Raw genomic sequence first — 922,746 nt, 5'->3', positions numbered from 1 at the left:
TCGTAAACAAACTAGACCGTATGGGTGCAGACTTCTTCCGCGTTGTTGACCAAGTTAAGAACGTACTAGGTGCAAACCCACTAGTTATGACTCTACCTATCGGTCGTGAAGACGATTTCGTTGGTGTTGTAGACGTACTAAACCGTAAAGCTTACGTTTGGGATGACACAGGTCTACCAGAAAACTACGAAATTCAAGACGTTCCAGCTGACATGGTTGACGACGTAGAACAGTACCGTGAAGAGCTAGTTGAAACTGCTGTAGAGCAAGACGACGACCTAATGGAAGCTTACATGGAAGGCGAAGAGCCGACTATCGATCAACTAAAAGCTTGTATCCGTAAAGGTACTCGTGATCTAGCGTTCTTCCCAACGTTCTGTGGTTCTGCATTCAAAAACAAAGGCATGCAACTTATCCTTGACGCTGTTGTAGATTACCTACCAGCTCCAACTGAAGTTGATCCTCAACCTCTAACAGATCCAGAAACTGGTGAGCCGACAGGTGAAGTTGCTACAGTTGACGCTGACGCGCCACTAAAAGCACTTGCGTTCAAGATCATGGACGACCGTTTCGGTGCTCTAACATTTATCCGTATCTACTCTGGTCGCATGAAGAAGGGTGACACAATCCTTAACTCTGCAACTGGTAAGACTGAGCGTATCGGTCGTATGTGTGAGATGCAAGCTGACGAACGTAACGAACTTACAGAAGCTCAAGCTGGTGACATCATCGCTGTAGTAGGTATGAAGAACGTTCAAACTGGTCACACTTTATGTGATCCTAAGCACGAATGTACTCTAGAAGCTATGATCTTCCCAGAACCAGTAATCTCTATTGCTGTTTCTCCAAAAGACAAAGGTTCTACTGAGAAAATGGGTATCGCGATCGGTAAAATGGTTGCAGAAGATCCATCATTCCAAGTTGAGACTGATGAAGATTCAGGTGAAACTATCCTGAAAGGTATGGGTGAACTTCACCTAGACATCAAGGTAGACATCCTTAAGCGTACTTACGGCGTTGAGCTAGAAGTAGGTGCTCCACAGGTAGCTTACCGTGAAACTATCACTCAAGCAGTTGAAGATAGCTACACGCACAAGAAGCAGTCTGGTGGTTCTGGTCAGTTCGGTAAGATCGACTACCGTATCAAACCAGGTGAGCCAAACTCTGGCTTCACGTTCAAGTCAACAGTTGTTGGTGGTAACGTACCTAAAGAATTCTGGCCTGCAGTTGAGAAAGGCTTTGCGTCAATGATGGATACTGGTGTTCTAGCTGGCTTCCCAACTCTAGACGTTGAAGTTGAACTATTCGACGGTGGTTTCCACGCAGTTGACTCATCAGCAATCGCTTACGAAATCGCAGCTAAAGGTGCATTCCGTCAGTCTATGCCTAAAGCTGGCGCGCAACTTCTTGAGCCAATCATGAACGTTGACGTGTTCACTCCAGAAGACAACGTTGGTGACGTAATCGGTGACCTTAACCGTCGTCGTGGTATGATCAAAGACCAACAAGCTGGTACTACTGGCGTTCGTATTAAAGCAGACGTTCCTCTATCAGAAATGTTTGGTTACATCGGTCACCTACGTACTATCACTTCTGGTCGTGGTCAGTTCTCTATGGAGTTCGCACGCTACGCAGCTTGTCCAGCAAACGTTGCTGAGCAAGTAATCGCAGAAGTTAAAGAGCGCGAAGCTAAGAAGTAATTCTTAATTTAACTCTTTAAGATCTCAAAGCCCCGCCTTGTGCGGGGCTTTTTAATATCTGTCGGTAAACCGATCTATAGGGCTTTCCAACATCTATTACTGACTTTACTTTTCTTTTAATTGAATCGTTTTAAAATCACGAACGGTACTGCGTTCAAATTCAGCAATCTCTTCTTTTATCCACTGACTAAATAGCTGCGTTTTTTGACGCTTTAAATACCCCGTTGGCGCACAAAGGTAATAGGCATATTTGGGTTGAATTCCCACGTCGCCAATTCGAACCAGTTTACCTTCTTGAATATAACGATACGCCAAACTGTGTTTAACCAAAGCGACGCCTTGTAGAGAAAGTGCACCTTCCAGAACTAAATGCGAACCACTGTATTTTAGGGTCGGCTTCGCTGCTTTATGGCCCAGCGTTTCAAGCCACAAATTCCAATCCAGATCGGGCCATAAATCTTCAATTAACTCCGCTTTCTCCAAGTCTTCTATATGGTAGATATTGTGTTCTTTCTGATAAACCGGATGGCAAGCAGGGTAGAAGACCTCATCCATTAGCCACTGTGACTCAAGGTGCGGATAATTGCCATGCCCATAGCGAACGCAAAGGTCAATTTGACTGTCTTGGAATGACACCAGCTCGTTCGTTGGTTCCATTAACAAGGAGATATCTGGATGACGTTGCCGAAACGCTGTGATTCTTGGTACTAACCAGTGGTGGGCAAAAGAGGGCAATGTTGAGATGGAGAGGTGATTTGGGTTGGGATCTTGGTTAATCAAACGCACACCTTGTTGGAGGTGATCGAACCCTCGCTCAGCTTGGGTAAATAGCAAACTCCCCTCTGGAGTGAGGAGAATCTTTCGATGTTGGCGCACAAACAAATCGGTACCAAGAAACTCTTCTAGTTGACGTATCTGCTGGCTAATCGCGGCTGGGGTAATAAACAAGTGCCTTGCTGCCGCTTTAAAGCTGCCCTCCTTTGCAGCGATGTAGAAGTAGTACAGCCCTTGTAGCGGAGGCATACGCTCTTTCACATTAGTTTTCCTTAACTCAATGTCAGATTCTATCGTTTGAGAATAACAGGGTAGTCACTGATTATTAAGAGGTCAATGTGAATCAAAAGGAGGAGATATGAACAATACCGTGCAAACTTGTGGGCGATTAGCCTCGAAGCCACAACAACGTTTGGTTCAGTTTATCTTTTCTAAACTCTCTATTTGGAGAAAGAACCACCGAACACGGCGTCATCTCGCAGAGCTGCCAGAACATCTTTTGGATGACATTGGTTATAGTGAAAGAGAAGTGCGAAAGGAAATTAATAAACCGTTTTGGCGTGAGTGATTGGGTTGAGAAATAAAAACGCTCCCTAACTGGGAGCGTTTGACAAGACAGTGTAGGGTGATGAATTGATTACAGGTCTTCTTCCCACACAACCATTTCACCTTTTGGCCAGTTGTGACCAATTTCATGATATTTCTGCTCTAGGACATGACGCTTGATCTTCAAGGTCGGAGTCAGAATACCATTTTCGATGCTCCACGGGTCTTGAATCATCAATACCCCTTTGATTTGCTCGTGTGATTCCAGCTCTTCGTTCATACGAGCGATCACTTTGCGAGTCGTTCGTGCGTAACGTTCTTTGTCGAAGTCCGGGAAGTCGTGTGGCACAACCAACAAGATAGGTCCTGGTAAGCCTAGGCCAATCAAACACATCATTTCGACACGGCTGTATTCGAACAGTTTCTTCTCAATAGGAACTGGCGCAACGAATTTACCTTTTGAAGTTTTAAAGGTGTCCTTCTTACGACCTTGGATAGTCAGGTAACCGTCCGCATCGATTGAGCCAATATCCCCCGTGTGCAACCACCCTTCGGAGTCAAACGACTCTTGCGTAGCAATGTCGTTCTTGTAGTAGCCAGAGAACAAGCCTTTACCGCGAACCATGATTTCATCATCGTCAGCAATTTTAAGTTCAATACCTGGACCGGCATTACCCACTGAGCCAATCTTATCGGCACGGAAAGGGTAGTTTAGTGTGCTGTAGGCGAAAGACTCCGTCATGCCCCAAGCTTCCGTGATATTCAAGCCTATGCTGCGGTACCACTCCAACAAAGCTGGTGACACGGGCGCAGAACCACAACCAAGAACACGTGCTTGATCTAAACCAAGGCCATCTGCCAGTTTCTTTTTGATAAGTGAGTTAACAAACGGGATCTTTAACAGAATGTTGAGCTTTTTCGGCGGAAGTTTGTCTTGAATGCGTTGCTGGAACAAGGTCCATAAACGAGGTACCGAAATAAACAGTGTCGGTCGATGCATTTTCACATCTTCGATAAAGGTATCGAGAGACTCTGGGAAAGCGGTGGTAACACCACCCATGATGGAGGAGCCGAAGATGTATACACGCTCGGTAATATGAGCAAGTGGCAAATAAGAGAACAAACGGTCGTTTTCTTGAATGCCAATATGATTAATCAACTGTTGAACAGACCAACTAAACGCGCCGTAAGTGAGCATTGCACCTTTCGGCAGCCCTGAGGTACCGGAAGTATAAACCAACGACATTAGCTTATCGTCAGTGTGTTGAGGGCGCTCTTCACTTGGCATTACATTGGCGATCAGTTCCTTGTACTGATATTGGCAATTAGGTGCAGTGTCATAAGGTAGCGCAATACTAATTAAATCTGGAATTGCATTAATGACTTGCTGCGTTGCGGCTGGATCGTCTAACTTACCGCCGATCAAAGCTTTACTTTCACTGTGGGTAATACAGTACTCGATAGTATCCGCACCAGCTGTCGGGAAAATTGGCACACTAACATAGTCACCAAGCATCATCGCAAGATCGCAGATAAACCATTCGGCACAGTTTTTGGAGACTAATGCCACTTTGTCCCCAGGCTTTACTCCGAGGCTTCGTAGTGCAGACACAAGTTTTAGCGCTTGTTCAGCAACTTCGGCATAAGTGAACTCAACAAACTGTCTGTTGATGATTTGCTTTAGATAGACTTCGTTTGGGCGTTCCTTTGCCCATTTGAGAATCATTTCATTTGGTGGCGGGAGAGCGCAGCCAGTAGCGACTTTAGGGTTAGGCTGATTCATGTTAAGTGACTCCATGTCTTTTACTTGTACTTATAGTTGTTAAAACATTGTTAACTTTAGCATGTTCAATCCACATCAGTGAGTATCATTGCTCATTTCTGTGCGTTTAATAACGTTGTGGGGAGTGTTAAAATTTTTGACGATATGCGGCAGGAGAGTAGCCCGTTTTTTTCTTGAAGATCCGAGAAAAGTAAGACACGTCTCGGTATCCACATTGGTAGGCAACATAAGCAATTTTGGCTGAGCTATCTTCCACGAGCAGTTTCTTTGCAAGGCTGATTCGTTTGGTTGTCACAAAATCTCTAAAACTAATTCCGACTTTTCGATGAAATAACTTAGAAAAATACGTTACAGAATAATGGCATAGTGCAGCGACATCTTGCTCTTTTATTTCTCGATGAACGTTTTTAGTCACATACTGAATCACACGATCTAAATTTGAATTATTATGTAAGAGATTGATTTCTAATTTTAAATCGATATTTCTATTGTATGTTGAACCTTGAAAGTATTTTAACCTGACGGATTCTATCCAGTCTGGAAAATTACCTGAGGATAAATGATAAATTTCGGAACAAATATTATCTTGAGGAAGTACGAGTTCTTCATTTTTATCAAATAGAACAATGATTTTTTTATCAAGATTAGAGCAAAGAGTACTGATCGATTTGAGAAAATTATGATCCGGTTGAGTTAAATAAACAAAATAGTGCTCAATGCCCTTTTCACTCATGACGGCGATATCTTTGCCGCAGTCTATAACTTCAAACCTTAATTCTAGATCACCACGAAAGGGTTTAGGGAGTGAATGGAATGGCTCACCAAGCCAATAAATAGTGATGGTTTCTCTCACGTTCTTTCCTCTCATTATTGAGACGGTCACAATGTTTTTGAAAGCCTGAGTGATCCAATTACACGTTAGTTTTTAGATTTCTTTTATTGAGTATTAGCCATCATGTCAGCATTAAGTTTAGAACTATTAAGCAGTTGTGCAAGTGTGATATGTGTATCGATTTAATATTCATATATTCAACGTATAGCTATGAGTTAATAGAAATATTAATTGGCAAAAAAGTCCTAATCGTTAGCAAAAAAGTCCTAACCGTCAATTTTTCGTTTGTCCTACTGTTAATCCATGGCGTAGGTTGCCTTGCAACAGCGCCATTTACACGGGAATTATGAGGGGACTACAAATGGAATCTGTACGCAAATTATTCAATGACTTTATTGAAGATGAAGAAGGTCTAACACTACTGGAATACATTCTTGGTGCTGCATTGATTGTAGCTGCACTGCTTAATATTGGTTTCTGGAGTACGCTAGCGGGTAAATTCCAAAGCGTTGCTAGTGATATCAACACCGTCGGTGATTAAATACCAATGTTAATTGAATTTGCAGCCTGGAGTATATTGTTTGCAATAGGTGTCTCTGATGCTCAGAGACACCGTATTCCTAACAAATATGTTCTTGTTTTTCTTTTAGTTGTTGCTGCGTCACTTACAAGCTCCCCTGGCACAGATTGGTACGATCACGTCAAAGGGGGCATCGTTACATTCTTCATCTGTTTTGGCTTGTTCATGTTAAAAGTTATGGCTGGTGGGGACGTCAAATTGTTGGCAGTTATAGGTGTATGGTTGGGGTTAAGTCGTATTGGGGACGCGATGATATGGATTCTTCTTGCAGGAGGCGTTGTTGGGCTGTTTTATGCTGCGCTGAATATTGCAAGTAATGATAAGTCATTGTCGCATCAAGTCAGAGGCTACTGTCTAAGAAAAGCTACGCCTGGTTTTAGGCACGAGTCTCATTTAGTTATCCCATTCGCTCCTGTCATTGTTATTGGCTTAGCTTATTACTCTTACATTTATTAGTAGGCAAGAAAATCTAGCTCTTCTGATAAGTAATTAAGTCGCTTGTGATAGGGAGGTCGCATGGGCTCTGTTTGCTTGGAAAAACTTGTGCCACAAATTACACCACCAAAAGTGCCGGCATCAGAAGAAGCTTTAGGGGTGCCACCAGCTGTTCTAGAGAACCTAGTTCTGAAGCATCTATCTGCTTACCCAAAATGCGATTTGGTCGAGTTGACTAGCCGCTTGTGTGTTGTCTCTCATGTAGTTGAAAACGCGCTGGCTCAACTAAGACGCCGCAGTTGGGTTGAAGTGTATCAGCCGGTCTCGGATCAAACTCACCACTCCTATTCTAATGTTCGTTATGGGCTTACTGAGTTGGGGATGGCTGAAGCAGAACTGGCGTTCCGTAAGGATGCTTATATTGGGCCTGTTCCTGTTTCACTTGAAGAATATTGGACTGTCGTAGAAGCGCAAGATATTCGTAAATATCCAATTGAGCGAAAAGATGTCGAGCGGGCACTTCAAGATGTATACGGCGCTGAGCGTTTGATACCAATTTTGGGGCCTGCTATCAACTCTGGCAGGGCATTGCTGCTTTATGGGCATGCAGGTACAGGTAAGAGTTACGTTGCAGCTCGTGTATTGAATGCGATGAACACTTCGGTATTTATTCCTTACGCGGTCTACGCTGACGGTAATATCATCAAAGTCTATTCGGAGCACCATCACCGTAGGCTAGATGATAATCATGCGCGATTGAGCGTAAAGCTAGAACGACATTACGACAAGAGATGGGTGCTGTGTGAACGACCGAATATCCAAGTGGGCGGTGAGCTCACTATGGAGATGCTGGAAGTGAACCACAGTGAACACAATCGTATTTGGATTGCACCGTTACAAATGATGGCAAATAACGGCATTTTGGTTATTGATGATTTAGGTCGCCAACCTATGCCCGTGGACGCCATTCTAAACCGTTGGATTGTGCCAATGGAGTACTTCTTCGATCATCTCGCGTTGCCCAATGGCCAGCAAATTACCGTGCCGTTTATGTTGACGCTAGCATTTTCATCCAACTTACCCCCAAGCTCAATTGCGGATCCTGCCTTCTTAAGAAGACTGGGGTATAAGGTGGAATTTCGTCCATTGGAGCATTCCGATTACGTCGCATTGCTAAATGAAACAGCCAAGCTTAAGCAGTTGTCGTTAGAAGATGGAATTATCGACACATTAATGGGGCTGCATAGTGAGAGTGGTAAGGCTTTTTACCCTTGCTTACCTAAGGATTTACTAGGTATTAGTCGAGATATTTTATTGTTTGAGGGGGGCGGCAGTGAAGTTCACGCAGACATTCTGCGAAGAGCGTGGGAACTCTACTTTACTGTTGATGAATAGGGAGATAGGGAATTATGAGTCGGATACAGGTCGTGATGCTGTTACTACTCTCAATCGTGTTTGGGTTGGGAGCTGTGATGATAGCGAAACAATGGTTAGATGGGCAAAGTCAGCCAACGGTTGAACTTGAAGAAGTAGAGCGTCATCCGGTGTTAATTGCAGCAATGGAGTTAGAGCCAGGTACGGTTGTTGAAGAACGCCATTTGACCACGAAACTAATGGAAGTGGATTGGATTACAGAGAGCACGCTGAAGGTACCAGAACAAGCGGTTGGAAGAATCGTTGCGACTACCATTTACGATGGAGAAATGGTTCAGCCGGAGCGCTTAGCTTTACCTGGTGAGGGGGCAACTCTTGCAGCACTAATCCCTGAAAGTAAACGCGCGGTAACAATACGGGTAAATGACGTTATCGGTGTCGCAGGTTTCTTGTTGCCGGGCAATAAGGTGGACATTCTTAATACCATCGGCGGAGGAAAAGGGAAAAGAGCTAACACCACCACTGTTCTTAAAAATATCAAGGTATTGGCAGTAGACCAAACCGCAAAAACCAAAGATAACAAGCCAGTTATTGTTCGAGCTGTGACGCTAGAAGTAACACCAAAAGAAGCAGAAAAGTTACTAACAGAAAATAGTAAAGGGAAGATCCAATTAGCGCTAAGGAACCCTCACGAGGTCGATAAGCCAATTGCGAAGAAACGTTACACACCCCGACCAAGCGTGACGGTAATTAAGGGAACTCAGGCATCGAATGTCCGAGTCAGTAATTAGGTGACTTATGAACAGAACAATTCTTATTTTTTGTCAGTTACTTCTTGTCAGCTTATCTGTTAACGCGGTCGCAGCGCAGTCTGGGAAAATCGTTACCGTACCGCATCATCAGTCAACTCAGCTAATGATCTCAGGAAAAGCGAAGAAAGTAACGTTGGGGGATCCTGCAGTATTAGATCTTTTGGTTTTGAGATCCAATGAGCTGTTTTTGATTGGTAAAAAGCTTGGTACGACAAATGTAGCAGTCTGGGACAGTAGAGGCCGAATCATCGAATCGTTTAACGTAGAAGTTACTCACGATTTAAATAGCCTTAAAGCGAAACTTTATCAATTCTTACCTAACGAAAGCATTGAAGTTCACAGTGCCCAAGAAAAAATCGTGTTGCGTGGTTTAGTTAGTAATCAGCAAAACATGGATACCGCAATTAAAGTGGCTGAAACCTTTGCTGTCGGTGATGCAGTCGATAAGGAGAAAGACAGTAATGATGACGATAAAGTGCATGAAAGCCCAGTTATTAACCTGTTATCTATCGGTGGCGCGCAGCAAGTCACGTTAGAAGTGACGGTTGCGGAGGTTCAACGCAGTCTTGTACGTCGCTTTGACTCAAATTTCCATTTCTTTCAAAAGAGTGGCGATTTTACTTGGGGAGCGACAACGGTAGGGGGCGATATTCAAAGTATTGATGGCCTCATACAGCCTATCCTCAATGCCCCTGGTGTGAATGAGTTCGGCTTTCTTGGATCATTTATCGATAGTAACACGCTCTTTACGTTTGCATTGGATGTCGCTAAGCAAAATGGGGTCGCAAAGGTGCTCGCGGAGCCAAGCTTGACAGCGCTGAGTGGTACTCAAGCAGAGTTTATTGCAGGTGGTGAGTTTCCTATTCCAGTGCCGAATGATGACGGCATCACTATTGATTACAAAGAGTACGGTGTAGCGTTAGATTTTGTGCCATACATTCTTAGCGATAAGAAAATTAATTTGAAGATGAACGTCAATGTCAGTGAGATTGCAAACTCTGGGGTGCTTACTTTTAATCCAGGTGAAGTTAATGCTGCATTCTTTATTCCTCCAATCACTAAGCGCAGTGCTGGTACGACTCTCGAACTTGCCGATGGACAAACTATCGGGATTGCAGGTTTGTTAAGTGAGAATGCACGTAATGTCGATAGCGGTATACCTGGTGCGAGTGATATTCCAGTACTTGGTCGACTGTTTAAAAGTGAAGAATTCACGTCTGGTGAAACGGAACTGGTGATTTTAGTCACTCCAAGGTTGGCTAAACCAATCGATAGAAGAAGAGTGACCTTGCCGACAGATGGTTTTGTAAGCCCAAATGACGTCGAGTTCTATTTATTGGGTAAAGGGGCAGAGCTTGATTTTGATAGATACAAATTGAATAACGATGATCAGCTTGATCTTAATGTTATTGATTACAACGTTTCGGAAGGTGGTTCCGAAGGTAAATTTGGCCACAGTTTATAGGAGGGACTCAGGATGAAAAAACTATTTTTATTGTTCATTTTCGTAGCATCTCTGGGGCTTTTAGGCTGTGCGAATGAACCGGAGCTTGGAATCTCAGTAAGCCAATTACGAACAGAACAAACACTCAACCCTAACGCGTGGCAAGAGAACTTAGGCTACTTACCAGAGGGTAGTGGCGAGCGTTCGCAAGTGAGTCTTGAGGTTTACAACAATAATGGGATAGCCAAAGACGAAGACTAAGCAGAATATACTGCTTAAAGGAGTAGGCTATGCTAGCAAAAGGCAATGCCTCATCCAGAACGAAACAAAGTGGTATCGTTCTGGTGTTAGTGAGCATGTTGATGCTGTTCATCTTAGCGATGGCAGCATTTGCAATCGATATTAACCATCAAATATTAAATAAGGCTCGATTACAAAATGCGGTAGATTCAGCTGCTTTAGCTGGGGCGGTAGTGGCAGATGATACCTTGGACGTAACTCAAGCCGAGACGGCTGCGATAGCGATGCTAAATAGCTTTGCTGCAGCGTCTGGTAATAGTGAAATGACGTTTACTAGTAGCAACTCAGCGGTTACTTTCTCCGCTGATAGGCAAAGCTGGGTCAATGCGGCTTCTTTTACACTGCCAGCTGACGAAGACATCTACGTTCGTGTGGCAGTAACAGAGATGCCATTAACTCAGTATTTGAGCTACATCTTTAGTGGTAACAAGAATGTCTCAGCCAGCGCCGTCGCGGGCCGCAGTGCTGCTATTGCCTATACCTGTAACATTACACCGATAGCGGTTTGTGGAGATCCTGATGCGGGTGCTGATGCTGTATGGGGTTATAACCCCGATGGCTATAACCCAAATACAGACACTGATCCGTCGCTGATTCATGAGCTTAAAGTTGGCGACCAAGATAATACCGATATGGGCCCCGGTAACTTTCAGTTACTAGATTTCAGCCAAGGCACTGTTGAAGATGGCGATGGTGGTGATACCGGCAATGGCAATGGCAACGGTGGTGGTAATGGCAATGGGGGTGGCGGTGATGGAGGTGGTGCAGCACTCGTTCGACAAGCTTTAGCTGGAGCTTACAATGGTTGCGCGGCTGTTGGTGCCACGGTGACTACCAAACCAGGTAATAGCATAGGGCCAGTAGCACAAGGTCTAAACACTCGTCTTAATGACTTTTCTGGGCCGATGAAAGACGATGGAACGGTATTACCAGATAAGTATGTTCGCGAGCCCAATAACCTAATGGTTGAAGGGGGCACCTACAATGGTGACCTATATTATACCGACTATGTTTCTGAGCTTTCAGGGTGTGAAGGTGGTGGTTCTTGCTCTGGTAACGACTATATTAGTTCTGGACAACATGGACGTAGGATTTTACGTATTCCTATTGTGGATTGTACCGCTGACTCTACTGGTAAAACAGACTTTGATGTCTTGGGTTTTGGCTGTTTCTTTTTGCTACAGCGAGTTGAGAACTCGGGCCAAGCATCTGTTTTCGGTCAATTCCTTTATGATTGCTTGATCAATAACGGTTCAACGGGAAACGATCCGACCGATAAAGGACCGTATCGCATTCAGCTTTATGACGATCCATTGAGTGGAGAGTCCTGATGAACAAATACTTCAAAAATAACGTATCGACTCAACAAGGTCTCGCAGCGATAGAGTTTATTATTACCTTACCTGTTTTGCTGATACTAGCTGTGCTAGTGATGGATGTTGGCCGAGCGTTTATCCAATATACCCAAGTGAATAAAGCGCTGCAAAACGGGGCCCGTTATGCTGTGGTGGATACCTACGGTACGCTAGACTTTGATGCCATAGCTGAGGAGTCTAGTATCAAAAATGTCGTGGTTTATGGCAACCCGACGGCGACAGGTTCTCCTATCATCGACTTGATAGGTGTCAATGATATCGTGGTGACGCAACCAACGGCTGCGAATAAAGAAGTGACCCTTTCTGCCACTTACAATTACACGCCTTTATTTTCGAGTTTACCGTTTTCCAATGAATCTCTTCAGTTTTCAATTGGAGCATCAACTAAGATGAGGACGGGGCCATGAGTACGTTATTGTCAAAACAGAAAGGGGTTACTCAAGTCGAGTTTTCGATTATCGCTGTCAGTGTGTTGATCGTGATTTTCGTTATTTTGGAATTCGCTGCTTATTTTTATTCGACACAAATGGTGAACGAAGTAACCAGGAGAGCTGCGCGCTTAGCGACAGTTTGTTATGTCGCCGATAGGGATGATATTCCGTCAATGCCTGCCGTAACGAATATTTACCCTTCAGGCTTTAGTGCAAATAATTTGGAAATTACCTATTTAGACCAAAGTGGTAATACTGTAGATGTGTCGGGATTTTTGAGTACGCCAATGGCAGATTCAGCAACTCTCGATGCAACATTAACTCAAATCAAATACGTTAAAGCTAGAGCAATTAATTATAGTTTTCAGTTTGTCGTATTGTCGTTTTTGATTAATGCTATAGGAACGACACCAAATTTTGAAACCATCCTTCCCGCTGAAAGTCTTGGTATTTTAAGGCCAGAGGGAAGCGATGTTATTACGAACTGCTAAGGGAGTAGCAATGTGTTGAAACCAATTAAAATTGCAAGCGATCGTAGTAAAACCTTGAAAACCAATCTAATTGTTTGGGTCGTTTATTCATCGTCAGAATTTAAAACACATGTGGTCGCTGAGTTATCTGAGTGTTTAAACGTCAATATTGAGTGGATTGAGTTAAAACTCTTTGTTCAAGAAAACGTAAAAAGTAAGCAAACTCCAGATTTAGTTTATGTCGAAACAGGGGATGGATGGGCGCAAAAAATTGCTCATGTTTATTCTAACGACAGTAACTTACAGCAGTCCAATACATCACTTATCGTATTTGGCGAAGAGCATGATACAGCTTCACTAAAAATGGCGTTAAAGCTTGGTGCATCAGACTATTTTTCTAAAAAGTTTGATTTTGAGGAGATATACCCAGTTTTAAAAACAACCGCTGAAGAAAAAATTTTCAGTAAAAAAATGGGTGATTTGACGCTATTTATTAATACAAAAGGGGGCTCTGGTGCAACAACATTAGCTCTGAACTCTGCAATTGAATTAGCAAGCTACGTTCAGAGTAAAGTCTTACTTGTTGATTTGGACATGCAATTTAGTGATGCTGCAGATTATTTAAACTGCAAACCTAAATACAGCATTAATGATGTAGTCGAGCAGCTATCTGATCTTGATGAACTATCATTGGAAACACTTATATTTAAGCACTCTTCAGGTCTTAATTATCTCTGTTTTAATCAAGAGAATATCAAAGATAACTACAAATGTGCCGCTGGGATAAGTAAGTTATTACCGTTGTTGAGACAGTTCTACTCTCACATCATTGTTGATATGTCACATGGTATTGACCATACATTTCAACAGATTATCTCTCCGGCAACTCACGTATTTTTGGTTGTTCAACAAAATGTCACCTCCATAAAACATGCTTCCAATTACGCAAGAATTTTGGAGTTAGATTATAGTGTTGGCGCCCACAATATAGAGATTATAGTGAATCGTTTTGATAAAAAAGCTGAAATATCAGTTAGAGATATCGAAGATACGATTAAAGGACGCTCAATTCATATCGTACCTAATAATTTTTCATTAGCGTTAGAGTGTGCCAATTTAGGTAACCCAATTGTTCAGTCGAAGAAAAATAGTGCGATTAAAGCTTCTTTAGCAGAGATATCGCACTTATTAGAGAACCCGAAAGAGGATGGAAAAAGCTGGTTTAAGAAATTGTTTTCATAAGCCAAGGAGGGGGCTATGTTTTTTAAACGAAAAAGTGTTGGGGCAAGTTTTTCTGAACTAGCGCAAGAAGAGGAAATAAGGCTTGAGGAAGAGGTTGTAGAGCAAGAGGAGCAGGAAACAGAGAGAGATCAATCTCTTTCGCCACTAGAAGCAAAACTGAAAGCTATCGAAGAGCAGAAAAAGCAACTTGAGCAAGACCTCTCTGTTAAGCATTACTACCATAAACAGTTACTTGATACGTTGGATGTCGGTTTACTCTCTCACTTGGAAGAAGACAGAGCCAAAACAGAGCTGAAAGAAGCGGTAATTCAACTGATCTCGGAAGACAAGACTCATGCGCTGAGTTCTGAGGCACGTAGCCGTGTCATCAAACAAATAGAAGACGAGGTGTTTGGTCTCGGGCCTTTAGAGCCACTGTTAGATGACCCATCAATATCAGATATTTTGGTGAATGGTCATAATGATGTGTATGTCGAGCGGTTTGGTAAGTTGGAGAAAACACCACACACTTTTCTCGACGAACGTCACCTAAGAAATATTATAGATAGAATTGTTAGTCAGGTGGGGCGACGTATTGATGAGTCTTCACCTATGGTTGATGCTCGCCTGAAAGATGGCTCTCGTTTTAATGCAATCATCCCGCCGCTTGCTATTGATGGTCCTTCAGTATCGATTCGTCGATTCGCAGTCGATCGCTTAACTATGGAGAATCTGCTCCAGCTAAACTCTGTATCCGAAGGAATGGCTCGTTTTCTTGAAGCTGCGGTGGTGGGTGAGCTCAATATTCTTATTTCTGGTGGTACGGGTTCTGGTAAAACCACCACCTTGAATATTCTTTCAGGTTTTATTCCTAAAGATCAAAGAATTGTCACAATTGAAGACTCGGCAGAGCTCCAACTGCAACAACCTCATATCGTTCGTTTAGAGACTCGCCCGGCAAACATTGAAGGAAAAGGGGAAATCAACCAGCGCGAGTTAGTGAAAAACTCATTGCGTATGCGTCCGGATCGAATCGTTATAGGTGAGGTACGTGGTGCAGAAGCGGTTGATATGTTATCAGCGATGAATACTGGCCACGATGGTTCACTCGCGACTATTCACGCCAACACCCCGCGAGACGCACTAGGACGAGTTGAAAATATGTTCTCAATGGCGGGGTGGAATGTTTCGACGAAAAACTTGCGTGCCCAAATTGCTTCAGCGATTCATGTTGTGGTGCAAATGGAACGCCAAGAGGACGGTAAACGCCGTATGGTCAGCGTTGAAGAAATCAATGGCATGGAAGGCGATGTGATTACTATGTCGCAGATCTTTAAGTTTCAAAGGCTTGGGGTGGACAAGGAAGGTAACGTACTCGGTGATTATGTAGCAACAGGTATTGTGCCTAGTTGCCATGACCAACTGATAAAACGTGGTCTAGATGTACCATTTGAACTGTTCACCGAGGAAAAGCTATAGGAGTTGAGTATGGAAAACCAAGGTCCTATTTTTCTCTTCTTACTGTTTTTGTCGGTTGTATTTATTAGCCAAGCATTGATTCTTCCTTCGGCTGGTAAAAAAGTAAAGCAGAAGCAACTGCTCAAAAGAATTAAAGAAAGTCGGAAAAATGTTGATGCAGAGAGCATTAACTTGCTGAGAGCAAATGCGCTCAAAGATCTCAGTCCGTTAGAACAGCAATTGGTTCAAATTGGTATCTTTGACAACCTTAAAAGAAAGCTTGAGCTAGCGGGCATTAATGTTGGATTCAGTAAGTTTCTATTTGCATCACTGCTTGGGGGAGTGGCAGTTGCGTTGTTGTTCCTGTTTTTTGGTCAAGCTTGGTACCTTTGCATTGCCGTTATGCTGCTTATTTGGGTTTGTGAATATTTATATGTTCAAAAACGAATCGACCAGCGCTTGATGAAGTTTGAAGAGCAACTACCTGAAGCTCTGGATATTATTAAGCGTGTATTGCAAGCGGGACAACCGATTAACCAAGCTTTTGGGGAAGTTGGCCGTGAAATGCCAGCACCTCTGGGGCCAGAGTTTCTTCAAACCTTCAATCTCCTCAATTACGGTTATGATTTGCGTTTAGCCATTATGCAGCTAACTGAAAGAACGCCTACGATTTCTATGCTGGCTTTTGCCAGCGCGGTGATGATGCAGAAAGAGACGGGCGGTAACTTAATTGAGAATATTGAAAAGCTCTCTCGCATTCTTCGAGCTCGCTTTAAGTTAACCAGAAAGATCAAAACCATTTCAGCAGAATCACGAATGTCCGCATGGATTTTGGTTTTGGCTCCGTTTGCAATGTACATCATTATTGCCATTTCAAAACCTGATTATATCGAGCCCCTTCACAGCACCCCGACTGGTGTGAAATTGATTGGGATGGGGATGGTTGCGCTATTTATTGGCACCCTTTGGATCCGAAAAATCGTCAGCATGAAGGTGTAGCTATGAATGAACAACAATTAAGAGATTGGCTGGCCCAAATTAATATCGATCAAGAGATACTCATCATGGCATTCATCATGATCGCGACGATTTTGGTTGTTCTGACGATTGGCTCTTTGCTTATGGGAGTGAACTCTCCAATTAAAAGAAAATTGGCTGAGCTATCTGGAGAGCCACAAGGGCGCTCACAAGCAAACGCAAGAATGATGGATACCTTGGAATCTTTAGCGCCTCTTACCTCACCAAGCAGTGAAAAAGAGCGAGAAACGACCAAAGACAAACTGATGCATGCCGGATTTCATCAACGTAATGCGTTATCGCTGTTTTATGCTATCAAGTCCGTTACCACTATCATCGGCCTTTTGGTCGCCATGTTTATTTACATTGTTTTCCCTAATATCGGGCGCCTCTATACCTATATGATTCTGGCTGTCGCGATAGGGCTTTTTGCTCCAGATATCGCATTAAGACAGATGGTGAAGAAACGGCAAGAAAATATCCGTGCCGGTATTGCTGATATGTTGGATTTATTGGTGGTGTGTACCGAATCAGGATTAGGTTTTAACGCTGCATTAAGGCGAGTAGCCAATGAATTAGCCATCTCTCACCCTGAATTGGCCGATGAGCTTGATACTGTTTGTGTGAAGATCCAAGCAGGTAAACCAATGCCAGAAGCTCTAAGAGAGCTCGTGGTAAGAACTGGTGTTGAGGAAATCATGGGGCTTGTAAGCATGCTCAGCCATGCATCACGTATTGGCGGCAGCATAGTCGACTCTTTACGCGAATATACAGACGATTATCGGGATAAGCGTCAGCAAGCTTTAGAGGAGATGGCCGCAAAGATACCAGTAAAAATGATGTTTCCAATGGTGCTGTGTATTTGGCCTTGTTTTTTTATTGTCGCAGTCGGACCGGCATTAATAATTCTTGCCGAAGCCTTTTTATAAAGAGGGATAGGGGATATGGATATTCGAAAAACTGTTTTAATTGGGACTGTCATACTACTAACAGCGTGCTCCTCTCAACAAAATGACTCTGATTTTGATGAAAGCTTGTATTCAGGAAAGCCCGTAGAGTCTTTAACAAGTGATGCACCTCCGGCAACCGAGGAGGAAGCCATTCAACGCGGTGATGCAGCACTGAACAATAACAATATCGACCTTGCACTCTATGAGTACATCCGATCACTTGCCTTCCCCAATGCACAACACAAAGACAAGACGCTTTATACCGTAGGTAAAATCCATCTAGTCAGAGAAAATTATGAGTTGGCTGATCGCTCGTTTAGGGCATCATTGGCCGAAAACCCTGATCATATTGGCTCTTTGGCCGAATTAGGAAAACTAAATACCAAGCAAGGAAAGAAGGAGATAGGACAAAGTTATTACTTGCGCGCCATTAATGCCGACCAAATCCGTTTAGGTGGAGACCCTAATTTGACCAAAGATGCGGTCTCTAAAGAGTCCGTTGCAGGCTTACGTTTTGATGAATCTTCGCCAAGTGAGTCTTATGTAGGGCTTGGCGTATTAGCTGATGTAAGAGGAAATCACGAAACAGCCCAAGCGCTGCTTCGAAAAGCGGTTGAAATCGATAACCGAAACGTCAACGCGCTCGTTAGTCTTGGTTACTCGTACTATATGACTGAAGATTATTTCAGAGCGACACATTTCACCAGTGCTGCATTGAGTGTTAGTCCATCAAATGAGCGCGCAATCAATAATTTAGGACTAATATCACTTGCGAAAGGCCAGCCACGTCAAGCATTGAGCATATTCAATAAACACATGAGTGAGTCCGAAGCGCTGAATAATGTGGGCTATTTCTTGATTCTGCAAGGCAAGCCAGATGAAGCTATCCCTTATCTTCAACAAGCAATAAATAAGAACCCTTCCTATTATGAAATGGCCAATAAAAACTTAGAGCGTGCTTTAGCTATGGTTCGTGAAGGTACGGATACATCTACGGTTGTTTTTTGACAATAACCAATGAAATTATTAAAGGAGTGTAGCTATGCGTACTTTAGTCAGTTCTTTGAATGAAGTTGCTGAAGAGCTTATTAAAGATAAGCTCCTTTATTATTTTGTTTTGTTAACTTGCATAGTGACTTATGTGCTTTATAGCATCTATCAAGACCAAGTTGTTTATCAATATCAGTTCAGTGATTACTTGGGTCGATTGTCTATCTGTTTGAAAGCATTATTCTTTTCTTGGAGTTTCTTTTTCTACTTCAAAATGCTGATAAAGAAAGAAGAGCGATTATTCTATTCTTATTATATTACCTTGAAAGGGATGCTATCTCCGGCGAGCAAAGTTGTTGTCTTTATATCAAGGGTGATGTTGCTCAATATCTGTTTAGCAAACTATACCTATCTTAAGCAGATCATCCCTGATATTCATGCTTTCAGATTCGATGAGCTGTTCTATCAGTGGGATCTTTTTCTTCACGGAGGCGTATCGCCTTGGGTATTAACCCATGAGCTATTTTCTAGTCCATACTGGACGATGTTTTTTAACTTCGCCTACAACCTTTGGTTTTTGTTGATTTGGGGTAGCTTCTTGTACTTCATGTGGTATTGCAAGAATGAGTACAATCGACAATCCTACCTGCTTTCATTCTTTATGACTTGGTTTTTTATTGGGGGTATTTTAGCAGTAGCAATGAGCTCAGCCGGGCCATGCTTTATGCACTTACTGTATCCGGATAAGACCATGTACTTACCTTTAATGGAGCGACTGTCGAATCAAGTTGATACTTTTTGGTTATTGCAAATATACGGCGGTGAAACGTCACAGCTTCAAGAGTATTTATGGCAATCATATTCCTCTCGGAGCACTGACATAGGGGCGGGAATATCGGCTATGCCTAGTATGCATGTCGCTTCTTCCGTTTTGCTGGCTCTGGGGGCGTATCAAATCAACAAAAAGGTGGGAATCTTACTTTGGTGTTTTGCGATCATCATTATGATCGCCTCCGTACACCTTGCTTGGCATTACGCGGTAGACGGTTATGTTGCTTTAGTTGTCACTGTGGTGATTTGGAAAGTGGCGCAATTTGTGGTTGGGAAAGTCGGTGTAAAAAGTAAAACCCAAGAAGTGGCAATGGATACGGTGTAGAAGAGGACTGTTTTTTGAGCCTCAATTAGCGCACCAAGCTATTCGGATGGTGCGCTTTTTAGTTTGAGTTTTAAGTCATACCAGTCACGCAGCCTGCTGCGACAAAGAATACGATCATCCAAAGTACAGATAGATTGAGCTTTTTATGTAGGTAGAAACCGGCAATGACTAATGCGATATCAATCGGAGCAATCACAGCACTAGTGAATACTGGTTGGTAAAGTGCCGCTAAGAGTAAACCAACTACTGAGGCATTCACGCCATTAATTGCGCCAGATACCGCAGGTTTGCCAGCTAGAGCTTGCCAGTTTTTCAGCACGCCAAGTAACAGCAAAAAGCCCGGAAGAAAGACACCCAGTGTTGCAACTAGCGCCCCTAGAGTTGGTGTATCCGATAGCTCATAGCCAATGTAAGTTGCGAAGGTAAACATCGGTCCAGGTACAGCTTGTGCTGCTGCGTAGCCCGTTAGGAACGCATCTTGGCTGAGCTGATCGCCAACAATATTTTGCAGCAATGGAAGAACCACGTGACCACCACCAAACACTAAACTGCCGGCTTGGAAGAAGTCGCTAAATAACCCCAGCATCGGTAGAGCGTGAGCCACCAAAGGCAAGCCAACAAGAAGTACGGCAAACAGAGCGAGTGGAGCGATAGTTGGTTTGAACGGCTCTGCTGGTGTGGTCGATTCTTTCTTTAGGTATTGAGTACCAATCAAACCTGCCACTACTAAGACCAACATTTGTGTCATGATGCTAGGTGCAACTAATAGCGCTATTGCGGTTGCTACACACAATCCCGCTGTTAGTTTGCTTTGGCAGAAATTTTTGTACATTCCCCATGTCGCATCAGCGACCACCACAACAGCCAGTAACTTCAAGCCGTGTACGATGTTTTGGAACAGTGCCGTATCCGTGATTTGGCTGCTCACCATTGCAAGTGCCAACATGATGATCACTGAAGGCAGCGTGAATCCAAGAAACGCCATACAAGCGCCGCCCAGACCTCCGCGTTTGTAACCCAAGGCAAAGCCAACTTGGCTTGACCCCGGTCCCGGTAAAAATTGGCTCAATGCCACGATTTGTGCGTATTCGCTATCATCAATCCACTTGAGTTTTTCTACGAATGTTTGGCGGAAGTAACCGATGTGTGCTGCAGGACCACCGAAACTGATCCAACCAAGCCAAAAAAAGGTTTTAAAAATGGTAAACATATTGAGCCTGTCAAATCTCCAATAACACTCCAGTTACTGTATGAAATGTACTAAGATGACTCAAATTAATAGTTTTAATTTCATCTATGAATGAAATAGGATTGGGTGGTTTGTGAAAGATGATATTCAGTGGCGTAACATCGATTTGAATCTGTTGGTGACCTTCTCTTATCTGTATCGCTATCGCAGTGTGAGTTTGGCTGCCGAGAAGAGTTTTGTCAGCCAGTCCGCCATGAGCCATAGCTTGTCGCGTTTACGTGTGCTGTTTGATGACCCTCTGTTTGAGCGTAAAGGACATAAAATGGATCCGACTGAGCACGCGCATCATATCGCGCCAACAGTGCATCATTTATTGGATTCCATTGCCAAAGACTTGCTGACTAAGTCCGAGTTTCAGCCAGAAAACTACACTGGCGTGTGTCGCATTGGTCTTACCGATTACGCTGAGTTCATCTTCGCACCTCTGCTTTATGATGAAATTCGCAAGCGCGCGCCAGAAGCGCAAATCAGCTTTATCAATGTTAACCGTAGCAACTATGTCGCCATTACTGAACACGACAAGCTCGATGTCATTCTTGGTAGCATGCCCGTACTCGATGACAACTTTGATAGCCAATATCTCTACACTGAAAAGCATGTGTGCCTATGCGATAAGCAGGTTTTAAACGGTGATACTGAATTATCGATTGAAGCATTTGCCAATATTGAACAAGCCTTGGTGAGCCCGGATGGCAGTTTAAGTACCCAGGTAGACAAAAAACTCGCGGAACATGGTTTAAGCCGCAAGGTAACAGTGGCTTCTCGTAACTTCTTGACGATCCGTAATCTGCTTAAACAACGTAATTTGATTGCCATTGTGCCGGAAAAAATGGCATCAGCAGAAGGGTTTTCAGATGGCTTAGTGTCAGTGCAGCCGCCGATTGCGGTTGCCGATTTTGATATTGCTATGCTGTGGCACACCAGTCGTAACAATGAAGACAAAGGGACGTGGCTACGTCAGCTGGTGGCAGATATCGTTACTTCAACGCACTCTCGCTGAACCTAGCATCTCGAGGTTACTTGGGTATAAAAAAGGGCACCGATGGGTGCCCTTGGTCTGACGAATGTGGTCAGGTGCTATCAAGCGTTATATGTAAGGCTTACATTGCTTGAGTTGCTGGCGCTGCTTCTTTGGCGCGCTCTTCCTGGTCGAGTGATTTTTCGTATTGGCTGTACTTCCACCAAGCAAAACCAAGGAAAATCACAATGCCACCAACGTTGTAGAAAATAATCGTCATGATGTCTGCGCCAGTTGGGAAGGTTGACGCTAGGAAGCCCACAGTAAAGATAACGATAAGCACAGAAACCGCAGTGATACCTGTCATACGAGAGCCCATTTTGAAATCACGCTCTAGATGGTCCAGTTTTAGGCGTAGGTTTAGGTAAGCCAACATGATAAACAGTGGGGGCAACATTGAAGCCGCAGCCGTCATGTTGATGACCGTGTTCATCAGATCTTGCGCTGTGTTCGAGCCCAAAGTCGGGATGATCATAAGTGGAATAACGATAAGGAATTGGTACCAAGCAGCACGAGCAGGCACGCCGTTTTCATTTAGCTCTACGGTTTTCTTACCAAAGATACCTTCTGGAATTTCAGAGAAGAAGATTTTCACTGGTGTCGCAGTCCACATTAGCAGAGAGCCGAACATCGCGGTAAACGACACTAAGCCTACAAATCGGTTCATCAATATTTCAGGCAAGCCGAAGTGCGCCGCTAAACCTTCAAATACTTGTACAGAACCACCCGTGTATTTAAGTGTTTCGCTAGGTACGAATACGTTAATCAGCACTGAAGCGACACAGTAAAGTACGCCGATGAAGATACCTGCAACGATGATCACTTTAACAAAAGACTTTGAGCCGCCTTTCACGTCGTTTACGTAAACCGCCACCGATTCAGCACCGCCTGCAGCCATAAAGATCCAAGTGGTAATGCCTAGGAATGCCCAGCTAAAGTCTGGCACCATGGCTTCTACTGTGATTGGGTCAGCAGGTTGAACTCCACCGACTAATGCAGCGCCAGCAAGCAGGATGTACGACATAGTCAGTAGCAGCATCAAAGAAGAAGTGACTGAGGTAATTGGACCCAACATCTTCGCGCCGTTAGTTGATACATAAGTTGCGAACGCAAACAGAATCATACTCAGTGCTGTTGTGGTGAGTGGGGTCAGAATGTATTCATAGCCAAGGAACGCGTATGACGCATAAGCAATAACGCGTGGTAGCAATGACGTGAAGAAAAATAGGTTAACAAACCAGTAGGTGTAGGCAGAGATAAACGCCCAACGTCCGCCAAGTGAGCTTTTTACCCATGCATACACACCGGCTTCCGAGTCTTTGTTTAACGATACAAACTCTGCGATGATCAAACAGAAAGGAATAAAGTAAAAAATGGTTGCCAAGAAGAACATTGGCGCTGAAGCAAGACCGATCTCAATGTTGTTATTAATTACGTTGTTGAAGCTAAAGACCGCGGCAAAGGTAAGGGACAACAACCCGAATTTGCCTATCGTATTACGTTTGGATTCAGACATTTTCTATCTCCGATGAATCACGTTGGAATTGTAGGGAGGAAGGGCTTGCATTGCTGTGAGCGCAGCCCTTCTCTTGTTCTTTGCTTTTGTTATTTATTTAAGAAGTAGCCATCTTCGATAGTGACTTTCAGCACGACCTTTCTAACGCGGTTATCACCATGGAAGCGGTAGGCTTTGGTGTTATCGAAAATCGCTACCTGACCCTCACAAAGCTCACGAGTATCCCCTTGGCCGGAAAGGAACTCGCGGTCAGTTTCATCTTGGTAAGCTTGCTCAGGTTGTAGGTTTCTCTTGTCAGCGAACTCCACCGTTTCGCGACCTTCAAGGTAGTAATGCACGTCGAAGTAGCGGCGGTTGCCTTCAAACATTTCAGTTTGTTTTGTGCCGTCTTGAATCATGTAAACCAAGGAGTCTCCGATGGAATACATCACGCTATCTTTAAGGTTTACGGTGTTCTCAATTGCTTCGACACAGCGCTGCCATTTACGCCCATTGCGGTACACGACTTTGAATTGGTCTAAGTTGTCTAACACGATCATGGATTACGCCTCGTTTGCTGTTTGAGTATTAGGTTGAGTGAAGAACGCATTGTCGAAATCATGGTGTGCCATGGCTTGTGCACTGCAATCGCCCGCTTGAAGTGGCATCAGTGTTAGGCCATAGCGGAACTCATCCATGTACACGCGGTATGAATCAAGCACTTCGCTGCCCCATGAGTTTGAGCCCAGTCCCATCACTTGATGGTCAAGGTTGAGTGTTATGTAGCCGCTCTTTTCTAGCTCAATGGTGTGTTGCGCTTCGTGCAGGTTTTGGTTGGTGTAGAACCAAGCGCTGAAGTTGATTTCTTGCTGTGGTTTCACCAACAACCCCGTGCCGTGACGATTCGTTAGTGATGCCCAACGAACGTGTTGGCGGTTGCCGTTGTTTTGTGGGAACGGGTAGTTCTCAAACATGTCGGCTACTGTGCTGTGGTAGACATCAATCAAGTTCGCTTGGCGGCTGTCCTGGTAGTTTTCTTCAGGACCACGACCGTAGTAACTCACTTGGTCAAAGTTGCTATTGATGCCCAAATCCAAGCCAATTACAGGGATAACGTGCGGGTAATCGCCATAGCGCTCGCCGCTTAGTTCCACATTCAAATGACCTTGTGCGTTGATTTGGTAGCGGTAGGTACAGCGCATGCCAAAATCGAACACCGGCGGTGCAATGATGCTGGTGGTCGTGATCGAAACCGAATCATCGGTTGCTTCGACTTGCAGCGTGCGGAAGTGCTCTTGCATGATTTGTAAGTGCGCTGGGTGCCACAAACCTTCGTACTCTTGTTTGTGGTTATCAATCATTGGCTTGAAGAAGTTCAGTCTAGGCTCAGATTGAATCAGCTCTTCACCATTGACGAGCCAAGAGGTCAGCTTGCCGTTGACTTTAGAGAAAATCAGCGTGAAGTTGTGGCCTTCAATCACGTGTTCCAAGCGGCTTTCTGTCGTTACTAACGCTTGCGCATTGTGGTTAACAAACTCGGCTTCACTTGCTGTGTTTTCTTTTAGCTGGAACTGGTAGCTCGCGATGTCGTGGTTTGCTTCGCTGTACAGAGTTCGACTGTCTTTACGCACGGTGAAGTTAATAAAGGCTTCACGCTCGTCCAGTTCAGGCAAATCAATTGTGATTTCACGTGCGCTGTTCGCAGCAAGTTCTTCGACCTTAAACTGCACGCTGCGCAGCGTTTCACCTTCCGCTCGGATATCCGCCGTGATGGTGTAATCATCAAGGTTGGTAAACCACAATTTGTTTTCTATGGTAAAGCGGTCTTTTGTGCCCTCCACCGCGTGAATTTTCACTGGTGCGATAACTTGTTTGTATTCTTTTAAGCCTGGTCCCGGCGTTTGATCTGGGTAAATCAAACCATCCATACAGAAGTTGTAGTTATTCGGGTAATCGCCGTAATCACCGCCGTATTTGTAAAATTCTTGGCCGTTTTCATCACGCGCTAATACGCCATGGTCACACCATTCCCAAACGTAGTGACCTTGAATGTGGTCATGCTTGTAGAACACGTTTTGGTATTCCGTCAGACCGCCAGGTCCGTTACCCATCGCGTGTGCGTATTCGCAGATGATGCGAGGTTTGTCGTGCGGGTGTTCACCAAAATGGTTCATGAGCTGAGCACGTGAGTACATGGTTGAAATGACGTCAACCACTTCTGCATCGCGGTCCTCTTCGTAGTGCACTAAGCGAGTGTCATCAATCGCCTTAGTTGCGCTGTACATCGCGCGGATATTGCAGCCGTAACCAGACTCATTACCCAGTGACCACATGATGATCGAAGGATGGTTCTTTTGAGCATGAACATGACGCTCTGCGCGATCGACAAACACACTTTCCCATGCTGGGTCATTGGTGATGCGGCTGAGATCGCCAACGTTAGCGAAGCCGTGGGTTTCTACGTCGGTTTCTGCCATTACGAACAAGCCGTAAATGTCACACAGCTCGTAGAAGCGTGGGTCGTTAGGGTAGTGCGCGGTGCGAACTGAGTTGATGTTGTGTTGTTTCATCAAGATCAGGTCTTTCTCGATGCGATCCATGCCAACAGCGCGACCTTTTAGGTGGTCATTATCATGACGGTTTACACCGTGCAGCATCACGTATTGGTTGTTGATGTAGAACAGACCATCACGCACTTTAATGTCTCGGAAGCCAACACGTTGCGGAATCACTTCGACAACATTGCCTTGTGCGTCTTTTAGTGTAATGAACAGTTGGTAAAGGTATGGATTTTCCGCTGTCCAATGGGTTGGGTTCACTACATCAATGGCAAAGTTTGGTTGGCTGTTGTCTTGGATAGTCAGTGCATCACATTGGCCACTGGCAATCACAGTACCTTTGTCTTGTAGCGAGTATTCCAGCGTGTAACCAGAAGCAGTCGTAGTAGACAGGTTTTCTAGCTCAACTTGACAGCTTAGGGTGGCACTGTGGTAATCGTCGGCGAAATCAGTACGAACAGTTAGATCTTGGACGTGAACGTGCTCTTTTCCGACAAGGTACACATCGCGGAAGATACCCGCCGTCCACCACATGTCTTGGTCTTCAATGTAAGTCGAATCTGCCCACTGCATCACACGTACAGACAGTAAATTTTCACCTTGTTGTACATAAGAAGAGATGTCGAACTCTGCGGTCAATCGACTGCCTTTGCTAAAGCCAACGTAATGACCGTTTACGTAAACTTCGAAGTAGGTTTCAACGCCATCAAATTTGATGATGGTTTGTTTGTCGTTCCAGTTTTCACCCAGAGTGAACGTGCGTTGGTAAGCACCTGTCGGGTTATCTGTCGGAACAAAAGGCACATCGATAGGGAATGGGAAGCCTTCATCTGTGTATTGAAGGTCGCCATGACCTTCCATTTGCCACATGTTTGGAACGGTAATTTGTCCCCATTCTTCCATTTTTTGCGAGTAAAACTCTTCTGGCACCAAGAGAGGATTGGTGAAGTAGTTGAATGTCCATTGACCACTTAGCAGTTTGAAGCGGCTGCTCAGTTCTCGTTGGAATGTTTGTGCGTTTTTAATTGAATCGTAAGAGAAGAAGTAAGCACGTGGTGCCATACGATTCTCATGCAGGTGAAGGAAGTTTTCCCAATTGTTCACGTTTGTTCTCCCCTCGGCTTAGTTTGGTAGCAGGCAAAGGAGGAGTCCAATGCTTGAAGCTATCCAAAAGAAATGCAGCCGATGTCATTTGAAAAAGAGTGATGAATTATCTGGGAAAAGATATTAGTAAAAGTTTTACTAAAATAAATTAGTGAAAACGTTTAACTTTAACTTGGTCACGTTTTATTGAACGATCATTGAACAAGATGTGATCAGGATAAAGGAATGGCATCCCAAGCCGATTTCTTAGGTAAAGTGGATAAAAAATAGCTAGATTTAAAGAGGGGATAATAAAAAAGCACTGAATATTCAGTGCTTTATAAATTTGATAATGTGAAGGGAATTACTGAGTGGTGCCGCGGAGTTTTAATTTGCTCGGCACATGCACTTGTAGAGGCAGTGCGCGACCGTCGCGGTATTTTTCTACTAATAAATTTACCCCTTGAATACCCATCATCTCAGAATGAATGCGCACAGTTGAGAGTGGTGGGAAGGTAAATCGGGCGGTTGGAATGTCATTGACGCTGATTAGGGCAATGTCTTGTGGAATGTTCAAACCGAATTCATGAATCGCGCGTAAAACACCAATTGCAATTGAATCTGAAGCGATAAAGAGCGCTTTAGGAAAATCGCCTTTTGCCAACATGGCTTTGGCTAAGTCGTAGCCCGAGAGGCTAGAAAAATCGCCGCGATAAATATCGTCTTCTGACACCACGCCTTTCAAGCTGCCGTATTCTACAAATGCATTTTCACGAATGTCTGCAGTGTTTGGTTCATCTTGACCACCAATAAAACCAATCCGTTCGTAGCCTTGTTCGACAAAGAAGTCGACCACTTGTTTACTGATTCGAGCCAGATCGATATCAACACAGTCATATGTGCTATCGCTGTCAGAGAAGTCGATGTAGCAAATGCTGTCAGCAAGACGTTTAGGCAATTTACGAATCACAGCGCTGTCAGTTTTACCGACTAGAAGGATACCGGTGATCTTTTGCGTTTCTACATCGATGATGCTGTCGTAGCAATTGGTTAGCGTAATGCCCAATTTGTCACACTGGGTTTCAATCCCGTGACGAATCGACAAGTAATAAGGGTCATTCACCTCGGCTTCTTGCTTGTAGTTATACAAGGCTAAAAAGTGGTGTTTTTGTCTCGCTTCTTTGGTGGCTTTTTTGGAACTGCTGGTGCGGTATTCCAGCTTTTCTGCGATTTCTAAGATGCGGTGTTTGGTTTCTTCTTTTACGCTCAAAGTCGGATCATCATTTAACACCCGCGATACGGTCGCGAGTGAGACGCCAGCTTCGGTAGCGATATCTTTTAATGTTGCCATGTATACTTCCCGTAGGCAAAGCTCACTGTCCCAGTGAGAAAAAGCAATAATCCTCCCATTGTAAACAGCTACTTATAGATGCACAAATTTTTAGTAAAACTGTGCGAGGAGTGAGATGAAGATATCACCGCGAGAAGAGGAGTTTTAAGCAAACAAAAGCCCGAGCGGCTAGGACAATCCGGTCGGACTTTATTGTTTATTATTGCCACTTAACATAAGCGGCAAGGCGATAAGGTTAAACCTAAGACTTTTTACCTTTGGTTTTATCTGGGTCGACCAGTAGATGATCAAATACATGGCGAATGAACGGAGCACCTACTTTTGAACCACCATTACCGTGCTCAATGACGACAGTCGCCACGTATTTCGGATGGTCGTACGGTGCAAACGCAGTGAACAACGCATGGTCAAGCAGGTGGTTAGCGAGCTTTTTCGAGTTGTAGACTTCGTCTTTGCGCAGGCCAAACACCTGTGCGGTACCCGATTTACCACCACTGCTGTATTCCGCTCCTTTGAATGCGCGGCGACCTGAGCCATGAGCCCCATTGTTTACTAAGCGCATCGCGTTAATTGGAATATCCCAATACTCATCAGGGACACCTTCGATAGGAGGTAAGTTTTTTGGCGTGACCTTGACTTGTTTTTCAAAGCTTTCACCGTGCTCAATCACGGCTTTGAGTAGATGCGGGGCTTTCATTTCTCCATGGTTAATGAGAAAGGAAGTCGCTTTTGCAATTTGCATTGGTGTTGCTGTCCAATAACCTTGCCCAATGCCGATAGGCACTGTATCACCTTGATACCAAGGTGTGCGGTGGCGTGCTATTTTCCACTCTCGAGTTGGCATGTTGGCGCTACTTTCCTCGTAAATATCGATACCCGTAGGCAAACCAAAACCAAATTGGTTCATCCATGCAGAAATTCGGTCAATACCAAGGTCAAAAGCGGTTTGATAGAAGAACGAATCAACCGATTCCTCAATGGCTTTGGTGACGTCAACATCCCCGTGGCCCCAGCGCTTCCAATCTCGCCATGCTTTTGAGTTAGGTTTCGAGCCAGGAATGCGCCAAGTGCCATGATCGTTACGTACGGTACTTGGTGTGATTACGTGCTCTTCGAGCCCAGCCACTGCCATAAATGGTTTTACGGTTGAAGCGGGTGGGTAAACGCCCAATGTAGTGCGGTTAACCAAAGGGTGAGCTGGATCGTTCAACAGAGCGCTGTAGGCTTTGCTGGAAATACCGTTCACAAATGGATTCGGATCGTAGCTTGGGCTTGATGCCATAGCGAGTACGCTGTTGTCACTTGGGTCGAGTACGACTGCGCTGCCTTGACGATGGTCTAGCTCTTTATAGACATACTCTTGCAACTCAATATCTAGGTTCAACACTATGTCTTTGCCTGGAATAGGCGGCACATATTGGATGGTACGGATCACTCGGCCTCGGCTATTTACTTCGACTTCTTCGTAGCCTTTGGTGCCGTGTAGAGTGTCTTCGTAGTAACGTTCTACGCCTAGCTTTCCGATGTTTTGTGTTGCTTGGTAGTTCTGTAATTTGCCTTCTTCATCAAGGCGGCGTAAGTCTCGATCATTGATATGAGAAACGTAGCCCAATACATGCGTTAACTCTGCACCATAAGGGTAGAAGCGCTTGAGATCGGCGGAGACAAAGACGCCATCAAACTCATGCTGATGAACAGAAAAGCGCGCGACTTGTTCGTCATTCAGCTCATTCATGATGGTGACAGAACGAAAGCGGCGAGTGTGCTTGTAGCGTTTTTTAAAAGCGTCGACTTGTTCTGGGGTGATGTCGACGTAATGACGCAACTTTTCAATTAGCGCATCCGGATCGCCTGCTTGCTCTGGGATCATGTCAAGGTTGTAAACCGGGCGGTTCTCCGCCAGCAATACGCCATTTCGGTCGTAGATCAAGCCGCGTGTTGGCGCGATAGGCAGAATTTTGATTCGGTTGTCGTTAGAACGAGTTTGATAATCTTTAAAGTGATTAACCTGCAAGTTGTATAGGTTGGCGACCAGCCCTCCTAATAAAATGACCATGCCAATAAAGGCGACGATGGCACGGTTCTTAAACAACCTCACTTCCTGGGTATGATCTCGAAATTCGTTTCGCTTACGTAACATGAATAGCTCTTTTGATGCGGTTTCAGTTTTCTGTTTGCCCCAAGAGAGGGAAAAGACTGTGGAATAAGTCCTGTTACAAATGGTTACATTTGAGGCAGAGCTACTGTAGCGGGCTTTATCTCTCGTTTTGTAAGAGCAATGTCAGGTATCGATTGCGGAAAATCATCTTTCTGGTTTGCGTGAATCACCATGTTTTTCTTACATTGTGTAAACGTTTATACATGTAAGTATCATAAATCTTTCCCATTTTTCTGCTCTAACTCAACTTTCTTTATTTTTATTGACTTTAAATCGTGATGTAATTTTGTGGAAACGTTTACACTATTTTGAGTTTGATCACGGATCTGGATCGGTTTTGATTGGTAGACTTTTAGCCAGTTAAGAGATGAGCGAATTTGCTTGGTAAGCAGGCTCAACCAATTTCCAAGCATCGAGCAGCAAAAGTGGAGAAGCAAAAGTGAAAGTTCTTGTCACAGGCGGTATGGGGTACATCGGCAGTCACACATGTGTCCAGATGATTGAAGTAGGTATGGAGCCAATCATTGTCGACAACTTGTGTAATGCCAAAGTGGAAGTGTTAAGCCGCATTGAAGCGCTAACCGGTAAGCAACCGGCTTTCTACCAAGGCGACATTCGCGATGAAGCCTTTTTGGACTCAGTATTTGCCAAGCATGACATTCAAGCTGTGATTCACTTTGCTGGCCTGAAAGCGGTGGGAGAATCTGTCGCGAAACCATTGGAATACTACGACAACAATGTTAATGGCTCATTGGTGTTGGCGCGCAGCATGCGTAAAGCGGGCGTGAAGAGCATTGTATTTAGCTCATCGGCAACGGTTTACGGCGATCCTGACATTGTGCCGATTACGGAAGACTCTCCAACGGGGGCGACCACTAACCCATATGGTCGCAGCAAGTACATGGTGGAAGAGTGCTTGAGCGATTTGTTCAATGCAGAAAACGATTGGAGCGTGACTTTGCTGCGCTACTTCAACCCAGTTGGTGCGCATCCATCGGGCACTATGGGTGAAGACCCTCAGGGTATCCCGAACAACTTGATGCCGTTTATCGCGCAGGTGGCAGTAGGCCGCCGCGAAAAACTGTCGGTATTTGGCAATGACTACCCAACGCCAGATGGCACAGGCGTGCGTGATTACATCCACGTGATGGATTTGGCAGACGGCCATATCGCAGCGCTGAAATCGGTAGGTGAAAAAGCAGGTTTGCACATTTACAACCTAGGTACGGGAAAAGGCTCTAGCGTGCTTGAGATGGTAGAAGCGTTCGCTGCGGCTTGCGGTAACCCAGTGCCTTACGAACTTTGTCCTCGTCGCCCAGGTGACATTGCAGAATGCTGGGCAAGTACAGATAAAGCGGAGCGAGACCTTGGCTGGAAAGCGACCCGCAGTGTTGCGGAAATGACGGCAGATACGTGGAAGTGGCAGTCAAATAACCCGCAAGGCTATTCCCCTGCGTAATTGAAGCTGCAGCGTTGTTGCCTGCACTTTCCAATTCCAATCACATAGAAAACCTATGCTCATGGATATTGGAAAGCTTGCCGCCTAGCTGCACTCCAATTTCATTGGGGAATGCAGATGAAAGAAATTTTAAAAGTTGAGTAAGTAAGATGTCGAATGTTGAATTTAACCCAGTGGATCACCCACACCGTCGTTACAACCCACTAACGGGTCAGTGGATTTTGGTATCACCGCATCGTGCAAAACGCCCTTGGAGTGGTGCTGATGAGAAACCTGCTATTGATGAGCTACCTAGCTACGATGAGAAGTGTTTCCTTTGTCCAACTAACGAGCGTATTTCTGGTGATGTAAACCCAGATTACCAAGGCACGTATGTGTTCCAAAATGACTTCGCAGCATTGATGGTGGACTCTCCAGATGCGCCTGAGTCAGACAACCCACTGTTCAAAACGCAAGGTGTACGCGGGTTGAGCCGAGTGATCTGTTTCTCGCCTGATCACAGCAAAACGTTGCCTGAGCTACCGATCGACAAAATCCGTGGCGTGATTGACACGTGGAATGATCAAATCGAAGAGTTGGGTAAAGACTACGTTTGGGTTCAAGCATTCGAGAACAAGGGCGAGACCATGGGTTGTTCTCAGCCTCACCCGCACGGTCAAATCTGGGCAAACAGCTTCTTGCCAAACGAAATCGAACGTAAAGAACACAACTTAAAAGCTTACTACCAAGAGCATGGCAGCAACTTGCTGGTGGATTACGTGCAAGCTGAACTTAAAGACGGTTCACGTACCGTGGTTGAGACTGAACACTGGGTTGCTGTTGTTCCTTACTGGGCGGCGTGGCCATTCGAAACCATGCTACTTCCTAAAACGCATATTCGTCGAATGAGTGAGCTAACCGATGAGCAACGTGATGACCTTGCGGTTGCAATCAAAAAGCTAACCAGCCGTTACGACAACCTATTCCAATGCTCTTTCCCTTACTCAATGGGTTGGCATTACGCGCCGTTCTTTGAAGAAGGCACCGATATCGACCATTGGCAACTGCATGCGTTGTTCTATCCACCACTGCTACGTAGTGCAACGGTTCGTAAGTTCATGGTTGGTTATGAAATGCTGGCAGAAAGCCAACGAGACCTAACCGCAGAACAAGCGGCGCAGCGTCTGCGTGATGTAAGCGATGTGCATTACAAAGAGCAATAAAACCAATTAATGAATAACCGGAGTTATCGTTGGTTTTACCTAAAACTCGGTCAAATTCCCTTTTATTCGGGAGGGGAGAGCTAACCCCCTCTAACTCCCCCTTATTAAGGGGGAGGATTAGACCGAGTGAATACGAAACTGGAAATCAGGACTTAACACCGGTTACACCAATACCAAATTTATAATTTAAGAGAACGTCCCTATGTCTGATCTAATCCAAAATGTGAAAACCTCTTTTGAACAAGTGCTGGGTTACGTGCCAAGCCACATTATTCAAGCGCCTGGTCGTGTAAACCTGATTGGTGAGCACACTGATTACAACGACGGTTTCGTACTGCCATGTGCGATCAACTACCAAACCGTTGTGGCGGCAGCGAAGCGTGAAGACAACTTAGTGCGCGTGGTTTCTGTGGATTACGGCAACGCCGTTGATGAGTTCGATATCACGCAAGAAATCACATTCCAACAAGACAAAATGTGGGCAAACTACATTCGCGGTGTGGTGAAGTGCCTTCTTGCTCGTGGCTACCAATTCTCTGGTGCGGATATTTCTGTTAGCGGTAACGTGCCCCAAGGTGCGGGTTTAAGCTCGTCGGCAGCGTTGGAAGTGGTGATTGGCCAAACGTTCAAAGTGCTGTTCAATCTAGAAATCAGCCAAGCGGAAATTGCGCTGAACGGCCAGCAAGCAGAGAACGAATTTGTTGGCTGTAACTGCGGCATCATGGACCAAATGATTTCGGCAGAAGGCCGTGAAAATCACGCCATGCTGTTGGACTGTCGTAGCCTAGAAACCGAAGCGGTATCGATGCCTGAAGACATGGCCGTGGTGATCATCAACTCGAACAAAAAACGTGGCTTGGTAGACAGCGAATACAACACGCGCCGTGAGCAGTGTGAAGAAGCGGCGCGCATCTTCGGTGTGAAAGCACTGCGTGATGTGACCATTGAACAGTTCAACGAGAAAGTGTCTGAACTTGACGAGCTAGTAGCAAAACGTGCTCGTCACGTAATCACAGAAAACGACCGCACGGTAGAAGCAGCACAAGCACTTAGCGCACACGACATGAAGCGCATGGGTGAACTGATGGCTGAGTCTCATGCTTCTATGCGTGATGATTTCGAAATCACAGTCAAAGAAATCGATACGTTAGTTGAGATGGTGAAAGAAGTGATTGGCGAGCAAGGCGGCGTGCGCATGACAGGCGGCGGCTTTGGTGGTTGTATCGTTGCGATTGTACCGCCAGCGTTGGTTGACGAAGTGAAAGCAACGGTAGAAGCGAAGTACCAAGCAGCAACGGGTCTAAAAGAATCCATCTACGTGTGCCAAGCGAAAAACGGCGCTGGTTTAGTCGAAGTACTTTAAGTGCAAAATTGCTTTAAGTTCAAAGTGCTTTAAGACGCAACAGGAGCGAGAGATGACTGAGCCATTAACTATCACGATGACACAGCAGGCCGCCTTTGATGGCGCGACTGCCAACGTGGTCGAACTGAAAAATAACACAGGCATGAGCGTTACCTTTATGGATATTGGCGCGACATGGCTGAGTTGTCGTTTACCTTTGGCGAATGGGGAGTTGCGTGAAGTGCTTCTCGGAGTGGGGACGATGGGGAGTTTCATGCAGCAACAGTGTTACATGGGTGTCACTGTTGGTCGCTACGCAAACCGCATCGCCAATGGTCTTTTTGAAGTGAATGGCGAAGTATTTCAAGTGTCTACTAACCAAGCGGGCAACTGTCTGCATGGTGGTGAAGAAGGTTTTGATAAACGTCGTTGGAAGATTGAGTCTCACTCCAATCAGCAAGTGACGTTCTCTTTGTTGTCTGAAGATGGCGATCAAGGTTTTCCAGGTAATCTAGAAGTGCAAGTGACGTATACGTTGACTGATGATAACCAAGTGAGCATTGCGTACTTCGCTAAGACAGATAAAGCAACACCGATAAACTTGACCAACCATGCCTACTTTAATTTGTTGGGGGCAGAAGCGGACTTAGATTGTCGTTCGCATCGCTTAACCATCGTTGCAAGCCAATACTTACCAACCTCTGAGGTCGGTATTCCGCTTGGTGAATTGCAAGATGTGAAAGGCACTGGATTTGACTTTAGAAGTGAAAAACCAGTTTCAGAACACTTCTTACAAGATGAACAACAGGTTGCCGCCAAAGGGTATGACCATAGCTACCTATTCGATGCTCATCGTGATGTTTCAAAACCAGTTGCGCTGGTGGTTTCTCCTGATGAAAAAGTGCACCTGTCAGTAGTGACAAACAAGCCTGCTATACAATTGTACACGGGCAACTGGTTAGCTGGCGCACCAAATCGCCGTGGCGGTGAATATAATGATTACGCGGGTCTGGCGTTAGAAACGCAGTTTTTACCAGATTCGCCAAACCATGCTGAGTGGGCGCAGCCAAGCTGTATTCTTGAGCCTGAACAAGAGTACCGCTTCTGCACCACTTATCAGTTTGCTTTCTAGGTAAACTGAGCATTTTCGAGCTTTTGGGTTACCGTAGGCTTTTTGCTCACAGTAGGTCAAAAGCTTATCAAAAGTTGGCAAAATAACGCTCTCTACAAACACCCCAAAAAGAAAAAGCTCTGTCACTTCGGTGGCAGAGCTTTTACTTTGTAACCTTTCTTGGCACTGAATAGCGCGATATTTTAAAGACGATCCACCGAGTTACGGCGCACTAAAGTTGGGCTAAAGATGATGGTGTCATCTTCTACTTGTTCATCACGCGATAACGCTAACGCCAAACGCGCGGCACGCTCTGCCATCATTTCGATTGGGTAACGAATCGTGGTCAAACTTGGATTGACGAAGCGAGCAATTAAGCCATCGTCGAAGCCAACCATGGACACTTTATCTGGTACGTCGATACCATTTTGGTCTAACGCCGCCAGCGCACCTGCTGCCATGTAATCGTTGTACGCCACCACGCCAGTGATTGCGAGTGATTTGGTCAGCAGATTGGTCATGGCTGTTTCGCCGCCGTCACTGTTTGGTTCACCATATTCGATATAGCTTTTTGATAGCTCTATATCGTGATCTTTCAGTGCCGCTTGGTAACCTTGTAAACGCTCGTCGGTATCTTCGATGTCATGGGATGAGGCGATACACGCGATCTTGCTGTGACCATGACGAATCAAATATTCCGTCGCTAAGTACGCGCCCTTGCAGTTATCAAGAGAGATACAACGCTCGGCCAATTCTGGGATATGGCGGTTGATCAACACCATGCCTTTGACTTCTTTGGCGTAACCAACCAGTTCTTCGTCTGATAAGCCTTTAGAGTGAATCACAATGGCTTCACAACGGCTGTTGATCAGAAGTTCTAGCGCTTGGCGTTCGTCTTCTGGGTTGTGGTAGCCATTACCAATCAGAATGTGTTTACCATTTTCTCTTGCCACGTTATCAACTGATTTGACCATGGTGCCGAAGAAGGGGTCAGAGACATCGCTTACCAGCACGCCCATCGTATTGGTACTTTGGCTGACGAGTGCTCGCGCTGCTGCGTTTGGACGGTAGCCCAGTTTGCTCATTGCTTGCGTCACTGCGTCGATAGAAGATTGGCTTGCTTTCGGTGATTTATTGATCACGCGAGAGACGGTCGCGACCGATACGCCGGCTTCTTTCGCGACATCCTTGATTGTTGCCATGAGGAACCTTTCGTTGGCTAAAAACGTTAACCGGAGTATTAAACACCCATTGTGTAATAAGTGCAATTTTAACAGTTGGTTACTTTCTAAAGTGCGATCTTTACCTCTTGTAATTATTAATCTTACTGATAGTGTAAACGTTATCTTTTTAGTAAAGTTTTACTGGAGTTTTAATAAATGGAAACGATCGCTTACTCAGACTTTGCAAAGTTAGAAATTCGCACCGGAAAAATCATCGAGGTGGCGCGCCACGAGAATGCAGACAAGCTGTACATTGTGCAGATCGATGTCGGTGAGAAAACCCTGCAAACGGTAACGAGCCTTGTACCGTACTACACAGAAGAAGAGTTAATGGGTAAACAAGTGGTAGTGCTGTGTAATCTAGCAAAAGCTAAGATGCGTGGTGAAACCTCTGAGTGTATGTTGCTGTGCGCTGAAACTGACGATGAGTCGGAAAGCGTATTACTGACACCGGAACGCGTAATGCCTGCCGGGGTAAGAATTGTTTAGCATTAACAAACAAATAGCTAATATTATAAATATTTATGCATGACGTCTCATTTTATAGCTATTAAGCTTAAATGATATGCAACATAAGTTATATTTCCTTGGCTGATATTATTTAAAATCATGATGTTTAAGGAAATTATAATGAAATTCGCAGCGTCTTCTTTGTCATTGGCCGTGGGATTAGTTGTTTTGTCATGCTCTGTTCAAGCCAACACAAACATAGGTAGATATGTTGGAGTTGAGGTGCACAATACTGATCTTGATATCCCTAAATCAACAGTTAGTGGCCTATCCTCCAGCACGGGATTTGGCGTAAGTTTTGGTGTTGAACGAGCTTTAACTCAGCAGCTGAGTTTTGCCTTAGAGGCCGAATACATGAATTTCGGTTCGTTTGATGGTATCGCCACTATTTCGGATGGGTTTACGACGAAAGAAGTTAAGACCGAAATCGATGCCTATGGGATTAACGTAAATGTTAAGCCGAAATACTACCTTCCAGGAACAGGTTTTTATGCTGGCGCGATTGCCGGAATTGGAGTGTTAGGGGTTGACCTTACTCTTGACGGGGTTGCTGATGATGGAAGCAATGTCGGCTTTAACTATGGTGTAGAAGCAGGATACGAGTTCATGTCTGGATTGATGATTTCAGGTGGTTATCGAGCCTCTTCTGTATCGATTGAAATTGAAGGTGATGGTGGTGATATTGATTTCGATTTCGACAGCTTCTATGTAGGTCTAGATTACAGGTTCTAACTTGGTATCAGCTAAAAAACTGTAACAAAAGGGAGCGGCTAGGCTCCCTTTTTAATTAGGTTATCGATCACTTCATAATGATGGACCTGCACTCCAGCAAGGTTGCCATATTTAGGCTGGTGGCGATCATTTTCTTTTGCATGCTGCCAACCAATAGTATGGTCGACAAAGTGTTCAGCAAAGGCGTGAGATACTTCCAAGCAACCAGCTAAAACAGTATCGACATAGCTTTGCATGATTGGGCTGAGTGAACAGGGCGGTAGAGGATCATTTTTGACGTAGACCCAAATGCTGTGCTCTCGGTTAAACGAGACTTCAGCTTCGATTTGCTCAGGGCGAATTTGAATACGGTGATAACCACGCTCGCGACGGTCAAACTCAGCCAGTGCTTGGTCATCAACTTCAAGTAATACGCCGTTTACTTGGCCTTCACCTTCATTCACAACTAGGGGGGACAGGATATAGCTGTCATCGACTTTCCCCCAATAACGCACTAGTCCATGAGCAACTACCGGGATGGCTTCTCCAGTTTGCCCCGTTAACTTACGTGAGGCTGAATTAATTAAGCTGCCATAGCCAAATATATACATCTCGATTGCTTCCCTTACTTCGACGAAATCATTTCTACCTGTTATACCTAAACAGTACTCTCCAAGCAACGCAGGGAGCATAGCTTTTACCTAGAAAGGATAGTTTAAAATTATAACATATATTTTTTATGCATGTTTGTGGTAAGATCGCTGGTGTTGAATTTTTGGACAGTACCTAAAAGTACTTGAGGGCATCACAATGCTGAATATCACCGATAAAAAAGTGGAAGAAAAAATCCCCGCATGGCTGCGACTCGGGTTTAGACCCTTTTTCCTGTTTGGCTCTATCTACGCCATTATCGCGATTGCGATATGGGTATGGATGTTTCAGACCGGACAGCCAAGCGCACTGAGTGTTCCTGCGTTGTGGTGGCATGTACATGAAATGTTGTTTGGTTTCTCGATGGCCATCGTGGTGGGTTTTGTGCTGACTGCTGTGCAAAACTGGACTGGCATCAATGGCACCAAGCATTACACGTTATTGGCTTTGTTTGCCTTATGGTTGGCACCAAGAATATTACTATGGACACCAGCACCACTTTGGTTAACCAGCAGTATTGAAGCACTATTTTTGTTGTTTGTAGCATATGAAGTAGGCATTCGTGTATACCGTGCTAAAGGTTGGCGAAACCTATTTTTTGTCCCGCTATTCTTACTCGCAATCTTTGCTAATTTTGCCAGTTATGCCACGGTGAAGGGCATGCCTCCATTCACTTCATCGGCGGTATGGCAGGCGATGCTTTGGTGGTTTACGTTATTACTATCGGTGATGGGGGGGAGAGTGATTCCTTTCTTCACTGCTCGTCGTTTTAACTTCGAAAAAGCTCAGCCACTCATGTGGTTAGATTGGCTAGCAAACCTACCTTTGGTCATGTTGTTTGTGTTGAGCTTCTTCCCGGTAACTTTTGCTGAACTTGGTAAGCCACTGATGCTGTTTGCCGGAGTCGCGCAATTGGTTCGATTCCTACGTTGGAAGCCTTGGTTAACCCTAAGTGAGCCACTTGTGTGGTCTTTACATACGGCATATTTGTGTCTGCCTTTAAGTCTTATCTTGCGGGGTGGTTGGGACAACGCATTTGCCAGTCACAATTTGATTCACTTGTTTGCGATTGGTGCACTGGGTGGATTGATCTTAGCGATGATTGCTCGCGTCACTATGGGGCACACAGGGCGCATGATTTACAAAGGTCCGAATATGAGTATCGCGTTTATTGCGATTATTGGAGCCGCGTTAACGAGAAGTTTGGGCGTTATTTTTGACCCTTCAAATATGCTCATTTGGATCGATGTGAGTGCCGCATTGTGGATCCTTGCCTTTGGTATGTTTGTATGGCGTTTTGGCATTATGTTGCTTACTCCACGAGCGGATGGGCACCCTGGCTAGTTTCAGGAAGTCTTGACTCTTCTCCATGAAAAAGGGCTTGGATTATTGCCAAGCCCTAGGGGCTGTTTATCTTTCGCTGCAAAAGCCAACTCGAAAGGTCAACAACCCCTAGTATTTATATGTTCCCTTCACTAAAGTCTTTTTGGAAATACAGAACTTTTTGTAAGTAACGTCTTGCTTCCCCTTTTGGGTGTTGAGTCGTTAGAGCCTGATAAACTTGAGTTGGATTTAGACTATTGAGTTCGTTCATCGCGCGCTTTCGGTCACTATCAAACGTCGAAAGAACGCCACCAGTGCCACCGTTGTACGCGGAAATCATACTGAAGTGCTTGGAAGTTGGGTGCTTTACATCTCGCAAGTAGCGGTTTTTCAATATATAGAAATATGCCGCACCGGTATCGATATTGTTTGCTGGATCGAATAAATACTCTTTGGTCGGAATTCCGGGTTTGTTTTTCACCAAGTTAAATACGTCAGCACCAGCGGTTTTAGGAATAACTTGCATCAAACCGTAAGCTCCGGCATGAGAAACTGCGTAAGGATTAAAGCTACTTTCCGTCTTGATCACGGCGAAAATTAGATCTTCAGATAACCCATATCGTTTCGCTGCATCTTGAACCAGGCCTGCGTATTGGTACTCACGCTGCTCTAAGTGGTCCTTTACCATGGTAATTTCAACATAGTAAGCACTACCACGCTTGATGGTTTTTTTTTGCAACCTGTTGTCGATCAAATAATCCGCGTAGCGATTTGCTCGCCATTCCCATTCAATTGGTTTGCCATCATGATCCAAAACCTGCCCAAGTAAGAAAGGCTTCCCACGCAGCACTGCCTCTTTATCACTAAAGAGCTCAGCATGTGCAGGGTCTGCAGGCATCAGTAACGTTTGTACAATGGCTTTCTGTAACTTTTCGGTTGGTTGATATTGAGAAATCGTTGAAACATAAATCTTACCCGCCTCAAAATCGATGTGAGCGCGAGTGCTATAACCATCAAGGTATTTCACATAGCGATGCTTACCGGCCTCAACAAATTCATCTTCCCCCCAACGATCTTGAGCGAGCTTTTTGATATGTGCTAATAGCTTAGCGATATCACTGTCATTTGAGGTTGGCGGAGAAATAGGCGGTTCATAAGCGCTGCAATCACACGGTTGTGTTGGTTGCTGTTGGTGAGACCCTTCTGGGCCAAGTGAGCAGCCTGCTAATAACAGCGATAGCAGCAAAATAGTTTGTTTCATCAGAGTCCATAGTTGGCTGGGGTTGTAGATTACTCGCGATCTACATAAAGGAATGAAATGATAGAAAAATGTACTAACACCATGAAATTAAAAAAATTTGTGGTATCGATAAATGGAAAAGAGGTCGGGAGAAGTAATGGCCTCTTTCGAGGCCAAAACTATTGGATCAATGTACTACAGCATCAGGAAGGTGACTGATCGCTTGAGGTGGGGTTTCTGGTTTCGGTAGTTTAAGGCCAGCTAACATTGTTAGGGCTTTGCTACTGATTCCACCTGAGTATGTTTTGATTCCTTCAGGACTGGTACTTGATGTTTCACCAACATTCCAGAGAGTAAAGAAATCGCTCAAGTCGTGGTTAGCAACGTAAGAGCTACAAAGCATCATCAAGTCACCACCGCTAAGGCCAGTGGCTTGTGCACTACAGTAGTTCATACCTTCATCACCTTGTGAATCGCCACGGGATTTGCGGTGCATAAACTTAAACATGTTCCATCCTTGGTCATGATTGTAGATGCTTGGCTTTTCAGTTCCTGATGAATACCAATTGTCGATGATGAAGTTATCTTGAGCCCAGATTTTTAGCTGTCCGAACATAACCAAACGTAAACCCGCATCGCCATGGCTCCATGCATGACCGCTGTTTTGCTCCAACCAGTATGGGGCTTTTTGTATGTCAGCTTCGATACGAACCATTTTGCCATTGACTTGCTCTTGCATGTATAGGGCAAGCAAATTGTTAGTTACTTCAGTGCTACCAGCAGCTATAAATGGCGCTGAGGCTAAGTTGTGACCTACCTCATGCCACAGTAACCAACTAGCCAGAGGTTGTAATGGTATGTTCTCATTTTGGGCGTTAAAGCCACTGTTCATAACTGGATAACCTGAATGTGCAGCACCAATCGAGATCTGTACGTCATTGACGAATCGGTGGCGGAATTCAGCGAGATCTTCGTAGGTAAAACGTCGATGCTTGCCCTCAGTTGTTACTTCATCTCGACCATAGAAATCACTTGCAGCTTCAGCAAACTGATTCATTTCTTCACTGAACTTTACAAGATCCGCGTTGGTCAAGTTCTTAACGGCCGTTGTATAAATGAAGCTCCCCGTGTCCACTTCTGCGATTGGGGCGGTACTCTCTTCAATCGAGTGCACCCATTTCCCTTCTTTCCACCATGCCGCTTTTTGTACGCCATCGAAAGTGAATGTCGCTATTGCATTATCTGCAGAAGCAGAGCTTATTGGTTTAACCGTGATAAGCCCCCCGTAAGGAACGGTGAACTTGGTTAATACCCCATCGTGGGCAAAGTTCATTTGCATTCTAGGTGGACGATTTAGACGAGTCTCATGTTGAGGCTTACCTGTTAAATCATCGGCCATCATTACGGTGATGTTAGCTTGTACGCCGCCTGTCACAGTGACTTTTTGTAACTGTGGTGCCCAAAGTCCAGTTGATTGATTGTTTCCTGCTGAGAAGGTTACAGGGGAGCCCGCGGTTGCAATCTGAATTGAAACATTGGTTGCCTCTCCTGTACTTTGACCAGGGTACGCTGATGTATCCACTTTAATGTCGTAGTCCCAGAATGAGCGCCCGAGCATAATGCGAGTCAAAGGCTTTTCAGTATAGTTCAATGGGTAGCTAGGGTTCATTTGCCCTAATAGTTCACCTTCACCGTGAACCATCTTGTGCTCAATCAGTTGAGCCTTTAATGAGTCAGGACAAGCCCCACCGTTGCCATGTTTATTGTTTGTGTAGCAATTCAGGTAGTTGACTAGAGTTTCAAAACCGAGCTCATCTTGAACGTCCTGATCGTAAGCATAATCATTGTTGTTCCATAACCATACTGATAGGTTGTCATAGGTTTGGTTTAGCTCTGTGGTAGATAAACGAATACCTTTGTCGCCTTTAGTACGGTAGTAAAGTTCATGATCCATCAACGCTTGGATATTGGTGCCTAAGTTCGCAGCTTTCACCATGCTATCCACTACATCTGGGCTTATTTGGTAACGATCGAAGTCTTTTCGCCAATAGTTTCCACGTACAATGACACCATCACCTTTGCGAATTTCGATACAGTCGATTTCGTATTCGTAATCATGACTACAGATTGATGTACCTGGAAACGCATTTTGCAGTTCAGCAATCGCTGCTGCTGTTTCTTGCTCATTTTGTACAAAAATACGAGCATGCTTTGTTGCCATGATTGGTTGCCCAGATTCGTCTAGCATTGGTTTTCCATTGCTATCAAGTTTCTCTACTTGATATTGAGGAATTTCAAGGCTTGGCATATCGATTGGCGGAGCCCAAGTTATCGAGCCGTCATCATTGACTTGGTAAGGGCGTTTGCCATTGACATCAGGGAATCGCTCTAGTACGACCATGTCATAGCGGCTACGTACATGAAGGTTCGGATACATGCTTTGGCAGTAGTATGATGAACCACAGAAAGCTTGGTTAGTTGGCGTCACATTACTGCCACCAATAGACATACCAGCTGCATCGGCTAGACGTCCTAAAGGTTCAGGGTTTAGCTTTTCGTCGATGGCATCCATAAATATCACGCTGCCACCATCATTGATAAAGTGGATGAGGGCGGTGATATCTTCCTGAGTTAGGTTTGCTTGATCTAAATCCGCGATGTAGCGATGAGTCATGCCATCACCGAGAACTTTCGGTTGATAACCTTGAAGAATAAGCAATGGTGTTTCTGTGATAGAAAGCGCCTCAAAGCCACCTTTACTGATTTTATCGACTGCGTAAAACCCGTATTCTGGGCTAATAAAGAAGTCATATTGAGTGCCATGAGACACATTACTTCTTGCTGCCGCAGCTAGGTCGATATTGGTGGCAACACGAATGCCACCATTGTTTAACTCAGGTGCGAGCCATTGGAACAGATTACTGAAGAAGCGTTTCATGCTGCCATGATCGTTTCTTGGGTCATCGGATAAATCAACAGTGGTTGTACAAGAGTAAGCGGTACTGTCAATACGCAGTGCGTCGTTCGCCCAGTAGTTGTTTGGACAAGACAGGATACTTGGGTACAAGCTGTTGCCCATAAACACCACTTTGCCTAAGCCGATCTCTCCAGCTGTAACAAATGGAAAGCCGAAGGTGGCGTTGTCTTTTGAAACTTTAGGGATGGCTGGCATTTCAATGTCAGGCCAGTTTGCGATGTATGGCTTACCTTCTCGTGTCCAGGCTTGGGCTTCATCAAAAGCAATTTGTCGGTTAATGTCGGTGCGTGGCATGACAATTGGGAACGCACGGTTTGACATATTCAACATACGCATTCCGCGCGTGTAACCTGTTGCACCATAGAAACTGCTATTATCGTTGAAGACATGAAAAGTCGTGACGCCGTCAAAGATTGCTTTAAGTGAGTTGGTCACGTATTTATCATCATTCAGAGAAAAGACGACTGGCGATCGATTTGCGACAACTGATGTCTTTTTCAAAGATTGATCAATGAGCGCAGTAAGTCCCTGTTCAAATTGCTTTTCAAATTCATTAGGCAAGCTGAAAGAGGTACCTTCTAACTTTCCACCATTCGGTAGGGTAAGTTTGATCAGCTCATTGATGACGTTCGGGTATTGTGAGAATACGTCCCGTACTTGAGCATCAATCGTGATCTGTTCGCCACTTGCTTCGCCATAACGCTGCAATAAAGCTTGGATGTTCGCTTTTACTACAGGGTTTTCTGTCACATCGGCAAGTTGATAACTTACCTTGTTACCGATAACGGAGCCAAACTCAAAGGTATCAATGCCAAATGTGAGTGAATCCCCCCACAAATACTCAAATTCACCATTCGCATCTGTTACCCCCGTTGAGTGTGCGGAGAAATAGCTGATTCCCGCAATCGGCAGTCCATGAGCGTCAGTTAATGTACTGCGAGTTAATACTTGAGCCTCTACACTTGGCTGATATGTCAAACTGGCTTCTGCATTAGATGACACAAAGTCACTGTTCAAATCGTTATCACCACCAGATACCGCAGGAACCAAATTAGGATCTCGGTGTGAGCTCGGTGCTTTACCTACGTCGTCAGTAGACTCTTCACTTTTAGCGGCTAAAAACGCGCCTACGGTTTCGTCTGAATCGAGTGCAGCTGAGTTATAGATCCCGGCAATGTCGATGCTGTCCATCTTGTTAAGGCAGACCTGTTGTGACTCTGGACAAGAGGAGATCGACTCCAATACTTTCGCCGCATTATCACCTTTACCGATGACGTTGGTGAGCTCAAAGGCAATGGGAACTAATGCATCTGAGTTGAGGCTTTGGCTCTTGTGATCGGGAGCGATGAAGCTTCCGAGTTCTATTGAACTGGAATCGAGTGATTCTAAGTAACAAGTAAAGCTGTCACCTTCTGTCGTATTAAAGTGACCCTCTAAGAGTGATTGCCCGTTGCAACTCACATCGCCTTTTAATGGCTTGTTTGATGCTGTCAGACTAGCTTTGTAGAAGGTGACTTCCATACCTTCATCGGGGTTCACACACTCAGGTGCGGTGCTGTCTTCATCGCAGGATGCTGTCGGAAGATGAACCTGAGCAATAACGGTTGTCTTTGTGCTTAACTTCCCATCGCTGATCGTAACATCAAATTGATAATTGCCTTCATGCACCGGTGTTGGTGCGAAAGTAAGAACGCCTGATTGAGTGATCGAGACAAATTCTGGCGAGTTATCAAGTGAGAAGCTCAAACGGTCCCCATCTCGGTCAGATGCGATGACTTGGTATTCAAGCGTTTGATCGGTGAAAGCGGTGATCGGTGCTATTGATTGAACTATAGGAGCATTGTTGTCATTCCCTGGTTCATCTTGCTCACTAACGTGAATGGTTAGATTACGAGATGTGGTAAGTGAGCCGTCACTTACTAGTACCTGGCTATGATGACTTCCAGTATTTGAGTTGTTTAGTGGCTCTATATATAGCAGACCATTTTCTGAGATGGAGACAAAATCAGGCGCATCTTTTAAAGAGTAAGCCAGTGCATCACCATCTTTATCCGTCGCAAGAACTTGGTAAGTTGACTGTTGCAGAATTTGAGCTGTTAGCTCAGGGATAGGGTCAACCACCGGAGCATGATTTATCAAGTCTGGATCTACCGGTGTCATGCCTAAATGCACGGTTACTTGAGTATCAGCGGTTACGTCGAATGTGCCGTCACTGACTATCACTGCAAGCTCGTAAGTGCCAATATCAGCCGCAGTTGGCACGAAGTTCATAAGCCCTTGGCTATCAATCGATGCCCAAGAAGGTGCTTGGTTTAAAGAGAAGCTTAGTTGATCACCATTGTAGTCTTTAGCACTGACTTGATAGTTCGATGCGATATCTGCCTTAACATCGATTTGCGCATCAACGTTGAGCTCAGGAGCGAAGTTAGGTTGGAAACCGCTGTCATTATTACACTCTGGATCAGTCGTATCTTCAGGGCAAGATGCTGTTGGTTGAGCAAACACATTGAGCTGAATTTGGGTGGTTACCTTAGCTTTACCGTCTGAGACGCTGATAGAAAATTGATACTGGTCTTGGTCTGGTTCTTTTGGAGCAATAGTGACTAAGCCAAGTTTATCGACAGACACAAAATCGGGCGCATCGTTCAGTTGATAGCTCAGAGAATCACCGTCTCTATCGGAGGCAACAAGTTGGTAAGTTACCTTATGATCGACCAGCGCAGTAAGCACAGGAACTGACTCTACACTAGGTGGGTGATTCGACGAAGGCGGCTCTACTGAAGGAGGCTGACTACTCCCTGAGTCGCTAAAGCAACCAGTAAGCACCATAGATATGATGGTTGAAAGTATAAGTTTTTTAGGCATTTTTTATTTTAGTTATGAAGGAAAATGCGCATTCTATTCGAATTAGTTTAAATTAAAATATGCTAGACGGTATGTGTGGCTAAATTACAATTGTTCATACGATAAAAAACTTTTTACCAATCATATTTGTTTTTCAATCAATAACTTGAATCTAGTTGCTCACAATAGAAAAAGCCTGCGAGGTGCAGGCTTTGTATTAGGAGAGTCCAATTTAACTTACTTGTGAGAGGCTAACGACTTTTTGTTGCAGCTTCTCTTTTAGATATTCTGCCAGTACGATTTTCTCCTCTTCGTTCATGTATAAACCAAGTTTTGTACGACGCCATAAGATGTCTTCATCGGTTAGCGCCATTTCGTGATTCATCAAGTAATCAATTTCGCGTTGATATACGCCGCTTGCTTGCTCTGAGAAGCAGTGGCCAAGATCTTCTACGTTGTTAGTGCCTTCCATCAAATCCCAAGTTTGTGTACCAAACTGAGTCACATAGCGCAGCAACATCGCTTCTGATGCCCACGAGTATTTCGCATGAATCATCTTCGCCAGTTGCTCGCGGCTGCAACTGAAGTTACCGCCAGGAAGGGTTTGGTTTGCCGTCCAGTCTTTACCCATTTCAGGTAGGAACGGGGCAAGTTTCTTCATTGCCGCTTCACCAAGCTTACGGTATGTCGTGAGCTTGCCGCCGAACACTGAAAGCAAAGGTGCGTGGTCGTATTCAGCATCCAACTCTAGTGTGTAGTCACGTGTGATCGCTTGCGGTGAGTCAGACTCATCATCACACAGTGGGCGTACACCACTGTAAGTCCATACCACATCTTCGCGACTTAGCTGGTGGACAAAGTGTTGGTTAACGATATCGATCAAGTAATCGACTTCATCTTCGGAGATCGCGACTTCACGCGGATCGCCTTTGTATTCCACATCTGTGGTACCAATGATCGAGAACTTATCTAAGTAAGGGATCATAAATACGATGCGGTTATCTTTGTTTTGTAGGATGTAGGCTTGCGGCTCGTTGTGGATACGAGGAACAACGATGTGCGAGCCTTTGATCAAACGAATGTTGCGAGGGGAGGTTTGCTCTAATCCTTCATCAAAGAACTGTTTCACCCATGGACCAGCAGCGTTAACCAGAGCTTTCGCTTTACGTTCGAAACGTTGGTCTGTGGTGACGTCATGAATAGTGACATGCCAAATGCCGCCTTCACGGTGTGCTTTTTCTACGCGGCAGTAGTTGCGAACTTCTGCGTTATTCTCTTTTGCAGCCAGAACGTTAAGTAAGACTAAGCGCGCATCGTCTACCCAACAATCTGAGTATTCGAAACCAGTTTTCATTTCAGGTTTTAAAAGACCTGATTTTGCAAGGTTGACGGTTTTGCTGCCTGGCAGTGTGGTGCGTCTACCCAAATTATCGTAAAGGAACAAACCACAGCGGATCATCCAAGCTGGGCGTAAAAATGGACGATGAGGTAAACGGAAGCGCATTGGCAGAGCCACGTGTGGTGCTTTACGTAAGATCACTTCACGCTCAGCGAGCGCTTCCGAAACCAAACGAAATTCATAGTGTTCAAGGTAACGTAATCCGCCATGGATCAGTTTTGAACTTGCAGAAGAGGTTGCCGATGCGAAGTCGTTAGCTTCGTACAAACCGACGCTTAAACCACGGCCAGCAGCATCTGCAGCAATACCAGCCCCGTTAATGCCGCCACCGATCACGATCATGTCTAGAGTAGGGGATGAATTCGTCGTGGAAGCATTTTGTTGGATACTCATAAATTTGACCTCTTAGTGAGCGAACGAGCATTTTAGAACATGAGTTTATCCTAGCTTAGGTTTCGTTTGTGGTCATTGTTTATTTTCGTTTATGAGCGTTTTGTGTGATTTGGGCACAAAAAAACCTCTGCCTAATTAAGACAGAGGTCATTTATGCGCGTAAATAGTGAGTGTAAACGCTATTCGGTTATGGTTCTTTCCACTTGTGTATCAACCACTTCGAGCGGAACTGCTGCTTCTTTTAGAATCGCGAGAATCTCCTCTGGTGGTTGTTTGTTAGTAAATACCATGTTCAATTGCGCGATATTGCCCAGTTTCACCATCGCATTACGACCAAACTTCGAATGGTCAACCGCAAGGAAAACGCTGCGGCTGTTATCGATAATCGCCTGTTTAACGCGAACTTCGTGGTAATCAAAGTCCAGTAGTGAGCCATCAAAATCGATACCACTGATGCCTAAAATACCGAAGTCGAGGCGGAATTGTTTGACGAAATCGAGTGTCGCTTCACCAACAATGCCGCCATCTCGGTTGCGAACTTCACCGCCCGCTAAAATCACTTTGATTTCCGGGTTCGGTAAAAGAATGGTGGCAACATTAATGTTATTGGTCACCACGCGAAGCTGTTTGTGGTTTTTATTGAGCGCTCGAGCGACAGCTTCTGGGGTCGTGCCAATATCAATAAACAAAGTTGCGCCATCTGGAATGTGTTTTACGAGTTCTTCCGCAATGACATCTTTTTCATTGAAGTTAAGCGCTTTACGCGTGTTGTATGAGGTGTTCTCTGAACTGAGAGGAATGGTTGCACCACCGTGGTAGCGACGAATTTTGTTTTCATCTGCGAGGTCATTTAGGTCGCGGCGAATAGTTTGAGGACTAACATTAAATTTTTCTACCAGCTCATCCGTGCTGACATAGCCTTGTTTTTTCACCAACTCAACAATCTGTTGGTGTCTTGGTATTTGCTTCACTTAGCACTCCCTTGTGCACTGGTAATCGCCAATGCTTCAAAATCGAAAATAGAAACTTGCTCTATTGTGCTCGAATTAGCGCATTGTGAGAAGCTGTGGGAGTGTGGAATCCGCGATCGAACGCAAAAAAAGAGCGCCAATTAGGCGCTCTTTACGATTAATCAGGGGGAAAACTAATCGTTTATCAGAAATTAATCGTCTTCGTCGTGAAGCTCAGACCAGGTTTGAGCACACTTAACTGCGCGCTTCCAACCTTTGTAACGACGATTACGTTTCTCTTCATCATCATGTGGTTCGAATGTGCGATCGAGCACAGCTTTGTCTTGCAGTTCATCAATGCTATCCCAGAAACCAACCGCTAGGCCGGCTAGGTAGGCAGCACCCAAAGCGGTCACTTCGGTTACTTGAGGGCGGTGAACTTCGGTATTTAGAACATCAGATTGGAACTGCATTAAGAAGTTGTTCGCCACTGCGCCGCCATCTACACGAAGGTTCGCTAGTTTGATGCCCGAGTCTGCTTGCATTGCATCTAGCACATCACGAGTTTGGTAAGCGATGCCTTCCAAAGTTGCGCGGATAATGTGGTTAGAGTTTACGCCACGAGTTAGACCGACAATTGTACCGCGAGCGTAAGCATCCCAATATGGTGCGCCCAGACCAGTAAACGCAGGAACAACATAAACACCATTTGAAGTATCTACTTTGGTCGCAAAGTATTCTGAATCTTCAGCTCCAGCTAGAATCTTCATTTCATCACGTAGCCATTGAATTGAAGCGCCTCCCATGAACACTGCACCCTCAAGAGCGTAAGCTGGCTCGCCTTTTGGACCGCATGCTAGCGTAGTCAACAGACCATTTTTCGATGTGACCTTCTCTTGACCAGTGTTCATCAACAAGAAACAACCTGTACCGTAGGTGTTCTTCGCTTGTCCGGCTTCTACACACATCTGACCGTAAAGCGCGGCTTGTTGGTCACCTGCAATACCCGCGATTGGGATACGAGTACCGCCTTTACCACCAATGTTGGTTTGACCGTAGATTTCTGATGAGCGTTTGACTTCAGGCATCATCGACGCTGGGATACCCATCTCATCCAGCATTTTCTGATCCCAGCATAGGTCATTGATGTTGAAGAGCATGGTACGAGATGCGTTAGTGTAGTCCGTTACGTGAACGCGGCCTTGAGTCATCTTCCAAACCAACCAAGTGTCAACAGTACCGAACAGCAGTTTGCCTGCTTCAGCATCTTCGCGTGCGCCTTCAACATTATCTAGAATCCACTTCACTTTTGTGCCAGAGAAGTAAGGGTCTAGAACCAGACCGGTATTGTCGCGAACGTAATCTTCTAGTCCGCGCGCTTTTAATTCTTCACAAATATCGGCAGTACGGCGACATTGCCACACGATCGCGTTGTAAACCGGCTTGCCTGTTTCTTTGTTCCATACAATTGTGGTTTCACGTTGGTTGGTAATACCGATACCAACAAGTTGGTCGCTACGGATACCGGTTTTTGCAAGTGCTTCAACCAAAGTAGAGCTTTGAGTTGCCCAGATCTCCATTGGGTCATGTTCAACCCAACCAGCCTCTGGATAAATCTGAGTAAATTCTCGCTGAGCGACGCTTACTATATTCGCGTCATGATCCAGAATGACAGCACGAGAGCTTGTCGTGCCTTGGTCTAGGGCAACAATGTATTTTTGCTCAGTCATGGTAAGAATCCTTTTGTTTCGTTATTTATATTTTAGTAAATGTTCGAATGAGTTGGTTTTAAGCTTGAGCTTGTTCTGCTTCTTCTTCGGTCTCGCACTGGTTAGGGATAGTACAGCCATGACCTTGTTGTGGCAGATATGCAGCAATCGCTTTCGGGTACAACCAACCACCGAAGCAAGCACCTGCGATAGGAGCAAGAATTGGAACAATAAAGTATGGGATCTCACGAGCACCAGTCAGTGCGTAATCCCAGCCTGCAAAGTAAGCAAACAGTTTAGGGCCGAAGTCACGAGCAGGGTTCATCGCAAAGCCAGTCAGTGGGCCTAAAGAACCACCGATAACTGCAATGAGGATACCGATAAGTAATGGGTTCATCGCGCCGCGAGGTGCGCCGTTGTTCTCGTCACCAAGAGCAAGAATGGCAAACATTAGCACTGCAGTAATCACGAATTCCACAGCAAAAGCGCCAAAGAAAGAGAGAGAAGCATGTGGGTAAGTCGAGAAAATGCCCGCCGTCGCTAATGCGTCCTGGCTGCTACGAACGAAGTTGTGCGCGATTTCGTAATCCGTAAACAGGTTACTGTACAAGCTGTAAACCAAAGCGGCAGAGCAAAATGCACCGAGCATTTGCGCAATGATATAAGGCACAACTTTCGCCTTATCAAATCCATGGAACATCGCCAGTGCGATAGTTACGGCAGGGTTGATGTGTGCACCGGATACGCCCGCAGTACAGTAAATAGCGATGGCGACGCCAAAGCCCCATACAATACTGATTTCCCATTGACCAAATTGAGCCCCGGTCAAAACGAGTGCTGCGACACAGCCTACGCCAAAAAAGATAAGTAATCCTGTACCGATAAACTCGGCCAAACATTCTCCGAGCAGTGAGGGGTGTTTGTTCGTTGTCATGTTAAGAGTCCTTTAATATTTATGCTTATCTAGCACGGTTCTATTGTGCATATATAAACGTTTGCGAAAACAAACGAGCGTCAAAAGTGAGCGTTTGAGCATAAATTTGTTAATCAAACTCTTCGTTTTTGTTAATTGACGCATCTTTTGCTCAAAAAGGAAACTCGATAAAACGAATTATGGTCTTCAATTTTGCTTTGATGGACTAAAACTACCGATGTGAAAATCAATGCACAAACTGGTAAGAGGAGTTTTGTGAACCTGCTTCGCGAGTGGTGGGAAAATACTCAGATTATTGGTCGAAAACTAACCCTAAAGAGCTAGCTAACACTAATGGTGATAAGGGATTGCTGATATTCATTCGCTCGTTGCCCAGAGCTGCGTCATCACTAAGAGCGAAGACGTTTATCCGTGGTTGATAAACCGTCTTTTACTCGGAGATTCGCTTTGAATGCACTTTGGGAGTGGTTGGTTGATACCGGTCCTAATTGTTAACGCCATGACATTGTTGCAACACGCCATATTGAGGCTTTCTAACTTAAATCACGTGTTTAATCTCTTCCTCCTTTACCTATTATCCATTTATGTGGTCATTTGAGCACTTGGTTTGCTTAAGTTCGCGGTGATTTTGTTCGTTTGCGCACTTCATGCTCTATATAAACAGTAACGGAATATGGGGGAAATGGAAGCGCTGTCCAATTAAATGCTTCTAGTTTACTGTATTTACTGAAATTTAATCCCTATGCAACATTTGTCACAGAAATAAAAATCGTATTTCATAAAATGCATAAACTTTCGAACGAAACTCCTTCTTGCTCGTTCGCGATTTTGTACTCCCTACCATCGCTCACTATATTAATGAGGTTCCTATGTTTGGAATATTCAAACCCAAGGCGCACATCGATCGCTTATCGTCCGATAAGATCGACGGCACTTATTCCCGCTTACGTTGGCAACTCTTTATCGGCATCTTTGTCGGTTATGCTGGCTACTATCTGGTTCGTAAAAACTTTAGCTTGGCGATGCCTTACTTGATTGATCAAGGGTTCAGTCGTGGTGATCTTGGTGTTGCTTTAGCTGCAGTATCTATTGCTTACGGTTTATCAAAATTCTTAATGGGCAGTGTCTCTGACCGCTCAAACCCTCGTTACTTCTTAAGTGGCGGTCTATTAATGTCTGCGCTTGTGATGTTCTGCTTCGGCTTCATGCCTTGGGCCACGGGCAGCATTACCGCGATGTTTATTCTATTGTTCCTAAACGGTTGGTTCCAAGGTATGGGATGGCCTGCCTGTGGTCGAACCATGGTTCACTGGTGGTCGCGCAAAGAGCGTGGCGAGATAGTATCGGTTTGGAACGTGGCGCATAACGTAGGCGGTGGTTTAATTGGTCCACTATTTATTCTTGGCCTTTGGGCATTTAACGACGATTGGCGCACCGCTTTCTATGTTCCTGCATTTTTTGCCACGCTCGTTGCTGTCTTTATTTGGTTCACCGTAAGAGATACACCACAGTCTTGTGGTCTTCCGCCAATTGAAGAGTACAAAGACGATTACCCTGACGATTACGACAAGTCACACGAAAAAGAAATGACGGCGAAGGAAATTTTCTTCAAGTATGTCTTTTCTAATAAGTTGTTGTGGTCAATCGCGATTGCGAACGCATTTGTTTACCTGATCCGCTACGGTGTGTTGGACTGGGCACCGGTATACCTAAAAGAAGCGAAAGATTTCTCGGTCGATAAATCTTCTTGGGCTTACTTCCTATATGAGTGGGCGGGTATCCCAGGTACGCTATTGTGTGGTTGGATTTCAGACAAACTGTTTAAAGGTCGTCGTGCTCCTGCCGGTATTCTATTTATGGCGTTAGTAACCGTAGCTGTGCTGGTTTACTGGTTCAACCCAGCAGGTAACCCAGCAGTCGATATGATGGCCTTGGTTGCAATCGGCTTCTTGATTTACGGTCCGGTAATGTTGATTGGTTTGTATGCACTAGAGCTTGCTCCTAAAAAAGCGGCGGGTACGGCTGCAGGTCTAACTGGCTTATTTGGTTACTTGGGCGGTGCGGTAGCGGCAAACGCAATTCTTGGCTACACGGTAGACCACTTCGGCTGGGATGGCGGTTTTATCATCCTCGTGGGTTCATGTATCACGTCTATCGTTTGTTTGACTTACGCATTTCTTGGCGAGCGCGCTCACCATGAACAAAAAGCGCGTGAGAAAGAAGCATTGGCGTCATAAAACCTTAAAGGGGCAGTGGAATACTGCCCCTTCAAATAAGTTAAGGAAATAACAATGAAAACAACGTCAGTTTGCATGACGGTTCTCGCTCTGAGCATCTCCGCTGGAGCAATTGCACAACCGCTTGTTATCGCGCACCGTGGCGCATCCGGCTATCTACCAGAACATACGTTAGAAGCAAAAGCGTTAGCATACGCAATGAAACCAGATTACATCGAGCAAGATGTGGTGATGACCAAAGATGATCAACTTGTCGTATTACATGATCACTATCTCGATCGCGTGACCGATGTGGCAGAGCGTTTCCCAAATCGTGCTCGTAAAGATGGTCGTTACTACGCGATTGATTTCACGTTGGCAGAAATCAAATCATTGCGAGTCACTGAAGGCTTTAACATTGATGATAAAGGTAACAAGGTTGCTGGCTATCCGACACGATTCCCAATGTGGAAATCAGACTTCACCGTACCTACTTTTGCTGAAGAGATTGAGCTGATCCAAGGCTTAAACAAAACGCTGGGTTATGACATCGGTATTTACCCGGAAATCAAAGCGCCGTGGTTCCATCGCCATGAAGGTAAAGACATCTCAAAAGCGGTGCTTAAAGTTTTAAAACAGTACGGCTACGACTCGCAAGACGACAAAGTATACCTTCAGTGTTTCGATGCCAATGAACTCCAGCGCATCAACAGTGAACTCATGCCTGCGATGGACATGGATTTAAAGCTCGTTCAGCTCATGGCTTACACCGATTGGAATGAGACTATGGAGTACAAAGGCGACAAGGCAACACCATACAGTTATGACTGGATGTTTGAAACCAATGGTATGAAGAAGGTCGCGGAATACGCGGAAGGGATCGGTCCTTGGAAGCCAATGTTGGTGGATGATAAATCAACCAAGGATAACATCATCATCAAACCTTTGATGAAAGCGGCAAAAGAGGCGGGTTTGCAAGTGCATCCTTATACTTTCCGCGCGGACCCAGGGCGTATTCCTGCTTACACCGACAGCTTCGATGGCATGATGGACATCTTCTACAATCAGGTGAAAGTGGATGGTTTGTTTACTGACTTCCCAGATAAAGCAGTGAACTTTCTGAACAAGTAAAATTCTAAAAAGCTGAGTATTTGAAGTTCTCAGTATTACGTCACACGCCATGTCGTAACAATGTGCCATCTATCAGGCAATAAAAAATCCCCCAACAGTTTCCTGCTGGGGGATTTTTCGTAGGGCTAATTCACGAATGAATTAGTTGTTTTTATGCAGTTCACTGTTCAGTTCAACCGCGCTCTTGTTTGCAAGACACTCGATTTGACCTGTTACAGAGTTACGACGGAACAGTAGGTCAGAAACACCAGCAAGATCACGTGCTTTCACTACTTCTACTTCTTGGCCAGCAGAATCTAGCATGCGTACTTTAGAACCAGCAGTTACGTATAGACCTGATTCGATAGTACAACGGTCACCCATTGGGAAACCAAGACCTGCGTTCGCGCCTAGTAGCGAGTTTTCACCGATAGAAACCACAACTTTACCGCCGCCAGATAGCGTGCCCATGATAGATGCGCCGCCGCCGATATCAGAGCCGTTACCAACCACTACGCCAGCAGAGATACGACCTTCAACCATGCTCACGCCAGTTGTACCCGCGTTGAAGTTGATGAAGCCTTCGTGCATTACCGTTGTGCCTTCGCCAACGTGTGCGCCAAGACGTACGCGAGAAGTGTCAGCGATACGAACACCAGTTGGTACCACGTAGTCCACCATTTTAGGGAACTTGTCTACGCAATCTACGCTTAGTGCACGACCCGCTAGGCGAGCTTCGATTTGACGCTCTGCTAGTTCAGGTAGATCGATTGGACCTTCGTTAGTCCATGCGATGTTGTGTAGTAGACCGAAGATGCCGTCTAGTACCGTGCCGTGTGGTTGAACTAGGCGGTTAGAGATAAGTTGAAGCTTTAGGAAACCTTCAGCAACGCTTTGTGGCTGCTCGTCAGTTGCAAGGATAACCAGTACAAGTGGTTGTGCTGATTCTGCTGCTTTTGCTGCGAATGATGCGTTTGCAGCATCGCCGTTTGCTTCAAATGCTGCTGCCAGTTCTGCGCTTTGTGCTGCAGAGATCTCGATAGCTTGGTTGCCTTGCTCGTAACCTGCTACTGCTGCTAGTGCGTTAACAAGCGCTTCGCTTGGGTCAAGAACTGGGTTTGGGAAAAACGCTTCGATGATTTTGCCGTCGCGGTTTTTAGTTGCCGTACCAAAGGCTAGAGAGAAGAAAGCCATAGTTGATCTCCATGTGTTGAGTCTTGTGTCTCGTCTGTTCACTGACAAGAAATAATTAAGTTGTCAGTCATCATAAAGAGAGTGTTCGGGAGTTTAAAGAGGGGAAATGGAGAAAGTCTGTAGATGGATACCTTTTGTCTTTTTAGAGATATGTTTGTCTGATGAGAAATGTGTCGCAAAAGCCTTATCAGACCGATTTTGGGCAGAGACACAGTGAAGTTGGAGAAGGGCGCATCGCAAAAAATAAGGGGAGGACCGAAGTCACTCCCCCTACACTGGGTTTGTTGGATTTACTGGCTTTGGATAGTAAAGCGATAAATCGATTTAGAGGCTTAGCTCACCGACCTCTACTGCAAGTGCAACCGTTGCCCCTACCATTGGATTGTTGCCCATACCGATGAAGCCCATCATCGCTACGTGTGCGGGTACTGAAGAGCTACCCGCGAATTGTGCATCGGCGTGCATGCGACCCATAGTGTCGGTCATGCCGTAAGATGCAGGACCCGCCGCCACGTTATCTGGGTGTAGAGTACGACCAGTACCACCACCTGATGCCACAGAGAAGTAAGGCATGCCTTCACGGTTACGTTCCGCTTTGTAGATACCTGCTACAGGGTGTTGGAAGCGAGTCGGGTTGGTTGAGTTACCTGTGATGCTCACATCCACTTGTTCTTTATGCATGATAGCTACGCCTTCACGCACATCGTCTGCACCGTAGCAAAGGATCTCACCACGTGGACCTTGCGAGAATCGACGACGTTCTACTTCCACTAACTCACCAGTTTGGTAGTTGTATTGAGTGCGTACGTAAGTGAAACCATTGATGCGTGAGATGAGGTAAGCGGCGTCTTTACCCAAACCGTTCAGGATCACTTTCAACGGATTTTTGCGTGATTTGTTGACGTTCAATGCGATTTTGATTGCGCCTTCTGCCGCTGCGAATGACTCATGACCGGCAAGGAAAGCGAAACAGCCACTTTCTTCATTCAATAGACGAGCCGCCAATGCACCATGACCGATACCCACTCGGCGTTGCTCTGCTACGCTGCCCGGTTTTGTGCAGGCTTGAAGGCCTTCACCGATGATGTTTGCAGCTTCTTCTGCTGTTTTTGCACCGCGGAAAATCGCCAAAGCAGTGCCCAGTGTGTAGGCATCAGCAGCGCTTTCAAACGCGATAGGTTGAGTGTCCATCACTAGTGCTTTAGGGTCGATACCACGATCCATACAGTATTGGTAAGCCGCTTCCAGAGAAGAAAGTTGCATTTCGTCTAATGTGCGACGTACAGATTCAGTAATTGGAGTGTTCATAATCTCTTTCCTCTTGGTGGCAATTATTGTTGGCGTGGGTTGATGGTCGTTACGGCTTCGTCAAAACGACCGTAAGTCCCCGTTGCTTTGTCTGCGGCTTCTGCTGCAGATACGCCTTCGTTGATGGCTTTCATCATCTTGCCTAGGTTGAGGTATTGGTAACCAATCACTTCTTTGTTTTCGTCTAACGCGAGTTTTGTTACGTAGCCTTCTGCTAACTCCATGTAACGCACGCCTTTTGCTTTAGTTGAGTAACTAGTACCCACTTGGCTACGTTGAGTTTGACCAAGGTCTTCCAGTGCCGCACCAATTTCCAAGCCGCCTTCAGAGAAAGCAGATTGAGTACGACCGTAAACAAATTGAAGGAATATTTCGCGCATCGCGACGTTGATAGCATCACATACCAAGTCGGTATTCAGTGCTTCAAGAATAGTTTTACCAGTTAGGATTTCTGCGGCCATCGCGGCTGATTGAGTCATGCCTGAACAGCCGATCGTTTCGATCAAAGCTTCTTCGATGATGCCGTTTTTGACGTTAAGGGTCAGTTTTGCTGCGCCTTGTTGAGGAGCACAAGCACCAACACCGTGGCTAAGACCAGAAATCGCGATAACGTCTTTTGGATTGATCATTGCGCCTTCAACAGGGATCGGTGCAGATGCATGAAGATCGCCGCGTTGAATCGGGCACATTGATTGGATTTCGTGTGAGTATTGCATAATGTTTTCCCAGTGTACGATATCCAGCATATTGGTCAGACTCAACGGCGTTGACTGCTCTTATTCGCTCCATCAAATAGAAAAACTATGTTCAGGAGGCTCATGCGTTTGTCGCCTTGTTGAGTTAACAACTATTTTGGATATCTTTTTAATTTTGAGAAAACAGGAGCGGGGTTGGAGAAGAGTTGAATTGCTCACTACAGAACTCTTGCTTTAACAACATTGGTAAAGCATTTCCAACAGGGCTGACCTGTTCTCGTTTCTGTAGGAGTCATTAGCTTTAAAAGCGGTTCGAATCTTTCGATTCCGGTGGCACCCCATCACCGTGTGCAATTAGATTAGATCTAAGTCACACTAATCTGCAACATGAAATTTAGAGTAATTTGGGATATTAAATCGGTTCTTTATATTGCTAGAGATATATGGCGATAAATGAATGGCATAAAAAAACGCCGCATAATGCGACGTTTTCTCGAAACAAATTAGAGGCTTATGCAGCGTCTTCTTGCTCGCTATCTTCTTCAACAGCTTCAAGCTTCTTTGCTTTTTTTGGTGCAGGTTTACGTTTTGCACCCAGAGCGTAAAGCACTTCTTCTTTGTTCTGCGCAAGGAACATTGCAAGATCTTCTTGCTTGCCTTCGTCTTCTAGAAGTTCACTTTTACCTAGCAGTGAGAATAACTCGTCCGCCATATCCAGCATTTTGTCGTATGCGTCAGCTTCCGCTTTAGAGGTAAAAGTCATTTTCTCTTCTCCATTGCGTTCTACCACGTACTTGACGATTACAGCCATGGTGTTGGTCCTCTAACTTGATTAATTTATACTGGCTTTTTATACAGTTTTTGACCAGTTAAGTCTAGCGACAAGCCTAAGAATGAGAGCCGTGTACAACTAAGTGACCAGCATTTGAACTATCTGCCTTGAACTACCTATCTTGAACTAGTCATCTTTAAGGTGTGGGTTCTCTGGGCGTTCCCAATCTTGGCAGAACTCAATAAACGTGCGCAATAGCGGGTTTTGATACTTCTCTTTGTGGAGTAGCAGCCAGAAGCGACGCTTCATATCCAGTGGCATGTTGAGCATTTTCACACGACCATCGCGAATTGCAGGTTCAGCAGATAGGCGTGATAAACAACCTAGGCCAAGTCCGGCAGATACCGAATTGATCAGCGATTCGGTGGTGTTGAGTTGAAAAGCCTCATGCCAGTGTTCTAGGCGCGGAGCGATGGCGCGCATAAAGAACTCTCGAGAGCCAGAACCCGCCTCACGCAGAATCCATTCTGTGTCTTCGAGTTCGTTTAGGCTGATTGGCCCTTCATCGAAGTTAGGGTAATCCGGTGGACAAATCACACACATTTCATCTTCACTGAATTGCGTTGACTCCAGCTCTGGGTGTATGGTCTTGCCCTCAATGAGTGCGATATCGAGCTCGTAGGCGATCAACATGTCGCAAATCTGCGCTGAGTTAGAGATGAACAAACTCTGTGACTGATGATTGGTATCCTGACGGAAATCACTTAGCAGATAAGGCGCGACTTGGTTGCCAATGGTGTCACTGGCGCCGATACGTAAAAGCCCCGATAGGGTTTGATCGCCATCGAACACACTCTCAATATCCCGAGCTCGGTTGAGGAGTTCATCCGCGAGGGGTAGAAGTTTTTGTCCTTCTTGGTTGAGAATCAAACGGTTGTTCACTCGATCAAATAGGTGATGACCAATTTGTTTCTCTAGCTCAGACAGCGCCATACTCACGGCCGCTTTAGAAAGAAACAGACTTTCTGAAGCTGCTGTCAGCGTTTTGTGCTGAGTGATTGTAGTAAAAACTTTCAGTTGTTTGAGAGAGATATGACTAGGCATGATATTCCGTTAAGTAAATCTGAACGTTAGTTCTAAATAATTAGATATATTGGAACGAAGTGCAAGAGTAATATACACCCCATAGAAAGTTAGCCTAGATTTGAGGTCGTAATGATTCAAAGAACAAAAGCAAAAGTAATGGGAGCACCAACCCCAATGGCGGGTCTGGCTCTTGGTATTGCGAGCTTAGGTTGGAGTTGGGAAAACTTCGCCGAATTAAATGGCTATGGACAGTGGATTAGCGCAGGTATTGCAAGCGTGTTGTTAGCAATCTTGGCAGTTAAATTTCTTTTTCACAATCACTTGTTAAGACAAGATCTTGCGCACCCTGTGGTGGGTAGTGTCGTTCCGACTTTCGCAATGGGAACCATGGTGGTTTCAAACTCATTAGGGCACCTTTTCCCTGTTGCAGGTGACGTGCTTTGGTTAGTAGCGGTAGCTCTACATATCGTGTTCCTTGCGAGCTTTTTATACCACCGTGCGAAAGACTTCGAGCTACACCACATGGTGCCAAGCTGGTTCGTACCGCCTGTGGGTATCATCGTTGCCGATGTGTCTTTCTCTGGTAATCCAGTGCTTGCACCAATTGCGCATGGTGCTTTGGTATTCGGTATGGTTGCGTATGCCGTGATGTTACCAATCATGATCTACCGTTTCATGTTCACCCATGAAATTCCAGATGCAGCAAAACCAACCATGGCAATCTTGGCTGCTCCAGCAAGCCTATCGCTGGCAGGTTATCTAACCGTAACCGCAACGCCTTCACCAGTGATTATTGCTCTATTGTTTGGTATCGCAGTATTGATGACAGCCATCATCTACTTAGCCTTCTTTAAACTGCTAAGACTGCCATTTAGTCCAGGCTATGCAGCGTTTACCTTCCCAATGGTGATTGGTGCGACAGCTCTATTCAAAACTGCAAATTGGATGGAAGCAAATGGTCTAGCTGCACACTATGTACAACAAGTTCGTGGTCTAGCTGGCATTGAGTTGATAGTGGCGACAATCGTAGTGACTTATGTAGCATTGCAATACATTAATAATTTGCTGATTCAACCACGCTTAATGACAGCACATCATGCATAAATAAAATATGCATAAGCAAAAAAAGCCTTTTGGTCTCTCTCGCCAAGAGGCTTTTTCTTATCCTTAGTTATAGAAACGAGACATCTCATTCAACGAGTTCTGGATTACGCTAACGGGCACCTGATGCTTCCTATCAACGTTGAGGCGTTTATCAAGCTGTTGGGATTGTCCGCCAGGGTTCACGACTAACATGGTCTCTTTCCCCACCAAAGCGTAGTTGTAGTAGCTACCTGCGATGTACCAATCACGAGATATATGGCTATCAAATAGATCGTGTCCAACGCTGTATGAATCAGTAGCACCTTTCACATTAAATAGGCTGTTCATCAAAGTTGGAACGATATCAAAGTGTGTGGTTCGGTATTGAATTTGCTCTGGTTGATGGTTTGGCAGAAACACATATAAAGGCACATGAACTTGTGTATTACTGTAGTTACCCGTATGACCCCAGTAATTCTTTTTATGGTCGTTAAACTCTTCTCCATGGTCTGAAGTGATCACGACAATGGTGTTCTCCAGATCTATATTCTTTAGCACGTTCGCAATCAGACTGTCGATGAAGTACAACGAGTTTTTATAGCGGTTGTGGTAAAGCGATGCATCGAAATCATTATTCAGAAGAATATGGTCGACGCGCTCCCAGTAAGGTTTGAACTTAGCGAATTCTGGTTCAGGAAAGCTTGTGCCATGGGCTGAATCATAGAACAAGAAGCCAAAGTACGGCTTATCACTTTCCTGTTGCTGGAACTGGATAAACTCTTCCGTGATTTGCTGATCACGCGCGACTTGTGTTTCACCCGTTTGCTTTAGGGTGAGGTCTTTCACCTTTTTAAAAACGGTACGTGACAAAGGTGGGCTAGTTAATGGCGCTGAACCAAAGATGCCCATTCGATAGCCTTGATTTTGCAGAGCATCGAGGAATATAGGGGAGCGCTGGCTGGCATAAAAGCTATCCCAATAAGTCGCTGGTAAGCTGTAAAATAGGCTAAAAATACCTGCTTGAGTCGAGTTACCACCGCTCATATGTTGAGTGAAATTGACCGTTTTCTCGGCGAACTTGCTGACATTAGGCATGATTTCTGGCGTTGCATCGCTGTAGCGCCATGCATCAACTAGAATGAATAGGACGTTCGGCTGTGTGTCTCTGCGCTCGACCTCAATGGGTGTCAGCGGGTAGTTAAGCGAACCACTTTCAACGTTCTTCAGTTCAACGCGGTTATGTGATGCCGTGTTTTCGTCTACTAAGTTGTGGCTGTAGATGAATTTGCGTGCCGTCAATGGATAGTAAAGAGGCCAGTTATTCGAAAACTGGCTGACTTCGTTATCGTAGAGCGCATTTTTGTATGCGTGGATTGCCTGAGTGCTAAGTAACAAGCCAAACCACACACTTATTAGCACAAACTTAGCGCGACTATGTGCCATCTTATTGCTCAGCCAAACGGTAAATGCGAGGCCGATTGCCAGTAATGCAATATCGCTAATGAAGATCAGCCAACTCATCCAAGAGATTTCAAATACGTCACGACCACCTTCAAAGAACATGCGGATCAGTAGGCCGTTGATGTGCAGTTTATATTGCTGGAAAACGAGGATATCGACTTTCAACATGATCAAGAGTGCGATTGCCACCGCAATCACAACGGCTTTGAACATGCGTGTCGGCAAAAAGGACAGCAATAAACAACTCAACATCAGTGGCAGAGTAATCAAACCCAGCCAGCCTAGCTGTGTGGCGATTAAGTAGTATTCTTGTAGAAATGTGAGCGGTTCTGCTTGGCTATTCGACAACAAAAACGGGTAACAAGCGATCGATAGATATAGAGCAAAGCAAGCAAAAAATGCCATCAACCAAGCGCTATTAGATGAAAGTTTGCGCAACATACTTTGATATTCCAGTATTTTTCGCCCATTTAATTGAATGTGAAGTGGATAGCTGCTGGAAAGAGAAGCGATTTCGCCTTCCTTTGTGAGCTTCATACCGATGTTCAACATGATGGGGATTGTTATAGAAATTTGTGATGATTATAAAACAGTGTTTTTTATCATGAAATACTTGTGACTAATGTCACACTTTGTATTTGCATGTAAGGTGTCGCTTACAAATGTCAGTTGCTGGTTATTTGCGCAGAGTTTGAGTGTTCTCTAACCTTTTGTTATTTAAGCTATCGAGATCGCTCTAGGAATAAATGCGGCTGTGCTAAGCTTGCTAGCAGTTTCCATTGGCATTCGGTGCACTTACTTTGTTTACTGTCTATCACTCCAATCAGGTCGATGTTCTCAAATCACTTCTTGTTGAACTAATTCGCATCAACCCATTAGAAAACCCATTCGAGAAAGAGCAAATTCTGGTGCAAAGCCCAGGTATGTCTCAGTGGTTGAAAATGGAATTGGCGAAAGAGTTTGGTGTTGCGGCAAACCTAGAGTTTCCGCTGCCAGCGACCTTTATCTGGGAAATGTTTACCCAAGTATTGGCTGATGTGCCAAAGCGCAGTGCCTTCAACAAAGAAGCCATGACGTGGAAGCTGATGCATTTGCTTCCGGGTTTGTTGAACGAAGCGTCATTCGAACCTTTGGCTCGTTATCTTCAAGACGACAGTGACAACTCCAAACTGTATCAACTGGCAGAGAAAATTGCCGATATCTTCGACGGCTATTTGGTGTATCGCCCAGAATGGATTGCAAGCTGGGAAGCGGGGCAAACGGTGCCTGAACTTGAAGATGAACACCCATGGCAGCCGATTTTATGGCAGGCACTGTACGATTACACCGTCATTTTGGAGCAATCGCCTTACCATCGTGCCAATTTGTATGAGCACTTCATTGATACGCTAGAAAACTTCAACGGTAACTTTGACCATCTGCCGAAGCGTCTGTTTGTATTTGGCATCTCCTCACTACCGCCACGTTACATGGATGCGCTCAAAGCCATTGGTGAACACATTGATGTGCACTTGATGTTTACCAACCCTTGTCGTTATTACTGGGGTGAGGTACGCGACCGTAAATTCCTAGCTCGCTTGGCAGCAAAACATCGTCAGCACGTGGTCTGGCAAGAAGACCATTCTGAAGTACAAGGTGAGAGTGAGCAGTTAAAAGGTTCACTAGAAGAAAACGTGGTGGATGAGCTGCATACCGATGTGGTGGGTAACAGCTTGTTGGCGTCGATGGGTAAACTTGGACGCGATAACATGTATCTGTTGTCGCAGCTCGAATCCCATGAGATTGAAGCTTTTGTTGATGTCGAGCGCGACAGTCTGCTCCATCAACTTCAAGCCGACATTCTTAATTTAGAAGAGCACCAAGACGACGAGCAAATCGACAGCAGCCAGCACAAACAAGTGGTGAGTTTGGGTGATAAATCCCTGAGCTTGCACTCTTGCCACAGCCCAATGCGAGAAGTGGAAGTGTTACACGATCAGCTTTTGGCAATGTTCGATGCTGATCCGACACTGAAACCGCGCGATATTATTGTCATGGTGGCAGACATCAATGCCTACAGCCCTGCGATTCAGGCGGTGTTCGGCAATGCGCCGGGTGAGCGATTTATTCCTTACTCGATTTCAGACCGAACGGCCGATCAAGAAAGCCCAATTTTGGCGGCTTTCATGCAACTTGTTAATTTACCGAATACACGTTGCTTGGCTTCTGAATTACTTGAGCTGTTAGAAACGCCGGCGATTTTGAAGCGATTCGATCTCAGCGAAGATGATTTCCTTCAAGCCAAACAATGGGTGGAAGAATCCGGCATTCGCTGGGGGCTAGATAGCCATACGGGCAGCGAATTTGAACTGCCAGAAACACGCCAAAACACATGGCAATTTGGTATTCAGCGTATGTTATTAGGTTACGCGATGCCAGAATCTGCCGGTTTGTTTGAAGCGCAAGAAGGTAGCCTCTCGCCATACAATGAAGTGCAAGGCATGGGCGCAGAACTTGCCGGTAAGTTAGCTCACTTTATTCAAAAAATTAGCCAATATCGCCGCAAACTTTCCCATGTTCAGTCGATTGATGCATGGCGTGAAACCTTGGTGGCGATGTTGGATGACTTCTTCTCCGTTGAGCTAGAAGGGGAAATGGCGCTTAAGTCCATTCGAGATACCTTGAGCCAACTGAAAGAACAGCTAACCGATGCGGCATTTGATGATGCCTTGTCGCCTTCTATTGTTAGCCAGTATCTACAAAACAAGCTGTCAGGAACACGGGTCAGCCAGCGCTTCCTTGCCGGACAAGTGAACTTCTGTACTCTGATGCCGATGCGCTCGATCCCATTTAGAACCGTGTGTCTGCTTGGTATGAACGATGGTGTTTACCCGCGCTCAATGCCACCAGAAGGTTTTGACTTAATGACAGGGCGCACTAAACCGGGGGACCGTTCACGCCGAGACGATGACCGTTATCTATTCTTAGAAGCCGTGCTGTCTGCGCAGCAAAGTTTGTACATCAGCTACGTTGGGCGTTCTATTCAAGATAACACCGAACGAGTGCCGTCTGTTCTGGTGTCTGAATTGATGGAATATTGCCATCAGAACTACTGCCTAGATGGCGATCAAGAACAGCCTGTCGATGACTCCGGAGATAAACTACTTAATGAGTTAGTGAATGTGCATGCCATGGTGCCATTTAGCCCAAGCGCATTCCAAGGTTCTCACTCAAGCTATGCTAAGGAGTGGATTCCGGCTGCGTTGACCCAAAGCAATCAATCGCAAGGTCATGCTCGTGGCGAGTTTAACCGCGCATTGGATGATTACTTACTTGGCGCAACCTTCCCAATCGAATTGGACTTGGTGGAATTACAACGTTTCTGGCGTTTGCCAGTTCAGTATTTCTTTAACCGCCGTTTGAAAGTGATGTTCGAGCCGCCATTGCCTGTGATGGAAGACGATGAGCCCTTTGTATTAGGCGGTTTAGAAAGCTATCAAATGCGTGATGAGCTACTAGAAACCTTACTCGAAACCGCTATTACTCAACCGTCCGCAAAAGCAGACGTACTCAAGCACTTTATGAGTGAGCAACGCGCACAGGGCAAATTACCAGTTGGCGCATTTGGTGATATCGAGTTTGAAACCAACCGTGTGCAAGCGGAAGAGCTGGTGGATAAGTTGGCGTTTTTGTCCGGTGCGCCGCAAGACGATTTAGAAATCGACCTTACCTTCGATGTGCTTGGTGAAGGAAAAAACATCCGTCTAACTGGTTGGTTGACTCAATGCTATCAGTCCGGTTTGATTCGCTACCGCAGCGGTAAAATTCGTGCGCAGGATTACCTTGCTGCATGGATTGATCATCTTGCTATGTCTGCCTCTGGTCACGCTAGAAAGACTCACGTTATCGGCTATGACCGCAAGGAAGGCGCGGTGCATTTGGTTTACCCAGCAATGGCAGACGCTGCGCAAGCGAAACAGCTACTTTCTGAATTAGTACGTCTGTTTTTTGAAGGCATGACCAAGCCATTACCATATTTCCCGAAAACAGCACTGGCGTGTGTCGAGGCGGGCTTTAGTCGTGGCCACTGGGCTGATGACGAAGAGAAGTCGCTGAAGAAAATGGCGGACGCATTCAATGATGGTTACATGAGCCCAGGCGAAGGAAACAATGCGTATATTTCGCGTATTTGGTCTGCTTGGAATGATGAGCTTGCAGCAGAAGTTCGCACACTGACTGCATTGGTTCTTCAAGGCGCAAGATTGACGGCGATGGATGCTGAAAGTATACCCAAGTAACCTCAAGATGCTTGGTTCAGCGAGATTGACTTGGCTTGTAGGCGAGGCGATGATTTGAAGATCTAGTGGCTCTAAATTAAAAATCGTCAACGAAGTATACGAGCCAAGACAACTCGCCCTTCGGGAGCGTGTCACTGAAGCAATTTCATCGTCAAACAACTTGGAAAGAGCAATCTATTACACAGCGTTGTTTTCCTTGCTTATTTTCGATAAACAGGGAATCAGTGACAACGCTCTGAATCCTGTATCTTGAAGTCACTTGGGTATAAGAATAAGTTGGATTATTTAGACAAAGAAGAGAGTAGGGTGGCCGCCAGAAAATCATTATTTTTTGTAGGGCGTTCGCTGTACGGCCACAAGGTCAGAGGGACCATGATTCGTTTGAGTGTAGCTGCCTGAAAGGCTTGGCTTATTTCGTGAGGCGCATACTAACGGTACTCCGTAATGATAACCGTGAGTGAGATCCCACAAAGGTCTAAATATTCCAACCTATTAGACATATTAATAGAATTTTTAACGATAGATCACAGTTCGATCAGTCGATAATCCGGAGAGATTCAGCGTTATGGCGCAAATGTCAGTTCCAACTCCACTGCAAACCATGACTTTTCCACTGCATGGTGCAAGGCTAATTGAAGCATCGGCGGGTACGGGTAAAACCTTTACCATCGCGGGTTTGTATCTGCGACTCCTACTAGGGCATGGCACTGCCGATACGAAGCACCGCGTGCAGTTGACCGTGGATCAAATTCTGGTGGTGACCTTTACCGAAGCTGCAACGGCGGAGCTGCGTGATCGTATTCGTGCGCGTATTCACGACGCGAGGATCGCATTCGCTCGCGGACAAAGCTCAGATCCTGTGATTCAACCTTTGTTGGAAGAAATTGAGGATCATAAGCAAGCCGCTGAGATCCTATTGCAAGCGGAACGCCAAATGGATGAAGCAGCGGTGTACACCATTCACGGTTTCTGCCAACGCATGCTGACGCAAAACGCATTCGAATCCGGTAGCCGTTTCAATAATGAATTTGTAACGGACGAAAGCCATCTTAAAGCGCAAGTGGTTGCCGATTACTGGCGTCGTAACTTCTACCCGCTGCCATTTGCTTTGGCGGGAGAAGTACGCCAACTATGGGGTTCGCCATCGGATCTATTGTATGACATTAGCAACTACCTCACGGGTGCACCGCTAAGTCTCTCTGTCCCTGCAATGCAAGGTAGCCTTGCCGATTTGCATGAGCAAAACTTAAAGCAAATTGATGCTTTGAAAGGCCAGTGGCGTGATAGCCAAGAGGATTTCCTCGCACTGATTGCTGATTCCGACGTCAACAAGCGCAGCTACACCAAAAAGTCTTTACCGACGTGGCTAGAAGCGGTCAACGCTTGGGCTGCGACAGAAACCACGGGCTATGACTATCCAGATAAGTTGGAGAAGTTCGCGCAGAATGTGTTATTTGAGAAAACGCCGAAAGGCACTGCGCCACAGCACCCAGTGTTTGAGGCGATTGAAGCTTTTCTTGCCAACCCAATAAGCTTAAGAGCGCCATTATTAGCGCATGCGATTGAGCATTGTCGCGTGATGCTGGCAAAAGCAAAAAATCAGAAGCAATGGTTGTCATTTGATGACTTGCTGACTCAGCTTTCTGCCTCAATTGATACCGATGAAACCGCCCTACTGACAGAGCGCATTCGAACGCTTTATCCGGTTGCGATGATCGATGAATTCCAAGATACCGACCCACTGCAATACAGTATTTTCAGTCGCATTTATTTGAATAATCCTGAGTGCGGTTTGTTTATGATCGGTGACCCGAAACAGGCGATTTACGGCTTTCGTGGGGCGGATATCTTCACTTACATCAAGGCTCGTAACCAAGTTAGTGCTCACTACACGCTTGGAACCAACTGGCGCTCAAGTGCCGATATGGTACTGGCAGTGAACCAGATTTTTGCTCTGCCAGATAGCCCGTTTATTTACGACTCGGACATTCCATTCCACTCCGTGGATTACAGCCCAAGTGCCGACAAACGCGTTTGGACTATAGGTGGTCAAAAGCAACCTGCGCTGACTTATTGGCTGCAAGAAGCGGAAGATAAACCATTGCCAAAAGGTGAATACCTCACCGCCATGGCAGAGGCGGCAGCGAGCCAAATTCAAACCATTTTGACCGCAGCGCAACAAGGCCAAGCGTGTCTGGTTAATGGCGAAAAGCAAAAGCCAGTTAAAGCGGGCGACATTGCAGTATTGGTGCGAATGGGTAGCGAAGGTCGCATGGTCAAACAGGCGTTAGCAGACCAAGGCATTGCTAGTGTGTATTTGTCCAACCGCGATAGTGTGTTTACCAGTTCCGTCGCACAAGACTTACAGCGTTTGCTGCAAGCGGTATTAACGCCAGAAAACGACAGAGCGCTGCGCGCCAGCCTAGCATCAGAATTGTTCGCTTTGGATGCGGCAAGTTTAGACGCCCTCAATAACGACGAAACCGTGTGGGAAAATGCGGTTAACGAGTTCAAAGAATACCGCAAACTTTGGGTGCAGCGTGGCGTGCTACCTATGCTGCGTGCAGTGATCAGCAAGCGTCATATTGCTGAGCGTCTGCTAGAAGAAGGGGCGAGCTCACAAAGCGAAAACGGTGAGCGAGTGCTTACCGATCTGATGCACATTGGTGAGCTATTGCAGCAAGCGAGCAACGAATTAGACAGCGACCACGGTTTGCTGCGTTGGTTAGCACAATCTATCAGCGATGCAGAGCACGGGTTGGGTGGCAGCGATGACCAAATTCAGCGTCTGGAATCAGAGCGTAACTTGGTGCAAATCGTCACTATTCACAAATCCAAAGGTCTGGAATATGACTTGGTCTTCCTGCCATTTGTGTTTGGTTACCGAGAAGCGAGTGAAGCCAAATACTACGACGCTGAGAACGATCGCACCGTACTTGATATCACGGGCAATGATGCGTCGTTAAAACAGGCAGATAAAGAACGCCTTGCTGAAGATTTACGCCTCATCTATGTAGCGCTAACGCGTGCCGTGTATGCCTGCTTTATTGGTGCTTCACCACTGCGCAATGGTCGCTCAACCAAAGAGCCAACCGGTGTGCATCACAGTGCGATTGGTTATTTGGTGCAAAATGGTCAAGAAGGCGGCATCAACGACCTGTTTGTAGGATTGAAGAAGCAACAAGAGAATCTCGATAACGTGGTGATTTGTGAGCCTCCAAAGCAGCACGATGAGATGTATGTTGCGGAGCAAACCGAGTTAGAAGCGTTGACTGCCAAAGAGCTGCAAAATCCGATTGATAGAAACTGGCGCATCACCAGTTACTCGGGCTTGGTTAAGCAAGGCTCTCATCATGCTGAACATGACGCGACGATTGAAATCACCGGCTTTGATATCGATTCTTCAGAAGAGCAAGATGAAGCGGAATTGGTTGAGCCAGAACGCTCTATCTTCAACTTCCCACGTGGCGCACGCCCGGGTACCTTCCTGCACAGCTTATTTGAGGAAATTGAGTTTACTCAACCTGCGACGACGGAAGAGAACACTCAAATCATCCTCGGTTTAATGGAAAGTGAGCAGCTTGATGAAGAGTGGTTGCCAATCCTGCAACAGTTGATTGATACCGTGCTGGCAACGCCTTTGGATAGCAAAGCACTGCTGCTCAATCAGAAAGGTCCGGCGCAACGTTTGGTTGAGATGGAATTCTTACTGCCGATTGAAGTGCTGTCTGCACCAGCATTGAACCGTGTGATTCAACGTCATGATCCGCTCTCTGCCAAAGCGGGCGATCTGGGTTTCCAAACCGTGCAAGGCATGTTGAAAGGCTTTATTGACTTGGTGTTTGAGCACCAAGGCAAATACTACGTCCTCGACTGGAAATCGAACCACTTAGGCGATGATGTGTTCCATTATCATGGTGATGCGTTGAAGTCGGCGATGGCGGATCATCGCTATGATCTGCAATACCAAATCTACGCTTTGGCGCTGCATCGTTTCTTACGCAGTAGATTGCTAAATTATGATTATGAACAGCACTTTGGCGGCGTTTATTACCTGTTCTTGCGTGGTATGGATGGACAAAGTGATCATGGTATTTTTTCCGCCAAGCCAACCTTTGAATTTTTACAAGAGATGGATCATTTGATTGATGGTCAAGCACCTGACACGCGATCCAGTGAATCGGGTCAGATGGAGTTAATTTGATGAAAACCAATGATCTTCTTTCTGAGCAAAGCAGCCCTCTGGCAACAAAAGATCTAGCGGCAACACGAGATCTATTGGCAACTTTAGAATCGTTGGCAAAAAAAGGAGCGATTCGCCAATTGGATTTCCAGTTCGCGCGCTTTATCTATTCGCAAGTTGAGCAACAAGCGAACAGCCAAGAACTGGCTTTTATTGCTGGCGTGCTCAGCAGTGAACTGGGGAAAGGACACATCTGTTTGCCTTTGTTTGATGGCCAAGGGCAACCAGCAGACCTTGCCAGTAAGCTTGGTCTGTTTGGGGAGTCTGCGTTAGCGCTTAATACTCAGCTGCAAGGCGTTAACTGGGTTGAGCTTTTGCAAGCGTCAGCCTTGGTTGGTGCTCAAGGTGAAGCCTTGCCAATGATGTTTGATGGTGAGCGTCTCTACTTGCATCGTTACTGGCACTATGAAGTGACGTTGGCGGACAAACTCAATCAACTCAGTGCGGCTGTAAACCTACAGCCTCAAGAGTTCACACGTTTGTCTGAGTTGCTGCATCATTTATTCGCTCGTCAGTACCACTTTCTGTTCAATGCACTTGCCAAAGCGGCAGAGGCAGGAACCAGCAATCAAGTGTTACGCCAGCAGCTAGTCTGTGACCATTTGGATGTGGCTACCGTAGACAGTCTCGATTGGGCAGCCATTGATGCGGCAGTCTGCCAAGTTAAACAAGTTCACGATCTACAAGTGCTGGACAAGCTTGTGCCATTATCGGCTTGTGTTAACTGGCAGAAGGTCGCAGCTGCAGTGGCACTGACGCGTCGTTTTGCGGTGATTTCAGGTGGTCCGGGTACGGGTAAAACCACTACGGTAACCAAACTGCTTGCCGCATTGATTGAGCAAGCAGGACAAGAGAAAAACCTCACCATCAAGCTGGTGGCGCCAACAGGTAAAGCGGCAGCGCGATTGACGGAGTCTATTGGTAAAGCGATTCAAGAGTTGCCAGTGGAGCCTGAGCTTAAAGCGAAAATTCCAACCGAATCGAGCACTTTGCATCGCCTGTTGGGCGCGATCCCGAACAGTGCAGAGTTTCGTCACAACAAGCAAAATCCGCTGCACCTCGATATTTTAGTAGTGGATGAAGCCTCTATGGTCGATCTGCCGATGATGTACAAAGTCGTCGATGCGCTACCAAAGCATGCGCGTTTGATTCTACTGGGAGATAAAGACCAGTTGGCGTCGGTAGAAGCAGGTGCGGTGCTCGGTGATATCTGTTCGTTCCACGCATTTGGCTTTGGCAAAGAGCAGGCGTCTGCGGTCGCGAAGTTAACGGGTTTTGACACCTTGGCTTACAGCACCAACAGTAATGCTTCGATTGCCGATAGCTTATGTATGCTGCAAAAGAGTTACCGATTCGATGCCCGTTCTGGTATCGGTCAGCTAGCGAAAGCGGTCAACGTTGGCTCAGCCGCAAAAGTAGACGACGTTTGGAATCGTGATTTTGCTGATATCGAGCATTTTGCACTGAGCAGTCAAAACTACAATCAGATGATGCAGACCTTGGTTACTGAATATGGTCGTTACCTGAAACGCATCGGACAGCAAGAGATTGACCAAAAGACAGGAGAACCAGAAACGCTGACCCGCAAAGCCAAAGCCGTGTTGGATACCTTTAATCAATGCCGACTATTGTGTGCCATCCGTGAAGGTGACTTTGGTGTGACCGGTTTAAACCAACGCATTGAAAAAGCACTCGCGGCACGTAAGCTGATTCAAACCCAAGATGAACTTTGGTATCACGGTAGGCCAGTGATGGTCACGCGTAATGATCATGGCTTGGGGTTGTATAACGGTGATATCGGCATTTGTATGCGAGACGACAGCGAAGGAGAGCCGCGTCTTAAAGTGTTCTTTGAACTACCGGATGGCAGCGTGAAGTCGGTGCTGCCAAGCCGAGTCCCTGAGCATGAAACCGCATATGCGATGACCATTCATAAATCACAGGGCAGTGAGTTTGAATACACGCTGATGATTTTGCCGCCAGACTTCAGTCCAATCCTCACTCGTGAGCTGATCTACACAGGTATTACTCGCGCGAAGAAACGCCTTGCGATGTACGCTGAGATGAATGTCCTCAAGCGCGGTATTAAAGTGAAAACCACTCGAGCAAGTGGGTTGGTTGAGCGACTTAGAAATTGAGTTTAGTCATTCAAAAGTGAGAAGTTTTCATAAACTGAATATGTTTTTATGTGGCGGGTCGTAATCCCGCCATTTTTATGTCCAAGTAATTCGACCTGGTTTGAACCCCATGCTTTTTCTTCGATATTGTTTGAGCTTTGATGTCGAATGAGGTGTGCTCGTGGATTTTTCCTGGCTTGTACGTATCGCATTTATCGCTTTTTTTGTTTCAGGTGCTGCGTTGTTTATTTGGTTTGTGGTGCTAGGTGCCTTTCTCGTTTTCTTGACCCCTAAAAATGTAAAGCAGTACGCTTTCAATGAGCGACACTTTTCTGAAGTTGAGCGAGCGATCAGTTCAGGTTTTCATTTTGGAGCGCTTATTTATGGCACGGGACTGCTTGCGGCTATCGCGTTTCCTCGACTTAGTCGGAAAAGAGGGCTGAGCGATATTCGCAGCGTAAGTCCTCCGTGGCTGATTATGACAAGCCTAGTGTATTGGACAATATTGCTGATGATTATCTTCGTAACTTGTTCCACCTTAATAATGATGTTTATTCACTAGACGTACGTACAAAAAGACCGAGCATGATGCTCGGTCTTCTTCTATCAACTGGCTTTACTAAAAGCGTTGGTAAATGACACGCTCTTAATGTTGTACTGTTTTTGGTAGCTTAAGATGAACTCTCTGATGGCATCATTAACAGGGAACACACAATGCACATCTAGGCCTTCTAGAAAATGATTATCAGCCATATCCCAAAAGCTTTGCAGCGAATTACAAATAATAGTTCTCATATAACAGTGCTCTTCTCGGCTTTAATAAAAGTCAGATAAACAGCTGTCCTTGATATACGGATACTCAGCAGAAACGTAATTAATGCTGAGTATTTTAGGGTGGAGAGAGTTCTCTCACCTAGATCCTTAGCGGTTAAACTTTGACCGCATTGGCGCAAAGTATAGCCAACCAGATGAATAAATCAACGATAAATATTCATTCAATTTTAATGTAATGGTTTGCACATTAATTGAACGGTTTGTGTTAGTTGATCATGTGGTTCAAAGATCCAACGCTAGGATTTTTGACTTACGCTGAAAGTTATACAGATCCTGTTTTACTACAGGTAGGTAATCAACATTCACCTCGTAAAAGCCTTGCTCTCTGAACCAGTGCAAGCTGTGGGTAGTCAGTACAAAAATCTGGTCAATGCAGTCTGATTTTGAGCGATGCTTCATATAGTTGAGCAGTAGTAGTCCTCGGTTTCCATCTCGATAGTCAGGGTGAATTGCAACACAGGCCATCTCTGCTTTGCGTTCTTCGATATATGGATACAAAGCCGCACAGCCTATTATCAAACCGTCTTTTTCTATGATGGTGAACTTACTAATTTCTTGCTCAAGTTGCTCACGTGAGCGTCGCACTAAGACTCCTTGCTCTTCTAGTGGACGGATCAAATCTAGGATACCGCCAATGTCATCGATATCGGCTTCGCGCACCTGTTCGGCACTGGCCATCACGACTTGGGTACCGATGCCATCGAAAGAGAAAAGCTCTTGAATTAACGCGCCATCCACTTTGTAGCTGATCAGGTGACTTCGCGGCACTCCTGCACGACATGCGGCAATGGAGCCTTTAAGAAAACGTAATGTACCGGAGTTATAGTCGGTGTCCGGCGAGGTGTTCTCGGTCAGATTTTTAATGACATGTTCTGCTTCGATAGGGAACAGCTCCGCGACGGCGTTGCCATTGTCATCAATCACACCTTGCTCTGAACAGAAGCCAATAAGTTTATCTGCGCCTAGTTTTATCGCTAGTTGAGTGGCAACTTCTTCAGAGAGCAGATTAAAACACTCGCCTGTCACAGAGCTGGCAATAGGGCCAAGCAGTACAATTGAGCCTTGATCGAGTGTGCGATGGATAGCATTGGTATCGATTCGACGGATACGACCACTGTGGCAATAATCAATACCGTCATCCACTCCGAGGGGCTGAGCAATCACAAAGTTACCGCTCACGACGTTAAGTTGTGTTCCTGCCATCGGCGTATTATTGAGGCTCATCGACAAACGTGCGGTAATAGCCAGTTGTAGTTGCCCTGCTGCCTGCATAACTACCGAAAGTGCAGCTTCGTCTGTGATTCGAACATTTTTGTGGTACGGCGTTGTAAGGTCTTGTTTTTCTAGTAGCTGATTAATTTGTGGCCTAGCACCATAAACAAGTACTATCTTAATTCCTAGACTGTGCATAAGCGCAATATCATTGATAATATTGCCAAAGTTTTTATCCGCAACCGCCTCTCCACCTAACATTAAGACCATGGTTTTACCACGGTGGGCGTTCACATAGGGTGTGGATTGACGGAATCCTTTAACTAGAGCAGTACTACGAATTTTCACTACAGCCATTCCTTGTGTTTATTTATGCTCTAATATTGTCTTTTTATTCAATTGTTGGCAAGGTGTTTTTTTGGAACAAAGAGCAAACATCAATTTGCTCACTCTTTATTCTTTTTACTATAAAAGAGTAGAATGTGTGTGTGGTTTCAAAGTAAGAAAGTGTGATGTCTTCTTTAGCGAAAAAAAACGCTGCTATTAACGAACAGCCAACTCAGAAAAAAACCAATACCCGTAAGTGGATTGAACGTGCACTGATGTTTATTGCCTTAGTCGGAACGCTTGCTGTTATTGGTGTTTATGGAGACTTGATTGGTCGTTTTGTATATAAGCCGGTACCAAAGTCTCTTATCTATGGTAAGTGGATTGAGCAAGAGGTTGCGCCTTACGCTCGTGAAGAGTTCATTGTCAGTGAAAGGGGCATCATCGTTCAGGGCTCTACCATAGCCACTGATTTTGAGTTTGACGGTAAAACCTTTTCGTATAAGGTGGGCTCTAAGGTAAGAGAGTTTGAATTCGTGGGACAAAATCATACTGAAATGAAGTTGGACTCAAATGCGCATTATTTGCCAGTCTTCCGTTTAGAAGGCAAAAGCGACTTGTCTCTACGCTAGAACTCCGAACCACTTGTTCATCGCATGGAAGCGATGGTTTAACATCTGTCGAAGTAATTTTCTCTGGTTTACTGGATCTGCAATATCAAACATTGCTTGGACATTTCCTTTATTTTCCTCTGCTATAAATATATTTGGTTGATGAACTGTACGAGGCGCTCGTGCATTCGCTCATTGTTGATACACTTTGTCGCAGCTTTTCAATTGCTTCGTAGGTATTTGTTTGTCATCCTTTCGCTATATTTAACTGTGGAAATCCTCCGTGCATAAAAAACTCCTACCTCTAATGACGTTAAGCCTTCTCTTTGGCTGTGCTCAACCAACAGATCGTGCTCAACAATATCTGGATGGTGAATTTACCAACATACTCAATGAAGTGAATGTGGTTGAATCTAACAAGCCGCAAGACTTTACTGAGTTCAACAAGCAAGCAGAGCAAGTTGTAACCAAGTCGCCTTCAATGGCAAAAATGTACCAACCACTTTACGAGAAGTTGAGTGAGTGGGCGTTGCAAAGTGGTGATACCACAGCGTTAAGTGCTTTCGGCATTCAGGCCGCTCAACTTGGGGGCGGTGACAAAAAGGGTAATGTGTTATTCACGGGTTATTTCTCACCAGTGATGGAATTGCGTCACGAGCCAAATGCTAAGTTTAAGTACCCAGTTTATGGCAAGCCGACTTGCAGCTCGGACTGTCCGACTCGTGCAGAGATTTATAACGGTGCATTAGAGGGGCAAGGCCTTGAGCTTGGCTACGCACCAAATATGATTGATCCGTTTATGATGGAAGTGCAGGGCAGCGGCTTTGTTCATTTTAAAGATGACGATACGCTGGAATACTTCGCTTACGCAGGCAAGAACAACAAAGCGTACGTAAGCATTGGTCGTATTTTGATTGATCGTGGTGAAGTGCCACGTGAAAAGATGTCATTAAAGGCAATCAAAGAGTGGGTGATGGCAAATGATGAGGCGGCAGTTCGTGAATTGCTAGAGCAAAACCCTTCTTATGTCTTCTTTGCGCCGCAAGCGGATGCGCCAGTTACGGGATCAGCAGGTATTCCTCTATTACCAATGGCATCGGTTGCAGGTGATCGCTCAATTCTACCTATGGGTACACCAATCCTAGCTGAAGTACCATTGCTTAATAAAGACGGTACATGGAGCGGGGCACATCAGCTTCGTCTTCTTATTGTGCTAGACACTGGCGGTGCGGTGAAGCAAAACCATCTTGACCTTTACCACGGTATGGGACCACGTGCTGGCACAGAAGCGGGTCACTACAAGCACTTTGGTCGTGTGTGGAAACTCGGTCTGGAAAATACCCCAACGCAAGCACCTTGGGCTTTGCCGCCAGAGAAGTTACAATAAGCGCCTAGCGAGAGGAATCGCCTCTCATCATCTAGACATTTCATCAAAGAGTGCGTATAAATCGCACTCTTTGTTTTTCTATCGATCATCTGGAACTTCAATATGCGTGAACTCGATACTCCGGCATCTGACAGCTACAACCAACGTTTTGGTGGCACTCGTCGTCTCTACGGTAACAGCGAAGTAGAAATTCTTCGTGCCGCACACGTGTGCGTGATTGGTATTGGTGGCGTAGGTTCTTGGGCGGTAGAAGCGCTGGCACGTACTGGTATTGGTGAGCTGACACTTATTGATATGGATGACGTGTGTGTGACTAACATTAACCGCCAAATCCATGCGATGACAGGCACGGTTGGTCAAAGTAAAATTGAAGTGATGGCAGAGCGCGTTAAGCTGATTAACCCTGAATGTAAGGTCAATCTGATTGACGATTTCATCACGCCAGATAACCAGCACGAGTACTTGAGCAAAGAGTTCGATTACGTGTTGGATGCGATCGATAGCGTAAAAGCAAAAGCCTCTCTACTGGCTTACTGTCGTAGCAACAAGATCAAAGTGATCACGACAGGCGGTGCTGGTGGTCAAATCGATCCAACCCAAATCATGGTGGCGGATCTGACCAAGACTATCCAGGATCCATTGGCGAAGAAGATCAAAGATACGTTGCGTCGCCATCATAACTTCCCGAAAAACCCAGCGCGTAAGTTTGGTATCGATTGTGTGTTCTCTACCGAGCAATTGAAGTACCCACAAGCAGATGGTTCAGTATGTGGCGTGAAATCGACAGCAGAAGGTCCAAAACGAATGGACTGTGCGAGTGGTTTTGGCGCAGCGACGGTTGTAACAGCAACTTTCGGTTTTGTTGCGGTATCTCGCATCGTTGAAAAGCTGATTCAAAAGCATAAGAAGTAAATTCAAAGAAGAGAGCGCATCATGACTGATTTCCCTGTTTCGCCGTTTGGCACTGACATCACCAGTGAAGACATCGCCGCAACCATGCAGCAATTTAAAGGTTGGGAAGACCGTTACCGTCAGGTGATTCAATGGGGTAAAAAGCTGCCTCAAATGCCTGAAGAGCTTAAATCAGAACAAGTTACGGTATCTGGTTGTGAAAGCCTAGTGTGGTTGGTGAGCAAAGAGCAAGAAGGCGTATGGCACTTCTGCGCTGATTCTGACGCGCGTATCGTTCGTGGCCTGATTGCCTTGGTGATGGCAGCTTACGACGGCAAAACAGCAGAGCAAATTCAAGCGTTTGATATTGATGCTTACTTTGAAAAGCTGGGTTTAATTGCTCATCTAAGCCCATCGCGTGGCAACGGTTTGAAAGCGATTGTTGAGCAGATCAAAACACAGGCTCAGTAATTGCGATTAGTGAACACCGCATAAAGAACAAAACAAAGAAAAGGGTTGAAGCCAAATGGTTTCAACCCTTTTTCTATATATCTAGATTGGTATCTTGATTGTTAAAGCATATCGACTGCTTTCTCAACGGCTGCAATCAGCTTCTCAACATCTTCTAACGTATTGTAGATACCAAAAGAAACACGCACAGTACCTTTGACGTTGAGCGCATCCATCAGAGGGTGAGCACAGTGATGCCCTGCACGAACTGCGATACCTTGTTGATCAAGCAGTGTAGCAATGTCTTGGTGGTGAACGCCGTCCATCACAAAAGTAAGCACTGAAGCGTTCGGCTGATAACCGAGGATTTGAATGTCGTCCAGCTGAGTCAGTGCTTGGTAAGCTTTTTCCTGCAGAGAATGCAGATGTGCCTCTACTTCGGTTTGGTTGAAGCCTTGGTACCAATCGATAGCTTTTGCTAGCGCAATCGCGCCAGCGACGTTCGGTGTGCCCGCTTCAAACTTACCCGGCAAGGCTGAGAAGGTGGTTTTCTCAAACGAGACTCTTTCGACCATTTTGCCGCCGCCGTGCCATGGTGGCATCGCTTCTAAAAGTTCAAGCTTGCCATAAAGAACCCCAATCCCTGCAGGTGCATACAGTTTGTGGCCAGAGAAGACATAGAAATCAACATCGAGCTCTGCCAAGTTCAAAGGTTCATGAACAATACCTTGTGCACCATCAACAACAACAACCGCGCCTACCGCATGCGCCTTAGCGATGATTTTCTCGATGGGTTGACGAGAGCCCGTCACATTGGTGATTTGTGCACATGCTACGATTTTACAGCGCTCCGACAACAGTGCTTCAAATGCACTGATATCGAATTGGCAATCGGAGGTCATCGGAACTTTAACGATTTTCGCGCCCGTTTGCTCTGCGACAATTTGCCAAGGCACGATGTTGGCGTGATGTTCCATTTCACTGATCAGGATTTCATCACCCGCTTGGAGCGAGCTTCGAGCATAAGTTTGCGCGATGAGATTTAGCGCTTCGGTTGCGCCGCGAGTCCAAATGATTTCTTTTGAGCTGCTTGCCCCAATGAACTTCGCAACGGTTTCACGAGCCGCTTCAAATTGACTGGTCGCGTTGGCTGTTAAGCTGTGACTGCCACGGTGCACGTTCGCATTTTGTGCACTGTAGTAACGGCTAATCACATCGATCACGCATTGTGGCTTTTGTGTTGTAGCTGCGCTATCAAGGTAAACCAAAGGTGACTGGTTGACGTCTTGATTCAGAGCTGGGAACTGTTCGCGTACAGCGTTTACGTCAAACATTATTCGTCACCGAGCTCGTGATAATGCAGTGTTGGGATAGTGACTAACGGCTCTGCAACCATCCATCCATGCTCTTTACCGGAAAGTTTGATAATGATTTCCATAGCGAACTCAAGTGCGGTTCCTGGTCCCTGACTTGTCAGTAGATTGTGATTCACGTCCATGGTGACACGTTTTGCTCGCCATTTGTCTTCCGGAATATGAGATTGGAAGCTTGGGTGACATGTCATCAGAGCTTCAGGGTAAAGGTTGTGGTGTTGTAAAACCAAAGCAGGAGCAGCACAAATTGCCGCAACCAGTTTACCTTCGTACATATGCTGTTTCAGGATCTCAATCATGATGGTGCTATCACGGAAGGTTTCTGCACCACCTACGCCACCAGATAGAACAATCGCATCAAACTCGTCATCGGCAACATCAACCAGCTTGCAATCCGCGGTAAGTGTCACACCACGAGAAGCCTTCATAGTCAGTGCACCATCGAAGTCTGCGCTTGCAACCGTTACGTCATAGCCTGCTCGAACCATTAAGTCGATAACGGTTACCGCTTCCATTTCTTCGGTGCCCGGAGCGATAGGTACTAAGATCTTTTTGTTCATTGTTCTGTCCAGCTTTGTTCAATCTGTTTGATGCGTTGATAGAGTTTGGCGTTCTCTGGCGTGCTAATGTGATGCTTTTCGGCGGCTTGCAGTAGATAACCAGTAATAAAGTCTATCTCGGTACGGCGTTGGTGAAAAACATCTTGCCTCATAGAAGAGTAGTTGGCTGCTGTAGCGTTAACCACTTGCATAATAGTGGCATGAAGAGAGTCAAAATCTACCTCGATCTCTTCTTTATTCATGACTTCCACTAACTCATGAGTGATGTTCGCCAATTTGGTGTCAAACTCAGGAGCGGCAAGCTCACCATTCTTGCATTGATGGATGGCAGTCAGGGGGTTGATTGCGCAATTGATCGCAAGTTTTGTCCACAATGCAGCGTTGATGTTTGGGTTCCAATTAACTTCGGGCAAAGCGTGGTTCATCACATCTGCAAGAAAGCTACACTGAGCACCTTTAGCATTAAAACCACCCAGTTGAGTATTCCCCTGACCAGTGTGAAGAACCTGCTCTTTACTTGGTTTATAAGCACCGTGTGTTGTTGTGGCAACTATCAATGGGTTATCAGGCAGTTTTGCTTCAAGTAGCGGTGCAGTGCCCATACCGTTGTGCAGCAACATCACAATGGTGTCTTTGCTGATGTAGGGAAGAAGAGGCTCAATGGCTTCCTCTACTTGCCATGCTTTTACCGTCACAACAATCAGATCTGCGGCTTGTACAGAAGGAAGGTGCTGATTAGTGAAGTTAATTGCAGGAGCGTCATCAAGTTGAAGCTGTTGCTTACTATCAGAGGTTCTTCCCCATAAGGAAACATTGTGCCCAGCAAATTGAAATTTGGTCGCCCATAGTGAGCCAATAGCTCCCGGACCAAGGATAAGAATATTCACCAAACGCTCTCATTAAAAAGGTTTGCTGCAAGGATAATGAGGGAAAAAAGGAAAGCAAATAAAAATGGCGCCAAGAGGCGCCATTTTTGGGGAACTTATCGGTTCTATTAGAACTTGTAAGTTACAGCTAGGTAGTGACCGAAGCCAGTAGATTTGAAGCCGTCAGTATCTTTGATACCGTAAACGTCTTTGTAACCTTTCAGGCCGTAACCAACTGCGAAGCGGTCAGAGTGCCAGTAGATACCGTTAAACATTGCACCACCGTTGCTAGCAGTAGAGTACTCATCTTTCATACCGAATTGGTAATCGATGTAACCTTGGTAAGAAATGAATGAACCGTTCTCGAAGAAGTAGAATGGTTTGAACCAGTTAGTCGAGATTTGGAAACCGTTCCAATCTTTGTTGTTACCTTGGTAAGTACCGTATAGGTTTAGGCCGATTTTGCCCAACCATGGAACCATCACGTCAGAACCTAGACCAACTTTTTGGTTGTTTACTGAGAATGGGTTTGTTTTGTAATCAGTACCGTCCCACTCAAATAGAGTTGCTACGTAAAGCTCTTGAACTGGACCGAAAGATAGGTCTTTACCAGTTAGGCCGTCTAGAGACATACGTGGAGCGAACTTCATGAAGATTTTAGGTGCGCCAGCTTTGTCGCTACCTTTGTCTGTTGCTAGGTTGAATACGTCAACGTAACCGTAAAGATCGAAGATACCAGAGCGGCCGCCGAATTCCATTTCTAGGTAGTCGTGAGATGACTCGCCTGGAAGTTCGTCAAATGCACCCATAAGGTTGAATTGCATCCACTTGTAATCGTTTTTGTGGATGTCGCCGTCAGAGTAATCTGCAGCCATTACTGGAGCTGAAGTAGCCGCTAGAAGGCCAAGAGCTAGAAGTGATTTACGCATAAGGGGACTCTCTATGTTTGTAATGATTCAGAACACGCAATCTTTGCTGCGCTTTCCAATTGGCAGGGATAATAGCGATAAAAATCGCAAATGAAAGTGATAAAGGATGCAAAAATGAAGGTTTTTGGTGATGTTTGTCACGAAACTAATTTTAATAACGGAACTTTTATGTTGTTGCATGTTTTTGCATAAATAGTGTGATTTAGATCGTTTGCGCGGGCGATTTTATGACATTTTAAGCCAGTCGTTTAACCAACATAAATCGTTAGTGATCTGACTGATACGTCCCTCGTATGAGTTATTGAATCAAAGAGGACGATTTAATGAATGAAGTGATGTTGTTCCCATTAACCTCGGTTGTACTACCCGAAGGGAAAATGAATCTGCGTATTTTTGAACCGCGTTACAAACGTATGGTGAAAGAATGCAGCATACAGAACATTGGGTTTGGGGTTTGCTTGGTCGGTAACGATAGTGACCAGAGAGCAGCGGGAAACGTTTCGTCCATCGGTACTTTGGTGACCATCGTTGATTTCGAAACACTCAGTGATGGGCTTCTTGGCATTACGGTCGTTGGAGAGAGACGCTTCCGAGTGAAGCGTGTGCGCTCTGATTTTGATGGTCTTCGTCATGCTGACGTTGAATGGATGGAAAATTGGCAACAGCCCCACTCCTATCCAGACTTTCTTCATTTGAGTACGCAACTCGCTCACGTTTACGAACAATTCCCCCAACTTGGTAACCTGTATCAACACCGCTTTTATGATGATCCTTCTTGGGTTACCCAGCGCTGGTTGGAGCTTTTGCCACTCGACCGTTCATTGTTTGAAAAGTTAGTAGGTGCGGATGATTGCATTGATGCTCTGACGTTTCTCACACATGCCATTGAAGCCCCAAATGAAAGAGAGACTAGGATATGAAAGGACTTACGAAAGCCGCAGTGACTTTGGCTACTGCTATTGGCTTGGCTGCTTGTGGCTCAGACAGTGACACAATTGAGTATTCAAACCTACAAGCTGTTCATGCTTCTGCAGATGCCCCTTTAGCAAATGTATGGATAAACGGTAACGCAGCACTTACTGATGTTGATTACGGTGTTGGCTCTGGCTATGTCAAGTTAATGGCGGGAGAAAATACGGTTCGTGTAGATGTACAACTACCAGGCGGTGAAGTGTTGAATGTTGTTCCAGAGACGATGTTGGACCTAAACAGCGAAACCAAATATACAGCATTTGTCGTGGGTGATGCCGCGGAAGGTACTGTTGAGCCTCTAGTGGTCACTCGTAGCGCAGTTTCTATGGCGGATGAAAATAACTTGGACGTTCAAATAGTGCATGCGGCGGCGGAGATACCGCCAGTGAATGTTTATGTAACGGCTCCTGGCGCAGACTTGTCTATGTCAACGCCCGTTGCAATGCTAGGTTATAAAGACTCAACTGATGTTCTGAATATTCCAGCTGACAATTACCAAGTGCGTTTGGCTGTGGGCGATTCGGTTGCCTTTGATTCAGGCTCAATCCCATTGCCGGCAAATGCAAATTTGACCATTGCAGCTATCAAAACGGGAGATTCAGACAGCACTTCTCCAGTGAAGTTGTTGGTATTGGATGGTTCTGGTTCTTCTATAATTGAGGATACGGGGAGTAAAGCGGAAGTACGAGTTGGCCATTTAGTTGAAGACGCAGGTACTGTCGATGTCAACGTGAATGGAGCGCCATTTGCAATGCTCTCTAATCCTGAGTTCGCGCCTGAACGAACTACTCCGGGCGTAGGTAGTTACCTAGGACTTGATTCTGGTGATTACGACATCGATGTCATCGATCAGGCTTCTGGAACGACCATCATTGATGCAGATGGTGTCCCTTTGATGGGCGGTATGGATTACAGTATCTATGCCGTAGGAATGGCATCTACTATGGTTGAACCTCTCGTTGTTGAAGATATGCGTAGATCTGTAGTAACCAGTGCAACGTTAAATGTTACTCATGCTGCCGCAAATCCAGTCGCTGAAATGGTAGATATCTATCTCACCGCGAGCACAGGCATAGAAGGAAGTGATCCAGCAATAGCGAACTTTGCGTATAAAGACAGTGTTCAAGGTGTGTACATCGCTGAAGGTTCTTATTACGTTACAGTTACTGTTGCTGGTGAGCCGTCTATAGTGGCCATTGATTCAGCGCCACTTACTGTAACAAACGGTGTTGTGTATCAAGTGATCGCCATCGACGATGGTAATAATAATGGTTTTAACCTCATTGTTGATGACATCACAGATTAGGGAAAAGGAAGGGAGGAGGAAACTCCTCCCCTTAAAAGGCTGATTATGATGAGTGATAGCCCGCAGAAGCTTGGGCGAAGCGAGTGGAACGACTATATGGATAAAGTAAAAGCGAGAGATAAAGCCGCTTTTGCTTTCGTTTTCCGTTTCTATGCTCCGAAGCTTAAGCAGTTCGCCTACAAACATGTTGGAAACGAGCAGGTTGCAATGGAAATGGTTCAAGAGACTATGGCGACCGTTTGGCAGAAAGCACATTTGTACGACGGAGCAAAAAGTGCTCTTTCCACTTGGATCTACACAATATTGCGTAACCTTTGCTTTGACTTGCTGAGAAAGCAGAAAGGGAAGGAGTTACATATTCATTCTGATGACATTTGGCCTTCAGAATATTACCCGCCTGATTTGGTCGACCATTACTCACCAGAGCAAGATATGCTAAAAGAGCAAGTTGTGAAGTTCTTGGAGATTTTACCCAAGAATCAGCGAGATGTGCTAAGAGCGGTGTATTTGGAAGAGTTACCACATCAGCAAGTTGCAGAAATGTTTGAGATCCCCCTAGGCACGGTGAAATCTCGGCTGAGGCTTGCAGTTGAGAAATTGAGGCATTCAATGCATACGGAGCAATTATGAACAAACATCCAGATAAAAACCTGTTAGAGGCATATGCTTCGGGAAGTATTGACGCAGTTTCTGGCTTAGTTGTCGCTACGCATTTAGAGACTTGCTCCGACTGCCGTGCATATGTAAACCAAGTAGAGGCTGCTCAGGCCGTGCTTGTGAGTGATATTCCTACAGAGTATGGAGAAGAGTTTGACACCATGCTTGATGAAATATTGTGTGCAGAAGCGGTGTCTGACGATATCATTGTGCTAGAACAGGCTAAAGTTCAAGTCGCAGGGAAAGACTTCACATTACCAAAAACACTGAGTCGGTTTTCTGACTTAGTCAGTGATTGGAAAAGTTACGGCGGCAAAGTTTATAGCGCTCAGTTAGATCTTGGAGAAGATGCTCGCGTCAATCTTATGTACATCGGTGAAGATGTACGGATTCCTCAGCACACTCACAAAGGCTTGGAATCGACCTTAGTGTTACATGGTGGTTTTAGTGACGAGGACGGCCATTACGAGGCTGGTGATCTGCTGGTCAAGGACGCCACTGTTAAGCATAGTCCGTTCACGAAGCCTGGAGAAGACTGTTTATGTTTAACAGTCCTGACGGAGCCGATGATTTTTACACAAGGTGTAGCTCGAATTTTCAATATGTTTGGAAAGGGCATGTACCCTTAGATATTGCTTCAACAGACCCCAATCAAAAAGCCACCGATGTTCGGTGGCTTTTTTCATTATTTCTTCTTAATCTCTTTGTCTTGCTTTTTCGAGCAACTCAGTGAAGTAGTGCCGCAGTGAATAAAGCATGATTAAACTCGGAATTACCATCAAAGCGGTGAGAACAAAGAAGGTTGTCCAATCATTCAAGTAGTCAACGAGTTCGCCACTAAAAGAAGCGAGAGTGGTTCGGCCAAAGTTACCAAGTGAAGCTAATAGAGCGTATTGAGTTGCTGAAAAAGCTTGCCCAGTAAGCACCGTCAAGAACGATACAAAAGCAACGGTAGAGAATGCCGTTGTAAAGTTGTCCACAAAGATCGTTGCTAAGAATAAATGCTCGCTCGGGCCAACTTTCGCAATCCAAGCAAACATGAGGTTACTTGCTGACATCGCAATGCCGCCAATCATCAAGCCTCTTACAATGCCGAACTTCACGTTGAACATACTACCTACAAACGTGAATACCATAGTTGCGCCCCATCCAATGAGCTTAGAGTAGTAGCCAATTTGCTCATTGCTAAAGCCTACCTCTTTATAGAAGGCAATCGACATACGACCTAAGAACGCTTCACCAATTTTGAATAGAAAGACGAACAGTAGCAACGTGATAGCGACCCGAACTCCATTACGGTTAAAGAAGTCCAAAAATGGCTCAACGACGGTTACAGTGAACCAAGCAACTAACTTAGAGCCTACAACTTCTTTATGGCGTTGTTCTGCTTCTCGTTGAAGCTGTTCTCGCTGAGTATTTGGCTCACCAACCAGTAGAGTAAAAATCATGAGCAGAACAACAATCATTGCCATGCCGTAGTAGACGCCGTTCCATCCCACAGTATCTGCATTAATAAATGCAAGGTAACCAGGTAGCGAATAACCGGTCCACCAACCGATTACTGCCATTGCTGAAGCTTGAGGCAATTTTGAGTCTTCTGTTTTCGGGAAGGTATCAATACGAAAAGCGTCAATAGCGATGTCTTGGGTTGCCGATGCTGTTGCTATACATAGAGCAAGCATAGAGGTGAAAATCAAATTCTCTGCTGGGTTCACATCAGCAATAAATAAGGTCGCAACTAGCACGATACTTTGGCAAAGAAAAATCCAACTTCGGCGCTGCCCTAGTAAACGATGCAAAACAGGTAATTTGACACGATCAACTAATGGCGCCCATAAAAAGTTGATTGCGTAAACTGCAAAAACGCTACCGAAATAACCGATTGCCGATAACGTTAAGCCAGCATCTTTGAGCCAGCCTGACATGTTTGAACCAATAAGCACCCATGGAAAGCCACTTGAGCAGCCAAGCATGAAAACCCAAAGTAGGCGTTTATCGAGGTAACTTTTTACCGTTTCCAACCAAGTGATGGAAGGTAATGAAGACATAAATCAATCCGTTAAAATAGAGCCGCTAAAAGAGAAAGCCCTTCGAATATTCAAAGGGCTTATGATTTTGGCTATTTGAGTAGTGTTGCTTTGGTGATGACGATTTGTGTCTCTGGGACATCGCGCATCCGACCAATGGATTTGGTTGGTTGTTTCGCCATGCTTTCAATGACATCGAAGCCTTCAGTAACAACGCCAAACACGGCATAACCTGGTGGGCGAGAGCCGTAGTTCAAGAAATCGTTGTCTACTAGGTTAACGAAGAATTGTCGAGTAGCTGAATCGGGAGCATTGGTACGAGCCATTGCGATGGTTGCACGGTCGTTATTTAAACCGTTGTTACCCTCGTTTTTGATTGGAGCGTACGTTTGAACCATTTGCATATCTTGGTTAAAGCCACCACCTTGTGCCATAAAGCCAGGGATTACGCGGTGGAAAATCGTACCTTCGTAACTGCCATCTTCTACGTATTTCAGGAAGTTTGCGACGGATATTGGTGCTTTTTCTTCGTTTAGCTCCACCGTAAAGTTTCCTAACGTGGTTTCAAACGCGACTTTTGGGCCCGCAAAAACGCTGCAGCTCAATAGCGCAAGAGAAAGAATCGCTTTACGTAGCATTAGAATCGCTCCTGCATGTACTGACGAAGTTCAGAATCATTCGCAGCTTCTTTTAAGGTTAAACTAATAACATCATTAAGCGTTTCTTCAATGTCTGAATCAGAGGCACTTAATGTACCCGAGCGCTTAGCGGTACCCGTGTAAGTCTTAACCAATTTACCTTCAGGTGTTTCTGCAGTGATCTCGATAACGACCTTCGCATCCATCTCATTTTCCATGACTGAATGTTTCACATTGATAAGCGCTTCTTGGATCTCTAGTTCGATAGAGTTATTGCTATTGAGGTCGGTGCGGAAACCTTGAGAAGCAAATTGCTGAGCAAATGCGTCTTCAAGAGTGATTCTAAGGTTTTGTTTTGCGTGTAGAGGTAAAATATTTGAACGGCCGTTATCAACCAATGCCACATATTGTGCAGCGCGGACGTCTTTACTGGTTAAGCTGTAGGTTTTTCCCTGTACAATTGAATTCGTGCTCAAAGTTGTTTGAGGCATAAGGTTCAATTGTGGCTGCTGTGGAGCTGAACAGGCAGCAAGCAGGGCAACTGAAGCTGCTAATACCAGTTTTTTCATCTTATTATTCCTTTTTAAAGTCATAGCTTTATTGCATAACGCTTAATTTAGCAGGATCTTTTGTCGCCTGTAAAATTACGAATTTGCTGTTAGAAGCGACAAGTTTCACATTTTTATCGCCAAACAAGCGTTTCAGCTTAGCGTCGTAACCAAGATGGCGATTACCTATGACTTGTAATTTACCACCTTGGTTCAAAATTTGTTTCGCATCACAGAACATTTGCCAAGCAATATGGTCGGTAATAGCTTGTTGTTGATGAAATGGTGGGTTGCACATGATTAAGTCTGCACTATTGTGCTCAAAGCCATCTAAACAGTTATTGACGATGCATTGGGCGGGATGCTCGGCACCTAGGTTATCAATAAGGTTCTGTTTGGCAGACTCGATAGCCATAAAGCTCTCGTCAACGAGCGTTAACTGAGCGCCTGGGTTGAGTTGTCCTGCTTTTACTGACAACACACCATTACCGCATCCAAGGTCGATGATACTTTTGATTTTAGGATCTTGCGGAATATGCTGAAGCATAAAGCGGGCACCCAGATCTAAGCTTTCGCCTGAATAAACATTTGGCAGATTTTTTAGTTGTATGTTCTCACCTTCGACACCCCAAACCGTAAAAGGGTCAACTGTGATAACGGGTTGTGCATTGGCAGCAGAAAAAACTAAGCGATGCTTCTTCCAAGCTAAAGACGTTTTTGTTTCGCCTAAGTGCTTTTCGAATAACTTGAGCGTTGATGTATGAATATCTTTCGCTTTATTTACTGCGATAATAGGGCACGATACGGGCAGTGTTTTACGTAGTTGGCTCAACAACCAAACTAGATGACGATTGCTTTTGGGTAACTGAAGCAAAACGATATCGGTTTGGTTGGAAATTTCACTGATGGTTGAGTCAAAAGTCACGCTATTGCAGTGATTATTCTCTAAGTTCAGTTGAGCTCCTCTTTGAGAGACAAATGAGTCGCTTATCGATGTGACGTTATGCTTTTCTGAAAACCAGCATGCCAATGCTCCAAAACTATCATTGATGATAAGTATGTTCTGATTGGTCGGCAGATCCAGTTCTTCCACGTGGTTAATTAGGTACTCATCTCCCGCATCCCAAGCTTGAAGTGTTTCATTAGCGCGCTTTGGGAAGCGATGAAGTGTAAGACTTCTATCGTGAAGGTTCAGTTCGGTTTTCATAAGTGAGTTAAGGGTAGTTGTAACATACAGCTGGTATTGTCGCAGATGATAGCGGGACAAGATACTAAAAAGCTGTCAATTCTCTGTTTCTCGTGTTTTAGCGCTGCACGTGATACAGGCAAAGAAGTGTGAAGGCTCTTTGAAATTTAAACCAGTTGTACGTTGTTTGAATGAGTTGCGTATATACTTGCATAATTCGTATTTGCGAGGACGTAATATGATCCAAGAAATCATAGAAAAGAAGCTACATAGTGAGCTGCAGCCTAGTTACCTAAAAGTGATTAACGAAAGCTACATGCATAATGTTCCACCAGGCTCAGAAAGCCACTTTAAAGTGATTGTCGTATGTAATGCTTTTGACGGTCAGCGTTTAATTGGTCGTCACCGACAAGTTAACCAAATCTTGGCTGATGAACTTGATAATCACATTCATGCTTTGGCGATTCATACTTACACTGAAGCTGAGTGGCATGAGCAACAAAATGGTGCGCCAGATAGCCCAATGTGCATGGGCGGAGGGCGCTAAAGTATTGATAAAAGAAGATGACGAGAGTCATCTTTTTTTATTTTACATTTTTACGGGGACACAATGTGGTACAAAAGCTGGTTAAAAAATGTGTTAACAGTGTTTCAACAAATAAATAGAAATTTCTGTTTGTTTCAAACCATGAATATATCACTAAATAGGTATTCGTAGAGGACGATGCAATTGTGCGATGGTTCAAACTTATGACTATTCTTTAGCCTTTTAGATCTGATTCGGTCGAAATAAAACCACTATTGCTATCATTGGTCATGGCATCAAGTTCCCAAAAAATGCTAGACTACTGCACCTGATAAATCTCGCTCAAAAAATGTGATGAGATTTTTAATAGGATGTTGCGATTTTGGTGTTTTAAACAGCATCAAAACCGGACACTGATGTCGTGTCTAAAAGTTACGCAATCAAAAGAATCTTTTTCCCGATAAAAGTAGTGCAAGTGCGTATGATTACAATAAAGAAGGGCTTGGATCTTCCTATCGCAGGAGCTCCATCCCAGGTGATTAATGATGGTAAGACCATCAAAAAAGTCGCCTTGCTTGGCGAAGAGTACGTTGGCATGCGTCCTACCATGCATGTCCGCGTTGGCGATGAAGTGAAAAAAGCGCAAGTTCTTTTTGAAGACAAGAAGAACCCTGGCGTTAAGTTCACTGCTCCAGCAGCCGGTAAAGTGATCGAAGTTAACCGTGGCGCTAAGCGTGTACTTCAATCTGTAGTGATTGAAGTGGCAGGCGAAGAGCAGGTTACATTTGATAAGTTCGAAGCAGCTCAACTAGCAGGTCTAGATCGCGAAGTGATCAAGACTCAATTGGTTGAATCTGGCCTTTGGACCGCTTTACGTACTCGTCCGTTTAGCAAGGTTCCAGCAATCGAGTCTGCTACTAAGGCTATTTTCGTAACTGCAATGGATACTAATCCACTAGCAGCACAGCCTGAGTTGATCATCAATGAACAACAAGAAGCATTCGTTGCAGGTCTAGACATTCTTTCAGCCCTGACAGAAGGCAAGGTTTACGTATGTAAATCTGGCACTAGCTTGCCACGCTCTTCTCAGTCTAACGTAGAAGAACACGTCTTCGATGGCCCTCACCCAGCAGGTCTTGCTGGCACCCACATGCATTTCCTATACCCAGTAAATGCACAAAACGTGGCTTGGAGCATCAACTACCAAGACGTTATCGCGTTCGGTAAGTTATTCCTAACTGGTGAGCTATACACAGATCGTGTTGTATCTCTTGCTGGTCCTGTAGTGAATAACCCACGTCTTCTTCGTACTGTTGTAGGTGCTTCTCTTGAAGACCTAACTGACAGCGAATTGATGCCAGGCGAAGTTCGTGTGATTTCAGGCTCGGTACTTTCTGGTACACAAGCGTCTGGTCCACATGCTTACCTTGGCCGTTACCATCAGCAGGTTTCTGTCCTGCGTGAAGGTCGTGAGAAAGAACTGTTTGGCTGGGCTGTTCCTGGTAAAAACAAATTCTCAATCACAAAATCTTTCCTTGGTCACATCTTTAAAGGTCAGTTGTTCAATATGACAACGACAACTAACGGTAGTGATCGTGCAATGGTTCCAATCGGCAACTACGAACGTGTAATGCCACTTGATATGGAACCTACTTTGCTACTTCGTGATCTATGTGCCGGTGATACTGACAGTGCTCAAGCACTGGGTGCACTTGAACTGGATGAAGAAGATTTGGCATTGTGCACCTTTGTATGTCCTGGTAAATACGAGTACGGTCTGCTACTTCGTGAATGCCTAGATACCATTGTGAAGGAAGGGTAATCCATGCTTAAGAAATTCATAGAGGATATCGAGCATCATTTTGAACCAGGCGGTAAACACGAAAAATGGTTTGCACTGTACGAAGCAGCAGCAACACTTTTCTACACGCCAGGTCTAGTAACAAAACGTAGCTCGCACGTTCGTGATAGCGTTGACTTAAAACGTATCATGATCATGGTTTGGTTCGCGGTATTCCCAGCAATGTTCTGGGGTATGTACAACGCGGGTGGCCAAGCTATCGCAGCACTTAACCACATGTACGCTGGTGATCAACTAGCGACAGTTATCGCAGGTAACTGGCACTACTGGCTAACAGAAATGTTTGGCGGCACCATCGGTGCTGAAGCTGGTGTTGGCAGTAAGATGCTACTAGGTGCGACTTACTTCCTACCGATCTACGCAACAGTATTTATTGTTGGTGGCTTCTGGGAAGTACTTTTCTGTATGGTGCGTAAGCACGAAGTTAACGAAGGCTTCTTTGTAACTTCTATCCTATTCGCACTTATCGTTCCACCAACGCTACCTCTATGGCAAGCGGCACTAGGTATCACATTTGGTGTTGTTGTTGCTAAAGAGATCTTCGGTGGTACAGGTCGTAACTTCTTGAACCCTGCTCTTGCGGGTCGTGCTTTCCTATTCTTTGCTTACCCAGCACAAATCTCGGGTGACGTAGTATGGACAGCAGCTGACGGCTTCTCTGGTGCAACTGCTCTTAGCCAATGGGCTCACGGCGGTAGCGGCGCGTTGATCAACAACATCACTGGCGCTCCTATCACTTGGATGGATGCTTTCATCGGTAACATCCCTGGTTCAATTGGTGAAGTATCGACTCTAGCTCTAATGATCGGTGCAGCGATGATCGTATACATGCGAATCGCTTCGTGGCGCATCATTGCGGGTGTAATGATCGGTATGATTGCAGTGTCAACACTATTCAACGTGATTGGCTCTGACACCAACCCAATGTTCAACATGCCTTGGCACTGGCACCTAGTTCTAGGTGGTTTTGCATTCGGTATGTTCTTCATGGCAACAGACCCTGTATCAGCTTCATTTACCAATGGCGGTAAGTGGTGGTACGGCATCCTAATCGGTGCAATGTGTGTGATGATTCGTGTAGTTAACCCAGCTTACCCTGAAGGTATGATGCTGGCGATTCTATTCGCGAACCTATTCGCACCTCTGTTCGACCATGTGGTTATTGAGAAGAACATCAAGCGGAGACTAGCACGCTATGGCAAGTAATAACGACAGCATTAAAAAGACGCTGGGTGTTGTTATCGGGTTGAGCCTTGTTTGTTCAATCATCGTATCAACAGCAGCCGTAGGCCTGCGTGACAAGCAAAAAGCTAACGCTGTCCTAGATAAGCAATCTAAGATTGTAGAAGTTGCTGGCATTGAAGCAGACGGTAAAAAAGTACCTGAGCTATTTGCACAATACATTGAACCTCGTCTAGTTGATTTCAAAACGGGTGACTTTGTAGAGAAAGCTGAAGACGGCTCTACAGCAGCAAACTACGACCAACGTAAAGCAGCTAAAGATCCTGCTGAGTCTATCAAGCTAACGGCTGATGAAGACAAAGCTAAGATCCTACGTCGTGCTAACACAGGTATCGTTTACCTAGTGAAAAGTGGTGATGACATTTCTAAAGTTATCATCCCAGTTCACGGTAACGGTCTATGGTCTATGATGTACGCATTCGTTGCGGTTGAAACTGACGGTAACACTGTGTCTGGTATTACTTACTACGAGCAAGGTGAAACTCCTGGACTTGGTGGTGAAGTAGAAAACCCAGCATGGCGTGCTCAATTCGTTGGTAAGAAACTATTCGACGAGAACCACAAACCAGCAATCAAGATTGTTAAAGGTGGTGCTCCAGAAGGTTCTGAACACGGCGTTGATGGCCTATCTGGTGCGACACTAACTGGTAACGGTGTTCAAGGTACATTTGACTTCTGGTTAGGTGACATGGGCTTTGGTCCTTTCCTAGCAAAAGTTCGTGACGGAGGTCTGAACTAATGTCTAGCGCACAAAACATTAAAAAGAGCATTATGGCGCCGGTGTTGGACAACAACCCGATCGCGCTGCAGGTTCTTGGTGTATGTTCTGCTCTTGCAGTAACAACTAAACTAGAAACAGCATTTGTAATGACACTAGCGGTAACTTTCGTAACTGCATTGTCTAACTTCTCTGTTTCTCTGATCCGTAACCACATTCCTAACAGTGTGCGTATCATCGTTCAGATGGCAATCATCGCATCGCTAGTAATCGTGGTAGACCAAGTGCTTAAAGCTTACCTATACGATATCTCTAAACAGCTATCTGTATTCGTAGGTCTTATCATCACGAACTGTATCGTAATGGGTCGTGCTGAAGCATTCGCAATGAAATCTGCGCCAATCCCATCGCTAATTGATGGTATCGGTAACGGTCTAGGTTACGGCTTCGTTCTTATCACTGTAGGTTTCTTCCGTGAACTATTCGGTTCAGGCAAGCTATTCGGCATGGAAGTTCTACCTCTAGTGAGCAACGGTGGTTGGTACCAGCCAAACGGTCTGATGCTACTAGCACCATCTGCATTCTTCCTAATCGGCTTCCTAATCTGGGTAATCCGTATTCTGAAACCAGAACAAGTAGAAGCGAAGGAGTAAGGGCGTCATGGAACATTACATCAGTCTGCTAGTTAAATCGATTTTCATCGAAAACATGGCACTGTCTTTCTTCCTAGGTATGTGTACTTTCCTTGCCGTATCTAAGAAAGTTAAGACTTCTTTCGGTCTAGGTGTTGCAGTTGTGGTAGTACTGACTATCGCGGTTCCTGTGAACAACCTAGTTTACAACCTAGTTCTGAAAGAGAACGCGTTAGTTGAGGGCGTAGACCTTAGCTTCCTAAACTTCATCACCTTCATCGGCGTAATCGCAGCCCTTGTACAGATCCTAGAGATGGTTCTTGACCGTTTCTTCCCACCTTTGTACAACGCGCTAGGCATCTTCCTACCGCTGATCACAGTAAACTGTGCGATCTTCGGTGGTGTATCTTTCATGGTACAACGTGACTACAACTTTGCTGAATCTGTTGTTTACGGTTTCGGCTCTGGTGTGGGCTGGATGCTAGCGATCGTCGCTCTTGCAGGTATCCGTGAGAAGATGAAGTACTCAGATGTACCTCCTGGTCTACGTGGTCTAGGTATCACGTTCATCACTGTAGGTCTAATGGCGTTAGGCTTTATGTCTTTCTCTGGTGTTCAACTGTAAGCCGGGTAAACCGCAACAATTAAGGAATAGTCAATGGACATTATTCTTGGTGTAGTGATGTTTACTCTGATCGTACTTGCGCTAGTACTAGTGATTCTTTTCGCTAAGTCTAAGCTTGTACCAACAGGTGACATTACAATTTCTGTGAACGATGACCCATCACTGGCGATCGTTACACAACCAGGTGGTAAGCTACTATCTGCGCTAGCGGGCGCTGGCGTATTCGTATCTTCTGCTTGTGGTGGCGGTGGCTCTTGTGGTCAGTGTCGCGTAAAAGTTAAATCAGGTGGTGGTGACATCCTACCTACCGAGCTTGACCATATTACTAAAGGTGAAGCGCGTGAAGGTGAGCGTCTAGCGTGTCAGGTTGCAATGAAAACTGACATGGACATCGAGCTTCCTGAAGAGATCTTCGGCGTTAAGAAGTGGGAATGTACAGTTATCTCTAACGATAACAAAGCGACATTCATCAAAGAGCTTAAGCTACAAATTCCAGATGGCGAATCAGTACCTTTCCGTGCTGGTGGTTACATCCAGATTGAAGCACCAGCTCACCACGTTAAGTACGCTGACTTCGATGTACCTGAAGAGTACCGTGAAGATTGGGACAAATTTAACTTGTTCCGTTATGAGTCTAAGGTAAACGAAGAAACGATCCGTGCTTACTCAATGGCTAACTACCCAGAAGAAGAAGGTATTATTATGCTGAACGTGCGTATCGCTACGCCGCCGCCTAATAATCCTGATGTACCACCTGGTATCATGTCATCGTTCATCTGGTCTCTAAAAGAAGGCGACAAGTGTACGATTTCAGGTCCGTTCGGTGAGTTCTTCGCGAAAGACACTGATGCTGAAATGGTATTCGTTGGTGGTGGTGCAGGTATGGCTCCAATGCGTTCTCATATCTTCGACCAGCTAAAACGTCTGCACTCTAAGCGTAAGATGTCATTCTGGTACGGTGCGCGTTCTAAGCGCGAAATGTTCTACGTAGAAGACTTCGATGGCCTAGCGGCTGACAACGATAACTTCGTATGGCACTGTGCACTGTCTGACCCTATGCCAGAAGATAACTGGGATGGTTACACTGGCTTCATTCACAACGTTCTTTACGAGAACTACCTACGTGATCATGAAGCGCCAGAAGACTGTGAATACTACATGTGTGGTCCACCTATGATGAATGCGGCTGTAATCGGCATGCTGAAAGATCTAGGTGTAGAGGATGAAAACATCCTTCTAGATGACTTCGGTGGTTAATACCCCCCAAGTGATTGAATCTATGGCTAGCTCTCTAAGAGCTAGCCATTATTTTTTGTAGAAATAAAAACCATATTCAACAGTTGCTATAGGAAATCGGTTTGTCTTGAGAGAACCCATTTTCCATATCAATTTAACGACAATAGGAGTAAACAAGTGAAAAAGTGGCTTGTTGCATTCGCTTCTCTATTGGTTCTAGCTGGTTGTGAACAGCCGGCAGATCAAGTTCATTTAAGTGGCCCAACAATGGGTACCGCATACAACATTAAATACATCGAGCAAGACGGCCTGCCATCGCCTGAAGTTTTGCAAACAGAAATCGATCGCTTGCTTGAAGAAGTGAACGATCAGATGTCGACTTACCGTGAAGACTCAGAGCTTAGCCGTTTCAACCAGCATCAAACCAGTGAGCCATTTGAAGTATCACCGCAAACGGCGACGGTAGTGAAAGAAGCGATTCGCTTGAACGGTCTTACTCTAGGCGCACTAGACGTAACCGTTGGTCCACTAGTGAACCTATGGGGCTTTGGTCCAGAAGCGCGTCCAGATGTGGTTCCGACAGATGAAGAGCTATCAACTCGTAAAGCAAACACAGGTATTCACCACCTTTCGGTTGAAGGCAATAAAATGTCGAAAGACATTCCAAACTTGTACGTTGACCTATCGACAATCGCAAAAGGTTGGGGTGTTGATGTGGTTGCGGATTACCTACAATCACAAGGCATTCACAACTACATGGTAGAAGTTGGTGGTGAAATGCGTTTGAAAGGTATTAACCGTGAAGGTGTGCCATGGCGTATTGCCATTGAAAAGCCAACTGTTGATGAGCGCTCAATTCAAGAAATTATTGAGCCTGGCGACATGGCAATTGCAACAAGTGGTGACTATCGTAATTACTTTGAGAGCAATGGTGTGCGATACTCTCACATCATCAATCCGCAAACAGGCAAACCAATCCATCATAAAGTGGTGTCTGTAACGGTACTGGATAAATCGTCGATGACGGCTGATGGTCTTGCAACTGGCCTTATGGTTCTAGGTGAAGACAAAGGCATGGAAATCGCGAACGAGAACAACATTCCTGTTTTCATGATCGTGAAAACGGATGATGGTTTTAAAGAGCTGGCTTCGGAAGCATACAAGCCGTTCATGAAGAAATAACAACAGAAGTGAGCATGTCCTTATGAGTACATTTCTAATTACTTTTGCTGTTTTTGTTGCGGTGATTGCAGCGATGGCAGTGGGTTACATCTTCCAAAAGAAGGTGGTAAAAGGCAGTTGTGGTGGTCTTGGTGCGGTTGGTATTGAGAAGGTATGTAACTGCCCAGAGCCATGTGATGCGCGTAAGAAGCGTGAAGCTCGTGAAGCTGCCCGCGCAGAAAAGCTGGCTGCATGGGAAAAAGATCGCATTGCTTAATCAGCGATAGCAAGAATGATAAAACCCAGCTAATGGCTGGGTTTTGTTTTTTTAGGCTTTATATCAAGAGGAGAGGCTTACTGATAAATAGTTTGGTTTCGCCCATTCCCTTTTGCTTGATATAAACGGTCGTCTGCCACTTTAATCTGTTGGTCAAGATCACCTTCAACACTCGCCACACCAACACTAATGGTCACTTGAATGTTCTTATCTTGATAAGGAATAGGGGTCTTCTCCACTCGTTGACGCATTTGCTCCAAGCGGGTCACAAAATCTTCATAACTACCGCACGCTTGAATACAAAACTCTTCGCCGCCGAAACGCGCAATCACATCATCTGGGAAATAGATTTTTAATATATTCGCGACCATAACGAGTGCCGCATCGCCACCATCGTGCCCGTAGTTATCATTCACTTTTTTAAAGAAGTCGATATCTAACATGGCAATATTACGTTTTTCGCAACCATCACAAGCTTGGCCAAACAGGAAGCGGCGATTCCACAATCCAGTCAAAGCATCTTGGTTTGCCATTCTAAACAGTTCTGTTGTTGCTTCCTTCATATCCAGTATTTGATGAACACGGCAGAAAAACTCTTCCTGATTAAATGGCTTATATAAGAAATCATTAGCGCCGGCTTTGAGGAAGCGAGCGGTCATTGTGTGGTCATCACTTCCAGAGATACCAAGAATAGCGAGTTGGTTTTTATCAAAATTCTGCCGTAATTCACGGATCATTGTAATACCATCTTTTATTGGCATGTCATGATCGGTGAGTATAAATGTGATGTCGGGGTTTTGTTCTATTAACTCAATCGCTTGTTGGCCATTCTCAGCCTGAAGTGTTTGGATATATTGGTGCTCTAACAACTGCACAACGTGGTGGCGAACAGTCATTGAGTCGTCTACAACCAAACACTTATGCTGCTGGTTATTTGTTAAGCGCTTAATGAGAGGAAGTAGGTAAGAGACAGAAGCCATACTGTCTTTCAGTATGTAATCCAATACACCTTTCGCTAGCATCTGCTCACGAATATCTTCTTGGAACATGGCTGTTAGCACGATAACTTTTTGGTTATGAGATAACAGCAGATCAATAATTTCGCCATCTTGAGCATCTGGCAAACAGTAATCTAATACGGCGCACAACAGCTCTGGTTGCGAAGCTAAGGTTGATTTCGCTTCATCATAACTTTCAGCAGCAAGTACTTCGTAGCCCGCTTTCGTTAATATTTGCTGCAGGTAATTTCTATAAGCACGGCTGTCTTCGACAACCAAAATTCTCTTACTCAAAAAGTTTCCCTACTTTTGTATATAAATTACTTTTAATGTTATAGAGCTCAATAATAATAGAAAGTGGGGTGAATACCATGAAAAAATTCTTGGCTCTGGCTCCAGATAACACTATTTTAAATGCGCCTATTTATCGCTATACTGTTTTTTTAAACAGTGTTATTTGTGTGTAGATCGTGCAAGAACGAGTAAGAAAAATCATTCACGTTGATATGGATTGCTTTTACGCCGCTGTAGAAATGCGTGACAACCCAAGTTACCGAGGGACGGCTCTTGCTGTCGGCGGTCATGAGAAACAACGTGGGGTGATCAGTACGTGTAATTATGAAGCGCGCAAATTTGGTGTTCGTAGTGCGATGCCAACAGCGCGTGCGCTCCAGTTATGCCCGAACTTACTCGTGGTACCCGGTAGAATGCACGTCTATAAACAAGTTTCCCAACAGATACGGGCCATTTTTGAGCGATATACCCCGCTAATAGAACCGCTGTCTCTCGATGAAGCTTATTTGGATGTGACTGACTCTAAGATGTGCCGAGGCTCTGCGACCTTAATCGCTGAGTCAATTCGCAACGACATATACTCTGAGTTGGGATTAACGGCATCTGCCGGTATTGCGCCGATTAAGTTTCTCGCCAAAGTCGCCTCCGACATGAACAAGCCTAATGGTCAGTTTGTGATTCCGCCAGAGAAGGTTCAAGAAGTGGTGGATAAACTACCGCTAGAAAAGATTCCCGGTGTTGGCAAAGTCAGTTTGGAGAAACTACACCAAGCAGGCTTCTACCTATGTGAAGACATCAAAAACAGTGATTACCGTGAGCTGTTACGCCAATTTGGGCGCCAAGGTGCGTCATTGTGGAAGCGTAGCCATGGCATTGATGATCGCGAAGTGGTGGTCGAGCGCGAACGTAAATCGGTTGGGGTAGAGCGCACTTTCAGCGAAAACATTGCTACTTATGATGAGTGTTGGAAGGTGATTGAAGACAAGTTGTACCCTGAACTGGAGAGACGTTTAGAGAAAGCCAGTCCAGATAAATCGATCATCAAGCAGGGGATCAAGCTCAAGTTTGCTGATTTTCAACTCACAACGATCGAGCACATTCATCCTCAACTTGAACTCGAAGATTTCAAAGTGCTGCTAAGAGACATTCTCAAGCGTCAAAACGGCCGAGAAATAAGGCTGTTAGGCTTGAGTGTGATGCTCAAGCCTGAACAACAAGCGCGCCAATTGAGTTTCTTCTAAGCTCGCGCTAACTCAACCTGTTTTAGTACCAGTGCAAAAGAGACATTCGCCATTGAACCATAGCCTCGCAGTTTGCTGGCTTTAAGCTGAGCAATGATTGGCGTGCTGATCCCACACAGGAAGCGCGCCACAGCGGCATTGCTAATCACCGTTGGTGAAAGTTGGACAAATTCATCAACCCAAGCGGATAGGTGAGTCAACTCAGGTTGTACTTGTTGTGGCTGAGGGAACGATGCGACTTGTCCACGACACACAGAACAGTGGCCACATTGCGTTGGTGCATTGTGATCAGCAAAATAATGCGCTAACTGATAGCTCAAGCAGTCCGATGATTGGAACAGATTCAACATAGTATGAATTCGTTCAATGTCTTTCTGTTCTTTGGATTGGAACAGCTCAGCCAAATGCTGAGAAATCGCTTCTTGATTTTGTTTAGCAGGGAGAACCGAATACACATCCGTGAGCTGTTTGCTTTCTAATTCAATCCAACCGTTTTGGTGGAAGTAATCAAGCGCCGCAACTACACGACTACGCTCAGATTGATAGTTCATCCACAAGGCTTCTAAATCCACTTGGCACCACACTTTCGCTTTGGTTGAACAAGCAAAAATAGCTTCAACAAACTGACGTCGTTCACCTTGGAACTGATTGAGGATGAAAGACTGGTCTTGTAAGAACTTGAAGCGATATTCCGCGAAATAGCTGTATTTGGCTTCTATCACTTTTGCCAACTCTAGGTAAACCAATAAGGTCTTTAGTGGCAGTTGGCGAATATTGCTGTCGCGAGATAAGCGTAGCGCCATCACTTCCCACTGAGGCGTGTTCTCTCGAATTTGTTCTAATACATAATTGATTGAGCTTGGCTCTGGTGTGTCACCGTAAACAAAGTTCTCTAATACTGTTAAGCCAGAGGTATTCCCCAAAAGAATACACTCCGAACGCTGCCCATCTCGTCCAGCACGCCCGATTTCTTGTGCGTAGTTTTCGATAGATTTCGGTAAATCGAAGTGAATAACACGGCGAATATCAGATTTATCTACCCCCATACCAAACGCGATTGTGGCGACAATGCAGTCGATTTGTGAGTCCATAAACTGCTGTTGGATTTTCTCGCGTATGTCGCTTTTCATACCTGCGTGGTAAGCGTGAGCATTGATGCCTAAACGAATCAGTGAGCTAGCAACTTGCTCTGCGGTTTGCTGTTGAGTTACGTACACGATACTCGGCAGTTTAGGGGCCGCAGCAATGATGTCATTCAGCTGTGTTTGCTTATTTTCTTCCTCGCAAGGCACCACAGAAATCTCGAGATTAGAGCGATAGAAACCAGTAACCGTAATATTCTCGTCAGCGATATTAAACTTACTTTGCATGTCTTCAATAACAGCAGGCGTTGCTGTTGCGGTTAGCAACAGGGTTTGCGGAATATTCAGTTCACGTTGGTATTGCGGCAGTTTAAGGTAGTCAGGACGGAAGTTATGACCCCATTCTGAGATACAGTGCGCTTCGTCGACCACCATTAGAGAAAGCGGAATTTGACGAATGAACTCGCGAAAACGTTCGTTCTTGAGTCGCTCCACCGAGATCATCAAAATCTTGATATGTCCATTCTTCACACCAGCCATCACCTGCTGTGCTTCTTCACGGCTTTGGCTACTGTCGATAGATGCCGCAGCAATGCCTCTGCTTTGTAAGAAGCTTAGTTGGTCTTTCATTAATGCAAGAAGCGGTGAAATCACCAACGTCAGGTGTGGTAACTGAGTAGCAGGAAGTTGGTAGCAAAGCGATTTCCCTGAGCCAGTTGGGAAGATGGCAGCGGCTGAGTGTCCGTTCATTACTGCTTCAATCACTGGTTGTTGGCCGGATCTTAATGAGTCAAACCCGAACACGGATTGAAGCGTTTGCTGAAGCGAGTCACTTTGCATAATAGGGAAACCTTGGTTTGATGATAAACTGGGCTACATTAACACACCCTGAGTGCCAAACGCGCGCCCTAAAAGTATGAACAAAGTCGATTTAGTCCAAATAATCATTCAACAACTCGAAGATAAACTGCAAGTTGCTCATGCCTCGACGCAAAGAGCTATTGACGCTGCGACCGATGAAGAGACCGTACCTGAGCATAAGTACGACACATTAGCGCTTGAGGCGTCATATCTGGCACACGGGCAAGCAATGCGTGTACAAGAAAGTGAAGAAGAGCTTCGCCAGTACCGCACTCTTGTGCTGCGTGATTTTTCCGATGCTCGTATCGCGGTTGGTGCTTATGTGGAATTAGTGGACGAGAACGATGTTGAAAAAGCGTTCTTTATTGGCCCTTGCTCCGGTGGATTGACCGTTGAATGGCAAGGCAAAGAAGTGTTTGTTCTCACGCCGAAATCCCCCCTTGGTTGTGCCTTGGTCGGCAAAGAAGAAGGGGAAGAGATTGATGTGAAAATTGGCGATAAAACAACTTGTTATGAAGTCGTGACGGTTTGCTGACATCGTATCCATAGTTGCTTGTTATAGTTAAAAAGAATAACCATGAAAAAAGAGAAAGTAATGAAGAAACTGCTCACACTCTCATTGTTGACCATCAGCGCCAGTGGCTATGCAGCCCAGTGTCGCGTCGATATTAACAACGAAGTTCGTATGGATGGTCAGAACTTAGAAATCGTGCATACCAATGGTGAAAAAGCGGTCGTCGACGGAGACAATAACCTGTTCATCAAAGGCGAGCTGATTGAGCTTGATGATGATCAGAAAGCGGCAATCGAGAACTACCGCGAGAAGATGAACGCTTACATTCCGCAAGCAAAACAGCTGGCAAGTGATGGCTTAGCATTGGCAAACGACATTATAGATGACATCGCGGTCAGCCTTGATGCGCCTGATTCGTTTGATAACGTGAAAGTCGCAGTAAAAGACTTCTTTGCAGATGTGGAAGCGCGTTATTACAAAGATGGTGATTTTATTCTGCCTGCTGATAGCTTTGATTCGATGACTGAATCATGGTCACAAGACTTCGAAAAAGCACAAGAAATCTTTAACAAAGAATTCCTAACCAGCGCATTTGATGCATTGTCTGCCAAGATGAAAGAAGACGGTGGTTTGAACCTAACTGCGCTGTCTGAAAGCATGGCCGAACTGCAAGCTAAGGTACAAGAGCGCCTAGCAGAACACTCGAAAGACGTAGAAAAACAAGCGGAAGATTTGTGTGAATCTCTGGATGATATGGCGGGTGAAGAACAAGACCTACTGAAGAAGATCCCAGAGCTGAAAGATTACCAAGTCTTCACAATATAAGAAGTTTGGGAAGTGGTGGAATAGCGCGCTAATCTGTACCCACTAAGACTTATAAAAAGGGTCGTTGAGTCATCAACGGCCCTTTTTGTTTTTTAGTCGCTCATTGTTGTACGTAGAAATTTACAAACTGAATATCTACTAATTGTTCTAACTGTCGAGTAATTAACCTAATCGCTCTTGTTGAGAAGATGATATTGCTATAGTGTACTAGTCAGCTAGTTCATTGATATTTGTGTGAGTGGTATGACGCAACAAACTTCTTCTCAGCCTCGTGAGCATTTTGGCTCACGCCTTGGTTTCATCTTAGCGGCAGCTGGTGCCGCGGTGGGTCTAGGTAACATTTGGGGCTTTCCTACCCAAGCAGCAAGCAACGGCGGCGGCGCCTTCTTGTTGGTGTACTTGGTGATGATTCTTATCGTTGCATTCCCAATGCTGGTGGTTGAAATGGCGATCGGTCGTCATGGTCAAGCAAACCCAGTAGACAGCATGCGTTCTCTAACAGACAACCCTGTGGGCAAGAAGCTTGGCGGCCTAGTTGGTTGGATTGGTCTGAGTGTGCCAAGTGCGGTTTTGGCGTTTTACTCGATTGTAGGCGGCTGGTTGATCTGCTTTATGTTGGGTGCTGTGACCGACATCATGGGCATGGAAGCGGCGACACAATGGTTGAAAGGCTTCAGCGTTGAACGCAACTTGTTTGGTACGATTACATTTTATGTATTAACCATTTTGATCGTACAAGGCGGCGTGAAGCAGGGCATTGAGAAGTGGTCTACACGTCTAATGCCAGCACTGTTTGTTCTGTTCGGTTTGCTGTTCATCTACATCATGACGCAAAACGGTGCGATGGAAGGTTTGAAGCACTATCTGGTACCTGATTTCGAGAAAGTATGGGATCGCAAACTTATCCTTGCCGCAATGGGCCAAGGCTTCTTCTCTCTGACCATCGGTGGCTGTTCGATGCTTATCTATGGCTCTTATCTAAGTAAGAAAGAGAACTTGCCGAAGATGGCGATGAACGTGACTATGGTCGATACCGCCGTTGCCTTTATTGCTGGTCTAGTGGTGATGCCTGCAATGTTCGTTGCGATGCAAAAAGGCGTTCAAATCTATGCAGAAGATGGTTCCCTATTAAGTTCAGATACACTGGTATTTACAGTTCTACCGCTGATGTTTGATAGCTTAGGTTTGCTTGGCCAACTGTTCTCAATTGTTTTCTTCTTACTACTGACGATTGCAGCATTGACGTCTTCTATCTCGATGCTTGAATGTCCGGTTGCGCTGGTGGGTGAGCGATTCAACACGAAACGCAGCACGACAAGCTGGGTATTGGGTGGCCTGATTGCGCTGTTCAGTGTGGTTATCGTATTTAACTTCGGCGCACTGTTTGGCATGGTTGCGACTATCGCAACGCAATATCTACAACCTATGGCGGCGCTATTGTTCTGTCTATTTGGTGGTTGGGTATGGAATCGTCACTCAAAAATCAAAGAGCTTGAGCAAGGTTGCCCGGAGTTTACTCAAGGTTGGTTCGGTAAGTTGTGGCCAGCATACGTGAAGTTTGTTTGTCCGATTCTGGTAGCGACCGTTATTTGGGCCTCGTTCGGCTAATCGGCGTACTCAAAGCATAAAAGAAAAGGGCTTGATGAATGCATCAAGCCCTTTTTTCTATTCGTTGTTTACGTTGTCCGTCGCGATGAACGGTTAACGGAACTGACCTGCGTCAGGCAGAAAGTCAAAACCCGCCGTTGCCAGCTTTGCTTCAAGTGCTGCGCGGTCGATATCAAAGAATGCAACCAGCTTATCCAGATCACCACCGAAGTCGTCACGTAGCTTCATGTTGACGATGCTCATCAGCATGATTGGATCCATGGATTCGAAGTTCGCTAAATTCATTACTTATCCTCGAAATCAGAGATCAGTAGGTTTGCCGCAGCAAACGCCGCTTTTTCACGCACGTCTTTTGGTAGAGACTCGTCTGCCGCAACGTCATTCAGTGCTCTTACGGCACACGAGATTGCTTGAGGCACGTATGCTTGATCGCCACTACCGATTTGAGCGTAAAGCTCACGAACTAATTCACAACAGCCGTATACTTGCATGGCTAAATCCTTAATAAATGATAACTGCTCTCAAATATACACATAGCCGTTTTGAAACTCAAAGCAGAGAATTGTTTTGGCTCAAGTTAACAAGCAACTTGAGCAAACATTCATCACTGCAACTGTGCTTCCAATTGATGCGTCACTTCTGGAGCAAGGTTGAGCTGCTTTGCAAGCTCCTGCAAATACGCTTTTTCCATAAAGTTTTGCTCATCGGCCACAATCAGTGATGCCAGATATATTTCTGAAGCCTGTTGTGGAGAGGTCGCTAAGCGTGCGATTTCTGCCGGATCGAGAGGCTTATGTAGCTCTTGATGAACCAACTGTCTTACATGATCATCTGCGCCCATTTCTGTCAGTGCTTGCTCGATGCGAGCCATTTCTTCTTCATCGACATGGCCATCGGCTTTGGCTGCACCAATCATGGCTTTGAGGATCAGTTTTGCATGTTTGTTGTCATCAGGATCGAAGCTTTCGTTGATACCTTGTGTATCCTGTTTTGCTTGCCAATCGTTATAGACTTTGTAAGCCAAAGCACCTAATGCTGCTGCGCCACCGACTTTGAGTGCGCCTGTACCGACTTTCTTGGCCATCTTTTTGCTCTTCTTAGAGCCCATTAGCACGCCGATAAGGCCGCCACCAATCGCACCTGCGCCAAGCGTTTTTAGCTGGCTAGAACTTGATGATGATTTGATATTGCTCGTTTGTTTACTGAGCGCATCGCTACCTTGTTTAAGTAGGTCTGATTTGAGTGCTTGGTTAAGAAGACTTTTTAGATCCATGAGTAACCTCCTTACTAGATTGAATCCAGTGTAAGGTGATAAATCTGAACCAAAGATTAACAACGCAAATATTAGAGAGGGTCTACACACTTAGAAAATCAGATGTAAAAAAGGGCTGACCGAAGCCAACCCTTTTCATCGCTATATATTCAGCACAGTGTGCTTAGTGCAGCTTATTGTAGTTGAGCTTTAACGTGCTCAACGATGTTTGCCATTGCAACGGCTGTCTTCTCACCAGAGCGGCGGTTCTTGTACTCGAAGTTGCCTTCTTTCATTGAACGATCACCGATCACGATAGTGTGAGGAATACCGATAAGTTCCATATCAGAGAACATTACGCCTGGGCGCTCTTTACGGTCATCGAATAGTACTTCGATACCCATAGCCGTCAGTTCAGCGTACAGCTTCTCAGCTGCTTCTTTTACTTCTTCAGACTTGTGCATGTTCATAGGAACGATAGCCACTTGGAAAGGCGCTAAAGCGTCTGGCCAAATGATGCCGTATTTGTCGTGGTTTTGCTCGATTGCAGAAGCAACAACACGTGAAACACCGATACCGTAACAACCCATTTCTAGGATTACGTTCTTACCGTCAGGACCAAGAACACCACAGTTCATCGCTTCTGAGTAAACGTTACCTAGTTGGAAGATGTGACCAACTTCGATACCACGTTTAAGCATTAGCGTACCTTGACCACATGGGCTTGGATCGCCTTCTACTACGTTACGTAGATCTTCAACTTGGCCTAGTTCAACGTCACGACCCCAGTTGATACCGAAGTAGTGTTTACCGTCGATGTTTGCGCCCGCACCGAAGTCGCTCATTACAGCAACAGAGCGGTCAACGATGAATGGAAGTTCAAGACCAACAGGGCCTAGAGAACCAGCGCCAGCGCCGATAAGTGCACGCATTTCCTCTTCTGTTGCCATCTCTAGTGGAGAAGCAACTTGAGGTAGGTTTTCTGCTTTCACTTCGTTTAGCTCGTGGTCACCACGAACGATAAGAGCGATGATGTCAGCATCTACTTCATCAGACGCTTTAACGAATAGAGTTTTTACTGTCTTCTCGATTGCTAGACCGTGTTGCTCTACAAGCTCCGCGATTGTTTTCGCGTTTGGCGTATCAACCAGCGTCATCTCTTGAGTTGGTTCAGCGCGTTCACCTGCAGGTGCTGCCGCCTCTGCTTTTTCGATGTTCGCTGCGTAATCAGACTCAGTAGAGAATGCGATTAGGTCTTCGCCGCTTTCAGCAAGTACGTGGAACTCTTGAGAACCACTACCACCGATAGCGCCAGAGTCAGCAAGTACTGGACGGTACTCAAGGCCCATGCGATCAAATGCTTTACAGTAAGCATCGTGCATCGCTTGGTAAGATTTCTCTAGACCTTCTTTGTCGATGTCGAAGCTGTATGCATCCATCATGCAGAATTCACGTGCACGCATTACGCCGAAACGTGGGCGGCGCTCATCACGGAATTTAGTCTGGATTTGGTACAGGTTTAGCGGAAGCTGTTTGTAAGAGCTCACTTCGTTACGCACAAGGCTAGTGATCACTTCTTCAGCTGTAGGGCTAAGAACAAACGGACGAGTATGACGGTCAGTAAAGCGAAGTAGCTCAGGACCCATCTTCTCAGAACGACCTGTCTCTTCCCATAGTTCAAACGGCTGAACAACGGGCATCAAAGTTTCGACTGCACCTGCATTGTCGATTTCTTGACGAACGATGTTTTCGACTTTACGCAGCACACGTAGACCAGTAGGCAGCCAGGTGTAAAGACCTGAAGCCAGCTTACGGATCATACCCGCGCGTAGCATGAGCTGGTGGCTCACTACTTCTGCGTCGTTTGGAGTCTCCTTCAGAGTAGAAAGAAGATAATTACTGGTACGCATTAAATTTATCCGTTTATTAAAGTTAGATACTCAAGCCAGAATGGACAGGAGTATGAAGGTCCCACAAGGGGAAAATTGTTAGCCGCTTATAATATCAGCCAAATGCCTTTGTCAAAAGCTTTCAATCGCAGTAACTGTTATTAAGTTATCGCTAACCGTGAACTTAACGTTCAGATCGAACAAATTTACCGCATATTCCTTATTGTCAGGCTTGTTTTTCTTGTAAGCCGGACGAGGATCTTGCGCCAGAACCTGCTCGATCACCGTTTTGACATACTCAGTATCGTCACGCTTTTCGAGTGCTGCCAGTGCCGCTGAAGAGAAGTCGACCTGTGATTTTTCAGGTTCGTCTTCCGCGTAGCCACCTTGTGCCTCTGCAATAGAATCTGAGTAGGGGATGTATGGCTTGATATCGACAATTGGCGTGCCATCGACCAAGTCTACGTTACCAAGATCCAAATAGATCTGATCGCCTTCCTTGGTGATACCTTTAACTTCTACCGCTGACATGCCAATGCCGTTAGGTCGAAAGGTCGAACGTGAAGCAAACACACCAATACGCTCATTGCCGCCCAAACGAGGTGGGCGCACAGTTGGTTTCCATCCGGCTTCTAAATTCTGATCAAACAAAAACAACAACCAAACATGAGAAAACTGCTCCAATCCGCGCACGGCTTCTGGACTATTTGCTGCGCCTTGAAGTTTGACGCGTGAGCGCGCGGCTGGCACCAAACGAGGTTGGCGAGGGACTGCAAATTTCTCTTTGTATGGGCTTTGAATAACGCCAATAGGCTCAATGGAGTACATGGATACGTTGTCTTAAGCATGGGAGATGGAAGCTAAAGTACCACAAAATTCCGCTTGCTTTTTTGTTGATAATGATTCTTAATTGTATTGTTATAACATAACAATTAATCGAAAGGACAATTAATATGAAACCGGGTATCCATCCAGAATACCGTCCCGTGGTATTTCACGACACAAGCGTAGACGAATACTTTGTTGTGGGGTCGACACTACACACTGATCGCACTATCGAATGGAAAGATGGCAAAACTTATCCATATTTCACTCTCGATGTATCATCCGCTTCTCATCCGTTTTACACCGGTAAGCAACGTGTGGTTCAAGCGGAAGGTCGTATTGCGAACTTTAATCGTCGCTTTGGTCAATTTAATAAAGATAAGGACTAAGAGATGAAAGTTGTTAAATCATTAAAGAGTGCAAAAAACCGCCATCCTGATTGCCAAATCGTAAAAAGAAGAGGACGTTTATACGTCATTTGCAAGTCGAACCCGCGCTTCAAGGCGGTTCAAAAATAACCATAAATATCGTAATAATTTATGGGATGTAGTTACTTATAATTCTGATTTATGATCTATATGTGGGTGATATAACTATATTTTTATCGATAATAGGTCATAAATCCGTCTTTAAGTTACATTCTGTAACGTTTTGAACTTTCACTTAACCCTTGTGTCGAGTACCCTGCGCAAGCTTTATGACATTTTTGTCACAAATGCGCAGGAATAAATACAAGGAGGGAACAGATGAGTTCATCTGCTTCAATGAAACAAAACTCGCCAAAGAAGCCACTATTCACGCGCTTCTTAGATACAGTTGAATATTTGGGGAACCTTTTACCCCACCCAATCACACTTTTCGCCATTTTCTGTCTTGCAATCCTAGTGATGTCCGGTATCGCGGGCTACTTTGAAGTCGCAGTCATGGATCCTCGCCCAGAAGGCGCACCGGGTCGTGCAGCGGACGGTATGATTCAAGTAATCAGTCTGCTCAATGCTGACGGCTTAGAACTGATTGTTACTAACCTAGTGAAAAACTTTGTTGGCTTCGCACCGTTAGGTACGGTTTTGGTTGCGATGCTTGGTGTTGCCATTGCAGAACATTCTGGACTACTTTCTGCTGCAATGCGTGGCCTAGTAATGGGCGCTTCTCAGCGCATGGTTACCGTTACTGTTGTTTTCGCAGGTATCATTTCAAACACGGCTTCTGAGCTTGGCTACGTGGTATTGATCCCACTAGCTGCAATGCTGTTCCACTCATTAGGTCGTCACCCACTTGCTGGTCTAGCAGCCGCATTTGCTGGTGTATCTGGTGGTTACTCAGCAAACCTACTGATTGGTACGGTTGACCCACTGCTTTCAGGTATCACTGAAACAGCAGCACAGATGATTGACCCAACTTACACGGTAGGCCCAGAAGTAAACTGGTACTTCATGTTTGTTTCTACCTTCTTTATCGCGATTACCGGTGCATTTGTAACGGAGAAAATCGTTGAGCCGAAACTTGGTAAATACAACGATGAAGAAGCGGCAGAAGACCTATCTCAAGATAAAATGGGTGGTTTGACTGACGTAGAGAAGAAAGGTCTTAAGCTGGCGGGTATCGCAGTACTGGTCGTTTCTGCACTACTGGCATGGACTATTGTTCCGGCTGATGGTGTTCTGCGTTCTGATGCAGGTACGGTTGCGGGCTCTCCATTCCTAAAGAGTATTGTTGCGTTTATCTTTGTTTTCTTTGCAGTACCAGGCTTTGTTTATGGTCGCGTTGTAGGCACTATGAAGAATGATCGCGATGTGATTGATGCAATGTCGAAGTCAATGTCTTCAATGGGTATGTACATTGTTTTGGTATTCTTCGCCGCTCAATTTGTTGCTTTCTTCAAGTGGACAAACTTCGGTCAGGTATTTGCGGTTGCGGGCGCAAGCTTCCTGCAGGAAATTGGTCTAACTGGTCCAATGTTGTTCTTCGCCTTCATCCTAATGTGTGGCTTCATCAACTTGATGATTGGTTCGGCATCAGCACAGTGGGCAGTAACAGCGCCAATCTTCGTACCTATGTTGATGCTGGTGGGCTACGCACCTGAAACTATTCAAGCGGCTTACCGTATTGGTGACTCAACAACGAACATCATTACACCGATGATGAGCTACTTTGGTCTTATCCTCGCGGTAGCCACACGCTACATGAAGAACTTAGGTATCGGTACGCTGATTGCGACCATGCTACCTTACTCAATTGTCTTCATTGTTGGCTGGAGCGTTCTATTCTACCTATGGGTATTCGTATTCGGTCTACCAGTAGGTCCAGGTGCGGCAACGTACTACACGCCTTAACTAGAAGCTTCACTCAGCTCAATCAAAGCCTGCGTTTCTCGCAGGCTTTTGTCTACTTATAGCCCTGCAAAACGATACGTCAGCCCGACTTCAAACGACCATCCGACATCACGCTGAATTAAAGGGCTGTCGCTATCGTGATGCACAAACTCAGCTTTAGAAATGCCAATCCAAGATGGTGTGAACTCATACAAACCAATAACTCCGGCTTGATAAACAAAAGTAGAATCGGCCTTAAATTCTTTTAGTCCTGATGCTGCCGCTTCTTGTGCTGAAACACTGTACAGATGGTTAGAGAGTTTTTTATCTCGGTAATCGACTTCTAGAAAGGGAGTGAGGGTAAACGGTGGTAGCCAAGTTTCTAGCGTCCGACCGAGATGCAGTTGAACTTCGTAACCGTTATGTTCTGAGGTAACGTCATGCAGATAAGTCAGTCTTGCACCAACGGTGCCTAAAGTAATACCAAGTTCACCATTGCCATCGCGGTCGTTGATGCCATTTGGCAAATCGGCAAAGGTATCGGAGACTTCTGCAAAACGCCAATTGGCCGATACGCCTACGTAGGGTAAGGCTTGCCAGTTGGCTAAGCTGCCATCGATAAAACCTATCGGCCCTGAATAAAACAGATTCGGTGTTGCGCCAAATTGAGGGGTGTCTTTGATGGAAAACACGCTTTCGCCATAGGTGGCGCTGCCGCCAACAATGCCAAAAGACTCATTGTTAGCCAATGAAAGAGGGCTCGATAAAAGCAAAGTGAGAGAAAAGGCAATCCGTGACTTCATAAATAAAACTCCGTTTTTGTTATAACAATAAAGAACGGAGTTTTGTGATTCCTATTTCATCAACGAATGATTTTCATGCAAAGGGGAGGCGTAATCAACGCTTGGCAAGGATTCTATCGAGATGATTTGCGAACTCGCGACGTTCAGTTTGAGACAAAGCTGCAGGGCCGCCAGTCTGAATGCCACTTGAGCGCATGGTGTCCATAAAGTCACGAATGTTCAAACGCGCTTTGATGGTGTCTTTCGTATATAACTCGCCTCGTGAGCTTAATGCTTGAGCTCCTTTGCTGATCACTTCGTCTGCCAATGGAATATCAGAGGTAATCACTAAGTCATTGGCTTCCACGCGACGTACGATTTCGTTATCGGCAATATCAAAGCCAGCTGGTACTTGCAGAGAGTGAATATTGGCACGCTTGGGTACAGGGACTACATGGTTCGCTACAAATGTGCATTCTACACCGGTTCGCTCAGCGGCGCGTACAATCGTTTCTCTGATTACTTTCGGACAAGCATCCGCATCTACCCACAACTTCATGATGTCTTCTCACTCAGCTTTGCTTCCAGTTCTTCAACGCGAGTCACCAGTTGAGCAACCGTGTTTTCGAGCGCGGTGATGCGATCTTCTTCTTTCGGAGCTTGTACCGCTACTTCCACTTTAGGGATACGGTTTGCGCTCTTCCAACTTTTGATGGTTGCGATTAATGCAGGCATTGGCACGGGCGTTTTCATTCGTGCTTTTACCAGTGCCACAGTGGGCTCTTTGCCTTGCTGCTGTAGCTGCTCCATCACGGCTTCCAGATCTTTAGTGACGTCTTGAGTTAACATAATTTGTCCCTACTAAAATGACTTCTATCATCATACTTTGCGCGGTTGATTTTAGCGAATAGCAATTTCGGCAGTGCCTTGTGCGAGATCTCTCACACGGGTTGTAAGAGAAAACGATTTCGTCATCAGCCAAACAGAATGTTTTGTCCGTAAGTGTATGAAAAATATCATTTTAACATGCTGTTAACTAAGTTTTTCAACAAAAGATTTTCTTGGGTAGATTGTGATTTAAAGGGAAAAGCGTAAATTAAACCTTGTCGGCAGGAAGCAGACATGGAACAGGAAAGCACCAAGGATTTGGTCATCGTCAGGACGACGATTTGATTATTCAGGATGAGTGATCAAGCAAGGAGCGTAGGACATTGTAAGGACACAATCATCAATAGGATGTTGATGACTAAGGAAAGACAATGGACCCCTCATAGGATTGAGGTAAGGACAGCATCAGGACGATGCAAAGGACACCGCTCAAGGAACAAGTGATGCGCGCTAACGAGGAATGTTAGCTATCAGGATGATAAGGACACCGCTAGGACGGCGACGTAAGGACTAAGCTGACGGAATCAGCCACTATTATGGATGATGCATGGAGCACTAATTAGTAGCCGGACTGCTGCGAGTAAGACTATGACCCCGATACGCTAGTGTCGGGGTCTTTCTTATTTTGGCACTTACATAACTTAAAATAATTAAAAGTGTCAATATCACATTATTTATAAATTCCTTACAACACTGAATAAAAAACAATCCAGATCAATATCCTTTCCAATCAGTTGGTTTAACTTTCGGCTTCTCTAAATGGCGTTATGTACCGCATAACAAATCGATAGCTCACGAGTTATTGTTATGTGGATAAATTAAGTTTGCTGTAATCAAGGAACAGATGTGACCATAGTAACCAGAAGAATGCTTCTTCTACCCTACAATGAGTCGTTGCAACTAGAGTTCGTGATGTTGAATTGTTGCGCTAGAAATCGCGCAGAGATGAACGGCCCTCATACGGTGTCTTCTGCTAAGCAGTTGTTTGAGAAGATTCTGGATGATGAGAATGTCTACAGCATGGCGGTGCTTGAGAGTGCCAGTCGTGATTACATGGGACACGTATTCATTTCGAATCTGGATCATGAACCAGAGCTGGGATTTATCTTTGATAAAGCTTATTGGGGTAAAGGATTAGCGACAGAAGCGCTAAAGGCGTTTTTCCCGAAAGCGTGCCGTGAGCTTGGGCTACACAAAGTCAAAGCGAATGTGAACAGCCATCACAAAGCATCCACGGCAGTATTGGAAAAACTTGGATTTACAAAGACTATAGAAAGTAAAGACCTTTACGGCCCTTACTTTGAAATGGAATTTACAAGCGATGTGGCGGTAGGTGAAAGTTCAGCGGCCTAAACCCGATCATCGTCAACTCTCCTTGGTAGCAATCATCACCAAGGGATGAAAACTCAAATTGATACACTGTATGCCAACGCCAGATTCCGTCTGGCGTTTTCAGTTTATGTGCACCAAAAGCGATGCTCACCAATTGCAGATCCAACTGCTCACATTTACGCGTAATGGCCGCTTTTGCCAACTCCGATTGACGTCGTTGCTGCCAAAACAAAAAGCAGAAGAAGCACAGTCCTAAAATGGCTAATAGGTCACCGATCATCCCTAATCCTTTATTATCCCTTTGTTGCTTGCTGCAGCTTTACCAATGCAGTCGCTAGCTCTTCTGATGGGCTAGAGTGCAGCAGAGGCAAAAGAACCAACCTTAGTTCTGGTAGCATCACTAGGTCAGCAAACAATTGATTAAATAGAGCCTGGTTCCCAGTTTGTGCAAGTCGCAGCAAAAATTGCTCAGCGATGTCAGCATCACCTAGTAAGTGCCACGTGCGGCCAGCAATACCGATCAACACTTCTTGGTGACTCAATCGCGGGCTTTGCAAAATCGCTTTTAAGATTGGCTGTGACACCTCGATTGGTGCGCCAGCTAGGGCACGAATCAAAGCGGAAAGCAAGAACAGATCGGGCTCGTTACTTTCGATTTCTTGTAGCGCTTTCTCAGCAATGCGCTCTGCCAAACGCTCTTGCAGGTCAACATGTTCTAATGCGCCAAGTAGAGCGTAAAGCGGTTCATTAGGTAAATGATTTAGGGCTTTACGTAAGGTGACGGCATTTTGCTCTTTACCTAGGCGTGCAGCCATATCGGTGATGCCTTGCAGACCAACCGTTTGCCAGTTTTCCCACCCTAAACCACCGCTAAAGTAGTGCTGGGTGTGCTCGTAATACTGGCTGGTGGGTAAGTCCAAGTTAGCGCGAACTTGGCTGTGGAAGACAGCCATCTTTTCTTCCGCAGGTTTGAAAGTGTATGGGTTGTTGGAAAGCTTTTGTTGCTGCTCTTCCGACATCTCCTCGCTTAAACGAGTGCCCATGGCTTCTACGACGTATTTAATGAAGTTACCAATATCCGCTTGCTTGAGCAGGCCACGTTCATCCAACTCGAACTTCAAGAACCAAATCCAAGGCTGCTTTTGCTCATTCCAGTATGCAATAGCCAAGTGTGCTTTGCGTTGCATTGGGAATGGGTAAGGGCATTGACCTTTTTCCACATCAGCAAAGACTTGTGGCTCGATGGTCTTGATACGACGACCAAGGTCGAAGATTTGATACTCACATTGACTGTTGTTTAACAGCTGAGTGAGGGTTTGAATGTTTTCCATTAAATACGACATCCTAATGTTCTTTTCACAAGAAATGGTATCATTCTCGGCTAATTCAAGGTTCGAGACGGAATTAATGGCAACAAACATCCAATTGGTCGACTTACTTCAACAACTTGAAGCGCAATTGCAGCATCATGAGCTATGGCAACAAACCATGCCCTCGGCTGAAGCGCTACAGAGCACGGAACCTTTTGCGATTGATACGCTGCATCCCCATGAGTGGCTACAGTGGATTTTTATTGCACGTATGCGTGCGTTAGTGGAAAGTAATCAACCTTTGCCACGTGGCTTTTCTATTGAGCCGTATTTTGCAGAAGTGTGGAAGCAAGAGTCGCATTATGGCGAATTGCTTGAGACTATTCGAACCATCGACGAACTATGTAAGTAACCTCAATGTCAGAACAAGAAACATTACCATCCGCTGATCCTGTTGTATTAGAGATCGTCTATCAGGACGAGTACTTTGTCGCGGTGAACAAACCTGCGGGTATGCTGGTCCATCGCAGTTGGTTGGATAAGTATGAGACCCAATTTGTGATGCAAACGCTTCGCGACCAAATTGGTCAGCATGTTTTCCCATTGCATCGTTTGGATCGTCCTACTTCTGGTGTGCTTGTGTTTGCTTTATCCAGTGAAGTGGCGTCTCAAGTGATGCCAATGTTTGCTGAACATAAGATGGAGAAAACCTATCACGCTATCGTTCGCGGCTGGATCGAAGAAGAAGGTGTGCTTGACTACGCCTTAAAAGTTGAGCTGGATAAAATCGCCGATAAGTTCGCTTCACAAGAGAAAGAAGCCCAAGAGGCCGTAACGGGGTACAAACCGTTAGCAAAAGTAGAAGTGCCATATTCCACAGGTAAGTTTCCGACTACGCGTTACTGTTTGATGGAGATGAAGCCGAAGACAGGCCGTAAGCACCAGCTGCGTCGTCATATGGCTCACTTACGCCATCCTATTGTTGGTGATACGACACATGGTGACGGTAAGCACAACAAGTTGTATCGCACTGAATTTGATTCTCATCGTTTATTGCTGCATGCATCAGAGCTACGTTTTGTACATCCATTTACGGATGAGGAAATCGTGATGAAAGCCAAAATCGATGAGACTTGGCAGCAGCTATTCGCTCGATTTGAGTGGGATGAATCACTGGTAAAATAAGTGATTCGATTGATAGGCTTTCAGTTCTATTGAAGTAAATGTTAAAGGGGTTGGTACACATACCAACCCCTTTTTTAATCATTGAGGAATGAAGTGGGTTACTTGAGCTTTTCCAGATCCGCTTCGATTTCAGCGATCTTGCTAGAAACTACTTTTTCCAGATGACGAAGATCAGAGAGAATTTTTTCCTTCACATCCACTTCAGTCGTTTTCGCTGGTTTGGTGATCTTATTCAGTTCATCGATAACCAGTGTTAGATTGCGGTTGATCTCGGTGACTTCTTTGTATTTGTGACTGCCGCTATCTACCAGTACGTTTTTGACTTGGCGAGGGTATTTGAACTTTACACTCTTAGCGAAAAATTCGCCTTTCTGCTTATGGAAGTAGATCTTTAGGACGTCTTTATGTGCTTCTTGGCGCAGGGAATAACGTTCAATCTGTTTTGGATCGTGGATGCCCAAACCAGTGAGGTGTGGATACATAGGCTACCTCTGAGTATTGAATTGGAGTCAATACAACTGTAGCAGCCAATTTATGAGCTAGATAGCTGATATTTAGTCAAATTGCCTAACTTGTGGGCAAGATCGCTATCGTCCTTACCCACATTAGTTGTTGATGAAGAGTACGTTTTGACTTAGACCGAGACAGGGCCAGACAGTTTCTCTATCAGTTTCTCACGCAGTTCTGTTTGCTGCTCTTCACTTAGCCTGCCGCCTGCTTCACTGGTTAGGATAAACAAGTCTTCTGCACGCTCACCTATGGTGGTGATTTTTGCTGCATGGAGGTTAATGCCCAAGTCTGCGAAGGTACGTCCAACTTTTGCCAACAGTCCCGGCGTATCGAGAGCGACAAACTCCATCAAAGTGCGTTTCTTACTCTTGGTCGGTAAGAAGTCGACTTTGGTTTTTACATTAAAGTGCTGCAGTTTATTTGGTGTTCGACGCGTTTTGATCTTTGTCGGGCGGCCGTCTTCTAGTACGTGAGTAATGTGTTTGGTGACTGCGCTGTGACGACCTTCTTCAATCGCTTTACCGTGTTGATCTAGCACCATAAAGGTATCAAGCACATAGCCATCTTTGCTTGTCATGATCTGCGCGTCGTGTACGTTGAAGTTGCGACGGTCGAGTTCAGCAACCACGGTAGCAAACAACGCAGGTTGGTCTGGGCTATAGACGAACACTTCGGTACCACCACGCGTGGCTTTTTTGCTGATCAGAACCAGTGGTTTGCTCGTGTCTTCCATGCGCAGTAGGTTCTCGCAGTGCCACGCGATTTGCTTATGGGTGTGACGCAAAAAGTAATCGGCTTTAAAGCGCTGCCACAGCACTTCAATTTCCCGAGCAGAGAAGCCTTCTTTACGCAGCAGAGCCGACGCCATTTGTTGGTTGTGACGAATACGTTCGCGCACGTCAACAGGGTTCTCCAAGCCACGACGAAGCGCACGTTGGGTGGAATAGAATAATTCAGCAAGCAGGGTGCGCTTCCAACTGTTCCAAAGCTCTGGGTTGGTCGCACAGATATCAGCAACGGTTAGACAGACAAGATACTCAAGGTATTCTTCATCACGAACTTGCTTGGCGAACTCGGTAATCACGTCTGGATCGTAAATATCACGACGTTGTGCCGTCACAGACATCAACAGGTGATGTCTTACCAACCAACTCACCAACTTCGCTTCTGGTTTAGATAAACCGTGCTCGATACAGAAATCGTATGCCTCACCTTCTCCGATCACCGAATGGTCACCGCCGCGACCTTTACCTATGTCGTGGAAAATCGCCGCCAGAATCAGTAGTTCTTTTTTCTGGATTCGAGGATAAACTTCGCAGCAAATTGGATGTTTGCTGTGGTTCTCGGCATAGCTGAAAGTGTTGATGTGTTTGAGTAGTCTTATGCTGTGTTCATCTACGGTGTACACATGGAAGAGGTCAAACTGCATCTGTCCTACAATTTGGCTCCATTGCGGAAGGTAGGCCGCCAAAACGCCCAGCTTATGCATAAGGCTGAACGCCTTGTGTAGTGCATTCGGGTGGCGACACAGTGCCATAAATTTCTCGCGTGCTTCTGGCATGGTGTGCAAGAACTTGTTCAAGCGGCGACGAGCGGTGCGTAACTGGCGCAGAGTTGGAGGGCTTACCCCTTCAATGCTCGAATCGTTAGCGATGTGCAAGAACATATCTAAGATGGTTTCAGGCCGCGCTTGGAAGAGCGCTGGTTTACGTGCCTCGATGAGTGCGCCGCGGCGTTGGAAATCTTCATCTATGATTTCTGCGTCTTCAGAAGCGCCGCCATTAATGATGGCTTGATCGAACAGCTTGAGTAGCATCTTATTCAACTCTGCCACACGACGAAGGGTACGGTAGAACTCCTTCATCATCATCTCGACGCCGCGGTTACCCTCTCCAACGTAGCCAAGGTGTTCAGCGACTTGTGCTTGGTGAGCAAAGGTTAGGCGGTTGTCGTAACGACGCAGCTCAATATGCAACGCAAAGCGAACACGCCATAGGAAATCCTGACACTCAACCAATTCGCGGTATTCCGCATCGGTCAGAAAACCGTAACGACTCATTTCCAGCAACGAGGTTGCACCAAAGTGACGTCGTGCCACCCAGCTTAAAGTGTGAATATCACGTAAGCCACCCGGCGTGGATTTGATGTCAGGTTCAAGGTTGTAGGTGGTGTCATGATAGCGTGCGTGGCGTTCACGCTGCTCTTGAATCTTAGCGCGGTAGAAGGTTTCGCTCGGCCAGAAAGAGTCGGATAGCACCACTTTCTTCAACGCTTGGAAAGTATCTTCACTGCCACACAACAAACGCGCTTCTTGTAGGTTTGTCGCAACGGTTAAATCTGCTCGGCCGATTTCTGCACATTCATCCACAGTACGCACAGCGTGGCCCACTTCGAGGCGTAAATCCCACAATAGGGTAATGAACTCACTGATTTTGGCTTCTAGCGCGTTTGGCAGTTTGTTATTCGACAGAATCAAAATGTCGATATCAGACAGCGGATGTAACTCACCACGCCCGTAACCACCTACGGCAACTAATGAAATATTATGGATGTCTTTGAATCCAAAGTGTTGCCATAAACGATTGAGGAGTAAATCCATGTACTCAGCACGTGACAAAACGAGGTTCGTCACTGGGTGATGTTGAAGAAATTCTTCTTTTTGGTATGAACTGAATTTTTCGAGTTCTTGCTTAAGTTCGCCGATGTTGATCTGTTCATCGGTAAACGTAAGAGGAGACTGAAGGGTCATATTTGCTATCCGTGCAAGCTAAAACTATTAGCAATCTAACAAATTTGCTGCAGATAAAAAATATCCCCGCATGGGCGGGGATATGGAAAGTGATATGCGATTATACGTTTTTCATCATTCGTGGAATGGTATCGTCGCTGCGAAGTGTTAGTACTTCACAACCTTCTTTGGTTACCACAATAGTGTGTTCCCACTGTGCAGAGTTTTTGCCGTCGCCAGTGTAAACCGTCCAATCGTCTTGAGCGTCAACAGTACAACCAAACTTACCTGCGTTGATCATTGGTTCGATAGTAAAGCACATACCTTCTTTTAGTACACGACGGTCTTTGTTCTTGTAGTGAACCACTTGTGGCTCTTCGTGGAACTCATCACCGATACCGTGACCACAGAAGTCTTTAACAATAGAGAACTTGTTACGTGGGTTGTTCTTATTGTTTTCTTTGATGTACTTCTCGATAGCGGTACCGATGTCACCCACTGTTGCACCTGGTTTTACTTGACGCATGCCGATGTACAGTGACTCTTGAGCCACCATACACAGACGTTTATTTGCAGGTGAAACATCACCCACTAGGAACATCTTAGACGTATCACCGTGGTAGCCTTGTGGACGAACACTTAGATCTGCGTTTTCATCGTTAGGAACGATAACCGTAATATCAACGTTGATGATGTCGCCATCTTTAAGTACAGCTGGCTTCATTTGGCCGTTTGCACCTTTCTCGTCTTCAGTTGCTGGGATACCGTGACAAACGATGTGGTTGATTGACGTACAGATCGATTTAGGGAATCCATGGTAATCAAGCGGTGCAGAGTAAGCGCCTCTTTCTAGAGCGTAATCGTGACAGATTTTGTTTAACTCTTCTGTCGTCACACCGGCTTTGATGTGCGGTTCGATCATTTCTAGAGTGTCTGCGGCTAGCTTGCCCGCAATACGCATGCGTTCGATTTCTTCAGCAGTTTTAATCTTGATTGACATTGGCTTTCTCTACTTATTCGTAAGCACGCTAACGTGCGAATGCGCGCATTCTATCAGACATCTAGCGGTTAACCCAAGCCAGTTAAGAATATGAGTCATTCTTACTTGTAGTCTAGTCATGGAATTTAAGAGGGAGTAGGGGTAAGTGTGATAGGTAAATTAGAATTGTAAGAAACAATTTTTACTAGCCATCTTAGGCTAAAATATGGTATAAAGCGCGCCGGAATCGAGGACTGTTCTCTTTGCTTTTCTTTAGAATAGCAGCGAAGCAGGCTTCTTCCGATTAAACTTTTATCTTTAAATCACACACATTCCGTCACATGTTCCGGGGTGCTGAGCAGAAGCTTGGTCGGAATTATGGGGGATGTGGAGGCCTAACCCCATAGAGGATTTTAAAATGGCAACTGTATCAATGCGCGATATGCTGAAAGCTGGTGTTCACTTCGGTCACCAAACTCGTTACTGGAACCCAAAAATGAAGCCATTCATCTTTGGTGCTCGTAACCGCGTTCACATCATCAACCTAGAAAAAACTGTACCAATGTTCAACGAAGCTCTAGCTGAACTAGCTAAAGTTGGCGAGAAGAAAGGTAAAGTTCTATTCGTAGGTACTAAGCGCGCTGCATCTGAAGCTGTTAAAGAAGCTGCAATCGCAAGCAACCAATACTACGTTAACAACCGTTGGTTGGGCGGCATGCTAACGAACTACAAAACAGTTCGTCAGTCAATCAAGCGTCTAAAAGATTTCGAAGCACAAGCACAAGACGGTACTTTCGAAAAACTAACTAAGAAAGAAGCTCTAATGCGTACTCGTGAAATGGAGAAGCTAGAGAAATCTCTTGGTGGTATCAAAGATATGGGCGGCCTACCAGACGCTCTATTCGTAATCGACGCTGATCACGAGCACATTGCAATTAAAGAAGCTAACAACCTAGGTATTCCAGTATACGCTGTGGTAGATACTAACTCTAACCCAGACGGCGTTGACTACATCATCCCAGGTAACGACGACGCGATCCGCGCAGTTCAACTATACCTAAACGCTGCAGCATCTGCAGTATCTGAAGGTCGCAACAAAGACGTTGCAGCAGTTGCTGAAAAAGACGGTTTCGTAGAAGCTGAATAATAACGGCTCTGTGTCACACTTAGTCTATGTGAAACCTTGTTGTAGCATAGACTGAGTTATAGTTAGCAATGGGGGCCGACAATGTAGGCCCCTGTTTTTTACCTTATTTCGAATCAAACGAGGAATAGAGAATGGCAACTGTAACTGCTGCTCTAGTTAAAGAACTTCGCGAGCGCACTGGCGCTGGCATGATGGAATGTAAAAAAGCGCTTGTAGAAGCAAACGCTGACATCGAACTAGCAATTGAAAACATGCGTAAGTCAGGCGCAGCGAAAGCAGCTAAAAAAGCTGGTAACGTTGCTGCTGAAGGCGCAATCATCATCAAAGAAGAAAACGGCGTTGCTGTTCTTCTAGAAGTTAACTGCCAAACTGACTTCGTTGCTAAAGATGGTAACTTCACTGCATTCGCAGAAAAAGTAGCACTTGACGCTCTAGCTTCTAAAGCTTCTGTTGAAGAGCTAGTTGCTAAGTTCGAAGAAGAGCGTGTAGCTCTAGTTGCTAAAATCGGCGAAAACATCAACATCCGTCGCGTTGCTTACGTTGAAGGTACTGCAATCGCTTCTTACCGTCACGGCGAGAAAATCGGTGTTGTTGTTGCTGGTGAAGGCGACGCAGAAACTCTTAAGCACGTTGCAATGCACGTTGCTGCTTCTAAGCCTGAGTTCGTTAACCCAGAAGACGTACCAGCTGACGTAGTTGCTAAAGAGAAAGAAGTTCAAGTTGAAATCGCTATGAACGAAGGCAAGCCACAAGAGATCGCTGAGAAGATGGTTATCGGCCGCATGAAGAAATTCACTGGCGAAATCTCTCTAACTGGTCAAGCTTTCATCATGGAACCTAAGAAATCTGTTGGCGAAATGCTAAAAGAGAAAGGTGCTTCTGTTGCTACATTCGTTCGCCTAGAAGTAGGTGAAGGTATCGAGAAAGCAGCTGAAATGAGCTTCGCTGAAGAAGTAGCACTAGCTCAAAAAGGTTAATCCTTAGCGACTTGTGTAAATATTAGACCGTAGCCTAGGCTGCGGTCTTTTTACGAAAAGAGCGGGCAAAATTAGCCGTGATGAATAGCTATAAGTGACCTTGTGTCTATTCATGACTGTTAATCGACAACTCTCTTTGGAAGGTAAACTCCATGACTACGAACCCTAAACCAGCATATCAACGTATTCTATTAAAACTAAGTGGTGAAGCTCTTCAAGGTGAAGAAGGTTTTGGTATTGATCCAGCGGTTCTTGACCGTATGGCTCAAGAAGTTAAAGAGCTGGTTGAACTGGGTGTTCAAGTTGGTGTGGTAATCGGCGGTGGTAACTTGTTCCGTGGTGCAGGTCTTGCAGAAGCGGGTATGAACCGCGTAGTAGGCGACCACATGGGTATGCTTGCAACAGTAATGAACGGTCTAGCAATGCGTGATGCACTTCACCGTGCTTATGTAAACGCTCGCGTAATGTCTGCAATTCCGCTAAAAGGTGTGTGTGACGATTACAACTGGGCAGACGCTATCCGCGAACTTCGCCAAGGCCGTGTCGTGATCTTCTCTGCAGGTACAGGTAACCCATTCTTTACGACGGATTCAGCAGCTTGTCTACGTGGTATCGAAATCGAAGCTGACGTAGTTCTAAAAGCGACAAAAGTTGATGGTGTATTTACTGCTGACCCAGTAGCAAACCCAGACGCAGAGCTGTATGATAAGCTATCTTACGCTGAAATTCTGGATAAAGAATTGAAAGTAATGGACTTGGCTGCGTTCACACTTGCTCGTGACCACAAAATGCCAATCCGCGTATTCAACATGAACAAGCCAGGCGCACTACGTCGCGTGGTTATGGGCGAAGCTGAAGGTACTCTGATCTGCGCTGACGCGTAAATCTCAACACCATCCAACTAGAATATTGGATGGTGTTTCACTTTGCTCAAGCCCTTTAGGCTTTCTTCAGGAAAGATGACATTTTTAAGGTGAAACCGTGATTAACGAAATCAATAAAGACGCGCAAGAGCGCATGGACAAAAGCGTTGAAGCGCTAAAGAACAACCTTTCTAAAGTTCGTACTGGCCGCGCGCACCCAAGCCTACTATCGGGTATTTCTGTAGAATACTACGGTGCTGCTACGCCTCTTAACCAAGTAGCTAACGTTGTTGCTGAAGACGCTCGTACTCTAGCAATCACAGTTTTCGACAAAGAGCTAACTCAGAAAGTTGAAAAAGCGATCATGATGTCTGACCTTGGTCTAAACCCAATGTCTGCTGGTACAATCATTCGCGTTCCACTTCCACCGCTAACGGAAGAGCGTCGTAAAGACCTAGTTAAGATCGTTCGTGGTGAAGCAGAAGGCGCACGTGTTGCAGTACGTAACATCCGTCGTGATGCAAACAGCGACCTAAAAGGTCTTCTAAAAGATAAAGAAATCTCTGAAGACGAAGATCGCAAAGCACAAGACGAGATTCAAAAACTGACTGACGTAGCAGTTAAGAAGATCGATGATGTTCTTGCCGCGAAAGAAAAAGAGTTGATGGAAGTTTAATACTCCCAACTACATCACTGTTGGAAAACGCTGTGCTCACAGTGCAGCGTTTTTTTGTGTTAGTCTGTCCAACTGATGGAACTCAATTAACTCCCTATGCAAAATTCCCAAGCCTTCTCTGATTCCCTCCCAAAGCATATTGCCATCATTATGGACGGTAATGGCCGTTGGGCTAAGTCCCAAGGAAAACCTCGCGTATTTGGTCATAAAAAAGGCGTTAGTGCCGTTCGAAAAACTATAGCAGCAGCTTTAAAGCTTGGCATTCAAGCCGTTACTTTGTTTGCTTTTAGCAGTGAAAACTGGCGACGACCAGAAGAAGAGGTTGGCCTTTTGATGGAGTTGTTCATTTCGGTACTATCAAGCGAAGTGAAAAAACTGCATAAAAACAACTTACGTTTGCGTGTTATTGGTGATACCAGCCGTTTTAGTGAGCGCTTGCAAAGTAAAATTATTGAGGCTGAAGCTTTGACAGCTAACAACACTGGCATGGTAATTAACATTGCTGCTAATTATGGCGGTAAGTGGGATATTACCGAGGCGGCGAGAGTACTGGCTTCGAAAGTTCTCAATGGGGAAATTAGTGTAGATGCGATAACCGAGCAAATGTTTACTCAACACTTGACGATGGCAGACCTACCAGAAGTTGACTTGCTTATTCGCACGAGTGGAGAGTGTCGTATCAGCAACTTCATGTTGTGGCAACTAGCATACGCGGAAATGTATTTCACGCAAGAGTATTGGCCAGAGTTTGACGAAGACAGTTTGGTTGAGGCGGTAACTTGGTTTATTAACCGTGAACGTCGATTTGGCTGTACTGGCGAGCAAATAAAGGCATTAATGGCTGCTCAATAAGGACTAGTTAGTTTGAAACAGAGAATAATAACAGCACTAATTTTAGCTCCCCTAGTTATTTTAGGTATTTTTAAATTACCCCTAATTGGCTTCATGATCGCTTTGACTGCGGTAACGCTGTTAGGCTTTTGGGAGTGGACACAGTTTACAGAAAGCAATTCACGTATTGCTGCGCTTGTTCCGGCAGCCGTTGTAACCGGACTAAGTTTTCTATTCATTTCGCCAGATGTAACAAGCTTAAATCAACTTGCAGCACCACACTACGCCTTATTAGCGCTTGGTTTTGCATGGTGGATTATCGCAAGTGGCATGGCAATCACTTATCCTAAAACCACCAACTTATGGCAAGGCAGTAAAGCCCTTCGTCATGTGTTTGGTTTTCTAACTCTGATCCCTTTTCTTTGGAGTGTGATCATTCTTAGAGCTTCTGATATTTCAGTAGATCCATACCACGGCGCAAAACTTGTGCTGTACGTTTGCTTCTTGGTATGGGCTGCAGACAGCGGCGCTTACTTCGCTGGTAAAAGCATGGGTAAACGCAAAATGGCACCTCATGTGAGCCCAAACAAAACAATCGAAGGTTTGATTGGCGGTATCATCGCAGCATTGATTGTTGGATGGTTATTTGCAGGTTGGTTTGATATCCAATTTACTAGCCCACTTCATATGGTGATCATTACGCTGATTACGGTTGTGATCTCTGTGCTTGGTGACCTAGTCGAAAGTATGTTCAAACGTGTTTCAGGTATCAAAGACAGCAGTAATATCATTCCAGGGCACGGCGGCATTCTTGACCGTATCGACAGCCTAACTGCTGCCTTCCCAGTATTTGCTCTTCTTTACTACGTATTCTAATTTATCGGGAGCGGCTTCGTCGCTCCTGAGTTTTTCTAACGGTCTTACATCATGCAAAAGTTAACGATTCTTGGTGCAACAGGCTCAATCGGTGCAAGCACACTTAAAGTGGTTGAACAGAACCCTGAGCTGTTTTCTATCGTCGCATTAGCGGCAAGCACTAACGTTGAAAAGATGGTCGTGCTTTGCCGTAAATGGCAACCAAAATACGCTGTGATGGCGGATAAAGCGGCGGCATTGGCTCTGCAATCAGAGCTGGCTTCTATCTCACCAAATACTGAGGTGTTAGGTGGTGTCGATGCGCTTTGTCATGTGTCTGCCTTAGAAGAAGTGGACAGCGTAATGGCTGCTATCGTTGGTGCGGCAGGTCTGTTACCAACCATGGCAGCGGTAAAATCGGGTAAACGTGTACTGCTAGCCAATAAAGAAGCGCTAGTAATGTCTGGTCAGCTGTTTATCGATGCGGTTGCCGAGCATGGTGCTCAGCTTCTCCCTGTTGATAGTGAACACAACGCGATCTTCCAGTGCCTCCCACAACAAGTTCAAACTAACCTAGGTCGTTGTAACTTAGAAGAGCATGGTATTTCTTCTATTCTTCTCACTGGTTCTGGTGGCCCATTTCGTTACACCGATATCGTAGAGCTAGAGAAAGTGACTCCAGCGCAAGCCATTGCTCACCCGAACTGGTCAATGGGACCAAAAATCTCGGTTGATTCTGCGACCATGATGAACAAGGGTCTTGAGTACATTGAAGCAAAATGGCTATTCAATGCGGCTCGCGAACAGTTGAAAGTGATCATTCACCCTCAGTCGGTGATTCACTCTATGGTGCAATATCGTGATGGTTCAGTATTGGCGCAGATGGGGGAGCCAGATATGGCAACCCCGATTGCATTGACGATGTCTTACCCATCAAGAGTGGATGCCGGAGTGAAACCGCTCGACTTTACTCAAGTGGGTGAGTTGACATTCCTTCAACCTGACTTTGCTCGCTACCCATGTCTTAAGTTAGCGATTGATGCATGCTATGAAGGTCAGCATGCTACAACAGCATTAAATGCTGCGAATGAAGTTGCTGTGGATGCGTTCTTGAATAATGGCCTTGGTTTTACTGATATCGCTCGCATCAATGAGTCAGTTTTGAACAAAATCACCGCAAGCCATACAACTGAGAATGTGAATAACTTGGAAAGCTTGATAGAGCTAGATAGAATGTCACGAACTATCGCCTTAGAATTTTTACGCGAGCGTAGCTAATGACTGGTATCTTGTGGAATTTGGTTTCTTTTATCGTTGCATTGGGCATCTTGGTTGCCGTGCACGAGTTTGGTCACTTTTGGGTTGCGCGTCGTTGCGGTGTAAAAGTTGAAAAGTTTTCTATCGGTTTTGGTAAGTCTATCTGGGGTAAGGTAGGCAAAGACGGAACAGAGTATAGCATCTCTATGATTCCTCTGGGTGGCTACGTCAAGATGGTGGACAGCCGTATTGATGATATCCCAGAACATGAAAAACACCTGGCGTTCGATCAAAAGCCTTTGTGGAAACGCACATCTATCGTTGCCGCCGGCCCTATCTTTAACTTTCTATTTGCTATTGTAGCCTATTGGTTAGTTTTCCTTATTGGTGTACCAGCAGTAAAGCCTGTAATCGGTGAAGTAACACCCAATTCAATCGTTGCTCAAGCAGGAATTGAATCTGGAATGGAACTAAAATCCATCTCAGGTATCAAAACTCCGGACTGGGAATCAGTCAACATGGGGTTAATTTCCCATATTGGTGATGATTCTGTGACGATGACGTTGTCTTCAGCAAACGAAGTTGGTTCAGAGGTCACGAGAACACTTGATATTCGTGATTGGAACTTTGACCCAGAAACGCAATCTACGATGCAATCACTTGGCTTTAAACCATATACGCCAGAGATTTTCACGGAGTTAGCACAAGTAAGCGAAGGTGGGGCGGCTGAAAAAGCAGGTCTGCAAGCCGACGATAAAATCATCTCGATTAATGGTAATAAGATTTCTAAATGGGAAGAAGTGGTCGAAGCCATTCGTTCTCACCCAGGAACACCAATGGAACTGACAGTGTTACGTCAAGGTGAAGAGCAATCATTCACTTTGACTCCGGGTAGTCGTGAGCTAGCTAACAAACAATTAGTTGGCTTTGCGGGTATCGCACCTAAAGTCGCAGAATGGCCAGAAAGTTATCGCTTCGAATTACAGTTTGGTGTATTCGAGTCTATTGGCAAAGCGATTGACAAAACAGGTCAAGTTATTGGACTTACAATCAGTATGCTTAAGAAACTGATTGTAGGTGATGTTGGTCTGAATAATTTAAGTGGACCAATCTCGATAGCCAAAGGGGCAGGGGCGACAGCAGACTACGGTCTGGTTTACTTTTTAGGTTTTCTAGCACTGATCAGTGTTAACCTAGGTATTATTAACCTCGTTCCTTTACCAATGTTGGATGGTGGTCACCTGCTCTTTTTTGCAATTGAAGCGGTCATCCGACGCCCAGTTCCTGAGAAAGTGCAGGAAATGGGATATAAAATTGGTGGTGCGATTATCTTCTCGTTAATGGCACTGGCACTATTTAATGATTTTACTCGTCTGTGATTCTTCAGAGACATCTAGCAGTAGCAAGGAATAATTAGAACAAATATGGCGATTAAGCGAATTCTATTTGCGAGTTTACTGGCAACCAGTGTCTCGGCAAATGGGGCAGAAAACTTTGTAGTTCAAGACATCCAGATTGAAGGATTACAACGTGTGGCACTTGGTGCTGCGTTGTTGAAAATGCCTGTTCGAGTAGGAGACACGGTCGATTCACAAGATGTTGCGGACATCATTCGTGCTCTTTACGCTTCGGGTAACTTTGAGGATGTAAAAGTACTTAAGGATCAAGATGTACTTGTAGTCCAGGTTAAAGAAAGACCGACTATTGCTAGCATTGCGTTTTCTGGTAACAAAGCGATCAAAGATGAGCAGTTACAGGAAAACCTGAATGCATCAGGTATCCGTGAAGGTGAAGCTCTAGACCGAACCACTTTACGTAATATCGAAAAAGGCTTAGAAGATTTTTACTATAGCGTTGGTAAGTACAACGCTACGGTAAAAGCGGTTGTTACTCCATTGCCTCGTAATCGTTCTGATTTGAAATTCGTCTTCACCGAAGGTGTATCGGCGAAGATTCAGCAAATCAACTTTATTGGTAACGAAGTCTTTACTGATGATGAACTACGCTCTCGTTTTAACTTAAACGTTGATGTGCCGTGGTGGAACTTCCTCGCTGATGAAAAGTATCAAAAGCAAGTGCTTGCTGGTGATATTGAAGCTCTGAAATCCTATTACCTAGACCGTGGTTATTTGAAGTTTGATGTAGACTCGACGCAAGTCGCAATTTCCCCAGATAAGAAGGGGGTGTATATCACTCTTGGCCTAGAGGAAGGAGAGGTTTACACCGTTAAAGATGTAAAATTCCGCGGCGATTTGATTGGTGAAGACGCTCGATTCGAGAAAATGGTGCCGTTCGAAGCCAACGAGACCTACAACGGCTCTAAAGTGACCTCACTAGAGGAAGGCATCAAACGTGTGCTCGGTGAGTCTGGCTATGCTTATCCGCAGGTAAGTACAATTCCTGAGTTCGACGACGAGAACAAAGAAGTGTCATTGGTTGTAAATGTTGAGCCAGGTAGCCGCATTTACGTTCGTGATATTCGTTTTACGGGCAACAACTCCACTAAGGATGAAGTTTTGCGTCGCGAGATGCGTCAGATGGAAGGCAGCTGGCTAAACTCGAAATCGATTGAAACGGGTAAAACGCGTCTTAACCGTCTTGGTTACTTCGAAAACGTAGAAGTTCAAACGGTACGTGTTCCTGGCAGCGATGACCAAGTAGATCTTGTTTACTCGGTTAAAGAAGCCAACTCTGGTAGTGTGAACTTTGGTGTCGGCTACGGTACAGAATCAGGTGTAAGCTTCCAAGTTGGTCTACAGCAAGATAACTTTATTGGTAGTGGTAACCGCGTTGGTATCAATGCGATGATGAATGACTACCAAAAAAATATCAGCTTAGATTATCGAGACCCTTATTGGAATCTCGATGGTGTGAGTCTTGGCGGTAAAATTTTCTATGATGAGTTTGAAGCATCTGAAGCAGGTATCGTTGACTACACCAATGAAAGTTACGGCGCTAACCTGACTTGGGGTTTCCCATTTGATGAACTAAACCGCTTCGAATTTGGTGTCGGTTACACGCACAACAAGATCGGTAACCTTTCTCCTTACCTACAGGTTGAACAGTTCCTACAAGCTCAATCAGAAAATATTGATGCGAACGGTGCATTGAATACCAATGACTTCGATATCAATATTTCTTGGACACGAAACAATTTGAACCGTGGCTACTTCCCTACAGCGGGGAATCACCAACGTGCATTCTATAAGATGACGGTACCAGGTTCTGATGTTCAGTACTTTAAGATGCAATATGACGTGCGTCAGTATGTACCATTGACTAAAAAGCATGAGTTCACACTCTTGTTCCGCGGCCGTCTAGGTTACGGTAACGGTTATGGTCAGACGAATGGTAACGACAACTTGTTCCCATTCTACGAGAACTATTACGCGGGTGGTTTCACAACTCTACGTGGCTTCGGCTCTAACTCGGTTGGTCCAAAAGCTGTTTACCGTGATTACTCTGGTTCTAACAACGGTGTAGATACTGCGACTGATGACTCAGTAGGTGGTAACGCAGTAGCATTAGCAAGTTTGGAGCTTATTGTTCCGACCCCATTTGCATCTGATGAAGTTCGTAACCAGATTCGTACCAGTATCTTCTTCGATATGGCAAGTGTTTGGGATACAGAGTTCGATTATCGAGACTCTGGTGCCGAGTTTGGTGACCGTTACTATTACGATTACTCTGATCCTACTAACTACCGTTCATCATATGGTGCGGCGTTACAATGGATGTCTCCAATGGGACCACTGGTATTTTCACTAGCGAAACCAATTAAAAAATTCGATGGCGATGACGAAGAAGTCTTCACATTCACTATCGGCAGAACCTTCTAAATTTGAGGAAAATATTTTGAATAAAATGATCAAAGCGGCTGGTTTAGGCCTTCTTGTACTGAGCTCATCAATGTTTGCAAACGCTGCAGAAGCAGCGCAAAAGATTGCCTACATCAATACAGCGCAAGTGTTTCAGGCTCTTCCTCAGCGTGAAGTGGTTCTACAAAAAATGCAGAAAGACTTCAAAAGCAAAGCTGACGAGCTTAAGTCAATTCAAGCGCAAGCTAAGACAAAGATTGAGAAGCTGCAGCGTGACGGTGAACTTTTAGGTCAAGAAGAAATTGAGAAGCTACGTATTGATATTGCTAAGCTAGACAGTGAATACAAAGTAAAAGCTCAAGCACTAGAGAAAGCTGGCGCGCGCCGTGAAGCTGAAGAGAAAGCAAAGCTATTCAAATCTATCCAAGATGCAGTAGAAAAAGTTGCTAAGGCGAAAGGTTACGATCTTGTTATTGACACTACTTCACTGCAGTACGGTAAGCCAGAATACAACATCTCTGAAGACGTAATTAAAGCTCTAAAATAAGAAGTTATGAAGACATTAACATTAGCCGAGTTGGCGACAATTACCGGGGGGGAGCTATTTGGTGACGAGTCTCTCGTTGTAAACCGTGTAGCTCCCATGGACAAAGCACAAGAAGGTGATGTTACCTTCTTGTCTAACCCTAAATACGCAAAGCACCTCTCTGAGTGTAAAGCGACAGTTGTAATGGTGAAAGCCGATCATAAGGACCAATGCATTGGAAACTCTCTTGTGGTTGCCGATCCTTACATCGCTTTTGCTCGTGTAGTTCAAGCTATGGATACAACGCCAAAGCCAGCAGATGAGATTGCGCCAAGTGCTGTCATCGCAGCAGACGTGAAGATGGGTACTAACGTAACAATCGGTGCAAAAGCAGTGATTGAAACGGGTGTAGAGTTAGGCGACAACGTAAGTATTGGCGCAGGTTGCTTTATCGGTAAAAACGCAAAGCTAGGTAACAACACCAAGCTTTGGGCTAATGTTACTATCTATCATGAAGTGTCGCTGGGCGATGACTGCCTAGTGCAATCTGGCACCGTCATCGGCTCAGACGGCTTCGGTTACGCGAATGACAAAGGTGAGTGGATTAAAATTCCTCAACTTGGCTCTGTACGTATCGGCAATCGTGTTGAGATCGGTGCATGTACCACTATCGACCGTGGTGCTCTTGAAGATACGATCATCGAAGACAATGTAATTCTTGATAACCAACTTCAAATCGCTCACAACGTGCAGATCGGATATGGTACGGTGATGCCCGGTGGTACTATTGTGGCAGGCAGTACAAAAATTGGTAAATACTGCCAAATCGGCGGCGCGTCGGTTATCAATGGCCACATCGAGATTACGGATGGGGTTGCTATTACTGGTATGGGCATGGTTATGCGCAGTATCGAAGAGAAAGGCCTATACTCGTCAGGCATTCCATTGCAAACCAACCGAGAGTGGCGTAAGACGGCAACTCGAGTTCACCGTATTGATGAGATGAACAAACGATTGAAAGCCGTTGAAAAGCAACTTAAACCGAAAGAAGAATCTTAGTTCCACTTTCTGAACAAAGACTCGCGAAATGCGGGTCTTTTTCTTCTATAATGACGCGCTATAAGTAGATTTATCACCAAGTGGGTTTACCGTCCCCAGAGTAAGGGGTGTTGCCATCTTGGTTGTTGAGAATTGATATAGGAAGACGACTTTGACTACTGAAAAGAAAACGATGAACATCTCTGAAATTCAAGAGCTACTACCTCATCGCTACCCATTCTTATTGATCGACCGAGTGATTGACTTCCAAGAAGAGAAGTACCTTCACGCGATTAAAAATGTGTCGGTTAATGAACCTCAGTTCACAGGTCACTTTCCACAGCTGCCAGTATTCCCAGGCGTACTAATCTTAGAGGCGATGGCTCAGGCAACTGGCTTACTTGCATTTAAATCATTTGGTGCACCAACGGAAAACGAACTGTACTACTTCGCAAGTGTTGACGGCGCTAAGTTCCGTAAACCTGTAGTGCCAGGCGACCAAATGATTATTGAAGTAGAATTTCTAAAAGAGCGCCGTGGTATTGCTGCATTTAGTGGTGTAGCAAAAGTTGACGGCGAAGTGGTATGTTCAGCAGAGCTGAAGTGTGCTCGTCGAGAGTTTTAATATGATTCATGAAACCGCTAAAATCCACCCAGCTGCGGTGGTAGAAGAAGGCGCGAAAATTGGCGCTAACGTGATCGTTGGTCCTTTCACTTACATCACCTCTACGGTGGAGATTGGTGAAGGCACAGAAGTGATGTCTCACGTAGTGATCAAAGGCCACACCAAAATTGGTAAAGATAACCGCATTTTCCCACATGCTGTGATTGGTGAAGAAAACCAAGACAAGAAGTACGGCGGCGAAGATACAACAGTGGTTATCGGTGACCGTAACGTGATTCGTGAAGCGGTTCAGGTTCACCGTGGTACGGTTCAAGATAAAGCAACGACAGTGATCGGTGACGATAACCTGCTTTGTGTTAACGCGCACATCGCACACGATGTTGTCGTAGGTAACCACACTCACATTGGTAACAATGCGATTCTTGGTGGCCACGTAACCGTAGAAGACCATGCTGGTGTAATGGCGCTTTCTGCTATTCACCCATTCTGTACCGTGGGCGCGTACGCTTACATTGGTGGCTGTTCTGCGGTTGTTCAAGATGTACCAGCTTACGTATTGGCTCAAGGTAACCACGCAACACCATTTGGTTTGAACTTGGTTGGCTTGAAGCGTAATGGTTTCGAAAAACCAGAAATTCGTGCGCTGCAAAAAGCGTACAAAGAAATCTACCGTTCAGGTAAGACTCTGGAAGAAGTGAAACCAATCCTAGCTGAAATGGCACAAGAGTGGCCTGCAGTGAAACGTTTCTCAGATATTTTGGAAACAACGGAACGTGGCATTATTCGTTAATTAACGAATGAGCGGTTAAATTGAAAAGATCGCGCCCAAGTTGGGCTGCGGTCTTTTTGTGTTTTATGGATAACGGTTTGTACGCTGCGGTTTGTAAGGCTACATAGTGTAAATCGTTACCCATAGCGCACAGGAAAATAGCGAAGTAGATATGGAAAGACCATTACGTATCGGCATCATTGCCGGAGAACTGTCTGGCGACACGCTAGGTGAAGGCTTTATCAAGGCGGTAAAACAGCAATACCCAGATGCAGAGTTTGTTGGGATTGGTGGCCCTAAAATGATCGCTCAAGGCTGCGAGTCTCTGTTCGACATGGAAGAGCTGGCTGTAATGGGCTTGGTTGAAGTGCTAGGCCGCTTGCCAAGACTGCTGAAAGTCAAAGCTGAGCTAGTGAAGTATTTCACTGATAACCCGCCAGATGTCTTTGTTGGTATCGATGCGCCAGATTTCAACTTACGTGTTGAGCTAGACCTGAAAAATGCTGGCATCAAAACTGTGCATTACGTAAGCCCGTCGGTTTGGGCATGGCGTCAAAAGCGCATCTTCAAAATTGAAGCAGCGACTAACCTAGTATTGGCATTCCTACCGTTTGAAAAAGCGTTTTACGATAAGTTCAACGTGCCTTGTGAATTCATTGGTCATACATTGGCTGATTCCATTCCGCTGCAATCAGACAAAGCACCTGCACGTGAGCTACTCGGTTTAGAGCAAGATAAGCAATGGCTAGCGGTACTTCCGGGTAGTCGTGGCAGCGAGTTGAAAATGCTCTCTCAGCCATTTATCGAAACGTGTAAGAAGTTACACCAGAAATTCCCAGATCTTGGTTTTGCCGTTGCGCTAGTAAACCAGAAACGTCGCGAACAATTCGAGCAAGCGTGGAAAGAGCATGCACCAGAGTTGGAGTTCAAACTGGTGGATGACACAGCGCGTAACGTGATTACCGCTTCAGATGCCGTGATGTTGGCGTCTGGTACCGTGGCGTTAGAGTGTATGTTGCTCAAACGCCCAATGGTGGTCGGTTACCGTGTAAACGCGGTGACGGCTTTCCTTGCTAAGCGTCTGCTGAAAACGAAATATGTTTCGCTGCCAAACATTCTGGCTGATACCGAGCTGGTTAAAGAATATCTGCAAGATGATTGCACGCCAGACAATTTATTCGACGAAGTATCTCGCTTACTAGAGAGCGACAACCGAGAAATGTTGGATAAGTTTACTGAAATGCACCATTGGATTCGCAAAGATGCGGATCAACAAGCCGCAAGCGCGGTTCTAAAACTGATTGAAAAATAGAGATTTACCATGGCTGTAAAACCAAAAATGACCAAAGCAAAAGTTGAACTACCACCGTTTGAATACCCGCAAGGCTATCAGTTGGTTGCGGGTGTTGATGAGGTAGGGCGTGGTCCTTTGGTAGGCGATGTCGTTACCGCCGCGGTTATTTTAGACCCAAATAACCCAATTGAAGGCTTAAACGATTCGAAAAAGCTGAGTGAGAAGAAACGCCTTGCACTGCTGCCAGAAATCAAAGAGAAAGCTTTGGCATGGGCTGTAGGCCGCTGTTCTCCTGAGGAAATTGACGAGCTTAACATCCTACAAGCGACCATGGTTGCCATGCAACGTGCGATTGCGGGTTTGAAAGTGCAGCCAGATCTTGCACTTATCGATGGTAATCGTTGCCCTGAACTACCAATGGACTCCCAAGCAGTGGTGAAAGGCGATTTGCGCGTGGCGGAAATCAGTGCGGCTTCGATTATCGCGAAAGTGGTTCGCGACCAAGAAATGGAAGAGTTGGATAAACAGCACCCACAGTTTGGCTTTGCTAAGCACAAAGGTTACCCAACCAAAGCGCACTTCGAAGCGATTGAGCAACACGGTGTGATCAGTGAGCACCGTAAGAGCTTCAAACCCGTGAAGAAAGCGCTCGGCATCGAAGAATAGAGCAAAGTATTAGAATGGGCGTATCGGTGTTATAAACCACGCCCGCTTTAGGTTAGAATCCCAAATAAGATTTAGTTTTACGGTACCTGTTAATGTCAGATCCCAAGTTCATTCACCTTCGAATCCACAGTGATTTTTCGATGGTGGATGGTATCAACAAAGTTCCACCGCTCGTTAAGAAAGTCGCCGAACTCGGTATGCCAGCTATGGCATTGACCGACTTCACCAACCTGTGCGGTTTGGTGAAGTACTACGGCACTGCGCACGGCAGTGGTGTGAAGCCAATCATCGGTGCAGACTTCAAAATGCAATCGGATGAGTTTGGAGAGGAGCTGACGCAATTAACGTTACTCGCAGCAAACAACGAAGGTTATAAAAACCTCACGTTGCTGATCTCAAAAGCTTACCTTCGTGGTCACGTACAGCACCAACCGGTGCTCGACAAAGCTTGGTTGGCTGAACTATCAGAAGGTTTGATCGTTCTATCAGGCGCGAAAAACGGTGAAATCGGTAAAGCATTGCTAAAAGGCAACCGTAAAGTTGTCGACAGTTGTGTCGAGTTCTACAACCAATACTTCCCAGATCGCTTCTATCTAGAACTGGTTCGTACTGGTCGTTCAGACGAAGAAACGTACTTGCATTTTGCCGTTGAGTTAGCAGAAGAAACTCAACTACCGGTTGTAGCGACCAACGAAGTCGTTTTCATCAGTGAAGACCTATTTGACGCGCACGAAATCCGTGTGGCGATCCACGATGGTTACACCCTAGAAGATCCGCGTCGTCCAAAGAACTACAGCCCAGAACAATACCTGCGTACTGAAGAGGAAATGTGCGAGCTGTTTGCCGACATTCCGGAAGCGTTAGAAAACAGTGTTGAAATTGCCAAGCGTTGTAACGTGACAGTACGTTTGGGTGAATACTTCCTACCTGCCTTCCCAACTGAAGGTATGGAAGAGACCGACTTCTTGGTCATGAAGTCTCGCGAAGGTCTGGAAGAGCGTCTAGAGTTCCTGTTCCCAGATGAGGAAGAGCGCAAGCAACGTCGTCCTGAATACGATGATCGTCTGCAAATCGAACTCGACGTAATCAACCAAATGGGGTTCCCAGGTTACTTCTTGATCGTAATGGAGTTCATCCAATGGTCGAAAGACAACGCGATTCCGGTAGGTCCGGGTCGTGGTTCAGGTGCCGGTTCTTTGGTGGCATACGCATTGAAGATCACCGACCTTGATCCGCTGGAATACGACCTTCTATTCGAACGTTTCTTGAACCCAGAACGTGTCTCGATGCCCGATTTCGACGTCGACTTCTGTATGGATAAGCGTGACCAAGTAATTGATCACGTAGCGGAAATGTATGGCCGTGATGCGGTATCTCAGATCATCACCTTCGGTACCATGGCGGCGAAAGCGGTAATCCGCGACGTAGGCCGTGTACTGGGCCACCCGTTTGGCTTCGTTGATCGTATTTCAAAACTGGTTCCGCCTGACCCGGGTATGACGCTGGAAAAAGCGTTCAAAGCTGAGCCTGCACTGCCAGAGTTGTATGACGCAGACGAGGAAGTGAAAGAGCTTATCGACATGTGCCGCCTCCTTGAAGGTTGTACGCGAAACGCCGGTAAGCACGCGGGTGGTGTTGTAATCTCACCAACCACCATTACAGACTTCGCGCCGATTTATGCTGACTCGGAAGGCCACTTCCCGGTTACTCAGTTCGATAAGAACGACGTGGAAACTGCCGGTCTGGTTAAGTTTGACTTCTTGGGCCTACGTACCCTAACCATCATTGACTGGGCGTTGGGTCTGATTAACCCGCGTCTAGAGCGTGAAGGCAAAGAACCTGTTCGCATCGAATCGATTCCGTTGGACGATGCTCCGTCATTCCGCTTGCTGCAAAACTCGGAAACCACTGCGGTATTCCAGCTTGAATCGCGCGGTATGAAAGAGCTGATCAAACGTCTTCAACCGGACTGTTTCGAAGACATCATCGCATTGGTGGCACTTTTCCGTCCGGGTCCGCTGCAGTCGGGCATGGTAGATAACTTTATCGACCGTAAGCACGGCCGTGAGGCGATCTCATACCCAGATGAAAAGTGGCAACACGAATCGCTTAAAGAAATTCTCGACCCAACTTACGGCATCATCCTGTATCAAGAACAGGTAATGCAGATCGCACAGGTGCTGTCTGGCTACACCCTTGGTGGTGCGGACATGCTTCGTCGTGCGATGGGTAAGAAAAAACCGGAAGAGATGGCGAAACAGCGTGCGACCTTCGAAGAGGGGGCAATTGCCAACGGCGTCGATGGCGAGTTGGCGATGAAGATCTTCGATTTGGTAGAGAAGTTCGCGGGTTACGGCTTTAACAAATCTCACTCGGCAGCCTATGCATTGGTTTCGTACCAAACGCTATGGCTGAAGATGCACTATCCAGCAGAATTCATGGCAGCGGTAATGACCGCCGATATGGATAACACTGAGAAAGTGGTTGGCCTAGTAGACGAATGTTTCCGCATGAAGCTCACCGTGCTTCCGCCAGACATCAATGCCGGTTTGTACCGCTTTAACGTGGATGAGAATGGCGCGATTGTTTACGGCATCGGAGCGATTAAAGGCGTGGGTGAAGGTCCGATCGATGCGATTTTAGAAGCGCGCAACAAAGGTGGTCACTTCATCGACCTATTTGACTTCTGTGCCCGTATCGACCTGAAAAAGGTCAACAAGCGTGTTATCGAAAAACTGATTTACGCGGGCGCACTCGATAGGCTCGGTCCACACCGTGCGGCACTAATGGCATCGCTCAATGATGCGGTGAAAGCGGCAAGCCAACACCACCAAGCGGAAGCTTTTGGTCAAACTGACATGTTTGGTGTATTGACTGATGCGCCAGAAGAGGTGGAGCACAAATATACTCAAGTGCCAGCGTGGCCAGAGAAAGTATGGTTAGAGGGTGAACGTGAGACGCTCGGTTTATATTTGACCGGCCACCCAGTTAACGCATACATAAAGGAACTAAATAAGTACGTTAGTTGTCGACTAAAAGACGCAACCCCAACTCGTCGCGATCAATCCGTGACAGTAGCGGGTCTGGTTATTGCAGCTCGCGTTATGACAACTAAACGCGGTACGCGTATCGGTATCATGACTCTGGACGACCGAAGTGGTCGAATGGAGGTGATGTTGTTCTCGGATGCGCTTGATAGGTATGCAGAACTTCTCGAAAAAGATAAAATTCTGGTTGTTTCTGGACAGGTCAGCTTTGATGACTTCAACGGTGGCCTTAAAATGTCGGCGCGTGAAGTTATGGATCTGGGTACCGCACGTGAGAAATACGCACGTGGTTTGTCGGTATCTATTGATGCTAGCCAGATCAACGATAAATTCTTTGAGCAATTTACTCGTATTTTAGAACCGCACAAAGCCGGAACCGTACCTGTCAATGTATACTACCAGCGTGCCGACGCCAGAGCGCGGTTAACATTGGGCACCGAATGGCGAGTAACGCCAACAGATACATTACTAGACGATTTAAAACAGTTACTTGGTAAAGGCCAAGTAGAACTCGAATTTAACTAAAAATTCAGCGCAATATGTAAGACGCTGAGTAAAAAAGGATTCATAGATGAGCCTAAACTTTCTTGAATTTGAAAAGCCAATTGCAGAACTAGAAGCGAAAATCGAAGCGCTACGTGACGTATCTCGTCACGGTGGTGATTCTGCGGTTGACCTTGATAAAGAAATCGAACAGCTTGAGAAAAAGAGCCTAGAACTTAAGAAGAAAACCTTCAGCAATCTAGGTGCATGGGAAACAGCTCAACTGGCTCGTCACCCTTTACGTCCATACACGCTAGATTACATCAAGCACGCATTTGATGAATTTGATGAGCTAGCGGGTGACCGTGCGTTCGCAGACGACAAAGCAATTGTTGGCGGTATTGCACGCCTTGAAGGTCGTCCAGTGATGATCATCGGTCACCAAAAAGGTCGTGAAACTAAAGAGAAAGTGAAGCGTAACTTCGGTATGCCTAAACCAGAAGGTTACCGTAAAGCACTGCGTTTGATGGAAATGGCTGAGCGTTTCAACATGCCAATCATCACTTTTATCGACACAGCAGGTGCGTACCCAGGTGTTGGCGCGGAAGAGCGTGGCCAATCTGAAGCGATCGCAACCAACCTTAAAGTGATGTCTGGTCTTAAAGTGCCAGTGATTTGTAACGTTGTTGGTGAAGGCGGTTCTGGTGGTGCACTAGCAATTGGTGTTGGCGACTACGTGAACATGCTTCAGTACTCTACGTACTCAGTAATCTCACCAGAAGGTTGTGCCTCAATCCTATGGCGTGATTCAGACAAAGCACCTCAAGCGGCAGACGCAATGGGTCTAACAGCACCACGTCTAAAAGAACTTGAGCTTATCGATGAAATCATCGAAGAGCCACTAGGTGGCGCACACCGCGATCACGTTCAAATGGCTGCAAACATGAAAGCAAATCTACTTCGTCAGCTAGAAGATCTTGAGCAACTAGACCAGGAAACGCTACTTGAGCGCCGTTACCAGCGTCTAATGAACTACGGTTACTGCTAATTACAGCTGTTGCTAGGCGCTAGCTGATCTCTCGCAAGATAACAGATAAAATAGAAAGGGTTGGGCAAACGTCCAGCCCTTTTTTGTTTCTACTGGATGGCTTATGGAATCGCTTTATTCGCAATTTACTCAAGTTCTCGACCGCTACTACCAATCAGGCTCCAAGATTGTCTTGGCGTTTAGTGGTGGAGTGGATTCGCGTCTGTTGCTGGAACTGCTTAGTCGTTATCAGCAAGTGAATTCTACAGGTAATAACCCAATCAAATGCCACGCCGTATACGTGCATCACGGTTTGAGCTCGAACGCAGACGACTGGGCAGACAAATGTTTAATGTGGGCTGAGCAGGTGGGAATCACGTGTTCTGTTGAGCAAGTGAGCTTAGACATTAACAGTGGCGATAGTATTGAGTTGTTGGCTCGTGAAGCGCGCTATCAAGTGTTGTCTAAGCATATCCAAGCGGGTGACTTATTGCTGACAGGGCAACATGCTGATGACCAAGTGGAAACCTTCTTACTAGCGCTTAAACGCGGTAGTGGCCCGAAAGGTTTATCTTCGATGGCAGAGAGTATGCCTTTCGCTGGTGGTATGTTGGTTCGCCCACTATTGGCAATTAAGCGTGAGCAAATCGAAGCTGCAGCGAAGGAAGAAGGCCTAGATTGGGTGGAAGACGAGAGTAATCAAGATACGCGTTACGATCGCAATTTCCTTCGACACCGTATTGTTCCAGACCTCTCTGAACGTTGGCCGAGTATTCATCAAGCAGTGCAGCGGAGTGCTAGCTTGTGCGCTCAGCAAGAAGCCTTGTTGGATGAGCTGCTTGGCGCGGTGTTTGAACGTGCTCTGCAAAGCGATCTGAGCTTGAGCATTGATGAGCTAGCCACCCACAGTGACCTTGCACGGGCACGATTAATCCGGATGTGGTTAGCGAAGTTGAATGCAAACATGCCAACTCAAGTGCAACTCAATTTAATTTGGAATGAAGTCGGATTGGCACAGCAAGATGCCAATCCTAAGCTGCAACTTAAGCAGGGTGAAGTTCGCCGCTTTCAAAATCGCCTTTATTGGGTAACTGAAACGGCCGATGTCACGACGTGGCAGAGTGACATTCAAACCGATACGGCGTTGGTGTTGCCTGAGCGACTCGGAGAGCTCACTTTGAATACCAGTTCAGAACAAGCCACCATTGCCTTACCGCCCCATCCAGAGCTTCTGAGGGTGACGTTTAATCCCGAAGGATTATCTGCGCACCCAACCACACGCAATCACAGCCGCAAGCTCAAGAAGCTGTTTCAAGAGTACAATGTACCGAGTTGGTTACGTCGTCAAATACCAATTTTGATGTATCAAAACCAAGTAGTAGCCGTTGCTGGTTTATTTGTTGATCGAGCTTTTAGCGGTCAAGATTGTGAGCTGATATGGCGCAAGTCGTTGTAATTCATGTCACAATGCCAATGAATACTTAAAAAATACCCCGATAGAAGTTGCCTCTGCTTTGTGCAGATGTTCCGCAATCTGAAGGCAAGCGTATATTGGTGGTTAATAACAAATGATTAGGTGAAGCAATGAAGAAAATGATGGTAGGGGCAGTGGTTGCCTTGGGTATGTTAAGTGGACAAGTATTGGCTGCAGGTGACGTGGCAGCAGGACAAGCTAAAGCGGCAGTGTGTGCGGCATGTCATGGTGCAGATGGTATCGCTGTGATTCCAGGTTACCCAAATCTGAAAGGCCAAAATGAGCAGTACATCGCCACGTCCATAAAGGCTTACAAGCAAGGCCAGCGTACAGGCGGTTTAGCTCCAGTTATGCAAGCACAAGCCAACTTGCTGTCTGATGAAGATATCGCAAATTTAGCAGCGTTTTACGCAAGTTTGAAATAGTACAATAAAGAAGAATGAGAAAAAGCCAGAGCAATGCTCTGGCTTTTTACCTATGGAACAATATGATATCAGAGGCATTACCGTGTTTATTGCAAAATAAACACGGTTGGTATCAGCATTTTCAGTCGTGTGGTAACAACAAGGATTGAATGTTGTGAGGCGCTAACCGATAATATACGCAAACGATTGAAGCTTAAGGGATGAACATGAAAAAGATTGAAGCGATTATCAAGCCATTCAAATTGGATGATGTTCGAGAAGCATTGGCTGAAGTAGGCATTACAGGGATGACCGTCTCTGAAGTGAAAGGCTTTGGTCGCCAGAAAGGTCACACAGAATTGTACCGCGGTGCGGAGTACATGGTGGATTTCCTTCCTAAAGTGAAGTTAGAAATCGTTGTGACGGAAGATGTTGCAGACAAGTGTGTAGAAACCATCATCGAAACCGCACAAACTGGTAAGATCGGTGACGGTAAGATCTTCGTAACTGATATCGAGCGTGTCGTACGTATTCGTACTGGTGAAGAAGACGAAGACGCAATCTAAGTTCATAGTGCGATATCTTTTCGAAATATGATTAAACTAAAAGGGAGCCTTGGGCTCCTTTTTTGTTGTCAGCTCAGGTGTTGTCATGCTTAAACGTTTTATTGCTGTTCTTATCTTTCTTGGTTTATCAGTATTACTCGCTTTTCAGTGGGTGTTCACCGTTTCGGAACAGCCGCAGCTTATCTCTCAATCGGGAGAAAACGTAACTCAAACGGTAAAATGTGTCGACTTTGATACTCCTCAAGCGATTGATAATGAGGGAGTATTAAACATTTTGGTTTGGAATATCTATAAGCAGAATAAGCCAAGTTGGGAAGTTGCTCTAAATCATCTATCGCAGCAGAGTCAATTACTGTTATTGCAAGAAGCCAGTCTAACGAGCGAACTGAAGCGTTGGCTGATTGATGGTCAGTGGATCAGTAACCAAGTGTCAGCGTTTAAAGCCCTTGGCAGCGATGCAGGTGTCATTAGTATTGCTCATAAAGCGCCAATTCGAGCTTGTGCTTATACATCTAAAGAGCCATGGCTACGTTTGCCTAAATCTGCACTTTATAGTGAATACCAGCTAAGTAATGGTCAGCAACTGGCGGTTATCAATATTCATGCTATCAACTTTACAGTGGGCACGGATGAATATTTGTCTCAGTTGGCAACGCTAGAAAAGGCGTTGAAAGCGCACCAAGGTCCAATCATTTTTGCGGGGGATTTTAATAGCTGGAGTGCAGAGAGGCTTTCGGCAATGAAAGTCGCATTGGCAGATATCGACCTCAAAGAAGTTCGGTTTTCACCCGATCAGCGTACCCAGTTTATTACAGGCTTACCGCTTGACCATGTGTTTTATCGAGGTCTAAAGCTAAAATACTCAAAAGCGCCGCTGAGCGACGCTTCTGATCATAATCCATTGTTGGTGTCGTTTGCACTTCTCAATTGAAAAGCGAGTTACACCACGACAATGTACAGTGCCCAAATTACGTAAAACGCGACCCATGGTAGACTTGCAATCACAAGAGCCTGACCGCGTTCAAACTCTGTCCAAGTGAGGACGGCACCGTAACCAAGTACAATGTACCAAGGCAGAAGTAACGGCAGTGAGCTAGCAAAGTGAGACCATTCGCTGGTCAACGGCAACTTCAACAAACCGTTTAGGCTGTTAAGGTCGGCTGCGTACGTCATTACTTGACCATGCTTAAGGAGCAGGCTCGCATAGCTTGCAATGTCCCCTAGTACTGCTGGGAAAAGTATTGCACTTGATGCGGCAAACCACTTCCAGTAACCGTATTGCTGCTTACTCGCTTTGGTTGCAAGGAAAAACCATAGAGCTAACAACAATAATGTTGCAAAGCGATTGAATACGTCATTGATGATGGCACTAGCCATAAGCGTGTTTGGTTCAAGCAGCTCGACTTGTGTAGGGTCAATTTGCTGGAACTGAATAGAAAGTTGTTCACTTAGCCAAGTAAAGTCAACATTCGAAAAGTAGGCTCCCCAGAATAAAAATGGGCTAATCATCAGAACAATAAAAGGTTGCCAACCCCAACCGCCACGCTGGTAGAGAGCTAAGAAACAAGCTGTTGGTGCTCGAAAGATATCCAACAACATTACGAGAGGGTTACTGGAGGAATTCATACGCTTACCTTCGTTACATCAACGTACAACTTGAGCTTCTGTCCTGGCTTCAAGTACTTCTGTTTTTGTAGAGAGTTCCATTTCACAATGTCATTACTCTTTACTTTAAATTTGCTGGCAATGCCGCTAATGGTATCGCCGGAACGCACTTGGTAGAATACGGTACGAATCACAGCGCCTTGATCACCACTTTTCCATATCACCAGTTTCTGTCCAACACGTAAGGTATCTCTTGGCCCCATACCATTCCATTTTGCCAGAGATTGGTGCGATACCTTATTTGCTCGTGCGATAGACCATAAGCTTTCTCCTGATTGCACTACATGAGTCAGTTTATACTTACCACGAGCTTTGGCTTGTGTTTTAGACAAGCGATTTTGGGCTGAAAGAACGTAACTATTTTCGTCCTTAGTTGATGTTGGGATCATCAAGTGTTGACCAACACGAATGTTATTATTGCTCATTCCATTCGCGCGACGAATCACCTTGGTTGTTGTGCTGTACTTTTGAGCGAGTACGCTAAGGGAGTCACCTGACTTCACTTTATAGCGGACCACTTTCATCCCTTTTCCACGGTTCTTATCGACATCTTCTAAAAATGCCGTTTTCTTCTCGATAGGGATAAGAAGTTGGTGCGGACCTTCAGGTGCAGTAGACCATTGGTTGTAGGCAGGGTTGTAGCTTTGCAACTCTTTTACGCTGATATCTGCGTACTTGGCTGCGATGGCTAAATCGAGCTGCTCTTTTGGGTCAACAAGAGCCAAGACCGGTTTATTGGCGATAGGTGGAATCTCGATGCCGTACTTGTCTTGGTTCGCAATAATATCTGCAAGCGCAAGTAGTTTTGGTACGTAACTACTGGTTTCTTTCGGTAAATCTAGAGAGAAAAAGTCCGTTGGCTTGCCCAGTTTCTTATTTTTTCGAATAGCGCTGTTTACACGTCCACCGCCACTGTTGTAAGCAGCAATCGCGTGATTCCAGTTGCCGTCGAAGCGCTGGTTTAGTTTAACAAGGTAGTCCAACGCAGCATCGGTAGATGCGTCCACGTCACGACGGCCGTCATACCAAAAGTTTTGCTCTAGGCCCATCATTTTTCCTGTGCCAGGAACAAACTGCCAAAGGCCAGCAGCACTGCCGTGTGAATAGGCAAATGCATCAAATGAGCTTTCGACTACTGGTAGAAGCGCAAGCTCCAGCGGTAAATTACGAGCCTCGATTTTTTCTGTAATGAGATACAAAAACGGTTCTGCTCGTTGAGATACAGTACGTAGATGCCCTGGGTGTTTAAGGTACCAAGTTCGGTAGTAGTCGATTTTTTTACTTTGAGGAATGTCCATCTCAAGTTGCATGCCGATACGACGCCATACATCTTGTTGCTCTTGGGGAGTGATAACTTTAGGTGCAGCTTTTTCCTTAGGTTCAACCTTTTGTTGACTATTGGCAACCTGCTGGGAGTCTGTTGCTTGTGTTTTGTTGGTTTCAGGTGTCGATGTGGTAGTCGAGTCTGACTGAGTTAGTTGACAGCCAGATAGTAATACCGCCAACACCCAACTGTACTTCAAACGCATGGATTCAGCCTATTTAGGGCCTGTTTATCTTCTCCTGCCTGTCGCGCAGCTTTTGTACGTGGCAGTCACAAGATAATAGACAATTTATTACTTACAAATGGATGAGAAGGTCTCACCTATGCATTGGAGCGAATTGCATTGATATGCGCTCCCTCCAAAACAATAGAAGCGCACAAGGCGCTTCTCAAACAGCAGATGATAATACTTGCGTTTTTGGAGGTTACAAGCAGAAAAAGGTTAAAACTCGTTCTTCCACTCACGTAAAGCTGTAAAAACCGAGACTGGATCGCTATTTTCGATGCGATTGGCGACTGATTTTACCACTTCAGGATTGTTTGTACGCAAGAATGGGTTGATCCATTTTTCTCTACGTAGTGTGGTTGGAAGCGTCGGTATATTAAGTGCGCGTAGGCGGTTTACATCATCTCGGTATTGGCGCAACTGCTCGTTGTCTGGCTCGACGGCGAGTGCAAATGCCACGTTACTTGCAGTGTACTCATGAGCACAAAAAACTTCCGTCTCTTCAGGAAGAGCAGCGATTTTACTCAAAGACTCAAACATTTGTGCTGGAGAACCTTCAAATATACGCCCACAACCTGCAGAAAATAGCACGTCACCACAGAACAATTTGCTGTCACCTACATAACCAATGTGGCCCAAAGTGTGGCCAGGTAAGCCAAGCACCATGAAAATTTCACCAAACAGGTCGAGTTTGTCGCCTTCTTCCATGGCATTGGTTAAGGTTGGAATCGGTTCTGCTTTCGGGCCCACAACAGAAACGTCAGGAAAAGCACGAACTAAATCTGGAACGCCACCAATGTGATCGTTGTGGTGGTGTGTAATTAAGATCGCTTCTAAAGTTAATTCATTAGCCTGCAAATATTCTAATACTGGCTTAGCATCGCCCGGATCGACCACAGCACAACGCTTGTCGCTATTTTGTATCAGCCAGATGTAATTATCATTAAATGCGGGTATGCTTTTGATCTCTAACACGATTCGTTCTCCGTCACCCTTTTAATAGTCAGGTGGTTAATGAAACCAGCACTCAGCAACAAAACTATACAGTACCCGTCGACTTGGTCAGAGATGAACAATGGGCCGTGGGTACTTGAGTCAATCCAAACCCGACTTGATGAATGGTGTCCGAAGTTGTTCGGTTACCACATGCTGAAATTGGGTGGCTTGAGCTGTGAGCTAACCAGCTGTAGTTGTAACATTCAACACCAAGTCAACGTAGATATCCAGAACCCGTTGCATAATGTCATCGCAGATGGTTACGAATTGCCCTTTTTAGAAAAAAGCTTTGATGTTGTCGTGCTTGCTCATCAGCTTGACTATGCAAGTGATCCCCATCGACTGCTACGCGAAGTTGATCGCGTCATGATGGATGATGGTTATCTTATTATTACGGGTTTTAATCCGATCAGTCTCACTGGCTTAGCAAGTTTACTGCCTTGGCGAAGAAATAATTTGCCGTGGAGTGGGCGCATGTTCACTACAAACCGCATCAAAGACTGGCTGGGCGTACTGAACTATCAAGTGATTCATTGTGATCGTTACGCACTGTTTCCAATGACGCGTTACAAAACCATGTGGACTTGGCTAGAGAACAGTTTAGGTGATTGGGCATCACCAGCGGGAAGTTTGTATTACATCGTCGCTCGTAAACGAACGTACCCTCTCAAACCTATCAAGCCACATTGGCGCTTGAAGAGAAAGCTAACACCACTAGGTGTGATGAACAGAGAGGGCAGTGCAGTGAAAAAGGTATCCAGTAGCAAAAACTAAGACGCTTGGTAACCCGTATCTTCTTCAGTTGGGTTCTCAGCGGCTGTACGTGCTAACTCATCACAGATTTCATTCTCTCGATGACCTGCGTGGCCCTTCACCCAATGCCAATCAACTTGATGGCGAGCAGTTTCTTTGTCCAGAGCTTGCCATAAGTCAGCATTCTTCACTGGTTTTTTATCTGCCGTTTTCCAACCACGTTTTTTCCAGTTGTGAATCCATTGCGTAATACCTTGACGCACGTACTGGCTGTCCGTTGTTAACGTCACTTGGCATGGCTCTTTTAACGTTTGCAGTGCTACCACTGCAGCCAACATTTCCATGCGGTTATTGGTTGTCAGAGTGTAGCCTTTCGCTAGGGTCTTTTCCGTTTGTTTGTAACGCAGAACAATGCCGTAACCACCTGGTCCCGGATTGCCTAAACAAGATCCGTCAGTGAAAATCTCAACGTGTTTGGTCATATTTTTGGTACTATTAGCCGAAACATTTAATAAAGCATAGTCTGACACACATAACCTTATGAATACCAGCAGCAATTCTGAACATAATCGTATTGTCGTACTCGATACTGAAACCACGGGTATGAACCTCGAGGGCGGCCCGCACTACATGGGTCACCGTATTATCGAGATCGGTGCCGTAGAAATCATCAACCGTAAGCTGACTGGTCGTCACTTCCACGTTTACTTAAAACCGGATCGTGAAATTCAGCCTGACGCGATTGAGGTTCACGGTATTACGGATGAGTTCCTCGTCGACAAGCCTGACTATGCGAATGTCCACCAAGAGTTTTTAGATTTCATCAAAGGTGCCGAGCTGGTTGCCCACAACGCGCCCTTCGATACCGGCTTTATGGATTACGAGTTTGAAATGCTCGATCCAACCATCGGTAAAACGGATGATTTCTGTAAGGTGACCGATACCCTTGCCATGGCGAAGAAAATCTTCCCGGGCAAGCGAAATAACCTTGACGTATTGTGTGAACGTTACGGCATTGATAACTCACACCGTACGCTCCACGGGGCATTGCTCGATGCGGAGATTCTAGCCGACGTTTACCTACTTATGACCGGTGGACAAACAAGTCTAGAATTCAATGCCAACAAGAGCGATGGTGACACAGAAGGCATTCGTCGTGTTGAAGGAAGAAAAGCGCTAAAGGTTTTGCGTGCAACTGCCGATGAAGTAGAAGCGCACCAGAAGAGACTAGAACTGGTGAACGATAGTATTTGGCAGTAATAGGGAGAGACTATGTTGAGGGCTTTGTCCGTCGCTATTTTAGCGTTCTGGAGTTGTTTCGCTTTTGCAAATGAGTCCGTCATGTCTTTGTTAGATAACCGTTTTCGTGTCGATCCAAGCATCGAGCAGATTACCTTTTTGGTTTATCGTGAACAAAGTTCTCAACCAGTTGTGTTAGTTCGCCCTGATGGTAAAAAATACTATTCATGGGGTGAGTATGACAATGTTCGTTGGTATCAAGAACCCTCTCTAGACATCATTTCTATTGATAAACCGATGTCCGGTCCTTGGCAGGCCGTCGGTAAAGTCACACCTAAAAACAACATCCGCTTAATCTCACACCTAAAGCTCACTACAGACACTTTTCCAAATCGTTTATATCAAAGTGAGGCGCTTAAGTTTACGGCTCGCCTGACTTCCGATGATAAGTTATTGGCTTTGCGTGATTTCTTAGACCGCGTCAATTTGCGCGTGACACTGACCAAATATGTGGAAAATGAAGATGAGTTGATTAAAGAGGCTCGCCCTGTACCTATTGTCATCGGTGAGTTTGCCGATGATGGACATAACCTTGATGAAAAAGCCGCAGATGGTGTGTTTACCGTGCAGTTACCCATTGATGTTGCTCCCGGAAAATATCGAGCGCGCATTACCTCTGGCAACGGTGTATTTTTGCGTGCACAAGAACAAATCGTTCTTGTCTATCCAACACCCGTTTCCAAGACTTTTATTCAATCCCGTGATGCGAACAAAGCCCATCAACTCGTCGTGCGAGGGGAGCAAGGCATGGTTCTGCCGGGGTCACTCGCGGTAAGTGTTGAGCAAATTGCACCTGATGGCTTTACTACTTTTAGTCAGGGTGTGGTTAGTGCGGATGGCTTAACCACGACCCTAACGATGGATAACGACCCTGAGATAGGAAAGTACTCATGGAAAGGTGGGATCTTCGCGACGGATTTTGCTACAGAGAGAGCGTTAGTATTTCCTATTAACGAGCAGTCGTTTAGCGTGGTAGAAGAAGTTGATATAGAAGCCGCACGTTTGGCGAAAGAGGCCGAGCTAGAGCAACAACGTAAGATTAAGCTCGAAAAGCAATTGATTGCCCAGCGGGAAGCCGATCGCAAGCGCAGCATGATAATTATTGCCGTAGGCAACGTGATTGCCACAATTTTGGGGCTAATTGTTTGGTTTGTGTTGCGTAAACTGAAAGCGAAACGAGATGCAATGCCAGAAATGCAGCTGGAAGTACCTAAGAAGTAGGGTGAAAGAAATATTAGAAAACGGAGCTGATTAGCTCCGTTTTTTGGTTCAATACTTTGTTCAATCTAGCGAGACTAAGAGTCTGCTATCAGTGCGCTAGGGCGTTTGTTTCTTCATCCTATACAGAATGCTTGGCAAGCAGGCTTTGGTCAGTGTTCTCAATCGCTTAGCTGTTTCTTTCAGTATCTATGCTTCACTCAAGCCATCAGCTATATGAATGACTTCTCATTTGTTTACCTGAGGGCAGCAATCGGGCTGCCATATTCTTATTAAAGGCATAAAAATGAGCAAATTAAGTTCAGCTGAACGTAAAGCACGCGACAATGAACGTTTCTCTCAACGCGTGAGTGAACGTCGTGAAAAAGGTGAAGATGTTGTCGCGTATGCATTGGCGAATAAAAAAGCAGTTAAGTTCTTAACTAAGTCAGAAAAGAAAGCATTGAACGAACGTAAAGCGACGCTTCAAGAAGAACTACGCAGAATTGAGCAGTCGTTTATTGTTGAAGAAGATAACGAAGAATAAATGCTTCTTTGCTAACACCGTGTTTAGCTGAGATTTAATAAAAAACGGGAGCCTCGGCTCCCGTTTTGCTTTCTTATTTATCGTTTAAGCCATCATTCGCTCAAGCGACGTTTTCCATCTGAGGGTACAGTGGCTTTGCCGCCAATAGCTCCGGTTCAAAGTCATCCACGTTAATAGTATCTAGACGATGCTGCTCAGCCTCTCTTAACAGCTCCGCTTCTTCTTGCGTGATCACGCCTTGCTCTAGACCTTCTTGAGCAATCATATCTAAATTCATAAATGGACGGCGTTTACCTTGTGCTTTACATACTTTGTCGAACACAGGCTCAGCTTGAAGAATCACAGACAGTGCCAACTCAATCTTACCGGCAGCATTGTGTTCCGTTGGTTCTAGGTATTGACCACGACCAATGCGTGAACGTGTTGCACTTGGTGTTTGTAGAATACGAGCGACTTTGCTGTCTAGCTTATCGCTTGGCGCTTTGCGTACACGACCGAATGGCATGATTAATACGCGCAGTGCACGACCAATCACTTTGTTCGGGAAGTTCGCTAGGAACTCATCAATCGCGGCTTCAGTCTGCTTCAAGCTGTCTTGCAAGCCCCAATGCACTAATGGTAAATCTTCTACAGGGCGGCCATCCTGTTCGAAGCGTTTCAGTGTTGCAGAACTTAGGTATAGCTGACTTAGAATGTCACCGAGGCGCGCTGACAGGCGCTCTTTACGTTTCAACGAACCCCCCAATACCGCCATTGAGATATCCGATAGCAGAGCAAGGTTCGCGCTGTAACGGTTCAATTGTTGGTAGTAGCGCTTGGTTGAGTCTTTAGTTGGTGATGTTGAACCCAGACCATCACTTAGACCAAACCAGATGCTGCGAACTAGGTTACTCATGGTGAAGCTCACGTGACCCGCTAGTGCTTTGTCGAACTTCTCAACTGCATCGCCAGCGTCAGAATATGCTGCGTTCATCTCTTCAAGAACGTAAGGGTGACAACGAATCGCGCCCTGACCGAAGATGATCATTGAACGAGTTAGGATGTTGGCACCTTCTACCGTTACCGCGATTGGTGCACCTTGGTAACCACGCGCTAGGAAGTTAGAAGGCCCCATACAGATACCTTTACCGCCTACGATATCCATCGCGTCGATGATGCTTTGTTGACCTCGGTGCGTACAGTGGTACTTCACGATAGCCGAGATAACCGAAGGTTTTTCACCTAGGTCGATACCTGCCACGGTCAGGTTGCTTGCTGCATCCATCACGTAGGCGTTACCACCTAGACGTGCTAATGGCTCTTCAACGCCTTCCATGTGACCGATAGGCTGTTTGAACTGACGACGAATGCGTGAGTAAGCGCCTGTTGCCATAGCCGCTGTCTTGATGCCACCCGTTGAGTTTGAAGGTAGCGTGATACCACGGCCAACTGACAGACACTCAACCAGCATACGCCAGCCTTGGCCTGCCATTTTTTCACCACCGATGATGAAGTCCATCGGTACGAAGATGTCTTTACCGCGAGTTGGACCATTTTGGAATGGTACGTTAAGCGGGAAGTGACGGTTACCAATCTCAACGCCTTTAAGGTCAGTTGGGATTAGAGCACAAGTGATACCAAGATCTTCTTGATCACCAAGCAGGCCCCCTGGGTCGCGCAGTTTGAATGCAAGACCAAGTACCGTTGCGACAGGTGCTAGAGTGATGTAACGCTTGTTCCAAGTGAGGCGCATGCCAAGGACTTCTTCACCTTGCCATTCGCCTTTACATACCACGCCGTAATCTGGGATAGACCCCGCATCGGAACCTGCTTCTGGGCTAGTCAGTGCGAAACATGGGATTTCTTTACCTTCTGCTAGGCGAGGTAGGTAGTAATCTTTTTGCTCTTCAGTACCGTAGTGTTGCAGTAGCTCACCTGGGCCTAATGAGTTAGGTACACCAACGGTTGACGACAGCACGCCAGAAACGCCTGTCAGTTTTTGCAGCACCAAAGATTGCGCGTACGCTGAGAATTCTAGGCCACCGTATTTCTTCTTGATGATCATGGCGAAGAATTTGTTGTCTTTCAGGTATTGCCACACTTCTGGTGGTAGGTCGGCCAATTCGTGAGTGACTTGGTAATCACTTACCATGGCACACACTTCATTTACTGGACCATCTAGGAATGCTTGCTCTTCTTTGCTCAGCTTAGGTGCTTTGATGGCGTGTAGTTTTTGCCATTCAGGCTTACCTTTGAATAGCTCGGCTTCCCACCATACTGTACCTGCATCCAATGCTTCTTTCTCGGTTTGAGACATAGCAGGTAGGACTTTCTTAAACATGACGAGCGCTTTACGGCTGATCAGTGATTGGCGAATTCCTGATACGGCGAATACCGCAACAGCAAGTACATAAAGAGCCCAGCCAATTACACCAGCTGAGTCTGCGATCGTCAGTGCTAGCATGGCAGCAGTTAGTAGGCTGACGGATTTCACGAGAGACATTCTGTGGTAGAGCGTAACGCCTAACACAACTGTCATCGCTAAGATTGAGAGCAAGATGTCCATATGTTTTTTCCTTTTCAGACTTTATTTATGTTGTACGTCTGTATTTTGGTAAGAGGTCTAACCAGTTCTATAAGTGTAATCAAAATATTAAATAAATGTAAAACACAAGATTGAGTAAAAAGTGATCTATGTAGAGTTAAAATTCTAAAGTTGGGAGGTGAGTGATGATTTCGTAAGCAAGTTAACAAGTTTATTATCGTGATGAATCCAAATCTGTTGGTTCGCTATCGACACTAATTCTCGTTTGTGGGTAAACTCAGAGTAATGAACTGTCCGGTGTGAATTTCACATCAGAACAATTTGCCAAGCGAGAGGCTCAACCTTATGGCTGTGGCCGAGATAATAAAGAGAACATCATATGTACCAAGATCTGATTAGAAGTGAATTAAACGAAGCTGCTGAAGTTCTGAATAAGTTTTTAAGCGATGACCACAACATCGCGCAAATTGAAGCGGCAGCGAAAATGATTGCTGACTCATTCAAGCAAGATGGTAAAGTGTTGTCGTGTGGTAATGGTGGTTCTCACTGTGACTCTATGCACTTTGCAGAAGAGCTAACAGGTCGTTACCGTGAAAACCGCCCAGGTTACGCTGGTATCGCTATTTCAGATCCAAGCCACCTTTCTTGTGTAAGTAACGACTTTGGCTATGATTTCGTATTCTCTCGTTACGTAGAAGCCGTTGGTAGCAAGGGTGACGTTCTGTTTGGTTTGTCGACTTCTGGCAACTCAGGCAACATCTTGAAAGCAATTGAAGCGGCGCAAGCGAAAGGCATGAAGACGATTGCGCTAACGGGTAAAGATGGCGGTAAGATGGCTGGTCTTGCTGATATCGAGATCCGTGTACCACACTTTGGCTACGCAGACCGCATTCAAGAAGTGCACATTAAGATCATTCACATCATCATTCAGTTGATTGAAAAAGAGATGGAATAAGATTTACAACTAAACCGAATGCTGGCTTAGTTGTGTTTTAAGGTAAGGAGTTCGTTAAACCATGTGTGAATTGCTCGGCATGAGCGCAAATGTTCCAACAGATATTTGTTTCAGTTTTACAGGGTTGATGCAGCGCGGTGGTCGAACGGGCCCGCATCGTGATGGTTGGGGAATTACTTTCTATGAAGGAAAGGGGTTTCGTAACTTCAAAGATCCAAACCCAAGTTGTGACTCTAAGATTGCTGAATTAGTGCAAAACTACCCGATTAAAAGTCGTGCGGTGATTAGTCATATTCGTCAAGCCAACCGCGGTGGTGTGAATCTCGAGAATACCCATCCGTTTACGCGAGAGCTTTGGGGACGTTACTGGACGTTTGCACACAATGGTCAACTGACTGATTATCAGGATTTGCACACAGGACGTCATCGTCCGGTTGGGCAAACGGACAGTGAAATGGCATTTTGCTGGCTGCTAAAACAGATGGAAGATAAGTACCCTGAACCTCCTCAAGATATGGAAGCGGTCTTTATCTACGTAGCTGAATGTTGCGATAAGCTGAAAGAGAAGGGCGTATTTAACATGCTACTTAGCGACGGTGAGTTTGTGATGACTTACTGTACCAACCATTTGTACTGGATCACGCGTCGTGCACCATTTGGCAAGGCAGCGCTGTTGGATGAAGATGTTGAGATTAACTTCCAAGAAGAGACGACGCCAAACGATGTGGTTTCTGTGATTGCGACTCAGCCGTTAACGGGTAATGAGACATGGCATCGCATGAAGCCGGGCGAGTACGGTTTGTTCCATGTTGGTGAATTGGTGCTGAATAACGCTGAAGCGTTAGCGGATGTGCCGTTTGCCGCGCCGAAGCCGGGTAACCAAGCACCGACAGAACCGTTGGAGTGATGGTTTTCTCGCAGTAGAGCATTCGAATAAAACAAAAGGCAGCCTGTGATGGCTGCCTTTTTTGTCTTTGTCGTTTGGAATTGAGAATTACTCGTCGGCGTAGCCGTGTTCACCAAGCTCAAAACCATCAAGATACGCTTTACCATCTCTCATCGTTAGCCTTTCATCTGCTAGCCATTTAGTGACCATTGGGTAGATCTTGTGTTCTTGAGTCTGAACGCGTGCAGCGAGTGCATCGGCATCGTCGTCTTCAAATACTGGTACTTTGGCTTGCAGTACCACAGGGCCGCCGTCTAACTCTTCTGTGACAAAGTGTACGCTAGTGCCGTGCTCTTTATCGCCCGCATCAATCGCGCGCTGGTGGGTGTGTAACCCTGGGTATTTAGGCAGAAGAGAAGGGTGGATGTTGATCATCTTACCCAGATAGTGGGAAACAAACGCGCCACTGAGAATACGCATGTAACCGGCAAGAACAATCACGTCCGGTTGGTATTCATCGATTTGCTTCATCAGTTCAGCATCAAAGTCTTCACGTGATTCGAATGCTTTTGGATCGACAAAATGACCCTTCACATCAAACTGTTTTGCACGCTCCAAACCGTAGGCATCAGCTTTGTTAGAAAAAACCGCTGCCACTTGTGCGTTTGGCATGTTGGCTTCACAGGCTTCAAGTATCGCTTGTAGGTTACTGCCGCTACCCGAAATGAGGACCACTATGTTTTTCATGATATTGAGACTGCCTTGATACTGTAGGTTTGACGTGCGTAATCACTAAATTACCTACTATTAGAATGGTTTTCGATGTTCCAGATAGCAGAATGAGGACATAGCGTCCTCATTCATATCTTTATGTAGCGCAACTCACAAGTTATTGGATTTCAACTTGCTCTTCATTGGCTTCTGCTTGAGCAATTTCACCAATCACCCATGCGTTTTCGCCTTCTTCTTTAAGAAGTGCAACCGCCGCGTCTGCTTGGTCTTTAGGTAGTGCTACGATTAGACCAACACCACAGTTGAACGTACGGTACATTTCGTGCGTTTCAACGTTGCCTTTTTCTTGTAGCCATTTGAAGATGATTGGCCATTCCCAGCTGTTACCGTCGATCACGGCTTTAGTGCCTTCTGGCAGTACACGTGGGATGTTTTCCCAGAAACCACCACCTGTAATGTGAGAAATAGCGTGAATATCGTGTTTCTCAATCATCTTAAGTGCTGATTTGATGTAAATCTTAGTCGGTTCTAGTAGGTGCTCACCGATAGTGCGACCTGCTAGCTCTTCGTTCTTATCTGCGCCAGAAACTTCTAGGATCTTACGGATAAGAGAGTAACCGTTTGAGTGTGGACCGCTTGAGCCAACCGCGATTAATGCATCGCCTGCTGCTACTTTGGTGCCGTCAATCACGTCCTCTTTTTCTACTACGCCAACACAGAAGCCAGCAACGTCGTAGTCTTCGCCTTCGTACATGCCTGGCATTTCAGCGGTTTCACCACCGATAAGTGCACAGCCTGCTTGAACACAGCCATCAGCGATACCAGAAACTACGTCTGCCGCTGTGTCTACATCCAGTTTGCCTGTCGCGTAGTAATCTAGGAAGAATAATGGCTCTGCACCTTGAACGATTAGATCGTTTACACACATTGCCACTAGATCAACGCCGATAGTGTCGTGCTTGTTCATATCCAGCGCTAGGCGAAGTTTTGTACCTACACCGTCCGTACCAGAAACCAGTACAGGTTGTTTGTATTTCGTCGGTAATTCACACAATGCGCCAAAACCGCCGATACCACCCATCACTTCAGGGCGACGAGTACGCTTAACCGCACCTTTAATACGATCTACAAGCGCGTTGCCTGCATCAATATCTACACCAGCGTCTTTATAGCTAAGAGAAGAGTTGTTACCACTCACAGGGAAGTCCTCGGTTTTTAAGTTGGATATGAAAACGGCGCTATTCTACCAGTGGTTAAATACAGATGGCAAACGTTTGCGTCGGTTTTTTTCTTTAGTGATCTATCCTGATATCCCTGCAAAAATCATGTATAATCTGAAGGTTTGTTTAAATATTGCCAAAAAAGCCGGAGATGGAAATGAAAGTTGTTGAAGTTAAACACCCTCTAGTAAAACACAAAATTGGTCTAATGCGAGAAGGTGACATCAGCACAAAGCGTTTTCGTGAGTTAGCGACAGAAGTCGGTAGCCTACTTACTTACGAAGCGACTGCAGACTTTGAAACAGAGAAAGTAACCATTGAAGGTTGGAATGGTCCTGTAGAAGTTGATCAAATCAAGGGTAAAAAAGTAACTGTAGTGCCAATCCTGCGTGCAGGTCTAGGTATGATGGATGGCGTTCTTGAGCACATGCCAAGCGCACGTATCAGTGTTGTAGGTATCTACCGTGATGAAGAAACACTTGAGCCAGTACCATACTTTAACAAGCTTGCTTCTAACATCGATGAGCGTATCGCTCTAGTTGTTGACCCAATGCTTGCAACAGGTGGTTCTATGATCGCAACAATCGATCTTCTAAAAGAGAAAGGTTGTCAGGCAATCAAAGTTCTTGTTCTTGTAGCGGCTCCTGAAGGTATCGAAGCACTAGAGAAAGCGCACCCAGACGTAGAGCTATACACAGCAGCAATCGATGAGAAGCTAAACGACAAAGGCTACATCGTTCCTGGTCTTGGTGATGCTGGTGACAAGATCTTCGGTACTAAATAATCTGAGCTTAATGCTTAATTATTACTGAATTGAAAAAATAAAGGCTTGGTGCAAACCAAGCCTTTTTTGTATCTACTTATTTCGAAACTAGTGACGAGATGTGAGAAGCGAGAGTAAGTCGTGCGACTTATATCGATAGAGCCACACAGAGGACTACTTCGCGCTTTCTTCTTCCATCTGTGCGTTATCTACCACGTGATTTTCACCAAGGTCGTGTGGCAGCACTAGATTAAGAATGATTGCCACGATACCACACAGGCTCACACCTTGTAGGCTGAACTCGCCAATACCGAAAGCCATGCCACCGATACCAAATACTAACGTTACCGCAACGATCACTAGGTTACGAGATTTGTGCAGATCAACGTTGTTCTTGATAAGCGTGTTTAGACCTACTGTCGCGATAGAACCAAAAAGTAGAATCATGATACCGCCCATGACCGGAACAGGGATCGTTTGTAGAATGGCTCCGAGCTTACCAACTAAGGCAAGTACGATTGCCGTGATTGCCGCCCATGTCATGATTACTGGGTTAAAGGCTTTAGTCAGCATCACTGCGCCCGTAACTTCGCTGTAAGTGGTGTTTGGTGGTGCGCCAACCATAGATGCGGCAATCGTTGCCACCCCGTCACCCGCGATCGTGCGGTGCAGGCCTGGCTTTTTGAGGTAGTTTTTACCGGTTACGTTTGAAATAGCCAGCATATCACCTACGTGCTCAACCGCTGGAGCGATAGCCACTGGGATCATGAATAAGATAGCGTTGATGTTGAACTCTGGTGCTGTGAAGTTTGGCATTGCTAGCCACGCTGCTTGAGCGACAGGAGTGAAATCCACTACGCCATAGAAGAGTGATACGGTGTAACCCGCTAAGATACCGCCAACGATAGGAACCAGCTTTAGGAAACCTTTCGCAAATACACTCAGTGCTATCGTTGTTAGCAGCGATACTGCTGAGATAATCACGGCGGCATCACCATTGATCAGCTGAATTGCACCATCACCTGTTTTGCCTACTGCCATGTTTACTGCCGTTGGTGCTAGACCTAGGCCGATCACCATGATTACAGGGCCAACAACCACTGGCGGAAGAATTTTATGAATAAAGCCAACACCGCGGACTTTGATCATTGCACCAAGGCCGACGTAAACCAAACCTGCTGCCATTAAGCCACCCATCGTTGCACCGATACCCCAAGTTTGGATACCAAACATGATAGGTGCAATAAACGCGAAAGAAGAGGCAAGGAAGATTGGGACAGAACGTTTAGTAATTAGTTGGAAAAGAAGAGTACCGACACCAGCACCAAACAGAGCGACGTTTGGATCTAGGCCAGTAAGAAGTGGTACCAGTACGAGAGCACCAAAAGCGACAAAGAGCATCTGAGCGCCTTGTAACGCATTTTTCATAATAATTCCCTATTCAAAGATACGCAGACAAATCCGGCGAATCTTATCATCTAGCAATCGATTGCAATGTTGTCTAGATCAAACTTTTGTATGGATTTATAAGGTCAGCGAATAGTTTATATCGGTTTTACGTAATAAGTTGGTCAGAATATCGACAACATACTCAGTACCCTTCTTGCTCAAGAAATGATAGTTGCTTATCATGCGGGTTCTTGTTTAGAGGATTATGAAAACTATGCGCTATTTAGCTCTCCTACTGATAGGTTGGTTGTCCCTGCCTGTGCATGCTCTTACTCAGGTAGATGTCTACCGTGCAGAAGTTGCTATAGACAGTAATCAGAAAGATGGTGAGTCTCTTGCTCGTCAACAAGGAATGAAAGATGTCATCGTCAGAGCGACGGGCAGTCAATCTTCTATTAACAATCCAGTTATCCAAAAAGCGGTAGGCTCGAGCGCTCGCTATATCTCTCAGCTAAGTTATGGCCAACTTGATGGGCAAACAAGCCTTAAGATGTTGTTTAATAGTAGCCAAGTTCGCTCACTACTTACTCAAGCCCAACTTCCTTTATGGTCCCCAAACCGAGCAAATATCTTAGTGTGGATGGTGGAAGAGCAGGGCTACGATCGTACGATTACGTGGGAACATTCAGACTCAGTGAACGCGGTAGCTCTTCGTAAAGCAGCGGAGGTTCGTGGTCTACCTATTACTATGCCTGTGGGTGATTTTGATGACGTGACTGGTGTGAACGTCTCAGATCTTTGGGGTGACTTTGTCGGACCAATCAGCCAAGCAAGTCAACGCTATCCTGTAGATGCGGTACTGGTTATGCGTGTTCAAGGCGATAAGATTCGTTGGACGCTGTACGATCAATCGCCAGCTCAGCTATCTGAATCAAAACAATCGCCACGTAGTGGATCTGCATCTGGTGCAAATGGGATTCCTGCGATGGTCGGTGGAATTGCTGATTACTATGCGAAGAAGAGTGCGGTTGTGGTTTCAAGCAAGTCCTCTAAAGCAATTGATGTGAAGGTGTTGAATGTAGAGTCAGCGATGGACTTCTTCGATCTAGAGAATGCCTTAACCAAACTGAATTCGGTAGCAGGTACGGAAATCAAGCGTGTGCAAGGAAACCAAGTAACGTTAACGATTCACCTGTTAGCCTCTCAACAAGCGTTTGAGCAAGAAGCGTCTTCAATTCGCCCGTTAGTGATAACAGAAGAACCAATGGTTAATATGGAAGAAGCTACACCAGTACAACTACCTGAAGAACCTGCTCAACCAGCACAATTGCCAGTGGAGACGCAAGAGGGTCAAGCTGCAGATGTGGTGGAGCTAGATACTGCTAATGAGGTAACTCAACCAGAGCAACCAGTCATCGTTCAGCCAGCACCAGTGCAGTATGATTTGATTTATAAATGGAACGCGCCTGTTCGTACGCAAGCAGAGCCCGAAGAGCAAGAGTCAGAAATTGCACCAGTACTAGAAACTGATGTGGTGGAAGACTTAAGCTAAGCTCTACGTTCACCCAAAGCTGAATACAAAAAGAGTCGCTCAGTGCGACTCTTTTTTATTGTTTATTCTTCATTGCTGAGGATGTAACGAGAGAGCTTGAGCTTCAAAGCGAGCTACTTATGGAATTTAGCTTTCTCTTCCTTCTCAACTTGAGATAGGCGTTTTAGTTTCAAGCCTAATTCTTTGCCACGTGCTCGTGCAAATAAGATGTTACCAGCGAAACCTAACGAAGTGAGCATTAACTCTACGGCAGCTAGCCATCGTTCGCCATCGTCCACATATAAAATAGTGAGTGCATGGAGAAAGTAGAGCATTAATACAAAGTTAGCCCACGCGTGCGTATAAGGCTTACCTGCAAGAATACCCGGAAGCGGCAGGAGCAGAGGAATACACCACGCAACTGCCAGTGTTGTGCTGCTCAGATGAGGGTGAGGGGAAAGTGCTAATTGCCAAATCGCGACCCAACCTAACAACGCCAAATTGCCGAATAGCGCCATGTAGCGATAGGTTTGGGTTCGTGTGCTGAGAGGTGGTTGGTCAATAATGTCAGACATCGATTTACTTATCCTTGAGCTTACTGACTTCCTTTGAGCTTTTGTGCTGCGGTCGCCAGTCGTTTTCCTAATTGTTGTGCGAGACGAATCTCTTCTGCTGTAAGACTTGGTTCGTGTCCTACACTGCTTGCCCCGTAAGGCGTTCCACCGGATTGCGTGGTGTGCAGTTCAGGCTCTGAGTAAGGGATACCTAACACCATCATGCCATGATGCAAAAGAGGGGTCATCATGCTTTGTAGAGTCGTCTCTTGACCACCGTGCATTGAAGATGATGAGGTAAACACACAGGCTGGCTTATCGATAAGGTCCCCATTCACCCACAAAGGTGTCGTTTGATCCCAAAAGTGCTTAAGCGGCGCTGCCATATTACCAAACCAGACTGGGCTACCAAACGCGAGGCCATCGCAATGCTTCAGTTCATCTAGAGTAACAATTGGATCAGAAGGGGTATGTGAGTGAGGTGACAATTCTTCAACTGTACGCAAAATCGCTTCGCAATGAGGAGTCGATTCGACCCCTCTTGCTATCTGTCTTGCCAGCTGTTTTGTTGAGCCATGACGGCTGAAATACAAAATGAGGATCTGGCAATCCATTTATAGAATTTCCAACACTTGCTCTGGTGGACGACCGATCTTCGCTTTACCGTTGGCAACCACTACAGGGCGCTCAAACAGTTTAGGATTTTGCGCCATCGCTTCGAAAAGCTGCTCATCTGAGACTGATGCCTCACCTAACGCAAGCTCTTTGTAAATGTCTTCTTTTGTGCGCATCATCTCGCGTACAGAAGAGAAACCAAGTTGAACGTAAAGTGCTTTCAGTTGTTCAACATTAAGCGGTGTATCAAGGTATTTGACCACTTCCGGTGTCACACCATTTTGCTCTAGCAGTTCTAGAGTTTGACGGCTCTTTGAGCAACGAGGGTTGTGATAAATCACGACTGACATGGTTTTCTCCATTTCGTTATTGTAATGCCATGAATCGATCTCTTTGGATCATCAGTTGGTCGATACGTGCGTCGTATCGAGCTTGTTTCAAACTTCCCAGTTCGGCAATTTTACTTGCTTCACTATAATATTGAATTGCTTTGTTCCAATTCGCGCGCAATGCAAGAATTTCTGCACGCGAAGCTAAATCTTCATCGCTGTTCCCTAAGGCAATGTTACCTTTGGAGAGCAGGTGCCAACCATTGGTATCTTCTGGGTTATCATGTGTATAGCGCTGCAGTATTTTAATTGCTTCTTTGTCTTTACCTGCTTCAAGCAAAGCGTTTGCATAGTTGATGGTGAGAACTTTATTGTGCGGCGATCGTTTTAGCGCTTTTGATAACATATCAATCGCTTTTTCTGGGTGCTTCTGAGCAATATATAAATCGGTCATCGCATCAAGATAAAAAGGGTTAGATGGGTCTTGCTTGAGTAATTTGTTAAGCAATACTTCGGCTTTGTCTAAGCGCTTATTATCTAGGTGGACAAGCGCTTTTCCATATTCAAATGTAGGAATCAAATCTGCCGTTGCTTTCTTCTGTGTACGTTCAAACCATCCCATAGCAGCTTCGCCGTCTATACCCGCGTGGCGAGCCACAATGCGTGCTCTAGTAAGATGATAATCGAGCGATGGCATAACTCGCATTGGAGGGTAGGCTTGTGCTCGAGCCCTAGAGTCGGTGATTCGGTCTTCAGGTAATGGGTGAGTTAGTAACATCGGTGGTGGTTTACTTGCATAGCGATACTCATCTGCAAGTCGACCAAAAAAACGTGGCATTGCTTGGACGTCAAACCCAGCTTTCGCCAGCGTTGAGATTCCGAAACGATCTGCTTCTTTCTCGTTAGAGCGCGTGTAGTTTATCTGGCTCTGCATATTCCCTGCGGTAGCTGCGGTAATCGCTGCCATACCTGCTTCTGGCGCTGCAATCGCAATGAGCAGTGCACCTGCCAAAGCAGCTAGCGTTGCTGGAGAGCGTCGAGCTTGTTCTTCCATGCTTCGTGCAAGGTGACGTTGTGTTACGTGCGCAATCTCGTGAGCAACCACCGATGCGAGCTCACTCTCCGTTCGAGCGTGTAAAAATAGCCCTGAGTGCAGGGCAACGTAACCACCAAAGAAGGCAAAAGCGTTGATATTGCGATCACGGATCATGAAAAAGTGGAACGGTGTTTTTACATCATTCGCATTAGCGACCAGTCGGTGTCCTAGCGTATCAATATACTCGTTGATCACAGGATCACTAACGATCGGACTGCTGGCTCTGAGCATACGCATGTAAGCGTCACCATAAATCAACTCTTGATCTATCGTCAGAGTGCCACCGGCTGCGGTACCAATATCAGGGAGGTCGAGACTATTGGCGTAAATAGGCGTTGGTGTACTTAATGCAGCAGCAAGGCATAAACAAACTAGCGAGCGAGTGCGTTTTAACATACGGTTTAAAGATTCTCCAAAATACCGAAACATGGGTTGGGAGCTGAGTTCCTCTCTGCAACGCCACCATGTTTTATGGTCATCCGTGTCGGATGAATATGCTAGCAATAAGACCGAAGATAAACGAATTGGTTTCGTAAATTGTCACACACATAACTTTTAATTGTTAATTAGAAGTCATTGTCGTTTAGGCTTAAATCACTAGCACCAGCTCAAAAAGCCGTTACAATACAACCCTATCATAAGTGCAGAGCAATACAATGGAATCCATGTTACTTGATTTGCGTGAGCAACGCTGCCCTATGGCGCTGTTACTTGCTAAACGTCACGCTGCTGAAGTATTTCAGGGAGAATCTTCCCAGTATCAACAGCTTGTGATTCAAGTTGTGGATAATAGCTCTAAACGAGACATAGTGACGTATTTACGCAATCAAGGGTATGAAGTGCAGTGTCACGCATTACCAGAGTACTTCACTTTGACCGTATTTAATAAGGAATCATCATAAGATGCTTGAGATGATAAGTCGTTGGTATAAGCGACGTTTTTCAGACCCACATGCCGTGAGCCTAGTCGCGATTTTATTGTTCGGCTTTATCACTATTTATTTTTTCGGGCACTTAATTGCACCATTACTGGTAGCGATCGTTCTTGCATATCTCCTTGAATGGCCTGTCACACAAATGTGCCGTTTTGGTATTCCGCGAACCTTTTCAGTTATCACGGTGATACTTGTCTTTATCGGTTTGATGCTCATTGCGGTTTTCGGATTGGTACCGACTATTTGGACTCAGGTTGGTAACCTAATCAATGATATTCCGAACATGTATACAGGGTTGCAGAAGTTCATCTCCACATTACCGGAGCGTTACCCAGAGCTAGCAAACTTGCAAATTGTTGAGACGGTTGTAACCAACGCTAAAAACCAAGCAATCGGCTTAGGTGAAAGTGTTGTGAAGGGCTCACTTGCGTCACTTGTGAGCATTGCAACCTTAGCGGTTTACTTGATCCTTGTACCTCTATTAGTTTTCTTCTTGTTAAAAGACAAAGAAGAGATGATGAGTATGGCCAGTGGCATCCTGCCAAAGAATCGCAAGTTGGCGAATAAAGTCTGGCACGAGATGAATGAACAGATCTCGAATTACATTCGCGGTAAAGTGCTAGAAATTCTTATCGTCGGTGGAGTGAGTTACGTCACGTTTGCAGTTTTAGACCTGCGTTATTCTGCATTGTTAGCGGTAGCGGTTGGGCTATCGGTTCTGATCCCATACATCGGTGCGGCAGCGGTCACTGTGCCCGTTGCGATTGTTGGTTTGTTCCAGTGGGGATTATCTCCACAGTTTTACTGGTTGCTGGTGGCGTACGGTATTATTCAGGCGCTTGATGGCAACGTTTTAGTACCGGTACTATTCTCCGAAGCGGTGAACCTTCACCCAGTAGCAATTATTGTTGCGGTATTGGTGTTTGGTGGTTTATGGGGTTTCTGGGGCGTATTCTTTGCAATTCCTTTGGCGACACTTGTCAAAGCCGTGTGGAACGCACTGCCAAGTACAGAAGAAAGCGAACCAATACAAGAATAGAAATCGAATCCAATAAAAAGCCCAGCGACTGCTGGGCTTTTTGATGTTTGATTGAAAGCTAGGCTTACGCGTTTTCTTTCAAGTAGTTCACAACCACTTCGTGATGGTCTTTGGTTTTGAACTTGTTGAAAACGTGTTCGATCACACCTTCCTCGTTGATTAGGAAGCTAATGCGGTGAAGACCATCGTAGACTTTACCCATGAACTTTTTCTCGCCCCACACACCGAACTGGTCAGCAGTTGCATGGTCTTCGTCAGACAGTAGTGTGAAGTTTAGTTCGTCGCGTTCGATGAATTTACCAAGTCGTTTCACTGGGTCGATACTTACGCCCAATACTACAACGTTGTGTGCGTCTAGCTCTGCTTTTACATCACGCAGACCTTTTGCCTGAGTGGTACAGCCCGGAGTCATCGCTTTCGGGTAGAAGTAAAACAGAACTTTCTTACCTTTAAAATCATCGAGAGTAACAGTGTTACCGTCTTGGTCGAGCAAAGAGAAGGCTGGCGCTGGCGTGCCTGCTGTCAGCGTATTCATTGTTATGTCCTTTACTTATTTATAGATTGTTTTTTATGAAATTCAGAGAACCTTGTACGTTGAGCGTGTTACAAAGTTCATCGAAATCTTCTTGAAGCTGCATAAGGTTACAGTCGGCTTGGACAGACGCTGTAATTGCAATATGGAATTGGTCAGCATCTAGTTGAACTTTAGACTTACTAATAGTTTGAGCGCTTAGTGAGTTAAGACCAATGTTCTGATCGGCAAAAAACTGGGTGAACTTTTCCGTCAAACCCATTCGGTCTTCTGATTCGATGAAGACCTCAAGATCATATGAGTTGTCTAATAACTCATGTGCGGATGTTCGCTTCATGATAGTGATAAGGTCATGCTCTTGCCCGAGTAGAGGTAATTGCGTTTCGACTCGAGTGATATTGTTGGTGTTGCCTGTCAACAGCATGATCAATGTAAATTCATTACCAAAGATAGCGATTCGGCTATCAGCGATGTTACAGCCAGCTTGTGTGACCAGTTTGACTACTTGATTACAAATGCCTGGGCGATCCGTTCCAACTGCTGTAAGTACCAGATGTTGCGTCATATATGAGCTTCTTGTCCTTTCTTCAATAGAGTGATGTTAGCACAGATAAGCATTAGAAATGTCGAGTTGGTTCCTTTTTTAGGCGCGACTGTTTGCTTTGTAAGCGAAATATTATCGTCTACTTTCTGGACGAGATAATTTCACTTAACTCTGACGTGACGAAGAAAACTGCGAGTATATTCCGCGGGCTAAATAGGTGCCGATCCCATAGGGGATAAAGGCTGCAACGATTATCGTTGAAGCTCGAGAATTGAGCGAACCCCCAGAGTTGAGCAAAAGAATCTTGCTAAACCTCTAACAACTGATAATTATTCATTCATTTGTACTTTGTAAGCGTCTATACACACTTGTGTTTGTTAATCGCATTACAGTACCATGCAGAAAGAGTTAAATGAGGGAGATAGACATGTTTTCAGGAAGTATCGTAGCGTTGATCACGCCATTTAAGCCAGATGGTGAAGTAGATTTCGATGGTCTGCAAAAGCTGGTTGAGTATCACGTTGAGGCGGGTACTGACGGTATTGTTGCGGTAGGCACAACGGGAGAGTCTTCGACTCTAACGATTGAAGAGCATGTGAAGGTCGTAAATAAAACGGTAGAGTTTGCCGACGGTCGCATCCCAGTGATTGCTGGCACAGGTGCAAATGCAACTCATGAGGCAGTCACATTCAGTAAGTTACTTGCAGATTCAGGTATTACAGGCTTCTTAAGTGTTACGCCTTATTACAATAAGCCAACTCAAGAAGGTTTGTTCCAACATTACAAAGCGATCTCTGAAGCAAGTGATGTACCTCTTATTTTATACAATGTACCTGGGCGTACAGCGGTAGATTTGTTGCCTGAGACAGTGGCACGCTTGTCAAAGCTTGATAATATCGTCGCATTGAAAGACGCGACGGGTGATTTGAACCGAATTGCACTTCACCGTGAACTTTGTGGCGAAGATTTTATCTTACTAAGTGGTGATGATGCGACTGGCTTAGAGTTTGTGAAGCTGGGCGGTCATGGTGTTATCTCTGTAACGAATAATATCGCTGCGAAAGACATGGCAGATATGTTCCACTTAGCACGAGACGGTAAGTTTGAAGAGGCTGAAGTAATCAACCAGCGTTTGATGACTTTGCACAAGAACTTATTTATCGAATCAAGCCCTATCCCGGTAAAATGGGCAGCCACTAAGCTAGGCTTGATCGGTGACGGCAGTTTGCGTCTTCCTTTGACACCACTTTCTGAAAAGTCGCAGCCGATTTTGGAACAGGCGCTAACAGACGCCGGTATTTACTAGGATTGAAGTATAACTGAGGGCGAGAGCTCTCAGTTTTTAGGAGTATAGATGAAGCTTTCTAGCCAGTTAGTGATGAGTTCACTGGCTGTTTTTGTATTGACTGCCTGTTCAGGTGGTGCCAACCAGCGTCGTCAAGCAAAAGATGACTTCGAATATTTGAATACTGAGTCGTTATCAGAATGGAATATGCCTGCCGATGCTCAGCCTCAGTTTTATCCAAACTATGACATTCCTCAGGGCAATTTTGAGGGTGGCATTGGTAAGGCTGTTGATATTCGTCCCCCACAAGAAGTGCTAGAGCTGATCCCTGGTGCGCGCTTGGAACGTAGCAATGGTGAGGTTACCCTATGGCTACTTCGCAAAGACGAGCTCGATCTTGTTTGGCAAACCGTCCAAAATATGATTTCGACAAATCAGATTCCAGTAGAGAAACAGAGCGAAAACCTAATTGAAACGGGTTGGGTGACTTGGAATTCAGCGGATGAAGATATGGAAATCGGCAGTCGCTACGATATTTCTCGTTTTGAAGCTAACAACCGCTTTGGATTTAAAGTTAACTTGGTTGATTGGCGAGAAGGCGAGCAGGTTAAGGAAGTCTCACGCACTAATCGTGAACGTTACAATGTGTTGATGACCAACTTGGTTACAGCTCGTTACGATCAACAAGTTCGTGAAGACGCACAGAAAAAAGCACAGGAATTAGTAAAACAAATTCCAATTACGATGGGAACCGATCGTAGTGGTCTGCCTGTTATTATCGCTCGTGCACAGTACAACGTATTATGGCAACGGTTGCCTGAGTTACTTCCAAAAATTGGCTTCACGATTGAAAGTCGTAGTCAATCACAAGGTACGGTTGAAGCAAGATATGCATCACCTGATGACGCATTTTGGAATGATATTGGTGTGAAACCAATCGATTTAGACGCAGGTAAATATACTTTCCTATTTGGTGACCTAGGAAACCGAACGTCGATTAATGTTACCAATTCGTCGGGCAAGCCTGTCGAAGCAGAGTTTTTGAAGTCTTTAGCTCCAGTTTTAGCTGCAGTCGCGAAGCAATAACTCGGACAAAGAAAAGGGACCTGAAGGTCCCTTTTTTATTTCTGTCCACAACGTGCGAATTCAACGAGATTCATCGTTTTCTTTCTTTTGGTCTCCGTAACGTTGTTTATCAAGTTCGTTCAACTTGTCTAAATCGTTCTTACGGCCCTTATCCATCTGACCAAACTTCATTTTTGCGGTGTACTTTAACGCAGCTATATTACCAACCACTATGCTGACCACTATGATGATAATGACCCAAGGGTTGGTTAGTATTTCTATCATAGAGCCTCCGGCAGAGTGATATTGTGAATGAATTTGGTAGTGACCTTATCCAAATTATTCAATATGACGTCAATCCCTGCAATGCTGTCGATCTGATTTTGCTCAATTAACTGCTTTCTCAGTACTTCAGGTGTCAGATGAGCCAAGCATTGTTGCCCAACCGATTTATGGCTGATGTGCCAAGGTTCAATAGCCACACCACCCAAATCTTGTTGGTAAGGGAAGAAGAAGCCAAAGCTATCTAGGTTGGCTTCTAACCATTGATAGAAAGCTAGCTGATGACCTTCGAAGTATTCCCATGGTTCTAGCTGTAATTGCGTTTCTGGCGGCAACAAGTTACGCGCATAGACATCAAAATCACACCCCCAATGATGGCGACTGCCACCGGGTAGGGCAGACCAACGTAGAATCGCCATTAGCTTTTCTTCATCACTGAGCATCGCTTTTTCTAAAAGCTGAGAGTGGGAATCTAAGATCTTTAAGTCACCAGAAAACTTACCGTTCCAAATGGCTTTTTGACGGTGAAAGTCGCGAAAGCCACTGGCAATTTCCATCTTAAAGCCAGCCTCGGTTGCGGCTTCAATCATCTTCAACAAATCATCGACGACTTCTGGGTGAAGCATAAACGCCTTTTGCCCCACCAACGTGGATTGAAGATGCGAATCGGTGATTCCGGTAAGTTGCTCTGGTGTCATGGTGCTCTCGTTAAATACTACGTGTTCGATGAAAATCTATTTTGCTAGCAGGTGCTTCAGAGTGTTTTCGTACATGTCGGTCAATTTCTCTAGGTCATCGACTTTCACGCACTCGTTCACTTTATGGATCGTTGCGTTGACAGGGCCAAGCTCAACCACTTGACCGCCCATACGCGCGATAAAGCGACCATCAGACGTACCGCCAGTTGTGAGAAGTGCGGGCTTAGTGCTGTTCACGTCGTCAACTGCAGCAACCACTGCGTCTAGCAATGCGCCAGTATCCGTTAAGAACGGGTCGCCATTGAATGTCCATTTTAGATCGTAATCTAAGTCATGCTTATCCAGCGTTTCAGTCACACGTTGAACAATCACTTCGTTGCTCAATTCAGTACTGAAACGAAGGTTAAATTGAACGTTAAACTCGCCTGGAATCACATTAGACGCGCCAGTACCTGCTGAAACGTTCGGGATCTGGAAGCTTGTCGGCGGGAAGTAATCATTCCCTTGGTCCCACTCTGTGGTAGCTAACTCGTGGATTGCCAATAGAGATTGATGAACTGGGTTGTTAGCAAGGTGAGGGTAGGCAACGTGGCCTTGTGTTCCGTGTACGGTTAGGTCACCAGTGATGGAGCCACGACGACCATTCTTGACTACGTCACCAACCACTTCAGTACTTGAAGGTTCACCAACGATGCACATATCGATGTTCTCGCCGCGTTCCATTAAGGTTTCGACTACGCGAACGGTGCCGTTGATGAATGGGCCTTCTTCGTCAGAGGTGATTAAAAAGCCGATCGAGCCTTTGTGGTCTGGGTTATCTGCAATAAACCGTTCAACTGCCACCACCATACAAGCGAGTGAGCCTTTCATGTCAGCGGCGCCACGACCGTGAAGGTAACCATCTACAATCGTTGGTTCAAATGGGTGCGTATCCCATTGCTCTAACTTGCCCGCAGGCACAACATCAGTGTGACCAGCGAAAGCAAACAGCGGTGCTTGTGTGCCTCGGCGAGCCCAGAAGTTTGTTGTGTCTTCAAACACCATCACTTCGATTTCAAAACCAAGCGCTTTTAATCGCTCGATCATCACTTCCTGACAGCCTGCATCTTCAGGCGTTACGGATTGGCGGCTGATCAGGTCTTTAGCGAGTGCCAGTACTGGACTGTCTGTCATCCTTGATTATTCCTTTAATTAAGAGTTAAAAATGGTCGCGTATTGGTCTGCTTTGAAACCAATATGAAGTTGGTCTTCAACTTTCAAGATGGGACGTTTAATCATCGCTGGGTTTTCAACTAACAGCGCGATTGCGTTTTCTTCGTTAAGAGAATCTTTTTGTTCTTGAGTCAATTGACGGAAAGTTGTACCACGTTTGTTCAGTACTTGCTCCCAACCTAGTGCATTACAAAATTCAGTAACCATTGCTGCATCGACACCTTGTTTACGGTAGTCATGAAAATCAAATGTAATGCTTTCCGCTTCAAGCCATTTCTTCGCTTTTTTAATAGTGTCGCAGTTTGGGATGCCGAACATGGTGATCGTCATAATGTGTCCTTTTGAGTCTTACTTTCTTCTTTCCGAGCCAATTACTTGAATGTGGCTTATTTATTCATTGAGTTGTTAACGCATCCTACCAAGAAGCAACGAAACTGACAAAATGATGAGATGAATAATTTACTTCTTGAAAAAAATAAGGGAGAAATTGCTGGGAAAGGGCGAGTTATTGATCAACCTCAACAAATTACTGTGCAAAAAAGAAATAATGAATCAGCACAATTTTAGGAGGTGTCAATGGAATTGAGTCCTGTTTTTGCAAGGCGGCTGTATTTAGCCTTACTGGTCGAAAGTCTAGAAAGGCCAAATGTGCCTAGGTTAATCGAAAAAACGGGGTGGCCTCGTCGTACTATTCAAGATGTACTTAAGGCTTTACCGGGGATCGGCATTGAACTGATTTTTGTTCAAGATGGCCGACGTCACAATGACGGTTATTACCAGCTTTCTGACTGGGGGCCTTTTGATAGTCAATGGGTTCTTGAGCGAGAGAAAGATATCGCTACTAGTCTTGGATTTCGTGCATAAGCCAGCAACAGCTGGCTTTTTTTGTATCTGAACAATCTTATCTATTTTGGCACTGATATGCAGTCCCTAAGACGCTAAATGAAGTGGTAAAGTCTTGCGGTGATATCATATAAACCGTATCGGCATTGAGTTTCGCCGCATTGTTTTTAAGATCGATCATCGCGCCTTGCATCATGGCGTCATTGGTAAAGAACAGGTAACTGTACCAGTGACCTTCACTGCCGGTGAGCTCACCTAAATACTCGCATTGCTCAGGGTTAAATTGGTTGTCGATGCGAATTTCCACGTCAAAGCTTGTTTCACTTGGCAAGGTTGAGGGTGCAGAGCAGCCTGTTAATGCCAATGCGATGCACCCTATCATCACATAATGTCGCATATTATTTCCCCATCACGATGTAAGCGGCAAAACCAATCCAGCTCAGTATCAGTAATGCCCAAGGTAATACGGCAGGTTTGCTCGTTGGCGCTTCAATACTTGCTGATTCTTGTTCAACTACGTCATCGAGTTGACGCTGTTTTTCTCTCTGTTGCTTTTTCTTTGCTTTATCGGCTTGTCGATTGCGTTCTTTCTGTTGTTTCTTGTACTGAGCAATGCCTTTTTCAATCCCTTGAGCGATCAGTTTAGTCTGCTCTTTGGTCTGGCCAGGCTTTTGGGTTGATTTAGCTATTTTCATCGCTTCAGTTTGGGTTTCTTGAGAAGGAACGGGTGCTGTTGTGTTTTTCTTTTTCATGCTTTTTTATCGACGTCACTGTAAACCTTAACCTAGTTTACCTGCGTAAGATGACGAAATGAACTTTAGTTCTCATCTTTGCCGGGTTGCAACTCTTAAGCGATCAGTTAAAGTGGCGTTTTTATGAAACTAAGAAGACGATATTGTGCGTTACTCATTTGATCAGTACGACGCTCATGGATTTTTGAAAGCGCCAATTATGTTATGGCTAGGTTGGATGTTCCTAGCACGCTCTTGGGTGGTGTTTGCCATGGCAGGAGTAAGTAGAGACAGTGGTAGCAAGATATTAGCGATTGTTTACCCTGACTCTAATACGTTATATCTCGGCCTATCGATGGGTATTCCAAGCTTGTTACTGATGTGGCTGATGGGCTTGCGCCATCCGGATAGAGGCTGGGTGAATCAAATTACTCAACATGGTCGTGCTATGACTTTGATCTTGTGCGGTATTCAATTGGCTCAGACCATGTATCATGTCTACCTCGAACATGGTGTATTCAACTGGGCAAACGCGCTCACAATTACCCTGTTAACTTGGTTTATGATCTATCTTCTAAATGGAAGATGGGTGAAAGACTGCTTCAACGTGCCACAGATTGAGCACAAAGAAGAACAGCCATCAAAAAATTAAGAACAAAAATTTCCCGCACGGGGCTATAAAGAGGATATCTCAATGTCACAAGCTCAAACGGCGATTGTGCCTGAAGCAGGACCATTTGCACTTTACACTCAGTTAAAAGTGAACCAAAACCGTGAAAACGTACTGGCGAAACTGAAAGCGCTACCTGAGCTAGTAAATGAGCTAAATGCGAGCCAACCAGGTGCAGACCTAACGATTTCTATCGCATTCACTAAGTCTTTTTGGCAGCACCTAAACATGCAAATGCCAGAAGAGTTGATCGACTTCCCTGAGCTGGGTGAAGGCGACGTGATTGCGCCTGCATCTGATGTTGATGTACTGATTCACTGCCACTCAACTCGTCACGATTTGCACTTCTATGTACTGCGTAAATTCCTAGTGGATACAGCAGAAGATGTAACAGTCGTCGACGAAACTTACGGTTACCGTTACCTAGATGCTCGTGACATGACGGATTTCGTTGATGGCACAGAGAACCCGAAAGGCGACGCACGTGCTGACGTTGCATTGATCAAAGACGGTGCTTTCGCTGGTGGTAGCTACGTGATGGTTCAACGCTTTGAGCACAACCTTCCTGCATGGAACCGTTTGAACGTATCTGCACAAGAGAAAGTAATTGGCCGTACTAAGCCAGATTCTATCGAGCTAGAAGATGTTCCAGCCGCTTCTCACGTAGGTCGTGTGGACATCAAAGAAGAAGGCAAAGGCCTTAAGATCGTTCGTCACAGCTTGCCATACGGCACAGTAACGGGCGCACACGGTCTGCTGTTTATCTCTTACTGCAACACTATCCACAACATCAAAGTGATGCTTGAGAGCATGTACGGCGTGACTGATGGTAAGACTGACCAACTGCTCCGCTTCACTAAAGCGGTGACAGGTGCGTACTTCTTCGCTCCTTCACAAGAAATGCTAGCGGAATTGGCAGTGAAGTAACGCTTCGCCAACTCCTACATATCGAAAAAGGCAGAGTGATCTGCCTTTTTATTTCTTCTCATTCTTGCCTGATAAGACTAACTGACCGTCAGCGGCCTTTTGCCATCAATGGCGCCTTTCTCTAGTTCGTAAAGTGGGCTGCTACTGTGGCTGCTCCAGCGATGATCTTCGCGTGATTTCTTACGATATTGCGTTGGTGTCACACCAATATAATTCTGAAAAGTCTCATAGAAACGGCTACTCGAGTTAAAACCTACCGTTAAGGCTATGTCCAATATTGTCCGGTCGGTATCACTCAGCAGTGCTCTGGCGTGGTTAATCCGCATCGCTGTTATGTATTGCTTGATGGTCATCTGCATGGTTCGTTGGAATACGTTCATCGCATAATTGGTATGCAGCCCAATGTGCTCTGCAATGTCTTTTATCGTAATCGGCTGATTATGATGGGTGGCAATGTATTCCAGCATTTGACTGACGTAAAACTGTGAGTGTTTGGAGACGCCTTTTTTGGTCGACTTCTCTTGTCGATTGATGACCAGTTGCTCCCAGCCATCAAGGCACATTCGCTTTAACATGAGTCCAATCTCATCTATCGCTAATTGCTGACGGCTTTCTGAAGGGTGACTAATTTCTTCTGCCCAACGCGCTAACTCAAATTCACTGACTAATGAACTGGCGTTTGATTGCAACACACAACCATGAGTGATCTGATTGACGAAGTCTCGATTGAGCGTCCAAGACATAAAGTGGTGAATCGGAATATTGATGATCCCCATATTATGACTCTTGCCCGGGGCGGTGAGCCTATGAGGCACTGACGCCCAAAACAATCCTATCGAGCCTGCTTTCACCACTATTGGACTGCCGTTAATGATGTACTCGACATCATCCCCGAAAGGAATGTTTACCTCTACTTGTCCGTGCCAGTGATAACCCGGCATAGAGTGGGGCGGCCTGAGCTCGATATCGATTTTTTCATAGGATGAGTACAGCGAAAGTGGGCTTACAGAAACCGTTTCGGAAGAATACTTATCTTGAATCACGACTTTCAATGTATCTAACTCTGCCTTGGACTCTACCTTCGCCATCGCCCACCTCTTAGAAAACTGTATAAGTTCTTTGTACTAAATCTGTTGAAACAAAACTCAGAACAGCTTCAAAAACACCGATTACTCTGTTTTATAAGATTTTGGTTATGTGACTTAAATCGCCGTAATAACTAGCCTTAGCGTATCTTCCCACCTTCTTTATCCGTGATTTACACAAAAATATCCCATTTCCTAAGATTTTTTATTGGTTGACTTTAAATATTAGGAAACGGGAGAGTGATTGGTTTATCTGAGACGAATTCGGCCTTGCGACAGGTGTAACTTAAATGCATCGAAACAAAAGTATGAAAGCAAAAAGGATTCAACTATGAAAAGCCCTAAAATCACATTCATCGGTGCGGGTTCTACGATTTTTGTGAAGAACATTCTTGGTGATGTATTCCACAAACCGGCCTTTAAAGGGGCGCAAATTGCCTTGATGGATATTGATGAAATCCGCTTGGAGGAATCACACCTAGTAGTAAGCAAGTTGATGGAATCATCCGGTGCGACGGGGACGATCACTTGTCACTTAAACCAAAAAGAAGCATTGCAAGGTGCAGACTTTGTCGTCATAGCTTTCCAAATCGGTGGGTATGAGCCATGTACTGTGACGGACTTTGAGGTTTGTAAGCGTCACGGTTTGGAACAAACCATCGCTGACACGTTAGGCCCTGGCGGCATTATGCGTTCATTGCGCACGATTCCTCACCTTTGGAGCGTGTGTGAAGACATGACGGAAGTGTGTCCAAATGCCACTATGCTCAACTACGTTAACCCAATGGCGATGAACACTTGGGCAATGTACGAGAAATACCCGCATATCAAACAAGTGGGTTTGTGCCATTCAGTGCAAGGCACGGCGGAAGAGCTTGCTCGCGACCTTGATATCGAATATTCAGACCTTCGTTACACCTGTGCGGGCATTAACCACATGGCTTACTACTTGACGCTCGAAAAGAAAAATGAGCAAGGAGAGTATGTTGATATCTACCCTGATCTGCTGGAGGCATTTGAAGCTGGCAAAGCGCCGAAGCCGGGTCTGCACCACAATGGCCGTTGTACTAACTTAGTCCGCTACGAGATGTTTAAGAAGCTGGGTTACTTTGTGACTGAATCTTCAGAACATTTTTCTGAATACACACCATATTTCATCAAACCAAATCGCCCAGATTTGATTGAACGTTATAAAGTGCCATTGGATGAATATCCTAAACGCTGTGTAGAACAAATTGCTGACTGGAAAAAAGACCTCGAAGACTTCAAAAACGCGGATCAAATCACCGTCAAAGAGTCACATGAATACGCGAGTACCATCATGAACTCGATTTGGACAGGCACGCCGAGTGTTATCTACGGCAACGTGAAGAACGAAGCGCTAATTGACAACTTGCCACAAGGTTGTTGTGTGGAAGTGGCTTGTTTGGTGGACGCAAATGGCATTCAACCTATCAAAGCAGGACGCTTACCAAATCACTTAGCGGCATTAATGCAGACCAACATTAACGTTCAAACCCTGCTGACAGAAGCCATCTTGACGGAAAACCGCGATCGCATTTATCACGCAGCCATGCTTGACCCTCACACCGCTGCAGTACTCGGGTTAGAAGAGATTTATGCACTAGTCGATGACTTGATTGAGACACATGAAGGCTGGTTGCCAGCGTGGGTGCATCAGTAAATCCAGAATCACAAAATCAATATCAATAAAAACGACAATAACGTGAATATACTGCGCCTTCTCGATGAGGAGGCGTAAGGAGCAACAAATGAGTATCTCTATGAATACCAAGCTAAGCTACGGCTTTGGCGCATTTGGTAAAGACTTCGCTATCACCATCGTTTACATGTATCTGATGTTCTACTACACCGATGTTGTTGGTATCTCGGCTGCCGCAGTGGGAACCATCTTTTTGGTGGCGCGTATTTGGGATGCGGTCAACGACCCGATTATGGGCTGGATCGTGAATAACACACGCTCTCGCTGGGGCAAATTTAAGCCTTGGATTTTGATCGGTACCATTACCAACTCGGTCGTGTTGTTGATGTTGTTTAGTGCGCATCACATCGAGGGACCATGGCTGCTTGCTTATGCTGCAGTGACTTACATTTTGTGGGGCATGACCTATACCTTAATGGATATCCCTTTCTGGTCACTGGTTCCAACACTGACACTAGACAAGCGCGAGCGTGAAGAGCTGGTTCCGTACCCTCGATTCTTCGCCAGTCTTGCATGGATTGTGACGGCAGCTATCGCAATGCCATTCGTGAACTATGTTGGCGGCGACGACAAAGGCTTTGGGTTCCAAGTGTTCGCACTGCTACTTATTGGTTGTTTCCTTGTCTCAACTTACATCACACTACGTAACGTTAAAGAGCGCTACTCGACGGACAAACTGGATACTTCAAAACCTGAAGAAAAAGTCTCACTGAAGAAACTCCTCTCTCTTATCTACAAAAATGACCAGTTAACGAGCGTGCTTTGTATGGCACTGTCATACAACTTGGCCACGAACATCATCACAGCCTTTGCGGTGTATTACTTCACCTATGTGGTCGGTAATGAGGAGCTTTTCCCTTACTACATGGCGTATGCTGGTATTGCTAATCTAATTACTCTGGTTCTTTTCCCTAAACTGGCTCAAATGTTCTCTCGCCGAGTGCTATGGGCATGCGCGTCTAGCTTCCCAATCTTAGGCAGTGCGGTACTTATCTATGTTGGCATGTACGATAAACAAAGCATCTTGCTGATCTCTACTGCGGGTGTGTTATTGCAAATCGGTACGGCATTGTTCTGGGTGCTGAACGTCATTATGGTGGCGGATACGGTGGACTACGGTGAATATAAGCTAGGTTCACGCTGTGAGAGTATCGCGTACTCAGTTCAAACGCTGGTGGTGAAAGCAGGTTCAGCTTTTGCGGCCTTCTTCATCGGTATCGCGTTAACTGCTGTGGACTATGTTCCAAACATGGAGCAGAGCCCAGACACAGTATTTGGTATGCAATGCATCATGGTCGGCTTGCCTGCGTTCTTCTTCGCTATCGCTTTGGTTGTGTATTTCCGCTTCTACAAACTCAACGGTGCTTATCATCAGGAGATTCAAGATCATCTGACGGAGAAGTACGACCATATTACTGCGCAAGAGACGCCAAAAGATCTTACGCGCAAACCTGCTAAGCCGGCAGAAGCACTCTAATCCTACACAGTCAGCGTAAGCTTATTGTTTACGCTGACCTGTCCACACTACGAACCGCCGTTTTACTTCTCCATCTCTTTTCCAAAAAACACTAAACCTTTCTGCAATTTGGTCGATAAGTATCCAAAGCCTTAATTTCAGGACCTTTATTCGTGGCGATCACCGTTAATACCAATGTGGCAGCACTTGTCGCACAGCGTCATTTGACCAGTGCAACCGACATGCTGAACCAATCCATGGAGCGTTTGTCTTCAGGGAAGCGTATTAACAGCGCAAAGGATGACGCTGCAGGTCTACAAATCTCCAACCGTCTCCAATCGCAAATGCGTGGTTTGGATGTTGCGGTACGCAATGCGAACGATGGCATTTCTATTATGCAAACCGCAGAAGGGGCAATGAATGAAGTGACCAATATCATGCAGCGCATGCGTGATTTGTCGCTACAGTCTGCTAACGGTTCAAACAGCAAAGCGGAACGTACTGCGCTGCAAGAAGAGGTCTCTGCTTTAAATGATGAGTTAAGTCGTATTGCGGAAACCACCTCATTTGGTGGGCGTAAACTATTGAATGGCACATTTGGCACATCGTCTTTTCAAATCGGTGCAACTGCTGGTGAAGCGGTACAAATTGGCCTACGGACTATGCAGCCGGAATCTTTTACTAGCTTTTCTATGAGATCATCTCAAAGGGTCGGCTCCGATTGGACGGTTCAAAGCGGAAACAACGATATTGTTATCCACTATCGTGATAACAATTTTGAAGAGCAGGAGATCCGTATTGAAGCTAAAGCAGGTGATGATATAGAAGAACTCGCTACTTACATTAATGGGCAAACCGATAAAGTAAAAGCGTCTGTTAATGAAGAGGGGCAACTGCAGTTACTAATGTCCTATAAAGATGCCATAGGATACCCTGGACCAACCTTCAGTGGTGGTTTGGGCGATGAGTTAGAACTTGACAAGTATGTCACCGTAAAACGAACGGTAGATAAAATTGATATCAGTACGGTGGGTGGTGCTCAAATGGCGGTTGGTATTCTAGATGACGCCATGAAAACAGTGGACAGCAGTCGTGCTGAGCTAGGCGCGTATCAAAACCGCTTTAATCATGCGATCAATAACCTGGATAACATCCATGAAAACCTAGCGGCTTCGAACAGCCGTATCCAAGATACTGACTACGCCAAAGAAACCACGCAAATGGTGAAGCAGCAGATCTTACAACAAGTCAGCACTTCGATTTTGGCACAAGCAAAGCAAGCACCAAACCTTGCTTTGACGCTGCTTGGTTAATGGTTCGTAATGCGCGAATTTAACGCAAAACTAGCTTGTATCGACAGTAATAAAAGAAGCTTTAGTGGAATTTTAAAGTTTTTTTGCTTTTTTATTTACTTCATCACTATTTCCCTCCCAAACGAACTTTTTTTCAAAAAAACGTATTTTTTTCCTCAAGAAATCAGAAGCAGCGCCGTTAATAAAAGTAACTTTGAGAGAACTACTTGGTTTTCCGAGACGTCGGAAACCGCTACATCGGAAAATCAATTGGAGAAATCACCATGGCAGTGAATGTAAATACAAACGTATCGGCGATGACCGCTCAGCGTTACCTAAACAACGCAAACTCAGCTCAACAAACTTCAATGGAGCGTTTGTCTTCAGGCTTTAAAATCAACAGCGCAAAAGATGACGCTGCGGGTCTACAAATCTCGAACCGCTTGAACGTTCAAAGCCGTGGTTTAGACGTTGCGGTACGTAACGCGAATGATGGTATTTCAATTGCACAGACTGCTGAAGGTGCAATGAATGAGACAACCAACATCCTACAACGTATGCGTGACCTATCTCTACAATCTGCTAACGGCTCTAACTCAAAAGCAGAGCGTGTTGCGATTCAGGAAGAAGTAACGGCACTAAACGATGAGCTTAACCGTATCGCTGAAACGACATCGTTCGGTGGTAACAAGCTGCTAAACGGCACACATGGTTCGAAATCTTTCCAAATTGGTGCAGATAATGGCGAAGCAGTAATGCTTGAGCTAAAAGACATGCGCTCAGACAACAAAATGATGGGTGGCAGCAGCTACGTCGCTGAGAACGGTAAAGGTAAAGACTGGTCGGTTGCTGGAGACAAAGCAGACCTGACTATCTCGCTAAAAGACAGCTTTGGTGAAGAGCAAGAGTTCACTATCAACGCAAAAGCTGGCGATGATATTGAAGAAGTAGCAACTTACATCAACGGTCAAACTGACCTAGTGAAAGCATCTGTAGGTGAAGACGGTAAGCTACAAGTATTTGCGGGTAACAACAAAGTTGACGGCGAAGTGTCATTCTCTGGTGGTCTAGCTGGTGAGCTAAGTTTAGGTGAAGCTAAAGCGGTAACAGTAGATACGATCGACGTAACATCGGTTGCAGGTGCACAAGAGTCTGTAGCTATTGTTGATGCGGCACTGAAATACGTAGACAGCCACCGTGCAGAGTTGGGTGCTTTCCAAAACCGTTTCAACCATGCAATCAGCAACTTGGATAACATTAACGAGAACGTGAACGCATCGAAGAGCCGTATCAAAGATACAGACTTCGCGAAAGAAACGACTCAAATGACCAAGTCACAAATTCTATCGCAAGCGTCAAGCTCAATCCTTGCGCAAGCGAAACAAGCGCCTAACTCAGCGCTAAGTCTACTAGGTTAATTCATTAACTTAAGACAAGACCCTCATTGGCTCGTGGTGAGAGATGAGCGAGTAAACCCAGCTTCGGCTGGGTTTTTTTCGTTTTGATGCCCAAGTGACTAAGCAGTAACCAAAAATAGTGTGAAGGTGGGATGTAAATCACAGTTAAGAATGTCGAACAAAAAAATCGCAAAAAAAAATAATTTTCTCCTAAAGGATATCCAAAGGTCGCCGTTAAAGGGACTGAGAGAAATGAGATGTACCTAAGTGAGGTGAGAGACACGAGGGTGCATTAGCAAAAGCCTTAAGGAGATCAATTATGGCGATTAACGTTAATACTAACGTCTCTGCAATGACCGCACAGCGTTACCTAAACCACGCAGCTGAAGGTCAACAAAAATCAATGGAGCGTTTGTCTTCGGGCTACAAAATCAATAGCGCGAAAGATGATGCTGCAGGTCTGCAGATTTCAAACCGTTTAAATGCACAGAGCCGCGGCCTAGATATGGCGGTCAAAAATGCAAACGACGGTATTTCTATTGCACAAGTAGCTGAAGGTGCAATGAATGAGTCTACCAACATCCTACAACGTATGCGTGACCTGTCACTGCAATCTGCGAATGGTTCAAACTCTAAAGCTGAACGTGTAGCGATCCAAGAAGAAGTAACAGCGTTAAACGATGAACTAAACCGTATTGCTGAGACAACTTCGTTCGGTGGTAACAAACTTCTAAACGGTACTTACGGTACTCAATCTTTCCAAATCGGTGCAGACTCTGGTGAAGCCGTTAAGCTTTCTATGGGAAGTCTACGCTCAGATACAACAGAAATGGGTGGTAAGAGCTACGCAGCTGAAGAAGGCAAAGATGCGTCTTGGAAAGTAGGCGATAACACTGAGCTAAGCATGAAGTACACAACTAAGCTTGGTGAAGAGAAAGAAGTTACTATTCAAGCGAAGAAAGGCGATGATATCGAGCAACTTGCGACTTACATCAATGGTCAAAATGAAGATGTAAAAGCTTCTGTTGGCGAAGACGGTAAACTGCAAGTATTTGCTGCGACTCAGAAAGTAACTGGTGATGTTGAGTTCTCTGGCGGCCTAGCTGGTGAGATCGGCTTTGGCGACGCGAAAGACGTATCTGTGAAAGATATTGACGTGACTTCAGTCGCAGGCGCTCAGGAAGCGGTTGCTGTGATTGATGGCGCACTTAAATCTGTAGACAGCCAACGTGCGTCTCTAGGTGCATTCCAAAACCGATTCGACCACGCGATCAGCAACTTAGATAACATTAATGAAAACGTTAATGCATCTAAGAGCCGCATTAAAGATACAGACTACGCTAAAGAAACAACTTCGATGACGAAGTCACAAATTCTTCAGCAAGCGAGTACTTCTATTTTAGCTCAAGCGAAGCAGTCTCCTTCTGCAGCGCTAAGTCTACTGGGCTAATTGGGTCGACTAAGCCTAAGTTTTAGGTCACCATAGCGATAGAACTCTATCGCTAGCTATTAAGGTGGAAGGGAGAGTGTGATGGAAATATCCTCTTACGCATCGAACATCCAGCCTTACGGCTCACCTAGTGGCATAAAAGTTGCAAAAGAAAATGGCGGAGACGAAGCTAGAATTTCAAGTCCAATAGGAGCTAGCGCTGTAAGTTCAGTGCAAGAACCTGAGCATGACTTCTCTGTTCAAGCGGCATTAGAGATTGCTGAACAGCAAAAAGAGCTGAACAGAGAAGAGCGACAAAAGATTGTGGATCAAATGAATGAGTTTGTTACATCCATCAATAAAGGCGTCGCATTTCGTGTGGATGAAGAATCAGGTAGAGATGTAGTGACGATTTATGAAGCCACCACTGGTGATGTAATTCGCCAGATACCTGATGAAGAAATGCTAGAGATATTACGTCGTCTAGCCGCGCATTCTGCTAACACAGGTTTGTTAGTAGAAAAGGTGTAAGTCGTTTTTGAGGTGATTTGATGAGTTTAGGCCCTTTGGGTATGTCTGGTGGCATGGATATTAATTCCATGGTCAGCAAAATTGTGGATGCGGAGCGTGTGCCAAAACAGCAGCGCATCGACAATGAGCGAATGAAGATAGACACCAGCATTAGTGCCTATGGGCGACTCAGAGAATCATTGGATACGATGAAAAATCTCATGGCGAATTTTCGTCAAGAGAAAGCATTTGCCGTTCGTAAAGTTGATACAACGGACGATGCTGTCGTGTCAGCAACTGCAACCACTGATGCTATAGCTGGTAAGTATGCTATCGATGTGTTGCAGCTTGCACAGAGCCATAAATTGGCGTCGGATGTTGTTCCTGAAGACGCAAAGTTTGGTCCTGGTAAGCTGCAGATTTCATTAGGTGACAAAGACTTCGAAGTTAATGTCAGTGCTGGTACTAAACTAGCCGATGTTGTTCGTGGAATAAATGGGGCCAAGGGTAACCCTGGTGTCCGTGCCTCCATCATTAACGATGTAGAAGGGCCACGTCTGATCCTTGCCTCGAACCAATCAGGCAAGGACCATCAACTTCATATCAATGTTGATTCTGAAGTGGGAAACCCACTTAAGAAATTTGAATACAAAACGTTAGAAGAGCGAGTAAAAGCGCTCGAAGACGCTCGCAATGCAGCGGAAGAGATCATTGGTCCGCTAACCTCTCCAGAAAATGACAAACTCGCTGATCCAAATGCTCCTCAAGAGCTTGATGAGCAAGGTAATCCTATTCCTCCTGAAGAAGCCTCATCTCCGCAGGAAAACGCCCATGACACTGATAAGAATGAACCTATTTCATCATTTGGTGCAGAAGCGGCAAAAGCTGGTCAAGCAGCGATAGATCAAGCGCAGAAGAAAGCAGGCATGATGCCTGAAGATAGCATCGGTGGATGGTCAGAAGCGGCATCTGGTACTTTGCTGGACTCTTATCGTACGCCTGAGCTTGAACTCGATGAAAAAGCGATAGGAAAAGCTCCTGATATCCCTGGCTGGACAAACACCGCATCAGGTACATTGACGGACTCTTATGTTACTGCGAAAGAAGCGCAGCAACAGCTAGAGCAAGAAAAAGCTGAGATTGAACAAAAAATCGCTGACGAGAAGCAGGCGCTGGACGAAAAAGTAGCTCGTGGTGAGCTCACTCAAGATCAAGCTACTCAGATGCACAGGGCAAAGCTTGATCCCAAAGAGCGTGAAAAGCTGGAAAAGATTGACGCCGCTGAAGCTAAATTAGAAAAAGCACAAAAATCGTTTGAGACTTACATGGGCATGGCTCAGGTTCAAGCGGGTCAAGACTCTCTAGTCGTACTTGATGGCGTTGCTCAACTTTCTAGCCACAATAACGTCATAGAAGACGCAGTTGAAGGTGTAAGCTTGAGCTTGAAAGGTACGACACCTAAGGACAAGCCTGCCGCAGAAATTGGCGTTGAATATGACAGGCAGAGTGTTCGCCAGGATATAGAGACGTTTGTATCGGCATACAACAACTTCTATCAAACTTCCAAAGCTTTGTCTGGTGTTGATCCGATGACTGGACAAAAAGGCCCCTTAGCTGGTGATAGTACCGTTAGGAGTGCTGACTCTAGATTGAAGTCAGTGTTTTCGAGTCGTATTGAAAAAGCCCCAGAAAACCTTAAGTCACTGACTGAGTTTGGGGTCACCACCACTCGACAAGGTACTCTAGAGATAAATTATGAGATGCTTGATAAGCAGCTCAACAATAACTTTAACGAACTGGAAAAGTTTTTTGGCGGCAATACAGGCTTTGCTAAGCGGATAGAAGATGCCATTCATGGTATTACCGGTATCACAGGTTCTATCAGAACCAGGGAAAAAAGCCTTACAGAACAAAACTATCGTTTAAATGACGATCAGGCGGCATTAGATCGCCGCATAGAGGGGCTTGAAAAGCGTACTCATGACAAATTTACAGCCATGCAAGACGCCACAGGTAAAATGCAGGGGCAACTCGGTGCATTAATGAGCGCGTTGGGTTAATAAATGGAATCTGAACTAGCAAGCCTGCGTGACCTCGATCAACTAATTTCTCAAGAATTAGAAAAAGTTGAACTAAATACTGAAGAAATTTTGCGTTTGGTCGATATTAGGGAACAGATGTTGCAAAACCTGCTACCTATTGTCGAAGTCAATACTGATTTGAAGCAGGATGCGGAGTGGCAAGCAGTGGTCACTCGAACTAAAGAAATTGTTGAGCTGATGCAGTGTGAAACGAGCCAACTAGGGAAGCAGCTTCATAAGCTTCGCTACGGGCAACGTTCGCTTCAGCAGTACAAAAAATTTATATAAAAGAGGAATACTATGCGCGGTTCATTACAGGCATATAAAAAGGTTTCAGTTGACAGCCAACTAAGTGCTGCGTCTCCGCACAAAGTAATTCAAATGTTGATGGCTGGTGCAATTGAACGTTTGATTCAAGGCAAAGCAGCGATGCAAGCAGGCAACATTCCTGCAAAAGGTGAGCGTCTTGGTAAAGCGCTAGACATTATTATTGCACTGCGTAGTTGCTTATCTATGGATGACGGTGGTGACATTGCTTCAAACTTAGATTCTTTGTATGAGTTCATGATTACTCAGATTTCAGCGGCGAACCATCAAAATGATCCTCAGCCTATTGATGATGTGATCGATATTATTCGAGAGATCAAATCAGCATGGGACCAGATTCCACAAGAGTTCCACAACCTAACTGCGGCTGAAGTTGGTATTTAATATCGAAAACAATACTTTATGACAGACATAATGTATTGCTACTGATTGCACAATAGTTGGTGCATTAAAGTTTCAATCGAGCTCACACCTCTTTATTGCTTGGTTGCCTTATTTTTTTATTCAAATAAAATAGAAGTCATTAGTGGCCCTAATGGCTTTTTTTGTTGCTGATTTTCTTATTTTGTCTATCGTTATTTGAGACGGTCTCTTATTCGTTTACTCAAATTCGCTTATCAAGGTTTGGCCGCAACACACCAAAAACAAAGGCAATTATTCTTACTTATGCAAGGTTTGGCAAAGCTGCTTGTAATCGATGACGACGCCCCGAGTCGCTTGAATATAAGCAATATATTGGAATTTGTTGGAGAGAGTTGCGATGCTGTCAGCTCTAAACAACTGGACGAAGTGGATTGGTCTGGTGTTTGGTCTGGTTGTATTGTCGGCAATATATCCAATGCTCAAACGATGACGCAAGTTATTGCTTATTTGAGCCAAGCACACCATATTCCTTTGCTTGTCATGGGACCGTTACCTCTTTCTGTTGATGAGCTTCCGAACTATGTTGGAGAGTTAGAGCTGCCTCTTAACTTTCCTCAACTGAGCGAAGCACTGCGACATTGCAAAGACTTTTTGGGACGAAAAGGTGTCAACGTCGTTGCGTCTGCGCGAAAGAATACGCTTTTTAGAAGCCTTGTAGGCCAAAGTCGTGGTATCCAAGAAGTTCGTCATCTGATTGAGCAAGTATCGGGTACGGAAGCAAACGTATTGATCCTTGGTGAATCTGGTACAGGTAAAGAAGTTGTTGCTCGCAATATTCACTACCATTCAGCACATCGAAATGGCCCATTCGTACCGATTAACTGCGGCGCTATCCCACCTGAGCTATTAGAAAGTGAACTCTTTGGTCATGAGAAAGGGGCATTCACGGGGGCTTTAACATCTCGAAAAGGCCGCTTTGAGCTCGCAGAAGGTGGCACGATTTTCCTTGATGAGATCGGCGATATGCCAATGCCGATGCAAGTCAAATTGCTACGTGTTCTCCAAGAGAGATGCTTTGAACGCGTTGGCGGTAACACGACGATTAAAGTTAATGTTCGTGTTGTTGCAGCAACCCACCGCAATTTAGAGCGCATGATTGAAGAGGGGTCGTTCCGCGAAGACCTATACTACCGCCTAAACGTTTTCCCAATTGAAATGCCCGCTTTAAAATCTCGTAAGCAAGACATCCCTTTGCTTCTACAAGAGCTGATGGCGCGTTTAGAAGCTGAAGGTGGATTGCCAATATGTTTTACACCACGAGCAATTAATTCACTGATGGAGCATCATTGGCCTGGCAACGTGAGAGAATTGGCAAACCTGGTTGAGCGAATGATTATCCTTTACCCGAATAGTTTGGTGGACGTTAATCACTTGCCAACCAAATATCGCTACAGTGATATTCCAGAGTTCCAGCCGGAAGGAAATCCATTTACTTCTGTAGAAGAGCAAGAGAGAGATGTGTTCCAAGACATCTTCTCTGAAGACTTCAATTTTGATGAACAGAGTGATTTGGACCACAACCTTAATGCTCCGCAAGCTCTACCACCAGAAGGTGTGAACCTGAAAGAGCTTCTAGCTGATTTGGAAGTCAATATGATTAGCCAAGCATTAGAAGCGCAAGGTGGGGTAGTTGCCCGTGCTGCTGATATGTTGGGCATGCGCCGTACAACACTGGTTGAGAAGATGCGTAAATACAATTTACAGCGCTAGCCCTAGTTAAAATCGACAATAAAACCACACTTTTATGAGTGTCAACTTCTTGTCGAAGGGTTAACTTCATGATAAATATAAAGAATGGCTTGGCACGTTAATTGCGTACCAAGCTATTTTAGTATTTAAATGGCGATATCTCGACAGGCAGCAAATGGACAATAAAGCAAACCAGTCCCACTTAGACTCGGTAGAAAACCAAGTTGAGCAGTACAAGCAAGTTCTGGACGTAATGCCTGCCGGTGTCATCTTGCTCGATACACAAGGTGTCGTCAGAGAGGCGAACCCAGAAGCGCATCGTATTCTTGAAGTACCACTCGTCAACGAAAAGTGGTTTAACATCATTCAGGCGGCTTTTGACCCTCGTGAAGACGATGGGCATGAGATCTCTCTAAGAAACGGTCGTAAGGTGAGACTTGCGATTTCGGCCTCGACAACGGGGCAATTGATATTGATCACTGACCTAACAGAAACGCGCTTACTTCAATCACGTGTGAGTGATTTACAGCGTTTATCGTCTTTAGGTCGAATGGTGGCGTCTCTAGCGCATCAGGTTAGAACGCCGCTTTCAAGTGCGATGCTTTATGCCTCTAACCTTGCTGCTCCAAATCTACCACCTGCGACAAAAGAGCGTTTTCAAAGCAAATTAATGGATCGACTGCACGATTTGGAAAAGCAGGTCAATGATATGCTGCTTTTTGCCAAAGGTGGTGATAATAAGGTTATTAAGCCTTTCACGATTGCACAGTTAGTGGCCGAATTTCAGCCCATGGTTGAAACCGCTCTCAAGAATAATCAAATCGATTATTTCCAAGAGGTCGAGCAAGAAGATACGGTATTGCTTGGTAATGCCAACGCTATCGCATCAGCTCTTAGTAACTTAGTAATGAACGCGATCCAGATTGGCGGTAAAGAATCACAAATTGATGTTTTCTTCCGACCAGTGAATGGAGAGCTGCGAATCTCGGTTCAGGACAACGGTCCTGGCGTTCCTGACGAACTACAAACCAAGATTATGGAACCGTTTTTTACAACACGTTCCCAAGGTACTGGTCTAGGGCTCGCCGTTGTGCAAATGGTCTGTCGTGCCCATGATGGCAGACTTGAACTTCTTTCAGAGCAGGGTGATGGAGCCTGCTTTACTATTTGCATTCCACTCGAGCGAGTGCAAGCAGAGTCTGAATAATGCTGACACTGCGAACAAGAATTACTGGAGAATCGTAATGGCGCAAAGCAAAGTGCTTATCGTTGAAGACGATGAAGGTCTTCGTGAAGCATTAGTAGACACACTTGCTCTAGCTGGCTATGAGTGGTTAGAAGCAGATTGTGCAGAAGACGCATTGGTTAAATTGAAATCCAATGCAGTTGATATTGTTGTCTCTGATGTCCAAATGGCAGGGATGGGTGGGCTCGCTTTACTGCGTAACATTAAGCAAAATTGGCCTAACTTACCTGTTTTGTTGATGACAGCGTATGCCAATATTGAAGATGCGGTATCAGCGATGAAAGATGGCGCCATTGATTACATGGCGAAACCTTTTGCGCCTGAAGTGCTGCTCAACATGGTGAGTCGTTACGCACCTATCAAATCAGACGAGAATGGCGATGCCGTTGTTGCTGATGAAAAGAGCCTTCAATTACTCGCTCTTGCAGATAAAGTTGCTCGTACTGATGCAAACGTGATGATCCTTGGACCAAGCGGTTCGGGTAAAGAGGTGATGTCGCGCTACATCCACAATGCGTCAAACCGTAAAGACGGTCCGTTTGTTGCCATCAACTGCGCTGCAATCCCGGATAATATGCTTGAAGCAACGTTGTTTGGTTACGAGAAAGGTGCCTTCACTGGCGCGGTACAAGCGTGCCCGGGTAAGTTCGAGCAAGCACAAGGTGGCACTATCTTATTGGATGAAATCAGTGAGATGGACTTAAACCTACAAGCAAAACTGCTGCGCGTATTACAAGAGCGTGAAGTGGAGCGCTTAGGTAGCCGCAAGAGCATTAAGCTAGATGTGCGTGTACTTGCAACCAGTAACCGCGACCTTAAACAGTATGTATCAGAAGGCAACTTCCGAGAGGACTTGTATTACCGCCTCAATGTGTTCCCAATTTCATGGCCTGCATTATGCGATAGAAAAGGGGATATCGAACCGTTAGCTAAACATCTTGCTGAAAGGCATTGTGGGAAAATGGGAATGCCAGTACCAAGTTTCTCTTACGCTTCAATCGAAAAACTATTGTGTTACCCGTGGCCAGGGAATGTGCGTGAGTTAGATAACGTTGTTCAGCGTGCCCTAATTTTAAGTGACAATGGCGATATCGAAGCTGAGCATATTCTTCTGGAGGGCGTTGACTGGCAGGATGCGAGTAGCCTGCAAAGCGTAGTTCAAAGTGGCAATGTAGTTGTACCAGATGTTAAACCTATCGCGGAAGTGGAACCACTGCGTGGCACGACAAGTAGCGAAGGTTTAGGCGGTGAACTGCGAGACCAAGAGTACGCGATTATTCTTGAAACCCTTATCGAATGTAATGGTCGCCGCAAAGAAATGGCAGAAAAGTTGGGCATCAGCCCACGTACTTTGCGTTATAAACTTGCCAAAATGCGTGACGCGGGTATAGAAATTCCGGGTTAATGCATGGGTAAATAGCCATGAGACAAAAGAGTAGCTACACTATTGAGCCTATTGTCTTATGGCACGCTACTTGCTGCGTCAATAAATAGATTTATATTAGTCGTCAAACTTTTGGCTTAGAGGTGACAATGAAAATTGATGGTCTTCAATCACAAATGCGTGCCATGATGGTAGAGGCGAGCAATACTACTCCCGTTGCAACTGGTGCAAAAGTGGGCGCAGATTTTGGTGATCTTTTAACTAAAGCCATCAATAACGTTAACTCATTGCAAAAAGCGTCTGGAGATCTACAAACTCGCTTTGATCGCGGTGACGCTGACGTATCCCTTTCTGACGTTATGATTGCACGAAACAAATCTAGCGTCGCATTCGATGCAACTGTCCAAATTCGAAATAAACTCATTGAGTCTTATAAAGACCTCATGAACATGCCAGTTTAATTTTAGGTAACAAGTGTGGCAGAACAGTCTACAGATTTAACCGTCTCTGATGGCGGAACCGATGGCGCTCTTGTCTCTAGTTCGGATATCGATGTTGAAGGTCAAAATCCAGATCTAGAAGAGCGCAGTGCATCAAAGTTTGATATGGCAGTAGGTGATCTCGATCTACTGCGACAAGTCGTACTTGTACTTTCTATCTCTATCTGTGTTGCGTTAATTGTGATGTTGTTTTTCTGGGTCAAAGAACCAGAAATGCGACCACTTGGCGCGTATGAAACTGAAGAACTTATCCCAGTTTTAGACTACTTAGATCAGCAAAAAATCAATTATAAACTTGATGGTAATACGATTTCCGTCGAAGCGAGCGACTACAACTCAATTAAGTTGGGAATGGTTCGTGCAGGTGTCAATCAAGCGACTGAGGCTGGCGACGATATCCTTTTGCAAGATATGGGTTTTGGTGTGTCTCAGCGTTTGGAGCAAGAGCGTTTAAAACTCAGCCGTGAAAGGCAGCTCGCTCAAGCAATTGAAGAAATGAAGCAAGTTCGCAAGGCTCGTGTCTTACTTGCATTACCAAAGCACAGTGTTTTTGTCCGTCACAACCAAGAAGCTTCGGCATCGGTATTTTTAACTTTATCGACTGGGGCAAACCTGAAGCAGCAGGAAGTCGACTCTATTGTCGATATGGTGGCAAGCGCCGTACCTGGGATGAAAACATCTCGAATTACGGTGACGGATCAGCATGGACGTTTGCTTAACTCTGGCTCACAAGACCCAGTTTCCGCCGCTCGCCGTAAAGAGCAAGAGCTTGAACGCAGCCAAGAGCAATCTTTGCGAGAAAAAATTGATTCTGTTCTTTTGCCTATTTTGGGGTACGGAAACTATACCGCGCAGGTTGATATTCAAATGGACTTCAGTGCCATCGAACAAACACGTAAACAGTTTGATCCGAATACGCCAGCGACACGCAGTGAATATGCACTTGAAGATTATAACAATGGCAGCATGGTTGCAGGGGTGCCGGGGGCTCTAAGTAATCAGCCTCCTGCAGATGCATCTATCCCGCAAGATGTTGCGCAAATGAAAGACGGTTCGGTGCTAGGCCAGGGCTCAGTACGCAAAGAGTCAACTCGTAACTTCGAATTGGATACGACCATTCGACATGAACGTATGCAAACAGGAGTGATTAACCGCCAAACCGTTTCCGTAGCTATCAAAGAACATCGCAATGTTAACCCTGACACTGGTGAGGTGACGTATACACCGCTCAGTGAATCTGAAATTAACGCCATCCGTCAAGTTTTGATTGGTGCCGTCGGATTTAGTGAAGCGCGTGGAGACTTATTGAATGTTCTGAGCGTTAAGTTTGCAGAACCTGAAATGGAACAGTTGGCCGATACGCCAATTTGGGAGCACCCTAACTTTAATGACTGGGTTCGCTGGTTCGCAAGTGCACTTGTCATTATCGTGGTCGTTCTTGTTCTTGTTCGCCCTGCTATGAAGAAACTTCTCAACCCTGCGGCGGATGATGAAGACGAAATGTATGGACCTGATGGTCTACCAATTGGTGCAGATGGTGAGACCAGCCTGATTGGCAGTGATATCGAGAGTAGTGAACTGTTTGAATTTGGTTCAAGCATCGATCTACCAAACCTTCATAAAGATGAAGATGTGTTGAAAGCGGTTCGTGCGTTAGTCGCAAACGAACCAGAGCTTGCCGCTCAAGTAGTTAAGAACTGGATGTTGGATAATGGCTAACGATATTGTTCCTCAAGAAGAAAATGCGGGTGTACCTGCAGAAATTGACCCATCAACCATTTCTGGTGAAGAGAAAGCGGCAATTTTGCTGTTGAGTCTCAATGAACAAGATGCAGCAGGGATAATTCGCCACCTTGAACCAAAGCAGGTTCAGCGTGTTGGTAGTTCGATGGCGAGAGCGAAGGATCTTAGCCAGGATAAAGTTTCTGCGGTACATCGTGCATTTCTGGAAGACATTCAGAAGTACACTAACATCGGTATGGGCAGTGAAGACTTTATGCGTAATGCGCTTGTGGCTGCACTAGGTGAGGACAAAGCGAATAACCTAGTAGACCAAATTCTACTTGGTACTGGTTCTAAAGGTCTTGATTCATTGAAATGGATGGATCCTCGTCAGGTTGCCAGCATCATTGTTAACGAGCACCCGCAGATTCAAACTATCGTATTGTCATACCTAGAAGCGGATCAATCGGCAGAAATCCTATCTCAGTTCCCTGAACGCGTGCGTCTCGACCTAATGATGCGAATCGCCAACCTAGAAGAAGTTCAACCTTCTGCATTGGCTGAGCTAAATGAAATCATGGAGAAGCAGTTTGCTGGTCAGGCTGGTGCACAAGCAGCGAAGATTGGCGGTTTGAAGGCAGCAGCAGAGATCATGAACTACCTCGACAACAACGTCGAAGGTTTGCTCATGGAGCAGATTCGAGATCAAGACGAAGACATGGCGACGCAGATTCAAGATCTTATGTTTGTATTCGAAAACCTTGTCGAAGTGGACGACCAAGGTATTCAAAAATTGCTGCGTGATGTGCCTCAAGATGTTCTGCAGAAAGCACTTAAAGGTGCCGATGACTCTCTACGTGAGAAGATCTTCAAGAACATGTCTAAGCGTGCCGCTGAGATGATGCGCGATGATATTGAAGCAATGCCACCAGTACGTGTTGCAGATGTGGAAGCGGCGCAGAAAGAAATTCTGGCAATTGCAAGACGAATGGCTGATAGCGGAGAAATCATGCTATCAGGCGGCGCGGACGAATTCCTATAATCACTACAGCCCTGCACCATTCTCCGCAGGGCTAATTATCTTCAAAGCTAAGTACACAGTAGGTGCCCCATGGTCGGTGATAGAAAACGTGGCTTTATTCGCCCTGACGAAGAGGATTCGATGGTTGAACCTCAGCGCTGGGGGTTACCAGACTATGCCGATGCCAGTTCTAAGCAGGCGAAAGAGACCGCCTTTAATTATGACCCAGGGTGGGTGCCTAATTTTGATGAGCCTGAAGAAGAGCAAGTTCTTGAATTAACAGAAGAGCAAATCGAGTTAATTAAGCAAGGAGCGTATCAAGAAGGCTTGCATCAAGGCCAAGAGGCTGGTTTTAAGCAAGGCTACGAAAAAGGTAAAGATGAAGGCCTACAAGCAGGCCATGCAGAGGGCTTAGAACTCGGTAAAGTCGAAGGCGTGACTGCAGGTCAAGAGTACATTCAGCAACAAGTTGAGACCTTTATTAACCTTGCTAACCAATTTGCTCAACCGCTTGAGTTGATGAATGCTCAGGTCGAAAAGCAATTGGTAGACATGGTGTTGTGCCTTGTAAAAGAAGTGGTTCATGTAGAAGTTCAAACGAATCCTCAAGTCATCCTTGATACGGTGAAGCAGTCTGTCGAAGCATTACCAATCAGTGGACACCCGATCACTTTGCATCTTAACCCCGACGATGTATCCATCATTCGCTCTTCTTATGGCGAGAGTGAGTTGGAGTTCCGTAATTGGACGCTTGTAGCAGAGCCTGCGTTAAATCGTGGTGATGTACAGATTGCCGCGGGAGAGTCGAGTATTAACTACCGAATGGAAGAGCGCATCAAGCAAGTGATTCAGAGTTTTTGTGGAGCCAATCGCCATCAAGGAGGCGAGTAAGCCATGCTTGCGTTAGCTGAACGCCTCAAAAGCTACAAAATCGAAGGGCTTACCACGAGGCCTGTTGCCTCAGGGAAGCTCGTCAGAGTTGTGGGTTTAACACTAGAAGCAACAGGCTGTCGTGCTCCAATTGGTAGTTTGTGCTTGGTTGAAACTATTTCCGGACATATGGAAGCAGAAGTCGTAGGTTTCTCTGGTGATAATCTATTTTTGATGCCGAGTGAGCAAATCACAGGCATTCTTCCTGGCGCTAGAGTGACGCCACTGACCAGCGAAGCAGGCCTGCCGGTAGGCATGGAGCTTTTGGGGCGCGTTATTGATGGCGTTGGTAACCCGCTTGATGGATTGGGTCCTCTGTACACAGAGCAGCGTGCATCTTTCAATGCCGAACCCATCAACCCTCTGTCACGTAAACCGATCTCTGAACCACTCGATGTTGGCTTAAAAGCGATTAACGGTTTGTTGACGGTTGGTAAAGGTCAGCGTATCGGTCTGTTTGCAGGTTCTGGTGTTGGTAAATCGGTAACTCTAGGCATGATGACTCGCGGAACAACTGCTCAAGTTGTGGTGGTTGGCCTGATTGGTGAGCGTGGCCGAGAAGTAAAAGAGTTTATTGAGGAGATTCTTGGCGAAGATGGACGACGTCGTTCTGTTGTTGTCGCCGCTCCTGCTGACGCATCACCTCTTATGCGTTTGAAAGGTTGTCAAACGGCGCTAACAATTGCCGAATATTTTCGAGACCAAGGCTTAGATGTCTTGCTTCTAATGGACTCACTAACCCGTTTTGCTCAAGCTCAGCGTGAAATAGCTTTGTCGGTCGGTGAACCGCCAGCAACTAAAGGCTATCCACCGAGTGTTTTTGCTAAGCTTCCTGCGCTCGTGGAACGTGCTGGTAATGGCAGTCCAGAGCAAGGGTCAATTACGGCATTTTTTACAGTATTAACAGAAGGTGATGACCTTCAAGACCCAATTGCTGACGCATCACGAGCGATTCTTGATGGTCACATTGTACTTTCTCGTGAAATGGCGGATGCCGGTCATTACCCTGCGATTGATGTAGAGAAGTCAGTCAGTCGTGTTATGCCGCAAATTACGACTGAGGAGCACGTCCTGATGTCAAAAGCGGTACGTCAGGTATTGTCGATTTGTCGCAAGAACCAAGACTTGGTGTCAATCGGAGCCTACAAGCCGGGCACCGATCCAGCTATTGATGGTGCATTTACCATCAAACCAAAACTGGATGAATACCTACAACAGCGGATGAAAGAGTCGGTTCCTTACGACATGTGTGTGAATATGTTGAAAAGCCTCTTGGGTGGGTAATAACCTATGAATAATGCGATGGAATTCTTGCTTGAGCAGGCAAAAGAGCGTGAAGACCAAGCAGTGCTTGCACTCAACAAAGCGCGCACTGAGCTAGAAGATTACTACCGCCAAGTAGAACAAATCGAAAAGTATCGTCTTGATTACTGCCAGCAGCTCGTAGACCGTGGCATGGCAGGGCTTACTGCAAGTCAATACGGGCATTTGAATCGATTCCTCACGCAATTAGATGAAACGTTATCTAAGCAGAAGCAAGCAGAAACCCACTTCAAGGAACAAGTAACGAACTGCCAAGATTACTGGTTAAACATGCGCAAAGAGCGCATGTCTTACGAGTGGATGATTGAAAAGCGCGAGAAAGAAAAACAAGCGGCGGAAGCTAAGCGAGAGCAGAAGCAAATGGATGAGTTTTCTACCTTGCTCTACAGCCGAAAGCCACAACATTTCTGAGTTTTATCACTCGACGGTTTCAAGCAAGGTGCGTATATAGCACCTTGCTCAATTCCTTCAAACCCTCAAGTGAATCAAGTTCCATTATTACCATTCTTTGAGTCGGTACCCAAGGGCGCAAATCTAACCGCTAAACAACGTCATCATAATTGTGTGCACCAACATGAACACAGCTACCTAACATTTGTCTCTCTTCGAGCACGAGTAAAAATTTCGTTCTTCTTTCAACCAGGTTAACCACAGTTCAGTTTGGTCTCTTTTGATCTGCTGTTGGCGTGATTTTTGCAAATTAGCTATCAATATCGGGTCTTGTGACCTAAGTTTGCCGCCAAAGTGCAATCCGACAGCGATATGCTCAACGCTGCCGATGATGAGAGTGTTTATATGAATGTGAATTTATCGAATGTTTCTGCAACCAATAAGGTGTCGGTCACCGATTCTTCTAGTAAGGTTGTTGAAGATAACCCTGAAAGCAAAGGTTTTTTTGAAACCTTAGCTGGGGTGTTTAGTGATTCACAAAAAGCAGAGAAGGCGGTGGCAAAATCTGATGCACCTGACGCTTCGGTAGAGACCAAAGATGAAGTGGTTAACGATGCTTCAGCAGACTCAGAAGCTGAAAGCCAAGCAAAAGTCTCTGCGGAAGGTGGTGAAGCTGATAAAGTCGCTTCCACAGAGTCGACCGATGAACTGCTTGAGCAGAGTGAATCCAAAGCAGCAGGTGCACAAAGTGGCGACCACGAAAGTAAATCAATTAAAGCTGAATTAGATACTGCAAGTCGTTCCACCTCTCCAGACTCTAGCGAAATGACAAAGGGAGCGGAGGCGACGTTGACTGGTTCTGAATCAGCTTCACTGGCTGCGAAGCCAACTCAAGACTCTCAAACGAACATTGCCCAAACCAAATCTTCCGAGCAACCACAGACCGAGCAAGTGAAGAGCGCGATGGGAGAAGGTCAGCAGCTACTTGGGCGTATTGAGCAAGCAAACCAAACGCTTCAATCAAACGAGCTTTCTGGTGGCAAAGCATTGCCACCAGAAAGCGTTATGGTATCGGCGGGCGCTAGTAATGTGCAAAGTGCTCGCCTAACTTCGGAGCAACAAAAAGCTTTAGCGACAGATACGTCTATCAAAGGGATGGAGACGACTTCTTCGGTTGACCCTGAAAAAGTGATGCTAGACGCTGATGGCAAGCCGCTAGTTGTCGCTTCGAATGCGTCAAACGTACAACATGTGCCAAACATTTCTCAGCCACAACAAGGTGGTGACATCCCATCAGCAGCGCAGATTGATTGGAACTCACCAAGCACACAGGCGGTCCATGCAGAAGCGATGGTGAATGCGACGACCCAAGCAGCGGTCAATGGTCAAGTCGTAGCACAAGGCGCTCAAGCGCTAGTCGGTACAGAAGCTCTTAATCAGGCAATACCACTAGAAAGCGAGGCAGTTGAAGTACAACGCGTAGCTCTTGCTGAGCTGGACATTATTGATACCAAGTTAGCGCAGGGTGAGCCTCTGTCTGCAAAAGAAATCGAGATAATTGAAGGGCTAAAATCTGGCGAGTTGGTCGCGGATATCCCAGAGCAAGAGTTAGCCCAATTTGTCGCTTTACCTAGTGATGTGAAAGTGGCGATGGCCGAGCATCAAGCAACGCTCACTCAAAGTCGCGTAGCGGCTTCAGCGGTGAGTGCTCAACAAGCGCACCAACTTGCTACGCAAGACCTAAAACATGCAGTAACGCAAGCCAATGTGCAAACAACGGTGACACCAAATGCAGATAAAGCTGCGGCAATGCCAGATGCCTTGGTTGCAGCCAATATGACCCCTGCAGCGCACGCAGGTGCGAATCTAGACTTAAGTAAAAAGGCAATGAGCGCAAGTCTAGCGGCTGGCACACTGAAAGGCACTTCACACCAGCAGGACAAACCAGAAGCTCAGCATGGTTTAGCGGGACAAATTCAAGCTGCAGCAGGTCAGCAAGGCGTAACGGCCCAGCAACAGGCGCGAGTTGATGCGGCTCAGCAACCTCAACTACCACTGCAGCTAACCAAAGAGCTAGCCAATGAACAAGTTGCAGAAAAAGTGCAGATGATGATGTCGAAGAATCTTAAGAACCTCGATATCCGCTTAGATCCGCCAGAGCTAGGGCGTATGCAGATCCGCATGACAATGAACAACGATTTAGCCAATGTTCATTTTACGGTTAGTAATCCCCAAGCTCGAGATTTGATTGAACAGACGCTACCTCGTTTAAGAGAAATGCTTGCTCAACAAGGTATGCAGCTTGCTGACTCTTCTGTTCAGCAGCAGAGTAGTGGTCAACAACAAGGGTATACTGCATCAGAACAGTCTGGAAAAGGTGGCTCAGAGCGAGGTTTTTCTGGTCAATCAGATGAAAACTTTGATGCTGATGTGAATCTTGATTTGAATGTGACTTCAAAGCGTGATGGAATTAGTTTTTACGCATAAAATATCAGAGTTTTAGCGTCAAATAACATAAGAGAAGAATATGGCAGAAGAACAACCACAAGGTGCTGACGCGCCTAAAGGCAAAAGTAAATTGTTAATTATCATCATTGCAGTCGTCGTATTGCTTGGTGGTGGCGGTGCTGCTGCATTCTTTTTAATGGGCTCTGGTGAACCTGAACAAGCCGCGGTTGAACAAGACGCGCAAGCTGTCGCGGCAGCAAACCCAATCGCTTACGTTAATATTGCGCAGCCGTTTGTGTTCAATGTAACAGGTGATAGCCGGGATCGACTTGTTCAAATCAAAGCACAACTGATGGTTCGTGGTAGTGAAAATGAAAACTTAGCTCGCTATCACTCACCACTTATAGAAAGCTCTCTTCTATCAACGTTTGCTTCTGCTACGGTTGAGCAGCTGCGCTCTCCGGATGGTCGAATTGAGTTAAGAAACCGAGCGACTGACGATATCAAAGCTGCGCTGAATGCTGCGGTTGGTAAACCAGTTATCGAAAAAGTCCTATTTACAGACTTTGTTATTCAATAGGTAAAACGTGACAGATCTATTAAGCCAAGATGAGATTGATGCGCTATTACATGGTGTAGACGATGTTGATGACGTCGATGAACCCATGGACGAAGACACGGGGAGTGCCGTTAACTTCGACTTCTCATCTCAAGACAGAATTGTACGTGGTCGCATGCCGACGCTCGAACTTATCAACGAGCGCTTTGCACGACACATGCGGATCAGTCTGTTTAACATGTTGCGTAAAACGGCAGAAGTGTCGATCAATGGCGTACAGATGATGAAGTTTGGTGAATACCAAAATACCCTGTACGTTCCAACCAGTCTGAACATGGTGCGTTTTCGTCCGTTAAAAGGTACGGCACTGATCACTATGGAAGCGCGTCTGGTGTTTATTCTGGTAGAGAACTTCTTTGGTGGCGATGGTCGCTTCCACGCCAAAATCGAAGGTCGTGAATTTACTCCAACCGAACGACGCATTATTCAATTACTCCTAAAAATTGTTTTTGAAGACTACAAAGAAGCATGGTCTCCGGTCATGGGGGTGGAGTTCGAATATCTCGATTCAGAAGTAAACCCTAGTATGGCCAACATCGTGAGCCCGACAGAAGTGATTGTTGTCAGCTCATTCCATATCGAGGTTGATGGCGGTGGCGGCGATTTTCACGTTGTAATGCCTTATTCGATGGTTGAACCTATCCGCGAATTGCTGGATGCGGGTGTTCAATCTGACAAGATGGAAACAGACGTACGTTGGAGTTCTGCTCTGCGTGAAGAGATCATGGATTGCCCGGTAAACTTTCGTGTGAATTTGCTGGAGAAAGACATCTCTCTACGTGACTTGATGGAACTTCAACCGGGTGATGTGATCCCGATTGAGATGCCAGAACACGCGACGATGTTCATTGAAGATTTACCCACCTATCGAGTCAAAATGGGGCGCTCAGAAGACAAGCTGGCAGTGCAAGTTTCTGAGGAAATCGAGCGTCCACATGTAGTAAAAACGGATTTGGCGTTTTTGGGTAAGGACATTATGTCTGAGCTTGAAAGCGATGATGACGATTAAATTAATACGCCAGTATTTCAATGCCTTTGCTGAATTGATCGCGAAGGTGGAAGAACAAAGAAGATTTAAGACAGGACACAATAATGGAACCAAGTGACGATCAAAAACTTGCTGACGAATGGGCAGCAGCTCTTGGCGAAGATCCATCAGCACCATCAATTGATGTTGATGAAGTGCTTGCAGCGCCATTAGAAGAGTTGAAAGATACCTCTGCGCCTATTTCTGAAGATGAGCGACGTAAGCTTGATACCATCATGGATATTCCCGTGACTATCTCGATGGAAGTCGGTCGTTCTCAGATTAGCATTCGAAATCTATTGCAGTTAAACCAAGGCTCTGTCGTGGAACTGGACCGCTTAGCGGGAGAGTCCCTTGACGTGTTAGTGAACGGTACACTCATTGCTCATGGTGAAGTTGTTGTCGTCAACGACAAATTTGGTATTCGTCTGACGGACGTAATTAGCCAAACTGAACGTATCAAAAAGCTACGCTAGTATGAGAAGTTCAATCAATACACGGTTGATGCAAATGACAGGAGCACTGAGCCTTGCGCTGAGTGCTCCTTATGCATTTGCAGCGGCGCCAAATAGTTTGGATATGGCGACGACATTGGGCTCATTGGTTCTTGTCATTGGTGTCATCATCTTTTTGGCATGGCTGCTAAAGCGTATGCAGGTTCCAGTAATGGGTCAGCAAAAAGGTTTAAGAATTGTCAGCCAGTTACCTGTCGGAACGAAAGAGCGTATCGCAGTCGTGCAAGTCGGAGAAGAGCAATTTTTGGTAGGTATTACCAGTCAATCGATTCAAACCCTGGCTAAACTAGAACAGCCGCTAAAAGAGGATGAGTTGGCGACCAATGCATTTGCTAGTCAATTTAGCCAACTGATTAAAAAGAATGATAAAGGATAATCCAATTAGGCTGGTCATCGGCCTTGTTGTCTTGATGCTAAGTCTATTAACGTCGTCAGCCGCGTTCGCTCAAGCCGAAGAAGGCGCATTGCCCGCCAACTTAGCCCCAGGAGGCAGTGTTACCGTGCAAGCGATGGAGAGTGATAAAGGTGCAAGCCACTCGTTATCGGTTTCCAACACGGGCGGCATTCCGGCATTTACCATGACGACCAATCCAGATGGTAGCGAAGATTATTCCGTTACGCTGCAAATTCTGGCTCTGATGACCATGCTTGGCTTCTTGCCGGCGATGGTCATTTTAATGACTTCTTTTACCCGTATCGTGGTCGTCATGTCCATTCTGCGCCAGGCTATGGGTTTGCAGCAAACGCCATCAAACCAGGTCATTATTGGTATTGCGTTGTTCCTTACTTTTTTCGTGATGTCCCCAGTACTCAATGAAGTGAATGAAACAGCCATTCAGCCATATTTAAACGAGCAAGTCACAGCGCGAGAAGCTTTTGATGCAGCACAACAGCCTATGAAGGCATTTATGCTCAAGCAGACTCGCGTTAAAGACCTTGAAACGTTCGTTAATATGTCTGGGGCGGAAGTGACAAACCCTGAAGATGTCTCTATGGCGGTGTTGATCCCTGCTTTTATCACTTCTGAACTAAAAACAGCTTTCCAGATTGGTTTTATGCTGTTTCTTCCGTTTCTTATTATTGACTTAGTGGTCGCGTCAGTACTGATGGCGATGGGTATGATGATGCTCTCGCCTATGATTGTATCCCTGCCATTCAAGCTAATGTTGTTCGTGTTAGTTGATGGCTGGAACTTAATACTATCAACCCTAGCGGGCAGCTTTGCTTTGTAGCTGGGCAAATTTGAAGAGGAATAATTATGACTCCTGAAATGTTTGTCGAGCTTTTCCGAGATGCTTTGTGGATGGTGCTGCTCATGGTCTGCGCCATCATTATTCCTAGCTTATTAATTGGTTTAGTCGTGGCAATCTTTCAAGCGGCAACGTCTATCAACGAACAGACATTGAGCTTTTTGCCACGTTTGATTGTGACCTTGTTGGCCCTAATGCTATTTGGTCACTGGATGACGCAAATGCTGATGGAGTACTTTTTTGGTTTGATTGAGCGCTTGCCTCAAGTGCTTTATTAACAAGGTATTGTGATGGAATACCCAACTGACATTGTACTGGATTGGATTGCCAATTACTTTTGGCCATATGTCCGTATATCTTCAATGTTAATGGTAATGACTGTGACTGGTGCTCGCTTTGTTTCGCCACGTATTCGTCTTTACCTCGGGTTAGCGATTACGTTTGCCGTGATGCCAGCTATTCCGGCAGTTCCTCAAGATATTGAATTGCTCTCATTTCGTGGTTTTATGACCATCGCTGAGCAAATCATTATTGGCGTTGCAATGGGAATGGTTACTCAGTTTTTGATTCAAACTTTTGTTCTGCTGGGCCAGATATTAGGTATGCAGTCGAGCTTAGGCTTTGCATCGATGGTCGATCCGGCTAATGGTCAAAATACCCCATTGCTTGGTCAACTCTTCATGTTTTTGGCAACCTTATTCTTCTTAGCAACAGATGGGCACCTGAAAATGCTACAGCTGGTGGTGTTTAGCTTTAAAACTCTACCAATTGGTTCAGGCAGCCTGAATGCGGTCGATTATAGAGAGATGGCAAGTTGGTTGGGGATTATGTTTAAAACGGCATTGAGCATGTCTTTATCTGGCATTATTGCGCTACTTACTATTAACTTATCTTTCGGTGTAATGACTCGTGCCGCACCACAGCTAAACATCTTTTCGCTCGGTTTTGCCTTTGCTTTGATGGTTGGTTTGTTGTTGTGTTGGTATATTTTGGCTGGCTTATATAGCCACTACTTACTGTATTGGACAGTGGGTGAGGAGCAAATTTGTAACCTCATTCGCTTGAGTTGTTAGGAGGCTGGTTTGGCAGAGTCAGACGGTCAAGAACGCACCGAAGAAGCCACCCCCCGACGGTTACAACAAGCCAAAGAAAAGGGGCAGGTGGCTCGTTCTAAAGAGCTTGCATCGGCCTCGGTGCTTATCGTCGGTGCTGTATCTTTAATGTGGTTCGGAGAATCTTTGGCTCGTGCTCTGTTTTCTATCATGAGCCGCTTGTTCGCTCTTAAGCGCGATGAAATCTTTGATGTCGCCAAATTGTTTGATATCGCGGGCGGTGCTCTTACTTCCTTACTGCTACCTCTGCTACTGATCCTACTGACGCTCTTTATTGCTGCGGTGATTGGCGCGGCTGGCGTGGGGGGAATCAGCTTTTCTGCAGAAGCGGCGATGCCTAAGTTGTCAAAAATGAACCCACTAAGTGGCCTGAAGCGAATGGTGGGGCTACAAAGCTGGGTTGAGTTGGTCAAATCAATCCTAAAGGTTGGCTTGGTGACAGGGGTGGCAATTTACTTGATCCAAGCATCACAGGCTGATTTGATTCAGCTTAGTATGGATGTTTATCCGCAAAACATTTTCCATGCACTCGATATCTTGCTGAACTTCGTCTTGCTGATCAGTTGCTCGCTATTGATAGTTGTCGCGATTGATATTCCATTTCAAATCTGGCAGCACGCTGACCAACTCAAAATGACCAAGCAAGAAGTCAAAGACGAATACAAGGATACAGAGGGTAAACCAGAGGTTAAAGGCCGTATCCGAATGCTACAACGTGAAGCCGCTCAACGAAGAATGATGGCTGATGTTCCGCAAGCGGATGTTATTGTCACCAACCCAGAACACTTTTCTGTTGCACTTCGTTATCAGCAAAAAACAGACCGTGCGCCTGTCGTTGTTGCCAAAGGAACGGATCATATTGCGATGAAAATTCGTGAGATTGCGAGAGAGCATGACATTGCGATTGTGCCAGCTCCTCCTTTAGCGCGTGCACTGTACTACACCACTGAGTTAGAACAGCAGATTCCTGATGCACTATTTACCGCTGTCGCACAAGTACTCGCTTTCGTATTCCAGTTAAAGCAGTACCGCAAGCGTGGTGGACAAAGACCAAAACTCAAGGACTATGAGTTACCTATTCCCCCAGAATATCGACATTAATGCTTAGGGAAATTAGCTAAAGATCAAAGGATTGAGAATTACTTTGATCTTTAGTCATTATTTTGGCGTTTATGCTGGTACACAGATTGCTTAAATCGTGTTTATCAACAACAATACCTAGCACTTACGAATGAGTGCTATCGCTCCCTCGTCCCGTCGAGACGAGCAGACATCAAAGCTGAGACACCACCTAAATATGAAGTTAAGCCTGCCTTTTGCAGATAAGCTGCCCAAAATACCACAGCGTTCAATGCCGGCTATCGGCGCGCCAGTAATGGTACTTGCCACCCTTGCAATGGTGGTCTTACCTATTCCTGCGTTCTTGCTGGATATGTTTTTTACCTTCAACATCGCGCTTGCGATGGTGGTGTTATTGGTTACGGTTTACACACGACGTCCGCTTGACTTTGCTGCGTTCCCAACAGTACTTCTTATTGCAACGTTGCTTCGTTTAGCACTGAACGTTGCTTCAACTCGTGTCGTTCTTCTTTATGGTCATGAAGGTGGTAACGCAGCCGGTAACGTTATTGAAGCTTTTGGTAATGTTGTAATTGGTGGTAACTACGCTGTTGGTTTGGTGGTGTTCTTAATCTTGATGATCATCAACTTTATGGTAGTTACCAAAGGTGCAGGTCGTATTTCTGAAGTTAGTGCTCGCTTTACCCTAGATGCTTTACCTGGTAAGCAGATGGCCATCGATGCCGACCTGAACGCGGGACTCATCGATCAAGAGCAAGCGAGAACAAGACGATTCGAAGTTACCAAAGAAGCCGACTTCTATGGTTCGATGGATGGTGCGTCAAAGTTTGTTAAAGGTGATGCTATTGCTGGTATCTTGATTCTATTCATCAACATTATTGGTGGTTTATCCATCGGTATGGCGCAGTATGGTTTAGGCTTCTCTGAAGCTATGCAAATCTATACCCTGCTGACGATTGGTGATGGCCTTGTTGCGCAGATACCATCACTTTTACTATCAATCGCTGCTGCGATGATGGTAACCCGTCAAAATACTGATGAAGATATGGGCGAGCAGCTGATTTTTCAGATGTTTGATAACCCGAAAGCACTGATGATCACGGCGGCAATTTTAGGTGTTATGGGTATTGTTCCGGGCATGCCTCATTTCTCATTCCTCTCCCTTGCGGCCATTGCTGGTGGCGCTGCTTATTGGCTAGATAAAAAGCAGAAGCAAAAAGCGAAAGAGCCTAAGCCGCCCGCAGAGCTGGAAGGTGGGAGCGAACCTATCTCTCAACGGGAACTCTCTTGGGATGATGTGCAGCCAGTGGACATTATTGGTCTAGAAGTAGGATATCGTTTGATTCCGCTGGTGGATAGAGACCAAGGTGGGGAGTTGCTCGAACGGGTTAAAGGTGTGCGTAAAAAGCTATCTCAGGATTTTGGCTTTCTGATTCCGGCTGTACACATACGCGATAATTTAGAACTAACGCCAAATAGCTATCGTATTACGCTAATGGGTGTTGCCGTTGGTGAAGCTGAAATCAAGCCAGACCAAGAGCTTGCAATAAATCCTGGTCAAGTTTACGGCATGATCGAGGGTGAACCAACAATTGACCCTGCATTTGGTCTCGAAGCTGTGTGGATCCGCGAAGAACAGAGAGAACACGCTCAAGCCTTAGGTTACACCGTAGTGGACTCTTCAACGGTTCTCGCAACCCATTTAAGCCAATTGCTAACCAATAATGCTTCACAGCTCATTGGGCATGAAGAGGTGCAGAACCTACTTGAAATGCTTGGACGAAGTGCGCCTAAGCTAGTAGAGAACTTTGTTCCTGACCAACTGCAACTTGGTGTAGTTGTGAAAGTGCTGCAAAACTTGCTTAATGAAGCGGTACCAATTAGAGACATTAGAACCATCATCCAAACCCTGGCTGAGTACTCAAGTAAGAGTCAAGAACCTGACATTCTAACAGCAGCGGTTCGTATCTCTCTTAAACGACTAATTGTCCAGGAAATCAATGGCATAGAGCCTGAATTGCCAGTGATTACACTGATTCCTGAGCTGGAACAAATCTTGCATCAAACAATGCAGGCTTCAGGAGGAGAATCCGCAGGTATTGAGCCAGGATTGGCAGAGCGTCTGCAATCTTCCTTGAGCCAAGCGACACAAGAACAAGAGCTGAAGGGAGAACCTGCAGTTCTACTGACTTCTGGAGTATTGCGTTCAACATTGGCTAAGTTTGTCAAAAACACAATACCAAGCTTAAGGGTGCTCTCATACCAAGAAATCCCGGATGAAAAACAGATCAGAATTGTGCAAGCCGTGGGTAATTAAATAACCCATTATAATGGATTCGTAGTTTGAAAATTAAACGATTTTTTGCCAAAGATATGCGCTCAGCGTTGCTTCAAGTGAAAGAACAACTTGGAGTGGATGCGGTGATCATGTCGAACAAGAAAGTAGCGGGTGGCGTAGAGATCGTAGCTGCGATAGATGGCGAGTCCAACGCAGCTGCTGGAGAGAGCAGTGCAAAAGCGCCACCTAGTCGCTCTACTACACCAAATCGTTATAGTGAACATCAACAAATGTCTTCTTCTGCCGCGAGTCGTTTTGAAGATCGTCTATTAGATGAGGACAAAATTAGCTTGAACAACAGCACCGAGAAATCGGGTTCGATGACAAAACGCTTTGCGAATATGCTCAAACAGTATAGCCATGGTGCGTCGGAATCTGATGACCATGTGGCTGAAAATGAGGATTCGTTATCAGCGCTGTTGCAAAGACAAACTAAGCACAGAGAGAACTATAACCAGCCAGCTCCTTACCAGCCTGATTCGCCTCTGGCCAAGCTTATTGCTCAAGATGATCGATTCAGTCCTCCTAGTCCAAAGCTGGATCCGACACGTTATGATCGCCGTCGACCTTCTGACGAAAAAGATAATTCGCCAAGTGAGCTCGAGAACATGCGAGAAGAAATGACATCGATACGTCGTTTGTTGGAGCATCAAGTCTCGGGACTTATGTGGCAGGAAGTTGAGCGCCGTGAACCTCTACGAGCAATGCTGATTAAACGGTTAGAACGTATGGGTGTATCTCCGGAGCTCGCGGACCAGATGGCTTGCTATATTCCAGAAGACACGAAACCTTCAAGAGCGTGGAAGGCTCTACTAGCACTGGTCGCTGACCAGATTTCGACACCACGCCAAGATATATTGAAACGTGGTGGTGTTGTCGCACTACTAGGCCCTACTGGTGTTGGTAAAACGACGACAGTGGCAAAGCTAGCTGCTCGTGCTGCGATGGAGTATGGCGCGGACAACGTTGCTTTAGTGACAACAGACACTTATAGAATTGGTGCACATGAGCAGTTGTCAATATATGGCAGAATTATGGGTTGTCCTGTAAGAGTTGCTAAAGATTCTGATGAATTGGCCGATGTTATATATCAACTACGAAACAGACGTCTGATTTTGGTTGATACTGCAGGTATGGGGCAACGTGATGTTCGTCTATCAGAGCAACTGGATACATTGATGCAAGAGAGTGGAGAGGTCATCCACAGTTACCTTGTATTGCCAGCGACAGCTCAACGACGCGTATTACAAGAAACACTAGACCACTTTAAACGTATTCCATTGTCTGGCTGCATTTTAACTAAGTTGGATGAATCCCTAAGCTTAGGCGAGTTCATTAGCGTAGTTATTCAAAATGCAATGCCAGTCGCGTATATCGCAAACGGACAGCGTGTACCTGAAGACATTGTGATTGCACAACCAAAATACATGATTGCGAAAGCAAACGAACTGTTAGAGAAGTCGACAGAGAACGAACCTCACTTTTGGAATAGTGACAACGAAGGACTCTAGGGCGGCGGACTACTATGACTGAGAATATGATACACGATCAAGCAAGCGGCCTCCGTCGCTTAACACAGCCATCACTCACTAAAGTTATTGCGGTAACGGGTGGTAAAGGTGGTGTGGGTAAATCTAACGTAACACTTGGTTTGGCAATTTGTATGGCACGCCAAGGTAAAAAGGTGATGGTACTCGATGCTGACTTAGGCCTTGCCAATGTCGACGTTATGCTCGGTATTCGCTCAAAACGTAATCTAGGACACGTACTTGCAGGCGAATGTGAGTTAAAAGATGCAATTGTTGAAGGTCCTTATGGTATAAAGATAATACCTGCAACTTCAGGCACACAAAGCATGACGGAATTGTCACCTGCTCAACATGCGGGTTTGATTCGTGCTTTTGGTAGCCTTGAAGATGAAATGGATGTGTTACTGATTGATACAGCCGCGGGTATTTCTGATATGGTTATCAGTTTTTCACGAGCAGCTCAAGATGTGGTTGTAGTCGTTTGTGATGAACCAACTTCAATCACTGATGCTTATGCACTGATCAAGCTTTTAAGCAAAGAACATCAAGTTCAACGCTTTAAAGTTGTTGCAAATATGGTCAGGAGTTATCGTGAAGGCAGAGAATTATTCGCAAAGTTGACGCTAGTCACAGAGCGATTCTTGAATGTGAGCCTTGAACTCGTAGCATGTATTCCATTAGATGATAAAGTACGACAAGCAGTTAAGAAGCAAAAAATCGTAGTGGATGCTTTTCCTCGCTCACCAGCTGCTTTAGCAATCAGCTCATTAGCGAACAAGGCACTGACTTGGCCGATTCCAAAAACGCCAAGTGGCCACTTAGAATTTTTTGTAGAAAGATTGCTGCATCGTAATGAATTCTCAGAGGACCCTTTTGGTGAATAAAGCGCTTACTTATGATCAGCGTGGCAACGTCAATAGCCAGCAGGCTTTCATTGAACGTTATTCTGTGCTGGTCAAACGTATTGCTCACCACCTGTTAGGCCGTTTACCGCCGAGTGTTCAGGTTGAGGATTTAATCCAAGCCGGAATGATCGGTCTTATCGAAGCTCAGCAGAATTATGATGGTTCTAAAGGTGCGAGCTTTGAAACATACGCAGGTATTCGAATCCGTGGTGCGATGTTAGATGACATTCGCAAAGGGGATTGGGTACCACGTTCTGTTCATAAAAATAATCGAGAGATTAATCAAGCGATAGCAGAGCTAGAGGCTCAGCTGAATCGAGATCCTAGTGATGCTGAAGTTGCGGCTCATATGGGGCTTACAATAGAGCAATACCATAACGCGTTGACGGATATTAATTGCTCCAAGCTCATAGGTATCGAAGATCTGGGCGTCTCTGATGATGTCATAACGCCAGCCGAAGATTCGGATGACAATAATCCATTCAAAGGTGTGGCTAATGAATCGTTTAGAAAAGCACTGGTTGAATCAATAAAACAGCTACCTGAGCGTGAAGCTTTGGTACTTTCGCTTTATTATGACGAAGAACTTAATTTGAAAGAAATTGGTGATGTATTAGGTGTGAGTGAGTCTCGCGTTAGCCAAATACTAAGCCAAGCGATGCAACGTTTACGCACTAAGTTGAGTGCGTGGACACAAAATGACTAAAAACACTGATTTTTGATTCAGTGGAGGCAATTTTGAATAAAAACATGAAGATCCTTATTGTTGATGACTTCTCAACAATGCGCCGTATTGTCAAAAACCTACTTCGTGACTTGGGTTTCAATAACACCCAAGAGGCAGATGATGGTTTAACTGCATTACCAATGCTGAAAAAAGGTGACTTCGATTTCGTTGTAACTGACTGGAACATGCCAGGAATGCAGGGTATTGACCTTCTAAAACACATTCGTGCAGATGCTGAATTGAAGCATCTTCCTGTGCTTATGATCACAGCTGAAGCAAAGCGTGAACAGATCATTGAAGCTGCTCAAGCTGGCGTTAACGGTTACATCGTTAAGCCATTTACAGCAGCAACACTAAAAGAAAAACTCGATAAAATTTTCGAACGTTTATAAGTCCTTACTTTTACTCGTTAGCTGAGTCGTCAAATACTTTAAATCTAAAAATAGATGGCTCACTTAACATAATGTAGTAATTAGAAAGAGCAAAACGTAAAAGGGTCTATTCAGGATGATCTCACTAGAGCAGGCGAAGTCTCTCGTCCAGTTATTAGAAAATGGAGAGCAAGAACAAGCAGATGCGCTGGTTGCTTCCATATATGAAGGGAAAGGAAATCCGATGCTTCAAGAAATCGGAACTCTTACACGTGACCTTCATGACTCATTGAAGCAGTTCAATATCGATCAACGTATGACGGAAATCGCTAAAGATGAAATCCCAGATGCAAGGGATCGTCTCCAGTACGTGATCGAGAAAACTGAACTGGCTGCAAACAAGACGATGGATGCAGTGGAATGTTGCCTACCGATGGCGGACAACTTAAATAACTGCTTACAGCAAGTTCGTCCTCAATGGAACGAACTCATGCATGGTCGAATTGAATTAAGTGAGTTTAAAGCCCTCTGCCACCGTATCGATGAACTCCTCGTTCAAGTTGAAGGTGACAGTACAGAATTACGTGGTCAACTAACCGAAATTCTAATGGCGCAAGACTTCCAAGACTTAACCGGTCAAATCATTCGCAGAGTAATTACACTCGTGAATGAGGTGGAAGGGCGTTTAGTGGAAATATTGACGGTCTTTTCGAATAACAAACCAGAAGAAGAAACAGCTAACAAACCTGTTGAAGCTTCTGACACAAAGCAAAAATGCTCAAGTGAAGCGGAAGGCCCAATTCTTCACCCAGAATTGAGGGAAGATGCAGTTTCATCGCAGGACGAAGTCGATGACTTATTGTCCAGTCTTGGATTTTAAAGGTAACGTATGAGCTACGATTTAGACGAAGATATTCTTCAGGACTTTCTAATTGAGGCCGGAGAAATTCTGGAGTTGCTGTCTGAGCAACTTGTAGAGTTAGAAAATAACCCTGAAGATAAAGATCTACTGAACGCTATTTTCCGTGGGTTCCACACAGTAAAGGGTGGAGCGGGATTCCTGTCGCTAGCCGAACTGGTTGATACCTGTCACGGCGCAGAAAACGTATTTGATGTGTTGCGAAATGGCCAACGTTCCGTAACTCCGAGTTTGATGGATACCATGCTAAAAGCACTGGATACTGTTAATACTCAATTCCAAGCAGTTCAAGATCGTGATGCTCTAGAAGCCGCGGATCCGGCGTTACTTGAAGAGCTACATCGTCTATGTCGACCTGAGTCTGAGGATGAGGTCGCCGTTGCTCCTGTTGCTGAACCAGAACCTGTTATTGAACCTGAGCCAGTCGTTATTCCAGAACCAGTGTCAGCGCCAGTTGAAAGCGTTAGTGCAAGCTCTGTTGATGAGATTACGCAGGACGAGTTCGAAAAGCTTCTGGACGAGTTGCATGGTAAAGGTAGTGCTCCAGGCGCACACGCTGCACAGCCTGCAGCAGCACCAGTTGCAAGCGCACCAGTGGATAGTGGTGATATCACAGACGATGAGTTCGAGCGTCTACTGGATGAACTACATGGTGCTGGTAAAAGCCCATCTGCATCAAGCTTTGCAACTGAACCTGAAACACCTAAAGCTCCGGAACCAGCTACTCCAGCGCCAACAGCTCCGTCTGCAGACAGTGATTTGATGACCGATGAAGAGTTTGAAAAGCTGTTGGATGAGCTACATGGTTCAGGCAAAGGCCCTTCTATCGAAGAGCTTGATTTTGCGACTAAGCCAGCTTCCGCAAACTCAACTAGCGAACCAGCTGCACCTACTCAACCTTCTGTTGCACCTGCACCAGTTTCAGCTCCGGTTCCAGCACCTAAGCCGGAAGCAAAACCCGTTGCCGTAAAAGAAGAGCCAAAAGCAGCGGCTCCTGCAGTTAAGAAGCCTCAAGCTGAAGCGACCGTTCGTGTAGATACATCAACCCTTGATACCATCATGAACATGGTTGGTGAGTTAGTCTTGGTTCGTAACCGACTATTAAGTCTTGGTTTAAACAGCAATGACGAAGAAATGTCGAAAGCTGTTGCGAACTTAGATGTCGTTACTGCAGACCTTCAAGGCGCGGTGATGAAGACACGTATGCAGCCGATCAAGAAAGTATTTGGCCGCTTCCCTCGCGTTGTACGTGATTTGGCGCGTAACTTACAAAAAGACATCGTGCTGGAAATGCGCGGTGAAGAAACCGATCTAGACAAAAACCTTGTAGAGGCGCTTGCGGATCCACTAATCCACTTAGTACGAAACTCAGTTGACCATGGTATCGAAATGCCTGATGACCGAGCGAGGGCGGGTAAGTCTCGTACTGGTAAAGTGATCTTGTCAGCATCTCAAGAAGGTGATCATATCGAACTGGCTATCGTCGATGATGGCGGCGGTATGGATCCGAATAAGCTTCGTGGTATTGCGGTGAAACGCGGCATGATGGACGAAGATGCTGCAGCACGCCTGTCGGACAAAGAGTGTTTCAACCTCATCTTTGCTCCAGGCTTCTCTAGTAAAGAGAAGATCTCAGACATCTCAGGTCGTGGTGTTGGCATGGATGTGGTTAAGACTGCGATCAATACCTTGAATGGTTCAATCGATATCGATTCTGAGCTAGGTAAGGGTACGAAGATCACCATCAAAGTACCGCTAACGCTAGCAATTCTTCCAACCCTAATGGTTGGCGTCGGTGGGCATCCATTTGCACTACCGTTAGCATCGGTTAATGAAATTTTCCACCTTGACCTAAGTCGTACTAACGTTGTTGATGGTCAGTTGACGATTATCGTACGTGATAAATCGCTTCCTCTGTTCTACTTACAGAATTGGTTGGCGCAACGTGGCACAAAAGTCGCAGAGCGTTCTGGCCATGGACATGTTGTTATCGTTCAGCTAGGCAGTCAACGAGTTGGCTTCGTAGTGGATACTTTAATAGGTCAAGAAGAAGTGGTTATCAAGCCACTAGACAACTTACTACAAGGCACGCCAGGCATGGCGGGTGCGACGATTACCAGCGATGGTCACATTGCATTGATTCTAGACGTGCCAGACCTACTCAAACAATACGCGGCTGCGTCTCGTATTTAAGTTGAGTAGAAAGATATAAAGGATAAAAATGGCGATTAAAGTATTAGTTGTTGATGATTCTAGTTTCTTTCGACGTCGCGTAAGCGAGATCATCAATTCAGAATCGCGCCTTGAAGTTATTGACGTTGCGGTAAACGGCCGAGAGGCCGTTGAAAAAGCGAAAACGCTAAAGCCCGACGTCATTACAATGGATATAGAAATGCCGGTGATGGATGGCATCACCGCAGTTCGCGAAATCATGGCGGCAGCACCAACGCCAATATTGATGTTTTCATCTTTGACGCATGACGGTGCAAAAGCGACCCTTGATGCGTTGGACGCAGGTGCTCTTGATTTCCTTCCAAAGAAATTTGAAGACATTGCACGCAACCGTGATGAAGCAGTGACATTGCTACAGCAGCGCGTTATTCAGATTGCAGCCAAGCGCGCGTTTATGCGTCGCCCAATTGCAAAACCTGTAGCGACGCCAAGCAGCACCGCTTCTCGCCCAACAGCTTTACGTACTAACGGAACGGCGACGCCAGCGACTGCACGACCGGTAGCGGCAAAGTTCAGAGCTTCAGGTAAGAAATATCAACTAACGGCAATTGGCACCTCTACAGGTGGTCCGGTGGCACTGCAGAAAATTCTCACCAAACTGCCGGTTAATTATCCACACCCAATTGTTCTGATTCAGCATATGCCAGCGACGTTCACAGCAGCTTTCGCAAGTCGTTTGAATTCTCTGTGTAAGATTCAGGTGAAAGAAGCGGCTGATGGCGACGTGCTGCAAGCTGGTGTAGCGTACCTCGCACCAGGTGGTAAGCAGATGATGGTGGATGGTAGAGCGGGAGCCGCCCGCCTTCGTATTATCGATGGCGGCGATCGAATGAACTACAAACCATGTGTTGACGTTACTTTTGGTTCTGCTGCGAAAATTTATGGCGATAAAGTACTTTCAATGGTGCTAACCGGTATGGGTGCAGATGGTCGAGAAGGTGCACGCATGCTTAAGTCTGCTGGCTCGACAATTTGGGCGCAGGATGAAGAAAGCTGCGTCGTATATGGCATGCCTCAAGCCGTCGCTAAAGCAGGAATTTCAACAGAAGACCTACCTTTAGAACGTATTGCAGAGCGCATGTTGGTCGAAGTTGGTTTAGCGTAGGAAAAATCATGATCGTTTGGAGTGTAGCTAACCAAAAAGGTGGTGTAGGAAAAACGACATCGACTGTGACGTTAGCTGGTTTGTTAAGCCAAAAAGGGCATCGTGTACTGATGGTTGATACCGACCCTCATGCATCGTTGACGACCTACCTTGGCTTTGACCCAGATGCGGTGAGTTCAAGCTTGTTCGACCTTTTCCAGCTAAGAACATTTAACAGTAGTACAGTTCGTCCATTGATTCTTGAGACTCAGGTTGAAGGCATCGATATTATCCCTGCTCATATGTCATTAGCGACGCTTGATCGAGTGATGGGGAATCGCAGCGGCATGGGGCTGATCTTAAAAAGAGCCCTACAAGCAGTCGAACAAGATTACGATTATGTGCTGATTGATTGCCCGCCAATACTTGGTGTAATGATGGTAAATGCACTTGCTGCAAGCGATCGAATTTTGATTCCAGTCCAAACTGAATTTTTGGCGATGAAAGGTTTGGAACGGATGATTCGCACTTTAACCATCATGCAAAAGTCTCGCAAAGATGAGTTTAAAGTAACGATCGTACCTACGATGTATGACAAACGTACCAAAGCATCTTTGCAGACATTGACACGGTTGAAGAAAGATTACCCAGACAAGGTATGGACTTCAGCAGTGCCAATTGATACCAAATTCAGAGATGCAAGTTTGAAGCGCTTACCAGCGTCGCACTTTGCATCAGGAAGCCGAGGGGTCTTTGCTTATAAACAGTTGCTGATCTATCTAGAGAGGTTAGCAATTGATGAGTGAACATGAGCCAGTACTTTCGAGTGAGCAAGCGCTAGATGACTATTTTAGTGCTTTACTTGATGAAGAGTTTGAATCGCAAGAAAGTCCTCTTGACTTACTAGAACAGGAATTAAGCTCTGAAGAGCCAGAGCCAGAGCCAGAGCCAGAGCCAGAGCCAGAGCCAGAGCCAGAGCCAGAGCCAGAGCCAGAGCCAGAGCCAGAGCCAGAGCCAGAGCCAGAGCCAGAGCCAGAGCCAGAGCCAGAGCCAGAGCCAGAGCCAGAGCTGAAGCTTGAATATTCACAACCAGAATCTTATCAATACCATGAGGTATATTCTCCAGAGCTAGAAGCACCAAATCTTGAGGATGTGCAACGACTTCTTAGTCAGCTTGAGTCGACGAATGTGGTCGCAGAGCTGGATATTGACGATATTCTGGAACAGAACACGATTGATATTGCATCTGAGACTAAGCACCAAGAGGTTGAAGTTGAGGTTGCAGAACAAGTCGTGGTTGAAGAAGAAATTCAAGAATGGACCATCGAAGAGCCTTCTGTATCAGACAGTGTTCTTGAAACGGTCGCCATTGAGCCTGTAGAAGAGATTGTTGAACCGATTGTTGATACAGACTTAGAGGTGGAAGTCGAGCTCGATACTCAAGCTGGCCCTGAGCCATCAAGAGAGTGGGAGAGTACGCAGCGAAGTGAAGATTTTCAGGTTCTGTACTTTGATGTCAATGGTGTCACTTTTGCGGTTCCTCTGGATGAGCTCGGTGGAATACACAGAATTGCTGAATTGAACCATTTGATTGGTCGCCCGGATTGGTATTTGGGCCTTCAAACTAGCAGAGAGAATCAATACGACGTTGTCGATACCGCTAAATGGGTGATGCCCGATAAGCTTTCGAGCGACGAATACAAAGATAGCTACGAATATGTAGTGATGCTTGGTGAAAGTATGTGGGGGCTGGCAAGTAATCAATTACTTGGCACCGAAACACTAAATGTGGACAAAGTGCGCTGGCGTGAACAAGCAGGCAAGAGACCTTGGCTTGCTGGCATGGTTAAAGAAAAAATGTGTGCTTTAATTCATGTCCATGCACTAATTGGCATGCTAAACGCTGGTTTAGATGTAAAATCACTAAAATAGAATTGTGGTCGGGAACGACATAAACGAGGATTTACTATGTCTCAAGCTTTTGAAGTAGAAGTGAAGAAAGATACATCGAATGACGAAGTTCTTCAGTGGGTGACGTTCCAACTAGAAGAAGAAACTTACGGCATCAATGTAATGCAAGTTCGTGAAGTGCTTCGCTACACTGAAATTGCACCAGTTCCAGGTGCGCCAGATTACGTTCTAGGTATTATCAACCTACGTGGTAATGTGGTTACCGTTATTGATACGCGTTCGCGCTTTGGCCTAATGGAAGGCGAAGTAACAGATAACACTCGTATCATCGTGATTGAATCAGAACGTCAAGTTATTGGTATTCTTGTAGATAGCGTAGCAGAAGTTGTTTACCTACGTTCGTCAGAGATCGACACTACGCCTTCAGTAGGTACTGATGAAAGTGCTAAGTTCATCCAAGGTGTGAGCAACCGTGATGGTAAGTTGCTAATCCTAGTTGATTTGAACAAGCTACTAAGCGAAGACGAATGGGATGAGATGGCTCACCTATAATGATTGAAGACTCCTTCCTTTCAGCCCCGCTTATTATTGGTGGGGTTGTCTTTATTGTCTTAGTCTTGCTGTTATCGGTTGCACGGATACGCTCTGGATTGCAAAAGCAATTGGATCAGCAGCGTGCTCAGTATCGCCATGCAGAGAAAGAGACTCAAAAACTCAATAAACAGCTATTGGAAGTTCGTTCGGTTGTCATTGGATTAGGGCAAAAAGTTTCCGAGCAGCAAGATATCATCCAGCATTTAAGCGAGCGCATACATGAACTTGAGCATGCGGATACAGACGGACGTTTGTATAGCCGAGCAACAAAAATGGTTCAATTGGGTGCTGATATCAATGAGCTGATCGAAGAGTGCGAACTACCAAAAGCAGAGGCGGAATTGATGCTCTCTTTACAGAAGAAGCTTGCAGGTAAGGAAAAAATTCCACCTTTAAGTGGGCACCCTTCTGATGAGCATCGACACCCCTCGCGAGGAAGACGTCGATAAACAAAACTTAGGAGCTTCGGCTCCTTTTTTATTTTTAAAATAAAAGCTTATAACCAGTTATAGTTAATTTTATTAAAATGTGACAGTAAGTTAACAAAAACTCACGAACTTACATACATCATCGCTTTCTTATCCTGTTTTGTCACAACTAAGCTGTGTTAATATAGCGGCTCGTTCATTTTTTAGTTGAAGCCCTATGTTAGAAGTCTCTAACCTAACTGCGATCCGTGATGAAAGGGTCCTGTTTGAAAACCTGCAATTCGAAATTAGACCTGGTGAATTGGTCCAAATTGAAGGACGTAACGGCACCGGAAAAACGACATTGCTACGTATTGTCACTGGGTTAGGTGATAGAGACGAAGGTATCATTAAATGGAAGGGAGAAGAGGTTGAGAAATCTCGTGATGTTTTCCATCAAGATTTACTTTTCTTAGGGCATCAAACAGGTGTTAAACGTGAACTGACCGCGTTTGAAAACCTGCGCTTTTACCAATCTATCCATAATAATCGTTCCTCTAACGAAGATATCTTTGCTGCGCTCACTCAAGTGGGGCTCGCGGGCAGAGAAGACGTGCCTGTAGCACAGCTTTCTGCTGGACAGCAGCGTCGTGTTGCGTTGGCACGGCTGTGGTTAAGTAATCAAATCTTATGGATTCTGGACGAGCCTCTTACTGCAATCGATAAGCAAGGCGTTAAAGTGCTCGAGTCTCTATTCGCAAGTCATGCAGACAACGGCGGGATCGTGATCTTAACCACGCACCAAGACATGTTTGCAGACAGCCCGAAACTTAGAAAAATAAAACTGGGTGATTGATATGATTTCGGCCATGACTACCATTATCCGCCGCGAGCTTTTGATTGCATTTCGCCGTCAAGCGGACATCTTGAACCCGTTGTGGTTCTTCATCATTGTGATAACACTTTTCCCTCTCAGCATTGGTCCTGAGCCTAATTTGTTAGCACGTATTGCAGCTGGCATTGTTTGGGTTGCTGCACTGCTGTCTGCCTTATTATCATTAGAGCGTTTATTCCGTGATGATTATCAAGATGGCGCGCTTGAGCAAATGATGCTGATGCCAATTCCATTGCAACTTGTTGTGATTTCAAAGGTCATAGCTCACTGGTTACTGACGGGATTGCCTTTGATTTTAATCAGCCCTTTATTGGCGGTACTGCTTTCTCTTGATTTTAATACTTGGCTATCGATTGTTCTGACATTAATTATCGGTACTCCGACGCTGAGTTTTATTGGTGCTATTGGCGTAGCACTGACGGTTGGGTTGCAAAAAGGCGGCGTTCTTTTGAGTTTGCTCATTCTTCCGCTCTACATCCCGATTCTGATTTTCGCAACGTCCGCAATTGATGCTGCGGCATTAGGTATGTCGTATAACGGACAACTGGCAATTTTAGGCGCAATGCTGATGGGAGCGATGACCCTTACGCCATTCGCCATCAGCGCAGCATTGCGAGTTAGTGTCAACTAACTCAATAAAAGCAATTTAAGCGACGTTTGATCAAAGAATTATTATTAAAGCACTGCTACGGTCTCGGCCGTCACGACAGTGTCCCTGAAGTAAGAGTGAGAACTTAACATGTGGAAATGGCTACATCCTTACGCCAAGCCAGAAGCAGCCTATCACCTTAGTGGTAAACTGCTCCCTTGGTTTGCAGCATTGGCCCTCGTATGCTTATCGGTTGGTACCGTTTGGGGCCTTGCCTTTGCGCCTTCGGACTACCAACAAGGTGATAGTTTCCGAATCATCTACATCCACGTACCTTCGGCTATTTGGTCGATGGGTGTGTACATGTCTATGGCTATCGCCGCATTTATCGGTTTAGTGTGGCAGGTTCGCCTTTCAGATATGGCTGCACTTGCAATGGCTCCTATTGGTGCGGTATTTACCTTTATTGCCCTACTTACAGGGGCCGTTTGGGGTAAACCAATGTGGGGTACTTGGTGGGTATGGGATGCACGCCTAACTTCAGAGCTTATTCTTCTATTCCTTTACCTAGGTGTTATAGCGTTGTACCACGCGTTTGACGATCAGAAAACAGCAGCGAAAGCAGCCGGCATTTTGGCTATCGTGGGTGTTGTTAACCTACCAATCATTCACTTCTCAGTCGAATGGTGGAACACGTTACACCAAGGCGCGACTATTACTAAATTTGAAAAACCATCCATCTCATCCAACATGCTTTGGCCATTATTGCTAAACATCTTTGGTTTTGCGTTCTTCTTTGGCGCCGTCACGATGGTGCGCTTCCGTAACGAAATTATCAGCAAAGAGAGTCACCGCCCTTGGGTGCGTAAGCTCGCGACTGAAAAAACTCAGTGAGGTAATTGATTATGCATTTTGAATCTCTGAGCGAACTATTTGCCATGGGTGGTTACGCAGCTTATGTATGGAGCGCGTTTGGTATTACATTCTTATCTATGCTTATTCTTCTGATTTCAAGTATCCGCCGTGGGGATGCACTGTTGAAAGAGGTGAAAGCGAAAATTGATCGTCAATCGCGTATCGACGCGGCGAAGAATATGGAGAACACGTTATGAACCCGAGACGTAAAAAGAGGCTAGGCATCGTTTTAGCGATCTTTATCGGTATTAGTGCCACCATCGGTTTGATGCTTTATGCGCTCAACCAAAATATGGATCTATTCTATACGCCGACGGAATTGGTGAACGGTAAACCTGATGGTACAAAGCCAGAAGTTGGTCAGCGCCTTCGAATTGGCGGTATGGTCGTTGAAGGTTCGGTACGCCGAGACCCTGAATCGCTAAAAGTACGTTTTGACCTCCATGACGTTGGCCCTAAAGTAACCATCGTTTATGAAGGTATTCTTCCGGATTTGTTCCGAGAAGGGCAAGGTATTGTTGCTCAAGGCGTACTTGAAGATGCGACTACCGTGAAAGCTTTCGAGGTTCTAGCGAAACACGATGAAGAGTACATGCCACCTGAAATTGCAGAAGCAATGAAGAAAACACATGAACCTTTGCAGTACACCACTGAACAAAAACAAGGAAGCGACCAATGATTGCAGAAATCGGTCACTTTGCCCTCATACTCTCGCTTGCGATGGCGGTGCTCCTAAGTGTGTTGCCATTATGGGGCGCATCAAATAACAACACTATGCTGATGAACACAGCACGACCGCTTTCATGGTCGATGTTTATCATGTTGTTTTTCTCATTTGCGATTTTGTGTTGGGGTTTTTATACCAACGACTTCACGCTGCAATACGTAGCAAGTAACTCAAACAGCCAATTACCTTGGTACTACCGTTTGACGGCAGTTTGGGGGGCGCACGAAGGTTCATTATTGCTTTGGGTGCTTATCCAAGCCGCATGGACAGTTGCTGTGGCGACTTTCAGCCGTGGCATGCCACAAGAATCTGTGGCACGTGTACTTGCTGTAATGGGTATGATCTCAGTAGGCTTCTTACTGTTTATCATTCTTACTTCAAACCCATTCCTACGTACACTGCCATTCTTCCCGGTAGATGGTCGTGATTTGAACCCACTTCTTCAAGACCCGGGTTTGATCGTTCACCCACCAATGCTTTACATGGGTTACGTAGGTTTCTCGGTTGCATTCTCGTTTGCGATTGCGTCTTTAATGACAGGTCGTCTTGATACGGCTTGGGCTCGTTGGTCTCGTCCTTGGACAACGGCAGCTTGGGTATTCCTAACACTAGGTATTGCACTAGGTTCTTGGTGGGCTTACTACGAACTGGGCTGGGGCGGCTGGTGGTTCTGGGATCCAGTAGAAAACGCATCATTCATGCCTTGGCTGGCGGGTACAGCATTAATGCACTCTCTAGCGGTAACGGAAAAACGCGGTACATTTAAAGCGTGGACAGTACTTCTAGCGATCTCAGCATTCTCATTAAGTTTGCTTGGTACCTTCTTGGTTCGTTCCGGTATTCTGGTGTCGGTACACGCGTTCGCGTCTGATCCATCTCGCGGCATGTTTATCCTAGGTTTCCTAGTCTTTGTAATCGGTGGCTCACTCCTGCTATTCGCTGTGAAAGGGGCAGCGGTTCGCGTACGTGGTAATTTTGATTTGGTGTCGCGTGAGAACGCGCTACTTGCTAACAACGTTCTTCTGATTGCTGCGCTAGTCGTAGTATTGGTTGGTACCTTGTTGCCATTGGTTCACAAACAAATTGGTCTTGGTTCAGTATCTATCGGTGCACCATTCTTCGACATGCTGTTCGCATGGTTGATGATGCCGTTTGCCTTCCTATTAGGCATTGGTCCTATGATTCGTTGGAAGCGCGACAATCTATCTAAGCTTATTAAGCCAATGATTGTTTCTGGTGTGCTTGCTTTCGCATTGGCTGCCGTGTGCGTGTTCCTGTTCGCTGACTTCTTCTCAGTGATGGCTTACGTCGGTTGGGTGATGGCAATCTGGATCATCGCAATGCATGGCTTTGAGTTGTACGAGCGTGCTACGCACCGTCATAGCTTCGGCGAAGGTGTTCGTAAACTTCAACGTAGCCACTGGGCAATGATGCTGGGTCACATTGGTCTTGCGGTTACCGTGATTGGTATTGCAATGGTGCAAAACTACAGCATCGAACGTGATGTACGCTTGGCACCTGGTGAGCACTTTAAGATTTACGGTTACGATTTCTACTTCTCAGGCCTACGTGACAAAGATGGTCCAAACTACGATGGTTACATCGCGGACTTCGAAATCACCAATGATGGTAAGTATGTGAACACACTACACGCTGAGAAACGTTTCTACCGCACGGCGAAGTCAATGATGACAGAAGCGGCAATCGACCGTGGTATCACTCGCGATCTATACATCGCAATGGGTGAGCGCCTAGACGACAACCGTTCTTGGGCAGTACGTATTTACTACAAACCATTCGTTCGTTGGATCTGGGCTGGTTCATTGATCATGTCTTTGGGTGGTGCACTGGCTATCTCTGATAGACGTTACCGCTTCCGAAAAACGGCTAAGAAAGACGAAAAGTCAAAGCTAGCGGAGAAGGAGGCATAAAATGAATAAGAAAGTCTTATTTATCCCGTTGGTCGCTTTCATGGTGTTGGCGGGTATCTTTGCAACTCAGTTAGTTCGCAACCAAGAAGGTGACGATCCAACTAAGCTCGAATCTGTATTAGTGGGTAAACCTGTTCCTGAGTTTCACTTAGAAGATCTCGCGGAACCAGGCAAGCAATACGATCAGTCTATTTTCAAAGGCGAACCTTTGCTGCTGAACGTTTGGGCGACGTGGTGTCCGACTTGTTATGCTGAGCACAAATACCTAAACGAATTGGCTGGTAAAGGCGTTAAGATCATCGGTATGAACTACAAAGATGATCGTAACAAAGCCATCGGTTGGTTGAATGACCTTGGTAACCCATACCTGATCAGCTTGTTTGATGGTAGTGGTATGCTAGGTCTAGACCTAGGTGTATACGGCGCTCCTGAAACGTTCATTATCGATGCAAATGGTGTGATTCGTTACCGCCATGTCGGTGATGTAAACCCACGTAACTGGGCGGAGACATTAGAACCGCTTTACACCAAGTTGGTAGAGGAGGCGAAGCAATGAGAAAGTTAATTCTAGCCGCTTTCGCTGCCTTGACGTTTTCTCTTGCTGCCCATGCAGCGATTGAAGTGTATGAGTTTGATAACCTAGAGCAGGAACAACAGTTCAAAGAACTTGGTCATACTCTGCGTTGTCCAAAATGTCAGAACAACACAATCTCTGATTCGAATGCGGAATTGGCTCAAGACCTACGCCACAAAGTGTACGAAATGACCAAAGAAGGTAAGTCGAAAGATGAGATTGTGGATTACATGATTGCTCGTTATGGTAATTTCGTGACTTACAATCCTCCATTTACTTTTGCGACTGCAATTCTGTGGCTAGGGCCGCTAGCAGTGGTACTAGGTGGCTTTGGTTTGATCGTGCTACGTAGCCGAAAATCAAAAGCGAAAGCCGTACAAGCTAATGATGAGCAATGGAACGCGGATAAAGAAGCGCGCCTTAAATCACTGCTTGATGACGAGAACAACGGAGACAAGAAGTAATGACACTATTTTGGATTTCTACCGTTGTTCTAACGCTGATAGCGTGTGCGTTAGTTGCACTACCATTGCTTAAGCAAAAAGCCAACAACGATGAAGTGTTACGTGATGAACTCAACAAGGCGTTCTATAAAGACCGCCTTTCTGAACTTGCTGAAGAAACAGATGAAGGTCTGGTTGAGAGTCAAGATGATCTGATTTCAGATCTAAAACAATCTCTTCTGGATGACATTCCAGGAGAAAAAACGCAGAAAGAAACCAAGGTTTCCCCGATTGCCGTCCTGATTCCATCTGTGATTCTGACTGTAGCTCTGAGTTATGGTTTATACTACAAGTTTGGTGCTTCTCAAGATGTGGTGCAGTGGCAAGAGGTGACATCTAACCTTCCTGAACTTTCTAAAAAGTTGATGTCTGCTTCATCTGAGCCATTAAGTGATGATGAAATGGCTGATTTATCTTTGGCGCTTCGTACTCGTCTACACTACCAGCCAGAAGACTCAACAGGTTGGTTGCTATTAGGTCGTATCGCGCTGGCTAATCGCGATGTAACAACTTCAATTGATGCAATGGAAAAAGCGTACAAGCTAGAGCCAAATGATCCTGATGTCCAACTTGGTTACGCACAAGCTCTAATGCTTTCTCAAGACGACATGGATCAGGCGACAGCGCGTTCGCTACTAGGTAAGTTGATGCAGCAAGATTACGTCGATCTACGTGTATTCTCGCTACTTGCATTTGATGCATTCGAACGTCAAGATTTCCCTGCGGCAATTAAGTACTGGGGTATCATGCAACAAATGATTGGTCCAGAAGACAGCCGTTATGAAATGCTGGGACGCAGCATTGAAAGTGCGCGTAAGCAAATGGGCGAAGCGGTGTCACCAGATAAGAGTGTGGCCGTTACCATCAATGTTGCACCTGACGTACAGCTGGATCCAAATGCGGTATTGATTGTATCGGTTCATCGTGCAGATGGCTCTCCAATGCCAGTTGCTGCGGCTCGTTACCCATTGGGTACATTCCCTCGCACCGTTGTATTGGACGATGGCAATGCAATGATGGACGGTCAAAAGCTTTCTTCACTGGATAAATTGATCGTACGTGTTCGCGTTGACTCTGACGGTAATGTAGCAACACGTGACCAAGATTGGCACGGTGAGAGCGCTGTTGTTGATTTCGGTCAGCCAGTTGAAGTGATAATTGATAAGCAGTATCAATAAGCATAATCGTCTTTGATATTTGACACTTAGTGATTGCCATCTCAGTTTTGTGGTATGACTAGCAACTATCGAGTAGAATTATAAAGGCCAGCAATTGCTGGCCTTTATTGTTTATATACCAAAGCAACTTTTTATACACATTTCTTCTTGTATGATTCACTTAAGGTTATTTTGGTATAGCAATAGTTCGTATGGAACAAATAATGTATAACAAGGGTAAATCTTTCTTCTTGCTGCTCTTTACCACTGGCCTAGTTGGTTGTTCTTCTGCTCCAGAAGAGAATGCAAGAGAGAAAATTGACACGAATAGCTCAGTATCAAATGTCTATGACCCACTCGAAGGGTTTAACCGTTCGATGTGGGAGATTAACTATGACTACCTAGATCCTTACTTGGTCCGCCCAATATCAATTGCGTATGTCGATTACACGCCGGTACCTATTCGTTCTGGTATCGCGAATGTGTTGGCTAACTTAGATGAGCCATCAAGTGTAGTAAACAACCTTATTATGGGTAACAGTACAAAAGCGGTGGAACATTTTAATCGTTTTTGGATTAACTCGACATTTGGTATTTTCGGATTATTTGATATTGCGACAGCTGCTGGGATCACTAAGCATGATAACAAAGAGTTTAGCAGTGCGTTAGGGCACTATGGGCTCGGCAATGGCCCATATTTTATGGTTCCTGGATATGGTCCTTATACTCTACGCGAAGTTACAGATACCGTCGATGGTCTATATGTGCCACTTTCTTACTTGAACTTCTGGGCAGGTTTAGGCAAGTGGGCACTTGAGGGCATGGAAAAACGTGCACTATTGGTTCCGCAAGAAGCACAACTGGAAACGTCACCTGATCCATACGTGTTAACACGAGATGTCTACCTACAGCGTCTAGATTTCAAAGCAGAAATCCACAACACTGATGAAGTGGACGAAGACGAAGAGGCATACTTGGATGAGTATTTGGAAGAAGACTTCTAAACGCTTCAGTAAGTCGCAAAGCAAAAAGGCTTGGTTTTCACCAAGCCTTTCTTTTTATCGGTAACTTTCGTTTATCGATAAATAGCGTTCAAATTAGAACTTGTAGTTCGCTTGAACACCAATTAGCCAAACGTTACCAGTTACTTCACCTTCAAATGTTCCACCGAAAGCTGCAGCAGCATTGTCAGAAGCATCACGAGGCTCACTGATAGGTGCGTCTTTTGCGAAAATGTATGTGAAGCCAGCATCTAATGTCAGGTTCTTAGACCACTCATAACCAGCACCAACACTTAGCCATAGACGGTCAGTCTCTGGAATTGTCGTCGTACGGTACTTGTCATCAACAGCTGACATGTCGTACGCAACACCTGAACGCAGTGTCCATTTTTGATCTAGTTTGTAAGTTGTACCTACAGCAAAGCGGTAGTTATCTTCCCATTTTTCAGTTTTTACTAGTTGATCGGCATTACCACCAAACTCAGGAATATTTGCAACTAGTTCTTTAAAGCTGCTCCAACCTGTCCAGTTAATGCTTGCGTGTACTGCTAGTTGGTCATTTAATTGGTGGAAACTTGCTAGTTCTGCAGTTGCAGGAAGCGCTAACTCCATAGAACCGTTGTAACGCGGTTTAGCGACAGGAGCCACAAGGTCGAACCCTAAACCTTCTGCATGCCCTTCAAGGTTTAGCTCAACTTCAGATTTGTAAGCAAAGCCAATGCGGTTATCTTCGTTGATTTGCCATGCAGCACCAACTTGCCAACCCCAAGCTTTGTCATCACCTTCCATGTATTTAAGTGTTTTGCCGGCATATGGACCCATATGAGGAGGCATTACCGCACCAATACTGCCGTCAGCGATAACGTAACGAACACCACCACCAATGCTAAATGCTTCGCTTAGCTTGTATGCCGCGTTTAGGTTCGCTTCCATTGACGTTACGCTCGCTTCGTTACCGAAGTTCGCTGCAGCAAAGTCTTTACCTAAGTTAGTTTCCATGCCGTAGTTCGTACCGAACGCAAGACCAATAGCAAACTTTTCATTGTATTGGTGAGACAGGTAGAAGTTCGGAATGATGGCATCATGAGCAAAGTCTTTTGAAGATGCAGAGTGATAGATTGGCTGGCCAGTAATTGGGCTCTTAGCAGTTGTCGTGCCATTAACATCAATGTTTGGGTTTACATAGATAGCGCCAACAGACACTTGGGTACCTTCTAGGTAAGTTAGCATTGCTGGGTTACGCCATTGTGAACTTGCGTTATCAGCCATTGCTGCTTCGCCAGCGTATGCACGGCCCAGGCCTGTTGCTGAGTACTCTGCAAGTTGGAAGCCTGCTGCGTTTGCAACACCTGATGTGCTCAATAGGCCAAATGCCACTGCTGCTGAAAGGAGAGTCTTGTTGGTTTTCATTGTAATGTTCGCTGAGTTATTTATAACGTGGGGCGAAAGTTTACGACTAGAGTTATTACTTTAAAAACGAAAATCCAATAAAACAGTGTTTTTGGGCTAAATTTCTAAAAAATTGCCATTTTGTAGCATCTTTATCTGACTGTAACTGCTGTGTGAATAAAACTCAGCGAACAACTGTGAGTTATAATGGTGTCTTAGGGGTACAGTTGTGCGCTTAAATACGGGGAGTTATCTGGAATAGATAAGAAAAAAGGCTGGAATTCCAGCCTTTTACATAGAGAGTGATTATATTAGTTCGTCGCTTACTGCTTAGAAGCTGCGGCTGTATTGTAAGCCGAATAGAATCGCGTCCGCATGGGTTGTCGCTGATAGCGATGAGATGTTTGCAGGTCCTGTTAATGGGTTTCCTGGAACATGCATTGGATTCGGTGTTGACTCGTTTACATCTACATCTTTACCCATTAGGTAAGTAAAGCCAAAGTCTACGTTTGACTTATTATCGATGTGGTATGTGAAGCCTGCTGAGAACCATTGACGGTCTGAATCAGGAACCGATACAGAAGTTAGGGAATCTTGTGCGCTTGTGTCGTACATGTAACCTGTACGAAGCGTCCAATCGCTGTTTAGGTAGTAAGTACCACCAATTGCGTAGTGCCAACCATCTTGCCATTGGTATTGCTTATCGTAGCTTGAACCAAGTGGTGAGCCCTGAAGGTTGCGGAATTCGATCTGATCAAAGGCGCTCCAGCCGATGTACTGAACAGAGTAGTGCACGGCAAACTTAGTGTCGGTAATTTTATGGTAGCCAGAGAACTCTGCCATATCTGGTAGAGGAAGTGTGATTTTCTGACCTTTGTCGTCTTTTGCTTCCATCTCTGGGCTGTAGCGGTAAGACAAACCAAAACGGTTGTCTTCGTCTAACTCGTAAACCGTACCTACGTTAAAGCCTACTGCCCAACCATCAGCTTTATCAACATCCACTAGAGTACCTAGCAGGCCATGTTCGCGCTTCATTGTACCTTGGCCATAGATAAGGTCTAGACCAGCACCAAAGCTCCATTGATCATTTAGACGGTAAGAGCCTGCAACGCCGAGGTTTGCACTTTTAACGTCAGTCAGGCCGCCGTACTCTTTTGCTACAAAGCTGTCATCAAACTCAGTCTTGGTACCAAAGTTAGAGTAAGCATTTACACCCCAAGCAAATTTGTCATTTACAGGAACGATTAGGTGGATATTGGGTGCAATAGAAGTGTCACCTGCATCGTCGTAGTTTGAAGATGTACCTAGTGGGGCAGTTAAACCGCGGTAAGTTGCATCTTTTACTTCAATCATTGAAGTAATGCTTTCAAAACCTACCGACAGTTCCATTGTGTCAAATAGAGCCATTGCTGCAGGGTTACGAGCCATTACAGATGCGTTATCTGCAATTACCGCATCACCTGCGAATGCACGACCGATACCTGTCGCTGATTGTGCGTTTAGCTGGAAACCAGCTGCCATTGCTTGGCCTGATGCCATTGCAACCGTTACTGCTAGGAGAGTCTTTTTAAACAGACGCGTGTTCTGAGTCATTTTTTATTCCTTATTAGTTTCGTCTCTTTGGACGATAAGTTGAGCTTTTGCTCAGTGGCGCAGATAGTAGTATTAAGAGTGGATCATACAAATCCGACCATTGGATAAATTTGAATAAAAATTGCAGAAATGATGTCTAAATGTCGGGAAATTGCACCTAAAGTGCATAATTTAGAGTTTTGACTCTAAACTCAATAGGTGGGGTGAATGTTTTGCTTTGAATTTATAAACAAAAAGCCACCAAATTTCGAAATTTAGCGGCTTTTTACTGTTTAGTATTGTGGTTTCGATGATGTTCTTACATTGGTTCCATCATAGGAGCGAGTTTCGCTGCGATGGCTTCAACGTCTTCACCGCTGTTACCAACAAGAATCATACTTGCTTTACCTACGGGTTTCACAACGCCACTCATACCATCTTTATCAAAGTCGACTTTCTGATCACTCTTCACGTCAGTAACAAACATGGTTACTTTGCCTTCTTTTCCTTGGAAGACCATATGAAGGGCATTGTTCGACTCACCAAAGCCACAATGATTCAGGTAGTAGACGTGGTAAGGAAAGTCGCCATTGATTTGATAATGGAAAGGCATCATCTTGGCGTTTACTTGCCTATTAGAAACATTCTCGTCTAATTGGTTAACGAACTCTTTCTCAGCCACGACGTGTTTCATGGCGGTATCAGCTAGGCTCGCTTGCGCTGGAGAAACAATGACATTACCCCAGTTGATTTGACCTACAAGTAGACCAGCAGTAAACGCAACCGATGCCGCCAGTGCCATCGCTTTGCGAGCAAAATTCGGTCTTACCACTTTGTCGTCATCTAGCGCGTTTGACGTTTGGCTAAACAGAATTTTGTCGGCAAGGTCTTCAGGCACATCCACATTCATGGCTTGCTTGATTTTAAGGTCGAGATCCAAAACGTCATCAACAAACTTGCTGTTAGCATCGTTCTCAGCTAAAGCTTGCAGAATCTCTTCATCCTTCTGTTTTGGATCCGACAAAATACGACGACGAAATTCTAAATCATCCATTTTTTTGTCCTCTCTGAGTATCTTGAGAATCCAACATCTCTTTTAATTGATTTCGGGCACGGAATAGGCGCGTCATTACTGTGTTCTTGTTTAAATCAAGAATGTCACCGATTTCTTCTCCACTGAAACCGCCTACAACTTGAAGAAATAAAGGTTCACGGTATTCGACGTCGAGCTTCATGATCTGAGCTTGCAGCCATTCCTGTTGATGATGTGGGTCATCGCTGACTTTAGCATCATTGCCGTAGTCATCGATATCAACCAAATCAAATTGTTTACGCTCGAAGCGGCGTGCGTTTTCTCGTCTTAATATGGTAATAAGCCAAGATTTTGCAGCCTTTTCATCTTGAAGACTATCCAGCGACTTCCATGCACGCAGACAGGTCTCTTGAACCAAATCTTCTGCAACCGCCTTATCCTTGCACAACCAGTAAGCGTAGCGATACAAGTCTCTGTGATAGCCCCGAACAAGAGCTTCGTATTTTCTTTGTCTGTCCATATCAGAGTTGACCGGACTGTTGGAATTTTTCTTTCCAAACATTTTAAATATTGCCACAGGAGCCTCCGTCTTGCTCTGTGAGGTCTTAAATACCAAAGTGACTACATATCAATGTAGCTTAGCAGCATAAATTACTAATCTTATAGTCAGTTGCTTACCGAGAGCGATGACGATTTGTCTTTATTGTTTTTTATGATGTCGCTTATCAGCTCGATACCGTTCAAATACTCTTTTTGATCTTTGAGTGAACAGGAATATATAAAAACACCATAAAAATTGATCTATTTCAAAATCTCATACACTGAAGGGGCTATAGTACATCTTGTCATCTAGTTAGTCATTGCGACTAACATGTTGAGCAAGATGACACTTCCTTTTGAAGGCTGACTTTACTTTCTCCTAATCAGGAAACTGATTAATTTTACAATTGGCGTATGTTAATTGTTTTATAGATATTCCGACCACACAGTTTTGTGTGGTTTTTTTTTGCCAATTTTTCCACTTCCCCTCTCTTCCTACTAGAGCTTATATAGTTCGTTTATCTTAAACGCAGAAGAATCAATGGACTAGCGCAATAGATCTACTCGCTTCACGTTTATTTAAACGCACGTTTGATAAATTTAACAAACTGATTACAATGCATCAGGTCAGACCTCTTGTATTTAAGGAGAAACAATGGGCAAGCAGGAAGTGAAAACACGCCACGGTGAACGTGTTGCTATTGTCGCAGGGCTACGAACCCCCTTTGCTCGTCAAAGCACTGAGTTCAGCCAGGTGCCAGCGGTCGATTTAGGCAAAATGGTAGTGAGCGAAATGCTTGCTCGTACAGACATCGATCCGAAACTCATCGAACAAGTGGTATTTGGGCAAGTAGTTCAAATGCCAGAAGCGCCAAACATTGCACGTGAAATCGTGCTTGGTACCGGTATGCATATCCATACCGATGCGTACAGTGTGACTCGTGCGTGTGCAACCAGCTTCCAAGCTGCAGTCAACGTGGCTGAAAGCATTATGGCGGGCAGCATTGATGTTGGTATCGCGGGTGGTGCGGATTCTTCATCTGTTCTGCCAATTGGTGTTTCGAAGAAACTTGCCGCTAACTTGCTTGCGTTAAGCAAAACCAAAACGCTGGGTCAAAAGCTCAACATTCTTAAGAAACTCAGCTTCAAAGATTTAATGCCAGTGCCGCCGGCAGTGGCTGAATATTCGACGGGGCTTTCTATGGGCCAGACTGCCGAGCAAATGGCGAAATCGCACGGCATTACTCGTGCAGAGCAAGATGCTTTGGCGCACCGTTCTCATTCTTTAGCTTCGCAAGCTTGGAAAGACGGAAAGATCCAAGATGAAGTGATGACCGCTTTCCCTGAACCTTACAAAAAGTGGATCTCTGAAGATAACAACATTCGTCATGACTCAACATTAGAAGGCTACGCAAAACTGCGTCCGGCCTTTGATCGCCAATACGGCAGCGTAACAGCAGCGAACAGTACGCCATTAACCGATGGTGGTGCAGCTGTGATGCTAATGCGTGAAGGCAAAGCGAAAGAACTTGGCATGGAAATTCTTGGCTACATTCGCGGTTATGCGTTTTCGGCTATTGGCGTAGAAATGGACATGCTGATGGGGCCAACATACGCAACAGCAAAAGTGTTGGAGAATACGGGTCTAGAGTTGTCAGACCTGACGTTAATCGACATGCATGAAGCGTTTGCTGCTCAAGCGCTTGCGAACGTGAAGATGTTTGCTTCTGATAAATTTGCCCAAGAAAACCTAGGTCGTTCGAAAGCGATAGGTGAAATCGACATGGATAAGTTCAACGTTCTTGGGGGGTCAATTGCCTACGGTCACCCATTTGCAGCAACTGGCGCTCGTATGATGACCCAAACACTGCGTGAGCTTAAACGTCGTGGCGGTGGTCTTGCGTTGAATACAGCATGTGCCGCAGGCGGTCTTGGTGCAGCAATGATTTTGGAGGTTGAGTAATGAGCGAGCAAAAAGCATTTAGTCTAAAGATTGATGAGCAGAACATTGCTTGGCTAGCCATCGATGTGCCAAACGAAAAAATGAACACTCTGCAAGCTGCGTTTGCAGATGAGATGAAAGAGATCTTCGCTCTACTCAAAGACTCCAGTGGCGTAAAAGGGATGATCATTCATTCCCTAAAACCAGATAATTTTGTCGCGGGCGCCGATGTTCGTATGCTTGAAGCGTGCACCACGGCAAGTGAAGCCGAGGCATTGGCTAAGCAAGGTCAAGAGTTGTTCGAACAGCTTTCCGATCTGCCTTATCCGGTTGTTGCTGCGATTCATGGTCCGTGTCTTGGTGGTGGTTTAGAGCTTGCTCTCGCGTGTGACTACCGTGTATGTACCGATTCAGATAAAACGCGTCTAGGCCTGCCAGAAGTGCAGCTTGGCCTGCTGCCAGGTTCTGGCGGTACTCAACGTCTTCCGCGTTTGATTGGTTTGCTGCCTTCGTTAGATTTAATCCTTACAGGTAAACAACTGCGTGCTAAGAAAGCGAAAAAACTGGGCGTTGTTGATGCGTGTGTGCCACATACGATCCTTCTTGATGTAGCAAAACAGCTTATCGAAAAAGGAAAGAGCAAAGGTAAGAAGAAGCAATCGACCAAAGAGAAGTTGATGTCGGGCAGCGGTTTAGGTCGTAAGTTTGTGTTTGAGCAAGCCGCGAAGAAAACCAATGAAAAAACCCGTGGTAACTACCCAGCAACGGTTGCGATTCTAGAAGTGATCCAGCATGGCCTTGAAAAGGGCTTTGTGCAAGGTCAAGAGCTTGAAGCGAAGCGTTTTGGCGAACTGGTGATGAGCTCAGAATCTAAAGCATTGCGCTCTATCTTCTTTGCCACCACTGAAATGAAGAAAGAAAACGGCGCGGAAGCAGACCCAGCTACAGTCAATAAAGTTGGCGTGTTGGGTGGCGGTTTAATGGGGGCGGGCATCAGCCACGTTTCTGTTGCGAAGGCGAAAGTGCCAGTACGAATTAAAGACGTCAGCAATGATGGTGTGCTTAACGCATTGAACTACAACTACAAGTTGTTCGAAAAACAGCGTAAGCGCCGCATTATCTCGAAAGCAGGTCTGCAATCGAAGATGCTGCAATTGTCTGGTGGTATTGATTTTACAAGCTTCAACCATATTGATGTGGTTATCGAAGCGGTGTTTGAAGATCTCGATCTGAAGCAAAAGATGGTTGCGGATATCGAAGCGAACGCTAAACCGGAAACCATTTTTGCGACCAATACGTCTTCTCTGCCAATCCACAAAATTGCGGAAAAAGCAGAGCGCCCAGAAAACATCGTCGGTCTGCACTACTTCAGTCCTGTAGAGAAAATGCCGCTGGTGGAAGTGATTCCTCATGAAACTACTTCAGAAGAGACCATTTCTACGGTTGTTGCACTTGCGAAGAAGCAGGGCAAGACACCAATCGTTGTTAAAGACAAAGCTGGCTTCTATGTAAACCGTATTCTGGCACCTTACATGAACGAAGCTGCGCACATCTTGCTGGCAAATGAGCCGATTGAACAACTTGATGGTGCTCTGCTTGACTTCGGTTTCCCAGTTGGTCCGATTACTTTGTTGGATGAAGTCGGCGTTGATATCGGTGCGAAAATCATGCCGATCTTGGTTAATGAGTTGGGCGAGCGATTCAAAGGTCCAGACGTGTTCGATACACTACTGAACGACGGTCGTAAAGGCCGTAAGAGTGGTAAAGGCTTCTACACCTACAAAGGTAAGAAGAAAGAAGTCGATAAGTCTGTGTACAAGCTGCTGAACCTGACGCCAGAATCAAAACTGAGCGACAGTGACATTGCATTACGCTGTGTATTGCCAATGCTAAACGAAGCCGTTCGCTGTTTAGACGACGGTATTATTCGTTCTCCACGAGATGGCGATATCGGCGCGATCTTTGGTATTGGTTTCCCGCCATTCCTAGGTGGTCCATTCCGCTACATGGATCAATTCGGTTTGAAAGAGCTGGTTGAGAAAATGAACGAGTTTGCATCGAAATACGGCGATCGTTACGCGCCATGTGATGGTTTGTTGACTCGAGCTGGCGAAGGTCGTAATTTCTACGACTAATTGCCATAGCAAAAAATAGAAAGGCTTGCGTGATGCAAGCCTTTTTGATTTCTGAAAGAGGATCCGTTTACAGACAATTAGTCGTCATTCTTGCCTTTGTTTTTTCCCTTTCCTTTATCATTTCCATGACCTTTACCAGGGTTATCATCACCATGGATACTGGCGTTACCTTTCCCTTTTCCTTTGTTGTGTTTGCCAGAGCAGTCGTCTGACTTAATTGATACGTTATCACCATCAAGGCGCAAACAGTCCTCACTTAACTCGAAGCCGTCACCTTTAATTGAGATATCTGCGTAAGCAGCGGGTGCAAGTGGCATTAGTACAGCAGCAAGTAAAAGTAGCTTTTTCATGTAATCCTCGTGTCTGCGTATTTATTGAACAAGGTAATTACAGCATAAACGAAAGTCTCATTTTTACCATTTTACGCCAGTCCTGTGGTCGAGCTTTACCCTAAACCACAGTCTTTTGGACGCAGTTGAAATTCCTCTGTTGAACCTATTTCTAACCCTAAATCAATACGCGGAGCATCAATATGCGATGTTCCTTGAGAGTGCATTACTAAACGATTGGCAGTACGAGGTTTAAGTTCATTTACGACAAAACGAATCATATCTGTACGGGTAAGGCTTTTTAGTTCCTGTAGTACTTTTTCTCGTTGGTTGAACTCAGTATCTTTGTTTCCGATGGCAACCCAAAGGCGCTGCGCTCTGCCACGTAACGTCGTGTCTGGCGCTGCTATCTGGTTCCACAGCCCCCGTTTACTACTGTGCCACTGGTACTCATTGAGCTCTAATAGCACCATGTAAAAAGCATTTAAGAACTCATCAATCGAGGTAACCAGTTCGGCGGGAGCTGCGTTAGGTGATTGCACGTAAAGCACTATACCTGGATGACGATTGAGCGGCATATTGCCAGTGCCGACCATGTAACCAAGCTGCTGTTTAGTCCGGATTTCATGGAAGAAGGTTGCGGACATCAAATGATTCGCAAGTGAGTACAGGGCAATATTGCGAGGCTCTATATCTTCACACTGATGGTAGATAACAACCGCAGAATCTTGCTGGTTGCAATGCACTTCACGTTGGAAGCTGCCGTTTTCACCCAGCATGACCAATGGACGGAGCGCCTCCTCGTAGCGCTGCTCTTTTACGCGCAGAGCATCTTTCAAGGTAGTTGCCATATTGTGAGCTTGCTGGCGCTGCCAGTCACCATACACAAACATCTCAACGTGAAGCTCAGCAAGAATCGACTCCACAAACACAGACAGCTCATCCACCTCAATTTCTTCCAGTGCTTCAACCAATGTTGCGAATGGTGGATTGTTTGGTTGAAGTAATCCTGTCAACGCATTGAAAAGCTGCGAAATAGGACGATCTTGGGAAGAATTTCGCCAATTACGTAGCAGTTGCTGTTTGATGGTTTCAAATCGAGCAGGACTAAATTCACGCGCCGCAAAACGATGCAGAATCATCTCTAGCAGTTGAGGCAGTTTTTGGCTAAAGCCCGACAGCGTGAGAGTAACTCCGCCTTGGTGAGCGTACATGTTGTAGCCCATGCCTGCAATTTCCGCTTGGTAGGTTTCTTGCGCCAGAGAATCGAGGAACATCTCAACACATAGCCGGGTTTTCACGATGTTTTTCGGAGATGCTACCGCGTGAGAACTATCAATAGCGACATACACGACGCCTTTTGGCACGCGGAATTCGTCATCTTGCAGATGCCAGAGTCGGAAGCCTTCGAGATCTTCAACCAATTCTGGTAGCGACCCTCCATTTTCGAATGGCCTCGGGTCTAGGTCATAACAAATGTATGGGTTCTTTTCTGGTAGCACGAAGTGCCAGCTAGGATCGATTTGTTTATAGAAACGACGTTGGTCTTCGCTGAATGGGGTGACCGAGTAAGGCGTGAAGTACCACTCTGCGGTTTGGTTGTATTCCAAACCTTTTGCAATCAACGTGACGCGAACATTTTCAACCGAAAGATATTGCAACAATGAACGTTGAAGCTTTTCATCGTAGCCTGCCATTTTGTAGTCACCATAAACCGTGTCTTCCGGTTGATAGTGCTGCATGTTGATCACTAGATGGCTGACCAAATCCATTGGACGAGATGGCTCTTGGAAGCGGAAAGCCGATTCCAACACCGCTTGTTTTTCCAAGTAGCGCCACTCATCCATGCCATTTTGTTTGATCATGGAAAGGTACTGGAATACAGCTTGAACGATGTCATCGACATGATCTAAGCCACTTGGCGTCAGTGTGCAGCTCACCGTAAAGTCTCGATAGTTGCTGCCACTCGCGCCACCCCCTGCAGAGAGGGAAGTGATCCAGCCTTTCTCTTTCAATTGGATCATCAGACTGCCTTCGCCTTCATAGCCTAACAGGTGGGCAAAGTAGGAGAGGGGCTTCACGCTATAGTGCTCATCCATTCCTGGCATTGGGAAAGTCAGGATCAGTTTGCGGAATTCTTTGATAGGTTCGACTTGGACCAAAATGCTTGTGCTGTCTTCAGTGCCGATAGGCACATCGATCGACTTACCGCGCAGCTGGTGGTTTGGAATATCAGCAAACATGGTTTCCACCCACGCTTGCTGTTCATCCAGAGATTGCGGACCAAACAAAGTCAGCGTCATCAAATCTGCGGAATACTGTGAATGGTGAAACTCAACAATCTCATCGCGAATGGATTTGCCATCGCGATCGCCTAGTGTACCTGCGTTGCCGACGGAGAATTTAGCGAATGGATGTTCAGGGTTAATGACTTCTTTGTTTACTTGATACAGACGGCGAGAGTCATCATTGAGTTTGAGCTTGTATTCGGAGTCGACTGCTTGGCGCTCTTTGTCTAGCGCTTCTTCGTTAAACAGTGGCGCGGTAAAAAATTGACTAAAGCGGTCGAGTGCCGTTTCAAATGCAGTTGGTGTCACATCGAAGAAGAAACAAGTGTGCTCAGTACCCGTCCAAGCATTGTTGGTGCCACCATGTTGACTAATATAACTTTGAAACTCGCCAACTTTAGGGTATTTTTCCGTACCCAAAAAAAGCATGTGTTCTAGGTAGTGTGCCAGACCTTGACGATCCATTGGGTCATCAAAGTGTCCAACGTTAACTGCTAGGGCTGCTGCCGACTGTTGAGCCGTGTCAGAATGAATCAGCAACACGCGCAGGGCATTACTCAATGTAATGTAGCGGTATTGATTTGAATCGTTTGGACTTAGGTGCACGATGCGTCTCCAGATTTCGCATTACAGTAATTATGATCCCCGAGCGGGGAGGCGCAAAGTTTGCGCTTCGACAAATACTGCTTGCCGCATTTTTGTTATTCGTAAGAGTACTGCATAAGCCCATCAGCAAATTGCTATGGGGTTCGAGCTATTTGAAGGAATGCACTGAGTTCATAACTTCATCGTAGAATGTGATGAACTGAGTATATTCTTTTTAATAGATTGTTAAGAAAGTCGCTATCTTTAGCAAGCGAATTGGTATAATGAACGGATAATTATATCAGTATTTTTGTTTCGACATTATTAAAGTTAGCCCGCTATCCGTATAAAGATAGCAGTCAACCTTTTGGTAGCGTTAGCTATCCCTAGGAAATAACATGAAAATATTTATCTTGCGTCACGGTGAGGCGGAACATTTTGCGAACTCCGACGCAGAAAGACAACTGACCCCAAGAGGCAGAACTGAATCGGAAGCAGTTGCTCGTGCATGTAAAGAACAAGGTTTTGCCCAATTCGATAAAGTATTGGTGAGTCCGTACATTCGTGCTGAGCAGACTTGGCAAGAAATCAGCGCACACTTTTCGGCAAAGAGCATTGAAACGTGTGAAGAGATTACGCCTTATGGGCAATCAGACCAAGTATTTGATTTTGCAAATGCATTGATCGAAGTAGAAAAGCTTGAATCACTGCTGTTTGTGTCACACTTACCACTGGTGGGGTACTTAACGTCAGAGTTTGTAAAAGACATGACGCCGCCAATGTTCCCAACATCAGGTTTAGCGTGTATTGAATATGATCCGCAAACACAACGCGGTGAAGTACTGTGGCATATCACGCCATAGAACGTTAGAACTCGGGATTCCAGCTCGAGACAAACAAAAAGGCAGGGTCAACCTGCCTTTGTCGTTCTTGCTAGCTAGTGGCTTATTTTTCTGGAATAGAAAGTAGCACCAGTAGGGCACCATCGCCGCCAAATTCTAGAGGCGCTTGGTGGAATGCCATTACGTCTGGATGTTGAGCCAGCCAAAGCGGCGCTTTCTGCTTCAAGATATGCTTACCAATGCCGTGTTGCACACACGCACAGTGGATTTCGTTTTTCACGCAGTAAGCGATCATCGCGCCGAGCTCACGCTTGGCTTCTTGCTGTGTCATGCCGTGCATGTCTAAGAAGACATCCGGCACATACACACCACGACGAAGTCGTTTCACTTCATAAGTGGACACATCGTCGCGCGCATAACGAGTTGGTCCCTCTTCGTTAAGAAGTGGAACGAACTCATCAGAAAAGTAAAACTCAGAATCACTCGCTTCACGGTTTGAGCGTTTGATTTCTTTTTGCTTAGTATTTTTTTTTGGTTGCTGGATTATGGTATCCTGTCGCAACTTTTTTACGCCCTGTACTGCATCCTGAAATAAGGCGAAATCGTCATCGTGTTCGGTGTCTTTTTTGCTCATTAGGTTAACAATTTCATTTTTACAATTTATGGCAGTATTGTAGCGCTTTTCGGAGGCAATTTTGGATAAGATTTTTGTAGAAGAGGCGGTATCGGAGCTGCATACCCTTCAAGATATGATTCGTTGGACAGTAAGCCGCTTTAACGCCGCTGACCTGTTTTACGGTCATGGCACTGATAATGCGTGGGATGAAGCGGTTCAGCTTATCCTGCCAACATTATACTTGCCGATTGACGTGCCTCCGCATGTATTGAACTCTCGCCTAACGACAAGCGAGCGTTTGCGTATTGTTGAGCGCGTAGTAAAACGCATCAACGAACGTACACCAACTGCATACCTAACCAACAAAGCATGGTTCTGCGGTCTTGAGTTCTTCGTTGACGAGCGTGTACTTGTGCCACGTTCTCCAATCGGTGAATTGATTCAAGCGGAATTCCAGCCTTGGTTGGTGGAAGAGCCTACGCGCATCATGGACCTATGTACGGGTTCTGGCTGTATCGCGATTGCTTGTGCGCACGCTTTCCCTGAAGCAGAAGTTGACGCGATTGACATCTCTACAGACGCTCTACAAGTGGCTGAGCAAAACGTACAAGATCACGGCATGGAGCAGCAAGTGTTCCCAATCCGTTCTGACTTGTTCCGCGACCTTCCAAAAGAGAAGTACAACCTGATCGTGTCTAACCCACCTTACGTGGACGAAGAAGACATGAACAGCCTACCAGACGAGTTCACGCACGAGCCTGAACTGGGTCTTGCTGCAGGTACTGACGGTCTAAAACTGGTTCGTCGTATTCTTGCTAACGCACCAGACTACCTAACAGACGATGGTATTCTTGTGTGTGAAGTCGGTAACTCAATGGTTCACATGATGGAACAGTACCCACAAATTCCATTCACTTGGATTGAGTTTGAGAACGGCGGTCACGGCGTATTCATGCTAACGCGTGACCAGCTGGTTGAATGTGCAGAAGAGTTCAAACTGTACAAAGACTAAGTCAGTCGAAACAAACGAGTTGATCAAATAATGAAAACACCGAGCCCAGTGCTCGGTGTTTTTTTATCCGCTTCGCACTGAGTTAGGAAAATACAACCAGTTTTGTTTTTTCCACTAAATCGGGCTTTACATCAAAACGTAATAACGCCACTATGAATTCACGAAGAATTGGAAAGCAGTTGCGCTCATGGAGAGCGTGGCGACATGAACTTGAGGAAGTAATGGCAGGAAACAGTATCGGACAACATTTCCGAGTAACGACATTCGGAGAAAGTCACGGTATCGCACTAGGATGTATCGTAGACGGATGCCCTCCAGGTTTGGAAATCACTGAGGCAGATCTGCAAACGGATCTTGATCGTCGCCGTCCTGGCACATCACGTTACACTACCCAACGTCGTGAACCGGACGAAGTAAAAATTCTTTCTGGCGTATTTGAAGGTCAAACAACAGGTACTTCAATTGGTTTGATGATCGAGAACACAGATCAACGCTCTAAAGACTACTCAGACATCAAAGACAAGTTCCGTCCAGGACACGCTGATTACACTTACCACCAAAAATACGGTGTGCGCGATTATCGAGGTGGCGGCCGTTCGTCTGCTCGTGAAACGGCAATGCGTGTGGCGGCTGGTGCAATCGCTAAGAAATATCTGAAAGACGAGTTCGGTGTTGAAATCCGCGCTTACTTGTCGCAAATGGGTGACGTTTCAATCGATAAAGTGGATTGGAATGAAATCGAAAATAATGCGTTCTTCTGCCCAGATGCAGACAAAGTAGAAGCGTTTGACCAACTTATCCGTGACCTGAAAAAAGAAGGCGACTCCATTGGCGCAAAAATTCAGGTTGTGGCAACGAACGTACCTGTTGGCCTTGGTGAACCTGTATTTGATCGTCTAGATGCAGACATTGCGCATGCGCTAATGAGCATCAATGCGGTGAAAGGCGTGGAAATCGGCGACGGTTTTGATGTGGTAAACCAAAAAGGCAGCGAGCATCGTGATACGCTTTCTCCAGAAGGCTTCGGCAGCAACCACGCGGGTGGCATTCTTGGCGGTATCTCTACCGGCCAAGAGATTGTGGCAAACATCGCGCTTAAGCCAACCTCAAGCATTACGGTTCCAGGCGAGACTATCACTAAAGAAGGTGAACCAACTCAGTTGATCACTAAAGGTCGTCATGACCCATGTGTGGGTATCCGCGCTGTGCCTATTGCAGAAGCGATGCTGGCTATTGTCGTGATGGATCACTTGCTACGTCATCGTGGTCAAAACCATGGTGTACAAACCGAGACTCCAAAGATTTAAAAAAATAGCGCCGATGGGCGCTATTTTTTTATTTTGAGTCGCGGAGGAAGAACTCTTGCGAGCTCATCCCAAACCGCTCTACTCGCTTTGGAATGAGTGGCTTTCCCGAGACAAAGTAGTTGAATGGGAGCGGTAAAGTCCACAGTATAGCTGTCGAGTATGGTTGTCAGTTCGCCGCTCTCTAATTCTGATGCGATGACATTAGGATCAAGTCTCGCAATACCTACTCCTTGTTTGAGCAACTCTACCAAGGCCCTTGCATCATCACTTTGTATTGCGCCCTCTACTGATACGGATTCAATGTTTTTATTTTCATCGACAAATTGCCAATGGTTCTGTGTAGAAGTCTGATTGGCAAAAACTAAACACTGATGGAAAACCAATTGGTTCGGGTGGGTGGGATAGCCATACACTTTTAAATAGTCATCACTTGCGACGAAGCACCAACGCTTTTCTCCAATCTTTCTCGCCAGCATTGGTGAGTCTGGTAACTCACCTATCCGGATTGCAATATCAATTTTGCTCTCAATTAAGTCGACACAGTTGTCATCAAAACTCAGTTGAAATTGGATCTGTGGAAAGCAAGCTACCAGATATTTCATTTGTGGTAGCAAATAGTGTTGCCCAAGAAGTGTCGAGCAACTGATTTTCACCTTGCCACTCGGTATCGTTTGTTGGTCGAGTAGAAAGGTTTCCATCTTGTCTAATAGAGAAGGAAGTTCTTGAGTAGTATTGAGTAACGCTTCTCCCGCCTCAGTTAAAGTTAGCTTTCGAGTGGTTCTTTGGAGCAGGCGTTGCTCTACAATCTCTTCTAACTGGCGAATTTTCTTGCTTACAGAAGAGCGCGGTAAATTGAGTTCATTTGCTGCAGACTGAAAACTTCCTCGCTCTACGACAACGCGAAAGGTTGCCAAGTGTGGGAGTAATTTATGGATATCAAAGAGGCTATTGGTGCTCATATAGAAACAAAATGATGATGGTTTGGTAGCTAATAATTATTGATACTTTCAATTAACCTGACTTTGGATTCAATTCAAAGGAAGGAAAACATGAAGTCAAACGCAATATTGGTCACGGGAGCAACGTCTGGGATAGGGTTGGAATTAGCTCGAAAGTTAGCAAGTGAAGGCTATCACGTTGTTATAACAGGTCGAAATAAAGTGAAATTAGATGATGTTGCAACAAGATTAGGCGCTAATATCACTACGTTACTGTGTGACAATGAAAACCACCATGATGTACAAGCTATTGGTAAAGAGATTCAAGCGCTGAATATTAAGTTGGATGGCGTGGTTTTTAATGCCGGTGTTTACTTCCCTAACGAATTAGGAACTACATCGCTTGAAGAATTTGAGCTTACTTTAAATACCAATTTTAAAGCGCCGTTTTTTATGTTGCAGTCGTTACTTCCGGTGATGAATAACCCGGCCAGTGTCGTGATGGTCTCCAGTTTGGTTGTTGAAAAGGCCTTTGTGAATTCTTCACTTTATACGTCGAGTAAAATGGCGCTAGAAGGTCTAGTGGGAGTATTGAATCTAGAACTTGCTGAACGAGGGATTCGTATTAACAGCGTACGGCCAGGAGTAACAGCTACCGATATTCAAGAGAAAGCAGGAATGTCTCAAGAAGCATTTAATGGGTTGAAATTGGCGATGAAAGAGACACCAGCAGGTAGAATTTTAACGCCAAAGGACATCGTTCCTGCGATAGAGTTTCTACTATCTGAATCATCCATTGGGCTGCGAGGTGCTGCTTTCGATATTGATGGAGGTTTGAGCTTATAAACACAAAAGGCAGCTCAATGAGCTGCCTTTTTAATGGGGTTTCAATTGGTTTCGAATTCAATTAGTGAATTGAACCTTCTGTTTCCAAGTGGAATGAAGGTAAGCGCCATTTGAAGCGTACTGCAGCCATACGCAGCATGTAACCAGTAATCAGAGTGACAATCGTCGCGGTTACATCTGGTACGTTGAACTCAAGCAGAGCTAGGTATAAACCAGATGCAATAAGTGCCACTGAGGCGTAAAGCTCTTCATGCAGCACAAGCGGCGTTTGGCGACAAATCAAATCACGTAGCAGGCCACCAAATACGCCAGTTACCAATGCAGATACCATACAGATTCCAGGGTGCAAGCCCATGCCAATCGCCACTTTGGTACCGATGATGCTAAATACGATCAAGCCCAGCGCATCCAAACGGATGAACAGACCTTTGAGCTTAATTACCCATTTTGCTAAGCCAGTCGTTAGTACACCCGCAACGCACGTGATTGCTAGAAATTCTGGGTTCTTTACCCAACCCAGTGGGTAGTGACCTAGTAGAATGTCGCGTACTGTACCGCCACCAATTGCCGTTGCACTGGCTACCAACATAACGCCAAACCAATCCATTTTTCTTCGACCAGCGCTCAATGCACCAGTCATGGCTTCAGCCGTGATACCAATGATGTACAACACACTTAGCAGCATAAGGGGACACTCAAATAAAAGGGCTCTGTCATGATCCTTGAGATTAAGGAAAACAGCAGCAAAACTTACCAACAAGATTTAAGCCTTGGGAGGGGCTCAAACCCAAAAAGAATCTCGCTTTAAGTGGCGTTGAAGTCGCCAGCATTAAGCTTAAAAATAAGGCGTGAGTGTAGTGGGAAATGTGATCTGTGACGAATGAGAAATTGTATGGAGAAAGCCGCTTTCAGATAAACTCAGCTAATAACCAAACTTGTTGTGTGGCTTTACCTGCGTAACAAAAACAGCGACAATGCGCACCGCATATCAATTTGAAGTACAGAATCGATCATGAACCACGAATATCAAGACCTTATCACCATTTTCAATAATACATTTCTCGAGTCTTTTAATACTAAGCTAGAACTCGGTGGTGATGAGCCGATTTACTTACCAGCAGATCAAGAGCATCCCCATCATCGGATTATTTTTGCTCGTGGTTTCTATGCGTCAGCGCTACACGAAATTGCCCATTGGTGCGTAGCAGGACCCGAGCGTCGTTTGTTGGAAGATTTTGGTTACTGGTATGAACCTGACGGCCGCACAGCCGAGGTTCAAGCTGAGTTTGAAAAAGTGGAAATTCGCCCTCAAGCGTATGAGTGGATTCTAGCGAAAAGTGCTGACTTCCCTTTTAACGTCAGTTGTGACAATCTACACGGCGATTTTGAACCAGATCGTCTTGGTTTCATGCACAAAGTGCACAATGAAGTAATGGGTATTCTAGAAAACGGTCTTCCGCCTCGCGTGAAAATGCTATCGGATGCGTTGTGTGCTTTTTACCAAACCAAGCCGCTGGAAACGTCTGACTTTATCGTTAAATAACCTCAGAGAAGCTCCATGATTATTGAATTTGAAGAAAAACTACTAGAACTGATTGATGCTCGCATTGAAACGGCATCGGATGATGAATTGTTTGCTGGTGGTTATTTGCGTGGTCACATTTCTCTGTCTGCTGCAGCGTGTGAAGAAGAAGGCATTAACGATGTGACTGAGCTGAAATCTCGCATCGAAAATAGCCTCGAAGCAGCGCGCTCAGAACTGACGCCTGCGGATCGCGTGATAGTGAGCGATCTGTGGCAAGAGCTTCAAGCGCAAGCTTAAGGCTCGGTTAGTTGCTCTAAGCTTCTAGTCAAAACAAAAAAGAGTTGAAATAAACTCCTTCGAAATTTTCGAATCTCTCCTTAAAATTTTTGTGGTTGTAGCACCTAGGTTCACCTTTTACTCTAGTGAGTACAAAACGTGAACAAAGGATTACAACCATGAAAATTATCGCATTCGGTGCTTCTACTAGCTCCACCTCTATCAATAAAACCCTTGCGACTTACGCTGCCAACCTTGTTGAAGGTGCAGATGTGCAAGTGTTAGACCTCAATAGCTACGATGTTCCTCTGTTCAGTGAAGACAAAGAGAAAGAAATTGGTCAAGCGGAAGGTGCAAAGGCTTTCCTTGCAGACATCGCTACGGCTGACGCGTTGGTGGTTTCTTTTGCTGAGCACAATGGTTCTTATCCTGCGGCGTACAAAAATCTATTCGATTGGGCGACACGTATCGAGCGCAACGTGTTCCAAAATAAACCAGCGGTGTACTTAGCGACTTCACCAGGTCCTGGTGGTGCACAAACGGTACTTGCTGCGGCAACAGGCTCTGCACCTTACTTCGGTGCGGAAGTGAAAGCATCGAAATCTGTTCCAAGCTTCTACGATAACTTTGATTTGGAAACGGGTCAGTTCCGTAATGGGGAAGTTGCCGAGCAAGTGAAAGCGGCCGTGGCAGCATTGAACTAAAAACTGGTAACCCCCTCTAACTCCCCCTTAGAAAGGGGGAGGACGAATGCGGAGCTAAGAACTTGTTCTTCACTTGTTCAAAATGAGGCGAGAAGTGGTTGTTTGTTCTCAGAGCTACCCCTCTAACTCCCCCTTGGAAAGAGGGAGGACGAATGTGGGGCTAAGAACTTGTTCCTCCCCTTTTTAAGGGGAGGCTAGGAGGGGGTCTTTATGCACTCGAAACGCGTTACAACTCAGTAATCGCCTTACCTTTACGCAGTCTTCTAACCCACATACGGCTTGGGTGCAGCTCAGTCAGTACATCAACAGGCAGTGGTAACGGGTCACCACAGATTTGTGATGCCAACACTTCTGCCATTAGGGGCGCTGAGCTCAAACCGCGAGAACCTAACCCTAGGAAACAGAATAGGTTAGGGAACTGGTGAATCGCTTCAACGTCTTGTTCTTGTTGATTTTGTAGATCCGCATATTGCGTTTTGATGGTTTCAAAGTCGCCTACGTTACCTACAAACGGCAGGTGATCACGGCTAACGCAGCGAATGCCTTGGCGTGATAAATTACCAGAGGTGTCCACTTCTTTCGTCCAAGCTTGGTTTGGCAAACACTTCACCAACTTCTCGGCGTTGTCTTTTTGTGCTTCCTCGTCAAACTCGTAATCGAGGTGGCTACGGTCGTAGCTTGCACCGATACATAGGTGCTGATTATTTGGGTTAACAGGTGTCATGTAACCGTCGTAACACAGTACCGTTTTTAGCTTGGACAAGGTTTCTGTCGCTGGTGCGTGGCTAACTTGACCTTTTACCTGACCCATTGGTAGATCAGCGGTTTGGCTTAGTGTTTGGAACTCACTGCCATTAGCAACCACTACAGTGGAGTGCTCAAAGCTTTGACCGTTCGCTTTCAATGTCCAAAGCTGACGCGCGTCATCCCAATCTAGTGATTTTACTTGATGCTCGAACTTCGCTTCAAAAAGTTCTGTTTTATCCAGTTGATCTATCAAGCGTCGGGTTAGTTCAGCAGGACATAACCAACCGCCAAGAGGGTAGTGGACCGATGCCATATCGATCGGCAAGCCAATTTTTTCAGCCGTCTCTTCAGCAGATAGTTTGTGAATCAACTCTGGCGTGAAATTACCAGCAAGCATTTTCTCTAATTTATCTGCGGATTTGTCATCCCACATTAACTGAGTGATGCCACACCAATCGTGATCAAATTGGATATCTTGCGCTGCTTGGTCAACAAACTGACGGGCAAACAAAAAGCCCGGAGCGAATACACGAGAAACGCCTTTGTGTGGCCCATTTAATAATGGGTACACTGCGCCTTGGCGGTTGCCTGATGCACCTTCAGCAGGTTGAGCATCTTTGCAGTAGAGTGTGACATTTTGACCGCGGCGAACCAGCGTTTTTGCCAGAGCCGCACTTGCAATACCGCCACCTATTATCGCAATGGAATCGTGATTACTTGACGCAGTGCGGTTGAACCAAGGTAAGTGGTTTGAATGCCTTTCACGTTGTTCCATCGAACCGGCGATCATTTCACGTTTGGTGCCAAAGCCTTTGACTTTCTTCATTGCAAAGCCCGCTTCGTTTAAGCCGCGACGCACAAAGCCCGCTGCCGTAAAGGTTGCGACCGTGCAATCCTGTTTCGCCAATTTTGCCATGCCGTTGAATAGGTTTTGGTTCCACATTTCTGGGTTTTTGCTTGGTGCAAAACCATCTAAGAACCAAGCATCAATCAAGCCTTGCTCAGCATAAGGAACAAGCGGCATGCAGTCTTTGATATCGCCAAACCAAAGATCGAGTGTGATAGCGCCGTCTTCTAAAACAATGCGATGACACTCAGGCACTGCGGCAGGATAGTGCTGTTGCAGTTTTTCGGCAAACTCTGCCAATTCTGGCCATGATTGATGCGCTTTTTCTAAGTCCGACTTGCTCAGTGGGTACTTCTCAAAGCTGACAAAATGCAATTCTTTTAGCGCTGCCTCTGGATATTCGCGACGAAATTCGGTAAACCATTGCCACACAGCTAAGAAGTTCAACCCTGTGCCAAATCCGGTTTCACCAATAACAAAACGTCTTTGGTCAAATTCCTGCCATCTTTCTGGTAGATGATTTTGTTTGAGGAACACGTAGCGCGTCTCTTCAAGACCGTTTACGTTGGAGAAATAGACATCATCAAATTGGTCAGAAACTGGTGTCCCAGCTTCGTTCCAACCAAGTTCTGCATTTTTAATCGAAGTCATAATGGTGCAAATATGTGATTTGGCGCGGTTAGAATTCGTCGATTGTACGAATTTATGGGAAAGCTGACCACTTTTGTTGACTATCTTAGTTATTATCTAGCTGATTTTTGAATTATAGGAATGTCATAATGAAACGAGTCGTAATCACCGGTATGGGTATTGTTTCAAGTATCGGTAACAACGTCGAAGAAGTTCTAGCGTCTCTTAAAGCGGGCAAATCTGGCATCACTGCGTCTGAGCAGTTTAAAGAAAACGGTCTGCGCTCGCAGGTTTGGGGTGATCTGAAAATCAACCCAGCAGAGCACATTGATCGTAAGCAGATGCGCTTTATGGGTGATGCGGCTGCTTATGCATACCTATCCATGCAGCAAGCAATTGAAGACGCTGGTCTATCTGAAGAACAAGTTTCAAACGATCGTACAGGTATCGTTGCTGGTTCTGGTGGTGCTTCTGCATTCAACCAAACAGTTGCGACAGACACAATGCGTGCGAAAGGCGTAAAACGCGTAGGTCCTTACATGGTGCCGCGTACTATGTCTTCAACAGTATCTGCGTGTCTTGCAACACCATTTAAGATTCGTGGTGTGAACTACTCAATGAGCTCAGCTTGTGCAACATCTGCACACTGTATCGGTCACGCGATGGAGCTTATCCAACTTGGCAAGCAAGACATCGTATTCGCTGGTGGTGGTGAAGAGCTAGATTGGTCTCAAACTATGATGTTTGACGCAATGGGCGCACTATCTACTAAGTACAACGAGACTCCAGATAAAGCATCTCGTACTTACGATGCAGACCGTGATGGTTTCGTTATCTCTGGCGGCGGCGGCATGCTGGTTATCGAAGAACTTGAGCACGCTCTAGCTCGTGGCGCGAAAATTTACGGTGAAATCGTAGGTTACGGTGCGACTTCTGATGGCTACGACATGGTAGCACCATCAGGTGAAGGTGCGGTTCGCTGTATGAAGATGGCAATGCAAGATGTTGATGCTATCGACTACATCAATACGCACGGTACATCGACTCCAGTTGGTGACGTGAAAGAGCTAGGTGCTATCCAAGAGCTATTCGGTGACAACAGCCCTGCTATCTCTGCAACGAAAGCGATGACAGGTCACGCACTAGGTGCAGCTGGCGTTCACGAAGCAATTTACTCAACGCTAATGCTAGACAATGGCTTCATTGCTCCAAGTGTGAACATCTCTAACTTGGATGAAGCAGCACAAGGTCTAGACATCGTAACGGAAGCTCGTGACGCTGAGCTAACGACAGTTATGTCAAACAGCTTTGGTTTTGGTGGTACAAACGCGACATTGGTAATCAAAAAGTACCAAGCATAAGCGACCCAAAGCTAACTGAATTTGTTGGGCTGTGATTCTCTTCGTGGAGTGAACCGACCAACAAACCAGTTTCCAGAGCTTGATCAGGTCAACTGATCGAACAGACGCAGACTTTATCCCAAGGAGAGCGGGATAGGATCCTTTTGTTCTGGAACTTTGCCCGGCTAATTTAGCCGGGCTTTTTCTTTTCTGAAACCTGCTTTTGAAAGTCACTTGGGTATAGTTGTTGAGATTTTTCAAGAAAAGGGCACAATCGCTTTAGCTTCGCATCTTGCGAATAAACGAACTCATACAAATGGATGTTAAACGCTGGCGCTATGAAAATTATTGTTGATGAAAATATGCCGTACGCTGAAGAGCTATTCAGCCAACTCGGAGAAGTGATTCTAAAACCCGGTCGTACACTGACAGCCGATGATTTAGTGGATGTAGATGCGCTAATGATTCGCTCGGTCACCAAAGTAAACGCAGAGCTGATCAGCAAAGCAAACAAGCTGAAGTTCGTTGGTACAGCAACAGCAGGCATGGATCATGTAGACCAAGCACTATTGCAAGAGAAAGGTATTTTCTTCACCGCAGCACCAGGTTGTAACAAAGTTGGTGTTGCTGAGTACGTGTTCAGTGTCATGATGGTGTTAGCACAGCCGCAAGGATTCTCGGTTTTCGATAAAACCGTTGGCATCATTGGCGCGGGGCAAGTCGGTAGCTATCTTGAAAAATGTTTGAAGGGCATGGGCATTAATGTGCTTATTAATGACCCGTTCAAACAAGAAGAGGGTGATTCTCGCAGCTTCACTCCGCTAGCCGAGTTGATCGAACGTTCTGACATCATTACGCTGCACACGCCAATCACCAAAGATGGCCCATACCCAACGCATCATCTGATTGATGAGAAGGTGCTAAATGGTCTTCGTAGCGATCAAATTCTTATCAATGCGGCACGCGGTCCAGTCGTGGACAACCAAGCGCTTAAGCAACGTTTACTGAAAAACGACGGCTTTACAGCGGCACTCGACGTGTTTGAATTTGAACCAGAGGTTGATATGGAGCTTCTGCCTCTGCTAGCATTCGCAACCCCTCACGTTGCAGGCTATGGTCTGGAAGGGAAAGCTCGCGGTACGACGATGATTTTCAACAGTTACTGTGAGTTCTTAAATAACGAATTACGTGCGCATGCCAGCGATTTACTGCCAACCGCGCCTGTTCCTACTATGGTATTGGACAGAGCATGGGATGAAGCGACGCTGCACAACATCACGCAGTTAATCTATGATGTGCGTAAAGATGACGCTCTTTTCCGCCGCGAAATCAGTAAGCCAGGCTCTTTTGACCTGATGCGTAAGAACTACTGGGATCGCCGCGAGTACAGCGCTGTCACGCTAATGGGTAATGAAACATGTAATCTTGCACCATTAGCAGAACTAGGTTTTCAGGTTGAGGTAAGTCAATGAGCCAGCAATACAATGTTGCCGTATTAGGTGCGACCGGTGCGGTCGGTGAAACAATTTTGGAAGTGCTTCAAGAGCGCAAATTCCCAGTAGGCGAAATCTTCCTACTAGCGAGTGAGCGCAGTGAAGGTAAGACTTACCGCTTCAATGGTAAAACGGTACGTGTTCAAAACGTAGAAGAGTTTGATTGGTCTCAAGCGCACATCGCGTTGTTCTCTGCTGGCGGTGAACTATCTGCTAAATGGGCACCAATTGCAGCTGACGAAGGTGTTATCGTAATCGACAATACGTCACACTTCCGCTACGAATACGACATTCCTCTTGTTGTTCCAGAAGTAAACCCAGAAGCGATTGCAGAGTTCCGTAACCGCAACATCATCGCAAACCCGAATTGTTCAACCATTCAAATGCTGGTGGCGCTGAAGCCAATTCACGATGCAGTTGGTATCGAGCGTATTAACGTGTCAACGTACCAATCGGTTTCTGGTGCAGGTAAGTCAGGTATTGATGAGCTTGCCGGTCAAACAGCGAAACTGCTAAACGGTCTACCAGCTGACAAGAAGCAATTTTCTCAGCAAATCGCGTTTAACTGTATTCCGCAAATCGACCAGATGATGGAAAACGGCTACACCAAAGAAGAAATGAAAATGGTGTGGGAGACGCAAAAAATCTTCAACGATTCATCGATCACAGTAAACCCAACGTGTGTTCGTGTACCAGTGTTCTACGGTCATGCAGAAGCACTTCACGTTGAAACTCGTTCTCCAATTGATGCGCAAGAAGTTATCAACCTTCTTGAGCAAACGGATGGTATTGAAGTATTCCACGGTGAAGACTTCCCAACACAGGTTCGCGATGCGGGCGGTAAAGACCATGTTATGGTTGGTCGAATCCGTAACGATATCAGCCACCACAGCGGCGTAAACTTATGGGTCGTTGCGGATAACGTTCGTAAAGGCGCAGCAACTAACGCGGTTCAAATCGCAGAAGTTCTAATCCGCGACTACTATTAATTGGTACTTGGTCACTTTGATTAAGGATCTTAAAGCCTCGCTCAGTGCGAGGCTTTTTTGTTCTATCTGAAAAAAATTGTGTGAGATTAGTACGAATATTTCGCGAGCCCCACATTTTTTATCCTCAAACCTATAGTTTTGCTCGCTATATCCGATATATTTAACCGATCACCATTTAAATTATTTTTAGCACACAGACTGAGCTTTTTATGCATCAAAACTATAAGCGTCTATTAGCTGCACTAATGCTGATGGGCGCGACTCAGACATCGTCAGTGGTACAGGCTGAAGCAATTCGACTTGTCGGCCCCTCTGGTGAAGTGCAAGCTGCTCCGAGTTATGCAGAGCAGATAGAAAGAGCGCTTCCAGCGACTCCAGAAAATTTACAGCCTTCACGTTTTTACGGCCCTACCGGTCAAAATGAAACGTTATGGTCTATCGCGACTAAGTTAAGGCCATCAAACTCAGTTTCTGTTCAGCAAACGCTACTTGCCATTTATCGTATCAACCCTCAAGCGTTTGAGAATCAGAATATCCATCTCTTGGAATCTGGTAGCCGTTTAAGAGTGCCATCTCTTGAGCAAACTCGGATTGCTACAACCGCTCAAGCGGCGGCTGTAATGAAGGCGCATCAGGCAAAACTCAATCAAGCGACACAGCCAAAACCTGTTGAACCTAAGCCTGAACCTGTACGCCCAGTCCAAGCAAAGCCTGAGCCTCAAACTACTACGCCGAAGATAAATGTGGTTCAACCTGAGGAAGTTCAGATTACAGAGAAACCGCTTCCTAAAGTGGAAACTTCTCCTCAGGGAGAGCAACAGGTATCGGCATTAAAAGAAAAGCTACAAGTGTCTCAAGGCGAGTTGGAATCACTCGAAGAAAAGAATCACCATTTGAGGTTGATGCTTTCTGAAGTTCAAACCGAAGTAGATTCTTTAAAAACTGAATTAAATGACGAAGAGCGCATTCGCTCAGAAGTTGAAAAATTATTAGCTGAAGAACGTCAACGCGTTGCTGAGCAACAAAGAATGCAGCCGAGCACATTGGATAAAATTTTGTCCAATGGCTGGTTAGTTGGTCTCGCTGCATTGATTCCAGGTGTATTGATTGCCTTATTGATCGTGATGCTGTTGGGACGTCGTTCAGCTGCGAAAGAAGAAGCCGCGGAAACAGAAACGCCTACACCTGAAATGGCAGCTGCACCGCTCGCTATTGGTGACTCCATTGATGAGCTTGATGAAGAGTTGAGTCTAGATGATGATCTCTTTGGTGATGATAGTGACCATGACGAGCTGTTCTCTGATGACAGCGGTCAAGAGGATGACGACGTCTTTGCAAGTTTGGACGATGACGATCTTGACTTCAATCTTGAAGGGGAAGATGGAGAAGATCCATTCGCTGGTATTGGTGACGATGGCGACCTTGATGTTGGTTTAGATGACTTTGATTCGTCGGCTAATGGAATCAGCGTTAATGGTGAAGAGAAAGCGTTAGGTCTTGAAGAGATGGAACGCGCACTAGATGAAGTATCACCAGAACTAGATTTAGATGATACCGCTTCAGGTGATGACTCTGCTTTCGATCTCTCTGATGAGCCGGCAGATACTGGTTTGTCTATGTCAGAAGATGAGTTCTCAGAACTACTATCTGCTGATGAACCAACAGAAGAACTTGAATCGGGTGCATTAGATCAATCAATGCTCGATGACTTGTTCTCTGGACTTGCAGAAGAAGATGATGCTCCGATTGAAGACAGTTCTCCAAGTGAAGTAAACGAAAATGCGTTTGGCGCTGGAATGGCATCTGATGATGACATCGATCAGCTATTAGCACAGTATGAGCAACCTGCCGAAGAGGTTGAAGAGGCTAAATCAACAGCGAACGATGAGTTTGATTTGAGTGAAGACAGCGATGCATCTGCTTTACTCGATGAGTTGCTCGGAGAAGATGATGGCGGTTCACTGTCAGAGTTAGACCCACTTGAAGAGCTTGAAGAACTTGCAGGCTACGATGAAGAGCACATTGACGAAAGTAGCACAGACCTACTCGATGAACTGATTGATTTAGATGAGGATGATAGTGAAGACTTCGATCCTCTAAATGAATTAGAGCAACTGTCAGGCTTTGATAATGATTCAGAGGCATTGGAGTTAGATGAAAATAGCACAGAGTTGCTCGATGAATTATTAGATTCGGATGCTGATGAATTTCTTGAAGAGGACTCCGAGTCCGATAAAGATGCATTTGATGAACTTATCGGTCAAGACGATACAGAGAGCGATGAAGATGAACTATTGTCATCACTTGGCTTTGAGGAACTTCTAGCAGAGCAGTCGCCAGCGGTTGAAGAGAGCTCCTCTTCTTTAGACACTGACTTTGACATTGATGCGCTAGTTTCTGAGCAGCAAGTAGAAGGCTCTCAAGCTGAAGATGAGCAGTCAGTACAAGCTGAGGAAGAGCGCAGTTTTGACCGGAATCAGTTCGTTGGTGATTTGGAAGAGATTTCACCTAAAGGCGATGCTTTACTTAACGAGCTGTCTGAAGCAGAAGCTCAAGATGAGCCTTTGGAAGATGCAGAGGTTGCCTTTGAAGCTGAATCAGCTCTTGAGTCAGAGCCATCAGATCTACCAGAGCCAGTGGTAGAGGAGGTTATTGAGCCTGAGTTTGAAGAGCCAAAAGTAACGCCAACACCAAATACTTCTCCGAACGAGTTTGGCGTTCCTCAAGAGGAAGACTGGTTACTTGATGAAGAGTCATCACAACCAGAGCAGCCAGTTGCTGAAGCGGAAGAGTTCAACTTCGATGAGCTAGAGTTGCCAGAGTTTGGTGAAGAAGATGCGATGGCATCTATGGCTGAAGAGCCAGCAGAGCCGGAAGCCGCAGCTCAACCAGAGCAGCCAGTTGTCGAAGATGAAGAGTTCAACTTCGATGAGCTAGAGCTACCAGAGTTTGGTGAAGAAGATGCGATGGCATCAATGGCTGAAGAGCCAGCGGAGCCGGAAGTCGCAGCTCAACCAGAGCAGCCAGTTGCTGAAGCGGAAGAGTTCGACTTCGATGAGCTAGAATTACCAGAGTTTGGTGAAGAAGATGCGATGGCATCAATGGCTGAAGAGCCAGCGGAGCCGGAAGTCGCAGCTCAACCAGAGCAGCCAGTTGTTGAAGATGAAGAGTTCAACTTCGATGAGCTAGAGCTACCAGAGTTTGGTGAAGAAGATGCGATGGCATCCATGGCTGAAGAGCCAGCGGAGCCGGAAGTCGCAGCTCAACCAGAGCAGCCAGTCGTTGAAGATGAAGAGTTCAACTTCGATGAGCTAGAGCTACCAGAGTTTGGTGAAGAAGATGCGATGGCATCGGTGGCTGAAGAGCCAGCAGAGCCGGAAGTGGCAGCTCAACCAGAGCAGCCAGTTGTTGAAGATGAAGAGTTCAACTTCGATGAGCTAGAGCTACCAGAGTTTGGTGAAGAAGATGCGATGGCATCAATGGCTGAAGAGCCAGCAGAGCCGGAAGTCGCAGCTCAACCAAAGCAACCAGTTGTTGAAGATGAAGAGTTCAACTTCGATGAGCTAGAATTACCAGAGTTTAGTGAAGAAGATGCGATGGCATCAATGGCTGAAGAGCCAGCAGAGCCGGAAGTCGCAGCTCAACCAGAGCAACCAGTTGTTGAAGATGAAGAGTTCAACTTCGATGAGCTAGAGTTACCAGAGTTTGGTGAAGAAGACGCGATGGCATCAATGGCTGAAGAGCCAGCAGATCCGGAAGTCGCAGCTCAACCAGAGCAACCAGTTGCTGAAGCGGAAGAGTTCAACTTCGATGATCTAGAGTTGCCAGAGTTTGGTGAAGAAGATGCGAAGGCATCCATGGCTGAAGAGTCAGCAGATCCGGAAGTCGCAGCTCAACCAGAGCAACCAGTTGTTGAAGATGAAGAGTTCAACTTCGACGAGCTAGAGTTGCCAGAGTTTGGTGAAGAAGACGCGATGGCATCAATGGCTGAAGAGCCAGCAGAGCCGGAAGTCGCAGCTCAACCAGAGCAGCCAGTTGCTGAAGCGGAAGAGTTCGACTTCGATGAGCTAGAGCTACCAGAGTTTGGTGAAGAAGATGCGATGGCATCAATGGCTGAAGAGCCAGCAGAGCCGGAAGTGGCAGCTCAACCAGAGCAACCAGTTGTTGAAGATGAAGAGTTCAACTTCGATGAGCTAGAGTTGCCAGAGTTTGGTGAAGAAGACGCAATGGCATCAATGGCTGAAGAGCCAGTAGAGCAGGACGTTGAAGAGCAATCTGAACAGGATGCATTGTTTGACATGTTTGCTCAGCCAAGCGAAACGGTAGCTCCAGAGTTTTCGGCGCCATCTGAACCGGAAGTGTCTGATTTTGATGAAGCTGCAATGGCGAATCTACTTTCTGAAGACAGTATGGATTCAGAAACCTTCGATACTGATTTGGACAGTGACACCATAGCAAGCGCAGGCATGGATATTGAGGCTATGCTTGACGTTGGTGATGATTGGGATGGTTTCAAGCTTTCTCCTGAAACTGAGTACCCTTCTCGTGGGGAGGAAGTTCCAGAAGATGAGCGTGAGGTTTGGAGTTCATCAGAGGCACTTGAGCAGCCAAGAATCACCGAAGAAAACTGGGGTGAGCAAGAAGACCTTACCGACTTTGACCCAAAGAAAAATCAGTTCATGACGATTGACGAATTGATGGCTCAAGTGGATAAAGATGGTGGTGAATTTGAAGAACAAGATCTCAAACTTGATGTTGGTTTGAACGAGTTTCCTGATGTGATTGGTGATAATGGTGATGTCGACGTAGATAGTAACGCAGAGGCGGCAGGTAAGCTTGACCTTGCAAAAATCTACCTAGAGATGAATGACCCACAAGGTGCGGTCAAACTGCTAGAGGAAGCCATTGTTTACGGTGAAGATGATATTCGCCGCGAAGCGAAAGGACTCATCGACGCCATCAACGGTCGATAAACAAAAAATGGGTAGCAAACGCTGCCCATTTTTGTATCTGGAAGGACTTACGTATATACTTCCCGCCCCATTTTAGAGTTCGAAGGTTAAAATGAGAATCGCATTAGGTATCGAATATAACGGTACAAATTACTTTGGTTGGCAACGCCAAAGAGAAGTGAAAAGTGTCCAAGAAGAGCTAGAAAAAGCACTCTCTGTTGTCGCGAACCACCCTGTAGAAGTGCAGTGTGCTGGTCGTACAGATGCTGGTGTGCACGGCACAGGTCAAGTTGTTCACTTCGACACCAACGTAAGTCGAAAAATGGTTGCTTGGACAATGGGTGCAAATGCGAACATGCCAAGCGATATTGCTGTCCGTTGGGCGGTAGAAGTACCTGACGACTTCCATGCTCGATTCTCAGCAACTGCACGTCGTTACCGCTACATCATCTTCAATCATGCATTGCGTCCAGGTATCTTAAATTCGGGTGTGAGTCATTACCACGGTGATTTGGACGAGAAAAAAATGCACGAAGCTGGGCAGTACTTACTCGGTGAAAATGACTTCAGCTCATTTCGTGCTGCGCATTGTCAATCATTGAGCCCTTGCCGCAACATGATGCATCTCAATGTAACCCGTCATGGTGATTATGTTGTTATCGACATTAAAGCCAATGCTTTTGTTCACCATATGGTTCGCAATATTACTGGCAGCTTGATTAAAGTAGGCCGCGGTGAAGAAAAACCAGAGTGGATTAAGTCACTTTTAGAAGCGAAAGACCGCAAGTTAGCAGGAGCGACAGCAAAGGCGGAAGGTTTGTATCTGGTAGATGTGGACTATCCAGAAGAGTTTGGATTACCAAGAGTGCCGATCGGCCCCTTATTTTTGCCAGATAATTTGAACTAAATTCACGAACTTAATTCAAAATATCGGTACTTTAGAAGAGATCGCCGCGATAACCATTGTTGCGTCACCTGTATCAAAAATAGGTACAACCAGTTTTTTATCTACAGTCGCGGCAAGATATGTTTTAATCCGTCCGTAATATTCCGAATTTATATCTTTCGCAATGAAGCGGAAGAGTTGAGAGAAAAGGTCTTCCATGAGTTGGCTTGAAAAGATTTTAGAGAAAAGCAACCTTGTAAGTTCACGCAAAGCTTCTATCCCTGAAGGTGTGTGGACTAAATGTACATCTTGTGAGCAGGTGCTATACCATGCTGAACTTGAACGTAACCTAGAAGTTTGTCCTAAGTGTAACCACCACATGCGCATGAAAGCGCGTCGTCGTTTGGAGACTTTCCTAGACGAAGGTGAGCGCGTCGAGCTAGGTACAGAGTTTGAGCCGCAAGATAAACTGAAGTTTAAAGATTCCAAGCGCTACAAAGAGCGCATCTCTGCTGCTCAAAAGAACAGTGGTGAGAAAGATGCATTGGTTGTGATGCAGGGTGAACTGCTAGGCATGCCGCTTGTGGCGTGTGCGTTTGAATTCTCTTTCATGGGTGGTTCAATGGGTTCAGTTGTTGGTGCTCGCTTTGTAAAAGCGGTAGATGCTGCAATTGAAAACAACTGTGCACTTGTTTGTTTCTCTGCAAGTGGTGGTGCGCGTATGCAGGAGGCGCTTATGTCTCTAATGCAAATGGCGAAAACCAGTGCTGCACTTGAACGCCTTTCTGAGAAAGGTCTGCCATTCATCTCTGTACTTACAGATCCAACAATGGGTGGCGTATCAGCAAGTTTGGCGATGCTAGGTGACATCAATATTGGTGAACCTAAAGCGCTGATTGGCTTTGCTGGTCGTCGTGTTATCGAGCAGACTGTACGTGAAGATCTTCCTGAAGGCTTCCAGCGTAGTGAGTTCCTTCTGGAGCACGGTGCGATTGATATGATCGTTGACCGTCGTGAAATGCGTCAGCGTGTGGGTGGTCTAGTGGCTAAGCTAACTAACCACAAATCTCCTATGGTGGTTTCGGTTAACGAATCTCCAAATGAAGAGCCATATTCTGTACCAGAAGCGGACGAAAAAGGGTAAAGTATCAACTAACATAAAAACCAAAGAAATTAATGGTTAAAGTTAGATGACCCAAAACTCTATTCCTCAAGCCACATCCCCTCTAGCGGTGTGGCTTGATTATTTAACAAAACTCCACACTTCAGCAATCGACCTTGGCTTAGACCGCGTTCAAGCGGTAGCACAAAAAGCCAACCTCACTAAACCAGCTCCTACTGTGATTACTGTTGCCGGCACCAATGGCAAGGGTTCAACCTGTGCGCTGATGGAAGCCATTCTATTGGACGCTGGCTACTCAGTCGGTGTGTACAGCTCACCACACCTTATTCGCTACAACGAGCGTGTTCGTATCAATGGCCTTGATGCCGATGACAGCAAACACTGTGAAGCGTTCGACTACATCGAAAAACAGCGCGGCGATATCAGCCTAAGCTTGTTTGAATTCGGTACGTTAGCTGCTCTTCGTATTTTTCAAGTAGAGAAGGTGGATGTGGTTCTGCTAGAAGTTGGCCTTGGCGGTCGCTTGGACGCGACCAACGTGGTTGACCATGACGTGTCAGTTATCACTAGTTTGGCCATTGACCATGTTGACTGGCTGGGTGATGACATTAATGTGATCGGTTTTGAAAAAGCTGGCATTTACCGCGCGGGTAAACCTGCGATTTGTGGTCAACCAACGCCACCTGCATCGGTTGCTGCACACGCTGATGATATCGGCGCGGAATTCTATCAGGTTGGTATTCAATTCGATTACCACCTGACTGACAATGGTTGGAAGTGGTGTAGTGGCGCGTTCGGTCTTGATGATCTTCCGCTTCCTTCTCTGCCTTTACCAAATGCAGCTACTGCTTTAATGGCTCTCGGTGCTTCAGAATTGCAAATCACTGACATTAACATCGTTAATGGCTTGAATAATGCACGCCTAGCTGGCCGAATGCAGGTTCTGCAAAACAGTCCTGAAATCGTACTTGATGTTGCACATAACCCTCATTCAGCAGAATACTTAGTTGAGAAGGTAAAGCGCCAATACGCAGATAAAAACATCCACGTAGTGGTGGCGATGCTGCACGATAAAGATATCAAGGCAACAATCGAAGCGTTAAGCTCAATTGCTACACAATGGTATCCGTCATCGCTGACTGGCCCACGAGCGGCTACAGCGGAGGAACTATGTCAACACTTACCTCAAGGTCAAGTTCAGTTCCAAACGCCAGTAGAAGCGTTTGAGGACGCGAAAATACACGCGACTCAAGACGATGTCATTTTGGTGGTTGGTTCCTTCCATACCGTTGGTGAAGTGTTGGAGCATTGGCAATCAAATAATGAGTAATCAAAGGTAATTTGATGGCAAGTAAATTCCAGAGTCGTTTAGTCGGCACCATCATTCTAGTCGCTGTAGGGGTTATCGTCCTTCCAGACGTACTAGATGGGAAGAAACTCCACTACAAAGAAGAGTTTGCCAGTATTCCTATTAAGCCTGAACTTGATAGCGATGTGGAAAACTTCGAAATTTTAAAACCTGTCGAAGATGATATTTCACTGCCTGACTCTCCAGTGACGGCGACAGTGAATGATTCAGAAGTCGTTGAAGCGGCGGTAGTTGAGTCGAATCAAACGACTGGGACGCAGTCAGAAGAAACGAAACAGCCTGAACAGGTGGAAGTCGCAGTTCGACCGATTGAAGAAAAAAATCAATATGAAGATTCAGCCTGGATCATTCAGTTGATGGCTCTGAAAAATCATGAGAATGCAGTTGCACTAGTAGAGGATTTACAGAAGCGTGGCTACCAAGCTCATGTGAAAAAAGAGAAAACCTTTACTCGTGTGATTGTTGGCCCTGATGTATCAAAAAGTAAACTTGAACGACAGGTCAAGGAATTACAAAAAATTACAGGCTCAAAAGGTCAATTGCTTAAATTTAAGCCATTAAATCCATAAGAAAACGTTTGCGTCAGCGTTTTTTCTGTTAAAATGCGCGCCAACTTAAGATGAAGAAAACATGAATTGGTTAGATTTTGTCATTTTAGGTGTGATCGGATTTTCAGCTCTGATCAGTTTAGTTCGCGGTTTTGCTAAAGAAGCTTTGTCTTTGGTGATTTGGTTTGGAGCATTTTTTATCTCCAGCAACTACTACGCCAAATTGGCGGTGTACTTCACCAACATCGAAGATGAAATGTTTCGGAACGGAGCCGCAATTGCGGCGTTATTCGTCGCAACCTTAGTGGTTGGTGCAGTGGTGAATTACGTCATTGGTCAACTGGTACAAAAAACAGGACTGTCCGGCACCGATCGAATTCTTGGTGTGGTGTTTGGTGGTTTACGTGGAGTGCTGATTGTTTCTGCGGTGCTGTTTTTTATGGATGCGTTTACTGCATTCCCAAGCTCGGATTGGTGGAAAGAGTCACAGTTGGTCCCAGAGTTCAGCCGTATCATCGCCCCGTTCTTCGAGCACTTACAAGCAACATCAAGTTTTTTGTCTGGCACTATCTAGTAGTGCCAGCTACTGTCGCAAATCGAGGATTAGGACATGTGTGGTATTGTTGGAATCGTGGGCACAACGCCTGTAAACCAGTCTATTTATGACGCGTTAACGGTGTTACAGCATCGTGGCCAAGATGCCGCTGGTATTTGTACCATAGAAAGCAATCGTTTTCGTCTGCGTAAGGCGAACGGTTTAGTGAAGGATGTGTTTGAAGCCAAACACATGCAGCGCTTGCAAGGTGAGGTGGGTATTGGACATGTACGCTACCCAACTGCAGGCAGCTCAAGTGCCTCAGAAGCTCAACCTTTCTACGTAAACTCTCCTTTCGGTATTACACTTGCCCACAACGGGAACCTGACTAACGCGCACGAAGTTCGTCAGAAACTGTTTGAAAAAGACCGCCGCCACATTAACACCACTTCAGATTCTGAGGTCTTACTGAACGTATTGGCTCATGAAATCGACACTGTGAAGGGGAACGTTACTTCAGAAGATGTGTTCCGCGCCGTAACAAATGTACATCGTACAATCCGTGGTGCTTATGCCGTCGCTGCAATGATCATTGGGCACGGTATGATTGCATTTCGTGACCCACATGGAATCCGTCCACTTTGTCTTGGTAAGCGCGAAGAGAATGGCAAAACAGAATACATGGTGGCATCAGAATCAGTAGCGTTAGATGCGGTTGGCTTTGATTTTGTACGTGACGTTGCACCAGGTGAAGCAATTTACGCTACGTTCGATGGTGAGTTGTTTACTAAGCAATGTGCTGACAATCCCAAGCTTAATCCATGCATCTTTGAGTTTGTTTACTTTGCTCGCCCAGATTCATTTATCGATAAAATTTCTGTTTACAGCGCACGCGTTGAGATGGGTAAGAAGCTCGGTGAACGTATCAGCGAAGACTACGCAGATCTCGATATCGATGTTGTTATCCCAATTCCAGAAACTTCTTGTGACATTGCTTTGCAAATTGCTCAAGCGATCGACAAACCATACCGCCAAGGTTTTGTGAAAAACCGTTATGTCGGCCGTACCTTTATCATGCCGGGTCAGCAGCAGCGTAAGAAATCTGTGCGCCGTAAGTTGAATGCGATTCGCTCTGAGTTTAAAGGCAAAAACGTACTACTTGTTGACGATTCTATCGTGCGTGGCACAACGTCTGAGCAGATCATTGAAATGGCGCGTGACTCGGGTGCGAATAAAGTATTTATGGTTTCTGCAGCACCTGAAGTTCGTTTCCCGAACGTATATGGTATTGACATGCCAAGTGCAACAGAATTGATTGCTCACGGTCGCGACAACGAGACCATTTGTAAGCAAATTGGTGCAGACGCGCTTATTTATCAGCGCCTTGATGATTTAGTTGAGGCGGTTGGCCTAGGTAACCAAGACATTGCTCAGTTCGATACCTCAGTATTTAACGGCGAATACGTTACTGGTGATATAGATCAGCAATATCTCGATTTCTTAGATGGTATGCGTAATGATGATGCGAAGACGGAACGCGAAATTCAACAAGATTTAGCGAACCTTGAACTGCATAATGAAGGCGCATAATTAGGGTCTGTTGACCTTTTGAGCTGATTTTTGCAGCAGTTTGTGGATTCTTTATGCAAGGCAGAGGCTTTGAAATGTAGTTGCCCTACCTGATAAGCCGATAACGCAGTAGAAAGGAGCCACAAACGCTGCCCGAAGGGTTCGGCTAAAAGCGTTTTACTCTTTGTTGAGAGGATTTTACTTAGAATAACTAGGCTACAAACCTCTCGCCGCGATTAAAACGCTTTTATCTCGAACAAAATTTAACCGCAAAAGGTCAACAGACCCTAGCGACTTCTTAAGAAATAAAAAAACCAGAGCGAAGGCTCTGGTTTTTTTTATGGCTCTTGACTTAGTGAATGTTGTAAGCAATCACGAAATCAATGAATAAGCGCACTTTTTCAGGAAGGTGGTCTTTGTGGTTGTAAAGCATGTAGATATCACGCGGGTTTGCGCTCCAATCTGGCAGAACGCGAACTAAATCACCACTCTCAATAAATTCTTTGATCATCACGTCAGGCATTAGGGTAATACCAAGGCTGTCTGAACAAGCGCTACGAACAACATTTAGCGCGTTAGCTTGGAAGCGACCTCGCTCGATGTTAACGACAGATTCACCCTTGCTGTTAATCAACGTCCACTTAAGAAGAGGGTGCCCTTTAAGTAGCGAGTGATTGCTAAGTTCTTCTGCATGAGTTGGGGCCGGGTTTGCAGATAAGTAGTCGGGACTAGCGACTAAAATATCTTTAACTTCGCCGATCTTACGTGCAATTAGACTTGAATCACGTTGAGGGCCTACACGGAAAATAACATCCCATTCGGTCGGATCAAGTTGATCTGCATTGCTTTCAGTTGTCAGTTCAATATTGATATCTGGGTACTGGCGCATAAAACCATTGAACATCGGCATCATCATGCGCTTAGTCAGATTATATGGCGCGGATATCTTTATCTTGCCAGACGCACCGCGGCATTCGTCGGTGATCTCTTCAGCTGCAGAAGTAAGGCGTTGAAGAAGGGGAGAGCACTCATGATAAAAACGTTCTCCGGCTTCTGTTAGAGACAGTTTTCGCGCATGGCGATTTAACAGTCGCAAGTTAACCGAATCTTCTAGCGCCTGAATACGTCGGGTGATGGTTGCCACCGGAATCATGGTCTTACGCGAAGTTGCGGTATAGCTCCCATTTTCGACAACTAATCGAAACAGGTTCAAATCATCTAATTTCATATTTCCAGACACTTTAAATTACCGTTTTTGGCTAATTTATAATTAACTTTGTGATCAAAGTTTGCTTTAAGTCAACATGTTGCATCATTTCAACACACGAGACATAGCTGAGTAAATACTGATAAAACATGCAATATTTGTATAAAACTCATTTTAAGGCTACGGTTTATAACAAGGTGAAAGGGCCTGATGTCTTGCTGCGCAACGTTTCGTGAGACGTAAATATAACAAAAATAATGACTTATTAATTTGTTTTTTGACTGAGCTTTGTGAGGTGTAAAGGTATGTATAAGACTCACAGTCAAACAGCAATAGCCTCGGCGCAAGAAGCGGTTAATCAGAAACTGATCATGTTAGTGGACGACGATCCGATTTTTCGCAAAGTGACTAGTGCTTATTTGGAAAGTCAGGGATTTAAGGTAGTAGAAGCTGAAAACGGGCTAGAAGCACTGCAACAACTTCGAAATAATGATCCCGACATTATATTGTGTGATTTATCAATGCCAGTGCTCGATGGTATTGAGTTCGTCGAAGAGGTTAGTCTAGAGTATCCATCACTACCCCTTATTGTAGTTTCTGCTACCAATGAGATGTCAGATGTTGCGAAAGCCTTAAGGTTTGGAATAAAAGATTTCTTACCCAAACCCATTAGTAATTATGAACATCTCTATCAAGCAGTTGAAAACACCCTAGAGGATTCTGATTGTCATTTTTCAGAGCAACGCGATTTTTCAAGCCAGTGGTTCCGTGTTGATGATGGCGGCGAGATGCCAGATGAACAGGAATTGCATTGGCACTTAGAGTATCTGCAAAACAACCCAAGCGCCGCTCGGGATCTGCTGCATGCTTTGCTGCCAGAGAAAGATACCACCCAAGGTGATTGGAAGTGTTCATATAGGTTGCTGCAATCCACAGACGTTATGCCTTTGGTATTTGATTATCGATGGTTGATGAATGGTCAGTTTGCATTTTACTTGGTGGATTCTGCTTCTCAGTCAGATAAAGGGGTAGCGACAACACTCCTTATTCGAGCTTTATTTGATGATTACCTAAGGAACCTGAAGAGCTTTAGTGCTGACCTTAAAGACCTTGTCGAGATTATTGAAAAGGGCATTCAGTGTTCAGAGTGTGCAGCGCCAGTCAATGCGGTATTTGGTGTGGCGGATCTGGCTTCTTCTTCAATATCTATACTACCAGCAGGCTTAGACAGCCAATGGATCAATGGCAATATGAACTACCATGTACCAGCTGGATTGAGTTTAGGAGAGGGAAGTGTGAAGAACTTCGTTACCAAAGATCTAACCATTAACACCAATGGTCAGCTTTCAATAGGTTGTATCGGATCTTCAAGCTTTAGCCTCAGTATCATTCAGATGAGTCGGCTTATTTAGTTGTGGGAGTATATTTATACTGAAACGGCGCATTGCGCCGTTTTTTGTTGGTTCGTATCCGGCTTCTTATTCTATAAACCCTTACTTTTTGTTGGTGTTTAGCATTTGCTGTTTAAGGTATAGTCATCGCTTAAAACAATAATGACCCATTTGTGCAACGTTAATTTAACGCGGTGCGTTTGGGAGAAGTAAAGTCAACTAGTGAGAAGAAGCCCATGGCAGACAAAGAATTTAAAGAGCCTTATAATGTTTTTTACTTTTTAGGTTTTATTGCAGTCCTTTTGATCCCAACTCTACCTGCAACGTTAACCTGGCTTCGCGTAATGAACGGTTACGCAGGCTTTTAATTAAAAGATAGTTTATTGGAGTCCACCATTCGTATTAAGCGTTACTTTTTCAATATTGCAGGTGGACTCTGCATGATACTTGGCATTGCAGGTATCGTTCTTCCTTTGCTCCCGACCACACCTTTTATCCTTTTAGCGAGTGCCTGCTTTTTACGTGGTAGCCCGACATTTCATCGTTGGCTACACGAGCATAAAACTTTTGGGCCGATGTTAGAGAACTGGCACAAACATAGAGCGGTAACTCGAAAAGTTAAGCAACGTGGTGCGTTGTTTATCGTATTGAGTTTTACCGTATCAATTCTGGTTGCGCCCTTCATCTGGGTAAAAATTGCGCTTTTAGTGATGCTAATCGTTTTACTCAGTTGGTTTATGCGTCTACCTGTGACTGAGCTTGTTGCTGACAGAGAAGAAAATCACTAAGATTGTAGGGAATAGTGTGCCCGCTCTTCGAGTGGGCGTTTGTATTTTCAGCGCCTGTGATTTTTTAAAAAAGCACATGGTGGTGAAAACCTATTGTTGATTGCCCTCATAATATTGTGATTAGAACAGAGGGTGATGAGCCAATCTAAGTAAACCGGTATTATGACTACAGAAACAATTTCACTGATCAAATCTAGCATCAAAAGCATCCAAGACTACCCAAAACCAGGTATCCTTTTCCGCGACGTAACTAGCCTTCTTGAGGACGCAACAGCGTACCAAGCAACGATTAACCTATTGGTTGAGCGTTACAAAGACATGGGCTTTACTAAAGTTGTGGGTACAGAAGCTCGTGGTTTCCTATTCGGCGCACCTTTAGCGCTAGAGTTAGGCGTGGGTTTTGTTCCTGTGCGTAAGCCTGGCAAGCTTCCTCGCCCGACGGTTGCTCAATCATATGAGCTTGAATATGGTGTCGATACGCTAGAAATTCATACTGATGCAATCGTAGAAGGCGATAAAGTATTGGTTGTTGACGATCTGCTAGCAACTGGCGGCACAATTGAAGCAACAACGAAGCTTATCCGCCAACTAGGCGGTGAGTTAGAGCATGCTGCATTCGTTATCAACCTGCCAGAAATCGGTGGTGATAAGCGTCTAGAAGGTCTAGGCCTGAACGTATACAGCATTTGCGAGTTTGAAGGACACTAATACATTCAATGAGTTATTTAGCTTTAGCGCGAAAATGGCGTCCTAACAAGTTTGACCAAGTCGTAGGCCAGAACCATGTTCTGACGGCTTTAGAGAACGCGTTAGCGCAAAATCGCTTACACCATGCGTACTTATTTAGCGGCACTCGAGGCGTTGGTAAAACGTCGATTGGCCGACTGTTTGCTAAGGGCCTGAACTGTGAGACAGGTATTACTGCTAACCCTTGTGGTGAGTGTGATACTTGTCGTGAGATTGATGAAGGTCGTTTTGTTGACCTATTAGAGATTGACGCAGCTTCTCGTACTAAAGTTGAAGACACTCGTGAACTGTTAGATAACGTTCAATACAAACCCGCTCGCGGACGTTTTAAAGTGTACCTCATCGATGAGGTACACATGCTTTCGCGTCACTCTTTCAATGCACTGTTAAAAACGTTGGAAGAGCCGCCTGAGTATGTGAAGTTCTTGTTGGCGACCACGGATCCACAAAAACTGCCTGTGACGATTCTGTCACGCTGTTTACAGTTCCACCTTAAGCCAATCAGTGTTGATGACATTCATCAGCAACTTGACCATATTCTGGAAAAAGAACAAGTCTCTGCAGAAGCAAGAGCACTTGGCATGATCTCGCACGCTGCAGATGGCAGTATGCGTGATGCATTGAGCTTAACTGACCAAGCGATTGCTCTAGGTAACGGTACAATTCAAACCGATATCGTGAGTCACATGCTTGGGACAATTGATACTGACCAAGCGATTCACTTACTTGAGTCGATCAGCAGTAAGCAACCTCAACAGGCGATGGATAAAATCCAGCAACTTGCATCGAATGGTGTGGAGTGGGATGGATTGTTACAACAACTGGCATCGCAGCTTCATCGTGTCGCGATGTACCAAGCTCTGCCATCGACCTTGGATCAGACGCAACCTGATGCCGAAAAAATCGAATTATTGAGTAAAGCTCTCACACCACAAGATGTTCAGCTTTACTACCAAATTGCTTTAAAAGGTCGTGAAGATCTGACGTTGTCACCAAATGGTCGCGTCGGCATGGAAATGATCGTATTGCGCATGATGGCATTCCGTCCGTCAGCAAATAATAGCGCGAACGTGATTTCTACTTCATCACAGCCTCAAGTCGCGCCGACATCAAGCGTGAGCCCGTCATTGCAAGCGGCTCCGCAGTCATCTGCACAACGACCAGCGCAGCAACAAGCTCCAGTGGCTCAGGCGCCTGCACAGCACGTGCAAAGCCGACCAACGCCGTCAGCGCAACATCAAGCGCCAGCTCAGTCGATGAGTCAGCCGGCGACACAATCCCCGGCTCCCATGAATGAAGCGCCGCAGTACCAACCTGAGTATCAGGGTGGCTACGATATGGCACCACAATACGATATGGCTCCGCCGATGAGTGAGAACCCTGCGCCAACGCAGCAAACTCCTCAACAAGCTCAGCCACAAGAAAGTGCTCCGGCACCTGCTCGTGGTAATTTGAGCGGCCTACGTCACCAATTACGTTCACAGCGTCAGGGGCAGCAACAAGCATCAACGCAAAGTGGTGGCCCAAAAAAGTCTAACGCGACATCTGCACAAAAAGAATCGGTTATTGACCGTTTAGCGCAATTGCATGGCAATTCCGCGCAGGTGTCGCCTAAATCTGCTCCTCAAGCTGAAAAACAAGCACCAGAGGATGAAGCGTACCGTTGGCGTCCAACCAAACCGGTTGAAAAGAAAGCCAATACGCAGTTGACACCTACGCAGCTCAAGCAAGCGCTAGAGCATGAAAAGACGCCAGAGATGGCGCAGAAGCTGGTTGATGAATCGCTAGAGAAAAGCGAATGGGCGAACTTAATTAGCCAAATGAATACCCCAAAATTAGTGGAACAATTGGCATTAAACTCGCATTTCAACAAAGAAGGCTCGACAGTTTCGCTACAATTAAGAGGCAGTCAGGCACACTTGAATACCGACAGAGCGCAAAGTGAGCTTCTGAGTGCACTGAACAATGTGTTGGGAGAAGAGTGTCACCTGAGCATCGGAGTCGGCGAAAACGGTGAGACGCCGCTTGAGTTGAGAGACAGGCTCTACCAAGAAAAATTACAACAAGCTCTGAACAGCTTAGAGAACGATCCACATGTTCAGTTCATCGAACGTCGATTTGCAGCAGAGCTTGATAAAGATAGTGTTCGTCCTATCTAAAAATTGAACGGAATGGGGTTGAAAACGTAATGTGATAACCCCATTAACAGATGCAACACCTAATTAAACCAGAGAGATAAACATGTTTGGTAAAGGCGGTATGGGCAACCTAATGAAGCAAGCCCAGCAAATGCAAGATCGCATGCAAAAGCTTCAAGAAGAAATCGCGAATATGGAAGTAACTGGCGAGTCTGGTGCTGGTCTAGTTAAAGTTACAATCACTGGCAGCCACAGTGTGCGTCGTGTAGACATTGACGAAAGTCTGATGGAAGACGACAAAGAGATGCTAGAAGATCTTATTGCTGCAGCATTCAACGATGCAGCACGTCGCGTTGAAGAGACTCAAAAAGAGAAAATGGCTTCTGTAACTGGCGGTATGCAACTACCACCAGGTATGAAGATGCCATTCTAATCTGCTGAATCTTAATTAAGCGGATTTTTAATGCGTACCAGTCATATGCTGGAACAATTGATGGAGGCCTTACGTTGTCTACCTGGGGTTGGCCCCAAGTCGGCGCAACGTATGGCCTTTCATTTGTTACAGCGTGATAGAAAAGGCGGTTTGCAACTGGCAGACGCGCTGAGTCAGTCCATGACAGAAATTGGTCATTGCACTGAGTGCCGTACTTTTACTGAAGAAGAAGTCTGCCATATCTGTACTAACCCAAAACGCCAAGAAAACGGTCAGATTTGTGTAGTAGAAAGTCCAGCAGACATTGCAGCAGTAGAAGCCACTGGTCAATACTCAGGTCGGTACTTTGTGCTGATGGGGCACTTATCACCACTGGATGGTATTGGCCCAAGTGATATTGGCCTTGATGTGTTGGATTACCGTCTCCGTCGAGGTGATGTTTCTGAAGTGATTCTTGCCACCAACCCAACGGTGGAAGGGGAAGCAACAGCACATTACATCGCAGAGCTGTGTAAAGAACATCAAGTTGATGCAAGCCGCATTGCCCACGGTGTACCAGTCGGTGGCGAGCTTGAGCTCGTGGACGGGACAACCTTGTCACACTCCCTTCTGGGGCGACACAAGATTTAATAAAAAAGCCGCTGAATTCAGCGGCTTTTTTGATCTTGCGGTTTGCGAACTACTTAATCGTTTGATTCTTTACCTAGAAGATTCTTGTAGATAAGTGCACCTAGAATACCGCCCAGGATTGGTGCTACCCAGAAGAGCCATAGCTGAGACACAGCCCAGTCACCAACAAACACCGAAACACCAGTACTGCGTGCTGGGTTAACCGAAGTGTTAGTCACAGGAATACTGATTAGGTGGATAAGAGTCAAACACAGACCGATCGCGATAGGTGCAAAGCCTTGCGGTGCGCGTTTGTCTGTCGCGCCCATGATTACGATAAGGAACATCATCGTCATCACCACTTCAGTCACAAGTGCCGCCATCATTGAGTATTGACCTGGAGAATGTTCACCGTAGCCGTTTGAAGCGAAGCCCGAACCAACAGCATCAAACCCCGCTTGACCGGTCGCGATAACATAAAGCACGCCACCTGCAATCACACCACCGACAACTTGAGCAATGATATAAGGTACAACGTCTTTAGTCTCGAAACGGCCGCCAGCCCATAAACCGACAGTCACAGCTGGGTTTAGGTGACAGCCAGAGATATGGCCGATAGCAAATGCCATGGTAAGAACGGTCAAACCGAAAGCAAAAGAAACACCTAATAGGCCAATGCCCACGTCTGGAAAGCCAGCAGCCAGTACAGCACTGCCACAACCACCAAGTACTAACCAAAAAGTACCAAACACCTCTGCCATGTATTTATTCATATTGTTTCCTATGCGGGTTGAGATTACCCGCTGAACATAGTTGAGAATTGTCAGAAAAGTGTGAGCTAGCACTCGGAAATTAAGCAGATTGCGAGATTTGGGTAAACTCGTCTCAGGTATGAAACAGAATTGTCGCGAACGGAGAGGGGAGAAAATAAAGACGAAAACCTCGGCTACCACATAGATAAATGATAACCGAGGCGAGAGGATGGATTAACTAAAAGCGATAAACGGTGAGATACACAGCAAAATGCCTGTAGCAATGATTAGGTATAAAGAAGCACCTTTGTATTTGTGCAGAGAAGGCACTTGATACACTAGGTAAGCTGGGATCAAACAACCAATCAGACCAAAGATAGGGCTACATACTGAAGTAAAGCTCAGCACAGGTAAATTCAGAACGATAGCACCCCATGCCATCAATATCGCGAATAAGATAATGCCTTTTGTCACAAGCTCTTTGTTGATTTGTTCTTCTGGCATGACCTTCTTAAGAGCGAGCATGGCTAGGCCTTGGCAAGAATCACGGAAACCAAGGTATACGCCGAAGAATGCAGTCATCACTGAGAAGATATTGAGCATTAGGCTTAGAAGTTTCAGAGTTGTGCCGTCCATCCCTTGAGCTACCATCGCCAAGGCTGAGATGTTTTCTTCTGCTGCTTTTACTGCCTGTTCATGAGACATTGCTAAGGTAAATGAAATTGCGTAGAAGAACACAGTGACAAACAAAATACCGAAGGCAAGCTTCATCGCGCGCATTGCTTTGAAGCGTGCAACTTCAATCGACTTCTCTTTAGAACGGTAAGAGATCACCATTGGGCTTAAGCTTTGAATGAACAAGATAGAAGTGAGCGTGAACGGCAATAGCTCTATGGCATCTTTCAAGCCAGCACCTGCTGTTGGTACGCTACCCACGTTTGCTAAATCCCACTTCTCAATCATCATGAAGCCAAGCAATGCAACAGTACACAATTTGATTAATACCAATCCTGTACTGACTTTGAATAGGATCTTCTCACCACGAGAAGCGATGGCTACCAAAGCACAAACCAAAGCTAGACCATACAGCGGATTTTCTGACAATAGCCCTTTGGTTACGCCAAAACTATGTAGGAAGGAAGCTGAATCATTGTTGATCGCAGTGGAATAGACAAATACCCAGATCACCAACATGATGAAGTAGAGCATGCCTAATAATGCTCCCCATTTATTACCTAGGTAACCGGAGATGACACCTGCGTAATCTTGGCATTTTGGTGAAGTGGATAAGGTATTGATGAAGAGGCGTTGGAATAGATACATTGCAGGGTAGCCAATTACTGCAGAGGCTAGGAACACCCATAGGCCAAGCACGCCAACCTTAACGGGGAGGAACACAATACCTGCACCGATAGCCATACCGATACTCATGATAACCCAACCCCAGTCGGTGCTATCAAACTTAGTTGCGGCTCTCCATTCTTCTGCCGTCATGCCAGCTTTAACGTGAGGCGGTTCATTTGTTATTGGAAGAGTTTGTGTAGGTACAGTAACGCTCATTGTCGTTTTCTCTTTGTTAGTATGAATTTTTCTCAAATCTATTTGAGAAAAAGATTAACAACAATTTTTTTGTGGAAAATTCAGATAAATTTGAGATCTCGGCAAAATTACTCAATAAAATCTGAATTTAGATCGATTTGTGTGATCTGTAGTGGTTGTTTTGCTCACATATAGTTGAAAGAATAGCTTTGAAACGAAAGCGAAAGCTGAGTTTTACGACTAAAACTAAAAACTATGTGAGGATTAACATGAAAGAATTGATCGCTTCAGAGCACGCTCCAGCCGCTATCGGCCCTTATTCACACGGTACCGCTTATGGTGACTTGATTTTTACTTCTGGTCAGCTTCCTGTTGATAGCGCGACAGGCAAAGTGGTTGAGGGCGGCATTACTGCTCAGAGCCATCAATCTTTGACGAACTTGAAACACGTCTTAGAAGCGGGTGGCGGTAGTATTGATACTGTTTTAAAAACAACTTGCTACCTAGCAAACATCAGTGATTTTGCTGAATTCAATAAAGTGTATGCAGAGTTTTTCAATAAAGATTGCCCTGCACGCAGCTGCTTTGCGGTGAAAGATCTTCCGCTAGGTGTGTTGATTGAAGTTGAAGCGATTGCTTGCAAGAAGTAATACGGAGAAAAAAGCATGAATCAGCAATGGAACCAATATATCCAAATCATTAAGCAAGTCGTAAAACCTGCGCTCGGATGTACAGAACCCATTGCTGCTGCATATGCGGCAGCAGTTGCAAAGCGTGAGCTTGGAAGCCAGACCCCAGACAGGATTGAAGTTCGTGTCTCTGACAATTTATTTAAAAACTCGATGGGAGTTTATGTTCCCGGAACCGGGAAAATTGGTCTTAAGATCGCTGCGTCAGTTGGTGCGTTGGCAGGAGATCCTAATGCAGAACTTGAGGTTCTTGCCAAAATTAATCAAGACGACGTAACTGCCGCCCAGCAACTGATCGACCAAGAGCGTGTCAGTGTTTCACGTATCGACACACAAGAATTTATCTTTTGCAGCGTAACTATGACAGCTGGGGATGAAGTCGTTTCAGTGACGATCAGTGGCGGACATACCAACATTATTCAGATTACTCGTAACGGTGAAGTGACGTTTGATGCACCTCAGCAACAGCGTGTTGCAACAGGATCGATTTGCGAAGGCGTCGATATCTCGATTAAACAAATCTACGAATTTGCACTTCAAGCGCCTTTTGAAGACATCAAATTTATTCTAAGAGCGGCGGAGTTAAATAGTTCTTTGGCGCAAGAAGGGATCGATCGCGGTTACGGTTTGGAGATAGGAAGAACGCTGAAAGGCAATATCGATCAAGGTTTGCTTGGCAATGATTTGATGAGCCGAATTCAGATGATGACGTCTGCGGCATCCGACGCTCGAATGGGTGGTGCGACACTGCCTGCTATGAGCAACTTTGGTAGTGGAAACCAAGGTATCGCAGCAACGGTTCCTGTCGTTATTGCTGCAGAAGCGTTCCAAAGCAGTGAAGAGCAGCTAGCACGAGCATTGATAATGAGTCATCTTGGCGCGATTTATATCAAATCCTACTACCCACCATTGTCTGCTTTCTGTGGCAACACAGTAACCAGCGCGGCGGCATCCATGGCGTTAGTGTATTTGGCGGGCGGCTCGTTTGAACAGTCATGTTATGCGATTCAGAACGTAATTAGCGACAGTTCGGGCATGGTATGTGATGGGGCGAAATCATCCTGCGCGATGAAAGTCTGCACTTCCTCTACCACCGCGGTACGCTCATATTTGATGGCGATGGGTAACCACAGCGTGAAGAATCAAGGTATAGTAGGCGATGAAGTCGAACAAACTATAAGAAACGTAGGCTCTATGGTTAGACTTGGTATGCCGTATACTGACAAATCTATTATCGATATCATGTCGGCCTAGCCTCAAAGTTTTTGCTAAGGGAAGTAAATTGCAGCTTAAGAAACTCACCAAAAGTGATTTAGATATTTTGAATTCGATGAAGAACGTCGTCGATGGCATTGCTCGTATGTACGGTGAACATACTGAAGTCGTTCTTCACAGTCTTGATGCAGAAGCACCAGAAATCATCAAAATTGCCAATGGCCATGTTACTGAACGTGGAGAAGGCGCTCCAATTACCAACTTAGCAAGAATGAAGCTACTTGAGGGCAAGGACGTGTCAGACTCGTATCTGACTAAAACCGCGAGCGGAAAGACCTTGCACTCGATTACCACCATCGTTCGTAACCCAAAAAACAAGCCTATTGGTCTACTTTGTATCAACGTGGATATGGATGTGCCGATGCAGGACTTTTTGCGCTCAATCTTGCCGCAGCCGCAGAACCCTTGTTGCACAGGAGCGAGCTCGCCAGAAACGTTTGCACGCAACATCGACGAAACCATTATTAGTACGATCGAAACCGTTCAGTCAGAAGTATGGACGAATGAGGCAATCACACCTTCCAAACGCAACCGAGAGTTGGTAACACGCTTACAAGGTTTGGGGATTTTTAAATACAAAGATGCGGTATTGATGGTGGCAAATCATCTCGGTATTTCACGCGATACGATTTACCTTTACCTAAGGGAATTGGGTAACGATTAAGTGAGCTGTTCTAACTCGGTAATGTTGCTCAAAGCTTCCTGATTAGTTTTGCCACATACGATCGGACACGGTTTGAAATCATGGCAAACTTTTGGACGTTCTGGTTTTCCGAACAGCTTGCACAGGTTATCGTCATTCAGTTGAATGCAACGTTCACCTGCTGGTTTGCCGTTTGGCATGCCCGGAATAGGGGAAGAGATACTCGGTGCAATACAGCACGCCCCACAACCTAATCGACAATCCATCTAAAAGCCCTCGTAAAAATGAAGGGGGCATTATGGACATTTCTCGCCAGATTGGAAGAGGTGCGCGTCAATTCCTATCCACAAGGTCATTTGGCTAAATGCGAACAAATCTTACTCAACGCTCCTATCTCTCCAGTAAGGCCGTAAAACTTGAATTTTGCCGTTCAGAGGGGTATAAAACGCACCCTATTCATTCCCATTCAAAACATAAGTAGTAAGCGTATGAGCACTCCATTTTGGCAAAGTAAATCGTTAGAGCACATGACAGAAGAAGAATGGGAATCTCTCTGTGATGGTTGTGGTAAGTGCTGCTTGCACAAGCTAATGGATGAAGATACTGACGAAATCTACTATACCAACGTTGCGTGTAGTTGGTTGAATAGTAAAACCTGTTCTTGTAAAGACTACCCGAACCGTTTCACATCAGGTGAAGAGTGTACCAAGCTCACGCGTGAAGATATTGATGATTTCACATGGTTACCTCATACCTGTGCTTACCGTCTGCTAGCAGAGAAGCAATCGTTGCCAGAATGGCACCCTTTGATTACGGGTTCTAAGTCAGCTATGCATGCGGCTGGTGAGAGTGTACGCAACAAAGTCGTTTACGAGATTGATGTGGTGGACTGGGAAGACCATATCCAAAACTTACCTGATAGACTAAAACCTCACGGCTAATTTTATAAATAGTGTTGTGTATTTACTGCATGGTTAGCGTGTATCAAGAGGCTCTTTTTGAACTCTAATAATTGCATACACAGGTACTCGATACGTTTGCGAGTAAAGCTTGCAATATCCTATTTTGAGCTCCTGTGACTATTCATCGATAGACTCGCCATCATTCATTCAGTTCATCAGATTTTAAAGAATAGTAAATTGATATTTATCGGCCTTAATGCGAAACCTTTTCCTTACTGTGAAGGTGTGTTTCATTGATTCTTATCGCCTAAAAAGGGGACGAGAACTTAATGCAATGAAACCACGTTACTTTTTACTCTTGCTGATGATTGCAGCGAGGTCATCAAGATGCTCTTGTGCTTCTTCGATAAAGTCTAACGCTTGTCCTAGCAGCATGCTGCCTTCTTCCGGCGTGATATCGTGGCAGCCATTGATGTTTAGCCACTTTTCTCCATCGAATAACGCCACCTGATTCCAATGGTTAGCGACAAGCAATTTGCCATGCGCGCTATAAAGGTATTTACCCGCTATTGGTGCAAATTGGCCCTCAAAGTCAAAAACCTGGGGGACTAAATCTTCTCCGATAAGGTAAGTGCTGTGCTCTGTTCCAGCGAAAACGCGCCCTTGGTAGCTGACAACACTGAAAAAATCGCTCGCATAATCGTCTGGGTGATATACCTTCCACTCTTCGCCACGACCTCTGGCGACTTTTCCGTATTCACCCACAATGTAGACGTAACCATCTTCTGCACAACAGACGGCGTTACAACGGAATTTTTGACGACTGCCAATGTCGATGGGGGACCAGTTTTCACCATCAAAATGCCAAACGTCTCGATCACCGCCGACGGCATATAGGTCTTGTTGGCTAAAACCGTCAATATCCCTGAATCCGGTGCCATTACCTCGCTGATGGTTATACGTATCTCGCAACTCTTGCTCTAGCTGCCAATGATCTGGGCCTAGTCGCTTATACACACAGCGACATGTCGATACACCGTAGACAGTCCCTCCGATGTTCTTCAGAGCTGAAACTCCGGTTTTGTTGCTTGTTAAGCTGGATTCAAAATGTTTGTTGTCACCAACTCCGCAGTAGTAAACATCACCAACTCGATCTACCACTAAGTACTCATTGAACTCTGTGTGTACGATTTTGGGACTGGCCCATCCTGTTGCAAACTCACGCCCACCCCATTTTTGCTCGGGGAAATGAGCAAGGTTACACACCGCAAACCTGACTTTCACCCCGCCATCTTTGTTCTCAGTATCACTTTGAAGAAGGATACAAAGATAACTTGGGCTCATAAGACAAGCCCCAACAGCGTTAAAATCGCGAAACATCTCTTTTTTCGTAATTGACAATGTATGATCCTCTTAAAATTCTTCGCCTATAGCAGTTTCACAGCACTTACCAGTTTCGTTTTTTGTTGTAGGCAACATATCCTTGCACTGTGCTTGAGCTGCTCGGGTGCAGCTATCAGAGTCTGCAATATCTGATTTTGAGTTGCTGCAAATGTTCATCGGTAGACTTGATTGTTGTTAATTCGGTTCACCGGACTTTGCAGCACAGTAAATTGCTATTTACACCATTCTCATTGGCTCTTGAGGTTCCAAGCGCTTTATGTAAAGAGCAGCGTATCGACGGTGTAATTGATTTCCCACTCGGAATATTCTTTCTAAATTTTCCAGGCTTGGAATGCACCCAGAAAAACACCGAGTGTGACACATCATTTTGGGGCTTGAATCAAGCATTTGACGTATATCAATCAGGAGTGACTCTTCTGGCTCGCCATGACAAAAGCAAACATAAAGTTTAGCGATTGAGCATGCTTCTGATTCTATTTTCACCTCGTTAAGATCATATGCTGTTTTATTACTCTGATGGGCAATAGATAGAATTGGTTCAGAAATGATCGCCATAGTGGTTCTACTGATTGATATTTATACGTCCACAATAGGAAATCCATTTCCTCATTGTGTGGTTGTGTAGCGTTACCCCCTCGCACTCTGCTTGATTGATTCTTATCACTTAAGAGCCAAAGGGGGATGAAAACTTAGTGCAATGAAACCACGTTACTTTTTACTCTTGCTGATGATTGCAGCGAGGTCATCAAGGTGATCTTGTGCTTCTTCGAGAAAGTCTAACGCTTGTCCTAGCAGCATGCTGCCTTCTTCCGGCGTGATATCGTGGCAGCCATTGATGTTTAGCCACTTTTCTCCATCGAATAACGCCACCTGATTCCAATGGTTAGCGACAAGCAATTTGCCATGTGCGCTATAAAGGTATTTACCTGCTATTGGTGCAAATTGCCCCTCAAAGTCATAAACCTGTGGGACTAAATCTTCTCCGATAAGGTAAGTGCTGTGCTCTGTTCCAGCGAAAACGCGCCCTTGGTAGCTGACAACACTGAAAAAATCGCTCGCATAATCGTCCGGGTGATATACCTTCCATTCTTCGCCACGACCTCTGGCGACTTTTCCGTATTCACCCACAATGTAGACGTAACCATCTTCTGCACAACAGACGGCGTTACAACGGAATTTTTGACGACTGCCAATGTCGATGGGGGACCAGTTTTCACCATCAAAATGCCAAACGTCTCGATCACCGCCGACGGCATATAGGTCTTGTTGACTAAAACCGTCAATATCTTCAAACCCAAAGCCAAGGACATCGCTGCCATGGGCGAAGTAGCTGTCTCGTAAAGTTTGGTCTAGTTGCCAATGATCTGGGCCCAAGCGCTTATATACAGAACGGCACACAGAGACACCGTAGACAGCCCCTCCGATGTTCTTCAGAGCTGAAACTCCGGTTTTGTTGCTTGTTAAGCTGGATTCAAAATGTTTGTTTTCACCAACTCCGCAGTAGTAAACATCACCAACTCGATCTACCACTAAGTACTCATTGAACTCTGTGTGTACGATTTTGGGACTGGCCCATCCTGTTGCAAACTCACGCCCACCCCATTTTTGCTCGGGGAAATGAGCAAGGTTACACACCGCAAACCTGACTTTCACTCCGCCATCTTTGTTCTCAGTATCACTTTGAAGAAGGATACAAAGATAACTTGGGCTCATAAGACAAGCCCCAACAGCGTTAAAATCACGAAACATCTCTTTTTTCGTAATTGACAATGTATGATCCTCTTAAAATTCTTCGCCTATAGCAGTTTCACAGCACTTACCAGTTTCGTTTTTTGTTGTAGGCAACATATCCTTGCACTGTGCTTGAGCTGCTCGGGTGCAGCTATCAGAGTCTGCAATATCTGATTTTGAGTTGCTGCAAATGTTCATCGGTAGACTTGATTGTTGTTAATTTGGTTCACCGGACTTTGCAGCACAGTAAATTGCTATTTACACCATTCTCATTGGCTCTTGAGGTTCCAAGCGCTTTATGTAAAGAGCAGCGTATCGACGGTGTAATTGATTTCCCATTCGGAATATTCTTTCTAAATTTTCCATGCTTGGAATGCACCCAGAAAAATACCGAGTGTGACACATCATTTTGGGGCTTTGAGCTACCCACCATTGCTGGATTTTATGAATATCAGGGAAGGGCAGCTCTAGCTCATAAGCCTGAGTTAAAGCATCACGCTTACTTCTTTCTTGCCATGTTTCTTCACTGAGAAATACATATTCTTGTTGTTTTTCTTTATCTTGAAATTGCACTGTATCTAGACTTAAATCTTGAGCCTCTATATCAACCCCAGTAATCATCGAGAGTGCTTCTGCTGCTAGTGGAGCCCATTCTGGGGAATCCATAAAATTGATGAGTGTTGGGATGTAATTTGGCAAGCCCGCAATACCAATTGCATATATTTTTAGTCTGTTTGAATAAGAGCTATGTAAAATTTTGCTGAGTAATTTTTCTACGCTCTCAATCGGCATTAATGAGAATAATAACGGAAGTATGTCTCTTAGCATTTGGGGGCTTGAATCAAGCATTTGACGTATATCAATCAAGAGTGACTCTTCTGGCTCGCCATGACAAAAGCGAACATAAAGTTTAGCGATTGAGCATGCTTCTGATTCTATTTTCACCACGTTAAGATCATATGCTGTTTTATTACTCTGATGTGCAATACTTTCGAGTGCGGTAAGAACTTCTGGTTCGGCAGAACCACTGATTTTGTCCTGTAAATAACCATCCGCTAAACGTATTTTTTTAAATTGTGCATATTTTAGCGTTGCACGTCTAAGCCAAGGGTTTTGACTAAAGCCTAATTTAACGAGTATGTCTTTTAATTGTTCAGGATTAAACCAGACTAAAGCAGAAGCGAGTTCGTCACTCTTCTCCAGAGTATCAACATAGTCTACCGCTTTTTGCCAAAGGTCAGTTTGTCGGTGCTTTATACCCAACCAAGTGAGAGCGAATAGACTTCCAACATCGTCGATGTCAATATTCTCGATAGGATGGTGACCACTCTCTTGTGCTAGTGAAAGTAGCCTTAGGTAACTTTTTAGCCGGTAACGTAACGTTTCTATATCCTGCGGGTCAAAGAGTGGGGATTGAGTTGCTTGATGGTACAAATGCCATGCAAACGGCGCATCGTCATAAAGTTGCGATAGAATTGGTTCAGAAATGATCGCCATAGTGGTTCTACTGATTGATATTTATACGTCCACAATAGGAAATCCATTTCCTCATTGTGTGGTTGTGTAGCGTTACCCCCTCGCACTCTGCTTGATTGATTCTTATCACTTAAGAGCCAAAGGGGGATGAAAACTTAGTGCAATGAAACCACGTTACTTTTTACTCTTGCTGATGATTGCAGCGAGGTCATCAAGGTGATCTTGTGCTTCTTCGAGAAAGTCTAACGCTTGTCCTAGCAGCATGCTGCCTTCTTCCGGCGTGATATCGTGGCAGCCATTGATGTTTAGCCACTTTTCTCCATCGAATAACGCCACCTGATTCCAATGGTTAGCGACAAGCAATTTGCCATGTGCGCTATAAAGGTATTTACCTGCTATTGGTGCAAATTGCCCCTCAAAGTCATAAACCTGTGGGACTAAATCTTCTCCGATAAGGTAAGTGCTGTGCTCTGTTCCAGCGAAAACGCGCCCTTGGTAGCTGACAACACTGAAAAAATCGCTCGCATAATCGTCCGGGTGATATACCTTCCATTCTTCGCCACGACCTCTGGCGACTTTTCCGTATTCGCCCACAATGTAGACGTAACCATCTTCTGCACAACAGACGGCGTTACAACGGAATTTTTGACGACTGCCAATGTCAATGGGGGACCAGTTTTCACCATCAAAATGCCAAACTTCTCGATCACCGCCGACGGCATATAGGTCTTGTTGGCTAAAACCGTCAATGCCCCTGAATGAGACACGCCCCCCCCTGTGATGGTTATACGTATCGCGTAACTCTTGCTCTAACTGCCAATGATCCGGCCCCAGTCGTTTATATACAGAGCGGCACGCAGAAACACCGTAGACAGTCCCTCCGATGTTCTTCAGAGCTGAAACTCCGGTTTTGTTGCTTGTTAAGCGCTCTTCGTATTGCTTGTTCGCCCCTAAACCAAAGTAATACACCTCTCCTATGCCATCGACAACAACAAACTCGTCAGTTTTTGTATGCGCGACTTTAGGGCTTACCCATCCTGGTGTAAAGCTCTTCATACCCCAACGTTTACCCACTTCATTACCTAGGTTGTATACTACAAACCTAACTTCCACCGCTCGATCGTCATCAAATAGGTCCTCCTCCATTAAGACACAGATATAATCGTGGCTCATTACACAGGAGCCAATAATGTGGTAACCACCAAACACTTCTTTTTTTGTTAATTCCATAATTCTTCTCTATTTAAAACCACTGCCAGTGTCGTCATTGTCCTTGCCTCGACCCATCTCGCTTTTTCTTGTCGGTAACATATTCTTACACTGTGCTTGATTATAGTAATGTGCGAGTTGGGCTCGGGTGCACTTTTCATCGCAATCTGCCCCAACGGTTGCCTTATGTGATTCGACTGCCATCTCTATCGCTTGATCAATGGATATCGGAGTGCTCTCACCTAGAGTTAAGCGATGATCATCGACAATGTCATCAAGTTCTGAGTGAACTCGCCCGTGGCTACCATGTATATTTAGTACGCCCTCAACACACACGACTGGGGCATCGCCTTTTTTGTAGTTGGCACACGCATTTTTCGCCCAAGAATCCGGTATCAAATGGTGTCCGGTTTGGCCTGGACAGCAGCCTCTTTTATCTCCAAAGAGTTTTCCATGGATATCAGACTTTGCGATAGTGGCTTCTTTCTTTCCTTGTTTAGTTAACTTAGTAAACGGAACCAGCATACACTTTCTCGCTTTAACACAAGGGTTCTTTTCGGCTGCGGCTGCCATTATTGATGCACGCTCTTCTACTTTTTTTTGCAGAGCTTGATATTCTGGTGAGTCTTTGTCTAACTGCAACACATCTTTAAACTCATCTAAGCCTTTTGAAAATTCTTTGAGGTCATCAAGTTTTTGCGTGACATCTTGAAGAACATCCCGAGCATCCCAGATTGCTGTTGTTGTATCAAAGATTGTAATGATGCTGTCTACTACGTTGTAGACTGTCACTCCAACTTCACACGCAGCTGCGCCTACTGGCCCGAGCACGCCGCACCCTAATGCCGCAACGTGCTTTTTAGCCGCTCTTTCTGCATAATCAGCCGCTGCTCCGGCAATAATATCCACCCCTTGATGCTTAAGTTGATCTTCGACCTCTTGCCTTAATTCATGGACGCCGTTCTTGAGTTCTTTGGCTTGATTACTTAGTGCCTTAACATGCGGTTTGATTGCAAGTTGCTTGCAATGTTTGTCTTTCCATGTTTTGTTTCGCACTTTGTACTTTTGTACCTGCCGATTGTTTTTACGTTTTTTTTTCCGCTCTGCGTTGATTTTGTTACGCTTTTCCATTTTTTCACGGAACTGTTTATTTTCTTCTTTACTAACTTTGCACTTTTTATCTACTTTTTTTATTGTTTCTTTACAGTCAGCTTGTTTATCACTCTGAGATAAATATGCCCATGGCGCAGTGTTCCCTGGTGAGGAACCATGGTTATGAGTCGTCAAATCGGTGTGACGCGTCACGTTAAGGCCTTCGACCATGACGTTCATTGACCAGCTCGTAAAATAGGTTTTTCCTTTGATGGTTCCTGTTATCAGTCCCTGTCCAAACGAACGTGTCGCTGCTTCATTACCTGTACTAGTCTTAAGGTATGATTTATCTTTCAAAACAATCGGTTTGCCACCAATGAACACGGTCTTGGAACCATTTGCCAGATCCTTTGCGTAGGCGGTGTTTGCATATGGTATGACCACAGGGCCAGCAGGAGGAGAAGGTGGGCTCCAGCAAGGGTCTGGGAATGCCGCGATGGATTTCCCATCGGACACTTTGCACGCAACTTCTAGCCCGTTAGCAAATACGGAGTTAGCCATCATTTATCCTCTTTATCGTCGTCTCAATCAAGTTGCTTCTGAGCCGATGTGGCGGTGCCTCAAAGAAAATGCAGCACGGTCATGTTCATCATTACTCAAGTGACATAACACCTTTTCTCCAAATTTTTCGTCATGCATGAAGGAGTCTATTGCCATTGCCATTATGATTGGCCCGACAACAGCGCCAGTTTCTCCAACATGAGAAGCAGGCAACAGTAAAGGTTGATGTTCTACTTTAGTTTTTAGATTCCGCGTTTGAGCTAAGCTGGCCTCTCGGAAAAAGTATTGTTCGCCTGAAATATCTGCAATACGTGCAGGGTAATCATTTAAAGTGCACCCAGCTGCCGTGCAAGCCTCTCTGATCGCGGTGGTTAAGCCTTCTCCTTTTGAGACTCTTGCGTCCAGAATAGGGATAGGCTCGGAAGCAATAGCGGCTCCGTCGATAATATAAGGGGAGTCATGCTTTTCTGCTTTACCTACAACAATGATTGCGGCGGCCTCTGCTGGTATAAAACCGTCTACGTTGTCATTTCCGTTTCCTCGCGTCAGGATGCGACATTTGCCCAAAATAGGATCTTTGTTCCAATAGTCTGCCAACAGCGTATTAATAGTTTGAGGGAATAAAAGACTATCCACAGCCATGAGCATAACTCTGTCATGATTTGTGGTTTGTAGAATTTCTTGCGCTCGCTCCAATTGATTAACAAAGCTGGTTCGACCTTGATCGAAGCACTCTAAGTAGTCACGATGGAACTTTCCTTGAAATTCAGGAATTTTCGCAATTTCGTCGAATATTTTCTTCTTTGTACTAGCGGTATCCAGTAGCGTGGCACGCTTGGGATCAGGAAGAGCGCATAAGACTGGCATTGCATCATACTGCTTGGTTAAGTCTTGTCGTGCGAGATTAAGTAAGTGTGCCAATCTCTTGTAACCACGAATACTCTCGTTAAACGGTACCTCTGCTATGGGGTAGCGACTGCCTTCAGGATATACAAACGCGTCATAGCCAGCTTTCATTGCAGCACAGCTTTCTTGCCAACCGGTGGCCAATGGCGTGACTAGGCCAAAATCTAGTATTGCGAGCGGAGATTCCGCATTTATAGCAAATGTTGTCATCTTAACAATTTTCCTTTGTCTAGCATGTAGGTTTTTCCTAACATTTTGGCGCGGCGCCATGCTTTGGTAGGAGTACCAACTAAAATTGTGTCTACTTCTTCAGCCGTACGACACAGTTTCCAATTTGCGCGCCATACAATGCTGAAACGCTCTAACTCAGGCTCAATGATCAAAGTATCAGCAACAGGCTGGAGAATATGTTCTTTGTTTTGAGCGTCTATCACTGCCATGTAAATAACTGGTTGTGGAATCTCAAAAGAAATTATCCCAGTGGGATGGACCCCTTCGAGGATGACCTTCTCACCACCTTTTAAATAATCAGTTTGTTGATCTGAGGGCGCACATTGATAAAAACGTTCATCAAAATCATCGGGTAAGAACGGGCGAACGTTATCAATCCAGTTTTGGTCATAAGTTCCACCGTATTGCAAGCGTGGTAACCAGTTACGCGCAATTGGGCCAAATGATTGTGGTTTATAGAGGTGGGAACTGCTGCGAATTGGTTCGCCTATCTCCTCAGTTTGCGGGCCTGCCTTACCTTTTCGATCCTTATCTGAGTGTAGAGGTAAGTAGCCAAGGCCTATAGGATTCGCCATACATACTTTTATTTTTCCATCGCTTAAGCGACTTGAATCTGTGCCTCCAAATGCGATGTCATAATTAATAGGTTGAGTATTGAACAATTGCGGCGTGTTCAGCTTTGTACCTAAACCTATTGAAATCCATGCTCTGGCACCTGTCACAGAAAACTGTTTATCTATTTGATTCAGTTTTAATCTAACTCTGACTCTTTCTTCTCCACATTCCATGATGGAGTGAGCGTGAGCGTGCATAATGACATCGCAATACGGCTTAAATGAGGCAAAATCGTTTTCGTATATTGGAGAACTAACGCCTGGATCTCCGGTAAATGTATCTGTCTCTTGGATTGCTAGGCTTTCTTCTCGTTTTAGGAGTTTGGCATTTTGATCCCCTTTAGGAAATGACCAAGAACCCTTAGCAACGATAACTAACCCGTTGCTACCATCAGGTGAAAGCGAGCTTGCATAAGATGCGTCAAGCTTTGATGAGTTGTGTAATTCCATTATAACTTCACTCAATTTAGCTTCACTGAACCACCTTTGATGCGGTTCGCACCATAAGATTGGCTATTAATGGATTGTCCACGGATATTTACTTTACCGTGTGCATCGAGCGTAATTCTACCGTTACCACACTCCAAGGTAAGTTCTTCACTCGCTTTGATAGTCACGCTTTTAGCGGTTTCGTTAGGAGTATGTATTAGCCCTGTAACAACGGGTTGATTTAGGTCATGGTCAATAAAGGAAACCAAGCAATCACGACCTATATCGTAGTCATAAAGAGGTGTACTTGTATAAGCTTCTAGCAGAAAATCTAGAGATGCAAAATCTAACCACAAACGGTTATCTTCATCTATGTCAGCTATCCTACCTAATTGTGGGCATGTTGGATCTAATAGCTTTCTGGTAGCCTCAGTATTGTTGGTTACTTGCTCCAACAAATCTTGCTGGGTTGCCGAAAGGGAATATTCGCGGTGTTCTTTTGTCATTTTAGTTCTCGAGTACTTTTTTGCCCTTAATCACTACATTCTGTTTTGCTTTGGTTTTGACTTCACCACTGCCAGAAAATGTAATGTCTGCACCTTTTAGAATGATAGTCCCGTCTGATTTCATCGTGAGGCTAGCTTTTCCTGTTTTGAGGGTTATTTCTTCACCTGCGTCATAATTAATCGACTTACCGACCATTGTCGATTTGATGCCGCCAATCTCGCTCATATCAGCCAAACCGACGGTCTTGTTCATGGCGCCCCCAACACTCACTTGATAACCAGCACCGATACTCAGCGCTTTCGCGGCTCCGACTGTTTCCGCTTTGGCAATCGCCGTTGTTTCTGCAGTGTTCCCTTTAACCGTTACCACCTCGTTACCACCGACAGTTTCCGTTCTGTTGTTGCCAATGGTGATAGTCTCGTCATTGCCGACGGTTTCGGTTCTATTCTGGCCTATGTTTATGTTTTCATCGTTTCCGACATCTTCACTGCGGTCATGCCCTACTTTGGTGGTCTCATCATTGTTCACCACATTGTTTTGGTCTTTCTGTGCGTGAATGAAAATTTCTTCTTGACCGGCTTGGTCTTCGAAGCGAATTTCGTTAAAACCGTCCCCTTGATGAGTCTCCGTCCTAATGACAGTCCTTGTTTTGTTGGCTGGCAACGGGTATGGCGGAGTATTCGTCGCATGATAAGTGCGGCCTGTGATGATCGGCTGATCTGGATCGCCATGTAAAAACGAGACAATAACTTCATGACCAATACGTGGTACAGCCATGAAACCATATTGAGCCCCAGCCCAGCCCTGAGATACGCGTACCCAGCATGAACTATGCTCGTTTTGTTCGCTTTCTCTATCCCATGGGAAATGCACTTTTACCCGACCATGTTCGTCACAATAGATCTCTTCACCTGCGGGGCCGACTACTTTCGCTATCATTGGGCCATCAACTTGCGGTTTCGGTTGAGGCTTCGCTCGCCAAGTCTTGTTTGCGGGGATAACGGTAAATTGATTCGAATACGTGGTTGCTCCGTGGCCACCATCTTCTTCTAGCGCTTGAGGTTGGGTACCTTGATGCGTCACCGCAACCACAATCCAATCGCGGTTTGCGCTCGCTTCTAGGTTTTCACTTAAATCAAATTTAACCCCAGCTTGGAGTGCATGGTGGTTACTTTTACCATGCCCTAGGTTTGATTCTCGGCGTAAGTATTCGAGACGAAGTTGGCTAAAGGCGATACCAGAGCCATCATCTTTGTATCGCCCCGGAAAGTCGTAATGTTCATAGCTGCTTTGTTGGAAGCTAAGGTCTGCACCTTGCTGCTCTTGCAAAAAGCCATAGCTTGGCTTTTTGAAGCTGTAATCTTTGAAAGTGAGGTGACTTGGCTCGCTTTGATGTTCAATTTTAAATTGGGAAACAAAGGGTTCACCCGATTGTCCACCTGCCAAGCCATTGTGTAATACAGGCGCGCCATACTTGCTGATCAAAGCGCTGTCGTCAAAGAACACAACCGTATGTTTGCCATCGGCTTGTTCAATGTAATAGGTAATCCCCTCTTCTGCTGCTAGGCGATGTACAAACTCTAAGTCCGTTTCACGATATTGAACGCAGAATTCACGTTGAGAAAGGGATCTTTTTAGTGCAAAACTAAAATCCGCTACGCCCATCTCTCCCAGTATTTGGCTAATGATGTCTTGAACCGTCTTTAACTGGAAAATTCGACTGTTTTGACGTAACGATAGACGCTCAAGGGCCGGCACTAAAACTAGAGAATAAACGGTATGATGATGACCAATGTCACCTTGAGAAAACTGACGAATAATGCCATTCACAAATTGAACGGGTTCGCCATTGCGTTTCATGGTCAGTTGGGCGGTTTTATCCACGACCTGTTGAGCGGTTATACCGGATTGTCGGCTTGCCAATTCAATGTTATAGCGAAAACCATAACAAGCCTGAGATACGCCAAAGCTCGAATCCGATAGCGATTCTTTACCTTGATAACCAGTAACCACAAAAGTCTCTTCTGGTAATCCTTCAACGGTTAGGGTGAATGTTAACTTTGCCATCAACTGTGCCTTCTTAATATGAGAAACAAAGACCAGTGTGGGTGTTGCCACCCACACCGGTCTGACTGAACATCAAATCAATATTGATGAACAGACGAGGATTACGCCTCGATTGGTTTACGCCAGTCGTCAGAGCCAGACGTACCCGCGTTTACGTGATCCCACGTAATTTTGCGGTAAGAAAGCGATACTGTTACGTTTTGAGTGAAGTCGTATTTCGCAGGATCTTGACAGTGAGGCATTTCACAGTGGATATCGACGATAGACGCGTTCTCTAGCTTGGTTGTGAAGAAGTTTTCTTGCTTACCTTCAATAGAGGTGCGGTACCATTTTAGTTCTACGGTTGTCATTTTCTCGCCTGATGCCAATGCGTTGTATAGCAGCGGTACCGCTTTGTTTAGACATACTGTGAACTTAAATGGTTTGTGAACACGTTGACCTGAAGGTTGGCCAGATTGCGGGTCAGTTGGAACAGTAACGTTGTGGTCGAACTGTTGTACTAGCATCTCATCTTCATGACCTTCAACGAATGAGTCACCGATTGAATCTGCTGTACATGCACCAGCAGTGATTAGACCCTGAGTTTGACCTTCAATTGAGATATAACATGGAGTTGGCATTATTTATTTCCTTAATTAACTCAAAAATGTTTTACATATGAATGCTCCCTAAATATCCAAAATGCATACCATTCATTCATCCTTTTATTACAATACCTTGCATTGATAAATATCTTAAATGAGCAATAACCTGCCTGTTTGAGCGATTTTTTGCTCGAGTTCAAGTAAGAACTCGCTTGAACCGAAATGTTATGTATTTCAGTTCAACCTAATATGAATTACTTGGTAGCAGAGCTCTAGAGGTCAATGATTATGCCTCATAATTGACGCATTGCTTTTTTGAAACGAATGGTCGAGAGGTTTTGGGGAGAATGCTTTGAATCCATCGAAGCAACCAAACCCGGACGTAAACAAGCCTTTCATGGTGAGAGGCTTGTTTCTTTGGAGATGAGATGAAAGTACCTAGCTTTTTATAAAACGGTTATAAATAAACAGCAGGACGAAAGCCCCCAGTGTCGCTGTGATGATACTGCCGATATTGATCCCATTTGCGCCACCAAGTCCGACAAAGCTTCCTAAAAAACCGCCCACGAATGCACCAGCGATACCGAGTAGCATGGTTGCAATCCATCCACCACCATCCTTACCGGGCATTAGCCATTTTGCTAACGCGCCTGCAATCAAGCCAAGAATAATCCACGATAGAACACCCATAATTCTCCCTTACATAAGTTGAAGTTACACGGATACGACTAAATCATAGTTCATTCTATTTAAGTGGGATGGGGAATATTTTGAAGCCGTGCTATGAACTTTGACATATGAGTAACGAAATGCTGTTCGACATTTAAAGCCGTGTTGTAAACTTAAGAACTATAATTTCAGGTGTTTGAGTCTCTTTGAGTCAAAATTGGACTCTAAGAACGGAATCACGTTTTCGAATGAGGTAATAATGGCGTTTCTATCTCCCCTTAAGGTGCGTTTCGCTTCCTTGTTATTTATATTGACAATAGTCATGGCTTCTCTGAGCACTTTTATTGCGCAGGCAACAGAGAGTGAAGCAGAAGTCCCAAAGGTTTCTGCTGCGGAGCAAGCGATTGATCGCATCAACACAGACATTATCGATTTGTCTGAAACCCTGAAACAAGCGAGTGGTGATGAGCGCGATGCACTACAACTGCAGCTTTTCCAGAAAAACGAAGAATTAAGAAGCCGATTAGCAACTGCCATCGACCATGAATCGATTCCTCATAGCAAACTGCTTGAGTTAGTGAGAATGCAAGAGAAGTACTCTGTAGGTGCGACTGCTTATTTAGATGAGAAAATCAAAACACTTTTGGTGGAAATCAATAAGGCTAAGGATGAAGACAAACTCTCTTTGATCAATAGCTATCGAGAGTTGCAGCAATATCTTGATGCAAGCTATGACTCGAGCTGGCAAAACCTGACTTGGTTGAAAAAGCTCAATATCCAAGATCAAGATGCAGAATTGGAGCTTAAAGAAGGAGTCGATAAGCGAATGCGCATACTTTCGGCTTCGATTGAATACTTGAATCAACAAAGTGGTGTCATTGCCTCTCAGTTGTCTTCAAGCCCTGAATCAGAGAAGGCATCGCTACAACTAAGCCAATTAATACTTAAGCAGAGACTTGGTATTGCAACGGACAGCTTGCGAAAACTGATTTCCATTGGTGATAAAGTTGGTTTAGAAACCTCTGAATATAAGCGTCAGATTTTCGAAGTGACGGGGAGCATTACCCACGATCTACTCAACACCAAAGTGGTGCTCTCCATCGTGAGCCACTGGTCAAACTCAGCGGTAGATTGGCTAGCTGATAATGCGCCTCAACATATCTTCCAGCTGTTCGTATTTGCGTTAATTCTCATTATTGCCCGTGCCTTAGCCAAGCTAACTCGCAAAGTGGTGAGTAAAACCGTTGCTTCGAAAAACTTAAAACTCTCTCACCTAATGCAAGACTTCTTTATCTCAATGTCAGGTAAAGCCGTTTGGGTGATTGGTATCATGGTCGGCTTATCTCAAATAGGTCTCAACCTAGCGCCAATTTTGACGGGTTTTGGTATCGCGGGTGTGATTATCGGTTTTGCGCTGCAAGATACGCTGTCGAACTTTGCGGCGGGTATGATGTTACTTATTTACCGTCCGTTTGATGTTGGCGATTTTGTTTATGCTGGTGGGGTAGATGGAAAGGTAAGCCATATGAGCTTAGTGAACACCACAATTCGTACCTTCGACAACCAAATCATTATCGTACCAAATAGCAAAATTTGGGGAGATGTGATTAAAAACGTCACCCATGAGCGCATTCGTCGTGTTGATATGATTTTTGGTATCGGCTATGCCGATGATCTGCTCAAAGCAGAAGAAGTGCTAAATGATATTGTTACGTCGCACCCTTCGGTACTTCGTTCACCTGAACCTAATATCAAGGTACACACCTTAAATACATCCTCAGTTGATTTCATTGTTCGTCCTTGGGTGAAAACCGATGATTACTGGGATGTATATTGGGATGTAACCAAGGAAGTGAAACTGCGCTTCGATCGTGAAGGCATTTCGATTCCATTCCCGCAACAAGACGTACACTTACACATGGTGGAAAAGAAAGAGTCGTAGACACCTCCTCTTTAACAGATAACAACAAAGGCGCTCAATGAGCGCCTTTTTATTGGTGTTTTTCTTGGTATTGCTGTCGAGATTTAGACCTGGTCGAAGAAAGTCACTTTAGGTTCGCTAACCAGTAAGTCTTCAATCTCCTTCAATAGGGCTTGAAAGTGCGCCGTGTTGCAATGTGAGTCAAACGCGGCTTGGTCTGCAAACTGCTCTTGAAACAAGAACTGACTTGGGTCGTTTTTATCTTGGAACAGTTGGTAACGCAGGCAACCCGGCTCATTACGAGTAGGTTCTAGCATGCCTTTTAGCGCTTGCTTGAGTTGCGAAATAGAGTCTGTTTTAGCATGAAATGCAGCCGTTAAATGAATCATTGTCGTGTTCACTTCTTTGCCGTTATGAAAGATTTCGTTTTTATAGGTAACGACCTTGACGTTGCAAGAACTCAATCTTGTAGCCGTCTGGATCGGTAATAAAGAAGAATGTCGCTAGGTGCTTTTGTTGGTGATCAAACGCTTTAATGTCGCTCGCCTCTATGTCTAAGTTCTTTAGGCGTTGATGGGCGGCCTCGATATCTTCGACACTGACAGCGAGGTGGCCGTAACCAGTACCATGAGTATACGGCTCGCTCTGATCATGGTTGTGGGTAAGTTCGAGTTCGAAGCCCGTTTCTGGGTTGGCCAAATAGGTAAGAGAAAACCCGTCGAAGATATATTGGTCTTTGATTTCTAGCTCAAGTGCATTGCTGTAAAACTTAAGAGAACGCTCGAGATCGCTTACGCGGATCATGGTATGAATCATTTTTGTCATGAGTACTCCTTATTAGTGCGCCCAGACTAGTCATTTTTCGGGAACAATAGGTAGTACTCAAGTACGACAATCAAATAGGGACTTAGTTAAGTTCGCTGAGCGCGCTTTCAATCGTTGCTTGAGGTTGGCGTGCGTAAGTAAGGCAAGCACAACGTAGCAGGGAAGCGAAATTGTTGACCTCACCATTGTGCTTTAACGCTTCTTGGTAAACAGTACTGATGAACTTAGGCACCGTCATCTCTTGCGCGGAAGCAATCTCTTCAAGAATCAACCAAAAGCTCGATTCTAGTTTTACGCTGGTGGCATGGCCATCAATGCGGATAGAGCGGGTGATAAACTGATAATTTTCTTGGGGTTGTTTAGCAAATATTTCGCACATGTGATGTTGTTCGTTTTACAAATGAACCGAAGATATTGGAGCTTGAGAAGCGAAGCGTCAACCGTTTTGAATACAAAAAACGCCCTCAAAGGAGGGCGTGGAAGTGCACCAATGTAGTCAGTGCGGAGCATGGATTATTTGATTTGCTGGATAAGGTATTCACCAAGTTGTGAGTGATGCATTATCTTCGATACTGGCAGAATGGTACCCGCTGGTCCCCAAGCGAACACATTGACTGGTGTATGCGTGTGTGTGCCTGTTCCCCAAACGGTATTTTGTTTAGTGGCTTGTTCACGAGCTAGCAAGTTACCCCTGTCGTTGTATGGGAAAAATGCATCAAAGTCGTTAATGGCTGGGACAGTTTCTTCTTTCAAGTACTTATGGCTAGCTAAGCGGTACGGGTTAGGTTGACTTGCTAGTACGCGTTCTGCTTGCTCTGGAGTAATAGAGAAATCGCTGCTGGCGTTCACAATGTCAGCCAGCTTTTCAGGGGTTTGCTGCGCTTTATCAAGTTTTTGGAACTCGCTGATCATGCCGTAGTAGCTTTGCTTTTGATTGTAGAGGCCATCGAGAATATCAAACTGACCAAAGTTGAAGTTTGGTGCGTAATCACGCTTCGCGAAGGCTTCGCCACTACGCTTTTCAGGCTTAGGAAGATTGGCTGAAGAGTAGCTAAAACCAAAAGAACCGGTTTCATGGTCAGCGGTGACGATCACTAGCGTATCCTCACGGTTTTTTGCCCATTCATAAACGGAATTTACAGCTTCATCGAACTTGATCAACTCATGCAGCATGGTGCCAGCATCGTTGCTGTGACCTGCCCAGTCAATTTGTCCGCCTTCTACCATCAAGAAGAAGCCGTCTTTGTCTTTTGAAAGTACATCTAACGCCTTCTCGGTCATCTCTTTGAGAGAAGGTTGGCTTCGTTTTGGATCATTTTTACTCTGGCTGTAGGCAATGCCATCATTCATTCCTGAGTAAGCAAATAGGCCGAGTACTTTGTCGCCTTTGGCTTTCTCAAGCATGTTGCGGTTGAATGCTAAGCTGTAACCCTGCTGCTGCGCTTCGGTGAGTAAGTTACGTTCATCTTTGCGCTTCGATTTTAGGTAAACATCACCTTGAGTGAGCTTCTCAAGTTGCTTGTAGGTATCGCCTTTGTCGTTGGTTGATTTTGGAATCCAGTGACGAAGGCCACCAGAAAGCATCACATCAACGCCAGTTTCTAGCATGTCGACCGCAATGTTGTTCTCAAGTGAGCGATGAGGCTGGTGCGAGGCAAAAGCCGCGGGAGTGGCGTGCGTCATTCGGGTATCCGATACTAAGCCCGTTGCCTTACCTTTTGATTTTGCTTTTTCCAAAATAGTTTCGACATGGTTGCCTTGGCTATCGATACCAATCACTTCAGAAGCGGTGGGGATACCCGTCGCAAGCATGGTCGCAGAACAGGCTGAATCTACAACAATGGCGTCTTCAGGGTTTGTCAAAGAGGAGCCGATAACACCTTCTTGGGCGAGTTTATAGAGCGCGGTGGTTTCACCTTGGTAAATTGAGTTTGGTGCGTGGTTCGCGTAGGTTTCTAGCAGACCAACTTGTTGAGGGCCCATGCCGTCACCAATCATCAAGATAACGTTTTTGATTTCTGCCGATAGGGCATTGAAAGAGAGCGTCGAAGCCGCCATTGCGGTTACGATTGGGGTCACTAAGTGCTTCATTGTATATTCCTTATTTATAAAAGCGCTGGCATTACAACAAGGATTGATGAAGGAAATACTACAGTAATAAAAGATTCATATGAAAGTCATTGCGATGTTCTAGGGTGACAATAAAAAAAGCTCACCGAAGTGAGCTTTGAATTACGTTTAGGAGTTGAAAGTCATGAGCTAAAGTTACACCGCGTAAGCAGTACTTTGGGCCACAATGAGCAAACTCGATTGAGGAAGGCATGGAAGCCTTTTCTGAACCAAGTTTGGCCAGTTTTGCTCTTACCATGTTGTCTGAATAGAGTGGCAACTCCTCTTGCCCTTCTAAAGACAAATGATGAACAGCAAACAGAACTCGCCTTACGCAGCAGCATAATCGAGATAATTCAGTGAAATTTGGGATTCGTCGGGCGCGAACTTATCGACCGTACTTAATAGGAAAATGGAAAAATTGAGTTGAAGAAGGGCAAGATTGAAAAGCCTTTTTCATAGTCCATCGTCCAATAATGAATCGTTGACCATTATGGACTTGGACAAAAAACGCGTTCAAATGAGGTTACTTGTCGTAACGAAAGAAACTCTTGTTTAATCTTTTGATTTTTGGGTGGATTTTAAGCATTATCCAAAAAAGCTAAACAAGCGCTAAGATGATTCCACCAACGGTGAGTGCTGCTGAAAGGTATTGACCCGCAGAGTAAGAGTCATCCTCTTCTTCTTTAATCTTATCCGGATGATCCATGCCTAACGCACCATGGGCGAATGACTCAACTTTGTCTCCCACGGTTTTGTTTTCAGCTTTGACTTCGTGGCCATTTTGGTCGATGTCTTGCAGCGCGGCTAACAAGGCTTTGCCTTCATCAGACAAGGTCACCTTATTTTTCTCTATTTGCAATGGTTTAGGCGCATCATCACTACCAGCAACTTTGTTAGCTTGTATCTTAGCTGGCTGACTGGAATATGCATTGACCGAGTTGCTTCCTACTGGATTCATCTGTTACCCCTTCGAACAACAGCACTCCTTCTATGAGTGCAGGTAAAAAGCAGTTATTTCTATATCGGCGGCAATGGATAATTCTTGAATCAATCAAACAAAAAATAGGTCTGCTTTTGCCGCCTCTGGTTTATACCCAGAAATTAAAGCAAAAAGCAGACCTATTTTTCTTTATCGATTGTAAGGTATTTCGGATTACTTACATTGAAGGTCGTTGTTTCGTTTCGTGAGGTGTTTGTACGCCGCCATACGATTCGCGTCTTGTACGTAGCGTACTGGTGGATCAAGGACCTCAAGTTGGTAATCAGAACCATCAGACGTAATGTCCGCAGTAGGCGTAATAACTGCGACGTTTAAATTTGGGTTGCGATTCAAGATAGATGTTGCTGTGCCTAAACCACCTTCGGTGTGGAATTTACCCGCAACATGAACCACTTGAGCCCCTGGGTGTTTTTCTAAGTATTTTACGATGGACTCCGCCATGGTCTCGTCCCATGTAACCTGAGCTGCGTATTGCTTCTCGGTCTGTTCTGGCTTGCCATGGTGCATGGATGCCATGAACTTTTCTTTGTATGGGCTGTTTGCGGTGTTGACTTCATTTGCAACAAAACTGCGCTCGTCAGAATCGAGCTTATCTAGGTAGTCGATACCTTGGCGTCCAATACAACGCACAATGTCTTTTGGCGCATTTGATGCGATCACAGGAATCTCCGCTTGCTTAGCAAGCTCCACCAATGGGCGGTAGTCACTTTCGTAATTTGGCCAAGCATTACTTTGCTTCATGAAGTACTGCTCGCCGATTTCGCCGTTTAGGTACGAATCCAAGATTACTTGCTTGTCGCGTGTGACCTGTTCCATTGAAAGAGCAAGGGGGCGGTTAGCAGAAGATAACTGCTTTAGCATGTCGGTCTGAAATCGGTGGACACCTGCATGTGTATGCCATTCACCAATTAAAATTACGTCAGCTTGCTGTAGTTCAGGGGGCAGTTGATTGACGGAGATAACTTCACCGGATGGATCATGAAGTTGGTAGTCATAGAAACTGGATACGTTATTTTCAGTAACGTTAGGAGTTGTTGGTGTGTTAGATACACAGCCAGTGAGCAAGCCTGCAAAAATCAGACTCAATGTAGTAAAGCGCATTAAAAAGCCTCCAAAAATGTCCGAGTGATATTAATGGAGGCTGGCAGATGAATCAATGCTAATGAGAATAATTTACATTACAATCTATTGTTCTTTGCTTGATTGAGCTGCTTTCTTTCGATAAACGCGCAGCATAAAGTCAGCCTCACATTGGAAAAGTGTAGATGACTTTAATTCTTCGCGAAGTTCATCGCTGGCTTTCCATGCAAATGGGGTCATTTGTAGTAGGTCAAATGCTACGCCGTCTTTTAAGTCCATGGTGTAGTTGAGCTTTTGCTGATGCTCTAATTCAAACCCGTCAATGCTCTCAGGCTCTTCATTATGTAGGCGCACTTCTTGATAGATACGTTCACGGAATTGATACAGGTGACGACCCGCAGGAGTGACAGTAATGACGACGCCATTATCCTTGATGACGCGCTGCAGTTCTTCTGCCTTACATGGCGCGTAGATACGTAAAACTGCATCGAGAGATTGCTCGGAAAATGGTAGACGGTGGCTAGATGCCACGCTGAAATCACAGTTCGGGTAGCGCTTAGATGCGTAACGAATCGCTACTTTAGAGATGTCCAAACCGTATACATTGGCCGCTTCATTTTGAGCGTGCAGAGATTGCTGAACTTGGTCAGTGTAGTAGCCTTCACCACAGCCAATATCCAAAAGCTGGTGGTCAGTGCCCTCAGCGTATTTTGCACATAGGCGAGCCACTTCTTGTCGCATTGGATCGTAATGGTTACCTTCTAAAAAACGACGACGAGCCTGCATCATCTCTTTGTTATCACCTGGATCTTTTGAGCGTTTATGGTGAGCAGGCATCAGATTCACGTAGCCTTCTTTGGCTAGATCGAATTGATGATTGTTATCACATTTAAACGTCTTTGCTGTGAGCGTAAGAGCTTGATGACATAGAGGGCATTGATAGTTCATGACGATCTCTGGACAAATAGTAGGGCGGCAGATTCTATCAAAAAGGGATGCGGCAAGCGAAAGAAAAAGAGCCGAATATATCGGCTCTTTTGAACGGTTTTGCTAACGAGTGCTTAGTGGAAGAAATCCACTTGTTGCTTCAAGTTCTGAGCTTGCTGCTGTAGTTCAGTAGCGCTTTGTGACGTTTTAGCGCTGGTGTCACGGCTTTCGCGGTTGAGTTCACTGATAGAGTGAGCGTTAGCAGCGATTTCTTGTGAAACTTGAGCTTGCTCTTCTGACGTTGCGGCAATGGCATCGGCTTGAGAGGCGATGGATTGAACTTGTCCTGCTATAGCTTCAAGTGCCGTACCAGCTTCTTGCGCCTTATCGAGTACTTTATTCGCATTTTGCTGGCTTTCGTTCATCATGGAGACCGCATTACTGGTTGAGCCTTTTAGCTTTTCAATGATCTCGACAACGTCTTTAACGGAAGTCTGTGTTCGGTGGGCTAGGGTACGAACTTCATCAGCAACTACGGCAAAACCACGACCTTGTTCGCCAGCCCGCGCGGCTTCAATTGCGGCATTGAGTGCGAGGAGGTTGGTTTGCTCTGCAATCTCATCAATCATCTTAGTGACGGTTTGAATGCTTTCACTGTCATTGTTTACTTGTTCGATGGCTGCTGCCGATTGATCAAGTTGGTCATTCAATTGTGCGACATCGATGCAGACACCTTCGACAACTTCCAAGCCAGATTGGCTGTCGGTGTTCGCAGAGCGAACGTTTACGGCAATCTGTTCCACTTGCTGTGCAACAGATTGAGCTGAGGATGCCATTTCTTCAATGGCCGTAACAACTTGTTCTACTTGCTCTTGCTGTAAGTCTGATTGCATAAGATTGCGGTTGGCATCATCAACAACGCTGGTCGAGTTGCTTTCAACTTGGTCGCTGGTCGAACGAATCTGACCAACTAACTCGTTCAGTTGTCCCGCCATATTAGCAACGCCGTTGTTCAAGTTAATGATTTCGTTTTTCGATGCTTTACCTGACGCAGGAATATCAATACTCACTTCACCTTTTGCCAAACGGTTCATGTAGCCATTCAAAACGGTGAGTGGATTTAGCGTTCGGTTGAGTACAAGCGTAAGCACCACAAAAGTGGCCGCTGCCACAATGAGAGAAATTGTCGCAATCAGTTGAAGTAAAGCTTGGCTGCCTTTGGTGACTTCATTGATGAAAGTGCCACCTAAGAGTTTCCAGTTCCAACCTGGTACTTGAGTGTAAACTAGGTACTTTTCACCCACGGTGCCTTGATATTCAAATGGGTATCGAATTAAGCCACTGTCCTGTTCGAAAAGTTGGTAGAAAGGCTTATTGCCGTTGTAGTCAGACACTTCTTGAATCGGTGGATCGCTCTCTTCGTGTTTTGGGTGAAGAAGGTAATGACCTTGGTTGTCTTTTTCGTTATCCAGAATGATGGTGTAACCAGTGTCGCCCCATTTTACGCTTTGTAGCGAGCTGAATAGATCTTGGGTCGCGCGCTCAACAGGTAAGCCAATGAAAGAGATACCGTTGACCTTACCATTCGCGTCTTTTAAAGGTGCGTAGTAGGTGATGTAGCGCTCACCATAAAGTTTGATTTGCGCATAGTAAGGCTGGCCGTTTTTAAGCTTTTGGTAACCGGGGTGGTTAAGCCCTAATGTAGTGCCAAGCGCTCTCTTACCTTGAGGATCTTTTAGTGAAGTAGCGACGCGAATGAAGTCGTTGCCCATTGGAGCAAACAGGGTCGCAACAGCACCAGTGTCACGAGTGAAGCTATCAACTAACTTAGTGTCACCAATCAAGCTTTCGCTGTATTGGGTGATGTTTGGTACTTGGTGACCTTGAAAGTCGACGTTGTAACTCTCGACATAGACGCCCGCTAAATAACCATTACGGAATGTTGATTCTAAAACTTCTGCCGTGTGCAGATAAGCATTGAACTGGCCTGCAATGGTTTTTGCCATCGATTCCACTTTAGATTGATGTTCTTTCAGCGTGTTTTCTAAAAGTACGTTTGAAGCGTTTTGATAAACAAGCGCAGCAATGCTTGAAAATGCAATAAGCAGACACAGTGTGATGACCAGTTTGAGCTGGAAACCAACACTTTGATTCCGATATTTGTCTAGCATGTAGTGTCTTTCCTGATTATTGATAGATGTTATAAATGTTGTATCGGCATGCTAGCGATTTATATGACGAGTTTTTTTGATATTTATTAAGTTAATTGTCAAAAAATAAGAGCAACCAATAGCTTAGATAGGAAATGACCGCTTGATTGCTCAGTTTATTTCAGAAAGAACGGATGAATCGCCACTCTGGATAGCGATCTTTTTGTATTCATTCAATTCGTCGGTTAGCATGGTGAGAAAAAGAAAACTCATACCTTCGGTTTCGGTCACGTTAATCCATGTTTTTTCTAGGTATTGTTGCTTCTTTCCTAGCGTTTAGTAGAAGCCGATATGACGAAAAAAATCATTCTAGACACAGACCCAGGTATTGATGATGCAATGGCAATTCTTTTTGCTGAAGCCCATCCTGATATCGACCTTATGGCCATTACAACCGTTTATGGTAATGCGACGATAGACAACGCGACGCAAAACGCCCTTTACCTAAAACAGAAGTTTGGTATGAAAGCACTGGTTGCGAAAGGTGCGGAGAAGCCTTTAGTAAAAGCGCCGGTTGGAGCAACAGTTGTCGTACACGGGGAAGCTGGCTTTGGTGATGTGAAAGCACCGAGCGCGCTGGATGAGAGTGCTATTGATAAGCCTGCCTATCAGTTCATCATCGACAGTGTTAGAGCAGTGCCGGGAGAAATCACCTTGGTGGCCGTGGGCCCTTTAACTAACCTTGCGCTCGCTTTGGAAGCAGACCCAGAAATCGTTAACTTGGTTAAGGAAGTGGTTGTTATGGGCGGCGCTTTTGGTGAGAACGATCATCGAGGCAATGTTACGCCATACGCTGAAGCGAACATCCATGATGACCCTCATGCCGCAGACAAAGTATTCACTGCTTCCTGGCCTGTTGTGATAATTGGTTTAGATGTGACAGAAGAGAGTTTCTTTACGGGGCAATATCTTGATCAACTAAGAGAGGATGCAGGAGAGGTAGGGCAGTTTATCTGGGATGTCAGCCGCTACTACCTCAAGTTTTACTCTGAGAAGGTAGGAATGGATGGCTGTCATGTCCATGACCCTTCCGCGATTGCTTATGTGATTGAACCTGAACTGTTTACTTTGCGCAGTGGTGCCGTCCGAGTAGTGACTGATGGACCTGCCGAAGGGATGACGATTCAGAAAACCGACCAACGCAAATACATGCACGATGAGTGGAGCGCTTTCTCTGCGCAAAACGTTGGCGTCGGTGTGAAAAGCGATACACTGCTTTCGCTTTATCGAGAGTCTATTATTCATTATTCCGAACGATAATGGAGAGAGGTTATCTGTAATAGTCGATAACTTGCACGGATAGCCTCTCGTTGCCTGACTCTACGGGAAGAGTAAAAGCATTCGACGCTGGGTATTGATTTTGATTGTCGTAGGTAAGCCCCTCAATCTTCTTGAACGGTTTGCCTTCTCCGTAGAACATCTCAATGCTTACTGCCGTTTTCTCGTCCGCGGAGACTTGGAAGCGGCAAATTCCGGTTGGGCAATAGACTTGAAATTGTGTCGGTGACAACTGCTTGTATTCGAAGACGTTTTTCTCTGCGTGTAACAAGACCTCAGAGCTAGCACAGCCAAACAATAAGCTTGTAAGAAGTGATATTGAATAAATGTGGTATTTCATGGTTGCTCCATCGTCTCAATTCGCTTTGATTGGTCTTAGTATGGAATTGTAAAAAAGGCCGGGTGAACCGGCCTTTAAAATTGGATTACTGCGCAGAAATCACAGTGATAAGCTCATGTGTCTCGCCAGGTTGAAGCGTTTTGCCTTGCTCGATACTTGGAGCGTGAACCGTCGACTCAACACACATCATGGTTTGGTAACCGTTGTCAGCCATATCACCCATGCCTTGCGCGCCCTCTGCCCAAGGGTTCCACAATACTGCCGAGTTATGACCTTGGTTCTCTACGCTCAATGTGCGGCCTAATACTGGATCTTTCACCAAAATTTGCGCTTCTGGTTGAGTGTAAACACGGTCAATAGTATCGGTTAGCTGAAGAACTTCGCCACCTTTGCAGATTTCACCTGCTTTTAGGCTATCGATGTATTCAGGACCCATACCTGTTGTTTGTGCTTGGTTGATGTCACCGACATTTAGGTAAGTGTGCAGCGCGCCAGAGAATGTCCACTCTTCATCATCGATGTTCATGACTTTCAATGTCACTTTTAGCTCGTCGCTGATTTCAACAACTAGGCGAGCATCGAACATGTGTGGCCAGATATCGTGAATTTCTTCAGTTGGGAACAGAGCCAGTTCAACGATCACGCCATTGTCGTTCTCACGGTGTTCAACTAATTCCCATTCTGCAGTGCGTGCAAATCCATGTGCTGGCGCAGCAACGCGGCCAAACCAAGGCCAACAAACTGGAATGCCACCACGCAGTGCCGCTTTACCATCAAAGATTGCTTTTTCGCTCATCCAGATCAGATCTTCTTGGCCTGCTGGTGTAAACGATACGACATGACCGCCGTGTAGTGCGATGCCTGCAGTAGCCTTCTCATGAATAACGCGGACGACTTTAACCTGATCGATTTCTACGATTGTCACGTTGTCAGATAGAACCGTTAGGGCAGGGAGAGTATTTAAATCCATGTGCTGTTTCCTATAGCTGGGGGAGAGACTTCGCGACACACTTCATACATCAAATGTAAAACAGAGTCTGTCTTCTCTCAAATTCCAGATACAAAAAAGGCGACTCTAGAGCCGCCTTTTCTTTAACGAAGTTATTCGCTAATTGCTAACTGTCTAATTACTTAGAGATGTGAGCGATTAGGTCTAGAACTTTGTTTGAGTAACCGATTTCGTTGTCGTACCAAGATACAACTTTAACGAAGTTTTCAGTTAGAGCGATACCAGCTTTAGCATCGAATACTGAAGTTTGAACTTCGCCGATGAAGTCTTGAGAAACAACTTGGTCTTCAGTGTAGCCTAGAACGCCTTTTAGTTCGCCTTCAGAAGCTTCTTTCATTGCTGCACAGATAGCTTCGTAAGATGCGCCTTTCTCTAGGTTAACTGTTAGGTCAACTACAGAAACGTTAGCTGTTGGTACGCGGAAAGCCATACCAGTTAGTTTGCCGTTTAGTTCTGGAAGAACAACGCCTACAGCTTTAGCAGCACCAGTTGAAGATGGGATGATGTTCTGAGAAGCACCACGACCACCGCGCCAGTCTTTAGCAGAAGGACCGTCAACAGTTTTTTGAGTTGCTGTAGTAGCGTGAACTGTAGTCATAAGACCAGATACGATACCGAACTTGTCGTTAAGAACTTTAGCGATAGGCGCTAGACAGTTAGTAGTACAAGAAGCGTTAGAAACGATGTCTTGACCAGCGTAAGTGTCTTGGTTAACACCCATAACGATCATTGGAGTCGCGTCTTTAGAAGGACCAGTTAGAACAACTTTCTTAGCACCAGCAGTGATGTGCTTACGTGCAGTCTCGTCAGTTAGGAAAAGACCAGTTGCTTCAGCTACTACGTCAACGTCGATAGCATCCCATTTTAGATCTTCAGGGTTGCGCTCAGCAGTTACACGTACAGTTTTACCGTTAACGATTAGGTTACCGCCTTCAACTTCAACAGTACCGTTGAAACGGCCGTGAGTTGAGTCGTACTTAAGCATGTATGCCATGTAATCTACGTCGATAAGGTCGTTAATACCTACAACTTCGATGTCGTTGCGCTCTTGCGCTGCACGGAATACGAAACGACCGATACGGCCAAAACCGTTAATACCTACTTTGATAGTCATTATAGTTGCTCCACAACTTAATTTCTGATTAAAGATAACTGGTAGTAAAATTACAGAATCCAGTAAACATCTGCAACAGATAATCGGACTTAACTTGTTTAAAGTCAAAAAAAAGCGACGCTTTTTTTAACAATTCTTCGCAAATGCTCGTTTTTTAAACTTTTATCTAGTTATTCTACATTCCAGTTGGCGTAATATAACTTTTGAGATAAGTACTCGTATCAAATTAATTACACATGGTGTCCTGGTGAGAAAGTATGTGCTACAACTGTTACGAGAAGCAAGTTTTTTGCTCAAAAAGTCATTGCCAAAAATAAGAAAGAAGGAAATGAATGCTGTGAAGAAAGATGGAATAAAAGTAACGAAGTCCGATGAGTACTGGCGTGAGCAGTTATCTGTTGAGGAATATCATGTCTGTCGTGAGCAAGGTACTGAACCTCCATTTAGCGGCAAGCTGCTCCATAACAAAGATACCGGAGTGTATGCATGTACCTGCTGTAATGCGCCTCTTTTTGTGTCCGACAACAAGTATGATTCTGGCTGTGGTTGGCCGAGCTTTGATGCACCAATAAATAATGATGCGATTCGTTATTTGAAGGACTTAAGTCACGGAATGGTTCGAACTGAGATACGTTGTGCGGCATGTGATAGCCACCTAGGTCACGTTTTTGAGGATGGTCCGGTGTCTACCGGTGAACGCTACTGCGTCAACTCGGTGTCGTTAATTTTCAACAAATCAGAACAATAGTCGCACTATATAATGTAAGAATGTTTCATCCTTTCATTTTTCATTCATAACAAGTGAGTGGCTGCTTACCCAAATGCAAGAACACCCTAAGAAGGGTGTTCTGTTAAATTAATTATTACCTTATTCAGCTTGGTGAAGCAGTTATTCAAGGTTAGTAGGAATGAGGCTTGGGTGATAATGGCCTTTATCAATCGCTTTAGCGACCTTACCTGCTATATCGTCAAGCTCGTCATATTTACTTGCATCGGAAAAGTGAAACATGACTTTTAGGTTTTTTTCAGAGGCGACTTGCACATCAAATCGCTTCGCTACCATCGTCCAAATGTAAGCACGCTCTTTTCTGTTCAAACCTTGATGGATACTTGCCATAGACTTGAGGATCTCAGGGTTCACTTTTCCGTCTTGAGTCAGAGACAATGCCTTATCGAGGATAGTGATAGTCTTTTCTTGATCGCGAGTCGTGTAAAAAGTGGCTAAAGCGAACTGCAATTCAGCAGTATCTAATGCGGCTGTTCCTTCCATTTGCAAGAATTTTCGCCTCGCGCTGTTGTCACCAGTTTGAGACCAAAGAAAGTATAGCGTTGATGGATCTGATGTGGATTGTAAATCATTAACAATGCGCTCTAGCTCATCGATGCTATTAACTAAAGCATTGAAGCGTTGCCTTTTAAGTGCACTTTGGTCGATAGGGGTGATCTGAGAAGCGAGTTCTAGGCATTTGCGGTACTCAGCAACCAGTTTATATTCTTGAACTTTATTTGCTTCTGTTGGGGCTTTCATTACTTCAAAGCGGTGCCATACCAAATTGGTACGCGGAATACGGCACTGCCCATCACTCATGTTGAGCTGTTCGCAACGAAGTTCAGGATTCTTTTCACACAGCTCTTCGGTTGTTAAGTTTCCTTCAAAGCAGCCAGTGAGTAATAGAGAAAAGGTGGTTGCAACTAGCCAATTTGTACGTTTCATCATTTTGCTTGTGATCCGTTACACCAATTTATTTGTGTTGTCTTGACTCTGTTTAGTATCCGGTTATTTTCTGTGATGAAAATGTAATAAAAAGGTACATGATGAACGCAGAACAATTACTAAACGCGATAACCCCAGAAGTCTATGATCGCTTGGTTTATGCGGTCGAAACGGGTAGATGGCCTGAGGGTACACCACTTTCTCAAGAGCAGCGAGACTCATGTATGCAAGCTGTGATGTTGTTTCAATCTAAGCACAATACGGAAGCACAGCACATGACGGTTGCTGCAGGTGGGGAAATAAGTTTTAAGTCGAAACAAGAACTTAAGAAGCAGTTTTGTCAAGAAGAGGCAGATATAGTTAGAGTGAACCCAAACTTAGACTAAAATTTACGCCCAAAAAGCCCAACGCATAAGTTGGGCTTAGCATTTGAAATGAGTTTACAGGCTCATTTCTCCTCTTAATACTTCCTGCATCTTGTCTTTGATTTGTTCGTAAGACAGATCTTGGCTTAACAAGTAGTGCAGTTTTGCTAGCGCAGCTTCTGGCGTCATATCAAAGCCGCTGATAACACCTGACTCCGCAAGAGCACAGCCTGTTGCATAGCCACCCATGTTGACTTTACCCGCCAGACATTGAGTGAGGTTCACGACGATGACTCCGCGCTCAGATGCTTCTTTCAGATGGCCAAGTAATTCTGGATTTTGTGGTGCATTGCCCACCCCAAACGTCAGCAAGATCATCGCGTTTACAGGCTGAAGTAGCGTGTTGCGAATTACTTCGTGCGAAATACCTGGGTACATAGTGATCACGCCAATAGGCTGTGGTGTGATGTTATGTACTTTGAATTCACCTTCTGGCTTTGCCCCCACAGTAATGTTGTTGCTGATTTGGATATTGATACCCGCTTCCAGCAATGGAGGTAGATTAGGTGAAGTAAAGGCATTAAAGCCATCTGCGTGAGACTTGGTACTACGGTTGCCGCGCATCAACTGGTTATTGAAGAATAATGTGACTTCGTTGATTGGGTAATTTGCCGCAATGTGTAGCGCGTTTAGCAGGTTCGCTTGACCATCCGAACGTAACTCCGCCAACGGGATTTGTGAGCCTGTCACGATAACGGGTTTGCCCAAGTTTTCTAACATGAAAGACAGAGCAGATGCCGTATACGCCATAGTATCGGTACCGTGAAGGATCACGAAACCATCGTACTTTTCATAGTTGTCACGGATGTCATCGGCGATCTGCTGCCAGTCTGCCGGAGTCATATCAGAAGAGTCGATCAGAGGCTCGTACTCATGGATCGTATAATCTGGCATCTCTGGACGGTGAAACTCTGGCATGCTAGCAAGTTGTTTTTCCATAAAACCTGCTACTGGTACGTAACCATGGTCATCGGATTTCTGCATACCGATGGTACCGCCAGTGTAAGCGATGTAGATGTGTTTTCTAGTCATCGTTATATTTAACTTTCATGTAGGGGAACAGTGGCGGGGATTATAGCGGAATGAAACCTAATAAAAAGGGGCATCTCGCACAGAGCTGCCCCTTTTAGACTATGATTCAGAGTGCTATTGCACTTGGCAAGTTAAACAGAATGCGTATTGGCCTTTAGGATCGTTGAAGCTTTGTAGCATACTTGCGTCTTGTTCGAACTGTTGAGCAATAGGTTGAAGGCTCTTCGGTAAAAAGCTTGTAGCGTCGATACCTAGAGACACTTTCACTTGGTTCATGAACTCTTGGATAAACTGCTCGGTAGGTGATAGAGGTTCTTCCACCCAGTAGATGCCGTAGTCAGTGATGTCAGCAAGCTGCGCTGCCAACTTAACGGCATCATCGAAATCACCCATTTGGTCCACAAGACCGAATGACATCGCATCTTGCCCAGTCCACACTCTACCTTGCGCCACCTTATCTACTTCTTCTAGTGACATATCACGATTAGTACCAACTAAAGAAATGAAACGCTTATAGCCATGCTCGATACCAAGCTGGAATGCGTCAGATGCGCCTTTAGAAAGACCAGTGGTAAAACCTTCACCAGAGAATGGGGATGTACCAACACCATCAGTGCTGATGCCAATTTTGTTGAAGCCTTTCTCGAATGTCGTAATGACACTGAAGATACCAATTGAACCTGTTAGCGTTGTTGGTTGAGCTACAATTTTATCGGCGCTCATAGAGATCCAGTAACCGCCTGAAGCCGCGAGGCTAGACATGGACACAACCACAGGTTTGCCAACTTCTTTCAGCGCTTCGATTTCGTTGCGAATAACTTCTGAAGCAAATGCGCTCCCCCCTGGGCTATCTACACGAAGTACCACAGCTTTTACTTTGTCATCGTTACGCGCTTGGCGAAGCAAGCTTGCAACGGTGTCACCACCAATAGTGCCACGAGGTTGCTGACCATCCATAATTGTGCCGCTAGCGACAACGACAGCAACATCACTTTCTGGCATTGACAGGTCAGGACGCATAGTTACAAGATAATCGTAGTAGCTCACTGCGTTATAGCTGTCTTTACCGTCACTGCCAAATTGTTCGGCGAACAACTTACGAATATCTTGACGGGTGGCGAGTTCATCAACCAAGCCTAACTTTTTCGCCAATTGGGCAATATCACCATCCACGGATTTCATTTGAGCTAGCAACTCGTCCATCGTCGGATTCAGAACTTTCACGTCGATATTGCGGTTAGTGGCAACATCGTCCACAAAAGCGCTCCAAAGCTGCGTGATCCAACGTGTTGCTGATTCTTTTGCTGCATCTGACATATCATCGCGAATGAATGGCTCGATGGCAGACTTATAGGTACCTACGCGGAACACGTGTGTTGAAACGTCTAGCTTCTCAAGCAATGTTTTGTAGTACATCGAGTAAGAACTGTAACCCTTAATCAGTACACCGCCATCAGGAGCGAGATAAACTTTGTCTGCGTAACTTGCTAGGTAGTATTGGCTTTGGTTGTAAAAGTCACCAACGGCATAAATAGGTTTACCTGACGCTTTGAATTCATTGAGTGCTTTTGCGATGTAACGAAGCTTCGTCAAGTTTGTTTCTGGCATATCGCGGAGTGCGAGTACTAAGCCGGAAATCTTCGGGTCGTCTTTCGCGTAACGAATGGTATCGACGATGTCGAATAACACGTTCTCTTTCGGGATTTCGTTACCAAGAACTGAGCCAGCTATCGAATCCATCGGGTTTACATAGCGACGTTGTTCTACGATAGGGCCAGACAGGTTCATCACCAGCGCGGATTCTTTTTCAACGGTAGGTTGACCTTCGCCCGTGTAGGTAAAGGCAAAGTAGAAAACGGCAATCATCACTAGGAAGATCAAGTTTGCCAGTGCAAGTCTGACAAAGGTGATGGCTTTCCATATCCCCTTAAATATCAGACCAATAAATTTGAAGAGTTTTTTCATCTTGTCTCCATAACGAGATAGTCATTCCCTAATCTTACAAAGTATGGGTTCTTATCTCTAAGATCTCAAAAGATAACAATTTTTTTAGCTTATCACGGCAATTCAACAATTGGCATATTTTAACGTGAGATTGACGCGTGTTGCAAAAATGTAAACGGCTGTTTGATTTTTTGATTTTTGCGGCGTACTGTGGTCAGACCACAACAATAAAAATGGATGTTTAGTGATGTCTGCCATGTACCCGAACTTGTTAAAGCCACTGGACTTAGGTTTTACACAACTACGAAACCGTGTCCTGATGGGATCAATGCACACAGGCCTAGAAGAGCATAAAGAAGGTCTACAAAAGCTTGCCGCGTTTTATGAAGAACGTGCAAAAGGCGGTGTAGGTCTGATCGTGACGGGCGGTTTCTCTCCCAATCTACGTGGTCGATTACATCCTTTGAGTGCAGAGTTCAGTAAACCTAAGCACGCTAAAGCACACAAGGTAGTGACAGAAGCCGTACATAAACATGGCGGTAAGATCGCTCTACAAATCCTTCATGCTGGGCGCTATGCAATGCACCCATTCGCACAAAGTGCGTCAGGCATGAAAGCGCCAATCGCGAAGTTTGCCCCAAGTGAAATGAGTGCTCGCCAAATTAAAAATACCATCGAAGCATTTGCTAATAGTGCAGAGCTGGCTCAGCTAGCTGGCTATGATGGTGTTGAACTGATGGGCTCTGAAGGTTATTTGATTAACCAATTCTTATGTAAACGTACCAACATGCGATATGACGAATGGGGTGGCAGTTATAAAAAACGTATGCGTTTCCCGGTTGAAATCGTTAAAGCGGTACGCAAAGCGGTCGGTGAAAAATTCATTATTATCTTCCGTCTTTCAATGCTTGATTTGGTCGAGCAAGGAAGCACGTTTGAGGATGTAATTGAATTAGCAAAAGCGTTAGAAGAAGCAGGCGTAACCATTATCAATACGGGTATCGGTTGGCACGAAGCACGTATTCCGACCATTGCAACTCAGGTTCCTCGTGGGGCATTCACGTGGGTGACAGAGAAAGTCAAACCTCATGTGTCAGTGCCTATTATCACCTGTAATCGTATCAATACCCCAGACGATGCCGAACGTATTCTCTCATCTGGGCAAGCAGATATGGTCTCAATGGCGCGCCCTTTCTTAGCTGACCCGTATTTTGTTGCCAAAGCGGAGCAAGAGAAATCTCAGTTAATCAATACGTGTATTGGCTGTAACCAAGCCTGCTTGGATAATGTTTTCAAAGGTAAGCGCGCAAGCTGTTTGGTTAACCCGCTGGCGTGTTACGAAACGGAAATCGTTGTTGAAGACGCTTTCAAGAAGAAAAACATTGCTGTAGTCGGTGCTGGACCTGCGGGTTTGGCTTGTGCGACGACACTGGCTGAGCGTGGGCATAAAGTTGATTTGTTTGAGAAGAACGATCGCATTGGCGGTCAGTTCCGCTTGGCCATGCAGATTCCGGGTAAAGAAGAGTTCCGTGAGACTATTCGTTACTTTGCAAACCGCATTGAAGAAACGGGTGTGAATCTGCATCTAGAGACAGAAGCCAATTACGATTTACTTACTGAGTATGATGAAGTCGTTATGGCATCAGGTGTTGAGCCACGTAAAGTCAAAATCGATGGTATTGATAACCCAGAGAAAGTCGTCGACTACCAAACGTTGATTCGAGATAAAACCCCAGTTGGTGAGAAAGTTGCGATCGTCGGTGCTGGTGGTATTGGTGTGGATGTTGCCACCATGATTACAGAGCCTGTCGGCCAAACACTTGATGATTGGCTGCACGAGTGGGGCATCGATAAAGAGATGTCTCAACCGGGCGGTTTGTATCCTTATCCAGATGCGGTGAGCGATAAAGAAGTGTGGGTGCTTCAACGTCGTAAGGGGCGTGTAGGTAAAGGCCCAGGTAAAACGACCGGTTGGATTCACAAACGTACATTAGAGAAGCGCGGCGTTCATCTGTACGGTGGCGTTTCGTACGACAAAATTGATGATGCGGGTTTACATATCCATGTGAATGGCAAAGAGCAGTTGTTAGAAGCCGACAAAGTGGTGATTTGTGCTGGTCAAGAGTCAGTTCGCCCATTCGAAGATAAATGGCATGAATTGGGAGAGAAGCTGCATATCATCGGTGGTGCCGATCATGCTGGTGAACTGGATGCGGTTCGGGCCATTCGTCAAGGCGTTAAATTAGCAGTGAAACTCTAACTCCTCGACACATATCTTAATTTTTTCATTCGTTCTTAACTTTTATAGCTGCGCCAAGTGCGCAGCTTTTTTTGTTTCTAAGTCCCTATAAAACAGAGTGTTATTTGGGAAAGTGGATTATGCTAAAGTGAGTTGCGTAAAAAATGATAACTCAATCAAATAAGGATTTGCTCATGGAAGCTCTCGAACTTTTGCTCAACCGTCGTTCTATTGCCAAGTTGTCTGAGCCCGCACCAGAAGGTAAAGCGCTTGAAAACATCATTCGAGCAGGTCTACGAGCCCCTGATCATGCAGCGTTAACACCTTGGCGTTTTGTTATTGCTCAGGGTGATGGCCTGAAAAGGCTGTCTGATATTCTGGTTAAAGCAGCAGAGGCGGAAGAGAGTGATGAGGCGGTTGTTGAGAAAGTGAGAAATGCCCCTTTCCGTGCTCCTATGGTAGTTACTATTATTGCTAAAGTGACAGAGCATGAAAAAGTGCCTGCAATTGAACAGTACCTTTCTGCCGGTTGTGCTGCACAAGCTATGCAGATGGCTGCGGTGGCTCAGGGTTTCCAAGGTTTCTGGCGTTCAGGTAAGTGGATGTTCCATCCAGAAGTACACCAAGCTTTTGGCCTTGAAGGCGAAGACCAAATCGTCGGCTTCTTATACTTGGGAACACCAGGTTGTACCCCAATGAAGGTACCTCAAAGAAACCTCTCTGATTATGTCGAGTTTCTTTAATCAAAGGATGAATCTTACTGTTTATCTGTACAGTTCTTCTTGATTTATTAGGGCGACATTGGATAATGTGGCCTTAATTGTTTTTACTTCCAAGTCCTTATGTCTCGTCTGTTTATTGCTGAAAAACCAAGCTTAGGTCGCGCGATCGCGGCGGCTTTGCCAAATCCCCAAAAGAAAGACCAAGGCTTCATCCGTTGTGGTAATGGAGATGTGGTCACATGGTGTATTGGCCACTTGTTAGAGCAAGTCGAGCCCGATGCTTATGACGAACGTTATAAGAAATGGAATATGGCAGATTTGCCTATCGTTCCACAGCAATGGCAACTGAGACCGCGAAAAAGCGCGAGTAAACAGCTTACGGTGATCCGTAAACTCCTCAAAGACGCGACAGAGGTTATCCACGCAGGAGACCCAGACCGAGAAGGTCAATTGTTGGTGGACGAGGTTCTGGATTACTGCAAGCTTTCCAAAACTAAGAAAGAAGCTACACAGCGACTTCTTATCTCTGACTTGAACTTACCCGCGGTGCAGCGTGCGTTAAGCTCAATGCGTAGCAATCGTGATTTTATTCCTCTTTCTGTGTCGGCTCTGGCCCGTTCTCGTGCTGATTGGCTTTACGGAATGAATATGTCTCGCGCATATACCTTACTGGGACAAAAAGCGGGTTATCAAGGTGTTTTATCTGTGGGGCGTGTGCAAACACCAGTGCTTGGTTTGGTGGTACGCCGAGATGAAGAAATCGAAAACTTTGTACCCAAAGATTACTTCACGTTGCATGCTCTGATCCCTTATCAAGATCAAAATGGCTCGTTTGATATTCGTGCGCGCTGGAAGCCAAGTGAAGCCTGTAAACCTTGGCAAGATGAGGAAGGGCGTGTTCTCAGCAGAAAGCTGGTCGAGAACGTGGCGAACCGCATTACCAATCAACCTGCGAAAGTGACCGAGTCGAAGCAAAAGCAAACCAAGCAATTTGCACCACTACCATATTCTTTATCCGCATTGCAGATTGATGCCGCTAAGCGTTACGGCATGAGTGCGCAGCAGGTACTGGATACTTGTCAGGCGTTGTATGAGAAGCACAAGCTGATCACGTACCCACGTTCTGATTGCCGTTACTTACCGATGGAGCATTATTCGCAAGCGGGATCAGTGACTTCTGCTATTGCTAACAATGCCAAAGAGTTACAAAGCGCGGTGCAAGGTGCTGACTTATCGATTAAGTCTAAAGCGTGGAACGACAAAAAGGTGGATGCTCACCATGCGATTATTCCAACGCCAAAACAAGCAAATGTGAACGCGCTATCTGGCAATGAGATGAAGGTATATCAACTTATTGCACGACAATACTTGATGCAGTTTTATCCGGCAGCGGTTTATGCTGAGGCGAAGCTGGTGTTTGATATTGCTGGTGGTATGTTTATCGCCAAAGGTCGTCAGCTTGTATCGCCGGGCTGGAAAGCGTTAATGGGGAAAACGGATAAAGAAGATGATGGCATTGATGCGGTTCCGCCGTTAGCAGAAGGGACCGTACTGACTTGTCGTGAAGGTGAAATTAAAGATCGTAAGACTGAACAACCAAAGCACTTTACCGAAGCTACATTACTTCAAGCCATGACGGGCATTGCTCGTTATGTAGCAGACAAAGAACTGAAGAAGATATTGCGCGACACCGATGGCTTAGGAACGGAAGCGACTCGAGCCGGTATTCTGGATACGCTGTTTAAGCGCCAGTTGCTGACTCGTCAGGGTAAATCGATTTTGAGTTCGCCAGCGGGGCGTGGCTTGATTCATGCGCTACCAATGGATGCGACTTATCCTGATATGACAGCGCATTGGGAGCACCAATTACAAGGAATGGCAGAACGAAATCAAGCGTATCAGCCTTTCATGCAAGCGTTAGAGCAGCGTATTGATGGATTAATGGGCGAAGTGAAATCGGGTCCGATTCCGGAATCTTTACGTCATCTTCCTAAAGTCGAGCGACCAGCATTCAAGCGTAAGAAGCGCAATTACAACAAATCTGGTGCATCCAAAACGACGACCACCAAACGTAAATCCTCTAAATAACTCATGTTTACTTAAAATTAAGCGGCACCAGCCAGTGCCGCTTTCTTATATTGATGGCATGGCTAGTCGAACAAGTTGTCGTTCTTGTCGATTGCGCCTCTGACGTCATCTTGAGTTAACACTCGCTTACCTAAATCCTGTTTTACTTGTCGTCCTAAGTCGATCAGCGTATCGCGATTCGCTTGAGTTTGACGTTTACCTGCACTTCTTAAGCAGTAATTGAGCTCATGATCTTCACTGAAATTCACCAGATCTTTATCTGCTGCCATGGTTACTCTCCTTAGTGGGGTTAATACCTCACTAAGTCTGGATAGGAAACGGTGAAATTCAAGTTGAGTGACGAGATTGGAGAAATGAAAAATGGGCGACGAATCCAGGAACCTGTTCGTCGCCCAACATTAACTTATTGATAAATGCCTATTACCAAGGCAATTGTGTTCCGTCGTAGTTAATAAACTGGCCAGAATTTGCTTGCGTGCTTTGCTCAATAACTTTTGCTAACCCTGCTGCAGAGGTTTTAGTGTCGATAAGCGCATTTGGTCCGCCCATTGCAGTGCGTACCCAGCCTGGATGAAGCGCAAGCACAGTGAACCCCTCATCGGTTAAATCGTTACTTAAGCTCTTAACAACGGAGTTGAGTGCCGCTTTGGAAGAGCGGTAGATGTAGCCACCACCAGAGGTGTTTTCAGTCATGCTTCCAACTTTAGAAGAGATACACGCAACCTTCTTCGAGCTACCTTTTTGTAGCTGCGGGTAAAAAGTTTCCACTAGTTTTAATGGTGCGATGGTATTTATCTCGAAGACCTTTCGCCATTCCTCGATATTAGTGTTACCAAAGCCATAGCCTTTAGGACCGTAGTAACCTGCGTTGTTAATCAGCACGTCGATAGCCGGTAGTTTGCTAGCTAACTCTGCGACTTGCTGGTAATTAGTGACGTCCAATTGATGCAAAGTTAATGTGCGGTAGTTTGATGCTAATGCTTGTAGCTCTGAGCTCTCTGCTAGGTTACGGCTAGTCGCGTGTACTTGAGCACCTTGTTGTAAATACAGTTCAGCTAAACTCAAGCCAATACCGCGATTCGCACCAGTGATAAAGACTGTTTGACTCATGGAAATACCTATCTATCTGATTCAATGAGGTTACTAGGAGATAGAATCATTGTGTTAGCTTAAGGCGATAAAATCAACTAACCACCACGCACCTAGCATCATCGACATGAATAGAGATATCGCGCAGAAAGAGCCAAAGAAAGTACCAAGGATCGTATATAAGGTTTTATTCATAACAGAAGGAAATTAATTGATATTGAAAATCATTATCAATTAATTTCCTTTTTAATCAACTCTTGGAGTTGGTACTATTTCACAACGATTTATGAAAAGAATGTCTCATGTTACCCCTTATCTATCACCCTATTTACTCACAACTTGAGCTGCCAGAAGGCCATCGCTATCCGATAATGAAATATCACTATCTCTATCAAGCGGTAGTGGAGAAGATAGCGACCAAAGGGTGGGGAGAACAAATTGAATTCTTCCAACCAAACCCTTTGAGTGTGGATGATATCAAACGCGTTCATAGTGGAGAGTACGTTGATTTGTTGGTGACTGGCAGCATGCCAGCAGTCAAAATGCGTCGAATCGGGTTCCCTTGGAGTGAGGCCCTCATCGCTCGTACACTCACGTCAACAGCAGGTACGGTGTTGACAGCAGAGATGGCGCTAGAGCATGGCGTCGCCATTCATCTAAGCGGCGGTTATCATCACGCACACAAAGACTTTGGTAGTGGCTTCTGCCTTTTCAATGATCTTGCTATCGCAGCGAAGCACATGCTGGATCATGACCATATTGACAAGGTGATGATTATTGACAGCGACGTACACCATGGTGATGGAACGGCCACTCTGTGCGAGGACGAACCAGACATCATCACGTTGTCTTTCCATTGTGATAAGAACTTCCCGGCGAGAAAGCCAGATTCCGATCTTGATGTCCCTTTGAGTCGTGATACCAGTGATGAAACGTTCTTAATGACGTTTAAAGAAGTGGTTGAAATGGCGATTAACTTACATCATCCAGACATGGTGATTTACGATGCTGGTGTGGATATTCATACCGACGATGAACTGGGTTATTTTGACGTGTCGACAGAAGGTATATTTGAGCGAGACCGTTTCTTAATGCAGTTAATGAAAGACAAAGGTATTCCTGTCGCGGCCGTCGTTGGTGGCGGGTACCGAAGTGACCACGCTGACTTGGTGCCTATCCATATGCAGCTTATCGAAGCTGTGGCTCAAGTGTATGCGTTTGAACAATTTTAAGGTCTCGCTGATAAAAAAAGTTAAAGGGATTCGCATGTCAGCGCGCTTACATTGGTAACTCAATGTAATTATTAACTTTTTTAACAGGAGTGCGTGACTTTTCTGGAACGCTATTCAAGGTTATTTGTTGATTTAGAAGGCACAATAGTCTCTATTTAATTCAATTGGTTTCTTATCCGTGCATAGTGTTGAAGTTAATCATAAATTGGCCATAGGAATTGATCTCGGGACAACTAATAGCGCGATATCTGTATGGCAAGATGATAAAGCGGTGTTTATCCCGAACAGTTTAGGGAAATTCTTAACACCTTCAGTTGTAGCGATTAATGAGAAAGACGAACTATTGGTTGGCGAAGCTGCCAAATCGCGTTTAGTTACAAATCCACTTTGTTCAGTCGCTTCTTTTAAGCGGTTTTTGGGCACGAATAAGACGTTTAAGCTGGCTAAAAAGGAATACAACGCAGTAGAGTTGTGTTCACTGATTCTCGCTTCGCTAAAACAAGATGCTGAAACATACTTGTCTCTGCCTATATCTGATGTGGTTATCTCCGTTCCTGCTTATTTTAATGACTCTCAAAGAAAAGAGGTCAAAGCAGCAGCTCGCTTGGCTGGTCTAAATGCTGTTCGGCTTATCAATGAACCCACCGCTGCATGTTTATCTTATAGCCTGCACAAGCAAGCAAATAGTCGTTTCCTTGTGTTTGACTTAGGCGGGGGAACATTCGATGTAACGGTCGTGGAACACTTTGACAGCTTTATCGAGGTTAGAGCCTCAACAGGAGATAATTTTTTAGGCGGGGATGATTTTACAGATGATGTGATTCATGCAGTCTTAGCCAGATTACAACTTGCCCCAGAGGAGCTTCCACTCTCATTTCTATCCTCTCTTAGAGCTCATTGTGAGACGGCAAAGCATCGTTATGAAGATGGTTTGATCGTTGAAGTCCCAGAGCCTTATGGCCAAAAAATCCAGTTTACCAAACAGGACATGGAGGAAGTTTGGAAAAGTTCTCTCGACCGAATATTACGACCACTTGGGCAAGCTCTATCAGATGCTCGATTGGAATCAAATCAGATTGATGAGCTCATTTTTGTAGGTGGTGCCACACGACTAAGACTCATCCAGTCAACCGCGAATCGATTGTTAGGCCGTTTCGGCCACAGTGAGATCGATCCTGATCTAGTCGTTGCTCAAGGAGCAGCAATTCAAGCGGCTTGTCGTTTAAGAAACGAACATGTTAGTGAAATCATATTGACTGACGTATGTCCCTATAGTCTTGGCATTCTTTGTCGCCGAGGCGATCGAGAAGGCGTTTTTTCACCAATCATAGAAAGGAATACGATAATTCCAGTTTCTAGGGTTCAGACATTCTCGACCTGCAATGATGACCAAACCGATATATGCGTGGCGATCTATCAAGGAGAGCGCCTTTGGGCTAAGGACAATATATTTATTGATGAGTTTGTAGTAGATATCCCCAAGGGAAAAGCGGGACAAGAGCTAATTGACATAAGGTTTAGCTATGACATCAATGGCTTGTTAGAGGTTGATGTTACTCCTCAATCAACTGGTGAAACCGTCAGTAAAGTTATCGATAAAACGCCAGAAGGTATAAGCCAGGAACAGTTGGAGATGAGCCATGCAAAACTAAGTCGCTTGAAGTTCCACCCTAGAGAGGCAATTCCTAACATTACATTACTCGAAAAACTGCATCAGCTCTATGCCGAAAACATAGCGGAATTTCGAACGGTTATAGAAGAGTACATCTTTGCGTTTGAGATGGCATTGGCGTCACAAGATGAGCTCGAGATCAGAGAAAAACGGACATTAATTTATCAACAACTGGGTAGGCTAGGGCTTAAATAATAAGAACACTATGAAATCTCAAAAACTAGATAAAATAAAAGATCAACCTTGTTATAACTGGTTGCTTGCTGTTACTGCGCCGATGTTGCTTTGGAGTTGGGGTACCGATTGGAGCCAGATTTGGATGGCTACTGAATTCAGAGATGGCAGTTTTGAGGAAAACAGAAAGCCCATCACTGAATCGTGGGGGATCCAAAACCATGATGATCTCGTCGAAACTATCAATCGATTACTGAGCTTGGATATGCATGGTTATGGAGGCAGAGGTTTCTTTGACCAAATAGCTTTGACCGGGAAGCACAAGCAACAGGAAATAATAGACAACTTGGAAAGCGACCAGTTAAGAGACGAGTTTAGATTTCATCAAATGGCCTATGATCTCGTCGGTAATTGTCGCTTTTTTGGATTCGATTTGATGAGGGCAACTTATCTTTCTCGTCACGGCTTTGTGTCAGGTTGGCTCTCAGAAGACGAGATGTTGTTTTTTTTATCCTATGCTGCCCGCAAAATTCAATACTTGTTTCCCGATTGGGCCACCTATCATCGTAGTTACATACTGGGTAGAGTGTTTTGGAGATACAGCGTCAACGATGAAGGCCCCGAAATATTATTCACTGATGGAAGTTTTACATGCTATAGCCAATTTTATTCTTGTTTAAATCTCCCGAATGCACCCGTCTGGGATAGTTTACCTTTTGATCTGCAGCTTCCTATTTTTGATGCTCCGGAATCTTTATTTTTAAAAGCCCAAGAAGAACAAAAAGAGGAAGCTTAATGGACATTTGGAAAATACTTGGTATCACGAAAACTGAAGATGAAACCGAGATAAAGCGTGCATATCGTGAACAATTGAAGCACAACCACCCAGAGGTGAATCCTGAAGGGTTTAAACAATTAAAACAAGCTTATGATTTGGCGTTAAAAAGCCGTAATGCAGAGACGATTACTCAAGCTTTTCCAACGCGAGAAAAGAGTGACACACCATTAAGTGTGTACAAAGCAACTTTTGATGAGCGAATTTCAGATCCTAAGGTACGTTTTGATATCGTCGGTTGGAAAAAGTGGTCGGAGAAAATTGCCTTATTGGATCTGTCATCTCAGATTAAGATCTCTGATCATGCATTAGACAAAATCATGAAACGACGCTGGTTTCCTGGCGAATTGATTCATTGCTTTTGGCAAATGTTCAACTGGCAACGTTTGATGAAGGGCTCGGAATATGATCAGGAGGTCGCTGACTTCTTAGTTTACTGGGGAGGTGTACAAACTCAAATACCACTTGAAGCACTAAGTGAGTATTGTGCAACTCAACAACGAGCGATAATGATGCGAATTGGGCCATTGTCTTTTTCAACAACCTATCAGAATATCGACGATTTTATGCAGTGGTGGCACACGCCGATGCCATCTTCAGAAGTTTTCCATCCTTCGCAATATCTACTATTTCTGAAAGGATGCCAGCTACAAGGTTGGTGGCCAAAAACAGTCGTCCCGGAAGTTGTTGAACAGCTAAATAAATTGCACTTCACTGCTCTTAACTGTGATGAATGGCTGCTTGTTGCTAATGCTTGTAAAGAGTTCGCAATGGAAGACTTGTTTGTGCAATCGTTGAATAATGTGCTGCAAGTGAATCAGAGCAGTTTTGGTTTGGTTGCTGAAGTATTGTCTGATTGGTTTAAAGGACAGCAGCAAGATGTGTCTATGGCTATGGCTGTTGTTGCAGCAGAGATATTACAGAAGCCAAAGGTGCGTTGGTTATTTCCGACACCATGGGACAAAGAAAAAAGCAAAGATCACGCTCGTTATGAATTTTTCGTCGATACTCTATCAAACGACAAACCTTTCGCAAAAACGATGAGGCCACTTAAGCACGGGGAAATAAACGATCTGAGCGATGAGGTTTATCTCACGCTGTGGTGCGGGTGTTATGGTTCTGCTAACGATTTTCAGCAAACGTCAGCCAGAGTTTCTAAGCAACAAAGGGGAGGTGACTTTGGCCTTATGTTCCAAGTGCTTGGAATGTGGTTGCAACACAAGAGCTCTGAGTTGGACTATCCTGAATGGCTGAAAAGTTCTCTTTCTCTATACGGCAATCATGATTGGTTTGACATTCCAGACTTGACCGAAGAACAAGTCTTGGAGCTGAGCTCTGAACAGTGGCAAAACTTATATTTCCGCCATCCACTTTTACCTGATCAATGGTTTAAGTTGCTAGTGAGAAAAGAAATCCTAACAAGGAAACTATTTGTTCGCCAATCACGAGTAAACTGGTTGTCTAGCATTGGCTTTTATCGGGTAGTCTGTCCAGATTACCAATTATTAAGTCCGCTAGGTGGGTTACGCTTTGCAAACGACATAGAGTGGTTGCTGCATTATTATCACCTATCTCCAACCTTACAGAATTATTCTGTTCCTTTACCTTCGACGTCGCTAGATACAGTCGGTGAATGCGCAATCACTGCCGCAAAAGCATTTTTGTTTGACCCGGCAAATGAGCACCTAGACGAGTTTGTAGATATCGAAAAGTACAGTGATCAGTTTATTCTTAAAAAGTTAATCGAACGGCGGATTGAGCACATATCTCAAAATGTTGATTATCAAGAGCTTGCAAAGCAGTCTCTGTCTAGTGGTATGCATTTAGCCGCATTTTCTAGATACTTGATACGAGAAGGGCAATTAGAAGGTGCAGCTGCATGCCTTGCAATCCTAGAGGCTAGATTAGAGGATTGGGCATATCTGGATTTATACGTCGATGTATTAAAATTATGCCTTGAGCAAGAGTTAGACGAGAGAAAAATCGAATATATTGAGTTTAGGTATGATGATGAAACTTACCTCTATGCTGTGTGTTGTGCCTGTTTTGAAGAACCAACAGGGGCAAATAGGTTCATGGCTAAAACCATACCACGCGATAGCTACGAGGTTGGGATTAACTATGTGATTACTTTGATTAAGACTAAACTCGATAAACATAACTTCGATAAATCTTACATTGAGCAACTAGTATCAAAAGACCAAATATCAGCCGAACAAAGTACGATCGCTGAAATTGCGTTGTACCATTTGAACTCTACGATGCAAACTAAATTGGAAGAAGACATTGAACAGAAGGGTAAAAAAGCCAAATCACACAATGCAGGCATATATAATAAACTCGCATTTCTAAATATCGCCCTCTATGTTGTTTGTCGAGATCATCTGATTGGGCTCTCAGAAATTTTCTCCACTCAGAACACGGTTAATATATCTACTAGTATCTCATTGTATGCCTTCTCGTTACTCTTGTTTTTCGCTACTTATGCAAGAACGACTTCTAAGATTAATCGAGATGTGGTGAGGCTGATATATCCGATTTTCTATGTTTGTACGTTATTGTTTGGAAGTTTTTGGGTTGGAATAATACAAGGCTTAGTATTGCTGATTTTCACCTATGGTATTACTAAGTTTAACTTGAACGGAAAGTGGGAGTCCTCGACTTTCCATCGTCGAGAAGTACCTTTATTCGAGCAGATTTATGAACGCAAGCCAGAACCAGAATTATTCAGGTTAGATGCTGATAACGAAATGAGTGCTTAAGAAAGTTGGATGTAGCCTAACTTTGGCTCATCCTAAAACATGTTGACTGTTTATACTGAGCCAACTGCTTACGCAGTTGGCTTTTTTCATGCGTCTGGTTTGGGGGCTCATCAGGAGACTAAGCAGTGGCCTTAATTGTTATAGGCACTTATTTATACCTTTATCTGCCGCTGAATCGACTTGCTTGTAAGTGATGTCGCTTTTTCAAAAGTGTCGACGACCAGTAATTTAAAGCCTAGAGTGTAATCACGCAGGGTGCGCTAACGTAGCGAGCTTTTTTTGAGTGTGTCGGAGTGCTGGGCTTGCATTCAAGGAGGGATTTGAAGAAATCCTTCTTTAAGCCTTTAGATACGAAAAAGCCCACTAATTGCTTAGTGGGCTTTCTCTAAATGTGGCTGAGGGCCGGGGTTGCGTTCAACTAGGGATTTACAAATCCCGTAATTTTCCAAGCACTAAAACGAAGAAAGCCCGTTGATTTCTCAACGAGCTTTCTAAATGTGGCGGAGAGATAGGGATTTGAACCCTAGATACGCTATTAACGTATGCCGGTTTTCAAGACCGGTGCTTTCAACCACTCAGCCATCTCTCCGTTGTTGAAGCGCATAATATAAGGCTTTGAAAATCTTGTAAACCCCAAAATTGTTCGTTTGGTTATTTCGTGATCACAATTGTGTTGTTTGGTGTTTATTTAAACAAAAACGGCTTTCAAAATGAAAGCCGTTTAAGGTGAGTTAGTTGCTCTTTGTATAGAAACGCTGTAGCTCGGTCAGACCTTGCATTAATACCGGCAGTTTAGGGCTAGTATCACGTAGGCGCTGATAGTCTTGATTATAGAGCTTGTAGTTTCCAAACTTGTCGATAACGGTAGTCTGGTTCTCTGTAATAAGTGCAAGCTCTTTAGTATCTCCCGCCAAAATCCAACGGCGACGGCTTTCATCGAATAGATTGCGGCCGCTACTGTATTCACTTGGGTTTGATGATACGCCTAGCATGTCTTGAAGCAGGGTAACGGACAGGTCAAGGTGGCTAGTACTATGACTAAACTCTGCAGGCAACATTCCAGGCCAGTGAACAACCATTGGCACTTGAAGTTGATAGCGGCTGTAATTACTGTTTGCACCCCAGCTGTTTGTCTTAGTTTCGTTGAACTCACTACCATGGTTAGAGGTAATAACAACGATGGTGTTTTCTAACAACTGCTGCTCTTCTAGTGTGGTCAGAATGTTTTTCACCGTAGTATCTGCCGACTGCACTGCTTGCTCATAAGCTTGCTTAAATCGCTCACTTGCGCTCAGTTCATTATTGATAGAAGCTGGCTCGGATTCAAAGTTATCTACGGTGGTCACTTCAATGTAGCTAAACCATGGCGTATTAGCTTGCTCTGTTAGCCAAGTATTCCATGCAATCAGCGACTGAGCTTCAGTATGTGCTTGGGCACCATCTAAAGTAGGAGCTAGCTCTAAACCTCGGAAGATAACCTCTGGATATAGATCGTCTTCAAATCCATTCCCGCTGAACAAGCCGAATGAGTAGCCTTGCTCTTGCAATACATTCAGCATAACGGGTGATGAACCCTGTGCTTTAATGCTGCTTGCATAGCTTGTTGGTAAACCATAAAACAAACCAAAGGCGCCAAAAGCATCATTGCTCGAGCTGTAATGGTTGGTAAAGTTTTGATTATCTATTGCAAACTGATAGGTACTTGGCATTTCAGAGGCATTCAGGGCATCTGCACGCAAATTATTGACACTGATCATCAGTACATTGAGCTTATTGCCGCGGCGATTAAACTCTAACTTTTCCAATGGGTAACTAACGAGATCAATGTTGTCACGGTTTTCTTCTAAGCGTTTCAGGTACTCTTCACGATCAAGTAGACCATGTTTTTCCATAAAGCTTTTTGCTGTCATTGGGTACGACAGAGGGAAGTTCGATCGTTGACTTGTAATTGGACTATAGAAATAGGCGTCAGCCCATATATAAACAAGATGGCTAGCCATAAAGCTTAAGAAGAACACTGCAGCGAGTGGTCGGCCAACATGTTTATGAGATAGTTTACGTTGTTTACGCCACACCCACTCGGATAAGCCGAGTTGGAGTAAGAAAATAAGCGGCATTACAACAAAAAGGTGCTGTAAGTCTGCGCTAATGGCGCTTTTATCTTCACTAAACAACAATTCCCAAACGACGGGATTTAAGTGAAGGTTAATGGATTGATAGGCTTGCGTATCAATCAATAAAACGGTTTGACCGACGGTCGCGAATACCACTGCCACCAAACGAAAGAGTTTTCGTGATGGCAGGATAAACGTAAGCGGAAAAAGAACCAGTAAGTAGAGAGCAAATACTAGGAAGCCAAAGTGACCCACCCAGGATACCGCCAGATAAAATTGCCCTAACAAAGTTTCGGGCCAAGGTGACTGGACGATATAGCGTGTACCTATCAACATCGAAGCTATGATGTTGAAGAATGCGAACCAGTGACCCCAACCAACCAGTCGAGATACGCGTTCGCCGTATGAGTTTCCGCTGTCTACCATGTACTTGTTCTATTGTCCGTTATTAGTGTGATTTTGGGGCTTCAAGAGAAGACATTAGTGCCTGAGCAAATTTTTCAGCAATAATCTTACGTTGTGAAGCAGCAACTCGTTGATTTAAGACATTGGTTGCGATATTTCCGGCAATCATTAGCGTTAACTCTGGCGTTGCGGCATGTTTTTCAAGAACAGCACCCACTTCAGCAAGAATTTTCTCTACTTGGTCGTCAGTATATTTAGATGTAATCGGCATAAAGACTCTAATAATGATAGTAAAAGCGGCTTATGATACCCTACAATGCCTAGCAACTTAAACCTTGTCGCAAGATAAAATCACTATGAGCCTTCATCTTTCAAACGTAATATTGCATCAGTTGAGCAAAAATGATCAGGACGAACTGGTTGTTACCTACCGTTCAGACTCTCTCGAAAATGACGCATCCACTGAAAATCTAGTCGCAGAACTGCATCGAGTATTCCATTCTAAAGCAGGAAAAGGCTTTGGCTGCTTCCAGTCAGACAGCGAATTTCAGTTTTGGCTTCAAGAAATGCGCAAAGGAGAACGAAATTTTTATGACTTCTCACAAATTAGTGCAAATCGTTTGAAAGATGAGTTGATTAAATACCCTTTTGCAGACGAAGGTATTTTAGTATTTGCTGAGTACCAAAGCTTAGCTACCGACTATCTGTTTATTGGTATCTTGCCACTGAATCAAAGCTTAAAAGTAACGGAAGGTTTAGATATCAGTGCTACTGACTATCTAGATATCACTAAGATGGACATCGCTGCACGCATCGACCTATCAAGTTACGATACTGACCGTGATTCAAACCGCTACCTTTCTTACATCAAAGGTCGCGTAGGTCGTAAAGTAGCGGACTTTTTCTTGGATTTCCTACAGGCAGATGTGGGTCTAGATACTAAGCAGCAAAACCAAGTCTTGATGCAAGCGGTCGAAGACTTTTGTGCTGACTCAAAGCTTGAGAAGCAAGAAGCGAACGAGTACAAAAAGCAGGTTTACAATTACTGTAACGAACAAATCAAATCCGGCGACGAAGTTCAAATTTCTGAACTGTCTGGTGAATTGCCACCAAGTCAAGATGGCACTAGCTTTATGGATTTCACTAAAGAGCAAGGCTACGAGTTGGAAGAGTCATTCCCTGGTGATCGTTCAACCGTACGTAAGTTGACTAAGTACGTTGGTGCTGGTGGTGGCTTGAATATCAGTTTCGATAGTTTGCTACTTGGTGAGCGTATTTTTTACGATCCAGAAACCGATACCTTGACGATTAAAGGCACGCCTCCAAATCTAAAAGACCAGTTGAGTCGAAATTAATCATTTTCAAAAGAGAGCTAGAGTGGCTCTCTTTTTTTATGTGAGGTAAGCCCAGTAAACCTGTAATTGATGTTATATTCTTGTTATTAATGGAGTTCACCTGAGGGCTAGGGATTGATTCAAGCTAGAAGTGTTTTAAGACGATTTTCTTGGTTGTTGTTTGTCATCTGGAGTATTGCTGCGGTGGCATTGTGGACCAGTTACCGTTCTACAGAGCAGTCTGTGAAAGCCGTTGATGAGCTGGGCACGAAAATCGATGAAGTACGAAATTCATTTCGTTTTGAATTACCTTATCGAGTACAGCATGCTGACGATATCTCGCTAACTCTACAGCTGATCTACGCAGTTAGGTTACAACTTGAAAGCCAATCTAAGAGTGCGTTATGGGCTCCGGATGTCACTCAGTTGCTTTATACGACAGATCGATTTTTAGAAAGTGCGAACAAGTTTGTTACTAGTGATCTTGAGTTGTTATCTCTTGCTGAAGCATTACAAGAAACAAGGGTTGCAGCTGGTGGTAGTGACGCGTTGCAGGCGATGGTTGCTCGCCTTGGGGCACATATATTGGATGCTCTCTTTATAAATCGCGCTAACAATCAAACTTCTTATCAAGAGTTGGATCAATTGTTTATTGAGTCGATGAGTTTACCGCAGGCACAAAGAGACGATTTTCAGCGCTTATTGGCTCAGGCTTCTGGCGTATTGTCTCGCCATGCTCAGGGCAAGTACCTAGTAACCCACCTTTCTAGCCCCGACTTTACTTCTCAGCTACGAAAATTCGAAGATGAAGTACACCTCCGATTAGAGCATCTTATACTCATGATGACTCTATTGAGTGGCAGTTTGTTACTTGTTTTCAGTTATATAGCTTATGAAACCAAACAGCCTCATGCTAATAAAGATCCTCACTTATCTGAACCCCAGCGATTAGGGGGGACTTCTTGTTCTGAACAGGGCATTCAGGAGCCGAATGAAGACGTTAACGATGTGAGTCAGTGTTCAAATCACAAAGCGTCGGACTTTCATGCACCTGCTGCAGTGTATGAACCTAGAGAAACGGCTGAGAGTAAGTTCATTGATATCGATAAAATGTTGGATGCCCTCTCGGGAGATGAAGAATCAGTCAGGATGCTGTTGGATGTGTTTATCCAAGATCATGCTGGTGATTCGGATAAGTTACGCCAATTACTCAGTGAAGATCTCGAACACGCTCAGCGAGTTGCGCATAGTCTAAAAGGTGTTTCTGGTAGTTTAGGAGCGATGCCACTGCACCATATTTCAGCGGAAATCGAAGACTTGCTCAAACAAGGAAGCCAAGTACCAGAAAGTGTGCTGCTTAAGCTGACAACCATACTTGAAAGTACAATACTTTTCGCAAAAGACAGTCTTGAAACTGAAACCCTTCAAGAATCGCTAACGGATTGATATTCCTCTGACTTAAAATAGGTTGCTATGAGGTAAAAGCGTTACCTCAAGCTACTTCGTTAATAAACGGAGTGCTTATCCTGTTCTTATTCTATCGAATATAGGTATTTATCATGTGTTTTCGTCGGTTAGCTGTCACTCTGGCTATATGTCTATCATCAATCCTTTCTGGCTGCTCTTTATTAGAAGTAAAGATCGAGAGCCAGACAGTTCCGTTGACAAAGCAAGAGTTAAATATGCGCATTATGACGCGTGAATACGCTCAGCAATTCTTCGCTCAGGTCGAGCAAGCTGCCGATGTGCTGCATGAACGCTATGAGTCTACGGATAAAGTGAATCAATCTTACATTCTACTTTGGAAAATTAATGCGGAAGAGGGGCTTCAAGCTGCGGCTTATCAAGTGTCACCAATGGCTGCGTTGATTGATACCTGGGTGTTTAGTCACCAAATGAACCAATTCTACAGTGCAGGCGCGGGTAAAGGTTTGTTTGCAACGGATGAAGCAACACAAGTATCTGCTCACTTAGCGAAAGAAGTTGATAAGCTGGCGCAATCTTTGTTGAAGAAGGACGTGTACGTCAAGACTAAGGTGTTCGTAGCTGATTTTGTTGAGAAGTACCCATTTACTGATTTAAGCATGATTCGCACACCTGCTTACCGCGCATGGCTAGCTGCAAACCAAATCAGTGAAGAAGAAGCGGTAACGACTCTCGGTACAATGCCTGAAGCCATTGGTGATGTTTCTGATCGTCTAAGTTTGGTTTCTGAACAAACACCAAAGATCATGACGTGGAAAGCACAGCTATTAGCACTAAACAGTTCGGCAAGTATTGAGCAAGTCAACGCTGCACTGAACAGCCTTAAAGTGACTTCAGAGTCGCTGAAAGACTTTATCGATAATAACCCAGAATATATGCGCAATTTAGCTGAGCAAATGGCCTTGAAGTTGCAGCCCCTAGTGGAAGATATCGATCAAAAAACAGAAGAGCGTTTGTTTCAGTTGAGTGAAGAGCGTCAGGCTTTAGAGTTGATGGTGGCGAGAGAGCGCCAAGAGATAGCTCAAATCATCACAAACGAACGTGAGAAGTTCGCTCAAGATCTCGACCATGTTTCACAAGAGGTTGTGAACCTTGCCATGGATAAACTGATTGAACTCGTGAAGAGCACCATCATCTACTTCATTTTGTTCATTCTAGTGATCTTCTTTGCTCCCCTAGTTTTGGGTTATGCGTTGGGTAAACGTTCAGCGGTAAGAACCAGCACTAAATCTGCTTGATTGGTCAGAGCTTAAATGACAAACGTAAAAAAGGACCGAATCGTCGGTCCTTTTTTCTATCTATCGAAAACTAAGAAGACTTAAGCCGTTTGCTGTTTTAGTTCGCCTTCCGCTTCTTCTGTTGCTGGCGCAGTTGGTTCACATTTATCAACAAACCAGCCCATGTAAGAGGTAAAGATTGTCACGATGATACATACGAAGCTTAACCACATGAATGGCGCGTAAGAAAGCGTTGCGACACCAAGGATACTCGCCATGTAGATACCGTTATCACTCCATGGAACCATACCTGATGTTAGCGTGCCGCCGAACTCAGCGTTACGAGATAGATTCTTACGCTTGTAGCCAAGACGGTCATAGTTCTTTGCACAAATTTTAGGAGTAAGGATCAGCGATACGTACATTGCTGAGCCAAATACGTTGCCCATAAACGCGGTGCCGATAGTACTTGTTGCTAGTGAGCCTGCGCTTTGTACACGTTTTTCAAACAGTTTAGCAATCGTTTCTAGTACACCCACTTTATCTAGTAAGCCACCGAAGCCAAGGCCAAATACGATAACCGCGACAGAACCAAGCATCGAAGACATACCACCACGGTTCAAGATGGAATCAATGAAATCCACGCCTGAAGAAATCGCAAATGGTGCCCAAGCTGTGTTGAACGCTGTTAAGAAGTCCACATCTTGGATCATTACTGCCCAAATAATACCTAGCAGAGAGCCGAAACTGATCACTGGGAAAGAAGGCATACGCATCGCTAGCAGTGCTAACACGATGATCACCGGAACAAAAGAATAAGGCGTAATGAAGAATTGCTGTTCCATTGCCTGGATAACAGAGTCTACTTGGCTCATGTCAACTTTGCCTGCAAAGTGGAAGCCAAATGCAGTGAACATGATGCCAGTGATGATGTAGCTGATCAGCGCGATAGGTAACATGCCCTTGATATGCTCAACCACTTCTACGTTCGACATTGAAGACGCAAGAATTACCGAGTCTGAAAGTGGCGACATTTTGTCACCAAAGTAACAGCCTGATAGAACTGCACCAGCCGTAATTGGAGCCGGAACACCAAGACCTTGACCTATGCCCATCATCGCGATGCCTGCTGTACCAGCCGCACCCCAAGAGGTGCCTGTTGCCAGCGCAGTTAGCGAGCAGATGATCATGGTTGCTAGCAAGAAGATAGAAGGATGAATTGCCTTTAAACCGTAGTAGATGATGGTAGGTACAATACCGCCACTGATCCAAGTACCGACTAAGGCACCTACAGCAAGAAGAATAAGCACTGCACCTAAGCCATTAGAAATACCATTTAGTGCTGCTTTTTCAAGATCTTTGTATTGGTGACCTAATCTTAGGCCCAATAGCATGATAATGAACCAACCAATATACAGTGCCAGCTGAATTGGAAGGTCTAGTTTGGCAGTAAATGAAAATGCCAAAAGTAGAAACAAACCTAGCGAGATAAATACCTGTATCAGACTAGGAAGACGTGTTGTAACTTGCTTCATATGTGCCTCTGTCGTTCATGGAGCAATAGAGGAAGGCCGCTCCCTGTTTTAATCGCGCATAACATACATTAACAAAAATTATATTTCGAACATTTGGTGCTTTATCTTGACTTTCGTCCGTAAAAACGTTTGCTTGTAAAATTAATAACTGAAAAAGATTAAATTTAATGGTTTGAAATGTTTTGTGGTGTAAAAATCGTGTGCTTCAATTGTTATTTTCTCACTGAGTGGTAAGACCAAAGGATAAAGGGAGAGTGATGTTTCAGGGGCGATAGATAACGGGATGAATATGAAAATGCGATAAAATACCCCAAGTAGGTATCTTTCTCAGTAAAGGTTAAAAAAGTTGCGTTTATTTGCAAATTAGGGCTTGAGATTTTGTGTCGAAAATTGAACTATGGAGCAAGTTTTAAAAATATACATGGAGAGTTAATGCGATGAGAGTAGGTTTAGTTGGTTGGCGCGGCATGGTCGGTTCGGTTCTGATGCAGCGTATGGTCGAAGAGAAAGACTTCGATTTGATTGAACCAGTTTTCTACAGCACGTCTCAAATAGGTATCCCAGCTCCAAACCTAGGTAAAGAAGCTGGTCTACTTCAAGATGCGTTCGATATTGACAGCTTAAAACAGCTTGATGCGGTAATTACGTGTCAAGGTGGTGGTTACACAGAGAAAGTTTATCCAGCACTACGCCAGGCTGGTTGGAAAGGCTACTGGATTGATGCAGCTTCTACACTACGTATGGCGGAAGACTCTATCATCACTCTAGACCCAGTAAACCTAGCGCAAATTCAACAAGGCATTCACGGTGGCACCAACACGTTTGTTGGTGGTAACTGTACAGTAAGCTTGATGCTAATGGGCCTTGGTGGTCTGTTCGAGAAAGGTTTAGTTGAGTGGACAAGTGCAATGACGTACCAAGCAGCGTCTGGCGCAGGTGCACAAAACATGCGTGAGTTGATCTCTCAGATGGGCGTAATCAACGACTCTGTAAGCTCTGAATTGGCAAACCCAGCAAGTTCTATTCTGGATATCGATAAAAAAGTTGCCGACACAATGCGTAGCTCTTCATTCCCAACCGATAAGTTTGGTGTGCCTCTAGCGGGTTCTTTGATTCCTTGGATCGACGTTAAACGCGACAACGGTCAGAGTAAAGAAGAGTGGAAAGCGGGCGTAGAAGCAAACAAAATCCTTGGTTTCCAAGATGCGCGTGTTCCTATCGACGGTACTTGTGTACGTATCGGTGCGATGCGTTGTCACTCTCAAGCATTGACCATTAAGCTCAAGCAAAACGTGCCAATGGATGAAATCGAAGAAATCATCGCAACGCACAATGATTGGGTTAAAGTGGTGCCAAATGATCGTGACATCACCGCTCAAGAGCTAACACCAGCGAAGGTGACTGGTACGTTGTCTATCCCAGTTGGCCGTCTGCGTAAGATGGCAATGGGTGATGACTTCCTAAACGCTTTCACTGTAGGTGACCAACTATTGTGGGGTGCAGCGGAACCACTTCGTCGTACTCTGCGCATTATCCTGGCAGAGAAAGCGTAACCTGTCTTATAAATGAGATGTTAAACCGAAAGCGCCCAATGGGCGCTTTTTTGATATTCACGTGACAAAAAATTGACTTTTGACCTTTAGCTTTGCTGCGTCTTACAAATCGGAGCGCTGTTATGAAGCAAACATCTAAAGGTTTCACCCTTATTGAACTCGTTGTTGTCATTGTTATTTTAGGCATTCTTGCAGTCGTTGCTGCACCGCGCTTTTTAAACTTACAGCATGACGCTCGGGTCTCTTCAATTCAGGGCATGGCAGCCTCTGTGCACAACGCTGCGGAACTTGCTTTCGGTAAATCGGCTATTGAAGGACAAGAAAAGCTTCCGGCGTACCATGTTGATGGTGCAGGTAGCGTCCAATTTGGTTACCCAATTGTAGAAAATGGTGGTCTAGAACAGTTTATGACGGCTGACATGAACTACAAAAACGGTGATGGTGAATGGGTCTGGGATGCATTCAATACTGGTAAAACTCCAGCCGATCCAAACTATCGAGTGATCACACAATCAAAGTGGGTGAAAGCTTATGACCGAGACTCAATTAAAGCGAGTAACTGCTATGTAAAATACACCACCGCAATGGAAGAGGGTGATGATTACAAGGTAGAAGTCTTCACTGATGGTTGCTAAACCAAGAGCGGGCTTCGTCCTGCGGGAATGCTTTGTTTCGTGAGAGCCAAAAGCGATGGAAAAGCCGATGTTAGTTCATCGGCTTTTTTGATCGTAGATCTGGTGTGCAGGAACGTACAACGCCTTGATCAGAGAAACAAGTAGATAGAGAGCCCCAACTCGATCTTCCGTCGATCTTGAGGGTGACGGGCATTGTTGTCTAAATTCAAATACATCATTCCCGATTCTATTCTTCCTCGTCCGCGCTCACTACACGATTATCAGGATCCGCCAACTCGCTACCACAATGCTTACAGTGCATTGCGTCAGAGTCATGACCAGAGCGATTGCAGTTTGGACACTTAACCAGTTGCTTATGCGCATTCATTTCGTTGCTCAGTTCCGCCGTAATAATGCCAGTCGGGACAGCAAGTATTGAATAGCCCAACAACATAGTGAGGGATGCAATGGCTTTACCCAAGTGAGTTTGCGGCACCATGTCGCCATAGCCAACCGTCGTAATAGTTACGATCGCCCAGTAGATGCTTTTCGGAATACTCGTAAAGCCGTTGTGCGGACCTTCAATAACAAAGATCAACGCGCCAAAAATAGTGACAAGAATGCCGACCGTGCTAAAGAAGATAAGGATCTTACGACGCGCCATTAATAGAGAGCGCAGCAAGATGTTGGAATCTTGCAGGTAGCGAACGAGTTTGAGGATACGGAAGATCCGCATAACACGCAGTAATCGCACCACGCCCATAAACGAGGCGCCCGGGAAGAATATCGCCAAGTAGGTGGGCAGAATGGCTAACAAGTCAACGACGCCATAAAAGCTGGTGGCATACGATTTAGGTTTTGGAGAGCAGTAAAGCCTTAACAAATACTCGATAGTGAACAGGGCTGTGAAGGTGTATTCGATATAACGCAGCTCTCGAGACCATTCGGTCATCACAGATGGCAGTGATTCAAGAATAAGAACCACAAGCGAAGTAATGATGGCAATAATAAGTGCGATATCGAAGGCACGTCCGGCACGAGTGTGAGTACCGAAGATAATGACGTATAAATGATGCTTAAAAGACTTGCGAGGCATGATGTTGCACTGTCAGCGTTAGAATGAAACGGATTGCAACATCATACCAGAAGTTAGGAAACTTAGGCTAAACCTGGAAATAGGTTTCTCAAGCCGTTGGCAATAAACTCGATACCTAGTGCACCAAGGATCAGACCCATGATACGAGTGATAACGTTAATACCTGTTTGACCTAAAAATCGTACGATCAAAGGTGCGGAACGGAACAGCAACCAAGAGCACAGACAGAACAGTACAATGGTAATACTAATGCCTACTGTATCGAAGGCACTTGGGTAGCGTGCGCCATAAACGATAGTCGAACTGATCGCACCTGGGCCAGCCATTAATGGCATAGCCAGTGGTACTACGCCAATCTGTTCGCGGCTGACGTATTCCGATTTCTCTTGTTTGTTTTGCTTATCTTCACCCAACTTACCGCTCATCATCGAAAACGCGATACTCAGAAGAAGCAAACCACCCGCCACTCGAAATGAATCCAGTGAAATGCTGAACATATCTAATAGCAGCTGACCAGCAAACAGCGAGATGATCAGAATAACCGCAACAGCAACATTCGCTGTCGTCGCCGTTTTGCTCTTCTCTTCTGGTGTCATATGCCCAGTCAAAGAGACAAACACAGGCATGATGCCGACTGGGTTAACAGCGGCAACCAAACCTAAGAAAAACTGTAGGAAAATCGCTAACTCTAAAGTTTGCATAAGTTGTTCTCATCAATATTCACAATAGTGAAAAGGAGGGAGGGTATTTTTAGCGCGTAATGTAAGGCAAAAGAGGGGAGACACAAAATGAAAAAAACTAACGTATTGCCCAGTCTATTTGTGAGAAAAACTAATTATTGAAGAAAATGTATCCAAAGTGGAAATGTTTTGTTACCGAGAAAGTTGACACGAATGTAGGCTGAATTATACAAACGTTAACATTCGCACATTTTTGATAAAAAAAAACGTTGTTTGTAGAGAGATATAACGAGTTGGATATACTCTCAGTAGCACAAAAATTTAGGCTTACATGTAATTTTGTTGGCTAAAAATGAAACTTTTTTACAGATTATTGTAGTTTCTTTTGTTTTTTGGTTTGTTTGCTTCTTTTTTGTTCAATAAAAAGTTGGGTTTTATTTACTTGTTTATCAATGATTTATGCTGTTTTGTTGTGGTAAACCACTACTTTTGGGGTATTTCGAGAGTGAGATCTGATCCAAGTCAATTTTTTTCACACTCTGAAATATTATACTCAGCCCTGAAAGCAATTTACTAAGACGGTTGTTGGTTAAGTAGCTGATAAACAGTGGAAACAGCAAGCAGTGGCCTTAATAAAAAGTTTTTAATATTTGTTAATTTTAGGAGAATCCCTATGCCTGTAACTAATATGGCTGAACTAGATGCAATGATTGCTCGCGTTAAGAAAGCGCAAGAAGAGTTCGCTACTTACTCTCAAGAGCAAGTAGATGCAATCTTCCGCGCTGCGTCTCTTGCAGCTAACCAAGCTCGTATCCCGCTAGCTCAACAAGCGGTTGAAGAATCTGGTATGGGTATTGTTGAAGATAAAGTAATCAAGAACCACTTCGCTTCTGAGTTTATCTACAATAAATACAAAGACGAACAAACGTGTGGCATCCTTGAAGAGGATGACAACCTAGGTACAATGACTATCGCAGAACCTGTAGGTATCATCTGTGGTATCGTACCAACAACTAACCCAACTTCTACTGCAATCTTCAAATCTCTAATCTCTTTGAAGACTCGTAACGGTATCATCTTCTCGCCACACCCACGTGCGAAAAACTCTACTAACGACGCAGCTAAACTAGTTCTAGATGCAGCAGTAGCAGCAGGTGCTCCAAAAGACATCATCGGTTGGATCGACCAACCATCTGTAGAGCTTTCTAACGCTCTTATGAAGCACGACGACATCGCTCTTATCCTTGCAACTGGTGGCCCAGGCATGGTTAAAGCAGCTTACTCTTCTGGTAAGCCAGCAATCGGTGTAGGTGCAGGTAACGTTCCTGTAGTTATCGATGAAACAGCTGACATCAAGCGTGCTGTAGCTTCTATCCTTATGTCTAAGACTTTCGATAACGGCGTAGTATGTGCTTCTGAGCAGGCTGCAATCGTTGTTGATGAAGTATACGACGAAGTAAAAGAGCGTTTCGCTTCTCACAAAGCTTACGTACTAAGCAAAGGTGAAGCAGATAAAGTTCGCAAAGTTCTTCTAATCGACGGCGCACTAAACGCGAAAATCGTTGGTCAACCTGCTCCAGCAATCGCTGAAATGGCAGGCGTGAAAGTTCCAGCTGACACTAAAGTTCTAGTTGGTGAAGGTCTAGGCAAAGTTTCTTACGATGACGCATTTGCTCACGAGAAACTATCTCCAACTCTAGGTCTATTCCGCGCTGATAACTTCGAAGACGCTGTTGCTCAAGCAGTAACAATGGTTGAAATCGGCGGTATCGGTCACACATCTGGTCTATACACAAACCAAGACGTTAACGCAGACCGTATCCGTTACTTCGGCGACAAGATGAAGACTGCACGTATCCTTGTAAACATCCCAACTACTCACGGTGGTATCGGTGACCTTTACAACTTCAACGTAGCACCTTCTCTAACTCTAGGTTGTGGTTCATGGGGTGGTAACTCTATCTCTGAGAACGTAGGTCCTAAGCACCTAATCAACAAGAAAACTGTAGCGAAGCGAGCTGAAAACATGTTGTGGCACAAACTACCTAAGTCTATCTACTTCCGTCGTGGTAGCCTTCCAATCGCTCTTAGCGACCTAGAAGGTAAGAAACGCGCATTCCTAGTAACTGACCGTTTCCTATTCAACAACGGTTACGCAGATGACGTAGTACAACTACTTAAAGCTCAAGGCATGGAAGTTCAAACGTTCTTCGACGTTGAAGCTGACCCAACGCTATCTGTAGTTAAGAAAGGTGCTGAAGCAATGCAAAGCTTCCAACCTGACGTAATCCTAGCGCTAGGTGGTGGTTCACCAATGGATGCTGCGAAGATCATGTGGGTAATGTACGAGCACCCAGAAACAGCATTTGAAGAACTAGCAATGCGCTTTATGGACATCCGTAAACGTATCTACAAGTTCCCTAAAATGGGTCAAAAAGCTGAGCTTGTATGTATCACTACAACTTCAGGTACTGGTTCAGAAGTTACTCCATTCGCGGTTGTTACTGACGACAAGACTGGTGCTAAGTACCCACTAGCTGACTACGAACTAACGCCAAACATGGCAATCGTTGATGCTAACCTAGTAATGAACATGCCTAAGTCTCTAACAGCATTCGGTGGTTACGATGCAGTAACTCACGCTCTAGAAGCTTACGTATCTGTTCTTGCGAACGAATACTCAGATGGTCAAGCTCTACAAGCTCTTAAGATGCTAAAAGAGTACCTACCATCAAGCTACGCGAACGGTGCAAACGACCCAATCGCTCGTGAAAAAGTACACAACGCAGCAACTATCGCTGGTGTAGCATTCGCGAACGCATTCCTAGGTGTTTGTCACTCAATGGCGCACAAGATTGGTGCTGAGTTCCACCTACCACACGGTCTGGCGAACGCACTACTAATCTCTAACGTTGTACGTTACAACGCGAACGACAACCCAACTAAGCAAACTGCGTTCTCTCAATACGACCGCCCACAAGCACGTCGTCGTTACGCTGAAGTAGCTGACCACCTAGGCCTAAGCCAAGCTGGTGACCGTACTGCTCAGAAGATTGAACGTCTACTAGCATGGTTGGATGAGCTGAAAGGCGACCTAGACATCCCAATGTCTATCCAAGCTGCAGGTGTTTCTGAAGCTGACTTCGTAGCGAAACTAGACGAGCTAGCGGTTGAAGCGTTCGATGACCAATGTACTGGTGCGAACCCACGTTACCCACTAATCTCTGAGCTAAAAGAAGTTCTAATGGCTGCTTACTACGGTAAAGCTTTCGTTGAAGGTGAAACTTTCGAAGGTACTACAGTAATCAAGAAAAAAGCAGACCAAGAAGCAGCGAAAGCAGCTCCTAAAGCTAAAAAATAATAAGCGGAAACGTAATTAAGATTCGCTTATGAGAAAAGGTTTTCGCTAGCACGAAACCTTAATCGGGAAAAGGTTAAAGCCCCAGTCGTATGACTGGGGCTTTTTTTATCTTTTGATGTCGCCCTGAAATGTATTTACCCATTGAGGACGAATTACGGATACTTCACATAAAAAGCGACGTTAAACTTCAGTACTCACCACTCGGCCACTGAAGTACTCATTGGAAACGATATACGCAGTATTCCGCACCAGTTCATCTTGAATTTCAGCCCAATGTCGTTCGTCTAGATCTTCTTTCATATGGTTAAGCGATGGGATGACACCGCCTACACGTATATTGAATGGGGTCAGCTCTTTCGCCCAACTCAGCGTAAACCCAGACACTAGCGCGGCCATACTCTCAACACCAGTCAGGTCTTGGTGATCATCATGAGATATCACATTGACTATCACGCCTTTTTTGTTTCTATTGCGAAACCGTTCTGCCCCAACTTGTCCATAGGTATAAAGAAAGCGAGCTGCACTAGAAAGGTGATCAATGTATGTGTTCATCGGTTCTGGGTCCATTAAGCTCGGCATTGGTGAGCTTGTCCAGCAATTGACGATCACATCAGGGGAAGCGTTAAGCTGGGATTCAATTTGGTCAAACAGAAGGTTGATGGAAGTCGGAGTATCGCCACAGACGTTAATGGCATAAACCTTATCGGTGAATGTCTTAATTTGAGCGTAGCTTGCACTTAGGTTTTGTGGATTGCTGTCACACAGAACTAGAGTCGCGCCCAGATGTGCAAAATGATTGGAACACGTTCGTCCCAGCACGGAGCCGGCTGCAGTAACGAGTATGATTGAATCTTTGATATCCATAACACCTTCACTATTTAGGCAATGATAACCAGTAGTTTGTGCTTTTAGCATGGATCAAAAATGTTATAGGCAGTGTGAAAAGCCTCAAACTAACGGCTTAACCCTGTGGTAAATGTTGGGTTCTTTGCAAGGTGTCACATTTCTGGCGTGCGTCAAATGAAACCGGACGTTTGGAAAGCTGTTACTTACGCTTGAGCGTGGATTTGGTACTGGCGTTGAGCGGTTACGAGTTGGTTGTATAAGCCTGCTTCAGGAATCAGCTTTTTGTTACGCTCACCAAGGCTGCGGCGCTCATGGCCGGAAAGGTTGTGGTAAACCTCTTCCGGTAGATTGAATGTGTCTTCAGGGAGGTAAGTAAGTGCGTCAGGCTTTAGATAGTGGCTCAGTTTCGCCGAAGGCAATCCAGCATCATGAAACTGTTTCGCTTGCTCTGCGGCTAGCTCGTAGCTGCTGCTATCAGAACGCAGTGCCTGAGGTTGAGATAGACCGAATTGTTGGCGAAGAATGTCGTCGCTAGTGATAACTTCTTGGACTTCTTCAACTGGAACCACATCGCGGACATCATTTGAAAACATCGATAGAATCAGCGAAAAATCGGCACGACGACCTTCATGCACGGCATGGTTGATACCATTACCGAACTGAAGTTCGTTGATGATTGCTGCTTTGTCTAAAGTATGGATTTGCATGATGTTCCTCGTTTGATGCACTTTTAACGGCAACCGCGGAAAGAACTTTAGGAAAAAGAGGGGATTAATTGAAGAAATAGGTTGTTGAAGCATAAAAAAGCCCGCAATGATGCGAGCTTTTAAATATGACTAAATTGAACTTAGGGGAAGTAAATTACTTCGCTAGGTTCTCAGCTACGAAGTCCCAGTTTACAAGTGCCCAGAAGCCGTTCATGTAATCAGGACGTACGTTGCGGTAATCGATGTAGTAAGCGTGTTCCCACAGGTCAACAGTTAGAAGTGGAGTAGTACCTTCTTCTGTTAGAGGCGTTGCTGCGTTAGAAGTGTTAACGATCTCTAGAGAACCGTCAGCTTTCTTAACTAGCCAAGTCCATGAAGAACCGAAGTTGTTGATCGCTGCATCAGTGAACTTCGCTTTGAATTCTTCGAAAGAACCGAATGCTGCGTTGATTGCATCAGCAACTGCACCAGTTGGTTCGCCGCCCGCGTTTGGCGCTAGACAGTGCCAGTAGAACGTGTGGTTCCAAATCTGTGCTGCGTTGTTGAATACGCCACCAGTAGAAGTCTTGATGATTTCTTCTAGTGTTTTGCCTTCGAACTCAGTACCAGGGATAAGACCGTTTAGCTTAACAACGTAAGTGTTGTGGTGCTTACCGTGGTGGAAATCTAGAGTCTCTGCAGAGATGTGTGGTTCTAGTGCGTCTTTCGCGTAAGGAAGAGCTGGTAGTTCAAATGCCATTGCTCGATTCTCCATAGATATGAAAGGGTTACCTTTCGATTGCTTCCAGTGTTTTTATTTATATGTAGTCGTTACGACTGACTTGAAAAGTATTTTAGCAAGTTTTTACTTTATTAAAAGCCCGATATGAAAATATTTTGACAGAAAGAAGGGCTAGCGCGATAACTTCCAAGGCTATTACTAAGTGTAAAGAGAGCGAGTTATTGGTCCGATTGTTGCGTCAAACAACTTGGGTAGCGCTCGTTATTGCACCGCGTTGTTTTCCTTGCTTACTTTCGGTAGACAGGGAGTCAATGACAATGTGCTGAATCCTGACTCTTGAAGTTACTTGGGTATACACATCAAAACAAATCGCCTCCACGTGTGCAGCAAAAAGCCGATTCGGCTTTTAAACCTTATGGAAGTGGTCGTTTTCTCAAGGTGTCCATTTTCTTAAGTTAGAATAAGTGACTACGCTCGGATTCCTGTATCTTGAAGTTACTTTAGTACAAAAGCTTACTAATTATATGGTTTTTATTCTGTGTTTATTGAGTAGAATGTGGCAATAATTAAAGTTCACATCCATGAATGAGGAAGCGATGGAAACTATCGATAAAATCAAACAGCAGATTTCTGAAAACTCAATCCTGCTGTACATGAAAGGATCACCGAAACTACCTAGTTGTGGTTTCTCTTCTCAAGCAGCACAAGCGCTAATGGCTTGTGGCGAGAAGTTCGCTTACGTAGACATTCTACAAAACCCAGACATCCGTGCTGAGCTACCAAAGTACGCTCAATGGCCAACATTCCCACAGCTTTGGATTGAAGGTGAGTTGATCGGTGGTTGTGACATCATTTTGGAAATGTTCCAAAAAGGTGAACTTCAGCCTCTAATCAAAGAAGCGGCAGCTCGTGTTGAAGGTGACGCGGAGTAATTCGTAAATACTCACATTTGGCGATAGAATACAAAGGAGCCGCATTGGCTCCTTTTTCTTTTTTAGGTTAGTGGAATGAACTTGAAGCTTTACTACGTACATGATCCAATGTGCAGCTGGTGTTGGGGCTACAAACCAACCATCGAAAAATTGAAACAACAACTGCCTGGCGTGATTCAATTCGAGTATGTGGTGGGTGGGCTTGCGCCAGATACTAATCTGCCGATGCCACCAGAAATGCAGCAGAAAATTGAACAAATTTGGAAGCAAATCGAAGCACAGCTTGGTACTAAGTTTAACTACGATTTCTGGACACTATGTACACCAGTACGCAGCACTTACCAATCTTGCCGAGCAGTCATTGCAGCCGGTTTCCAAGATTCTTATGAGCAAATGTTAGAAGCAATTCAGCACGCTTATTACCTTCGTGCGATGCCACCTCATGAAGAAGCGACACTTCTGCAATTAGCGAAAGAAATCGGTCTAAATGTGCAGCAGTTTAAGAACGATATGGATGGTTCTCTGCTAGAAGGAGTCTTCCAAGATCAATTGAGCTTAGCAAAGAGTCTTGGTGTTAATTCTTACCCGAGTTTGGTACTGAAAATTAACGACGCTTACTTCCCGATTGAAGTGGACTATGTGTCTACAGAAAACACGTTGAAGCTCATTCGCGAGCGCATTATCGACAACATGCCAGCGCAATAATCCGAAACCGGTTTTCAAAGCCAAAACAACAAAAAGCCGCTCAATAAGCGGCTTTTTCGTAACGAATTGTATCCATTCAATGAAGCAATTACAGCACCATTGCAGCAATCCAACCGAAGATAATCAGTGGAATGTTGTAGTGGATAAATGTTGGTACCACTGTTTCCCAAATGTGTTCGTGCTGACCGTCTGCGTTTAGGCCAGATGTTGGACCTAACGTTGAGTCAGAAGCAGGAGAGCCAGCATCACCTAGAGCAGCTGCTGTACCAACAAGTGCGATGGTTGCCATTGGAGAGAAGCCGAATGCCAAAGCCAGTGGTACGTAGATCGTCGCAAGGATTGGAATCGTTGAGAACGATGAACCGATGCCCATAGTTACTAACAGACCAACGATCAGCATCAGTAGTGCTGCCAGCGGCTTGTTGTCACCGATGCTTGTTGATAGCGATTGTACTAGCGTTTCTACACCACCAGTTTGCTTCATTACTGCCGCAAAACCTGCTGCCGCAATCATGATGAAGCCAATCATTGCCATCATGTGTACGCCTTTAGTGAACACATCGTGCGTTTCTTTCCACGCGATAACGCCGCCGAAAGTGAATACCATGAAGCCAGCCAATGCACCAATGATCATTGAACCAGTGTAAAGTTGCATGCTTAGTGCTGCGATAATGCCTAGACCAGCGACCATGATGTGTTGTTTATTAATCGTCTCGCCCGTCTCATGAACAACCGTTAGCTCTGTTTCTTTGTATTCACGAGGTTTACGGTAGCTAACAAAAATCGCGGTAAGAAGACCAAAAATCATACCTGCGCCAGGCAGTAGCATTGCGGTAGGTACTTGGCTTGCCACCACATCGGTTAGACCGTTGTCGTGCAGGTTCTTCAGTAGAATGTTGTTTAGGAAGATACCACCGAAGCCAATAGGTAGAACCATATATGGCGTGATCAAACCAAAAGTCAAAACACAAGCGACTAAACGACGATCCAGCTTAAGCTTTGCGAATACGCCTAATAGAGGTGGAATCAAAATTGGAATGAAGGCGATATGTACCGGAATCACGTTTTGAGAGGACATGGTAACAAGTATAAGAGCAACCAATACTGCGTACTTTAGACCAGTAGTCGACGCAGAGCTCTCTTTACCATTTAAGCGCTTAATAACGCTTTTTGCCAGAAGGTCAGTGATGCCAGAACGAGAAATCGCTACAGCGAAAGTACCTAGCATTGCGTAGCTCAGTGCGATAGTCGCACCGCCACCTAGGCCACTTTCAAATGCAGCAACCGTATCCCCAAGGCTCATGCCTGCAACAAGGCCACCAACGATGGCACTAAACGTGAGGGCTACCACCACGTTTACGCGCATCAATGCTAACGCGAGCATGACGCACACAGATATAACGACAGGATTCATACTTTTCCTAATATGTTGTGTTTATTTATTATTCTTCATCAACAAGCGGCCAACCGCCGAGGGCCTTCCATTTGTTGACGATGCCACAGAATAACTCTGCAGTTTTTTGTGTATCGTAAAGGGCTGAGTGAGCCTCACGATTGTCAAAATCCATCCCTGCTGTTTTGCATGCTTTGGCAAGAACAGTTTGACCATAAGCAAGTCCACTTAATGTTGCGGTGTCAAAAGTGGCAAATGGATGGAAAGGGACTCTTTTTAGTTTGCAGCGCTCGTTAGCTGCATTAACAAAACCTAAGTCGAAAGCCGCATTATGTGCAACCATGATCGCTCTTGAGCAATCTGCTGCTTTTTGCTCTTTACGGATTAACTTGTAAATCTCTTTTAGTGCTTCTTGTTCAGAAACAGCGCCACGCAGAGGGCTAAAAGGGTCACGAATGCCGTTAAATTCAAGCGCTTCTTTTTCCAAATTCGCGCCTTCAAAAGGTTCGATATGAAAATGAATGGTTGAGGCAGGATGCAGATCGCCATTTTCATCCATGCTTAGGGTGACGGCGCAAATTTCTAAAAGTGCATCAGTTTGAGCATTGAAACCTGCGGTCTCAACATCAACTACCACTGGGAAATAACCTCGAAAACGCTTTTTCAGGGTTAGAGCTTCATTTTCTATTGTCATGTCGGCTTATTTTTGTGTGACGAAGGCTGCATTATTGCAGATTCTACCGATGAGAAAAACCGCAATTTCTCATAATTATCTAATTCAACAATGCCTATATAAAACAAGACTTATACTCTGAATTAGCAGGTATGTAACTCTCTAATCTGGCGAAGTAATTTTTCATTTTATATAGAAGGTAAGTGGAAGGCGGCCTCTGTTTGGTCTTAAGCTACTATAGTTGGCGAGAATTTTGCATTATTTCGATAGTTTTCAATAGAACCAGATCAACGGCAATTGCCTGCCGTTTAAGAGATTATATCTAAATGAAGAAATGGCTAATAACAAGTGGTGCAGTACTCTCTATGCTAAGTGCAAGCGATGCATTGGCAATGGGGAAGCGTTATTTAGCCACACCGCAGCAGTCTCAGTGGGAAATGGTGGTCAATACTCCGTTGGAATGTCAGCTTGTTCATCCTATTCCAAACTTTGGTGATGCTGTGTTTTCATCTCATGCGAGTAAAAAAATCAACTTAGATTTTGAATTGAAGATGCGCCGCCCAATGGGTGAGACGCGTAATGTTAGCCTGATATCAATGCCGCCTCCTTGGCGACCGGGAGAGAACGCAGACCGCATTACTAACCTCAAGTTTTTCAAACAGTTTGATGGTTATGTTGGAGGGCAAATGGCTTGGGGTATTCTGTCTGAGCTAGAGAAAGGCCGTTATCCTACGTTTAGCTATCAAGACTGGCAAAGCCGTGATCAGCGTATAGAAGTGGCTCTGTCATCGGTATTGTTTCAAAGTAAGTACAATGCGTTTAGTGATTGCGTTGCTAATTTGCTGAAATATAGTTTTGAAGATATAGCGTTCACTATTTTGCATTATGAACGCCAGGGCGACCAGCTCACAAAAGCATCAAAAAAACGGCTCTCTCAAATTGCTGATTACGTGCGTCACAATCAAGACATTGATTTAGTGCTTGTGGCCACTTATACAGATACCACCAACGGTAAAAGTGAAAGCCAAAACTTATCTGAGCGAAGAGCTGAGTCATTGAGAGATTATTTTGAATCACTCGGTTTACCGGAAGATAGAATCCAAGTGCAAGGTTACGGTAAGCGTCGTCCAATTGCGGACAATGGATCTCCAATTGGTAAAGATAAGAACCGTCGCGTGGTGATTTCTCTAGGACGAACCCAGGTCTAACTGAACTGCTAACCAATAAAAACGCCAGAGTTTGACTCTGGCGTTTTTGTATCCACTTGACGTTGTTAGTAGTTTTATTCGTTGCCGCTTAGCTTGTGTAATAGGTTTTAGTTTAGGCGAAACTTTGCAATGATCTCACAATTAGTCGCGGTATCAATTTTCTCGACTTGTTTTGCGATTGCAGGATTTGGGTGGCGCTTCATGAAATCGACAAGAGCTTTGGTACAGCAGCCAATCGAGTCAATAAAGCTTGCGCAATCTGTATTAGGACACTGAGGGATCAGTGTCAGTACTTTTTCAGACGCTAGTTGAAGGTACTTGAGCTCATATTCTGTGTCGCCTGCCCAGCGCCAAAATTGGGCAAGGTTGTGGCATGAAATCACCGAAATTAGTAATCGCTCGTCGGCTTCTATTTCCACGCATTCGCTAATATCTTCACTCAGGCTAAGGGCTTGCTGGTAATGAAGAATGCTGCGAACAGGGTCATCTAGTTGAAGTGCGGTATCGGCTAGAAGTGTGTGTTTTTCCCATTCACTGATCATTATCGTTATCCCACATGTCGATGTTGATGGTGAATCTAAACGATAACTATTATCAAGTAAAGTAATTTGTTGATAAAAGAAAGGCAGGTCTCAGACCTGCCTGCAAATAATAGCTTGTTTCAGTAGAGGCGTCTTAGTTAACCTTCTAGACCAGCTGATGCTTGCTTGTTTTGGATCAGTTCAACCATGTAGCCGTCTGGATCTTTAACGAAAGCGATGTGAGTCGTTCCGCCTTTTACTGGGCCAGGTTCACGAGTCACGTTACCGCCTGCCGCTTTAATCGCGTCGCACGTTGAGTAGATATCATCTACACCAATCGCGATGTGGCCAAATGCAGACCCTAAGTCGTACTCGGTTGTGCCCCAGTTGTAAGTTAATTCGATGACGGCACCTTGAGACTCATCACCGTAACCAAGGAACGCCAGCGTGTATTCGTACTCTTTGTTTTCATTAGTACGAAGCAACTGCATGCCCATGACTTCAGTGTAGAACTTGATAGATTTGTCTAGATCACCCACGCGCAGCATGGTGTGAAGAATTCGACCGTTTGACATTATTTGCTCCTAGCGATTGTTTCAGACGGATTTATTCGTCTGGGTACACTTTTTCTTTGAATTCACACAGATCTTCGATGATACAACTGCCACAGCGCGGCTTTCTCGCCACACAGGTATAGCGACCATGAAGGATCAGCCAGTGGTGTACATCAAGCTTAAACTCTTTTGGCACCACTTTAAGAAGTTTTTCTTCTACGTCGTCGACGGTTTTACCCATCGCAAACTTTGTACGGTTAGAAACACGATAGATGTGCGTGTCCACTGCAATAGTTGGCCAACCGAAGGCGGTATTCAGTACCACGTTAGCGGTTTTACGACCTACACCCGGCAAAGCTTCCAGTGCAGCACGATCTTCTGGTACTTCGCCGTTATGCTTCTCTAGCAAGATCTTACAAGTCTTGATGGTGTTTTCGGCTTTTGAATTAAATAGACCGATGGTTTTGATGTATTCCTTTAAACCATCGACACCCAAATCAAGAATGCCTTGTGGCGTGTTTGCAACAGGGTAAAGCTTGTCTGTTGCTTTGTTTACACTTACGTCTGTCGCCTGCGCAGAAAGCAGTACGGCGATAAGCAACTCAAACGGTGTGCTCCAGTTAAGCTCCGTCTGAGGATTGGGATTGTTTTCTCGGAGTCGTTCGAGAATTTCAATTCTTTTGACTTTGTTCATTGCTGACTTCCAAACCCGTCTTTGCGGTTTATGAAAAAGGCCCTACGAGTGGTAGAGCCTTGATTTTAGAATTCTTATATTATGCGTTAGTTACGCGAGCGCGCTCAATGGCTGGTTTTTCTTCTTTTGGCTGACGTGCCTGAATTGAGCTGTCGATAACGTTTTTCAACGCAATCAAAAGTCCTACGCCAATGAAAGCCCCCGGCGGCAACAATGCCAATAGGAAGCTGCTATCGAAGTGGAAAACCTGAATACGCAGTGCCGCTGCCCAGTCACCCAATAGTAGGTCTGCGCCATCAAATAGAGTACCGTTACCGATCAGTTCACGCATAGCACCAAGTACAACCAATACCGTTGTCATACCCAGTCCCATCCAGAAACCGTCTAGTGCTGCTGGCAATGGATCATTCTTCGATGCGTAAGCTTCTGCACGGCCGATGATAATACAGTTAGTTACGATCAGTGGGATGAAGATGCCCAGAGATAGATACAGTCCGTAGGCGTAAGCGTTCATCAAGAGCTGAACACAAGTTACCAAGGCGGCGATGATCATAACGAAGACCGGAATACGGATTTCTTTTGGTACGTAGTTACGAATCAGTGAAACCGTCACGTTCGAGCCGACAAGCACCAACAAAGTCGCAATACCCAAACCCAGGGCGTTGGTAATGGTCGAAGAAACCGCAAGTAGAGGACACAAACCCAGGAGTTGCACTAGGGCAGGGTTGTTGCTCCACATGCCGTTTTTCATTAGCAGTTTATTTTCACTCATGGTTGCCTCCTGCGCAGTCTAGGGGCTGATTTAGAATCTCATCACGAGACTTATTTACGTAGTTTACTGTGTTTCTCACCGCTTTCACTACCGCTCGAGGGGTAATGGTTGCGCCAGTAAATTGATCGAAATCGCCGCCATCTTTACGAACTCGCCAAGAATTCCAGTTACTTTCTGTCACTTGCTTACCAGTGAAGCTCAAGATCCAATCCGTAACGCGTAAATCAATTTTATCACCCAATCCCGGCGTTTCTTGATGGCTTAGGATACGGGTACCAAGGATCTTGCCTTGATTATCGATGCCGGTGATGATTTTGATTTCACCGTTGTAGCCATCTGGTGCGATGGACTCAATTGCCATTGCCGTTGGTTGACCATCTTTGGTAGCAATGTAAGTTGGCATCGAGCGAACTGTACCTAGATCGGGCGCAGATACCATAGTACATGCCGCAACAAGGTTGTTGTCATGCATTTCTTCCGGAATCACTTGGTTAAGAACCGACAGCAATTGCTTTTGTTCCTGAAGCTTAATTTGATCTTTTGTTAGGTACTGAGTCAGTGCCACAAGACCGGTTGTTGCACAGGCGAAGATCGCCAATGTCAGACCATTTTTTCTAATAGCGGTTAACATGTTTACCTCAGTGACCGTAAGTTCTTGGTTTGGTGTAGTAGTCGATCAACGGTACACACATATTGGCAAGCAGAACGGCGAACGCAATGCCATCTGGGAAGCCACCCCAACTACGAATAATGAATACCAACGCGCCGATCAGAGCACCGAAAATCAAGCGACCTTTCACCGTCGTTGATGCCGAAACAGGATCGGTTGCGATAAAGAATGCGCCTAACATCGTTGCACCTGATAGTAGGTGGAAGATTGGTGACGCAGTTTCTCCTGGCATGATCAAGCTAAACACGGTACTAAACAGTGCCAAGCTACCTAGGAAACCAACAGGAATGTACCATTGGATGATGCGCTTTTTGATCATCACTAGGCCACCAACCAAGTAAGCTAGGTTTACCCATTGCCAACCGATACCCGCAAGTCCACCAAACATTGGTTGTGATAGCACCTCATTTGGCGTTGCACCAGTATGAATACCAGTTTTGAATGCATCTAATGGGGTTGCCATTGTTACGCCATCCACGCCGGCACGAACTTGTTGCAGTGACAAACCATCAAAGTCATAGCCAGTAAAGATCAGAGACAACGCGTCTGCAAAAGTCACGTGCTCAGACATCAATGAAACAGGCGCGCTCCAACTTGTCATTTGGACAGGGAAGGAGATAAGCAATACAACGTAAGCGACCATCGCTGGGTTAAATAGGTTTTGACCAATACCGCCGTATAGGTGCTTCGCGATCACGATGGCAAAAATCAAACCGATAACCATGATCCACCAAGGGGACCATGGTGGGATTGCTACGGCTAATAGCCATGCTGTCACGATGGCACTGTTATCACGCAGCGCACGCATAGGAGAGCGCTTAAGCACAAGCATGACTAATGCTTCAAGTGACACTGCGACCGCAATAGCGAACACAAGTTGAATGATGGTTCCCCAACCAAAGAAGTAGGTTTGAGCCACTAAGCCAGGAATAGCGCACAGAGCTACCCATTTCATCAAATCAGGCGTGCTGCGACGGCTGTGAGCGTGTGGTGAACTGGCAATAAAAAACGACATTACTCGTTCTCCTCAGTATTGTTCTTATTCGCTTCTTGCTGAGCTTTGCGTGCTTTAGCACGAGCAATAGCAGCGGCAACAGCAGCTTTCTTCGGATCCACTTCCGGCTCTTCAGAAGGCGTTTCTTCAACAGATTCTATTTGTGCTTCTTGCTGAGCCTTACGTGCTTTGGCGCGCGCAATGGCTGCGGCAACAGCAGCTTTCTTTGGATCCACTTCCGGCTCTTCAGAAGGCGTTTCTTCAACAGATTCTGTTTGTGCTTCTTGCTGTGCTTTACGTGCTTTGGCACGAGCAATGGCAGCGGCAACAGCAGCTTTCTTCGGATCCACTTCTGGTTCTTCAGAAGGAGCTTCCGCTTCAACAGATTCTGTTTGTGTCTCTTGCTGCGCTTTACGTGCTTTAGCACGAGCAATGGCTGCGGCAACCGCGGCTTTCTTCGGATCCACTTCTGGTTCTTCAGAAGGAGCTTCCGCTTCAACAGATTCTGTTTGTGCTTCTTGCTGAGCTTTGCGTGCTTTAGCACGAGCAATGGCAGCGGCAACAGCAGCTTTCTTTGGATCCACTTCTGGTTCTTCAGCAGGAGCTTCCGCTTCAACAGATTCTGTTTGTGCTTCTTGCTGAGCTTTACGTGCCTTAGCGCGAGCAATAGCAGCGGCAACTGCAGCTTTCTTTGGATCTTCAGCTTGCTCTTCTGGTGTTTCCGCTTCTGCAGATTCCGTAGAGTCTTCTTGCTTAGCTTTGCGCGCCTTAGCGCGAGCAATGGCAGCGGCAACAGCAGCTTTCTTTGGATCTTCAGATTGTTCTGATGGTGTTTCCGCTTCTGCAGATTCAGTAGAACCTTCTTGCTGAGCTTTGCGCGCTTTTGCACGAGCAATGGCTGCGGCAACAGCGGCTTTCTTCGGATCTTCCGCTTGTTTTGTAGAAGCTTCTACTTCTACAGATTCGGTTGAATCTTCTTGTTGTGCTTTTTTCGCTTTAGCTCTGGCGATAGCTGCCGCGACGGCCGCTTTCTTGTCACCGGCTTCAGCAGGTGTTGATGCGTCTTCTTGTTGAGCTTTCTTCGCCTTAGCACGGGCAATGGCTGCTGCAACTGCTGACTTCTTATCGTCAGCATTATCTGTAGATGCGTCACCTTGTTCTTTTTGTGCTTTGCGTTCGCGAGCAAGACGTTTGCGTTCTTCGCGTAGCTTCGCCATTTCTGAGTTATCAGGCTCAGCTGCACCAGATTGAGCCGCCGCAGCTTGTTTGGCTTTTGCTTTGGCAATCGCGGCTGCAACCGCTGGTTTCACTGCTGGCTCGGCTTTTGCTTCAGTATTCTCTTTTTGTGCTTTCACGCGAGCGATGGCTGCGGCAATCGCATCGTCACCGCCAGATGCTTTCATGTCTTTACGACGATCATCTGCGGCTTTCTTAAAGCGATTTTCACGTTCTGCTTTTTCGCGTTCCATACGCGCTTTCTTCTCTTCAAAGCGCAGCTTAGCTCGTTCAGCTGCTGCCGCTTCTTGAGCGCGTGTACGGATTTCAGCTTTCGCTTGACGATAGTATTGAACCAGTGGAATTTCACTCGGGCACACAAACGCGCACGCGCCACATTCAATACAATCTTTAAGGTTCAGTTCTTCAAGCTTTTCGTATTCTTGGCTTTTTGCATACCACTGAAGCTGCTGTGGCAATAGCGAGGCAGGGCACGCTTCCGCACATTGGCTACAACGGATACATTCCATTTCGTATTGGTCAGAAGCGATCTCACGACGCTTCGGTGCCAAAATACAGTTTGCCGTTTTAGTGATAGGAACCTGAGCGTGGGGGAGGGTAAAGCCCATCATTGGACCACCCATGATCAGGCGCTGAAGTTTCTTATCTGCTTTGTAGCCAAACTCGTCTAACAGTGCTTGTACTGGCGTACCAAGTAGCGTCCAAACGTTACGTGGTTGCTTGAAGGTCTTACCCGTCAGAGTCACGATGCGATTGACTACAGGTTCGCCATCGATCACTGCACGTTTAATTGAGTAGAGAGAACCAACGTTTTGAACCAGGATGCCAATATCGGCAGGGATAGCGCCGCTAGGAACTTCTTTGTTGGTCAAAATCTTGATGAGCTGCTTCTCACCACCAGAAGGGTATTTGGTTGGGATAACGCGGATCACGATGTCTTTGTTCATCGCCGCTTGTTCCAGCGCTTTGATTGCTGCTGGCTTGTTATCTTCAATACCAATGATGGTCAGTTTTGGCTTAAGAATATGCTCGACGATCTCGATCCCTTGGATCAGTTCGTCTGCATGTTCCTGCATGAGTTTGTCATCAGCGGTGATGTAAGGTTCACATTCAGCCGCGTTAACGATAAGAATTTCGGTACGTGCAATACCCGATTGGATCTTCTTAGCTGTTGGGAAGCCTGCGCCACCCATGCCCGAGATACCAGCAAGGCGAATCACGTCGATCAACGCATCTGCAGATTCTTGGGTGTAATCGGCAACTGGCGTTTTCTCACACCAAGTATCGTTACCATCAGGCGTAATCACTGCGCACAGTTCGCTTAAACCTGATGGGTGCGCAACAGTGCGTGGCTCAATAGCTGTTACTTGCCCAGAAGTTGGAGCATGAACAGGAACGGTGAAACCACTGTCTGACGCCGTTAGCTGTTGACCTTTCAACACGGTGTCACCAACAGCAATCAACAGATTACCTGCTTTACCGATGTGTTGTTTTAAAGGTAGGACGATTTCCGACGGAATGGCGGCATGAACCAATTCAGTTTTGTTGGATTGCTTTTTGTTTTCTGCCGGATGCACGCCGCCTGGGAAATCCCATAGCGAACCAGTACGAATTTGTTCAATCAAAGACAACATACGAAACCTTATTTAATTGAATCAGTCACGTTCGCTGCATTGGCAGCATCCGTAATGTTAACCACTGGAATGGCGTTAAGTTTCCATTTCCAGCTCTCTGTGGTGGTTTCCACAGGAATCATTTCAATACAGTCAGTTGGACAAGGCGCAACGCACAAGTCACAACCCGTACATTCGTCTTTGATCACGGTATGAAGGGCTTTAGTACCACCAACAATCGCATCGACAGGACACGCTTGGATACACTTGGTACAACCGATACACATGTCTTCATGGATGAAAGCAACGGTTTTGACTTTGCTATCGAGATCGTGTGCCGACTCTTCCGCTTCAACGCCCATCAGATCTGCCAGTTTCTCGATCGTCGCTTGACCACCTGGAGGACATTTATTGATTTTGTCGCCGTTAGCGATCGCTTCAGCGTATGGACGACAACCAGGGTAGCCACACTGACCACACTGAGTTTGCGGGAGAATAGAGTCGATTTGATCGACAATTGGATCCGCTTCGACTTTGAAGCGAATCGATGCAAAACCGAGTATCGCTCCGAAAACAGCAGCGAGGGCAGCAAGAGCGATGATCGCAATTAAAATCGTACTCATCGTTTACTTCACCAAACCTGTAAAGCCCATAAAGGCAAGAGACATAAGGCCTGCGGTGATCATCGCAATCGATGCGCCTTTAAATGGCACAGGTACATCAGCTGCAGCAATACGTTCACGCATTGACGCAAATAGGATCAGTACCAAAGAGAAGCCAACCGCTGCGCCAAAACCGTAAATGATCGATTCGATAAAGTTGTGGTTCTCGTTGATGTTAAGTAGAGCAACACCCAGAACCGCACAGTTCGTTGTGATCAGTGGTAGGAAGATACCCAATAGACGATAAAGTGTCGGGCTGGTTTTGTGCACGACCATTTCGGTGAACTGTACAACAACAGCGATCACCAAAATAAAGCTCATGGTTCGTAGATATTCGATGCCCAGTGGACGCAAAACATAGCTTTCCACCAAGTATGCACACACAGACGCGAGCGTTAGTACAAAAGTTGTAGCTAAGCCCATGCCAATTGCTGTTTCCAGTTTTTTAGACACGCCCATAAAAGGACACAAGCCTAAAAACTTCACCAGTACAAAGTTGTTCACCAGCACAGTGCCGACCAACAACAAAATATATTCGGTCATAGTTATTACGTTCTTAAAATCCGATCCCAATATTATCGTGTTTTGTGACACCAATAACAACCAGAGAACGGTGTGGTTTTATGCACCCGATGGAAAATTATACGTGTATGTGATGTGAGCGGATGAATTAATAAGAAATTGAAAAGTTTGGTGAATGGTTGTTAACAAAGTAAAACGCAATTAGTGCTGCTGATTTAACGTGGCTTTGCTGGTAGTCAACTAACATCAGGGGAAGAACAAAAGCGTGTTTCTGGGAAGAGCTTTTGTTGCAAGAGAGGTGGTAGTTTGTATAGGTGGATCGCTAGATACGAAAAAGCCGCGTCTTAGACGCGGCTTCTCTGAATTTGGCTCCTCCTGCTGGACTTGAACCAGCGACCTGCGGATTAACAGTCCGTCGCTCTACCAACTGAGCTAAGGAGGAATTGCTTTGTTTGAAAGCGGGGCGAATCTTACCGAGCACCTATGTTTCTGTCAACACCAAAAAATAGATTTTTCGCAAAAAAGAATAGTTTTTTTTCTTTACTTTTTTGTACACCTTGCCAGTTAAGGGCTGGAGTTACTTATCCACCAAAATTGTGGATAACTATGTTGATGAGATCTGAGTAAAGATCTTTTATATGCAACAGTGCTGGTTTGTTTTGAATTTTTAATCAGAAATATGCACTGAATAATCATATAAAACAGTGATTTATTTAAATCGACGCAAAATTGCTTAAAGTGGATAAGATTTGGTCTTTTGGGGATAAAGGATAATATTGGGTGTTTCTGGGGAAAAGTTGTGGAAACTAAATTGTGATGATTTGGGGACGTTCATCAACTAGGGCGAAAGACTATAACAGAGTCGCCTGAGTAAGGCTAGATCAAAGTAAAGAAAGCGCAAAAATTAATTACAATGAGCTATAAATCTAAAATAGACGTAGATTTCATCTAACAAGGTGTATATATATACAGCCAAAGTGCAGTAAATTTGAGGAAGGGTATGAGTAAAGTTTATGAACTGGTCTCTGAATATCAGCCATCTGGTGATCAGCCAACCGCGATTAAGCAGTTGTTAGAAGGGTTAGATGCTGGTCTTGCCCATCAGACACTGTTGGGTGTAACGGGGTCGGGTAAAACATTCACACTGGCAAATGTGATCGCAGAAGCACAGCGACCAGCGATTCTTCTTGCCCCTAACAAAACCTTAGCTGCTCAATTGTACGGCGAAATGAAGTCTTTCTTTCCCAATAACGCGGTGGAATACTTTGTGTCGTACTACGACTACTACCAGCCAGAAGCGTACGTTCCGACCACGGATACGTTTATCGAGAAAGACGCTTCAGTTAACGCGCATATTGAACAAATGCGTTTGTCCGCTACAAAAGCACTACTAGAACGTAAAGATGCCATTATTGTCGCGTCGGTATCGGCTATCTATGGTTTGGGTGATCCAGAATCGTATCTACAAATGATGTTGCACTTACGTCGCGGTGATGTGATTGATCAGCGCGATATGCTACGCCGCCTTGCAGAGCTGCAATACTCACGCAATGACGTTGCATTTGAACGTGGCCAGTTCCGTGTTCGAGGTGAAGTGATTGACATCTTCCCGGCCGAATCAGACCAAGATGCTGTACGTGTAGAGATGTTTGATGATGAAGTCGATTGCATTAGCGTATTCGACCCATTGACTGGAGTGGTCAAACAGCGCGACTTGCCGCGTTATACTATTTATCCAAAGACGCACTATGTTACGCCACGTGAGCGTATTCTTGATGCGATTGAAAGCATCAAAGATGAGCTTGAAGTGCGTAAGAAGCAGCTTCTGGATAACAATAAGCTTCTAGAAGAACAACGCATCAGCCAACGCACTCAATTCGATATTGAGATGATGAACGAGCTGGGCTTCTGTTCAGGTATCGAAAACTACTCTCGTTACTTGAGTGGCCGTGCTGAGGGTGAGCCGCCACCGACACTATTTGATTATTTGCCTCACGATGGTTTGCTGATCATCGATGAGTCCCACGTGACGGTTCCGCAAATTGGCGCGATGTATAAAGGTGACCGTTCCCGTAAAGAAACACTGGTTGAGTTTGGTTTCCGCCTGCCTTCAGCGTTGGATAACCGTCCGATGAAGTTTGAAGAATTCGAAGCGATTTCGCCGCAGACGATATTTGTCTCGGCAACACCTGGTAATTATGAGCTGGAAAAATCAGCCGACGAGATAGCTGATCAGGTTGTGCGTCCAACAGGTCTACTCGACCCTGAGTTAGAAGTTCGCCCAGTTGCCACTCAAGTCGATGATCTGTTGTCTGAGATTCGAATCCGTTCTGCGAAAGAGGAGCGTGTTCTGGTAACGACACTAACTAAGCGCATGGCGGAAGACTTAACCGAGTACCTGCATGAGCATGATGTTAGAGTTCGCTACCTTCACTCTGATATCGATACGGTAGAGCGTGTCGAGATTATCCGTGATCTTCGCTTAGGTGAGTTTGATGTGCTGGTGGGCATCAACTTATTACGAGAAGGCCTGGACATGCCAGAAGTCTCATTAGTAGCGATTCTTGATGCGGATAAAGAGGGCTTCTTGCGATCTGAACGCTCCCTGATTCAGACGATTGGACGAGCGGCACGTAACCTCGAAGGTAAAGCAATTCTGTATGCGGATTCGATCACCAAGTCGATGAAAAAGGCGATGGACGAAACCGACCGCCGTCGTGAAAAACAGCGAGCTTACAATGAGAAGATGGGTATTGAGCCACAAGCTCTGAAACGTAATATCAAAGATATTATGGAGCTAGGGGATATCACTAAGTCGAAGCGTCAGCGTAACAATAAGCAAGTACCGTTATCGAAAGTGGCTGAGCCTTCGCAAACCTACGAGGTAATGTCACCACAGCAACTAGATAAAGAGATCAGTCGTTTGGAAGCGGCAATGTACCAGCATGCGCAGGATCTTGAATTTGAACTGGCGGCACAAAAGCGTGATGAGATTGAGAAGTTACGCGCGCAGTTCATTGCAAATAGTTAGCCTGATTAGCGGTAATTTGATTACCGACAAAATGCCCAAGTGCTTATGTTTCAATACTTAGGATTGAATATTTAGTGCACTTGGGTGATTCGGCATTCTTGAATCGAAGACAAAAAAAAGCCAATAGGCAGTCGGGTCTATTGGCTCATTGCGTGAATATAGAATTCACAAACAACGTCAGTTGGCTAGGTGACCCGAGGGGTCACATCATGTAACGCATACATCGTGCCATTCTTCATCTCATTGATCTGTATACTTTCCTAATTTAGCATTTCATTTTATTACGATTGTTTATTTGCAAAATGCAAAGCGTAATGCGATTATTATTTAAAACACAACGATAAATTGGCTAGGTTATGCAATCTAATGAAGGTCAAAAGTCTCGCTATCTATTGATGGTCGAAGACACCGCATCCGTCGCAGCGTTATATCGCTCCTATCTAACACCTCTTGGTATTGATATTAATATCGTTGGCACTGGGCGTGATGCTATTGACAGCTTAAAGCACCGAATCCCAGATTTAATTCTGCTGGATCTGCGTCTACCCGATATGACAGGTATGGATGTTCTCCATGCGGTTAAAGAGAGTAACCCAGACGTCCCGATCATTTTTATGACGGCACACGGCTCTATTGATACGGCCGTAGAGGCAATGCGTCATGGTTCCCAAGATTTTTTAATTAAGCCCTGCGAAGCCGACCGATTGCGTGTCACGGTGAATAATGCGATCCGCAAAGCAACCAAATTAAAGAATGAAGCTGACAACCCTGGCAATCAAAATTATCAAGGCTTTATTGGCAGTAGCCAAACCATGCAGCAGGTTTACCGCACTATTGATTCTGCTGCGAGCAGTAAGGCGAGCATTTTCATTACTGGTGAAAGTGGCACGGGTAAAGAAGTGTGTGCGGAGGCGATTCACGCAGCAAGTAAGCGTGGAGATAAGCCGTTTATCGCCATCAACTGTGCAGCAATTCCGAAAGACCTTATTGAAAGTGAACTGTTTGGTCACGTAAAAGGTGCTTTCACCGGTGCGGCTAATGATCGACAAGGTGCGGCAGAACTGGCTGATGGCGGCACGCTGTTCCTTGATGAGCTGTGTGAAATGGACTTGGATCTTCAAACTAAGTTATTGCGTTTTATTCAAACGGGTACGTTCCAAAAGGTCGGTTCTTCTAAAATGAAGAGCGTAGACGTGCGCTTTGTGTGTGCGACCAACCGCGACCCTTGGAAAGAAGTGCAAGAAGGCCGTTTCCGTGAAGACTTGTACTACCGTTTGTACGTGATTCCTTTACACCTTCCACCGTTGCGTGAGCGCGGCGAAGACGTGATTGAAATTGCTTATTCATTGCTTGGCTACATGTCGCATGAAGAAGGAAAGAGCTTTGTACGTTTCTCTCCAGAGGTAATAGAGCGATTCAATGATTATGAATGGCCTGGAAACGTTCGCCAATTGCAAAACGTGTTGCGTAACATTGTTGTCTTGAACAGCGGTAAAGAGATTTCTTTAGACATGTTACCGCCACCATTGAACGCGCCAATGATTAAGACACCAATGCCAAGAGCCGTTGAAATCGAGAGTTTTTCTGCTTCTGATATTATACCGTTGTGGATGACAGAGAAGTCCGCCATTGAACAGGCTATAGAGGCTTGCGATGGCAATATACCGAGAGCTGCTGGGTATTTGGATGTAAGCCCTTCAACGATTTATCGTAAGCTCCAAACTTGGAATCAAACCGAAGAGCAGAAAAAGGCATGAACAAGGAAGTGTTAAATCAACAAAAAATTGATGAGTTGTCTGATGAAATAGGTAGTGAAAATGTTCCTATTCTTTTGGATATTTTCCTCGGTGAGATGAACTCATATGTCGACAATCTAAACGCCAATGCCAGTGATGGCCAACTTGTGTATTTGAAAGAAATCAGCCATGCATTGAAGAGCAGTGCGGCGAGTTTTGGTGCCGACCGCTTATGTGACTTAGCGATTCAAATTGATCATAAAGTGAAGCGAGGAGAGTCATTAAGCCATGATGGTGATGTGTCTATGATGCTTGACACGCTGAAGGTTACACAAAAGGCTTATTTGAGCTGGGGTCAATGATAGACGTATACAGAAAAGAGGCATAGCGCCTCTTTTCTAATGTCTCTTATAGCGTTAATTGGTCAACAATCGCTTGTTTTAACTTATCACGATCATGTCGCCAATCTCGATTGGTAGAAGCAAGTGATTGTGTGACAACATTCCAGTGTGCATTTACCTCATCATCCGCATCTTCCGCCAAAACTACGTCAATCTTTCTTCCTTGGCAGGCGCGCTCACACCATTCTAATTTCTGTCTCAGAGACATTAAGCCAGCGGGACCAAATTCAGGGCTCAAGTTGGCAACGAATATAAGTTTAGCACTATGGTTATTTGCAATGGCTTTCCCAAGTTCCGGAAGTAGCAAAGGTGGCATTATGCTGGTTAGAAAACTGCCTGGGCCTAGGATGATTGCATCAGCCTGTTCTAGAGCTGTGATTGCTTCTTTTGTCGCAGGGACTTCTGGAGAAAGATCGAGACGACGTAGTTCTTTGTTCATCTCGTCTACATTGGTTTCACCAGTTACTATTTGGCCGTCAACCGCAAGCGCTGTCAGGTCAGATGGGTGCTCTGACATCGGTAAGATATTGACGTCTACTTTCAGCATGTTGCGGATTAAGTTGATAGCATCAAGAGGCCTTACTGATAGGTGATCTAAAGCCGTCAACATTAGATTACCTAGGTTATGTCCATCAAGTTCGCCAGCGCCTCGAAAACGATATTCAAACATCATTGAGCTAATGGAAGGCTCCGTGATGAGCTGGTTGATGCAATTACGTGTATCTCCCCAAGCAATACCGCCTTGGCAATGACGAATTCGCCCAGTTGAGCCACCATTATCTGTTGTTGCTACAATTCCGGTTGCATTTTCGCCGAAGTCTTTCAAAGCCGATAGCATTCGACCTAGACCATGGCCACCGCCAACCGCGGCAACCTTTTTGTCGTTATAGATTTTCATCGTGTTCTTCTAATATTTTTTGTCATAACCGACTACAATTTATCTTATTGAGTAATAGCCGTGTACTCACTAGGAAGTAAATTGTGTTTCTACAGAGATTTTTATCGATTAAGGCTAGATTCCATTACGAATATTAAGTATTTTACACGGCAAAGCTACCAAGTGCTTATATTATAGTGCTGGTTGCCATAACTCCGAGCTTACTATGCTAAGTCCAAGGATAAGCATTTTGAGCCAGTGACATTCTGTCACAAGGGCATAATTGGAAATGATTATGCCTCCCGTGTTTGGAAAGGTGTTCCGTGGCGCAACAATTCGAAGACAAATTTCATCGTAAGTTCTATTACTTGCGTCTGTCTGTGACCGACGTATGTAATTTCAAATGTACCTATTGCCTTCCTGACGGCTATAAGCCATCGGGCAATAAAAACTCGTCTTTTTTATCTCTCCCTGAGATCAAACGTGTCGTCAAAGCGTTTGCTGATTGTGGTACCTCAAAGGTACGTATCACAGGTGGTGAGCCGAGTTTACGCAAAGACTTTACTGACATTATTCACTCAGTCGCAACCACGCCGGGTATCAAAAAAGTCGCGACAACGACTAACGGCTACCGCATGGCGAAGCAAGTGGCGGACTGGCATGACGCTGGCCTCACGCACATTAACGTGAGTGTGGATAGCCTTGACCCGCGTATGTTCCATCAAATCACAGGTGAAAATAAATTCACTGAAGTGATGAATGGTATCGAACGTGCATTTGAAGTGGGTTATGAGCAAGTCAAAGTGAATGTGGTACTGATGAAAGACCTCAACCACAACGAGCTACCTGCTTTCCTTAACTGGATTAAAGATCGTCCCATCCAACTGCGTTTTATAGAATTAATGCAGACGGGAGAAATGGATGATCTGTTTGCCAAGCATCATGTCTCTGGTGTGGCAATCCGAAATCAATTAATCGCCAACGGTTGGTTACTTAAAGTACGTTCTCATAATGATGGTCCTGCACAGGTATTTGTTCATCCAGATTATAAGGGTGAAATTGGCCTAATCATGCCGTATGAGAAAGACTTCTGTGAGAGCTGTAACCGACTTCGTGTATCGGCTATGGGTAAACTGCATCTATGTCTGTTCGGTGAGCATGGCGTGGAATTACGTGACCTATTAGAACGTGACGAGCAAGAGGAAGAATTGATTGAACGTATTCAAGCGCAGCTGCAAACGAAATCCGTTAGTCACTTCTTGCACGATGGCAATACAGGTATGACGCCACATCTTGCGTCTATCGGCGGCTAATTCCAATCAGATTTTACATCGGGAGCTGACGTGGCTTCTGATGATTTTTCCAGAATCGATACCCTGCGTATCAAAAGCAAATTAGAGAATAGGTGAACAAATGGGTCACGCTGAAAGCAAATTTCAACCTGCAAACATTGCCGTTCTAACGGTATCTGACACTCGTACTGAAGAAAACGACACTTCTGGTGGCTACCTAGTTGAGCACGCGAAAGAAGCGGGTCACAACGTTGTCGATAAACAAATCGTTATCGATGACATGTACAAGATTCGTGCGACCGTTTCTCAGTGGATTGCTGACGAAAATGTACAAGCAATCATGATCACAGGCGGTACAGGTTTCACTTCACGTGACAGCACGCCAGAAGCACTTAAGCCGCTATTTGATAAAGAAGTAGAAGGCTTCGGTGAACTATTCCGCTTGGTTTCTTACGAAGAGATTGGTACTTCAACGATTCAATCTCGCGCGATTGCAGGCTTTGCTAACCATACCGTTATCTTCGCGATGCCGGGTTCTACTGGTGCGTGCCGTACTGGTTGGACGAAGATCATCAAGCAACAACTAGATGCAAGCCACCGTCCTTGTAACTTCATGCCACACCTATCTGTATAACCTTTCCTATAAGCGAAGGAAAAACAATGACCCAATTTACACATATCAACGCGTCTGGCGAAGCTAACATGGTGGACGTATCAGCAAAAGCAGAAACCGTTCGTGAAGCACGTGCTGAAGCGTTCGTGCACATGGCTCCAGAAACACTACAACTTATTGTTTCAGGCCAACACCACAAAGGTGATGTGTTTGCGACTGCTCGTATTGCTGGTATTCAAGCTGCTAAGAAAACATGGGATTTGATTCCTCTTTGTCACCCTCTGTTGCTTTCTAAGGTTGAAGTTCAACTGGAAGCTATCGAAGCAGAAAACAAAGTACGTATCGAATCCGTATGTAAGCTAGCGGGTAAAACAGGCGTGGAAATGGAAGCGCTGACGGCGGCTTCAGTGGCAGCTTTAACGATTTACGATATGTGTAAAGCGGTGCAGAAAGACATGGTTATTGAACAAGTTCGTCTACTAGAGAAGACGGGCGGTAAATCAGGACACTTCAAGGCGGAATAATGATTAAAGTACTTTTCTTTGCTCAAACGCGAGAGCTAGTTGGTATGGATGGTCTAGAACTTGAAGGCCAGTTTGATAATGTAGAAGCCATTCGAGTTCACCTTGTTGAATCGGGCGCTGACAAAGAAGGCAAGTGGGATTTAGCGCTAGAACCAGGCAAGTTACTGGCTGCGGTAAACCAGTCTATCGTACCTTTAGACACTGTAGTGAAAGCGGGCGATGAAGTTGCCTTCTTCCCACCAGTAACAGGGGGCTAATATGGATCCTCGCGTTTCTGTACAAGCTGAAGACTTTTCGGTCGATCAAGAGTACCAACGTCTATCAGAAGGCACGGCCTCTGGTGCGGTAGTTACCTTTATCGGTAAAGTTCGTGATATGAACCTTGGTGATAACGTGGTTGGTCTTCACCTAGAGCATTATCCGGGTATGACGGAGAAAAGCCTGATCGACATCTGCGATGAAGCGGAATCACGTTGGCCTTTGTTAGGTGTGCGCGTTATTCACCGTATTGGTGATCTCGATACCGGTGACCAAATTGTTTTTGTTGGTGTGTCCAGTGCACACCGTGGTGCGGCATTTGATGCTTGCGAGTTCATTATGGACTTTCTAAAGACCAAAGCACCATTCTGGAAAAAAGAACGCACCACCAGTGAAAACCGCTGGATTGAATCGCGAGATACCGATCATCACGCAGCGCAGCGCTGGGAGAAATAACTCCTTTTCTATCGCGAGTAGCTACCTATGGCCAAGTTGTTTAGATGACTTGGCCTTTTCCATTTCCAGACCTTCCTCTCTTCAAATTAGCTCCCACTAAACGAGGGCTAAATAACTTCTCTAAATACCGTACATTTCACTTGTTTACCGAACGGTGATCCTGTTCACAATAAAAAATCTTGAACAAGATATAAACAATAATTTGTTAGACTTGTACCATGGTAAATGTTAATTAATATGTGCATATCTAGCATAAGATGCTATCAAATCGTTTAAATTTAGATTTATCGAAAGTTTCGCCTGTTAAATGATATCTCATATCCCCATTTTGCTAGCGAATACTTATTAACTAGTATTTATTGCTGAATATGAATGGTATTTACAGAATTATTAGTTTTTTTGCTACATTTTTATGGCAAATTACTTCAATGATTGCTAATGTGTGCCGCAGTCTTTGTAAGGTTTTAGAGTTTTGTGCTCAGAAAGTGCGCTAAAAAGTTCTAAAATGCTGACCGTTCCAGTCCCTTGCAGAGAAGTCATGGATGCTAATGAAAAACTCGGAGTTTTACGCATGTATAAGAACAAAATCACTCAAGCCCTTCTTCTAGGTGCTGGTCTGGCAGTGGCTGCCGCTTCTACTACCGCTTTTGCTGCAGATGTTCCAGCAGGTACTAAACTAGCTGATAAACAAGAACTTGTTCGTGGTAACGGTACTGAAGTTGCGACAATTGACCCGCATAAATCTCAAGGTGTTCCTGAATCACACGTGATTCGTGATCTTCTTGAAGGCTTGGTGAATCAGAATGCAGATGGCGACACTATCCCTGGTGTTGCTGAAAGCTGGGAAACCCCAGACAACAAAACCTTCACTTTCCACCTACGTAAAGACGCAAAATGGTCTAATGGCGAGCCTGTAACAGCACAAGACTTCGTGTTCAGCTGGCAGCGTGCTGTCGATCCTGCAACTGCTTCTCCTTATTCTTGGTACATGGAATACACCAAGATGAAGAATGCGAAAGATATCGTTGCGGGTAAAAAAGACAAAAGCGAGCTAGGTGTTAAGGCGACTGATGATCACACCCTAGTCGTTGAACTAGATACTGCGGTTCCTTACTTTGTAATGATGACTGGCCACACAACAATGAAACCAGTTCACAAAGGAACAGTTGAGAAGTTCGGTGATCAATGGACGAAACCAGAAAACTTCGTAGGTAACGGCGCTTATGTAGTAAACAACTGGGTTGTGAACGAGCGTCTAGAGCTGACTCGTAACGAACAGTACTGGGATAACGACAAAACTGTTATCAACAAGGTTACTTTCCTACCTATCGAAAACGCAGTAGCGGAAATGAACCGTTTCCTATCTGGCGAGATCGATTTCACATCAACGCTACCGACTGAGCACTTTAAGCGTCTGCAAAAAGAGCATCCTGAGTCAGTATCGGTTGAGGGTAGCCTGTGTACTTACTACTACTCATTCAACACGAAGAAAGAACCATTTAACGACGTTCGTGTTCGTAAAGCGATTTCTTACGCGATTGACCGTGATATCGTTGCAAAAGCAATCCTTGCTCAAGGCCAAAAACCAGCATACTTCCTAACGCCTGAAATTACAGCGCACTTCGACCCTGAGCTACCAGTTTACGGTAAGATGACGCAAAAAGAGCGTAACGCAGAAGCTGCACGCCTTCTTGAAGAAGCGGGTTACGGTAAAGGCAACCCACTTAAGTTCTCTCTTCTTTACAACACGAACGAGAACCACAAGAAGCTAGCTGTTGCTCTAGGTTCAATGTGGAAGAAAACGCTTGGTCTAGACGTTACACTAGAAAACCAAGAGTGGAAAACATACCTATCTACTAAAGATCAAGGTGATTTCGAAGTTGCACGCGCTGGTTGGTGTGGCGACTACAACGAAGCATCTTCATTCCTAACCCTTATGGTTAGCTCGAACACTACTGGTGGTCAGCACTGGGGTAGTAAAGAGTACGACGCACTGATCGACAAAGCACTTAAGTCGACTTCAGAAGAGGAGCGTACTCAAATTTACCTAGATGCTGAAAAGCTGATGGCGAAAGAAATGCCAATCGCACCAATTTACCAGTACGTGCGTTCACGTCTACTAAACCCGCACGTTGGTGGTTTCCCTGCTAACAACGCGGAAGAGAAGATCTACTCAAAAGATCTTTACATCAAAGCTAACTAATCGTTTAGCTTCAAAACTATAAGAATAAGGCACACGCGCATCCGCCAGGCTGCGTGTGTTGCCTATCATCAATTTTTTAACTGTCACAGACGGAAAGAGTGAGTTTATGCTTAAATTCATCGCAAAAAGGATATTTGAGGCGATCCCAACAATGTTGGTTTTGATCACCGTATCTTTCTTTCTCATGCGTTTCGCACCGGGTAACCCATTCTCGAGCGAGCGTCCATTACCGCCAGAAGTTATGGCGAACATTGAAGCCAAATACGGCCTAGATAAGCCAGTATTTGAGCAATACACCACGTATTTGACTAACGTAATCCAAGGTGACTTTGGCCCTTCATTCAAATACTTAGATTACACAGTAAACGAGCTAATCTCGGTAGCACTGCCAGTATCGGCGAAGGTAGGCTTCATTGCCTTTATCTTCACGGTGATTCTGGGGGTAACGATCGGCACCATAGCCGCGCTTAAACAAAACTCGTGGCTTGATTACACCATTATGTCGACGGCGATGCTTGGGGTCGTAATGCCATCCTTCGTACTAGCGCCTGCTCTGATTTACTTGTTCTCGCTCCACTGGAATTTATTCCCTGCGGGTGGTTGGCATGATGGCTCATGGCAATACTTAGTGCTGCCAGTTATTGCTATGTCACTGCTTTATGTTGCCACGTTTGCTCGTATCACTCGTGGTTCTATGATTGAGACATTGAACAGTAACTTTATTCGTACTGCTCGTGCGAAAGGTCTAAGTTACCGTTACATCATCCTGAAACACGCATTAAAACCAGCGTTACTTCCAGTTGTGTCCTACATGGGACCAGCGTTTGTCGGCATTATTACCGGCTCGGTGGTTGTTGAGACCATCTTTGGTCTGCCTGGTATCGGTAAGCTGTTCGTAAACGCAGCCTTCAACCGTGACTACTCGCTAGTAATGGGTGTAACCATTCTGATTGGTTTCCTATTCATCTTGTTCAACGCTATCGTTGATATTCTGCTAGCAATGATTGACCCGAAAATTCGCTACTAACAGGGAAGTATGGTTATGTTAACGAAAAAAGAGAATCTTGAAGCGGTCGAGAAATTTGCAGAGAACCTGGAAGTTGAAGGCCGTAGTTTGTGGCAAGACGCCCGTATCCGCTTTATGCGTAACAAAGCGGCAATGGTGAGCTTGTTCATTCTTACATTGATGACCCTTGCGGTAATCTTCCTGCCAATGTTGGCACCTTACACATTTGATGATACAGACTGGTACGCAATGCACGTCGGTCCAAGTGCTGAGCACTGGTTCGGTACTGACAGCTTAGGTCGTGACCTTTACGTACGTACGCTAATTGGTGGCCGTATCTCTCTAATGGTGGGTGTTCTAGGTGCATTGGTTGCGGTTGTGATTGGTACGCTTTACGGTGCGGCTTCTGGCTTCATCGGTGGTAAAGTTGACCGTATCATGATGCGTATTCTTGAAATCCTATACGCGGTTCCGTTCATGTTCCTAGTTATCGTACTGGTAACATTCTTCGGTCGTAACATCGTTCTTATCTTCGTCGCTATCGGTGCTATCGCATGGCTAGATATGGCTCGTATCGTACGTGGTCAAACACTAAGTCTGCGTAGTAAAGAGTTTATTGAAGCGGCACACGTTTGTGGTGTGAGCAAGTGGAAGATCATCACTCGCCATATCGTACCAAACGTATTGGGTATCGTAGCGGTTTACTCAACACTACTTATCCCAAGCATGATTCTTACTGAATCATTCCTTTCATTCCTTGGTCTTGGTGTACAAGAACCAATGACAAGTTGGGGCGCACTTCTACAAGAAGGTTCACAAACAATGGAAGTGGCAATCTGGCAGCTGGCGTTCCCAGCAGCATTCATGGTTGTGACTCTATTCTGCTTCAACTACGTTGGTGACGGTCTGCGCGATGCGCTGGATCCAAAAGACAGATAATTAAAAATAGAAAGAATAAAGGAAGCAATGATGAGTTTATTAGATGTCAAAGATCTGCGCGTCGAATTTACCACGCAAGATGGTATCGTAACCGCAGTAAACGATTTGAACTTCTCTCTGAATCAAGGTGAAACCCTTGGTATCGTAGGTGAGTCTGGTTCAGGTAAGTCACAAACTGTATTCGCAATCATGGGTCTACTGGCTAAGAACGGTATTATCTCTGGTAGTGCGAAATTCGAAGGTAATGAGATTCTTAACCTTCCAGAAAAAGAGCTGAACAAGGTTCGTGCGGAACAGATCGCGATGATCTTCCAAGACCCAATGACCTCTCTTAATCCATACATGAAAGTTAGTGATCAGCTGATGGAAGTACTGATGCTGCACAAAGGTATGGGCAAAGCAGAAGCGTTCGAAGAGTCTGTTCGTATGCTTGAAGCGGTAAAAATCCCAGAAGCTCGTAAGCGTATCACCATGTACCCACACGAGTTCTCAGGCGGTATGCGTCAGCGTGTAATGATCGCAATGGCACTACTGTGCCGTCCAAAACTGCTTATTGCGGATGAGCCAACTACGGCATTGGACGTTACGGTTCAAGCGCAGATCATGGACCTGCTTAACGAACTGAAATCTGAGTTCAACACTGCAATCATCATGATCACGCACGACCTTGGTGTCGTAGCGGGTTCTTGTGACAAAGTACTTGTGATGTACGCAGGTCGTACCATGGAGTACGGCACGGTGAACGAAATCTTCTACAACCCAAGCCACCCTTACGCGGAAGGTCTATTGAAGGCGATTCCTCGTTTGGATACAGAAGGCGAGATCCTGCCAACGATTCCAGGTAACCCGCCAAACTTGCTTCGTCTACCACCTGGCTGTCCTTATCAAGATCGCTGCCACCGTGTGATGGATCGTTGTAAGCGTGAAGCACCAATTCTGACGCCGTTTGGTGATGGCCGTCAGCGTGCATGTTTTTCTGAATGGGAGGCTTGGAGCAAATGAGTACAGATAAAAAGCTAATTCTGGATGTATCTGATCTGAAAGTTCACTTCAGCATTGCATCAAAATCTGCATGGCCTTGGTCAAAACCTTCAAGCCTAAAAGCAGTAGACGGCGTAAACGTTCGTCTATATGAAGGTGAGACGCTTGGTGTGGTAGGTGAGTCTGGTTGTGGTAAATCGACGTTTGCTCGCGCGATCATTGGTTTGGTTGAAGCAACAGACGGTGAAGTCGTTTGGTTAGGCCAAGACCTGACGAAGATGAAAGAAGTACAACGCCGTGAAACGCGCAAAGAAATCCAAATGATTTTCCAAGATCCTTTGGCTTCTTTGAACCCGCGTATGACAGTGGGTGACATCATCGCTGAGCCGCTTGAGACATTCTACCCAGAACTGACTAAGCAAGAAGTGAAAGACCGCGTTAAAGAGATGATGGCGAAGGTAGGTCTACTGCCAAACGTGATCAACCGTTACCCGCACGAGTTCTCTGGTGGCCAGTGTCAGCGTATTGGTATCGCGCGTGCACTTATCCTAAAGCCTAAGATGATTATCTGTGACGAACCGGTATCAGCGCTGGATGTATCGATTCAGGCTCAGGTGGTTAACCTACTGAAAGAGCTACAAAAAGAGCTAGGTCTTTCATTAGTATTTATCGCGCACGATTTGTCAGTAGTGAAACACATCTCTGACCGCGTACTGGTTATGTACCTAGGTAACGCTGTTGAGTTGGGTGAAGCGGAAGCATTGTTTGCCGATCCAAAACACCCATACACACGTGCATTGATGTCGGCAGTTCCGATCCCAGATCCTGAATTAGAGCGCAACAAAACCATTCAGATGCTGGAGGGTGATCTACCATCGCCAATCAGTCCACCATCAGGTTGCGTGTTCCGTACCCGTTGCCCACAAGCAACAGAAGAGTGTGCGAAGACTAAGCCACATATCGAAGGTTCTGACGTTCACGCAGTATCTTGTCTACACGTAGCAGTGTAATTAAATTCGGCCTGTGACGGGCTTAAGCGCGGCGCCTTTTATAGGGTCGCGCTTTTTTTATGCCTGCAGTTTTTCTTTATGTCCCATTAGCTGACACTACTCTAAATTTGGATCATTCGAAATTCTTGAACAAGTTGTACTAAGTGGCCGGATTCTAAGCTGAGCGAGAATCGCTAATATAGTAGAAAACACAGAACGAGGAGATCAGTCATGGGTAAGTTAGTTGAAGGCGTTTGGCACGACGTATGGTACGAAACTAAATCAAGCGGTGGTAAGTTCGTTCGTGAAGATGCGGGTTTTCGCAACTGGATAAAGAATAAACCTGATGCAACGTTCCAGCCGGAGTCAGGTCGCTACCATTTATATGTTTCACTCGCTTGTCCGTGGGCACATCGCACACTGATCTTCCGTAAACTTAAAGGTCTGGAAAAACACATAGACGTTACTGTGGTATGCCCAGATATGTTAAGTGAAGGTTGGCAGATGGGACTCCCAGAGCCACTATTCGGTCATATCCGCATGCACCAGATCTACACCCAAGCTAAGTCCGATTATACTGGGCGCGTTACCGTTCCAGTTCTGTGGGATAAAAAGACCAACACCATCGTATCGAATGAATCGTCTGAAATCATCCGCATGTTTAACTCTGAGTTCAATGAGTTAACGGGTAATCACGATGACTATTATCCAGAACAGCTTCAAAGCGTCATTGATGCGTGGAATGACTACATTTATCCGAACGTGAACAATGGCGTATACCGTTGTGGTTTTGCGACAACGCAAGAAGCTTATGAAGAAGCGTTTGATTCACTGTTTGCCGCACTGGATAAAATCGATGCTCATCTTGCAACGCATCGTTATCTAGCGGGTAATAAAATCACCGAAGCGGATTGGCGCTTGTTTACGACCCTTGTTCGCTTTGATGCAGTGTACGTAGGTCATTTCAAATGTAATAAACAACGCATTGCTGACTATGCAAATATTCAAGGTTATTTGAAAGAGCTATACCAAGTAGAAGGCGTGGCAGAAACCACAGACTTCTACCACATTAAGCGTCACTACTATTTCAGTCATACCGGTATCAACCCAACACAAGTGGTACCCAAAGGCCCTGAATTAGATTTGGATTCGCCTCATGGCCGAGAATCTATCTAAGTTTAAAACTTCTAAGAAAAGTGCCATTTGATGTGGCGCTTTTCTTTTTTCTCAATATCTTCTCACCATCACAGCTTCTTCCTACCGATCACATAAACTGATGATATAACGGCCGATCTTGGACTGAGGTGGGGTATGGATATCAATGAGTTTGTCAGTGGTGAGCAGCTAATTTGGAATCTGTTTATTGCACTATTACTGGGTGCGATTGTGGGCACACAACGTGGTTGGGTGATGCGCAATAGTGTCGAAGGTAGCCGCGTGGCAGGTATTCGAACCTTTTCCTTAGTTGGATTACTTGGTGGTTTGGTTGGGATTCTTGCCAATATCTATACCCCTTTACTGATTGGGTTTGCTCTAATCGCACTGGTTATCCTTGCTTGTATCGCATTTGTCATTCAACAACGAAAGAGTGAGGACATTAGCATCACAGGTGTGGTTAGCTTAGTGATTACTTTTGTTCTTGGCTGTTTGACCGTTTCTGGCGAACCTGTTTTGGCAGCAGCAGCAGCGGTCATTACTGCGGTTGTACTCGATAATAAGAAAGAGCTTCACCATGCCCTGCAAAGGCTACAAGAGTATGAGCTTGATGCAGCTTTACGTCTGCTACTCATTTCCATTGTTTTATTACCACTTCTTCCCAACCAAGCTTACGGTCCTTGGAAGGCTTTGAACCCTTATGAGATCTGGTGGATGGTGGTGTTGATCGCCAGTATTTCATTTGTCGGGTATTTCGCGATTAAGATCGGCGGAGCGAAGCGGGGCATATTGTTTACGTCTGTCTTCGCTGGCTTAAGTTCTTCTACCGCACTGACATTGCAGTTTTCTCATCTTTCACGTGAGCAGGAAGGTATCAGCCCTCTGCTCGCAAGCGGAGTCTTGTTGAGTTGCGGCACTATGTTTCCTCGCTTGTTGATTGTCCTATCTGTTCTCAATCCTCAATTAGTTAGTTTGTTATGGCCGATTGTTTTGGTCATGATGGTTGCGCTTTATTTACCTGCTTGGTGGATATGGCGTCGAAGTGAAGTCGAGAAGATAGAGCAGTCAAACAAACAGACTAACCCGTTGGCGCTTCAATCGGCATTGTTCTTTGGCGTAGTGTTGGCGGCCATTATGCTGTTGTCCCATGCGCTGTCAGACTGGTTTGGTAATGCCGGGGTATTGATCTTATCTGCGCTTTCAGGCATCACCGATGTCGATGCTATCTCGTTGGCTCTTGGACGACAAAGTACCCAAACCTTGAGTGTGACGACTGCCGCACTTGGTATTTTGATTGCTGCGTCTGTAAATACCATCGTTAAGATGGGGATGGTCGTTGCGATAGGGGATAAAGCGCTGTCGGCAAAAGTGGCACCGGTAATGATTGGCTGTGTGCTTTCTGGGGCTGCTTTGTTTTTGGTGATTTATTGATTAATCAAACCAAAAGGCAAAAAAAAACCTCGCCGAGGCGAGGTTTTGTTATCTTGCAAGAAGCGCGGTTATTAGTTAACTGCTTTCTCTTTTGCTTGGTCAGCTTGATCTGCCTGAATCGCAGTTAGAGCAACTGTGTATACGATATCGTCTACTAGTGCACCGCGAGATAGATCGTTTACAGGCTTACGCATACCTTGCAGCATTGGACCGATAGATACTAGGTCTGCTGAACGTTGTACCGCTTTGTAAGTCGTGTTACCAGTGTTTAGGTCTGGGAATACGAATACAGTCGCTTTACCTGCTACTGGAGAGTTAGGCGCTTTAGAAGCAGCTACGTTTTCCATGATCGCTGCGTCGTACTGTAGAGGGCCGTCGATCACTAGATCTGGACGTTTCTCTTGAGCAATCTTAGTTGCTTCACGTACTTTATCTACGTCTGCACCCTTACCTGATTCACCAGTAGAGTAAGAGATCATAGCAACGCGTGGGTCGATACCGAATGCTGCTGCAGAATCAGCAGATTGGATAGCGATTTCAGCTAGCTGTTCCGCTGTTGGATCTGGGTTGATCGCACAGTCACCGTAAACCAATACTTGGTCAGGCAGTAGCATGAAGAATACAGAAGATACGATAGACGCATCAGGTGCAGTCTTGATGATTTGGAACGGAGGAACGATAGTGTTCGCTGTAGTGTGAACCGCACCAGAAACTAGACCGTCAACTTCGTCGTTCTCAAGCATCATAGTGCCTAGGAATACTGAGTCTTGTAGTTTCTCGCGAGCAACAACTTCAGTCATGCCTTTCGCGCCACGTAGCTCAACTAGACGAGCCACGTAGTTTTCACGAACTTCATCAGAGTTGATGATAGTTACGCCAGCACCTAGTGTTACGCCTTGCTGCTCTGCAACGCGACGGATTTCGTCTGGGTTACCTAGAAGCACACACTCCGCGATGCCGCGCTCAGCACAGATAGCCGCAGCTTTAACTGTACGTGGCTCGTCACCTTCAGGAAGAACGATACGCTTGCCAGCTTTACGAGCGAACTCAGTTAGCTGGTAACGGAATGCTGGTGGGCTTAGACGACGAGACTTTTGAGTACCTTCAGTCATAGACTCGATCCAGTTACCGTCGATGTGACCAGCAACGTGCTCGTTGATGAACTCGATACGCTCTTTATCGTCTGCAGGAACTTCGATAGAGAAGCTCTGTAGGTTAAGAGAAGTTTGCCAAGTGTTGCCTTGTGCTTTGAAAATCGGTAGACCAGTTTCGAATGCTGGCTTACATAGACCCACGATTTCTTCTGGGATGTCGTAACCGCCAGTTAGAAGCACTGCACCGATATCAACGCCGTTCATTGCTGCAAGTGCAGCTGCAACGATAACGTCTGGACGGTCTGCAGAAGTAACAAGTAGAGAGCCTGGTTTGAAGTGCTCAATCATGTTTGGCAGAGAACGTGCACAGAAAGTGATGCTCTTAATACGACGAGTTGCGATGTCACCTTCGTTGATAATGTCAGCGTTTAGGTGCTGAGCCATATCGATTGCACGAGTAGCGATAAGATCGATGCTCCATGGCACGCAACCTAGTACACGAATTGGAGAAGTGTTGAAGATTTCCATCACTTTCATTTCGTTTTGCTTCGCGCTGTCTGCATCGTCAAAGATTTCAGATAGGTCAGGGCGAGTACGGCCAGCTTCATCAACAGGTGCGTTTAGCTTGTTGATGATTACACCAGAGATGTTCTTGTTCTTAGTACCACCGAAGTTAGAACATGCTACTTCAATGCGCTCTTTAAGTTGAGCTGGGTTATCTGTACCAGGAGTTGCAACAAGAACGATTTCCGCGCCTAGTGTTGCTGCGATTTCCGCGTTCACTTGGTTAGCGAATGGGTGCTTACGAGTTGGTACTAGACCTTCGATAAGCGTTACATCTGCATCTTTGTTGATTTGGTTGTAACGCTCAACAACAGTTTCTAGTAGCTCGTCCATGTTGTCGTTACCGATTAGGCTTTCAGCAACAGACATCGCTACAGGTTGACCAATCTTCATATCGCTGTTGTAGCCAACGATAGTTGAAGTTAGATCTGGTTGATCACCGCCAGAACGTGGCTGTGAAATTGGTTTGTAGAAAGAAACTTTAACGCCTTTGCGCTCCATTGCGCGAAGAACACCCATGCTTACGCTAGTTAGACCAACACCAGCACTTGCAGGGATAAGCATAATAGTACGAGACATTCGTAGAGTACCTTTAGCTATTGGGGGGATAAAAGCTCAACTCTTATTCCATGAAAATTCAGAGAATAGGAGTTAAGCCCCTAATAAATTCTTTGGAAGAAAAACTGGCTAGCCAATCGGCTAGCCAGTTTAATCATTAAAGACCTGCTAGACGTGCAGTGTCTTCAGCGATAACTAGCTCTTCGTTAGTAGAGATAACCATTGCTGGGATACGGCTGTTTGCAGTAGTGATAGTACCTTCACCACCGAAACGTGCTTTAAGGTTTGCTTCGCTGTCTACTTCGATGCCGAAGATAGCTAGACGGTTAAGAACCATTTCACGGATAGGGCCAGAGTTCTCGCCGATACCGCCAGTGAAAGTGATTGCGTCTAGACGGCCTTCCATTGAAGCCGTGTAACCCGCTACGTATTTAGCTAGACGGTGACAGAACACGTCCATTGCGCGAGTTGCTTCTTCTTTCTCACCGTAGTTGTCTTCAACGAAACGACAGTCAGAAGTCACTTCAGTTAGACCAGCAAGACCAGACTCTTTAGTTAGCATGTTGTTGATTTGTTCAACAGAGTAACCTAGAGCGTCGTGTAGGTGGAAGATGATCGCTGGATCGATGTCACCACAACGAGTACCCATTACTAGACCTTCAAGAGGAGTTAGACCCATAGAAGTATCTACAGATTTACCGTTCTTGATTGCACAAACAGAAGCACCGTTACCTAGGTGACAGTTGATGATGTTTACTTCTTCAACTGGCTTGTCTAGTAGGTTAGCAACTTCACGAGTGATGAACAGGTGTGAAGTACCGTGCATGCCGTAACGACGGATGCCGTGCTCTTTGTATAGGTTGTATGGAAGAGCGTATAGGAAAGACTCTTCAGGCATAGTTTGGTGGAACGCAGTGTCAAATACAGCAACGTTTTTAAGCTCTGGGAAGTTTACTTTAGCAGCTTCGATACCGATAAGGTGTGCTGGGTTGTGAAGAGGTGCGAAAGTCGCAGCGTCTTGAATACCCTTTAGAACTTCATCAGTGATCAGTGCAGATTGAGTGAACTGCTCACCACCGTGTACGATACGGTGACCGATAGCGCCTAGGTTAGCTTTAAGCTCTGGCTTAGAAGCAAGAATAGTTTCTACCATGAATGATAGTGCTTCTACGTGAGCTGCGCCTGCACCAAGTTGAGCTTCGTGCTTGCCGTCAAGCTTCCATTTCATACGAGCTTCTGGAAGACCAAGACACTCTGCAAGACCTGTTAGGTGCTCTGCACCTGTTTCTGCATCAACAACAGCAAATTTAAGAGAAGAACTACCACAGTTTAAAACTAAAACTAGCTTAGACATGTATGACTACCTGTTTATTCGTCTGACAAAAAAATCAGTTAAGGATGAAAATCAATCACAAGAATAGACGATACCAGCAAGGCTGCGCACTAATCTTGGTCAAAAATTGTTCTAATTCCATATAAAAGAATAGTGATGAACCCATCCATCACTATGATGCGATCCGTGCAGATAGGAATCTCGGAGTTGCTTAAATTGTAAATAACGGCAACAATGAGATTGAGGGTCTGCAAAGGATAGCGATAATAGGCAATGATAACAAAAAAATTTTGAAAGAATATTAACTTTCATCAATTTTTTGCGCCTTCAGTTGAAATGTTCAACTATTTTTTAGTGAGAGAGCGGTATGAGCAAACAAGTCGGATTGATCCATAGCCTGAAAGACGGCCAACGCTACATGGAGATCTGGCCGGTTCGTAAAGAGCTGAACGCCATTTTTCCCGAACAACGCATTATCAAAGCAACACGCTTTGGCATTAAAGTGATGCCAGCAGTCGCGGCGATCAGTGTGCTCACTCAAATGGCTTTTAATAATTACAACGCGCTACCGCAAGCCATCGTGGTTGCATTATTCGCGATCAGTATGCCACTGCAAGGCATGTGGTGGTTGGGCAGTCGTTCAAATACTAAGCTGCCGCCTACGCTGGCTTCTTGGTACCGTGAATTACACCAGAAGATCACTGAGTCAGGTTTCGCACTTGAACCAGTAAAAGCGCGTCCAAGATACAAAGAATTGGCGGTGATCTTAAACCGAGCATTCCGCCAACTAGATAAGACAGCACTCGAGCGCTGGTTCTAAACATCGAAACTAATCACTATCACTGAAATGGAGTGTGCAATTGCCACTCCATTTTTTATGCCCGCAATTCTTATTTCACTCCTTTCTTATTTGCAATAACCGCCTTACGTACCGATTGCGAGATCACAAATGTTACTTTGTTGTTAAATCTTGCTTTTCTTTAGCGAGACTTAGCGTTAATAATGAAAAACAGATGCACAAAAAGTGCACAGCTTTAAACACAACATCCCATCTTCCTCGTTATTTCTGTTGGGCATTCATTTTCGAAGAGGCTTTCAGTTCAAGGACGAAGAGACATCAAGGAGTCATGATGAAAACGAAACATTTATTAGCTACTGCCATTCTTACCGCGACCACTGTTTTTTCCTCTGCCAACGTGCTTGCTAACACTGCCACTGTTGCGGTTTCACAAATCGTAGAACACCCTGCACTCGATGCGACTCGTCAGGGCTTGATAGATGGCCTGAAAGCAAAAGGCTATGAGCAAGGGAAGAATTTGGAGTTTGACTACAAAACTGCACAAGGTAACCCAGCTATAGCGGTACAGATTGCACGTCAATATGTGGGTGAAAGCCCAGATGTGCTTGTGGGCATAGCAACACCATCAGCACAGGCTTTGGTTTCTGCTACTCGTTCTATTCCAGTTGTGTTTACTGCAGTAACGGATCCTGTAGGCGCTAAGTTAGTTAAATCCATGCATCAGCCGGGTAAAAACGTCACAGGCCTTTCTGATTTGTCTCCTGTGGCGCAGCACGTTGCACTGATTCAAGAAATTTTGCCGAAAGCTAAATCCATTGGCGTGGTCTACAACCCTGGTGAGGCGAATGCAGTGACACTGGTACAGCTGTTAAAAGAGAGCGCGGAAGCAAATGGCCTTGAAGTGGTAGAAGCGACGGCACTGAAGAGTGCAGATGTACAATCTGCAACTCAAGCTATTGCAGCTAAGTCAGATGTGATTTATGCACCGACAGATAACACAGTAGCTAGCGCGATTGAAGGTATGATCGTCGCAGCGAATCAGGCAAAGAAACCCGTCTTTGGTGGGGCGACTTCTTATGTAGAAAAAGGAGCGATTGCCAGTTTAGGTTTTGATTACTATCAGGTTGGTGTTCAAACTGCTGACTATGTTGCTGCGATTTTGGAAGGGCAAGAGCCGGGCAAGTTAGATGTCAAAGTAGCAACAGGCTCTGATCTGGTTGTGAATGAAGGTGCGGCAACTAAGCTGGGTATTCAACTACCGAGCTCTGTTGTGAAACGTGCGACTAGCATTCAGTAATAGTCGTGTTCAGGTCGGTTTAACGTCGACCTGACTTGTGCAGAAAGGAGCAGTTATGTCTGCATTTGCTTTTTTTGGTGCCCTCGAGATAGGCCTTATCTACGGTTTAGTTGCCTTGGGCGTCTACCTTACGTTTCGAGTACTAGATTTCCCTGATTTAAGTGTTGATGGTAGCTTTCCTATGGGCGCCGCCGTTGCCGCAACCGCTATTGTGGCGGGTATCAATCCTTGGATTGCGACAGGAATGGCAGTCATTGCTGGTGGCATGACAGGGTGGGTGACCGCCTTTCTAGCGGTTCGTTGTGGCATTCTTCATCTACTCGCTTCCATTCTTACCATGATTGCGGCGTTCTCTATCAACATTCGCATCATGGGCAAGCCGAACATGGCGCTGCTTGGAGAAGACACTATTCTTACCCCTTTTGAATCGATCGGCGATGCTATGTATATCCGACCTTTGATTGTCGGTGTGCTGGTATTACTTTCCGCGCTATTTGTCGTGCGTCTTCTTAACAGCGATTTCGGTTTAGGGTTAAGAGCGACAGGGGTAAACGCCCGAATGGTGGCAGCGCAGGGGGCGAGTACTGGCTTTTACACTTACTTTGGCTTAGCGCTGTCTAACGGATTTGTTGGTTTTGCTGGGGCGTTATTTGCTCAGACCAACAGCTTTGCCGATGTCACCTCTGGTGTGGGTACCATCGTAGTTGGTCTTGCGGCGGTTATCCTTGGACAAACCCTCATTCCAGGGCGGAAAATCTGGGTTGCAGTTTGTGCGGTGATTATTGGTTCGGTGCTTTATCGCCTAGCAGTAGCATTTGCCCTGAGTTCGGGAATGTTTGGCCTACAAGCATCGGATCTAAATTTGGTTACAGCCGTACTCGTCGCGGTAGCTTTGATAGCGCCGAAATTGAAACAGAGAATGAAAGCCAAACAACGAGTGTCGAATGCAAAACAAGCGGCATCGAAAAATGGATCAGGAGAGGCACTATGATTGAACTCAATGATATTCAAGTGACCTTCAATCCCGGCACTATTTTGGAAAACAGAGCGTTAAAAGGGGTGTCTTTAGAAGTACCTGAGCATGAGTTCCTCACCGTGATTGGATCCAACGGCGCGGGTAAATCAACGCTACTTGGTGCGGTGACGGGCGAAACGCCAATGATTGGTGGGCAAGTGATCATAGGGGGGCAAGATGTAACGCGTAAGACGGTTGCACAACGCGCCACTCAATGTGCTCGCGTATTCCAAGACCCACTAGCTGGTACTTGTGGGGATTTGTCCATTGAAGAAAACATGGCGCTTGCTTACATGCGGGGTCAGCGTCGCGGGTGGGGGATGGCGCTCTCAGCGAAACGTCGCAAGCTGTTTCAAGAGCGCATCAGCATTCTGGATTTAGGGCTTGAAGATCGCCTTGGTGACAGCATTGGGCTACTTTCTGGCGGTCAGCGTCAAGCAGTCAGTCTGGTTATGGCAACACTATCAGACAGTAAACTACTCCTGCTTGATGAACACACCGCCGCGTTAGACCCTCGTATGGCAGCTTTTGTTATTGATCTGACTAAGCGCATTGTCACCGAGTTTAATCTTACGGTAATGATGGTAACACACTCGATGAAGGATGCTCTGGCCTGTGGTGACAGGACAGTAATGTTGCACCAAGGAGAAATTGTTCTTGATGTAGCGGGTGAGCAGCGAGCGAATATGCAAGTACCAGACTTATTGGAAATGTTTTCTAAAGTGCGTGGAGAGGAGTTGGCAGATGACAGCTTGTTGTTGAACTAGCTTAGAGTGTTTGTCGACTACGCCTACCAAATGTGATCCTCCTTGAGAAAATGACCCGTACGGTATTTTTAAAAGGAGGATTTTTAGATGGGTGCTCTTTATTAAAATAGTGGAATATTCCAATACTAAGAGCGCTTACCATGACCCTTCCATTTATCTTCCATGGCCAAACTGAAGATGGCCTTGTTTTTGATGGTGAACGGCTTACCGTCATTTTGAAAACCGAAAGCATCGAGTTTGATAGCGTGTATGTACGCTGTGAACCAGACAATGAAGAATACCTCATAGAGATGAAGCCTTGTGGTAATGCAGGTGAGCTTCAGTTGTGGCAAGCACAATTTGCAGCGAACCGAGACCGTGACGTCACCCATTATGTGTTCAAGCTGCTCAAAGGCAACCACCAGCTTTGGCTTGATGGCAGAGGCGTGCATAAGCGTATGCCGCCGAAAGAGTTCCACTTTAAATTGAACACGCAGTCTCAGCCTCCTCGCTGGGTGCAAGAACAGGTCTTCTACCAGATATTTCCGGATCGCTTTAAGGCTAGCCAAGATGAGCAATCGATTCGAAATGCTTACGCTCAATACGACCCGGAAATTTTAGTAAAACCTTGGGGGGAGGCGGTTGGGTCTCACCAAAATACGGGCGCAAGAGAGTTTTTCGGTGGTGATTTAAAAGGTGTTGAGCAGAAGCTTGATTACTTGGATGAGTTGGGTGTGACAGCGTTGTACTTCAACCCAATTTTTACTGCACCAAGTAATCATAAATATGACACGACGGATTATTTCACGATCGATCCAATGTTTGGAAGCAATGAACTGTTTGCAGATTTGTGTGAACGAATTCATGGCAAGCAAATGAAGGTAGTTTTGGATGCGGTATTTAATCACACCTCAGTGGAGCACCCTTGGTTCGATATAAAACAAGAAGGTATTGGGGCGTATGGAAATCCAAATTCAGATTTTCGTGACTATTACTTCTTCGAGGGAGAAACCAATAATTACATTGGCTGGAAAGGTATTGCTAGCCTACCCGTTCTGAACTTTGAAAATGAGCAGGTGCGCGATTACATCTATCAAAGTGAAGAGGCCGTAATCAAATATTGGCTCAAACCACCATATTCTGTCGATGGTTGGCGTTTTGATGTCATTCATATGTTGGGTGAAGGCGATGGTGCGAAAAACAACGCGCACTATGTGGAAGCTTTCCGTCAAGCAACCAAATCAACCAACCCTAATGCGTATGTGTTAGGTGAACACTTCTTTGAGGCGACGCAATGGCTGCAAGGCGGCCAAGAGGATGGAGCGATGAACTACTATGGTTTTGCCCATCCAGTGCGAGCATTTGTAGCTAAAAAAGATATTGCTTATGACCCGATCATGATTGGTGGACTGGATTTTAAAGAATGGTTAGATGAAGCAAGAGCAAAAATTCCTTGGCACAACCAACTATCCCAACTGAATCAGTTGGACAGCCACGATACTGCGCGCTTTCTTTCTCTGATTAAAGGGGACAACAAACGGATGGAATTAGCATTAATCATGCTGATGACGTACGTAGGAGTACCATGTGTTTATTATGGCAGTGAAGTTGGCCTAGAAGGCGGTTTGGATCCGGATAACAGACGCTGTTTCCCTTGGGAAGAGGTTGCAAAGTCCAAATGGTTGCCAATCTATAAGCGTTGGATTGCCATACGTAGGAACTACCCATGTTTACAATCAGGTAGTCTTCAGTGGTTATATGCGTCTGATGATGTATTGGTCTTTGCAAGACAGCTGGGGAGTGAAGCTGTAATTGTTGCATTGAATTTTAGTGAAGATGTGCAATTGATTGATATTCCGTTGTGGAAACTTGGCTTAAATGCTAAATACTTGCTTCAGCTTTGCGAAACTGGCGATAAAGTTGATTATAGGCGTCATTTTTCTGTCAAGATCACACCTTTAACGTCTAGTTTATGGCAAGTGAAGTGACACTTAGCACCTAATTTATTAAAATTTATGAATACTTAAATTAAAAACTATAAACAGCCCCTGAATGGCTTAAGCTGTTCAGGGTAAATAATAATCAGTCGTGGTATTCAATGGGTAATCAAAGGCGATTCAGCCTCAAGTTTGTCATCTTCTTCCCTCTGTTTTTGCTCTGTGTTGTCATGCTAGTGACAGCCAAAAACTACTATGATGCGATGAATCGCTACATCGACTTGGAATACGCTAAAATCGACCGAGCGGTCAATCGTGCAGTTAAAGTTCTGACAGCCCTAGATTATAGCTTCGTCAATTATTCAAATCCTGCCCATCCATTATTTAAAGAACACAATCATATGCTAGAAAATGACTTGTGTTATGTATGGCCTATCGATGTCTTGCTTCTAGAGAATACCCATTCAGGTGGACTGCCGGCTGTTGAGCTGGACTACATGATTGTTGGTCAAAAAGAACTGTGTGAACCGGGAAGTGATCTATTCAAGGTGGCTGAAAAAAAAGCGGGTTTTGCTCCTTCCCTTTCATTCCTTCATGATATTGAATCGCACATTCTTGGTATCCACTATATCGATCAGAGAGGCTACGTTATTTCCTCTCCAGAAACGTACGCAAAGTACTTTACTCGAGAGCTTTGGAGTACGTTGAAAGCAAGACCGTTTTGGCAGAAAACAGCTCAGGATACCGTGAAAGTGACTATGTCTGGCCCCGCACCTATGTTGGACCGACATGACGGTCAGGTTATTAGCCTAACCGTGCCAATTTATGAGAAAGGCGAACATCAAGGTGTGTTGTCGATTGATTTTGATGTCGACGCCTTACTCAAAACGACGGACAACTTAGCGGGCAAGTTGCATGTCATTTCTAATGTAATGAGCATGCCTGACAACGTTTTGAGAGTAGAGGCTTTAGAGCACGAACGTTTAAGCTCAAATCATAAAATCTTCTATGAATACAATATTTTGGATGAGTTTAAGAACTTACTTGTATTTGAGAAGTACAGTGTCGCCGTTGCGTTCTTTATTTATGTACTGAGTACCGTCGCCCTATTTTTAGTCAATGCTCGTACAGAAAGTCGTTATTTTGAAGAGCTTGCAGCGAAAGATCCAATGACAGGTTTATTGAACCGTCGCGGAATGGAAGCGGTCTGGCGCAATAAAATCACGAAAAAGAATATTGCCTTAGCCGTATTTGATATCGATAACTTTAAATCTATTAATGATACTTATGGCCACGATGTTGGCGATGATGCGATTAAGGCTGTCGCGAGAGCCATTAAAGAAAATATTCGCCACACTGATGTCGCTTCTCGGTTCGGTGGTGAAGAGTTTGTTCTAGCAATCTACGATGAAGATATTGAATGTATGAAGCTCATTCTTCAACGAGTTGCGGATTCAATTGCAGCAAGTTCAAAGAAAGTAATAAAGGAAGGATTTACGGTTTCTGGTGGGGTTGTTGTGAAAGGCTCGACTCAGTTAGCGAGCTTTGATGAGCTTTTCAAAGTTGCTGATGAAAAACTGTACGAAGCGAAAACAACAGGAAAGAACAAAATCTGTTACTAGCGCAACAAATCTTAGTATTGAAAAGGGCGATCTAATCGCCCTTTTTAACACACAGAGAGGTCAAGTTTTTAAGCTACATTGAGGCGTGCTTGTAGCTCATCACGGTAGCGTTGGATATGTTCAACGATTGGTGCTGCTTTATTAAACGTACGGATCTCTCGGAATAGTTCGTTCGCTTCAGGGTAAGATTGGCGCAAGTACGCAAACCATTGTTTTACGCGGTTTGGATAATACAAACCTTTATCGCCTTTCATTTCAAACTGTGAGTAGTAAATCAGCAAATCTACTACTTCATTCCAAGCCATCGGCTGGTGGTTGTATTTCACCATATTGCCAAGGTTCGGAATATTAAATGCACCACGGCATACCATTAAAGAGTCAACACCTGTCGTTGCAATACAGCGTTGTCCGTCTTCGTAGTTCCAAATCTCGCCATTGGCAATTAACGGGATATCAAAACGTTCACGAATTTTAGTTATGTATTCCCATTTGATCTCAGATGCCTTGTAACCACCCTCTTTCGTACGTGCGTGGACAGTCAGTTCATTCGCGCCAGCTGATTGAATCGCATCAACGATCTCAAAGCAGTCCTCTGGATTTTCCCAGCCTAGGCGAATTTTCGCGGTAACAGGGATATCAGCAGGCACCGCGTCGCGACATGCTTTTACAACGTTGTGAATTAGGTCAGGGTGCTGGAGTAGGGCTGCACCACCCTTACTTCTGTTGACCAATCTAGCGGGACAACCAAAGTTCAAATCAATACCGCGAGCGCCAAGTTCAGCTGCTTTGAACGCGTTCTCTGCCATCCAGTTTGGCTCTTGGCCAAGAAGTTGCACGTGAACGGGTACGCCAGATGCGGTTTGCGAGTCTTGCAGAAGCTCAGGGCACAGACGATGGAATACGTGATCAGGTAACAGTTGGTCGATGACTCGGACAAACTCTGTCACACAAAGATCATAGTCGTTTATCTCGGTTAGGATTTGGCGCATCAAATGGTCCAAAACGCCTTCCATCGGGCCTAATACAACTCGCATAGCTTGCCTAATACAGTTTGGTGGTAAAAAGGAGGGCGATTGTAGCGATGTGCGTGAAGTTTGTCATTAAAAGACTCATCAGCATCGAGTGACATCAACTAGCATCTTATAAGCTCTAGGGTATAATGCCGCCAAATTCATGGGAAACCAGATGTCATGCAATACACATTAATTGAGAAAGGTGAAGTTCAAATCGACGAATCTTCACTGTTTATGGAAGGTGCGGTACTGGCTGCTAACCTGACCACGAAACCCTTAGCACCTGAAACATGGCTAGAGCCTCTTCTAGGTGAGGGTTTTAAAGCGATTCAGCCAGTCGTTGAAGAGCAGATTCACAAGCAGCACAACTACATATTGCGTAACGAGTACTCTATTCTTGCACTTACGGAAAGCAAACCAGAGCAGTTAGCTGATTTTGCTGAAGGCTTTATGTCCGTTTGGCCGATGATTGAAGAGCAGTGGCATGATGTGGTACTGAACGATGGCCTTGAACGCATGCTACAGGCATTGTTAACAACGATGATGTTGGCAATTGATGAAGAGCAAACGCAACAGCAGATGCGTGATGCGGGGATTGAAACCCCTCCTGCGCTAACGGATTTCATCGAGCAGTTTGATCTTATGATCAACGAAGTCGCACTTGGTGCTGATGAGTTGATGGTAGGAAAAAAATCAAAGAGCTTAAACCCATTCAAAGGGGTGGGTCGTAACGATCTTTGCCCATGTGAAAGCGGTAAGAAATTTAAGCAATGCTGCGGTAAATAACAGATATACAGATAGAAAGAAAAGCCGACTTGTAGTCGGCTTTTTTGTGTAATGTCGTTAGAAATCAGAGTTTAAGGCTCATCAATTATTGAATTGGGTTTTTGCGCTTACCACCAAAGAATTGAGCGATCACGATAAAGGCAAAAGCAATTAGGTTACCCGCGAAAATCACTACAAGCCACTGAGGCATAGAAAGGCCAAGGAACTGCCACACGATCTTCGCACAGTCACCATATGCTTCAAACATCCACGGAACCCACTGATTTAAAGGTGCCCAGCTAGGGAAGGTAACAAACAGATCACAAGTTGCAAATGGTGATGGGTTGAACTGGTAGTCGACATGCTGCATCGCCAGCATCAAACCTTTATAAGCACTTGCTCCCCATGCCGCCAATGCCACCCAACGTACAAGAGGGTTATTGGGTGCAATAAGACCAATCATTGCAGCTGCGCCGATTCCCATCATGGCGACACGCTCATAAATGCACATAACGCAAGGTGCAAGCATCATCACGTGTTGGAAGAATAAAGCACAGGCTTCGAAAAAAACGATTGCGATAAGAAGAAGAAGCCAAGATAAGCGTCCCTTCGAGAAGTCATTCAGTGATGCAAAAATAGTCACAAGTAATATCCTATTGATGAAATTAAAAAGCTCTGAATACTCAGAGCTTTTTAACGTGGATAAGTTTCTTAATCAACCAAATTTTAATGGCCGCTAGATACTGCCGGAGCGATATCACCACTGTGCGGAACGATCCAGCCCGCGTCGTAGAAAGAAGCTGTTGCTGGTTCTAGGAAGAACATAATTCCCATCAAACCAACCAAAGCCAATACAACGGTGTATGGCAGTGCCATTACTACCATGCGACCGTAAGATAGACGAATCAACGGTGCCAGTGCTGAAGTTAGCAAGAATAGGAAAGCAGCTTGACCGTTTGGAGTCGCAACTGAAGGTAGGTTAGTACCAGTGTTAATTGCCACTGCTAGTAGATCAAATTGTTCACGTGTAATTAGGCCTTCCATGAGAGCCGTTTTCACTTCATTGATGTATACCGTACCAACGAATACGTTATCCGAAACCATAGATAATAGTCCGTTTGCTACGTAGAACAAGGCAAGCTGAGCACCTTTGTCCTCGACAGCAAGTACTGCGTCAATAACAGGCTTGAACAGCTCTTGGTCAATGATAACGGCAACGACAGCAAAGAATACCGCTAACAGCGCTGTAAATGGCAGTGCCTCTTCAAACGCTTTACCCATTGAGTGCTCTTCGATTACTCCGGTAAACGATGTTGCAAGGATGATAACTGACAGACCGATTAGGCCAACAGCGGCTAGGTGGAGTGCGAGAGCGGCGATCAACCAAACTGCAATAAGGCCTTGAACCCAAAGCTTAGCCACGTCTTGGTTTGTTCGCGTCTTACGTTCTTCACGATCGAAATCAACGAGGATTTGACGGACGTTATCAGGAAGTTTTACTCCGTAGCCAAATACTTTTAGCTTTTCAACAACCGCACAAGTGATCAAACCACAGATAAATACAGGTAGTGTCACAGGTGACATGCGAATTAGAAACTCGCCAAATAACCAACCTGCTTGATCGGCAATAATCAGGTTTTGTGGTTCACCAACCATAGTAGTTACACCACCTAGCGCGGTACCAACACCAGCATGCATTAGTAACGAACGTAGAAATGCACGATAGTTTTCTAGGTCATCACGGGTTAGTTCTGTGATGGTGTCATCTTGAGTATGGTCGTGGTCTCCAATTGGGTTACCAGAAGCAACTTTGTGGTAAATCGAGTAGAAACCAACCGCAACGCTGATAACAACGGCAATTACTGTCAAAGCATCTAAGAAAGCTGAAAGAAATGCAGCTGCAAAACAAAATGCGAGTGAAAGTAAAGTTTTTGAACGAATACCAAGCAATATCTTCGTAAAGATGAATAGCAAAAGGTGCTTCATGAAGTAGATACCCGCTACCATAAATACAAGTAGTAGGAGCACCTCAATATTGGCTACAAGCTCATGCTTCACCTGTGCAGGGCTTGTCATTCCAATCGCAACCGCTTCTATTGCTAGAAGACCGCCCGGTTGCAGTGGGTAGCATTTTAGAGCCATTGCTAGAGTGAAAATAAATTCAGCAACTAACAACCAACCAGCTACGAATGGATCAATTAGAAAGAATACAATTGGGTTAACAATTAGGAAGGCTATAATGGCAACTTTGTACCAATCAGGCGCCTTACCAAGAAAGTTCTTGATAAAGGCGTTTCCGAGCGATATCGGCATGATAATTCTCTTTATAACAAAATTATGAATAGACACTACAATAGTGCTTCAGCTTCTGTTTATTAGGCTTATTAGTTAGCCTTTTTAAACAATAACTTAGAAAAACAACAATCCTTTGTTCTCTTGTAGTCTTGCCAAGTTACTTCCCCTGAAACTCAAGCACCGCTCACTTTCGACCGCAACTCTACACTCAGTCAATCAATAGTCAACAACAAAACTTAATGCTACCGACTAAAACGGCTTTTTAATTGTAATAACGCGATCAAAACGGCGTTACTATATCATGAAAAGCTTATAAAAATTCACCTTGGATTTTAATTTACGTTCAATGACGAGAAAAGATAAATTAATAAAGAACATTAACCATTAGGCACAATTTTATTTTGCATATTTTGATCTAAAAAATGTGATCAATAATGCTTTATTACAGCTTGCTTTGTGCCCTATAGCGGGAATTTAAAATATGAATTTCGCGTCTTTGGCTTCATAAATTACCAATAGCAATCTGATGAAACAAATAGAGTATTAACTCTATATTTAAACTTCGTTTCATTTATTGATCGTAAATTTTCTCAAATCGTTAACTAGTGGTATGATGAGTCTTATCGACCCAGTGAAATCAATAATTGGATAAAAAGTAGAATGGTCATAAAGGCGAAAAGCCCTGCGGGATTCGCAGAAAAATACATTATCGAGAGCATTTGGAACGGCCGTTTTCCTCCTGGCTCCATTTTACCCGCTGAGCGTGAGCTTTCTGAATTAATCGGTGTAACGAGAACGACATTGCGTGAAGTGTTGCAACGTTTAGCTCGTGATGGCTGGTTAACTATCCAACACGGTAAGCCAACGAAAGTTAACCAGTTTATGGAGACGTCTGGTCTGCATATCTTGGATACGCTAATGACACTTGATGTGGATAACGCAACGAACATCGTTGAAGACCTGCTCGCTGCGCGTACTAACATAAGTCCAATCTTCATGCGTTATGCATTCAAAGCAAACAAAGAAGCGTCTGAGCGTACTATCCAGAATGTGATTGAGTCGTGTGAAGCGCTTGTCAGTGCCTCTTCATGGGATGAATTTATCGCAGCTTCTCCATATGCAGACAAGATCCTGCAAAGCGTAAAAGAAGACAATGAGAAAGACGAAGCGAAACGCCAAGAAATCTTGATCGCGAAGACGTTCAACTTCTACGATTACATGTTGTTCCAGCGTTTAGCGTTCCATTCTGGCAACCAGATCTACGGTCTTATCTTTAATGGCCTGAGAAAGCTTTATGATCGAGTGGGTAGCTACTACTTCTCAAACCCAGCGTCACGTGATTTAGCGCTACGTTTTTACCGTCAGCTTCTAGAAACGTGTGAGACGGGTCAGCGTGATCAACTACCAATTGTGATTCGTCACTATGGTATGGAGAGTGCGCAAATTTGGAACGAGATGAAGCAAGAGTTGCCAACCAACTTCACAGAAGACGACAGCTAATCAATTCTTGAATTCAACGATTTCAAAATAAAACCGCAGGTATATACCTGCGGTTTTTTATTGGTATTGAGAGTGTCTCAAGCGAGCAATCCGATGATCAAGCTAGGGACAATCTGGGTAAAGGTAAGTAGAGGGTTTCTATGATGTCTGAAAGCATTTGGTCGTAGGTGTTAAACACGGATAGGGATAAGTCTGAGGTGATGTCATAGAGTTCTTCTTCGCTTAAGGCGACTACTTCACCTTCAATGTAATCGTTCAGTGACTGAATCGATTTGGTCGATGTTGGCGAGGCAAGGCTCAAAGGGCTAATGACTGCCAACTGGTTAAGCCTTCTAATCATCACTGATGCATAGTTTCTCATTCGTTCAGGGCCGCCTCTATCTTCCATGTCCTGAATACTGATACGCAGTTGTGTCAACGTCTCTAGGCTATCAATTACAGTTTGCCAATTCATGTGGTACTCGTCATACAACTCGTCTCTTTGGGCAATTGCGAGCCATGCAATAGTGACCTCATCCATCAAAAACAAACTATGGCGAATCAATTTACCATGCTCAATCTGATTGCGTGCTACGGTGTTGTCTTGCCATTGCTCTATCAACTTGTCGACTTTGATTTGCAGCACGCGATACATGGGTTTGTTCTCAAAGCGAGAGGTTTCCACTAGCTGGTGTAATTTATAGCCTAGTTCTTGATGAATTTGCTCTATCTCTTTTTCGTGATTTTGTTGGTATTGAATAGAGTAGTGGGTTACTGCTCGATGGCGACGCAATAGATGGACGACATCGCGTAATAACGTGAGTAATTGATACTTGCGAGCGTGTTGTTTCTCCCGCTTTGCAGCTAAATGATAGATCCCAGCCAGAATGGCAATCGAGATCAAAGTAGAAATCAAAACAAACATAACCAACTCCTTGTTAGTGCTGTTGACCTAGCAACTAAGTAAGAGCAGCTTTGATGCCAATAATTAAAACATTTTAAAACAGTAGCTTATGCAAATCGTTAATAATGAAATGTCCGAATTTGGTGCGCGATTTCACCAAAAGTGTGAATTCAGTCGAAAAAAATCCCCGCCGAGTTGGGCGAGGATTTCTAAGTCACGTAGTAAAGTAACGAATTACATTACACGCATACCTGGTTGAGCACCTTCGTGCGGCTCAAGGATCCATAGGTCGCTGCCACCAGGGCCCGCTGCTAGGATCATGCCTTCAGACATACCAAACTTCATCTTACGAGGCTTTAGGTTAGCAACCATTACGGTTAGCTTGCCTTCTAGCTCTTCAGGTTTGTACGCTGACTTAATGCCAGAGAACACCTGACGAGTTTCGCCGCCGATGTCTAGTTGGAATTTAAGCAGTTTGTTTGCTTTTGGCACTTCTTCACACGAGATGATGCGCGCGATACGCATATCAACGGCTGCGAAAGCGTCAAATTCAATTTCTTCTGCGATTGGATCCTTGTCTAGCTCAGTTTGGCTCGCTTTGCTCTTTTCAGCTTCTGCTTTCTCTTTTGCTGCAACTTCTGCTGCTGCATCTTCTTTAGATGCTTCAATCATCGCTTCAACCTTCTTAGGATCGATGCGGTTGAATAGTGCTTTGAACTTAGTGATCTCGTGATCAGTTAGCGGCGCAGCGATACCTTCCCAAGTTAGTTCTTCGTTTAGGAACGCTTCAGTACGTGCAGCAAGCTCTGGCATTACTGGTTTCAGGTAAGTCATCAGAACGCGGAATAGGTTGATACCAACAGAACAAATGTCTTGTAGCTCTTGGTCTTTACCTTCTTCTTTAGCAACAACCCACGGTGCTTTTTCATCAACGTATTGGTTTGCTTTATCAGCCAGTGCTGTGATTTCACGGATTGCACGACCGAACTCACGCGTTTCGTATAGTTCTGCGATACGGTCAGCGGCCACTGTGAACTCGTTATATAGCTCAGTTTCTGCGAAGTTAGCAGATAGTTTGCCTTCAAAGCGCTTAGAGATGAAGCCAGCGTTACGAGATGCTAGGTTAACAATCTTGTTTACTACGTCAGCGTTAACGCGCTGAGTGAAGTCTTCAAGGTTAAGGTCTAGGTCATCGATACGGCTGTTTAGCTTAGCTGCGTAGTAGTAACGTAGACACTCTGGATCTAGGTGATCTAGGTATGTTGCTGCTTTGATGAACGTGCCTTTCGACTTAGACATTTTCGCGCCGTTTACTGTAACGTAGCCGTGTACGAATACGTTGTTTGGCTTACGGAAACCACTGCCTTCTAGCATCGCTGGCCAGAATAGAGAGTGGAAGTAAACGATGTCTTTACCGATGAAGTGGTAAAGCTCAGTTGTGCTGTCTTTCTTCCAGTACTCATCGAAGTCCAGACCTTCAGTTTTATTACATAGGTTCTTGAAAGAAGCCATGTAACCTACAGGTGCGTCTAGCCATACATAGAAGAATTTGTTCTTCTCACCTGGGATTTCAAAACCGAAGTAAGGTGCATCACGTGAGATATCCCACTGCTGCAGGCCAGACTCGAACCACTCTTGCATTTTATTTGCCGTTTCGGCTTGTAGTGAACCAGAGCGTGTCCATTCTTTTAGCATGCTTTCGAACTGAGGTAGGTCGAAGAAGAAATGCTCAGAGTCTTTCATTACTGGAGTAGCGCCAGATACTGCTGATTTTGGATCAATCAGCTCAGTTGGGCTGTACGTCTCACCACAGTTATCACAGTTGTCACCGTATTGGTCTTCTGACTTACACTTAGGACAAGTACCTTTTACGAAACGGTCCGGTAGGAACATTTCTTTCTCAGGATCAAACAGCTGAGAGATAGTACGGCTAGAGATAAAACCGTTTTTCTTAAGCTCTAGGTAGATGTGAGAAGCTAGCTCACGGTTCTCTTCTGAGTGTGTGCTGTGGTAGTTATCAAAGCTAATATCAAAGCCAGCGAAGTCTTTTTGATGCTCTTCGCTTACTGCAGCGATCATCTCTTCTGGCGTAATACCCATCTGTTGTGCTTTTAGCATGATTGGCGTGCCGTGAGCATCGTCAGCACAGATGAAGTTTACAGTGTTGCCGCGTAGGCGTTGGTAGCGAACCCAGATGTCAGCTTGAATATGTTCAAGCATATGACCTAGGTGAATCGAACCATTAGCGTACGGAAGGGCACAAGTTACCAGCAGTTTTCTTGGATCGTTTGCCATACTTAATAATCGCTTTTTGATAGGTATAAAAAAATAGAGAGTAATACTACCCCATGAGCTTCCTAACGCCAAGGCATCAAACCATGGATTGCCTTAGTTTTTTTGGGGTTCTGAATCTTGTCTCTGGGTGCTACGATTAGAGTGTTATACCCAAGTGACTTCAAGATGCGAAAAGGCCTAAGCACTTTGAGGTCATTTAGGTATAAAGGAGGCGTCATGCACCAGTTCACTTCAAAACAAGACTTTTGTCATTGGCTTAACCAGTTCCAACATCCGCAGTTGGTGGAAAACTGGGCAGATATTCATGGGATAGTCGCGATTCCAGCGCAAGGCGGCATCCAAATTACTTTGCCATTCGCGAGCAACGAGCTTCAACATGCGCTGAGCGATTGGATCAAAGAACAGCAAGCAGCAGGTGATGTCCCTGCGTTTGAGTTCCGGATTGAGCTCGGTGTCAAAGCGCTTGAGACGCAAGTTACCAATGCTGTTAAAGGCGTGAAAAACATCATTGCAGTCAGTTCTGCGAAAGGAGGAGTAGGGAAGTCGACGACAGCAGTCAACCTTGCTCTAGCAATTGCGCAATCAGGTGCCAAAGTGGGTTTGTTAGATGCCGACATTTATGGCCCGTCGGTACCGATGATGCTGGGTCAAGAAGACGCAAAGCCTGAAGTACGTGACGCGAAATGGATGGAGCCAATTTTAGCCCATGGCATCTATACTCATTCTATCGGTTACTTAGTAGATAAAGCTGAAGCGGCAATATGGCGGGGGCCGATTGCTTCTAAGGCATTGTCACAATTGCTAACAGAGACTGATTGGCCAGAACTCGATTATTTGGTGATTGATATGCCACCGGGTACAGGGGATATTCAGCTGACGTTGTCACAACAAATTCCAGTAACAGGTACTGTACTTGTTACTACGCCGCAAGACTTAGCTTTGGCTGATGCTCGTAAAGGTGCTGCGATGTTCCATAAAGTGAATGTACCAGTGGTGGGCGTCGTGGAGAACATGAGCTATCACATTTGTAGCCAGTGCGGAGCGGTTGAGCACATATTTGGCACGGGTGGTGCTGAAAAAATGTCGCAAGAGTTTGGTTTGGCGTTACTTGGGCAGATCCCACTTCATATATCAATGCGAGAAGATATTGATGCGGGTATCCCAACTGTGGCAAGACGTGCTGATAGCGAGCATGCCGGTTACTACAAACAGCTTGCGGATCGTGTGTGTTGTACAATGTATTGGCAAGGCAAAGCAAAACCAGATGCAATCAGTTTTACTATGGTGAACTGAGTTTAATATCAAGGCCGGTTGAATATCGTGCATTTAAACGTTTGCTTGGCGGTTAATCCTCTGAGTAGATAGAAACTTATAACTAAACCCTAATTCCAACTAGTAACGAAGGGGTGAACTCCCTATAATCAGGCAGTTTATCTTTTTATGTGACTAGAAAATCATCATCGGGTGCAAACTAATGTCTGATAATAATCAATGCGTCATCGTAGGTATTGCTGGCGCTTCTGCTTCTGGAAAAAGTCTGATCGCGAGCACAATCTACAATGAGCTTCGCGAGAAAGTGGGCGATCATCAAATCGGTGTCATCACGGAAGATTGCTACTACAACGACCAAAGCCAACTAAGCATGGAAGAGCGTGTAAAGACTAACTACGACCACCCGAGCGCGTTGGACCACGACCTACTCTGTGAACACCTAGAGAAGTTGGTGCGTGGCGAAGCTGTAGAAGTACCAGAATACAGCTACACAGAGCACACTCGTACAAGCAACACCACTCCAATGACCCCTAAAAAGGTAATCATTTTGGAAGGTATCTTGCTGCTAACAGACCCACGCCTTCGTAATTTAATGCACGCGACAGTGTTTATGGATACTCCACTTGATATCTGTCTACTGCGTCGCGTTAAGCGTGATGTTGAAGAACGTGGCCGTACTATGGAGTCGGTTCTTAAGCAATACCAACAGACAGTTCGTCCGATGTTCATGCAATTTATCGAACCTTCTAAGCAATACGCGGACATCATCGTACCTCGTGGTGGTAAAAACCGTATCGCAATCGACGTTCTTAAAGCGCACATTGCAAAACTTCTGAAAGCTTAAGCCCTTAGACGGCTATATCGCTTTATTTTTGGATAAAGAAGTGGCACCTTAAGTGCCACTTCTTTTTTTTGTTTTTAAATTAGCCAGTTGCAATACAAAATCGGACATTTTTCACGCTTTCGTGGAACTGTCAGCGATAAAAAAAGTCTGCGCTTATAATTGTAAAAACACCCGAGCAAGGAAAAAGCGAATGAAGAAACTGCTCTTAGTCATTGCCATCCCGATTGTGGCGATTTTGGCTGTTATTTTAGGGTTAGTGATTTTTGTTAATCCAAACCAATTTAAACCACTGATTGTGGAACAAGCTCAAAAGCAAACCGGCTTGGAACTGGTCATTGAAGGGGACATTAGTTGGCAGTTTTTCCCATCAATTGGTTTCGAACTGGGTCGCACTGAATTAAGAAACCCACAAGGCTTTAGCCAACCAAATCTATTTAAAGTTGAGACGGTCGGTGTAGATGTTTCCGTTACTCCTCTGTTCAGCAAACAGCTGGAAATTGGGAATGTCACTCTTGATGGCGCTGAGTTCTATCTTGAAACGCTGAAAGATGGTACCAAGAACATTGATGCGCTAACCAAAGCACAAACTCAGCAAGCAGAAAAAACCACTGAAGCGACTCCAGAGCAAGCGGTAGATTCACAGAGCACGGCTTCTGATTGGACGATCAATCTGGCTGGTGTCACCATCTCTAATGGCTATGTTGAAATCCAAGACAAGCAAGCGGGTAGCTACACTAAGCTGTCTGATATTTCTTTAAACCTTTCTCAGTTTGCCTTTGATAACTGGACAACGGCAGACTTCGGCGTGAAAGGTGAAATGAATGACCAGACGTTTACAGCGCAAGGTAAAGCGGATTTCAAACTGGCGAAAGGTTTAACTAGCTACGCTCTGAAAAACATCAACTTTGATGCAACTTACCGCGATCCTGCAAACAAAATTGAATCTGCAACCATTGGTTTAGACACGTTTGAGTTCGATAAAGTAAACAACCTAAGCTACGTATTAAAAGGCGAAGCAGGTGGCATGAAGCTTGATATGCAAGGTGGCGGTGAGCTAAACGTCGATAAAGCTATCAGCAAAGTGCAATTGAACAAGTTGACGTTGAACTCAACGTTTGAAGGAGATGCGCTTCCACAATCACCAATGAAAGTCGATATGGCTTCAGACCTTTCATTCGATTTGGCTAAGGGCCACTTGAGCTTTGTTCTAGAGAAACTTACTGCAAACGCCATTGCACTTGATGGTAAAGCGGATGTGACTCTAGGCGATATTCCGAAAGTTCGCTTTGCTGTACACAGTCCTAACATCGACTTAGATGAGTTCCTTGGCTTAAATCAACAAGCACCGGTTAGTGACAAGCCAGCGTCCGGTGGCGAAAGTGCGCCAGCAGGGCCGGAAGTTGAACCAGACTTATCTGCATTAAAGACTCTGGATGTGAAAGGCGATATTACGATTGATAAGTTCAAAGCGGCTAACGCGAAGATGGAAGCGGTTAAAGCAAGCTTCTCTATCAATCGTGGTGTCTTTGACCTAACTTCATTCAGCTCTAAGTTGTACCAAGGTACGATTACTGCAACCGCTAAGCTAGACGCACGTAAATCACCTGCAACTTACTCAGCGAAGAAGTCAATTAAAGGTGTCCATATTCAACCATTGCTGATCGATGTAGCCAACAACGACATGTTGGAAGGTACTGGTAACATTGATGTAAACGTAAGTGGTAAGAGCTTAACGCCAACTGGCATCAAGAAGAACCTGACCGGCACGGTCGTGATCAATTTTGCCGATGGCGCTGTGAATGGCATTAACGTTGCTCAATTGATCCGAGAAAACTACGCGCGATTCAAAGGTCAAAGTCTAGAAGGTACAGATGAAGTTAAGAAAACCGACTTCAGTGCTATGACAGCGACGTTGAAGTTGAACAAAGGTGTAGTCTCTACCGATAATATGAAAGCGCAGTCTCCACTTCTTCGCGTTCGTGGTAAAGGTAAAGCGAACTACCTGAATGAAACGGTTGACTTCACTATCAGCACCTCGATTGTGGGCACGCTAGAAGGTCAGGGCGGTAAGAACATTGATGAACTGAAGGACATTACTATTCCTATCAATGTTTCTGGTAAGTGGGCAGATCCTAAGTTTAAGCTGGTCTTTGATGATGTGTTGAAGCAAAAAGCACAGAAAGAAATTGACCGTGGCGTAGAGAAGCTAACGGACAAGATCAAAGATGAGAAGACCAAAGAAGCAGTAGATGGCTTGCTGAAGAACCTGTTCAACTAACAGACCCTAGTAAAAGAAAAGGGTTGGCATTGAGCCAACCCTTTTTAGTTTATAGTCTTTTCGGAAGCAACGACGGATGCTTACCAATCTACGCCTTTCAGAGCTTTAACACCGGATTCAAAAGCGTGCTTTACGTTCTTCACTTCGGATACAGTGTCGGCCATTTCGACTAAAGTGCGGTGTGCTCCGCGACCAGTAATGACGACGGATTGCATTTTCGGACGGTTGTTCAGCGCTTCGACCACTTCATCTAGGTCGATATAGCCATAGCTCACCATGTACGTCAGTTCGTCAAACAGAATTACATCAATCGATTCGTCGGTGAGCATACGCTTACACTCTTGCCAAACCAGTTGCGCTGCTTCAGTATCGGCGGTTTTGTTTTGGGTCTCCCATGTAAAACCCGTCGCCATGACTTGGAACTCAACACCGAGCTTTTCAAGTAGGTTACGCTCTCCGTTGTCCCATGTCCCCTTGATAAACTGAGCAACAGAACACTTCAAACCGTGGCCCACCGCTCGCGCAATAGTACCGAAGCCTGAAGTCGATTTACCTTTGCCATTACCTGTAATGATCAGCAATAAACCTTTTTCTTCTTGGGCGGCAGCGATCTTGGCGTCTACCTGTTGTTTTACTTTTTGTTGGCGAGCCTTATGGCGAGCTTCTTTGTTTTCTTCGATAGACATGCGGCTTCCTCAATTCCTTTTTGTACCTTGTACGGGGTGACTTGGGTTCATTGAATTATCTCGCTATGATAGACCAACATACCGTGAAGAAAAACCATCGATAATTCAGGGAATAAAATGAAGAAACTACTCGTTGTTTGTATGGGAAATATCTGCCGCTCGCCAACCGGGGAGGCCGTGCTAAGAGCAAAGGCGCAAGAGCTAGGTGTAGTTGTAGAAGTGGACTCTGCTGGGACAATTGGCTACCACGCCGGTAACCAGCCTGATGCGCGTTCGATGCAAGCTGGTAAGCAACGAGGTTATTCGTTTAAAGGGATGCGTTCTCGAAAGGTAACATTAGAGGACTTTGAGGAGTTTGATATGGTGCTAGCCGCGGATAAAGCGAACTTGGCTGATCTTCTCGATCTTTGTCCTAGAGAGCATCGCCATAAAGTATCACTGTTTTTGAGTCACTCAAGTTCTGATTACAATGAAATCCCAGACCCATATTATGGCGGTGATGCTGGCTTTGAATTGGTACTTGATTTGATTGAAGAGGCGTCAGAAGCGATTTTGAAGAAGCTCTAAGCATTTACAACGTGCCAGATACTAAAAGGGATGAGTATTACTCATCCCTTTTTGCATTATTCATACAGCTAAAAACTGCAATTTATGTTGGCTTAGCCAGCCAGAATGTCAGTTGCAACTTTATAGCTTGGGTCTTCTTTTACGTTGATTTCTACCAAGCTACCAGCTTTATCTAGAAGCTTGCGGCAGTCTGGGCTCAAGTGGCGTAGGTGAAGTGTTTTACCTAGTGCAGCGTAGCGCTCTGCCAAAGTTTCAATCGCTTCGATTGCGGAGTGATCTGTTACGCGAGAGTCTGCGAAGTCAACGATAATATCTTTTGGATCGCCGTGCGCGTTAAACAGTTCTAGGAAGTTTGCCGCTGAGCCGAAGAAGATAGGGCCGTGAATCTTGTACTCTTTTGAGCCTTCATCATTTAGTCGAGTATCGGCATAGATATGCTTCGCATGTTGCCATGCAAACATGAGAGCAGATGCTACAACGCCCACTGCAACTGCAACTGCTAGGTCAGTTAGAACCGTCACAACTGTTACTAGAACAATAACGAAGAAATCTTGTTTAGGTACACGACGTGCCAGTTTGAATGTCGCCCATTCAAATGTGCCGATAACCACCATGAACATTACACCAACGAGCGCGGCTAGAGGGATCATCTCAATCAGCGAAGAAGCAAATAGGATGAACATCAGTAGAGCGATTGCAGCAACGATACCTGATAGACGGCCACGACCACCTGAGTTCACGTTGATCATTGACTGGCCGATCATCGCACAACCACCCATTGCACCAAACACTGAACAAGTCATGTTCGCCATACCTTGACCAATACATTCACGGTTAGATTGACCACGTGTGTTGGTCATTTCATCTAGCACCGTTAGCGTCAGTAGAGACTCAATCAGGCCGATAGCCGCAAGAATGATTGCGTAAGGTAAGATGATTTGCAGTGTTTCAAGAGTGAAAGGTACTGCTGGAATAGAGAAGGTCGGAAGAGAACCCGCCAAAGTCGCTGCTTCGTCACCAGACATAGTACGTAGGAAGTCAACAACTGTACGCGTTTCTAGATCCAAGCCAACCACAAGAGCCGTCACCGTCACGATTGCTACTAGAGAAGACGGTACCGCAGTTGTGAGCTTTGGTAGGAAGTGAATGATCGCCATTGTTAGCGCAACGAGCCCCAGCATTAGCAGCATTTGGTCTTGTGGTAGCCAAGTCAGCATGCCGTTGATGTCTGGTGCCTTAAACTGGCCTAATTGTGCTAAGAAGATAACAATAGCAAGACCGTTTACGAAACCAATCATTACCGGGTGAGGTACGATTCGGATGAATTTACCTAGCTTGAATAGACCAGCTGCGATCTGAAGAATACCCGCCAGCATAATAGCAGCAAATAGGTATTGAACGCCGTGAGTCGCGACCAGCGATACCATAACAACGGCCATTGCGCCTGTTGCACCAGAAATCATACCTGGGCGACCACCAAAGATAGAGGTGATAAGGCCAACAATAAAGGCTGCGTACAGGCCAACCATAGGGTCAACACCGGCAACGAATGCAAATGCAACGGCTTCAGGGACCAGTGCTAATGCAACAGTTAGGCCTGATAGCACGTCGTTTTTTACGGAGTGCTTAGAAAATTGAGGGAATTCGAACATGTTTTGTATTGAGTTCTCTTGGCGATGAATTTCTCTCGACACATATTCGTATTTGCACAAGCACTGGAGGTCGAAGATGTTACTTCGTATCAGCGCAAACCGTAGTAAAAAAGAGCAGCATCAGAATGGTGTCGAAAACTTGAGTCGGCGAATGCTACCGAAAAGTGTGATTAAGTTCAAGAATGAAGGAGATATTGACGCACAAATGTGATCCGTCATTGATATTAATATGGCTAATTAGAGTTAACACTTACTTCAACAAAAAAGGCTGCCAATTGGCAGCCTTTTGCTTCTTATTTCGCTTAATGCGATGACAAGCTAAAACTTAGTTAAAGTTAGGCTTTGTCATTCCTGAAGATGCACGGTTAGTCGCTACTTGGCTACCTGCACCTTTTGGTGCATAGCGCTCAGCTTTAAACGGTGCTGCTGAAACAGTAATCTCGCGAAGCTCTTGAGGACCTGGTGCTTTAGTCATCGGAGCGCTAGCGCGAGGCTTAGCAGCTACTTTGATAACTTCAGCTTTAGGAGCTGGTGCAGCGATTGGTGCATCTACTGCAACTTGCTCTACAGTGTCTTCTACCACTTCAACTACTGGCTCTTGAGCTGCTTCTGTAGTGGTTTCAGCTTGCTCTAACACTGCTGGTTCAGCCACTGGTGCTGCTGCAATAGGTGTTTCTACAACCGGTGCTTCTACAACTGGAGCTTCTACTTTCGTTTCTACAGGTTGTTGAACTTTTGGTTCAACCACTGGCGTTTCAACGACTGCAGGTTGTTCACGGCGAATGATCACTTTACCCATCGCCATTTCAGGGCAAGCAAAACCACCTTGGATTGCAGGTACTGCTGTCGCTACTACCGCTGCTTCTTCCTTCACTCGCTCTTCCTTCTTAGGCGCTGGTTTTGGAATGTAGCGTGGCATCACTTTGCCCATTGCCATCTCAGGAGATGCTACACCACCTTTACGTAGGCGGAATGGGTTAGGGCGACGATCGCGACCACGACGACGACGTTGACCGCTTGCACGTAGGTGACGCGGAGAACGACGGTTACGGCGTTGTTTTGATTCTGCTTTGTTATCCTTATCCTGTTGAGTCTCAGCCACTGCCTCTACTGGCTTCTCTACAGGAGTTTCAATCGCTTTTACTGGAGCCTCAGCTACCTGTTCTGAAGCTTGCTGATCTTTAACGCGTACAGATTTGTTAAGTTTGCGACGTTGACGGCGCTCTTTAACTTTTTCTGCTTTCGCATTTGACTTCGCTTTGCTCTCTTCAGGTTTCGCTTCAGAGCCAGTACGAGCTTCAGCCGCAAGCTGTAGACCTTTTTCCGCTACCTTAGCGTTTGCTTTCTGCTCTTGAGCTTTATCAGCTTGCTGAGCTTTTGGTTTGCGTTTTTGGTTACGGTTTTGCTGTTTATTAGGCTGCTGTGTTTCGTTTTGCTCTGTTGCCTGCTCATCACGTGGCTTGCGACGACGTTTGTTATCGCGGTTATCTCTGTTGTCACGTGGGTTACGGCGACGGTCGTTACGATCACGTCGGTTGTTACGTTTGTTGTCGCGTGCAGGCTTAGTTTCTTCTTGCTTAGGTTCTTCTTTTTCTTCGTTAGAACCAAATAGGAAGCTGCTTAATGCTTTGAACAAACGACTAAACAAACCAGGTTTTTCTTCTTGCTCTACGTCTTTCTTCTTAGGCGCGGCAGCCGCAGCAGCAGGTTTCGCTGCTGGCGTTGGAGCTGATTGAGTTGAAGAAGCAAAGCCTTTTAGTACAGGTTCTTCGATCTTCTTAGGCTTTAATTCAGTCTCTGGTACTTCTTTGCCTTCTGCTTCTTTCATTGCTTCCAGTTTCTTTGGAAGTAGGTAAGAAAGCAGGTCGAACTCTTCGCCTTCACGAACACGAATCACTTCAAAGTGCGGTGTTTCCATATCAGAGTTAGGAACAACCGTGATCTTCACTTCTTGTGTACGCTCAATGTGGTTCACAGAGCGACGTTTTTCGTTTAGAAGGTATGATGCGATTGGAACAGGGACAACTGCCAGCACTTGAGCTGTATTGTCTTTTAACGCCTCTTCTTCGATTAGACGAAGTACAGAAAGCGCTAGAGACTCGTTGTCACGAACAACACCAGTACCTGTACAGCGAGGACAGATGTGGTGGCTTGCTTCTGCTAGAGATGGGCTCAAACGTTGACGAGACATCTCCAATAGACCGAAGCGAGAAATGCGACCAATTTGAACGCGAGCGCGATCTAGACGAACGGCTTCACGTAGACGGTTTTCAACTTCACGCTGGTGGCGTACAGGTGTCATATCGATAAAGTCGATAACTACCAGACCACCAAGGTCACGCAGTCGCAACTGACGAGCAATTTCATCAGCAGCTTCAAGGTTAGTGTTAAGTGCTGTTTCTTCGATATCACCACCCTTTGTTGCACGAGCAGAGTTAATATCGATAGAAGTCAGTGCTTCTGTTGGGTCGATAACGATAGAACCACCAGACGGTAAGCGCACTTCACGTTGGAAAGCTGATTCAATTTGGCTTTCGATTTGGTAGTGGCTGAACAGTGGAACTTCGCCATCATATTTCTTCACACGGTTGATGAAATCTGGACGCACTAACTGAATATGCTCTTTCGCACGTTCGTAGATAGTGTTGCTATCGATCAGGATTTCACCGATATCACGACGTAGGTAGTCACGGATTGCACGAACAATAACGTTACTTTCTTGGTGGATTAAGAATGGAGCAGGGTTAGAATCTGCAGCACCTTTGATCGCTCCCCAATGATTTAGGAGTACGTTTAAATCCCACTCTAATTCTTCAGCACTCTTACCAACGCCAGCTGTGCGAACAATTAAACCCATACCTTGCGGCAGTTCAAGAGTACTCAATGCAGCTTTTAGTTGCGTACGCTCATCACCTTCGATTCGGCGAGAAATACCGCCAGCTCGAGGGTTGTTAGGCATCAGAACTAGATAACTACCAGCTAAAGAGATGAAAGTAGTCAGGGCTGCACCTTTACTACCACGCTCTTCTTTTTCCACTTGTACGATTACTTCTTGGCCTTCGGTCAGCACTTCTTTAATGCTTGGTCGGCCTTGGTAAGTGTAACCTTCAGGGAAATATTCGCGGGCAATTTCTTTAAGAGGAAGGAAACCATGACGCTCAGCACCGTAATCAACAAATGCGGCTTCTAAGCTTGGTTCAATACGTGTGATACGTCCTTTGTAGATATTCGCTTTTTTGGACTCATGACCTGGACTCTCGATATCAAGATCGAAAAGTCGCTGGCCATCAACCAGAGCGACACGCAACTCTTCTTTTTGAGTTGCGTTAATTAACATTCTTTTCATTGAAAATTTCTCGTTGTCTTTTCTTTTGTCTTTCTAGTCAACTTGTCACTGTTTTTTCGCTCTTTCACGGTGCCTGATCCCATGGCTATATTTTGCAGCCTCCCGGCTGGAAGGGGATGCTCTTGGGCACTTCAGTCATCACAAGTCTAGTTTAGGTTTCGTTGGAAACGCAGGCTTGTGACCCGCTATATGGTGCGGTAGATACTCAACGTGAATATGCGAGGAGTAGAGTAACAAGTGTGTTGAATTCAGCATGTCTTACGCCAATGCAGCACCTGAGCTTCAACAATCTACTCACATTGCTTGAGGATAAATGATTGGTAATGAACAAAATGTAACCAAACCTTCCTTAGCAGCTGTGAACTATAGCAGTGCAGGTGGATATCAGCAATCTGCTTTCACGCAAACGTTGGAAAATTTGGCGCTAAATTCAAGTTTTGTAATTTATAACTGGCTGTTTCATAAGCAGTTGAGTCTAGAAAATTGAAAAAGAGGCAAAGCAGATTGAGAAGTTGGCCAAGAGTTTTGATAATTGAAACAAAAGGTTGGCGTGTTTTAGTACTATTTATGGCGACAAGTATTTCTTTTGTGGCAAGAATAATGTGAAGTCGTACAGATTTGGGTTTACAATACCGCGCATGAGCGAAATAAGAACACAAGTCCAGTTCGTCGATATCGACGAAGATATGGCGGGTCAACGCATTGATAATTTCTTGCGTAACCAATTAAAAGACATCCCAAAGAGCATGATTTATCGAATTGTGCGCAAGGGCGAAGTACGCGTAAATAAAAAGCGCATTAAAGCCGAGTACAAACTCAAAGCAGGAGATCTTGTTCGTATTCCTCCAGTTACGGTAGAAAAGAAAGAAGGCGACGTTGCACCAAGTACCAAGCTAAACAAAGTGGCAGAGTTAGAAGATAAGATCATTTTTGAAGATGATCATATGCTGATTCTTAATAAGCCTTCTGGAACCGCAGTTCATGGTGGTAGTGGTTTGAAGTTTGGCGCGATTGAAGCACTTCGTGCTTTGCGCCCACAAGCTCGCTTCCTTGAGTTAGTTCACCGTATCGACCGTGACACTTCCGGCATTTTGTTAGTTGCTAAGAAGCGTTCGGCATTGCGTCATCTGCAAGCACAGTTCCGTGAAAAGACAGTGAAGAAGTTTTACTTCGCGCTTGTCATGGGTGAGTGGAAAAACAGCTGTAAAGTCGTTAATGCGCCGCTACTTAAAAACGAAGTGAACAGTATTGTACGAGTCAACCCAAACGGCAAACCGTCTGAGACGCGTTTTAAAGTATTGGAAAAATTCGAACAAGCAACGTTAATTCAAGCAAGTCCAATTACGGGACGTACTCACCAGATTCGTGTGCACACTCAATACACAGGGCATCCGATTGCATGGGATGACCGTTATGGCGATCGTCGTTTTGATGCGTACACAGGTCAGGTTGGTTTGAACCGTTTGTTCCTACACGCAGCGAACATCAAGTTCCAGCATCCATCGAATGATGAGTGGATGGAGATCAACGCGCCGATGGAAGCGAAATTAGAGAAAGTCTTAGCGGGTTTGCGTAAAAAGTAGAGGCAAGAGTATCTACACCCTTCGGGGTCGCAAAAAGCTATGTAAAAGCCGATGTTAATACATCGGCTTTTTTGATCGTAGAAAGCTTTTTAGAGAGTGGCGGCAGCTTTGTCTGTTGAGTTATGAGAACTTTGTGCTCAGCAGTACCGTTGAAAGAGATCCCCAACTCGCTCGTTCCTCACTCTTGAGGATGACGTGCAGTGAATTCTGAATTTAAGTGGGTTATGACTTACTTTTTGATGGATGAGGTTATACGGCGTCATTCCCGAAAGCGACGAAGGAGCGATGTCGGGAATCTCTGGGTGCGATGCAAAGTTACTAGCTTGATGTTACTGCTTAAACCGTCCATATCAGCCCTTTGGAGTCTTCTGTATTCCCTACAAAACCTCTAACCCTTGTTTTTGCAGCATGTCGATCAAATCAATAAGTGGCAGGCCCACTAACGTATTCGGATCTTTGCCGACTAACTTCTTAAACAGACAAATCCCCATACCCTCGCTTTTAAAACTGCCAGCGCAGTAAAACGGTTCTTCTCTGTCAACGTAACGCTCGATTTGCTCGCGAGCCAAATCTCTAAAATGGACTTCAAAGGTATCGAAGCCGACTTCAGTATGATTCGTAGCGGTGTTATGTACTGCAAGCCCGGTATAAAAAGTGATGGTTTTACCGCTTTGAGCTAATAGCTGTCTGATTGCGTTTTCTCGGCTTAGCGGCTTACCCACAATTTCACCGTCGATAACACAAACTTGGTCACTGCCAACGACCAAACTGTCCTGAGTTGTGTGGCAAGACGTCGCTTTTCCAATCGCGAGCCTTTGAACGAGATCTAAAGGGGTTTCATTGGGTAAAGGCGTCTCGTCACAGTCTGGTGATAAGCAAGTAAAAGGTACTGCTAGTTTTTCCAGCAGTTGTTTACGAAAAGGAGAGGTTGAGGCTAAAACCAGTTGGTAATTTTTCATTTTGAATTACAATTCGCACAAGCATTTTCACTAGGATAATCGATCAAAATCGATTCTGGCTAATGCTCTGTATGATAAGCGTAAAAAAGTACAACTTTTTTTCCTTTTTCTTTGACTAATTTTGATTTGGAAGATAATATTCGCGCCCTATGCAAAAGGTAAAAATACCGCGAACGGTTGATCCGGCGAAGTCCGCACAGAAACGATTAGATTACGATGGCATCATCCAAGCTAGTCTTTTCAAGCGCTTAGCGGAAACAACTGAAGGCGTAAAACGCGACGCAGAAGTCTCATTGTCATTTGATATTGATGAACAGCGACTTGTTGTTATCTCTGGTAAAGCTAACATCGAAGTCGATTTAGAGTGTCAGCGTTGTAATGAGGTATTCACACATTTGTGTGAAGTTGAATTCCTTTACACTCCTTACTACGGTGAGAAGACGGAAGAGGAAGCACCAGAAATTTATGATTTGGTAGATCTAAATGAGTACGGTGAATTAGACCTTATACAACTAGTTGAAGACGAGTTCATCTTAACATTACCTCAAATCGCAATGCACGATGAAGCGGATTGTAGCGTTGATTCAAATAACATGGTTTTTGGTGAGATTCCTGAAGAAATTGAGGAAGAAAAACCGAATCCATTCGACGTTTTGAAAAATCTGAAAAAGTAACTGGTGTGGTAGCCGCTTCTTCTTTAGGTTTTTAACCCAATAGTATAGGAGTAGGGTCAATGGCCGTACAGAAAAACCGTAAAACTCGTTCTAAGCGCGGTATGCGTCGTTCACACGATGCGCTAACTACAGCTGCACTATCTGTAGACGCGACTTCTGGTGAAACTCACCTACGCCACAACGTAACTGCTGAAGGTTACTACCGTGGTCAAAAGGTTATCAACAAGTAAGGTTGAACCTTTGCAAAGTATTACCGTTGCACTTGATGCAATGGGCGGGGATTTCGGTCCACGCGTAACAGTGCCTGCCGCCGTGCAGGCACTGTCTCATTTCCCAGAGCTAAAAGTGATTCTTATAGGTGATCAATCTCTGATCACGTCTCAATTATCTCAACTAGGTGCCTCTACCAGTTCTCGTTTGAGCATTCTTCATAGCGAGAAAGTAATATCAAACTCAGAAAAGCCATCTTTAGCATTACGCAATAGCCAAAACAGCTCTATGCGTATGGCCATCGATCTTGTTTCTGAAAGCGAAGCAGACGCATGTGTGAGTGGTGGTAACACCGGTGCGCTTATGGCGCTCTCACGTTTCATTCTTAAACTGCTTCCTGGTATTGAGCGTCCTGCTTTAGTTTCCGCATTACCAACTATCAGCGGCAAGCGTACCTGGATGTTAGATCTTGGTGCGAATGTGTCGTGCGATGCCGACAGTTTGTTCCAGTTTGCAGTGATGGGCAGTGCATTAGCTGAGGAGCACCTCGGTCATCCACCTCGTGTGGCTGTACTAAATATTGGCGCTGAAGAAATCAAAGGAAACGATTTGGTCAAGCGCTGTGCAGAAATGCTTTCTCAAACCGACGCAATTAATTTTGTGGGTTATATTGAAGGTAATCAAATTTTGCATGACGTAGCCGATGTCATTGTTTGTGATGGCTTTGTCGGTAACGTATGCTTAAAAGCCAGCGAGGGAACAGCACAACTCTTTATCGAAAAACTTAAAACCAGCATGATGGCATCAACGATAAAGGGATGGATTGCTAGAAAGTTGTTTTCTCGGCTATTTAATGAACTAAAAACACTGAACCCCGACCAGTATAACGGCGCAAGTTTGCTAGGATTGCGCGGCATTGTCATAAAAAGCCATGGAAGTGCGGATGTATCTGCGATTGTCAATGCACTTGGCGAGGCAGTACACGAGGTCAAACGACAAGTACCAAGCCGTATTAGCGATCGTTTGGAAGCGGTTTTACTCGAGAGGCATTATTAGTCTTCATGCATAGCAAAATATTAGGTACTGGCAGCTACCTGCCATCTCAGGTGCGTACTAACGCAGACCTAGAGAAAATGGTAGATACAAGTGATGAGTGGATCGTAGCTCGCACGGGTATTAAAGAGCGTCGAATTGCAGCAGAAAATGAAACTGTTGCAGACATGGCATTCTACGCAGCTGAAAACGCTATCGATATGGCCGGCATTGATAAAAATGATATCGACCTAATTATCGTTGCTACTACTAGCAGTAGCCATACTTTCCCTTCATCTGCGTGTCAGGTGCAGGGAAAGCTTGGCATTAAAGGTTGTCCAGCATTTGACTTGGCCGCTGCTTGTTCAGGCTTTGTATACGCCTTATCTGTTGCTGATCAACACATCAAATCAGGTATGTGTAAAAACGTACTCGTGATTGGTGCAGACGCATTATCGAAAACGTGTGATCCAACGGATCGTTCAACCATCATCTTATTTGGTGATGCGGCAGGAGCGGTAGTGGTTGGCGCGAGCGAAGAGCCGGGTATCATCTCTACACACGTATACTCAGACGGTCAATTTGGTGATCTGTTGAGTCTGCCTGTGCCAGAACGTGGCAAAGATGCGGACAAATGGCTGCACATGGCGGGTAACGAAGTATTCAAAGTGGCAGTAACTCAGCTATCTAAGCTAGTGAAAGACACGCTTGAAGCGAACGACATGCACAAGTCTGAACTAGACTGGCTAGTGCCGCACCAAGCGAACTACCGCATTATTTCAGCCACAGCGAAAAAGCTTTCGATGTCACTAGACCAAGTCGTGATTACACTTGATAAGCACGGCAACACATCAGCTGCAACTGTGCCAACAGCACTGGATGAAGCGGTACGTGATGGTCGAATTAAACGCGGTCAAACTTTACTTCTTGAAGCGTTTGGTGGCGGATTCACTTGGGGCTCGGCTCTGGTGAAATTCTAAGTTTCATAAGAATTCAAAATTTAAGATGCGCTACCGTGCATCTTATTTCTTTTTACTTTGCTTAAAGGAAAACAACATGAGCAAGTTTGCTATCGTATTTCCAGGCCAGGGTTCACAAGCTGTAGGTATGCTTGCTGATCTAGGCGAACAATATGACGTAGTAAAACAAACATTTGCAGAAGCATCTGACGCACTAGGTTACGACCTATGGGCGCTTGTTCAAAATGGACCTGCAGAAGATCTAAACCAAACTTTCCGTACACAGCCTGCATTGCTAGCTTCATCTGTTGCTATCTGGCGCGTATGGCAAGAGCTTGGTCTTGAGCAACCTGCAAACCTAGCGGGTCACAGCCTAGGTGAGTACTCAGCACTAGTATGTGCTGGCGTGATTGACTTTAAAGAAGCAATCAAACTGGTTGAGCTACGTGGTCAACTTATGCAAGAAGCCGTACCAGCAGGTACTGGTGCAATGTACGCGATCATCGGTCTAGATGACGAAGCGATTGCAAAAGCTTGTGAAGAAGCTGCGCAAGGTGACGTAGTTTCACCAGTAAACTTCAACTCGCCTGGTCAAGTTGTTATCGCAGGTAGCAAAGACGCAGTAGAGCGCGCGGGCGTACTATGTAAAGAAGCGGGTGCAAAACGTGCGCTTCCTCTTCCTGTTTCAGTGCCTTCACACTGTGCACTAATGAAACCAGCAGCAGAGAAACTAGCGGTTGCGCTAGAGTCTATTGAATTCAACGCACCACAACTTCCAGTTATCAACAACGTTGATGTGGCAGCAGAAACGGATCCTGCAAAAATCAAAGACGCACTTGTTCGTCAGCTACACAGCCCAGTTCGTTGGACTGAGAGCGTGCAGCTAATGAGCGAGCAAGGCGTAGAAAATCTTCTTGAGCTTGGTCCTGGCAAAGTACTGACAGGTCTGACTAAACGTATCGTGAAAACACTAAGCGCAGCAGCTGTTAACGACGTAGCGTCGCTAGAAGCTGCTAAGTAATTCGTTCACGATAAGAAAAGGAAAACACAACATGATGAATCTAGAAGGTAAGATCGCTCTAGTGACAGGCGCAAGCCGTGGCATTGGTCGTGCGATTGCTGAGCTTCTTGTTGAACGCGGTGCAACAGTAATTGGTACTGCGACTTCTGAAGGTGGCGCAGCAGCGATCAGCGAATACCTGGGTGAAAACGGTAAAGGCCTAGCACTTAACGTGACTGACGTTGAGTCTATCGAAGCGACACTAAAAACCATTAATGATGAGTTCGGTGTAATCGATATTCTTGTTAACAACGCTGGTATCACTCGCGATAACCTACTAATGCGTATGAAGGATGACGAGTGGAACGACATCATCAATACGAACCTAACGCCAATTTACCGCATGTCTAAGGCGGTTCTACGTGGCATGATGAAAAAACGCGCTGGTCGCATCATCAACGTAGGTTCTGTTGTTGGTACTATGGGTAACGCTGGTCAAACGAACTACGCAGCAGCGAAAGCAGGCGTAATTGGTTTCACTAAATCAATGGCTCGTGAAGTCGCTTCTCGTGGTGTAACGGTTAATACAGTCGCTCCTGGTTTCATCGAAACTGACATGACTAAGGCGCTAAATGATGACCAACGTGCAGCAACGTTATCGAACGTGCCTGCAGGTCGTCTAGGTGACCCACGTGAAATTGCATCAGCAGTAGTATTCCTAGCTTCACCTGAGGCAGCTTACATTACTGGTGAAACTTTGCATGTAAATGGCGGCATGTACATGGTTTAATGCACAGTTCGTGCAAAATAAGCTATTTTACTTTATGAAAAATAGCCTATAGTTGCTGTTAACTGTCATTAAGTTGTGATGGTCGTGCACAAGATTTGTGCATGATTTAAGTCAAAAATGTATTGAAATTCGGTTAAATTCGCTAATTTTGTGGTTTGACCAGCAAGGACCCCCTTGCAACTTTCCATAGTTCGAATAAACTACGGAATCATCGCATTAGGCGAAATCTGTAAAGGAAAAGAAAAATGAGCAACATCGAAGAACGCGTAAAGAAAATCATTGTTGAACAGCTAGGTGTAGACGAAGCAGAAGTTAAGAATGAAGCTTCTTTCGTTGACGATCTAGGTGCTGATTCTCTAGACACAGTAGAGCTAGTTATGGCTCTAGAAGAGGAATTCGACACTGAGATTCCTGACGAAGAAGCTGAGAAAATCACTACTGTTCAAGCTGCAATCGACTACGTAAACAGCGCTCAGTAATTATCTCTCCCAGGCGGTCTCCTAGACCGCCTGTGTTCTTTCTAACTTCTTCTATCCTCTCATAGAAACATTCAATTCCCGGAGAATTATATCGTGTCCAAGCGTCGTGTAGTTGTCACAGGCATGGGTATGTTGTCACCGGTAGGCAACACAGTAGAATCATCTTGGAAAGCCCTGCTAGAAGGTCAAAGCGGAATCGTTAACATCGATCATTTCGATGCAACGAACTTCTCAACTCGTTTTGCAGGTCTTGTTAAAGATTTTGATTGCACAGAGTACATGTCTAAAAAAGATGCTCGTAAAATGGATCTATTTATCCAGTACGGCATCGCAGCAGGTATCCAAGCGTTGGATGACTCTGGCTTAGAAATTACCGAAGAAAACGCAGCTCGAGTTGGTGTCGCAATCGGCTCTGGTATTGGCGGTCTAGACCTAATCGAAAAAGGTCACTCAGCACTTGTTGAGAAAGGCCCGCGTAAAGTTAGCCCATTTTTTGTTCCTTCGACCATCGTAAACATGGTTGCAGGTAACCTATCTATCATGCGTGGTCTTCGTGGTCCAAATATCGCGATCTCTACTGCATGTACTACAGGCCTTCACAACATCGGCCACGCAGCTCGTATGATTGCATACGGTGATGCAGAAGCGATGGTAGCAGGTGGTGCCGAGAAAGCATCAACACCGCTAGGCATGGCTGGTTTCGGCGCGGCTAAAGCATTATCGACTCGTAATGATGAGCCTCAAAAAGCGTCTCGTCCATGGGATAAAGGCCGTGACGGCTTCGTTCTTGGTGACGGCGCGGGTATGATGGTTCTTGAAGAGTACGAACACGCAAAAGCTCGTGGCGCTAAGATTTACGCAGAGCTTGTTGGCTTTGGTATGTCTGGTGACGCTTACCACATGACTTCTCCAAGTGAAGATGGTTCAGGTGGCGCACTAGCAATGGAAGCCGCGATGCGTGATGCAAACATCATCGGTACGCAAGTTGGTTACGTTAACGCTCACGGAACATCAACACCTGCTGGTGACGTAGCTGAAATCAAGGGTGTAAAACGTGCTCTTGGTGAAGAAGGCTCAAAACAAGTATTAGTATCTTCGACTAAATCGATGACTGGCCACCTACTAGGTGCTGCAGGTTCTGTTGAAGCTATCATTACGGTTCTTTCTCTGGTTGACCAAATCGTTCCACCAACGATTAACCTAGATGATCCTGAAGAAGGCCTAGATATTGACCTTGTACCGCATACTGCGCGCAAAGTTGATATGGAATACGCAATCTGTAACTCGTTTGGCTTTGGTGGCACAAACGGTTCACTTGTATTCAAAAAATTCGCTGAGTAAGAATCTCTAACACTGTTTTAGAGTAGCGATACTTGTATTCTAACGGCTCGATGCTTAGCATTGAGCCGTTTTGTTTTATTTGTCGATCAGAAATCAAAGGGTATCTGAATGTTCTGGGTAAATGGACTTCCACAAACGCATGTTTCGCTCGGTGATCGCTCATTTCAGTATGGTGATGGCTGTTTCACTACTATTAAGACTAAGTACGGTCAACTGGAGCACTGGCAAGCGCATATTGAACGTATGGAGGCGTGTCTAAAAACATTGCAAATACCTTTCCCAGATTGGAATACGGTTTTTGATTGGGCGATGCTCGCGGTCTTAAATGACGAGGCGGCAGGAATCAAGATTCATATTAGTCGTGGTTGTGGTGGTCGAGGGTACAGCCCAAGCGGTATAGATGGTCCGGTTGTGACTATTTCGAACTTTGCATTTCCTTTTCATTATGCTCAGTGGCAAGAAAATGGTGTGCAGTTAGGTATTTGTGAAACCCGCCTTGGCATCCAACCATTACTTGCAGGTCACAAGCACAACAACCGAATAGAGCAGGTTCTCGCAAAGGCGGAAATTGATGGTTCTGAATTTGCCGATGCTGTGACGTTAAATGTGCAAAATCATGTCATTGAAACTACAATGGCAAACCTTTTTTGGGTTAATGATAAAAGGGTATACACACCGGATTTGAGTTTGTCCGGTGTGGCCGGCGTAATGCGCCGTAAGGTATTGGAGTTTCTCCAAGCTGAAGGTTACCCGGTGAAGGTAGCCCAATTCACACTGACAGATTTGCTTGATGCAGAAGAGGTGTGGATGTGTAACTCACTATTGGGTGTAGCGCCGGTTTGCGGTATTTCAACACCAGAGAACAAGATTGAACTTCCAATTGGAAAACTGACTCGACGACTTCAAGGGAATCTAAATACGTGATTAAAAAACTGTTTGCTTTTGTTGTACTGATTGCCGTTATTGGTGCAGCAGGTGCTTTTTACGTTGTTTCACAGACTAAGCAATACGTTAACTCGCCAATCCTTATAGAACAGCCACAGCTGTTCAGCGTTGAAAATGGCACCAGCTTTCACCGAGTCATGCGTGATTTAGTGAAAGATAATATTATTGAAGCTTCTGATTACACCCGCTTAATGCCTCACCTTTACCCAGAGCTTCTTCAAGTGCGAGCAGGCACTTACCAACTAGAGCCAAAGCTTTCGCTTTATCAAACGTTAGAACAGCTCAATACGGGCAAAGAACATCAGTTTGCAATAACATTTGTGGAAGGTAGTCGCTTTTCTGAATGGGTTGAACAACTAAGTACAGCACCTTATGTAAAACATGACTTAACCGGATTATCTGAAAAAGAGATGGCTGAAAAGCTAGGTATTGAGCGCGAAAAGCTTGAGGGCTTATTCCTTGCCGAGACCTACCATTACACAGCAGGCACGAGTGAAAGTCAGATCTTAGAGCGTGCTCATACTAAGTTGAACAATATTCTTGATGCTCATTGGGAAGGGCGCCAAGAGAAACTGCCGATTAAAGACAAATACGAAGCTCTGATCCTTGCTTCAATTATTGAAAAAGAAACGGCAATCGACTCGGAGCGTGAACGAGTGGCGTCTGTATTTGTCAACCGTCTCAATAAACGCATGCGCCTGCAAACTGACCCGACCGTTATTTACGGAATGGGTGATGCGTACGATGGTAATATTCGTAAAAAAGATTTACGTACTCCAACGCCATACAACACATACACAATCAACGGTTTGCCACCAACACCAATCGCTATGGCAGGCGAAGCGTCGATTGAAGCTGCTTTAAACCCAGAAAACAGCAAATATTTATATTTTGTAGCAAGCGGAAAGGGCGGACATGTATTTTCGAAATCCCTTGCTGAGCACAACCGTGCTGTACGTGCCTATTTAAGAGAACTAAGAAAGAATAAATGATGAAAGCAAACTTTATTGTCGTTGAGGGCCTAGAAGGCGCGGGTAAAAGTACTGCGATTAAAACCGTTTTAGACACGCTGAAAGCGGCGGGTATTGAAAACATCGTCAATACTCGTGAGCCGGGTGGTACACCACTGGCTGAGAAAATGCGCGCGTTGGTTAAAGAAGAGCACGAAGGCGAAGACCTAAAAGATATGACCGAGCTGCTTTTGCTTTACGCCGCGCGTGTTCAGTTAGTTGAGAACGTGATTAAACCAGCACTAGCAAACGACCAATGGGTGGTGGGTGACCGTCATGATTTGTCTTCTCAAGCTTACCAAGGTGGTGGTCGTCAAATCGATGCGTTGCTGATGAAGAACCTGCGCGATACGACTCTAGGAGAGTTTAAGCCTGCTTTCACTTTGTACATGGACATTGATCCGCGCGTTGGCCTTGAGCGTGCACGCGGTCGTGGTGAACTCGACCGCATCGAAAAGATGGATATCAGCTTCTTTGAGCGTACTCGTGAGCGTTACTTGGAACTCGCGAATGCAGATGACTCTATCGCAGTTATCAATGCAGAGCAGTCGATTGAAGAAGTAGCACAAGACATCAAAGCCGCTTTGAACGAATGGCTAGCATCATTGTAAGCAGGATGTGGATTGAGGTGATTCATGCTAAATGACTTTCCATGGTTACAACCCGTTTGGGATAACCTCAAAACAAGTTTGGATTCAGAACGAGTTCCAGGTGCACTGTTATTACAAAGTGAGAAAGGCTTAGCCGTTGAAAAGTTGGTTGAGCTCTTTAGTCATTCACTTTTATGTCAAAACTACACCAGTGAAGCGTGTGGGTTCTGCCATAGCTGCCAGTTGATTCAGTCAAACAGCCACCCTGACTTACACTGGGTCAAACCAGAGAAGGAAGGGAAGTCAATTACGGTTGACCAGATTCGAGGGTGTAACCGTCTTGCTCATGAGTCTTCCCAGCTAAATGGCTACCGTGTGTTTATTATTGAGCCTGCGGATGCGATGAACGAGTCTGCATCAAATGCGTTGTTGAAAACACTCGAAGAACCGGGACAGAAGTGTTTGTTCTTGCTGGTGACGCATAATCAAGAGCGATTGCTTCCAACCATTCAGAGCCGTTGCCAGCAGTGGGTAGTTACGCCGCCTACAACAGAACAAGCAATGAGTTGGATTAGCGAGCAGGGCACCTCGAAAGTGCCGCCGTACGCACTCAAGCTAAACATGGGGTCCCCCATAAACACACTAGAAGCGGTAAAAAACGGTGAGCTTGATGAGTACCAGGTGTTTGAGCGCTGCTTTATAGATACTTTGTCTTCTCCCGTTTCTGATGTGTTTCAATGTGCGTCCTTAATGGCTAAGAACCCGGACAAAACATTGGATTGGGCTTGGCACTTGTTAGCGGATGCACAAAAAGCGCAATTTGGTGTGGTCGAAGTGGACCAACTTCCGGGGGCTGATAAGTTTCCTCCGAGCAACTACAACGGCTTATACTTAGCAGCACAAAAATTGCTCGAATTAAAGGCTCAAATGCAAACCTTCCCAGGCTTAAACCTTGAGCTACTTTCTATGAATTGGTTAATTGAGTCACGAGAGGCATTATGTTCGTAGATTCGCACTGTCATTTAGACAAATTGAATTACGATGATCTTCACATCAACGTTGAAGACGTTATTAATAAAGCAAAGCAAGCGAATGTCACAGAGCTTCTATCGGTTGGCGTAACGCTGGACTCGTTTCCTAAGATGCTGGAGTTGATCACACCTTATGAGAATGTTTATGCTTCTTGTGGTGTTCATCCACTCGACGTGGAAAGTGCGTTTTCATTAGAAACGCTACACCAACATGCGTCGCACGAAAAGGTGGTGGCGATTGGTGAAACGGGCTTGGATTATCACTACAAGCCAGAGACAGCTGCACTGCAAAAAGAACGTTTTGAGCAGCAAGTTGACTTAGCTGTCGAATTGAACAAGCCACTTATCATCCACACTCGTAATGCACGAGAAGATACATTAGAAATTCTTCGTAATGGTGGTGCCGAAAAATGTGGTGGCGTGATCCACTGTTTTACTGAAGATCTAGCATTTGCAGAAGCGGCGCTTGATTTAGGCTTCTACATCTCAATTTCAGGTATTGTGACCTTCCGCCAAGCAACAGAACTAAAAGAAGTTGTGAAAGCTTTACCACTAGAGAAGTTGCTCATTGAGACGGACTCGCCTTATTTGGCTCCTGTTCCTCACCGCGGAAAAGAAAACCAACCAGCTTATGTAGTGGAAGTTGCGGCCTATATAGCGCAGCTAAAAGGGTGTGCTTTATCCGAGGTCGGGCAAAAAACCACCGAAAACTTCCGAAATCTTTTTTTGCGTTAGAAATCATTAAATAGTTTAAAAAAGGGGCGCAAGCCCCTTTTTTGTTGATTAAAGCAACAAAACCACTAATTAATTTAATGTTTACTAAAAATGTTGATTTACTGAAGGCCTAAACCTACAAATGTAATTTTGTTACTAAAAATAACATCGTGGTTTATTTTATTTACGCACTAAAATTAATTTTATAGATATAAAATTAATTAAAAAACAAGGCTTTAGGTGTGGTGCAAACCTTTTCATTAGCTCGTTTTTCATGTGATCTAAGACTTGTTTTGAAACTAAATTTCGTAACTGTGTGGAAAGTTTGAGGGTCATCAATATATATTTAGAGCCGGAAAATATAATGCAACGTGTGGTTACATTTTCATTGGGTGCTAACATTTAGGCTACGGGGGTGTGCCGTTAGTGCCCAAATAATACTTATAATTTATCAGGAGCATAAACATGTTTAAGAACCTTTTTGCAAACCTGCAAAAAGTTGGTAAAGCTCTGATGCTACCAGTATCAGTGTTACCAGTCGCAGGTATCCTACTAGGTGTTGGTGCTGCCCACCTAAGCTTCATTCCAGAGATCGTTTCGAACCTAATGGAACAAGCTGGTGGCTCAGTATTCGGCCAAATGGCACTTCTATTTGCTGTTGGTGTAGCACTTGGCTTCACAAACAACGACGGTGTAGCAGGTCTTGCTGCAATCGTTGGTTACGGCATCATGACAGCTACACTAGGTGTTATGGCTGGCATCATGGGTGTTGAGAAAATCGATACAGGTGTACTAGGTGGTATCCTTGTCGGTGGTGTTGCTGCTTGGGCATTCAACCGTTTCTTCAAAATCCAACTTCCAGAGTACCTTGGCTTCTTCGCTGGTAAGCGTGCTGTGCCAATCATCACTGGTTTCGCTGCGATTATCCTAGGTGTTGTACTATCTATCGTGTGGCCACCAATCGGCGGTGCAATCTCTGCATTCTCTGACTGGGCTGCGCACCAAAACCCACAACTAGCGTTCGGTATCTACGGCGTTGTTGAGCGTTCTCTAATCCCATTCGGTCTACACCACGTTTGGAACGTACCATTCTTCTTCGAAGCAGGTACTTGTGTGAACGCTGCTGGTGAAACTCAAAACGGCGTACTAACTTGTTACCTAGTTGCTGATGAAGCATCTCGTGCTGCTGGTAATGGCTTCGGTCAGCTAGCGGGTGGTTACATGTTCAAGATGTTCGGTCTACCAGCTGCAGCAATCGCTATTGCTCACTGTGCTAAACCAGAAAACCGCGCGAAAGTAATGGGTATCATGGCGTCAGCTGCACTGACTTCATTCCTAACTGGTATTACAGAGCCAATCGAATTCTCATTCCTATTCGTTGCTCCACTACTATACGGTATCCACGCTCTACTAGCTGGTTCTGCATACGTTGTTGCTAACACTCTAGGCTTCGTACACGGTACTTCATTCTCTCACGGTCTGATCGATTTCCTAGTTCTATCTGGTAACGCTCAGAAGATGGGTCTAATGATTGCTGTAGGTCTAGTTTACGCTGCAATCTACTACGCAGTATTCCGCACTGTAATTACAGCACTTGATCTGAAAACTCCTGGTCGTGAAGATGAATCTGAAGATGCAGTAGCAGCTACTGGTTCTGACATGGCAGGTGAGCTTGTCGCAGCATTCGGCGGCAAAGCTAACATTACAGGTCTAGACGCATGTATCACTCGTCTACGTGTTGCAGTTGCTGACACAGCAGCAGTTGACCAAGACAAGCTAAAACAACTAGGCGCTGCTGGTGTTGTAGTTGTAGCAGGTGGTGTTCAGGCTATCTTCGGTACTAAGTCTGACAACCTGAAAACTGAAATGGATGAGTGGATTCGTAACCACGGCTAATCTCAGTCATCCATAAGAAAAAGGGGGCTTCGGCCTCCTTTTTGCTTTCTGTATCTTTTCCTTCATGTCTCACGGCAATTATTCTTCTCTAATCTCTAATCTCTAATCTCTAATCTCTAATCTCTAATCTCTAATCTCTAATCTCTAATCTCACTAGCACTTACTTTTGGTGTTTTAGCCGTGATCTCACGCTCAACCTTACGTTTGTTGCTTTTTTCGTACGTCATTCTTACTCATTACTGACACAACAAAATGACATCATGTTTGAATTATGCACGCTGTTTTTTAAGTGGGGGGAAGATTGTGAAAAAGCGAATTTTATTGGCGGCAACAATGCTGCCGAGTGCCGTAATGGCGGCGGACGGAGCAAAGAATTTTTCTGTTGGTATGGCGGTCGATCAAGAGCTCAGCGTTGTCGTTGAAATTGAAGACAAGTACCGCGGTATTATTGGTAATGATGGTATGGCATTTGATTACATCGCTAAGCGTGGCACATTCGACCAAAGCATGCCATTGACGTGGTATGTCGGTGTTGGTGGTTGGTATGAGTGGGATGATGAGTTCGGCGTTCGTGTCCCACTAGGTTTAAATTGGGATCTATCAAAAGGCTGGGATCTGTATGCGCAAATCCATCCTGAAGTGGACTTTTACAAAGGGCCTGATCTGCAAATCGGTGGGGCGCTTGGTATCAAGTACAATTTCTAATAGATACAAAAATGCCGGCACTGAGCCGGCATTTTGTTTTGTGAGCCTTAATTTCGCTGGCAGTTAGCTTTACTGCTGTTTATTCATTGCTCGTTTGATGCATACCGCAGCGCCACCCCAAGTGATGCCAAGTCCGATAACCATCATGATGATTGCACTTGTAGTCATTATGCTTTCTCCTTGCTCGCTACGTTAATCAATACGCCAAACACAAACAGTGCGGCAATCATTACCCAACCCAGCGTTAGGTCGTAGCCACCGTAACCTTCTGTTAGAAGTGCGTACAGCTTGGTTGCCAATATAACTGCTAACATGATTGGTGTGACAAAGCGTAAACAGATTTCGAACCATTGACCAACAGAGAAGTCAGAGCGCTCGTTTACGTAGTTACGAACTTCAGGCACTTGTTTCAACAACCAAGCCATTAGAACGATTTCTACTAGGCCGCCAACCATAATTCCAACGTTGTTTGCGAAGTGGTCGACAAGGTCCAGCAGAAGCAATCCGCCGTTCGTCGCGAATGCCATCGAGACAACAAATCCAATACCAATCACTACGTTTGCAGCTTTCTTACGGCTCCATTTTAATTTGTCGATAACGGCTGAGGTTACCGCTTCCATGATTGAGATGTGCGAGCTTAAGCCTGCAACAACCAAAGCAAAGAAGAACAGAGGACCAAGGATGTATGGCGCTGGTAGTAGGTTAATTGCCGCAGGTAACGTCACAAATGCCAAGCCCACACCCGCAGAAACTACCTCAGTAAGCGGTTTGCCTTGTTCTTGAGCCATATAACCCAATACCGAGAAAATCATGATACCGGCAAGGATAGAGAAGCCACAGTTTATCAATACCGTCATGAAGGCGTTGTTGGTGATGTCTGATTTCTCTGGCAGATAGCTCGAGTAAGCCAGCATGATGGCAAAGCCGATACTTAGTGTGAAGAAGATCTGACCGTAAGCCGCTGCCCACACTTTTACGTCCCAGATTTTGCTGAAGTCTGGTTCGAACATGTAGTTCACACCGTCTAGCGCACCAGGAAGGAAAATCATGCGACCGATCAAGAAGATCACCATAATGAACAATATAGGCATCATGATCTTAGATGCGCGTTCAATACCTGATTTAACACCGCTCACAATCGCAGTATAGGTAATTGCCCAAGCAATCAGCATAGATACGGCGATCTTCCATTGAATGCTGCCTAAATCAGTTGGAGAGTTATCACCAAGTTTTAGGTATTCACTAAAGAAGAAGGCGTTGGTATCGGAACCCCAACTTTGAGTGAACGACATCCCAAAGTAAGAAATTGCCCAACCAATAACCGCAACATAGTAAACGGCGATGACGGCAGCAACGCCAACTTGGAACCAACCAAGCCATTCAAATTTCGCGTGGATTTTTGCCAATGTTTTTGGTGCAGAACCGCGGTATTTTTGACCCATACTGAACTCAAGGATCATGAATGGAATACCTGCGGTGATCATGGCGAAAAGATAAGGAATAAAGAAGGCACCGCCGCCATTCTCATAGGCCATGTAAGGGAAACGCCAGATGTTACCCAAGCCGATAGCTGAACCGACAGCTGCTAAGATGAATCCCGTACGGGATCCCCATTGTTCTCGCTTCATATTTGACTCCTGTACAACTCCCTAAGGAATGAAGCTCTTCTCGGCAATGAGCAAAACCAGTAGAACAAAGGACAACTGTTATCCGTCAGCTTTCTGTCCGATATTCGGTGTTGGTATAAAATTCTGGTGTTTTGCTTTGCGTTGCCTAACAAGAAACAGAATTAAATGCTTTAAATTTTGATATGTGTTTGCAAAAGCTGAAATATTCTTCTGCTTTCTGTCTTCAGACTAACTTTTTACATTATTTATCGCAATAGATTCTAAATGTTAATGACAATATTTTATCTGGTTTAAATATTGTTAATTAGTCGTTTTGTAGGCCATTAGATCGAGGGGGAGAGTGTCTTGTGAAATAAAATTGTGTTTGCTGGGTGTGATTTTGGTCAAATAATCTGTTTTTTAATATTAGGGCGTATCGCTATGTTCCCTACGCCCAATAGATGATTTTCCGTTAAAAGCCTTAACTAGAAGCGAAAGGTAAAACCAATATTTGATTGGAATTGGTTCATCCAGTCGGTTTCAAACTTTATTACACAGTTGGAACCGTCATCTGGCAGTACACACGCTCCGGACGTATCGTTATCAACAACAGTCCCAAGCCAACGGACTTGTGCTGTTAAGGCGAATTCCGGTGATATCGCGTATTCCATGCCTAAAAAAGCTGTGGCCGAAAACCCATATTTCGTATCAGCCCAATCTACATCGGTATAAGCGGCGCCTAAACCAATACCTAGCTGTGAAGACCAACCTTGGCTGATAGGGTACAAGATGCTGCTCTGAAAATGGAGATAGTGAAAATCAGAATTATTATTGACTCGTTCTAATTCTGTAGACTGGTAAGAGTAGAATAGACCCAATCGTCCATTCTCAAATGGCGTTTCAACAGCAAGTGCATAGTTTGGTGATGGTTCAATGTCAAATTTAGCGCCGTCCTCATCTTCAACATTTCCGCCGCCGGTAAAACCTATATAGGGAGTAATTATAACTTCTGCATGGCAGGTGATACTGCCCAGCAATAATGCACTCCCAATTAGCCACTTGATATTGTTCTTCATCTTGCTATCTCCCTATATTAACTAGATTAATTGTGATGCCTTAGCCAAAATTGTGCGACTAAATTAGCCATTTCTTGAACATAATTCACACTGGCGTTATTAATTTGTTACAACAACAGGAGGTGTCTATGGAACACGATCTCAAATCTGCCCTACTCATTGTCGTAACAGTCTTTGCTGTCTTACTTACATTCGGCATCATAGCGATTACGACAGCTTAACCTAAGAGGTTGAGCCTATGATACGCAACAGCGGTATTATCACAGACAGCCACATAGAGCTTGAATTCTCAGTTTATGAGCACTATTGGCAAGGGAAAACAGCTTTGGTCGCTCAAGGTGGCGGCCAGAGAGGGATTTTTACCGCTGGTGTGTTGGATGCATTTCTACTCTCCAACTTCGATCCTTTCGATGAATTTTATGGTACTTCCGCGGGTGCCCTCAACTTGTGTGCGTTTTTATGTCGTCAGCATGGGATGGGAAAAGCGTTTATTACCGATCTTACGACTTCAACAGAATTCTTTAACTTATTCGGATATATCCGTAAGAAGCAGTACTTAGGGCTCGAATGGGCGTTAGAACGTATCCAAGAATACCCATATAAACTCGATCTCGATTTGGGACACCGCTCTCTTGGTCACCGAAGGGCATTTGCTGCGGTCACCGATACGCATTCTTTATCTGACCGTTATTTACCTATGCTAGGAAAACGCTGGTTCGAAACTATGATCGCGACTTGTGCGATTCCCAAGCTATATCAAGGAATCGTTAACATTGATGGCTCACAGTATGTGGACGGTGGGGTTTCTGCTTCCATTCCGGTGCAAGAAGCTTGGCGTCAAAATGCTCGCAATATCATTGTGATAAGGACTGAGCCATTCTCTCCGGCTCAAGCTAAAGAGAGTGAAACTGGTCAACATGTTGAGTGGTATCGAGAGTCATTCAATTCAGTTCAAGATACTTGGCAGCAGCGAGTTGAGCAATGGAAAGAAGATTGGAGCAGCTTTTTACAGCAGAAAGTGGCGGCTGCTCATCAAACTAAAATGCCGGGACATAAGTTATTAAACGGTGGGCGTTGGTTGTTTGGTGCAGATAACCTATATCGCCTGAGTCATTTGATTGGTGAGCACTTTGACTCTGGCCTCGCAGACATGCTGATGATTCATTATCAGACATACGAGTTGACCCAAGAGTTTTTAGCGAACCCACCCGATGACACGTTTATTTTGCAAGTGGCTCCAAAAGAGGAATTGAGGGCGTCTTCACTGTTGAGTGAGCCCGAGGATTTGGAGCACGACTATCAACTGGGACTTCAAGCCGGGTTCAACTTAATCAGCCTCTATGATGAACTCAAATCGGATGGTTTGGAAAGGGCTTAAAATAGGCTCAATACTCGCTGAGAATATTGAGCCTAGCGATAGGTTAGCCCTAAGCCGATAAGATTCGCATACAGTTCGTTGAACCTACCACGTCCATTACATCGCCTTGGGTAATAATCACTAAATCACCCTCGTGTAATAGGCCTTGCTCTTTGAGAGTCTCAATCGCAGCATGTGCTGTTGTAAGCCCAACATCACCTTTGGAATCAAAGTATACTGGCGTTACCCCTCTGTATAACGCTGCGCGGTTGAGGGTCGATTCATTTCGCGAAAGAGCAAATATCGGCAGACCAGAGCTTAATCGAGACATCATCAATGCTGTTCGGCCAGATTCGGTTAATGCGATCATCGCTTTGATGCCTTCCATATGGTTGGCAGCATACATCGTCGACATTGAAATGGTTTCTTCAGCCGTTTCAAAAGTTCGGTCTAAGCGGTAACTAGAGTGATTTGCTTCTGACATCTTCTCAGCACCCATGCACACCTCGGCCATGGATTTAACCGTCTCTACCGGGTAGAGGCCTGCTGCTGTCTCTCCCGATAGCATAACGGCATCTGTTCCATCTAATACTGCGTTGGCTACGTCCATAACTTCAGCACGTGTTGGCATTGGGTTTGCCATCATCGATTCCATCATTTGGGTTGCTGTAATGACAAGTCGGTTTAGGCTACGAGCACGGCGAATAAGTTTCTTTTGTACGCCAATTAGTTCTGGGTCTCCGATCTCTACACCGAGGTCACCACGTGCAACCATTACTACATCAGAAGCCTTGATAATGTCATCAATAGAGTCGTTGCTTGCGACAGTTTCGGCGCGCTCGACCTTAGCGACCAATTTTGCTTCCAATCCAGCGTCTCGTGCGAGTCGACGGGCATAGTGCATATCCTCCCCATTACGAGGGAAAGATATTGCTAAGTAATCGACTTTGATCTCCGCAGCCGTCAATATATCGGCTTTGTCTTTATCCGTAAGGGCATCGGCAGATAAGCCACCACCTTTTTTATTAATGCCCTTATTGTTCGAAAGAGGGCCACCTACGGTCACTCGAGTATGGACTTTATTACCTTCAACTTTCGTTACCTGTAGTTGTACACGGCCATCGTCCAATAATAGAATGTCATTAGTGGTGACATCTTGTGGAAGCTCTTTGTAATCAAGTCCAACAGCTTCTTGGTTACCTTCGCCCCTTGGGAGATCGCTGTCTAAGGTAAATTTGTCACCCACGGCAAGAGTTATTTTCCCCTCTTTAAACGTGGATACGCGAATTTTGGGGCCTTGAAGATCTCCTAAAATAGCAACCTGTCGCCCGAGTCTTGCCGCTATCGCTCTTACTTTTTCAGCTCTGACTTTGTGGTCTTCTCTGGTACCGTGAGAAAAGTTCATACGGACGACGTTTGCGCCAGCTTTGATGATATCCTCAAGGACATTGTCTTTATCTGTTGAAGGGCCAAGCGTTGTAACAATTTTGGTTCTTCTTAATATGGAAGTCATAGATTCTCCGAAGAATGCAGGTGTAGGACTAGATAACTCGAATTCTATTCTCGCTAAGTATATGCACAGTATGCGCGGATTGTTGGCATTTAGGTCAAAGTGCTGAAAAAACATCAACACACAGGTGTTGTGACCTAATTTGATGAATAAAATAAGTCATTTTTCAAACAATTTAACAGGAGTCGATTTCTAGTTATTTGATTGAATACACAAACAAACATGTTTATACGTGATGCTTGTCACGGGGATTTATCAATTCACTTCACAATTACTTCGCAAAGTAAAAAAATTATCCCGTTATAGAATTTCGGAGTGCAAGATGTACATGGCTCAACCGGGCCATATTGATCATATCAAACAGGTCAATGCTGGTCGTGTATACAAACTAATTGACCTAAAGGGTCCAATATCTCGAATCGATTTATCCAAGCAAAGTGAGCTTGCGCCTGCGAGTATCACTAAGATCACTCGAGAATTGATTGAAGCCCACCTGATCCATGAAACAACGGTACAGGAAGCAACCAGTCGCGGTCGTCCTGCGGTGGGGTTACAGGTCAATAATGAAGGTTGGCAATTCTTGTCGATGCGTTTAGGTCGAGGCTACTTGACGATTGCACTGCACGAGCTTGGCGGTGACGTTCTTATCGATACCAAAATCGATATCCACGAACGTGACCAAGATGATGTGCTGGAACGTTTACTCTACGAAATTGATGAATTCTTCCAAACCTACGCCGACCAACTTGATCGTGTTACCAGTATTGCGATTACTCTGCCCGGTCTAGTGAACTCAGAGCAGGGTATCGTGTTGCAAATGCCGCATTACAATGTTGAGAACCTAGCGTTAGGTCCTGAAATATACAAAGCAACAGGCTTACCGGTTTTTATTGCCAACGATACGCGTGCATGGGCACTAGCAGAGAAACTGTTTGGTCATTCACAAGACAACGACAACTCGGTTCTTATCTCTATTCACCACGGCTTAGGCGCAGGTATTATCTTGGATGGTCGAGTGCTACAAGGTCGACACGGTAACATCGGTGAACTCGGTCATATCCAAATCGATCCGAATGGCAAACGTTGCCATTGCGGCAATATTGGTTGTCTTGAAACCGTTGCCAGCTCACAAGCGATTCGAGAAGAGGTTGTGACTCGTATTGCTCAAGGTGAAGCTTCAGTTCTTGCTGAACAAGAAGAAATGAGCATTGAAAGTATCTGTGAGGCGGCTGCAAATGGCGACCCTCTGGCTGTTGATGTTATCGAGAAGCTTGGCCGTTACTTAGGCTCTGCCATTGCGATTGTTATTAACCTATTTAACCCAGAAAAGATCTTAATTGGTGGGGTGATCAACCAAGCGAAAGAGGTGCTTTATCCTGCTGTTCGTCGTTGTATTGAAGAACAAAGTTTGCCGGTTTACCACCAAGACCTTGAACTGGTGGAGTCTCGTTTCTATAAACAAGCGACCATGCCGGGAGCGGCTTTGATTAAGCAAGCACTGTACGACGGTCAGTTGTTGATGAAGGTGATTGAAGGTTAATTTTTCTGACATCAAAATAGGGCATTTACAGAGGGTGAACAGGAAGGTTCGCCCTTTTTTGATCATATGAGCAGAGAAAACTCGAATCTGAGCGCTGCTTCATTGCTATATCAATAGCATTAATGTAATTTTCGTAAGTATTGTAGAACACTCATAAAAAAGTATTACTTTGTTGTTCCAACACAGTTTTCTATAAAGAGTGAAAGGTAGTCGTTCAAAGTTAGGTAGTGGTATGTCCGGAGTGTTAAATACGGTTGATCAGCGTACAAATCTAGTAGGTGAAAACCGACTAGAGCTTTTGCTGTTCACGCTAAATAGTCGCCAGTTATTTGCGATTAACGTTTTTAAAGTGAAAGAGGTGATCAAACTGCCTCCGCTTACTAAGCTGCCAGGTTCTCACTATAACATTCGTGGTGTGGCATCTTTGCGTGGCGAAGCTGTGCCTGTGATTGATTTACGTTGCTCGATCGGTTTCCCTCCATTGCGTGGTGAAGTTGAAGAAGAGAACTTGATCATCACCGAGTACAACCGTTCTATTCAAGGTTTCCTTGTAGGACCGGTTCGCAACATCATCAATACTGCATGGACTGAGATTCAGCCGCCACCATCTACATCAGGACGCTCTAACTACCTAACTGCTATCACCCAAGTGAAAGATGGGGATTCATCTCAAATCGTTGAAATTATTGATGTAGAAAAAGTACTGGCTGAAATCGTTCATTATGACGTGACCATCTCTGACGGCATACTAGATCGAGAACTGGCTCAAGCGATGATTGGACAAAATGTCCTCATTGTTGATGATTCATCAACCGCGCGTAATCAGGTAAGAGACACCTTATCTCAGCTTGGTTTGAACATCATCGAATGTCGCGACGGTTTAGAAGCATTAACGGTTCTTAAACGTTGGTGTGATGAAGGCAAAGACATCGAAAAAGAATTGCTGATGATGATTACGGATGCGGAAATGCCAGAGATGGACGGGTATAGGCTGACTCATGAAGTGCGTTCTGATTCTAGAATGTCCAAGTTGTTTATCACCTTGAACACATCTTTAAGTGGTAGCTTCAACGAAGCCATGGTGCAAAAAGTGGGGTGTGATCGCTTTATTTCTAAGTTCCAGCCTGATCTTTTGGTTGAAGTTGCACAAGACAGAATGCGTCAAGTTTTATATACGTAGAATTAATCAGTGAGCCCTAAATTAATCCATAAGGATAGGTGATTAATTGAACGGTGATTGCTAAACTGTTTTACATATTTCTGAGAATGAAATATGTAAAGTATATCGCGTCACTTTTCACCTATGAGTCTATTTAGACTTATCAATATAGGGTACTTCCGTTTAATGATATGGTTAACATCGAAAGTCATCATGACTTTATCCTTGTTACTGTATAGGAAATACAAGACTAAGCGTACGGAAACGATGACTGAAGATTAATTCAGCAGAATCAAAAAGGGAGGCTTGACCTCCCTTTACTTTTTTCGGTGCAATGCCTTTTCCTACCTCTAAAACATGATTGCTTAATGGAAGTCGCGTGATTTACTTTTCAGCTCAGCAAGATTGTGCGTGCAATCGATGAGCCTACCTGCGATCACGTGCGTGACTTCGCCTTCACGCTCTAAAATTCCTTTGACCATCAACACCTTTGAAGTGAGATAAGCTTGCTTTTGGGCGCGTGCTGTTGCTCGCCATACCACCACATTGATGTTGCCTGTATCGTCTTCCAAAGTGAAAAAGGTCACGCCAGCAGCGGTGCCGGGAGATTGTCTGCCTGTGACAACACCGACAACCGTCACTAAAGATTTATGCTCTTTTTCGACTAACTGCTTCATCCGAGTAAAACGCGGTAACTTACCAGCTTCTTCCAGCAACGTAATCGGATGGCGACTTAGTGATAGTCCGGTACTGGCATAATCTTCAACTAAGTTCTCGTATTCAGAAGGCTGAGCCTGGTAACTTACCATTGGCTCTTCCATGTGATGGAATAAAGGTAAGTCTGATAGTGAATCCATCGCTGCCCAGCGAGCGTTATAGCGATTACCTGAAAGGATTTGAAACGCATTAGCAGAAGCGAGTAACTCAATGTCGCGGCGGTTTCTTAAGATTTGCTTCACCTCTTGGATAGCGCGATAGCCGGAGTTTGGTCGTCGTTCAACTAGCCGAAAGGCGCTTTCCTGATTAAAGCTCTTTACTAAGCGAAAACCCAGTTGCACACCAAGGCGACCATTCGGACGTTTGACCAAATGGTGCTGATAGGAGGAATGATTGATGCAAACAGGCAGCACTTCAACACCGTGTCGGCGCGCATCTTGAATCAATTGTGAAGGGCTATAAAAGCCCATCGGTTGGCTGTTGAGTAGGGCAGTATAGAACTCAGCAGGGTAGTAATATTTCAACCATGCAGAGCAGTAAGCTAGCACAGCAAAAGAGGCCGAGTGACTTTCCGGGAAGCCATACTCACCAAAGCCGCAGATTTGGTCGAAGATGCGCTCAGCAAATTCCAAGTCATAGCCTCGCTCACGCATTCCGTCGATCAGCTTAGGTTTGAACTTGGCAAGATCGCCGTTCTTCTTCCATGCCGCCATTGCACGGCGTAATTGATCGGCTTCACCACCACTAAATCCTGCCGCTACCATCGCCAGTTTGATTACTTGTTCTTGGAAAATCGGCACGCCCATAGTGCGCTCTAGTACGCTTTTCACTTCTTCTGATGGATAGCTGATTGGCTCTTCACCATTTCGTCGTTTTAAAAACGGATGCACCATATCACCTTGAATTGGACCCGGGCGAACAATGGCAATTTGCACCACCAAGTCATAGTAACGCGCGGGTTTTAAACGCGGCAGCATGCTCATTTGCGCGCGAGACTCAATTTGGAACACACCAACGGTATCGGCTTTTTGGATCATACGATACACGTACGGATCGTCTTGCAATCGCGTGATCTCGGCAATCGACAGTGATCGCTGATGGTGTTTCTCGACCAATTGAAAGCATTTACGGATCGCGTTTAACATGCCGAGCGCGAGGACGTCGACTTTCAGTAGTTTTAAACTTTCTAAATCATCTTTATCCCATTGAATAATGGTGCGATCTTCCATCGAAGCATTCTCAACAGGCACCAGTTCGTACAAAGGACCAGAAGAAATCACAAAGCCGCCTACGTGTTGGGATAAATGGCGCGGAAAGCCAATGATCTCGTTCACCAACTGGATAAACTGCTGACCTTTTAACGACTCTGGCTGCAATCCTAATTCGATGATTTGCGCTTGCCAACCTTGGCTGCGATCACGTCGATTAACGTTTTTGATGAAGAAATCCAATTGAGTCTCTTCAATCCCCAACGCTTTGCCTACTTCACGCACGGCACTTTTAAAGCGATAGCTGATAACGGTGGCTGCCAGAGCGGCACGCTCGCGCCCGTACTTTTTGTAAATATATTGAATGACTTCTTCACGGCGCTCGTGTTCAAAGTCGACATCAATGTCTGGCGGTTCTTTTCTTTCTCGGCTAATAAAGCGTTCGAACAGGACCGAGATTTGCCTAGGATCGACGGCAGTGATTTCTAAGCAGTAGCATACCACCGAGTTCGCTGCGGAACCTCGCCCTTGATAGAGAATGCCTTGTTGTTTAGCAAACATCACAATGTCGTGAATGGTGAGAAAGTAATAGTGATATTGCAGCTCTTCAATGAGTGTTAATTCATTCTCAATGGTTTGATGAATGTCTGAGGGTACGCCCTCAGGAAAACGTCGCTTTTTACCACGCTCGACCAACATACGTAGATAAGTAGTAGGAGTGTAACCGTCCGGAATCAGTTCTGTTGGGTATTCGTATTTCAGCTCTGAAAGCTTAAATGCGCACAAGCTCGCAATATGAGTGCTTTCTGCTAGCCATTCGGATTTGTAAATTCGAGACAGTTTGTTCAATGGACGCAGTGCTCGCTCGGCATTAGATAAACGACCAAAGCCAAGCTTGTCGACGCTACAACTATCTTTTACGGCGGTTAAGACATGTTGCAATGGTAAGCGCTCAACCGCATGCATTAAGACGCCACCACAAGCGGTAATTGGTAATTCGAACTCGCTTGCCAGTAACTCACAGTGTGTGGTGTAGGCATTATCGTCGCTGTCTAAATGACGTTGAATCGCGACCCATAATCGATGGGCGTGGTGTTGTTGGAGCCAGCGCCCCCAATAATGGTCGCTTTCTTGATGAGTAGGGAGCCACAGTACTAAACAGTGACGAATCGACATCAAGTCCCATTCAGACAATTGATAACTGCCTTTCTCGCTACGTCGTCTTGCATTAGTGATGATCCGGCACAGCTCTGCATAAGCTTTACGACAAGGACAAAGCAGCACCACTTGGCACTCATCATTGAGCCAAAACATGCTGCCGACAATTTGCTTGATGTCGAGTTTATGCTGCTCGATGGTCGTATGGGCTTTCACAATGCCCGCGACGGAGCACTCATCGGTGATTGCAATGGCTTGATAGCGATAAAACGCCGCCTGCAACACTAATTCTTCTGCATGAGAAGCGCCAGTGAGAAAGGAGAAGTTGGACTGACAAAACAGTTCTGCGTAACTCATAACGATCTAATAAAAATAACTGTCGATTTAACAAAAATAGCCATGGAGAAACCAATGTTTGTGCTGATCGCGAAATACCCATAACCAGCGACCTTGCTTGGTGTGCGCAATGTAATAATCACGCATGATCTCATCACCATCCCACCATCCAGAGACAATACGCTCAGGTCCATGTACTAGAGATATTTGCTCTTGTAGCGCGATAGGTGCGGGCAATTGCATCGCGGGGCGCAGTAGAGCAGGAACGGTGTTAATTGAGACATCTGGCTCATCGGCTGGGCGATATTGGCTAGCTTTCTCTGGTCTTGGATCGCAGGCAATATTGGGTTTGAGTATTGCGCTTTTGCCCAATTTAGCTTGCAGTAAAGAGAGCAGTTCTAATGCGTTCATTTGCCCTTTTTGCCCAGCAAAAAAATCGCGTGCAGAACTTAAAGGCTCACCTTGGCGTTCTACTTTTAACGTCAGACCGATAACAGGACCGTTTAACGTGACGGATTCCAAACTCAAACTCGCGAGCTGTTGCCAACGCTGGCACAAGTAATCACCTTGTGCGGATGTGAGCGGAAGGTGCTGTGCTTGCTTGTCTCGCTGGTGGAGGGTTAAACAGAGTTCAAACGCGACTTTATCACGCAGCTTGAGAAAGGTTTCGAGCTGACGAAGCAACTTAGCTAGTGGCTTTTCAATCCATTGGACGTTTTCAATCTCAAACAGCAGTTCTAAATAAACTTGGAAGGATTCGGTAGGGTGATAAAAGTCGACAGGGTGTTTAAACTGTCCAGTCAGTCGGCCAACGTAGTTCACCAAATCAATATCGAATCGGCGTGCAATGTCTTGTAGTGGCAGTTCAAGTAAGCCTTGCAGTGTGGTGACGCCTACACGTTGTAACTTCTCTACAGTAGCGCTTGATAAATCTGTCAGTGTTAACGGTAGTGGCGATAAGGCTTGTTGTATGGCAGATTTGTCTTCGTTGATGACGTTCGTCCCTGCTAATGCCATCAATTTGGCAGAAAAAGGCGAAAAGCCACATCCGAATTGAAAACTCAGTTTCAGCTCCGATAAGTGAGCTCTGACTTTATTCCAATAGTTTTGGAGCCCTTCATACAGATTAAGCATTGGAGTTGCGCGCAGTAAAATACCTTGGTTTGGCATCAATACGACGTCAGATGTGATCAAATACAGCCATTGCGCAATTTCTTGTAACTTGCTCAATTCGGTTTGCGGATGATAAGGATGCACTTGCAAATCTCGGCACAAAGAAGCCGCACTACCCAAGCCCATATTTGGTTTAATGCCTTGTTGCTCGGCAATCTCGTTGTATTGAATGATCCGACAACGTTGGCTTTCTACAATCACCACGGGTTGCTCTTGGTTATCGCCAAAGAGTGCGTCTAGCTGCAGGCGAGGGAAGTGCAAATAAATCCACAAAGCCATACCACTAACCTTGATTCGCCAATGGGAAATTGACCACAGTTGATGGAATGTGAGTCGTGGTTGGCATCACCAATTGTGGGTAGTGGTGTTGGAAATTGATGTCGACACTACCTTTGCTCCAACCGCCTTTTCGTTTGAGAACTTCCACGCTAACGCCTTGTCCATGACCTTGCAATTTCAGACTCAACGAAACAGGTAAAGACAAGCGGTTTGTCATATTAGGTTTGAGCATAAACAGAGGGCAAGATCCTTGCTCGCTCGCCACTTGCAGACGTTTTACTTGGTGGATCTCTAGCTCATCTTGCCACAGCAAAACGTTGGTACAAACACCGCTCTTGAGGCACTGCTCCGCTGCCCATAATGCATCGCGCTGATGTTCAGGCGTGACCACCCACACCTGGTTGATGTCTAGCCCAATGCCGTGTAGGAACAATGAATTCATCAATGCTGGTGGCTGAATGAATGCCGTGACTCCTCTCGAAAGGGATGCTTTTAAGTAAGGCGCAAGCAAACGCAGCTCGCCAATGCTGCCTATGGATTCCATTTCCACCACACCGTGAGGAGGAAAGCCGCCACCAAGCAGAGCATCTAGCTCCGGAAAACCAGAACTATTAAGGAACTGATGATCGTCAGCTTTGGTTAGATTTGCTTGCCAAACAAGATGCTGGCTTTTTAAGTGTTGGATGATGTCTTGCATAAATAAAATACCTGTATATACATACAGTATATTTCTGTGATGGAAAGTCGCAAGATTTTTATAGGCAGAAATACGAAAAAAGGCAGCATTTGCTGCCTTTTCAATCAATTATGTGAGGTAACCTAAGTGGGTTATTTACGCTTTGGTTGAGCGTCGATGCACTGACCGTTTACATCAGTGACTGCTGGGTCCATCAAGTGAAGGTAAAGCGGCATGATGTCCAGCGGTGTTTTTAACGTGTTTGCATCTTCACCTGGGTAGGCTTTTTCACGCATACGAGTACGAGTTGCACCAGGGTTAATTGCATTCACACGTATTGGTGTATCACTCAACTCATCAGCCAAGACTTGCATCATACCTTCTACAGCAAACTTAGAAATAGCGTATGGACCCCAGAAAGCACGACCAGAGTGACCAACGGTTGAAGAGGTAAAGACAATACGACCCGCTTCTGATTTACGCATGATCGGTAGTAGTGCCTGAGTCATCAGTACTTCCGCTTTCACGTTGATCTGCATGATATCGTCGAAGTCTTCTTCATTGACTTGCTCAAACGGACACAGCGTGCTGAGAACACCGGCGTTGTGCAATAGACCATCCAAACGACCAAATTGACCTTCGATGGTTTCTGCCATGTCGATGTAGTGTTGCTTTGTTGCACCTTTTAGATCGAGTGGGATGATCGCTGGTTGAGGGTAGCCCGCAGACTCGATTTCATCGTAAATGGATTCAAGGTTTTGAACGTTTCGACCCAGTAGAATCACAGTCGCACCGTGCTGAGCGTAAGAAAGGGCGGCTTGGCGACCGATACCATTGCCTGCGCCAGTGACAAGAATGACTTTACCTTTTAGAGCATCTGCTGAAATGGAGTAGTTCACGGTAGTTAATCCTTATTATTGTATCTAGTTCCGACGTACAGGCTTCATGTTCGTTTATGTAGAAATGCGCCTGTTTCTCAATGGAAAATCTTGGTAATCGTGACAAGTTGGTTACAATACACCAATTCATGTGTTATACCAATTCCAGAACGGTTGTCCGGTATGTTATTTGAACGCCATCAATCAGAACAAGAGGTTGCTGATTTTCTTGCCTTCTCTCTGATTTTTCTACGTAACATATTGATGACTATCACTGGTATGAGATAGAGGAACTCTCATTGGAATTTTTATTAGATTACGGTCTGTTTTTGGCTAAGATTGTTACCGTTGTTGCAGCAGTAATTGTGCTGTTGATTATCGCAAAATCAGCGAGTGGTAAGTCGGGTGCAGCAAAAGGCGAATTGGAAGTTACCAACCTTTCTGAACGTCATAAAGATGCGGTAGAGCAGTTGGAGCATCACCTGCACGATGACGCTTTCATCAAAGCTCGTGATAAAGCAGTCAAGAAAGAAGAGAAAGAGAAGAACAAATCTCGCGAGAAAGAAATCAAACAAGCGAGCAAAGAAGGTTCTCTCGATAGCAAGCGCGAACCGCATCTGTTCGTGTTGGACTTCAACGGCAGCATTGATGCAAAAGAAGTAGGCTCGCTACGTGAAGAGATCACTGCAGTATTAGCTGTCGCTCGTGAAGGCGATGAGGTTTTGCTGCGTCTAGAGTCTGGCGGTGGCATGGTTCATGGTTATGGCTTGGCATCTTCTCAACTTGACCGAATCAAAGCAGCGGGTCTGCCTCTGACGATTTCTGTCGACAAAGTTGCAGCAAGTGGCGGTTACATGATGGCGTGTGTGGCAGACAAGATTGTCTCAGCTCCGTTTGCGATTGTGGGTTCTATCGGTGTTATCGCACAGATCCCTAACTTCAACAAACTGTTGAAAAAGCACGATATCGAGTACGAGCAGCTAACGGCTGGTGAGTACAAACGCACACTGACTATGTTTGGTGAGAACACTGACAAAGCGCGCGATAAGTTCAAGCAAGAACTTGAAGAAACACACGTACTATTTAAAGACTTCATCCGTGAGCGTCGCCCAGATCTAGAGCTTGAAAAAGTGGCAACGGGTGAGCACTGGTTTGGTACGCAAGCGAAAGAGCTAGGGTTGGTGGATGAAATCAGCACTTCCGACGATCTGGTTGTCGCTGCATGCAAAGAGAAAACCGTACTAGCAGTGCATTACGTGCAGAAGAAGAAACTGGCAGACAAGCTCGCTGGTGTTGCAGGTAAAGTGGCAGACAGTGTCGTGCTTAAACTTGCAGAGCGTGGTCAAAAACCGATTGTCTAATCGATAAGATAACGAGTGAAACTTAAAACGGCGAGAGTGAAAATTCTCGCCGTTTTTTATTGGAACTTTTCTCAATAGCGTGAATCCAAGTGCGCGTTGGGTGTAATGCTTTACACGACATTTTTACTCGCTCCAAAAGGCAATTACCCGTATAATACGCGCCTCGAAAACCGAGCAAATTGCTGAAAAAGAAATTATAGGTGGAGAAGAACATGTCCTCTCAAACTCCGGTTGTTACCGTAGATGGACCTAGTGGTGCAGGTAAAGGCACTTTATGTATGTTGCTGGCGAAGAAGTTGGGCTTTCATCTTCTTGATTCTGGCGCAATTTATCGTGTACTTGCACTCGCAGCGATTCACCACGGCGTAGACACTGAGTCAGAAGATGCGCTTGTTCCACTTGCTACTCATCTAGACGTGCAGTTTGTTGCTGAAGGTGACCTAGTAAAAGTGATTCTAGAAGGCGAAGACGTCTCTGGTGAACTTCGTAAAGAAGAAACTGGGATGGCGGCGTCTAAAGTGGCAGCTTTGCCACGCGTTCGTGAAGCATTATTGCGTCGTCAGCGTGCATTTGAGGCTGCTCCGGGTCTTGTTGCTGATGGTCGTGACATGGGTACGGTTGTATTCACGGGTGCACAAGCGAAAATTTTCCTTGATGCGAGCGCAGAAGAGCGTGCAAATCGACGCCTTAAACAGTTGCAAGATAAAGGGTTAGATGTTAGATTTGCTGACCTTTTGAGCGAGATCCAAGAGCGTGACGATCGAGATCGTAACCGCCCAGTGGCGCCACTACGCCCTGCAGAGGATGCGCTTGTGCTAGATTCTACGTCGATGACTATCGACGAAGTGGTAGAAAAGGCACTACAATATATCGAATCGAAGCTAGCTGAGTAATTACGCTCGGCTAGGCTAAGAGCGTCGGTCGCAAGGATGATGATTGGCGAATTTAATAACCCCATGCGGTAGGATACCCGTGGACGTTTAATTTATTGAAGATTAAATAAATGACTGAATCTTTTGCTCAACTCTTTGAAGAGTTTCTAAACGAAACAGAATTCCAACAAGGCAGCATCGTTAAAGGTACTGTAGTAGCTATCGAGAACGGTTTCGTTCTTGTTGACGCTGGTCTTAAGTCTGAATCTGCTATCCCTGCTGAACAGTTCAAGAACGCTGCTGGCGAACTTGAAGTTGAAGTTGGCGCTGAAGTAGACGTAGCTCTAGACGCTGTTGAAGATGGTTTCGGTGAAACTCAACTTTCTCGTGAGAAAGCTAAGCGTCACGAAGCTTGGATCGTTCTTGAGAAAGCTTACGAAGAAGCTGAAACTGTTGTTGGTATCATCAACGGTAAAGTTAAAGGCGGTTTCACTGTTGAACTAAACGGTATCCGTGCTTTCCTTCCTGGCTCTCTAGTAGACGTACGTCCAATCCGCGACACTGCTCACCTAGAAAACAAAGAGCTAGAGTTCAAAGTTATCAAACTTGACCAAAAACGTAACAACGTAGTTGTTTCACGTCGTGCAGTTATCGAATCTGAGAACAGCGTTGAACGTGACGAGCTTCTAGAAACTCTACAAGAAGGTTCTGAAGTTAAAGGTATCGTTAAGAACCTTACTGACTACGGTGCGTTCGTTGACCTAGGTGGCGTTGACGGTCTTCTACATATCACTGATATGGCTTGGAAGCGTGTTAAGCACCCATCTGAAATCGTTAACGTTGGTGACGAGATCCAAGTTAAAGTTCTTAAGTTCGACCGTGAGCGTACTCGCGTATCACTAGGTCTTAAGCAACTAGGCGAAGATCCATGGGTAGCAATCGCTAAGCGTTACCCAGAAGGTCACAAACTAACTGGTCGCGTAACTAACCTAACTGACTACGGCTGCTTCGTTGAAATCGAAGAAGGCGTTGAAGGTCTAGTACACGTTTCTGAAATGGATTGGACTAACAAGAACATCCACCCTTCTAAAGTTGTTAATGTTGGCGACGAAGTTGAGGTTATGGTTCTTGAAATCGACGAAGAACGTCGTCGTATCTCTCTAGGTCTGAAACAGTGTAAAGCTAACCCATGGCAGTCATTCGCTGAAGCACAAGCTAAAGGCGACAAAGTTACTGGTAAGATCAAGTCTATCACTGACTTCGGTATCTTCATCGGTCTAGAAGGCGGCATCGACGGTCTAGTTCACCTATCTGACATTTCTTGGAATGTTGCTGGCGAAGAAGCTGTACGTGAGTACAAGAAAGGCGACGAGATCTCTGCAGTTGTTCTAGCAGTAGACGCTGAGCGTGAGCGCATCTCTCTAGGCATCAAGCAAATGGAAAACGACCCATTCAATGCTTACGTTGCTGACAACAAGAAAGGTGTTCTAGTTAACGCTACTGTAACTGCTGTTGACGCTAAAGGCGCTACAGTTGAAATCGCAGAAGGCGTTGAAGGCTACATCCGTGCTTCTGAAGTATCTCGCGATCGCGTAGAAGATGCTTCTCTAATCCTAAGCGCTGGTGATGTTGTTGAAGCGAAGTTCACAGGTGTTGACCGTAAGAACCGCGTAATCAACCTATCTATCAAAGCTAAAGATGAAGCTGAAGAGCAAGAAGCAATGGCATCTATCAACAAGCAAGACGAAGCTGCTTTTGGTAATGCAATGGCTGACGCTTTCAAAGCTGCTAAAGGCGAATAATTTACTCGCTTAAGCTAAAAAGGAGCCGCAAGGCTCCTTTTTTATGCTTGCTACTTTGCGAGTAGTAATACTAATGTTGATAAACTATGCTAAAAAAAGACATTTTTTGATTGCGCATTTTGTGTAAAATTTGTCTAGAATTGATAGCAAGTGTTTGTTGGAATTAGTATTACTTACTATAATGAGTGATAAAGATACTCAAAGAGGGCAACTATGACTAAGTCTGAACTGATTGAAAGACTCTGCGCTGAGCAAACACATTTATCAGCGAAAGAGGTAGAAGATGCTGTAAAAGATATTTTAGAGCACATGGCTTCTACACTAGAGAGCGGTGACCGTATCGAGATCCGTGGCTTTGGTAGTTTTTCTCTTCATTACCGCGAGCCTCGCGTAGGTCGTAACCCTAAAACGGGCGATAAAGTGGAGTTGGAAGGTAAATACGTTCCTCACTTCAAACCTGGTAAAGAGCTTCGTGAACGTGTAAATATGGTTGGCTAAGGCTCTCTTATTAGTTTGAAAAAGCGGCATACTCTCGTGTATGCCGCTTTTTTATAACTAGATTATTGGTAATATACATGGTCTGAAGAAACATTTTACTGCATAATCTTACCTACTTACTCCTCGAAGGGTGATGTAACATGAAAATTATAAAAATCGTTGCTGTTTTAGCTCTCTTTTTAATTGCACTGGCTTTAGGTTCTCAAAACCAAGAGATCGTGACTTTCAATTACCTTTTAGCGAAGGGTGAATTCCACTTATCAACGCTACTAGGTGTGGTCTTTGTGGTTGGCTTTGCTCTGGCATGGGTTATCTTTGCTAGCATCCAATTCAAGACTCAACTTCAGGTTCGTCGTCTGAAAAAGAAACTTAAAAAGTATGAGCCCGCTGAAGCAGAGAAACCTGCTAAACCAGCAGTAGCAAAACAGGCATAAGGATAAGGCTTAACTTTAATGCTTGAACTACTCTTCTTGTTATTGCCGATAGCCGCCGCCTATGGCTGGTACATGGGGCATCGCAGCGCTCAGCAAGACAAGCAGAAGCAATCTCATCAGATATCCCGTCAGTACGTGACGGGTCTTAACCTGCTTTTATCTGATCAGTCAGATAAGGCGGTTGACCACTTTATTGAATTGCTCCAAGTTGATAACGAAACGATAGATACACACCTAGCGTTAGGTAATCTTTTTCGTTCTCGTGGTGAAGTCGACCGTGCAATTCGTATCCACCAAAACCTGATTTCCCGTTCTGGTCTGACTCTGGATCAGAAAAACCTTGCTCTCCAGCAACTGGCGAAAGACTACATGGCCTCCGGCTTTTTAGACCGTGCCGAGAAGATCTTTGAGCAGCTAGTTGATGAGCCAGACCATCGTGAAAGTGCCCTTCAACAGTTGGTGACTATTTACCAACAAACCCGTGAGTGGGAAAAAGCGATTCACTACGCAAACCAGTTAGCGAAAATGGGCAAAAAACGCACTCGTATTCGCGCTAACATTGCGCACTTCTGGTGTGAGCTGGCGATGCTTGACCAAGCGGATGGCAATACCAATAAAGCCATTCAACATTTCAAGAAAGCACTTTCAGAAGATCCTAAATGTGTCCGTGCGAGTATTGCTCTTGGTCGCGTGTACTTGGAATCAGAAGACTACAAACACACCATCAAATACCTGACTGGCGTGCTTGAGCAAGATAAAGACTTTATTAGTGATGTACTGCCAACAATTGCTGAGTGTTATCACCACCTTGGTCAAGAAGATGAGCTGGTGGAATTTTTACGAGCATGTATCGATAAGAAAGCCGGTGTATCGTCTGAATTGATGTTGGCACAGTTAGTTGCGCACCATGAGAGTGTGGGAGCCGCACAAGAACTACTAACCAAACAACTATTGAAAAACCCAACTATGAAGGGCTTCTACCGCCTTATTGACTACCATATTGCAGAAGCAGAAGATGGTCGTGCAAAAGACAGCCTTTCTACACTACAAGCGATGGTTGGTGAGCAATTAAAAGTTAAACCGCACTACCGATGCAGGAAATGTGGTTTCTCCACTCATTCCCTTTACTGGCACTGTCCATCGTGTAAAGGGTGGGGGACGATCAAGCCAATCCGAGGATTGGACGGTGAATAATTTTAATGCAGCTGGCAGAGTTTCTGTCCGCTGCATTTTTTTGACCTTTATTTAATAAGAACCAAAAACAGTTAGGAGATGAAATGATCGACCAAAAAGTTATTGTCGCACTGGATTATGATAACCAAGCTGATGCGCTTGCGTTTGTAGACAGAATTGATCCTGCGTCATGTCGCCTTAAAGTAGGCAAAGAAATGTTTACGCTATTTGGTCCTGATTTCGTACGTGAGCTTCATAAACGCGGTTTCTCTGTATTCCTAGATCTGAAGTTTCACGATATCCCGAATACGTGTTCAAAAGCGGTTCGCGCAGCAGCTGAACTGGGCGTATGGATGGTGAACGTACACGCAAGTGGTGGCGAGCGCATGATGACAGCATCGCGTGAAATTCTTGAACCTTACGGTAAAGACCGCCCGCTACTTATTGGTGTGACAGTGTTAACAAGCATGGAGCAGAGCGATCTTGCTGGAATCGGTCTGAACGTCGCTCCTCAAGAGCAGGTTATTCGCCTAGCAACTCTGACAAAGAACGCTGGTCTTGATGGCGTAGTGTGCTCTGCGCAAGAGTCATCTCTACTTAAAAATGAACTTGGAAAAGAATTTAAGCTAATCACTCCAGGTATCCGCCCAGCAGGCTCTGAGCAAGGTGATCAACGCCGCATCATGACGCCAGTAGATGCAATCCAAGCGGGTTCTGACTACCTTGTAATTGGTCGTCCGATTACTCAGGCTGTGGATCCTGCATCGGTCCTTAAGTCAATTAACGATAGCTTAGCAAATATGTAATGTTGATTTGAACCGAACGAAAAAGGTGAAGTGGGAACGCTTCGCCTTTTTTGTTTTTGCTGCACTGAAAAAATAGAGGTAGCTGTAATTGATATCGTTTTGCCTTGACTGTATGGCTAATGGCACTGCTAGGTTCACACTTTGTTAACATAAACCGCTGTGATACTCGGAAAATGCAACCATGTGTTATGGATGGGTTGCGTTACAAATGTGTAACGAATACTATGGAGTGGATGCATTCACTGCGTTGTAAGGTCAGGATGGCCTAGTGAAACTCTCTGATATTTATACGGAAGTGAACAGGACTTCACTTTGTATTCGCTCCCATTATTTCCTTTACTGTGTATTAAACACAGTCGCTTCGAGATTCACTTGTTGTCGTTCTTCTGGTCTTACTGCGCAAACACGACAAGGAAGAAAACAATGATAAAAACTCTGCCATTCTCGGCATTGGCAATGTTAGTGGCGAGCAGCTTTCAGTTAAATGCTGCGGAACTACCTGCTGACATCGAATGGATTTCGAATAATAACGAGCCTCTTTTCGCTTCTGATGAAGCTGTACGAGGCGGCACTCTGCGCACATATATGATGAGCTTTCCACAGACTCTTCGTAGCGTTGGTCCTGATGCTAACTCAGGTCTACGTCACTACTTTATGGATGGCGCACCTAAATTGGCACAGCGCCATCCAAACACCGGTAAATGGATCCCACAATTAGCCAAAGAGTGGGCGTTCGGTGAAGATAATAAAACCGTTTACTTCAAGCTTGATGACACAGCGAAATGGTCGGATGGTGAAAAAATCACCGCGGACGATTACGTGTTTATGATGAAGTACTACACATCTAAAGACATTATTGACCCTTGGTATAACGACTTCTTCAAAAACAGTATCCTGAGCGTCGAAAAGATCGACGAGTATACCATTAAAGTTGATCTCGCCGTTGCGCAAAGCCATGACTCATTGATGGTAATGATCAACATGCCAAGTAATGGTTTTCAACCTCGTCCAGAGCATTTCTTTGCTAAAGAAAAAGATGAAAATAATGATGGTATGCCGGACAACTTTGTTCGTAAGTTCAACTTTAAGGCTGAACCTACCGCTGCGCCATACTACTTAGATAAAGTTAAGAAAGGTAAGAGCGTAACGTTTAAACATGTTGGTGACGATTGGTGGGGCTACAACAATCGTTATTACAAGAATCGCTACAATGTAGATAAAGTGCGTATTACAGTGATTCGCGATCAAGACATTGCGATGAAGCATTTTGAAAAAGGTAATTTAGATTACTTTGACATGGTATTACCAAACCTTTGGCATGACAAAACAAGCGGTGATGTCTATAAAAATGGTTATGTGCAGAAGTATTGGGGATTCAACCAAGCACCTCAAGGCGCTGGTGGCTTATGGATGAATACTGCTATGCCAATGCTAGACGACTTAGAAGTACGTAAAGGTGTCATGGCTGCAACGGATTATGACGGCATGATTGAAAACATCATGCGTGGTGACTACTCGCGTAAACCTCATGGTCTTGGCTTTGGTCATGGTAACTATGATGATCCTAATAACACACCTCCAAAGTTTGATGCCGCAGCTGCGATTAAGCACTTTGAGAAGGCAGGCTTTGATAAGATTGGCGCTGACGGTGTTCGTATTAATGACAAGGGGCAACGCTTAAGCTTTGCAATTACCTATGGTTACAACTCATGGACTCCACGTATTGCTTACTTGAAAGAGCAAGCAAAACTGGCTGGCTTGGAATACACACTGAATCTTGTTGATGGTTCATCGGCATTTAAGTATATCCTTGAAAAGAAACACCAATTAGCCTTCTTGAATATGGGCTCTGGTGAGATTCCTGCGTACTGGGAGTACTTGCACTCTGATAACGCGAACAAACCACAAACTAACGCGCATACGAATTACAGCAGTCCTGAGCTAGATAAGCTGATTGAAGCATATGACAATGAGTTTGAGCAGCAGAAACGCTACGACCTATCACGCCAGATCCAAAAGTATGTATCTGAAGCGAATATCATTGTTCCTGGATACATGGTTCCTTACACGCGTGAAGCACACTGGCGTTGGGTTAAAGTACCAAAAGATGGTATGACGAAGAGCACAGAGTGGATGTTCCACCCAATGGATGTTGGTAACTTCTGGATTGATAAGACATCGAAGAAAGAAACAGAAAAAGCAATGAAAGCGGGGAAAGCCTTCCCAGAAGTCACTTTCATTGATGAGCGATACAAGCTGTAATCGAACAGAGAATAAAGAGCCCACCATTAGGTGGGCTTTTTATTTTAAGCAACTTTAGAACTGGGTACGCCGCTATGAAACTTAAAGTCGTCGTCTAGAGTGCTAATTAGTTCCGCTTCGATTTGGCCGAAATAAGTCACACGCTCACTAATATCTTTACCAGCAATTTGCTCTGCGAGTATCAAGTAATCTTGATAGTGACGCGCTTCTGAACGTAGTAGGGATACGTAGAATTTTGCGATATCGTCATCCATGTGCGGGGCTAGTTTTGCAAAACGTTCACAAGAGCGAGCTTCGATGTACGCACCAATGATGAGCTTATCAATCAAAGTTTCTGGCTCGTGTGTTTTCATGTGCGAAATTAGAGTTTTTGCATAGCGACTAGCTGGAATGTTTTTGTATTCCACCCCACGGCTCTCCATGATTTCCAATACTTGGTAGAAATGGTGCAATTCTTCTTTGATCAGTAAAACCATCTTATCAATTAGATCTTGGCTATATGGCGAATCTGATTTTGCAATGATCGCTTTAGAGATATTACTTTTACCCTTCAATGTCGCAAGTGAGCCCGTTTTGCGATAAGCGAAATCTTCGTAGGGTTTGAACCAATCGAGTAGGGTGTGGGCACTAGTCTGGTCTACTGCGTATTTACGGATCAAGAACATCGCTGACTGCCCAGCCTTGAGTTCACACAGTAGATGATCCAACAAAATAGTTTGAAGGTTTTCTGGCTTTTTTGCTTCCTCAACCCATTCATCTGGGGTGCTGCATTGCAAGAACTGGTTAATTGGAGCAAGAAGATCCTGATAGGCGTCGAGATTAATCATTTTAATTTTTAGCACTTTACATTCAAATTTTATCTATTCAGCTTATACCTATTCAAAACGATAAGACGTAAAAAAGGCTGCAAACGCAGCCTTTAATCGAATAGGGTGGAAAGCTTTTATCGAGTTTACCACTTTTTCTTTTCACCGAAGAGTGCTTCCATATCATTGTCACGCTCTTTATCGGCAATTTGCTGGACCTCGGCATCATTCTTATCTTGACGTTTCTTATCTAAGTCACCAAGCATTTCTTCAAGTTTTTGTTTAGCTTGAACAGAGTAAGCATCATTTTTTGTGCTTAGAGCATCAATACCTTTACGAAGCAATTGTAGTGCAGTGCCAGGCTGACCTCGAGCGATAGAGTCATTCGCTCGTTTGATTACGTTTTCGATGTTGATGCGGATTTGCATTGTTTCTAGACGAGCGTTTTCAGTCACGTACGTCTGAGTATCTAGGCGGCCTTTGTTGTGCTCATTTCGGATAGTGTCACGTAGGCGCTTAACCAGCTTAAGCATAACAATCGCTTGCTTATCACTGGTTGGTAGCTTAAAGCTGGTGCTATCTCCACCTTTATAATTGGCTTTCAACTGGTCGATTTGTTGCTTCATATTTTCGATTCGTTGAACAAGCTGCTTATTCTTTGGATCTAGCTCTCGCATGCTTTCCAGTGCATCGAGAATGCGGTTATTAAGACACACTAAAAGTTCTTTACTGAAAGGAATATGGTGCGCATGTCCGATAAGTTCTTCAGTCCCATCTATGAGTGCTACATATCGAGCTGATTCCTGTCTTCTCGCAGTTTCAACTTTAACTTTATATTGCAGCATGATGTTATAGCCGAGCACCAACACCAATAAGATGGCAACTAAGGCAATGATTAAACCAATATTCATATCTTCTGTGTCTGCTTATATTTTTTTGATGGCTAGCGTTCAAGAATACATGAATCTTATCTTACTCGGCACCCCATTTGTTTGATTATTTTGCATTAGGCACATTTTGATGATGAATTGAACAAAGAATGCGGCCTAAAGAACAAATAAAGCGTTCTACGCGCAAGGATTTATGAACCTAACATCTCGAGGTTACTTGGGTGTATATGGGTATAAGTTAGAAAGATCTGTTAATTTAATGGTTAACACGTTATAACTAAAGATTATATCGTGCCAGCTAAATAGCTTGATGCGCTTATGCGTTCGGCAAGATGACACGATGTCCAATGTTCATCTCCATTTGAGTAAGGGATTACTATGAAACTGCAGCAACTGAAGTACATTGTTGAGGTTGTTAACCATAATTTAAATGTGTCTGCTACCGCAGAAAGTCTATATACGTCCCAACCTGGTATCAGCAAGCAAGTTCGTTTGCTTGAAGATGAGCTTGGTATTCAAATATTTGAGCGTAGCGGAAAACATCTAACTCAAGTGACGCCTGCAGGTGAGGAAATTATTCGAATTTCTCAAGAGATTCTTGCTCGCGTTGAAAGTATCAAGGCGGTCGCAGGTGAACATACACACCCAGAAATGGGCACGCTGAACATCTCTACAACTCATACTCAAGCACGTTATGCATTGCCAGATGTAATCAAAGGCTTTACGGCTCGTTACCCGAAAGTATCGCTGCACATGCACCAAGGTACGCCTTCACAGATGTCTGAAGCGATTGCCAAAGGCACGGCGAACTTTGCGATTGCAACAGAAGCGCTTCATCTCTACCAAGATGCCATCATGTTGCCTTGTTACCACTGGAATCGTTCTATCGTGGTACCTAAAGATCACCCTCTTGCGAAAAAAGAGACGGTAACCATTCATGATTTGGCTGCATATCCTCTAGTTACCTACGTGTTTGGATTTACAGGGCGTTCGGAGCTAGATACCGCATTTAATCGTGAAGGCCTAACGCCACGCGTTGTGTTTACGGCAACTGATGCAGACGTAATCAAAACTTATGTCCGTATGGGTATTGGTGTTGGTGTGATAGCAAGTATGGCTGTCGATGAGGAGCAAGACGGTGATCTGGTTGCGATTGACGCTAGCCACTTATTTGGTGCAAGCACTACGAGTATTGGTTTCCGTCGTGGTACCTTCCTGCGTTCATACATGTTCGACTTCATGGAGCGTTTTGCTCCACATTTAACTCGCCCTGTCGTTGAGCAGGCGATTTCACTGAAGTCGAACGCGGAAATCGAAGAGATGTTTAAAGACATCGAACTTCCGGTTAGATAACACTTCATTGATGTTTCGATTCCCTCTACAATGCGCTCGTTGTAGGGGGAGCTATGAAAACGCAATTTCAATTTATTAATGACTGCTTAATCGAAAACCAATCTTTGTGGCGATTCGAGCCATTTAAAAGCAGCATTCACACATCATTACCATGGCAAGAGCAACATCCCCAGTTGTGCCAGTGGCTAGCGTCTCTTAGTCCCTTTCAAATCGAAGAATACAAAGCAGAGCCCGAACTTGCGTTGAAAGCGCTTAGCCCGTTTTTACCTGAACTTAAGCAACTCGCTGATCTTACCCATTTAGAAACGTTGACTTTAAACGGTTTGGAGCTTGCCCGTGGTTTAGATAACGGCATCCCCGGTCGTAAATTGGAGCAAATTAGCTCGATGGGAGAAGCGGCGATTCAGCTTCATCATGGTGAAGAATGGTTAGAGTGGTGTTCAGGCAAAGGTTATTTGGGGCGAATCCTGACGACGCAAACCGATCAGCCCGTCACCAGTTTTGAATACCAACAGGCACTGTGCGATTCGGGGCAACAAGCGGCGAATGAGCATCATTGGAAGATGACGTTTATTCAAGGTGACGCGTTCGATAGCAAAGCGAAGGCGGTGTTTAAGCCGACGCAACACGCGGTGGCACTGCATGCGTGTGGTGATCTCCATGTTCGTTTGATGCAGTATGGCAGCGAAAATGGTGTGGCAGCAATGACGATCTCACCTTGCTGTTATCATTTGATTCAGTCTGAGCAGTATCAGCCGATGTCGGAGCGGGTCAGAGCGTCTTCTCTCTCGTTGTCTAAGCAAGAGCTACGTATTCCGCTACAGCAAACTGTGACAGGTGGTGAACGTGTACGCCGTCATCGTCAGCAAGAAATGGTATTTAGGCTGGGGTTTGATTTAATCACTCGACAAGGTTTGGGTATGGAAGGGTATCAGCCGGTGCCAAGCATTCGTAAGTCGCAGTTAAGTGATGGTTTTGAGTCTTTGTGCCGCTGGGCGGCGGATCAGAAGGGCATCGATCTTTCTCAACAAATCAACTTCGATTATTTTGAAAAGTTAGGCGAACAACGCTTTTGGCAAATGGAGCGTTTGAGCCTGGTTCAGTTGGTCTTTCAACGGCCGTTGGAGATTTGGCTTGCTTTGGACAAAGCACTTTATCTTGAAGAACGTGGTTATCGTGTTAGATTGGCAGAGTTTTGCGCTAAATCTGTCACACCTAGAAACATATTAATTTGTGCTTATAAGGTTTAGTTATTTTTTATAATTAAATGCTCTATGCAAAAAAGCCCACTTTAGAGTGGGCTTTTGTAAACAAAACGTGACAATTTATGCGTTATTTTGTCATTAGTTGAACATTGCGATAGCTTGCGCTGGTTCAACATATTCTAGGTCAAAGCTCTCAGCAACTTCTTTACAAGTCACTTTACCGTGGATAACGTTTAGACCTTCAAGGAAGCCGTTGTCTTCTAGAAGTGCTTCACGGTAGCCTTTGTTTGCAAGCTTCACGATGTATGGAAGCGTTGCGTTGTTCAGCGCGAATGTTGAAGTACGAGCAACTGCACCTGGCATGTTTGCAACACAGTAGTGAACCACTTCGTCAACGATGTAAGTTGGGTCTGCGTGCGTTGTTGCGTGAGAAGTCTCGAAACAACCGCCTTGGTCGATTGCTACGTCAACGACCGCCGCGCCTGGCTTCATCTTAGCAATGTGCTCTTTTGTTACCAGTTTAGGTGCTGCTGCACCAGGGATAAGAACCGCACCGATAACTAGGTCTGCTTCTAGAACATGCTTCTCAATAGCGTCTTCTGTAGAATAAACCACTTTAGCGCGACCTTGGAATTCCTCGTCTAGTTTACGTAGTGTGTCTACATTACGGTCTAGGATTGTAACGTCTGCGCGAAGACCAACAGCCATACGAGCTGCGTTTGCGCCAACGACACCACCGCCCACAACAACGACTTTCGCTGGTTCAACACCAGGAACGCCACCTAGAAGTAAACCACGACCCCCGTGTGATTTTTCTAGAGTTTGGGCACCAGCTTGGATAGACATACGACCAGCAACTTCTGACATTGGTGCTAATAGTGGCAAACGACCCATATTATCTGTTACAGTCTCATAGGCTATACAGACAGCTTTGCTCTTGATTAGCTCATCAGTTTGTGGAAAATCTGGTGCTAGGTGTAAATAAGTAAATAAAATCTGCCCTTCGCGGAGCATTGCTCTCTCGATAGCTTGGGGTTCTTTTACTTTGACAATCATGTCTGCTTTCGCAAACACGTCAGCAGCAGTAGGAAGAATGGATGCGCCTACAGCGATGTAGTCATCGTCTGAAAAACCGATGCCGGCACCTGCATTGGTCTCAACAAAAACTTGGTGACCATGTGAGATGAGTTCTCTCACGCTAGCTGGGATCATGCCCACACGGTATTCGTGGTTCTTGATTTCCTTAGGTACGCCAATGATCATCCTGTGTCCTCTTTCTATAATGGTTGTATTAACTGTTTGTAGGGTGTTATTGTCGAATTAATATCTAGTATAGATATTGTTTTACAAAATTTGGCCCTAAATATTAAAAAGTTGTAGTATATTTTTTTGCAAGGAAGTAATAAGGTGGAATAAAAAATGGCAGACAACTATAAAAAGCCGTCCAAGGAACTAGACCGTATCGACCGCAACATTCTTAATGAATTGCAGAAAGACGGTCGTATTTCAAACGTAGAGCTTTCAAAACGTGTAGGACTTTCTCCGACTCCATGTCTGGAGCGTGTACGTCGATTGGAGCGTCAAGGCTACATCACAGGTTACACTGCGTTACTAAACCCGCAGTATCTAGATGCATCTCTACTCGTGTTTGTAGAAATCACTCTAAACCGTGGTGCACCAGATGTGTTTGAGCAGTTTAATGCCGCTGTTCAAAAACTAGACGACATTCAAGAGTGTCATCTAGTATCAGGTGATTTCGACTATCTTCTAAAAACCCGTGTATCTGACATGGGTGCATACCGTCGACTACTAGGCGATACGTTACTGCGTCTTCCAGGCGTAAATGACACTCGTACCTATGTAGTTATGGAAGAAGTGAAACAAACTAACCAGCTAGTGATTAAAACTCGTTAAATTATTGCAAAGAAAGCGGTATATGCTTCCGCTTTCACCATTGAATAATTGGGTTTTTCTCTTTGATATGGTTAAATCAATTTACCGAGCGGCTTTTGCCGCTCGGATTGTTTTGCTTATTTATTACTCATATCGTATTCAAGTTGATTTATGTTCAAAGAGAACGCTAAGAAAGTCGAAACTATTATCAAAACCAGTGAAGAGCCTCAGTCTTCACGACTCAATGGCTTCCAACGCTTAAAAGAATGCTGCCTGATTGTTGGCGTTCTCAGTTCAGTTTTACTCGCCGTCGCATTATTCACTTTTAGTCCTGCCGATCCTTCATGGTCACAAACGGCTTGGGGAGGGGAGATTAATAATGCTGGCGGTGTGTTTGGAGCTTGGCTTGCTGATACCTTATTCTTTACGTTTGGTTCGCTCGCTTATCCTATACCTTTCCTATTGATCATCGGAGCGTGGGTTGCTTTTCGTAAACGCGGAGAGGATGACCCTATCGATCTGATGCTTTGGGGTACCCGCCTGCTTGGCTTGGTTATTTTGATCTTAACCAGTAGCGGCCTTGCGGATATTAACTTCGACGATATTTGGTACTTTTCATCAGGTGGTGTAGTCGGTGATGTTCTGACAAGCTTATCGCTGCCAACTCTAAACGTGCTAGGTACCACTCTGGTTCTATTGTTCTTATGGGGTGCAGGTTTTACCTTGTTTACTGGTATTTCATGGCTTTCGATAGTTGAATGGCTTGGAGATAAATCTCTAAGTTTGCTTTCTGCTATTTTGAACAAGGTTCGCGGAACAGAAAAAGAAACCATCGAACCTCAGCTAGATGAAGTTGTTGCAGATAGTGTGCCTCAACGTCTCAATGAACAAGAGACTGAGACTGAGACTGAGACTGAGACTGAGACTGAGGATGAAGTACTTCCGCATCTTACTGCTTATGATATTGATGACAGTAAAGAGCCAGAGCCTGTACATGAATACCCAATCTACATGCCTCAATCGGCAGCAAAACCGTCTCAACCGCCAGAAGAGGCGCCAACTCCTGCAACGCCGGCGGTAATGGTCAATACAGATAATGTTGATCCAGAGGTTGAGCGAACTAAGCAGCTAAATGTCACCATTGAAGAGCTAGAAGCGGCGGCGCAACAAGCCGACGACTGGGCTGACGAAGTGCCACAAGTTCAGCAGCCAGTTATTGATACTGTTGTTACTCAGCCTGAAGTCTCACAACCTGTTTCTCAAGATTCAGTTCTACAGCAAGCTGTTCCTCAACAAGCTATTCATCAGCAAGAATTGCCGCAAGAACCGCTTGTTCAGCCTGAACCTGCTGTATCAGAACAGTACGATAACGAGCCAAGTTATGACGAATACGCTCAGTTTGCAGCAGAGCAAGCTCAGCACGAACAGCCTTCAATTCATGCATCGTTTGAGCAAGAAAATACAGAGAAACCTCAACACGAAGAGCCTGTGATTAACGCTGCAGCACTGGATAACATTGTTGAACAAGCTGAGCCAAGCCAGCACATCGAACCAACGATTTCGAATCTAGATGTTTTAGATGAAGAAGATGAGTACCAAGCGCAGCAGGCTCAACCAACTTATATGGAGCCGCAACAAGCAGCTGTTAACCCACAAGAAGCTATGCAGGCTGTTCAAGAACAACCTGTGCAGCAACACGTTGCGTCTCAACCACAACCTGCATCGCCTTCAGCTACGTTTGAACCTGCACCTCAAGAAGTTGAGGTAGAAGAAGTTCAAGAAGGCGACCAAGATGTGGCTGCGTTCCAAAATATGGTATCGAGCGCTCAGGCAAAAGTGGTCGCTCAGCAAAATCCATTCTTGGTACAGCAAGAGCAAAACTTGCCAGTACCAGCAGAGCCACTACCAACGCTAGAATTGCTTTACCACCCAGAGAAGCGCGACAACTTTATCGATCGTGATGCTTTGGAAGAAGTGGCTCGTCTCGTTGAAACTAAGCTTGCAGACTACAAGATTAAAGCGGACGTGGTCGGCATTTATCCTGGTCCTGTTATCACTCGATTCGAACTTGATTTGGCGCCAGGTGTAAAAGTAAGCCGAATTTCTGGTCTATCTATGGACTTGGCTCGTGCCCTGTCTGCAATGGCTGTGCGTGTTGTAGAAGTGATTCCGGGCAAACCTTATGTAGGTCTTGAGTTGCCTAACATGAGCCGCCAAACGGTATTCCTATCTGATGTAATCAGTAGCCCTCAGTTTGAACAAGCAACGTCACCAACAACGGTAGTACTTGGTCAAGATATCGCCGGTGAAGCGGTTATTGCTGATATTGCGAAGATGCCTCACGTGCTAGTAGCGGGTACAACCGGTTCTGGTAAATCAGTAGGTGTAAACGTGATGATCTTGAGTATGCTATACAAAGCATCACCTGAAGATTTGCGTTTCATCATGATCGACCCGAAAATGTTGGAGCTTTCCATCTACGAAGGTATTCCTCATCTTCTTTCAGAAGTTGTAACGGACATGAAAGATGCGTCTAACGCACTGCGTTGGTGTGTGGGCGAGATGGAACGTCGTTACAAACTGATGTCGGCACTGGGTGTACGTAATGTGAAAGGCTTCAACGAGAAGTTGAAGATGGCAGCAGAAGCGGGTCACCCAATTCACGACCCATTCTGGCAAGAAGGCGACAGCATGGACACTGAGCCGCCGTTGCTAGAGAAACTGCCTTACATCGTTGTGGTTGTCGATGAATTTGCCGACCTAATGATGGTGGTAGGTAAGAAGGTTGAAGAACTGATCGCTCGCTTGGCGCAAAAAGCGCGTGCGGCAGGTATTCACTTGATCCTTGCGACGCAGCGTCCATCGGTTGACGTTATTACCGGCCTGATTAAAGCAAACATCCCAACGCGTGTGGCGTTTACTGTATCTACAAAGACGGACTCACGTACTATCCTTGACCAAGGCGGTGCAGAATCGCTATTGGGTATGGGTGATATGCTTTACTTACCACCGGGCTCAAGCCATACGACCCGCGTTCACGGTGCGTTTGCATCGGATGATGATGTTCACGCTGTTGTGAACAACTGGAAAGCGCGTGGTAAACCAAACTACATCGATGAAATCATCAGTGGCGACCAAGGCCCAGAAAGCTTACTTCCAGGCGAGCAGATGGACTCGGATGAAGAAGTGGATCCACTGTTCGATCAAGTGGTTGAGCACGTGGTTCAATCGCGTCGTGGTTCGGTTTCTGGCGTACAGCGTCGATTCAAGATCGGCTACAACCGAGCGGCTCGAATTGTTGAGCAGCTTGAAGCACAAGGCATCGTAAGTGCTCCAGGTCATAACGGTAACCGCGAAGTATTAGCTCCTGCGCCACCAAAAGATTAATGAACTTGTGTTACTCACCTCAGTCCAAATGAGGTGAGTAACTTTAGGTCTTTGACCCTCTGATAGGTATTTGAATGAAAAAACTATTTTCAGCGAAACTTTTTTCTACGCTTGTTTTAAGCTTTTCTCTCTTCTCTACTGCAAATGCAGCGACACCTAAAGATGAATTAAACAAACGCCTTTCTATGAACGATGGTTTCAGTGCGGACTTCTCTCAGCAAGTTATCAGCCCTGAAGGCGAAACGGTAATGGAAGGAGAAGGCACGGTTGAGATTGCTCGTCCGAGCTTGTTCCGTTGGAGCACCACATTCCCTGATGAAAACTTGTTGGTTTCTGACGGTAAAACATTGTGGTACTACAGCCCGTTCATTGAACAAGTGAGTATCTACTGGCAAGAGCAAGCAACCGAGCAGACGCCATTTGTTTTGTTAACGCGTAACCGTGCAAGTGATTGGGATAACTACCAGATCTCTCAAAAAGGTGATCAGTTTACTCTTATTCCTACCGCGGTAGACTCCACACAAGGCCAATTCCAGATTAATATTGATGCTAAAGGTGTGGTGAAAGGCTTTAACGTGGTTGAGCAAGACGGTCAGAAAGGCTTGTTCACCTTTAACAATGTGAAGCTTGGTAAACCTAAGGCAGATAGATTCACATTCACAATTCCAGATGGCGTGGAAGTGGATGACCAAAGGAATTAATTGGCAGTGAGCAATTACACATTAGATTTCTCGGGGGACGAAGATTTTCGTCCCCTTGCTGCTCGTATGAGACCGGAAACGATTGAACAGTACATCGGTCAGCAGCATATTTTAGGTCCTGGTAAGCCACTACGCCGTGCGCTAGAGGCTGGTCATATTCACTCTATGATTCTCTGGGGACCACCAGGCACAGGTAAGACGACATTGGCGGAAGTGGCAGCAAACTATGCCAACGCTGAAGTTGAGCGTGTGTCTGCGGTGACGTCTGGCGTGAAAGAAATCCGTGCAGCGATTGAGAAAGCGCGAGAGAACAAAATGGCAGGCCGCCGCACCATCTTATTTGTTGATGAGGTGCATCGCTTCAACAAATCTCAACAAGATGCGTTTTTACCGCATATTGAAGATGGCACCGTTACCTTTATTGGTGCGACGACAGAAAACCCATCGTTTGAGTTAAACAACGCATTGCTGTCTCGTGCGCGTGTGTACAAGCTAACGTCTCTCGATAAAGATGAAATCTCGTTGGCGCTGAATCAAGCGATCAGTGACAAAGAGCGTGGGCTGGGTAATACGCCTGCACACTTCGCCGACAATGTTTTAGACCGCCTAGCAGAACTGGTAAACGGTGATGCTCGCATGTCTCTCAATTACCTTGAACTGCTTTACGATATGGCAGAGGACAATGCGCAGGGTGAAAAAGAGATCACATTGAAGTTGCTTGCGGAAGTAGCAGGGGAGAAAGTATCTCGCTTTGATAACAAAGGCGACATTTGGTACGACCTAATTTCTGCGGTCCACAAATCCATTCGTGGCTCAAACCCTGATGCTGCACTTTACTGGGCTGCGCGGATGATTGCTGCAGGTTGTGACCCTTTGTATATTGCCCGTCGATTGCTAGCGATTGCCTCTGAAGATGTGGGTAACGCGGATCCTCGTGCAATGCAAGTGGCACTGTCCGCTTGGGATTGCTTCACCCGTGTTGGTCCGGCAGAAGGTGAACGTGCGATTGCGCAGGCAATTGTGTATTTAGCATGCGCGCCAAAAAGTAATGCGGTGTACGTAGCATGGAAACAAGCCCTCACAGACGCCCATAACTTACCTGAATATGAAGTGCCGCATCACCTTCGAAATGCGCCAACCAGTTTGATGAAAGACATGGGTTACGGTGCAGAGTATCGTTATGCTCACGATGAGCCTGGCGCTTACGCCGCGGGTGAGCAATATTTGCCACCTGAAATGGACGATCGTAGGTACTATCAGCCTACAAATCGTGGTCTAGAGACCAAAATCGGCGAAAAGTTAGATTACTTGGCTACTTTAGACGCAAATAGCCCACAAAAGCGCTATGAAAAGTAGGCGTTTTTGGATACATTTGTTCAGTAAATTTTTTTAACGCGTACGCTTGGAAAGTGCGCGTGATTTCACAACACAAAGCATAGGATTAACAATGCTGGATTCTAAATTACTTCGTACAGAGCTGGATGAAACAGCTGCTAAACTGGCGCGTCGTGGCTTTAAGCTAGACGTAGATACTATTCGTAAACTTGAAGAACAACGTAAGTCCATTCAAGTAGAAGTAGAAAATTTACAATCCACGCGTAACTCCATCTCCAAGCAAATCGGCCAAAAAATGGCAGCTGGCGACAAAGAAGGCGCAGAAGAGATCAAGAAACAAATCGGTACTCTAGGTAGCGATCTTGATGCGAAGAAAGTTGAACTTGAGCAAGTAATGGCTCAACTAGATGAATTCACGCTATCTGTTCCAAACATCCCAGCGGATGAAGTGCCAGATGGCAAAGATGAAAACGACAACGTTGAAATCTCTCGTTGGGGTGAGCCGAAGTCTTACGACTTCGAACTGAAAGATCACGTTGACCTAGGCGAAATGGGCGACGGTCTAGACTTCGCAAGTGCTGTTAAGATCACTGGCGCACGTTTCATCGTGATGAAAGGCCAATTTGCTCGTCTACACCGTGCAATCGCTCAGTTCATGCTAGATCTTCACACTGAAGAGCACGGCTACACAGAAATGTACGTACCTTACCTAGTAAACTCTGACAGCCTATTCGGTACTGGTCAGCTTCCTAAGTTCGGTAAAGACCTTTTCCACACTGAGCCGCTAGTAGAAAAAGTAAACGACGAAGAGCCACGTAAACTGTCTCTAATCCCTACTGCAGAAGTGCCTGTAACGAACCTAGTTCGTGACACAATTTCTGACGAAGCGGATCTACCAATTAAGATGACAGCTCACACACCATGTTTCCGTTCGGAAGCAGGTTCTTACGGTCGTGATACTCGTGGTCTGATTCGTATGCACCAGTTCGACAAAGTTGAGCTAGTACAAATCACTAAGCCAGAAGATTCAATGAACGCACTAGAAGAGCTAACAGGTCACGCTGAGAAAGTTCTACAACTTCTAGAGCTTCCTTACCGTAAAGTGGTTCTATGTACAGGTGACATGGGCTTCGGCGCTCGTAAGACTTACGACCTAGAAGTTTGGGTTCCTGCTCAAGAAACTTACCGTGAGATCTCTTCATGTTCTAACATGTGGGACTTCCAAGCTCGTCGTATGCAAGCGCGTTTCCGTCGTAAAGGCGAGAAGAAACCTGAGCTTGTACACACGCTAAACGGTTCTGGTCTTGCTGTAGGTCGTACAATGGTTGCTATCCTAGAAAACAACCAAGAAGCAGACGGCCGCATTGCAATCCCTACAGTACTTCAGAAGTACATGGCGGGCGCAACGCACATCGGTTAATTCGTTAACCACTAGAACACCAAAACCCAGCCTTAGTGCTGGGTTTTTTGTTATCTGCGTCGAGTGAAAATACGTTGTTATGTAATTAGCACACGCATTAGTGACGAGCTCGCCCAGAATATGGCAGTAGATGAAAAATGATATTTTTCTAAGCGGTTTTTCACGTGACAAGCTAACGTCCTCATTTGTCTTTGTTGTTAAACTTTATGCCAGTAAACCACCTTTTATTACGTGTTATTTTTGCGCTTACCTTGCTCGTTTTCGGGAGGGTTATCGCAAGCGAACTTATCCAGCCTCAATACTTAGATAGTGAGCGGACAGACCGCTTTTTCGCACGTGAAGTCGCGAAACCTTCCAAAGAAAATATGCAGCTGCGTAATTCACTCGACTGGGGATACGGGCTTGAGTTGAGAAGTGCGTCTGCCGACACAAAATCGGTGTCTAATTGCAAAGATTTAGCTAATGCAAGCTCAGCGGGTTTTACTGCGGCTAAAGCTTATGAATACGGCGCGTTCAAAGCTTTTTTAACACAGTGTCAAACATGGAGTGAGATGGCAAAGTTAGCTGCCTCTAAGCGTTCATATCTATCGAAATTTAAGTTAGATAATAGCTTTCCTAGTTTAGCCCCAAGTGCGCTTGCTTTTGTTATTTCTAACGAAAGCGCTGATAAAGCAAAGACACTATCAACGTGGGATGAAGCGGATCGTATCCAAAGAACTCAGGTCGCCAGTCCAGTGAGAGCAGAGTACTTCGACGCGACCGATGGTTTTCAAGTTATTACGATTGTGGCAAAAGGGGATTACAACGCTGACGGCATCGAGGATATCGTTATTGAGAAAGAGAATAGCGTACTCAGTGGCTCGTATTCTTCTTCACACGGCTATGTATTAACTCGCATGTCTGAGCAAGCGCTATTTACTGTGTTGGCTGAATGGTAATGAAACGATTGGCGGTTATTTGTTTTTTAGGTGTTGCCATGGTGAGTACGTTTGCTGTCGCTGATACCTCGCCTAGAAAAGTCTTTGAATGTTCAGTAAACCAAACTATGAACTTTAGTATTTCGATAGAACAAGGCAAAGGCGAGCTTCTCTTTAATAAGTCCATTGTGAATCAAAGCCCAGTTTTTCAGCGGATAAAACCTCAAGATTATCGTGTTGAACATTACCATCGAGCGTTGGTAGGTGAGAAGTCACTGGAATTTAGTATTGGTGAGCGCGTCATATTAGTCAGTGAGTACTTTAGCGAGGAGTTTAATGAGGTAGAGAAGATACTCAGTGTTACTTTGAGAGAGCCAGAGCAAACGCAATATTTTGAATGTGAGGAAGGGAGTATGAGTCACCTTGCATTGCTTTTTCAAGAGAGTGCCGAATAAGAGACTATAGAGTGATTGTTACCAAAGCGTAATAGTGTTTTCTTATTCACCCTAATTATCTTGTTATTTGTAACCGATATAATCATCCACCTTACCACGGTAAGTAGATTTTCTCATTCAAGTAACGAGGAGGGCTTATGGCCGTAGGGTGGGCGAACGACGATAGCGTCAGCCAACAAATTCAACATACCATCGACGACGAGATTTCCCGTGTTCGTGGCAATATCAAACAGGGCGAAAGTGCTCATTACTGCGATGAGTGTGGCGATGAGATTCCGGAAGCGCGTCGTCTTGCGATGAAAGGCGTTCGTTTGTGTATCGAATGTCAGTCAACAATCGAATTGATGTCTCAACGCCAAGCATTATTTAATCGACGAGCCAGTAAAGACAGTCAACTTCGATAGCTTTACTGTTCAGGCAAATAAAGAGACGGTTTGAGCCTCATACTCAAACCGTTTTCGTGGTGAGTTGAACTATGAAGTGAAGCAATCTTTACGTTGCAACGCTGCATCAATCGCGTTAACTAGCTTCTCAATATCTTCCGGCTTGCTGATGAATGGCGGCATCATATAAATCAGTTTACCAAATGGACGAATCCAAACACCGTGCTCAACAAAGAGAGCCTGGATGGTTTCCATATTAACAGGGCGATGCGTCTCCACTACGCCAATGGCACCCAACCAACGGGTGTTTTTCACCAAGTCGTATTTTTCAAGTTTTGGTAGTAACTCAGAAAACAGTGTTTCGATTTGTTGGGTTTGCTGCTGCCAGTTGCCTTGTTCTATCAATTCTAAACTTGCGGTGGCAACGGCGCAGGCGAGCGGGTTACCCATAAAGGTTGGGCCATGCATGAAACAACCAGCATCACCACCACAAACAGTATCCGCGACGTGTTTGCTCGCTAGGGTCGCAGAGAGTGTCATGTAGCCGCCGGTGAGTGCTTTACCGACACACAAAATGTCTGGCTGAATATCTGCGTGTTCGCAAGCAAACAGTTTACCGGTACGCCCAAATCCGGTTGCGATTTCATCTGCAATCAATAACAAACCGTGTTTATCACAAAGCCTACGCACGCCTTTGAGAAATTCTGGATGGTAGATACGCATACCGCCTGCGCCTTGAACGATAGGCTCTAGGATCACCGCAGCGAGTTCTTGATGATGCGTTTCAATCTTGTGTTCAAAGTCTGTAAGATCTTCTGGGTTCCATTCATCCCAATAACCACAATTTGGTGACTCCGCAAAGATATGCTCAGGCAAAAAGCCTTTGTAGAGAGAGTGCATGGAGTTATCAGGATCGGTTACCGACATTGCCGCAAAGGTGTCACCGTGATAACCGTGTCGCAGAGTCAGAAACTTCGGTCGGCGTTCGCCCTTCGCATGCCAATATTGCAGTGCCATTTTTAAGCTGACTTCTACGGCAACGGAGCCTGAATCGGCAAGGAATACATGTTCAAGATTACTTGGTGCGAGGGATAGCAACTTCTTACACAAACTGATTGCTGGCTGGTGGGTAATCCCGCCGAACATTACATGCGACACCTTGTCGATTTGCTGGTGAGCCGCTTGATTTAAGTGCGGGTGGTTATAGCCGTGGATAGTTGACCACCAAGAGGACATACCATCGACAAGCTCAGTCCCGTCTTCCAATTTAATGTGTACACCACTTGCTGATGCCACAGGGTAGCAGGTCAGAGGTGTCAACGTTGAGGTGTAGGGATGCCAGATGTGCTGGCGGTCGAAGGCGAGATCCATGTGCTATTCCAATAGTAATCGAGTTTAAAAAATGAACAGGTGTAAACTTTGTTGTATTGCGTTGTGTTGACAGTTTATCGAGACTCAGTAGACTGTCAACACAACAAAAAAAGTGACTAAAGGAATACACGTGGAAGTTCGTCATAACTGGACGCATGCTGAAGTGCGCGATCTCATGGAAAAACCATTCATGGATCTCCTATTCGAAGCGCAGCTTGTTCATCGTCAATATCAACAAACCAACCATGTTCAAGTAAGCACGCTTCTGTCGATTAAGACAGGTGCTTGTCCGGAAGATTGTAAGTACTGTCCTCAGAGTGCTCGTTACACCACAGACATCGAAAAAGAGCGTTTGATGGAAGTAGAGCGCGTACTCGACGCTGCACAAAAAGCGAAAAACGCGGGTTCTACTCGATTCTGTATGGGTGCAGCGTGGAAGAATCCAAAAGAGCGTGATATGCCGCATTTGACCGACATGATCAAAGGTGTGAAAGGCATGGGTTTAGAAACGTGTATGACATTAGGCATGTTGACACCAGATCAAGCAAAACAACTGGCAACCGCGGGTCTGGATTACTACAACCACAACCTAGATACTTCACCTGAGTTCTACGGCAATATCATTACCACACGTACTTACCAAGATCGTTTAGATACCTTGTCTCACGTTCGTGATGCCGGCATGAAGATTTGTTCTGGTGGTATCATCGGTATGGGTGAGAGTGCCAATGACCGAGCGGGCTTGTTGGTTGAATTAGCTAACTTGCCAGTACACCCTGAAAGCGTGCCAATCAACATGCTGGTTAAGGTGAAAGGCACACCACTGGAAGAAGTGGACGATGTTGAGCCATTCGATTTCATTCGCCTGATTGCGATTGCGCGCATCATGATGCCTCAATCAGCGGTTCGTCTATCGGCTGGCCGTGAAAACATGAACGAACAAATGCAAGCGCTGTGTTTTATGGCGGGTGCAAACTCAGTCTTCTATGGCTGCAAACTTCTGACCACGCCAAACCCTTCTGAAGATAAAGACATGATGCTGTTCAATAAGCTCGGCATTAACAGCCAAGAAGTGTCTCAAAAACCTGATGAAATCGAAGAAAACGAGTTGCTGGATCGCGTTGTAGAGCGTGTTGCTGCTCGTCCAACAAAAGACGACCTTTTCTACGATGCCAGCGTTTAAATCTCGTATCGAGTCCGCCCTTGCCGCCCGTAAAGTGCAGGGGCTGAATCGTTCGATGAATGTGGTGTTTTCTGGCAACCAATCGATTTTGGAGTACGAAGGTAGACGCTACATCAACTTCTCAAGTAACGACTACTTAGGCTTGGCCAATGACCAAGCGCTTGTTCGTGCTTGGCAGCAAGGCTTGAGTGTATACGGCAGCGGTAGTGGCGCCTCTCCAATGGTGACAGGCTTTAGTGCAGCGCACAGCAATTTAGAAGCGGCACTGACCGAATGGCTGGGTTACGAGAGGGCAATCCTGTTTGGTTCTGGCTTCAGTGCTAACCAAGCGCTGCTGTTTACTCTGCTAGAAAAATCAGACGTCCTCATTCAAGACCGTTTGAACCATGCTTCTTTGATGGAGGCTGGGATGTTGTCGCCAGCTAAAATGAAGCGCTTCAAGCACAATGACATCGAACACCTAAAGTCGCTGCTGAATAGCGAAGACAACCATCTAGTTGTGACCGAAGGAGTATTCAGTATGGACGGTGATTGTGCACCAATTCATGATATTGCCGAAGTTACACGAAGCCACGATACTTGGTTCGCCGTCGATGATGCACACGGTATTGGCGTTCTTGGTGAATCCGGTGGTGGGTCTTGCGAGCTGGCTTCAGTAAAGCCTGAGTTGTTGATCGTTACTTTTGGTAAAGCGTTTGGTATGTCTGGCGCGGCTATCTTATGTGACCACGCAACGGGGGACTTTTTAACTCAGTTTGCTCGTCACCATGTGTATTCCACGGCGATACCGCCAGCACAAGCGTATGCGTTGACGCATGCTGTCTCTATGATTCAAGAGCAGTCTTGGCGACGTGAAAAGCTTGCAGAGCTAAGTGAAGTTTATCGAGATAGCCTCAACGAACTCGACGGTTTTGTTGAAACGAAAACCTCGATTAAGCCATTTATGATTGGTGAATCCGAACTGGCTTTACAGGTTGCAAGCGCTTGTCGTCAAAACGGTATTTGGGTGACAGCGATTCGTCCACCGACGGTACCTAAAGGAACATCTCGTCTTCGAATTACACTCACTGCCAATCACACTAATGAACAAGTTAAAACGCTTTCAGTGGCACTGAAGCAAGCATTAGGAGCGCTGTAATGGATAATGCAACCACCGCTTTAGCAGAAACGGCCGCATTGGAGAGTTTCTATCAAGACAAAGACGCGATTGCTTCCTCATTTGGCAAAGCAGCTGAAACATACGATAAGCACGCGGCGTTTCAGCGTGACGTTGGGCATCGCTTGCTTGATAAGCTTCCAGAGGACTTAACGGGTAAACGCGTTCTCGATTTGGGTTGTGGTACAGGCTACTTCTCTCACCTGCTCCAACAACGTGGCGCAGAAGTGGTTTGTGGCGATATCTCACAAGCGATGTTAGATAAAGCGCAGCAGCGTTGTGGTACACAGCGAATGCAGTACCAGTTAGCCGATGCCGAAAACTTGCCATTTTATGATGAGAGCTTCGATTACGTTTTTTCAAGTTTAGCTTTGCAATGGTGTGCGGATTTAAGCTACCCACTGCGAGAATTGCGTCGTGTGCTAAAGCGAGGAGGGACGGGATGCTTCTCTACTCTGGCGGATGGCTCGTTGTATGAGTTACGCGAGGCGTGGTCAAAAATTGATACACATCAACACGTGAATAACTTTATTACCCACAATCAGGTAAAAATTGCGTTAGCGCAATCTTGGTGCCACAACCATCATCTAGACTTGACCCCCATCACAGTTTGGTACGACTCAGCGTTTTCTGTCATGCGTGATCTCAAAGGCATTGGTGCAAATCACGTAAGCGGGCGCTCACATGGCTTGACGAGCCGTCGCACTTTGTTGCAAGTTGAGCGTGCGTACCAAGCATTTAGAAACGATCAAGGTCTTCTACCTGCAAGTTATCAGGTTTGTTTTGGAGTCATAGTTAAATGATTGATGCATTTTTTATTGCTGGTACGGATACTGATGTAGGAAAAACGGTAGCGTCTAAAGCTATTTTGCAGGCACTTGGTGCAAAAGGGCTTAACACCATTGGTTATAAACCAGTGGCAGCAGGAAGCGACAAGACGGCGGAAGGTTGGCGCAACTCGGATGCATTGCATCTGCAAAAAGCGGCAACGCTGGATATCGCGTACGACGATGTAAACCCATACGCTTTGGAATTGCCTGCTTCTCCTCACATTGCCGCAAAGCATGAACATGTAGAAATTAAATACGAAGTATTGAGTGAAAAATTAGCTCAACACAAAGAGCAATCAGACATTGTTCTAGTGGAAGGTGCTGGTGGTTGGCGCGTGCCTGTGTCTGACACAGACAGCTTGTCGACTTGGGTGCAGCAAGAACAGTTGCCAGTTGTACTGGTTGTCGGTATTAAACTGGGCTGTTTGAGCCATGCATTGCTCACTGCTGAGATCATCAAAGCGGATGGTCTGAATCTCGTAGGTTGGGTGGCAAACCGCGTTAACCCAGGCACGGAGCACTATGCGGAAATCATCGATATGTTGGAAGAGCGTCTAGACGCGCCGAAACTCGGTGAGATCCCATACATTCCAAGTGCGAAGCGCAAAGAGTTGGGTAAATACATCAATGTCGAACCGTTGCTAAACGTATAATTAACCGACAAACAAAAAATACAAAAAGGGCTGCATCATGCAGCCCTTTTCTCATGTAAACCTTTGTGCCTTATCGTAAGATTCGACGCTTAGTTTATTTCTCTTGGCTAAGCCCCATCAACGCTTGTTGTGTTTCTGCAACACGCTTTGACATTTGAGCATCAGTTGAAATACCTAGCTGTTGTTTTGCCTCATCCTCTGAGATACCTAGGTGACAACAAAGTAAATCGATAGCCATTTGATAGTCGTTAGTTTCTACCATGATTTTTCCCTCAAGACATGGAAGTTTGGAGCTGCTTAATTGTCCTAAAAGCTAACCCCGTTTCGTTCATCTAACCCGAATCTAGCACGTACAGATAGTCGCACAATAAGACCAAAGTCTATACTCGGTCTAAAGTGCTGATTTAAGAGTGTAAAAAGGTGTGTATTATTTCAGTCTCGAAAACAAATGTTGCAATTTATTGCTTAACCTTGTTTTTAACGCGGATAGACTATATCTATAACGCAACAGAGCTTGAATCTAGCGAAATCGCCTCGTAGAGTTCTGTTTCATATAACAACCGTTTTTATAAAAACGATAAGCTTCCTCGGAGAAAAGTAATGAAGCGAATTATGTTATTCCTAGCAACTAACCTAGCAGTCGTGCTAGTGCTTAGTGTTGTTCTGAATATTGTTTACGCTGTAACTGGAATGCAGCCAGGCAGCCTGTCTGGTCTACTACTGATGGCAGCAGTGTTTGGTTTTGGTGGCGCATTCATCTCGCTAATGATGTCTAAGAGCATGGCACTACGCTCGGTAGGCGGCATGGTGATTGAGAGCCCACGTAACGAAACTGAACATTGGCTTCTAGAAACAGTTGGTCGCCAAGCTCAACAAGCGGGCATCGGTATGCCAACCGTCGCTATTTATGATGCGGCAGACATCAACGCATTTGCAACCGGTGCTAAGCGTGATGATTCGCTAGTTGCAGTATCTACAGGTCTTTTGCACAACATGACTCGTGATGAAGCGGAAGCGGTACTTGCGCATGAGGTTAGCCACATCGCTAACGGTGATATGGTGACCATGACGCTAATGCAAGGTGTAGTGAATACCTTCGTTATCTTCCTATCTCGTTTCATTGCTAACATTGTTGCTTCGAATGACGATGAGGAAGGCCAAGGTACAAACATGATGGTTTACTTCGGTGTGTCTATGGTGCTTGAACTGGTATTTGGTTTCCTAGCTAGCTTCCTGACTATGTGGTACAGCCGTCATCGCGAATTCCACGCTGACGCGGGTGCAGCGCATCTTGTGGGTAAAGAGAAGATGATCGCGGCGCTTGAGCGTCTGAAGATGAGCCACGAATCTCAACTGGATGGCACTATGATGGCGTTTGGTATCAACGGTAAGCGTTCGATGACTGAGCTTCTAATGAGCCACCCACCGCTAGATAAGCGTATTGCGGCACTACGTAGCCAACAGTACTAATCATTCAGCAAATAAATAGTTAATCTCCTGAAAAGGCTTGGTTTTTTGACCAAGCCTTTTTTTGTATCTATTGATCGCTACCGCACTCCATCACGTATCACTCTACAGAAACAAAGTTATACAAAAATATTTTTGTACAACTTTTCATGATTGGTCTATCTTGTACATATAATAATTTTGTACAACTGTTGAAGTAATATAGGAGCATAGAAATGGACATTCATTCAGTTGGCAACATATATCAAAAGCTGAGCAAAGCTAATTTGCACTTGCTAGAAGAGGTTTACCACCAGGATGTGGTTTTTGAAGATGCTGCTCATCGTCTAGAGGGCTGGCCTGCGCTTTCCGATTATTTTCAATCGCTCTACACCAACGTTATCCGTTGTGACTTCATTATTCACGATCATCAACAGGTGGGCGAGACAGGGTTTCTTACTTGGACCATGGATTTACAGCACCCAAAACTACAGAAAGGCGCGCCGATTTCAGTCAATGGTGTTTCTCATCTCAAGTTTAGTGAAGGGCAGGTTATCTACCATCGAGACTATTTCGATTTAGGAGAGATGCTGTACGAGAATCTGCCTCTACTTGGCTCTGTCGTTAGAACCATTAAGCAGAGGCTAGGACAATGAGCGGTTCAGTTCTTATCACTGGCGCAACGTCTGGCATTGGTAAGCAGCTCGCTTTGGACTACGCCGGTGAAGGTTGGAAAGTGATTGCGTGCGGCCGCAACGAAGCGGTGTTGGCCGAGCTAGAAGCGGCGTCGATTAACATCTCGATATTACGCTTCGATGTGACTCAGTACGAAGAAACGATCCAAGCGCTCTCACAACTGCCGTTCACTCCTGAAACTTGGATCTTTAACGCTGGCGACTGTGAATATATGGACGACGGCATAGTGGATGCGAAACTCATGGCGCGTGTCATGAACGTTAACGTTGTAGGTGTGGCGAATTGTGTTGAAGCGTGTCAGGGACAGTTTGAACGAGGGCATCGCATTGTAATTGTCGGGTCAATCGCATCAGAGGTGGCATTGCCTCGCGCAGAAGCCTATGGCGCGTCCAAAGCGGCAGTGAGTTATTTTGCTCGCACGCTAGCCGTCGACCTTAAAAAGAAAGGCATCAAAGTCGTGACGGTATTTCCTGGCTTTGTTGAAACGCCACTCACAGATAAGAACACCTTTGATATGCCGATGATTGTTACGGCCAATCAGGCCTCTGTTGCGATCCGAAAACAATTGGATGCCAACAAAAGCCATATTTATTTCCCAGCGAGATTCACTGGCATTTTGCGCTTTATCTCGCTGTTTCCCTACAGCTGGCAAGCACGGCTAACCGAAAAACTCGTATCATAAGAAGGAAGAAGCATGAACACGGCAGGAAGAAAGAAAATCGCCATCGTTGGAACGGGTATCTCTGGCCTTACTTGTGGCTATTACTTGCATAAAGAACATGACGTAACGCTTTTTGAAGCGAATGATTACATTGGCGGCCACACTGCAACCGTTGATGTCAGCCTTGATGGCAAAGAGTATGCAATCGACACTGGGTTTATCGTTTATAACGATCGTACGTACCCAAACTTTATCAAAATGATGAACGAGATTGGCGTTGAAGGTCTGCCGACTCAAATGAGCTTCAGCGTCAGAAACGATGGGAACGGACTAGAATACAACGGCCATACCGTGTCGACATTGTTTGCTCAAAAACGTAACTGGGCAAACCCTAAGTTCTATCGCTTTATCTTCGAGATCTTGCGTTTTAATAAACTTGCAAAGCGCTTTGCTAACGATCCATCAACGCAATCTCAAACGCTTGGCGCTTTTCTCGATGAGCACAAATTCAGTGCATTCTTTTCTGACAATTATATTCTGCCAATGGGCGCTGCGATTTGGTCTTCGACTTTAGCGGATATGCGCGCGTTCCCGCTCATGTTCTTCTTGCGCTTCTTCCTCAACCACGGATTGTTAGATATCACAAACCGCCCGCAATGGTATGTGATAAAAGGCGGCTCACGCTCTTACATTGGACCGTTGACCAAAGGTTTTGCCGATAATATTCGTCTTAACAGCCCAGTCGAAAAAGTCATCCGTACTGATAACGGTGTTGGTATTGAAGTTCATGGTGAGATGTACTGGTTTGATGACGTTATCTTCGCTTGCCACAGTGATCAAGCAATGCGAATGCTGGGCGACATAAGCTCTACCGAGCAAGAAATCTTGGGGGATATGGCGTACCAAGCAAACGAAGTCGTGTTGCATACGGATATTGGCCTGTTGCCTAAACGCAAGGCGGCGTGGGCGGCGTGGAACTACCTACTTGATGGTAGTCAAGAAGAGCAAGAGCGTCTGCCTTCTCTGACTTATAACATGAACATACTGCAGCACATACAGTCTGAGCATACTTTCTGTGTCACGTTGAACAGTACGAAAAAAATCAACCCAAACAAGATTCTACGCTCATTCACTTACCATCATCCTGTATTTACCACGGAGTCTATTGCCGCACAGCAACGTAAAGACGAAGTCCAAGGCAAACAGAGTACATGGTTCTGTGGCGCCTATTGGTACAACGGCTTCCATGAAGATGGTGTTCGTAGCGCGCTTGATGTTGTTCAAGGTCTAGAAGAAAAATACCGCGAGCAAAATGTGGTGCCTTTTGAAAAAGGCGCGGCGTGATATGAGTAGCAAGATGAACAGCCGATTGTTTATAGGCAATGTTCGCCACCGTCGATTCACGCCTGTGAGTCATGAGCTGAATTACTCACTATTTATGCCTGCCATCGACTTAGATGAACTTGAGGCGTTGGAGAAAAATGTCTGGGGCTTTGGAGCATGCTGGTGGCATTGGGCACGTTTTAAGCGCAGTGATTACATCGGTGGTAAAAGATGCATTAAGTCAGCCGTTCAAGACAAACTGGAAGCGCTCACTGGTGTTCGTTTGACGGGTAAAGTGATTGCCGTTTGTCACCTGCGTTACTTAGGGCTCTATTTCAGTCCGGTCAATTTCTACTACGTTTATAACAAGGAGGGCGAGTGGAAGTACCTGCTGGCAGAAGTCAGCAACACCCCTTGGAATGAACGTCATTATTACGCAATAGCGGCAAATGAACAGGATGAAAACTTTGGTTGGGAGCAAGACAAAGCGTTTCATGTGTCGCCTTTTAACCCAATTGACCAACGCTACCATTGGAAAATCAAACCTTTGACAGACAAGTTGAATATCCATCTTGAATGCCACAAAGGTGAAAAACACTTCGACGCCACGATGGCAATGAAAGCCAAACCGCTTTCAAGCAAAACCTTATTGAAATGCTTGATCGTTACGCCAATTCAAACGGTAAAAGTAATGGTCGGTATCTATTGGCACGCTCTCAAACTATGGCTTAAAGGCGCGCCGTTTTATTCACATCCTAAATATGCTCAACCTGAGACGACAGAACCTGAGCAAGTGAGTAAAGAAGAAAAGAATAATAAGCACAAGGAGAACTCTGCATGTTAAATACGACTTCTATGGCAATGCCGCGCGAATTAACGACGACTCAAAAAGCGGCTCGTGGAGTTCTTTTCCAGTGTCTGCAAAAAATGGAAATCGGGTGTCTGACGGTGATTGAAAGCTTCAAGACCGAGACGACGGAGCGCAGTGAGCGCTTTTCAACTCCAAACGGAGACTACAATGGCGAACCTGTGGCGGCGACCATTGAGGTGAAGCATCCTGGGTTTTACTCGCGTCTATTGCAAGGTGGCAGTATTGCTGCTGGCGAAGCTTACATGGACGGCTGGTGGGACAGTCCAGATTTGACGGCATTGATGAAGTTGATGGCTCTCAACATGCGTGCACTGGATAAGCTCGAAGAGCAGGGCAGTTGGCTTACAAGGTTGTTGTATAAGTTCAGTCATTGGACTAACCGCAACTCCCAAGAAAACTCCCGTAAGAATATTCATGCTCACTACGACTTGGGTAATAACTTGTATGAAGCGTTTCTTGATACCAACATGCTGTATTCGTCAGCATTGTACAACGAAGTGGGCAACTCATTAGAACAGGCACAAATCAACAAAATGGATCGACTGTGTCAGCAACTTGAGCTGAAAGCTAGTGATCATGTCATCGAAATTGGCACCGGCTGGGGTGCAATGGCGATTTACATGGCTGAACAATATGGCTGTCAGGTGACGACGACAACCATTTCTGAAGAGCAGCACGCGTACGCGGAGCAGAAGATCAAAGAGCGTGGCTTAGAAGACAAAATCACTCTACTCAAAGAAGATTACCGCAACCTAACCGGTACGTATGACAAGCTTGTTTCTATTGAAATGATTGAAGCCGTGGGAAAACAATTCCTGCCTTCGTACATTAAGGTTTGTGAGTCTTTGTTGAAGTCTGGTGGTTTGATGGCGATTCAAGCGATTACAATTGCCGACCAACGTTATGATTACTACAGTAACAACGTCGATTTTATTCAGAAGTACATTTTCCCAGGAGGCTTTTTACCTTCAGTCACATCCCTTACTCAAGCGACTACGAAGTACAGTGACTTGGTTACCCGAGATCTGTTTGATATTGGGTTGGATTATGCCAAAACGCTTAATGAGTGGCATCATCGCTTTAATCAAGCCGAGAGTGAAGTGCGCTCGTTTGGTTACGATGATCGCTTCGTGCGCATGTGGCGTTATTACTTGAGCTACTGTGAGGGTGGCTTCTTAGCTCGCACGATCAGTGCCGTTCACATGACGTTTCAGCGTCCGTAGTTCGTTATGAGAGTGTTTGTTGCATCGACATGGTTCCAACTCTGCTGGTTTGCCGCGGTGCTTGGGACCTATCAATGGCAGTGGCTGACGTTAATACTGACGTTATTTACCTTGGTGTACTGCTGGAGAGTCGAACCCTCCGCTCTCAAGAATATCGCCATGATTGTATCTATTGGCTTGGTCTTAGATACCTTCAATAAGCAATTTTCCCTCTTTATATTCCCAACCCCTTGGTTGCCCATATGGCTTGTTTGTCTGTGGGTTCTATTCTCATGGTATGCCTACCAACTCAAGTCAATTTTGTACCGTTTTCCAAAAACCTACGTATCTATAGTAGGCGGTATCGGAGGCACAGCGAGTTACTTTGCTGGCTACAAACTCCAAGCCGCTGAATTTGGCCTCAGCGTTGGCACCACGCTTACGATCTTGTTCGTCGAATGGTGCGCAATGATGCTTCTGATACTCAAGGTGTACGGAAATGAAAAGCTTGAAGAGAAATTGGAGACGGAAACTGATTAGCAGTGTTATGGCAGTCTCCTTGTTCTATGCAGTGCCTTTGCAAGCTCAAAATGTGGTTGGTTTGAGTGAGATAATAACCACTAGCAATTGGCAACAATGGCAAACGGTCGGTGAGGCACAACTCACTTGGTTTGTTTTTGATATTTACAAGTCCCGCCTAAAAGCACCCGATGGTCAGTACTCGGTGTCTAGAGACGTTTCTCCCCATCCTTTTGCTTTAGAGATCAACTACCAGCGCGATATCAGTAAAGAGCAGCTGCTCGATGTGACTGATGAGCAGTGGCAAAAGCTGGGCTTTACGGAGCCTTACCGCCAAAAGTGGATCTTGGAGCTGGACACAATGTTCCCCAACATTAAGAAGGGTGATGAGCTTACCTATCTCACTGATGGTAAAAATGGACAACTTATCTATCGAAAAGCCGGGAGCGAGCCGTATAAAACCGTCGGATATGTGAAAGATGAGCGACTTAATGATGCGTTTCTTTCGATTTGGTTATCACCGAAAACAGAGTTTCCTAAACTTCGTAAACAACTGATAGGGCAGGTAAGGTAGTGAAATTATTGAAACTAATGCTCAAAGCACCAGTGATTGCTGCGGTAACGCTTCTTAGCGCATGCTCTGCTGATATTGATAACTATCAAGCGGCATCACCAGCCTTTGATCTGTTTGGCTACTTTGAAGGTGACGTCAAGGCTTGGGGAATGGTGCAGGACTACACTGAGAAACAAACTCGCCGATTTGAAGTCGATATAGTCGGCACAGTGGAAGGTAATGAACTAACGCTTGTGGAAGACTTTGTCTTTGATGATGGCGAGCTCGACCAGCGTATATGGGTCATTACCAGACTCGAAGATGGTACTTATCAAGGTAAAGCGGACGATATTATTGGTGTTGCGACCGGGAAAGAGAAGGGTAATGCGCTGCAATGGCAATACGACTTCGAGCTGAAAATGGATGATTCAACCATCACGGTATCGTTCGATGACTGGCTTTACCGCCAAGATGAAATGCACGTATTTAATCTCACCAAGATTAAGAAGTTTGGCGTTGAAGTAGGGACGATTACACTGTTTTTCCAGAGGCAATAGAAATAAAGAAACGAGATGCGGGAGCGCTTCGCTGTAAGAATCGAGAGGGGCGCGCTAGTATTTCAGTAAAGGGAAGTTAAACTTGGGATGTGTGGGTAGCAGTTGCCTCTTGAATGACTATAACTGAGCCTTATCCCTTATCCCTTATCCCTTATCCCTTATCCCTTATCCCTTATCCCTTATCCCTTATCCCTTATCCTGAAACTTAGCATTCCATAGGGCGAATCCCGTTCCCCCTAAACGAAGAAAGGGTTGACGCTTTCACGTCAACCCTCAAATTTATCCGATTCTCGATTCTCTTAAAGCTTATCTGTCAGCTCGATTGCTTGACCGATGTAGTTTGCTGGCGTCATCTCTTTCAGACGTGCTTTCTCATGCTCAGGAAGCTCAAGACCGTCGATGAAGTTACGCATTGCTTCGCCATCTACACGCTTACCACGAGTTAGCTCTTTTAGCTTCTCGTATGGCTTCTCGATGCCGTAACGACGCATTACTGTTTGTACTGGCTCTGCTAGTACTTCCCAGTTCTTGTCTAGTTCAGCAAGAAGTGCTTCGCGGTTTACTTCTAGCTTGCTGATGCCTTTAAGCGTAGAAGTGTAAGCGATGATTGCGTAGCCAACACCAACACCAAGGTTACGTAGAACCGTTGAGTCAGTTAGGTCACGTTGCCAGCGAGAAACAGGCAGTTTTTGTGCTAGGTGACCGAACACAGCGTTCGCAAGGCCTAGGTTACCTTCTGAGTTTTCAAAGTCGATTGGGTTAACTTTGTGAGGCATTGTTGAAGAACCAATCTCACCAGCAATGGTTTTTTGCTTGAAGTGGCCTAGTGCAATGTAACCCCAAACGTCACGGTCGAAGTCAATCAGGATAGTGTTGAAACGAGCGATAGCGTCGAAAAGCTCAGCGATGTAATCGTGTGGTTCGATTTGAGTTGTGTAAGGGTTCCAAGTAACGCCTAGAGACTCAGTGATGAACTCTTCAGAGAACTTGTGCCAATCTAGCTCTGGGTAAGCAGAAAGGTGTGCGTTGTAGTTACCTACTGCACCGTTGATTTTCGCTAGGATCTCAACGTTTTCGATTTGCTTGAATTGACGTTCCATACGGTACGCCACGTTTGCCATTTCTTTACCCATTGTTGATGGAGAAGCTGGCTGACCGTGTGTACGAGATAGAAGAGGAATGTCGCGGTATTCCACTGCTAGCGCTTTGATAGCGTCGATTAGGTTACGGATTTCTGGAAGAATCACGTTCTCACGCGCTTCTTTAAGCATAAGAGCGTGTGAAGTGTTGTTGATGTCTTCAGAAGTACATGCAAAGTGGAAGAACTCGTTTACTGCGTGCAGTTCAGGAACATCTGCTACTTTCTCTTTTAGGAAGTACTCAACCGCTTTAACGTCGTGGTTAGTTGTACGCTCGATCTCTTTGATTCGGCGTGCATCTTCTTCAGAGAAGTTTGCAGCAAGGTCGTCTAGGAATTGGTTTGCTTCTGCGCTAAACGCTGGCACTTCTGCAATTTCAGCAGTAGCAGCAAGCTTTTGTAGCCAGCGGATTTCAACGATAGTACGGTACTTTAGTAGACCGTATTCACTGAAAATTTCGCGTAACGCAATTGTCTTGCTTCCGTAACGGCCGTCTACTGGTGAAACAGCAGTCAATGCTGACAGTTCCATGATGTTCTCCTGAATTGGGTTTCTAAATTTCGTGAGCTTTATACCAATAACTGTGGCAATTGTCACGAATATTGCGCAAACGTTTGCGCGAGATTTGTTTTGATCGAAAAAAATGAGCTCGCGATAAACGCGAGCTGCTTACTTGATACCTTATTACATTCGAGCAAGAAGGATTTGTGCTTGCTCTACCATCTTCTTGCGTCCGAAGATCAGGTGGCGACGTTTACCGCCAACTTGACGCCAGAGTACTGCGCTACGAATACCCGATAACAACAACGCACGAACTTTGTGCTGGTTAGCGGTTTGTTGCAGTACAGATGGAGTACCAGTTACTTGAATACGAGGACCAATAGGGCTGACTACATCCAAGTAAATGCTCGCTAGGTTGCTGATCATTTGATCATCTAGCAATTCAAAATGTTCCGTTTGACGCTGAGCCATTTGAATGCGGTCACCAAGTTGTGACATTGCATCGTTACGACCCGATAGCTTGCGCTCTAATGCCATTAGGCTGATGATGTAGCGAGTGACTTCACTTCCAGATGGGGTGCTATCAATCCCTTTCACCAAGCATTCAAGACCCAGCTTAAGGTCGGCTTCGCGACCGAAAACACCGATGGTGTTGGCTGGGCTAGTATTCAAAATGGCGTTAATTGACGTTTCAAAGGCATCTTGATCACAATGTCCGTCTCTCGCTACCTGTTGAACCAAAGCAACAGCTTGGCAGATACCTGCAAAAGCGATAGTACGGTCATAAAGTGTATTCGCCACGTAACGACTCCTAAGCTTGAGAATATTTAATGCGTTGCTCGATGATGCCGCCACCAAGGCACACGTCATCTTTATAGAACACGGCTGATTGACCTGGCGTTACAGCAATTTGTGGCTCGTCAAAGATCACTTTAATGTTTTCATCATCGATAGGGATGATTGTACAAGGAATATCTTCCTGACGGTAACGAGTTTTCACTGTGCACTTCATAACATCGCGAATTGGCTCACGATCTACCCAGTGAAGTTGTGATGCAAGTAGACCTTCTGATTTCAGCATTGGGTGGTCTTTACCTTGAACCGCAATCAAAACGTTACGTTCTAGATCTTTCTCACCAACAAACCATGGGTCTTCGTTACCGCCACCGCCTTTACGACCACCGATATGAAGACCTTTGCGTTGACCTAATGTGTGGTACATCAAACCTTGATGCTGACCGATCACTTCGCCTTCTGGCGTTTCGATATTACCCGGTTGAGCAGGAAGGTAACGACCTAGGAATTCCGTAAACTTACGTTCACCGATGAAACAGATACCGGTAGAATCTTTCTTCTTCGCTGTGATCAGGTCTTGCTCTTCTGCGATACGGCGCACTTCTGGCTTCTCTAGATCACCCACAGGGAATAGGCTACGCGCAACTTGTTCGTGGCTTAGCGTGTATAGGAAGTAGCTTTGGTCTTTATTGCCATCTAGACCACGTAGCATCTGTGGCTTTTCACCGTTTTCTGGGAAAGAGCGACGCACGTAGTGACCCATTGCAATGTAATCAGCATCAAGCACTTCATCAGCGAATTCTAGGAATGCTTTGAACTTGATTTCTTTGTTACAAAGAATGTCTGGGTTTGGTGTACGGCCTGCTTTGTATTCAGCAAGGAAGTACTCAAATACATTATCCCAGTACTCAGCAGCAAAGTTGATGGTGTGTAGGTGAATGCCTAGCTTGTCACATACTGCCTGAGCATCAGCAAGATCTTCTGCTGCTGTACAATATTCTTCGTTGTCATCTTCTTCCCAGTTCTTCATGAACAGGCCTTCTACTTGGTAGCCTTGTTGCTTGAGAAGATACGCAGAAACAGATGAATCAACGCCGCCGGACATACCGACGATGACTTTCTTTTGGCTGTTATCAGACATTACTAAACACCACTTAAATAAACGGGACGCAGATTCTACCAGAATCCACAGGCCGGTGACAGATCCGAGATCGAAATCACACTTCGATTTGCTGCACTTTTCTCCAACAAAATCGCAAGTTGGTAATTTCATAAGTATAGAGATGGTATATATGGCATAGTTGGCAAAAATCCAAGAGGAAAAATCAAATGACCGAAGAAAACCAATTTATGCAAGAAGCTGAGTTGATTGAAATTGTCGAAAATCAACTCGAAGACAGCAACCCACTTAAAGTAAAAGAAACGCTCATGCGCCTAATGATGACAGGCACACCACGTGAAGACGCGATTGCAATGATGGCGTGTGCGATGTCGATTGAGATTTTTGACGTGATGAAAAATGAAGGGGAGTTCAACTTAAAGCGTTATAGCGAGCACCTGGAGCAATTACCTGATCTAAGCTTTATGGAAGGTGAATAAGTAGCCTGAAAGAAAAAAATAGACTGCAAACGTTTGCTATAATTGCTTTTATTGCTGCTTTTATAACAGCGGTATAGAATCCGTTCTCCTTTTCATCCCTTATTCAGACAAACAATATGAAATTTCCTGGACAACGCAAATCGAAGCATTATTTTCCTGTTCATGCTCGCGACCCTTTAGTGAGTCAAGCACAAGAAAGCAAGAAAATGACGCGTACTCACATTATCGGTATTGATCAGACGTTGGTAGATATCGAAGCTAAAGTTACCACGGATGTAATCGAAAAATATGGTTTGAGTAAGGGACACTCGCTGGTAATTGATGATGCAACGGCAGAAGCGCTTTACCAGCAGCTAAAAGAAGACAACCTAATTACGAATGAGTATGCGGGCGGTACGATCGGTAACACGCTACATAACTACTCTGTATTGGCAGATGACCGCTCTACACTTCTAGGCGTTATGAGCCAGGATATCAAAATCGGTAGCTACGGTTACCGCTACCTATGTAATACGTCAAGCCGTATGGACTTAAACTACCTTCAAGGTGTTGAAGGTGCAATCGGTCGTTGTTTTGCTCTTATTACTGAAGACGGTGAACGTACTTTCGCAATCAGCGAAGGCCAAATGAACCAACTTCACCCAGACAATATTCCTGAGAAAATCTTTAAGAGTGCATCTGCTCTGGTTCTCACAGCGTACCTAGTGCGTTGTAAAGAAGGCGACCCAATGCCTGAAGCAACCATGCGCGCGATTGAATACGCGAAGAAACACGACGTACCAGTGGTATTAACACTAGGTACTAAATTCGTTATTCAAGATGATCCTACATTCTGGCAAGAATTTATTCGCGATAACGTATCGGTTGTGGCAATGAATGAAGATGAAGCAGAGGCACTTACTGGTGAATCTGATCCATTGGCTGCGTCTGATAAAACATTAGAATGGGCTGATCTTGTATTATGTACAGCGGGCCCTGTTGGATTGTTTATGGCGGGTTATACAGAAGATGATGCTAAGCGCGAAACTTCACTTCCATTGCTTCCTGGCTCGATCGCGGAATTTAACCGCTACGAATTTAGCCGTCCAGCGAAAAAGGATGCAAGTGTAAACCCAATTAAAGTTTATTCTCATATTTCTCCTTATATGGGTGGCCCAGAGAAAATTAAAAATACCAATGGTGCTGGTGATGCTGCGTTATCTGCAGTACTTCATGATATGGCCGCAAATAAGTACCACAAGGAAAATGTGCCAAACTCCAGCAAGCATGCGCATCAGTTTTTAACGTATTCTTCGTTTTCGCAAGTATGTAAATACGCGAACCGTGCAAGCTATGAAGTGCTAGTGCAGCATTCTCCTCGTCTATCTCGTGGACTGCCTGAGCGAGAAGATAGCCTAGAAGAGGCGTACTGGGAGCGTTAACCGTTCTTCACCATGACTTTATAAGGCGCATATTTTTATGCGCCTTTTTTGTCTGAGCTTTCTGAGTTTAGTGAAGAATACAAATGCGTAAGAGATAAAAAAGGCTCCTTAGAGGAGCCTTTTTAGTATGACTGTTGGTCGAGATTAGATTAGGAAATCATCTAGCGATTTACCGGCATCCAATTGCTCTTGAATTGCAGAAGGTGTACGGCCTTGGCCTGTCCAAGTTTTCTCTTCGCCAGTTGTATCTACATATTTGTATTTAGCTGGGCGTGGAGCGCGCTTAGACTTAGTTTTTGTTTTTGTTTCACCTGATAGTGCGCTAATTAGTGCATTAACGTCGATACCATCTTGGGCGATTTGTTCTGCAATTGCTGCTAGTTTTGCTTCTTGCTCTGCTTGTGCAGCGCGATCAGCTTCTTCAGCTTCTTTGCGTTCTTGAACTACGATAGTTAGTTTATCTAGTGCTTCTTCAAGTTGCTCTAGAGTTAGCTCACGTGAAAATGCGCGTAGGCTACGAATATTTAGAAGTGTTTTTGTCAGCTCAGACATAACTGTTCCTATTCTTTAAGTAGGGTGTTTGGTAATAATAATGCTAGTGATTAATTAAAACAAACAAAATAATAGAAATATTAAACTTTAATATTTAACGCCATCTTTCCGTGGTTGGCAAACAATAAATAATTTTTCTATAAAAGTTCAATATTGGAGCGTACTGTTTAATATAAGTTCAAACTTATTTGGCCTAGTAAGCATTATTGGCTTTAATACTCAGCGGGAATCGCTCTAATCATAAAGTTGTTAATCTATTCTTTAGGTGAAAGGGCGCTGTATGACCGATAGAATTTAAATATGCGATATGAGACTTACTCTTATTTGGGGATTTGCTCCTTTTTGAATATTATGAGCTTAAATGCACAGTGCTAAAGGTAGAGTGTTTACGTCAACTTCTATTTATTTAATTAATGTGATTGCAGTTGCGTAATCCATGTTTCAGTTACATTTCATTTATAAATCATTGTGACGATTATTTATCGATTTAATTTAGTTTGATGTGTTGCATTGGTGGTCCTCATGAGTACAATGGCAAATACCTGATGCAATATTGCAGACAATATGTTGTTAATTTGTACAATTAATGGTTAATTGTTTGTTGTTGCCGTAGAGGCGCAGTCTCGAAGAGTAGCTATTATTGGGGTGATGCCAATGAATAATAGTGGAAGGCGAAGATTGCCGAAGTAAGTGGCCTATCGAAACCACTTGCTGGGGTTGTATCCGAAAGGAGCAACACTGCCATAGTATATAAACATTAAACTATGGAGCGCTACTGTAGGGTTGGGTGGAGTGTTCGCTTCCCTGTCGCTAAGTTCAACATGAGCACGTACCGTATGCTACGTGACTTGTCTGCAGTAGATCTCTAGCCAAACTTTGGTTTTTGAAGATCATGAATTTAATAGATTTTGCACATTCTCCTGTTTCGTTATTACCGCCTATTGTTGCTTTGACACTGGCGATTCTAACTCGACGCGTATTAGTTTCTCTTGGTGTAGGTATCGTACTTGGTGCGATTCTACTTAATGATTGGTCTATTGGTAATACAGTAGGCTATGTGAGTACTCAAGTTTCTTCTGTCTTTATTGAAGACGGTGGTATTAACACTTGGAATATGAGTATTGTTGGCTTCCTAATTCTTCTAGGTATGACAACAGCGTTATTGACACTGTCCGGTGGTACGCGCGCTTTTGCGGAATGGGCGCAAACACGAGTGAAAAGTAAACGTGGTTCTAAACTTCTTGCTGCCTTCTTAGGCGTATTCATTTTTGTCGACGATTACTTTAACAGCCTTGCAGTAGGTGCGATCTCTCGTCCAGTAACTGATCGTTTTTACGTATCTCGCGCCAAGTTGGCTTACATCCTAGACTCAACGGCGGCACCAATGTGTGTGATCATGCCAGCTTCTAGCTGGGGTGCGTACATTATTACGATTATCGGTGGTATCTTGGTGTCACACGGTATCACGGAGTACTCAGCGCTTGGTGCTTATGTACGCCTTATCCCAATGAACTTCTATGCTGTTTTTGCGCTATTAATGGTATTTGCAGTGGCGTGGTTTGGTCTTGATATTGGCAAGATGCGTGAGCATGAAATCGCAGCATCTCAAGGCCGTGGTTTTGACAAAGATAAAGAAAACGATACTCAAGAAGCTCACGAGCTTAACGAAGAGCTAGATATTCGTGAAAGCGAGAAGGGCAAAGTTTCTGACCTAGTGCTTCCAATCATAACGCTTATCGTTGCTACTATCGCTTCGATGCTTTACACCGGTGGTCAAGCACTAGCTGCGGACGGTAAAGAGTTTGCTCTTCTAGGTGCATTTGAGAACACCGATGTTGGTATGTCTTTAATCTACGGTAGCTTGCTTGGCCTGGCTGTAGCACTGTTTACTGTGTTTAAACAAGGCATTCCAATGGCAGAGGTTGGTCGCACACTTTGGATTGGTGCTAAATCGATGTTTGGTGCGATCCTAATTCTTGTATTCGCATGGACTATCGGCTCTGTTATTGGTGACATGAAGACGGGTTCTTACCTATCGACAATGGCGCAAGGTAACATTAACCCTCATTGGCTGCCGGTTATCCTATTCTTGCTTTCTGGTCTAATGGCATTCTCAACAGGTACTTCATGGGGTACGTTCGGGATCATGCTTCCAATTGCGGGTGATATGGCTGGTGCAACAGACGTAGCACTAATGCTACCAATGTTAAGTGCTGTTCTGGCTGGTGCTGTATTCGGTGACCACTGTTCACCTATCTCAGATACCACAATTCTGTCATCGACTGGCGCACGTTGTAACCACATTGATCACGTATCAACGCAGTTACCTTATGCGCTTTCGGTAGCACTTGTTTCATGTGTGGGCTTTATTGTTCTGGGTATGACAGCGTCTATTGCGTTCTCGTTTATTGCAGCATCAATTACGTTTGTGATTGTATGTGCAGTACTATCTTGGATCTCTAAGTCTAAAATGGCGTCATGTCAAAACGCTTAGCGCATCGAATGTAGCTTATTAAAAGAGGAAGCTCCGCCGAGGTCAGGCGGAGCTTTTTTTAACGCGATATATAGGTGAGGGGGGCTATCGCGTTTTTGGGGTAACAGTTAGAGAAAAGTAGTGCTGTAAAATACACCTCAACTTACTTAAACAATATTGGTTATTAAGCAAGGGCTATGCCGGATTTAAGTCTATGATTTTATTATAGCTAGAATGGCAGTTATCTTGGCTTTTTGCTAAGTAACTGAAAGTGTGGATTACGTGTGTTACACAGTGTTACGTTACACTTTATACGTGTAAGTTATATTTCTTGATGAGACGATATAAGGTGGTTCTGGAAATACCAAGTTGCCTTGCAGCAGCGCTCATATTATGTTTGTTATCTTCAATAGCTTGAAGCAGGAACTCTAAGTCAATTTGTTCGCTATTAGGCAGGATTTCTCTATCTTTGCTATTTAGTCCCAGATCAGCTTCTAAGATTGTGCCATCTTCACTCATTACAATAGCTCGCTGAATGACATTTCTCAGTTCGCGTACATTACCTGGCCATGAATGCGCCATTAATTTATCTTCAGCTTTTTTTGATATCTCGAATTCTTGTCCATTTTGCAGCTGATTTAAAAAATGCTGTGCTAATAACAAAATGTCATGACCACGACGTCTGACAGGAGGGACGGAGAGCGGAAGGATGTTTAGACGATAAAAGAGATCCTCTCGAAAGTTCCCCCTTACCACTTCACTTTTTAAATCCACGTGGCTAGCAGCGATAATACGACAATCAACGTTTAAGCATTTGTCCCCACCTAACTTTTGAATTTGCTTACTTTCCAAAAAGTGCAATAAATGTATTTGTGAATCAGGTGGCATATCGCCTATTTCGTCTAGAAAAAGCGTTCCCTTATTTGCTCTTTCGACAAATCCAGTGCGATCATGGATTGCGCCAGTGAAGGCGCCTTTCGTGTGTCCGAACAGCTCCGAAGCTACAAGACCTGAAGGTATAGCCCCGCAGTTGACCGAGACAAAAGGGTGTTCATGTCGTGACGAAAGTTCGTGAATTATGTGCGCACAGAGTCCTTTACCGACGCCTGTCTCGCCGTGAATCAGCACCTCAGCATCGCTTTTGGCGTATTTAGCGATGTTGGTGCGTAACTCGTTAATGCATGAGCTTTCTCCGATCAAAAGCTGAAGTTGTGGATGCTGGTCAGCAGTGGTCTGCTTAACTCCCACTTTGCGAATTTTCATTAATATTATTTCTTCCGATGCCCCATAAGAAGGATAGTCAGGATTAGCTGTCTCAGGGATGATTCGCGCTCTCAAATATGAGAATGACATGTGGTTCTCAGTGTTCAACCTAACAGATTCACTTTTTGCGAAATGGGTTTACATGGTTTCACCAAGTTAAACATCTACAACGCGATTTGATGTGAGGTTAAGATTGAGCTAACTTTAATTTGTTTAAAAACAATTGGTTAAGTGGTGTTTTGCTAAAAGTTTAATTTTTGTGTTGAAAAACATCAGAAGCTTAGTTAGTGTGGTTGTTAACGAAGCAATTCAATCGAGTTTAAATAAGTATGCGTAATTTTGTAATGAACATTCATCACCATCATCACCCAGCCTAGTCTTTCGGGAGATGTACGCATACCCGGGAGATAGGAAACTCCCGGAGGTGAAAATCAAAGTGAAAACAGATTTCAAACCCTCGGGAGACCAACATCTCTCGAGGGTTTTTTAGTTTTACTGGTTTATAAAATATTCAAATTACCAAATTTTGCACAGGGATAAAGCAATGCAAACACAACGCTTAAGAATCGCAATTCAGAAAAAAGGCCGCCTAAGCAAAGAGAGCCAAGCTCTACTGAAAAAGTGTGGCGTGAAATTCAACGTAATGGGTGAGCGTCTAGTCGTTCACTCAGAGAACATGCCAATTGATTTGCTTTTGGTTCGTGATGACGACATCCCTGGTCTGATTATGGATGGCGTAGTAGACCTTGGCTTTATCGGTGAAAATGAACTGGAAGAAGTTCGTCTAGATCGTAAAGCGTTGGGTGAACCGTATGAATTTGTTCAACTTCGTCGTCTTGATTTCGGTGGCTGCCGTTTATCTATCGCAATCGACAAAGACGAAGAGTACAACGGTCCTCAAGACCTCGCTGGCAAACGTATCGCTACGACATACCCACAACTGCTAAAAGCTTACATGGATGAAGCGGGTGTTCCTTTCTCTGCATGTATGCTGACAGGCTCTGTAGAAGTTGCCCCTCGCGCGGGCCTTGCTGATGCCATCGCTGACTTGGTTTCTACAGGTGCAACGCTAGAGGCTAACGGTCTTAAAGAAGCTGAAATTATCTTCAAATCAAAAGCGACACTGATTCAACGCACTGGTGAGTTTGACGCAGACAAAGTGGCGCTAATCGAAAAGCTGTTAACTCGTATGCAAGGCGTACAGCAAGCGAAAGAGTCTAAGTACATCATGCTACATGCACCAGCTGAGAAGCTAGACCAAATCAAAACACTACTGCCAGGTGCGGAAGATCCAACGGTATTACCTCTATCTGCTGACAAGCAAAAAGTTGCGGTTCACTTGGTAAGTACTGAAAACCTGTTCTGGGAAACCATGGAACAGCTAAAAGAACTGGGTGCGAGCTCAATTCTAGTACTACCAATTGAAAAAATGATGGAGTAACCGCAATGAGAACAGTCGTATGGCAATCGCTAAGTGAAACGCAGCAAGACTCAATTCTAGAACGTCCTGCAATTACAGAAGGTGCGAATATCACCGCCGCGGTTTCTGAAGTAATCGCAAAAGTTCGCAAAGAAGGTGATGCTGCATTATTGGAGCTGACTGAGAAGTTCGACCGTGTGAAACCGGAATCCATCCGTGTTTCCGCTCAAGAAATCGATGAAGCGTCAGCGCGTCTTTCTGAAAAAATGAAGAACGCACTGGAGCAAGCGTATGAAAACATTGCTAAGTTTCACAAAGCGCAAAAGCCACAGCCAATCAAAGTAGAAACTCAACCGGGTGTAGTCTGTGAACAGGTAACGCGCCCAATTCAAAAAGTGGGTTTGTACATTCCCGGTGGCAGTGCGCCATTGCCATCGACTGTTTTGATGCTTGGGGTTCCTGCAAAAATTGCAGGCTGTCGTAAAGTGGTGCTTTGTTCACCACCACCAATTGCTGACGAGATCCTTTATGTAGCAAAACTATGTGGCATTGATGAAGTGTACAATGTCGGCGGTGGTCAAGCCGTCGCTGCAATGGCTTACGGAACAGAAACCGTATCTAAAGTTGATAAGATCTTTGGTCCAGGTAACGCTTACGTGACAGAAGCAAAACGTCAGGTAAGTAATGATTTCCGTGGTGCAGCGATTGATATGCCAGCAGGTCCATCAGAAGTGCTAGTGATTGCTGATGAAACGGCAGACCCAGACTTCATTGCTGCAGATCTTCTAAGCCAAGCGGAGCACGGCCCTGACTCTCAAGTGGTACTTGTGACTCCTTCACCTGTGATTGCGGATCAAGTGACGGACGCGGTTCAACGTCAGCTTAAAGCATTGTCTCGTGCGGACATTGCCGAGCAAGCTTTAGCTTCAAGCTTAATCATCATTGCTGAGTCTCTGACTCAATCGGTTTCAATCTCAAATTACTACGGTCCTGAGCACTTAATTGTTCAGACTAAGAACCCACGTGAGCTTCTGCCTCTATTAGACAACGCAGGTTCTATTTTCCTTGGTGATTGGTCGCCTGAATCAGCAGGTGATTACGCATCGGGTACTAACCACGTTCTTCCTACTTACGGTTACACACGTACTTATTCAAGCTTAGGCTTGGCGGACTTCTCTAAGCGTATGACGATTCAAGAGCTGTCTGCTGATGGTCTAAAGAACCTTGCCCCTACAGTAGTCACAATGGCTGAAGCGGAAGGCTTAGATGCACACAAACGTGCAGTGACTATCCGCGTAGAAAAATTGGCAGCGAAGTAAGAGGACAATGAGATGGAAAAGCTAGCGCGTAAACAAGTCCAACAACTTACCCCTTATTTATCGGCTCGCCGAATTGGTGGTACCGGTGACGTGTGGCTAAATGCCAACGAATCACCATTTAACAATGAATACAAAACAGACTTTGCTCGTCTTAATCGTTACAGCGAATGCCAACCGAAAGAACTGATTTCTGCTTACGCAGCGTATGCGGGTGTGAAACCAGAACAAACGCTGACTTCTCGCGGTGCAGATGAAGGCATTGAACTACTGATTCGTGCTTTCTGTGAGCCGGGTGAAGATGCGATTCTTTACTGTCCACCAACTTACGGTATGTATGCCATCAGCGCAGAAACCATTGGTGTCGAGCGAAAAACCGTGCCACTAACGTCAGATTGGCAACTAGACCTTGCAGGTATCGAAGCTAATCTGGATAACGTGAAACTGGTTTTTGTATGTTCGCCAAACAACCCAACGGGTAACTTAGTTAAGCGTGAAGATATTGTCTCTCTGCTTGAGATGACAAAAGACCGTGCAATCGTGGTGATGGATGAAGCGTACATTGATTTTTGCCCTGAAGCATCAACGGTAGATTTACTGGCGCAATACCCGAATCTCGCAATTCTGCGCACTCTGTCGAAAGCTTTTGCGCTTGCAGGTCTGCGTTGTGGATTTACGCTTGCGAACGAAGAGCTGATTAATGTACTTCTTAAAGTTATCGCACCATATCCAGTACCGGTGCCAGTAGCAGAAATTGCCACTCAAGCGCTTTCTGAAGCAGGCCTAGCGCGAGCGAAGTTCCAAGTTCTCGACTTGAACGCGAACCGTGCTTACTTACAGGTGGGTTTGTCGATGATTCCGGGTCTGGAGGTTTTTGAAGGATGGGGTAACTACCTATTGGTGAAATTCCCAGATGGTGATGGGCTTTTCAAAGCCGCTTGGGAGACGGGTATTATTCTGCGTAACTCGCCAATCGAAAACTGTGTACGTATCAGTGTAGGGAACCGTGACGAGTGCGAAAAAACACTTGGATTTATTAGAAACTACTACTCATAAGTAGAGAAAAAATTTATCGCTCTTGCTCAATAGCGGGAGCGCCAAAAGAATAGCAATAAGGAAGTTCGAGTGAGCAAACAACAAAAAATCCTTTTTATCGATCGTGATGGCACCTTAATTGTTGAGCCGCCAGTTGATTTTCAAGTAGACCGTTTAGATAAGCTAAAACTAGAGCCGTTTGTTATCCCAAGCCTGTTGTCGTTGCAGGATGCAGGATACCGCCTAGTGATGGTCACTAACCAAGATGGTTTGGGTACCGACAGCTACCCACAAGCAGACTTTGATGCTCCACACAACATGATGATGGAGATCTTTGAATCTCAAGGTGTAAAGTTTGATGACGTGCTGATTTGTCCGCACTTCGATGAAGATAACTGCTCTTGCCGTAAGCCTAAATTAGGCTTGGTAAAAGAGTATCTTCAAGGTGGCAAAGTTGATTTCCAAAACTCTGTTGTGATTGGCGATCGTCAAACTGATCTTCAGCTTGCAGAAAACATGGCAATTCGTGGCATTCAATACAACCCAGAAACCATGGGTTGGAAACAGATCTTGAAAGATCTAACGGTGAAGGCACGCGTTGCTGAAGTGATTCGTACTACGAAAGAAACAGACATCAAAGTTGCGGTGAACCTTGATGAACAAGGCAGCAATGACATCTCTACTGGTCTTGGCTTCTTCGACCACATGCTGGATCAAATCGCGACGCACGGCGGATTCCAGATGGTGTGTAAAGTAGAAGGTGACCTGCACATTGATGATCACCACACGGTAGAAGATACCGCTCTTGCTTTGGGTCAGGCGTTGAAAGAAGCACTGGGTGACAAACGTGGTATTGGTCGCTTTGGTTTCAGCCTACCAATGGATGAGTGCTTGGCACAATGTGCACTGGACCTATCTGGTCGTCCTTACCTTAAGTTCGACGCGCAGTTTAGCCGTGAGCAAGTGGGTGACCTCTCAACAGAGATGGTGGTTCACTTCTTCCGTTCTCTGACTGACACATTAGCATGTACGTTGCACCTTTCTTCTGCGGGCAACAATGATCACCACATCATTGAAAGTCTATTTAAAGCGTTTGGTCGCACTCTGCGCCAAGCAATCAAAGTAGAAGGCACTGAGCTACCGAGTAGTAAAGGCGTACTTTAAGGCTAACGTTAGCAAGGAGAAAAACAGTGACAGAACAGAAAGTTGTCATTATCGATACTGGCTGTGCCAACGTCTCTTCGGTGAAGTTTGCTATTGAACGCCTAGGTTATGACGTAACGATTTCAAAAGATCCACAAGTTGTATTGGCGGCTGACAAGCTATTCCTACCGGGCGTGGGAACCGCCAGTGAAGCGATGAAAAACCTAGAAGAGCGTGACCTAATCAGCTTGGTAAAACAGGTAGAGAAGCCGCTACTAGGTATCTGTTTAGGCATGCAACTGTTGGGCAAAGTGTCTCAAGAAAAAGGCCAGAAAGCCGACGAGTTAGTCGAGTGTCTTGGACTTTGTGACGGTGAAGTGAAGTTGCTACAGACTGGCGACTTACCGCTGCCGCATATGGGCTGGAACACGGTGTCTGCAAAAGCAGGTAACCCACTGTTCAAAGGTATTGAAGAAGGTGAGTATTTCTACTTCGTGCACAGCTTTGCGATGCCAGTTGGGGATTACACGATTGCTGAATGTGAATACGGCAACCCGTTCACAGCAGCAGTACAAAGTGGCAACTACTACGGTGTGCAGTTCCACCCTGAGCGTTCTTCAAAAGCGGGCGCGAAGCTTATTCAAAACTTCTTAGAATTATAAAAGGGATTTAGTGTGATTATTCCAGCTCTTGATTTAATTGAAGGACAGGTGGTTCGCCTTTATCAAGGTGATTACGGCCAAGTAACCGAGTACAAAGTCGACCCAGCAGAGCAGTTCAACTTGTACCACCAAGCTGGTGCAAACTGGCTACACTTAGTGGATTTGACTGGCGCGAAAGACACAACAGCGCGTCAGCTTGATTTGATTGCAAAGCTACTAGCAAGCACGCCAGCGAACATCCAAATCGGTGGTGGTGTGCGTACAGAGCAAGACGTGATTGATCTGTTAGAAGCCGGTGCGCAGCGTGTTGTAGTCGGTTCTACAGCAGTAAAACAACCAGAGCTTGTGAAAGGTTGGATGGAAAAATACGGCGCAGAGAAAATCGTTCTTGCGCTGGACATCAACATCGACCAAGACGGCACGCGTAAAGTGGCGATCTCTGGTTGGCAAGAAGATTCAGGCGTGACCATCGAAGCTCTGATCAACGATTATCTGACGGTAGGTCTACAGCATGTGCTTTGCACGGACATTTCTCGTGACGGTACGCTAGAAGGCTCAAACGTTGAGCTTTACGTCGACTTATGTAAACAGTACCCACAAGTGCAGTTCCAATCTTCAGGCGGCATCGGTTCATTAGCGGATATCGAAGCACTAAAAGGTAGCGGTGTTGCTGGCGTGATTGTTGGTCGTGCATTGTTAGATGGTAAGTTCACAGCAGAGGAGGCGTTTGCATGCTGGCAAAGCGAATAATTCCATGTCTTGATGTTCGTGACGGACAAGTGGTGAAGGGCATCCAGTTCCGCAACCACGAAATCATTGGCGACATCGTCCCTCTGGCGCAGCGTTATGCTGAAGAAGGCGCTGACGAGCTTGTGTTCTACGATATTACCGCTTCAAGTGATGGTCGTGTCGTCGATAAAAGTTGGGTCGCTCGCGTTGCAGAAGTGATTGATATTCCGTTCTGTGTGGCTGGTGGTATTAAATCAGCGGAAGATGCAGCGCGCATTCTTGAGTTTGGTGCAGACAAGGTGTCTATCAACTCACCTGCACTGGCGAACCCTCAGTTGATTACTGACCTTGCTGATAAATTTGGTGTGCAATGTATCGTCGTTGGTATCGATTCATACTACGACAAAGAGACTGGCAAGTATCAGGTTTACCAGTTTACTGGTGATGAAGAACGCACCAAAGCGACCCAATGGGAAACCCGTGATTGGGTGCAAGAAGTACAAAAACGCGGCGCCGGTGAAATCGTACTTAACATGATGAACCAAGATGGTGTGCGTAACGGCTACGACATCGAACAACTGAATATGGTGCGCGAAGTATGTAATGTACCGCTGATTGCATCGGGTGGCGCGGGTGCTATGGAGCACTTCGCAGAAGCCTACCAAAAAGCCAATGTGGATGGAGCGCTTGCTGCATCGGTATTCCACAAACAAGTCATCAACATTGGTGAATTAAAGCAGTATTTGAAACAACAAGGCATTGAGGTACGACTATGAGTGTGAAAGCCGCCGAAGTAAGTTCGCTAGCTGAGCGAATCAACTGGGAAAAGGTGGATGGTCTGGTACCTGCCATCGTACAAGATTTCCAATCAAGCCAAGTGCTGATGATGGGTTATATGAACCAAGATGCGTTGGCAAAAACGGGCGAAACGGGTCAAGTGACGTTTTTCTCTCGTACCAAGCAGCGTCTTTGGACGAAAGGTGAAACCTCTGGCAACGTATTGCAACTAGTGAATATGCAGCTAGATTGCGACAACGATACGCTACTGGTGAAGGTGAATCCCATTGGTCCTACGTGCCACTTGGGTAATACAACTTGCTGGGATGTGGACCCTCAAGAGGAGTCACAAATGGTGTGGCTTCATCAACTTGAGCAGCTATTGGCTGCCCGCAAGAGTGCCGACCCAGATTCCTCTTATACTGCCAGTCTTTATGCCCGTGGCACCAAGCGTATTTCGCAAAAAGTGGGCGAAGAAGGCGTTGAAGTCGCGCTTGCGGCGACGTCGGGCGATAAGGCGGAGTTAGTGTGTGAATCAGCAGACTTGATTTACCACTTGCTGGTATTGCTTCAGGACCAAGGTCTATCGATGAATGACGTGGTGAATAAACTGAAAGAGCGTCATAAATAAGCCTGCTATAGATAAATGAAAGCCCCTATGACTCGGGAGTCTAGGGGCTTTTTTAATGTAATATTGTTGATTCGGTGGGGAAACCTAACAGCAGAGCTTAAGGTGATTAGATTCTGAATCACGCTTGTTCTTCGTTGTTGAGAATGACGATATATTTTCTAACGGTATTTGAAGTAGAGTTATCTATTTCAAACGAAAGCACATATTCACGTTATTCCGACGGGCTTAGGTGGGATCAGAAATCTCATTAAAGCGGACTCAACAAGCTAGGTGTGGGTGCGATTACCCACAACACTTCTTAAATTTCTTACCACTTCCACAGATACACGGGTCATTGCGACCTACTTTTAGGCTACTTACTGGCTGGCTTAAGCGTGGATCTTGCTCTAGTTCGTCTTCTGGCTCTTCAGGAAATGTGCCGTCAATGTAGTACCAAAGTCCGTCTTCTTTTACAAAGCGAGAACGCTCTGTCATGCAGTAGCGTTTGCCGTCTTCATTAAAGTACGCATTGAACTCAACAAAACCTTCATTCTTGTTGCTACCCGCTTCAGTTTTGACTACCTCAAGCTTGCACCAATCGCTATCGATGGACTGGGCAATGCCTTCACGTTGTTCTTCTGCGTTACAGCTTGGGTGATATGTTTTTACCACGTAATCCACTAGACCCAACACATGTGCACTATAGCGAGAACGCATCAACTGCTCTGGAGTGATGACGTCAGCATGGTTATTGTGGGCGATTTCACAACACTGTGAGTAGGTGCGGTTAGACCCGCAAGGACAAGAGGAGGCCATAAAATGAAATCTCGATTAATTAAGCGATAAAAACAAACAACCTCACGTAAAGGTCGAGGTATTCTAGGGCGCATTATAGCGTTCTAAGATGTTTGAGACAGCAGTTCTTGAGCCCAGGCAGTTGATTGATTGAACGCTTTTGCCAGTTGAGGTTCTGTTAGTTTAAGTGCCTGACAGTATTTTTCAGTGGTTTCCCAATCGGCTTTTTCATACGAGATGATCATTGACAACAGGTAACCTAGAACGCCCTTTTTGCTAGTTAATGCCGTTTTGATTTCTTCATCAACAGGAATGTCTTCAATCACATCAGCGAGAGGCTGGTCTAATAACGAGTCCAGCAATGAAAACATACCGGTTAGGAATGCTTGGCCGGGATCGTACTTAGTGTTCATTTGGCTCAGTAGTATCTCACACATGCGCGCGCGTTGAATGGCTAATGAGTATAGGGAATCTGGTTTGTCTTCATGTACAGAAGCGATGGCGACGAGTGATATAAACCGTCTTAAACGATCTTCCCCTAAATATACCAAGGCTTGTCTAAAGGATTTCAACTTTGTCGTCAGTGTGTAGCCTGAGTTTACATAAGTCATTAGCTTATAAGACAAGGTTACATCGATAGAAAACAGTCGCTCGACTTCATTGAAATCAATTGGCTTATCAGCAATCTCTTTACACAGTTGAATGACGGTTAAAAAGGCAGGATTTAAGCGCTTTTTTTGAATCATTTCAGGTTTGCTAAAAAAGTAACCTTGGAAGTAATTGAATCCAGCATCTAGGGCTTGTTCAAATTCTTCATAGGTTTCTACTTTTTCTGCAAGAAATTCAATATCTAGATGACTTAGCGCACGAATAAATATCGACGCTTTTTCAATGGGTACGACCCTGATATCAAACTTAATTATCGAAATAAAAGGCAAGAAGCGCTTCCAAGCTTTCGTTGGCACAAAGTCATCTAATGCCACTCGATACCCAGAAGAATGCAAGTGTTTTATCGCATTGAGCAGTTCATCGCTTGGCTCACAATCTTCCAGAACCTCAACAACTAAAGATTCTTTTGGAAAAAGAGTCGGAACAAGGTTCACTAGGCTTTGATAAGGGAAATTTACGAAGCCAAGCTTGTCGCCCAAAGTACTGTAGTGAGTTGATAAGAAATGATCCGACAGTAAACGACTAGTGGCCAGCTCAGGCTCTACTTCTGGAAAGGTATTTTTTGGCCCATCGCGGAAGAGAAGTTCATAACCGATAGTTTTCTTTTCTCTATCAAGAATAGGCTGACGAGCTACATACGAATACTTCAATGCGGTACTTTATTCTGTTAAATCTATTAGTAATGATAATAACGAGTTTTCACAAAAGATCTATGGGCTATACGTCAATCTTAAACATCCAAATGATACATTGGTGAAATTACGTTCGAAAAGGTCGATTGTGAAGGTGAAAATCTTCAGAATCTACTTGTAAAACTGAGCCTTGTGTATACCAATCACCTAAGACAATACGAGTAGTTTTAACACCATTTAGCTCAAAAATATGTGTATTTGGGCGGTGTGTGTGACCATGAATCATTAGGTTGACGCAGTTTTGAGACATGACACGCTCAACTTCTCCTTGGTTAACGTCCATGATGTCGAGAGACTTGGTTTTTTTGTCGTCTCGAATATCAGACTGAACTTTGGCGACAATTCTTTTTTTAACGAACCAAGGAATACGATTAAATAGCCATTGAAGCCAAGGCTTATGAACGGTTTTCCTGAACTCTTGATATTTCTCGTCGTCGATGCAAAGTGTATCGCCATGCAAGATCACGGCCTTTTGACCATAAAGATCAATAGTGCAGACATCATCGAGCAATGTCATGCCAGTTTCTTTGCAAAAGCGTTTACCTAGTAAAAAATCTCGATTGCCTTGGATGAAGAAAGCAGGGACACCAGAATCCGTCAGGTCTTTAAACTCGGCACGGATTTGGTCTGCGAAAGGGGTGTTATCATCGTCACCAATCCAGAACTCAAATAAATCGCCAAGCACGTAAAGTGCATCGGCATGAATCGCTTCTGTACGCATAAACGTGACAAAGCACTCCGTGATATCCGGACGAGAAGGGGTAAGGTGGAGATCAGATATAAATAATGTCGTCATAGAAATAAGGGGAGGCGATGCCTCCCCACAAACTTATCTCTTGGTAGCAATTCTATAGAATTACTCTTCGATTGTAGTACCAGTGATCAGTACGTCTTCTAGTGGTACGTCTTGGTGCATGCCGTAAGAACCAGTGCTAACGCCTTTGATCTTATTTACGATGTCCATGCCTTCGATTACTTCACCGAATACACAGTAACCCCAACCATCTAGGCTTTCGCTACGGAAATCTAGGAACGTGTTGTTGTTTACGTTGATGAAGAACTGAGAGCTTGCTGAATGCGGCTCCATAGTACGTGCCATAGCAAGTGTACCCACTTTGTTGCTAAGACCGTTGTTTGCTTCGTTCTTGATTGGTGCACGTGATGCTTTCTCACGTAGACCAGACTCCATACCACCGCCTTGGATCATGAAGCCGTCAATAACACGGTGGAAAAGAGTGTTGTCGTAGAAACCGTCGCGGCAGTACTGAAGGAAGTTTGCGCTTGTTTCTGGCGCTTTCTCTTCGTTTAGTTGAATCTTGATGTCACCAAAATTAGTGTGAAGGGTGATCATGCTACTTTCCTTTACTGTGTTGTATTGAAACTGCGATTCTAGCCTAAGTTATTACGCTTTAAAAACTCAGGAAGAACAAATTAATAGTTTTGTGCTTGAAGTTTAGCCGATTATCGTTTTATCCGTGAATTGCTATTACCTAATAAGGTCTGAGTTGTTATACTCGGCGTTCTTGTTATCCATTCACAATCATAGATAGAGATCATGTTAAAGATATATAACACACTCACAAGACAGAAAGAGGAATTCAAACCAATTACAGCCGGCAAAGTTGGCATGTATGTCTGTGGAGTTACCATCTACGATCTCTGTCATATCGGTCACGGTCGTACATTTGTTTCTTTCGATGTAGTGTCTCGCTACCTTCGTTACCTTGGCTATGACCTAACATTTGTACGTAACATCACTGACATCGATGACAAAATCATCAAGCGTGCTGCTGAAAACGGTGAATCTTGTGATTCACTGACTGAACGTCTTATCGGCGAAATGCACGCTGACTTCGATGCTCTGAACATGAAACGTCCTGACGTTGAGCCTCGTGCGACTCAGTTCATTGCTGAAATCATCGAATTGGTTGAAAAGTTAATCGAGCGTGGTTTTGCTTACGTTGCAGACAACGGCGACGTAATGTTTGAAGTCGGTAAGTTCAACGAATACGGCAAGCTATCTAAGCAAGATCTTGATCAGCTTCAAGCAGGTGCTCGGGTCGATATCGAAACAGCAAAACGCAGCCCACTAGACTTTGTACTTTGGAAGATGTCTAAGCCAGGTGAACCAACATGGGAATCACCTTGGGGTCCTGGTCGTCCAGGTTGGCACATTGAGTGTTCTGCAATGAACTCTTCAATCCTAGGTAACCACTTCGATATTCACGGCGGCGGTTCTGACCTTCAGTTCCCACACCATGAGAACGAAATCGCGCAATCATGCTGTGCACACGACACGCAATACGTGAACACATGGATGCACAGCGGCATGGTAATGGTAGACCGTGAGAAGATGTCTAAGTCTCTAGGTAACTTCTTTACTATCCGTGACGTTCTTGGTCACTACGATGCTGAGACGGTTCGTTACTTCCTAATGTCAGGTCACTACCGTAGCCAGTTAAACTACAGCGAAGATAACCTAAACCAAGCACGCGCTTCTCTTGAGCGTCTATACACGTCTCTACGTGGCCTAGATCTAAATGCAGCGCCAGCGGGTGGTGAAGAGTACGTATCGCGTTTTACTGCAGCGATGAACGATGACTTCAACACGCCAGAAGCTTACTCAGTACTGTTTGACATGGCGCGTGAAGTAAACCGTCTGAAGACAGAAAACCTAGAGAAAGCGAGCGAGCTAGGTGCGCTAATGCGCGAGCTTGCGGAAGTGATTGGTATTCTCCACCAAGATCCGGAAGCGTTCCTAAAAGGTGACGCAGGTAATGATGATGAAGTGGCTGAAATCGAAGCACTAATCAAGCTACGTAACGACTCTCGTGCAGCAAAAGACTGGGCTAACGCAGATATGGCTCGTGACAAGCTGACTGAAATGGGTATCGTTCTAGAAGATGGGCCGGAAGGCACAACGTGGCGTCGTAAGTAATTGAATCTTTTAAAAGGGCTGATGATTCAGCCCTTTTCTTTACAAGCTTTTATAAATTCTAAACTTTAACGAAGGTAGTGCTCTGTGGCTCAGATGTATTTCTATTACTCAGCAATGAACGCGGGTAAATCGACAACTCTTCTTCAATCTTCATTTAACTACCAGGAGCGTGGCATGACGCCTGTGATTTTCACAGCAGCGTTAGATGACCGTTACGGTGTAGGTAAAGTGAGCTCTCGTATTGGTTTGCAATCAGACGCACAATTGTTCCGTCCAGATACTAACCTATACCAAGAGATTGCAGCACTGCATGAGGTTGAAAAACGTCACTGTATTCTGATTGATGAGTGTCAGTTCCTATCGAAGGAGCAGGTTTACCAACTTACAGAGGTGGTGGATAAGCTGCATATTCCAGTACTTTGCTATGGTCTTCGCACCGATTTTCTAGGCGAACTTTTTGAAGGCAGTAAGTACCTGCTATCTTGGGCTGACAAGTTGGTTGAACTCAAAACCATCTGTCACTGTGGTCGCAAAGCAAACATGGTTATCCGTACTGATGAGCATGGCGTCGCAATTAAAGAAGGTGATCAAGTCGCAATCGGTGGTAACGATCGTTACGTATCCGTTTGTCGCCAGCACTACAAAGAAGCACTTGGCAAATAAGTGAGTCTAGATAAGAGAAAGCCACCGAATCCGGTGGCTTTTTTGTAGTTTGTTAACTGATAAGCGTATTACGCTAGGCCGAATTCAAACTTTTCTCTTAGTGCCTGATAAGATGACTCAACGTGAGCTGGGATTTCTTGTTCCGTTTGAAAGCCTTTCTCTGGGTATGTTTTCACTCGAGAAAAATCTTCCATTAGTGCCTCAAGTACCATCATTAGCGTCATCTCTTCGTTGATATATTCAAAGAAAGGATGCGCAGTGGACGTGACTTGCAGTTGTGAATAAGGCGATTGCCACTGTTTTTCGAAGGTCGCAATAGCGCGTCTTTCCATAAATGGTTTTTGGACCAAGATAAGAGACTCGCACTTAATCTCTTTTTCTCTCAACAATTGTTCGGTGAAGCGAACATTCTCACCGCTATTGCTCGACTTTGTTTCGACCAATATTGCTTCATTTGGCACGCCTGCAAGCTTGGCGATTTCTGCAAAGGTTTCAGCTTCGCTTTTGTCAAACAAGCCATCCGTAAAACGGCCTTCACCGCCAGAAAATATAATCAGAGGTGCAAGCTTTTGGTGGTAAAGCTTTGCGGCGTATTCGGCAACACGTAAGTCATTGCTACACATAACAAATAAGCAGTCAGCAGGTGCGAGTTGCTGGTTGAGTTGCATGTAATCCCACAAGGTTTCAATGTGTTGATAAAGCTTCATAGTGCATCCAGCGTTGAGTTGAATTGGAACTGGTAGCCAAGCGCAATAAGCTTGTCTGCAAGGATTCGTTTATCGGCAGTTTCAGTGACTGGTGGAAGGGCAATATCCAAATCACTTCTCGTAATGGCCGCTTGGTAAAACTCGGCTTTGCTGACGGTGTTCGGCGTAGTGGCGTTAACCACTTCATTGCTGATTTGATTGAGAGCGAAGGCGGTTGCTGCGACAGCGTCGTTTTGATGCAACATGTTTGCAGGGGCTTTGCGGCTTACTTGTTTTAATCGCAGAGCAAAGCGAGAAGGGTGGCGGTCGGAGCCGATCAAACCACTACAACGTACGATGGCATAGTCGATGCCAGAATCAATCACGTATTGCTCGGCTTGCAGCATAATACGTGCGTTATTCGAGAAATGTGGATTGTCTTGTGCTAAAGCGAATGTGGCGTCTTCCTCTCTCATATCGACGGGAAAATTTGGATAGACCGTCGTTGAACTTACCATCAAAAGCTTTTCCACGCGGCTTACTTTTGCCGCTTCAACTAGGCGTTGCCATTGCAGTGCATACTCTTCACCGTTGCCTTTGCGAAAACCTGGCGGAAAAGCTCCCACAACGCGCTCGATATGGTGCTGTTTGATAATATCAATGAGGTGTTGCTCGGAGTTGAGTTCATTGAGATCGAGTAGGGCAGTGGAAATGGAGGAGATTGGGAATTCATCAAGCTTTGCTTGGCTTCGGCGAGTGGCTGTAACTCGATGTCCCTGCTCGGATAAGACTTGTGCAAGTGGTGTTCCTAGCCAGCCTGCGCCAACGATCAGTGTATTTGCCATCGGTAAGTTCCTACGTTAGACCCCGATTATGATTCAAACAGGGTTTGTAATTCTAATCTGGCTTGCTGGTGTAGGGGATCGGAGTGCCATTTTTGGTGTTGTATCAAGTCGATATTAACTTGCCATGCCAGTTTCGTGAATTCTTCACCAATTTTGGTCAATGTATTGGGCGAGTGTGACACCAAATGATTTGGAAGAAAGCACCAGCCAAATCCCTGATTTGCCAGTTCCAATAAGATGTAATAGTTGTCAGCGTACCAGATATCGGGGCTCAGCGCCTGATTGATTCCGCTAGTATCGGCACTCTTTGAACGAATAACCAATTGTCTATGTTGCTTTAATTCGTCGATATGACGAATTTTTTGCGTCGCTAAAGGATGTTTTGAAGAAATGAAAACATCAAATCCAATATTTCCGAGATTCGAGAAGTCAATATTTTCGGGCATTTGTAGGTCGCTGAGAATGATGCCTGTTGTTGCTCTACCTGATTTTACCAACTCGATGATGTCTGGGCTTGAGCCCGTCAAACATTCAACTTGGATATCTGGGAATTGCTGCTCAAGTTTTTTGAGTGCCTTAGGGAGGTTAGTAAGTGGAATTCCCTCATCGACAGCGAGGATGAACTGTGTCGCTTGTGGTGAAAATAGCTGGCAAGCTTTATTGTTAAGTCGGTTCAACTGGCTGATGGTTGCCAATGCATAAGGTAAAAGCTCTTGGCCTTTTTCAGTTAACTTGGGGTAGCGACCCGAGCGATCGAACAAGTCGACGCCGCAATCGAGTTCCATATTCATTATATGTTGGCTCACCACAGACTGAGCTCGGCCAAGCTTCCTAGCTGCTGCGGAAAAAGAACCGACTTCTGACGTGGCAACAAAAGCCTGTAATTGTTCAATAGTAAACATATCGCTTATACCGATGGTATCTAACTTTTTATCATCTTAATAATAGATAAAATGCGCGTCATTGAGTAGAACTATTTAGGTAAATAATCATGACTCGTAACGAACGTATTTTTCACGCAGTCTTATTCGAAATGATTGCGCTAGCGATCATTGTACCGGTGACATCCTTGATCACAGGGAAGGGGTCAAGTGATTTAGCAGTGGTAGGAATCGGCTTGAGCCTGTACACGGTCGTATGGAACTACATTTACAACCTTTACTTCGATAAGTGGTTTGGTTCAAACCGAGAAGAGCGAAGCTTAATGATGCGCATTGGCCATACGATTGGTTTTGAAGGAGGGTTGATCTTTATTACGATTCCGGTCATCGCTTGGTTTTTACAAATAACGCTATTGCAGGCTCTAGCGCTAGAAGCTGGTTTCTTAATCTTCTTCTTGTTTTATGCAACAGGCTTTAACTGGGCGTATGACAGAATCCAACCATTTGGAAAGTTTAGAAAACTCATTGCTTAGGGTCGATAAATGACGTGATAAAAAAGCCACCAAAATGGTGGCTTTTTCTTGTTAGGAACTCGAGGCTTTGTTTATTGCTATTCGGCAGAAAGCACACGTAGGATTTTGTCGGCATGTTCCGCGATTTCGATGCCTTCATCGGTTAGATAACCACCATCAGGCTGAGTACATAGCTGTTTTGCATACAGACGTGATACTGCTGCGTGCATCTCTTCAGATGCTTCTTTGTGAACTTTAATGCCAGTTGCTGCGCTGCTTAGATCGAATTGAAGAAGCAGGTTCAGTTCAGCGATATGGTCAGCAGAATATTTCATAGGTAATTCCTTCGTACTTTTTTATCCAAGCTAGTCTGAAAATAGAGGTTGGGCAATAGAAATCCGTTAGAAGTGTTAAGTGTAGCGCTATAGGGCTGATATAGCGCGGGATTTTTATTCGATGGTAAACATGCGAACAAAAAATACTTGATGGTTAGGGTAAGAACTCATAGTTGAGTTTTATCGATTACCGTCTCAACAACAACAAATATAGTAAACATTAAAAATAGCCCTTGAAAAACTCTGGAAATGGAGCGATTATCCGCGCCTCGTTAATTGTTTCTAAATGTTACACTTCCATGAACTTCAATCAGTTTGACTCACTACTACCGCCTCAGGCTGCTGAACGTGCCGCCGAAGTAGGTGTTGGCAAAGCGACCAAAGCTCCAATGAAATCTTTCCTGCTGGCGATTTCTGCAGGCATTCACATTGGTATTGCTTTTATTTTCTACACAACGGTAACCACAGGTGCAGGCGATATCCCTTGGGGTATTACACGTCTTATTGGTGGCTTGGCGTTTAGCCTTGGCTTGATTTTAGTTGTGGTAACGGGCGGTGAACTGTTCACCAGTTCGGTACTTACACTAGTTGCGCGCGCAAGTGGCAAGATTTCATGGAAAGCCCTTATGAAGAACTGGCTAGTGGTTTACTTCGGCAACATGGTTGGCGCAGTACTGCTGGTAGTATGTATGTTGATCACTAAGCAATACATGTTCGATGGCGGTCAAGTAGGCTTGAACGCAATGGCTATTTCGCAACATAAGTTACACCACGGTTTCTTCCAAGCCGTCGCATTGGGCATCATGTGTAACGTTTTAGTATGTATCGCTGTTTGGATGACGTTCAGCGGTCGCACTCTAACTGATAAGATCGCCGTAATGATCTTGCCAGTCGCGATGTTTGTTTCTGCTGGTTTTGAGCACTGTATTGCGAACATGTTCCAAGTGCCAATGGCGATTGGTATTAAGTATTTTGCGCCAGAGTCTTTCTGGCAAATGACAGGTGCCAACATCTCTGACTACGCGGATCTAAATATGATCGGTTTCTTGATGAACAACCTGATCCCTGTGACGATCGGTAATATCATCGGTGGTGGTGTCTTCGTTGGCATGTGGTACTGGATGATCTACCTACGTGATGAAGACAAGCATCTGAAATAGTTTTCAAAAAAGGCAAGCCCTATGGCTTGCCTTTCTTTTATCTGAATGTTTTAACTGATTCGTTAGACGAGCTCTTCATTGATGCCAAACTCATTTGGGATCCAATGGGACGTCATTTCTACAGGCTCCTGTGTGAGCCAATCTACTATTGCTTCTGACACTAAGTCATCGATCTTTTCGTGGGTGGCCAACCTATCCATGATGCTCTCTCCCTTCGTCGGTTAACTGAACTCTAAGAGGAGTAGATGACGCTTCTATGACCAACTCGTGAACGTTTGATTGATGAGCAGAGATTGATCTTAAAGTTGCACCTATGTTTCTTGTTGCTTATGGGTTTGTGTGGGTTATCCACATTTTCTGTGGATAACCTGTCTCAAAGATCGTGAGTATCTTTTTGGATCGAGAAAAATTCATAAAATGAGATGCTTATGTGATGTCAAAGTGACCAGTTTTACGGTTTTTCCTTGTTGATAAACTTCACTTTTATGAGGCCTTCTTTGGTTTGTACACAGCTCAGGGTCATCTCCAAAGTGATCGCGACAGACACACTCAGCATGACAAAAATCGCCAGCATGATGACCAACTGGTACTTGATCGCAACCATTGGGCTAGCACCACCTAAGATTTGACCAGTCATCATTCCTGGAAGCGTCACCAAGCCAGTCGTTGCCATAGAGGCGAGAATTGGGGCCAGAGATTCACGAAGCGCTTCCTGAAGAAAAGGGAAGGAGGCGTATTTGGGTGATGCACCTAAAGATATAGCGGCTTCATACTCAGATTTTCTTTGTTCGAAAGCAGTGAATAAGTTCTGCAGGGCAATGATGTTGCTGCTCAAGCTGTTACCTAGCAGCATGCCTGCCAAAGGGATCATATATTGTGCATTGTAGAATGGTTCGGGTTTTACCAAGCCGAAAACAATAGCGGAAAGGATAGGGAGTAAGCTACATGCTAATCCGGTGATTAGGGGCAGCATAAGTGGTTTTTTGGGTAAGTTTGCTTTACCAACAATAGAGCTCGCCCCAACAATAACCATGATTGCTAGCCAAAGAAGATTCACCAGCAAACTGTTTAAATTAAACAGGTATTCCAGATATACACCGACAAGAATCAACTGAATGGTCATGCGGGCGACACTCATTGCGGTATCTGTGGCAATGCCTAGTTTGTACCTAGCGTTGATTGTGAGTGGGACTAAAAGAATTAGGCTGAAAAGTGCTAATTCAAACCAGTTTATATCGACTACGTGCTCCATAAATCCTCTCCATAAATCAACATTGTGATTTTAACGGAGTACGTTTGCTTTATGAATCAAGTTACTCTTCTTTTTCGTAATCTTCCTTCGAGAAAATAACCTTCAAGTAGTGGGTTTTTATTAACATAAACTTCACAAGATACTGGATTTAGACGGAAAATCAGTAATTCTGTAGCACAAAAAAATCCGCAAAATTGTAAACAAAGTTATGCTGATGTTATATGATTAACAAATTTACAAAAGACTTATTTTTACACATCTATTAATATTTTTTAATAAAGAATATCAATCAAACACATATCCGGATGAGCTCAAAAAAGTATTGAATAACAAGGGTTGAAGTGCCGGATTTAATTGAACCTTACTAATAGTATGGTCTAACATTTTCCAATAGAGATTGTACAAAAACTTAAGCTTGGTAATACAGGCTTTCCATAACACTAGATACAAAATAGGCAAATGTATGAGTGATGTTAACAAAGTTGAGAGTGGTGAAAAACGCTCACTGGAGTGGAAGTCTTTCCTCTTCATTGCAGTTGTTCTCTTCCCAATTCTGAGTGTGGCTTTCGTAGGCGGCTACGGATTTATTGTTTGGGCACTGCAAGTGTTCTTCTTTGGTCCTCCAGGCGCGCACGGCATGTAAGCCGGTGAGCTCATAACCACACTTTTGAAAAGATTTTAAGAGAGCAAATAATGAAATCATTAATCATTAAACTGTGGCGTACGATGACGCGCCCGGCAGTTCATATCAGCCTTGGCGTGCTGACTATGGGCGGTTTCATCGCTGGTGTTATTTTCTGGGGTGGCTTTAACACAGCCCTAGAAGCTACCAACACAGAAGAATTCTGTATCAGTTGTCACACAATGCGTGACAACGTATACGTTGAACTGCAAGACACAGTTCACTGGAAAAACCACTCTGGTGTTCGTGCTACTTGTCCAGACTGTCACGTTCCACACAACTGGACTGATAAGATCGCTCGCAAGATGCAAGCATCTAAAGAAGTATTTGCACAGGTATTTGGCAACTACGACGAACCGGGTGTTTTCGAAGAGCGTCGTATCGAACTTGCTAAACACGAATGGGATCGTTTCTCTGCGAACAAATCTCTAGAGTGTAAAAACTGTCATAACTACGAGTCTATGGACTTTGAGCAAATGTCTCCAACCGCTCGTATCCAAATGAAACAAGCTGCTGAAAAAGATCAGAGCTGTGTTGACTGTCACAAAGGTATCGCGCACAACCTACCAGCTGGTATGGACAGCATTGGCGGTATCGTTGGTGACCTTGAAGGTATGACTTCAAACACTGACTACGGTGTTGGTCAACAACTTGTAAGTGTTCGTCACCTACCAATCTACTTCGACGACAAAGGTGCTAAAGAAGCTGGTCTTCTAAACCCAGCGTCGACTGTTAAAGTACTTGAAGATAAAGGCGACTACGTTGAAATCGAAATCGATGGCTGGCGTAAAGCGAAAGGCTTCGGTCGTGTAATTCAAGAAGACTTCGGTAAGAACATTGCAGTAGCATCACTACTAAAAGAAGCATCAACAGACGCTAACGTTGTGACTGCTGGTGAGAAGAAAGTTGATGAGCTAACTGGTCTTCCTTGGGAGAAAGTCGCTGCGAAGGTATGGATCAAGAAAGAATCTATGCTGAACGACATCAACCCTGTATGGGAAAAATCGAAAGAAGCTTACAAAACTAACTGTTCTGTATGTCACACACAACCTGCTGAAGCGCACTTCGATGCGAACACATGGCCAGGTATGTTCGACGGTATGCTAGCGTTCGTTAACCTAGATACAGACAGTGAAGCACTGATCTTGAAGTACCTACAGAAGCACTCTTCAGATTATGCTGAAGGTCACCACTAATAAGCGTCGGATTGGAGTAAATTAAATGGCTATTACACGAAGAAGTTTTCTTAAAGGTGTAGCAACCACAAGTGCAGCGTCAGTTATCGGTCCAAGCTTATTAGCTTCAGCATCTGCAAACGCAGCTGAGACTACTGGTACTTGGAAAGTAACAGGTTCACACTGGGGCGCGTTCCGCGCCCACATCTACGCGGGTAAAGTTCAAGAGATCAAACCGCTAGAACTAGACCAGAACCCAACAGAAATGTTGAACGGCATCAAGGGCATCATCTACAGCCCATCACGTGTTCGTTACCCAATGGTTCGTCTAGATTGGCTGAAGAAGCACAAATATAGCGCTGAAACGCGCGGTAACAACCGTTTCATCCGTGTAACTTGGGATGAAGCTCTAGACCTGTTCTACCGCGAGCTAGAACGTGTTCAGAAAGAATACGGTCCATGGGCTCTACACGCAGGTCAAACTGGTTGGAACCAAACTGGTGCGTTCAACAACTGTACAGCACACATGCAACGTGCTGTAGGTATGCACGGTAACTTCATCACTAAAGTAGGTGACTACTCGACTGGTGCAGGTCAAACCATCATGCCTTACGTACTTGGTTCAACAGAAGTTTATGCACAAGGTACGTCTTGGTCTGAAATTCTAGAGAACTCAGACAACATTGTTCTTTGGGCAAACGACCCAGTGAAAAACCTACAAGTAGGTTGGAACTGTGAAACGCACGAATCATTCAACTACCTAGCGCAATTGAAAGAAAAAGTAGCGAAAGGCGAGATCAATGTTCTTTCTGTAGACCCAGTTAAGAACAAGACTCAACGTTACCTAGAGAACGACCACCTGTACATCAACCCGATGACAGACGTTGCATTTATGCTTGCTGTAGCGCACGTGCTGTACAACGAAGACCTATACGACAAGAAGTTTATTGAAACTTACTGTCTAGGTTTCGAAGACTTCATCAAGTACGTTCAAGGTGAAACGAAAGATAAAGTTGTTAAGACACCTGAGTGGGCTGCACCTATCTGTGGCGTGAAAGCGGACAAGATTCGTGAATTCGCACGCATGCTGGTGAACGGTCGTACACAGATCCTTATGGGTTGGTGTATCCAACGTCAAGAGCACGGTGAGCAACCATACTGGGCAGCAGCAGTAGTTGCAGCAATGGTTGGTCAAATCGGTCTACCTGGCGGTGGTATCTCTTACGGTCACCACTACTCAAGTATCGGTGTACCTTCAACTGGCTTCGCGGGCCCTGGTGGTTTCCCTCGTAACCTAGATACTGGTATGAAGCCGAAGTGGGATAACAACGACTTTAACGGTTACAGCCGTACTATCCCTGTTGCACGTTGGATCGACTGTCTGCTAGAACCAGGCAAAGAGATCAACTACAACGGTGGTAAAGTTAAGCTTCCAGACTTCAAGATGATGGTGATCTCGGGTTGTAACCCATGGCACCACCACCAAGATCGTAACCGCATGAAGCAAGCGTTCCAGAAGCTACAAACAGTAGTAACGGTTGAGTTCGCTTGGACTGCAACGTGTCGTTTCTCTGATATCGTTCTTCCAGCATGTACTCAGTGGGAACGTAACGACATCGACGTGTACGGTTCTTACTCGAACAAAGGTCTGATTGCTATGCATCGTCTAGTGGACCCATTGTTCCAATCTAAGCCAGACTTCCAAATCATGAGTGAACTGACTCAACGCTTTGGTCGTCGCGACGAGTACACTCGTGGCATGAGCGAGATGGAATGGATCCGCAGCCTGTACAACGATTGTAAGAAAGCGAACGACGGTAAGTTCGAAATGCCAGAATTTGATGAGTTCTGGGAGAAGAGCGTACTAGACTTCGGTCAAGGTAAGCCTTGGGTTCGTCACGCTGACTTCCGTCAAGATCCAGAAATCAACCCGCTGGGTACGCCTTCTGGCTTCATCGAGATCACTTCTCGTAAGATCGGTCGTTACGGTTACGAACACTGTCAAGAACACCCGATGTGGTTCGAGAAATCAGAACGCTCACACGGTGGTCCTGGCTCTGACAAACACCCGTACTGGCTACAGTCTTGCCACCCAGACAAGCGTCTGCACTCTCAGATGTGTGAATCTGAAGACTTCCGTGCAACTTACGCTGTTCAAGGTCGTGAGCCTGTATACATCAACCCAGTTGATGCAAAAGCGAAAGGCATCAAAGACGGTGACTTGGTACGCGTATTTAACGACCGTGGTCAGCTTCTTGCTGGTGCTGTACTTACTGACAGCTACCCACGTGGTGTTATTCGTATTGAAGAAGGTGCGTGGTACGGTCCTCTAAATGAGAAAGTAGGTGCAATCTGTACTTACGGTGACCCTAACACACTAACTCAAGACATCGGCTCTTCTGAGCTAGCACAGGCGACTTCTGCGAACACATGTATCGTAGACTTCGAGAAGTTCACTGGTAAAGTTCCACCAGTTACTTCATTCGGTGGTCCAATCGAAGTAGCTTAATCAGAGCGCTAAACTTTAAATGAAATGCCAGCCTTCGGGCTGGTATTTTTTTAACCAAAATTTCAGTGAGCATTCTCTCAATACTAATTAGATGAAAGTGAATGGGATTCGGTTTCGTGAGCTTGGTAACGAATTGGGAGAATGAAGCGAAGGATAATGGGGGAAATGACATAATAAAGATCAAGTGAGTAGAGACTCTATGGCACAGACCATTCAATTGGCCAATCACACCGAAATCTCGGTAAGTAACAATGATCTGCAGTTTGAGATTGTTGGCAATCAGGCCCACTTTTCGTTTGCTGGACTTCACAATAAAACTTTCACCGAACGTGAAGTGTTATTCGAAATGCCATTTATGTATGAGCATGGTGCAACAGTCATTGGTGACGGTTTTCAAATGCTTGCGCAAACCTCTGGCACGATTTCTCAACCTGTCGAAGTAGGGCGTTGTCCTGACAACAATAGCTCTTACAGAATTTATCCGGAAAACGCACCTAAACGTTATTACAACTATTTAGTTATTGAAGATTCTGCAGGCTACAGCTTGTTTGGTTTCACCTCTTGTCATCGCTTTGCCGGCTATTTTGAAGTGCAACAGCATGATGAGCGCTGGGTTCTATCAGCGGCCATTGATGGCGAGCACACCCAAGTATCAGACTGGGAGCACAACAATCTTGAATCGGTTGCGGTACTACGAGGAAGTTCATTGTCTGAACTTTACAAAGAGTACAGCGAAATGATTGCTGAGCATCATCCTGTCCGTAATGGTGTTGTGCAAGATGCCCCAATTGGTTGGTGTTCTTGGTATGCCTACTACGCCGATGTCACTGAAAATAACATTTTGGACAACGTTGAATGCATGCAAGATAGTTTGTCTGAACTTGAATGGGTGCTGCTAGATGATGGTTACCAGGCATTTATGGGCGATTGGTTAACGCCATCAGACAAATTCTCTGGTGGGGTGAAAGAGCTGATTCATAACATTCGCGCGAAAGGTAAAAAACCAGCGATTTGGATGGCGCCATTCATTGCACAGCCAGAGTCTGAAATTTTTAAAAATCATCCAGATTGGTTTGTTCGCCACAATGACGGCAGCTTATTGAAAGCCGAAGAGGTAACTTATGGCGGATGGCGCTGCACACCTTGGTATATTCTCGATACCTCCAATCCAGAAGTACAAGATCATTTAACCCACGTTGTTTCAGTCATGCGTCAAGAGTGGGGCGTCGAGCTATTCAAACTAGACGCAAACTATTGGGGCACGTTAAAAGGTAAGCGAAGCCAATCGGGAGTTACTGGTGTAGAAGCCTACCGCATGGGCATGGAGGCAATCGCTAAAGGGGCTGGAGATGCGTGGCTTTTAGGCTGTAACGCACCAATGTGGCCTTCTTTGGGCTTAGTTGATGCAATGCGTGTCTCTGACGATGTAGAGCGCCATAGCCATCGCTTTGAACAAATCGCGAAAGAGACCTTTTTCCGCAGTTGGCAGCATCGTAAGCTGTGGCAAATCGATCCAGATTGCGCGACGTTTACTTCGTTACCAAACCAAGCGGCTTCGCGAGAAGATTATCAATTCCATCGTAATGCACTACTGGCGTGTGGCGGTTTACTGCTATCTGGTGACCCTTTACCAGAAATCACGTCATTTGCGAGTAAGACGCTAGCAAAGTTGATGCTGCGTCAACGCCGTAATCAAGAATCGGCTAAGTTTACCGCGCTAGGTTTGAACCATGCTTTCCTACCACTAACATCTAAAAACGATTTGCACTGTTTGTTCAACTATGCGAACGATGAAGCGACAGAGTTTACGCTTACTGCAGACCAGCCTACCGATTGGTACGATTACTGGACAGGGGAGAAGCTTAACCAAGATCCTTGTCAGTTACTGCTAGTTAGCTTGGATAAAGGCCTGAATGCTAAAGCGATTGTGACCGCATAATCTGCTTAAGTTGAAAAAGTAAAAGAGCCTCGATTGAGGCTCTTTTTATATCCATTTGCATTAGATTATTAATATTCGAATAGGAAGAAGTATCCGTAGCCGACAATTAACGCAGGGATTGCCGAGTAGACAGTCGCAACTAACGCTGCTTTTGGTGCCATTGCAATCGCAGGGAATAGCGCATCACCATCATTTGAGATCGCATTCGATAATTGTGCTGACAAAGGTACGGCACCAGAAATGTAAAGACTGGTAACGAGGATCTGCGGCCCACAGCCTGGTAGCATGCCAATCGCAAGGCCAATGAGTGGCATCCAAATCCCCCAACCAGAGAAAGTCGTGCCTAAATCCAGACCTGAAAAGTACGTAGTGAGCTCAAAAGCGAGGAAAGCCAAAATCACCCATGCGCTAACAAAGTTAGTATCCTGCGCGGCTTTTTGAATTGGGTGAGAGTCTATGATTTTGTCATCTTCCGATACGGTCGACTGGTAGTCGCCAAGTTCCTTGGTCATTGCCCACAGGAACATACTTATCACCGCAAACGTCGCCCCTAACCACTCCATGGTATTGTCTTTCAATCCAAGCATTTGGTTAATGTCGACTTGAAAAGAACCAAGTACTGCAACGATAGTGACAGGCACAAGCAACCATTTCCAAAACGCACCTTGCAAGTTAATCGCGCGCTGCTCCATGGGGGTATGTGTGTCGCCGTGGCTGTTGCAGCACTGTGCTTGAGGTGATTGTTCTTTCTCCTTTGGGCGGAGGAAATCATCTGCATGAAAAGCATTCACTACCCATCCGGACAGAGTACCAACCACAATACCTAAGGCGATAACACCAAAACCAGTAGCTGGTTTCGCTGCTAGCAACAAGAAAGCTGCATCGCCCATGGTCGAGGTAAGTACGGCCACAATCGCCCCAAATCCCACACGCCCACTAATGAACTGGGTTGTTACGACGATTGCACCACCACAGCCCGGAAGCGCACCAAGGAGTGCTGCAAAGAACACTTGATGACCGCGAGAACGATGATAAAGCGCCGTCAATCGGTTGGTCTTCGACATGAAATTCGACAGGTAGTGGTAAATCGCTAGTGTTGCTGCCACATAACAAGAGACCGCCCAGAATGAATCAGAAAGGGTTGCAACGGTGACTTCTCTCGTTGCGTCGCTTGCTAATAGAGCCAGCAGCGCAACAGGAAGCAATAGTCGCTTATAAGCAAGGCGAAATTGAGTGGGTTGCAGCAACTGATGTGCCGAATTAAAAATCTTGGTCGCGTTCATAATTAGCTCAAATGCAAATGGTAATGATTCTCATTATATGAAAGTGAGAATTATTCGCAATAGGCGGTAACAACTTTTCTTCGTGTCAATCTGCCCCAAATCAGGTAAAGTAAGCGCCTTTGTGAGCAAACCCGCTTCCTCGGTGTAATTCGTTATGCAATTCACCCTATTAGGAAGCCATCAAATTGACTTGAATAGGAAGAGACATGATTCTAGTTGTAGGTCATAAGAACCCAGACAGTGACAGTATTTGTAGTGCACTAGTTGCAACTGAACTTCTAAAGGCGCGTGGCGTAGAAGCAATGCCAATTCGCCAGGGCGAAATTAACCGTGAAACTCAGCACATCCTAGAAGTAGCAGGCGCAGAAGTTCCTGAGCTACGTACTTCAGTAGCTGGCGAAACAGTTTGGCTAGTAGACTACTCAGATCTAGCGCAAGCACCAGACGACATCGCAGAAGCTGAAATCGCAGGTATCGTTGACCACCACCGTCTAGGTGACGTGATGACAGTGAACCCAATGGAAGCATGGATCTGGCCTGTTGGCTGTACTAACACAGTACTATTCAACATGTTCAAGATTGAAGGTCACGAGATCAAGCCTCAAATCGCTAAGCTAATGATGTCAGCTATCCTATCTGACACAGTAGGTTTTGCTTCTCCAACTTGTACTCAAAAAGACAAAGATGCTGTTGCTGAACTAGCGGCTATCGCAGACGTACAAGACGTAGACGCATTCACTAAAGATCTTCTAATTGCTAAAACAAACATCGAAGGTCTATCTGCTGCTGAACTTGTTGAAAAAGACCTTAAAGGTTACCCATTCAACGGTCGTGACGTAGTAGTAGGTCAGGTTGAACTTGCGACTCTAGAGCAAGTTGACGGCATGATCGAAGCTCTAGAAGCAGATCTAGAAGCGCGTTGTGCAAACGACAGCCTAGCATTCGCTGCTGTTATGCTAACAGACATCACTACTGCTCAAACTCGTCTTCTTTACAAAGGTGAGTGGGCTGAGAAACTTGTTAAGCACGAGAAAGACGGCATGCTAATGATGGAAAACACACTAAGCCGTAAGAAGCAAGGCTGGCCTTGGCTTCAAACTGAGCTTGTGTAATTTCATTATTACCAACGTATACTGTAAATGCCCGCCATTAGGTGGGCATTTTTCTATGGGAATAGGAGACGAACATGTCTGAAGCATTAACCCAAGAGCAAATGGACACCATCAATCGCTACAACGAAGAGCAGCGCTTGAAATACTGTGTGAAGGAAATCGTAGCAAACCGCAAAGTGTGGATTCTGAAGGATGAACACGGCTGCGTGATGCTAAACACAGAAGACGACGATTGTGTACCAGTGTGGCCAAACGAAGAGTTTGCACAGCAATGGGCGACAGGCGACTGGGAAGAGTGCGAGCCAGAAGCTATCTCTTTGAATAAATGGCACAGCCGTTGGACTTCAGGTCTAGAAGATGATGAGTTGTCTGTTGTGGTTTTCCCAAACCAGAATGAAGAAGGTGTGGTGCTGTTTCCAGATGAGTTCGATTTCGAACTGCGCAAACAAGCGAGCCGTCGTTAAGAATTATCAATTGCGTTCTGAAATTCAGAGACTAAAAAGCCTGCGTTGATGCAGGCTTTGTTGTTTTTAGAGGAAGTGAATACTAGAAACTTACTACTCACTCAATTTTTAGTGGCTTGGCGCTTTGTAAAAATGACTCTCAACCAGTCGTTGGGTAATCGCATGCTCTGGATTGGTTAGGATTTGGTTTGTATCACCAAATTCCACTACTTCGCCTTCATGCATCACCATCACTTTGTCGGTAATGTGTTTCACGATGCCGATATGTTGAGATACATACACGAACGACAAGCCCATTTCTTCTTGAAGCTCCAAGAAGAGGTTGATGATCTGAGAGCGCATTGCCATATCGAGACCGTTTAACGCTTCATCGGCAACGATGATCGACGGCTGAAGTATCAAAGCACGAGCAAGACATACACGTTGTTTCTGACCCGCTGCGAGCATTTGAGGGTAGAAGTAAGCATGCTCTGGTAACAAGCCTACACGCAACAAGGTGTCTTTCACACGTTTCATACGTGCATCTGGCGGCATGTTAGTATTACGCTTTAGTGGCCCCTCCAAAATACGGCCTATTTGAATACGTGGATTCAAAGACGTATTTGGGTCCTGAAAAATCATGCGAATTAGCTTACAACGCGTTGAGTAATCCTTATGTTCAAGGCGTTCTCCGTTTACACGAATCTCTCCAGAGGTCGGTTCAATCACGCCTGCAAGCATGCGTGCTAGGGTAGATTTTCCTGAGCCGTTTTGTCCGATAAAACCGATGGTTTGCCCCGGTTCTAAACTGAAGCTTACCGGTTTCACTGCCTCTTTGACTGTACGTTTAAACAGACCTGAGCGCGTGACGAACTGTTTCGATAGGTTATCGACTTCAAGCAACGCACTCATGAATTTTTCTCCGTATTCAGTGGGAAATGACAGCTAAATTTATGGTTCTTTATACGTTTAGTATGTGGTATTTCCACACACTGTCTCTGGGCGTAGGGACAACGAGGACCTAAGCGACAGCCAATCGGCAAATGTTGCAAAGGAGGGATAGAACCTGGCAGAGATTGCAGTTTCTGTTTATGCGGTATCCAGTCATTAAAGTCTGGCATCGCTTTCAGCAACGCTGCCGTATAGGGATGCTTAGGTGCTTCGATGAGTTTATCTGTATCCGCTGATTCCACCGACTGACCACAGTACATTACGGTAATGCGGTTTGCCCATTGTGTAATGGTGGTCAAATCGTGTCCGATCAATACAATCGTGGTGTTGTTGAGCTGATTCATACGGCTCAACAAACGCAAGATTTGTGATTGCGTAATTGGGTCAAGGTCGTTAGTTGGCTCATCGGCGATTAAGATCTTCGGCTTAGTCGCGATTGCCATTGCGATCATGACTTTTTGACATTCACCATCGGTTAGCTCGTATGGATAGCTGCCCATTAAACGTTTGTGGTCTTTAATGCCTACTTTGTGCAGTAGGGCAATAGCTTGCTTTTTACGCCATTTAAAGCGCTCCCACCATTTACCTTCGAAAGAGCGAGATGGGATCGATTCGATCAACTGACGTCCCACTTCTTCTGAAGGGTCTAAACAAGTTGAAGGCTCTTGGAATATCATCGCGATATCACGCGCAATCACACGTCGACGCTCTTTCGGGGTTAACTGTAGTAAATCGATATTACCGAGACGCATACGATCAGCTGTCACCTTCCAGTTGTCCTTACAGACCCCTACAATCGCTTTTGCAACCAGACTCTTACCCGAACCTGATTCACCCACCAAACCACGAATTTCGCCTTCATTTAAGGTGATACTCATGCGGTCGACGGCTTTCACCAAACCCGATGGCGTTTCAATTTCAATGGTTAAATGTCGAATATCTAATAACGGCATTATTCGATCCCTGCATTGAGCGCTTGGCGTACACCTTCACCCACTAAGTTTAGAACAACCACGGTAAACATAATGGTGAGACCTGGTAGCGTCACGGTCCATGGTGCGATGTAAATCAGCTCAACGGAGTCGCCCAGAATCGCACCCCATTCAGTACTTGGTGCTTGAGCACCTAAGCCTAGGAAACCTAGTGCTGTGATGTCTAGAATCGCTACAGACAGCGCCAGTGTGATTTCTGCAGCAATCACCGTTAGAACGTTTGGCAAAATTGAGTTCCACAGAAGGTAGAAATCATTGGCGCCATCAAGACGTGCGGCCATGATGTAGTCTTTTTCAACTTCTGTATGCACTGCAATGTACACCGAGCGAATAAAACGCGGAATCAAAGCTAAGCAGATTGCGAGAAGAATATTGAACTCACCAAAGCCCAAGAAAGCCACAAAGATAATTGCAAGCAGTAGCGATGGAATTGACATGACCGTGTCGAGTAGGTGATTCAACGTGCTTGAAAGAAGGCCTTTGGTCATGCCCGCTAAAACACCGATAAAGCAGCCGATAAGAGCTGCGATTGCAGTGACAGCGACAGCAGCACCAAACGTTAACTGTGACCCGATAATCAGGCGCGAAAGGATGTCGCGGCCCAAGTCATCCGTGCCTAAGAAGTAATCTACCGTTCCCGCTGGTGCCCAAGATGGTGGAACGAGTAGTTCACCTGATTGTGCTTGTGGATCATATGGAGCTAGTAAGGGCGCAAAAATGGTTACCAATACGATGAATACTAAGCACCATAGGCCGAACATTGCGAGACTATTTGCACGATAACTGCGCCAGAAGCGCTCAAACTGAGTCGGAATACGCTCTTCCTGATAAACGTTATTTGTTAGCATACCATTCCTTTCTCACTAGAGGGTTGATCATCGCTCCGATCAAGTCTGATAGTATATTCGCGGTCAAAACCAGAGTTGCGAGAACCATAACGCCCGCTTGAATTGATGCATAATCTTGATTTGCAAGCGCATCCAATAACCAGCGACCTATCCCCGGCCAGTTGAAGATAGACTCTGTAATGATCGCCAAAGTGATCATACTGGATAGCTGAACGCCAACTTTTGGGATGATTGGTGGAATTGCGTTGCGAAGTACATGCTGAGTGACAATTTCACGGTTGGATAAACCTTTGATTCGCGCGGCACGGATATAGTTTTGGCTCATTACTTCCGCGACTGAAGAACGCATTAAGCCGATGACTTGAGTGGTAGGTGCAAGTGCTAATACCAAACATGGCAAGATCATGTGTTCGATTACACTTTGCAGTGCGTGCGCTCGGTACTCACCTTTTGCCATAAAGGCATCAATAATGGCGAAGCCCGTAACATGATCAATTTCGTAGAGTAAATCGTAACGCCCTGCTACAGGAAAGACGTGATACTGCAACGAAAACATCATGATCAACATCAGTGCGACCCAGAAAATCGGTGCTGAGTAACCTGACATCGCAACAAACGAGATGCTGGTATCGAGCCATTTGCCTTGTTTCATACCTGCAATGGTACCGAGTGGGATACCAATCAGTAGCGACACCACGAAAGCGAAAAAGCACAGCTCTAGCGTTGCAGGGAATACCACCGCCAGTTCATCGTAGATGGGGTTACCATTTTTGCTAATACCGAAATTGAGCTGAGACAGCTCGACTAAGTAGCTTTGCCAGCCTGACCAAAACTCAACGTTTGCCCAGTGTGAGATGGGATCTAGGCGTAGCAGAGAAAAGCCCACTAAAGTGAGAATCATCAAAGTGATGACAAAGAGATTAAGGCGTCTTACGGCATACCAAAACATTAATGAATTCTCTCAACTTTATTAAAAGGTTGTGAATTGAAAGGGCTCGATCTAAAGCCTTTCAGCGATTTATCGTGGACACGGAATTGAACGCCATGAGCCAGCGGAATAACCGGAAACTCCTCGTTCAAAATGTTCTGCGCTTGACGGTACAAGTTCAGGCGGTAACGTGGTTGTTGTGTTTCTAGTGCTAAGTCCAGCAAGAAGTCAAAATCATCGTTACACCACATTGATACGTTCAAACCGACACGTTCTGAATCACAAGAAAGTAGAGGCCTGAAGAAGTTATCCGGATCACCAGTGTCACCAATCCAGCCAGTGAGCAACAAGTCGACATTATCGATGGTTTCAAGTTGCGTTCGTTCAAAACGATCATCGGTCAATAACTTCAATTCAACACCAATATCGGCAAAGTTTGCTTGAATTAACTCTGCAGTCTTTCTTGGGCTTGGATTAAATGCACGAGGCTCTAATGGAACCCACATAGTCAGCTTAAGCCCTTTCTTAAACCCAGCATCGCGTAGCAATGCCAAAGCATAATTTCGGTCATAACGTATTTTTACGCTGTCTTTTTGATAAGCCCACGAGTTCGGAGGAAGTAGGGTATAAGCTTGAGTACCCGTACCGTAGTAAACAGAATCCAGAATATTTTGTCGATTGATCGCTAGGTTTAATGCTTGGCGAACTCGAGGGTCACTAAGTGCAGAATGACTGGTGTTGATAGCGATAAAAGAAACGTTGTTCGCTGGCGTTGCGGTTAACTCAAGGTGCTCTGTTTCTTGAATGATCGGAATCTGGCTAGAAATTGGCGATGCCAAAACATCACATTCATTTCTTAATAGCTTGGCGAGAGTACCTGTCCCACGATGCGAGATATCGAATACGACTTGTTCCATCTTCGCTGGTGACTTCCAGTATCTAGGGTGACGCTCTAGCCGAATAAGATCGTTAACTTGGTACTCTTTAAGTTGGTAAGGACCACTGCCGATAGGCAAAAAGTCTATTTGTGCTTTGTCATCTTTTACAGCAAGCTGCTGACCATACTCGGCAGATAAAAGTACTGCATGGCTAGTAGCGATATTCGCTAGGAATGCAAAGTTAGGTTGAGTAAGAACAAATTTAACTGTGTAGTCATCGAGAGCTATCACATCTTTGACAAGGTTTTGGAAATCTAAGCCCGCAAACCATGGATAAAAACCACCACCAACGTCGTGAAACGGATGGTTTACATCAATGATTCGCTTAAAGCTAAATACGACATCTTGCGCATTTAATGCCCGAGTCGGTGTGAACCAAGCTGTACTCTGGAATTGAACACCGCGCTTAAGATTAAACGTGTATTCAGTTCCCGCTTCGTTTACAGACCAACTTTCTGCAATGTTTGCAACGGGTTGATGAGATTTTGGATCGAGCGTAAGCAGTGTATCGTAAAGCTGAGGACTTAAAGCTTCAGCAGTGATACCACTGTCAATGAGCTGAGGGTTAAATGTTGTTGGCTTACCTTGCCCACAAAACACAAATCCATTCTCACGAATCTCATTGTGATCGATTTCGTCACCACATGCGGTGAGTAAGCTAATACCAAGAAGGCTCAGCGATAGTCTTATAAAAGCTTTCATAATATGAAATGGTCATTGGACTTTGCTCGTTCCTTCTGCATTTTGCATTAGGTATAACAAGCGAAAATGATCCCGCTAATTTATCATCTTTACCAACTCGCTCCAAACATAAAATCTTTGAGTCACGGGGTGTTAGATCAAATTACCGTATCATTGTCTGGTTGTTGACCTTCTTTGCCTCTCAAATTGCCCACTATTGATGTAAAACAGCTTGTTTTCCTTCAGTATAGTGAGCCATTTCTAGAGTGAGAGGGCTGGTGAAATTTATCCTTGGCCGACTAAACTGTATTTTCTGACCATACCTCTAAGTTGGTGGTAGCTTAATCCCAATAACTCTGCTGCTTGGCGTTGGTTAAATTTCGCTTCTTCCAGTGCGCGGTTGAGCAGTTCAATATCTTGCTCTTCTTGCCATTGTTTATAGTCCAGAGGGAACCGAATTACAGAGGTTTGATTGGTTTCAGTTGTTTCAGCTTCTTGAACTGCGGTATGACCAAGCGAGTTATCCCAACCAGTTTCAAATGGGTTAAAGGTAAGATGTTCGATAGGGTCAGCATTCAAACCGTGGCGATAGATCGCTCTTTCAATAACGTTCTTTAACTCACGTACGTTACCCGGCCATTCGTAATCGAGCAGCGACTGTTGCGCTTCTTCCGTAAAGCCAACAAAGTATTCCAACTGTAATTCACGACACATCTTAATGGCGTAATGCTCTGCAAGAGAAAGAATGTCTTCTTTTCGTTCTCTCAGCGGCGGAAGCATGATGACATCAAACGCCAATCTGTCGAGTAGATCCGCTCGAAAATCGCCTTGTTCGGCTAGTTTCGGTAAATCGGCATTGGTCGCACATACTAGGCGCACATCGGCAGTGAGTGCAGTATGCCCACCTACACGCTCATATTCGCCGTATTCGATCACACGTAACAGTTTCTCTTGCACCAACAAAGGGGCAGTTGCTAATTCGTCTAGAAACAGAGTGCCGCCTTCAGCACGTTCAAAACGTCCTTTGTGTTTGCCTTTAGAGCCAGTAAATGAACCGGATTCATGGCCAAATAGCTCGGAATCAATTAAACCTTCGCTTAGGGTCGCACAGTTTAAAGAAAGCAGTGGCTTGTCCCAACGCTTTGATAAATAGTGTAAACGTTGCGCGATGAGTTCTTTACCCGTGCCTCGCTCGCCAATAATGAGTACAGGGCGTTCGATTGGCGCAAGTTGTGATACTTTATCTAGTACGGCGAGAAAAGCGGGCGATTCACCAATGAGGTTTTGCTTCATAAAGTCCTTCTTATTTTCTATCTGGCCATAAGTTACCGTATTGAAGTTGGTGAAATTTACCAACTATTGGTAAAAAACATCATAGCATATCGGTGCGCCACAACAACAATGTGCTTAACTTATTGTTTATTAAGCTTAATTAAAGTTGGCACGCAACTTGTTATATGTAAAGGGAGACGCAAGGTAAATTAACGCCTTGTCGAGTTTAAATAGGAAAAAAAGAGGAGTTCCGTTATGGGTATTTTTTCTCGTTTTGCAGATATCGTTAACTCAAACATCAGTGCATTGCTAGACAAGGCGGAAGATCCTGAAAAAATGATCCGTCTTATCATTCAAGAAATGGAAGACACACTCGTAGAAGTACGTACTAACTCGGCTAAAGCAATTGCAGACAAAAAAGAGTTGGCTCGTAAAGTGGAAGCACTAGAAGACCAAATTAATGAATGGAGCCAAAAGGCAAGCCTTGCTTTAGTGAAAGAGCGTGAAGATTTAGCACGTGCTGCACTAATTGAGAAGCAAAAACTTGAGCAAGTGATTAAAGGTCTTCACACTGAACAGACGTTGGTAGAAGAGACCATCGAAAAATTGACGGGTGAAATTGGTAAGTTAGAAGCCAAGATCACTGAGACACGAGCAAAGCAACAAGCGCTAGCGATTCGTAATCAAACCGCATCTAACCGTCGCGATGTGCAAAAACAGCTTCACGCAGGTCGTACAAACGAGGCGATGGCAAAGTTCGAGCAGTACTCTCGTAAGATTGACGAAATGGAAGCAGAAGCGGATCTGTACGCGAAAACTGGCAACGCAAAATCTTTAGACCAAGAGTTTGCAGAGCTACAAGCACAAGATGAAATTGAAAAAGAGTTGGCAAAACTGAAAGAACAGATGTCATCGAACGATAAATAAGAAAGGAGCCATTTATGTCGACATTTTTTATTACTGGACCATTGATTGTCTTTTTAATCTTTGTCGCTCCACTATGGCTCTTCTTACACTATCGCAGCAAACGCAAAGCAGATAGTGCACTGTCGAGCCAAGATCTAGAGCGTCTTCAGGTACTGTCTGAAAAAGCGGAGGCGATGCAGTCTCGAGTTGAAACATTGGAGCGTATCTTGGACGCAGAATCCCCAACGTGGAGACGTAAATATGAATAAACGAGAACTGTATCGTGACCCTGTAAATGGAAAAATCTCCGGCGTGTGTGCCGGAGTGGCAAACTACTTTGGTGCGGAAGTTTGGTTAATTCGTATCGTTGTGATTTCAGCGGCATTACTAGGTGGTACCTTTCTAGTATTGCTAGCATATGTCGCGATGACCTTTATGTTGGAAAAGCAGCCAGTGACTTACACAGAAAACATTAAGTCACGCCAAGAACATACGCTGAAGAGTAAACCGTGGCAGAAAGGTCAAAGCCCAGACCAGTTGTTGAGTGTGCTAGAGAGCGACTTCAGTCGCCTTGATAGCAAAATTCGCGGTATGGAGGCGTATGTTACATCTGATACTTACCGCGTAAACAGAGAGTTTAATAAGCTCTAGTAATCAGTTCCCAATTTATTGATAAAGCAGACTCAGATCTGCTTTATTTTTATCTCAAATTACTATTTTTTAAGAAATTTTCCCTTCCTTCTCTAGAAGAACACCATAAATTCATCTACCTTAAATAGAATGGATGTTAAATGGATGAATTCACATGAGAAAAGCGCTCATTCCCTTAGCGGTCATGACGGTTCTATCTGGATGTGGGAAAGAACTGCCTCCTGTCCCTGAACCCGAATCACGGCCCGCAAAGCTCTTCACGGTCTCTGTAGGCAATGCCCAGTTTGAAAGACATTTTCCTGCCACCACAGAAGCCGGCGACCGAGCAGTACTCGCATTCCGAGTGCCTGGCTTACTTCAATCGATAGAAGTGAATGCAGGGCAAATGGTTAAAAAAGGCGACGTGCTCGCGGTACTCAACCCTGACGAGTATTCACTCCTCGAAAAACAAGCCCGTGCTAATTACACCTTAGCCGACGTTCAATACGAACGTTCGAAAAAGCTTCGCAAAGAGCAGGTGGTATCTGAACAAGACTTCGATGCGGCAAAAGCCAATCATAATTCCGCAAAAGCACAGTGGGACCAAGCCAAAGCAAACCTAAGATACACAAAACTTGTTGCGCCTTACGATGGCACTATTTCCTATCTGCCAGCCGAAAACCATGAGTTCGTGGCCGCTAAAGAAGGTGTCATGAACATTCAAACTAACCAAGTGATGAAAGTGCTGTTCCAGCTGCCTGATCACCTGTTGAGTAAGTTCACTCAAGGTGCCAATGCCTTCGCGACGATGACTTTTGACGCGTTTCCTGAGCGTTCTTTTGAACTCACTTTCCAAGAAATTGATACCGAAGCCGATCCTAAAACCGGCAGCTATAAGGTGACGATGGTCATGGATCGCCCAGAAGGTGTGGGTATCTTACCGGGTATGTCCGGTAACGTTCACTTAGTCTCTGAAAATGCTGGTGTGACCAAGATTCCTGATTCAGCTTTGTTTACTGAAGATGGCAAAACTTGCGTTTGGCGCGTGAATGAACAAGGTATTGTTGAGAAAGTCTCAGTCACGTTGAACGAAAAGCAGCAAATTGAAGAAGGCTTGGATGATGGAGATCAAATCATCATCTCTGGTGTGAACGTGATTGAGTCAGGGATCAAGGTTCGCGAGTGGGTTAAGGAGCGAGGATTGTAATATGAAAGTAATCTTAGCTTTAACGGCTCTCTGTTCTGCCGTGTTGTTAGCGGGATGTGGTGACAAGGGCACAGAGAGAGAGGTTGAAACACCGCGCGTCCGTGTTGCTTCATTAGAAGGAATGAAAGTGGATGATAACCTGTACTTCCCTGCTATCGCTAACGCTGCCGATCGTTCTCACTTGAGTTTTCGTGTAGCAGGAGAGGTGAGCCGTGTCTTAGTCAAAGAAGGTGACAGGGTCGTAAAAGGAGATGTAATCGCGAAGTTGGATCCAACTGACTACCAATTGGATGTTGATAACGCCTCGGCTCGCTTTTCCGTGGTTGATAGCCAATATCGTCGTTCCGCGCCTTTGGTAAAGAAGGGATTATTGGCGAAATCTCAATTTGATGAAATTGCAGCGCAACGACAAATTGCACTTGCAGAGTTAGAACTGGCAAAACTGCGTTTGTCTTTTACCACACTAAAAGCCCCAGTTGATGGCATCATCTCGCGAGTTAATGTCGATCAATTTGAAAACATCAAGGTAGGTCAGTACATCGTAAACATTCACTCAGTGGAACGAGTTGAAGTTTTAATTCAGCTTCCGGATCGATTGTATGTGAGTCAGCCACCAACAGAAGAGCGGTTGACTACGATTAATGCGGTTGTTCGTGTACCGAGTGGTAATGAATATGAAGCAAGAATCAAAGAATTTACCACTGAACCTGATCCTAATACGGGTACGTTCACCGTTACGCTTTCTTTGCCGATGCCTGAAGATGAGTACATTCTTGATGGTATGGCTGTGGATGTGACATCTAAAGACAAAAATGTTGGTTTGGAACTCAATGTTGGTATCAACGTGCCGATTGAAGCAATTTTCAATGCTGATGGTGATGAGTTAAGCCGAGAAAACAAATTTGTATGGGTATTGAACGACGATAATACCGTCAGTCGCCAAAAGGTACGAGCGGGTAAAGCCTCACAAACGTCGGTCCAAATCCTCGACGGCTTAGAGCTTGATGACAAAGTGGTTGTGGCCGGTTTATCTCGATTGAGAGATGGCATTAAAGTGGAAGTAATCAAGCAGGAGGCAACGCAATGAGTGAGCAAAATAATAGTGCGCCTCAAGACGATGATAATGTAACGGGTATTGCAGCGTATTTTATCCGTAACCGTGTAATCAGTTGGATGGTTTCATTGATCTTTTTGATTGGTGGTACTGCAGCATTCTTTGGTTTAGGCCGTCTTGAAGACCCTGCTTTTACCATCAAAGATGCAATGGTTGTTACGTCGTACCCAGGAGCGACGCCTCAACAAGTGGAAGAGGAAGTAACGTACCCGCTCGAAAAGGCCATTCAGCAGTTAACTTATGTGGATGAGGTTAACTCGATTTCCAGCCGTGGTCTGTCGCAGATCACTGTGACAATGAAGAATAACTACGGTCCAGATGACTTACCGCAGATTTGGGATGAATTACGTCGTAAAGTGAATGATTTGAAGGGATCTTTGCCTCCGGGCGTAAACGATCCTTCGGTCATTGATGACTTTGGTGATGTATACGGGATCTTGCTTGCGGTGACTGGTGATGGTTACAGCTACAAAGAGCTACTCGATTACGTTGACTATTTAAGGCGTGAACTCGAATTAGTTGATGGTGTTAGTAAAGTCTCAGTGTCAGGGCAGCAGCAAGAGCAAGTCTTCATTGAGATTTCGATGAAGAAATTAAGCAGTCTCGGCTTGTCACCAAATACAGTCTTCAATCTATTGTCTACGCAGAACGTGGTTTCGGATGCGGGTGCAATCCGAATTGGTAACGAATATATTCGTATCCAACCAACAGGTGAGTTTCAAAGTGTTGATGAGTTAGGGGACTTGTTGCTAACCGAGTCCGGTGCGCAAGGCTTGATCTTTTTGAAAGACGTAGCAGATATCAAGCGTGGGTATGTTGATGTACCAACGAATATCATCAACTTTAACGGTAACTTAGCTCTGAATGTTGGTGTATCGTTCGCGCAAGGCGTTAACGTGGTTGAAGTCGGAAAATCATTTGACCGCCGCCTTGCTGAGCTGAAATATCAACAACCTGTTGGTGTTGAAATCTCGGAGATATACAGTCAGCCGAAAGAAGTAGACAAATCAGTGAGCGGGTTCGTTGTCAGCTTAGCGCAAGCGGTTGGTATCGTAATCATCGTATTACTGTTCTTTATGGGGCTTAGATCTGGTCTGCTAATTGGTTTGATCTTGCTATTGACGGTTCTGGGTACCTTTATTTTTATGAAGTACCTAGCCATCGACTTGCAGCGTATATCTCTCGGTGCTTTGGTTATCGCACTGGGTATGCTGGTGGATAACGCCATCGTGGTGGTGGAAGGGATACTGATTGGTACCCAGAAAGGGCGAACGAGGCTACAGGCTGCCACTGATATCGTAACCCAGACCAAATGGCCTTTGTTGGGTGCTACGGTTATCGCAGTAACCGCCTTTGCTCCGATTGGTTTGTCTGAAGACTCAACGGGTGAGTACTGTGGAACCTTATTTACGGTACTGCTCGTTTCTTTAATGCTGAGTTGGTTTACGGCGATATCATTAACCCCATTTTTTGCTGATATCTTTTTCAAAGGTCAGAAAATAAAGAGTGGGGAGGGCGAAGATAATGACCCTTACAACGGCATTATCTTTGTTATGTACAAGAACTTCCTTGAGTTTTGTATGCGCCGAGCTTGGCTAACAGTCATTGTTTTGGTTGCGGGCCTTGCTGCAAGTATTTATGGCTTTACCTTTGTGAAACAAGCATTCTTCCCATCATCAACCACACCTATCTTCCAGGTAGATGTTTGGTTACCGGAAGGGACGGATATTCGTGCTACTAATGCAAAACTAAAAGAGTTAGAGGGCTGGTTAGCAAAACAGGACCATGTCGATCATATTACGACGACAGCCGGTAAGGGCCTGCAACGTTTTATGCTGACGTATGCTCCAGAAAAGAGCTATGCCGCGTACGGTGAAATTACCACACGAATGGATAACTACGAAGCGTTAGCGCCATTGATGGAGCGATTCAGAGCGCATATAAAAGCGAACTATCCAGAGATCAATTATAAGCTGAAGCAAATTGAATTGGGTCCTGGTGGCGGCGCGAAAATTGAAGCTCGTATCATCGGTTCAGATCCTACCGTACTTCGCACTCTTGCCGCTCAAGTTATGGACATAATGTACGCGGATCCTGGTGCGACGAACATTCGTCATGACTGGCGTGAACGTACGCAAGTACTAGAGCCTAAATTCAATGAGAGCCAAGCTCGTCGTTACGGTATCACCAAATCAGATGTAGACGATTTCTTGTCGATGTCATTCTCTGGTATGAACGTTGGTCTATACCGTGATGGTACAACCCTGATGCCAATCGTCGCTCGTCTTCCTGAAGATGAACGCATTGACATCCGTAACATCGAGGGTATGAAAATTTGGAGCCCAGCTCAGAGTGAGTTTATTCCACTACAACAAGTAACCATGGGCTACGACATGCGTTGGGAAGATCCAATCATTGTGCGTAAGAACCGCAAACGTATGCTGACGGTTATGGCAGATCCAGATATTTTGGGTCAAGAGACTGCGGCGACCTTGCAAAAACGTTTACAGACTCAGATTGAAGCAATCGAAATGCCACCAGGTTACTCACTAGAGTGGGGTGGTGAGTACGAGTCATCAGGCGATGCGAAGGCGTCGTTGTTCACAACGATGCCAATGGGCTACTTGTTCATGTTCTTGATCACTATCTTCTTGTTTAACTCAATCAAAGAGCCGCTGATTGTTTGGCTGACGGTGCCTCTGGCATTAATCGGTGTTACAACTGGTCTACTTGCCTTGAATACACCGTTTGGGTTTATGGCGCTCCTTGGATTTTTGAGCTTGTCAGGGATGGTACTGAAAAACGGTATCGTACTGCTTGATCAAATTGAGATTGAGATGAAATCGGGTAAAGAAGCGTACGACGCGGTTGTTGATGCGGCAGTAAGCCGTGTCCGTCCAGTATGTATGGCAGCGATTACTACTATTTTGGGGTTGATTCCGCTGCTACCGGATATCTTCTTCAAACCTATGGCGGTAACGATCATGTTTGGTTTAGGTTTTGCGACCATACTGACATTAGTTGTTGTGCCAGTGTTGTATCGTCTATTCCACAAGGTGGCAGTGCCTAAGTAACGGCTTAGTTTAAGTAACGTTCTAAAACGCCTCTGGCTAACGTCAGAGGCGTTTTTATAAGGATTAAATATGGAACAGAATACGTGTGCATGGGCGATGACCCATCCACTTGAACGCGAATATCACGATGCTGAATGGGGTGTGCCTGTACACGACGATACGGTATTGTTTGAATTCATCACGTTAGAAGGTGCTCAAGCCGGCTTAAGTTGGATTACGATTTTGAAAAAACGCGAAGGTTATCGAGAGGCGTTTGAAAACTATGACTTGGACAAGCTGATCCAACGCGATGAAGTACGTACAGAGTTCATTGTTGAAAACTTCGACGTGGTTAAACATCGAGGCAAAATCAACTCAGTATTTAGCAACGCTAAAGCGGCAAAGCAATTGATAGAAGAATACGGAAGCCTTTCTGCAGCCTTATGGCAATTTGTTGATGGCAAGCCAATTGTGAATCACTGGACAGACATGAGCCAAGTGCCAGTATCGACAGAACAATCCAAAGCGATGAGTAAGTTCCTCAAAAAGAAAGGTTTTAAGTTTGTTGGTGAGACGATTTGCTACGCCTTTATGCAAGCAGTAGGCATGGTAGATGACCATATTGTTGGTTGTCCTAAAAAACTGAATTAGTTTTTAGATTCACTGTCATGAATCCTTTCTAAAGCTTCGACGCGACGCCATTGGTTTTGCTCGAAGCTTTGTTCTCTTAATCCGGCGATTTCTGTTTTCTTTTCTTCTTCGCCGAGGAAATCATTGTTGATGATCTCCGCACGTTTCTCTAAATAATCGTTGAGTGATGCGTTAAACGAGGCTCGTTGTTCATCCAGAGCTTGTAGTCGTTCCGCGCCTTCTTCACCCACCAAATCAACACGAGCCAAATACTTCTCCTGTGCAGGCATTTCCGAGGTCTGATTTAGTTCAATCACTAGCGCGTTGTTGCGCTCGCTTTGTTGAATGTACTTAGGTTGAGAGGCGAGGTTTTCTTCAAGCATTTGTTGTTGAGAATCAGCGTCTAATTCGGTTTCTCGAATGGCGAGTTTATCTACTGCTAACTGGCGTAAGCGATTTTCTGCATCGAAAAGTTGAGCAATTTGTTCGTCAGTAAAAAACGCGCTTTGCATCACTAAGATTGCATCATTTAGCTGCTTCAGTTCGTTTAATGACAACGAATTTCCTTCGAACGGTTCTAGCTTGGATAACGCTTCTTTGTAGACTAGGTAAGTTTCGAACAGTTCTGCGCTGATACCCAGTGAATCTAGTTGTGATTCACCAGTTTTTACGTTGGCTTTGATTTCTTCAAGGCTTTGTTCTCCTAGACCGCTCAGAGTGTATTCAAAGAAGTCTTTTTGAGAAGAGAGATCAATACTGGTGTCCTGCTGTGACTGAGCTTTTATAAGTTGTGAAGGTGGAGACGATGGAAACAGATAAGCCGCTCCTACACCAATGAGTGATATGATGAATAAGGTTATGAGAGCGACTTTCTTCATAATGGCTTCCTTCTTATAGACCTTGTTGTTTTAGGCGGTTTGCATGTTGGCGATACAATGTGACTGGATCCGTTTCGAACAAATGATGGATACCTAGCAGCCCGTTGATTTCATCCAGATGATTCATCTTGTAATCATCACGAATCACTTTCCCCAAGTGAGTGCTGCACGTGCCCACGAGACCATCATTTGGACGATCAAACGCCAAACCTAAAACCACCATTGCGCCGTCTGTTGGATCAAACAGGTTGGTAAAGTTGGAAGAGCCAGTCCATGAGTAGTAATGCACACCGTTAGACGCCAATAGGTCTCCATCTCCACACTCACTGGTTGGAATGCCTTCAGGGTAATGCTGGTTGAACGCCAAAGAACCTTCGGTGGTTAGTGCCGCTAAGGAAGCTAGTGGGTCTTGGTCGAGATCAGTGCCACCGGAAAGTAGATTAATGAGAGTCACTAGCCCTTCTGCTAGCTTCACCGCGACACCTTCACTGATGGAGCCTTCAGGGACCGTTCCACGCACAATATCAGCTACTTTTGATCCTTTGTTCACCCCTCCAATACTGGTAACGGACGCCACTAAATCTGGGCGTACAGAAGCAACATAACGTGTTGTTGGTCCACCATGGCTGTGCCCAATCAAATTGACCTTTTCCGCGCCTGTAGCAGCAAGCAACGTTTCTACTTGAGCCAAGAGCTGCTCTCCACGTGCTTCACTGCTGTTGGTTGCGGAGACTTGAGCGACATAAACCGTCGCGCCATCTTTCGTTAGAGCATGTGGGATGCCATAGAAGTAATCGACTCCGGCAAGGGAATCAAAACCAAATAAACCATGGACAAGTACGATGGGGTATTTGGTTTCTGTGTAACCACTGGCGTTGGCAGATGCAAAAGGTAGGGTGCTTAAAACGAAAAGCATTGTTGTTATGAATCTGAGTTTCAAAACTATCTCCTTGTGGTATGACCTCTTATGAGTTTTATAAAATAGGAGATAAGTTTTGCGGTTGAGAAGTTCGTTTGTGGCACATTGTTTTAATCTGTGATTACTCAAAAGAAAATCAACAGATTCAATTAACATAGGATTGATGAATATTGGAATATTAGTTAATTCTAATTAAGACAATGAGTTAGTAACTCTATAATGAGAGGTAAAAAAATAGCCTCGCAGTACGAGGCTATTTAATAATTGTTCTGAATGCTTATAAAGAGGCTTCTTTTTCTAGCACTAATGCATTGTATCGAGCAAAGCCAGCTTCAAGATCGGCAATGAGATCTTCAACATCTTCAAGACCGATGTGCAGACGGACAAGTGTGCCTTCGAAGTTTGGGTTCGCCACTGTACGCAAGCTGTTAAAGCTCTTTGGCTCGTTAGCTAAAATCAAACTCTCAAAACCACCCCATGAATAACCCATGCTGAAGTGCTTCATGCCATCCAATAATGCTGTGGTTGCTTTCGGATACGAGCTTTTCAATACGAATGAGAACAAGCCATTACCGCCAGTAAAGTCGCGTTTAAAGAACTCATGACCAGGGCAGCTTTCTAGAGCAGGGTGACGAACGTGATCGACTTCAGGGCGGCTTGCCAACCACTGTGCGACTTTCAGGCTGTTCTCTGCATGCTGGCGTAAGCGAACATCCAGAGTACGAATACCTCGCAGACCAAGGTATGCATCATCAGGAGAAACGCACTGACCCATTAGGTAGCTTTGCTCACGTAATTGATCCCAGTACTTCTCAGACGCGACCGCAGTACCCAACATCACATCTGAGTGACCAACAATGTATTTGGTCGCGGCTTGGATCGAGATATCAACGCCGTGCTTAAATGGAGAGAAGTTCACGCCCGCGCCCCAGGTGTTATCCAACATTACGATGATGTCTTGTTCATGTGCGATGTTTGCCAGAGTAGGAACGTCCATCACTTCCATGGTGATCGAGCCAGGAGATTCAAGGAAAAGGATTTTGGTATTCGGTTGAATAAGTTCACGAATACCATCACCAATCATAGGATCAAAGTAAGTCGTCTCGACGCCCATCTTCTTCATGATGGTGTCACAGAAGTCGCGGGTTGGTTCATAACAGGTATCCACCATTAAAATGTGGTCGCCCGTTTCGACAAAAGACAGGATGGCATTAGAAATCGCTGCTGTACCGCATGGGTAGAGAGCACAACCTGCGCCGCCTTCCACTTCCACCATGGCATCTTGAAAGGCAAAGTGCGTGTTTGTGCCGCGGCGTCCATAGAACAGGGTCTTGTTTGCACGGTTGATCATCGCTTGATTCTTTTCCGCAACGGTATCAAATACGATGGTAGAAGCTCTCTGTACCGGAGGGTTTACCACGCCATTTGTCCACTTCTTATCGCGGCCAGCGGTGACGAGTTTGGTCTTTTTGCCTTCTGACATAAAAATTCCCTGTCTAAATTACAATTTTCAATATTTAAAACATGGACCAAGGGTGGTTTGCAAGGGAAAAATAGAAATGAAACGACTTGTCCGAGCATCACTCGAAAAACAGTGGTATAGGGCGTAAAAAAGAAAACCGACAGCATCAATCTGTCGGTTTTGTTGAGATTTAGCGGCTTTATCTTATTTATTAAAGTAGCGGGTTAAATAAATAGAAAACACGCTCTAAGAAACGAGAAAAGATACTGCGCTTTTTCCACTCGTCTTTGCAGACAGTGTGTGACTGTTTGATGTAAGTATCTTGCAGCCATGACATCTGTTTTGTGAACTCTTCATCGTCTACCGCAAGCGTAACTTCGAAGTTCAGCCATAAGCTGCGCATATCCATATTGACTGTGCCGACCAAACAGAACTGGTCGTCAATTACCACCGATTTGGTGTGCAGCAGGCCGCCATAGAATTCGTAGATCTTTACTCCTGCCGCCATTAACTCACTGTAGAAAGCTCTTGATGCCCATTGAACCATCATGGAATCATTTTTATGTGGGATGATGAGTTCAACTTCTACACCACGTTGTGCGGTCATTTTAAGCGTTTCAAGAAGATCGGCACTTGGGACAAAATAAGGTGTTGTGATTCTCAGTGAACGGTTCGCTTGGTTGATTGCTAAGGTCAATACCTGGTAAATCAGATACTCCGGCATCCCTGGCCCTGATGGAACCACTTGAATCGGATGTTGAAATTCATCGCTATTGTCAATGCGACATTCAGGGTGTTTAGGTAGCTGACGCTCACCTGTTTCTACTTCCCAATCCCAACAATGAATAGCACTTAACACGTTAACAGTAGGGCCGGTAATACGGACCATGATATCGATCCACTGACCAACGCCGCTACTTTGCTTGAAGAAAGCTGGGTCTACTAGGTTCATCGAACCAGTGTAGGCGATCTCATCATCAATCACGATGATCTTACGATGCTGACGCAAATCCAAACGGCGTAAGAAAATACGCCACATTTTTACTTCTAATGCTTGCACCACATCAATGCCCGCATCTTTCATCATCTTGTACCAATGACTCCGAAAGAAGCGCGGGCTGCCGGCAGAGTCGAGCAACAGCTTTACGTCTACGCCACGTTTTGCGGCCTGGATTAGGGCTGAAGCCACCGAGTCGGCCAATCCGCCAGGGTGCCAAATGTAGAAAACCATTCGAATGCTATGCTGTGCGTTTTCAATATCTTCGATGATGGAGTGAAGAATCTCATCTGGAGACTGTTGAAGTGAGAGAGTGTTGCCACTCAGTGCAGGAAGGCCTAAACGGTTGTTACACAGTTCGTCAATGCGGTAGATATGACGCCCCATTGCTTCAGGAACATGTGCGTTACAATCATTTAACTGAGTAAACCATTGTTGGAACGGTGTGAACATCACTTTGGCACGTTCAGCACGTTTTCGACCAAGGTTAAGCTCACCGAATAGGAAATAACAGGCAACGCCAAGCACAGGCACGATGTAGATGACCATCAGCCATGCAAGAGAAACGCTAACAGCGCGACGTTTTAATACGACACGGATAGTAACACCAGCGACTAGGAACCAATAAAGCCCGATGCTAGCAAGGGTGAGAAAATGATAGAACTTGTCCATAAATGCCAAAAGTAATAAGCCCAATATGGATACTAAGCGCAAAACCAAATTCGGGGAACAATTTTTAATTGGGAAAGTGCAGAGGATTTTGTATCAAGGAGTGAAATTTATAACAGGGCTATCTGTTATTTTTGTGTAAAAAATAAGGTTTTTTCTTAACTTTTGGCTAAAAAAGCAGCATTTAACGTGCGTGAAGTTACAATTGTTCGATAAATGTAACTTTTGGGGTTCCAATTCTAATTTGAAACTGCTTTACTTGCCATACATAGAGCGTCACACAAACATCTTATAAAGTGTATACTTTTTTTTACACAACATTTTCGACGCCTATCTCTATGCATACACAACATAACTATTTTGGAGAAGAAGCGTGGCTACAACTAATACAGCAGCACCACGTGATACGTGGGGGTCTAAACTAGGCTTCGTAATGGCAGCAGCGGGTTCCGCTGTCGGTTTAGGCAATATATGGAAATTCCCTTACACTGCAGGTGAGAGTGGCGGCGGTGCGTTCGTTGCAATCTACCTTCTATTTGTTATTTTTATCGGCTTTAGCGTAATGCTTACTGAATTCGCTATTGGTCGTAAGACAGGTCTTTCAGCAGTAGGTGCTTTCAAATCTACTGACCGTCGTTGGACATTTACGGGTGTTATCGGCGTACTAAGTGGTCTACTGATCATGGGTTTCTACCCTGTAGTAGGTGGCTGGGCGCTAGCGTACATCTTTAAAGTAGGTGGTGGCCTACTAAGTGCTCCTGAAGCCATTGGTGACAGCTTCGGCGGATTCATTTCTGATCCAGTTCAACCGCTAATGTGGATGGGTGTTTACCTGTTCTTAAACATCATTATCGTAATGAAAGGTATTTCAGGCGGTATCGAGAAAGCGGGTAAAATCCTAATGCCTCTTCTATTCCTTATCCTGATCGTTGTATCAGTGAAAGGTCTGATGCTACCGGGCGCAATGGCAGGTCTTGAGTTCTTATTCATGCCAGACTTCTCGAAAGTAGACAGCAATGTCGTTCTAGCGGCGCTAGGTCAGGCATTCTTCTCTCTAAGTCTAGGTATGGGTTGTATGATGACTTACGGTTCTTACCTGAAGAAGAAAGAGAACCTAGTTCAAACAACCGGTATGGTTACGGCAATGGACACAGGTGTTGCAATCCTAGCGGGTGTAGCAATGTTCCCAGCAATGTTCGCATTCGGTATGGAGCCAGCAGCAGGTCCGGGTCTAGTATTCGTAGTTGTACCTCAACTGTTTGCTGAAATGGGCGGCGTAATTGGTCTTCTATTTGCTCTAATGTTCTTCATTGGTCTAACAGTAGCGGCACTGACGTCTTCAGTATCTCTGCTAGAGGTTGTGGTTTCTTACCTAATCGATGAGAAAGGTCTGAAGCGTTCAACAGCGGTTATCTCTGCAAGTGTTGTAATGGCGACACTGTGTGTGTTCGCATCGCTATCACTTGGTGGTGTTGGTCCAACACTATTCGGTACGGGCGCATTTGATATCTTCGACCTACTAACGGATAAGATCTTCCTAGCGGTTGGCGGTATGTTGGTATGTATCTTTGCTGGCTGGCGCCTGAACCGTGCTGAGCTTGAGAAAGAAATCACGAACGACGGTCAAGTATCTTTCCCACTATTTGGTCTATGGTACAACCTAGTTAAATACGTAATCCCAGTTGCTATCGCTATCGTAGCCTTCATGGGTATCAAGTCTGGTTTCGACAGCGGTAAAGGCGAAATCATGTTACTAGGTATCGGTATTATTGCACTAGCGGGTATCTTCTCTAAGAAGTTATAACTTACCCAGATCTTTTAAAATTAACAGCGGAAGCCCCTTAGGGGCTTCCGCTTTTTTATTTTCTAAATTTATATATTTGATGTTTTTAATACTAAATTCATAGGTTTATTGTGAACTAGCTCGCATAGTGATTTGAATCACAAAAAACGCGATTAAAGTTATCGAGTGGCATTCCGATAAGCCTTACAGAATTTGCGTGATTTCTTATGTTTATTGAATAAGCGTAAGAATGTTTATAGGAAAGTAATTAGATGAAAATGTCTGTTCGTAAAAAGCTGTATGCGAGCTTTGGTTCAATATTAGCCATTATGCTGGTCATGATTGGAATTATCACATTAGAAGTATTGAGCTCGCACGAAGTGGCTGACGAGGTAAGGACGGACGATGTTCCTGAAACTGTTCAGTACTTAATTTTAATTGATGAAGCCGGAGATGTGTATCGAGATGCATTAGGCGCAATTGTTGACGTGCCGGGAGCCAAAGCGGATTACCAACAAAACAAAGGAGAATTCGCCGCAGCCATAGAAGACGTTAAGCTTTTAGAAACAGTAGGCGGAGAGGACTACCGCAATGTTGAAAAGGCTGAGCGCTATATGAAAACCTTCACACAAGATTTTGAAACTCAGATTCTCACTAATTTGGGCCGTGAAAATGTTGAGCAAAATGTCGCGAAACTCCGTTCACTCTATGATGCAAACTTAGCACCGATTGAGGCAATCTTGGATGCGGCATCAATGGACGGGAGAGAAAGTACCAGTGAAGCGTTGTTAAATCTTTCTGATTCGTTTACCAGTATTGAAAACACAATCTATGTTCTAGGTTCTATCGCGTTAGTCGCCACTGCGGTAATCGCTTACTTGCTGTCGAATTCAATCACCAACCGTCTGAGCAAACTCGATGAGTTGGCGCAGCGCGTTGCAGAGGGGGATTTAACCGTCGATCCGATTGAGGATAAATCGGGTGATGAGCTGGCTAACCTCGCGACGTCACTAAATAAGATGCAAGCGTCTTTGACCAGTCTTATTGGTTCGATTTCGCTCGTGTCGGAAGAGGTGAAATCTGTTACCGGTGAGCTTTCCGTTGTGAGCCAAGATATTGTGTCGGGTGCTAGCAGCCAATCTGATAAAGCAAACTTGATTGCGACTGCGGCAGAAGAGCTGAGCTTGACCATTTCTCAAGTTGCCGAGCAGGGTGCTGCGACGTTTGAAGAAGCACGCAAGTCGGAATCAACCGCTGAACAAGGTCGCACCGTGATTGTAGAGATGGTGGAAAGCATTCAACAGGTATCTCAGCAGATGTCGGATATGTCGGTGCAGATGAACAGTCTAGGCTCTCATGGTGAGAAGATCGGCGCGGTTATCAAAGTGATTGAAGATATCGCAGAGCAGACGAACCTGCTGGCATTGAACGCAGCGATTGAAGCGGCACGTGCAGGTGAGTTTGGTCGTGGCTTTGCTGTGGTTGCCGATGAAGTACGCGCTCTGGCTGAACGCACAACAAAGGCAACACAAGAAGTTGGTGAGATCATCCAAGCGATTCAAGTCGGTACTCAAGAGGCAGTAACTTACACCGAAGATGGCTGTCGTTTGGTTGAAATTGGTGTGAGTCAAAGCTCGGGTGCAGTGAACTCACTGGAAGAAATCGTTTCGGGTGCGGCGCACGTTCAAAGCATGGTGAACTCAATCGCGACGGCGGCGGAAGAGCAAACCGCAGTGACGAAAGAAATTGCTGCGGATATTACCTCGATCAGCGATATCTCAAACCGTTCATTACAATTGGCCAATGATAGCTCGCAAAGCGTAGAAGGTCTGAACCGTAAAGTTCAAGAACTGGAAGCGCTGGTGGGCAAGTTTAAGCTCGCCTAATTGCTTAGAATCGGTATACTTCTGGCTCCAAACGTGGAGCCAGTTTTTTATGTTCGACATTCTACACATCCATCCAGATTTTCTGATCATCAATAAACATCCCAACGTCTCAGTACACAAGGACGATGGTGATACTATGTTGCTGCAAGAAGTAGCAAAACAAAGTGGTGATGAGCAGTTGTATCTTATTCACCGCCTCGACAAAATGACGTCTGGAATTTTGCTTTTGGGTCGTAACGCAAAAGCAGCAAGTGCGTTGTCGCAAGCATTTGCAGATCGTGAAGTCGAGAAGTTCTATCTTGCGATTGGCTCGAAAAAGCCTAAGAAGAAGCAAGGGCTGGTAGTGGGTGACATGGAACGCTCGCGTCGTTCTTCATGGAAACTGGTTAACAGCAAAACGAATCCAGCGATTACCCAATTCTTCTCACTAGCGGCAGAGCCAGGAGAACGTCTGTTTTTATGTAAGCCACACACTGGCAAAACACACCAAATTCGCGTGGCATTAAAATCAGTTGGCTCGGGTATTGTTGGCGATCCTATTTATAATGCAGGCAATGACGCTGACCGCGGCTACTTGCATGCATTTTCGTTGTGCTTCCCGTATCAAGATGAAACACATTGCTTTGTTTGCGATCCACGCGATCATAAAGCGCTTGGCAGTAAATGGCACAATGAAACGGTATCCCAAGGTGTCGATACTTGGCTTTCTCCGTGGGAACTCAACTGGCCTACGATCAAATAACCATCACAAAGAAAACGAATAAGAGAATTCGATGCAAGCATCACAACTTCCGCTGTTTTTTCAGCATCTAGAAGCCGAGCTAACACAAGCTCCCAATGAAATCCGCCGACTGTTTCACGGTCGTGGCCGCCGCTTCGAAGGTTTAGAGCAAATTACGTGTGATTGGTTACAAGGTCAGTTGATCATCAATCTATTTAAAGAAGTGGATGAGGCGTTTCTGAGCGAATTAAAAGCAGGATTGAACGCGTTAGCTGAATCTACTCTGTGGGCAGAGAAACAGGGGCGTACGATCGCAATTCAACATCGCTACGCTGATGGCGCGCCTTCTGAAGTTCTGTTGGGTGAGCTAGATGCTCGACCTGTGGTTGAGGAGAGTGGCTTAAAGTACCAGCTAGACATCGGTCGTAACCAGAACTTCGGTCTGTTCCTTGATATGCGTTACGGTCGTGATTGGGTTCGTGAGAATGCCAAGCACAAAAACGTACTTAACTTGTTTGCTTATACTTGTGGCTTCTCTGTGGCGGCTATTGCTGGTGGCGCAGATAAAGTGGTTAACGTGGATATGGCGAAAGCGTCGCTGTCTAAAGGCCGTGAGAACCATAAGCTGAATGGTCATAACATCAACCAAGTGAGCTTTATGGGGCACGATATTTTTAAATCGTGGGGCAAGATTAAGAAGTCGGGTCAGTACGATATGATCATCATTGATCCGCCGTCATTTCAGAAAGGCAGCTTTGCACTAACTAAAGACTACAAAAAGATTCTACGCCGTTTGCCAGATTTATTGGCAGAAGGTGGTCAGGTGTTAGCGTGTGTTAACTCTCCATCGGTGACCAGCGATTTCTTGATTGAAAGCATGAAGGAAGAAGCGCCAGAGCTGACATTCCGCGAGCGTTTGGATAACCCGCCAGAGTTTATGGATGTAGATAGCGAAGCTGCACTGAAAGTTCTGTTGTTTAGTTGAGTTTAGGCAAAGAAACTTCCGAGTTTAATAACACTTTTCCATAAACAAAAAGCGCCTAGCACGGCGCTTTTTTAATGTTCGTATCAACGGTTTTAACCAATCTGAACTTCAAGATCGGATTCAATCATCGAAGAGCAGGCGAGTACATAGCCTTGCTCAATTTCTTCAGGGGTCAATGTTTCAAGGCTGGTTGAAGAAACGCTACCTTTGCGAACCTTACACTTACAAGAGCCACAAATGCCGCTTCGACAAGCGACGATCAACGGTAATCCAGCACCTTCCAATACGTCTGCGAGGACTTGACCTTTTTGCGCATCGATCGTTTGAGCAAAGTCAGGTACTGACACACTGGCCTTTTCATCTGACACTTCAGCTTCTTCACTGGCAGCAGGAGTAAAGCTTTCTTGGAAGAAGTTCGCCATATCAAAGCCAAGCTCACTCAAGTAGCTTTGAACATCAAGCATAAACTGATTTGGACCGCATAGATAAACCGTGCGCTGTTTAAAGTCGGGCACCAGTTCTTTTAACCACTCGGTATTCAAACGACCTTCTGGGTATAGTGTTTCACCACGGTTTTTTAGCAGCAATTTCAAATTGAAATCTGGATAAACCGAATGGTAGGTCTCTAGTAAATCAAAGTAGATGGTTTCCGGCTTAGAACGAGCAATGTGCAGGAACTCAATATCAACACCAACGTCGTTGCCTAGCCATTCTTTTGCCATCGCGAATACAGGCGTAATGCCACAGCCCGCACTAATGAGCAGTGCTTTCTTTCTACCGTTGACCTCGATTGGTGGATGATCAATGCAGTTGAAATCACCCGTAGGAGGAAGTGCTTGAACCGTATCGCCAATGAGAAGCTTATCGATGATGTAGTTGGAGACCTTACCACCTTCGACACGCTTTATCGTCAGTTGCAGGCAATCGTCACCGGAAAGAGAGCTGAGAGAGTAGGCACGAAACTCCATCTTGCCATCGATTTCAACGCCAAGGTTGATGAACTGACCCGCTTTAAATTCAAATAAGAGCGATTCTGACAGGTCTGCCAACTTGAGGCTCACTGCATCGGCAGTTTCATGGTATTTGTCTACACAGCGTAATGTGACAGGTTGACTGCCTTGCCATTCAAAAAACATAACAATCTCTTTGGTTATCGAGTACTCAATAGATAAAAGCGCCCCCAACTAAGGAGGCGCATGATAAGCGAGGCGATTACGCTGCTAGGATGGTTTTAAGGTCGTCCTGAACATTGCCAATGCTGCGCATATCGAACTTCTCTTGGATAATCGCAATCAAATTTGGTGTTAGGAATGCAGGCGCTGTTGGACCTGTGTAAATGCCTTTCACACCAAGAGCGAATAGCGTAAGCAGGATTACAATTGCTTTTTGCTCGAACCAAGACAGAACAAGCGTTAGAGGAAGCTCGTTGATGTCGCAATCGAACTCTTTCGCAAGCGCCAGTGCAAGCTGGATTGCTGAGTACGCATCGTTACATTGGCCCACATCCAATAGGCGAGGGATGCCGTTGATGTCGCCAAATGTGTTTTTGTTGAAGCGGTATTTACCACAAGCCAGCGTTAGGATTAGCGTATCTTCTGGTGCTTCTGCAGTGAAGTCGGTGTAGTAGCTACGTTCTGCTTTGTCACCATCACAACCACCTACTAGGAAGAAGTGTTTGATATTGCCTTGCTTCACTTGGTCGATAACCGCTGGTGCTGCGTTCATTAGTGCGTTGCGACCGAAACCAACCGTGATGTTGTGTTCGATTTCGTCGTGCTGGAAGCCTTCTTGCGCTAATGCACATTCAACGACTTGGCTAAAATCATCACCTTCTAGGTGAGCGACACCCGGCCAACCAACAATGCTACGAGTGAATAGACGGTCTGCGTATTGGCCAACGTTCGGGTTCAATAGGCAGTTTGATGTCATCACAATCGCGCCAGGGAAGTTAGCAAACTCTTTCTGTTGGTTTTGCCAAGCACTACCGTAGTTACCCACTAGGTGAGGGTACTTCTTCAGCTCTGGGTAGCCGTGTGCAGGCAGCATTTCACCGTTGGTGTAAACGTTAATGCCTTTGCCTTCCGTCTGTTGCAGGATTTTCTCTAGGTCGTGAAGGTCATGACCGGAAACAAGAATACATTTGCCTTTCACTGGCTTAACGTTAACAGTAGTTGGCTCTGGGTGACCGAATGTAGCTGTTTCACCGTGATCCAGCATTTCCATCACTTTGTAGTTCATAAGGCCAATGCGCATTGAGCAGTCTAATAGCTCGCCTAGATCTTCTGGGTCAGTACCAAGCCAAGCCATGATTTCGTGGTATTCGGCGAAGATATCGTTGTTGGTTTGCTCAAGTACTCGTGCGTGCTCCATGTATGCTGCAGCACCTTTTAGACCGTACAGGCAAAGTAGGCGTAGGCCGATAACGTCTTCGTGTACTTGGTCTTTACCACGGTTTACTGCCACTTGAGGAGCAAATGCTAGGATTTCTTCTGCACTGTTTGGCAGCTCGAAGTTCGCAACGTTAGGTACGTTCAATACGACTTCGTCAGCAAGTGTTGCGGCAGACATAACTTGGTCTTTTAGCAGTGCTTTGTATGTCGCTGCTTGAGAAGTTAGCTCAAGGATACGTTCAGGATCGAAGTTTACGTTAGTCAACGTAGAGAAGAATGCTCTTGGAGCCCATTGGTTGATTTCATCATTGATGATGTTGAATTCAAGCGCGCGTGCTGCCCAAAAAGAAACCCCTTGCAGAGTGTAAACCAACACGTCTTGTAGATCGGATACCTCTGAAGTTTTGCCACACATACCTTGTGCGAAAGAACAGCCTTTTACAGCCGGGGTTTGGATTGTCTGTTCACATTGAATACAGAACATATTGGGTTCTCCAGTGATTGTAGTAATAGTCGTTTTGTTTTTCCTTTTAGAGCAGAATGCGTGCCAATTTTTATCTTATTGATTTTAAATAATTTTGTTGCTTTTGAAGTGCGTGATTGATGTGATTGTGACAACGCGAATGATGTCCAAATGACAACGAAAATACAGATGTGATGAGAAAAACAACGCGTGAGAAACGCTCGAACAATCGAAAGTGGAAGTACTTGTTAAACAGAAGAAAAGTTAATGAGGTTGGGCGGAGAAAGAGATTCCCGATTGCGCTCTTTCGGTGTTTTCGGAAGTGACGTAATAAGGCAACTGAAAACTTGATGAGTATAAAGAATAAGAACAAAGCGGAGACTTGAGCGGTTTAGTTATTTTGAATGAGGAAGAGGGAATGAAAAGCGAGAAACCAGATGGGACAGCTAGCCCATGTGCATTGGTGTTAAGCGTTATTCCGGACGAGTCTAAGTGAGCCATCCGGAATCCCTCTGTCAAAGAGGCAACTTTTTCCTTCTAGATAAATGAGCGAAGTAGAGTTTCTATTTGCTAATGCCGAGCTTTTTACCCATGCGATACAAGTTGCCTCGATCCATTTGTAAAAACTCTGCTGCTTTTGCCCAAACACCGCCAGTTTGGCTCAAAGCGTGTTCAATCAAGTCTCGTTGATAACTCTCTACTAACTCGCGCATTGGCTGACTCTCTTTCGGCAAGTAATGCGATGTGTTTTTTACATCATCCAATGCCAACGAAGTATCAAAGTGATTGAGCATGATGGTGCTCGCACCTTGTTGAATCGCATGTAACGCTGCTCGCGTTAAGGTGTGTTCAAGTTCTCGAACGTTACCATACCAAGGCAGAGATTCTAGTTGAGTCAGTACCTTAGGGTGAACGTGAAGGTTTGGTGCGTTAAATTGCTGACGTACTTTTTCTAACAAATACCCCGCAAGAACTGGAATGTCGCCATCACGCGCACGCAGTGGTGGCACTTTGATTGGGAATACATTTAAACGATGGAACAAATCCGCACGGAATGTGCCATCTTCCACTTCTTTTTCTAACTGTCGGTTAGTGGCTGCGATGATGCGCACGTTAACCATCAAATGCTGATCGCTACCTACACGCTGCAACTCACCTTGTTGAATAACTCGCAGCAGTTTTGCCTGCAAAATCAATGGCAATTCACCGACTTCATCTAAGAAGATTGTCCCGCCATCAGCCAGTTCGAACTTACCTGCACGATGACTATTGGCTCCGGTAAAAGCGCCCTTTACGTGGCCAAACAGTTCGCTCTCTGCCAGACCTTCGGGTAGAGCGGCGCAGTTTACATAAATCATCGGTTTATCATTGCGATGAGATTGAGCATGGACGGAGTGAGCAACAAGCTCTTTACCCGTCCCCGTTTCTCCCGTTACCAATACTGCGTAATCTGATTGAGCAACGGTCGCAATGTTGTTTCGTAATTGATTGATTTGTGGGCTTAAGCCAACCATGTCACCGTGTTGTGAGCGTGCCTGTTGGATCAGGGTTTGCGTGACGCTCTTTTGCTTCTGGTTCTGCGCTTTAAGGGCTTTTAATTGCGCAATGTTACGCAGTGTTGCCGCCGTTAGTGCTGCGAACGTTTCGATTGCGACTGGGTCGATATGGTCAAACGCGCCAACTGCAAGTGCATCCATGGTTAATGCGCCGACAAGCTGCCCCTCAACGTACAAGCTAAAGCCCATGCAGTCATGGACGTCAATACATTGATCTTCGGTTAACAGTGTTCCATCAAATGGATCGGGCAGGGCGCAGTCGGCATCAAAGCGAACAGGCTCGCGACTATGAATGATGGCATCCAAACGCGGGTGAGCTTTAGGAAAGTAACGGCGACCGAGCACTGAGCTCGACAAACCTTTTACTGCGACTGGCGTTAGGAAGCCATCTTCATCAAAGATAAACAGACAGCTCGCATCGCAAGGGAAGACTTGTGCCACTCCGTCAATCAGGTTTTGGTATTGCTGCTCATGAGAGCGATTTGAGCTCAGATTGAGTGCGATATTGAGAAGTACGTGGTCGACAGTAGGAGTCATAACAAGCCCAGAGTTATCTTGAATGGGCTCATGCTAGCAAGTTGATGTCATTTGAACATCGAAAGGTGTGAGAGATTGATGTTCCATTGACGACGATCAAGTGACACAACAGAACTGTGATACAAACAAGTGCAACTGATTGAATTTAAGATCTAGGAATGAGGGATTCAGCCTCCGCAAATAATATTATCCGAAATTGATATTTTTCCGTTGACCTTAAGTTAACTTGAGCTTTTATCCTCCACCTGTAAAACACGTCAGGAGGACAGGTTATGCATAATAACTACATTAAAGAGTTAGCCGTAAAGAGCTACCAAGAGGACCTACAAAAAGAGTATTACCGCGCTAAGCAGCGGACGTGGCATTTTCCGAGTTTTGTCTCTGGAATTGTGGTGACGCTGGTGGTGAGTGGGATGCTTTATTGAGGGATGATGGAATAGAGATTCCCGACTGCATTCCTTCGTTGCAATCAGGAATCTCTCTTGAAGTTTTGTTTATGGTTTCAGCGTATGAAACCCGGAGTAAATACGCGTAAACGTAGTAAACCAACATGCTGCACCAAAGATGTACGCAATCACGGCAAAATGTTGCGGGAACAAACAGAACAGCACGAAGCAACCTATGGTCTCTGTGCCTTCTGTCAGGCCGCTCATGTAGTACAGAGATTTGTGCTTGTAGACAGGGTTATCGATACCACGTTTACCCGCCATGATCGCGAAAGCTAAGAAGCTGCTTCCTGTACCAATAAACGAGAAGATCAAGAACGCGCCCGCGACAGCGTTTTGTTCTGGGTTTGCTAGTACAAAGCCAAAGGGAATCAGAGAATAAAACAAGAAGTCTAGGCTTATATCAAGGAAGCCGCCGGCATCGGTGATGCCTTGAATTCTCGCTAAAGCACCATCCAATCCATCACAGATTCGATTTAGCAGAATAAACGCTAATGCAAGCGTGTATTGCTCTGCCATCAATGCAGGTAAGGCAAAACAGCCAAGGGCGAAGCCAAACAAGGTGGTTTGGTTAGCCGTCACACCACATTTATCAATGAGTTTTGCGCTTTGTGCCAATGGCCACTTAATGATTTTGATACTTAGGCTATCAAGCATGGCTTGTCTCCCAAGGCCAGTTCAGGCAGCGACTGCCCTCAGGAATATCATCCTCATCGTGCGTCACCATTAAAGCAGGAATGTGGGCTTGTTGAAGCTGCTCCACAACCCAGTTACGAAACTGCACGCGCAAATCTTTATCGAGTTTGCTGTAGGGCTCATCGAGTAGGGCAACTTTCGGTTTTGCCAACAACATTCGAGTGAGAGCAATACGTGCGCGTTGGCCGCCTGAGATTTGATCAGGGAAAGACTCTGCAAGTTTAGTTAGCGAGATGTGCTTCAAAGCCTGCATTGCACGCTCTTTGCGCTCTGCGCCTTTGATTGAATCGGGTAGCGCGAAGGCCAGATTCTCCCACACGGTGAGGTGCGGGAAGAGCAAGTCATCTTGGAACAGAATACCCACCTGACGTTTGTGTGCAGGTAAAGCATCCAGCTTTTCGTTATCGAGCGTGATTGAGCCTGAATAGTCGAACTCGGAAGACAGGTGACCAGCAATCGCATCCAACAAGGTGGATTTTCCGCAGCCGCTTGGGCCCATCAGGGTAACAATTTCACCTTTCTTTACGGTCATGTTGAACGCAGAGAAAAGTGTGTCGCCATTGGTTTTACGGATGGCGAGGTTTTCGAGACAAAGACTCATTCGGTAGTAAACCTTTAATAGACAACCGGCGATACTTAACGTGTAAACGACTAAGTAGAATCGCAAAAGAGAAGAACATTAACGGCAAGAGCGCTTGCCAAATTGCGTAAATCGCGGTGACACGACGGTCGAAGCCACTTGAGAGGGCTACCGCTTCTGTTGTTATTGTGCTGATGCGACCCGCACCCAGCACCAGTGTTGGTAGGTATTGAGCCAAGCTCACACTAATTCCCACTGCCCAAGCAAAGGCAATGGCAGGCAGAAGAATCGGCAATTTTACTTTCAACCAAGCTTGCATTGGTGATTTGCCAAGGCTTAGAGCGACGCGAGTCAAACCGTTGTCGAAGCTGCGCCAAGGCCCATCCAATGACAGGTAAACGAATGGGAAAGCGAAGAATACATGTGCCCAGCATACCCAGAAGAAATACGCATTGCTGTCGAGATACAGAGTAGCGACCTGCATACCAAACAACACTGAAAGCTGTGGGATCAACATAGGTACAGCAATGATGTACCCCGGCACCTGCCAACGGTAGCGTAGGCGGTACTCATGAGCGATCAGCGCCAATACAAGGGCAATAGATGCACTGATAACTGCAATCAACATGCTTTGTTCTAGCGTGCCAAGAATGCTTTGCCACTCGTACTCCCAAAAACGTAGGCTATAGCGGCTTGGTAATAAGTCAGGGAAACGCCAACGTTGTGCAAAGCTCCACACCACCATCAAAGGCACCATTAAAAGAGCAAGCAGAGCAATCAAAGAGAACAAGGTCTTACCCGGTAAGCGAAAACCGCTACGGCCGGAGTATTGCCAGCGTTTGAAGCCTTTGGTAATGCTCCATTCAACAAGTCGTGCAAAACCAATCAAAAGGCTCGCAATGGCAAACAGCACCACCGCACCCGCCGCTGCTCTTGGTAGGAGTGACAAATCAGGATCGTTAAACCATTGCCATACCAAGACTGCAAACGTAGGAGGGTTGGTTGGGCCAATAATTAGCGCCACATCCACAACGGATAAGCTGTAAGCCAGAACTGCTAACATTGGGAAACGCAGCTTCGCTAACCATTGTGGGAAAACGCATTTCCACCATGCTTGCGCGGAACTGTAACCCATCGAATGGCTGACTTTCTCAATCTTCTCAACTTTTAGTTGCTGAAGAATAGGAATGCTCATCAACAATAAAAACGGCACTTCTTTAATGGCAAGCATGACGATCAAACCCAGTGCGTGTGGGTCTTTGATCAACAACGCTAAGTCATTCACTGTTTGCGCATTTGGATCGTAACCAAACATTTGGTTGAGTACACGAACGCCCATGCCTGTTGGTGCGAATAGAAAAGCGAAGCCAATAGCAAACGCGACATGCGGCATAGCAAGAAGAGGGGAAAGACTCATTTCAATCTTGCGCCAGAACTCGCTGCCCCATGAGGCTTGAAGAATCGCGAAAGTGATCAAACAAGCAAGGTAGCTGCTGAAAATGGCGGAATAGAAAGTCAGTCCAATCGACGTCCACACACCTTCCCAGTCAAACACAGCATGAAAGCCATCCAGTGAAAAGTGGTGCAAACCGATAGGGGGTACATAGCCGAGCGCAGACACCACCACCCCGAGTAGTCCCGGGATGGTTGGTGATATACAAACTGCGATAATAACTAGATACAGCGCTCTTAACATGGGTGTGTATTAATTTCCGTAGCGTTTCAGCCATTCTTTTTCTAACGCTGCTTGCCAACTTGGGTGTGGCTCCGCGATAGATTTGAACTGTTGAGTATTCTTAGCCGTCCCGGTTAGGTACTGGCTGCTTAGCACTGAAGGATCACCCCAGATGTTGATATCACCTTTGCGAGACTGTGCTTCAGGGCTTAATAAAAAGTCTATAGCAACTTGCGCGCCTGCACTGGCATTTGCGTTCCAAGGAATCGCTAAGAAGTGGATGTTCGATAATGCGCCAGCGTCCATCGCGTATGCTTTGGTGCTTTCTGCTAGATTGCCGCTTGATTGTGCTGAGTAAACTGCGTTCGGGTTGAACGTGACAGCTAGGTCAATCTGACCATCATCTAGCAGCTGTACGGTTTCTGCTGTTCCGCCAGGGAATTGTTTACCGCCGCGCCATGCAACAGAGTGGAATTCATCTAAGTAAGTCCATAGAGGCTGCGTAACGGTTTTGAATGCTTCGTCGGTCACTGGTTTTTGCAGTGCAGGATCGTTGTTACTTAACTCAATGAGTAGAGATTTAATGAAGCTAGTGCCATGGAACTCTGGTGGGCGAGGGTAAGTAAGGCGGTTAGGAAACGCTTTTGCGTAACTTAGCATTTCTGCGTAAGAACTTGGCGGGTTGTTTAGCGTCTCTTCATCGTAGATAAAAACAAGTTGGCCGACACCCCATGGCGCTTCAAGGCCATCAGTTGGTTCTGAAAAATCAACATCTACTGGTAGTGTTTTGTCGACATATTGCCAACTTGGTAGACCGTCAACAAAAGGACCAAACAGCAGTTGGTTGTCTTTCATTGATTTAAAGTTTTCACCATTAATCCAAACCATATCCACACTGCCTCCGCTGTTCTTCCCTGCGGCTTTTTCTGCAATAAGACGAGTAGTGGTTTCAGAAATGTCGGTGACTTTTACGTGGTTAAGCGTCACGTTGTAGCGAGATTTAAGCTCTTTGCCTGCCCATTGGATATAGCGGTTGATCTCTTGGCTACCGCCCCAAGCATGGAAATAAACAGTCTGACCGTCGGCTTGTTGTTCGATTTTTTGCCATTCTTCGGAGTGAGAAGTGGCATAAGAGGAGGTGGCAAAAATGGTGGCTAAAATGCCAATGGTGCTAAGTAGCTTTTTCATACGTAATCCGTGTTTCTTTATCTTTGTTTTCATTTTGGAGCTTTGTTCGCCTATGTGATGAAAAACGTCTATTTTCAATACTCAACATAGGGGTATAAACAGGCTGAACGCTCCGTTCCCTCTACATGGATAGTAATCTATCTCGCTTTATTATCAACGCGAATTTGATAATAGTTTCATAGAATTATTCGCCTTGTGAGGTCATACCAATTCACGTCAGTTTTTGGTTTTAAAAGTCGCCAAAAGAGGCACAAACTGTGAGCAAATTAGTAAGAATGAAAAGAGTGCAACTCCCGATAAGTCGCACTCTTTTGGCGTCAATAATGGATAGACCGGATTACTTCGCTAATTCTTCCATGTTGATGCCTTTTTTCTTCGCGATGTATTTTGGAATCAGAGACATGCCAAACAGGATAAGACCCGCAACCGCAAACTTCACTAGTAGCATCGCAGATACACCGTTTGTCGCAATATCACCCGCCATGTAAGCGAAGATGAATGCACCTGGTGCCATTGTTAGTAGAGAGACCAAAGCGTATGTGCCAAGGTTTAGGCTGGTTAGACCGTAAGCGTAGTTCTGTAGGCTGAATGGGAATACAGGTACTAGACGCGTTAGGATCAAGAAGCTTGTACCGTTTGCTGCTACGCCATCGTCGATTTTCTTGAAGATTGGGTTATCGCCAAACTTCTTCATGATGGTGTTACGAAGCAGGAAGCGCGCCACGATGAATGCCGCCACCGCGCCAAGCGTTGCAGAGAACAGCGCTAAGATACCGCCTTTGATTGGGCCAAATACGATACCCGCTACGATGGTGAACGCACTGCCCGGTAGTAGGAAAACACACGCAAATACGAATGCTGCTACGAATACTGCGTAACCCCAAACGCCAAAGCTTGCGATCCAATCTTGTAGGCTCTTGATGTCTGTGATGATTTCAAGGATGCCAGTTTGTTTTGCTGCAAATAGAGCGAGAGCGATAACAGCAACAATAAGAGCGATTTTTACGAATTTCATAAGTTCAACTTCACTTAAACCTAATAATTAAAAAGATGTAGCTACAAAAACGTAGCTACAGAGACACATCTACACAGACATACACTTGATTAGGCCCGCTTTAGATTTGTAGCGGTTGAACCAAGCTTTCACAGGGCTAGCGAGCACGTTTACTGGCGGCTCATCACCTTGCATGATTACAGGGCCGAACATCAGATCCAGAATGTGCCAAGATTTCGTACCAACACCCATCATGGATGCACGACAAGCCGAGCAGTAAACCACAACGTAGTCTGTCTCAAACTCTTCCACGCGGCGTTTGATTACGCGTGTTGCGACGTCTGGGTTTGCTGGCACTACCATGCCGCCAAAGCCACAACAGCGTGTGTTTTCACGTGTGTGTTCTGGTTCTGAGGTTTTGTAGCCAAGCTCGTTCAAGATCCAGCGGATGCCGTCTTGCAGTTCTTTTTCGTAGCGAGTAGAGCAAGAGTCGTGAATGGTGAATACCACGTCACTGTTTTTCGCTTTTCCACGTAGCGCTTCTGGTAGGCCGATTTCTGGAAGCAGTTTCCACAATGAAACTGGTTTTTGTGTGCCGCCAGACTTCTTGATCATGCCGTAGCAGCTTTGACACGCCACAATGACTTCTTGTGCGTCTAGCTTATCGAAGTCCGCTTGAAGCTGGCCGTAACGCTCTTTGAACTTCTCAGTTTGGCCAATAGCAGCGGTTGGTTTACCACAACACTTCTGCACTGCGCCCATGTCTGGGTACACTTCTTTTAAGTAGCTCGCAATTGCTGCTACGCCTTCTGGTGAGTAGGATGGCAAGCTGCATCCTGGCATAAATACTTTATTACTCATTTTGTCGATACCGCTCGTTTTGCCATAGTGAAGATTTTTGAGAAGCCCAGCTTCTGGTGCATGTTGATTGCTTTGTGGCCCGGCATTGGTGATTCACCATTGTTTGCCTTAACAAAGTCCGCACGTGCGCCTAGGAACATTTCCTTCATTGGGAAGTCTTTCGGACATACGATGGTGCACTGGTCACAGGCGTTACATGAGTAAGCCATCAATGGGTCCATTGACTTGTTGTTCACAAAGTCAGAGAAGATGGTCTTCGGACAGTCACTGAAGTCATTCATCATGATGCACTCGGTCATACATAGCTTGCAGCTACATTGCAGACAGCGAGAGGCTTCTTGTTTGATTTGCGCTTCAGTAAAGCCTAAATCCACTTGTGCAAAATCTTGTTTACGCTCTTCAGCGTTACGCAATTCACCGTGTAGGCGAGGGGTATCTACCGTACCTTTTGGTAGTGGCACGTCTAGACGAGATGAGTAGCTGTATTCTTGCTCGAAGTCGCGACCTTCAGTCAGTGGGCGAGTCGTTAGGAAACGCTCAACACTCATTGCGGCTTTGCGACCTAATGCCATCGCTTCAATCACGATGTTACCGCCACACGCGTCACCGGCGACGAAGACGTCTTCTAGGCTAGAAGCTAGCGTTTGTTTATCGACAACGTAACGGCCGCCGCGAGTTTGTTCCAGTGCGCCGCCAGTGATGTCAGCCACAACTTGACCCGTAGCGAAAACAACCGTATCCACAGAGATAGTTTTGCTTTCTTCGCTGTACTGAGGTGCAAAGTTGCCTTGCTCGTCAAAGATAGACACTACTTTCTTGATAGTGATGCCGGTTACTTTGCCGTTATCGTGTTCGATAGCAACTGGGCCCCAACCTGCGTTGAACTCGACACCTTCTTCTAGCGACTCGTCGATTTCGATTTGGCTTGCAGGTAGATTCTCTAGGCTCTCAAGCGAACATTGGTAAACTTCGCTTGCACCGATACGCCATGAAGAGCGCGCGCAGTCCATCGCAACGTCACCACCGCCGATAACCATCACGCGTTTACCTGCACGTGGGAATTGGCGAGTTTCAGAAATCTCTTTCAAGTATTCAACCGCAGAGAACACGCCATCGTTGTCGTGACCTGGTAATGGAATGATAGAGCCTACGTGTGCACCGTGAGCCAGAATCACAGCATCGTGTTCGCTACGTAGAGTGTCGAAGCTAATGTCTTTGCCGATCTCAACGCCAAACTGAGTTTTAATACCCAGCATCGCTAGGTAGCTGTATTCGAAATCGATAACATCGCGTGGTAGACGGTATTCAGGGATACCCACACGCATCATGCCGCCGTATACGTCTAGCTTTTCGTAAATCGTTACTTCGTGGCCTTGACGACGAAGTTCGATCGCCGCTTGCGCGCCAGCAGGGCCAGCACCTACGATCGCAATGTGTTTGTTCGTTAGAGGGGCAATGTTGAGATCCCAGTGATCTTGGTTATCCATTTTCTCTGCGACGAAACGTTTGATGCCCGCTACGCTGATCGGCTGACCGAACTCAGCGTTACGGCGACAAGACGCTTCACAAGGGTGGGCACAAATACGACCAAGAGTTTGAGGAAGGAATAGTTTGCTGCGGATCAGATCCAGAGCGCCTTGGAAATTCCCTTCGCCAGCCATACGAACGTACTGTTTTACGTCCGTGTGCATTGGACATGCGGTTTGACATGCCGGATCGGCATCACCCATACAACCATCGACAATCGTTTGAGCGGTGTCGAATAGCTTTTGGCTAAAAATTACATTGTTCATTCACTGCGGTTCCGTGTTGATTAGCTCTTGCCGTTGATAACGTTCACTTCAGGATTCTTTTGCTCGTAGTGAGCGTGGCTGTATTCGATCCATGAGCCGTCGTAGTTGTAGACGCCTTCCGCACCGAGGACTTCAGTAAGAATCATGGTGGTGTGGGCAGAGCGAACACCAGATTGGCAGTAAGCGATGACTTTTTTGCCTTTGATGATGTCGCCGTAAAGGGCTTGCAGTTCTTCTGCTGATTTCAGCGTTGTGTCTTCGTTCAACGCTTTGGTCCAGTTAATGTGAACACTGCTTGGGATTGTGCCAGGGCCGTACGCGCCAGAAACCGCAACCTCACCGTTGAACTCGTCGTTGCCGCGAGTATCTAGGATCACCCAATCAGGGTTGTTTTGCGCAGCAATAACCATGTCTAGCGTGGCTAGGGCATTGTTATCTTGTTGTGCGTTAGGTGCGTTGTATTCAACCGCTGCCACGCTTTGGTTTGCAGAGCCTGTCGGATAACCAGCGCCCATCCAAGCGTTCAAGCCACCGTCAAGGTAACGAACGTCTTGGTGACCAAGATTATGGATTTGCCAGTACAGGCGAGCTGCATCGTGGTGAGAGCCCGCTGCATAAACCACGATTGTGCTGTCTGCTGTCGCGCCGAAGCTGCCTAGAATCGTTTCCATCTCTTCTGTGCTGTTGCTCATACCACCGAAGTCGTAGGCGTCTTCAGCTGCTGAGTAATCGTTACGCCACATAGTGTAAGAGCCAGAAATAGGGCTATCTGGTTTGATAGGATTTAGCGCACCGATCACAACCACGTCTTTGTCACCGTCCATCAGCGACTTCAGTTGTTGTGCAGAAATGAAGTGTTCTGGGTGAGCGTACTGTGTGAACTTCTGCTCTTGAGCAGCAGCATCCACAGTCACAGCCTCAGCCGAAAACATCGTATTGTAAGCTGAGTAGCCAACCGCTGTAACAGCGGCGAACACACCCAACGCAATCGTCGATTTTTTCATGAGTTGCTTCCATATATTAATTTAAAGTTTTACTGCCGAACCTTCGATGGTTCGACAGATAGAATGCTTTTGAAGGGGGAGTACAGGCATGAACGTTTTTTATTCATTTTGGGTGTTCATGATTTTAAACAGGTGAAAATGCGCTCTACCCCTTTATGGGTAAGGCATTCTGAGGAAATCGTTTAAATGGCGATATTGTGGTTTCCCACAATAATGATGTGGGATTGATCTAAAGCAACAAAGTAGCAGGGGGGAATGGTGGTAAAATGCGCCACAGCCGTATTTTGGTAGTATTTTGTAAGTGATTGATAATTATTCTCAAAAGTTTATTCTTTTCATTTTTGCTCTCTCTTTTTTCTTCACCTCTTTTGCTTTTGCTAATGACCAAAAAGTACAGAGAACAGACTACGATGTGGGTGTTTTAGCGCTGCGTGGTCACGCACATGCGCGAGAAGCATGGCAACCGACTTTGGATTGGCTGGAGACTCAGAATCCTGGCTATCAATTCAACCTACATACTTACGATTTCGACCAACTTGAAGATGCATTTTTGCACGGTTGGCTAGACTTCATTCTGACCAGTCCGGGGCAGGCGACCAAACTTGCTCGCGAATACCCAATCAACTGGTTGGCAACGCAGAAAACCGCTTACAGTGATTTACCAAATAAGTCGATTGCCTCGGTGGTGGTTGTACGTGAAGAATCGCCTTTTAAAACACTGAAAGACATCAATAAAGCCAATGTTGCGGCGGTATCGGAAAAAGCGTTTGGTGGTTTTCTCGCGCTGCGTTACGAGCTCGATAAACTGGGCTACTTCAAATCATCATTCTTTGAAAAGATCCACTTTACTGGCCCACCGACGGATCAACTGATTTTGGACGTGATCGAGAACGATCTCGATGTCGCGATCGTCCCTGCATGTACTCTGGAGAACATGGCGAAAGAGGGGCGTATTCAACTGCATAACCTACGTGTATTGAATGAGAAGCGTCCTGCAGATTCAGTTTGCGCGGTGAGTACGCCACTGTACCCAAACTGGACGATGGCGATGACGGAACGCGCACCAGTCGATGTTGGTCAGATGGTGGCACAAACTCTATTCGCAATGCCAGAAGACCACCCGGCAGCGGTTGCTGCAAACAATGTCGGTTGGATGCTGCCTGCACCGAGCATCAATGTAGATAAAGTTTACAAGCACTTAGACATGCACCCGCTGCAAAAATCTTGGGGCCAAAAAGCGCAAGAGTGGCTGCATAAGAACCAAGCCATTGCGATGGCGTCTTTACTGACTTTACTGTTGTTGACGGGCTATCACTTCTGGCTGGAGTGGAAGTTTCAGCGCAGTCGCGAAACGCTAAAAACCACTATGAATAATTTGCGCCGCAAGAGTTCCATGCTTGAGCACGCGCAGCGAATCACCATTGTCGGTGAGCTTGGTAGTAGCCTGGCGCATGAAATAAATCAACCTCTGGCGGCGATAAAGAACTACAGCCAAGGGGCTAAGGTACGTATGGAGCGAGGTGCGACTGCGGAAGAGATGGCACCAATCCTCGATAAAATTCAACAGCAGGTTACTTCTGCAAGTGACATTATTCAGCGCCTTCGCAGCTTGATAAACAAAACGCCAATTGAAAAGAGCTGGGTGGATTTAGCTTCGTTAATTGAAGAAGCAATGAAGCTGGTGGATTACGAGTTTCAACGACACCGAATTCAATTGGGAGTGCTTTACTCTGGCGAGCCACAAAAAGTCTTTGCTGACGCCACTGGTTTGCAGCAAGTCATTCTCAACGTTTTGAACAACGCAAAAGACGCCTGTTTGAGCCATTCGCCGAAACGGAAAGACTTGTACGTGGATCTGCACGTTAGCTTTTGCGATGAGATGGTGATTATCGATGTGATGGACAATGGCATTGGTATCGAAGAGCAAGAGACACCATTAGATCAAGCCTTCTACACCACCAAAGAAAATGGACTGGGCTTAGGTTTGGCCATTTGTCGTGATGTGCTTGATGCCCATCAAGGCAGTATTCAATTTAGGTCAATTGATCCAACAGGGTGTCAGGTGACCATCGTTTTACCGTATCAGGAGGCTTGTCATGAGTCGTAACCTTTGTTCGCTTTATATCGTTGATGATGAAGAACCAGTATTAGAGTCCATGGCATTTCTGTTAGAAAGCTATGGCTATGAGGTTGAGACTTTCTCTAGCGGGATAGATTTTCTCAATGAGGTCAATTTGTCTGCACCTGGTTGTGTTTTGCTCGATAGCCGCATGCCAGACATGCGTGGGCAAGATGTTCACCAAATGATGAACGAGAAACTCAGCCCAATTAGCGTGATTTACCTGACTGGACATGGTGACATTCCAATGGCAGTGGATGCGCTAAAAGATGGCGCACTCGATTTCTTTCAAAAACCAGTCGATGGTAACGCTCTTGTGATGGCGGTGGATGATGCGATGGCGCAGTCACTCAAAAATGGTGAGAAGTTGGGCGCTAAGCAGGTTTTACAGAGCCTCACTAAGCGTGAGAGAGAAGTTCTCGGTTTGGTCGTCAAGGGGATGAAAAACCAAGAGATGGCGGACTTATTGTGCGTATCTTTGAGAACGATTGAGGTGCACCGTTCTAACGTGATGAAGAAGCTCGAAGCAGAGAGCTTAGCGGTGTTGATCCATAAAGTGGGGCATTTAATTTAGCTTCAGTGTATTTTGGTATCGATAAATGAAAGTATTTAGGTCGAAATATTTATTGTAACCTAATGATATTTAGGGAAAGGTTTGCTCAATTGATATCAGGAAGATAACATCAGCAACCAGAATAAACCTTAATCTTGGCTAGAACTTAACTATGTTTGTCGATACCGTTAAAAGCGCTTTTTCTTCCCTGAGTACTCATAAACAAGCGATCGCAAAAGCAACCGTGTTACCCATTCTCCTCTCTATTATTCTGGATCTTCTCTTAAGCACATCAGAAGGTGACGGTGCTACTGTCTTAGTGCAAATTTTGATGGCATTACTGTCTGCCATTGTGGCTATCAACGTACACAGCATCATTTTGAAAGGCCCTCAATCGGTACCTCAGTGGGGACGTTTCACCTTTGGAAAGATCGAAATGTGGTTTATTGGCCACTACTTGGCAATGACAATCGCCGTTGTTGCGGTTGCGGCGCTTTTCGCCATGATTAATGTAGCACTTGCCGCTATCGCGTTGCTGGTGTTAGGTGTTATTTGCTGTCGACTGGTACTTGTGTTTCCAGCGATTGCTATTGGTAAAGGTGTCTCTTTCCCTTATGCATGGAATCTGACCAAAGGCCATACTTGGTACATGATGAGCGTGGTTATTTTGGTGCCGCTTCTGTTTGGATTGGCGATGTCGCCACTGGCGTTTTTGCAACTGCCTTTCTTAATGAGCCTATTGAGTTTTGTAGTCACCATTATCGGGATTGCAATTCTGTCTAAAGCGTATGAGCAATTGAGTGGTTTTGACGGGGAGTCTTATTCTCAGCAGTCATTCTGATGCTTAAATGAAAATAAATTTCGATATAACAAAGTGTTAATGATGCATAAGCGCTTCCTTTGGGAGGCGCTTTTTTATTGTTGCTTGTAGCTGGATTTACCTACTTTTGTAAGAATTTATTACAAATTACATTTTTGAAGTGATATAAAGCACACCTCTGATGAGGCCGGTCTTGTTTTTTGACTGTCCATATCGAGGAAACTCATTTCGAGGAAACCATGACTTTTTAATTGACGATTAAGGAAGGTGCTTTTTGCTCATTAGTCCGCCCTAGAACGATCTCTCAGATGCGTTTGCATCACTCCCTTCACCGTGCGCAATGCACCAATTAAGGCAATACGTTTATGAGAGATTTATGTTTAAATTTACAAAAGATACTTGGTTCAACAATGTTAAAGGAGATTGTCTATCAGGAGTTGTTGTAGCACTGGCACTCATTCCAGAAGCTATCGCATTCTCTATTATTGCGGGACTCGACCCTAAAGTGGGGTTGTATGCCTCGTTTTCCATCTGCGTCGTGATAGCGTTTACTGGCTCAAGGTCCGGAATGATTTCCGCGGCAACTGGAGCGATGGCGTTATTGATGACCACCTTAGTAAAAGATCATGGTTTGCAATACTTGCTTGCCGCATCGTTTTTCGCTGGCGTGCTGCAACTGTTAATCGGCTATTTGAGGCTAGGGGATTTAATGCGTTTTGTATCCAAGTCGATTATGACAGGGTTCGTTAACGCTTTGGCAATTCTAATTTTTATGGCTCAACTGCCTGAACTGACTGACGTTTCTTGGCCAGTTTATGCTTTGACCGCGTTAGGTTTAGCCATCATCTATTTGTTCCCATACCTGCCGAAAATCGGAAAAATGCTGCCTTCTCCATTGGTGTGCATTATCTCGGTGACGGTGATTGCGTTGATGTTTGATATCGATATTCGCACCGTTGGCGACATGGGTGAACTGCCCAGCGCGCTCCCTGTGTTCATGATTCCCGATATTCCTTTCAACCTCGAAACTCTACAAATCATTTTCCCTTATTCGTTAGCATTAGCCATTGTTGGTGTACTTGAATCATTAATGACCGCATCTATCGTCGATGAGTTGACGGATACAGAGAGTGAGAAAAACGACGAGTGCAAAGGACAGGGCATTGCGAATATGGTCGCGTCTCTGTTTGGTGGGATGGCTGGTTGTGCGATGATTGGTCAGTCAATGATCAATATTCAGTCTGGCGGTAGAACACGTTTATCAACGCTTTGCTCCGGTGTGTTTTTGCTGGTCATGGTGGTGTTCTTGGGGGATTACCTAAAGCAAATCCCGATGGCGGCACTTGTGTCAGTGATGATCATGGTCTCCATTAGTACCTTCTCATGGCACTCCATTGCGGATATGCGCAAGCACAGCTTGTCGACGAACGTAATTATGGTTTCTACGGTGATTGCTGTTGTGGCTACCCACAATCTCGCAATCGGTGTGCTGGTAGGCGTTTTATTAGCGTGTGTTTTCTATGTGAATCAAAGCCGCACCTTGATGAAGGTTTCGGATGAAGTCATTGTCGATAACGACCATACGATTCACAAAGTTCATGGGCAAATCTTTTTTGCTTCCGCTTACAGCTTTACTGATATGTTTGATTTCGACAATACGACAAGGTACATCACGATTGATTTATCCGATGCGCATTTTTGGGATATCACAGCGATATCGGCATTGGATAAAGCGATTCTTAAGTTCCGAAAAGGGGGCTCGATAGTCGCCGTGACCGGCATGAACGAAGCGACGCTGGATATGATTGATCGTCACGCGGTTTATGACGATCCAGAAAAGCTTGCTAAACAAGGTATGGGACATTAGAAGCAAAAAAAGCAGCCATTGGCTGCTTTTTTAGAGACTTATTCTGTCAGAGACCGATTGCCTCAAAACGAATACGGGATTAGTTTACCCAGTCACGCAATTCGAACGTTAGTTCGTGGTCTGCGTTTTTCAATACTAGACCTTCGTTAGTCAGAGTAATGTCGCTCCAATCAGAAAGCGTTTCAGACATTACTTTTTCAATCTTCATTTGGTCTTCCATACACATCATCATGGTCATACCCATTTTTTCGATGCGTAGTTGGTTGTCTTTCAGTTCAGCTTGACCGAAGAAGTTGTTACAACCAGCGTTGCCGTTTGCCGTCAGGTTTTCGCCAATCTCTAGGCGAGGTGCTTTTTGACGCTCTTTCAGTTCGATGCTATTGCCATCGATTTGAACCAACTGCCAGTTATGGTGCTGTAGATCTTGAGCCGTAATTTCTTTCACATTGTCACCATTGCTAGCGCATGCAGTCATTAGAACTGGAAGTGAGATTGCTGCTACTAACGTTTTTAGGCTAAGCTTCATTTTATTGACTCCGTTTTTAGAAAACGTGGTAAGTATAGGTAATAAAACACTGTTTTTGTCAGCATACGGTTATGGTTTCGTATGTTTTTAAACACGGCGTATTTTATAACAGAGATCCCATTCTCGGTATTGAAATTCACCGAAAACTTCGAAATTTCTTATGGTTATTTGATTATAAACGTATCGGACTTAAATAAGTGAGCGGAAGAACGGGTTGAGCATGGAGCAATTGGAGTTTTTTACCGTCCCAAGTCCTTGTGTCGGAGTTTGTACTTCTGACGAAAAAGGTTACTGCAAGGGATGCATGCGTAAAAGAGAAGAGCGGTTTAATTGGCTGAGCTTTACTCCTGCGCAGCAGTTGCACGTCATTAAGCTGTGTCGACAACGATACAGAAGAAAGGTGTTAGCAGGGAAGGGTAAAAAAGAAGTGCCTCGCGATGATGCATCACCACAACAAGATCTGTTCTAGCTTTTTTATTTCTATTTTGATTGTTCTCGCTCCATAACGATTCCCGGCCCAGTCTGAAATTCTTATCCATAAGAGCCGGGAACTTCCTATCCATTTTCTCGCCCAAAGATATGAGCGTTTGGCGTTACTTTAAAGACCATTGGTCGCTTACCCAGCCTCCTGCTTGTTCGTCGAAGTGACTACCTGCAAAGCGATGATTTTGTTCCACGTCTAATTTACTGGTTGGCAATTCATCCATTAGTTGATGTATGTATCTCGCCATAGGATCAGTACACGCTTCGCGCTCTCTACGAGTGACCACTTCTTTAATTAATTGCAGTCTATAGCTGTTGCTGGCTCGTTTCATTTTGACCTCCAGAACTCGATGGCAGCAGTTTGAACACATTGGCGTTCGTGTGGCTGCTCGTTCGCGGGAGCGTAGAAGCCCATCGCTTTAGTTTGAAGTCTGAGAGACAAATTGTTTGAGAGCAGTGTTTGTAACGCCATTCGCATCTTTCTTAGAATCATTAGCTATGTGAATCAAAAAGAGTCATAAATCACAGTTAATGAATCTGCATATTCGAAAGACCTTATCAAACATAGAAGTCCTACACAGAGGCGTCAATAACACAAATGAACATTTTTTGAACGATTTTTGAAGGTGGTGTTTTATCAGAGATTTAGCGCTAATAAAAAACCGGAGCCTTTAGGGCTCCGGTTGATCTTAGGGTCAGTCTGACGTCCTTTGCTTCAGTTGTTAACTAACTGAGTGGACGTCGACAACAAGTTAAAGCAATTATGCTTGTTTAGTTGCTTGCAGATGGACAGCCTTTAACAGCTTGACCGTTACTGAAGTACTGAATGTTGTCTAAGTTTTTATTGAAATCTTCAGCTGAGATCTGAGGGTTGTTCACAAAGAACTCACGCAGAACAGACGCGTCAGTCATCTGTGTAGACTCAACGTCGATGATTGGGTAGTTATCACCACCTGCTGCGCTGAAGCTGATTACAGAGAATGTGTAAGTAGCTGCAAGATCGAAGCCTTTGCCGTTGATGTCAGTGATTGTTACGTCGCTAGCATCACAATCAACAGATAGCTTGATGTTATCTAGTTGAGCGTATGCACCAGAACCTGCAGACTTAGTTGCTACTACGTCTAGGTACTCTTTCACTTCTGCACCAGTCATGGTTGCTTTCGTTACAAAGTTACCGAAAGGCTGTACTGTCAGTACGTCGCGGTAAGTGATGTCACCCGTTTGGATTGAATCACGAACGCCACCTGAGTTCATCACGCCGAAGTCTGCATTTACTAGGTTGTAAGTACGGTACGCTTCACCCAATAGGTGACCAAGGTTAGTTTGCTGTGAGCGAACTGTAGTACGGTCGCCTTCTAGCTTGCCGTCAGTTTCAGAAACTTTAACGTCTAGAAGATCTTGGCCTTGCTGTTGGTAAGGAAGAAGAATTGACTTAACTGTTGCGTCAGGCTTGATTTCTTCAGTGATGAACTGGTAATCACCATTTTCATCTTTGGCTTTTAGGTTTACTGGAATTAGCGCGTAATCTGCTAGGTGCAGTTTACCGTCGTAGTATTCAAAATCTGCACGGCCAACGTATTTACCCCACTCATGCGCTTGCATGATGTAAGTGCCGTTTTGTTGGTCTGGTGCACAATCGTCGCCTGGTTTAAAATCAGCGTATTCGTTAGTGCCTGGTTCCATACACACAGGGTTTTGTGAGTGACCACCGATGATTGCATCAAGCTCACCTTCTTTAAGAGAGCGTGCCAGCATTACATCACCCGCCGCTTCACTACCATGGTTACCGTCTTGGTAGTGACCCATGTGCGTAGTCGCAAATACTAGGTCAACTTTTTCGTTAGCTTCGATTTCTGCAAGTGTTTTTTGGATTTCAACTTGTGGGTCTTCGAAGTAAATGCTTGCTACATTGTCAGGGTTAACTAACTTCGCAGTATCTTTTGTAGTAAGACCAATTACTGCAACTTTAAGACCGTTGATAGTAAACACTTTGTAAGGAGCAAAGTAACGTTCATCAGTTACTTTACCGTCAGCATCTTTCTTATAGATGTTTGCTGCTAGCATTGGGAAGTCAGCAAGTTCTGCTTGCATGTCTAGGACATCTAGAGAGTTATCAAACTCGTGGTTACCTACTGCCATTGCGTCGTAGCCAAGAAGGTTCATACCTACGAAGTCTGGCACTGCGTCTTGCATATCTGACTCAGGAACACCAGTGTTGATGTCACCACCTGAAAGTAGGATTGACTCACCGCCATTAGCTGCAACTTCGGCACGAATTGACTCGATAAGAGTTTTACGTGCTGCCATGCCGTACTCACCTTTACTGTTTTCCCAGAAACGACCGTGGTTGTCGTTAGTGTGTAGAACAGTGAATTTAGTACATGAATCTGCTGTTTCACAAGTAACTGGAGAGTTATCGCTGTCTGAGCCACATCCTGCTAGTGCTGCGCCGACTGAAAGCACCAAAAGAGATTTGGAAAACTTCATAGGGGATCCTTTCTGTGTGATTTTGATTTAGTTACGGCGTGAAATATACGGAAAAAATATTAAACTTTAGTGATCAGAGTCTTATTTATACTTCTGTCGACGAAAGGAATTAACGAGGCTGCTACCTAAGTCTACAAATAAACAGAAATGGTATTTTGTGGTTGGGAGTTAAATTTAAGTTTTTATTTTGTGAGTGACTTAATTGAATTAATTTTTCCAATGTGAATCAATACGCATTTTGGTGAGATATGAAGCAAACTTTGGTGATTATTTTGTCAGATTAATGTCTTCTTACTCTCTATGAAACAAATAGTTAAGATTTTTCTGTACGCTGTGTTGAGAGGAAGGGATGCTCAAAAAAACAACCACACTTACCGCGGAAATCGATTGCTCATGGCAAAGACTGTTCAATGTGAGCGGCAATTTGTACAACGGCTATTCTTATGACCCGCACTATTGGCAAAAGTTCTCTGAACTTTGCGCTGTATTTCTATACCAATCGGGTAGCGTCACATATATTTCTTGCCCAGAAAGTTTATGGGAAACAATTAAACATGTTCACCCAAATGAGCTGGAGAGAAAGCTCAATGATAAGCAATTGTTCTGTGAATTTGATGATGTCGACTACTATTTATTTAATGATAATAGTAATAACAAAGACGATGGGATAATTCCTCTCTCGATCGAATCTGATCTCGAATTACTTGAATCTTTTGTTAGCCGAATGAGCGAAGAAGATATCCTTAAAGCGGACTTTGACCTCGATAGCCATTTCTTTTACGGCATATTTGACAAAAATGAGCTGGTCGCGGTGTTGGCTTCTTATTGCTATAAAGGGAAAGAACCGTTTGAATCTTTATCCATATTGGTTTCTCCTGAAGCAAGAGGAAAAGGGTATGGAAAACGCCTGCTCAGTCATTTAATCAATGAAGTGAAGTTGAGGCAGCGTAAAATCAGGTATCGAGTAAATATCGAAAATACGCCTTCGATAAAGCTTTGCCAGTCTTTTGGGTTTGAAGCGTACAGTCGTCAAAGGGTGTTTACTCCGGAGTAATGGAAAGTCAAGCAATGGAATATACAGTTAGAAATGCAATTAGAGATGAAGCGGGTCAGATCGCCAAAATACACGTCGATTCATGGCAAGTCGCTTACAAAGGGTTAATGCCTCAAAGCTACATCGACCAATTTACTCGAGAGCGTAGAGAGCGAATGTGGACTCGGGTCATGACGGAGCAACTGGCACATCTCATTGTTGTAGAGAAGCAGAAGGAGATTGTCGGCTTTTTGAGTTATGAGCTGCCTAATCACTCTAGTGAAGATAAAACGGCTATTGTGACTTGCTGCTATGTATCTCCCTTATACTTCGGGCAAGGTGCTGGTAGTGCTCTGATCGATGAATTAGAAACTCGCTTGCTCTCAACGCCAGTGATGCAAATCAGTCTTAAGGCGTTGGATAGCAATAAGCAAGGGCTTAATTTCTACAAGAAGTGCGGTTTTGTACGCTCTGGAGAGGAGGAATCGGAAGTCATTGATGAGATGACACTCAACGACGTCACGTTAGTGAAGTACATAGCACGAACGTAATAACTTACTGTTGAAGAATATGCTGCGCAGCGTTTGGTAGAGCAAGCTGCTGGCAATGAAGATAAAATTGAGAAAAGAGGAAGAGAATTTACTTTTCCCTTAATAGTAAAACCCCGGAGGTGGTAAGTCTCCGGGGTTTTGAAATTTTTTAGATGTCTCGGTTGGTAAGTCCGATAATCTTTTATGCAAAAGGTTTGGATTTTATCCGTTAATTCCTTGGTAGGGAATTAGATACGGATGAAGTCCATGTGCTCAACTTTTGGCTTGTAAGCGTGACGTTGAACGTCTTGTGGCTTAACTTTAACTTCAGCGCCGTCGATAACTAGAACGATGCCTTCGTAGAACGCTGGCTTGTCCATTTGGTTAACGATGTCGTCGTGGTTAAGAACGATAGCAACTGCTGCTTCTTCACCGCCGTATACAACTGCAGGGAATTTGCCAGCGTGACGTAGGCGGCGGCTCGCACCTTTACCTAGTTCAGTACGTACTACTGCTTCGAATTTCATAGTATTTACTCTCAAATTAGTAAAAAATAAAACTTCACGACACAATGCGACCTTGTGTTCGTGGTAAAGCTTGAAACAGGAACTGTTCAAGCGAGCGCGGATACTATCATCCTGCTCTGAATTCAGCAACCGAAATTGTACCTAAATCACCAAAAAGCCAGTAATTCTTCTTGCAGTAGAGTGTCGTTTTTGCGGCTCGGGCAAAAGTTTGCTCACATTGCGCTGATTTTAACCGATTTTGCTTTTTTTTGTTCGCACGTTTTATTCCTCTTGCAGTCAATTCTCTTTCTGAACGAAATCATTCATTAACAAAATGAACGCAAAATGAATGTTGGCCTCAGTAACCGTTAAGTCACTCGGTTCTATTCTCCATCGTAAATAAACGGATAACCTCAATGGAGCACATTATGAATTCAGTTAGTATCGTTGTAATTACCTTGAATGAAGAAAAACGTATTGGTCGACTACTTGAAGATTTAACCAAGCAAACTCACCAAAAATTTGAAGTGATCGTAGTGGATTCGAACAGCGAAGACTCGACGAGAGAAGTCGCGCAAGCTTACGATGGCTCACTACCAGAACTGACTGTTCATCATATGGAAACGCGTGGTGTCAGCTTAGGACGTAACACGGGAGCAGAACTTGCAAAATATGAACGTATTCTTTTCTTAGATGCGGACGTGCGCTTACCGAGCGATTTTCTGAGCCGAGCAATGGGTAAATTGGAAGGTGCGAAGTTGGAAGTAGCAGGTGTTTATATGGGATCAAACGATCTGCCAATGGCACATAAGTTAGGCTACGGCCTGTTTAACGCAGGTTTGTTTATTACTCAATACGCATTTCCAACCGCAGTAGGGGCATGTATTTTCTCTACAAAACGTGCGCATAAAGAGATCAATGGCTTTGATGAGTCCATCACGCTTTGTGAAGATTGCGATTATGTAAAGCGAGCTTCAAAAACATGGCGTTTCCGCTTCTTACCTATGACTTTTGAATTCGATCCGCGCCGCCTTGATCAAGACGGTTTCTTTAAAATGGGTATGACCTATTTCAAAGCTAATATGCGTCGATTCTTCTTTGGCGAGATGCGTAATAACGAAATGGAATACAAATTCGGCCACTATAAAGATCAACACTCATAATCGTCGGGGGCTGCATGCTGGAAGCGATCAGTCTGTTCTTCGGGGCTCTGTTAGATGCGACGATTGGACCTAACCTCTTTATTCCGGGCGAGCCGTTTTTGCTCGCTGCGGGCTATCAATTACACCAAGGCGTCATTTGGGGCGTCATCGCCGTTTTATTGGGCGGTTGGATTGGCGACCAACTCAGTTATTTTATTGGCAAACGTTCTGGCTCTAAAGCGCAGAGGAAGCTTATTCGGTGGCAAGCCAAGACGAAGCGCCCAATAGCCCGTTGCCGTTTGCTGATGAAAAAACGCGGCAATGCCATTTTGATCTTTGCACGCTTACTCGGACCTGTTGCTTGGGTCGTGCCATTTATGGCGGGTTCTGTGAATGTGAGTTGGAAGCGTTTTACGGTCTGTTCATCAATTGGACTGATGCTCGGTGTTGGGCAGTTTGTCGTTGCAGGGTATTTGCTTGCCGCGGGTCTTAACACATGGATTCCAATTGATTCCATTAAGTTCATCCTGTTTGAACACAAGCTTCTTATCGCCTCAGTGCTCATCGCTTCTGTATTCGCCTTTGTGGCTTGGAAGAAAAACTGGTCACGTAAATGGACCAAATCCCTAACAGCTTTAGTGCTCTGTTTAGTTGCTGCGAATTATGGACACTTTTTCTATCTAGCAGACGACAATGTAGAACAAACCGACGTTACTAAAAGTCAACCGATAGTGCTTGATGATATCGGCTTTAAGGTTTATCCGGGGCGCTCGAATGTGTTTGACGCCCAGGCAGTGAACTTGGTGTATGTCGGTGAATCCCCGAGAAGCCTAATGCAAGAGCTAGGCTGGCTAGAGAATAAAACCTTCTCGAGAAACGACATCGAGCTAGCAGATTATGTGAGTTTGTTGAAGCAGAAACTGCCGCCAGTTTCTGATTTGTTTTGGAACGGCAAGCCACAGTCGATGGCGTTCCAAGAGCCTGGAAGTTTGCTAAAACGTTCTCATATCCGCTGGTGGCAAGCTGGGTTAGAATCAAAGTCAGGTCAACCAATTTGGGTCGGAGCGATTAGTTACGATGACGGTCTCAAGTTGGCGCATTACGCAGGCATTGTGACGGTGTTACATCGAATAGATCCTAATGTGGATAGTGAAAGAGACCGTCTAGCGAATCAAATTGAAGTGAGTGATTTAGCGTTAGTGGGGGAGTTACATTCGCTGGCACAGCCTGTTGCAATGGACAGTAAGCATGACTATTACTCTGATGGGAATGTGCTGCTGATTAGTGAGCCATCATTAGCTCTAAACTTATCCAACCAAAAAGCTATCTAGATACAAAAATGGCACCTAGCGAATAAATCGATAAGTGCCATTTTAAAGCGTTACTGTGAGTGGCTGATGTAAGCGACTTAAGCGCGGCTCTTTTGCAGAATCAATGTGGCTTTTAAACCGCCCATTTTGCTCTCTGATAGTTCAAGCTGACCGCGGTAACTGTGCGCCATTTCACTGACAATGTTTAAGCCCAAACCAGATCCTGGCGTTGTTTCATCCAGACGGTAACCACGCTTTATCACTTGGCATAACTGCTCCGCAGGGATCCCCGGGCCGTCGTCTTCAATTATGATATGAATATTGTCTTTATCTAGCATTGAGTGAACACGAATGATGCTATTCGCCCATTTGTAGCCATTTTCCAGTAAGTTACCCACCATCTCATCCAGATCGGTTTTCTCTACTGCAACATTCAAATCAGAATCAAGCTCGTTAATCAGTGTGACGTCACGATGTGAGTAGACCTTGTCAAACGCCATTGATATGGCATCAACACGCTCTGAAGGGTTCGATTTCACCGAAAGAATGTTCATTGAACCCGCCATACGAGCACGACCCAAGTGGTAATCGATGTGTTGTTGGATCTGTGTGATTGGTGCGTTCAAGCGTTCTTGTTCTTCAGGTGTGAAGCTTTGCACTTCGTTTTTTAAAACCGAAAGTGGTGTTTTTAGCGCGTGAGATAAGTTTCCCGCATGATTTCGTGCACGTTCAAGCAACTCTTGATAGTGAAAGAGCAGAGCATTGAGGTCAGAAATTAAAGGTGAGATTTCTTTCGGGTACTCTTCTTCCAAGCCTTTCTTATTACCTGATTTAAGCTCGGCTAATTCTTTTTGCAGCTTGGTCAGCGGGCTTAAAGACCATGCGATTTGTAGCAAGATAACCGCAAGAACACCGGCAAACAGCAATCCTAAAATGATCCAAAGCTGCCCTGTTAAAGACTGGATTGTGCCTTCAATTGGGTCTTCGTCAATACCGATGATGACATTAATGGGACCATCATAATCTGGCAGATAAAGGGTCTTTTTCAACGTGATCAGTTTTTCATCACGAGCACCAAAGGCGTCTTTATCTAACCCTTTGTACTCGATTTTCTTATCCCATAGGGAGCGCGAACGCTCTAGGCTTGTGTCCGTCGATGCGCTCCAGTAAAGACCACTGTATGGACGATTAAATCTAGGATCGGAAAGTTGAGTAGGCAGGGTGAGTTGGCCTTTGCTGTCGACTTCGAGTTGGGCGGCAATCTCGTCCATGTAGACATTCAATTGTGATCGAGTGTCATCCACCATGTAGACGTAGACTTGGGTTGGGATTGTCACCCCAGCGGCGAGGATCATCGCTGTGAGCCAAACTACCGCCGCGAGTACTAAGCGACTTTTGATACTCAGCCGCTTAAGAATGTGCATGGGAAGTTTGTTTTTATTCCGCATTCAATTGATACCCGAGTCCACGAACTGTCTTAATGATTTTCGGTGCAATTTTCTTACGAATACGACCGATGAACACTTCGATGGTGTTTGAATCACGGTCAAAATCTTGTTTGTAGATATGCTCTACCAACTCGGTACGAGAAATGACTTTCTCTGGGTTGTGCATAAAGTAGGCGACAACTTTATATTCCAATGCGGTTAAGCTGACTGCTTGTCCTTGCCACAGTACTTTTGAGGAGCGAGTATCTAAACTCAAATCACCAATCTGCATGACAGGAGAGGCGTTACCTGAAGCGCGGCGTAATTGAGCGCGAAGGCGTGCAGTTAGTTCAACCATTTCAAATGGCTTGGTTAGGTAGTCGTCTGCACCAGCATTCAAACCTTCAACACGCTGAGATAATGTGTCACGGGCACTCAAAATAACAACTGGCGTATTAATGTTTTCGTCTCGAATACCTTTAAGGACCGTTAGACCATCTAGTTTTGGTAAACCTAGATCGAGCACAATCGCATCCCATTCTTCAGAGGTCGCACGGTAAAGCGCGTCGATGCCATCTTGGGAAAGTTCTGGTACCCAGCCATTGTTTTCCAACGTTTCTAAAATCTGTTCGCCTAGGCGAGGTTCATCTTCGACAACAAGTATTTTCATATTCTTTCTTCTAATTATGTTTGGATATCGATTACTGCGGCTTAAGAGCTTTATTGAAGTTACGTCCTTTTATCTCGAGCATTTCTAGTGTAGCGGCATCGTATTCCACCTTTATCACACTGTCATTGAACAAGATCTTAAGTTCGTAAACCCATTCGTCATCGTCTTCTTCAAGTTCAACTTTAATAATACGCCCATATAAATCATTCTCCACTGCTGCGTACATATCAGAGAACGGGCGGATATAGCCTTTCTGAACGGCGCGGTAGACTTCATCCTGATCTTCATCGAACTCAATTCGTGTCCCCGGTTTTTCGACGTCACGAACGATAGCGTGACCATCTTTGTCATCATGATGGTCTTTGTGATCGTGGTGATCAGCAAAGCTTGGTGCAGACAATAAAAGCGGAAATATAGCTAGCAGCACGGAAAGTTTGCGCGGAGTGAAGGAGATAGACATGGCAAAGCCTTTTTCAATGAGTTACGACGATTATATCGTGCTGTACATGAACAGAAAGTGAATTAGTGAGCATTCGCTTATCTTAATTCGTCGTCAAAGATCTTGTCGCGCAGCTTCCAGAAACGGCCTGACTTACGGGCAATAACAAATTGCGGTAGACGGAAACGATGCTGGTTGGCCACCACTTTAGTTGGCGATGCTTCTTCAAACGGACGATGTTTGTCGGCGAGGTGGGGCCGAACAAACTGGTCTTTGAAATTTTGCTTCTGCTTTTTGGTATTCAGTGTCCAGAACTCATGCACCAGTGCATTGCCTTCGCCTTGATAGGTTTCACCAGAATACGTCACTTTCAATTGTGATTTGCCATCACTGGATTTAAACACCGTCAAATCCATTTCTGTACATTCAAAGATCAGCGCGTCTTTTAGGTTCAATGCTTCTTTGAGCTTTTTGTCTGGGTCAACAAGAGTGGCATCACACTCATGGCAAATACGCGCTGCAATATCGTTATCAGCACCGCACTCACCGCAGTATTTGGCTCTAAAACGGTAACCGCAATGCTCGCGCTCTCCTGTTTCATCGTCTTCAAAATACCCTTGGCAGCGGCGACCAAAGTGTTCCAGCAAAAAGCCGTTGCTGTCTAACTTACCCCAGAAGTTGTTATTAAAGCCGCAAGCAGGGCAAGGGATGGTGATGATCTCGCTGGTGGAGTCAGGCTTCGGATCACCGACTTCAGGTTGGTATAAATCGTAGCTGTTACCAGCGTAATCCAGTACTAAACATTCCGATTTGCCCTCCGACAGGCGCAAACCACGCCCGACAATCTGTTGATATAGACTGACGGATTCGGTAGGGCGAAGAATCGCGATTAAATCCACATGTGGTGCATCGAAGCCCGTGGTCAGAACGGACACGTTGACCAAGTACTTAATTTCACGGTTCTTGAACGATTGAATAATGGCATCGCGTTCGGGTGTTGGCGTATCACCAATCACAATCGCGGTTTCGCCTTCTGGCAACAGACCGTGGATTTCTTGTGCATGGCGAACCGTGGCAGCAAACACCATCACGCCTTTACGTTCTTTGGCGTATTGAATGATTTGTTCAACGATCTGTGGTGTCGCACGTTTAGCTTTGTCGATCACCATGTCCATTTCGGCTTCTTTGTATCGACCTGTGTTAGCCGGTTTGAGCTGCGAGAAGTCATAAGATAAGACGGGGGCGTCCATCATACGAGCAGGTGTTAAGAAGTTTTCATCCAGTAAGTAACGAATAGGGAGCTCGAAGATGCAGTCACGGAAAAAGCGTGACTCTTCAGTTCGAACCTGTCCACGGGTGTGGTACTGGTAAATCCAGCCCATGCCTAAGCGGTATGGGGTAGCGGTTAATCCCAAAACTTTAATGCCAGGGTTAAGCTCTCTTAGATGAGTGATCACTTTTTGATAGCTACTGGTTTTTTCGTCTGGCACGCGATGGCATTCATCAATGACCAGTAAAGAAAACTGGTTCTTGAAAGAATCTAGGTTGCGCACCACGGATTGAACCGAGGCAAACACCACTTGTTGATCGGTTTCTTTTCTCCCAAGCCCTGCTGAGAATATCGATCCTTTTAGACCATACCCTTCGTACTTTGCATGGTTCTGTTCCACCAGCTCTTTTACGTGAGCAAGTACCAACACGCGGCCCTTGGCAAGCCTTGCTAACTCTGCAATGACCAAGCTCTTGCCCGCACCTGTAGGCAGCACAATGACCGCTGGTGTGGAGTGTTTACGAAAATAGTGAATCACCGCTTTTACAGAGTCGGCTTGGTATGGTCGAAGGGTGTACATGAAAATCTGTGAAATTGCTCAACTATTCGAATTAGGATCGCTATAATACCCGACCTTAAACATTAGAGGTATTCATGCGTTTAGATAAATATTTGTGTGATGGACTGGGTGCGACTCGCAAGCAGGCAACGAAGATCATCAAAAGTGGCGAAATAACGGTTGATGGTGAAGTACAAAAGAGTGGTGCGTTCAAAGTACCAGAAGGTGGTGTGGTTGAATGGGAAGGGCGCGAAGTAGGTGCTCCTGGTCCTCGTTACATCATGTTGTACAAGCCTGCGGACTTTGTATGTTCGCATGAAGATGGGCACAACCCAACGGCGTTTGTTCTACTGGATGAGCCAAAGGTAGAAAACTTGCACTTTGCTGGTCGTTTGGATGTCGATACCACCGGTCTTGTGTTGATCACTGACGATGGTCAATGGTCTCACCGTATTACGTCACCAAAACACAAATGTGAGAAGACGTACCGAGTATGGCTAGTGGATGCGATTCAACCTGATTACGTTGAGAAGTTTGCTGAGGGTATTGAGCTACGCAACGAACGTGAGCCAACACTGCCAGCACATCTTGAGATCGTTGACGAAGCCGAAAACGAAGTGTTGCTAACTATTGTGGAAGGCAAATACCACCAAGTGAAACGTATGTTTGCTGCGCTTGGTAACAAAGTTGAACATCTTCACCGTGAGCGTATTGGTTCCATTGTGCTGGATGACGCACTTGAGCCGGGTGATTACCGCTTCTTAACAGAAGAAGAAGTTGAATCAGTTGTGAAATAACTCAATCTGGTTGGAAATAATCACTGTTCTGGGAAATTGTTTAATTCCTGATAGGAACTAGTCTTTTGATGAGAAATTACTCAGAATGGTGTTTCCTACCAAATCAGTCTTAGTGTCTGAGTAAGACGCTTATTCGCCGCTCGTAAACGCAGGCAGAACTGTATTTAGTCTGAGAAATCCTTTTCTCTTGTTGGTTCTTACTGACGATAAGTACAGACGGTGTTCACGTCACCGCCTCTTCGTTTTAGCTCGGTTACTTTGTCGTTCTGCATACTGATCATGCAGGTTTTAGCGTCGAGTTAGTCAAGACCATCTTGGTATACTTTCGTCTTTTATGATCTTCTCAATAGTAAGGAGACTATGCGCTGTAATTCGTGACTGTTACGGATTCAGGGTGAGAGAAGCGTCAATCATCTATCTCAATCAATGTGGAATGTTGATGGGAGGACACAACAAGAGGTAAGGCAATGACAGAAAAAGCCCAAAGTGCTCCCCAGTCACAAATCAGTTTTTTATTATTCCTTGTACTCGGTGCAATTGGTGCGTTGACGCCACTTGCTATCGATATGTACCTGCCAGCTATGCCAACCATCGCGAAAGATCTTGGTGTAACCCCAGGTGCGGTACAAATTACGTTAACGGCTTATACGGCAGGCTTTGCGATAGGTCAGTTGATTCATGGTCCGTTAGCGGATAGCTATGGTCGCCGACCTGTACTCATTTTAGGTGTGCTCTTTTTTGGTTTGGCAGCAGTAGTCAGTGCAACCACTAACGGTATCGATGCGCTTACCTATGTGCGTACAGCGCAAGGTTTCGCCGGCGCTGCCGCGGCTGTGATTATCCAAGCGGTTGTGCGCGATATGTTTGACCGTGAAGATTTCGCGCGTGCAATGTCATTCGTCACCTTGGTGATCACGATTGCGCCTTTGGTAGCGCCGATGATTGGTGGTCACCTTGCTATCTGGTTCGGTTGGCGCTCGATCTTCTGGGTGCTTGCTATTTTTGCTGTTGTGGTGATTTTGCTGGTTCTATGGATGATCCCAGAGACACTGAAACCAGAAAATCGTCAGCCGCTAAGATTCAGAACGACGATTCGCAACTATGCGCGCCTATGTTCTAACCCTGAGGCATTAGGTTTAATGCTTTCAGGTGCGTTTTCGTTCTCGGGTATGTTTGCATTCCTGACAGCGGGTTCGTTTGTTTATATTGATTTATATGGTGTTCGACCGGACCAATTCGGTTATCTATTTGGTTTGAACATCATCGCGATGATCATCATGACCAGCCTGAACGGCCGCTTGGTGAAGAAAGTTGGTTCACACGCCATGCTTCGTTTTGGTTTAACGATTCAGTTAATTGCGGGTATTGGTCTGTTTGTGGGCTGGATGCTTGATCTCGGTTTATGGGGAATCGTGCCATTCGTTGTGCTGTTTATCGGTACTTTGTCTACGATTGGTAGTAACTCGATGGCGTTGCTACTTAGCGGCTACCCAACAATGGCGGGTACGGCATCTTCGCTTGCGGGTACACTGCGCTTCGGTACGGGCTCATTGATTGGTGCACTCGTTGCTGCAATGCCGGGTGGCGTGTCGTGGCCGATGATCATCGTTATGTTTGCTTGTTCAGTGCTGTCTGCACTGTTTTATTGGACTTTAGGAAGAAAGGCGTAATGTCTAATTACACCAAAGAAATTCAAAACTTAGTTAACGCTGCTTTGGCAGATTTAGACCAAGAGCACCGCTCAGGTAAATTGGCCAATGCGCCAGTAGCGAACAACCATTACTTAGTTCGTTGGGTAACCAAGGCGCTGAAATCACAACGTTTTGGTCGCACTGTGGGTGATGACCTTACTCGTTGGCAAAAAGCAGGTCGTTCGAAGGGCAATGATGCTGGATTAATGTTTATATTCAAACGCATCTCTGCATTTTACGGGCAGTTTTTTCCAGAAGGTGAAGAACCTAAAGTGATCAAAGATTCTGACATTGAAGCGTTCTTGGATCTTATGGAACAGGCTGGTTGGGAAGTGTCTACGTCTGAACAACTAGTTGGTTGCGGTAAAGTACAAATCTTTACTGAAGGGCAAAACTCATTAGCATTGTGCGCAGACCAATGTGAAAGCTGTTTTGATGGTGAACTATTGGTAAAACCGATGAGTTGGTTTGTTCGTGGTAACCATGCGGAGTTTGTTGAGAAAGCATCGCAAGCAGGCTACATGGTTCATAAGGTGACCGATTACAAATCGATGGTGAAATACCACGGCGAATACCTAATCTTCCCTGCGAATGAAGGTAATCAATTGGCAGAGATTCCTCTGTCATTTAAAGCTGACTAATTCGTCTATCGCATCATAAAAAATCGGAGCCAGTGCTCCGATTTTTATGTGTGCGATCTATGTCGACTTAAGGCATGTACATATCATTAAGCTTTGATACTTCTTTGTGCTTTCTGCGTTTGATGAAGTAGTTAGAAACCACACCGAACATCAACACCAGACCACAGAAGCCGTACACTTGCATGATGGTCGGATCGCTTGAGACAAAACCGAAGTCTGAGAACATTACGTAAGCGCCCAATACCATGTAGATGATGACCGCTGATGCTTCGAAGCGGAATGACCACGGTGTCACATCGATATTCTCATTCACTGGCATTACGTAGTCAGTATCACGCGGCATGAAGTGACCAATCGCAAACATCAGAGCAGTACACACGACGAATAGAATCGCCAATTGGTGTAGGAAGTGGATTGGTGTACCAAAGACCAATTGCATCGCAGCGTAGGAGCTAACAAACACGACCAAAGCAACTTTAGCGGCAATAGCAGGAACACGTTTTGAAATGTAGCCCACAAACACGATAGTGAAGATAGGCACACTAAAGAAGCCCGCAACCATTTGTAGGTATTGGAACAAGCCTTCTGGTGCGTACATGATGAAAGGGGCAATACAGACCGAAATGATCGCAATTATAACGCCGAAGATACGACCTTTCCCGACTAACTCTTCATCCGATTTGTCTTTGCCAAATAGTGGCTTGTAAACGTTCAAAGCAAACAAGGTGGTTGAGCTGTTCAATACACCGTTAAAGGTACTTAGGATTGCGCCGAACATGACCGCGACGAAGAAACCAACAAGCGGCTTAGGCAACACTTCGTTCACCAAGCGTGTGTACATCGTATCTGGGTTGCCCGCATCTGCGCCAAACATATGGAACGCAATGATTCCGGGAATGATTAGGAAAAGTGGAGAGATAACTTTAATCGCACCCGCCAGAATCACGCCTTTCTGACCTTCTTTCAGGTTTTTCGCGCCAAGTGCACGTTGGATAATTGATTGGTCAGTACCCCAGTAGTACAAGTTCACCAACAATAGACCTGTGAACAGAGTAGAGAACGGCAGTGGATCGGTTTCTTTACCTACGGATTGCAGCTTTTCTGGGGCGGCAGTCAGCAATACGTCTAAACCTTCCATAAAGTTACCGCCGCCTAATGCCATCAGACCAAATACAGGGATCATCAAACCGCCGGTGATCAAGCCTACGCCGTTGATTGTGTCTGCAATTACCACGGCTTTTAGACCGCCGTAAATCGCGTAGAAGAACCCCAACAAACCAATAGTGGCAGAAATAAGGGCGATAGAGCTGAACTCAGAAATGCCCAGTAAACCTTGTACATCAAAGATTTCACCCAGTACCACTGCGCCAGCGTAAAGAGTGGTAGGTAGAATGTTGATGACGTATTGGCACAAGAACAACAGGGTAACGAACTTCTTCACCGACATGTCGTAACGGCTTTCTAAGAAGTCTGGAATAGTGGTGATGCCTTGCTTGAGGTAGCGAGGAACAAGCAGCAGCGCAATGATAACCAGTGTAACGCCAGATGCCACTTCCCAACCCATCACACTCATGTTGTGGGTGTAGGATTGTGCACTCATGCCAACAAAGCTAGTAGCACTCAGGTTGGTAAGAATCAAGGAGCTGGCAATCAGCCCACCTGTTAAGCTTCGTCCACCAAGGAAGAAACCGTCTTGAGAGGTGTTTTTATCGTTTTTAACTTTGCTGTAAGTGAACACCACAACAAAGCCTGTAAACAGCAAGAACGAAAGTAATACTGTAATAGACATTTTGTTTCCTTAACAAGTTAAGCAATTAAGTTTTGCTTGTTAGTTGTAGGGTGTCCCTCTAGCGCGTATAGGAGTGTTTTATCAGGAACAACGCGAAGTTGAAACCCGGTCGCTAGAGGGCACAGATAGAGGTTTAAATTTTCTTAAGGTGTACAATCAGTGCCGATTCAGGGTCGAGAATCGGAAGCGTCACCCCAATTTCCTTTAAGTTATCGCCACTTAACGTCAGGGCTTTGTCTAGCCATTGCGGACGTTGCTTCATCAACTGGAAGCTGGTTTTTGGCATTTCAACAATCTTGACTTCGTAACGGGCGTTTTCATCCGCACAGCTAACGCGAAGTGGAGATGGCAGCGCATGATTTGGCATTGCCAACTGACACACCGTAATCAGCATTTCTTGCCCGTTCTCAACGCCATAGATGTTCTGGTTTTGATCGGCAGGATCGATGCGGAAAGTACGTCCAGAATGAAGCAAATCGCGATACTGTTTGTGCAGTTGAATGTAATGAGCAAACGCTTGTTTTTCTTCCGCGCTTTCTTTTACTGGATCGAGCTCCACACCCATGTGGCCGCTTAACGCCGTGACGCCACGCATGTTGATCGCATGACGACGATTGGTTGAGTGACACTCTGCAGGACCAATGTGAGCGCCCATGACTTCAGGTGGGAAGAAGTAGCTCATACCACGCTGAATCGCTTGACGTTCCAGCGCATCGTTACAATCAGAAGCCCAGAAACGGTGAGTTCGTTTAAGGATTTCAAAATCAATGCGACCACCACCCGAAGAGCAAGACTCAATTTCAACCGCAGGGTGTGTTGCTTGAAGCTCGTCCAGCAAGCGGTAAAGCGCTTTCGTTTGACCATGTACAGCAGGTTTACCTTGATGCCCCGGTTGAACCAATTCACGGTTCATGTCCCATTTCAGGTAGCCGATGTTGTAACGAGTCAGTAAGTCATTCAAACGTTCAAACAGGTAGTTGAAGCAATCTTGGTTTTGCAAATCCAAGACGTATTGCCAGCGACCGGAGGGCTGGTGGTAGCCTTGCAGACTCAATACCCAATCTGGGTGTTGGCGATATAGATTTGAGTCTTGGCTGACCATCTCTGGCTCAACCCAAAGACCAAACTCCATGCCTTTGTTGTTTACGTGCTTGATGACAGGCTCAAGACCATTTGGGTACTTTGTTTCATCCAAGTACCAGTCACCGAGTGCAGCGCGTTCGCCATCACGACCTATGAACCAACCATCATCAATGATGAAGCGCTCGACACCCATCTCGGCGGCTTCGGTCGCCATCTGCATGATGTATTCAGGTTTATGATCGAAGTAGATGCCTTCCCACGTGTTTAAATGAACAGGACGAGGCTTGTTGTTTGGAAATTGAATAATATTGGCACGAACGAACTCGTGGAATCGCTCTGATATTCCATTCAAACCCGAGTTACTGTATGTCGCGTAAAGCCATGGTGATTGGTAGGTTTCGCCGCTTTGTAAGCGCTTTTCACCAGACAGTAGTAGTTCACCTGCTTGAACAAAACGGCGACCGTCACTACGAACATCGGCACGCAGTTGATGGTTACCACTCCAACCAAGGTGAAAGCCCCAAACTTGCCCCAATTGCTCACTAAAGCCATTGGTGCCCGCGAACAAACCTGGGAAGTTTTCGTGAGAGGTGCGACCGCGGCGGTTTTCTTGCATAAAGCCACCATGCTCAAAGCTCAGACGCTGAGTCTGAAACTCATGACACCAACGCCCGTGGAACGTCATCAGCTCGTTTGCATGGTTAGGAAGTGGCAGAGTAGAGGAGAGCTTACCCAAGCAATACTCACCGGCAGTTGTGTTTGTTACGGTGATGCGTTTTTGTACCACATCACTGTGAAAGTCCAGTTGTAGCTCAATCAATAATTCAAGACCGGCAATGTCATCCTGCAGAGTAAATGTCGCGCTGTTGTCATCGTGCTCTATGGATGTGGTTGTGAACACGGGAGCCCAGTCTTCACCATTGCGATGTCCCTCAATCCCAGGCGCATTAAAGTGACCGCTGCCCAACTCAGGGCAGAGTGATAAGGGTACGTCGACATCAAGGCGAGCCTGAGATATAGGGCGCTCGGTTGAGAGCATTAAATCGGGATCGATCTGAGCGATTTTTGCGCCCCAATGAAGGATTTCAGGAACACGATCCACTTTAATGATCATGCTGTGATTCTTGGATTTTAAGTGAACAATTTTTTGCATGTTGTTTCTCTGTTTTCGCAAACATTTAGTCTGCAAATAATCATGCGCTTGTTTGGTTTTATTTCGATTGAATAGCCGTTTAAATGTGACTTTGAACAGGTTTTAGAACGCAGTTTTGTGTGCTAGATCTGCTGTTTTCGGGAACATTTTTTCATGTTTTTTACGACATTGTTCACGAGAACATTCGAATAAATTTGGTAGAGTGAACAGCAAATCAGAATAGGAGAACGCAGTGGCAGTTACGTTTAAAGATGTTGCACGGTTAGCAGGTGTCTCGACGCAAACCGTATCGCGCGTAACCAACGGCGCGGATAACGTAGCAGAAGAAACACGAAAGCGAGTTAACGACGCAATCAAAAAGCTTGGATACGTGCCGAACAAAGGGGCACAAATGTTGAGCCGAGCGAAGTCGCGGATCATCGGTATTGTCTCTTTGGATATCTCACTGCACGGTGTGGCTCTTATTGCTAATGGTGTTCGCAACCAAGCGCATGAGATGGATTACGCGACGGCGCTAGCAGTGTTAGGTGACAACTCCATTGAGGAATTCCGAGTTGCAATCCGAGAGCTTATTGCCCAACAAGTTGATGCCATTATTATCAACGCTCCGGTAACCAGAGAGATGGCAGAGACCCTAGTGGAGCAGTTCAGTCAGCTCACGCTGGTTTTTATTGATGTACCCGAGGGGACGCCCGTTAATTCTCTCAGTTGTGATCATAAATCTGGGGCAAATTTGGCGATCTCTCACTTGATCGAACACAAGCGCGAGTCTTTTGTGTGTATTTCCGGACCCAAGGCATCCACTGCTTCTCAGATTCGTTACCAAGAGTGGCAATCACAGATTCAGCAACATGAATTGGTGCAAGCGGCATACTATGAGGGAGATTGGCAAGCAGTTAGTGGATACAACGCCATTAAAGATGCCGTGTTAAAAGGTGTACCTTTTGATGCTATATTGGTGGCGAATGATCAGATGGCGCTTGGCGTGTTATGCGCGCTGTTGGAAGCGGGAATTAATGTCCCTAAAACCGTGTCTGTTGTTGGGTTCGATGGCATTCAAGACAGCCAGTTTTTCTCACCCCCTCTGACAACGGTTAAGCAAGATTTCAATGAACTTGGACGAAGGGCGGTCAAACTTGTACTGAGCCAGATGGAGAAAGGGCAAGGCGTTAGGTCAGAAGTTTTGCCTGTCAGCTTGGTTGAACGACAAAGCACATCAGCAAAGGCGGACACGCTTTATGACAAGCAAGAAATACTGGCTCATCTAGAAAATATCCGCCGATTATTGCCTTAACCGTCAGGTTGGACTTTGCTTTGGCTTTCCAGCGCCTCTGCTTCTTTCGCTATGGCTTTAACCATGCCTTTGAAGATAAACAGGTGAGCAGGCATCATCGCAAACCAGTAGAGTAAGCCCGGAAAGCCTTGGGGATGCCACCATGCAGTGATATCGAATTCACGCTCCTCACCATCATCTTTAATGGTGATTTCCAAACGACCAAGCCCTGGCCCTTTCATGCCAAAAAATAGCGAGAGGAACTGGTTCTCTTCGCAGCGAATGACTTTCCAAGAATCAATGAAATCACCCACTTTGAGCTCTGGACCGGGAGGGGAAACACGAATGGGTTTTCCGCCACCAAAGAAGATATCGAGCCATTCTCGGGTGCGCCAAAGGATGTTAGCAAAGTAATAGCCTTTTTCAGGGCTCCCGATCTTTTGTGCCACCTTCCAAAGTGATTCGGCAGAAGCTTTAGTCTTGATGCTCGCTCCCGCTTGTTTTGGATAGTACCCATAGCCCGGCTGCCAGCGTTTGAGTGCGGCAGGTTCGAAGCCCCAGACGTTACTGCGTACAAAAGTGCCTTCCGTTGCGATCGTGTCCTCAACAGACTGTTCGTAGCTAATCAGCTGCTGTGGGAATCGCTGATGAATGGCTTTGGTATCGGCAATGTAGTCGTGTTCTAAACCTGCAAGTAACGCTTTACCGATATTTGCAGGAACCGATGTCACGATGGCCAACCAATACGATGCCATTTTAGGTGTCAGTAGTGGTGTTGACCAAAGTCGATAAGGCTTCTTGGTGATCTTACAAATGACTTCAAATTGTTCGCGATAACTTAGTGTATCTGGACCACCAACTTCATATATTTCACTCTCTGTTGGTTTGGTTTCTGCCAGTTTAAGCAAATAGTGATTCAGGTTGGGTAGGGCAATTGGATTGGCTTTGGAATCTACCCATTTAGGTGCAATCAGAATCGGCAGGTTATAGACGAAGTCGCGCATGATCTCGAACGCAGCAGACCCTGGGCCAATAATTACGCCCGCTCGAAGCTCTGTAACGGGCACACCTGCTTGGCGAATAATCTTACCTGTCGCTTTACGTGCTGCTAGGTGTTGAGAGTTACCAGTTTGCGGTTGAATCGCACTCAAGTAAATAACGTGCTGGATGCGACTTTGCTCAAGTGCTTGCTTGAAGTTCTCAGCGAGGCTTAATTCATATTCAACAAAGTCATGTCCTTGCGCCATACCATGCACGAGGAAAAAGGTCAGATCAAAGTCATTGACCACTTCCAAGGTAAGCTCTCTGTCGGCAAGATCAAGATAGAGCAATTCAAGGTTTGGGTGAGCTTCGACTCTAGAGCTCAAGTAGTCAATATGGCGGGCTGCTGCAGTGACGTGATGTCCTTGAGCAAGTAGCAAAGGGATAAGCTGTGAGCCAACATAACCGGATGCGCCTAGTACCAAAATCTTTTTCATCGAAAGCCCTTTTATTTGCTGGTGGAATAATCACCTACAGGTATAATCATGGAATACTTTTCCCTTTCTATCAATAAGTTGTGAGTGGTTTATCGTGACATTCTTATCTCAAGTTATGGCTCATGCTGATAAAGCATTCTTACGCCGTCTAGTCGCTATCGCGTTACCAATAACACTACAGAGCATCATGTTCTCGAGTCGAGGTTTGGTCGATGTTCTAATGTTAGGGCAACTGGGCGAAGCTGAGATTGCAGCTGTCGGCGTAGCGGCACGTGCCACATTTGTCACTACGATTATGCTTGTGGGTGTTACAACTGGTGGGGCGTTGCTCACCGCACAGTATTGGGGAGCGGGAAATAAAGAGGGGGTAAGGCAAAGTACATCTTTAACTTGGCTCATTTCCATGGTTTTTGCTGCCTTTACGGTTTTGCTATTTGTCTTTTTTCCCGAAGCTATTATGGGCTTAACGACTGACTCCCGAGAGGTAATAAGTCTAGGAGCTGAGTACTTAGTTATTACGTCGGTTAGTATGTTTGCGGTTGCCTGTGTTGCAAGTATGGCTGTCGGTTTACGTGCTATGCATCAACCTGGCACCAGTACCTTCTTTAGTGGTATTGGCATCGCTTCAAATATTTTCCTGAACTGGGTGTTGATCTTTGGTCATTTAGGTATGCCAGCGCTCGGCATAAAAGGCGCTGCTATTGCTACGGTTATCAGCGGTGCAATCGAAGTGGCGTTTTTGTTTGGCTACTTGTGGCGCAAGAAACACACGATTGCATTTGGTTTAAGTGATCTTGCCGCTATTTTGGTGGTCGACAAGATAATACGCTTTCTTAAGCTCTCTCTACCTACGACGTTTAATTTCCTAGCGTGGGCCGGTGGACTTTTTGCTTATCATGCCATTATGGGACAAGCTGGTGTTCAGGGCTTGGCCGCACTTTCGGTGATGACACCCGTTGAATCAATAGCGTTGGCGATGATGATAGGCATGTCTAATGCGGCAGCAGTACTTGTCGGGAATCAGTTGGGAGCAAAGAACTTCGAACCTGTTTACTATCAGGCATGGGCAACTATAGCTCTTAACTTATTGATTGCTATTGTCGTTGCTATCACGCTTCTGATTACTAATAACCTTATATTGGACGCGTTCAGTGCTTTAACTATTGAAACAAGGAAGTTAGCTGAGCAATTTATGTTAATCCTAGCATTTGGTGTAATACTTCGTTCGATCCCTATGATGGCTATTGTTGGTGTATTGCGAGCTGGTGGAGATGTTAAGTTTTGCCTTTACCAAGATCTTGTAGCTCAATGGCTGATTAGTATTCCTTTAGCTGCGTTTGCTGCGATTAAATTGGGATTGGAGCCTCAATGGGTGTATTTGTTTTTCCTAACTGAAGAAGTCGTCAAGTGGGTTGGATCGCTTATGCGAATGGCCAGTAAAAAATGGATGAAAAATTTGATCGAATCATGATGCTTAGGTGACTAATTGGTTGTATTTAGATATCCAAAGTGTGACCGAGGAATCAAAATACTTCCTACCAACAAGATTTTAGTGTAGATTCGGAACCCAAATTTCTATACCACCATTCGAGCGGCAAAATCAATGTTGAAACTGTCAGACCTATGCAAAGGCTATGTAGACGGGGGCGAATTTCATCCTGTTTTACAAGGGGCAGAATTAACATTACAGCAAGGTGAGCAGGTTGCATTAATGGGCGAAAGCGGTTCAGGAAAAAGTACCCTTTTGAACTTAATCGCTGGTCTTGATACGGCTGATTCCGGTGAGATCACCTTTCCCAACTTCGCGATGCATGATGCTCCGGAGCATTTGCGTACGCTATATCGCCGCAACAACATTGGTAATATCTTCCAGCAGTTCAACCTGCTTCCTACCTTGAATATCGCTGACAACATCCGTTTCTGCCGCCAATTAAAAGGCTTACCAGAAGACAAAGGCTTGTGGCGTCAAATTCTTTCAGCCCTAGACCTCATGCCGCTTTTAGGTCGTTACCCTGAAGAAGTATCAGGTGGTCAGCAGCAACGTGCAGCGATTGCTAGAGCCTTGTACATGGAACCCAAGCTACTACTTGCTGATGAACCAACGGGGAGTTTGGATGAGCGTAATGCAGAAGCAGTAATGCGTTTGTTGACCTCCTTGGCTCGCCAACTAGAGTGTACTCTGCTATTGGTAACGCATAGTGAAAAAGTTGCTGAACATATGGAAGGTCGAATTCGCCTGCAAGGGGGACAGTTGCATGTTATGGCCCGTAGTTAAGGCACTACTTGGTCACTACCGCCGTTACCCTCTACAAATTATCTTGGTTTGGCTTGGGCTTACACTTGGTGTGTCCCTTTTGGTTGGTGTTACTTCTATAAACCAGCATGCTAGGCAAAGTTACGAAACAGGTGAAAAGCTATTTTCTAACCCGTTACCTTACCGTATTCGTACAAAGCACTCTGCGAACAAAATTCCTCAAGGATTTTATATCCAACTCCGACGTGCGGGCTTTAATCAATGTGCGCCGTTTGATGTCCTTCATTTAGATACACAATCTGATCTCAGCTTAATGCTCGTGGGAATTGACCCAGTCGCGATGTTGCCATTGCGCCAAGGTAAATCTTTAGGCGATTTACCAATGCTGAGCCTGATGAAACCACCATACCCGATACTAGTCAGTCAAGACCTTGCTGAGCATATGCAATGGCAAACAGGTGATTTTATTCGCTTGAATGATGGCAGTAAATTAGGGCCAATTAAAGTTGATACCGACCAACTATTATCGGGTACACGTTTAGTCACGGATATTTCATTGTTACGTATGCTCAAACGTAGCTCCGGTTTATCAGCGATTGCTTGTGGCGAAATGCCAGAGGAGAAAGTTCAAGCGCTCAAGAACATACTCCCGAATGGAATGACTTTAGTTCGTAACAGTCGTTCTGAGCTTGAGTCTTTAACTAAAGCATTTCACATGAATCTGACAGCCATGGGGATGCTGTCATTTTTAGTCGGCTTGTTCATCTTCTATCAAGCAATGTCACTGTCTTTCATCCAACGCCAACGTCTGGTTGGCATTCTACGTCAGACAGGGGTTAATGGTATTCAGTTAGCCCAAGCACTACTTCTTGAACTAACCTTCCTCATCCTCGTTGCTTGGGCATGTGGTAATTTCTTTGGATTGATTCTAGCGAATGAACTTATTCCTGCGGTATCTGCCAGTTTGAGCGATCTTTACGACGCAAATGTTGGTTTGACCATTGGCTGGTCGTGGGAGTCGAGCCTTTACAGTCTGGCGATGGCTTCAGTGGGGGCATTGATATCCTGTTTATGGCCACTCGTCCGCTTACTTAAATCTCAGCCAATTCGACTTTCATCTCGTTTATCTTTGATGCGATTTGCTGGCAGAGAGTTTTCTTGGCAAGCATTGGCTGCATGTGCATTCTGCGTGGCTGCCGTCGCAGTTTATCAAGCGCCAAAAACACAAGAATCAGGCTTTACCATCATTGCGCTTATGCTCATTAGTGTGGCGCTATTTACCCCATTTTTGATGTGGCACATGTTCCAAAGCTTTTCTTATTCTTTGCGTTGGGTGCGAGTGCGGTGGTTCTTTGCTGATGCAGCTGCGAGCATGAGCTACAGAGGCGTCGCTACGATGGCATTTATGTTGGCATTGGCTGCAAATATTGGCGTAGAAACTATGGTCGGTAGTTTTAGAGATACGACTGATAAATGGTTAAACCAACGACTTGCAGCGGACATCTACATTTACCCGACCAACAACTCAGCAGCAAGAATGAGCTCATGGCTACAAGAGCAGCCAGAAGTCGACGCGGTATGGTGGCGTTGGGAAAAAGATTTGCCTACTGATCGCGGTGCCTTGCAAGTAGTGAGTACGGGATCATCTGAAGGGGAACTAGACTCACTTACTGTAAAACTGGGTGTTCCAAACTATTGGTATCACTTACACCACTCAAAGAGTTTGATGGTGAGTGAATCCATGGCATTAAAGTTAGGTATACGTCCTGGTGATTATATAGACATGGCTCAGCCTCTGGGGGGCGGATGGCAAGTCGTTGGTATTTACTATGATTATGGCAACCCTTACAACCAAATAATGGTTTCACACCGCAATTGGCTGTATGCGTTTGCAGGCACTGGAAACGTTGCGTTAGGAGTGTTGCTGCAAGATAACGTCAAGAGCGAGGGGCTGAAGCGACGATTGGAAAATGTATTCCGTCTTTCTCAAGACCGAATCTTTGACAACAACAATATTTATAATCAAGCGATGAGAGTCTTCGATCATACTTTCGCAATTGCCGATACGTTGGGCAATATTACTTTGATTATTGCGGTGTTTGGCTTGTTCTTTGCGACCTTAGCGGGTGAGCTGTCAAGGCAGCGACATTTCTCGTTATTACGTTGTATGGGTGTATCCGGTAAAGAGCTTGTTGCGCTTGGAGGAATGCAGTTGTTTGTCTTTGGCGCAATCTCAGCCATTATCGCGGTACCGTTAGGCCTCGCTTTAGCTCATTTAATCGTTGATATCATTATTAAACAATCTTTTGGTTGGTCTTTAGAGCTCCAATTAATCCCTTGGGAGTATGCGCAAACTATTGGTTGGGCGATGATTGCTATTATTGTTGCTGGTGCTTTGCCTGTAATCCGAATGATCAAGAGTACGCCAATGAAGTCATTAAGGGATGCATTGTGATGAAAGAGCAAAATCAAAATCGCACTCGCTCTATAACGGCATTGGTGTTCGTCGCGGCGATACTCGCATTGGGCTTTTTTGTTTACGTGACCTACTGGGCAGTAGCAACAGCAACCGAGGATAACGAACTCAACGCGATGCTCAAGAGAGAAGACAAAACGATCTTCGAACCAGTGTTACCTGACGAGCATGTATCACTTCCTAAAGATTTTCGTTTTCACCCTGAGTATCAGCATGAATGGTGGAACTATTTTGCTCGGCTCCAAGATAAGCATGGCACTGTTTACAATGTCCAATGGAGTTACTTTAGAGTCGCGACTGATGAGCGAGAAATGAGAGGCTGGCAAAGTCCACAGCTTTATATTTCACATATCGTTATTAGCCGGGGTAATAAGGTTTGGCGAGAGCAACGAGTAGCGCGAGGTGGAATTGGTCAAGCAGGAATGACTAACCACCCGTTCCGGCTATGGATTGACAACTGGAATTGGCGCTCTTTAGGGGCGACTCCTTTTCCTGGCAAGCTAGACGTGTCGACAGATACGTTTGGCCTTGAGTTAAATACCACGACAAGTGGGCCTTTTGTGCTTAATGGTGAACGAGGGTTTCAAGTTAAGCATGCGCTGCAATCAGTTGCCTCGTTTAGCTTTAGTGCACCGTTTTTAAATGTAAAAGGAACACTGAAGCTTAATGGCAAAGACGTGGCTGTCTCCGGTGACGCATGGACTCAAAAAGAGTGGGGAAGTGGCTTAATTGGAGATGGGCAGCAAGGTTGGGATTGGTTCATTTTCAACTTGGATGATGGTAGGGCATTAACCGTAAGCCGTTATCGTCATAATGGGCAGTTACCGCATTTATTTGGTACGTTGTCTACTCGATCCGGAAAAGTGATCAATTTGACGGAGAACGACTTTACCATTACACCTCTTCAGGTCACGGGGCTATCAAACGGTCGGCGTTTACCACTACAATGGATTATCAACGTGCCTAAGTATGATATTAACTTGACCACAAGGATTACAAAGTCAGATATGTGGTTGCCATTTGTGATTCCCTACTGGGAGGGGCCAACTCTCGCCTCTGGTTCTAATGAAGCTTGGGGATTTATGCAGTTGACAGGGTACTAGATTCTGAAAAAAAGCCACCTATATGGTGGTTTTTTTGTGTCAGAAACACATAGTTTTCATCAAGAAACAGCTTGCGAATCACGAAAATGACTACGATATTTAACTAAGTTAATAGTAATCTATGGAATAACAAGTTTGGATATCAGGCAGGCATGGAAGTAATAACTGAAGAGCATACTTAAGAAAAATACGATGTATCGTATAGTTAACTTCGGAAATTTCGAGGTTTATACTCTGAACAAGCGATTATTCCTAAGTTTTCGATAGCTATACACTCTAATCATTCTTTGTTAATCGTTTATTAAGATAATAAATATAAGGGCGAAACCATGAACGATGTCATTCGTGACTTTTTCAAAATGGAATCCGCAGGCGGTATCCTTCTAGTGATTGCAGCAGCAATCGCAATGACTATTGCAAATTCACCGCTTGGCGAAAGTTATCAAGCTATGCTGCATACTTATGTATTCGGTATGTCAGTGTCTCACTGGATCAATGACGGCCTAATGGCTGTGTTCTTCCTACTAATTGGCCTTGAAGTAAAGCGTGAGTTACTTGAAGGTGCACTAAAGTCTAAAGAAACCGCTATCTTCCCTGCAATCGCAGCGGTAGGCGGTATGTTAGCTCCAGCACTTATCTACGTTGCTTTCAACGCAGGTGATGCAGAAGCGATTTCTGGTTGGGCAATTCCAGCTGCAACCGACATTGCATTTGCGCTTGGTATCATGGCTCTTCTCGGTAAGCGTGTACCAATCAGTTTAAAGGTTTTCCTGCTGGCATTGGCTATCATTGATGACCTTGGTGTAGTGGTTATCATCGCACTGTTCTACACAGGTGACTTATCCACAATGGCGCTTATTGTCGGCTTCATCATGACAGGTGTCCTGTTCATGTTGAACGCAAAAGAGGTGACCAAGTTAACCCCGTACATGATTGTTGGCGCGATCCTCTGGTTCGCAGTACTAAAATCAGGAGTTCACGCAACACTTGCAGGTGTGGTAATTGGCTTTGCTATCCCGCTAAAAGGCAAAAAGGGTGAGCACTCTCCACTTAAACATATGGAGCACGCACTGCACCCATACGTAGCGTTCGGTATTCTTCCTCTGTTTGCTTTTGCAAACGCAGGTATCTCGCTAGAAGGTGTGTCGATGTCGGGTCTGACTTCAATGCTGCCGTTAGGTATTGCAATGGGCCTACTAGTAGGTAAGCCGCTGGGTATCTTTACGTTCAGCTGGGCAGCTGTGAAGTTAGGTATTGCGAAGTTGCCTCAAGGTGTTAACTTCATTCATATCTTTGCGGTATCAGTGTTGTGTGGTATTGGCTTTACCATGTCGATCTTCATTTCGTCACTGGCATTTGGCAATGTGAGCCCAGAGTTTGATACTTACGCTCGACTGGGTATTTTGATGGGCTCGACTACGGCGGCCATCATTGGTTACGCATTACTGCACTTCTCTTTACCTAAGAAATCTGCAGAAGAAGTAACCGCTGAGAAAGCATAGTAGCAAGTCGCTAAAATGATAAAGAAGCCTCCCTATTGGGAGGCTTCTTTGCGTTTAGTCGTGATGTGGTTATACCAATTCCATCAATTATCTGATCATTCTTGCTGGTTAAAATCACTTATAACGGTGTTAAAGATTTTGTAGGTAGAGTAACTAACTAGCTGCAATCTTTGCCTTGTTCTAAATGATTTTACCGATGCAATTTTTTGAACATCTAATTAACGGAACTGGTATTACGTAATCAAGGAAATGCAGACGAAAAAAAGCCCAAGCTAAAAAGCGCTTGGGCGGATACAAACATAGGAGTTAATAAGAAAAAGCAGCAATGTAGCAACTAGAAAGAAACAAGTTTGACGGCCAGAAAAACTTAAAATGCCCTAGTTGTTACAGTAATTAAGACCAACCGCATTCCAAACAGTTCCATTTTTTTAAGAAATTTTTTCACAAAACAATATTCGCTTTAAATTCATCCCTTTAACTATTCATTTTGCCGTCTGGTCAGACCAATGGCTGAAAATGTGATGTTAATCATTTGTTAATCCAAGGTTTCGGGAGTATATTTCAAACAGTTGTTTAATACGAGTGATTGAAATGGCACCGAGAAGTACAACAAAAGAAAAGATACTTGATGTAGCAGAAGGACTATTCGCAGAATATGGCTTCAATGACACATCATTAAGAACCATTACTGGTAAAGCAAATGTCAATCTTGCTTCGGTTAACTACCACTTTGGTGATAAAAAAACATTGGTACGAGCGGTATTAGATCGATACCTAGAGGCTTTAATGCCAAGTATCCAAAGCTCGCTGATTGAGTTAAATACGCGCGATGAGTACAACATGGATGAAGTATTTGAATCGTTGCGTTTGCCTTTGAGGGCGTTGAATAGTGTAAGACCAAATGGAACGGCGTTATTTATGCTTCTAATTGGCCGAGGTTATACCGACGTGCAAGGGCACTTGCGTTGGTTTATCAGTACTCGATATGAGGAAGTGCTGAACCTGTTCATGTTCTCTATCTCGAAAGCCAACCCTGAACTGACTGAAGAACAGCTGTTCTGGCGATTGCACTTCACATTAGGCACTTGTGTTTTCACTATGGCATCGAGCCAAGCGTTAACCGAGATTGCAGAAAGTAAGTTTGACAAAGAGGTCGACGCGAAGTCTGTCGTGGACCTGTTAATTCCATACTTGTCGGCAGGTATGTCCGCTAATTAAACCATATTAAACCAATAAAAAAGATAAGCTAAAGCCGCAAGCGGTGACGTGAACAAAAGGATCTGAACTATGAGCTCTCTACGAAGAAAATGGATTAGTGACCCAGCATTCAAAATGTTTAAAAAAGTACTGCCTCCATTGTCTAGTACTGAAAAAGAAGCAATGGAAGCAGGTAGCGTGTGGTGGGATGCTGAGTTGTTCTCAGGCAAGCCGAACTTTACAACACTACATCATTACCCGAAGCCTGCACTGACGTCTGAAGAGCAAGCTTTCATGAACAATGAGCTAGAGACTTTACTAGCAATGCTAGATGATCAAAAGATCGTTAAAGATGATCGAGATCTTCCACCAGAAGTATGGGAGTTCTTACGCAAGGAGCGCTTCTTCTCGCTGATCATTTCAAAAGAATACGGTGGTCGTGAGTTTTCTGCTCTGGCTAACTCAACCATCGTTTCTCGCATTGCAACTCGTAGTATCAGTGCGGCAGTTTCGGTCATGGTGCCTAACTCACTTGGGCCAGGCGAACTACTTTCTCACTACGGTACTCAAGAACAGAAAGATTACTGGCTACCACGTCTAGCAGACGGCACAGATATCCCGTGTTTTGCTCTAACTGGTCCTGAGGCTGGCTCGGATGCCGGTGGTATCCCAGACCAAGGTGTGGTTTGCTATGGCACGCACGAAGGCGAAGAAGTGCTTGGTATCCGTGTTAGCTGGAACAAGCGTTACATCACTCTGGCGCCTGTAGCAACAGTTCTTGGTCTAGCGTTCAAGCTTCAAGATCCAGATGGTTTGCTTGGCGATAAGAAAGATGTGGGTATTACTTGTGCGTTGATTCCTGCTGATCACGAAGGTGTGGAGATTGGAGAGCGCCACGACCCACTGGGTTCTGCGTTCATGAACGGTCCAACACGCGGTAACGATGTATTTATACCTATGGATTGGTTGATTGGTGGATCCGAGTATGCAGGTAAAGGCTGGCGTATGTTGGTGGAATGTCTATCAGCTGGACGAGGTATTTCCCTTCCTGCATTAGGCACGGCGATTGGTCACCTCACAACACGCACAACCGGCGCTTATGCTTATGTTCGTAAGCAGTTTGGTATGTCGATTGGTAAGTTTGAAGGTGTAGCAGAGGCAATGGGGCGTATCGGTGGTTTAACTTACCTACTAGAAGCGACTCGAACGCTAACCACAACTTCTCTGGATATGAAGGAAAAGCCAGGCATTGTGACTGCGATTGCGAAATATCACATGACTGAAATGGCACGTACCATCCTGAACGATTCTTTCGATATCCATGCTGGTCGCGCTATTCAAGACGGCCCAATGAACTACCTAGCGAAACACTACCTAGGTATTCCAGTCGCGATTACGGTGGAAGGTGCAAACATTCTGACTCGTAACCTAATGATCTTTGGTCAGGGGGCGACACGTTGTCATCCATACGTTCTGAAAGAAATGGAAGCTGCGGCAAATCCTGATCCGAAAGAGGGGGCGAAAGAGTTTGATGACCTGTTGTTCAAGCACATCAAACACGCAATGGGTAATACCTTTGGTGCATTAGGTGCAGCACTGACAGGCTCTCGCTTTGTGAAAGCGCATATGAGTGGTCCAACTCAGCAATACTACAAAGACATCACACGCTTAAGTCGCGCGCTGGCAGTGAGCGCAGACTTCGCAATGTTAACCCTAGGCGGTGACTTGAAGCGTAAAGAGATGATCTCAGCTCGCCTAGGCGATGGCTTAAGCTACTTGTACATGGCGTCAGCGGCGCTTAAGAAGTACGAAGACGAAGGGCGTCAGCAAGGTGATTTGAACTTTGTTCACTACGCGGTGCAGCACTGTTTGTACAACGCATCGAAGTCACTAAATGAGGCATATTCTAACTTCCCTGTGAAATATGTTGGTGGTGTGCTTAAAGGCCTGCTGTTCCCATTGGGTAACCACTTCAAAGCGCCAAGTGATGAACTTTGTGTTGGTCTTGCTGAAGCTATGATGACACCAGGAGCTCAACGCGATCGATTGACTCACCTGTGCTACATCGGTAAAGAGGAAGACGACAGCGTTGGTCTAATGGAGCAAGCATTTTTAGCAATGTACGATGTAAAGCCGTTGGAGCGTAAGCTAATGAAAGCAGCGAAAGATGGCAAAGTAGCACGTAAAGGCCTACTACATGATCGCTTGCAACAAGCATTTGAAGCTGAGGTGCTGACTGAGCAAGAAATTGATCAAATCATGGCCGCGGACAAACTACGATACAAAGCAATTCAAGTTGACCACTTTAGTCACGATTTCTCAGAAGTTCGCACTAATGTCACCTCGAAAAAGTCGCACTTAAACTCAGCAGCTTGAAGCGTTTGAGTATAAAATGAGACAAGCACCTCAATGAGGTGCTTTTTTTTGTGTTTGAGCCTCTAGGTTTTTCTGTTGAGTGCTCCAACCACTTGCATTTTCGCAGCATTTTTACAGAAATTAGGTGCGAAGTAGGGCTGAACCTTTTATCCTAGCAACGTTTTTTAAAGGAAGTTGAATATGATCATCAAACCTAGAATTCGTGGATTTATCTGTACTACTACGCACCCAGTGGGTTGTGAAGCTAACGTAAAAGAACAAATTGCTTACACCAAAGCGCAAGGCCCAATTAAAAACGCGCCAAAACGCGTTCTTGTTGTGGGTGCATCAAGTGGCTATGGCCTATCTTCTCGTATCGCTGCGGCATTTGGTGGCGGTGCTTCGACTATTGGTGTTTTCTTCGAGAAAGAAGGCTCAGAGAAGAAGCCAGGTACAGCTGGTTTTTACAACTCGGTAGCGTTTGAAAAGCTAGCTCGTGAAGAAGGTCTGTACGCGAAAAGCCTAAACGGCGACGCTTTCTCAAATGAAGCAAAACAGAAAACAATCGATCTGATCAAAGAAGACCTTGGTCAGGTAGACATGGTAGTTTACTCACTGGCTTCTCCAGTACGTAAAATGCCAGAAACGGGTGAACTTATCCGTTCAGCGCTTAAACCTATCGGTGAGACTTACACGTCGACTGCTGTTGATACCAACAAAGACGTAATTATCGAAGCAAGTGTAGAGCCTGCAACAGAGCAAGAAATCCAAGACACCGTAACCGTAATGGGCGGCGAAGACTGGGAACTTTGGATTAACGCACTATCAGAAGCTGGCGTTCTAGCGGATGGTTGTAAAACAGTTGCATACAGCTACATCGGTACTGAGCTAACTTGGCCTATCTACTGGGATGGCGCGCTGGGTAAAGCGAAAATGGACCTAGATCGTGCAGCAGCAGCACTGAACGAGAAACTGTCTGCAACCGGCGGTAGCGCAAACGTAGCGGTACTTAAGTCTGTTGTGACTCAAGCAAGTTCTGCAATTCCTGTAATGCCTCTATACATCGCCATGGTATTCAAGAAAATGCGTGAAGAAGGCGTACATGAAGGTTGTATGGAGCAGATCTTCCGTATGTTCAGCCAACGTCTTTACAAAGAAGACGGCAGCGCTGCAGAAGTAGATGAAGTGAACCGTCTACGTCTGGATGACTGGGAACTGCGTGAAGACATCCAACAGCACTGTCGTGACCTATGGCCACAAATCACCTCAGAAAACCTTAAAGAGCTAACTGACTACGTTGAGTACAAGGAAGAGTTCTTGAAGCTCTTTGGCTTCGGTGTGGATGGTGTGGATTACGAAGCAGACGTGAACCCAGCAGTAGAAACAGATTTTACGCAAATCTAATCGTTTCTTATTGAATTGAAAAAGGCGCTCAATGAGCGCCTTTTTTATGTCCTAAACCTTGGCGATGAATAGAGAGCACTTCTTAGTCAGTAATGCTCATTCAAAGGTGTTAACTTAGAATAATCAGGATCGTACCAGCGAGGGTCATCAATATATTAGCGATAGCGTATGTACCAGCATAGCCCAATGCCGGGATAGTTGATTTAGCGTACTCATTTACCACGTCCATAGCAGGAGCACATGTACGAGCTCCAATGATGGCACCAAAGAGTAGAGCTCGGTTCATCTTAAGTACATACGCACCGACTAGGTATGCTAGAACAACAGGCACCACACTAACGATAAATGCAAGACCAATTACTTGTGGACCAACTTGTGTCAAATGTTCAAACATTTTGCCACCAGCGCTTAAGCCGATACCCACCATAAAGAACATCAAACCTAGATCTTTGACCATGTTTAATGCCCCTTGAGGAACATAACCAAAAGTAGGGTGGTTGGCTCGAAGAAATCCTAGGGTAATGCCCGATAGTAACAAGCCTACCGCGTTACCAAGGCTAAAAGATACCTGTCCAAATGTCATGGTTACCAAGCCAAACATAATGCCCAAGATAAAGAAGCTACAGAAAGCCAATAAGTCTGCCATTTGGCTGTGGATAGATATGAAACCGATTTTTTCTGCTAGGCCATGAACACGGCTCTTCTCACCACTGACTTGTAGTACGTCACCTTTAGCAAGAACAATGTCCAAATCCATTGGCATTTCAATCTGAGCACGTACAACGCGGTTTAGGAAACAGCCATACTCTGATAGGTTGAGATCAGAGAGGCGCTTGCCAGAAATAGCATCACTTTTTACGACGATTTCTTCTTCTACAATTCTAAGGTCAAGTAGGTTACGGTCGAACACCTCTTTACCGTTACGGAAGCTTGGATCAAGACGAGCGTGGCTATCAGGGAAGCCTACCAATGCAATCTCATCTCCTTCTTGAAGAATGGCATCACCATCAGGATGGGCAAGAATGCCATTACGACGAATACGCTCAATGTAGCAACCTGTCTGGCGGTAGATACCGAGTTCACGTAGGTTCTTTCCATCAGTCCAGTCAATCAGTTCTGGACCAACGCGGTAGGCGCGAATAATAGGCAGGTAGACCTTACGTTGACTCGAGTTGCCAAGTCCACGCTCTTGCGCGATTTGTTGTGCTGAATCTGAAAGGTTCTGCTTTTGCAGCTTTGGCAGCAGTTTGGCGAACATGATCATGCTGATCAAACCAACCAGGTAAGCCATCGCGTAACCGACAGATAGATTTTCTAATACTAGAGAAAAATCCATATTACGTGGAATCGTGGCAAGACCAGAGTTCAATGCATCTTGAGCGCCCACCAACACAGGCGTAGCAGTAAGAGCCCCTGCCATCATACCGGCAGATAAACCGAAATCGAGTCCCAAGTAATGGCTGCAAAAGTAAGTCAAACTTACTGCCGAAACTAATACTGTCATGCTCAAGATGAAGTAATGTTTTCCGTCGCGGAAAAATATACCAAAGAAGTTTGGACCGGCTTCAATTCCTACACAGTAGATAAACAGCATAAAGCCAATTGTCAAAGCTTCTGCATTGAATGAGAATCCTAAGTGGCCCATTATCAACGATGTAATAAGAACGCCAATTGAATTTCCTAACTGTAGGTTTCCAAAGCGAATTTTTCCAATTGCAAGGCCAATGGCCAATACAACGAAGATTAGAAGAATAGGGTTTTGATCGAGAAGGTGTACGACGTCTATGTTCACAGCGTGGCTCGGTAAAATGTGTGCCAATGAGAAAGATTAAGAATGGCGAATTGTAACTAAATATAGCAAAAAGATAAGTGAAATTTTTTAGCTTTTTCTATTAGTTGCACTAGGGCTGTAATTGTCATTGTGAAATATACCCAACCAAATAGAGGTTACTTGGGTATAAAGAAAAAGCCGCAATAAGCGGCTTTTAAACATTCAGTAATTAAGATTACTCGTCGAATAGACCTAGGTGCTCTTTTGCGTAAGCTTCAAAGTCATCACAGCCACCGATGTGCTCTTGGTCGATGAAGATTTGAGGAACCGTTTCTACTGGTTTGCCAACTGTTTTCTCTAGGTCAGCTTTAGAAATACCTTCAGCGTGGATGTCTACGTAACGGTAGTTGAAGTCATCACGTTTTGCTTTCAGCGTTTCTGCGTGCTCTTTTGCACGAACACAGAATGGACAAGCTGGGCGACCAAAGATAACTACGAACATAATCTCATTTCTCCTAAAATCTATTCTAATTGAAAGTGCAGCTAGACCTCATGTCGGCATACGCTTTCGTTTGTTAGGATAACTATGCCCGATCCAGATACGGAAATAAAGCAGCAATTACCTCTTGTCTCGATAGGTGAAATCTATCGTGTAAAAACTGAACACGAGTTTGGCTTAAAGCCAAGAAAGGTGGGGTTATTGCCTTATTCAACCATAGAATTCAACGCTGTTAAGCGTGTGAAGTGACGCATAAAAACATACTTTTAGAAGGGTTATTAATGGCACAAGGTGCACTTGGTCAATTTATTTTGGTGCAAAGCATAGCACTCTAGTGTGAGTTGTTGTTTTGGGGAGGAAGTGTATGTTTCAGTTTATGACTGCGACACGGATTATCTTCGGCGAGGGGGCGCTCCAATCTTCGCTGTCTGTAATCAATCAATTTGGCTACAGCGTTTTACTGGTGACTGGTAAAGATACGCAGCGTGCCACACCTATTGTTAACTATCTAAAAGCGCAAAATATGCGCTATCAGCATGTCGCCATCAATGGTGAGCCCAACATTACTATGGTTGAAGAAACCGCAGTACTTGGACGCAAGTTCCAGCCCGATATGGTTATCGCGATTGGTGGGGGAAGTGTCATTGATATGGGTAAAGCGCTCGCGGCGATTATTCCTAACCAAGGTGACGTCTACGACTATGTCGAAGTAGTAGGTAGAAATGTTCCTTTAAAAACCAAACCGATTCACTTTATTGCCATTCCAACCACGGCCAGTACCGGCTCAGAAGTGACCAGAAATGCAGTGCTTAAATCGGGGCAAGACCAAGTGAAAGTCAGCTTGAGAAGCCCAGAAATGCTTGCCGACGTTGCGATAGTCGATCCAACCTTAACTTATGGCACTGATCAATATACCTCGGGTCGCGGCGCAATGGATGCGTTTACTCACCTGATGGAAGCTTATGTATGTGGTGACCCGAATCCGCTCACTGACATGGTTTGTGAGGAAGGGTTACGTCGCCTAAGCCGCTCGGTAATAGCTGGGTGTAAACAAGACTGTCACAAAGCTCGTGCAGATCTTTCTTTTGCGGCACTTTTAGGTGGTATGGCCATCACTAACGCTAAGCTTGGTGCGGCACATGGTTTAGCTTCAGCATTGGGAGGCAAGCTCGATGCGCCCCACAGTGTTATTACTGCCCGTTTGGCTCCTCATGTCATGCATGAGAATATAAATGCAGCGAGGAAAGCAGGACGTAGTGATGTGATTAGCCGTTACAAGCGATTGGCACAGCTCGTTACAGACAGAACCAATGCCAATGAGCACGATGGCGTACTTTGGGTGAGAATGGTGCTGGATAAACTTGAGCTACCTCAGTTAGGAAAATTTGGTGTGTGTCAGACGTCGTTTGAGCAAGTCGCCGATGATGCACTGAAATCGGTCGCTATCAAAGGCAACCCATTACCACTTACACAAGATCGATTAGTGTACATTCTTCGCCAAGTGTGTGATTGCAGCGATGCGTGCATAGGGGAGAGTTCGCATCATGTGAGCTCCGTGGAGGTGCTGGAATCTCGCACTGATCTATCGGATGTGAATCAATAGAATTCCGCTTGGGTTAGAAACGCAAAGGGGAGCTATTCGGCTCCCCTTTGTTAATTCGTTAGTACTGACTTAGCTTGTCGTAACGGCTGTCTTTCAGTGCGTCTTTTACGCGTTTAAGGTTTTCACGGAAGCCAGTGCCTCGGCGCAGCGTGAAACCGGTTGCTAGAACATCGATGACCGTCATTTGTACTACGCGACTTGCCATTGGCATGTACACGTCTGTGTCTTCAGGTACATCTAGCGTGATAGCCAGTGAACTTGCTTTCTCTAGCGGCGAGTCTTTCGCTGTGATGGCAATCACCGTCGCACCGTTTTCACGAGCAAGATTTGCAATCTCAACTTGGCTCTTAGTACGACCGGTGTGAGAAATCAAAACGATAACGTCATTGTCACTGCAGTTAATGCAGCTCATACGTTGCATTACGATATCTTCGAAACAAGTAATTGGAATGTTGAAGCGAATAAACTTGTTTTGAGCGTCACGCGCCACAGAAGAGGAAGCACCTAGACCGAAGAATGAAATGCGCTTCGCTTGAGTCAGAAGATCAACTGCGCGGTTAACTTGCATCGCATCAAGGCTGTTTTTCGCAACATCTAAACACGCCATTGTTGATTCGAAAATCTTATGGGTGTAGGCATCTGGGCCGTCGTCTTCTTCGACATTACGGTTTACGTAAGGTGTACCATTAGCAAGGCTTTGTGCAAGGTGAAGCTTAAAATCTGGGAAACCTTTGGTATCCAGACGACGACAGAAACGGTTTACAGTGGGCTCACTTACGTCAGCCATTTTAGCTAACGTTGCAATGCTTGAATGAATCGCAGTTTGTGGTGACGCCATGATTACTTCTGCAACCTTGCGTTCCGACTTACTGAAATTCTCCAGGTTTTTTTGAATTTTTTCTAATGTATTCATAGTGTTCACGAGGGTAAGAGAACAACTCGCTGGCTCTGTTAACGGCAAGAAATACGTCAGTTTCAATCTGTACTGAGGCGTTAACGAAAACTACCAGCGCCATAAAATTAGTATAAACCCGATCCTCAATCTGGCTAAAACAAATACGGTTACTATTTAGTGAGAATTTGACAAGCCTCAAACAAAATTTTGTAAAAACTACAGAATTGAATGTAGAAGGGGTGGTATTCGCCTCAAGTGGCACAATAATGATGTTTGAGTTACATCAAAAAGAAAGAAAATTTCAATTCAATGTAACTCAATCGGAGCCTTATTGATTCAGAATCTTATCGACTAATTCTTGAATCTTTCCAGTAAGGGTTGGGGCTTGTGTCGCGATCTCTCGCTGCTCATCAAGCACCGATGAAAGGATATCCCTGCTTGTAAGAGGGTTAGCAAGAACGACACGAAATACGATGGTATTCATTCGCTGCCATTTTTCTGGGTTCAACCGAGTCCGAGATACGAAAGACTTACCAGTTTCACGCTGGCGCTTCTGAATAAATTGAGTTAGCTGGTTGATAAGCTCATTGAGCTTTTCACGCTGGATGCCATCTGCTTGTGCAAGAGCATCCCGATAACTTTCTGGCAAGTAACGGTAAGTAAGCAGGCAAAGTTCTGGTTCGGAAACAAGCTCAAAGTCTGCCTGTTCTTTGATCAAGTCAGCAAAGTAACGTGCTTTCTCAATGCTCTGGTCAATGAGTAACTCATAGCCTGGGCGGCTGATGATATGCATTGCCGCATAGACCAACATCGCCATGCCTGAACGGGAGCCTTCCAGGGTATGACTACCAAGATCCTTTGAGCCTTTACGTAGAATATATTGAGCGTGGTGTTCAATAGATTTCATCGCATCAGGGTCTTTAAATAGAACCATACCAGCGCCCATAGGGATATAGAGTTGCTTGTGCGCGTCAATGGTCACAGAATCGGCTAATTCAACGCCAGCAAGTAGCTTGCGGTAGTGGTTTGACATTAATGTCGCGCCGCCCCATGCGGCATCGACATGGAAATGACAATCATGTTGTTTACATACCTGTGCAATTTCTTCAAGAGGGTCAATCGTGCCAGTTTCAGTCGTTCCAGCCACACCGACAACTGCAATTGGTTTAATTTTCTGGGCTTCAAGCTCAGCAATTTTTGCTCTTAAGTCGGACGGAACGATACGATTAGCGCCATCTGTTTTGATTGCAACTAGGCCTTCTTGGCCCAACCCGAGCACATCAGCTGCTTTTTTTAGAGAGTAGTGGCCACGCTCTGAAACTAAGATTGCTAAACCTTCATAGCCATAATGTTTCATGGCTTTGAAGAGGCCTTCTTTTTCTACGCCTTTGAAAGTGCCGTCTGCTTTTAGCGCTTTATTTCGCGCAACCCAAAGAGCGGTAATATTGGCGATAGTACCACCAGAACAAAACGCACCAAGAGAGTGTTTCGCGCTGTGCATCCACTTTGCGTAAAACTTATCGTCCTGACCGTATATAAGTCGATGGAGCATACCGAGAACTTGACGTTCAAGCGGAGTGAATGCTTTTGATGTTTCAATTTTCACCAAGTTTTGGTTTAGAGCAATCATGATCTTTGACAGCGGCATTAAAAAATACGGTAGGGCAGAAGTCATGTGTCCAATAAAGCTTGGTGCAGAGGTGTGTACTGAGTGCGAGACGAGCGTATCTAACAAGTGCTCGGTATGATCAGAGACGAACTCTGGCTGCTCAGGAATCTGAGCAGAAGAAAAGTCTTTTTCAATTTCACGCAAAGGCTTTTCTTCTGCCACGATATGCTCGCGTAGAAACTGGTTTAGATTTTGAGACAAGCTCTCTTCGATTTTAGTTAACGTTGAGTCTGGCCCTTCAGGAATAGTGAAGATCTTTAACAAGCTCTCAAAGCTAACATCTGCGGTTTTTTGTTCCTTAACCATGGCAAGAATTATTTGTAATTATATTAGTAAGACGAGCGCAACAATCTAAACCAAAACGGGAGCAAAGTCCCGTTTTAATTGTTGAAAACCAATTTGCTGAAATGAAAAACAGGGAGCGTTTAATCACACTTTTGCTTTTCGATTTTACTAATGGATTGATTGTATTTGTTCAGTGCAGCATCAATTTGCTTTGGATGGCTTAGGAGATCAGCAAATGCTGAGCGAAGATCATAATTCTTCTCATGATTTGCAGACTGTCGGTCAGAAAACGTTTTTTGTGCTGCCTTACCTAGATCATCATTTCGAGTCGCAAGCTGTTTGACATCATGCTGATCGAGCTTTAGCCAAGCTTCGACTGGCTGACCTGTTGCTACTCTGCTAGGGTCATTTTCTAAAAAATAATGTACGGCTTGTCGGTTTAGTTCGAAGTGATGCTTACGTCCCTCTAAAAACCAATTACTAACCTCATCTAGGTCAGGATATTGAGTCACTGTTAGGTCCACTAAGTCCTGATACCATTGCAGTGAAGCATCGATATAGGAATCGTATTTTTGAGCGAGACATTGCTGATCTGCAGCGAAAGTGTAGCCTGAGCAAGAAGCAAGCAAGGCTGCTACTACAAAGCGTTTCATTCTATTTCCTTTTGGGCTGTTGCATTAAGCAACTTTTAATTGGTATACCTGCCATGAATTCACATTCTTATCTCAGTGAGATACATAGCGGCAAGTATTAGCGTTTTATAATATTTTGCCGCATTGTAATAGATGTTAAAGAAAAAACCTGAGATCTAGCTAGCAAGTGACACAAAGAACAGCATCATGACAGGGACTAATAAGCTGAGAATAAAGCCACTAACAATTGCGATAGGCACACAGCGGACGCCACCTGTCGTTTGAATGACTGGTAGAGTAAAGTCCATAGCGGTTGCACCCGCATATCCGATAGAAGTACATGGATAACTTCTTATAAGAAGAGGTATTGCGACAAGAGCGACGAGTTCTCGCATAAGTTCAATTAGAAAAGATGCGCCACCAAATACAGGGCCAAAAGCATCGCCCATAAGAATCCCTGCCAAAGAGTACCAACCAAAGCCTGATGACATCGCAAGGGCTTGGTAGAGAGGAATATCTAATAGGAACCCAGCGATAACTCCACCTAACATACATGTCATTATTACCAAAGAAGCAATGGCCATGCCTTGCTTATTAAGCAAAATTTGACGCAAAGTAAGTCCGCTATTACGTAATTGAATACCAATGAAAAATAGTAGAAGGAAAAGAATCCATTCACTAGCGGTATCCACCCACTCAAGTCCAATAGGTAATATAAGGCCTGCTAGCAACCCTCCACCTACAACCAATACCAACTTAACGGACTCCATTGCCATCGATGATAAAGGTAATGCTTTGTGTTGAGCGTCTGTTTTAAGCGGTAGCAGCTTATCAATAAGAGGAAGAGCAAGAAGGTTACAAGTGCTTAAACAGACAAAAAACGTACCAGCATAGAGCAATATAGATTGCAAGTTGGTGCTGAGGTTATCAAGCGCCGCAAGGCTAAGGCCCATCAGCGCGAGAATGACGTAGATTAGATTTGACGTAGCGGCATTAATTCTAGCGAGCAACGAAGCTTGCGAAATTGGAATCAGATAGCCAACGACAAGAGGGGCAAATATAAACAACATCCCTGAGAACATAAAACCCTCAATTTCCTAGTAATTATAAAGTAGTAAATTGAGCGTATTGTAGTGTGATATGTCTCTAAAGACCACTTGCGTGAAGCACTTCCTTAATCATATTTTGGAAATCGTCATCGCTGGTATTACTTAATTCAAACAGTACCTCTGCTCCAGTCAAATTAAACTCTACTTCATGTTCATCTATACGTTCGTCTTGGTTTCGGAACATTAGAAGGTGATTCGCGATACGGGCAACATCAAGATAGCTTACTTCAGGACGGTGTGGGGTCAGCTTTTCATTGGAAGAAACTTCACTGAAATCGTTATCAAAGCCCCACTTCTCCAGAACTAGTTTGCTGGTGGCAGAACAGCGTGTTTGGAAGATCTGTAGCGCGATATCGCTATCGAGGTAATTGCCTCGGTCTAGGTAAAGGTGATACTCATTAACTAAACAGAATAAACCAATGTCAGCTAGCAAACCGACAAGTAACGCTTTTTCTTGCTCCAAATAAGCATAGCAATCTGGCTCATGCTTTTTGAAGTGCTGCACGACCAGAACCATAGTCGCGCCAAGCTCTCGTGATACAGCCGCGCTTTTTCTTAAGATTGAATTACATTCGCTGGTAAGGTTAACGGAGTGTTTGAGTTGTTCGATGGCTTGCGCTGTGACGATATCACGGACTCGAAGAATCCCTAGTCGAGATACTGCTGTCGTCAGATCATTGCAGGTGATATTGCGTCGGTTGAAAATCACGGAGTTGGCCACCCTTAGAACAACAGCGGCTAATCCAGGATCTTCAATTAAGCAGTTAGCAATATCTGAGATCGCGGTATTTTCTTCGGTGCAAAGCTGTTGAATCTTCAGTACCACATCCGGAATGGGTGGTAGTGATATTTTTCCAGTTGAAATCGATTGTTTTACTAAGTGTGAAAAATCGCTTTCAAGGGATTTTATTAGTTTTTCTTTGTTTTGCGGTAGCCAGTAAAATGATAAATGTTCCATAAAATGCTGTGCTGGAGAGCTTTCGTACAGTGTACCCTCGACTAAAGTCTATTATCAATTTATTGCTTAACTGGGTGGTGTATTTGGATGCTAAATCACCTACTTGACGGATGTTTGTTGTATTAAGTGTCAAAAAAACATCGTACTAGAAGGTGTAATGTGAAACTAATCACGTATCTTGTATTTATACTTTTCTATCTGTGACACAGATCCTAACTTATTTTTCAACGTTAAGTATGATTAGAAAAGTTGGTGAGCACAAATCACAAAATATCGCCAACAAACTGACAATTTTTCGCTACAAGCTGCTGTTTTATCTGGTGACATCGCTAATCGGGGTAATTTATTCAGATTAAGAGGTCAAAGGAAATGACAGACCAAGCTTTTTTTACTTATATAAAAAAATTTAAATCTTTCCAAAAGCGCTCTATGTTTGGTGGTATAGGGCTTTTTAGTGACGATGCTATGTTTGCATTAGTAAGCAATGACTGCTGCTACCTTCGCGGCGGAAAAGAACTAGACCAAATATTTGTCGACTTGGAGTGTGAGAAATACAAACACGTTAAAAAGCAAACAACGGCCACAGTAAATTACTACGACGTTACTGAGCTGTTTGAGGCTCGCGCACCAGAGTTAGATAAGCTCGTTGTTAAGTCAATAGCATGTTCTGTACGAGAGAGAGAGTTCCAAAAATCTTCTGCTAGTAAAAGACTACGTGATTTGCCGAATATGCAGCTTACGCTTGAGCGTATGGTTAAGAAGGCAGGCATTGACGATGTTGAAACATTCTTAGCGTTGGGACCTGTAGAAGTTTTCAATAAAGTTCGAGCGGCTTACGGCAGTGATGTTGATCTAAAGTTGCTTTGGAAGTTTGCCGGAGCGGTAGACGGCGTTCATTGGAAGCTTATCCAAGAGCCAAGAAAGAAACAGCTATTATCTCTTTGTCAATAGATTGATTTTATTGATTTTAAGTGGAGTTAGCGAGTCAATAAAAGGATGAGAGCTGCGCCTTGATATGGAAGTTAAAGTACGCGGTCACTTCACTGCAATAGATCAAAAAGCCGAGGTAGGAGTTGCCTCGGCTTTGTCATTTACGCTCGAAGTTTAAAACTTGAAGCGAGTAGTGAACATAAACTGGTCACCGTAGAAATCGTTAATTCTTGCTTCTGCACCGAGAGAGAATAGCTCTGTTGAGTGGAAGCGAGCATAAGCAGAACCTATCCAATCATCATTGTTATCGATGGAAACATAGCCAGCTTTACCACCAACCTCTAGCTGAGGACCAAGCCATTGACGAATGCCTACATTTAGCTCCATACCAACATCTGCACTGCTTGAAGATGTCGGTTGAACAACTCGCATCAGCATCGCGCCAGTTAAGTCTGCCCAGTTGTTTACTGGAGAGTGGAAGCCGAAGCCCGCTGCTGAATCAAAATCACCGTCAAACTCGGAGTCGATGCGAGCAATAACATGTGCATTTGGGTGGATCGACTTGCTGAAACCTGCACCAAAAGTAACAGGGCTAGCGCCGATACGCGCTTCGAAATAGTCGTAACTAAAGTTGCTCATGGTAGCTGGGCTATCACGATCTTCATAAGCCATTACTTGACTTGATGCTAGCAGAAGTGCTGCTGCTAAAAGTGTTTTACGCATAATCAACGATAAACCTTGTTAGTTGTCATTCCTTTGGTTCAATAAATAATTGAACCTTATCTAGATTGTTCGACATCATAATCAAAACATGGCGCTACGACCAATAAAATTGTGTCGAACATTTGTCATTTTAACGATACTCAAGCAAATAAAGTGCCAGCGGACTAGCGTAACCTCTATCCGAATGTGAGTTTGCTCAAAGTTAATTTACTCTCCGAAACTGGTTCTTCGTTCAGACATGGCATTTAGTATTGCTTCAGAGTCCAATATCGAAACCCAAGAGAGCAAATTATCATCGTGCTGAATCATAAAAGTGGTTAGCTGTTGAACTAGTGCAGATCGGAGTTCGTCTCCCCGCCAAGGCTTCGCTACGTAATAGTCAAGGCTTGCATTATTTACTGCTTCAACGGTGTCTTCTAACCCAGCTTGACCAGTGAGCAGTACCTTGCGAGCAACGCGAGTGTCATCTGCTTGATTTAGTTCAATCAAGAAGCTAATACCAGTTTGTTCTGGCATGATATGATCACATAGAATAAGCGCAAGCTTGATACCTTCCCCCTTCATTTCTGCGATCACTTCTTTCGCTTCTGTAACCGATTCTGCTCCTTCAATTACAAAGTTATCTTCAAACACAGCAAGATCTTGAAGTACGCTATCCAAGACCTCTCTTTCATCATCAACACATAAAATTAGATACTTAGACATGTTCTTCTCCTTTTGAATTAATCGGTAGCCACACAGTCATCGCGGTGTACTCTCCGAGCTTAGAATCTACTTCTATCCATCCGTGATGAGCAGACACAATTTGCTGGCATATAGACAAGCCAATCCCAAGTCCAAAGTTACCTTCTTTCTTGGTCGTAAAGTTGAGCTCAAATATCGCTTGTTGTTGAGACTTAGGTATTCCTGCGCCATTGTCTTGGAAAGACACAACGATATATCGTTTGTGCGCTTTCTTTTTTATTTCTGAGGTAATATTGAGCTCGCCTTTTTCTGGGAAGGCATCGATCGCGTTGGAAATGAGGTTGGTCCAAACTTGTTGCAACGCAATAGGCTGACAAAGAATTTTCGGAACTGGGGTGTAGTCCTTAGTCAAAGTATGCATTTTGAGCTTGTTCTCAAAGATCACTAATGTGTCTTCAATGCCCTCATGAATGTCAACAGAATGCATCACTTCATCATCTGCTCGTGCATATCCCTTTAGGCTTTTAACCATATCTGCTATGCGTGCAGCACAAACGTTTATTGAGCGCAAAGCAGAACCTGTCTGATGATAACTTTCAAATAAGTTGAGCGTGTCGATAGCTTGGCTGGGTGCAGAAGCCAAAGATTCCAACATAGAGTTGTCAGCATCAAGATTTAAGTTCACCATTTTTTTTGCAATATTTCTATCGACGACATGTGGTTTCAGCTGATTCACTCGCGCCCGAAGCTCAGCAGTAGAAGAGGGTTTAGAGGTTTGAGCATCATGCAATATTGCAACCCCTTTGGCTCTTTCTGGTGGCGTTGGTGATTGAGTTAATAGCTTTTCCAGTGTCATCGTGAGATTTTCTACACCCCTTAAAATGGCGGCTATGGGGTTATTAAGCTCGTGAGCGACACCGGCGACAAGTTGCCCCAGCATCGCCATTTTTTCTCTCTCTATGAGTTGCTGGTGTGCTGACTCGAGTGACTCGAGTGTTTTTTGCAGTTCTAATTTTGTGTTGATACTACGTTGAAGTCGACGATTAAAATGCCTCAACAATAGATTTGTAAACAGAGGAAGCAAGTTTGAGTCTGTTTGCATTACTTTTCGAAACTCTTTTCTATCCAGTTTAATAACTTTGGTTGTGGTTAGCGTCAACGCAGTAGAAAAAGAGTTCTCACCCGTCACGAAAGACATGCCACCGACAATGTTACCTTTGCTATGACGGACAACTTCTCTTTGCATTCCTAGCTCATCACGCTTGTAGAGCGCGACCTCTCCACTAGTGATAAACCATAAAAACGTATTCGGCTCCCCCTCTACTGTCAGTAAGTGTTCCGGAGAGTAGGTGCGACAAGCATTTGAGTCCTCTTTCTCAGCGAAAAAGTTTTGTAGAGCGCCAATAACTTGTTCTGCAAGTTCAAAATCAGATAGCGCATGATAATCGTTTAAGAAACCTGCTTGATAACTTTTCATTTGGGTTTCTATGTGCGCGCGGAGCAACTTTTGTTGATCCAGTATTTGGCTGTAACTAAGAAGGTTGTCTCGATCGTGCTTCAATACAAATTGAGTCAGTTCTTTCTGTGCGGTATTAAAAAGCACTTGGTCTGGCAAAGGTTTGGTCAGACAGTGGTCGAGGCGGCCTTCGTTAACCGCTGTAAGAATAGCGTCGATATCAGAGGAGCAACTGATGAGTATTTTCCTCGCTTTCTCAGTATGTGCTGCACGAGAAAGCCCAATCAAAAACTCAACACCATTTAAGTTTGCGTGGTGACTGGTTATAACCAGAGCGACGCTCTGTTGCCTTTCTTCTAGATACTCTAGAGCACTCTGTGCTTCTTCGATGGACTCTACAGAATGAATATCAAACCTACTCGCCAAAGGAGAGAGCTCTAAGCGAAACTGCTCTGCACTGACAGGGTTGTTATCTAGACAAAGTACGGCGTATCGATTCACAGGGCTAAAGGCTCCAGCTAAGACTTGGCCGTAACACCATATCAAGAAATAATGAATACGGTTGGGAGCTAAGTATGGTTATAGAGCTATCACTGGTACTAAGCCTCAATAGTCTGATTTATCTCAATGTTTCCACTGGCTAGTCTTTGCGTTAGACTGAGTTAAAACACATCAAGTAAAGACACTATGCAAAACTTAAAAAAATTCGGTGCCATTGGTGGCGCTATTTCTTTGGCATTATGTTGGCCATTAGCCGTTGGACAAATTGGCCAATCGATCATTGAAGATGGCATCGCGAACATGAATGATGACATGGTGAAGGGCGAAATCGTGGAATACGATCGTGGTTACCTTTCTTCCGTTGTGCTGACTCGCTATACGGTGGTTGACCCTGAAGTTAAAAGCCAGCTTGAGCGTGATGGCCTACCAACAGCTTTTGATGTTACAAGTGATTTGTCTCATGGCTTAACTAGCCTAACCGCAGACTCAAAGTTAGTTGATGCCGATTTTTTACCGCTAACCATGCACAGTACGACTCAGCTGAATGGGAATACAGATTTCACTCTCAATCTAGCCAGCTGGAGTTATCAAAATGAAGCTCAGGGGATGCACCTTTCTTCTAGCCCGGCGCATATAACCGGTAATGTAACAGTGCTTGGTGATCTGAATTACCAGGTATCAGTACCTTCTGTTCAGATTGATTTTGAAAATGGTGAAGAAATTCATTTAACAGAGCTATCTGGAGAAGGAAAAGGTAAGCAAGCAAAAGGCTACTGGTTAGGTGAGCAGTCTTTTGCATTAGAGAAGTTAGACGTTGTTGATTCTACGCTTACACCGATGTTTCTCATTGAAAATGCGAACTACAGTGGGAAGACATCGCTAAATGAGACTGGCGATAAGCTGAGCACCAATCTTGTTGTGGGTGCGCAGAAAATGCGTCTTACTGATGGTACCGACGTGGATAGCTTTAAGCTTGATTTCGCCATTGGTGATGTTGATAGCCAATCATTCGATCAGATCATGTCAATGTATCAGAGTTCACCAATGCTGGATGAGCAAGAAATCCAAAAGCTATTGCCGCATGTAGATACACTATTTAGCAAAGGTTTTAACCTTTCAGTCAATGAGCTATCTCTAGCGTTTGGTGCTGGTAAGTTCCGTAACCAGTGGAAATTATCTATTCCTCAAGGGACAGACAACGTTACGCAAGACCCAATGAAGTTGGTGACAGCGACTACTGGTTCCCTAAACACCTATTTTTCTGATGAACTGGTCAACTTATACCCATTCATTCAAGAAGGTGTTGATGAGTTGATGGTGATGGAGCTTTTAGAGAAGACAGAAAGTGGCTATGAACTAAAAGCAGAAATCTCTGACGGGAAACTGAAGTTCGAAAATGGACAAGAATTTCCTTTAATCGCGCTGCTTATGCCTGCATTGATGCAATAGAGAAGTTTACAAAGTAAGTTTTTAGCTTTTTCAGTTTAAAAAGAGGTCGTAAGACCTCTTTTCTTGTTTTTATCCCTGCAAAAACGTGATATTAATTTCGTAATCTTTACTTAGCAGGAGCAATGAGCATCATGGAACAAAATACGGACAACGTATTTAACTTCAGTGCAGGACCCGCAGGTCTGCCAAAAGCAGTCATGCAGCAAGCACAAAAGGAGCTAATCAACTGGCAAGGTCTTGGTACTTCAGTGATGGAAATCAGTCACCGAAGCAAAGAGTTCATTAAGGTTGCAGAAGAAGCAGAGCAAGACCTTCGTGATCTTCTGAACATCCCAGACAACTACAAAGTACTGTTTTGCCAAGGTGGTGCTCGTGCTCAATTTGCCGCTGTTCCACTAAACCTACTGGGTAACTCGGAAACTGCGACTTACATTGATGGTGGTTACTGGGCAGAAAGCGCAGTGGCAGAAGCGAAAAAGTACTGTGAACCTGACGTCTTCAACGCGAAAACCACGATTGACGGTAAAGCGGCGGTTCTACCTGCAACAGAATGGAAAATCTCACCAGACGCAGCCTATGTCCACTTTTGTCCGAACGAAACCATCGATGGTGTTGAAATCAATGATTTGCCGGTGACAGATAAGCCAATCGTTGCAGATATGTCTTCGACGATTCTTTCTCGCGAAATCGATATCTCTCAATACGGCGTTATTTATGCTGGGGCGCAAAAAAACATCGGTCCTTCAGGCATCGCAATTGCAATTGTTCGTGATGATCTTCTTGGTTTGGCGAAAGATGTATTGCCAAGCATTCTCGACTACAAAGTGTTGGCAGAAAAAGAATCGATGTTTAATACGCCGCCAACATTTGCTTGGTACTTATCTGGGCTTGTGTTCAAGTGGCTAAAAGCGCAGGGCGGTGTAAAAGCGATAGAGCAAGTTAACCGAGAAAAAGCTGCGCTGTTGTACGATTACATCGACCAGTCGGACTTCTATCGTAATGGTGTGTACTCTGCTAACCGCTCTTTGATGAACGTACCATTCCAACTAGCGAAACCAGAACTTGATGGCACATTTTTAGAACTGGCTGATGCGAAGGGGCTGAAAGCGCTTAAGGGGCATCGTGCGGTTGGTGGTATGCGAGCTTCAATATATAACGCAATGCCACTAGAAGGTGTCCAAGCTCTTGTCGACTTTATGCGCGAGTTTGAACAAAAGTACGCTTAACTAAGAGCTGTGATATAATTTTTGAAAGCGTCGCAATTGCGGCGCTTTTTGCTTTTCAGAGATTAGCACTCTCATGGAAGCACTCGCACATTTTTGTGGCGGAACTTTGAACAACCACAATAGGTTCGCTATTTTTGTGGCACCATTTACTTATGAGAACTTTAGTGAAAAATCTCTATCTGACAATCCTGTTCTGTTTATCTTCTATCGTTCATGGACAAGAGATCCAAGTGTGGAGCGGTATTGAATATTCAACGGTCGCTGAAATCAAAGAACGATTTGAAGCGGAGACTGGCAACACGTTGGCGATTCGAGAATTCGATGTGAATAATATTCGCTCAGAGCTGTTGTTAGCGAAGCAGACCAGTATCACTTTTCCAGATGTTATTTGGGTGCCTTCCGATTTCTTGGGTTTACACGACTATTTTGACCTAGCAAAAGTTCCATCTAGTTGGATAGATGAAGATAGCATGGAGCCCAAAGCTTTAGAACTAGTGACTGTTGATGGGGGCGTATATGGCGTGCCTTTAGGCTTAGGTAATCACTTAGTTCTATATGTGAATACGAAGTTGACTCAAGATGTTCAGCCCACTTGGGAGGCATTATTGGAAGAGGCTAAACGAGGCGAGTTTCCATTAGCCATGCAGTACCCAAATATGTATTTCTTGATGGCATTTGTTCCCATGTTTTCTGACTATCGGACGCAGCCAGTCACGGACATCGATGTAGGCGCGTTAGCGGCAGCGTTAAAGTTTTATGGATCACTCGCAACCAACAATATTGTGAAAGATAAGTGCACCCAAGAGCAAGCTCGTGAGCAGTTCATTAATGGTGAGGTGGCTTATCTCATTGATGGTGATTGGGCTCTTGGTGAGTTGAAGCAGCACTTTAGCAAAGAGCTTAGGGTCAGTAGCTTACCGACTTATAACAACCATCACATGCATTCATTAAGTGGTGGCAAGGTATTGGCTTTCAACACTGAGGCAATGGCTAATCCTGAAAAACGAAAAGCGATGCGCACTCTAGCTACTATTGTTCAAAAGCCAACGTTTATTGAAGATGTAATCATTAATCAGAATCTTATCTCTACCAATCGGTCGATTAATCGTAAATGGTATGACACTGACAGCACTTACTATAGTGATTTATATAAACAATTAAGTCCCGCATATGCTATGCCAAGTACGGTAGAGATGGCAGTGACTTGGGAAGCGCTAATAAGAGGTTACAAACGCTATACAGCGGGAATGCCAGCCAAAGACGCCGCTCAATTTGTTGTCAAGTTCATTAATGAACACTCTCAACACATACATCAGCGTAGGAAGTCACTGTAATGGTCAGTTTACGAAGTATCTTAACCCTGATTGTGGTGATTGGCTCACTGCTACCAGCCTATTGGGTTGGTACCAGCATGATCGATAAACACCAAGAAGACTTACTAGCACAGAAAGCACTTAAGCTTGAAAATAGCAACCAAGGTATTCGAAAAACCGTCGAGGATGATCTTACCTTTATTGCAAACTTAACACGCTGGTATTCAAAAGATCGGCTTTTAGTTCAAGGTATGGACAATGTCCTGTATTCGAGCATTATTTGGCAAAAAATCCAAACGTTTGAAAAGTTGGCAACCAATGTCAGCGCTACTTACATCATCGACAAAAATTGGCAGCCAATGTATGAAAGTAATGGCTCGGTCTATCACCTAGAAGAGAGTAAGTTACTTCAGAAAATAAGGACTGCCGGAGATGTTTATAAGCAAGGGAAGATGTATCACACCACATACTTCGATGAGAGCTTAGTAATGCAAGGAGGACAAGCGGGAATCGCCTTTGTCAGCCCTCTGCTGCCTTACACTTTATTACCGAATTCGGAATATGAACCCCAAGGGTATTTGGTGGTTCTTATCTCTTATCAAGATCTAATGAAAGTATCGCAACCTTTCTTGTTCTCGCAAGAGAGTGTTGATTTTCATTATGGAAGTCTGAAGAAGGTTAAAGGGGAAGCGAATCGAAATCTCAGCATCATTGAAATAAACAGTGCGGGCTTTATGTCTCCTTTGACGGTAACAATGGTTCATACTTTCTCTGATCTAGCGAGGAACCAGGAGCTAACTAAGTCAAAGCAGCAGCTATTGAATATCATTATTGCCACATTAGTTGTGACCTTATGTATTGCCATACTAGTAAGCCGCTGGTTAACTCAGCCAATTAAAGAAATGGAATTGGTGGTCAGAAGCTTTAAGAACAACCAAAGACCCAATTTAGAATCAAAGCGGTATCAATTTAAAGAGTTCAAACAGCTAATGTCATTATTGGACTCTATGTGGTGCCAGTTAACTTCGAATATGGAAGAACTTGAAGTTCGAAACAAAGCACTTCGCCAAGCGAACCAGCAAGTTCATGACTCCAACGCACAATTGGCTAAGTTCAATCAAGGGCTAGAATTAATAGTTGAAGAAAAAACAGCTGAACTCAGAGAAATGCTGGCAAGAGAAGAAGCTTATCAAACGAAGCTAATGTCGCTAATCAACTTTGCGACTAGCCATGCAGGAGTAGGGTACCACGCGATTCCTGGTGTGATTAATACAGGTTTAGATAAGCTATTCCCCAATACTGAAATGCGTTTTAGTTTTTATAAGGTGTCTGGTGAAAGAGTGAAGACCATGCGTTCTTCGACGGGCGCAACGTTAGGGTACTTTAATTATGGGCAAAGTGACCTCAACGAAGATGAGGTGATTTTGATAGAGTTATTTAAGAAACAGCTCTATTCGTGGTTAGAGTTAGAAGACTTCGCTAGACGCGATAAGCTATCTAAATGTTCAAACCGAAAAGCATTTGATGAAGATTTTGAATATGCGTGCCAGTGTGTCGCTCAATCAAAGTGGAAGTCGATGTCGATTCTGGTTGTAGATATTAATGGGTTAAAGAAACTAAATGATAACTACGGCCATGACAGAGGTGATTTGCTAATTTCAAAGAGTACTCAGCTCATGCGAACCGCGTTAGATGATGAGTCTAAACTTTATCGTATAGGCGGTGATGAGTTTGCTGTGATTGCTAAGAACTGCGGTGTAGAGCAACTTGGCTGCTTAATAAATAAACTGGAGTCGGCTCAAGAAGATAAATGGATCGAGTTATCTGATAATCATCGTCATGCTATTCAGTTTTCTGTCGGTGGGGCTTCAAGCCAAACCGCAGCATTGGATAAATTGGTTTCCATTGCTGATGAAGAGATGTATTGCAAGAAAAGAGAGTTCTACTCAAGTTAAGCACCCTAATCAATAAGACCTCGCCATCCGCGAGGTCTTTTTATATCCAGACTGCCATTATTCAGATTCAGCAAACAAGCCGAAACTGACTCGAAGAATCAAGCATCTTGGTATATCCACTAGGGCTTTGCTTCCACTTCATTGAACAGCCAAGAAATAAACAGCTCGAGTTTCCGAGAGTGCTTCTCATTGGCGGTAACGACATAGTACTTCTGCTTGCATTGCAGAGTTTGGTTTTTAAAAGGGGTGATCAGTTCGCCGGATTTAAGTCGTTTTTCCACCAGCGATAGTCGACCGATAGCAACGCCCGCATTATGCATTGCGGCACTAACGGCTAAATCGGAACGGTCGAATGAAATGCTTGGAATATCGTCAATGTCTGTTATGCCATTTTCCTTTGCCCACAGCGTCCATTCATCGTGATGGGAGTTGTAGTCCCATGCTTGGTTGTCGTGAAGCAGGGTGGCGTTTACCAAATTCGCTGGCTTTTCAAATAGGTTAAATTGTTCTGCATACGTTTGAGTGCAGACCGGGATGATCTCTTCGCTCATCAATTCTTTCGACCATAACTTTTCCGGCATTTGCTCATCGAAATAGATCGCGGCATCGATGCCATAGCCTTGGAAATTGACGTTCTCATTGCCAGTTAGAATATTCAGCTCTATGGAAGGGTGTTTTTGCTTAAATAGATACAATCTAGGTACAAGCCAACATTGGGCAAAAGAAGGGCGAGAGTAAATCGTCAGCTCTCCGGAGACTTCGCCATTTCTGACTTCCATTACCTCTTGGTTTAACTCGTTGAGCGTTCTGTTCAAGGCGAGGTAAATACGTTCCCCTTCTTCTGTGATCGTGATTTTTCGGTGAGAGCGGGTAAACAAGGCAATGCCAAGCTCTTCTTCGAGCTTGTTAATACGGTGAGAGATGGCGCTGGGCGTCATGGAGAGTTCTTCTGCTGCAAGAGAAAATGAACTGTGTCGCGCAGCCACTTCAAAAGTATGAAGCTTGGAAAGTTGAAAACTATTGATGCGTTGGTTCTTGGCGAAAATATTGTCTCTGGTGTACATGTGCGTTATTGAGTCGAATTTGATAGAACACATAATAACGGCGTTGTTATAGTTGGGCTCACCTATGGGTCGAAAAATTCACTAAATGTCGTATAAATCACGCTTTTGTTTGAATTTACTTCATCTAAAGGTGAGTTTTGATCGTTTGTCAGGGCTATGGATTCCTCGTTTAATTGCAGTCAATTAAAACAACAACATAGGTCTGAACATGGAATCCAACCTTTGGGTCATTACTACCCTCATAACGAGTATCTTAATGATCGTTTTTGCGATCGTTAAGTTTAAACTCCATCCTTTTTTAGCGCTGTTACTCGCCAGTTTTTACGTTGGCGGGATGATGGGCATGCAACCTTTAGAGATGGTCAGTGCTATCGAAAGTGGCATTGGCGGAACGCTTGGTTTTCTTGCTGTCGTGATTGGTTTAGGCACCATACTTGGCAAGATGATGGAAGTGTCTGGGGCAGCTGAACGAATTGGCCTTACCCTACAAAAAATTCGCTGGCTATCACCTGAAGTCATTATGGTGTTAATCGGTCTTGTTTGCGGAATTACCCTATTCGTAGAAGTTGGCGTGGTGCTGTTAATTCCACTGGCTTTTTCGATTGCGAAAAAAACCAATACCTCACTTTTAAATCTCGCCATTCCGCTTTGTACCGCCTTGATGGCAGTGCACTGTATTGTTCCTCCACACCCTGCCGCATTGTTTGTGACCAATGAGCTTGGTGCTGATATCGGTTCTGTGATTTTCTATGGTTTACTCATAGGTTTGGTTGCGTCTTTAGTTGGCGGTCCGTTGTTCTTGAAGGTGATGGGCGCACGTCTACCTTTCAAAACTGTACCTGAAGAGTTCACCTCACTAGAAGTGAAAGATGAAGCGCAATTGCCATCTTTGGGGGCGACGCTATTCACCGTGATGTTACCCATTGCACTGATGCTGTTAAAAACGGCGGCAGAACTCAATATGGAACATGGCAGTGCGCTGTACACCACTTTGGAATTTATCGGCAACCCAATTACAGCAATGTTTATCGCCGCTTTTGTTGCTTATTACATGTTAGGTATTAAGCAGAACATGGGCATGAGTGTGCTGCTTGAGAAAACGGAAGGTGCATTTTCTTCGATTGCCAACATCTTGCTGATTATTGGCGCTGGTGGTGCATTCAACGGCGTATTAAAGGGCAGTGGCTTGGCGGATGTATTGGCACAGTTACTTTCTAATCTCGATATGCATCCGATCCTTCTTGCATGGCTTGTCGTGATTATTCTACATGCGGCAGTGGGTTCTGCCACCGTTGCCATGATGGGCGCGACGGCAATTGTGGCTCCATTACTCCCACTTTATCCGAACGTAAGTCCAGAAATCATTACTCTGGCTATAGGCTCTGGCGCAATTGGTTGTACGATAGTGACCGATTCGCTCTTTTGGTTGGTGAAGCAATATTGTGGAGCCACGATGACAGAAATCTTCAAGTACTACACGACAGCGACATTCATTGCCTCTTTTGTTGCATTAGCAGGCACATTCCTTCTGTCGTACATGATCTAATAAAGGTAAACAATAATGACTACGCATAACGTAAACGCACTAGTAGCAGAATTCCCTTTGGTTGAGCGACTCATTGGGTTAGAAGAGGTGGTTTGGTTCAACCCAAATATCACCACACTTGAAGAAGGTCTACCGTACGTTGGCTTAGGTGCTGCCAACATCAAAGACGCGAGTGAACGACTAAAACGCTTTGCTCCATACTTAATGAAAGCCTTTCCAGAAACGGCGGCTTCTAACGGAATTATTGAATCGAACGTTGTTGAAATCGACAAGATGAAGGTCTGCTTGGAAGCGCAATACGGCACTCAAATTCTTGGACGTTTGATGCTTAAAAAAGACAGTCATCTGCCTATTTCAGGTTCAATCAAGGCGCGTGGTGGCATTTATGAAGTGTTAACACATGCAGAGAAGTTGGCGATTGAAGCTGGGCTTCTAAGTGAAAGTGATGACTACAGCAAATTGTTCAGTGAAGATTTTCGTCAGTTTTTTCAGCAGTACAGCATTGCCGTAGGTTCGACAGGGAATCTCGGCATGTCTATCGGCATCATGAGTGCAAAACTCGGCTTCTCGGTATCGGTTCATATGTCAGCGGATGCTCGAGAGTGGAAGAAAAACAAGCTGCGTTCTCACGGCGTAAACGTGGTGGAGTACGAGCAAGACTACGGTGTTGCTGTAGAGCAGGGGCGCAAAGAAGCGGAAAAAGATCCAACTTGCTTCTTTATTGATGATGAAAACTCTCAGACCTTGTTCTTAGGTTATTCCGTTGCAGGCGAACGCTTGAAGCAACAGTTTGATGATATGGGTATCATCGTTGATGCGGAGCACCCTCTGTTTGTTTACCTACCTTGTGGGGTGGGCGGTGGTCCTGGCGGTGTGGCGTTTGGTTTGAAGATGGCGTTTGGTGACCACGTTCATTGTATCTTCGCGGAGCCGACACACTCTCCGTGTATGCTGCTTGGTGTACACACTGGTTTGCATGATGACATCGCGGTGCAAGATCTTGGTATCGACAACATTACTGCAGCTGATGGTCTAGCGGTAGGGCGTGCGTCTGGTTTTGTAGGACGAGCAATGGAAAGACTGCTTGATGGTTACTACACCATGACGGATGAGCGCATGTATCATCATCTAGGTGAGCTAAGTGAACAAGAAGACATTCGTTTAGAGCCTTCTGCACTGGCGGGCATGATGGGGGCAGTGCACGTTTCACAAGCCCAAGCTTACCAAGCTCGAATGCAATTTAGTGAAGATAAGATGAAGAACGCCATTCACCTAGTTTGGGCGACGGGTGGCGGCATGGTACCGGAAGAGGAAATGTCGGCTTATCTGGCCAAGTCAGGTCGTTAACGAATTTTGCACTTGTTATGGGAACAGCGAGAGCAAAAGAAAAGGGCTCATCAATGGATGAGCCCTTTGTTTATGTTAATTCCAGACTACAGAGATTGTAATAGCTGGTGGTAACGACCTTTCTCAGCTAGTAGCGCTTGGTGGCTACCTTGTTCGATGATCTCGCCTTGCTCCATCAGACAGATGTTGTCCATACTCTCTAGCTCAATCAAACGGTGGGTGATAAATACCACGGTTTTGTTCGCAAAGTGCTCTTTGAACAGTGCCATTACCGTTTGCTCTGTGCGTTTGTCTAGACCTTCAGTTGGTTCATCAAGAAGCAGGATTGGGGCATCACGCAACAGAGCGCGCGCAATACCAATTCGACGCTTTTCACCACCAGACAGTTGACGTCCGCCATCACCTAACCAAGCGTTCAATCCTGGCTCTTCTAAGAGATTCGCCAAGTCCACTTTGGTCAGAATATCAGCTAGCTGCTCGTCCGTGGCTTCAGGGGCTGCAAGCAGCAGGTTGTCACGCAATGTGCCATTAAGAACATCAACACGTTGGCTGACTACTGTGATTGCCGCGCGCAGATCAGACTCACTCCAATCTTGCAGAGGCGCACCACCGATACTCACTTGACCTTGGTTTACATCCCAGTAGCGACAAAGCAATTGAATAAGCGTTGATTTACCAGAGCCGGTTTGACCAACAATCGCCGTTTTTGAGCCTAGTGGTAATGATAGCGTTAGATCTTTCAGTACTTTTTGCTGACCATCAGGGTAGGTGAAATCAACCTTGTTGAACTCAATATCTAGCGGCTGGTCTTCACGTTTAGATTGTTCTGGGAAGATAACGTCTGGTTCCGCTAAGGTGATTTCGTTCAATCGACGTGCTGATGTCAGTGTTTGACCTAGATATTGGAAAGCACCGGCGATTGGCATCAGAATTTCAAAGCTTGCCATGGTGGCAAATGCGAACAGCGCAATCCAAGGATCTGGCGCACGACCACCAACGCCATCCGCAGCAAACCACAGCATCGCAACGAGCGTTAAACCGTTCGCTAGCATCAGCAGACCAGAAGCCATGCCCGTTAGGTTAGCGTTGACGAACTGGTTGGATAGTAGTTGTTTTTGCTTCTCAAGAATCACATTGCGGTAGCGCTCTTCTGCGCCGAATAAGCTTAGTTCGCTGTAACCTTGCAACCAGTCTAATGTTGCCACGCGTAGCTGTGCTTTATTTTGTGTCAGATGTTCGCCGTTATGCTTACCCAGTTTGTAGAACAGTACCGGCCACACTAACAGCATTACCGTTAGAATACCGCCAAGCAATAGGGCAAGATGCCAGTCAAAGAAAGCAAGCACTGCGGTTAGCGACAAGATGCCGAATACGCCAACAATCACAGGGCTGATAAGACGCAAATAAACATGATCCATTGCATCTACATCCGCCACTAGACGGTTTAGTAAGTCTGCATCACGCAAAGTCGAAACACGACCGGGGATCAACGGCGCAAGCTTCTTGAAGAAGAAGATACGTAGATCCGTTAGTAGCTTGAAGGTCGCATTGTGGCTAACCACTCGTTCACCCCAACGACCTGCCGTACGTGCCATTGCCGCACCACGAACACCTGCGCCAGGCAACATGTAGTTAAAGGTCTCGCGAGCTATGGTCAATCCTGCCACAGCAGCAGCCGAAATAAACCAGCCTGATAAGGTTAGCAGACCAATGGAAGCGGCCAGTGTTAGGAAAGCCAGTAGCATACCCAGCGACAAACCAAACCAGTGCTTTTTATACAGTTTTAGATAAGGGAGTAAATCACGCATCTAAGTTCCCCTTGTCTGATTCACGTTGAGCTAGGTTGGCAGCCAACATTTCTTTAAATAAACCATCTTGAGATGCCAGAGTTTCGTAATCACCACGTTGGACAATTTGACCTTCTTGCATCATCAAAATCTGAGACACATTTTGCAGTGGTGCCAATTGGTGAGTGATCATCAAGTTAGTGGTGGATTCGGTGTATTTACCGATGCCTTCCATCACAAGTTTCTCGCTCCGAGCATCCAAGCTGGCGGTTGGCTCATCGAGTAACCAAAAACGCCCGTTTTGTAGCATCGCACGCGCAAGTGCAAGACGCTGTGCCTGACCAACAGATAGACCACCGGAGCGGTCAGAAATTTGGTAATCCAAGCCATGCATTTCAACAAACTCTGCGGCGTGAGAGTCGTTGAGTACTGAATGGACTTGTTGGTCTTGAATATCTTGCTTGCCCAAGGTGACGTTGTCACGAATACTGCCATGTAAAAGCATCGGGTTTTGCCCAATCCAACTGATGGCTTTTCGCCATGTAGACAAGTCCAGCTCAGATAATTCACAACCGTTAACTTTCAGACTGCCCTTGTATGGCATAAAACCAAGGATTGTGTTCACTAAGCTGGTTTTACCTGCGCCACTTGGGCCGACTAGTGCTGTGCTTTGGTTGGCATCTAGGGAGAAGGATAAGGGACCGACAAGTTGCTTACCTTCAGGGCTGAAGATAACAAGATCGTTCGCTTCGATGTGAACCGCTGCGTTTTGATCAACAACTTTGTGACCACCTTTTACTTGGTCAACGTCTAGCTCTAGGAATTCAACGATACTTTCTGCTGCACCGACCGCTTGTTGCTTCGCATGGTAGAAAGTACCAAGGTCGCGAAGTGGTTGGTAGAACTCAGGCGCAAGGATCAGAATAAACAAACCGGCGAAGAGGGTTACACCAGCACCGTAGTAACCAAAGTTAAGTTCACCGATGTAGCTGAAACCGAAGTAAACCGCCGTAATCGCAATTGAAATCGAAGTGAAGAACTCAAGTACCGCAGAAGATAAAAAAGCAATCTTCAAGACATCCATCGTGCGTGTACGGAAAACTTCTGATGCCCCTTTTAATGTCTCGGTTTCTGATTGTGTACGGTCGAACAAACGAATAGTAGTCATCGCTTGCAAGCGGTCATAGAAGTGACCGGATAAACGTTGCAGAGCTTTAAAGTTCTTACGGTTTGCATCCGCGGCCTTCATGCCGACCAATGCCATAAACATAGGAACAAGAGGTGCAGTGACAAGGAAAATGAGGCCTGCTGCCCAGTTGATTGGGAAAACCACCACTAGGATGATGAAAGGCACCAAAACAGACAACGACATTTGCGGGAGGTAGCGAGAGAAGAAATCTTGCATGTCTTCTACTTGCTCTAAAATCAACGTAGCCCAGCTACCTGCTGGCTTGCCTTTGATATAAGCAGGACCAAGTTGGTGGACTTTATCGAGAATCAGTTGACGAATATAAACTCGGATTTGTTCCCCGCAACGGTAACCGGCAATTTCGCGTCCCCAAGTACAGGCCGCGCGACCGACAACTGTGACACCTAACCCGACGAAGTGCCAAACAAGTTCACTCTTGTCGACATGCTCGATAATTAATTGGTGAAGAATGGAGGCGAGCAGGGCTGCTTGAGCCAATAAAAACACGCTTGATAGTACGCCTAGGCCTATCGCAACCATCAGCCAGCGCTTGGCCAACTTACTCTGTTGCTTAAGCCACTTATTCAAGCTGCTTTGCTTTTTCTTATCCATTGTGAAGGCTTAATGATAATTGTTTTAATGAGGCGGTAGTATACAAAAGAAAACCCAGCGGGAATACCGCTGGGCTTTAAGGATATGACACAAATGTGAAAAGTTATTTGTCAGTAAGTGCGTCTAAGAAGCGTTCTGCATCTAAAGCTGCCATGCAGCCAGTACCTGCAGAGGTGATTGCTTGACGGTAGTTATGATCCATCACGTCGCCTGCTGCAAACACACCTTCGATGCTGGTTTGCGTTGCGTTACCTTCAAGACCAGATTGAACGAGGATGTAACCATCTTTCATATCGACTTGGCCTTCGAAGATTTGCGTGTTTGGTTGGTGACCGATTGCGATGAATGCACCCATTACATCGATATCTTCTGTCGCACCACTGTTCACGTCTTTAATGCGAACACCCGTTACACCCATGTCGTCGCCTAGCACTTCATCTAGAGTACGGTCGGTATGAAGAACGATATTACCGCTTTCAACTTTATCCATCAGGCGTTTTACAAGGATCTTCTCAGCGCGGAATGAATCACGGCGGTGGATCAGGTGAACTTCTGATGCAATGTTTGATAGATAAAGCGCTTCTTCTACAGCAGTATTACCACCGCCCACAACCGCCACTTTCTGATTGCGGTAGAAGAAACCATCACAAGTTGCACAAGCTGAAACGCCGCGGCCTTTAAATGCTTCTTCAGATTCAAGACCTAGGTATTTCGCTGATGCGCCAGTAGAGATGATTAACGCATCACAAGTGTACTCACCAGAGTCACCTTTAAGACGGAATGGACGTTGAGACAGATCCACTTCGTTGATGTGATCGAACACGATTTCTGTTTCGAATCGTTCTGCGTGTTCTTTCATGCGTTCCATCAAACCTGGGCCAGTAAGACCTTCTGCGTCACCAGGCCAGTTTTCTACTTCAGTTGTGGTCGTTAGCTGACCACCTTGCTGCATTCCCGTTACTAGCACAGGGTTTAAGTTAGCACGCGCTGCGTATACTGCTGCGGTGTAACCTGCTGGGCCAGAACCAAGAATTAATAATTTACAGTGTTTTACGTCGCTCATTATGGCTCCATAGAGGGCTGAACATTTCTCCCGATTGTATGGAAATTCTTAGTGCTTTAAAAGCATAAACGAAAGGAGCGGATCGAATTATTGGTTATAGGTTAGAACTTGCTGATGTTTATGGAGAGGCGTTCCAGACTAGAATAAAATTCTGTTTATAGTAGAGAGTTCTAGTTTCAAATACTGCGCAAGCTCCGTTCTGAATGTTTAAACTGCTGTTGATATTAATTGTAGTGCTAAGTGTCGTTTTTTCTTTTTTGTTGAAGCTATCAACGTCAAATTCTGGTAATTGCAGAATATTTGCGTATCCTAATATGTAAATTAAATGTTAATTTAAACAAGCTAAATGTGCCTCATTAAAGGAGCCAATGATGTTACATTCACGAGAGAACACCCTACATTTAACTCAGCTCAGCATGGCAGCGATTGAGCAACTTTCTCCTTCCTTCGAAGGCCTACCTCGTACGGAACACGCCGACGGCCAATATCGTCTTCGTCGTTACTCTGTCGTTGGGTTTGAAAACGGTCAGGTGGTCGATTTAAACAAGAACAGCTTTGTACAATCTTCTGATATCAACCGTTTCCAAGGTGATGTGATTCGCCAGTTTGAGCCGATTGAAAAAGGGATTCTTTCCAGTGAAGGTTTCCGTGAAATGTGTGAGTTGTTCGTTAACGCAAACCATTTACCAGACGGTCAGGAAATCGAGATCCATCAAATTCGAATTACCGCGATTTACGATGAAACCCAAGTTGCACCGGAAGGGGTACACCAAGATGGTTTTGACCACATCGCGTTAGTAGGCGTAGGGCGTCACAACATCATGGGTGGCGACATCATGCTATACAGCAGCCACAACCAAGCGCCTTTTTTCCGTAAAGTATTGGAAAACGGTGAAGTGGCAATGTTGGCAGACAGCAAATTATGGCACAACGCCGTACCAATTCGCTCAGTGATTAATGATCAAGAAGGTCATATGGACGTATTTGTACTGACAGCGACGGACAAGCGAAATGAACTTCAATCTTAACCAAATTCGAGAGCAGTTTCCGGCATTAGCCCAATATCACAACGATCGGCCAGTGACGTTTTTTGATGGCCCTGGCGGATCACAAGTGCCGCAGTCGGTGTTAGACAGTATGGTGAGTTACCTTGGGCATTTTAACTCTAATCTCGGTGGGCACTATTTCTCGAGTCAAGCGACGGTTGACGTTATGCAATCCGCTCGTGAGTCTGCGCAAGCACTGCTCAATGCACCTTCATCCGGTAATATCGTTTTTGGTGCCAATATGACGTCACTGACTTTCCAATTAAGCCGTGCGATCAGTCGCGATTGGAAAGAGGGAGATGAAATCATTGTCTCGGCATTAGATCACTACTCCAATGTATCGAGCTGGCAGCAAGCCGCAGAAGACAAAGGCGTCATTGTTCACCAAGTGAGAATCAACGAACATGACTGTACGTTAGATCTAGAACATCTGCAAAGTCTGCTGAGCGAAAAAACTCGCTTAGTCGCTGTGACTTACGCATCGAATACCACCGGCTCAATTGTCGACATTCATCAAGTGGTAGAACTGGCGCATCGCATTGGTGCTCAGGTTTATGTGGATGCTGTTCATTATGCGCCGCACCACTTAGTCGATGTGCAAGCTATAGGGTGTGATTTCTTGGCGTGTTCAGCATATAAGTTTTTTGGACCACATGTCGGTATTGCTTACATTGCTGACCAATGGTTGCACAGTATCAAACCGTATAAAGTGGAACCTGCAACGAATATTGGACCAGGACGCTTCGAAACAGGAACGCAGAGTTTTGAAGGTTTAGCAGGCGTGACTGCTGCTATCGAATACTTAGCGCAATTTGGTGATGAAGGTGCATCACTTCGTCAGCGTTTAGAGCAAAGCTACGCGTTATATAATCAGCATGAACAGCAACTAAGTGCGCATTTCTTACAGCGTCTGGGTGCGCTTGATGGGGTGAATCTGTTTGGCATTAACAATGAAAGTAGCCAACTGAGGACACCCACGTTTGCTCTTACGTTTGATAAATACGCTCCAGAGTTCATTGCTAAAACGTTGGGTGAGCACAATATTTGCGTTTGGAATGGGCACTTCTATGCACTAGGACTCGTTCGCCAGTTAGGCTTAGAAGAGTCGGGTGGTGTGGTGCGAATTGGTTGTATGCACTACAACACAACCGCAGAGATCGATATGTTGTTTGATGTGTTAGAGAGCATACTCGACGCGTAATCATCGACGATTCCACAAATCAAAAGCTCGAGCACTTGGCTCGAGCTTTTTTGTTTTTATAGAGTGAAGGTGGGCTTATTCGCTCACTTCAACCTCATAAGAGGTGAACTTACGCACGTTGATCACGCCAGTATCAAAGATCAGGTATTGGCCTTTAATGCCTTGCAGCGTACCCGTAACAACTGGGTTTTTATCGAAGTTGTGCGAAGTAATTTTGGTAGGATGCCGCTGAACAGGGTAGCTTAGGGCAGTGATATTCTCACTTAGCACTTCGATCGCGTCGTCACCGTACTGTTGCTTAATCTCTGCGATTTTATCTTCCACTAATGGCAGCAGTTCTGCGAAGCGTTCTTGCAGCTCAATTGGCTTACCATCGCCCTTAAGTAGCGTTCGCCAGTTAGTCTTATCGGCGATGTGTTTTGCTAGCTCGATTTCAATCAAACCAGAGATATGACGAGTTTTCACTTTGAAGATAGGCAGACCTTGTGTCGCGCCTTGATCGATCCAACGGGTCGGAATTTGCGTGTGGCGCGTGATGCCCACTTTCAAACTTGATGTGTTAGATAGGTAAACGAAGTGGTCCACCATACAGTTTTCTTCACCCCATTGTGGCTCGCGACAGGTGCCTTGTGCGTAGTGACAAGTTTCTGGCTTCATGATGCACATGTCGCAACTCGCCAACTTCTTCATACAAACAAAGCAGTGGCCTTGAGAGTAGCTCTTCTTGGTTTTCTTACCGCAAGAACAACAGTAGATGTTGCCAGTGTGAGTTAGGGTGAGGGTTTGACCGAGAAATGGGCTTAGATCCACTTCTTCATCACCCACAGGAAGACGGTAGCTCACGGCACCATCAAGGGAAGCACGCATTTTGTTTAGCGTACCTGTAGCAATTATTGACATGACATTACTCATTATTGTGTTTTTGCACAGTATACCAGAATGGCTTGCTCACTGCTTGTAGCACATGCTTGTGAAGTGTTTCGCAAACCAGTATTTAATTAAGTCCTAATGTTTTATGGAATAAATATCACAAGTTACGATTGTTGTTGTTTCATCGCTGAGATCATTGTTCTTTAGGTGTTTTAGAGTCTTGATAAATATCTTTATTTGAAGTTCGAAAAAACATTCAGTACATTGCACTATATAATCATCAATTACTCATGGCTGAAAATATGAAGTGGATACATAAACTCATTTTTGCCTTGTCTATATGCACTATTACCCTAGTCGCGCTTTATAGCCTGCTGGGCGATACTCGCAAATTGGTTGTGACTCCAGAGAAATATAAGTTCCATGCTACGAATGATTCCGCGGAAGGTGGGGCTAGTCAGTCGAGTATTAAGTGGGATGATGGTGACCTGCAGCTGAACTGCGATTTAAAGGAAAGTAGCTATGCTTGGCCTTACTGTGGGATCTCTATATACACAGACGTTAAAGAAGCAACCCAAGGTATTGATCTATCAAACTACCACACGGTTCGTATCAAGCTTCGTTATGCAGAGTCAGGTCAGGGAACAAAGAAAATAAGGTTGTACCTGAGAAACTTTAATGAAGTCTACTCAAGCCCACAAGATGAATACACAATCAAATACAACGGTATGCAGTTTGACTCCTCAGGCCATACACAAAGCATCGAGATTCCAATTCAAAACCTTCAGGTGATGACCTGGTGGCTAGCTGATAATAAAGTACCTATTGAGCATTCTGGGCCGGAGTTTTCAAATATCACTCGAATTGATTTAGCTACAGGAGCGGGTGCTGGACTAGGCCATCACAAAATCATCATCGAGAAAATGGAGTTTGAGGGAGCATATCTAGCCCAAGAAACGCTGTTGTTCACGTTACTGTTTTCATGGATGGCATTAGGGTTAGCATTCTCTTTAAACGAGTTGAGAAAAAGTAAGCGTGCTTTTGATAAAGCACAAAAGCGGCATCGTCATTTAGAAAGAACAAACAACACGTTGCGAGCGCAGAACTACGAGTTTGCAGAGTTAGCTCATCGAGATGCGTTGACCGGAGCAATGAACAGACACGCAGTTCGAAACTGGATGGAACAAAAAGCCCGCCAAGTGAGGTGGGGGACTGAGTCGTTCTCTATCTTGTACTTAGATTTAGATCATTTTAAAGCTGTTAATGATAAGTACGGACACCAAATGGGAGACGATGTGTTGCGAGAGTTCGTGATGGTTATTGCCAGCTCAATCCCAGAAGATCATCGTCTTGTTCGCTGGGGGGGAGAAGAATTTGTTGTCTTTTGTCCCGATTGCTCTGTTCATCAGGCCCAAGAAAGAGCAGAAAAGCTTAGAAAGAATGTAGAAAATCACCTTTGGATACATGGCGAAAAGTTAACTTGTAGTATTGGTGTTGCTGAGATGCAAAAGGAGCGAATGACTGAAGCGATGGCGAGGGCTGATGAAGCGCTTTATCAAGCGAAGCATAAGGGCCGCAATCGCGTTGAGGTTAACTTCGGGCTAGTTTCACTGAAGGTGGTGAAGTAGACCCTAGATATAAAAAAAGGTGGTCGTACGACCACCAAAAGGGAAACTGCTGAACATGACTAGGGGGTAGTAGTTAGGTACTCACATTGATTACCGAGAACAGCAGCTGTAGTGCTAAATTTCCTAAAGAGAGCTGCGTATAAACGCGGCTCTCTTTGTTTTTACCAGAACAACCAAGCGAATAAAGTAAGAGCGGCGATACAGGCGATGTTGAGCACCATACCGATTCGCATCATCTCTTGCTGCTTGATGTGACCAGTACCAAAAACAATGGCATTTGGTGGCGTCGCTACTGGAAGCATGAAGGCACAAGAAGCAGCAACAGCGATTAGGGCTGATAGAATCACTGGCGATAGACCAAGTGCTTCTGCAATGGTGGCGAAAACGGGTACTAATAGTGCGGCGCTTGCTGTATTACTTGCAAACTCAGTCAAAAATACTACGAAAGCGACGACAGACAGAATCGTAATAAGAATACCTGCTTGTTCTAGGAAGCCAGCTAGACCGTTAGCTAAGAATACGCTTGTACCCGTCGCTTTAAGTACGTTACTTAGACAGATACCGCCGCCGAATAAGATCAGTACGCCCCAATCGGTGGTTTTTTCAATGTCTTTCCACTCTACCGCGCGAGAAGCACCAAGCAAAAGAATCGCGCCAATCGCCACCAAAGTATCGAACTTCGCGAAGCCACCAAGCATTGCGTTAATTGGCTTGCTGAAAATCCAGAATGTAACTGTTAAGAGGAAAATCGCTAGGGTGATCTTCTTACCGTTTGTCCACTCAACAGGTTTGTGGTCAAGCTCGAACTCGTGACTCAAATCCGGCTTCGTCATGGTGTAAAGAATCAAAATTGCAATTGGCATCAGAATGAGTGAAATCGGCAAACCTAACTCCATCCATTCGGTAAAGCTCAGGCCAACTTCCGCAGCCGCGATGGCATTTGGTGGACTACCTACCAAAGTTGCTATACCACCAATAGAAGCACTGTATGCAATGCCTAGGAGTACAAATAGGTAGGTACTGTGGTTCTTTTTCGCATCCAATTTACTCATCACGCCTAAAACCAGCGGTAACATCATTGCGGTAGTCGCTGTGTTAGAAATCCACATTGACAGACCCGCGCTAACACCGAAAAGCATGAATACTGCGACAGACATTTTTCCGCGCGCAATGAGCAGTACCTTATCGGCAATTGCTTGATCGAGCTTTTGCTTATGTAGAGCGGCCGCTAAAGCAAAACCACCTAAAAATAAAAAGATGATTGAGTTAGAAAAGTTGTTTAGCGCGGTTTGGGTATTAAACACGCCAAGGAACACGGCGAGTAGAGGGACAAGCAACGCTGTGATACTAACGTGGATGGCTTCGGTTAACCAAAGTATCGCGACAAATACTAAGATACTCAAACCCGTTACTACTTTGGGGTCGAAAGGAAGGGTAGTGAGTAAGACTAAAAACAACACGATATTAGCGGTTAAAATCATACTGTTTCGGGTGAAGAACCAATTCTTCAATGTCACGGCGAGTGCGGTCATATTTGAGCTCCTTGTTCAGCGCCTTATTAATTATTTTTTATGGCAAAGTAACTGACTTGTTTTTATTTATTGATGAAATGTTACTTCGCTTGAGGCGTTAAAGTTGGAGAGTTTGGGGGAACTGTTACGGAAATGTGAGGTGAGGATTTAGAAATGGGTAGTAATCTACCCATAAGACATTTTACAACTGGTCTGAAGTGTTTGGTGTTTGGGGCTCTTCTTCCAAATTGGGCGTGCTCTCTAGCTCTTGTTGCTCATCGTGAGGGACGATAGGCTCTTGTGGGCCAAGAAATTTTGGTTGAGTGTTCATCACGTAAAGATCGAGAAATGCTTTAACTCGTGCGAGTAACTCCCTCATGCGCATAGAGGACTTCTGTTTTTGAGTATCCGGCCCTGCTACCGCTAGGCACTGTGCATCAATATTGTAGGCGTTTGCGATAAAGAGGGCGCGTTCACAATGAAATCTTTGAGTTACGATGAGAAAACGCTCAGAGGCAAAGATCTTTTTAGCTCGGACGATAGAGTCTAGAGTACGAAAGCCTGCATAGTCGAGATGAATTGATTCCTCAGGTACACCTGCCTTCAGCAAATCACGCTTCATCGTCCAAGGTTCATTATAAGAGCGATGCGCGTTGTCGCCGCTTAATAAAAACTGTTGCACTTTACCTTGATTGTAAAGGTCTATGGCAGCGTTGATACGATGGATATAGTAAGTATTCAGTATTCTCCCAATATACTTACTTGTGCCAAGGACGACGGCAACTTCATGGGAAGGTACTTGTTCATAAGACGTAAAAATACGATCCTCAGATTGTGTTGCAACCCAGCGATCAATGGCAAAAATTACCGTGATGAAGCTAACTAAAATGATCGACAAAATCAAAGCTATTCGCTTCCATGAAAGCAACAACAAGCACTTTGACTTTATCTGAGATAAAAACAAACCAGAGATATCCTTGAGTAATAAGATGTTTCTCATCATATCCGATAGTCAGGAAATTAGAGAAGTCCATTTATGCCAAAATCTGGTTAGAATGGTAAAAAAAAGCATAAAAAACAAAAGCCCCCGTACTGTGGGGGCTATTTATTGTGCATACTGTCTCAAAAACTAGAAGGCTGTGCGCTTATAGCGACGGTATACAGGCTGCCAGAATGCTTGTTCAATAGCATCATTTAGCGCTTCATCTGTGATTTCTAGCGCAACACCTTGCTCAATTGCTTTCTTCGCAACAGCGAATGCTATCTTCTTCGATACCAAGTGAATTTCTTCCAATGGTGGAAGTAGTGCGCCATTACCGTTGATAGCCAATGGTGAACATGTTGCCAACGCACGGCTTGATTCCATCAGCATTTCATCAGTTACGCGCTTCGCATTTACCGCAAGTACACCTAGCCCAATACCTGGGAAGATGTAGCTGTTGTTACATTGTGCGATAGGGTAAGTGCGGCCTTCATGAACCACCGGCTCAAATGGACTACCTGTTGCAACCAATGCTTCGCCGTTTGTCCAACGAATGATGTCGTTGGGTGTAGCTTCGACACGGCTTGTTGGGTTCGATAGTGGGAATACGATAGGGCGCGCACAGTGCTTGTGCATCTCTTTGATCACTTCCTCACTGAATAGGCCTGGAGCCCCGGAAACACCGACAAGAACGGTTGGTTTGGCATTATGCATTACATCTAGAAGCGAGAAACCAGTTCCTTCATTTTCCCACTTCTTAGTGTTGTCGAATTTCTGAACAAGACGCTGTTGGAAATCGAGAAGGTTAGGCATGCCTTCTTGCAATAGACCCCAGCGGTCAACCATGTACACTTGTGAACGTGCTTTCTCATCAGAAATCCCTTCTGACACCATTTGTGCGATGATCGCTTCTGCGATACCACAACCTGCTGAGCCAGCACCTAAGAAAGTAATACGTTGATCAGACAGCTTAGTGCCTGCCGCTTTACACGCCGCAAGCAGAGAACCTACTGTTACCGCAGCAGTGCCTTGGATGTCATCGTTGAAACAACAAATGCGATCTTTGTAGCGCTCTAGAAGCGGCATCGCATTTTTCTGTGCAAAGTCTTCGAATTGGATCAGAGCATCTGGCCAACGACGTTGCACTGCTTGGATGAACTCTTCCACAAATGCATCGTAATCAGGGCCCGTGATACGTGGATGGCGCCAACCCATGTACATAGGGTCTGCAAGACGTTGTGGGTTGTTCGTGCCCACATCCAATACGATTGGCAGTGTGTAAGCAGGGCTGATGCCACCACATGCGGTGTACAGAGCAAGCTTCCCGATAGGAATCCCCATGCCGCCGATACCTTGGTCACCCAAGCCCAAGATACGTTCGCCATCGGTTACCACGATAACTTTAACGTTGTGGTTTGCTGCATTGTTTAGCAGGTCATCGATACAGTCGCGGTTTGGGTACGAGATAAATAGGCCACGACCACGACGGTAAATATTAGAGAAGTTCTCACACGCGGCACCAACGGTCGGCGTATAGATGATAGGCATCATCTCAGAAATGTGATTTTGAACTAGGCGGTAGAACAGTGTTTCGTTGGTGTCCTGGATGTTACGCAGGTAAATGTGCTTATCCATGTCACTTTCAAAGTTTTTGTATTGTTGGTATGCACGCTCTACCTGCTCTTGGATGGTTTCTGTTGTTTCTGGTAGAAGACCTTCCAAGTTGAATGAACTACGTTCTTCTGCAGAGAACGCACTGCCCTTGTTCAAAAGAGGGGTCGCTAAAAGAGCCGGACCCGCATATGGGATATAGAGTGGGCGCTTGTCGTTGTTCATTAGGTGCCTTAAATGTAGGGTTGAAGGATGCGTGTAAAATTCTAACGGGTTCGCCATTTAGTTGTAAACATTCGTTGATGTACATCAACGTAATGTCGCAAAAAAATCTGCTTCTAGACGAAAATATCGTCACTGAATCGAGCATAGTGAATCTTAGAGCAGGGATTTCTGACTCTGGTATACTCCCTCGCTATCTAATATCACGTTCTAATCTATTATGTCTCAATTACCTATCGATAGCTTACAAGCTGAATTTGACCGACTGGTGAATCAACATCACTTGGTGGTAGAAGCCGAAACAGGTTCAGGTAAATCCACACGCTTGCCGCTTTGGGCTGCCAATCACGGTCGAGTATTGGTGATTGAGCCACGTCGAATTGCTTGTACATCTTTAGCTGAGTTTCTAGCTGAGCAATCCGGTCAACCGTTAGGTAAGCAGATTGGTTATGCGATTAAGCTTCATGCTCACTACGATGAAAACACCAATGTTGTGTTCGTGACACCCGGAGTTGCACTGCGCTGGTTCGCGGAAAATAAACTGGCTAGCTTCGATATCGTGATGGTGGACGAATTTCATGAACGCCGCTGGGACATTGATCTCCTTACGGCGATTTTAAAGCAAGAAAAACAGCACCGTTTGATTGTCACGTCTGCAACCTTAGAGGGCGAAAAGCTGGCGAATTATCTGGATGCAAAGCGCTTACGTTCTGAAGGACGATGTTTTCCTGTCACCGTGACCCATCGCTCGGAGGATAGTCGTTATTTGCCGAACAAAAAAGGTTGTGAGAACGATGTCGTTCGAACAGTGAAAGAAGCGCTAGAAGACGAAGAGGGTGATCTTCTTGTTTTCTTACCGGGTCGTAAAGAGATCACTCAATGTTCACAGATGCTGCAAAATCTCGATGATGTGCTGGTGGTAAAGTTACATGCTTCTGTCAGTGATGAAGAGCGCCACCGTGCACTGACAGTGCAAAAGCAACGCAAAGTCGTACTGGCTACTAATGTCGCGGAAACCTCTCTGACTATTCCAAATATTCGCGTCGTGATCGACAGTGGTTTGGAGCGCAGAACCGTACAACGAAATGGACGTACAGCACTGACGTTAACCAACATTTCTAAAGCCAGTGTAGCGCAGCGAATGGGGCGTGCAGGTCGTGTTGCTGAAGGGGTGTGCATTCGTTTGTTTGGTGAACATGCGCCGTTAGAATTAGTTACGCCGCCTGAATTGCATCGTGAAGAACTTGTAGAGCCAATGCTCGCAGCGGCTTGTTGTGGTTATAGACTTTCTGAACTTTCATTCCTTGATTCTGTGCCTGAAAAGTCACTCAACTCAGCACTCCAAATCCTGCAAGGGATGGAAGCGATCGACGATCAAGGTGATATCACCGAGCATGGTAAAAAAGTTTACCCTCTACCAATTGATGCCTTATTTGCGGATTTAGTGACTCGTATCCAAACCAAAGCAGAAAAAGAAGCGATGATTGACTTAGCAGCAGCGCTTTCTGTGCCGGCTCAGTTGTATCAATTGCAAGGCGGGGAATCGGCCGAAGCGTTAGCAATAGAAGAACCATTTGGCTGTGATGCCTCGATGATGATTCGCTTGGTGCGCGGGGAGCAACTGTCTGGCGTTAACATTGATCTGAACGTGTTTGAAGAAGCGCAAGGTTTAGCAAAGCAGATGCGAGAAGTATTTGAATTGCCAGAGCTTGAAGTCGCATCTCGATACAAGCGTGATGAGTTAACCAAAGCTATCGCCAAGTTACATCCTGAGCTTGTATTCGTGCGCCGAGAACGACGTCGTGATGCATTGGGTAATGGTTTGATGGAAATGATGGTCGGTCGTAACAGCCGTTTTCCTGATAGAAGCGAAGCAGCATTAGTGCTAGATAGCCATAGCGTTCCCGGAAGAGGTGTAAAGCAGACACTGAACCTTGCCTCTGTGATGTTACCTATTTCACTTAAGTTGCTGCGTGAATTAGAACTTGGTGAGTGGCAACAAGGTGAAACCAACTATGAGGAAGAAGCTCCGCGCGCCACCATGCACTTGATCTATGCAGGACGAACCATTTGCACTGAATACCAAGTGCTTCAAGGTGGTGTCGCTGTTCAATCCATCGTGGAGATGATTGAAGACGAAACACTACTGCCGGGTTTCGCCCCGTTAAGAAAACAACAAATACAACATTGGAAGATTTATAACACGCTTGGGTTAAATCAAGAGCCGATCGATAAAGCCACGCTTGATGATTTGTCTTTTTCAACTTGGCTCGTGGAACAGTTAGAAACGCTTGGCGTGGAAAGCATGGAAGACATTGAACTGTTTGAAGCGGACGACATCCCATTTGAAGGCATACCAGATTGGGAATATCAGGACTTTGCAGAGCAGTTTCCGCTTAAATTGCTGTTGGCTGAATTAAAACTCGACGTAGAGTACTTTGTATCTCGTAAGTTGGTTCATGTTATTTACACAGATGGCAATCGAAAGGGAGATCCTAAACGCTGGGAGTTACCTCGTTGGTCAGGTTGGAAAGTGCAGTACAAAAAAGCCAGTCGTGTCATCGATGTGAAGTAGCCTTCAACGAGATAGCGAGATTTTTGTACTGGAACGGTATTTGCTACAGATACCGTTCTTTTTATTTATGGCTCAAGTATATGAGCTTAATAGGAATACAATTGCCGCTCTGTGGGCGGCGAGAATAGGAGAGTAATGAAATTTAAAATCCTTCCGCTTCTTTTGTTTCCAATGTTTGTGCAGAGCAAAAGCCTCACTAACATTGCAACATACGAAGACAACTATGTATTAGGTACGTACACGACAGATATTAATAGAGATGTTTTGAGAGGAAAGGCTGAGGACGTCGATCAACTTCAGCAATTTGAAGTAAAGTTCCAACTCTCCGCATCAGTGCCAGTGTATCGCTTTAACTCGGGTACTGCTGTGCTAGCTTCCTATACCCAAAAATCTTTGTGGCAGTTGGCGAACAACGATATTTCTTCACCTTTTAGAGAAACCAACTACAAGCCTCAAGTCTTTTTGGCACATCAGTCGAACATGTTGCTCTTTAACCATTTAGAGACAGGGTACATGCATGAGTCAAATGGTCAGTCGACAGCCTTATCGCGCAGTTGGGATCGTCTTTACTTATCTTTGGAACGCGTGTCCGGACCGATCGAATATGGCGTTCAAGGTTGGTGGGTATTTAAGTCTGAACATGATGATATGGAGGACTTTTATGCACCATATAAACTTTGGAGCAAATTCTATACTGGGCCTGGCGTAATCGATGCTCGGGGTTTTTATAACTTCTCATCGGATAAAGGTGGGGTTGAACTTGGTTATACGCACTCGATTAACGATATTTTAGGTATCTATCTACAGGGTTATCACGGGTATGGTGAAACCTTGATCGATTACAACCACTCTCAGACTCGTCTTGGGCTTGGTATTAAACTTATGAATTTATAAATATTTTCTATCTGATTTACTAATGAAGTCGCCTTTTCTTTACCCATTAAAATATTAATCAATTGAATGCTTATATATGGCGAAGCTGTACATCGATTGTTACAAGTCTGGTTCTTATATTTCCTTTTGAATGTAAATTAGGGCATAAAAGACTATTGTCTTATATCCTATTGCTATATCAAAACAGTTGAACGATATTTGGTATATCTAATAAAAAGCGTGTCGAGGCCTATGATGGAACAACAAGGAAAGAGAAGCATTGAGTTCGACTACACTAGCTTTCTAGGCGCATCTGGTAGCAAAAAGTGGACCTTTCTAGAAGCGTTTTCCACCATCGCTCCTATTTTTGGCATAATGTGGAAACAGAACATCGCGGAATTAACACAGCCCGAAGATCGTCTTTGGGAAGCTGCATTGAAATCGATGTCTTCACGTCAGAGTGATGAGTCTAATTTGGTTACTTTAGTGAGGTTAGCGCAAGGTGAAGGTATACATGAGCTGCGCGTGGTTATGCCTTATGCTTTGGAGGCTCAGCAAATTGAGTACATTGAACAAAGAAGTAAACTCAAAATAGAGAGTAGTGAACCGGATGTTTTGACTGTCAAACTTTAGCCTTTCTTTTTCTTCACTTTAAACATCTAATAACAAGCGACTGATCCGACAGTCGCTTTTTTGTCTCCAAAAGCAACATTTCCCTATTTGTTATTAATGCAGAATTGATAATAAGTGTGATGAATATAGAGTATTTACACTTAATTTAACATTTTTGTAACGTTTTGACATGCAATTGTCATAACGTGCTTCTAAGTTTGTGTTTCACAAACAATGTTTAGACGCTATTTGTGATTGATAACTTATTCGCATTAGGCCGAACAATCGCTCTTAGCGAAAGGAATAAAAAATAACAAGGGAAGTTAATATGTCTTTGTCACGTAGAGATTTTATCAAAGCCATGTCTTCGACAGCAGTTGCAACTGGTCTAGTTGGATGTAATAGCGATGATGATACGTTAGTCGCGAGTGCAGCTTTTGAGCATGGGGTCGCGAGCGGGGATCCAACACAAAGCCAAGTCATTATTTGGACGCGAGTCTCAACCGAGGCAGCAAACGTCGACGTAGAGTGGCAAGTTGCTTCTGATATGAATTTTTCAGATGTCGTTCAGCAAGGCGTGTTTTCAACTGATACCAGTCGAGACTTTACCGTAAAAGTTGATGTGATGAACCTCAACGCCAACACCAAATACTATTATCGCTTCCTGGTTGGAGACGCTTCAAGTGTTATTGGAGAGACGCACACTCTACCGGAGGGCGCTATTGATGAAATATCAATGGCCGTCGTATCGTGTGCGAATTATCCAGCGGGTTATTTCAATGTTTATCGTGAAATCATTAACCAACATAAAAGCAAATCTATCGATGTGGTTTTACATTTGGGGGACTATATCTATGAATATGGTTCAGGTGAATACGCGACTGAGAATGCTACTGCTCTTGGTAGAGAGCCAAGCAAAGGGACAGAATGTGTCACATTAGAAGACTATCGAGCTCGTTACGCACAGTATCGACAAGATTCTGATTTGCAGGAACTGCATGCGACTTTACCAATGATTGCCGTTTGGGATGATCACGAACTCGCGAACGATGCTTGGAAAGAAGGCGCCGAAAACCATCAAGATTCAGAGGGGAGTTTTTATGATCGTCGAGCGGCAGCAGCTGCTGCTTGGGTAGAGTGGCTACCAGTACGTGAAAACCCAATATCAAACATGTTGATATATAGGCAGTTCGCGTTTGGTGACCTTGTTAACCTGATGATGCTTGATACTCGCTTGGTAGGACGTGATAAGCCTTTAGACTACTTTTCCATGTCACCCCCTTCAATGGAGGGTATTGCTCAACTTGTGGCTGAGTCGAGAGCAAGCGACAGAGAGCTTCTTGGGATGGACCAGTTAGGGTGGTTAGTTGAGCAGTTTACAACTAACAACTCAAAGTGGAACGTGTTAGGCCAGCAAGTACTAATGTCGAAGATGGAAATTCCAAGCAGCGTCATGCTAGCGATGTTTCAACTCTTTACCGCCACAGATGAGCAGAAATCGGCAGCGTTGTTAGCCGTTAACGCTGCAATGACAGCGTATCTAGCTGACCCAAGCTCAGACCCAGTGACATTACCGTATAACCTTGATGCGTGGGATGGTTACTATGTTGAACGAGAAAAGCTGTACCAGTTAGCACAATCCGTTTCTGGCAATTTCGTTTGTCTAGCAGGGGATACCCATAACGCATGGACAAGCGAGCTGGCAGATATGTCGGGTAATCCCATCGGTGTGGAGTTTGCAACAAGCTCTGTCAGTTCTCCCGGTTTAGAGGCTTATTTAGGATTGGATCCGGTTGCGATTGCTCAAATGGAGTTTACGCTTCCTCACTTATCGAAGGAGCTTCAATGGACAGATATTAAACAGCGTGGTTTTATGCGCGTAACCTTCACTCCGGAAAAAGCAGAATCAACGTGGTACATGGTCTCGACTATTACAGATAAAGAGTATCGAGTTACGACTAAGTCAGCTTCTACTACCGATGGTGTAACGTTAGATATTGGGTAGCGTGTTGTTTCTAATGGTTTTCTGCTTTACTCAAAGATAGACAAAGCAAGCAGTTTATACTGCTGGCTTTGTTTTGATAAGGAGGTGAACTTTACAATATCGAGTAATAAAGTTGTTAGTCAATTTCAAACAATAGTAGTTTCCGTCGAAATATGATGAATCAATATCTTTTTATTTAGGTTGATAAGTGTAGCTTTAGTAGTGTTTAAAATCTATTGAATAAATAATTTAAAATGAAGAAAATTATTTTATTTAAATTTGTATTTTTCATTGTGCTAATTATGAGTATTTCATTTATGTTCGATTTTTTTAAGCCTTACAAGTTGAAAATTAGTCCGGAGGTAAACGGTGTTATCAAGAAGCAAGGTGAACCAGTCAAGAATATGGAAGTTACTCTTCTCGCAGGCTTGAATGACTATAAGGAAGTTATTGTATTTACGGATAGAGACGGCCGATTTCACTTTGATGAATTAATACAAGGATTATGGTTTAAGCCGTCAGCTTTAAATACGAATGTTATAGGAATACAAATAACCGCAAAGTTCAACAACCATGATGTACTTCTGTGGTCATCAGATTCTGGGTTATCAATTCATGACTATATAACCAATAACCTTAAAAGTTTGGAGTGTGATATTGAGAGCCAAGAATCTGAGTATCATTTCAAAAATCGAGTTGTAGAAAAAGGCGCTGATCATTTGGTTTTTGGAGTTTGCAAACTAAGCGGCTTCGATAGCAAATATCAAGAAGAGGAATAAAAATGCCTAAGTTAACCCCTGTTTTATCTTCACAACTAGCTTATTTACCTTATCAACTCATCACCAATACAGATAATAAATACTTAAAAGTGAGCGGTGATATAAAACGACAATTTATATTCAATAAGGAGAAGGCCAGTTTTCATGGTAAAACAGGTGGAATTTTTGGAATAGGGAGAAAATCAGAAGGGTTTGCGCTAGTTGGAATAGGTAAAGGCAAATATAAGGAAGAAATGGTTGTAACTGTTCGTGGGACTAAAACTATTCATAACTGGATTACAAATGGAAATATAGGACTAAAGGGTTCACCGAATGGAGCTATTGCTCATTCTGGGTTTGTGAATGCTTTTTATTCCATAAAACCTGATTTGAATCGATTCATATTATCTCAACCTCATATGCCTAAGCACATACATTGCGTAGGCCATAGCTTAGGTGGTGCGTTAGCTTCATTAGTTTCTGACTGGATAACTGAAGAGTTTAAAATCCCTGTCAGTTTGTATACTTTTGGAGCGCCAAGAATAGGGCAAGAGAGTTATGCAAGAAAATCAGAGACCAGAAATACGAATATTTTCCGATGTACACATGGAGCTGACCCTGTACCCCTTATTCCACTATGGCCATTTATTCATGCACCATTCTCAAATAAAGAGTATAGGTTGGATGATAGTTGTGGGCTTTATTTTTCTACACACGGAATGGGCCCCAATGACGTCCCTGGATATATAAATACAGCTAAATGTAACAGTTGGGATGAGCTGAAAGAGCAATCTGTAGCTTATCTAAATAAGCCAGTGAGATTAAATTTTGATAATAGGCATCAAGCTGCTTATACGTCTAGGTGGGCAAATTTGCTGAGCGCAGCTCTGGTAACTCTGCTAAATGATGCAGGCCCTCGACATGCTAAAGCAATGGAAATACAGGCCAGATTATCCGGTGGCATGACGTTTTATGATAAGTTGGCCAAAGAGTTAGAAGGTATTGTGTCAGCGTCTGACAAGTTAAGAGATCAAACTATTGGCTTGTTAGGGCATATGCTTGTCTTTGCGGGCCGTGCAGTCAGTAAGATAACTGACTTATCTTCGAGTTTTATTCGGTGGGTTTTTAAAGTAACAATCGACAAGTTGTATTCAACTGCAAAGCAAGCATTTGATAGTATATTTTGAGATTGCTTTGTGTAACCGAGAGTTAAAGTAATTCGTATGCTATTGTGAGAGATAGTTTAATATCAAGCTTAGATTAAGTTTTTGATTTATTAATAGTTTGAGCAAAAAAGTCCGCATTTTGCGGACTTTTTATTTGGTTCATTTTAACCATTCATTTTAGAGATAAAGTTAGTCGATCAAACCGTACTCTTTGCTTAAGATCTCAATGATCTCCGCTTTGGGGTTGTCACTTAACGTGATTGGCTGACCAGTGATTTTTTCTGCGATACCGATGTAAGTTCGTGAGATGTCCATCAAAGAGTCAACAGGCAGGTCGTTATCACGAGCGAGCGCTTCGCGTTCTGGCATTCGTTCTTTGTTAAGCAGAATATCAGGGTCAGGGAAGTGGTTTAGCAAGAACTGACGGAAACCTTCTTTCGAGTTCTCTACGATATTGCCCGCTTGGTATTCTTTTGTATCCCAAATGCGTGAAGAGTCTGGCGTGCCTACTTCATCCATGTAAATCAGCTTTTCGTTACCTGCCGCATCGTGCACATAACCAAATTCAAATTTAGTATCAACGAACGTTTGGTCGATGGCGTTAAGGGCATCACTGATTACATTAAAACCCTCTTTTAGTAGCTTCTCGTATTGTGCAATGTCTTCTGCATTAGAGAAGTTAAAGGCTTCGAAGTTATCTACGATGTTTTGGCGAGTGATGTTCACGTCATCCGCTTCAGGTACGCCGGGAATGCCTTTCAAGATACCTTTGGTTGAAGGTGTCATTAGTAATTCAGGTAGCGCTTTATCTTTCTCAAGACCTTCAGGAAGCTGAATACCACAGAACTCGCGCTCGCCATTTGAATAAGCGCGCCACATAGAACCAGTAATGTATTTACGACAGATCGCTTCAATCTTCACTGGCTTCGCTTTTTGCACAATCCAAACGAATGGGTGAGGGATGTCTAAGATATGGCTATCAGCAAGACCGTTGTCTTTAAACAATTTGAACCAGTGGTTAGAAATCGCGTTTAGTGCCGCCCCTTTTCCTGGAACGCCTTTTAGCCCACCTTCGCCGTGCCAGATACAATCGAATGCGGAGATACGGTCACTGATCACCATGATTGCCAGTGGGGCATCAGGAGCAACATCGTATCCTTTTTCTTTGATCAGTCGTGCGCTGTCTTTTTCAGTTAACCAGTATACAGAGCGAACTTTTCCGCTGTGTACAGGCTTGTGGGTGCGAATTGGCAGGTCGTCATTGACGGCAAGTACTTGATTAGCAAGGCTCATTGCGACATTCCTATCATCTTAATCAAACGTCATAAAGAGAAGATATCCAGCGAACAATGTGCGCTGAATAAATCGAATGAGGGCATCATACCAGAACTATTTTAACTCGCCAGAGAAAAAGCAAACGTTTGCCTTAATTTGTTGAAGTACAAAAAAAGCCTCCTTAAAAGGAGGCGAGATGCAGGATGGATAACGTCGATCTTGTTAGTGGTACTTGTTCACTCTGCCTTCGACGAAAAAGACTTCACACTGATAACGTTGGGCAATATCGCGAAGCATTGATTGATTCATTAATGCAATCTTGTTCGATGCGACAACAGCGCTAGCATTACCAGATTGAATAGCTTTAATAACGATTTCCACTTCAGAAAGCTGTTGAGATGGCTTCATTTGAATGATGTTTTGACAGCGAATGTTAGAAGCAGCAAGTTGCTCAAAATCAGGGCGAGGGCACTCAGCAGTAAACAGAATCCACTGTTGCTGTTGAGACAATACTGCCAACTTAGAAAGAAGTTGGTCAGACACATCCATAGGTTGCGTTGCTTGTGCCAATACGTTGTAGCGAGAGTATGTATGAGATTGACTTTGTAACTGCATCTTACTGTTCCTTTATACATGCTGTATGTGTATACAGTAGTTTGTTTTTGGTGACAGATCAACCGATTTTTAAAAGTTTAAGTTAATATTTTTCTATGGTCCTTTATATTTGTTTTTGTAACTTGTTGAATTTTGAGGAATTATTTTTGGTTTTGCTTGTTTTTATGAAAGGGGATAAATGTGAGATAAGTAGTGTTCTTTTTCTATCTACAGGTCATTACAACTGTATATACAGTACTTTTTTTCGTCTATACAGTGCTTTGGATAAAGGAGGGAGCGCTTTGAAGTGCGCTTATCCACTCAAAGGTACAACCTTAGAAAGTGATTTGATTTAGTATTGTCGCAAACTAGAGTGCGTCGTTGTTTGATACAGTTGGTATTATGTTTAGAGATCAAAAAAGCGCCTCTAAAAAGGCGCCTTTGAAAATCAGTTCCATTGATTTGTTCTGATTAGCTCGCTTGGTGTGCCATGCGTTCACGCATTTGCATTTCGCCTTGGTTAAACAGGCGAACGTCGATTTTCGCGATGTCGAAGCAAGATTTGCAAGAGCGATGGTACTTCCCATCAAGGTAATCATGACGAGTTACAAAGCTAGGTTTTTTACACCAGTCACAGGTGCCTTCTTCAGTGAACATTGATTTTCTCCCCACCTAAATTAGTTTTGAGTCGCTAGGTGTTATTTTTCGCCCCGTATTATGGCATACAAACGAACGTTAAGTTAAATGTCTGTTAATTTGTTTGAGAGGGAGATCGATTGCGAGCCTTTGTTTTCTAGGATGAAAAGCTCGCAAGGAAAGGGAGTATTGCGTCAATTTACTCTTTTGTAACATTTTGTGAGATAATTTTAAACGCTTGATTTAAACGCTTCATCTCATCTTCACTTCCCCTAGAATCAGGGTGATAGAGTTTCGATAATTGTCTGTAGCGCAATTTCACTGCTTTACTGTCGGGAATACGCTGTGGTGTGTAGCCAAATGTGGCAGATGCTATTGCGAGTTTTTGATTGTCAGACTGCCCCTTAATTTTCTTAAACTCTTTGAACACCTTTTCGAGTTGGCGTTTAAGTTGTTTATTAGCAAACTGCAGCTCTTTAACCTGAGTCTCTAATTGCAGAGATTGCGATGCTTCATGCGCGATATTGGCTTCAACTTTTTTGTTGTGTCTTCGGTAACCAAAAGCAAAGCCGCCAATCAATACACTCAATCCGAGCGCACCTGAGGCATACCATATATTCGTGGTCTCTGCTTTCTGTTCCTGTTCAAATGCAGATATATCTTGTGCTTCTTCGTGTGTGGCAGTTTTATCTAGCTCTACAATCTCGGAAACCTGTTTCGCCCTTAGTTGGTTGAAGCGCTCTTCTAAAAACTGATTATAAGCTTCTTCGGCTTGAGGGTTTTTTAGTGCCGCTAATTGGTACCAAGCCTCAAGTAGATCTTCGGTGGTGATGCGATTTTGATGGTGCTGAACAAAGTCTGCAAGGAGGAAGCCTCTATCGGTTGGATCGTTTAAGGCAACTGAAGTAAACCAATAAGTTGCTTGTGCGAAGTCAACGTTTCCTGTTAATCCTCTGGCGTAGTCTTCAGCTAATTGTTTCTGGGCTGGAATATAGCTTTGTCTTGCCGCTTGCTCTAGCCAATAACGCACGTCAGAAGGAGAGTCTGGGTTGGGTTTTAACGCCAGTTGTTGCGCTAGATCGAATTGAGCTTCAGGCTGCGTAGGACTTTGAGAAGCGAATGCAGTGCTTGTAAGGCAGGCACTTAAAGTTAAGGTAAGGGCGATGGTTCTGAAAGACATTGGGTATGTCAGGTCTAGCGGAGTTCGCTAGACCTGCTCCGGTAATCGTTATTATTACCGATATGGTGCAACCAAATTACTTCAGTGGCAAGATCTGGATTTCAACACGGCGGTTGCAAGCACGACCTTCAGAAGTTTGGTTTGAGCATAATGGGCTACGTTCACCATAGCCACGAGCAATTGCACGACCTGGTGCGACGTTTTGCGATACTAGGAATTGACGAACTGATTCTGCACGACGCTCAGATAGCGTTTGGTTGTATGATTCACTACCAGTGCTGTCTGTGTAACCGTCGATGACTAGGCTTGTGTCAGGGTATTCTACAAGAATGCGCGCTACACCACGCAGTGTATTGTGGATACCTGCATCTAGTTGGTATGAGCTAGATGAGAAACCGATGCCATTTTCCATACGAAGTAGCAGCTGGTTCTCACCAACACGCTCTACTTGTACACCCGAGTTAAGTAGTGCACGACGCAGTTCTGCTTCTTGTTGATCAAAGTAGTAACCTACACCAGCACCTGTTGCACCACCTGCAGCTGCACCAATTAGAGCATGCTTACGACGTTCTTTTGCGTTGTCACCTGTTGCTAGACCGATCGCAGCTCCAGCAATAGCGCCAATTAGAGCACCTTGAGTTGTTGAGTTTGTTTCGTACTCGCCTGTAGTGGCATTTTGACGTTGAGTAGCTTGACAGCCAGTAAGAGCAAGCACTAGTGCAAGTGCAATAGACATCTTTTTCAAAGGAATATCTCCATATAAAACAGAGGCGATAAAGTGAGCCTCACATTAGGAATCGAATTATACGTAGGGTGTTATTGATATTTGTTATGTAAAAGTCAGACTGATAATGAACTCAGCCAAAAAGCTATTTGCTATCAAGCATTTTTCTAGCTTGTGCGCCACCAACCCCGCGGTTAACAGATACTTTGCGTCCTTTCTTTAGCCCGACTTCATAATCTGCGGTGAGATTTTTCATCGCTTCTTTTAGCTGTTTCTTGAACGTCTCACGGTCGATGTTTTTGAACTCTTTATCAATGTAGTTATTGATTTTGTTTGCCGACTCTTCATCAGGTGAAATGGTCGGTAGTTTTTCTAACGCACCTTCAACCCAACCAGAGACAAATGAGTTAACTCGACGAGTCACTTCCATGGATGATGTGCCTGAACCAGCAAAACTATTGCGGAACTGTCCGGTGCTTTCGTTCATTTCGCGATAGATAATGTCGAAGGCAAATGCAGCAAAGATCGCTCGATCAGCTTCACCGATAAACTCTACTCGTTTTAGACCTTTATGGTTCAACAGAACTGCTTCAACACCAAACTTGGTATTAATGCCTCGAATCACGCGCAGTATAGTCGAGCTGATGTTAGCAGGTAACAGGTGGGAAGATTGTGTCTTACCCATCTTGATAAACTCAATGTCATCTTTATCTAGACCATATTTGAGCATGAGACGGTGCGCCATTTTGATAGCGTTTGCAGCCTCGTTTACATTGGCGGAGTTACCTAGTTCTAGACACTTAGCGATTTTCTTAAGAGCTTTTTGCTTATCCATTGACGACCAATAACAAAAACACAAAATTTGAGAAGTCGGATATATTACCTTTTTTGGCGTAAAAACGAAACCAAGGACTTTATGTCCAAAGGTTTAAGCTTGCTAAGCTATGTGCACCACAAAAGAAAAGCACCCATAGAAGGGTGCTTTGAAAAAGAGGGGGGCTGACATTAAATTAGATGCCAAGCTCGTCAAGTAGGTCATCTGCCGCGCTACTCGCTGTTGTTTCAGGCTTTGACTTTTCTTCCATACTCTTACGGGTTGCTTCCAAGATATCATCTGGCGTTTCATCTTCAGCAACTTCAAACTCTTCTAGCTGGATAAACTCGGTTTTATCCATTGCTAGTTCCAAATAGAAGATGTTGTTATTTGCCGTAGAGAATGTCACGCGACGCGCTTGTGGGCGGTCAAGGTTAGTATCAACTTGCAGAATCACTTGCTTGTTCAGAGCCAGCATCTTAGGTTGGTTTTGCGTGATGTTTGTTTGTAGCTCTTTACGGATTTTATTCGTGAAGTCACCCACTAGTTGGTTCATCAGCTCACCAAGGACATCACCGACTTCATCAGACGTATGCGAGATTGCAAGTTCTTCTTCCGGCATGCCCATATTACGCATGTAGTCCGTATAAATCTCGAGCGCCGCCTTTGCGGTAAAGTTAATGACAACTAAGCCAGTAAAACCACCGTCAAAAAGGACAAAGCAGCCAAAATCTGGCTTAAGGCTGGTTTTGTTGATCTTTTGCACCATTGCTGAATAGTGAACTTGAGAAGATGTTGCTGAAGTTAAGACGCCGGAAACCGACTGACAAAGTTTTAAAAGGATATCCTCAGTAGTGACTACTTTATTTTTTTTCATTCTAAATGCTCAATATAATGGTCTTAAAAGCGAGTTTTGCATCAATGTAGGTGTGAATAGCTAAAAAAGAAAGCATAAGTTCAATTGTTGCAATGAGAATCTGATTTGATCACTTTTTTAAATGTTGTAAAGTGACGAAATTCAAAGAATATTACTTAACCTATCAACTTCTTCAATTATCGCAATAATTGATTGGAGAGTCGGCCAAGTAAACAAAAACAATACCTATCACTGATCGGAATAGTGTCGTAGGGGCAGGAAGCAATGTTACCAAGATTACACTCTCAAACGGATGTCGATCCTCTTGTATTATCTTTCCTAAAAGAGTTGGAAAATGCAGGATTCACTGGCGACATCGAAAGCCAATATTCAAGCCGCCTAGCAGTAGCGACTGACAACAGTGTTTATCAACAGCTACCTCAAGCGGTAGTCCATCCAAAAAACACACATGACGTCTCTCTCGTTGGTAAGCTGGGCAATAAAGAAGAATACGAGCAAATTACCTTCTCACCGCGTGGCGGAGGGACGGGAACCAACGGTCAGTCGTTGACGAAAGGCATTGTGGTTGATTTATCTCGCCACATGAACAAAGTCTTAGAAATCAACGAAGATGAAGGTTGGGTTCGTGTCCAAACTGGTGTGGTTAAGGACCAACTTAATGACGCTGTTCGCCCTTACGGTTTCTTCTTCTCTCCTGATCTATCGACGAGTAACCGAGCGACTATCGGTGGGATGATCAATACCGATGCGTCTGGTCAGGGGTCTCTGAAATACGGTAAGACATCTGATCACGTGCTATCACTTCAAGCGGTTTTTGCTGACGGCTCGTTGTTAGAGTCGGATCTTTCAAATGGTTTGCCAAGTGAAGGTGAGTTTGCGTACACCGCAATGCATGTGACCGAGACGGTGTGCCGTGAAAAGCGTCCGCAAATCAATGACAAGTTTCCACCTTTAAACCGATTCTTAACGGGTTATGACCTCAAGAATGCGTTTGATGAGGGGGAAGATAGTTTCGATATCACTCGAGTGCTGTGTGGTGCAGAAGGTTCACTGGCCTTTATTACTGAAGCCAAGCTTAACCTAACCCGTATTCCTAAGGCGCGCACCTTGGTGAACGTTAAATACAACAGTTTTGATTCTGCATTGCGTAACGCCCCATTTATGGTTGAAGCGAACGCTTTGTCGGTAGAAACCATTGATTCAAAAGTACTTAACCTAGCGAAACAAGACATCGTTTGGCACACAGTGAGCGACTTAATCACCGACGTGCCAGATAAAGAGATGCTTGGCATCAACATGGTGGAATATGCAGGCCAGGATGAAGAAGAAGTTGCTTCTCAAGTCGCCTTCCTGACTGCCAAGCTAGATAGCATGTTGGAGACAGAAGAAGCCGGTATTATCGGTTATCAAGTATGTAGCGACGTCGCGAGTATCGGCCGTATCTACAATATGCGTAAAAAAGCGGTAGGTCTGCTTGGTGCAGCCAAAGGGCGTGCGAAGCCAGTAGCCTTCGCAGAAGATACTTGTGTACCACCGGAAAACCTAGCGGATTTTATTGTTGAGTTCCGTGAGTTACTAGACGCGAAATCACTCAACTACGGTATGTTTGGGCACGTAGATGCAGGTGTACTTCACGTTCGCCCAGCGTTGGATCTGTGCGACCCTCACCAAGAAGCATTGATGCATGAAATCTCAGATGAGGTGGTTAAGCTGGTGGCGAAATACGGCGGCTTAATGTGGGGTGAGCACGGGAAAGGTTTCCGCTCTGAATATGGGCCTGAGTTTTTTGGTGAAGAACTCTTTACTGAGTTACGCCGAGTAAAAGCAGCTTTCGACCCGCACAATAAAATGAATCCGGGTAAGATCTGTACGCCACTAAATAGCGATGCAGAGCTGGTAAAAGTCTCCGACACCAAACGCGGCTACTTCGACCGCCAGATTGACGTTCAAGTCCGTGACAGCTTCAAACAGGCGATGGAGTGTAACGGTAACGGATTGTGCTTTAACTACGACACCAGTTCACCAATGTGTCCTTCAATGAAGGTGACAGCAGACCGTCGCCACTCGCCAAAAGGGCGCGCAGGATTAGTTCGTGAATGGTTACGCCAGCTAACAGAGCAGGGTATCGATATTCTCGATCTGGAGCAGCAAACGCTAGAAAACAAGACATCCATCAAAACCATGATTGATCGTGTCCGTAATTCGATAAATCGCCGTCATGAGTATGATTTCTCTCACGAAGTTTACGAGGCGATGAACGGCTGCTTGGCATGTAAAGCATGCGCGAGCCAGTGCCCTATCAAAGTTGATGTGCCTAGCTTCCGCTCTCGCTTTCTCAATATTTATCACTCACGTTACCAACGTCCAGCAAAAGACTATTTGGTGTCGAACATCGAGTCTATGCTGCCATTAATGGCAAAAGCACCAAGTGTGGTTAATGGTGTGCTTAAGCAGTCTTGGGTTCAGAGCTTAACGGCTTCGACCGTAGGGTATGTTGATGCGCCGCTGCTTTCTGTTCCGACCTTGAAGGAGCGAGTTGAGACGTTAACCACTGCTTATGATCTTCAAGCATTAAGTGGTCTATCAAGCGAAGATAAGCAAAAGCATGTGCTGATTGTTCAAGACCCATTTACCAGCTACTACGACGCTGAAGTCGTGGAAGACTTTGTGAAGCTAGTTAAAAAACTGGGTATGAATCCAGTTCTACTTCCATTCAAACCGAATGGCAAAGCGCAGCATATTAAAGGTTTCTTACGTCAGTTTAAAAATACTGCGCAAGACACTGCGAAGTTCCTTGAAATGGTCGCAGATTTAGATATCCCAATGGTAGGGGTCGACCCTGCGTTAGTGCTTTGTTACCGCGATGAATACGCTGAAGTATTAGGCAGCAAGCGAGGCGTGTTTGATGTTCTTACTGCGCATGAATGGCTTCACCCAAGGCTAGGTGAGTTCGAGGCCCTGGAATCTAATGAGCAAGCGCCTTGGTATTTGTTCGCGCATTGTACAGAGAAAACCAAAATGCCAAACGCTGAGAAAGAGTGGGGGGCTATCTTCGCTCACTTTGGCGCGGTCTTGAATACCGTACCAGTAGGTTGCTGTGGTATGGCGGGTACTTTCGGTCATGAGGTGGATAAGCTATCAATGTCTCGTGATATTTATGATCTGAGTTGGAAGCCAAACTTGGATAAACTCGATAATGAGCGTTGTTTAATTACCGGATACTCCTGCCGAAGCCAAGTCAAACGCTTTGAAGGGGTAAAACCTAAGCACCCGGTTCAAGCTTTGCTAACCTTGATATAATACTTTACGAAAGCCCAGTTTAACTGGGCTTTTTGTCAGTAGCGAAGCGTTACCAATGATGACTATGATTTATTCTCATAAGGATATGAAGATTGAAAAAGCTAGAGCTTAAAGTACCACCCGTTGCTCTTTTTTTGTTGATGGTACTACTGATGTACTGGTTAAAGGGTACGTTGCCAGAGATGAAGATTACGGTGCCTTTTGTTGAGTTTGTTAGCGCAGGGCTAATCGCGCTTGCAGTTGCTGTTGGTATTGCTGGGGTTTACGAGTTTCGTAAAGCCAAGACGACGGTAAACCCCGTTAAGCCAGAAACCGCATCGATGGTGGTTGATACTGGCATTTTTGCATATACGCGTAATCCAATGTACGTCGCTCTACTGTTAGTGATCATTGCGGTTGGCTTATGGTGGCAGCATCTAAGTGTCATTTTGTGCAGCGTATTGTTTGTTGTATATATGAATCGCTTTCAAATCAAACCAGAAGAGCGCGCATTAGAAAGATTGTTTGGTGAAGATTATTTGGATTACAAGAATCAAGTGCGTCGCTGGATTTAATGAAAGTCCGTAGACACTGGCAGTAAAAAGAAAACCCAGCTAAATAGCTGGGTTTTCTTTGATACTTTTGTCGGCAGCTGGTTAAGCTGCCTTAGCGAACTTTGCTAAAAAAGCGTCTTTGCGTTCGTGGAAGCGTTGAACTAAATCGTCTACCGCCTTTTGGTCGTATGGCTTAAGGCCACTAGCTACCATGCGCTTAATGCCTTTACCAACAACTTCACCATCTTCTTTGAAAGCGAAGTTTAGCGTCACTAAGCCTCGTTTGCCTTCAACGTCAAACGTTGCACCCGTAAAGTCCACTTCTGGATGAGTTAGGTCCAGACGGCTGAATTCCACTTCCATACTCTCGTAGATTACTAGAGGTCGTTGGCAGTTGATCATCATTTGTTTCTCTTCCATTAGAGGAACCATGATGTGAGGGAAGTTCATGCCAGAGAATTGAACGTAGTTTGTTACGACATGCTCAATGAACGCAGGGTTGTGGTTAGTTTCACCTTCACGCGACATGTGCAGGTATTCTTTGCCCGCAGCATCGACTACCGCACTCTCTTTTTCACACTTATTTTCAATGTGAAGTGCAACACCATCATTTACCATTCCGGAGAAATCGAAACGCATCTTTTGGCTTACGCCTTCTTTGCTCAGCAAAACAGCAAAAAGCAGATCGCCAGGCACACAAAAGCGTTTGTTGTCTTCATCATGGATAGGGTTGTAATCACCGGCTACGCGTTTTGCGAAGTGACTTGCTTGCTCACGAGTGAACTGAAATTGGTGATTAGTATTTGAAAAATAAGGTGTTAGAAACATAATTTTTACGTAGTAACCAAAACTGTCAGGGATTATATGCGAATATCTGCGTAGCAATGGTCCATCCAGTGAAAACTTCACTGTATCTTAACAATGAAACGATAACGCAGCGGAATAAAGCACCAAAAATGGCGCTTTTGTATTGCACTATTCAGTATGGCTATAAATCAGTAATTTACCATATCATTGAAGGACGCGATGCGTATAAATACAATAAAGGCTCCACGAAGGAGCCTTTAGGTCATCAGCAATAATGATTAATGCACGCTAGGGAGCAAGCTCTCTGGCATCAATGCGTTGTGAAGAGCAAGCTTGAGTAGTGCGTTGGCTTGCTCAATATCTGGTGCGAAGTAGCGGTCTTTATCGTAGAACGACACTTTTTCACGCAGCATTTGTTTTGCAATCTCGATACGTTCAGAAGATTTGTTTGGCGCGCGGAAATCCAAGCCTTGCGCGGCAGATAAGTATTCAACCGCCAAAATGCCACGCGTATTTTCACCCATCTCTTTCAGACGACGAGCAGCGAAGGTCGCCATTGATACGTGGTCTTCTTGGTTTGCGGATGTTGGCAAGCTATCGACAGAAGCAGGGTGAGCGAGCGTTTTGTTTTCACTCGCTAGTGCTGCTGACGTTACCTGCGCAATCATAAAGCCCGAGTTTACGCCGCCATTGTCGACCAAGAATGGAGGAAGTTTAGACAGAGCACTATCAATAAGGAGTGCCATGCGACGCTCTGACAAGCTACCAATCTCTGCAATCGCAAGTGCAAGATTATCCGCCGCCATAGCAACGGGCTCAGCGTGGAAGTTACCGCCAGAGATGATGTCGTCGTCTTCCGCAAACACAAGCGGGTTATCGGACACCGAGTTAGCCTCTACCTGCAGGGTGTCTGCCGCATTGCGAATTTGTTGTAAACAAGCACCCATAACTTGAGGCTGACAGCGCAGTGAATAAGGGTCTTGAACCTTTTCACAGTTGGTATGGGATTCACCAATCTCACTGGTTGCTTCTAACATATGTCGATACGCTAACGCCGCATCCATTTGGCTGCGATGACCACGAACACGGTGGATACGTGGGTCGAACGGACGACGGCTGCCCAGTGCTGCTTCTACCGACATCGCGCCACAAACGGTCGCAGATGAGAACAAATCTTCGGCAATGAACAAACCTTCGAGTGCAAACGCCGTTGACGCTTGAGTACCGTTAAGCAGTGCAAGGCCTTCTTTAGGTGCCAGTGTGATTGGTTCTAGACCAGCAATTTGCAGAGCTTCTAAGCCAGAAATGACTTTGCCATTGTGACGCGCTTGGCCTTCCCCAAGAAGTACCGTACTCATGTGAGCCAGCGGCGCTAAGTCTCCCGATGCGCCTACTGAGCCTTTTTGTGGCACGCATGGGTACACCTGCGCATTCACAAGGTCAATCAGCATGTTGATGACTTTCAAACGCAAGCCAGAGAAGCCACGCGCAAGGCTGTTGATTTTCAGCACCATCATCAAACGAACGGTCTCGTCTGACATGAATTTACCGATACCAGCAGCGTGTGAAAGTACAATACTGCGTTGCAGCGTTTCTAGATCTTCCGGCGCGATGCGTGTGTTCGCGAGGAGACCGAACCCCGTATTGATGCCATAAACGGTGCGATCTTCTGCAATCACGCGGTCGACAACTTGAGTGCTTTCCTCAATGGCCGGAATGGCTTCTGGATCGAGAGTAAGGTTGACAGGTGAGCGGCTCACCTGACGCAATTCGTTTAAGCTAATATGGCCTGGCTTTAGCGTTAAATTGAGCATGTCTTTCATCCTTACTTCAGCTTTTTCAGTTCTTCATTGAGCATTGGCAAATCCAGTTTTTGCTCGGCTGCACATTGTTTTGCGATGTCATATCCCGCATCGGCATGACGCATAACGCCCGTCGCTGGGTCATTGTGAAGTACGCGAGCAATACGCTCAGAGGCATCATTACTGCCGTCACAACAAATCACCATACCTGAGTGTTGAGAGAAGCCCATGCCAACGCCGCCACCATGGTGAAGTGATACCCAAGTTGCGCCGCCTGCGGTGTTCAATAGAGCATTGAGTAATGGCCAATCCGATACGGCATCAGAGCCATCCATCATGCCTTCGGTTTCGCGGTTCGGGCTGGCTACCGAGCCGGAGTCTAGGTGGTCACGGCCGATAACGACCGGTGCTTTCAGTTCACCTTTTTTTACCATTTCATTAAAGGCTTGGCCAAGGCGCTCACGGTCTTTCAGACCTACCCAACAGATACGTGCAGGCAGACCTTGGAACTGAATGCGTTCACGTGCCATATCTAGCCAGTTGTGAAGGTGAGGGTTATCAGGGATCAGCTCTTTTACTTTCTGATCGGTTTTGAAGATGTCCTCTGGGTCACCAGACAATGCTGCCCAACGGAATGGCCCGATACCTTCACAGAATAAAGGACGAATGTAAGCCGGTACGAAACCTGGGAAATCAAACGCGTTTTCGATGCCTTCTTCCAGCGCCATTTGGCGGATGTTGTTACCGTAATCCAGTGTTGCAGCGCCGCGGTTTTGCAGTTCTAGCATGGCTTGAACTTGCACAGCCATTGATTGTTTTGCCGCTTTAACTACACCAGCTTCGTCTTGTAAGCGCATTTCTGCCGCATGAGACATACTCCAACCTTGAGGTAAGTAGCCGTTCAATGGGTCGTGCGCGGAAGTTTGGTCTGTTACTACGTCTGGCGTGATGCTACGTTCCACAAGCTCAGGGAAGATGTCAGCTGCGTTACCTAGTAGACCGACTGAAATAGGCGTGTCGGATTCTTTGATCATCGCTAGGGCTTCATCTAGCGATGTGGCTTTCTTGTCGACGTAGCCAGTGCGTAGACGGTAATCGATACGTGATTCGTCACACTCAACAGCAATCATTGAGAAACCTGCCATTGTGCCAGCTAGAGGTTGAGCGCCGCCCATACCACCAAGGCCGCCTGTCAGGATCCATCGACCTTTTGCGTCGCCGTTAAAGTGCTTTTTAGCTACTGAGACAAACGTCTCGTAAGTGCCTTGAACAATGCCTTGTGAGCCGATGTAAATCCAGCTACCTGCCGTCATCTGTCCGTACATCATCAAGCCTTCTTTATCGAGCTCATTGAAGTGCTCCCAGTTGGCCCAATGTGGTACTAGGTTTGAGTTCGCAATCAGAACGCGTGGCGCATTTTTATGAGTCGGGAAAACGCCAACTGGTTTGCCTGATTGGACGAGAAGAGTTTGGTCATCGTCGAGTCTTTCTAACACTTCAACAATCTTATCGAAGCATTCCCAATTTCGTGCTGCTCGACCAATACCACCGTATACAACGAGCGAGTGAGGGTGCTCGGCTACATCTGGATCAAGGTTGTTCATCAGCATACGAAGCGGGGCTTCCGTCAGCCAAGATTTGGCGCGCAGTTGTGTACCGTGTGGAGCACGAATTGTTCTGCTTGTATCAAGTCGTGGATCTTGTCCCTGGCGCTGTGTCATTTTAAGACTCCTTTAGTTTCACGTGTGTACCAAGTCTGTGCTTGGCTATTTCTACTCGAACAAAGAGCTGTTCGAGTTGATTGTTATTGGGTTAGGTTATTTTGGTTTATGGTCTTTCTCTGCCATGGCATTGGCAATGTCCCAACATAGGCGGGCTGCCAATCGAGCGGTTTGGCTATCGACGTCATAAGTGGGGTTATACTCGGCAATGTCTGCCAGCATGAGCTTGTTTTTGTAATGTAGGATTCGGTCGAGAAACGGCGAAATGATGTCGTAGCTGACCCCTCTTGCCGCTGGAGCGCTTACACCCGGTGCTGTTGCCGCAGGGAATACGTCCAAATCAATCGTTAGATAGAGGTAATCGCAGTCATCGATAAAGTGCTGTAGTTGCGTTAAATGGTAGCTGTGGTTCATGTAGCAAAGCTGTTTGTCTTCTACATACCAAACGTTGAGCTCGTCCGCTTTCTGGAATAGCGCTTTGGTATTGCTGCTGCGACTGACGCCAATGCAAGCGTAATGAAACTTCCAATCATTGCGTTGGCAGAAGTGATGAATCTGATTAAATGGTGTGCCTGAGCTCGGTTTTACATCTGCCAGCGAACTTTCAAAAGCGCGCAGGTCGAAATGTGCATCGAAGTTGATAATGCCAATCTTCGGCTGCTTGTCTGGGTGATGGGTTTTGAAGTACTCGGCCAACCCGGAAAATGATGCCCATGCGATCTCATGCCCGCCGCCTAGTACTACGACTGGTGAATGGGGAAGCGCTTGAGCAACTGTAGCTGCGCATTGCGATTGGCTGCTCTCTAGCAGGTCGTCTTCGCAAACGACAGTACCGAGGTCATAAAGCGGCGCATCTTGGTGCCAAGCGAGATTGGCTAGGGCACGACGGATTAAATCCGGTGACTTTTTCGCTCCAATACGGCCTTTATTTCTAGCAACACCCGCGTCGGTCGCAAAACCAAGGATTGAGACGCCTTCGCTTCTGCTCGGTAACTCTTCAACAGAAATATTTTTAATCACGTGGTGAACGCGCTTACCCAGTTCTCCATCTTCTGCATCGTGGCGACCTTGCCAGTGAAATGGAGCGGTATTTGGATCTGATTGAGCCATGTTACAGTCCTCCGTGAGAGACATATTCACCATTTACTATACGACCTACTAAACGTTTTGCGCCGACTTGGTAACTAAGGTCTGCTGGGTGTTCGATATCCCAAATTGAGAAATCCGCGTCATAACCGATTTCAATCACGCCACGAGACTCCCCATAACCCAGTGCTTTTGCTGCGTTTTGAGTGACGCCACGCAGTGCTTCTTGAGGGGTTAAACGGAAAAAAGTGCAAGCCATGTTCAGCATCAAGGTTAAATCAGCAAATGGCGATGTCCCTGGGTTGATGTCTGTCGCTATCGCCATTGGCACCTTGTGCGCTCTGAGTAATTCGATAGGAGGCAGTTGGGTTTCACGTAAGAAGTAGAACGCACCAGGGAGCAAGGTTGCCACAGTCGGGGAATTGGCAAGAGCACGCACACCAATTTCATCGAGATATTCAATATGATCGGCAGAAAGGCCATTGTATTTTGCCGTTAGCGCAGTGCCGCCTAAATCAGAAAGCTGTTCAGTATGACCTTTCACATGCAAGCCATGTTTTTTTGCTGCCTCAAAGACAAGCTCGGTTTGAGCTAAGTTAAAACCTATCGATTCACAAAACACATCGACGCTGGTGGCGAGCTTTTCTTCTGCCACGAGGGGAATGATGTCGTCACAAATATGCTGGATATAATCGTCAGCGCGGTCTTTAAATTCTGGTGGAAGTGCATGAGCGGCGAGTAGAGTTGTGGTGATTTTTACTTTGCGTTCTTGCTCTAAGGCTTTCGCTGCGCGCAGCATCTTGATTTCATCTTGCAATGTCAGCCCGTAACCGGATTTTACCTCTATAGAAGTCACGCCGCTGGCGAGTAGGCCATCAAGGCGTGGTAGAGCAAGCTCGATAAGTTGTTCTTCGCTTGCTTCGCGGGTTGCACGAACGGTAGAAAGAATACCGCCGCCTTGCTTGGCGATCTCTTCATAAGGCACACCGTTGAGGCGCATTTCAAACTCATTGGCACGATTTCCGGCGTACACGAGATGAGTGTGGCAATCAATCAAACCTGGTAGCAATAGCTTGCTTTGAAGGTCAATGCTCTGTTCGTAGTGGTCTGGATTCAGGATGGATTCGGTTTCTGCGCTGTCTTCGCCTCCTGCTGTGGTACTGAGTGCGACAATTTTTCCTGACCGAATGCCGACGCGAGCAAGGGGAGAGGGTAGGTAGCCTTGTTCTCCTTCTTGCATAGTGACGAGGCGTGCATTTTCAATCAGCAAATCCATTCTGATACTTCCTTTTGATTTGTACTTTTAAATGTATATACAAATAAATAGGAGAAAAAAGCATCACTGGCAAGGCTAATGTTGCTGAAATGTGATCAAAACGAAGAAGTAACGCCTAGTTTATAGCAGGATCTTAGAGCTTAATTTGTACTTATTGCCCGGATGGTAAAGTAGCGCAGTACTCACCAGTTTATCTTGACTCCACGTTCGACGGTTGAGCAGTAAACAAGGCTCGTTAGCTTGCATTTTCAAGTCTTGTTTAACGCGTCCTTCTGGCACTATCGCCTCAACAGTGTGCTCTATTGCACTGAGAGGACAGTTATCAGAAAGGTACTGGTTTGGAGTCATGCAAGTAAAGTCTTGTCGTAGGTAACTAGGCGCGTACTGGCTGTTGACCCAACGCAGCTCAAGCTGGATTGGATTACCGTCTTCAAAGTGGATGATCTCGCTGTAAAACACTGTGGTACCTAGCATCACACCAAGTTTTGTCGCAATACTGTCATCGGCTTTGATAGCGATTTGTTGCAGCACTTCACTGTGGTGAGCGCGGCCCCGATTCATGATTTCATCGGCAATGTTGCGTATGTCTAATAGGGGAGATTCAGACTTCTCAGCCGGGTCACAAACAAAGGTGCCGAGGCGAGGTCGGCGTTGCAGTTTGCCTTCATTAACTAAGTCTCGAATCGCTTTGTTAACGGTCATTCGGCTTACACCAAACTGTTCCGTCAATTCGATTTCAGTTGCGATACGATGTCCAACCATCCACTCACCCGAATCAATTTTATCGAGGATAAACCGTTTGATTTGCATGTAGAGTGGCGCAGACATAATGACTTCCTTTTAATTGACTATACAAATAGTGCGTAATCTATGCACAAATTGCAAACAGATAGAGTCATTTTGTGCGCTGATAAAAGGAATTACTCCGCATTCTTGCAGTCTATTACTTGCAGGAGCCGTATCTGTTGTGTAAACAGATATAAAAATAATGAAAACAGACAGTCACGAAGGAATCATATGTTTAAGAAACTAAAAGCGTCACTTGGTATCGGCTCAGCAAAAGTGGACACGATTTTAGATGAAATGAGCGTATATCAAGGCGCGACTTTACGCGGTCATGTTCAAATCAAAGGTGGTGACGTGGAGCAGCAAATTGATGCCATCACCATCAAACTAAACACGGAAATGAAAGTGGAAGTAGATGACAGTGTTAGCTATCAAACTTTTACTATCGATCAGCTGAAAGCAGTAGAGCCGTTTGTTATTCAACCCAATGAAGAAAAGCAAGTACCATTTGAGCTCAAATTGCACGATGAAACGCCTATCACCGCAGTGAGCGCGCTAAAAAATCAGTGTCACGTTTGGGTTGAAACCACGCTAGATATCGACTTTGCAATTGACCCTCGAGATAGAGATTACATCGAGGTTAAGCCATTACCAGTGGCTTCACGCGTAATCCAAGCAATCGAGCAAGCTGGTTTTACCATGGTGAAAGCGGATGTAGAGAAAGGCTTCTTACGTGGTAATACTTTCTCTTCTCGCTCGGGTATTTACCAAGAACTAGAGTTCCGCAACAACGGTTTCGTTTCTACTAAAGAGATTGAGCTTTCCTTTATTTTGGATGGTGGAACGGTCCATTGCTTAGCAGAGATTGACCGCTCATTTAGCATGTCTGGCGACCAATACCGTTCTTTCTCGCTACCGATCGGAGCGTCTGATTCACAAGTTGCGGCAGCAGTCGCGCCAACGTTAAATCTGTAATACTCCTAACTTTCCGTTTCTGGAGAGAACAAGTACCGATATCCAAACGTAAAGGCGATATCGGTACTGTTGTCCATATTTCTCGCATTCTCAATCGCCATTATCTCAATAGCTGAGTTCTCCATTAAATAGCGATATCCAATCACAAACTCATTTGATGTATCGGCAAACTCGCTAGGTCCTTCTGTCGAACCTTGATACCAATGATATTCGAGAATGAAGTGATGGTTTTCTTTGAGTGCATACCGATAGCCGGAGGCAAATGCAGCGGTGTTGTGGCGGTAGGGGAAGTCTTTTAGAGCACGATCGCCGGAGCGGAATGTCATTCCAACCATCGAATAGAACACATTGGCTGAATTCAATTGGTAGGTGTAATTAATTTGTAGGCCTTGCTCAAAGCTTGTACCTTTGAAGGTACCGTGTGGCACATCGTTGTAATAGAGACTCCCGCCAATAGACAGACCATGATGCTCATTTTGTAATAGCTGATATTGAAGGTAGGTAGAGAGATTATTCGCTAGCGTTTCGCCTTCAAAATTTTCTATTAATATGTCGTATTCAGGCATCGACATATAGAAACGATTCTTATCGACCTCATCACGTCCATTCTGCCCAATACCAAAAAAGTCGTGAAAGCTTTCGGTCAATCCATCCAAATGGTTATCTGCAGCAAAAACCCAGCGATAGTTTAACTCCCATTGCCACTTTTCATTGATTTGCCACTTGCCGCCTAACTCGAGTTGGTTGTGGTAATAGTCGAGTGAATAGTCGCTGGTATGAGCCCAGACGCTAGCAATTGTGCCTGACGCATACGCTTCAACATAACCGGAGGGGAGGCTATATCCAGAGCGAAGGACATTGGTGTGGCTGACAACCTGGATAGGAGATTGAGCATATGAACGAAGCGGGCCGTAAAGGTCGCTAGTAGCATATGTAATAGAAGGATAAGCAGTGAGTAAGGAAATAACACTTAGTCTCAATCTAAAATGCATAAGATGCTTTCTTAACTATATCTTTATCAATAAAATTAATTATAGTTTTATTGAATATCGAACACTGTTCAATTTAATTAATTCATCAATCCTTAGCTTCTGATGAATATAAAATAACTTAGCTCAATTTAATTCCACCTTTGCATTCTAAATGTGAGCTATGTACAATCCTCGTTCCGATGAAGGTCCGGTATTCGTGTTACTGAGCGACCGTCATCGACTCTCGAAATATCTTCTAATTTGAATAACATGTGTTGCTTGGTGTGCAACACCACTGTAAAGGACATAGCATGCCTATTATTACTCTTCCTGACGGCAGTCAGCGTCAATTTGACAACCCAGTTTCTACTATGGAAGTTGCGCAATCGATCGGTCCTGGTCTTGCAAAAGCAACTATCGCTGGTCGTGTAAACGGTAACCGCGTTGATGCGTGCGATCTAATTGAAGAAGACGCAAGCCTTGAGATCATCACAGTAAAAGATGAAGTAGACGGTCTAGAAATCGTTCGCCACTCTTGTGCTCACCTTCTTGGTCACGCTCTTAAGCAGCTTTACCCTCAAGCTAAAATGGCGATCGGTCCAACCATCGACAACGGCTTCTACTACGACATCGACTTAGATGAGTCTCTAACGCAAGACGATCTTGAAAAGATTGAAAAGCGTATGAAAGAGCTAGCGAAAACCAAGTACGAAGTTGTTAAGAAAAAAGTTAGCTGGCAGGAAGCACGTGATACATTTGAATCACGTGGCGAACCATACAAAGTGGAAATCCTAGACGAAAACGTATCTCGTGATGATCGTCCAGGCCTTTACCACCATGAAGAATACATCGACATGTGTCGTGGTCCTCACGTCCCTAACATGAGCTTCTGCCAACACTTCACTCTATTGAATGTTGCAGGTGCTTACTGGCGTGGTAACAGCGACAACAAAATGCTTCAACGTATCTACGGTACCGCTTTCCACGATAAGAAAGCATTGAAAGCGCACCTAACTCGTTTAGAAGAAGCAGCTAAGCGTGACCACCGTAAGATTGGTAAGCAACTAGACCTATTCCACATGCAGCAAGAAGCACCAGGCATGGTGTTCTGGCATCACAACGGTTGGTCTATCTTCCGTGATCTAGAAGTATTCATCCGCGCTAAGTTAGATGAGTACGGTTACCAAGAAGTAAAAGGTCCTCTAATGATGGACCGTGTTCTTTGGGAGCGCTCTGGTCACTGGGACAAATACGCAGACGCGATGTTCACAACTTCTTCTGAGAACCGTGAATACGCGATCAAGCCAATGAACTGTCCAGGTCACGTACAGATCTTTAACCAAGGTCTAAAATCGTACCGCGACCTACCACTACGTATGGCTGAGTTCGGCTCATGTCACCGTAACGAACCATCTGGTGCACTACACGGTATTATGCGTGTACGTGGCTTCACTCAGGATGACGCTCACATTTTCTGTACTGAGAGCCAAATTCAAGAAGAAGTAACAAATTGTATCAAGATGGTGTACGATACGTACCAAACATTTGGTTTCGACAACATCGTAGTGAAACTGTCTACTCGTCCAGAAAAACGCGTAGGTTCAGACGAAATCTGGGATCAATCTGAAGAAGCATTGAAACAGTCTCTAGAATCAATGGAGATTCCATACGAGATTCAAGAAGGCGAGGGTGCATTCTACGGTCCTAAGATCGAATTTACACTATACGACTGTCTAGACCGTGCATGGCAGTGTGGTACTGTTCAGCTAGACTTCAACCTACCAGGTCGCCTAGGTGCAACTTATGTAGGTGAAAACAATGAACGTCTTGTTCCGGTGATGATTCACCGTGCGATTCTAGGTTCACTAGAGCGTTTCATTGGTATTCTTATCGAAGATTATGCAGGTTTCTTCCCAACTTGGTTGGCGCCGGAACAGGCAATTCTTATGAACATTACTGATAAACAGTCAGATTATGTTCAGGAAGTAGTACAAAAACTACAAAAAAGTGGAATTAGAGCTAAAGCGGACTTGAGAAATGAGAAGATTGGCTTTAAAATCCGCGAACACACTTTGAAGCGTGTACCGTATATGCTTGTTGTCGGTGACCAAGAGATGGAAGCAGGCGAAATCGCAGTACGTACTCGTAAAGGTAAAGATCTCGGCAAATTTAAAGTGGATGATTTCATTTCATACATCCAAGACGAGATTTCAAGCCGTAAGCTCAATCTGGAGGAATAAGCTATTAAAGGCGGAAGACGCGGCCAACAGCCGGTAAAACAAAACCCACACCGTATGAACGGTGAAATTCGTGGCGTTCGTGAAGTTCGACTAACAGGCGCTGACGGTGAATCAGTTGGTGTTGTATCGATTCAAGAAGCGATCGCAGCTGCTGAAGAAGCAGGCATGGATCTTGTGGAGATCAGTCCTAACGCTGAGCCGCCAGTATGTCGTGTTATGGACTACGGCAAATTCCTCTTTGAGAAGAGCAAATCTGCTAAAGAGCAGAAGAAAAAGCAAAAGCAGGTTCAGATTAAGGAAGTAAAATTCCGTCCTGGAACTGATATTGGAGACTATCAGGTAAAACTACGCAACCTGACGCGTTTCCTTGAAGAAGGCAACAAAGTGAAGGTAACAATTCGCTTCCGTGGCCGAGAAATGGCACACCAAGACATCGGTGTTGACGTTCTAAATCGCTTGAAAGAAGACACTGTAGACTTTGCTGTAGTGGAATCTTTCCCAAGTAAGATTGAAGGTCGTCAGATGATCATGGTTCTTGCCCCTAAAAAGAAGTAATTAACGGCTCATCAAGTAATTAAGACCTAGCCGCCTTTCCTTCTAATAAAAGGTATAGCGGCTGGGTTTTGTTCGCCCTAATTACGTTGTTTATTAAACCTACTCAATGCGGAGTTATTCATCATGCCTAAGATGAAAACCAACAAAGGTGCTGCTAAGCGTTTTAAGAAAACTGCTGGTGGTATTAAGTACAAGCACGCTACTAAACGTCACATCCTGACTAAGCGTACTACTAAGAACAAGCGTCAACTACGTCCAAATGCAATTCTTCCACGTTGTGAAGTTGCTGCAGTTGTTCGTATGATGCCATACGCTTAATTCTTTTTAGTTATCAATCGTTTAGTTTAGGAGAAGCATAATGCCTCGCGTAAAACGTGGTGTACAAGCTCGTGCACGTCATAAGAAAGTTCTAAAACAAGCTAAAGGTTACTACGGTGCACGTTCACGTGTTTACCGCGTAGCTTTCCAAGCAGTTACTAAAGCTGGTCAATACGCTTACCGTGACCGTCGCGCTAAGAAACGTCAATTCCGTCAACTATGGATTGCACGTATCAACGCAGCATCTCGTCAAAATGGTCTATCTTACAGCCGTTTCATCAACGGTCTTAAGAAAGCATCTATCGAGATCGACCGTAAGATCCTAGCGGACATCGCAGTATTCGACAAAGCAGCATTTGCTGTTCTAGTTGAAAAAGCGAAAGCTGCTCTTTAATTAGCAGTTTAGGATTAAGAGAAGGAGAGCATTAGCTCTCCTTTTTTATTGCCTTCAGCTTTCGCTGGCGTAAACTTTCCCGTTTCCCGTTTCCCGTTTCCCGTTTCCCGTTTCCCGTTTCCCGTTTCCCGTTTCCCGTTTCCCTGCTTACATCCCAACTCTAACCAAATCAGTTGCTCTGACGACTGGATTTGTTATTTTGCCCCTACTCATCACATCATGGATAAGGAGTATCTGTGTTACCGAGCTATTGGGAATCAAAGAACTTAATTTTTTCTACTTTCGACACCACGCAGGCCGAATTGGCTAAGTCTCTATTTGCCTCTAATCATCCAAAAGTGGCTCAAGACCATACCTTTCGTGACTGGCCGATTTGCGAGTATGAAGCGCTAATTTCAAAGAGTGCTTTGCTGAAAAGGCCGGAAGACCTAGAAGCCTTCTACCTCAGGAAAATCTCGACAAAAGAGGGGGATGCTATAGGTTATATCCAACTCGAACTGAATTTTCCTGAGAAAGAATGTTTATGGATACCAATGTTATGCCTGACTCCTAAGTATCAAGGTAGAGGTTTAGGAAAGGAAATCGTTGATAGCACACTGGCAGTTGCTCTTGAGTATGCGCCTTTCCATAAAGCTATGCTGAACGTGTACGTTGAGAATATCGACGCTTTTCGTTTTTGGTTTAAGCAAGGCTTTAATCAGATAGAGCAATTTGATGATACTGAGCATGAGTTAGGGCGCGACTATCACTGCATTGTTTTAAGCAAAGGAATATCACGTTAAATCATTCTGTTATCTACTTATGGTAGGGTGGAATCGGACAACAAGCAAAAGGACTAGGAATGAAAATCCGTGAACTACAAGCGCATATAAAAGAGTTTGATCACGACCCGGAACAGAAGCACCATTACTTTCTCAAACTGATTGAAGAAGTAGGTGAACTGTCTGAGTCGATTAGGAAAGGCGCTACAGGTCAGCCGACAGAAGACACAATTAAAGGAACAATCGCGGAAGAGCTCTATGACGCACTCTATTATATTTGTGCGCTGGCCAATGTTTATGAGATAGATTTAGAAAAAACGCACCAAGTGAAAGAGATACTGAACAAACGAAAATACAACCGCTAGGGAAGGGGAGACAACATGGTTCAACGAATCAGTTACGAATTTTTGCCGCAAATTTCTGGTCCTTATGTTCATGCCACGAGACATTGTGAGACTTTATATGTGTCAGGGCTGACAGCTATGGGTTCACCAAGCCAAAGTGAAAGCCTAATCGAGCAAACAAAAACGATTCTGACTTACTTGTCGCAGATACTCACAGAAGAACAAAGAGAGAAACGCGATTTGGTCAAGCTGACCATATTTGTAACCGACATGAACCAACTGCCAGAGATTCGTTCGGTGTTATTCGACTTCTATGAAGGTTATTTGCCAGCTTGTTCATTAGTCGAGGTGAGCCGTTTGATTCACCCCGACTTATCTATTGAGATTGAGGCAGTCATCTCATCTGAAGCATTGTAGAGAGGCTTTAATGAAAATAAATCGCTTGGATCACCTTGTACTGACTGTTAAAGACATTCAAACCACACTGGATTTCTATACACAGATTCTGGGTATGGAAAGTGTTACTTTCGGGGAAGGGCGTGTTGCTTTGGTATATGGGCGGCAGAAGATAAATCTTCATCAGCTTGGCAATGAATTTGAACCTAAGGCGAGTCAGGTGGCCTCTGGGAGTGCCGACTTGTGTTTTGTATGTGATACGCCAATTGCAAACGTGCTTTCCCATTTAAACTTCCATTCTATCGAGGTTATTGATGGCCCCGTCCAACGGACAGGTGCAATTGGTAACATCCTATCGGTTTACATCAGAGACCCAGATGGTAACTTAATTGAGTTATCTAACTATCTTACTGAGGTATAACATGATTTATTCAACAACCGAGACGATTCCTGGGCGAGAGATTGCCGAGATAAAAGGTGTCGTGACGGGCAATGTAGTTCAGTCAAAGCACATTGGGCGTGACTTCATGGCCGGTTTAAAAAGCATTGTTGGCGGAGAGATTCGAGGCTATACCGAAATGATGACTGAAGCCCGTAATATTGCTATTCAAAGAATGGTTGAAGATGCAGCGAACCTAGGAGCAGATGCCGTCGTCAGCATCCGTTTTACCACCAGTTCGATTGTCGATGGCTCTTCGGAAATTCTTGCATTTGGCACCGCAGTAAAGCTCGTTTAGAAATAGGTAGCACTGTACGGTGTGTTGCAAAGTCATGATTAATAAGATGGATTTGTAAACTCTCCCTCGACTAACCCTCTTAAGCAAAATGCAGATGGTCGATTGTGATTCATAATCCGCCCCCTGAAAAGGGAGGTGTATTTATGCGTGATACGGTGTTAAACAATACGATTGTGACTTTCTGCGTTTGCTTGCTCGTTGCGACGTTAGCAGCTAAAGGTAATCTACTTGCCACCATGTTGTCTTTTCCTATCGACTTCTTGGGTTTGCTTGCTTTATTACTATTGTCTTGGCTTGTTTCCATTGTGGCTATTCTTCACTTGGAGAGAGGGCAGTGGAAAGAATCTATCTTGATGTATCTAATGTTGTATTATCTTGCTTTTGGTATTTTTGCTGATGGCAATATCAAAGGAATTGAGCATTCGGTTGGAGCAATTGAAAAGCTCAAAATGACTTTGGTTCACATCGCGGTATCAGTGCCGAGCATCTACATTCCTATCATTATTTTTGGAATCTCTGTTATCCACTTACTGTTTTTACGTGCTCACTTGGTTGATGTCGATCGTAGTGTTTGCAAAAAAGCAATTTACCGAAAATAAACATTACGATTTTGCATAAAGATGCAATCTTGCCAGCATGCTTTTTAGGGTGAATATTCTAAATTAGGATTATGCTTTGAGTAGGAAATACTAAAATTGCCGCTTAAAAATAGCATTAAATGCGACGAATAGCATGTTGTTTACAATGTTTATAATCTAAATGATTTGTAATTTATAATGAAACTGAATGCATTTTGTGGGCAGGTATCGGGTTGATAAATGTGATCAATGATATATTAATTCACGTTTTTCTTATAAAAATATGAACTTATGTCTTGCTACTTGGTTCTAAATTGTTACAAATATAATATAAACGTAACAGAGAACTAGGAACTTTTAATGAGAGAACTCACTCCCGAGTACTTGTTGGCAGCGTTAAGGCAGGCGATAAAAACAAAAGGGCTAACGTATCGAGAGCTATCAGAAAAAATGGGGATGCCGCTGTCAACCTTCAAGCGCCATCTTACTAGTACGAACCTAGCTTTAGATAAACTACTAGAGTACTGTCGAGCAGTAGATTGCACATTAGATGAGTTACAAAAGCTGGCTAACCAACTTCAAGCTGAGGATCAGGACTACTTTAGCCACACGCAAGACGAAGTCTTTTTCCAATTTCCCCACCTTTACGATTTCTACCGTGAACTACGTATGCTACGAGGAAAAGACGGCTATACCATTCTCATGAAAAAGTATGATCTTTCAAAACAAAGCATGTCAGATTATCTGGGAGCGCTTGAACTGCTCGATCTGGTTTATGTCGATGAGGAAAACAACATCACGTTGCATGGTCCTCTCTATTATAGTTATGCCGACAACTCAAAGCTTAATGACAAATATACAGAGATCATAAAGGAACAAACAACGAAACAAGAAAAGTGTGTTCGTGTTGCATTATCGAGAATGAAAATAACAGAGGAGCAACTACTCGTACTTGAAGAGAAAGTTGCCAAAATCGTATTAGATTTTCATTCAAAGAACGTGGTGGCAGAGAACTTTAATGTATCAGATTTTACCAACGTACTTTTGATTGCCGGACCTCATGAACCCGTTACCTTTTCAGACGGTATAATCGAGACTCAGCAGCATTTTATTGATGATATTCGCTATGCAATAGCATCGGCAGGTGATAAACCTAGCTTATCTATATAGGAGTTTTCCGGAGTGTTAGGGAGAGTTTGAATGCTAAGTTTTTAACTCAACCATACACAGTTGGCGTTGACACTTAGCTTCTCATGAAGGAAATGCTTATCGGCTTGTAGCATCTTGTTCATGGAGGTGAGTTTATTTAGCTCTATTCAATACGACTTTAGATTAAATTTGAGGGTTAAGTCAAAAGTCGTACGGTATAGAGATCTACGTCATTATTTTGACTGACTATTAAAGCAATTACTGATATTTATCGTTACTATTCCTTATATTAATTGTGGTATTGGTTGCTGCACATAAGCAACTGAATATGCCAGCTCGTTGGTTAGGAGTTGTAACGGTGAATTCATTTCGTTGGGATAAGTATTTTGAAACTGGAATAGAGCTAGTCGATGAGCAGCACCAGTATCTCGTGGAATTCATCAATAAATATGGTGAACTCCTAGCGCACAACAATATATCACTTCAAGACATTCAATTGGCTTTATTCGAGCTGTCTCGTTATGCAGAGTTCCACTTCAAGGAAGAAGAAAATCTAATGCGTGAAGTTGGGGTGCATTACGATCATATTCAAAAGCACATACAAGTTCATCGCTCTTTCATGACAGACATTGTTAGCATGCAAAGCTTTATTAGCGAAGAGAATAAAAAAGCAGCAGAACAACTTCTTGATTTTCTAATTCACTGGTTGGCTTACCATATTCTAGGTATTGATCAAAATATGGCTCGTCAAGTTGAAGCTATCAAAAATGGTAGCTCGCCCTTGGACGCCTATGAAACCGAAGAGCGCAAAGCAGACAACTCCACCGAGCCTTTGCTAGAGGCATTAAGCGCACTTTTTCTTCAAGTATCAGAGCGGAATCGTGAGTTATTGAAGCTTAACTTGGTTCTAGAGGAAAAAGTCGCAGAGCGAACGAAACAGCTATCTCAAGCAAATAAGCAACTTGAAGAGCTGTCACTCACTGACTCTCTGACAGGATTACCCAACCGCCGTAGTGCAATTCGCACTTTAAAAAACTGTTGGCAAGAACAGGACATGCAGCTCGAGCCTTTAGTTTGTATCATGATTGATGCTGACTACTTTAAACAGGTTAACGACACTTGTGGTCATGACGCTGGAGATGTTGTACTCAGCGAGTTGGCCAAGGCGTTAAGACATTATTTCAGAAGTGATGATATTGTCTGCCGTCTAGGTGGGGATGAATTCTTGGTAATTTGTCCAGAGACTCAACTTAAAGGCGGTTTACATGTCGCTGAAGCGGTAAGAAAGCAAATTTCTCATATCCTCATACCAACCGGTCTAGAGCCTTGGCGAGGCAGTATAAGTGTCGGTGTAGCTGAACGTCGCAACGAGATGAAAACGTATACTGATCTCATCAAAGCTGCCGATGAATCTGTCTATTTAGCCAAACAAAACGGTAAAAACACAGTGTGTTCGGTCCAAGCGCCATCGCTGTGATTAAGTAAGCAAAAACACAATCATAGTGCATACAAATCGCACTTGAGTTGATTGAGTGCGGTTGAACGTTTGTATGGTTAGTTGTTTTTTTACGTTTTTGCCTTCTTTTTATTCAATAACCTCTTCTTTTCGTAATTCAATTTGGCATTGGTGGCTGGTTTGGCTACTATGTACAGCTATCAAAAAACCAATCACTCCTTTATGGACACTACCAATAGGTAGATGAGGAAACGATGCAACATCTAGAAGAGATCATTGCTAACGCGAGTGCAGCAATTGAAGCTGCAGAATCGCTAGTCGTACTTGATGAAGTGCGTGTTCAGTATCTAGGTAAAAAAGGTGAGCTAACTGCTCAACTTCAAAGCCTAGGTAAACTACCACCGGAAGAACGCCGTGAAGCTGGTCAAGAGATCAACAAAGCGAAAGGCGTAGTTCAGCAAGCTATCGCAGCTCGTAAAGACGCACTACAACGTGCAGAACTAGAAGCGAAGCTAGCAGCAGAAACGATCGACGTAACACTACCTGGTCGTCGTATTGAGAACGGTGGTCTACACCCAGTTACTCGTACTGTTGAGCGTATTGAGAAGTTCTTCGGCGAACTTGGCTTTAACACAGAGTCTGGTCCAGAAATCGAAGATGCATTCCACAACTTTGATGCACTAAACATCGCAGCTGATCACCCAGCGCGTACTGACCACGATACTTTCTTCTTCAACCCAGATTTGATGCTTCGTACTCACACGTCAGGCGTACAGATCCGTACGATGGAAAATGGTAAACCACCATTCCGTTTCATCGCACCAGGTCGTGTATACCGTAATGACTACGACCAAACGCACACGCCAATGTTCCACCAAGTGGAAGGCATGCTGGTTGATGAGAACGTAAACTTCGCACAGCTGAAAGGCATCCTGCACGACTTCCTATGTAACTTCTTCGAAGAGGAAGTAGAAGTACGTTTCCGTCCATCATACTTCCCGTTCACTGAGCCTTCAGCAGAAGTTGACGTGAAAGGCAAAAACGGTAAATGGCTAGAAGTACTAGGCTGCGGTATGGTTCACCCGAACGTACTACGTAGTGTAGGCATCGACCCTGAAAAATACTCTGGTTTCGCATTCGGTATGGGTGTTGAGCGTCTAACAATGCTTCGTTACGGCGTAAACGACCTACGTGCGTTCTTCGAGAACGATCTTCGTTTCCTAAAACAGTTCAAGTAATCCAGGGGATAAATCACTATGAAATTCAGCGAATCATGGCTTCGTGAGTGGGTTAGTCCTTCGATTACCACTGACGAACTAACTCACCAAATTACAATGGCGGGTCTAGAAGTTGATGACGTGCTACCTGTAGCAGGTACGTTCAACGGCGTTAAAGTTGGTCACGTTGTTGAATGTGGTCAACACCCAGATGCAGACAAACTGCGCGTGACTAAAGTTGACGTGGGTGAAGAAGAGCTTCTAGACATCGTTTGTGGCGCACCTAACTGTCGTCAAGGTCTGAAAGTAGCAGTAGCAACTGTTGGTGCTGTTCTTCCAGGCGATTTCAAAATCAAAAAAGCGAAACTACGTGGTCAACCATCTCACGGCATGCTTTGTTCATTCACTGAACTAGGTATCGACGTTGAGTCAGATGGCATCATGGAACTAGCAGAAGACGCAGTAATCGGTACCGATTTCCGTGAATTCCTAGGCCTAGACGACGTAACGGTAGACGTAGACCTAACAGCAAACCGCGCTGACTGTTTCAGCATCCGTGGTCTAGCTCGTGAAGTTGGCGTACTTAACCGTGCTGACGTGACTGAGCCATCAGTAGAAGCAGTAGCAGCTTCAATCGAAGACAAAGTGTCTATCGAAGTAAAAGCTCCTGCAGCGTGTCCACGTTACCTAGGTCGTGTGGTTAAGAACGTAAACGTTCAAGCTGAAACACCACTATGGATGCAAGAGAAATTGCGCCGTTGTGGTATCCGCTCTATTGACCCAGTAGTAGACATCACTAACTACGTTCTTCTAGAGCAAGGCCAACCAATGCACGCGTTCGATCTAGCGAAGATCGAAGGTGGCATCGTAGTTCGTATGGCTGAGCAAGGTGAGAAACTAACACTTCTTGACGGCAGCGAAGCAGAACTAAACGCAGATACATTAGTTGTAGCTGACCACAACAAAGCACTTGCAATCGCAGGTATCTTTGGTGGTGAAGAGTCTGGTGTAACAACGGAAACTAAAGACGTTCTACTAGAGTGTGCATTCTTTGCACCTGACCACATCCGCGGTCGCGCTCGTAGCTATGGTCTTCACACTGATTCTTCAATGCGTTTCGAGCGTGGTGTGGATTACGCACTACAAGTGAGCGCAATGGAGCGTGCAACTCAGCTTCTTGTTGAAATCTGTGGCGGTGAAGTAGCACCTGTTGTTGCAGTAGAGTCTGAAGCAGACCTACCTAAGCCAAACAAAGTTGCTCTACGTCGCACTAAACTAGACAACCTACTAGGTCACCACATCGCTGATGCTGACGTAGTAGAAATCCTAGAGCGCCTAGGTTTGACTGTTGAAGCTTCTGAAGAAGGTTGGGTGGCAGTAGCGCCAACCTGGCGTTTCGATATCGCTATCGAGCAAGACCTGATTGAAGAAGTTGGCCGTATCTACGGTTACGACAACATCCCTAACCAACACCCAGCAGCAGCACTTAAGATGCACAACCACGTTGAAGCGGATCTTCCACTGAAACGCGTTCGTGATCTTCTTGTTGACCGTGGTTACCACGAAGCAATCACATACAGCTTCGTTGAGCCTGAGCAACAAAAGCTAGTGGTACCTGGTGTTGAGCCTCTAGTGCTTCCAAACCCAATTTCTGCAGACATGTCAGCAATGCGTCTTGGTCTTATCCAAGGTCTGCTGAATACGGTTGTTCACAACCAGAAGCGTCAACAGCCACGCGTTCGTCTATTCGAATACGGCCTACGTTTCATCCCATGTGAATCTGCAGAAAACGGCATGCGCCAAGAGCCAATGCTTGCAGGTGTTATCGCTGGTACTCGCGGTGAAGAGCACTGGGATATCGAAACTAACACTGTTGATTTCTTCGACCTTAAGGGCGATCTAGAAGCAATTCTAGAGCTATCTGCGAACGAAAAAGCATACTCTTTCGCTGCAGCTAAGCACCCAGCACTTCACCCAGGTCAATCTGCGGCAATCATCGTAGATGGCAAAGAAGTGGGCGTGATCGGTACAGTTCACCCTGAGCTTGAGCGTAAGTTCGGTCTAAACGGTCGTACTATCGTATTCGAAATCGAATGGTCTGCAATCAACAGCAAAGTGATCCCAGAAGCGGTAGCACTTTCTAAGTTCCCTTCAAACCGTCGTGATATCGCGGTAGTCGTGGATGAAGCTGTTGCATCTGGTGACATCGTTAACGCTTGTCTAGAACAAGGTGGCGAGTTCCTTAAAGATGCGAAACTGTTCGACGTTTACGTAGGTAAAGGCGTTGAAGAAGGTAAGAAGAGCCTAGCAATCGCTCTGACTCTGCAGTCACTTGAGCGTACGCTTGAAGATGCAGATATCGCTGGTGCGGTTGACGCTATCGTTGCTCACGTTTCTGAGAAGTTTGGTGCGTCTCTACGTGACTAATCTCGCGTAACGTATCTTCTTAAGAAATGAAAACCCTGCCAGTTTGGCAGGGTTTTTTTATATCTAGAGAATAGAGAATAGAGAATAGAGAATAGAGAATAGAGAATAGAGAATAGAGAATAGAGAATAGAGAATAGCTACAGCCAAATCGCTTCGACGGTAATTCCATCCTCCTCAAAGCAAAGCTTATTCACGCCAATCTTCTCACTTCGATTATATTCATTAATTTCGTGGTCAAACCCGTAGGCCGTCGCTGGTGCCATGTGTTGGGTGATGCCTTGTTGTGTGATCGTTAATGCATCATGACCATGCCCGCAAATTACATCTTGAACTTGATGCTCCGCCAAAAGCGCAAGTAAGCTTGCATCGTTTTCCAAGCAAATGGCTTTCATCCATTCTGAACCGACGGGAATAATAGGGTGGTGGACTACAACAATCGGGTTGGTTGTATGGCGAAGCTGTTTACTCAAACGTGCTAGCCCGCGGTTATCGATACGGCCAGAGCCTAAAGGATGACGCTTATCTAAAGGTTTGGTGCTGGAATCTAAGAACAAGACTTCACGGTTGTGGATTCTCGCTTTATCTGTGACTTTGATACCACTGCCGCGCAGCTCTTGCTTCATCAACTTCGCATCATCGTGGTTGCCCGCAATCGCGAAGATCGACTTATCTTGGATATGTTCTTCTACAACATTTAGTAGAGTCAGGTAGTCACCCGCTTTGGGGTTGCAACAAAGATCACCAGTAAGCAAAAGGGTATTGCAGGAAGCATCTTTCTGAGCAAGGAGCAGGGCTTTACGCAGGTTTTCAAAGCTGGGCTCATCACTTAAGTGGCAATCGCTGATCTGGATAATTGACTTCATAAGGTCTAGTCGCCCCGGGGGGGGGGGGAGAGGGTATTTTTATGCCAGTCTAACATTCAACTCTCCGGTTTTAATAGTAAAGTTGATGGTAGAGAGTAGTTAGGAGAGCGATAGGGTGAACATCAGCAATAGTGGTAATGTGAGTATACTGAAGAAGTTGCCAAACAAGACCATTGAAGCGACTGTCATTGGCTCAATGTTCAGCCGCTCAGCAAACAAGTAGTTCATCACGGCTGGTGGAAGCATAGTGAACAGTACCATCATTTGCAGTTGCATTATCGGTAGTGGGATTAGCCAATAAATGAGTGCAAATGCAATCGCGCCTGTCCCAAGTGATTGTGCTGTACACGCGAGGCCTACCTTTAAGCCATCCAACCTCAGATTTAACATCTGTGCGCCCAATGAAAGAAGCATAACTGGGACGGCAGCTTGACCAAGTAATGCCGTCGCTTCATACAGTGGATTCCAAATGCTAACCCCAGAAAGATTCATAGCCAGTGCAAGTGAAGCGGATAAAAAAATCGGCATTTTGATGATTTGTTTAAGTGGGTTACCACTACTAAGAAGCATCACGCCTAAACTGATATGTAAACACGCGGAGACAACAAACAGCAGCACCGCAGAAGGGAGAGCGAGCTCTCCGAAAGTATAAGTAAACAGCGGGATCGCAAGGTTTCCGCTATTTCTGAACATATGCGGTGGTGCCCATGCTTTGAAGGATAAACCTGTCAACTTTGTAATTGGCACCATCACAATGCCAGGTACGATTACCGCAATAATAGCGGCAAGCATAAGAGGAGCTTGACCCATGTCGATCGGCATACTTACTAGAGAGGAAAATACGAGTGCAGGCGTGAATACATCCATATTGATGCGATTTATTGGGCGAAAGTCGGGCTTGATAAAGCGACCAACTAAATAACCAACAAAAACCAAAGCAAAGACTGGGAATAGAATGCTGACGACTTGGTGAAGCATATTGGTACTCTGATGGTGAGATGGAATATGAAAACAGTATCAACCTTTCCTTTCACCGTCATGATACAACGTGCAGAATTTTGCTTCTGTTCAAGGTTTCATTTTTCTACCAGATCAGTAGAAACTGAATAAAAACTCCAATGAATACGACTGGTCAGATCTATTTTCAGAGTGACTCAAACTACTGAAAAACTGAGAAGTTTTATGTCAATTGTTTGTAAAGTGACCAGTATCTGACATTTTTATTAAATAGTGAATAATCTTGTTTTGATGTTTAAAACTAGTAATTTGGACTGGATAGCTTCCTAACTTTAGAGGGAATTAAAGTAAAATCTGGAAATACTGGTGAGTAAAGTACTTCGGTGGTGAAATATTCGGTATATTAGCAAAGAAAAAAGTTGGCGAAAATCATAAGCTTGGCATACACTTCCTGATGTAACCCCGATATGTTGTTGAATTGGTAGGGTAAAACTGCTCTGGCGCTACACTAAGGTAGCATTGTTTAACATAGCTTTGAGGAAAGTTTTATGGCGCTCACAAAAGCCGAACTTGCAGAAAACCTGTTTGATAAATTGGGATTTAGTAAACGGGACGCCAAGGAAACGGTGGAAGTGTTTTTTGAAGAAATTCGTAAGGCACTCGAAAGTGGCGAACAGGTAAAACTGTCAGGTTTTGGTAATTTTGACCTTCGTGACAAAAACGAACGACCTGGTCGTAACCCGAAAACTGGTGAAGATATTCCAATTACTGCTCGACGAGTCGTTACGTTCCGCCCGGGTCAGAAGTTAAAAGCTCGCGTAGAGAACATAAAGATTGACCAGTAAGCCATGTGACATGGAATGAGACCACGCTTTGTCGTGGTCTTTTTGTTTGTGTTTTTCAGTAGTGGCTAAAGAACAAATAAAACCACCGCAATAGCGGTGGTTTTTAGTATTGGGTAGGTTAGCTTAGCTGTTTGTAAGACTTCTACTTTAAGCAGCTTCTAAGTGTGTTGTTAGGTATGGATGCCAAGCGCCCTGGTACAAGTTTTTCGATTGAGTGCGCATGCTTTTTATCGATGCCATTTCGATATCGTTTAGGTTACGGCCCTCTACTAGTGCTTGACGCTCTAGCTTCTGAATTTGTTCGTACAAATCGTGTTCAGGGCCGTTCTTTACATCAGCGATTGCTTTTAGGTGCAATTGAACTTCGGCAATAAGGTTAGTTTTAGGAAGGCGAACCAACAGGTTCAAGTCACGGTACCCAGATACAGTTGGCTTTTTGAAGCGGTTTTTGACTTTTACGATAGTTGTCTCACGTTCCAATGCTTCATACACAGATACTAGGCTCGCTACATCATCAGCAACGATGGTCGCACGTGCTAAGTCAGTAATACGCTCGACTTGGCCATCAAGTTCGAGGGCAATCTTTTCTTCGGCACGATGTTGAGATTTAACGCCTGCGAAGTATGGCTGAGCGTCAGTTAGAAGGGCTGTACTCTTACAGATGGTTTCAAGCTCGAACTGTGCTTGGTGAGCTTTACTGTAAAGGACGTCGAAATCTGAATAAGGTTGAGTTGGTCTAGAGTCGATTGACTGAATGCCATATAGACCACTAAGGCTATGCTTGAACAATTTTGAGCAAACTTCGTTTTGGCTAGCAGAACGATCTTGCTCGTTACTCGGGACATTTGGAAGTGCGGCGAATGCCGGCGCACGGCTTAGTACTAAAAGCATCAATGCTGTAGTACGTAAAAATAAGCTCATTCACTCTCCTTAACTTGTTTGCACTTAGAAAATGGGTAACGAAAAGGTCACTAAGATTAACAAATCAGGTTCTACCTAATTAATGGGGCCTCTATGAACGATCCCAAGGTCGACTTTTATCCTTATAGTAGAATCGTGTTCTAGATCACCATTTTTCCTTCCTTTATTCTGACAGCCAGAAAAAGCAAGGGTTCCTTCTTGAACGATAGTCATCCTACCATCGCAGTATTAACCAAAGATGAACGCCATAGACAAATTTGGAAAAATCATTAGTCTTAGTCCACAAAGTTGCGCTAAGCGCTCATTACAATTATCAGCCGACAAGTAGAAGTAAAATGAGAGATCAAGAATTTTGGCACACTAAGTGGGCCAGTAATCAAATTGGGTTTCACCTTGAAGATGTGAATCCACTGTTAACTGCATTTTGGCAGCACACGAACCCAAAACGTGAAGACACAGTGTTGGTTCCATTATGCGGCAAGTCAGAAGACCTAATCTGGCTTGCGACGAAACACAATGAAGTGCAGGGTGTGGAACTGAGCCAAATTGCCGTGCGTGCATTTTTTGCTGAGCATTTTTACACACCTACCGTAACACCGGTTAACGGTATGCATGAGCTGTATCAGTTCGATGAGCTATCCATTTATACTGGCGACTTTTTTACTGCCCCAGTTTCAAAAGCGGACATCATTTATGATCGTGCTGCACTCGTTGCATTGCCGCTAGAGATGCGAGAAGAATACGCCGCACGCGTTAAGCAGTTACTAAACCCTGGCGGACGTATTTTATTAGTGACGCTCAACTATCCTCAGGATGAGATGGCAGGACCTCCGTTCAGTGTGCCAGTCGAGGAGATCGAACAGTTGTTTGCGGGTTACCAAATTACTTGTTTGCACGTAGACAAGGCCGACGAGAACCATCCGAAAATCGCTAAGAAAGGGCTCAGCCGTTTCTCTGAAGAAGTGTATTTAATCGAGAGCAAGTAACGGTTTATTCGAGTCTACACAAAGTAAAAGCGCAGCCAATTGAGCTGCGCTTTTGTTTTTCTTGTGTGGACTCACGTAATTAGTAAACGATCTGTACTTTAGAAGCGTTGTTCACTGCATCTTCAATCGAATTTTCAATGGTCTTGCGACGGGTTAAAACGACACCCAAGCGGCGGCGGCCGTCGATTTCAGGCTTACCGAACAAACGAACTTGAGTTTGTGGCTGAGCCAGTGCTTTGGCAAGATTGTCAAAGCGGATATCAGTTGATGTACCTTGGCCTAAAACAACCGCGGATGCAGATGGCCCATACTGAACGATGCTGTTAATCGGCATGCCAGTAAACGCGCGTACGTGAAGCGCGAACTCAGACATATCTTGAGAAATCATCGTCACCATGCCGGTATCGTGCGGGCGAGGGGAGACTTCGTTGAAAATAACTTTGTCTCCTTTAACAAATAGCTCCACACCAAAGATACCGTAGCCACCTAGCGCATTAACAACTTTCTCAGCCGTGTATTCTGCTGCTTTGATTGCATTCTCTGACATGGCTTGTGGCTGCCATGACTCACGGTAGTCACCGTCTTCTTGTCGGTGTCCGATCGGTGCACAGAAATGTACACCATCGACTGCACGTACCGTTAGCAACGTGATTTCGTAATCGAAATCGATAAAGCCTTCAACAATGACACGGCCAGCACCAGTACGGCCACCTTCTTGTGCGTATTCCCAAGCGGTTTGAACGTCTTCTTCCGTTTTAATCACGCTCTGACCTTTGCCCGAAGAGCTCATCACTGGTTTAACAACACATGGGATACCTACATGTTCAACCGCCGCTTTAAAGTCTTCAAAGTTGTCTGCAAACTGGTAAGGAGAGGTGGTTAAGCCCAATTCTTCAGAAGCGAGCCTACGGATACCTTCTCGGTTCATTGTTAACTTGGTCGCTTTTGCAGTAGGAACAACGTTCAAGCCTTTTTCTTCTAACTCAACCAATTTGTCAGTCGCGATAGCTTCAATCTCAGGCACTACATACGCAGGCTGCTCTTTGCTGATGATTTCTTCTAGTGCTTGGCCGTCAAGCATATCGATGACGTAGCTGCGATGCGCCACTTGCATTGCTGGAGCATCGGCGTAACGGTCACATGCGATTACTTCCAAGCCAAGACGTTGGCATTCAATTGCCACTTCTTTACCAAGCTCGCCTGAGCCCAAAAGTAATACACGGGTAGCATGAGTGCTAGTAGCAGTACCGAACATAGTGTTCCCTTACAAAATAAAGTGATGAAACAGAAATTGCAGGGGATCATACTGAATTTTTAGTTCGAAGCAAACGTTTGCGCAAGTTTTTTGATAATAAAAATGTATGGTCCGCCCCGTTATTGCAACTACAATTAAGTCATAACGGAGTTGGTTTGCGCTAATGTATTCGGAGTCCTTGTTGGGAGCACTAGCTTCCCAGCTCCACGATGATATCTGCGCCAGATTATCCTTAAAAAGCCCAAAGCGTTTAACGCTATTTTTTGTGTCAGGTTCTTAATCTGGTCAATTGACCGTTTTTGTCATCACGTTCATTGGCGTTGCAAACTTGGTTATAGCTATACAGCCTTAAAAGCTTGGCGGTGGTATAACACCGCCCAAGCTATTCTTGCTAGCTTGTTGGCAAGTGCTACGACCACAACATTAAATGGCTTCGTCGCCCGGAGCTTGATGAGCCACTCTCCAAACACTTTCCCTGTCGTTTCTAGCCTTGAGAGAACTGCTCTTGCTCCATGGATAAACAGAGTTCTGAGATGTTTATTGCCTCGTTTACTCATGCCAAGTAGCTTGGTCTTTCCTCCCGTAGAGAACTGTCTCGGCACAAGCCCTAACCATGCAGCCATTTCCCGACCATTGGTGAAGTTACTTGGGGAACTTACATCGGCAACACACAACGTCGATGTGAGGTCGCCAACGCCAGGGATAGTTTTCAGCAATTGTGCACTTTCGTTATTGTTAACAACGGCTTGAAGCTTACTGTCTTGAACTTTGACTCGTTCATTAAGGTATTTGTAATGCTCGTGGATAGACACTAATTCAACGAGTAAGCTTTCTGGTAAAGACGCTTTTTGCTCTGCTAGCCATTGGAAGAGAGCCTTCATCTTTGCATGCCCCTTTGGAAAACTTAGGCCGAACTCAAGCAAGATAGCCCCAATTCGAGACATGGCGGCCGTTCTCTCCTTGATATAACCATCTCTGACACGATGAATCGCTGCGATAACTTGGGCTTCTTCACTTTTTACCGCGATAAACCTCATTGTTGGTCGACCAGCGGCTTCTGCGATTGCTGATGCATCTATGAAATCATTTTTGTTGCCTTTGACATAAGGCTTAACGTACTGGGGAGGAATAAGTCGAACTTGATGACCGTATTCACCACTCTTGCGAGCAAGCCAATGAGCACCGCCACAAGCTTCGAAAGCAATGGTTGTTGGTTCGATTTTACAAAGGAAACGTTGGAGTTGGTTTCGACTAAACTTACGACGTAATACTTCTGCACCTGAACGGTTATGAGCGATAGCGTGGAAACAGTGCTTGCCTAGGTCGATACCTAAAATATGAATAGAAGACATATGGTTCACCTCATTCTGAGAGCCTACTCTAAGCTTAAGGGCTTGAGAGTGGGGCGGACCATATAATTAAGCCCTACACAGAGTAGAGCTTATTACTTGAGGCCTGAATGAGTTAAACGTTCACAAAACTCACTGGAATATCAGGGTTTAGTGCCTCAAGCGTCGATTGAGTATCAGCTAGGTGGCTGATCTTGCCTTGCGAGTTCTCGACTAGTGCCGCTGCTTTGATGTCTTCAAACTGCTCTCCTGCCATCAGGATTTGAATCAGTGCGACCTGAAGTGGAGGTAGGCTAGGGTTGAATGCAGCGTTTTCTGCATAAGCCCCTTGGAATACGCTACCACTGTTCATCTCAAGAGCAATACCACTGAGGTTGTTCGTGTAAGGCGCGTGGCTGATGTTCATTGCGTTAACAGCTTCTTGAATCAGAGTATCGTCTTCATCGTAAACAAACTCGTGTTTCACTTCCGCCATCAAACCTGACTCAATACCTAAGTCTGCAGGGCCAAACGCCTCAGGAAGGTAGTGATGCAGTGATTTTTCTTCGCGTTCTGGTAATTGGATCTTAAGCTCTTTCGCAGTGCTTAGCTCATTCATGAACTGTCGACAGTGTCCGCATGGGCTGTAGTTGATGGTGATGTCTTTTACACCACGTTCACCTTTCATCCATGCATGGCTAATTGCACATTGCTCTGCGTGAACGGTTTGCCCTAGCTGAACGCCAAAGAATTCCATGTTTGCACCGAAGTAAAGGCGACCAGAGAGGCCACGAACGATCGCGCCAACATAAAATTCAGAAATAGGAGCGTAAGAGAACGCTGCGGCAAAAGGAAGTAGAGCAACACGAAGCTCTTTATCAGAAAGATTGGTAGCGTTTAGCAGCTCATCAAACTGTTGCTCAGAAATAGTAGCATCAAAATCGTCTGCTTGGACGATAGGAGCAAGATGTTTTGAAAGTGCTTCAGGAGCGCTTGCTAGCGCCTGTTCAATGCGACTTTTCATGTTGAATCCTTGTTAGTGCATGGACAGTTATTCTATGTGAAGGATGAAAATGTTCCGTGCTTTAGATCACGTTAATTGATGTAATTGAACTTTACGTTACATAATTAGAGTGAGGTCACACATGTATTCGATTTCATCACGATTTAACGTTATCTCTGTCCCACTAATAACTATATCAACTGATATTCATACTGCGAGTTTTCTAGGAGAGGCTATGACCTGCTCGCTTTAGAGGAGAGTAAAGCAAGGCAGGTCATTGAGGTCTTTATTGGTACAACCAAACAGCTAAAGCAAAGAAGCTAGGCGCAAGGATAGAAGTGATGATGCCACAAAGCACTAATGCAAGGGACGAGAAGGCTGCATCGCCTGGTTGTTTTTCTGCACAGGTGGCAGTGCCCAAAGCATGCGATACCGTACCCATCGTTAAGCCGCGTGCAATAGGGTGTTTGATGCCAATGAGGTTAAAGATAGGGTACGCGAGAATGGCACCGAATAAGCCCACAATAAGCACTAGAATAGCGGCAACAGCAGCTTCACCACCTAGGTGGCTAGAAATCTCCATTGCGATAGGTGTCGTTACCGACTTGCCCACTAAGCTTGCAATCAAGCTGATGTCTGCTTTAAACGCTACCGCGATGAGCGTCGCTGTTAGCATTGACATTACACTACCTAACGTACAGGCCAGAGCGATAATGCGCCAGTTTGATTTGATCTGTGGCAGTTGCTCGTACAGCGGGTACGCCAGTGCAACAACGGCTGGTTGCAGCAAGAAGCTGATGTATTCGTTGTCTGCGTAGTATGTTTCAAATGGCACTTTTAAAAAGGTAAGTAACGGGATTAACACCGCGATGCTGATCAAAAGGGGGTTCGCAATAGGATTATTTACCTTAATAGCAATTTGGCGTGCGGCAAGGAAAACCACAATAGTGACGAGTAACCACATATCAATGTTTCTCCTTTAATAAGTAGTCTAAGAACCACGCTAAGGTGACCAACACAATCAGTGAGCCACCAACTGCACTAGCAATAATAGGAAGCGCATTCGCTAGTAACATATCAAAGTGCTGCATCAGCCCAACACTGATAGGGACAAAGAGTAGAATCATGTAGCGAATGAAAAGTGTCGCGCCGGGCTTAACCCATTCGACTTTGACTAAGCCAAGAGTCATGGAGAAAAACAGCACAAGCATGCCTAGGACACTTCCAGGAACCGAAATGCCAGCGAACTTTTGAATGGTGTTGCCGATACCAAGTGCTCCCATGATGAGTGCGAGGGAAATGAGCAAATGGATCAGCTGTAATAATCGATCTTTTATCATTTTGACAGCATATAAAACAACAAACACACCCGAAGGTGCGCTTGAACAAGGTAAGAAATTAGGAGGCTAGGCTCTCTACATAACGATAGACAGATTTTAGTATTGCTATCTTTTTTTCGTCACTTTCATGTTCGTGAACTAAGTTCTCTAAATTAAGCATATACTCTTCAATCTGGCTTTCAAAGACTTCACGACAGTGATGTGCCCAGCGTCTTTGCTCTTGGTCATCTAGTGTGCTTGAGTAGTGACGAGCACGGTAACGAAACAGCAACGGTTTGATGCGCTTGTCATCAAATTCAATATCCAGTGCAGCTAGGTTAGTTGGGTCCGTTTCACGAATGATGTCCATCGCCGCGCGGTCAGCAGGCGAGAAAAAACCGTCGTAAAGTTGCGTATCTACATCATCACTCTTTTCGTACTCACGCTCAATAGAGAATAGGTTAATGAGTTTCTCACGAATTTCTGGGTGTTGACGTAACAAAGCGAGGTTAGTTAGACATTGCTGACGGTCAATACCAATAGATTCTGCATTCTCAGCAGTGAGTGTTTTCGCTGGCGCTAGAATAGGGCACTTGTTCAGATGCACGAGCTTCAATGGTACAGGGAGTAAGTCACCCAACTCATCACGTTTGGTGTACAAACGCTCTTTTAACTCTTCAGCGGAAAGCTCAAGAATTGGCTGTGGATCTTTTGCCAAATCAATAGTGATAACGGCATTGTTGTTGGTTGGGTGCCAAGCAACAGGCACAATCCAGCTGGTGTACTGGCATTCACGTCCCAACATCCCAGATACGTGCATCAATGGCGTCATGTTAACGATATCGACCAGTTCGTTAAGCTTGCGCTTATTACGCATAGAGAAGAAGTAATCAAACAACTTAGGTTGAGCCGCTTTGATTTTTTTCGCCATCTCAATTGTTGCAATCACGTCTGCCATCGCATCGTGGGCGTTGCTGTGTTCGATGCCATTTGCCACAGATAAATGTTCAAGTTTGAAACTCGGGAAACCTTCATCATTTTCTGGCCATTCCACGCCTTCAGGACGGAGGGCGTGACACGCGCGCATGACGTCAAGTAAATCCCAACGTGAGTTGCCGTTTTGCCAGCTCCACGCATAAGGATCGATAAAGTTGCGGTAACAGGTGTAACGTGTGACTTCATCATCGAATCGAATACTGTTGTAGCCAAGGCTAGTAGTATTTGGTTTAGAAAGCTCTGCGTGGATCTTAGCGATAAATTCAGGTTCAGGTAGACCTTCTTGCATCGCTTTTTGTGGTGTAATGCCAGTGATCAAAGCTGCTTCGGGTGAAGGAAGATAATCAGCGGGTGGGCGACAGTACATCACCAAAGGTTCACCAATGATATTGAAGTTTTCATCAGTGCGGACGCCGGCGAATTGGCTTGGGCGATCTTTGGCTGGACTTGTTCCCCAAGTCTCGTAATCAAAAAAGAAAAAAGTGGGCTGATTATCTTGGTGCATTCTGCTTACCGTTTACGGAACCGATAGGAGTATTAGACCATTCAAAGCTTTGACTCGCAACGAAAGATGCAACGTGACGTTGTGAAAATGAAAAAGCCAAAGCTGAAGAATTCAATTGATTTGAGTTTGATTAGCCAAAGTGTTTAATTAAGTCCAACATTTCCCTTCTATGCAAATAGACAGTGGGTTCTTCTTGGTAGCTGAAAAGTTGATAAATCATTGCCTTAGCGACATCTCTAGCCTGAATCGGTACAAAGTCGGCGAGTTTTCCCCACATTAATGGTCGAGTGACCTTAGAAAGTGATTGAATGAGCCTCTCGTCGGTACGGGGTGTATCACGTTGGCCGACTAAGGGACCAGGTCTAGCAAAGACGACTTCTTCGAACCCCATTTTCTCAATGTTCTTTTCCATCTGCCCCTTACAGGCGAGATAATGAGAGAATGATGAAGCTTTCGCTCCCAAGCTTGAAACTATCGCGATTCGTTTCACTCCTATCATTTTCATTTGTTGGGCAACCTTACAGACCAGTTCTACGTCGACTTTTCGTAGCGCTTCCTTGCTGCCAGCTTGCTTAAGTGTCGTACCTAAGCAGATTACTCCGATACTAGGAGTTGGCTGTTGTTCATCCCAATTGTGAATGGAAAGCTCAGCATCAATAATAGGCACTATCTTGCTTTCAGTATCGGCAATGTCAGAAAGCGCTCTTCGAGAAAGAGAGTATACGGTTTCTATGCTGGGTTGTGACAGCAGGTTAGCGATGACTTCTTTGCCAACAAGCCCAGTTGCGCCTGCGATTATGACGCAGGTATTTGAATCATTGCTCATCATATCCTTCCTCTTAGAGAACAAGTGCTTAGGCTATTGTAGCTTATTTGTTCAACTAGGTTTCATGTGCAGCTCGAATGTTTGAAGCTTAACGAGCAAGCCAAAGTGAAGTCGATGACATAAATAAAAAGACCCGTAGGGCAAACGGGTCTTTTTCGTTAGGAGAATGATAAGGGGACCGATCGTCGGGGTTGTCGTGTTGGTGTTGGCTTGCCTCTCTTCGTAGGGCGACGACTTTGATTGGCAAACATGGTGCCTCGCTTAGTTTATTGGGACACATTTACGATTGCATCAGTCATGCCAAAACCTGCCAGCACTATAAAAGAAATCTTCTGGTATTAAAATCTGACATTAAAGAAAAATGCAATTTTCATTTAAAACAAATAGTTAGCTTGTTGTGGGCCTAGGTTGTGTACAGCGGTGATTTGACCCCTTCGCTTCTATATTAAGGGGGTAATCTGCAATTTGAGGTGGTTGATGCCATTTCATTGATGAAATTAGGTTTCTGAAGCAATGGTTTTGTCAATATGGAAGTCAGATTGGTAAAAGTTGCTGTCAAAATGAGAAAACTAGGTGAAATTGCATGTGAGAGGGGTACACTGATTCTTTCAGAAAATTGAGCTGCGGGCTCATTTGAGATTTTCAAAGACCAAGGACGTCGTATGAACATAGATCTCAGTACGCTTGCACCAACGCAGGTGTACCATTTGATGACTCAAACTGTCATTCCTCGCCCAATCGCTTGGGTGCTCACAGACTCAGGTGAGCAAAACTTCAACTTAGCGCCATTTTCCTATTTTACCGCGGTTTCCAGTCGTCCACCTTTATTGATGATTTCTGTGGGGAAAAAGCCCAATGGTGACATCAAAGACACTACGCGAAATGCATTAGAAACCGGTAAGTTGGTTATCCACATCGCGCCGAGCGACCTAGCAGAGCAGGTCACCAAGTCTTCAGCAACGTTAGAGTATGGAGAATCCGAACTGGAAGTTACTCAACTCGAAACAACAGATTTTAAAGGGTTCGAATTACCACGCCTAGAGGGCGCGCCAATTGCATTCGGCTGTAAGTTACATGAAGTCATTGAGATGGGTGAGACGCCACAAAGTTTAATCTTTGCTGAAATTGAACACATTTATGTTGATGAACGGGTCATATCCATGGAAGGTGATCGTTTAAAAGTCGACGCTCTAGCAGTGGATCCATTAGCTCGCCTCGGTGGAAACGATTATGCCACGCTAGACAAAACGTTTTCTGTCGCTCGCCCAAAATAATTAATAAGGAACCATCATCATGGATCGCTCTTTTGCGCCAGAAATTCAAGCACGTATTGATAATAAAACGAAACCGCTTGGATCACTTGGCCTGCTAGAAAAAGTAGCATTAGAACTGGCGTTGATTCAAAGCCAAGATAAACCTCAAGCTGCGGAAACCATTGAAATTCGCAAACCGACCATGTTGGTATTTGCTGGTGACCATGGTATCGCTGAAGAAGGGGTTAGCATTGCACCAAGTGCAGTTACACAGCAAATGGTGGCTAATTTCCTTTCAGGAGGTGCGGCTATCAACTGTTTTTGTGAGACTAACCAAATCGATTTTAAAGTTATTGACTGCGGTATGTTGTCACCAATCGATACATTAATCCCAAACTTCAAAGATCATCCAAACTTAATCGAAAAGCGTCTTGGTAACGGTACGGCCAACCTTTCAAAGCAATCTGCGATGTCATTAGAGCAAGTCGCATTGGGCTTGGAGTATGGTGCGAAAGTTGCCGAGCAAAGTATTTACGGCGGTTCTAACTTTCTAATGTTTGGCGAAATGGGCATTGGGAACACAAGCTCGGCGTCTGCGCTATTAACAGCACTTAGCCCGTTAGAGGTCGATCACTGTGTTGGTTTGGGGACGGGAATTACTCATGAGCAGTTTGCCCGTAAGATTAAACTCGTCGCACAAGGCGTTGGGCGTTGCTATGAACTCGATGTGAAAGGTGTTCTTGCGCAAGTCGGTGGGTTTGAAATTGTGCAAATGATTGGCGCATTCTTAGAAGCGAAACGCCACAAAACGCCTGTTTTAGTCGACGGATTTATCGTCTCTGTTGCTGCTTACGTCGCGACTTTATTGGATGAAGAGACGCGAGATTACATGCTGTTTGCTCATAACTCAGAAGAGAATGGGCACAAGTTTGTACTGGAATGCTTGCAAGCGGAGCCTCTCTTGGATCTTGGGTTGCGTTTAGGTGAAGGGACTGGAGCAGCACTTGCCTTACCACTAGTGAAAGCGGCGGCTCAGTTTTACAACAACATGGCAAGTTTTGAGAGTGCAGGAGTAACGGTGTAGTGTCTGCGCTTGATAATACTATCCCTTCAGAGACTCGTTCTTTGCGTTATCAGAGCGAGCTTTTCTTGCTTGCAGTAAGCTTTTTTAGCCGTATACCTGTACCTGCTGATTTACCTTACAGTGAAACGCGCATGAACCAAGCGGGGCGGTACTTTGCTTTGGTCGGTGTGTTGCTTGGGTTGTTGTGCGCAGCTGTGTTTTCACTGGCAAGTTTGTTGTTCCCCAACTCAGTTTCCATTGTTCTAGCCATGGCTTTCAGCCTACTGCTTACTGGCGCGTTCCATGAGGACGGTTTAACGGATATGGCGGATGGCATTGGCGGTGGTATGACGTTAGAGCGCCGCTTAACCATCATGAAAGACAGCCGCATCGGGACGTACGGAGCGGCAACACTAGTGATGGCGCTGCTGGCGAAGTTTGTATTTTGGAGCGAGTTAGCCAATGAACCTCAGTTTTGGCTGATGATCGTCGTAGCGTACACCGTGAGCCGAGCACTAGCAGCCACTCTCATATATGACATGCCTTATGTTAGTGACGCGGATACCTCGAAAAGTAAACCGTTAGCGAATAAGCAATCGAGCTTAGAAGTCGCGATACTGCTCTTAACTGGTGGGGTTGTAGCGTTGTTACTGGGTGTGACTCAGGCAGCTGTGATTGTATTGGTATTGGCACTGTTTCGTGTGGCCTTTAAACGCTGGCTGACCAAACGTATCGGCGGATTTACTGGCGATTGCCTTGGTGCCGCGCAGCAGCTTGCAGAGTTGCTTGTTTATCTCACTCTTATCGCATTTAGTCATTCATTATGAAGCAACTTATTCTAGGTGGTGCGCGCTCAGGAAAATCGAGCTTAGCAGAGAGCAGGGCGCAACAGTGGGCACAAAATAAAAACGGAACGCTTCACTATGTGGCGACGGCATTGCCTTTTGATGAGGAAATGAGGCAGCGCATTGCTCACCATCAACTTCAGCGCGGCAAAGGGTGGACTGAACATGAATGTCCGCTTAAGTTGGTAGATCTAATATGCAGTTTTTCTTCTCAAGACGTTGTACTTGTGGATTGCTTGACGCTTTGGCTCAACAACTGGATCTTTGAACTCGGTGATGATTGCTGCAATGAGCGCTTAGAGGAAAAGATACATCAGCTGGTGAACGCGGTAGCGCAATCTGAAGCGAGGCTGCTTTTTGTATCTAACGAAGTGGGTATGGGTATCGTACCGCTTGGCACTGTTAGTCGCCATTTTGTCGATAACGCTGGGCGCATGAATCAAAAACTGGCGACGGTGTGTGAACGTGTCACGTTTGTAGCCGCTGGCTTGCCGCTTGAATTGAAATCTTAGGATGTGAAGAGATGCAAACGCTGAATATTTATCTGCTTCGACATGGCAAAGTAAATGCAGCCCCAGGGTTGCATGGACAAACGGATTTAAAAGTGGATGAAGAGGAGCAACGTAAAATTGCGCTAGCATGGCGGCAAAATGGCAAGGAAGTCGGCGGTATTATTAGCTCTCCATTGTTACGCTGTCACGACGCTGCTCAAATGATAGCTGAACAGGATTTGCTGCCTTTGAGCGTGGAACCCTTGCTTCAAGAGTTGGATTTTGGTGATTTCGATGGTGTCCCATTTGACATGCTTTCTGAGCACTGGCATAAGCTTGAAGCGTTTTGGAAAGCGCCCGCCCAACACACATTGCCCAAAGCGGAAAGTTTGGATGTATTTGCAAATCGCGTAACTTGTGCTTGGTCTCAAATCATTAATGATATCAATGACAACTTGCTTATTGTCACGCATGGTGGCGTAATAAGAATGATTCTTGCCCATGTTTTGGGTGTAGATTGGCGTAATCCACGATGGTATTCGACATTAGCGATAGGAAATGCGTCAGTAACACATATAACGATTACCATCGATGATCAGATTTACGCCTCAGTTCGTTCGATAGGCGTACCACTATTTGAAAAATAGTCACGGAAGTAGCTTCTGCTTGGTTCTCTCATTACTTGAAGGGAAACACGTTTTGGCTCGATTACATCAAAAGGAACCATAAATGACCGCTCCTAGCTGGGATTTATCCATCGTTTATAACGATCTCGCTGACCCACGAATTCGAGATGACATTGCCCTTGTAGAGCAATGCATTGACCTACTCAATAAACAGTCTGCCGATTGTAACTCTGTTGAAGTGATGCAAAACGCAATCTTAACCAGCGAGGCGGCAAGCCGTTTGGCTGGCACGATTGCGAACTTCGCAAACTGTTACGCGTCAGTGGATGCGACAAATGCAGAGGCGAAATCACTGCTGGGTCGTATGACGCGTATTTTCTCTGAGCTTTCTCAAGCTTACAGTGCGTTTGAGCTTAAATTGACTCACGCTGATGAAGAGTTCATTACTCGCGTTTTGGATCATGAAAATCCAGACATCAGTGGTCAGGCGTTTTCAATCCTAAACTCTCGCAAACTGGCTGACACACGCTTAAGCACCGAAGAAGAAAAGCTGTTAGCGGCAATGAGCGTGGATGGAAAATCTGCGTGGGGTAAGTTATACAACAACCTCACGGGCTCTTTGAAAGTGAAGCTTGACTACGCTGATGGTGAAAGTGAAGAGCTTGGCTTCTCGCAAGCAGCAAGCATTCTTTATGGCTCTGAATTTGATCGCCAAGAAGCTGCATGGCGTGGCGTTCAAAAGGCGATGGCGACACATCAAGAGTCTTTTGCTTCTATCCTTAACGCGCTTTCAGGTTGGCGCTTAACAGAGAACAAAAAGCGTTCTACCAAACGCGATGTCCATTTCCTTGATCCAAGCTTGCATGGCAGCCGAATCAAAGCGGAAACGTTGGATGCCATGATGAAAGTCGCTAAAGACAGTCGTGAAATTGGTCAAAAAGCCGGTTTGTTGATGGCGAAGGTCCACGGTCTGGATGAGATGAAACCGTGGAACCATCTTGCTGCGATGCCTGCTTTGAGTGGCGAAGCGAAAGTTTATCCCTTCGATGAAGCAATCGACGTCATTTGTGAAGCGTTTGAAACCGTGAATCCAGACATGTCCGAGTTTGTTCGCATGATGGTACAAAACGGCTGGATTGATGCTGCGCCTAATGCCAATAAACGCCTTGGTGCATACTGTACTAAGCTGCCGGCGACGCGTACGCCGCTTGTGTTTATGACGTGGAGTGGTAGCCGCTCAGACCTGATGACGCTTGCTCACGAGCTTGGTCACGCATTCCACAACTGGGTGATTCGTGACTTACCGCTTTGCCAAACGTATTACCCAATGACGTTGGCAGAAACCGCCTCGATTTTCGCTGAAAACATCGTTCGTGATCATCTGATTTCAAAAGCAGAAAGTGTGGATGATAAGCTCGAAATGCTGTGGGAAGAGCTCTCTTCGGCGTTAGCGCTGATGATCAATATTCCAATTCGTTACGAGTTCGAGAAAGCGTTCTACGAGCGTCGCCAAGAGGGCGAACTGACAGCGGATGACTTCTGTGAACTGATGTCAGAAACATGGAAAGATTGGTATGGCGATGTGATGAGCGAAGCTGACCCTTATTTCTGGGCGAGCAAACTGCACTTCTCAATTTCTGGTGTGAGTTTCTACAACTACCCATATCTATTCGGCTTCTTGTTCAGTAAAGGTATCTACGCTCAACGTGATGCTAAAGGGGAGTGCTTCTACGGCGATTACGTAGAACTATTGCGCGATACTGGCAACATGATGGCAGAAGAGGTTGTAGACAAGCATCTGTCAATGGATCTGACGCAACCGGAATTCTGGCAGCAGAGTGTAGAGCTAGTTCGTGACAAAGTAGACGAATTTGAACGTTTACTCGCACAACGTGGTGAATAAACGCTAAAAGTTGATCAAATCATAATGATCTTCTTTAGGGCTGTGGTAAAGTTCACAGCCCTAACACTTTGTAATTGTTTAAAAAACAAACGCCTCAATGCTTGATTTGAGTGCATGGCGCGAAAAGGTATGGGATTTTAAATAAATTTGGTGGCTTCTACTCATAAGTGGGATCGCAACAACAAAAATTCTTTGTACAATTTATTAACATACCCGCCGTGCTATTAAGGAGTAACGCATGACGAAGTCTCTCTTTCGCCAATCGTTTTTAACTGACACGTTAGATGTTCATATTGATGTCGCGCCAGCGGAGCAGGTGCTGTCTAATGGTGTAAAACTTAAACTCTATCAGCGTGGTGTGCTAGAAGTCATTCCTGATGAATACACTCAGGAAACCAAGAACGTCATCATCTCTTGTGGTGTCCACGGGGATGAAACCGCACCGATGGAGCTGGTGGATTCAATTATCAAAGACATCGAATCAGGCTTCCAGAAAGTCGAGGCTCGATGCTTATTCATTATCGCTCACCCAGAATCGACTCTGGCGCACACGCGATTTTTAGAAGAAAACCTTAACCGACTGTTTGATGAGAAAGAGCACGAGCCAACCAAAGAGCTTGCGATTGCTGATACCCTCAAATTGTTAGTCAGAGATTTCTATCAAGATACGGCAGCGGAAACACGCTGGCACTTAGATTTGCACTGTGCGATCCGTGATTCAAAGCACTACACCTTTGCGGTGAGTCCGAAAACGCGTCATCCTGTTCGTAGCAAAGCTTTGATTGATTTTCTCGACAGCGCGCATATTGAAGCGGTGCTGCTTTCTAACTCGCCAACCAGTACATTTAGCTGGTTCAGTGCAGAGAACTACGGCGCTCAAGCTTTGACGATGGAACTGGGTCGAGTGGCTCGCATTGGTGAAAACGACTTAGACAAACTGACAGCATTCGATTTGTCACTGCGTAACCTAATTGCAGAGGCGAAAGCGGAGCACTTGTCTAAACCATGTATCAAGTACCGTGTTAGTCGTACGATTGTGCGTTTGCACGAAGATTTCGACTTTATGTTTGATGACAACGTCGAGAACTTTACCTCATTCGTTCACGGCGAAGTGTTTGGTCACGATGGTGACAAACCATTGATGGCGAAGAACGATAACGAAGCCGTTGTTTTCCCAAACCGCCACGTCGCGATCGGTCAACGCGCAGCATTAATGGTGTGTGAAGTGAAAACGCGCTACGAAGATGGCGAGTTAGTCTACGATTAATGCCATATCGCCTTAATTTTGGCGAATAAAGCGTAAGAACACATTTGCAATTTACCGAGGCTTAACTGTAAGGTTAAGCCTCGTTTGTATTTATCGGCTACTATGGATTTTCAACAACTTATCCTGAACAAGGAACGACGCTGGCAACGCAATCTTTTGATCATGTCAGTGATTCTCGTGCTGCTCTCTGCTATCCACTTGATGGTCGGAGAGGTATTCCTTTCTCCTTTTCAGTCTCTCTCTGCATTTGAACAAAAACTCTTGTTGGATTTACGCCTGCCACGTTTGGTTTCTGCCGCCATTATCGGGGCAGCATTGGCGGTCTCTGGTGCTACCTTACAAGTTCTACTCGGGAACGTATTAGCCGAACCCGGCGTTCTCGGGATCTCCGGTGGCGCGAGCTTGGCAATGGTGCTCGTCATGTTTGCCTTGCCAGTTTTACCGTCTCCAATGATCTTTATGTTGGCTTCCATTGCCGGTTCGATGTTGTTTACTGTTATTTTGGTTGGTATCGCAAGAGCAATGCATCTTACTACCGCAAGGTTGCTGCTCGTCGGTGTAGCACTGGGTATTCTGTCGAGCGCGATTGTGACGTGGGCATTCTACTTTAGCGATGACTTAAGCCTACGTCAGTTAATGTACTGGCTAATGGGGAGCATTGGTGGGGCAAGTTGGTATCAGCACACCGTTACTTTGGTCATGCTACCTGTGCTGATTTGGCTCTGCTGCAAGGGCAAACCACTTGATAAGTTGATGCTAGGGGAAATCCATGCCACTCAGCTAGGTATTGATGTTCATCAGATGCGCTGGAAGCTCATTTTGGCAATTTCCATTCTCGTTGGTGGCTCCGTTGCATTGGGGGGGATCATTAGCTTTGTGGGCTTAGTCGTACCGCATCTACTTCGATTGGCGTTTGGTACAGAAAACCGTTACCTGTTGCCTCTTTCTGCGATATCTGGCGCAGCCTTATTGGTGTTTGCGGATATCGGCGCGCGTTTGTTGCTTGATTCCGCTGAGCTGCCGTTGGGAGTGATGACCACTTCTATCGGCGCACCTATCTTCATTTGGATGCTGGTGAAAAGTCATGATGCACGTTAAGCACATCGCAGTGGGAAGTCGACTGCTACCGCTCTCCTTTGAATGTAAGCCGGGTGAGGTTGTCCATGTCGTGGGTCCAAACGGCTCAGGAAAGAGTACATTACTTGGCGCGATATCTGGCACTTTAACTCAGCGTGAATGCGTGAGTGGGGAAGTACTTGTCGATAATAACGACCTGCTCACAATGCCACTTTCAGAACAAGCGCATATCCGTGGGTATTTGTGTCAGCAATCAAGACCTGCATTCAATGTTGATGTCTTTCAATACTTAGCACTTTCATTGCCAACTGGTGCCAATATCAGCGACGCGAAAGTACGAGATGCCGTTAATATTGTTATTGAGCTAGTACAACTGCAAGACAAGCTTCATCGAAGTATTCAGACATTATCCGGCGGTGAATGGCAGCGTGTCCGTTTAGCCGGAGTGTGTTTGCAAGTGTGGCGCACAATTAACCCTTACTCTCAGCTATTGATTTTGGATGAACCCGCAGCGCCGCTGGATATTGCCCAAGAAGGACTGCTATATCAGCTCATTAATGCCGTCGCTGCGCAGGGGATTGGGGTGTTGGTCGCAAACCACGACCTAAACCGAACGCTGAGGCATGCTGACAAGGTACTGCTACTCAATAACGGCGTATTGCATTCTTCCGGTAACGCCGATGAAGTACTAACGGAAGAAGGATTAGCTGAGGTGTTCCAAACTCAAGTTAAGAAGGTCTTGGTAGAAGAAAGGCCGTATCTGATTTTTGATTAGTATCCCAAGGAGATACAGAGCATCCAGATGCCAAGCGTTTATTTGTTGCGAGATTAAAACAGAGGCATCTGATGTGAATGGGACTTCTTGATATCTAATGGGTCATCGACCCCCTGAAAGTACTCCACCCAAACTTTATTACTTCTCGGAAACTCTCGTCGTAGGGCTTTCTTAACGTGTTTACGCGTACTGACCAAATCTCCCGTCAACGTTTGGTTGTGATACCCAATTTCAACAACTTGGAACTGGCTATCTGCTAGACAGTAAATCAGAAAACCGCGATCTCTTTTGTAAGTCTTAACCTTTACCGCTTCTTTAGGCTGCAATTTTTTGAGTTGTTTTTCGACTAACGGCAACACCTGAGATATATGAATCATAGGCAATCCACGATATGGTAACTGAGAATAGGTTATCAGAGAGATAGACCTCAGAAATATCAATAAATACAGAACAGGTGTTTAGTGGAGTAAAAAGCATGGATTTAGCTTCATTGACCAGAGATTCAATGAGGCTTAACTTTTAAGTAATGAGGCTCTGAGTAGACATAAAAAACGCCCACAAATAGAATATTGTGGGCGCTGAATTTTATCTGTAGTGCCTAATCGACGACTTACTGTGTAAGTGGCTTAAGGTCTGCAGGGCGGTAGTAAACTGATTTTAGGACCTTGCCTTTACGTACCGTTTTGCCTTCAGATACAAAATCTTCTGCGCATTTCGCAATGATGTATTCGCCTTTTTGAACCGCCATCAGCTTGATGCCTTGTTCAGCGTAGAACGCTTCTGTTTCTGCGTATTCTTGTTCGTTGCGACACACTTTGCTCATGTTGCTTGAGTGCACTTCGTCCCAGCAAGGGATAAAGTCGATACCACGGTTCACCGCTACGTTAAGCAGTAGATCGATCAGGTAGCTGATCGCTAGGTTATCTTCAACTTTGCTGTCACCAAGGTGTACTAGACGACCCATTAGAACGTAAACGCTGTCAATGATTGCGTCTGCTTGCTCTGTTTTGCAATCCGCTTCCGCTAGTTCAGTAAGCTCTTCGATCGCCAGAGAAGTGTGTAGCGTGTCTGCTTGTGCATCTAGGCTTGCAACATCCGCCACTGGTAGGTCGAAAGTGCTACGGAACTCGGTGATGTCACGGTATAGGTGATCAAAAATCTCTTGGGTTAGCTTTGACAGTTGCATTCTAATGTCCATTGAATCGATTGAAGTCGCAATCATATCAAACCGAACTTTAATCCCCAAGCGATCCCATTCTAACTGGTTAGAAATCTGTCTCTTGGGGAGTGAGTTTTAGCGGAATAGGTAAGGGAAGAGCTTCTTACGTTCTTCCTCTGAAAGCGCTGAGATACGTGCGATATTGGTATCTGGAATGGACTCGGGATCAGGGTAGTGTTTGAGTACCTTTTCCATGCTCTCTTCACGGATCAAATGAAATACTGGGTATGGAGAGCGATTCGTTAAATTCTCATCATCTTCTGGTTCCGCACCGCCAAAGCAGTAATCGGGATGGAAGGTGGCAACTTGGAAAATGCCTTCCCAATCTTGCTGTTTGATCAAGCCTTCAACCCAATCAATGAAGAAGTTGTAATCCCAGAAATCTTGCAGCATGTTGGGAACCACAACCAAGGTTGTCTCCAGTTTTTCTGGCTCGGTATTACTCAGTTCGATCAACTGCAGCAAAATGTCTTCAAGTAGTGCTTCTTCTTGCGAGGCTTCACTCACGAAGATTTTGATTTGTTTATTGCGCTGTGGCTTAGCGGCGAACGGGCAGAGATTTAACCCGATCACGACATCATTGAGCCATTGATCGACTTGCTCTGTGATCGCATTGATATCGGTGTTTGATGATTCTTGTGTTGAGCGCGTTGGCATACGACTTTCTTGCTTTTATGAATGTGGCGCAAGCATAGCAGACCAACGCCACAACATAAAATCAATAGGGCTTAACGCTTTGTTAAGCCGTTATGTCTGCGTTATCGCCAGCGTCAATTCGCTCTGCGATGTGTTTTAAGAATGCGATAGCAGCGAACATGGCGATGTACAGTGCACTGCCACCGATGAGTACACTCGACCAACCGCCGCTTTGCCAGCAATAGAGCAATAGGAATCCACCTAAACTGCCGCCAATGTAGTAATGCACGAGATACAATGCGGTCGCCGTCGCTTTTGCTTGTGTCGCGTTTTGTCCAACCCAGCCGTAAGCAAGAGTGTGAGTGAAGAACGCGCCGAAGCTGATCAATAACAAACCTGTCAACATTGCAGGTATGCTTTCAATAACTGCGATCCACATGCCAGCCATACTGACGATAGAGCCTAAAAACATGCCAAGTATCGGTGAAAAGCGTTTACTCCAATGTCCGGCACAACGGGAAGAAAACGTACCACCCAGGTAGCAAACAAAGATGAGAGAAGCTAACCCGACAGGCACATTATGTGGCGCACTGACTAAGCGGAATCCCATTACCGAATAAAGATTAACGAACAACGCAAAGTTCAAACCACCAATCAGCATGGCGAACCACACACGTTGATTTTTGAAGTGTCCGATAATAGCTCGATTGTGGTGCCTTAAACTGCTCGAAGAAGGGGTGAAGTTTTTCTGCTTTGGTAGCAAGTAATGCACGCTGACCACGCCGATAAGGGTGAATAGCATCATAACTTCGATGGCGATATCGATGCTGAAGTTGTCTGCCAACAAACCTCCGCTGATACGCCCTGCGATCCCTCCTAGTGAATTGGCTGCGATATAAGTACCAATCGCCATTGAAAATGCGTGTTTATCTAGCTCTTCCGCCATATAAGCAACGGCAACAGCAGCAAACGCGGCAAGCGCAACACCGATCAAAGCGCGACAAACCACTAAGAACAAAAACGAATCGCCAAGCAGCATTAATGCGGAGATAGCAGGGATCGAAAACAGACCAAACATCATTACAGGTTTGCGCCCAATCGATTCGGAGAGCACAGCCATCGGGACCAAGCTAAAGGAGAGAGCCAGTGTAGTGGCGGCGAATAACCAGTTGACCTGCGTTTCCGAGATCTGAAAGTGTGCCGCAAAGCTTGGCAGCATCGGCTGAAGGAGATAAAGGTTCGAGAAAACCAAAAACGAGCCGATCGCCAGAGATAGTGTAATGCGTTTGTATTCCGGAGTGCCGAAACTGACCATGAGTCCTGCCTAATGCGAGCGAGCAAATATAAAGAAACTGTGATCAATCTATCAGTTAGTTGTGGATTGAAAAAATATATTAAAAATATGGTTGGTATATATTTTTGATCTCATGGAATCGAAGCAACTCAAACACTTCTTGGCGGTCGCGGAACACGGCAACATTACTCATGCAGCTAAGGCTTTGCACATTGCTCAGCCAGCGTTAAGCATTTCAATTAAGAAGTTCGAACAGTCTCTTGGTGTGACGCTGTTTCGCCGAGAAGAAAAGAAAATCAGCTTAACCAAAGAAGGGGAAACCTTGTTGGTTCACGCTAAGCGAGTAATTCAGCAGTTACACGATGCGCAGCTAGCGATTGATGAGCTCAAAGGTTTAGCCAAAGGGGAAGTACGCCTTGGTACGCCTTCAATGATGGGCAGCTATTTTTTCCCTCGAATTGTCATGGCGTTTAAGAGCCAGTATCCTGATTTAAAGCTGACGCTGGTGGAGGCGGGCACTCAGTCTATCCGTAGAATGTTACTTAATGGCCAGCTCGATATTGGCGTGATTAGCTGTGACGATGTACCAGACGACTTAGAAACGGATCATCTGTTTACTAGCCAAATGGTCGCCGTCGTGGCTCCGGAACATGAGTTAGCTCAGCGCAGTGCCATCACATTTGATCAGTTTTTCGAGCATGATTTGGTGATGTTCCAACATGGCTACTTCCACCGAGAATTCTTAGACCACGTTAGCGAAGAGCATGGCTTTACAATGAAGTCTTCATTCGAGACTAACTTGCTACCGCTCATTCTGAGTATCGTTAAACAAGAATTTGCTATTACCGCTCTCCTTGAATTAGTGACACAACATGAGCAGGGTGTGGTGGGTATTCCATTTGAACCGAGCGTTAAGCTCGACCTTGCACTCGCTTGGCGAAAGCAAGGCTATTTGTCCATCGCCGACCGAACTTTTATCGACTTTATTAAGCGGTATGTTTGATGGAAAGAACTGACTTGCGTTGTTGTCACCCAGTGGGGAAAGAACGTAATTCAGAATCTACTATCGGAGTTTTCTTGGTAAGCTTTTTACTGTTCTGCACTTTGATAATAGAGAACACATCTGCCAAAGATCCACTGTAATAAGACTCTTTGGCTAGTGCGCTTTTAGCTTTCCACGAGATTCGAAAAAGTACGTCATGAATACCATGTAGGCAACGACGAACAGCAACTGCAATATCCGTACGTAGAACTTATCATCTAGAGCTCCGTTACTCATGGAAGTTCCCATCAGCACCATAAAGCCTGTAAACGCAGTAGCGTATATGGGCGCTTTAGCTGGGTCAGTATAAATTTTGGTGCCAAGTAATGCGATGACCACCATAGTGACAAGTATATAAATATACAGATTTGGTACAAGTGAAATCGTTACAAAAGCGGCAAAGGCAAGAAGACCGCCGAGCATGTTGCTAGCGACGAAAAACATTGATGTTTTACCTGCTTTGTCACTTGTCGCCATTAGAGATAGCAACATGACAAAGGCAACGGTCAGCAGTATTTGTGATAATTGAAAATAGAAGTATAAACACACCAAAGGGAATGACATCATCCACGCTCGGGTGGCAGCATTCCAGCGTGCTTCTTTACTCAATGGAGAAGGGGGGAAGCCCTCGAATGTATGTTCCTCCTGTTCGGGGAAATAGACGTGTGAGAGGCCGTAAAGAGCCACAGCAACAATACCAGAAAAGGCGAAGCCGACGCCCACATCTAACGCTGCTTGTTGGTCAATGATGGTTACTGAAGGGATAAGAATCAGAGCTATCATCAAGAATGTTGCGAACATTACCCATTTGGGGTCAGTGAATAGATAGTAGCCCCACAGGATGCCCAATGAGAACACGGTAAGGAAAGCGATTTTATATTCCGGTAATCCCGTTGAGACCAAAAAACCAATCACTGCGGTTGAAATCAGCGCATAACCAAGTTGTTTTACATGCAGAACATGGAATTGCGGCTTATCGACGATGAACTTAGCCGTCAGCAGTGGAGTACAGAATGCCAATGGCCAGTTGAACCATAGGGCAATGAAAGCGGCACACCCCACAGTGACAATGTAGCGTAGGATGCGTCTTTCTTGCGTTTGAGTGATGTTAGCGCACATAAGAGAAAACACTCACTAGGTTAATCCACACCTTGCCAAGGAAGTTAAACAGTGTGTTGTTTCCGGTATACACCACGACGTCAGCTTGGCCACCGATGCGCATTAGGTCGATGGCGTGTTCATCATCAAGTTTTATGGTCACTGGCATGCGTTGTGTATCGCGTAGCCAACCATTCTGGTTCTTGACCGTTGCCAAGGTGCCTGGTTGGTTGTTCGCCTCCCATGCAACACCTAAATCCACCGAAGATACCGTACCACTGAAAGTTCGGCCTGGGGCGTAATCAAGTGCGATTTCAACTTTGTCACCAGCATGGATGTTACCTAAGCTGTTTTCACGAAAGAATGCCTCAAGCCATAATCCATCGTTTTCTACAAACGTCATTAGTGGCGCACCCGCGGATGCATATGCTCCCTGTGACAAATTGAAATTGGTGACGGCTCCATCAGAGGGAGCGCGCATCGTGGTACGAGATAAGTTCAGTTGCGCTTGTTGAAGTTCAAGTAAGGCGGATTGAATTTGCGCATTTTCTTCACCAGTAGCACCGACTTGAAGTTTGGCTTTCTCAAGGTTTGCTCTAGCATTTTCTACATCAGCGTTGGCTCGATCAATCGTTGCTCGAGTGGTGTCGGCATCTGACTTAGATACTACCCCTTTTTCCGCCATTGCCAGTATGCGCTGCCCCTGGCGTTTAGCATTTTCTTGCGCGACGAGAGCGGTCGTAAGTTGAGCTTGTGCTGACATGACTCCGGCCATTTGTGAGCCGACATTTTGTCCTGCTATCTTGAGCTTTGCTTCGGCCTGTTTGACCGCGATTTGGTAATCGAGGGTGTTGATCTTAAGTAGCACATCACCTTTCTTCACCTCCGAATTTGGCTTGATATTGATACTCTCGACTTGCCCTGAAACTTGGGGGATAAGTGAAACTACATTGCCTTCCACACGCACATTGTCGGTGGTTGGAATGATCCGGTCAGAGATGATAGCCGTCCCAATCGATACAAGGGTTAATGCGAGCAGCGCATTTGTGGTGCGTTTTACCTTATTTACTTTCTTCGGTTCTTGGGCGGTTGGGTTTTCTTTTGCTGTATCTGACATATTCGAGCTCACAAATAATGGGACAGGCAATGGCTGAGTTCTTTATCGGATTGAGATTAAGGCCGTTATGAAACTCAAAGCTGTTTAGTTGAGAGACAAAATACACCCTAGTAAATACTAGAAATTGCCATTATGCGACAACGAGAAATTTTGATGGAGAGAGCGGGGCTACAGAAAGAAAGGGGAGGTGGCAAAGAGCTTCTACTAGAAAAGCTCTTAAAAATCTGAATTAGTTGCTGTTGTACATCTTTTCAAAGTTCTTAGGATTCCAACCAATCATTACACGGTCACCAATCTTCAGAACAGGAACTGATCGCGCTCCTAGCGCGTCGAGCTCTTTACGTCCGCGTTGCATTTTGGCGTTGCACAAACGGTAATTAATGTTTTTTGAATCGAGATAACGCTGAGCATCTTTGCAGTGAGGGCATTTGTCTTTGATGTAAAGAACGACACGTTTCATTCAGTTTCTCTCCATTATCGTGGGAGCCGAAGTCTACTATAACCGTTTCTATCTCGCTAGTTGTTGTCTTAGTGAAGAAAAGAATGACGATTACCCCTAATCGCTCATTAATCTTTCATACCGTAATTCTACTGGCGGTGGGGAAAAAGTACCAAAGCAGCGCTTTGCTCACTCAAACAATAGAACTCATTTCGCGCATTATTTAGTATCCGTTTGCCATTTATTTCACTGATATGGCGAATTTCTGAACCTTTTGCGAAGGGTTCAATTAGTGCATGGATGATTATTTAAGGTTTGGGAAACATGTCAGGGAAGCGGGTCGCGAAAAATACGCTTTTTCAGATAATGAAAATGCTGATCACAACGATAGTTAACCTGTATATGGTTCGCATACTTCTGCAAGAGTTAGGTGTCGAAGGTTACGGTGTATTCAATCTAATCGCTGGTGTGTTGGCGTTGATGATGTTCCTAAATGGCGCGATGACCACTTCAAGTCAGCGCTACCTTTCCTATTATTGCACTAAGGTTTTGTCAGAGAGAAAAAGAGTATTTTCGACAACCAAGCATCTTCACTTATTTGTTGCCTTATTAATCGCTTCCGTTTTGTGGATAGCGCAAGACTTCGTATTCAATTCACTTATCAATGTACCAGCAGGGCTGCTTGTGTCTTCACACAGCTTGTACCAAGTGATGGTTATTGGAGTATTTGCCTCTGTTCTCACCGTACCATTTAACGCGCAAATCAACGCCTATGAAGACCTGGGGGTTGATGCGTTTCTTAGCGTGGTTGAATCAGTTTTAAAACTAGCTTCCGCTTTTATTATTGGATTCGTTGACAACCCACTGACAGCGCTCGGGGTATTGTTTGTTTCTGTTTCATTTTTAATGCTTTTGGTTAAAGCCCTGTACTGTACAGCTCGTTATCGCGAGTGTGTTTTATGGAGCTCAACGCTCGACGTTGCGTTGCTGAAAGAAATGGTTGGATTTACTAGTTGGAACTCGTTTGGAGCGGTATGCGGCGTTGCCAGAGTTCAGGGGCTTGCTATTGTCCTTAATAATTTCTTTGGGGTAACTATTAATGCGGTGTATGCCATTGCGATGCAAGTTAATGGGAAGTTGAAAGAATTTAGTATCAACATAATGAAGGCGATCAACCCTAAAATCGTCAAGGCTGAAAGTAATGGCCAACGTTCAGAGATGCTCAACCTTTCAATGCAAGCAAGTCGGTTTAGTTTGTTGCTTTATTCAGTAATCGCTCTTCCTATCTACTTCGAAGCCAAGTTTATATTGTCACTATGGTTAGGAGAGTATCCGCAAGAAGCCGTGCCTTTTGTGAAGTTGTTTTTAATCTTGTCTTTGGTCAACCTGACGACAATTGGTCTTCAAACGGCGATTCAAGCTATTGGCGATGTTAAGGCGTACCAATCAACCATTGGTTCGGTATTACTGCTGACGATTCCTTTTGCTTATGCAGTATTGACATTAGGTTATCCCGCTTACTCGGTAATCGTTGTTTCTATCGTAATGGAAGTGGTTTCTTGCTTGATGAGATTTGGCTTTTTGCGGAAGAAAGCGGGGCTGTCCATCAAACGATATGTATTTTTTGTTTTGACTAAAGCACTACAAGTTATCACTCCCACTTGCGTAGTGCTATTCGTATTCACTAGTAGCTATGAGCCTAGCTATCTTCGCGTTATCTCATCCGGATTCATTTCATTTGGCATGATTGTAGGGCTGACATATTGGCTTGTGCTAAGCACAGAAGAAAAAAATTTAATTCGATTAAAGGTATAAGGATATGACTCCAAAGAAGTTGGTTATGGTTGGGTATACACATGATACCAACCTCGGTGACCAAGTAATTGCCGATAGTGCAGAGTATCTAATTAGGAAAAATGCCCTTGAAGAACAACTTGTTGTTGAACGATTTAACCTTAATTATTCCAATGAGTTTAATAGTGCAAAAAAAATTAAGAGAAAATCGATAAACAAAATCCTTAGTAAACTATCACCACGTTCTTCCTTTAATTACAAAATTGGCTGCTACAAACGTGATTATAAAAATAAGTTTGATGATGCAGCGGCCATTGTTTTCGCCGGTGGTGGCATGATCAAATATAAGTATCAAGATTGTTGGGCTCATATTTCAGCACTCGTTGATACTGTTCAAGCTAAGCCATGCCCGATATTTTTTAATGCGGTTGGTGTAGAAGGTTATGATCAAGCTGATTATAAGTGCCGTTTGCTAAAAGCGAGTTTAAATAACTCATCCGTCAAAATGATCACCACCCGAGATGACTTGAATGTATTGAATGACGGATACATTGAGACAGACCATATTGAAACGGCCCAAGTTGCTGATTCTGCGGTGTTTAGTTCGGAAGTTTATGGTGTAAAGAAAAACTCGACTGATCGAGTTGGCGTCGGCTTAGTTCGTTCAAAAATATTCAAAGACAATGGTCTTGATTTTAATAGGGAGCAAGTGATTGCTTTCTACGCGTCTTTGCTTTCTGAACTGGAGTTGAGAGGGCAAGAGTATCAACTATTTACCAATGGGTTAAAAAGCGATGTCGATATTCTCATTGACTTAGAAAATTATATGGGTAAGCCCCTTCACATTATCGAGCCTCAAACTCCTCAAGAACTGGTCGAACTGATCGCCACGTTTAAATGTACGGTTGCTGCTAGGTTACATGCATGCATTATTTCATACTCTCTCAAAGTGCCTGTGGCTGGGTTGGTATGGAATAACAAAGTCAAGATGTTTGGTGATTGTATTGGTTACCCAGATCGATTTTTTACCTACGAGCAATTTGATGCCAAGTCGATTGTCGACCGTTTGATGCAGTCTGTTGAGGAGGGTTACGAGCCTAAACGCTATGAACAATATAGACAGACTGTGAACGCTAGCATCAACAAAATGATATCTATGATTTAGGAGCGAATTATGAATGTTGCATTGATTTTTGCTGGTGGTGTGGGAACCCGTATGCAAAATAGTACCAAACCCAAGCAGTTTTTAGAGCTATATAATAAGCCGGTCATTGTTTACACATTGGAAAAATTTGAAGAGAACCCAAACATTGATGCCATTGTTGTTGTTTGCGTCGAACCATGGATTGACTATTTAAGGAAGCTACTTTTTAAATTTGATATTCAAAAAGTGAAATTTATTATTCCAGGCGGTGAAAGTGGCCAAGAATCCATATTTAACGGGTTGTGTAAAATAGAAGAAGAATTTGACCATAACTCCGTTGTATTAATACATGATGGAGTGAGACCTCTGATTAATGATGACATCATCAATCGTAATATTGAGGCGGTGAAAAGCCATGGCAGTGCCATCACGACGTGTCCACCAGTAGAAACATTTGTCTTGGTTGATAATGATGATGTTGTTCAGAATGTTCATGACCGCTCTTTATCACGCTTAGCAAAAGCGCCACAAAGTTTCTATTTAAAGGACATTCTTCAAGTACATAGGCAGGCGAGGGAAGAAGGTTATATTGACGCAATCGATTCTTGCTCACTGATGACCACATATGGACACGATGTACGCTTGGTATCCGGCATATCTGAAAATATTAAAATAACGTCTCCAATCGATTTCTTTATATTTAAAGCGATCATTGATACTCAAGAAAACTTACAGGTGTTTGGTTAATGTTATGATTGAACAGAAGCAAAGTATCTTAACTGATGATAACAAAGATATTTATACTGCATTATCTGACTGGGGCGTGCTTAGAGATAAAACGGTATTAATTACTGGGGCAACTGGCATGCTGGCAGCCTGTGTTGTCCGCTTTTTGGTTTACTTAAATAAAGTCGATAATTTAAATATCAATATCTTAATCTTGGCTCGAAATAAGCAGCGAGTGATGGACACCTTTGGTGAAACCGCAAATGAGTTTACTTGTTTCTATCAGGACGTTTGTGAGCCAATAGACTATCAAGGCCACATAGACTTTGTGATCCACGCGGCGAGTAGTGCAAGCCCATACCATATAAAAAACGATCCTGTGGGTATCATCAAAGCAAATGTTCAAGGCACTTCAAATCTATTGGAGCTTGTCAAAGACATGCACGTAAGCAACTTCTTGTTTCTTTCCACCCGTGAAGTCTATGGAGAGGTATTGGACGTTGAATACATAGAAGAGACGGATTTTGGTCACTTCGACCCTCTTGATGCGAGATCGTGCTACCCAGAAAGCAAGCGCCTTGCGGAGACAATGCTCCAGAGTTATGCCGTCCAGTATGGATTAACGTTTAATTCGGTTCGCATTGCTCATTCTTATGGGCCTGGCATGTTTCTCAATGATGGCAGAGTAATGTCAGATTTGCTTGGGGATGTGGTTAACGATAAGCCTATTGTATTAAAAAGTGATGGCAGTGCGCTGCGTTCATTTTGCTATGTCACCGATGCCGTTTCTGCTCTGTTACTAGTTATGCTTAAGGGAGAAAAGAACACAGCTTACAACATTGCTAATGAGAACGACGAGGTATCGATTCTTGAGCTTTCAAAATTGCTAACCAAGCTTAGTGGAGATAAACACTCTGTAGTCCATGAGATCGCCACTGACAGCGCGTATTGCCAATACAAGAGAACGAAGCTATCTACCAACAAGCTAGAAGCATTGCAATGGCGGCCACATGTTGCGTTAAACGATGGCTTGCAGAAGACGATTTCATACTATAGGTAAATCAATTTGAAACAACTAACTTTCGAGCAACTTCGAAGTGTCCAGATGTCGATACTTGATAAGGTGCATGATTTTTGCCAACAGCATCAACTTGATTACTCGTTGGCGGGGGGCTCACTTCTTGGAGCAATTCGACATAAAGGTTACATACCTTGGGACGATGATATAGACATCATGATGCCTCGGGATGACTACGAATATTTGCTCGACAATTTTACACGCGAGAATCCAGACTTTACCTTTTTTAACCTAAATTCGGAGTCAAACCCTTATCCTTTTTTGTTCAGTAAGTTATCGCTTAATGGCTCAAAGATCTCTAATGGTCGAATTAAAGGTGTCGGGATAAACATAGATATTTTCCCAATCGACAGTCTGGGCCAAAATGAAGCACAAGCGAAACTCAGGTTCTCGCTTATGAAGGTATTTAATCTCTTTCCTAGGGTACAGCGTTCAAGAAAGAAACGATCTAACCCACTCGCTGAGAGGGTGTTTCGCTTGTCTCAGAAATTAGTTCGGGTAATTCCAACACATTGGTTTTTGCGTGCTATTGAGAGTTTGTGCTCACACCGATTGGTGAGGCAATCTGGTTTCGCAGTCAGTATCGGAAGTAGCTATTTGTCTAAGGAGTTGTGTGAAGCCTCTCTGTATCATGAATACACGGCCGTTGAGTTTGAAGATCGGCATTACCAAAGCATTGTGCGCTACGATGATTATTTATCGATGATCTATGGAGACTATATGCAAATGCCTAAAACACAAGATCGTGAGAATCACGATAATGTCGGCTATATTCAAGAACACTTGCTACCGATGTAGTGATAAATAGCCTGGTGTTTATTTGTGTACGCATAGGTCACTGGGCTAGTCATTCTGATCTTCAAGGTGCATTACTGTTTGAGACAAGATAGAATTCTTTTCTTTTTTATAGCAGACCTAACACGCATGCATCCTTCACTTCGATACATTCAAGGTTACCCTCAGAACATCGTTGAGCAAGTTAGCTCACTGGTAGACAGTGGCAAGCTGGTACCTTGGTTCGAAAAACGCTACCCAGATAGACACCAAATCAAAAGTGAGAAGGCGCTTTATGAGTACGCAATAGCGATCAAGAACCGCTACATGAAGAAGGCGGCGCCAATCAGTAAAGTTGTGTATGACAAGAAAATTCACGTGGTGAACAACGCGCTTGGGTTGCACAGTGTGATTAGCCGCAACCATGGTGGCAAACTGAAATCGAAGAATGAAATACGTATTGCAAACGTGTTTAAAGATGCGCCAGAAGCACTATTACGTATGCTGGTGGTGCACGAGTTGGCTCACACTCGTGAGAAAAATCATGACAAAGCGTTTTATCAACTATGTTGCTATATGGAACCTGAGTATCACCAACTCGAACTTGATGCTCGTCTGTTTATGATGTACCTCGATTTAAAAGCGGATTCGAATGAAGAACAGTAATCACAACGCGAAACTAGCTCAGCCGAAAACGACGCCCCAGAAAACGGGCAAAGATGCAACTAAGGTTAAGTCAAAGCGAGTGAAAAACAAACCCGCAGCGAAAGTAAATGCTTCGGCAAAACAGAGTGATGTCGAGTTGATTAAAATCGCCAAGAGTGGTCTGCATGAGCGTAATGCTCATAACGGCCGCTACGATTTTAAAAAACTGGTGATAGCCGAACCTCAGCTTAAACCATTTGTAATCAAGAACCCGAAAGGGGAAGACTCAATTAACTTCTCCGAACCAAAAGCGGTCAAGATGCTAAATAAAGCATTGTTAGCGGCGTACTACGATATACAGTTTTGGGACATTCCTGATACTTACTTATGTCCGCCGATCCCAGGACGCGCTGACTATGTCCATCGTGTTGCAGAATTGCTCGATGGTGAAGTCAAAGGAAAATATCTGCACCAAAATGTGCGAGCGCTTGATGTCGGTGTTGGTGCAAACTGCATTTATCCAATTGTAGGTGTAACCCAATATGGTTGGCACTATACAGGTAGTGATGTTGATCCAAAGTCGATTGAATCAGCTCAAGAAATCGTCACTCGTAACGCATCATTAAACGGGAAGATTGAACTGGTGCAGCAAGGTGATGAGTCGAATATTTATCGTGGTATCATCCAGCCGAACGATCGTTATGATATTACTACCTGTAACCCTCCATTTCACCGCTCAGCAGAAGAAGCTGCAATGGGCAGCCAGCGTAAGCTTGATAACTTAAAAGCTAACCAACGTAAGAAGGGTTTGAAGGTCCAAGCCAATCAAGGAAAAGCGAATAAACCAGCGCTTAACTTTGGTGGGCAAAATGCCGAGCTTTGGTGTGAAGGTGGAGAAGCTGCATTCATTCGTAAAATGGCGAATGAAAGCCAAGCTTTCAGTGCACAGGTTCTTTGGTTTACTACCTTAATCTCAAAGAAAGACAACGTTCGACCGATGCGAAAACAATTAGAGAAGCTGGGTGTTAAAGCGATTAGAGTGGTTGAAATGAGTCAAGGGCAAAAGATCAGTCGTTTTATGGCTTGGTCTTATATGGATAAGCAGCAAAGAAAAGAGTGGATTGCATTGAAGTAGTTCAAACAATAAGAAAAGTTAAAAGCCCGCTGAGAATATCAGCGGGCTTTTCTTTATTGCGTTGTATACGGGATACAATCAATAGATTCTAAAGGAACGAATACATCCAGCTTCGCGTAGTACAAACCGCAGCTTTCGCCTCGGATTTGCAATGTGTATTGATCAGGCAAATCCGAGTAGCTACCGTCAAGTAGCAAGTTGTCTTTGCCTTTCACTCTCCCTTTCTCTATCAGTAAGTGAGGCGACGTTTCAAAGACATTTCCTGCAACTCTAGGGGCCGGTGTGTTTTGAATTTCTGCGATCGCACTCTGCACTTCGATAACGGCTTGAGATGTTGTATTTACACTTAGCGCTTCGATAGGAGAGTCAGCAACTGCTTGGCATCCGGTTACCGCTAGTGATGAACCTAGTACTAATGCAAGTGTAAGGCCTTTGCTTTGGAAGTTATTGGATATCAACATGAATCGCCTCTGTTTTCAAAGGAGAACGCAAGTCCATGATTGCTGGTGAAGACGAATCTAATGGCATTGAGTTGAAGCTTACTGGCGAAACTTGCGGGCATACACCAGTGTCCATGTAGTTTAACGCAGCCGCAAGCATGCCTTCCGACGTGTCACCAAGTGGTTTAGATAGATCATCCCCAACCAAGCAACCTTCCACCTTGTTATCTAAACCAAGCGTACTGTTTACCATGTTTTTAGAGGTTGGGATGAATCCATCCGCGAAATCCCCAAAGCCTTTCTCATTCGCTGATTTAAACTGGATCGTGTAGTAGTTTGTGCCACAATTTTGCTCAGGTGCGAACCCATATGGTTTACCCGTCGTGGTTGAACCGATTTGAATGACGTCTACATCTATCCCCCTCAGAGCGTTTATCAGTAACTCACTCGAAGAGGCTGTTCCGCCAGAGGTTAATACATAGACTTTAGTGGCTGACAGTGTTGGCAGAGGTTCATCAGAGTAACGACCTGCTGCCCAGTCAATAGCGACGTTGGTGAACTTGTAAGTGTTTGCACCTGCTTGTGTGTTCTTCATGACTTTATCATTGTGAATAAGCTCGCTAAATACGCGGTTTTGGCCTGCGCCACTGAGCATGTAACCCACTTGAGATGACTGTAGTACCAAGCCACCACCGTTGTAACGAAGGTCAACAACGACCTCATCAACTTGCGCTTCCGATAGTTTGTTAAACGCATTGATCAGTGGGGTCTGCGCACTAGGTTCAAATGAGTTGTACTGAAGGTAACCGACTTTTTTGCCATTATAGTTAATGACTTTCGCATTGCGGACTGGGGATGTTACAACATCTGTAGCAGTTAATGTGACGGTTTTAGTTTGTCCGCTGACACTCTCAAACGTAAAAGTATAGTCTTGGTTCAGGTTCGGATTGAATAAGGTCGCATTAATAAAGTCTATGTCGGACTGGCTACCAGTATTGACAACATCAATGGAATTAATCGCAATTAGTTTATCACCGCGAGCGATGCCATTTAGCGAAGCGGGTGAAGCATCCTCAGTGTAAGAGATTCTGACATCTCTTGGCTGAGTGCCTCGAATGAAGAACCAATTGAATCCAAACCCAGCAACAAGGCCAGACTGTGATGATTTCATGTCCTCTTCATAAGGTACCGTGAAATGGAAACGATCTTTCGGCTTGCCAGTTTGTGTCACTTCTGACGTTACTAAGGTGTTGAAATAATCAACCACTGTGCGGTAGTTACTTGGATTGTTATCTGGTACTTCGTCATACCAAAGATAAGTTTCATTGGTAAATGCGCGTAAGAACATTTTTTCTTGTAAAGATGACCCTGCTTGGTCTGGGTATGCTGTGTTTCCTGCATATGGGTCTAAACCTGTTCGCGGATTTTCACATTTATTCGCGAAGTCGCTAGAAGACTGACTAAAATCCCCTGCCTTCCAAGTGGAATTGTCAGTCGTATTGGTGTTAGAAGATGAATCGCCACCTCCACAACCTTGAAGTAATGCAAGCGTAACTGCCGTTATTAATGAATACTTAAACTGCATGTAACTATTTCCTTATAAATGATGGCGTTATAATTATTTTTATATTGATTTGTCTTTACTAAGATTGGTGAATGTATAAATTTAATTAGTTTTTACGCAAATTTATATTTTAATTATGTGATATAGAATGAATAAAGTATCACGCAAGGTATTGATATTTAGCCATTATGGGCCACTAATTATGTTCAAGTAATAGGCGTAAGCGGCATTCTCAATGAGTTTGCTCAAAAGATATGCCCTGGAGCAAGTTCAAAGCAGAGGTTTAGGGATATGATTGAGAGGTCAATGATCTAATCAGTCTATGACGAGTGTTACCAACACTGATAAGGGAGGGCGTTATGGAATTTGAATTTTTTGTCCCATGCCAACCAGATTGGTTATGTCAGCCATTTATGACCGTGTTCACGATACTGCTTGTCATCGGGCTCATTGCTTTCATACGTATTGTTTATTTAGAGTACCTAAGCATTCAAAAAAGAACCAGAGTGAGACGCTTGCGGAAATTGACCAAGCAGCAGCGTGAGCAACTACGCCGCCGCTACCCTAGAAAAAATACCAACAAGTTAAGATAAGTTATCTAGTTTCTGCTGATACTTCTCTTTCAGAGCGTCATTGCCAGCGGCTCGCTCTAGTTCCACCATGAGTTGTAATGAAGGCTTCTTTAACCCGTAGGTCTGATGAAAACGCATGAGTCGAATACGGGCGTCCGTGTACTCTCCATCGTCAATTTCCAATTTTGCCAGTTGTAGGATGGATTTTGGTCGATGAGGGTCATGATCGATGGCTCTTTCAAAGTAATACTTTGCTCGCTCTGGTTGTTGAGACTTAAGAGCACAGAAAGCGGCATTTTCGTAACTTGCGGGAATCAGATAGTAGTATGGCTGCTCGATCGCGCGAGTGAACATTTTATCGGCTTGTTCGTACTTCCCTTGTTTACACAGAAATGTTCCATAATTGTTCAATACGTTACCGTTCTTAGTATGCTGGCGAAGTGATCGTTTATACATGCTTTCCGCTTTATCGACTTCACCTACAGTTTCGTAATAGTGCGCCATAGAGAGCTGGGTTCGGTAATATTGAGGTGCGTGAGCAAGCGCTTGTTGCAAATTATCATGTGCACGAATCATATTTCCATTTTCGAGGTACCCTAAACCTAGCGCAATGCGCGACTCAGCCATGGCAATGGGATCTGCTTTCTGGGTGGGCTCTCCTTCATTGACGGTTACACAGCCGTTTAGCATCACTAGTGCACAAATTGAAAGTGAATTCTTTAAGCTCATCTACATCACCTAATTACCATTGAGTAAAGGCATGATATGAGTTCACGTGGAAATGACTAATATCGCCAAATTACAATGCGACAAGGTTTGCAAATAACGATGAAATAGCCAGACTTAGCCGGCTATTTAAGTAGGGTATGTTGCTCTTTCGAGCTGATTTTTGCAGCGAACTGTTGGGTGTTTATACAAGGCAGAGACTTTGATGTGTAGTTAGCCTACATGAGAAGTCGATAACGAAGTAGAAATGGCCAACAAACGCTGCCCAGAGGGTTCGGCTAGGCGCCCCCGACTAAAATCGTTTCATGCTTTGTTAAGAAGTATTTGCTTAGAATGACTAGGCTACGCACTTCTTGCCTCGCCTAAAACGATTTTACCTCGAACAAAATTTAACCGCGAAAGAGTAATAGCCCCTAGTACTCTCAATCATCTTTAGTAAATGCAGACTCGCTGAAATGGTCTAAATCGTATGGCGTTTGTTGGTATACGCAGTAGTTTAGCCAATTTGAAAACAACAGATGACCGTGGCTGCGCCAACTCGCACGTGGTGGGTTGTCCGGATTGTTATTAGGGTAATAATTTACGGGTATTGCTGGCTCCATGCCTTCTCCCAAATCGCGGATGTACTCATTGTGTAATGTATGTGAGTCATATTCGGGGTGGCCAGTTACAAACACATTGCGCTTATCTTTCGTGGCAGCAAGATAAACACCAGCCACATCTGATGTAGCGAGGATATCTAGATCGGTGTGATCATTAAGATACTCAGGAGAGAAATCGGCGTACCGAGAGTGAGGAGCAAGAAACGAGTCATCAAATCCTCGTAATATTGGATGGTATGGGTGATGAATGTCGTGATGATAAACCCCGGAAAGCTTCTCTTTACGAGTTTTCTTCGGCAAATCATAAAGCAGTTTTAATCCTGCTTGGGCAGCCCAGCATACAAATAGAGTTGATGTTACATGTTCCTTTGCCCAACTCATGATGGTCTTGAGATGATCCCAGTAAATAACATCTTCAAATTGCACTAGACCTAACGGCGCGCCTGTGATGATCAAACCATCGAAATTTCGGTTCTTAACCATTTCGAATTGACGATAAAAGGTATCTAAGTGCTCTGTCGGTGTATTTTTACTCGGCCTATCGTCAATACGTAATAGTTCGACATCTACTTGCAGCGGGCTATTTGAAAGTAATCGCAGGAACTGGGTTTCTGTTTCGATTTTTTTGGGCATTAAGTTCAGTATGAGAACTCGCAGAGGGCGGATTTCCTGACTAGCGGCACGTGTCTCATTCATCACAAAGATGTTCTCTGTTCTAAGAATATCTGACGCGGGTAATTGATCTGGAATTCGTATTGGCACAGCTTTCTCCCTAAGCTTCTAGACGTCTATACATCTAAAGCTAACTTAAATCAGGCCATATGTCGATACAGAATGTGAGATTGAAAGATTTTTATTGGCGTCGTCGAGTATGGCGCTTTCTAATATGCAATGTAGTTGTGCGATCGGTGGTTGCTTTTAGTTTAGTGAAAACCCTATAACTTAGTCGTACTCTCATAGACACGATGAAATTTGTTATGCTATTAATGGCGTATTTTGACTTTGGTCAAAAAAACAACACTTTGGTGCGTTGGTTGTTGATTCCCTGATTACTATTGATAGAGGACAACGCATTAGCTCATTATGGCTGAAAGGGGAATTAACGTGCGTTACATTGTGATTTGTTTACCTTTGCTACTGGTGGGGTGTGACTTCGGTAAAGATATTTCCGTTAAAGGTCGCACTTTGTATTTTTATGAGGAAATAACACCACAGTCGGTTCAGTTTGCTCAGACGTTAATAAAGCAATCGAAAGAGCAGATTTCAACGATAATGGTAGATAGCAAAGGAGGGGATCATCAAGCTGCGATGGAGCTAGGGCGCTGGATGCATACTAGCAATGTACACCTTATCATCAATGGTGACTGTCAAGCTGAGTGCGCAAACTATGTTCTCCCTGCTGCATCTTCAGTACTAATTACTGGTGCGGCATCAGTACTATGGGTTGATCATCTTGAGTATGCTTCTTTTAAGTTAACAAATGATAAAGAAGCAATTGAGCGTTGGAATCGCGCACTGCAGCTACTTAAAAACCGTGAGAAGACCTTTTATTCAATGATTTCGGTTAACCCAAAAATCAGTCAGTTTGGGTATCTGAATAATCAAGAAAAATGGCAAAGCCAAGGGTGCAACTCAGACATGAAGGGCTGGAGCTATGATATCGATAGCCTTAAGAAATTAGGAATAAAAGACATCACTTACGTTAACTTGAAACGAGCGCAATCGAACGACATCTGTATTCTTAATATAAACGAAAGTGAACTCTAGCCAATTTAAATCAATGAGTTCGGAAGGTGCCCCATGATTCCCTTGATTATTGCTAGTACGTAAAATTGCTTTTCTAAAACTAGGCTAGATAAGCGGTGAAGAATCTCTATAATGCCGCGCTTGAGTTAATCTTCTTGTGTGGTAATTATACTCAAGTGACTTCAAGATGCAGGGTTCAGAGCGTTGTCACTGATTCAAGTTCAAGGAAAGCAACGAAGTGGAATAGCTCGCTCTTTCCAAGTTGTTTGACGAAGAAATTGCTTCAGTGACACGCTCCCGAAGGGCGAGTTGCCTTGGTTCGTATGCTTCGTTAACAATTTTCGATTTAGAACCACTAGATCTTTAAATTGTTGCCTCGCCTTCAAACCAAGTCATTCTCGCTGAACTAAGCATCTCGAGGTTACTTGAGTATATGTTCAAGCTTTTAGTTTCTTTACCGCCTTTGGTCGCGTTAAGTATTGCTATTGTCTGTGAAGTCATAGCAACATCCTATATCCCTAAAACCGAACAGTTCACGAAATGGTTGCCGAGTTCGATTGTACTGGTTGGCTATGCTATTGCTTTTTTCCTTTTGTCGGTAACGGTAAAAACAATGCCAGTTGGTGTTGTATACGCGATATGGAGTGGGGCGGGCATAGTATTGGTCGCTGGGGTTGGTTATGTCTTGTACGGCCAGAAACTCGATCTCGCTGCTCTAATAGGTATTGGCTTCATTATAACTGGCGTGTTGATCGTTAAGTTGGTGTCTAAAACAGCAGCACACTAGAGTGACAAAGGTAGGCAAGTGCCTACCTTGATTGCTCAACTTCTGTGTTGCATCAGTATTCAACCCCGTTTCTCAAGGCAAATTGCACGAGCTCCGCGTGTGAATCGAGTTCTAATAGGTCTAATAGCCGATACTTGTGTGACTCGATAGTTCTTGGGCTTAAATTCAGCTCTTTGGCACATTCCTTGGCTGACTTCCCTGTCGTTAGCAGTGCTAACACATCATACTGCCTCTGGCTTAGGCGTAGCATCTTTGTATTTTCATTATGTGTCGATACATCGGTCTTATATAAGGTTCGATGTAACTTAGAGTGCTGCCAAAACGAAAGCCACATATGTGAAAGGTAAGTATACTCGTTGAGTTCTTTCTCGCTTAACGCTGCTCTTTGGTTGTTGAAGAGCGTAAAAGACATGCCCCCCCAACGCTGCCCGAATTGAACCAATGGAATGGTATAGTGATGGCTACCGCCTTGCGCGGCGATCATTCTCAGCACTGTGACGTCGCTTGACTCCATCTCTTTCGTTGAAAACAGTTGTGTCTTCGATGAGTTGCCAATCAAGCGAAGGTACTTTTCTCCATCTACTGGAGATACCTGCTCTGCGGTTAATATTTGATGAGGGGGACGAGCAACACTTATTGTTTTACCATGACTAAAAAACAACATTGAGTTGGGAAACATCGTTGTTCGATCAATGTTGAACCAATCCATCGCCTCAAGAATACATTGCTTAAGGGTTTCTTCACAATTTTGGGCTTGGGTGTTGGCAAGTAGCATGGTTTGCTTTGTTGCGAGTGCCTCAAAGCTATCAACGATTATCGATGTATGTATCTCGCTTTCCATAAAAATTAATTAGCCTCACTGATTTTTATAAATGCAGTATTTTTACTCTACATTCTAATCATATCATTTTGCAGAATGTGTGCGGTGTTATTTCGAAAACTATGGAATAACTAATTACACCCAAGGTTAGCATTCTGATTGCACCATAACCAAAACAATAACTTTGATTGTTTATGGTGTTTTAGCTGATAACTCTGGTGTCTGTGCGTAAACAACAAGATGTAAAATTTATGAAAATGATGAAACTTCGCTACCGAATCGGAATGAGTGACCAATGGACAGAAGTTGTAGTATCCATGTTTGTGGCTCAAAGTTTAGCGAAAGAGTATCTTGGTTACGGATGGCAGGCTGAAGTTCTTTCAGTATAAAAATGGATTAGGGCAGTTGAGTCTTTTGACACTGCCCTTTATAACATCAACTAAGCGGATGCCTCATAATGACGGCTTTCCCATCAGGTTCGTAAATCGTTTTTTGGGTGTTTTCAAAACCAGCCGATTCAAAAAGTGTAATCCCCCCTTTGTTTGAACAGGAAACGGTTGCACAAATAGAATTACTCTCCGCATCGATGGCGTAACCATAAACCATCAACTTTTGAAGCGTCGCTTTCCCAACGCCTTTCTGTTGAAACTGCTTGCCAATTACCATGTAGCTCAGCTTAAGTTCATGCCGTTTTGCAAACGGTGCATACTGAGCAAATGCCTTATCTATAACTAAGTAGCCTACCGCCAAGCTGTCTTGGAATATGGTATAAAACACTTCTGACTTACTTCGGTTTTGGTAAGCTTGCTCAAACGGTTTAAAAAATCCTTTTTGATCGTCATGCACTTCCAATTGCATCAAGCTCGCAAAATCTTTCAACTTTGCCGGTTTAATCGCGATCATATCTGTCTGGATCTATTCAGAGGTGGTACACAGCATACCGCTATTATAGTGAGGGATGCGATAAAAGCGCAATTACGCTCATGAAGGTTTGAAGAAAAAGCCCCTGTCAACGCAGGAGCGGGTAATAGTAGCCTTGATGGATATAGGCACCAAGAGTAGTAAGTAGATGAGCGCACTCGGCACTTTCCACACCCTCAACGATAACAGTGCAATGGTAGGTACGTCCCATGGCGATTAGCTGACGAAGCATTTCTGACTTTTTATCATCCTGTTTGAGATCCATAACGAACAATCTATCGATCTTTAGGTAGTTTGGCGTGATATTGCCAATAAGTTCAACATTGTTGTTACCAGTGCCGAAGTCATCAATGCTGATTTTGCAACCCAAGCCTTTCAGCTTCTTGACGTTCGAATATATCTCTTCGGTGTAGTACATGGACGCGTTTTCTGTAATCTCTATCGTTAGGAGCGAACAGTCCAACTTACTGAGTTGGCGATAGAGCTTGAGAAAGTTGCTCCCTTCAAGCAATGAAGGGCATACATTGATACTAAGTGGCGCGATGAGCGACCTAGATGAGCCGTAAATAAGCCGAATTAGTAGCATTGTATGAGTGAGCAAAAGCCCATTGCTAATAAGACTCTCAATGAACTTTTGGGTGTTTTTTACTTGAAAGCGCGAAAGTACCTCATAGTGAATGTTCACTTTGTTGGCCGTGTTGTAAATGGGCTCAAGCTTTAATTTGAAGTGACGGATGGCCCACATATAAGTCAGAAGTGAACGTAGTAGCTTGTGATTAACCAACACGATAAGAAGTAAGCTCAGCGCCAGAATACTACTCACAGGGCCAGTGACGTAATAGACTTCCCTGTAGCCACTGCCATTGACGTTGTAAAGAAACGACTGACCTTTTGTATCCCCGATCTCCAAAGCAGGCCCCGTGTTTGTGCATACTTTCATTCCTGATAGGAACATCCGTGACATGTGATTTTCTATGTTATTTGTAATGTTGATGTTTTTGACTCGCACCATTGCTGTCGCGCCAGCAAGCTCGAATGTGTGGGTTGTATAACTGTCATTATCTAACCACTTGCTTATGTCGTTGTTGTTTACCGGGACCACAGCCTCAGGCGTGATCAGACAGCGGATATTATGTCGGTCAGTCAACAACGCCGACTCAACCAACCTTACGTTGTCGAAAAAACCTTTCAAGCGGTCTTCATTTTCAAAACAGCTTTTAAGTGCAATGTCTTGAGCTAATGATGACGCGCTATCGAAATAATTCTGTCTTACGATGTTGCTTATCGCATAAAAACAGATCGCAAGATAAAGCAACCCAGTGAGTACAAGAAAGAACAAAATGTTCAAGTAGAGCAGTCGATTTCTTAAACAAATCTCTATAAAAGTCCTAATACTATGAGCAGTTCGCTTGTCGATACTCTCTTGCTGACGCAAGCCGTCCTTTTGTGCGTGTTGATTGTGGAAGGGAACAAAATACCCCTTGCGGTGAATGTTTTCGATGAGTGATTGCTGCATGGAAACATGGTTCTGCGTGAGGTGTCTGAATTTCTTTCTAAGTGAGGCGATTGAGTTTTTAAATCCATTTTCAGGCAGTACCAGCTGATACTGCGCTAATAACTTCTTTTCGATATTCCTCTGACTAATCGGCGCATTTAAGTTCCCAAAAGCCGCGATGGTGCTCAAAAGTAAATATTCAATTCTACTGATAGGAATAGAAGAGTGGGTGGAATTGTTGAGCTCAAGTGAAAGTTGTTTGTCGGACAAGCAAACGCAGATTTGGTTTCCTAGTTCAAACCTAATCATGTGTTAAAGCGCTCCAAATGTAATGTTTTGAATACGGTATCAATATTGAATTGGAAGGTATGTGATGTTCTACGGGCATATCCTAAACTTCTGGATATAGCGGACATTTTAGATTTTTTTATAAAGCTCAATCTAGAGGGAATTTTTCCTAGATGGATATAGGAATGAAAAAAAGCCCGAGCAATGCTCGGGCTTTTCAATTCAGAGAGAAGAGGGGATTAGCAGATAACTTTAACTGCTAGACCACCTTGAGATGTCTCACGGTATTTCGCGTTCATGTCCTTACCAGTCTCTAGCATGGTCTCGATAACCTTATCTAGAGAAACTGTTGGAGCTGAAGAGCGACGTAGTGCCATACGAGTCGAGTTGATCGCTTTTACTGCCGCGATACCGTTACGCTCGATACATGGAACCTGCACCTGACCTGCAACTGGGTCACATGTTAGGCCTAGGTTGTGCTCCATTGCGATTTCTGCCGCCATACATACTTGCTCAGGGCTACCACCCATAAGCTCAGCAAGGCCTGCCGCCGCCATAGAACACGCTACGCCAACTTCACCCTGACAGCCAACCTCCGCACCAGAGATAGACGCGTTTCGCTTGTAAAGACCACCGATTGCGCCAGAAGCCGCGAAGTAACGGATGTAATCTTTTTCAGTTACGGTTTGGATGAACTTATCGTAGTAAGCCAGTACCGCAGGGATGATGCCACACGCACCGTTTGTTGGTGCTGTCACAACACGGCCACCTGCTGCGTTCTCTTCGTTTACTGCGAAAGCGAACATGTTTACCCAGTCAACAACCGACATTGGATCGTTCGTTGTCTTTTCAGAAGTAAGCAGTTGCTGACGAAGTGCTGCTGCACGACGAGGCACGCGTAGTGGACCAGGCAGAATACCTTCTTCGTTCATACCGCGATCCATACACTCACGCATTGTGCGCCAGATGTTTGCGAAGTATGTACGAGTCTCTTCATCAGAGTGCAGAGAGTGTTCGTTCTTCATTACCAATGCGCTAATAGAAAGACCGCTTTCTTTACACTGGTGAACTAACTCTTCTGCCGTTGTGTATTCGTAAGGAACCTTGATAGGGTTCTCTACTTCTTTACCGAAATTCTCTTCATCAACGATGAAACCACCGCCGATAGAGTAGTAAGTCTTTGAGTATACTTTTTCGTCATCGATCCAAGCGTGGATCTGCATGCCGTTTTCGTGTAGCTCAAGGTTAGTAGTATGGAAGTTCATACCACCATCTTTCGGGAAAGATACTGTATGACAGTGCATGCCAACAGGTAGGCGCTCAGTTTCTTCTACGCGAGCGATAAAGCCCGGAATAGAGTCGATATCTACTTTCTCAGGGGAGTTGCCTGCAAGACCCATGATGATCGCGATATCCGTGTGGTGACCTTTCCCTGTCAGTGATAGTGAACCATAAACGTCAACGGTGATTTTAGTGATGTCGCGCAGTTTTCCCATTGCACGAAGATCATCAATAAATTCTTTACCCGCTTTCATTGGACCTACAGTGTGTGAGCTTGAAGGACCAACACCGATTTTATAGATGTCAAAAACACTAATCATATCGATTACCTCAGAACAAAGCCTCCCAAGGGGAGTTGGGAGGCTTTTTATTATCGTTATATTCTTGGATTAATCACGCTAAATAAAGCAGCTGTGATTAAAGAGCGCCGTAGATTACAGAACTAATTGCCGCAAGACCACAGATTGCTGTGAAAATCTGTACAGGTGCTGAAGTTTTGTACTTCGCCATTGCTGGTACTTTCTGCATTGCGAATATAGGCATCAAGAATAGGATTGCCGCGATCATCGGTGCACCCATTGTTTCAATCATGCCTAGGATGCTTGGGTTAACGATAGCAACGATCCAAGTTGTGATTACGATGAACAGTAGCGATACTTTTTCAATCTTGCTGACAGGAGTTTGAGAGCGAGATTTGATTAGACCTACTAGACCTTCGTGCGCACCAAGGAAGTGACCAAAGTAGCTAGAAGTGATCGCTGCAAACGCTACTAGAGGACCCATGTAAGAAATAAGTGGAGACTCATGAACGTTAGCTAGGTAAGACAGTACTGAGATGTTTTGTTCTTGCGCAGATGCTAGTTGCTCTGGAGATAGAGAAAGTACTACAGAGAATACGAAGAACATTACAAAACCCATAAGCATCATTGCTGCGCCACCAGTGATAGCGTCAGTTTTCTTCACTGCGTCATCACCGTATACACGACGTTGTTCTTTAGAGAACTGAGAAATGATTGGGCTGTGGTTGAAAGAGAATACGATGATTGGAATTGCTAGCCAAACGATGGTCGGCATTTCGCCCCAGTTTGGTGATACTTCCATCATTGATGTATTCCAATCAGGAATTAGGTAGAAAGAAAGTGCTAGTAGGATAAATACTAGTGGGTAAACCATTGCTGATGTTGCTTTCAGCATTAGTTCTTTACCAAATACTACACCTGCTGTCATTGCTGCGATAAGTGCTCCAGACAGTAGCCAGCGAGGAATAGATTCCATACCCATTTGGTTGACTAGGAAAGAGTCAACTGTGTTTGTGATACCAACACCGTAGATTAGTACGATTGGGTAGATAGCGAAGAAGTAAGCAAAAGTAATAAGGTTTGCGCCAGTTTTACCGAAGTGCTCTTCTACTGTGTCAGTGATATCAGCTTCAGGGTTTTTCGCAGAAAGTACGAAACGAGCTAGAGATTTGTGTGCGAACCAAGTCATTGGTGCCGCGATTAGAGCTAGGATAACTAATGGCCAGAAACCGCCAGCACCTGCTTTAATTGGAAGGAATAGTACACCTGCACCTACTGCTGTACCAAATAGGGACAAACACCAGGTGAAGTCTTTGTAAGAAAACTTACTAGACGATTGTGCGGTTGAAGCCGCAGAAGTAGTTGTATTCATTTTTGAGTTACTCATTTTGGGAACAGGAAATAAGTCGGGGCCAATTTTGCAAGATTTTGCACTAAGAAAATTAGATCTAAATCATGTATTGCTCGAGCTTATTGAATGATATGTCAAAAACCTGCTTTTTATCACGAAAACGGCGTGCTACACGTGATTATTGCTAATGAGTAAAATTAGAAAAACTTATCTGAAGGCTGAATTGTATAAATTTATCTCACCGCAAGCGTTTGCGGTGTAAAACCAAATTAAACTAATGTGAATGAATGTTTGAAAAGTAACCTTTTATTAATATTGATGCACATGATGTTTGGTCTAGGTGCGAGTTTATCATTGATAATGCAGTTAGTTAGAAATGATGTGCTTTTGCATCGACTCGATAATTTGTGCTGTCATCCCCCAAATAAAATGATGCTGATAGGGGATTGCAAACACGCGGTGGCTCGTTCTTCTTAGGTTGAATTTTGTGCTGTATAGCCTTTTGGGGTTCAAAATATGGTTGGCTGGCACTTCAAAAACTTCCGCGACTTCATTTTGGTCAATGCGAATTGTGTAGTCTGGAGAAACGAAGGACAAAAATGGTGTCACATTAAACTGGCTAATAGTTGGTAGCTTAGGTAACTGACCAAAAACCTGTATATGCGTTTGGTGAATGCCAATTTCTTCTTCAGTCTCTCTAAGGGCGGTATTGACCAAGGTGTTATCGTCATTCTCATATTTTCCACCAGGAAAGCTGATTTGTCCCGGATGATGTCTCAGATGATTCGCGCGCTTGGTTAAAATGATTTGAAGACCTTCTTCACGTTCAACAAATCCAATCAATACCGCGGCATCTCGCAATGTATTTTCTTGAAGGTGAGCCAAGCGGCTTAAAGACTCGTGGTGATAACCCGTCGGCAGGCGTAACTGAAAGTTCTGTAGAAGTGTTGATTTATCAATGATCAAAGCGCAATCCTTATCCCTAAACTAAGTGTGTTCTTTATGGCGTTATGAGCATATTAATTTGAAACTTATAGCGTTATACACCATTCTTTATTTAAAGACGTCACTATAAGGTTAGTTGAAGACGATGAAAGGGATAATTTTCACGGAGTTCATAGAGTTAGTGGAGGACAAGTTTGGTCTGGAAGTGCTTGACCAAGTTTTGGAACTGTCTAACGACGAGGGAATCTACACCTCGGTTGGCAGCTATGACCATCGAGACCTTGTTAAGTTGATTGTTAACCTCAGCAAAGTATCAGACATTCCACCAGAAAAATTACAAGAAGTGTTCGGTGAGTGCGTATTTCAAAATCTACTTAAGTCCATTCCAAACCATGCCAGTCTTCAACAGTGCACCACCACGTTCCAATTTGTGCGCCATGTAGAAGACTTTATTCATGTTGAAGTAAAAAAACTCTACCCAGACGCCAATCCACCGCAATTTGATTTTATTAGTGAAACAGAGTCAGAAATGGTGTTTGATTATCGAAGTGCACGCTGTATGGCGCATGTTTGCGTGGGACTAATTCAAGGCTGCGCTAATCACTTTGATGAGCGGGTGGAAGTAAAACACCAAAACCAATCAAAAGATGGAAGCCAAGTGCGTTTTTGGTTAGAGGTAGCTTAGTAATTCATGACAGAGAACTCTCCCCTTGAGCGAAAACTGAAACGAGAGGTTGCTTCGCGAAAAGCTGCTGAGCTTTTGTTAGAGCAAAAAAGTTTGGAGCTTTATGAGTCCAACCAGCAGCTCAGCATTGCTTTAAAAAAGCTTGAAATGAAGTCTGAAAAAGACCTACGTAAATTTGAGTTTGAAGAGCAAATCGATGCCACGCTGATCAAATTTGGTCGTTTGTTTTTGTCAAGTACTTTTGATGAGGCTTTAATGGCGAGTTTCCTTGAGCAATTGACTTCTAATTCAGTTGTGAGAAGGGCGTTTCTAACATTGGACGAATCGCTTTTTTCTTCCATTAAAAGACATCAGTTTGGCCATTTGCCGCTATCGCAATACCTTATGAACACTTTGCAACCCTCGTGGCGAGATGAGTTCCTGAGCTTGCCAATTATTTTAGAAGATAAGCTTAGTGGCGAGCTTGTCTTCGACATCGCGGTAGAGTTTCTGGACAAGTCATTTATCACGCAGCAAATGGTATTAGCTTCTGATCTTGTCCACGGCGTGATTAGTCGTCACCTGAGCATTGAACGAGAAATCGCTTCTCGTATGCGAGCAGAGGAATCTGAACGCGCAACCAAAGAATTTGTTGCAATGATTAATCATGAATTACGTACCCCTTTAAACGGCGTTCTTGGTAGTGCAGAACTATTAGGGAGAACGGAGCTTGGAATCGAGCAACTCCAATATCTGAACAATTTAACGCAATCAGGTGAACTGTTGCGCGTTATCATTAACGATCTTCTTGATTTCAGCAAAATGAATGCCGGTATGATGGAGATTATCTGTAAAGATTTCGCTTGGGTTGAGCTCGAAAGCTCTCTTATGGGTGTGTTTGCAGCGAGGGCTGCAGAGAAGCGAATACACTTTTCAATTGATAAAAAACTAGGTATCCCAAACTACCTTAACGGTGACGCCGAGCGAATCACGCAAATATTAGTTAATCTTGTTGGAAATGCTATTAAGTTCACCCAGTTAGGGGGGGTGGTTCTACGAGTTGAATGGCGAGATGGTCGTCTTTACTTCGAAGTAGAAGATACAGGTATTGGTATTCCCTTAGCTTCTCAAGCTACTTTGTTCGACCCATTCGTCCAAGTGGACCGCTCAAGTAAGCGGCATTTCGAAGGCTCAGGCCTTGGATTGGCGATCACAAAAAACTTAGTCGAGCTGATGGACGGTGAAATTAGTTTTGTTAGCCAAGAAAAAAGTGGAACGACATTTAAGGTTTGGATTCCCTTGAAGCTTGGTGAAGAGCGGGGATTGTCGTCAGATGGCGAAATCTACGTCAAGAATGCGATAAAATTGGCTGGTAGAAGCGTACTAGTCGTGGATGATATCCGAATGAATCAAGTTATTGTTACCCAAATGCTGAGAAAACTAGAGGTAGTACCTGATTTGAGGAAAAACGGTATTGAAGCGATAGAGGCGGTGAGCCAGCATGATTATGAACTGGTGTTTATGGATTGTAGGATGCCCGAAATGGACGGCTATGAAGCGACAATGTATTTGCGACAAAATGGTTATACCAAGCCAATCATTGCACTCACTGCAGGAACAACCCTAGAAGAGAGACAAAAGTGTATTGAATCTGGCATGAACGACATTCTTACTAAGCCTTACACCGCTGCTGATATTGAGCAGGTTATGTGTAAATGGTTAGAAGAATGACGCGTCACGAATAATTGCTACAAGCAAAAACGGCTCTGTTATAACAACAGAGCCGTTTTTCTTAGAACTGTGTAGCGTTGAAAGTTACTTCAGTGCCGGTAAGATCTTTGACAGTTTATCCAGCGTCTCTTGATATTCGGCTGAGCAATCACTGTCTGCAACAACACCTCCGCCCGCCCAAGCGTAGAGCTTGTTATCTTCCGCAACCAACGTACGAATCGTAATACTAGTGTCCATTCGCCCATGGCGTGAGATATATCCAATGCTGCCACAATAAGCGCTACGGCGGTGCGGTTCTAGCTCTTCAATAATTTGCATCGCTCGAACTTTTGGCGCACCAGTAATGGACCCCCCAGGGAAGCAAGCTCGAAGCAAGTCTGCTGCGTTGTACTGCGTACCTAAGTTCGCTCGAATAGTGCTTACTAAGTGATGCACTGCTGGGAAGCTCTCGATATCAAACAGCTTAGGCACGTGAACGCTGCCCGGTGACGCAACACGGCCAATATCGTTACGTAGCAAATCGACGATCATCAGATTTTCGGCTTGATCTTTTTCCGCCGTCTGTAAGTCCTGTGCGTTGGCTTGGTCTAGCTTGTTGTCTTGGCTACGAGGGCGAGTACCTTTGATGGGCTTGGTTTCAATGACGTTGTCTTTCAGCTCCAAAAAACGCTCTGGTGACACGCTCACAATTGCCGAATGAGGCATACGAATGAACGCAGAAAAAGGAGCTTGGTTAGCCGCTTCTAATTTGGTGTAAGCTTGCCACTCACTTCCTTGGTACGAAGCGTTAAAACGTTGAGCCAAGTTGATTTGGTAACAGTCGCCACTTAATAGGTATTCTTGAACGCGATCAAAACGCGACGCGTAAGAGTCTGGCGTCATGTTTGATTGCCAATCACCAATCAGCTTGAAGTCTTCAACATCAGCTGGAAATTGTGAATTAAGCCATTGCCACGCTTGCTCAATGTTTTGGCCTACCATGCACGCTTTCTTCAACTTGTGATCGATCACTAATGCCCATTCATACAGCCCAACAGCCATATCTGGCGTTTGCAGGTCTTTGGTCGCCAGTTCTGGCATAGATTCAACACGGCGCCCTAAATCGTAACTGAAATAACCGAGCGCACCACCGACAAATGGCAGATCCAAGTTTGCTTCCAAATCAAGGTTTGGCAAAAGCAGCTGTTGAAGTTCATCCAGTAGCGAGAACGGATCTTCTTTAGACACGTATTGTCGCGACTCTGTTTTTATGTGCGTATCGCCAGCGATGGTCTCTAGGGTTGCGACTGGATTGGCGACCAATACATCAAATCGGCTGTCGATATGTGTATTGGAAGCCGAGCGCAAAAGCATTGCCCAAGGTTGGCTTTCAATACGAGAAAATAGGGAGGTAGCTAGGTCGTTGGCGTAATCCAATGCCTTAAAATCAAGCAATTGCGTATCCATGTTGTTCATTTGTTTAAATTGTGACAAAGAGTTCGTTCACTGCATGGCATGTCATGGGCAGCAAGAGTATCATAAACGCCTGTATAGCCAAACTACCTCTATACAAAGGCTTGGAGGTGGTTTTACTATATGAGAAGGCGACTTCAATTACTCGTGTGTCGATATCAGCCATTCGACAATTGTTTATAAAACATGGTTTAAAAATAAACGTTTATAAAAACAAAGCTCATTTAAGAGCAATAAGCTCAACAAACACGATAGAAGCCAAGCCAATAATGGAAGCAAAGCATAACAATAATGAGGCATGCAATGACGGTAATACGCACGCAGGATGTCATCAGCAGTGTTGCTGATGCGCTACAGTATATTTCTTACTACCACCCGCTAGACTTTGTTCAGGCCCTTGAAAAAGCCTACCACCGCGAGGAGAGCCAAGCGGCAAAAGACGCTATCGCTCAGATCTTAATTAACTCCCGTATGTCGGCAGAAGGTCATCGACCGATTTGTCAGGATACTGGCATCGTAACTTGTTTCGTGAACATCGGTATGGGTGTTCAATGGGATTCGACGGACATGACGGTTCAGCAGATGGTGGATGAGGGCGTTCGACAGGCTTACACAAATCCGGACAACCCATTGCGTGCCTCGGTTCTAATGGACCCTGCCGGCAAGAGAATCAATACTAAAGACAACACGCCAGCGGTCGTACACATCAATATGGTGCCAGGCGATAAAGTTGAAATTCAAATTGCAGCGAAAGGAGGCGGCTCTGAAAACAAAACCAAGATGGTGATGCTAAACCCGTCTGACGACATTGCTGAATGGGTAGAGAAAACACTACCAGCAATGGGTGCTGGTTGGTGTCCACCGGGCATGCTTGGTATTGGTATTGGCGGTACCGCTGAAAAAGCTGCGGTATTGGCAAAAGAATCTCTGATGGAGCACATCGACATTCAGGAACTGATTGATCGTGGTCCTCAAAATGCTGAAGAAGAGCTTCGTCTTGATATCTTCAACCGTGTAAACAAGCTTGGAATTGGCGCGCAAGGCCTAGGTGGTCTAACAACGGTTGTCGACGTGAAAATCAAAACTGCACCAACGCATGCAGCTTCTAAACCGGTGTGCTTAATCCCGAACTGCGCAGCGACTCGTCACGTGCATTTCACGCTAGATGGCAACGGTCCTGCTGAACTAACTCCACCGAAGCTAGAAGATTGGCCAGATATCACTTGGGAAGCGGGCGAGAACACACGTCGCGTGAACTTAGATACCGTGACCAAAGAAGAAGTTCAAGAGTGGAAAACCGGTGAAACGGTTCTGTTGTCGGGCAAAATTCTTACTGGCCGTGATGCCGCGCATAAGCGCATTCAAGGCATGCTAGAAGCGGGTGAGGGTCTACCTGAAGGTGTCGATCTAAAAGGTAAGTTCATCTATTACGTTGGCCCAGTTGATGCGGTTGGTGATGAAGTTGTGGGTCCTGCAGGCCCTACCACATCAACACGTATGGATAAGTTCACGGACATGATGTTAGAAGAAACCGGCATCATGGGCATGATCGGTAAAGCTGAGCGTGGCCCTGCAACGGTTGAATCGATCAAAAACCACAAAGCGGTTTACCTCATGGCAGTCGGCGGTGCGGCTTACCTAGTAGCGAAAGCGATCAAGAAAGCACGCGTGGTTGCGTTTGAGGATCTTGGTATGGAAGCGATTTACGAGTTTGAAGTCGAAGACATGCCAGTGACGGTCGCAGTGGATTCAAATGGCGCGAACGCTCACCAAATTGGTCCAGATACTTGGAAAGTGAAAATCCAAGAGATGGAAGCGTAATTGCTGTGGGCACTCATCACGAGTCTCACTTAAGAGAATGTGACAAAGTGCTGATTTAACTAGCAAACATTTGACAAAAGTGCAGCGAAACCTGCACTTTTTGTCTATATAATCAGATATAAACTTATAGGCATAGCAAATTACGTTGTTGTGCAGACTATGATTAGGAGAAAGCATGCCTCGTTTTATACAAATTCTACAAATCATTCTTGCAGTAGTGGTAGGCGGCTTTGTTGGCTACGACTTGATTCTTCATGGCATCAGTATCTTTGATGAAAAATACGTCACTATCACTTGCGTATTGTGGTTAATGCTGGAAATCGCTTTGTTCGTTATCTACAAATTGATTGAAGATGATTAGAATTTCCAACCGCAGTTAGAATCTCCAAGCCTCTGAAATTCTCAGAGGCTTTTGCGTTTTTAGGGATCATATATTGCAGTGAATACTTTGTTCATCTTTGATTAAGGTTGGTAAAATTACACTGCGTAGCAAGAATTGATGAGATAAATAAAAAGTATGAAAAGAATAACGCAAGAAGTGAATGACTTTATCAACCGTGGTATGGACGCAAACGTCCGCATCGCCGTAACGGGGCTATCGCGTGCCGGTAAGACGGCTTTTATTACTTCTCTGGTTAATCAATTATTGCATACCGCCACTCACGATAATTTGCCGCTACTTAATGCCGCCCGTGACAAACGCTTAATTGGTGCGAAACGTGAGCCGCAAACTAACATGATGGTGCCACGTTTTGCCTACGACGATGCGATGAGCCAAATTCATGCTATGCCACCTCAGTGGCCAGTGCCTACGCGCGATGTCAGTGAAATCCGCTTAGCGCTAAAATACAAGCCAAACAAAACCACCAAAAAGCTGTTGAGTAAAACTGCCGTACTGAACGTCGATATCATCGACTATCCGGGCGAATGGCTATTGGACTTACCTTTACTTGATATGAACTTTGCGACTTGGTCTCAGACTCAGTTTGAGGCCTTGAAAGGGCAGCGCAGTGAACTTGCCGCTAGTTGGTTGACTGAACTTGAAGCGTTAGATTTGAATGCAGATCTGAATGAAAAGCAGCTTGAGAAAGTCGCAAAAACTTACACCGACTATTTGCATGCATGCAAAGAAGGCGGTTTACATTGGGTTCAACCTGGTCGTTTCGTTCTGCCTGGTGAGCTTGAAGGTGCGCCAGTATTGCAGTTCTTCCCATGTCGATTTGACGCAGATACGAAGCCAGCCAAAGGTAGCAACTTAGCGATGCTAGAAGCGCGTTATCACGAATATCAGCAGAAGGTGGTTAAGGCGTTCTATAAGCATCACTTTGCGACCTTTGATCGCCAGATTGTGCTGGTGGATTGCTTACAGCCCCTGAATGCGGGGGATGAAGCCTTTTACGATATGCGCCAAGCGCTTGAGCAGATCATGCACAGCTTCCGATATGGGCGCAGCAGTTTCTTGCGTCGCTTGTTCTCACCAAAAATCGACAGAGTATTGTTCGCTGCGACAAAAGCGGACCACGTGACCCCGGATCAGCATCCCCACTTGGTTTCATTGCTGCAACAGATGGTGCATCCGGCATGGCAAACTGCTTCGTATGAGAACATTGAAATGAGCTGCATGAGCATTGCCTCGATTCAAGCGACGACCTCAGGCTTTATTGCTTCTGGTGATAAGACCGTGCCAGCTTTGCAAGGTACAACACTAGATGGCGAGCCAATGACGATGTTCCCCGGAGAAGTGCCGAAGAAGTTACCTAATGCGGCATATTGGCAAAATAGTGGCTTTGATTTTACTTCTTTCCGTCCAATGCCTTCAGAAACCGACGAGCCGATGAAACATATTCGACTCGATAAAGCGTTGGAATACCTATTGGGAGACAAATTGAAATGAGCGAGCTAAAACAAAAACAGGTCTTCTCAGAAAGAGCGATGCACAGTGATGAAGAGAGAGTTTCACCTGAGTTGACGGCTCAAAAGACGTTTTCAGAAAAAGAAACCTTCGTTCCGGTGGCGATCGAGGAGCAACAGGAAGAAACCGAACAAGAATTGCAGCTTGAACAAGTCATTCGTCCGAAATCTGGTCGAAAATGGCTAACAACGGGTCTCTTTACCACGTTCGCAGGCTTAGTTGGTTGGCAAGCGGTCGATTCAGTCGTTACCGCAGTACAAACTGCCGATTGGCTTGCGCTTGGCTGGGCTGGCTTTATCACCACCATCGCTTCTTTTGGTTTAGGTGCGTTAGGGAAAGAGTTATGGAAGCTGCGCAAACTGCGTAATCACTTTAGTGTGCAAGAAGAGAGTGAAGCGCTTATCGATAGCCAAAGCGTCGGAAAGGGCAAAGCGTTTTGTGAAAAGGTTGCAGAACAAAGTGGGGTTCTGGCAGAAAACCCTGGTTTTGACCGTTGGCAGAACAGTGTGAATCCCGCTCACAGCGATGCTGAAATTCTAGAGATGTACGACTCCATGGTCGTTAGCCAGCAAGACAAGCTCGCAACCAAAATTGTTTCTCAGCACGCAACTGAGTCTGCGGCTTTAGTGGCGGTGAGTCCATTGGCTGCTGCTGATATGCTGCTGGTGGCATGGCGAAATTTCAAAATGATCGACAACCTTTCTAAGGTGTACGGCGTTGAACTTGGCTACGCTTCTCGCATCAAACTGCTCCGAGCGGTGTTTGTGAACATGGCTGCGGCTGGTGCTAGTGAGCTTGCAATAGATGCCAGTATGGACCTGATGTCTATGGATCTAGCAGGGAAGATCTCAGCGCGTGCGGGGCAGGGGCTTGGTGTGGGGATTTTGACAGCCCGTCTTGGCCTGAAATCCATGGCACTGCTTCGACCTTTGCCTTGGTATCCAGAGCGTCAAGTCAAATTAGGGGCGATTCGTAAGGAAGTGGTGGCGAAAGTTGCATCAATCACGGTCAAACCGTAAGCAATGTCACCTTTAGCATAGAGGATTGCTTGACGGCATACCAAGCTTAGGAGAAACTACTGTCAACTTTTCCTGACAGTTGTGAATTGGGATTTTTTCAGTGCGTCTTGAAGTCTTATGTGAAGATAGGCTCGGTCTTACCCGAGAACTGCTCGATATTTTAGCATCTAAAAGCATCGATTTGCGTGGTATCGAAATCGATATTAGTGGCATCATCTACTTAAACTGCCCGGATATTGATTTTGATACTTTTAGTGAGCTGATGGCTGAAATTCGTCGTATTTCCGGCGTCAAAGACGTTAGAAAGATTCAATTTATGCCAATGGAGCGCCACAATACAGAGCTACTATCATTGGTAGATAACCTCCCAGATCCTGTATTTGCGATTGACCTTAAAGGCGCTGTCGATATGGCAAATATGGCAGCGCTATCATTACTTGGTCAGCACAAACAAGATGTGATCGGTACGCAAATTGGCACATTGCTACCAAGCGTGCGTTTTTCTCGTTGGTCTGAAGGTGTTAACGCGCGTACTCGTGAAAGTTTGGTGATCGACGGCTTAGACTACATCCTTGAGTTGATGCCCGTGTACATTAAAGACGAAGCGCAGAATTCGACTCTCGCCAGTACACTGATGACAATTCGTTCAAGCCAGCAAGGCTCACAAATTGAAGAAATACTGCCGTTACACAATCAATTAGGGTTCGAGCACTTTGTTGGTTTGTCTAACCGTCATAGGGCATTGATAAACCAAGCGAAAAAACTGTCAGTTCTCGATCAACCTCTATTGATTGAAGGTGAAACCGGCACCGGTAAAGAGATGTTAGCAAAAGCGTGTCACAGCCGTTCTGGCCGTGCGAGCAAACCGTTTCTCGTCTTGAGCTGTGCATCGATGCCTGATGATGTGGCTGAAACCGAACTGTTTGGCCATGCGCCAGGCTCGTTTAATCACGAGCAAGGTCATAAAGGCATTTTTGAACAAGCAAACGGCGGTACGGTTTTCCTCGATGAAATCGGTGAAATGAGCTCGCATCTGCAAATCAAACTTCTACGTTTCTTACAGGACGGTAACTTCCGTCGTGTGGGTGCAGAAGACGAAATGCACGTTGATGTTCGTATTATTGCTTCGACTAAACACAACTTGGCTGAGCTTGCTGAAGCTGGCAAGTTCCGTGAAGATTTATACTATCGTCTGAATGTCCTAACATTGAACATTCCACCTCTACGCAAGCGCTCGAACGATGTGGCACCGCTACTCGACTTGTTTGTAACGAAACACGCTCAACAACTCGGTATCGATAAGCCAGAGTTAGATGAAGAGCTGGTGGATGCGTTAGCGAACTACCAATGGCCGGGCAACATGCGTCAGTTGGACAACATGGTTCTGCGTGCATTGACTGAAATGGATGGGCATGTCCTAAAAGCCGAAAACTTTAATCTGCCACAACCACAAGCAATGGGTGGCACGAGTACGACGCTGAACCTTGATGGCTCGCTGGATGAGATAATGCGTGATTATGAATCGCAGATCTTAGAGCGTCTGTACCAATCGTTCCCATCAAGCCGTAAGCTCGCCAAGCGATTGAACGTTTCGCACACCTCTATCGCGAACAAACTTCGAGATTATGGTATTCGCAAAAGCTAGGGTATTCGTAAAAAACGGGCTATCCGCAAAACTCATCCGAAATCAAATGGAAGTTGTCATTTATAATGGAAGATAAAAGCTCCTCTATCGCCGTTCACAAGTTGGACGGCGACTTGCTTCTGCGTACTGCAGAAATTGGCGATGCCGATATGATTGCGGCGTATTTTCAGACTAACCGAGAGTATTTGGCACCATTTGAGCCGAGACGTGAAGAAGCATTCTACTCCGTGAATGGTTGGCTTCAAAAGCTCATTAAGCTGAATGAACTGCATCGGTTGGGGCTTGGTTACTATTGTCTGCTTGTTCATGCAGAATCTGGTAAAATGCTTGGCACGCTCTCTTTTAGCAATTTGACTCGCTTTCCGCTATACGCCTGTAACGTAGGCTATTCCCTTGCGGAAGACGCACAGGGCAATGGTTATATGCGCCGCGCGCTTAAAATGGCCTGTGACTACATGTTCGACGTGCAAAAGTTACACCGTATTCAAGCTGGCTACATGCCACATAACAAGCGCAGCGAAGCGGTGTTACAGCATGTCGGTTTTGAGAGAGAAGGGTACGCAAAGGACTATTTATTGATCAATGGTCAATGGCAAGATCATGTACTGACATCGTTGACCAACCCAAACTGGACAGCAGAGGCACGATAAATGGAAAGATTGGAAAAGCAACTAGCACTTCTCATTGAACTGGACCAGCTAAAAAGCGTACTTCGTCGTACTCGTGTAAAGAGTGCCGACCGACGCTTGGAAAATAGCGGTGAGCACAGTTGGCACGTTGCATTGATGGCGGTATTAATGCAGGAACATGCGAATGCACCAGTCGATATTGCTCGAGTGATGAAAATGCTGCTTATCCATGATGTCGTAGAGATCGACGCAGGCGATACCTTTGTTTATGATGTCGCAGCCTCAAAAGAGCAAGAAGAGAAAGAACTGAAAGCTGCAGAGCGTTTGTTTGGAATGTTACCAAGAGACCAAGGTGACGAACTGTTCGCCCTGTGGAAAGAGTTTGAAGCTGCACAAAGTGATGATGCGAAATACGCTAAAGCGTTAGATCGCCTTATCCCGATGCTGCTCAACTACCACAACGATGGTCAAAGTTGGAAAGAACATGGTGTCACGCGCGAGCAAGCGTTAACCATCAATAAAAGAATTGAATTTGGCTCTGTCATCCTATGGGACAAAGCTAAAGAATTGATTGAAGAAGCCACCGAGAAAGGTTGGCTGAAGTCGTAAGAAAGGAGACTGAATGTCTTATTTGCCTTTGGATGAATACCAAAGAAAATGGATTTTTACTCACCAGTCAATGCCAGTGCCTGAAGAGGACCTCGAGTTTATCAAGCCGATGAGTCAAGCTCGCGCCGCGCAGTTCTGGAAAGAGAACATTAGTGCACAAAGTCCCGATATGGATCGTTTGAGCTCGTCCGATTGGCCAATGAAAGATTCTAATTGGTCAGAAGAAGTCGATTGGATGACCGCTTGGGAAGCCGATGAACCTGAGTTACCAGAAGAAATCGCGGCGTTTATCGATTGGCAAGATGATGTCACGGTGTACTTCTGTTATGAGAAATACAACGTAATAGAGACGAAGTGGTCAACGTTCAAAAAATATTGGAAGAACTTCCTGTTTTATGATGATGGTCCGATCTTGCTCGGCCGCCGCCGTGCTCAAGCGCTTTGGTTTGATTCCAAAGGCAACGTCAAATTGGGCGAGCGTCACTAGGACATTATATTGCTGAAGCCACCGAGTTATGTCTAATAACTCGGTGGCTTTTGTGTCTCTATAGGTTTGATAAGGGACTTAACACTCCTCCTGCGCCACGTTCGATCACGTGGGTGTAGATCTGAGTCGTTTTCACATCGGTATGTCCAAGTTGCTCTTGGACGGTTCGTATGTCGGCACCTGACTCAAGAAGGTGGGTAGCAAAGCTGTGCCTAAGGGTATGGCAAGTCACCGACTTTTCTATTCCCGCGTCTTTGGCGGCTCGTTTGACAGTTCTTTGTATTGCACTTTCATTGACATGATGCCGTCTAAACTCACCGGTATCTGTATCTATGCTTAATTTGGTTGATGGGAAGAGAAAGTGCCAATTAAAATCCAATTCTGCGCCGGGATACTTCTTTCGTAACCCATCGGAGATATAAACACCGGCATACCCACCCATATGACGGTCTTTCTGATAATAATCTCTCGCTAGATTGACCTGCGCTTTTAGTGGGTCATGTAACTCTTTGGCTAATGTGACCGTTCTATTCTTACCACCTTTTCCTTGCCAGACTCTCAGCGCACCGTAGTCGTAATCAATATCTTGAATTCTTAGCCGTAAGCACTCCATGATTCTCAGGCCAGATCCATACAAAAGTTGGATGTGGAGTTTGTATTTCGGATCGATATGCTGAACAAAGCGTCGCACTTCGTCTCTTGTTAAGACAACGGGCAGCTTCTTCTCAGTGAGTGATTTTTGAAACCTCATATTCAATGAAAGTGGCATCTGGAAGTACTCTCGATACAAAAAAGAGATGGCGTTTAACGCAAGTGCCTGCGTTTTAACCGCTACTTTTTCATCAATAGCAAGATGACTTAGAAAACATTCAACATCGTCTTCAGAAAGTTTTGAGGGGTGAGCTAGCTGGTGGAAGACGATGTAACGCTTTATCCAAAACAGGTAGGCCTCAATGGTTTTCTTCGCATAGTGACGCGAGAGCATATGCTCTTTGACGCTGAGTAAAAACTGACTTTTCATTTTCTAATTTAACTGGCTATTTATACAGTTTTATAAACTTAACTCCTCATTAAGAATTAGGCGTCACTACGCTGTCTAATTGCGTGTGTGAGCACACAGATTCATACTGATTTTCTATTTGTTTCATAAAGATAAGTGCTAGCATGCATACTTTCTTTTGGAATGAAAGAAGGCGGTAGCGTGCCTGAAAGACGGCGACAGGCCGTATAGAAAGCGTTAGCATTCGTCAATCACTTATGCATTTGGAAGTAAAAAAATGATTCATATTATATTCGTATTTCTCTTTTATTTAATAATTTATGCTCACATACAAAATATAAGAAGTAAAGAAATAGTCTTGGATGCGAAAAATATTGAGAGAATTCAAGCGTTTCATTTACTAGCTTGCTATATGTATAGCTTCACGATTATTAAGCTATACGACGTTGATTATGGTCTATATTCATTGGTTTACGCATCTATTTTCAACCTTATTGCTTTGGAATATTATTGGTCAAAATACCACCATCTTGTCGGTGGTATAAAGAAAACTATTACGTACTCTCTGGCTAAGTACTTTTTCCCATTATTAGTTATTGCATTTTGTGCTTACTCTTCGAGCATGATTTTAGAAGAAATTACTAAAGTTCCTTCTTCTACAATGGCTCACCATGTTTCTATTTATTCATTTGGGTTGTTTCTTTTGATATCGTTAATTTCTATGTTGTTCATAATTGAGCTGGCTGTTCCTATCATCATGCTAAAAGACATAATTACGATTAATGGAAAAGAACACATGACAGAAAATATTATGATAGTTTTAGTGATGACTATGGCTCCTGCATTAATCGTTACTAAACTTGCGCAGGGAAATTTGTTTAATGCCAAGTTTATTAGCTCAATGTTATATGAAAGTTACCATTCGAATGAAAATGCAGAGTGCCCAAATGTTTCAGTGGACTCACGATTTCATTGGATTTCCACAAGTGAAGTTTCAACTGTAAAGTATAACAAGGAAGCTGGTACTTATATTTTTGGCAAAGATGAATGCTAACAAAGCATTTAAGAGTGATTCCCAACGCTTGGCATTTTCAGTTCAAGGTTGGGTTTCGTGTTTACGGTGGTAAGGCTAAGTTTCGTGGTAGCGTTGCTCACACCTTAATGCGGCGTTATATCTTGTGAGTATACATACAACATGTTTTAGCTTATTAATAATTTTGATGTTTGGCCGTACAACGGCAATGCCACAATGGAAACTAATATGGATTTGAGTGAATACAAGAAAAGGTATAGTGCTGATGATGCTGCTCCAGGATGGGATGCAATAGATAGGGCGCTAGGCAATCTTTACCCTGGGCAGGAGCCTAAGCATTACGGCACCACGATAAAACATATGATAGGTGGTCCAGATCCAATCGATGGAATAAGCATATTTGATGCGGGTGATCACTACCATATAGTAACATACGGTTTTTCATCATTGTATTATGACATCGAGTCCCTCGATGCAGACTTTAGTGGGTTTGGTTTCGAGCTAACGATACGGCTCCTAAAATCAGAAGATGAGCTGTATTGGGCAATGAATATGCTTCAAAATATAGCTAGATATGTCTTTAAATCTGGTAAGTGGTTTGAGTCTGGGCATTATATGCCTGCAAATGGACCGATAAAACAAGAGTATGATACTAAGCTTGTTGGGCTAGCTTTCGTCACAGATCCTCAGCTTGGAGTAATTGATACTGTGCATGGTAAAGTTGAGTTTCTCCAAGTTTTTGGTATTACTCAAGCAGAAATAGATAAAATCATGTCTAGTGATAAGAATGCTTTAAACACAACCTCAAAACATCAAGTTGTAAATCCTCTGCTTATAACAGATTTGGATCGTGAAGAGATATAACAAACTGTTTAAGAGCGATTCGCAACGCGTGGTATTTTTACTATGCGTTGCGTTTAGTGTTTAAGGTGGTATGCGGATGCTCCGGCATTGCGTTGCTCACACCTTAACAGGGCGTTATACCTTTAGAGGGAAAAATGGACATTGTACTAGGTACATACAAAGATCCTGTTTATGGTCTTGATTGGCATGAGCAAACTGATGGCATTGAAGCCTCAATTAGAGAGCTACTTAGCAAATCTGCTCTACCAATTGAGCTTTCAATTCGAGAAAGCAACATTGGTCGGGGTGCTGATTACCCAGTTACAGTAATACAAGTTCTTTCAGTTTTAGGCTTGGTGGGTTTTGTTATTCCGGAAGCACACAAGCGTGTAAGGGAGTCTATCGAAGAATGGTCTCGTATAAAGGGAGACTTCGTAAAGCTTCAAAAGTTACTGTCTCGCAATCATCGGATTATTTCACTACCTGAAGAAGTCTTGTTCGTAAAGTCTGTTGAAGCGCTGCTTACTGAAACAGAAGCGAGTGACGCTGTATTTATTCGCTGTGACTCAATTCATAGTGTTGGTAGCTTCGAGAAATTTGCAGGCTTAAGAGGTTTCTACTTTGATTGCCAAAATAAGCAATGGCGTGTAGTCATTGATGGTTTGGGCACCGTGAAGCTAATAGAACAGGTATAACAAACTGTTTAAGAGTGATTCGCAACGCGTGGCATTTTTACTATGCGTTGGTTTTAGTGTTTAAGGTGGTATGCGGGAGCTTCGGTAGTGCGTTGCTCACACCTTAACAGGGCGTTAGCTGGCCCACGTAGACCAATGGGGGAATGGTGTTGAAATCAGGAATTATTCTTGTAGTCGTTGATTGTTCTCATACTTGTAACTAACTAAATTTAAGTATCTTGCAATGGAAAAACTATTTCAAAATTTAACCACATTTAGCTGTGATGAGTTAAATGATATATTGGACCAACGAGATTCGAAAGCATTTGATCATGCGTGGTGTAAGTTGGACAAATTGGTGCCAGAGCCTGAAGCTCGTTTGGATACAAAAGATCTATTTATCAAGTTATCAGGAATTACAAAAGGACATGAAATTTGTTCTTATATTTCTGATGATCTAGAGCTTATCTATAAATGTGAAACCTATAAAGTCGAATCAGACTTTTTAAACTATTTGAAAAATTGTTATCTACGAGGAACAGTTCCGAGTGAGTGGCACAGCTAACAAACTGTTCAAGAGTGATTCGCAACGCGTGGCATTTTTACTATGCATTGTGTTTAGTGTTTAAGGTAGTATGCGGTAGCATCGGTATTGCGTTGCTCACACCTTAACAGGGCGTTAGCTGTTTAGAGGAAATAATGGAATTTGATGTAATACTAAACCAAGCAAGGTTATTGATTGGTGTAATTGTCAGCGTTACAGCTTGGTTTGTGACTTTTAAGACTATACGTAAATTTAAAGGTGAGAAAGCCAAAGAGCTTCATGCTCAATACGTCAAATTAAAGCTGTTAATAGACGATACAAATAAGAATTATGCAGAAATATTAGTTATCCTAAGTGGACTAACGACTGCCAAACTTAGTAAAGATGAAGTCGAATGGTTCATTAGTGAGCCTGGAGCATTTCTAAAGTTAGAGCAATACGGAAGAGTCAATGGTCGTTATAGTGAAATAAACCTAATTGCCAAAGAATTTGCTTTACCCTTACGTTTCAGAACTTTAAAAGGAAGATTAATAGAAAGAGCGAAAATTATATGTTTTAGTGCTTTGTTATTATTAATGCTATCCATTTGCTGGTACTTGATTATAGTTAATTCTGCTGCACCTCTCATTATCATATATATTGCAATGGCATTTTTGTTTGTGTATTTTTTGATAATATTATGGGGAGGTCACTATTTGTGGTCAACTTTATCAAAGGCTGTCGATTTGGCTGGTAAACCATAGGCACACAGCTAACAAACTGTTTAAGAGTGATTCGCAACGCTTGGCATTTTTGCTATGCGTTGTGTTTTGTGTTTAAGGTAGCATGCGTTAGCTTCGGTAATGCGTTGCTCACACCTTAACAGGGCGTTAGCCCTTTTCGAGGAAACGATATGGAAATCGTACAAGAAATAGATGTTTCAGAATTGCATCATAAGGCAATCGAAGCATTAAGAAATCAAGCTTTTCCAGACAGCCAAGTAAGTCGTTCTTACTTTAAGCAGTTACCTCATATGCGTGCCCTTCATTTTCAAGGTGAACAGTTGGTTGGCTATCTTGGACTGGACTATCGAGTCGTTAGTGTTGGCGGAGAAATACATAAGGTTTTGGGCGTAATCGACTTCTGTGTTGACGAACGTTATCGAGGGCAAGGTATTGGCTCTTTTATGTTGTCAGAAGTATCGGCATTTGCCGAAACTAAAGATGTTGACTTCATAATCCTCATATCTGAGTTACATGATTTCTACTCATCAAATGGCTTTAACAAAGTTCAGTGTATGCAGTCTTGGTTAAGGCTTTACGAGCACACCAACTTTGGAGTTGCTGTAGAGCATATTGATGAACTGTATGTGAAACCACTCAGAGATAAGCAGTGGGGTGTTGGACATTTTGATTGGCTAGGTTATATGTACTAGTCAACCACAGGGCTAACAAACTGTTTAAGAGTGATTCGCAACGAGTGGCATTTTTACTATGCGTTGCGTTTAGTGTTTAAGGTGGTATGCGGTGACTTCGGCATTGCGTTGCTCACACCTTAACAGGGCGTTATGTGATAAGGAGGTCGCATTGAATATCGAATACAAAGTTAATCAGCAGATTTCGGCTGACGAGTTTATTGATTTGCTCAAGCGCTCGACGTTAGGAGAGCGTAGGCCGATAGAAAATATCAAATGTATCAACGGTATGTTAAGTAATAGCAATCTCATAATTACCGCTTGGGATGGCCCTAAACTGGTTGGTATTTCTCGCTCCATTACAGATTTCCATTATTGTTGTTATCTGTCCGACCTGGCTGTTGATGAAGCATATCAAAGGTCGGGAATAGGTAAGCAGTTACAAGTTCAAACTCAAGCTCAAATTGAATCTACATGTAAACTGTTCTTAATCGCCGCACCAGCAGCCAATGACTATTATGGGCAAATTGGTTACACCAAAAACGAGCGTTGTTGGGTACTGGAGCGTGGTAGTGAAATTATCACATAACAAGCAATTTAAGAGGGATTCACAACGCTTGGCATTTTTGCTTCTACTTCAAATTTAGTGTTTATGGCACAATGCTTTAGGTTGGGTGGAGGCGTTGCTCACCCCTTAATTGGGCGTTATGCCTCAGGAGAAAAAATGGAAAAGTCCATCCGAGAGTTAGCTAAAGAAGTTGGTCGAGTTATTCCGAAACCAGAAGCGAAAGCAGACTTCGTAATCAAAGGTATTGGTAGGCGAAGAGGTGAAGAAGCGTTAATCTATCGTATTCCCTCTCATTCGGATAAAGCCCCTTTTTATGAAAAAGGAGTGACGCTATCAGAATTCCAACTGGCTTATTCACATTTAAGAGAATCAGGCTACTTAACAAGAACTTGGTTTAATAAAAACCTTTCTGCTTGTGCAAAAGAGGGCGCGTGCAATTTTACAACCATAGGTGGCGTTTTTTGCATTTTAGGTGTGGCAGAATACATATCAAAAGCGACCTATCAGTCAAAGGCATAACAAACTGTTTAAGAGTGATTCGCAACGCGTGGCATTTTTACTATGCGTTTGTTTTAGTGTTTAAGGTGGTATGCGAGAGCTTCGGTATTGCGTTGCTCACACCTTAACAGGGCGTTAGTACGGGTTTGACATCAAAGGTTATAAGTTTTGGTGTTTATCTGCTTTGGCGCTCGTCTTTACACCTTAAAGTTAGTGCCTTTAACGTTCTTCCCGGTGGCACTATATGCGGAGTGTTCGCTTTGTTTTCACCGTTTACGGTTTCTAACTCTTAGCCTATTTCTTTGGCGCTTTTTCGTTTCCGCTTTACTTCCTAAGTGAATCTTGTCTTTCTTTGAGTGTTGCCATCAAAGTGCAAGGATCGAATCCTTTTCTAATTTGAAGCAAGTGAAAGTAGGGCAGTTCAGTGCATTTTTCTTCTAGCCAACTTTGTCTTTCAACTGAAATTGAGTTTTGTAGCTGCCCGTCTCACTTCAGTGTTCAAAGCCTTTCATATCATCTCAGTTTTCAATATCTTGGAGCGCATAAATAGAAGTAGCGCATGTACTAACAAATTGCTTAAGAGTGATTCGTAACGCGTGGCATTTTTACTTTGCGGTGGCTTATGTGATTAAGGCGCTGTGCGGTAGCTTTTGTATTGCGTTACTCACACCTTAGCAAGGCGTTAACTGGCGCAGAAAATACGCAAGCACAATGATACAGTTTCTAGGTTCAGAGATTTAGCGTGTTCGGTCGGTTTCCTTAGCTGAGCTAATGCGACTAATTTCAGTTTGATACTTAAGTTTACTGATGTGAAAGGCGGCACAAAGCCTTCTAATAATATAAGGCATTCGCGATTAGTTCGGCGCACTTACATCGCCGAAGTATGGTGTTGTGAGACGCATTTCAAACTAAAGATAAACGGTAATCTTTTAGTTAAATACATGTTTGAGTTAGCTTTACTAATCATTAATTAGGAAAACTAGCCTTGGCTAAAGTGGTTGTAAGATCGGCGAAAACTGAAAGGCGCTCAGTTAACAAACTGTTCAAGAGGGATTCGCAACGCGTGGCATTTTCGCTATGCGTTGATTTTAGTGTTTAAGGTGGTGTGCGGTCGCTTCGGTAATGCGCTGCTCACCCCTTAACAGAGCGTTAGGCATCTTTTCGAACCTAAAGGAGTAGGTATGTCGAAATTATTAGTTTACTTAACTGCGCTATTCTTTTTGCTCTACGGAGCTCTCTTTGCTGTGTTCCCTGTAGACATGGCAAACTTAATTACAGGCTCAAGCCCCAATTCTGCCTCAGCAACTATTGATTTTAGGGCTACGTATGGTGGTGCCCAGTTTGCAATCGGTCTTGCTTTGATACTCGTCCTCAAGATTAATCAAGATGTCACTTTGGCTTTAATCATTGTAGCTATTACATTGTTATCTATGGCGTTTGGTCGTCTAATTGGTGTCTTGTTTGACGGTCAACCGAATACACAAATGTATGTTTATTTAGTTGCTGAGTTAGTTTTTGGGCTGTTGGCTCTATACCTGAGAAAGTCAGTGGCACTGGTAACCAATGCCTAACAAACTGTTCAAGAGGGATTCGCAACGCGTGGCATTTTCACTATGCGTTGGTTTTAGTGTTTAAGGTGGTATGCGGCGGCTTCGGTATTGCGTTGCTCACCCCTTAACAGGGCGTTAGTTGAATAGGGAAAATCCGTGAATATTTTTGAGGCATTTCTTAATGTGCTTACGCAAGTCTGGTATCTAGTGCCTTTATTGCCCATTGTTAGCGTTTTCAAAAGTAGGTGGCTAAAAGGTGCATTCGGTGAGTTTCTAGTGAACCGTCTTTTATCCAAATTACCAGAGCCTGATTACACGCTAATAAAAGACGTAACGTTGCCGACTGGCGATGGTACGACTCAAGTCGACCATATTGTGGTTTCTAAATATGGCATCTTCGTCGTTGAAACTAAGAATATGAAAGGTTGGATATTTGGCTCGGCTCGCCAGAGACAGTGGACACAAAAGATTTACCGTCATTCCTCTAAATTTCAGAACCCACTACATCAGAATTACAAGCACATAAAAGCTCTGGAAACCTTGCTAGGTTGCAGTGAAGAACACTTGCATTCAGTTATTGTTTTCATCGGCGACAGTACCTTTAAAACCGAAATGCCTCCAAACGTTACCTACGCTCGAGGAAGTATTCGATACATTCAGCAATTTAACGATGTAGTGTTCTCTGACAAGGATTATGCTCGGTTAACAGAGTCTATAAACCAGATAAAGTTAAAGCGCGGAATCATTACGGATTTAAAGCATCGCAAACATGTCAAAGAAGTTGTTACATCCAAAGCTAGCTCAAATCAGTGTCCCCGTTGCGGCTCTGAAATGGTGTTGCGTGAAACCAAGCGTGGTGAAAATATAGGTAAACAGTTTTGGGGTTGTTCAACCTTTCCCAAGTGTAGAGCGGTGAAACAATTCAACTAACAAACTGTTTAAGAGTGATTCGCAACGCGTGGCATTTTTACTGTGCGTTGCGTTCGGTGTTTAAGGTGGTATGCGGCGGCATCGGCATTGCGTTGCTCACACCTTAACAGGGCGTTATATCCTCACGCATTCAATTTTAAAGTAGATATATGATAGAGAGAGCAAATGACGTTAATAAGTTTTGCTGACATGGAAGATAAGTTCACAAAAGAAGTGTTAGAGCAGGAAGCTTCTTGGCACCCAGACGCAGAGTTAAGTACTTTTTCAATGGCTGCTGGGTATGCGATGGGACATGGTTATAAGCAAGGTAAGGCTTATATGTTTGCTATGGATTTAATGGACAAAGGTTTGGTATTCGATGACTAAAGAACAAGATTTGGTAAGTAAAGAGAAGTTTCTAGCATTAAAGAAGTCGTTTATTGAAAATGTAGAAAGCAAAAGTGGCGGATTTGAGCCTCATGACAATTATTGCTGGAGGTCGGTGATAACAGGTTACGCGCTAGCGAATGGTTTTTCACATGATGAGGCGTATCAATTTGCGCGCGAAATGTCTCTCTAGAAAAGGTTCTGAAAGCCAATTGAGAACGGATATAACAAATTGTTCAAGAGGGATTCGCAACGCGTGGCATTTTTACTATGCGTTGGTTTAAGTGATTAAGGTGGCATGCCGCTGCTTCGGTATTGCGTTGCTCACCCCTTAACAAGGCGTTATGTGCTTTGGTGGAAATGAATATGGAAATCACAATCAGACGTATCGAAACAGAACGTATCGAAGACAAAGGTATATTCGAGACCATGTTTAGAGAGTATCTATCTGGATTCTCAGTTGAACTAGATCTCTCAGTAACTGCTCAGCTATTTGCGTTGCCATATTTCCACGGATTTATCAGTTTTGTCGACAATAAGCCTGCTGGTTTTGCGGTTTGCTTTGAATCGTTTTCAACTTATCGTGCGCAAAGAGTGATGAATATCCATGACTTTATGGTGTCGGACAACTTTCGTGGTAAAGGTGTTGGCAAGGCACAACTGAATGGTATCGAACAGTATTGTCGTGATAATGATTACCTCAAAATCACATTAGAGGTTGGTGACGATAATGTTGCAGCTAAAAAACTCTATAGCTCATTAGACTACGAAGATTACAGAGTAGTTTTGAAAGGGCAGCACCATTGGCACAAGTACCTCAATTAGCACGCACATAACAAACTGTTCAAGAGGGATTCGCAACGCGTGGCATTTTCACCGTGCGTTGGTTTAAGTGTTTAGGGTGGCATGCGGCGGCATCGGTATTGCGTTGCTCACCCCTTAACAGGGCGTTATGTGTCTTGGTCAGGATTACGTCGAGCCTGCTACTTAAAATGAGATAATATCTGCTTTTAAATGAATTACAGGGAGTGTAAATGAAAAAAGTCGAACGATTTGAGTCACTAATCAGAGTTATGGATGTGGTTCTAACATGTCTAGCGGTACTCATAGTGGCAGTTGGTATCTTTTCTACTGTCTTGCATGGAATTCAACTAGGTATTGGCGCTCTCGTATCTGGGATAATGCTATGGATAGCCAAATTTTTCATATGTGGCATATCATATACACTGATTCAAATAGCAAAAAATACTGCTCCAAAAGTTTCGGATGAAAACACATAACAAACTGTTCAAGAGGGATTCGCAACGCGTGGCATTTTCACTATGCGTTGGTTTTAGTGCTTAAGGTGGTCTGCGGCGGCTTCGGCATTGCGTTGCTCACCCCTTAACAGGGCGTTAGTCGCCAGAAAAAGCTAGTAATCAAAATCACGTTTCTAAGCTTAAAATTTGGCTGATGATCGTTTGATACGCAGGTGCGTCGTCGATGGTCAAAACTCAATTTCAGCTGTTCTAAGTCCAAAGTTGTGTAAGTGTCCAAGCGGTTTTTTGTTCTTTGGTGCTGACAGAACAGGGCGATCGAGCGTCTGTTCTTGGTTGAAACTCTGCCCGGTGAGTTTGTTGGTTCAAAAGCAGATCTACTCGCTGAAAAGTCGTCTTCTCTAGTGTGGTAAGTTCCACGTGGTTTCAGTGGCTTTGTTGAAAGTCCGCACTGTTAGATTGGTTTTCCAAAAGCGCTTTTTTTGTGTTGTCAGTCCGTTTTCTACGGCGCTTTATGTTCCAAGTGGTTTCATTGAGTAGCTGCATTGAGACTACGCCTGGCTTAAGTGCATCAAAGCACATAAAGTTTGTTGTTCGCAAAGTTTAGTTCGGCTTAAAATTGTCGCTCGGTGCCTCGCGACTAACAAACTGTTTAAGAGTGATTCGCAACGCGTGGCATTTTTACCATGCGTTGGTTTTAGTGTTTAAGGTGGTATGCGGGAGCTTCGGTATTGCGTCGCTCACACCTTAACAGGGCGTTAGCTCGCAAGTGAAAATATTAAATTCAGAGGTTAAATGAGAAAAGAAATTCCCGCTCCAGTGATTGCGGTTTTGTCAGAGAATTTATCAGCATTAGAGACTCATGCGAGTCTAGATAACCTTTTTCTATATGCCGATGCACCAGGTGAAGCTCCTGAAGGATCTAAACCAGTAAAAGTGCAATCATGGCTAAGGCGCATAAATAAAGAATCACCTGAACCTATTAAGATTCTTGGTAAGTTGATTGAAACTTATATGGAAATCCCTGACCAAGATGAAGAGGATGTTTTTGTTTGGGGTCACAATGTAACGAATCATAAAAAAGAATTTAAGGAAAAGCTCCAGTCAATCTTATCAAAATGCAATCTTCTATACATTTCAGGTGGTTTGATTTCTGATGGCAGTGCTGCACCAAGTAAGTCTTTATCTGATTTGATTAAAGGTAAAGATATACCCTCGATCGAAGCAGAGTTTACTCGCGCTCTAGCAAACGTAAATTCGGAACCTCGCGAATCTGTATCCGCAGCTTGCAATATACTTGAATCAATTTTTAAGGTTTATATTGCAGATGAAAGCCTCCCACAGCCACAGAAACAAGATCTCCAAAACGTTTGGAAAGTTGTGCGAGGGGACTTGGGTTTTGACACCAAGTTAGTACAAGATGACGATCTTAAAAAAATACTTTCTGGCATCTTATCGATAGTTGATGGAATTGGTGCTTTCCGTACTCATGCTAGCTCTGCACACGGTGAAGGAAGAGTTATGTATAAGCTGAAGCCCAGACATGCTCGACTAGCAATTCACTCAGCCCACACAATTGCTCTATTTGTGTTGGAAACTTGGGACGAAAAACGCAAGATTGCGAGCTAACAAACTGTTTAAGAGTGATTCGCAACGCGTGGCATTTTTACTATGCGTTGTGTTTGGTGTTTAAGGTGGTATGCGGGAGCTTCAGTATTGCGTTGCTCACACCTTAACAGGGCGTTATATTTCAATCAAAGTTGGTTAGATAATAAAAAGGTAAAGTGATGGGAAATGAAGTTCTTACGAGTGATGTATTTAAAACATCTCGTGAGTTACCATTAAACTATGTATCAAGAAAACATGCAGATCAGTGTTTTCTTGATGCTTTAACAGAAGACTCTCATTTAGTTATTCATGGAAGTTCAAAGCAAGGGAAAACGTCTCTTCGAAAGAATAACTTGATGGAAAAAGACTATATAGACATAACATGTTCTAATAATTGGGATTTGGATGACCTCCATGTTGCAATATTAAAGGAAGCTGGATATACGGTCACGACATCAGAATCGAAAACTATAAAAGGTAAAAGTAAAATTCGACTCAAGTTTGAATTACCTTTCGTAAAGGGTCCTTCGGTAACGGGAGATGTTGGATATGAGCAAGCCAAACAAGTCAACAAACAAAATCTAGAACTTGATCCTGGTGATGTGAATGATGTCATTCGAGCTTTGTCTGAAATCAACTTCGAACGTTACATCGTCGTTGAAGATTTTCACTATCTACCTGAAGATACGCAAATTGATTTTTCTATCGCGTTAAAAGCATTTCATGAAGCCTCAAAATTGTGCTTTATTATTGTCGGTGTTTGGCTAGAAGAAGATAGGCTAACTGTTCATAACGGAGATTTAACCGGTCGAGTTACCTCAATCAACGCAGATTTGTGGAAAGAGGAAGACTTAGATGAATTATTTACCATTAGTGAATCTCTGCTCAATATTTCTTTCGCAGAACAATTTGTGCAGGACGTCAAGAAATACTGTAATGGTAGTATTTTCTTAGTTCAACGGTTATGCCATGAATCCTGTAAAGCTAAGGATATTACAAAAACTCAATTAGTAACCACTTTAGTTGGCGATGACTTTGATGTTCAAGCAAAAATCCGAGAGCTACTAGAAAGTCAAAACTCACGTTATCTACGATTCCTCACAGATTTTAGTGCCGGGTTTGACCAGACAAAGTTGGATTTATATAAGTGGATATTATTTGCGCTAATTGAAACTGAAACTCAAGCTCTAGAAAAAGGTTTGCCAGCAGCAGCAATTCGACGAATTATTGAAAAGAAACACCCAAAACGCAGTGAGTTAAGCCATAAGAAGCTCTTACAAGCACTAAGGAAATCTGTCGATCTTCAGGTTAAGAGCCGAATACAGCCAATAGTTTTTGAATATGACTCGAATACAACACGCGTCAAGATAGTAGATCGTTCTTTTCTACTTTGGAGAGAGTTTCAAGACAAAAACGATCTTTTAGACCACGCCGATTTAACCGACGAAATCAAAACTAACATCGTAACTGAAATATAACAATCTGTTTAAGAGTGATTCGCAACGCTTGGCATTTTTGCTATGCGTTGCGTTTGTGTTTAAGGTGGTATGCGGTGGCTTCGGTATTGCGTTGCTCACACCTTAACAGGGCGTTATGCAAATGGAGTAAAAATGAGAATTTTTGAAGCTGATAGCGCTATGAAAGACGCTGTTGGTCAGTTTTATAAAGAGCAGGGCTATCATAGCGCTTGGTCTAATACTGAAAGAGCATTTATCTGCCTAAACGATGGTGCGATTATCGGCTCAGTGAAAGTTGAGCTTATCAATGACGTGACGATACTCAGGGGCATGTACATTGCGAGTGAGTTTCAAGGTCAAGGTTTAGGACTTCAATTTCTTAAGCACATTGAGCCTGTTTTAAATTTGCGTACCGCCTATTGTATGCCTCTTGCTCATGTAACAGATTTCTACAAGCATATTGGCTTCAATGAAGTTGAAGAAAGTCAGTATCCTGAGTTTCTACAACAACGTTGTGAAAAGTATCGTGAAATGGGGTATTCGATTACAACGATGCGTCGTGAACAATTTGCATAACAAAGCATTCAAGAGTGATTCGCAACGCTTGGCAGTTTCGCTTCGCTCAAGTATAGCCAAGCGCTGCTCACACCTTAATGCGGCGTTATGTGCTTTAGTGGAAATGAATATGGAAATCACAATCAGGCGTATCGAAACAGAAAGCATTGAGGACAAAAGTATATTCGAGACTCTGTTCAAAGAGTATTTATCTGTATTCTCAGTTGAACTAGATCTCTCAGTAATTGCTCAGCTATTTGCGTTGCCTTATTTCCACGGATTTATCAGTTTTTTCGACAATAAGCCTGCTGGTTTTGCGGTTTGCTTTGAATCGTTCTCAACTTATCGTGCCCAAAGAGTAATGAATATCCATGATTTTATGGTGTCGGACAACTTTCGTGGTAAAGGTGTTGGCAAGGCGCAACTGAACGGTATCGAACAGTATTGTCGTGATAATGATTACCTCAAAATCACACTAGAGGTCGGTGATGATAATATTGCAGCTAAAAAGCTCTATAGTTCATTGGACTACGAAGATTACAGAGTGGTTTTGACAGGGCAGCAACATTGGCAAAAGTACCTCAATTAGCACGCACATAACAAACTGTTCAAGAGGGATTCGCAACGCGTGGCATTTTCACTATGCGTTGGTTTAAGTGATTAAGGTGGTGTGCGGTGGCTTCGGTCTTGCGTTGCTCACCCCTTAACAGGGCGTTAGGCATCAAAGGTTACAAATGTACAGCTCGATATTGATAATATTGTTTGGTCTTTTGGTTTCACTTGGTGCAGTTTCGGGTACTTGCACACAGGGAGATGATGGGCGTTTTTATGCTTCGATAATGTATGGCTCAGTACTGTTCATTCTCATCATAGTCAGGCTTCTTCGAGAAAATAGAGGTTCAAAATTTATATCGATTACGCCCTTAATTGCTTTGTTGGCTGCTATGTCGGTAACTTATTTCTGGGCTCCTTTTGTAATTGAAACGACCATTGAAGGTCATCATTTGTGTGGCAAAGAATTTGATTCTCATTTGGTAGAGTCTGATGCCTTGTCTAGAGGCATACCAACGCTTCATATTGTTTTCTCGTTGGTTATTTTCATGCTTTCATTTTGGAAGTTAATTAGGTGCAAAACGGGTAAGTAGTTTGTGGTGGCAAGATGCCTAACAAACTGCTCAAGAGGGATTCGCAACGCGTGGCATTTTTACTATGCGTTGAATTTAGTGATTAAGGTGGTTTGCGGCGGCTTTTGCATTGCGTTGCTCACCCCTTAGCAGGGCGTTAGGCATCTTTTCGAACCTAAAGGAGTAGGTATGTCGAAATTATTAGTTTACTTAACTGCGCTATTCTTTTTGCTCTACGGAGCTATCTTTGCTGTGTTCCCTGTAGATATGGCAAACTTAATTACAGGCTCAAGCCCCAATTCTACCTCAGCAACTATTGATTTTAGGGCTACGTATGGTGGTGCCCAGTTTGCAATCGGTCTTGCTTTGATACTCGTCCTAAAGATTAAGCAAGATGTCACTTTGGCTTTAATCATTGTAGCTATTACATTGTTATCTATGGCGTTTGGTCGTCTAATTGGTATCTTGTTTGACGGTCAACCTAATACACTAATGTATGTTTATTTAGTTGCAGAGTTAGTTTTTGGGTTATTGGCTCTATTCCTGAGAAAGTCAGCGGCACTGGTAACCAATGCCTAACAAACTGTTTAAGAGGGATTCGCAACGCGTGGCATTTTCACTATGCGTTGGTTTTAGTGTTTAAGATGGTATGCGGCGACTTCGGTATTGCGTTGCTCACCCCTTAACAGGGCGTTAGGTGCTTGAAGGAAAAGGTAAGTATGGAAATTGCTTTTCAGCAGATAAACATTGATGATTTCGAATTGTGCGTAGCTGTGAGAAAAGATGCATACTTTTGTAGTTTTGGGCATTACGATGGTTTCGACGACTTCATCAGTGGTTATCGTGAACGAGTATTAGACCGGCTAGCAACATCAGGATGGTTCTATATCCATATATTTGTGGATGGTCAGTTTGCAGGGCAGTTAGAGTTTCGTAGCTTTTCACCCGAGCCGGAGACTGGCTATGTGCATCTCATTTACTTAAAGCTGAATTTTCGTGGTTCAGGACTCGCTGCAAAATTGCAGGATTATATTGTAAGCGCGTTGAGTACAGCGGGTTGTTTGCGTGCTGTACTTTCAGTAAGTCGAACTAACCATCGAGCTCTCACATTCTACAAGCGCCATGGTTGGGAGTTCGTGCGCAAGAATCCCAAGCACGATGAAACCGACTTTTACCAACTTTGGCTACGCACCTAACAAACTGTTCAAGAGGGATTCGCAACGCGTGGCATTTTCACTATGCGTTGGTTTTAGCGATTAAGGTGGTATGCGGCTGCTTCGGTATTGCATTGCTCACCCCTTAACAGGGCGTTATAAATATTGGAGCATCCGTGAAAGATAACATTCGATACTTCAAACAAAAGCTCAGTGAAATCTACGATATCAATGTCACTGAGGTTACCCATCTATCGAGTATGCATGAGTTATATCAACTCAAAACAGTTTGCTCTAACCAATATATTGTTAAGCTTTATAAAGCTAGTGATTGCTCTTTATCGCACTTGACGTCAATGACCGAGTTCAATGCTAGCTTGAAAGCTAATGGGGCTTCCGTAACCGTCCCTGTTCTTGGAGCTGATGGTAAGTATGTCCAGCATATTGGTGATAAGTATGCAGTGTTAAGCCATTTTGTACATGCTGACAAGGTGTCCACTATCAGTTCTTCTCAATGTTACTTATTTGGTCGAGAGTGCGCTCGGCTGCATTTAACAGAGAGTCGGCAAGATTTTCCGCATAAAAAAACTGAAGAGCTGCTGACTTCCCCTTTGCTCAATATCAGAGCCGGTTATAGCCGCAAGCAAGAACAGGTTGGTGTTATAGAAACCTTAGCTACACAAGCGGAGGTCAACTTGTCCAAGTTGCCTTTGCCGGAGGTTTTGTGTCACGGAGACTTCCATTGGGGTAATGCAATCTTCTCACCTCAGCAGATCACGATCCTTGATTTTGACTTTTGTTGCAGAAGTTGGCGAATATACGATCCAGTAGTCTTCTTGTGGAATCTTCTATTCACTAATAGTGACAATATTAAACGACAATGGTCATCATTTCTAAGTGGTTACCAGTCAATTTCAGCACTTTCTGAAGACGAGCTTGGCGCTATTCCTTGGTTGTTGATAGCTCATAATATTTGGCATATTGGTTTCATCGGTGGGGCAACAATTGATGAGTGGGAATTTGATGATTACTGGTTCGATCGTAAGTTCGAGTTGTTTGAGGTAATTGGAGAAATGTACCCATAAAAATATTTATAACAAAGCGTTTAAGAGTGATTCTCAACGCTTTGCATTTTGGGTTTGTATCGGCTTTAGTGTTTACGGCACAATGGGTTAGGTTTGGTGGTCGCGTTGTTCACACCTTAACGCGGCGTTAGCTGAAAGGAGATAAAACTGAACATGAACGAAGTATATTTTAAAGGGCACATAACAGACTCTTTCTTTTTCAAACCTTCACAATTGTACGATGAAAATCGAAAAATTTTAAAAGACTTATCCCACATAGAAAAAGGCGAATTGTATTTCATTGTCGAGAGAGGCAGGGTTAGGATTTCTCCAAAATCTATGTCAATGACCAGAGATGGTTATATCACGTTCGACTTGGTTGGTGATTCTGGTCATATAGCTACCCCTACCATTGAGTCTTCTCGACTGTTCATCGACCTAGGCAACAAGTTCAAGGAGATATATGGTAGTTGGAGTAAACTCCAACAATATGTGGTGAAAGTTGACAGCAAGTCTGAATATGATCTTCTTCAACGACAGGGGAGCTCTCTCCCGAAAATTGGCGTGAGTTTGGTGCCAGAGAAACAGAACAAAAAAAACTTTGTTATCAAACTCTATACGCCTGATGGGCAAGTCAATGACATGGAATTCCAACTCCATAGCATAATATCAGAGTATGAACTTGAAACGTTTGATTTCCCTAAGATCGTGTATATAGGGAAATCCAGTAACTTGGAAGACAGGATATACAAGCATGAGAAGATACAACAAGCGTTGGCTTGTTGTGATGATGACTCTGATATATATCTTTATGCTTTCCAGTTTGATTGTGAAAAAATAATTAAGGAATGCATCAATGGTGTGAACTATCTTCGAAGTGGAGACGTTGATGATATAACCCGTGATGACAGGCGAACAATCGTAGAAATAGGCCTGATTAACTATTTCAAACCACAGCTAAACGTTCATTACATTGGTGATGATCTCACGAATATAGAAGTTATTAATAATGTGTTATTAGATAAGTTTACACATATATGTGTAGAACTTATCTTTGACCCAGGTGTATTTTGGAAGTTTGGAACTCAGAGTGTTGCCTGTAGTTACGAGCATATGCATATTATTAAAATTTAAGCTAACAAAGCATTTAAGAGTGATTCCCAACGCTTGGCATTTTTCATTCCATCGTTGGGTTTTGTGTTTACGGTGGTATGGTTGAGTTTCGTGGTCGCGTTGCTCACACCTTAATGCGGCGTTATGTTTAAAGGATGAAAATGTCTGCTATCAACAATGTGAGCCTCTTCTTCGCGATTTACTTTGGTATTTCAATCATTGTATTTAGACTGCCATTTGATATGTCATGTGCGTATTTTGACTTCATTGTTTATCTATTCTTGCCTGTTTGTTCAGCTTGCTACTTAGCATTTGTAATTTTTGGAAAAGTGAATGGAAAACGTGTATGGGCAGTGATGGCTCATAGACTTAGCCATAAAGCAGGTTTCAATAGATGGCAGGTGTTAATATTCTCTGGGCTTTTTGCATACCCGATTATCGCAATTCTTCTATTACCTTTTCTTCGTGGCTTATTGATTGCCACGATTTTGACAGGGCAAGACTATTGTTATGTCGGTAAACTCTCAAACGTAGCCGAGGGTAGGCGGGTTATGTTGGGTCTCAGTGATGTCACGATTGAAGCCTCTCAGTCGAATCGTACTTTTTGGTATTCTACGAAAAAGCTGATGGGAGGTAGTATTGATATAGGTGGCACTGTAGAAGCTTGTGGTAAGCAGGGTTGGCTTGGGTTTTACATTGAAAGGGTGTCTGCGCGTGGGGAATAAACATAACAAATTGTTTAAGAGTGATTCGGCACGTGTGGCATTTTTACTATGCGTTGGTTTTAGTGGTTAAGGTGTTATGCGGCGGCTTAGGTATTGCGTGCCTCACACCTTAACAAGGCGTTAGGCATTAGGAAATCATATGGACCAATACAGAACGATTGAAGAATATAACGATGTTAAAGATGCTCTGGTAACTATGTGCGGTATGCTACTTTTTGAATTCGCAAAAGAATCTGATTTAAGTATCAAAGATACAATATTGCGTAACTTTCTTGCCAAAACATCTATGAGTTTGAAGGGTATTTTTGCTTTATGGGAAATCGAAAATTATCAAGATTGTTGGGCTATTTATAGAGCACAAATGGACCGGTTTTTTCATTTAGAGCACATTGCTAAACACGATGAATTTGAGTTGTTTGATGATTGGTCTATTTACAGGCAGTTTCAAGCGCACAACTTAGCGAAAAGTGACAAGAGATTTCCAATTGAGCAAACATCCCAAGTGTACTACTTTAATGACAATTTTGCTGCAAAGGTAAAGTCTGTACAAAAAGCCAAACCTAAATGGAGTCGCCCGAAGGCAGAAAGTGTTGCAAAGGAAATCGGGATGGATTTCTTATATAAATTTGGTTATGACCTTGCGTCTATGCACGTTCATCCGATGTCAAACGATGGGCAACAAGATTTTTTCACTATTACTGGAATTGAATCTGTAGATAAATTCCCCTCACAAATTGCCGTAATTCACAATTCTATTTTGACAACAACAATGATTGTTCAAAATGTATTCAATTATAGTTCGTTCCAATGGCGTGCTGTTCTTTTTGATTTTATTGATCACATTAGGGACGCTATTTGTACAGGTAACAAAGAGTATATGTTGACGTATATGAAAATTGTAAAATTCAAACACGATAGTCAGAGTTTATCGGTAAAAAATGCCTAACAAACTGTTTAAGAGTGATTCGCAACGCGTGGCATTTTTGCTATGCGTTGCGTTTAGTGTTTAAGGTGGTATGCGGTAGCTTCGGTATTGCGTTGCTCACACCTTAACAGGGCGTTATGTAACCCAAGAACCTCAGTGTATTTAATTAAAAGAAATAGGGTATATGAAGTATTTAGATCGAGAGTTTAAAGGTCCATTTGACCTAGGTGATAAGAATAAACCCGATAGCTCAGGTGTTTACATACTGACTTCGAAGAGTGATGAAGAATCTAGACCTTTATACATTGGTAGAGCAGCTAATATCAAAAATCGGCTAAATCATCTTTCTTCAAATCCGAGGCTTTCCAAAGCGTTTAGCGAGAGAGTAGTTGACAGCTATTTCTATTTACCTATTGAGAAAGACAAAGGGAAAGAAGCATATGAGTTCGAACTGGAACTAGTTAAATATTACGAGCCTTGTTTAAACTCGATGTATAGTAGGTTTGATGCTCAAGAAGCTATTTTTCGAGCGAGAGAAAAAGAGAAGAGTAGTTCTAGAAAAAGTTTATGGTCATTGACATTTTTGAGTTTTGTATTGGCACTGACTTCTATGGTGGTTTCCGTATTTGTTTCTAGTGGCTCTTACACTTCTAAAGAGAAACTTCAGAAGCAAATTATCACTGCTATAGGTAATGAAGCAGACCTTAGAGCTATTAAGCATATCTACATGAATCGGGAAAAGTCGAGTGGCGGGCTACTTAAATCATTGTACTCCGATTCAAATGTATATCCCTACAATGTGGCGTTATCTGTTGTTTTGGAAGACATCCGTACACAGCAATTTTTGAACGGTGAAGATAAGTCCCTGCTACCGGCAGTAAACAAGTTAATTGATAACCATACTCATATAAACCCATTCGATCGCCTAGAGTCAGTTCAACGAGACTACTTTGAAAATATCCAGATAAAACTAGGAAAAGACTATGCTCAAGTGTCTATTGAGGTTAATAAACTAGCCGACGAACTGTACAATAAAAACTCTTTAGTCGATCAATATTTGAAAGATTCCACTACGAGTTTTTGGGTATCAGTGACAGCTTTGTTATTTTCGATCCTCATAAGTGCTTATCAGCTATACAACGGTCGAGACTCCCGGACAAAAAGAATGATGTTAGAGGCTTATTCTGAGTCACTGGGAAAAGGTGATTAAGGTCTACATAACAAGCAATTTAAGAGTGATTCAGCACGCTTGGCATTTTCGGCTTGGGTCTAGTTCTGTGTTTACGGTGACCTAATCAAATATTGTGGCAGCGTGCTTCACACCTTAATTGGGCGTTATACGATTAAGGAGAAAAATGAAGCCTGATTTACACGGAAGTAGGGTTGTATTGAGGTCAATTCAAATGGAAGATTCTGATGACTTGTTTGAAATTTATGGTGATGTTCAAACAATGGAATTTGCCTCAGATCCGGTTTTTCCATCGAAAGATTTGATATTCCAGATGCTAGAAAGCGTCGCCCAATTAGAAAAGTCGGGTGAATCGCTGGAATGGGCAGTTTTAGAGCAATCGACCAACAAAGTTATTGGAACTTGCGGTTTACATAGTTTTAGTGATTGTGGTCGTTCATGTGAGGTTGGATGCTTACTTAATTCAGCATATTGGCGACAAGGCTATATGTTGGAAGCTCTCAGTTTATTATTTTCTCACGCAAAATCTGTGGGCATTGAAAAATTGTATGCAGACATTGATGAAGGTAACTTTCGGTCTAAAGCTCTGTTTGAAAAATTAGGTTTCAAAGCCCAAAAAGGTCTCTTTCAGCGCTCGTTGTGAGAAATCGTATAACAAATTGTTCAAGAGTGATTCGGCACGTGTGGCATTTTTACTATGCGTTGGTTTTAGTGATTAAGGTGGTATGCGGCAGCTTCGGTATTGCGTGCCTCACACCTTAACAAGGCGTTAGCATTCGTCAATCACTTATGCATTTGGAAGTAAAAAAATGATTCATATTATATTCGTATTTCTCTTTTATTTAATAATTTATGCTCACATACAAAATATAAGAAGTAAAGAAATAGTCTTGGATGCGAAAAATATTGAGAGAATTCAAGCGTTTCATTTACTAGCTTGCTATATGTATAGCTTCACGATTATTAAGCTATACGACGTTGATTATGGTCTATATTCATTGGTTTACGCATCTATTTTCAACCTTATTGCTTTGGAATATTATTGGTCAAAATACCACCATCTTGTCGGTGGTATAAAGAAAACTATTACGTACTCTCTGGCTAAGTACTTTTTCCCATTATTAGTTATTGCATTTTGTGCTTACTCTTCGAGCATGATTTTAGAAGAAATTACTAAAGTTCCTTCTTCTACAATGGCTCACCATGTTTCTATTTATTCATTTGGGTTGTTTCTTTTGATATCGTTAATTTCTATGTTGTTCATAATTGAGCTGGCTGTTCCTATCATCATGCTAAAAGACATAATTACGATTAATGGAAAAGAACACATGACAGAAAATATTATGATAGTTTTAGTGATGACTATGGCTCCTGCATTAATCGTTACTAAACTTGCGCAGGGAAATTTGTTTAATGCCAAGTTTATTAGCTCAATGTTATATGAAAGTTACCATTCGAATGAAAATGCAGAGTGCCCAAATGTTTCAGTGGACTCACGATTTCATTGGATTTCCACAAGTGAAGTTTCAACTGTAAAGTATAACAAGGAAGCTGGTACTTATATTTTTGGCAAAGATGAATGCTAACAAAGCATTTAAGAGTGATTCCCAACGCTTGGCATTTTCAGTTCAAGGTTGGGTTTCGTGTTTACGGTGGTAAGGCTAAGTTTCGTGGTAGCGTTGCTCACACCTTAATGCGGCGTTAGGCCTCTCTTCATCGCTTGGAATTTATCAATAAGGTAATTATGGCTTCAAACAAAAATCAACATTATGTTCCGCAATGTTATCTAAAAAATTTCTCAACAGATGATTCAAAAGCATCGATCTGCCTCTACAATCTGGATAGGAAAAAATTAGTAAAGACTGCTCCAATCAAGAACCAGTGCTCGAAAAACTATTTTTATGGTGAAGACCTAGTTTTAGAAAAAGCATTACAACCTATTGAGGGTCGATTTTCTGCAATGGTTCGCACCATAGAAGAGCCAAACTATATTCTGAGCGAAAAAGACGAGGCTTTCTTAAAACAGTTTTGGCTACTTCAATACCTAAGAACGGAAGCTGCATCACGTCGAAATGTTGAGTTAACTGAGGGGATGAGCCAGGTCACAGGAGCAACTGATTTTAAGTTAGAAATTAAGGATGCTGTTCAACAATCAATGCGCTCGTTTTTTGATGTTAAATATACAGTTAGTGACCTGAAAGTTTGTTTGGTTAAAAATAATACAAGCACAGATTTTATTACTTCGGATGACCCCGCTGTACTTACGAATTGGTGGCATTTGCTTGATAAAAGAGCAGAATTACAGTCATTTGGTTTAGGTTCTGCTGGCTGTTTACTAATTTTGCCTTTGTCTCCAAAGGTGTTAATGGTTGCATATGATGGTGACGTATATAGTCTCCCAAAGAACAAAGGGTGGTTGCGCCTTAAGAGTAAATTTGATGTCGATTCTTTCAATTACTTACAAGTATTAAATTGTCGGGCTAATTTGTATGGTTGCAAAACAGACATAGAGAAATACTTTGTGCGTTTACATGACAAAGTGATAAATATTAAGCCAAAGCAAAGACACAAAATCAATTATGCGATTTTGGATGAGGTGAGTGATGGTGCTAAAAGGTATAAGTTAGTTGAATCTCCGGACGTTGAAGAACATGAAGAGGCATTAGTTCACTGCCAACCTATCTATGTTGCACCACCTACGTGGCCAAGGGCAATTAAGTGGAAAAATAAAGGCTTTGTTGTCACGAATGGAACGGGTGCTGGATTTATCAGGTTATCTAGGGTCCAAGAGATAGGCACACGAGACTTCTATAAATTACCATCCCGCGAGGCCTAACAATTTGTTTAAGAGTGATTCGCAACGCGTGGCATTTTTACTATGCGTTGCGTTTAGTGTTTAAGGTGGAATGCGGCAGCATCGGTATTGCGTTGCTCACACCTTAACAGGGCGTTATGCGTAATTGATGGAGTACCGAGAATTAGATGGAAGTAGTAGAGGCGGAAAAATCGGATTTAGATTCATTCTTTGTGTATCTAGAAAATCAGCTGTCTGAAAATGGTAATGGAGAAGTTCCTCTTTTCCAGCCAATGTCCAGAGAGCAAAGTGAAATTCCAGAAACAACAAAAGATAAGTTTATCCAAGGCTTTTCTCATCAGTTTGGCGACTTAGGTTGGAGAAAACTTTGGGTTGTAAAAGACACCTCTGGAAATATCAAAGGTCATATCGATCTTCGCCACCACAGTGATGAAAGCTGTTCTCACAGAGTTCTATTAGGTATGGGCGTAGATGTTTCTTACCGGAAGCAAGGTCTTGGTCAAAGGCTCATTGATGCTGTTATAAATTTCTGCCAAGAAAAAGCTGAAATTGACTGGCTTGATCTTTGTGTATTATCAGAGAATTTCCCAGCAAAGAACCTCTACCTAAAGGCAGGGTTCAATGTTGTTGGAGAGTTCAAAGATCAATATAAAATCGACGGTTTATCAGTCTCGGAAACAGCAATGACAAAGTACGTCAAAAATTACGCATAACAAACTGTTTAAGAGGGATTCGCAACGCATGGCATTTTCACTATGCGTTGGTTTTAGTGTTTAAGGTGGTATGCGGCGGCTTCGGTAATGCGTTGCTCACCCCTTAACAGGGCGTTATGCCCTTTGGGAGAAAATATGCAGTTTTACAAAGCAGATGAGTATCAGGCATCTTGTGAAAACCTCTATCGAAAGTACGAGCTTCAGATAGCTGCTTTACTTCCAGGCGCAACAATCGAGCATATTGGAGCTTCTTCTATCCCTAATGCTGTGTCTAAAGGAGACCTAGACATACTTGTTGGTGTTAGCGGTAACGCGCTAGAAAAAGCAGTGACGTTACTTTCTAGTTTAGGTTTCAACGAAAAATCCAATACGTTAAGAACATCAGAGCTCTGCATGCTGGAAAGTAGCTCAGGTGAAGATGTCGCTTTCCAAGTCGTAGCGAATGGCTCAGAATTTGACTTCTTTATAGGTTTTCGGGACAAGCTCCGCGAAAGCCCTCAGTTGGTTCAACAGTACAATGAACTAAAAATGTCTTGTACAGGCTGGACTCACGAAAAGTATCGTCGAAAAAAGTCGGCTTTTATTGAGCGCGTTTTAGGACAGGCATAACAAACTGCTCAAGAGGGATTCGCAACGCGTGGCATTTTTACTATGCGTTAAATTTAGTGATTAAGGTGGTTTTACGGCAACATCGGTATTGCGTTGCTCACCCCTTAGCAGGGCGTTAGTACGGGGTTGACATTACAGGTCATAAGTTTTGGTGTTTATTTGTTTTTGTGCTCGTCTTTACACCTTTCAGTTAGTACCTTTCACGTTCTTTCCGGTGGCACTATATGCGGAGTGTTTGCTTTGATTTCACCGTTTACGGTGTCTAACTCTTACCCTATTTCTTTGGCGCTTCTTCTCTTTCGTGGTTTTTACGAAGTCAGAGTTGTCTTTCTTTGGTATTGCCGTCGAAGTGCGAGGATCGAATCCTTTTCTAATTTGAAGCCAGTGAAAGTAGGGCAGTTCAGTGCGTTTTTCTTCTAGCCAACTTTCGTCTTTCAATCGGGGTAAAGTTTTGTAGCTGCCCGTCTCACTTCAGTGTTCAAAGCCTTTCATATTATGCCAGTTTTCAATATCTTGGAGCGCATAAATAGAAGTAGCGCATGTACTAACAAATTGCTTAAGAGTGATTCATAACGCGTGGCATTTTTACTTTGCGGTGGCTTATGTGATTAGGGCGCTGTGCGGTAGCTTTTGTATTGCGTTACTCACACCTTAGCAAGGCGTTAGTACGGGTTTGACATCAAAGGTCATAAGTTTTGGTGTTTATCTGTTTTGGCGCTCGTCTTTACACCTTTCCGTTAGTGCCTCTCACGTTCTTTCCGGTGGCACTATATGCGTTGTGCTTGCTTTGATTTCACCGTTTACGGTTTCTAACTCTTAGCCTATTTCTTTGGTGCTTCTTCATTGTCGTGGTGGCTTTTGAGAGAACCTTGATTACGTTTGGTGTGGTTGTTGAAGTACGAGGAAAGAATCCTTTTCTAATTTGAAGCTAGTGAAAGTAGGGCAGTTCAGTGAGCTTTTCTTCTAGCCAACTTTCGTCTTCCAATCGAGGTAAAGTTTTGTAGCTGCCCGTCTCACTTCAGTGTTCAAAGCCTTTCATATCATGCCACTTTTCAATATCTTGGAGCGCATAAATAGAAGTAGCGCATGTACTAACAAATTGCTTAAGAGTGATTCGTAACGCGTGGCATTTTTACTTTGCGGTGGCTTATGGTGATTAAGGCGCTGTGCGGTAGCTTTTGTATTGCGTTACTCACACCTTAGCAAGGCGTTAGCCTACCTTTCAAAGTTGGAAAAATGGATGACTAGTTTGGAATACGACCAAAATGAAATAAATAAGGAAGGCTGGGAAAAGGTTGCCTTGGCGTATTCGGGAGATTCCGCCTCAGAAGATGACCCTAACTTACGTGAGTTTGCGAGGAATGAATTTATAAAACGCCTTGATGGAAAACACATTTTAGAGGTTGGTTGTGGGCCAGGAACGGACGCAGCAAAATTTCATGAGCTAGGTTTTGAGGTTCTTGCCACTGATTATTCCTCTAGGTTTTTAGATGTTGTTCGAGAAAGATACCCGTACTTAAAAGTTAAGCTTTTTGACATGGTACAGCCTGAGTCCTTACATCAAAAATTTGATGGAATATATGGTTTTGGCAGCTTCATTCATATTCCTAGAGAACTGTGTTGCGAGTCACTAAGAAACCTCAATGGGATTTTAAAGCGTGGAGGCGTTCTGTGTTTGCAGTTGATCCAATCTTCAAAAGGCATTGAACAATACTATATTGATGATTGGGCTGGTGATCCTCAATGTTCAATGTTATTCAACTGCTATGCCCCTGTAGAAATTGAAGCGAAGTTAAGACTTGCTGGGTTTACCGAGGTAGAGTTTCTGACGATGCCAGCAAGCATTTATGATGAAATTCCGCGCTTGATTGAGCGAGGGATCACAGGGTACTTTGTTTTCGCTCGAGCGGCATGAAACCGAACCCTAATTTGGGCTTGTAGGCTAACAAACTGTTCAAGAGGGATTCGCAACGCATGGCATTTTCATTATGCGTTGGTTTTAGTGGTTAAGGTGGTATGCGGCAACTTCGGTATTGCGTTGCTCACCCCTTAACAGGGCGTTATGTTTACTTGTATTTCAAAGGCTTAAATATCTTAGGCTCAAGTTCTTTGTCCCTCAGGCGTTTTGTTCCTAGTAGACTCAGCAAATCAGTATTGTCGGCCTAAGTTCTTGAACTTCTTAGGCAGTAAAACATGCAAATGTTCGTGGGTTGCTTCATTGTCAGGTCGAGCAGGCTAGGTTTCAGTTCCTCTGGCTTAAAGTCGCTTTGAGGTTCTTTCCCAAGCAACATCCTACCTTGGCAGTAGTCTCGGCAACTAACCATTGTTTGGCGCTGTTGTGAGAAGAGACGAGGGTACTCGTTGAATGTTTGTCGTGTTGCCTCATTGGGCAGGGAAGTGTTCATACTTGTTGTTGGTTGGTCGCATTCGGCGGTCAAGGTGGTTTCTGCCTTTAGGTTTAGTTCAGAAAATTAGTCAGAAATCACAGTTCTTTCTCAAGTAAGTCAGTGACTTGTGGTAAAACATAACAAACAATTTAAGCAGATTCGTAACGCTCGGCATTTTGGGTTTGAATCAGCTTTAGTGATTAGGGCACAATGTTCTGGTTAAGTGATAGCGTTACTCACTACTTAATTGGGCGTTATATGCAAAAGGTGAAAATATCAATTTTATCAGTGGGGTATGCCTCTCAATGATTTAATAATCGTTTGTTTTAGTAATACGCGGGATTTAAAAATGTTTCCAATAAAGGAGGCGTTATGAAATCCACACACCTAGATGCTGAGCAGCGTTACTCGCAAGTTAGAATGAATACGATAAAAGCTGCTCAGATCAAACTTAATAAAACTAATGAATATAAAGACATTGAGCTGAAGAGCATTGATGGAAAGTCACTAAAGTTAGCTGGATGGTGGTCTAACTCTACAAAGCGTAAAGTTGACTGGGATTGGATTGAGGGTTACGCAGCTTTTAAGTTTAGATACCCAAAACGATTTGAACTCGCAATTTGGTCAAAAGGTGAACTTCTTAGTTTATCATTAGGTCGACCAACATATTATGGGAGCTCAATGAGGTTAGATTTTATTGAGGCAAATCCAGATATATCTGGCGCAAGAGTATTCCCCGCTACACTTTTTACTATGATTACATATGCAGAATTGCTGGGTGCAACAGAAGTGCGGGTAATGAAACCAATAAATGATGATGTTAAGAAGTACTATCAATCTTTTGGTTTAACATATGTTGTTAAGGGCGATTACTTATATATGAGGTTGTGATCATGAATGAAGATAAAAATAATGTAATACAACTTAAGAAACGTTCGCTCAAACAAAAAGCTAGCGAACGGTTTCTTGAGAGCATAGGTGATCAAGTAGAGCCAGAGGCATTGGCTTCAGGTGGTAAAATGGATGATGTTAGTTCTGAATGTGAGAGCAAAGATGACCAAGAAACAGAGTGATCAGATTAAAAAATCAAAGGAAAGAAAAGTGAAGGAAGTGGACCCAAATAAAATGACTTCCCAACTAGCAATAGCACTCTATCGAGCTGCGAACCGATGCAAATTACCAGTCTAAAAATTTGCATATAACAAACTGTTTAAGAGTGATTCGCAACGCGTGGCATTTTTACTATGCGTTGTGTTTAGTGGTTAAGGTGGTTTGCGGAAGCATCGGTATTGCGTTGCTCACACCTTAACAGGGCGTTAGCTCTCATGGTAAAAAGGTTAAATATGCATAGAGGAAGAATTCAAGCTCAAGGTCATGGCTTAGAAGAGTCTGAAAGTTGGGCAATAAGTTCCCCATTGAGTCATGCTGATGGGTTAGCGAAAAAGGCTGCGTTAAAAGGAAAGTTATCTCGACGTGAACTAACAGATAGAAACGATGCATTTGCTAAAGCTAAAAAATTTATAGACAGTGCTCAAAGAGCGGGAGGTGTTTCTGCCCAAGTGTCAAAGACATATATGGTGAAAAATGACACTCAGAAAAGGGTAGATATAGAGGTTAGGTCAGGGGACGCATTTGTATAATGGCTATTTTGTATAGAAATTTTTTAAAAGATAATAAAGTATATCGTCCGAATATTGCTTATTGGCATAAGCAGATAAAGAGAATGCTCAAAGATGCTTATATTGATTTAGAAAGTGAGAAATATCTGGCAGATAGATTCGATAACGGAGAATTGTTTTTTGATGGCAATCCAATTTTTAATGCGTGGATAAAAGGGACAGGAAAGGCTTTTAGAATTATCCAAGAAGACCCTGAAGAGTTTGATGAATACTATGCATCATTTAGAAAAGAAATAGTTATCAACAACATCTATTACGAAGAACTAGTCATAGTGTTAACTTTATCTAAGGCTAGACGTGAACGTGCATTGACAGAAATCCGAGATTGGTTGAAGAGCTAACAATCTGTTTAAGAGTGATTCGCAACGCTTGGCATTTTTACTGTGCGTTGCGTTTTGTGTTTAAGGCAGTATGCGGAGGCTTTTGTATAGCGTTGCTCACACCTTAACAGGGCGTTATGTGCTTTGGTGGAAATGAATATGGAAATCACAATCAGACGTATCGAAACAGAACGTATCGAAGACAAAGGTATATTCGAGACCATGTTTAGAGAGTATCTATCTGGATTCTCAGTTGAACTAGATCTCTCAGTAACTGCTCAGCTATTTGCGTTGCCATATTTCCACGGATTTATCAGTTTTGTCGACAATAAGCCTGCTGGTTTTGCGGTTTGCTTTGAATCGTTTTCAACTTATCGTGCGCAAAGAGTGATGAATATCCATGACTTTATGGTGTCGGACAACTTTCGTGGTAAAGGTGTTGGCAAGGCACAACTGAATGGTATCGAACAGTATTGTCGTGATAATGATTACCTCAAAATCACATTAGAGGTTGGTGACGATAATGTTGCAGCTAAAAAACTCTATAGCTCATTAGACTACGAAGATTACAGAGTAGTTTTGAAAGGGCAGCACCATTGGCACAAGTACCTCAATTAGCACGCACATAACAAACTGTTCAAGAGGGATTCGCAACGCGTGGCATTTTCACCGTGCGTTGGTTTAAGTGTTTAGGGTGGCATGCGGCGGCATCGGTATTGCGTTGCTCACCCCTTAACAGGGCGTTAGCTTTACTCGGAGGTACAATGGAATTACCAACATTTAAGTATCATCCAGATCCCATTAAAACGGGTGCTTTAGAAGTTACAGATGAAAATTGTGAATGTTGTGGTGTCAGTCGTGGCTACAGGGCAACTTCTACTATTTACTCTGAGCATGACATAGAAACTATTTGTCCCTGGTGTATTTCTGATGGCTCGGCGGCGAAGAAATTCGACGGAGAGTTTGCTGATCCACATCCATTGATGAAAGCTAGACTTGATAAGTCTGTGGTGAAGGAAGTTTGCGAGAGAACTCCAAGCTATATTTCATGGCAGCAAGAAGTGTGGCTATCGCACTGTGGCGATGCTTGTGAATTTCATGGAGATGCAGAGAAGTCTGATCTATTACAGGTAAAAGACGCTGAATTAGAGGTTTTACTAAACGATCAGCTAATAGGTATTAATGAGTGGCATCAAATAGTCACTTACTATGAAAAAGGTGGAAACCCAGCAATCTACAAGTTCAAGTGTAGATCATGTGGCATATTTACTTATTCGCTGGACTTTGCGTAAAGCTAACAAACTGTTTAAGAGTGATTCGCAACGCGTGGCATTTTTACTATGCGTTGGTTTAAGTGTTTAAGGTGGTATGCGGGAGCATCTGTATTGCGTTGCTCACACCTTAACAGGGCGTTAGCAAACAAGGCGGAAATATGGAAATCCGAAAATATAGTAGTAAGTATCGAGCGCAATGTATTGAAGCGTTTGAAAGTAATATTGGTCAATACTTTGATTCATCAGAGCGTGCAGAATTTATCGAATATCTTGATGCTTTATCTGAAAGTTCTGAATACTATGTTTGCCTTGAAAGCGATAGTGAGAAATTGCTTGGTTGTGGTGGTGTCGGGTTAAAGTCATCAGTTGCTTCTTTGGCTTGGGGCTTGGTCCATAAAGACTTTCATGGTCAAGGTATAGGAACACAGTTAACTGACTTTCGACTGTCTTATATAAAGAACAATACCTCATTGCATAAGGTGAAAATCGAAACATCCCAACACACTCAAGGTTTCTACGAGAAACGTGGTTTTACAGTAACCAAAACCATCCCAAACGGTTTTGGTGCAGGAATTGATTGTGTGGTAATGGATTTATGCATAAGTCGTTGAGTTTGTTTGCTAACAAAGCGTTTAAGACGGATTCCCAACGCTCGGCATTTTCGGTTTGATTCAGCTTTAGTGTTTACGTCACAATGGTTTAGGTGTGGTGGTCTGCGTTGCTCACCACTTAACGCGGCGTTATAACTTTGAGGTGAGTTCGAGTATGGATATACAGTTTGAAGAATGGAAATCCAAGGATTTGCATAAAGGTAAGCTATTTATTACAGATGGAATCATAAAAGAAGAATTATGGCTATCATCGCCTCATAAAGTAATGTTTTTATTAAAAGAAGCATATGATAGCCGCAGAGAATCCGGTTCATGGGATTTACCAAAATTGATTAATAAACGTGGGGTTTCTGGCAGGACCTTTAAGCCAATGGCTCAATGGGCTTACGGTATTCATAAGATCCTTGATGGCCATGGCATAGTACCTTTCGTAGAAAAAGGTGATGATGTTAAAAATGCTCTGCTCTCTTCAGCGATAGTTAATCTAAAAAAAAGTAGTGGCAAAAAGTCTTCTAGCCAGAAAGATCTTATGAAATATGTGGACGAAGATTGGGAGCTTATTCGTTCGCAGATCTGTAGTATTGCCCCTCAAGTAGTCGTGTGTGGAAAAACGTGGTCATTAATTAGTGGTAAGCTTGATGATAAAGTTAAAATTAGCGACCGAGCATATATTTCTAACGGCATCATATATATAAACTATTGGCACCCATCAAATAGGTCATCAAATGTTATGAACTATTATGCTCTTTGCTCGATTGTAGAAATGGCAATAAAGGCATCGGTGAAACTAAAGTTATAACAAAGCGTTTAAGACAGATTCCCAACGCTTGGCATTTTCCATTCCATTGTTGGGTTTTGTGTTTAAGGTGGTAAGGTTAGGTTTCGTGGTGGCGTTGCTCACTACTTAACGCGGCGTTATATCCTCACGCATTCAATTTTAAAGTAGATATATGATAGAGAGAGCAAATGACGTTAATAAGTTTTGCTGACATGGAAGATAAGTTCACAAAAGAAGTGTTAGAGCAGGAAGCTTCTTGGCACCCAGACGCAGAGTTAAGTACTTTTTCAATGGCTGCTGGGTATGCGATGGGACATGGTTATAAGCAAGGTAAGGCTTATATGTTTGCTATGGATTTAATGGACAAAGGTTTGGTATTCGATGACTAAAGAACAAGATTTGGTAAGTAAAGAGAAGTTTCTAGCATTAAAGAAGTCGTTTATTGAAAATGTAGAAAGCAAAAGTGGCGGATTTGAGCCTCATGACAATTATTGCTGGAGGTCGGTGATAACAGGTTACGCGCTAGCGAATGGTTTTTCACATGATGAGGCGTATCAATTTGCGCGCGAAATGTCTCTCTAGAAAAGGTTCTGAAAGCCAATTGAGAACGGATATAACAAATTGTTCAAGAGGGATTCGCAACGCGTGGCATTTTTACTATGCGTTGGTTTAAGTGATTAAGGTGGCATGCCGCTGCTTCGGTATTGCGTTGCTCACCCCTTAACAAGGCGTTAGTTGAATAGGGAAAATCCGTGAATATTTTTGAGGCATTTCTTAATGTGCTTACGCAAGTCTGGTATCTAGTGCCTTTATTGCCCATTGTTAGCGTTTTCAAAAGTAGGTGGCTAAAAGGTGCATTCGGTGAGTTTCTAGTGAACCGTCTTTTATCCAAATTACCAGAGCCTGATTACACGCTAATAAAAGACGTAACGTTGCCGACTGGCGATGGTACGACTCAAGTCGACCATATTGTGGTTTCTAAATATGGCATCTTCGTCGTTGAAACTAAGAATATGAAAGGTTGGATATTTGGCTCGGCTCGCCAGAGACAGTGGACACAAAAGATTTACCGTCATTCCTCTAAATTTCAGAACCCACTACATCAGAATTACAAGCACATAAAAGCTCTGGAAACCTTGCTAGGTTGCAGTGAAGAACACTTGCATTCAGTTATTGTTTTCATCGGCGACAGTACCTTTAAAACCGAAATGCCTCCAAACGTTACCTACGCTCGAGGAAGTATTCGATACATTCAGCAATTTAACGATGTAGTGTTCTCTGACAAGGATTATGCTCGGTTAACAGAGTCTATAAACCAGATAAAGTTAAAGCGCGGAATCATTACGGATTTAAAGCATCGCAAACATGTCAAAGAAGTTGTTACATCCAAAGCTAGCTCAAATCAGTGTCCCCGTTGCGGCTCTGAAATGGTGTTGCGTGAAACCAAGCGTGGTGAAAATATAGGTAAACAGTTTTGGGGTTGTTCAACCTTTCCCAAGTGTAGAGCGGTGAAACAATTCAACTAACAAACTGTTTAAGAGTGATTCGCAACGCGTGGCATTTTTACTGTGCGTTGCGTTCGGTGTTTAAGGTGGTATGCGGCGGCATCGGCATTGCGTTGCTCACACCTTAACAGGGCGTTAGCTTTTTGAGGATAAACGTTGATTCTGTATAAATATATGTCGTTTAAAGCGGCTATTTCTGTTATTGAAAATTCATCGCTTGGCTTCTCTTGTCTTGAAGACTTGAACGACCCATTTGAATGCACCGCTTTTGGATTCGAGGATGGTAGTGATTCATTCGTAACTGCAAGCATGGCTACGAATGCGTGTAAAAATCGTTTTTCAAGAAACTATGGTGTGCTTTCACTTACTAGGCAACCATTGAATCCATTGATGTGGGCTCACTATGGAGACGAACATCAAGGTGTGGTAATTGGCTTTGATGCTAAATTAGCTGGATTTACAGATGAAGATGCGTGCGTCATACCTTGTCAGTATGGAGAAATCGTCTATTCGGCAACCAAGCCACATAAAAATTTGCCTACTTTAAGTAGTGAAGAACTGATGAGTATAGGAAATGGCATTAAATTTAACTCTGACTCGTTTAACCTAATCAAAAGGGCATTTTTGTACAAATCTATTGAGTGGAGCTACGAAGAAGAAGTTCGAGTTGTTAAGGACATATCAGCTCTACCGTTTAGCTACCATTTCGATAAGGGGCGCAGTAACGCTTGGAATAAAATCTCAGTAGCAGGGCGTCCATTGTATTGTTTTGATATACCAGAAAATGCTATTAAGGAAATATATTTAGGTCGGCATGTATATAAAAATGTAACTAAAAAGAATGACTTCTCCGGTGATGAACTTAAAGAGATCCTTCTCTCATGGGGACGCAAAGATTTAAAATTGTTGCAATGTAAGCCTGACGTACATTCATGGCAGTTAATAGCAGAACAATCAATCAACCAACAAAGCTAACAAACTGTTTAAGAGTGATTCGCAACGCGTGGCATTTTTACTATGCGTTGCGTTTAGTGTTTAAGGTGGAATGCGGGAGCTTTGGTATTGCGTTGCTCACACCTTAACAGGGCGTTATATGCAATGGATTGAAATGTTTATGAAAGGATTTAATAGCATCTTAACTGGTTTTTCCTGGGGAATGGGTTTCTCAGTTGCACTCATTCTAAGTGGCTTGGTTTATACAAAGTTCGTCGAACCATCACTCGGAAATATTCTTGAAGACAAAGAAATCGATGATAAAGCAATTGAGTATTTGGCAGATTTCAAAACTGCCTATGGTTTAACATTGGATAATGTCTTCAAAGATGGGGACGATGTGCGTTTGGCTGTCGTACAGGAAAACCTTACTGAAGAAGCGCTATATTCTCGTGAGGTTTTAGCATCTGCCTTCGATGTGAATGGTAACTTTATTGGTAATTGTATCGGCGAAAATGAAATCTTCATTATGCAGCCAAAGGAAACCTCTTATCTTGAAATCAAATGTGGGTTTGTGCCGTCGCAAGTCGAGCAAATCGAATCGTTTAAGTTAAGGGTTAAGCCGATTTAGTAAGCACCAGAAAATTGCATATAACAAAGCGTTTAAGGCAGATTCGCAACGCGTGGCATCTAGAGCTCAAATTAGTTTTGTGTTTACGGTGCAATGGTTTTGGTTAAGTGGATGCGCTGCTCACTACTTAACGCGGCGTTATGTGCCAAAGCGAATTTTAATAGTTGAGGATTAAATGAGTTCTAATTTCGACAAGTTCAAGTTTACAGATGAAATGGTGGCAGATTTAGAAGCAAAATTTTGTTTGGTCGCCAAAGACGCAAATTTGTATGACGTGACTAAAAACGATATCGAGTTAGAAATCTGTCACTCTCTACAGAAAGATCACTGTAATGTTACAGGTGTGTATTTTTGGGTTATGGAAATCCAATCTCAAAAATATCGTATTTATGTTGGTAAAACTAAATCCCTAAGCCGAAGACTTTCTGATTATTTTAATAATTTCCAAATCCACTCACCTAATGACTGCAAGTTAAAGTTTTTCCAAAGCTATGTGTTAGGGCAATACCCTAGTGCAAAATTTGAGCTGTATTTTATGCCGTGTGGCATTTCTGAATACACCCAGAATGAAACCCAAATGGTTAACACATTTATGCCTCTAATCAATGAAAGAGCTAGAGTTTCGCAAGATACCAAAAACAAAATGAAGCAAGCTTTTCGTGAGTACTATGATTCAGTTTTCCAAGCTAAAATAAACAAGTAATAAATGAAACAGGCACATAACAAAGCATTTAAGAGTGATTCCCAACGCATGGCATTTTTCATTCCATCGTTGAGTTCAGTGTTTACGGTGGTAAGGTTGAGTTTCGTGGTTGCGTTGCTCACACCTTAATGCGGCGTTATATTTCTATTTGAGAGGTTCACTAAATTGGGCGTTGAATATAGTAGGAAGTTAAAATCAGTAGAGATTCATATTGGTGTTGTTGGGGCGGTTATAGCGGCAATATGTGGCATTTCAACATTGTATTTTGATCACTATCAAGAGCACGAAGAAGTTAAATTTATGGTTGCAGATCTCACTTACAACGGTAGTGAAAAAGAAATAGAACTTGATATGGTGTTCGTTAATAAAGGCACAGGTGTTACAGCAGTAACAGGAATGACAATATACCGAAAATATGACAATTCTCCTTCACACATACTATTAAATAACTCTTATCCTTTTTTAATTGAAGAAGATAAACTTAGTTTGGAAAAGATATCTATTGAACTAACTGCTTCAGATTTTACTGCGTTGTCCAACCCAAGTTGTGTTCCACATCGACTTCTTTTAAAGGTTGCTCTCGTAACTAGTCAAGGTAAAGATTATACGCAAAATTTTCATATAGGTGATTTTGAAGCATTTAATAACTTTACGAGTACCAACTTAATTTTAAGATATTCAAGTCGGTGGCATGACTTCTTTGCAGATAAGTCTATTTTTTATGATTATCTTGGGAACGATGCACAAAAATCTCGCTCAATCGAAAGTTTTGAGTTAAGAAGTAAGTCCCATCGTTGTATCCCCGAAATATAACAAAGCATTTAAGAGTGATTCTCAACGCTTGGCATTTTCCATTCCATCGTTGAGTTCAGTGTTTAAGGTGGTATGGTTAAGTTTCGTGATAGCGTTGCTCACACCTTAATGCGGCGTTATGCTTTTTCTCAAACTTGTAAGTATGGACACTTTAGGTATTTAACGAATATCACTATGTATCTTTACTAAAAATGAGGCTTTTATCCCTTAATAGACGCTAACTTTTCTGAAAACCATCGCAGCTCATCAAAAATGGCGTTCTGTCTTATCTAACTTATCAGTAGTTTGATAGAGTTATGATTCGATGTGTAAGGAGGGTTTTAGATGGGAACTATAATAGGCTTGGTCATTTTAGCAGCGATAGATTGGTATCTTGTTCGTAAAACAGGACTTCATATACATCAACTCATTTCCAAAAAGTATGCCGAGCATTCGCGTAGTAAAAAACATCATAAATAAGACCTCTTTAGGCAACAGACTAACTGTATATGGCGTTGGCATTTAACCGTGCCTACTGATAGAACAAGCATAACAAACTGTTCAAGAGGGATTCGCAACGCGTGGCATTTTTACTATGCGTTGATTTTAGTGTTTAAGGTGGTTTGCGGCGGCTTCGGTATTGCGTTGCTCACCCCTTAACAGGGCGTTAGTTGCTTGGAGTTAAAATGAACATTTCGAAAAATAAAAATAAGCAAATCAATGCTCTAATTGAAAAGTGTAAATCTAAACAAGGCGAATACCTTCCTTCACATCATGGTTCTGGGAGCTGGGCTACCACATACTCCACTGAGTTTATCAATGCCGCTAGTGAGTTGTATGTCCTCTTTCAAGATCTTGGTCTTGGTGACCCTCTATATTTGCTTTCAAATAAACTCAGGGCAGCAGGTATTCGCTCATGTCGTGGCGCAGAATTCCACGTAGACCGCGTGGACTATTTATACAACACTCACCTGCGTTTTCGAATTGAAGAGTTGCGTGCAAAACAGAAAAAGAAGCCAGTTCATAACAAGGTTGCGTGTACGTATTGTGATAAAATGGTGGTTGATATCACTCAACACGTCAGTCAATCGCACCCCGAGTCTTGGCTCGAATTTTACGCAAGGTCTGGCGTAAACCTAAAAGGTAAAACTAGGTGTTCCTCTTGCGGTTCATTCTTGAAATCAATGGATGGGCATAAAGAAAAGTGCCTGAGGACGTTAGAAGTTCGCAACTAACAAACAATTTAAGAGTGATTCAGCACGCTTGGCATTTTTGGTTTGGGTTAAGTTCAGTGATTACGGTGCTCAAGTGGAGTGTCGTGGTCGCGTGCTTCACACCTTAATTGGGCGTTAGCCGTCATGGAGCTTGCTATACTCAAAGTGATAGAATAGTATCACTTTAGTATTCCTTTGGAGCAGATCTCATGAAAGTAGAACTAGTTACATCACTCAAACGTCAAGCAACTAAGATCCTCGCCGATCTCCACGACACCAAAGAACCAGTGTTAATTACTGAGCATGGTAAGCCATCCGCGTATCTCGTTGATGTTGATGACTACGAGTTTATGCAAAATCGTTTAGCTATTCTTGAGGGTATTGCACGAGGTGAGCGTGCACTAGCTGACGGTAAAGTGGTAAGTCATGATGAAGCCAAGGACAAAATGTCAAAATGGCTGAAATAATCTGGACTGAGCCAGCGTTATCTGACCTCAACGATATCGCTGAATACATCGCAATTGAAAATATCGTAGCTGCAAAGCAGTTAGTGCAAACGATCTTCTCCAGAGTCGAACGCCTACAAATTTTCCCAGAGTCAGGCCGTATTCCACCCGAGCTAGAACATTTAAGTTATCGTGAAGTTGTCGTTAATCCATGTCGTGTTTTCTATAAACAAGACGGTGACAAAGTGTTTATTCTGTTTGTTATGCGTGCAGAGAGAAATTTGCGTAAGTTCTTGTTGAGTAAGCAATAACCTTTAGGAATGAGCGGCTAACAAACTGTTCAAGAGTGATTCGCAACGCGTGGCATTTTCACCATGCGTTGGTTTAAGTGATTAAGGTGGTATGCGGGAGCTTCGGCATTGCGTTGCTCACACCTTAACAGGGTGTTAGCACTCAGAATCATGCAACAGGGAGGTTTTATGTTTCCATTAGAGGTATTTGTTACTTATACGTTGGCTTGTTTACTGTTAGTTATTTCGCCCGGGCCAGACAATTTGCTCGCAATCGGTCGTGGTTTAAGTCAAGGTCGACTGGCGGCAGTCATGTCGGGCATGTCTTCAGGGGCGGGGATCTTGTTTCATGTCGTCGCAGCTACATTCGGGCTAACTCTTCTAATTCAAACCTCTGAAGTAGCGTTCTACGTAGTAAAACTCGTTGGTGCTGCTTACTTAATTTGGTTGGGTGTGAAAGTTCTTCGTTCGAGAAATCTGTTTTCATTGGAACCGGCGAAAAAGCAGTCACTGAAAGTTATCTTCTCAACTGGCTTTCTATCTGCGGCGCTTAACCCGAAGCCAGGTATGTTTGTCCTTGCTTTTGTACCTCAATTTGTAAACCCAAGCTTAGGGTCAGTGACAACTCAAATGATCGGCTATGGAGTCTGGTTTGCGGTATTAACTGCAGTTGGCTTTAGTTTAATGGGTGTTTTCTCGTCTCAACTGTCTGAGTGGTTTAGAAACAAACCTAAACTGGTGTCAGGGTTAAATATTGGTGCAGGTATCACATTCGTTTCTTCTGGATTAGCAGTGGCGTTTATGAAGCAGCGATAATCTAAGTGCTAACAAAGCATTTAAGAGTGATTCGCAACGCTTGGCGTTTTCGCTTCGCTCAAGAATAGCCAAGCGTCGCTCACACCTTAATGCGGCGTTAAGTGTCAGAAGGAGAAACAATGGCAGCGAATGGTGCAATATACATACAAAGAGATAGTGTCGATCTAAAAGACGTATTCGACGATGTGAAAAGTGACAGGGGTATATTTAGAAAACCGACGTACTACGATGTAAAGTTAGGCGGCGATGTTGTTCGATTCAATATTATGGAGCCCTCAGAAATTCCCCATCATATTAATGGCTTTCTTGGGTATATCGCATCTCTGGACAACAGTGACGATAGAAAAGAGCGTACTAGTTACGCAATTAGCCATACCAAAGTTGTACTTGGACTTGTTTCTGATACGGACTTTGAAGATAACCACAATATTTGGCAAAGCCTATTTCAGATAGCTGATAGATATGACGGCTTTGTTTTTGTTTATGACAGTGTGCTTTTACCTAATGGTGCAGCCTTGGTTGGACCGTTGGTGCAATCAGACACTTAACAAAGCGTTTAAGACGGATTCCCAACGCATGGCATTTTCGGCTTACTTCAGTTTAAGTGTTTATGTCACAATGGTTTAGGTTGGGTGGTTTGGCGTTGCTCACCACTTAACGCGGCGTTATATGCTTTATTTGATTAGGTAGTTCAAATGAGTAGAAAGAAATTTATGGAGTCTGTGGGTGCAACCTGCAGAAACTGGAACTGGAGTTGGTCATTCGTTAATCACGATGAAAAATTCGTGGTTTTTGGTCATTGGGATGTACACAAAGATGGCTTAATCTTTGATGAAAGTTGGAAAGGTGCGGGGAGAAAGCAGTCACTCGAGCACGTATCTCTCATTCAGGAGCATGGGTACAGTTTAAAAACGTTCCCAATGCAGTACGATGAAACAGATACTGGTACCGCCAAAATTAAAAGTTTCGACTGGATTCTTGAGGATAAGCATTTAGCGGGAGTAGGTGGTCTTTGGTATGCGTTAAGCCCCTCTGAACACGAGGTTGTCACAGCTATAGAAGAGGTTGTTAACCCCGAGACTTACACTGAGGGTGCAACGAAGAGAATCTCTGTAAATGCATATGAACGTAACGCTGATGCTAGAGCTAAGTGTATATCTCATTATGGGTGCAAGTGTTATGTTTGCAACTTTGATTTTCAAAGTGTTTATGGTGATATCGGTAAAGGTTTTATACACGTGCACCACGAAGTTGCTCTTGCTGACATAAAGCAAGAGTATGATGTTGATCCTATCAATGACTTAAAGCCTTTATGTCCTAATTGTCATGGAATCATACACAGAACACATCCGCCGATATCTGTCGATGCTTTAATTTCCCTGTTAGGTGACAAGGTTTAAGACGCATATAACAAACTGTTTAAGAGTGATTCGCAACGCGTGGCATTTTTACCATGCGTTGCCTTTAGTGTTTAAGGTGGTATGCAGGAACTTCAGTATTGCGTTGCTCACACCTTAACAGGGCGTTAGGCATCAGAGGATTAATAATGAAATTTGAATTCGGAGACTTATATAAATTTATAGTCTCTTTGGGAGTAGTCTTAATTACTATTTCAATTATGGTACCTTGGTTCTTTCTCAAAGAACCTTTCGATTTGTTCCGACCTGTGAATGAGATAAATGCTCTTTCTGAAGTCGCTAAGTCTGTTGTTGAGGAAAGGCAAAATACAATTTCTCTCATAGTTCAACTCATTCCGTGGTTCTCTCTAATTGGATCCACTATAGGTAGCATCCTTATTTATTTCGGGCTTAAGAATTGGTATTCGAATCAGGTTCATATAGATGAGCAAACTAGGTTAGACGTAGAGATTAAAAAACAGTCTCTTCGTGATGCTACAAAAGATGAAATTGAAGAGAAAGAAACGGCAGAGTATCAAGAACTACAAGTTGCTGAAAACTCTAGTGTGGATACATATCGAGTAAACTCCTTTAGAGGGCAGTATTCAGAAGTTGAAGAACTTGTGTACTCCAAGTTTTTGAATGCTTATCAAAGCAAGTATGAAGTTAGCCATAATAAAATGATTGCAGGAGTAGAACTAGATATTCTATTAAAAGGCAAGCACATGCTCACTAAAGACTACATAGTAGAGGTGAAGTATATAAGAAAAGGCTTTAATTTTGGTTGGCTCCGCGAAGCGTATCTAAAAAATATTTACGCTAAGAGCGTTTACTCTCAAATGACCAATAGACTACCTAACACGCTGTTGCTAATCATTATTAATGAAAATGCGTACGATGAAGTGAAGTATAAAAAGCTACTTCAACGACTAAGTAGTGAGACAATAGGTAGAAGTGGAAAAGATATTGTTCGTGTAATTACGAAGCAGGAACTGACAAGCATTAATAGTGCAGATCTGCAAGAAAAGGTGTCGATAAATGCCTAACAAACTGTTTAAGAGTGATTCGCAACGCGTGGCATTTTTACTATGCGTTGCGTTTAGTGTTTAAGGTTGTATGCGGTGGCATCGGTATTGCGTTGCTCACACCTTAACAGGGCGTTATGTTTGCCAGCGGAATCGAAAAACTAATGTAATTCAATGTTATATGATAATTAGAGCTTTCGACTGAGCTCCAGAAGCCTACAACTGGCGTTATGATGAATATCATACTGAAATTACCCTTGTTGCATATTCGCTAACTAGGGACACAGAGATGCATACGCCCATCAAATTCTATATTTCTTTACCTTTTGACTTGTTCAGGCTCGGACGCAAAACTAAGGCAAAGTTTGATTACATTCGAACGAGTCCTCCACGAGATATGGAGGCTGTATGGGATTTAAAAATATACAATAAAAACGGAATTGAGTTCGTTGATTGTAAATCCGGAGGGCTGTCTCTCTTCAATTATCGAAACCCTCGTTTTGGTACGTTGTGGTGGAAGATTCCACAACATACTAAAATGCCAAATGGTTTGCATGTTTCGTTGGACGAAGGTGGAAGTAAAGGGAAGCATCATTTCACAATTCGTCCGCTTCAAGATATGCCTCTTAGTTTATATTTGACAAAATTACAGCAGTTAGAATCTAGTGCCAGACCATGTTTTATTAATTCTCCAAACTCACAGGTAGGTTGAAATGTTCAATGAAAAAGAGCTCCGTTATATCAAGCTGTGCTTAAAAGAAAAACTAGAAAGAGAGCATGCTCTGTTATCCCAATTGGACGAAGACAGTGATGAGTATATGGAAAAAGCAAATGATCTTATGGTACTAGACTCTTTGATCGCCAAGCTTAGCCAATAGGCAAACATAACAAAGCATTTAAGAGTGATTCCCAACGCTTGGCATTTTCAGCTTCGCGTTGGGTTTCGTGTTTACGGTGGTATGGTTAGGTTTCGTGGTCGCGTTGCTCACACCTTAATGCGGCGTTATGTTTTTAATCAACTCCAAGGATTTAGGAGGGTAAAGTGATAAGTCTATTTGAAATGGAACCTGGTTGTTTTGAGCTGTTTCGTGAAAACTTTATACGAGAATACGCTGGTTCTATCAGCTCCAATTATGGCTATTCTGAAAGGAAATCTTTTGAGTTCGCTTCCCTAGACTTCGAGATGAGACTACCCAATAAGCTTGATACTGACGGTAACTATGTCTGTTCGATTAAATTGGGGGAGCTATCTATAGGTCATCTTTGGTACATAGAGAGTGTAGAAGACTCAACCGCTTTTATTTGTGACTTCTTCATAGAGCAAAAGTATCGCAACTCAGGTTATGGCGAATTAGTAATAAAAAACCTTGAATCCCGCCTCAAACAAAGTGGTATTACAAGGTTGAAGCTCCATGTTGCAAATGGCAATAATGGTGCTTTAAGGCTGTACACTCGTCTTGGGTATGGGATCACAGGGCATAATCTATTCAAAAAGTTTGATTAGCTCGATGAACACCAAAACATAACAAACAATTTAAGAGCGATTCGGCACGCGTGGCATTTTTACTATGCGGTGGTTTTAGTGATTAAGGTGGCATGCGGGAGCATCGGTATGGCGCGCCTCACACCTTAATTGGGCGTTAGTACGGGTTTGACATCAAAGGTCATAAGTTTTGGTGTTTATCTGTTTTTGCGCTCGTCTTTACACCTTTCAGTTTGTACCTTTCACGTTCTTTCCGGTGGCACTATATGCAGAGTGTTTGCTTTGATTTCACCGTTTACGGTTTCTAACTCTTAGCCTATTTCTTTGGCGCTTCTTCTCTTTCGTGGTCTTTACTACGTCAGAATTGTCTTTCTTTGGTGCTACCGTTGGAGTGCGAGGATCGAATCCTTTTATAATTTGAAGCCATTGAAAGTAGGGCAGTTCAGTGCATTTTTCTTCTAACCAACTTTCGTGTTTCAATCGGGGTAAAGTTTTGTAGCTGCCCGTCTCACTTCAGTGTTCAAAGCCTTTCATATCATGCAACTTTTCAATATCTTGGAGTGCATAAATAGAAGTAGCGCATGTACTAACAAATTGCTTAAGCGTGATTCGTAACGCGTGGCATTTTTACTTTGCGGTGGTTTATGTGATTAAGGCGCCGTGCGGTAGCTTTTGTATTGCGTTACTCACACCTTAGCAAGGCGTTAGCAAATTTATTCGACATCCAACTCACATGGAGGAAAAGTAAGTGGAAACAGATAGAGATTCGATTATCGAATCGCATAGGCTCGCAAGCCCAGGTCTTCGTTATTTAGGACAAATCATTGATGGTGCAATAAGTGCCGCAATATTCATTTTCTTTCTTTGGCTCGGTACATTAATTGGTTTATCCCAAGACTCATCTGGCTTAATCGCCTTTTCTGCCGCTGCTTTTTATTTCCTACTTTCTGATGGTTTCGCAAAGGGTCAAAGCCTTGGTAAGAGGCTACTAGGTATCTCAGTTATAGATTCAGTTACAGGAAAAAGTTGTAGTTTTCCTCAGTCATTTTTCCGCAATGTTTTGACACCAATAATCGGCGTGATTGACGCGATCTTTATTCTAGGTAGAAGAAGACAGAGATTAGGTGACAAACTGGCGAAAACAATCGTTGTAGTAAATTAGCTAACAAACTGTTCAAGAGGGATTCGCAACGCGTGGCATTTTTAATATGCGTTGGTCTAAGTGGTTAAGGTGGTATGCGGCAGCTTTGGTATTGCGTCGCTCACCCCTTAACAGGGCGTTAAATGACCTTTCAAATCGGTGCAACTTAATGTAATCGAGGTATGATGTATATTGAGTTAGCGCGAACTAAAGATATTGGTAAATCGCATTTACGCTTTGAAATTCTATACTCACTCGCACTCATATGAGAGCAAAGGGGCAAACTATGGAATTTGAGTGGGATGAGAACAAAAACTTAATAAATTTGGCAAAACATAGAATTGATTTTGCTGATGCTGTACACGTTTTTCTTGATGCTAGCAGAATTGAAAGAGAAGATACACGCTATGACTATGGTGAAGCTAGGTTTCAAACGATTGGCAAGACAAAATATGGTATCTTGTTTGTGATTTATACAGAGAGGCAATCAAGTGGTAATATTAGATTAATCTCAGCACGTAAAGCTAACTCTCGTGAAAAAAAATCTTATGAGAGAGGTTTTATGAAGCCATACTCTCAGGTGGTGTAATATGACAATCAAAAAGGTATCAATTGAGAATTTGAAGTTCTCTCGCGGGCAAACTGACAAAAAGCAACTTGAAGCGCTATCTGATAGAGAAATTAATGAGGCAGCCCTCAGTGATCCAGATAGTGTCGTTCCAACCGAAAAGGAACTTGAAGCGTTTGGTACACCAAAGGAGAGAGAGCATGACAAAGACAATTAAACTTTCAGACGTTCAATCACTCAAAGGCAAAACGAACTGGCTCTATTTAAAAAAGTCAGATGAAAGTAGCAAACCAAGCCAAATAGCACCAGAGATTCGTCAGCATCATTTAAACCAAATGAAAAGACCGAAGTCATAGGTCATTTAACAAACTGTTTAAGAGTGATTCGCAACGCTTGGCATTTTTGCTATGCGTTGCGTTTCGTGTTTAAGGTGGTATGCGGGAGCTTCGGTATTGCGTTGCTCACACCTTAACAGAGCGTTAGGCATCAAAGGTTACAAATGTACAGCTCGATATTGATAATATTGTATGGTCTTTTGGTTTCACTTGGTGCAGTTTCGGGTACTTGCACACAGGGAGATGATGGACGTTTTTATGCTTCGATAATGTATGGCTCAGTACTGTTCATTCTCATCATAGTCAGGCTTCTTCGAGAAAATAGAGGTTCAATATCTATATGGATTAAGCCCTTAATTGCCTTGTTGGCTGCTATGTCGGTAACTTATTTCTGGGCTCCTTTTGTAATTGAAACGACCATTGAAGGTCATCATTTGTGTGGCAAAGAATTTGATTCTCATTTGGTAGCGTCTGATGTCTGGTTTAGAGGCATACCAACGCTTCATATTGTTTTCTCGTTGGTTATTTTCATGCTTTCATTTTGGAAGTTAATTAGGTGCAAAACGGGTAAGTAGTTTGTGGTGACAAGATGCCTAACAAACTGCTCAAGAGGGATTCGCAACGCGTGGCATTTTTGCTATGCGTTGGTTTAAGTGATTAAGGTGGTGTGCTGCAACATCGGTATTGCGTTGCTCACCCCTTAGCAGGGCGTTATGTGCCACCAGAGTTTTGAGGCAATAAATTGAAGTATAAAGACTTGTCGAAAATTGCACTAGATCCATATAGCACAGATAAGAGTATCGATTTACTCAAGCTGCATGGGGTTAGTGCGCCTGATTCTGTGATTGAACAGTTTTATATTGATCATAATGCCAACAGTCGCTTTTTAGCTCTCTACGGTGATCTATCACTTCCTGATCTAAAGTGGGAGCTAGTTGATTTTGATACGACGAAGTTTTTGCAGATAGGTAGCAATGCTTCATTTCCTGATTTTCTTGAGGAGGTATCTGAAGATGCAGCGCATTTCAACGACGTCGGAGAGGCAGTGATTGATTGCCGAGAGGAAGTACTCAATCATTGGAAAAAGCATGGTACTTGGTTAACTCCACCGATATTTCTAGATGCAAATGTTCTTGGTGGTAAATCTGGCATACCTCATTTAGTTGAGGGGCATTCAAGGGTTGGGTGCCTGCTTGGTATTCAAAAATATAAAATCATTCCTTTGGCTGACAGGCACAAAGTGTATTGGGGCTCTCTTCGCAAAGGCACATAACAAATTGTTCAAGAGTGATTCGGCACGCGTGGCATTTTTGCTATGCGTCAGGTTTAGCGGTTAAGGTGGTATGCAGAGGCTTCTGTATTGAGTGCCTCACACCTTAACAAGGCGTTATGCAGCCTCTCCAAATCAGATTATTATCAATAATAGATAATAAAATTAAGCAGTTATTCACAATCTTATCAACTCTATGGTCATTTAGACTGAAAGCGAGTGTCATTTATAGTCGCTTTGAAATAATCTGTTTCAAGTTCAACTTTCTAAGGTTTCCCATGCCTGATACTGCTAAATACCAACACTTGAACGTGTTCTTAGTTCATGAAGATCATAAAGCTTCACCATTTCATAAGCTATTAAAAGCTAATGCCGACTACGAAACTTATGAGCTAAAACCCTCTTTAGATATATCCGGCGTTTTGTACGTTAAGACTCCGAAGGTTAGCCCTCCTAGTTGGGCTAAGTTTGCTGAATCTTTAACCACAACGTCTATTGATGAACTACAAAATAGGTCTAGCTCTGCGGTTCTTATGATCAAAGCAAGTGAAGCAACGATGGCGATCACTTTTGGTTATGGTAGACACTTACTAGACATGGAGTGTTTTGTTACAGACTTTGGTATTAAAACCGCTCTTAATACGTTGAATCACGATACGCTTCGCAGTATTGATGTTGTTACGCTTGATGAGCAAGGCGTTCAGAAAAAGTCTCAAGCTTCACGTTCGACTAGTGTCGATGTGTTTGGTATCGATATTTCTAAGGACTTACTAAGAGGTGTTACAGGCTCGCCTAAAGAAAATATTGGGCTATTTAATATATCCGGGAGTGGAACCACATTTTCTTTTGGCAAAGAAATTGAGATCAAAGACATGCCGTCTTTGGTAAATAAAATTTTTAATCATTATAAAAGCTTAGACTATAAAGACTCCTTTGCTTGGGTAGACAATATTAGGCGCTTGGAAGAGAAAAAAGATATTGATCCTTTGAACCAAAAGTTGCTCGATGAGTTAAAGAAACCTAGTCCAAACGTTGTAATTTCGATACCAGAAATGTTGCACTGGGACCTGATTAGTGGCTTTAGCTTTACTCGAAGTAAAGCTAATGTTAAGCCAACTATTGAAAGTAGTGACTATTTCACAAATTTAGACGCTGGAAACCTTTCTATCGACTCTCTAAAAAGAGACCGTTTGTTTGTCTTTGATTCGAAAGAAGAGGATACAGAATATAAGGTCTATGATTGTGTTTATTTTGAAATAAAAGATTCGAAGAAAACATATATATTGTTTTCTGGTGTATGGTACGAAATCGCAGATAGCTTTGTAGATAGTATTGATAAGAGTCTTTCAAAGATTAAAGTGACATCTCTTGACTTTCCCAAAGTTTATACTTGGGAAGAGACCCCTACAAAAGGAAAAAATAAAGGTAAAGTTGTTGAAAAAATTGAGACGGAGGGCGACTACAATGAGCGTGCTGCAAGTGAAAAAGGTTACTTTGTCTTAGATAAGAAATTGGTGAAAAGCGGCAGAACCACTACCTCGATTGAACTATGTGACTTACTAACGAAAGACAGTCAATTTATTCACGTAAAACACCGGAAAGGAGGCTCCGCAGGTTTAAGTCATTTGTTTGCTCAAGGGAATGTAGCTGCAGAAATAATGTTAGGGGATCGAGAGTTCAGAAAGGCTGCCCGTTCAGTTATCCGTTATAAAGTTTCTCCAGAGATTGTTGAAACAGTGCCTTTGGAAAAGTTAGAAAGTACAGCTGTTGAGGTTGTTTTTTTAATCCTAGGAGAAGACTCAATAGGCTTGAAAGAAAATTTACCATTCTTTAGTAAGGTAAATCTCACTAAAACTTTCGAGAATCTAACTCAGAAAGGCTTTAAGGTCACCGTCGCTGGAGTAGATAAAGAGGCTAAGCCAACCTCGTAGCTGCATAACAATCTGTTTAAGAGTGATTCGCAACGCGTGGCATTTTTGCTATGCGTTGTGTTTGGTGTTTAAGGTGGTATGCAGTGGCTTCGGTATTGCGTTGCTCACACCTTAACAGGGCGTTAGATTAACCCGTATAATTTGCCATATCATTATACGGGTTACTGTTAGTTCTGCTGCTTACACGTGAACGGGATTTTGATTTTTCTTAAGTAATTTAAAAAGTCCCGAGACAGTGTGCGACATTCCATTTCTGTAAAGTAAGCAGGCTCATACTTATACATGTATCGAATGGTTTCGTTCCAACCTACGTCGTCACTAAATAGTAGGTGGATGCGTTCTGCCGATACTAAAGTGATGTCGTCTAAACCAGAACATAAATTTTTGTTCTCACAATCATTTCGGTATTTCAAATACTGCGAGTAAATTTCATATGCATCTTTCTTATCATTACTGGATGAATCTTCCATCCAAGTAAAGTAAGGCACTATGACAGCTATAATTGCGACGATTAGCGCTCGGTCTAGTGTTTTTATCTTTTTCCATGTTGTTTTGAATATAGTGAGTAATTTTTCTTTCATTTATGAACTTAAAAGTTTTAAAAACTCATTTTAATTCATGTGCTTGTGTTAATCTAACAAATTGTTCAAGAGTGATTCGGCACGCGTGGCATTTTTACTATGCGTTGGTTTTAGTGGTTAAGGTGGTATGCGGAAGCTTCGGTATTGCGTGCCTCACACCTTAACAAGGCGTTATAGCTCAGGAGTGAAATTTGAATAATACAGAACCATTTATTGCTTATTTTAAGCTGATACATCAAGACTTAAATAAGCTTGAGTTCAAACTGGAAAGTAAGAATAGAATATATTTTCCTTTGCTCTCATCAGCTATCGATCACTGTATAGCGATTAATTTTTTGAACAAAGAGTTTATGACAGCATCCATGTATGCTTTGATTCGTCCAGCCTTAGAAAGCTATTTACGGGCTATGTGGGTAAAGCATTGTTGCGGTGATATTCCAATGGACATCGACTTAACAAAGATGCATATCCCTAAAAAAGTTGAAGTCTTGATGAAAGAAGTCGATGAAGAAGTGCCTGAATTCAAAGTTAATAATTACCTTCAAACTACGTTGGGAGCACTAGTACCAAACCTACATGACTTTACTCATGGTGGAATTCAAAGTATTGCAAGACAATACTCAGAGGATACATTAACCAACATCCGTAATGAGCAAGAAATTAAATCAATACTTAAATTAAGCGTGTTGATATCGTCCTTGGCGTACGGTGAGATAATACAAGACAATGTTGGTTCTGAAGCATTGCAAGCGGATATCATTGGAAACTCCGCAGTTCACTTGATACAAGAGCTATAACAAAGCGTTTAAGACGGATTCCCAACGCTTGGCATTTTCGGTTTGATTCAGCTTTAGTGTTTACGGCACAATGGTTTAGGTAAGGTGGTAGCGTTGCTCACCACTTAACGCGGCGTTAGTTGCCAATCGGATAAACTCAACCAAATCAAAAGGTTTAAGGTTAGAGGTGCTAAAATCTAGAAGTGAGATTCTAGGTTAAAGCTGGTTAGTCTCGGTTTGCTAATGTCATTTTTCAGGTTCAGTTTTTGGGCAAATGAAAGCTCACATATTCTTTATTTTTGAAGCTGCTTGTCCGATCGGAAAGGTATTTTTTGCTGAGAATTTGCTCGGTGAGTTTGTCGTTTCAAAAGCTGAATTTCTCGCTGAAATGACGTTTTCTCTGGCGTGTGAATTCATGTGGTTTCAGTGACTTTGTTGAACCTCCGCATTGCGAGATTATCGGCACAAAAGTGCTTTTTGGTGTTGTTAGTCCGTTTTCTGCGGCGTCGCATGTTCTACGTGGTTTCATTGAGTAGCCGCTTTGAAACTGCGCCTGACGTAAATGCATCAAAGCACATAAATTTTGATATTCTCAAAGTAAAAGCTGTCATAAAATCAACGTTCGGGTCTGGCAACTAACAAAATGTTTAAGAGGGATTCGCAACGCGTGGCATTTTCGCTATGCGTTGATTTTTGTGTTTAAGGTGGTTGCAGCAACTTCGGTATTGCGTCGCTCACCCCTTAACATGGCGTTAGCTGGCCCACGTAGACCAATGGGGGAATGGTGTTGAAATCAGGAATTATTCTTGTAGTCGTTGATTGTTCTCATACTTGTAACTAACTAAATTTAAGTATCTTGCAATGGAAAAACTATTTCAAAATTTAACCACATTTAGCTGTGATGAGTTAAATGATATATTGGACCAACGAGATTCGAAAGCATTTGATCATGCGTGGTGTAAGTTGGACAAATTGGTGCCAGAGCCTGAAGCTCGTTTGGATACAAAAGATGTATTTATCAAGTTATCAGGAATTACAAAAGGACATGAAATTTGTTCTTATATTTCTGATGATCTAGAGCTTATCTATAAATGTGAAACCTATAAAGTCGAATCAGACTTTTTAAACTATTTGAAAAATTGTTATCTACGAGGAACAGTTCCGAGTGAGTGGCACAGCTAACAAACTGTTCAAGAGTGATTCGCAACGCGTGGCATATTTACTATGCATTGTGTTTAGTGTTTAAGGTGGTATGCGGTAGCATCGGTATTGCGTTGCTCACACCTTAACAGGGCGTTAGGTTTTTAGTGTTATCAACAACTAATGGGCCGTCAACATAAGTATATGGATATGAGGCAAGTCATATGGTTTGTATTATTTGTAGGAAATTTAAGAATGACATGAGTGATGAACATGTCATTCCAGATTCAATGAAAGGGTTTTATCATATCTATTCCGTGTGTAAAGGCTGTAACTCGTTGCTAGGGGATAGAGTCGACTCACCACTTGTTAATCACAAATTGACAGAGCTATATAGATTTTCACGTGAAGTAGCTGGAAAAAGTGGTCGCATACCCAACCCGTTCTCTGGAATATTCTTCCAAGAAGGCAATCAGGACACAAAGTTCAGAGTAGATGTTGATGATAAAAACGAATTAAGAGTAAAGTCGCTACCAACAGTGAATATCAAAAAAAATGGTGATGAGATTGAGTCGATTGAAGTGTCTCTAGATTCTGATGATGAACACAAAATTGATGGTATATTGGAAAAACTTGCCAAGCGCCACGGTCTACTGGCCAACTCTATAATTGCTGGTGATAAGAAAATCGTACTAAATACAGAACGTATTAAAGGTCAATGGAAAATTGACACACTGAAGTTCAAAATTGGTTTATTAAAGATAGCCTATGAGTTTGCTGTTGATACGATAGATGGCTACTTCGACGATCCTGATGCGATAGATATATCAACAATACTTAAAACAGCTAACTACAAACGTGCTGAAGAGTATGTGAAAATTGGTAATGGGCTTCAGCCTGAAGTATTTGAACCATATGAAAATTACTTGGATCTAAGTAGTGAAAAACACTATTTGATTCTTTCTCCTTCCCAGTTCGGCTTGATTTGCTTAGTTAAATTACATGACCTTTTTGCCGTTGGTGTAGTTCTATCAAGTCGCAATTACCTAGACAATTTCAGTACTATTGTTGGTATAAACGATATAAATAAAAGAACTTTCAATAAGATGACTCTTGAAGAGGTAGTAAAGCAGTGTCATGGACCAGAACATACAAGGTTTGGCTATCACTTTGACACTGAGTATGAGGCTTATTTAGCTCAACAAGAGATCAACAGTCCTTCGTTTAAATACGAAGGAACAGAGCGAGCTGAAATCCCTTTATTCGATGAAATCGGACAAAAGTATCCGCTTTTACTACATGAATTATTACCAAGTCTAAAATCAGAAGTGAAATACGATGGCGATTGGTTTATTCAACAATATTACTTTACAGATACTCCTAAATATCATGTTAAGTCTGTAAGTACAGGAAAGTTATATCGCGTAATGGCTTTTGAAATAAGTAACGAAAGAATCAAAAAGATTTAAACCTAACAATCTGTTTAAGAGTGATTCGCAACGCTTGGCGTTTTTGCTATGCGTTGCGTTTAGTGTTTAAGGTGGTATGCGGGAGCACCAGTATTGCGTTGCTCACACCTTAACAGGGCGTTAGGTATCTTCGAGGATTATATGCAAATAACTGTACCAATGTATGTAAAGGGTCGTAGCTTTATTATGGCAGGGGGATTAGTGAATGCTTATGGTGGGGACAGGTTTGTTTATTTCCATTTACTATGTCAGGGCATTGAGTGTATAGCTAAAGCTGTTCTTCTCAATCAAGACTATGAACTCTATGAACCTAAGTTAAAAGATAAGTTCGGACATGATCTCACTAAGTTGTATTGTGAGGTAGAAAAAACCAATAGCGTATTTACTCTTTCAAAGGGAGCCGTTTTAGAGCTTGAATTTTTAAATAGATATTACAAGAGACACATGCTTCGTTACGGTAGTGAGGTAGACTTTGGTGAGGATACTCAGTCGTTAAAAGTAGGACAGTTATATAGCGAAGTTTTGGCGTGTTTAACTGCTTTAAACGAACTATTTACGTCCAATACCTAACAAACTGTTCAAGAGGGATTCGCAACGCGTGGCATTTTTACTATGCGTTGGTTTTAGTGATTAAGGTTGTATGCGGTAGCATCGGTATTGCGTTGCTCACCCCTTAACAGGGCGTTAGATTAACCCGTATAATTTGCCATATCATTATACGGGTTACTGTTAGTTCTGCTGCTTACACGTGAACGGGATTTTGATTTTTCTTAAGTAATTTAAAAAGTCCCGAGACAGTGTGCGACATTCCATTTCTGTAAAGTAAGCAGGCTCATACTTATACATGTATCGAATGGTTTCGTTCCAACCTACGTCGTCACTAAATAGTAGGTGGATGCGTTCTGCCGATACTAAAGTGATGTCGTCTAAACCAGAACATAAATTTTTGTTCTCACAATCATTTCGGTATTTCAAATACTGCGAGTAAATTTCATATGCATCTTTCTTATCATTACTGGATGAATCTTCCATCCAAGTAAAGTAAGGCACTATGACAGCTATAATTGCGACGATTAGCGCTCGGTCTAGTGTTTTTATCTTTTTCCATGTTGTTTTGAATATAGTGAGTAATTTTTCTTTCATTTATGAACTTAAAAGTTTTAAAAACTCATTTTAATTCATGTGCTTGTGTTAATCTAACAAATTGTTCAAGAGTGATTCGGCACGCGTGGCATTTTTACTATGCGTTGGTTTTAGTGGTTAAGGTGGTATGCGGAAGCTTCGGTATTGCGTGCCTCACACCTTAACAAGGCGTTAAATGGCTAGGTTGACTATGTCACTCAAAGGAGAGTAGTAAAGTAATGGGTATGTTTATTAGAGGACTAATTTCTTATGACTTATTAGTGGAGTTGAGTGAAAGTAAAATAGTCATTCGAACGATAGGAAATGGTCCCAAACTTGAGTACGAGCCATATTTAGCCGTGGAAACTGCAGGTAAAATCCGTGTGATGAAAGGTGTCGGTTCAGAGGCTAAGTTACAGTCAGGAACCGGTGTTAAGGTCATTAACCCGTTTGCTCATCCACGCTCTTTTGTTGCTGATTTCTATGTTGCTGAAAAATTGATACAACACGGTGTTCGAGAAATACATAAATCGAAAATTTTCAAACCAGCACCTCGAATCATAATGCACCAACTAGACAAAACAGAAGGCGGCTTAACAAACGTTGAGGAAAGAGTTTTAAGAGAGCTTGCCCTAGGTAGTGGAGCACGAGAGGTCGTCATTTATGTCGGGGAAAAGTTAGATTCAGATAGAATTACTTTTGATGATGTGAAGAGAAAATAGCCATTTAACAAAGCATTTAAGAGTGATTCGCAACTCTTGGCGGTTTCGCTTCGCTCAAGTGTAGCCAAGCGTCGCTCACACCTTAATGCGGCGTTAGCACCTTCCGAGGTAATTGAGTACATTTGTGTTTTATAAATTCATTTTTGTTAGAGTAGATTAAATAACTATATATATCAGGTGTTTATGCTATTATCTAGCGCTACATCTTTTGATGTAGAAAGCGCTCGCTTATTGAACGATTAATAGGTGGGTTTTATTAACATAAGCAAATTTATTAAGGAAAGCTTATGAGGATATTTAGAATAATGTGTATGAGGCCTAAACTATATGACAAAACTGACTGGGGCGATGGTAATCGCCGAACTACGTAAACTTGTAGAACTAAACGAACTCCCGACTAAAACAATTGTTGCAGATACCCATCTGTACCGTGTGCAGCCGAAAGGTAAACCAGAAGCGTTTTTTTTCAACGCACCTAATACTAAATTAGGTCGCTATAACGACCCGAATTTCCGTCTAAAAGTGGGTTACTTTAGCTTAGCTCAAATTGATGGAATCGGTGAAACCTTCTGCCGAGGTCGTACACAACCAATGTCAAAGATCCGTATTTCGCGTACTGAGGATATCAATACTAAAGATATTACTACAAGTGCAACGAAAGTTACGATTGATGTTTTCGATGTAAGTGCTTTTGGCGCAAAAGTAGGTATCCCTGCGGATTTGTTGACGAGTATTGACTATAGCCTCTGTCAGGCTATTGTTCAGTTTTTCTCTGAGAATCCTCAGCTGGGTATTAATGGCCTCGCTTACACTTCGCGACATCATGACGCGCGGAAATGCTTAGCATTGTGGGAGTCCTCGATGTACAAACAAGATGATCTTCTGAAAACTATCGGCTTCGAGTTGCTGTCCGATTATATTGAAAAAGATCACTTACCTAGTTACTGGGAATATGAAGATATGAACATTGAAGAGCTATTATCAAAAGTGTTCAGTATCGACGTTGTTTAAAATAAGAAAAGCACTGCTAAGCAGTGCTTATTTCGCAGTATGACTGTTCATAAGATGCGCTATGTTGATTAGTCGGTCTAGTTGCTGCTTTGATATACCTTCTCTAAGTAACGAAATTGGTTTTTGATATACACCATCAGTAACTTCTAATTCGTCTATGAAAAAAGAGATTTTCGATATCGAAGAAACTTCTTTCATCTGCATTAGTACCTCTTCAAAGTGTTCTACTTTACATCCATCCTTAAACTGAAATGCCGGATAAACAAAGTCACCACCTTGCGGTATTGCTAATAATTTTGAAGCATCTCTCTGATTTTTAACTGTTTGTCTAGAGACACCGAGGATCTTACTTACTTCACTAGCCTTATATAGTCCACCAGCAGCCTTTAAGTCTGCGTAAAACCTCTCTTTAGATTCGAGTTGGCGCTTTAATTGGTCTAATTCCCTTTGGCTAACTTGGGCTCTTGATTGAGACAATAGAAGATTTATTTGAGTAAAGCATTCAGTATCAGACATTGATAGCAACTTGAGAGCTTCTTTGCTATCAGGCAAATCAGATAAAGCTTCTTGAAGAAGTTTTATTAGTCTTATAGATAAAGCTTTTGTCACATCATCAAAATTATTGAATGATTTCTGATAGTTACCAGTAGTTTCATTAATCTTTTCGTGTAGGGTCATAGTAGTACCTCTCTTTACGATTTATTTTATGTACATGGCGATAAAACGTCAAGGTTAAATTTTGCTCATATGTGTTAAGGGTAAACGCCAGATAGGGTGCTAACAAAGCATTTAAGAGTGATTCTCAACGCTTGGCATTTTTCATTCTATCGTTGGGTTCAGTGTTTACGGTGGTATGGTTGGTTTTCGTGGTAGCGTTGCTCACACCTTAATGCGGCGTTATACACTTATAAGGAAGTAATAGAATGAGTCAGATTTCATCGATAGAACAACTACTGGATATATACCCAAAGCCGAATGACAAAGCTAAAAATAAGGTATTAAGTAAGTTAGATCGTCATTCGATAACAATGATTGAAAATTGCCATTTTTGTATTCTTTCAAGTACAGACGTTAATGGCTTCACAGACATATCACCAAAAGGTGGTGCTCCCGGATTTGTTAAAGTTTTGGATCAGTCAACAATCTTGATACCAGATAGTAGTGGTAACAACCGAATTGATAGCCTTAAGAATATTGTAGGTAACCCTAAAGTGGGGATGATGTTCATGGTTAAAGGGATCGATGAAGTCGTACGCTTAAAGGGTCATGCAACTATTCATACAGAACCTGAACTATTGTCTCTTTGTCCCGATGGTAATAAAGAACCTAAGGTCGTTGTGAAAGTGGTAGTTGAAAGCGCATACTTCCATTGTGCTAAAGCTATTATGCGTGGGAAGTTGTGGTCTAACGATTTTCAAGTTGATCGTTCAATATTGCCATCATTAGCTGAAATAATAAAAGAACAGCAGAAGTTAGGTGGAGACTACGTTAGCCAAGAGCAAATGCTGACTTACTACGAGTCTAGCCTTTAGGACGTGTATAACAAACTGTTTAAGAGTGATTCGCAACGCGTGGCATTTTTACTATGCGTTGCTTTTAGTGTTTAAGGTGGTATGCGGCGGCATCGGTATTGCGTTGCTCACACCTTAACAGGGCGTTATGTTCTTGGAGGACATGGTGGAATATCAAAGGGATAGGGTAACTTTTGGCGTTTTTCAGAAACTTGTTGTAAAGCTGTACAAAGCCCTCGTATTCAAGCTTTCAAACAAAAAAGAGAAGCTAGAATGGCAGCTTCTCTTGATAGCCGATTGTTTACGAATCATTGGGCTTTGTAGGTTAGCTTATCGGATGGCTTCCAAAGTGCATACTTCAACGTCTAGCGTTAAGAACAAGTTCTGGTCAACCCATGTTTCAGGTATGGCTCTGCAATATTCAGGTGACATGATTGGCGCCGAAAAAGCATTCTTAAAAAGCCAGGAGTTTGCTTGTGAGCTTTCTTTGAGTTTTAGCTTGCAGCATTTGGGTAAATTGAACGTTGAGGTTGGCAACTATAAACTGGCAGAGCAACAGTTCATAGAAGCATTGGCAATTCGAGAAAAATTGAAACGGGCTGACTTGGTAGAGTCGACTAACAGGGCGATTCGAGGACTACAAAAGCTACGAACATAACAAACTGTTTAAGAGTGATTCGCAACGCGTGGCATTTTTACTATGCGTTGATTTTAGTGTTTAAGGTGGTATGCGGAAGCATCGGTATTGCGTTGCTCACACCTTAACAGAGCGTTAGCTTTCTACAGAACTCAAAAGAGGTATTCAATGGATTTGAATAGATATGAATTGGTCATCTTTGATGCTGACGATACACTACGGGAGTGCACTGTTGAAGGTCAGTTTTATCCGCTTGCACAAGGGGAGTGGGTGTTAAAAGGTGATGTTTGTGATGTCCTCAGCAAATACGATTGGACATCCAAAAAATTTGGTATCGCGACAAATCAACCGGGTATATCTAGGGGGGAGTTTACAGAGGAAGTAAGTCTTCAACTCCTTAATGATATGGTCATAAGCGTTTTTGGTTTTCTTCCGGATAGAGAAGCCATTCAGTTTTGCCCGCATGCCATTGATGGTGAATGTGACTGTAGAAAGCCAGCAGGCGGAATGTTAAAGCGCATAATAGCGCATTTTGGTGTCGAGCCAGCATCGACGGTTTTTGTAGGTGATCGCCTTAAAGATAAAATTGCAGCGGAAAGCGCAAGTTGTGGTTTTATCTGGGTCCACGATCTTGTAAACGGAAGCTCCAAAAGCTAACAAACTGTTCAAGAGGGATTCGCAACGCGTGGCATTTTTACTATGCGTTGGTTTTAGTGATTAAGGTGGAATGCAGCGACATCGGTATTGCGTTGCTCACCCCTTAACAGGGCGTTAAATGGCTAGGTTGACTATGTCACTCAAAGGAGAGTAGTAAAGTAATGGGTATGTTTATTAGAGGACTAATTTCTTATGACTTATTAGTGGAGTTGAGTGAAAGTAAAATAGTCATTCGAACGATAGGAAATGGTCCCAAACTTGAGTACGAGCCATATTTAGCCGTGGAAACTGCAGGTAAAATCCGTGTGATGAAAGGTGTCGGTTCAGAGGCTAAGTTACAGTCAGGAACCGGTGTTAAGGTCATTAACCCGTTTGCTCATCCACGCTCTTTTGTTGCTGATTTCTATGTTGCTGAAAAATTGATACAACACGGTGTTCGAGAAATACATAAATCGAAAATTTTCAAACCAGCACCTCGAATCATAATGCACCAACTAGACAAAACAGAAGGCGGCTTAACAAACGTTGAGGAAAGAGTTTTAAGAGAGCTTGCCCTAGGTAGTGGAGCACGAGAGGTCGTCATTTATGTCGGGGAAAAGTTAGATTCAGATAGAATTACTTTTGATGATGTGAAGAGAAAATAGCCATTTAACAAAGCATTTAAGAGTGATTCGCAACTCTTGGCGGTTTCGCTTCGCTCAAGTGTAGCCAAGCGTCGCTCACACCTTAATGCGGCGTTAGGTGTCTTATGTAAGTACAGAGAAAATATCAAAGGAATGACAGTTTTTGGTCTTGCTCTCAAATCGAAGTTTTAACATGTGGTTTGAAGCTAAGTCATTGAATTTAAATTGTTTTAATATTCGGTTGTCGCTTGGTGTAAATGCTGCGTTCTGAACATAAGCAAACGTTAAAACTTTTGATATTGTACTTGGGTTTGTAAAGTTAACCTCAGATTTTGGTTCATAGTGTTCAGTTGGTAACATTGAGAAAGACGAATCAAAAATTGAAAGTAGGTTGTTGAAATTTTGGTATTTTTAATCAAGCAAAGCCCGTGAAAAGGTTGTTTTGTAATCAGTGTTTTGGTTGGAAATATGCATGTTTTATGGTCAACGTAAGCAAAAATCGGCTTTAGTGCCCTGAACCTAACAAAGCATTTAAGAGTGATTCAGCACGCTTGGCATTTTTGGTTTGGGTTAAATTCAGTGTTTACGGTGGTAAAATTAGGTGCCGTGGTAGCGTGCTTCACACCTTAATGCGGCGTTATGCGACCTAAAGGAAATTGAGGTTTATGGATAAATTTGTAATGCTTCAAGAGCTTGGTGCGGGTGATTTTCAGCATCTTAACGGTTCATTGGAAGCACACCTGAAAGGAACTGAACAAGTTCTAATTAACTGGGGTAGTAGCGAGTTACTTCAAATCGCAGGTCTCTTTCATGCCGCGTATGGAACAGCGGGTTTCGATGAAAATATGGTGTCGCTAAGTCAGCGCCAAGAAATAGCGCGAATTATTGGTAATGATGAAGAAGCATTGGTTTATTTGTATTGCTCATGCGACCGAGAGTATGTATTCCCTCAATTTGGCAAGGTGCTAGAAATCCAATTTAAAGACAGATTTACTGGTTCAATATTCAAACTCGAGAGTGCAACGGTGAAGTTGTTTTGCGAGTTAACGGTCGCTAATGAGCTAGAGCTTGTCTATAACAGTGAAGAGTTCAAGCTCAAATATGGTGCTGAGCTATTTGAACTGTTCCAAGGTATGGACAGCTACTTAAGTACCGAGGCTAGAAAGGCGTACAAATCAGCATTGTCGAATTTCGCATAACAATCTGTTTAAGAGTGATTCGCAACGCTTGGCATTTTTACTATGCGTTGCGTTTAGTGTTTAAGGTAGTATGCAGGAGCTCTTGTATTGCGTTGCTCACACCTTAACAGGGCGTTAGCCCTAAAGCATCATAGCTAACCTTGAATTTCTAGTAATGTGTCCGCATGTTCATATAAACAATCAATAATGAAAGGAATTAAGAATGTATGAGCTAGGGCAAGTATTGAAAATCCAATATACAGGTTTTAAACATTACGGAATTTATGTTGGCAACAATACTGTTATCCATAATTCTAAAAAATATCATCGCGTCGAAGAGATAGATCTAGATGCTTTTGCTGACAACAGAACCATACAGAAAAGCTCGATTAAGGCTGAAAACCCGGCTTTAGCAGTGCAAACAGCACGAAAATACTTAGGTATTCCTTACAGTTTGTTTTCTGAAAATTGTGAGCATTTTGTTCGAACTGCATGTGGATTAGTAAAAGAGAGTACCCAAGTACAGAAATACTTAATTTCTGCTGTTGGCGTAGGTGCGTTGCTCAAGTCTGATAATACTGTAGTACAAGCGGCTGGAGGTGCAGCTGCGTTAGCTTCTATGCTTACACCAACAGAGCAAAGTCCGGTCAAAAATGTGGCTGTAGCTGCTTGTTTAGCTGCTGGTATTGCGTTCTTGGCGTCAAAATAGGGCTAACAAACTGTTTAAGAGTGATTCGCAACGCGTGGCATTTTTACTATGCGTTGCGTTTAGTGTTTAAGGTGTTATGCGGCGGCTTCGGTATAGCGTTGCTCACACCTTAACAGGGCGTTATAACTCTAGGGAGCAAGGATGCACATCTATGAAAATCAATAAGGTACATACAGCAAAGTGTCATTGTGGCACAGTTGAGCTTGAGCTTACATTGCCAAATGGATTGGAAGATCCTCGTCGCTGTTCATGTTCAATGTGTCGGAAACGTGGTGCCATTGCGGCTTCGGTTTTGTTAGAAAATCTAAAAATTGTCAAAGGTGAAAATAACCTGACTCTCTATCAATTTAACACGATGACAGCTAAGCACTTTTTCTGTAAAACGTGCGGCATATACACTCATCATCAAAGACGTTCCAATCCACATCAATATGCAATTAATGTGGCGTGTATTGAGGGCGTAAATCCTTACGAGCTTGAACCCGTAAAGATCTATGATGGAATTCATCATCCAAGTGATAAAATTGGCTTGTAAGTGCCTTATTTGAGTCGAGTTATAACAAACAATTTAAGAGTGATTCAGCACGCGTGGCATTTTTGGCATGCAGTGATTTTTTGTGTTGAAGTGGCATGCGGAAGCTTGGTCATTGCGTGCTTCACACCTTAATTGGGCGTTATGCAGGTAGGTAAGCCTAGGAGTAGGAAATTGAAGTTAAAAGCGCAAAAATTTGAATCAATACTCAGAGCTGCCTCTTCTGCGGTACTCCTCATTGTCCCTATTTATTTCGGTTATGTTGGTAAACCTACTGAAATGGGACTGGTGATTGCTGCTGGCTTTATAGGTTTGGTTTTTTCCAGTCTGGATAAATTTGAAAGCTTCAAAGCGGGCGGTGTAGAAGCAAAACTGAAATTAGAGCAGATTGATGCAATCATAGATAAGCAAACAGAATCTGATTACTCTGAGGGGCAGGAGTCTCCCGGAATCGAAATTCCAAATTTAGACTTGGTGCCGAAGAATGCTCAAGATGTCCTAACAGCTCTGCATGATCCCAACTATACGTGGCGCTATGTCTCTGGGGTTTGTAAGGCAACTAAATTAAATCGTGGTTCAGTACAAGCAGCTTTAGAGTGGCTTGTAGCTCATGGTTACGCCAAAAAGTCTATTGGTAAAAATGGCGAGATTTGGGCTTTAACATCTGAGGGGCGCAGTTTGTACGTAAGAGTCAGATTTAAAAATGAGCAGGGTGGAGTACCTGCATAACAAACTGTTTAAGAGTGATTCGCAACGCGTGGCATTTTTACTATGCGTTGGCTTTAGTGTTTAAGGTGGTATGCGGTGGCATCGGTACTGCGTTGCTCACACCTTAACAGGGCGTTATACGCCTAATAAAGTCATTTATATCAATGACTAATATCAATGTTCCAGTTCTTTTAAAAAACATTTTTCTTATTCTGCCAGCACCGTAAGCACAATTTGCAACTAAAGTTTGAATTTTGTTGTATGGATTCCGAGTAGGTCATAGTTTATGCATTAGAGTGAGTATGTTCTTGCTCTCTAGTTATTTAAATATGAGTGTATAGTTATGAATGAGCTAATTGTTCGTGCAATTCAAGAGAAGTTAAAACTTGAGTTTACTTACGACGGATACCCGAGAGAAGTTTTACCACATTGTTATGGCATGACAACTGCTGGTAATGATGCCGTTCGGTGTTATCAGATCTCTGGCGGCAGTGCTTCGGGTACAGTTCCGGGGTGGCATTTGATGACAGTAAACAAAATGGTTGGTCTAAAGGCTACCACGCACTTTGATTCAGCTGCCGAAGGCTATAAGCGCGGTGATCGTGGTATGAGCCGCATTTATTGTGAGCTTTAGCTTGCTTGATATACGCTTCAAATTAGATTGTGAGAAAAGCGTATAACAAACTGTTTAAGAGTGATTCGCAACGCGTGGCATTTTTACCATGCGTTGCGTTTTTGTGTTTAAGGTGTTCTGCGGAGGCTTTGGTATTGCGTTGCTCACACCTTAACAGGGCGTTAGCTTTTGTCGCTACAGTACCCAACCTAAAATATGTTAAAATTCTGCTGGTTAATACGTTAATGGTTACGGTGAAATGATAAACAGACACTCTGAATTAGAAGAAGTTGCTTATAAGATGGTAGGAAATACATTTCCTATGGAACTGAAGAAAACCTACAAAGAGCATATGAATAGTGAGTACTCAGCATACGAGTACACTATTATTCTTCAGGAATTGTCAGGGCTATTGTATAACGTTGGTGTAGGTGTTTTATCAGCAATTGTGTATTCAAAAATCTCTTCAGAAGAACAACCAGTAACAAAAAGTGATATCCAGAACCTAATTAACAAATATGAAGAAAAACTAGAGTATCTGAGAGAACACCTAGAAGACAGAGAAGGCAGTGAAATATTAATGTCGAGTGAAGCGGGGCAGAAAGTTCCTTTTGAATTTGAAGAGTCGACATCTATTGATGATGAAACTTTAGCTGAATGTGAGTTTCATGAACGTATGAGCAAGTCTTTAAAAGAGAACGATCCCGAGATTATTTTTGAAATAGAAAAGGCATTGAAGGACTTGAGTGCTCGTTCTGGACAAAGCTAACAAAGCATTTAAGAGTGATTCCCAACGCTTGGCATTTTTCATTCCATCGTTGGGTTCTGTGTTTACGGTGGTAAGGTTAAGTTTCGTGGTAGCGTTGCTCACACCTTAACAAGGCGTTAGCTGTCACAAGTTAAAGTAAAATACAGATGCAAAAAATAATCGATTCAACAGTATCTGAGTTGATAAAAATTATCGACTCAAAACAAGATAGTAAAAAAGTAGCATGGCAGTTTGTGTTGGAAGAACTGGATGCAGCAAGACATGGTTCAGACTTTGTCCAAGACCGAATGAAACGTTTTTACATAAACGAATCTGAATATATAGATGCCATGTCAAGAAGTTGGGATGATGTTGATGGTCCTGAGGGTCCGCAACAATTTTTAGTTTCACTGAGCATGATGTTATCCGAACGGGTTGGTACTGAGACTGCAGCTGCAGTACGGATATCGATAGTTGAGTACATTTTGCATCACTATAAACTTGGATGCTTTTTTATAAATGATTGGTCGCAAGCCGCAAGAAAACCATTGAATTTATTTGAAATAATCGCAGATGAGACAAAGCTCAACCCTAATTTATCCGTGTTATTATCTGAAGAGTATAAGCCAGTTCGAGATGTTATTAATAGATGGGCTAGTGGCTTTGAAGATAGAGATAATAAGTTCAATCATGAGTTTCAGACGACTTTTAATTCATCTTTCTGGGAAGTGTATCTATATCAATGCTTCAAGGATTTAAATCTTACAGTAGATTTTTCAAAAGCAAGTCCTGACTTTACTCTTGTTTCAAAGAATTCTGATGGTTTAAAGAGTATCGTAAATGTTGAGGCTGTAACCGCTAACCATGCTTGCGACTCTGAACCTGAATGGTCGCAGGAAAATACTAAGATTGAGCATGATAAGTTTCTAGATTTTGCATGTGTGAGAGTTCTAAATGCAATAAAAAGTAAGCACGACAAATTCTTTAAAACATATGCTAAATTTGAGCATGTAAAGAATGCTCCTTATGTGATAGCAATAGCCCCGTTCGAGCAAAAACACTTTTGGATGCAAAACAATGAAGCTATTATTCGTGTGCTATACGGACAAGGTGTAGTAAAAACTAGTAATGGTTTTGAAGAGGTGAAAGTCCCATACGTCATGAAGAATGATACCGTATCGCTTGAACTTGGATTATTTACAAATGATAAATTCAAGGAAGTTAGCGCAGTTATATTTTCTACAACAGCAACGATCGGAAAGGCAATCACGCAAAGTGAATTGAATCGAGATATAAGGGTAAGCAGATATCATGAGGTAAATGGTTTACTGGTAGATGTAAAACCGAACAATAAACATTTTGAAACACACCTCGACGGTCTACAAATACATCATAATCCATATGCAGTAACTAAGTTAGATCCTGAGTTGTTTAAAAACTATGAAATCACACATTACTACTATGATATTGAAAATGAAAAAATAGATAACCAGCAAAAAAGTTACACTATTATATCAAGGAACATCTTTCTTCCCTCGGATAATGACAGCTAACAATCTGTTTAAGAGTGATTCGCAACGCGTGGCATTTTTACTATGCGTTGAGTTTAGTGTTTAAGGTGGTATTCGTGAGCTTCGGTATTGCGCTGCTCACACCTTAATGCGGCGTTAGCTGAATACATTGACCTACAGCGTGTGGAATAATAGAGGCAAATTAGAACGAGAATCACTCTATGAAATCAGACAATCTTTTTCCTATCAAAGACTTCAAAAATACAGTCTTTTTGAAACCTCTAATCGCCGAAAGCGAAGTGACTAATGTTCATGCCGGTGATTTTAGCTATTACAGTGACTTTGACGATCCAACAGAGTTCCTGACTAAAAATGTACTATATAACTTTGGTATTTCGGGTAACTCACTTCATATTGGTAAATTTTGTGCGTTTGCTAATGGGGTTCAATTCATCATGCCTGACGCAAACCATGCAACTTCAGGTATAACAACATATCCGTTTGCAGTTTTCGGAGAAAAGTGGGCTGAAGCTCTACCGTTGACAGAGTACCCATTTAAAGCATACAGAGACACAGTAATTGACAATGATGTTTGGCTTGGTTATGACGTAACAATCATGCCCGGAGTAAACATCGGTCATGGGTCAATTATTGGTGCTAAATCAGTCGTTTCTACAGATATTCCACCGTATAGTATTGCGGTAGGTAACCCTGCGAAAGTCGTTAAAACTCGGTTCAGTGAAGCTGACCAAGAAGTACTTTTGGAGCTAGCATGGTGGGACTGGGAAGTTGAGTTAATCGAGAAAGCAATGCCAATTCTAGTCAAAGGTGACATTCCTAAAGTACTTGAATTTGCGAAACAAAATGGCTTGGCAGTATAAATTCAGCTAACAAAGCATTTAAGAGTGATTCCCAACGCTTGGCATTTTTCATTCCATCGTTGGGTTTTGTGTTTACGGTGGTAAGGTTAAGTTTCGTGGTAGCGTTGCTCACACCTTAATGCGGCGTTAGGCATCTTTTCGAACCTAAAGGAGTAGGTATGTCGAAATTATTAGTTTACTTAACTGCGCTATTCTTTTTGCTCTACGGAGCTCTCTTTGCTGTGTTCCCTGTAGACATGGCAAACTTAATTACAGGCTCAAGCCCCAATTCTGCCTCAGCAACTATTGATTTTAGGGCTACGTATGGTGGTGCCCAGTTTGCAATCGGTCTTGCTTTGATACTCGTCCTCAAGATTAATCAAGATGTCACTTTGGCTTTAATCATTGTAGCTATTACATTGTTATCTATGGCGTTTGGTCGTCTAATTGGTGTCTTGTTTGACGGTCAACCGAATACACAAATGTATGTTTATTTAGTTGCTGAGTTAGTTTTTGGGCTGTTGGCTCTATACCTGAGAAAGTCAGTGGCACTGGTAACCAATGCCTAACAAACTGTTCAAGAGGGATTCGCAACGCGTGGCATTTTCACTATGCGTTGGTTTTAGTGTTTAAGGTGGTATGCGGCGGCTTCGGTATTGCGTTGCTCACCCCTTAACAGGGCGTTATACGCTTTTGAGGAAATAATCCAATATGAACAAGGTAGTATTCAGAAATTGCGATGAAAATAGTCAATATTGGGTTGCTCTAGAGAAGCTGTTTCAAACAGAATGGTCTGACTTTCTATTCGTAGATACCTATAAACCAGAAGCCAACCTTCCACCTGTGATAATTGCTCTCAGAGGCAATCAAGTTATCGGTGGTCTTGCTTACTCGCGCTTTAAAGAACCTAATGGTGACTCAGAAGTCATTTGGTTTAATGCTGTTTATGTTTCACCAGAGTGGCGTGGTCAAGGTATTGCTAGTGAACTGATTAACCGAGGTGTTAGCCAAATATCAGCAGCAACTCAAAGTAATCTGTATGCTTACACCAATGTACCATCGTTGTACGAGTCATTAGGTTGGTTGGCAGTTGACATTGAAAGTGAGCCAAATCATAAGGTTATGAAAGTTTCGTTGTAGTGTCAGCACGCGTATAACAAAGCATTTAAGAGTTATTCCCAACGCTTGGCGTTTTCGCTTCGCTCAAGTATCGCCAAGCGCCGCTCACACCTTAATGCGGCGTTAGCAAACAAGGCGGAAATATGGAAATCCGAAAATATAGTAGTAAGTATCGAGCGCAATGTATTGAAGCGTTTGAAAGTAATATTGGTCAATACTTTGATTCATCAGAGCGTGCAGAATTTATCGAATATCTTGATGCTTTATCTGAAAGTTCTGAATACTATGTTTGCCTTGAAAGCGATAGTGAGAAATTGCTTGGTTGTGGTGGTGTCGGGTTAAAGTCATCAGTTGCTTCTTTGGCTTGGGGCTTGGTCCATAAAGACTTTCATGGTCAAGGTATAGGAACACAGTTAACTGACTTTCGACTGTCTTATATAAAGAACAATACCTCATTGCATAAGGTGAAAATCGAAACATCCCAACACACTCAAGGTTTCTACGAGAAACGTGGTTTTACAGTAACCAAAACCATCCCAAACGGTTTTGGTGCAGGAATTGATTGTGTGGTAATGGATTTATGCATAAGTCGTTGAGTTTGTTTGCTAACAAAGCGTTTAAGACGGATTCCCAACGCTCGGCATTTTCGGTTTGATTCAGCTTTAGTGTTTACGTCACAATGGTTTAGGTGTGGTGGTCTGCGTTGCTCACCACTTAACGCGGCGTTATGCGCTATCTACGTCAACTGTTGTTTTGTGTTGTAGCTTCAATAGATTATGAAAAGCTAGTTGCTATTCATATAAAAATTTCTGTCTGATCTCATGAAAGCTGATTGGCTCGAAAATAGATGTATCCAAAAGGTAAAATAGTAGCCTAAATTTTCTAAGAAGAGGCTCAGATGGCTAAGGTAAAACTCATTGGTTCAGTAGGCGTAAGTGGGAAAAATCAGACAATTGATATAAAGGAAATACAAAAAGGACTCAACCTCACTATTTCGTTGTTAAAACCAATTGCTCAATTAAAAGTTGATGGTTCTCTAGGTAGAAATCCTGAAAAGTCAAAGACGGTGGCTGCTATAAAGGAATTTCAAAAGAGGGTAGTTGGGATGGTAAGACCTGATGGAAGGGTTGATGTAAATGGCAAAACTCATAGGAAATTAAATCATTGCATTCAAAAGAAATTAGAAAAGGCCGCAGTTAAGCCATCGGTAAAAACCCCTTCTAAAATCGCAAAACAGGCAGCTAAAACGTGGGATGTTATTACAGATAATCGAATTGCGACATTGCATAGTTATGTTAGGTCACCAGCGGCTGCGTTCATAAATGCTGTGGAAGAAGAACTTGGTATTGCTTTACGTATAACCCAAGCTCTGCGTACAGTTGAAGAGCAAGACAAATTGTATGCTAAAGGTCGAACAACTGAAGGAAAGATAGTCACCAATGTTAAAGGTGGATATAGTTATCATAATTATGGATTGGCGATAGATGTTGTTGAGATTAAGGATAGAAAAGTTAACTGGAATCCTGACTGGAAAGCAATTGGAAAAATTGGTATCAGTTATGGATTTGAATGGGGTGGAAATTGGAAGAGTTTTGTAGATAAACCACATTTTCAGATGACTTTTGGCCTGTCAATCGCAGATTTGGTTGATGGAGAAAGGCCATGATATATAACTTGTTTAAGATTGTACTCTTGTCCTCATTAACGCTGTATTCATACAATCATGCATGGGCGTTTGACAAGGTGATGTGTGACTTCGAACGTATGCATCATTTAATTGATATGAAGGAGTCTGGTTTATCTATTATTGAGAAAAATAATTTATCACAATCGTCAGAAGGTAGCTTGATTAAAGAATACTGGGACGGCGATGAATTGAAAATAGTTAGGGTTATATATTATGGTGAAACAGGAAAGTCTGAATTAAGCTATTATCCTAGTGATAAGGATTACCTTGTTAAGGTTTCCGATTATTTCTATACGGTTCCAATATATCTAGAGTCATCAAAGATAGTATCTATAAAAGAATCTATTTTTGCAATTTGTCATGATATTGAACCAAACTACCCTAATAGTTCTTCTCTAGATACTGAGTACAAGCGTGCATTAAGTATTCTTAATCAGCTCAATAAGACGGGATTGTGAACAGGTATGTGACATTTTGTACTAGAATACAAGACGCATAACAAAGCATTTAAGAGTGATTCCCAACGCTTGGCATTTTTGATGTCATCGTTGGGTTTTGTGTTTATGGTGGTATGGTAAGGTTTCGAGGTAGCGTTGCTCACACCTTAATGCGGCGTTATAACTCATCAGAGGTTCATCATGAGTAAAAACTTGAAACAATGGAAGAATACACTCAACTCAGAGCAAATTGCTCATGGGATGAATGTAGCGACAGCTAATGCAGTGAGGCTGTTAAAAGATGCGGAACTTTTGTTTCAGGCTGGCAGTTTTCCTACGGCATGTTCAATAGCAATCTTAGCTATCGAAGAAGCAGGTAAAATTTCAATCCTCAGAGAGTTATCTGTAGCTCGTGATGGCAAAGATGTTAAAGAGGCATGGAGATCATATCGTTCCCATACACACAAAAATGTGTTGTGGATGTTTCCATCATTAGTTCAGAGTGGTAATAAAACACTGGATAGTCTGAGCAAACAGCTTGAACGAGGTTCAGAAGCTACCGTCATATTAGATGACTTAAAACAAATTGGGTTTTATACAGATTGCCTTGGAAATAGGAATTGGTCTGTGCCTGATGAAATTATTGATAAAAGTGCAGCTACAGATATCTTAGAAATAGCTCGAATTTTATGTAGTGAACGTACTTACTCAAAGAAAGAAGTCGATCTGTGGGTAAAACATATGAAACCTGTTAAGGGCTGTGCTGTTGAGATTGAAAAGCAAGCTCTCAATAATTGGTTTATTGAAATGCAAGCAAATGACTTGATCAAAGAGCACTCTATAAAGTTCTCTGATTTTATTGGTGAAAATGAGTTATAACAAAGCATTTAAGAGTGATTCTCAACGCTTAGCATTTTTCATTCCATCGTTGAGTTCAGTGTTTACGGTGGTCTGGTTGAGTTCCGTGGTCGCGTTGCTCACACCTTAATGCGGCGTTAGCCTTTTCTTCATGTGGCTAGATTCAACGGAGTATCACCGTATATTTAGAAGGTAAGAATGAAAAGATTAATATTGGTTGCGGGGTTGTCTTTCAGTCAGTTAACACTTGCTAATGATGTCGAAAATCTGTTTAAACAATCTATGTCGTATTATCGAAATGCCACCTTTTGCATGTTTTATGATAAATCTAACATGGATGATGATTCGTATATGGCATCCTATTATTCAATATCCAGATCTGTGCAGGAATTAGAAGAAAGTATGTCTTGGTCAAAGTGGGGAGCTAAGAAGGTGTTGGATCATATCATCATTCAAGAAGTTGCTGAGCAGTCACCTGAAAGTGAGGTCGCTCAATTGAAGAATAGATGTGCAAATATTTCCAAACATGCAATTCATCTGTCAGCAAAGAGCCTGCGTGAAGATATAGATAAATTAAGAGCATCAGGTGAAATGTAGATCACGTGAGTAAAAGGCTAACAAACTGTTTAAGAGTGATTCGCAACGCGTGGCATTTTCATCATGCGTTAGTTTAGGTGATTAAGGTGGTATGCGGCGGCATTGGTATTGCGTTGCTCACACCTTAACAGGGCGTTAAAACTCTCGTAGGAATTCAGAATGGATTTAATATCAAAATCGAGTACTTCCATAGCAAATTCTTTAGCTAAATCTTTTGCGTCGAATGTTATTGAAAGGTGGACTCGACGAAGGGCAGAAAAGTTTTTTGAAGAGTTTCAATTTAAGATTGCCGAATCTAGGCTTGTCGGTGATAACCAAATCCATATCGCTCAAGAAATTGAAGATATCATATCGACTGAGCTGGGTAGTGAAGTTGTCTTTGATGCCTATCGTAGAGTTAGCTTAGCGAAATCCAAGGTGATTGGTCCAAGAATAATAGGTTTTTTAACAGCGGAGATCTGCTTAGAAAAACGACTAGCTGATGACGTTGAAGACTTGATATTTTCCGTCGCGGAAACGTTGAATGACATAGAAATGCTAAATTCGATGTATGCATTAGAAGATTGGTTTGAACGTGCAAAAGCAGGTAAGCGCAAAGGCTATCAGTCGAGAACTGCATATATAGAAAATAATGAACTTGTTTATGTGCTTGAGCACCATGAGTCTGAAACAACTTTTGGTGATTCAGATGAGATTGATCTCAGTATTAATGGTCTAGATGAAGAGTTCGGAGTCGGTTTGCAAAAATTGAAAAGCTTGGGACTTTTGACCGCAAGAATTCACCAATCGTCGGTGAGTTTTACTGAAGATAGTGAAAGGCATATTGACTATGATGGTTCAGTTCAAATAACGTTAAAAACACTCTCATTTCCTTTGGAATATCGAAGGCTTCTTACATTAATCTCGCAGATGTCAAAGGGAGTAGAGTTTTAACAAACTGTTTAAGAGTGATTCGCAACGCGTGGCATTTTTACTATGCGTTGCTTTAGGTGTTTAAGGTGGTATGCGGTGACTTCGGCATTGCGTTGCTCACACCTTAACAGGGCGTTAGTTGCTTGGAGTTAAAATGAACATTTCGAAAAATAAAAATAAGCAAATCAATGATCTAATTGAAAAGTGTAAATCTAAACAAGGCGAATACCTTCCTTCACATCATGGTTCTGGGAGCTGGGCTACCACATACTCCACTGAGTTTATCAATGCCGCTAGTGAGTTGTATGTCCTCTTTCAAGATCTTGGTCTTGGTGACCCTCTATATTTGCTTTCAAATAAACTCAGGGCAGCAGGTATTCGCTCATGTCGTGGCGCAGAATTCCACGTAGACCGCGTGGACTATTTATACAACACTCACCTGCGTTTTCGAATTGAAGAGTTGCGTGCAAAACAGAAAAAGAAGCCAGTTCATAACAAGGTTGCGTGTACGTATTGTGATAAAATGGTGGTTGATATCACTCAACACGTCAGTCAATCGCACCCCGAGTCTTGGCTCGAATTTTACGCAAGGTCTGGCGTAAACCTAAAAGGTAAAACTAGGTGTTCCTCTTGCGGTTCATTCTTGAAATCAATGGATGGGCATAAAGAAAAGTGCCTGAGGACGTTAGAAGTTCGCAACTAACAAACAATTTAAGAGTGATTCAGCACGCTTGGCATTTTTGGTTTGGGTTAAGTTCAGTGATTACGGTGCTCAAGTGGAGTGTCGTGGTCGCGTGCTTCACACCTTAATTGGGCGTTATGCGTAAAGCGGTATGTAACACCTACAAAAAATGGATGGTTAGTATGGAGTTTGATGTTATTTCTCAGGGTGTAGACTCAGAACAAGCGTTGATTTATATGTGGGAAATTTACGATAACAATGATGTTCTTGTTGGAAGGTATGTCGGTAAAGCGAAAAATGGCGCTAGACGTCCTTTGAAACACTACAAAAGGAATGTCGAACGATTGTTAAAAGGACGACCGTATCGTAAATCAAACCCTGATGGATATCGCGTTGTGCATAAGGTGTTAGCTGAAGCAGTGGATAAAGAGCAAATTATAAAGCTGTACTTTCTAACAAATATCGACGATGGAGACGATATCAATCAGGTAGAGCAGGCAATGATTAGTAAATACGATTGCAAAGGTTCAAAATCTTGGCAGTTAAATGGCTAGAATTTACGCATAACAAACTGTTTAAGAGTGATTCGCAACGCGTGGCATTTTTATTATGCGTTGGTTTTAGTGTTTAAGGTGGTATGCGGCGGCTTCGGTATTGCGTTGCTCACACCTTAACAGGGCGTTAGCTTTCTATAGGAGAATGGGGTGAGTCAATATTTGATCGAACCTGAAGTCCCTGGGGGATTTGGTAAAAATACTTTAGGGCGTTTTGATGTACACCCGCCAATAGTAGAAAAGTTACACCTAGAGTTTGATGGGTGGCTGGGTGATGATTTATTAGAAACATTTCCGTGCTTTTTAGTTTCTGAACATTTAGCGACAGCATTAGTTGCATCAAAGTTGTCTGGGTACAATCTTGAGGCAGTGGAACTATCAACTTCTGATATGTTTCAAGAGTTACAGTCAGAGCGCTGTTTACCTCGTTTCTCGTGGTTACAAATAACGGGACACACCGACAAAGATGACTTTAGCGTGTCTGAAAAAGGGATACTATTAGTCTCTAGAAAGGCTATGCAGCTGCTGCAAAAGTTTCAATTAACTAATGCTGATATTACAGTGTACAAAAGCTAACAAACAATTTAAGAGTGATTCAGCACGCTTGGCATTTTTGGTTTGGGTTAAGTTTAGTGATTAAGTTGGTCATATTAAGTGCCGTGGTCGCGTGCTTCACACCTTAATTGGGCGTTAGCGTTCATAGGCATCTGTACAGTAGTTAGATATTAAATTAGAATGCGCTCCCTTTTTTAACACGATGTATTGTAATGGGTAAAAATACGCCTACCGATGTTGCGGCATTAGCTGGAGCTGCTACTGCTGCCGGTGTTTCTGTTTTTGTGTCCAGTGGAGCGTTCGGCATTCTTTCTATTGGTATCGGTTTAACATTGATGACCTTAGTTGTTACTTATGCCTCGGAAAGCGCTAAGAATAGTTCTCAACGATTTGCATTTTCTTCAGTCTTTGGTCTATTGTGCGTTTTAATTGCGGCTCCAATTTACGAACTAATTGGGGTTTTTAATCGTAGTTTGGATAAGTCAAAGCCACTCCTTGCTTATGTGGGAGAGATGGACGTTTTAAAATGTGGTTATGTAATGAGTAGTTCGTTGTTTATCACATGGGTTATTTGCTCTGCTATTACGTTTGCAATGGTTAGTTTAATCTTTAGAAATACGCAAAATAGTACTAGCTGAACCAGGAACGCTAACAAAGCATTTAAGAGTGATTCGCAACGCTTGGCAGTTTCGCTTCGCTCAAGTATAGCCAAGCGCCGCTCACACCTTAATGCGGCGTTATAACAATTTAAAAAGTTAGGAGTTAAAATTGAGTATCCCTGAAATAATTGGATTAGTGGCATCATTAGTATCTCTAATAATTGGCTTTTATGCGGTATGGTTGTCTGTGACATTTTATAAATTGTCAACAAAGAACTCGCAAGAGCTAGAAAAAGCGTCAACTGATATCAACTCTACTGTAAATAGATTAGAAGTATTGTTCGATAAACTGTATTCCGATACTTTTGGTATTATGAAGGATACGGTGAGCGATATGCGTAAACATGTTTGGAGTGGGCATGATACGGTGGAAAGAAGCCCCAACGCTTTTGATTCTAGGTTAAATGAATTGAAGTCCGATATTAACAAAAGCATAGAAGAACTCAAAAAAAGCCAAGGTAACTCCGATAAGCAGTTTGACTATTTAGTTGAAAAAATAGAATCCCTTGTTACCGAGAAAATCGATGATACCGTCAGTAAACACGCTACTTCTTGGGAGCAAAAGGAGAACATCGTAATTGAAGCATTGAAAAAACACCGAAAGCTTTCAACGAAGGCGTTGCGAGCCTTAGTGGAAACGGATGAAGAAGAATCTGCGTCCTTGCTGTTTATTATGAACCACAATGGCCAAATAGCCTGGGAAGGTAGTGGGAATACTTTTAACGATGAAACAATGGTGAAGCTTGGGAAGAAATTGTTATAACAAAGCATTTAAGAGTGATTCGCAACGCTTGGCAGTTTCGCTTCGCTCAAGTATAGCCAAGCGCTGCTCACACCTTAATGCGGCGTTATGTTTCCGAGTACCCCACGTTTAGTAGACACTTTACTAAGTTAGATCTAGGGTCTAATTGAGAGGTGATTTATGGCTAAACATCGTAATCCAGCGTACACCGAAGAGTTCCGCAAAGAAGCAGTCCGCTTGGCCAGTCTTCCTGGCCGAACAGCCGTCTCCGTTGCCAAGGAGCTGGGCATCAGTGCCCAGCAGATCCGGAACTGGAAGCGCCAGTTCACACGCCTATCTGATAAACAGTTTAACACCTTAGATGGTGTCGATTATTCGAAGAAAGAGTCCGAAGAGCTTCGAGCGCTAAGGCGCGAGAACAAGCGACTCAAAGATGAAATGGAATTCCTAAAAAAGGTCTCGGCGTACTTCGCGAAGCAGCAAGAGTGAAGTACGAGTTCATTGAAAGCTATACCGGCGAGTACTCGATTAGCTTAATGTGTCGTATGTTAGAGGTGAGTCGAGGTGGTTACTACAAGTGGTGTCATCATACGCCGAGTGAGCGTTCAAAGCGGCGAGAGCGCTTTGAGCAGCTCGTCATGTGTACCTTTGCCCAATATCGGGCACGTTACGGTTCAGTGCGAATAGCCGAAGAGCTCAACGAAGCAGGCCATGCCTGCTGCGTGAATTATGTGGCTGATATTATGAAGGAAAAAGGTATCAGGGCACGTAATGGCAAAGGGTTTAAATACAGCAAGGATGTGGCTGCGATGACGAATGTTGCTGACAACTTACTGCGTAGAGACTTTGTATCTGAGACACCGAATCAGAAATGGGTCACGGACATCACGTATATCTGGGTGAAGAGCCGTTGGCTCTTCTTGGCGACAGTGATGGACCTGCATTCAAGGCGCATTGTGGGTTGGTCTCTAGGGACAACGATGACCGTCGAGCTCATCACCAATGCGCTAAAAATGGCGTTTGAGTCACGTAAGCCGCCTAAGGGCGTCATTATCCACTCGGACCGAGGTGTACAATACAGAGCATATAAATATCAAGACTTCATGCGCAAGCATGGAGGTGTACCGAGCATGAGTCGGCAGGGTAACTGCTGGGATAATGCGGTGATGGAGTCGTTCTACAGTCGACTGAAAGTCGAACTGATATACGCAGAAGACTATCAAACAGTCGAAGAAGCCCGAATGGGCATCTTCGAATACATCGAGGTATTTTACAATCGCAGAAGAAGACACTCAGCGTTGGGGTACATCAGCCCAGTTGAGTACGAAAGTATGTAGTTATGTACTGTCTACTTTTTGTGGGGTACACCAGTTTCCGAGTGCCCCACGTTTAGTAGACACTTTACTAAGTTAGATTTGTTGTAACCCATATTCAATGTTCTACTGTTTTACATCACCTTTTATAGATTTCATGAAATGTCCGTTTGCTAAATATATGCATTTTGTATATGTTATCAACTAAATCAATTAGTTATCGTTGCTAGTTGCCAACTTCTTAGAGTGATATTTATGTTGAAGATTTTATTAGAAGCATTTCATGCAAAAGGGTATGAAGGATATCTTTCTGAAGATGCCCAAAAAAAATTTGCGGATTCTTTGTTAAAAATAGCAGATAAGATGTTTTGGGCACCCATTGCATATTTCGGTGTATCTGTTTATCAAAATAAGGCATTAGATTTATGGGGTATTGTATATCTGACTATCTTTTTTGTTTTAGCGGTATGTTTGAGGCATCAAGGTTTAAAAGTATATGACTTACACTATGAAAAGAAAAAGGCGAAAGAAGAAAAAGCGAGATTAACGAACAAAAAGTAAACATAACAAAGCATTCAAGAGTGATTCCCAACGCTTGGCATTTTTCATTCCATCGTGAGCTTCGTGTTTACGGTGGTATAGTTGGGTTTCGTGGTAGCGTTGCTCACACCTTAATGCGGCGTTAGCATGCAGTATGAGAATTGAGGTTATAAAAAGTTTGAATTGCAAAGAATATTTAAAAAATCACCCTATAAGTTATAAATCTATATTCTACCCGTTTGTGGGGTTTGGTATCACTTCAACTGTTGTGTGGTTTCTCATATGGTTAGACATAAATCCTAAGTTTTTTGGTGAATTTCTATTGGAGCAAGTCGGCCTGAAATGGATTTGGGTTTTTGCTTCAATCTCGATATCATTTTTGAGTGTTAAGTATGTCATTAGCGGTCCAGTCGAAAATTATGACGACAAATATGTAAAATTATTTGGCCTATGGTCTGCTAACACTGCTTTAGGAATGAGTTCAACATATGTCGGAATTATGTGGGGGGCGCTAATTCCGGCATATTTCTCGAGGAATTCATTACCCTCGGAGTTCGCTTTTACGAAATTGTTTACGGTTTCTTGTTTAGCACTATTCGCAGTAATATGTATTTATGCGTTCTATCACATACTAACGGCAAACAAGAACGCTCCCAAGTGGCACTATGAACAAGCTAACCATAGGTTTTATAAGTTTATGATCGCAATTTTTGCATTTACATTTTTAAATGGCAGAGCTCTTGATGTCTTGCGAATTTTTAGACCAGATTGGTTCTGATCCATCATGCTAACAAAGCATTTAAGAGTGATTCGCAACGCTTGGCAGTTTCGCTTCGCTCAAGTATAGCCAAGCGTCGCTCACACCTTAATGCGGCGTTATAAATATTGGAGCATCCGTGAAAGATAACATTCGATACTTCAAACAAAAGCTCAGTGAAATCTACGATATCAATGTCACTGAGGTTACCCATCTATCGAGTATGCATGAGTTATATCAACTCAAAACAGTTTGCTCTAACCAATATATTGTTAAGCTTTATAAAGCTAGTGATTGCTCTTTATCGCACTTGACGTCAATGACCGAGTTCAATGCTAGCTTGAAAGCTAATGGGGCTTCCGTAACCGTCCCTGTTCTTGGAGCTGATGGTAAGTATGTCCAGCATATTGGTGATAAGTATGCAGTGTTAAGCCATTTTGTACATGCTGACAAGGTGTCCACTATCAGTTCTTCTCAATGTTACTTATTTGGTCGAGAGTGCGCTCGGCTGCATTTAACAGAGAGTCGGCAAGATTTTCCGCATAAAAAAACTGAAGAGCTGCTGACTTCCCCTTTGCTCAATATCAGAGCCGGTTATAGCCGCAAGCAAGAACAGGTTGGTGTTATAGAAACCTTAGCTACACAAGCGGAGGTCAACTTGTCCAAGTTGCCTTTGCCGGAGGTTTTGTGTCACGGAGACTTCCATTGGGGTAATGCAATCTTCTCACCTCAGCAGATCACGATCCTTGATTTTGACTTTTGTTGCAGAAGTTGGCGAATATACGATCCAGTAGTCTTCTTGTGGAATCTTCTATTCACTAATAGTGACAATATTAAACGACAATGGTCATCATTTCTAAGTGGTTACCAGTCAATTTCAGCACTTTCTGAAGACGAGCTTGGCGCTATTCCTTGGTTGTTGATAGCTCATAATATTTGGCATATTGGTTTCATCGGTGGGGCAACAATTGATGAGTGGGAATTTGATGATTACTGGTTCGATCGTAAGTTCGAGTTGTTTGAGGTAATTGGAGAAATGTACCCATAAAAATATTTATAACAAAGCGTTTAAGAGTGATTCTCAACGCTTTGCATTTTGGGTTTGTATCGGCTTTAGTGTTTACGGCACAATGGGTTAGGTTTGGTGGTCGCGTTGTTCACACCTTAACGCGGCGTTAGGTGCTTGAAGGAAAAGGTAAGTATGGAAATTGCTTTTCAGCAGATAAACATTGATGATTTCGAATTGTGCGTAGCTGTGAGAAAAGATGCATACTTTTGTAGTTTTGGGCATTACGATGGTTTCGACGACTTCATCAGTGGTTATCGTGAACGAGTATTAGACCGGCTAGCAACATCAGGATGGTTCTATATCCATATATTTGTGGATGGTCAGTTTGCAGGGCAGTTAGAGTTTCGTAGCTTTTCACCCGAGCCGGAGACTGGCTATGTGCATCTCATTTACTTAAAGCTGAATTTTCGTGGTTCAGGACTCGCTGCAAAATTGCAGGATTATATTGTAAGCGCGTTGAGTACAGCGGGTTGTTTGCGTGCTGTACTTTCAGTAAGTCGAACTAACCATCGAGCTCTCACATTCTACAAGCGCCATGGTTGGGAGTTCGTGCGCAAGAATCCCAAGCACGATGAAACCGACTTTTACCAACTTTGGCTACGCACCTAACAAACTGTTCAAGAGGGATTCGCAACGCGTGGCATTTTCACTATGCGTTGGTTTTAGCGATTAAGGTGGTATGCGGCTGCTTCGGTATTGCATTGCTCACCCCTTAACAGGGCGTTATGAGTATTCGAGGATAACATGACAGAATTTGACTACGGTATATTAGTAGTAAAAAGTGGTAAGTATGCTGGTCGCATTTGTTATTATGACGATGATATATGGGATGATGACTTAGAAATTGAAGTTGCTGTTGTTTATTTTGGGGAAATGTCGCAGTGTCGAAAGTACTTTTGTATTCCTTTTTCCTGTCTTGCATATCCAACAACAGAAGACCTAAAAAATAGAAGAAATCAATTGCGTAATAGCATCGGTTTAATCGAACCTAAGCATCTACGAAATTATGAAATCACAGAGTTGCATCTCATTGAGTCAACTCTGTATGAATGGCTGTTATCAGCAAGGTATCAAGAAGTGGATCAAGGAAAAAAAGTATTTATATCCCATTCATCAAAAGACAAAGATTTTGTTCGTTGGTTGAGTTCCGACTTATCCAATGCTGGGCATACGCCGTGGTTAGATGAATGGCAAATAAAGGTTGGTGATTCAATACCGGAGAAAATTGAGTCAGGTCTAGATGATGCAGATGCTATTATCTTGGTGCTTTCTCAAAATGCTGTCGAATCAAAGTGGGTTGAACGAGAGTGGCACTCAATGTATTGGGACGAGATTGAGTCTGGCAATATTATGGTCTTACCAATATTGTATCAGGACTGCAAAATTCCTCGTCTACTTAAAATGAAAAAATATGCAAATTTCATTCAGGACTACAATTCAGGTTTAGAAGACGTCTTGCTTGCGTTGAAATAATACTCATAACAAAGCATTTAAGAGTGATTCCCAACGCTTGGCATTTTTCATTCCATCGTTGGGTTTTGTGTTTACGGTGGTATGGTTGGGTTTCGTGGTTGCGTTGCTCACACCTTAATGCGGCGTTATGAGGCGTCGCTATTTAGCTTAGAGATTTATGATGAAAAAAGGATTTATTTACCTATTGCCTCTGCTTCTCGTTGGCTGCTCAGCGAAAGTTGATAAGCTGAGTTACTTGAAAGTATGGGATGACAAATGGCAAGAGTGCGACAAAATTGGTAAACAAACGATATTAGATTTCCCCAAATCTGAATGGTTTGAAAGCCTGAGCCTTGACGATAAAAGAGAAGTATTCTTATACATTCACTTTCTTAAGGACTATGAGTGCACTCAAGTCGAGGCGAGCAATCTCAAGGCTGTGTTAAATGAAGTAGATATCACTACTTTAAATGAAGTCTTAAAAGGTTTTATCTATTTTGACAAGCCAAGTGATTCAAGAATTCAGCATTTAGACCAGCGACAAGTTGAGGTCTTGTCTGGCGAAATCAGTAGCCCTTTTAATGCTATATCTACGGCTGAAACAATGGGGCTAGTTGAACAACAGTGAGAGCGCGCCTCATAACAAATTGTTCAAGAGTGATTCGGCACGCGTGGCATTTTTACTATGCGTTGGTTTTAGTGGTTAAAGTGTTATGCGGAAGCTTCGGTATTGCGTGCCTCACACCTTAACAAAGCGTTATGCCTTTTGGGAGAAAATATGCAGTTTTACAAAGCAGATGAATATCAGGCATCTTGCGAAAACCTGTATCATAAGTACGAACTTGAGATAGCTGCTTTACTTCCAGATGCATCTATTGAGCATATTGGAGCTTCCTCTATCCCCAATGCTGTATCTAAAGGTGACCTAGACATACTTGTTGGTGTTAACGGCAAGGAACTAGAGAATGCAGTAAAGTTACTTTCTACTCTAGGCTTCAACGAAAAATCCGATACGTTAAGAACTCCGGAGCTTTGCATGCTGGAAAATAGCTCAGGTGAGGATGTCGCTTTTCAAGTTGTAGCTAATGGTTCGGAATTTGAGTTTTTTGTGGGGTTTAGAGACAAACTCCGTAAAAGTCCTGAGTTAGTTCAACGATACAATGAGCTGAAAATGTCTTGTACAGGTTGGTCTCAAGAAGAGTATCGTCGGAAAAAATCAGCTTGTATTGAGTGCGTGTTAGGACAGGCATAACAAACTGTTTAAGAGTGATTCGCAACGCGTGGCATTTTCACTATGCATTGGTTGTAGTGTTTAAGGTGGTATGCGGCGGCTATTGTATTGCGTTGCTCACCCCTTAACAGGGCGTTAACTGGATTCAAGGAGTTTTGAGTTTATGAATAAATCTTCAGCAGAAATCTTGAGCGATCATATTAATTGGATCGAACAGTCTGCATACGACGTGAAACATCAATTTGACCAGTTTGGATATGACTATGACCTTCTAAAAGGCTATGCGGATCTTAGTGTCTCAACTTTAGGTATTTCGGAGTCTGAATCCGTGATCTTTGGTACGGAAATCTTAGATAGTTTTTCCGATCAAGACAGTGACTTTTATGAAGATAAACGTGAATTGATATTTCAGTCATTAGTGGGTTTGCCAAGCTTAAACCGACAGTTAGAAAATGGCTTTATAGATCTCGGAATCAATTTTCATACACCTCAAGATACAGATACAGCAATGGCATATCTTAATTTTGGCGATGACTTCGAGAAAATCTATAAAAGGTATCGTTTCCCATCCAGTTAACAAAGCATTTAAGAGTGATTCTCAACGCTTGGCATTTTTCATTCCATCGTTGGGTTTAGTGTTTACGGTGGTATGATTAAGTCTCGTGGTAGCGTTGCTCACACCTTAATGCGGCGTTATGTGTATTAACTTGGATCTCTTTTTCGGTAGTAATATACGGATATACGCTGAGAAAAAAATGCTAGAGCTAGCATTGCCAACACGCCAATCACGATGAGAGCAATAAAAACGGCAGCTAAATCGTTATAACCATTAGACGCTACGTATAAGTTGACTAACTTGATTCCTAGCACCAATATGAGAATCATCCCGATTATGGCGAACAAAATAATGCCCCATGCATGTAGATCTGGGGATATTGGTCTTTGGTATTTCTGAGCAGCCATAATATTTACCACTGAGCAACCTTGTATCAAGTATAGCCGAGTAACTTCTAGACTATACACATAACAAAGCGTTTAAGACGGATTCCCAACGCTTGGCATTTTTGGCTTACTTTGGGTTAAGTGTTTATGTCACAATAGTTTAGGTAGGGTGGTAGGCGTTGCTCACCACTTAACGCGGCGTTATGTAGCTAGGTAAGAAATGGAGTATAAATGCTTGGTTTAGTTCGATTTGTATTGGTTGCGAATGTAATAGCAGCCGTAATAGTTGTTGGTCTAGAGATGTCTACAGGCTTCTTTGGACTTAAGTTTGTATCGGACTATGCATTTTTCATCGTAATGCTTATATGGGGAACGACAGCCTTATTTTTCATGTATCCACCTCTGGGGGGTATGGGGCAGTCTGATGACAAGGTTGATAGGATTACAGACTCAATGGTTGACCGTAGTGTTGCGGACGAAATCGATGATGAGCGGTTCTCAGAAAATACAGCCTTTTGTATCAAACTGCTCATAGCTGGCGTGCCTGCATTCTTGGTTTGTGTCCTTGCGAACATCGCTACATAACAAACTGTTCAAGAGGGATTCACAACGCGTGGCATTTTCACTATGCGTTGGTTTAAGTGATTAAGGTGGTATGCGGCGGCTTAGGTATTGTGTTGCTTACCCCTTAACAGGGCGTTATACAAATAAAAGGAGTTAGTCAGATGCGTCTGTATGTACAAGATCGTCAGACAGGAAAGAAAACATATATTCAGAATACGGCTAAAACGCGTCAAGAGTTAGCTCAAAGCTTAGGTTCTAGCCGTTTAAAGGTTAACGATAAGGTTTACTCCGTCAATTCAGTTCTAGCTGAATCAGACAATAAAACAGCACCAGCAATGGCTTTAGGTGGTGTTATTGGAGTAATGGGTGGTGTGCCAGGAGTAGTGCTAGGTGGTTTAATCGGTGGGTTGCTCGGTAAAAGTAACGACGATGAAGACCAAAAAAAGGTAAACGAATTTAATGGGAGTAAATATGCTTCCTAAATTTAACTATCGTCTAGTCGTTGTTCTCATTGTGCTTGTCGCGATAGCAGCTACTTATATTACCGATCAGAAGTATTACAATGAAGCTATACGAAGTGTACTTGAGTGGAAGCATCTTAATATAAGTATCTGGTTTGGTTCACTTATATGCTTTGTTTTACATTACCTTTCAGCCAAAGGGTCAAGTGCCGAGTATGCTGGGCTAATATATAAACAATTTGGTATTTTCGCTGACTCGGCTTTTGCTGCTATTACTTACGGGTTAGCAATGACTACCTCGGCATCCATTCTTAAAGGTGTTTATATCCAACAGTTTTTTGGTGATGTAATTTACTTCAACCACTTTGAGTCACTAGACATATATTCGATGCTAGTTGTATGTTTGTTCTTACTAGGCTATTCACTATGGTCATGTACAAGAGCTGCCTGGGAAGCAATTGTGTTTAGTAGCGCAGAAAGAGCGGAAGCTGTATACGATTAACTATTTGTATAACAAAGCATTTAAGAGTGATTCGCAACGCTTGGCAGTTTCGCTTCGCTCAAGTATAGCCAAGCGCCGCTCACACCTTAATGCGGCGTTAGTACGGGTTTGACATCAAAGGTCATAAGTTTTGGTGTTTATCTGTTTTGGCGCTCGTCTTTACACCTTTCAGTTAGTGCCTTTCACGTTCTTTCCGGTGGCGCTATATGCGGAGTGTTCGCTTTGATTTCATCGTTTACGGCTTCTAACTCTTAGCCTATTTCTTTGGCGCTTTTTCATTTTCGTGGTGTTTTTTGAGAGAGCCTTGATTACTTTTGGTGTGGCTGTTGAGTGACGAGGAAAGAATCCTTTTTTAATTTAAAGCCAGTGAAAGTAGGGCAGTTCAGTGCATTTTTCTTCTAGCCAACTTTCGTCTTTCAATCGGGGTAAGGTTTTGTAGCAGCCCGTCTCACTTCAGTGTTCAAAGCCTTTCATATCATGCCACTTTTCAATATCTTGGAGCGCATAAATAGAAGTAGCGCATGTACTAACAAATTGCTTAAGAGTGATTCGTAACGCGTGGCATTTTTACTTTGCGGTGGCTTATGGTGATTAAGGCGCTGTGCGGTAGCTTTTGTATTGCATTACTCACACCTTAGCAAGGCGTTAGTACGGGTTTGACATCAAAGGTTATAAGTTTTGGTGTTAATCTGTTTTGGCGCTCGTCTTTACACCTTAAAGTTAGTGCCTTTCACGTTCTTTCCGGTGGCACTATATGCGGAGTATTCGCTTTGATTTCACTGTTTACGGCTTCTAACTCTTAGCCTATTTCTGTGGCGCTTCTTCTCTTTCGTGGTCTTTACTACGTCAGAATTGTCTTTCTTTTGTGCTGCCGTTGGAGTGCGAGGGTCGAATCCTTTATTAATTTAAAGCCAGTGAAAGTAGGGCAGTTCAGTGCGTTTTTCTTCTAGCCAACTTTCGTCTTTCAATCGGGGTAAAGTTTTGTAGTTGCCCGTCCCACTTCAGTGTTCAAAGTCTTTCATATCATCTCAATTTTCAATATCTTGGAGCGCATAAATAGAAGTAGCGCATGTACTAACAAATTGCTTAAGAGTGATTCGTAACGCGTGGCATTTTTACTTTGCGGTGGCTTAGGGTGATTAAGGCGCCGTGCGGTAGCTTTTGTATTGCGTTACTCACACCTTAGCAAGGCGTTATGTGAATAGGAGATTCCAGTGAACAAGGTAGTCAAAGAACGCTTCGATGAATATCCGGAAAATGCTCGTATTAGGCTAGAGGAGCTACGAAATCTAGTCTTTCAAATCGCATCTGATTTGGAGTTAGGTGAAGTCGATGAAACTCTAAAGTGGGGTGAACCTAGCTATAGTGTAAAAACAGGCAGCCCGCTAAGAATAGACTGGAAGCTGAAATCTCCTAACAATTATTACCTGTTCTTTAATTGCCAAACTAAGTTAGTCGATACATTTCGAGAATTGTATGGTGAAGAACTGGTGTTTCAGGGAAACAGAGCAATAGTTCTGTCATTATCGAAAGCGTTACCAGAAACAGCAATCAAGTCCTGTTTAGAGTTAGCTTTAACCTATCAACAGCGTAAAAATTTGCCTCTTTTGGGCGCGTGAAAAAATTCACATAACAAAGCGTTCAAGAGGGATTCCCAACGCTCGGCATTTTGGGTTTGATTCAGCTTTAGTGATTACGGCACAATGGTTTAGGTGGGTGGTCTGCGTTGCTCACCCCTTAACGCGGCGTTAGCTTTCTAGAAGTCGATCGCATAGATGGCGATGATAAATAGGTCACTATTTCTTCTGATTGTATTAAGTACTTTCTTCTATTGTCAACGGAATGAGAGTAATGAATAACTTTAGTCGTTTGCCTTATAAATTGCCTAGCAACGAAGCCGATGCGGTTAAATCATTGGCGAAGATATTGAATATCCCGCAACACTTAGTTCAAGGAGATCCTGTTAAAGTCTCGCAAGCTATGTCTGGAACCATTATGTATCGTCAGTTGGACCGCAATGCTAGGCAACAAGCTATGGCAATTATACACAGCTTAAGTAGCGGTCCTTTAAAGAGCTGTCTCATAACAAGATGCACAGATGTGTTGGTAAATCCTCAATGGGGAGAGTGGTCACTGACTACTGAAGAGCTAACTGAAATTCTAAAATTTCATAATGACTTTAACCGATGGTCAAGTATCTTAGGAGCAAATCCTGGAGCTTATGGAGCAGGCGGAGCCGCTTGGAGTATCATCAAAAAAGGCGCTAGCTCTGGGAATGTAGCTGTTTTGATTGCATCAATTGCTCTAGTGGGAATTCATGAGTTTTCTTATAGCGAAATGCAAAAGTACACGGCAGAGTTAGAAAGGCGAAAGTGATGTTTAAATATACAATATTGTCGCTGTTTAGTTATCTAGTACTAATTTCTTTTTCTATATACTTGGGTTCTGCACTTTCAATTCCAGCTCTTCAAGGGAATAACATTGTAGCGTTATTGCTACCCCTTATCGTTCTCAACTATAAGTTGAACATTGAGAAAGGCTTTAGCGGGGGAAAAGTCTTCATTGCTTTTTTTGTATCGATAATCTATTGCTCTGTTTCGAGTGTTGTTTCGTACATTCAACAAGCAAAGCTTCTTGATACAGTAGAAGCTAGTTTAGTGATTTTATTCCCTTTTGCCTTACTATGCATATTAATCGCAACAAAACGCATATAAAGCTAACAATCTGTTTAAGAGTGATTCGCAACGCGTGGCATTTTTGTTATGCGTTGCGTTTAGTGTTTAAGGTGGTATACGGCTGCATCGGTATTGCGTTGCTCACACCTTAACAGGGCGTTAGTCGCCAGAAAAAGCTAGCAATCAAAATCATGTTTCTGAGCTTAAAATTTAGCAGCTGTTTGCTTGGTACACCGATTAATCGTAGATCATCAGAGCTTAGTTCTAGCTGTTTTAAGTCCAAAGTTTTGTACCTGTCCTAGCTGTTGTTTTGTTCTTTGGTGCTTACAGAGTAGGGCAATCGGGAGTCTATTTTTGGTTGCAACTCCGCTCGGTGAGTTTGTCGGTACAAAAGCCGATTTACTCGCTGAAATGACGTTTTCTCTGGTGTTGTAAGTTCCACGTGGTTTCAGTGACTTTGTTGAAAGTCCGCACTGTGAGATTGGCTTTCCAAAAGCGCTTTTTGGTATTGTCAGTCCGTTTTCTGCGGCGTTGTTTGTTCCAAGTGGTTTCATTGAATAGCCGCTTTGAGACTGCGCCTGACTAAAGTGCATCAAAGCACATAAAGTTTGTTGTTCGCAAAGTTTAGTTCGGCTTAAAATTGTCGCTCGGTGCCTCGCGACTAACAAACTGCTCAAGCGGGATTCGCAACGCGTGGCATTTTTACTATGCGTTGGTTTTAGTGATTAAGGTGGTATGCAGCGGCTTCGGTATTGCGTTGCTCACCCCTTAGCAGGGCGTTAGCTGTTTCTCACGTTAAGCAATTAGGATAAATATGGATAATCTTCTTAGAGATGAACTGCTTCGTTCATATGGAACTTACTGCTCCAATAAAGAAGCCGATAATTTTGAAGAATATCAGCTGCTTGGAGCGGCAAAGTACGCCAAATCTATAGCTTACAAGTTAGAAGATCTAGATTTATTAGGTCTTGCCTCAAAAATTGAAATAGAGCTACTAGAGCGAATAAAAACTGAAAATGAATACTACCTATCTTTTGATGAGGCTCCGAGTGAGTTTCCGCATTTAGAAGATGGGCGAGAGTTTTGTAAAGATCTGTTTTATAAACAAAAGCGCTATAGAGTTGATATGAAACCGTACCGAAGATTACTCTTTGATCACGAGGAAACATTTATATCTGCAGGACTATATGACTCTTTAGTTAAATACCTCGATGAAGACGCGGTTCTTCACAAGATCTACAATCAGGTAAAACACAAAATCATGTATTACCAAGGCGCCACCCTGCCTGAAATTAATAAGGTTGATGCTCTGTTTAATGAAGCTTTCGAGGATATTTGTCGAAAGGCCGATAAACACCTTGAACGCCAATTGAGTAAAGCTGTTGCTACAAACAGCTAACAAACTGTTTAAGAGTGATTCGCAACGCGTGGCATTTTTACTATGCGTTGCGTTTAATGTTTAAGGTGGTATGCGGAAGCATCGGTATTGCGTTGCTCACACCTTAACAGGGCGTTATACGCTTTATGGAAAATGATACAAAAAGGACGTTATGAAGTTATCTGAGTTACAAAGTCATATAAAAGAATTCGATTATGCGCCAGAGCAATCTGAACACTATTTTTTAAAACTAATCGAAGAAGTTAGCGAATTATCGGAATCTATTTGCAAAGGTAAAAGTGGGCAACCAACGCTAGATGAACTTAAAGGTTCAATCGCAGAAGAGTTATATGACGTCTTGTATTATGTTTGTGCTTTAGCCAATATTCACGGTGTAAACCTTGAGAAAACGCATGAATTAAAAGAAGTTTTGAACAAGGTTAAGTACAACCGCTAGAACGCGTATAACAAATTGTTCAAGAGGGATTCAGCACGCGTGGCATTTTTACTAAGCGTTGGTTTTAGTGATTAAGGTGGTATGCGGTAGCGTCGGTGTTGCGTGCTTCACCCCTTAACAAGGCGTTATGTAAAAGGAGATGGAATTGACTACGAAGAAAGAAGAAATGACTCTTGTCGAAAGATTCGATGCTGTTGAAAAACTAACAGCTAAAGGCAAGGTTCTCACAACCATATCTATTATTCTTATCGCACTTAATGTGACCGGTGCTGTGATGAAGGAAGCAAATACATTTCTTTTCAAAATTGAATTTGCCCATCAAGAGGGAATTACTTACTTGCTGCTAGCTGCAATTTTGTATTTAACTGTTCGTTATCGAAATTATGCCCAACCATACCATCACGAGCTTTTTCTTCTTTGGTCGGAACGGATGATGCAAGATAAAGAGATCTTTAATTACAATCCAAGAGATGAAGTCGTAACCGGTTTCTTAGGCGATGCCTTTGACGTTTGGGGTGGAGATGAACCGGGTATTCAGGATTCAAAATACCATGTAAGCGGCTTCTTACGTCGAGCGGTGCGCTTTCCTTCAGTATTCCGTGGTGAGAGTGGTGATGGCGAATGGTTCGAGGAGCATTTTGATGAGTACTCTAGCCTTTTATCTTTCAACAAAAAGTGGACTTTTAGTAAATACATACGACTATTGCTAATTGAATTTAAGTACAGATTTAATGCATTTATCAACCACAGAGAGCATTTGGACATCTTAAGTCCATATATGTTTGCGTTTATTGCTGTCCTGTCAGTAATCGTGCCTTGGGAAACTTTTACATAACAAACTGTTTAAGAGGGATTCGCAACGCGTGGCATTTTTACTATGCGTTGGTTTTGGTGTTTAAGGTGTTATGCGGTGGCTTCGGTATTGCGTTGCTCACCCCTTAACAGGGCGTTATACGGCAGGGGTTTATGATTTACAAAAACGGAAAGAAACCAGTTGTTTTATTCGAAGAATTTGTAATTGAGTGGTTTGAATTAATCTCCAAAGGGCAGTGGGACATGGCATTCTCGAAGATTGATTTAGCTCCTTCTTTCGGAGAGGCTTTTACACCCGAGACATTTAGAAATGAAGTCGAAAATGATCATTTCTGTGAAGGTACGATTTTTAGGCAAGCACATCCTGATATTACCTATTCAAACCCTAAATTAATGCCTGGAAGTGGCCAACCAGAAATTTATGAAATTGAGTCATCTTTTAATTATTCATTTTTATATGATGTTCCGCTGAACAATGAGTTTAGCGATCTTACATCTGGTTGGGAGTTTATTGATGTTGGTGACTCTTACTTAGTAAGGTTAGACTTCCTTCACTTAATGTAGATACCGTATAACAAACAATTTAAGAGTGATTCACCACGCTTGGCATTTTCGGTTTGGGGTTAGTTCAGTGTTTATGGTGTCCACGTTGAGTGTGGTGGTAGCGTGGTTCACACCTTAATTGGGCGTTATACGATTAAGGAGAAAAATGAAGCCTGATTTACACGGAAGTAGGGTTGTATTGAGGTCAATTCAAATGGAAGATTCTGATGACTTGTTTGAAATTTATGGTGATGTTCAAACAATGGAATTTGCCTCAGATCCGGTTTTTCCATCGAAAGATTTGATATTCCAGATGCTAGAAAGCGTCGCCCAATTAGAAAAGTCGGGTGAATCGCTGGAATGGGCAGTTTTAGAGCAATCGACCAACAAAGTTATTGGAACTTGCGGTTTACATAGTTTTAGTGATTGTGGTCGTTCATGTGAGGTTGGATGCTTACTTAATTCAGCATATTGGCGACAAGGCTATATGTTGGAAGCTCTCAGTTTATTATTTTCTCACGCAAAATCTGTGGGCATTGAAAAATTGTATGCAGACATTGATGAAGGTAACTTTCGGTCTAAAGCTCTGTTTGAAAAATTAGGTTTCAAAGCCCAAAAAGGTCTCTTTCAGCGCTCGTTGTGAGAAATCGTATAACAAATTGTTCAAGAGTGATTCGGCACGTGTGGCATTTTTACTATGCGTTGGTTTTAGTGATTAAGGTGGTATGCGGCAGCTTCGGTATTGCGTGCCTCACACCTTAACAAGGCGTTATGTAACTTCAAGGCTCATCAGTTTCAACGCTTTGTTATCTCTACCGTAATGAGGCTTTCTCGTTTTTACATGCGTCTGGAACAGCTCTACATTGTCAGTCACAAGATTATTACTGTGGATTGAGGTTGAGATGAAATTACCAACATGGGAAAAACTACGTGCCAATTACCCAGCTTTACCTGCTAATGTGGTGTTTGAAAAGATCGGTGGTAAAGTGGGCTTAAACTATGAACTAGGTATATTTTCTAACGCTTGTGCTATAAGAGTTTCAAAAGCTCTTAACGGGAGCGGGGTAGAGCATAAAATTCCTCGCTATAACGCTATTGGACCGGAAGGTAAAATGAGTCTCCAAGTGTCTTCTGGACAAAATAAGTTTTGGTATATTTTCCGTGTAAAGATTCTTACGAAATATCTATCAGAAAAATACTTCAGCCCAGAGGTGTTGACCCCAGAAGAGCATTTGGAAAAAATTAAAGGGCGCAAAGGTATTATTATCTATCAAGTAAATGGGTGGAGTGATGCGACAGGGCACGCTGATTTGTGGGATGGAAAAAAATGTGTATATGAAGGGTATGCATCAGTTACGCATAAAGTTTTATTCTGGGAGTGCGCATGATAAGGGTAATTGCTTTTATTATTATACTTGTTTCATTACCTATAAGCGCCAGCTCTAATACACGAGTCCCTATTAACGGGCAGTTAATTCAATTTGCTAAAGCAAATTGCTTATATCAGTACTTTCAGCATAAAAACTATGACTTAAACGATATTAGAAATATATCTGCGGGTATAGTTCAGACGAGTTCTCTGGCACCAGAAACATTCGTTGAAGTATCTCGATTGGTGAAAAATTATGAGCCAGAGGTTAAGTATAAGAAGGATACTTCTCCTTTACTCGTGAAGTGTTTTACCTTGGATAGTGACCCTGTTTTTCTAAGAAAAATCAATTCGTTGACTCACGACGAATAAAGTTACATAACAAACTGTTTGAGAGTGATTCGCAACGCATGGCATTTTTACTATGCGTTGCGTTTAGTGTTTAAGGTGGTATGCGGCGGCTTTGGTATTGCGTTGCTCACACCTTAACAGGGCGTTATACCTCTATAGGATATTTATGAGTAGTATTGAATTTAAAAAGACTGATAAGAGCTTAACCATCATTGAAGATGATTCCATCGTAGTCGAGGTAGTAGAGAGAAGTGCTACGACTGAAGAGCTCGAATTTTATAGTGAAGATATCGATCAGCGGCTTTTACCTAAAATTCTTTCTTGCGAGGTTGATGATATCCCGAAGGGCTTACATTTCTATAATGAATATGTATGTGAGAGCTTTCAATTGGTGGATTTTATAGAGGTAAAACGTCACGTTGATTTTCTTGAAGTCGAATTCGCAGTCACTTTTCGTTGGGAGAACTGGGACAATCCGATTCTAGTTGGAGATTTTCTCGAACTTTATGCATCAGAAATCAAGGCATTAGGGCTTGAATCCAAAGCTATTGACCAACTACAGGATGGGTGGGCTGCTGTTAATGTCGTTATTCATATTAGCGCAGGAAGTATACAAAACCAAATAGATGCCATGATTGATAAATGTCAAATGGCTTATGAAACATTATTGATTAAAATTTCAAAAGAAAAAGCTCAAGATTCGATAGTTAAAATATTTGAATTTCCTAAAGGGTACGAAGTAGTATGTGCTCAGTATTTAATGTGGTTTGGCGAGTTACTAAATTCTTTAGATATTCAAGCAGATGTGACAACAGAGTGCAGAGCAGGTGAAACGTCTCTTATTATTGAACCTAAAGTGGCTGAATTGTTTTCGGATATTGAGAAATTACTATATCAATACCTATCGCTGCCATACTCAGAGCTCCTACCCGCCGATTTTATAAGCATGACTGCCCTAGAACGATCTAACTATCAGATTTTGGTTAATCAAGTAGAAAATTATAAACTTCAAATTCAAATGAAAGAGTCAGTTATTGAACTTAAGAATGCCACAATATCTCATTTGAATGGTGAACTATCGAATAAGACTAATGAACTTCTACTTCTAAAGAGCCTAAAAAATGATGAAGTTGAGATACTAGAGGGGGCAGTGAGTGTTGGAGAATTTAAATGGGGAGCTCTCAAAGTAAATGTTGGTAAGCTATTACGGTTTCTTAAGTAAAGGCATAACAAACTGTTTAAGAGTGATTCGCAACGCGTGGCATTCTCACTATGCGTTGGCTTTAGTGTTTAAGGTGGTATGCGGCGGTTTCGGTATTGCGTTGCTCACCCCTTAACAGGGCGTTATACGTTCTTGAGGTTCATATGATTGGAATTATCGTAAAAACAGAATCAGAAATTGAAGACTTGCCAAAGGATTGGATTCCTATGGAGTTCAACCCTCTTAAGTTAAACCAAGTATTTGATAGTATTTTAGGCTTTATTCCAACTCAACAGCAGTTTGTGTACGAGAATGGAGAAGTCTTGATTCATTTCGATGTTGATAGTTTAAATGAACCAAGAGCTATCACTTTTAACTGCGTAATGTCTCAAGCAAACGCAGAGATTATTGAACTTTTGGCTATTGGACTGGCAGCCAGAGTTTTTGATAGCGAAAGCTGCAAGTTTATCTAGTTGGCAAAATGAACGTATAACAATCTGTTTAAGAGTGATTCGCAACGCGTGGCATTTTCAATATGCGTTGGTTTTAGTGTTTAAGTGGTATGCGGGAGCATTAGTATTGCGTTACTCACACCTTAACAGGGCGTTAGGTAAATAGGAGAAAACGTGCAGTTTTTTGCAAGATATAAACAAGTTATCGCTGGGGCGATTTTGGGATTCTACGCGTTTGCTGTGGTTTTTTCTTATGCCTCAGAACAATCTACTAATATAATTAAAGTTCTGAATTCTCTAAGTGACTTGATATCATCAGCTGGAGCCATTGCTGCTCTATTTACATTAATTCATCTTGTGAGTGAGAAAAGAGAGGAAGAGCGTAACAGGCATATTTCTAGCGCTAATTATCTGTTAGTTCAGCTACTAAGCCAGGCTTGGGTCACTCGGGAATATATTAAAAAGGTATATCAAGATTATGAAACTGGAAATGCTGAGAAGTGTATAAATCTAATAATGCCTAGATATTCGGTTGACCACCTTCACAAGCTAGATTTAGAGAAGTACGCGTTTCTAATCGGTGGGTATGATCCTAATTTCTTCGCAAAACTATCGAATTGTAAGTTTAACACTTCTGCCATAACGGAGTATATTGACAATCGCATTGATTACTATACGACCGAACTTGTTGAACCATGTAAACATATAGCTTCCTCAAATGGTTTCAAGCTCGAACAGGTGGAGGAAGAAATTGAACCATTGGTTATAGGTTCTTTGATTTCTTCAACTGATAGGATTTTATCTCAGCTTCAAACTACTGAAAGAGATCTTATGATGTTACATTCGTTACTTTACTCTCATATGAAGAAAAAATACCCAAAGGAAATGTTTATCAAGCCGTCGGTTAAACATTAACCTAACAAACTGTTTAAGAGTGATTCGCAACGCGTGGCATTTTTACCATGCGTTGTCTTTAGTGTTTAAGGTGGTATGCGGCGGCATCGGTATTGCATTGCTCACACCTTAACAGGGCGTTAGCTGTTTAAGGAAAAAATGAGAAAATATGATAAGCCGCTATTCTGGCTGTATATAAAAACAAGAGACTCGTTGTTGTCATCTTTTAAGGGCTTTCTGGGAATGCTTTTAGTGTTGTTTGGGGCAGCAGTAGTTTTAGGTAATGAATCCCCCGAGAATGTCTGGATTTCGGTGGGAATCACTTTACTAGTATCTAGTCTTCCAGTCTCAATGGGCCTGATGATGGTAAAGCTCAAATTTAAGAGTTTTGCTGGGTCAATACCTACAGCAGAACTAGCGTATTTTTTACAGCACGATGAAGGTGCAAACATAGATAAAGCTGTGAGAGGTTTATTTTCGTTATGCCTATCTTTTATGATTTACCTTTGGTTTACGATGGTAACTATCGCAGTACTCGGTATGTTGGGAGCAAAGCTCGTGTTGTAAAACACAGCTAACAAACTGTTTAAGAGGGATTCGCAACGCGTGGCATTTTCATTATGCGTTGGTTTTAGTGTTTAGGGTGGTATGCGGCGACTTCGGTATGACGTTGCTCACCCCTTAACAGGGCGTTAGATGATGTGGTTAGTTTCATCAATTAGAGAGGTTTGACAAAATATATATGGCACTGAATTTACTCATAATAATATTTGCTATTTTTGTTATTTTTGCAGGTGTACTATACGCAATGTATACAAAAAATATAGTTTCAAAAGAAGGAAAAACCACAATTTTTGAACTGTTTGGTATTTTTGCATCAATTGCCACGGTGTTGGCTTTTCTATTTAGTCTGTCTGTTTATGATCAGGATAAAAAGGAACGCCTGATTCAAGAGCAAGAGCGTCATGATCTGATAGTTTCCGATTTCATAGCATCATATCAGTACAATGAGCGCGCAATTGAACACTTCTTAGAAACGAAAGTTCCAGACAGGGGCAAAGAAGTAAGCTTAGTTGAGCATTCATATTTTGTGAGCCTAGAGGAAACTCAGTTTAACCGAATTTTAGAAAGCGGAATTATTAAAGATAAAACATTGTTTAATAAAATTCTAAGCCTTAGTGAAGCTGTAAAAAAGTATAATAGAGATCTTGCGAAATTAGCCGATCTAAATGATCTTCTATCTAGCCGAGACTTGGGAAATAGAACGATGCTCCTTATGATAATGGAGCGAGATGTTAATCAGATAGTTGATCTATATAGTGATGTTGCGGCAGGGTTGAAAGAATCATCTAACAAATTGCTTAAGAGTGATTCGTAACGCGTGGCATTTTTACTTTGCGGTGGCTTATGTGATTAAAGCTCTGTGCGGTAGCTTTTGTATTGCGTTACTCACACCTTAGCAAGGCGTTATGAGTACTATTGGAAATTAGTGAAATGGAAAATATCTTTTCGAAATGGTTAGAGCTATTGAGTGAGAACCTTGGTCAAGAATCGACATGGGTTATATTTGTTATACTAACTCTGTTTTTGTTGCTGCTTATGTATGAGCGCTTCAACATCTCGATTGCAACATCTTCATCCAACAAATTTAAGAAGTACGAGCTTTTTTACAGGTATTTGATTCTGACCTGAGCCTTAAGAACCCTATCGTTATAGAGCAGGGATTTGCTAACTACTTTGGTTTTGCTTTATCCTTTGAAGAGATTCAACACTGTTGTAATCTAAATAGACCGACAGAGTTTATAAATGATCTTAAGAGGTGTAAAAGCTCCATCAGCTATGAAGATGGCAAATACGAAAAGCCAAAATTTCACAAGCTTAAAAAGTATTTGTCCAATGCTTTCTATTGGTTCTTTTCACTACTATTAACCTTATGCTTCTACTACTTTTTAGAATCTCAGCAAACTGCATGGTTGGTTCCAATAGCAATCTTTTTCGTATTAGCAGGCTATTCTTTAAAGTTTGTTAGTGCATCTTATGCCAGTGAAAGGATTGCGGGTAATAAGTATACTATAAGGCAGTCAGGTAATCGCATCTTATTGTGCAAGTCGTACTCATAACAAACTGTTTAAGAGTGATTCGCAACGCGTGGCATTTTTAATATGCGTTGGTTTAAGTGATTAAGGTGGTATGCGGCGGCATCGGTATTGCGTTGCTCACACCTCAACAGGGCGTTAGCTTAATCGGCAAAATGACATCTGAGCTAATATGGAAGTATCATAGTGTTGTTTATTATTAAATAGAGTGCACTTCACTAATGAGGTATGAGAAAATTATGACATTCAAAACCAGTCAGTCATTGTCAACTCAAATGGAAGCTGTTGCCAAAGCAGCGTCTTTACAACACCTCAGTATTTCAGATGTAGTTGCCAAAGCAGCGTCTTTACAACACCTTGACGTTACAGATATGGTTGCTAAAGCAGCGTCTTTACAACACCTTGACGTTACAGATATGGTTGCCAAAGCAGCGTCTTTACAACACCTTGACGTTACAGATATGGTTGCCAAAGCAGCGTCTTTACAACACCTTAACGTTACAGATATGGTTGCTCAAGCGGCGTCTTTGCAACACCTTAACGTCTCAGATATGGTTGCTCAAGCGGCGTCTTTACAACACCTTAGCGTTTCAGATATGGTTGCTCAAGTAGAGTCTTTACAGCACCATGGTATTTTCAACTCTGTAATAGATGTGGCATCGCTAAAGCGATTTGACACTTTAAACTCTTTATATACCGAACAAGAATTAACCGAGTTTTCAGAAGCATTATCAGAAGTTGGTAATAGCCTTCAACGAGACACAACGTCTAATATGGATGAAACGAAAGGAGTACAAAGAGTACCTGTATTTCTTTTGTTGTTTCTCAAATATATATTTAATTATATTGTGATGCCGTTGGTTGTAGCGACATATTTACAACCATTATTGACAGACTTTCTTAAAGAAAGTGATGAGCCGCTTCGAGTACAGAAAAATACGATCAAAAAATTGCCTCAGAAAAATGGTATAGAGACTACACCCGCAAACAGGTTTATAAGCGGTAATGGTGTTCGATTAAGAATCTCTGCGTCTACAAAAGTTGAAATTATTACACATTTAGAATTTGGTCAATTGGTGAATGTTCTGGAGAAAGATCGGAGTTGGGTTAAGGTTGCTGTGCCTCAAAAGAATGGAGAGCCATTGGAGGGATGGGTGTTAAATGAGTATACAGAACGGTTCAAGTAATTAAGCTAACAAACAATTTAAGAGTGATTCAGCACGCTTGGCATTTTTGGTTTGGGTTGAGTTCAGTGATTACGGTGGTCAGATTAAGTGTCTTGGTCGCCTGCTTCACACCTTAATTGGGCGTTATGTTTCAGGAAGTATTATGAACAAATTACTATGTCAAACTTGCAATACTGAGACGCTAGGTGAAGTAGGAGAAAGTCCGAAAGGTGTAAGGTATTTTGTTTGCTCCAAATGCAGGAGTTAAAGAGATGGTGTCCTAGGTGTGATCAGGGCTGGATTAACAAATTTGTAGATTCTGCTACAAATGAAGCTTTATTTAACCGCGAGGAATGTGAAGCTACATGGCTATCTGTAAATAAGATAGGCTCTCTAGATAGCTCCCAATTTGACCGGCCTTTTGACGGTAGCATGGAGTCATTTAGGCAAGTAGCGACGTATGAAACATAACAAAGCATTTAAGAGTGATTCGCAACGCGTGGCATTTTTACTTTGCGGTGGCTTATGGTGATTAAGGCGCTGTGCGGTAGCTTTTGTATTGCGTTACTCACACCTTAGCAAGGCGTTATGTTGCAATCACTAGTTGTAATCTTCAGGGAGAAGTGCCTGACCTGAATTGTCGATGAGATAAGTGAGTGCATCAATCACTCGGGTTGGTGTTAACAAGTTATCTTGGCTGCAAGCATCGAGTTCAAATGTGAGGTGAAGTTGCTCTCGCTCTACTTTGATAAATAGGTTTCCATGTGGTGGGCGCTCTTGTGACAAAGCGAAGGCCCCGATACCAAGAAAGTGTGGGCTGTTAAGGTTTCTGGTCGCGTAGATATCACATTTTAACTTGTGGGCCAGTGCTAAGAAATCCAGAAGCAAGTTAATCTGTTCATCTGAAATGCTATCAAGTGATTTGACATGTGGTTGTTTACAGAAACATTCCAAATAGTTATTCATCTCATCGATATTGTTGTTAAATAGCATCGCGTCTAGTCCTTGTTATAAAGCTTGCGATTGTACCTTGAGTCAGCAACATAACAAGGCGTTTAAGACAGATTCCCAACGCTTGGCGTTTTGCGTTCTAAGTTGGGTTAAGTGGTTAAGGTGTAATGGTTTAGGTTATGTGGCTGGCGTTGCTCACTACTTAACGCGGCGTTATGTTTTTTGGGAGAAAATGATGGAATTCAAGCTAGAAATCTATGCACCTGAAACAGAAGTTGTAGCTATCCGTGATGCACTCAACTCAGTTGGTGCAGGTGTTGTGGGTGACTATGACAGTGTTATTTCTATCGTAAAAATTTCAGGGTTCTGGAGACCAACTGAAGGCTCGGAACCTGTTACTGGCAAGAAGGGGGAAATTAACTTTGGTGAAGAGGTCAGAATTGACGTTAGATGCCAAGAGCCTTTAGTTCAAGCTGCACTTGATGCTATTCGAACAATTCACCCTTACGAAGAACCAGTGATCAACATTTTACCTCTATACAACCATAAGTTTGTCTAGCTACGTCAGCACAAACATAACAAACTGTTCAAGAGGGATTCGCAACGCGTGGCATTTTCACTATGCGTTGGTTTAAGTGATTAAGGTGGTGTGCGGCGGCTTCAGTATTGCGTTGCTCACCCCTTAACAGGGCGTTATACGAACTCGCAAAATTTAACATGGAGAACAAATTGAAAGATTATGAAGTTTATCTGTTCGATATGGACGGAACGTTAGTAAATTCAGAGCCATTAAAGGGTAAAGCTCTAGCATTGGCTTGTGCAGATTACGGCGCTCAAGTTGATCACAATATATATAAAGACGTTATGGGTGAAAGTTGGCAGGTTGTGACTGGTCACTTTTTTACTCATGCGGGCATTTCACCAGATCTAGGCGAGTTTAATCGTTATTTTCGAGCTCACTACGAACTGATGTTAAACGACGAACTTGAGTTGAATGCAGGAGCTAAAGCGTATATTGAACACTTGAAAAAAGCAGGGAAAAAATGTGGTGTTGTCAGCTCGGCAGCAACATGGATGGTTGAAAATATTTTGACTTCATTGCAGTTAGAAACAGCTTTTGATCTTGTTATTACCCAAGAGCATGTAACCAAGCATAAACCTGATCCTGAAGCTTATAATCTTGCACTCGCAAATTTAGATGTATCACCTGAACATACAATAGTGTTCGAAGATTCAACAGCAGGCATTAGCGCAGGTAAATCTAGTGGTTGTGACGTTATTGCCGTTAGGCATGAGTTTAATGGAAAAAATGACTTAAGCGGCGCATTAAGATCTATCAGTGTGTACGATGAAATGTTCGTATAACAAAGCATTTAAGAGTGATTCTCAACGTTTGGCACTTTTAATTCCATCGTTGAGTTCAGTGTTTACTGCGGTAAGGTTGAGTTTCGTGGTCGCGTTGTTCACACCTTAATGCGGCGTTAGCAGTCAGAAGTAATAAGGAACTATAGATGGAATTAAAGTATCGTTCAGCTGATTTTGAAGATTTGGAAAGTCTTGTTACTTTGCTTTCAAATGACCCGCTTGGTAGCAAAAGAGAAGACGCGTCTGTCCCGCTAAATAGTGCGTATATTGAAGCGTTCGATGCAATTGCACGAGATCCAAACAACGAATAACTTGTTGTTGAACTGGAAAACTCTTTAGTCGGGATGCTTCAAATTACTTTTATTCCTTACCTAACCCATATCGGTAGTTGGCGTTGTCTTATCGAAGGTGTTCGGATCCATAGTGACTATCGTGGACAAGGTTTCGGTGAGCAAATGTTCTCACATGCTATCGAACTGGCAAAAAGCAAAGGCTGTACAATTGTTCAGTTAACAAGTGATAAGCAGCGCCCTGATGCAATCAGGTTCTATGAAAAACTTGGATTCAAAGCAACACATGAAGGGTTTAAACTCGCGTTGTAAGTTGCTGCTAACAAAGCATTTAAGAGTGATTCGCAACGCGTGGCATTTTCACTATGCGTTGGTTTTAGTGTTTAAGGTGGTATGCGGCGGCTTTGGTATTGCGTTGCTCACCCCTTAACAGAGCGTTATGTTTCTTCAGGAAATACTTAGCTTTTGCGGCGACTATCTCTAATTTCCCCTTTTATTTTCCAAACATTGATACGTTCTAGCTGAAATTTATTGCCATCACTTGCATATCAATTTGTTATAGATATTGTACGCAAACGGCATAAGATACTTTGGGAAATTAAAAATGGTTAGAGGTTATAGTGAGCAGACTTTAAAAACTGAACCTGTAGTTCAGTTGGCAATACTAACGGGGTTAGATGACGATCTGAACTTTGTTCGAGGCAACAGAGAAAGTGTACTTCCAGTTCTCACGGGAGTCATTCTGTATCGACAATTAAGTAAAATCGAACAAAGAAAGGTCATGGAGTAAGCTCAGGCTCTTGGGAATCGGAGGTTTTTTGGTAAGGTGCAAATGCTAGTTGCGCAGAGTATTGCAAAACCAATGTGGAATCCTTGGAGTTTATCAAATCGCGAATTACAAGAGTACTTTAAAACACATAAAGCAGTTGCTGACTTTCTCTCAACATGGTTTATAACAATAGAAGTTAAGCTCGAAGTTGGTTTTGCCGCAGCCATAATTTATTCTTTATCAAAAGGTGGTGGCGCTTCCTTGGTGAAAGATATGGCATCTGTTCATATAGCTGAGGAAGCATTAAATAAGTTGAAGTTATCTGCTTCCGCTCAACAAGTTAGCTCGAGAGCGTTTTTCGTAGCTGTTATTCTTGCCAGTGTAATAAAAGGTTTTAATGAAGCTGACTCCATGTCCGCAAAAAAGGAACTTGTGCGTCGTAACTTACTTAGACCAGAGGATTTATAGTTAATGTTTTGGATACTGGCTCTATTTATTTCTCTGTTTGTCCTTTATTCGGATTATGCGTATTATTTTTACAGTAGGCGGAGGGGAGCAAGGTTAAAAACAACAAAACTAGTCAGCCTAGCTCTCACCGTAACATTGCCCATGTTGGCGGCAACCGAGATATTGAATGATTTTAAGGTAACAGGGGCGACTTATCAGACCGTTGTAGTATGTGTTGCGGCGTTAGTCGGTTCCTTGGTTTGTTTATCTGAAAGGTATCGTTTTAAGCACGAAAAATAGTGTTTTAGATATCCATTGAACCCAAAACATAACAAAGCATTTAAGAGTGATTCCCAACGCTTGGCATTTTCGGGTCAAGGTTGGGTTTTGTGTTTACGGCGGTATGGTTAAGGTTCTGTGGTTGCGTTGCTCACACCTTAATGCGGCGTTATGCCTCAGGAGAAAAAATGGAAAAGTCCATCCGAGAGTTAGCTAAAGAAGTTGGTCGAGTTATTCCGAAACCAGAAGCGAAAGCAGACTTCGTAATCAAAGGTATTGGTAGGCGAAGAGGTGAAGAAGCGTTAATCTATCGTATTCCCTCTCATTCGGATAAAGCCCCTTTTTATGAAAAAGGAGTGACGCTATCAGAATTCCAACTGGCTTATTCACATTTAAGAGAATCAGGCTACTTAACAAGAACTTGGTTTAATAAAAACCTTTCTGCTTGTGCAAAAGAGGGCGCGTGCAATTTTACAACCATAGGTGGCGTTTTTTGCATTTTAGGTGTGGCAGAATACATATCAAAAGCGACCTATCAGTCAAAGGCATAACAAACTGTTTAAGAGTGATTCGCAACGCGTGGCATTTTTACTATGCGTTTGTTTTAGTGTTTAAGGTGGTATGCGAGAGCTTCGGTATTGCGTTGCTCACACCTTAACAGGGCGTTATGTTGCAATGAGCTTTCGATATGCTCTAATGTTACATAAATCGTTATTGTTCCGAGAGAAATCGAATCATGTATCAACTGCGCTGCACTAAGAAATCACAAGACTTGCTGGGTCTTAGACCCCACGACCTGTCAGATATTGAAAGCGAACATCATATTCTCGGTAATTGGTATATGCATACATTTACTCAAGAGCGTCGAAAATGTCTCTTTTTCATGGAAGAGAAAACTCTAATGTCTTTTGTGCTTATCGGTTTCAAAAAGTCAGAACTCAAGCATTTTAATGAAGCTTTCAAAAGTGGGTTGTTGACCTTACTAGAGCTTGAAAATGCTCCAAATGAGATTCTTTCTTCGTTTGGAAATGCAGAGCCGAATATTAGCTTTACCAAAACTGACAGTCGAAAGTTACTTGGTCACGTTAACGATAAAATGTCGTTGTACCAAGATTTCATATATTCAGATGGCGGTATTGAGCATTGTGATCTAGCGCAGATCACCGCAAAAATTAATAGAATGCCTCAAAAAGAGCTGGGTTGGGCATTATCAATAGATGCCTTCAATGAGCTCTTCAACTAGCAACATAACAAACTGTTCAAGAGGGATTCGCAACGCGTGGCATTTTTACTATGCGTTGAATTTAGTGATTAAGGCGGTATGCGGCAGCTTCGATATTGCGTTGCTCATCCCTTAACAGGGCGTTAACTGGCGCAGAAAATACGAAAGCACAATGGTACAGTTTCTAGGTTCAGAGATTTAGCGTGTTCGGTCGGTTTCCTTAGCTGAGCTAATGCGACTAATTTCAGTTTGATACTTAAGTTTACTGATGTGAAAGGCGGCACAAAGCCTTCTAATAATATAAGGCATTCGCGATTAGTTCGGCGCACTTACATCGCCGAAGTATGGTGTTGTGAGACGCATTTCAAACTAAAGACAAACGGTAATTTTTTGGTTAAATACATATTTGAGTTAGCTTTGTTAATCATTAATTAGCAAAACGAGCTTTGGCGAAAGTGGCTGAAAGATAGGCGTAAACTGAAAGGCGCTCAGTTAACAAACTGTTCAAGAGGGATTCGCAACGCGTGGCATTTTCACTATGCGTTGGTTTAAGTGCTTAAGGTGGTATGCGGCGGCTTTGGTATTGCATTGCTCACCCCTTAACAGGGCGTTAGGTATCTTCGAGGATTATATGCAAATAACTGTACCAATGTATGTAAAGGGTCGTAGCTTTATTATGGCAGGGGGATTAGTGAATGCTTATGGTGGGGACAGGTTTGTTTATTTCCATTTACTATGTCAGGGCATTGAGTGTATAGCTAAAGCTGTTCTTCTCAATCAAGACTATGAACTCTATGAACCTAAGTTAAAAGATAAGTTCGGACATGATCTCACTAAGTTGTATTGTGAGGTAGAAAAAACCAATAGCGTATTTACTCTTTCAAAGGGAGCCGTTTTAGAGCTTGAATTTTTAAATAGATATTACAAGAGACACATGCTTCGTTACGGTAGTGAGGTAGACTTTGGTGAGGATACTCAGTCGTTAAAAGTAGGACAGTTATATAGCGAAGTTTTGGCGTGTTTAACTGCTTTAAACGAACTATTTACGTCCAATACCTAACAAACTGTTCAAGAGGGATTCGCAACGCGTGGCATTTTTACTATGCGTTGGTTTTAGTGATTAAGGTTGTATGCGGTAGCATCGGTATTGCGTTGCTCACCCCTTAACAGGGCGTTATATGCCCGAGTACCCCACGTTTAGTAGACACTTTACTAAGTTAGATCTAGGGTCTAATTGAGAGGTGATTTATGGCTAAACATCGTAATCCAGCGTACACCGAAGAGTTCCGCAAAGAAGCAGTCCGCTTGGCCAGTCTTCCTGGCCGAACAGCCGTCTCCGTTGCCAAGGAGCTGGGCATCAGTGCCCAGCAGATCCGGAACTGGAAGCGCCAGTTCACACGCCTATCTGATAAACAGTTTAACACCTTAGATGGTGTCGATTATTCGAAGAAAGAGTCCGAAGAGCTTCGAGCGCTAAGGCGCGAGAACAAGCGACTCAAAGATGAAATGGAATTCCTAAAAAAGGTCTCGGCGTACTTCGCGAAGCAGCAAGAGTGAAGTACGAGTTCATTGAAAGCTATACCGGCGAGTACTCGATTAGCTTAATGTGTCGTATGTTAGAGGTGAGTCGAGGTGGTTACTACAAGTGGTGTCATCATACGCCGAGTGAGCGTTCAAAGCGGCGAGAGCGCTTTGAGCAGCTCGTCATGTGTACCTTTGCCCAATATCGGGCACGTTACGGTTCAGTGCGAATAGCCGAAGAGCTCAACGAAGCAGGCATGCCTGCTGCGTGAATTATGTGGCTGATATTATGAAGGAAAAAGGTATCAGGGCACGTAATGGCAAAGGGTTTAAATACAGCAAGGATGTGGCTGCGATGACGAATGTTGCTGACAACTTACTGCGTAGAGACTTTGTATCTGAGACACCGAATCAGAAATGGGTCACGGACATCACGTATATCTGGGTGAAGAGCCGTTGGCTCTTCTTGGCGACAGTGATGGACCTGCATTCAAGGCGCATTGTGGGTTGGTCTCTAGGGACAACGATGACCGTCGAGCTCATCACCAATGCGCTAAAAATGGCGTTTGAGTCACGTAAGCCGCCTAAGGGCGTCATTATCCACTCGGACCGAGGTGTACAATACAGAGCATATAAATATCAAGACTTCATGCGCAAGCATGGAGGTGTACCGAGCATGAGTCGGCAGGGTAACTGCTGGGATAATGCGGTGATGGAGTCGTTTTACAGTCGACTGAAAGTCGAACAGATATACGCAGAAGACTATCAAACAGTCGAAGAAGCCCGAATGGGCATCTTCGAATACATCGAGGTATTTTACAATCGCAGAAGAAGACACTCAGCGTTGGGGTACATCAGCCCAGTTGAGTACGAAAGTATGTAGTTATGTACTGTCTACTTTTTGTGGGGTACACCAGTTTTCGACGGAAGTTGGTAGTATGAGCCTCGAATTAAGAAGTATAGACAAAACGAACTTCTATGAGATTTGCCAGTTACAGGTAGCTCAAAACCAGGTAAATCATGTTGATAGCAATGCTATTTCATTGGCTGAAGCAAACTTTATGAGTTTTCCTTGGTTCAAAGGTATCTATTCTGACAATAATCCAATTGGCTTTGTTTTAGTAAACGCAGACACAGTTTCAGGTAAGTTTGAACTTTGGCGGTTCATGCTTGATAAGTCTCAACAGTCAAAGGGGTACGGGCGTATTGCTATTGATTTGTTGAAATCAACATTGGTTCATGAGTTTGGAATATCGGCTCTATACACAAGTGTTGTTACGGGTTCAGATAGCCCTCAAGGTTTCTACGAAAGTTGTGGTTTTGTATCAACAGGTCACTTAGTTGAAGGGCGTGAAATAGAGTTGCGTCTATCCCTTTAACACCAAACATAACAAAGCATTTAAGAGTGATTCGCAACGCTTGGCAGTTTCGCTTCGCTCAAGTATAGCCAAGCGCCGCTCACACCTTAATGCGGCGTTATGAATCACTTTGGTTAAGAGGTAAAAAGTGGCATACATAGAATATAATTGGGTAAAGAACGAACACCCTATAAGGTTTAGTGAATTTGCTTCTGACATGGGAATTAATCTTCGCACATTATCCTACGATAACGTAAAAGAGGATGTCTGGGATTGGATTGACTCTAAAATCCGAAGCAAGATTATGTCTGAGTTAGACTATGTGTGGAAAGATGAATTTGAAACGAGTTTATCTTCGGTTAATCAGGGAATCTACGTAATTACTATCGCGGAAAATTTAAGTATTGATTACGAAGGGAAACCATCAAAAGTACTTTATATTGGTCGTGGTCAACTGCGTGCGCGAATTGGTAATCACTTAAAGTTTTGGCTCAGAAATTTATCAGATTCTCTGCAAGATATAGCTATACACGTTTGGATGACTGAAGTGAAAGTTCGAGGAAACAGTGATGCCTATAAAGATGTAGAATCAGACTTAATCTCACATTTTTATGAAAAATTTGGTATGTATCCGTTGAGAAATGCCAAGTTTGGTGACTGGCATGAGTGAATCCATGATTATCACAAGGATTGGAATCTACCACTTAGAAACCCAACCAGTATTAAATTGGGATGGTCTATACGTCCCTTGGAAAGTAATCCTTGGTATAAAAATTTGGTGTTGGACGACTGATTCATAACAAACTGTTTAAAAGTGATTCGCAACGCGTGGCATTTTCACTATGCGTTGTGTTTGGTGTTTCAGGTGGTATGCGGTGGCATCGGTATTGCGTTGCTCACACCTTAACAGGGCGTTATGTTTCAAGGAGGAAATTTGAAAGCTTTATCAGTAGTTAAGCCGTGGGGAACAATGATTGCAGATGAAATAAAATCATTGGAAATCCGAGGCTGGGCACCAGAGCAAATGCCAATGCTAAGTGTTGCCTTAGTTCAAAATAGTAAACGGTTAACAAAAAACGGCGATGAGGATTTTGACGGTGAAGTTGTGGCGGTCATCGATATCGTTTCCTGTGTCCCTTGGGTAAAGGAAGACTGTAAATTTTCAGGTTGCGACGAGTCAGAGTTTGAAGAGGGCTGGTTGGCATGGCGGTTGAGTAATATAAGAAAGCTCAATAACCCAGTGCCAGCAACGGCTAAGAGAAAATTCTATAATCTTACGGGTGAAGAAGCCTTAGCAGTCATACTTGAGCTAGAAACATAACAAACTGCTCAAGAGGGATTCGCAACGCGTGGCATTTTCACTATGCGTTTAATTTAGTGATTAAGGTGGTTTGCGGCGGCTTTGGTATTGCGTTGCTCACCCCTTAGCAGGGCGTTATATTTTACTGGAGTTCATCATGCTAAACAGAATCGAAGAATGGATTGATTTAACGAACGAAAGGTTTTCTAGCCAACGAAAAATTTGTACGTTGTTTGCGCGTCAGTTCGCCGGCTTCTACTCCGAAGAATTTCTAGCTGACTCATATTTTGTGATCGTTGATAGTATCCCAAAGCCAGATTTCCCAGAATTACGTGAAGCGGGTTTAGGTGACTTTCTTGATATGGAAATTCAAGGTATTACATATAAGAACACTTATTATATTTTACCGACTTTCGCTCAGGACCTACGACTGCACTTTCACGAGTTGGTGCATGTTGCTCAATGGAAAACTCTTGGCGCTCCAGGCTTTTTGCAACGCTACATAGCCGAGGTTCAAAGTGTTGGCTATAAGGATGCTCCGCTGGAGAAATTAGCTTATGCATTTGATCATCACTTTTCTCAAGGTGGGCAAAAAGTTGATGTTCCAAGCTATGTAGAAAATAAAATATAACAAACTGTTTAAGAGTGATTCGCAACGCGTGGCATTTTCACTATGCGTTGGTTTTGGTGTTTAAGGTGGTATGCGGGAGCTTCGGTATTGCGTTGCTCACCCCTTAACAGGGCGTTATAAGCACTGGCACAGCTCTAAGAATTCAAACGTTCATTCTTTAATCAAACTTTTAATTGGTATATATGCACAATGATGCACCTCTATGTTAAGGAGGTGTATATGCCAAAAATTTATGAGTACTTAGGGATAGTTCTATTTTTCTACAGCAATGAGCATGAGCCGATTCACATACATGGTAAGTTTCAAGGTAAAGAATCTAAGGCGGAAATTCACCTAAAGAATGGACGTATAACAAGAGTTGTAGTCAAAGATAAGGGGACTGGGTTAGAGTCTAAGAAGAAGCGAGAGTTTCAAGACTTTGTTCACTGTTATGCGGAAGATATAGTGGATAAGTGGGTAGACTACTTTGTAAAGAAGAAACATGTAAGTCCAATGATAATTACGAAGAAGGTTAAAAATGTCAGAGTTATCGGTGGTTAGAGCAACGCATCTTACTGGTCACATATTAGAAATCGAGTTTAGTGATAGTCATATTTCAATCGTGGATTTCGCACCATTTATTTTTGGTAATGGTCACCCAGACTATGATGTGTATAAAGACGTTTCTCACTTTTTGAAGTTTGACCTACTTGATGGGAATCTAAACTGGGATGATTACACAATGATTTTTCCTATCGGTGATCTATACCAAAACAAATTGTAATAGTGCTTCTAACAAACTGTTTAAGAGTGATTCGCAACGCTTGGCATTTTTGCTATGCGTTGCGTCTAGCGTTTAAGATGGCATGCGGCGGCTCCAGTATTGCGTTGCTCACACCTTAACAGGGCGTTAGCTCGATATATCAACACCTTATAGTCAAGGTTCTAGTAAGTAATTACTGATCCAGTAAATTGCAGTCTCTCGTGAAGTCATACGAAAAAAAGCTAAGTGGATTTGTGTCGTGACTTTTTAGAACGTATCAATCCGGATATATGCTAAGTAGGAGTTTTTATGAGAGTTCAACAGTCAAAGGTTGGGGCTGACCCAGTAAAATATTATGCGAGTTTAATTGGAATGGAAAAGCATGAGTCTCGCTTGAAAAAGCAAGCCAATGCAATTCCGATCATGACTGGAATTGTCCTCTACAGACAGCTCCCAAAAAATAAGCAATCGCAAATATTAAAGCACATACTAGGCATGAGTGATAACCAGTTAAAAGCCTCATTGTACGGATTAGTTTCGCAGGTTGTAGCTAATCCATATTGGTTCTCGTGGTCTCTTTCTGACAGTGAGCTTAGGGAGTTCTTTGATACGAATAAAGGGGTGACTGACGCGCTGAAAGTCGTAGGGCTAGATATAACAATTCCGTTGACAGTGGCTGGTGTTGCAGCATTTTTATACTCCGCAAATGAAAAAGGGGTCATTGGAGCTTCACAAAAAGCCTCTGAGCAACTCAAAAAAACGGTTACCTCGTCGCCAGTAGCGCAAGTTGGCATGAAAATGGGACTAACAAAACAAGCAGCATCACGAGCATCGGCAATTCTGGTTGTTATGGTTACTGTTATTGCATACCAAACGAGTTCAAATGCAAAAGATGCTCAAAAAGAGTTGTTACGTAGAGGTTTGCTAAAAGCGGATGATTTATAATGCTAATCATATTTCTAATACTTGCCTTTTCATTGGCGACAATCCATTTCTCTCACGTGCTTTTCTCTTTGTGCCTATCATCTCCAAGTCAGTTACCTAAAGGTGTAACATTACTGCGTTCACTAGCTCTTTGCATAATGGCGGCTTGTGCGCAGTATTATACGCTTTCATTGATCTTAGGTTCTAACCTACCTGCGGTATCAGGTTTAGTTTTAGTAATAACAAATACTTTCTTCTTTATAGGTTTTTACTCTGCTTACAAAGCTAAGCACACCAAAGAAAGTTAGTGCGTGAATATATATCAAGCTAACAAACTGTTTAAGAGTGATTCGCAACGCGTGGCATTTTTACTATGCGTTAGTTTTAGTGGTTAAGGTGGTATGCGGCGGCTTCGGCATTGCGTTGCTCACACCTTAGCAAGGCGTTATGTGTCCGAGTAAGTTCGAAGATGTAATTGATAATCATGTAACTGTGCTTTCCTTCTCAAGGTCTTATTTTTAATCAGTTTTTAGTAATGTGGATTTGTTTTAAAAGTGTAGGCTAGTTTGTGTTTAAATGCGGAGGTCTCATGGTTAAACATATTTATCAACAATACAATTCTCTTAAAGAAGGTGAAAAAGAGTATCTTAAATTAAACCCTCACCATGCTATAGCAATAAAAGAAGCGAAAGATGTTGCTTTTTTCGAAACAGAATCTCGCTTTGGCATCAATGGACACAATGATAAAAGCGATGCATTTCGTCATTGTTTTTGGTCTTCGATGCTAACTCGTGACATTGGATACAAAAATGCTCTCGAATTTACGACAGCACATGAAGACTTTCCGGAAAACCCAGAAAATGAAAAGGTCATGGATTTACACAATAATAAAGTTGGTATTCGGTTAGGGTTATCGATGGCGAGTAATGATAAACTTGCACATTATTGTTACACTTCATTGCTAGCAGGTCGTCTTAAGGTAATAAAGAAAGAGAAGAAAAAATGAAAAAATTGGTTATGATTTTCTTTATTTTACTTCAAGTATCCTGTTCAGATACAAATGAGATACAACTAAGATTAAATGACAGTAGTGTTGATTTTTCTGAAGTTGTCGAAGGTGATTGGAATCGAGTCTGCTTTTTAGGTCCGTACTCCAATAATACTGCTGCTCGTTCTTTACTGGGATTCGACTGGGATGCTGAGAATCTAAGTAGAATATCAGATTTAGATAGTATTACACTTTTATTATTTGCTAATGATGACGAAGTTATTAAATATAGTGAATTATCAAGGGAAATTGATTTTTCACTTTTTAGTAATACATGTATAAAACGTACTGAGGCAAAATTTAGCATTGGTGTGAATGATGTAGTCAATGTAGGAAGATAAAAATAAAAGTCACCTTAGTTGTAACACATAACAAACTGTTTAAGAGTGATTCGCAACGCATGGCATTTTTACTATGCGTTGCTCACACCTTAACAGGGCGTTAGCTGCTTACACTAAAGTTGATGTAAAGAACGTAATGCTCAATTTCATTTAAGTTAGCGATGTCTCTATTAACGATGAAACGGATCTGTTGTAACAATACTCTTCTGTTAATTTCATTGATTTGATAGCTAGGACAAGAGCAATGAAAAAACTAGATGAAGTTAAATTAAATCTAAAGCGAACAAAGCAAATGGGAGAGACAACTTTAGGTAAGTTAACTATTGAGGGAGTAAGTAAAAGTTGGTTTGTATTGGAGCCCGCAGGGCCAGACTCAATAACTGAGGGATCCGATAAAAGGATCAAAGCAGGGACTTACAAATTATTGCCCTATAGCTCACCGAAGTATCCTAATGTATATGAATTACAAAATGTTCCGGGGAGAACGTTTATTCTAATCCATGCTGGAAATTATCACAAAGACACTCTTGGGTGTTTGATGCCTGGTAAAACATGGGGGAGTGTGGCTAAATCTCATTACTATGTGGGTAATAGCAAATCGGCTCTGAAAGAAATTTTTGCTGAAATTACGAGCTACAAAAAATTACCATAAATATATCTAATCAGTTGGAGCAGCAATGATGATAAGGAATATGGCAATTTTGATTGTGTCTGTTTTTTGCTCAGGGCTGCTGTATGCTAAAACGCCAGAAGTAAGCCTCTTACATAACTGGATGATTGAAAACTACAAATCTATTGAATCAAATCTTGAAAAAAAAGAAGGTTCGAAAATAGTTCCTACGCTTTTTTCTTTGGTAGAAATTTGGAAACGTAGAGACGGAGCTATTTCCGGAGAAGTTTCTCCCTTATTGTTGGTTGCGCTAAAAGTCGAGCCTCAGAATACTCTACTTTTACTATCTGAAAGCCCAGAGTCTTTTGACAAATGGTTAAATGAGCTAGAAGGGATGGTGTTTACTGACCATACAGGCAATGAGGCTAATCGGTTAGAAAAGTTAAGAGTTGATGTATTAGTATCAATGAAATCTTACTCTAGAAAACAGCCGGATAAGTTAAAATCAATGGCTGACGCACTTATTGAAAGGTTGGAGGTTATAAACGTGAGCGTGATAGATTAAGCCAGTGCTAGCATCCAGCTAACAAAGCATTTAAGAGTGATTCGCAACGCGTGGCATTTTTACTATGCGTTGCGTTTAGTGTTTAAGGTGGTGTGTGGCGGTTTCGGTATTGCGTTGCTCACACCTTAACAGGGCGTTATGTTTACTCTAAATTCCAAGCACTTCCCCCATATCGAGTGCAGTAATTAATCTACTGGAGATAGGTCTATGTCGGACGTTACATGGGAAACATACGAAGAAGTTGCACAGTACCTTATTGATAAGTTTGCTGGTGAGTTCGGTCTAGAAAGTGTTGAGGGCAAACAAACAGTTGCTGGTGACAGTGGTACCAACTGGGAACTTGACGCAAAAGGGATTCGAGGCGATGGTGAGTCAATTGTCTTGGTTGAGTGTAAGCGTTATACAACAAAAAGAGTATCTCAAGAAGTCATCGCTGGTCTTGCTTTCCGTATCATTGATAAAAACGCAACTGGTGGCATTATTGTGTCACCTCTGGGGTTACAGAAGGGCGCTGAGATCGTTGCTGAACACGCAGATGTTATTAACGTCCGTCTAGATAAAGACTCTACTACTCAAGAGTATGTAATGGAGTTCTTAAATTCAATTTGTGTGGGGCTGACAGATACCATTTCAGTAAGTATGAGTGAGTCTGTGAGTATAACGATACAACATGCGGATGGCACGGTAGAGCACCGAAAACTGTAAACATAACAAACAATTTAAGAGTGATTCAGCACGTTTGGCATTTTTGGTTTGGGTTAAGTTTAGTGTTTATGGTGGTCAAATTGAGTGTCGTGGATGCGTGCTTCACACCTTAATTGGGCGTTAGTCGCCCGAGTACCCCACGTTTAGTAGACACTTTACTAAGTTAGATCTAGGGTCTAATTGAGAGGTGATTTATGGCTAAACATCGTAATCCAGCGTACACCGAAGAGTTCCGCAAAGAAGCAGTCCGCTTGGCCAGTCTTCCTGGCCGAACAGCCGTCTCCGTTGCCAAGGAACTGGGCATCAGTGCCCAGCAAATCCGGAACTGGAAGCGCCAGTTCACACGCCTATCTGATAAACAGTTTAACACCTTAGATGGTGTCGATTATTCGAAGAAAGAGTCAGAAGAGCTTCGAGCGCTAAGGCGCGAGAACAAGCGACTCAAAGATGAAATGGAATTCCTAAAAAAGGTCTCGGCGTACTTCGCGAAGCAGCAAGAGTGAAGTACGAGTTCATTGAAAGCTATACCTGCGAGTACTCGATTAGCTTAATGTGTCGTACGTTAGAGGTGAGTCGAGGTGGTTACTATAAGTGGTGTCATCATACGCCGAGTGAGCGTTCAAAGCGGCGAGAGCGCTTTGAACAGCTCGTCATGTGTACCTTTGCCCAATGCAGGGCACGTTACGGTTCAGTGCGCATAGCCGAAGAGCTAAACGAAGCAGGCTATGCCTGTTGCGTGAATTATGTGGCTGATATCATGAAGGAAAAAGGTATCAGGGCACGTAATGGTAAAGGGTTTAAATACAACAAGGATGTGGCTGCGATGACGAATGTTGCTGACAATTTACTGCGAAGAGACTTTGAGTCTGAGATGCCAAATCAGAAGTGGGTCACGGACATCACGTATATCTGGGTGAAGAGCCGTTGGCTCTTCTTGGCGACAGTGATGGGCTTGCATTCAAGGCGTATTGTGGGTTGGTCGCTAGGGAGAACGATGACCGTCGAGCTCATCACCAATGCCCTAAAAATGGCGTTTGAGTCACGTAAGGCGCCTAAGGGCGTCATTATCCACTCGGACCGTGGTGTACAATACAGAGCATATAAATATCAAGACTTCATGCGCAAGCATGGAGGTGTACCGAGCATGAGTCGGCAGGGTAACTGCTGGGATAATGCGGTGATGGAGTCGTTCTACAGTCGACTGAAAGTCGAACTGATATACGCAGAAGACTATCAAACTGTCGAAGAAGCCCGAATGGGCATCTTCGAATACATCGAGGTATTTTACAATCGCAGAAGAAGACACTCAGCGTTGGGGCATGTCAGCCCAGTTGAGTACGAAAGTTTGTAGTTATGTACTGTCTACTTTTTGTGGGGTACACCAATTAAAAGAGAGCATTTTAAAAAATTGTGAAACTGTTTATTGTTCTCAAGAATTCTATGCTCTGTTCAAAAAATACAGACTGATTGGTATTATTTGGTATGCCGAGTTGGAATTTGTAATAGTACCCTTTGTGAAATATTTTGAATATTAAAAAATTTATATTTTTTGAGTGTTTGTGAATTTGGTAGATCCCATTTCCATACTTATGGTTTATAAGAAGCGCACTTACATTAAAGTCATCTATTGTGTTTATCTCAGCTACGTTAGATTCGTCAAATGGTTTACATGACTTACACTCCGATTTTATTATTATTAGAGTCGATGAGATTTTATTAAACACCCATTCGTAATTTACTTCACTAGTACCAAACTTTTCGAATGAGTATTCACCCCAATATTCTATATTATTGATACTTATACCATTGTTATGTAATGGGCTACTTAAGGACGTAGATGATAATAAAATGAGTAATATCGCAATAAATAGCCTTTGCATTTGTCTTTCCTTAGGTTAATCGGTTACTACCAAAAAACCATAGCTTGTCAGTTTATACTGAGTGCTATCAGATTTTTTGGGATTCTGATTGTTTGTGTATGTAAGTAGCTTTTTGGAACTCTCAGTTCTGATCATTTTCTGGATCTTAGCCCACACATGTTTACCGTCTAAGTATGATTGACCAAACGAAGGCTTTGTCATAATACAACCATGACTCCCTGTATCGTCATGGTAGCCAAACCGTATACCATCACGCCACTTGCCATCATGTAAAAACTGATCGTTTATATTGTCATCAACTAAAAATAGACCAAAATAAGATCGGAAACCGCTTGGGTTTTCTGTAATTACCCAGTTACCTTTAGGTAGATGCTTGTAACCATCCCAACCACCAGATGTTGCCTGCATAATGACTTTTTCGCTGCTAGCACCAGGTATAATTTTTTCTACAATAAGCTGACGTTTTTTGATTGAAAACGTTATTTTTAAACTCATGGTCACCTCTTTTTTATGTGTATGTTAGTTTCTAATCGTTGTTAGAGGAACAAAACCACAATAGTCATGCGATAGCCTAGAGTCGGTTCTCATTTTAAATGCAACTTATTGTTTAATTGGGCTAGTTTAGTTCGGTAACTGCTTTAATATAACAAAGAATTTAAGAGTGATTCTCCACGCTTGGCATTTTTGGTTTAGGTTAAGATCAGTGTTTAAGGTGCTAAAATTGAGTATCGTGGTTGCGTGGCTCACACCTTAATGCGGCGTTATTTCCGCAACGGATCTCTCAGGCTGTATGTACGTGGTTGTAGCCTAAGAGTGAAAGTGGCGGGGTAATCGGGTGGAAAAGCGGCGAAAAAAGCGAATATTGGTCATTTCCATGCTAGCCTTAAAGCGCTTTAAGCGCACCTTAATATGGCGCAGCAATTAAAGAGTGACGCTAAAGCGATTTAAGGTAGTGAGCTGCCAAATACTTCGGCTTCGATTTTTGCCTGTATACCGAAAATTTCTCGTCATATCAAAAGATTAGGCGTAAACATAGCCGACTTTAGTTGCGGAATAACAAGACGTTCAAGGCGATTTGAAACGCATTGGGGTTTTAGTGCCCAAATATGCACGGATTTATCAGAGTTTATTTTAGGTTAGGGTGGATCTGCGTCTCTCACACCTTAACTGCGCGTTATGCTCCCGAGTACCCCACGTTTAGTAGACACTTTACTAAGTTAGATCTAGGGTCTAATTGAGAAGTGATTTATGGCTAAACATCGTAATCCAGCGTACACCGAAGAGTTCCGCAAAGAGGCAGGGCGTCTGGCCAGCCTTCCTGGCCGAACAGCCGTCTCCGTTGCCAAGGAGCTGGGCATCAGCGCCCAGCAGATTCGGAACTGGAAGCGCCAGTTCACGCGCCTATCTGATAAACAGTTTAACACCTTAGACGGTGTCGATTACTCGAAGAAAGAGTCCGAAGAGCTTCGGGCGCTAAGGCGCGAGAACAAGCGACTCAAAGATGAAATGGAATTCCTAAAAAAGGTCTCGGCGTACTTCGCGAAGCAGCAAGAGTGAAGTACGAGTTCATCGAAAGCTATGTCGGTGAGTATTCCATTAGCTTAATGTGCCGCACCTTAGAAGTGAGTCGGGGCGGCTATTATAAGTGGTGCCATCATACGCCGAGTGAGCGTTCAAAGCGGCGAGAGCGCTTTGAACAGCTCGTCATGTGTACCTTTGCCCAATATCGGGCACGTTACGGCTCAGTGCGAATAGTCGAAGAGCTCAACGAAGCAGGCTATGCCTGCTGCGTGAATTATGTGTTTGATATCATGAAGGAAAGAGGTATCAGGGCACGTAATGGCAAAGGGTTTAAATACAACAAGGATGTGGCTGCGATGACGAATGTTGCCGACAATTTACTGCGAAGAGACTTTGAGTCTGAGATGCCAAATCAGAAGTGGGTTACGGACATCACGTATATCTGGGTGAAGAGCCGTTGGCTCTTCTTAGCGACAGTGATGGACTTGCATTCAAGGCGTATTGTGGGTTGGTCGTTAGGGACAACGATGACAGTCGAGCTCATCACCAATGCCCTAAAAATGGCGTTTGAGTCATGTAAGCCGCCTAAGGGCGTCATTATCCACTCGGACCATGGTGTACAATACAGAGCATATAAATATCAGGACTTCATGCGCAAGCATGGAGGTGTACCGTGCATGAGTCGGCAGGTTAACTGCTGGGATAATGCGGTGATGGAGTCGTTCTACAGTCGACTGAAAGTCGAACTGATATACGCAGAGACTATCAAACTGTCGAAGAAGTCCAAATGGGCATCTACGAATACATCGAGGTATTTTACAATCGCAGAAGAAGACACTTAGCGTTGGGGCATGTCAGCCCAGTTGAGTACGAAAGTATGTAGTTATGTACTGTCTACTTTTTGTGGGGGCTCCAGATCAATCGAGAGCTAAGGGAAAAAACGAAAGTACTTATAGCAGGAGCCAATGGGTATATTGGTAGCCACGTGACTAAGATGTTTGTCGAAAGTGGCTTTGAAGTTTCGACCTACAGCAGGATTAGTGGTGTCTTACCTCCTGCTCGGAAGTTTAGCAAGGTGCCAACAGATTTTTCTGTTTACTTTGATATCGTTATAAATTGTGTTCGCCCACATTGGTCAGAATTTTCGCCGGAGGAAATAGCTGATATAGAGTCCAAGCTGCTAACGCAGTTGGACAGATTAGCGGCTGAAGGTGCGACAAAAATCCACACATCGGGCGTTTGGTTATTTGGTAATGTAGAAAATTACACATAGCAAATTTTTTAAGAATGAATCGCAACGTGTGGCATTTTTACTATGCGTTGGACTTCGTGTTTATGGCGCAGTGGCGCTGTACATTAGTAGCTTTTTTACGCCTCAACTCATAGGGTATGCCAGCTAGTTTGAGTGAGGAAATGCATAGCTGTGTACTGAGCATAAACCAAGATCTTCAAAAATAGGGCTAAACCTGAATTCATGAGCTTTAATATAAGCACTGACTGAAAAGAAAGGTGGCCAAATGTTAAGTGAACTCAATGATCGTCTTGCTACTGTTTCGGAAAATATCGCTCAACTCGAAGGGCAGTTTGGCGAGTACTTCAAACCAGACCGTTGTCAGTGCACAGTGAATAATCATGAGGTTTTCCTCGAGTATCAGCATGATTTAGTGTTTGAGGAAGCTTCGGAGCAAGCGCAAGTGTTGTTGCGTTTGTTAGACATTCCCACCATTGTTGGTGGTAGACGAAATTTACTGCGTGATGTTTCTGGGAAAGGCGACACTACTAAGCTTCACTTGGACTTATCCTGTACTGAAGAGGATCTATTACTCCAGTATGTTTGTTCTGAGCTGTTGTTATTTTTCCAGAAAATTGCCAATAACCCTTAACTCAAAATTTGAGTTGAGTATTTTTGGTGTATTGGTTTTCACCTAGAGATCTCTCCTATTTGTTGTACGAGCGTACAGAGGTAAGACTGGTCGTGAGCTGACAGACAATGAGTTACCTATATAGTCATCCTGAATGAATTTAACCAATTAATCTGTACTTGGTCATATAGAATTTCTAAACAAGGAGAGTTCTATGAGACTGTTATTAATAGGAATGTTGTCAATAACCAAGCTCCCTGTGTACGCATCAGTTCCAATTACAAGTATCTACAAGTTGATGACACTTGATGTTCTTGGCGTGGTCCCCAGCGAAGTGAGGGTCGTAACAAAGACACCGGAATACTTTGAAGTTACAGAAGTGGATCTCAAGATCACATCACCTGACAAGGGCGGGAAAGCACAGGAAATATTTCCACTAGTTTTGGACGTAGCTGCTACCTCAAATGAAGAGGTGTTGGAAGACTTACGTATAAATGAACGTTTGTATACGCTGTCATTATCCGATCAAGATTTGTCTCGCTTGACCGCTAGTCTCAATAAAATTCGCACTGAAAGGGCTGAAGGACAAAGTGATAAAGAATATAGCTTAGGGATTACCATCGTTAATGGGGGTGTCCGGTCTGAGCAACCTATAAAGTCTGCCCCTGTTTATCTTTATCTTCAGCCTAGTGAAAACATAGGTATGTTTAAAGTATTAGATGATTTTAACCTAGGCTCGCAGGACTTAAGTCCATATAAAAATGTTCAAGATTGGATTGATTGTTGAGCTAATCAGACAACAACTGCTTCAAAAGGTATTATGGGAAGGATAGGCTGCGTAATCATATTGATACGCAGCCAACTATAGATAGGGCTGGCTAGTATTGTCTTCTTGATCCCCTAGTTACAACTTTCGTAACCTGAAGCTAAAAGCAGTTCACGTTCATGCTTAATCAGCTTGGCACGATCTTCAATTAGTTCATTCAATGCTTGAGAGGGTTTACCCGCTAATGCTTTGAATGCGTCAAACGACTCTGCACTGTCAATCTCGTCGATCATGCCGCTGATGACGTTACGCGCTTCGCATGGGTTATCATCGGTAGTGAAGTATTCTACTTGCTTCGCTGCCGATTTCATTTCAGTCAACAGTTCTAATGGGCTAGTTTCTTTTGCCACAGCCATGTAATTATCAAGTACACGCTTCGCATACAACAATTCTTTTAGTGGGATATCACGGCCACTTTCAATCAGCGATTCATTAAGGATCATACTTGAGCTCATGGGCATTCCTTTTTTATCAATAATTCGAACTTCTTGGGCATTGGCTTGAGTCTAATTTATTGAAGCCTGAATGGGAATGCCTAAAAAGCACATTATTAAACGATTTTTCTGATTATTTACGCTTTGTTAGTGAGTAAGTACGCAAGTTGTGTATTTGGTAGAATCTTCAGAAGATAAGTCAGTTAGTCGCTCTGAATGTTCGATTGTTCTCAGAGCTCATCAAATGTGGGTATTATCTGTTCTCAATATTCAACACTAATTCATGAAGAAGCGACCTGGCGTCACCCCAAAGCTTTGTTTGAATAGATGATTAAAAGCACTTACGCTGGTAAAGCCACACTCTAATGCCACGGTAGTGACAGGGTGAGTTTGTGCCAACAAAGTCAGAGAGTGGAACAACCTTATTTGTTGACGATACTCTATGAAAGACATGCCAACTTCATTACGAAACAAGCGGCTCAAAGTACGGCTGCTGACGTTAATTTCTTCGGCCCATTGCTTTAATGAACGATTGTCCGCAGGCTCGTCCAACAGCGAGTTACAAACCAATCCGAGCTTGGCATCGTTGGGAAGAGGGACCTGAATGGATGCTTGTGGTGCGACTTTCAATTGATCCAACAAAACCTGAACAATACGCCAATACGAATCTGTGCTTGCTTGATCGACTGGTTGCTCAGAAAGATGAATGATCATCTCACGCAGCATTGGTGACACATTTAGAACATCACTCTGATTTGGCAGCTCTGTATCGATGCTTGGCAACAAGTAGACGTTTTTCATCGCCGCATCGCCATACATGTATATCTTGTGGCTCTCATGCGCCGGGATCCACACTGCTCTTTGAGGTGGAACGACCCATAACTTGGATTCCGTCTCGACCGCCATCACACCACTGCTGGCGTACACCAGTTGGTTGTGCCGATGGCAGTGCCAATCAATGACGTGTCCATTGGCGTAGTGCTTGGGAATGACCACCGCCTCTAAGCAATTGATGTTGGCATCCAAACAGATGGTTTTGATGTTTTGGCTCATTTGAGCAATAACTTGTCTCAATGGAATCTATACGCCAAATGCTAGCCAGATAAACTCAGCTTGTCATTAATTAGCTTTCCTTTATTTGGTATGGAGTCGAGATGAACCGTTCATTTCACGCAGGTGTCCTCAATGTGGGGCATGCGCTCAATCATTACTTCTTGCTCATTTTTCCTTCTGTTGTACTGACGCTGCATAAAGAATGGGCCATGAGTTACGCAGAGCTGCTCCAAGTGGGGAGTGGGGCAATGCTGGTTTATGGCGTGATGTCTCTGCCTGCAGGTTGTCTGGCGGACCGTTGGAGCCGAAAAGGCATGATGCTCGTTTTCTACTTTGGGATGGGCACCTCTGCGTTATTTACTGCTCTTGCGCAAACGCCATGGCAAATGGGATTGGGGCTTTGTGCCATAGCCTTGTTTGCAGCGATTTATCATCCCGTCGGTATCGCACTTATATTCAGTTCTGCAAACAAAACCGGCAGGGCTATCGCGGTAAATGGACTAGCAGGTAACTTAGGTTTGGCGTTTGCTGCAATGGGAACCGCTTTGTTGTGCCAATGGTTCGCTTGGCAAGCCGCATTTTATATTCCAGGTCTTGTGTGTGTATTTACTGGTGTTGTGTACTGGTTTGCATCGAAAGATGTTACTGATATAGAGCATGCGAAAAATATACGTGACAGCGTAATAATGCCTTCGCGACAACTCAACGTGTTGTTCGCTTGTGCTGCGGTGATTGTCTTCTTCGGTGGTTTGGTCTTTCAATCTACTACGACCTCGTTGCCTAAAATTATGGATGCACAATTTAGCCAATCATTGAGCCTTTCAAGCACGTTAACCTCATCGATTTTTGTTTGTGCCGCGTTTATTCAGCTTGTTGTTGGTGAACTAATAGATCGCGTTGATATCAAGAAACTGCTCGCCTGCATTGCTGGTGGACAGTTGTTATTCCTCCTATTGGCGACGGTTACTCATGAGTGGTCATTGGTTTTCGTGTTTGTTGGTTTGATGTTGTGCACATACGCGCAAATACCAGTGAACGATTGGCTTATTGGCCGTTATACAGATGCGAAATGGCGCTCTAGAATCTATGCCGTTAAGTACACGTTAAGCTTTAGCACAGGGCCTATCGCGTATTGGCTTATTGCAGCGACCTATGCTTACACACAAGAGTTTTTACTGATGTATTTCATCCTTGCAGGTGGGATGGGGCTGGCATCACTGAGCGCATTGATGATGCCTGCTTCAAGCAAAAGAAAAACGGATAGCACCACATTAGTGAAACAGTGAAACAAAAAAGAGCGCATGTTGCGCTCCTTATTTTTATCTAATTAGTTACTTTAGAAGAATACCAGTTATTTTGATACGCCTTTGAAGCAAATAGAGCGTTGGCCTTAGCGCGCTCTATCACGGCAGGGTCAACTTGAATTGGCTTCATAGTTTGGTTAACAAAGTCATATTCCATTGTGGAGACTTTCTTACCCGGTGAGAACACCACTAGGTTATCTCGGGTTAAGTAACCAAAGTTCTTATCGTACTGCATCATTGCTCGCTCATCTTTACGTGCCAGAGGCTTAGTCAAGTCACGACCAATCATCGGTGTTTTGGCATCAATACCAATAAGTGACAATAGTGTTGGCGGCATATCGATGTTGTTTGCAATACGGTCATCTTTACGCGGTTGGATGTCTTTACCAATGATCAACGCAGGAATGTGGAAGTGCTTCACGGGCACCAAGTTAGCACCAAATACACGAGCATCATGGTCAGCAATGACGATGAACACTGTATTATTCCAGTATGAAGACTGCTTTGCTTTGTCAAAGAATGTCCCCAGAGCATAGTCAGAATATTTAACCGCGTTATTTCGTGTCATGTACTCATCATCGTGCTGCTCAATTTTACCCTGTGGGTACTCATAAGGGCTATGATTACTTGAGGTAAATACCAAGCTGAAGAAAGGCTTGTCAGTTTTAGATAAGCGCTCAAACTCTTGGTCTGCTTTAGTGTAAAGATCTTCGTCACTTACACCCCAAGAGCCAACAAATTCAGGGTTCTCATAGTCCTTTTCTTCCACAACATGGTCGAAACCGTTACCGAAGAAGAAGGTTTTCATGTTATCGAAGTTTGCTTCACCACCATAAATGAACTCAGTGTGGTAACCGCGGTTTTTCAGGAAACCGGCAATAGTAAAGAAACCTGTTTGGCTTTTGCTTAGTTTTACAACTGCTCGCGATGGTGATGGCGGGAAACCTGTTGTTACCGCTTCGATGCCACGAACAGAACGAGTACCCGTTGCGTACATTTGAGTGAACTGCCAGCCTTCATTCATCAGCTTGTCGAAGTTAGGCGTGAGGGGAAGGCCACCTAGTGAGCCTACGAACTGTGCTCCCAAACTTTCTTGTAGCAAGATAACCAAGTTTTTTGGCTTCCCTTGGTAAGTCGCTCTATTAGTGTTCATTGTTGGAAGAGCTGATGGGTCAAAGTCAGACTTCGCAGAAGAGGTGCGAACGAGGTCTAGCATCTTCTGGTTATCCATTTTTCCGTAGAACTCTTCCGCGCTCTTTTCTGATTTCATATTGTTTACAGCAAACAACAGAGAGTAAGAGGAGTTTAGTGCCAAATCATTCATCAGTGGGTCGTTAGAAAATGCCACCATTGCAGGGTTTAGAGGGCGATGTCCCAGAGAAGAACGTGCGCCAGCAACACCAATTAGAACCACTAAAATGGCAAGGGCAGGACGCCATTTCCAGTTTACTTGTTGTGCGTTGTCGGTAAGCTTTTTACTCCATTTCCAACCAAGGAAAAGGGTAAGCGCCGTGCCTACGGCACCGATAAAGAGCTCTAGTTTGTAACCAGTCCAAAGCATGCTGAACACTTCTTTTGGATAAATCAGGTATTCAACAAACAAGCGGTTTGGACGTAGGTCGTATTCTTGAATAAACGGAGCCGTGGCCAGTTCCATGTAAACCAAGATCCACAAACCTGCGACCATCCAACAACGTAGAACCCACTTCCAGCATTCGCCGACCTTACCTTGGACAGGCAATAGAGCAGAAAGTAAGCCCGGAAGAATGAACAGCCAGCAGATAGTGGCAAAGTCTACGCGTAGGCCCTGACCCAAAATATAGATAAGGTCGTTAAAAGATTCGATTCGGTCAGAGAGCCAAATAGCGAGTAAAATCCGTGAAACGGAAAGAAAAGCAAGCGAAAATAGCGCAAATACAGCAATAGGCTGCAAAGGCCCAAATGCGGGCTTCTTCATAAATATTCCCTAATTTACTGATGTAACTGATTTTTATGGCGTGTCTTTTATCAAAGAAAACGTGAAACAAACGTGAAATATAAGGCTTATTTATAAATTTAATTGTAATGATTAGTACGGCTTTGTAAGGGGGAGTAATGCCATACGGCATGCGCAGTTCGGTTTGTCGCCACGAAAGGCGTGAAAATCGTAGGGTTGATTTCTATAGATTTCTTATTTAGGGTGTTGGGTATGAACTATTTAGCTATTTCTATCTCAACCAACTGTTGTTGTTGCACCTCCCAAGACGTGCGGCGGCTTTCGCGTAGCTATTAGTTAGCAAAAGATCATACAGACATATTAAAGGCCGCCGATGTTTTCATCCGCGGCCTTTTTGCATTTAAAGGAATAACAATATGAGTCAGTCAAAATTACAATTATTCAATACACTAGGGCGCACCCTTGAGCCGTTCAATACCATCGAATCTGGTAAAGTCGGGTTGTACGCTTGTGGTCCTACAGTGTACGACTACGCGCATGCAGGCAACTTAAGAACCTATCTTTTTGTGGATGTGCTCAGGCGCACGCTAGAGCTCAACGGCTACGACGTAAACCACGTTATGAACATCACAGATGTTGGTCACTTGGTGTCTGATGCCGATACTGGTGAAGATAAAATGGAGAAGGGCGCGAGAAAGCAGAACAAGTCTGCTTGGGAGATCGCAAAGTATTTTGAAGACGCATTTTTAGATGATCTTACTAGCCTCAATATCACTAAGCCTTCCATCATTTGTCGCGCTACAGAACACATACAGGAACAAATTGAATTCGTCCAAGAGCTTGAACAAAAGGGCTTTACCTATCAAACCTCCGATGGCATTTATTTTGATTCGGCCAAGCTTCCAGATTACGGAAAACTTGCCAAACTGGACCGCGATGGGTTAGAAGCGGGCATTCGCGTCGAAATGGCAGAGAAAAAGAGCCCAACCGACTTCGCACTCTGGAAGTTTAGCGGCGACACACCAAGACAAATGGAATGGGAAAGCCCTTGGGGAGTGGGTTTTCCGGGGTGGCACATCGAATGTTCAGCGATGGCAGAGAAGTACCTTGGGGAGGTGTTCGATATTCATGTTGGTGGGGAAGACCATATCCCAGTTCACCACACCAACGAAATTGCTCAATGCCAAGCGAAGAATGGACACGTACAAGCGAATTACTGGCTGCATGGTTTCTTCCTTCAATTGAACAAAGAGAAGATCTCCAAGTCCGGTACGTCACTTCGTCTTGATGCGTTAATCGAGAAAGGCTATGACCCGCTGGCTTACCGTTACTTGGTGCTGACCAGCCATTATCGCAGTCATTTGAGCTTTACGTGGGAGAGCTTGGATGCCGCACAAACGGCTCTAAAGCGCCTGAAAGCGAAAGTGTCGGCACTACCAGAAGGTGGCAAAGTCGACCAAACGTATGTTGAGCGTTTTATGTCACTCATCAACAATGATTTAGCCATGCCACAAGCGATCGCACTAATGTGGGAGTTACTTGGAAGTGCATTAAACGATGCAGATAAAAAGGCAACGGCACGCTACTTTGACCGTGTGTTTGGTTTGGAGCTTGATAAAGTAGAAGAAGAGGAAATTCCGCACGAGATCTTGGAATTGGTAGAGTTGCGTTTGCAAATGAAAAAGCAGAAGGAATACCAACAAGCTGACGAAATCCGTCAGAAAGTTGCCGAACTTGGCTACAGAATCAACGATGCTGGTGATGGCTCAACGGTAAGTAAACAAGGCTAGCAAGCTGAAAAACAAAAAGGCTCACTGCGATAGTGAGCCTTTCTTATTGAAACGATAAACGCTCTCGTCGTTATTGAATCGCTAACTCAGGTTGCGAAGCCGTATTCATTTCTGCGGTTTGATTGTACTTCTTAATCACTAGCGTCAAGCGAATCAGCATTGCAATTGCTGCGGTGGTTAAGCCGGTTACGATACCAATCCAGAAGCCTTCTTCGCCCATGGCAGGAACGATTTCATCTGTGATACCCAGTAGCATACCAAGTGGAAGCGCCAAGCCCCAGTAGGCTAGAATCGCCAGAATCATCGGGATCTTAGTATCTTTGTAGCCACGCAGAGCGCCGTTTGCAGACGTCTGTAGTGCATCGCTGAATTGGTACATCGCAGTAAACATCAGCAGAGTCGCTGCTGTTGCTGAAACCACAGGATCTGTGGTGTACAAACGAATGATCCACTCAGGGAACAGCAGGAAGAAGCCGACTGAAATTAACGACAGTAGCGCAGCGGTAATAATGCCTACCAAGCTGCGGTGAGAAGCTGTCTCAAGCTTTTGTTCACCCAATGCATGACCAACGCGAATCGTGATACCAAATGAAAGACTCATTGGGATCATGTACGTCATGCTAGAGATGTTCAGGGCAATCTGCGCCGCAGCAACGTTTTCTGCACCAATACGACCAATCAATAGCGCAATCACCGCGAAGATGCTGCCACAAACCGCGATGTTCAAACCAATCGGCATGCCGAGTTTGAACAGTTGTTTGATCTCTTGCCATATCGGCTTTAGCTCAGCGAAGTGCAGAATGTTTTTGTAGTGATGATGGCGTTTGATGTAGCTAAACAGTAGGGCAGACATCAGCCAGTAAACCAAGCTCGTTGCCCAGCCACAACCAACCGCACCCAATGCAGGCATGCCGAATTTACCGTAAATCAGAATGTAGTTAACAGGGATGTTTACCAACAAACCAATCACAGAAATCAGCATGGGTGCGCGAGTGTTGTTCATCCCTTCGCAGAAGCCATTCAAAGTGTAGAACAGCGCAATGCCAGGAACACCGAACGCCAATGCGACAACATAATCACTCGCGATAGGAATGATCTCAGGCGCAACGCCTAGGCTAACGAGAATGGTTTCGCCAAGCAGCAAGTAAACAATCAAAATTGCGCTAACGAACGCAGACAACCAAAGCATTTGAATAAACGCGATACGTACGTTATCCAAACTTTGTGCGCCGCGGTGGTAAGCAACGACAGGCGTTAGTGCCATGATGATGCCGCGAAGCAAAAGCGAAACGGGTAGCCATAAACTGGTGCCAAGTGCTATCGCAGCAAGGTCGGCAGCACTCACTTGGCCTGCCATTGTTGTATCGATAAAGCCCATCGACTGAGTGGCAAGTTGCATCAGAATGATAGGGATCGATAGGTGTAACAAAGCGCCCGATTCTTTAAAAAAACGAGAAAAAGAGGAAGGTGTGTTTTGCATGGATGTAGTTAAACACCAATATCAATGCACCAGTGGAAGCAGGATGGCGTTGTGCATTGTAGGGTGTGCCGCGTAGGCACGCGCAATATACGGATTTTTGTTATGAGGTTCAATGTGTAATTTAGATCACAAGAAAACGATTGCTTTGGCTGCCAAAAGTATTATTTGCTCTGTGAATGTATTGCGTTTTTTACTGCTCATTTTTAGATGAAAACAAGCGATTTTCGACACACTCGTTTCAATAATAATCAGTCATTATTCCGCTTTTCGATGGTTACAAATCTTTTTATCTGACCTCTCGATTTATTTATTGTGTGATTATTTTCTTGGTGATATTTATCGCCTTAGTTTAGGCAATGCATGGAATAAAGAATGGAAGCCGAGCAATTAGAAGTACTCAATTTCATTAGCCAATACCCACCTTTTGATGACTTACCGGAAGAGCACTTAAGAAACATCGCAATGAATGCTGAAGTCGCGTATTACCGCGCAGGGACGGACATTCTCAAGAAAGGCGATGACATTCGTGATTTGTACATGATCCGCAGTGGTGTGGTCGAAATCTTCCGCCGCAAAGGCGAGTTGTACAACCGTATCGATGCTGGTGGCTTGTTTGGACAAATGGGGTTGTTGATGAACAACCGTGTCCGTATGCCAGCCAAAGCGATAGAAGATACCTTGGTTTACTGCATTCCAGAGAAGATCTTCACTGAGCTATGTGACGAGTTTGAGAACTTCGCTGATTTCATGGAGTTGGAAGACAGCGCGAGACTACGCACTGCGGTATCAAACCACTCAGATGGGAATGACTTTACTACTGCGAAAGCGCGCAAGATCTTAAGCCGTGAACCAGTAACGTTAGAAGCCAGTGCTACGGTGCGTGAGGCAGCCATTTTGATGGCGGAAGAGGGCGTTACTGCGCTTTTGATTGTTCGCGCACAAGAAGACATTACTGAAGACGACGATGACCAACTGCTTGGTATCTTGACCGAGAAAGATCTGTGCGTTCGTGTTTTAGCTGAAGGACGAGACAGCGACATTCCTGTGAGTGAAGTGATGAGTTACGACGTTGTGTCGCTCGATTACAGCGCTTACGTGTTTGAAGCCATGCTGACAATGCTGCGTTACAACGTTCATCACCTACCAATCTTAAAAGACAAAAAGCCGATTGGCGTGATCAGCATGACGGATATCGTTCGTTATGAATCGCAAAACAGTTTGTTGCTTGTGAGCTCTATCTTCCAACAAAACTCGGTAGAAGATCTCAAAGCGGTATCTAAACAAGTGAAAGACTGCTTTGAGCGAATGGTAAGTGAAGACGCAAATGCCCACATGGTTGGACGAGCAATGTCGGTGATCGGCAGCAGCTTCAAACAAAGACTGGCAGAGTTAGCGGAGCAAGAATTAGGTCCTGCACCAATTCCTTATTGCTTATTGGCAATGGGCTCCATGGCGCGTGATGAACAGCTTATCGTCACAGACCAAGACAACGCACTGATTCTGGATAACAGCTACGACCCATCAGAGCATGGTGAGTACTTTGCTCAGCTCGCAAAATTTATCTGTGATGGATTAGCCGAATGCGGTTATACCTACTGTACAGGCGACATCATGGCGACCAACCCAGAATGGCGCAAAACGCGCTCCGAATGGGAAGAGTGTTTTGCAAACTGGATTGATGACCCAACACCAGAGCGACTTCTGAACAGCAGTATTTTCTTCGACTTACTTGGCGTACATGGACGTGTGAAATGGGCAGAGCAATTGAGCGGTTTCATTGTGCGTCGTGCTAAGAAGAACAATCGATTCATAGCTTGTATGGCTTACAACGCGATTCGTCGCACGCCGCCGCTTGGTTTCTTCAAAGACTTTGTGATGGAGAAAGATGGTCGTCACCGCAATTCCATCAACCTGAAGCGTCGAGGCACTGCGCCAATGGCGGATCTGATTCGTGTACACGCCTTGGCGATTGGCTCCCGTTCGCAAAACTCGTTTGAACGTCTGGATGACATCAACAACGCTGGCATCTTACCCAAAGGCCGTGGCATGGACTTAAAAGATGCGATGGAGTTGATCTACATGGTGCGAATCCGACATCAAGCATTGGATATCGAAAACGGGGAAGAGCCGGATAACAATATCGAGCCAGAAGAAATGTCGGAGTTTGAGCGTCGCAACTTAAAAGCCGCTTTCCAAATCCTAAGCAACGCGCAGAACTACATTAAGTTCCGTTACCAGAGAAGTGGCAAATGATGTGGTTTTCAAAACAAAAGCAAGATATCACTGATTTGCTTGATACTAGCCAGACACCTGATTGGCCAATCTTTTTCGAGCAACTAGCAGAGCAAGCGAACGATACTCGATTAAAACGTTATTACTCTACGCCTATTGTGAATGGTGATACGCCATTAAAAGAGGTACCGTTTGTCTCCGTCGATTTTGAGACCACGGGTTTAAACGCCGAGGAAGACGCCATTCTCACCATAGGTTTGGTGCCATTTACGCTAGGGCGAGTGCAGTGCAGCGGATCTCGTCACTGGGTGGTGAATCCAAATCGAGAACTGAATGAAGAATCAGTGGTGATCCACGGTATTACCGACTCTGAAGTGAAGAATGCGCCGCAACTTGAACAAATTCTGGATGCAATTCTTGATGAGTTAGCCGGAAAGATTGTGGTGGTGCACTACAAAAATATCGAGCGTCAATTCTTCAATAATGCGTTGTTAAACAGCGTGGGTGAGGGGATTCAATTTCCAGTCGTTGATACGTTGGACATCGAATACGCGATTCAACGTCGTGAGTGTGAAGGTTGGTTAAACAAGCTCAAAGGTAAAAAGCCCGGTTCTGTACGACTCGGCCACGCGCGTGAGCGCTACCATTTGCCTGCTTATCAGCCACACCATGCGCTGACCGACGCTCTTGCCACCGCTGAGTTGCTTCAAGCCCAGTTGCAGTATCACTTTGATGGTGACATGCCACTGTCCGTGATATGGCAATAACTCATCCATCTCGTCTATGAATTGGCGATAAATTTTATTAGTCGTCCTGATAACAAAATGCAATGCGATATCAGGACGATTAACGCTAAAATTACAAAGTAGAGCAACCCTTCTAAAAGCGACGTAACGATCGCAAATAAGCTTTGCAGCAAGTGACGCAAGAAAGCCATCACTCAAAGTCCTACACAGATTTTAATTTGGTCACGTATTTTAAGGAGATAAATCGTGAGCACCGACAACAATGGCGGTATCCAACGCCCCGACGGTAAAGTGAACCCGATCGATACTGATTACCAGATTGGTCAGGATAACGTCGCGCTAAAAGTAGGTCCTTTTGGACTTGATATTCACAACCGTGTGTTCGCTATTTCAGGTATGTCGATTATCCTGTTCGTAGTGTTAACACTGACATTCAGACAACAAGTTGAGCCGTTCTTCGCGGGTCTACGTGGTTGGCTTGTTTCTAACCTTGATTGGTTCTTCCTATCTGCGGGCAACGTGTTTGTCGTAGTGTGTTTGATCCTGATCGTAACGCCACTTGGTCGCGTTCGTATCGGTGGTACAGAAGCAACTCCGGATTACACGTACGCAGGTTGGCTAGCGATGCTGTTCGCGGCTGGTATGGGTATCGGTCTGGTATTCTTCGGTGTATCTGAGCCTATGTCTCACTTCAGTGCTGCTCTTGGCGGTGTGAACGTTGAGAATGGTGTTCGTACTGACTGGGCTCCACTAGGCGCAGCAGAAGGCGATACATCAGCGGCGTCTGCACTTGGTATGGCAGCTACGATTTACCACTGGGCACTTCACCCTTGGTCAATCTACGCACTGTTGGCACTTGGTTTGGCGATCTTCTCGTTCAACAAGGGCTTACCTCTAACGATGCGTTCTATTTTCTACCCTCTTTTTGGCGAGCGCGTTTGGGGTTGGACTGGTCACATCATTGATATCTTGGCAGTTGTTGCTACGGTATTCGGTCTTGCGACGTCTCTTGGCTACGGTGCATCACAAGCAGCAACAGGTCTAAACTTCCTGTTCGGTGTACCAATGACAGATATGACGCAAGTTGTGATTATCGTGATCATCACAGCACTTGCTTTGATCTCGGTAGTTGCTGGTCTGGATAGCGGTGTAAAACGCCTGTCTGAAATCAACATGGGTTTAGCGGCGCTATTGCTTTTGTTCGTGATCGTCGTAGGTCCAACACTCGCAATCATGACTGGTTTCTTCGAGAACATCATGTCTTACCTAGCGAACGTTCCAGCGCTATCAATGCCATTCGGCCGCGAAGACGTGAACTACTCTCAAGGCTGGACTGCGTTCTACTGGGCTTGGTGGATTTCATGGTCACCATTCGTAGGTATGTTTATCGCGCGTGTATCTCGTGGTCGTTCAGTTCGTGAGTTCATCGTGTGTGTAATCCTGATCCCATCAACCGTGTGTGTATTATGGATGACGGCATTCGGTGGTACGGCGATCAGCCAATACGTGAACGATGGTTACCAAGCGGTATTTGACGCAGAGCTTCCACTTAAACTGTTCGCGATGCTAGATGTGATGCCTCTTTCTCAAATCACGTCTATCGTAGGTATTATTCTGGTTGTGGTGTTCTTTATCACGTCAGCGGACTCTGGCTCTCTTGTAATCGATACGATTGCAGCGGGCGGTAAAGTAGATGCACCAACACCTCAACGTGTGTTCTGGTGTACGTTCGAAGGCTTAGTTGCAATCGCACTAATGCTTGGTGGTGGTCTAGCGGCTGCACAAGCGATGGCGGTAACAACCGGTCTGCCATTCACTATCGTATTGTTGGTTGCAACGGTATCTCTAGTGAAAGGTTTGATGGATGAGCCTCGCCCAACATCAAAATCAATGAAGAAAGCGAAAGCGTAATTTAAGCTTCCTTCATAACAACAAAAAAACGGCATGCTTCGGCGTGCCGTTTTCTTATCTGAATTCTTCATCTTTAGCCATCAATCGGCTGCCATTTTCTTCCTGCTCGAAACAATTCCCCAGTGCGAAATTGACGATGTTTTGCTCATTTGGCTTCAATTAATCTTTTACCCTATAAATACATTAGAGCTCAAACTATTTTTAAAGTCATGCTCATTTACTTTTAGTGCGACATAGATCAAATAAGTAGGGTTTCTAAGCGGCTTTATTTGATTTCTATGCACAATCAGTGTGCATAATAAAAAAGGAAATTTAATTAGTGTACGAAGGATATGTATCTACACATGATTACCTCAGCCCCTTGGGTTATGTATCCAGAGATTGGAGAAGACCCAAGCAAAAAATGGATTTTTCGTGAACCTGTCGTGTCTGATGGCGACGATATTTATGGTTTGATCGCAGATTGTCCTCCGCTCGATATGAACTCGTCATATTGTAATTTTCTTCAATCTAGCCATTTCAGCAAAACTTGTATTTTGGTCGAGCACAAAGGCGAGATTGCAGGGTTTGTTTCTGGCTATCAGAAGCCGGATGAACCTAATGTGCTGTTCATTTGGCAAGTTGCGGTTGCCCCTCGTTTCAGAGGAAACGGTTTGGCGTCTCAAATGCTTGAACGCTTACTACAGCGAGAAGGGCTTGAAGACATCAACGCTATCGAAACCACAATCACTAAATCCAATGATGCATCTTGGGCGTTATTTAAAAAGCTCGATGCACAACATGGAAACGCCGGCGAAGTGACGACTTTCTTGGATGAAAAGGATCATTTCAAAGGCAAGCATGATACCGAGTATCTGTATCGTATTCCCCTCAAGTAATCCCCACAAAATAGGAATCAAATAACGGTCTCATCATGGATATTTTCAAAAAGCAGGAATCCAACGTACGTTCATACTCAAACAGTTTTCCAGTCGTCTTTCGTAAAGCAAAAGGTACCTGGTTAGAAACAGAACAAGGCGAACGCTACCTCGATTTCCTTGCTGGAGCGGGATCTCTAAATTACGGTCATAACAATCCAGTACTTAAGCAAGCGCTCCTTGAGTACATTGAAATGGATGGCATTACACACGGCTTGGACATGCATTCAGAAGCCAAAGCCGCTTTTCTTGAAGCACTAAATCAATACATTCTTGAACCAAGAGGGCTGGATTACAAAGTTCAGTTCACAGGCCCAACCGGTACCAATGCCGTAGAAGCTGCAATCAAGTTGGCAAAAAAAGTGAAGGGGCGCAGCAGTATCGTTGCCTTCACAAACGGTTTTCATGGCTGTACGGCTGGCGCTTTAGCTGCAACGGGCAACCAACATCATCGCCAAGGAGCGGGTTCTAGCTTAAACAATGTTACTCGTATTCCTTTCGAAGGTTATGCGGATATTGATGGCCTCAAACTGTTTGAAACCATGTTGTCAGATAACTCGGCAGGCATGGACAAACCGGCTGCAGTTCTACTAGAGACGGTACAAGGCGAAGGTGGTCTAAACGTTGCGTCTAACCAATGGTTGCAGCGTCTCAGCAAGCTTTGCAAAGCACACGATATCTTGTTGATTGTTGACGACATTCAAGCAGGCAGCGGCCGCACAGGTACTTTCTTTAGCTTCGAGCCATCGGGCATTAAGCCAGACATGGTAACGCTGTCAAAATCGATTGGCGGTTATGGTCTGCCAATGGCCATCGTTTTATTAAAACCTGAGTTGGATAAGTGGAAACCGGGTGAACATAACGGCACATTCCGTGGCAACAATCATGCGTTTGTGACAGCAGCGAAAGCAATCGAAACATATTGGTCAAATGACCATTTTGAAGCGCATATCAAACGTTGTTCGAGCATGGTTGATGAAGTCATTCAGCGATCGGTAAAACGATTCCCAGAAATGTTTATACAGCGCAAAGGTCGCGGGATGATGATTGGTATTGAATGTAAGAGCGGTGAAATCTCTGGTGATATTGCAAAAGCGTGTTTTGAGAACGGAATGGTGATTGAAACCGCAGGACCAAATGATGAGGTGGTGAAGTTCTTTTGCCCATTGACCATTTCTGAAGCCGAACTTACCCAAGGGCTTAATATCTTCGAGGGCTCGGTTGAAGCCATCGCAAGCAAACTTTTCAAACAAGCATCATAGCAAGGAAAGAATTATGATCGTTAGAACACTCGATGAGTGTCGCAATAGCGAAAGACGAGTTGTGTCTGATAACTGGGAAAGTGTCCGTATGTTATTGAAAGACGACAACATGGGCTTTTCATTCCATATCACGACGATATACGAAGGAACCGAAACACACATTCATTATCAGAACCATTTGGAATCTGTATTTTGCATGAGTGGAGAAGGGGAAATTGAAGTCGTTGGCGGTGAAACTTACCCAATCAAACCGGGTACGTTGTACATCCTAGATAAGCACGACGAACATTACTTACGCGCCTATAAAAACAAAGAAATGGTCATGGCGTGTGTGTTCAATCCCCCAATCACGGGTGCGGAAGTTCACGACGAAAATGGCGTTTATCCTCTGGTGGACTAGCCCACTGATGTTTTAGAGGGGTGATGTTTCACCCCTTTTTCTTATCCATTCTTTTAAATTACCAATCATTAAGGCCCCCTCATGACATTTACCGTAGAAAAAATCGGCGGTACATCTATGACAGCATTCGATGCTGTACTCGACAACATTCTTCTTCGTCCACAAAACCCATATAACCGTATTTTTGTTGTTTCTGCTTATGGCGGAATGACAGACGCTCTATTGGAATGCAAAAAGACCAGTAAACCAGGTGTCTATCAGCTTATCGCTAAACGAGATGAAACTTGGCAAGACGCGCTAGCGTATGTTGAAAGCCGTATGCTGCTGACAAACGAACATATTTTTGCCGATCCGATGAATCGTATGCGCGCGGACAAGTTCATTCGTTCTCGCATTTCAGAAGCAAAAATATGCGTAACCAATATCCTAGAAACTTGCCAATACGGGCAGTTTTCTCTGCGCCAGTACTTACCGCAAATTCGTGAGTTTCTCTCATCCATTGGCGAAGCGCACAGTGCTTACAACACCGCCTTAAAGCTAAAGAACATGGGTATCAACTCGACGTTTGTTGACCTATCCGGTTGGGATAACCAACAGCCTCGCAGTTTAGATGAGACGATACGTGAAGTGTTTGAAGAGATAGATGTGACTCAAGAGCTACCAATCGTGACGGGTTATGCGTATTGCAAAGAAGGGCTGATGCACACTTATGATCGAGGTTACAGCGAAATGACCTTTAGCCGAATTGCTGCAACAACCAAAGCCGATTTAGCGATAATTCATAAGGAGTACCATTTAAGCTCTGCAGACCCAAGGGTTGTTGGTGTTGAGCGTGTCAATCCAATTGGAACGACCAATTATGATGTGGCCGATCAGTTAGCGAATCTTGGTATGGAAGCGATTCACCCAAATGCGGCGGCAGGACTGCGCGAAAGTGGGATTGAATTGCAGATCAAAAATACGTTTGAACCAGAACATAAAGGAACACTGATCTCTGCAGATTACCGCCCAGAAAGCGATCGCATTGAAATCATCGCAGGAAAGCAGAAGGTATTTGCGCTTCATCTATTTGATCAAACCATGGTTGGAAAGGTAGACAACGTTAGCTACGAGTTGATGGAGATAATCGCAGATGCGCGCGTCAATCTCATAGGGAAGGAGATGAACGCAAACTCTATCACCTATTACCTAGGCGGCAGTGCAGAGAGCTTAAACAAGGTGCGCTACAAAGTAGAGAAACGCTACCCACAAGCCTCGATTAATGGACGCATGGTAGCGCTCATCTCTGCAATCGGTTCTCAAATCGATACTAATAAAACGTTAGCTAAAGGCGTTTTTGCACTGATGAATCGCGACGTGACACCCATTGCTCTCCACTCATCAATGAGAAACGTTAACGTGCAGTTTGTTGTGAGTGACGACGAGTATAAAGAAGCGATTTGTGCGTTACATGAAGAGTTCTTTGAACAAGACAGCGATACAAGTAAGTCGGCGAATGTTGCTTGAAGTTGATTGGCGGCAGTTAACTGTTAGACAAAGGTTAGCGGCTAATTGAAAAGAAGGGGCGTGGTTTATCGTCCTTAATTATATGGTCCGCCCCACTCTCAAGCCCTTAAGCTTAGAGTAGGCTCTCAGAATGAGGTGAACCATATGTCTTCTATTCATATTTTAGGTATCGACCTAGGCAAGCACTGTTTCCACGCTATCGCTCATAACCGTTCAGGTGCAGAAGTATTACGTCGTAAGTTTAGTCGAAACCAACTCCAACGTTTCCTTTGTAAAATCGAACCAACAACCATTGCTTTCGAAGCTTGTGGCGGTGCTCATTGGCTTGCTCGCAAGAGTGGTGAATACGGTCATCAAGTTCGACTTATTCCTCCCCAGTACGTTAAGCCTTATGTCAAAGGCAACAAAAATGATTTCATAGATGCATCAGCAATCGCAGAAGCCGCTGGTCGACCAACAATGAGGTTTATCGCGGTAAAAAGTGAAGAAGCCCAAGTTATCGCAGCGATTCATCGTGTCAGAGATGGTTATATCAAGGAGAGAACGGCCGCCATGTCTCGAATTGGGGCTATCTTGCTTGAGTTCGGCCTAAGTTTTCCAAAGGGGCATGCAAAGATGAAGGCTCTCTTCCAATGGCTAGCAGAGCAAAAAGCGTCTTTACCAGAAAGCTTACTCGTTGAATTAGTGTCTATCCACGAGCATTACAAATACCTTAATGAACGAGTCAAAGTTCAAGACAGTAAGCTTCAAGCCGTTGTTAACAATAACGAAAGTGCACAATTGCTGAAAACTATCCCTGGCGTTGGCGACCTCACATCGACGTTGTGTGTTGCCGATGTAAGTTCCCCAAGTAACTTCACCAATGGTCGGGAAATGGCTGCATGGTTAGGGCTTGTGCCGAGACAGTTCTCTACGGGAGGAAAGACCAAGCTACTTGGCATGAGTAAACGAGGCAATAAACATCTCAGAACTCTGTTTATCCATGGAGCAAGAGCAGTTCTCTCAAGGCTAGAAACGACAGGGAAAGTGTTTGGAGAGTGGCTCATCAAGCTCCGGGCGACGAAGCCATTTAATGTTGTGGTCGTAGCACTTGCCAACAAGCTAGCAAGAATAGCTTGGGCGGTGTTATACCACCGCCAAGCTTTTAAGGCTGTATAGCTATAACCAAGTTTGCAACGCCAATGAACGTGATGACAAAAACGGTCAATCGACCAGATTAAGAACCTGACACAAAAAATAGCGTTAAACGCTTTGGGCTTTTTAAGGATAATCTGGCGCAGATATCATCGTGGAGCTGGGAAGCTAGTGCTCCCAACAAGGACTCCGAATACATTAGCGCAAACCAACTCCGTTATGACTTAATTGTAGTTGCAATAACGGGGCGGACCATACATTTTTGTGTCCGTCAACAAAGTTCAAGACACTTGAACATATAGGGTTAGGTAGATAGAATTTTCGCTCCTCAGTATTTACCTCAACTAACACATGAAACTTATTCGCTGACGACACTTGCCTGATTTTTCAAACTTCACGTTCTACTCTGATATACGGAGGGAACAAACTCGAATTAAATTAGGTAAACATCATGAATAAGAATCAAACCATTCAATCAGGTCATTACCACCTTAAAACTATCGTTCGTGGCAGCGGTATCCCTTTAATTATTATCGGCAGCGCAGACTACTATTTGCGTGTCATACCAACTGCATTGTTCGACCATTTCCAATGTGTCTTTGTCGATCATCGCGGCTTTGCTGAGTGCGACGTTATTCCAAATGCAACTGACGCTACGTTAGAGGCCATCAGTGCTGACACTAAATTGGTCATGGATAAGCTCGGTATCGAAAAAGCGTGGATGTTTGGTCATTCTGGGCATGCATTAATGGCAACCCATTTTGCCGTGACGTTTCCTCAATATGTTGAAGGTTTAGTGCTTGCGAACATCTCGCCAAATTTGTCACCACAAATGCAGGCGCTCCAATTTCAATGTTGGGAACAAGAAGCGGACGAGGAGAGAAAGCAAGTTTTCGAACGTAATTTCCCATTACTTGAACGCGACATTGAGCAAAATCCGGAGCGAAAATTCGTTCACTTGTGTCATCGATTAGGCGCGATGCGTTGGTATGATTCTGACTTTAATGAACTGCCGTTGTGGGAAGGGTTTCAAACCCATACGGCTTTGTTAGATAAGCTTTGGGGAGAAGTGTTCGGTGAATTTGATACGGCGATTTATCAGCAACTTCCCGCTGTACGGGTATTAGTGATCAGCGGAGAGAAAGATTTCAGCATTGCGCCAGTTTCATCATGGGATCAGATTGATTTTGGAGAGGCAGATATGAAGCTCGAAATCATTGCAGAATCGGCTCACACACCAATGCTAGAGCAACCAGAACGATTTGTGAAAGTGATGAGCGAATTAGTAACAGCGAGCTAATTCACATCTATCTATACAGGCAAACAAAAGCAAAGGAGCCAAGCAAGGCTCCTTTGAAGTATTTCATTCATCAACTTAGATATTTGGGCGTGCCGTCTCGTTGGTTGATGGTGGCAGATGAGGTAGCGTCACCTCTGGTTGGTCACCCGTTAATGAGCGTAAGAACTCAGTAATCTTGACCGACTCTTCTTTTGTCAGTTTCTGACCAAGCTGAAGATCTGCCATCATGGCGACCGCTTCCTCTAGATCCCAAACCGAACCGTCATGGAAGTACGGGTAGGTGAGTTCGATGTTGCGCAGTGTCGGTACTTTAAAGACAAACTTATCGAAATCATTACCCGTGATCGCCTTACGCCCAACATCTGGGTTATCCGTTGCAAACGGCTTCACTAAGCCCATCTTTTGGTACATTTGACCACCCGCGAGAGGGCCGCTGTGACACGCTGTACAACCTTTCGCTTTAAACAAGTTGTAGCCTTCGACCTGCGCTGTTGTTAAGGCTTTATCGTCGCCCTTCAACCAAAGATCGAACGGTGCGTTTGGTGTACGTAAGGTTTGCTCAAAGGTCGCAATTGCATCAGTCACGTTATCAATGGTGATCGTCTCACTACCGTAGGCTTGTTTAAACCACTCGCGATATTGAGGAATCGACTTGAGCGTGTCGATCGCAAGCTGGTGGCTAAAGGCCATCTCAAGTGGGTTTTCGATCGGGCCAGCCGCTTGTTCTTGCAAATCTTTTGCGCGTCCATTCCAGAACTGAACAAAGTTCAAATCCGAGTTAAACACCGTTGGTGAGTTGATCGGGCCAATTGCCCATTTATGGCCAATGGAGCTTGGTAGGTTATCGACGCCACCTTTTGCGATGTTATGGCAAGAGTTACAAGAAATGGTGTTGGAGGCGGATAAACGAGGTTCAAACCACAACGTTTTACCCAGTTCTACTTTCTTCGCATCAAGTCCAGCAACTGGCTCGATTACCTTGATGGGCTCTGCGGATTGGCGCTCTGCGTAGGCACCGAAAGATAGGACTGACAAGACGCTCACTGCTATAAGAGTTTTCATAATAACTTCCTTTTTAAGTGATTTTTCACTCTCACTAGGGCGGCGTACTTCTTATTGGTACGCTCTGGAAGTCACGGTATAGCAATCGTTTTATTCGATAAAATGCAAAAAATCGATGGTTTTTATGGCAAAAAACGATGTTAAAAACGCACAAGCTTTGCACGAATCGATTTTGCTAGCTTCCCAAGCAGTTGGTCACCTTTCATTTACAAATATGCAAAGAATATAAACGACAGGTTCGTTGATTTAGGTCAATTATGCAATCAAATGAACCATAGTAGGTGAAAAACCTAGAACGAAGGAAAAGTGAAGTCTTTATTGCGTAAATTGTAGGTAAGAGTGGGGTATATAACAGGCAATAAACCAGGTGTGTAGAATTATTCTATTTTAGGGATTTTGCTCTAAGTCTAAATGAATCTTTGCATTTCAATTTCAATAAAGCTTGGTTATTGATCATGTTTCTGAGTATGTGAATTATTATCAGTTATGCATACAGTTGCTCATAGTCTAGTTTGATTTGTGTAACGTCACTGCAGCACGTATTAAGCGTACTACGCTGATTGTCTGTGTTTTCGTGTTGACAGTTTGGTACTAGGTAAAAATAAACAAGACTATGATTTCAAGGAACATTTTATGTTAAAGAAACTACTAAGTTGTTGTATCACCTCGGCACTCTGTTTTCATTCTTCTATCGCTTTTTCGCAATCTAATGAGATTGCGGACAGTGCAGAGTTACAACAAGCTACCGACACATTGCCTGCCCTTTTGATGCTTGCACCGGATGACATTGCCATTGCAGATCGCTACATAGTGGTATTTCAACAACCACAAATGATGGCGAGCAACTCAACGGAATTCGAGCAATTCACGCAGCAGTCCGTAGACCGCATGTCTGGTTTGTATTCGATACAAGTGGAGTCGGTTTTTGACCACTCGATCAGCGGATTTGTCGCTAACTTGAGTCCTGAGCAACTAAAAGATCTGCGTTCTGATCCTCGTGTGGACTACATTGAGCAAGACAGAATCCTATCGCTTGACCCAATAGTCTCGGCAGACGCAAATCAAACCAATGCCATTTGGGGACTAGACCGAATCGACCAACGCAACTTGCCACTCGATAACAACTACAGTGCCAACTTTGATGGGACTGGGGTAACGGCTTATGTGATCGATACTGGTGTGAACAACGCGCATGTTGAGTTTGGTGGTCGCTCGGTCTCAGGGTATGACTTTATCGACAACGATGCAGATGCAAGTGACTGTAATGGACACGGTACACACGTTGCGGGTACCATCGGAGGCAGCTTGTATGGTGTTGCGAAAAACGTCAACCTTGTCGGCGTCAGAGTATTGAGCTGTAGCGGTTCGGGCTCTACGTCTGGTGTTATCGCCGGTGTGGATTGGGTGGCTGCGAATGCTTCCGGACCTTCAGTCGCCAATATGAGTTTGGGTGGCGGTCAATCTGTCGCTCTCGATAGTGCGGTGCAAAGTGCGGTTCAATCAGGTGTCAGCTTTATGCTTGCGGCAGGTAACTCCAATGCCGATGCGTGTAACTACTCTCCAGCGCGCGTTGCTACTGGTGTAACTGTCGGCTCGACCACCAGCACGGATGCACGTTCGAGTTTTTCAAACTGGGGCAGTTGTGTGGATGTGTTTGCGCCAGGCTCACAAATCAAATCTGCATGGTATGACGGTGGCTACAAAACCATTAGTGGTACATCGATGGCGACGCCGCATGTAGCGGGTGTAGCAGCGCTGTATCTTCAAGAAAATAGTTCGTTGTCGCCAAGCCAAGTGGAAGCCTTGATCGTTAGTCGCGCAACAAGCGGAAAGGTGACGGATACAAGAGGCAGCGTGAACAAGCTACTTTATAGCTTAACCGATGCTGATTGTGGCCAAGACTGTGGTGGCCCAGATCCAACACCGGACCCAGAAGGAAAGTTAACTTCGGGTGTGCCCGTGAGTGGTTTAAGTGGTTCAACTGGTCAAGTCGCGTATTACTATGTTGATGTCGAAGCGGGACAGCGCTTAACAGTACAAATGTATGGTGGCACCGGTGATGCGGATTTGTATCTCCGTTTTGGTGCAAAACCAGCACTGAATGCATGGGACTGCCGACCTTTCAAATACGGTAACAATGAGACATGTACGGTCAGCGCAACACAAAGTGGACGTTACCACGTCATGATTCAAGGTTACTCAAACTATAGTGGTGTCAGCATTCAAGCGAGCTACTAGTTATTATTCTCGTTATTAGAAGAGAACAAAGCCCACTTTCCGGTGGGCTTTTCTTTTGGGGATACTGTGCTTAGGGATTACTGAGTTTCATAGGAGACGTTCGACGTTATTCAAACGCATCAGTCTTTTGCTTCAAGAATTCGATGAGAGTGCGAACTCGAAGCGGCATCAAGGCTTTCTCTTGGTACACCGCATAAATCGGGATCTCCAAATCGTGCACATCAGGTAGGATGCGAACTAAATCTCCTCGCGCTAATTCTTCCTTCATCATGAAGCTAGGCATGATGGCAAACCCAAGATGATTCAAAACGAATTCTTTGACTGTGGCCGCGGTTCTCACTTGCACTTTTGGGCTGTGAACCAAACGCGTGACCTGACCTTTGCTGTTGGTCATCGTGAGTTGCTTATCGCCGTGAACGATATGGTGGCTAATCCAATCCAACGAGAGAAGATCTTCTGGTGCCAATACCGTTTCTACCTTGCTGAGATAGGTTGGCGTAGCGCAAATCATGTCGCGAAAATAGCCCAGCCTAACCGCATATAAACTCGAATCTTCCAAAGCGGGAGAGGCGCGCAATGCAATATCACAACGAGATTCAATCAGATTGCTGTAACTGTCGCTCTCAATAATGTCGAGTTTGATTTCCGGATAGAGGTGTAAGAACTCACTCAATATATCGACCAAAGCTGAGCTAGGCGTGGAGATACGAATCGTCCCACTTGGGATTTGATTGGCGTCTTGTGTTTCTGCATTCGCTTCTGAGGCGATATCACCAATCAGTTTGCATTTCTCGTAGTAACGTAACCCAGCGTCAGTCAACGAAAGCGAGCGAGTGGTGCGATGCAACAGACGAGTATTCAGCGCTTGTTCGAGCTTAGAGACGATCTGCGAGACGCGTGCCTTGCCAATATCAAGATCGTCCGCTGCTTGAGTAAAGGATTGTTTCTCTGCCACTTTAGCAAAGACCATCATGTCATCGAGTGAGATCATACCGATTACTTTCCAAAAGCTATTTATTATTGTTTAGTCAGAATGAACAATTAGTTTAATCAAAGGCTAATTATCTATCAATCATCAAACGATATAGTGTCTCCATCGACAGCGGGAAGCCAAAACAGCTTGGTCATTTCCGCCTTATTCAGAAAGAAATAATGTAAGAATTGAATGGAGAAACCATCATGTCAGATCGCAAAATTCTAGTAACAGGCGCATCAGGTAAACTAGGTTCACAAGTCGTAAAAGCATTGCTTGAAGACCTAAATGTTCAACCAAGCCAATTGATTGTGACCACTCGTAACGCAGATAAACTACAAGCGTTAGCAAGCCAAGGTGTAGATGTTCGCGAAGCGGATTTTTCTAGCCCAGAGTCATTAGAGAAAGCATTCCAAGGAGCAGACAGCATGCTACTGATCAGCATTGACGCTTCTGGTCCTCGTACTCAAGCACACTTGAATGCGGTATCGGCAGCCGAAAAAGTAGGAGTGAACCATATTGCCTACACATCCATGCCTTCAGCAGAAAGCTCGCCAGTGATGTTTGCTCATGAGCACGAAGCTACCGAAAATGCGATTAAACAAAGCAGCATCCCTAATGCCACCATCACGCGCAACAACTGGTATTTTGAAAACTTGGCCGAGTACTTTGCCAGCATTCTGCAATCCGGTTATTGGTTGACGTCGGCAGCAGAAGGTCGCTCGGCTCAACTGTCACGTAAAGATCTGGCTTTTGCAGCGGCGTCTGCTTTAGTAAAACCAGCACAAGGAAAAGTGATCTTGCCAATGAACGGCGCGCAATCTATGACACACGCAGAAATGGCGAAAGTGATAGATAAAGTACTGGGTACATCGATTACTATGGTGGACTTATCTGATGAGGATTACCAAGTGAAGCTTGAGTCGTTTGAACTGCCTGCACCAATCGTAGAGTTGTGCGTCACAATGGACAAACACAACAGAGGAAACTATTCAGATGGTACGAGTGAAGCGTTTGAAAAGCTGACTGGTAAACAACCGCAGAACTTTGAGGCGTGGCTTGAGGAGAATAAAGCAGAACTACATAAGCTGGTGAACGTCTAAGATACACAACCTTATTTAGGACGGTATAGATGAGGAAAAAAGAGGCGTTAAGTTCTAGTAGCAGATACCCGCAAATTTATCCGTCAAAACGAGAGTATGAATTTCATTACTAACGTCTAGAGCATGGATACGAATAGCTAGGTAAGGTTTTGCCAGAGAGTGATCTTTACCAAAACAAACTGTAATAGTGCCTGCAACAAACTGTTTAAGAGTGATTTGCAACGCTTGGCATTTTTGCTTTGCGTTGCATTTAGCGTTTAAGATGGCATGCGGCGGCTCCAGTATTGCCTTGCTCACACCTTAACAGAGCGTTATGAGGCCTAATCTATAAGTAGGCTCTCTTCTTCCCACCGACTCTCTGTACGTTTATCTAGGCGTCCACTCATTCGAGTAAGAAAGAGTGCGACGATCACTATCACAGCACCAATCCACGGGGTATGCATCAATCCCAATTCAGATACAATCATACCACCACCCCAAGAGCCAAGAGCAATGCCAACGTTAAACGCCGCAATGTTTAAGCCAGATGCGACATCTACCGCATCGGGAGTGAATTTTTCGGCTAGTTTGACCACATAAACTTGTAGTCCAGGAACGTTACCGAATGCGAAGGCACCCCAAACTAAAATGGTCGCCACCGCAGCGATAGGGTTAACGGCGGTAAAGTTAAATACAACTAAAATAGTGGCTAGTCCCGAAAAAATAATCGTTAATGCTTTAATCGGCCCCATTTTATCGGCCATTTTACCGCCCCAAATATTACCAATCGCCACGGATACACCGTATACCAGCATAATAAGGCTGATAGCATTGGCGTTGAATCCTGTTTCCTGTTGCAAAATTGGAGCAAGGAAAGTGAAAGCAGTAAATGTTCCACCGTAGCCGAGTGCCGTAATTGCATAAACCAGTAGTAACCTTGGTTGAGTTAGTACTTTTAATTGTGATGATAATTTGGCCGCTGCTGGCTGCTTCAGGTTGCTTGGCACTAAGAAAATACTACCAACCAACGCGATCAACCCCAACAAAGCAACAATTAGAAAAGTCGATTGCCAACCAAAAGTTTGACCGATGTATGTACCGAGCGGCACTCCCGTTACTAATGCTACTGTTAACCCCGTAAACATAATTGCAATCGCGCTGGCTGCTTTTTCTTTGGGCACTAGTCCTGTCGCAATCGTAGATCCGATAGAGAAAAACACGCCATGGGCTAAACCCGTCAAAATGCGGGCAATGATTAGGGTGTTGTAACCAGGTGCTTGCCATGCCAATAAGTTACCAACAACAAACAGTGACATAACAGTAATGAGTACGTGCTTACGGTTCCACTTTCCCGTTAGCGCTGTTAAAACAGGTGCGCCAATCGCAACACCCAGTGCATAAAGGCTCACTAGTAGTCCTGCGGATGGTAGTGAAACGTTTAGGTCAGAAGCCATGGTCGGGATCAAACCCACGATCACAAACTCCGTTGTTCCGATTGCAAAGGCGCTGAGCGTCAATGCGAGAAGTGCTAATGGCATATCATTTACTCTCTTCTGTTAGGTTCTAGTACACAGCAGCGAATGTGTTTATCAAGATGTTGCTGAGTCCTGATTTGGTGGAGAGATTCTGCGTTGAATTTCCATTGCAAAAAATAGGTTATTTAACAAATGATATTTGTTATAAATGCAATAATTAAAATTAAACCGTTCAGAAAATGGTAGGTAAAAATGCGCACAAAATCGGATGATTTAGAAATTCTACTTTCTGTGATCGATACTGGCGGATTTACAGCGGCAGCAGACAGCTTAAATATACAGGTGGCACGGGCATCGCGAGCGGTGAGTAAGGTGGAAAACCAGCTTGGTGTGACGATCTTAAACCGAACAACAAGACGTATTGAGCTAACGGATGAGGGGCGACAATTTGTTGAGTCGGTGCGAATAGGGCTTATGCAGCTACAACAAGCGGAAGATGAAATCATATCCCGAGGCGAATTACCCAAAGGGAAGTTACGCGTCGATGCCGCCAGTCCATTTGTATTTCATCAGTTGGTTCCGCTAGTACAACCATTTAATCAAGCCTATCCTGATATTGAGTTGGAGTTGACCTCTAATGAAGGTTTTGTTGATTTGCTAGAGAAGAAAACCGATATCGCTATTCGTATCGGTGCATTAAATGATTCAACGTTACATGCTAGGCCTCTTGGCAGAAGTTTACTTTACATTGTTGCTTCACCTGATTATTTATCAAAGCGCGGCTTTCCTAGTAAGAATAGTGATTTGGAACATCACGATACCATCGGATTTTCTACGCCCAAAACACTTAATGAATGGCCTCTAAAAGGATTTTCAGGACTGACACCAACGCTCACCTCAAGTAATGGCGAAACAGTTAGGCAGCTCGCGTTGACGGGGAATGGGATCGCCTGTCTGTCAGGGTTTATGGTTAAGGAAGACATTGCTGAGGGAAGATTAATTTCTTTATTAGAGGGAGAAAAAATCAGTCACTCCGGTAGAGAACAAATCAATGCGGTTTATTATAAATCTTCTTCTGTCGCCAAGAGGATTTCTGCGTTCATTGATTTTATTCAGCCTAAATTAGACCTGTAAATGGTTCAACGTGAGGTGAGTCCACGCCTTGCTTACACTCTTTTTCAGGCTTCTCAGGCAAAAACTTTAAAGTCCCACGGTACTTCGACATATAACAGGACCATTACGGGTACATTCTTGAACTCTTTAGCAAATATTATTTGTCTTTGTGGCTATCAATATGATGGGATGGGTTGCCGGTATTCTTCCTAGGTAATAACAGAGCGTTATCCACATTGAATATATATCAAAATTACGATTCAAAGGTGCTCCAACTGCTCCAACTTATGCTTAACCTTTCGATTTTTAACAGGAACCTTAAGTGAAATCCTGCGTTATATTTTCATCGCATATGGCTTAAGGTTTATAGTTTTAAGTTGAACAATCATTCATAATAAGTGTCTTATTTTTTATCTGTTTTATAAATGTACTGGTCAATTCTATGAAATTTGGATTTATGGTTGTCAGTTTGATGAGTAGTTTTTCTCTAAATAGTTTAGCTAACGATATCGTGAGTACTACGTCAGTTAGTGAAGGAGAGGCAAGTTGTATTAGTGTCGTTTGCAAAAGTGTCATTGTAGAGGAAAGTGTTTCTAAGGCTGGGGAGTTTCCAAAAAGAACCGGTAACGAGACCTTGTCGGCAATAGGGAGCGTACTGTTTATAGCTGGTGAAATTGGTTTAGCTGAAAACTTACAAGAAGAAGGTCCTTACAAATGGGCTTCGGAGAGACCTTGAGTCGAAGCGTTCACTTTTACTAAGCTAGATCTAGGTCTATTGTTTGAGCTGGAAAAATACCCCATAAAGGTAATACTGAAGCCTTCTAGTTTTTTGTACCTAAAAGCAAAAGCGCCCACATTTATTCAAAAATATGGGCGTTTATCTTTCTAACTTCCTACTTGGTATTGCTTGGACGCTTCCAATGCTATCATCGACGTTTTATGTTTTGCTCAGTTTGCAAGTTGTAACCATGCGCAAACCTGCTAGAACATTAGCAATTGTCGCTGCGACAACGATAGTAAAGGCATTACCCCGCAATTTTACTTAATGATCATCTGATAAAATTGTAGGAAGCAAGTCCACAAGTAAAGAAATGGGAAGTTTAGATCTGAGATAATATAAGTCAGAAGTAATAGTGGTAATTCAACGAAGCCTTCGTCTCGCTGTTATGTTTGCCAAAAATAGAAGTATTTAGTTGGCTTGTGTCTACTTTGAAGCCGACTGACATATTCTCTGCTACCATGTATCCACCACCTATTTCAATTTGGTTGCTCCAACCTTTGAGTTCCTTAACATAGGTCGTCTTAGGGTTCGCATAGAGCCAATGACCAGCATCAAAACCATACATCGCGTACACACCAGTCTGACCTACTAGTGAGTCTTTGTTGCATTTTACGCCCGCTACTTTTGCGTTCATCCAAGTATTACCACCGTACAGCATCGGTACAACGATGATGGCATCAGTTACTTGGAACTTCTGAACGACACCAGCCATTATTGTATTCGTAGCATCATAGCCTGTAATACCATCACGCTTTTCAGTTAGTTTCTGATAGCCACCAATCGCATCAATAGACCAGCCAAATCCTGAACTTTGATCAATATTGAAGTATCGAGCTCGATAGTCAATGCCACCATTAAAGTTGTTAGTACCAAGCTCTGCTGTCATTACCTGTGAAGTTCCATTTTCTGTTAAGCCGTAAACAAAAGTTGAGCGAACACCTTTATTGTTACCACTTACATCTTTTTCTACGCCAAAGCCAGTATAGCTCGCTGTCGGATCACCATAGTTAACTTTCTCTGTCTCTGCACTTTGACCAAGAAGTCCTGCTTCCTCTTGAAGTTCAGTAGTGATCACACCCTGAACTGTTGCTTCGTCTAAATAGGCTGCTTGAGCACCAAATGTTGATAAGAATGCGAGTGTTAATAATGACTTTTTCATCTGTTTTGCCTTAAGGGTTAATTTTATTTGCTTGCAGTCAATAGCGTTTGCATGACATGCATATCTCAGCTTGTTCCCTTAGCTAGCAATCTTCCTATCGCTTAAATATGTTCTGCTGATAATCCGTTAGGGTTGGAGGTTACGACTATTCGCACCTTGTAAATTTGTTAATTGGGATCTGTATTACTGCTGCGCAGCCGCAGATAGTAGTGTTGGAACTACGTCCAAAAATGTCATTGCAACAGTGCGTTTAGCTTGGTGCTCGGGTTGAGAACCATTGAAGTGAAGAACAATACCTGTTGAAGGTTCGCCGATAGTCACTTGACCGTGGATTCCCACAAATGCCAAGAATTTGTGCCCCTTAATGTTGAAAGTACGAATCTGGTCTTTGTACCAAGCATCTTTTGCCATTTTTGATTCAGAGCCATTAGCCCATGCGATACGCACTTCTTCATTGCCTTCGAGGAGGTTATTGATAAATTCTGGAGCGATGATTTGCTCTCCCGCTCGATTTTTGCCACCGTTGACAAGTACATCCATCATCTTAGCGACATCTCGTGGTACGGCGTTAAGGCCGCCAGAGCCAACCGCTTCACCGTTAGAATTTGATTGTAAATAAGCGTTGTTCTCAAATCCGACTTTTTTCCAGATGCGCGCTTCCATGTTTTCCGCAAGTGACTTACCAGTAACACGTTGAACAATCATGCCTAGCATTTCAGTGTTCGCACATTGATAGTCGTAAGTGATACCAGCCTCTGTATCCAATCGCTTGTTTAGCGTTGCGCCAAAGTCTAAAACCGATTCGAGCTCTGGGTATTGGTTTTTACCGTACCACTCTTGTACATGCGTCATTCGTTCGTCCCAAAGCATGCCTGGTGTAAAATCAATTTTTATACCTGAACGCATATCTGCAACTTCTTGGACCGTTGCACGAGCAAAGCCGGGTGATGCTTTTAGTTCTGGTAAGTAATCTGTAATAAGTGCATTCATATCCACTTTTCCTTCTGCTACTAGCTGTGAAAGCGTCATAGAAGTGAACGATTTAGTAATACTCATCATCAGGTGAGTACGATCTTTATCCATTCCGTTCCAGTAGTACTCGTCGACCAATTTCCCATCCTTCAGAATGACAAGTGCATCTGTATTTAGTCGATCACGAATGATGACATCGAGTGGGTATTCACCGTCAATGTCATGCCCTGATAGTTTCGATAGTTCTAAGCCAGATGCCTTACCCAGATCGTGAGAGTAATCGCCAGTTTTAAGCTCAACATGTGGTGTGAACCTATAGGCGTTAATCATTGTTGTACGAGCAAGTACACCATGGTCCCAGTTTTGTTGAGTAATACCGACTGCTGAAGCTGCTTCAAGGAACGCTTTATCAGGGGTGTGGAGAGTTGCTGCCTGCACGCCAAGTACTGAAGTTAGCGCGATTGTTGCTGCTAGGATCGTTTTTTTCATGCTTAATGCCTCATCTACAAGTGATTGGTATTAGCGGTATTGAGTATTGTGGTTTTCGATACCGCGTTGAGTTTTGATGAGGTCAATTTATCTAGTCGATAATTACCAAGCAATTTGAAAGGTTTTAGAGATTCCTAGAAAACGCTCTATGTGGATGCGTCGGGGTATATACGTACAGGCTTCAAGTTCGGGAAAAAGAAGTTTTAATTAATACGATAAAAATCAGATTGATATAAGGGGGCGTTGTTTCTTAAACGAGTCTAATCTTTTCTAACGCTTTCAAAGAACAAAGGATTACTTTAGAAAAGAGAAGTTAGACATGATGGAGGCCTACAAGAACCGAAGAGGGCAGTGACATGATCTATTTAGCAATCGCCATTATTTCAGAAGTTATCGCAACAACACTTCTCCCTGTTACCAATGGCTTTACTAAACTACTGCCCTCCATTGGCTGTGCAGCTGGCTATGGTGCCGCATTTTACTACCTATCACTTGCAACAGCTTCCGGCATGTCAAGCTCTACAGCCTATGCGATATGGTGCGGTGTGGGTATTGTGCTGATTGCACTGGTTCAAGCTCTGCTCGGTAAGTTGCCAAACGCTCAGACAATTCTTGGCTTAGTTTTCATCATATCTGGTGTTACGTTGATCAATTTAGGTGGGAATGTAAGCCATTAAATTGGCAGTGTCTTTGGGTGATAAAGAGGGAAAAGTATCATGCTTTGCCCCTCTTGGTTACAATTAAGGACTATTCAGACCAACCTGACCATTTCACCCAGCTCTCGATTAATCTTGGGTCTCCATACGTGCGTGCAAAGCGTGGAAAACTTTGTGGACACGACACTCCCAAGGTTAATTGCGACCACTCGTTGAGTTTGTAATGACTGGTGTAACCATCCTCCATCATCGCATCAAAGGCTAAGTGGCATTTCTTCCAAAATGCATGATTGGTTTGTCCTTTTTTTGCTTCCCAAGGGAAAGAGGGCAATACTTCTGATTGGGAATATATCGCCTCTCCCATCATATGCAGTAAGCGACTTACCTTATCGATTCCAATATCTTGTAATGTAATGTCCCTTACAGCGTTAATATCGTCACCATACTTTGCAGCAACGCTATTAATAATAAAATCCATATCGAGGTCAGTACACAGCTTATAGCCAAACCAGTCTAGCTTTGACAAAATCTCATCTCGATAGTCTTCTTTGGTAAACTCTTTGTTGCGAATCGCGCGTCGGTAAGCGACAGACTTTTGATTCTTATCTGTCAGATAGGATTGGAGGTTAGGATAGGCTTCTAACGCTCCTGGGTTCTGTGCCAAAATATCAAGCAATTTCTCTTGATCAGTTAAAATGTCACCTAGTTCAGCGCGAGTTTTAGTATCCATTATCAAATCTCTTCAATAGTCAGCTTGTCATTGATATTAAACGGATGAAGCTGTGTTTTCTAGACTACATAGGCTGCGAATTAACCGCATGTTTTTAAATTTCTCACCTATTATGTGCCTTTTAAATCTACTACCTATTAATTACTTCACTGCTTCCGCTTCCACTAGCGGTGCTTGAGTCGCAGACAAGTTTTGTTTTACGTAACTAGTAAGTTGTAACCATGCAAACAAGCCTGCTAGAACGTTAGCAATTGTCGCCGCGATGACGATTGTAAAAATGTCACCCTGTAACGAGCCGATGGCAATCGCTGGGATGTACAGAACCACCAATCTTACAAAGCAAACGAATAGGGCAGTTTTGGGTTTACCTAATGCGTTGAAGATGGAAGTCACAACCATACACAAACCTAAAGGGCCGTAGCTAAACGGAATCACCCAAAGCGCTAGCTTTAACCAGTCTTGCATTGTGTTGTCCGCCGATAGTAGAGGAACAACGATTGGTAAACTCACCACCAACAAAGTTGCGATGACCAAGTGGAACAAATTCACAAAGCGAGAAGCCGATTGTACGAGCGCTTGGATTGAATCAAAACGTTCGGCACCGAGTTCACGGCCAATCATTGGTGGCAAAGACATGGTGAGTGCCAGCGTGAAGATCAGCAAGAAGCTTTCCACTCGGTTTAACAAACTCCAAAATGCGATTTCATTAGTACCAAGATGAGCGATGAACATAACCGTCACGAAAGCACTGACTGACGGTAAAATCTGATTCATCATGGTTGGAATCGTGGTTTTGATCAGCAGGGCGACATCATTTTTGCTAGCTAAAGCCGAAGAGAAAGGCGCGAACCATTGTCGACCTTTAGCTTTGTGCATCATGTAACCCGCGCTGATGGCAAAGCCAAGCATCGATGCTAATGCAGCACCCGCAATCCCCATGTTTAGAACGAACATAAAGATCGGATCAAGCACGAGGTTAATAAGGCTTGCGATAACAAAGACAGAGCCCGTGACTTTAGTATCGCCATTCGCACGGTAAACACAGGTCATCAAATACAGCACGGCACTGGATAGTGCGCTCAACAGCCATAAGCCCCAGAACTGACCAAATAACGTTTCGAGTTGTTGGTATTGCGCGCCACTGTCTTTCATAGAGACAAAAGCAGAAAACACGCTTTGCTCCATCAAGCACAACGCAAATCCAATGAGAGCGATAAAAGCGCTGCCGACCATCAATGCAAGTGAAGCGATATTTGTCGCGCGTTGCGTATTATTTGCACCAAAAGCATGTGAGATGATCGACGTTGCTGCGACACCAATGCCGACTTGAATGCCAATAAAGCCAGCTTGAAACGGCATCGTGATACCTTGCACAGTAAGCTCGTTCACGCCAAGCATGCCGATAAACACTGCGTCGATAAGTTGTACTGACATGATCGCAAAAAGACCGACAGTCAACGGCAGTGTTTTTTCGAGAACGGATTTTAAGGTCGAGGAAATCTCTATCATCACAAGGCTCTTGATTCGAAAGTTCGGGAACAATGCCAGTATAGGGTTGCGATTGTTAATGATAAGAGGGCTAATCCCTAAATCAGTTTTTAGATTTGGTTAATAATCCAAATCAGTCGGCGTATTTGTGTTGTGTGTTTGACTGGTTATACTCAACGTATCTTTCTGAAAATATGCGTATTCGTTAGCCAATCTGATATGAAAAACAGCCTCAGTATTCGAGCTTATACCAAGCAATTACAGAGCCATTCACACGGGGATTATCATCAATTGGTGTTGCCTATCCACGGCAATATTGCGATTGAGATGACAAACTTTGTCGGTAAAGTCACCGTTGGTGAGTGTGTCGTGATTCCTGCTGGCACTGAGCATGGGTTCAAAGCCGATGAAATGGCGCGTTTTATTGTTGCGGACTTGGACGTTTTGCCAGAGCACTTTCTTACGGAACAATTGGCAGTGTTTTCTGTTACGCCACCACTGTTAAGCTATCTTCATTTTGTAGAAAAACAGTTGCAGCACCAAGTTGATAGTGGGTTAGAGAGCTCGATTTTGAATGTGTTCTCTATGCTATTAGAACAGCAGACCCACGCAAAGCCTGTTGACCCTAGGATTCGAGCAGTACAAAGCCATATTGCTGAAAACATGGATACGCCTTTGTCTATCGATGAGTTGGCTAAGATAGCTTGTTTGAGCCCGACTCAATTTAAGAAGCGATTTAAAGAAAGTCTTGGTGTAAGTACATTGCAGTACATTACTGAGTTGCGAATGGAAAAAGCCAAAGCTTTGCTCACACATACCGACTTACCAGTTCAACTGATTGCCGAGCGGGTCGGGTACACCGATTTATCTGCGTTCAGTCGTCGCTTTTCAATCCACTTTGGTTTGTCGCCACGCGAGTTAGCCCGTTAATAACGTCTCATTAAACGATTCTTGCGTCCTTTCTGCAAAGTCCGTTCTTCTTAATCAACGTATCCTTTTCTCTACGGAAAATCATTATAGAGAAATAAAGCATGTCATCTGTTGCGATTCAATCGACGAGTCAATATCAAGCGGGCGCACTGGCGATCTTGTTCGCTTCTTTGATGTGGGGAACGACAGGCACAGCCGCGAGTTTTGCTCATCAAGTCAGTCCGTTAGCCATTGGCGCTTTTGCTATGGGTCTTGGTGGAGTGATTCAAGCAATGTTATCTTGGCGTAGCATCCGTCATCAACTCCATCAGATTTTACTGTTTAAGTTAGCGTTAGCAATAAGCGGCGTTGCATTAGCTGTGTATCCTTTGGCGTTTTACACGTCGATGAAGCTTTCTGGTGTTGCCGTTGGTACCGTTATCTCAATTGCCAGTGCGCCTTTCTTTACCGTTTTAATAGAGTGTCTTTTTAGCAAAGGTAAGCGCATTTCTACCCAATGGTGGGTGAGCTTCGCATTTGGTGTGGTGGGCATCATGATGTTAGTCATGGCGAAATCGGGTGGGGCGGTTGAATCAGACCAAGCCTCTTATCTTTTGGGCATCGTTTTGGGGCTCATCGCAGGGTTAAGTTACGCCATTTATTCGTGGGTCGCTAAGCGAATGATTGATAGCGGAATCAAATCCCAAGCGGCGTTAGGTAGTATCTTTGCTGGTGGTGCTCTGTTGTTATTGCCTAGCTTAGCGTTTACCGGAGAAAACCTATTCACCGGCGTCACGAACGCTTTTGTTTCAGTCTATATGGCGATCGTTCCAATGTGTTTGGGTTATCTCGCGTATGGTTATGGATTAAGGCACGTTGATGTTAGCAGTGCAAACCTTCTCACGTTATTTGAACCTGTTGTTGCGGCGGTGTTGGCGGTTTGGATTGTTGGGGAGAAGATTGCTGTCTCTGGTTGGATTGGCGTTGGATTGATTGGTGTATGCCTGATTCTTCAAACCTTAGATAAAGAGGCGAGCAAACCAAAACAGATGACATGATTTCCTCGCGAATAAGGTTCCCAAACTAACGGACATCGATGAAAAGCGTTAACTCGCATGCATATCGGTTTTTCGTTTTCTATGAAATAGAACTGCCATTGCTACGGTCTGTCTTAATCAACGTATGACCAGTTCGCTATTTACTAAAAGTATGAACACATTCGGGGAAGATTATGTGGATTAAGAAGAATCATCGCTGGGCTTTATCTGAAAACGAAGCGACGCCAGAGTCCGTCTATAAAGAGCGTCGAGAGATATTGAAAAAGCTTGGCATTGCGGTGGTCGGTATGCCGCTCGCTGCGAATGCACAAGCGGGTATTTTGGACATCTTCTCGTCGAAGGAAAAGCCAGTCTCAGATAATCGAATTGACCTTAGCGCAGCAAAGCCACAGCAGTACCAAGTGGATCTTTCCCTTACCCCTGAAAGTAAGGTTCTGAAATACAATAACTTCTATGAGTTTGGTACCGATAAGTCTGATCCTGCGAAAAACTCTTCTGAATTTGTGTCTGACCCATGGACGGTTGAGGTCGACGGCTTGGTGAATAACCCAATTAAGCTCGACTACGATGACATCTTTAACAAGTTCACACTAGAAGAGCGAATCTATCGCTTACGTTGTGTGGAAGCGTGGTCAATGAACATTCCTTGGATTGGTTTTCCTCTAGCGGACATCATCAAAATGGCGGATCCAAAAAGTAGCGCGAAATACGTTGCTTTTGAAACCCTCTACGATCCAAAACAGTTCCCAGCTCAAGGCTCGTTCAGCAGTATTGAATATCCTTACGTCGAGGGGCTTCGTCTTGATGAAGCAATGAACCCGCTCGCGCTGATTTCTGTGGGTTTATACGGTAAGACGCTTGCGCCACAAAACGGTGCGCCGCTTCGCTTAGTTGTACCGTGGAAGTACGGCTTCAAGAGCATCAAGTCTATTGTTCGAATTCGTTTAACTGACCGAGAGCCGCCAACAACGTGGAATCGTTTAGCGCCGAATGAATACGGTTTTTACGCGAATGTGAACCCGAATGTTGACCATCCACGCTGGAGCCAAGCAAGCGAGCGTTTCATCGGTGAGGGCAGTGTACTCAGCACTCGCAGACAGCCAACATTGATGTTCAACGGCTACGAGGAAGAGGTGGCGCATCTCTATAAGAATATGGATCTGAGGAAGTTCTATTGAGAAAGCTGACGCCAAAACACATCATTGCGCTTAAAGTCCTAATCCACCTTGTCTCTCTCGGTTTCTTAGGTCTGCTGGTCATTGCTATTAATACCGACAACTTAGGTGGCGACCCCGTTCAAGGCATCATTCATTACACGGGTATTAGCGCGTTGAATACGCTGTTTATTACCTTGTTGGTTTCTCCGCTTGCGCGTTGGACCAAGCAGGGGTTGTTAGTTCGAGTTAGGAGACTACTCGGGCTCTACAGTTTTTTCTGGGCAGTGCTTCATTTGGTTGCGTTTGCCGTGCTCGATTTGGGATTAGATTGGAGTTTGCTTGCCTCCGAAATCGTCAAACGCCCTTACTTGACCGTTGGTGCGGCAGTGTGGGTAATCTTGTTACTTCTGGCGGTGACTTCGACTCAATCCATTCAACGTAAAATGGGGCCTAAATGGCAAAAGCTGCATAACTGGGTTTACTTAGCTGCGATATTGGCACCGATTCATTTCTATTGGTCGGTGAAGTCAGAGGTAGCAGAGCCAACCATCTATATCCTAATCGCCATTGGTTTGTTGCTGGTGCGCTGGAAGACATTGAAGCAGCGAGTGTTTCGAAAGATGTTATCCAGTTGATGCGCTGTTAGACTAATTGCGATACATGAATCAACAGACTAAAAGGGGCTACGTGAGCCCCTTTCTTTATTGGATAAAAAGCCGCTAACCCAAGCTTTCTGTTGCTGTTGGCTCACCACGCTTCCACACCTTTCGTTCGCTCTCGCCAAAGACCTTAGGCTAGGTCTATCAAATCCCACTACAACGCTCATACCATTAGCCCGAACCCTACGACTAATGTCTAACTGCCTGAGACTATTTGTATTTTTTCGTTTGGTATAAGGTACTAGCAACTGAATTTTAAGAGTTCATAAAGATCAGTCATCGAGTTCTTGTAGCAGAGAACATATAGACAACGACTCGCTTAATCTTCGTTTAGTGAGTAAACAACGTTGGTTGGAAAACACACCTTAGAGTGTGAACGAAAGGAATCACAATGAGCAGCACTTTAGAGTCCGTACATATTGGAACAGATAAGCCTAAAGCCAGTGAGGATGAACTCACTTATGAACAACAACATAAACCAAGCTCGGAGTTTGAGTCCCGAGAACAATATTTAGAGCACGAGTTGCAAATCATGGCGCCTAAACGTTGGCGTCCCAATTTGCCGTTTAAAGATTATCGATTCGAGGTAGAAGACACCATTCCAGCGATGGCCGCGACCATTGGTAAAGTGGTTATGGTGGGAGCCATTGCCGCAACTTTTGCCGGGGCGCTAGGGCTGAACGAGGGCTTTATTTTAGAAAATGTTCGTTATGAACTGCTCATCGCCTCTGTTTTCATTATTCTTTTCTCAGGCTTTCTATTGCCGACCGCAAACCTAGCGGGTACACACGGCCCACTGATCCCATTAATCCCTATCGTCGTTGCAGCAGGTGGGCACCCAATGGCCTTTGGTCTGCTGATTGGCGCTTTTGGCATACTGTTAGCCATCAGTAAAGGTGGCAGTATGCTGGCAAATCTCACCAGTAAAGGCGTGTGTGGCGGTTTATTGCTCTACCTTGGCTTTGTTGGAACCGTCTCTCAAGTGAAAAAACTCTTCGCTTGGGCTGAGGGAATAGGGATGAGCCACATCGCTTTTGTCGTGATCTTTTGCACCATTATTTTATACGCATTACTGGAACATTTTCGTAAGCGTTGGCTAGCCGTCCCTCTTAGTTGCTTGCTAGGCGGTACATTAGCTTTTGCCATGGGCGCCCCGTTTTCTTTTCAAACCGAGCCCGGCTTACCCAACATGAACCCTATGTATTGGTGGGGAGAAGATACAGGCTGGATGCTAGGGTTACCGACGATTGAGCATTTCATGGTGGTACTGCCTTTTGCTATTTTAGCCGTAGCCATGTGGTCGCCTGATTTTTTAGGGCACCAAGTGTTCCAAAAAATCAGCTATCCAGAACGTACAGAAAAAGTACATATGAACATCGACGATACGATGACTACCGCTTCAATTCGTCAGACGTTCGGCTCTTTGCTCGGTGGTACTAACTTTACGTCTTCGTGGGGAACTTACATCGTTCCTGCGGCTATCGCTAAACGCCCTATACCTGCCGGCGCGTTGCTGACGGCACTGTTCTGTATCATCGCCGCGGTTTGGGGCTACCCAATGGACTTAGCGATCTGGCAACCTGTACTTTGTGTTGCGCTTATTGTTGGGGTATTTGTGCCTTTGCTAGAAGCAGGAATGGAAATGACGCGTGAGGGGAAAACCACACAATCGGCAGCGATAGTTGTATTTTCTTCAGCGCTCGTTAACCCTGCATTTGGCTGGTCTCTCACCATGTTGTTAGATAACTTAGGCTTAGTCGGCTGTAAAGAACGTAGTGGGGAGCTGAGTAAAATGAGCCGATGGGTGTTGCCTGGCATTATGTTTATTGTACTAACAAGTGTAATGGCGTTGGTGGGTCTACTACCAGGGATACCGGCGATTATTCCAAGTTTTCGTTAGATAGGCCCAAAGCACGATTTATAGTTTGAAGACCCTTTTTCTAACCTGATAGAAACGGTTTAGTTCTGTTGATCTAAACCGTTTTTTGTCCCATTTCGAGTTAGAACAGAAGTGATGAGATAACACTGGATTAATCCTCTAACATAGGCGGCCGTTTGTTCTTGTGCCAACCTCCTATGGTCGCTCATATCAAATCAACTGATGCTTGCTTTTCGCTACTTCCCGAATTTGATCAACTAATGTTCGAACTTCACCATGCTCACTTTTATCTGCTGCACACATCAACCTCAACTCGCAACGTAATGTTGGTGAAACACGTAGCCGAGAGACCTGCTTCTTCCAATCATCAGGAAAAGCTAAACCAGGGATGAGTGATGTGCCGTACCCAGAGGCTACGATAGAAAACAGTGCCGCAGTGTCTGAAACCGTCGTTTTTATGTTCAGCGTGTGTTGATGCTTATCAAATAACTCCTGTATAAATATTTCACACCCAGAGGAAGACACAATAATCGGTTTATCATTCAAACTTACTAAGTCGACGATCGATGTCTTCGGTTGACCATAGGGGGTAATAAAATAAAACTCATCCTCAAAGAGTAACTCACTGCAAGTCGGATCCATGTTATATGCGACTCCAATATCTGCAATTCCCGCTTTTACCCACTGTTCTACTTCTTGGTCTGTGCCAGTAAATAAGTTGATCTCTAGATTTGGGTGCGTTCTACGGACATTCACCAAGATCTCAGAAAGGATGACTCGAGACACGCAGTTGATTGCTGCTACATTCACTGTGCCGGAAATAGATGAGCCGGCTAGTTTCAATATATCGTTGATGGCGCTCAGTGCGATGGTTGCTGATTCGCTTGCAGCTAACCCAGCGGCCGTGAGAGTAACACCTCTTGATCCTCGTACCGCTATGGGTGTCTCGATTACCGTTTCAATAGCTTTGACCGCATGGCTAACGGCTGCTTGCGTTACATGAAGATGCTCTGCTGTTCGACTAATGCTGCCAGTCTCTCGAAGTGAGTCTAATGCCTTCAACATCATTACACTGATATTAGCATTTTTCATATCGGTATTAAATTATGTCAATTTACTAATATCAACATGGTAATTAGTCTATCTCCAAATTGAAAGCACAAACTCAAGTTCCAAACTAAAAGAACTTGTTGAGTAAGCGCAACGTGCAAACAACTACAGTGTTGTTTATCGGAGGATATAAATGTCGAAAACAATCTTAATTACGGGCTCAAACGGCAGAATTGGCTCTGCATTGGTAAAGTATATCGACGACTTTTTACCTGATTACAAATTGATCCTCGCAGATCTGAGTGTCGATGATGAGCGAGGAATAAAGTTAGATATTAGTGATCTAGCTGCTGTTCGTTCAGTGTTTCAAGAGAATAATATCGATGTTGTGGTTCATTTAGCGGGGCTCGCTTCTCCTGATACGCCATTCAAGCACTTACTACCTGCCAATATCGTTGGTGCTTACAACATCTTTCAAAGTGCGTATGAAAGTGGAGTTGATCGCGTGGTGTATGCGAGTAGCGCGCAAACAATCGAAGGTTATCCGCTTGATATTCAAGTAAAAGAAGATATGCCGACACGTCCTAAGAATCTATACGGTGTCAGCAAAGTCTTTGGCGAAGCACTTGGTGCATACTATGCGTATCAAAAAAATATTGAGGTAGTCGCTGTCCGAATTGGTGCTTTTGAGTATCAGCAGGAGTGGAGACAAATGAGTTCACGAGACTTGAGTGCATGGAGTGAACCGCAAGACCTCTGCTTATTGCTAATAAAAAGCATTGAGTCTGAATTAAAGGATGAACCTTTCGTCATCGCTCATGGAATCTCAAATAATCGCTTTAAGAGGTTGGACATTACTGAAACTAAAAAGTCTCTTGGCTATGACCCGAAAGCAGATGCTTTTGACGCGTGGAATATGAGCTTTGCAGTCGAGAGCGAGCCTAGCGCTTGTACAGAGAAAAAACCAGCAAAGGAGTCGCTGTTTTGGGATAACTTGAGTACATATTCAAGAATAAAAACGTAATAACTTCACTTCTTCGTAGGGGACTTATATAGAACTAGCGAGCGTAATGGCGTTGGTAGGTCTATTACCAGGGATACCAGTAATTATCCCAAATTTTCGTTAGGTAAGCTCATAGTACGATTTATGGTTTGAAGACCCTTTTTCTGGCCTGATAGAAACGGTTTAGTTCTGTGGAGTTAAATCGTTTTTGCCCCAGAACGTGTTTACAATCGCTCAGCTTTTATGAATACCCCGTACTTCAGATAGGATAAAACCAGCGATACTACTAACGGATCGGAGCGTAATTGGTGATGTGATAGGTTAACCTCAATGTAGGCATGCATATTTGCTAGTTTTGCGGAATTTACGCTCACTAAGCCGTCATTCGGTTCTTCAAAATATCGATTCGTCCAGTTATATCCCTGAGTACCCGCGATGATCCCTACCTTATAATTTGGGTCTCCCAGCATCGCGCCAAAGCTCTCTTCTGATGTTGTTAATGCTAGGGGGATTTCGCCCAGCCAGTTCATCCAAAACTTGTCAGCATAGTGATCCGCGACTGCGCTTCCGTGGTTCGGCGTGCCAATCATCACAACTCTACCCAATCGCTTTTGCTGTAAAAAGGCATGCTCCTCTTGAAGGTAGTGTCGAATCAATAATCCTCCAAGTGAGTGCCCAACGAAATGAACCGTTTGTGTATTTGCGCTTTGGTCTAAGCAACTGTTGATTTGTAAATATGCCTGTTCGATCAGTGCTTTCTTTTTAATACCAATTGAGCGGTAGTCTAGGGTACAAGTTTGATAGCCAGCAGCCCTGAGTTCCTTAGTCAATGCCCCCATTGCTCGACCACTTTTCGCCAATCCATGGGCAAGGATGACCAAATCAGCTTCATCGTTCTCAACTTGCGGTTCTGGGAAGTTCGAACAGCCAACGGTGACTAGCAAGAGAAGTAATACCAACGGCTGCAATAAGATGTTTTGCGTGATACTCATATCGAAAATCTTAATATGATGAAGCCCTTATCACGGAAAATGAGATAAGGGCATCAGGAAGTTTAAGATTGGTTTAGTTCACCGATATTTCTTTAAGTTCAGGTAGTTGGTACTGCTTCATCGCTTCGACATCTGGGCGATATGCGCGAATCTGACCACGCCAACCATCGACATTGGTTTGAGCAAAGTTTACGTTCTGCGCCTCTGCAATGCTTTGGCATTTCTGGTCACCAAAGATAACGGTAAAGCTGCCATCATCATGACTCTTAAATTCTGGACGACTAGTGCTTACGATGTTGTTTTCATCGGTCATCAGGTAGTTTTGTGAGTCATACATGGTTAGAGAACCAAATGCTTTTGCAGGGATAGCATCAAACGTCGCGGTGTAGCATTTTCCTGCTTTAGTATTCTCAGGTGCCCACGATGCGTACATTGCCGTTGATTCCGGACTTAATCCCCAAGAGCCAGCGATGGTGTAGGTCCACTTTTCCCAGTCACTCACGTCATGGATATTGAACTGAACCGAATCGTACATGTCTGGTAGGTTTCCCCACTCTTTAAGGAGAGCATTGCGTAGTGCTACTACTTGTTCTTCGGTTGTGTCACTCTCATAGGCAACGGCAGAGTTAGATTCAATCTTCATCTTTGGTTGCAGAACATCTTTGATGTAATCGAGATCTTCTTGCGTCGCATCGGTGCCTGTGCGAATTCCAACGTATACATAATCTGTATCAATTTCACCAGCGGCGTATTCGTATACACCCGGCTCCCAAACATATTCAACGAAGGTATGGTTCTGGTCTTGAATGTGCAAAGACATAAAACGATCACCCATTTCAGGCACTTCGATAGTAAAGCCTTCACGAGTATCAATGATAGCAAGTGAGTAAACGGTATCCACATTTGGAGTTACTAACCAGTTATCGCCCGCTTTGGTTAGACCAGGGAAGTGGATGAATTCGTTAATCTCACCTCGGTTTAGCATATTCAGCGCGAAGAGATCGCCTTCTTTTTGCTGATATTCCATTGCTGTCATACCGAAATCGAGAGGATTTACAGCCCAATTAGAAGAGTCAATATTGGCAATCACCTTAGCAGTGTTCGTTGTCGCTAATGCTGAAGATGAAAGTAGGGCGATTGAAAGCGCAAGAGTTGTCTTTTTCATAGTGTTTACCTTATGCAAATTATTAAAGCTGGTAATTAAATTCGATGATGTGAGTGCCGTCTTTGTAGCTAAGCTGTTCATTCCACTGAGCGAAATAACGAACGTTGAACTTAGGGTTGATCTGGTAAGACGCGGCAAATTCGTGATTCAGCACGTTGTCGCCATCTGCAAATGTATGGTTTTTATAGTTATCCGAACCAGACAGTGTCTTCATAAACATTGGGTTGTAGTTCAACCATATGTTGTCGGTAAACTCGAATTTGCCGTAAGTCCCGACAACCGCGAATGTACCGGGTACCGTATAGCCACTGATAGTGTCGCCATTGTCATTGAGTGCGTTGTTGGCAAACGCAGCGCCGACCCCTGCTAGTGGATAAAGCTGCAGTGCACCAAACGCAGGTAGGGCTTGAATTAGGCTGTAAGAAAGCGAACCTGCTTCCGTATCGAAGTTATAGTTGAAGTCCACTTGAGAGCCTCGGCCATTGGTGAGGTCAACACCAAAGCGGCGCAAGCGCAGGCTATCAATGCTGTCATCGGCATAGTCACGCACTCCGAGTGCATCACCAAAAGCGCCTTTTAGTTCCAATACATTCATGCCCATCGTTGTGTCACTGCCTGTATCGAAGGTCTGACCCAGCTTGAGGTTAATACCCTTGTCCGTGTATCCCATACCAACTTGTGTATACACCGCGAGTGGGTCTGACATGTCTTGAACGGCTTCCGTGCCTTGGTTGTTGTGTTGGTCTGCATAAGCCAAAGGTGTAGCCATAAGCAGACCGAGGGTTAATGGAAGTCGTTTGGTTTGAAACATATCTACTGCTTTCCGTTGTTGAGGCGATGAAAGTATCTTAGGGAAATTGAGATATGCTCAGAAGTGAAGCTGTTGATTGCTAGAAATTAACTATATTAATATCTAAGTCGTTATTCTTTTCAGAGGTTTGCTAATGAAATCGTTTGATTACAACTTACTTAAAGTTCTTCGCGTTTTGATAGACACTCAAAACACACGCCAAGCCTCTGAGGTATTGAACCTGAGTCAATCAGCTGTCAGTCATGCCTTGAACCGTCTAAGAGATACGTTTGATGACCCTCTGTTTGTGAGAGAACGTTATGGTTTGGTGCCAACAGAGCGTTGCTTAGAAATTGAGAAGTCTTTACCTAGTTTGATAGAACAAATCGATGGACTGTTTGAGGAAAGCGGTGGCTTCAATCCAATGCAATACGAAGGGAAGATCTCTATTAGCCTAACGAATGCGCTCACCAATGCTATCGGTGTTCAACTGTATCGAGAGTTGAGCAAACGAGCGCCTAACGCCCAATTTGAGCTCATGGATTGGACATGGCAGGTTGAGTCGGCGCTTCTATCAAGAAAGGTACACGTCGCTTTGGACTATGGCCCAGAAAGCTATTCGAAGCAGATAAGGCAGCAATTGATGCCAAAGAGCCGCTATGTAATCTGTGTTCGCGAAGCGCATCCACTGACCAAATTGAAGTCTGTGACGCTGAAGGATATTGCTCAATACCCTTTGGTTCTTATTCGGACACCCGATTGGCGTAGTCGACACGAAACAGCGGAGGATACCTTACTTAAAGCAGGCTATATGCCGAACGTCGCTCTGAAGTCTGACTCGCCTCAAGTCAATTTCGACGCTATTCGCCGCTCAGACGCGATATTTCCAATGATACGCTCAACTGAACTACTACCAGAGGGTATCAAGTGTGTCGAGTCCATCGAGCAGTCGCCAAAATACAATATGGATATTTATGCCTACTACCTATACCAAACCAAGGATCTTGCATTGAGCGCTTGGTTAATTAAAGAGATTGAATCGATACTTAAATCGACGTTCTAGAACTTGCTGTCATTCATAAACGGTTAATTTAGGTTAATCCCTAACTTAGAATTACCCCTTATCTAGATAGACTGCTTTTGACTATGCCATACTAGCGCTTATGAACTTCAACTAATACAAGCAAACCCAAAAGGACCATTGTGACGGTAAACGCTGTGCTTAAGGCGATAGAGATGGTGAAAACCAAGTCTGATAGAGAGTCTATTTGTATCAATCATGATGTCACAATCAACTTTCACCCTGATCGATACACTACATCCAATAAACCTTTACTCTTAGCGATAGCGCAAGATGGGTACTTAAAGTCTCAGTTTGAAACTCAAACCAGCAATGGTGGACTCACTGCATACAAAGGTGGGGAGCGATGCCTTTGGGAACAAAGTATTTTTGGTAGAGCTTACGATAAAGTAGACAATTGCTTTCGCCCCGAATATGGGGCGCTGAATTTTCGAAACTATGACGTTGGGGCGGCACCTCGCTTTGGTTCTTCATATTTTAAATTAAAACCTCATACACTAGAACGAACAACATTCTGTTATCCAGATAGTTACTTTGAACCACAGGACTTCGCTGTTTCAAATCGTCTAGAATCTGTGATAGACAAGGCGAACTCTTCATGTGCAGACTTGTTAGATGATTATATTGAAGCCCATATTCACGGGGTTGTGTCTATTCGAAATGACATTGAGAGTGTCGTGTTAGATCCCATTTATAAAGGCAGTGAAATTCACGACCAAGCGCTGGAGCTAGGGGCTCCTTTGGAGTGGCATGGCGGTTTTGAATTATCAGTAGAAGAAATGAGCCGCTACCCAGACTATCGAGGTCAGTCATTTATTGATTTGGCTAGAGAGCTTGTCCCCAATGGTATGCTCAATGCCAAGTTACTAGGTTTAGCTGTAACTGAGCATGGCTATGAAGAACAAGATATCAAAAAAATTTGGCACTACTTGGCTAGGTTTGGCCGAAAGCGATAGTTTCTTCTTTCTAGACAAATTAGCTTTTCGCATTAGCTTAATTTGGTAAAACGCGCCGTTGTAAAGTATTAGATCTAACACGTTATTGCCCAGAAGTAAGTCAATGACTCTTCAGCTCAGCTCAGTCACTAGAACACCCACGCAAACAAAAAGGGGCTACGTGAGCCCCTTTGCTTTATTGGATAAACAGCCGTTAACCTAAGCTTTCTGTTACTACTGGTTTGGTATTGCGTTTGGCAATCCAGTAAGCAACGCCGCCCCAAAGTACGGTCAGAACCCAAAGAGCAGTCCAGTGTTTAGCTACTTGTTGCCACGTTGCGCCCATTTGGTTGAGTGCTAAAAAGCCTTTGATTGCCCAAGTGCTCGGGCTTAAGTCTGCAAACCAAAGTAGCGGGGCAGGGATCGACTCAACTGGCCAGATAAAGCCTGCTAAGAAGATTAATGGCATTGAGCTAACCAGCACGACCAATGTCACCAGCTCGCGTCTTGGTAGCAAATACCCAAGCCACAAACCTAAGCCACAACAGCCAAGCAAGAACGGCAACAGCAAGGTCAACAACTCACCTGCGTTGGCAACATGGTTGACGTTCAAGCGTTCAAAACTGAAGCCAAAATAATAGGCGCTGAGTAAGTAGTAGATAGCAACGAAGACCAAGGTTCTGGCAAATAGCAGAGCGCCTGTTGGCACTTGTGACCAATACCCACGACCATGGCGCTGAGTACCGGTTTGCAACCCGACTGCCATGATCAATGTTTGTTGAAGGATCAATACAAACACCGCTGGCACCACGTATTCGATGTAGCCCATGGTTGGGTTGAAGGTTGGCTTCATGTTCAGCTTAATCGCGGAGTAATCATGGCTCGCCATACTCAGTGGCACGCCATCGATCACCATCTTGCTTACTTTAACTTGAGCGCCAAGCGTACCACCAGCTTGTGCTAAACCTTCGACGACGGTGCCGTACACCAAGAAGTAAGAAGCGTCGGCGGCATAAGCCAGAGTAGGGCTGCTGCCAAGCATCAAGTCTTTGTAGAAGTGTTCTGGAATCACCAAAAAGCCAGTTATCTCTCGGTTTAAGAATGCTTGTTTCGCATCGGCAATAGTATGTAAACGTGTCACTACCTTAACCTGAGGCGTGGCATCGACCATGCGCTCTAAGGTTAGACTGGTTTGGCTTCCATCGAGATTCACAATCGCTATTGGCTGTTCCCTCGGTGTTTGTTGTGCGTATGGAAGCGGGTATAAGAAGGAGTAAAATACCACGCCACCAAAGACCGTCAGTACCACGACAGGGTTGGTCATCACTGAGCGAAGTTCTGTTTTAATCAGTTGCCACAGTGTCATACTGCCTCCTGTTTGCTAGCTGTAGAGGACGTGCTATTTAACAAAGCTGTGTTGCGATGTTTTGCCAACAAAGCCGCCGTCATTAGTAGCGGAATAATGTACCCAACCATCGGCCAGAGTGAGCCGATAGATTGTGCCGCACTTGCGCCGTAGCTTGCTTGGTCCACTTGAACTTCGATGTAATGCGTAATCGGTAGTAAGCCTCGCCATGCCTGCGCCAACGCGTTCATGTCGGAAACCGGGAAGGTTATCCCCATAAATGCAAAGCTCGGTGCGGTAAATGCGCCAGCAAAGCTCATCGCACGTGCTGGGTCCATCGATAGGAAGAAGAAAAGCGCTCCCATGATGATGCATGCGATAGTCGTTACGAACTGCGCTAATAGCATCACCAGATAACTGCCTTCCATCGGCCAATCAAGCACCATGTAGAACCAGATTAAGAACAGCGCGCCTTGTGCCATAAAGACAGGAATGTACTGGCTTAGAATTTTGCTTAGTCGAGTGAAAGGGCGATCGCCTAAGAACGCGAAGCTGTTGCTGCCATTTCCATAAAGACGAAAATGCGCTGCGAGGATCAAAATGGTGCTTACCACGATACAGATCTGCCAGATCGCCGGAACAATCGCTGTTACCAAAAACTGAGCGTAGTTGGTGTTGCGGTTAAACAAGGCTGTAATCTGGGTGGAAATCGGCACGGCTTGACCAATAGCTGCAAGTGTTGTGGTGTTGCCTTTTGCTAGGTTACCCATGGTTTCTAGCTGCGCATCAAAATACCCTTGAGACTGCGCGACCGCTGAGTTAATCAACTTGGCAACCAAAATGTATTGGCTGTTAAAGAAGACCGATAGTTGCGGTTGTCGATGCAAAAGAATGTCTTGGTCGAATTGAGGGGGAATCACAGCATAAGCGTAGATATCACCCTCGATCATCGCGTTCTTCGCTTCTGTTGAACTAGTGTAGTGATAATCAACAGAAAGAGTGGAAGAGGCATCAAGAGATTGAATCATCTTGCGTGACAACTGCGAGTGCTGCAAATCAACCACACCAATTGGGAGATCTCTTGCAATACCTGCAGAGAAAACACCCCAAATAGTGACGGCCAATAAGATCGGCACCCATGTCAGGCAAGATAATAACCACTTATCGCGCCGCAGGATTTGTCGTTGTGAGATTTGAATCGTCATAGTCTTAAGCCAACGCGATTACAGCTCAACCACAACACTCATGCCCATGCGTAGCTCAGGCTCTGGTTGGGTAGGGCGAGCTTCCACTTCGAATGTGCGAAGATCAAAACCTTTCGATGCGTCTGTCGCGCGCCATGTAGCGAAATCGCCCATTACGGCAACATGGGTGACTTTAAACTCAACGTCTTTATCCAATGCTGGTAGGTAAGCTTTAAAGGTCGTGCCTTTGGTGAAGTGTTTGAGCAAATCTTCGCGTACGTTCAGTGTTGCCCAAGAATCTTGGGTATCAATAACCGTCACAACCGGGAAGCCTTGAGGTGCAAGTTCGCCGCTTTGCAGTAAAACTTGAGAGACTTCACCATCAAACCAGCTGTAGATTTGCGTGTCTTTGGCATACGCTTCTACTTCCGCTACTGCGCCAGCCGCCATGCGTGCTTTTTCTGCTGCTGCGACTTTGGTTTCGCTACGCGCGCCTTCTTTCGCCATGTTGTACATTTGGAACGCTGCGCTTTCGGTGTATTTAGATGCTTGCCATTGCGTCATGGCTTCGTCGCGTTTTTGCTCCGCAACTACGCCATCTTTATAAAGGTTGTTTACACGTTGGTAGGTCTTTTCCATCAAATCTGCAGCCGCTTTCGCTTTCAACCATTGGTCTTTTGCGGCTTGAATTTGTTGCTCACGTGCACCTTTTTCTGCTTCTAGGGCCAATGCGCCAGCGGCTTTTTCACCTGCCTTGGCTTGCTCCAATTTTGCTTCGATTTCTGGGCTGTGAAGAGTAAAGATCAACTGACCCTTTTCGACATCATCGCCTTTGCGCACCATGACTTCATCAATACGACCAGGAACTTTAGAAGAGATGCTGTATTGCTGCGCTTCAATCAACCCCTGTAAACGTGCCGGTTCTGGTTGATACGCTTGGTAGAACTGATAACCAACCCAAGAAGCGACACCCAAAGCACAAAGTGATAGTAGAGCGGGTTTTAGAGATTTTGCTGCCATGACTTATTTTGCCTCTTTGGATGCTGATGTTGGAACGTAAGCAGTATGTTGGTATTGAGCGAAGCTGTTCATTTCGCTGCTCAGTGCTAATAGTTTGGTTAAAGAAATCAGATAACGGAAACGTGCCGCTGATTGCTGTGTTTCTACGCTGGCGACATACAGTTGCGCGTCGACCACATCCAAAGATGACGATAAGCCTTGAGTGAAGGCTTTTTCGCGCAAGCGTAGGTTCTCGTCCGCAAGGGCGATACTAGATTCTAGACCTTGCACTTCATCAATGGCTTGTTGTGCTTCTAGGTAGGTCTTTTGTACCAGAAGCGACAAGTCTTGCTTCGCTTGTGATTTCAGCGCATCCACTTGGGTGACCATGCTTTGTGCTGCTTTTACTTTCTCGCTACGACCAGTGGACTCAATTAGAGGGATGTTAACGCCAACACCCACTAGCCAATCCGGTTTCATTTGGCTGGCAAGGGAATCGTCTTCATATAGGCTGTAATCACCGTATAGGTAAACTTCCGGATAGTATTTGCCTTTCTCGGCTTTGATTAAGCTCGACGCTTGTTTGTGCTTGGCATCCAACAAATCTAAGCCGGGGTAGGTCAGTAGTGTTTGATCAACAAACGCACTCAACGGTGGAAGGTTGTTGTTGATAAACAGCGTTTCTGAAGGTTCTACTGAATCGCTCTGCGCTAAGATCTTGCCCAAAGCCGCTTGGGCAATACTCAGGTCACTGGCGGCTTTGCGCGTCTCGACCTTAGCTTTGTCTAATGACGCTTCCGCTTGAAGGCGCTCAACACGGGCGATTTGACCTTGCTCTTCCATTTTAATCGCAAAATCACGGTGCTTGGTTAAGCCTTTTTCTACGGCTTGACGTGTTGCTAATACTTCTTTGGCGAGCACGACCGAGAAGTAGTATTTGGAGAGATCTTCAAAGCGAGCTTGCTGCTCCATTGCGAGTTGGCTTCTTGCCTCGTCCGTTTTACCTTCTGCGGCGGTTTGAGCTGCATTGATGCGACCGCCAGTAAATATCGGCCAGATAGCACGAATCGAAGAAGAGAAGATGTCGCGTTCGGTGATCGTCGATGTGGTATTCGCAAGAGCGCTAAAAATAGGTTGGAAAACAGGTGGCACGCTAATGTGTTGCCCAGTGCTGTCGAGAATTTGCTGACCAGACAGTGTTACGTCGGTATCTAAGCGTGTGTAGTTCGCACCAATACTGACTTGCGGTAAATTGAGGTTATCAGTTGCGCTTTGTTGGTATTCGTAGCTTTCAACATTGGCACGTTGTGCTTTAAGGGAATAGTTGTTTTCTAACAACAAATTCCATGCATCATCGAATGTGATGGGAGCCGAGTGACAGGCAAGAGAAATTGAGCTGCTGAGAAGACCCAAAATCCAGAACTTTCCGGTTTGTTTCATAGTGGCTACTTTGTTTTAGAGTATAAGCTCTAATATAAAGTATTCACTACAAAGTGTTAAGTGATTGAGCAAAAGAAATGTTGGTTAAATGTTGCGCCCAGTTAAGTGGGGCTTAGCTGGACGCACCGTTGTTGTGTGACTTGTACTGATTCACTTCATCGAAGGGCAGTGAAATTCTGCTCTCCACTCAAGCTGACGAGAGCCTCGCATAGTATTCAGTAAGTCTTTACCACTCATCTGTGGGAATGAAAGCAGCACCTTGAGATCAGAAGAACTGGTGTCACTCTTTTCATAAGCCCTGACGTGCGTAAACGTTGAATACATATTCTCTGACAGCATAGCCTTATTCAGGCAAATTCCAAATGTATCGCGTTCCATGTTTTGGTGTTCCTTCTAACTATAAAAGCACCTCTGTTTATAGTTATTGCAATTGCAGATGGTGTCTAAGTGGTTGTCCTACGGTCAGTATTTGTATTTTTATCAATGTATCTTCAATTTACTGACGCAAGTGTTGAGCGTTAAATAGACTTCCAGTTGGCTGCTTTCTTTATTCGAAGCTCTGCTAGGCTTCTTGACTAAAAATTATACGATCGAAAGTCTAAAAACGCCTCAAAAACCGCTAAATTTGGTGTGATCATGTTCAAGATTTAGATGGCAATTTATGTATGATGTTGAATAAATTACAACATTATTTGGTTAGCATTATGATTGAATTTTGATATTTCACGGCGGCTATAAATGCGCTAAATGAGCCATGAGTGACAAAGCTAAGTGTTGGAACGGGGCTGTTCGAACTGAAGAAAGCACGGCGCGCCTATAAATTAACCGTAAACCGTTCAGAACGTTTCGTCTGTTCACAGATTTGTCATTTGATTAGAGCGAGCATGTTAACTCAGTGTTAACTTAGGCAAGTGTGCCACAGTGACGTGGAAAACTGGCGAAGATAAAGGAAATATCAATGAGTTGGAGTCGGATCAGCTTTCGTAAGCGCATGCTTATTATTATGACGCTGTCGGGTTTGATCGAACTTCTTATTCTGGTGGCTGCGGGCTTTACCTACCTAAAATTCGACCAAGAACAAGAGATGGGGGAGAAAGCGCTTGGCGTTGCTCGTTTCTTGTCTACTTCTCATATTGTTCGCGAAATGATTGAGTCTCAGAATACCGATCCTTATCAACAGCGGTTTCGTGAAATGACTGAGGCACTTGGTGCTGCGTTCATTGTGATTGGGGATAAAAATGGTGTGCGTTTGATTCACCCTATCGACGAGCGCATCGGTAAGCCAATGAAAGGCGGCGACAACCAACGAGCGCTGGTGGAAGGTAAGTCATACATCTCGACAGCTCAAGGATCATTGGGTTATTCCGTCCGTGGTAAAGCGGCAATTTTCGATCAACAAGGCAACATCATTGGTGTGGTTTCGGTCGGTTATTTGCTGGAACGCTTACAAGACCGCATCGAGCCTTTCTTTGCATTGCTTATCTTAATGGCATTGATCGTTGTTGCTGCCAACGCGATTGTTTCCAACTATGCATCCCGAAAATTTCAGCGTGCCATTTTGGGTTTTGAACCAGAGGAAATTGGACGTTTGTACGGTGAACTCGACGTCACCATGAGCACTATTAAAGAAGGGGTATTAAGTATTGATGCCCAAGGTGTATTGCGTTCCATCAACCGAAGTGCGTGTCAGATTTTAGGTATTGAAAGGGAATCGGCTCTGAATAAACCGCTGACAGATACCCTGCGAGACAGCGATTTGTATACGGTGTTAGAAACAGGACAAGAAGATCACGATATCGAGATCTTCCTTAATCACAAGCGTTTAATTGCCAACCGTTCGCCAATCTACGTCGAAGGAAAAATCGTCGGTGCGGTTTCCAGTTTCCGTCTGCGTGATGAAATAAACGAACTTACTGAACAGCTTTCGCAAACTAAAGAATACGCGGATTTGCTTCGCTCACAAACGCATGAACATCGAAATAAGCTCAATACGATCAGTGGATTGGTTCAGATGGGGGAACTCGAAGCGGTTCAACAGTTGATTGGGCAAGAGACTGCACACTATCAAGCGATGATAGAGTTTTTGCGCGATACCATCAAAGACCCACTTATTGCAGGCATGTTGCTGGGTAAAACTGAGCGTGCACGTGAACTGGGATTACAGTTAGTGGTAGAAAAAGGCTGTCGATTGGAGCCATTGCCAGAGTGGTTAAATGCAGAAGATCTGGTCACGGTACTTGGCAACCTAATCGACAACGCTTTCGATGCGACGCTGTCTGCTATTCGTGTTGAATCTGCGTTTGCATTAGAGCGCCGCAGCATTGATGTGTCGATCAGTGATTATGGCAACGAAGTGATTTTAGAGGTTGTCGACCAAGGGTGTGGACTACCGGAAAACATTGAGCCACAAGAGCTCTTGAAAAAGGGCATTTCAACCAAGTCGCGTCAGAATCGAGGTGTGGGATTGCATCTAGTTAATCAACTGGCGACGCGTTATCACGGTTATGTTGAGATGCTGCCAAATACAGAACATGGAACGAGAATTACCGTGTATTTGCCTAAGGAAGAACAAGTATGAATACGGCAACGCGAGTCATGATCATCGAGGATGATATTGCCATTGCAGAGCTACATCATAAATATCTGAGCCAACTCTTTGGCTTGGAAGTGGTGGGCATTGCAACGACACGGATGGAAGCAGAGTTACAGCTTGAGGTGCTCAAGCCTGATTTGCTGCTCATGGATGTGTATTTACCCGATGGAACAGGATTAGAGATCCTCAATACGCTTCGTGCGAACAATCAAACTTGTGATGTGATTTTAATTACCGCGGCAAGAGATGTAGATACACTACAACAAGCGATGCGAGGCGGGGTAGTTGATTATCTGCTTAAGCCAGTGATGTTTCCGAGGTTGGAGGCCGCATTGCAAAAGTACATTTCGCAACGCCAACAACTCAATGTCGCAGAAAGCTTGGACCAGAATTTAGTTGATAAGATGCTGCAATCAAATGTGGCATCAGACACATCGTCGCAAAGATTGCCTAAAGGGATTGATGGGGTGACTTTAGATAAAATTCGAGGATTGTTCGTCGGTGAAGAGATGTATACGGCGGATGAAGCTGGAGAGCAAATTGGTGCCAGCCGAACAACGGCCAGACGTTATTTGGAATACTTGATCAGTTCTGGTGAATTAGAGGCAGACTTAAACTATGGCACGGTAGGGCGACCTGAGCGTTGTTATAGAAAAGTGACAAGGTAACTAAATTCGAACTTTAAATACTGTTCAGAAGCGTTCTGTAGTAAAAGCTAAGAGAAATGAAAAGCGGTGGCTTATTGGTAGCCACCGCTTTTCATTTGTGAAATATACGGTTTGTTTTTATGTTCGCGAAAATGAGCTTGTTTGAGCGGCTTGTTAGGCGTTAGAACTTGTACTCAAGCTTCGCTTCGATAGATCGCTCAGCACCAAACCAACAGTTGTTCTTGTCATAACAGCTGTAGTATTCCTCATCAAAGATATTGCTCGCAGACAGCGTGACGCTTGCGCCGTCGAGTGATTGTGAAGCCGCCGATAAGTCATAGCTCGCCGCTAGGTCAACCAAGGTGTAGTCTGGCACTTGGTCACTGTTTTGTGCATCCATTTCTGTTTTACCCACGTAACGGACGCCAGCACTGGTGCGAAGCCCTGTCAAAGTACCTTCGTAGTAGTAATTTGCCCATAAAGAAGCGGTTTGTTCTGGTACCCACACTGGCGTTTTGCCTTCTTGGTGGTAATAGCTGTCTTCTTTAATTTCCATATTGATATAGGTGTAGTTTAGCGTTAGGTCAGCTTGCGGCGTTGCTTGCCATTTCGCTTCAAGCTCTGCACCTTGAGAAACCACTTCACCAGCTTGGTATTGCGGTGCATACGGGTTGTTAGGATCGGTCAAGATCGCGTTTTTCTTGGTGATATGGAATAGGGCTAGGTTGCCCGATACGTCGCCACCCAGAGGGGCGTATTTGAAGCCCAGTTCCCATTGGTGACCAGTAGAAGGGTCGAACGCTTTACCTGATGCATCAGCCCCCGCGATTGGTTCAAAGCTCTCTGAGTAAGTCAGGTAAGGAGACAGACCAAAATCAAGCTCGTACAACGCACCAACTCGGAAAGAGATGTTGCTTTCATCAAGCTTTTCCTTGCTTGGTGTGACTGTGCCTAGGTAATCACTCACGGTGTTGGTGTCGGATTCGTATTTATCCCAGCGAAGTCCCGCAATCATCACAAGGTTGTTGTAACGAAGTTGGTCTTGGAAGTAAACGCCAAGCTGTTTCATCTTGATATCCAGTGCTTGCTGATAAGCGAACTTTAGAGCGTCGCGGTCAATCTGATTGTGATTAGGATTAAAGATGTCTTGCGTAAGCGAGTAACCTAAGGTGTCTTTGTATTTCACATCAGAATCTAGGTATTGGTAATCTAACCCAAGTAGCAAGTTATGCTCGAAATTGCCGTGGGCAACGTAGCCTGATAATTGGTTATCAATCACAAATGAAGTTGAGTCTTCATCCGTGAGGTAAGCATTACGACCAATCGTGCGATTATCAGCGGCTAATGGGCTGTTATACGTGTTTTCTTGGTACGAGTCAGCCGTCATGTAACGTGCATTTTGCAAGAACTGCCAGTTGTTGTTGAAGTCGTGCAGAATTTTGTAGCCAACCATCAACACTTCACGTTCATAGGTGTTCCAGTTTTTGTCGCCCAAGTAAGTATCAGGAGACAACGAACCGAGTGGGTTATCGAGAACGGAACCCGCTGCTGGTACGGTGGTATAAATACCTGCCGAAGGATCGTTTTGGTAGTACACATTAACATTAACAAGCGTGTTGTCTGTCGCTTGCCAGTCGAATGAAGGTGCAATCAGATAACGTTCGTCTTCTGATGTCTCTGCTTGACCATCGCGCTGCTTCGCCAACCCCACGATGCGGTAGTTCACGTTTGAATCACCGATTTGACCAGTGGTGTCGAAGTTAAGCTCTTTCAGGCTGTTGGTGCCGGTACTGACTGATACCGTGTTAGCTGGCTCAGATTGCGGAGTTTTTGCAATGATGTTGACCATGCCGCCTGGTGGAATGTTTCCATATAAAACAGACGTAGGTCCTTTGAACACTTCAACTTGCTCAACCGCAGCTGCATCAATTTGTGGCTGTAAGTTCCAGCCGTTGAATAGCAGAGGGAGACCATCGTAGAAGTTGGTGTAGTTAATGAAACCACGGATATTGAATAGGTCTAGACGCGTAACGGCACCGCCACGTAGTTCGGTGTTTACACCAGATGAGTAACGAAGTGCTTCACTGACCGTGCTGACTCCGCGTAAATCCATCTCATCCTTCGTAATGATGGTGATTGCCTGTGGGGTTTCTTCTGGTTCTAATGACGTTTTTGTTGCCGTATTTCGATAAGTTTCACCTAATACTGTCATTGTTTCGAGTTGAGTTACGTCTTCGTCAGCAACAGCGTGTCCTGCGATCAGCGCAGAAACAACAACTGCAAGTGTTGAGCGATGAAATTTAATCGGGGTTTCCATTTTTCCTAATTCCACTACTTTTTCTAGTTATTGATAATGATTGTTATTTGTATTTTATAGATAGGAAAAATAGAAAAGTTAACAATTTGGTGCAACTCGCCTTAAAGGATAGGACTTTTCTCTTACTTCGAGTGTCGGCTGTAACAACGCTCTACGGGTAACCAGTATTGCATTTGGGCGTTATCACTGTCTGGCTGGTAGTCTGCCGGATAGTTTTCAAGTTCATACCCATCGACACCGCGATAATTTGAAGCAGGTAACCAACACATGATGAACCACTCAAGGGTTTGCGCAAGTTTCGCTGCCTTACCGATGTGAGTGATCACGGCATAAGTTTGCTGTGGTACGAATAAGGTCTCTAGTTGATCGGACACTGCATTTGGAATGCTTGGTAAATGGACGTTGTCGTCGAGCTCATAACCTGCCCAATATTGAAGCTTTGAACCATCAAAATGAGGGTGGGTAACATCAATAACACCGAGATGGCGAACTGGCGACTCTTCGACTTGATCGGCAATAAGAGAAAGCTGAAGCCACAACTGCGGGACTTTGTAATGGAAGTTTGGAGAAGGGGAGAACAAACCGCTGATTGGTTGAGAAAGCCCCTGTAGATAAAAGCTTGGTTTCGTTTCTATCTTTACTTCGATAAAGTGCCCATCATTGTGCGATGCCTCTGGAAGGTGGCGTAACGTAAATGGTTTACGTAACCCTGATAACTGTTGGTTCTTTCGATATTCGCGAGGGCTGACAGAAAACATCTGCTTGAATGCACGGCTGAATGCGTGCTCGGAGGCAAACCCCATTTCCAGCGCAATATCCAGAGAGCGCTCACTTCCACCGACTAATCGCTCTGCAGCGTAGCTTAACTTAAGCTCTCTCACGTAGTTTGCAACCGAAAGCCCGGTTTGTTGCTGAAACACGCGCTGCAACTGCCAGCGAGACCAGCAACTTTGTTGCGAGATGTCATCAACGCTCAAAGGAGAATCAAGATTACTATGAATGTAATCCAATACGCCTTGAATACGATGCGTCGATTGCTGTTTTGCTGAGCCCTGGGTCATAGCTGTCCTAACGTGTGTTGATAGAATTCTCCATTATCTTTAATTAAGTATCATTATCAACAACTATGAAGTAGAGTTGTAAATTCTGCATAGCGCACAGAGCTTATGTAATGGATTGCAAACTTGAGTGATAAGTAGTCTATTTAGAGTTTTTGCTTAAATTTTGGCTTTCAATCTTCAATGGCATTTATTTCTTAATTTTCATTGCTTTATGTTGATTTTTGTAAATTATTTAAACGTTTGCACTTCCAAGTGTTGATGTAAATCAAATACTCGTAGACAATACGCCCCCGTGTCGGAAATCTCCTCCACAGAGTGCAAGGTTGTACTCGAGAGACATAAGTGTCTTAAATGACCTCCAAACGCTAAATTTCACACACTCGTGAGAGGTTTAGTCATTGCGGTAATTTTAGACTATAGGCTTTACCTATCAACGTAATAGGTAAGACCAATTTTCTATTTTGTGGTGCCATTGATAGGGTTGGCTCAATCCTTTTAGCCGTATCCGGGCACACAATAAGTACCTCGTTTTTAAGGGAAAGATGATGGTAATACCAGAAAACAGCAGCATCGTTATTTTTGGTGCTTCAGGTGACCTTACATACCGTAAGTTAATTCCTGCTCTATACCACCTTTATGCGAACAAGCAGCTTCCAGAAAATTTTGCCATTCTAGGTGTAAGCCGCACTGAGTACAGTGATGAGTCTTACCGTGAGAAGTTGTTAAAATCGCTTCAAGAAATGGAAAAAACTGAGCCAGAAACGCTTAATGCATTTATTAACCACCTGCATTACCAAGCAATCAATACATCTGACACACAAGATTACAGCAAGTTGGCGACACGCTTAGACCAACTGGCAGACGAATACCAATTCGAACAACGTAATACGCTTTTCTATCTTGCGACGCCACCAAGCCTATACAGTGTGATCCCTGCAAGCCTTGCAGCACACGGCCTGAACAATGAGGAAGATGGCTGGAAACGCCTGATCATCGAAAAACCATTTGGTTATGACCTTGAATCAGCGCGCACGTTGGACAAAGAAATCCACGAGCACTTCCAAGAGCATCAGATCTACCGCATCGACCACTACCTAGGTAAAGAAACGGTTCAGAACCTGCTTGTCCTACGTTTTTCTAACGCGATGTTTGAGCCACTGTGGAACCGTAACTTCATTGATTACGTGGAAATCACAGGCGCAGAATTCTTAGGCGTGGAAGAGCGTGGTGGTTACTACGACGGTTCAGGTGCGGTTCGCGACATGTTCCAAAACCACCTGCTGCAAGTGCTAGCAATGGTGGGTATGGAGCCGCCTGCACAAATTAATGCAGACTCGATGCGTGATGAAGTGGTAAAAGTCCTTCAGTGTCTTAAACCGCTGGATGAGAACGCACTTCGTAACGACCTTGTATTAGGTCAGTACACGGCATCGGATGTTCGTGGTCAGCACCTTCCAGGTTACCGCGAAGAGAACGGCGTAGCAGACGATTCTCGTACTGAGACTTACATCGGCCTGAAAGCTTACATCAACAACTGGCGTTGGAATGGCGTGCCTTTCTACGTACGTACAGGTAAGCGTCTACCGACTCGCGTGACTGAAGTGGTTATCCACTTTAAACAGACACCACACCCAGTGTTTGGTCAAAACGCACCAGAGAATAAGCTGATTATTCGTATTCAGCCAGACGAAGGCATCCAAATGAGCTTTGGTCTGAAAGAGCCGGGCGCAGGCTTTAAAGCGAAGGAAGTGAAAATGAACTTCCACTACGCTGATCTGCAAGAAACCCAAATGCTGACTGCTTATGAGCGTCTACTTCTCGATGCCTTAAACGGTGATGCAACGCTATTTGCTCGTAGCGATGCGGTTGAAGCGTGTTGGAAATACGTGCAACCGATTCTAGATTTCAAGCAAGACCCACAAGCGCTATTCGGATACGCATGTGGTACATGGGGACCAAAAGAAGCGGACGACTTGCTACAGCGAGCTAACCGCGCATGGCGTTTCCCTTGTAAAAACCTAACAGATACGGACTACTGCGAACTATGATCAACCACAAGATCTACCAAACAGCAGAGCAGGTAGTAGAAAGCCTTGCTAACGACATGAAAGCGTTTAGCGAAATGGGCCGACCTGTTCACATCTCTCTTTCTGGCGGCAGCACACCAAAAATGCTGTTTAAGCTATTGGCAACAGAAGCTTACGCGACGTCAATTCAGTGGCAAAACCTACACTTCTGGTGGGGTGATGAGCGCTGTGTTGCTCCTGATGATGCAGAAAGCAACTACGGTGAAGCGAATGCACTACTATTTAGCCAAGTAAGCATTCCTGCTGAGAACATCCACCGCATTCGTGGTGAAGACGAGCCAGAAGTTGAAGCACAGCGCTTTGCGAAAGAGATGGCAGAAGTGATTCCAACTGAAAATGGCACTCCTGTGTTTGATTGGATCTTACTTGGTGTTGGCGCAGACGGTCATACCGCATCGCTGTTCCCAGGTCAGACAAACTACGATGATGAGAACCTATCAGTATTGGCTTCTCATCCTGAGTCTGGTCAGATTCGTGTATCGAAAACGGCACGCGTACTAGAAGCAGCGAAGCGCATCAGTTACTTGGTACTTGGCGCTGGTAAAGCAGACATTATCGAAGAGATTAATAGCTCACCAGCACGCGTACTTCCATATCCGGCAGCGAAGATCCAAGCGAAAGCGGGTCTGACGGAATGGTATTTAGATTTAGACGCAGCGGCAAAAATCGCTTAATGCGGCCGCTGGTCGAATAAAAGACAATTGGAGAGAAACAATGAAAGGTGATATCGGTGTAATCGGCCTTGCTGTAATGGGTCAAAACCTTATCCTAAACATGAACGACCACGGCTTTAAAGTTGTGGCTCACAACCGTACTGCTGCAAAAGTAGACGAGTTCCTGGAAGGTCCAGCGAAAGGCACAAACATCATCGGTGCATACTCTCTAGAAGAACTAGTAGAGAAGCTAGAAACACCACGTAAAGTGATGCTTATGGTTCGTGCAGGTGACGTTGTTGACACGTTCATTGACAACCTAATTCCGCTTCTAGACGAAGGTGACATCATCATCGACGGTGGTAACACTAACTACCCAGATACAAACCGTCGCGTAGCACATTGCCGTGAGAAAGGCATTCACTTCATCGGTACTGGTGTATCTGGTGGTGAAGAAGGTGCACGTTTTGGTCCTTCAATCATGCCTGGCGGCGCGGCTGAAGCTTGGGAAGCGGTTAAGCCAATCTTCCAAGGTATCTCTGCAAAAACTGACGCTGGCGAGCCATGTTGTGACTGGGTTGGTAACGATGGTGCAGGTCACTTCGTTAAGATGGTACACAACGGTATCGAATACGGCGACATGCAGCTTATCACTGAAGCTTACCAGTTCATGAAAGACGGTCTTGGTATGTCTGCAGATGAGATGCAAGCTGTATTCGCAGATTGGAACGAGACCGAGCTAGACAGCTACCTTGTTGAAATCACGGCTGACATCCTTGGCTACAAAGATGAAGATGGTGAGCCTCTAGTTGAGAAGATCCTAGACACAGCAGGCCAAAAAGGTACTGGTAAATGGACTGGTATCAACGCACTAGACCTAGGTATTCCACTAACGCTTATCTCTGAGTCAGTATTCTCTCGTTGTCTATCTGCACTGAAAGACCAACGTGTTGAAGCTGAGTCTCTATTCGGTAAGACAATCACTCCAGTTGAAGGCGACAAGCAAGAGTGGGTTGATGCACTACGTCAAGCACTACTAGCATCTAAAATCATCTCTTACGCTCAAGGCTTCATGCTAATGCGCGAAGCGTCTAACGAGAACGGTTGGGACCTAAACTACGGTAACGTAGCACTAATGTGGCGTGGTGGTTGTATCATCCGTTCTGCATTCCTAGGCAACATCCGTGATGCGTACGAAGCGAACCCAGATATCGCATTCCTAGGTTCTGATGAGTACTTCAAAAATATCCTACAAGGCAGCCTAGCAGCATGGCGTAAAGTAGCAGCGAAATCTCTAGAGTCTGGTATCCCAATGCCATGTACGATTTCTGCGCTATCTTTCCTAGACGGTTACACAACAGCTCGTCTACCTGCGAACCTGCTTCAAGCTCAACGTGACTACTTCGGTGCTCACACTTACGAGCGTATTGACCGTCCACGTGGTGAATTCTTCCACACTAACTGGACTGGTACAGGCGGCGACACAGCGTCTACAACTTACGACGTTTAATCCGCGGTCAGTAAACTGATCAAAGCAAAAGGATGCCCAAGTGGCATCCTTTTTTCATTCTTACTCTATAGAAACTCAAAGAGCGCCTAAGCGCTCTTTTCTTTTACATTGCCTTTTGGGTGATGGCCGAATCTGTCATTCAAGTAGAGCAGTCCACTGACGAAAAGTGCCACAACGGAAACCGTAAAGAGGGCATACATACTTAATACCCAAGCGAATGTGGCTGTCAGAAAGGCAATGAAGGAAAACATTCTGCTGAATGACATTACATGACCTAATTTTTTACTTTTCATAACGCCTCCCAGAGCTTAGTGGGTAGAGCCAGAGTGCTTTCACTCCGCATTTGTATTGTCTCTTTTTTGCTCAGAAGATACCCAAAAAGTAGGCTAAATATTTCTCAAAAAAGATTAAATATTGACCTGGTAGACAGTTTTTAATAGCCAATTGTTGTGAGTTTCATTGCATAGCGTTTTGGACTGCATTTTTGATTCTGTTGAGCGTCAAAAATGATTTTTATCTTTGACTAAAGTAAATGCATCCCAACTGAAAACGCAGGAAACTCTTATGTTAAAGACTCAACTTAAACGTGTCGCATTGATTACCAGCCTATTGGTTTCATCATCAGTGATGGCAAGCACAGGCGCTTACAACACTGACATTCCATCAAGCATCATGACACCTGATAAGGTTGAAACCAGCATTGGTACTCTGAATTTCAAGGATGGCGTGCCAAGCCAACAAACCATGGATACGCTGTACAACAATCTCGATACCATGCGTGCGACAGAAGTGTTTATGAACGCGATTCCTATGGCCTCTATGGAAGCGTTGAGAGTCGGGCATGAGAAGATGGGGCTAACCAATTCAAATCAGGTGATGCTGTTTGATGATCTGATGGATTCAAACCCGCTATTTTTAACGGGTAACACGGATACGGTTTACGCATCGGCGTTTCTTGATTTAGAGCGTGATGGTCCAACGGTTGTGGAAATCCCGCCGGGCATGGGGCCAACTACAGTCAATGATGCCTTCTTCCGTTTTGTGACCGACATGGGCGTTGTAGGTCCAGATAAAGGTCAGGGCGGCAAATACCTCATCTTGCCACCAAACTACGAGGGCCCAGTACCTGAGGGTTACTATGTCTCCCAATCGACAAGTTATACCAACTGGTTTATTGCGCGTGGCTTCCTGAAAGATGGTAAAACCGATGCTGCTGTGAACTCATACCACACAGGTTTGAAGATTTACCCACTGGCGAAGAAAGGCGAACAACCGAAGATGGAATTCATCTCTGGTAGTGGCAAGTCTTTCAATACTATCCATGCGAACGACGACCATTTCTATGATGAAATCAAAACGGTGATCGACAAAGAGCCGATTGAGTTCATCGACCCAGAAATGCGTGGTTTGATTGCGACTATCGGTATTCAGAAGGGCAAACCATTTGCACCGGATGCTCGCATGCAAAAAATCCTTGAAGATGGTGCTGCGATTGGTCATGCAACGGCACGTGCTCTGATGTTTAACCCACGCACCGAGAATGCATATATTTGGAACGACCGTAACTGGAAAACCGCATTCATTGGCAATGATTATCAGTGGTTAATTGAAGAAGGTAACGGTGGACGAAACCTAGATGCACGCACCTATTTCTTCTACATGGCAACGGTTAACACGCCTGCAATGGCATTGAAGATGGTCGGTAAAGGATCGAAATACGCGATTGTCGATAAGTCTGCACAAGGCGAGTACTTTGATGGCGGCAAGAATTACAAGCTGACGATTCCTGCCAATGTGCCTGCGAAGAACTTCTGGTCTGTGGTGGCTTACGATACGCAAACACGTTCGGAGCTCCAAACGAGCCAACCGTTCCCAAGTAAGAACGATAAACGCGACGAGATGATTGCTAACTCAGATGGCTCGATTGATTTGTACTTTGGCCCGCAAGCACCAAAAGGCAAAGAAGCAAACTGGATTCAAACCGTACCCAATAAAGGTTGGTTCACCATCTTGCGAGTATATGGCCCACTAGAACCTTGGTACGACGGTACTTGGAAGCCAAGTGATATCACTGAGGTTAAATAAGATAAGAGCTTAAGTCCTAGAAGCTGAAGAAGGAAGCCGGCCTGTTTATTGGTCGGCTTTTTTGTATGCGTTAACGATGTGGCAATTGAATTTAGTGGCTTAGCTAAGTGCTCGTTTAATAAAGGCTTCTACTTGAGCAATGATTGGATGTTGGTAGAAGGCGCGATGGTACTGAATACCTACGTCAAACATCATAGGTTTACCTTCCAACTTCAAAGGCAATCGACGAATGTCCGTGGGCAGCTCTTGGTCATCGATGTACATACCGACAAATACATACGGGCTGACTTTGACGCAATCTAGCGCAGCACTCATGGAGGAGACAGTCAGTTTTTGTTCTAGATTCACGCCAGTCAACTTACGCATTCGCTCGTAATAGGCGCTCACATCGAGCGAACCCATTGAGACGCGCACAGTATCTAGGTTCTCCATATCGCTCAGCTCTATTTCTTGCTGTTGACTGAGTGGGTGTTGCTCATTGACGTAAGCGAAAATCGGCACTGAGCTTACTTTGCGTTCTACCATCCTTTCATTGAGTTCATTTGGAAAACCACCAATACCAATCGCGACAGCACCACGTTTGGGGTTTTCTATGCTTTCAATCGACCAATCAATAAAGGCGATCTTAGGCTTTTGCTCTTCTGTTGTGAGGGCGGTGACCAAAGGAATCGTCAACATGGCAGAAAGAGGATTGATAATGCTGAATAGGTATTCGTTCGCATGCTGATTCGCATTGTAGCTTTGTGCCAGTTGCGGTATCTGCTCAAGTTGTTCTAACGGCTCGCTTATGGCTTCACATAGCTGCTGGCAAAGGAGAGTGGGGGTGTAGAATCCTTTCTCTGCATTGAACAGTTCGTTATCAAATCGCTGGCGACATTCGGCGAGCTGTCGAGTAAAAGTCGCTTTGCTGATGTCGAGGGTGTGACACACTTTCGCCTGCGTTTTTTGCTGGCTGAGCAGGTAAAGAAAGCGATACAAATTTAAATCAATGGTATTTTTCACGAAGTAAGCGCCTCAAAACATTGAGCTTTAAGTATCAACGCCTCTCATCCTCTGTTCCAATAAAATCTGCATCATTTTTTTCTTTTGTGACATAGAGTTAGCTCGTAAGGGTATGGTGTATCAATACTGATATCGAAACTAAGATTACGTAAAAGATGAAAAAGAGTGTTAGGTAAGCCCTTGATCTCCTCCTATAATTAGCTTGCATATGGAGGATGTTTAGTAGACAAACATCCTCTATTTTTTGAAACCTACAACAAGGAACCGGCATAAGTCGTTTTTGCTGGTGTTGTTTACATTTACCAAGAAGGTGATTTAACACTATTAATTGAGGTTCTTACGATGACTCTTAACAAGTACTTTGTTTTCATTCCGGCAGATATGGATCAGGAAACGCACAAGGAACAGAAAGTGAACTCTGAAACGGAAACTCAACGTCAGGCATTAGTAAAACAGGCGCAGCAAGAAGGCGGACTGTAAGGCTAGGTTTCAAAATAAGAAGAGCACCCCAAGAGGTGCTCTTTTTTTATCTCTCACATTTCATTATTTCAGCATTCCAAGGCTTTTGAGTTTGCGATAAATGGTATTGCGGCTCAGACCTAACATGCGTGAGGTTTTACTGATGTTGCCTTGGTTTGCTTGGTAGGTTTTCACCAGTTTATCTTCCACAGTCGTACGCATGTCTCTGGTTTTTGACGCACCCACTTCTCCGATAACGCTTGCTTGGCTCAGCTTTTTGGCAAGATGGTTAGGTACGTGGCTAAGCTCGAGTTGCGCTTCTCCTTGCGCCATCAAGGCTGATACTTTTATTAAGCTGTCGAGCTCACGCAGATTCCCCGGCCAACCATAGCCCAACATTAATGACAGCAGGTGAGGGCAAATACTTTGTTCAGACTCAGCGTGACGACGATGAATGTTCTCAATCAGTGCTTGTTTGTCGCTACGCTCTTGGAAACGAGGCAACTCAACGATGAGCCCGTTCAGGCGGTAATAAAGATCCTGACGAAATTCACCTTGTTCAACCAACCGTTCTAAGTCTTTGTGTGTGGCGGCGATGATTTGTGTATCCACTTGGATGGTTTGGTTAGAGCCGACAGGCAACACGGTTTTGTCTTGTAGCACATGCAGCAGACGGCTTTGCGCTTCTAATGGTAAGTCTGCGATTTCATCTAAGAACAAGATGCCTTTGTGCGCTTGACGGATCTTACCTTGGTAGCCTTTGTTGTTTGCTCCGGTGAAGGCACCTGCGACATAACCAAACAGTTCGGATTCGACCAAGTCTTTCGGCAGCGCACCGCAGTTCACGGAAACCAAGGGGCCGTTTTTTCTCTGGCTATTTTTGTGCAGAGCTTTAACAAACTCATTCTTACCTACGCCCGTCTCACCAAGGATCAACAAGCTTATGTCTTTATCGATTACGCGATTGGCTTGCTGCCAGCAGTGTTCGACGGTGGTATCGCCGTAATGCAGGTCATTCGAGGCAGAAATGGCACGGGATGATGTTTTTCGCTCCGATAGTGGCTGAGTTTTGAAGACTAAAGATTGGCTACTGGCAGAATCGTCGAGTATGGAGGCGAGTTGCTGTCCAACAACGTTGGTTTGATCCAGCAGTTGTGAGGCAACTTGGTTATGAGCCAGAATCTGACCCTCTTCATTGGCGATGATGATGCCTTGCCAACCGCTATTCAGTAGACCTTGCTCACAGGCTAAATCCACTCGAATATGCCCTTGAGGAATTTGGTTGAGCAGTTGGTTCTCCACTTGTTGAACCATGTTTTGCACTAAAACTTGCGTTGAAAAGTCATGCTTCTTTTGTTCGCTAGTGATGTCGAGAACCCCAATCAAGTTACCCAAATGATCAAAGATAGGGCTTGCCGAGCAACTGATGAAACGGTGATGTTGTATGAAGTGTTGGTCTCCAATCACAGAGACCGGTTTTGCTTCTACTAATGCTGTACCAATGGCATTCGTACCTTTTAGCTTTTCTTGCCAACATGCACCAGAACTGAGAGCAATCTCGGTCAACTTTTCGCGGAATTTAGGTTGTCCCCAGCTACCGATGATCACGCCTTCCGCATCAGTCAATATTAGGCGACTGTCACTATGCGCAAACAACTGGTTAAACAGGGGCAGAGCGAATTGTTTGACCGCATCGATCAAGAAATTGAGCTGGTGGCGTCTGTCTTCAAGAAACGCGGAAGTTACGCGAATATCGTCTGGTCGACGTCGCTGTTTTAAACCAGCTTGCTCACTTCTGTCCCATGAAGTGGAAAGCCAATTGCTGTTGGTAATGTGTTGAAGTTCCATGACTGTACCATTTTGTCACAGTGAGGGTGTGCCATTTTGGAACACTTGAACACTGGTGTTCACACCATACATCCGCTCAAACGTCACTCACTTGGTTTGTTATCGCTTGGTAATCATAGTTTTACATTTAATTAACAACAAGACGCGCGTTGTTGGCATGTGACTTGAGTAATGAAGTGAACAAGACAACAGAGTTGAACACTCGGTTGTTTAAAACAAAAAACTGAACGAGAACAAAAGGAAGAGTTATGATTTATGCACAGCCAGGTAGTGAAAATGCCATCGTTAATTTCAAATCGCATTACGACAACTACATCGGTGGCGAATGGGTAAAACCAACGGGTGGTGAATACTTCGACAATACATCGCCAATCAATGGTCAAGCGTATTGTAAGGTGGCTCGTTCCGGAGAAGCAGACATCAACCTTGCACTGGATGCTGCACATGGCGTAAGAGCGCAATGGGCGAAAACCAGTGTGACTGAACGTTCGAACATCCTACTTAAGATTGCAGATCGCATTGAGCAACACCTTGAAGAGTTGGCTGTGGCAGAAACATGGGAAAACGGCAAACCCGTCCGTGAAACGCTAGCCGCAGACTTACCTTTGGTCGTCGACCATTTCCGCTACTTCGCAGGTTGTATCCGCGCTCAAGAAGGCAGTGCGGCCGAGTTAGATGAGCATACCGCAAGTTATCACTTCCCTGAGCCGATTGGGGTAGTTGGGCAGATTATCCCTTGGAATTTCCCAATGTTGATGGCGGCTTGGAAGTTGGCTCCAGCTTTGGCTGCGGGCTGTTGTGTTGTGCTTAAACCTGCCGAGCAAACGCCGACTTCGATTCTTGTTCTGATGGAAAAAATTGGTGACCTTCTGCCTGCTGGCGTGGTGAACGTAGTCAATGGCTTTGGCTCAGAAGCAGGGCAAGCACTGGCGACGAGCAACCGAATCGCTAAGTTGGCATTTACGGGCTCAACGGAAGTCGGTAACCATATTCTGAAATGCGCGGCAGAGAACCTTATTCCATCAACGGTTGAGCTTGGTGGTAAATCTCCAAATATCTACTTCCCAGATGTGTTTGATCATGAAGACGAATACCTAGATAAGTGTATTGAAGGCACTTTGCTTGCGTTCTTCAACCAAGGCGAGGTGTGTACCTGTCCATCACGTGTGTTAGTGCATGAGTCTGTGTATGACAAGTTTATCGCTAAAGTCGCAGAGCGCGCCAAAACCATTAAGCAAGGCAATCCACTGGATACTGATACTCAGGTTGGCGCTCAAGCCTCGCAAGAGCAGTTCGATAAGATCCTGAGTTATCTAGAGATCGGCCGCCAAGAAGGAGCGAAAGTCGTATTTGGTGGAGATGTAGCGAAACAAGAGAACGACTTGGAGCAGGGTTACTATATTCAACCGACTTTATTACAGGGTCATAATAAGATGCGAGTTTTCCAAGAAGAGATCTTTGGTCCGGTAATCGCAGTGACTACTTTTAAAGATGAAGCAGAAGCGCTGGCGATTGCCAACGACACTGAATACGGTCTGGGAGCGGGTGTGTGGACTCGTGATCAGAACCTTGCTTACCGCATGGGGCGTAACATTGAAGCGGGACGCATTTGGATAAACTGTTACCACGCTTACCCTGCGCATGCTGCGTTTGGCGGCTACAAGAAATCCGGCATTGGTCGAGAGACGCATAAGATGATGCTCGATCACTATCAGAACACGAAAAACCTGTTAATCAGCTACGACGTCAATCCGCTAGGATTCTTCTAAATAAATCGTCTTCAGGCAAAAGAAAAAGCAGTAAAACAAAGCCCCGAGTATTCGGGGCTTTTCTTAGTGTCTGTTGTTCTTTCGTGGTTAAATTTTGTTCGAGATAAAATTGTTTTCCGCGAGGCAAGGGGTGTGTAGCCTAGTCATTCTAAGCAAATACTCCTTAACAAAGCATGAAACGATTTTAGTCGGGGGCGCCTAGCCGAACCCTTTGGGCAGCGTATGTTGGTTATTCCTACTTCACTATCGACTTCTCATGTAGGCTAACTACACATCAAAATCTCTGCCTTGTGTAACCGCCCGACAATTCGCTGCAAAAATCAGCTCGAAAGGTCAGCAGACCCTAGTTAACAAGCAACGGCGTTTTGGGTACCTTCGTGGTCTCGATGATGTGCGCGGATCGCTAAAAACTCGTCTAGGTGTTCGATCAGCATGTCGACGCAATCTGGGTCGAACATCAATAACCTATGCTCTTTAATAAAGTTTGCCGTATCAGACAGTGACCAAGCAGCTTTATACGCGCGCTTACTTAGCAAGGCATCGAATACATCGGCCAGTGTTACAATCCTCGCTTCTAAGGGAATGTCGTCACCACACAATGCATCGGGTAAACCTGTACCGTTGTAATATTCATGGTGATGGCGAATGATGTTCTTAATAAATTGCACTTCATCTGGTGCAATCATTGATGTGTCAGACAGCGCGACAACGTCTTCAATGATCCGCTCTCCAAAAATGGTGTGCTGATTCATAACTTCGCGTTCAGCTGCTGTAAAGCGCTTATCACTGAAGAGTACATCGTCAGGGATTTTGTATTTTCCTATATCATGAAAGGGGGCATATAGCCTGATACGGTGGATAAACTCAGGGGTAATAGACCTATTCTTATCTGCTAGTAACCGTGCAAGTCGCTCACTGTATTTTCCCATTCGTATTAAATGCTCTGCTGTTTCAGGGTCTCTTTCGTGTCCCATCTTCAAAGCAATCGCTAAAGCTGATTGAAAGTGCTTTTGTTTTTCATCTAGCTGAATAAACATGCCCGATATGATTTGGCTCAGGTAGGCGAAGTCTCGCTGCGTATGCTCATTCGAGAAAAACTTGGTTTTTGTTGCATTGCAGAAAAGGAAACCAATGATAGAACCACGATTATATATAGGTGATGCATAACTGCTTTTGTGGCCGAGTTTGATCAGTTTCTTTATGCGTTCGGTGTTGTCGAAGTTTTCTAGGTCATCAACGATTCTAACTTGGCAGTTATAGGCGACCTCCGTCAATGAAGAGTTTATGCGAAGCTCTTGGTCCTCAAAATCAAGACCAAATGGTTGAGCTATAGTGTCATTTACATAGTAGTTTGAGGCCTTGTTTCCTTTGATTAATACCACAGAAAAGCGGCTGAACTCTGGGTAACTTGTTTGAGTGAGCTCAAATAGCTCATCCAGTATTGCTGTGGTCTTCTTTTCTTTGGTCGCTGTTTTACTTAATAGGGGATAATCGAGCATGTTTGCCAACCTTTGTTGCACATTTTTGCTTTTTATAATGGAATCGATTTCTCATAATTTAGACTTAAAATGTAGCACCCGAATTACATTCAATTAACCCGTCTTACTTTGAAATTAGATTCCCATCATAAAAGTAAGGTTATGTATGTAACGATATAGTAAAAAAGCTTGAAGTAACCACATATAACGAGAATGTTAGACATTACTTAACTATCTGTATTTTTAAATTATTCATGAATTTCTAGGATGTGATCTTGTGCGTTAACAACTTGTTAATAGTTGCTATACTTACTTCACTACAACAAAGGAGAAGGACATTCAATGTTTAAGTTAAAACAGCTCGCAGTGGCGGCATCGCTAGTTGCAATGAGCGCAAGCTTTTCAGTTTCTGCTAAAGATACGTTTGTGACCATTGGTACGGGCGGTGTAACTGGCGTGTATTACCCTACGGGTGGTGCAATCTGTCGTTTGGTGAATAAATCACGTGCTGACCATGGCATTCGTTGTTCAGTGGAAAGTACTGGTGGTTCGATCTACAACATTAATACCATTCGTGCGGGTGAACTGGATTTAGGTATCGCTCAGTCAGACTGGCAGTACCACGCTTACAACGGTTCGAGCAAGTTTGAAGACAAAGGCCCATTCAAAGAGCTTCGTGCAGTGTTCTCTGTACACCCAGAACCGTTTACGGTTGTTGCTCGTAAAGATGCCAACATTCAATCGTTCGATGATCTAAAGGGCAAACGAGTTAACATAGGTAACCCTGGCTCTGGTCAACGCGGTACGATGGAAGTACTGATGAAAGAGTACGGTTGGACGAATGACGATTTCAAATTGGTGTCTGAGCTAAAAGCATCAGAACAGTCTAAAGCGCTGTGCGATAACAAGATTGACGCAATGATCTACACCGTAGGCCACCCAAGTGGTGCTATTAAAGAGGCGACCACCTCTTGTGACAGTAACATCGTAACTGTGGCTGGTCCGCAAGTCGATAAGCTAGTTTCTGATAACAGCTTCTACCGTATCGCAAACGTACCGGGTGGTATGTACCGCGGTTCAGACAGCGATGTACAAACCTTTGGTGTGGGTGCGACGTTTGTTTCTTCTACGGCAGTGCCAGATGAAGTGGTTTACAACGTAGTGAAAGCGGTATTCGAAAACTTTGACGATTTCCGCCGTCTACACCCAGCATTCGCGAACTTGAAAAAAGAAGAAATGGTGAAAGATGGTCTGTCCGCGCCGCTTCACCCAGGTGCTGAGAAGTACTACAAAGAAGTTGGTTTGATTAAGTAATCTGTCACTACGCCAATAAAAAACGCCATCGTATTTCACGATGGCGTTTTTGTTTGTCGTTCGTCAGTGTTATTGCACTTTAAACCGCGAAACTACATCACCCAGGCCAGTAGAGGTTGCTTTCAGTTCGTCGCTGACTGATGTTGTTTGCGAGGCGTTCTCGTTGAGCTTACGAATGATCTCTTGAATCGCGCTCATGTTACGGCTGACTTCCTGAGTCACCTGACGCTGCTCTTGAGCAGATGTCGCCATCAAAGTGTTCAAGTCGTTAATCTCTACCACAGAATCTGTCACTACGTTTAAAGAGTCCATTACCTGATTGGTGCGATCTGCGGTTTGTTGACAACTTGAACGCGTTGAGTCCATTTCATTGACCACATTATCAGTCGTCGATTTCAGTTTCGCTAACATCTCATTGATTTGAGAGGTGCTTTGCTGTGTACGAGCGGCGAGGGCACGCACTTCGTCAGCGACGACCGCAAAACCACGTCCTTGCTCACCGGCACGGGCGGCTTCAATTGCAGCGTTTAATGCTAGTAGGTTTGTCTGTTCTGCGATCTCTCCAATCACTTGTAACACAGAGCTGATCTGCTTGGTGTCTTCGCTCATTGTTCCAATGGTGTCAGACATAGAGGCGACCTGTGTGACCATGTCACTTACGCTTTGAACCGCGTTTCCAACAGTACGCTTCGATTCCTCTGCATAGCGATTGGTACGGTCAGTAAGCTTAGCTGCATCATCAGCACTGCTCGCAATAGACTCTGCCGTGGCGCTCATTTCTTCAATTGCGGTGATGGCTTGCTCTGATTCAATAGTGTGCTGATTTAGAGTGCTGCTATTGTTATCCGACTGTTTGGCAAGCTCACCAACCGCGTGGTCGATATGTGCAGATGAATGAGACACTTCAACAAACATCTTCTGCAGTTGGGCAATGAACAGGTCTATTGATTGGGATATATGGCCGATCTCATCCTTGCTGTCGATATTGAGTCTTTGAGTTAGGTCGCCGTTGCCATCTGACAGGTCACTGACTAATTTCTTCAATTGCTCAAGCGGCTTAAAAGCAAAGTGGAGCAAAACAATACTACCCAAAATGATTGCAATGCCAGCAATTGATAGCGCTAACGTAATCATCCAATTCAGCTTGTCTGTGTTAGCTTGAATGTTACTTTGGTCAATATATCCAATCAGCTGCCACTGGCCATTGCCGAATGAGATGCTACGCTCTACAGGCGTTAAGTTATTACCTTGCTTATTACTGTAAATAACAGTTCCATCACCGATAAGCTCAGCAAAGCTTCCCTCAGCCGCAAGTCCAACAATGACCTTACTTAAGGAAGCCAGGTCGTAAGTGAAAAAATCAACGGAATCGTCAAATCTTTTGATTGAGAAAGTGATGTATGGGACAGTGTCTTTGACAGTGATAGGGCTAATACTTAGTTGCTCAGTTTGCGTCTCTGCAGCGTCGATAAAATATTGAGCATCTTCTTCACTCATGTTGCCCGTATCATCGAACGCGTAACCGTTGACGATTTTAACAACCTGAGCAAAACCAGAGGTCTCTTTTGCATCCGCAATGTCCATCATGCTGAAGTTGAGATTGGTGGCCTGAGCAACTTTACTATTAAGTTCAGCTTCGAGTTTGTCGCGAGTGATGTCAATAATATGGGTGATGTTCTTACTGTCTGATTGATGAATGTAGTTGCTTATAAAGTGGTTGACGCTGAAGTAAGAGATAAGAGTGGTTGTGGTGATGATCGCGACGATCAGCAACACCAGTTTATTCTTAAACGAAAGGTGAGCCATATTACCTATACATCCTTGTTGAGTGACTATAAAAAAGACTGCAATCCGGCAGTCAAACAAAATTACGTTTTTTGTTGAATTGGCTCAATAATAAGACACCTGTATGGTAAATGTAAATAAGTTCATATATTTATGTTATCGCTTGAGGCTCGATTTTTAAGTGTAAACATCGATAAAAAAGTAGATAGTGATGGCGATAGAAGAAAGGGCAACGAAACCTCTTACATGGTTTGGGTTTAGTTGACGGGAGATTCGTGCAGCTAAGTAGCCGCCAACTAAAGTGCCAACCATTACAACGCTGCCTTTGGTCCAATCGATTGAACCGTTAGCAACAAAGATCACGATAGCAATCAGGGAAACACAGGTCGAAACCAGCAGCTTAAGCCCGTTCATTAAGTTGATGTCTTGGTGTCCTGCAACCACTAAATAACTCAAGACGATTACGCCCAATCCGGCATTGAAGAACCCACCATAAGCAGAGACCCCAATCAAAAGAAGACTTAGTGCAATCACACCCAGAATGCCGGCGTGTTTGGTCTCCTTGGTCAGAGATTTAATTAACGCAGTCATGCGCGAGCCAGTTAAAAACAGTACGGTTGCGAATAACAGTAGCCATGGAATCGCCTCAAGAAAAACAGATTCTGGCGTATTCAGCAGAAGATAAGCACCGATAGCGCCACCAATCAAACTGAAAGAGATAGTGAAAGCCAGTTCTTGCTTGTTCTTCATGATTTCTTCGCGAAAACCGATTGCACCACTGATATAGCCTGCGCAAGAAGCATAAGTATTCGTCGCGTTTGCCATGATGGGAGGCACTCCAACCGCCATCAATGCAGGAAAGGTAATGAAGCTGCCACCACCGGCGACGGAGTTCATGATCCCACCCACGACGCCTGCGGCAAACAAGAGAGCAAATTCCAGCAGCATAAAAGGTCCTTTTTGTTTTTATAATTTTTTGTTTCTGAACGGTTAACACTACGCAACTCACCGAAAGAAATAAAGTAGCGATTAGTCCAAGAAAAAAGCCACCGCAGAGGGTGGCTTGGTTTCAAAGGTCTATCTTGAGGGAGAGATAGAATGCCTATTGCTCAACTTTCACTGGCTGCGCTTTAAGCTTTTGAAAGAGTTTTACAAACAGTGGGCTGCCAAGTACTAATACCGCAAGCACTGTGAATGTCAGTGTGATTGGACGTTCCCATAAGAAGCTCAGTTCACCGTCGGAAATCATCAATGCACGGCGTAGGTTCTCTTCCATTAATCCACCAAGGATAAAGCCAAGCAACAGCGGTGCGAGAGGGAAGTTTGCCAGCCTTAGTGCGATAGCAGCCATTGCCACAAGTAGCATCACAAACACGTCCATGGTGTTGAAAGAAACCAGATACACACCTGTGATGGAGAAGAACAGAATCATCGGCAGCAACACGGTTCTTGGTACGGCCAACAGCTTTGAGATGTATGGGATCAGCGGTAGGTTAAGAATCACCAACACAATGTTGCCGAAGTACATGGAGATAATTACCGACCAAAATACATCTGGGTGCTCAACGAACAGACGAGGGCCCGGCTGAATACCGTAAGCGATTAACGCTCCTAGCATGATTGCGGTTGTACCAGATCCCGGGATACCAAGGGTTAAGAGAGGAACGAAAGAACCACTTGATGCTGCGTTATTCGCTGACTCTGGAGCCACCAAACCTCGGATGCTGCCTTTACCAAACTGTTCTTTTTTATCCTTTGGAGCAAGGTTACGTTCCATGCCGTAACTTAAGAAGGCGGCGATGGTTGCACCTGCGCCCGGAAGCACACCAGTAAAGAAGCCAAGGATTGAAGAGCGAATAGAAACCGGTGCTACTTCTTTGATTTCTTCCTTGGTGACTTTCATCGAGCCAATGTTGCTCAGCTTATCTTGTTCTTCATCACGAGTGTCCTCGGAAGGCTTCAAAATACCCATCAACGTTTCACCAAGCGCAAAGGTTGCCATCGCCAACAATAGGAAGCTGAAGCCATCCATCAAATCCGTTAGACCAAAGGTGAAGCGTTCAACACCGACGCCTTTATCAATACCGACGGTAGACAACATTAAGCCCAGAATGGTCATCATCCATGCTTTGATGACTTGTCCTTTACCTGCGAACGCAGCCACGGCGGATAAGCCGAGAAGCATTAGCGCAAAGTAGTCAGAAGATTGGAAGCTTAGCGAGACGTTAGCCAGTGCGGGCGCCGCTACAAGCAGCATGATGGCTGAAAGCGTGCCGCCAGTGAAAGAAGAGTAAGCCGCCAGTGCAAGTGCTTTACCTGCTTGTCCTTTCTGTGCCATTGGGTAGCCATCAAACGCGGTGACGACGGTTGAAGAACAACCCGGTGCGTTGATAAGAATAGAAGACGTTGAGCCGCCAAATACCGCACCATAGTAAACACCGGCCATCAGAATCAGACCCGAAGACGGATCCAAACCATAGGTGATAGGGATCATCAGAGCGATGGCAGAAATAGGACCAAGCCCCGGTAGCATGCCGATAAACGTACCGACAAAACAGCCAACAATCACCATCATGATGTTCATTGGCATCACGGCGGTGGATAAACCTTGTAGAATTCCATCTAACATAATTCAGTCCTTTCTTTTGACTACCAGATGGTGAAAATCAGACCAGGCTCAAGGTAGATATCCAGACCTTGAGTGAGCAACAAGTAAAACGCGATAACGAACGGAAATGAGGCTCCAAACAACACCGATTTACGTCGTTCGCCAAGAAGGTAAAAGCCCGCAAGCAGGAAGAACCCTGTCGCTAATACAAAGCCGATATAAGTCAAACCCAGACCATAAAGTGCCATCAAAACTAAAAAGGCGATGAGCAGTTTCCAATTGAATGACATCACAGCGCCGCTTTGTTTATCGGGCTGACCAGTGACCAATAGCATTAGCGCTAAACCAATCCCGACGTAGGTCAGAATGGTCGGTAAGGTGCGAGCCGTGAAGGGTTCGTATTCATCCCCGGGAAAGAGAGGGATTTGCGTAGTTTGGTAGCCATAGCATAGGCAAAACAACAAAAAGATCATCGCGCCGACACGATCGCGGCACAACAAATTCTCTTTGGTAAAAATATTGGTTGAATGAGACATATCCAACTCCTAGAACAACAGGAAAAGACCGTATATGGGCGTTAATGAAGAAGGACTAAGTCATTAACAATTAAGCGCATCGCTGCTAGTCGAGTTACTTAGTGTTTACCAATCAATAAACAAAGGAGTTTTTACTTGTCGATTATCGACAATGCCCATATACGGTGAAATTAGAGTGCAAATACAACGGGGCTAGGGATAGCTAACCCCATAAACTCGAATGGGAGTTATTGCTTCTTCAGGAAACCTAACTCGCGCATTAGATCGCCCATTTGCTGCTCTTGTTCTTCTAGGAACGCGAAGAACTCTTTATCCGCTTTGTAGTTGTCAATCCAACCATTGCGGTCACGAACAACTTGCCATTCGTCCGTTTTGTACATCTTGCTCAGAGCTGCGTTCCATTCGTCGAGCTTGGCTTGGCTTGTGCCAGGAGCGGCAAAGAAACCACGCCAGTTCGCGAACACAGTCTCATTGCCATATTCTTTGAGGGTATGGATATTTGGTGCAGCGTCTAGACGTTTTGGTGCCGTAATCGCCAGTACTTTTACCTGACCAGATTTCGACATCTCTAGCACTTCGCCAAGACCGGTTGAAAGCAATTGTGTTTCGCCAGATAGAAGTGCTGCCATTGCTTTACCGCCGGCATCGTACGCGATGTAGCGAACTTTACGTGCATCGAAGCCTTCGCCCTTAAATGCGGCTGCGACGACTAGGTGATCCATCGAGCCACGAGCAGAACCACCAGCGATTTTTACTTTACGTGGGTTAGATTCGAAATCTTTGACCACATCTTCCCATGTGTTGTACTTAGAATCCGCGGAAGTCACGATAGCGCCGTAGTCAGCAATCGTTGCGGCTACTGGCGTCAGATCTCGGAAAGATTGCGGGAAGATACCAGTGAGTGAGCGAACAACGATTGGGGTTGAGTTCACCATTAACGTATCAGGTTGGCGCTCAGCGGTTTCGATGAGGTGTGCAATCGCTTTGCCACCACCGCCACCAGAGAGGTTTTGGAAAGAGACATTTTCAACGATGTCGGATTTAACCAGTACATCACCTGTACCACGAGCCGTCATATCCCAACCGCCACCAGCACCACCTGGGATTAGAAAGTGGATTTTTTCAACATCAGCAGCAAAAGCGTGGAAAGAAAATGAGGCTGCAATGATGGATGCGGCGAGCGTTGGTTTGAGTACCTTTAACATGTTTCACGTTCCTTATGTTGGTGACTCTCTTGTTTTGAAGAGTCTTATTATTTGTTCTCCTAGCGAGGTAGGGTGACTCGCTAGTGATGAGTTAAAGGTTAATGAGGTGTTAACGTGATGTCTCTAATGCGTAGATAAAGAGAATATTGAGCATAAACGACGTTTTGTTCATAAAGTTCATGAAAAAGGGAGCCAAGGCTGGATTTAATAAAAGACTAGATTGGTCACATCAATTGGGCGCCTTAAAACGCCATAATAATGGAGGTTTAATAGGGAGTGACAGCGATGAAAGGAACCTGTTTATGTGGCGCTATTGAAGTGACCGCACCTCAACACAATGAAGTGAGCTTTTGTCATTGCGACATGTGTCGAAAGTGGTCAAGTGGACCTTTGCATGCGGTTCATTGTGGACCGGGCGTAAGATTTAGCGGTGCTGAGCCTAAACGTTATCAATCATCCCAATGGGCAGTACGAGGTTTTTGTGGTGAATGCGGCACGAATATCTATTACCACTTATTGGCAACGGATGAATATATTCTTTCTGCGGGATTATTTAATGAGCCAGATTTCAAATTAAGCTTAGAGATCTTCACTGATGAGAAGCCCGCGTACTATGATCTGCAGCCACACAGCAAGAAAATGACAGCTCAAGAAGTTTTTGACCAATACGCGCCTGAAGAGTAGATAATAATGAAGTTTCTCTGGTTAAAGGTTTTACTGACAGTAGCGGTATTTGCAGGTTTATTTTTGATTGTCTATCAGCAAGTACAAAGTGGTGTGAGCTAAAGATTGAGAAAGCCGAGTTTATCTCGGTTTTTTTTCACCTAAAAACAATAACCTCTCACAATAGGCGTTACGGTTGTTATTAAGTTGTGTAATATGTTGCACATAAGGTTTGTGCAAAGACATGATAGGTGACGCAGGGAGGCGCTCTTAGATGAAGCAACAGCGCGCAGGGGTAGTTTTGATTAACCGAAACTTCCAATTATTGCTCATTGAGAGGAACAAGGACGGAAGAAATTATCATGTTTTCCCGGGCGGTTCAGTAGAGAGTGATGAATCAATAGTTGAGGCAGCGAAGAGAGAAGCTCTGGAAGAGACAAGCATAGTACTCGATTTGTTGGAGCATGTGTTCGAGATTCGAAATCAAGCGCGAATCGAACATTACTTTCTATCGTATGTCGACAATCCAACAGTAAGACTTGGCTGCGGCCCTGAACAACAGCGAAGATCGGATACTAATCAATACAAGTTAAAATGGGTTGGCTATGAAGAAATAGCTCCTCTCAACCTTTATCCAATTGAAGCAAAGAAGCGTTGTTTAAGAAATAAGGAATGGTTTGGTGGTCGATAAAGTATGTCCATTGGTGTTGAGAAACCAAAATAGTGAGATTCTTCTTTTCAAGCATCCTCTTGCTGGTATCCAGTTGGTGAAAGGTACCGTCGAATCATTTGATGGTGATTTGTTAAGTGCCGCTAAAAGGGAACTAACAGAAGAGTCAGGCATTGTTCAAGTAAAACGAACAAGCTATTTAGGCTGTTGGGAAAGTGAGTTCCAAGAGCAAGTGTGGCATTTTGTTTTATGTGAGTGCGGGGCTCTTCCAGAACAATGGGTTTTTCATACAAAAGATGATGGTGGGCATCATTTCGCTTTCTTTTGGCATGATATTACGCAAGATATCACTTCA

The 922,746-nt window shown here is 44.3% G+C and carries 880 protein-coding genes, 2 tRNA genes, 3 pseudogenes, 3 riboswitches and 1 other annotated feature (2 of these 889 cut by a window edge); of the genes and pseudogenes, 581 read left to right on the top strand and 304 right to left on the bottom strand.

Features of this window, described 5'->3' with window-relative positions:
* On the top strand, positions 1–1,700 hold the 3' portion of the coding sequence (fusA, locus tag J4N37_RS12650; protein WP_010450004.1) for an elongation factor G. It extends 388 nt beyond the left edge of the window; the window shows 1,700 of its 2,088 coding nt (coding positions 389–2,088); its start codon lies beyond the left edge, outside the window; it ends in the stop codon at positions 1,698–1,700.
* Positions 1,701–1,805: 105 nt separating this feature from the next.
* Here fusA and J4N37_RS12645 read toward each other — a convergent pair whose 3' ends face one another.
* Positions 1,806–2,735, bottom strand: a complete 930-nt coding sequence (locus J4N37_RS12645) for a LysR substrate-binding domain-containing protein (protein ID WP_010450001.1) — start codon at positions 2,733–2,735, stop codon at positions 1,806–1,808.
* Between the two features lie 97 nt (positions 2,736–2,832).
* Between J4N37_RS12645 and J4N37_RS25205 the strand changes: the two genes are divergently transcribed.
* Positions 2,833–3,042 (top strand): DUF1127 domain-containing protein, encoded by a 210-nt coding sequence (locus tag J4N37_RS25205; protein ID WP_045393964.1) that lies wholly within the window; start codon positions 2,833–2,835, stop codon positions 3,040–3,042.
* Positions 3,043–3,111: 69 nt separating this feature from the next.
* Here J4N37_RS25205 and J4N37_RS12640 read toward each other — a convergent pair whose 3' ends face one another.
* Positions 3,112–4,803, bottom strand: coding sequence for an AMP-binding protein (locus J4N37_RS12640; protein ID WP_045393967.1), 1,692 nt, complete (start codon positions 4,801–4,803; stop codon positions 3,112–3,114).
* A gap of 127 nt (positions 4,804–4,930) precedes the next feature.
* Positions 4,931–5,656, bottom strand: a complete 726-nt coding sequence (locus tag J4N37_RS12635; protein WP_045393969.1) for a helix-turn-helix domain-containing protein — start codon at positions 5,654–5,656, stop codon at positions 4,931–4,933.
* Positions 5,657–5,996: 340 nt separating this feature from the next.
* Between J4N37_RS12635 and J4N37_RS12630 the strand changes: the two genes are divergently transcribed.
* From J4N37_RS12630 to J4N37_RS12560, 15 genes are read left to right on the top strand one after another with little or no spacing between them, the layout of a single operon-like run.
* Positions 5,997–6,176, top strand: a complete 180-nt coding sequence (locus J4N37_RS12630) for a Flp family type IVb pilin (RefSeq protein ID WP_045393972.1) — start codon at positions 5,997–5,999, stop codon at positions 6,174–6,176.
* A 6-nt stretch (positions 6,177–6,182) separates the two neighbouring features.
* Entirely contained in the window at positions 6,183–6,671 is a 489-nt protein-coding gene (locus J4N37_RS12625; RefSeq protein WP_252041103.1) for an A24 family peptidase, read from the top strand.
* A 60-nt stretch (positions 6,672–6,731) separates the two neighbouring features.
* Positions 6,732–8,045 carry a DUF8689 domain-containing protein gene (locus J4N37_RS12620; RefSeq protein ID WP_252041101.1) on the top strand — a complete coding sequence of 438 codons (1,314 nt, stop codon included), beginning with the start codon at positions 6,732–6,734 and terminating at the stop codon, positions 8,043–8,045.
* Between the two features lie 14 nt (positions 8,046–8,059).
* Entirely contained in the window at positions 8,060–8,815 is a 756-nt protein-coding gene (gene cpaB / locus J4N37_RS12615; protein WP_252041099.1) for a Flp pilus assembly protein CpaB, read from the top strand.
* Between the two features lie 7 nt (positions 8,816–8,822).
* Entirely contained in the window at positions 8,823–10,301 is a 1,479-nt protein-coding gene (locus J4N37_RS12610) for a type II and III secretion system protein family protein (protein ID WP_045393982.1), read from the top strand.
* Positions 10,302–10,313: 12 nt separating this feature from the next.
* Positions 10,314–10,541, top strand: coding sequence for a hypothetical protein (locus J4N37_RS12605; RefSeq protein WP_045393984.1), 228 nt, complete (start codon positions 10,314–10,316; stop codon positions 10,539–10,541).
* Positions 10,542–10,570: 29 nt separating this feature from the next.
* Positions 10,571–11,911: a pilus assembly protein TadG-related protein gene (locus tag J4N37_RS12600; protein ID WP_252041098.1), complete on the top strand. Its 1,341-nt coding sequence runs from the start codon at positions 10,571–10,573 to the stop codon at positions 11,909–11,911.
* Positions 11,911–12,363 carry a TadE/TadG family type IV pilus assembly protein gene (locus tag J4N37_RS12595; protein ID WP_138955047.1) on the top strand — a complete coding sequence of 151 codons (453 nt, stop codon included), beginning with the start codon at positions 11,911–11,913 and terminating at the stop codon, positions 12,361–12,363. The genes J4N37_RS12600 and J4N37_RS12595 overlap by 1 nt, the downstream gene beginning before the upstream one ends.
* Positions 12,360–12,878, top strand: a complete 519-nt coding sequence (locus J4N37_RS12590; protein WP_143692884.1) for a TadE/TadG family type IV pilus assembly protein — start codon at positions 12,360–12,362, stop codon at positions 12,876–12,878. Before J4N37_RS12595 ends, J4N37_RS12590 begins: the two co-directional genes overlap by 4 nt.
* Before the next feature lie 12 nt (positions 12,879–12,890).
* Positions 12,891–14,099 carry a nucleotide-binding protein gene (locus J4N37_RS12585; protein ID WP_045393996.1) on the top strand — a complete coding sequence of 403 codons (1,209 nt, stop codon included), beginning with the start codon at positions 12,891–12,893 and terminating at the stop codon, positions 14,097–14,099.
* Between the two features lie 15 nt (positions 14,100–14,114).
* Positions 14,115–15,557, top strand: a complete 1,443-nt coding sequence (locus J4N37_RS12580; RefSeq protein ID WP_045393998.1) for a TadA family conjugal transfer-associated ATPase — start codon at positions 14,115–14,117, stop codon at positions 15,555–15,557.
* Positions 15,558–15,566: 9 nt separating this feature from the next.
* A complete protein-coding gene (locus J4N37_RS12575; protein WP_045394001.1) occupies positions 15,567–16,535 on the top strand; it encodes a type II secretion system F family protein in 969 nt (322 codons plus the stop codon).
* 2 nt (positions 16,536–16,537) lie between these two features.
* Positions 16,538–17,482 carry a type II secretion system F family protein gene (locus tag J4N37_RS12570; protein ID WP_045394003.1) on the top strand — a complete coding sequence of 315 codons (945 nt, stop codon included), beginning with the start codon at positions 16,538–16,540 and terminating at the stop codon, positions 17,480–17,482.
* A gap of 15 nt (positions 17,483–17,497) precedes the next feature.
* On the top strand, positions 17,498–18,511 hold the full coding sequence (locus J4N37_RS12565) for a tetratricopeptide repeat protein (protein WP_252041097.1): 1,014 nt from the start codon (positions 17,498–17,500) through the stop codon (positions 18,509–18,511).
* Between the two features lie 34 nt (positions 18,512–18,545).
* On the top strand, positions 18,546–19,649 hold the full coding sequence (locus J4N37_RS12560; protein ID WP_252041096.1) for a phosphatase PAP2 family protein: 1,104 nt from the start codon (positions 18,546–18,548) through the stop codon (positions 19,647–19,649).
* Between the two features lie 70 nt (positions 19,650–19,719).
* On the opposite strand, the gene chrA is transcribed toward J4N37_RS12560, so the two are convergent.
* Entirely contained in the window at positions 19,720–20,859 is a 1,140-nt protein-coding gene (chrA, locus tag J4N37_RS12555; RefSeq protein ID WP_252041095.1) for a chromate efflux transporter, read from the bottom strand.
* Between the two features lie 112 nt (positions 20,860–20,971).
* Between chrA and J4N37_RS12550 the strand changes: the two genes are divergently transcribed.
* A complete protein-coding gene (locus tag J4N37_RS12550; RefSeq protein WP_252041094.1) occupies positions 20,972–21,898 on the top strand; it encodes a LysR family transcriptional regulator in 927 nt (308 codons plus the stop codon).
* Positions 21,899–21,998: 100 nt separating this feature from the next.
* Here the strand turns inward: J4N37_RS12550 and J4N37_RS12545 are convergent, their stop codons facing one another.
* The 5 genes from J4N37_RS12545 to mrdA form a co-directional block, all read right to left on the bottom strand.
* Complete coding sequence (locus J4N37_RS12545) at positions 21,999–23,432, bottom strand: amino acid permease (protein ID WP_252041093.1); 1,434 nt, start codon at positions 23,430–23,432, stop codon at positions 21,999–22,001.
* A gap of 89 nt (positions 23,433–23,521) precedes the next feature.
* Entirely contained in the window at positions 23,522–23,971 is a 450-nt protein-coding gene (locus J4N37_RS12540; protein ID WP_252041092.1) for a beta-galactosidase subunit beta, read from the bottom strand.
* A gap of 3 nt (positions 23,972–23,974) precedes the next feature.
* Entirely contained in the window at positions 23,975–27,073 is a 3,099-nt protein-coding gene (gene ebgA / locus J4N37_RS12535; protein ID WP_252041090.1) for a beta-galactosidase subunit alpha, read from the bottom strand.
* Positions 27,074–27,416: 343 nt separating this feature from the next.
* On the bottom strand, positions 27,417–28,403 hold the full coding sequence (gene ebgR, locus J4N37_RS12530) for a transcriptional regulator EbgR (RefSeq protein WP_038885165.1): 987 nt from the start codon (positions 28,401–28,403) through the stop codon (positions 27,417–27,419).
* Positions 28,404–28,644: 241 nt separating this feature from the next.
* The gene (gene mrdA, locus J4N37_RS12525) at positions 28,645–30,543 is read right to left on the bottom strand and encodes a penicillin-binding protein 2 (protein ID WP_252041088.1); all 1,899 of its coding nucleotides are present in this window, start codon (positions 30,541–30,543) and stop codon (positions 28,645–28,647) included.
* Positions 30,544–31,000: 457 nt separating this feature from the next.
* Here mrdA and galE point away from each other — a divergent pair, with 457 nt between their 5' ends.
* The 4 genes from galE (at position 31,001) to galM (ending at position 35,696) form a co-directional block, all read left to right on the top strand.
* On the top strand, positions 31,001–32,020 hold the full coding sequence (gene galE / locus J4N37_RS12520) for a UDP-glucose 4-epimerase GalE (RefSeq protein WP_252041086.1): 1,020 nt from the start codon (positions 31,001–31,003) through the stop codon (positions 32,018–32,020).
* Positions 32,021–32,169: 149 nt separating this feature from the next.
* Entirely contained in the window at positions 32,170–33,222 is a 1,053-nt protein-coding gene (locus J4N37_RS12515; protein WP_252041084.1) for a UDP-glucose--hexose-1-phosphate uridylyltransferase, read from the top strand.
* A 202-nt stretch (positions 33,223–33,424) separates the two neighbouring features.
* Positions 33,425–34,585 carry a galactokinase gene (gene galK / locus J4N37_RS12510; RefSeq protein WP_252041082.1) on the top strand — a complete coding sequence of 387 codons (1,161 nt, stop codon included), beginning with the start codon at positions 33,425–33,427 and terminating at the stop codon, positions 34,583–34,585.
* Between the two features lie 52 nt (positions 34,586–34,637).
* Positions 34,638–35,696 (top strand): galactose-1-epimerase, encoded by a 1,059-nt coding sequence (galM, locus tag J4N37_RS12505; protein WP_252041080.1) that lies wholly within the window; start codon positions 34,638–34,640, stop codon positions 35,694–35,696.
* A 182-nt stretch (positions 35,697–35,878) separates the two neighbouring features.
* Here the strand turns inward: galM and J4N37_RS12500 are convergent, their stop codons facing one another.
* The gene (locus J4N37_RS12500) at positions 35,879–36,877 is read right to left on the bottom strand and encodes a substrate-binding domain-containing protein (RefSeq protein ID WP_252041078.1); all 999 of its coding nucleotides are present in this window, start codon (positions 36,875–36,877) and stop codon (positions 35,879–35,881) included.
* A 177-nt stretch (positions 36,878–37,054) separates the two neighbouring features.
* Here J4N37_RS12500 and J4N37_RS12495 point away from each other — a divergent pair, with 177 nt between their 5' ends.
* Both J4N37_RS12495 and J4N37_RS12490 read left to right on the top strand, forming a co-directional pair.
* Entirely contained in the window at positions 37,055–37,387 is a 333-nt protein-coding gene (locus tag J4N37_RS12495; protein WP_038885173.1) for a tRNA-binding protein, read from the top strand.
* 141 nt (positions 37,388–37,528) lie between these two features.
* Complete coding sequence (locus J4N37_RS12490; RefSeq protein WP_071235356.1) at positions 37,529–38,140, top strand: outer membrane beta-barrel protein; 612 nt, start codon at positions 37,529–37,531, stop codon at positions 38,138–38,140.
* A gap of 38 nt (positions 38,141–38,178) precedes the next feature.
* Here the strand turns inward: J4N37_RS12490 and J4N37_RS12485 are convergent, their stop codons facing one another.
* The gene (locus J4N37_RS12485; RefSeq protein WP_252042143.1) at positions 38,179–38,730 is read right to left on the bottom strand and encodes a gamma-glutamylcyclotransferase family protein; all 552 of its coding nucleotides are present in this window, start codon (positions 38,728–38,730) and stop codon (positions 38,179–38,181) included.
* A 199-nt stretch (positions 38,731–38,929) separates the two neighbouring features.
* On the opposite strand from J4N37_RS12485, the gene J4N37_RS12480 reads away from it, so the two are divergent.
* A complete protein-coding gene (locus J4N37_RS12480) occupies positions 38,930–40,114 on the top strand; it encodes an NnrS family protein (protein WP_010449927.1) in 1,185 nt (394 codons plus the stop codon).
* A 115-nt stretch (positions 40,115–40,229) separates the two neighbouring features.
* Here the strand turns inward: J4N37_RS12480 and mltC are convergent, their stop codons facing one another.
* The 6 genes from mltC to J4N37_RS12450 form a co-directional block, all read right to left on the bottom strand.
* The gene (gene mltC / locus J4N37_RS12475) at positions 40,230–41,354 is read right to left on the bottom strand and encodes a membrane-bound lytic murein transglycosylase MltC (RefSeq protein WP_252041076.1); all 1,125 of its coding nucleotides are present in this window, start codon (positions 41,352–41,354) and stop codon (positions 40,230–40,232) included.
* A gap of 166 nt (positions 41,355–41,520) precedes the next feature.
* A complete protein-coding gene (locus J4N37_RS12470) occupies positions 41,521–47,175 on the bottom strand; it encodes an SslE/AcfD family lipoprotein zinc metalloprotease (RefSeq protein WP_373417599.1) in 5,655 nt (1,884 codons plus the stop codon).
* A 211-nt stretch (positions 47,176–47,386) separates the two neighbouring features.
* Positions 47,387–48,946 carry a glycerol-3-phosphate dehydrogenase gene (gene glpD / locus J4N37_RS12465; RefSeq protein WP_088881588.1) on the bottom strand — a complete coding sequence of 520 codons (1,560 nt, stop codon included), beginning with the start codon at positions 48,944–48,946 and terminating at the stop codon, positions 47,387–47,389.
* 179 nt (positions 48,947–49,125) lie between these two features.
* Positions 49,126–49,917 (bottom strand): DeoR/GlpR family transcriptional regulator, encoded by a 792-nt coding sequence (locus tag J4N37_RS12460; protein ID WP_252041074.1) that lies wholly within the window; start codon positions 49,915–49,917, stop codon positions 49,126–49,128.
* Between the two features lie 191 nt (positions 49,918–50,108).
* The gene (glpK, locus tag J4N37_RS12455) at positions 50,109–51,626 is read right to left on the bottom strand and encodes a glycerol kinase GlpK (RefSeq protein ID WP_005436582.1); all 1,518 of its coding nucleotides are present in this window, start codon (positions 51,624–51,626) and stop codon (positions 50,109–50,111) included.
* Positions 51,627–51,684: 58 nt separating this feature from the next.
* Positions 51,685–52,539: an MIP/aquaporin family protein gene (locus J4N37_RS12450; protein ID WP_005436583.1), complete on the bottom strand. Its 855-nt coding sequence runs from the start codon at positions 52,537–52,539 to the stop codon at positions 51,685–51,687.
* 869 nt (positions 52,540–53,408) lie between these two features.
* Here J4N37_RS12450 and glpT point away from each other — a divergent pair.
* Both glpT and glpQ read left to right on the top strand, forming a co-directional pair.
* The gene (gene glpT, locus J4N37_RS12445) at positions 53,409–54,776 is read left to right on the top strand and encodes a glycerol-3-phosphate transporter (RefSeq protein ID WP_252041072.1); all 1,368 of its coding nucleotides are present in this window, start codon (positions 53,409–53,411) and stop codon (positions 54,774–54,776) included.
* 54 nt (positions 54,777–54,830) lie between these two features.
* Positions 54,831–55,886 carry a glycerophosphodiester phosphodiesterase gene (glpQ, locus tag J4N37_RS12440; RefSeq protein ID WP_252041070.1) on the top strand — a complete coding sequence of 352 codons (1,056 nt, stop codon included), beginning with the start codon at positions 54,831–54,833 and terminating at the stop codon, positions 55,884–55,886.
* A gap of 141 nt (positions 55,887–56,027) precedes the next feature.
* On the opposite strand, the gene dapD is transcribed toward glpQ, so the two are convergent.
* The 5 genes from dapD to J4N37_RS12415 form a co-directional block, all read right to left on the bottom strand.
* Positions 56,028–57,059, bottom strand: coding sequence for a 2,3,4,5-tetrahydropyridine-2,6-dicarboxylate N-succinyltransferase (gene dapD / locus J4N37_RS12435; RefSeq protein WP_171357114.1), 1,032 nt, complete (start codon positions 57,057–57,059; stop codon positions 56,028–56,030).
* A gap of 324 nt (positions 57,060–57,383) precedes the next feature.
* Entirely contained in the window at positions 57,384–58,367 is a 984-nt protein-coding gene (locus tag J4N37_RS12430; RefSeq protein ID WP_171357119.1) for a GGGtGRT protein, read from the bottom strand.
* 23 nt (positions 58,368–58,390) lie between these two features.
* On the bottom strand, positions 58,391–59,083 hold the full coding sequence (locus J4N37_RS12425; RefSeq protein WP_005386501.1) for an iron-sulfur cluster assembly scaffold protein: 693 nt from the start codon (positions 59,081–59,083) through the stop codon (positions 58,391–58,393).
* 258 nt (positions 59,084–59,341) lie between these two features.
* Positions 59,342–59,417: riboswitch (Fluoride riboswitch) on the bottom strand.
* A gap of 156 nt (positions 59,418–59,573) precedes the next feature.
* Positions 59,574–59,873 carry a YebG family protein gene (locus J4N37_RS12420; protein WP_005380208.1) on the bottom strand — a complete coding sequence of 100 codons (300 nt, stop codon included), beginning with the start codon at positions 59,871–59,873 and terminating at the stop codon, positions 59,574–59,576.
* Positions 59,874–60,020: 147 nt separating this feature from the next.
* Positions 60,021–60,938, bottom strand: coding sequence for a LysR substrate-binding domain-containing protein (locus J4N37_RS12415; protein ID WP_252041067.1), 918 nt, complete (start codon positions 60,936–60,938; stop codon positions 60,021–60,023).
* A gap of 111 nt (positions 60,939–61,049) precedes the next feature.
* Here J4N37_RS12415 and J4N37_RS12410 point away from each other — a divergent pair, with 111 nt between their 5' ends.
* The gene (locus J4N37_RS12410; RefSeq protein WP_252041066.1) at positions 61,050–62,024 is read left to right on the top strand and encodes a TDT family transporter; all 975 of its coding nucleotides are present in this window, start codon (positions 61,050–61,052) and stop codon (positions 62,022–62,024) included.
* Positions 62,025–62,087: 63 nt separating this feature from the next.
* On the opposite strand, the gene J4N37_RS12405 is transcribed toward J4N37_RS12410, so the two are convergent.
* Positions 62,088–63,905 (bottom strand): DUF3413 domain-containing protein, encoded by a 1,818-nt coding sequence (locus tag J4N37_RS12405; protein WP_252042141.1) that lies wholly within the window; start codon positions 63,903–63,905, stop codon positions 62,088–62,090.
* Between the two features lie 359 nt (positions 63,906–64,264).
* Here J4N37_RS12405 and recC point away from each other — a divergent pair, with 359 nt between their 5' ends.
* The 4 genes from recC to J4N37_RS12385 all read left to right on the top strand — a co-directional run bounded on the left by recC (position 64,265) and on the right by J4N37_RS12385 (position 74,663).
* Entirely contained in the window at positions 64,265–67,741 is a 3,477-nt protein-coding gene (gene recC / locus J4N37_RS12400; RefSeq protein WP_252042139.1) for an exodeoxyribonuclease V subunit gamma, read from the top strand.
* 565 nt (positions 67,742–68,306) lie between these two features.
* Positions 68,307–71,945 (top strand): exodeoxyribonuclease V subunit beta, encoded by a 3,639-nt coding sequence (gene recB, locus J4N37_RS12395; protein WP_252041064.1) that lies wholly within the window; start codon positions 68,307–68,309, stop codon positions 71,943–71,945.
* Positions 71,945–74,122 carry an exodeoxyribonuclease V subunit alpha gene (recD, locus tag J4N37_RS12390; protein WP_252041062.1) on the top strand — a complete coding sequence of 726 codons (2,178 nt, stop codon included), beginning with the start codon at positions 71,945–71,947 and terminating at the stop codon, positions 74,120–74,122. The genes recB and recD overlap by 1 nt, the downstream gene beginning before the upstream one ends.
* Before the next feature lie 160 nt (positions 74,123–74,282).
* Positions 74,283–74,663, top strand: a complete 381-nt coding sequence (locus tag J4N37_RS12385; RefSeq protein ID WP_171357125.1) for a hypothetical protein — start codon at positions 74,283–74,285, stop codon at positions 74,661–74,663.
* A 44-nt stretch (positions 74,664–74,707) separates the two neighbouring features.
* On the opposite strand, the gene J4N37_RS12380 is transcribed toward J4N37_RS12385, so the two are convergent.
* Together J4N37_RS12380 and argA are read right to left on the bottom strand one after the other, a co-directional pair.
* Positions 74,708–74,896, bottom strand: a complete 189-nt coding sequence (locus J4N37_RS12380) for a hypothetical protein (protein WP_010449872.1) — start codon at positions 74,894–74,896, stop codon at positions 74,708–74,710.
* A gap of 261 nt (positions 74,897–75,157) precedes the next feature.
* Positions 75,158–76,495 carry an amino-acid N-acetyltransferase gene (argA, locus tag J4N37_RS12375; protein WP_252041060.1) on the bottom strand — a complete coding sequence of 446 codons (1,338 nt, stop codon included), beginning with the start codon at positions 76,493–76,495 and terminating at the stop codon, positions 75,158–75,160.
* A gap of 164 nt (positions 76,496–76,659) precedes the next feature.
* On the opposite strand from argA, the gene J4N37_RS12370 reads away from it, so the two are divergent.
* From J4N37_RS12370 to csdE, 4 genes are all read left to right on the top strand, one after another.
* The gene (locus tag J4N37_RS12370; RefSeq protein WP_252041058.1) at positions 76,660–77,106 is read left to right on the top strand and encodes a DUF2850 domain-containing protein; all 447 of its coding nucleotides are present in this window, start codon (positions 76,660–76,662) and stop codon (positions 77,104–77,106) included.
* 262 nt (positions 77,107–77,368) lie between these two features.
* A complete protein-coding gene (gene mltA, locus J4N37_RS12365; protein ID WP_252041056.1) occupies positions 77,369–78,472 on the top strand; it encodes a murein transglycosylase A in 1,104 nt (367 codons plus the stop codon).
* Positions 78,473–78,574: 102 nt separating this feature from the next.
* Entirely contained in the window at positions 78,575–79,384 is an 810-nt protein-coding gene (tcdA, locus tag J4N37_RS12360) for a tRNA cyclic N6-threonylcarbamoyladenosine(37) synthase TcdA (RefSeq protein ID WP_005427322.1), read from the top strand.
* A gap of 21 nt (positions 79,385–79,405) precedes the next feature.
* Positions 79,406–79,834: a cysteine desulfurase sulfur acceptor subunit CsdE gene (csdE, locus tag J4N37_RS12355; protein WP_038864626.1), complete on the top strand. Its 429-nt coding sequence runs from the start codon at positions 79,406–79,408 to the stop codon at positions 79,832–79,834.
* Between the two features lie 101 nt (positions 79,835–79,935).
* On the opposite strand, the gene csdA is transcribed toward csdE, so the two are convergent.
* The 4 genes from csdA to J4N37_RS12335 all read right to left on the bottom strand — a co-directional run bounded on the left by csdA (position 79,936) and on the right by J4N37_RS12335 (position 83,541).
* Entirely contained in the window at positions 79,936–81,147 is a 1,212-nt protein-coding gene (gene csdA / locus J4N37_RS12350) for a cysteine desulfurase CsdA (RefSeq protein WP_252041054.1), read from the bottom strand.
* Complete coding sequence (locus tag J4N37_RS12345) at positions 81,147–81,746, bottom strand: DJ-1 family glyoxalase III (RefSeq protein WP_010449859.1); 600 nt, start codon at positions 81,744–81,746, stop codon at positions 81,147–81,149. The genes csdA and J4N37_RS12345 overlap by 1 nt, the downstream gene beginning before the upstream one ends.
* Entirely contained in the window at positions 81,743–82,633 is an 891-nt protein-coding gene (gene panE, locus J4N37_RS12340) for a 2-dehydropantoate 2-reductase (protein ID WP_252041053.1), read from the bottom strand. The genes J4N37_RS12345 and panE overlap by 4 nt, the downstream gene beginning before the upstream one ends.
* Before the next feature lie 107 nt (positions 82,634–82,740).
* Positions 82,741–83,541, bottom strand: a complete 801-nt coding sequence (locus J4N37_RS12335; protein WP_252041051.1) for a nucleoside-specific channel-forming Tsx family protein — start codon at positions 83,539–83,541, stop codon at positions 82,741–82,743.
* 323 nt (positions 83,542–83,864) lie between these two features.
* Between J4N37_RS12335 and J4N37_RS12330 the strand changes: the two genes are divergently transcribed.
* Genes J4N37_RS12330 through J4N37_RS12315 form a run of 4 tightly spaced genes read left to right on the top strand, consistent with a single transcriptional unit; the run spans position 83,865 to position 87,105 of the window.
* A complete protein-coding gene (locus J4N37_RS12330; protein WP_171305683.1) occupies positions 83,865–84,461 on the top strand; it encodes an LON peptidase substrate-binding domain-containing protein in 597 nt (198 codons plus the stop codon).
* Positions 84,458–85,819, top strand: coding sequence for a DUF4397 domain-containing protein (locus J4N37_RS12325; RefSeq protein ID WP_252041049.1), 1,362 nt, complete (start codon positions 84,458–84,460; stop codon positions 85,817–85,819). The genes J4N37_RS12330 and J4N37_RS12325 overlap by 4 nt, the downstream gene beginning before the upstream one ends.
* A 45-nt stretch (positions 85,820–85,864) precedes the next feature.
* The gene (locus J4N37_RS12320) at positions 85,865–86,449 is read left to right on the top strand and encodes an RNA polymerase sigma factor (protein WP_029561030.1); all 585 of its coding nucleotides are present in this window, start codon (positions 85,865–85,867) and stop codon (positions 86,447–86,449) included.
* Complete coding sequence (locus J4N37_RS12315) at positions 86,446–87,105, top strand: ChrR family anti-sigma-E factor (RefSeq protein WP_010449847.1); 660 nt, start codon at positions 86,446–86,448, stop codon at positions 87,103–87,105. The genes J4N37_RS12320 and J4N37_RS12315 overlap by 4 nt, the downstream gene beginning before the upstream one ends.
* Before the next feature lie 66 nt (positions 87,106–87,171).
* Here the strand turns inward: J4N37_RS12315 and J4N37_RS12310 are convergent, their stop codons facing one another.
* The 4 genes from J4N37_RS12310 to J4N37_RS12295 form a co-directional block, all read right to left on the bottom strand.
* Positions 87,172–88,524, bottom strand: coding sequence for an AmpG family muropeptide MFS transporter (locus tag J4N37_RS12310; protein ID WP_010449846.1), 1,353 nt, complete (start codon positions 88,522–88,524; stop codon positions 87,172–87,174).
* A gap of 71 nt (positions 88,525–88,595) precedes the next feature.
* Positions 88,596–89,141, bottom strand: coding sequence for a peptidylprolyl isomerase (locus tag J4N37_RS12305; RefSeq protein ID WP_252041047.1), 546 nt, complete (start codon positions 89,139–89,141; stop codon positions 88,596–88,598).
* Entirely contained in the window at positions 89,141–89,710 is a 570-nt protein-coding gene (locus J4N37_RS12300; RefSeq protein WP_010449842.1) for a YajG family lipoprotein, read from the bottom strand. The genes J4N37_RS12305 and J4N37_RS12300 overlap by 1 nt, the downstream gene beginning before the upstream one ends.
* A gap of 28 nt (positions 89,711–89,738) precedes the next feature.
* Positions 89,739–90,896, bottom strand: a complete 1,158-nt coding sequence (locus J4N37_RS12295; protein WP_252041045.1) for a methyltransferase — start codon at positions 90,894–90,896, stop codon at positions 89,739–89,741.
* A gap of 217 nt (positions 90,897–91,113) precedes the next feature.
* On the opposite strand from J4N37_RS12295, the gene J4N37_RS12290 reads away from it, so the two are divergent.
* From J4N37_RS12290 to nqrM, 9 genes are all read left to right on the top strand, one after another.
* Positions 91,114–91,422: a BolA/IbaG family iron-sulfur metabolism protein gene (locus J4N37_RS12290; RefSeq protein WP_010449838.1), complete on the top strand. Its 309-nt coding sequence runs from the start codon at positions 91,114–91,116 to the stop codon at positions 91,420–91,422.
* 460 nt (positions 91,423–91,882) lie between these two features.
* Positions 91,883–93,223, top strand: coding sequence for a Na(+)-translocating NADH-quinone reductase subunit A (locus J4N37_RS12285; RefSeq protein WP_038885204.1), 1,341 nt, complete (start codon positions 91,883–91,885; stop codon positions 93,221–93,223).
* 3 nt (positions 93,224–93,226) lie between these two features.
* The gene (locus J4N37_RS12280; RefSeq protein ID WP_010449833.1) at positions 93,227–94,468 is read left to right on the top strand and encodes an NADH:ubiquinone reductase (Na(+)-transporting) subunit B; all 1,242 of its coding nucleotides are present in this window, start codon (positions 93,227–93,229) and stop codon (positions 94,466–94,468) included.
* Entirely contained in the window at positions 94,458–95,243 is a 786-nt protein-coding gene (locus tag J4N37_RS12275) for a Na(+)-translocating NADH-quinone reductase subunit C (protein WP_010449832.1), read from the top strand. Before J4N37_RS12280 ends, J4N37_RS12275 begins: the two co-directional genes overlap by 11 nt.
* Complete coding sequence (locus J4N37_RS12270; RefSeq protein ID WP_005450954.1) at positions 95,243–95,875, top strand: NADH:ubiquinone reductase (Na(+)-transporting) subunit D; 633 nt, start codon at positions 95,243–95,245, stop codon at positions 95,873–95,875. The genes J4N37_RS12275 and J4N37_RS12270 overlap by 1 nt, the downstream gene beginning before the upstream one ends.
* 7 nt (positions 95,876–95,882) lie before the next feature.
* Positions 95,883–96,479 (top strand): NADH:ubiquinone reductase (Na(+)-transporting) subunit E, encoded by a 597-nt coding sequence (gene nqrE, locus J4N37_RS12265; RefSeq protein ID WP_005436652.1) that lies wholly within the window; start codon positions 95,883–95,885, stop codon positions 96,477–96,479.
* A gap of 33 nt (positions 96,480–96,512) precedes the next feature.
* Positions 96,513–97,736, top strand: a complete 1,224-nt coding sequence (gene nqrF / locus J4N37_RS12260) for an NADH:ubiquinone reductase (Na(+)-transporting) subunit F (protein ID WP_010449821.1) — start codon at positions 96,513–96,515, stop codon at positions 97,734–97,736.
* Between the two features lie 156 nt (positions 97,737–97,892).
* Positions 97,893–98,897 carry an FAD:protein FMN transferase gene (locus J4N37_RS12255; RefSeq protein WP_252041043.1) on the top strand — a complete coding sequence of 335 codons (1,005 nt, stop codon included), beginning with the start codon at positions 97,893–97,895 and terminating at the stop codon, positions 98,895–98,897.
* 22 nt (positions 98,898–98,919) lie between these two features.
* Positions 98,920–99,153 (top strand): (Na+)-NQR maturation NqrM, encoded by a 234-nt coding sequence (nqrM, locus tag J4N37_RS12250; RefSeq protein ID WP_005436655.1) that lies wholly within the window; start codon positions 98,920–98,922, stop codon positions 99,151–99,153.
* A gap of 77 nt (positions 99,154–99,230) precedes the next feature.
* Here the strand turns inward: nqrM and J4N37_RS12245 are convergent, their stop codons facing one another.
* A complete protein-coding gene (locus J4N37_RS12245; protein ID WP_038885207.1) occupies positions 99,231–100,445 on the bottom strand; it encodes a diguanylate cyclase in 1,215 nt (404 codons plus the stop codon).
* Between the two features lie 212 nt (positions 100,446–100,657).
* Between J4N37_RS12245 and dinB the strand changes: the two genes are divergently transcribed.
* Positions 100,658–101,686 (top strand): DNA polymerase IV, encoded by a 1,029-nt coding sequence (gene dinB, locus J4N37_RS12240; RefSeq protein WP_045394109.1) that lies wholly within the window; start codon positions 100,658–100,660, stop codon positions 101,684–101,686.
* Here dinB and J4N37_RS12235 read toward each other — a convergent pair.
* Positions 101,683–103,608 (bottom strand): RecQ family ATP-dependent DNA helicase, encoded by a 1,926-nt coding sequence (locus J4N37_RS12235; RefSeq protein ID WP_045394112.1) that lies wholly within the window; start codon positions 103,606–103,608, stop codon positions 101,683–101,685. The two genes, dinB and J4N37_RS12235, sit on opposite strands and share 4 nt — an antisense overlap.
* Before the next feature lie 76 nt (positions 103,609–103,684).
* Here J4N37_RS12235 and J4N37_RS12230 point away from each other — a divergent pair, with 76 nt between their 5' ends.
* The 3 genes from J4N37_RS12230 to J4N37_RS12220 all read left to right on the top strand — a co-directional run bounded on the left by J4N37_RS12230 (position 103,685) and on the right by J4N37_RS12220 (position 106,576).
* Entirely contained in the window at positions 103,685–104,164 is a 480-nt protein-coding gene (locus tag J4N37_RS12230) for a GreA/GreB family elongation factor (protein ID WP_252041041.1), read from the top strand.
* A 60-nt stretch (positions 104,165–104,224) separates the two neighbouring features.
* A complete protein-coding gene (locus J4N37_RS12225) occupies positions 104,225–104,968 on the top strand; it encodes a YggN family protein (RefSeq protein ID WP_138944053.1) in 744 nt (247 codons plus the stop codon).
* A 243-nt stretch (positions 104,969–105,211) separates the two neighbouring features.
* Positions 105,212–106,576: a sodium-dependent transporter gene (locus J4N37_RS12220; protein WP_005436738.1), complete on the top strand. Its 1,365-nt coding sequence runs from the start codon at positions 105,212–105,214 to the stop codon at positions 106,574–106,576.
* Between the two features lie 93 nt (positions 106,577–106,669).
* Here J4N37_RS12220 and J4N37_RS12215 read toward each other — a convergent pair whose 3' ends face one another.
* The 5 genes from J4N37_RS12215 to tsaA form a co-directional block, all read right to left on the bottom strand.
* Positions 106,670–106,861, bottom strand: coding sequence for a DUF4250 domain-containing protein (locus tag J4N37_RS12215; RefSeq protein ID WP_010449802.1), 192 nt, complete (start codon positions 106,859–106,861; stop codon positions 106,670–106,672).
* Positions 106,861–107,067, bottom strand: a complete 207-nt coding sequence (locus J4N37_RS12210) for a YaeP family protein (protein ID WP_005529380.1) — start codon at positions 107,065–107,067, stop codon at positions 106,861–106,863. The genes J4N37_RS12215 and J4N37_RS12210 overlap by 1 nt, the downstream gene beginning before the upstream one ends.
* A 113-nt stretch (positions 107,068–107,180) precedes the next feature.
* A complete protein-coding gene (locus J4N37_RS12205) occupies positions 107,181–107,849 on the bottom strand; it encodes a tellurite resistance TerB family protein (RefSeq protein WP_009707435.1) in 669 nt (222 codons plus the stop codon).
* 173 nt (positions 107,850–108,022) lie between these two features.
* Positions 108,023–109,738 carry a proline--tRNA ligase gene (locus J4N37_RS12200; RefSeq protein WP_252041039.1) on the bottom strand — a complete coding sequence of 572 codons (1,716 nt, stop codon included), beginning with the start codon at positions 109,736–109,738 and terminating at the stop codon, positions 108,023–108,025.
* A gap of 111 nt (positions 109,739–109,849) precedes the next feature.
* Positions 109,850–110,545, bottom strand: coding sequence for a tRNA (N6-threonylcarbamoyladenosine(37)-N6)-methyltransferase TrmO (gene tsaA, locus J4N37_RS12195; protein ID WP_252041037.1), 696 nt, complete (start codon positions 110,543–110,545; stop codon positions 109,850–109,852).
* 125 nt (positions 110,546–110,670) lie between these two features.
* On the opposite strand from tsaA, the gene J4N37_RS12190 reads away from it, so the two are divergent.
* The 3 genes from J4N37_RS12190 to J4N37_RS12180 all read left to right on the top strand — a co-directional run bounded on the left by J4N37_RS12190 (position 110,671) and on the right by J4N37_RS12180 (position 112,875).
* Positions 110,671–110,931 carry a type B 50S ribosomal protein L31 gene (locus J4N37_RS12190; RefSeq protein WP_009707432.1) on the top strand — a complete coding sequence of 87 codons (261 nt, stop codon included), beginning with the start codon at positions 110,671–110,673 and terminating at the stop codon, positions 110,929–110,931.
* Between the two features lie 3 nt (positions 110,932–110,934).
* Positions 110,935–111,060, top strand: coding sequence for a type B 50S ribosomal protein L36 (gene ykgO, locus J4N37_RS12185; RefSeq protein WP_070968538.1), 126 nt, complete (start codon positions 110,935–110,937; stop codon positions 111,058–111,060).
* Positions 111,061–111,288: 228 nt separating this feature from the next.
* Complete coding sequence (locus J4N37_RS12180; protein ID WP_252041034.1) at positions 111,289–112,875, top strand: AbgT family transporter; 1,587 nt, start codon at positions 111,289–111,291, stop codon at positions 112,873–112,875.
* Positions 112,876–112,931: 56 nt separating this feature from the next.
* Here J4N37_RS12180 and J4N37_RS12175 read toward each other — a convergent pair whose 3' ends face one another.
* The 3 genes from J4N37_RS12175 to J4N37_RS12165 form a co-directional block, all read right to left on the bottom strand.
* Positions 112,932–113,657 carry a MipA/OmpV family protein gene (locus tag J4N37_RS12175; protein WP_252041032.1) on the bottom strand — a complete coding sequence of 242 codons (726 nt, stop codon included), beginning with the start codon at positions 113,655–113,657 and terminating at the stop codon, positions 112,932–112,934.
* A gap of 94 nt (positions 113,658–113,751) precedes the next feature.
* Positions 113,752–114,195, bottom strand: coding sequence for a YaiI/YqxD family protein (locus tag J4N37_RS12170; protein WP_005436748.1), 444 nt, complete (start codon positions 114,193–114,195; stop codon positions 113,752–113,754).
* Complete coding sequence (locus J4N37_RS12165; protein ID WP_045394131.1) at positions 114,192–114,485, bottom strand: hypothetical protein; 294 nt, start codon at positions 114,483–114,485, stop codon at positions 114,192–114,194. The genes J4N37_RS12170 and J4N37_RS12165 overlap by 4 nt, the downstream gene beginning before the upstream one ends.
* Before the next feature lie 906 nt (positions 114,486–115,391).
* Between J4N37_RS12165 and J4N37_RS12160 the strand changes: the two genes are divergently transcribed.
* Entirely contained in the window at positions 115,392–115,877 is a 486-nt protein-coding gene (locus J4N37_RS12160) for a GNAT family N-acetyltransferase (protein WP_252042138.1), read from the top strand.
* Here the strand turns inward: J4N37_RS12160 and J4N37_RS12155 are convergent.
* Together J4N37_RS12155 and J4N37_RS12150 are read right to left on the bottom strand one after the other, a co-directional pair.
* Positions 115,837–116,136 (bottom strand): DUF3301 domain-containing protein, encoded by a 300-nt coding sequence (locus J4N37_RS12155; protein WP_005446190.1) that lies wholly within the window; start codon positions 116,134–116,136, stop codon positions 115,837–115,839. The genes J4N37_RS12160 and J4N37_RS12155 overlap by 41 nt on opposite strands.
* A gap of 13 nt (positions 116,137–116,149) precedes the next feature.
* A complete protein-coding gene (locus J4N37_RS12150) occupies positions 116,150–117,187 on the bottom strand; it encodes a DUF3549 family protein (RefSeq protein WP_045394137.1) in 1,038 nt (345 codons plus the stop codon).
* 76 nt (positions 117,188–117,263) lie between these two features.
* On the opposite strand from J4N37_RS12150, the gene J4N37_RS12145 reads away from it, so the two are divergent.
* Both J4N37_RS12145 and truC read left to right on the top strand, forming a co-directional pair.
* Positions 117,264–117,578: a YqcC family protein gene (locus J4N37_RS12145; protein WP_029561026.1), complete on the top strand. Its 315-nt coding sequence runs from the start codon at positions 117,264–117,266 to the stop codon at positions 117,576–117,578.
* Between the two features lie 5 nt (positions 117,579–117,583).
* Positions 117,584–118,351, top strand: coding sequence for a tRNA pseudouridine(65) synthase TruC (gene truC / locus J4N37_RS12140; RefSeq protein ID WP_045394140.1), 768 nt, complete (start codon positions 117,584–117,586; stop codon positions 118,349–118,351).
* Positions 118,352–118,449: 98 nt separating this feature from the next.
* On the opposite strand, the gene J4N37_RS12135 is transcribed toward truC, so the two are convergent.
* The 3 genes from J4N37_RS12135 to map all read right to left on the bottom strand — a co-directional run bounded on the left by J4N37_RS12135 (position 118,450) and on the right by map (position 122,589).
* Positions 118,450–118,833, bottom strand: coding sequence for a DUF3461 family protein (locus J4N37_RS12135; protein WP_010449760.1), 384 nt, complete (start codon positions 118,831–118,833; stop codon positions 118,450–118,452).
* A 152-nt stretch (positions 118,834–118,985) separates the two neighbouring features.
* Positions 118,986–121,610 carry a bifunctional uridylyltransferase/uridylyl-removing protein GlnD gene (gene glnD, locus J4N37_RS12130; protein ID WP_252041030.1) on the bottom strand — a complete coding sequence of 875 codons (2,625 nt, stop codon included), beginning with the start codon at positions 121,608–121,610 and terminating at the stop codon, positions 118,986–118,988.
* A gap of 100 nt (positions 121,611–121,710) precedes the next feature.
* On the bottom strand, positions 121,711–122,589 hold the full coding sequence (gene map / locus J4N37_RS12125; RefSeq protein WP_005436764.1) for a type I methionyl aminopeptidase: 879 nt from the start codon (positions 122,587–122,589) through the stop codon (positions 121,711–121,713).
* 397 nt (positions 122,590–122,986) lie between these two features.
* On the opposite strand from map, the gene rpsB reads away from it, so the two are divergent.
* The 21 genes from rpsB (at position 122,987) to J4N37_RS12020 (ending at position 145,842) form a co-directional block, all read left to right on the top strand.
* The gene (gene rpsB / locus J4N37_RS12120) at positions 122,987–123,715 is read left to right on the top strand and encodes a 30S ribosomal protein S2 (protein ID WP_005529366.1); all 729 of its coding nucleotides are present in this window, start codon (positions 122,987–122,989) and stop codon (positions 123,713–123,715) included.
* Between the two features lie 131 nt (positions 123,716–123,846).
* Positions 123,847–124,692, top strand: a complete 846-nt coding sequence (gene tsf / locus J4N37_RS12115) for a translation elongation factor Ts (protein WP_045394144.1) — start codon at positions 123,847–123,849, stop codon at positions 124,690–124,692.
* Between the two features lie 152 nt (positions 124,693–124,844).
* A complete protein-coding gene (pyrH, locus tag J4N37_RS12110; protein ID WP_010449750.1) occupies positions 124,845–125,576 on the top strand; it encodes a UMP kinase in 732 nt (243 codons plus the stop codon).
* A 97-nt stretch (positions 125,577–125,673) separates the two neighbouring features.
* Positions 125,674–126,231 carry a ribosome recycling factor gene (gene frr / locus J4N37_RS12105; RefSeq protein ID WP_010449748.1) on the top strand — a complete coding sequence of 186 codons (558 nt, stop codon included), beginning with the start codon at positions 125,674–125,676 and terminating at the stop codon, positions 126,229–126,231.
* Positions 126,232–126,327: 96 nt separating this feature from the next.
* Positions 126,328–127,083: an undecaprenyl pyrophosphate synthase gene (gene uppS / locus J4N37_RS12100; protein ID WP_010449746.1), complete on the top strand. Its 756-nt coding sequence runs from the start codon at positions 126,328–126,330 to the stop codon at positions 127,081–127,083.
* A 12-nt stretch (positions 127,084–127,095) separates the two neighbouring features.
* On the top strand, positions 127,096–127,938 hold the full coding sequence (locus tag J4N37_RS12095; RefSeq protein ID WP_045394147.1) for a phosphatidate cytidylyltransferase: 843 nt from the start codon (positions 127,096–127,098) through the stop codon (positions 127,936–127,938).
* A 51-nt stretch (positions 127,939–127,989) separates the two neighbouring features.
* Entirely contained in the window at positions 127,990–129,195 is a 1,206-nt protein-coding gene (ispC, locus tag J4N37_RS12090) for a 1-deoxy-D-xylulose-5-phosphate reductoisomerase (RefSeq protein WP_252041028.1), read from the top strand.
* Positions 129,195–130,553: a sigma E protease regulator RseP gene (gene rseP / locus J4N37_RS12085; RefSeq protein WP_252041026.1), complete on the top strand. Its 1,359-nt coding sequence runs from the start codon at positions 129,195–129,197 to the stop codon at positions 130,551–130,553. Before ispC ends, rseP begins: the two co-directional genes overlap by 1 nt.
* A gap of 45 nt (positions 130,554–130,598) precedes the next feature.
* Positions 130,599–133,013, top strand: coding sequence for an outer membrane protein assembly factor BamA (gene bamA / locus J4N37_RS12080; RefSeq protein ID WP_045394154.1), 2,415 nt, complete (start codon positions 130,599–130,601; stop codon positions 133,011–133,013).
* A 16-nt stretch (positions 133,014–133,029) separates the two neighbouring features.
* The gene (locus J4N37_RS12075) at positions 133,030–133,539 is read left to right on the top strand and encodes an OmpH family outer membrane protein (RefSeq protein ID WP_010449736.1); all 510 of its coding nucleotides are present in this window, start codon (positions 133,030–133,032) and stop codon (positions 133,537–133,539) included.
* A gap of 6 nt (positions 133,540–133,545) precedes the next feature.
* Positions 133,546–134,577: a UDP-3-O-(3-hydroxymyristoyl)glucosamine N-acyltransferase gene (gene lpxD / locus J4N37_RS12070; protein ID WP_045394156.1), complete on the top strand. Its 1,032-nt coding sequence runs from the start codon at positions 133,546–133,548 to the stop codon at positions 134,575–134,577.
* A 151-nt stretch (positions 134,578–134,728) separates the two neighbouring features.
* Positions 134,729–135,181: a 3-hydroxyacyl-ACP dehydratase FabZ gene (fabZ, locus tag J4N37_RS12065; RefSeq protein WP_005430234.1), complete on the top strand. Its 453-nt coding sequence runs from the start codon at positions 134,729–134,731 to the stop codon at positions 135,179–135,181.
* 1 nt (position 135,182) lies between these two features.
* Positions 135,183–135,971, top strand: a complete 789-nt coding sequence (gene lpxA, locus J4N37_RS12060; protein ID WP_010449732.1) for an acyl-ACP--UDP-N-acetylglucosamine O-acyltransferase — start codon at positions 135,183–135,185, stop codon at positions 135,969–135,971.
* A gap of 151 nt (positions 135,972–136,122) precedes the next feature.
* Positions 136,123–137,262, top strand: coding sequence for a lipid-A-disaccharide synthase (gene lpxB, locus J4N37_RS12055; protein WP_010449730.1), 1,140 nt, complete (start codon positions 136,123–136,125; stop codon positions 137,260–137,262).
* Between the two features lie 9 nt (positions 137,263–137,271).
* Entirely contained in the window at positions 137,272–137,910 is a 639-nt protein-coding gene (gene rnhB / locus J4N37_RS12050) for a ribonuclease HII (RefSeq protein ID WP_010449728.1), read from the top strand.
* 92 nt (positions 137,911–138,002) lie between these two features.
* A complete protein-coding gene (gene dnaE / locus J4N37_RS12045; protein WP_252041024.1) occupies positions 138,003–141,482 on the top strand; it encodes a DNA polymerase III subunit alpha in 3,480 nt (1,159 codons plus the stop codon).
* A gap of 46 nt (positions 141,483–141,528) precedes the next feature.
* Positions 141,529–142,488: an acetyl-CoA carboxylase carboxyl transferase subunit alpha gene (accA, locus tag J4N37_RS12040; protein WP_010449724.1), complete on the top strand. Its 960-nt coding sequence runs from the start codon at positions 141,529–141,531 to the stop codon at positions 142,486–142,488.
* Positions 142,489–142,591: 103 nt separating this feature from the next.
* Positions 142,592–143,923, top strand: a complete 1,332-nt coding sequence (tilS, locus tag J4N37_RS12035) for a tRNA lysidine(34) synthetase TilS (protein ID WP_252041022.1) — start codon at positions 142,592–142,594, stop codon at positions 143,921–143,923.
* 128 nt (positions 143,924–144,051) lie between these two features.
* Entirely contained in the window at positions 144,052–144,366 is a 315-nt protein-coding gene (locus tag J4N37_RS12030; RefSeq protein ID WP_010449720.1) for a c-type cytochrome, read from the top strand.
* Between the two features lie 206 nt (positions 144,367–144,572).
* Positions 144,573–144,911: a nitrogen regulatory protein P-II gene (glnB, locus tag J4N37_RS12025; protein ID WP_005380372.1), complete on the top strand. Its 339-nt coding sequence runs from the start codon at positions 144,573–144,575 to the stop codon at positions 144,909–144,911.
* An 85-nt stretch (positions 144,912–144,996) separates the two neighbouring features.
* Positions 144,997–145,842 carry an endonuclease/exonuclease/phosphatase family protein gene (locus tag J4N37_RS12020; RefSeq protein WP_252041020.1) on the top strand — a complete coding sequence of 282 codons (846 nt, stop codon included), beginning with the start codon at positions 144,997–144,999 and terminating at the stop codon, positions 145,840–145,842.
* An 8-nt stretch (positions 145,843–145,850) separates the two neighbouring features.
* Here the strand turns inward: J4N37_RS12020 and J4N37_RS12015 are convergent, their stop codons facing one another.
* The 3 genes from J4N37_RS12015 to gloB form a co-directional block, all read right to left on the bottom strand.
* Positions 145,851–146,537, bottom strand: coding sequence for a YIP1 family protein (locus J4N37_RS12015; RefSeq protein WP_010449712.1), 687 nt, complete (start codon positions 146,535–146,537; stop codon positions 145,851–145,853).
* Positions 146,534–148,105 (bottom strand): LysM peptidoglycan-binding domain-containing protein, encoded by a 1,572-nt coding sequence (locus tag J4N37_RS12010; protein ID WP_252041018.1) that lies wholly within the window; start codon positions 148,103–148,105, stop codon positions 146,534–146,536. Before J4N37_RS12010 ends, J4N37_RS12015 begins: the two co-directional genes overlap by 4 nt.
* A 237-nt stretch (positions 148,106–148,342) precedes the next feature.
* Entirely contained in the window at positions 148,343–149,101 is a 759-nt protein-coding gene (gene gloB, locus J4N37_RS12005; protein WP_010449709.1) for a hydroxyacylglutathione hydrolase, read from the bottom strand.
* A 39-nt stretch (positions 149,102–149,140) separates the two neighbouring features.
* Here gloB and J4N37_RS12000 point away from each other — a divergent pair, with 39 nt between their 5' ends.
* Positions 149,141–149,896, top strand: a complete 756-nt coding sequence (locus J4N37_RS12000; protein WP_010449707.1) for a class I SAM-dependent methyltransferase — start codon at positions 149,141–149,143, stop codon at positions 149,894–149,896.
* On the opposite strand, the gene rnhA is transcribed toward J4N37_RS12000, so the two are convergent.
* Complete coding sequence (gene rnhA / locus J4N37_RS11995) at positions 149,893–150,357, bottom strand: ribonuclease HI (protein WP_005436823.1); 465 nt, start codon at positions 150,355–150,357, stop codon at positions 149,893–149,895. The two genes, J4N37_RS12000 and rnhA, sit on opposite strands and share 4 nt — an antisense overlap.
* Positions 150,358–150,415: 58 nt before the next feature.
* Between rnhA and dnaQ the strand changes: the two genes are divergently transcribed.
* From dnaQ to J4N37_RS11980, 3 genes are all read left to right on the top strand, one after another.
* Positions 150,416–151,135, top strand: a complete 720-nt coding sequence (gene dnaQ / locus J4N37_RS11990; RefSeq protein WP_252041016.1) for a DNA polymerase III subunit epsilon — start codon at positions 150,416–150,418, stop codon at positions 151,133–151,135.
* A gap of 12 nt (positions 151,136–151,147) precedes the next feature.
* On the top strand, positions 151,148–152,395 hold the full coding sequence (locus tag J4N37_RS11985) for a TIGR03503 family protein (RefSeq protein WP_171357163.1): 1,248 nt from the start codon (positions 151,148–151,150) through the stop codon (positions 152,393–152,395).
* A 283-nt stretch (positions 152,396–152,678) separates the two neighbouring features.
* Positions 152,679–152,918, top strand: a complete 240-nt coding sequence (locus J4N37_RS11980; protein ID WP_252041014.1) for a DNA polymerase III subunit epsilon — start codon at positions 152,679–152,681, stop codon at positions 152,916–152,918.
* 100 nt (positions 152,919–153,018) lie between these two features.
* On the opposite strand, the gene fadE is transcribed toward J4N37_RS11980, so the two are convergent.
* Positions 153,019–155,463, bottom strand: a complete 2,445-nt coding sequence (gene fadE / locus J4N37_RS11975; protein ID WP_252041012.1) for an acyl-CoA dehydrogenase FadE — start codon at positions 155,461–155,463, stop codon at positions 153,019–153,021.
* A gap of 358 nt (positions 155,464–155,821) precedes the next feature.
* On the opposite strand from fadE, the gene lpcA reads away from it, so the two are divergent.
* Positions 155,822–156,397: a D-sedoheptulose 7-phosphate isomerase gene (gene lpcA, locus J4N37_RS11970; RefSeq protein ID WP_252041010.1), complete on the top strand. Its 576-nt coding sequence runs from the start codon at positions 155,822–155,824 to the stop codon at positions 156,395–156,397.
* A gap of 61 nt (positions 156,398–156,458) precedes the next feature.
* Positions 156,459–157,304 (top strand): class II glutamine amidotransferase, encoded by an 846-nt coding sequence (locus tag J4N37_RS11965; RefSeq protein ID WP_045394186.1) that lies wholly within the window; start codon positions 156,459–156,461, stop codon positions 157,302–157,304.
* An 87-nt stretch (positions 157,305–157,391) separates the two neighbouring features.
* Here the strand turns inward: J4N37_RS11965 and purN are convergent, their stop codons facing one another.
* On the bottom strand, positions 157,392–158,030 hold the full coding sequence (gene purN, locus J4N37_RS11960) for a phosphoribosylglycinamide formyltransferase (protein WP_252041008.1): 639 nt from the start codon (positions 158,028–158,030) through the stop codon (positions 157,392–157,394).
* A 142-nt stretch (positions 158,031–158,172) separates the two neighbouring features.
* Positions 158,173–159,213, bottom strand: coding sequence for a phosphoribosylformylglycinamidine cyclo-ligase (gene purM / locus J4N37_RS11955; protein WP_010449685.1), 1,041 nt, complete (start codon positions 159,211–159,213; stop codon positions 158,173–158,175).
* Between the two features lie 179 nt (positions 159,214–159,392).
* Between purM and upp the strand changes: the two genes are divergently transcribed.
* Positions 159,393–160,019: a uracil phosphoribosyltransferase gene (gene upp, locus J4N37_RS11950; RefSeq protein WP_005445324.1), complete on the top strand. Its 627-nt coding sequence runs from the start codon at positions 159,393–159,395 to the stop codon at positions 160,017–160,019.
* Between the two features lie 153 nt (positions 160,020–160,172).
* Here the strand turns inward: upp and J4N37_RS11945 are convergent, their stop codons facing one another.
* Entirely contained in the window at positions 160,173–161,426 is a 1,254-nt protein-coding gene (locus tag J4N37_RS11945) for a uracil-xanthine permease family protein (protein ID WP_038886630.1), read from the bottom strand.
* 235 nt (positions 161,427–161,661) lie between these two features.
* Between J4N37_RS11945 and J4N37_RS11940 the strand changes: the two genes are divergently transcribed.
* Entirely contained in the window at positions 161,662–162,939 is a 1,278-nt protein-coding gene (locus tag J4N37_RS11940) for a DUF2066 domain-containing protein (protein ID WP_252041006.1), read from the top strand.
* Positions 162,940–163,052: 113 nt separating this feature from the next.
* On the opposite strand, the gene J4N37_RS11935 is transcribed toward J4N37_RS11940, so the two are convergent.
* Genes J4N37_RS11935 through bepA form a run of 4 tightly spaced genes read right to left on the bottom strand, consistent with a single transcriptional unit; the run spans position 163,053 to position 165,908 of the window.
* On the bottom strand, positions 163,053–163,493 hold the full coding sequence (locus J4N37_RS11935) for a DUF2069 domain-containing protein (protein WP_010449678.1): 441 nt from the start codon (positions 163,491–163,493) through the stop codon (positions 163,053–163,055).
* Between the two features lie 20 nt (positions 163,494–163,513).
* The gene (wrbA, locus tag J4N37_RS11930; RefSeq protein ID WP_010449676.1) at positions 163,514–164,086 is read right to left on the bottom strand and encodes an NAD(P)H:quinone oxidoreductase; all 573 of its coding nucleotides are present in this window, start codon (positions 164,084–164,086) and stop codon (positions 163,514–163,516) included.
* Positions 164,087–164,437 carry an arsenate reductase (glutaredoxin) gene (arsC, locus tag J4N37_RS11925; RefSeq protein ID WP_138942671.1) on the bottom strand — a complete coding sequence of 117 codons (351 nt, stop codon included), beginning with the start codon at positions 164,435–164,437 and terminating at the stop codon, positions 164,087–164,089. It abuts the gene before it with no gap.
* Positions 164,438–164,453: 16 nt separating this feature from the next.
* A complete protein-coding gene (gene bepA, locus J4N37_RS11920; protein ID WP_171357168.1) occupies positions 164,454–165,908 on the bottom strand; it encodes a beta-barrel assembly-enhancing protease in 1,455 nt (484 codons plus the stop codon).
* 269 nt (positions 165,909–166,177) lie between these two features.
* Between bepA and J4N37_RS11915 the strand changes: the two genes are divergently transcribed.
* The gene (locus tag J4N37_RS11915) at positions 166,178–166,414 is read left to right on the top strand and encodes a sulfurtransferase TusA family protein (RefSeq protein WP_010449670.1); all 237 of its coding nucleotides are present in this window, start codon (positions 166,178–166,180) and stop codon (positions 166,412–166,414) included.
* A gap of 1 nt (position 166,415) precedes the next feature.
* Positions 166,416–167,486, top strand: coding sequence for an AI-2E family transporter (locus tag J4N37_RS11910; protein WP_010449668.1), 1,071 nt, complete (start codon positions 166,416–166,418; stop codon positions 167,484–167,486).
* Between the two features lie 64 nt (positions 167,487–167,550).
* Here J4N37_RS11910 and bcp read toward each other — a convergent pair whose 3' ends face one another.
* Both bcp and J4N37_RS11900 read right to left on the bottom strand, forming a co-directional pair.
* Positions 167,551–168,021 (bottom strand): thioredoxin-dependent thiol peroxidase, encoded by a 471-nt coding sequence (bcp, locus tag J4N37_RS11905; protein WP_252041004.1) that lies wholly within the window; start codon positions 168,019–168,021, stop codon positions 167,551–167,553.
* A 19-nt stretch (positions 168,022–168,040) separates the two neighbouring features.
* Positions 168,041–168,583, bottom strand: coding sequence for a glycine cleavage system transcriptional repressor (locus J4N37_RS11900; RefSeq protein WP_010449664.1), 543 nt, complete (start codon positions 168,581–168,583; stop codon positions 168,041–168,043).
* Positions 168,584–168,989: 406 nt separating this feature from the next.
* Here J4N37_RS11900 and dapA point away from each other — a divergent pair, with 406 nt between their 5' ends.
* Both dapA and bamC read left to right on the top strand, forming a co-directional pair.
* On the top strand, positions 168,990–169,868 hold the full coding sequence (gene dapA, locus J4N37_RS11895; RefSeq protein ID WP_010449663.1) for a 4-hydroxy-tetrahydrodipicolinate synthase: 879 nt from the start codon (positions 168,990–168,992) through the stop codon (positions 169,866–169,868).
* Positions 169,869–169,916: 48 nt separating this feature from the next.
* Complete coding sequence (gene bamC, locus J4N37_RS11890) at positions 169,917–170,933, top strand: outer membrane protein assembly factor BamC (protein ID WP_045389980.1); 1,017 nt, start codon at positions 169,917–169,919, stop codon at positions 170,931–170,933.
* A gap of 60 nt (positions 170,934–170,993) precedes the next feature.
* Here bamC and J4N37_RS11885 read toward each other — a convergent pair whose 3' ends face one another.
* From J4N37_RS11885 to J4N37_RS11870, 4 genes are read right to left on the bottom strand one after another with little or no spacing between them, the layout of a single operon-like run.
* Positions 170,994–171,197, bottom strand: coding sequence for a DUF2897 family protein (locus J4N37_RS11885; RefSeq protein ID WP_010449659.1), 204 nt, complete (start codon positions 171,195–171,197; stop codon positions 170,994–170,996).
* Entirely contained in the window at positions 171,194–171,892 is a 699-nt protein-coding gene (locus tag J4N37_RS11880) for a M15 family metallopeptidase (RefSeq protein ID WP_182026966.1), read from the bottom strand. Before J4N37_RS11880 ends, J4N37_RS11885 begins: the two co-directional genes overlap by 4 nt.
* Positions 171,893–171,928: 36 nt before the next feature.
* A complete protein-coding gene (gene dapE / locus J4N37_RS11875; protein ID WP_010449656.1) occupies positions 171,929–173,065 on the bottom strand; it encodes a succinyl-diaminopimelate desuccinylase in 1,137 nt (378 codons plus the stop codon).
* An 18-nt stretch (positions 173,066–173,083) separates the two neighbouring features.
* The gene (locus J4N37_RS11870; RefSeq protein WP_252041002.1) at positions 173,084–173,434 is read right to left on the bottom strand and encodes an ArsC family reductase; all 351 of its coding nucleotides are present in this window, start codon (positions 173,432–173,434) and stop codon (positions 173,084–173,086) included.
* 246 nt (positions 173,435–173,680) lie between these two features.
* On the opposite strand from J4N37_RS11870, the gene J4N37_RS11865 reads away from it, so the two are divergent.
* The gene (locus J4N37_RS11865; protein WP_010449652.1) at positions 173,681–173,968 is read left to right on the top strand and encodes a winged helix-turn-helix domain-containing protein; all 288 of its coding nucleotides are present in this window, start codon (positions 173,681–173,683) and stop codon (positions 173,966–173,968) included.
* A 37-nt stretch (positions 173,969–174,005) separates the two neighbouring features.
* Here the strand turns inward: J4N37_RS11865 and J4N37_RS11860 are convergent, their stop codons facing one another.
* Both J4N37_RS11860 and J4N37_RS11855 read right to left on the bottom strand, forming a co-directional pair.
* Positions 174,006–174,344 (bottom strand): DUF4156 domain-containing protein, encoded by a 339-nt coding sequence (locus J4N37_RS11860; RefSeq protein ID WP_088880490.1) that lies wholly within the window; start codon positions 174,342–174,344, stop codon positions 174,006–174,008.
* Between the two features lies 1 nt (position 174,345).
* The gene (locus tag J4N37_RS11855; RefSeq protein ID WP_143692805.1) at positions 174,346–174,699 is read right to left on the bottom strand and encodes a DUF2956 domain-containing protein; all 354 of its coding nucleotides are present in this window, start codon (positions 174,697–174,699) and stop codon (positions 174,346–174,348) included.
* Between the two features lie 145 nt (positions 174,700–174,844).
* Between J4N37_RS11855 and J4N37_RS11850 the strand changes: the two genes are divergently transcribed.
* Positions 174,845–175,330 carry a DUF2919 domain-containing protein gene (locus J4N37_RS11850; protein ID WP_038886646.1) on the top strand — a complete coding sequence of 162 codons (486 nt, stop codon included), beginning with the start codon at positions 174,845–174,847 and terminating at the stop codon, positions 175,328–175,330.
* A 42-nt stretch (positions 175,331–175,372) separates the two neighbouring features.
* A complete protein-coding gene (locus tag J4N37_RS11845) occupies positions 175,373–176,275 on the top strand; it encodes a Dyp-type peroxidase (protein WP_252041000.1) in 903 nt (300 codons plus the stop codon).
* Between the two features lie 77 nt (positions 176,276–176,352).
* On the opposite strand, the gene melR is transcribed toward J4N37_RS11845, so the two are convergent.
* Entirely contained in the window at positions 176,353–177,363 is a 1,011-nt protein-coding gene (gene melR, locus J4N37_RS11840) for a transcriptional regulator MelR (RefSeq protein ID WP_252040998.1), read from the bottom strand.
* Positions 177,364–177,691: 328 nt separating this feature from the next.
* On the opposite strand from melR, the gene J4N37_RS11835 reads away from it, so the two are divergent.
* The 49 genes from J4N37_RS11835 (at position 177,692) to J4N37_RS11595 (ending at position 227,566) form a co-directional block, all read left to right on the top strand.
* Positions 177,692–179,044, top strand: coding sequence for an alpha-glucosidase/alpha-galactosidase (locus J4N37_RS11835; RefSeq protein ID WP_252040996.1), 1,353 nt, complete (start codon positions 177,692–177,694; stop codon positions 179,042–179,044).
* An 88-nt stretch (positions 179,045–179,132) separates the two neighbouring features.
* A complete protein-coding gene (gene melB, locus J4N37_RS11830; protein WP_050917515.1) occupies positions 179,133–180,560 on the top strand; it encodes a melibiose:sodium transporter MelB in 1,428 nt (475 codons plus the stop codon).
* A gap of 152 nt (positions 180,561–180,712) precedes the next feature.
* Positions 180,713–181,852, top strand: a complete 1,140-nt coding sequence (locus J4N37_RS11825) for a flagellin (RefSeq protein WP_038886649.1) — start codon at positions 180,713–180,715, stop codon at positions 181,850–181,852.
* 263 nt (positions 181,853–182,115) lie between these two features.
* Positions 182,116–183,249, top strand: coding sequence for a flagellin (locus tag J4N37_RS11820; RefSeq protein ID WP_045390006.1), 1,134 nt, complete (start codon positions 182,116–182,118; stop codon positions 183,247–183,249).
* Between the two features lie 298 nt (positions 183,250–183,547).
* On the top strand, positions 183,548–184,678 hold the full coding sequence (locus J4N37_RS11815) for a flagellin (protein ID WP_010449642.1): 1,131 nt from the start codon (positions 183,548–183,550) through the stop codon (positions 184,676–184,678).
* An 81-nt stretch (positions 184,679–184,759) separates the two neighbouring features.
* Entirely contained in the window at positions 184,760–185,188 is a 429-nt protein-coding gene (flaG, locus tag J4N37_RS11810) for a flagellar protein FlaG (protein WP_010449640.1), read from the top strand.
* A gap of 20 nt (positions 185,189–185,208) precedes the next feature.
* Entirely contained in the window at positions 185,209–187,227 is a 2,019-nt protein-coding gene (gene fliD, locus J4N37_RS11805) for a flagellar filament capping protein FliD (protein ID WP_252040994.1), read from the top strand.
* Between the two features lie 3 nt (positions 187,228–187,230).
* Positions 187,231–187,536 (top strand): flagellar protein FliT, encoded by a 306-nt coding sequence (locus J4N37_RS11800; protein ID WP_252040992.1) that lies wholly within the window; start codon positions 187,231–187,233, stop codon positions 187,534–187,536.
* 12 nt (positions 187,537–187,548) lie between these two features.
* Complete coding sequence (gene fliS / locus J4N37_RS11795) at positions 187,549–187,959, top strand: flagellar export chaperone FliS (RefSeq protein WP_010449633.1); 411 nt, start codon at positions 187,549–187,551, stop codon at positions 187,957–187,959.
* A 282-nt stretch (positions 187,960–188,241) separates the two neighbouring features.
* A complete protein-coding gene (locus J4N37_RS11790) occupies positions 188,242–189,708 on the top strand; it encodes a sigma-54 dependent transcriptional regulator (protein ID WP_010449631.1) in 1,467 nt (488 codons plus the stop codon).
* A gap of 154 nt (positions 189,709–189,862) precedes the next feature.
* Complete coding sequence (locus J4N37_RS11785; RefSeq protein WP_010449629.1) at positions 189,863–190,894, top strand: sensor histidine kinase; 1,032 nt, start codon at positions 189,863–189,865, stop codon at positions 190,892–190,894.
* A gap of 37 nt (positions 190,895–190,931) precedes the next feature.
* Positions 190,932–192,338: a sigma-54-dependent transcriptional regulator gene (locus J4N37_RS11780; RefSeq protein WP_252040990.1), complete on the top strand. Its 1,407-nt coding sequence runs from the start codon at positions 190,932–190,934 to the stop codon at positions 192,336–192,338.
* Positions 192,339–192,466: 128 nt separating this feature from the next.
* Positions 192,467–192,778: a flagellar hook-basal body complex protein FliE gene (fliE, locus tag J4N37_RS11775; protein WP_045390017.1), complete on the top strand. Its 312-nt coding sequence runs from the start codon at positions 192,467–192,469 to the stop codon at positions 192,776–192,778.
* A gap of 15 nt (positions 192,779–192,793) precedes the next feature.
* Positions 192,794–194,536: a flagellar basal-body MS-ring/collar protein FliF gene (gene fliF, locus J4N37_RS11770; protein ID WP_045390020.1), complete on the top strand. Its 1,743-nt coding sequence runs from the start codon at positions 192,794–192,796 to the stop codon at positions 194,534–194,536.
* Positions 194,529–195,581, top strand: coding sequence for a flagellar motor switch protein FliG (gene fliG, locus J4N37_RS11765; RefSeq protein WP_010449620.1), 1,053 nt, complete (start codon positions 194,529–194,531; stop codon positions 195,579–195,581). The genes fliF and fliG overlap by 8 nt, the downstream gene beginning before the upstream one ends.
* A 69-nt stretch (positions 195,582–195,650) precedes the next feature.
* The gene (fliH, locus tag J4N37_RS11760; RefSeq protein ID WP_010449618.1) at positions 195,651–196,451 is read left to right on the top strand and encodes a flagellar assembly protein FliH; all 801 of its coding nucleotides are present in this window, start codon (positions 195,651–195,653) and stop codon (positions 196,449–196,451) included.
* Between the two features lie 3 nt (positions 196,452–196,454).
* Positions 196,455–197,774: a flagellar protein export ATPase FliI gene (gene fliI / locus J4N37_RS11755; protein ID WP_010449616.1), complete on the top strand. Its 1,320-nt coding sequence runs from the start codon at positions 196,455–196,457 to the stop codon at positions 197,772–197,774.
* Between the two features lie 6 nt (positions 197,775–197,780).
* Entirely contained in the window at positions 197,781–198,224 is a 444-nt protein-coding gene (gene fliJ, locus J4N37_RS11750) for a flagellar export protein FliJ (RefSeq protein ID WP_252040989.1), read from the top strand.
* A 384-nt stretch (positions 198,225–198,608) separates the two neighbouring features.
* Complete coding sequence (locus tag J4N37_RS11745) at positions 198,609–200,690, top strand: flagellar hook-length control protein FliK (protein WP_252040987.1); 2,082 nt, start codon at positions 198,609–198,611, stop codon at positions 200,688–200,690.
* Between the two features lie 40 nt (positions 200,691–200,730).
* A complete protein-coding gene (gene fliL / locus J4N37_RS11740; RefSeq protein ID WP_171358928.1) occupies positions 200,731–201,231 on the top strand; it encodes a flagellar basal body-associated protein FliL in 501 nt (166 codons plus the stop codon).
* A 7-nt stretch (positions 201,232–201,238) separates the two neighbouring features.
* Positions 201,239–202,279, top strand: a complete 1,041-nt coding sequence (fliM, locus tag J4N37_RS11735) for a flagellar motor switch protein FliM (protein WP_010449607.1) — start codon at positions 201,239–201,241, stop codon at positions 202,277–202,279.
* Positions 202,280–202,362: 83 nt separating this feature from the next.
* Positions 202,363–202,773 carry a flagellar motor switch protein FliN gene (gene fliN, locus J4N37_RS11730; RefSeq protein ID WP_010449605.1) on the top strand — a complete coding sequence of 137 codons (411 nt, stop codon included), beginning with the start codon at positions 202,363–202,365 and terminating at the stop codon, positions 202,771–202,773.
* A gap of 1 nt (position 202,774) precedes the next feature.
* A complete protein-coding gene (fliO, locus tag J4N37_RS11725; RefSeq protein WP_252040985.1) occupies positions 202,775–203,188 on the top strand; it encodes a flagellar biosynthetic protein FliO in 414 nt (137 codons plus the stop codon).
* Positions 203,175–204,044, top strand: coding sequence for a flagellar type III secretion system pore protein FliP (gene fliP / locus J4N37_RS11720; protein WP_010449602.1), 870 nt, complete (start codon positions 203,175–203,177; stop codon positions 204,042–204,044). Before fliO ends, fliP begins: the two co-directional genes overlap by 14 nt.
* 26 nt (positions 204,045–204,070) lie before the next feature.
* The gene (gene fliQ / locus J4N37_RS11715; RefSeq protein ID WP_152684473.1) at positions 204,071–204,340 is read left to right on the top strand and encodes a flagellar biosynthesis protein FliQ; all 270 of its coding nucleotides are present in this window, start codon (positions 204,071–204,073) and stop codon (positions 204,338–204,340) included.
* Between the two features lie 12 nt (positions 204,341–204,352).
* The gene (fliR, locus tag J4N37_RS11710) at positions 204,353–205,135 is read left to right on the top strand and encodes a flagellar biosynthetic protein FliR (protein WP_010449599.1); all 783 of its coding nucleotides are present in this window, start codon (positions 204,353–204,355) and stop codon (positions 205,133–205,135) included.
* A 9-nt stretch (positions 205,136–205,144) separates the two neighbouring features.
* Entirely contained in the window at positions 205,145–206,275 is a 1,131-nt protein-coding gene (flhB, locus tag J4N37_RS11705) for a flagellar biosynthesis protein FlhB (protein ID WP_252040983.1), read from the top strand.
* A 196-nt stretch (positions 206,276–206,471) separates the two neighbouring features.
* Entirely contained in the window at positions 206,472–208,571 is a 2,100-nt protein-coding gene (flhA, locus tag J4N37_RS11700; protein WP_045390032.1) for a flagellar biosynthesis protein FlhA, read from the top strand.
* A gap of 26 nt (positions 208,572–208,597) precedes the next feature.
* Entirely contained in the window at positions 208,598–210,103 is a 1,506-nt protein-coding gene (flhF, locus tag J4N37_RS11695; protein ID WP_252040981.1) for a flagellar biosynthesis GTPase FlhF, read from the top strand.
* A gap of 14 nt (positions 210,104–210,117) precedes the next feature.
* The gene (locus J4N37_RS11690; RefSeq protein WP_029561023.1) at positions 210,118–211,005 is read left to right on the top strand and encodes a MinD/ParA family protein; all 888 of its coding nucleotides are present in this window, start codon (positions 210,118–210,120) and stop codon (positions 211,003–211,005) included.
* The gene (locus tag J4N37_RS11685) at positions 210,998–211,732 is read left to right on the top strand and encodes an RNA polymerase sigma factor FliA (protein WP_010449591.1); all 735 of its coding nucleotides are present in this window, start codon (positions 210,998–211,000) and stop codon (positions 211,730–211,732) included. Before J4N37_RS11690 ends, J4N37_RS11685 begins: the two co-directional genes overlap by 8 nt.
* A gap of 44 nt (positions 211,733–211,776) precedes the next feature.
* On the top strand, positions 211,777–212,145 hold the full coding sequence (cheY, locus tag J4N37_RS11680) for a chemotaxis response regulator CheY (protein WP_017635949.1): 369 nt from the start codon (positions 211,777–211,779) through the stop codon (positions 212,143–212,145).
* 115 nt (positions 212,146–212,260) lie between these two features.
* Complete coding sequence (locus J4N37_RS11675; protein ID WP_010449590.1) at positions 212,261–213,004, top strand: protein phosphatase CheZ; 744 nt, start codon at positions 212,261–212,263, stop codon at positions 213,002–213,004.
* Positions 213,005–213,013: 9 nt separating this feature from the next.
* Positions 213,014–215,236: a chemotaxis protein CheA gene (locus tag J4N37_RS11670; protein WP_252040979.1), complete on the top strand. Its 2,223-nt coding sequence runs from the start codon at positions 213,014–213,016 to the stop codon at positions 215,234–215,236.
* A 28-nt stretch (positions 215,237–215,264) separates the two neighbouring features.
* On the top strand, positions 215,265–216,380 hold the full coding sequence (locus J4N37_RS11665) for a protein-glutamate methylesterase/protein-glutamine glutaminase (RefSeq protein WP_252040977.1): 1,116 nt from the start codon (positions 215,265–215,267) through the stop codon (positions 216,378–216,380).
* An 8-nt stretch (positions 216,381–216,388) separates the two neighbouring features.
* Positions 216,389–217,165: a ParA family protein gene (locus J4N37_RS11660; RefSeq protein ID WP_252040976.1), complete on the top strand. Its 777-nt coding sequence runs from the start codon at positions 216,389–216,391 to the stop codon at positions 217,163–217,165.
* On the top strand, positions 217,158–218,291 hold the full coding sequence (locus J4N37_RS11655) for a chemotaxis protein CheW (protein WP_252040974.1): 1,134 nt from the start codon (positions 217,158–217,160) through the stop codon (positions 218,289–218,291). Before J4N37_RS11660 ends, J4N37_RS11655 begins: the two co-directional genes overlap by 8 nt.
* Before the next feature lie 36 nt (positions 218,292–218,327).
* A complete protein-coding gene (locus J4N37_RS11650; RefSeq protein WP_010449585.1) occupies positions 218,328–218,822 on the top strand; it encodes a chemotaxis protein CheW in 495 nt (164 codons plus the stop codon).
* Positions 218,822–219,313, top strand: a complete 492-nt coding sequence (locus J4N37_RS11645) for a DUF2802 domain-containing protein (RefSeq protein WP_010449584.1) — start codon at positions 218,822–218,824, stop codon at positions 219,311–219,313. Before J4N37_RS11650 ends, J4N37_RS11645 begins: the two co-directional genes overlap by 1 nt.
* Before the next feature lie 196 nt (positions 219,314–219,509).
* Entirely contained in the window at positions 219,510–220,127 is a 618-nt protein-coding gene (ccmA, locus tag J4N37_RS11640) for a cytochrome c biogenesis heme-transporting ATPase CcmA (protein ID WP_010449583.1), read from the top strand.
* Position 220,128: 1 nt separating this feature from the next.
* Positions 220,129–220,797 carry a heme exporter protein CcmB gene (ccmB, locus tag J4N37_RS11635; protein ID WP_038884322.1) on the top strand — a complete coding sequence of 223 codons (669 nt, stop codon included), beginning with the start codon at positions 220,129–220,131 and terminating at the stop codon, positions 220,795–220,797.
* Positions 220,798–220,905: 108 nt separating this feature from the next.
* Complete coding sequence (locus tag J4N37_RS11630; RefSeq protein ID WP_010449580.1) at positions 220,906–221,649, top strand: heme ABC transporter permease; 744 nt, start codon at positions 220,906–220,908, stop codon at positions 221,647–221,649.
* An 11-nt stretch (positions 221,650–221,660) separates the two neighbouring features.
* Positions 221,661–221,867, top strand: a complete 207-nt coding sequence (ccmD, locus tag J4N37_RS11625) for a heme exporter protein CcmD (protein ID WP_010449579.1) — start codon at positions 221,661–221,663, stop codon at positions 221,865–221,867.
* Positions 221,864–222,349 carry a cytochrome c maturation protein CcmE gene (gene ccmE, locus J4N37_RS11620; protein WP_010449578.1) on the top strand — a complete coding sequence of 162 codons (486 nt, stop codon included), beginning with the start codon at positions 221,864–221,866 and terminating at the stop codon, positions 222,347–222,349. Before ccmD ends, ccmE begins: the two co-directional genes overlap by 4 nt.
* Entirely contained in the window at positions 222,346–224,328 is a 1,983-nt protein-coding gene (locus J4N37_RS11615) for a heme lyase CcmF/NrfE family subunit (protein ID WP_143692788.1), read from the top strand. Before ccmE ends, J4N37_RS11615 begins: the two co-directional genes overlap by 4 nt.
* 1 nt (position 224,329) lies before the next feature.
* A complete protein-coding gene (locus J4N37_RS11610) occupies positions 224,330–224,884 on the top strand; it encodes a DsbE family thiol:disulfide interchange protein (RefSeq protein ID WP_045390048.1) in 555 nt (184 codons plus the stop codon).
* Positions 224,881–225,366 (top strand): cytochrome c-type biogenesis protein, encoded by a 486-nt coding sequence (locus J4N37_RS11605; RefSeq protein WP_045390051.1) that lies wholly within the window; start codon positions 224,881–224,883, stop codon positions 225,364–225,366. Before J4N37_RS11610 ends, J4N37_RS11605 begins: the two co-directional genes overlap by 4 nt.
* Complete coding sequence (ccmI, locus tag J4N37_RS11600) at positions 225,366–226,583, top strand: c-type cytochrome biogenesis protein CcmI (RefSeq protein WP_045390054.1); 1,218 nt, start codon at positions 225,366–225,368, stop codon at positions 226,581–226,583. Before J4N37_RS11605 ends, ccmI begins: the two co-directional genes overlap by 1 nt.
* Before the next feature lie 203 nt (positions 226,584–226,786).
* Entirely contained in the window at positions 226,787–227,566 is a 780-nt protein-coding gene (locus J4N37_RS11595) for an MlaA family lipoprotein (RefSeq protein WP_045390057.1), read from the top strand.
* Positions 227,567–227,659: 93 nt separating this feature from the next.
* Here the strand turns inward: J4N37_RS11595 and J4N37_RS11590 are convergent, their stop codons facing one another.
* The 4 genes from J4N37_RS11590 to J4N37_RS11575 all read right to left on the bottom strand — a co-directional run bounded on the left by J4N37_RS11590 (position 227,660) and on the right by J4N37_RS11575 (position 232,119).
* A complete protein-coding gene (locus tag J4N37_RS11590; protein WP_045390060.1) occupies positions 227,660–228,973 on the bottom strand; it encodes an outer membrane protein transport protein in 1,314 nt (437 codons plus the stop codon).
* A 309-nt stretch (positions 228,974–229,282) separates the two neighbouring features.
* On the bottom strand, positions 229,283–230,545 hold the full coding sequence (locus J4N37_RS11585; RefSeq protein WP_252040972.1) for an outer membrane protein transport protein: 1,263 nt from the start codon (positions 230,543–230,545) through the stop codon (positions 229,283–229,285).
* A gap of 298 nt (positions 230,546–230,843) precedes the next feature.
* Positions 230,844–231,578, bottom strand: coding sequence for a DUF3379 domain-containing protein (locus J4N37_RS11580; protein ID WP_020197091.1), 735 nt, complete (start codon positions 231,576–231,578; stop codon positions 230,844–230,846).
* Positions 231,571–232,119 (bottom strand): sigma-70 family RNA polymerase sigma factor, encoded by a 549-nt coding sequence (locus J4N37_RS11575; protein WP_020197092.1) that lies wholly within the window; start codon positions 232,117–232,119, stop codon positions 231,571–231,573. Before J4N37_RS11575 ends, J4N37_RS11580 begins: the two co-directional genes overlap by 8 nt.
* 633 nt (positions 232,120–232,752) lie before the next feature.
* On the opposite strand from J4N37_RS11575, the gene fadI reads away from it, so the two are divergent.
* Positions 232,753–234,060, top strand: coding sequence for an acetyl-CoA C-acyltransferase FadI (fadI, locus tag J4N37_RS11570; RefSeq protein WP_005433092.1), 1,308 nt, complete (start codon positions 232,753–232,755; stop codon positions 234,058–234,060).
* Positions 234,060–236,174, top strand: coding sequence for a fatty acid oxidation complex subunit alpha FadJ (gene fadJ, locus J4N37_RS11565; RefSeq protein WP_252040970.1), 2,115 nt, complete (start codon positions 234,060–234,062; stop codon positions 236,172–236,174). The genes fadI and fadJ overlap by 1 nt, the downstream gene beginning before the upstream one ends.
* A 77-nt stretch (positions 236,175–236,251) precedes the next feature.
* On the opposite strand, the gene J4N37_RS11560 is transcribed toward fadJ, so the two are convergent.
* The gene (locus J4N37_RS11560) at positions 236,252–236,524 is read right to left on the bottom strand and encodes a CG2 omega domain protein (RefSeq protein WP_252040968.1); all 273 of its coding nucleotides are present in this window, start codon (positions 236,522–236,524) and stop codon (positions 236,252–236,254) included.
* A 95-nt stretch (positions 236,525–236,619) separates the two neighbouring features.
* Complete coding sequence (locus J4N37_RS11555; protein ID WP_252040966.1) at positions 236,620–239,397, bottom strand: insulinase family protein; 2,778 nt, start codon at positions 239,395–239,397, stop codon at positions 236,620–236,622.
* 377 nt (positions 239,398–239,774) lie between these two features.
* On the opposite strand from J4N37_RS11555, the gene sixA reads away from it, so the two are divergent.
* A complete protein-coding gene (gene sixA, locus J4N37_RS11550) occupies positions 239,775–240,239 on the top strand; it encodes a phosphohistidine phosphatase SixA (RefSeq protein WP_010449557.1) in 465 nt (154 codons plus the stop codon).
* Positions 240,240–240,321: 82 nt separating this feature from the next.
* Here the strand turns inward: sixA and smrB are convergent, their stop codons facing one another.
* On the bottom strand, positions 240,322–240,852 hold the full coding sequence (gene smrB / locus J4N37_RS11545) for an endonuclease SmrB (protein ID WP_010449555.1): 531 nt from the start codon (positions 240,850–240,852) through the stop codon (positions 240,322–240,324).
* Between the two features lie 61 nt (positions 240,853–240,913).
* On the opposite strand from smrB, the gene prmB reads away from it, so the two are divergent.
* On the top strand, positions 240,914–241,846 hold the full coding sequence (gene prmB / locus J4N37_RS11540) for a 50S ribosomal protein L3 N(5)-glutamine methyltransferase (RefSeq protein ID WP_252040964.1): 933 nt from the start codon (positions 240,914–240,916) through the stop codon (positions 241,844–241,846).
* A 221-nt stretch (positions 241,847–242,067) separates the two neighbouring features.
* Positions 242,068–243,153: a chorismate synthase gene (gene aroC, locus J4N37_RS11535; protein ID WP_005433120.1), complete on the top strand. Its 1,086-nt coding sequence runs from the start codon at positions 242,068–242,070 to the stop codon at positions 243,151–243,153.
* A 20-nt stretch (positions 243,154–243,173) separates the two neighbouring features.
* Here aroC and J4N37_RS11530 read toward each other — a convergent pair whose 3' ends face one another.
* Positions 243,174–244,112 carry a LysR family transcriptional regulator gene (locus J4N37_RS11530; RefSeq protein WP_252040962.1) on the bottom strand — a complete coding sequence of 313 codons (939 nt, stop codon included), beginning with the start codon at positions 244,110–244,112 and terminating at the stop codon, positions 243,174–243,176.
* 90 nt (positions 244,113–244,202) lie between these two features.
* Between J4N37_RS11530 and J4N37_RS11525 the strand changes: the two genes are divergently transcribed.
* On the top strand, positions 244,203–244,937 hold the full coding sequence (locus J4N37_RS11525; RefSeq protein WP_252040960.1) for an SDR family NAD(P)-dependent oxidoreductase: 735 nt from the start codon (positions 244,203–244,205) through the stop codon (positions 244,935–244,937).
* Positions 244,938–244,998: 61 nt separating this feature from the next.
* Here the strand turns inward: J4N37_RS11525 and J4N37_RS11520 are convergent, their stop codons facing one another.
* Positions 244,999–245,622, bottom strand: coding sequence for a trimeric intracellular cation channel family protein (locus J4N37_RS11520; protein ID WP_005433103.1), 624 nt, complete (start codon positions 245,620–245,622; stop codon positions 244,999–245,001).
* A gap of 327 nt (positions 245,623–245,949) precedes the next feature.
* Here J4N37_RS11520 and J4N37_RS11515 point away from each other — a divergent pair, with 327 nt between their 5' ends.
* From J4N37_RS11515 to J4N37_RS11505, 3 genes are all read left to right on the top strand, one after another.
* Positions 245,950–246,480 (top strand): elongation factor P hydroxylase, encoded by a 531-nt coding sequence (locus J4N37_RS11515; protein ID WP_038884343.1) that lies wholly within the window; start codon positions 245,950–245,952, stop codon positions 246,478–246,480.
* Between the two features lie 15 nt (positions 246,481–246,495).
* Positions 246,496–246,759 carry a YfcL family protein gene (locus J4N37_RS11510; RefSeq protein WP_010449546.1) on the top strand — a complete coding sequence of 88 codons (264 nt, stop codon included), beginning with the start codon at positions 246,496–246,498 and terminating at the stop codon, positions 246,757–246,759.
* Between the two features lie 158 nt (positions 246,760–246,917).
* Positions 246,918–247,442, top strand: a complete 525-nt coding sequence (locus J4N37_RS11505) for an NADPH-dependent FMN reductase (protein ID WP_252040958.1) — start codon at positions 246,918–246,920, stop codon at positions 247,440–247,442.
* Positions 247,443–247,668: 226 nt separating this feature from the next.
* On the opposite strand, the gene mnmC is transcribed toward J4N37_RS11505, so the two are convergent.
* Positions 247,669–249,687, bottom strand: coding sequence for a bifunctional tRNA (5-methylaminomethyl-2-thiouridine)(34)-methyltransferase MnmC2/FAD-dependent 5-carboxymethylaminomethyl-2-thiouridine(34) oxidoreductase MnmC1 (gene mnmC, locus J4N37_RS11500; RefSeq protein ID WP_252040956.1), 2,019 nt, complete (start codon positions 249,685–249,687; stop codon positions 247,669–247,671).
* 128 nt (positions 249,688–249,815) lie between these two features.
* Between mnmC and fabB the strand changes: the two genes are divergently transcribed.
* The 10 genes from fabB to purF all read left to right on the top strand — a co-directional run bounded on the left by fabB (position 249,816) and on the right by purF (position 264,491).
* Positions 249,816–251,027, top strand: a complete 1,212-nt coding sequence (gene fabB / locus J4N37_RS11495) for a beta-ketoacyl-ACP synthase I (protein WP_010449539.1) — start codon at positions 249,816–249,818, stop codon at positions 251,025–251,027.
* Positions 251,028–251,344: 317 nt separating this feature from the next.
* Positions 251,345–252,478, top strand: a complete 1,134-nt coding sequence (locus tag J4N37_RS11490; protein WP_252040954.1) for a 4-phosphoerythronate dehydrogenase — start codon at positions 251,345–251,347, stop codon at positions 252,476–252,478.
* Entirely contained in the window at positions 252,475–253,488 is a 1,014-nt protein-coding gene (locus tag J4N37_RS11485; protein WP_010449535.1) for an aspartate-semialdehyde dehydrogenase, read from the top strand. Before J4N37_RS11490 ends, J4N37_RS11485 begins: the two co-directional genes overlap by 4 nt.
* Before the next feature lie 209 nt (positions 253,489–253,697).
* On the top strand, positions 253,698–258,461 hold the full coding sequence (locus J4N37_RS11480; protein WP_252040953.1) for a FimV/HubP family polar landmark protein: 4,764 nt from the start codon (positions 253,698–253,700) through the stop codon (positions 258,459–258,461).
* 91 nt (positions 258,462–258,552) lie between these two features.
* A complete protein-coding gene (gene truA, locus J4N37_RS11475) occupies positions 258,553–259,347 on the top strand; it encodes a tRNA pseudouridine(38-40) synthase TruA (protein WP_010449526.1) in 795 nt (264 codons plus the stop codon).
* Between the two features lie 196 nt (positions 259,348–259,543).
* The gene (accD, locus tag J4N37_RS11470; protein ID WP_038887054.1) at positions 259,544–260,470 is read left to right on the top strand and encodes an acetyl-CoA carboxylase, carboxyltransferase subunit beta; all 927 of its coding nucleotides are present in this window, start codon (positions 259,544–259,546) and stop codon (positions 260,468–260,470) included.
* A gap of 46 nt (positions 260,471–260,516) precedes the next feature.
* The gene (folC, locus tag J4N37_RS11465) at positions 260,517–261,779 is read left to right on the top strand and encodes a bifunctional tetrahydrofolate synthase/dihydrofolate synthase (RefSeq protein ID WP_010449522.1); all 1,263 of its coding nucleotides are present in this window, start codon (positions 260,517–260,519) and stop codon (positions 261,777–261,779) included.
* Between the two features lie 14 nt (positions 261,780–261,793).
* Entirely contained in the window at positions 261,794–262,387 is a 594-nt protein-coding gene (locus J4N37_RS11460) for an SPOR domain-containing protein (protein ID WP_010449519.1), read from the top strand.
* Between the two features lie 61 nt (positions 262,388–262,448).
* Complete coding sequence (locus tag J4N37_RS11455) at positions 262,449–262,940, top strand: CvpA family protein (protein WP_009842584.1); 492 nt, start codon at positions 262,449–262,451, stop codon at positions 262,938–262,940.
* Positions 262,941–262,976: 36 nt separating this feature from the next.
* Complete coding sequence (gene purF / locus J4N37_RS11450; protein ID WP_010449512.1) at positions 262,977–264,491, top strand: amidophosphoribosyltransferase; 1,515 nt, start codon at positions 262,977–262,979, stop codon at positions 264,489–264,491.
* Positions 264,492–264,822: 331 nt separating this feature from the next.
* Here purF and J4N37_RS11445 read toward each other — a convergent pair whose 3' ends face one another.
* Complete coding sequence (locus J4N37_RS11445; RefSeq protein ID WP_010449511.1) at positions 264,823–265,698, bottom strand: LysR family transcriptional regulator; 876 nt, start codon at positions 265,696–265,698, stop codon at positions 264,823–264,825.
* Positions 265,699–265,982: 284 nt separating this feature from the next.
* On the opposite strand from J4N37_RS11445, the gene J4N37_RS11440 reads away from it, so the two are divergent.
* From J4N37_RS11440 to recR, 7 genes are all read left to right on the top strand, one after another.
* Positions 265,983–267,089 carry a response regulator gene (locus J4N37_RS11440; protein ID WP_252040952.1) on the top strand — a complete coding sequence of 369 codons (1,107 nt, stop codon included), beginning with the start codon at positions 265,983–265,985 and terminating at the stop codon, positions 267,087–267,089.
* Positions 267,090–267,304: 215 nt separating this feature from the next.
* The gene (locus J4N37_RS25135) at positions 267,305–267,436 is read left to right on the top strand and encodes a hypothetical protein (RefSeq protein ID WP_010449509.1); all 132 of its coding nucleotides are present in this window, start codon (positions 267,305–267,307) and stop codon (positions 267,434–267,436) included.
* Positions 267,437–267,508: 72 nt separating this feature from the next.
* Positions 267,509–267,856 carry a YbaN family protein gene (locus tag J4N37_RS11435; protein ID WP_045385841.1) on the top strand — a complete coding sequence of 116 codons (348 nt, stop codon included), beginning with the start codon at positions 267,509–267,511 and terminating at the stop codon, positions 267,854–267,856.
* A 162-nt stretch (positions 267,857–268,018) separates the two neighbouring features.
* Positions 268,019–268,564: an adenine phosphoribosyltransferase gene (gene apt, locus J4N37_RS11430; protein ID WP_045385826.1), complete on the top strand. Its 546-nt coding sequence runs from the start codon at positions 268,019–268,021 to the stop codon at positions 268,562–268,564.
* A gap of 8 nt (positions 268,565–268,572) precedes the next feature.
* Positions 268,573–270,762 (top strand): DNA polymerase III subunit gamma/tau, encoded by a 2,190-nt coding sequence (gene dnaX / locus J4N37_RS11425; protein WP_252040951.1) that lies wholly within the window; start codon positions 268,573–268,575, stop codon positions 270,760–270,762.
* Positions 270,763–270,844: 82 nt separating this feature from the next.
* On the top strand, positions 270,845–271,174 hold the full coding sequence (locus J4N37_RS11420; RefSeq protein WP_005380618.1) for a YbaB/EbfC family nucleoid-associated protein: 330 nt from the start codon (positions 270,845–270,847) through the stop codon (positions 271,172–271,174).
* A gap of 30 nt (positions 271,175–271,204) precedes the next feature.
* The gene (gene recR / locus J4N37_RS11415) at positions 271,205–271,804 is read left to right on the top strand and encodes a recombination mediator RecR (protein WP_010449502.1); all 600 of its coding nucleotides are present in this window, start codon (positions 271,205–271,207) and stop codon (positions 271,802–271,804) included.
* Between the two features lie 53 nt (positions 271,805–271,857).
* On the opposite strand, the gene aqpZ is transcribed toward recR, so the two are convergent.
* Together aqpZ and J4N37_RS11405 are read right to left on the bottom strand one after the other, a co-directional pair.
* Positions 271,858–272,556: an aquaporin Z gene (gene aqpZ, locus J4N37_RS11410; RefSeq protein WP_252040950.1), complete on the bottom strand. Its 699-nt coding sequence runs from the start codon at positions 272,554–272,556 to the stop codon at positions 271,858–271,860.
* A gap of 213 nt (positions 272,557–272,769) precedes the next feature.
* The gene (locus J4N37_RS11405) at positions 272,770–274,029 is read right to left on the bottom strand and encodes an aromatic amino acid transport family protein (protein WP_010449500.1); all 1,260 of its coding nucleotides are present in this window, start codon (positions 274,027–274,029) and stop codon (positions 272,770–272,772) included.
* Positions 274,030–274,343: 314 nt separating this feature from the next.
* Here J4N37_RS11405 and J4N37_RS11400 point away from each other — a divergent pair, with 314 nt between their 5' ends.
* The 3 genes from J4N37_RS11400 to J4N37_RS11390 are packed head-to-tail and all read left to right on the top strand — an operon-like array spanning position 274,344 to position 276,702.
* Positions 274,344–274,724: a RidA family protein gene (locus J4N37_RS11400; protein WP_010449499.1), complete on the top strand. Its 381-nt coding sequence runs from the start codon at positions 274,344–274,346 to the stop codon at positions 274,722–274,724.
* Between the two features lie 15 nt (positions 274,725–274,739).
* Complete coding sequence (locus tag J4N37_RS11395) at positions 274,740–276,017, top strand: L-cysteine desulfidase family protein (RefSeq protein WP_252040949.1); 1,278 nt, start codon at positions 274,740–274,742, stop codon at positions 276,015–276,017.
* 28 nt (positions 276,018–276,045) lie between these two features.
* Positions 276,046–276,702, top strand: a complete 657-nt coding sequence (locus J4N37_RS11390) for a helix-turn-helix transcriptional regulator (protein WP_045385833.1) — start codon at positions 276,046–276,048, stop codon at positions 276,700–276,702.
* Here the strand turns inward: J4N37_RS11390 and J4N37_RS11385 are convergent.
* Positions 276,699–276,947 carry a YkgJ family cysteine cluster protein gene (locus J4N37_RS11385; protein WP_009707328.1) on the bottom strand — a complete coding sequence of 83 codons (249 nt, stop codon included), beginning with the start codon at positions 276,945–276,947 and terminating at the stop codon, positions 276,699–276,701. The genes J4N37_RS11390 and J4N37_RS11385 overlap by 4 nt on opposite strands.
* A 222-nt stretch (positions 276,948–277,169) precedes the next feature.
* On the opposite strand from J4N37_RS11385, the gene J4N37_RS11380 reads away from it, so the two are divergent.
* Positions 277,170–277,622 (top strand): YcgN family cysteine cluster protein, encoded by a 453-nt coding sequence (locus tag J4N37_RS11380; protein ID WP_045385838.1) that lies wholly within the window; start codon positions 277,170–277,172, stop codon positions 277,620–277,622.
* A 306-nt stretch (positions 277,623–277,928) separates the two neighbouring features.
* On the opposite strand, the gene J4N37_RS11375 is transcribed toward J4N37_RS11380, so the two are convergent.
* From J4N37_RS11375 to J4N37_RS11320, 12 genes are all read right to left on the bottom strand, one after another.
* Positions 277,929–278,927, bottom strand: a complete 999-nt coding sequence (locus J4N37_RS11375) for a hypothetical protein (protein WP_252040948.1) — start codon at positions 278,925–278,927, stop codon at positions 277,929–277,931.
* 276 nt (positions 278,928–279,203) lie between these two features.
* Complete coding sequence (locus tag J4N37_RS11370) at positions 279,204–279,542, bottom strand: hypothetical protein (protein ID WP_252040947.1); 339 nt, start codon at positions 279,540–279,542, stop codon at positions 279,204–279,206.
* Between the two features lie 153 nt (positions 279,543–279,695).
* A complete protein-coding gene (locus tag J4N37_RS11365) occupies positions 279,696–280,700 on the bottom strand; it encodes a hypothetical protein (protein WP_252040946.1) in 1,005 nt (334 codons plus the stop codon).
* 276 nt (positions 280,701–280,976) lie between these two features.
* Positions 280,977–282,215 (bottom strand): hypothetical protein, encoded by a 1,239-nt coding sequence (locus tag J4N37_RS11360; RefSeq protein WP_252040945.1) that lies wholly within the window; start codon positions 282,213–282,215, stop codon positions 280,977–280,979.
* 153 nt (positions 282,216–282,368) lie between these two features.
* Positions 282,369–283,424: a hypothetical protein gene (locus J4N37_RS11355; protein WP_252040944.1), complete on the bottom strand. Its 1,056-nt coding sequence runs from the start codon at positions 283,422–283,424 to the stop codon at positions 282,369–282,371.
* Positions 283,425–283,433: 9 nt separating this feature from the next.
* Positions 283,434–285,011 carry a PAAR-like domain-containing protein gene (locus tag J4N37_RS11350; RefSeq protein WP_252040943.1) on the bottom strand — a complete coding sequence of 526 codons (1,578 nt, stop codon included), beginning with the start codon at positions 285,009–285,011 and terminating at the stop codon, positions 283,434–283,436.
* Positions 285,012–285,083: 72 nt separating this feature from the next.
* Positions 285,084–286,172, bottom strand: coding sequence for a hypothetical protein (locus tag J4N37_RS11345; protein ID WP_252040942.1), 1,089 nt, complete (start codon positions 286,170–286,172; stop codon positions 285,084–285,086).
* Positions 286,169–287,257: a DUF2169 family type VI secretion system accessory protein gene (locus J4N37_RS11340; protein ID WP_252040941.1), complete on the bottom strand. Its 1,089-nt coding sequence runs from the start codon at positions 287,255–287,257 to the stop codon at positions 286,169–286,171. Before J4N37_RS11340 ends, J4N37_RS11345 begins: the two co-directional genes overlap by 4 nt.
* An 11-nt stretch (positions 287,258–287,268) precedes the next feature.
* Positions 287,269–287,742 carry a DUF6484 domain-containing protein gene (locus J4N37_RS11335; RefSeq protein ID WP_052447970.1) on the bottom strand — a complete coding sequence of 158 codons (474 nt, stop codon included), beginning with the start codon at positions 287,740–287,742 and terminating at the stop codon, positions 287,269–287,271.
* A gap of 1 nt (position 287,743) precedes the next feature.
* A complete protein-coding gene (locus J4N37_RS11330; protein WP_252040940.1) occupies positions 287,744–289,810 on the bottom strand; it encodes a type VI secretion system Vgr family protein in 2,067 nt (688 codons plus the stop codon).
* A 101-nt stretch (positions 289,811–289,911) separates the two neighbouring features.
* Positions 289,912–290,430 carry a type VI secretion system effector Hcp-2 gene (gene hcp-2 / locus J4N37_RS11325; protein ID WP_038887549.1) on the bottom strand — a complete coding sequence of 173 codons (519 nt, stop codon included), beginning with the start codon at positions 290,428–290,430 and terminating at the stop codon, positions 289,912–289,914.
* A gap of 402 nt (positions 290,431–290,832) precedes the next feature.
* Positions 290,833–291,084 carry a GlsB/YeaQ/YmgE family stress response membrane protein gene (locus tag J4N37_RS11320; protein WP_045393523.1) on the bottom strand — a complete coding sequence of 84 codons (252 nt, stop codon included), beginning with the start codon at positions 291,082–291,084 and terminating at the stop codon, positions 290,833–290,835.
* Positions 291,085–291,322: 238 nt separating this feature from the next.
* Between J4N37_RS11320 and J4N37_RS11315 the strand changes: the two genes are divergently transcribed.
* Entirely contained in the window at positions 291,323–293,005 is a 1,683-nt protein-coding gene (locus J4N37_RS11315) for a mechanosensitive ion channel family protein (protein WP_252040939.1), read from the top strand.
* Positions 293,006–293,088: 83 nt separating this feature from the next.
* Here J4N37_RS11315 and J4N37_RS11310 read toward each other — a convergent pair whose 3' ends face one another.
* The 8 genes from J4N37_RS11310 to J4N37_RS11275 all read right to left on the bottom strand — a co-directional run bounded on the left by J4N37_RS11310 (position 293,089) and on the right by J4N37_RS11275 (position 301,099).
* A complete protein-coding gene (locus J4N37_RS11310; protein WP_252040938.1) occupies positions 293,089–293,373 on the bottom strand; it encodes a putative quinol monooxygenase in 285 nt (94 codons plus the stop codon).
* A 40-nt stretch (positions 293,374–293,413) separates the two neighbouring features.
* A complete protein-coding gene (locus tag J4N37_RS11305) occupies positions 293,414–293,809 on the bottom strand; it encodes a VOC family protein (RefSeq protein WP_010449489.1) in 396 nt (131 codons plus the stop codon).
* Positions 293,810–293,891: 82 nt separating this feature from the next.
* On the bottom strand, positions 293,892–294,188 hold the full coding sequence (locus tag J4N37_RS11300; protein ID WP_045393533.1) for a ribbon-helix-helix domain-containing protein: 297 nt from the start codon (positions 294,186–294,188) through the stop codon (positions 293,892–293,894).
* 134 nt (positions 294,189–294,322) lie between these two features.
* Positions 294,323–295,900, bottom strand: coding sequence for an alkaline phosphatase (locus J4N37_RS11295; protein WP_252040937.1), 1,578 nt, complete (start codon positions 295,898–295,900; stop codon positions 294,323–294,325).
* 619 nt (positions 295,901–296,519) lie between these two features.
* On the bottom strand, positions 296,520–296,879 hold the full coding sequence (locus J4N37_RS11290; RefSeq protein ID WP_045393540.1) for a hypothetical protein: 360 nt from the start codon (positions 296,877–296,879) through the stop codon (positions 296,520–296,522).
* A gap of 195 nt (positions 296,880–297,074) precedes the next feature.
* The gene (locus tag J4N37_RS11285) at positions 297,075–298,022 is read right to left on the bottom strand and encodes a ChaN family lipoprotein (protein WP_045393543.1); all 948 of its coding nucleotides are present in this window, start codon (positions 298,020–298,022) and stop codon (positions 297,075–297,077) included.
* Positions 298,023–298,106: 84 nt separating this feature from the next.
* A complete protein-coding gene (gene rlmA / locus J4N37_RS11280; RefSeq protein ID WP_045393546.1) occupies positions 298,107–298,949 on the bottom strand; it encodes a 23S rRNA (guanine(745)-N(1))-methyltransferase in 843 nt (280 codons plus the stop codon).
* Positions 298,950–299,062: 113 nt separating this feature from the next.
* The gene (locus J4N37_RS11275; RefSeq protein ID WP_252040936.1) at positions 299,063–301,099 is read right to left on the bottom strand and encodes a methyl-accepting chemotaxis protein; all 2,037 of its coding nucleotides are present in this window, start codon (positions 301,097–301,099) and stop codon (positions 299,063–299,065) included.
* A 330-nt stretch (positions 301,100–301,429) separates the two neighbouring features.
* On the opposite strand from J4N37_RS11275, the gene J4N37_RS11270 reads away from it, so the two are divergent.
* Positions 301,430–302,398: a nucleoside hydrolase gene (locus tag J4N37_RS11270; RefSeq protein WP_045393552.1), complete on the top strand. Its 969-nt coding sequence runs from the start codon at positions 301,430–301,432 to the stop codon at positions 302,396–302,398.
* Positions 302,399–302,408: 10 nt separating this feature from the next.
* On the opposite strand, the gene J4N37_RS11265 is transcribed toward J4N37_RS11270, so the two are convergent.
* From J4N37_RS11265 to gap, 3 genes are all read right to left on the bottom strand, one after another.
* A complete protein-coding gene (locus tag J4N37_RS11265; RefSeq protein ID WP_045393555.1) occupies positions 302,409–302,756 on the bottom strand; it encodes a hypothetical protein in 348 nt (115 codons plus the stop codon).
* Between the two features lie 85 nt (positions 302,757–302,841).
* Positions 302,842–303,726 (bottom strand): D-hexose-6-phosphate mutarotase, encoded by an 885-nt coding sequence (locus J4N37_RS11260; protein ID WP_010449474.1) that lies wholly within the window; start codon positions 303,724–303,726, stop codon positions 302,842–302,844.
* A 157-nt stretch (positions 303,727–303,883) separates the two neighbouring features.
* A complete protein-coding gene (gap, locus tag J4N37_RS11255; RefSeq protein ID WP_010449472.1) occupies positions 303,884–304,879 on the bottom strand; it encodes a type I glyceraldehyde-3-phosphate dehydrogenase in 996 nt (331 codons plus the stop codon).
* 328 nt (positions 304,880–305,207) lie between these two features.
* On the opposite strand from gap, the gene msrB reads away from it, so the two are divergent.
* Positions 305,208–305,627: a peptide-methionine (R)-S-oxide reductase MsrB gene (gene msrB / locus J4N37_RS11250; protein WP_082038817.1), complete on the top strand. Its 420-nt coding sequence runs from the start codon at positions 305,208–305,210 to the stop codon at positions 305,625–305,627.
* 141 nt (positions 305,628–305,768) lie between these two features.
* Here msrB and J4N37_RS11245 read toward each other — a convergent pair whose 3' ends face one another.
* Positions 305,769–306,593 (bottom strand): DUF2989 domain-containing protein, encoded by an 825-nt coding sequence (locus tag J4N37_RS11245; protein WP_045393565.1) that lies wholly within the window; start codon positions 306,591–306,593, stop codon positions 305,769–305,771.
* Between the two features lie 101 nt (positions 306,594–306,694).
* Here J4N37_RS11245 and J4N37_RS11240 point away from each other — a divergent pair, with 101 nt between their 5' ends.
* Positions 306,695–306,979, top strand: a complete 285-nt coding sequence (locus J4N37_RS11240) for a YeaC family protein (RefSeq protein ID WP_038884303.1) — start codon at positions 306,695–306,697, stop codon at positions 306,977–306,979.
* A gap of 54 nt (positions 306,980–307,033) precedes the next feature.
* Here J4N37_RS11240 and ansA read toward each other — a convergent pair whose 3' ends face one another.
* A complete protein-coding gene (ansA, locus tag J4N37_RS11235; protein ID WP_010449463.1) occupies positions 307,034–308,050 on the bottom strand; it encodes an asparaginase in 1,017 nt (338 codons plus the stop codon).
* A gap of 114 nt (positions 308,051–308,164) precedes the next feature.
* Complete coding sequence (sppA, locus tag J4N37_RS11230; RefSeq protein WP_045387317.1) at positions 308,165–310,015, bottom strand: signal peptide peptidase SppA; 1,851 nt, start codon at positions 310,013–310,015, stop codon at positions 308,165–308,167.
* A gap of 226 nt (positions 310,016–310,241) precedes the next feature.
* On the opposite strand from sppA, the gene J4N37_RS11225 reads away from it, so the two are divergent.
* The 3 genes from J4N37_RS11225 (at position 310,242) to J4N37_RS11215 (ending at position 315,043) form a co-directional block, all read left to right on the top strand.
* Entirely contained in the window at positions 310,242–312,254 is a 2,013-nt protein-coding gene (locus J4N37_RS11225) for an NADPH-dependent 2,4-dienoyl-CoA reductase (protein ID WP_010449460.1), read from the top strand.
* 173 nt (positions 312,255–312,427) lie between these two features.
* Positions 312,428–312,976 (top strand): NAD(P)H nitroreductase, encoded by a 549-nt coding sequence (locus J4N37_RS11220; RefSeq protein WP_088880525.1) that lies wholly within the window; start codon positions 312,428–312,430, stop codon positions 312,974–312,976.
* A 99-nt stretch (positions 312,977–313,075) separates the two neighbouring features.
* The gene (locus J4N37_RS11215) at positions 313,076–315,043 is read left to right on the top strand and encodes a DNA topoisomerase III (RefSeq protein ID WP_252040935.1); all 1,968 of its coding nucleotides are present in this window, start codon (positions 313,076–313,078) and stop codon (positions 315,041–315,043) included.
* Positions 315,044–315,105: 62 nt separating this feature from the next.
* Here J4N37_RS11215 and J4N37_RS11210 read toward each other — a convergent pair whose 3' ends face one another.
* Positions 315,106–315,312, bottom strand: a complete 207-nt coding sequence (locus J4N37_RS11210; RefSeq protein WP_009707305.1) for a hypothetical protein — start codon at positions 315,310–315,312, stop codon at positions 315,106–315,108.
* Between the two features lie 151 nt (positions 315,313–315,463).
* Complete coding sequence (locus tag J4N37_RS11205; protein ID WP_010449454.1) at positions 315,464–316,153, bottom strand: SDR family oxidoreductase; 690 nt, start codon at positions 316,151–316,153, stop codon at positions 315,464–315,466.
* A 281-nt stretch (positions 316,154–316,434) separates the two neighbouring features.
* Here J4N37_RS11205 and J4N37_RS11200 point away from each other — a divergent pair, with 281 nt between their 5' ends.
* The 4 genes from J4N37_RS11200 (at position 316,435) to J4N37_RS11185 (ending at position 322,807) form a co-directional block, all read left to right on the top strand.
* Positions 316,435–317,364 (top strand): histone deacetylase family protein, encoded by a 930-nt coding sequence (locus J4N37_RS11200; protein WP_252040934.1) that lies wholly within the window; start codon positions 316,435–316,437, stop codon positions 317,362–317,364.
* Positions 317,365–317,542: 178 nt separating this feature from the next.
* The gene (locus tag J4N37_RS11195; RefSeq protein ID WP_252040933.1) at positions 317,543–319,231 is read left to right on the top strand and encodes an Hsp70 family protein; all 1,689 of its coding nucleotides are present in this window, start codon (positions 317,543–317,545) and stop codon (positions 319,229–319,231) included.
* Positions 319,232–319,241: 10 nt separating this feature from the next.
* On the top strand, positions 319,242–320,006 hold the full coding sequence (locus J4N37_RS11190) for a DUF1266 domain-containing protein (protein ID WP_010449446.1): 765 nt from the start codon (positions 319,242–319,244) through the stop codon (positions 320,004–320,006).
* Entirely contained in the window at positions 320,006–322,807 is a 2,802-nt protein-coding gene (locus J4N37_RS11185) for a J domain-containing protein (protein WP_138954490.1), read from the top strand. The genes J4N37_RS11190 and J4N37_RS11185 overlap by 1 nt, the downstream gene beginning before the upstream one ends.
* A 498-nt stretch (positions 322,808–323,305) precedes the next feature.
* Here the strand turns inward: J4N37_RS11185 and J4N37_RS11180 are convergent.
* The 3 genes from J4N37_RS11180 to J4N37_RS11170 form a co-directional block, all read right to left on the bottom strand.
* Positions 323,306–323,396: transfer RNA gene (locus J4N37_RS11180), tRNA-Ser, on the bottom strand.
* A gap of 142 nt (positions 323,397–323,538) precedes the next feature.
* Positions 323,539–325,347: a DUF3413 domain-containing protein gene (locus J4N37_RS11175; protein WP_138954489.1), complete on the bottom strand. Its 1,809-nt coding sequence runs from the start codon at positions 325,345–325,347 to the stop codon at positions 323,539–323,541.
* Between the two features lie 22 nt (positions 325,348–325,369).
* Entirely contained in the window at positions 325,370–325,597 is a 228-nt protein-coding gene (locus tag J4N37_RS11170) for a YejL family protein (protein WP_010449442.1), read from the bottom strand.
* Between the two features lie 85 nt (positions 325,598–325,682).
* Between J4N37_RS11170 and yejK the strand changes: the two genes are divergently transcribed.
* The 3 genes from yejK to J4N37_RS11155 all read left to right on the top strand — a co-directional run bounded on the left by yejK (position 325,683) and on the right by J4N37_RS11155 (position 329,383).
* Positions 325,683–326,681: a nucleoid-associated protein YejK gene (gene yejK, locus J4N37_RS11165; protein ID WP_010449441.1), complete on the top strand. Its 999-nt coding sequence runs from the start codon at positions 325,683–325,685 to the stop codon at positions 326,679–326,681.
* 114 nt (positions 326,682–326,795) lie between these two features.
* A complete protein-coding gene (locus tag J4N37_RS11160) occupies positions 326,796–328,106 on the top strand; it encodes an Hpt domain-containing protein (RefSeq protein ID WP_252040932.1) in 1,311 nt (436 codons plus the stop codon).
* Positions 328,107–328,219: 113 nt separating this feature from the next.
* The gene (locus J4N37_RS11155; protein WP_182027248.1) at positions 328,220–329,383 is read left to right on the top strand and encodes a chemotaxis protein; all 1,164 of its coding nucleotides are present in this window, start codon (positions 328,220–328,222) and stop codon (positions 329,381–329,383) included.
* 80 nt (positions 329,384–329,463) lie between these two features.
* Here the strand turns inward: J4N37_RS11155 and nhaC are convergent, their stop codons facing one another.
* Positions 329,464–330,897, bottom strand: a complete 1,434-nt coding sequence (nhaC, locus tag J4N37_RS11150; RefSeq protein ID WP_010449438.1) for a Na+/H+ antiporter NhaC — start codon at positions 330,895–330,897, stop codon at positions 329,464–329,466.
* Positions 330,898–331,334: 437 nt separating this feature from the next.
* Between nhaC and asd the strand changes: the two genes are divergently transcribed.
* Together asd and J4N37_RS11140 are read left to right on the top strand one after the other, a co-directional pair.
* Positions 331,335–332,450, top strand: a complete 1,116-nt coding sequence (gene asd / locus J4N37_RS11145) for an aspartate-semialdehyde dehydrogenase (protein ID WP_252040931.1) — start codon at positions 331,335–331,337, stop codon at positions 332,448–332,450.
* Between the two features lie 122 nt (positions 332,451–332,572).
* Positions 332,573–333,085: a type II secretion system protein gene (locus J4N37_RS11140; protein ID WP_071234639.1), complete on the top strand. Its 513-nt coding sequence runs from the start codon at positions 332,573–332,575 to the stop codon at positions 333,083–333,085.
* A gap of 226 nt (positions 333,086–333,311) precedes the next feature.
* On the opposite strand, the gene J4N37_RS11135 is transcribed toward J4N37_RS11140, so the two are convergent.
* Positions 333,312–334,160 carry an ion transporter gene (locus J4N37_RS11135; RefSeq protein ID WP_005444660.1) on the bottom strand — a complete coding sequence of 283 codons (849 nt, stop codon included), beginning with the start codon at positions 334,158–334,160 and terminating at the stop codon, positions 333,312–333,314.
* A 62-nt stretch (positions 334,161–334,222) separates the two neighbouring features.
* Positions 334,223–334,861 carry a YchE family NAAT transporter gene (locus tag J4N37_RS11130; protein WP_010449435.1) on the bottom strand — a complete coding sequence of 213 codons (639 nt, stop codon included), beginning with the start codon at positions 334,859–334,861 and terminating at the stop codon, positions 334,223–334,225.
* A gap of 652 nt (positions 334,862–335,513) precedes the next feature.
* Here J4N37_RS11130 and adhE point away from each other — a divergent pair.
* Positions 335,514–338,201 (top strand): bifunctional acetaldehyde-CoA/alcohol dehydrogenase, encoded by a 2,688-nt coding sequence (gene adhE, locus J4N37_RS11125; protein WP_010449434.1) that lies wholly within the window; start codon positions 335,514–335,516, stop codon positions 338,199–338,201.
* A 180-nt stretch (positions 338,202–338,381) separates the two neighbouring features.
* Here adhE and J4N37_RS11120 read toward each other — a convergent pair whose 3' ends face one another.
* From J4N37_RS11120 to sodB, 3 genes are all read right to left on the bottom strand, one after another.
* Complete coding sequence (locus tag J4N37_RS11120; RefSeq protein WP_083388888.1) at positions 338,382–339,065, bottom strand: SDR family oxidoreductase; 684 nt, start codon at positions 339,063–339,065, stop codon at positions 338,382–338,384.
* A 185-nt stretch (positions 339,066–339,250) separates the two neighbouring features.
* Positions 339,251–339,754, bottom strand: a complete 504-nt coding sequence (locus tag J4N37_RS11115; protein ID WP_010449432.1) for a VC2046/SO_2500 family protein — start codon at positions 339,752–339,754, stop codon at positions 339,251–339,253.
* A gap of 154 nt (positions 339,755–339,908) precedes the next feature.
* The gene (gene sodB / locus J4N37_RS11110) at positions 339,909–340,493 is read right to left on the bottom strand and encodes a superoxide dismutase [Fe] (protein ID WP_005444665.1); all 585 of its coding nucleotides are present in this window, start codon (positions 340,491–340,493) and stop codon (positions 339,909–339,911) included.
* Positions 340,494–341,071: 578 nt separating this feature from the next.
* On the opposite strand from sodB, the gene J4N37_RS11105 reads away from it, so the two are divergent.
* Together J4N37_RS11105 and J4N37_RS11100 are read left to right on the top strand one after the other, a co-directional pair.
* On the top strand, positions 341,072–341,407 hold the full coding sequence (locus J4N37_RS11105; protein WP_010449429.1) for a Grx4 family monothiol glutaredoxin: 336 nt from the start codon (positions 341,072–341,074) through the stop codon (positions 341,405–341,407).
* Between the two features lie 75 nt (positions 341,408–341,482).
* Positions 341,483–342,112: a DsbA family protein gene (locus tag J4N37_RS11100; protein WP_045394226.1), complete on the top strand. Its 630-nt coding sequence runs from the start codon at positions 341,483–341,485 to the stop codon at positions 342,110–342,112.
* 88 nt (positions 342,113–342,200) lie between these two features.
* Here the strand turns inward: J4N37_RS11100 and J4N37_RS11095 are convergent, their stop codons facing one another.
* Positions 342,201–343,526 (bottom strand): Na+/H+ antiporter family protein, encoded by a 1,326-nt coding sequence (locus J4N37_RS11095; protein WP_010449421.1) that lies wholly within the window; start codon positions 343,524–343,526, stop codon positions 342,201–342,203.
* Between the two features lie 28 nt (positions 343,527–343,554).
* A complete protein-coding gene (rnt, locus tag J4N37_RS11090; protein WP_010449419.1) occupies positions 343,555–344,199 on the bottom strand; it encodes a ribonuclease T in 645 nt (214 codons plus the stop codon).
* A 305-nt stretch (positions 344,200–344,504) separates the two neighbouring features.
* On the opposite strand from rnt, the gene motY reads away from it, so the two are divergent.
* A complete protein-coding gene (motY, locus tag J4N37_RS11085) occupies positions 344,505–345,386 on the top strand; it encodes a flagellar protein MotY (RefSeq protein ID WP_038885120.1) in 882 nt (293 codons plus the stop codon).
* Positions 345,387–345,493: 107 nt separating this feature from the next.
* Here motY and J4N37_RS11080 read toward each other — a convergent pair whose 3' ends face one another.
* From J4N37_RS11080 to J4N37_RS11035, 10 genes are all read right to left on the bottom strand, one after another.
* Positions 345,494–345,928: a DUF2753 domain-containing protein gene (locus J4N37_RS11080; protein WP_010449415.1), complete on the bottom strand. Its 435-nt coding sequence runs from the start codon at positions 345,926–345,928 to the stop codon at positions 345,494–345,496.
* A gap of 137 nt (positions 345,929–346,065) precedes the next feature.
* Positions 346,066–346,482: a lactoylglutathione lyase gene (gene gloA / locus J4N37_RS11075; RefSeq protein ID WP_009698517.1), complete on the bottom strand. Its 417-nt coding sequence runs from the start codon at positions 346,480–346,482 to the stop codon at positions 346,066–346,068.
* Between the two features lie 31 nt (positions 346,483–346,513).
* Positions 346,514–347,155 carry an endonuclease III gene (gene nth, locus J4N37_RS11070; protein ID WP_005536424.1) on the bottom strand — a complete coding sequence of 214 codons (642 nt, stop codon included), beginning with the start codon at positions 347,153–347,155 and terminating at the stop codon, positions 346,514–346,516.
* A 79-nt stretch (positions 347,156–347,234) separates the two neighbouring features.
* Positions 347,235–347,927 (bottom strand): electron transport complex subunit E, encoded by a 693-nt coding sequence (locus tag J4N37_RS11065; protein WP_010645729.1) that lies wholly within the window; start codon positions 347,925–347,927, stop codon positions 347,235–347,237.
* Complete coding sequence (gene rsxG, locus J4N37_RS11060; RefSeq protein ID WP_005536427.1) at positions 347,920–348,558, bottom strand: electron transport complex subunit RsxG; 639 nt, start codon at positions 348,556–348,558, stop codon at positions 347,920–347,922. Before rsxG ends, J4N37_RS11065 begins: the two co-directional genes overlap by 8 nt.
* A 7-nt stretch (positions 348,559–348,565) precedes the next feature.
* Positions 348,566–349,612 (bottom strand): electron transport complex subunit RsxD, encoded by a 1,047-nt coding sequence (gene rsxD / locus J4N37_RS11055; protein WP_252040930.1) that lies wholly within the window; start codon positions 349,610–349,612, stop codon positions 348,566–348,568.
* Positions 349,612–352,461 (bottom strand): electron transport complex subunit RsxC, encoded by a 2,850-nt coding sequence (rsxC, locus tag J4N37_RS11050; RefSeq protein WP_252040929.1) that lies wholly within the window; start codon positions 352,459–352,461, stop codon positions 349,612–349,614. The genes rsxD and rsxC overlap by 1 nt, the downstream gene beginning before the upstream one ends.
* Positions 352,462–352,469: 8 nt before the next feature.
* Positions 352,470–353,063: an electron transport complex subunit RsxB gene (rsxB, locus tag J4N37_RS11045; protein ID WP_005439677.1), complete on the bottom strand. Its 594-nt coding sequence runs from the start codon at positions 353,061–353,063 to the stop codon at positions 352,470–352,472.
* A 3-nt stretch (positions 353,064–353,066) separates the two neighbouring features.
* Complete coding sequence (gene rsxA / locus J4N37_RS11040; RefSeq protein ID WP_005425202.1) at positions 353,067–353,645, bottom strand: electron transport complex subunit RsxA; 579 nt, start codon at positions 353,643–353,645, stop codon at positions 353,067–353,069.
* 345 nt (positions 353,646–353,990) lie between these two features.
* Positions 353,991–354,066, bottom strand: a tRNA-Asn gene (locus J4N37_RS11035).
* A 558-nt stretch (positions 354,067–354,624) separates the two neighbouring features.
* On the opposite strand from J4N37_RS11035, the gene uvrB reads away from it, so the two are divergent.
* The 3 genes from uvrB (at position 354,625) to luxU (ending at position 358,753) form a co-directional block, all read left to right on the top strand.
* On the top strand, positions 354,625–356,655 hold the full coding sequence (gene uvrB, locus J4N37_RS11030; protein ID WP_010449384.1) for an excinuclease ABC subunit UvrB: 2,031 nt from the start codon (positions 354,625–354,627) through the stop codon (positions 356,653–356,655).
* Between the two features lie 356 nt (positions 356,656–357,011).
* On the top strand, positions 357,012–358,412 hold the full coding sequence (luxO, locus tag J4N37_RS11025; protein ID WP_503047507.1) for a quorum-sensing sigma-54 dependent transcriptional regulator LuxO: 1,401 nt from the start codon (positions 357,012–357,014) through the stop codon (positions 358,410–358,412).
* Complete coding sequence (gene luxU / locus J4N37_RS11020; protein WP_252040928.1) at positions 358,409–358,753, top strand: quorum-sensing phosphorelay protein LuxU; 345 nt, start codon at positions 358,409–358,411, stop codon at positions 358,751–358,753. The genes luxO and luxU overlap by 4 nt, the downstream gene beginning before the upstream one ends.
* A 46-nt stretch (positions 358,754–358,799) precedes the next feature.
* Here the strand turns inward: luxU and yvcK are convergent, their stop codons facing one another.
* The gene (yvcK, locus tag J4N37_RS11015) at positions 358,800–359,690 is read right to left on the bottom strand and encodes a uridine diphosphate-N-acetylglucosamine-binding protein YvcK (RefSeq protein WP_252040927.1); all 891 of its coding nucleotides are present in this window, start codon (positions 359,688–359,690) and stop codon (positions 358,800–358,802) included.
* Between the two features lie 180 nt (positions 359,691–359,870).
* A riboswitch (molybdenum cofactor riboswitch) is annotated at positions 359,871–360,004 on the top strand.
* Between yvcK and moaA the strand changes: the two genes are divergently transcribed.
* The 12 genes from moaA to J4N37_RS10955 all read left to right on the top strand — a co-directional run bounded on the left by moaA (position 359,993) and on the right by J4N37_RS10955 (position 371,516).
* On the top strand, positions 359,993–360,982 hold the full coding sequence (gene moaA / locus J4N37_RS11010) for a GTP 3',8-cyclase MoaA (protein WP_038885128.1): 990 nt from the start codon (positions 359,993–359,995) through the stop codon (positions 360,980–360,982). Its footprint overlaps the riboswitch before it by 12 nt.
* A 100-nt stretch (positions 360,983–361,082) precedes the next feature.
* A complete protein-coding gene (gene moaB, locus J4N37_RS11005) occupies positions 361,083–361,595 on the top strand; it encodes a molybdenum cofactor biosynthesis protein B (protein WP_252040926.1) in 513 nt (170 codons plus the stop codon).
* Between the two features lie 26 nt (positions 361,596–361,621).
* Complete coding sequence (gene moaC / locus J4N37_RS11000; RefSeq protein ID WP_005439664.1) at positions 361,622–362,098, top strand: cyclic pyranopterin monophosphate synthase MoaC; 477 nt, start codon at positions 361,622–361,624, stop codon at positions 362,096–362,098.
* A complete protein-coding gene (gene moaD / locus J4N37_RS10995) occupies positions 362,098–362,355 on the top strand; it encodes a molybdopterin synthase sulfur carrier subunit (protein WP_010449371.1) in 258 nt (85 codons plus the stop codon). Before moaC ends, moaD begins: the two co-directional genes overlap by 1 nt.
* Before the next feature lies 1 nt (position 362,356).
* On the top strand, positions 362,357–362,812 hold the full coding sequence (gene moaE / locus J4N37_RS10990; RefSeq protein ID WP_010449369.1) for a molybdopterin synthase catalytic subunit MoaE: 456 nt from the start codon (positions 362,357–362,359) through the stop codon (positions 362,810–362,812).
* Between the two features lie 571 nt (positions 362,813–363,383).
* The gene (locus J4N37_RS10985; protein WP_010449367.1) at positions 363,384–365,015 is read left to right on the top strand and encodes an ABC transporter substrate-binding protein; all 1,632 of its coding nucleotides are present in this window, start codon (positions 363,384–363,386) and stop codon (positions 365,013–365,015) included.
* 106 nt (positions 365,016–365,121) lie between these two features.
* Entirely contained in the window at positions 365,122–366,042 is a 921-nt protein-coding gene (oppB, locus tag J4N37_RS10980) for an oligopeptide ABC transporter permease OppB (RefSeq protein WP_010449365.1), read from the top strand.
* 15 nt (positions 366,043–366,057) lie between these two features.
* The gene (gene oppC / locus J4N37_RS10975; RefSeq protein WP_005531413.1) at positions 366,058–366,960 is read left to right on the top strand and encodes an oligopeptide ABC transporter permease OppC; all 903 of its coding nucleotides are present in this window, start codon (positions 366,058–366,060) and stop codon (positions 366,958–366,960) included.
* Between the two features lie 30 nt (positions 366,961–366,990).
* On the top strand, positions 366,991–367,962 hold the full coding sequence (locus J4N37_RS10970; protein ID WP_010449362.1) for an ABC transporter ATP-binding protein: 972 nt from the start codon (positions 366,991–366,993) through the stop codon (positions 367,960–367,962).
* Positions 367,959–368,951 carry a murein tripeptide/oligopeptide ABC transporter ATP binding protein OppF gene (gene oppF, locus J4N37_RS10965; RefSeq protein ID WP_029561013.1) on the top strand — a complete coding sequence of 331 codons (993 nt, stop codon included), beginning with the start codon at positions 367,959–367,961 and terminating at the stop codon, positions 368,949–368,951. Before J4N37_RS10970 ends, oppF begins: the two co-directional genes overlap by 4 nt.
* Before the next feature lie 210 nt (positions 368,952–369,161).
* The gene (locus tag J4N37_RS10960; protein WP_252040925.1) at positions 369,162–370,106 is read left to right on the top strand and encodes a glutathione S-transferase family protein; all 945 of its coding nucleotides are present in this window, start codon (positions 369,162–369,164) and stop codon (positions 370,104–370,106) included.
* Between the two features lie 135 nt (positions 370,107–370,241).
* The gene (locus tag J4N37_RS10955; protein WP_252040924.1) at positions 370,242–371,516 is read left to right on the top strand and encodes an MgtC/SapB family protein; all 1,275 of its coding nucleotides are present in this window, start codon (positions 370,242–370,244) and stop codon (positions 371,514–371,516) included.
* Between the two features lie 71 nt (positions 371,517–371,587).
* Here the strand turns inward: J4N37_RS10955 and pta are convergent, their stop codons facing one another.
* Both pta and J4N37_RS10945 read right to left on the bottom strand, forming a co-directional pair.
* Positions 371,588–373,753: a phosphate acetyltransferase gene (pta, locus tag J4N37_RS10950; RefSeq protein WP_010449357.1), complete on the bottom strand. Its 2,166-nt coding sequence runs from the start codon at positions 373,751–373,753 to the stop codon at positions 371,588–371,590.
* Between the two features lie 136 nt (positions 373,754–373,889).
* Positions 373,890–375,086 carry an acetate kinase gene (locus J4N37_RS10945; protein WP_010449356.1) on the bottom strand — a complete coding sequence of 399 codons (1,197 nt, stop codon included), beginning with the start codon at positions 375,084–375,086 and terminating at the stop codon, positions 373,890–373,892.
* Positions 375,087–375,432: 346 nt separating this feature from the next.
* Here J4N37_RS10945 and yfbV point away from each other — a divergent pair, with 346 nt between their 5' ends.
* The 6 genes from yfbV (at position 375,433) to J4N37_RS10915 (ending at position 382,481) form a co-directional block, all read left to right on the top strand.
* On the top strand, positions 375,433–375,885 hold the full coding sequence (gene yfbV, locus J4N37_RS10940) for a terminus macrodomain insulation protein YfbV (RefSeq protein WP_010449355.1): 453 nt from the start codon (positions 375,433–375,435) through the stop codon (positions 375,883–375,885).
* Positions 375,886–376,195: 310 nt separating this feature from the next.
* On the top strand, positions 376,196–377,161 hold the full coding sequence (locus J4N37_RS10935; RefSeq protein ID WP_010449354.1) for an ABC transporter substrate-binding protein: 966 nt from the start codon (positions 376,196–376,198) through the stop codon (positions 377,159–377,161).
* Positions 377,162–377,216: 55 nt separating this feature from the next.
* Positions 377,217–378,152 (top strand): ABC transporter permease, encoded by a 936-nt coding sequence (locus J4N37_RS10930; protein WP_071234653.1) that lies wholly within the window; start codon positions 377,217–377,219, stop codon positions 378,150–378,152.
* Complete coding sequence (locus tag J4N37_RS10925; protein WP_171306251.1) at positions 378,149–378,943, top strand: ABC transporter ATP-binding protein; 795 nt, start codon at positions 378,149–378,151, stop codon at positions 378,941–378,943. The genes J4N37_RS10930 and J4N37_RS10925 overlap by 4 nt, the downstream gene beginning before the upstream one ends.
* Positions 378,944–379,083: 140 nt before the next feature.
* Positions 379,084–380,910, top strand: a complete 1,827-nt coding sequence (gene malZ / locus J4N37_RS10920; RefSeq protein ID WP_252040923.1) for a maltodextrin glucosidase — start codon at positions 379,084–379,086, stop codon at positions 380,908–380,910.
* Between the two features lie 110 nt (positions 380,911–381,020).
* A complete protein-coding gene (locus J4N37_RS10915) occupies positions 381,021–382,481 on the top strand; it encodes a sensor domain-containing diguanylate cyclase (protein WP_252040922.1) in 1,461 nt (486 codons plus the stop codon).
* Between the two features lie 68 nt (positions 382,482–382,549).
* Here J4N37_RS10915 and dusC read toward each other — a convergent pair whose 3' ends face one another.
* On the bottom strand, positions 382,550–383,515 hold the full coding sequence (gene dusC / locus J4N37_RS10910) for a tRNA dihydrouridine(16) synthase DusC (protein ID WP_252040921.1): 966 nt from the start codon (positions 383,513–383,515) through the stop codon (positions 382,550–382,552).
* A 156-nt stretch (positions 383,516–383,671) separates the two neighbouring features.
* Between dusC and J4N37_RS10905 the strand changes: the two genes are divergently transcribed.
* Complete coding sequence (locus tag J4N37_RS10905) at positions 383,672–384,280, top strand: SEC-C metal-binding domain-containing protein (RefSeq protein ID WP_252040920.1); 609 nt, start codon at positions 383,672–383,674, stop codon at positions 384,278–384,280.
* A gap of 85 nt (positions 384,281–384,365) precedes the next feature.
* Here J4N37_RS10905 and dsbB read toward each other — a convergent pair whose 3' ends face one another.
* Together dsbB and nhaB are read right to left on the bottom strand one after the other, a co-directional pair.
* A complete protein-coding gene (gene dsbB, locus J4N37_RS10900; protein WP_071234659.1) occupies positions 384,366–384,902 on the bottom strand; it encodes a disulfide bond formation protein DsbB in 537 nt (178 codons plus the stop codon).
* An 83-nt stretch (positions 384,903–384,985) separates the two neighbouring features.
* Positions 384,986–386,572, bottom strand: coding sequence for a Na(+)/H(+) antiporter NhaB (gene nhaB / locus J4N37_RS10895; RefSeq protein ID WP_010449340.1), 1,587 nt, complete (start codon positions 386,570–386,572; stop codon positions 384,986–384,988).
* A 642-nt stretch (positions 386,573–387,214) separates the two neighbouring features.
* Between nhaB and fadR the strand changes: the two genes are divergently transcribed.
* Positions 387,215–388,054 (top strand): fatty acid metabolism transcriptional regulator FadR, encoded by an 840-nt coding sequence (gene fadR, locus J4N37_RS10890; RefSeq protein WP_010449338.1) that lies wholly within the window; start codon positions 387,215–387,217, stop codon positions 388,052–388,054.
* Positions 388,055–388,151: 97 nt separating this feature from the next.
* Here fadR and J4N37_RS10885 read toward each other — a convergent pair whose 3' ends face one another.
* Both J4N37_RS10885 and metG read right to left on the bottom strand, forming a co-directional pair.
* On the bottom strand, positions 388,152–388,958 hold the full coding sequence (locus tag J4N37_RS10885) for a hypothetical protein (protein WP_252040914.1): 807 nt from the start codon (positions 388,956–388,958) through the stop codon (positions 388,152–388,154).
* A 213-nt stretch (positions 388,959–389,171) separates the two neighbouring features.
* Positions 389,172–391,232, bottom strand: coding sequence for a methionine--tRNA ligase (metG, locus tag J4N37_RS10880; RefSeq protein WP_252040912.1), 2,061 nt, complete (start codon positions 391,230–391,232; stop codon positions 389,172–389,174).
* 216 nt (positions 391,233–391,448) lie between these two features.
* Between metG and apbC the strand changes: the two genes are divergently transcribed.
* From apbC to J4N37_RS10865, 3 genes are all read left to right on the top strand, one after another.
* Complete coding sequence (apbC, locus tag J4N37_RS10875) at positions 391,449–392,525, top strand: iron-sulfur cluster carrier protein ApbC (protein ID WP_252040910.1); 1,077 nt, start codon at positions 391,449–391,451, stop codon at positions 392,523–392,525.
* A 181-nt stretch (positions 392,526–392,706) separates the two neighbouring features.
* On the top strand, positions 392,707–393,348 hold the full coding sequence (gene udk / locus J4N37_RS10870; protein ID WP_010449330.1) for a uridine kinase: 642 nt from the start codon (positions 392,707–392,709) through the stop codon (positions 393,346–393,348).
* Between the two features lie 190 nt (positions 393,349–393,538).
* Positions 393,539–395,626: an AsmA family protein gene (locus J4N37_RS10865; RefSeq protein ID WP_252040908.1), complete on the top strand. Its 2,088-nt coding sequence runs from the start codon at positions 393,539–393,541 to the stop codon at positions 395,624–395,626.
* Between the two features lie 80 nt (positions 395,627–395,706).
* On the opposite strand, the gene cobO is transcribed toward J4N37_RS10865, so the two are convergent.
* On the bottom strand, positions 395,707–396,312 hold the full coding sequence (gene cobO, locus J4N37_RS10860) for a cob(I)yrinic acid a,c-diamide adenosyltransferase (protein WP_071234665.1): 606 nt from the start codon (positions 396,310–396,312) through the stop codon (positions 395,707–395,709).
* A gap of 117 nt (positions 396,313–396,429) precedes the next feature.
* On the opposite strand from cobO, the gene J4N37_RS10855 reads away from it, so the two are divergent.
* On the top strand, positions 396,430–396,879 hold the full coding sequence (locus J4N37_RS10855) for a low molecular weight protein-tyrosine-phosphatase (RefSeq protein ID WP_045394280.1): 450 nt from the start codon (positions 396,430–396,432) through the stop codon (positions 396,877–396,879).
* A gap of 92 nt (positions 396,880–396,971) precedes the next feature.
* Here the strand turns inward: J4N37_RS10855 and J4N37_RS10850 are convergent, their stop codons facing one another.
* Positions 396,972–398,531 (bottom strand): SulP family inorganic anion transporter, encoded by a 1,560-nt coding sequence (locus tag J4N37_RS10850; protein WP_010449321.1) that lies wholly within the window; start codon positions 398,529–398,531, stop codon positions 396,972–396,974.
* A gap of 76 nt (positions 398,532–398,607) precedes the next feature.
* On the opposite strand from J4N37_RS10850, the gene J4N37_RS25130 reads away from it, so the two are divergent.
* Complete coding sequence (locus tag J4N37_RS25130; RefSeq protein ID WP_010449319.1) at positions 398,608–398,742, top strand: hypothetical protein; 135 nt, start codon at positions 398,608–398,610, stop codon at positions 398,740–398,742.
* A 114-nt stretch (positions 398,743–398,856) separates the two neighbouring features.
* Here the strand turns inward: J4N37_RS25130 and rne are convergent, their stop codons facing one another.
* A complete protein-coding gene (gene rne, locus J4N37_RS10845; RefSeq protein WP_252040906.1) occupies positions 398,857–401,877 on the bottom strand; it encodes a ribonuclease E in 3,021 nt (1,006 codons plus the stop codon).
* A gap of 313 nt (positions 401,878–402,190) precedes the next feature.
* Between rne and J4N37_RS10840 the strand changes: the two genes are divergently transcribed.
* Positions 402,191–402,364, top strand: coding sequence for a hypothetical protein (locus tag J4N37_RS10840; RefSeq protein WP_010449316.1), 174 nt, complete (start codon positions 402,191–402,193; stop codon positions 402,362–402,364).
* A gap of 151 nt (positions 402,365–402,515) precedes the next feature.
* Positions 402,516–403,460: a 23S rRNA pseudouridine(955/2504/2580) synthase RluC gene (rluC, locus tag J4N37_RS10835; RefSeq protein ID WP_252040904.1), complete on the top strand. Its 945-nt coding sequence runs from the start codon at positions 402,516–402,518 to the stop codon at positions 403,458–403,460.
* A 377-nt stretch (positions 403,461–403,837) separates the two neighbouring features.
* Here rluC and J4N37_RS10830 read toward each other — a convergent pair whose 3' ends face one another.
* Positions 403,838–404,419 (bottom strand): Maf family protein, encoded by a 582-nt coding sequence (locus J4N37_RS10830; protein WP_038887081.1) that lies wholly within the window; start codon positions 404,417–404,419, stop codon positions 403,838–403,840.
* Between the two features lie 149 nt (positions 404,420–404,568).
* On the opposite strand from J4N37_RS10830, the gene yceD reads away from it, so the two are divergent.
* The 15 genes from yceD to J4N37_RS10755 all read left to right on the top strand — a co-directional run bounded on the left by yceD (position 404,569) and on the right by J4N37_RS10755 (position 417,795).
* Entirely contained in the window at positions 404,569–405,093 is a 525-nt protein-coding gene (yceD, locus tag J4N37_RS10825; RefSeq protein WP_010449311.1) for a 23S rRNA accumulation protein YceD, read from the top strand.
* A gap of 59 nt (positions 405,094–405,152) precedes the next feature.
* Positions 405,153–405,323: a 50S ribosomal protein L32 gene (gene rpmF / locus J4N37_RS10820; protein ID WP_005396978.1), complete on the top strand. Its 171-nt coding sequence runs from the start codon at positions 405,153–405,155 to the stop codon at positions 405,321–405,323.
* A gap of 10 nt (positions 405,324–405,333) precedes the next feature.
* On the top strand, positions 405,334–406,359 hold the full coding sequence (gene plsX, locus J4N37_RS10815; protein WP_010449303.1) for a phosphate acyltransferase PlsX: 1,026 nt from the start codon (positions 405,334–405,336) through the stop codon (positions 406,357–406,359).
* 5 nt (positions 406,360–406,364) lie between these two features.
* Positions 406,365–407,315, top strand: a complete 951-nt coding sequence (locus J4N37_RS10810) for a beta-ketoacyl-ACP synthase III (protein WP_038887080.1) — start codon at positions 406,365–406,367, stop codon at positions 407,313–407,315.
* 76 nt (positions 407,316–407,391) lie between these two features.
* Positions 407,392–408,315, top strand: coding sequence for an ACP S-malonyltransferase (gene fabD, locus J4N37_RS10805; RefSeq protein WP_010449299.1), 924 nt, complete (start codon positions 407,392–407,394; stop codon positions 408,313–408,315).
* A gap of 34 nt (positions 408,316–408,349) precedes the next feature.
* Positions 408,350–409,084, top strand: a complete 735-nt coding sequence (gene fabG / locus J4N37_RS10800) for a 3-oxoacyl-ACP reductase FabG (protein ID WP_010449297.1) — start codon at positions 408,350–408,352, stop codon at positions 409,082–409,084.
* A 245-nt stretch (positions 409,085–409,329) separates the two neighbouring features.
* Complete coding sequence (gene acpP / locus J4N37_RS10795; RefSeq protein WP_004406112.1) at positions 409,330–409,563, top strand: acyl carrier protein; 234 nt, start codon at positions 409,330–409,332, stop codon at positions 409,561–409,563.
* 93 nt (positions 409,564–409,656) lie between these two features.
* Entirely contained in the window at positions 409,657–410,904 is a 1,248-nt protein-coding gene (gene fabF, locus J4N37_RS10790) for a beta-ketoacyl-ACP synthase II (RefSeq protein WP_010449277.1), read from the top strand.
* Positions 410,905–411,012: 108 nt separating this feature from the next.
* Positions 411,013–411,828 carry an aminodeoxychorismate lyase gene (pabC, locus tag J4N37_RS10785; protein WP_010449275.1) on the top strand — a complete coding sequence of 272 codons (816 nt, stop codon included), beginning with the start codon at positions 411,013–411,015 and terminating at the stop codon, positions 411,826–411,828.
* Positions 411,825–412,841 carry an endolytic transglycosylase MltG gene (gene mltG, locus J4N37_RS10780; RefSeq protein ID WP_252040902.1) on the top strand — a complete coding sequence of 339 codons (1,017 nt, stop codon included), beginning with the start codon at positions 411,825–411,827 and terminating at the stop codon, positions 412,839–412,841. Before pabC ends, mltG begins: the two co-directional genes overlap by 4 nt.
* Positions 412,838–413,470 carry a dTMP kinase gene (gene tmk, locus J4N37_RS10775; protein WP_143692721.1) on the top strand — a complete coding sequence of 211 codons (633 nt, stop codon included), beginning with the start codon at positions 412,838–412,840 and terminating at the stop codon, positions 413,468–413,470. The genes mltG and tmk overlap by 4 nt, the downstream gene beginning before the upstream one ends.
* 24 nt (positions 413,471–413,494) lie before the next feature.
* The gene (locus J4N37_RS10770; RefSeq protein WP_252040900.1) at positions 413,495–414,457 is read left to right on the top strand and encodes a DNA polymerase III subunit delta'; all 963 of its coding nucleotides are present in this window, start codon (positions 413,495–413,497) and stop codon (positions 414,455–414,457) included.
* Complete coding sequence (locus J4N37_RS10765; RefSeq protein ID WP_010449267.1) at positions 414,448–415,215, top strand: TatD family hydrolase; 768 nt, start codon at positions 414,448–414,450, stop codon at positions 415,213–415,215. Before J4N37_RS10770 ends, J4N37_RS10765 begins: the two co-directional genes overlap by 10 nt.
* A gap of 444 nt (positions 415,216–415,659) precedes the next feature.
* Positions 415,660–417,090: a PTS glucose transporter subunit IIBC gene (ptsG, locus tag J4N37_RS10760; RefSeq protein ID WP_182026211.1), complete on the top strand. Its 1,431-nt coding sequence runs from the start codon at positions 415,660–415,662 to the stop codon at positions 417,088–417,090.
* Between the two features lie 303 nt (positions 417,091–417,393).
* Positions 417,394–417,795 carry a hypothetical protein gene (locus J4N37_RS10755; protein ID WP_252040898.1) on the top strand — a complete coding sequence of 134 codons (402 nt, stop codon included), beginning with the start codon at positions 417,394–417,396 and terminating at the stop codon, positions 417,793–417,795.
* A 69-nt stretch (positions 417,796–417,864) separates the two neighbouring features.
* Here J4N37_RS10755 and J4N37_RS10750 read toward each other — a convergent pair whose 3' ends face one another.
* From J4N37_RS10750 to J4N37_RS10740, 3 genes are all read right to left on the bottom strand, one after another.
* Positions 417,865–417,963 (bottom strand): MetS family NSS transporter small subunit, encoded by a 99-nt coding sequence (locus J4N37_RS10750; protein WP_005536518.1) that lies wholly within the window; start codon positions 417,961–417,963, stop codon positions 417,865–417,867.
* Entirely contained in the window at positions 417,963–419,423 is a 1,461-nt protein-coding gene (locus J4N37_RS10745; protein ID WP_252040896.1) for a sodium-dependent transporter, read from the bottom strand. Before J4N37_RS10745 ends, J4N37_RS10750 begins: the two co-directional genes overlap by 1 nt.
* A 464-nt stretch (positions 419,424–419,887) precedes the next feature.
* Positions 419,888–420,478 carry a putative outer membrane beta-barrel protein gene (locus J4N37_RS10740; protein ID WP_010449257.1) on the bottom strand — a complete coding sequence of 197 codons (591 nt, stop codon included), beginning with the start codon at positions 420,476–420,478 and terminating at the stop codon, positions 419,888–419,890.
* 128 nt (positions 420,479–420,606) lie between these two features.
* Here J4N37_RS10740 and cydH point away from each other — a divergent pair, with 128 nt between their 5' ends.
* Entirely contained in the window at positions 420,607–420,699 is a 93-nt protein-coding gene (gene cydH / locus J4N37_RS10735; protein WP_010449255.1) for a cytochrome bd-I oxidase subunit CydH, read from the top strand.
* Positions 420,700–420,716: 17 nt separating this feature from the next.
* Positions 420,717–421,856, top strand: a complete 1,140-nt coding sequence (locus J4N37_RS10730; RefSeq protein WP_038882774.1) for a patatin-like phospholipase family protein — start codon at positions 420,717–420,719, stop codon at positions 421,854–421,856.
* 49 nt (positions 421,857–421,905) lie between these two features.
* Here J4N37_RS10730 and pyk read toward each other — a convergent pair whose 3' ends face one another.
* A complete protein-coding gene (gene pyk, locus J4N37_RS10725; RefSeq protein ID WP_252040894.1) occupies positions 421,906–423,348 on the bottom strand; it encodes a pyruvate kinase in 1,443 nt (480 codons plus the stop codon).
* 319 nt (positions 423,349–423,667) lie between these two features.
* Here pyk and mlc point away from each other — a divergent pair, with 319 nt between their 5' ends.
* Both mlc and J4N37_RS10715 read left to right on the top strand, forming a co-directional pair.
* Positions 423,668–424,885, top strand: a complete 1,218-nt coding sequence (mlc, locus tag J4N37_RS10720; protein ID WP_005444840.1) for a sugar metabolism global transcriptional regulator Mlc — start codon at positions 423,668–423,670, stop codon at positions 424,883–424,885.
* A gap of 232 nt (positions 424,886–425,117) precedes the next feature.
* Positions 425,118–426,065 (top strand): chemotaxis protein CheV, encoded by a 948-nt coding sequence (locus J4N37_RS10715; RefSeq protein ID WP_005444843.1) that lies wholly within the window; start codon positions 425,118–425,120, stop codon positions 426,063–426,065.
* 344 nt (positions 426,066–426,409) lie between these two features.
* Here the strand turns inward: J4N37_RS10715 and J4N37_RS10710 are convergent, their stop codons facing one another.
* The 4 genes from J4N37_RS10710 to J4N37_RS10695 form a co-directional block, all read right to left on the bottom strand.
* Positions 426,410–429,484: an error-prone DNA polymerase gene (locus J4N37_RS10710; protein ID WP_252040892.1), complete on the bottom strand. Its 3,075-nt coding sequence runs from the start codon at positions 429,482–429,484 to the stop codon at positions 426,410–426,412.
* 27 nt (positions 429,485–429,511) lie between these two features.
* The gene (locus J4N37_RS10705) at positions 429,512–430,915 is read right to left on the bottom strand and encodes a Y-family DNA polymerase (RefSeq protein WP_045489575.1); all 1,404 of its coding nucleotides are present in this window, start codon (positions 430,913–430,915) and stop codon (positions 429,512–429,514) included.
* 4 nt (positions 430,916–430,919) lie between these two features.
* Positions 430,920–431,612, bottom strand: coding sequence for a translesion DNA synthesis-associated protein ImuA (imuA, locus tag J4N37_RS10700; RefSeq protein WP_009701881.1), 693 nt, complete (start codon positions 431,610–431,612; stop codon positions 430,920–430,922).
* A gap of 131 nt (positions 431,613–431,743) precedes the next feature.
* On the bottom strand, positions 431,744–432,490 hold the full coding sequence (locus J4N37_RS10695; RefSeq protein ID WP_017189398.1) for a YciK family oxidoreductase: 747 nt from the start codon (positions 432,488–432,490) through the stop codon (positions 431,744–431,746).
* Between the two features lie 278 nt (positions 432,491–432,768).
* Between J4N37_RS10695 and sohB the strand changes: the two genes are divergently transcribed.
* The 8 genes from sohB (at position 432,769) to J4N37_RS10655 (ending at position 441,677) form a co-directional block, all read left to right on the top strand.
* Positions 432,769–433,830, top strand: a complete 1,062-nt coding sequence (gene sohB / locus J4N37_RS10690) for a protease SohB (protein WP_005444853.1) — start codon at positions 432,769–432,771, stop codon at positions 433,828–433,830.
* 212 nt (positions 433,831–434,042) lie between these two features.
* Positions 434,043–434,723: a (d)CMP kinase gene (cmk, locus tag J4N37_RS10685; RefSeq protein WP_005444854.1), complete on the top strand. Its 681-nt coding sequence runs from the start codon at positions 434,043–434,045 to the stop codon at positions 434,721–434,723.
* A 110-nt stretch (positions 434,724–434,833) separates the two neighbouring features.
* Positions 434,834–436,504 carry a 30S ribosomal protein S1 gene (rpsA, locus tag J4N37_RS10680; protein ID WP_005444855.1) on the top strand — a complete coding sequence of 557 codons (1,671 nt, stop codon included), beginning with the start codon at positions 434,834–434,836 and terminating at the stop codon, positions 436,502–436,504.
* A gap of 213 nt (positions 436,505–436,717) precedes the next feature.
* Complete coding sequence (gene ihfB / locus J4N37_RS10675) at positions 436,718–437,002, top strand: integration host factor subunit beta (RefSeq protein WP_005444856.1); 285 nt, start codon at positions 436,718–436,720, stop codon at positions 437,000–437,002.
* A 140-nt stretch (positions 437,003–437,142) separates the two neighbouring features.
* The gene (locus J4N37_RS10670; RefSeq protein ID WP_005444857.1) at positions 437,143–437,436 is read left to right on the top strand and encodes a lipopolysaccharide assembly protein LapA domain-containing protein; all 294 of its coding nucleotides are present in this window, start codon (positions 437,143–437,145) and stop codon (positions 437,434–437,436) included.
* 18 nt (positions 437,437–437,454) lie between these two features.
* Positions 437,455–438,630: a lipopolysaccharide assembly protein LapB gene (lapB, locus tag J4N37_RS10665; protein ID WP_005444858.1), complete on the top strand. Its 1,176-nt coding sequence runs from the start codon at positions 437,455–437,457 to the stop codon at positions 438,628–438,630.
* 83 nt (positions 438,631–438,713) lie between these two features.
* Positions 438,714–439,415, top strand: coding sequence for an orotidine-5'-phosphate decarboxylase (gene pyrF, locus J4N37_RS10660; protein WP_005444860.1), 702 nt, complete (start codon positions 438,714–438,716; stop codon positions 439,413–439,415).
* A gap of 423 nt (positions 439,416–439,838) precedes the next feature.
* Positions 439,839–441,677: an extracellular solute-binding protein gene (locus J4N37_RS10655; RefSeq protein ID WP_252040890.1), complete on the top strand. Its 1,839-nt coding sequence runs from the start codon at positions 439,839–439,841 to the stop codon at positions 441,675–441,677.
* Positions 441,678–441,721: 44 nt separating this feature from the next.
* On the opposite strand, the gene miaE is transcribed toward J4N37_RS10655, so the two are convergent.
* Both miaE and J4N37_RS10645 read right to left on the bottom strand, forming a co-directional pair.
* The gene (gene miaE / locus J4N37_RS10650) at positions 441,722–442,504 is read right to left on the bottom strand and encodes a tRNA isopentenyl-2-thiomethyl-A-37 hydroxylase MiaE (RefSeq protein ID WP_010449234.1); all 783 of its coding nucleotides are present in this window, start codon (positions 442,502–442,504) and stop codon (positions 441,722–441,724) included.
* Positions 442,505–442,629: 125 nt separating this feature from the next.
* On the bottom strand, positions 442,630–443,394 hold the full coding sequence (locus J4N37_RS10645) for a hypothetical protein (protein ID WP_010449233.1): 765 nt from the start codon (positions 443,392–443,394) through the stop codon (positions 442,630–442,632).
* A 357-nt stretch (positions 443,395–443,751) separates the two neighbouring features.
* On the opposite strand from J4N37_RS10645, the gene cysB reads away from it, so the two are divergent.
* Both cysB and J4N37_RS10635 read left to right on the top strand, forming a co-directional pair.
* Positions 443,752–444,726, top strand: a complete 975-nt coding sequence (cysB, locus tag J4N37_RS10640) for an HTH-type transcriptional regulator CysB (RefSeq protein ID WP_010449232.1) — start codon at positions 443,752–443,754, stop codon at positions 444,724–444,726.
* Between the two features lie 53 nt (positions 444,727–444,779).
* Positions 444,780–445,976 carry a methyltransferase gene (locus tag J4N37_RS10635; protein ID WP_252040889.1) on the top strand — a complete coding sequence of 399 codons (1,197 nt, stop codon included), beginning with the start codon at positions 444,780–444,782 and terminating at the stop codon, positions 445,974–445,976.
* A gap of 93 nt (positions 445,977–446,069) precedes the next feature.
* On the opposite strand, the gene ald is transcribed toward J4N37_RS10635, so the two are convergent.
* Positions 446,070–447,194, bottom strand: coding sequence for an alanine dehydrogenase (gene ald / locus J4N37_RS10630; RefSeq protein WP_010449229.1), 1,125 nt, complete (start codon positions 447,192–447,194; stop codon positions 446,070–446,072).
* A gap of 156 nt (positions 447,195–447,350) precedes the next feature.
* Here ald and lrp point away from each other — a divergent pair, with 156 nt between their 5' ends.
* The 8 genes from lrp (at position 447,351) to J4N37_RS10590 (ending at position 456,443) form a co-directional block, all read left to right on the top strand.
* The gene (gene lrp / locus J4N37_RS10625) at positions 447,351–447,845 is read left to right on the top strand and encodes a leucine-responsive transcriptional regulator Lrp (RefSeq protein WP_038882782.1); all 495 of its coding nucleotides are present in this window, start codon (positions 447,351–447,353) and stop codon (positions 447,843–447,845) included.
* A 150-nt stretch (positions 447,846–447,995) separates the two neighbouring features.
* Positions 447,996–451,211 carry a DNA translocase FtsK 4TM domain-containing protein gene (locus J4N37_RS10620; RefSeq protein WP_252040887.1) on the top strand — a complete coding sequence of 1,072 codons (3,216 nt, stop codon included), beginning with the start codon at positions 447,996–447,998 and terminating at the stop codon, positions 451,209–451,211.
* A 74-nt stretch (positions 451,212–451,285) separates the two neighbouring features.
* Positions 451,286–451,912: an outer membrane lipoprotein periplasmic chaperone LolA gene (lolA, locus tag J4N37_RS10615; RefSeq protein ID WP_010449221.1), complete on the top strand. Its 627-nt coding sequence runs from the start codon at positions 451,286–451,288 to the stop codon at positions 451,910–451,912.
* Positions 451,913–453,268 carry a replication-associated recombination protein A gene (locus J4N37_RS10610; RefSeq protein ID WP_029561011.1) on the top strand — a complete coding sequence of 452 codons (1,356 nt, stop codon included), beginning with the start codon at positions 451,913–451,915 and terminating at the stop codon, positions 453,266–453,268.
* A gap of 91 nt (positions 453,269–453,359) precedes the next feature.
* Positions 453,360–454,667 carry a serine--tRNA ligase gene (gene serS / locus J4N37_RS10605; RefSeq protein ID WP_005437179.1) on the top strand — a complete coding sequence of 436 codons (1,308 nt, stop codon included), beginning with the start codon at positions 453,360–453,362 and terminating at the stop codon, positions 454,665–454,667.
* Positions 454,668–455,218: 551 nt separating this feature from the next.
* Positions 455,219–455,605, top strand: coding sequence for a hypothetical protein (locus J4N37_RS10600; RefSeq protein ID WP_236691558.1), 387 nt, complete (start codon positions 455,219–455,221; stop codon positions 455,603–455,605).
* Positions 455,599–456,039 (top strand): hypothetical protein, encoded by a 441-nt coding sequence (locus J4N37_RS10595; protein WP_252040885.1) that lies wholly within the window; start codon positions 455,599–455,601, stop codon positions 456,037–456,039. Before J4N37_RS10600 ends, J4N37_RS10595 begins: the two co-directional genes overlap by 7 nt.
* Before the next feature lie 137 nt (positions 456,040–456,176).
* Positions 456,177–456,443 (top strand): DksA/TraR family C4-type zinc finger protein, encoded by a 267-nt coding sequence (locus J4N37_RS10590; protein ID WP_071234686.1) that lies wholly within the window; start codon positions 456,177–456,179, stop codon positions 456,441–456,443.
* Positions 456,444–456,512: 69 nt separating this feature from the next.
* On the opposite strand, the gene bioA is transcribed toward J4N37_RS10590, so the two are convergent.
* On the bottom strand, positions 456,513–457,793 hold the full coding sequence (bioA, locus tag J4N37_RS10585) for an adenosylmethionine--8-amino-7-oxononanoate transaminase (RefSeq protein ID WP_252040883.1): 1,281 nt from the start codon (positions 457,791–457,793) through the stop codon (positions 456,513–456,515).
* Between the two features lie 130 nt (positions 457,794–457,923).
* Between bioA and bioB the strand changes: the two genes are divergently transcribed.
* The 4 genes from bioB to bioD are packed head-to-tail and all read left to right on the top strand — an operon-like array spanning position 457,924 to position 461,615.
* Complete coding sequence (bioB, locus tag J4N37_RS10580; protein ID WP_005378222.1) at positions 457,924–458,976, top strand: biotin synthase BioB; 1,053 nt, start codon at positions 457,924–457,926, stop codon at positions 458,974–458,976.
* Positions 458,963–460,114, top strand: coding sequence for an 8-amino-7-oxononanoate synthase (gene bioF, locus J4N37_RS10575; protein ID WP_071234689.1), 1,152 nt, complete (start codon positions 458,963–458,965; stop codon positions 460,112–460,114). The genes bioB and bioF overlap by 14 nt, the downstream gene beginning before the upstream one ends.
* A complete protein-coding gene (gene bioC, locus J4N37_RS10570; protein ID WP_252040881.1) occupies positions 460,114–460,935 on the top strand; it encodes a malonyl-ACP O-methyltransferase BioC in 822 nt (273 codons plus the stop codon). The genes bioF and bioC overlap by 1 nt, the downstream gene beginning before the upstream one ends.
* Entirely contained in the window at positions 460,932–461,615 is a 684-nt protein-coding gene (bioD, locus tag J4N37_RS10565) for a dethiobiotin synthase (RefSeq protein WP_009698190.1), read from the top strand. Before bioC ends, bioD begins: the two co-directional genes overlap by 4 nt.
* Before the next feature lie 94 nt (positions 461,616–461,709).
* Here bioD and J4N37_RS10560 read toward each other — a convergent pair whose 3' ends face one another.
* Entirely contained in the window at positions 461,710–461,877 is a 168-nt protein-coding gene (locus J4N37_RS10560; protein WP_005450789.1) for a hypothetical protein, read from the bottom strand.
* 338 nt (positions 461,878–462,215) lie between these two features.
* On the opposite strand from J4N37_RS10560, the gene htpX reads away from it, so the two are divergent.
* The 9 genes from htpX to J4N37_RS10515 all read left to right on the top strand — a co-directional run bounded on the left by htpX (position 462,216) and on the right by J4N37_RS10515 (position 469,443).
* On the top strand, positions 462,216–463,085 hold the full coding sequence (htpX, locus tag J4N37_RS10555) for a protease HtpX (protein ID WP_009705745.1): 870 nt from the start codon (positions 462,216–462,218) through the stop codon (positions 463,083–463,085).
* 212 nt (positions 463,086–463,297) lie between these two features.
* Entirely contained in the window at positions 463,298–463,717 is a 420-nt protein-coding gene (locus J4N37_RS10550; RefSeq protein ID WP_252040879.1) for a nuclear transport factor 2 family protein, read from the top strand.
* Positions 463,714–464,439, top strand: a complete 726-nt coding sequence (locus J4N37_RS10545; protein ID WP_252040878.1) for an SDR family oxidoreductase — start codon at positions 463,714–463,716, stop codon at positions 464,437–464,439. Before J4N37_RS10550 ends, J4N37_RS10545 begins: the two co-directional genes overlap by 4 nt.
* 12 nt (positions 464,440–464,451) lie before the next feature.
* Positions 464,452–465,762: an NAD(P)/FAD-dependent oxidoreductase gene (locus J4N37_RS10540; RefSeq protein WP_252040876.1), complete on the top strand. Its 1,311-nt coding sequence runs from the start codon at positions 464,452–464,454 to the stop codon at positions 465,760–465,762.
* Between the two features lies 1 nt (position 465,763).
* Positions 465,764–466,585 carry a DUF1365 domain-containing protein gene (locus tag J4N37_RS10535; protein ID WP_252040874.1) on the top strand — a complete coding sequence of 274 codons (822 nt, stop codon included), beginning with the start codon at positions 465,764–465,766 and terminating at the stop codon, positions 466,583–466,585.
* Complete coding sequence (locus J4N37_RS10530; protein WP_252040872.1) at positions 466,579–467,835, top strand: SAM-dependent methyltransferase; 1,257 nt, start codon at positions 466,579–466,581, stop codon at positions 467,833–467,835. Before J4N37_RS10535 ends, J4N37_RS10530 begins: the two co-directional genes overlap by 7 nt.
* A gap of 6 nt (positions 467,836–467,841) precedes the next feature.
* Positions 467,842–468,354 (top strand): DUF2878 domain-containing protein, encoded by a 513-nt coding sequence (locus tag J4N37_RS10525; RefSeq protein ID WP_252040870.1) that lies wholly within the window; start codon positions 467,842–467,844, stop codon positions 468,352–468,354.
* On the top strand, positions 468,314–468,907 hold the full coding sequence (locus J4N37_RS10520; RefSeq protein WP_252040868.1) for a chalcone isomerase family protein: 594 nt from the start codon (positions 468,314–468,316) through the stop codon (positions 468,905–468,907). Before J4N37_RS10525 ends, J4N37_RS10520 begins: the two co-directional genes overlap by 41 nt.
* A gap of 17 nt (positions 468,908–468,924) precedes the next feature.
* Positions 468,925–469,443: a DUF3833 domain-containing protein gene (locus tag J4N37_RS10515; protein ID WP_252042136.1), complete on the top strand. Its 519-nt coding sequence runs from the start codon at positions 468,925–468,927 to the stop codon at positions 469,441–469,443.
* 299 nt (positions 469,444–469,742) lie between these two features.
* Here the strand turns inward: J4N37_RS10515 and purB are convergent, their stop codons facing one another.
* The 3 genes from purB to mnmA all read right to left on the bottom strand — a co-directional run bounded on the left by purB (position 469,743) and on the right by mnmA (position 473,019).
* Positions 469,743–471,113, bottom strand: a complete 1,371-nt coding sequence (gene purB / locus J4N37_RS10510) for an adenylosuccinate lyase (RefSeq protein WP_010449178.1) — start codon at positions 471,111–471,113, stop codon at positions 469,743–469,745.
* Positions 471,114–471,266: 153 nt separating this feature from the next.
* Positions 471,267–471,884, bottom strand: coding sequence for a high frequency lysogenization protein HflD (hflD, locus tag J4N37_RS10505; protein ID WP_005450778.1), 618 nt, complete (start codon positions 471,882–471,884; stop codon positions 471,267–471,269).
* A gap of 10 nt (positions 471,885–471,894) precedes the next feature.
* Positions 471,895–473,019: a tRNA 2-thiouridine(34) synthase MnmA gene (gene mnmA / locus J4N37_RS10500; RefSeq protein ID WP_171359046.1), complete on the bottom strand. Its 1,125-nt coding sequence runs from the start codon at positions 473,017–473,019 to the stop codon at positions 471,895–471,897.
* A 188-nt stretch (positions 473,020–473,207) separates the two neighbouring features.
* On the opposite strand from mnmA, the gene J4N37_RS10495 reads away from it, so the two are divergent.
* Both J4N37_RS10495 and J4N37_RS10490 read left to right on the top strand, forming a co-directional pair.
* Positions 473,208–473,477, top strand: a complete 270-nt coding sequence (locus J4N37_RS10495; protein WP_010449173.1) for a hypothetical protein — start codon at positions 473,208–473,210, stop codon at positions 473,475–473,477.
* A 116-nt stretch (positions 473,478–473,593) separates the two neighbouring features.
* Positions 473,594–474,898: an inosine/guanosine kinase gene (locus tag J4N37_RS10490; protein ID WP_010449171.1), complete on the top strand. Its 1,305-nt coding sequence runs from the start codon at positions 473,594–473,596 to the stop codon at positions 474,896–474,898.
* Positions 474,899–475,042: 144 nt separating this feature from the next.
* Here the strand turns inward: J4N37_RS10490 and J4N37_RS10485 are convergent, their stop codons facing one another.
* Positions 475,043–475,450, bottom strand: coding sequence for an H-NS family histone-like protein (locus J4N37_RS10485; protein WP_010449168.1), 408 nt, complete (start codon positions 475,448–475,450; stop codon positions 475,043–475,045).
* A 602-nt stretch (positions 475,451–476,052) separates the two neighbouring features.
* A riboswitch (Lysine riboswitch) is annotated at positions 476,053–476,233 on the top strand.
* Positions 476,234–476,342: 109 nt separating this feature from the next.
* Here J4N37_RS10485 and tet(35) point away from each other — a divergent pair.
* Positions 476,343–477,944, top strand: coding sequence for a tetracycline efflux Na+/H+ antiporter family transporter Tet(35) (gene tet(35), locus J4N37_RS10480; RefSeq protein ID WP_252040866.1), 1,602 nt, complete (start codon positions 476,343–476,345; stop codon positions 477,942–477,944).
* A 288-nt stretch (positions 477,945–478,232) separates the two neighbouring features.
* Here the strand turns inward: tet(35) and J4N37_RS10475 are convergent, their stop codons facing one another.
* Positions 478,233–479,186 carry a sigma-54 interaction domain-containing protein gene (locus J4N37_RS10475; protein WP_045394399.1) on the bottom strand — a complete coding sequence of 318 codons (954 nt, stop codon included), beginning with the start codon at positions 479,184–479,186 and terminating at the stop codon, positions 478,233–478,235.
* 352 nt (positions 479,187–479,538) lie between these two features.
* Positions 479,539–479,677 (top strand) — a sequence feature (His leader region).
* Positions 479,678–479,730: 53 nt separating this feature from the next.
* Between J4N37_RS10475 and hisG the strand changes: the two genes are divergently transcribed.
* The 8 genes from hisG (at position 479,731) to hisIE (ending at position 486,899) form a co-directional block, all read left to right on the top strand.
* Positions 479,731–480,627 (top strand): ATP phosphoribosyltransferase, encoded by an 897-nt coding sequence (gene hisG / locus J4N37_RS10470; protein ID WP_252040864.1) that lies wholly within the window; start codon positions 479,731–479,733, stop codon positions 480,625–480,627.
* A gap of 5 nt (positions 480,628–480,632) precedes the next feature.
* Positions 480,633–481,925, top strand: a complete 1,293-nt coding sequence (hisD, locus tag J4N37_RS10465) for a histidinol dehydrogenase (protein WP_252040862.1) — start codon at positions 480,633–480,635, stop codon at positions 481,923–481,925.
* Between the two features lie 12 nt (positions 481,926–481,937).
* Entirely contained in the window at positions 481,938–482,978 is a 1,041-nt protein-coding gene (hisC, locus tag J4N37_RS10460) for a histidinol-phosphate transaminase (RefSeq protein ID WP_088880578.1), read from the top strand.
* 69 nt (positions 482,979–483,047) lie between these two features.
* Positions 483,048–484,121 (top strand): bifunctional histidinol-phosphatase/imidazoleglycerol-phosphate dehydratase HisB, encoded by a 1,074-nt coding sequence (gene hisB / locus J4N37_RS10455; protein ID WP_010449156.1) that lies wholly within the window; start codon positions 483,048–483,050, stop codon positions 484,119–484,121.
* A 26-nt stretch (positions 484,122–484,147) separates the two neighbouring features.
* Positions 484,148–484,762 carry an imidazole glycerol phosphate synthase subunit HisH gene (gene hisH, locus J4N37_RS10450; protein WP_005450758.1) on the top strand — a complete coding sequence of 205 codons (615 nt, stop codon included), beginning with the start codon at positions 484,148–484,150 and terminating at the stop codon, positions 484,760–484,762.
* A 12-nt stretch (positions 484,763–484,774) separates the two neighbouring features.
* Positions 484,775–485,512 carry a 1-(5-phosphoribosyl)-5-[(5-phosphoribosylamino)methylideneamino]imidazole-4-carboxamide isomerase gene (hisA, locus tag J4N37_RS10445; protein WP_005390889.1) on the top strand — a complete coding sequence of 246 codons (738 nt, stop codon included), beginning with the start codon at positions 484,775–484,777 and terminating at the stop codon, positions 485,510–485,512.
* Positions 485,494–486,267, top strand: coding sequence for an imidazole glycerol phosphate synthase subunit HisF (gene hisF / locus J4N37_RS10440; RefSeq protein ID WP_045394371.1), 774 nt, complete (start codon positions 485,494–485,496; stop codon positions 486,265–486,267). Before hisA ends, hisF begins: the two co-directional genes overlap by 19 nt.
* The gene (gene hisIE, locus J4N37_RS10435) at positions 486,264–486,899 is read left to right on the top strand and encodes a bifunctional phosphoribosyl-AMP cyclohydrolase/phosphoribosyl-ATP diphosphatase HisIE (RefSeq protein ID WP_005389826.1); all 636 of its coding nucleotides are present in this window, start codon (positions 486,264–486,266) and stop codon (positions 486,897–486,899) included. Before hisF ends, hisIE begins: the two co-directional genes overlap by 4 nt.
* 282 nt (positions 486,900–487,181) lie before the next feature.
* On the opposite strand, the gene J4N37_RS10430 is transcribed toward hisIE, so the two are convergent.
* The 4 genes from J4N37_RS10430 to J4N37_RS10415 all read right to left on the bottom strand — a co-directional run bounded on the left by J4N37_RS10430 (position 487,182) and on the right by J4N37_RS10415 (position 490,385).
* Positions 487,182–487,694, bottom strand: a complete 513-nt coding sequence (locus tag J4N37_RS10430) for a YchJ family protein (RefSeq protein ID WP_009698176.1) — start codon at positions 487,692–487,694, stop codon at positions 487,182–487,184.
* Positions 487,695–487,777: 83 nt separating this feature from the next.
* On the bottom strand, positions 487,778–488,992 hold the full coding sequence (locus tag J4N37_RS10425; protein ID WP_010449139.1) for an EAL and HDOD domain-containing protein: 1,215 nt from the start codon (positions 488,990–488,992) through the stop codon (positions 487,778–487,780).
* A gap of 109 nt (positions 488,993–489,101) precedes the next feature.
* On the bottom strand, positions 489,102–489,830 hold the full coding sequence (gene lpxH / locus J4N37_RS10420; RefSeq protein ID WP_252040860.1) for a UDP-2,3-diacylglucosamine diphosphatase: 729 nt from the start codon (positions 489,828–489,830) through the stop codon (positions 489,102–489,104).
* A 60-nt stretch (positions 489,831–489,890) separates the two neighbouring features.
* Complete coding sequence (locus J4N37_RS10415; protein ID WP_010449136.1) at positions 489,891–490,385, bottom strand: peptidylprolyl isomerase; 495 nt, start codon at positions 490,383–490,385, stop codon at positions 489,891–489,893.
* Between the two features lie 204 nt (positions 490,386–490,589).
* Between J4N37_RS10415 and cysS (J4N37_RS10410) the strand changes: the two genes are divergently transcribed.
* Together cysS (J4N37_RS10410) and J4N37_RS10405 are read left to right on the top strand one after the other, a co-directional pair.
* Positions 490,590–491,972: a cysteine--tRNA ligase gene (gene cysS / locus J4N37_RS10410; RefSeq protein ID WP_071234710.1), complete on the top strand. Its 1,383-nt coding sequence runs from the start codon at positions 490,590–490,592 to the stop codon at positions 491,970–491,972.
* An 84-nt stretch (positions 491,973–492,056) separates the two neighbouring features.
* Positions 492,057–492,635 carry a thymidine kinase gene (locus tag J4N37_RS10405; protein WP_010449131.1) on the top strand — a complete coding sequence of 193 codons (579 nt, stop codon included), beginning with the start codon at positions 492,057–492,059 and terminating at the stop codon, positions 492,633–492,635.
* 68 nt (positions 492,636–492,703) lie between these two features.
* On the opposite strand, the gene J4N37_RS10400 is transcribed toward J4N37_RS10405, so the two are convergent.
* Genes J4N37_RS10400 through J4N37_RS10390 form a run of 3 tightly spaced genes read right to left on the bottom strand, consistent with a single transcriptional unit; the run spans position 492,704 to position 495,068 of the window.
* Positions 492,704–493,342 carry a YdcF family protein gene (locus J4N37_RS10400; protein ID WP_252040858.1) on the bottom strand — a complete coding sequence of 213 codons (639 nt, stop codon included), beginning with the start codon at positions 493,340–493,342 and terminating at the stop codon, positions 492,704–492,706.
* The gene (locus J4N37_RS10395) at positions 493,339–494,166 is read right to left on the bottom strand and encodes an NAD(P)H-binding protein (RefSeq protein ID WP_252040856.1); all 828 of its coding nucleotides are present in this window, start codon (positions 494,164–494,166) and stop codon (positions 493,339–493,341) included. Before J4N37_RS10395 ends, J4N37_RS10400 begins: the two co-directional genes overlap by 4 nt.
* A 26-nt stretch (positions 494,167–494,192) precedes the next feature.
* On the bottom strand, positions 494,193–495,068 hold the full coding sequence (locus J4N37_RS10390) for a LysR family transcriptional regulator (protein WP_010449127.1): 876 nt from the start codon (positions 495,066–495,068) through the stop codon (positions 494,193–494,195).
* Positions 495,069–495,157: 89 nt separating this feature from the next.
* Between J4N37_RS10390 and J4N37_RS10385 the strand changes: the two genes are divergently transcribed.
* Positions 495,158–495,580 carry a PACE efflux transporter gene (locus J4N37_RS10385; RefSeq protein ID WP_010449125.1) on the top strand — a complete coding sequence of 141 codons (423 nt, stop codon included), beginning with the start codon at positions 495,158–495,160 and terminating at the stop codon, positions 495,578–495,580.
* A 77-nt stretch (positions 495,581–495,657) separates the two neighbouring features.
* Here J4N37_RS10385 and J4N37_RS10380 read toward each other — a convergent pair whose 3' ends face one another.
* Positions 495,658–495,894, bottom strand: a complete 237-nt coding sequence (locus tag J4N37_RS10380) for a TIGR02647 family protein (RefSeq protein ID WP_010449124.1) — start codon at positions 495,892–495,894, stop codon at positions 495,658–495,660.
* Positions 495,895–496,193: 299 nt separating this feature from the next.
* On the opposite strand from J4N37_RS10380, the gene focA reads away from it, so the two are divergent.
* Positions 496,194–497,054, top strand: coding sequence for a formate transporter FocA (focA, locus tag J4N37_RS10375; RefSeq protein WP_252040854.1), 861 nt, complete (start codon positions 496,194–496,196; stop codon positions 497,052–497,054).
* 62 nt (positions 497,055–497,116) lie between these two features.
* On the opposite strand, the gene J4N37_RS10370 is transcribed toward focA, so the two are convergent.
* Positions 497,117–497,254 carry a hypothetical protein gene (locus J4N37_RS10370; protein WP_010449122.1) on the bottom strand — a complete coding sequence of 46 codons (138 nt, stop codon included), beginning with the start codon at positions 497,252–497,254 and terminating at the stop codon, positions 497,117–497,119.
* Between the two features lie 251 nt (positions 497,255–497,505).
* Positions 497,506–498,306, bottom strand: coding sequence for an ABC transporter permease (locus tag J4N37_RS10365; RefSeq protein WP_252040852.1), 801 nt, complete (start codon positions 498,304–498,306; stop codon positions 497,506–497,508).
* Between the two features lie 463 nt (positions 498,307–498,769).
* Between J4N37_RS10365 and torE the strand changes: the two genes are divergently transcribed.
* From torE to J4N37_RS10345, 4 genes are all read left to right on the top strand, one after another.
* Positions 498,770–498,949: a trimethylamine N-oxide reductase system protein TorE gene (gene torE / locus J4N37_RS10360; RefSeq protein WP_010449120.1), complete on the top strand. Its 180-nt coding sequence runs from the start codon at positions 498,770–498,772 to the stop codon at positions 498,947–498,949.
* 50 nt (positions 498,950–498,999) lie between these two features.
* Positions 499,000–500,184 carry a pentaheme c-type cytochrome TorC gene (gene torC, locus J4N37_RS10355; RefSeq protein WP_038884502.1) on the top strand — a complete coding sequence of 395 codons (1,185 nt, stop codon included), beginning with the start codon at positions 499,000–499,002 and terminating at the stop codon, positions 500,182–500,184.
* 25 nt (positions 500,185–500,209) lie between these two features.
* Positions 500,210–502,672, top strand: a complete 2,463-nt coding sequence (torA, locus tag J4N37_RS10350) for a trimethylamine-N-oxide reductase TorA (protein WP_252040850.1) — start codon at positions 500,210–500,212, stop codon at positions 502,670–502,672.
* A 199-nt stretch (positions 502,673–502,871) separates the two neighbouring features.
* On the top strand, positions 502,872–504,611 hold the full coding sequence (locus tag J4N37_RS10345) for a glycoside hydrolase family 36 protein (RefSeq protein ID WP_252040848.1): 1,740 nt from the start codon (positions 502,872–502,874) through the stop codon (positions 504,609–504,611).
* Positions 504,612–504,679: 68 nt separating this feature from the next.
* On the opposite strand, the gene J4N37_RS10340 is transcribed toward J4N37_RS10345, so the two are convergent.
* The gene (locus tag J4N37_RS10340; protein WP_252040846.1) at positions 504,680–505,894 is read right to left on the bottom strand and encodes a putative manganese transporter; all 1,215 of its coding nucleotides are present in this window, start codon (positions 505,892–505,894) and stop codon (positions 504,680–504,682) included.
* Positions 505,895–506,100: 206 nt separating this feature from the next.
* Here J4N37_RS10340 and J4N37_RS10335 point away from each other — a divergent pair, with 206 nt between their 5' ends.
* Positions 506,101–507,006 (top strand): manganese-dependent inorganic pyrophosphatase, encoded by a 906-nt coding sequence (locus tag J4N37_RS10335; protein WP_010449115.1) that lies wholly within the window; start codon positions 506,101–506,103, stop codon positions 507,004–507,006.
* Between the two features lie 74 nt (positions 507,007–507,080).
* The gene (locus tag J4N37_RS10330) at positions 507,081–507,470 is read left to right on the top strand and encodes a DUF2750 domain-containing protein (RefSeq protein WP_005425781.1); all 390 of its coding nucleotides are present in this window, start codon (positions 507,081–507,083) and stop codon (positions 507,468–507,470) included.
* 108 nt (positions 507,471–507,578) lie between these two features.
* Here the strand turns inward: J4N37_RS10330 and J4N37_RS10325 are convergent, their stop codons facing one another.
* From J4N37_RS10325 to pspF, 6 genes are all read right to left on the bottom strand, one after another.
* Positions 507,579–508,361 (bottom strand): peptide ABC transporter ATP-binding protein, encoded by a 783-nt coding sequence (locus tag J4N37_RS10325; RefSeq protein WP_010449113.1) that lies wholly within the window; start codon positions 508,359–508,361, stop codon positions 507,579–507,581.
* Positions 508,358–509,353 (bottom strand): peptide ABC transporter ATP-binding protein, encoded by a 996-nt coding sequence (locus J4N37_RS10320; RefSeq protein WP_010449111.1) that lies wholly within the window; start codon positions 509,351–509,353, stop codon positions 508,358–508,360. The genes J4N37_RS10325 and J4N37_RS10320 overlap by 4 nt, the downstream gene beginning before the upstream one ends.
* Positions 509,353–510,240, bottom strand: a complete 888-nt coding sequence (gene sapC, locus J4N37_RS10315; RefSeq protein ID WP_010449109.1) for a putrescine export ABC transporter permease SapC — start codon at positions 510,238–510,240, stop codon at positions 509,353–509,355. Before sapC ends, J4N37_RS10320 begins: the two co-directional genes overlap by 1 nt.
* Complete coding sequence (locus tag J4N37_RS10310; RefSeq protein WP_010449107.1) at positions 510,227–511,189, bottom strand: ABC transporter permease; 963 nt, start codon at positions 511,187–511,189, stop codon at positions 510,227–510,229. The genes sapC and J4N37_RS10310 overlap by 14 nt, the downstream gene beginning before the upstream one ends.
* Positions 511,189–512,808 (bottom strand): ABC transporter substrate-binding protein SapA, encoded by a 1,620-nt coding sequence (sapA, locus tag J4N37_RS10305; protein ID WP_252040843.1) that lies wholly within the window; start codon positions 512,806–512,808, stop codon positions 511,189–511,191. The genes J4N37_RS10310 and sapA overlap by 1 nt, the downstream gene beginning before the upstream one ends.
* 264 nt (positions 512,809–513,072) lie before the next feature.
* The gene (gene pspF / locus J4N37_RS10300) at positions 513,073–514,080 is read right to left on the bottom strand and encodes a phage shock protein operon transcriptional activator (protein WP_045388351.1); all 1,008 of its coding nucleotides are present in this window, start codon (positions 514,078–514,080) and stop codon (positions 513,073–513,075) included.
* A gap of 234 nt (positions 514,081–514,314) precedes the next feature.
* Here pspF and pspA point away from each other — a divergent pair, with 234 nt between their 5' ends.
* The 7 genes from pspA to J4N37_RS10265 all read left to right on the top strand — a co-directional run bounded on the left by pspA (position 514,315) and on the right by J4N37_RS10265 (position 521,620).
* Positions 514,315–514,986 carry a phage shock protein PspA gene (pspA, locus tag J4N37_RS10295; RefSeq protein ID WP_010449102.1) on the top strand — a complete coding sequence of 224 codons (672 nt, stop codon included), beginning with the start codon at positions 514,315–514,317 and terminating at the stop codon, positions 514,984–514,986.
* A 14-nt stretch (positions 514,987–515,000) separates the two neighbouring features.
* Positions 515,001–515,234: an envelope stress response membrane protein PspB gene (pspB, locus tag J4N37_RS10290; RefSeq protein ID WP_045388354.1), complete on the top strand. Its 234-nt coding sequence runs from the start codon at positions 515,001–515,003 to the stop codon at positions 515,232–515,234.
* Entirely contained in the window at positions 515,227–515,616 is a 390-nt protein-coding gene (gene pspC / locus J4N37_RS10285; RefSeq protein WP_010449099.1) for an envelope stress response membrane protein PspC, read from the top strand. The genes pspB and pspC overlap by 8 nt, the downstream gene beginning before the upstream one ends.
* A gap of 154 nt (positions 515,617–515,770) precedes the next feature.
* Complete coding sequence (locus tag J4N37_RS10280) at positions 515,771–516,802, top strand: efflux RND transporter periplasmic adaptor subunit (protein ID WP_010449097.1); 1,032 nt, start codon at positions 515,771–515,773, stop codon at positions 516,800–516,802.
* A 1-nt stretch (position 516,803) separates the two neighbouring features.
* Positions 516,804–517,889: an efflux RND transporter periplasmic adaptor subunit gene (locus J4N37_RS10275; RefSeq protein ID WP_045388360.1), complete on the top strand. Its 1,086-nt coding sequence runs from the start codon at positions 516,804–516,806 to the stop codon at positions 517,887–517,889.
* Positions 517,886–520,990 carry an efflux RND transporter permease subunit VmeI gene (gene vmeI, locus J4N37_RS10270; RefSeq protein ID WP_045388363.1) on the top strand — a complete coding sequence of 1,035 codons (3,105 nt, stop codon included), beginning with the start codon at positions 517,886–517,888 and terminating at the stop codon, positions 520,988–520,990. The genes J4N37_RS10275 and vmeI overlap by 4 nt, the downstream gene beginning before the upstream one ends.
* Before the next feature lie 69 nt (positions 520,991–521,059).
* A complete protein-coding gene (locus tag J4N37_RS10265; RefSeq protein WP_045388366.1) occupies positions 521,060–521,620 on the top strand; it encodes a DNA-3-methyladenine glycosylase I in 561 nt (186 codons plus the stop codon).
* Here J4N37_RS10265 and J4N37_RS10260 read toward each other — a convergent pair.
* The 4 genes from J4N37_RS10260 to cls form a co-directional block, all read right to left on the bottom strand.
* The gene (locus J4N37_RS10260; RefSeq protein ID WP_171358463.1) at positions 521,617–522,477 is read right to left on the bottom strand and encodes a lipase secretion chaperone; all 861 of its coding nucleotides are present in this window, start codon (positions 522,475–522,477) and stop codon (positions 521,617–521,619) included. The genes J4N37_RS10265 and J4N37_RS10260 overlap by 4 nt on opposite strands.
* A gap of 13 nt (positions 522,478–522,490) precedes the next feature.
* A complete protein-coding gene (locus J4N37_RS10255; protein WP_171358494.1) occupies positions 522,491–523,393 on the bottom strand; it encodes an esterase/lipase family protein in 903 nt (300 codons plus the stop codon).
* A 280-nt stretch (positions 523,394–523,673) separates the two neighbouring features.
* On the bottom strand, positions 523,674–524,879 hold the full coding sequence (locus J4N37_RS10250) for a cystathionine beta-lyase (RefSeq protein WP_252040841.1): 1,206 nt from the start codon (positions 524,877–524,879) through the stop codon (positions 523,674–523,676).
* A gap of 190 nt (positions 524,880–525,069) precedes the next feature.
* Entirely contained in the window at positions 525,070–526,527 is a 1,458-nt protein-coding gene (gene cls, locus J4N37_RS10245) for a cardiolipin synthase (RefSeq protein WP_010449085.1), read from the bottom strand.
* Positions 526,528–526,957: 430 nt separating this feature from the next.
* Here cls and J4N37_RS10240 point away from each other — a divergent pair, with 430 nt between their 5' ends.
* The 4 genes from J4N37_RS10240 to J4N37_RS10225 all read left to right on the top strand — a co-directional run bounded on the left by J4N37_RS10240 (position 526,958) and on the right by J4N37_RS10225 (position 531,899).
* Positions 526,958–528,328, top strand: coding sequence for a sodium-dependent transporter (locus tag J4N37_RS10240; protein ID WP_252042134.1), 1,371 nt, complete (start codon positions 526,958–526,960; stop codon positions 528,326–528,328).
* A gap of 251 nt (positions 528,329–528,579) precedes the next feature.
* Complete coding sequence (locus J4N37_RS10235; RefSeq protein WP_252040839.1) at positions 528,580–530,193, top strand: methyl-accepting chemotaxis protein; 1,614 nt, start codon at positions 528,580–528,582, stop codon at positions 530,191–530,193.
* A 49-nt stretch (positions 530,194–530,242) separates the two neighbouring features.
* Positions 530,243–530,935, top strand: coding sequence for a TIGR01621 family pseudouridine synthase (locus J4N37_RS10230; RefSeq protein ID WP_252040837.1), 693 nt, complete (start codon positions 530,243–530,245; stop codon positions 530,933–530,935).
* A gap of 31 nt (positions 530,936–530,966) precedes the next feature.
* The gene (locus J4N37_RS10225) at positions 530,967–531,899 is read left to right on the top strand and encodes a class I SAM-dependent methyltransferase (protein WP_252040835.1); all 933 of its coding nucleotides are present in this window, start codon (positions 530,967–530,969) and stop codon (positions 531,897–531,899) included.
* A 92-nt stretch (positions 531,900–531,991) separates the two neighbouring features.
* On the opposite strand, the gene J4N37_RS10220 is transcribed toward J4N37_RS10225, so the two are convergent.
* The 3 genes from J4N37_RS10220 to norR form a co-directional block, all read right to left on the bottom strand.
* Complete coding sequence (locus J4N37_RS10220) at positions 531,992–533,035, bottom strand: FAD-binding oxidoreductase (RefSeq protein WP_252040833.1); 1,044 nt, start codon at positions 533,033–533,035, stop codon at positions 531,992–531,994.
* A gap of 76 nt (positions 533,036–533,111) precedes the next feature.
* A complete protein-coding gene (hcp, locus tag J4N37_RS10215) occupies positions 533,112–534,773 on the bottom strand; it encodes a hydroxylamine reductase (RefSeq protein WP_038894779.1) in 1,662 nt (553 codons plus the stop codon).
* 542 nt (positions 534,774–535,315) lie between these two features.
* Complete coding sequence (gene norR, locus J4N37_RS10210) at positions 535,316–536,845, bottom strand: nitric oxide reductase transcriptional regulator NorR (RefSeq protein ID WP_020194924.1); 1,530 nt, start codon at positions 536,843–536,845, stop codon at positions 535,316–535,318.
* Positions 536,846–537,117: 272 nt separating this feature from the next.
* Between norR and J4N37_RS10205 the strand changes: the two genes are divergently transcribed.
* Positions 537,118–537,270 carry a hypothetical protein gene (locus J4N37_RS10205; RefSeq protein WP_170001019.1) on the top strand — a complete coding sequence of 51 codons (153 nt, stop codon included), beginning with the start codon at positions 537,118–537,120 and terminating at the stop codon, positions 537,268–537,270.
* Between the two features lie 69 nt (positions 537,271–537,339).
* Here J4N37_RS10205 and J4N37_RS10200 read toward each other — a convergent pair whose 3' ends face one another.
* The 8 genes from J4N37_RS10200 to J4N37_RS10165 form a co-directional block, all read right to left on the bottom strand.
* Positions 537,340–537,948, bottom strand: a complete 609-nt coding sequence (locus J4N37_RS10200) for a CDP-alcohol phosphatidyltransferase family protein (RefSeq protein ID WP_005450653.1) — start codon at positions 537,946–537,948, stop codon at positions 537,340–537,342.
* Complete coding sequence (locus J4N37_RS10195; protein ID WP_020194921.1) at positions 537,941–538,588, bottom strand: ATP-binding cassette domain-containing protein; 648 nt, start codon at positions 538,586–538,588, stop codon at positions 537,941–537,943. The genes J4N37_RS10200 and J4N37_RS10195 overlap by 8 nt, the downstream gene beginning before the upstream one ends.
* The gene (locus tag J4N37_RS10190; RefSeq protein WP_252040831.1) at positions 538,554–540,263 is read right to left on the bottom strand and encodes an ABC transporter permease; all 1,710 of its coding nucleotides are present in this window, start codon (positions 540,261–540,263) and stop codon (positions 538,554–538,556) included. Before J4N37_RS10190 ends, J4N37_RS10195 begins: the two co-directional genes overlap by 35 nt.
* 9 nt (positions 540,264–540,272) lie before the next feature.
* The gene (locus J4N37_RS10185; protein ID WP_252040829.1) at positions 540,273–541,430 is read right to left on the bottom strand and encodes an ABC transporter substrate-binding protein; all 1,158 of its coding nucleotides are present in this window, start codon (positions 541,428–541,430) and stop codon (positions 540,273–540,275) included.
* Between the two features lie 337 nt (positions 541,431–541,767).
* On the bottom strand, positions 541,768–542,445 hold the full coding sequence (locus J4N37_RS10180; RefSeq protein ID WP_005442307.1) for a TVP38/TMEM64 family protein: 678 nt from the start codon (positions 542,443–542,445) through the stop codon (positions 541,768–541,770).
* Between the two features lie 69 nt (positions 542,446–542,514).
* Positions 542,515–543,285, bottom strand: a complete 771-nt coding sequence (locus J4N37_RS10175; RefSeq protein WP_005442306.1) for a heterodisulfide reductase-related iron-sulfur binding cluster — start codon at positions 543,283–543,285, stop codon at positions 542,515–542,517.
* Positions 543,282–545,078, bottom strand: a complete 1,797-nt coding sequence (locus J4N37_RS10170) for an FAD-dependent oxidoreductase (protein ID WP_252040827.1) — start codon at positions 545,076–545,078, stop codon at positions 543,282–543,284. The genes J4N37_RS10175 and J4N37_RS10170 overlap by 4 nt, the downstream gene beginning before the upstream one ends.
* A 20-nt stretch (positions 545,079–545,098) precedes the next feature.
* Positions 545,099–546,082, bottom strand: coding sequence for a sulfurtransferase (locus J4N37_RS10165; protein ID WP_005425726.1), 984 nt, complete (start codon positions 546,080–546,082; stop codon positions 545,099–545,101).
* A gap of 301 nt (positions 546,083–546,383) precedes the next feature.
* Between J4N37_RS10165 and J4N37_RS10160 the strand changes: the two genes are divergently transcribed.
* From J4N37_RS10160 to J4N37_RS10145, 4 genes are all read left to right on the top strand, one after another.
* Positions 546,384–548,189: a sensor histidine kinase gene (locus J4N37_RS10160; protein ID WP_252040825.1), complete on the top strand. Its 1,806-nt coding sequence runs from the start codon at positions 546,384–546,386 to the stop codon at positions 548,187–548,189.
* Complete coding sequence (locus tag J4N37_RS10155; protein ID WP_045368623.1) at positions 548,179–548,775, top strand: response regulator transcription factor; 597 nt, start codon at positions 548,179–548,181, stop codon at positions 548,773–548,775. Before J4N37_RS10160 ends, J4N37_RS10155 begins: the two co-directional genes overlap by 11 nt.
* A gap of 151 nt (positions 548,776–548,926) precedes the next feature.
* Positions 548,927–549,595, top strand: a complete 669-nt coding sequence (locus tag J4N37_RS10150; RefSeq protein ID WP_071234754.1) for a hypothetical protein — start codon at positions 548,927–548,929, stop codon at positions 549,593–549,595.
* 355 nt (positions 549,596–549,950) lie between these two features.
* A complete protein-coding gene (locus J4N37_RS10145; RefSeq protein ID WP_252040815.1) occupies positions 549,951–551,441 on the top strand; it encodes a SulP family inorganic anion transporter in 1,491 nt (496 codons plus the stop codon).
* A 79-nt stretch (positions 551,442–551,520) separates the two neighbouring features.
* On the opposite strand, the gene J4N37_RS10140 is transcribed toward J4N37_RS10145, so the two are convergent.
* Entirely contained in the window at positions 551,521–551,967 is a 447-nt protein-coding gene (locus J4N37_RS10140; protein WP_252040813.1) for an META domain-containing protein, read from the bottom strand.
* A 220-nt stretch (positions 551,968–552,187) separates the two neighbouring features.
* Here J4N37_RS10140 and J4N37_RS10135 point away from each other — a divergent pair, with 220 nt between their 5' ends.
* On the top strand, positions 552,188–552,436 hold the full coding sequence (locus J4N37_RS10135; protein ID WP_010449053.1) for a DUF1289 domain-containing protein: 249 nt from the start codon (positions 552,188–552,190) through the stop codon (positions 552,434–552,436).
* Positions 552,437–552,560: 124 nt separating this feature from the next.
* Here the strand turns inward: J4N37_RS10135 and J4N37_RS10130 are convergent, their stop codons facing one another.
* Positions 552,561–552,782, bottom strand: a complete 222-nt coding sequence (locus tag J4N37_RS10130; RefSeq protein ID WP_010449052.1) for a hypothetical protein — start codon at positions 552,780–552,782, stop codon at positions 552,561–552,563.
* 439 nt (positions 552,783–553,221) lie between these two features.
* Complete coding sequence (gene ushA / locus J4N37_RS10125; protein ID WP_252040811.1) at positions 553,222–554,937, bottom strand: bifunctional UDP-sugar hydrolase/5'-nucleotidase UshA; 1,716 nt, start codon at positions 554,935–554,937, stop codon at positions 553,222–553,224.
* 349 nt (positions 554,938–555,286) lie between these two features.
* Here ushA and J4N37_RS10120 point away from each other — a divergent pair, with 349 nt between their 5' ends.
* Entirely contained in the window at positions 555,287–555,991 is a 705-nt protein-coding gene (locus J4N37_RS10120; RefSeq protein WP_252040809.1) for a GNAT family N-acetyltransferase, read from the top strand.
* Positions 555,992–556,005: 14 nt separating this feature from the next.
* Complete coding sequence (locus J4N37_RS10115) at positions 556,006–556,521, top strand: GNAT family N-acetyltransferase (protein WP_029561008.1); 516 nt, start codon at positions 556,006–556,008, stop codon at positions 556,519–556,521.
* Positions 556,522–556,748: 227 nt separating this feature from the next.
* Here J4N37_RS10115 and rplY read toward each other — a convergent pair whose 3' ends face one another.
* Positions 556,749–557,027: a 50S ribosomal protein L25 gene (gene rplY / locus J4N37_RS10110; protein WP_010449038.1), complete on the bottom strand. Its 279-nt coding sequence runs from the start codon at positions 557,025–557,027 to the stop codon at positions 556,749–556,751.
* A gap of 407 nt (positions 557,028–557,434) precedes the next feature.
* On the opposite strand from rplY, the gene J4N37_RS10105 reads away from it, so the two are divergent.
* Positions 557,435–558,169: a glycosyltransferase family 2 protein gene (locus J4N37_RS10105; RefSeq protein WP_010449037.1), complete on the top strand. Its 735-nt coding sequence runs from the start codon at positions 557,435–557,437 to the stop codon at positions 558,167–558,169.
* Between the two features lie 14 nt (positions 558,170–558,183).
* Positions 558,184–559,479: an LssY C-terminal domain-containing protein gene (locus J4N37_RS10100; protein ID WP_252040807.1), complete on the top strand. Its 1,296-nt coding sequence runs from the start codon at positions 558,184–558,186 to the stop codon at positions 559,477–559,479.
* Between the two features lie 77 nt (positions 559,480–559,556).
* Here J4N37_RS10100 and J4N37_RS10095 read toward each other — a convergent pair whose 3' ends face one another.
* The 4 genes from J4N37_RS10095 to radD form a co-directional block, all read right to left on the bottom strand.
* Positions 559,557–560,906 (bottom strand): ATP-binding protein, encoded by a 1,350-nt coding sequence (locus J4N37_RS10095; protein ID WP_252040805.1) that lies wholly within the window; start codon positions 560,904–560,906, stop codon positions 559,557–559,559.
* Entirely contained in the window at positions 560,896–561,555 is a 660-nt protein-coding gene (locus tag J4N37_RS10090; protein WP_005442273.1) for a response regulator transcription factor, read from the bottom strand. Before J4N37_RS10090 ends, J4N37_RS10095 begins: the two co-directional genes overlap by 11 nt.
* Positions 561,556–561,586: 31 nt before the next feature.
* Positions 561,587–562,015, bottom strand: a complete 429-nt coding sequence (locus J4N37_RS10085) for a PepSY domain-containing protein (RefSeq protein WP_038886169.1) — start codon at positions 562,013–562,015, stop codon at positions 561,587–561,589.
* A gap of 77 nt (positions 562,016–562,092) precedes the next feature.
* Positions 562,093–563,844 carry a DNA repair helicase RadD gene (radD, locus tag J4N37_RS10080; RefSeq protein WP_138942085.1) on the bottom strand — a complete coding sequence of 584 codons (1,752 nt, stop codon included), beginning with the start codon at positions 563,842–563,844 and terminating at the stop codon, positions 562,093–562,095.
* A 74-nt stretch (positions 563,845–563,918) separates the two neighbouring features.
* Between radD and rsuA the strand changes: the two genes are divergently transcribed.
* The 3 genes from rsuA to J4N37_RS10065 all read left to right on the top strand — a co-directional run bounded on the left by rsuA (position 563,919) and on the right by J4N37_RS10065 (position 566,952).
* Positions 563,919–564,620 (top strand): 16S rRNA pseudouridine(516) synthase RsuA, encoded by a 702-nt coding sequence (gene rsuA, locus J4N37_RS10075; RefSeq protein WP_252040803.1) that lies wholly within the window; start codon positions 563,919–563,921, stop codon positions 564,618–564,620.
* Positions 564,621–565,087: 467 nt separating this feature from the next.
* Positions 565,088–566,290 carry a Bcr/CflA family multidrug efflux MFS transporter gene (locus tag J4N37_RS10070; protein ID WP_005442264.1) on the top strand — a complete coding sequence of 401 codons (1,203 nt, stop codon included), beginning with the start codon at positions 565,088–565,090 and terminating at the stop codon, positions 566,288–566,290.
* On the top strand, positions 566,290–566,952 hold the full coding sequence (locus J4N37_RS10065) for a DUF2913 family protein (RefSeq protein WP_171053654.1): 663 nt from the start codon (positions 566,290–566,292) through the stop codon (positions 566,950–566,952). The genes J4N37_RS10070 and J4N37_RS10065 overlap by 1 nt, the downstream gene beginning before the upstream one ends.
* A gap of 67 nt (positions 566,953–567,019) precedes the next feature.
* On the opposite strand, the gene J4N37_RS10060 is transcribed toward J4N37_RS10065, so the two are convergent.
* Both J4N37_RS10060 and J4N37_RS10055 read right to left on the bottom strand, forming a co-directional pair.
* A complete protein-coding gene (locus tag J4N37_RS10060) occupies positions 567,020–568,741 on the bottom strand; it encodes a solute:sodium symporter family transporter (RefSeq protein WP_005438848.1) in 1,722 nt (573 codons plus the stop codon).
* A 133-nt stretch (positions 568,742–568,874) separates the two neighbouring features.
* Positions 568,875–570,977 (bottom strand): alpha-galactosidase, encoded by a 2,103-nt coding sequence (locus J4N37_RS10055; protein WP_252040801.1) that lies wholly within the window; start codon positions 570,975–570,977, stop codon positions 568,875–568,877.
* 232 nt (positions 570,978–571,209) lie between these two features.
* On the opposite strand from J4N37_RS10055, the gene J4N37_RS10050 reads away from it, so the two are divergent.
* Positions 571,210–572,271 carry a LacI family DNA-binding transcriptional regulator gene (locus J4N37_RS10050; RefSeq protein ID WP_252040799.1) on the top strand — a complete coding sequence of 354 codons (1,062 nt, stop codon included), beginning with the start codon at positions 571,210–571,212 and terminating at the stop codon, positions 572,269–572,271.
* Here J4N37_RS10050 and J4N37_RS10045 read toward each other — a convergent pair.
* Positions 572,268–573,728 (bottom strand): DUF2867 domain-containing protein, encoded by a 1,461-nt coding sequence (locus J4N37_RS10045; RefSeq protein ID WP_252040797.1) that lies wholly within the window; start codon positions 573,726–573,728, stop codon positions 572,268–572,270. The genes J4N37_RS10050 and J4N37_RS10045 overlap by 4 nt on opposite strands.
* A 94-nt stretch (positions 573,729–573,822) precedes the next feature.
* Between J4N37_RS10045 and J4N37_RS10040 the strand changes: the two genes are divergently transcribed.
* The 8 genes from J4N37_RS10040 (at position 573,823) to fabV (ending at position 586,019) form a co-directional block, all read left to right on the top strand.
* Positions 573,823–575,199, top strand: a complete 1,377-nt coding sequence (locus J4N37_RS10040; RefSeq protein ID WP_252040796.1) for an MATE family efflux transporter — start codon at positions 573,823–573,825, stop codon at positions 575,197–575,199.
* A 132-nt stretch (positions 575,200–575,331) separates the two neighbouring features.
* Positions 575,332–576,003, top strand: coding sequence for an ABC transporter ATP-binding protein (locus J4N37_RS10035; RefSeq protein ID WP_010448552.1), 672 nt, complete (start codon positions 575,332–575,334; stop codon positions 576,001–576,003).
* Positions 575,984–578,437 carry an ABC transporter permease gene (locus J4N37_RS10030; protein WP_038886157.1) on the top strand — a complete coding sequence of 818 codons (2,454 nt, stop codon included), beginning with the start codon at positions 575,984–575,986 and terminating at the stop codon, positions 578,435–578,437. Before J4N37_RS10035 ends, J4N37_RS10030 begins: the two co-directional genes overlap by 20 nt.
* Positions 578,437–579,561 (top strand): lipocalin-like domain-containing protein, encoded by a 1,125-nt coding sequence (locus J4N37_RS10025; RefSeq protein ID WP_010448554.1) that lies wholly within the window; start codon positions 578,437–578,439, stop codon positions 579,559–579,561. Before J4N37_RS10030 ends, J4N37_RS10025 begins: the two co-directional genes overlap by 1 nt.
* 329 nt (positions 579,562–579,890) lie before the next feature.
* Positions 579,891–581,063 (top strand): Na+/H+ antiporter NhaA, encoded by a 1,173-nt coding sequence (nhaA, locus tag J4N37_RS10020; protein WP_010448555.1) that lies wholly within the window; start codon positions 579,891–579,893, stop codon positions 581,061–581,063.
* A gap of 591 nt (positions 581,064–581,654) precedes the next feature.
* Positions 581,655–582,281 (top strand): TetR family transcriptional repressor PsrA, encoded by a 627-nt coding sequence (gene psrA, locus J4N37_RS10015; protein ID WP_252040794.1) that lies wholly within the window; start codon positions 581,655–581,657, stop codon positions 582,279–582,281.
* Between the two features lie 69 nt (positions 582,282–582,350).
* Entirely contained in the window at positions 582,351–584,636 is a 2,286-nt protein-coding gene (locus J4N37_RS10010; protein ID WP_252040792.1) for an acyl-CoA dehydrogenase, read from the top strand.
* Positions 584,637–584,816: 180 nt separating this feature from the next.
* A complete protein-coding gene (gene fabV, locus J4N37_RS10005) occupies positions 584,817–586,019 on the top strand; it encodes an enoyl-ACP reductase FabV (protein WP_010448559.1) in 1,203 nt (400 codons plus the stop codon).
* Positions 586,020–586,128: 109 nt separating this feature from the next.
* On the opposite strand, the gene J4N37_RS10000 is transcribed toward fabV, so the two are convergent.
* Complete coding sequence (locus J4N37_RS10000; RefSeq protein ID WP_010448561.1) at positions 586,129–587,811, bottom strand: aspartate:alanine antiporter; 1,683 nt, start codon at positions 587,809–587,811, stop codon at positions 586,129–586,131.
* A 214-nt stretch (positions 587,812–588,025) separates the two neighbouring features.
* Positions 588,026–588,292 (bottom strand): GrxA family glutaredoxin, encoded by a 267-nt coding sequence (locus J4N37_RS09995; protein WP_010448562.1) that lies wholly within the window; start codon positions 588,290–588,292, stop codon positions 588,026–588,028.
* Between the two features lie 361 nt (positions 588,293–588,653).
* Between J4N37_RS09995 and J4N37_RS09990 the strand changes: the two genes are divergently transcribed.
* Entirely contained in the window at positions 588,654–589,892 is a 1,239-nt protein-coding gene (locus J4N37_RS09990) for an iron-containing alcohol dehydrogenase (protein WP_088880619.1), read from the top strand.
* A gap of 58 nt (positions 589,893–589,950) precedes the next feature.
* Here the strand turns inward: J4N37_RS09990 and J4N37_RS09985 are convergent, their stop codons facing one another.
* The 5 genes from J4N37_RS09985 to J4N37_RS09965 all read right to left on the bottom strand — a co-directional run bounded on the left by J4N37_RS09985 (position 589,951) and on the right by J4N37_RS09965 (position 595,440).
* Positions 589,951–590,805 carry a MurR/RpiR family transcriptional regulator gene (locus J4N37_RS09985; protein WP_005444542.1) on the bottom strand — a complete coding sequence of 285 codons (855 nt, stop codon included), beginning with the start codon at positions 590,803–590,805 and terminating at the stop codon, positions 589,951–589,953.
* A gap of 310 nt (positions 590,806–591,115) precedes the next feature.
* The gene (panP, locus tag J4N37_RS09980; protein ID WP_045388461.1) at positions 591,116–592,762 is read right to left on the bottom strand and encodes a pyridoxal-dependent aspartate 1-decarboxylase PanP; all 1,647 of its coding nucleotides are present in this window, start codon (positions 592,760–592,762) and stop codon (positions 591,116–591,118) included.
* A gap of 119 nt (positions 592,763–592,881) precedes the next feature.
* Positions 592,882–593,394 carry a hypothetical protein gene (locus J4N37_RS09975; protein ID WP_038884533.1) on the bottom strand — a complete coding sequence of 171 codons (513 nt, stop codon included), beginning with the start codon at positions 593,392–593,394 and terminating at the stop codon, positions 592,882–592,884.
* Positions 593,395–593,549: 155 nt separating this feature from the next.
* Positions 593,550–594,455 carry a LysO family transporter gene (locus J4N37_RS09970; protein ID WP_038884532.1) on the bottom strand — a complete coding sequence of 302 codons (906 nt, stop codon included), beginning with the start codon at positions 594,453–594,455 and terminating at the stop codon, positions 593,550–593,552.
* Positions 594,456–594,519: 64 nt separating this feature from the next.
* Entirely contained in the window at positions 594,520–595,440 is a 921-nt protein-coding gene (locus J4N37_RS09965; RefSeq protein WP_045388466.1) for an HDOD domain-containing protein, read from the bottom strand.
* A 369-nt stretch (positions 595,441–595,809) separates the two neighbouring features.
* On the opposite strand from J4N37_RS09965, the gene J4N37_RS09960 reads away from it, so the two are divergent.
* Entirely contained in the window at positions 595,810–596,391 is a 582-nt protein-coding gene (locus J4N37_RS09960) for a TfoX/Sxy family DNA transformation protein (RefSeq protein ID WP_010448582.1), read from the top strand.
* Positions 596,392–596,544: 153 nt separating this feature from the next.
* Here J4N37_RS09960 and J4N37_RS09955 read toward each other — a convergent pair whose 3' ends face one another.
* The 3 genes from J4N37_RS09955 to J4N37_RS09945 form a co-directional block, all read right to left on the bottom strand.
* Positions 596,545–597,093 carry a hypothetical protein gene (locus J4N37_RS09955; protein WP_038887578.1) on the bottom strand — a complete coding sequence of 183 codons (549 nt, stop codon included), beginning with the start codon at positions 597,091–597,093 and terminating at the stop codon, positions 596,545–596,547.
* A gap of 207 nt (positions 597,094–597,300) precedes the next feature.
* Entirely contained in the window at positions 597,301–597,798 is a 498-nt protein-coding gene (locus J4N37_RS09950) for a response regulator (RefSeq protein WP_010448586.1), read from the bottom strand.
* A complete protein-coding gene (locus J4N37_RS09945) occupies positions 597,791–599,734 on the bottom strand; it encodes an ATP-binding protein (RefSeq protein WP_252040790.1) in 1,944 nt (647 codons plus the stop codon). Before J4N37_RS09945 ends, J4N37_RS09950 begins: the two co-directional genes overlap by 8 nt.
* 186 nt (positions 599,735–599,920) lie before the next feature.
* Between J4N37_RS09945 and J4N37_RS09940 the strand changes: the two genes are divergently transcribed.
* The 4 genes from J4N37_RS09940 (at position 599,921) to J4N37_RS09925 (ending at position 605,677) form a co-directional block, all read left to right on the top strand.
* Positions 599,921–601,183, top strand: a complete 1,263-nt coding sequence (locus tag J4N37_RS09940) for a DUF945 family protein (RefSeq protein WP_010448589.1) — start codon at positions 599,921–599,923, stop codon at positions 601,181–601,183.
* A 131-nt stretch (positions 601,184–601,314) separates the two neighbouring features.
* A complete protein-coding gene (gene serC, locus J4N37_RS09935; protein WP_162531061.1) occupies positions 601,315–602,409 on the top strand; it encodes a 3-phosphoserine/phosphohydroxythreonine transaminase in 1,095 nt (364 codons plus the stop codon).
* A gap of 164 nt (positions 602,410–602,573) precedes the next feature.
* On the top strand, positions 602,574–603,743 hold the full coding sequence (locus J4N37_RS09930; RefSeq protein WP_038887585.1) for a sugar ABC transporter substrate-binding protein: 1,170 nt from the start codon (positions 602,574–602,576) through the stop codon (positions 603,741–603,743).
* Positions 603,743–605,677, top strand: coding sequence for a sensor domain-containing diguanylate cyclase (locus tag J4N37_RS09925; RefSeq protein ID WP_252040788.1), 1,935 nt, complete (start codon positions 603,743–603,745; stop codon positions 605,675–605,677). The genes J4N37_RS09930 and J4N37_RS09925 overlap by 1 nt, the downstream gene beginning before the upstream one ends.
* A 119-nt stretch (positions 605,678–605,796) precedes the next feature.
* On the opposite strand, the gene dsdC is transcribed toward J4N37_RS09925, so the two are convergent.
* Positions 605,797–606,741 (bottom strand): DNA-binding transcriptional regulator DsdC, encoded by a 945-nt coding sequence (gene dsdC, locus J4N37_RS09920; RefSeq protein WP_252040787.1) that lies wholly within the window; start codon positions 606,739–606,741, stop codon positions 605,797–605,799.
* Positions 606,742–606,997: 256 nt separating this feature from the next.
* On the opposite strand from dsdC, the gene dsdX reads away from it, so the two are divergent.
* Together dsdX and dsdA are read left to right on the top strand one after the other, a co-directional pair.
* Complete coding sequence (gene dsdX / locus J4N37_RS09915; RefSeq protein WP_252040785.1) at positions 606,998–608,287, top strand: D-serine transporter DsdX; 1,290 nt, start codon at positions 606,998–607,000, stop codon at positions 608,285–608,287.
* A gap of 15 nt (positions 608,288–608,302) precedes the next feature.
* Positions 608,303–609,634, top strand: coding sequence for a D-serine ammonia-lyase (dsdA, locus tag J4N37_RS09910; RefSeq protein WP_252040783.1), 1,332 nt, complete (start codon positions 608,303–608,305; stop codon positions 609,632–609,634).
* 86 nt (positions 609,635–609,720) lie between these two features.
* Here the strand turns inward: dsdA and cydC are convergent, their stop codons facing one another.
* The 3 genes from cydC to trxB all read right to left on the bottom strand — a co-directional run bounded on the left by cydC (position 609,721) and on the right by trxB (position 614,285).
* Entirely contained in the window at positions 609,721–611,442 is a 1,722-nt protein-coding gene (gene cydC / locus J4N37_RS09905) for a heme ABC transporter ATP-binding protein/permease CydC (protein WP_252040781.1), read from the bottom strand.
* Positions 611,435–613,222 (bottom strand): heme ABC transporter permease/ATP-binding protein CydD, encoded by a 1,788-nt coding sequence (cydD, locus tag J4N37_RS09900; RefSeq protein ID WP_252040779.1) that lies wholly within the window; start codon positions 613,220–613,222, stop codon positions 611,435–611,437. Before cydD ends, cydC begins: the two co-directional genes overlap by 8 nt.
* Positions 613,223–613,325: 103 nt before the next feature.
* The gene (gene trxB / locus J4N37_RS09895; protein ID WP_009705851.1) at positions 613,326–614,285 is read right to left on the bottom strand and encodes a thioredoxin-disulfide reductase; all 960 of its coding nucleotides are present in this window, start codon (positions 614,283–614,285) and stop codon (positions 613,326–613,328) included.
* Positions 614,286–614,656: 371 nt separating this feature from the next.
* Between trxB and J4N37_RS09890 the strand changes: the two genes are divergently transcribed.
* Together J4N37_RS09890 and J4N37_RS09885 are read left to right on the top strand one after the other, a co-directional pair.
* Positions 614,657–615,313, top strand: a complete 657-nt coding sequence (locus tag J4N37_RS09890; RefSeq protein ID WP_009705852.1) for a 2OG-Fe dioxygenase family protein — start codon at positions 614,657–614,659, stop codon at positions 615,311–615,313.
* A complete protein-coding gene (locus J4N37_RS09885; protein WP_252040777.1) occupies positions 615,297–616,532 on the top strand; it encodes a cysteine desulfurase-like protein in 1,236 nt (411 codons plus the stop codon). The genes J4N37_RS09890 and J4N37_RS09885 overlap by 17 nt, the downstream gene beginning before the upstream one ends.
* A 75-nt stretch (positions 616,533–616,607) precedes the next feature.
* Here J4N37_RS09885 and J4N37_RS09880 read toward each other — a convergent pair whose 3' ends face one another.
* Entirely contained in the window at positions 616,608–617,432 is an 825-nt protein-coding gene (locus tag J4N37_RS09880; RefSeq protein WP_252040775.1) for a DUF2797 domain-containing protein, read from the bottom strand.
* Between the two features lie 272 nt (positions 617,433–617,704).
* On the opposite strand from J4N37_RS09880, the gene J4N37_RS09875 reads away from it, so the two are divergent.
* The gene (locus tag J4N37_RS09875; protein ID WP_252040773.1) at positions 617,705–619,030 is read left to right on the top strand and encodes a GGDEF domain-containing protein; all 1,326 of its coding nucleotides are present in this window, start codon (positions 617,705–617,707) and stop codon (positions 619,028–619,030) included.
* Between the two features lie 161 nt (positions 619,031–619,191).
* Here J4N37_RS09875 and J4N37_RS09870 read toward each other — a convergent pair whose 3' ends face one another.
* From J4N37_RS09870 to J4N37_RS09860, 3 genes are all read right to left on the bottom strand, one after another.
* On the bottom strand, positions 619,192–620,562 hold the full coding sequence (locus J4N37_RS09870) for an SLC13 family permease (protein WP_010448608.1): 1,371 nt from the start codon (positions 620,560–620,562) through the stop codon (positions 619,192–619,194).
* A 181-nt stretch (positions 620,563–620,743) separates the two neighbouring features.
* Positions 620,744–621,505 (bottom strand): SanA/YdcF family protein, encoded by a 762-nt coding sequence (locus J4N37_RS09865; RefSeq protein WP_252040771.1) that lies wholly within the window; start codon positions 621,503–621,505, stop codon positions 620,744–620,746.
* A gap of 165 nt (positions 621,506–621,670) precedes the next feature.
* Entirely contained in the window at positions 621,671–623,359 is a 1,689-nt protein-coding gene (locus J4N37_RS09860; RefSeq protein ID WP_038887680.1) for an NAD-dependent malic enzyme, read from the bottom strand.
* A gap of 217 nt (positions 623,360–623,576) precedes the next feature.
* Between J4N37_RS09860 and J4N37_RS09855 the strand changes: the two genes are divergently transcribed.
* The 6 genes from J4N37_RS09855 to J4N37_RS09830 all read left to right on the top strand — a co-directional run bounded on the left by J4N37_RS09855 (position 623,577) and on the right by J4N37_RS09830 (position 631,345).
* Positions 623,577–625,931 (top strand): helicase-related protein, encoded by a 2,355-nt coding sequence (locus J4N37_RS09855; protein ID WP_252040769.1) that lies wholly within the window; start codon positions 623,577–623,579, stop codon positions 625,929–625,931.
* 135 nt (positions 625,932–626,066) lie between these two features.
* Positions 626,067–626,825: a phospholipase A gene (locus J4N37_RS09850; protein ID WP_138942109.1), complete on the top strand. Its 759-nt coding sequence runs from the start codon at positions 626,067–626,069 to the stop codon at positions 626,823–626,825.
* 234 nt (positions 626,826–627,059) lie between these two features.
* On the top strand, positions 627,060–627,437 hold the full coding sequence (locus tag J4N37_RS09845) for a hypothetical protein (protein ID WP_029560994.1): 378 nt from the start codon (positions 627,060–627,062) through the stop codon (positions 627,435–627,437).
* A 307-nt stretch (positions 627,438–627,744) separates the two neighbouring features.
* Positions 627,745–629,421 carry an alkaline phosphatase D family protein gene (locus J4N37_RS09840; protein WP_252040767.1) on the top strand — a complete coding sequence of 559 codons (1,677 nt, stop codon included), beginning with the start codon at positions 627,745–627,747 and terminating at the stop codon, positions 629,419–629,421.
* Positions 629,422–629,654: 233 nt separating this feature from the next.
* Positions 629,655–630,179 (top strand): DUF6795 domain-containing protein, encoded by a 525-nt coding sequence (locus tag J4N37_RS09835; protein WP_252040765.1) that lies wholly within the window; start codon positions 629,655–629,657, stop codon positions 630,177–630,179.
* 2 nt (positions 630,180–630,181) lie between these two features.
* Positions 630,182–631,345: a lipase family protein gene (locus J4N37_RS09830; protein ID WP_252040763.1), complete on the top strand. Its 1,164-nt coding sequence runs from the start codon at positions 630,182–630,184 to the stop codon at positions 631,343–631,345.
* Between the two features lie 168 nt (positions 631,346–631,513).
* On the opposite strand, the gene J4N37_RS09825 is transcribed toward J4N37_RS09830, so the two are convergent.
* The 7 genes from J4N37_RS09825 to J4N37_RS09795 form a co-directional block, all read right to left on the bottom strand.
* The gene (locus tag J4N37_RS09825; RefSeq protein ID WP_252040762.1) at positions 631,514–632,617 is read right to left on the bottom strand and encodes a phosphoribosylaminoimidazolesuccinocarboxamide synthase; all 1,104 of its coding nucleotides are present in this window, start codon (positions 632,615–632,617) and stop codon (positions 631,514–631,516) included.
* Positions 632,618–632,821: 204 nt separating this feature from the next.
* Positions 632,822–633,214, bottom strand: a complete 393-nt coding sequence (locus tag J4N37_RS09820) for a SulA-like leucine-rich domain-containing protein (RefSeq protein WP_010448625.1) — start codon at positions 633,212–633,214, stop codon at positions 632,822–632,824.
* A gap of 450 nt (positions 633,215–633,664) precedes the next feature.
* The gene (locus tag J4N37_RS09815) at positions 633,665–633,850 is read right to left on the bottom strand and encodes a hypothetical protein (protein ID WP_010448626.1); all 186 of its coding nucleotides are present in this window, start codon (positions 633,848–633,850) and stop codon (positions 633,665–633,667) included.
* Positions 633,851–634,028: 178 nt separating this feature from the next.
* Positions 634,029–635,009 carry a J domain-containing protein gene (locus tag J4N37_RS09810; protein ID WP_252040760.1) on the bottom strand — a complete coding sequence of 327 codons (981 nt, stop codon included), beginning with the start codon at positions 635,007–635,009 and terminating at the stop codon, positions 634,029–634,031.
* A 76-nt stretch (positions 635,010–635,085) separates the two neighbouring features.
* Entirely contained in the window at positions 635,086–635,754 is a 669-nt protein-coding gene (locus J4N37_RS09805; RefSeq protein ID WP_029560995.1) for a YiaD family glycine zipper/OmpA-like lipoprotein, read from the bottom strand.
* A 124-nt stretch (positions 635,755–635,878) separates the two neighbouring features.
* Entirely contained in the window at positions 635,879–636,568 is a 690-nt protein-coding gene (locus J4N37_RS09800; protein ID WP_010448629.1) for a DUF2786 domain-containing protein, read from the bottom strand.
* Between the two features lie 175 nt (positions 636,569–636,743).
* The gene (locus J4N37_RS09795; protein WP_010448630.1) at positions 636,744–637,424 is read right to left on the bottom strand and encodes a DUF3334 family protein; all 681 of its coding nucleotides are present in this window, start codon (positions 637,422–637,424) and stop codon (positions 636,744–636,746) included.
* A 264-nt stretch (positions 637,425–637,688) separates the two neighbouring features.
* On the opposite strand from J4N37_RS09795, the gene ydiJ reads away from it, so the two are divergent.
* On the top strand, positions 637,689–640,724 hold the full coding sequence (gene ydiJ / locus J4N37_RS09790; protein ID WP_252040759.1) for a D-2-hydroxyglutarate dehydrogenase YdiJ: 3,036 nt from the start codon (positions 637,689–637,691) through the stop codon (positions 640,722–640,724).
* A 92-nt stretch (positions 640,725–640,816) separates the two neighbouring features.
* Positions 640,817–641,278, top strand: coding sequence for a methyltransferase family protein (locus J4N37_RS09785; RefSeq protein ID WP_252040757.1), 462 nt, complete (start codon positions 640,817–640,819; stop codon positions 641,276–641,278).
* Positions 641,279–641,359: 81 nt separating this feature from the next.
* Here J4N37_RS09785 and J4N37_RS09780 read toward each other — a convergent pair whose 3' ends face one another.
* The 6 genes from J4N37_RS09780 to hutC all read right to left on the bottom strand — a co-directional run bounded on the left by J4N37_RS09780 (position 641,360) and on the right by hutC (position 648,777).
* Positions 641,360–642,085, bottom strand: coding sequence for a DUF3581 domain-containing protein (locus tag J4N37_RS09780; RefSeq protein WP_252040755.1), 726 nt, complete (start codon positions 642,083–642,085; stop codon positions 641,360–641,362).
* A gap of 257 nt (positions 642,086–642,342) precedes the next feature.
* A complete protein-coding gene (gene hutH, locus J4N37_RS09775) occupies positions 642,343–643,878 on the bottom strand; it encodes a histidine ammonia-lyase (protein ID WP_010448635.1) in 1,536 nt (511 codons plus the stop codon).
* 11 nt (positions 643,879–643,889) lie between these two features.
* Positions 643,890–645,587 (bottom strand): urocanate hydratase, encoded by a 1,698-nt coding sequence (gene hutU, locus J4N37_RS09770; RefSeq protein WP_252040754.1) that lies wholly within the window; start codon positions 645,585–645,587, stop codon positions 643,890–643,892.
* 96 nt (positions 645,588–645,683) lie between these two features.
* Entirely contained in the window at positions 645,684–646,697 is a 1,014-nt protein-coding gene (gene hutG, locus J4N37_RS09765) for a formimidoylglutamase (protein ID WP_081234195.1), read from the bottom strand.
* Between the two features lies 1 nt (position 646,698).
* Complete coding sequence (gene hutI / locus J4N37_RS09760; protein ID WP_252040753.1) at positions 646,699–647,949, bottom strand: imidazolonepropionase; 1,251 nt, start codon at positions 647,947–647,949, stop codon at positions 646,699–646,701.
* Positions 647,950–648,069: 120 nt separating this feature from the next.
* Positions 648,070–648,777 carry a histidine utilization transcriptional repressor HutC gene (hutC, locus tag J4N37_RS09755; protein ID WP_171306320.1) on the bottom strand — a complete coding sequence of 236 codons (708 nt, stop codon included), beginning with the start codon at positions 648,775–648,777 and terminating at the stop codon, positions 648,070–648,072.
* Positions 648,778–648,966: 189 nt separating this feature from the next.
* Between hutC and J4N37_RS09750 the strand changes: the two genes are divergently transcribed.
* Positions 648,967–649,710 (top strand): sporulation protein, encoded by a 744-nt coding sequence (locus J4N37_RS09750; RefSeq protein ID WP_252040752.1) that lies wholly within the window; start codon positions 648,967–648,969, stop codon positions 649,708–649,710.
* A gap of 5 nt (positions 649,711–649,715) precedes the next feature.
* Here the strand turns inward: J4N37_RS09750 and J4N37_RS09745 are convergent, their stop codons facing one another.
* On the bottom strand, positions 649,716–650,702 hold the full coding sequence (locus tag J4N37_RS09745; protein WP_252040751.1) for a DUF3187 family protein: 987 nt from the start codon (positions 650,700–650,702) through the stop codon (positions 649,716–649,718).
* 290 nt (positions 650,703–650,992) lie between these two features.
* Between J4N37_RS09745 and thrS the strand changes: the two genes are divergently transcribed.
* The 14 genes from thrS to pheT all read left to right on the top strand — a co-directional run bounded on the left by thrS (position 650,993) and on the right by pheT (position 663,253).
* A complete protein-coding gene (thrS, locus tag J4N37_RS09740) occupies positions 650,993–652,921 on the top strand; it encodes a threonine--tRNA ligase (RefSeq protein ID WP_010448649.1) in 1,929 nt (642 codons plus the stop codon).
* Positions 652,922–652,975: 54 nt separating this feature from the next.
* Positions 652,976–653,476, top strand: coding sequence for a translation initiation factor IF-3 (gene infC, locus J4N37_RS09735; RefSeq protein ID WP_029560996.1), 501 nt, complete (start codon positions 652,976–652,978; stop codon positions 653,474–653,476).
* 123 nt (positions 653,477–653,599) lie between these two features.
* Positions 653,600–653,794 (top strand): 50S ribosomal protein L35, encoded by a 195-nt coding sequence (gene rpmI, locus J4N37_RS09730; protein WP_010448653.1) that lies wholly within the window; start codon positions 653,600–653,602, stop codon positions 653,792–653,794.
* A 40-nt stretch (positions 653,795–653,834) separates the two neighbouring features.
* The gene (rplT, locus tag J4N37_RS09725) at positions 653,835–654,188 is read left to right on the top strand and encodes a 50S ribosomal protein L20 (protein ID WP_004727974.1); all 354 of its coding nucleotides are present in this window, start codon (positions 653,835–653,837) and stop codon (positions 654,186–654,188) included.
* A 236-nt stretch (positions 654,189–654,424) separates the two neighbouring features.
* The gene (locus J4N37_RS09720) at positions 654,425–654,970 is read left to right on the top strand and encodes a GNAT family N-acetyltransferase (protein ID WP_252040750.1); all 546 of its coding nucleotides are present in this window, start codon (positions 654,425–654,427) and stop codon (positions 654,968–654,970) included.
* Between the two features lie 59 nt (positions 654,971–655,029).
* The gene (locus J4N37_RS09715) at positions 655,030–655,314 is read left to right on the top strand and encodes a MazG nucleotide pyrophosphohydrolase domain-containing protein (RefSeq protein ID WP_010448672.1); all 285 of its coding nucleotides are present in this window, start codon (positions 655,030–655,032) and stop codon (positions 655,312–655,314) included.
* A gap of 15 nt (positions 655,315–655,329) precedes the next feature.
* A complete protein-coding gene (locus tag J4N37_RS09710) occupies positions 655,330–655,710 on the top strand; it encodes a RidA family protein (protein WP_252040749.1) in 381 nt (126 codons plus the stop codon).
* A 10-nt stretch (positions 655,711–655,720) separates the two neighbouring features.
* Entirely contained in the window at positions 655,721–656,110 is a 390-nt protein-coding gene (locus J4N37_RS09705) for a VOC family protein (RefSeq protein WP_010448676.1), read from the top strand.
* A 1-nt stretch (position 656,111) separates the two neighbouring features.
* Positions 656,112–656,426 carry a heavy metal-binding domain-containing protein gene (locus J4N37_RS09700; RefSeq protein WP_252040748.1) on the top strand — a complete coding sequence of 105 codons (315 nt, stop codon included), beginning with the start codon at positions 656,112–656,114 and terminating at the stop codon, positions 656,424–656,426.
* Positions 656,427–656,569: 143 nt separating this feature from the next.
* Positions 656,570–657,025 carry a hypothetical protein gene (locus J4N37_RS09695; RefSeq protein WP_252040746.1) on the top strand — a complete coding sequence of 152 codons (456 nt, stop codon included), beginning with the start codon at positions 656,570–656,572 and terminating at the stop codon, positions 657,023–657,025.
* 339 nt (positions 657,026–657,364) lie between these two features.
* Positions 657,365–658,174, top strand: coding sequence for a helix-turn-helix domain-containing protein (locus tag J4N37_RS09690; protein WP_010448682.1), 810 nt, complete (start codon positions 657,365–657,367; stop codon positions 658,172–658,174).
* A gap of 337 nt (positions 658,175–658,511) precedes the next feature.
* Positions 658,512–659,630: a GGDEF domain-containing protein gene (locus tag J4N37_RS09685; protein ID WP_029560997.1), complete on the top strand. Its 1,119-nt coding sequence runs from the start codon at positions 658,512–658,514 to the stop codon at positions 659,628–659,630.
* A gap of 233 nt (positions 659,631–659,863) precedes the next feature.
* Complete coding sequence (pheS, locus tag J4N37_RS09680) at positions 659,864–660,847, top strand: phenylalanine--tRNA ligase subunit alpha (protein WP_005439802.1); 984 nt, start codon at positions 659,864–659,866, stop codon at positions 660,845–660,847.
* 18 nt (positions 660,848–660,865) lie between these two features.
* The gene (gene pheT, locus J4N37_RS09675; protein WP_038886926.1) at positions 660,866–663,253 is read left to right on the top strand and encodes a phenylalanine--tRNA ligase subunit beta; all 2,388 of its coding nucleotides are present in this window, start codon (positions 660,866–660,868) and stop codon (positions 663,251–663,253) included.
* A gap of 137 nt (positions 663,254–663,390) precedes the next feature.
* On the opposite strand, the gene J4N37_RS09670 is transcribed toward pheT, so the two are convergent.
* Positions 663,391–664,116 (bottom strand): metallophosphoesterase family protein, encoded by a 726-nt coding sequence (locus J4N37_RS09670; RefSeq protein WP_252040744.1) that lies wholly within the window; start codon positions 664,114–664,116, stop codon positions 663,391–663,393.
* A 99-nt stretch (positions 664,117–664,215) separates the two neighbouring features.
* A complete protein-coding gene (locus tag J4N37_RS09665; protein ID WP_252040742.1) occupies positions 664,216–665,094 on the bottom strand; it encodes an AEC family transporter in 879 nt (292 codons plus the stop codon).
* A gap of 527 nt (positions 665,095–665,621) precedes the next feature.
* Here J4N37_RS09665 and ihfA point away from each other — a divergent pair.
* Positions 665,622–665,918 carry an integration host factor subunit alpha gene (gene ihfA, locus J4N37_RS09660; RefSeq protein ID WP_010448692.1) on the top strand — a complete coding sequence of 99 codons (297 nt, stop codon included), beginning with the start codon at positions 665,622–665,624 and terminating at the stop codon, positions 665,916–665,918.
* A 147-nt stretch (positions 665,919–666,065) separates the two neighbouring features.
* Here ihfA and J4N37_RS09655 read toward each other — a convergent pair whose 3' ends face one another.
* Positions 666,066–666,839 (bottom strand): RelA/SpoT domain-containing protein, encoded by a 774-nt coding sequence (locus tag J4N37_RS09655; protein WP_010448694.1) that lies wholly within the window; start codon positions 666,837–666,839, stop codon positions 666,066–666,068.
* 335 nt (positions 666,840–667,174) lie between these two features.
* Between J4N37_RS09655 and J4N37_RS09650 the strand changes: the two genes are divergently transcribed.
* A complete protein-coding gene (locus J4N37_RS09650) occupies positions 667,175–667,825 on the top strand; it encodes a thiopurine S-methyltransferase (RefSeq protein ID WP_138942125.1) in 651 nt (216 codons plus the stop codon).
* A gap of 79 nt (positions 667,826–667,904) precedes the next feature.
* On the opposite strand, the gene purT is transcribed toward J4N37_RS09650, so the two are convergent.
* The 7 genes from purT to J4N37_RS09615 form a co-directional block, all read right to left on the bottom strand.
* Complete coding sequence (purT, locus tag J4N37_RS09645; RefSeq protein ID WP_071236206.1) at positions 667,905–669,080, bottom strand: formate-dependent phosphoribosylglycinamide formyltransferase; 1,176 nt, start codon at positions 669,078–669,080, stop codon at positions 667,905–667,907.
* A gap of 338 nt (positions 669,081–669,418) precedes the next feature.
* Positions 669,419–670,432 carry an IS110 family RNA-guided transposase gene (locus J4N37_RS09640; protein WP_252040496.1) on the bottom strand — a complete coding sequence of 338 codons (1,014 nt, stop codon included), beginning with the start codon at positions 670,430–670,432 and terminating at the stop codon, positions 669,419–669,421.
* 112 nt (positions 670,433–670,544) lie between these two features.
* Complete coding sequence (cdd, locus tag J4N37_RS09635; protein ID WP_252040740.1) at positions 670,545–671,432, bottom strand: cytidine deaminase; 888 nt, start codon at positions 671,430–671,432, stop codon at positions 670,545–670,547.
* 265 nt (positions 671,433–671,697) lie between these two features.
* On the bottom strand, positions 671,698–672,375 hold the full coding sequence (locus J4N37_RS09630) for an LrgB family protein (protein WP_010448701.1): 678 nt from the start codon (positions 672,373–672,375) through the stop codon (positions 671,698–671,700).
* 1 nt (position 672,376) lies between these two features.
* Positions 672,377–672,751, bottom strand: a complete 375-nt coding sequence (locus J4N37_RS09625) for a CidA/LrgA family protein (protein WP_010448702.1) — start codon at positions 672,749–672,751, stop codon at positions 672,377–672,379.
* A gap of 58 nt (positions 672,752–672,809) precedes the next feature.
* Positions 672,810–674,231, bottom strand: a complete 1,422-nt coding sequence (gene sbcB / locus J4N37_RS09620) for an exodeoxyribonuclease I (protein ID WP_252040738.1) — start codon at positions 674,229–674,231, stop codon at positions 672,810–672,812.
* A 130-nt stretch (positions 674,232–674,361) separates the two neighbouring features.
* A complete protein-coding gene (locus J4N37_RS09615; RefSeq protein ID WP_010448704.1) occupies positions 674,362–675,057 on the bottom strand; it encodes an NAD(P)H-binding protein in 696 nt (231 codons plus the stop codon).
* A 662-nt stretch (positions 675,058–675,719) separates the two neighbouring features.
* Between J4N37_RS09615 and J4N37_RS09610 the strand changes: the two genes are divergently transcribed.
* From J4N37_RS09610 to btuD, 9 genes are all read left to right on the top strand, one after another.
* Positions 675,720–676,331, top strand: coding sequence for a flavin reductase family protein (locus J4N37_RS09610; protein WP_010448705.1), 612 nt, complete (start codon positions 675,720–675,722; stop codon positions 676,329–676,331).
* 19 nt (positions 676,332–676,350) lie between these two features.
* The gene (gene cobT, locus J4N37_RS09605) at positions 676,351–677,394 is read left to right on the top strand and encodes a nicotinate-nucleotide--dimethylbenzimidazole phosphoribosyltransferase (RefSeq protein WP_252040736.1); all 1,044 of its coding nucleotides are present in this window, start codon (positions 676,351–676,353) and stop codon (positions 677,392–677,394) included.
* A complete protein-coding gene (locus tag J4N37_RS09600) occupies positions 677,394–678,200 on the top strand; it encodes an adenosylcobinamide-GDP ribazoletransferase (RefSeq protein WP_252040734.1) in 807 nt (268 codons plus the stop codon). The genes cobT and J4N37_RS09600 overlap by 1 nt, the downstream gene beginning before the upstream one ends.
* Positions 678,197–678,730 carry a bifunctional adenosylcobinamide kinase/adenosylcobinamide-phosphate guanylyltransferase gene (gene cobU, locus J4N37_RS09595; RefSeq protein WP_252040732.1) on the top strand — a complete coding sequence of 178 codons (534 nt, stop codon included), beginning with the start codon at positions 678,197–678,199 and terminating at the stop codon, positions 678,728–678,730. The genes J4N37_RS09600 and cobU overlap by 4 nt, the downstream gene beginning before the upstream one ends.
* A gap of 11 nt (positions 678,731–678,741) precedes the next feature.
* Positions 678,742–679,356, top strand: a complete 615-nt coding sequence (gene cobC, locus J4N37_RS09590) for an alpha-ribazole phosphatase family protein (protein WP_252040730.1) — start codon at positions 678,742–678,744, stop codon at positions 679,354–679,356.
* 82 nt (positions 679,357–679,438) lie between these two features.
* Positions 679,439–681,238 carry a M3 family oligoendopeptidase gene (locus J4N37_RS09585; RefSeq protein WP_252040728.1) on the top strand — a complete coding sequence of 600 codons (1,800 nt, stop codon included), beginning with the start codon at positions 679,439–679,441 and terminating at the stop codon, positions 681,236–681,238.
* A 238-nt stretch (positions 681,239–681,476) separates the two neighbouring features.
* The gene (locus tag J4N37_RS09580) at positions 681,477–682,505 is read left to right on the top strand and encodes a succinylglutamate desuccinylase (RefSeq protein WP_005439838.1); all 1,029 of its coding nucleotides are present in this window, start codon (positions 681,477–681,479) and stop codon (positions 682,503–682,505) included.
* A 102-nt stretch (positions 682,506–682,607) separates the two neighbouring features.
* Positions 682,608–683,603 (top strand): vitamin B12 ABC transporter permease BtuC, encoded by a 996-nt coding sequence (btuC, locus tag J4N37_RS09575; protein ID WP_252040726.1) that lies wholly within the window; start codon positions 682,608–682,610, stop codon positions 683,601–683,603.
* Positions 683,590–684,357 carry a vitamin B12 ABC transporter ATP-binding protein BtuD gene (gene btuD, locus J4N37_RS09570; protein ID WP_252040724.1) on the top strand — a complete coding sequence of 256 codons (768 nt, stop codon included), beginning with the start codon at positions 683,590–683,592 and terminating at the stop codon, positions 684,355–684,357. Before btuC ends, btuD begins: the two co-directional genes overlap by 14 nt.
* Before the next feature lie 53 nt (positions 684,358–684,410).
* On the opposite strand, the gene J4N37_RS09565 is transcribed toward btuD, so the two are convergent.
* From J4N37_RS09565 to J4N37_RS09550, 4 genes are all read right to left on the bottom strand, one after another.
* Entirely contained in the window at positions 684,411–684,734 is a 324-nt protein-coding gene (locus J4N37_RS09565; protein WP_252040722.1) for a hypothetical protein, read from the bottom strand.
* 233 nt (positions 684,735–684,967) lie between these two features.
* The gene (locus J4N37_RS09560) at positions 684,968–685,543 is read right to left on the bottom strand and encodes a nucleoside triphosphate pyrophosphohydrolase family protein (protein ID WP_005445519.1); all 576 of its coding nucleotides are present in this window, start codon (positions 685,541–685,543) and stop codon (positions 684,968–684,970) included.
* Between the two features lie 108 nt (positions 685,544–685,651).
* Entirely contained in the window at positions 685,652–686,233 is a 582-nt protein-coding gene (locus J4N37_RS09555; protein WP_252040720.1) for a DUF1415 domain-containing protein, read from the bottom strand.
* 82 nt (positions 686,234–686,315) lie between these two features.
* Entirely contained in the window at positions 686,316–687,527 is a 1,212-nt protein-coding gene (locus tag J4N37_RS09550; RefSeq protein WP_252040717.1) for an MFS transporter, read from the bottom strand.
* 112 nt (positions 687,528–687,639) lie between these two features.
* Here J4N37_RS09550 and J4N37_RS09545 point away from each other — a divergent pair, with 112 nt between their 5' ends.
* Complete coding sequence (locus J4N37_RS09545; RefSeq protein ID WP_252040716.1) at positions 687,640–688,509, top strand: LysR family transcriptional regulator; 870 nt, start codon at positions 687,640–687,642, stop codon at positions 688,507–688,509.
* Between the two features lie 153 nt (positions 688,510–688,662).
* Here J4N37_RS09545 and J4N37_RS09540 read toward each other — a convergent pair whose 3' ends face one another.
* The 3 genes from J4N37_RS09540 to J4N37_RS09530 form a co-directional block, all read right to left on the bottom strand.
* Positions 688,663–689,667 carry a DUF2955 domain-containing protein gene (locus J4N37_RS09540; RefSeq protein ID WP_252040713.1) on the bottom strand — a complete coding sequence of 335 codons (1,005 nt, stop codon included), beginning with the start codon at positions 689,665–689,667 and terminating at the stop codon, positions 688,663–688,665.
* A complete protein-coding gene (locus J4N37_RS09535; protein WP_252040711.1) occupies positions 689,657–690,763 on the bottom strand; it encodes an HlyD family secretion protein in 1,107 nt (368 codons plus the stop codon). Before J4N37_RS09535 ends, J4N37_RS09540 begins: the two co-directional genes overlap by 11 nt.
* A gap of 229 nt (positions 690,764–690,992) precedes the next feature.
* Positions 690,993–691,223: a glutaredoxin family protein gene (locus J4N37_RS09530; RefSeq protein WP_010448734.1), complete on the bottom strand. Its 231-nt coding sequence runs from the start codon at positions 691,221–691,223 to the stop codon at positions 690,993–690,995.
* Positions 691,224–691,526: 303 nt separating this feature from the next.
* Between J4N37_RS09530 and J4N37_RS09525 the strand changes: the two genes are divergently transcribed.
* The 7 genes from J4N37_RS09525 (at position 691,527) to rlmF (ending at position 698,498) form a co-directional block, all read left to right on the top strand.
* The gene (locus tag J4N37_RS09525; protein ID WP_029561000.1) at positions 691,527–693,017 is read left to right on the top strand and encodes an MATE family efflux transporter; all 1,491 of its coding nucleotides are present in this window, start codon (positions 691,527–691,529) and stop codon (positions 693,015–693,017) included.
* A gap of 4 nt (positions 693,018–693,021) precedes the next feature.
* Complete coding sequence (locus J4N37_RS09520) at positions 693,022–694,161, top strand: polysaccharide pyruvyl transferase family protein (protein WP_252040709.1); 1,140 nt, start codon at positions 693,022–693,024, stop codon at positions 694,159–694,161.
* Positions 694,162–694,170: 9 nt separating this feature from the next.
* Complete coding sequence (locus J4N37_RS09515) at positions 694,171–694,887, top strand: IspD/TarI family cytidylyltransferase (RefSeq protein WP_010448737.1); 717 nt, start codon at positions 694,171–694,173, stop codon at positions 694,885–694,887.
* A gap of 4 nt (positions 694,888–694,891) precedes the next feature.
* Positions 694,892–695,926, top strand: a complete 1,035-nt coding sequence (locus tag J4N37_RS09510) for an NAD-dependent epimerase/dehydratase family protein (protein ID WP_045393453.1) — start codon at positions 694,892–694,894, stop codon at positions 695,924–695,926.
* A gap of 6 nt (positions 695,927–695,932) precedes the next feature.
* On the top strand, positions 695,933–696,742 hold the full coding sequence (locus tag J4N37_RS09505) for a LicD family protein (RefSeq protein WP_252040707.1): 810 nt from the start codon (positions 695,933–695,935) through the stop codon (positions 696,740–696,742).
* Positions 696,743–696,868: 126 nt separating this feature from the next.
* Complete coding sequence (locus J4N37_RS09500; RefSeq protein WP_045393459.1) at positions 696,869–697,384, top strand: M48 metallopeptidase family protein; 516 nt, start codon at positions 696,869–696,871, stop codon at positions 697,382–697,384.
* Entirely contained in the window at positions 697,371–698,498 is a 1,128-nt protein-coding gene (rlmF, locus tag J4N37_RS09495; protein WP_138954879.1) for a 23S rRNA (adenine(1618)-N(6))-methyltransferase RlmF, read from the top strand. Before J4N37_RS09500 ends, rlmF begins: the two co-directional genes overlap by 14 nt.
* 53 nt (positions 698,499–698,551) lie before the next feature.
* On the opposite strand, the gene J4N37_RS09490 is transcribed toward rlmF, so the two are convergent.
* Positions 698,552–698,959, bottom strand: a complete 408-nt coding sequence (locus J4N37_RS09490; protein WP_045393466.1) for a hypothetical protein — start codon at positions 698,957–698,959, stop codon at positions 698,552–698,554.
* Positions 698,943–700,523: a S41 family peptidase gene (locus tag J4N37_RS09485; RefSeq protein ID WP_010448749.1), complete on the bottom strand. Its 1,581-nt coding sequence runs from the start codon at positions 700,521–700,523 to the stop codon at positions 698,943–698,945. The genes J4N37_RS09490 and J4N37_RS09485 overlap by 17 nt, the downstream gene beginning before the upstream one ends.
* Before the next feature lie 338 nt (positions 700,524–700,861).
* Between J4N37_RS09485 and J4N37_RS09480 the strand changes: the two genes are divergently transcribed.
* Positions 700,862–701,095: a hypothetical protein gene (locus tag J4N37_RS09480; RefSeq protein WP_010448751.1), complete on the top strand. Its 234-nt coding sequence runs from the start codon at positions 700,862–700,864 to the stop codon at positions 701,093–701,095.
* Here the strand turns inward: J4N37_RS09480 and pilW are convergent.
* Together pilW and metA are read right to left on the bottom strand one after the other, a co-directional pair.
* A complete protein-coding gene (gene pilW, locus J4N37_RS09475) occupies positions 701,087–701,803 on the bottom strand; it encodes a type IV pilus biogenesis/stability protein PilW (RefSeq protein ID WP_010448753.1) in 717 nt (238 codons plus the stop codon). The two genes, J4N37_RS09480 and pilW, sit on opposite strands and share 9 nt — an antisense overlap.
* Positions 701,804–702,222: 419 nt before the next feature.
* Positions 702,223–703,164 (bottom strand): homoserine O-acetyltransferase MetA, encoded by a 942-nt coding sequence (gene metA, locus J4N37_RS09470; RefSeq protein WP_010448755.1) that lies wholly within the window; start codon positions 703,162–703,164, stop codon positions 702,223–702,225.
* A gap of 342 nt (positions 703,165–703,506) precedes the next feature.
* Between metA and J4N37_RS09465 the strand changes: the two genes are divergently transcribed.
* Positions 703,507–704,169: a hypothetical protein gene (locus J4N37_RS09465; protein ID WP_045393470.1), complete on the top strand. Its 663-nt coding sequence runs from the start codon at positions 703,507–703,509 to the stop codon at positions 704,167–704,169.
* Between the two features lie 412 nt (positions 704,170–704,581).
* The gene (locus J4N37_RS09460; protein ID WP_045393473.1) at positions 704,582–704,935 is read left to right on the top strand and encodes a DMT family transporter; all 354 of its coding nucleotides are present in this window, start codon (positions 704,582–704,584) and stop codon (positions 704,933–704,935) included.
* A 52-nt stretch (positions 704,936–704,987) separates the two neighbouring features.
* Here the strand turns inward: J4N37_RS09460 and J4N37_RS09455 are convergent, their stop codons facing one another.
* The gene (locus tag J4N37_RS09455) at positions 704,988–705,776 is read right to left on the bottom strand and encodes a response regulator transcription factor (RefSeq protein ID WP_252040705.1); all 789 of its coding nucleotides are present in this window, start codon (positions 705,774–705,776) and stop codon (positions 704,988–704,990) included.
* A gap of 230 nt (positions 705,777–706,006) precedes the next feature.
* Here J4N37_RS09455 and J4N37_RS09450 point away from each other — a divergent pair, with 230 nt between their 5' ends.
* The gene (locus J4N37_RS09450) at positions 706,007–706,144 is read left to right on the top strand and encodes a hypothetical protein (RefSeq protein ID WP_167381312.1); all 138 of its coding nucleotides are present in this window, start codon (positions 706,007–706,009) and stop codon (positions 706,142–706,144) included.
* 46 nt (positions 706,145–706,190) lie between these two features.
* Here J4N37_RS09450 and J4N37_RS09445 read toward each other — a convergent pair whose 3' ends face one another.
* From J4N37_RS09445 to J4N37_RS09425, 5 genes are all read right to left on the bottom strand, one after another.
* On the bottom strand, positions 706,191–706,658 hold the full coding sequence (locus J4N37_RS09445; protein ID WP_252040703.1) for a GNAT family N-acetyltransferase: 468 nt from the start codon (positions 706,656–706,658) through the stop codon (positions 706,191–706,193).
* A gap of 106 nt (positions 706,659–706,764) precedes the next feature.
* Positions 706,765–708,480 carry a cyclic di-GMP phosphodiesterase TpdA gene (gene tpdA / locus J4N37_RS09440; protein WP_045393482.1) on the bottom strand — a complete coding sequence of 572 codons (1,716 nt, stop codon included), beginning with the start codon at positions 708,478–708,480 and terminating at the stop codon, positions 706,765–706,767.
* Positions 708,481–708,698: 218 nt separating this feature from the next.
* Complete coding sequence (locus tag J4N37_RS09435; protein WP_045393485.1) at positions 708,699–710,060, bottom strand: L-serine ammonia-lyase; 1,362 nt, start codon at positions 710,058–710,060, stop codon at positions 708,699–708,701.
* Positions 710,061–710,157: 97 nt separating this feature from the next.
* A complete protein-coding gene (locus tag J4N37_RS09430; protein WP_045393488.1) occupies positions 710,158–711,411 on the bottom strand; it encodes an aromatic amino acid transport family protein in 1,254 nt (417 codons plus the stop codon).
* 345 nt (positions 711,412–711,756) lie between these two features.
* On the bottom strand, positions 711,757–712,356 hold the full coding sequence (locus J4N37_RS09425) for a CoA pyrophosphatase (RefSeq protein WP_045393491.1): 600 nt from the start codon (positions 712,354–712,356) through the stop codon (positions 711,757–711,759).
* Between the two features lie 124 nt (positions 712,357–712,480).
* On the opposite strand from J4N37_RS09425, the gene J4N37_RS09420 reads away from it, so the two are divergent.
* On the top strand, positions 712,481–713,020 hold the full coding sequence (locus J4N37_RS09420) for a heme NO-binding domain-containing protein (RefSeq protein WP_045393494.1): 540 nt from the start codon (positions 712,481–712,483) through the stop codon (positions 713,018–713,020).
* A 6-nt stretch (positions 713,021–713,026) separates the two neighbouring features.
* Complete coding sequence (locus J4N37_RS09415) at positions 713,027–714,730, top strand: ATP-binding protein (protein WP_045393497.1); 1,704 nt, start codon at positions 713,027–713,029, stop codon at positions 714,728–714,730.
* 84 nt (positions 714,731–714,814) lie between these two features.
* Here the strand turns inward: J4N37_RS09415 and pabB are convergent, their stop codons facing one another.
* Positions 714,815–716,176: an aminodeoxychorismate synthase component I gene (gene pabB, locus J4N37_RS09410; protein WP_252040701.1), complete on the bottom strand. Its 1,362-nt coding sequence runs from the start codon at positions 716,174–716,176 to the stop codon at positions 714,815–714,817.
* A gap of 309 nt (positions 716,177–716,485) precedes the next feature.
* Between pabB and J4N37_RS09405 the strand changes: the two genes are divergently transcribed.
* The 8 genes from J4N37_RS09405 to J4N37_RS09370 all read left to right on the top strand — a co-directional run bounded on the left by J4N37_RS09405 (position 716,486) and on the right by J4N37_RS09370 (position 724,304).
* Positions 716,486–718,003, top strand: coding sequence for a fumarate hydratase (locus J4N37_RS09405; RefSeq protein ID WP_010448782.1), 1,518 nt, complete (start codon positions 716,486–716,488; stop codon positions 718,001–718,003).
* Between the two features lie 175 nt (positions 718,004–718,178).
* The gene (locus J4N37_RS09400) at positions 718,179–718,364 is read left to right on the top strand and encodes a hypothetical protein (RefSeq protein ID WP_010448784.1); all 186 of its coding nucleotides are present in this window, start codon (positions 718,179–718,181) and stop codon (positions 718,362–718,364) included.
* Positions 718,365–718,520: 156 nt separating this feature from the next.
* On the top strand, positions 718,521–719,897 hold the full coding sequence (locus J4N37_RS09395; RefSeq protein ID WP_252040699.1) for a YcjX family GTP-binding protein: 1,377 nt from the start codon (positions 718,521–718,523) through the stop codon (positions 719,895–719,897).
* On the top strand, positions 719,894–720,934 hold the full coding sequence (locus J4N37_RS09390; RefSeq protein ID WP_252040697.1) for a YcjF family protein: 1,041 nt from the start codon (positions 719,894–719,896) through the stop codon (positions 720,932–720,934). The genes J4N37_RS09395 and J4N37_RS09390 overlap by 4 nt, the downstream gene beginning before the upstream one ends.
* A 100-nt stretch (positions 720,935–721,034) precedes the next feature.
* Positions 721,035–722,579 carry a transcriptional regulator TyrR gene (tyrR, locus tag J4N37_RS09385; protein WP_045393509.1) on the top strand — a complete coding sequence of 515 codons (1,545 nt, stop codon included), beginning with the start codon at positions 721,035–721,037 and terminating at the stop codon, positions 722,577–722,579.
* Positions 722,580–722,644: 65 nt separating this feature from the next.
* On the top strand, positions 722,645–723,229 hold the full coding sequence (gene rimJ / locus J4N37_RS09380) for a ribosomal protein S5-alanine N-acetyltransferase (protein ID WP_010448793.1): 585 nt from the start codon (positions 722,645–722,647) through the stop codon (positions 723,227–723,229).
* Positions 723,230–723,817 (top strand): HD domain-containing protein, encoded by a 588-nt coding sequence (locus J4N37_RS09375; RefSeq protein ID WP_252040695.1) that lies wholly within the window; start codon positions 723,230–723,232, stop codon positions 723,815–723,817.
* 13 nt (positions 723,818–723,830) lie between these two features.
* Positions 723,831–724,304, top strand: a complete 474-nt coding sequence (locus tag J4N37_RS09370) for a DUF2947 domain-containing protein (RefSeq protein ID WP_038886994.1) — start codon at positions 723,831–723,833, stop codon at positions 724,302–724,304.
* A gap of 58 nt (positions 724,305–724,362) precedes the next feature.
* Here J4N37_RS09370 and J4N37_RS09365 read toward each other — a convergent pair whose 3' ends face one another.
* Positions 724,363–725,325, bottom strand: coding sequence for an integron integrase (locus tag J4N37_RS09365; protein WP_252040694.1), 963 nt, complete (start codon positions 725,323–725,325; stop codon positions 724,363–724,365).
* 337 nt (positions 725,326–725,662) lie between these two features.
* On the opposite strand from J4N37_RS09365, the gene J4N37_RS09360 reads away from it, so the two are divergent.
* The 62 genes from J4N37_RS09360 to J4N37_RS08825 all read left to right on the top strand — a co-directional run bounded on the left by J4N37_RS09360 (position 725,663) and on the right by J4N37_RS08825 (position 773,539).
* Positions 725,663–726,358 carry a hypothetical protein gene (locus J4N37_RS09360; protein ID WP_252040664.1) on the top strand — a complete coding sequence of 232 codons (696 nt, stop codon included), beginning with the start codon at positions 725,663–725,665 and terminating at the stop codon, positions 726,356–726,358.
* A 207-nt stretch (positions 726,359–726,565) separates the two neighbouring features.
* Positions 726,566–727,201, top strand: coding sequence for a suppressor of fused domain protein (locus J4N37_RS09355; RefSeq protein ID WP_252040692.1), 636 nt, complete (start codon positions 726,566–726,568; stop codon positions 727,199–727,201).
* 134 nt (positions 727,202–727,335) lie between these two features.
* Positions 727,336–727,875 (top strand): hypothetical protein, encoded by a 540-nt coding sequence (locus J4N37_RS09345; protein WP_252040689.1) that lies wholly within the window; start codon positions 727,336–727,338, stop codon positions 727,873–727,875.
* 223 nt (positions 727,876–728,098) lie between these two features.
* Positions 728,099–728,419 carry an immunity protein PIM1 family protein gene (locus tag J4N37_RS09335; protein ID WP_252040686.1) on the top strand — a complete coding sequence of 107 codons (321 nt, stop codon included), beginning with the start codon at positions 728,099–728,101 and terminating at the stop codon, positions 728,417–728,419.
* A 134-nt stretch (positions 728,420–728,553) separates the two neighbouring features.
* Complete coding sequence (locus tag J4N37_RS09325; protein WP_069687296.1) at positions 728,554–729,141, top strand: hypothetical protein; 588 nt, start codon at positions 728,554–728,556, stop codon at positions 729,139–729,141.
* Between the two features lie 149 nt (positions 729,142–729,290).
* Positions 729,291–729,812 carry a GNAT family N-acetyltransferase gene (locus J4N37_RS09315; protein WP_252040684.1) on the top strand — a complete coding sequence of 174 codons (522 nt, stop codon included), beginning with the start codon at positions 729,291–729,293 and terminating at the stop codon, positions 729,810–729,812.
* 151 nt (positions 729,813–729,963) lie between these two features.
* Positions 729,964–730,380 carry a GNAT family N-acetyltransferase gene (locus J4N37_RS09305; RefSeq protein WP_140101060.1) on the top strand — a complete coding sequence of 139 codons (417 nt, stop codon included), beginning with the start codon at positions 729,964–729,966 and terminating at the stop codon, positions 730,378–730,380.
* Between the two features lie 135 nt (positions 730,381–730,515).
* Entirely contained in the window at positions 730,516–730,878 is a 363-nt protein-coding gene (locus tag J4N37_RS09300) for a hypothetical protein (protein ID WP_252040551.1), read from the top strand.
* 1,160 nt (positions 730,879–732,038) lie between these two features.
* A complete protein-coding gene (locus J4N37_RS09280; RefSeq protein WP_252040602.1) occupies positions 732,039–732,428 on the top strand; it encodes a DUF4345 domain-containing protein in 390 nt (129 codons plus the stop codon).
* 135 nt (positions 732,429–732,563) lie between these two features.
* Positions 732,564–733,337, top strand: coding sequence for a nuclease-related domain-containing protein (locus tag J4N37_RS09270; protein ID WP_252040643.1), 774 nt, complete (start codon positions 732,564–732,566; stop codon positions 733,335–733,337).
* Between the two features lie 165 nt (positions 733,338–733,502).
* A complete protein-coding gene (locus J4N37_RS09260) occupies positions 733,503–733,703 on the top strand; it encodes a hypothetical protein (RefSeq protein ID WP_206974492.1) in 201 nt (66 codons plus the stop codon).
* A complete protein-coding gene (locus J4N37_RS09255; RefSeq protein WP_025543657.1) occupies positions 733,696–733,896 on the top strand; it encodes a hypothetical protein in 201 nt (66 codons plus the stop codon). The genes J4N37_RS09260 and J4N37_RS09255 overlap by 8 nt, the downstream gene beginning before the upstream one ends.
* Before the next feature lie 173 nt (positions 733,897–734,069).
* Entirely contained in the window at positions 734,070–734,528 is a 459-nt protein-coding gene (locus J4N37_RS09245; protein WP_252040653.1) for a GNAT family N-acetyltransferase, read from the top strand.
* Positions 734,529–734,737: 209 nt separating this feature from the next.
* Complete coding sequence (locus tag J4N37_RS09235) at positions 734,738–734,983, top strand: hypothetical protein (RefSeq protein WP_049538704.1); 246 nt, start codon at positions 734,738–734,740, stop codon at positions 734,981–734,983.
* A gap of 771 nt (positions 734,984–735,754) precedes the next feature.
* Positions 735,755–736,588 (top strand): abortive infection family protein, encoded by an 834-nt coding sequence (locus J4N37_RS09220; protein ID WP_252040680.1) that lies wholly within the window; start codon positions 735,755–735,757, stop codon positions 736,586–736,588.
* Positions 736,589–736,746: 158 nt separating this feature from the next.
* On the top strand, positions 736,747–738,045 hold the full coding sequence (locus tag J4N37_RS09210; RefSeq protein ID WP_252040678.1) for a hypothetical protein: 1,299 nt from the start codon (positions 736,747–736,749) through the stop codon (positions 738,043–738,045).
* A 132-nt stretch (positions 738,046–738,177) separates the two neighbouring features.
* The gene (locus tag J4N37_RS09200; protein WP_238818746.1) at positions 738,178–738,600 is read left to right on the top strand and encodes a GNAT family N-acetyltransferase; all 423 of its coding nucleotides are present in this window, start codon (positions 738,178–738,180) and stop codon (positions 738,598–738,600) included.
* Between the two features lie 97 nt (positions 738,601–738,697).
* A complete protein-coding gene (locus J4N37_RS09195) occupies positions 738,698–739,168 on the top strand; it encodes a GNAT family N-acetyltransferase (protein ID WP_503048341.1) in 471 nt (156 codons plus the stop codon).
* A 724-nt stretch (positions 739,169–739,892) separates the two neighbouring features.
* Positions 739,893–740,282 (top strand): DUF4345 domain-containing protein, encoded by a 390-nt coding sequence (locus J4N37_RS09180; RefSeq protein ID WP_252040674.1) that lies wholly within the window; start codon positions 739,893–739,895, stop codon positions 740,280–740,282.
* A gap of 140 nt (positions 740,283–740,422) precedes the next feature.
* Positions 740,423–740,899 (top strand): GNAT family N-acetyltransferase, encoded by a 477-nt coding sequence (locus J4N37_RS09170; protein WP_252040585.1) that lies wholly within the window; start codon positions 740,423–740,425, stop codon positions 740,897–740,899.
* A 134-nt stretch (positions 740,900–741,033) separates the two neighbouring features.
* Positions 741,034–741,942: a phosphotransferase enzyme family protein gene (locus J4N37_RS09160; RefSeq protein ID WP_252040587.1), complete on the top strand. Its 909-nt coding sequence runs from the start codon at positions 741,034–741,036 to the stop codon at positions 741,940–741,942.
* A 153-nt stretch (positions 741,943–742,095) separates the two neighbouring features.
* Positions 742,096–743,055, top strand: a complete 960-nt coding sequence (locus J4N37_RS09155) for a hypothetical protein (protein ID WP_252040672.1) — start codon at positions 742,096–742,098, stop codon at positions 743,053–743,055.
* Positions 743,056–743,195: 140 nt separating this feature from the next.
* On the top strand, positions 743,196–743,759 hold the full coding sequence (locus J4N37_RS09150; protein ID WP_252040670.1) for a hypothetical protein: 564 nt from the start codon (positions 743,196–743,198) through the stop codon (positions 743,757–743,759).
* A gap of 139 nt (positions 743,760–743,898) precedes the next feature.
* Positions 743,899–744,705, top strand: coding sequence for a DUF5677 domain-containing protein (locus tag J4N37_RS09140; RefSeq protein WP_182020257.1), 807 nt, complete (start codon positions 743,899–743,901; stop codon positions 744,703–744,705).
* Between the two features lie 163 nt (positions 744,706–744,868).
* Positions 744,869–745,894: a GIY-YIG nuclease family protein gene (locus J4N37_RS09130; protein WP_252040666.1), complete on the top strand. Its 1,026-nt coding sequence runs from the start codon at positions 744,869–744,871 to the stop codon at positions 745,892–745,894.
* 145 nt (positions 745,895–746,039) lie between these two features.
* Entirely contained in the window at positions 746,040–746,516 is a 477-nt protein-coding gene (locus J4N37_RS09125; RefSeq protein ID WP_154204511.1) for a GNAT family N-acetyltransferase, read from the top strand.
* Between the two features lie 247 nt (positions 746,517–746,763).
* Entirely contained in the window at positions 746,764–747,459 is a 696-nt protein-coding gene (locus J4N37_RS09115) for a hypothetical protein (RefSeq protein ID WP_252040664.1), read from the top strand.
* Between the two features lie 158 nt (positions 747,460–747,617).
* Positions 747,618–748,709 (top strand): DUF4238 domain-containing protein, encoded by a 1,092-nt coding sequence (locus J4N37_RS09110; RefSeq protein WP_252040662.1) that lies wholly within the window; start codon positions 747,618–747,620, stop codon positions 748,707–748,709.
* Positions 748,710–748,855: 146 nt separating this feature from the next.
* Positions 748,856–749,401, top strand: a complete 546-nt coding sequence (locus tag J4N37_RS09100; RefSeq protein ID WP_252040659.1) for a GNAT family N-acetyltransferase — start codon at positions 748,856–748,858, stop codon at positions 749,399–749,401.
* A 135-nt stretch (positions 749,402–749,536) separates the two neighbouring features.
* Entirely contained in the window at positions 749,537–750,010 is a 474-nt protein-coding gene (locus J4N37_RS09090; RefSeq protein ID WP_252040657.1) for a GrpB family protein, read from the top strand.
* A 1,240-nt stretch (positions 750,011–751,250) separates the two neighbouring features.
* Positions 751,251–751,925, top strand: a complete 675-nt coding sequence (locus J4N37_RS09070; RefSeq protein ID WP_252040655.1) for a class I SAM-dependent methyltransferase — start codon at positions 751,251–751,253, stop codon at positions 751,923–751,925.
* Between the two features lie 844 nt (positions 751,926–752,769).
* Positions 752,770–753,288: a hypothetical protein gene (locus J4N37_RS09060; RefSeq protein ID WP_009696804.1), complete on the top strand. Its 519-nt coding sequence runs from the start codon at positions 752,770–752,772 to the stop codon at positions 753,286–753,288.
* A 2-nt stretch (positions 753,289–753,290) separates the two neighbouring features.
* Positions 753,291–753,470, top strand: a complete 180-nt coding sequence (locus J4N37_RS09055) for a hypothetical protein (protein ID WP_009696803.1) — start codon at positions 753,291–753,293, stop codon at positions 753,468–753,470.
* Between the two features lie 252 nt (positions 753,471–753,722).
* Entirely contained in the window at positions 753,723–754,037 is a 315-nt protein-coding gene (locus tag J4N37_RS09045; RefSeq protein ID WP_140366113.1) for a hypothetical protein, read from the top strand.
* The gene (locus tag J4N37_RS09040) at positions 754,037–754,417 is read left to right on the top strand and encodes a hypothetical protein (RefSeq protein WP_140366112.1); all 381 of its coding nucleotides are present in this window, start codon (positions 754,037–754,039) and stop codon (positions 754,415–754,417) included. The genes J4N37_RS09045 and J4N37_RS09040 overlap by 1 nt, the downstream gene beginning before the upstream one ends.
* Before the next feature lie 138 nt (positions 754,418–754,555).
* Positions 754,556–755,014: a GNAT family N-acetyltransferase gene (locus J4N37_RS09030; RefSeq protein WP_252040653.1), complete on the top strand. Its 459-nt coding sequence runs from the start codon at positions 754,556–754,558 to the stop codon at positions 755,012–755,014.
* A gap of 146 nt (positions 755,015–755,160) precedes the next feature.
* The gene (locus J4N37_RS09020; RefSeq protein ID WP_059678521.1) at positions 755,161–755,688 is read left to right on the top strand and encodes a CbrC family protein; all 528 of its coding nucleotides are present in this window, start codon (positions 755,161–755,163) and stop codon (positions 755,686–755,688) included.
* A 140-nt stretch (positions 755,689–755,828) separates the two neighbouring features.
* Complete coding sequence (locus tag J4N37_RS09010; RefSeq protein ID WP_252040598.1) at positions 755,829–756,281, top strand: GNAT family N-acetyltransferase; 453 nt, start codon at positions 755,829–755,831, stop codon at positions 756,279–756,281.
* A 154-nt stretch (positions 756,282–756,435) separates the two neighbouring features.
* The gene (locus J4N37_RS09005; protein WP_010448835.1) at positions 756,436–757,080 is read left to right on the top strand and encodes a hypothetical protein; all 645 of its coding nucleotides are present in this window, start codon (positions 756,436–756,438) and stop codon (positions 757,078–757,080) included.
* Between the two features lie 167 nt (positions 757,081–757,247).
* Complete coding sequence (locus J4N37_RS09000) at positions 757,248–757,448, top strand: hypothetical protein (protein ID WP_206974492.1); 201 nt, start codon at positions 757,248–757,250, stop codon at positions 757,446–757,448.
* Positions 757,441–757,641, top strand: coding sequence for a hypothetical protein (locus J4N37_RS08995; protein WP_025543657.1), 201 nt, complete (start codon positions 757,441–757,443; stop codon positions 757,639–757,641). The genes J4N37_RS09000 and J4N37_RS08995 overlap by 8 nt, the downstream gene beginning before the upstream one ends.
* Before the next feature lie 170 nt (positions 757,642–757,811).
* Entirely contained in the window at positions 757,812–758,585 is a 774-nt protein-coding gene (locus J4N37_RS08985) for a nuclease-related domain-containing protein (RefSeq protein ID WP_252040643.1), read from the top strand.
* Positions 758,586–758,720: 135 nt separating this feature from the next.
* Positions 758,721–759,539 (top strand): DUF2971 domain-containing protein, encoded by an 819-nt coding sequence (locus tag J4N37_RS08975; protein ID WP_252040641.1) that lies wholly within the window; start codon positions 758,721–758,723, stop codon positions 759,537–759,539.
* Positions 759,540–759,657: 118 nt separating this feature from the next.
* A complete protein-coding gene (locus J4N37_RS08965) occupies positions 759,658–760,128 on the top strand; it encodes a metal ABC transporter ATPase (RefSeq protein WP_252040639.1) in 471 nt (156 codons plus the stop codon).
* 175 nt (positions 760,129–760,303) lie between these two features.
* Positions 760,304–760,831 carry a GIY-YIG nuclease family protein gene (locus J4N37_RS08960; RefSeq protein WP_252040637.1) on the top strand — a complete coding sequence of 176 codons (528 nt, stop codon included), beginning with the start codon at positions 760,304–760,306 and terminating at the stop codon, positions 760,829–760,831.
* A gap of 165 nt (positions 760,832–760,996) precedes the next feature.
* Entirely contained in the window at positions 760,997–761,644 is a 648-nt protein-coding gene (locus tag J4N37_RS08955) for a hypothetical protein (protein ID WP_252040635.1), read from the top strand.
* A gap of 665 nt (positions 761,645–762,309) precedes the next feature.
* Complete coding sequence (locus J4N37_RS08945; RefSeq protein WP_252040634.1) at positions 762,310–762,858, top strand: hypothetical protein; 549 nt, start codon at positions 762,310–762,312, stop codon at positions 762,856–762,858.
* Between the two features lie 188 nt (positions 762,859–763,046).
* Positions 763,047–763,304 carry a type II toxin-antitoxin system Phd/YefM family antitoxin gene (locus J4N37_RS08940; RefSeq protein ID WP_005448240.1) on the top strand — a complete coding sequence of 86 codons (258 nt, stop codon included), beginning with the start codon at positions 763,047–763,049 and terminating at the stop codon, positions 763,302–763,304.
* Positions 763,292–763,594, top strand: a complete 303-nt coding sequence (locus tag J4N37_RS08935; RefSeq protein WP_222327475.1) for a type II toxin-antitoxin system RelE/ParE family toxin — start codon at positions 763,292–763,294, stop codon at positions 763,592–763,594. Before J4N37_RS08940 ends, J4N37_RS08935 begins: the two co-directional genes overlap by 13 nt.
* Before the next feature lie 168 nt (positions 763,595–763,762).
* Positions 763,763–764,389 carry a LysE family translocator gene (locus tag J4N37_RS08925; protein WP_025527508.1) on the top strand — a complete coding sequence of 209 codons (627 nt, stop codon included), beginning with the start codon at positions 763,763–763,765 and terminating at the stop codon, positions 764,387–764,389.
* A 119-nt stretch (positions 764,390–764,508) separates the two neighbouring features.
* Positions 764,509–764,937, top strand: a complete 429-nt coding sequence (locus J4N37_RS08920) for a hypothetical protein (RefSeq protein ID WP_045388715.1) — start codon at positions 764,509–764,511, stop codon at positions 764,935–764,937.
* A 147-nt stretch (positions 764,938–765,084) separates the two neighbouring features.
* Positions 765,085–765,789 carry an HNH endonuclease gene (locus J4N37_RS08915; protein WP_046874576.1) on the top strand — a complete coding sequence of 235 codons (705 nt, stop codon included), beginning with the start codon at positions 765,085–765,087 and terminating at the stop codon, positions 765,787–765,789.
* Positions 765,790–765,935: 146 nt separating this feature from the next.
* Positions 765,936–766,832 (top strand): hypothetical protein, encoded by an 897-nt coding sequence (locus J4N37_RS08905; protein WP_252040632.1) that lies wholly within the window; start codon positions 765,936–765,938, stop codon positions 766,830–766,832.
* A 268-nt stretch (positions 766,833–767,100) separates the two neighbouring features.
* The gene (locus J4N37_RS08895; RefSeq protein WP_025527504.1) at positions 767,101–767,523 is read left to right on the top strand and encodes a Tse2 family ADP-ribosyltransferase toxin; all 423 of its coding nucleotides are present in this window, start codon (positions 767,101–767,103) and stop codon (positions 767,521–767,523) included.
* A 1-nt stretch (position 767,524) separates the two neighbouring features.
* Complete coding sequence (locus J4N37_RS08890; protein ID WP_162836306.1) at positions 767,525–767,689, top strand: hypothetical protein; 165 nt, start codon at positions 767,525–767,527, stop codon at positions 767,687–767,689.
* A 164-nt stretch (positions 767,690–767,853) separates the two neighbouring features.
* Positions 767,854–768,315, top strand: a complete 462-nt coding sequence (locus J4N37_RS08885) for a GNAT family N-acetyltransferase (RefSeq protein WP_017817956.1) — start codon at positions 767,854–767,856, stop codon at positions 768,313–768,315.
* A gap of 727 nt (positions 768,316–769,042) precedes the next feature.
* The gene (locus J4N37_RS08870; protein ID WP_038871220.1) at positions 769,043–769,456 is read left to right on the top strand and encodes an RDD family protein; all 414 of its coding nucleotides are present in this window, start codon (positions 769,043–769,045) and stop codon (positions 769,454–769,456) included.
* Positions 769,457–769,721: 265 nt separating this feature from the next.
* Positions 769,722–770,024: a BrnT family toxin gene (locus J4N37_RS08860; RefSeq protein WP_038899751.1), complete on the top strand. Its 303-nt coding sequence runs from the start codon at positions 769,722–769,724 to the stop codon at positions 770,022–770,024.
* A 1-nt stretch (position 770,025) separates the two neighbouring features.
* Positions 770,026–770,220, top strand: coding sequence for a hypothetical protein (locus J4N37_RS08855; RefSeq protein WP_038899752.1), 195 nt, complete (start codon positions 770,026–770,028; stop codon positions 770,218–770,220).
* Complete coding sequence (locus J4N37_RS08850) at positions 770,204–770,359, top strand: hypothetical protein (RefSeq protein ID WP_155397188.1); 156 nt, start codon at positions 770,204–770,206, stop codon at positions 770,357–770,359. The genes J4N37_RS08855 and J4N37_RS08850 overlap by 17 nt, the downstream gene beginning before the upstream one ends.
* 721 nt (positions 770,360–771,080) lie before the next feature.
* Positions 771,081–771,611 (top strand): hypothetical protein, encoded by a 531-nt coding sequence (locus tag J4N37_RS08835; protein ID WP_252040630.1) that lies wholly within the window; start codon positions 771,081–771,083, stop codon positions 771,609–771,611.
* Between the two features lie 275 nt (positions 771,612–771,886).
* The gene (locus J4N37_RS08825; protein WP_252040626.1) at positions 771,887–773,539 is read left to right on the top strand and encodes a TIGR04141 family sporadically distributed protein; all 1,653 of its coding nucleotides are present in this window, start codon (positions 771,887–771,889) and stop codon (positions 773,537–773,539) included.
* 167 nt (positions 773,540–773,706) lie between these two features.
* Here J4N37_RS08825 and J4N37_RS08815 read toward each other — a convergent pair whose 3' ends face one another.
* On the bottom strand, positions 773,707–774,120 hold the full coding sequence (locus tag J4N37_RS08815) for a hypothetical protein (RefSeq protein ID WP_152815982.1): 414 nt from the start codon (positions 774,118–774,120) through the stop codon (positions 773,707–773,709).
* Between the two features lie 191 nt (positions 774,121–774,311).
* Here J4N37_RS08815 and J4N37_RS08805 point away from each other — a divergent pair, with 191 nt between their 5' ends.
* From J4N37_RS08805 to J4N37_RS08780, 4 genes are all read left to right on the top strand, one after another.
* Entirely contained in the window at positions 774,312–774,917 is a 606-nt protein-coding gene (locus J4N37_RS08805) for a DUF6988 family protein (RefSeq protein ID WP_252040624.1), read from the top strand.
* 840 nt (positions 774,918–775,757) lie between these two features.
* The gene (locus J4N37_RS08800) at positions 775,758–776,078 is read left to right on the top strand and encodes an immunity protein PIM1 family protein (RefSeq protein WP_171306040.1); all 321 of its coding nucleotides are present in this window, start codon (positions 775,758–775,760) and stop codon (positions 776,076–776,078) included.
* A gap of 218 nt (positions 776,079–776,296) precedes the next feature.
* Positions 776,297–777,505, top strand: coding sequence for an HNH endonuclease (locus tag J4N37_RS08790; protein ID WP_252040622.1), 1,209 nt, complete (start codon positions 776,297–776,299; stop codon positions 777,503–777,505).
* Positions 777,506–777,646: 141 nt separating this feature from the next.
* Positions 777,647–778,075 carry a hypothetical protein gene (locus tag J4N37_RS08780; RefSeq protein ID WP_252040544.1) on the top strand — a complete coding sequence of 143 codons (429 nt, stop codon included), beginning with the start codon at positions 777,647–777,649 and terminating at the stop codon, positions 778,073–778,075.
* A 159-nt stretch (positions 778,076–778,234) separates the two neighbouring features.
* Here the strand turns inward: J4N37_RS08780 and J4N37_RS08770 are convergent, their stop codons facing one another.
* Positions 778,235–778,648 (bottom strand): hypothetical protein, encoded by a 414-nt coding sequence (locus J4N37_RS08770; RefSeq protein ID WP_152815982.1) that lies wholly within the window; start codon positions 778,646–778,648, stop codon positions 778,235–778,237.
* Between the two features lie 218 nt (positions 778,649–778,866).
* On the opposite strand from J4N37_RS08770, the gene J4N37_RS08760 reads away from it, so the two are divergent.
* Together J4N37_RS08760 and J4N37_RS08755 are read left to right on the top strand one after the other, a co-directional pair.
* The gene (locus J4N37_RS08760) at positions 778,867–779,349 is read left to right on the top strand and encodes a rod shape-determining protein (protein ID WP_252040616.1); all 483 of its coding nucleotides are present in this window, start codon (positions 778,867–778,869) and stop codon (positions 779,347–779,349) included.
* 327 nt (positions 779,350–779,676) lie between these two features.
* The gene (locus J4N37_RS08755; RefSeq protein ID WP_095475367.1) at positions 779,677–780,360 is read left to right on the top strand and encodes an RES family NAD+ phosphorylase; all 684 of its coding nucleotides are present in this window, start codon (positions 779,677–779,679) and stop codon (positions 780,358–780,360) included.
* Between the two features lie 27 nt (positions 780,361–780,387).
* On the opposite strand, the gene J4N37_RS08750 is transcribed toward J4N37_RS08755, so the two are convergent.
* Positions 780,388–781,038, bottom strand: coding sequence for a helix-turn-helix domain-containing protein (locus J4N37_RS08750; RefSeq protein ID WP_252040621.1), 651 nt, complete (start codon positions 781,036–781,038; stop codon positions 780,388–780,390).
* Between the two features lie 245 nt (positions 781,039–781,283).
* On the opposite strand from J4N37_RS08750, the gene J4N37_RS08745 reads away from it, so the two are divergent.
* From J4N37_RS08745 to J4N37_RS08460, 39 genes are all read left to right on the top strand, one after another.
* On the top strand, positions 781,284–781,892 hold the full coding sequence (locus J4N37_RS08745; RefSeq protein ID WP_045389912.1) for an MSMEG_1061 family FMN-dependent PPOX-type flavoprotein: 609 nt from the start codon (positions 781,284–781,286) through the stop codon (positions 781,890–781,892).
* 127 nt (positions 781,893–782,019) lie between these two features.
* Positions 782,020–782,529 (top strand): hypothetical protein, encoded by a 510-nt coding sequence (locus J4N37_RS08735; protein ID WP_045419680.1) that lies wholly within the window; start codon positions 782,020–782,022, stop codon positions 782,527–782,529.
* A 147-nt stretch (positions 782,530–782,676) separates the two neighbouring features.
* Positions 782,677–783,165, top strand: a complete 489-nt coding sequence (locus J4N37_RS08725) for an HAD-IIIA family hydrolase (protein WP_252040618.1) — start codon at positions 782,677–782,679, stop codon at positions 783,163–783,165.
* A gap of 161 nt (positions 783,166–783,326) precedes the next feature.
* A complete protein-coding gene (locus tag J4N37_RS08715; protein WP_252040616.1) occupies positions 783,327–783,809 on the top strand; it encodes a rod shape-determining protein in 483 nt (160 codons plus the stop codon).
* A gap of 644 nt (positions 783,810–784,453) precedes the next feature.
* Positions 784,454–784,987, top strand: a complete 534-nt coding sequence (locus J4N37_RS08705; protein ID WP_025611529.1) for a DUF6817 domain-containing protein — start codon at positions 784,454–784,456, stop codon at positions 784,985–784,987.
* A 202-nt stretch (positions 784,988–785,189) separates the two neighbouring features.
* Positions 785,190–785,675, top strand: a complete 486-nt coding sequence (locus J4N37_RS08695; RefSeq protein WP_010448891.1) for a lecithin retinol acyltransferase family protein — start codon at positions 785,190–785,192, stop codon at positions 785,673–785,675.
* A 151-nt stretch (positions 785,676–785,826) separates the two neighbouring features.
* Positions 785,827–786,210 (top strand): GFA family protein, encoded by a 384-nt coding sequence (locus J4N37_RS08685; protein ID WP_252040614.1) that lies wholly within the window; start codon positions 785,827–785,829, stop codon positions 786,208–786,210.
* Positions 786,211–786,381: 171 nt separating this feature from the next.
* Complete coding sequence (locus tag J4N37_RS08675) at positions 786,382–786,936, top strand: hypothetical protein (protein ID WP_252040610.1); 555 nt, start codon at positions 786,382–786,384, stop codon at positions 786,934–786,936.
* A 322-nt stretch (positions 786,937–787,258) separates the two neighbouring features.
* Positions 787,259–787,549: a hypothetical protein gene (locus J4N37_RS08665; protein ID WP_029865849.1), complete on the top strand. Its 291-nt coding sequence runs from the start codon at positions 787,259–787,261 to the stop codon at positions 787,547–787,549.
* 301 nt (positions 787,550–787,850) lie between these two features.
* Positions 787,851–788,297, top strand: a complete 447-nt coding sequence (locus J4N37_RS08655) for a hypothetical protein (protein WP_252040608.1) — start codon at positions 787,851–787,853, stop codon at positions 788,295–788,297.
* Between the two features lie 146 nt (positions 788,298–788,443).
* Positions 788,444–789,829 (top strand): hypothetical protein, encoded by a 1,386-nt coding sequence (locus J4N37_RS08650; protein WP_252040606.1) that lies wholly within the window; start codon positions 788,444–788,446, stop codon positions 789,827–789,829.
* A gap of 179 nt (positions 789,830–790,008) precedes the next feature.
* Entirely contained in the window at positions 790,009–790,668 is a 660-nt protein-coding gene (locus J4N37_RS08640; RefSeq protein WP_252040604.1) for a CatB-related O-acetyltransferase, read from the top strand.
* A 158-nt stretch (positions 790,669–790,826) separates the two neighbouring features.
* Positions 790,827–791,216: a DUF4345 domain-containing protein gene (locus J4N37_RS08635; RefSeq protein ID WP_252040602.1), complete on the top strand. Its 390-nt coding sequence runs from the start codon at positions 790,827–790,829 to the stop codon at positions 791,214–791,216.
* Positions 791,217–791,358: 142 nt separating this feature from the next.
* Positions 791,359–791,787 (top strand): GNAT family N-acetyltransferase, encoded by a 429-nt coding sequence (locus tag J4N37_RS08625; protein ID WP_252040600.1) that lies wholly within the window; start codon positions 791,359–791,361, stop codon positions 791,785–791,787.
* A gap of 122 nt (positions 791,788–791,909) precedes the next feature.
* Positions 791,910–792,362, top strand: a complete 453-nt coding sequence (locus tag J4N37_RS08620; RefSeq protein ID WP_252040598.1) for a GNAT family N-acetyltransferase — start codon at positions 791,910–791,912, stop codon at positions 792,360–792,362.
* 302 nt (positions 792,363–792,664) lie between these two features.
* Complete coding sequence (locus J4N37_RS08615; protein ID WP_079402518.1) at positions 792,665–793,432, top strand: M15 family metallopeptidase; 768 nt, start codon at positions 792,665–792,667, stop codon at positions 793,430–793,432.
* Complete coding sequence (locus J4N37_RS08610; protein WP_038884254.1) at positions 793,429–793,911, top strand: hypothetical protein; 483 nt, start codon at positions 793,429–793,431, stop codon at positions 793,909–793,911. The genes J4N37_RS08615 and J4N37_RS08610 overlap by 4 nt, the downstream gene beginning before the upstream one ends.
* A 180-nt stretch (positions 793,912–794,091) precedes the next feature.
* A complete protein-coding gene (locus J4N37_RS08605) occupies positions 794,092–794,769 on the top strand; it encodes an AbiV family abortive infection protein (RefSeq protein ID WP_252040597.1) in 678 nt (225 codons plus the stop codon).
* 177 nt (positions 794,770–794,946) lie between these two features.
* Positions 794,947–795,345, top strand: coding sequence for a hypothetical protein (locus tag J4N37_RS08600; RefSeq protein ID WP_252040595.1), 399 nt, complete (start codon positions 794,947–794,949; stop codon positions 795,343–795,345).
* Between the two features lie 159 nt (positions 795,346–795,504).
* Positions 795,505–796,278, top strand: a complete 774-nt coding sequence (locus J4N37_RS08590; protein WP_038512108.1) for a hypothetical protein — start codon at positions 795,505–795,507, stop codon at positions 796,276–796,278.
* Between the two features lie 133 nt (positions 796,279–796,411).
* Positions 796,412–796,960, top strand: a complete 549-nt coding sequence (locus J4N37_RS08585) for a hypothetical protein (RefSeq protein ID WP_252040593.1) — start codon at positions 796,412–796,414, stop codon at positions 796,958–796,960.
* A gap of 161 nt (positions 796,961–797,121) precedes the next feature.
* Positions 797,122–797,493, top strand: a complete 372-nt coding sequence (locus tag J4N37_RS08580) for a hypothetical protein (RefSeq protein ID WP_038512111.1) — start codon at positions 797,122–797,124, stop codon at positions 797,491–797,493.
* A 150-nt stretch (positions 797,494–797,643) separates the two neighbouring features.
* Positions 797,644–798,069, top strand: a complete 426-nt coding sequence (locus J4N37_RS08570; RefSeq protein ID WP_009698359.1) for a hypothetical protein — start codon at positions 797,644–797,646, stop codon at positions 798,067–798,069.
* 191 nt (positions 798,070–798,260) lie between these two features.
* Complete coding sequence (locus J4N37_RS08560) at positions 798,261–798,686, top strand: hypothetical protein (protein ID WP_069687283.1); 426 nt, start codon at positions 798,261–798,263, stop codon at positions 798,684–798,686.
* A 130-nt stretch (positions 798,687–798,816) separates the two neighbouring features.
* Entirely contained in the window at positions 798,817–799,470 is a 654-nt protein-coding gene (locus tag J4N37_RS08555) for a hypothetical protein (RefSeq protein WP_252040591.1), read from the top strand.
* 159 nt (positions 799,471–799,629) lie between these two features.
* The gene (locus tag J4N37_RS08550; protein WP_004413754.1) at positions 799,630–799,938 is read left to right on the top strand and encodes a transposase; all 309 of its coding nucleotides are present in this window, start codon (positions 799,630–799,632) and stop codon (positions 799,936–799,938) included.
* Entirely contained in the window at positions 799,935–800,786 is an 852-nt protein-coding gene (locus J4N37_RS08545; RefSeq protein WP_252040589.1) for an IS3 family transposase, read from the top strand. The genes J4N37_RS08550 and J4N37_RS08545 overlap by 4 nt, the downstream gene beginning before the upstream one ends.
* Before the next feature lie 231 nt (positions 800,787–801,017).
* Positions 801,018–801,323 (top strand): hypothetical protein, encoded by a 306-nt coding sequence (locus J4N37_RS08540; RefSeq protein ID WP_199481180.1) that lies wholly within the window; start codon positions 801,018–801,020, stop codon positions 801,321–801,323.
* Positions 801,324–802,198: 875 nt separating this feature from the next.
* Positions 802,199–803,107, top strand: coding sequence for a phosphotransferase enzyme family protein (locus J4N37_RS08535; protein WP_252040587.1), 909 nt, complete (start codon positions 802,199–802,201; stop codon positions 803,105–803,107).
* A 153-nt stretch (positions 803,108–803,260) separates the two neighbouring features.
* Entirely contained in the window at positions 803,261–803,737 is a 477-nt protein-coding gene (locus J4N37_RS08530) for a GNAT family N-acetyltransferase (protein ID WP_252040585.1), read from the top strand.
* A gap of 135 nt (positions 803,738–803,872) precedes the next feature.
* The gene (locus J4N37_RS08520) at positions 803,873–804,601 is read left to right on the top strand and encodes a toll/interleukin-1 receptor domain-containing protein (protein WP_252040583.1); all 729 of its coding nucleotides are present in this window, start codon (positions 803,873–803,875) and stop codon (positions 804,599–804,601) included.
* A 157-nt stretch (positions 804,602–804,758) separates the two neighbouring features.
* Positions 804,759–805,208, top strand: coding sequence for a hypothetical protein (locus J4N37_RS08515; protein ID WP_100085115.1), 450 nt, complete (start codon positions 804,759–804,761; stop codon positions 805,206–805,208).
* A 150-nt stretch (positions 805,209–805,358) separates the two neighbouring features.
* Complete coding sequence (locus tag J4N37_RS08505; protein WP_252040581.1) at positions 805,359–805,832, top strand: GrpB family protein; 474 nt, start codon at positions 805,359–805,361, stop codon at positions 805,830–805,832.
* Positions 805,833–805,974: 142 nt separating this feature from the next.
* Entirely contained in the window at positions 805,975–806,388 is a 414-nt protein-coding gene (locus J4N37_RS08495; protein ID WP_252040579.1) for a hypothetical protein, read from the top strand.
* 596 nt (positions 806,389–806,984) lie between these two features.
* Positions 806,985–807,338, top strand: a complete 354-nt coding sequence (locus tag J4N37_RS08490; protein WP_252040578.1) for a hypothetical protein — start codon at positions 806,985–806,987, stop codon at positions 807,336–807,338.
* A 140-nt stretch (positions 807,339–807,478) separates the two neighbouring features.
* Entirely contained in the window at positions 807,479–807,799 is a 321-nt protein-coding gene (locus J4N37_RS08485) for a hypothetical protein (protein WP_039479238.1), read from the top strand.
* A complete protein-coding gene (locus J4N37_RS08480) occupies positions 807,789–808,280 on the top strand; it encodes a hypothetical protein (RefSeq protein ID WP_039479241.1) in 492 nt (163 codons plus the stop codon). The genes J4N37_RS08485 and J4N37_RS08480 overlap by 11 nt, the downstream gene beginning before the upstream one ends.
* A gap of 1,214 nt (positions 808,281–809,494) precedes the next feature.
* The gene (locus J4N37_RS08465) at positions 809,495–809,899 is read left to right on the top strand and encodes a DUF1801 domain-containing protein (RefSeq protein ID WP_031847005.1); all 405 of its coding nucleotides are present in this window, start codon (positions 809,495–809,497) and stop codon (positions 809,897–809,899) included.
* Between the two features lie 232 nt (positions 809,900–810,131).
* Complete coding sequence (locus J4N37_RS08460; protein ID WP_252040577.1) at positions 810,132–810,656, top strand: hypothetical protein; 525 nt, start codon at positions 810,132–810,134, stop codon at positions 810,654–810,656.
* A 550-nt stretch (positions 810,657–811,206) separates the two neighbouring features.
* Here the strand turns inward: J4N37_RS08460 and J4N37_RS08450 are convergent.
* Positions 811,207–811,509 carry a hypothetical protein gene (locus J4N37_RS08450; protein WP_252042127.1) on the bottom strand — a complete coding sequence of 101 codons (303 nt, stop codon included), beginning with the start codon at positions 811,507–811,509 and terminating at the stop codon, positions 811,207–811,209.
* 260 nt (positions 811,510–811,769) lie between these two features.
* Here J4N37_RS08450 and J4N37_RS08440 point away from each other — a divergent pair, with 260 nt between their 5' ends.
* The 12 genes from J4N37_RS08440 (at position 811,770) to J4N37_RS08335 (ending at position 821,696) form a co-directional block, all read left to right on the top strand.
* Positions 811,770–812,354 carry a hypothetical protein gene (locus tag J4N37_RS08440; protein ID WP_252040576.1) on the top strand — a complete coding sequence of 195 codons (585 nt, stop codon included), beginning with the start codon at positions 811,770–811,772 and terminating at the stop codon, positions 812,352–812,354.
* A gap of 151 nt (positions 812,355–812,505) precedes the next feature.
* Entirely contained in the window at positions 812,506–812,790 is a 285-nt protein-coding gene (locus J4N37_RS08430; protein WP_252040572.1) for a MazG nucleotide pyrophosphohydrolase domain-containing protein, read from the top strand.
* Positions 812,791–812,935: 145 nt separating this feature from the next.
* Positions 812,936–813,625, top strand: a complete 690-nt coding sequence (locus J4N37_RS08420; RefSeq protein ID WP_252040571.1) for a hypothetical protein — start codon at positions 812,936–812,938, stop codon at positions 813,623–813,625.
* 131 nt (positions 813,626–813,756) lie between these two features.
* On the top strand, positions 813,757–814,167 hold the full coding sequence (locus J4N37_RS08410) for a hypothetical protein (protein ID WP_045386035.1): 411 nt from the start codon (positions 813,757–813,759) through the stop codon (positions 814,165–814,167).
* Positions 814,168–814,312: 145 nt separating this feature from the next.
* Positions 814,313–814,789, top strand: a complete 477-nt coding sequence (locus tag J4N37_RS08405; RefSeq protein WP_154204511.1) for a GNAT family N-acetyltransferase — start codon at positions 814,313–814,315, stop codon at positions 814,787–814,789.
* Between the two features lie 259 nt (positions 814,790–815,048).
* Positions 815,049–815,534 (top strand): type VI secretion system amidase effector protein Tae4, encoded by a 486-nt coding sequence (locus tag J4N37_RS08395; protein ID WP_041061605.1) that lies wholly within the window; start codon positions 815,049–815,051, stop codon positions 815,532–815,534.
* 498 nt (positions 815,535–816,032) lie between these two features.
* Positions 816,033–817,088, top strand: a complete 1,056-nt coding sequence (locus J4N37_RS08385) for a hypothetical protein (RefSeq protein ID WP_252040566.1) — start codon at positions 816,033–816,035, stop codon at positions 817,086–817,088.
* Positions 817,089–817,231: 143 nt separating this feature from the next.
* Complete coding sequence (locus tag J4N37_RS08375) at positions 817,232–817,540, top strand: hypothetical protein (protein ID WP_045372057.1); 309 nt, start codon at positions 817,232–817,234, stop codon at positions 817,538–817,540.
* Positions 817,541–817,693: 153 nt separating this feature from the next.
* The gene (locus J4N37_RS08365; protein WP_252040561.1) at positions 817,694–818,434 is read left to right on the top strand and encodes a hypothetical protein; all 741 of its coding nucleotides are present in this window, start codon (positions 817,694–817,696) and stop codon (positions 818,432–818,434) included.
* 138 nt (positions 818,435–818,572) lie between these two features.
* Positions 818,573–818,980: a hypothetical protein gene (locus tag J4N37_RS08355; protein ID WP_025769012.1), complete on the top strand. Its 408-nt coding sequence runs from the start codon at positions 818,573–818,575 to the stop codon at positions 818,978–818,980.
* A gap of 175 nt (positions 818,981–819,155) precedes the next feature.
* Positions 819,156–819,791 carry a hypothetical protein gene (locus tag J4N37_RS08345; protein ID WP_252040559.1) on the top strand — a complete coding sequence of 212 codons (636 nt, stop codon included), beginning with the start codon at positions 819,156–819,158 and terminating at the stop codon, positions 819,789–819,791.
* A gap of 957 nt (positions 819,792–820,748) precedes the next feature.
* Positions 820,749–821,696 carry an SH3 domain-containing protein gene (locus J4N37_RS08335; protein ID WP_252040557.1) on the top strand — a complete coding sequence of 316 codons (948 nt, stop codon included), beginning with the start codon at positions 820,749–820,751 and terminating at the stop codon, positions 821,694–821,696.
* Positions 821,697–822,275: 579 nt separating this feature from the next.
* Here the strand turns inward: J4N37_RS08335 and J4N37_RS08325 are convergent.
* A complete protein-coding gene (locus J4N37_RS08325) occupies positions 822,276–822,668 on the bottom strand; it encodes a hypothetical protein (protein ID WP_252040555.1) in 393 nt (130 codons plus the stop codon).
* Between the two features lie 190 nt (positions 822,669–822,858).
* Here J4N37_RS08325 and J4N37_RS08320 point away from each other — a divergent pair, with 190 nt between their 5' ends.
* The 25 genes and pseudogenes from J4N37_RS08320 to J4N37_RS08135 all read left to right on the top strand — a co-directional run bounded on the left by J4N37_RS08320 (position 822,859) and on the right by J4N37_RS08135 (position 838,094).
* Positions 822,859–823,185 carry a YqfO family protein gene (locus J4N37_RS08320; protein ID WP_237282401.1) on the top strand — a complete coding sequence of 109 codons (327 nt, stop codon included), beginning with the start codon at positions 822,859–822,861 and terminating at the stop codon, positions 823,183–823,185.
* A gap of 158 nt (positions 823,186–823,343) precedes the next feature.
* Complete coding sequence (locus tag J4N37_RS08310) at positions 823,344–823,991, top strand: HAD family hydrolase (protein WP_010448839.1); 648 nt, start codon at positions 823,344–823,346, stop codon at positions 823,989–823,991.
* A 146-nt stretch (positions 823,992–824,137) separates the two neighbouring features.
* A pseudogene (locus J4N37_RS08305) lies at positions 824,138–824,593 on the top strand (GNAT family N-acetyltransferase).
* 292 nt (positions 824,594–824,885) lie between these two features.
* Positions 824,886–825,071 (top strand): hypothetical protein, encoded by a 186-nt coding sequence (locus tag J4N37_RS08295; protein ID WP_252040553.1) that lies wholly within the window; start codon positions 824,886–824,888, stop codon positions 825,069–825,071.
* Between the two features lie 42 nt (positions 825,072–825,113).
* Positions 825,114–825,518, top strand: coding sequence for a hypothetical protein (locus J4N37_RS08290; protein WP_230842082.1), 405 nt, complete (start codon positions 825,114–825,116; stop codon positions 825,516–825,518).
* Positions 825,519–825,964: 446 nt separating this feature from the next.
* Positions 825,965–826,327 (top strand): hypothetical protein, encoded by a 363-nt coding sequence (locus J4N37_RS08285; RefSeq protein ID WP_252040551.1) that lies wholly within the window; start codon positions 825,965–825,967, stop codon positions 826,325–826,327.
* 185 nt (positions 826,328–826,512) lie between these two features.
* Complete coding sequence (locus J4N37_RS08275) at positions 826,513–827,019, top strand: DUF6933 domain-containing protein (RefSeq protein ID WP_252040548.1); 507 nt, start codon at positions 826,513–826,515, stop codon at positions 827,017–827,019.
* 610 nt (positions 827,020–827,629) lie between these two features.
* Positions 827,630–828,058, top strand: a complete 429-nt coding sequence (locus J4N37_RS08260) for a hypothetical protein (protein WP_252040544.1) — start codon at positions 827,630–827,632, stop codon at positions 828,056–828,058.
* A 188-nt stretch (positions 828,059–828,246) separates the two neighbouring features.
* Entirely contained in the window at positions 828,247–828,555 is a 309-nt protein-coding gene (locus J4N37_RS08250) for a transposase (protein ID WP_004413754.1), read from the top strand.
* On the top strand, positions 828,552–828,791 hold the full coding sequence (locus J4N37_RS08245) for a hypothetical protein (protein ID WP_252040542.1): 240 nt from the start codon (positions 828,552–828,554) through the stop codon (positions 828,789–828,791). Before J4N37_RS08250 ends, J4N37_RS08245 begins: the two co-directional genes overlap by 4 nt.
* 17 nt (positions 828,792–828,808) lie before the next feature.
* On the top strand, positions 828,809–829,402 hold the full coding sequence (locus J4N37_RS08240) for an IS3 family transposase (protein ID WP_252040540.1): 594 nt from the start codon (positions 828,809–828,811) through the stop codon (positions 829,400–829,402).
* A 55-nt stretch (positions 829,403–829,457) separates the two neighbouring features.
* Entirely contained in the window at positions 829,458–829,898 is a 441-nt protein-coding gene (locus J4N37_RS08235) for a GNAT family N-acetyltransferase (protein WP_252040538.1), read from the top strand.
* A gap of 127 nt (positions 829,899–830,025) precedes the next feature.
* Positions 830,026–830,547, top strand: coding sequence for a hypothetical protein (locus J4N37_RS08230; RefSeq protein WP_252040536.1), 522 nt, complete (start codon positions 830,026–830,028; stop codon positions 830,545–830,547).
* 264 nt (positions 830,548–830,811) lie between these two features.
* The gene (locus J4N37_RS08220) at positions 830,812–831,198 is read left to right on the top strand and encodes an ASCH domain-containing protein (RefSeq protein ID WP_252040534.1); all 387 of its coding nucleotides are present in this window, start codon (positions 830,812–830,814) and stop codon (positions 831,196–831,198) included.
* Between the two features lie 136 nt (positions 831,199–831,334).
* A complete protein-coding gene (locus tag J4N37_RS08210; RefSeq protein WP_010448942.1) occupies positions 831,335–831,808 on the top strand; it encodes a hypothetical protein in 474 nt (157 codons plus the stop codon).
* Positions 831,809–832,027: 219 nt separating this feature from the next.
* Positions 832,028–832,348, top strand: a complete 321-nt coding sequence (locus tag J4N37_RS08200; RefSeq protein WP_025523864.1) for a DUF4160 domain-containing protein — start codon at positions 832,028–832,030, stop codon at positions 832,346–832,348.
* On the top strand, positions 832,326–832,571 hold the full coding sequence (locus J4N37_RS08195; protein WP_025523863.1) for a DUF2442 domain-containing protein: 246 nt from the start codon (positions 832,326–832,328) through the stop codon (positions 832,569–832,571). The genes J4N37_RS08200 and J4N37_RS08195 overlap by 23 nt, the downstream gene beginning before the upstream one ends.
* Positions 832,572–832,859: 288 nt before the next feature.
* Entirely contained in the window at positions 832,860–833,495 is a 636-nt protein-coding gene (locus tag J4N37_RS08185; RefSeq protein WP_252040532.1) for a hypothetical protein, read from the top strand.
* A 568-nt stretch (positions 833,496–834,063) separates the two neighbouring features.
* A complete protein-coding gene (locus J4N37_RS08175; RefSeq protein WP_252040530.1) occupies positions 834,064–834,480 on the top strand; it encodes a DUF6973 domain-containing protein in 417 nt (138 codons plus the stop codon).
* Positions 834,477–834,863: a hypothetical protein gene (locus J4N37_RS08170; RefSeq protein ID WP_017420617.1), complete on the top strand. Its 387-nt coding sequence runs from the start codon at positions 834,477–834,479 to the stop codon at positions 834,861–834,863. Before J4N37_RS08175 ends, J4N37_RS08170 begins: the two co-directional genes overlap by 4 nt.
* Before the next feature lie 244 nt (positions 834,864–835,107).
* Positions 835,108–835,515, top strand: coding sequence for a DUF5675 family protein (locus J4N37_RS08165; protein ID WP_252040528.1), 408 nt, complete (start codon positions 835,108–835,110; stop codon positions 835,513–835,515).
* 40 nt (positions 835,516–835,555) lie between these two features.
* Complete coding sequence (locus J4N37_RS08160; protein ID WP_151514894.1) at positions 835,556–836,038, top strand: hypothetical protein; 483 nt, start codon at positions 835,556–835,558, stop codon at positions 836,036–836,038.
* Between the two features lie 207 nt (positions 836,039–836,245).
* Positions 836,246–836,743, top strand: coding sequence for a restriction endonuclease (locus J4N37_RS08150; protein WP_252040526.1), 498 nt, complete (start codon positions 836,246–836,248; stop codon positions 836,741–836,743).
* A gap of 194 nt (positions 836,744–836,937) precedes the next feature.
* Positions 836,938–837,246, top strand: coding sequence for a transposase (locus J4N37_RS08140; protein ID WP_004413754.1), 309 nt, complete (start codon positions 836,938–836,940; stop codon positions 837,244–837,246).
* Complete coding sequence (locus J4N37_RS08135; RefSeq protein ID WP_252040524.1) at positions 837,243–838,094, top strand: IS3 family transposase; 852 nt, start codon at positions 837,243–837,245, stop codon at positions 838,092–838,094. Before J4N37_RS08140 ends, J4N37_RS08135 begins: the two co-directional genes overlap by 4 nt.
* A gap of 544 nt (positions 838,095–838,638) precedes the next feature.
* Here the strand turns inward: J4N37_RS08135 and J4N37_RS08130 are convergent.
* Complete coding sequence (locus tag J4N37_RS08130) at positions 838,639–839,118, bottom strand: hypothetical protein (protein ID WP_252040522.1); 480 nt, start codon at positions 839,116–839,118, stop codon at positions 838,639–838,641.
* A gap of 753 nt (positions 839,119–839,871) precedes the next feature.
* Between J4N37_RS08130 and J4N37_RS08120 the strand changes: the two genes are divergently transcribed.
* From J4N37_RS08120 to J4N37_RS08095, 6 genes and pseudogenes are all read left to right on the top strand, one after another.
* On the top strand, positions 839,872–840,180 hold the full coding sequence (locus J4N37_RS08120) for a transposase (RefSeq protein WP_252040519.1): 309 nt from the start codon (positions 839,872–839,874) through the stop codon (positions 840,178–840,180).
* Positions 840,177–840,854, top strand: a pseudogene (locus tag J4N37_RS08115) (IS3 family transposase); the annotation flags it as partial. The gene J4N37_RS08120 and the pseudogene J4N37_RS08115, both read left to right, overlap by 4 nt.
* Before the next feature lie 77 nt (positions 840,855–840,931).
* Positions 840,932–841,027 (top strand): IS3 family transposase, encoded by a 96-nt coding sequence (locus tag J4N37_RS25195; protein ID WP_353505807.1) that lies wholly within the window; start codon positions 840,932–840,934, stop codon positions 841,025–841,027.
* Positions 841,028–841,138: 111 nt separating this feature from the next.
* Positions 841,139–841,408, top strand: a pseudogene (locus J4N37_RS08110) (NAD(P)-dependent oxidoreductase); the annotation flags it as partial.
* Between the two features lie 253 nt (positions 841,409–841,661).
* The gene (locus J4N37_RS08100) at positions 841,662–842,027 is read left to right on the top strand and encodes a hypothetical protein (protein ID WP_138942478.1); all 366 of its coding nucleotides are present in this window, start codon (positions 841,662–841,664) and stop codon (positions 842,025–842,027) included.
* Between the two features lie 193 nt (positions 842,028–842,220).
* Complete coding sequence (locus tag J4N37_RS08095) at positions 842,221–842,793, top strand: hypothetical protein (protein ID WP_252040515.1); 573 nt, start codon at positions 842,221–842,223, stop codon at positions 842,791–842,793.
* Positions 842,794–842,906: 113 nt separating this feature from the next.
* Here the strand turns inward: J4N37_RS08095 and J4N37_RS08090 are convergent, their stop codons facing one another.
* Both J4N37_RS08090 and J4N37_RS08085 read right to left on the bottom strand, forming a co-directional pair.
* On the bottom strand, positions 842,907–843,287 hold the full coding sequence (locus J4N37_RS08090) for a hypothetical protein (protein ID WP_010448413.1): 381 nt from the start codon (positions 843,285–843,287) through the stop codon (positions 842,907–842,909).
* A 255-nt stretch (positions 843,288–843,542) separates the two neighbouring features.
* Complete coding sequence (locus J4N37_RS08085) at positions 843,543–844,319, bottom strand: AraC family transcriptional regulator (RefSeq protein WP_045390403.1); 777 nt, start codon at positions 844,317–844,319, stop codon at positions 843,543–843,545.
* A 101-nt stretch (positions 844,320–844,420) separates the two neighbouring features.
* Between J4N37_RS08085 and J4N37_RS08080 the strand changes: the two genes are divergently transcribed.
* On the top strand, positions 844,421–845,605 hold the full coding sequence (locus tag J4N37_RS08080; RefSeq protein ID WP_252040513.1) for an MFS transporter: 1,185 nt from the start codon (positions 844,421–844,423) through the stop codon (positions 845,603–845,605).
* Positions 845,606–845,642: 37 nt separating this feature from the next.
* Here J4N37_RS08080 and J4N37_RS08075 read toward each other — a convergent pair whose 3' ends face one another.
* Entirely contained in the window at positions 845,643–847,580 is a 1,938-nt protein-coding gene (locus tag J4N37_RS08075; protein WP_252040511.1) for an LTA synthase family protein, read from the bottom strand.
* A 395-nt stretch (positions 847,581–847,975) separates the two neighbouring features.
* On the opposite strand from J4N37_RS08075, the gene cysS (J4N37_RS08070) reads away from it, so the two are divergent.
* The gene (gene cysS / locus J4N37_RS08070; RefSeq protein WP_252040509.1) at positions 847,976–849,349 is read left to right on the top strand and encodes a cysteine--tRNA ligase; all 1,374 of its coding nucleotides are present in this window, start codon (positions 847,976–847,978) and stop codon (positions 849,347–849,349) included.
* Between the two features lie 70 nt (positions 849,350–849,419).
* Here cysS (J4N37_RS08070) and J4N37_RS08065 read toward each other — a convergent pair whose 3' ends face one another.
* The gene (locus tag J4N37_RS08065; RefSeq protein ID WP_252040507.1) at positions 849,420–850,829 is read right to left on the bottom strand and encodes an MATE family efflux transporter; all 1,410 of its coding nucleotides are present in this window, start codon (positions 850,827–850,829) and stop codon (positions 849,420–849,422) included.
* Between the two features lie 372 nt (positions 850,830–851,201).
* Here J4N37_RS08065 and J4N37_RS08060 point away from each other — a divergent pair, with 372 nt between their 5' ends.
* The 9 genes from J4N37_RS08060 (at position 851,202) to J4N37_RS08020 (ending at position 862,237) form a co-directional block, all read left to right on the top strand.
* Entirely contained in the window at positions 851,202–853,082 is a 1,881-nt protein-coding gene (locus J4N37_RS08060) for a DUF294 nucleotidyltransferase-like domain-containing protein (protein ID WP_252040505.1), read from the top strand.
* Entirely contained in the window at positions 853,079–853,828 is a 750-nt protein-coding gene (locus J4N37_RS08055; RefSeq protein WP_020197622.1) for a 3'-5' exonuclease, read from the top strand. The genes J4N37_RS08060 and J4N37_RS08055 overlap by 4 nt, the downstream gene beginning before the upstream one ends.
* A gap of 225 nt (positions 853,829–854,053) precedes the next feature.
* Positions 854,054–855,718, top strand: coding sequence for a BCCT family transporter (locus J4N37_RS08050; protein ID WP_009704320.1), 1,665 nt, complete (start codon positions 854,054–854,056; stop codon positions 855,716–855,718).
* Positions 855,719–856,062: 344 nt separating this feature from the next.
* Positions 856,063–856,596 (top strand): diaminobutyrate acetyltransferase, encoded by a 534-nt coding sequence (gene ectA, locus J4N37_RS08045; RefSeq protein WP_252040503.1) that lies wholly within the window; start codon positions 856,063–856,065, stop codon positions 856,594–856,596.
* Positions 856,597–856,631: 35 nt separating this feature from the next.
* A complete protein-coding gene (gene ectB / locus J4N37_RS08040) occupies positions 856,632–857,897 on the top strand; it encodes a diaminobutyrate--2-oxoglutarate transaminase (protein ID WP_252040500.1) in 1,266 nt (421 codons plus the stop codon).
* Between the two features lie 13 nt (positions 857,898–857,910).
* On the top strand, positions 857,911–858,297 hold the full coding sequence (locus J4N37_RS08035) for an ectoine synthase (protein ID WP_005393369.1): 387 nt from the start codon (positions 857,911–857,913) through the stop codon (positions 858,295–858,297).
* An 81-nt stretch (positions 858,298–858,378) separates the two neighbouring features.
* Entirely contained in the window at positions 858,379–859,803 is a 1,425-nt protein-coding gene (locus tag J4N37_RS08030) for an aspartate kinase (RefSeq protein ID WP_252040498.1), read from the top strand.
* A 144-nt stretch (positions 859,804–859,947) separates the two neighbouring features.
* Positions 859,948–860,961 (top strand): IS110 family RNA-guided transposase, encoded by a 1,014-nt coding sequence (locus tag J4N37_RS08025; protein ID WP_252040496.1) that lies wholly within the window; start codon positions 859,948–859,950, stop codon positions 860,959–860,961.
* Positions 860,962–861,388: 427 nt separating this feature from the next.
* On the top strand, positions 861,389–862,237 hold the full coding sequence (locus tag J4N37_RS08020; protein ID WP_252040493.1) for an alpha/beta fold hydrolase: 849 nt from the start codon (positions 861,389–861,391) through the stop codon (positions 862,235–862,237).
* A 75-nt stretch (positions 862,238–862,312) separates the two neighbouring features.
* Here J4N37_RS08020 and J4N37_RS08015 read toward each other — a convergent pair whose 3' ends face one another.
* Positions 862,313–863,299 carry a cytochrome-c peroxidase gene (locus tag J4N37_RS08015; protein WP_045481884.1) on the bottom strand — a complete coding sequence of 329 codons (987 nt, stop codon included), beginning with the start codon at positions 863,297–863,299 and terminating at the stop codon, positions 862,313–862,315.
* Positions 863,300–863,932: 633 nt separating this feature from the next.
* Here J4N37_RS08015 and J4N37_RS08010 point away from each other — a divergent pair.
* A complete protein-coding gene (locus tag J4N37_RS08010; protein ID WP_252040490.1) occupies positions 863,933–865,537 on the top strand; it encodes a S8 family peptidase in 1,605 nt (534 codons plus the stop codon).
* Between the two features lie 106 nt (positions 865,538–865,643).
* Here the strand turns inward: J4N37_RS08010 and J4N37_RS08005 are convergent, their stop codons facing one another.
* Entirely contained in the window at positions 865,644–866,528 is an 885-nt protein-coding gene (locus J4N37_RS08005) for a LysR family transcriptional regulator (protein WP_252040488.1), read from the bottom strand.
* Between the two features lie 188 nt (positions 866,529–866,716).
* Here J4N37_RS08005 and J4N37_RS08000 point away from each other — a divergent pair, with 188 nt between their 5' ends.
* Positions 866,717–867,613, top strand: a complete 897-nt coding sequence (locus J4N37_RS08000; protein WP_252040487.1) for an SDR family oxidoreductase — start codon at positions 866,717–866,719, stop codon at positions 867,611–867,613.
* A 54-nt stretch (positions 867,614–867,667) separates the two neighbouring features.
* On the opposite strand, the gene J4N37_RS25190 is transcribed toward J4N37_RS08000, so the two are convergent.
* Together J4N37_RS25190 and J4N37_RS07990 are read right to left on the bottom strand one after the other, a co-directional pair.
* Positions 867,668–867,910, bottom strand: a complete 243-nt coding sequence (locus tag J4N37_RS25190) for a hypothetical protein (RefSeq protein ID WP_045389503.1) — start codon at positions 867,908–867,910, stop codon at positions 867,668–867,670.
* A gap of 23 nt (positions 867,911–867,933) precedes the next feature.
* Positions 867,934–869,130: an MFS transporter gene (locus J4N37_RS07990; protein WP_171358188.1), complete on the bottom strand. Its 1,197-nt coding sequence runs from the start codon at positions 869,128–869,130 to the stop codon at positions 867,934–867,936.
* 189 nt (positions 869,131–869,319) lie between these two features.
* Between J4N37_RS07990 and J4N37_RS07985 the strand changes: the two genes are divergently transcribed.
* Both J4N37_RS07985 and J4N37_RS07980 read left to right on the top strand, forming a co-directional pair.
* Positions 869,320–870,201, top strand: coding sequence for a LysR family transcriptional regulator (locus tag J4N37_RS07985; RefSeq protein WP_171358189.1), 882 nt, complete (start codon positions 869,320–869,322; stop codon positions 870,199–870,201).
* A 421-nt stretch (positions 870,202–870,622) separates the two neighbouring features.
* Entirely contained in the window at positions 870,623–870,916 is a 294-nt protein-coding gene (locus J4N37_RS07980; RefSeq protein ID WP_045389512.1) for a hypothetical protein, read from the top strand.
* A 385-nt stretch (positions 870,917–871,301) separates the two neighbouring features.
* Here the strand turns inward: J4N37_RS07980 and J4N37_RS07975 are convergent, their stop codons facing one another.
* Positions 871,302–872,120: a hypothetical protein gene (locus J4N37_RS07975; RefSeq protein ID WP_252040485.1), complete on the bottom strand. Its 819-nt coding sequence runs from the start codon at positions 872,118–872,120 to the stop codon at positions 871,302–871,304.
* 183 nt (positions 872,121–872,303) lie between these two features.
* Entirely contained in the window at positions 872,304–873,581 is a 1,278-nt protein-coding gene (locus J4N37_RS07970) for a serine hydrolase domain-containing protein (RefSeq protein ID WP_252040483.1), read from the bottom strand.
* Between the two features lie 356 nt (positions 873,582–873,937).
* Between J4N37_RS07970 and J4N37_RS07965 the strand changes: the two genes are divergently transcribed.
* Entirely contained in the window at positions 873,938–874,258 is a 321-nt protein-coding gene (locus J4N37_RS07965; protein WP_045389517.1) for a DMT family transporter, read from the top strand.
* A 70-nt stretch (positions 874,259–874,328) separates the two neighbouring features.
* On the opposite strand, the gene J4N37_RS07960 is transcribed toward J4N37_RS07965, so the two are convergent.
* Positions 874,329–874,967, bottom strand: a complete 639-nt coding sequence (locus tag J4N37_RS07960) for a hypothetical protein (RefSeq protein ID WP_171358193.1) — start codon at positions 874,965–874,967, stop codon at positions 874,329–874,331.
* 141 nt (positions 874,968–875,108) lie between these two features.
* Positions 875,109–876,476, bottom strand: coding sequence for an MATE family efflux transporter (locus J4N37_RS07955; RefSeq protein WP_252040481.1), 1,368 nt, complete (start codon positions 876,474–876,476; stop codon positions 875,109–875,111).
* Between the two features lie 198 nt (positions 876,477–876,674).
* On the opposite strand from J4N37_RS07955, the gene J4N37_RS07950 reads away from it, so the two are divergent.
* The 5 genes from J4N37_RS07950 to J4N37_RS07930 all read left to right on the top strand — a co-directional run bounded on the left by J4N37_RS07950 (position 876,675) and on the right by J4N37_RS07930 (position 882,138).
* Positions 876,675–877,385 (top strand): helix-turn-helix domain-containing protein, encoded by a 711-nt coding sequence (locus J4N37_RS07950; protein ID WP_252040479.1) that lies wholly within the window; start codon positions 876,675–876,677, stop codon positions 877,383–877,385.
* Between the two features lie 101 nt (positions 877,386–877,486).
* Positions 877,487–878,422: a DMT family transporter gene (locus tag J4N37_RS07945; protein WP_252040477.1), complete on the top strand. Its 936-nt coding sequence runs from the start codon at positions 877,487–877,489 to the stop codon at positions 878,420–878,422.
* 173 nt (positions 878,423–878,595) lie between these two features.
* Entirely contained in the window at positions 878,596–879,600 is a 1,005-nt protein-coding gene (msrP, locus tag J4N37_RS07940) for a protein-methionine-sulfoxide reductase catalytic subunit MsrP (protein ID WP_252040475.1), read from the top strand.
* Complete coding sequence (gene msrQ / locus J4N37_RS07935) at positions 879,597–880,214, top strand: protein-methionine-sulfoxide reductase heme-binding subunit MsrQ (RefSeq protein ID WP_020197473.1); 618 nt, start codon at positions 879,597–879,599, stop codon at positions 880,212–880,214. Before msrP ends, msrQ begins: the two co-directional genes overlap by 4 nt.
* Before the next feature lie 415 nt (positions 880,215–880,629).
* Positions 880,630–882,138 carry a DUF3360 domain-containing protein gene (locus J4N37_RS07930; protein WP_005446025.1) on the top strand — a complete coding sequence of 503 codons (1,509 nt, stop codon included), beginning with the start codon at positions 880,630–880,632 and terminating at the stop codon, positions 882,136–882,138.
* A gap of 189 nt (positions 882,139–882,327) precedes the next feature.
* On the opposite strand, the gene J4N37_RS07925 is transcribed toward J4N37_RS07930, so the two are convergent.
* On the bottom strand, positions 882,328–883,209 hold the full coding sequence (locus J4N37_RS07925) for a LysR family transcriptional regulator (RefSeq protein WP_252040472.1): 882 nt from the start codon (positions 883,207–883,209) through the stop codon (positions 882,328–882,330).
* 151 nt (positions 883,210–883,360) lie between these two features.
* Here J4N37_RS07925 and J4N37_RS07920 point away from each other — a divergent pair, with 151 nt between their 5' ends.
* On the top strand, positions 883,361–884,191 hold the full coding sequence (locus J4N37_RS07920) for an NAD-dependent epimerase/dehydratase family protein (protein WP_252040470.1): 831 nt from the start codon (positions 883,361–883,363) through the stop codon (positions 884,189–884,191).
* A 203-nt stretch (positions 884,192–884,394) separates the two neighbouring features.
* Here J4N37_RS07920 and J4N37_RS07915 read toward each other — a convergent pair whose 3' ends face one another.
* From J4N37_RS07915 to J4N37_RS07905, 3 genes are all read right to left on the bottom strand, one after another.
* Positions 884,395–885,162 carry an alpha/beta fold hydrolase gene (locus J4N37_RS07915; RefSeq protein WP_252040468.1) on the bottom strand — a complete coding sequence of 256 codons (768 nt, stop codon included), beginning with the start codon at positions 885,160–885,162 and terminating at the stop codon, positions 884,395–884,397.
* 73 nt (positions 885,163–885,235) lie between these two features.
* Positions 885,236–886,327 (bottom strand): DUF1254 domain-containing protein, encoded by a 1,092-nt coding sequence (locus J4N37_RS07910; protein ID WP_252040466.1) that lies wholly within the window; start codon positions 886,325–886,327, stop codon positions 885,236–885,238.
* Positions 886,328–886,349: 22 nt separating this feature from the next.
* Positions 886,350–887,138 carry a hypothetical protein gene (locus J4N37_RS07905; protein ID WP_503046733.1) on the bottom strand — a complete coding sequence of 263 codons (789 nt, stop codon included), beginning with the start codon at positions 887,136–887,138 and terminating at the stop codon, positions 886,350–886,352.
* A gap of 133 nt (positions 887,139–887,271) precedes the next feature.
* On the opposite strand from J4N37_RS07905, the gene J4N37_RS07900 reads away from it, so the two are divergent.
* On the top strand, positions 887,272–888,180 hold the full coding sequence (locus J4N37_RS07900; protein WP_252040464.1) for a LysR family transcriptional regulator: 909 nt from the start codon (positions 887,272–887,274) through the stop codon (positions 888,178–888,180).
* A 173-nt stretch (positions 888,181–888,353) separates the two neighbouring features.
* Positions 888,354–889,154, top strand: coding sequence for a DUF3626 domain-containing protein (locus tag J4N37_RS07895; RefSeq protein ID WP_252040462.1), 801 nt, complete (start codon positions 888,354–888,356; stop codon positions 889,152–889,154).
* A 193-nt stretch (positions 889,155–889,347) separates the two neighbouring features.
* Here J4N37_RS07895 and J4N37_RS07890 read toward each other — a convergent pair whose 3' ends face one another.
* From J4N37_RS07890 to J4N37_RS07870, 5 genes are all read right to left on the bottom strand, one after another.
* Positions 889,348–890,499 (bottom strand): ABC transporter permease, encoded by a 1,152-nt coding sequence (locus tag J4N37_RS07890; RefSeq protein ID WP_049535974.1) that lies wholly within the window; start codon positions 890,497–890,499, stop codon positions 889,348–889,350.
* Complete coding sequence (locus J4N37_RS07885; protein WP_252040460.1) at positions 890,496–891,683, bottom strand: ABC transporter permease; 1,188 nt, start codon at positions 891,681–891,683, stop codon at positions 890,496–890,498. The genes J4N37_RS07890 and J4N37_RS07885 overlap by 4 nt, the downstream gene beginning before the upstream one ends.
* 18 nt (positions 891,684–891,701) lie before the next feature.
* Entirely contained in the window at positions 891,702–892,682 is a 981-nt protein-coding gene (locus J4N37_RS07880; protein ID WP_005446013.1) for an HlyD family secretion protein, read from the bottom strand.
* 3 nt (positions 892,683–892,685) lie between these two features.
* Positions 892,686–894,101, bottom strand: a complete 1,416-nt coding sequence (locus J4N37_RS07875) for a TolC family protein (protein WP_252040459.1) — start codon at positions 894,099–894,101, stop codon at positions 892,686–892,688.
* A 150-nt stretch (positions 894,102–894,251) separates the two neighbouring features.
* Positions 894,252–894,479 (bottom strand): hypothetical protein, encoded by a 228-nt coding sequence (locus J4N37_RS07870; protein ID WP_005446009.1) that lies wholly within the window; start codon positions 894,477–894,479, stop codon positions 894,252–894,254.
* A 580-nt stretch (positions 894,480–895,059) separates the two neighbouring features.
* Between J4N37_RS07870 and J4N37_RS07865 the strand changes: the two genes are divergently transcribed.
* Both J4N37_RS07865 and J4N37_RS07860 read left to right on the top strand, forming a co-directional pair.
* Positions 895,060–896,679, top strand: coding sequence for an ATP-binding protein (locus tag J4N37_RS07865; RefSeq protein WP_252040457.1), 1,620 nt, complete (start codon positions 895,060–895,062; stop codon positions 896,677–896,679).
* Entirely contained in the window at positions 896,676–897,362 is a 687-nt protein-coding gene (locus tag J4N37_RS07860) for a response regulator (protein ID WP_252040455.1), read from the top strand. The genes J4N37_RS07865 and J4N37_RS07860 overlap by 4 nt, the downstream gene beginning before the upstream one ends.
* Positions 897,363–897,522: 160 nt before the next feature.
* On the opposite strand, the gene J4N37_RS07855 is transcribed toward J4N37_RS07860, so the two are convergent.
* Entirely contained in the window at positions 897,523–899,658 is a 2,136-nt protein-coding gene (locus J4N37_RS07855) for a TonB-dependent siderophore receptor (protein ID WP_252040453.1), read from the bottom strand.
* A 122-nt stretch (positions 899,659–899,780) separates the two neighbouring features.
* The gene (locus J4N37_RS07850) at positions 899,781–900,719 is read right to left on the bottom strand and encodes an AraC family transcriptional regulator (RefSeq protein WP_252040451.1); all 939 of its coding nucleotides are present in this window, start codon (positions 900,717–900,719) and stop codon (positions 899,781–899,783) included.
* Positions 900,720–901,264: 545 nt separating this feature from the next.
* Between J4N37_RS07850 and zwf the strand changes: the two genes are divergently transcribed.
* Genes zwf through gnd form a run of 3 tightly spaced genes read left to right on the top strand, consistent with a single transcriptional unit; the run spans position 901,265 to position 904,969 of the window.
* Positions 901,265–902,767, top strand: a complete 1,503-nt coding sequence (gene zwf / locus J4N37_RS07845; protein WP_010448337.1) for a glucose-6-phosphate dehydrogenase — start codon at positions 901,265–901,267, stop codon at positions 902,765–902,767.
* Positions 902,764–903,480, top strand: coding sequence for a 6-phosphogluconolactonase (pgl, locus tag J4N37_RS07840; protein ID WP_252040449.1), 717 nt, complete (start codon positions 902,764–902,766; stop codon positions 903,478–903,480). Before zwf ends, pgl begins: the two co-directional genes overlap by 4 nt.
* A 40-nt stretch (positions 903,481–903,520) precedes the next feature.
* Positions 903,521–904,969 carry a decarboxylating NADP(+)-dependent phosphogluconate dehydrogenase gene (gnd, locus tag J4N37_RS07835; protein ID WP_252040447.1) on the top strand — a complete coding sequence of 483 codons (1,449 nt, stop codon included), beginning with the start codon at positions 903,521–903,523 and terminating at the stop codon, positions 904,967–904,969.
* An 86-nt stretch (positions 904,970–905,055) separates the two neighbouring features.
* Here the strand turns inward: gnd and J4N37_RS07830 are convergent, their stop codons facing one another.
* A complete protein-coding gene (locus J4N37_RS07830) occupies positions 905,056–905,262 on the bottom strand; it encodes a hypothetical protein (protein ID WP_020197504.1) in 207 nt (68 codons plus the stop codon).
* 271 nt (positions 905,263–905,533) lie between these two features.
* On the opposite strand from J4N37_RS07830, the gene J4N37_RS07825 reads away from it, so the two are divergent.
* The gene (locus tag J4N37_RS07825) at positions 905,534–907,054 is read left to right on the top strand and encodes a DUF1254 domain-containing protein (protein WP_252040445.1); all 1,521 of its coding nucleotides are present in this window, start codon (positions 905,534–905,536) and stop codon (positions 907,052–907,054) included.
* Positions 907,055–907,153: 99 nt separating this feature from the next.
* On the opposite strand, the gene J4N37_RS07820 is transcribed toward J4N37_RS07825, so the two are convergent.
* The gene (locus J4N37_RS07820; protein ID WP_252040443.1) at positions 907,154–908,056 is read right to left on the bottom strand and encodes a LysR family transcriptional regulator; all 903 of its coding nucleotides are present in this window, start codon (positions 908,054–908,056) and stop codon (positions 907,154–907,156) included.
* A 342-nt stretch (positions 908,057–908,398) separates the two neighbouring features.
* On the opposite strand from J4N37_RS07820, the gene J4N37_RS07815 reads away from it, so the two are divergent.
* Entirely contained in the window at positions 908,399–908,536 is a 138-nt protein-coding gene (locus J4N37_RS07815) for a hypothetical protein (protein ID WP_009704374.1), read from the top strand.
* A gap of 63 nt (positions 908,537–908,599) precedes the next feature.
* On the opposite strand, the gene J4N37_RS07810 is transcribed toward J4N37_RS07815, so the two are convergent.
* The gene (locus J4N37_RS07810) at positions 908,600–910,363 is read right to left on the bottom strand and encodes a sigma-54-dependent Fis family transcriptional regulator (RefSeq protein ID WP_252040441.1); all 1,764 of its coding nucleotides are present in this window, start codon (positions 910,361–910,363) and stop codon (positions 908,600–908,602) included.
* Positions 910,364–910,611: 248 nt separating this feature from the next.
* On the opposite strand from J4N37_RS07810, the gene exaC reads away from it, so the two are divergent.
* Complete coding sequence (exaC, locus tag J4N37_RS07805) at positions 910,612–912,132, top strand: acetaldehyde dehydrogenase ExaC (RefSeq protein ID WP_252040439.1); 1,521 nt, start codon at positions 910,612–910,614, stop codon at positions 912,130–912,132.
* A 347-nt stretch (positions 912,133–912,479) separates the two neighbouring features.
* On the opposite strand, the gene J4N37_RS07800 is transcribed toward exaC, so the two are convergent.
* The gene (locus tag J4N37_RS07800; protein ID WP_171306083.1) at positions 912,480–913,631 is read right to left on the bottom strand and encodes an HD-GYP domain-containing protein; all 1,152 of its coding nucleotides are present in this window, start codon (positions 913,629–913,631) and stop codon (positions 912,480–912,482) included.
* 321 nt (positions 913,632–913,952) lie between these two features.
* Here J4N37_RS07800 and J4N37_RS07795 point away from each other — a divergent pair, with 321 nt between their 5' ends.
* A complete protein-coding gene (locus J4N37_RS07795) occupies positions 913,953–914,924 on the top strand; it encodes a TAXI family TRAP transporter solute-binding subunit (protein WP_010448314.1) in 972 nt (323 codons plus the stop codon).
* Between the two features lie 69 nt (positions 914,925–914,993).
* Here J4N37_RS07795 and J4N37_RS07790 read toward each other — a convergent pair whose 3' ends face one another.
* The 5 genes from J4N37_RS07790 to J4N37_RS07770 all read right to left on the bottom strand — a co-directional run bounded on the left by J4N37_RS07790 (position 914,994) and on the right by J4N37_RS07770 (position 921,058).
* Entirely contained in the window at positions 914,994–916,730 is a 1,737-nt protein-coding gene (locus tag J4N37_RS07790) for a methyl-accepting chemotaxis protein (RefSeq protein ID WP_252040438.1), read from the bottom strand.
* Between the two features lie 156 nt (positions 916,731–916,886).
* The gene (locus tag J4N37_RS07785; RefSeq protein WP_252040436.1) at positions 916,887–917,657 is read right to left on the bottom strand and encodes a sulfite exporter TauE/SafE family protein; all 771 of its coding nucleotides are present in this window, start codon (positions 917,655–917,657) and stop codon (positions 916,887–916,889) included.
* A gap of 154 nt (positions 917,658–917,811) precedes the next feature.
* Complete coding sequence (locus J4N37_RS07780; protein WP_005451899.1) at positions 917,812–919,338, bottom strand: tripartite tricarboxylate transporter permease; 1,527 nt, start codon at positions 919,336–919,338, stop codon at positions 917,812–917,814.
* A gap of 20 nt (positions 919,339–919,358) precedes the next feature.
* Positions 919,359–919,853, bottom strand: coding sequence for a tripartite tricarboxylate transporter TctB family protein (locus J4N37_RS07775; RefSeq protein WP_005451900.1), 495 nt, complete (start codon positions 919,851–919,853; stop codon positions 919,359–919,361).
* 227 nt (positions 919,854–920,080) lie between these two features.
* Positions 920,081–921,058 carry a tripartite tricarboxylate transporter substrate binding protein gene (locus J4N37_RS07770; protein WP_252040434.1) on the bottom strand — a complete coding sequence of 326 codons (978 nt, stop codon included), beginning with the start codon at positions 921,056–921,058 and terminating at the stop codon, positions 920,081–920,083.
* A 285-nt stretch (positions 921,059–921,343) separates the two neighbouring features.
* On the opposite strand from J4N37_RS07770, the gene J4N37_RS07765 reads away from it, so the two are divergent.
* From J4N37_RS07765 to J4N37_RS07755, 3 genes are all read left to right on the top strand, one after another.
* Positions 921,344–921,742: a GFA family protein gene (locus J4N37_RS07765; protein ID WP_045389598.1), complete on the top strand. Its 399-nt coding sequence runs from the start codon at positions 921,344–921,346 to the stop codon at positions 921,740–921,742.
* A 253-nt stretch (positions 921,743–921,995) separates the two neighbouring features.
* Positions 921,996–922,412, top strand: coding sequence for an NUDIX domain-containing protein (locus tag J4N37_RS07760; protein WP_045389601.1), 417 nt, complete (start codon positions 921,996–921,998; stop codon positions 922,410–922,412).
* A protein-coding gene (locus tag J4N37_RS07755) for an NUDIX hydrolase (RefSeq protein WP_045389604.1) crosses the window boundary here: on the top strand, positions 922,402–922,746 show its 5' portion. It continues 99 nt past the right edge of the window; the window shows 345 of its 444 coding nt (coding positions 1–345); its start codon is at positions 922,402–922,404; its stop codon lies beyond the right edge, outside the window. The genes J4N37_RS07760 and J4N37_RS07755 overlap by 11 nt, the downstream gene beginning before the upstream one ends.

This window comes from Vibrio sp. SCSIO 43153, assembly GCF_023716625.1.
Taxonomy (GTDB): Bacteria; Pseudomonadota; Gammaproteobacteria; order Enterobacterales; family Vibrionaceae; genus Vibrio; species Vibrio rotiferianus.
The sequence above is the reverse complement of the archived record's forward strand: the minus strand, read 5'-3'. Positions and strand labels throughout refer to the sequence as shown.

Excerpts from the sequence above, each read along its gene's own strand:
- J4N37_RS25205 (WP_045393964.1), top strand. The coding sequence starts at position 2,833 with ATGAACAATACCGTGCAAACTTGTGGGCGATTAGCCTCGAAGCCACAA.
- J4N37_RS12640 (WP_045393967.1), bottom strand. The coding sequence starts at position 4,803 with ATGAATCAGCCTAACCCTAAAGTCGCTACTGGCTGCGCTCTCCCGCCA.
- J4N37_RS12630 (WP_045393972.1), top strand. The coding sequence starts at position 5,997 with ATGGAATCTGTACGCAAATTATTCAATGACTTTATTGAAGATGAAGAA.
- J4N37_RS12625 (WP_252041103.1), top strand. The coding sequence starts at position 6,183 with ATGTTAATTGAATTTGCAGCCTGGAGTATATTGTTTGCAATAGGTGTC.
- J4N37_RS12620 (WP_252041101.1), top strand. The coding sequence starts at position 6,732 with ATGGGCTCTGTTTGCTTGGAAAAACTTGTGCCACAAATTACACCACCA.
- cpaB (WP_252041099.1), top strand. The coding sequence starts at position 8,060 with ATGAGTCGGATACAGGTCGTGATGCTGTTACTACTCTCAATCGTGTTT.
- J4N37_RS12610 (WP_045393982.1), top strand. The coding sequence starts at position 8,823 with ATGAACAGAACAATTCTTATTTTTTGTCAGTTACTTCTTGTCAGCTTA.
- J4N37_RS12605 (WP_045393984.1), top strand. The coding sequence starts at position 10,314 with ATGAAAAAACTATTTTTATTGTTCATTTTCGTAGCATCTCTGGGGCTT.
- J4N37_RS12600 (WP_252041098.1), top strand. The coding sequence starts at position 10,571 with ATGCTAGCAAAAGGCAATGCCTCATCCAGAACGAAACAAAGTGGTATC.
- J4N37_RS12595 (WP_138955047.1), top strand. The coding sequence starts at position 11,911 with ATGAACAAATACTTCAAAAATAACGTATCGACTCAACAAGGTCTCGCA.
- J4N37_RS12590 (WP_143692884.1), top strand. The coding sequence starts at position 12,360 with ATGAGTACGTTATTGTCAAAACAGAAAGGGGTTACTCAAGTCGAGTTT.
- J4N37_RS12580 (WP_045393998.1), top strand. The coding sequence starts at position 14,115 with ATGTTTTTTAAACGAAAAAGTGTTGGGGCAAGTTTTTCTGAACTAGCG.
- J4N37_RS12575 (WP_045394001.1), top strand. The coding sequence starts at position 15,567 with ATGGAAAACCAAGGTCCTATTTTTCTCTTCTTACTGTTTTTGTCGGTT.
- J4N37_RS12570 (WP_045394003.1), top strand. The coding sequence starts at position 16,538 with ATGAATGAACAACAATTAAGAGATTGGCTGGCCCAAATTAATATCGAT.
- J4N37_RS12565 (WP_252041097.1), top strand. The coding sequence starts at position 17,498 with ATGGATATTCGAAAAACTGTTTTAATTGGGACTGTCATACTACTAACA.
- J4N37_RS12560 (WP_252041096.1), top strand. The coding sequence starts at position 18,546 with ATGCGTACTTTAGTCAGTTCTTTGAATGAAGTTGCTGAAGAGCTTATT.
- chrA (WP_252041095.1), bottom strand. The coding sequence starts at position 20,859 with ATGTTTACCATTTTTAAAACCTTTTTTTGGCTTGGTTGGATCAGTTTC.
- J4N37_RS12545 (WP_252041093.1), bottom strand. The coding sequence starts at position 23,432 with ATGTCTGAATCCAAACGTAATACGATAGGCAAATTCGGGTTGTTGTCC.
- J4N37_RS12540 (WP_252041092.1), bottom strand. The coding sequence starts at position 23,971 with ATGATCGTGTTAGACAACTTAGACCAATTCAAAGTCGTGTACCGCAAT.
- ebgR (WP_038885165.1), bottom strand. The coding sequence starts at position 28,403 with ATGGCAACATTAAAAGATATCGCTACCGAAGCTGGCGTCTCACTCGCG.
- mrdA (WP_252041088.1), bottom strand. The coding sequence starts at position 30,543 with ATGTTACGTAAGCGAAACGAATTTCGAGATCATACCCAGGAAGTGAGG.
- J4N37_RS12515 (WP_252041084.1), top strand. The coding sequence starts at position 32,170 with ATGTCGAATGTTGAATTTAACCCAGTGGATCACCCACACCGTCGTTAC.
- galK (WP_252041082.1), top strand. The coding sequence starts at position 33,425 with ATGTCTGATCTAATCCAAAATGTGAAAACCTCTTTTGAACAAGTGCTG.
- galM (WP_252041080.1), top strand. The coding sequence starts at position 34,638 with ATGACTGAGCCATTAACTATCACGATGACACAGCAGGCCGCCTTTGAT.
- J4N37_RS12500 (WP_252041078.1), bottom strand. The coding sequence starts at position 36,877 with ATGGCAACAATCAAGGATGTCGCGAAAGAAGCCGGCGTATCGGTCGCG.
- J4N37_RS12495 (WP_038885173.1), top strand. The coding sequence starts at position 37,055 with ATGGAAACGATCGCTTACTCAGACTTTGCAAAGTTAGAAATTCGCACC.
- J4N37_RS12490 (WP_071235356.1), top strand. The coding sequence starts at position 37,529 with ATGAAATTCGCAGCGTCTTCTTTGTCATTGGCCGTGGGATTAGTTGTT.
- J4N37_RS12485 (WP_252042143.1), bottom strand. The coding sequence starts at position 38,730 with ATGTATATATTTGGCTATGGCAGCTTAATTAATTCAGCCTCACGTAAG.
- J4N37_RS12480 (WP_010449927.1), top strand. The coding sequence starts at position 38,930 with ATGCTGAATATCACCGATAAAAAAGTGGAAGAAAAAATCCCCGCATGG.
- mltC (WP_252041076.1), bottom strand. The coding sequence starts at position 41,354 with ATGAAACAAACTATTTTGCTGCTATCGCTGTTATTAGCAGGCTGCTCA.
- J4N37_RS12470 (WP_373417599.1), bottom strand. The coding sequence starts at position 47,175 with ATGCCTAAAAAACTTATACTTTCAACCATCATATCTATGGTGCTTACT.
- glpD (WP_088881588.1), bottom strand. The coding sequence starts at position 48,946 with ATGAGTATCCAACAAAATGCTTCCACGACGAATTCATCCCCTACTCTA.
- glpK (WP_005436582.1), bottom strand. The coding sequence starts at position 51,626 with ATGACTGAGCAAAAATACATTGTTGCCCTAGACCAAGGCACGACAAGC.
- J4N37_RS12450 (WP_005436583.1), bottom strand. The coding sequence starts at position 52,539 with ATGACAACGAACAAACACCCCTCACTGCTCGGAGAATGTTTGGCCGAG.
- glpT (WP_252041072.1), top strand. The coding sequence starts at position 53,409 with ATGTTTGGAATATTCAAACCCAAGGCGCACATCGATCGCTTATCGTCC.
- glpQ (WP_252041070.1), top strand. The coding sequence starts at position 54,831 with ATGAAAACAACGTCAGTTTGCATGACGGTTCTCGCTCTGAGCATCTCC.
- dapD (WP_171357114.1), bottom strand. The coding sequence starts at position 57,059 with ATGGCTTTCTTCTCTCTAGCCTTTGGTACGGCAACTAAAAACCGCGAC.
- J4N37_RS12430 (WP_171357119.1), bottom strand. The coding sequence starts at position 58,367 with ATGAACACTCCAATTACTGAATCTGTACGTCGCACATTAGACGAAATG.
- J4N37_RS12425 (WP_005386501.1), bottom strand. The coding sequence starts at position 59,083 with ATGCAATACTCACACGAAATCCAATCAATGTGCCCGATTCAACGCGGC.
- J4N37_RS12420 (WP_005380208.1), bottom strand. The coding sequence starts at position 59,873 with ATGGCTGTAATCGTCAAGTACGTGGTAGAACGCAATGGAGAAGAGAAA.
- J4N37_RS12415 (WP_252041067.1), bottom strand. The coding sequence starts at position 60,938 with ATGCCTAGTCATATCTCTCTCAAACAACTGAAAGTTTTTACTACAATC.
- J4N37_RS12410 (WP_252041066.1), top strand. The coding sequence starts at position 61,050 with ATGATTCAAAGAACAAAAGCAAAAGTAATGGGAGCACCAACCCCAATG.
- J4N37_RS12405 (WP_252042141.1), bottom strand. The coding sequence starts at position 63,905 with ATGTTGCGCAAACTTTCATCTAATAGCGCTTGGTTGATGGCATTTTTT.
- recB (WP_252041064.1), top strand. The coding sequence starts at position 68,307 with ATGGCGCAAATGTCAGTTCCAACTCCACTGCAAACCATGACTTTTCCA.
- recD (WP_252041062.1), top strand. The coding sequence starts at position 71,945 with ATGAAAACCAATGATCTTCTTTCTGAGCAAAGCAGCCCTCTGGCAACA.
- J4N37_RS12380 (WP_010449872.1), bottom strand. The coding sequence starts at position 74,896 with ATGAGAACTATTATTTGTAATTCGCTGCAAAGCTTTTGGGATATGGCT.
- J4N37_RS12370 (WP_252041058.1), top strand. The coding sequence starts at position 76,660 with ATGTCTTCTTTAGCGAAAAAAAACGCTGCTATTAACGAACAGCCAACT.
- tcdA (WP_005427322.1), top strand. The coding sequence starts at position 78,575 with ATGCGTGAACTCGATACTCCGGCATCTGACAGCTACAACCAACGTTTT.
- csdE (WP_038864626.1), top strand. The coding sequence starts at position 79,406 with ATGACTGATTTCCCTGTTTCGCCGTTTGGCACTGACATCACCAGTGAA.
- csdA (WP_252041054.1), bottom strand. The coding sequence starts at position 81,147 with ATGTTTGACGTAAACGCTGTACGCGAACAGTTCCCAGCTCTGAATCAA.
- J4N37_RS12345 (WP_010449859.1), bottom strand. The coding sequence starts at position 81,746 with ATGAACAAAAAGATCTTAGTACCTATCGCTCCGGGCACCGAAGAAATG.
- J4N37_RS12335 (WP_252041051.1), bottom strand. The coding sequence starts at position 83,541 with ATGCGTAAATCACTTCTAGCTCTTGGCCTTCTAGCGGCTACTTCAGCT.
- J4N37_RS12330 (WP_171305683.1), top strand. The coding sequence starts at position 83,865 with ATGAATGAAGTGATGTTGTTCCCATTAACCTCGGTTGTACTACCCGAA.
- J4N37_RS12325 (WP_252041049.1), top strand. The coding sequence starts at position 84,458 with ATGAAAGGACTTACGAAAGCCGCAGTGACTTTGGCTACTGCTATTGGC.
- J4N37_RS12320 (WP_029561030.1), top strand. The coding sequence starts at position 85,865 with ATGATGAGTGATAGCCCGCAGAAGCTTGGGCGAAGCGAGTGGAACGAC.
- J4N37_RS12315 (WP_010449847.1), top strand. The coding sequence starts at position 86,446 with ATGAACAAACATCCAGATAAAAACCTGTTAGAGGCATATGCTTCGGGA.
- J4N37_RS12310 (WP_010449846.1), bottom strand. The coding sequence starts at position 88,524 with ATGTCTTCATTACCTTCCATCACTTGGTTGGAAACGGTAAAAAGTTAC.
- J4N37_RS12305 (WP_252041047.1), bottom strand. The coding sequence starts at position 89,141 with ATGCTACGTAAAGCGATTCTTTCTCTTGCGCTATTGAGCTGCAGCGTT.
- J4N37_RS12300 (WP_010449842.1), bottom strand. The coding sequence starts at position 89,710 with ATGAAAAAACTGGTATTAGCAGCTTCAGTTGCCCTGCTTGCTGCCTGT.
- J4N37_RS12295 (WP_252041045.1), bottom strand. The coding sequence starts at position 90,896 with ATGAAAACCGAACTGAACCTTCACGATAGAAGTCTTACACTTCATCGC.
- J4N37_RS12290 (WP_010449838.1), top strand. The coding sequence starts at position 91,114 with ATGATCCAAGAAATCATAGAAAAGAAGCTACATAGTGAGCTGCAGCCT.
- J4N37_RS12285 (WP_038885204.1), top strand. The coding sequence starts at position 91,883 with ATGATTACAATAAAGAAGGGCTTGGATCTTCCTATCGCAGGAGCTCCA.
- J4N37_RS12280 (WP_010449833.1), top strand. The coding sequence starts at position 93,227 with ATGCTTAAGAAATTCATAGAGGATATCGAGCATCATTTTGAACCAGGC.
- J4N37_RS12275 (WP_010449832.1), top strand. The coding sequence starts at position 94,458 with ATGGCAAGTAATAACGACAGCATTAAAAAGACGCTGGGTGTTGTTATC.
- J4N37_RS12270 (WP_005450954.1), top strand. The coding sequence starts at position 95,243 with ATGTCTAGCGCACAAAACATTAAAAAGAGCATTATGGCGCCGGTGTTG.
- nqrE (WP_005436652.1), top strand. The coding sequence starts at position 95,883 with ATGGAACATTACATCAGTCTGCTAGTTAAATCGATTTTCATCGAAAAC.
- nqrF (WP_010449821.1), top strand. The coding sequence starts at position 96,513 with ATGGACATTATTCTTGGTGTAGTGATGTTTACTCTGATCGTACTTGCG.
- nqrM (WP_005436655.1), top strand. The coding sequence starts at position 98,920 with ATGAGTACATTTCTAATTACTTTTGCTGTTTTTGTTGCGGTGATTGCA.
- dinB (WP_045394109.1), top strand. The coding sequence starts at position 100,658 with ATGGATTGCTTTTACGCCGCTGTAGAAATGCGTGACAACCCAAGTTAC.
- J4N37_RS12235 (WP_045394112.1), bottom strand. The coding sequence starts at position 103,608 with ATGCAAAGTGACTCGCTTCAGCAAACGCTTCAATCCGTGTTCGGGTTT.
- J4N37_RS12230 (WP_252041041.1), top strand. The coding sequence starts at position 103,685 with ATGAACAAAGTCGATTTAGTCCAAATAATCATTCAACAACTCGAAGAT.
- J4N37_RS12225 (WP_138944053.1), top strand. The coding sequence starts at position 104,225 with ATGAAGAAACTGCTCACACTCTCATTGTTGACCATCAGCGCCAGTGGC.
- J4N37_RS12220 (WP_005436738.1), top strand. The coding sequence starts at position 105,212 with ATGACGCAACAAACTTCTTCTCAGCCTCGTGAGCATTTTGGCTCACGC.
- J4N37_RS12215 (WP_010449802.1), bottom strand. The coding sequence starts at position 106,861 with ATGAATTTAGCGAACTTCGAATCCATGGATCCAATCATGCTGATGAGC.
- J4N37_RS12210 (WP_005529380.1), bottom strand. The coding sequence starts at position 107,067 with ATGCAAGTATACGGCTGTTGTGAATTAGTTCGTGAGCTTTACGCTCAA.
- J4N37_RS12205 (WP_009707435.1), bottom strand. The coding sequence starts at position 107,849 with ATGGATCTAAAAAGTCTTCTTAACCAAGCACTCAAATCAGACCTACTT.
- J4N37_RS12200 (WP_252041039.1), bottom strand. The coding sequence starts at position 109,738 with ATGCGTACCAGTAATTATCTTCTTTCTACTCTGAAGGAGACTCCAAAC.
- tsaA (WP_252041037.1), bottom strand. The coding sequence starts at position 110,545 with ATGTACTCCATTGAGCCTATTGGCGTTATTCAAAGCCCATACAAAGAG.
- J4N37_RS12190 (WP_009707432.1), top strand. The coding sequence starts at position 110,671 with ATGAAACCGGGTATCCATCCAGAATACCGTCCCGTGGTATTTCACGAC.
- ykgO (WP_070968538.1), top strand. The coding sequence starts at position 110,935 with ATGAAAGTTGTTAAATCATTAAAGAGTGCAAAAAACCGCCATCCTGAT.
- J4N37_RS12180 (WP_252041034.1), top strand. The coding sequence starts at position 111,289 with ATGAGTTCATCTGCTTCAATGAAACAAAACTCGCCAAAGAAGCCACTA.
- J4N37_RS12175 (WP_252041032.1), bottom strand. The coding sequence starts at position 113,657 with ATGAAGTCACGGATTGCCTTTTCTCTCACTTTGCTTTTATCGAGCCCT.
- J4N37_RS12170 (WP_005436748.1), bottom strand. The coding sequence starts at position 114,195 with ATGAAGTTGTGGGTAGATGCGGATGCTTGTCCGAAAGTAATCAGAGAA.
- J4N37_RS12165 (WP_045394131.1), bottom strand. The coding sequence starts at position 114,485 with ATGTTAACTCAAGACGTCACTAAAGATCTGGAAGCCGTGATGGAGCAG.
- J4N37_RS12160 (WP_252042138.1), top strand. The coding sequence starts at position 115,392 with ATGCTTCTTCTACCCTACAATGAGTCGTTGCAACTAGAGTTCGTGATG.
- J4N37_RS12155 (WP_005446190.1), bottom strand. The coding sequence starts at position 116,136 with ATGATCGGTGACCTATTAGCCATTTTAGGACTGTGCTTCTTCTGCTTT.
- J4N37_RS12150 (WP_045394137.1), bottom strand. The coding sequence starts at position 117,187 with ATGGAAAACATTCAAACCCTCACTCAGCTGTTAAACAACAGTCAATGT.
- J4N37_RS12145 (WP_029561026.1), top strand. The coding sequence starts at position 117,264 with ATGGCAACAAACATCCAATTGGTCGACTTACTTCAACAACTTGAAGCG.
- truC (WP_045394140.1), top strand. The coding sequence starts at position 117,584 with ATGTCAGAACAAGAAACATTACCATCCGCTGATCCTGTTGTATTAGAG.
- J4N37_RS12135 (WP_010449760.1), bottom strand. The coding sequence starts at position 118,833 with ATGTATCCACACCTCACTGGTTTGGGCATCCACGATCCAAAACAGATT.
- glnD (WP_252041030.1), bottom strand. The coding sequence starts at position 121,610 with ATGACCCTTCAGTCTCCTCTTACGTTTACCGATGAACAGATCAACATC.
- map (WP_005436764.1), bottom strand. The coding sequence starts at position 122,589 with ATGTCAATCAAGATTAAAACTGCTGAAGAAATCGAACGCATGCGTATT.
- rpsB (WP_005529366.1), top strand. The coding sequence starts at position 122,987 with ATGGCAACTGTATCAATGCGCGATATGCTGAAAGCTGGTGTTCACTTC.
- tsf (WP_045394144.1), top strand. The coding sequence starts at position 123,847 with ATGGCAACTGTAACTGCTGCTCTAGTTAAAGAACTTCGCGAGCGCACT.
- pyrH (WP_010449750.1), top strand. The coding sequence starts at position 124,845 with ATGACTACGAACCCTAAACCAGCATATCAACGTATTCTATTAAAACTA.
- uppS (WP_010449746.1), top strand. The coding sequence starts at position 126,328 with ATGCAAAATTCCCAAGCCTTCTCTGATTCCCTCCCAAAGCATATTGCC.
- ispC (WP_252041028.1), top strand. The coding sequence starts at position 127,990 with ATGCAAAAGTTAACGATTCTTGGTGCAACAGGCTCAATCGGTGCAAGC.
- rseP (WP_252041026.1), top strand. The coding sequence starts at position 129,195 with ATGACTGGTATCTTGTGGAATTTGGTTTCTTTTATCGTTGCATTGGGC.
- bamA (WP_045394154.1), top strand. The coding sequence starts at position 130,599 with ATGGCGATTAAGCGAATTCTATTTGCGAGTTTACTGGCAACCAGTGTC.
- lpxD (WP_045394156.1), top strand. The coding sequence starts at position 133,546 with ATGAAGACATTAACATTAGCCGAGTTGGCGACAATTACCGGGGGGGAG.
- lpxA (WP_010449732.1), top strand. The coding sequence starts at position 135,183 with ATGATTCATGAAACCGCTAAAATCCACCCAGCTGCGGTGGTAGAAGAA.
- lpxB (WP_010449730.1), top strand. The coding sequence starts at position 136,123 with ATGGAAAGACCATTACGTATCGGCATCATTGCCGGAGAACTGTCTGGC.
- rnhB (WP_010449728.1), top strand. The coding sequence starts at position 137,272 with ATGGCTGTAAAACCAAAAATGACCAAAGCAAAAGTTGAACTACCACCG.
- dnaE (WP_252041024.1), top strand. The coding sequence starts at position 138,003 with ATGTCAGATCCCAAGTTCATTCACCTTCGAATCCACAGTGATTTTTCG.
- accA (WP_010449724.1), top strand. The coding sequence starts at position 141,529 with ATGAGCCTAAACTTTCTTGAATTTGAAAAGCCAATTGCAGAACTAGAA.
- tilS (WP_252041022.1), top strand. The coding sequence starts at position 142,592 with ATGGAATCGCTTTATTCGCAATTTACTCAAGTTCTCGACCGCTACTAC.
- J4N37_RS12030 (WP_010449720.1), top strand. The coding sequence starts at position 144,052 with ATGAAGAAAATGATGGTAGGGGCAGTGGTTGCCTTGGGTATGTTAAGT.
- glnB (WP_005380372.1), top strand. The coding sequence starts at position 144,573 with ATGAAAAAGATTGAAGCGATTATCAAGCCATTCAAATTGGATGATGTT.
- J4N37_RS12020 (WP_252041020.1), top strand. The coding sequence starts at position 144,997 with ATGCTTAAACGTTTTATTGCTGTTCTTATCTTTCTTGGTTTATCAGTA.
- J4N37_RS12015 (WP_010449712.1), bottom strand. The coding sequence starts at position 146,537 with ATGAATTCCTCCAGTAACCCTCTCGTAATGTTGTTGGATATCTTTCGA.
- J4N37_RS12010 (WP_252041018.1), bottom strand. The coding sequence starts at position 148,105 with ATGCGTTTGAAGTACAGTTGGGTGTTGGCGGTATTACTATCTGGCTGT.
- J4N37_RS12000 (WP_010449707.1), top strand. The coding sequence starts at position 149,141 with ATGAAACCAGCACTCAGCAACAAAACTATACAGTACCCGTCGACTTGG.
- rnhA (WP_005436823.1), bottom strand. The coding sequence starts at position 150,357 with ATGACCAAACACGTTGAGATTTTCACTGACGGATCTTGTTTAGGCAAT.
- dnaQ (WP_252041016.1), top strand. The coding sequence starts at position 150,416 with ATGAATACCAGCAGCAATTCTGAACATAATCGTATTGTCGTACTCGAT.
- J4N37_RS11985 (WP_171357163.1), top strand. The coding sequence starts at position 151,148 with ATGTTGAGGGCTTTGTCCGTCGCTATTTTAGCGTTCTGGAGTTGTTTC.
- J4N37_RS11980 (WP_252041014.1), top strand. The coding sequence starts at position 152,679 with ATGAGCAAATTAAGTTCAGCTGAACGTAAAGCACGCGACAATGAACGT.
- fadE (WP_252041012.1), bottom strand. The coding sequence starts at position 155,463 with ATGGACATCTTGCTCTCAATCTTAGCGATGACAGTTGTGTTAGGCGTT.
- lpcA (WP_252041010.1), top strand. The coding sequence starts at position 155,822 with ATGTACCAAGATCTGATTAGAAGTGAATTAAACGAAGCTGCTGAAGTT.
- J4N37_RS11965 (WP_045394186.1), top strand. The coding sequence starts at position 156,459 with ATGTGTGAATTGCTCGGCATGAGCGCAAATGTTCCAACAGATATTTGT.
- purN (WP_252041008.1), bottom strand. The coding sequence starts at position 158,030 with ATGAAAAACATAGTGGTCCTCATTTCGGGTAGCGGCAGTAACCTACAA.
- upp (WP_005445324.1), top strand. The coding sequence starts at position 159,393 with ATGAAAGTTGTTGAAGTTAAACACCCTCTAGTAAAACACAAAATTGGT.
- J4N37_RS11945 (WP_038886630.1), bottom strand. The coding sequence starts at position 161,426 with ATGAAAAATGCGTTACAAGGCGCTCAGATGCTCTTTGTCGCTTTTGGT.
- J4N37_RS11940 (WP_252041006.1), top strand. The coding sequence starts at position 161,662 with ATGCGCTATTTAGCTCTCCTACTGATAGGTTGGTTGTCCCTGCCTGTG.
- J4N37_RS11935 (WP_010449678.1), bottom strand. The coding sequence starts at position 163,493 with ATGTCTGACATTATTGACCAACCACCTCTCAGCACACGAACCCAAACC.
- wrbA (WP_010449676.1), bottom strand. The coding sequence starts at position 164,086 with ATGGATTGCCAGATCCTCATTTTGTATTTCAGCCGTCATGGCTCAACA.
- arsC (WP_138942671.1), bottom strand. The coding sequence starts at position 164,437 with ATGTCAGTCGTGATTTATCACAACCCTCGTTGCTCAAAGAGCCGTCAA.
- bepA (WP_171357168.1), bottom strand. The coding sequence starts at position 165,908 with ATGTTAAAACGCACTCGCTCGCTAGTTTGTTTATGCCTTGCTGCTGCA.
- J4N37_RS11915 (WP_010449670.1), top strand. The coding sequence starts at position 166,178 with ATGTTACTTGATTTGCGTGAGCAACGCTGCCCTATGGCGCTGTTACTT.
- J4N37_RS11910 (WP_010449668.1), top strand. The coding sequence starts at position 166,416 with ATGCTTGAGATGATAAGTCGTTGGTATAAGCGACGTTTTTCAGACCCA.
- bcp (WP_252041004.1), bottom strand. The coding sequence starts at position 168,021 with ATGAATACGCTGACAGCAGGCACGCCAGCGCCAGCCTTCTCTTTGCTC.
- J4N37_RS11900 (WP_010449664.1), bottom strand. The coding sequence starts at position 168,583 with ATGACGCAACATCTGGTACTTACAGCAGTTGGAACGGATCGCCCAGGC.
- dapA (WP_010449663.1), top strand. The coding sequence starts at position 168,990 with ATGTTTTCAGGAAGTATCGTAGCGTTGATCACGCCATTTAAGCCAGAT.
- bamC (WP_045389980.1), top strand. The coding sequence starts at position 169,917 with ATGAAGCTTTCTAGCCAGTTAGTGATGAGTTCACTGGCTGTTTTTGTA.
- J4N37_RS11885 (WP_010449659.1), bottom strand. The coding sequence starts at position 171,197 with ATGATAGAAATACTAACCAACCCTTGGGTCATTATCATCATAGTGGTC.
- J4N37_RS11880 (WP_182026966.1), bottom strand. The coding sequence starts at position 171,892 with ATGACACCAGAGCAACTTACCGGAATCACCGATTCGCATCTTCAATCC.
- dapE (WP_010449656.1), bottom strand. The coding sequence starts at position 173,065 with ATGACAGACAGTCCAGTACTGGCACTCGCTAAAGACCTGATCAGCCGC.
- J4N37_RS11870 (WP_252041002.1), bottom strand. The coding sequence starts at position 173,434 with ATGACGATCACCATGTTCGGCATCCCAAACTGCGACACTATTAAAAAA.
- J4N37_RS11865 (WP_010449652.1), top strand. The coding sequence starts at position 173,681 with ATGGAATTGAGTCCTGTTTTTGCAAGGCGGCTGTATTTAGCCTTACTG.
- J4N37_RS11860 (WP_088880490.1), bottom strand. The coding sequence starts at position 174,344 with ATGCGACATTATGTGATGATAGGGTGCATCGCATTGGCATTAACAGGC.
- J4N37_RS11855 (WP_143692805.1), bottom strand. The coding sequence starts at position 174,699 with ATGAAAAAGAAAAACACAACAGCACCCGTTCCTTCTCAAGAAACCCAA.
- J4N37_RS11845 (WP_252041000.1), top strand. The coding sequence starts at position 175,373 with ATGTCACAAGCTCAAACGGCGATTGTGCCTGAAGCAGGACCATTTGCA.
- melR (WP_252040998.1), bottom strand. The coding sequence starts at position 177,363 with ATGGCGAAGGTAGAGTCCAAGGCAGAGTTAGATACATTGAAAGTCGTG.
- J4N37_RS11835 (WP_252040996.1), top strand. The coding sequence starts at position 177,692 with ATGAAAAGCCCTAAAATCACATTCATCGGTGCGGGTTCTACGATTTTT.
- melB (WP_050917515.1), top strand. The coding sequence starts at position 179,133 with ATGAGTATCTCTATGAATACCAAGCTAAGCTACGGCTTTGGCGCATTT.
- J4N37_RS11820 (WP_045390006.1), top strand. The coding sequence starts at position 182,116 with ATGGCAGTGAATGTAAATACAAACGTATCGGCGATGACCGCTCAGCGT.
- J4N37_RS11815 (WP_010449642.1), top strand. The coding sequence starts at position 183,548 with ATGGCGATTAACGTTAATACTAACGTCTCTGCAATGACCGCACAGCGT.
- flaG (WP_010449640.1), top strand. The coding sequence starts at position 184,760 with ATGGAAATATCCTCTTACGCATCGAACATCCAGCCTTACGGCTCACCT.
- fliD (WP_252040994.1), top strand. The coding sequence starts at position 185,209 with ATGAGTTTAGGCCCTTTGGGTATGTCTGGTGGCATGGATATTAATTCC.
- J4N37_RS11800 (WP_252040992.1), top strand. The coding sequence starts at position 187,231 with ATGGAATCTGAACTAGCAAGCCTGCGTGACCTCGATCAACTAATTTCT.
- fliS (WP_010449633.1), top strand. The coding sequence starts at position 187,549 with ATGCGCGGTTCATTACAGGCATATAAAAAGGTTTCAGTTGACAGCCAA.
- J4N37_RS11790 (WP_010449631.1), top strand. The coding sequence starts at position 188,242 with ATGCAAGGTTTGGCAAAGCTGCTTGTAATCGATGACGACGCCCCGAGT.
- J4N37_RS11785 (WP_010449629.1), top strand. The coding sequence starts at position 189,863 with ATGGACAATAAAGCAAACCAGTCCCACTTAGACTCGGTAGAAAACCAA.
- J4N37_RS11780 (WP_252040990.1), top strand. The coding sequence starts at position 190,932 with ATGGCGCAAAGCAAAGTGCTTATCGTTGAAGACGATGAAGGTCTTCGT.
- fliE (WP_045390017.1), top strand. The coding sequence starts at position 192,467 with ATGAAAATTGATGGTCTTCAATCACAAATGCGTGCCATGATGGTAGAG.
- fliG (WP_010449620.1), top strand. The coding sequence starts at position 194,529 with ATGGCTAACGATATTGTTCCTCAAGAAGAAAATGCGGGTGTACCTGCA.
- fliH (WP_010449618.1), top strand. The coding sequence starts at position 195,651 with ATGGTCGGTGATAGAAAACGTGGCTTTATTCGCCCTGACGAAGAGGAT.
- fliI (WP_010449616.1), top strand. The coding sequence starts at position 196,455 with ATGCTTGCGTTAGCTGAACGCCTCAAAAGCTACAAAATCGAAGGGCTT.
- fliJ (WP_252040989.1), top strand. The coding sequence starts at position 197,781 with ATGAATAATGCGATGGAATTCTTGCTTGAGCAGGCAAAAGAGCGTGAA.
- J4N37_RS11745 (WP_252040987.1), top strand. The coding sequence starts at position 198,609 with ATGAATGTGAATTTATCGAATGTTTCTGCAACCAATAAGGTGTCGGTC.
- fliL (WP_171358928.1), top strand. The coding sequence starts at position 200,731 with ATGGCAGAAGAACAACCACAAGGTGCTGACGCGCCTAAAGGCAAAAGT.
- fliN (WP_010449605.1), top strand. The coding sequence starts at position 202,363 with ATGGAACCAAGTGACGATCAAAAACTTGCTGACGAATGGGCAGCAGCT.
- fliO (WP_252040985.1), top strand. The coding sequence starts at position 202,775 with ATGAGAAGTTCAATCAATACACGGTTGATGCAAATGACAGGAGCACTG.
- fliP (WP_010449602.1), top strand. The coding sequence starts at position 203,175 with ATGATAAAGGATAATCCAATTAGGCTGGTCATCGGCCTTGTTGTCTTG.
- fliQ (WP_152684473.1), top strand. The coding sequence starts at position 204,071 with ATGACTCCTGAAATGTTTGTCGAGCTTTTCCGAGATGCTTTGTGGATG.
- fliR (WP_010449599.1), top strand. The coding sequence starts at position 204,353 with ATGGAATACCCAACTGACATTGTACTGGATTGGATTGCCAATTACTTT.
- flhA (WP_045390032.1), top strand. The coding sequence starts at position 206,472 with ATGAAGTTAAGCCTGCCTTTTGCAGATAAGCTGCCCAAAATACCACAG.
- J4N37_RS11690 (WP_029561023.1), top strand. The coding sequence starts at position 210,118 with ATGACTGAGAATATGATACACGATCAAGCAAGCGGCCTCCGTCGCTTA.
- cheY (WP_017635949.1), top strand. The coding sequence starts at position 211,777 with ATGAAGATCCTTATTGTTGATGACTTCTCAACAATGCGCCGTATTGTC.
- J4N37_RS11675 (WP_010449590.1), top strand. The coding sequence starts at position 212,261 with ATGATCTCACTAGAGCAGGCGAAGTCTCTCGTCCAGTTATTAGAAAAT.
- J4N37_RS11670 (WP_252040979.1), top strand. The coding sequence starts at position 213,014 with ATGAGCTACGATTTAGACGAAGATATTCTTCAGGACTTTCTAATTGAG.
- J4N37_RS11665 (WP_252040977.1), top strand. The coding sequence starts at position 215,265 with ATGGCGATTAAAGTATTAGTTGTTGATGATTCTAGTTTCTTTCGACGT.
- J4N37_RS11660 (WP_252040976.1), top strand. The coding sequence starts at position 216,389 with ATGATCGTTTGGAGTGTAGCTAACCAAAAAGGTGGTGTAGGAAAAACG.
- J4N37_RS11655 (WP_252040974.1), top strand. The coding sequence starts at position 217,158 with ATGAGTGAACATGAGCCAGTACTTTCGAGTGAGCAAGCGCTAGATGAC.
- J4N37_RS11650 (WP_010449585.1), top strand. The coding sequence starts at position 218,328 with ATGTCTCAAGCTTTTGAAGTAGAAGTGAAGAAAGATACATCGAATGAC.
- J4N37_RS11645 (WP_010449584.1), top strand. The coding sequence starts at position 218,822 with ATGATTGAAGACTCCTTCCTTTCAGCCCCGCTTATTATTGGTGGGGTT.
- ccmA (WP_010449583.1), top strand. The coding sequence starts at position 219,510 with ATGTTAGAAGTCTCTAACCTAACTGCGATCCGTGATGAAAGGGTCCTG.
- ccmB (WP_038884322.1), top strand. The coding sequence starts at position 220,129 with ATGATTTCGGCCATGACTACCATTATCCGCCGCGAGCTTTTGATTGCA.
- J4N37_RS11630 (WP_010449580.1), top strand. The coding sequence starts at position 220,906 with ATGTGGAAATGGCTACATCCTTACGCCAAGCCAGAAGCAGCCTATCAC.
- ccmD (WP_010449579.1), top strand. The coding sequence starts at position 221,661 with ATGCATTTTGAATCTCTGAGCGAACTATTTGCCATGGGTGGTTACGCA.
- ccmE (WP_010449578.1), top strand. The coding sequence starts at position 221,864 with ATGAACCCGAGACGTAAAAAGAGGCTAGGCATCGTTTTAGCGATCTTT.
- J4N37_RS11615 (WP_143692788.1), top strand. The coding sequence starts at position 222,346 with ATGATTGCAGAAATCGGTCACTTTGCCCTCATACTCTCGCTTGCGATG.
- J4N37_RS11610 (WP_045390048.1), top strand. The coding sequence starts at position 224,330 with ATGAATAAGAAAGTCTTATTTATCCCGTTGGTCGCTTTCATGGTGTTG.
- J4N37_RS11605 (WP_045390051.1), top strand. The coding sequence starts at position 224,881 with ATGAGAAAGTTAATTCTAGCCGCTTTCGCTGCCTTGACGTTTTCTCTT.
- ccmI (WP_045390054.1), top strand. The coding sequence starts at position 225,366 with ATGACACTATTTTGGATTTCTACCGTTGTTCTAACGCTGATAGCGTGT.
- J4N37_RS11595 (WP_045390057.1), top strand. The coding sequence starts at position 226,787 with ATGTATAACAAGGGTAAATCTTTCTTCTTGCTGCTCTTTACCACTGGC.
- J4N37_RS11590 (WP_045390060.1), bottom strand. The coding sequence starts at position 228,973 with ATGAAAACCAACAAGACTCTCCTTTCAGCAGCAGTGGCATTTGGCCTA.
- J4N37_RS11585 (WP_252040972.1), bottom strand. The coding sequence starts at position 230,545 with ATGACTCAGAACACGCGTCTGTTTAAAAAGACTCTCCTAGCAGTAACG.
- J4N37_RS11580 (WP_020197091.1), bottom strand. The coding sequence starts at position 231,578 with ATGGATGATTTAGAATTTCGTCGTCGTATTTTGTCGGATCCAAAACAG.
- J4N37_RS11575 (WP_020197092.1), bottom strand. The coding sequence starts at position 232,119 with ATGTTTGGAAAGAAAAATTCCAACAGTCCGGTCAACTCTGATATGGAC.
- fadI (WP_005433092.1), top strand. The coding sequence starts at position 232,753 with ATGGGCAAGCAGGAAGTGAAAACACGCCACGGTGAACGTGTTGCTATT.
- fadJ (WP_252040970.1), top strand. The coding sequence starts at position 234,060 with ATGAGCGAGCAAAAAGCATTTAGTCTAAAGATTGATGAGCAGAACATT.
- J4N37_RS11560 (WP_252040968.1), bottom strand. The coding sequence starts at position 236,524 with ATGAAAAAGCTACTTTTACTTGCTGCTGTACTAATGCCACTTGCACCC.
- sixA (WP_010449557.1), top strand. The coding sequence starts at position 239,775 with ATGAAAATATTTATCTTGCGTCACGGTGAGGCGGAACATTTTGCGAAC.
- smrB (WP_010449555.1), bottom strand. The coding sequence starts at position 240,852 with ATGAGCAAAAAAGACACCGAACACGATGACGATTTCGCCTTATTTCAG.
- aroC (WP_005433120.1), top strand. The coding sequence starts at position 242,068 with ATGGCAGGAAACAGTATCGGACAACATTTCCGAGTAACGACATTCGGA.
- J4N37_RS11530 (WP_252040962.1), bottom strand. The coding sequence starts at position 244,112 with ATGAGCACCAATAGCCTCTTTGATATCCATAAATTACTCCCACACTTG.
- J4N37_RS11525 (WP_252040960.1), top strand. The coding sequence starts at position 244,203 with ATGAAGTCAAACGCAATATTGGTCACGGGAGCAACGTCTGGGATAGGG.
- J4N37_RS11520 (WP_005433103.1), bottom strand. The coding sequence starts at position 245,622 with ATGCTGCTAAGTGTGTTGTACATCATTGGTATCACGGCTGAAGCCATG.
- J4N37_RS11515 (WP_038884343.1), top strand. The coding sequence starts at position 245,950 with ATGAACCACGAATATCAAGACCTTATCACCATTTTCAATAATACATTT.
- J4N37_RS11510 (WP_010449546.1), top strand. The coding sequence starts at position 246,496 with ATGATTATTGAATTTGAAGAAAAACTACTAGAACTGATTGATGCTCGC.
- J4N37_RS11505 (WP_252040958.1), top strand. The coding sequence starts at position 246,918 with ATGAAAATTATCGCATTCGGTGCTTCTACTAGCTCCACCTCTATCAAT.
- mnmC (WP_252040956.1), bottom strand. The coding sequence starts at position 249,687 with ATGACTTCGATTAAAAATGCAGAACTTGGTTGGAACGAAGCTGGGACA.
- fabB (WP_010449539.1), top strand. The coding sequence starts at position 249,816 with ATGAAACGAGTCGTAATCACCGGTATGGGTATTGTTTCAAGTATCGGT.
- J4N37_RS11490 (WP_252040954.1), top strand. The coding sequence starts at position 251,345 with ATGAAAATTATTGTTGATGAAAATATGCCGTACGCTGAAGAGCTATTC.
- J4N37_RS11485 (WP_010449535.1), top strand. The coding sequence starts at position 252,475 with ATGAGCCAGCAATACAATGTTGCCGTATTAGGTGCGACCGGTGCGGTC.
- J4N37_RS11480 (WP_252040953.1), top strand. The coding sequence starts at position 253,698 with ATGCATCAAAACTATAAGCGTCTATTAGCTGCACTAATGCTGATGGGC.
- truA (WP_010449526.1), top strand. The coding sequence starts at position 258,553 with ATGAGAATCGCATTAGGTATCGAATATAACGGTACAAATTACTTTGGT.
- accD (WP_038887054.1), top strand. The coding sequence starts at position 259,544 with ATGAGTTGGCTTGAAAAGATTTTAGAGAAAAGCAACCTTGTAAGTTCA.
- folC (WP_010449522.1), top strand. The coding sequence starts at position 260,517 with ATGACCCAAAACTCTATTCCTCAAGCCACATCCCCTCTAGCGGTGTGG.
- J4N37_RS11460 (WP_010449519.1), top strand. The coding sequence starts at position 261,794 with ATGGCAAGTAAATTCCAGAGTCGTTTAGTCGGCACCATCATTCTAGTC.
- J4N37_RS11455 (WP_009842584.1), top strand. The coding sequence starts at position 262,449 with ATGAATTGGTTAGATTTTGTCATTTTAGGTGTGATCGGATTTTCAGCT.
- purF (WP_010449512.1), top strand. The coding sequence starts at position 262,977 with ATGTGTGGTATTGTTGGAATCGTGGGCACAACGCCTGTAAACCAGTCT.
- J4N37_RS11445 (WP_010449511.1), bottom strand. The coding sequence starts at position 265,698 with ATGAAATTAGATGATTTGAACCTGTTTCGATTAGTTGTCGAAAATGGG.
- J4N37_RS11440 (WP_252040952.1), top strand. The coding sequence starts at position 265,983 with ATGTATAAGACTCACAGTCAAACAGCAATAGCCTCGGCGCAAGAAGCG.
- J4N37_RS25135 (WP_010449509.1), top strand. The coding sequence starts at position 267,305 with ATGGCAGACAAAGAATTTAAAGAGCCTTATAATGTTTTTTACTTTTTA.
- J4N37_RS11435 (WP_045385841.1), top strand. The coding sequence starts at position 267,509 with ATGATACTTGGCATTGCAGGTATCGTTCTTCCTTTGCTCCCGACCACA.
- apt (WP_045385826.1), top strand. The coding sequence starts at position 268,019 with ATGACTACAGAAACAATTTCACTGATCAAATCTAGCATCAAAAGCATC.
- dnaX (WP_252040951.1), top strand. The coding sequence starts at position 268,573 with ATGAGTTATTTAGCTTTAGCGCGAAAATGGCGTCCTAACAAGTTTGAC.
- J4N37_RS11420 (WP_005380618.1), top strand. The coding sequence starts at position 270,845 with ATGTTTGGTAAAGGCGGTATGGGCAACCTAATGAAGCAAGCCCAGCAA.
- recR (WP_010449502.1), top strand. The coding sequence starts at position 271,205 with ATGCGTACCAGTCATATGCTGGAACAATTGATGGAGGCCTTACGTTGT.
- aqpZ (WP_252040950.1), bottom strand. The coding sequence starts at position 272,556 with ATGAATAAATACATGGCAGAGGTGTTTGGTACTTTTTGGTTAGTACTT.
- J4N37_RS11405 (WP_010449500.1), bottom strand. The coding sequence starts at position 274,029 with ATGACGGCAGAAGAATGGAGAGCCGCAACTAAGTTTGATAGCACCGAC.
- J4N37_RS11400 (WP_010449499.1), top strand. The coding sequence starts at position 274,344 with ATGAAAGAATTGATCGCTTCAGAGCACGCTCCAGCCGCTATCGGCCCT.
- J4N37_RS11395 (WP_252040949.1), top strand. The coding sequence starts at position 274,740 with ATGAATCAGCAATGGAACCAATATATCCAAATCATTAAGCAAGTCGTA.
- J4N37_RS11385 (WP_009707328.1), bottom strand. The coding sequence starts at position 276,947 with ATGGATTGTCGATTAGGTTGTGGGGCGTGCTGTATTGCACCGAGTATC.
- J4N37_RS11380 (WP_045385838.1), top strand. The coding sequence starts at position 277,170 with ATGAGCACTCCATTTTGGCAAAGTAAATCGTTAGAGCACATGACAGAA.
- J4N37_RS11375 (WP_252040948.1), bottom strand. The coding sequence starts at position 278,927 with ATGAGCCCAAGTTATCTTTGTATCCTTCTTCAAAGTGATACTGAGAAC.
- J4N37_RS11370 (WP_252040947.1), bottom strand. The coding sequence starts at position 279,542 with ATGGCGATCATTTCTGAACCAATTCTATCTATTGCCCATCAGAGTAAT.
- J4N37_RS11365 (WP_252040946.1), bottom strand. The coding sequence starts at position 280,700 with ATGAGCCCAAGTTATCTTTGTATCCTTCTTCAAAGTGATACTGAGAAC.
- J4N37_RS11360 (WP_252040945.1), bottom strand. The coding sequence starts at position 282,215 with ATGGCGATCATTTCTGAACCAATTCTATCGCAACTTTATGACGATGCG.
- J4N37_RS11355 (WP_252040944.1), bottom strand. The coding sequence starts at position 283,424 with ATGGAATTAACAAAAAAAGAAGTGTTTGGTGGTTACCACATTATTGGC.
- J4N37_RS11345 (WP_252040942.1), bottom strand. The coding sequence starts at position 286,172 with ATGACAACATTTGCTATAAATGCGGAATCTCCGCTCGCAATACTAGAT.
- J4N37_RS11340 (WP_252040941.1), bottom strand. The coding sequence starts at position 287,257 with ATGGAATTACACAACTCATCAAAGCTTGACGCATCTTATGCAAGCTCG.
- J4N37_RS11335 (WP_052447970.1), bottom strand. The coding sequence starts at position 287,742 with ATGACAAAAGAACACCGCGAATATTCCCTTTCGGCAACCCAGCAAGAT.
- J4N37_RS11330 (WP_252040940.1), bottom strand. The coding sequence starts at position 289,810 with ATGGCAAAGTTAACATTCACCCTAACCGTTGAAGGATTACCAGAAGAG.
- hcp-2 (WP_038887549.1), bottom strand. The coding sequence starts at position 290,430 with ATGCCAACTCCATGTTATATCTCAATTGAAGGTCAAACTCAGGGTCTA.
- J4N37_RS11320 (WP_045393523.1), bottom strand. The coding sequence starts at position 291,084 with ATGGGTGTTCTATCGTGGATTATTCTTGGCTTGATTGCAGGCGCGTTA.
- J4N37_RS11315 (WP_252040939.1), top strand. The coding sequence starts at position 291,323 with ATGGCGTTTCTATCTCCCCTTAAGGTGCGTTTCGCTTCCTTGTTATTT.
- J4N37_RS11310 (WP_252040938.1), bottom strand. The coding sequence starts at position 293,373 with ATGATTCATTTAACGGCTGCATTTCATGCTAAAACAGACTCTATTTCG.
- J4N37_RS11305 (WP_010449489.1), bottom strand. The coding sequence starts at position 293,809 with ATGACAAAAATGATTCATACCATGATCCGCGTAAGCGATCTCGAGCGT.
- J4N37_RS11300 (WP_045393533.1), bottom strand. The coding sequence starts at position 294,188 with ATGTGCGAAATATTTGCTAAACAACCCCAAGAAAATTATCAGTTTATC.
- J4N37_RS11295 (WP_252040937.1), bottom strand. The coding sequence starts at position 295,900 with ATGAAGCACTTAGTGACCCCAATCGTAACCGCAATGGCGGCTTCGACG.
- J4N37_RS11290 (WP_045393540.1), bottom strand. The coding sequence starts at position 296,879 with ATGAATCCAGTAGGAAGCAACTCGGTCAATGCATATTCCAGTCAGCCA.
- J4N37_RS11285 (WP_045393543.1), bottom strand. The coding sequence starts at position 298,022 with ATGCGCTTTACTACATTGAGTCTGATTTTTGCAGGCTTGCTCACTGGC.
- rlmA (WP_045393546.1), bottom strand. The coding sequence starts at position 298,949 with ATGAACTATCAATGCCCTCTATGTCATCAAGCTCTTACGCTCACAGCA.
- J4N37_RS11275 (WP_252040936.1), bottom strand. The coding sequence starts at position 301,099 with ATGCTAGACAAATATCGGAATCAAAGTGTTGGTTTCCAGCTCAAACTG.
- J4N37_RS11270 (WP_045393552.1), top strand. The coding sequence starts at position 301,430 with ATGACGAAAAAAATCATTCTAGACACAGACCCAGGTATTGATGATGCA.
- J4N37_RS11265 (WP_045393555.1), bottom strand. The coding sequence starts at position 302,756 with ATGAAATACCACATTTATTCAATATCACTTCTTACAAGCTTATTGTTT.
- J4N37_RS11260 (WP_010449474.1), bottom strand. The coding sequence starts at position 303,726 with ATGGATTTAAATACTCTCCCTGCCCTAACGGTTCTATCTGACAACGTG.
- gap (WP_010449472.1), bottom strand. The coding sequence starts at position 304,879 with ATGACTATCAAAGTAGGTATTAACGGTTTTGGCCGTATCGGTCGTTTC.
- msrB (WP_082038817.1), top strand. The coding sequence starts at position 305,208 with ATGAATGCTGTGAAGAAAGATGGAATAAAAGTAACGAAGTCCGATGAG.
- J4N37_RS11245 (WP_045393565.1), bottom strand. The coding sequence starts at position 306,593 with ATGAAACGTACAAATTGGCTAGTTGCAACCACCTTTTCTCTATTACTC.
- J4N37_RS11240 (WP_038884303.1), top strand. The coding sequence starts at position 306,695 with ATGAACGCAGAACAATTACTAAACGCGATAACCCCAGAAGTCTATGAT.
- ansA (WP_010449463.1), bottom strand. The coding sequence starts at position 308,050 with ATGACTAGAAAACACATCTACATCGCTTACACTGGCGGTACCATCGGT.
- sppA (WP_045387317.1), bottom strand. The coding sequence starts at position 310,015 with ATGAAAAAACTCTTCAAATTTATTGGTCTGATATTTAAGGGGATATGG.
- J4N37_RS11225 (WP_010449460.1), top strand. The coding sequence starts at position 310,242 with ATGTCTGCCATGTACCCGAACTTGTTAAAGCCACTGGACTTAGGTTTT.
- J4N37_RS11220 (WP_088880525.1), top strand. The coding sequence starts at position 312,428 with ATGGAAGCTCTCGAACTTTTGCTCAACCGTCGTTCTATTGCCAAGTTG.
- J4N37_RS11215 (WP_252040935.1), top strand. The coding sequence starts at position 313,076 with ATGTCTCGTCTGTTTATTGCTGAAAAACCAAGCTTAGGTCGCGCGATC.
- J4N37_RS11210 (WP_009707305.1), bottom strand. The coding sequence starts at position 315,312 with ATGGCAGCAGATAAAGATCTGGTGAATTTCAGTGAAGATCATGAGCTC.
- J4N37_RS11205 (WP_010449454.1), bottom strand. The coding sequence starts at position 316,153 with ATGAGTCAAACAGTCTTTATCACTGGTGCGAATCGCGGTATTGGCTTG.
- J4N37_RS11200 (WP_252040934.1), top strand. The coding sequence starts at position 316,435 with ATGTTACCCCTTATCTATCACCCTATTTACTCACAACTTGAGCTGCCA.
- J4N37_RS11190 (WP_010449446.1), top strand. The coding sequence starts at position 319,242 with ATGAAATCTCAAAAACTAGATAAAATAAAAGATCAACCTTGTTATAAC.
- J4N37_RS11185 (WP_138954490.1), top strand. The coding sequence starts at position 320,006 with ATGGACATTTGGAAAATACTTGGTATCACGAAAACTGAAGATGAAACC.
- J4N37_RS11175 (WP_138954489.1), bottom strand. The coding sequence starts at position 325,347 with ATGGTAGACAGCGGAAACTCATACGGCGAACGCGTATCTCGACTGGTT.
- J4N37_RS11170 (WP_010449442.1), bottom strand. The coding sequence starts at position 325,597 with ATGCCGATTACATCTAAATATACTGACGACCAAGTAGAGAAAATTCTT.
- yejK (WP_010449441.1), top strand. The coding sequence starts at position 325,683 with ATGAGCCTTCATCTTTCAAACGTAATATTGCATCAGTTGAGCAAAAAT.
- J4N37_RS11155 (WP_182027248.1), top strand. The coding sequence starts at position 328,220 with ATGTGTTTTCGTCGGTTAGCTGTCACTCTGGCTATATGTCTATCATCA.
- nhaC (WP_010449438.1), bottom strand. The coding sequence starts at position 330,897 with ATGAAGCAAGTTACAACACGTCTTCCTAGTCTGATACAGGTATTTATC.
- asd (WP_252040931.1), top strand. The coding sequence starts at position 331,335 with ATGAGAGTAGGTTTAGTTGGTTGGCGCGGCATGGTCGGTTCGGTTCTG.
- J4N37_RS11140 (WP_071234639.1), top strand. The coding sequence starts at position 332,573 with ATGAAGCAAACATCTAAAGGTTTCACCCTTATTGAACTCGTTGTTGTC.
- J4N37_RS11135 (WP_005444660.1), bottom strand. The coding sequence starts at position 334,160 with ATGCCTCGCAAGTCTTTTAAGCATCATTTATACGTCATTATCTTCGGT.
- J4N37_RS11130 (WP_010449435.1), bottom strand. The coding sequence starts at position 334,861 with ATGCAAACTTTAGAGTTAGCGATTTTCCTACAGTTTTTCTTAGGTTTG.
- adhE (WP_010449434.1), top strand. The coding sequence starts at position 335,514 with ATGCCTGTAACTAATATGGCTGAACTAGATGCAATGATTGCTCGCGTT.
- J4N37_RS11120 (WP_083388888.1), bottom strand. The coding sequence starts at position 339,065 with ATGGATATCAAAGATTCAATCATACTCGTTACTGCAGCCGGCTCCGTG.
- J4N37_RS11115 (WP_010449432.1), bottom strand. The coding sequence starts at position 339,754 with ATGCAAATCCATACTTTAGACAAAGCAGCAATCATCAACGAACTTCAG.
- sodB (WP_005444665.1), bottom strand. The coding sequence starts at position 340,493 with ATGGCATTTGAACTACCAGCTCTTCCTTACGCGAAAGACGCACTAGAA.
- J4N37_RS11105 (WP_010449429.1), top strand. The coding sequence starts at position 341,072 with ATGGAAACTATCGATAAAATCAAACAGCAGATTTCTGAAAACTCAATC.
- J4N37_RS11100 (WP_045394226.1), top strand. The coding sequence starts at position 341,483 with ATGAACTTGAAGCTTTACTACGTACATGATCCAATGTGCAGCTGGTGT.
- J4N37_RS11095 (WP_010449421.1), bottom strand. The coding sequence starts at position 343,526 with ATGAATCCTGTCGTTATATCTGTGTGCGTCATGCTCGCGTTAGCATTG.
- rnt (WP_010449419.1), bottom strand. The coding sequence starts at position 344,199 with ATGACAATAGAAAATGAAGCTCTAACCCTGAAAAAGCGTTTTCGAGGT.
- motY (WP_038885120.1), top strand. The coding sequence starts at position 344,505 with ATGAAGAAATGGCTAATAACAAGTGGTGCAGTACTCTCTATGCTAAGT.
- J4N37_RS11080 (WP_010449415.1), bottom strand. The coding sequence starts at position 345,928 with ATGATCAGTGAATGGGAAAAACACACACTTCTAGCCGATACCGCACTT.
- gloA (WP_009698517.1), bottom strand. The coding sequence starts at position 346,482 with ATGTCAAACGGTCGAATTCTTCACACCATGCTGCGCGTGGGTGATCTA.
- nth (WP_005536424.1), bottom strand. The coding sequence starts at position 347,155 with ATGAACAAAGTCAAAAGAATTGAAATTCTCGAACGACTCCGAGAAAAC.
- J4N37_RS11065 (WP_010645729.1), bottom strand. The coding sequence starts at position 347,927 with ATGAGTGAAAATAAACTGCTAATGAAAAACGGCATGTGGAGCAACAAC.
- rsxG (WP_005536427.1), bottom strand. The coding sequence starts at position 348,558 with ATGTTAACCGCTATTAGAAAAAATGGTCTGACATTGGCGATCTTCGCC.
- rsxD (WP_252040930.1), bottom strand. The coding sequence starts at position 349,612 with ATGTCGTTTTTTATTGCCAGTTCACCACACGCTCACAGCCGTCGCAGC.
- rsxC (WP_252040929.1), bottom strand. The coding sequence starts at position 352,461 with ATGTTGTCTTTGATTGAACAAATTCGTACTGGTTCGCTATGGGATTTC.
- rsxB (WP_005439677.1), bottom strand. The coding sequence starts at position 353,063 with ATGAGTACGATTTTAATTGCGATCATCGCTCTTGCTGCCCTCGCTGCT.
- rsxA (WP_005425202.1), bottom strand. The coding sequence starts at position 353,645 with ATGACCGAATATATTTTGTTGTTGGTCGGCACTGTGCTGGTGAACAAC.
- uvrB (WP_010449384.1), top strand. The coding sequence starts at position 354,625 with ATGAGTAAAGTTTATGAACTGGTCTCTGAATATCAGCCATCTGGTGAT.
- luxO (WP_503047507.1), top strand. The coding sequence starts at position 357,012 with ATGCAATCTAATGAAGGTCAAAAGTCTCGCTATCTATTGATGGTCGAA.
- luxU (WP_252040928.1), top strand. The coding sequence starts at position 358,409 with ATGAACAAGGAAGTGTTAAATCAACAAAAAATTGATGAGTTGTCTGAT.
- yvcK (WP_252040927.1), bottom strand. The coding sequence starts at position 359,690 with ATGAAAATCTATAACGACAAAAAGGTTGCCGCGGTTGGCGGTGGCCAT.
- moaB (WP_252040926.1), top strand. The coding sequence starts at position 361,083 with ATGGGTCACGCTGAAAGCAAATTTCAACCTGCAAACATTGCCGTTCTA.
- moaC (WP_005439664.1), top strand. The coding sequence starts at position 361,622 with ATGACCCAATTTACACATATCAACGCGTCTGGCGAAGCTAACATGGTG.
- moaD (WP_010449371.1), top strand. The coding sequence starts at position 362,098 with ATGATTAAAGTACTTTTCTTTGCTCAAACGCGAGAGCTAGTTGGTATG.
- moaE (WP_010449369.1), top strand. The coding sequence starts at position 362,357 with ATGGATCCTCGCGTTTCTGTACAAGCTGAAGACTTTTCGGTCGATCAA.
- J4N37_RS10985 (WP_010449367.1), top strand. The coding sequence starts at position 363,384 with ATGTATAAGAACAAAATCACTCAAGCCCTTCTTCTAGGTGCTGGTCTG.
- oppB (WP_010449365.1), top strand. The coding sequence starts at position 365,122 with ATGCTTAAATTCATCGCAAAAAGGATATTTGAGGCGATCCCAACAATG.
- oppC (WP_005531413.1), top strand. The coding sequence starts at position 366,058 with ATGTTAACGAAAAAAGAGAATCTTGAAGCGGTCGAGAAATTTGCAGAG.
- J4N37_RS10970 (WP_010449362.1), top strand. The coding sequence starts at position 366,991 with ATGAGTTTATTAGATGTCAAAGATCTGCGCGTCGAATTTACCACGCAA.
- oppF (WP_029561013.1), top strand. The coding sequence starts at position 367,959 with ATGAGTACAGATAAAAAGCTAATTCTGGATGTATCTGATCTGAAAGTT.
- J4N37_RS10960 (WP_252040925.1), top strand. The coding sequence starts at position 369,162 with ATGGGTAAGTTAGTTGAAGGCGTTTGGCACGACGTATGGTACGAAACT.
- J4N37_RS10955 (WP_252040924.1), top strand. The coding sequence starts at position 370,242 with ATGGATATCAATGAGTTTGTCAGTGGTGAGCAGCTAATTTGGAATCTG.
- pta (WP_010449357.1), bottom strand. The coding sequence starts at position 373,753 with ATGTCTCGTACTATTATGCTTATCCCTGCAAGTGCTGGTGTTGGTCTA.
- J4N37_RS10945 (WP_010449356.1), bottom strand. The coding sequence starts at position 375,086 with ATGTCTAAGCTAGTTTTAGTTTTAAACTGTGGTAGTTCTTCTCTTAAA.
- yfbV (WP_010449355.1), top strand. The coding sequence starts at position 375,433 with ATGAGCAAACAAGTCGGATTGATCCATAGCCTGAAAGACGGCCAACGC.
- J4N37_RS10935 (WP_010449354.1), top strand. The coding sequence starts at position 376,196 with ATGAAAACGAAACATTTATTAGCTACTGCCATTCTTACCGCGACCACT.
- J4N37_RS10930 (WP_071234653.1), top strand. The coding sequence starts at position 377,217 with ATGTCTGCATTTGCTTTTTTTGGTGCCCTCGAGATAGGCCTTATCTAC.
- J4N37_RS10925 (WP_171306251.1), top strand. The coding sequence starts at position 378,149 with ATGATTGAACTCAATGATATTCAAGTGACCTTCAATCCCGGCACTATT.
- malZ (WP_252040923.1), top strand. The coding sequence starts at position 379,084 with ATGACCCTTCCATTTATCTTCCATGGCCAAACTGAAGATGGCCTTGTT.
- J4N37_RS10915 (WP_252040922.1), top strand. The coding sequence starts at position 381,021 with ATGGGTAATCAAAGGCGATTCAGCCTCAAGTTTGTCATCTTCTTCCCT.
- dusC (WP_252040921.1), bottom strand. The coding sequence starts at position 383,515 with ATGCGAGTTGTATTAGGCCCGATGGAAGGCGTTTTGGACCATTTGATG.
- J4N37_RS10905 (WP_252040920.1), top strand. The coding sequence starts at position 383,672 with ATGCAATACACATTAATTGAGAAAGGTGAAGTTCAAATCGACGAATCT.
- nhaB (WP_010449340.1), bottom strand. The coding sequence starts at position 386,572 with ATGCCGATATCGCTCGGAAACGCCTTTATCAAGAACTTTCTTGGTAAG.
- fadR (WP_010449338.1), top strand. The coding sequence starts at position 387,215 with ATGGTCATAAAGGCGAAAAGCCCTGCGGGATTCGCAGAAAAATACATT.
- J4N37_RS10885 (WP_252040914.1), bottom strand. The coding sequence starts at position 388,958 with ATGTTTGTTTTGATTTCTACTTTGATCTCGATTGCCATTCTGGCTGGG.
- metG (WP_252040912.1), bottom strand. The coding sequence starts at position 391,232 with ATGGCAAACGATCCAAGAAAACTGCTGGTAACTTGTGCCCTTCCGTAC.
- apbC (WP_252040910.1), top strand. The coding sequence starts at position 391,449 with ATGCACCAGTTCACTTCAAAACAAGACTTTTGTCATTGGCTTAACCAG.
- udk (WP_010449330.1), top strand. The coding sequence starts at position 392,707 with ATGTCTGATAATAATCAATGCGTCATCGTAGGTATTGCTGGCGCTTCT.
- J4N37_RS10865 (WP_252040908.1), top strand. The coding sequence starts at position 393,539 with ATGAAGAAACTGCTCTTAGTCATTGCCATCCCGATTGTGGCGATTTTG.
- cobO (WP_071234665.1), bottom strand. The coding sequence starts at position 396,312 with ATGTCTATCGAAGAAAACAAAGAAGCTCGCCATAAGGCTCGCCAACAA.
- J4N37_RS10855 (WP_045394280.1), top strand. The coding sequence starts at position 396,430 with ATGAAGAAACTACTCGTTGTTTGTATGGGAAATATCTGCCGCTCGCCA.
- J4N37_RS10850 (WP_010449321.1), bottom strand. The coding sequence starts at position 398,531 with ATGTTCGAATTCCCTCAATTTTCTAAGCACTCCGTAAAAAACGACGTG.
- J4N37_RS25130 (WP_010449319.1), top strand. The coding sequence starts at position 398,608 with ATGTTACTTCGTATCAGCGCAAACCGTAGTAAAAAAGAGCAGCATCAG.
- rne (WP_252040906.1), bottom strand. The coding sequence starts at position 401,877 with ATGAAAAGAATGTTAATTAACGCAACTCAAAAAGAAGAGTTGCGTGTC.
- J4N37_RS10840 (WP_010449316.1), top strand. The coding sequence starts at position 402,191 with ATGATTGGTAATGAACAAAATGTAACCAAACCTTCCTTAGCAGCTGTG.
- rluC (WP_252040904.1), top strand. The coding sequence starts at position 402,516 with ATGAGCGAAATAAGAACACAAGTCCAGTTCGTCGATATCGACGAAGAT.
- J4N37_RS10830 (WP_038887081.1), bottom strand. The coding sequence starts at position 404,419 with ATGAAAAATTACCAACTGGTTTTAGCCTCAACCTCTCCTTTTCGTAAA.
- yceD (WP_010449311.1), top strand. The coding sequence starts at position 404,569 with ATGCAAAAGGTAAAAATACCGCGAACGGTTGATCCGGCGAAGTCCGCA.
- rpmF (WP_005396978.1), top strand. The coding sequence starts at position 405,153 with ATGGCCGTACAGAAAAACCGTAAAACTCGTTCTAAGCGCGGTATGCGT.
- J4N37_RS10810 (WP_038887080.1), top strand. The coding sequence starts at position 406,365 with ATGCATAGCAAAATATTAGGTACTGGCAGCTACCTGCCATCTCAGGTG.
- fabD (WP_010449299.1), top strand. The coding sequence starts at position 407,392 with ATGAGCAAGTTTGCTATCGTATTTCCAGGCCAGGGTTCACAAGCTGTA.
- fabG (WP_010449297.1), top strand. The coding sequence starts at position 408,350 with ATGAATCTAGAAGGTAAGATCGCTCTAGTGACAGGCGCAAGCCGTGGC.
- acpP (WP_004406112.1), top strand. The coding sequence starts at position 409,330 with ATGAGCAACATCGAAGAACGCGTAAAGAAAATCATTGTTGAACAGCTA.
- pabC (WP_010449275.1), top strand. The coding sequence starts at position 411,013 with ATGTTCTGGGTAAATGGACTTCCACAAACGCATGTTTCGCTCGGTGAT.
- tmk (WP_143692721.1), top strand. The coding sequence starts at position 412,838 with ATGATGAAAGCAAACTTTATTGTCGTTGAGGGCCTAGAAGGCGCGGGT.
- J4N37_RS10770 (WP_252040900.1), top strand. The coding sequence starts at position 413,495 with ATGCTAAATGACTTTCCATGGTTACAACCCGTTTGGGATAACCTCAAA.
- J4N37_RS10765 (WP_010449267.1), top strand. The coding sequence starts at position 414,448 with ATGTTCGTAGATTCGCACTGTCATTTAGACAAATTGAATTACGATGAT.
- ptsG (WP_182026211.1), top strand. The coding sequence starts at position 415,660 with ATGTTTAAGAACCTTTTTGCAAACCTGCAAAAAGTTGGTAAAGCTCTG.
- J4N37_RS10750 (WP_005536518.1), bottom strand. The coding sequence starts at position 417,963 with ATGACTACAAGTGCAATCATCATGATGGTTATCGGACTTGGCATCACT.
- J4N37_RS10745 (WP_252040896.1), bottom strand. The coding sequence starts at position 419,423 with ATGAAGCGAGAACAATGGGGATCCCGTACGGGATTCATCTTAGCAGCT.
- J4N37_RS10740 (WP_010449257.1), bottom strand. The coding sequence starts at position 420,478 with ATGAAGAACAATATCAAGTGGCTAATTGGGAGTGCATTATTGCTGGGC.
- cydH (WP_010449255.1), top strand. The coding sequence starts at position 420,607 with ATGGAACACGATCTCAAATCTGCCCTACTCATTGTCGTAACAGTCTTT.
- J4N37_RS10730 (WP_038882774.1), top strand. The coding sequence starts at position 420,717 with ATGATACGCAACAGCGGTATTATCACAGACAGCCACATAGAGCTTGAA.
- pyk (WP_252040894.1), bottom strand. The coding sequence starts at position 423,348 with ATGACTTCCATATTAAGAAGAACCAAAATTGTTACAACGCTTGGCCCT.
- mlc (WP_005444840.1), top strand. The coding sequence starts at position 423,668 with ATGTACATGGCTCAACCGGGCCATATTGATCATATCAAACAGGTCAAT.
- J4N37_RS10715 (WP_005444843.1), top strand. The coding sequence starts at position 425,118 with ATGTCCGGAGTGTTAAATACGGTTGATCAGCGTACAAATCTAGTAGGT.
- J4N37_RS10710 (WP_252040892.1), bottom strand. The coding sequence starts at position 429,484 with ATGAGTTACGCAGAACTGTTTTGTCAGTCCAACTTCTCCTTTCTCACT.
- J4N37_RS10705 (WP_045489575.1), bottom strand. The coding sequence starts at position 430,915 with ATGGCTTTGTGGATTTATTTGCACTTCCCTCGCCTGCAGCTAGACGCA.
- imuA (WP_009701881.1), bottom strand. The coding sequence starts at position 431,612 with ATGCAAGACATCATCCAACACTTAAAAAGCCAGCATCTTGTTTGGCAA.
- cmk (WP_005444854.1), top strand. The coding sequence starts at position 434,043 with ATGTCCTCTCAAACTCCGGTTGTTACCGTAGATGGACCTAGTGGTGCA.
- rpsA (WP_005444855.1), top strand. The coding sequence starts at position 434,834 with ATGACTGAATCTTTTGCTCAACTCTTTGAAGAGTTTCTAAACGAAACA.
- ihfB (WP_005444856.1), top strand. The coding sequence starts at position 436,718 with ATGACTAAGTCTGAACTGATTGAAAGACTCTGCGCTGAGCAAACACAT.
- J4N37_RS10670 (WP_005444857.1), top strand. The coding sequence starts at position 437,143 with ATGAAAATTATAAAAATCGTTGCTGTTTTAGCTCTCTTTTTAATTGCA.
- lapB (WP_005444858.1), top strand. The coding sequence starts at position 437,455 with ATGCTTGAACTACTCTTCTTGTTATTGCCGATAGCCGCCGCCTATGGC.
- pyrF (WP_005444860.1), top strand. The coding sequence starts at position 438,714 with ATGATCGACCAAAAAGTTATTGTCGCACTGGATTATGATAACCAAGCT.
- J4N37_RS10655 (WP_252040890.1), top strand. The coding sequence starts at position 439,839 with ATGATAAAAACTCTGCCATTCTCGGCATTGGCAATGTTAGTGGCGAGC.
- miaE (WP_010449234.1), bottom strand. The coding sequence starts at position 442,504 with ATGATTAATCTCGACGCCTATCAGGATCTTCTTGCTCCAATTAACCAG.
- J4N37_RS10645 (WP_010449233.1), bottom strand. The coding sequence starts at position 443,394 with ATGAATATTGGTTTAATCATTGCCTTAGTTGCCATCTTATTGGTGTTG.
- cysB (WP_010449232.1), top strand. The coding sequence starts at position 443,752 with ATGAAACTGCAGCAACTGAAGTACATTGTTGAGGTTGTTAACCATAAT.
- J4N37_RS10635 (WP_252040889.1), top strand. The coding sequence starts at position 444,780 with ATGAAAACGCAATTTCAATTTATTAATGACTGCTTAATCGAAAACCAA.
- ald (WP_010449229.1), bottom strand. The coding sequence starts at position 447,194 with ATGATCATTGGCGTACCTAAGGAAATCAAGAACCACGAATACCGTGTG.
- lrp (WP_038882782.1), top strand. The coding sequence starts at position 447,351 with ATGGCAGACAACTATAAAAAGCCGTCCAAGGAACTAGACCGTATCGAC.
- J4N37_RS10620 (WP_252040887.1), top strand. The coding sequence starts at position 447,996 with ATGTTCAAAGAGAACGCTAAGAAAGTCGAAACTATTATCAAAACCAGT.
- lolA (WP_010449221.1), top strand. The coding sequence starts at position 451,286 with ATGAAAAAACTATTTTCAGCGAAACTTTTTTCTACGCTTGTTTTAAGC.
- serS (WP_005437179.1), top strand. The coding sequence starts at position 453,360 with ATGCTGGATTCTAAATTACTTCGTACAGAGCTGGATGAAACAGCTGCT.
- J4N37_RS10600 (WP_236691558.1), top strand. The coding sequence starts at position 455,219 with ATGGCAAAGTTAGCTGCCTCTAAGCGTTCATATCTATCGAAATTTAAG.
- J4N37_RS10595 (WP_252040885.1), top strand. The coding sequence starts at position 455,599 with ATGGTAATGAAACGATTGGCGGTTATTTGTTTTTTAGGTGTTGCCATG.
- J4N37_RS10590 (WP_071234686.1), top strand. The coding sequence starts at position 456,177 with ATGGCCGTAGGGTGGGCGAACGACGATAGCGTCAGCCAACAAATTCAA.
- bioA (WP_252040883.1), bottom strand. The coding sequence starts at position 457,793 with ATGGATCTCGCCTTCGACCGCCAGCACATCTGGCATCCCTACACCTCA.
- bioF (WP_071234689.1), top strand. The coding sequence starts at position 458,963 with ATGCCAGCGTTTAAATCTCGTATCGAGTCCGCCCTTGCCGCCCGTAAA.
- bioC (WP_252040881.1), top strand. The coding sequence starts at position 460,114 with ATGGATAATGCAACCACCGCTTTAGCAGAAACGGCCGCATTGGAGAGT.
- bioD (WP_009698190.1), top strand. The coding sequence starts at position 460,932 with ATGATTGATGCATTTTTTATTGCTGGTACGGATACTGATGTAGGAAAA.
- J4N37_RS10560 (WP_005450789.1), bottom strand. The coding sequence starts at position 461,877 with ATGGTAGAAACTAACGACTATCAAATGGCTATCGATTTACTTTGTTGT.
- htpX (WP_009705745.1), top strand. The coding sequence starts at position 462,216 with ATGAAGCGAATTATGTTATTCCTAGCAACTAACCTAGCAGTCGTGCTA.
- J4N37_RS10550 (WP_252040879.1), top strand. The coding sequence starts at position 463,298 with ATGGACATTCATTCAGTTGGCAACATATATCAAAAGCTGAGCAAAGCT.
- J4N37_RS10545 (WP_252040878.1), top strand. The coding sequence starts at position 463,714 with ATGAGCGGTTCAGTTCTTATCACTGGCGCAACGTCTGGCATTGGTAAG.
- J4N37_RS10540 (WP_252040876.1), top strand. The coding sequence starts at position 464,452 with ATGAACACGGCAGGAAGAAAGAAAATCGCCATCGTTGGAACGGGTATC.
- J4N37_RS10535 (WP_252040874.1), top strand. The coding sequence starts at position 465,764 with ATGAGTAGCAAGATGAACAGCCGATTGTTTATAGGCAATGTTCGCCAC.
- J4N37_RS10530 (WP_252040872.1), top strand. The coding sequence starts at position 466,579 with ATGTTAAATACGACTTCTATGGCAATGCCGCGCGAATTAACGACGACT.
- J4N37_RS10525 (WP_252040870.1), top strand. The coding sequence starts at position 467,842 with ATGAGAGTGTTTGTTGCATCGACATGGTTCCAACTCTGCTGGTTTGCC.
- J4N37_RS10520 (WP_252040868.1), top strand. The coding sequence starts at position 468,314 with ATGAAAAGCTTGAAGAGAAATTGGAGACGGAAACTGATTAGCAGTGTT.
- J4N37_RS10515 (WP_252042136.1), top strand. The coding sequence starts at position 468,925 with ATGCTCAAAGCACCAGTGATTGCTGCGGTAACGCTTCTTAGCGCATGC.
- purB (WP_010449178.1), bottom strand. The coding sequence starts at position 471,113 with ATGGAACTGTCAGCATTGACTGCTGTTTCACCAGTAGACGGCCGTTAC.
- mnmA (WP_171359046.1), bottom strand. The coding sequence starts at position 473,019 with ATGTCTGATAACAGCCAAAAGAAAGTCATCGTCGGTATGTCCGGCGGC.
- J4N37_RS10495 (WP_010449173.1), top strand. The coding sequence starts at position 473,208 with ATGACCGAAGAAAACCAATTTATGCAAGAAGCTGAGTTGATTGAAATT.
- J4N37_RS10490 (WP_010449171.1), top strand. The coding sequence starts at position 473,594 with ATGAAATTTCCTGGACAACGCAAATCGAAGCATTATTTTCCTGTTCAT.
- J4N37_RS10485 (WP_010449168.1), bottom strand. The coding sequence starts at position 475,450 with ATGTCTGAGCTGACAAAAACACTTCTAAATATTCGTAGCCTACGCGCA.
- J4N37_RS10475 (WP_045394399.1), bottom strand. The coding sequence starts at position 479,186 with ATGAAAATTCGCAAAGTGGGAGTTAAGCAGACCACTGCTGACCAGCAT.
- hisG (WP_252040864.1), top strand. The coding sequence starts at position 479,731 with ATGCAAACACAACGCTTAAGAATCGCAATTCAGAAAAAAGGCCGCCTA.
- hisD (WP_252040862.1), top strand. The coding sequence starts at position 480,633 with ATGAGAACAGTCGTATGGCAATCGCTAAGTGAAACGCAGCAAGACTCA.
- hisC (WP_088880578.1), top strand. The coding sequence starts at position 481,938 with ATGGAAAAGCTAGCGCGTAAACAAGTCCAACAACTTACCCCTTATTTA.
- hisF (WP_045394371.1), top strand. The coding sequence starts at position 485,494 with ATGCTGGCAAAGCGAATAATTCCATGTCTTGATGTTCGTGACGGACAA.
- hisIE (WP_005389826.1), top strand. The coding sequence starts at position 486,264 with ATGAGTGTGAAAGCCGCCGAAGTAAGTTCGCTAGCTGAGCGAATCAAC.
- J4N37_RS10430 (WP_009698176.1), bottom strand. The coding sequence starts at position 487,694 with ATGGCCTCCTCTTGTCCTTGCGGGTCTAACCGCACCTACTCACAGTGT.
- lpxH (WP_252040860.1), bottom strand. The coding sequence starts at position 489,830 with ATGACGACATTATTTATATCTGATCTCCACCTTACCCCTTCTCGTCCG.
- J4N37_RS10415 (WP_010449136.1), bottom strand. The coding sequence starts at position 490,385 with ATGATCACCCTTCACACTAATTTTGGTGACATCAAGATTCAACTAAAC.
- cysS (WP_071234710.1), top strand. The coding sequence starts at position 490,590 with ATGTTAAAGATATATAACACACTCACAAGACAGAAAGAGGAATTCAAA.
- J4N37_RS10400 (WP_252040858.1), bottom strand. The coding sequence starts at position 493,342 with ATGAAGCTTTATCAACACATTGAAACCTTGTGGGATTACATGCAACTC.
- J4N37_RS10395 (WP_252040856.1), bottom strand. The coding sequence starts at position 494,166 with ATGGCAAATACACTGATCGTTGGCGCAGGCTGGCTAGGAACACCACTT.
- J4N37_RS10390 (WP_010449127.1), bottom strand. The coding sequence starts at position 495,068 with ATGTTTACTATTGAACAATTACAGGCTTTTGTTGCCACGTCAGAAGTC.
- J4N37_RS10385 (WP_010449125.1), top strand. The coding sequence starts at position 495,158 with ATGACTCGTAACGAACGTATTTTTCACGCAGTCTTATTCGAAATGATT.
- J4N37_RS10380 (WP_010449124.1), bottom strand. The coding sequence starts at position 495,894 with ATGAAATATTCTGCTGACCATATCGCTGAACTGAACCTGCTTCTTCAA.
- focA (WP_252040854.1), top strand. The coding sequence starts at position 496,194 with ATGAACTTCAATCAGTTTGACTCACTACTACCGCCTCAGGCTGCTGAA.
- J4N37_RS10370 (WP_010449122.1), bottom strand. The coding sequence starts at position 497,254 with ATGGATAGGTTGGCCACCCACGAAAAGATCGATGACTTAGTGTCAGAA.
- J4N37_RS10365 (WP_252040852.1), bottom strand. The coding sequence starts at position 498,306 with ATGGAGCACGTAGTCGATATAAACTGGTTTGAATTAGCACTTTTCAGC.
- torE (WP_010449120.1), top strand. The coding sequence starts at position 498,770 with ATGAGTGATGTTAACAAAGTTGAGAGTGGTGAAAAACGCTCACTGGAG.
- torC (WP_038884502.1), top strand. The coding sequence starts at position 499,000 with ATGAAATCATTAATCATTAAACTGTGGCGTACGATGACGCGCCCGGCA.
- torA (WP_252040850.1), top strand. The coding sequence starts at position 500,210 with ATGGCTATTACACGAAGAAGTTTTCTTAAAGGTGTAGCAACCACAAGT.
- J4N37_RS10345 (WP_252040848.1), top strand. The coding sequence starts at position 502,872 with ATGGCACAGACCATTCAATTGGCCAATCACACCGAAATCTCGGTAAGT.
- J4N37_RS10340 (WP_252040846.1), bottom strand. The coding sequence starts at position 505,894 with ATGAACGCGACCAAGATTTTTAATTCGGCACATCAGTTGCTGCAACCC.
- J4N37_RS10335 (WP_010449115.1), top strand. The coding sequence starts at position 506,101 with ATGATTCTAGTTGTAGGTCATAAGAACCCAGACAGTGACAGTATTTGT.
- J4N37_RS10330 (WP_005425781.1), top strand. The coding sequence starts at position 507,081 with ATGTCTGAAGCATTAACCCAAGAGCAAATGGACACCATCAATCGCTAC.
- J4N37_RS10325 (WP_010449113.1), bottom strand. The coding sequence starts at position 508,361 with ATGAGTGCGTTGCTTGAAGTCGATAACCTATCGAAACAGTTCGTCACG.
- J4N37_RS10320 (WP_010449111.1), bottom strand. The coding sequence starts at position 509,353 with ATGCCGTTATTAGATATTCGACATTTAACCATTGAAATTGAAACGCCA.
- sapC (WP_010449109.1), bottom strand. The coding sequence starts at position 510,240 with ATGCTAACAAATAACGTTTATCAGGAAGAGCGTATTCCGACTCAGTTT.
- J4N37_RS10310 (WP_010449107.1), bottom strand. The coding sequence starts at position 511,189 with ATGTTTTGGTATGCCGTAAGACGCCTTAATCTCTTTGTCATCACTTTG.
- sapA (WP_252040843.1), bottom strand. The coding sequence starts at position 512,808 with ATGAAAGCTTTTATAAGACTATCGCTGAGCCTTCTTGGTATTAGCTTA.
- pspF (WP_045388351.1), bottom strand. The coding sequence starts at position 514,080 with ATGAAGCAAAACCTCATTGGTGAATCGCCCGCTTTTCTCGCCGTACTA.
- pspA (WP_010449102.1), top strand. The coding sequence starts at position 514,315 with ATGGGTATTTTTTCTCGTTTTGCAGATATCGTTAACTCAAACATCAGT.
- pspB (WP_045388354.1), top strand. The coding sequence starts at position 515,001 with ATGTCGACATTTTTTATTACTGGACCATTGATTGTCTTTTTAATCTTT.
- pspC (WP_010449099.1), top strand. The coding sequence starts at position 515,227 with ATGAATAAACGAGAACTGTATCGTGACCCTGTAAATGGAAAAATCTCC.
- J4N37_RS10280 (WP_010449097.1), top strand. The coding sequence starts at position 515,771 with ATGAGAAAAGCGCTCATTCCCTTAGCGGTCATGACGGTTCTATCTGGA.
- J4N37_RS10275 (WP_045388360.1), top strand. The coding sequence starts at position 516,804 with ATGAAAGTAATCTTAGCTTTAACGGCTCTCTGTTCTGCCGTGTTGTTA.
- vmeI (WP_045388363.1), top strand. The coding sequence starts at position 517,886 with ATGAGTGAGCAAAATAATAGTGCGCCTCAAGACGATGATAATGTAACG.
- J4N37_RS10265 (WP_045388366.1), top strand. The coding sequence starts at position 521,060 with ATGGAACAGAATACGTGTGCATGGGCGATGACCCATCCACTTGAACGC.
- J4N37_RS10260 (WP_171358463.1), bottom strand. The coding sequence starts at position 522,477 with ATGAAGAAAGTCGCTCTCATAACCTTATTCATCATATCACTCATTGGT.
- J4N37_RS10255 (WP_171358494.1), bottom strand. The coding sequence starts at position 523,393 with ATGCTTTTCGTTTTAAGCACCCTACCTTTTGCATCTGCCAACGCCAGT.
- J4N37_RS10250 (WP_252040841.1), bottom strand. The coding sequence starts at position 524,879 with ATGTCAGAAGGCAAAAAGACCAAACTCGTCACCGCTGGCCGCGATAAG.
- cls (WP_010449085.1), bottom strand. The coding sequence starts at position 526,527 with ATGGACAAGTTCTATCATTTTCTCACCCTTGCTAGCATCGGGCTTTAT.
- J4N37_RS10240 (WP_252042134.1), top strand. The coding sequence starts at position 526,958 with ATGGCAGCAGCGGGTTCCGCTGTCGGTTTAGGCAATATATGGAAATTC.
- J4N37_RS10235 (WP_252040839.1), top strand. The coding sequence starts at position 528,580 with ATGAAAATGTCTGTTCGTAAAAAGCTGTATGCGAGCTTTGGTTCAATA.
- J4N37_RS10230 (WP_252040837.1), top strand. The coding sequence starts at position 530,243 with ATGTTCGACATTCTACACATCCATCCAGATTTTCTGATCATCAATAAA.
- J4N37_RS10225 (WP_252040835.1), top strand. The coding sequence starts at position 530,967 with ATGCAAGCATCACAACTTCCGCTGTTTTTTCAGCATCTAGAAGCCGAG.
- J4N37_RS10220 (WP_252040833.1), bottom strand. The coding sequence starts at position 533,035 with ATGTTTTTTGAATGGCAAGGCAGTCAACCTGTCACATTACGCTGTGTA.
- hcp (WP_038894779.1), bottom strand. The coding sequence starts at position 534,773 with ATGTTCTGTATTCAATGTGAACAGACAATCCAAACCCCGGCTGTAAAA.
- norR (WP_020194924.1), bottom strand. The coding sequence starts at position 536,845 with ATGACTCCTACTGTCGACCACGTACTTCTCAATATCGCACTCAATCTG.
- J4N37_RS10205 (WP_170001019.1), top strand. The coding sequence starts at position 537,118 with ATGCATAATAACTACATTAAAGAGTTAGCCGTAAAGAGCTACCAAGAG.
- J4N37_RS10200 (WP_005450653.1), bottom strand. The coding sequence starts at position 537,948 with ATGCTTGATAGCCTAAGTATCAAAATCATTAAGTGGCCATTGGCACAA.
- J4N37_RS10195 (WP_020194921.1), bottom strand. The coding sequence starts at position 538,588 with ATGAGTCTTTGTCTCGAAAACCTCGCCATCCGTAAAACCAATGGCGAC.
- J4N37_RS10190 (WP_252040831.1), bottom strand. The coding sequence starts at position 540,263 with ATGTTAAGAGCGCTGTATCTAGTTATTATCGCAGTTTGTATATCACCA.
- J4N37_RS10185 (WP_252040829.1), bottom strand. The coding sequence starts at position 541,430 with ATGAAAAAGCTACTTAGCACCATTGGCATTTTAGCCACCATTTTTGCC.
- J4N37_RS10180 (WP_005442307.1), bottom strand. The coding sequence starts at position 542,445 with ATGAAATTCGTAAAAATCGCTCTTATTGTTGCTGTTATCGCTCTCGCT.
- J4N37_RS10175 (WP_005442306.1), bottom strand. The coding sequence starts at position 543,285 with ATGAGTAATAAAGTATTTATGCCAGGATGCAGCTTGCCATCCTACTCA.
- J4N37_RS10170 (WP_252040827.1), bottom strand. The coding sequence starts at position 545,078 with ATGAACAATGTAATTTTTAGCCAAAAGCTATTCGACACCGCTCAAACG.
- J4N37_RS10165 (WP_005425726.1), bottom strand. The coding sequence starts at position 546,082 with ATGAAAAAATCGACGATTGCGTTGGGTGTGTTCGCCGCTGTTACAGCG.
- J4N37_RS10155 (WP_045368623.1), top strand. The coding sequence starts at position 548,179 with ATGAGTCGTAACCTTTGTTCGCTTTATATCGTTGATGATGAAGAACCA.
- J4N37_RS10150 (WP_071234754.1), top strand. The coding sequence starts at position 548,927 with ATGTTTGTCGATACCGTTAAAAGCGCTTTTTCTTCCCTGAGTACTCAT.
- J4N37_RS10145 (WP_252040815.1), top strand. The coding sequence starts at position 549,951 with ATGTTTAAATTTACAAAAGATACTTGGTTCAACAATGTTAAAGGAGAT.
- J4N37_RS10140 (WP_252040813.1), bottom strand. The coding sequence starts at position 551,967 with ATGAAGCTTAGCCTAAAAACGTTAGTAGCAGCAATCTCACTTCCAGTT.
- J4N37_RS10135 (WP_010449053.1), top strand. The coding sequence starts at position 552,188 with ATGGAGCAATTGGAGTTTTTTACCGTCCCAAGTCCTTGTGTCGGAGTT.
- J4N37_RS10130 (WP_010449052.1), bottom strand. The coding sequence starts at position 552,782 with ATGAAACGAGCCAGCAACAGCTATAGACTGCAATTAATTAAAGAAGTG.
- ushA (WP_252040811.1), bottom strand. The coding sequence starts at position 554,937 with ATGAAGTTTTCCAAATCTCTTTTGGTGCTTTCAGTCGGCGCAGCACTA.
- J4N37_RS10120 (WP_252040809.1), top strand. The coding sequence starts at position 555,287 with ATGCTCAAAAAAACAACCACACTTACCGCGGAAATCGATTGCTCATGG.
- J4N37_RS10115 (WP_029561008.1), top strand. The coding sequence starts at position 556,006 with ATGGAATATACAGTTAGAAATGCAATTAGAGATGAAGCGGGTCAGATC.
- rplY (WP_010449038.1), bottom strand. The coding sequence starts at position 557,027 with ATGAAATTCGAAGCAGTAGTACGTACTGAACTAGGTAAAGGTGCGAGC.
- J4N37_RS10105 (WP_010449037.1), top strand. The coding sequence starts at position 557,435 with ATGAATTCAGTTAGTATCGTTGTAATTACCTTGAATGAAGAAAAACGT.
- J4N37_RS10100 (WP_252040807.1), top strand. The coding sequence starts at position 558,184 with ATGCTGGAAGCGATCAGTCTGTTCTTCGGGGCTCTGTTAGATGCGACG.
- J4N37_RS10095 (WP_252040805.1), bottom strand. The coding sequence starts at position 560,906 with ATGCGGAATAAAAACAAACTTCCCATGCACATTCTTAAGCGGCTGAGT.
- J4N37_RS10090 (WP_005442273.1), bottom strand. The coding sequence starts at position 561,555 with ATGAAAATACTTGTTGTCGAAGATGAACCTCGCCTAGGCGAACAGATT.
- J4N37_RS10085 (WP_038886169.1), bottom strand. The coding sequence starts at position 562,015 with ATGTCTATCTCCTTCACTCCGCGCAAACTTTCCGTGCTGCTAGCTATA.
- radD (WP_138942085.1), bottom strand. The coding sequence starts at position 563,844 with ATGTACACCCTTCGACCATACCAAGCCGACTCTGTAAAAGCGGTGATT.
- rsuA (WP_252040803.1), top strand. The coding sequence starts at position 563,919 with ATGCGTTTAGATAAATATTTGTGTGATGGACTGGGTGCGACTCGCAAG.
- J4N37_RS10070 (WP_005442264.1), top strand. The coding sequence starts at position 565,088 with ATGACAGAAAAAGCCCAAAGTGCTCCCCAGTCACAAATCAGTTTTTTA.
- J4N37_RS10065 (WP_171053654.1), top strand. The coding sequence starts at position 566,290 with ATGTCTAATTACACCAAAGAAATTCAAAACTTAGTTAACGCTGCTTTG.
- J4N37_RS10060 (WP_005438848.1), bottom strand. The coding sequence starts at position 568,741 with ATGTCTATTACAGTATTACTTTCGTTCTTGCTGTTTACAGGCTTTGTT.
- J4N37_RS10055 (WP_252040801.1), bottom strand. The coding sequence starts at position 570,977 with ATGCAAAAAATTGTTCACTTAAAATCCAAGAATCACAGCATGATCATT.
- J4N37_RS10045 (WP_252040797.1), bottom strand. The coding sequence starts at position 573,728 with ATGAAAAAGATTTTGGTACTAGGCGCATCCGGTTATGTTGGCTCACAG.
- J4N37_RS10035 (WP_010448552.1), top strand. The coding sequence starts at position 575,332 with ATGTTGAAACTGTCAGACCTATGCAAAGGCTATGTAGACGGGGGCGAA.
- J4N37_RS10030 (WP_038886157.1), top strand. The coding sequence starts at position 575,984 with ATGTTATGGCCCGTAGTTAAGGCACTACTTGGTCACTACCGCCGTTAC.
- J4N37_RS10025 (WP_010448554.1), top strand. The coding sequence starts at position 578,437 with ATGAAAGAGCAAAATCAAAATCGCACTCGCTCTATAACGGCATTGGTG.
- nhaA (WP_010448555.1), top strand. The coding sequence starts at position 579,891 with ATGAACGATGTCATTCGTGACTTTTTCAAAATGGAATCCGCAGGCGGT.
- psrA (WP_252040794.1), top strand. The coding sequence starts at position 581,655 with ATGGCACCGAGAAGTACAACAAAAGAAAAGATACTTGATGTAGCAGAA.
- J4N37_RS10010 (WP_252040792.1), top strand. The coding sequence starts at position 582,351 with ATGAGCTCTCTACGAAGAAAATGGATTAGTGACCCAGCATTCAAAATG.
- fabV (WP_010448559.1), top strand. The coding sequence starts at position 584,817 with ATGATCATCAAACCTAGAATTCGTGGATTTATCTGTACTACTACGCAC.
- J4N37_RS09995 (WP_010448562.1), bottom strand. The coding sequence starts at position 588,292 with ATGTTCGTAGTTATCTTTGGTCGCCCAGCTTGTCCATTCTGTGTTCGT.
- J4N37_RS09990 (WP_088880619.1), top strand. The coding sequence starts at position 588,654 with ATGTTTCAGTTTATGACTGCGACACGGATTATCTTCGGCGAGGGGGCG.
- J4N37_RS09985 (WP_005444542.1), bottom strand. The coding sequence starts at position 590,805 with ATGAATACATTAGAAAAAATTCAAAAAAACCTGGAGAATTTCAGTAAG.
- panP (WP_045388461.1), bottom strand. The coding sequence starts at position 592,762 with ATGGTTAAGGAACAAAAAACCGCAGATGTTAGCTTTGAGAGCTTGTTA.
- J4N37_RS09975 (WP_038884533.1), bottom strand. The coding sequence starts at position 593,394 with ATGAAACGCTTTGTAGTAGCAGCCTTGCTTGCTTCTTGCTCAGGCTAC.
- J4N37_RS09970 (WP_038884532.1), bottom strand. The coding sequence starts at position 594,455 with ATGTTCTCAGGGATGTTGTTTATATTTGCCCCTCTTGTCGTTGGCTAT.
- J4N37_RS09965 (WP_045388466.1), bottom strand. The coding sequence starts at position 595,440 with ATGGAACATTTATCATTTTACTGGCTACCGCAAAACAAAGAAAAACTA.
- J4N37_RS09960 (WP_010448582.1), top strand. The coding sequence starts at position 595,810 with ATGACAGACCAAGCTTTTTTTACTTATATAAAAAAATTTAAATCTTTC.
- J4N37_RS09955 (WP_038887578.1), bottom strand. The coding sequence starts at position 597,093 with ATGCGTAAAACACTTTTAGCAGCAGCACTTCTGCTAGCATCAAGTCAA.
- J4N37_RS09950 (WP_010448586.1), bottom strand. The coding sequence starts at position 597,798 with ATGTCTAAGTATCTAATTTTATGTGTTGATGATGAAAGAGAGGTCTTG.
- J4N37_RS09940 (WP_010448589.1), top strand. The coding sequence starts at position 599,921 with ATGCAAAACTTAAAAAAATTCGGTGCCATTGGTGGCGCTATTTCTTTG.
- serC (WP_162531061.1), top strand. The coding sequence starts at position 601,315 with ATGGAACAAAATACGGACAACGTATTTAACTTCAGTGCAGGACCCGCA.
- J4N37_RS09925 (WP_252040788.1), top strand. The coding sequence starts at position 603,743 with ATGGTCAGTTTACGAAGTATCTTAACCCTGATTGTGGTGATTGGCTCA.
- dsdC (WP_252040787.1), bottom strand. The coding sequence starts at position 606,741 with ATGTACACCAGAGACAATATTTTCGCCAAGAACCAACGCATCAATAGT.
- dsdX (WP_252040785.1), top strand. The coding sequence starts at position 606,998 with ATGATCGTTTTTGCGATCGTTAAGTTTAAACTCCATCCTTTTTTAGCG.
- dsdA (WP_252040783.1), top strand. The coding sequence starts at position 608,303 with ATGACTACGCATAACGTAAACGCACTAGTAGCAGAATTCCCTTTGGTT.
- cydC (WP_252040781.1), bottom strand. The coding sequence starts at position 611,442 with ATGCGTGATTTACTCCCTTATCTAAAACTGTATAAAAAGCACTGGTTT.
- cydD (WP_252040779.1), bottom strand. The coding sequence starts at position 613,222 with ATGGATAAGAAAAAGCAAAGCAGCTTGAATAAGTGGCTTAAGCAACAG.
- trxB (WP_009705851.1), bottom strand. The coding sequence starts at position 614,285 with ATGAGCGACGTAAAACACTGTAAATTATTAATTCTTGGTTCTGGCCCA.
- J4N37_RS09890 (WP_009705852.1), top strand. The coding sequence starts at position 614,657 with ATGTTACATTCACGAGAGAACACCCTACATTTAACTCAGCTCAGCATG.
- J4N37_RS09885 (WP_252040777.1), top strand. The coding sequence starts at position 615,297 with ATGAACTTCAATCTTAACCAAATTCGAGAGCAGTTTCCGGCATTAGCC.
- J4N37_RS09880 (WP_252040775.1), bottom strand. The coding sequence starts at position 617,432 with ATGTCAATAATTGCTACAGGTACGCTAAACAAAATGCGTGCTTCCCTT.
- J4N37_RS09875 (WP_252040773.1), top strand. The coding sequence starts at position 617,705 with ATGAAGTGGATACATAAACTCATTTTTGCCTTGTCTATATGCACTATT.
- J4N37_RS09870 (WP_010448608.1), bottom strand. The coding sequence starts at position 620,562 with ATGACCGCACTCGCCGTGACATTGAAGAATTGGTTCTTCACCCGAAAC.
- J4N37_RS09860 (WP_038887680.1), bottom strand. The coding sequence starts at position 623,359 with ATGAACAACGACAAGCGCCCACTCTATATCCCATATGCGGGTCCGGCT.
- J4N37_RS09855 (WP_252040769.1), top strand. The coding sequence starts at position 623,577 with ATGTCTCAATTACCTATCGATAGCTTACAAGCTGAATTTGACCGACTG.
- J4N37_RS09850 (WP_138942109.1), top strand. The coding sequence starts at position 626,067 with ATGAAATTTAAAATCCTTCCGCTTCTTTTGTTTCCAATGTTTGTGCAG.
- J4N37_RS09845 (WP_029560994.1), top strand. The coding sequence starts at position 627,060 with ATGGAACAACAAGGAAAGAGAAGCATTGAGTTCGACTACACTAGCTTT.
- J4N37_RS09840 (WP_252040767.1), top strand. The coding sequence starts at position 627,745 with ATGTCTTTGTCACGTAGAGATTTTATCAAAGCCATGTCTTCGACAGCA.
- J4N37_RS09835 (WP_252040765.1), top strand. The coding sequence starts at position 629,655 with ATGAAGAAAATTATTTTATTTAAATTTGTATTTTTCATTGTGCTAATT.
- J4N37_RS09830 (WP_252040763.1), top strand. The coding sequence starts at position 630,182 with ATGCCTAAGTTAACCCCTGTTTTATCTTCACAACTAGCTTATTTACCT.
- J4N37_RS09825 (WP_252040762.1), bottom strand. The coding sequence starts at position 632,617 with ATGAGCCTTGCTAATCAAGTACTTGCCGTCAATGACGACCTGCCAATT.
- J4N37_RS09820 (WP_010448625.1), bottom strand. The coding sequence starts at position 633,214 with ATGCAGTTACAAAGTCAATCTCATACATACTCTCGCTACAACGTATTG.
- J4N37_RS09815 (WP_010448626.1), bottom strand. The coding sequence starts at position 633,850 with ATGTTCACTGAAGAAGGCACCTGTGACTGGTGTAAAAAACCTAGCTTT.
- J4N37_RS09810 (WP_252040760.1), bottom strand. The coding sequence starts at position 635,009 with ATGTCTTTCAGAACCATCGCCCTTACCTTAACTTTAAGTGCCTGCCTT.
- J4N37_RS09800 (WP_010448629.1), bottom strand. The coding sequence starts at position 636,568 with ATGGATAAGCAAAAAGCTCTTAAGAAAATCGCTAAGTGTCTAGAACTA.
- J4N37_RS09795 (WP_010448630.1), bottom strand. The coding sequence starts at position 637,424 with ATGAAAAAAAATAAAGTAGTCACTACTGAGGATATCCTTTTAAAACTT.
- ydiJ (WP_252040759.1), top strand. The coding sequence starts at position 637,689 with ATGTTACCAAGATTACACTCTCAAACGGATGTCGATCCTCTTGTATTA.
- J4N37_RS09780 (WP_252040755.1), bottom strand. The coding sequence starts at position 642,085 with ATGTTTCTAACACCTTATTTTTCAAATACTAATCACCAATTTCAGTTC.
- hutH (WP_010448635.1), bottom strand. The coding sequence starts at position 643,878 with ATGCTCAATTTAACGCTAAAGCCAGGCCATATTAGCTTAAACGAATTG.
- hutU (WP_252040754.1), bottom strand. The coding sequence starts at position 645,587 with ATGACACAGCGCCAGGGACAAGATCCACGACTTGATACAAGCAGAACA.
- hutG (WP_081234195.1), bottom strand. The coding sequence starts at position 646,697 with ATGGCTCAATCAGATCCAAATACCGCTCCATTTCACTGGCAAGGTCGC.
- hutI (WP_252040753.1), bottom strand. The coding sequence starts at position 647,949 with ATGGATTTGCTGATTGAAAATGCACGCCTCGTCACTATGCAAGAAGGA.
- hutC (WP_171306320.1), bottom strand. The coding sequence starts at position 648,777 with ATGTCTGCGCCACTCTACATGCAAATCAAACGGTTTATCCTCGATAAA.
- J4N37_RS09750 (WP_252040752.1), top strand. The coding sequence starts at position 648,967 with ATGTTTAAGAAACTAAAAGCGTCACTTGGTATCGGCTCAGCAAAAGTG.
- J4N37_RS09745 (WP_252040751.1), bottom strand. The coding sequence starts at position 650,702 with ATGCATTTTAGATTGAGACTAAGTGTTATTTCCTTACTCACTGCTTAT.
- thrS (WP_010448649.1), top strand. The coding sequence starts at position 650,993 with ATGCCTATTATTACTCTTCCTGACGGCAGTCAGCGTCAATTTGACAAC.
- infC (WP_029560996.1), top strand. The coding sequence starts at position 652,976 with ATGAACGGTGAAATTCGTGGCGTTCGTGAAGTTCGACTAACAGGCGCT.
- rpmI (WP_010448653.1), top strand. The coding sequence starts at position 653,600 with ATGCCTAAGATGAAAACCAACAAAGGTGCTGCTAAGCGTTTTAAGAAA.
- rplT (WP_004727974.1), top strand. The coding sequence starts at position 653,835 with ATGCCTCGCGTAAAACGTGGTGTACAAGCTCGTGCACGTCATAAGAAA.
- J4N37_RS09715 (WP_010448672.1), top strand. The coding sequence starts at position 655,030 with ATGAAAATCCGTGAACTACAAGCGCATATAAAAGAGTTTGATCACGAC.
- J4N37_RS09710 (WP_252040749.1), top strand. The coding sequence starts at position 655,330 with ATGGTTCAACGAATCAGTTACGAATTTTTGCCGCAAATTTCTGGTCCT.
- J4N37_RS09705 (WP_010448676.1), top strand. The coding sequence starts at position 655,721 with ATGAAAATAAATCGCTTGGATCACCTTGTACTGACTGTTAAAGACATT.
- J4N37_RS09700 (WP_252040748.1), top strand. The coding sequence starts at position 656,112 with ATGATTTATTCAACAACCGAGACGATTCCTGGGCGAGAGATTGCCGAG.
- J4N37_RS09695 (WP_252040746.1), top strand. The coding sequence starts at position 656,570 with ATGCGTGATACGGTGTTAAACAATACGATTGTGACTTTCTGCGTTTGC.
- J4N37_RS09690 (WP_010448682.1), top strand. The coding sequence starts at position 657,365 with ATGAGAGAACTCACTCCCGAGTACTTGTTGGCAGCGTTAAGGCAGGCG.
- pheS (WP_005439802.1), top strand. The coding sequence starts at position 659,864 with ATGCAACATCTAGAAGAGATCATTGCTAACGCGAGTGCAGCAATTGAA.
- pheT (WP_038886926.1), top strand. The coding sequence starts at position 660,866 with ATGAAATTCAGCGAATCATGGCTTCGTGAGTGGGTTAGTCCTTCGATT.
- J4N37_RS09670 (WP_252040744.1), bottom strand. The coding sequence starts at position 664,116 with ATGAAGTCAATTATCCAGATCAGCGATTGCCACTTAAGTGATGAGCCC.
- J4N37_RS09665 (WP_252040742.1), bottom strand. The coding sequence starts at position 665,094 with ATGCTTCACCAAGTCGTCAGCATTCTATTCCCAGTCTTTGCTTTGGTT.
- ihfA (WP_010448692.1), top strand. The coding sequence starts at position 665,622 with ATGGCGCTCACAAAAGCCGAACTTGCAGAAAACCTGTTTGATAAATTG.
- J4N37_RS09655 (WP_010448694.1), bottom strand. The coding sequence starts at position 666,839 with ATGAGCTTATTTTTACGTACTACAGCATTGATGCTTTTAGTACTAAGC.
- J4N37_RS09650 (WP_138942125.1), top strand. The coding sequence starts at position 667,175 with ATGAGAGATCAAGAATTTTGGCACACTAAGTGGGCCAGTAATCAAATT.
- purT (WP_071236206.1), bottom strand. The coding sequence starts at position 669,080 with ATGTTCGGTACTGCTACTAGCACTCATGCTACCCGTGTATTACTTTTG.
- J4N37_RS09640 (WP_252040496.1), bottom strand. The coding sequence starts at position 670,432 with ATGTCTTCTATTCATATTTTAGGTATCGACCTAGGCAAGCACTGTTTC.
- cdd (WP_252040740.1), bottom strand. The coding sequence starts at position 671,432 with ATGAAAAGTCGCATTGAACAGGCGCTAGCAAGCGCTCCTGAAGCACTT.
- J4N37_RS09630 (WP_010448701.1), bottom strand. The coding sequence starts at position 672,375 with ATGTGGTTACTCGTCACTATTGTGGTTTTCCTTGCCGCACGCCAAATT.
- J4N37_RS09625 (WP_010448702.1), bottom strand. The coding sequence starts at position 672,751 with ATGATAAAAGATCGATTATTACAGCTGATCCATTTGCTCATTTCCCTC.
- sbcB (WP_252040738.1), bottom strand. The coding sequence starts at position 674,231 with ATGCACCAAGATAATCAGCCCACTTTTTTCTTTTTTGATTACGAGACT.
- J4N37_RS09615 (WP_010448704.1), bottom strand. The coding sequence starts at position 675,057 with ATGAGCAATGATTCAAATACCTGCGTCATAATCGCAGGCGCAACTGGG.
- J4N37_RS09610 (WP_010448705.1), top strand. The coding sequence starts at position 675,720 with ATGAACATAGATCTCAGTACGCTTGCACCAACGCAGGTGTACCATTTG.
- cobT (WP_252040736.1), top strand. The coding sequence starts at position 676,351 with ATGGATCGCTCTTTTGCGCCAGAAATTCAAGCACGTATTGATAATAAA.
- cobU (WP_252040732.1), top strand. The coding sequence starts at position 678,197 with ATGAAGCAACTTATTCTAGGTGGTGCGCGCTCAGGAAAATCGAGCTTA.
- cobC (WP_252040730.1), top strand. The coding sequence starts at position 678,742 with ATGCAAACGCTGAATATTTATCTGCTTCGACATGGCAAAGTAAATGCA.
- J4N37_RS09585 (WP_252040728.1), top strand. The coding sequence starts at position 679,439 with ATGACCGCTCCTAGCTGGGATTTATCCATCGTTTATAACGATCTCGCT.
- J4N37_RS09580 (WP_005439838.1), top strand. The coding sequence starts at position 681,477 with ATGACGAAGTCTCTCTTTCGCCAATCGTTTTTAACTGACACGTTAGAT.
- btuC (WP_252040726.1), top strand. The coding sequence starts at position 682,608 with ATGGATTTTCAACAACTTATCCTGAACAAGGAACGACGCTGGCAACGC.
- btuD (WP_252040724.1), top strand. The coding sequence starts at position 683,590 with ATGATGCACGTTAAGCACATCGCAGTGGGAAGTCGACTGCTACCGCTC.
- J4N37_RS09565 (WP_252040722.1), bottom strand. The coding sequence starts at position 684,734 with ATGATTCATATATCTCAGGTGTTGCCGTTAGTCGAAAAACAACTCAAA.
- J4N37_RS09560 (WP_005445519.1), bottom strand. The coding sequence starts at position 685,543 with ATGCAACTGTCAAAGCTAACCCAAGAGATTTTTGATCACCTATACCGT.
- J4N37_RS09555 (WP_252040720.1), bottom strand. The coding sequence starts at position 686,233 with ATGCCAACGCGCTCAACACAAGAATCATCAAACACCGATATCAATGCG.
- J4N37_RS09550 (WP_252040717.1), bottom strand. The coding sequence starts at position 687,527 with ATGGTCAGTTTCGGCACTCCGGAATACAAACGCATTACACTATCTCTG.
- J4N37_RS09545 (WP_252040716.1), top strand. The coding sequence starts at position 687,640 with ATGGAATCGAAGCAACTCAAACACTTCTTGGCGGTCGCGGAACACGGC.
- J4N37_RS09540 (WP_252040713.1), bottom strand. The coding sequence starts at position 689,667 with ATGTGCGCTAACATCACTCAAACGCAAGAAAGACGCATCCTACGCTAC.
- J4N37_RS09535 (WP_252040711.1), bottom strand. The coding sequence starts at position 690,763 with ATGTCAGATACAGCAAAAGAAAACCCAACCGCCCAAGAACCGAAGAAA.
- J4N37_RS09530 (WP_010448734.1), bottom strand. The coding sequence starts at position 691,223 with ATGAAACGTGTCGTTCTTTACATCAAAGACAAATGCCCTCACTGCAAA.
- J4N37_RS09525 (WP_029561000.1), top strand. The coding sequence starts at position 691,527 with ATGTCAGGGAAGCGGGTCGCGAAAAATACGCTTTTTCAGATAATGAAA.
- J4N37_RS09520 (WP_252040709.1), top strand. The coding sequence starts at position 693,022 with ATGACTCCAAAGAAGTTGGTTATGGTTGGGTATACACATGATACCAAC.
- J4N37_RS09515 (WP_010448737.1), top strand. The coding sequence starts at position 694,171 with ATGAATGTTGCATTGATTTTTGCTGGTGGTGTGGGAACCCGTATGCAA.
- J4N37_RS09510 (WP_045393453.1), top strand. The coding sequence starts at position 694,892 with ATGATTGAACAGAAGCAAAGTATCTTAACTGATGATAACAAAGATATT.
- J4N37_RS09500 (WP_045393459.1), top strand. The coding sequence starts at position 696,869 with ATGCATCCTTCACTTCGATACATTCAAGGTTACCCTCAGAACATCGTT.
- rlmF (WP_138954879.1), top strand. The coding sequence starts at position 697,371 with ATGAAGAACAGTAATCACAACGCGAAACTAGCTCAGCCGAAAACGACG.
- J4N37_RS09490 (WP_045393466.1), bottom strand. The coding sequence starts at position 698,959 with ATGTTGATATCCAATAACTTCCAAAGCAAAGGCCTTACACTTGCATTA.
- J4N37_RS09485 (WP_010448749.1), bottom strand. The coding sequence starts at position 700,523 with ATGCAGTTTAAGTATTCATTAATAACGGCAGTTACGCTTGCATTACTT.
- J4N37_RS09480 (WP_010448751.1), top strand. The coding sequence starts at position 700,862 with ATGGAATTTGAATTTTTTGTCCCATGCCAACCAGATTGGTTATGTCAG.
- pilW (WP_010448753.1), bottom strand. The coding sequence starts at position 701,803 with ATGAGCTTAAAGAATTCACTTTCAATTTGTGCACTAGTGATGCTAAAC.
- J4N37_RS09460 (WP_045393473.1), top strand. The coding sequence starts at position 704,582 with ATGTTCAAGCTTTTAGTTTCTTTACCGCCTTTGGTCGCGTTAAGTATT.
- J4N37_RS09455 (WP_252040705.1), bottom strand. The coding sequence starts at position 705,776 with ATGGAAAGCGAGATACATACATCGATAATCGTTGATAGCTTTGAGGCA.
- J4N37_RS09450 (WP_167381312.1), top strand. The coding sequence starts at position 706,007 with ATGAAAATGATGAAACTTCGCTACCGAATCGGAATGAGTGACCAATGG.
- J4N37_RS09445 (WP_252040703.1), bottom strand. The coding sequence starts at position 706,658 with ATGATCGCGATTAAACCGGCAAAGTTGAAAGATTTTGCGAGCTTGATG.
- tpdA (WP_045393482.1), bottom strand. The coding sequence starts at position 708,480 with ATGATTAGGTTTGAACTAGGAAACCAAATCTGCGTTTGCTTGTCCGAC.
- J4N37_RS09435 (WP_045393485.1), bottom strand. The coding sequence starts at position 710,060 with ATGATTAGTGTTTTTGACATCTATAAAATCGGTGTTGGTCCTTCAAGC.
- J4N37_RS09430 (WP_045393488.1), bottom strand. The coding sequence starts at position 711,411 with ATGAATACAACTACTTCTGCGGCTTCAACCGCACAATCGTCTAGTAAG.
- J4N37_RS09420 (WP_045393494.1), top strand. The coding sequence starts at position 712,481 with ATGAAAGGGATAATTTTCACGGAGTTCATAGAGTTAGTGGAGGACAAG.
- J4N37_RS09415 (WP_045393497.1), top strand. The coding sequence starts at position 713,027 with ATGACAGAGAACTCTCCCCTTGAGCGAAAACTGAAACGAGAGGTTGCT.
- pabB (WP_252040701.1), bottom strand. The coding sequence starts at position 716,176 with ATGGATACGCAATTGCTTGATTTTAAGGCATTGGATTACGCCAACGAC.
- J4N37_RS09405 (WP_010448782.1), top strand. The coding sequence starts at position 716,486 with ATGACGGTAATACGCACGCAGGATGTCATCAGCAGTGTTGCTGATGCG.
- J4N37_RS09400 (WP_010448784.1), top strand. The coding sequence starts at position 718,179 with ATGCCTCGTTTTATACAAATTCTACAAATCATTCTTGCAGTAGTGGTA.
- J4N37_RS09395 (WP_252040699.1), top strand. The coding sequence starts at position 718,521 with ATGAAAAGAATAACGCAAGAAGTGAATGACTTTATCAACCGTGGTATG.
- J4N37_RS09390 (WP_252040697.1), top strand. The coding sequence starts at position 719,894 with ATGAGCGAGCTAAAACAAAAACAGGTCTTCTCAGAAAGAGCGATGCAC.
- rimJ (WP_010448793.1), top strand. The coding sequence starts at position 722,645 with ATGGAAGATAAAAGCTCCTCTATCGCCGTTCACAAGTTGGACGGCGAC.
- J4N37_RS09375 (WP_252040695.1), top strand. The coding sequence starts at position 723,230 with ATGGAAAGATTGGAAAAGCAACTAGCACTTCTCATTGAACTGGACCAG.
- J4N37_RS09370 (WP_038886994.1), top strand. The coding sequence starts at position 723,831 with ATGTCTTATTTGCCTTTGGATGAATACCAAAGAAAATGGATTTTTACT.
- J4N37_RS09365 (WP_252040694.1), bottom strand. The coding sequence starts at position 725,325 with ATGAAAAGTCAGTTTTTACTCAGCGTCAAAGAGCATATGCTCTCGCGT.
- J4N37_RS09355 (WP_252040692.1), top strand. The coding sequence starts at position 726,566 with ATGGATTTGAGTGAATACAAGAAAAGGTATAGTGCTGATGATGCTGCT.
- J4N37_RS09345 (WP_252040689.1), top strand. The coding sequence starts at position 727,336 with ATGGACATTGTACTAGGTACATACAAAGATCCTGTTTATGGTCTTGAT.
- J4N37_RS09335 (WP_252040686.1), top strand. The coding sequence starts at position 728,099 with ATGGAAAAACTATTTCAAAATTTAACCACATTTAGCTGTGATGAGTTA.
- J4N37_RS09325 (WP_069687296.1), top strand. The coding sequence starts at position 728,554 with ATGGAATTTGATGTAATACTAAACCAAGCAAGGTTATTGATTGGTGTA.
- J4N37_RS09315 (WP_252040684.1), top strand. The coding sequence starts at position 729,291 with ATGGAAATCGTACAAGAAATAGATGTTTCAGAATTGCATCATAAGGCA.
- J4N37_RS09300 (WP_252040551.1), top strand. The coding sequence starts at position 730,516 with ATGGAAAAGTCCATCCGAGAGTTAGCTAAAGAAGTTGGTCGAGTTATT.
- J4N37_RS09280 (WP_252040602.1), top strand. The coding sequence starts at position 732,039 with ATGTCGAAATTATTAGTTTACTTAACTGCGCTATTCTTTTTGCTCTAC.
- J4N37_RS09260 (WP_206974492.1), top strand. The coding sequence starts at position 733,503 with ATGACGTTAATAAGTTTTGCTGACATGGAAGATAAGTTCACAAAAGAA.
- J4N37_RS09255 (WP_025543657.1), top strand. The coding sequence starts at position 733,696 with ATGACTAAAGAACAAGATTTGGTAAGTAAAGAGAAGTTTCTAGCATTA.
- J4N37_RS09245 (WP_252040653.1), top strand. The coding sequence starts at position 734,070 with ATGGAAATCACAATCAGACGTATCGAAACAGAACGTATCGAAGACAAA.
- J4N37_RS09235 (WP_049538704.1), top strand. The coding sequence starts at position 734,738 with ATGAAAAAAGTCGAACGATTTGAGTCACTAATCAGAGTTATGGATGTG.
- J4N37_RS09220 (WP_252040680.1), top strand. The coding sequence starts at position 735,755 with ATGAGAAAAGAAATTCCCGCTCCAGTGATTGCGGTTTTGTCAGAGAAT.
- J4N37_RS09210 (WP_252040678.1), top strand. The coding sequence starts at position 736,747 with ATGGGAAATGAAGTTCTTACGAGTGATGTATTTAAAACATCTCGTGAG.
- J4N37_RS09200 (WP_238818746.1), top strand. The coding sequence starts at position 738,178 with ATGAGAATTTTTGAAGCTGATAGCGCTATGAAAGACGCTGTTGGTCAG.
- J4N37_RS09180 (WP_252040674.1), top strand. The coding sequence starts at position 739,893 with ATGTCGAAATTATTAGTTTACTTAACTGCGCTATTCTTTTTGCTCTAC.
- J4N37_RS09170 (WP_252040585.1), top strand. The coding sequence starts at position 740,423 with ATGGAAATTGCTTTTCAGCAGATAAACATTGATGATTTCGAATTGTGC.
- J4N37_RS09155 (WP_252040672.1), top strand. The coding sequence starts at position 742,096 with ATGAACGAAGTATATTTTAAAGGGCACATAACAGACTCTTTCTTTTTC.
- J4N37_RS09150 (WP_252040670.1), top strand. The coding sequence starts at position 743,196 with ATGTCTGCTATCAACAATGTGAGCCTCTTCTTCGCGATTTACTTTGGT.
- J4N37_RS09140 (WP_182020257.1), top strand. The coding sequence starts at position 743,899 with ATGGACCAATACAGAACGATTGAAGAATATAACGATGTTAAAGATGCT.
- J4N37_RS09130 (WP_252040666.1), top strand. The coding sequence starts at position 744,869 with ATGAAGTATTTAGATCGAGAGTTTAAAGGTCCATTTGACCTAGGTGAT.
- J4N37_RS09125 (WP_154204511.1), top strand. The coding sequence starts at position 746,040 with ATGAAGCCTGATTTACACGGAAGTAGGGTTGTATTGAGGTCAATTCAA.
- J4N37_RS09110 (WP_252040662.1), top strand. The coding sequence starts at position 747,618 with ATGGCTTCAAACAAAAATCAACATTATGTTCCGCAATGTTATCTAAAA.
- J4N37_RS09100 (WP_252040659.1), top strand. The coding sequence starts at position 748,856 with ATGGAAGTAGTAGAGGCGGAAAAATCGGATTTAGATTCATTCTTTGTG.
- J4N37_RS09090 (WP_252040657.1), top strand. The coding sequence starts at position 749,537 with ATGCAGTTTTACAAAGCAGATGAGTATCAGGCATCTTGTGAAAACCTC.
- J4N37_RS09070 (WP_252040655.1), top strand. The coding sequence starts at position 751,251 with ATGACTAGTTTGGAATACGACCAAAATGAAATAAATAAGGAAGGCTGG.
- J4N37_RS09060 (WP_009696804.1), top strand. The coding sequence starts at position 752,770 with ATGAAATCCACACACCTAGATGCTGAGCAGCGTTACTCGCAAGTTAGA.
- J4N37_RS09055 (WP_009696803.1), top strand. The coding sequence starts at position 753,291 with ATGAATGAAGATAAAAATAATGTAATACAACTTAAGAAACGTTCGCTC.
- J4N37_RS09045 (WP_140366113.1), top strand. The coding sequence starts at position 753,723 with ATGGTAAAAAGGTTAAATATGCATAGAGGAAGAATTCAAGCTCAAGGT.
- J4N37_RS09040 (WP_140366112.1), top strand. The coding sequence starts at position 754,037 with ATGGCTATTTTGTATAGAAATTTTTTAAAAGATAATAAAGTATATCGT.
- J4N37_RS09030 (WP_252040653.1), top strand. The coding sequence starts at position 754,556 with ATGGAAATCACAATCAGACGTATCGAAACAGAACGTATCGAAGACAAA.
- J4N37_RS09020 (WP_059678521.1), top strand. The coding sequence starts at position 755,161 with ATGGAATTACCAACATTTAAGTATCATCCAGATCCCATTAAAACGGGT.
- J4N37_RS09010 (WP_252040598.1), top strand. The coding sequence starts at position 755,829 with ATGGAAATCCGAAAATATAGTAGTAAGTATCGAGCGCAATGTATTGAA.
- J4N37_RS09005 (WP_010448835.1), top strand. The coding sequence starts at position 756,436 with ATGGATATACAGTTTGAAGAATGGAAATCCAAGGATTTGCATAAAGGT.
- J4N37_RS09000 (WP_206974492.1), top strand. The coding sequence starts at position 757,248 with ATGACGTTAATAAGTTTTGCTGACATGGAAGATAAGTTCACAAAAGAA.
- J4N37_RS08995 (WP_025543657.1), top strand. The coding sequence starts at position 757,441 with ATGACTAAAGAACAAGATTTGGTAAGTAAAGAGAAGTTTCTAGCATTA.
- J4N37_RS08965 (WP_252040639.1), top strand. The coding sequence starts at position 759,658 with ATGCAATGGATTGAAATGTTTATGAAAGGATTTAATAGCATCTTAACT.
- J4N37_RS08960 (WP_252040637.1), top strand. The coding sequence starts at position 760,304 with ATGAGTTCTAATTTCGACAAGTTCAAGTTTACAGATGAAATGGTGGCA.
- J4N37_RS08945 (WP_252040634.1), top strand. The coding sequence starts at position 762,310 with ATGAACATTTCGAAAAATAAAAATAAGCAAATCAATGCTCTAATTGAA.
- J4N37_RS08940 (WP_005448240.1), top strand. The coding sequence starts at position 763,047 with ATGAAAGTAGAACTAGTTACATCACTCAAACGTCAAGCAACTAAGATC.
- J4N37_RS08935 (WP_222327475.1), top strand. The coding sequence starts at position 763,292 with ATGGCTGAAATAATCTGGACTGAGCCAGCGTTATCTGACCTCAACGAT.
- J4N37_RS08925 (WP_025527508.1), top strand. The coding sequence starts at position 763,763 with ATGTTTCCATTAGAGGTATTTGTTACTTATACGTTGGCTTGTTTACTG.
- J4N37_RS08920 (WP_045388715.1), top strand. The coding sequence starts at position 764,509 with ATGGCAGCGAATGGTGCAATATACATACAAAGAGATAGTGTCGATCTA.
- J4N37_RS08915 (WP_046874576.1), top strand. The coding sequence starts at position 765,085 with ATGAGTAGAAAGAAATTTATGGAGTCTGTGGGTGCAACCTGCAGAAAC.
- J4N37_RS08905 (WP_252040632.1), top strand. The coding sequence starts at position 765,936 with ATGAAATTTGAATTCGGAGACTTATATAAATTTATAGTCTCTTTGGGA.
- J4N37_RS08895 (WP_025527504.1), top strand. The coding sequence starts at position 767,101 with ATGCATACGCCCATCAAATTCTATATTTCTTTACCTTTTGACTTGTTC.
- J4N37_RS08890 (WP_162836306.1), top strand. The coding sequence starts at position 767,525 with ATGTTCAATGAAAAAGAGCTCCGTTATATCAAGCTGTGCTTAAAAGAA.
- J4N37_RS08860 (WP_038899751.1), top strand. The coding sequence starts at position 769,722 with ATGGAATTTGAGTGGGATGAGAACAAAAACTTAATAAATTTGGCAAAA.
- J4N37_RS08855 (WP_038899752.1), top strand. The coding sequence starts at position 770,026 with ATGACAATCAAAAAGGTATCAATTGAGAATTTGAAGTTCTCTCGCGGG.
- J4N37_RS08850 (WP_155397188.1), top strand. The coding sequence starts at position 770,204 with ATGACAAAGACAATTAAACTTTCAGACGTTCAATCACTCAAAGGCAAA.
- J4N37_RS08825 (WP_252040626.1), top strand. The coding sequence starts at position 771,887 with ATGCCTGATACTGCTAAATACCAACACTTGAACGTGTTCTTAGTTCAT.
- J4N37_RS08815 (WP_152815982.1), bottom strand. The coding sequence starts at position 774,120 with ATGAAAGAAAAATTACTCACTATATTCAAAACAACATGGAAAAAGATA.
- J4N37_RS08800 (WP_171306040.1), top strand. The coding sequence starts at position 775,758 with ATGGAAAAACTATTTCAAAATTTAACCACATTTAGCTGTGATGAGTTA.
- J4N37_RS08790 (WP_252040622.1), top strand. The coding sequence starts at position 776,297 with ATGAGTGATGAACATGTCATTCCAGATTCAATGAAAGGGTTTTATCAT.
- J4N37_RS08780 (WP_252040544.1), top strand. The coding sequence starts at position 777,647 with ATGCAAATAACTGTACCAATGTATGTAAAGGGTCGTAGCTTTATTATG.
- J4N37_RS08770 (WP_152815982.1), bottom strand. The coding sequence starts at position 778,648 with ATGAAAGAAAAATTACTCACTATATTCAAAACAACATGGAAAAAGATA.
- J4N37_RS08760 (WP_252040616.1), top strand. The coding sequence starts at position 778,867 with ATGGGTATGTTTATTAGAGGACTAATTTCTTATGACTTATTAGTGGAG.
- J4N37_RS08755 (WP_095475367.1), top strand. The coding sequence starts at position 779,677 with ATGACAAAACTGACTGGGGCGATGGTAATCGCCGAACTACGTAAACTT.
- J4N37_RS08750 (WP_252040621.1), bottom strand. The coding sequence starts at position 781,038 with ATGACCCTACACGAAAAGATTAATGAAACTACTGGTAACTATCAGAAA.
- J4N37_RS08745 (WP_045389912.1), top strand. The coding sequence starts at position 781,284 with ATGAGTCAGATTTCATCGATAGAACAACTACTGGATATATACCCAAAG.
- J4N37_RS08735 (WP_045419680.1), top strand. The coding sequence starts at position 782,020 with ATGTTCTTGGAGGACATGGTGGAATATCAAAGGGATAGGGTAACTTTT.
- J4N37_RS08725 (WP_252040618.1), top strand. The coding sequence starts at position 782,677 with ATGGATTTGAATAGATATGAATTGGTCATCTTTGATGCTGACGATACA.
- J4N37_RS08715 (WP_252040616.1), top strand. The coding sequence starts at position 783,327 with ATGGGTATGTTTATTAGAGGACTAATTTCTTATGACTTATTAGTGGAG.
- J4N37_RS08705 (WP_025611529.1), top strand. The coding sequence starts at position 784,454 with ATGGATAAATTTGTAATGCTTCAAGAGCTTGGTGCGGGTGATTTTCAG.
- J4N37_RS08695 (WP_010448891.1), top strand. The coding sequence starts at position 785,190 with ATGTATGAGCTAGGGCAAGTATTGAAAATCCAATATACAGGTTTTAAA.
- J4N37_RS08685 (WP_252040614.1), top strand. The coding sequence starts at position 785,827 with ATGAAAATCAATAAGGTACATACAGCAAAGTGTCATTGTGGCACAGTT.
- J4N37_RS08665 (WP_029865849.1), top strand. The coding sequence starts at position 787,259 with ATGAATGAGCTAATTGTTCGTGCAATTCAAGAGAAGTTAAAACTTGAG.
- J4N37_RS08655 (WP_252040608.1), top strand. The coding sequence starts at position 787,851 with ATGGAACTGAAGAAAACCTACAAAGAGCATATGAATAGTGAGTACTCA.
- J4N37_RS08650 (WP_252040606.1), top strand. The coding sequence starts at position 788,444 with ATGCAAAAAATAATCGATTCAACAGTATCTGAGTTGATAAAAATTATC.
- J4N37_RS08640 (WP_252040604.1), top strand. The coding sequence starts at position 790,009 with ATGAAATCAGACAATCTTTTTCCTATCAAAGACTTCAAAAATACAGTC.
- J4N37_RS08635 (WP_252040602.1), top strand. The coding sequence starts at position 790,827 with ATGTCGAAATTATTAGTTTACTTAACTGCGCTATTCTTTTTGCTCTAC.
- J4N37_RS08625 (WP_252040600.1), top strand. The coding sequence starts at position 791,359 with ATGAACAAGGTAGTATTCAGAAATTGCGATGAAAATAGTCAATATTGG.
- J4N37_RS08620 (WP_252040598.1), top strand. The coding sequence starts at position 791,910 with ATGGAAATCCGAAAATATAGTAGTAAGTATCGAGCGCAATGTATTGAA.
- J4N37_RS08615 (WP_079402518.1), top strand. The coding sequence starts at position 792,665 with ATGGCTAAGGTAAAACTCATTGGTTCAGTAGGCGTAAGTGGGAAAAAT.
- J4N37_RS08610 (WP_038884254.1), top strand. The coding sequence starts at position 793,429 with ATGATATATAACTTGTTTAAGATTGTACTCTTGTCCTCATTAACGCTG.
- J4N37_RS08605 (WP_252040597.1), top strand. The coding sequence starts at position 794,092 with ATGAGTAAAAACTTGAAACAATGGAAGAATACACTCAACTCAGAGCAA.
- J4N37_RS08600 (WP_252040595.1), top strand. The coding sequence starts at position 794,947 with ATGAAAAGATTAATATTGGTTGCGGGGTTGTCTTTCAGTCAGTTAACA.
- J4N37_RS08590 (WP_038512108.1), top strand. The coding sequence starts at position 795,505 with ATGGATTTAATATCAAAATCGAGTACTTCCATAGCAAATTCTTTAGCT.
- J4N37_RS08585 (WP_252040593.1), top strand. The coding sequence starts at position 796,412 with ATGAACATTTCGAAAAATAAAAATAAGCAAATCAATGATCTAATTGAA.
- J4N37_RS08580 (WP_038512111.1), top strand. The coding sequence starts at position 797,122 with ATGGAGTTTGATGTTATTTCTCAGGGTGTAGACTCAGAACAAGCGTTG.
- J4N37_RS08560 (WP_069687283.1), top strand. The coding sequence starts at position 798,261 with ATGGGTAAAAATACGCCTACCGATGTTGCGGCATTAGCTGGAGCTGCT.
- J4N37_RS08550 (WP_004413754.1), top strand. The coding sequence starts at position 799,630 with ATGGCTAAACATCGTAATCCAGCGTACACCGAAGAGTTCCGCAAAGAA.
- J4N37_RS08540 (WP_199481180.1), top strand. The coding sequence starts at position 801,018 with ATGTTGAAGATTTTATTAGAAGCATTTCATGCAAAAGGGTATGAAGGA.
- J4N37_RS08530 (WP_252040585.1), top strand. The coding sequence starts at position 803,261 with ATGGAAATTGCTTTTCAGCAGATAAACATTGATGATTTCGAATTGTGC.
- J4N37_RS08520 (WP_252040583.1), top strand. The coding sequence starts at position 803,873 with ATGACAGAATTTGACTACGGTATATTAGTAGTAAAAAGTGGTAAGTAT.
- J4N37_RS08515 (WP_100085115.1), top strand. The coding sequence starts at position 804,759 with ATGATGAAAAAAGGATTTATTTACCTATTGCCTCTGCTTCTCGTTGGC.
- J4N37_RS08505 (WP_252040581.1), top strand. The coding sequence starts at position 805,359 with ATGCAGTTTTACAAAGCAGATGAATATCAGGCATCTTGCGAAAACCTG.
- J4N37_RS08495 (WP_252040579.1), top strand. The coding sequence starts at position 805,975 with ATGAATAAATCTTCAGCAGAAATCTTGAGCGATCATATTAATTGGATC.
- J4N37_RS08490 (WP_252040578.1), top strand. The coding sequence starts at position 806,985 with ATGCTTGGTTTAGTTCGATTTGTATTGGTTGCGAATGTAATAGCAGCC.
- J4N37_RS08485 (WP_039479238.1), top strand. The coding sequence starts at position 807,479 with ATGCGTCTGTATGTACAAGATCGTCAGACAGGAAAGAAAACATATATT.
- J4N37_RS08480 (WP_039479241.1), top strand. The coding sequence starts at position 807,789 with ATGCTTCCTAAATTTAACTATCGTCTAGTCGTTGTTCTCATTGTGCTT.
- J4N37_RS08460 (WP_252040577.1), top strand. The coding sequence starts at position 810,132 with ATGAATAACTTTAGTCGTTTGCCTTATAAATTGCCTAGCAACGAAGCC.
- J4N37_RS08450 (WP_252042127.1), bottom strand. The coding sequence starts at position 811,509 with ATGAAACCACTTGGAACAAACAACGCCGCAGAAAACGGACTGACAATA.
- J4N37_RS08440 (WP_252040576.1), top strand. The coding sequence starts at position 811,770 with ATGGATAATCTTCTTAGAGATGAACTGCTTCGTTCATATGGAACTTAC.
- J4N37_RS08430 (WP_252040572.1), top strand. The coding sequence starts at position 812,506 with ATGAAGTTATCTGAGTTACAAAGTCATATAAAAGAATTCGATTATGCG.
- J4N37_RS08410 (WP_045386035.1), top strand. The coding sequence starts at position 813,757 with ATGATTTACAAAAACGGAAAGAAACCAGTTGTTTTATTCGAAGAATTT.
- J4N37_RS08405 (WP_154204511.1), top strand. The coding sequence starts at position 814,313 with ATGAAGCCTGATTTACACGGAAGTAGGGTTGTATTGAGGTCAATTCAA.
- J4N37_RS08395 (WP_041061605.1), top strand. The coding sequence starts at position 815,049 with ATGAAATTACCAACATGGGAAAAACTACGTGCCAATTACCCAGCTTTA.
- J4N37_RS08385 (WP_252040566.1), top strand. The coding sequence starts at position 816,033 with ATGAGTAGTATTGAATTTAAAAAGACTGATAAGAGCTTAACCATCATT.
- J4N37_RS08375 (WP_045372057.1), top strand. The coding sequence starts at position 817,232 with ATGATTGGAATTATCGTAAAAACAGAATCAGAAATTGAAGACTTGCCA.
- J4N37_RS08355 (WP_025769012.1), top strand. The coding sequence starts at position 818,573 with ATGAGAAAATATGATAAGCCGCTATTCTGGCTGTATATAAAAACAAGA.
- J4N37_RS08345 (WP_252040559.1), top strand. The coding sequence starts at position 819,156 with ATGGCACTGAATTTACTCATAATAATATTTGCTATTTTTGTTATTTTT.
- J4N37_RS08335 (WP_252040557.1), top strand. The coding sequence starts at position 820,749 with ATGACATTCAAAACCAGTCAGTCATTGTCAACTCAAATGGAAGCTGTT.
- J4N37_RS08325 (WP_252040555.1), bottom strand. The coding sequence starts at position 822,668 with ATGCTATTTAACAACAATATCGATGAGATGAATAACTATTTGGAATGT.
- J4N37_RS08320 (WP_237282401.1), top strand. The coding sequence starts at position 822,859 with ATGATGGAATTCAAGCTAGAAATCTATGCACCTGAAACAGAAGTTGTA.
- J4N37_RS08310 (WP_010448839.1), top strand. The coding sequence starts at position 823,344 with ATGGAGAACAAATTGAAAGATTATGAAGTTTATCTGTTCGATATGGAC.
- J4N37_RS08295 (WP_252040553.1), top strand. The coding sequence starts at position 824,886 with ATGGTTAGAGGTTATAGTGAGCAGACTTTAAAAACTGAACCTGTAGTT.
- J4N37_RS08290 (WP_230842082.1), top strand. The coding sequence starts at position 825,114 with ATGCTAGTTGCGCAGAGTATTGCAAAACCAATGTGGAATCCTTGGAGT.
- J4N37_RS08285 (WP_252040551.1), top strand. The coding sequence starts at position 825,965 with ATGGAAAAGTCCATCCGAGAGTTAGCTAAAGAAGTTGGTCGAGTTATT.
- J4N37_RS08275 (WP_252040548.1), top strand. The coding sequence starts at position 826,513 with ATGTATCAACTGCGCTGCACTAAGAAATCACAAGACTTGCTGGGTCTT.
- J4N37_RS08260 (WP_252040544.1), top strand. The coding sequence starts at position 827,630 with ATGCAAATAACTGTACCAATGTATGTAAAGGGTCGTAGCTTTATTATG.
- J4N37_RS08250 (WP_004413754.1), top strand. The coding sequence starts at position 828,247 with ATGGCTAAACATCGTAATCCAGCGTACACCGAAGAGTTCCGCAAAGAA.
- J4N37_RS08240 (WP_252040540.1), top strand. The coding sequence starts at position 828,809 with ATGAAGGAAAAAGGTATCAGGGCACGTAATGGCAAAGGGTTTAAATAC.
- J4N37_RS08235 (WP_252040538.1), top strand. The coding sequence starts at position 829,458 with ATGAGCCTCGAATTAAGAAGTATAGACAAAACGAACTTCTATGAGATT.
- J4N37_RS08210 (WP_010448942.1), top strand. The coding sequence starts at position 831,335 with ATGCTAAACAGAATCGAAGAATGGATTGATTTAACGAACGAAAGGTTT.
- J4N37_RS08200 (WP_025523864.1), top strand. The coding sequence starts at position 832,028 with ATGCCAAAAATTTATGAGTACTTAGGGATAGTTCTATTTTTCTACAGC.
- J4N37_RS08195 (WP_025523863.1), top strand. The coding sequence starts at position 832,326 with ATGTCAGAGTTATCGGTGGTTAGAGCAACGCATCTTACTGGTCACATA.
- J4N37_RS08185 (WP_252040532.1), top strand. The coding sequence starts at position 832,860 with ATGAGAGTTCAACAGTCAAAGGTTGGGGCTGACCCAGTAAAATATTAT.
- J4N37_RS08175 (WP_252040530.1), top strand. The coding sequence starts at position 834,064 with ATGGTTAAACATATTTATCAACAATACAATTCTCTTAAAGAAGGTGAA.
- J4N37_RS08170 (WP_017420617.1), top strand. The coding sequence starts at position 834,477 with ATGAAAAAATTGGTTATGATTTTCTTTATTTTACTTCAAGTATCCTGT.
- J4N37_RS08165 (WP_252040528.1), top strand. The coding sequence starts at position 835,108 with ATGAAAAAACTAGATGAAGTTAAATTAAATCTAAAGCGAACAAAGCAA.
- J4N37_RS08160 (WP_151514894.1), top strand. The coding sequence starts at position 835,556 with ATGGCAATTTTGATTGTGTCTGTTTTTTGCTCAGGGCTGCTGTATGCT.
- J4N37_RS08150 (WP_252040526.1), top strand. The coding sequence starts at position 836,246 with ATGTCGGACGTTACATGGGAAACATACGAAGAAGTTGCACAGTACCTT.
- J4N37_RS08140 (WP_004413754.1), top strand. The coding sequence starts at position 836,938 with ATGGCTAAACATCGTAATCCAGCGTACACCGAAGAGTTCCGCAAAGAA.
- J4N37_RS08130 (WP_252040522.1), bottom strand. The coding sequence starts at position 839,118 with ATGAGTTTAAAAATAACGTTTTCAATCAAAAAACGTCAGCTTATTGTA.
- J4N37_RS08120 (WP_252040519.1), top strand. The coding sequence starts at position 839,872 with ATGGCTAAACATCGTAATCCAGCGTACACCGAAGAGTTCCGCAAAGAG.
- J4N37_RS25195 (WP_353505807.1), top strand. The coding sequence starts at position 840,932 with ATGGGCATCTACGAATACATCGAGGTATTTTACAATCGCAGAAGAAGA.
- J4N37_RS08100 (WP_138942478.1), top strand. The coding sequence starts at position 841,662 with ATGTTAAGTGAACTCAATGATCGTCTTGCTACTGTTTCGGAAAATATC.
- J4N37_RS08095 (WP_252040515.1), top strand. The coding sequence starts at position 842,221 with ATGAGACTGTTATTAATAGGAATGTTGTCAATAACCAAGCTCCCTGTG.
- J4N37_RS08090 (WP_010448413.1), bottom strand. The coding sequence starts at position 843,287 with ATGAGCTCAAGTATGATCCTTAATGAATCGCTGATTGAAAGTGGCCGT.
- J4N37_RS08085 (WP_045390403.1), bottom strand. The coding sequence starts at position 844,319 with ATGAGCCAAAACATCAAAACCATCTGTTTGGATGCCAACATCAATTGC.
- J4N37_RS08080 (WP_252040513.1), top strand. The coding sequence starts at position 844,421 with ATGAACCGTTCATTTCACGCAGGTGTCCTCAATGTGGGGCATGCGCTC.
- J4N37_RS08075 (WP_252040511.1), bottom strand. The coding sequence starts at position 847,580 with ATGAAGAAGCCCGCATTTGGGCCTTTGCAGCCTATTGCTGTATTTGCG.
- cysS (WP_252040509.1), top strand. The coding sequence starts at position 847,976 with ATGAGTCAGTCAAAATTACAATTATTCAATACACTAGGGCGCACCCTT.
- J4N37_RS08065 (WP_252040507.1), bottom strand. The coding sequence starts at position 850,829 with ATGCAAAACACACCTTCCTCTTTTTCTCGTTTTTTTAAAGAATCGGGC.
- J4N37_RS08060 (WP_252040505.1), top strand. The coding sequence starts at position 851,202 with ATGGAAGCCGAGCAATTAGAAGTACTCAATTTCATTAGCCAATACCCA.
- J4N37_RS08055 (WP_020197622.1), top strand. The coding sequence starts at position 853,079 with ATGATGTGGTTTTCAAAACAAAAGCAAGATATCACTGATTTGCTTGAT.
- ectA (WP_252040503.1), top strand. The coding sequence starts at position 856,063 with ATGATTACCTCAGCCCCTTGGGTTATGTATCCAGAGATTGGAGAAGAC.
- ectB (WP_252040500.1), top strand. The coding sequence starts at position 856,632 with ATGGATATTTTCAAAAAGCAGGAATCCAACGTACGTTCATACTCAAAC.
- J4N37_RS08035 (WP_005393369.1), top strand. The coding sequence starts at position 857,911 with ATGATCGTTAGAACACTCGATGAGTGTCGCAATAGCGAAAGACGAGTT.
- J4N37_RS08030 (WP_252040498.1), top strand. The coding sequence starts at position 858,379 with ATGACATTTACCGTAGAAAAAATCGGCGGTACATCTATGACAGCATTC.
- J4N37_RS08025 (WP_252040496.1), top strand. The coding sequence starts at position 859,948 with ATGTCTTCTATTCATATTTTAGGTATCGACCTAGGCAAGCACTGTTTC.
- J4N37_RS08020 (WP_252040493.1), top strand. The coding sequence starts at position 861,389 with ATGAATAAGAATCAAACCATTCAATCAGGTCATTACCACCTTAAAACT.
- J4N37_RS08015 (WP_045481884.1), bottom strand. The coding sequence starts at position 863,299 with ATGAAAACTCTTATAGCAGTGAGCGTCTTGTCAGTCCTATCTTTCGGT.
- J4N37_RS08010 (WP_252040490.1), top strand. The coding sequence starts at position 863,933 with ATGTTAAAGAAACTACTAAGTTGTTGTATCACCTCGGCACTCTGTTTT.
- J4N37_RS08005 (WP_252040488.1), bottom strand. The coding sequence starts at position 866,528 with ATGATCTCACTCGATGACATGATGGTCTTTGCTAAAGTGGCAGAGAAA.
- J4N37_RS08000 (WP_252040487.1), top strand. The coding sequence starts at position 866,717 with ATGTCAGATCGCAAAATTCTAGTAACAGGCGCATCAGGTAAACTAGGT.
- J4N37_RS07990 (WP_171358188.1), bottom strand. The coding sequence starts at position 869,130 with ATGCCATTAGCACTTCTCGCATTGACGCTCAGCGCCTTTGCAATCGGA.
- J4N37_RS07985 (WP_171358189.1), top strand. The coding sequence starts at position 869,320 with ATGCGCACAAAATCGGATGATTTAGAAATTCTACTTTCTGTGATCGAT.
- J4N37_RS07980 (WP_045389512.1), top strand. The coding sequence starts at position 870,623 with ATGAAATTTGGATTTATGGTTGTCAGTTTGATGAGTAGTTTTTCTCTA.
- J4N37_RS07975 (WP_252040485.1), bottom strand. The coding sequence starts at position 872,120 with ATGAAAAAGTCATTATTAACACTCGCATTCTTATCAACATTTGGTGCT.
- J4N37_RS07970 (WP_252040483.1), bottom strand. The coding sequence starts at position 873,581 with ATGAAAAAAACGATCCTAGCAGCAACAATCGCGCTAACTTCAGTACTT.
- J4N37_RS07965 (WP_045389517.1), top strand. The coding sequence starts at position 873,938 with ATGATCTATTTAGCAATCGCCATTATTTCAGAAGTTATCGCAACAACA.
- J4N37_RS07960 (WP_171358193.1), bottom strand. The coding sequence starts at position 874,967 with ATGGATACTAAAACTCGCGCTGAACTAGGTGACATTTTAACTGATCAA.
- J4N37_RS07955 (WP_252040481.1), bottom strand. The coding sequence starts at position 876,476 with ATGATAGAGATTTCCTCGACCTTAAAATCCGTTCTCGAAAAAACACTG.
- J4N37_RS07950 (WP_252040479.1), top strand. The coding sequence starts at position 876,675 with ATGAAAAACAGCCTCAGTATTCGAGCTTATACCAAGCAATTACAGAGC.
- J4N37_RS07945 (WP_252040477.1), top strand. The coding sequence starts at position 877,487 with ATGTCATCTGTTGCGATTCAATCGACGAGTCAATATCAAGCGGGCGCA.
- msrP (WP_252040475.1), top strand. The coding sequence starts at position 878,596 with ATGTGGATTAAGAAGAATCATCGCTGGGCTTTATCTGAAAACGAAGCG.
- J4N37_RS07930 (WP_005446025.1), top strand. The coding sequence starts at position 880,630 with ATGAGCAGCACTTTAGAGTCCGTACATATTGGAACAGATAAGCCTAAA.
- J4N37_RS07925 (WP_252040472.1), bottom strand. The coding sequence starts at position 883,209 with ATGAAAAATGCTAATATCAGTGTAATGATGTTGAAGGCATTAGACTCA.
- J4N37_RS07920 (WP_252040470.1), top strand. The coding sequence starts at position 883,361 with ATGTCGAAAACAATCTTAATTACGGGCTCAAACGGCAGAATTGGCTCT.
- J4N37_RS07915 (WP_252040468.1), bottom strand. The coding sequence starts at position 885,162 with ATGAGTATCACGCAAAACATCTTATTGCAGCCGTTGGTATTACTTCTC.
- J4N37_RS07910 (WP_252040466.1), bottom strand. The coding sequence starts at position 886,327 with ATGAAAAAGACAACTCTTGCGCTTTCAATCGCCCTACTTTCATCTTCA.
- J4N37_RS07905 (WP_503046733.1), bottom strand. The coding sequence starts at position 887,138 with ATGTTTCAAACCAAACGACTTCCATTAACCCTCGGTCTGCTTATGGCT.
- J4N37_RS07900 (WP_252040464.1), top strand. The coding sequence starts at position 887,272 with ATGAAATCGTTTGATTACAACTTACTTAAAGTTCTTCGCGTTTTGATA.
- J4N37_RS07895 (WP_252040462.1), top strand. The coding sequence starts at position 888,354 with ATGGTGAAAACCAAGTCTGATAGAGAGTCTATTTGTATCAATCATGAT.
- J4N37_RS07890 (WP_049535974.1), bottom strand. The coding sequence starts at position 890,499 with ATGACACTGTGGCAACTGATTAAAACAGAACTTCGCTCAGTGATGACC.
- J4N37_RS07885 (WP_252040460.1), bottom strand. The coding sequence starts at position 891,683 with ATGACGATTCAAATCTCACAACGACAAATCCTGCGGCGCGATAAGTGG.
- J4N37_RS07880 (WP_005446013.1), bottom strand. The coding sequence starts at position 892,682 with ATGGCAGCAAAATCTCTAAAACCCGCTCTACTATCACTTTGTGCTTTG.
- J4N37_RS07875 (WP_252040459.1), bottom strand. The coding sequence starts at position 894,101 with ATGAAACAAACCGGAAAGTTCTGGATTTTGGGTCTTCTCAGCAGCTCA.
- J4N37_RS07870 (WP_005446009.1), bottom strand. The coding sequence starts at position 894,479 with ATGGAACGCGATACATTTGGAATTTGCCTGAATAAGGCTATGCTGTCA.
- J4N37_RS07865 (WP_252040457.1), top strand. The coding sequence starts at position 895,060 with ATGAGTTGGAGTCGGATCAGCTTTCGTAAGCGCATGCTTATTATTATG.
- J4N37_RS07860 (WP_252040455.1), top strand. The coding sequence starts at position 896,676 with ATGAATACGGCAACGCGAGTCATGATCATCGAGGATGATATTGCCATT.
- J4N37_RS07855 (WP_252040453.1), bottom strand. The coding sequence starts at position 899,658 with ATGGAAACCCCGATTAAATTTCATCGCTCAACACTTGCAGTTGTTGTT.
- J4N37_RS07850 (WP_252040451.1), bottom strand. The coding sequence starts at position 900,719 with ATGACCCAGGGCTCAGCAAAACAGCAATCGACGCATCGTATTCAAGGC.
- zwf (WP_010448337.1), top strand. The coding sequence starts at position 901,265 with ATGGTAATACCAGAAAACAGCAGCATCGTTATTTTTGGTGCTTCAGGT.
- pgl (WP_252040449.1), top strand. The coding sequence starts at position 902,764 with ATGATCAACCACAAGATCTACCAAACAGCAGAGCAGGTAGTAGAAAGC.
- gnd (WP_252040447.1), top strand. The coding sequence starts at position 903,521 with ATGAAAGGTGATATCGGTGTAATCGGCCTTGCTGTAATGGGTCAAAAC.
- J4N37_RS07830 (WP_020197504.1), bottom strand. The coding sequence starts at position 905,262 with ATGAAAAGTAAAAAATTAGGTCATGTAATGTCATTCAGCAGAATGTTT.
- J4N37_RS07825 (WP_252040445.1), top strand. The coding sequence starts at position 905,534 with ATGTTAAAGACTCAACTTAAACGTGTCGCATTGATTACCAGCCTATTG.
- J4N37_RS07815 (WP_009704374.1), top strand. The coding sequence starts at position 908,399 with ATGACTCTTAACAAGTACTTTGTTTTCATTCCGGCAGATATGGATCAG.
- J4N37_RS07810 (WP_252040441.1), bottom strand. The coding sequence starts at position 910,363 with ATGGAACTTCAACACATTACCAACAGCAATTGGCTTTCCACTTCATGG.
- exaC (WP_252040439.1), top strand. The coding sequence starts at position 910,612 with ATGATTTATGCACAGCCAGGTAGTGAAAATGCCATCGTTAATTTCAAA.
- J4N37_RS07800 (WP_171306083.1), bottom strand. The coding sequence starts at position 913,631 with ATGCTCGATTATCCCCTATTAAGTAAAACAGCGACCAAAGAAAAGAAG.
- J4N37_RS07795 (WP_010448314.1), top strand. The coding sequence starts at position 913,953 with ATGTTTAAGTTAAAACAGCTCGCAGTGGCGGCATCGCTAGTTGCAATG.
- J4N37_RS07790 (WP_252040438.1), bottom strand. The coding sequence starts at position 916,730 with ATGGCTCACCTTTCGTTTAAGAATAAACTGGTGTTGCTGATCGTCGCG.
- J4N37_RS07785 (WP_252040436.1), bottom strand. The coding sequence starts at position 917,657 with ATGCTGCTGGAATTTGCTCTCTTGTTTGCCGCAGGCGTCGTGGGTGGG.
- J4N37_RS07780 (WP_005451899.1), bottom strand. The coding sequence starts at position 919,338 with ATGTTAGATGGAATTCTACAAGGTTTATCCACCGCCGTGATGCCAATG.
- J4N37_RS07775 (WP_005451900.1), bottom strand. The coding sequence starts at position 919,853 with ATGTCTCATTCAACCAATATTTTTACCAAAGAGAATTTGTTGTGCCGC.
- J4N37_RS07770 (WP_252040434.1), bottom strand. The coding sequence starts at position 921,058 with ATGTTAAAGGTACTCAAACCAACGCTCGCCGCATCCATCATTGCAGCC.
- J4N37_RS07765 (WP_045389598.1), top strand. The coding sequence starts at position 921,344 with ATGAAAGGAACCTGTTTATGTGGCGCTATTGAAGTGACCGCACCTCAA.
- J4N37_RS07760 (WP_045389601.1), top strand. The coding sequence starts at position 921,996 with ATGAAGCAACAGCGCGCAGGGGTAGTTTTGATTAACCGAAACTTCCAA.